General features: G+C 65.1%; 867 protein-coding genes, 15 tRNA genes, 2 other RNA genes, 12 pseudogenes and 1 riboswitch (2 of these 897 only partly in view). Of the genes and pseudogenes, 448 read left to right on the top strand and 448 right to left on the bottom strand.

What is annotated here, in order from left to right:
- Together hrpB and QQW98_RS13585 are read left to right on the top strand one after the other, a co-directional pair.
- Positions 1–1,370: the 3' portion of an ATP-dependent helicase HrpB gene (gene hrpB / locus QQW98_RS13590; RefSeq protein ID WP_290135457.1), read on the top strand. The gene continues 1,048 nt to the left of window position 1, outside the view; only the last 1,370 of its 2,418 coding nucleotides appear in the window; its start codon lies off the left edge, out of view; the stop codon is at positions 1,368–1,370.
- Positions 1,371–1,423: 53 nt separating this feature from the next.
- Positions 1,424–1,702 (top strand): ETC complex I subunit, encoded by a 279-nt coding sequence (locus QQW98_RS13585; RefSeq protein ID WP_290135456.1) that lies wholly within the window; start codon positions 1,424–1,426, stop codon positions 1,700–1,702.
- Between the two features lie 48 nt (positions 1,703–1,750).
- Here the strand turns inward: QQW98_RS13585 and QQW98_RS13580 are convergent, their stop codons facing one another.
- The gene (locus QQW98_RS13580; RefSeq protein ID WP_290135455.1) at positions 1,751–2,617 is read right to left on the bottom strand and encodes a hypothetical protein; all 867 of its coding nucleotides are present in this window, start codon (positions 2,615–2,617) and stop codon (positions 1,751–1,753) included.
- A 125-nt stretch (positions 2,618–2,742) separates the two neighbouring features.
- Here QQW98_RS13580 and ffs point away from each other — a divergent pair.
- The 5 genes from ffs to QQW98_RS13555 all read left to right on the top strand — a co-directional run bounded on the left by ffs (position 2,743) and on the right by QQW98_RS13555 (position 8,034).
- Positions 2,743–2,837, top strand: an RNA gene (gene ffs / locus QQW98_RS13575) — signal recognition particle sRNA small type.
- A 77-nt stretch (positions 2,838–2,914) separates the two neighbouring features.
- A complete protein-coding gene (locus tag QQW98_RS13570) occupies positions 2,915–4,711 on the top strand; it encodes a DNA polymerase III subunit gamma/tau (RefSeq protein ID WP_290135454.1) in 1,797 nt (598 codons plus the stop codon).
- A complete protein-coding gene (locus QQW98_RS13565) occupies positions 4,708–5,049 on the top strand; it encodes a YbaB/EbfC family nucleoid-associated protein (protein WP_290135453.1) in 342 nt (113 codons plus the stop codon). Before QQW98_RS13570 ends, QQW98_RS13565 begins: the two co-directional genes overlap by 4 nt.
- Positions 5,050–5,157: 108 nt before the next feature.
- The gene (lon, locus tag QQW98_RS13560) at positions 5,158–7,551 is read left to right on the top strand and encodes an endopeptidase La (RefSeq protein WP_290135452.1); all 2,394 of its coding nucleotides are present in this window, start codon (positions 5,158–5,160) and stop codon (positions 7,549–7,551) included.
- Positions 7,552–7,758: 207 nt separating this feature from the next.
- Entirely contained in the window at positions 7,759–8,034 is a 276-nt protein-coding gene (locus QQW98_RS13555) for an HU family DNA-binding protein (protein ID WP_290135451.1), read from the top strand.
- Positions 8,035–8,129: 95 nt separating this feature from the next.
- Here the strand turns inward: QQW98_RS13555 and QQW98_RS13550 are convergent, their stop codons facing one another.
- The 3 genes from QQW98_RS13550 to QQW98_RS13540 all read right to left on the bottom strand — a co-directional run bounded on the left by QQW98_RS13550 (position 8,130) and on the right by QQW98_RS13540 (position 10,339).
- Positions 8,130–9,212 carry a hypothetical protein gene (locus QQW98_RS13550; protein ID WP_290135450.1) on the bottom strand — a complete coding sequence of 361 codons (1,083 nt, stop codon included), beginning with the start codon at positions 9,210–9,212 and terminating at the stop codon, positions 8,130–8,132.
- 34 nt (positions 9,213–9,246) lie between these two features.
- On the bottom strand, positions 9,247–10,041 hold the full coding sequence (gene rlmB / locus QQW98_RS13545) for a 23S rRNA (guanosine(2251)-2'-O)-methyltransferase RlmB (protein WP_290135449.1): 795 nt from the start codon (positions 10,039–10,041) through the stop codon (positions 9,247–9,249).
- Positions 10,042–10,253: 212 nt separating this feature from the next.
- Positions 10,254–10,339: transfer RNA gene (locus QQW98_RS13540), tRNA-Tyr, on the bottom strand.
- Between the two features lie 165 nt (positions 10,340–10,504).
- Between QQW98_RS13540 and QQW98_RS13535 the strand changes: the two genes are divergently transcribed.
- The 3 genes from QQW98_RS13535 to pssA are packed head-to-tail and all read left to right on the top strand — an operon-like array spanning position 10,505 to position 13,248.
- Complete coding sequence (locus tag QQW98_RS13535; protein ID WP_290135448.1) at positions 10,505–11,635, top strand: beta-ketoacyl-ACP synthase III; 1,131 nt, start codon at positions 10,505–10,507, stop codon at positions 11,633–11,635.
- Between the two features lie 51 nt (positions 11,636–11,686).
- Positions 11,687–12,439, top strand: coding sequence for a phosphatidylserine decarboxylase (locus QQW98_RS13530; protein WP_290135447.1), 753 nt, complete (start codon positions 11,687–11,689; stop codon positions 12,437–12,439).
- Positions 12,436–13,248 (top strand): CDP-diacylglycerol--serine O-phosphatidyltransferase, encoded by an 813-nt coding sequence (gene pssA, locus QQW98_RS13525; RefSeq protein ID WP_404800821.1) that lies wholly within the window; start codon positions 12,436–12,438, stop codon positions 13,246–13,248. The genes QQW98_RS13530 and pssA overlap by 4 nt, the downstream gene beginning before the upstream one ends.
- Here the strand turns inward: pssA and QQW98_RS13520 are convergent.
- A complete protein-coding gene (locus tag QQW98_RS13520) occupies positions 13,217–13,489 on the bottom strand; it encodes a hypothetical protein (RefSeq protein ID WP_290135446.1) in 273 nt (90 codons plus the stop codon). The two genes, pssA and QQW98_RS13520, sit on opposite strands and share 32 nt — an antisense overlap.
- A 376-nt stretch (positions 13,490–13,865) precedes the next feature.
- Here QQW98_RS13520 and rpsB point away from each other — a divergent pair, with 376 nt between their 5' ends.
- Both rpsB and tsf read left to right on the top strand, forming a co-directional pair.
- Positions 13,866–14,609 (top strand): 30S ribosomal protein S2, encoded by a 744-nt coding sequence (gene rpsB, locus QQW98_RS13515; RefSeq protein ID WP_290135445.1) that lies wholly within the window; start codon positions 13,866–13,868, stop codon positions 14,607–14,609.
- Between the two features lie 88 nt (positions 14,610–14,697).
- Positions 14,698–15,624: a translation elongation factor Ts gene (gene tsf / locus QQW98_RS13510; protein WP_290135444.1), complete on the top strand. Its 927-nt coding sequence runs from the start codon at positions 14,698–14,700 to the stop codon at positions 15,622–15,624.
- 93 nt (positions 15,625–15,717) lie between these two features.
- On the opposite strand, the gene QQW98_RS13505 is transcribed toward tsf, so the two are convergent.
- Positions 15,718–16,518: a DUF6683 family protein gene (locus tag QQW98_RS13505; RefSeq protein WP_290135443.1), complete on the bottom strand. Its 801-nt coding sequence runs from the start codon at positions 16,516–16,518 to the stop codon at positions 15,718–15,720.
- 129 nt (positions 16,519–16,647) lie between these two features.
- Complete coding sequence (locus QQW98_RS13500) at positions 16,648–17,454, bottom strand: metallophosphoesterase (RefSeq protein ID WP_290135442.1); 807 nt, start codon at positions 17,452–17,454, stop codon at positions 16,648–16,650.
- Between the two features lie 128 nt (positions 17,455–17,582).
- On the opposite strand from QQW98_RS13500, the gene pyrH reads away from it, so the two are divergent.
- The 10 genes from pyrH (at position 17,583) to rpmE (ending at position 27,088) form a co-directional block, all read left to right on the top strand.
- A complete protein-coding gene (gene pyrH / locus QQW98_RS13495) occupies positions 17,583–18,317 on the top strand; it encodes a UMP kinase (protein ID WP_290135441.1) in 735 nt (244 codons plus the stop codon).
- A gap of 21 nt (positions 18,318–18,338) precedes the next feature.
- Positions 18,339–18,896 (top strand): ribosome recycling factor, encoded by a 558-nt coding sequence (frr, locus tag QQW98_RS13490; protein ID WP_290135440.1) that lies wholly within the window; start codon positions 18,339–18,341, stop codon positions 18,894–18,896.
- 25 nt (positions 18,897–18,921) lie between these two features.
- Positions 18,922–19,605, top strand: a complete 684-nt coding sequence (gene uppS / locus QQW98_RS13485; protein ID WP_290135439.1) for a polyprenyl diphosphate synthase — start codon at positions 18,922–18,924, stop codon at positions 19,603–19,605.
- Positions 19,595–20,371 carry a phosphatidate cytidylyltransferase gene (locus tag QQW98_RS13480; RefSeq protein ID WP_290135438.1) on the top strand — a complete coding sequence of 259 codons (777 nt, stop codon included), beginning with the start codon at positions 19,595–19,597 and terminating at the stop codon, positions 20,369–20,371. The genes uppS and QQW98_RS13480 overlap by 11 nt, the downstream gene beginning before the upstream one ends.
- Entirely contained in the window at positions 20,368–21,519 is a 1,152-nt protein-coding gene (locus QQW98_RS13475; RefSeq protein WP_290135437.1) for a 1-deoxy-D-xylulose-5-phosphate reductoisomerase, read from the top strand. The genes QQW98_RS13480 and QQW98_RS13475 overlap by 4 nt, the downstream gene beginning before the upstream one ends.
- Entirely contained in the window at positions 21,520–22,659 is a 1,140-nt protein-coding gene (gene rseP, locus QQW98_RS13470; protein WP_319023293.1) for an RIP metalloprotease RseP, read from the top strand.
- A 195-nt stretch (positions 22,660–22,854) separates the two neighbouring features.
- Positions 22,855–25,545: an outer membrane protein assembly factor BamA gene (bamA, locus tag QQW98_RS13465; RefSeq protein ID WP_290135436.1), complete on the top strand. Its 2,691-nt coding sequence runs from the start codon at positions 22,855–22,857 to the stop codon at positions 25,543–25,545.
- On the top strand, positions 25,545–26,246 hold the full coding sequence (locus tag QQW98_RS13460; protein ID WP_290135435.1) for an OmpH family outer membrane protein: 702 nt from the start codon (positions 25,545–25,547) through the stop codon (positions 26,244–26,246). Before bamA ends, QQW98_RS13460 begins: the two co-directional genes overlap by 1 nt.
- A gap of 25 nt (positions 26,247–26,271) precedes the next feature.
- Positions 26,272–26,757, top strand: coding sequence for a 3-hydroxyacyl-ACP dehydratase FabZ (gene fabZ / locus QQW98_RS13455; protein WP_404800820.1), 486 nt, complete (start codon positions 26,272–26,274; stop codon positions 26,755–26,757).
- Positions 26,758–26,863: 106 nt separating this feature from the next.
- A complete protein-coding gene (gene rpmE, locus QQW98_RS13450; protein WP_290135434.1) occupies positions 26,864–27,088 on the top strand; it encodes a 50S ribosomal protein L31 in 225 nt (74 codons plus the stop codon).
- Positions 27,089–27,145: 57 nt separating this feature from the next.
- Here the strand turns inward: rpmE and QQW98_RS13445 are convergent, their stop codons facing one another.
- The 3 genes from QQW98_RS13445 to QQW98_RS13435 all read right to left on the bottom strand — a co-directional run bounded on the left by QQW98_RS13445 (position 27,146) and on the right by QQW98_RS13435 (position 29,115).
- Positions 27,146–27,562, bottom strand: a complete 417-nt coding sequence (locus tag QQW98_RS13445; protein ID WP_290135433.1) for a GFA family protein — start codon at positions 27,560–27,562, stop codon at positions 27,146–27,148.
- 615 nt (positions 27,563–28,177) lie between these two features.
- Complete coding sequence (locus QQW98_RS13440; protein WP_290135432.1) at positions 28,178–28,486, bottom strand: hypothetical protein; 309 nt, start codon at positions 28,484–28,486, stop codon at positions 28,178–28,180.
- Positions 28,483–29,115 carry a prolyl hydroxylase family protein gene (locus QQW98_RS13435; protein WP_290135431.1) on the bottom strand — a complete coding sequence of 211 codons (633 nt, stop codon included), beginning with the start codon at positions 29,113–29,115 and terminating at the stop codon, positions 28,483–28,485. Before QQW98_RS13435 ends, QQW98_RS13440 begins: the two co-directional genes overlap by 4 nt.
- 205 nt (positions 29,116–29,320) lie before the next feature.
- Between QQW98_RS13435 and QQW98_RS13430 the strand changes: the two genes are divergently transcribed.
- The 11 genes from QQW98_RS13430 (at position 29,321) to QQW98_RS13380 (ending at position 37,941) form a co-directional block, all read left to right on the top strand.
- A tRNA-His gene (locus tag QQW98_RS13430) sits at positions 29,321–29,397 on the top strand.
- A 63-nt stretch (positions 29,398–29,460) separates the two neighbouring features.
- On the top strand, positions 29,461–30,525 hold the full coding sequence (locus QQW98_RS13425) for a Glu/Leu/Phe/Val family dehydrogenase (protein WP_290135430.1): 1,065 nt from the start codon (positions 29,461–29,463) through the stop codon (positions 30,523–30,525).
- Positions 30,526–30,617: 92 nt separating this feature from the next.
- A complete protein-coding gene (gene ccmC / locus QQW98_RS13420) occupies positions 30,618–31,334 on the top strand; it encodes a heme ABC transporter permease CcmC (protein WP_290135429.1) in 717 nt (238 codons plus the stop codon).
- A 4-nt stretch (positions 31,335–31,338) separates the two neighbouring features.
- Positions 31,339–31,479 (top strand): hypothetical protein, encoded by a 141-nt coding sequence (locus QQW98_RS13415; protein WP_290135428.1) that lies wholly within the window; start codon positions 31,339–31,341, stop codon positions 31,477–31,479.
- 5 nt (positions 31,480–31,484) lie between these two features.
- Positions 31,485–31,934 (top strand): cytochrome c maturation protein CcmE, encoded by a 450-nt coding sequence (gene ccmE, locus QQW98_RS13410; RefSeq protein ID WP_290136949.1) that lies wholly within the window; start codon positions 31,485–31,487, stop codon positions 31,932–31,934.
- On the top strand, positions 31,931–33,874 hold the full coding sequence (locus QQW98_RS13405; protein ID WP_290135427.1) for a heme lyase CcmF/NrfE family subunit: 1,944 nt from the start codon (positions 31,931–31,933) through the stop codon (positions 33,872–33,874). Before ccmE ends, QQW98_RS13405 begins: the two co-directional genes overlap by 4 nt.
- A 2-nt stretch (positions 33,875–33,876) precedes the next feature.
- On the top strand, positions 33,877–34,401 hold the full coding sequence (locus QQW98_RS13400) for a DsbE family thiol:disulfide interchange protein (protein ID WP_290135426.1): 525 nt from the start codon (positions 33,877–33,879) through the stop codon (positions 34,399–34,401).
- Positions 34,398–34,808 carry a cytochrome c-type biogenesis protein gene (locus QQW98_RS13395; RefSeq protein WP_290135425.1) on the top strand — a complete coding sequence of 137 codons (411 nt, stop codon included), beginning with the start codon at positions 34,398–34,400 and terminating at the stop codon, positions 34,806–34,808. Before QQW98_RS13400 ends, QQW98_RS13395 begins: the two co-directional genes overlap by 4 nt.
- Positions 34,805–35,446: a tetratricopeptide repeat protein gene (locus tag QQW98_RS13390; RefSeq protein ID WP_290135424.1), complete on the top strand. Its 642-nt coding sequence runs from the start codon at positions 34,805–34,807 to the stop codon at positions 35,444–35,446. Before QQW98_RS13395 ends, QQW98_RS13390 begins: the two co-directional genes overlap by 4 nt.
- 95 nt (positions 35,447–35,541) lie before the next feature.
- Positions 35,542–37,473 carry a potassium transporter Kup gene (locus tag QQW98_RS13385; RefSeq protein ID WP_290135423.1) on the top strand — a complete coding sequence of 644 codons (1,932 nt, stop codon included), beginning with the start codon at positions 35,542–35,544 and terminating at the stop codon, positions 37,471–37,473.
- Between the two features lie 162 nt (positions 37,474–37,635).
- A complete protein-coding gene (locus QQW98_RS13380) occupies positions 37,636–37,941 on the top strand; it encodes a hypothetical protein (RefSeq protein ID WP_290135422.1) in 306 nt (101 codons plus the stop codon).
- On the opposite strand, the gene QQW98_RS13375 is transcribed toward QQW98_RS13380, so the two are convergent.
- The 5 genes from QQW98_RS13375 to QQW98_RS13355 form a co-directional block, all read right to left on the bottom strand.
- A complete protein-coding gene (locus QQW98_RS13375; RefSeq protein WP_404800819.1) occupies positions 37,931–38,584 on the bottom strand; it encodes an inner membrane-spanning protein YciB in 654 nt (217 codons plus the stop codon). The two genes, QQW98_RS13380 and QQW98_RS13375, sit on opposite strands and share 11 nt — an antisense overlap.
- Complete coding sequence (gene ftsY, locus QQW98_RS13370) at positions 38,581–39,516, bottom strand: signal recognition particle-docking protein FtsY (protein ID WP_290135420.1); 936 nt, start codon at positions 39,514–39,516, stop codon at positions 38,581–38,583. The genes QQW98_RS13375 and ftsY overlap by 4 nt, the downstream gene beginning before the upstream one ends.
- Positions 39,513–40,688 (bottom strand): MiaB/RimO family radical SAM methylthiotransferase, encoded by a 1,176-nt coding sequence (locus tag QQW98_RS13365; protein WP_290135419.1) that lies wholly within the window; start codon positions 40,686–40,688, stop codon positions 39,513–39,515. Before QQW98_RS13365 ends, ftsY begins: the two co-directional genes overlap by 4 nt.
- Entirely contained in the window at positions 40,685–41,494 is an 810-nt protein-coding gene (gene dapF / locus QQW98_RS13360; RefSeq protein WP_290135418.1) for a diaminopimelate epimerase, read from the bottom strand. Before dapF ends, QQW98_RS13365 begins: the two co-directional genes overlap by 4 nt.
- A gap of 75 nt (positions 41,495–41,569) precedes the next feature.
- Positions 41,570–43,225 (bottom strand): putative bifunctional diguanylate cyclase/phosphodiesterase, encoded by a 1,656-nt coding sequence (locus tag QQW98_RS13355; RefSeq protein WP_290135417.1) that lies wholly within the window; start codon positions 43,223–43,225, stop codon positions 41,570–41,572.
- 128 nt (positions 43,226–43,353) lie between these two features.
- On the opposite strand from QQW98_RS13355, the gene QQW98_RS13350 reads away from it, so the two are divergent.
- Positions 43,354–43,767 (top strand): EVE domain-containing protein, encoded by a 414-nt coding sequence (locus QQW98_RS13350; RefSeq protein WP_290135416.1) that lies wholly within the window; start codon positions 43,354–43,356, stop codon positions 43,765–43,767.
- A 161-nt stretch (positions 43,768–43,928) separates the two neighbouring features.
- Here QQW98_RS13350 and QQW98_RS13345 read toward each other — a convergent pair whose 3' ends face one another.
- On the bottom strand, positions 43,929–45,581 hold the full coding sequence (locus tag QQW98_RS13345) for a thiamine pyrophosphate-binding protein (protein WP_290135415.1): 1,653 nt from the start codon (positions 45,579–45,581) through the stop codon (positions 43,929–43,931).
- 137 nt (positions 45,582–45,718) lie between these two features.
- Between QQW98_RS13345 and QQW98_RS13340 the strand changes: the two genes are divergently transcribed.
- On the top strand, positions 45,719–45,922 hold the full coding sequence (locus QQW98_RS13340; RefSeq protein ID WP_290135414.1) for a hypothetical protein: 204 nt from the start codon (positions 45,719–45,721) through the stop codon (positions 45,920–45,922).
- Here the strand turns inward: QQW98_RS13340 and QQW98_RS13335 are convergent.
- Entirely contained in the window at positions 45,910–47,241 is a 1,332-nt protein-coding gene (locus QQW98_RS13335; RefSeq protein ID WP_290135413.1) for an MFS transporter, read from the bottom strand. The two genes, QQW98_RS13340 and QQW98_RS13335, sit on opposite strands and share 13 nt — an antisense overlap.
- 113 nt (positions 47,242–47,354) lie before the next feature.
- Between QQW98_RS13335 and pgsA the strand changes: the two genes are divergently transcribed.
- Both pgsA and QQW98_RS13325 read left to right on the top strand, forming a co-directional pair.
- Positions 47,355–47,948: a CDP-diacylglycerol--glycerol-3-phosphate 3-phosphatidyltransferase gene (gene pgsA / locus QQW98_RS13330; protein WP_290135412.1), complete on the top strand. Its 594-nt coding sequence runs from the start codon at positions 47,355–47,357 to the stop codon at positions 47,946–47,948.
- Between the two features lie 4 nt (positions 47,949–47,952).
- On the top strand, positions 47,953–48,591 hold the full coding sequence (locus QQW98_RS13325; RefSeq protein ID WP_290135411.1) for a DUF6151 family protein: 639 nt from the start codon (positions 47,953–47,955) through the stop codon (positions 48,589–48,591).
- Here the strand turns inward: QQW98_RS13325 and QQW98_RS13320 are convergent.
- From QQW98_RS13320 to rnd, 3 genes are all read right to left on the bottom strand, one after another.
- Complete coding sequence (locus QQW98_RS13320) at positions 48,579–48,941, bottom strand: PilZ domain-containing protein (protein ID WP_290135410.1); 363 nt, start codon at positions 48,939–48,941, stop codon at positions 48,579–48,581. The genes QQW98_RS13325 and QQW98_RS13320 overlap by 13 nt on opposite strands.
- Before the next feature lie 78 nt (positions 48,942–49,019).
- Positions 49,020–49,916: a hydrogen peroxide-inducible genes activator gene (locus QQW98_RS13315; protein WP_290135409.1), complete on the bottom strand. Its 897-nt coding sequence runs from the start codon at positions 49,914–49,916 to the stop codon at positions 49,020–49,022.
- A 4-nt stretch (positions 49,917–49,920) separates the two neighbouring features.
- Positions 49,921–51,111: a ribonuclease D gene (rnd, locus tag QQW98_RS13310; protein WP_290135408.1), complete on the bottom strand. Its 1,191-nt coding sequence runs from the start codon at positions 51,109–51,111 to the stop codon at positions 49,921–49,923.
- Between the two features lie 199 nt (positions 51,112–51,310).
- Here rnd and aspS point away from each other — a divergent pair, with 199 nt between their 5' ends.
- Positions 51,311–53,128, top strand: a complete 1,818-nt coding sequence (gene aspS, locus QQW98_RS13305; protein ID WP_290135407.1) for an aspartate--tRNA ligase — start codon at positions 51,311–51,313, stop codon at positions 53,126–53,128.
- 15 nt (positions 53,129–53,143) lie between these two features.
- Here the strand turns inward: aspS and QQW98_RS13300 are convergent, their stop codons facing one another.
- Entirely contained in the window at positions 53,144–53,455 is a 312-nt protein-coding gene (locus tag QQW98_RS13300) for a hypothetical protein (RefSeq protein ID WP_290135406.1), read from the bottom strand.
- A gap of 156 nt (positions 53,456–53,611) precedes the next feature.
- Positions 53,612–53,806, bottom strand: a complete 195-nt coding sequence (locus QQW98_RS13295; RefSeq protein ID WP_290135405.1) for a hypothetical protein — start codon at positions 53,804–53,806, stop codon at positions 53,612–53,614.
- Between the two features lie 174 nt (positions 53,807–53,980).
- Between QQW98_RS13295 and QQW98_RS13290 the strand changes: the two genes are divergently transcribed.
- The 9 genes from QQW98_RS13290 to QQW98_RS13250 all read left to right on the top strand — a co-directional run bounded on the left by QQW98_RS13290 (position 53,981) and on the right by QQW98_RS13250 (position 61,885).
- Complete coding sequence (locus tag QQW98_RS13290; protein ID WP_067680685.1) at positions 53,981–54,217, top strand: acyl carrier protein; 237 nt, start codon at positions 53,981–53,983, stop codon at positions 54,215–54,217.
- 148 nt (positions 54,218–54,365) lie between these two features.
- Positions 54,366–55,628: a beta-ketoacyl-ACP synthase II gene (fabF, locus tag QQW98_RS13285; RefSeq protein ID WP_290135404.1), complete on the top strand. Its 1,263-nt coding sequence runs from the start codon at positions 54,366–54,368 to the stop codon at positions 55,626–55,628.
- Positions 55,629–55,634: 6 nt separating this feature from the next.
- A complete protein-coding gene (gene mltG / locus QQW98_RS13280) occupies positions 55,635–56,606 on the top strand; it encodes an endolytic transglycosylase MltG (protein ID WP_290135403.1) in 972 nt (323 codons plus the stop codon).
- The gene (locus tag QQW98_RS13275) at positions 56,603–57,136 is read left to right on the top strand and encodes a 2'-5' RNA ligase family protein (RefSeq protein ID WP_290135402.1); all 534 of its coding nucleotides are present in this window, start codon (positions 56,603–56,605) and stop codon (positions 57,134–57,136) included. Before mltG ends, QQW98_RS13275 begins: the two co-directional genes overlap by 4 nt.
- A gap of 87 nt (positions 57,137–57,223) precedes the next feature.
- A tRNA-Met gene (locus tag QQW98_RS13270) sits at positions 57,224–57,300 on the top strand.
- A gap of 127 nt (positions 57,301–57,427) precedes the next feature.
- Positions 57,428–57,913 carry a DUF421 domain-containing protein gene (locus QQW98_RS13265; RefSeq protein ID WP_290135401.1) on the top strand — a complete coding sequence of 162 codons (486 nt, stop codon included), beginning with the start codon at positions 57,428–57,430 and terminating at the stop codon, positions 57,911–57,913.
- 42 nt (positions 57,914–57,955) lie between these two features.
- On the top strand, positions 57,956–58,696 hold the full coding sequence (gene otsB, locus QQW98_RS13260; protein WP_290135400.1) for a trehalose-phosphatase: 741 nt from the start codon (positions 57,956–57,958) through the stop codon (positions 58,694–58,696).
- Positions 58,693–60,498, top strand: coding sequence for a glycoside hydrolase family 15 protein (locus QQW98_RS13255; RefSeq protein ID WP_290135399.1), 1,806 nt, complete (start codon positions 58,693–58,695; stop codon positions 60,496–60,498). Before otsB ends, QQW98_RS13255 begins: the two co-directional genes overlap by 4 nt.
- 7 nt (positions 60,499–60,505) lie before the next feature.
- The gene (locus QQW98_RS13250; protein WP_290135398.1) at positions 60,506–61,885 is read left to right on the top strand and encodes an alpha,alpha-trehalose-phosphate synthase (UDP-forming); all 1,380 of its coding nucleotides are present in this window, start codon (positions 60,506–60,508) and stop codon (positions 61,883–61,885) included.
- Between the two features lie 6 nt (positions 61,886–61,891).
- On the opposite strand, the gene QQW98_RS13245 is transcribed toward QQW98_RS13250, so the two are convergent.
- Entirely contained in the window at positions 61,892–62,359 is a 468-nt protein-coding gene (locus QQW98_RS13245) for a response regulator (RefSeq protein ID WP_290135397.1), read from the bottom strand.
- Between the two features lie 124 nt (positions 62,360–62,483).
- Between QQW98_RS13245 and QQW98_RS13240 the strand changes: the two genes are divergently transcribed.
- Both QQW98_RS13240 and trxB read left to right on the top strand, forming a co-directional pair.
- A complete protein-coding gene (locus QQW98_RS13240; RefSeq protein WP_290135396.1) occupies positions 62,484–63,260 on the top strand; it encodes a tyrosine-protein phosphatase in 777 nt (258 codons plus the stop codon).
- A gap of 78 nt (positions 63,261–63,338) precedes the next feature.
- Positions 63,339–64,307, top strand: a complete 969-nt coding sequence (trxB, locus tag QQW98_RS13235; protein WP_290135395.1) for a thioredoxin-disulfide reductase — start codon at positions 63,339–63,341, stop codon at positions 64,305–64,307.
- A 2-nt stretch (positions 64,308–64,309) separates the two neighbouring features.
- Here trxB and QQW98_RS13230 read toward each other — a convergent pair.
- From QQW98_RS13230 to QQW98_RS13220, 3 genes and pseudogenes are all read right to left on the bottom strand, one after another.
- Positions 64,310–64,735, bottom strand: a pseudogene (locus tag QQW98_RS13230) (MAPEG family protein).
- A gap of 14 nt (positions 64,736–64,749) precedes the next feature.
- On the bottom strand, positions 64,750–65,202 hold the full coding sequence (locus tag QQW98_RS13225; protein WP_290135394.1) for an MAPEG family protein: 453 nt from the start codon (positions 65,200–65,202) through the stop codon (positions 64,750–64,752).
- Positions 65,203–65,260: 58 nt separating this feature from the next.
- Complete coding sequence (locus QQW98_RS13220; protein WP_290135393.1) at positions 65,261–66,208, bottom strand: threonine ammonia-lyase; 948 nt, start codon at positions 66,206–66,208, stop codon at positions 65,261–65,263.
- Between the two features lie 67 nt (positions 66,209–66,275).
- Between QQW98_RS13220 and QQW98_RS13215 the strand changes: the two genes are divergently transcribed.
- Positions 66,276–67,505, top strand: coding sequence for a saccharopine dehydrogenase family protein (locus QQW98_RS13215; protein ID WP_290135392.1), 1,230 nt, complete (start codon positions 66,276–66,278; stop codon positions 67,503–67,505).
- Positions 67,505–68,677, top strand: coding sequence for a carboxynorspermidine decarboxylase (locus tag QQW98_RS13210; RefSeq protein ID WP_290135391.1), 1,173 nt, complete (start codon positions 67,505–67,507; stop codon positions 68,675–68,677). Before QQW98_RS13215 ends, QQW98_RS13210 begins: the two co-directional genes overlap by 1 nt.
- A 3-nt stretch (positions 68,678–68,680) precedes the next feature.
- On the opposite strand, the gene QQW98_RS13205 is transcribed toward QQW98_RS13210, so the two are convergent.
- The gene (locus tag QQW98_RS13205) at positions 68,681–69,925 is read right to left on the bottom strand and encodes a DUF3137 domain-containing protein (protein WP_290135390.1); all 1,245 of its coding nucleotides are present in this window, start codon (positions 69,923–69,925) and stop codon (positions 68,681–68,683) included.
- Between the two features lie 99 nt (positions 69,926–70,024).
- Here QQW98_RS13205 and QQW98_RS13200 point away from each other — a divergent pair, with 99 nt between their 5' ends.
- Positions 70,025–70,594, top strand: coding sequence for a LemA family protein (locus tag QQW98_RS13200; protein ID WP_290135389.1), 570 nt, complete (start codon positions 70,025–70,027; stop codon positions 70,592–70,594).
- A gap of 219 nt (positions 70,595–70,813) precedes the next feature.
- Positions 70,814–72,001 (top strand): type III PLP-dependent enzyme domain-containing protein, encoded by a 1,188-nt coding sequence (locus QQW98_RS13195; protein ID WP_290135388.1) that lies wholly within the window; start codon positions 70,814–70,816, stop codon positions 71,999–72,001.
- Here the strand turns inward: QQW98_RS13195 and QQW98_RS13190 are convergent, their stop codons facing one another.
- From QQW98_RS13190 to murI, 5 genes are all read right to left on the bottom strand, one after another.
- Entirely contained in the window at positions 72,002–72,775 is a 774-nt protein-coding gene (locus QQW98_RS13190) for a hypothetical protein (RefSeq protein ID WP_290135387.1), read from the bottom strand. It lies immediately after the preceding gene.
- A complete protein-coding gene (locus tag QQW98_RS13185; protein ID WP_290135386.1) occupies positions 72,768–73,448 on the bottom strand; it encodes a nitroreductase in 681 nt (226 codons plus the stop codon). Before QQW98_RS13185 ends, QQW98_RS13190 begins: the two co-directional genes overlap by 8 nt.
- A 14-nt stretch (positions 73,449–73,462) precedes the next feature.
- The gene (locus tag QQW98_RS13180; RefSeq protein ID WP_290135385.1) at positions 73,463–74,626 is read right to left on the bottom strand and encodes a cell wall hydrolase; all 1,164 of its coding nucleotides are present in this window, start codon (positions 74,624–74,626) and stop codon (positions 73,463–73,465) included.
- Positions 74,627–74,679: 53 nt separating this feature from the next.
- Positions 74,680–75,900, bottom strand: coding sequence for a 5-aminolevulinate synthase (gene hemA / locus QQW98_RS13175; RefSeq protein ID WP_290136948.1), 1,221 nt, complete (start codon positions 75,898–75,900; stop codon positions 74,680–74,682).
- 68 nt (positions 75,901–75,968) lie between these two features.
- Positions 75,969–76,763, bottom strand: a complete 795-nt coding sequence (gene murI / locus QQW98_RS13170) for a glutamate racemase (RefSeq protein WP_290135384.1) — start codon at positions 76,761–76,763, stop codon at positions 75,969–75,971.
- A gap of 101 nt (positions 76,764–76,864) precedes the next feature.
- Between murI and plsY the strand changes: the two genes are divergently transcribed.
- The 5 genes from plsY to QQW98_RS13145 all read left to right on the top strand — a co-directional run bounded on the left by plsY (position 76,865) and on the right by QQW98_RS13145 (position 81,889).
- On the top strand, positions 76,865–77,452 hold the full coding sequence (gene plsY / locus QQW98_RS13165) for a glycerol-3-phosphate 1-O-acyltransferase PlsY (RefSeq protein WP_290135383.1): 588 nt from the start codon (positions 76,865–76,867) through the stop codon (positions 77,450–77,452).
- Positions 77,449–78,558 (top strand): DNA-processing protein DprA, encoded by a 1,110-nt coding sequence (gene dprA, locus QQW98_RS13160; RefSeq protein WP_290135382.1) that lies wholly within the window; start codon positions 77,449–77,451, stop codon positions 78,556–78,558. The genes plsY and dprA overlap by 4 nt, the downstream gene beginning before the upstream one ends.
- Positions 78,555–79,034, top strand: a complete 480-nt coding sequence (locus QQW98_RS13155) for a hypothetical protein (RefSeq protein WP_290135381.1) — start codon at positions 78,555–78,557, stop codon at positions 79,032–79,034. Before dprA ends, QQW98_RS13155 begins: the two co-directional genes overlap by 4 nt.
- A gap of 99 nt (positions 79,035–79,133) precedes the next feature.
- Positions 79,134–81,707, top strand: coding sequence for a type I DNA topoisomerase (gene topA, locus QQW98_RS13150; protein ID WP_290135380.1), 2,574 nt, complete (start codon positions 79,134–79,136; stop codon positions 81,705–81,707).
- Positions 81,707–81,889, top strand: coding sequence for a hypothetical protein (locus QQW98_RS13145; RefSeq protein ID WP_290135379.1), 183 nt, complete (start codon positions 81,707–81,709; stop codon positions 81,887–81,889). Before topA ends, QQW98_RS13145 begins: the two co-directional genes overlap by 1 nt.
- Before the next feature lie 100 nt (positions 81,890–81,989).
- Here the strand turns inward: QQW98_RS13145 and QQW98_RS13140 are convergent, their stop codons facing one another.
- From QQW98_RS13140 to lepB (QQW98_RS13125), 4 genes are all read right to left on the bottom strand, one after another.
- Positions 81,990–82,160, bottom strand: coding sequence for a hypothetical protein (locus QQW98_RS13140; protein WP_290135378.1), 171 nt, complete (start codon positions 82,158–82,160; stop codon positions 81,990–81,992).
- Positions 82,161–82,253: 93 nt separating this feature from the next.
- Entirely contained in the window at positions 82,254–83,153 is a 900-nt protein-coding gene (gene era, locus QQW98_RS13135; RefSeq protein WP_290135377.1) for a GTPase Era, read from the bottom strand.
- A 4-nt stretch (positions 83,154–83,157) separates the two neighbouring features.
- Positions 83,158–83,832, bottom strand: coding sequence for a ribonuclease III (gene rnc, locus QQW98_RS13130; RefSeq protein WP_290135376.1), 675 nt, complete (start codon positions 83,830–83,832; stop codon positions 83,158–83,160).
- The gene (gene lepB / locus QQW98_RS13125; protein WP_290135375.1) at positions 83,829–84,662 is read right to left on the bottom strand and encodes a signal peptidase I; all 834 of its coding nucleotides are present in this window, start codon (positions 84,660–84,662) and stop codon (positions 83,829–83,831) included. The genes rnc and lepB (QQW98_RS13125) overlap by 4 nt, the downstream gene beginning before the upstream one ends.
- A 161-nt stretch (positions 84,663–84,823) precedes the next feature.
- Here lepB (QQW98_RS13125) and pgi point away from each other — a divergent pair, with 161 nt between their 5' ends.
- The 13 genes and pseudogenes from pgi to QQW98_RS13060 all read left to right on the top strand — a co-directional run bounded on the left by pgi (position 84,824) and on the right by QQW98_RS13060 (position 99,459).
- Positions 84,824–86,326, top strand: a complete 1,503-nt coding sequence (pgi, locus tag QQW98_RS13120; protein WP_290136947.1) for a glucose-6-phosphate isomerase — start codon at positions 84,824–84,826, stop codon at positions 86,324–86,326.
- Between the two features lie 286 nt (positions 86,327–86,612).
- Complete coding sequence (locus tag QQW98_RS13115; RefSeq protein WP_290135374.1) at positions 86,613–88,004, top strand: DEAD/DEAH box helicase; 1,392 nt, start codon at positions 86,613–86,615, stop codon at positions 88,002–88,004.
- Between the two features lie 63 nt (positions 88,005–88,067).
- Positions 88,068–89,417, top strand: a complete 1,350-nt coding sequence (gene gorA / locus QQW98_RS13110; protein WP_290135373.1) for a glutathione-disulfide reductase — start codon at positions 88,068–88,070, stop codon at positions 89,415–89,417.
- Positions 89,418–89,504: 87 nt separating this feature from the next.
- Positions 89,505–90,293, top strand: a complete 789-nt coding sequence (locus QQW98_RS13105; RefSeq protein ID WP_290135372.1) for an enoyl-CoA hydratase-related protein — start codon at positions 89,505–89,507, stop codon at positions 90,291–90,293.
- Positions 90,294–90,380: 87 nt separating this feature from the next.
- Positions 90,381–91,913 (top strand): acyl-CoA carboxylase subunit beta, encoded by a 1,533-nt coding sequence (locus tag QQW98_RS13100; RefSeq protein WP_290135371.1) that lies wholly within the window; start codon positions 90,381–90,383, stop codon positions 91,911–91,913.
- A complete protein-coding gene (locus QQW98_RS13095) occupies positions 91,894–92,181 on the top strand; it encodes a hypothetical protein (RefSeq protein WP_290135370.1) in 288 nt (95 codons plus the stop codon). The genes QQW98_RS13100 and QQW98_RS13095 overlap by 20 nt, the downstream gene beginning before the upstream one ends.
- Positions 92,178–92,639 (top strand): methylmalonyl-CoA epimerase, encoded by a 462-nt coding sequence (gene mce, locus QQW98_RS13090; RefSeq protein WP_290135369.1) that lies wholly within the window; start codon positions 92,178–92,180, stop codon positions 92,637–92,639. The genes QQW98_RS13095 and mce overlap by 4 nt, the downstream gene beginning before the upstream one ends.
- A gap of 116 nt (positions 92,640–92,755) precedes the next feature.
- Complete coding sequence (scpA, locus tag QQW98_RS13085; RefSeq protein ID WP_290135368.1) at positions 92,756–94,993, top strand: methylmalonyl-CoA mutase; 2,238 nt, start codon at positions 92,756–92,758, stop codon at positions 94,991–94,993.
- 18 nt (positions 94,994–95,011) lie between these two features.
- Positions 95,012–95,488 (top strand): hypothetical protein, encoded by a 477-nt coding sequence (locus QQW98_RS13080; protein WP_290135367.1) that lies wholly within the window; start codon positions 95,012–95,014, stop codon positions 95,486–95,488.
- On the top strand, positions 95,485–96,489 hold the full coding sequence (bioB, locus tag QQW98_RS13075) for a biotin synthase BioB (RefSeq protein WP_290135366.1): 1,005 nt from the start codon (positions 95,485–95,487) through the stop codon (positions 96,487–96,489). Before QQW98_RS13080 ends, bioB begins: the two co-directional genes overlap by 4 nt.
- Positions 96,483–97,037, top strand: coding sequence for a hypothetical protein (locus QQW98_RS13070; protein WP_290135365.1), 555 nt, complete (start codon positions 96,483–96,485; stop codon positions 97,035–97,037). The genes bioB and QQW98_RS13070 overlap by 7 nt, the downstream gene beginning before the upstream one ends.
- The gene (locus QQW98_RS13065; RefSeq protein ID WP_290135364.1) at positions 97,037–99,058 is read left to right on the top strand and encodes an acetyl-CoA carboxylase biotin carboxylase subunit; all 2,022 of its coding nucleotides are present in this window, start codon (positions 97,037–97,039) and stop codon (positions 99,056–99,058) included. Before QQW98_RS13070 ends, QQW98_RS13065 begins: the two co-directional genes overlap by 1 nt.
- 1 nt (position 99,059) lies before the next feature.
- Positions 99,060–99,459: pseudogene (locus QQW98_RS13060) on the top strand (tRNA-binding protein).
- On the opposite strand, the gene aroB reads toward QQW98_RS13060, so the two are convergent.
- Entirely contained in the window at positions 99,456–100,568 is a 1,113-nt protein-coding gene (aroB, locus tag QQW98_RS13055) for a 3-dehydroquinate synthase (RefSeq protein ID WP_290135363.1), read from the bottom strand. The pseudogene QQW98_RS13060 and the gene aroB overlap by 4 nt on opposite strands.
- Positions 100,561–101,169 (bottom strand): shikimate kinase, encoded by a 609-nt coding sequence (locus QQW98_RS13050; RefSeq protein ID WP_404800817.1) that lies wholly within the window; start codon positions 101,167–101,169, stop codon positions 100,561–100,563. Before QQW98_RS13050 ends, aroB begins: the two co-directional genes overlap by 8 nt.
- A gap of 92 nt (positions 101,170–101,261) precedes the next feature.
- Between QQW98_RS13050 and QQW98_RS13045 the strand changes: the two genes are divergently transcribed.
- From QQW98_RS13045 to QQW98_RS13025, 5 genes are all read left to right on the top strand, one after another.
- On the top strand, positions 101,262–101,408 hold the full coding sequence (locus QQW98_RS13045) for a hypothetical protein (RefSeq protein ID WP_290136958.1): 147 nt from the start codon (positions 101,262–101,264) through the stop codon (positions 101,406–101,408).
- Positions 101,409–101,740: 332 nt separating this feature from the next.
- Entirely contained in the window at positions 101,741–103,276 is a 1,536-nt protein-coding gene (locus QQW98_RS13040) for a hypothetical protein (protein ID WP_290135362.1), read from the top strand.
- Positions 103,277–103,280: 4 nt separating this feature from the next.
- On the top strand, positions 103,281–104,168 hold the full coding sequence (locus tag QQW98_RS13035; protein ID WP_290135361.1) for a tyrosine recombinase: 888 nt from the start codon (positions 103,281–103,283) through the stop codon (positions 104,166–104,168).
- Positions 104,169–104,180: 12 nt separating this feature from the next.
- A complete protein-coding gene (locus QQW98_RS13030) occupies positions 104,181–105,128 on the top strand; it encodes an acetyl-CoA carboxylase carboxyltransferase subunit alpha (RefSeq protein WP_290135360.1) in 948 nt (315 codons plus the stop codon).
- A gap of 92 nt (positions 105,129–105,220) precedes the next feature.
- Positions 105,221–106,711, top strand: a complete 1,491-nt coding sequence (locus QQW98_RS13025; RefSeq protein ID WP_290135359.1) for a M48 family metalloprotease — start codon at positions 105,221–105,223, stop codon at positions 106,709–106,711.
- Positions 106,712–106,806: 95 nt separating this feature from the next.
- Here QQW98_RS13025 and QQW98_RS13020 read toward each other — a convergent pair whose 3' ends face one another.
- Positions 106,807–106,977, bottom strand: coding sequence for a Flp family type IVb pilin (locus QQW98_RS13020; RefSeq protein WP_290135358.1), 171 nt, complete (start codon positions 106,975–106,977; stop codon positions 106,807–106,809).
- 102 nt (positions 106,978–107,079) lie between these two features.
- Positions 107,080–107,262, bottom strand: coding sequence for a Flp family type IVb pilin (locus QQW98_RS13015; RefSeq protein WP_290135357.1), 183 nt, complete (start codon positions 107,260–107,262; stop codon positions 107,080–107,082).
- Between the two features lie 78 nt (positions 107,263–107,340).
- Here QQW98_RS13015 and QQW98_RS13010 point away from each other — a divergent pair, with 78 nt between their 5' ends.
- The 5 genes from QQW98_RS13010 to folE all read left to right on the top strand — a co-directional run bounded on the left by QQW98_RS13010 (position 107,341) and on the right by folE (position 110,834).
- Positions 107,341–107,763: a (deoxy)nucleoside triphosphate pyrophosphohydrolase gene (locus QQW98_RS13010; protein ID WP_290135356.1), complete on the top strand. Its 423-nt coding sequence runs from the start codon at positions 107,341–107,343 to the stop codon at positions 107,761–107,763.
- Between the two features lie 46 nt (positions 107,764–107,809).
- Positions 107,810–107,886 (top strand) — tRNA-Arg (locus QQW98_RS13005).
- Between the two features lie 263 nt (positions 107,887–108,149).
- Entirely contained in the window at positions 108,150–108,638 is a 489-nt protein-coding gene (locus QQW98_RS13000) for a hemerythrin domain-containing protein (RefSeq protein ID WP_290135355.1), read from the top strand.
- A 19-nt stretch (positions 108,639–108,657) separates the two neighbouring features.
- The gene (locus QQW98_RS12995; protein ID WP_290135354.1) at positions 108,658–110,226 is read left to right on the top strand and encodes a phospholipase D-like domain-containing protein; all 1,569 of its coding nucleotides are present in this window, start codon (positions 108,658–108,660) and stop codon (positions 110,224–110,226) included.
- Entirely contained in the window at positions 110,223–110,834 is a 612-nt protein-coding gene (folE, locus tag QQW98_RS12990) for a GTP cyclohydrolase I FolE (protein ID WP_290135353.1), read from the top strand. Before QQW98_RS12995 ends, folE begins: the two co-directional genes overlap by 4 nt.
- Here the strand turns inward: folE and QQW98_RS12985 are convergent, their stop codons facing one another.
- Positions 110,835–111,416: a TetR/AcrR family transcriptional regulator gene (locus tag QQW98_RS12985; RefSeq protein WP_290135352.1), complete on the bottom strand. Its 582-nt coding sequence runs from the start codon at positions 111,414–111,416 to the stop codon at positions 110,835–110,837. It abuts the gene before it with no gap.
- Between the two features lie 145 nt (positions 111,417–111,561).
- Between QQW98_RS12985 and QQW98_RS12980 the strand changes: the two genes are divergently transcribed.
- Positions 111,562–113,910 carry a TonB-dependent receptor gene (locus tag QQW98_RS12980; protein WP_290135351.1) on the top strand — a complete coding sequence of 783 codons (2,349 nt, stop codon included), beginning with the start codon at positions 111,562–111,564 and terminating at the stop codon, positions 113,908–113,910.
- Between the two features lie 61 nt (positions 113,911–113,971).
- On the opposite strand, the gene QQW98_RS12975 is transcribed toward QQW98_RS12980, so the two are convergent.
- Complete coding sequence (locus tag QQW98_RS12975; protein ID WP_290135350.1) at positions 113,972–114,451, bottom strand: peroxiredoxin; 480 nt, start codon at positions 114,449–114,451, stop codon at positions 113,972–113,974.
- Between the two features lie 197 nt (positions 114,452–114,648).
- Here QQW98_RS12975 and ahcY point away from each other — a divergent pair, with 197 nt between their 5' ends.
- The 8 genes from ahcY (at position 114,649) to trxA (ending at position 127,411) form a co-directional block, all read left to right on the top strand.
- A complete protein-coding gene (gene ahcY / locus QQW98_RS12970) occupies positions 114,649–116,055 on the top strand; it encodes an adenosylhomocysteinase (protein WP_290135349.1) in 1,407 nt (468 codons plus the stop codon).
- 80 nt (positions 116,056–116,135) lie between these two features.
- A complete protein-coding gene (locus QQW98_RS12965) occupies positions 116,136–118,460 on the top strand; it encodes a sensor histidine kinase (protein ID WP_290135348.1) in 2,325 nt (774 codons plus the stop codon).
- Positions 118,457–118,894 carry a tRNA (adenosine(37)-N6)-threonylcarbamoyltransferase complex ATPase subunit type 1 TsaE gene (gene tsaE / locus QQW98_RS12960; RefSeq protein ID WP_290135347.1) on the top strand — a complete coding sequence of 146 codons (438 nt, stop codon included), beginning with the start codon at positions 118,457–118,459 and terminating at the stop codon, positions 118,892–118,894. Before QQW98_RS12965 ends, tsaE begins: the two co-directional genes overlap by 4 nt.
- Positions 118,891–119,865: an aminoglycoside phosphotransferase family protein gene (locus tag QQW98_RS12955; RefSeq protein WP_290135346.1), complete on the top strand. Its 975-nt coding sequence runs from the start codon at positions 118,891–118,893 to the stop codon at positions 119,863–119,865. Before tsaE ends, QQW98_RS12955 begins: the two co-directional genes overlap by 4 nt.
- Complete coding sequence (locus tag QQW98_RS12950; protein WP_290135345.1) at positions 119,862–120,578, top strand: nucleotidyltransferase family protein; 717 nt, start codon at positions 119,862–119,864, stop codon at positions 120,576–120,578. Before QQW98_RS12955 ends, QQW98_RS12950 begins: the two co-directional genes overlap by 4 nt.
- A complete protein-coding gene (gene addB / locus QQW98_RS12945) occupies positions 120,579–123,569 on the top strand; it encodes a double-strand break repair protein AddB (RefSeq protein ID WP_290135344.1) in 2,991 nt (996 codons plus the stop codon).
- Positions 123,566–127,033 carry a double-strand break repair helicase AddA gene (addA, locus tag QQW98_RS12940; protein ID WP_290135343.1) on the top strand — a complete coding sequence of 1,156 codons (3,468 nt, stop codon included), beginning with the start codon at positions 123,566–123,568 and terminating at the stop codon, positions 127,031–127,033. The genes addB and addA overlap by 4 nt, the downstream gene beginning before the upstream one ends.
- Positions 127,034–127,090: 57 nt before the next feature.
- Positions 127,091–127,411, top strand: coding sequence for a thioredoxin (gene trxA, locus QQW98_RS12935; protein ID WP_290135342.1), 321 nt, complete (start codon positions 127,091–127,093; stop codon positions 127,409–127,411).
- A 186-nt stretch (positions 127,412–127,597) separates the two neighbouring features.
- On the opposite strand, the gene QQW98_RS12930 is transcribed toward trxA, so the two are convergent.
- Together QQW98_RS12930 and argJ are read right to left on the bottom strand one after the other, a co-directional pair.
- Positions 127,598–128,365, bottom strand: coding sequence for an inositol monophosphatase family protein (locus QQW98_RS12930; protein ID WP_404800894.1), 768 nt, complete (start codon positions 128,363–128,365; stop codon positions 127,598–127,600).
- Between the two features lie 29 nt (positions 128,366–128,394).
- Entirely contained in the window at positions 128,395–129,618 is a 1,224-nt protein-coding gene (gene argJ / locus QQW98_RS12925; protein ID WP_404800815.1) for a bifunctional glutamate N-acetyltransferase/amino-acid acetyltransferase ArgJ, read from the bottom strand.
- Positions 129,619–129,666: 48 nt separating this feature from the next.
- Here argJ and QQW98_RS12920 point away from each other — a divergent pair, with 48 nt between their 5' ends.
- From QQW98_RS12920 to QQW98_RS12905, 4 genes are all read left to right on the top strand, one after another.
- Entirely contained in the window at positions 129,667–130,338 is a 672-nt protein-coding gene (locus tag QQW98_RS12920) for a TonB family protein (RefSeq protein ID WP_290135339.1), read from the top strand.
- A gap of 52 nt (positions 130,339–130,390) precedes the next feature.
- On the top strand, positions 130,391–130,654 hold the full coding sequence (locus QQW98_RS12915) for a hypothetical protein (RefSeq protein ID WP_290135338.1): 264 nt from the start codon (positions 130,391–130,393) through the stop codon (positions 130,652–130,654).
- A gap of 96 nt (positions 130,655–130,750) precedes the next feature.
- Positions 130,751–133,498 (top strand): preprotein translocase subunit SecA, encoded by a 2,748-nt coding sequence (secA, locus tag QQW98_RS12910; RefSeq protein WP_290135337.1) that lies wholly within the window; start codon positions 130,751–130,753, stop codon positions 133,496–133,498.
- A 39-nt stretch (positions 133,499–133,537) separates the two neighbouring features.
- Positions 133,538–134,275 carry a sulfite exporter TauE/SafE family protein gene (locus QQW98_RS12905; RefSeq protein ID WP_290135336.1) on the top strand — a complete coding sequence of 246 codons (738 nt, stop codon included), beginning with the start codon at positions 133,538–133,540 and terminating at the stop codon, positions 134,273–134,275.
- 7 nt (positions 134,276–134,282) lie between these two features.
- On the opposite strand, the gene QQW98_RS12900 is transcribed toward QQW98_RS12905, so the two are convergent.
- Positions 134,283–134,357: transfer RNA gene (locus QQW98_RS12900), tRNA-Asn, on the bottom strand.
- Positions 134,358–134,441: 84 nt separating this feature from the next.
- Positions 134,442–135,230 (bottom strand): NAD kinase, encoded by a 789-nt coding sequence (locus QQW98_RS12895; RefSeq protein WP_290135335.1) that lies wholly within the window; start codon positions 135,228–135,230, stop codon positions 134,442–134,444.
- Between the two features lie 55 nt (positions 135,231–135,285).
- Between QQW98_RS12895 and QQW98_RS12890 the strand changes: the two genes are divergently transcribed.
- Positions 135,286–136,632, top strand: a complete 1,347-nt coding sequence (locus QQW98_RS12890) for an EAL domain-containing protein (protein WP_290135334.1) — start codon at positions 135,286–135,288, stop codon at positions 136,630–136,632.
- Here QQW98_RS12890 and mfd read toward each other — a convergent pair.
- Together mfd and QQW98_RS12880 are read right to left on the bottom strand one after the other, a co-directional pair.
- On the bottom strand, positions 136,629–140,132 hold the full coding sequence (gene mfd, locus QQW98_RS12885) for a transcription-repair coupling factor (RefSeq protein WP_290135333.1): 3,504 nt from the start codon (positions 140,130–140,132) through the stop codon (positions 136,629–136,631). The genes QQW98_RS12890 and mfd overlap by 4 nt on opposite strands.
- A 36-nt stretch (positions 140,133–140,168) precedes the next feature.
- The gene (locus QQW98_RS12880; RefSeq protein WP_290135332.1) at positions 140,169–140,447 is read right to left on the bottom strand and encodes an FAD assembly factor SdhE; all 279 of its coding nucleotides are present in this window, start codon (positions 140,445–140,447) and stop codon (positions 140,169–140,171) included.
- 56 nt (positions 140,448–140,503) lie between these two features.
- Between QQW98_RS12880 and recG the strand changes: the two genes are divergently transcribed.
- Positions 140,504–142,570, top strand: a complete 2,067-nt coding sequence (gene recG / locus QQW98_RS12875) for an ATP-dependent DNA helicase RecG (protein ID WP_290136945.1) — start codon at positions 140,504–140,506, stop codon at positions 142,568–142,570.
- On the opposite strand, the gene QQW98_RS12870 is transcribed toward recG, so the two are convergent.
- Positions 142,567–143,691, bottom strand: a complete 1,125-nt coding sequence (locus QQW98_RS12870) for a GGDEF domain-containing protein (protein ID WP_290135331.1) — start codon at positions 143,689–143,691, stop codon at positions 142,567–142,569. The genes recG and QQW98_RS12870 overlap by 4 nt on opposite strands.
- Positions 143,692–143,952: 261 nt before the next feature.
- Here QQW98_RS12870 and QQW98_RS12865 point away from each other — a divergent pair, with 261 nt between their 5' ends.
- The 4 genes from QQW98_RS12865 (at position 143,953) to dnaE (ending at position 149,926) form a co-directional block, all read left to right on the top strand.
- On the top strand, positions 143,953–145,194 hold the full coding sequence (locus tag QQW98_RS12865; protein WP_290135330.1) for a lipoprotein-releasing ABC transporter permease subunit: 1,242 nt from the start codon (positions 143,953–143,955) through the stop codon (positions 145,192–145,194).
- Positions 145,187–145,861 carry an ABC transporter ATP-binding protein gene (locus QQW98_RS12860; protein ID WP_290135329.1) on the top strand — a complete coding sequence of 225 codons (675 nt, stop codon included), beginning with the start codon at positions 145,187–145,189 and terminating at the stop codon, positions 145,859–145,861. The genes QQW98_RS12865 and QQW98_RS12860 overlap by 8 nt, the downstream gene beginning before the upstream one ends.
- A 50-nt stretch (positions 145,862–145,911) precedes the next feature.
- On the top strand, positions 145,912–146,193 hold the full coding sequence (locus QQW98_RS12855; protein WP_290135328.1) for a hypothetical protein: 282 nt from the start codon (positions 145,912–145,914) through the stop codon (positions 146,191–146,193).
- Between the two features lie 259 nt (positions 146,194–146,452).
- Positions 146,453–149,926, top strand: a complete 3,474-nt coding sequence (gene dnaE / locus QQW98_RS12850) for a DNA polymerase III subunit alpha (protein ID WP_290135327.1) — start codon at positions 146,453–146,455, stop codon at positions 149,924–149,926.
- On the opposite strand, the gene QQW98_RS12845 is transcribed toward dnaE, so the two are convergent.
- Complete coding sequence (locus QQW98_RS12845) at positions 149,849–150,286, bottom strand: hypothetical protein (RefSeq protein WP_290135326.1); 438 nt, start codon at positions 150,284–150,286, stop codon at positions 149,849–149,851. The two genes, dnaE and QQW98_RS12845, sit on opposite strands and share 78 nt — an antisense overlap.
- A gap of 31 nt (positions 150,287–150,317) precedes the next feature.
- Between QQW98_RS12845 and QQW98_RS12840 the strand changes: the two genes are divergently transcribed.
- Both QQW98_RS12840 and QQW98_RS12835 read left to right on the top strand, forming a co-directional pair.
- Entirely contained in the window at positions 150,318–151,916 is a 1,599-nt protein-coding gene (locus QQW98_RS12840) for a long-chain fatty acid--CoA ligase (RefSeq protein WP_290135325.1), read from the top strand.
- 2 nt (positions 151,917–151,918) lie between these two features.
- Positions 151,919–152,350 carry a DUF1330 domain-containing protein gene (locus QQW98_RS12835; protein WP_290135324.1) on the top strand — a complete coding sequence of 144 codons (432 nt, stop codon included), beginning with the start codon at positions 151,919–151,921 and terminating at the stop codon, positions 152,348–152,350.
- An 18-nt stretch (positions 152,351–152,368) separates the two neighbouring features.
- On the opposite strand, the gene QQW98_RS12830 is transcribed toward QQW98_RS12835, so the two are convergent.
- The 4 genes from QQW98_RS12830 to QQW98_RS12815 all read right to left on the bottom strand — a co-directional run bounded on the left by QQW98_RS12830 (position 152,369) and on the right by QQW98_RS12815 (position 156,593).
- Positions 152,369–152,881, bottom strand: coding sequence for a YbjN domain-containing protein (locus QQW98_RS12830; protein WP_290135323.1), 513 nt, complete (start codon positions 152,879–152,881; stop codon positions 152,369–152,371).
- Positions 152,882–152,992: 111 nt separating this feature from the next.
- Entirely contained in the window at positions 152,993–154,078 is a 1,086-nt protein-coding gene (locus tag QQW98_RS12825; protein ID WP_290135322.1) for a PA0069 family radical SAM protein, read from the bottom strand.
- A gap of 42 nt (positions 154,079–154,120) precedes the next feature.
- Positions 154,121–155,833, bottom strand: coding sequence for a transglycosylase SLT domain-containing protein (locus QQW98_RS12820; RefSeq protein ID WP_290135321.1), 1,713 nt, complete (start codon positions 155,831–155,833; stop codon positions 154,121–154,123).
- Entirely contained in the window at positions 155,826–156,593 is a 768-nt protein-coding gene (locus tag QQW98_RS12815) for a uracil-DNA glycosylase family protein (protein ID WP_290135320.1), read from the bottom strand. The genes QQW98_RS12820 and QQW98_RS12815 overlap by 8 nt, the downstream gene beginning before the upstream one ends.
- Positions 156,594–156,666: 73 nt before the next feature.
- Between QQW98_RS12815 and QQW98_RS12810 the strand changes: the two genes are divergently transcribed.
- The 5 genes from QQW98_RS12810 to QQW98_RS12790 are packed head-to-tail and all read left to right on the top strand — an operon-like array spanning position 156,667 to position 161,443.
- Entirely contained in the window at positions 156,667–158,316 is a 1,650-nt protein-coding gene (locus QQW98_RS12810; RefSeq protein ID WP_290135319.1) for an electron transfer flavoprotein-ubiquinone oxidoreductase, read from the top strand.
- 24 nt (positions 158,317–158,340) lie between these two features.
- Entirely contained in the window at positions 158,341–159,147 is an 807-nt protein-coding gene (locus QQW98_RS12805) for a 4-(cytidine 5'-diphospho)-2-C-methyl-D-erythritol kinase (RefSeq protein WP_290135318.1), read from the top strand.
- Positions 159,144–159,872: an N-formylglutamate amidohydrolase gene (locus QQW98_RS12800; RefSeq protein WP_290135317.1), complete on the top strand. Its 729-nt coding sequence runs from the start codon at positions 159,144–159,146 to the stop codon at positions 159,870–159,872. The genes QQW98_RS12805 and QQW98_RS12800 overlap by 4 nt, the downstream gene beginning before the upstream one ends.
- Positions 159,869–160,231, top strand: coding sequence for a hypothetical protein (locus QQW98_RS12795; protein ID WP_290135316.1), 363 nt, complete (start codon positions 159,869–159,871; stop codon positions 160,229–160,231). Before QQW98_RS12800 ends, QQW98_RS12795 begins: the two co-directional genes overlap by 4 nt.
- Positions 160,232–160,240: 9 nt before the next feature.
- On the top strand, positions 160,241–161,443 hold the full coding sequence (locus QQW98_RS12790; protein ID WP_290135315.1) for a class I SAM-dependent RNA methyltransferase: 1,203 nt from the start codon (positions 160,241–160,243) through the stop codon (positions 161,441–161,443).
- On the opposite strand, the gene QQW98_RS12785 is transcribed toward QQW98_RS12790, so the two are convergent.
- From QQW98_RS12785 to QQW98_RS12770, 4 genes are read right to left on the bottom strand one after another with little or no spacing between them, the layout of a single operon-like run.
- Positions 161,399–162,178, bottom strand: coding sequence for a hydrolase 1, exosortase A system-associated (locus QQW98_RS12785; protein ID WP_290135314.1), 780 nt, complete (start codon positions 162,176–162,178; stop codon positions 161,399–161,401). The two genes, QQW98_RS12790 and QQW98_RS12785, sit on opposite strands and share 45 nt — an antisense overlap.
- Positions 162,175–162,834 carry a hypothetical protein gene (locus QQW98_RS12780; protein WP_290135313.1) on the bottom strand — a complete coding sequence of 220 codons (660 nt, stop codon included), beginning with the start codon at positions 162,832–162,834 and terminating at the stop codon, positions 162,175–162,177. Before QQW98_RS12780 ends, QQW98_RS12785 begins: the two co-directional genes overlap by 4 nt.
- Before the next feature lie 9 nt (positions 162,835–162,843).
- Complete coding sequence (locus QQW98_RS12775) at positions 162,844–163,164, bottom strand: phosphopantetheine-binding protein (RefSeq protein WP_290135312.1); 321 nt, start codon at positions 163,162–163,164, stop codon at positions 162,844–162,846.
- Between the two features lie 33 nt (positions 163,165–163,197).
- A complete protein-coding gene (locus tag QQW98_RS12770) occupies positions 163,198–164,013 on the bottom strand; it encodes a GNAT family N-acetyltransferase (RefSeq protein WP_290135311.1) in 816 nt (271 codons plus the stop codon).
- Between the two features lie 191 nt (positions 164,014–164,204).
- On the opposite strand from QQW98_RS12770, the gene QQW98_RS12765 reads away from it, so the two are divergent.
- From QQW98_RS12765 to QQW98_RS12685, 17 genes are all read left to right on the top strand, one after another.
- Positions 164,205–165,731 (top strand): acyl-CoA ligase (AMP-forming), exosortase A system-associated, encoded by a 1,527-nt coding sequence (locus QQW98_RS12765; RefSeq protein ID WP_290135310.1) that lies wholly within the window; start codon positions 164,205–164,207, stop codon positions 165,729–165,731.
- Positions 165,728–166,969: a pyridoxal-dependent decarboxylase, exosortase A system-associated gene (locus tag QQW98_RS12760; RefSeq protein WP_290135309.1), complete on the top strand. Its 1,242-nt coding sequence runs from the start codon at positions 165,728–165,730 to the stop codon at positions 166,967–166,969. The genes QQW98_RS12765 and QQW98_RS12760 overlap by 4 nt, the downstream gene beginning before the upstream one ends.
- Positions 166,970–167,119: 150 nt before the next feature.
- Complete coding sequence (locus QQW98_RS12755) at positions 167,120–167,767, top strand: XrtA/PEP-CTERM system exopolysaccharide export protein (RefSeq protein WP_290135308.1); 648 nt, start codon at positions 167,120–167,122, stop codon at positions 167,765–167,767.
- Positions 167,768–167,782: 15 nt separating this feature from the next.
- Complete coding sequence (locus QQW98_RS12750; RefSeq protein ID WP_290135307.1) at positions 167,783–169,306, top strand: XrtA system polysaccharide chain length determinant; 1,524 nt, start codon at positions 167,783–167,785, stop codon at positions 169,304–169,306.
- Between the two features lie 14 nt (positions 169,307–169,320).
- Positions 169,321–170,364: an AAA family ATPase gene (locus QQW98_RS12745; protein ID WP_290135306.1), complete on the top strand. Its 1,044-nt coding sequence runs from the start codon at positions 169,321–169,323 to the stop codon at positions 170,362–170,364.
- Between the two features lie 4 nt (positions 170,365–170,368).
- Positions 170,369–172,030, top strand: coding sequence for a porin family protein (locus tag QQW98_RS12740; RefSeq protein WP_290135305.1), 1,662 nt, complete (start codon positions 170,369–170,371; stop codon positions 172,028–172,030).
- A gap of 18 nt (positions 172,031–172,048) precedes the next feature.
- The gene (locus QQW98_RS12735; protein ID WP_290135304.1) at positions 172,049–173,254 is read left to right on the top strand and encodes an XrtA/PEP-CTERM system-associated ATPase; all 1,206 of its coding nucleotides are present in this window, start codon (positions 172,049–172,051) and stop codon (positions 173,252–173,254) included.
- 13 nt (positions 173,255–173,267) lie between these two features.
- Positions 173,268–174,140: an XrtA system polysaccharide deacetylase gene (locus QQW98_RS12730; protein ID WP_290135303.1), complete on the top strand. Its 873-nt coding sequence runs from the start codon at positions 173,268–173,270 to the stop codon at positions 174,138–174,140.
- Positions 174,137–175,195 carry a FemAB family XrtA/PEP-CTERM system-associated protein gene (locus QQW98_RS12725; protein ID WP_290135302.1) on the top strand — a complete coding sequence of 353 codons (1,059 nt, stop codon included), beginning with the start codon at positions 174,137–174,139 and terminating at the stop codon, positions 175,193–175,195. The genes QQW98_RS12730 and QQW98_RS12725 overlap by 4 nt, the downstream gene beginning before the upstream one ends.
- Before the next feature lie 9 nt (positions 175,196–175,204).
- Positions 175,205–176,440 carry a TIGR03087 family PEP-CTERM/XrtA system glycosyltransferase gene (locus QQW98_RS12720; protein WP_290135301.1) on the top strand — a complete coding sequence of 412 codons (1,236 nt, stop codon included), beginning with the start codon at positions 175,205–175,207 and terminating at the stop codon, positions 176,438–176,440.
- Positions 176,430–177,989 carry an exosortase A gene (xrtA, locus tag QQW98_RS12715; RefSeq protein ID WP_290135300.1) on the top strand — a complete coding sequence of 520 codons (1,560 nt, stop codon included), beginning with the start codon at positions 176,430–176,432 and terminating at the stop codon, positions 177,987–177,989. The genes QQW98_RS12720 and xrtA overlap by 11 nt, the downstream gene beginning before the upstream one ends.
- 10 nt (positions 177,990–177,999) lie before the next feature.
- Entirely contained in the window at positions 178,000–179,904 is a 1,905-nt protein-coding gene (locus tag QQW98_RS12710; protein ID WP_290135299.1) for an XrtA/PEP-CTERM system amidotransferase, read from the top strand.
- 106 nt (positions 179,905–180,010) lie between these two features.
- Positions 180,011–181,000, top strand: a complete 990-nt coding sequence (locus QQW98_RS12705; protein ID WP_290135298.1) for an HlyD family efflux transporter periplasmic adaptor subunit — start codon at positions 180,011–180,013, stop codon at positions 180,998–181,000.
- Between the two features lie 4 nt (positions 181,001–181,004).
- Positions 181,005–182,699 carry an ATP-binding cassette domain-containing protein gene (locus tag QQW98_RS12700; RefSeq protein WP_290135297.1) on the top strand — a complete coding sequence of 565 codons (1,695 nt, stop codon included), beginning with the start codon at positions 181,005–181,007 and terminating at the stop codon, positions 182,697–182,699.
- Entirely contained in the window at positions 182,696–183,796 is a 1,101-nt protein-coding gene (locus QQW98_RS12695; protein ID WP_290135296.1) for an ABC transporter permease, read from the top strand. Before QQW98_RS12700 ends, QQW98_RS12695 begins: the two co-directional genes overlap by 4 nt.
- Positions 183,793–184,905 carry an ABC transporter permease gene (locus QQW98_RS12690; protein WP_290135295.1) on the top strand — a complete coding sequence of 371 codons (1,113 nt, stop codon included), beginning with the start codon at positions 183,793–183,795 and terminating at the stop codon, positions 184,903–184,905. The genes QQW98_RS12695 and QQW98_RS12690 overlap by 4 nt, the downstream gene beginning before the upstream one ends.
- 124 nt (positions 184,906–185,029) lie before the next feature.
- Positions 185,030–185,992 carry a crotonase/enoyl-CoA hydratase family protein gene (locus QQW98_RS12685; RefSeq protein ID WP_290135294.1) on the top strand — a complete coding sequence of 321 codons (963 nt, stop codon included), beginning with the start codon at positions 185,030–185,032 and terminating at the stop codon, positions 185,990–185,992.
- A gap of 8 nt (positions 185,993–186,000) precedes the next feature.
- On the opposite strand, the gene zapE is transcribed toward QQW98_RS12685, so the two are convergent.
- The 3 genes from zapE to QQW98_RS12670 are packed head-to-tail and all read right to left on the bottom strand — an operon-like array spanning position 186,001 to position 188,359.
- The gene (zapE, locus tag QQW98_RS12680) at positions 186,001–187,119 is read right to left on the bottom strand and encodes a cell division protein ZapE (protein WP_290135293.1); all 1,119 of its coding nucleotides are present in this window, start codon (positions 187,117–187,119) and stop codon (positions 186,001–186,003) included.
- Positions 187,116–187,574: a PaaI family thioesterase gene (locus QQW98_RS12675; protein WP_290135292.1), complete on the bottom strand. Its 459-nt coding sequence runs from the start codon at positions 187,572–187,574 to the stop codon at positions 187,116–187,118. The genes zapE and QQW98_RS12675 overlap by 4 nt, the downstream gene beginning before the upstream one ends.
- A gap of 2 nt (positions 187,575–187,576) precedes the next feature.
- Complete coding sequence (locus QQW98_RS12670; protein WP_290135291.1) at positions 187,577–188,359, bottom strand: succinate dehydrogenase iron-sulfur subunit; 783 nt, start codon at positions 188,357–188,359, stop codon at positions 187,577–187,579.
- A 207-nt stretch (positions 188,360–188,566) separates the two neighbouring features.
- On the opposite strand from QQW98_RS12670, the gene QQW98_RS12665 reads away from it, so the two are divergent.
- The 3 genes from QQW98_RS12665 (at position 188,567) to QQW98_RS12655 (ending at position 191,823) form a co-directional block, all read left to right on the top strand.
- Positions 188,567–189,298: an SDR family NAD(P)-dependent oxidoreductase gene (locus QQW98_RS12665; RefSeq protein WP_290135290.1), complete on the top strand. Its 732-nt coding sequence runs from the start codon at positions 188,567–188,569 to the stop codon at positions 189,296–189,298.
- Between the two features lie 61 nt (positions 189,299–189,359).
- Positions 189,360–190,616, top strand: a complete 1,257-nt coding sequence (locus QQW98_RS12660) for an SAM-dependent methyltransferase (RefSeq protein ID WP_290135289.1) — start codon at positions 189,360–189,362, stop codon at positions 190,614–190,616.
- A gap of 55 nt (positions 190,617–190,671) precedes the next feature.
- Entirely contained in the window at positions 190,672–191,823 is a 1,152-nt protein-coding gene (locus QQW98_RS12655; RefSeq protein WP_290135288.1) for a serine hydrolase domain-containing protein, read from the top strand.
- Here QQW98_RS12655 and QQW98_RS12650 read toward each other — a convergent pair whose 3' ends face one another.
- From QQW98_RS12650 to purF, 3 genes are all read right to left on the bottom strand, one after another.
- Positions 191,824–192,165: a PilZ domain-containing protein gene (locus tag QQW98_RS12650; RefSeq protein ID WP_290136944.1), complete on the bottom strand. Its 342-nt coding sequence runs from the start codon at positions 192,163–192,165 to the stop codon at positions 191,824–191,826. It lies immediately after the preceding gene.
- Positions 192,166–192,275: 110 nt separating this feature from the next.
- The gene (locus QQW98_RS12645) at positions 192,276–192,989 is read right to left on the bottom strand and encodes an SDR family NAD(P)-dependent oxidoreductase (RefSeq protein WP_290135287.1); all 714 of its coding nucleotides are present in this window, start codon (positions 192,987–192,989) and stop codon (positions 192,276–192,278) included.
- Positions 192,986–194,458, bottom strand: coding sequence for an amidophosphoribosyltransferase (gene purF, locus QQW98_RS12640; RefSeq protein WP_290135286.1), 1,473 nt, complete (start codon positions 194,456–194,458; stop codon positions 192,986–192,988). Before purF ends, QQW98_RS12645 begins: the two co-directional genes overlap by 4 nt.
- 194 nt (positions 194,459–194,652) lie before the next feature.
- Here purF and QQW98_RS12635 point away from each other — a divergent pair, with 194 nt between their 5' ends.
- Positions 194,653–197,592: a VIT domain-containing protein gene (locus tag QQW98_RS12635; RefSeq protein WP_290135285.1), complete on the top strand. Its 2,940-nt coding sequence runs from the start codon at positions 194,653–194,655 to the stop codon at positions 197,590–197,592.
- 18 nt (positions 197,593–197,610) lie between these two features.
- On the opposite strand, the gene QQW98_RS12630 is transcribed toward QQW98_RS12635, so the two are convergent.
- The 3 genes from QQW98_RS12630 to QQW98_RS12620 are packed head-to-tail and all read right to left on the bottom strand — an operon-like array spanning position 197,611 to position 199,486.
- The gene (locus QQW98_RS12630; protein WP_290135284.1) at positions 197,611–198,825 is read right to left on the bottom strand and encodes a L,D-transpeptidase family protein; all 1,215 of its coding nucleotides are present in this window, start codon (positions 198,823–198,825) and stop codon (positions 197,611–197,613) included.
- An 8-nt stretch (positions 198,826–198,833) separates the two neighbouring features.
- Positions 198,834–199,295 (bottom strand): hypothetical protein, encoded by a 462-nt coding sequence (locus QQW98_RS12625; RefSeq protein WP_290135283.1) that lies wholly within the window; start codon positions 199,293–199,295, stop codon positions 198,834–198,836.
- A 41-nt stretch (positions 199,296–199,336) separates the two neighbouring features.
- Positions 199,337–199,486 (bottom strand): hypothetical protein, encoded by a 150-nt coding sequence (locus tag QQW98_RS12620; RefSeq protein ID WP_290135282.1) that lies wholly within the window; start codon positions 199,484–199,486, stop codon positions 199,337–199,339.
- 107 nt (positions 199,487–199,593) lie between these two features.
- On the opposite strand from QQW98_RS12620, the gene QQW98_RS12615 reads away from it, so the two are divergent.
- Complete coding sequence (locus QQW98_RS12615; RefSeq protein WP_290135281.1) at positions 199,594–199,866, top strand: hypothetical protein; 273 nt, start codon at positions 199,594–199,596, stop codon at positions 199,864–199,866.
- Between the two features lie 63 nt (positions 199,867–199,929).
- Here the strand turns inward: QQW98_RS12615 and QQW98_RS12610 are convergent, their stop codons facing one another.
- Positions 199,930–201,291: an ABC1 kinase family protein gene (locus tag QQW98_RS12610; protein WP_290135280.1), complete on the bottom strand. Its 1,362-nt coding sequence runs from the start codon at positions 201,289–201,291 to the stop codon at positions 199,930–199,932.
- A gap of 46 nt (positions 201,292–201,337) precedes the next feature.
- Here QQW98_RS12610 and QQW98_RS12605 point away from each other — a divergent pair, with 46 nt between their 5' ends.
- Positions 201,338–201,784: a DUF3429 family protein gene (locus QQW98_RS12605; RefSeq protein WP_290135279.1), complete on the top strand. Its 447-nt coding sequence runs from the start codon at positions 201,338–201,340 to the stop codon at positions 201,782–201,784.
- A gap of 44 nt (positions 201,785–201,828) precedes the next feature.
- Here QQW98_RS12605 and QQW98_RS12600 read toward each other — a convergent pair.
- Positions 201,829–201,905: transfer RNA gene (locus tag QQW98_RS12600), tRNA-Pro, on the bottom strand.
- 102 nt (positions 201,906–202,007) lie between these two features.
- Between QQW98_RS12600 and QQW98_RS12595 the strand changes: the two genes are divergently transcribed.
- From QQW98_RS12595 to QQW98_RS12580, 4 genes are all read left to right on the top strand, one after another.
- Complete coding sequence (locus QQW98_RS12595; RefSeq protein WP_290135278.1) at positions 202,008–202,976, top strand: thymidylate synthase; 969 nt, start codon at positions 202,008–202,010, stop codon at positions 202,974–202,976.
- Between the two features lie 96 nt (positions 202,977–203,072).
- Positions 203,073–204,374 carry a 3-methyl-2-oxobutanoate dehydrogenase (2-methylpropanoyl-transferring) subunit alpha gene (locus QQW98_RS12590; RefSeq protein WP_290135277.1) on the top strand — a complete coding sequence of 434 codons (1,302 nt, stop codon included), beginning with the start codon at positions 203,073–203,075 and terminating at the stop codon, positions 204,372–204,374.
- Entirely contained in the window at positions 204,371–205,423 is a 1,053-nt protein-coding gene (locus QQW98_RS12585; RefSeq protein ID WP_290135276.1) for an alpha-ketoacid dehydrogenase subunit beta, read from the top strand. The genes QQW98_RS12590 and QQW98_RS12585 overlap by 4 nt, the downstream gene beginning before the upstream one ends.
- Positions 205,424–205,427: 4 nt before the next feature.
- A complete protein-coding gene (locus tag QQW98_RS12580) occupies positions 205,428–206,735 on the top strand; it encodes a dihydrolipoamide acetyltransferase family protein (protein WP_290135275.1) in 1,308 nt (435 codons plus the stop codon).
- A gap of 3 nt (positions 206,736–206,738) precedes the next feature.
- Here the strand turns inward: QQW98_RS12580 and QQW98_RS12575 are convergent, their stop codons facing one another.
- Positions 206,739–207,143 carry a hypothetical protein gene (locus QQW98_RS12575; RefSeq protein ID WP_290135274.1) on the bottom strand — a complete coding sequence of 135 codons (405 nt, stop codon included), beginning with the start codon at positions 207,141–207,143 and terminating at the stop codon, positions 206,739–206,741.
- A 199-nt stretch (positions 207,144–207,342) separates the two neighbouring features.
- Between QQW98_RS12575 and QQW98_RS12570 the strand changes: the two genes are divergently transcribed.
- A tRNA-Asp gene (locus tag QQW98_RS12570) sits at positions 207,343–207,419 on the top strand.
- A gap of 22 nt (positions 207,420–207,441) precedes the next feature.
- On the opposite strand, the gene QQW98_RS12565 is transcribed toward QQW98_RS12570, so the two are convergent.
- From QQW98_RS12565 to QQW98_RS12550, 5 genes are all read right to left on the bottom strand, one after another.
- Positions 207,442–207,684 (bottom strand): DUF2842 domain-containing protein, encoded by a 243-nt coding sequence (locus QQW98_RS12565; RefSeq protein ID WP_290135273.1) that lies wholly within the window; start codon positions 207,682–207,684, stop codon positions 207,442–207,444.
- A complete protein-coding gene (locus QQW98_RS12560; protein WP_290135272.1) occupies positions 207,681–208,238 on the bottom strand; it encodes a 5-formyltetrahydrofolate cyclo-ligase in 558 nt (185 codons plus the stop codon). The genes QQW98_RS12565 and QQW98_RS12560 overlap by 4 nt, the downstream gene beginning before the upstream one ends.
- Positions 208,239–208,394: 156 nt before the next feature.
- Positions 208,395–208,569: non-coding RNA, 6S RNA (ssrS, locus tag QQW98_RS14000), on the bottom strand.
- 10 nt (positions 208,570–208,579) lie between these two features.
- Positions 208,580–208,900 (bottom strand): cell division protein ZapA, encoded by a 321-nt coding sequence (locus QQW98_RS12555; RefSeq protein WP_290135271.1) that lies wholly within the window; start codon positions 208,898–208,900, stop codon positions 208,580–208,582.
- Positions 208,897–209,091, bottom strand: coding sequence for a hypothetical protein (locus tag QQW98_RS12550; protein WP_290135270.1), 195 nt, complete (start codon positions 209,089–209,091; stop codon positions 208,897–208,899). The genes QQW98_RS12555 and QQW98_RS12550 overlap by 4 nt, the downstream gene beginning before the upstream one ends.
- A gap of 228 nt (positions 209,092–209,319) precedes the next feature.
- On the opposite strand from QQW98_RS12550, the gene tkt reads away from it, so the two are divergent.
- Genes tkt through QQW98_RS12530 form a run of 4 tightly spaced genes read left to right on the top strand, consistent with a single transcriptional unit; the run spans position 209,320 to position 214,032 of the window.
- A complete protein-coding gene (gene tkt / locus QQW98_RS12545; protein WP_290135269.1) occupies positions 209,320–211,332 on the top strand; it encodes a transketolase in 2,013 nt (670 codons plus the stop codon).
- A gap of 15 nt (positions 211,333–211,347) precedes the next feature.
- Positions 211,348–212,355, top strand: a complete 1,008-nt coding sequence (gap, locus tag QQW98_RS12540) for a type I glyceraldehyde-3-phosphate dehydrogenase (RefSeq protein WP_290135268.1) — start codon at positions 211,348–211,350, stop codon at positions 212,353–212,355.
- 4 nt (positions 212,356–212,359) lie between these two features.
- A complete protein-coding gene (locus tag QQW98_RS12535; RefSeq protein WP_290135267.1) occupies positions 212,360–213,568 on the top strand; it encodes a phosphoglycerate kinase in 1,209 nt (402 codons plus the stop codon).
- Positions 213,565–214,032: a PaaI family thioesterase gene (locus QQW98_RS12530; protein ID WP_290135266.1), complete on the top strand. Its 468-nt coding sequence runs from the start codon at positions 213,565–213,567 to the stop codon at positions 214,030–214,032. Before QQW98_RS12535 ends, QQW98_RS12530 begins: the two co-directional genes overlap by 4 nt.
- On the opposite strand, the gene QQW98_RS12525 is transcribed toward QQW98_RS12530, so the two are convergent.
- A complete protein-coding gene (locus tag QQW98_RS12525; protein ID WP_290135265.1) occupies positions 214,029–214,787 on the bottom strand; it encodes a flavodoxin family protein in 759 nt (252 codons plus the stop codon). The two genes, QQW98_RS12530 and QQW98_RS12525, sit on opposite strands and share 4 nt — an antisense overlap.
- Before the next feature lie 142 nt (positions 214,788–214,929).
- Here QQW98_RS12525 and QQW98_RS12520 point away from each other — a divergent pair, with 142 nt between their 5' ends.
- Entirely contained in the window at positions 214,930–215,820 is an 891-nt protein-coding gene (locus tag QQW98_RS12520) for a fructose bisphosphate aldolase (protein ID WP_290135264.1), read from the top strand.
- Between the two features lie 5 nt (positions 215,821–215,825).
- Here QQW98_RS12520 and QQW98_RS12515 read toward each other — a convergent pair whose 3' ends face one another.
- The gene (locus QQW98_RS12515) at positions 215,826–216,227 is read right to left on the bottom strand and encodes a hypothetical protein (RefSeq protein WP_290135263.1); all 402 of its coding nucleotides are present in this window, start codon (positions 216,225–216,227) and stop codon (positions 215,826–215,828) included.
- A 39-nt stretch (positions 216,228–216,266) separates the two neighbouring features.
- On the opposite strand from QQW98_RS12515, the gene thiE reads away from it, so the two are divergent.
- The 3 genes from thiE (at position 216,267) to QQW98_RS12500 (ending at position 218,987) form a co-directional block, all read left to right on the top strand.
- Positions 216,267–216,953 carry a thiamine phosphate synthase gene (gene thiE / locus QQW98_RS12510; RefSeq protein WP_404800813.1) on the top strand — a complete coding sequence of 229 codons (687 nt, stop codon included), beginning with the start codon at positions 216,267–216,269 and terminating at the stop codon, positions 216,951–216,953.
- A 91-nt stretch (positions 216,954–217,044) separates the two neighbouring features.
- Positions 217,045–218,277 carry a L,D-transpeptidase family protein gene (locus tag QQW98_RS12505; protein ID WP_290135262.1) on the top strand — a complete coding sequence of 411 codons (1,233 nt, stop codon included), beginning with the start codon at positions 217,045–217,047 and terminating at the stop codon, positions 218,275–218,277.
- 5 nt (positions 218,278–218,282) lie between these two features.
- Positions 218,283–218,987 (top strand): M23 family metallopeptidase, encoded by a 705-nt coding sequence (locus QQW98_RS12500; RefSeq protein WP_290135261.1) that lies wholly within the window; start codon positions 218,283–218,285, stop codon positions 218,985–218,987.
- On the opposite strand, the gene QQW98_RS12495 is transcribed toward QQW98_RS12500, so the two are convergent.
- On the bottom strand, positions 218,984–219,379 hold the full coding sequence (locus QQW98_RS12495) for a hypothetical protein (protein WP_290137063.1): 396 nt from the start codon (positions 219,377–219,379) through the stop codon (positions 218,984–218,986). The two genes, QQW98_RS12500 and QQW98_RS12495, sit on opposite strands and share 4 nt — an antisense overlap.
- Before the next feature lie 102 nt (positions 219,380–219,481).
- On the opposite strand from QQW98_RS12495, the gene efp reads away from it, so the two are divergent.
- From efp to QQW98_RS12455, 8 genes are all read left to right on the top strand, one after another.
- Complete coding sequence (gene efp, locus QQW98_RS12490) at positions 219,482–220,045, top strand: elongation factor P (RefSeq protein ID WP_290135259.1); 564 nt, start codon at positions 219,482–219,484, stop codon at positions 220,043–220,045.
- A 23-nt stretch (positions 220,046–220,068) separates the two neighbouring features.
- Positions 220,069–220,422 (top strand): hypothetical protein, encoded by a 354-nt coding sequence (locus tag QQW98_RS12485; RefSeq protein WP_290135258.1) that lies wholly within the window; start codon positions 220,069–220,071, stop codon positions 220,420–220,422.
- A gap of 14 nt (positions 220,423–220,436) precedes the next feature.
- Positions 220,437–221,255, top strand: coding sequence for an inositol monophosphatase family protein (locus QQW98_RS12480; RefSeq protein WP_290135257.1), 819 nt, complete (start codon positions 220,437–220,439; stop codon positions 221,253–221,255).
- Positions 221,256–221,328: 73 nt separating this feature from the next.
- A tRNA-Leu gene (locus QQW98_RS12475) sits at positions 221,329–221,413 on the top strand.
- A gap of 81 nt (positions 221,414–221,494) precedes the next feature.
- A complete protein-coding gene (locus QQW98_RS12470) occupies positions 221,495–222,877 on the top strand; it encodes a phosphotransferase family protein (RefSeq protein WP_290135256.1) in 1,383 nt (460 codons plus the stop codon).
- 26 nt (positions 222,878–222,903) lie between these two features.
- On the top strand, positions 222,904–224,148 hold the full coding sequence (locus QQW98_RS12465; protein ID WP_404800893.1) for an acyl-CoA dehydrogenase family protein: 1,245 nt from the start codon (positions 222,904–222,906) through the stop codon (positions 224,146–224,148).
- Positions 224,149–224,267: 119 nt separating this feature from the next.
- The gene (locus QQW98_RS12460; protein ID WP_290135254.1) at positions 224,268–226,067 is read left to right on the top strand and encodes an SLC13 family permease; all 1,800 of its coding nucleotides are present in this window, start codon (positions 224,268–224,270) and stop codon (positions 226,065–226,067) included.
- Between the two features lie 29 nt (positions 226,068–226,096).
- The gene (locus QQW98_RS12455) at positions 226,097–227,419 is read left to right on the top strand and encodes an amidohydrolase (protein WP_290135253.1); all 1,323 of its coding nucleotides are present in this window, start codon (positions 226,097–226,099) and stop codon (positions 227,417–227,419) included.
- 6 nt (positions 227,420–227,425) lie between these two features.
- Here QQW98_RS12455 and QQW98_RS12450 read toward each other — a convergent pair whose 3' ends face one another.
- The 3 genes from QQW98_RS12450 to QQW98_RS12440 form a co-directional block, all read right to left on the bottom strand.
- Entirely contained in the window at positions 227,426–227,950 is a 525-nt protein-coding gene (locus tag QQW98_RS12450; protein ID WP_290135252.1) for a hypothetical protein, read from the bottom strand.
- A 121-nt stretch (positions 227,951–228,071) separates the two neighbouring features.
- Complete coding sequence (locus tag QQW98_RS12445) at positions 228,072–228,248, bottom strand: hypothetical protein (protein WP_290135251.1); 177 nt, start codon at positions 228,246–228,248, stop codon at positions 228,072–228,074.
- A gap of 25 nt (positions 228,249–228,273) precedes the next feature.
- Positions 228,274–229,872, bottom strand: a complete 1,599-nt coding sequence (locus tag QQW98_RS12440) for an isocitrate lyase (RefSeq protein ID WP_290135250.1) — start codon at positions 229,870–229,872, stop codon at positions 228,274–228,276.
- Between the two features lie 158 nt (positions 229,873–230,030).
- On the opposite strand from QQW98_RS12440, the gene QQW98_RS12435 reads away from it, so the two are divergent.
- The 6 genes from QQW98_RS12435 (at position 230,031) to QQW98_RS12410 (ending at position 238,524) form a co-directional block, all read left to right on the top strand.
- Positions 230,031–231,416 carry a helix-turn-helix domain-containing protein gene (locus QQW98_RS12435; protein WP_290135249.1) on the top strand — a complete coding sequence of 462 codons (1,386 nt, stop codon included), beginning with the start codon at positions 230,031–230,033 and terminating at the stop codon, positions 231,414–231,416.
- Between the two features lie 54 nt (positions 231,417–231,470).
- Complete coding sequence (locus QQW98_RS12430) at positions 231,471–231,758, top strand: hypothetical protein (RefSeq protein WP_290135248.1); 288 nt, start codon at positions 231,471–231,473, stop codon at positions 231,756–231,758.
- A 131-nt stretch (positions 231,759–231,889) separates the two neighbouring features.
- On the top strand, positions 231,890–233,275 hold the full coding sequence (locus QQW98_RS12425; protein ID WP_290135247.1) for a TIGR03013 family XrtA/PEP-CTERM system glycosyltransferase: 1,386 nt from the start codon (positions 231,890–231,892) through the stop codon (positions 233,273–233,275).
- Entirely contained in the window at positions 233,272–235,368 is a 2,097-nt protein-coding gene (gene prsK, locus QQW98_RS12420; protein ID WP_290135246.1) for an XrtA/PEP-CTERM system histidine kinase PrsK, read from the top strand. Before QQW98_RS12425 ends, prsK begins: the two co-directional genes overlap by 4 nt.
- On the top strand, positions 235,368–236,732 hold the full coding sequence (prsR, locus tag QQW98_RS12415) for a PEP-CTERM-box response regulator transcription factor (RefSeq protein ID WP_290135245.1): 1,365 nt from the start codon (positions 235,368–235,370) through the stop codon (positions 236,730–236,732). Before prsK ends, prsR begins: the two co-directional genes overlap by 1 nt.
- 37 nt (positions 236,733–236,769) lie before the next feature.
- Entirely contained in the window at positions 236,770–238,524 is a 1,755-nt protein-coding gene (locus tag QQW98_RS12410) for a tetratricopeptide repeat protein (protein WP_290137062.1), read from the top strand.
- On the opposite strand, the gene QQW98_RS12405 is transcribed toward QQW98_RS12410, so the two are convergent.
- Complete coding sequence (locus QQW98_RS12405; protein ID WP_290135243.1) at positions 238,521–239,591, bottom strand: DUF475 domain-containing protein; 1,071 nt, start codon at positions 239,589–239,591, stop codon at positions 238,521–238,523. The two genes, QQW98_RS12410 and QQW98_RS12405, sit on opposite strands and share 4 nt — an antisense overlap.
- Before the next feature lie 9 nt (positions 239,592–239,600).
- Positions 239,601–240,473, bottom strand: a complete 873-nt coding sequence (gene panB / locus QQW98_RS12400) for a 3-methyl-2-oxobutanoate hydroxymethyltransferase (RefSeq protein ID WP_290135242.1) — start codon at positions 240,471–240,473, stop codon at positions 239,601–239,603.
- A gap of 106 nt (positions 240,474–240,579) precedes the next feature.
- On the opposite strand from panB, the gene QQW98_RS12395 reads away from it, so the two are divergent.
- Entirely contained in the window at positions 240,580–242,019 is a 1,440-nt protein-coding gene (locus QQW98_RS12395) for a sodium-dependent transporter (protein WP_290135241.1), read from the top strand.
- A 96-nt stretch (positions 242,020–242,115) separates the two neighbouring features.
- Positions 242,116–243,699 carry an amino acid permease gene (locus QQW98_RS12390; RefSeq protein WP_290135240.1) on the top strand — a complete coding sequence of 528 codons (1,584 nt, stop codon included), beginning with the start codon at positions 242,116–242,118 and terminating at the stop codon, positions 243,697–243,699.
- 89 nt (positions 243,700–243,788) lie between these two features.
- Here QQW98_RS12390 and QQW98_RS12385 read toward each other — a convergent pair whose 3' ends face one another.
- A complete protein-coding gene (locus tag QQW98_RS12385) occupies positions 243,789–244,271 on the bottom strand; it encodes a pyridoxamine 5'-phosphate oxidase family protein (protein WP_290135239.1) in 483 nt (160 codons plus the stop codon).
- Positions 244,272–244,375: 104 nt separating this feature from the next.
- Between QQW98_RS12385 and QQW98_RS12380 the strand changes: the two genes are divergently transcribed.
- Genes QQW98_RS12380 through QQW98_RS12370 form a run of 3 tightly spaced genes read left to right on the top strand, consistent with a single transcriptional unit; the run spans position 244,376 to position 247,082 of the window.
- Entirely contained in the window at positions 244,376–245,215 is an 840-nt protein-coding gene (locus QQW98_RS12380) for a hypothetical protein (protein WP_290135238.1), read from the top strand.
- A gap of 14 nt (positions 245,216–245,229) precedes the next feature.
- Positions 245,230–246,831 (top strand): DUF6504 family protein, encoded by a 1,602-nt coding sequence (locus QQW98_RS12375; RefSeq protein WP_290135237.1) that lies wholly within the window; start codon positions 245,230–245,232, stop codon positions 246,829–246,831.
- A 35-nt stretch (positions 246,832–246,866) separates the two neighbouring features.
- On the top strand, positions 246,867–247,082 hold the full coding sequence (locus QQW98_RS12370; protein WP_290135236.1) for a hypothetical protein: 216 nt from the start codon (positions 246,867–246,869) through the stop codon (positions 247,080–247,082).
- Here QQW98_RS12370 and QQW98_RS12365 read toward each other — a convergent pair.
- Positions 247,070–247,624, bottom strand: a complete 555-nt coding sequence (locus tag QQW98_RS12365) for a hypothetical protein (protein ID WP_290135235.1) — start codon at positions 247,622–247,624, stop codon at positions 247,070–247,072. The two genes, QQW98_RS12370 and QQW98_RS12365, sit on opposite strands and share 13 nt — an antisense overlap.
- Positions 247,625–247,707: 83 nt before the next feature.
- On the opposite strand from QQW98_RS12365, the gene QQW98_RS12360 reads away from it, so the two are divergent.
- Entirely contained in the window at positions 247,708–248,757 is a 1,050-nt protein-coding gene (locus QQW98_RS12360; RefSeq protein WP_290135234.1) for a winged helix-turn-helix domain-containing protein, read from the top strand.
- On the opposite strand, the gene QQW98_RS13930 is transcribed toward QQW98_RS12360, so the two are convergent.
- The gene (locus QQW98_RS13930) at positions 248,743–249,036 is read right to left on the bottom strand and encodes an alpha/beta fold hydrolase (RefSeq protein WP_319023292.1); all 294 of its coding nucleotides are present in this window, start codon (positions 249,034–249,036) and stop codon (positions 248,743–248,745) included. The two genes, QQW98_RS12360 and QQW98_RS13930, sit on opposite strands and share 15 nt — an antisense overlap.
- A 43-nt stretch (positions 249,037–249,079) precedes the next feature.
- A complete protein-coding gene (locus QQW98_RS13925) occupies positions 249,080–249,274 on the bottom strand; it encodes an alpha/beta fold hydrolase (protein ID WP_319023291.1) in 195 nt (64 codons plus the stop codon).
- Positions 249,275–249,404: 130 nt separating this feature from the next.
- Between QQW98_RS13925 and QQW98_RS12350 the strand changes: the two are divergent.
- From QQW98_RS12350 to QQW98_RS12330, 5 genes and pseudogenes are all read left to right on the top strand, one after another.
- A pseudogene (locus QQW98_RS12350) lies at positions 249,405–250,648 on the top strand (putative DNA modification/repair radical SAM protein).
- 10 nt (positions 250,649–250,658) lie between these two features.
- Positions 250,659–252,140 carry a UdgX family uracil-DNA binding protein gene (locus QQW98_RS12345; RefSeq protein ID WP_290135233.1) on the top strand — a complete coding sequence of 494 codons (1,482 nt, stop codon included), beginning with the start codon at positions 250,659–250,661 and terminating at the stop codon, positions 252,138–252,140.
- Between the two features lies 1 nt (position 252,141).
- Complete coding sequence (locus tag QQW98_RS12340; RefSeq protein WP_290135232.1) at positions 252,142–255,849, top strand: error-prone DNA polymerase; 3,708 nt, start codon at positions 252,142–252,144, stop codon at positions 255,847–255,849.
- A 2-nt stretch (positions 255,850–255,851) separates the two neighbouring features.
- The gene (locus tag QQW98_RS12335) at positions 255,852–256,571 is read left to right on the top strand and encodes an extensin-like domain-containing protein (RefSeq protein WP_290135231.1); all 720 of its coding nucleotides are present in this window, start codon (positions 255,852–255,854) and stop codon (positions 256,569–256,571) included.
- Between the two features lie 27 nt (positions 256,572–256,598).
- The gene (locus tag QQW98_RS12330; protein WP_290135230.1) at positions 256,599–256,787 is read left to right on the top strand and encodes a hypothetical protein; all 189 of its coding nucleotides are present in this window, start codon (positions 256,599–256,601) and stop codon (positions 256,785–256,787) included.
- On the opposite strand, the gene QQW98_RS12325 is transcribed toward QQW98_RS12330, so the two are convergent.
- From QQW98_RS12325 to recJ, 12 genes are all read right to left on the bottom strand, one after another.
- Complete coding sequence (locus QQW98_RS12325) at positions 256,773–256,931, bottom strand: hypothetical protein (protein WP_290135229.1); 159 nt, start codon at positions 256,929–256,931, stop codon at positions 256,773–256,775. The two genes, QQW98_RS12330 and QQW98_RS12325, sit on opposite strands and share 15 nt — an antisense overlap.
- 168 nt (positions 256,932–257,099) lie before the next feature.
- The gene (locus QQW98_RS12320; protein ID WP_290135228.1) at positions 257,100–257,270 is read right to left on the bottom strand and encodes a hypothetical protein; all 171 of its coding nucleotides are present in this window, start codon (positions 257,268–257,270) and stop codon (positions 257,100–257,102) included.
- A 62-nt stretch (positions 257,271–257,332) separates the two neighbouring features.
- A complete protein-coding gene (phoB, locus tag QQW98_RS12315) occupies positions 257,333–258,028 on the bottom strand; it encodes a phosphate regulon transcriptional regulator PhoB (protein WP_290135227.1) in 696 nt (231 codons plus the stop codon).
- Positions 258,029–258,038: 10 nt separating this feature from the next.
- Complete coding sequence (gene phoU / locus QQW98_RS12310; RefSeq protein WP_290135226.1) at positions 258,039–258,707, bottom strand: phosphate signaling complex protein PhoU; 669 nt, start codon at positions 258,705–258,707, stop codon at positions 258,039–258,041.
- Positions 258,707–259,516: a phosphate ABC transporter ATP-binding protein PstB gene (pstB, locus tag QQW98_RS12305; protein WP_290135225.1), complete on the bottom strand. Its 810-nt coding sequence runs from the start codon at positions 259,514–259,516 to the stop codon at positions 258,707–258,709. Before pstB ends, phoU begins: the two co-directional genes overlap by 1 nt.
- Positions 259,516–260,766 (bottom strand): phosphate ABC transporter permease PstA, encoded by a 1,251-nt coding sequence (gene pstA, locus QQW98_RS12300; protein ID WP_290135224.1) that lies wholly within the window; start codon positions 260,764–260,766, stop codon positions 259,516–259,518. The genes pstB and pstA overlap by 1 nt, the downstream gene beginning before the upstream one ends.
- On the bottom strand, positions 260,759–262,144 hold the full coding sequence (pstC, locus tag QQW98_RS12295; RefSeq protein ID WP_290135223.1) for a phosphate ABC transporter permease subunit PstC: 1,386 nt from the start codon (positions 262,142–262,144) through the stop codon (positions 260,759–260,761). The genes pstA and pstC overlap by 8 nt, the downstream gene beginning before the upstream one ends.
- Before the next feature lie 14 nt (positions 262,145–262,158).
- Positions 262,159–263,196, bottom strand: a complete 1,038-nt coding sequence (locus QQW98_RS12290) for a substrate-binding domain-containing protein (RefSeq protein ID WP_290135222.1) — start codon at positions 263,194–263,196, stop codon at positions 262,159–262,161.
- A gap of 93 nt (positions 263,197–263,289) precedes the next feature.
- Entirely contained in the window at positions 263,290–264,654 is a 1,365-nt protein-coding gene (locus QQW98_RS12285) for a porin (protein WP_290135221.1), read from the bottom strand.
- Positions 264,655–264,781: 127 nt separating this feature from the next.
- Entirely contained in the window at positions 264,782–265,954 is a 1,173-nt protein-coding gene (locus QQW98_RS12280; protein ID WP_290135220.1) for a sensor histidine kinase, read from the bottom strand.
- A gap of 71 nt (positions 265,955–266,025) precedes the next feature.
- Positions 266,026–266,100: transfer RNA gene (locus QQW98_RS12275), tRNA-Glu, on the bottom strand.
- A gap of 81 nt (positions 266,101–266,181) precedes the next feature.
- The gene (gene recJ, locus QQW98_RS12270) at positions 266,182–267,972 is read right to left on the bottom strand and encodes a single-stranded-DNA-specific exonuclease RecJ (RefSeq protein ID WP_290135219.1); all 1,791 of its coding nucleotides are present in this window, start codon (positions 267,970–267,972) and stop codon (positions 266,182–266,184) included.
- An 80-nt stretch (positions 267,973–268,052) separates the two neighbouring features.
- On the opposite strand from recJ, the gene QQW98_RS12265 reads away from it, so the two are divergent.
- The 3 genes from QQW98_RS12265 (at position 268,053) to QQW98_RS12255 (ending at position 269,962) form a co-directional block, all read left to right on the top strand.
- The gene (locus QQW98_RS12265; RefSeq protein WP_290135218.1) at positions 268,053–268,541 is read left to right on the top strand and encodes a flavodoxin family protein; all 489 of its coding nucleotides are present in this window, start codon (positions 268,053–268,055) and stop codon (positions 268,539–268,541) included.
- Between the two features lie 192 nt (positions 268,542–268,733).
- Complete coding sequence (locus QQW98_RS12260) at positions 268,734–269,423, top strand: hypothetical protein (protein ID WP_290135217.1); 690 nt, start codon at positions 268,734–268,736, stop codon at positions 269,421–269,423.
- Positions 269,424–269,437: 14 nt separating this feature from the next.
- Entirely contained in the window at positions 269,438–269,962 is a 525-nt protein-coding gene (locus tag QQW98_RS12255; protein ID WP_319023307.1) for an AHH domain-containing protein, read from the top strand.
- On the opposite strand, the gene QQW98_RS12250 is transcribed toward QQW98_RS12255, so the two are convergent.
- The 5 genes and pseudogenes from QQW98_RS12250 to miaA all read right to left on the bottom strand — a co-directional run bounded on the left by QQW98_RS12250 (position 269,959) and on the right by miaA (position 274,078).
- Positions 269,959–270,939, bottom strand: coding sequence for an NAD(P)H-dependent flavin oxidoreductase (locus tag QQW98_RS12250; RefSeq protein ID WP_290135216.1), 981 nt, complete (start codon positions 270,937–270,939; stop codon positions 269,959–269,961). The two genes, QQW98_RS12255 and QQW98_RS12250, sit on opposite strands and share 4 nt — an antisense overlap.
- A gap of 69 nt (positions 270,940–271,008) precedes the next feature.
- The gene (locus QQW98_RS12245) at positions 271,009–271,647 is read right to left on the bottom strand and encodes a rhomboid family intramembrane serine protease (protein WP_290135215.1); all 639 of its coding nucleotides are present in this window, start codon (positions 271,645–271,647) and stop codon (positions 271,009–271,011) included.
- Positions 271,648–271,680: 33 nt separating this feature from the next.
- Positions 271,681–272,103 (bottom strand): annotated as a pseudogene (locus QQW98_RS12240) (amidohydrolase family protein); the annotation flags it as partial.
- Positions 272,102–273,094 carry a ketol-acid reductoisomerase gene (gene ilvC / locus QQW98_RS12235; protein WP_290136941.1) on the bottom strand — a complete coding sequence of 331 codons (993 nt, stop codon included), beginning with the start codon at positions 273,092–273,094 and terminating at the stop codon, positions 272,102–272,104. The gene ilvC (QQW98_RS12235) and the pseudogene QQW98_RS12240, both read right to left, overlap by 2 nt.
- Positions 273,095–273,124: 30 nt before the next feature.
- Positions 273,125–274,078 carry a tRNA (adenosine(37)-N6)-dimethylallyltransferase MiaA gene (gene miaA / locus QQW98_RS12230; protein ID WP_290135214.1) on the bottom strand — a complete coding sequence of 318 codons (954 nt, stop codon included), beginning with the start codon at positions 274,076–274,078 and terminating at the stop codon, positions 273,125–273,127.
- Here miaA and serB point away from each other — a divergent pair.
- On the top strand, positions 274,071–274,955 hold the full coding sequence (gene serB / locus QQW98_RS12225) for a phosphoserine phosphatase SerB (RefSeq protein ID WP_290135213.1): 885 nt from the start codon (positions 274,071–274,073) through the stop codon (positions 274,953–274,955). The two genes, miaA and serB, sit on opposite strands and share 8 nt — an antisense overlap.
- 18 nt (positions 274,956–274,973) lie before the next feature.
- Here the strand turns inward: serB and QQW98_RS12220 are convergent, their stop codons facing one another.
- From QQW98_RS12220 to purL, 3 genes are all read right to left on the bottom strand, one after another.
- Entirely contained in the window at positions 274,974–275,312 is a 339-nt protein-coding gene (locus tag QQW98_RS12220) for a nitroreductase family protein (RefSeq protein ID WP_290136940.1), read from the bottom strand.
- A gap of 172 nt (positions 275,313–275,484) precedes the next feature.
- Complete coding sequence (locus tag QQW98_RS12215; RefSeq protein ID WP_290135212.1) at positions 275,485–275,814, bottom strand: DUF6122 family protein; 330 nt, start codon at positions 275,812–275,814, stop codon at positions 275,485–275,487.
- Between the two features lie 15 nt (positions 275,815–275,829).
- Positions 275,830–278,088 (bottom strand): phosphoribosylformylglycinamidine synthase subunit PurL, encoded by a 2,259-nt coding sequence (gene purL, locus QQW98_RS12210; protein WP_290135211.1) that lies wholly within the window; start codon positions 278,086–278,088, stop codon positions 275,830–275,832.
- 113 nt (positions 278,089–278,201) lie between these two features.
- Here purL and QQW98_RS12205 point away from each other — a divergent pair, with 113 nt between their 5' ends.
- Positions 278,202–278,354 (top strand): NINE protein, encoded by a 153-nt coding sequence (locus tag QQW98_RS12205; protein WP_290135210.1) that lies wholly within the window; start codon positions 278,202–278,204, stop codon positions 278,352–278,354.
- A gap of 151 nt (positions 278,355–278,505) precedes the next feature.
- Here the strand turns inward: QQW98_RS12205 and QQW98_RS12200 are convergent, their stop codons facing one another.
- Positions 278,506–279,306 (bottom strand): hypothetical protein, encoded by an 801-nt coding sequence (locus QQW98_RS12200; RefSeq protein WP_290135209.1) that lies wholly within the window; start codon positions 279,304–279,306, stop codon positions 278,506–278,508.
- On the opposite strand from QQW98_RS12200, the gene QQW98_RS12195 reads away from it, so the two are divergent.
- The 7 genes from QQW98_RS12195 (at position 279,305) to QQW98_RS12165 (ending at position 284,335) form a co-directional block, all read left to right on the top strand.
- A complete protein-coding gene (locus tag QQW98_RS12195) occupies positions 279,305–279,556 on the top strand; it encodes an exodeoxyribonuclease VII small subunit (RefSeq protein WP_290135208.1) in 252 nt (83 codons plus the stop codon). The two genes, QQW98_RS12200 and QQW98_RS12195, sit on opposite strands and share 2 nt — an antisense overlap.
- A 4-nt stretch (positions 279,557–279,560) precedes the next feature.
- Positions 279,561–280,475, top strand: a complete 915-nt coding sequence (locus tag QQW98_RS12190; RefSeq protein WP_290135207.1) for a polyprenyl synthetase family protein — start codon at positions 279,561–279,563, stop codon at positions 280,473–280,475.
- Entirely contained in the window at positions 280,475–281,002 is a 528-nt protein-coding gene (gene coaD / locus QQW98_RS12185) for a pantetheine-phosphate adenylyltransferase (protein WP_290135206.1), read from the top strand. Before QQW98_RS12190 ends, coaD begins: the two co-directional genes overlap by 1 nt.
- A 74-nt stretch (positions 281,003–281,076) precedes the next feature.
- The gene (locus QQW98_RS12180) at positions 281,077–281,766 is read left to right on the top strand and encodes a peptidylprolyl isomerase (protein WP_290135205.1); all 690 of its coding nucleotides are present in this window, start codon (positions 281,077–281,079) and stop codon (positions 281,764–281,766) included.
- A gap of 75 nt (positions 281,767–281,841) precedes the next feature.
- Entirely contained in the window at positions 281,842–282,870 is a 1,029-nt protein-coding gene (gene queA / locus QQW98_RS12175) for a tRNA preQ1(34) S-adenosylmethionine ribosyltransferase-isomerase QueA (RefSeq protein ID WP_290135204.1), read from the top strand.
- A gap of 17 nt (positions 282,871–282,887) precedes the next feature.
- Complete coding sequence (gene tgt / locus QQW98_RS12170; protein WP_290135203.1) at positions 282,888–284,015, top strand: tRNA guanosine(34) transglycosylase Tgt; 1,128 nt, start codon at positions 282,888–282,890, stop codon at positions 284,013–284,015.
- Positions 284,016–284,032: 17 nt separating this feature from the next.
- The gene (locus QQW98_RS12165; RefSeq protein ID WP_290135202.1) at positions 284,033–284,335 is read left to right on the top strand and encodes a chorismate mutase; all 303 of its coding nucleotides are present in this window, start codon (positions 284,033–284,035) and stop codon (positions 284,333–284,335) included.
- Here the strand turns inward: QQW98_RS12165 and QQW98_RS12160 are convergent.
- The 3 genes from QQW98_RS12160 to QQW98_RS12150 all read right to left on the bottom strand — a co-directional run bounded on the left by QQW98_RS12160 (position 284,299) and on the right by QQW98_RS12150 (position 286,373).
- Positions 284,299–284,505 (bottom strand): hypothetical protein, encoded by a 207-nt coding sequence (locus QQW98_RS12160; RefSeq protein WP_290135201.1) that lies wholly within the window; start codon positions 284,503–284,505, stop codon positions 284,299–284,301. The genes QQW98_RS12165 and QQW98_RS12160 overlap by 37 nt on opposite strands.
- Positions 284,506–284,614: 109 nt before the next feature.
- Complete coding sequence (rpsD, locus tag QQW98_RS12155; RefSeq protein ID WP_290135200.1) at positions 284,615–285,229, bottom strand: 30S ribosomal protein S4; 615 nt, start codon at positions 285,227–285,229, stop codon at positions 284,615–284,617.
- A 193-nt stretch (positions 285,230–285,422) separates the two neighbouring features.
- The gene (locus QQW98_RS12150; protein ID WP_290135199.1) at positions 285,423–286,373 is read right to left on the bottom strand and encodes a TauD/TfdA family dioxygenase; all 951 of its coding nucleotides are present in this window, start codon (positions 286,371–286,373) and stop codon (positions 285,423–285,425) included.
- Between the two features lie 48 nt (positions 286,374–286,421).
- On the opposite strand from QQW98_RS12150, the gene QQW98_RS12145 reads away from it, so the two are divergent.
- Positions 286,422–287,444 carry a hypothetical protein gene (locus QQW98_RS12145; RefSeq protein ID WP_290135198.1) on the top strand — a complete coding sequence of 341 codons (1,023 nt, stop codon included), beginning with the start codon at positions 286,422–286,424 and terminating at the stop codon, positions 287,442–287,444.
- On the opposite strand, the gene QQW98_RS12140 is transcribed toward QQW98_RS12145, so the two are convergent.
- The 9 genes from QQW98_RS12140 to QQW98_RS12100 all read right to left on the bottom strand — a co-directional run bounded on the left by QQW98_RS12140 (position 287,441) and on the right by QQW98_RS12100 (position 296,478).
- Complete coding sequence (locus tag QQW98_RS12140; protein ID WP_290135197.1) at positions 287,441–288,193, bottom strand: RNA methyltransferase; 753 nt, start codon at positions 288,191–288,193, stop codon at positions 287,441–287,443. The genes QQW98_RS12145 and QQW98_RS12140 overlap by 4 nt on opposite strands.
- Positions 288,177–288,653 (bottom strand): transcriptional regulator NrdR, encoded by a 477-nt coding sequence (nrdR, locus tag QQW98_RS12135; RefSeq protein WP_290135196.1) that lies wholly within the window; start codon positions 288,651–288,653, stop codon positions 288,177–288,179. The genes QQW98_RS12140 and nrdR overlap by 17 nt, the downstream gene beginning before the upstream one ends.
- A 3-nt stretch (positions 288,654–288,656) precedes the next feature.
- The gene (glyA, locus tag QQW98_RS12130; protein WP_290135195.1) at positions 288,657–289,940 is read right to left on the bottom strand and encodes a serine hydroxymethyltransferase; all 1,284 of its coding nucleotides are present in this window, start codon (positions 289,938–289,940) and stop codon (positions 288,657–288,659) included.
- On the bottom strand, positions 289,937–290,404 hold the full coding sequence (locus tag QQW98_RS12125) for an RpiB/LacA/LacB family sugar-phosphate isomerase (RefSeq protein WP_290135194.1): 468 nt from the start codon (positions 290,402–290,404) through the stop codon (positions 289,937–289,939). The genes glyA and QQW98_RS12125 overlap by 4 nt, the downstream gene beginning before the upstream one ends.
- Positions 290,405–290,625: 221 nt before the next feature.
- Complete coding sequence (gene rpoD, locus QQW98_RS12120; RefSeq protein WP_290135193.1) at positions 290,626–292,635, bottom strand: RNA polymerase sigma factor RpoD; 2,010 nt, start codon at positions 292,633–292,635, stop codon at positions 290,626–290,628.
- Positions 292,636–292,644: 9 nt separating this feature from the next.
- On the bottom strand, positions 292,645–294,579 hold the full coding sequence (dnaG, locus tag QQW98_RS12115) for a DNA primase (RefSeq protein WP_290135192.1): 1,935 nt from the start codon (positions 294,577–294,579) through the stop codon (positions 292,645–292,647).
- Between the two features lie 41 nt (positions 294,580–294,620).
- On the bottom strand, positions 294,621–295,271 hold the full coding sequence (locus QQW98_RS12110; protein WP_290135191.1) for a hypothetical protein: 651 nt from the start codon (positions 295,269–295,271) through the stop codon (positions 294,621–294,623).
- Complete coding sequence (locus QQW98_RS12105) at positions 295,271–296,029, bottom strand: hypothetical protein (RefSeq protein WP_290135190.1); 759 nt, start codon at positions 296,027–296,029, stop codon at positions 295,271–295,273. The genes QQW98_RS12110 and QQW98_RS12105 overlap by 1 nt, the downstream gene beginning before the upstream one ends.
- Positions 296,026–296,478: a GatB/YqeY domain-containing protein gene (locus QQW98_RS12100; RefSeq protein ID WP_290135189.1), complete on the bottom strand. Its 453-nt coding sequence runs from the start codon at positions 296,476–296,478 to the stop codon at positions 296,026–296,028. The genes QQW98_RS12105 and QQW98_RS12100 overlap by 4 nt, the downstream gene beginning before the upstream one ends.
- Positions 296,479–296,686: 208 nt before the next feature.
- Here QQW98_RS12100 and carA point away from each other — a divergent pair, with 208 nt between their 5' ends.
- From carA to greA, 4 genes are all read left to right on the top strand, one after another.
- Positions 296,687–297,895: a glutamine-hydrolyzing carbamoyl-phosphate synthase small subunit gene (carA, locus tag QQW98_RS12095; protein WP_290135188.1), complete on the top strand. Its 1,209-nt coding sequence runs from the start codon at positions 296,687–296,689 to the stop codon at positions 297,893–297,895.
- A gap of 423 nt (positions 297,896–298,318) precedes the next feature.
- Complete coding sequence (locus tag QQW98_RS12090) at positions 298,319–298,780, top strand: hypothetical protein (RefSeq protein WP_290135187.1); 462 nt, start codon at positions 298,319–298,321, stop codon at positions 298,778–298,780.
- Between the two features lie 2 nt (positions 298,781–298,782).
- A complete protein-coding gene (carB, locus tag QQW98_RS12085) occupies positions 298,783–302,142 on the top strand; it encodes a carbamoyl-phosphate synthase large subunit (RefSeq protein ID WP_290135186.1) in 3,360 nt (1,119 codons plus the stop codon).
- A 71-nt stretch (positions 302,143–302,213) separates the two neighbouring features.
- The gene (gene greA / locus QQW98_RS12080) at positions 302,214–302,711 is read left to right on the top strand and encodes a transcription elongation factor GreA (protein WP_290136939.1); all 498 of its coding nucleotides are present in this window, start codon (positions 302,214–302,216) and stop codon (positions 302,709–302,711) included.
- Between the two features lie 77 nt (positions 302,712–302,788).
- Here greA and QQW98_RS12075 read toward each other — a convergent pair whose 3' ends face one another.
- The 5 genes from QQW98_RS12075 to QQW98_RS12055 form a co-directional block, all read right to left on the bottom strand.
- The gene (locus QQW98_RS12075) at positions 302,789–303,013 is read right to left on the bottom strand and encodes a DUF4170 domain-containing protein (RefSeq protein WP_290135185.1); all 225 of its coding nucleotides are present in this window, start codon (positions 303,011–303,013) and stop codon (positions 302,789–302,791) included.
- 115 nt (positions 303,014–303,128) lie between these two features.
- Entirely contained in the window at positions 303,129–303,677 is a 549-nt protein-coding gene (locus QQW98_RS12070) for a hypothetical protein (RefSeq protein ID WP_290135184.1), read from the bottom strand.
- 52 nt (positions 303,678–303,729) lie between these two features.
- Complete coding sequence (locus tag QQW98_RS12065) at positions 303,730–304,071, bottom strand: hypothetical protein (protein WP_290135183.1); 342 nt, start codon at positions 304,069–304,071, stop codon at positions 303,730–303,732.
- A complete protein-coding gene (locus QQW98_RS12060; protein ID WP_290135182.1) occupies positions 304,068–304,439 on the bottom strand; it encodes a phage holin family protein in 372 nt (123 codons plus the stop codon). The genes QQW98_RS12065 and QQW98_RS12060 overlap by 4 nt, the downstream gene beginning before the upstream one ends.
- Before the next feature lie 85 nt (positions 304,440–304,524).
- Positions 304,525–305,076, bottom strand: coding sequence for a hypothetical protein (locus QQW98_RS12055; RefSeq protein WP_290135181.1), 552 nt, complete (start codon positions 305,074–305,076; stop codon positions 304,525–304,527).
- Positions 305,077–305,229: 153 nt separating this feature from the next.
- On the opposite strand from QQW98_RS12055, the gene eno reads away from it, so the two are divergent.
- Entirely contained in the window at positions 305,230–306,513 is a 1,284-nt protein-coding gene (eno, locus tag QQW98_RS12050; protein ID WP_290135180.1) for a phosphopyruvate hydratase, read from the top strand.
- 12 nt (positions 306,514–306,525) lie between these two features.
- Here eno and QQW98_RS12045 read toward each other — a convergent pair.
- From QQW98_RS12045 to cysD, 8 genes and pseudogenes are all read right to left on the bottom strand, one after another.
- Positions 306,526–306,744 (bottom strand): annotated as a pseudogene (locus tag QQW98_RS12045) (EamA family transporter); the annotation flags it as partial.
- A 15-nt stretch (positions 306,745–306,759) separates the two neighbouring features.
- Complete coding sequence (locus QQW98_RS12040) at positions 306,760–306,909, bottom strand: hypothetical protein (RefSeq protein WP_290135179.1); 150 nt, start codon at positions 306,907–306,909, stop codon at positions 306,760–306,762.
- A gap of 195 nt (positions 306,910–307,104) precedes the next feature.
- Entirely contained in the window at positions 307,105–307,254 is a 150-nt protein-coding gene (locus tag QQW98_RS12035; RefSeq protein WP_290135178.1) for a hypothetical protein, read from the bottom strand.
- Positions 307,255–307,262: 8 nt separating this feature from the next.
- Positions 307,263–307,682 (bottom strand): 6,7-dimethyl-8-ribityllumazine synthase, encoded by a 420-nt coding sequence (gene ribH, locus QQW98_RS12030; RefSeq protein WP_290135177.1) that lies wholly within the window; start codon positions 307,680–307,682, stop codon positions 307,263–307,265.
- The gene (gene ribB, locus QQW98_RS12025; RefSeq protein WP_290135176.1) at positions 307,682–308,950 is read right to left on the bottom strand and encodes a 3,4-dihydroxy-2-butanone-4-phosphate synthase; all 1,269 of its coding nucleotides are present in this window, start codon (positions 308,948–308,950) and stop codon (positions 307,682–307,684) included. The genes ribH and ribB overlap by 1 nt, the downstream gene beginning before the upstream one ends.
- A 54-nt stretch (positions 308,951–309,004) precedes the next feature.
- Complete coding sequence (locus QQW98_RS12020; RefSeq protein ID WP_290135175.1) at positions 309,005–309,733, bottom strand: 3'(2'),5'-bisphosphate nucleotidase CysQ; 729 nt, start codon at positions 309,731–309,733, stop codon at positions 309,005–309,007.
- Positions 309,734–309,744: 11 nt separating this feature from the next.
- Entirely contained in the window at positions 309,745–311,655 is a 1,911-nt protein-coding gene (gene cysN, locus QQW98_RS12015; RefSeq protein WP_290135174.1) for a sulfate adenylyltransferase subunit CysN, read from the bottom strand.
- A complete protein-coding gene (cysD, locus tag QQW98_RS12010) occupies positions 311,655–312,575 on the bottom strand; it encodes a sulfate adenylyltransferase subunit CysD (protein WP_290135173.1) in 921 nt (306 codons plus the stop codon). Before cysD ends, cysN begins: the two co-directional genes overlap by 1 nt.
- Between cysD and QQW98_RS12005 the strand changes: the two genes are divergently transcribed.
- The 4 genes from QQW98_RS12005 to QQW98_RS11990 all read left to right on the top strand — a co-directional run bounded on the left by QQW98_RS12005 (position 312,549) and on the right by QQW98_RS11990 (position 317,459).
- Entirely contained in the window at positions 312,549–313,640 is a 1,092-nt protein-coding gene (locus tag QQW98_RS12005) for a helix-turn-helix transcriptional regulator (RefSeq protein ID WP_290137061.1), read from the top strand. The genes cysD and QQW98_RS12005 overlap by 27 nt on opposite strands.
- 267 nt (positions 313,641–313,907) lie before the next feature.
- On the top strand, positions 313,908–315,107 hold the full coding sequence (locus tag QQW98_RS12000) for a tyrosine-type recombinase/integrase (RefSeq protein WP_290135171.1): 1,200 nt from the start codon (positions 313,908–313,910) through the stop codon (positions 315,105–315,107).
- Between the two features lie 357 nt (positions 315,108–315,464).
- Positions 315,465–315,965, top strand: a complete 501-nt coding sequence (locus tag QQW98_RS11995; RefSeq protein WP_290135170.1) for a hypothetical protein — start codon at positions 315,465–315,467, stop codon at positions 315,963–315,965.
- A 474-nt stretch (positions 315,966–316,439) separates the two neighbouring features.
- Positions 316,440–317,459: an SDR family oxidoreductase gene (locus QQW98_RS11990; protein ID WP_290135169.1), complete on the top strand. Its 1,020-nt coding sequence runs from the start codon at positions 316,440–316,442 to the stop codon at positions 317,457–317,459.
- Positions 317,460–317,644: 185 nt separating this feature from the next.
- Here QQW98_RS11990 and QQW98_RS11985 read toward each other — a convergent pair whose 3' ends face one another.
- Positions 317,645–318,277 (bottom strand): tyrosine-type recombinase/integrase, encoded by a 633-nt coding sequence (locus QQW98_RS11985; RefSeq protein ID WP_290135168.1) that lies wholly within the window; start codon positions 318,275–318,277, stop codon positions 317,645–317,647.
- A gap of 257 nt (positions 318,278–318,534) precedes the next feature.
- Here QQW98_RS11985 and QQW98_RS11980 point away from each other — a divergent pair, with 257 nt between their 5' ends.
- The gene (locus QQW98_RS11980; RefSeq protein ID WP_290135167.1) at positions 318,535–320,778 is read left to right on the top strand and encodes a TonB-dependent receptor; all 2,244 of its coding nucleotides are present in this window, start codon (positions 318,535–318,537) and stop codon (positions 320,776–320,778) included.
- A gap of 1,745 nt (positions 320,779–322,523) precedes the next feature.
- On the opposite strand, the gene QQW98_RS11975 is transcribed toward QQW98_RS11980, so the two are convergent.
- Positions 322,524–322,925 (bottom strand): hypothetical protein, encoded by a 402-nt coding sequence (locus tag QQW98_RS11975; RefSeq protein ID WP_290135166.1) that lies wholly within the window; start codon positions 322,923–322,925, stop codon positions 322,524–322,526.
- Between the two features lie 231 nt (positions 322,926–323,156).
- Here QQW98_RS11975 and QQW98_RS13920 point away from each other — a divergent pair, with 231 nt between their 5' ends.
- From QQW98_RS13920 to QQW98_RS11950, 5 genes are all read left to right on the top strand, one after another.
- Positions 323,157–323,630, top strand: coding sequence for a helix-turn-helix transcriptional regulator (locus QQW98_RS13920; protein WP_319023290.1), 474 nt, complete (start codon positions 323,157–323,159; stop codon positions 323,628–323,630).
- 107 nt (positions 323,631–323,737) lie between these two features.
- Positions 323,738–324,619, top strand: a complete 882-nt coding sequence (locus tag QQW98_RS11965; protein ID WP_290135165.1) for a hypothetical protein — start codon at positions 323,738–323,740, stop codon at positions 324,617–324,619.
- Between the two features lie 158 nt (positions 324,620–324,777).
- Positions 324,778–325,356, top strand: a complete 579-nt coding sequence (locus tag QQW98_RS11960; RefSeq protein ID WP_290135164.1) for a tyrosine-type recombinase/integrase — start codon at positions 324,778–324,780, stop codon at positions 325,354–325,356.
- On the top strand, positions 325,353–325,982 hold the full coding sequence (locus QQW98_RS11955) for a hypothetical protein (RefSeq protein WP_290135163.1): 630 nt from the start codon (positions 325,353–325,355) through the stop codon (positions 325,980–325,982). Before QQW98_RS11960 ends, QQW98_RS11955 begins: the two co-directional genes overlap by 4 nt.
- 77 nt (positions 325,983–326,059) lie before the next feature.
- The gene (locus QQW98_RS11950; RefSeq protein ID WP_290135162.1) at positions 326,060–326,416 is read left to right on the top strand and encodes a DUF3768 domain-containing protein; all 357 of its coding nucleotides are present in this window, start codon (positions 326,060–326,062) and stop codon (positions 326,414–326,416) included.
- Positions 326,417–326,775: 359 nt separating this feature from the next.
- On the opposite strand, the gene QQW98_RS11945 is transcribed toward QQW98_RS11950, so the two are convergent.
- Both QQW98_RS11945 and QQW98_RS13995 read right to left on the bottom strand, forming a co-directional pair.
- Positions 326,776–328,362, bottom strand: a complete 1,587-nt coding sequence (locus QQW98_RS11945; protein WP_290135161.1) for an ABC1 kinase family protein — start codon at positions 328,360–328,362, stop codon at positions 326,776–326,778.
- A 4-nt stretch (positions 328,363–328,366) separates the two neighbouring features.
- On the bottom strand, positions 328,367–328,777 hold the full coding sequence (locus tag QQW98_RS13995; protein ID WP_404800892.1) for a MarR family winged helix-turn-helix transcriptional regulator: 411 nt from the start codon (positions 328,775–328,777) through the stop codon (positions 328,367–328,369).
- Between the two features lie 206 nt (positions 328,778–328,983).
- On the opposite strand from QQW98_RS13995, the gene QQW98_RS11935 reads away from it, so the two are divergent.
- The 3 genes from QQW98_RS11935 to QQW98_RS11925 are packed head-to-tail and all read left to right on the top strand — an operon-like array spanning position 328,984 to position 333,150.
- Positions 328,984–330,111 (top strand): HlyD family secretion protein, encoded by a 1,128-nt coding sequence (locus QQW98_RS11935; protein WP_290135159.1) that lies wholly within the window; start codon positions 328,984–328,986, stop codon positions 330,109–330,111.
- Positions 330,108–331,679, top strand: a complete 1,572-nt coding sequence (locus QQW98_RS11930) for an MDR family MFS transporter (RefSeq protein ID WP_404800812.1) — start codon at positions 330,108–330,110, stop codon at positions 331,677–331,679. The genes QQW98_RS11935 and QQW98_RS11930 overlap by 4 nt, the downstream gene beginning before the upstream one ends.
- 10 nt (positions 331,680–331,689) lie before the next feature.
- Complete coding sequence (locus tag QQW98_RS11925; protein WP_290135158.1) at positions 331,690–333,150, top strand: efflux transporter outer membrane subunit; 1,461 nt, start codon at positions 331,690–331,692, stop codon at positions 333,148–333,150.
- A 90-nt stretch (positions 333,151–333,240) separates the two neighbouring features.
- On the opposite strand, the pseudogene QQW98_RS11920 reads toward QQW98_RS11925, so the two are convergent.
- The 4 genes and pseudogenes from QQW98_RS11920 to QQW98_RS11905 all read right to left on the bottom strand — a co-directional run bounded on the left by QQW98_RS11920 (position 333,241) and on the right by QQW98_RS11905 (position 335,815).
- Positions 333,241–334,608, bottom strand: a pseudogene (locus tag QQW98_RS11920) (IS3 family transposase).
- A 189-nt stretch (positions 334,609–334,797) separates the two neighbouring features.
- Positions 334,798–335,127 carry a hypothetical protein gene (locus QQW98_RS11915; RefSeq protein WP_290135157.1) on the bottom strand — a complete coding sequence of 110 codons (330 nt, stop codon included), beginning with the start codon at positions 335,125–335,127 and terminating at the stop codon, positions 334,798–334,800.
- Positions 335,128–335,255: 128 nt separating this feature from the next.
- Positions 335,256–335,331, bottom strand: a tRNA-Lys gene (locus tag QQW98_RS11910).
- A 106-nt stretch (positions 335,332–335,437) separates the two neighbouring features.
- Positions 335,438–335,815 (bottom strand): hypothetical protein, encoded by a 378-nt coding sequence (locus QQW98_RS11905; RefSeq protein WP_290135156.1) that lies wholly within the window; start codon positions 335,813–335,815, stop codon positions 335,438–335,440.
- Between the two features lie 166 nt (positions 335,816–335,981).
- Here QQW98_RS11905 and QQW98_RS11900 point away from each other — a divergent pair, with 166 nt between their 5' ends.
- A complete protein-coding gene (locus tag QQW98_RS11900; RefSeq protein WP_290135155.1) occupies positions 335,982–336,665 on the top strand; it encodes a helix-turn-helix transcriptional regulator in 684 nt (227 codons plus the stop codon).
- Here QQW98_RS11900 and rodA read toward each other — a convergent pair.
- The 5 genes from rodA to QQW98_RS11875 form a co-directional block, all read right to left on the bottom strand.
- Positions 336,662–337,777, bottom strand: coding sequence for a rod shape-determining protein RodA (gene rodA / locus QQW98_RS11895; protein ID WP_290135154.1), 1,116 nt, complete (start codon positions 337,775–337,777; stop codon positions 336,662–336,664). The two genes, QQW98_RS11900 and rodA, sit on opposite strands and share 4 nt — an antisense overlap.
- Positions 337,774–339,804 carry a penicillin-binding protein 2 gene (gene mrdA / locus QQW98_RS11890; protein WP_290135153.1) on the bottom strand — a complete coding sequence of 677 codons (2,031 nt, stop codon included), beginning with the start codon at positions 339,802–339,804 and terminating at the stop codon, positions 337,774–337,776. Before mrdA ends, rodA begins: the two co-directional genes overlap by 4 nt.
- Positions 339,804–340,361, bottom strand: a complete 558-nt coding sequence (locus QQW98_RS11885; RefSeq protein WP_290135152.1) for a rod shape-determining protein MreD — start codon at positions 340,359–340,361, stop codon at positions 339,804–339,806. The genes mrdA and QQW98_RS11885 overlap by 1 nt, the downstream gene beginning before the upstream one ends.
- Complete coding sequence (gene mreC / locus QQW98_RS11880) at positions 340,358–341,269, bottom strand: rod shape-determining protein MreC (RefSeq protein WP_290135151.1); 912 nt, start codon at positions 341,267–341,269, stop codon at positions 340,358–340,360. The genes QQW98_RS11885 and mreC overlap by 4 nt, the downstream gene beginning before the upstream one ends.
- Before the next feature lie 65 nt (positions 341,270–341,334).
- Entirely contained in the window at positions 341,335–342,384 is a 1,050-nt protein-coding gene (locus tag QQW98_RS11875; RefSeq protein WP_290135150.1) for a rod shape-determining protein, read from the bottom strand.
- A 193-nt stretch (positions 342,385–342,577) separates the two neighbouring features.
- On the opposite strand from QQW98_RS11875, the gene mutL reads away from it, so the two are divergent.
- Together mutL and QQW98_RS11865 are read left to right on the top strand one after the other, a co-directional pair.
- Positions 342,578–344,389, top strand: coding sequence for a DNA mismatch repair endonuclease MutL (gene mutL / locus QQW98_RS11870; RefSeq protein WP_290136936.1), 1,812 nt, complete (start codon positions 342,578–342,580; stop codon positions 344,387–344,389).
- Positions 344,389–344,886 (top strand): hypothetical protein, encoded by a 498-nt coding sequence (locus QQW98_RS11865; RefSeq protein ID WP_290135149.1) that lies wholly within the window; start codon positions 344,389–344,391, stop codon positions 344,884–344,886. The genes mutL and QQW98_RS11865 overlap by 1 nt, the downstream gene beginning before the upstream one ends.
- Positions 344,887–344,889: 3 nt before the next feature.
- On the opposite strand, the gene QQW98_RS11860 is transcribed toward QQW98_RS11865, so the two are convergent.
- The 4 genes from QQW98_RS11860 to ychF form a co-directional block, all read right to left on the bottom strand.
- Positions 344,890–345,351, bottom strand: coding sequence for a MaoC family dehydratase (locus QQW98_RS11860; protein WP_290135148.1), 462 nt, complete (start codon positions 345,349–345,351; stop codon positions 344,890–344,892).
- The gene (locus QQW98_RS11855; protein WP_290135147.1) at positions 345,348–346,052 is read right to left on the bottom strand and encodes a glutaredoxin; all 705 of its coding nucleotides are present in this window, start codon (positions 346,050–346,052) and stop codon (positions 345,348–345,350) included. Before QQW98_RS11855 ends, QQW98_RS11860 begins: the two co-directional genes overlap by 4 nt.
- A 71-nt stretch (positions 346,053–346,123) precedes the next feature.
- Entirely contained in the window at positions 346,124–346,945 is an 822-nt protein-coding gene (locus tag QQW98_RS11850) for a DUF1206 domain-containing protein (protein ID WP_290135146.1), read from the bottom strand.
- A gap of 59 nt (positions 346,946–347,004) precedes the next feature.
- Complete coding sequence (gene ychF / locus QQW98_RS11845; protein WP_290135145.1) at positions 347,005–348,105, bottom strand: redox-regulated ATPase YchF; 1,101 nt, start codon at positions 348,103–348,105, stop codon at positions 347,005–347,007.
- Between the two features lie 103 nt (positions 348,106–348,208).
- Between ychF and QQW98_RS11840 the strand changes: the two genes are divergently transcribed.
- On the top strand, positions 348,209–349,726 hold the full coding sequence (locus QQW98_RS11840; protein WP_290135144.1) for a tetratricopeptide repeat protein: 1,518 nt from the start codon (positions 348,209–348,211) through the stop codon (positions 349,724–349,726).
- Positions 349,727–349,777: 51 nt separating this feature from the next.
- On the opposite strand, the gene QQW98_RS11835 is transcribed toward QQW98_RS11840, so the two are convergent.
- The 9 genes from QQW98_RS11835 to QQW98_RS11795 form a co-directional block, all read right to left on the bottom strand.
- Positions 349,778–350,467, bottom strand: a complete 690-nt coding sequence (locus QQW98_RS11835) for a cistern family PEP-CTERM protein (protein ID WP_290135143.1) — start codon at positions 350,465–350,467, stop codon at positions 349,778–349,780.
- A 135-nt stretch (positions 350,468–350,602) separates the two neighbouring features.
- Positions 350,603–351,172, bottom strand: a complete 570-nt coding sequence (gene pth, locus QQW98_RS11830; protein ID WP_290135142.1) for an aminoacyl-tRNA hydrolase — start codon at positions 351,170–351,172, stop codon at positions 350,603–350,605.
- Between the two features lie 92 nt (positions 351,173–351,264).
- The gene (locus QQW98_RS11825) at positions 351,265–351,960 is read right to left on the bottom strand and encodes a 50S ribosomal protein L25/general stress protein Ctc (protein WP_290135141.1); all 696 of its coding nucleotides are present in this window, start codon (positions 351,958–351,960) and stop codon (positions 351,265–351,267) included.
- Between the two features lie 129 nt (positions 351,961–352,089).
- A complete protein-coding gene (locus QQW98_RS11820; RefSeq protein WP_290135140.1) occupies positions 352,090–352,983 on the bottom strand; it encodes a TraB/GumN family protein in 894 nt (297 codons plus the stop codon).
- Entirely contained in the window at positions 352,983–353,897 is a 915-nt protein-coding gene (locus QQW98_RS11815) for a TraB/GumN family protein (RefSeq protein WP_290135139.1), read from the bottom strand. The genes QQW98_RS11820 and QQW98_RS11815 overlap by 1 nt, the downstream gene beginning before the upstream one ends.
- A gap of 79 nt (positions 353,898–353,976) precedes the next feature.
- On the bottom strand, positions 353,977–354,171 hold the full coding sequence (locus tag QQW98_RS11810; RefSeq protein WP_290135138.1) for a helix-turn-helix transcriptional regulator: 195 nt from the start codon (positions 354,169–354,171) through the stop codon (positions 353,977–353,979).
- Positions 354,164–354,628 (bottom strand): hypothetical protein, encoded by a 465-nt coding sequence (locus QQW98_RS11805; RefSeq protein ID WP_290135137.1) that lies wholly within the window; start codon positions 354,626–354,628, stop codon positions 354,164–354,166. The genes QQW98_RS11810 and QQW98_RS11805 overlap by 8 nt, the downstream gene beginning before the upstream one ends.
- 10 nt (positions 354,629–354,638) lie before the next feature.
- The gene (locus QQW98_RS11800; protein WP_290137060.1) at positions 354,639–355,184 is read right to left on the bottom strand and encodes a hypothetical protein; all 546 of its coding nucleotides are present in this window, start codon (positions 355,182–355,184) and stop codon (positions 354,639–354,641) included.
- Positions 355,185–355,392: 208 nt separating this feature from the next.
- Entirely contained in the window at positions 355,393–356,442 is a 1,050-nt protein-coding gene (locus QQW98_RS11795) for a TraB/GumN family protein (RefSeq protein ID WP_290135135.1), read from the bottom strand.
- Between the two features lie 142 nt (positions 356,443–356,584).
- Between QQW98_RS11795 and QQW98_RS11790 the strand changes: the two genes are divergently transcribed.
- The 3 genes from QQW98_RS11790 (at position 356,585) to ppdK (ending at position 362,953) form a co-directional block, all read left to right on the top strand.
- The gene (locus QQW98_RS11790) at positions 356,585–357,496 is read left to right on the top strand and encodes a glycine--tRNA ligase subunit alpha (protein ID WP_290135134.1); all 912 of its coding nucleotides are present in this window, start codon (positions 356,585–356,587) and stop codon (positions 357,494–357,496) included.
- A 117-nt stretch (positions 357,497–357,613) separates the two neighbouring features.
- Positions 357,614–360,148, top strand: a complete 2,535-nt coding sequence (gene glyS / locus QQW98_RS11785; RefSeq protein WP_290135133.1) for a glycine--tRNA ligase subunit beta — start codon at positions 357,614–357,616, stop codon at positions 360,146–360,148.
- Between the two features lie 120 nt (positions 360,149–360,268).
- Positions 360,269–362,953, top strand: a complete 2,685-nt coding sequence (ppdK, locus tag QQW98_RS11780; RefSeq protein WP_290135132.1) for a pyruvate, phosphate dikinase — start codon at positions 360,269–360,271, stop codon at positions 362,951–362,953.
- Between the two features lie 10 nt (positions 362,954–362,963).
- Here the strand turns inward: ppdK and QQW98_RS11775 are convergent, their stop codons facing one another.
- The gene (locus tag QQW98_RS11775) at positions 362,964–363,734 is read right to left on the bottom strand and encodes a class I SAM-dependent methyltransferase (RefSeq protein ID WP_290137059.1); all 771 of its coding nucleotides are present in this window, start codon (positions 363,732–363,734) and stop codon (positions 362,964–362,966) included.
- A 75-nt stretch (positions 363,735–363,809) separates the two neighbouring features.
- Here QQW98_RS11775 and QQW98_RS11770 point away from each other — a divergent pair, with 75 nt between their 5' ends.
- The 4 genes from QQW98_RS11770 to QQW98_RS11755 all read left to right on the top strand — a co-directional run bounded on the left by QQW98_RS11770 (position 363,810) and on the right by QQW98_RS11755 (position 367,615).
- Positions 363,810–364,583 (top strand): ComF family protein, encoded by a 774-nt coding sequence (locus QQW98_RS11770; RefSeq protein ID WP_290135130.1) that lies wholly within the window; start codon positions 363,810–363,812, stop codon positions 364,581–364,583.
- Positions 364,584–364,900: 317 nt separating this feature from the next.
- Positions 364,901–365,275: a phosphoribosyl-AMP cyclohydrolase gene (gene hisI, locus QQW98_RS11765; RefSeq protein WP_290135129.1), complete on the top strand. Its 375-nt coding sequence runs from the start codon at positions 364,901–364,903 to the stop codon at positions 365,273–365,275.
- A gap of 31 nt (positions 365,276–365,306) precedes the next feature.
- Positions 365,307–365,756 (top strand): MerR family transcriptional regulator, encoded by a 450-nt coding sequence (locus QQW98_RS11760; RefSeq protein WP_290135128.1) that lies wholly within the window; start codon positions 365,307–365,309, stop codon positions 365,754–365,756.
- A gap of 53 nt (positions 365,757–365,809) precedes the next feature.
- The gene (locus tag QQW98_RS11755) at positions 365,810–367,615 is read left to right on the top strand and encodes an acyl-CoA dehydrogenase C-terminal domain-containing protein (RefSeq protein ID WP_290135127.1); all 1,806 of its coding nucleotides are present in this window, start codon (positions 365,810–365,812) and stop codon (positions 367,613–367,615) included.
- A gap of 69 nt (positions 367,616–367,684) precedes the next feature.
- On the opposite strand, the gene cysK is transcribed toward QQW98_RS11755, so the two are convergent.
- From cysK to tyrS, 4 genes are all read right to left on the bottom strand, one after another.
- Entirely contained in the window at positions 367,685–368,602 is a 918-nt protein-coding gene (cysK, locus tag QQW98_RS11750) for a cysteine synthase A (RefSeq protein ID WP_290135126.1), read from the bottom strand.
- On the bottom strand, positions 368,599–369,891 hold the full coding sequence (locus tag QQW98_RS11745; RefSeq protein WP_290135125.1) for an MFS transporter: 1,293 nt from the start codon (positions 369,889–369,891) through the stop codon (positions 368,599–368,601). Before QQW98_RS11745 ends, cysK begins: the two co-directional genes overlap by 4 nt.
- Before the next feature lie 70 nt (positions 369,892–369,961).
- Complete coding sequence (locus QQW98_RS11740; RefSeq protein ID WP_290135124.1) at positions 369,962–370,300, bottom strand: PilZ domain-containing protein; 339 nt, start codon at positions 370,298–370,300, stop codon at positions 369,962–369,964.
- A 92-nt stretch (positions 370,301–370,392) separates the two neighbouring features.
- Positions 370,393–371,625 (bottom strand): tyrosine--tRNA ligase, encoded by a 1,233-nt coding sequence (gene tyrS, locus QQW98_RS11735; RefSeq protein ID WP_290135123.1) that lies wholly within the window; start codon positions 371,623–371,625, stop codon positions 370,393–370,395.
- An 88-nt stretch (positions 371,626–371,713) separates the two neighbouring features.
- Between tyrS and QQW98_RS11730 the strand changes: the two genes are divergently transcribed.
- The 3 genes from QQW98_RS11730 to QQW98_RS11720 are packed head-to-tail and all read left to right on the top strand — an operon-like array spanning position 371,714 to position 374,695.
- Positions 371,714–372,235, top strand: a complete 522-nt coding sequence (locus tag QQW98_RS11730; protein WP_290135122.1) for a DOMON domain-containing protein — start codon at positions 371,714–371,716, stop codon at positions 372,233–372,235.
- The gene (locus QQW98_RS11725; protein WP_290135121.1) at positions 372,232–373,440 is read left to right on the top strand and encodes an exo-beta-N-acetylmuramidase NamZ family protein; all 1,209 of its coding nucleotides are present in this window, start codon (positions 372,232–372,234) and stop codon (positions 373,438–373,440) included. The genes QQW98_RS11730 and QQW98_RS11725 overlap by 4 nt, the downstream gene beginning before the upstream one ends.
- Before the next feature lie 10 nt (positions 373,441–373,450).
- On the top strand, positions 373,451–374,695 hold the full coding sequence (locus QQW98_RS11720; protein ID WP_290135120.1) for a M24 family metallopeptidase: 1,245 nt from the start codon (positions 373,451–373,453) through the stop codon (positions 374,693–374,695).
- On the opposite strand, the gene QQW98_RS11715 is transcribed toward QQW98_RS11720, so the two are convergent.
- Positions 374,625–375,485, bottom strand: a complete 861-nt coding sequence (locus QQW98_RS11715; protein ID WP_290136935.1) for a DUF817 domain-containing protein — start codon at positions 375,483–375,485, stop codon at positions 374,625–374,627. The two genes, QQW98_RS11720 and QQW98_RS11715, sit on opposite strands and share 71 nt — an antisense overlap.
- Positions 375,486–375,537: 52 nt before the next feature.
- Complete coding sequence (locus QQW98_RS11710; RefSeq protein WP_290135119.1) at positions 375,538–376,719, bottom strand: vWA domain-containing protein; 1,182 nt, start codon at positions 376,717–376,719, stop codon at positions 375,538–375,540.
- Positions 376,720–376,814: 95 nt separating this feature from the next.
- Here QQW98_RS11710 and QQW98_RS11705 point away from each other — a divergent pair, with 95 nt between their 5' ends.
- Positions 376,815–378,287, top strand: coding sequence for a methyl-accepting chemotaxis protein (locus QQW98_RS11705; RefSeq protein ID WP_290135118.1), 1,473 nt, complete (start codon positions 376,815–376,817; stop codon positions 378,285–378,287).
- 13 nt (positions 378,288–378,300) lie between these two features.
- Here QQW98_RS11705 and QQW98_RS11700 read toward each other — a convergent pair whose 3' ends face one another.
- The 3 genes from QQW98_RS11700 to QQW98_RS11690 form a co-directional block, all read right to left on the bottom strand.
- Positions 378,301–379,152 carry an AAA family ATPase gene (locus QQW98_RS11700; RefSeq protein WP_290135117.1) on the bottom strand — a complete coding sequence of 284 codons (852 nt, stop codon included), beginning with the start codon at positions 379,150–379,152 and terminating at the stop codon, positions 378,301–378,303.
- Positions 379,153–379,228: 76 nt separating this feature from the next.
- Complete coding sequence (gene parE / locus QQW98_RS11695; RefSeq protein WP_290135116.1) at positions 379,229–381,235, bottom strand: DNA topoisomerase IV subunit B; 2,007 nt, start codon at positions 381,233–381,235, stop codon at positions 379,229–379,231.
- A gap of 58 nt (positions 381,236–381,293) precedes the next feature.
- Complete coding sequence (locus tag QQW98_RS11690; protein WP_290135115.1) at positions 381,294–382,466, bottom strand: penicillin-binding protein activator; 1,173 nt, start codon at positions 382,464–382,466, stop codon at positions 381,294–381,296.
- Between the two features lie 39 nt (positions 382,467–382,505).
- Here QQW98_RS11690 and rsmI point away from each other — a divergent pair, with 39 nt between their 5' ends.
- The 3 genes from rsmI to gshB are packed head-to-tail and all read left to right on the top strand — an operon-like array spanning position 382,506 to position 384,716.
- Positions 382,506–383,366, top strand: a complete 861-nt coding sequence (rsmI, locus tag QQW98_RS11685; protein WP_290135114.1) for a 16S rRNA (cytidine(1402)-2'-O)-methyltransferase — start codon at positions 382,506–382,508, stop codon at positions 383,364–383,366.
- Entirely contained in the window at positions 383,363–383,713 is a 351-nt protein-coding gene (locus QQW98_RS11680) for a YraN family protein (RefSeq protein ID WP_290135113.1), read from the top strand. Before rsmI ends, QQW98_RS11680 begins: the two co-directional genes overlap by 4 nt.
- A 34-nt stretch (positions 383,714–383,747) precedes the next feature.
- A complete protein-coding gene (gene gshB / locus QQW98_RS11675; RefSeq protein WP_290135112.1) occupies positions 383,748–384,716 on the top strand; it encodes a glutathione synthase in 969 nt (322 codons plus the stop codon).
- A 3-nt stretch (positions 384,717–384,719) separates the two neighbouring features.
- On the opposite strand, the gene QQW98_RS11670 is transcribed toward gshB, so the two are convergent.
- Positions 384,720–385,616: a tyrosine recombinase XerC gene (locus QQW98_RS11670; protein ID WP_290135111.1), complete on the bottom strand. Its 897-nt coding sequence runs from the start codon at positions 385,614–385,616 to the stop codon at positions 384,720–384,722.
- A complete protein-coding gene (hemW, locus tag QQW98_RS11665; RefSeq protein ID WP_290135110.1) occupies positions 385,613–386,764 on the bottom strand; it encodes a radical SAM family heme chaperone HemW in 1,152 nt (383 codons plus the stop codon). Before hemW ends, QQW98_RS11670 begins: the two co-directional genes overlap by 4 nt.
- Before the next feature lie 91 nt (positions 386,765–386,855).
- Here hemW and QQW98_RS11660 point away from each other — a divergent pair, with 91 nt between their 5' ends.
- The 3 genes from QQW98_RS11660 (at position 386,856) to QQW98_RS11650 (ending at position 388,716) form a co-directional block, all read left to right on the top strand.
- Entirely contained in the window at positions 386,856–387,350 is a 495-nt protein-coding gene (locus QQW98_RS11660; protein ID WP_290135109.1) for a CAP domain-containing protein, read from the top strand.
- 114 nt (positions 387,351–387,464) lie between these two features.
- The gene (locus QQW98_RS11655; RefSeq protein ID WP_290135108.1) at positions 387,465–387,929 is read left to right on the top strand and encodes a CAP domain-containing protein; all 465 of its coding nucleotides are present in this window, start codon (positions 387,465–387,467) and stop codon (positions 387,927–387,929) included.
- Between the two features lie 142 nt (positions 387,930–388,071).
- Entirely contained in the window at positions 388,072–388,716 is a 645-nt protein-coding gene (locus tag QQW98_RS11650; protein ID WP_290135107.1) for a CAP domain-containing protein, read from the top strand.
- Here QQW98_RS11650 and rdgB read toward each other — a convergent pair whose 3' ends face one another.
- Both rdgB and rph read right to left on the bottom strand, forming a co-directional pair.
- The gene (gene rdgB, locus QQW98_RS11645; RefSeq protein ID WP_290135106.1) at positions 388,717–389,346 is read right to left on the bottom strand and encodes an RdgB/HAM1 family non-canonical purine NTP pyrophosphatase; all 630 of its coding nucleotides are present in this window, start codon (positions 389,344–389,346) and stop codon (positions 388,717–388,719) included.
- Complete coding sequence (gene rph / locus QQW98_RS11640; RefSeq protein ID WP_290135105.1) at positions 389,343–390,056, bottom strand: ribonuclease PH; 714 nt, start codon at positions 390,054–390,056, stop codon at positions 389,343–389,345. Before rph ends, rdgB begins: the two co-directional genes overlap by 4 nt.
- A 133-nt stretch (positions 390,057–390,189) precedes the next feature.
- On the opposite strand from rph, the gene hrcA reads away from it, so the two are divergent.
- Together hrcA and grpE are read left to right on the top strand one after the other, a co-directional pair.
- Positions 390,190–391,248 carry a heat-inducible transcriptional repressor HrcA gene (hrcA, locus tag QQW98_RS11635; RefSeq protein ID WP_290135104.1) on the top strand — a complete coding sequence of 353 codons (1,059 nt, stop codon included), beginning with the start codon at positions 390,190–390,192 and terminating at the stop codon, positions 391,246–391,248.
- Positions 391,249–391,266: 18 nt separating this feature from the next.
- A complete protein-coding gene (grpE, locus tag QQW98_RS11630) occupies positions 391,267–391,854 on the top strand; it encodes a nucleotide exchange factor GrpE (protein ID WP_290135103.1) in 588 nt (195 codons plus the stop codon).
- Here grpE and QQW98_RS11625 read toward each other — a convergent pair.
- The 4 genes from QQW98_RS11625 to QQW98_RS11610 form a co-directional block, all read right to left on the bottom strand.
- Positions 391,851–392,279 carry a hypothetical protein gene (locus QQW98_RS11625; protein ID WP_290135102.1) on the bottom strand — a complete coding sequence of 143 codons (429 nt, stop codon included), beginning with the start codon at positions 392,277–392,279 and terminating at the stop codon, positions 391,851–391,853. The genes grpE and QQW98_RS11625 overlap by 4 nt on opposite strands.
- Positions 392,280–392,320: 41 nt before the next feature.
- Positions 392,321–393,256 (bottom strand): PrnB family protein, encoded by a 936-nt coding sequence (locus QQW98_RS11620; RefSeq protein ID WP_290135101.1) that lies wholly within the window; start codon positions 393,254–393,256, stop codon positions 392,321–392,323.
- A gap of 340 nt (positions 393,257–393,596) precedes the next feature.
- Positions 393,597–394,100: a vgr related protein gene (locus QQW98_RS11615; protein ID WP_290135100.1), complete on the bottom strand. Its 504-nt coding sequence runs from the start codon at positions 394,098–394,100 to the stop codon at positions 393,597–393,599.
- Positions 394,100–394,585: a copper chaperone PCu(A)C gene (locus QQW98_RS11610; RefSeq protein WP_290135099.1), complete on the bottom strand. Its 486-nt coding sequence runs from the start codon at positions 394,583–394,585 to the stop codon at positions 394,100–394,102. Before QQW98_RS11610 ends, QQW98_RS11615 begins: the two co-directional genes overlap by 1 nt.
- 171 nt (positions 394,586–394,756) lie before the next feature.
- Between QQW98_RS11610 and dnaK the strand changes: the two genes are divergently transcribed.
- The 3 genes from dnaK to QQW98_RS11595 all read left to right on the top strand — a co-directional run bounded on the left by dnaK (position 394,757) and on the right by QQW98_RS11595 (position 398,373).
- Positions 394,757–396,688: a molecular chaperone DnaK gene (gene dnaK / locus QQW98_RS11605; protein WP_290135098.1), complete on the top strand. Its 1,932-nt coding sequence runs from the start codon at positions 394,757–394,759 to the stop codon at positions 396,686–396,688.
- Positions 396,689–396,775: 87 nt separating this feature from the next.
- Positions 396,776–397,909 (top strand): molecular chaperone DnaJ, encoded by a 1,134-nt coding sequence (gene dnaJ / locus QQW98_RS11600; protein ID WP_290135097.1) that lies wholly within the window; start codon positions 396,776–396,778, stop codon positions 397,907–397,909.
- Entirely contained in the window at positions 397,906–398,373 is a 468-nt protein-coding gene (locus tag QQW98_RS11595; protein ID WP_290135096.1) for a low molecular weight protein-tyrosine-phosphatase, read from the top strand. The genes dnaJ and QQW98_RS11595 overlap by 4 nt, the downstream gene beginning before the upstream one ends.
- A 7-nt stretch (positions 398,374–398,380) precedes the next feature.
- Here the strand turns inward: QQW98_RS11595 and QQW98_RS11590 are convergent, their stop codons facing one another.
- Positions 398,381–400,687 (bottom strand): patatin-like protein, encoded by a 2,307-nt coding sequence (locus QQW98_RS11590; protein WP_290136934.1) that lies wholly within the window; start codon positions 400,685–400,687, stop codon positions 398,381–398,383.
- 84 nt (positions 400,688–400,771) lie between these two features.
- Here QQW98_RS11590 and QQW98_RS11585 point away from each other — a divergent pair, with 84 nt between their 5' ends.
- Positions 400,772–401,647, top strand: coding sequence for an IS1595 family transposase (locus QQW98_RS11585; RefSeq protein WP_290135095.1), 876 nt, complete (start codon positions 400,772–400,774; stop codon positions 401,645–401,647).
- 44 nt (positions 401,648–401,691) lie between these two features.
- Here the strand turns inward: QQW98_RS11585 and QQW98_RS11580 are convergent, their stop codons facing one another.
- The gene (locus QQW98_RS11580; protein ID WP_290135094.1) at positions 401,692–402,558 is read right to left on the bottom strand and encodes a hypothetical protein; all 867 of its coding nucleotides are present in this window, start codon (positions 402,556–402,558) and stop codon (positions 401,692–401,694) included.
- 108 nt (positions 402,559–402,666) lie between these two features.
- On the opposite strand from QQW98_RS11580, the gene radA reads away from it, so the two are divergent.
- From radA to rnr, 8 genes are all read left to right on the top strand, one after another.
- Complete coding sequence (gene radA / locus QQW98_RS11575; protein ID WP_290135093.1) at positions 402,667–404,034, top strand: DNA repair protein RadA; 1,368 nt, start codon at positions 402,667–402,669, stop codon at positions 404,032–404,034.
- A gap of 34 nt (positions 404,035–404,068) precedes the next feature.
- On the top strand, positions 404,069–404,617 hold the full coding sequence (locus tag QQW98_RS11570; protein ID WP_290135092.1) for a CvpA family protein: 549 nt from the start codon (positions 404,069–404,071) through the stop codon (positions 404,615–404,617).
- Positions 404,618–404,700: 83 nt separating this feature from the next.
- A complete protein-coding gene (locus QQW98_RS11565) occupies positions 404,701–405,045 on the top strand; it encodes an iron-sulfur cluster assembly scaffold protein (protein ID WP_319023289.1) in 345 nt (114 codons plus the stop codon).
- A gap of 33 nt (positions 405,046–405,078) precedes the next feature.
- Positions 405,079–406,713: an MFS transporter gene (locus QQW98_RS11560; protein WP_290135091.1), complete on the top strand. Its 1,635-nt coding sequence runs from the start codon at positions 405,079–405,081 to the stop codon at positions 406,711–406,713.
- Positions 406,710–407,747, top strand: a complete 1,038-nt coding sequence (gene alr / locus QQW98_RS11555) for an alanine racemase (protein WP_290135090.1) — start codon at positions 406,710–406,712, stop codon at positions 407,745–407,747. The genes QQW98_RS11560 and alr overlap by 4 nt, the downstream gene beginning before the upstream one ends.
- An 87-nt stretch (positions 407,748–407,834) precedes the next feature.
- Entirely contained in the window at positions 407,835–408,389 is a 555-nt protein-coding gene (phaR, locus tag QQW98_RS11550) for a polyhydroxyalkanoate synthesis repressor PhaR (RefSeq protein WP_290135089.1), read from the top strand.
- Positions 408,390–408,479: 90 nt separating this feature from the next.
- Positions 408,480–410,024 (top strand): aminoacyl--tRNA ligase-related protein, encoded by a 1,545-nt coding sequence (locus tag QQW98_RS11545; RefSeq protein ID WP_290135088.1) that lies wholly within the window; start codon positions 408,480–408,482, stop codon positions 410,022–410,024.
- A gap of 47 nt (positions 410,025–410,071) precedes the next feature.
- Positions 410,072–412,351: a ribonuclease R gene (gene rnr / locus QQW98_RS11540; RefSeq protein ID WP_290135087.1), complete on the top strand. Its 2,280-nt coding sequence runs from the start codon at positions 410,072–410,074 to the stop codon at positions 412,349–412,351.
- A 7-nt stretch (positions 412,352–412,358) separates the two neighbouring features.
- Here rnr and QQW98_RS11535 read toward each other — a convergent pair whose 3' ends face one another.
- On the bottom strand, positions 412,359–412,802 hold the full coding sequence (locus QQW98_RS11535; RefSeq protein WP_290135086.1) for a universal stress protein: 444 nt from the start codon (positions 412,800–412,802) through the stop codon (positions 412,359–412,361).
- 131 nt (positions 412,803–412,933) lie between these two features.
- Between QQW98_RS11535 and QQW98_RS11530 the strand changes: the two genes are divergently transcribed.
- The 7 genes from QQW98_RS11530 to QQW98_RS11500 all read left to right on the top strand — a co-directional run bounded on the left by QQW98_RS11530 (position 412,934) and on the right by QQW98_RS11500 (position 418,471).
- Positions 412,934–414,235 carry a pyruvate dehydrogenase complex dihydrolipoamide acetyltransferase gene (locus QQW98_RS11530; RefSeq protein WP_290135085.1) on the top strand — a complete coding sequence of 434 codons (1,302 nt, stop codon included), beginning with the start codon at positions 412,934–412,936 and terminating at the stop codon, positions 414,233–414,235.
- 3 nt (positions 414,236–414,238) lie between these two features.
- Positions 414,239–414,664 (top strand): hypothetical protein, encoded by a 426-nt coding sequence (locus QQW98_RS11525; RefSeq protein ID WP_290135084.1) that lies wholly within the window; start codon positions 414,239–414,241, stop codon positions 414,662–414,664.
- Between the two features lie 5 nt (positions 414,665–414,669).
- On the top strand, positions 414,670–415,056 hold the full coding sequence (locus QQW98_RS11520) for an acyl-CoA thioesterase (protein ID WP_290135083.1): 387 nt from the start codon (positions 414,670–414,672) through the stop codon (positions 415,054–415,056).
- Positions 415,057–415,150: 94 nt separating this feature from the next.
- Positions 415,151–416,560, top strand: a complete 1,410-nt coding sequence (gene lpdA / locus QQW98_RS11515; RefSeq protein ID WP_290135082.1) for a dihydrolipoyl dehydrogenase — start codon at positions 415,151–415,153, stop codon at positions 416,558–416,560.
- Entirely contained in the window at positions 416,560–417,513 is a 954-nt protein-coding gene (locus tag QQW98_RS11510; protein ID WP_290135081.1) for an aminotransferase class IV, read from the top strand. Before lpdA (QQW98_RS11515) ends, QQW98_RS11510 begins: the two co-directional genes overlap by 1 nt.
- Positions 417,510–418,238, top strand: coding sequence for a sulfotransferase-like domain-containing protein (locus tag QQW98_RS11505; RefSeq protein ID WP_290135080.1), 729 nt, complete (start codon positions 417,510–417,512; stop codon positions 418,236–418,238). Before QQW98_RS11510 ends, QQW98_RS11505 begins: the two co-directional genes overlap by 4 nt.
- Positions 418,239–418,309: 71 nt before the next feature.
- Complete coding sequence (locus QQW98_RS11500) at positions 418,310–418,471, top strand: hypothetical protein (protein ID WP_290135079.1); 162 nt, start codon at positions 418,310–418,312, stop codon at positions 418,469–418,471.
- Here QQW98_RS11500 and QQW98_RS11495 read toward each other — a convergent pair.
- On the bottom strand, positions 418,468–419,682 hold the full coding sequence (locus tag QQW98_RS11495) for a DUF819 family protein (RefSeq protein WP_290135078.1): 1,215 nt from the start codon (positions 419,680–419,682) through the stop codon (positions 418,468–418,470). The two genes, QQW98_RS11500 and QQW98_RS11495, sit on opposite strands and share 4 nt — an antisense overlap.
- A 163-nt stretch (positions 419,683–419,845) precedes the next feature.
- A tRNA-Ser gene (locus QQW98_RS11490) sits at positions 419,846–419,935 on the bottom strand.
- A 137-nt stretch (positions 419,936–420,072) separates the two neighbouring features.
- Here QQW98_RS11490 and QQW98_RS11485 point away from each other — a divergent pair.
- The 14 genes from QQW98_RS11485 (at position 420,073) to QQW98_RS11420 (ending at position 435,224) form a co-directional block, all read left to right on the top strand.
- On the top strand, positions 420,073–421,389 hold the full coding sequence (locus tag QQW98_RS11485) for a NupC/NupG family nucleoside CNT transporter (RefSeq protein ID WP_290135077.1): 1,317 nt from the start codon (positions 420,073–420,075) through the stop codon (positions 421,387–421,389).
- Between the two features lie 13 nt (positions 421,390–421,402).
- Positions 421,403–422,320 carry an isopenicillin N synthase family dioxygenase gene (locus QQW98_RS11480; RefSeq protein WP_290135076.1) on the top strand — a complete coding sequence of 306 codons (918 nt, stop codon included), beginning with the start codon at positions 421,403–421,405 and terminating at the stop codon, positions 422,318–422,320.
- A 206-nt stretch (positions 422,321–422,526) separates the two neighbouring features.
- Complete coding sequence (locus QQW98_RS11475; protein ID WP_290135075.1) at positions 422,527–425,001, top strand: TonB-dependent receptor; 2,475 nt, start codon at positions 422,527–422,529, stop codon at positions 424,999–425,001.
- Positions 425,002–425,017: 16 nt separating this feature from the next.
- A complete protein-coding gene (locus tag QQW98_RS11470) occupies positions 425,018–426,187 on the top strand; it encodes an alkaline phosphatase D family protein (RefSeq protein WP_290135074.1) in 1,170 nt (389 codons plus the stop codon).
- A gap of 114 nt (positions 426,188–426,301) precedes the next feature.
- Complete coding sequence (locus QQW98_RS11465) at positions 426,302–427,333, top strand: lytic murein transglycosylase (protein WP_290135073.1); 1,032 nt, start codon at positions 426,302–426,304, stop codon at positions 427,331–427,333.
- Entirely contained in the window at positions 427,317–428,264 is a 948-nt protein-coding gene (locus QQW98_RS11460; RefSeq protein ID WP_290135072.1) for an SPOR domain-containing protein, read from the top strand. The genes QQW98_RS11465 and QQW98_RS11460 overlap by 17 nt, the downstream gene beginning before the upstream one ends.
- A gap of 116 nt (positions 428,265–428,380) precedes the next feature.
- Positions 428,381–429,493, top strand: a complete 1,113-nt coding sequence (locus QQW98_RS11455; protein WP_290135071.1) for a D-alanyl-D-alanine carboxypeptidase family protein — start codon at positions 428,381–428,383, stop codon at positions 429,491–429,493.
- Positions 429,490–430,128, top strand: coding sequence for a dTMP kinase (tmk, locus tag QQW98_RS11450; RefSeq protein WP_290135070.1), 639 nt, complete (start codon positions 429,490–429,492; stop codon positions 430,126–430,128). Before QQW98_RS11455 ends, tmk begins: the two co-directional genes overlap by 4 nt.
- Positions 430,125–431,069 (top strand): DNA polymerase III subunit delta', encoded by a 945-nt coding sequence (locus tag QQW98_RS11445; RefSeq protein WP_290135069.1) that lies wholly within the window; start codon positions 430,125–430,127, stop codon positions 431,067–431,069. The genes tmk and QQW98_RS11445 overlap by 4 nt, the downstream gene beginning before the upstream one ends.
- Positions 431,070–431,110: 41 nt before the next feature.
- Entirely contained in the window at positions 431,111–432,670 is a 1,560-nt protein-coding gene (gene metG / locus QQW98_RS11440; RefSeq protein WP_290135068.1) for a methionine--tRNA ligase, read from the top strand.
- On the top strand, positions 432,670–433,446 hold the full coding sequence (locus tag QQW98_RS11435; protein WP_290136932.1) for a TatD family hydrolase: 777 nt from the start codon (positions 432,670–432,672) through the stop codon (positions 433,444–433,446). Before metG ends, QQW98_RS11435 begins: the two co-directional genes overlap by 1 nt.
- Positions 433,443–434,210, top strand: coding sequence for an MBL fold metallo-hydrolase (locus QQW98_RS11430; protein WP_290135067.1), 768 nt, complete (start codon positions 433,443–433,445; stop codon positions 434,208–434,210). Before QQW98_RS11435 ends, QQW98_RS11430 begins: the two co-directional genes overlap by 4 nt.
- A complete protein-coding gene (locus QQW98_RS11425) occupies positions 434,207–434,374 on the top strand; it encodes a hypothetical protein (protein WP_290135066.1) in 168 nt (55 codons plus the stop codon). Before QQW98_RS11430 ends, QQW98_RS11425 begins: the two co-directional genes overlap by 4 nt.
- Before the next feature lie 175 nt (positions 434,375–434,549).
- The gene (locus QQW98_RS11420; protein ID WP_290135065.1) at positions 434,550–435,224 is read left to right on the top strand and encodes a response regulator transcription factor; all 675 of its coding nucleotides are present in this window, start codon (positions 434,550–434,552) and stop codon (positions 435,222–435,224) included.
- 62 nt (positions 435,225–435,286) lie between these two features.
- On the opposite strand, the gene QQW98_RS11415 is transcribed toward QQW98_RS11420, so the two are convergent.
- Together QQW98_RS11415 and QQW98_RS11410 are read right to left on the bottom strand one after the other, a co-directional pair.
- The gene (locus tag QQW98_RS11415) at positions 435,287–437,998 is read right to left on the bottom strand and encodes a TonB-dependent receptor domain-containing protein (RefSeq protein WP_290135064.1); all 2,712 of its coding nucleotides are present in this window, start codon (positions 437,996–437,998) and stop codon (positions 435,287–435,289) included.
- Between the two features lie 96 nt (positions 437,999–438,094).
- A complete protein-coding gene (locus QQW98_RS11410) occupies positions 438,095–439,657 on the bottom strand; it encodes a hypothetical protein (RefSeq protein ID WP_290135063.1) in 1,563 nt (520 codons plus the stop codon).
- Between the two features lie 255 nt (positions 439,658–439,912).
- On the opposite strand from QQW98_RS11410, the gene QQW98_RS11405 reads away from it, so the two are divergent.
- Positions 439,913–440,218 carry a hypothetical protein gene (locus tag QQW98_RS11405; protein WP_290135062.1) on the top strand — a complete coding sequence of 102 codons (306 nt, stop codon included), beginning with the start codon at positions 439,913–439,915 and terminating at the stop codon, positions 440,216–440,218.
- A gap of 12 nt (positions 440,219–440,230) precedes the next feature.
- Here the strand turns inward: QQW98_RS11405 and QQW98_RS11400 are convergent, their stop codons facing one another.
- A complete protein-coding gene (locus QQW98_RS11400) occupies positions 440,231–441,748 on the bottom strand; it encodes a tryptophan halogenase family protein (RefSeq protein WP_290135061.1) in 1,518 nt (505 codons plus the stop codon).
- Positions 441,749–441,956: 208 nt separating this feature from the next.
- On the opposite strand from QQW98_RS11400, the gene QQW98_RS11395 reads away from it, so the two are divergent.
- The 12 genes from QQW98_RS11395 (at position 441,957) to leuB (ending at position 458,850) form a co-directional block, all read left to right on the top strand.
- Positions 441,957–445,205 (top strand): TonB-dependent receptor, encoded by a 3,249-nt coding sequence (locus tag QQW98_RS11395; protein ID WP_290135060.1) that lies wholly within the window; start codon positions 441,957–441,959, stop codon positions 445,203–445,205.
- Positions 445,206–445,381: 176 nt separating this feature from the next.
- Positions 445,382–446,446: a LacI family DNA-binding transcriptional regulator gene (locus QQW98_RS11390; RefSeq protein WP_290135059.1), complete on the top strand. Its 1,065-nt coding sequence runs from the start codon at positions 445,382–445,384 to the stop codon at positions 446,444–446,446.
- Positions 446,439–447,650, top strand: a complete 1,212-nt coding sequence (locus QQW98_RS11385; protein WP_290135058.1) for an MFS transporter — start codon at positions 446,439–446,441, stop codon at positions 447,648–447,650. Before QQW98_RS11390 ends, QQW98_RS11385 begins: the two co-directional genes overlap by 8 nt.
- A 110-nt stretch (positions 447,651–447,760) precedes the next feature.
- Positions 447,761–449,176: a sugar MFS transporter gene (locus tag QQW98_RS11380; RefSeq protein WP_290135057.1), complete on the top strand. Its 1,416-nt coding sequence runs from the start codon at positions 447,761–447,763 to the stop codon at positions 449,174–449,176.
- 407 nt (positions 449,177–449,583) lie between these two features.
- The gene (gene ilvD, locus QQW98_RS11375; RefSeq protein WP_290135056.1) at positions 449,584–451,260 is read left to right on the top strand and encodes a dihydroxy-acid dehydratase; all 1,677 of its coding nucleotides are present in this window, start codon (positions 449,584–449,586) and stop codon (positions 451,258–451,260) included.
- A gap of 10 nt (positions 451,261–451,270) precedes the next feature.
- On the top strand, positions 451,271–452,278 hold the full coding sequence (gene ilvC / locus QQW98_RS11370; RefSeq protein WP_290135055.1) for a ketol-acid reductoisomerase: 1,008 nt from the start codon (positions 451,271–451,273) through the stop codon (positions 452,276–452,278).
- Between the two features lie 23 nt (positions 452,279–452,301).
- On the top strand, positions 452,302–454,002 hold the full coding sequence (gene ilvG / locus QQW98_RS11365) for an acetolactate synthase 2 catalytic subunit (RefSeq protein WP_290135054.1): 1,701 nt from the start codon (positions 452,302–452,304) through the stop codon (positions 454,000–454,002).
- The gene (locus tag QQW98_RS11360; RefSeq protein WP_290135053.1) at positions 453,992–454,270 is read left to right on the top strand and encodes an ACT domain-containing protein; all 279 of its coding nucleotides are present in this window, start codon (positions 453,992–453,994) and stop codon (positions 454,268–454,270) included. Before ilvG ends, QQW98_RS11360 begins: the two co-directional genes overlap by 11 nt.
- A complete protein-coding gene (locus tag QQW98_RS11355; RefSeq protein WP_290135052.1) occupies positions 454,254–455,813 on the top strand; it encodes a 2-isopropylmalate synthase in 1,560 nt (519 codons plus the stop codon). Before QQW98_RS11360 ends, QQW98_RS11355 begins: the two co-directional genes overlap by 17 nt.
- Before the next feature lie 7 nt (positions 455,814–455,820).
- Positions 455,821–457,242, top strand: coding sequence for a 3-isopropylmalate dehydratase large subunit (leuC, locus tag QQW98_RS11350; protein WP_290135051.1), 1,422 nt, complete (start codon positions 455,821–455,823; stop codon positions 457,240–457,242).
- Entirely contained in the window at positions 457,232–457,810 is a 579-nt protein-coding gene (leuD, locus tag QQW98_RS11345; protein WP_290135050.1) for a 3-isopropylmalate dehydratase small subunit, read from the top strand. The genes leuC and leuD overlap by 11 nt, the downstream gene beginning before the upstream one ends.
- On the top strand, positions 457,807–458,850 hold the full coding sequence (gene leuB / locus QQW98_RS11340) for a 3-isopropylmalate dehydrogenase (RefSeq protein WP_290135049.1): 1,044 nt from the start codon (positions 457,807–457,809) through the stop codon (positions 458,848–458,850). Before leuD ends, leuB begins: the two co-directional genes overlap by 4 nt.
- Here the strand turns inward: leuB and QQW98_RS11335 are convergent.
- Positions 458,847–458,987 (bottom strand): hypothetical protein, encoded by a 141-nt coding sequence (locus QQW98_RS11335; protein WP_290135048.1) that lies wholly within the window; start codon positions 458,985–458,987, stop codon positions 458,847–458,849. The two genes, leuB and QQW98_RS11335, sit on opposite strands and share 4 nt — an antisense overlap.
- Before the next feature lie 51 nt (positions 458,988–459,038).
- Between QQW98_RS11335 and QQW98_RS11330 the strand changes: the two genes are divergently transcribed.
- From QQW98_RS11330 to mazG, 3 genes are all read left to right on the top strand, one after another.
- Complete coding sequence (locus QQW98_RS11330; RefSeq protein WP_404800807.1) at positions 459,039–459,332, top strand: hypothetical protein; 294 nt, start codon at positions 459,039–459,041, stop codon at positions 459,330–459,332.
- Positions 459,333–459,426: 94 nt separating this feature from the next.
- Positions 459,427–460,398 carry a tetratricopeptide repeat protein gene (locus QQW98_RS11325; RefSeq protein ID WP_290135046.1) on the top strand — a complete coding sequence of 324 codons (972 nt, stop codon included), beginning with the start codon at positions 459,427–459,429 and terminating at the stop codon, positions 460,396–460,398.
- Positions 460,395–461,147, top strand: a complete 753-nt coding sequence (mazG, locus tag QQW98_RS11320; RefSeq protein ID WP_290135045.1) for a nucleoside triphosphate pyrophosphohydrolase — start codon at positions 460,395–460,397, stop codon at positions 461,145–461,147. The genes QQW98_RS11325 and mazG overlap by 4 nt, the downstream gene beginning before the upstream one ends.
- Here mazG and hflX read toward each other — a convergent pair.
- The 7 genes from hflX to dusB form a co-directional block, all read right to left on the bottom strand.
- A complete protein-coding gene (gene hflX, locus QQW98_RS11315) occupies positions 461,144–462,403 on the bottom strand; it encodes a GTPase HflX (protein ID WP_290135044.1) in 1,260 nt (419 codons plus the stop codon). The genes mazG and hflX overlap by 4 nt on opposite strands.
- Before the next feature lie 53 nt (positions 462,404–462,456).
- Entirely contained in the window at positions 462,457–463,002 is a 546-nt protein-coding gene (hfq, locus tag QQW98_RS11310) for an RNA chaperone Hfq (protein ID WP_290135043.1), read from the bottom strand.
- Positions 463,003–463,123: 121 nt separating this feature from the next.
- Complete coding sequence (gene ntrX / locus QQW98_RS11305; RefSeq protein ID WP_290135042.1) at positions 463,124–464,503, bottom strand: nitrogen assimilation response regulator NtrX; 1,380 nt, start codon at positions 464,501–464,503, stop codon at positions 463,124–463,126.
- Between the two features lie 23 nt (positions 464,504–464,526).
- Positions 464,527–466,749 carry a sensor histidine kinase gene (locus QQW98_RS11300; RefSeq protein ID WP_290135041.1) on the bottom strand — a complete coding sequence of 741 codons (2,223 nt, stop codon included), beginning with the start codon at positions 466,747–466,749 and terminating at the stop codon, positions 464,527–464,529.
- A gap of 83 nt (positions 466,750–466,832) precedes the next feature.
- Positions 466,833–468,230 (bottom strand): sigma 54-interacting transcriptional regulator, encoded by a 1,398-nt coding sequence (locus QQW98_RS11295; RefSeq protein WP_290135040.1) that lies wholly within the window; start codon positions 468,228–468,230, stop codon positions 466,833–466,835.
- Positions 468,230–469,276 carry a two-component system sensor histidine kinase NtrB gene (locus tag QQW98_RS11290; protein WP_290135039.1) on the bottom strand — a complete coding sequence of 349 codons (1,047 nt, stop codon included), beginning with the start codon at positions 469,274–469,276 and terminating at the stop codon, positions 468,230–468,232. Before QQW98_RS11290 ends, QQW98_RS11295 begins: the two co-directional genes overlap by 1 nt.
- Positions 469,273–470,289 carry a tRNA dihydrouridine synthase DusB gene (dusB, locus tag QQW98_RS11285; RefSeq protein ID WP_290135038.1) on the bottom strand — a complete coding sequence of 339 codons (1,017 nt, stop codon included), beginning with the start codon at positions 470,287–470,289 and terminating at the stop codon, positions 469,273–469,275. The genes QQW98_RS11290 and dusB overlap by 4 nt, the downstream gene beginning before the upstream one ends.
- Before the next feature lie 91 nt (positions 470,290–470,380).
- Here dusB and QQW98_RS11280 point away from each other — a divergent pair, with 91 nt between their 5' ends.
- Genes QQW98_RS11280 through QQW98_RS11270 form a run of 3 tightly spaced genes read left to right on the top strand, consistent with a single transcriptional unit; the run spans position 470,381 to position 472,608 of the window.
- A complete protein-coding gene (locus QQW98_RS11280; RefSeq protein WP_290135037.1) occupies positions 470,381–471,586 on the top strand; it encodes a bifunctional 2-C-methyl-D-erythritol 4-phosphate cytidylyltransferase/2-C-methyl-D-erythritol 2,4-cyclodiphosphate synthase in 1,206 nt (401 codons plus the stop codon).
- A 19-nt stretch (positions 471,587–471,605) separates the two neighbouring features.
- Positions 471,606–472,100: a hypothetical protein gene (locus QQW98_RS11275; protein WP_290135036.1), complete on the top strand. Its 495-nt coding sequence runs from the start codon at positions 471,606–471,608 to the stop codon at positions 472,098–472,100.
- Positions 472,101–472,104: 4 nt separating this feature from the next.
- Complete coding sequence (locus QQW98_RS11270) at positions 472,105–472,608, top strand: CinA family protein (RefSeq protein WP_290135035.1); 504 nt, start codon at positions 472,105–472,107, stop codon at positions 472,606–472,608.
- On the opposite strand, the gene QQW98_RS11265 is transcribed toward QQW98_RS11270, so the two are convergent.
- A complete protein-coding gene (locus QQW98_RS11265; protein WP_290135034.1) occupies positions 472,569–473,030 on the bottom strand; it encodes a type II toxin-antitoxin system RatA family toxin in 462 nt (153 codons plus the stop codon). The genes QQW98_RS11270 and QQW98_RS11265 overlap by 40 nt on opposite strands.
- A complete protein-coding gene (gene lipA / locus QQW98_RS11260) occupies positions 473,030–473,980 on the bottom strand; it encodes a lipoyl synthase (protein ID WP_290135033.1) in 951 nt (316 codons plus the stop codon). Before lipA ends, QQW98_RS11265 begins: the two co-directional genes overlap by 1 nt.
- Before the next feature lie 59 nt (positions 473,981–474,039).
- On the opposite strand from lipA, the gene QQW98_RS11255 reads away from it, so the two are divergent.
- Together QQW98_RS11255 and QQW98_RS11250 are read left to right on the top strand one after the other, a co-directional pair.
- Entirely contained in the window at positions 474,040–474,690 is a 651-nt protein-coding gene (locus QQW98_RS11255) for a carbonic anhydrase (RefSeq protein ID WP_290135032.1), read from the top strand.
- Positions 474,690–475,409, top strand: a complete 720-nt coding sequence (locus QQW98_RS11250; protein WP_290135031.1) for an NYN domain-containing protein — start codon at positions 474,690–474,692, stop codon at positions 475,407–475,409. The genes QQW98_RS11255 and QQW98_RS11250 overlap by 1 nt, the downstream gene beginning before the upstream one ends.
- Positions 475,410–475,483: 74 nt before the next feature.
- Here the strand turns inward: QQW98_RS11250 and QQW98_RS11245 are convergent, their stop codons facing one another.
- Positions 475,484–476,779, bottom strand: coding sequence for a hypothetical protein (locus tag QQW98_RS11245; RefSeq protein ID WP_290135030.1), 1,296 nt, complete (start codon positions 476,777–476,779; stop codon positions 475,484–475,486).
- 304 nt (positions 476,780–477,083) lie between these two features.
- Between QQW98_RS11245 and gyrA the strand changes: the two genes are divergently transcribed.
- Positions 477,084–479,921: a DNA gyrase subunit A gene (gene gyrA / locus QQW98_RS11240; protein ID WP_290135029.1), complete on the top strand. Its 2,838-nt coding sequence runs from the start codon at positions 477,084–477,086 to the stop codon at positions 479,919–479,921.
- A 167-nt stretch (positions 479,922–480,088) separates the two neighbouring features.
- Here gyrA and QQW98_RS11235 read toward each other — a convergent pair whose 3' ends face one another.
- Together QQW98_RS11235 and QQW98_RS11230 are read right to left on the bottom strand one after the other, a co-directional pair.
- A complete protein-coding gene (locus QQW98_RS11235) occupies positions 480,089–480,766 on the bottom strand; it encodes a lysoplasmalogenase family protein (RefSeq protein WP_290135028.1) in 678 nt (225 codons plus the stop codon).
- Positions 480,767–480,814: 48 nt separating this feature from the next.
- Positions 480,815–481,630: an NAD(P)H-hydrate dehydratase gene (locus QQW98_RS11230; RefSeq protein ID WP_290135027.1), complete on the bottom strand. Its 816-nt coding sequence runs from the start codon at positions 481,628–481,630 to the stop codon at positions 480,815–480,817.
- 59 nt (positions 481,631–481,689) lie between these two features.
- Here QQW98_RS11230 and trmFO point away from each other — a divergent pair, with 59 nt between their 5' ends.
- Positions 481,690–483,057 carry a methylenetetrahydrofolate--tRNA-(uracil(54)-C(5))-methyltransferase (FADH(2)-oxidizing) TrmFO gene (trmFO, locus tag QQW98_RS11225; protein WP_290135026.1) on the top strand — a complete coding sequence of 456 codons (1,368 nt, stop codon included), beginning with the start codon at positions 481,690–481,692 and terminating at the stop codon, positions 483,055–483,057.
- A 3-nt stretch (positions 483,058–483,060) separates the two neighbouring features.
- On the opposite strand, the gene QQW98_RS11220 is transcribed toward trmFO, so the two are convergent.
- Both QQW98_RS11220 and QQW98_RS11215 read right to left on the bottom strand, forming a co-directional pair.
- Entirely contained in the window at positions 483,061–483,519 is a 459-nt protein-coding gene (locus QQW98_RS11220) for an EF-hand domain-containing protein (protein WP_290135025.1), read from the bottom strand.
- Positions 483,520–483,551: 32 nt separating this feature from the next.
- Entirely contained in the window at positions 483,552–484,196 is a 645-nt protein-coding gene (locus QQW98_RS11215) for a hypothetical protein (protein ID WP_290135024.1), read from the bottom strand.
- 132 nt (positions 484,197–484,328) lie between these two features.
- Between QQW98_RS11215 and QQW98_RS11210 the strand changes: the two genes are divergently transcribed.
- From QQW98_RS11210 to QQW98_RS11200, 3 genes are read left to right on the top strand one after another with little or no spacing between them, the layout of a single operon-like run.
- On the top strand, positions 484,329–486,263 hold the full coding sequence (locus tag QQW98_RS11210; protein WP_290135023.1) for a TadE/TadG family type IV pilus assembly protein: 1,935 nt from the start codon (positions 484,329–484,331) through the stop codon (positions 486,261–486,263).
- On the top strand, positions 486,263–486,850 hold the full coding sequence (locus QQW98_RS11205; protein ID WP_290135022.1) for a TadE/TadG family type IV pilus assembly protein: 588 nt from the start codon (positions 486,263–486,265) through the stop codon (positions 486,848–486,850). Before QQW98_RS11210 ends, QQW98_RS11205 begins: the two co-directional genes overlap by 1 nt.
- On the top strand, positions 486,847–487,527 hold the full coding sequence (locus QQW98_RS11200; protein WP_290135021.1) for a TadE/TadG family type IV pilus assembly protein: 681 nt from the start codon (positions 486,847–486,849) through the stop codon (positions 487,525–487,527). The genes QQW98_RS11205 and QQW98_RS11200 overlap by 4 nt, the downstream gene beginning before the upstream one ends.
- A gap of 14 nt (positions 487,528–487,541) precedes the next feature.
- Here the strand turns inward: QQW98_RS11200 and QQW98_RS11195 are convergent, their stop codons facing one another.
- From QQW98_RS11195 to QQW98_RS11185, 3 genes are all read right to left on the bottom strand, one after another.
- Positions 487,542–488,930, bottom strand: a complete 1,389-nt coding sequence (locus QQW98_RS11195; protein ID WP_290135020.1) for a pyruvate dehydrogenase complex E1 component subunit beta — start codon at positions 488,928–488,930, stop codon at positions 487,542–487,544.
- Between the two features lie 3 nt (positions 488,931–488,933).
- On the bottom strand, positions 488,934–490,028 hold the full coding sequence (gene pdhA / locus QQW98_RS11190) for a pyruvate dehydrogenase (acetyl-transferring) E1 component subunit alpha (protein WP_290135019.1): 1,095 nt from the start codon (positions 490,026–490,028) through the stop codon (positions 488,934–488,936).
- 136 nt (positions 490,029–490,164) lie between these two features.
- Positions 490,165–490,479, bottom strand: a complete 315-nt coding sequence (locus tag QQW98_RS11185; protein ID WP_290135018.1) for an FtsB family cell division protein — start codon at positions 490,477–490,479, stop codon at positions 490,165–490,167.
- Positions 490,480–490,644: 165 nt separating this feature from the next.
- Here QQW98_RS11185 and hppD point away from each other — a divergent pair, with 165 nt between their 5' ends.
- The 3 genes from hppD (at position 490,645) to QQW98_RS11170 (ending at position 493,965) form a co-directional block, all read left to right on the top strand.
- Complete coding sequence (hppD, locus tag QQW98_RS11180) at positions 490,645–491,766, top strand: 4-hydroxyphenylpyruvate dioxygenase (RefSeq protein WP_290135017.1); 1,122 nt, start codon at positions 490,645–490,647, stop codon at positions 491,764–491,766.
- Positions 491,767–491,873: 107 nt separating this feature from the next.
- Entirely contained in the window at positions 491,874–492,752 is an 879-nt protein-coding gene (locus tag QQW98_RS11175) for a mechanosensitive ion channel family protein (protein WP_290135016.1), read from the top strand.
- Positions 492,745–493,965, top strand: a complete 1,221-nt coding sequence (locus QQW98_RS11170; RefSeq protein WP_290135015.1) for an MFS transporter — start codon at positions 492,745–492,747, stop codon at positions 493,963–493,965. Before QQW98_RS11175 ends, QQW98_RS11170 begins: the two co-directional genes overlap by 8 nt.
- A gap of 125 nt (positions 493,966–494,090) precedes the next feature.
- Here QQW98_RS11170 and QQW98_RS11165 read toward each other — a convergent pair.
- The 4 genes from QQW98_RS11165 to grxC form a co-directional block, all read right to left on the bottom strand.
- Positions 494,091–494,167: transfer RNA gene (locus QQW98_RS11165), tRNA-Arg, on the bottom strand.
- 60 nt (positions 494,168–494,227) lie between these two features.
- On the bottom strand, positions 494,228–494,695 hold the full coding sequence (locus QQW98_RS11160; protein WP_290135014.1) for a DUF1178 family protein: 468 nt from the start codon (positions 494,693–494,695) through the stop codon (positions 494,228–494,230).
- Positions 494,692–495,522: a carbon-nitrogen hydrolase family protein gene (locus tag QQW98_RS11155; protein ID WP_290135013.1), complete on the bottom strand. Its 831-nt coding sequence runs from the start codon at positions 495,520–495,522 to the stop codon at positions 494,692–494,694. Before QQW98_RS11155 ends, QQW98_RS11160 begins: the two co-directional genes overlap by 4 nt.
- A gap of 9 nt (positions 495,523–495,531) precedes the next feature.
- Positions 495,532–495,798: a glutaredoxin 3 gene (gene grxC, locus QQW98_RS11150; protein WP_290135012.1), complete on the bottom strand. Its 267-nt coding sequence runs from the start codon at positions 495,796–495,798 to the stop codon at positions 495,532–495,534.
- 183 nt (positions 495,799–495,981) lie between these two features.
- On the opposite strand from grxC, the gene QQW98_RS11145 reads away from it, so the two are divergent.
- Positions 495,982–496,467, top strand: a complete 486-nt coding sequence (locus tag QQW98_RS11145) for an Hsp20 family protein (protein ID WP_290135011.1) — start codon at positions 495,982–495,984, stop codon at positions 496,465–496,467.
- 361 nt (positions 496,468–496,828) lie between these two features.
- On the opposite strand, the gene QQW98_RS11140 is transcribed toward QQW98_RS11145, so the two are convergent.
- The 3 genes from QQW98_RS11140 to tpiA form a co-directional block, all read right to left on the bottom strand.
- Positions 496,829–498,463: a CTP synthase gene (locus QQW98_RS11140; protein ID WP_290135010.1), complete on the bottom strand. Its 1,635-nt coding sequence runs from the start codon at positions 498,461–498,463 to the stop codon at positions 496,829–496,831.
- 103 nt (positions 498,464–498,566) lie between these two features.
- Positions 498,567–498,944, bottom strand: coding sequence for a preprotein translocase subunit SecG (gene secG / locus QQW98_RS11135; protein ID WP_290135009.1), 378 nt, complete (start codon positions 498,942–498,944; stop codon positions 498,567–498,569).
- Between the two features lie 122 nt (positions 498,945–499,066).
- Complete coding sequence (tpiA, locus tag QQW98_RS11130; RefSeq protein ID WP_290135008.1) at positions 499,067–499,828, bottom strand: triose-phosphate isomerase; 762 nt, start codon at positions 499,826–499,828, stop codon at positions 499,067–499,069.
- A gap of 225 nt (positions 499,829–500,053) precedes the next feature.
- Between tpiA and QQW98_RS11125 the strand changes: the two genes are divergently transcribed.
- The 8 genes from QQW98_RS11125 (at position 500,054) to lexA (ending at position 508,516) form a co-directional block, all read left to right on the top strand.
- The gene (locus QQW98_RS11125) at positions 500,054–501,997 is read left to right on the top strand and encodes a peptidylprolyl isomerase (RefSeq protein WP_290135007.1); all 1,944 of its coding nucleotides are present in this window, start codon (positions 500,054–500,056) and stop codon (positions 501,995–501,997) included.
- Positions 501,998–502,119: 122 nt separating this feature from the next.
- Entirely contained in the window at positions 502,120–503,508 is a 1,389-nt protein-coding gene (locus QQW98_RS11120; protein WP_404800891.1) for an anthranilate synthase component I family protein, read from the top strand.
- Positions 503,505–504,302: a phosphodiester glycosidase family protein gene (locus QQW98_RS11115; protein ID WP_290135005.1), complete on the top strand. Its 798-nt coding sequence runs from the start codon at positions 503,505–503,507 to the stop codon at positions 504,300–504,302. The genes QQW98_RS11120 and QQW98_RS11115 overlap by 4 nt, the downstream gene beginning before the upstream one ends.
- A complete protein-coding gene (pip, locus tag QQW98_RS11110) occupies positions 504,299–505,258 on the top strand; it encodes a prolyl aminopeptidase (protein WP_290135004.1) in 960 nt (319 codons plus the stop codon). The genes QQW98_RS11115 and pip overlap by 4 nt, the downstream gene beginning before the upstream one ends.
- A gap of 49 nt (positions 505,259–505,307) precedes the next feature.
- Positions 505,308–505,907 carry an anthranilate synthase component II gene (locus tag QQW98_RS11105; RefSeq protein WP_290136931.1) on the top strand — a complete coding sequence of 200 codons (600 nt, stop codon included), beginning with the start codon at positions 505,308–505,310 and terminating at the stop codon, positions 505,905–505,907.
- Positions 505,904–506,896, top strand: coding sequence for an anthranilate phosphoribosyltransferase (trpD, locus tag QQW98_RS11100; RefSeq protein WP_290135003.1), 993 nt, complete (start codon positions 505,904–505,906; stop codon positions 506,894–506,896). The genes QQW98_RS11105 and trpD overlap by 4 nt, the downstream gene beginning before the upstream one ends.
- Positions 506,893–507,678, top strand: coding sequence for an indole-3-glycerol phosphate synthase TrpC (trpC, locus tag QQW98_RS11095; RefSeq protein ID WP_290135002.1), 786 nt, complete (start codon positions 506,893–506,895; stop codon positions 507,676–507,678). The genes trpD and trpC overlap by 4 nt, the downstream gene beginning before the upstream one ends.
- 148 nt (positions 507,679–507,826) lie before the next feature.
- Positions 507,827–508,516, top strand: a complete 690-nt coding sequence (gene lexA, locus QQW98_RS11090; RefSeq protein WP_290135001.1) for a transcriptional repressor LexA — start codon at positions 507,827–507,829, stop codon at positions 508,514–508,516.
- A 70-nt stretch (positions 508,517–508,586) separates the two neighbouring features.
- Here lexA and QQW98_RS11085 read toward each other — a convergent pair whose 3' ends face one another.
- Positions 508,587–510,779 carry a ComEC/Rec2 family competence protein gene (locus QQW98_RS11085; RefSeq protein WP_290135000.1) on the bottom strand — a complete coding sequence of 731 codons (2,193 nt, stop codon included), beginning with the start codon at positions 510,777–510,779 and terminating at the stop codon, positions 508,587–508,589.
- Between the two features lie 28 nt (positions 510,780–510,807).
- Here QQW98_RS11085 and gltX point away from each other — a divergent pair, with 28 nt between their 5' ends.
- Positions 510,808–512,229: a glutamate--tRNA ligase gene (gene gltX / locus QQW98_RS11080; protein ID WP_290134999.1), complete on the top strand. Its 1,422-nt coding sequence runs from the start codon at positions 510,808–510,810 to the stop codon at positions 512,227–512,229.
- A gap of 25 nt (positions 512,230–512,254) precedes the next feature.
- Positions 512,255–513,538, top strand: a complete 1,284-nt coding sequence (locus QQW98_RS11075; RefSeq protein ID WP_290134998.1) for a citrate synthase — start codon at positions 512,255–512,257, stop codon at positions 513,536–513,538.
- A 6-nt stretch (positions 513,539–513,544) separates the two neighbouring features.
- Here QQW98_RS11075 and QQW98_RS11070 read toward each other — a convergent pair whose 3' ends face one another.
- The 4 genes from QQW98_RS11070 to QQW98_RS11055 all read right to left on the bottom strand — a co-directional run bounded on the left by QQW98_RS11070 (position 513,545) and on the right by QQW98_RS11055 (position 517,436).
- Positions 513,545–514,927 (bottom strand): sensor histidine kinase, encoded by a 1,383-nt coding sequence (locus QQW98_RS11070; protein ID WP_290134997.1) that lies wholly within the window; start codon positions 514,925–514,927, stop codon positions 513,545–513,547.
- Positions 514,927–515,874, bottom strand: coding sequence for a hypothetical protein (locus QQW98_RS11065; protein WP_290134996.1), 948 nt, complete (start codon positions 515,872–515,874; stop codon positions 514,927–514,929). Before QQW98_RS11065 ends, QQW98_RS11070 begins: the two co-directional genes overlap by 1 nt.
- Before the next feature lie 35 nt (positions 515,875–515,909).
- Entirely contained in the window at positions 515,910–517,052 is a 1,143-nt protein-coding gene (locus tag QQW98_RS11060; protein WP_290134995.1) for a hypothetical protein, read from the bottom strand.
- An 81-nt stretch (positions 517,053–517,133) separates the two neighbouring features.
- Positions 517,134–517,436 carry an Hpt domain-containing protein gene (locus tag QQW98_RS11055; RefSeq protein WP_290134994.1) on the bottom strand — a complete coding sequence of 101 codons (303 nt, stop codon included), beginning with the start codon at positions 517,434–517,436 and terminating at the stop codon, positions 517,134–517,136.
- Positions 517,437–517,507: 71 nt separating this feature from the next.
- Here QQW98_RS11055 and QQW98_RS11050 point away from each other — a divergent pair, with 71 nt between their 5' ends.
- Positions 517,508–520,060, top strand: coding sequence for a coiled-coil domain-containing protein (locus tag QQW98_RS11050; protein ID WP_290134993.1), 2,553 nt, complete (start codon positions 517,508–517,510; stop codon positions 520,058–520,060).
- Between the two features lie 6 nt (positions 520,061–520,066).
- Here QQW98_RS11050 and QQW98_RS11045 read toward each other — a convergent pair whose 3' ends face one another.
- From QQW98_RS11045 to QQW98_RS10920, 26 genes are all read right to left on the bottom strand, one after another.
- Entirely contained in the window at positions 520,067–520,360 is a 294-nt protein-coding gene (locus tag QQW98_RS11045; protein ID WP_290136930.1) for a DUF1467 family protein, read from the bottom strand.
- Positions 520,361–520,379: 19 nt separating this feature from the next.
- Positions 520,380–522,026, bottom strand: coding sequence for a ribonuclease J (locus tag QQW98_RS11040; protein WP_290134992.1), 1,647 nt, complete (start codon positions 522,024–522,026; stop codon positions 520,380–520,382).
- A complete protein-coding gene (locus QQW98_RS11035; protein ID WP_290134991.1) occupies positions 522,023–522,799 on the bottom strand; it encodes a type III pantothenate kinase in 777 nt (258 codons plus the stop codon). Before QQW98_RS11035 ends, QQW98_RS11040 begins: the two co-directional genes overlap by 4 nt.
- A gap of 2 nt (positions 522,800–522,801) precedes the next feature.
- Positions 522,802–523,527 (bottom strand): biotin--[acetyl-CoA-carboxylase] ligase, encoded by a 726-nt coding sequence (locus tag QQW98_RS11030; RefSeq protein WP_290134990.1) that lies wholly within the window; start codon positions 523,525–523,527, stop codon positions 522,802–522,804.
- Between the two features lies 1 nt (position 523,528).
- Positions 523,529–524,995: an NADH-quinone oxidoreductase subunit NuoN gene (nuoN, locus tag QQW98_RS11025; protein WP_290134989.1), complete on the bottom strand. Its 1,467-nt coding sequence runs from the start codon at positions 524,993–524,995 to the stop codon at positions 523,529–523,531.
- Positions 524,995–526,554 carry an NADH-quinone oxidoreductase subunit M gene (locus QQW98_RS11020; RefSeq protein WP_290134988.1) on the bottom strand — a complete coding sequence of 520 codons (1,560 nt, stop codon included), beginning with the start codon at positions 526,552–526,554 and terminating at the stop codon, positions 524,995–524,997. Before QQW98_RS11020 ends, nuoN begins: the two co-directional genes overlap by 1 nt.
- Positions 526,554–528,614, bottom strand: a complete 2,061-nt coding sequence (gene nuoL / locus QQW98_RS11015; RefSeq protein ID WP_290134987.1) for an NADH-quinone oxidoreductase subunit L — start codon at positions 528,612–528,614, stop codon at positions 526,554–526,556. The genes QQW98_RS11020 and nuoL overlap by 1 nt, the downstream gene beginning before the upstream one ends.
- Before the next feature lie 6 nt (positions 528,615–528,620).
- Complete coding sequence (gene nuoK, locus QQW98_RS11010) at positions 528,621–528,926, bottom strand: NADH-quinone oxidoreductase subunit NuoK (RefSeq protein WP_290134986.1); 306 nt, start codon at positions 528,924–528,926, stop codon at positions 528,621–528,623.
- A gap of 46 nt (positions 528,927–528,972) precedes the next feature.
- Entirely contained in the window at positions 528,973–529,596 is a 624-nt protein-coding gene (locus QQW98_RS11005) for an NADH-quinone oxidoreductase subunit J (RefSeq protein ID WP_290134985.1), read from the bottom strand.
- Between the two features lie 27 nt (positions 529,597–529,623).
- Positions 529,624–530,109, bottom strand: coding sequence for an NADH-quinone oxidoreductase subunit NuoI (gene nuoI, locus QQW98_RS11000; RefSeq protein WP_290134984.1), 486 nt, complete (start codon positions 530,107–530,109; stop codon positions 529,624–529,626).
- Positions 530,106–531,158, bottom strand: a complete 1,053-nt coding sequence (gene nuoH / locus QQW98_RS10995) for an NADH-quinone oxidoreductase subunit NuoH (protein ID WP_290134983.1) — start codon at positions 531,156–531,158, stop codon at positions 530,106–530,108. Before nuoH ends, nuoI begins: the two co-directional genes overlap by 4 nt.
- On the bottom strand, positions 531,155–531,424 hold the full coding sequence (locus tag QQW98_RS10990) for a hypothetical protein (protein WP_290134982.1): 270 nt from the start codon (positions 531,422–531,424) through the stop codon (positions 531,155–531,157). The genes nuoH and QQW98_RS10990 overlap by 4 nt, the downstream gene beginning before the upstream one ends.
- Complete coding sequence (gene nuoG, locus QQW98_RS10985; RefSeq protein WP_290134981.1) at positions 531,421–533,448, bottom strand: NADH-quinone oxidoreductase subunit NuoG; 2,028 nt, start codon at positions 533,446–533,448, stop codon at positions 531,421–531,423. Before nuoG ends, QQW98_RS10990 begins: the two co-directional genes overlap by 4 nt.
- 288 nt (positions 533,449–533,736) lie before the next feature.
- Positions 533,737–534,417 (bottom strand): hypothetical protein, encoded by a 681-nt coding sequence (locus QQW98_RS10980; protein ID WP_290134980.1) that lies wholly within the window; start codon positions 534,415–534,417, stop codon positions 533,737–533,739.
- 62 nt (positions 534,418–534,479) lie between these two features.
- Positions 534,480–535,772, bottom strand: a complete 1,293-nt coding sequence (gene nuoF, locus QQW98_RS10975) for an NADH-quinone oxidoreductase subunit NuoF (protein WP_290134979.1) — start codon at positions 535,770–535,772, stop codon at positions 534,480–534,482.
- Positions 535,773–535,878: 106 nt separating this feature from the next.
- Positions 535,879–536,016 carry a hypothetical protein gene (locus tag QQW98_RS10970; protein WP_290134978.1) on the bottom strand — a complete coding sequence of 46 codons (138 nt, stop codon included), beginning with the start codon at positions 536,014–536,016 and terminating at the stop codon, positions 535,879–535,881.
- Complete coding sequence (locus tag QQW98_RS10965; RefSeq protein WP_290134977.1) at positions 536,016–536,189, bottom strand: hypothetical protein; 174 nt, start codon at positions 536,187–536,189, stop codon at positions 536,016–536,018. The genes QQW98_RS10970 and QQW98_RS10965 overlap by 1 nt, the downstream gene beginning before the upstream one ends.
- Entirely contained in the window at positions 536,186–536,854 is a 669-nt protein-coding gene (gene nuoE, locus QQW98_RS10960) for an NADH-quinone oxidoreductase subunit NuoE (RefSeq protein ID WP_290134976.1), read from the bottom strand. Before nuoE ends, QQW98_RS10965 begins: the two co-directional genes overlap by 4 nt.
- Positions 536,854–537,294: a hypothetical protein gene (locus QQW98_RS10955; RefSeq protein WP_290134975.1), complete on the bottom strand. Its 441-nt coding sequence runs from the start codon at positions 537,292–537,294 to the stop codon at positions 536,854–536,856. The genes nuoE and QQW98_RS10955 overlap by 1 nt, the downstream gene beginning before the upstream one ends.
- Positions 537,291–538,508, bottom strand: coding sequence for an NADH-quinone oxidoreductase subunit D (locus tag QQW98_RS10950; protein WP_290134974.1), 1,218 nt, complete (start codon positions 538,506–538,508; stop codon positions 537,291–537,293). Before QQW98_RS10950 ends, QQW98_RS10955 begins: the two co-directional genes overlap by 4 nt.
- A complete protein-coding gene (locus tag QQW98_RS10945) occupies positions 538,505–539,116 on the bottom strand; it encodes a hypothetical protein (RefSeq protein WP_290134973.1) in 612 nt (203 codons plus the stop codon). The genes QQW98_RS10950 and QQW98_RS10945 overlap by 4 nt, the downstream gene beginning before the upstream one ends.
- Positions 539,116–539,985, bottom strand: a complete 870-nt coding sequence (locus tag QQW98_RS10940; RefSeq protein ID WP_290134972.1) for an NADH-quinone oxidoreductase subunit C — start codon at positions 539,983–539,985, stop codon at positions 539,116–539,118. Before QQW98_RS10940 ends, QQW98_RS10945 begins: the two co-directional genes overlap by 1 nt.
- A complete protein-coding gene (locus QQW98_RS10935) occupies positions 539,982–540,521 on the bottom strand; it encodes a hypothetical protein (RefSeq protein WP_290134971.1) in 540 nt (179 codons plus the stop codon). The genes QQW98_RS10940 and QQW98_RS10935 overlap by 4 nt, the downstream gene beginning before the upstream one ends.
- Positions 540,518–541,066, bottom strand: a complete 549-nt coding sequence (locus tag QQW98_RS10930) for a NuoB/complex I 20 kDa subunit family protein (protein ID WP_290134970.1) — start codon at positions 541,064–541,066, stop codon at positions 540,518–540,520. Before QQW98_RS10930 ends, QQW98_RS10935 begins: the two co-directional genes overlap by 4 nt.
- Positions 541,067–541,070: 4 nt before the next feature.
- Positions 541,071–541,445 carry an NADH-quinone oxidoreductase subunit A gene (ndhC, locus tag QQW98_RS10925; protein WP_290134969.1) on the bottom strand — a complete coding sequence of 125 codons (375 nt, stop codon included), beginning with the start codon at positions 541,443–541,445 and terminating at the stop codon, positions 541,071–541,073.
- A gap of 158 nt (positions 541,446–541,603) precedes the next feature.
- Entirely contained in the window at positions 541,604–543,034 is a 1,431-nt protein-coding gene (locus QQW98_RS10920; RefSeq protein ID WP_290134968.1) for a coniferyl aldehyde dehydrogenase, read from the bottom strand.
- Between the two features lie 113 nt (positions 543,035–543,147).
- Here QQW98_RS10920 and QQW98_RS10915 point away from each other — a divergent pair, with 113 nt between their 5' ends.
- Positions 543,148–544,338 (top strand): thiolase family protein, encoded by a 1,191-nt coding sequence (locus tag QQW98_RS10915; RefSeq protein ID WP_290134967.1) that lies wholly within the window; start codon positions 543,148–543,150, stop codon positions 544,336–544,338.
- A gap of 89 nt (positions 544,339–544,427) precedes the next feature.
- Here the strand turns inward: QQW98_RS10915 and QQW98_RS10910 are convergent, their stop codons facing one another.
- Complete coding sequence (locus QQW98_RS10910) at positions 544,428–544,892, bottom strand: SH3 domain-containing protein (protein ID WP_290134966.1); 465 nt, start codon at positions 544,890–544,892, stop codon at positions 544,428–544,430.
- Between the two features lie 142 nt (positions 544,893–545,034).
- On the opposite strand from QQW98_RS10910, the gene QQW98_RS10905 reads away from it, so the two are divergent.
- Both QQW98_RS10905 and QQW98_RS10900 read left to right on the top strand, forming a co-directional pair.
- A complete protein-coding gene (locus tag QQW98_RS10905) occupies positions 545,035–546,051 on the top strand; it encodes a 2-hydroxyacid dehydrogenase (RefSeq protein ID WP_290134965.1) in 1,017 nt (338 codons plus the stop codon).
- Between the two features lie 137 nt (positions 546,052–546,188).
- On the top strand, positions 546,189–547,427 hold the full coding sequence (locus tag QQW98_RS10900; RefSeq protein WP_290134964.1) for an ammonium transporter: 1,239 nt from the start codon (positions 546,189–546,191) through the stop codon (positions 547,425–547,427).
- Between the two features lie 23 nt (positions 547,428–547,450).
- On the opposite strand, the gene QQW98_RS10895 is transcribed toward QQW98_RS10900, so the two are convergent.
- From QQW98_RS10895 to QQW98_RS10875, 5 genes are all read right to left on the bottom strand, one after another.
- On the bottom strand, positions 547,451–548,857 hold the full coding sequence (locus tag QQW98_RS10895) for an NAD(P)H-dependent flavin oxidoreductase (protein ID WP_290134963.1): 1,407 nt from the start codon (positions 548,855–548,857) through the stop codon (positions 547,451–547,453).
- Between the two features lie 31 nt (positions 548,858–548,888).
- Positions 548,889–549,644 (bottom strand): class I SAM-dependent methyltransferase, encoded by a 756-nt coding sequence (locus QQW98_RS10890; RefSeq protein ID WP_290134962.1) that lies wholly within the window; start codon positions 549,642–549,644, stop codon positions 548,889–548,891.
- A gap of 59 nt (positions 549,645–549,703) precedes the next feature.
- The gene (gene prfB, locus QQW98_RS10885; protein ID WP_290134961.1) at positions 549,704–550,831 is read right to left on the bottom strand and encodes a peptide chain release factor 2; all 1,128 of its coding nucleotides are present in this window, start codon (positions 550,829–550,831) and stop codon (positions 549,704–549,706) included.
- A gap of 93 nt (positions 550,832–550,924) precedes the next feature.
- Positions 550,925–553,450, bottom strand: a complete 2,526-nt coding sequence (locus QQW98_RS10880) for a penicillin-binding protein 1A (protein WP_290134960.1) — start codon at positions 553,448–553,450, stop codon at positions 550,925–550,927.
- A 66-nt stretch (positions 553,451–553,516) separates the two neighbouring features.
- Positions 553,517–554,389 carry an N-acetylmuramoyl-L-alanine amidase family protein gene (locus QQW98_RS10875; RefSeq protein ID WP_290134959.1) on the bottom strand — a complete coding sequence of 291 codons (873 nt, stop codon included), beginning with the start codon at positions 554,387–554,389 and terminating at the stop codon, positions 553,517–553,519.
- Between the two features lie 520 nt (positions 554,390–554,909).
- On the opposite strand from QQW98_RS10875, the gene QQW98_RS10870 reads away from it, so the two are divergent.
- On the top strand, positions 554,910–557,744 hold the full coding sequence (locus QQW98_RS10870; protein ID WP_290137058.1) for an Rne/Rng family ribonuclease: 2,835 nt from the start codon (positions 554,910–554,912) through the stop codon (positions 557,742–557,744).
- Positions 557,745–557,811: 67 nt separating this feature from the next.
- On the opposite strand, the gene QQW98_RS10865 is transcribed toward QQW98_RS10870, so the two are convergent.
- Both QQW98_RS10865 and QQW98_RS10860 read right to left on the bottom strand, forming a co-directional pair.
- Entirely contained in the window at positions 557,812–559,212 is a 1,401-nt protein-coding gene (locus tag QQW98_RS10865) for a cryptochrome/photolyase family protein (RefSeq protein ID WP_290136929.1), read from the bottom strand.
- A gap of 30 nt (positions 559,213–559,242) precedes the next feature.
- Positions 559,243–560,208 carry a metal-dependent hydrolase gene (locus tag QQW98_RS10860; RefSeq protein WP_290134957.1) on the bottom strand — a complete coding sequence of 322 codons (966 nt, stop codon included), beginning with the start codon at positions 560,206–560,208 and terminating at the stop codon, positions 559,243–559,245.
- Between QQW98_RS10860 and QQW98_RS10855 the strand changes: the two genes are divergently transcribed.
- The gene (locus QQW98_RS10855; RefSeq protein WP_290134956.1) at positions 560,191–561,024 is read left to right on the top strand and encodes a phosphatase PAP2 family protein; all 834 of its coding nucleotides are present in this window, start codon (positions 560,191–560,193) and stop codon (positions 561,022–561,024) included. The genes QQW98_RS10860 and QQW98_RS10855 overlap by 18 nt on opposite strands.
- A gap of 12 nt (positions 561,025–561,036) precedes the next feature.
- Here QQW98_RS10855 and QQW98_RS10850 read toward each other — a convergent pair whose 3' ends face one another.
- Positions 561,037–562,071, bottom strand: coding sequence for a 2-oxoacid:ferredoxin oxidoreductase subunit beta (locus QQW98_RS10850; protein WP_290134955.1), 1,035 nt, complete (start codon positions 562,069–562,071; stop codon positions 561,037–561,039).
- The gene (locus tag QQW98_RS10845) at positions 562,068–564,008 is read right to left on the bottom strand and encodes a 2-oxoacid:acceptor oxidoreductase subunit alpha (protein ID WP_290134954.1); all 1,941 of its coding nucleotides are present in this window, start codon (positions 564,006–564,008) and stop codon (positions 562,068–562,070) included. The genes QQW98_RS10850 and QQW98_RS10845 overlap by 4 nt, the downstream gene beginning before the upstream one ends.
- A gap of 154 nt (positions 564,009–564,162) precedes the next feature.
- Between QQW98_RS10845 and QQW98_RS10840 the strand changes: the two genes are divergently transcribed.
- Both QQW98_RS10840 and QQW98_RS10835 read left to right on the top strand, forming a co-directional pair.
- Entirely contained in the window at positions 564,163–565,113 is a 951-nt protein-coding gene (locus QQW98_RS10840) for an alpha/beta hydrolase (RefSeq protein ID WP_290134953.1), read from the top strand.
- Complete coding sequence (locus QQW98_RS10835) at positions 565,110–565,604, top strand: RNA pyrophosphohydrolase (protein WP_290134952.1); 495 nt, start codon at positions 565,110–565,112, stop codon at positions 565,602–565,604. Before QQW98_RS10840 ends, QQW98_RS10835 begins: the two co-directional genes overlap by 4 nt.
- Positions 565,605–565,701: 97 nt before the next feature.
- On the opposite strand, the gene QQW98_RS10830 is transcribed toward QQW98_RS10835, so the two are convergent.
- The 5 genes from QQW98_RS10830 to QQW98_RS10810 all read right to left on the bottom strand — a co-directional run bounded on the left by QQW98_RS10830 (position 565,702) and on the right by QQW98_RS10810 (position 571,353).
- Positions 565,702–566,205: a hypothetical protein gene (locus QQW98_RS10830; RefSeq protein WP_290134951.1), complete on the bottom strand. Its 504-nt coding sequence runs from the start codon at positions 566,203–566,205 to the stop codon at positions 565,702–565,704.
- A gap of 82 nt (positions 566,206–566,287) precedes the next feature.
- Positions 566,288–567,469, bottom strand: coding sequence for an RsmB/NOP family class I SAM-dependent RNA methyltransferase (locus QQW98_RS10825; protein WP_290134950.1), 1,182 nt, complete (start codon positions 567,467–567,469; stop codon positions 566,288–566,290).
- Positions 567,466–568,926 carry an IMP dehydrogenase gene (guaB, locus tag QQW98_RS10820; RefSeq protein ID WP_290134949.1) on the bottom strand — a complete coding sequence of 487 codons (1,461 nt, stop codon included), beginning with the start codon at positions 568,924–568,926 and terminating at the stop codon, positions 567,466–567,468. Before guaB ends, QQW98_RS10825 begins: the two co-directional genes overlap by 4 nt.
- A gap of 157 nt (positions 568,927–569,083) precedes the next feature.
- Entirely contained in the window at positions 569,084–570,568 is a 1,485-nt protein-coding gene (locus tag QQW98_RS10815; RefSeq protein ID WP_290134948.1) for a M28 family peptidase, read from the bottom strand.
- A 26-nt stretch (positions 570,569–570,594) separates the two neighbouring features.
- Positions 570,595–571,353, bottom strand: coding sequence for a 3-hydroxybutyrate dehydrogenase (locus QQW98_RS10810; protein WP_290136928.1), 759 nt, complete (start codon positions 571,351–571,353; stop codon positions 570,595–570,597).
- A 77-nt stretch (positions 571,354–571,430) separates the two neighbouring features.
- Between QQW98_RS10810 and ypfJ the strand changes: the two genes are divergently transcribed.
- On the top strand, positions 571,431–572,270 hold the full coding sequence (gene ypfJ, locus QQW98_RS10805; protein ID WP_290134947.1) for a KPN_02809 family neutral zinc metallopeptidase: 840 nt from the start codon (positions 571,431–571,433) through the stop codon (positions 572,268–572,270).
- A gap of 16 nt (positions 572,271–572,286) precedes the next feature.
- Here ypfJ and QQW98_RS10800 read toward each other — a convergent pair whose 3' ends face one another.
- Genes QQW98_RS10800 through sdhC form a run of 5 tightly spaced genes read right to left on the bottom strand, consistent with a single transcriptional unit; the run spans position 572,287 to position 576,338 of the window.
- Positions 572,287–573,387, bottom strand: coding sequence for a glycosyltransferase (locus tag QQW98_RS10800; protein ID WP_290134946.1), 1,101 nt, complete (start codon positions 573,385–573,387; stop codon positions 572,287–572,289).
- Positions 573,388–573,430: 43 nt separating this feature from the next.
- Complete coding sequence (locus QQW98_RS10795) at positions 573,431–573,730, bottom strand: hypothetical protein (protein WP_290134945.1); 300 nt, start codon at positions 573,728–573,730, stop codon at positions 573,431–573,433.
- Between the two features lie 2 nt (positions 573,731–573,732).
- Positions 573,733–575,559: a succinate dehydrogenase flavoprotein subunit gene (gene sdhA / locus QQW98_RS10790; protein WP_290134944.1), complete on the bottom strand. Its 1,827-nt coding sequence runs from the start codon at positions 575,557–575,559 to the stop codon at positions 573,733–573,735.
- A gap of 1 nt (position 575,560) precedes the next feature.
- Complete coding sequence (gene sdhD / locus QQW98_RS10785) at positions 575,561–575,944, bottom strand: succinate dehydrogenase, hydrophobic membrane anchor protein (protein ID WP_290134943.1); 384 nt, start codon at positions 575,942–575,944, stop codon at positions 575,561–575,563.
- Positions 575,945–575,957: 13 nt separating this feature from the next.
- A complete protein-coding gene (gene sdhC, locus QQW98_RS10780; protein WP_290134942.1) occupies positions 575,958–576,338 on the bottom strand; it encodes a succinate dehydrogenase, cytochrome b556 subunit in 381 nt (126 codons plus the stop codon).
- 141 nt (positions 576,339–576,479) lie between these two features.
- On the opposite strand from sdhC, the gene QQW98_RS10775 reads away from it, so the two are divergent.
- Genes QQW98_RS10775 through QQW98_RS10765 form a run of 3 tightly spaced genes read left to right on the top strand, consistent with a single transcriptional unit; the run spans position 576,480 to position 578,262 of the window.
- Positions 576,480–576,659 (top strand): hypothetical protein, encoded by a 180-nt coding sequence (locus tag QQW98_RS10775; protein WP_319023287.1) that lies wholly within the window; start codon positions 576,480–576,482, stop codon positions 576,657–576,659.
- Positions 576,656–577,564 carry a 50S ribosomal protein L11 methyltransferase gene (locus QQW98_RS10770; RefSeq protein ID WP_290134941.1) on the top strand — a complete coding sequence of 303 codons (909 nt, stop codon included), beginning with the start codon at positions 576,656–576,658 and terminating at the stop codon, positions 577,562–577,564. The genes QQW98_RS10775 and QQW98_RS10770 overlap by 4 nt, the downstream gene beginning before the upstream one ends.
- A complete protein-coding gene (locus tag QQW98_RS10765) occupies positions 577,561–578,262 on the top strand; it encodes a DUF2459 domain-containing protein (protein WP_290134940.1) in 702 nt (233 codons plus the stop codon). Before QQW98_RS10770 ends, QQW98_RS10765 begins: the two co-directional genes overlap by 4 nt.
- A 208-nt stretch (positions 578,263–578,470) precedes the next feature.
- Here QQW98_RS10765 and QQW98_RS10760 read toward each other — a convergent pair whose 3' ends face one another.
- Entirely contained in the window at positions 578,471–579,985 is a 1,515-nt protein-coding gene (locus tag QQW98_RS10760) for an FAD-binding protein (protein WP_290134939.1), read from the bottom strand.
- 187 nt (positions 579,986–580,172) lie between these two features.
- Between QQW98_RS10760 and QQW98_RS10755 the strand changes: the two genes are divergently transcribed.
- Positions 580,173–580,844 carry an SDR family oxidoreductase gene (locus QQW98_RS10755; protein ID WP_290134938.1) on the top strand — a complete coding sequence of 224 codons (672 nt, stop codon included), beginning with the start codon at positions 580,173–580,175 and terminating at the stop codon, positions 580,842–580,844.
- Here QQW98_RS10755 and QQW98_RS10750 read toward each other — a convergent pair.
- From QQW98_RS10750 to QQW98_RS10730, 5 genes are all read right to left on the bottom strand, one after another.
- Positions 580,841–581,941: a serine hydrolase gene (locus QQW98_RS10750; RefSeq protein WP_290134937.1), complete on the bottom strand. Its 1,101-nt coding sequence runs from the start codon at positions 581,939–581,941 to the stop codon at positions 580,841–580,843. The two genes, QQW98_RS10755 and QQW98_RS10750, sit on opposite strands and share 4 nt — an antisense overlap.
- A 54-nt stretch (positions 581,942–581,995) precedes the next feature.
- On the bottom strand, positions 581,996–584,071 hold the full coding sequence (gene ligA / locus QQW98_RS10745; protein WP_290134936.1) for an NAD-dependent DNA ligase LigA: 2,076 nt from the start codon (positions 584,069–584,071) through the stop codon (positions 581,996–581,998).
- 58 nt (positions 584,072–584,129) lie between these two features.
- Positions 584,130–584,864, bottom strand: coding sequence for a thermonuclease family protein (locus QQW98_RS10740; RefSeq protein ID WP_290134935.1), 735 nt, complete (start codon positions 584,862–584,864; stop codon positions 584,130–584,132).
- 76 nt (positions 584,865–584,940) lie between these two features.
- Positions 584,941–586,605, bottom strand: coding sequence for a DNA repair protein RecN (gene recN, locus QQW98_RS10735; RefSeq protein WP_290134934.1), 1,665 nt, complete (start codon positions 586,603–586,605; stop codon positions 584,941–584,943).
- A 73-nt stretch (positions 586,606–586,678) separates the two neighbouring features.
- On the bottom strand, positions 586,679–587,476 hold the full coding sequence (locus QQW98_RS10730; protein WP_290134933.1) for an outer membrane protein assembly factor BamD: 798 nt from the start codon (positions 587,474–587,476) through the stop codon (positions 586,679–586,681).
- 231 nt (positions 587,477–587,707) lie between these two features.
- Between QQW98_RS10730 and QQW98_RS10725 the strand changes: the two genes are divergently transcribed.
- The gene (locus QQW98_RS10725; RefSeq protein ID WP_290134932.1) at positions 587,708–587,875 is read left to right on the top strand and encodes a Flp family type IVb pilin; all 168 of its coding nucleotides are present in this window, start codon (positions 587,708–587,710) and stop codon (positions 587,873–587,875) included.
- A 21-nt stretch (positions 587,876–587,896) separates the two neighbouring features.
- Here the strand turns inward: QQW98_RS10725 and proB are convergent, their stop codons facing one another.
- Entirely contained in the window at positions 587,897–589,090 is a 1,194-nt protein-coding gene (proB, locus tag QQW98_RS10720) for a glutamate 5-kinase (RefSeq protein ID WP_290134931.1), read from the bottom strand.
- Positions 589,091–589,322: 232 nt separating this feature from the next.
- Between proB and QQW98_RS10715 the strand changes: the two genes are divergently transcribed.
- Positions 589,323–590,090: a pyrroline-5-carboxylate reductase family protein gene (locus tag QQW98_RS10715; RefSeq protein ID WP_290134930.1), complete on the top strand. Its 768-nt coding sequence runs from the start codon at positions 589,323–589,325 to the stop codon at positions 590,088–590,090.
- A 77-nt stretch (positions 590,091–590,167) separates the two neighbouring features.
- Positions 590,168–591,433 (top strand): glutamate-5-semialdehyde dehydrogenase, encoded by a 1,266-nt coding sequence (locus QQW98_RS10710; RefSeq protein ID WP_290134929.1) that lies wholly within the window; start codon positions 590,168–590,170, stop codon positions 591,431–591,433.
- Positions 591,434–591,515: 82 nt separating this feature from the next.
- Here QQW98_RS10710 and QQW98_RS10705 read toward each other — a convergent pair whose 3' ends face one another.
- The gene (locus tag QQW98_RS10705) at positions 591,516–591,725 is read right to left on the bottom strand and encodes a patatin-like phospholipase family protein (RefSeq protein ID WP_290134928.1); all 210 of its coding nucleotides are present in this window, start codon (positions 591,723–591,725) and stop codon (positions 591,516–591,518) included.
- Positions 591,726–591,804: 79 nt separating this feature from the next.
- On the opposite strand from QQW98_RS10705, the gene QQW98_RS10700 reads away from it, so the two are divergent.
- The gene (locus tag QQW98_RS10700; protein WP_290134927.1) at positions 591,805–592,695 is read left to right on the top strand and encodes a hypothetical protein; all 891 of its coding nucleotides are present in this window, start codon (positions 591,805–591,807) and stop codon (positions 592,693–592,695) included.
- Between the two features lie 162 nt (positions 592,696–592,857).
- On the opposite strand, the gene QQW98_RS10695 is transcribed toward QQW98_RS10700, so the two are convergent.
- From QQW98_RS10695 to QQW98_RS10680, 4 genes and pseudogenes are all read right to left on the bottom strand, one after another.
- On the bottom strand, positions 592,858–593,751 hold the full coding sequence (locus QQW98_RS10695; protein WP_290134926.1) for an HNH endonuclease: 894 nt from the start codon (positions 593,749–593,751) through the stop codon (positions 592,858–592,860).
- Between the two features lie 27 nt (positions 593,752–593,778).
- Positions 593,779–594,441, bottom strand: coding sequence for a DUF4276 family protein (locus QQW98_RS10690; RefSeq protein ID WP_290134925.1), 663 nt, complete (start codon positions 594,439–594,441; stop codon positions 593,779–593,781).
- Positions 594,438–595,766: an AAA family ATPase gene (locus QQW98_RS10685; protein ID WP_290134924.1), complete on the bottom strand. Its 1,329-nt coding sequence runs from the start codon at positions 595,764–595,766 to the stop codon at positions 594,438–594,440. The genes QQW98_RS10690 and QQW98_RS10685 overlap by 4 nt, the downstream gene beginning before the upstream one ends.
- A gap of 38 nt (positions 595,767–595,804) precedes the next feature.
- Positions 595,805–596,014, bottom strand: a pseudogene (locus QQW98_RS10680) (elongation factor 4); the annotation flags it as partial.
- A gap of 60 nt (positions 596,015–596,074) precedes the next feature.
- Here QQW98_RS10680 and QQW98_RS10675 point away from each other — a divergent pair.
- Together QQW98_RS10675 and QQW98_RS10670 are read left to right on the top strand one after the other, a co-directional pair.
- Positions 596,075–596,335 (top strand): type II toxin-antitoxin system CcdA family antitoxin, encoded by a 261-nt coding sequence (locus QQW98_RS10675; RefSeq protein WP_290134923.1) that lies wholly within the window; start codon positions 596,075–596,077, stop codon positions 596,333–596,335.
- Positions 596,335–596,634 (top strand): CcdB family protein, encoded by a 300-nt coding sequence (locus tag QQW98_RS10670; RefSeq protein WP_290134922.1) that lies wholly within the window; start codon positions 596,335–596,337, stop codon positions 596,632–596,634. The genes QQW98_RS10675 and QQW98_RS10670 overlap by 1 nt, the downstream gene beginning before the upstream one ends.
- A gap of 3 nt (positions 596,635–596,637) precedes the next feature.
- On the opposite strand, the gene lepA is transcribed toward QQW98_RS10670, so the two are convergent.
- The 4 genes from lepA to QQW98_RS10650 all read right to left on the bottom strand — a co-directional run bounded on the left by lepA (position 596,638) and on the right by QQW98_RS10650 (position 605,726).
- Positions 596,638–598,455 (bottom strand): translation elongation factor 4, encoded by a 1,818-nt coding sequence (lepA, locus tag QQW98_RS10665; RefSeq protein WP_290134921.1) that lies wholly within the window; start codon positions 598,453–598,455, stop codon positions 596,638–596,640.
- 98 nt (positions 598,456–598,553) lie between these two features.
- Positions 598,554–600,719 carry a putative bifunctional diguanylate cyclase/phosphodiesterase gene (locus tag QQW98_RS10660; RefSeq protein ID WP_290136927.1) on the bottom strand — a complete coding sequence of 722 codons (2,166 nt, stop codon included), beginning with the start codon at positions 600,717–600,719 and terminating at the stop codon, positions 598,554–598,556.
- 9 nt (positions 600,720–600,728) lie between these two features.
- Complete coding sequence (locus QQW98_RS10655) at positions 600,729–602,933, bottom strand: EAL domain-containing protein (protein ID WP_290134920.1); 2,205 nt, start codon at positions 602,931–602,933, stop codon at positions 600,729–600,731.
- Between the two features lie 84 nt (positions 602,934–603,017).
- The gene (locus tag QQW98_RS10650) at positions 603,018–605,726 is read right to left on the bottom strand and encodes an EAL domain-containing protein (RefSeq protein ID WP_290134919.1); all 2,709 of its coding nucleotides are present in this window, start codon (positions 605,724–605,726) and stop codon (positions 603,018–603,020) included.
- 184 nt (positions 605,727–605,910) lie between these two features.
- Here QQW98_RS10650 and QQW98_RS10645 point away from each other — a divergent pair, with 184 nt between their 5' ends.
- The 3 genes from QQW98_RS10645 to QQW98_RS10635 all read left to right on the top strand — a co-directional run bounded on the left by QQW98_RS10645 (position 605,911) and on the right by QQW98_RS10635 (position 609,861).
- Positions 605,911–607,230: an FAD-dependent oxidoreductase gene (locus QQW98_RS10645; protein ID WP_290134918.1), complete on the top strand. Its 1,320-nt coding sequence runs from the start codon at positions 605,911–605,913 to the stop codon at positions 607,228–607,230.
- Positions 607,231–607,272: 42 nt separating this feature from the next.
- A complete protein-coding gene (locus QQW98_RS10640) occupies positions 607,273–608,958 on the top strand; it encodes a PHA/PHB synthase family protein (protein ID WP_290134917.1) in 1,686 nt (561 codons plus the stop codon).
- Between the two features lie 90 nt (positions 608,959–609,048).
- A complete protein-coding gene (locus QQW98_RS10635) occupies positions 609,049–609,861 on the top strand; it encodes an alpha/beta fold hydrolase (RefSeq protein WP_290136926.1) in 813 nt (270 codons plus the stop codon).
- Between the two features lie 10 nt (positions 609,862–609,871).
- Here QQW98_RS10635 and QQW98_RS10630 read toward each other — a convergent pair whose 3' ends face one another.
- From QQW98_RS10630 to QQW98_RS10610, 5 genes are all read right to left on the bottom strand, one after another.
- Positions 609,872–610,945 (bottom strand): DUF2855 family protein, encoded by a 1,074-nt coding sequence (locus QQW98_RS10630; RefSeq protein WP_290134916.1) that lies wholly within the window; start codon positions 610,943–610,945, stop codon positions 609,872–609,874.
- A gap of 73 nt (positions 610,946–611,018) precedes the next feature.
- Positions 611,019–612,161, bottom strand: coding sequence for a DNA polymerase III subunit beta (dnaN, locus tag QQW98_RS10625; protein ID WP_290134915.1), 1,143 nt, complete (start codon positions 612,159–612,161; stop codon positions 611,019–611,021).
- Positions 612,162–612,374: 213 nt separating this feature from the next.
- The gene (gene fabG / locus QQW98_RS10620) at positions 612,375–613,127 is read right to left on the bottom strand and encodes a 3-oxoacyl-[acyl-carrier-protein] reductase (RefSeq protein ID WP_290136925.1); all 753 of its coding nucleotides are present in this window, start codon (positions 613,125–613,127) and stop codon (positions 612,375–612,377) included.
- Positions 613,127–614,065, bottom strand: coding sequence for an ACP S-malonyltransferase (gene fabD, locus QQW98_RS10615; protein ID WP_290134914.1), 939 nt, complete (start codon positions 614,063–614,065; stop codon positions 613,127–613,129). Before fabD ends, fabG begins: the two co-directional genes overlap by 1 nt.
- Positions 614,066–614,092: 27 nt before the next feature.
- Positions 614,093–614,923 carry an LD-carboxypeptidase gene (locus tag QQW98_RS10610; protein ID WP_290134913.1) on the bottom strand — a complete coding sequence of 277 codons (831 nt, stop codon included), beginning with the start codon at positions 614,921–614,923 and terminating at the stop codon, positions 614,093–614,095.
- Positions 614,924–614,978: 55 nt separating this feature from the next.
- Between QQW98_RS10610 and QQW98_RS10605 the strand changes: the two genes are divergently transcribed.
- Positions 614,979–616,400, top strand: a complete 1,422-nt coding sequence (locus tag QQW98_RS10605) for a glutamate ligase domain-containing protein (protein ID WP_290134912.1) — start codon at positions 614,979–614,981, stop codon at positions 616,398–616,400.
- 3 nt (positions 616,401–616,403) lie between these two features.
- On the opposite strand, the gene QQW98_RS10600 is transcribed toward QQW98_RS10605, so the two are convergent.
- Positions 616,404–617,363 (bottom strand): DUF808 domain-containing protein, encoded by a 960-nt coding sequence (locus QQW98_RS10600; RefSeq protein WP_290134911.1) that lies wholly within the window; start codon positions 617,361–617,363, stop codon positions 616,404–616,406.
- A gap of 213 nt (positions 617,364–617,576) precedes the next feature.
- Between QQW98_RS10600 and rpsF the strand changes: the two genes are divergently transcribed.
- From rpsF to QQW98_RS10580, 4 genes are all read left to right on the top strand, one after another.
- The gene (rpsF, locus tag QQW98_RS10595; protein ID WP_290134910.1) at positions 617,577–617,942 is read left to right on the top strand and encodes a 30S ribosomal protein S6; all 366 of its coding nucleotides are present in this window, start codon (positions 617,577–617,579) and stop codon (positions 617,940–617,942) included.
- Positions 617,942–618,166 carry a 30S ribosomal protein S18 gene (gene rpsR / locus QQW98_RS10590; protein ID WP_169492015.1) on the top strand — a complete coding sequence of 75 codons (225 nt, stop codon included), beginning with the start codon at positions 617,942–617,944 and terminating at the stop codon, positions 618,164–618,166. Before rpsF ends, rpsR begins: the two co-directional genes overlap by 1 nt.
- Before the next feature lie 12 nt (positions 618,167–618,178).
- Positions 618,179–618,859 (top strand): 50S ribosomal protein L9, encoded by a 681-nt coding sequence (gene rplI, locus QQW98_RS10585; protein WP_290134909.1) that lies wholly within the window; start codon positions 618,179–618,181, stop codon positions 618,857–618,859.
- A 95-nt stretch (positions 618,860–618,954) separates the two neighbouring features.
- Positions 618,955–620,394: an AMP nucleosidase gene (locus tag QQW98_RS10580; RefSeq protein ID WP_290134908.1), complete on the top strand. Its 1,440-nt coding sequence runs from the start codon at positions 618,955–618,957 to the stop codon at positions 620,392–620,394.
- On the opposite strand, the gene QQW98_RS10575 is transcribed toward QQW98_RS10580, so the two are convergent.
- Positions 620,387–621,406 carry a glycosyltransferase family 4 protein gene (locus QQW98_RS10575; RefSeq protein ID WP_290134907.1) on the bottom strand — a complete coding sequence of 340 codons (1,020 nt, stop codon included), beginning with the start codon at positions 621,404–621,406 and terminating at the stop codon, positions 620,387–620,389. The two genes, QQW98_RS10580 and QQW98_RS10575, sit on opposite strands and share 8 nt — an antisense overlap.
- Complete coding sequence (locus tag QQW98_RS10570; protein ID WP_290134906.1) at positions 621,406–622,287, bottom strand: UDP-2,3-diacylglucosamine diphosphatase; 882 nt, start codon at positions 622,285–622,287, stop codon at positions 621,406–621,408. The genes QQW98_RS10575 and QQW98_RS10570 overlap by 1 nt, the downstream gene beginning before the upstream one ends.
- Positions 622,288–622,403: 116 nt before the next feature.
- On the opposite strand from QQW98_RS10570, the gene QQW98_RS10565 reads away from it, so the two are divergent.
- Positions 622,404–622,856 carry a YbaY family lipoprotein gene (locus tag QQW98_RS10565; RefSeq protein ID WP_290134905.1) on the top strand — a complete coding sequence of 151 codons (453 nt, stop codon included), beginning with the start codon at positions 622,404–622,406 and terminating at the stop codon, positions 622,854–622,856.
- Between the two features lie 3 nt (positions 622,857–622,859).
- Here the strand turns inward: QQW98_RS10565 and rimK are convergent, their stop codons facing one another.
- The 10 genes from rimK to trmD form a co-directional block, all read right to left on the bottom strand.
- Complete coding sequence (gene rimK / locus QQW98_RS10560) at positions 622,860–623,765, bottom strand: 30S ribosomal protein S6--L-glutamate ligase (protein ID WP_290134904.1); 906 nt, start codon at positions 623,763–623,765, stop codon at positions 622,860–622,862.
- 10 nt (positions 623,766–623,775) lie between these two features.
- Positions 623,776–624,234, bottom strand: coding sequence for an ATP-dependent zinc protease family protein (locus QQW98_RS10555; RefSeq protein ID WP_290134903.1), 459 nt, complete (start codon positions 624,232–624,234; stop codon positions 623,776–623,778).
- Positions 624,228–626,114, bottom strand: a complete 1,887-nt coding sequence (locus QQW98_RS10550; protein WP_290134902.1) for a M2 family metallopeptidase — start codon at positions 626,112–626,114, stop codon at positions 624,228–624,230. The genes QQW98_RS10555 and QQW98_RS10550 overlap by 7 nt, the downstream gene beginning before the upstream one ends.
- A 65-nt stretch (positions 626,115–626,179) precedes the next feature.
- Positions 626,180–626,983, bottom strand: a complete 804-nt coding sequence (locus QQW98_RS10545) for an alpha/beta fold hydrolase (RefSeq protein ID WP_290134901.1) — start codon at positions 626,981–626,983, stop codon at positions 626,180–626,182.
- A complete protein-coding gene (locus QQW98_RS10540; RefSeq protein WP_290134900.1) occupies positions 626,950–627,387 on the bottom strand; it encodes a GFA family protein in 438 nt (145 codons plus the stop codon). The genes QQW98_RS10545 and QQW98_RS10540 overlap by 34 nt, the downstream gene beginning before the upstream one ends.
- 11 nt (positions 627,388–627,398) lie before the next feature.
- Entirely contained in the window at positions 627,399–627,974 is a 576-nt protein-coding gene (locus tag QQW98_RS10535) for an aspartate-semialdehyde dehydrogenase (protein ID WP_290134899.1), read from the bottom strand.
- 75 nt (positions 627,975–628,049) lie between these two features.
- Positions 628,050–629,075, bottom strand: a complete 1,026-nt coding sequence (locus tag QQW98_RS10530; protein WP_290134898.1) for an aspartate-semialdehyde dehydrogenase — start codon at positions 629,073–629,075, stop codon at positions 628,050–628,052.
- 88 nt (positions 629,076–629,163) lie between these two features.
- The gene (locus QQW98_RS10525; RefSeq protein ID WP_290134897.1) at positions 629,164–631,404 is read right to left on the bottom strand and encodes a S9 family peptidase; all 2,241 of its coding nucleotides are present in this window, start codon (positions 631,402–631,404) and stop codon (positions 629,164–629,166) included.
- Between the two features lie 83 nt (positions 631,405–631,487).
- Positions 631,488–631,856, bottom strand: coding sequence for a 50S ribosomal protein L19 (rplS, locus tag QQW98_RS10520; RefSeq protein ID WP_290134896.1), 369 nt, complete (start codon positions 631,854–631,856; stop codon positions 631,488–631,490).
- A 14-nt stretch (positions 631,857–631,870) separates the two neighbouring features.
- Positions 631,871–632,713 (bottom strand): tRNA (guanosine(37)-N1)-methyltransferase TrmD, encoded by an 843-nt coding sequence (gene trmD / locus QQW98_RS10515; protein ID WP_290134895.1) that lies wholly within the window; start codon positions 632,711–632,713, stop codon positions 631,871–631,873.
- Between the two features lie 55 nt (positions 632,714–632,768).
- On the opposite strand from trmD, the gene QQW98_RS10510 reads away from it, so the two are divergent.
- Entirely contained in the window at positions 632,769–633,677 is a 909-nt protein-coding gene (locus tag QQW98_RS10510; RefSeq protein ID WP_290136924.1) for an NAD(P)/FAD-dependent oxidoreductase, read from the top strand.
- On the opposite strand, the gene rimM is transcribed toward QQW98_RS10510, so the two are convergent.
- From rimM to QQW98_RS10485, 5 genes are all read right to left on the bottom strand, one after another.
- Complete coding sequence (gene rimM / locus QQW98_RS10505) at positions 633,674–634,300, bottom strand: ribosome maturation factor RimM (RefSeq protein WP_319023286.1); 627 nt, start codon at positions 634,298–634,300, stop codon at positions 633,674–633,676. The genes QQW98_RS10510 and rimM overlap by 4 nt on opposite strands.
- On the bottom strand, positions 634,300–634,794 hold the full coding sequence (gene rpsP / locus QQW98_RS10500; protein WP_290134894.1) for a 30S ribosomal protein S16: 495 nt from the start codon (positions 634,792–634,794) through the stop codon (positions 634,300–634,302). The genes rimM and rpsP overlap by 1 nt, the downstream gene beginning before the upstream one ends.
- Positions 634,795–634,827: 33 nt before the next feature.
- A complete protein-coding gene (gene ffh / locus QQW98_RS10495; RefSeq protein ID WP_290134893.1) occupies positions 634,828–636,309 on the bottom strand; it encodes a signal recognition particle protein in 1,482 nt (493 codons plus the stop codon).
- Between the two features lie 245 nt (positions 636,310–636,554).
- Positions 636,555–636,630 (bottom strand) — tRNA-Ala (locus QQW98_RS10490).
- A gap of 87 nt (positions 636,631–636,717) precedes the next feature.
- On the bottom strand, positions 636,718–637,044 hold the full coding sequence (locus tag QQW98_RS10485) for a TIGR02300 family protein (protein WP_290134892.1): 327 nt from the start codon (positions 637,042–637,044) through the stop codon (positions 636,718–636,720).
- Between the two features lie 157 nt (positions 637,045–637,201).
- Here QQW98_RS10485 and aroA point away from each other — a divergent pair, with 157 nt between their 5' ends.
- The 6 genes from aroA to QQW98_RS10455 all read left to right on the top strand — a co-directional run bounded on the left by aroA (position 637,202) and on the right by QQW98_RS10455 (position 642,833).
- A complete protein-coding gene (aroA, locus tag QQW98_RS10480) occupies positions 637,202–638,527 on the top strand; it encodes a 3-phosphoshikimate 1-carboxyvinyltransferase (RefSeq protein WP_290134891.1) in 1,326 nt (441 codons plus the stop codon).
- Positions 638,524–638,793 (top strand): CBU_0592 family membrane protein, encoded by a 270-nt coding sequence (locus QQW98_RS10475; RefSeq protein ID WP_290134890.1) that lies wholly within the window; start codon positions 638,524–638,526, stop codon positions 638,791–638,793. The genes aroA and QQW98_RS10475 overlap by 4 nt, the downstream gene beginning before the upstream one ends.
- Positions 638,790–639,413, top strand: coding sequence for a (d)CMP kinase (locus tag QQW98_RS10470; protein WP_290134889.1), 624 nt, complete (start codon positions 638,790–638,792; stop codon positions 639,411–639,413). The genes QQW98_RS10475 and QQW98_RS10470 overlap by 4 nt, the downstream gene beginning before the upstream one ends.
- A gap of 405 nt (positions 639,414–639,818) precedes the next feature.
- Positions 639,819–641,531, top strand: a complete 1,713-nt coding sequence (gene rpsA, locus QQW98_RS10465; protein ID WP_290134888.1) for a 30S ribosomal protein S1 — start codon at positions 639,819–639,821, stop codon at positions 641,529–641,531.
- A 203-nt stretch (positions 641,532–641,734) separates the two neighbouring features.
- A complete protein-coding gene (gene gloB, locus QQW98_RS10460; RefSeq protein WP_290134887.1) occupies positions 641,735–642,493 on the top strand; it encodes a hydroxyacylglutathione hydrolase in 759 nt (252 codons plus the stop codon).
- Between the two features lie 13 nt (positions 642,494–642,506).
- Positions 642,507–642,833: a DOPA 4,5-dioxygenase family protein gene (locus QQW98_RS10455; RefSeq protein ID WP_290134886.1), complete on the top strand. Its 327-nt coding sequence runs from the start codon at positions 642,507–642,509 to the stop codon at positions 642,831–642,833.
- Positions 642,834–642,912: 79 nt separating this feature from the next.
- Here the strand turns inward: QQW98_RS10455 and QQW98_RS10450 are convergent, their stop codons facing one another.
- From QQW98_RS10450 to QQW98_RS10430, 5 genes are all read right to left on the bottom strand, one after another.
- A complete protein-coding gene (locus QQW98_RS10450; RefSeq protein ID WP_290134885.1) occupies positions 642,913–643,506 on the bottom strand; it encodes a F0F1 ATP synthase subunit B family protein in 594 nt (197 codons plus the stop codon).
- Positions 643,499–643,993: a F0F1 ATP synthase subunit B family protein gene (locus tag QQW98_RS10445; RefSeq protein WP_290134884.1), complete on the bottom strand. Its 495-nt coding sequence runs from the start codon at positions 643,991–643,993 to the stop codon at positions 643,499–643,501. The genes QQW98_RS10450 and QQW98_RS10445 overlap by 8 nt, the downstream gene beginning before the upstream one ends.
- An 82-nt stretch (positions 643,994–644,075) precedes the next feature.
- Positions 644,076–644,300 (bottom strand): F0F1 ATP synthase subunit C, encoded by a 225-nt coding sequence (locus tag QQW98_RS10440; protein WP_290134883.1) that lies wholly within the window; start codon positions 644,298–644,300, stop codon positions 644,076–644,078.
- 36 nt (positions 644,301–644,336) lie between these two features.
- On the bottom strand, positions 644,337–645,128 hold the full coding sequence (locus QQW98_RS10435) for a F0F1 ATP synthase subunit A (protein ID WP_290134882.1): 792 nt from the start codon (positions 645,126–645,128) through the stop codon (positions 644,337–644,339).
- Between the two features lie 48 nt (positions 645,129–645,176).
- Positions 645,177–645,503 carry an AtpZ/AtpI family protein gene (locus QQW98_RS10430; protein WP_290134881.1) on the bottom strand — a complete coding sequence of 109 codons (327 nt, stop codon included), beginning with the start codon at positions 645,501–645,503 and terminating at the stop codon, positions 645,177–645,179.
- Positions 645,504–645,681: 178 nt separating this feature from the next.
- Between QQW98_RS10430 and radC the strand changes: the two genes are divergently transcribed.
- Positions 645,682–646,401 carry a RadC family protein gene (gene radC / locus QQW98_RS10425; protein WP_290134880.1) on the top strand — a complete coding sequence of 240 codons (720 nt, stop codon included), beginning with the start codon at positions 645,682–645,684 and terminating at the stop codon, positions 646,399–646,401.
- Positions 646,402–646,420: 19 nt separating this feature from the next.
- Here radC and QQW98_RS10420 read toward each other — a convergent pair whose 3' ends face one another.
- The gene (locus QQW98_RS10420; RefSeq protein ID WP_290134879.1) at positions 646,421–649,204 is read right to left on the bottom strand and encodes a DUF3857 domain-containing protein; all 2,784 of its coding nucleotides are present in this window, start codon (positions 649,202–649,204) and stop codon (positions 646,421–646,423) included.
- Positions 649,205–649,364: 160 nt separating this feature from the next.
- On the opposite strand from QQW98_RS10420, the gene purB reads away from it, so the two are divergent.
- The 8 genes from purB (at position 649,365) to QQW98_RS10380 (ending at position 656,848) form a co-directional block, all read left to right on the top strand.
- Positions 649,365–650,675 carry an adenylosuccinate lyase gene (purB, locus tag QQW98_RS10415; protein WP_290134878.1) on the top strand — a complete coding sequence of 437 codons (1,311 nt, stop codon included), beginning with the start codon at positions 649,365–649,367 and terminating at the stop codon, positions 650,673–650,675.
- A gap of 70 nt (positions 650,676–650,745) precedes the next feature.
- Positions 650,746–651,126: a DUF1049 domain-containing protein gene (locus QQW98_RS10410; protein WP_290134877.1), complete on the top strand. Its 381-nt coding sequence runs from the start codon at positions 650,746–650,748 to the stop codon at positions 651,124–651,126.
- Between the two features lie 8 nt (positions 651,127–651,134).
- Positions 651,135–651,809 (top strand): orotidine-5'-phosphate decarboxylase, encoded by a 675-nt coding sequence (gene pyrF, locus QQW98_RS10405; protein ID WP_290134876.1) that lies wholly within the window; start codon positions 651,135–651,137, stop codon positions 651,807–651,809.
- Between the two features lie 4 nt (positions 651,810–651,813).
- Complete coding sequence (locus QQW98_RS10400; RefSeq protein ID WP_290134875.1) at positions 651,814–652,452, top strand: phosphoribosylanthranilate isomerase; 639 nt, start codon at positions 651,814–651,816, stop codon at positions 652,450–652,452.
- Positions 652,453–652,516: 64 nt separating this feature from the next.
- On the top strand, positions 652,517–653,722 hold the full coding sequence (trpB, locus tag QQW98_RS10395) for a tryptophan synthase subunit beta (protein WP_404800803.1): 1,206 nt from the start codon (positions 652,517–652,519) through the stop codon (positions 653,720–653,722).
- Between the two features lie 175 nt (positions 653,723–653,897).
- Complete coding sequence (gene trpA / locus QQW98_RS10390; protein ID WP_290134873.1) at positions 653,898–654,683, top strand: tryptophan synthase subunit alpha; 786 nt, start codon at positions 653,898–653,900, stop codon at positions 654,681–654,683.
- Between the two features lie 3 nt (positions 654,684–654,686).
- Complete coding sequence (gene accD, locus QQW98_RS10385; RefSeq protein ID WP_290134872.1) at positions 654,687–655,538, top strand: acetyl-CoA carboxylase, carboxyltransferase subunit beta; 852 nt, start codon at positions 654,687–654,689, stop codon at positions 655,536–655,538.
- 5 nt (positions 655,539–655,543) lie between these two features.
- On the top strand, positions 655,544–656,848 hold the full coding sequence (locus tag QQW98_RS10380; RefSeq protein ID WP_290134871.1) for a bifunctional folylpolyglutamate synthase/dihydrofolate synthase: 1,305 nt from the start codon (positions 655,544–655,546) through the stop codon (positions 656,846–656,848).
- Here QQW98_RS10380 and QQW98_RS10375 read toward each other — a convergent pair.
- Positions 656,845–658,659 (bottom strand): MFS transporter, encoded by a 1,815-nt coding sequence (locus tag QQW98_RS10375; RefSeq protein ID WP_290134870.1) that lies wholly within the window; start codon positions 658,657–658,659, stop codon positions 656,845–656,847. The genes QQW98_RS10380 and QQW98_RS10375 overlap by 4 nt on opposite strands.
- Before the next feature lie 68 nt (positions 658,660–658,727).
- Here QQW98_RS10375 and QQW98_RS10370 point away from each other — a divergent pair, with 68 nt between their 5' ends.
- On the top strand, positions 658,728–659,954 hold the full coding sequence (locus tag QQW98_RS10370) for an aromatic ring-hydroxylating oxygenase subunit alpha (protein ID WP_290134869.1): 1,227 nt from the start codon (positions 658,728–658,730) through the stop codon (positions 659,952–659,954).
- On the opposite strand, the gene QQW98_RS10365 is transcribed toward QQW98_RS10370, so the two are convergent.
- Entirely contained in the window at positions 659,955–660,392 is a 438-nt protein-coding gene (locus QQW98_RS10365) for a ferritin-like domain-containing protein (protein WP_290134868.1), read from the bottom strand. It abuts the gene before it with no gap.
- 146 nt (positions 660,393–660,538) lie between these two features.
- Here QQW98_RS10365 and QQW98_RS10360 point away from each other — a divergent pair, with 146 nt between their 5' ends.
- Both QQW98_RS10360 and rsmD read left to right on the top strand, forming a co-directional pair.
- Positions 660,539–661,294 carry a pseudouridine synthase gene (locus QQW98_RS10360; protein WP_290134867.1) on the top strand — a complete coding sequence of 252 codons (756 nt, stop codon included), beginning with the start codon at positions 660,539–660,541 and terminating at the stop codon, positions 661,292–661,294.
- Complete coding sequence (rsmD, locus tag QQW98_RS10355; protein WP_290134866.1) at positions 661,291–661,839, top strand: 16S rRNA (guanine(966)-N(2))-methyltransferase RsmD; 549 nt, start codon at positions 661,291–661,293, stop codon at positions 661,837–661,839. Before QQW98_RS10360 ends, rsmD begins: the two co-directional genes overlap by 4 nt.
- Before the next feature lie 82 nt (positions 661,840–661,921).
- On the opposite strand, the gene QQW98_RS10350 is transcribed toward rsmD, so the two are convergent.
- Entirely contained in the window at positions 661,922–662,254 is a 333-nt protein-coding gene (locus QQW98_RS10350) for a hypothetical protein (protein WP_290134865.1), read from the bottom strand.
- A 122-nt stretch (positions 662,255–662,376) separates the two neighbouring features.
- Between QQW98_RS10350 and QQW98_RS10345 the strand changes: the two genes are divergently transcribed.
- Positions 662,377–664,677 carry an ATP-dependent helicase gene (locus tag QQW98_RS10345; RefSeq protein ID WP_290134864.1) on the top strand — a complete coding sequence of 767 codons (2,301 nt, stop codon included), beginning with the start codon at positions 662,377–662,379 and terminating at the stop codon, positions 664,675–664,677.
- On the opposite strand, the gene QQW98_RS10340 is transcribed toward QQW98_RS10345, so the two are convergent.
- From QQW98_RS10340 to QQW98_RS10330, 3 genes are all read right to left on the bottom strand, one after another.
- Entirely contained in the window at positions 664,674–665,504 is an 831-nt protein-coding gene (locus QQW98_RS10340) for a sterol desaturase family protein (RefSeq protein ID WP_290134863.1), read from the bottom strand. The genes QQW98_RS10345 and QQW98_RS10340 overlap by 4 nt on opposite strands.
- A gap of 61 nt (positions 665,505–665,565) precedes the next feature.
- Positions 665,566–666,954, bottom strand: a complete 1,389-nt coding sequence (locus tag QQW98_RS10335; protein ID WP_290134862.1) for a DEAD/DEAH box helicase — start codon at positions 666,952–666,954, stop codon at positions 665,566–665,568.
- Positions 666,955–667,111: 157 nt separating this feature from the next.
- Positions 667,112–667,645 carry a hypothetical protein gene (locus QQW98_RS10330; protein WP_290134861.1) on the bottom strand — a complete coding sequence of 178 codons (534 nt, stop codon included), beginning with the start codon at positions 667,643–667,645 and terminating at the stop codon, positions 667,112–667,114.
- A gap of 177 nt (positions 667,646–667,822) precedes the next feature.
- On the opposite strand from QQW98_RS10330, the gene QQW98_RS10325 reads away from it, so the two are divergent.
- Complete coding sequence (locus QQW98_RS10325; RefSeq protein WP_290134860.1) at positions 667,823–669,274, top strand: FAD-binding oxidoreductase; 1,452 nt, start codon at positions 667,823–667,825, stop codon at positions 669,272–669,274.
- A 77-nt stretch (positions 669,275–669,351) separates the two neighbouring features.
- Positions 669,352–670,155: a SapC family protein gene (locus tag QQW98_RS10320; protein ID WP_290134859.1), complete on the top strand. Its 804-nt coding sequence runs from the start codon at positions 669,352–669,354 to the stop codon at positions 670,153–670,155.
- A 215-nt stretch (positions 670,156–670,370) separates the two neighbouring features.
- On the opposite strand, the gene QQW98_RS10315 is transcribed toward QQW98_RS10320, so the two are convergent.
- Complete coding sequence (locus QQW98_RS10315; RefSeq protein WP_290134858.1) at positions 670,371–671,384, bottom strand: N-formylglutamate amidohydrolase; 1,014 nt, start codon at positions 671,382–671,384, stop codon at positions 670,371–670,373.
- A 69-nt stretch (positions 671,385–671,453) separates the two neighbouring features.
- Here QQW98_RS10315 and cpdR point away from each other — a divergent pair, with 69 nt between their 5' ends.
- The 8 genes and pseudogenes from cpdR to QQW98_RS10270 all read left to right on the top strand — a co-directional run bounded on the left by cpdR (position 671,454) and on the right by QQW98_RS10270 (position 678,597).
- On the top strand, positions 671,454–671,828 hold the full coding sequence (gene cpdR / locus QQW98_RS10310; protein WP_290134857.1) for a cell cycle two-component system response regulator CpdR: 375 nt from the start codon (positions 671,454–671,456) through the stop codon (positions 671,826–671,828).
- Positions 671,829–671,925: 97 nt separating this feature from the next.
- Positions 671,926–672,000 (top strand) — tRNA-Val (locus tag QQW98_RS10305).
- A gap of 336 nt (positions 672,001–672,336) precedes the next feature.
- A pseudogene (locus QQW98_RS13990) lies at positions 672,337–672,660 on the top strand (type III polyketide synthase); the annotation flags it as partial.
- 623 nt (positions 672,661–673,283) lie between these two features.
- Entirely contained in the window at positions 673,284–673,607 is a 324-nt protein-coding gene (locus QQW98_RS10290) for a hypothetical protein (RefSeq protein WP_290134854.1), read from the top strand.
- A gap of 93 nt (positions 673,608–673,700) precedes the next feature.
- Entirely contained in the window at positions 673,701–674,915 is a 1,215-nt protein-coding gene (locus QQW98_RS10285; protein ID WP_290134853.1) for an NADP-dependent isocitrate dehydrogenase, read from the top strand.
- Positions 674,916–674,940: 25 nt separating this feature from the next.
- Positions 674,941–676,569 carry a bifunctional GNAT family N-acetyltransferase/carbon-nitrogen hydrolase family protein gene (locus tag QQW98_RS10280; RefSeq protein ID WP_290134852.1) on the top strand — a complete coding sequence of 543 codons (1,629 nt, stop codon included), beginning with the start codon at positions 674,941–674,943 and terminating at the stop codon, positions 676,567–676,569.
- A gap of 46 nt (positions 676,570–676,615) precedes the next feature.
- The gene (locus QQW98_RS10275) at positions 676,616–678,379 is read left to right on the top strand and encodes a cation:proton antiporter domain-containing protein (RefSeq protein ID WP_290134851.1); all 1,764 of its coding nucleotides are present in this window, start codon (positions 676,616–676,618) and stop codon (positions 678,377–678,379) included.
- 50 nt (positions 678,380–678,429) lie between these two features.
- Positions 678,430–678,597, top strand: coding sequence for a hypothetical protein (locus QQW98_RS10270; protein WP_290134850.1), 168 nt, complete (start codon positions 678,430–678,432; stop codon positions 678,595–678,597).
- Positions 678,598–678,613: 16 nt separating this feature from the next.
- Here QQW98_RS10270 and alaS read toward each other — a convergent pair whose 3' ends face one another.
- The 9 genes from alaS to smpB form a co-directional block, all read right to left on the bottom strand.
- The gene (alaS, locus tag QQW98_RS10265) at positions 678,614–681,274 is read right to left on the bottom strand and encodes an alanine--tRNA ligase (protein ID WP_290134849.1); all 2,661 of its coding nucleotides are present in this window, start codon (positions 681,272–681,274) and stop codon (positions 678,614–678,616) included.
- Between the two features lie 86 nt (positions 681,275–681,360).
- Positions 681,361–682,185 (bottom strand): class I SAM-dependent methyltransferase, encoded by an 825-nt coding sequence (locus QQW98_RS10260; RefSeq protein WP_290134848.1) that lies wholly within the window; start codon positions 682,183–682,185, stop codon positions 681,361–681,363.
- Between the two features lie 27 nt (positions 682,186–682,212).
- Positions 682,213–682,839 carry a glutathione S-transferase family protein gene (locus tag QQW98_RS10255; protein WP_290134847.1) on the bottom strand — a complete coding sequence of 209 codons (627 nt, stop codon included), beginning with the start codon at positions 682,837–682,839 and terminating at the stop codon, positions 682,213–682,215.
- Between the two features lie 207 nt (positions 682,840–683,046).
- A complete protein-coding gene (gene recA / locus QQW98_RS10250) occupies positions 683,047–684,108 on the bottom strand; it encodes a recombinase RecA (protein ID WP_290134846.1) in 1,062 nt (353 codons plus the stop codon).
- Positions 684,109–684,222: 114 nt separating this feature from the next.
- Positions 684,223–685,878 carry a DUF4139 domain-containing protein gene (locus QQW98_RS10245; protein ID WP_290134845.1) on the bottom strand — a complete coding sequence of 552 codons (1,656 nt, stop codon included), beginning with the start codon at positions 685,876–685,878 and terminating at the stop codon, positions 684,223–684,225.
- Between the two features lie 11 nt (positions 685,879–685,889).
- Positions 685,890–687,371, bottom strand: coding sequence for a DUF4139 domain-containing protein (locus QQW98_RS10240; RefSeq protein WP_290134844.1), 1,482 nt, complete (start codon positions 687,369–687,371; stop codon positions 685,890–685,892).
- Positions 687,372–687,435: 64 nt separating this feature from the next.
- Complete coding sequence (locus QQW98_RS10235) at positions 687,436–689,883, bottom strand: hybrid sensor histidine kinase/response regulator (RefSeq protein ID WP_290134843.1); 2,448 nt, start codon at positions 689,881–689,883, stop codon at positions 687,436–687,438.
- Positions 689,880–690,473, bottom strand: a complete 594-nt coding sequence (locus QQW98_RS10230) for a DUF2062 domain-containing protein (RefSeq protein WP_290134842.1) — start codon at positions 690,471–690,473, stop codon at positions 689,880–689,882. The genes QQW98_RS10235 and QQW98_RS10230 overlap by 4 nt, the downstream gene beginning before the upstream one ends.
- A 130-nt stretch (positions 690,474–690,603) precedes the next feature.
- A complete protein-coding gene (smpB, locus tag QQW98_RS10225; protein WP_290134841.1) occupies positions 690,604–691,086 on the bottom strand; it encodes an SsrA-binding protein SmpB in 483 nt (160 codons plus the stop codon).
- Positions 691,087–691,191: 105 nt separating this feature from the next.
- On the opposite strand from smpB, the gene QQW98_RS10220 reads away from it, so the two are divergent.
- Positions 691,192–693,144, top strand: a complete 1,953-nt coding sequence (locus QQW98_RS10220; protein WP_290134840.1) for an alpha/beta hydrolase family protein — start codon at positions 691,192–691,194, stop codon at positions 693,142–693,144.
- 51 nt (positions 693,145–693,195) lie between these two features.
- Here QQW98_RS10220 and dapA read toward each other — a convergent pair whose 3' ends face one another.
- Positions 693,196–694,077, bottom strand: a complete 882-nt coding sequence (dapA, locus tag QQW98_RS10215; RefSeq protein WP_290134839.1) for a 4-hydroxy-tetrahydrodipicolinate synthase — start codon at positions 694,075–694,077, stop codon at positions 693,196–693,198.
- A 92-nt stretch (positions 694,078–694,169) separates the two neighbouring features.
- Here dapA and QQW98_RS10210 point away from each other — a divergent pair, with 92 nt between their 5' ends.
- Positions 694,170–696,104, top strand: a complete 1,935-nt coding sequence (locus QQW98_RS10210) for a lytic transglycosylase domain-containing protein (protein WP_319023285.1) — start codon at positions 694,170–694,172, stop codon at positions 696,102–696,104.
- A gap of 18 nt (positions 696,105–696,122) precedes the next feature.
- Positions 696,123–696,617 carry a transcription elongation factor GreB gene (gene greB, locus QQW98_RS10205; RefSeq protein ID WP_290134837.1) on the top strand — a complete coding sequence of 165 codons (495 nt, stop codon included), beginning with the start codon at positions 696,123–696,125 and terminating at the stop codon, positions 696,615–696,617.
- Between the two features lie 51 nt (positions 696,618–696,668).
- On the opposite strand, the gene QQW98_RS10200 is transcribed toward greB, so the two are convergent.
- Both QQW98_RS10200 and QQW98_RS10195 read right to left on the bottom strand, forming a co-directional pair.
- A complete protein-coding gene (locus tag QQW98_RS10200) occupies positions 696,669–698,411 on the bottom strand; it encodes a flotillin family protein (RefSeq protein ID WP_290134836.1) in 1,743 nt (580 codons plus the stop codon).
- Between the two features lie 69 nt (positions 698,412–698,480).
- Positions 698,481–699,113, bottom strand: a complete 633-nt coding sequence (locus QQW98_RS10195; RefSeq protein WP_290134835.1) for a YqiJ family protein — start codon at positions 699,111–699,113, stop codon at positions 698,481–698,483.
- 170 nt (positions 699,114–699,283) lie between these two features.
- On the opposite strand from QQW98_RS10195, the gene QQW98_RS10190 reads away from it, so the two are divergent.
- A complete protein-coding gene (locus tag QQW98_RS10190; protein ID WP_290134834.1) occupies positions 699,284–699,778 on the top strand; it encodes an invasion associated locus B family protein in 495 nt (164 codons plus the stop codon).
- Between the two features lie 61 nt (positions 699,779–699,839).
- On the opposite strand, the gene QQW98_RS10185 is transcribed toward QQW98_RS10190, so the two are convergent.
- Complete coding sequence (locus QQW98_RS10185; protein WP_290134833.1) at positions 699,840–700,514, bottom strand: outer membrane protein; 675 nt, start codon at positions 700,512–700,514, stop codon at positions 699,840–699,842.
- A gap of 264 nt (positions 700,515–700,778) precedes the next feature.
- Here QQW98_RS10185 and rlmN point away from each other — a divergent pair, with 264 nt between their 5' ends.
- The 7 genes from rlmN to QQW98_RS10150 all read left to right on the top strand — a co-directional run bounded on the left by rlmN (position 700,779) and on the right by QQW98_RS10150 (position 705,980).
- Positions 700,779–702,035: a 23S rRNA (adenine(2503)-C(2))-methyltransferase RlmN gene (gene rlmN, locus QQW98_RS10180; protein ID WP_290134832.1), complete on the top strand. Its 1,257-nt coding sequence runs from the start codon at positions 700,779–700,781 to the stop codon at positions 702,033–702,035.
- Complete coding sequence (locus QQW98_RS10175) at positions 702,032–702,634, top strand: class I SAM-dependent methyltransferase (protein WP_290134831.1); 603 nt, start codon at positions 702,032–702,034, stop codon at positions 702,632–702,634. The genes rlmN and QQW98_RS10175 overlap by 4 nt, the downstream gene beginning before the upstream one ends.
- Entirely contained in the window at positions 702,631–703,284 is a 654-nt protein-coding gene (locus tag QQW98_RS10170; protein ID WP_290134830.1) for an MOSC domain-containing protein, read from the top strand. Before QQW98_RS10175 ends, QQW98_RS10170 begins: the two co-directional genes overlap by 4 nt.
- A 168-nt stretch (positions 703,285–703,452) precedes the next feature.
- A complete protein-coding gene (locus QQW98_RS10165) occupies positions 703,453–704,214 on the top strand; it encodes an SDR family oxidoreductase (RefSeq protein WP_290134829.1) in 762 nt (253 codons plus the stop codon).
- Positions 704,211–704,885: a cytochrome b/b6 domain-containing protein gene (locus tag QQW98_RS10160; RefSeq protein WP_290134828.1), complete on the top strand. Its 675-nt coding sequence runs from the start codon at positions 704,211–704,213 to the stop codon at positions 704,883–704,885. The genes QQW98_RS10165 and QQW98_RS10160 overlap by 4 nt, the downstream gene beginning before the upstream one ends.
- Entirely contained in the window at positions 704,882–705,622 is a 741-nt protein-coding gene (locus QQW98_RS10155) for a molybdopterin-dependent oxidoreductase (protein ID WP_290134827.1), read from the top strand. Before QQW98_RS10160 ends, QQW98_RS10155 begins: the two co-directional genes overlap by 4 nt.
- A 67-nt stretch (positions 705,623–705,689) precedes the next feature.
- The gene (locus QQW98_RS10150) at positions 705,690–705,980 is read left to right on the top strand and encodes a hypothetical protein (RefSeq protein WP_290134826.1); all 291 of its coding nucleotides are present in this window, start codon (positions 705,690–705,692) and stop codon (positions 705,978–705,980) included.
- A 3-nt stretch (positions 705,981–705,983) separates the two neighbouring features.
- On the opposite strand, the gene glpD is transcribed toward QQW98_RS10150, so the two are convergent.
- From glpD to QQW98_RS10135, 3 genes are read right to left on the bottom strand one after another with little or no spacing between them, the layout of a single operon-like run.
- Positions 705,984–707,483 (bottom strand): glycerol-3-phosphate dehydrogenase, encoded by a 1,500-nt coding sequence (gene glpD, locus QQW98_RS10145; RefSeq protein WP_290134825.1) that lies wholly within the window; start codon positions 707,481–707,483, stop codon positions 705,984–705,986.
- The gene (locus QQW98_RS10140) at positions 707,480–707,614 is read right to left on the bottom strand and encodes a hypothetical protein (RefSeq protein WP_290134824.1); all 135 of its coding nucleotides are present in this window, start codon (positions 707,612–707,614) and stop codon (positions 707,480–707,482) included. The genes glpD and QQW98_RS10140 overlap by 4 nt, the downstream gene beginning before the upstream one ends.
- Positions 707,615–707,662: 48 nt before the next feature.
- Positions 707,663–708,106 (bottom strand): DUF1801 domain-containing protein, encoded by a 444-nt coding sequence (locus tag QQW98_RS10135; RefSeq protein WP_290134823.1) that lies wholly within the window; start codon positions 708,104–708,106, stop codon positions 707,663–707,665.
- 74 nt (positions 708,107–708,180) lie between these two features.
- Between QQW98_RS10135 and QQW98_RS10130 the strand changes: the two genes are divergently transcribed.
- The 3 genes from QQW98_RS10130 to QQW98_RS10120 all read left to right on the top strand — a co-directional run bounded on the left by QQW98_RS10130 (position 708,181) and on the right by QQW98_RS10120 (position 711,455).
- Positions 708,181–708,714 (top strand): hypothetical protein, encoded by a 534-nt coding sequence (locus QQW98_RS10130; RefSeq protein WP_290134822.1) that lies wholly within the window; start codon positions 708,181–708,183, stop codon positions 708,712–708,714.
- Between the two features lie 79 nt (positions 708,715–708,793).
- Entirely contained in the window at positions 708,794–710,026 is a 1,233-nt protein-coding gene (locus tag QQW98_RS10125) for an argininosuccinate synthase (protein ID WP_290134821.1), read from the top strand.
- Between the two features lie 910 nt (positions 710,027–710,936).
- Positions 710,937–711,455, top strand: a complete 519-nt coding sequence (locus QQW98_RS10120) for a septal ring lytic transglycosylase RlpA family protein (protein ID WP_290134820.1) — start codon at positions 710,937–710,939, stop codon at positions 711,453–711,455.
- On the opposite strand, the gene QQW98_RS10115 is transcribed toward QQW98_RS10120, so the two are convergent.
- Positions 711,417–712,469 carry a hypothetical protein gene (locus QQW98_RS10115; protein ID WP_290134819.1) on the bottom strand — a complete coding sequence of 351 codons (1,053 nt, stop codon included), beginning with the start codon at positions 712,467–712,469 and terminating at the stop codon, positions 711,417–711,419. The genes QQW98_RS10120 and QQW98_RS10115 overlap by 39 nt on opposite strands.
- Positions 712,470–713,306: 837 nt before the next feature.
- Between QQW98_RS10115 and QQW98_RS10105 the strand changes: the two genes are divergently transcribed.
- Positions 713,307–715,025 (top strand): hypothetical protein, encoded by a 1,719-nt coding sequence (locus tag QQW98_RS10105; RefSeq protein WP_290134817.1) that lies wholly within the window; start codon positions 713,307–713,309, stop codon positions 715,023–715,025.
- 329 nt (positions 715,026–715,354) lie between these two features.
- Here QQW98_RS10105 and uvrA read toward each other — a convergent pair whose 3' ends face one another.
- Positions 715,355–718,348 (bottom strand): excinuclease ABC subunit UvrA, encoded by a 2,994-nt coding sequence (gene uvrA, locus QQW98_RS10100; RefSeq protein WP_290134816.1) that lies wholly within the window; start codon positions 718,346–718,348, stop codon positions 715,355–715,357.
- 198 nt (positions 718,349–718,546) lie between these two features.
- Between uvrA and QQW98_RS10095 the strand changes: the two genes are divergently transcribed.
- The gene (locus QQW98_RS10095) at positions 718,547–719,074 is read left to right on the top strand and encodes a hypothetical protein (RefSeq protein ID WP_290134815.1); all 528 of its coding nucleotides are present in this window, start codon (positions 718,547–718,549) and stop codon (positions 719,072–719,074) included.
- A gap of 36 nt (positions 719,075–719,110) precedes the next feature.
- On the opposite strand, the gene QQW98_RS10090 is transcribed toward QQW98_RS10095, so the two are convergent.
- From QQW98_RS10090 to QQW98_RS10080, 3 genes are all read right to left on the bottom strand, one after another.
- Complete coding sequence (locus QQW98_RS10090; RefSeq protein ID WP_290134814.1) at positions 719,111–721,438, bottom strand: transferrin-binding protein-like solute binding protein; 2,328 nt, start codon at positions 721,436–721,438, stop codon at positions 719,111–719,113.
- 445 nt (positions 721,439–721,883) lie between these two features.
- Positions 721,884–722,096 (bottom strand): hypothetical protein, encoded by a 213-nt coding sequence (locus QQW98_RS10085; RefSeq protein ID WP_290134813.1) that lies wholly within the window; start codon positions 722,094–722,096, stop codon positions 721,884–721,886.
- Positions 722,097–722,380: 284 nt separating this feature from the next.
- Complete coding sequence (locus QQW98_RS10080; RefSeq protein ID WP_290134812.1) at positions 722,381–723,622, bottom strand: surface lipoprotein assembly modifier; 1,242 nt, start codon at positions 723,620–723,622, stop codon at positions 722,381–722,383.
- Between the two features lie 314 nt (positions 723,623–723,936).
- On the opposite strand from QQW98_RS10080, the gene QQW98_RS10075 reads away from it, so the two are divergent.
- Together QQW98_RS10075 and QQW98_RS10070 are read left to right on the top strand one after the other, a co-directional pair.
- The gene (locus QQW98_RS10075; protein WP_290134811.1) at positions 723,937–724,749 is read left to right on the top strand and encodes a lysozyme; all 813 of its coding nucleotides are present in this window, start codon (positions 723,937–723,939) and stop codon (positions 724,747–724,749) included.
- Positions 724,727–725,422: a hypothetical protein gene (locus QQW98_RS10070; protein WP_290134810.1), complete on the top strand. Its 696-nt coding sequence runs from the start codon at positions 724,727–724,729 to the stop codon at positions 725,420–725,422. The genes QQW98_RS10075 and QQW98_RS10070 overlap by 23 nt, the downstream gene beginning before the upstream one ends.
- Here the strand turns inward: QQW98_RS10070 and QQW98_RS10065 are convergent.
- Positions 725,379–725,675: a GCN5-related N-acetyltransferase gene (locus tag QQW98_RS10065; RefSeq protein ID WP_290134809.1), complete on the bottom strand. Its 297-nt coding sequence runs from the start codon at positions 725,673–725,675 to the stop codon at positions 725,379–725,381. The two genes, QQW98_RS10070 and QQW98_RS10065, sit on opposite strands and share 44 nt — an antisense overlap.
- Before the next feature lie 110 nt (positions 725,676–725,785).
- Between QQW98_RS10065 and QQW98_RS10060 the strand changes: the two genes are divergently transcribed.
- Both QQW98_RS10060 and QQW98_RS10055 read left to right on the top strand, forming a co-directional pair.
- Positions 725,786–727,999 carry a M3 family metallopeptidase gene (locus tag QQW98_RS10060; RefSeq protein ID WP_290134808.1) on the top strand — a complete coding sequence of 738 codons (2,214 nt, stop codon included), beginning with the start codon at positions 725,786–725,788 and terminating at the stop codon, positions 727,997–727,999.
- Positions 728,000–728,063: 64 nt separating this feature from the next.
- Entirely contained in the window at positions 728,064–728,894 is an 831-nt protein-coding gene (locus tag QQW98_RS10055) for a hypothetical protein (RefSeq protein WP_290134807.1), read from the top strand.
- On the opposite strand, the gene QQW98_RS10050 is transcribed toward QQW98_RS10055, so the two are convergent.
- From QQW98_RS10050 to QQW98_RS10035, 4 genes are all read right to left on the bottom strand, one after another.
- A complete protein-coding gene (locus QQW98_RS10050) occupies positions 728,872–729,627 on the bottom strand; it encodes an ABC transporter ATP-binding protein (protein WP_290136922.1) in 756 nt (251 codons plus the stop codon). The two genes, QQW98_RS10055 and QQW98_RS10050, sit on opposite strands and share 23 nt — an antisense overlap.
- 71 nt (positions 729,628–729,698) lie before the next feature.
- Positions 729,699–730,652 (bottom strand): FecCD family ABC transporter permease, encoded by a 954-nt coding sequence (locus QQW98_RS10045; protein ID WP_290134806.1) that lies wholly within the window; start codon positions 730,650–730,652, stop codon positions 729,699–729,701.
- Positions 730,649–731,443: an ABC transporter substrate-binding protein gene (locus QQW98_RS10040; protein ID WP_290134805.1), complete on the bottom strand. Its 795-nt coding sequence runs from the start codon at positions 731,441–731,443 to the stop codon at positions 730,649–730,651. Before QQW98_RS10040 ends, QQW98_RS10045 begins: the two co-directional genes overlap by 4 nt.
- Positions 731,440–733,356 carry a TonB-dependent receptor plug domain-containing protein gene (locus QQW98_RS10035; protein ID WP_290134804.1) on the bottom strand — a complete coding sequence of 639 codons (1,917 nt, stop codon included), beginning with the start codon at positions 733,354–733,356 and terminating at the stop codon, positions 731,440–731,442. Before QQW98_RS10035 ends, QQW98_RS10040 begins: the two co-directional genes overlap by 4 nt.
- 101 nt (positions 733,357–733,457) lie before the next feature.
- Positions 733,458–733,624: riboswitch (cobalamin riboswitch) on the bottom strand.
- A 228-nt stretch (positions 733,625–733,852) separates the two neighbouring features.
- On the opposite strand from QQW98_RS10035, the gene QQW98_RS10030 reads away from it, so the two are divergent.
- The 12 genes from QQW98_RS10030 (at position 733,853) to QQW98_RS09975 (ending at position 748,337) form a co-directional block, all read left to right on the top strand.
- A complete protein-coding gene (locus tag QQW98_RS10030) occupies positions 733,853–735,001 on the top strand; it encodes a cell wall hydrolase (protein ID WP_290134803.1) in 1,149 nt (382 codons plus the stop codon).
- 159 nt (positions 735,002–735,160) lie between these two features.
- Positions 735,161–735,484 carry a hypothetical protein gene (locus QQW98_RS10025; protein WP_290134802.1) on the top strand — a complete coding sequence of 108 codons (324 nt, stop codon included), beginning with the start codon at positions 735,161–735,163 and terminating at the stop codon, positions 735,482–735,484.
- 180 nt (positions 735,485–735,664) lie between these two features.
- Positions 735,665–737,554, top strand: coding sequence for a putative bifunctional diguanylate cyclase/phosphodiesterase (locus tag QQW98_RS10020; protein ID WP_290134801.1), 1,890 nt, complete (start codon positions 735,665–735,667; stop codon positions 737,552–737,554).
- Positions 737,555–737,793: 239 nt separating this feature from the next.
- Positions 737,794–738,768 carry a malate dehydrogenase gene (mdh, locus tag QQW98_RS10015; protein WP_290134800.1) on the top strand — a complete coding sequence of 325 codons (975 nt, stop codon included), beginning with the start codon at positions 737,794–737,796 and terminating at the stop codon, positions 738,766–738,768.
- 99 nt (positions 738,769–738,867) lie between these two features.
- A complete protein-coding gene (sucD, locus tag QQW98_RS10010; RefSeq protein WP_290134799.1) occupies positions 738,868–739,758 on the top strand; it encodes a succinate--CoA ligase subunit alpha in 891 nt (296 codons plus the stop codon).
- A gap of 55 nt (positions 739,759–739,813) precedes the next feature.
- Positions 739,814–740,098, top strand: a complete 285-nt coding sequence (locus QQW98_RS10005) for a GIY-YIG nuclease family protein (RefSeq protein WP_290134798.1) — start codon at positions 739,814–739,816, stop codon at positions 740,096–740,098.
- A gap of 54 nt (positions 740,099–740,152) precedes the next feature.
- The gene (locus QQW98_RS10000; RefSeq protein ID WP_290134797.1) at positions 740,153–743,029 is read left to right on the top strand and encodes a 2-oxoglutarate dehydrogenase E1 component; all 2,877 of its coding nucleotides are present in this window, start codon (positions 740,153–740,155) and stop codon (positions 743,027–743,029) included.
- Between the two features lies 1 nt (position 743,030).
- Positions 743,031–744,296 (top strand): 2-oxoglutarate dehydrogenase complex dihydrolipoyllysine-residue succinyltransferase, encoded by a 1,266-nt coding sequence (gene odhB, locus QQW98_RS09995; protein WP_290134796.1) that lies wholly within the window; start codon positions 743,031–743,033, stop codon positions 744,294–744,296.
- Positions 744,297–744,408: 112 nt separating this feature from the next.
- The gene (gene lpdA / locus QQW98_RS09990; RefSeq protein ID WP_290134795.1) at positions 744,409–745,833 is read left to right on the top strand and encodes a dihydrolipoyl dehydrogenase; all 1,425 of its coding nucleotides are present in this window, start codon (positions 744,409–744,411) and stop codon (positions 745,831–745,833) included.
- Positions 745,834–745,849: 16 nt separating this feature from the next.
- On the top strand, positions 745,850–746,263 hold the full coding sequence (locus tag QQW98_RS09985) for a VOC family protein (RefSeq protein WP_290134794.1): 414 nt from the start codon (positions 745,850–745,852) through the stop codon (positions 746,261–746,263).
- Between the two features lie 61 nt (positions 746,264–746,324).
- On the top strand, positions 746,325–747,656 hold the full coding sequence (locus QQW98_RS09980; protein ID WP_290134793.1) for an amidase family protein: 1,332 nt from the start codon (positions 746,325–746,327) through the stop codon (positions 747,654–747,656).
- Positions 747,657–747,662: 6 nt separating this feature from the next.
- Entirely contained in the window at positions 747,663–748,337 is a 675-nt protein-coding gene (locus QQW98_RS09975; protein ID WP_290134792.1) for a trimeric intracellular cation channel family protein, read from the top strand.
- On the opposite strand, the gene QQW98_RS09970 is transcribed toward QQW98_RS09975, so the two are convergent.
- From QQW98_RS09970 to QQW98_RS09790, 37 genes are all read right to left on the bottom strand, one after another.
- Positions 748,301–749,209 (bottom strand): hypothetical protein, encoded by a 909-nt coding sequence (locus QQW98_RS09970; RefSeq protein WP_290134791.1) that lies wholly within the window; start codon positions 749,207–749,209, stop codon positions 748,301–748,303. The two genes, QQW98_RS09975 and QQW98_RS09970, sit on opposite strands and share 37 nt — an antisense overlap.
- Before the next feature lie 136 nt (positions 749,210–749,345).
- Positions 749,346–749,885 (bottom strand): hypothetical protein, encoded by a 540-nt coding sequence (locus tag QQW98_RS09965; RefSeq protein ID WP_290134790.1) that lies wholly within the window; start codon positions 749,883–749,885, stop codon positions 749,346–749,348.
- Between the two features lie 161 nt (positions 749,886–750,046).
- Positions 750,047–752,140 carry a prolyl oligopeptidase family serine peptidase gene (locus QQW98_RS09960; protein WP_404800890.1) on the bottom strand — a complete coding sequence of 698 codons (2,094 nt, stop codon included), beginning with the start codon at positions 752,138–752,140 and terminating at the stop codon, positions 750,047–750,049.
- A 225-nt stretch (positions 752,141–752,365) separates the two neighbouring features.
- Entirely contained in the window at positions 752,366–752,785 is a 420-nt protein-coding gene (rplQ, locus tag QQW98_RS09955) for a 50S ribosomal protein L17 (protein WP_290134789.1), read from the bottom strand.
- A gap of 88 nt (positions 752,786–752,873) precedes the next feature.
- The gene (locus QQW98_RS09950) at positions 752,874–753,929 is read right to left on the bottom strand and encodes a DNA-directed RNA polymerase subunit alpha (RefSeq protein WP_290134788.1); all 1,056 of its coding nucleotides are present in this window, start codon (positions 753,927–753,929) and stop codon (positions 752,874–752,876) included.
- Between the two features lie 104 nt (positions 753,930–754,033).
- Positions 754,034–754,423 carry a 30S ribosomal protein S11 gene (rpsK, locus tag QQW98_RS09945; RefSeq protein WP_290134787.1) on the bottom strand — a complete coding sequence of 130 codons (390 nt, stop codon included), beginning with the start codon at positions 754,421–754,423 and terminating at the stop codon, positions 754,034–754,036.
- A 128-nt stretch (positions 754,424–754,551) separates the two neighbouring features.
- Positions 754,552–754,920, bottom strand: a complete 369-nt coding sequence (gene rpsM / locus QQW98_RS09940; protein WP_290134786.1) for a 30S ribosomal protein S13 — start codon at positions 754,918–754,920, stop codon at positions 754,552–754,554.
- A gap of 285 nt (positions 754,921–755,205) precedes the next feature.
- Positions 755,206–755,763, bottom strand: a complete 558-nt coding sequence (locus tag QQW98_RS09935; RefSeq protein WP_290134785.1) for an SRPBCC family protein — start codon at positions 755,761–755,763, stop codon at positions 755,206–755,208.
- Positions 755,764–755,814: 51 nt separating this feature from the next.
- The gene (locus tag QQW98_RS09930; protein WP_290134784.1) at positions 755,815–756,465 is read right to left on the bottom strand and encodes an adenylate kinase; all 651 of its coding nucleotides are present in this window, start codon (positions 756,463–756,465) and stop codon (positions 755,815–755,817) included.
- Positions 756,466–756,579: 114 nt separating this feature from the next.
- Positions 756,580–757,959 carry a preprotein translocase subunit SecY gene (secY, locus tag QQW98_RS09925; protein WP_290134783.1) on the bottom strand — a complete coding sequence of 460 codons (1,380 nt, stop codon included), beginning with the start codon at positions 757,957–757,959 and terminating at the stop codon, positions 756,580–756,582.
- A 109-nt stretch (positions 757,960–758,068) separates the two neighbouring features.
- Positions 758,069–758,614, bottom strand: a complete 546-nt coding sequence (gene rplO, locus QQW98_RS09920) for a 50S ribosomal protein L15 (RefSeq protein WP_290136920.1) — start codon at positions 758,612–758,614, stop codon at positions 758,069–758,071.
- An 83-nt stretch (positions 758,615–758,697) separates the two neighbouring features.
- Complete coding sequence (gene rpmD / locus QQW98_RS09915; protein ID WP_290134782.1) at positions 758,698–758,886, bottom strand: 50S ribosomal protein L30; 189 nt, start codon at positions 758,884–758,886, stop codon at positions 758,698–758,700.
- Positions 758,887–758,891: 5 nt separating this feature from the next.
- Positions 758,892–759,752 (bottom strand): 30S ribosomal protein S5, encoded by an 861-nt coding sequence (gene rpsE, locus QQW98_RS09910; RefSeq protein WP_290136919.1) that lies wholly within the window; start codon positions 759,750–759,752, stop codon positions 758,892–758,894.
- On the bottom strand, positions 759,752–760,096 hold the full coding sequence (gene rplR, locus QQW98_RS09905) for a 50S ribosomal protein L18 (protein WP_290134781.1): 345 nt from the start codon (positions 760,094–760,096) through the stop codon (positions 759,752–759,754). Before rplR ends, rpsE begins: the two co-directional genes overlap by 1 nt.
- 1 nt (position 760,097) lies before the next feature.
- Positions 760,098–760,631: a 50S ribosomal protein L6 gene (rplF, locus tag QQW98_RS09900; protein ID WP_290134780.1), complete on the bottom strand. Its 534-nt coding sequence runs from the start codon at positions 760,629–760,631 to the stop codon at positions 760,098–760,100.
- Complete coding sequence (gene rpsH / locus QQW98_RS09895; RefSeq protein WP_290134779.1) at positions 760,631–761,026, bottom strand: 30S ribosomal protein S8; 396 nt, start codon at positions 761,024–761,026, stop codon at positions 760,631–760,633. The genes rplF and rpsH overlap by 1 nt, the downstream gene beginning before the upstream one ends.
- A gap of 11 nt (positions 761,027–761,037) precedes the next feature.
- The gene (rpsN, locus tag QQW98_RS09890; RefSeq protein ID WP_290134778.1) at positions 761,038–761,343 is read right to left on the bottom strand and encodes a 30S ribosomal protein S14; all 306 of its coding nucleotides are present in this window, start codon (positions 761,341–761,343) and stop codon (positions 761,038–761,040) included.
- Between the two features lie 29 nt (positions 761,344–761,372).
- The gene (gene rplE / locus QQW98_RS09885; protein ID WP_290134777.1) at positions 761,373–761,951 is read right to left on the bottom strand and encodes a 50S ribosomal protein L5; all 579 of its coding nucleotides are present in this window, start codon (positions 761,949–761,951) and stop codon (positions 761,373–761,375) included.
- Positions 761,944–762,264 (bottom strand): 50S ribosomal protein L24, encoded by a 321-nt coding sequence (gene rplX / locus QQW98_RS09880; RefSeq protein WP_290134776.1) that lies wholly within the window; start codon positions 762,262–762,264, stop codon positions 761,944–761,946. The genes rplE and rplX overlap by 8 nt, the downstream gene beginning before the upstream one ends.
- A complete protein-coding gene (rplN, locus tag QQW98_RS09875; protein ID WP_067680194.1) occupies positions 762,264–762,632 on the bottom strand; it encodes a 50S ribosomal protein L14 in 369 nt (122 codons plus the stop codon). Before rplN ends, rplX begins: the two co-directional genes overlap by 1 nt.
- Positions 762,633–762,706: 74 nt before the next feature.
- A complete protein-coding gene (gene rpsQ / locus QQW98_RS09870; protein ID WP_290134775.1) occupies positions 762,707–763,006 on the bottom strand; it encodes a 30S ribosomal protein S17 in 300 nt (99 codons plus the stop codon).
- Positions 763,007–763,016: 10 nt separating this feature from the next.
- Positions 763,017–763,220, bottom strand: coding sequence for a 50S ribosomal protein L29 (gene rpmC, locus QQW98_RS09865; RefSeq protein ID WP_290134774.1), 204 nt, complete (start codon positions 763,218–763,220; stop codon positions 763,017–763,019).
- 2 nt (positions 763,221–763,222) lie between these two features.
- A complete protein-coding gene (gene rplP, locus QQW98_RS09860; RefSeq protein WP_290134773.1) occupies positions 763,223–763,654 on the bottom strand; it encodes a 50S ribosomal protein L16 in 432 nt (143 codons plus the stop codon).
- A gap of 11 nt (positions 763,655–763,665) precedes the next feature.
- A complete protein-coding gene (rpsC, locus tag QQW98_RS09855) occupies positions 763,666–764,361 on the bottom strand; it encodes a 30S ribosomal protein S3 (protein ID WP_290134772.1) in 696 nt (231 codons plus the stop codon).
- Between the two features lies 1 nt (position 764,362).
- Positions 764,363–764,740 carry a 50S ribosomal protein L22 gene (gene rplV, locus QQW98_RS09850; RefSeq protein WP_290134771.1) on the bottom strand — a complete coding sequence of 126 codons (378 nt, stop codon included), beginning with the start codon at positions 764,738–764,740 and terminating at the stop codon, positions 764,363–764,365.
- Positions 764,740–765,015, bottom strand: a complete 276-nt coding sequence (gene rpsS, locus QQW98_RS09845; protein WP_290134770.1) for a 30S ribosomal protein S19 — start codon at positions 765,013–765,015, stop codon at positions 764,740–764,742. Before rpsS ends, rplV begins: the two co-directional genes overlap by 1 nt.
- A 6-nt stretch (positions 765,016–765,021) precedes the next feature.
- Positions 765,022–765,858, bottom strand: coding sequence for a 50S ribosomal protein L2 (gene rplB, locus QQW98_RS09840; protein WP_290134769.1), 837 nt, complete (start codon positions 765,856–765,858; stop codon positions 765,022–765,024).
- A gap of 22 nt (positions 765,859–765,880) precedes the next feature.
- A complete protein-coding gene (locus QQW98_RS09835) occupies positions 765,881–766,192 on the bottom strand; it encodes a 50S ribosomal protein L23 (protein ID WP_290134768.1) in 312 nt (103 codons plus the stop codon).
- The gene (rplD, locus tag QQW98_RS09830) at positions 766,185–766,820 is read right to left on the bottom strand and encodes a 50S ribosomal protein L4 (protein WP_290134767.1); all 636 of its coding nucleotides are present in this window, start codon (positions 766,818–766,820) and stop codon (positions 766,185–766,187) included. Before rplD ends, QQW98_RS09835 begins: the two co-directional genes overlap by 8 nt.
- Positions 766,821–766,822: 2 nt before the next feature.
- Positions 766,823–767,701, bottom strand: coding sequence for a 50S ribosomal protein L3 (gene rplC / locus QQW98_RS09825; RefSeq protein ID WP_290134766.1), 879 nt, complete (start codon positions 767,699–767,701; stop codon positions 766,823–766,825).
- Positions 767,702–767,939: 238 nt separating this feature from the next.
- Positions 767,940–768,251, bottom strand: a complete 312-nt coding sequence (gene rpsJ, locus QQW98_RS09820) for a 30S ribosomal protein S10 (RefSeq protein WP_040715017.1) — start codon at positions 768,249–768,251, stop codon at positions 767,940–767,942.
- 154 nt (positions 768,252–768,405) lie between these two features.
- Positions 768,406–769,581, bottom strand: coding sequence for an elongation factor Tu (gene tuf, locus QQW98_RS09815; RefSeq protein WP_290134765.1), 1,176 nt, complete (start codon positions 769,579–769,581; stop codon positions 768,406–768,408).
- Positions 769,582–769,671: 90 nt separating this feature from the next.
- Positions 769,672–771,804, bottom strand: a complete 2,133-nt coding sequence (fusA, locus tag QQW98_RS09810; RefSeq protein ID WP_290134764.1) for an elongation factor G — start codon at positions 771,802–771,804, stop codon at positions 769,672–769,674.
- A 177-nt stretch (positions 771,805–771,981) separates the two neighbouring features.
- Positions 771,982–772,452 carry a 30S ribosomal protein S7 gene (gene rpsG / locus QQW98_RS09805; protein WP_290134763.1) on the bottom strand — a complete coding sequence of 157 codons (471 nt, stop codon included), beginning with the start codon at positions 772,450–772,452 and terminating at the stop codon, positions 771,982–771,984.
- Positions 772,453–772,576: 124 nt separating this feature from the next.
- Positions 772,577–772,948, bottom strand: a complete 372-nt coding sequence (gene rpsL / locus QQW98_RS09800; RefSeq protein ID WP_115366484.1) for a 30S ribosomal protein S12 — start codon at positions 772,946–772,948, stop codon at positions 772,577–772,579.
- Between the two features lie 490 nt (positions 772,949–773,438).
- Positions 773,439–774,098 carry a DUF2290 domain-containing protein gene (locus QQW98_RS09795; protein ID WP_290134762.1) on the bottom strand — a complete coding sequence of 220 codons (660 nt, stop codon included), beginning with the start codon at positions 774,096–774,098 and terminating at the stop codon, positions 773,439–773,441.
- Between the two features lie 2 nt (positions 774,099–774,100).
- The gene (locus QQW98_RS09790; RefSeq protein ID WP_290134761.1) at positions 774,101–776,242 is read right to left on the bottom strand and encodes a DEAD/DEAH box helicase; all 2,142 of its coding nucleotides are present in this window, start codon (positions 776,240–776,242) and stop codon (positions 774,101–774,103) included.
- A 440-nt stretch (positions 776,243–776,682) separates the two neighbouring features.
- Between QQW98_RS09790 and QQW98_RS09785 the strand changes: the two genes are divergently transcribed.
- Together QQW98_RS09785 and QQW98_RS09780 are read left to right on the top strand one after the other, a co-directional pair.
- A complete protein-coding gene (locus tag QQW98_RS09785; protein ID WP_290134760.1) occupies positions 776,683–777,405 on the top strand; it encodes a hypothetical protein in 723 nt (240 codons plus the stop codon).
- A gap of 47 nt (positions 777,406–777,452) precedes the next feature.
- Positions 777,453–778,046, top strand: coding sequence for a GNAT family N-acetyltransferase (locus QQW98_RS09780; RefSeq protein WP_290134759.1), 594 nt, complete (start codon positions 777,453–777,455; stop codon positions 778,044–778,046).
- A gap of 1 nt (position 778,047) precedes the next feature.
- On the opposite strand, the gene QQW98_RS09775 is transcribed toward QQW98_RS09780, so the two are convergent.
- The 6 genes from QQW98_RS09775 to QQW98_RS09750 all read right to left on the bottom strand — a co-directional run bounded on the left by QQW98_RS09775 (position 778,048) and on the right by QQW98_RS09750 (position 784,773).
- Positions 778,048–778,578: a GNAT family N-acetyltransferase gene (locus QQW98_RS09775; protein WP_290134758.1), complete on the bottom strand. Its 531-nt coding sequence runs from the start codon at positions 778,576–778,578 to the stop codon at positions 778,048–778,050.
- Positions 778,575–779,837 (bottom strand): PPC domain-containing protein, encoded by a 1,263-nt coding sequence (locus tag QQW98_RS09770; RefSeq protein ID WP_290134757.1) that lies wholly within the window; start codon positions 779,835–779,837, stop codon positions 778,575–778,577. Before QQW98_RS09770 ends, QQW98_RS09775 begins: the two co-directional genes overlap by 4 nt.
- Positions 779,838–779,915: 78 nt before the next feature.
- Positions 779,916–780,728, bottom strand: a complete 813-nt coding sequence (locus QQW98_RS09765) for a LysR family transcriptional regulator (protein ID WP_290134756.1) — start codon at positions 780,726–780,728, stop codon at positions 779,916–779,918.
- 444 nt (positions 780,729–781,172) lie between these two features.
- Entirely contained in the window at positions 781,173–781,718 is a 546-nt protein-coding gene (locus QQW98_RS09760) for a CPBP family glutamic-type intramembrane protease (RefSeq protein WP_290134755.1), read from the bottom strand.
- Between the two features lie 92 nt (positions 781,719–781,810).
- Entirely contained in the window at positions 781,811–783,295 is a 1,485-nt protein-coding gene (locus QQW98_RS09755; protein WP_290134754.1) for a GTPase domain-containing protein, read from the bottom strand.
- Positions 783,292–784,773 (bottom strand): DUF2868 domain-containing protein, encoded by a 1,482-nt coding sequence (locus tag QQW98_RS09750; RefSeq protein ID WP_290134753.1) that lies wholly within the window; start codon positions 784,771–784,773, stop codon positions 783,292–783,294. Before QQW98_RS09750 ends, QQW98_RS09755 begins: the two co-directional genes overlap by 4 nt.
- 136 nt (positions 784,774–784,909) lie before the next feature.
- Here QQW98_RS09750 and QQW98_RS09745 point away from each other — a divergent pair, with 136 nt between their 5' ends.
- Complete coding sequence (locus QQW98_RS09745) at positions 784,910–787,129, top strand: RNA degradosome polyphosphate kinase (protein WP_290134752.1); 2,220 nt, start codon at positions 784,910–784,912, stop codon at positions 787,127–787,129.
- Positions 787,126–788,628, top strand: coding sequence for a Ppx/GppA family phosphatase (locus QQW98_RS09740; RefSeq protein ID WP_290134751.1), 1,503 nt, complete (start codon positions 787,126–787,128; stop codon positions 788,626–788,628). Before QQW98_RS09745 ends, QQW98_RS09740 begins: the two co-directional genes overlap by 4 nt.
- A gap of 4 nt (positions 788,629–788,632) precedes the next feature.
- Here the strand turns inward: QQW98_RS09740 and apaG are convergent, their stop codons facing one another.
- Complete coding sequence (gene apaG / locus QQW98_RS09735) at positions 788,633–789,031, bottom strand: Co2+/Mg2+ efflux protein ApaG (RefSeq protein ID WP_290136918.1); 399 nt, start codon at positions 789,029–789,031, stop codon at positions 788,633–788,635.
- 183 nt (positions 789,032–789,214) lie between these two features.
- Between apaG and QQW98_RS09730 the strand changes: the two genes are divergently transcribed.
- Genes QQW98_RS09730 through QQW98_RS09720 form a run of 3 tightly spaced genes read left to right on the top strand, consistent with a single transcriptional unit; the run spans position 789,215 to position 791,357 of the window.
- Positions 789,215–790,462: a TadE/TadG family type IV pilus assembly protein gene (locus QQW98_RS09730; RefSeq protein WP_290134750.1), complete on the top strand. Its 1,248-nt coding sequence runs from the start codon at positions 789,215–789,217 to the stop codon at positions 790,460–790,462.
- Between the two features lie 5 nt (positions 790,463–790,467).
- On the top strand, positions 790,468–790,962 hold the full coding sequence (locus QQW98_RS09725) for a TadE family protein (protein WP_290134749.1): 495 nt from the start codon (positions 790,468–790,470) through the stop codon (positions 790,960–790,962).
- A 2-nt stretch (positions 790,963–790,964) separates the two neighbouring features.
- Positions 790,965–791,357 (top strand): TadE/TadG family type IV pilus assembly protein, encoded by a 393-nt coding sequence (locus QQW98_RS09720; protein WP_290134748.1) that lies wholly within the window; start codon positions 790,965–790,967, stop codon positions 791,355–791,357.
- Positions 791,358–791,528: 171 nt separating this feature from the next.
- On the opposite strand, the gene QQW98_RS09715 is transcribed toward QQW98_RS09720, so the two are convergent.
- The gene (locus QQW98_RS09715) at positions 791,529–792,734 is read right to left on the bottom strand and encodes a trans-sulfuration enzyme family protein (protein WP_290134747.1); all 1,206 of its coding nucleotides are present in this window, start codon (positions 792,732–792,734) and stop codon (positions 791,529–791,531) included.
- Between the two features lie 202 nt (positions 792,735–792,936).
- Between QQW98_RS09715 and QQW98_RS09710 the strand changes: the two genes are divergently transcribed.
- The gene (locus QQW98_RS09710) at positions 792,937–794,208 is read left to right on the top strand and encodes a dolichyl-phosphate-mannose--protein mannosyltransferase (protein WP_290134746.1); all 1,272 of its coding nucleotides are present in this window, start codon (positions 792,937–792,939) and stop codon (positions 794,206–794,208) included.
- Here the strand turns inward: QQW98_RS09710 and recO are convergent.
- The 13 genes from recO to coxB all read right to left on the bottom strand — a co-directional run bounded on the left by recO (position 794,205) and on the right by coxB (position 804,730).
- On the bottom strand, positions 794,205–794,804 hold the full coding sequence (recO, locus tag QQW98_RS09705; RefSeq protein ID WP_290134745.1) for a DNA repair protein RecO: 600 nt from the start codon (positions 794,802–794,804) through the stop codon (positions 794,205–794,207). The two genes, QQW98_RS09710 and recO, sit on opposite strands and share 4 nt — an antisense overlap.
- Positions 794,805–794,835: 31 nt before the next feature.
- Entirely contained in the window at positions 794,836–795,081 is a 246-nt protein-coding gene (locus QQW98_RS09700) for an accessory factor UbiK family protein (RefSeq protein WP_290134744.1), read from the bottom strand.
- 38 nt (positions 795,082–795,119) lie between these two features.
- Positions 795,120–795,671 carry a TspO/MBR family protein gene (locus QQW98_RS09695; RefSeq protein ID WP_290134743.1) on the bottom strand — a complete coding sequence of 184 codons (552 nt, stop codon included), beginning with the start codon at positions 795,669–795,671 and terminating at the stop codon, positions 795,120–795,122.
- Positions 795,672–795,782: 111 nt separating this feature from the next.
- The gene (locus QQW98_RS09690; protein WP_290134742.1) at positions 795,783–796,694 is read right to left on the bottom strand and encodes a class I SAM-dependent methyltransferase; all 912 of its coding nucleotides are present in this window, start codon (positions 796,692–796,694) and stop codon (positions 795,783–795,785) included.
- A complete protein-coding gene (gene thrC / locus QQW98_RS09685) occupies positions 796,687–798,084 on the bottom strand; it encodes a threonine synthase (protein WP_290134741.1) in 1,398 nt (465 codons plus the stop codon). Before thrC ends, QQW98_RS09690 begins: the two co-directional genes overlap by 8 nt.
- A 59-nt stretch (positions 798,085–798,143) precedes the next feature.
- Positions 798,144–798,707, bottom strand: coding sequence for an SURF1 family protein (locus QQW98_RS09680; RefSeq protein ID WP_290134740.1), 564 nt, complete (start codon positions 798,705–798,707; stop codon positions 798,144–798,146).
- On the bottom strand, positions 798,707–799,141 hold the full coding sequence (locus tag QQW98_RS09675) for a DUF983 domain-containing protein (RefSeq protein ID WP_290134739.1): 435 nt from the start codon (positions 799,139–799,141) through the stop codon (positions 798,707–798,709). The genes QQW98_RS09680 and QQW98_RS09675 overlap by 1 nt, the downstream gene beginning before the upstream one ends.
- 13 nt (positions 799,142–799,154) lie before the next feature.
- Positions 799,155–800,051, bottom strand: a complete 897-nt coding sequence (locus QQW98_RS09670; RefSeq protein ID WP_290134738.1) for a cytochrome c oxidase subunit 3 — start codon at positions 800,049–800,051, stop codon at positions 799,155–799,157.
- A gap of 68 nt (positions 800,052–800,119) precedes the next feature.
- The gene (locus QQW98_RS09665) at positions 800,120–800,707 is read right to left on the bottom strand and encodes a cytochrome c oxidase assembly protein (protein WP_290134737.1); all 588 of its coding nucleotides are present in this window, start codon (positions 800,705–800,707) and stop codon (positions 800,120–800,122) included.
- A gap of 3 nt (positions 800,708–800,710) precedes the next feature.
- Positions 800,711–800,833, bottom strand: coding sequence for a hypothetical protein (locus QQW98_RS09660; protein WP_290134736.1), 123 nt, complete (start codon positions 800,831–800,833; stop codon positions 800,711–800,713).
- On the bottom strand, positions 800,830–801,774 hold the full coding sequence (locus QQW98_RS09655) for a heme o synthase (protein WP_290134735.1): 945 nt from the start codon (positions 801,772–801,774) through the stop codon (positions 800,830–800,832). Before QQW98_RS09655 ends, QQW98_RS09660 begins: the two co-directional genes overlap by 4 nt.
- 105 nt (positions 801,775–801,879) lie before the next feature.
- A complete protein-coding gene (gene ctaD / locus QQW98_RS09650) occupies positions 801,880–803,592 on the bottom strand; it encodes a cytochrome c oxidase subunit I (RefSeq protein ID WP_290134734.1) in 1,713 nt (570 codons plus the stop codon).
- Between the two features lie 40 nt (positions 803,593–803,632).
- A complete protein-coding gene (gene coxB, locus QQW98_RS09645; RefSeq protein WP_290134733.1) occupies positions 803,633–804,730 on the bottom strand; it encodes a cytochrome c oxidase subunit II in 1,098 nt (365 codons plus the stop codon).
- Positions 804,731–804,939: 209 nt separating this feature from the next.
- On the opposite strand from coxB, the gene pyrE reads away from it, so the two are divergent.
- Genes pyrE through QQW98_RS09590 form a run of 11 tightly spaced genes read left to right on the top strand, consistent with a single transcriptional unit; the run spans position 804,940 to position 812,705 of the window.
- Positions 804,940–805,518 (top strand): orotate phosphoribosyltransferase, encoded by a 579-nt coding sequence (gene pyrE, locus QQW98_RS09640; RefSeq protein ID WP_290134732.1) that lies wholly within the window; start codon positions 804,940–804,942, stop codon positions 805,516–805,518.
- Complete coding sequence (locus QQW98_RS09635; RefSeq protein ID WP_290134731.1) at positions 805,515–806,579, top strand: serine hydrolase domain-containing protein; 1,065 nt, start codon at positions 805,515–805,517, stop codon at positions 806,577–806,579. The genes pyrE and QQW98_RS09635 overlap by 4 nt, the downstream gene beginning before the upstream one ends.
- A 34-nt stretch (positions 806,580–806,613) precedes the next feature.
- Positions 806,614–807,369 (top strand): pyridoxine 5'-phosphate synthase, encoded by a 756-nt coding sequence (locus QQW98_RS09630; protein ID WP_290134730.1) that lies wholly within the window; start codon positions 806,614–806,616, stop codon positions 807,367–807,369.
- 25 nt (positions 807,370–807,394) lie between these two features.
- Entirely contained in the window at positions 807,395–807,664 is a 270-nt protein-coding gene (locus QQW98_RS09625) for a hypothetical protein (RefSeq protein WP_290137057.1), read from the top strand.
- The gene (gene acpS / locus QQW98_RS09620; RefSeq protein WP_290134728.1) at positions 807,661–808,065 is read left to right on the top strand and encodes a holo-ACP synthase; all 405 of its coding nucleotides are present in this window, start codon (positions 807,661–807,663) and stop codon (positions 808,063–808,065) included. The genes QQW98_RS09625 and acpS overlap by 4 nt, the downstream gene beginning before the upstream one ends.
- A complete protein-coding gene (gene lepB, locus QQW98_RS09615) occupies positions 808,062–808,985 on the top strand; it encodes a signal peptidase I (RefSeq protein ID WP_290134727.1) in 924 nt (307 codons plus the stop codon). The genes acpS and lepB (QQW98_RS09615) overlap by 4 nt, the downstream gene beginning before the upstream one ends.
- A gap of 16 nt (positions 808,986–809,001) precedes the next feature.
- Positions 809,002–810,090, top strand: a complete 1,089-nt coding sequence (locus QQW98_RS09610; protein ID WP_290134726.1) for an AI-2E family transporter — start codon at positions 809,002–809,004, stop codon at positions 810,088–810,090.
- Positions 810,091–810,094: 4 nt separating this feature from the next.
- Entirely contained in the window at positions 810,095–811,330 is a 1,236-nt protein-coding gene (locus QQW98_RS09605; RefSeq protein WP_290134725.1) for a DUF3089 domain-containing protein, read from the top strand.
- On the top strand, positions 811,312–811,797 hold the full coding sequence (ruvX, locus tag QQW98_RS09600; protein WP_290134724.1) for a Holliday junction resolvase RuvX: 486 nt from the start codon (positions 811,312–811,314) through the stop codon (positions 811,795–811,797). Before QQW98_RS09605 ends, ruvX begins: the two co-directional genes overlap by 19 nt.
- 12 nt (positions 811,798–811,809) lie before the next feature.
- Positions 811,810–812,289, top strand: coding sequence for a PaaI family thioesterase (locus QQW98_RS09595; RefSeq protein WP_319023284.1), 480 nt, complete (start codon positions 811,810–811,812; stop codon positions 812,287–812,289).
- Positions 812,286–812,705, top strand: a complete 420-nt coding sequence (locus QQW98_RS09590) for a PaaI family thioesterase (RefSeq protein ID WP_290134723.1) — start codon at positions 812,286–812,288, stop codon at positions 812,703–812,705. Before QQW98_RS09595 ends, QQW98_RS09590 begins: the two co-directional genes overlap by 4 nt.
- On the opposite strand, the gene QQW98_RS09585 is transcribed toward QQW98_RS09590, so the two are convergent.
- Genes QQW98_RS09585 through argH form a run of 4 tightly spaced genes read right to left on the bottom strand, consistent with a single transcriptional unit; the run spans position 812,686 to position 816,357 of the window.
- Complete coding sequence (locus QQW98_RS09585; RefSeq protein ID WP_290134722.1) at positions 812,686–813,483, bottom strand: precorrin-2 dehydrogenase/sirohydrochlorin ferrochelatase family protein; 798 nt, start codon at positions 813,481–813,483, stop codon at positions 812,686–812,688. The two genes, QQW98_RS09590 and QQW98_RS09585, sit on opposite strands and share 20 nt — an antisense overlap.
- A complete protein-coding gene (gene lysA, locus QQW98_RS09580; protein WP_290134721.1) occupies positions 813,471–814,736 on the bottom strand; it encodes a diaminopimelate decarboxylase in 1,266 nt (421 codons plus the stop codon). The genes QQW98_RS09585 and lysA overlap by 13 nt, the downstream gene beginning before the upstream one ends.
- Positions 814,736–814,975, bottom strand: a complete 240-nt coding sequence (locus tag QQW98_RS09575; RefSeq protein WP_290134720.1) for a hypothetical protein — start codon at positions 814,973–814,975, stop codon at positions 814,736–814,738. The genes lysA and QQW98_RS09575 overlap by 1 nt, the downstream gene beginning before the upstream one ends.
- Entirely contained in the window at positions 814,972–816,357 is a 1,386-nt protein-coding gene (gene argH, locus QQW98_RS09570; RefSeq protein WP_290136916.1) for an argininosuccinate lyase, read from the bottom strand. Before argH ends, QQW98_RS09575 begins: the two co-directional genes overlap by 4 nt.
- 31 nt (positions 816,358–816,388) lie before the next feature.
- On the opposite strand from argH, the gene QQW98_RS09565 reads away from it, so the two are divergent.
- Positions 816,389–816,991: a TlpA family protein disulfide reductase gene (locus tag QQW98_RS09565; RefSeq protein ID WP_290134719.1), complete on the top strand. Its 603-nt coding sequence runs from the start codon at positions 816,389–816,391 to the stop codon at positions 816,989–816,991.
- A gap of 78 nt (positions 816,992–817,069) precedes the next feature.
- On the opposite strand, the gene QQW98_RS09560 is transcribed toward QQW98_RS09565, so the two are convergent.
- A tRNA-Val gene (locus QQW98_RS09560) sits at positions 817,070–817,145 on the bottom strand.
- Between the two features lie 97 nt (positions 817,146–817,242).
- On the opposite strand from QQW98_RS09560, the gene QQW98_RS09555 reads away from it, so the two are divergent.
- Positions 817,243–817,995 (top strand): energy transducer TonB, encoded by a 753-nt coding sequence (locus QQW98_RS09555; RefSeq protein ID WP_290134718.1) that lies wholly within the window; start codon positions 817,243–817,245, stop codon positions 817,993–817,995.
- A 9-nt stretch (positions 817,996–818,004) separates the two neighbouring features.
- Positions 818,005–818,985 carry an asparaginase gene (locus tag QQW98_RS09550; protein ID WP_290134717.1) on the top strand — a complete coding sequence of 327 codons (981 nt, stop codon included), beginning with the start codon at positions 818,005–818,007 and terminating at the stop codon, positions 818,983–818,985.
- Between the two features lie 9 nt (positions 818,986–818,994).
- Here the strand turns inward: QQW98_RS09550 and QQW98_RS09545 are convergent, their stop codons facing one another.
- From QQW98_RS09545 to QQW98_RS09535, 3 genes are read right to left on the bottom strand one after another with little or no spacing between them, the layout of a single operon-like run.
- Positions 818,995–819,984 (bottom strand): winged helix DNA-binding protein, encoded by a 990-nt coding sequence (locus QQW98_RS09545; RefSeq protein ID WP_290134716.1) that lies wholly within the window; start codon positions 819,982–819,984, stop codon positions 818,995–818,997.
- 50 nt (positions 819,985–820,034) lie between these two features.
- The gene (locus QQW98_RS09540) at positions 820,035–820,769 is read right to left on the bottom strand and encodes a class I SAM-dependent methyltransferase (protein WP_290134715.1); all 735 of its coding nucleotides are present in this window, start codon (positions 820,767–820,769) and stop codon (positions 820,035–820,037) included.
- Between the two features lie 17 nt (positions 820,770–820,786).
- Positions 820,787–822,076, bottom strand: a complete 1,290-nt coding sequence (locus tag QQW98_RS09535; RefSeq protein WP_290134714.1) for an adenylosuccinate synthase — start codon at positions 822,074–822,076, stop codon at positions 820,787–820,789.
- Between the two features lie 123 nt (positions 822,077–822,199).
- Here QQW98_RS09535 and QQW98_RS09530 point away from each other — a divergent pair, with 123 nt between their 5' ends.
- From QQW98_RS09530 to QQW98_RS09520, 3 genes and pseudogenes are all read left to right on the top strand, one after another.
- Positions 822,200–822,352 carry a hypothetical protein gene (locus tag QQW98_RS09530; protein ID WP_290134713.1) on the top strand — a complete coding sequence of 51 codons (153 nt, stop codon included), beginning with the start codon at positions 822,200–822,202 and terminating at the stop codon, positions 822,350–822,352.
- A 12-nt stretch (positions 822,353–822,364) separates the two neighbouring features.
- Positions 822,365–822,841, top strand: a pseudogene (locus tag QQW98_RS09525) (aldo/keto reductase); the annotation flags it as partial.
- A gap of 306 nt (positions 822,842–823,147) precedes the next feature.
- A complete protein-coding gene (locus tag QQW98_RS09520) occupies positions 823,148–823,417 on the top strand; it encodes a DUF1501 domain-containing protein (protein WP_290136915.1) in 270 nt (89 codons plus the stop codon).
- Here QQW98_RS09520 and QQW98_RS09515 read toward each other — a convergent pair.
- The 3 genes from QQW98_RS09515 to QQW98_RS09505 form a co-directional block, all read right to left on the bottom strand.
- Positions 823,414–824,523: an ATP phosphoribosyltransferase regulatory subunit gene (locus tag QQW98_RS09515; RefSeq protein WP_290134712.1), complete on the bottom strand. Its 1,110-nt coding sequence runs from the start codon at positions 824,521–824,523 to the stop codon at positions 823,414–823,416. The genes QQW98_RS09520 and QQW98_RS09515 overlap by 4 nt on opposite strands.
- Before the next feature lie 26 nt (positions 824,524–824,549).
- Positions 824,550–826,133, bottom strand: a complete 1,584-nt coding sequence (serA, locus tag QQW98_RS09510) for a phosphoglycerate dehydrogenase (RefSeq protein WP_290134711.1) — start codon at positions 826,131–826,133, stop codon at positions 824,550–824,552.
- Between the two features lie 101 nt (positions 826,134–826,234).
- A complete protein-coding gene (locus tag QQW98_RS09505) occupies positions 826,235–827,365 on the bottom strand; it encodes a phosphoserine transaminase (RefSeq protein WP_290134710.1) in 1,131 nt (376 codons plus the stop codon).
- Positions 827,366–827,514: 149 nt separating this feature from the next.
- On the opposite strand from QQW98_RS09505, the gene QQW98_RS09500 reads away from it, so the two are divergent.
- Positions 827,515–828,189 (top strand): extensin family protein, encoded by a 675-nt coding sequence (locus QQW98_RS09500; RefSeq protein WP_290134709.1) that lies wholly within the window; start codon positions 827,515–827,517, stop codon positions 828,187–828,189.
- Here the strand turns inward: QQW98_RS09500 and QQW98_RS09495 are convergent.
- The 8 genes from QQW98_RS09495 to QQW98_RS09460 form a co-directional block, all read right to left on the bottom strand.
- A complete protein-coding gene (locus QQW98_RS09495) occupies positions 828,186–828,875 on the bottom strand; it encodes a response regulator transcription factor (protein ID WP_290134708.1) in 690 nt (229 codons plus the stop codon). The two genes, QQW98_RS09500 and QQW98_RS09495, sit on opposite strands and share 4 nt — an antisense overlap.
- A gap of 161 nt (positions 828,876–829,036) precedes the next feature.
- A complete protein-coding gene (locus QQW98_RS09490; RefSeq protein WP_290134707.1) occupies positions 829,037–829,777 on the bottom strand; it encodes a proteasome-type protease in 741 nt (246 codons plus the stop codon).
- 9 nt (positions 829,778–829,786) lie between these two features.
- The gene (locus QQW98_RS09485) at positions 829,787–830,602 is read right to left on the bottom strand and encodes a transglutaminase family protein (protein WP_290134706.1); all 816 of its coding nucleotides are present in this window, start codon (positions 830,600–830,602) and stop codon (positions 829,787–829,789) included.
- Between the two features lie 26 nt (positions 830,603–830,628).
- Positions 830,629–831,573, bottom strand: coding sequence for an alpha-E domain-containing protein (locus QQW98_RS09480; RefSeq protein WP_290134705.1), 945 nt, complete (start codon positions 831,571–831,573; stop codon positions 830,629–830,631).
- A 16-nt stretch (positions 831,574–831,589) separates the two neighbouring features.
- Positions 831,590–833,014, bottom strand: a complete 1,425-nt coding sequence (locus QQW98_RS09475) for a circularly permuted type 2 ATP-grasp protein (RefSeq protein ID WP_290134704.1) — start codon at positions 833,012–833,014, stop codon at positions 831,590–831,592.
- Complete coding sequence (locus QQW98_RS09470; protein ID WP_290134703.1) at positions 833,014–833,859, bottom strand: esterase/lipase family protein; 846 nt, start codon at positions 833,857–833,859, stop codon at positions 833,014–833,016. The genes QQW98_RS09475 and QQW98_RS09470 overlap by 1 nt, the downstream gene beginning before the upstream one ends.
- A 67-nt stretch (positions 833,860–833,926) precedes the next feature.
- Positions 833,927–834,520 carry a DUF3617 domain-containing protein gene (locus tag QQW98_RS09465; protein ID WP_290134702.1) on the bottom strand — a complete coding sequence of 198 codons (594 nt, stop codon included), beginning with the start codon at positions 834,518–834,520 and terminating at the stop codon, positions 833,927–833,929.
- Between the two features lie 11 nt (positions 834,521–834,531).
- Positions 834,532–835,095, bottom strand: coding sequence for a DUF3617 domain-containing protein (locus QQW98_RS09460; RefSeq protein ID WP_290134701.1), 564 nt, complete (start codon positions 835,093–835,095; stop codon positions 834,532–834,534).
- 147 nt (positions 835,096–835,242) lie between these two features.
- Between QQW98_RS09460 and uvrB the strand changes: the two genes are divergently transcribed.
- Positions 835,243–837,426, top strand: a complete 2,184-nt coding sequence (gene uvrB / locus QQW98_RS09455) for an excinuclease ABC subunit UvrB (RefSeq protein ID WP_290134700.1) — start codon at positions 835,243–835,245, stop codon at positions 837,424–837,426.
- Positions 837,427–837,494: 68 nt separating this feature from the next.
- Positions 837,495–838,040, top strand: coding sequence for a hypothetical protein (locus QQW98_RS09450; RefSeq protein ID WP_290134699.1), 546 nt, complete (start codon positions 837,495–837,497; stop codon positions 838,038–838,040).
- Here QQW98_RS09450 and QQW98_RS09445 read toward each other — a convergent pair.
- Positions 837,985–840,045 (bottom strand): protein-disulfide reductase DsbD family protein, encoded by a 2,061-nt coding sequence (locus QQW98_RS09445; RefSeq protein WP_290134698.1) that lies wholly within the window; start codon positions 840,043–840,045, stop codon positions 837,985–837,987. The two genes, QQW98_RS09450 and QQW98_RS09445, sit on opposite strands and share 56 nt — an antisense overlap.
- A 75-nt stretch (positions 840,046–840,120) precedes the next feature.
- On the opposite strand from QQW98_RS09445, the gene QQW98_RS09440 reads away from it, so the two are divergent.
- Both QQW98_RS09440 and QQW98_RS09435 read left to right on the top strand, forming a co-directional pair.
- On the top strand, positions 840,121–841,779 hold the full coding sequence (locus tag QQW98_RS09440) for an alkaline phosphatase family protein (protein ID WP_290134697.1): 1,659 nt from the start codon (positions 840,121–840,123) through the stop codon (positions 841,777–841,779).
- On the top strand, positions 841,776–843,005 hold the full coding sequence (locus QQW98_RS09435; protein WP_290134696.1) for an FAD-dependent monooxygenase: 1,230 nt from the start codon (positions 841,776–841,778) through the stop codon (positions 843,003–843,005). The genes QQW98_RS09440 and QQW98_RS09435 overlap by 4 nt, the downstream gene beginning before the upstream one ends.
- Here QQW98_RS09435 and QQW98_RS09430 read toward each other — a convergent pair.
- From QQW98_RS09430 to hemC, 3 genes are read right to left on the bottom strand one after another with little or no spacing between them, the layout of a single operon-like run.
- Positions 843,002–843,937, bottom strand: a complete 936-nt coding sequence (locus QQW98_RS09430; RefSeq protein WP_290134695.1) for a hypothetical protein — start codon at positions 843,935–843,937, stop codon at positions 843,002–843,004. The genes QQW98_RS09435 and QQW98_RS09430 overlap by 4 nt on opposite strands.
- 49 nt (positions 843,938–843,986) lie before the next feature.
- Positions 843,987–844,667: a uroporphyrinogen-III synthase gene (locus QQW98_RS09425; RefSeq protein WP_290134694.1), complete on the bottom strand. Its 681-nt coding sequence runs from the start codon at positions 844,665–844,667 to the stop codon at positions 843,987–843,989.
- Positions 844,664–845,590 (bottom strand): hydroxymethylbilane synthase, encoded by a 927-nt coding sequence (gene hemC / locus QQW98_RS09420; protein ID WP_290134693.1) that lies wholly within the window; start codon positions 845,588–845,590, stop codon positions 844,664–844,666. The genes QQW98_RS09425 and hemC overlap by 4 nt, the downstream gene beginning before the upstream one ends.
- 41 nt (positions 845,591–845,631) lie before the next feature.
- Here hemC and tsaD point away from each other — a divergent pair, with 41 nt between their 5' ends.
- From tsaD to QQW98_RS09385, 7 genes are all read left to right on the top strand, one after another.
- On the top strand, positions 845,632–846,669 hold the full coding sequence (tsaD, locus tag QQW98_RS09415) for a tRNA (adenosine(37)-N6)-threonylcarbamoyltransferase complex transferase subunit TsaD (protein ID WP_290134692.1): 1,038 nt from the start codon (positions 845,632–845,634) through the stop codon (positions 846,667–846,669).
- A complete protein-coding gene (locus QQW98_RS09410) occupies positions 846,666–847,655 on the top strand; it encodes an NAD(P)H-dependent glycerol-3-phosphate dehydrogenase (RefSeq protein ID WP_290134691.1) in 990 nt (329 codons plus the stop codon). Before tsaD ends, QQW98_RS09410 begins: the two co-directional genes overlap by 4 nt.
- A complete protein-coding gene (locus QQW98_RS09405) occupies positions 847,652–849,199 on the top strand; it encodes a lipopolysaccharide biosynthesis protein (protein ID WP_290134690.1) in 1,548 nt (515 codons plus the stop codon). The genes QQW98_RS09410 and QQW98_RS09405 overlap by 4 nt, the downstream gene beginning before the upstream one ends.
- Positions 849,196–849,939, top strand: coding sequence for an OmpA family protein (locus QQW98_RS09400; RefSeq protein ID WP_290134689.1), 744 nt, complete (start codon positions 849,196–849,198; stop codon positions 849,937–849,939). Before QQW98_RS09405 ends, QQW98_RS09400 begins: the two co-directional genes overlap by 4 nt.
- A gap of 183 nt (positions 849,940–850,122) precedes the next feature.
- On the top strand, positions 850,123–850,725 hold the full coding sequence (locus tag QQW98_RS09395; protein WP_290134688.1) for a hypothetical protein: 603 nt from the start codon (positions 850,123–850,125) through the stop codon (positions 850,723–850,725).
- Between the two features lie 98 nt (positions 850,726–850,823).
- Positions 850,824–851,213: a response regulator gene (locus QQW98_RS09390; RefSeq protein WP_290134687.1), complete on the top strand. Its 390-nt coding sequence runs from the start codon at positions 850,824–850,826 to the stop codon at positions 851,211–851,213.
- Between the two features lie 70 nt (positions 851,214–851,283).
- Complete coding sequence (locus tag QQW98_RS09385) at positions 851,284–852,468, top strand: acyl-CoA dehydrogenase (protein ID WP_290134686.1); 1,185 nt, start codon at positions 851,284–851,286, stop codon at positions 852,466–852,468.
- Between the two features lies 1 nt (position 852,469).
- Here the strand turns inward: QQW98_RS09385 and QQW98_RS09380 are convergent, their stop codons facing one another.
- The 9 genes from QQW98_RS09380 to QQW98_RS09340 form a co-directional block, all read right to left on the bottom strand.
- Positions 852,470–853,597, bottom strand: a complete 1,128-nt coding sequence (locus QQW98_RS09380; protein WP_290134685.1) for a CaiB/BaiF CoA transferase family protein — start codon at positions 853,595–853,597, stop codon at positions 852,470–852,472.
- A gap of 10 nt (positions 853,598–853,607) precedes the next feature.
- A complete protein-coding gene (gene mmsB / locus QQW98_RS09375) occupies positions 853,608–854,498 on the bottom strand; it encodes a 3-hydroxyisobutyrate dehydrogenase (protein ID WP_404800799.1) in 891 nt (296 codons plus the stop codon).
- 105 nt (positions 854,499–854,603) lie between these two features.
- The gene (locus tag QQW98_RS09370; protein ID WP_290134683.1) at positions 854,604–855,386 is read right to left on the bottom strand and encodes an enoyl-CoA hydratase-related protein; all 783 of its coding nucleotides are present in this window, start codon (positions 855,384–855,386) and stop codon (positions 854,604–854,606) included.
- Positions 855,383–856,438 carry an enoyl-CoA hydratase/isomerase family protein gene (locus tag QQW98_RS09365; protein ID WP_290134682.1) on the bottom strand — a complete coding sequence of 352 codons (1,056 nt, stop codon included), beginning with the start codon at positions 856,436–856,438 and terminating at the stop codon, positions 855,383–855,385. Before QQW98_RS09365 ends, QQW98_RS09370 begins: the two co-directional genes overlap by 4 nt.
- A 5-nt stretch (positions 856,439–856,443) precedes the next feature.
- Positions 856,444–857,592 (bottom strand): acyl-CoA dehydrogenase family protein, encoded by a 1,149-nt coding sequence (locus tag QQW98_RS09360; protein ID WP_290134681.1) that lies wholly within the window; start codon positions 857,590–857,592, stop codon positions 856,444–856,446.
- Between the two features lie 58 nt (positions 857,593–857,650).
- Positions 857,651–857,956 (bottom strand): I78 family peptidase inhibitor, encoded by a 306-nt coding sequence (locus QQW98_RS09355; protein WP_290134680.1) that lies wholly within the window; start codon positions 857,954–857,956, stop codon positions 857,651–857,653.
- A gap of 4 nt (positions 857,957–857,960) precedes the next feature.
- Complete coding sequence (locus QQW98_RS09350; RefSeq protein WP_290134679.1) at positions 857,961–858,134, bottom strand: RidA family protein; 174 nt, start codon at positions 858,132–858,134, stop codon at positions 857,961–857,963.
- A gap of 225 nt (positions 858,135–858,359) precedes the next feature.
- Positions 858,360–858,857, bottom strand: a complete 498-nt coding sequence (locus tag QQW98_RS09345) for a hypothetical protein (RefSeq protein WP_290134678.1) — start codon at positions 858,855–858,857, stop codon at positions 858,360–858,362.
- 5 nt (positions 858,858–858,862) lie between these two features.
- A complete protein-coding gene (locus QQW98_RS09340) occupies positions 858,863–860,359 on the bottom strand; it encodes a CoA-acylating methylmalonate-semialdehyde dehydrogenase (RefSeq protein WP_290134677.1) in 1,497 nt (498 codons plus the stop codon).
- 208 nt (positions 860,360–860,567) lie between these two features.
- Here QQW98_RS09340 and QQW98_RS13915 point away from each other — a divergent pair, with 208 nt between their 5' ends.
- From QQW98_RS13915 to QQW98_RS09285, 12 genes and pseudogenes are all read left to right on the top strand, one after another.
- Complete coding sequence (locus QQW98_RS13915; protein WP_319023283.1) at positions 860,568–861,353, top strand: TonB-dependent receptor; 786 nt, start codon at positions 860,568–860,570, stop codon at positions 861,351–861,353.
- 24 nt (positions 861,354–861,377) lie between these two features.
- Complete coding sequence (locus QQW98_RS09335; RefSeq protein ID WP_319023282.1) at positions 861,378–863,519, top strand: TonB-dependent receptor domain-containing protein; 2,142 nt, start codon at positions 861,378–861,380, stop codon at positions 863,517–863,519.
- A gap of 280 nt (positions 863,520–863,799) precedes the next feature.
- Positions 863,800–864,444 (top strand): lytic transglycosylase domain-containing protein, encoded by a 645-nt coding sequence (locus QQW98_RS09330; protein WP_290134676.1) that lies wholly within the window; start codon positions 863,800–863,802, stop codon positions 864,442–864,444.
- Positions 864,445–864,448: 4 nt separating this feature from the next.
- Positions 864,449–864,745 carry a TrbC/VirB2 family protein gene (locus QQW98_RS09325; RefSeq protein WP_290134675.1) on the top strand — a complete coding sequence of 99 codons (297 nt, stop codon included), beginning with the start codon at positions 864,449–864,451 and terminating at the stop codon, positions 864,743–864,745.
- A gap of 6 nt (positions 864,746–864,751) precedes the next feature.
- Positions 864,752–865,036 carry a type IV secretion system protein VirB3 gene (locus QQW98_RS09320; protein WP_290134674.1) on the top strand — a complete coding sequence of 95 codons (285 nt, stop codon included), beginning with the start codon at positions 864,752–864,754 and terminating at the stop codon, positions 865,034–865,036.
- A gap of 24 nt (positions 865,037–865,060) precedes the next feature.
- Positions 865,061–867,478, top strand: coding sequence for a VirB4 family type IV secretion/conjugal transfer ATPase (locus QQW98_RS09315; protein ID WP_290134673.1), 2,418 nt, complete (start codon positions 865,061–865,063; stop codon positions 867,476–867,478).
- Positions 867,475–868,746, top strand: a complete 1,272-nt coding sequence (locus QQW98_RS09310; protein WP_290134672.1) for a type IV secretion system protein — start codon at positions 867,475–867,477, stop codon at positions 868,744–868,746. The genes QQW98_RS09315 and QQW98_RS09310 overlap by 4 nt, the downstream gene beginning before the upstream one ends.
- Positions 868,746–869,540: a TrbG/VirB9 family P-type conjugative transfer protein gene (locus QQW98_RS09305; protein WP_290136914.1), complete on the top strand. Its 795-nt coding sequence runs from the start codon at positions 868,746–868,748 to the stop codon at positions 869,538–869,540. Before QQW98_RS09310 ends, QQW98_RS09305 begins: the two co-directional genes overlap by 1 nt.
- Positions 869,537–870,661, top strand: coding sequence for a TrbI/VirB10 family protein (locus tag QQW98_RS09300; RefSeq protein WP_319023280.1), 1,125 nt, complete (start codon positions 869,537–869,539; stop codon positions 870,659–870,661). The genes QQW98_RS09305 and QQW98_RS09300 overlap by 4 nt, the downstream gene beginning before the upstream one ends.
- A 10-nt stretch (positions 870,662–870,671) precedes the next feature.
- Positions 870,672–871,703, top strand: a complete 1,032-nt coding sequence (virB11, locus tag QQW98_RS09295; RefSeq protein ID WP_404800798.1) for a P-type DNA transfer ATPase VirB11 — start codon at positions 870,672–870,674, stop codon at positions 871,701–871,703.
- Positions 871,704–871,781: 78 nt separating this feature from the next.
- Complete coding sequence (gene mtnP, locus QQW98_RS09290) at positions 871,782–872,648, top strand: S-methyl-5'-thioadenosine phosphorylase (protein ID WP_290136911.1); 867 nt, start codon at positions 871,782–871,784, stop codon at positions 872,646–872,648.
- 74 nt (positions 872,649–872,722) lie between these two features.
- A pseudogene (locus QQW98_RS09285) lies at positions 872,723–872,998 on the top strand (GIY-YIG nuclease family protein); the annotation flags it as partial.
- Here QQW98_RS09285 and QQW98_RS09280 read toward each other — a convergent pair.
- From QQW98_RS09280 to QQW98_RS09270, 3 genes are read right to left on the bottom strand one after another with little or no spacing between them, the layout of a single operon-like run.
- The gene (locus QQW98_RS09280) at positions 872,990–873,160 is read right to left on the bottom strand and encodes a glycosyltransferase family protein (RefSeq protein WP_290137056.1); all 171 of its coding nucleotides are present in this window, start codon (positions 873,158–873,160) and stop codon (positions 872,990–872,992) included. The pseudogene QQW98_RS09285 and the gene QQW98_RS09280 overlap by 9 nt on opposite strands.
- A gap of 26 nt (positions 873,161–873,186) precedes the next feature.
- Complete coding sequence (locus QQW98_RS09275; protein ID WP_290134670.1) at positions 873,187–873,711, bottom strand: glycosyltransferase; 525 nt, start codon at positions 873,709–873,711, stop codon at positions 873,187–873,189.
- Between the two features lie 7 nt (positions 873,712–873,718).
- Entirely contained in the window at positions 873,719–874,339 is a 621-nt protein-coding gene (locus tag QQW98_RS09270) for a TIGR04282 family arsenosugar biosynthesis glycosyltransferase (protein ID WP_290134669.1), read from the bottom strand.
- 10 nt (positions 874,340–874,349) lie between these two features.
- Here QQW98_RS09270 and QQW98_RS09265 point away from each other — a divergent pair, with 10 nt between their 5' ends.
- From QQW98_RS09265 to QQW98_RS09255, 3 genes and pseudogenes are all read left to right on the top strand, one after another.
- Positions 874,350–874,649 carry a hypothetical protein gene (locus QQW98_RS09265; protein ID WP_290134668.1) on the top strand — a complete coding sequence of 100 codons (300 nt, stop codon included), beginning with the start codon at positions 874,350–874,352 and terminating at the stop codon, positions 874,647–874,649.
- Between the two features lie 12 nt (positions 874,650–874,661).
- Positions 874,662–875,144, top strand: a pseudogene (locus QQW98_RS09260) (sterol desaturase family protein); the annotation flags it as partial.
- Positions 875,145–875,157: 13 nt separating this feature from the next.
- A complete protein-coding gene (locus QQW98_RS09255) occupies positions 875,158–876,786 on the top strand; it encodes an FAD-dependent oxidoreductase (protein WP_290134667.1) in 1,629 nt (542 codons plus the stop codon).
- On the opposite strand, the gene QQW98_RS09250 is transcribed toward QQW98_RS09255, so the two are convergent.
- The gene (locus QQW98_RS09250) at positions 876,787–878,013 is read right to left on the bottom strand and encodes an NAD(P)/FAD-dependent oxidoreductase (RefSeq protein ID WP_290134666.1); all 1,227 of its coding nucleotides are present in this window, start codon (positions 878,011–878,013) and stop codon (positions 876,787–876,789) included.
- Between the two features lie 217 nt (positions 878,014–878,230).
- Here QQW98_RS09250 and katG point away from each other — a divergent pair, with 217 nt between their 5' ends.
- Positions 878,231–880,390, top strand: a complete 2,160-nt coding sequence (gene katG / locus QQW98_RS09245) for a catalase/peroxidase HPI (RefSeq protein ID WP_290136910.1) — start codon at positions 878,231–878,233, stop codon at positions 880,388–880,390.
- Positions 880,391–880,517: 127 nt separating this feature from the next.
- A complete protein-coding gene (locus QQW98_RS09240; RefSeq protein ID WP_290134665.1) occupies positions 880,518–881,024 on the top strand; it encodes a flavin reductase family protein in 507 nt (168 codons plus the stop codon).
- A gap of 6 nt (positions 881,025–881,030) precedes the next feature.
- On the opposite strand, the gene QQW98_RS09235 is transcribed toward QQW98_RS09240, so the two are convergent.
- Positions 881,031–882,194, bottom strand: a complete 1,164-nt coding sequence (locus tag QQW98_RS09235; RefSeq protein ID WP_290134664.1) for an acyl-CoA dehydrogenase family protein — start codon at positions 882,192–882,194, stop codon at positions 881,031–881,033.
- 111 nt (positions 882,195–882,305) lie between these two features.
- Between QQW98_RS09235 and QQW98_RS09230 the strand changes: the two genes are divergently transcribed.
- The 6 genes and pseudogenes from QQW98_RS09230 to QQW98_RS09205 all read left to right on the top strand — a co-directional run bounded on the left by QQW98_RS09230 (position 882,306) and on the right by QQW98_RS09205 (position 887,559).
- Positions 882,306–883,805 carry an acetyl-CoA acetyltransferase gene (locus QQW98_RS09230; protein WP_290134663.1) on the top strand — a complete coding sequence of 500 codons (1,500 nt, stop codon included), beginning with the start codon at positions 882,306–882,308 and terminating at the stop codon, positions 883,803–883,805.
- 172 nt (positions 883,806–883,977) lie between these two features.
- Positions 883,978–884,517, top strand: coding sequence for a molybdenum cofactor biosynthesis protein B (gene moaB / locus QQW98_RS09225; protein ID WP_319023279.1), 540 nt, complete (start codon positions 883,978–883,980; stop codon positions 884,515–884,517).
- Positions 884,514–884,990, top strand: coding sequence for a cyclic pyranopterin monophosphate synthase MoaC (gene moaC / locus QQW98_RS09220; protein WP_290134662.1), 477 nt, complete (start codon positions 884,514–884,516; stop codon positions 884,988–884,990). Before moaB ends, moaC begins: the two co-directional genes overlap by 4 nt.
- Complete coding sequence (locus tag QQW98_RS09215; RefSeq protein ID WP_290134661.1) at positions 884,987–886,177, top strand: molybdopterin molybdotransferase MoeA; 1,191 nt, start codon at positions 884,987–884,989, stop codon at positions 886,175–886,177. Before moaC ends, QQW98_RS09215 begins: the two co-directional genes overlap by 4 nt.
- 99 nt (positions 886,178–886,276) lie before the next feature.
- A pseudogene (locus QQW98_RS09210) lies at positions 886,277–886,691 on the top strand (integrase core domain-containing protein); the annotation flags it as partial.
- Between the two features lie 106 nt (positions 886,692–886,797).
- Positions 886,798–887,559 (top strand): Crp/Fnr family transcriptional regulator, encoded by a 762-nt coding sequence (locus QQW98_RS09205; RefSeq protein WP_290134660.1) that lies wholly within the window; start codon positions 886,798–886,800, stop codon positions 887,557–887,559.
- Here the strand turns inward: QQW98_RS09205 and QQW98_RS09200 are convergent.
- Positions 887,496–888,575, bottom strand: a complete 1,080-nt coding sequence (locus tag QQW98_RS09200; protein WP_290134659.1) for a glycosyltransferase family 4 protein — start codon at positions 888,573–888,575, stop codon at positions 887,496–887,498. The two genes, QQW98_RS09205 and QQW98_RS09200, sit on opposite strands and share 64 nt — an antisense overlap.
- An 80-nt stretch (positions 888,576–888,655) precedes the next feature.
- Between QQW98_RS09200 and QQW98_RS09195 the strand changes: the two genes are divergently transcribed.
- Positions 888,656–890,698, top strand: coding sequence for an HAD-IIB family hydrolase (locus QQW98_RS09195; protein WP_290134658.1), 2,043 nt, complete (start codon positions 888,656–888,658; stop codon positions 890,696–890,698).
- Positions 890,695–891,582, top strand: a complete 888-nt coding sequence (locus QQW98_RS09190; protein WP_290134657.1) for a glycosyltransferase family 2 protein — start codon at positions 890,695–890,697, stop codon at positions 891,580–891,582. Before QQW98_RS09195 ends, QQW98_RS09190 begins: the two co-directional genes overlap by 4 nt.
- Here QQW98_RS09190 and QQW98_RS09185 read toward each other — a convergent pair.
- From QQW98_RS09185 to gntA, 5 genes are all read right to left on the bottom strand, one after another.
- Positions 891,575–892,678, bottom strand: a complete 1,104-nt coding sequence (locus tag QQW98_RS09185; protein ID WP_290134656.1) for a glycosyltransferase — start codon at positions 892,676–892,678, stop codon at positions 891,575–891,577. The genes QQW98_RS09190 and QQW98_RS09185 overlap by 8 nt on opposite strands.
- Positions 892,675–892,959 (bottom strand): hypothetical protein, encoded by a 285-nt coding sequence (locus QQW98_RS09180; RefSeq protein WP_290134655.1) that lies wholly within the window; start codon positions 892,957–892,959, stop codon positions 892,675–892,677. The genes QQW98_RS09185 and QQW98_RS09180 overlap by 4 nt, the downstream gene beginning before the upstream one ends.
- 221 nt (positions 892,960–893,180) lie before the next feature.
- A complete protein-coding gene (locus tag QQW98_RS09175; RefSeq protein ID WP_290134654.1) occupies positions 893,181–893,462 on the bottom strand; it encodes a hypothetical protein in 282 nt (93 codons plus the stop codon).
- 4 nt (positions 893,463–893,466) lie between these two features.
- Positions 893,467–894,045 carry an urea carboxylase-associated family protein gene (locus QQW98_RS09170; protein WP_290134653.1) on the bottom strand — a complete coding sequence of 193 codons (579 nt, stop codon included), beginning with the start codon at positions 894,043–894,045 and terminating at the stop codon, positions 893,467–893,469.
- Entirely contained in the window at positions 894,042–894,752 is a 711-nt protein-coding gene (gntA, locus tag QQW98_RS09165; RefSeq protein ID WP_404800889.1) for a guanitoxin biosynthesis heme-dependent pre-guanitoxin N-hydroxylase GntA, read from the bottom strand. The genes QQW98_RS09170 and gntA overlap by 4 nt, the downstream gene beginning before the upstream one ends.
- 109 nt (positions 894,753–894,861) lie before the next feature.
- On the opposite strand from gntA, the gene QQW98_RS09160 reads away from it, so the two are divergent.
- Entirely contained in the window at positions 894,862–895,605 is a 744-nt protein-coding gene (locus QQW98_RS09160; RefSeq protein ID WP_290134651.1) for a hypothetical protein, read from the top strand.
- A 461-nt stretch (positions 895,606–896,066) separates the two neighbouring features.
- On the opposite strand, the gene QQW98_RS09155 is transcribed toward QQW98_RS09160, so the two are convergent.
- The 8 genes from QQW98_RS09155 to QQW98_RS09120 form a co-directional block, all read right to left on the bottom strand.
- Positions 896,067–896,255: a hypothetical protein gene (locus QQW98_RS09155; RefSeq protein WP_290137055.1), complete on the bottom strand. Its 189-nt coding sequence runs from the start codon at positions 896,253–896,255 to the stop codon at positions 896,067–896,069.
- A 77-nt stretch (positions 896,256–896,332) separates the two neighbouring features.
- A complete protein-coding gene (locus tag QQW98_RS09150; protein WP_228167087.1) occupies positions 896,333–896,698 on the bottom strand; it encodes a hypothetical protein in 366 nt (121 codons plus the stop codon).
- Positions 896,699–896,769: 71 nt separating this feature from the next.
- On the bottom strand, positions 896,770–899,154 hold the full coding sequence (locus QQW98_RS09145; protein WP_133494783.1) for a heavy metal translocating P-type ATPase: 2,385 nt from the start codon (positions 899,152–899,154) through the stop codon (positions 896,770–896,772).
- A 20-nt stretch (positions 899,155–899,174) separates the two neighbouring features.
- On the bottom strand, positions 899,175–899,651 hold the full coding sequence (locus QQW98_RS09140; RefSeq protein ID WP_308423515.1) for a DUF411 domain-containing protein: 477 nt from the start codon (positions 899,649–899,651) through the stop codon (positions 899,175–899,177).
- 190 nt (positions 899,652–899,841) lie between these two features.
- Positions 899,842–900,195 (bottom strand): copper-binding protein, encoded by a 354-nt coding sequence (locus QQW98_RS09135; RefSeq protein ID WP_228167085.1) that lies wholly within the window; start codon positions 900,193–900,195, stop codon positions 899,842–899,844.
- On the bottom strand, positions 900,174–903,341 hold the full coding sequence (locus QQW98_RS09130; protein WP_290134649.1) for an efflux RND transporter permease subunit: 3,168 nt from the start codon (positions 903,339–903,341) through the stop codon (positions 900,174–900,176). Before QQW98_RS09130 ends, QQW98_RS09135 begins: the two co-directional genes overlap by 22 nt.
- The gene (locus QQW98_RS09125) at positions 903,338–904,849 is read right to left on the bottom strand and encodes an efflux RND transporter periplasmic adaptor subunit (protein WP_290134648.1); all 1,512 of its coding nucleotides are present in this window, start codon (positions 904,847–904,849) and stop codon (positions 903,338–903,340) included. Before QQW98_RS09125 ends, QQW98_RS09130 begins: the two co-directional genes overlap by 4 nt.
- Positions 904,846–905,377: the final stretch of a TolC family protein gene (locus tag QQW98_RS09120; protein WP_290134647.1), read on the bottom strand. Its footprint extends 704 nt past the window's final position; the window shows 532 of its 1,236 coding nt (coding positions 705–1,236); its start codon lies beyond the right edge, outside the window; the stop codon is at positions 904,846–904,848. The genes QQW98_RS09125 and QQW98_RS09120 overlap by 4 nt, the downstream gene beginning before the upstream one ends.

The raw sequence follows: 905,377 nt of genomic DNA, 5'->3' as shown, positions 1-905,377 counted from the left end.
CGGAGATCGCGGCGGTGGACCTCGCCCCGCTGGTCTTGTCGCTCGCCCGCTGGGGCACGGGCGATCCTGCCGCCTTGCCGTGGCTCGACGAGCCGCCCCCTGCCTCCATCGCCTCGGCGCGCGAGCGGTTGGGCAGGCTGGGCGCACTGGAGGATGGCAGGCTGACCGCTTTTGGCGAGAAGGTCGCCGCGCTGCCGATGGACCCGGCGCAGGCGGCGATGGTGCTCTACGGCGCAAAGGCCGGCGATGCGACGGTGGCGGCCAAGCTTGCTTTGCTGTTGCAGGAGCGCGGGCTCGGCGGGCGGAGCGAGGACCTGCTCGCGCGCCTGCAACGCTGGGACGGCGATCGCTCAGCCCGGGCAGAGGCGTCGCGAAAGCTGGCCGCGCGCTGGGCAAAATCGGCGGAGGCCCTGGTCGACACGGTCGACCCCACCCAGGGCGATCCCGGCATCTACCTTGCCCGCGCGCGGCCCGACTTCGTCGCGCGGCGGCGCGATAAGTCGGGCGAGAGCTGGCAATCCATCGGCGGGCGCGGCTTCGCGCTCGATCCCGCATCGCCGCTTGCCTGCGCAGACTGGCTCGCCATCGGCGATGCGCAGGGCAGCGCCAAGGGTGCGCGCATCACCGCCGCGATTGCCATGGAAGAAAGCGACGTCGCCCGCGCCCTCTCGCATCTCGCCACGCAGCGCCGAACCGTCCGCTGGAATGCGAAAGAGGGCAGGGTCGAAGCGCGGCTGGAGCAGCGGATCGGAGCAGTCTCGATTGCCAGCGGTCCCGATCCGGAGCCCGACGCCCAGCAGGTGGAAGCGGCGCTTCTCGAGGCTGCACGCGGGCGCCTGGCCGATCTCCTGCCCGCCAGCCTGCTGGCCCGCGCGCGCTATGCCGCGATCGATGCGCTGTCACCCGAAGCACTCGTGGAGAACGCCGGCCAATGGCTCGCTCCGCTGCTCTCGGGCAAGCGCACCCTCGACATCCCGGCCGCGCAGCTTGCCGAAGCGGCGCTGTCGCTGGTGGGTTGGGACACGCGCCAGCGCCTCGACACGGTGGCTCCGCGCCAGTGGACCAGCCCCGCCGGCACGCAGCACGCGGTGGACTACGCGGCGGAGGGCGGCCCGACGGTGGAGGTGCGGGTGCAGGCGCTGTTCGGCCTCGACCGCCACCCCATGGTCGGCAGCACGCCCCTGCTGCTCCAGCTGACCAGCCCGGCGGGCCGCCCGATCCAGGCGACCCGCGACTTGCCCCGCTTCTGGCGCGGCAGCTGGGCCGATGTACGCAAGGACATGAAAGGGCGCTATCCCAAGCACCGCTGGCCCGACGAGCCCTGGGCAGAGGCGCCCAGCCTGAAAACGAAGAATGCCTTCAATCGCTAGCGCCAGCGCGCGGGCGACTTGATTTTTGCCGCGCCGCGCACGAAAGGGATCGCATGAGCGCGATCATTTACCAGCGGCCCCAGAGTGCGATGCAATCGGGCAAGGCGAAGACCGACCAGTGGATCCTCGAATTCGAGCAGTCCGAAGCGCGCGGCTCCGACCCGCTGATGGGCTGGACGTCGAGCGGCGACACGCAGACGCAGGTGGTTCTGAAATTCCCTAGCCTCGATGCGGCGAAGGCCTATGCCGACAAGCACGAGATTGCCGTGCGCGTCCACCAGCCGCCGAAGAAGACGCTGAAGCTGCAGGCCTACGCCGACAATTTCCGCTAGGCTGGCGGACACGCGGCCTGAAGGCTCTGCGCGCCCGCCAATCCAGGATCAGTCGATCAGGTGAATCGATCCGCTGTCGAACAGCGTCCGGCAGTCGCTCGCATCGTGCATGCTGTCTTCCGCCAGTAGGGTTTCGGCCATGCCGGTGCCCGTGAAGCGGGGATCGTCGCACTCGCCGTCGTTGGCCCATTCGCTCGAATTGTCGCCGAAATCGATGGACGACGCGGTGCGGCCGCCCGCGGAAATCCGGATCGAACCGGCTTCGTAAAGGGTGCGGCAGTCGGTCGCGTCGCGGCGCGCATCCTCTTCCAGCAGGATGTCGGCCATGCCGGCGCCGGTGAAGCGGGGATCGTCGCATTCACCGTCATTCGCCCATTCGCTGGAGTCGTCGCCGAAGTCGAGGCCGCCGGTGGACGTGGTGCCCGCCGCTCCGCGCAGCCGGATCGAACCGGCCGCATAGAGCGTGCGGCAATCGGTCGCATCATGGCGTGCATCTTCCTCCAACAGTACCCCGGCCATCCCGGTCCCGGTGAAGCGGGGATCGTCGCACTCGCCGTCGTTCGCCCATTCGCTGGAGTCATCGCCGAAATCGACTGTCGTGTCGTCCGCCCGGCGAAGGGTCACAGCCACCGTGTTGCGCGCCGTGTTTGCCGACGGGACGGAATTTTCCATGCCGATGTAAGTGATCTTGCCCGCTGCATGCAGGGCGCGGCAGTCTGCGGCATCGCTGCGGACATCCTCGGACAGCAGGATCTCGGCCATGCCGTCGCCTTCGAAGCGCGGATCGTCGCATTCCCCGTCGTTGGCCCAGTCGCTCGAATCGTCGCCGAAGTCGATTGCCTGCTGGGCTGCTGCGGGCGCTGCGAATGCCGTGGCGGAGAAGGCCAGGGCCGCAAGAATAGTGAATTTCCTCATGAATATAGTCCCCCTTCATCGGCGAGATAGCACAGCGCCGTCTCCCGACAATCGAATTACGCTGATCGGCTTGCCGGTTTCTGAATGACGACTTGATCCAGCAAGCATCCGTCGCCATATGGCGCGCGGGAGTCGGGTGGACGTTTGCGTTCGCTCACCGGGTCAGGTCCGGAAGGAAGCAGCCCAGGTGAATTGCGACGGGTCGCCCGGCTCCTTTTTTGCAGGTGCTCTGCCTTTCAAGTATTTTCCACCATCGTCGGCATGACTTTCCGGGCGCAGCCGCCTACCTTGTCGCGCATGGGCGATTCACCGGACAATCCAGACGACCTGCCATGGGCGACCGAGGCCGATGAGGCGGCGGAAGCGGCCCCGAGCGCGGCCGAGCTGGAGGCTGCGGGCCAGTCCGCCATGTTCGGCGACGCGTCGGCCGAGGCCGCGCCGCAGCCGGTCGCCGAGAAGCCGAATGCCGCGCCGGCCCCCGATGCCGCGCAACCCTATCGCGTGCTGGCGCGCAAGTATCGCCCGCAAACCTTTGCGGAGCTGATCGGGCAGGACGCGATGGTCCGCACGCTCGGCAACGCCATCGCGCGGGACCGGCTGGCCCACGCCTTCCTGATGACCGGGGTGAGGGGGGTCGGCAAAACCTCCACCGCCCGGCTGATCGCCAAGGCGCTCAATTGCATCGGGCCGGACGGCAACGGCGGTCCGACAATCGATCCGTGCGGCGTGTGCGAGCCGTGCGTTGCCATCGCCGAAGGCCGACACATCGACGTGATCGAGATGGACGCCGCCAGCCACACCGGCGTGGACGACGTGCGCGAGATTATCGAAGCGGTCCGCTATGCCGCGGTCAGCGCGCGCTACAAGATCTACATCGTCGACGAAGTTCACATGCTGTCGCGCAATGCTTTCAATGCCTTGCTTAAGACACTTGAGGAACCGCCTGCGCATGTGAAGTTCATCTTCGCCACGACCGAGGTCGACAAGCTGCCGGTCACGGTGCTCAGCCGCACCCAGCGTTTCGACTTGCGCCGCATCCCGACGCCCCTGTTGAAAGACCACTTCGCGAAAATCTGCGCCCTCGAGGGCGTGGAGGCGGAAGACGAGGCTCTGTCGATGATCGCGCGGGGTGCCGAAGGGTCGGTGCGCGACGGGCTCTCCATCCTCGACCAGGCGATTTCCCACGCCGACATGGAAGATGGCGGCGCGGTCAGCGCAGGCCGCGTGCGCGACATGCTCGGCCTTGCCGACAAGACCGCGCAGCGCCGCCTGTTCGCCGCCGTTCTGGAAGGCGATCCGGCCGCCCTCCTCGACGGGCTGGATGAGCAATACGCACTCGGCGTCGAACCGCTGGCGCTGATGCGCTCGCTGATGGACCTGCTCAACCGTATCGCCGTGACGCAGGTCGGCAAGGGAGAGGCCGACGCGCCAACCGAGGACGAGCGGCAGGTTCTGGCAAACTGGGCGGAGCGCCTGTCGCCCGCGCAGCTTCACCGCCTTTGGCAGCTGATGCTGAAAGGGCATGACGAGGTGCGCGCCGCGCCGGACCCGCTGGTGGCTGCGCAGATGGCCTTGCTGCGCATCCTCCATGCCGCCGACTTGCCAGACCCCGGCAAGCTTGCGAAGCAGATCGAGGACATGGCCGCGAGCGGCGTTACTCTCCAAACTGGGGCGTCTGCAGAAGGGGGTGGGGCAGGGGCGCCCGCCGCGCTCCTTTGGCCCGACGTGATCGCCAGGGTCGAGGCAAGCGGCAACCACCTTGCCGCCAGCCAGATGCGCCTGCAATTGCGGATCGTGACGCTGGAGCCGGGCAAGCTCGTCTACAGCCGCGAGGATCGCTTCACCGATCCGGTGCTGCCCGAAGTCCGCGACGCGCTCTACCGCGCCTATGGCAACCGCTGGACGGTGGAGGAGGTCGCGGAAGGCGGCGAACCGACGCTGGTCGAGCGGGAAGAGACGGCGAAAGAAGAAGCCGCCGCCGCGCTGCTTGAAAATCCCATGGTGAAAGCCGCATTCGCCGCATTTCCCGATGCGGAAATTATCAAAGATGATACCGCGCCCGACCGGCGCCGCAACTGGAGCAAATCCGCATGAAGTCGATGGAAGAAATGATGAAGGCGGCGCAGGAAGCCGCCGAAACCATCCAGAAGCAGATGAACGAAACCCAGGCCAAGCTGGATGCCATCGAGGTCGAAGGCACATCGGGCGGCGGCCTCGTCAAGATCCGCTGTACCGCGAAGGGCCGCATCATGGGCGTACATATCGACGACACTCTGATGAAGCCGGAAGAAAAGCAGATGCTGGAAGACCTCGTCACCGCCGCCTTCAACGACGCGCGCGACAAGGCGGACCGCGTGGCGGGCGAGGAAATGCAGAAGGCGCAGGCCGGCATGGGCCTGCCGCCGGGCCTCAACCTGCCGGGCATGGGATAGTAACCGCTGCCTTCGCGCCGCTTGCAGCCGCGCCACTTAGCCCCATATCCACCGGTAATTAACGCACCCGCGCCTTTGGTGGGCGCGCGCGTGCTATGACCGGATGACATGATGAAACTTTACCCCCTGCTCCCCTTGCGCGACATCGTCGTATTCCCCGGCATGGTCGTGCCGCTGTTCGTCGGCCGCGACAAATCGGTCGCCGCGCTGGAATCGGCGATGGAGGGGGACAAGGAAATCTTCCTCCTCGCCCAGCTCGATCCCTCGTGCGACGATCCCGATAGCGAGGACCTGTACGATGTCGGCGTGATCGCCTCGGTCCTGCAGATGCTCAAGCTGCCGGACGGCACGGTGCGGGTCATGGTGGAAGGCCAGTCGCGCGCGCAGGCAAAGGCGCTGCAGATGGACGGCGACCTCGTCGTCGCGCAGGTGGAGGAGCTGGACGAGGCGAGCGTGAGCAACGCCGAAGTCTCCGCCATGATGCGCAGCGTCGTCGAACAGTTCGGCGAGTACGCCAAGCTCAACAAGAAGCTGCCCGAAGAGCTGGAGACGGAACTCGGCGAGATCGAAGAGCCCGGCCCGCTGGCCGATGCCATCGCCGCCAGCCTCAATGCCAAGGTGTCCGACAAACAGACGCTGCTGACCGAAGCCGACCCGATGAAACGGCTGGAGATGGTCTACAGCTTCATGGAAGGCGAGCTGTCGGTGCTTCAGGTGGAGCGCAAGATCCGCGGCCGGGTTAAGCGCCAGATGGAAAAGACCCAGCGCGAATATTACCTCAACGAACAGATGAAGGCGATCCAGTCCGAGCTGGGTGGCGGCGACGGGGAGGATGGCGACGAGCTCTCCGAACTCGCGAAGAAGGTCGAGGAAACGGAGCTTTCCAAGGAAGCGCGAGCGAAAGCCGAGGCAGAGCTGAAGAAGCTGCGCGGCATGCAGCCGATGAGCGCCGAGGCCACCGTTGTGCGCAACTACCTCGACGTGCTGCTGGGCTTGCCGTGGGGCAAGACCAGCGAGATCAAGACCGACATCGCCGAAGCGCAGGACGTGCTCGACGCCGATCACTATGCGCTTGAGAAGGTGAAGGACCGGATCGTCGAGTACCTTGCCGTGCAGGCGCGCACCAACAAGCTGAAGGGGCCGATCCTGTGCCTCGTCGGACCGCCGGGCGTGGGCAAGACCAGCCTCGGCAAGAGCATCGCCAAGGCGACCGGGCGCGAGTTCATCCGCCAGTCGCTGGGCGGCGTGCGCGACGAGGCGGAAATCCGCGGCCACCGGCGCACCTATATCGGCAGCCTGCCGGGCAAGATCGTGACCAACCTGAAGAAGGCAGGCACCAGCAACCCGCTGTTCCTGCTCGACGAGATCGACAAGCTCGGCCAGGATTTCCGCGGCGATCCGGCTTCCGCCTTGCTCGAAGTGCTCGACCCCGAACAGAATTCGAAATTCCAGGACCACTACCTGGAGTTGGATATCGATCTTTCCGACATCATGTTCGTGACCACCGCGAACAGCCTCAACCTGCCGCAGCCGCTGCTCGACCGGATGGAGATCATCCGGCTGGAAGGCTATACCGAGGACGAGAAGGTCGAGATCGCCAAGCGCCACCTGATCGCCAAGCAGGTCGACGATCACGGGTTGAAGGACGGCGAATTCGAACTGACCGAACCCGCGCTGCGCGACCTTATCCGTTACTACACCCGCGAAGCTGGCGTCCGCACGCTGGAGCGCGAGATCGCGCGGCTGGCGCGCAAGGTCCTGCGCGCGATCCTGGAAGGCAAGATCGAGCGCGAGACGATCACCCCGGAAAATCTCGGCGATTATGCAGGGGTGCGCAAGTTCCGCCACGACATGGGCGAAGAAGAGGCGCAGGTCGGTGCGGTTACGGGCCTTGCCTGGACCGAAGTCGGCGGGCAGCTGCTCACGATCGAAAGCGTCACCGTGCCGGGCAAGGGCGAAATCAAGGCGACCGGCAAGCTGGGCGACGTGATGGGCGAAAGCATCCAGACCGCCTTCAGCTTCGTGAAAGCGCGGGCGCCAGCCTATGGCATCAAGCCGAGCCTGTTTCACCGCAAGAACATCCACATCCACCTGCCCGAAGGCGCGGTTCCGAAGGACGGGCCGAGCGCGGGCATCGGGATGGTGACCTCCATCGTTTCCACGCTGACGGGCATCGCCATCCGTCCGGATGTCGCGATGACGGGCGAGGTGACGCTGCGCGGCCGCGTGCTGCCCATCGGTGGCCTGAAGGAAAAGCTGCTGGCGGCGCTGCGCGGCGGCATCACGACCGTGCTGATCCCGGAGGAGAACGAGAAGGATCTCGCGGAAATCCCGGCGAACATCACCGAGGGGCTGAAGATCATCCCGGTCTCGCATGTCGACCAGGTGCTCGACGTCGCGCTGACCGAGGAGACCGTGGCGATCGAGTGGACCGAGGCGGACGATCTCGCCAGCCAGCCCGATCCGGGCGCGGTGACGAGGGGCGGCGCCACCGCGCATTGACGCGCTGCACCGCAGCACAAACGGTGCCCTTTTTAACAAAGGGCACGTTGGCGCGTCGCCTATCCGTAAAAATGCGCCGAAATGCAGTTAATGCGCCCCGATAGCCCTTGCCAGCGGGGCCAAAAGCGCCTTGTATCCCGCTCCGGACGCGGCGATTCACACGCCGCGACATTCAATTAGAAAATCTATCCAGGGGATACTTCCAACATGAACAAGAATGACCTGATTGGCGCCGTCGCGGATTCGAGCGGCCTTTCGCGCAACGACGCGACCAAGGCGGTGGAAGGCGTGTTCGACGCCATCCAGAACTCGCTCGCCAAGGGTGACGAAGTTCGCCTGGTCGGTTTCGGCAGCTTCTCCGTCGCCAAGCGCAAGGCCAGCACCGGCCGCAACCCGCGCACCGGCGAGCCGATGACGATCAAGGCGTCGAAGCAGCCGAAGTTCAAGGCCGGCAAGGGCCTGAAGGACGCAGTCAACAACTGATTCGCACCGCGCAGCGCCTCATGGCGCCGGCATGAAAAAGGGCCGCTCCGGGGTGACCGGGGCGGCCCTTTTCTTTGGCTTGAAGGCCGTGTGGCTTACAGCCCGATGAGCGCCATCGGGGCGACCTTGGAAGTCGCGTCCAGCGTCCACACCATGCGGCGGCGGCCGTCGTCCATGCGCTCGAACCCTTCGTCCGTGTTGTTGGCCAGTACCTCGCCATCGGTAATCAGAGTGAAGGTGCCGCCGATATTGCCAATGCCTTCGATCAGTTCCTCGCTGTCGCCGCCGTCGCTGTCCATGGCGATCGCGAAGGCGAGCAGGTTGATGCCACCCATGCCCATGGAATTGCCGGGGTAGGGCGAGGCCTGGTTGACCGCGAGGCCCGGTGCATCGATCCGCACCGCACCGTCGCGGCGATAGGCATAAAGGAACGGCTGGGCAGCGGTCATGCCTTCCACCATCGGGAAGGCGAAGTCGTGGGTCATGCGGCTGGACACGCGGTATTCGATGTCGAACTTGCCGTTGCCGGTGTAGTCGACCTTTTCCCAGCCGTACTGGCGCCGCAGGCGTTCGGCGATCTTGTTGCCCGCGTCCGGATCGGTGGGGTCGATGCCGCCAAACAGCGCCGCCATCTGCTTGGCCTCGCGCTCGCGGCGCTCCTTCGCGCGTTCGGCGCTGTCCTTGCGGTCCGCTAGTTCCTCGGCGGTGCATTCGCGTTCGATGCGGCTGTCTTCCCAACTGTAGTCGACCGATTCGACCGCTTGGGTCGTAACCCGCGGCGCCATGATCGTGGCGTTCGTCCCGGGCGATGCCGCGCTGCCTTCCATCGGCTCGGCGGCCTCTTCGACATCGGCTTCGGCAAGGGCCTCCGCTGCTGCGTCGGCCTCTACAGCGGCGGCCTCTTCCATCGCATCCTCGGTTTCCCACGAATAATCGTAACATGGCTCGTCGAGGTCGACGTCTGCGGCGCTGCCGCGAGAAAACGGGCCGGACCCGGCGAGCTCGGTCAGGCCGAGCAAGGTAACTTCGCCGTCGTAGGAATAGGTGAAGCTGCCGTCGGCCATCAGCTCCATTTCGCTTTCGAACTGGCCGGGCACCATGAAGCAACCGGAAAGCAGCGCGGCGCCCGCGCAGGCGAGCGAGACGCCGGCGATGCGGCGCAGGTTGGAAAAATGCATCGAAAGACCCCCGTATTCGGCGGCCCGCTGCCCGTCAGCCGCCGCGTGTCGCCACGGCGTATAATGCAATCGCGGCGGCATTGGAAACGTTCAGGCTCTCCATCGCCGCACTGATCGGCAGCCGGACGAGGGCATCGCAGTGCTGACCGACATTGGAGCGCATGCCCGGGCCTTCCGCGCCGAGGACCAGCGCGACCTTGCCGGCATCGGGCAGGGCTTCGGCCAGCGTCGCGTCCGCCTCGCCGGCAAGGCCGATGCGCCAGAACCCGGCCTCCGCCATTTCGTCCAGCGCGCGCGAGAGGTTGACCACGCGGACCCACGGCACGGTTTCCAGCGCGCCGGAGGCTGCCTTGGCGAGCGCGCCGGATTCGGGCGGGGCGTGGCGGTCCTGCGTGACGATGGCGGCAGCGTCGAACGCGGCGGCGGACCGCAGGATCGCACCGACATTATGCGGATCGGTCACCTGGTCGAGCACGAGGATCGGGCGCTCCGGCCCGTCGTGCAGCACTTCGTCGAGATGGAGGTCGTCAAGCGGCTCGCAATCCAGCACCAGCCCCTGGTGCGGTGCATCCTTGGCCACCAGCCGCGCGAGGTCGATCACATCGGCGTATTCGACGGTGAAGTCCTCGGGCAGTTCGCCGTCGAGCCGGGCGATCGCATCGCGCGTCGCCCACAGCTTGCGGTGCTGGCGGGCGGGGTTCTTGAGAGCCGCTTCCACGGCGTGGTGGCCCCACAGGCGCGTCGCCCCGCTGGAAGCCCGGCCGCTGCCACGCCCGCCCTGGTTGCGCCCTGCGCGGCCGCGCAGGGCCCTCTTGCCGCTCTTTGCCATGATGCGAAGTCCTTTCGCGGGCGCCTTTGCCAGCGATAGGCGGGAAGGGGAAGGGCCGGTGGTGGACAGGGCTGGATTGGACGCCGCTTCGCAGCGCCGCCTCCGCTTCGCTCCGAAACCGGCCCAGCGTGTTCGTGCTGCGCAGGAACCGTACGCTGGTTCGCGCGGACCTTGTGCCCTGGGACGGTTGTGCCAGATCTGATGGAGGCCGGTGGTGGACAGGGCTGGATTCGAACCAGCGTACGCTTGCGCGGGCAGATTTACAGTCTGCTGCCTTTAACCACTCGGCCACCTGTCCACACCATGGCCCGGTGGCGGAAAATCCGCCCTGGATACGGGAGCAGCGCCAAGCAAATCGCCGCCGCGTCCCTGCCGAGAGGCGCCCCTTTGGCGAAGGGGTGGGGCCGTGTCAATGGCCCGCTTCGCAGTTGCCGGATCGCCGCCATGGGCCTAGATCGCTGCCATGGAATACACGCATTGCCCCGTGATCAGCGCCACCGGCCTGTTCACCCCCGCCGAAAGCATAAGCAACGAAGAGCTGGTGGAAAGCTTCAACCGCTACGTCGAGGAATTCAACGCCGCCAACGCCGCCGCGATCGAGGCGGGCGAGGTGGAGGAATTGCAGCCCAGCTCCGTCGGTTTCATCGAGAAGGCGAGCGGCATCAAGTCGCGCCACGTCATGGCGAAGGCCGCGGTCCTCGACACGGCGACCATGGCGCCCCGGTGGGACGAGCGCGGTGACGACGAGCTGTCGATCATGGCCGAAATCGGCGTGAAGGCCGCGCGCGAGGCGCTGGAGCGCGCCGGACGGAAGCCGGAGGATGTCGATGCCGTCCTGTGCGCGGCATCCAACATGCAGCGCCCCTATCCCGCGATGGCGATCGAGATCCAGCAGGCGCTGGGCATCGACGGCTTCGGCTTCGACATGAACGTCGCGTGCTCTTCCGCCACTTTCGGCATCCAGACGGCGGCCGACTATATCCGCGCCGGCAACGCTCGCAGCGTGCTGGTGGTGAGCCCGGAAATCACGAGCGGGCACCTCAACTGGCGCGACCGGGACAGCCATTTCATCTTCGGCGACGTGGCGACTGCCGTGCTGGTGGAAGACCGCGCGATGGCCCCGGCCGAACACTGGGAAATCCTCGGTACGCGGCTGAAGACGGTCTTCAGCAACAACATCCGCAACAATTTCGGCTTCCTCAATCGCGCCACGCCCGAAACGGAAGGCACGGCGGACAAGCTGTTCGTGCAGGAAGGCCGCAAGGTCTTCAAGGAAGTGGTCCCCATGGTCGCGCAGATGATCGTGGACGAGGCGGAGCGGCTGGATATCGACGCGCAGGGCCTCAGGCGGCTGTGGCTGCACCAGGCGAATGCGGGCATGAACCGCCTGATCGCGCAGCGCGTCCTGGGCCACGAGGCGAGCGAGGACGAGAGCCCGACGGTGCTCGATACCTACGGAAACACTTCCAGCGCAGGCTCGATCATCGCATTTCACAAACATAGCGAGGATCTCGCCGCGGGTGACAAGGGTCTGATCTGCAGCTTCGGTGCGGGCTATTCGGCCGGCACCGTCTTCGTCGAGAAGGTCGGGTGAAGGGCGCGCGCATGGGTTGTGACAGCGCCCGCCGCGGCCTAGGCAGCTTCGATGGCAGGTGAAATTCTCGACAATCGCGGCCGCGGGGACGTGGAATGGCGTTTCCCGCCGATCCATCCCGAAGGCCGCAAATACGGTGTCATCGCGCTCGCCGTCTCGCTGTTCTTCCTCCTGATCCTGGGCTGGGAGATCGTCGGCTGGCCGCTGCTGGCTTTCTCGGCGGGCGTGTTCGCCTTCTTCCGCGATCCCGAACGCGTCGTGCCGCAGGAAAGCGATGCGATCGTCTCTCCGGCCGACGGGCAGGTCACGCTGATCGGCAAGGTCGTGCCGCCGCGCGAACTGCTGGTGGATGACGGAACCGGCGCGGTGGGCCTGCCGCATGGCGAGGTGACGCGGGTTTCCATTTTCATGAGCGTGTTCGATGTCCACATCAACCGCACGCCCATCGGCGGCACGATCCGCCGGCTGGTCTATGTGCCGGGGAAGTTCATGAACGCCGACCTCGACAAGGCGAGCGAGGAGAACGAGCGCCAGCATATTCTGGTCGAGCGTAACGACGGGACGATGGTCGGCTTCACCCAGATTGCCGGGCTCGTGGCGCGGCGGATCATTCCGTTCGTGAAACCGGGCGACACGGTGGCGGTGGGCCAGCGCGTCGGCCTGATTCGTTTCGGCAGCAGGGTCGATGTCTACCTGCCTGCGGGCACGGAGCCTGCGGTGATGCTGGGACAGAAGATGGTGGCCGGGGAAACGGTTCTGGCCCGCATCGGTTCTACCCCCATGATCGAAGGTATTTCCCAGTGAGCGAAGCCGGCGGACCGTTCGGGCCGCGCGGCGGTGTCGGCGAGAAAGTGAGCGTGAAGGGGCAGGGGCGCGGCCTCTCCCTGCGCTCCGTCATGCCCAACGCGATAACGGCGGCGGCGCTGTGTTCTGGCCTCACCGGCATACGCTTCGCGATCGAGGGCAACTGGCAGATGTCGCTGTTCGCGATCATCCTTGCAGGCGTGCTCGACGGGATCGACGGCCGGGTGGCGCGGCTCCTGAACGCGCAGTCGCGGTTCGGAGCCGAGCTCGACAGCCTCGCCGATTCGCTCAGCTTCGGCATGGCGCCGGCATTGATCCTGTTCCTGTGGGCGCTCGACGACCTGCCGCGGGTCGGCTGGTTCGCCGCGCTCGCCTTCGCGATTTGTTGCGCCTTGCGCCTGGCGCGCTTCAACGCGCAGATCGACATGGACGACCAGCCGCATAAGAGCCTAGGCTTCCTGACCGGCGTGCCCGCACCGGTGGGGGCGGGGCTTGCCTTCCTGCCCGCTTATATCTGGCTGGCCACGGGGGAAGAGCTGTTCCGAGAGCCCATCCTTGTCGCGGGATGGGTGGCCGTCATCGCGTTCCTGATGATTTCCAACATGGCGACGCCCAGCTGGGCTTCGCTGCGCCCGCGTCGCAATTTCCGGCTGGAAGCGATCGCGCTGGTCGGGATCCTGTTTGCCGCGCTGCTCACCGAGCCGTGGTGGACGCTGGCGGTTATCTGCATCGGTTACCTGGCACTGATGCCGTGGGCCTTGTGGCGTTACCGCAAGCTCAAGCGTGGACGCAGCGCCGACCGTAGCTAGTCCGGCGGCGCGGCGCGCTGACCGGGGCCCTGCGATGCATCGGCTGCCGCAGTTCGGGCCGAAATTCGGATTGGCCGCAGGTTTTGAGCCGGTAGGCGAGCGCTTCCTTCGCATCGAGATCGGCAAGCTTGCCGCGCAATTCGCCGGCAATCGCCATGGCGTTGCGCAGCGACGTGCCGATCACGCCGAGCGATACGGCGGCGATTGCGAGAAGAACTAGCGAGATCGTGAATGTCATCATGGCTCGAACTTTCGAATTCGGTTCGCGAGGCCTGTTGGCGACCTGTGGAACACTTGTGGAAAACCCCTGATCGGTGCTATCGGTTCCCGGCACGGAACTGACGACCCATTCTGTTCTCTATATGTTCCTCATCGGGGCGGCGCGGTCAAGCGCTTTTTCAGGAAATGTTCCGCTTCGGTAGTGCGCATGGGCGTTCGCTGCACGAAAGGGCTGGATTTTCGCGGAGTGAATCGCTAACTGCGCGCTCGCCCGGTCGGTCACGGTCGTGTCCGGCGAGAGGCAAATCCACATGGGAAGCGCCCATACCGGTGCCGCACGCGGGATCTCCGCAGCGCGGTTCCAGCTTCCCAGAGGCACAACCGGAAGGAATTCTATTATGGCGGCACCTACCGTCACCATGCAGCAATTGATCGAGGCCGGCGCACACTTCGGCCACCAGACGCACCGCTGGAACCCGCGGATGAAGCCGTATATCTTCGGCGCCCGCAACGGTGTTCACATCATCGACCTGTCGCAGACCGTGCCGCTGTTCGCACGCGCGCTCGACTTCATCAGCTCCACCGCCAACGCCGGTGGCAAGGTCCTGTTCGTCGGCACCAAGCGCCAGGCGCAGGAACCGATCGCCGAAGCTGCCCGCATGAGCGGCCAGCACTTCGTCAACCACCGCTGGCTGGGCGGCATGCTCACCAACTGGAAGACGATTTCGCAGTCGATCCGCCGCATGAAGACGCTCGAAGAGCAGCTCGGCGGGGACACCAGCGGCCTGACCAAGAAGGAAGTCCTGCAGCTGACGCGCGAGCTCGACAAGCTGCAGATGTCGCTTGGCGGCATTCGCGACATGGGCGGTACGCCCGATGTGATGGTCGTGATCGACGCCAACAAGGAAGACCTGGCGATCAAGGAAGCCAACGTCCTCGGCATTCCCGTGGTCGCCGTGCTCGATTCTAACGTCGATCCGTCGGGCATCGCGTTCCCGGTCCCGGGTAACGACGATGCGGCGCGCGCCATCCGCCTTTACTGCGAAGCCTGCGCCGAAGCGGCGCGCAAGGGCGGCAGCAACGACGCGGGCGGCATGGCAGGCGAGATGGAAAATCCGCCGGCCGAGGAAGCCGTCGCTTAATCGAACTGACGCAAAACGCGTCTACCGGCGCGCCGGGCCCGGATGCGGCCCGGCGCCCCACGATTTTATTCCAGGAAGGATTTGAACCATGGCCGATTTTACCGTCGCCGATGTGAAGACCCTGCGCGAGAAGACCGGCGCGGGCATGATGGACGCCAAGAAGGCGCTGACCGAAGCGAACGGCGACATCGAAGCCGCCGTCGACGCGCTGCGTGCAAAGGGCCTCGCCACCGCGCAGAAGAAGTCCAGCCGCACCGCTGCCGAAGGCCTCGTCGGCGTTGCAGTCGAAGGCACGAAGGGCGTTGCCGTCGAAGTGAACTCCGAAACGGACTTCGTCGCCAAGAACGACAAGTTCCAGGACTTCGTCCGCAAGACGACCGAAGCCGCCCTGTCCGTGAGCGGTGACGACGTCGAAGCGCTGAAGGCCGCGTCCTATCCCGACGGCGGCACCGTGGGCGACAAGCTGACCGACAACGTGGCGACCATCGGCGAGAACCAGCAGGTCCGCCGCATGAAGACGGTCGAAGTGTCGAAGGGCGTTGTCGTGCCCTACATGCACAACGCGGCCGCCGAAAACCTCGGCAAGATCGGCGTTCTCGTGGCGCTTGAAAGCGAAGCAGGTGAAGACGTTCTCATCCCGCTCGGCAAGCAGCTGGCCATGCACATCGCCGCCGCTTTCCCGCAGGCGCTGAACGCTGACGGCCTCGACCCCGCGATGATCGAGCGCGAGCGCGCCATCGCTGCCGAAAAGGCTGCCGAAAGCGGCAAGCCGGAAAACGTGCAGGAAAAGATGGTCGACGGCGCGATCAAGAAGTTCGCCAAGGAGAACGCTCTTCTCAGCCAGCTGTTCGTAATCGACAACAAGACCCCGATCTCGGATGTCGTCGCCAAGGCCGGCAAGGATGCAGGCCACGAAATCGTGCTGAAGGACTATGTCCGCTACCAGCTCGGCGAAGGCATCGAAAAGGAACAGAGCGACTTCGCAGCCGAAGTCGCAGCTGCCGTCGGCGGCTGATCCTTTCGATTACAGCGCAAACGGAGCGGCCGGGGTGACGATGTCATCCCGGCCGTTGTCGTATCCGGCGAGCAGATCGCAGGCGCGTAAGAATCAATCGATCGGGCGGAAGCCCTCGTCGGTAACTCGCAGATTGAGCGGGTCCATTCCCGTTACCGAAATGGCTGCGCTTCGGGCACTGGACTTGATATTGGCAAGGCGAGCAGGATCGCCTGCGGAAGCCTCCAGCTCATTCATGAACAGAACCGCGTGAATAACGAATTCATCGCTTATTGCCTGGCGGTCGCTGTCCGACATTTCGGGGAATGACTCGACGAGTGCCGCGGCGACTTGATCGCGAACGCCCTGGGCCTGGGCCGGCGTAGTATCGGTGGAAACTCCATGGGCGGCATCCCAGACGATCAGCCACCAGAACGCATAGGTGTCGGCGAGATTGTTCGTCGAGAGACCATAGTAAGACAGTTCGCCATCGATCATCGCATAGAAATCATCGTCGAATTGCGCGGCGAATTCGTCACGCTGTGGTGCGGGCACCAGGTTTCGCGCGACGCGACTGGCAGTTCTGCGGCGCTGCGATTCCGTCGGGACGAAGTTGAACTCCGTTCGGGCTTGCGCATCGACAGTCCTGTGGCCCGGTTCGGAAACCTGGTCCTCCAGAGCGATGGTTGCCGCCTCGATCCCTGCGTTGCCGATCCCGGCCGAAATGAAGCCGCCGCCAATATCCTGGGCGGCTGCGGGGCTGACGAATATCGCGGGCGCGACCAGTGTGACGGCAAAAACCAGGTATCGAGGCAGACACATGGGATGTCTCGAAAATGTTTGTGTTGCCACAGATTGCACCAGGCGGTCGGTTGAAGCAAGGGCCTTGGCAAACTGCCAGGGAACACTTGGCACTGCGCGTCGCTGTCTTCAAAGCCGCGCGAGTTCAATTATCCCGAGAGAGGACAACGACCCGCATGCGGAGCGCGAATACTGATCGGGTAATTCCGGCTGGAAGCTAGAGGACAGAGAGTCCGGCGAACCTCAGGCGCCTTTCGCGCGCAGTTCAAGGATCCAGATTTCCGGCCGCGCGAAGAGGCGTATCCATATCAGGCTGGTACCGAGTCCGGCGCCGGTGACGACCGTGTTGCCGCGCTCGTCCACCATGCCGCACCCGTAGCGATCGCCGTAGTCGGACATGTGGGCCGGCGCGCCGCCCCACGGATAGGCGATCTGCCCGCAATGGGTATGCCCGGCCAGCATCAGGCCGAAGTCCGGTGGAAGGGCGGGAAATGGATCGGGGCTGTGCGACAGGATGATGCGCGGACCTGACAGCCCTCGCATGGCCGACAGCGTAGCGGGCACATCGTCGCGACCGGTATAGGCATCGTCCAGCCCGCCGACGGCGAGCGGGCCCACCTGCTTCGCCTCGTTGGACAGCAAAGTTATCCCCGCCTTGCGCAATTCCGCAGCAAGCCCCGGCAGGTTGTACCAGTGATCGTGATTGCCCGGAGCAGCGACGACACCCAACCGGGCTTCCAAACCTGCAAGCGGGGCGATGATCTCGTCGGGCCGGTAGATATGGGTCGCGGTGCGCTTGTGGCTCACGAAGTCGCCCGCGATCATCACGACATCGGGACGTAGCGCGTTGATCTGCGTGACGATCCGTTCCAGTCGCTCGGGGGGCATGTCGGGTCCCGCAACGTGGATGTCGGAAATCAGTGCGATCCTGACCGGGGGCGAACCGGCCGGAAGATCGGCAGTGGCGATTACCGTGCGCCTGACGACCGGGTCGCCCATCGTGTGCCGCCAGGCCAGCGCCGTGATCCCCGCAAGCAATATCGCGGCCATGAGCCAGAGCTTCTTCGAGCGGAGCAGTCTGCCAACCATGATCGTTCTACCGCCCCTAAGCCTTTGCCTTGCCACGATGTCCCCGCTAAGGCGCTGCGGCAAGCCATAACAACCCGGAAAGCGCCCACATGCCCCCTTCGCCGCAGATGCCCGAGATGAAGCGCGTCCTGCTCAAGCTGTCGGGCGAGGTTCTGATGGGCGACCAGCAGTACGGCATCGACCCCGCCTTCGTCGCCGAACTGGCGGAAGAAGTGAAGGCGGCAAAGGATGCCGGGCTGGAAATCTGTCTCGTCATCGGTGGCGGCAATATCTTTCGCGGCATGGCGGGCGCGGCCAAGGGCATGGACCGCGCGCAGGCCGATTACATGGGCATGCTGGCCACGGTGATGAACGCGCTGGCCATGCAGAACGCGCTGGAGCAACTGGGCGTCGACACGCGCGTCCAGTCCGCGATCGAAATGGACCAGGTGTGCGAACCGGTGATCCGTCGCCGCGCCGAACGGCATCTCGAAAAAGGCCGCGTGGTGATCTTCGCCGCCGGCGTCGGCAGCCCGTTCTTCACCACCGATAGCGGCGCGGCCCTGCGCGCGGCGGAAATGAAATGCGACGCGCTGCTGAAAGGCACCAGCGTGGACGGTGTCTATGACAGCGACCCCAAGCACAATCCGGCGGCAAAGCGTTTCGATACCGTGAGTTACGACCGCGTGCTGGCAGCCAATCTCAAGGTCATGGACGCCTCTGCCGTGGCGCTGTGCCGCGACAACGACATTCCCATCGTGGTCTTCTCCATCCGCGAGAAAGGCAACCTTGCCCGCGTGCTGGCGGGCGAGGGCGTCCAGACCATCGTCCAGACCCAAGACTGATCCCCGAAGGAAACTTGACCCATGGCAAAATTCGACAAGTCCGACATCGAACGCCGCATGACCGGCGCGGTGGAATCGCTCAAAGGCGACCTTTCCGGCCTGCGCACCGGGCGCGCCAACACCAGCCTGCTCGATCCGGTCACGGTCGAGGTCTACGGCAGCATGATGCCGCTGAACCAGGTCGCCACTGTCTCCGCGCCGGAGCCGCGCATGCTGAGCGTGCAGGTGTGGGACAAGGCGAACGTCACGGCGGTCGAGAAGGGCATCGCCCACGCCAATCTGGGCCTCAACCCGATGCAGGACGGCCAGACCCTGCGCCTTCCCATGCCCGACCTGACCGAAGATCGGCGCAAGGAACTCGCCAAGCTGGCCGGCAAATATGCGGAGAACGCGAAGATCGCGATCCGCAACGTGCGGCGCGACGGGATGGAAGCGTTGAAGGAAGACGAAAAGAAGAAGGAAATCTCCGAAGACGACCGCAAGCGCCTGGAGGACGAGGTCCAGAAGCTGACCGACAAGTACGTCGCCGAAGCGGACGAGGCGGCAGCGGCGAAGGAAAAGGAAATCCTGACCCAGTGAGGGCAGCGCGGCCAGGACCTTTACAATGAACGGGGAGAGCCAGCGCGCGAAACACGTTGCCATCATCATGGATGGCAACGGGCGCTGGGCGAAGCGCAAGCACTTGCCGCGCGCGATGGGGCACCGGCAGGGCGTCGAGGCCGTGCGCAAGCTGGTGCGCGCCTGCGACGGTCTGGGGCTGGATTGCCTCACGCTCTATGCCTTCAGCAGCGAGAACTGGAAGCGCCCGGAAGACGAGGTCGACGACCTGATGGACCTGATGCGCAAGTTCATCAAATCGGACTTGCCGGAATTCATTGCCAACAACGTGCGGCTGCACATTATCGGCGACTGGCGCGGCCTTGCGCCCGATATCGTCGCCATGCTGGAAGACGCGCTGGGGCGGACCGCGGGCGGCACGACCACGCTGGCCGTGGCGCTCAATTACGGATCGCAGGGCGAGATCGTGCGCGCGGCGCGGCAGGCGGCAGCCGGCGGCGAGATTACCGAGGAAAGTCTTGCGCGGTATCTCGACACGGCGGACCTCCCGCCGCTCGACCTGCTGATCCGCACCAGCGGCGAGGTGCGACTGTCGAACTTCCTGCTCTGGCAGGCGGCCTATGCCGAGATGCTGTTCGTCGACACGCTGTGGCCCGACTTTACGCCGGACCACCTGCAGCAGGCGCTCGACGACTTTTCCGGGCGGGAGCGGCGCTTCGGTGGCCGGTGAGATCGACCGGCAGTCGGATCGCAAGCGCGACCGGATGAAGGCTTTTGCCAAGCGGTACATGACCGTGCCGCTCGCTATCCGCACGTCCGACCTGCAGCGCCGTGCCGCTTCTGCGGCGGTGATGATGGCGGCTGCGCTGGGGGCGCTGTGGGCGGGCGGGCTGGTGCTCGACCTTTTCATCATCGTCGTGGCCGCAGCGACCTATTTCGAATTCGCGCGGCTGATCCTGCGCATCGAGATGGGCGCGCTCGCCCGCGTGTTCGGCTGGCTGGCCGGTGCGGCCTATATCGTCGCTGCCGCCTATGTGCTCGTGAGCGCCGCATCGCGTGAAGCGATCGTGCTGATCGTCGGCTGCGTCGTTTTCGTGGATACGTTTGCCTATGGTTTCGGGCGCACATTCGGCGGACCCAAGATCGCCCCGAAGATCAGCCCGTCCAAGACTTGGGCAGGCCTCGGCGGTGGGGTCGTGGGGGCGACCACCGCGCTGGTGCTGTTCCTGCTGTTTTCCGAATACGGCTCGACCGTCACGTATCGCCCGCCGCTGGAATGGGTGATGCTGGTCATCCCGGGCGCGATGATCGCGGTGCTGGCGCAGGCGGGCGATTTTTTCGAAAGCTGGCTGAAACGCAAGGCGAAGATGAAAGACAGCTCCAACCTCATTCCCGGCCATGGCGGCGTGTTCGACCGGACCGACGGTATCTTGCCGGTGGCGATATTCTTCGGCGCGATGTTCTCCACGCTGGCGCCGCACTGGATCGACCTGTGACCCGCTCCATCTCCATCCTCGGCGCGACCGGTTCGGTCGGCGCTTCCACGCTCGACCTGGTCCGGCGCAACCGCGACCAGTGGCGCGTCGTCGCGCTCACGGCCAACAGCAGCGCCGCTGAACTCGGCGAGCTGGCGCGCGAATTCGATGCCGGGATTGCCGTAGTCGGTGACGAGGCGTGCCTCGGCGACTTGCGCGATGCGGTCGGCAATAACTGCGAGGCCGCAGGCGGGCGGCAGGCCCTGCGGGAAGCCGCCGCGCGCCCCGCCGACATCACGGTGGCCGCCATCGTCGGTTGCGCGGGCCTGGGGCCGGTAATGGCAGCCATCGAACGTGGGGGCACGGTTGCGCTCGCCAATAAGGAAGCGCTCGTTTCCGCAGGCGAGGTGATGACCGATGCTGTCGCGAAGCACGGCGCCACGCTGCTTCCGGTGGACAGCGAGCACAACGCGATCTTCCAGTGCCTTGCCGGCAACCGGATAGAGGATGTCGCGAAGATCACGCTGACCGCCAGCGGCGGCCCCTTTCGCGAATGGTCGCAGGCGCAGCTCGACGCGGCCACGCCCGCGCAAGCCGTCAAGCACCCCAACTGGGACATGGGCGCCAAGATCAGCGTCGATTCCGCCACGATGATGAACAAGGGGCTGGAATTCATCGAGGCGCACCACCTGTTTCCCGTCGGTCTCGACCGGCTGGGCATCGTGGTCCATCCGCAAAGCGTCATCCATTCGATGGTGGAATACCGCGACGGGTCCACGCTCGCGCAACTGGGCCCGAGCGACATGCGCGTGCCGATCGCCAGCTGCCTTGCCTATCCGCAGCGGATGGACACGCCGATGCCGCCGTTGGACCTCGCCGATATCGGCCAGCTCACGTTCTTTGCGCCGGACGAGGAGCGTTTCCCCGCCACCCGCCTGGCGCGCGAGGCGGTGCAGGCGGGCGGGGCGGCCCCTGCCGTGCTCAATGCCGCGAACGAGGTCGCCGTGGCCGCCTTCCTCGCAGGTAAGCTCGCATTCACCCGGATCGCGGTAGTGGTGGCACAGACCCTGGCACAGTGCGCGCCCCCGGCACCTTCCTCGCTCGATGACGTTCTGGCGGTAGATGCCGAGGCCCGTTCCTGCGCCGAACGCATGCTGGAGACCGCGTAAGTGTTCGAATCCGTTCCCTGGTGGATGATGGTGCTCGGCTTCCTGGCGGTGCTCGGCCCGCTGGTGACGCTGCACGAATTCGGCCACTACCTCGTCGGCCGCGCCTTCGAGGTGCAGGCGGACGCATTCTCGATCGGCTTCGGCAAGGAGCTGGCGGGCTTCACCGACAAGCGCGGCTGTCGCTGGAAAATCAGCGCGCTGCCGCTGGGCGGCTACGTCCAGTTCCGCGGCGACATGAACCCGGCGAGCCAGGGCGACGATGCCGCGCTGGCGGAAATGGACGAGGAGACCGCGAAAGGCGCGTTCCAGAACGCCAAACTGTGGCAGCGTGCGCTGATCGTGGCGGCAGGGCCGGCGATGAATTTTCTTATCGCCATCGTCATTTTCGTCGGTTTCTTCATGTTCTACGGCAAGCCGGTCGCTACCAATCTGGAAGAGCAGATGACGGTGGCCAGCTTCGCCGAGGAATCCGCTGCGCGCGAAGCGGGCTTCCGCATCGGCGACCGCATCCTTGCCATCGACGGCAAGCCGGTGGACGACTTCCGCGACATCCAGTCGACCGTGCAATTCTACCCCAGCCGCTCGTTCGAATTTACCGTGGAGCGCGGCGGGCGCGAACTGGTGCTGCCGGTCACCTCCCGGCCGGAAACCATCACCGACCGGTTCGGTAACGAGATGACCATCGGCCTCGTCGGCATTTCGCCGGCGGCGGTTGAGTACGAGTTCGAGGGCCAGTCCCTGCCTGCGGCCACCCGGATGGCCTTTGTCGAAACCGGCCGCACGCTCAACATGATGGTCAGGGGAATCGGGCAGATCGTCTCCGGCCAGCGTTCCGTGAAAGAGCTTGGCGGGCCGATCAAGATCGCCAAGTTTTCGGGCGAACAGATGAGCCTCGGCCCGCTCGCCTACGTGACCTTTGCGGCGTTGATCTCAATTAACTTGGCATTCATTAACCTGCTGCCAATTCCCGGCCTCGACGGCGGGCACCTGGCTTTCTACGCGGCCGAAGCGGTCCGCCGGAAACCCCTGGGCCAGCGCAGTCAGCAATGGGCGTTCCGCACCGGCATGGCACTCGTGCTCGCGCTGATGCTGTTCGTGACGGTAAACGACATCATCTCGCTCCCCATCTTCGGGAGCTAGCTGGGGAAAGGATCGTATCGCGGACGGTTTGGCAGGAGCCGATGCTTGAAAGGGGAACGGGCATCGGGCAAGGGCGAAGCGCACACGCCCACCGGCTTTCAGGCAGGCCTGCCACAGACCGAAGGGCATCCGCGATCAGGCGCGATCGAATGCGATACGAATAACGGGATTGGCCCTTCAATGAACGGACGGGATATGAGCCACACGGTTACCACTTCAGGCGCGCGGCGCCGCGTTGCCGCTTTCTGCGCGGTGGCGATGGCCGGCACGATGCTGGGCGGTGTTCCCGCTTTCGCGCAGGAAGTGGTCGGGGAAGCGGCACCTGCCGCCACGACTTCCATACTCCCGCAGGAACAGGTGATCCGCACGGTCACCGTGGTCGGCAACCAGCGGCTGGAGGCGGACACGATCCTCTCCTACATTCAGCTGCGCCCCGGCCAGGTCTACACCGCTGCGGTTGCCGACCAGGCGCTTAAGGACCTGTCGGCGACCGAACTGTTCGCCGATTACCGGATCACCAACAACAACGGCAACGTCGTAATCGAGGTGGTCGAAAACCCGATCATCAACCGGATCGTGCTGGAGGGGAACAGCAAGATCAAGGACGACAAGATCCTTCCCGAAATCCGCCTCGCCCCGCGCCAGATCTACACCCGTTCGAAGGTCCGCGCCGACGTCGCCCGCATCATCGAGCTCTACAAGCGGCAGGGTCGCTATGCCGCTGTGGTCGAACCCAAGGCCGTGCAGCTCGAACAGAACCGCGTCGACATCGTCTTCGAGATTACCGAAGGCCCGAAGTCGAAGGTTCGCCAGATCAACATCATCGGCAACGAGGCGTTCTCCGACAGCGAAATCCGCAGCGAGATGGCGACCAAGCAGTCGCGATGGTTCCGTTTCCTCAGCTCGAACACCACCTACGATCCCGACCGCCTGGCATTCGACCAGCAGAACCTGCGCCGCTTCTACCTGACCGAAGGCTATGCCGACTTCCGCGTCGTTTCCGCCGTGGCCGAGCTGACGCCGGACAAGGAAGACTTCATTATCACCTACGTGGTGGAAGAGGGCGAGCGGTACCGCTTCGGCGACGTTTCGGTCGATAGCCAGCTGCGCGATTTCAGCGACGAGGCGCTGACCCGCGGCCTGTCGATGAAGACCGGCGACTGGTACGATGCGAAGGCCGTGGAAGACACGGTGGAAGGCCTGACCGAGGCTGCCGGCACCTTCGGCTACGCCTTTGCCGAAGTGAACCCGCGCTTCTCCAAGAACGCCGAAAACCTGACGATGGATGTCGAATTCGTCATCCAGGAAGCGCCGCGCGTTTACGTGGAGCGGGTCGACATCAACGGCAATACGCTGACGCAGGACAAGGTGATCCGCCGCGAATTCCGCATCGCGGAAGGCGACGCCTTTAACAGCCTCGCGCTGGCCCGCTCGACCGCGCGCATCAATTCGCTGGGCTATTTCCAGGAAAACTTCGAGATCGAACAGCAGCCGGGCAGCGCGCCCGACCGCATCGTGCTGGCCGCCAACGTGCAGGAACAGCCGACCGGCCAGCTGCAGTTCGCCGCTGGTTTCTCCAGCCTCGAAAGCTTCATCCTGCAGGGTTCGATCAGGCAGGTGAACTTCCGCGGGCGCGGCCAGACGGTCGGCGCCAGCATCAACTATTCGCGCTACTCGCGCTCCGCCTCGCTCAGCTTCTTCGAGCCATACCTGTTCAACAAGAGCATTTCGGCGGGCATCGATCTCTACCGGCGCGACCTCAACAACTACAACACCTTCAGTAGCGATCGGACCACCACTTTCGAGCAGACGACAACCGGTGGCCAGATCCGCCTCGGCATACCGATCACGGAATATATTTCCGGTATCGCACGCTATACGCTGAATTTCGAAGACGTGTTTATCGACGAGGATCGCTATTTCGCGGACTTCGACGGCGATGGCATCGAGACCTGCCAGCCCCTGCTTGGTTCTCGCTACCTGTGCGACCTGATCGGGGAGAGGACCAGCTCGATCCTGGGCCTTTCGCTCAATTACAACCAGCTTAACAATGGCATTCGTCCGACAAGTGGCCAGGCAGGCAGCGTATCGCTCGATTTCGCGGGACTGGGCGGCAACGTGAAGTACATTCGCGGCCGGGCCAACGCGCGCAAATACTGGAACGTCGGCAGCGGCTTCATCTTCTCGCTCTCGGCCGAAGGCGGCTACATCAAGGGGCTGGAGGAGCGTGACGATCCCTTCGTCGATCCGGTCCGCCTGACCGACCGTTTCCAGCTTGGCGAACCGCAGCTGCGCGGTTTCGACATTCGCGGCGTCGGCCCGCGCGTCATCCGCCAGCCCATCGTGGCCGGCGAAGATGGCGAACCTGTCATCATCACCGACCAGGAAAACGTACGCGGCGACCCGCTGGGCGGCAATGCCTATTATCTCGGCCGCGCCGAGCTCGAAATCCCGCTCAGCAGTGGTGCCCGTGAACTGGGCCTCCGCCCGACGGTCTATGTCGACATCGGCTCACTGTTCGACGTGACGCAGCCGGAACTCCTCAGCAGCCCGCTGGGCAACGAGATCTTCATCGCCAGCCGCGACGACAACGGCAACCCGATCTACCGCCAGGTCAACGATCCCGACGATGAGACGGACGATGTCCTGCTGGCCATTCCGGAAGGCGATCCGATCCCGGACGGCTTCTCCGCCGAAGGACGTTCCTTCCCCGCATTCCGCGAGGTGTTCCTCGGGAACAGCGCACAACCCCGTATTTCCATTGGCGTCGGCGTCAACTGGAACTCCCCGTTCGGTCCGCTCCGGATCGACTTCGCTCACGCTTTGCTGAGCCAGGAAGGCGACGACGTTAAGGCCTTCTCATTCAACGTAGGAACGCAATTCTGATGACCAAGATTTTCCGCACCGCAATCGCCGCGACCATGCTCGCCGGCGCTGCCACCGCCGCCACCATGCCCGTGCAGGCTGCCGCCCAGGTCGCAGGCTTCGCCACAGCCAATCCCGAACTGGCGATCGCGCAGTCGACGGCGCGCGCAACCGCCTACCAGCAGATCGGCCAGCAGTACCAAGCGCAGATCACGCAGATCGGCCAGCTGTCCGAACAGCTCGCCACGCTGGAGCAGCAGATCGATACCAACCGCGACGGCCAGGTGACACAGGCAGAAGCGCAGGCGAACTCCGCTGCCCTGCAGCAGGCGCAGACCCTGTCGCAGCAGCTCGACACGCTGAGCCGCCCGATCCAGTTGGCGCAGATGTACGCGCTCGAGCAGATCGCCCGCGACTACGGCAACGCGCGCACGGCGGCCATGCAGTCGCGCGGCGTGCAGGTCCTGCTCGATCCGACCGCGGTGCAGAGCGCACCCGAAGGCTTCGACATTACCGATGCCATCGTGGCGCAAATCAACACGCGCCTGCCTGCCGTGACGACCGCACCGCCGGCGGACTGGCGCCCGAGCCAGACAGTCCTCCAGCTGCACCAGACCGTGGGCCAGATCATCGGCATCGCCGTGCGTCGCCAGATGATGATCGACGCGCAGCAGCAGCAGGGCCAGCAGCCGGCAGCAACGCCGGCGCCGACGGGCCGCTAAGGTAAGGCGAAGCGGGGGCAAGGCCATGAGCGACGAGAAGACCAGCGAAGCCGGCAATGCAGCCGGCGGCGCCATGGACATTCAGGCAATCCTGAAGGCCCTGCCGCACCGTTACCCCCTGCTGCTCGTCGACCGGGTCGTATCGCTCGAACTGGGCGAGAAAATCCACGCGGTGAAAGCCGTCAGTATGAACGAGCAGTTCTTCCAGGGCCATTTCCCGGCCCAGCCGATCATGCCCGGCGTGCTGCAGGTTGAAGCGATGGCGCAGGCCGCCGCAATTTTGGGCATCGAGACGCTGGAACTCGCCGGGACGGGCAAGCTCGTCTATTTCATGGGCATCGATAACGCGAAATTCCGCGCGCCCGTGACGCCGGGCTGTCTGCTCGACATGCATGTGGCGTTCGTCCAGAAACGCAGCCGCGTCTACAAGTTCCGCGGCGTCGCCAGCGTAGAGGGCAAGACCACCTGCGAGGTCGATTTTACCGCGATGATTGCCGATCCCCCGAAATAGGGCGCACACTTCGCTTGTCATTCGCGCGCGATGCCGCTAGGCGCGCGCCTTTCCCGATCAACAGCACGCCCGGTCGGTACCGGGCACAGCTACCAAGGACCATGCCATGAAGGCCGATACGCATCCCGATTACCACATGATCACGGTCAAGATGACCGACGGTACCGAATTCCAGACGCGCTCCACCTGGGGTAGCGAAGGCGACACGCTGTCGCTGGAAATCGACCCGACCAGCCACCCGGCATGGACCGGCGGAAAGCAGCAGATCCAGGAAGGCGGCCGCGTCGCAGCCTTCAACAAGCGTTTCGGCGGGCTCAGCCTCAAGAAGTAAGCCTCGCTTGCATCGAACACGTGAAGGGCGGTCCTGCGGGGCCGCCCTTTTGCGTTTCTAAAGCTCCGGCTCGAACTTCAGTGTGCCGGCCACTTGAATCCTGCGACCCGTATCGCGCGGGTGGTTCTGCCCGTCGTGGACCGGCAGCGCGGGATAGTCGTAGCGCGAGACGCCGTCCAGACAGACGCTGTTGATGCCGAACTTGTCCGGCTCCGATCGCAGCTGGTGGAACACGTGGATGCCGCAGGTGCTGCAGAAGCGGTGCTTCGCGACGCCGGTGTTGAAAGTGTAGAGCGTCAGCGCATCCTCGCCTTGGTCGATTGTCAGCGCATCGAGCGGGACATCGACCATGACGTTGCCCTTCATCTCGCAATAGGAGCAATTGCACAGGTGTGGACGGGCACCGGCGGGCATTCGGGCGGAAAAGCGCACCGCGCCGCAATGGCAGCCTCCCTTGCGGACGATGTCCGTCATGCACTCCCTCCTGCTGCAGCCAATGCCCAATGGTTGATGTCGGGCGTCACTAGGATCGGGTCGAACCGCTCGGCCTCGGGCCAATCGAATTCGTCCTCTGTCGCAGCGACGGACTCTCAGATCGCGTCAGCAAAATTCGCTAACTGGGCCGGCTTCGATATTCTTGTGCTAGAATATCAATCTCGGCAACTGGTCTTTCGGTCCAGCACCTCAAAGTGTCACTCCATCGGACTTTAGCGAAGCCAAGTGTCCGATATCTTGCGGAGCCATGGCAGCTCTGCACTTCCGTGAAAAGCATCAAGCGATATTTAAGTTTTCTTCTAGCTTTTGCACGCTTTTCCGCCAGCTGGCGACGAAAGGTACCTTTGAATCGAATTTGCACTGCGCCCCCGAAGTGTTCCCTTGATTTCCTAGATTTCATGAAAAATACGAAATTTTGCACCAAGGTCAATGCGATCTCATATGAACCTTACGCAATTGTAAGAATCGGACATAAATTTGCTAGTAGGTCGCCGGCAACCATTGAGTTTCGTGAATCGAATTATGCTTAAAAACGAATGGTTTATCTCAGATTGACGGTACACACGTGCCCGTTCCCCGCGAGAGCAATTCTTTTCATATTTTTTCGCACGAATCCAGTTTCCAATGGTTAATCCCGGGCGTCACGAGCATTGGGTCGAGCCGCTCCGCTTCGGGCCAGTCGAACTCGCCTGCGGTCGCGGCAAAGGCTGCATCGCGCGTGGCCATGTCCGGCCACAGGGCGATGGCGACGAGCGTGCCGTCGGCATCCTCGCCAAGCAGCGATCCTTGCCCGCCCAGTTCGCGCAGTCGCAATGTCGCGCGCTCCCACGTGTCGCGGAAGGCCGGTCGTTTCTCGGCAGCCACCCGCCAGCGATAGATCGCCACCAGGCCCGGTTCGTTCATCCCCACGGTTTCTCCCTGTACCACTTGGTGATCACGTATTTCACGCCCTTACGCACCTTCATGCCGTGGTGGAGCGTGTTGACGTTGCCGCTGCCGTCGGCCTTGCGATTGTTCCAGCACAGAAGCTTGCCGGTTTCCGGCTGGAAGGTCTTGCCAATCACCTTGAAACGGGTGCCGCCGCCAGCTTCCACCTCGTTTAGATAGATCATGAAGGTCCACGTCCGTTGCCCGGCCACGGTGCAATACTGCTCCCAGTCCTTGCCGTGCGGGTCGAACCAGTCGGTGTGCTGCTTGAATTCCTGGCCCACGGCATAGCGCTGGCCCTGCACGGGTTCGCCGTGGGCGGGATCGATGCCGTTGAATTCGCGCAGCCGCCTCTCGAGCTCGATCACTGCCGGCTGGGCAGGGTCGAGATCGCAGGTTTCGCTGGTGCGGAAATAGTCGTCGCCATTGTGATCGGCGAGGGTGGAGGGCCTGCGGTTCGCGTCGATCAGCTCGATCAGCTCACCGCACAGCCCGGCCGGCAGGAAATCGTCCGCCACCAGCAATTCGAGCTTGGGGGAGGGGACCTGCTTCACGCCGCCCGTGGCGCGCAGGATGTCGGGGGAGGATTCGCCGGGGCCAAGCATTCCCCTCGTTCTACGCCGCAGCGCTCATGTCGCAAGCGCGAAACTTTCTTGCGCAAACAGCGCCCGGATGCAGTTTTCGCTTCCCAATTCCGGCCATCCATGCAACAGGCCGCGCCCGCCCCAGATGACCGCTTGACCGGCGGCGCGAGGGGCGTAACAGCGCGCACGTCCGGCACGGGCGGCACGTTTGCGTGACGATAGTGTGGCGATCGTAGCTCAGTTGGTTAGAGCGCCGGTTTGTGGTACCGGAGGTCGGGGGTTCGAGACCCCTCGATCGCCCCATCTTCCCCGTTTCCCGGACTTGATATTCCAGCGCGAAATTTCGCGCCAGGCGGGTGAGCGACGATGACCGCATTCTGGGCCGAACCGGATTACGACGACCACGAAATCGTGCATTTCGTGCGCGATCGCGACAGCGGCCTGACCGCCATCATTGCCCTGCATTCCACCCATCTCGGCCCGGCGGCGGGCGGCACGCGCTTCTGGCATTATGCGGAGCCGAAGGCCGCGATGCGCGATGCGCTGCGCCTCAGCCGCGGGATGAGCTACAAGAACGCCATGGCCGGCCTGCCGATCGGCGGCGGCAAGGCGGTGATCCTGGCAGACGAGGACGGGACCAAGACGGAAGCAATGCTGGCCGCATTCGGCAAGGCGGTCGACGGGCTGGGCGGTCGCTACGTCACGGCAGAGGACGTGGGGATCTCGCCCGCCGACATGGAACTGGTGGCGCAGTACACGCAGCACGTCTCGGGCCTCCCGGTGGAAGAAGGCGATGCGGGCGGCGATCCAGGGCCGTTCACGGCAATGGGCATTTTCCACGGCATCAAGGCCGCGGTCGCTCACAAGCTGGAGCGAGAGGACCTCGACGGCGTCCATGTCGCCCTGCAGGGCACCGGCAGCGTTGGCGGCGGCGTGGCGCGCCTGCTGGCCAAGGAAGGCGCCAGGCTGACGGTCGCCGATATCGATACCGGCCGCGCCAAGTCTCTCGCCAAGGAAGTTGGCGGAGAGGCCGTGGCGGCGGACGCGATCATGTCCACCCACTGCGATGTCTTCAGCCCCAATGCGCTGGGCGCGATACTCGATGAAGAGGGCATCGCCCGGCTCGATTGCAGCATCGTGGCAGGCGGCGCGAACAACCAGCTCGCCCGGCCGGAACACGGCAAGCTGCTGGCCGACCGCGGCATCCTCTACGCGCCCGATTACGTCATCAATGCCGGCGGCATCATCAGCGTCTGCCTCGAATATCTCTGCCGCACCCAAGGCCAGCCGTGCGACATCAACGAGGTGCGCAAGCGCATCGCGCAGATCCCCGACCGGCTGCAATCGATCTGGACCAGGTGCGACGAAACCGGCGAGCGTCCGGACGTGGTGGCCGACGAGATGGCGCAGGAGCTGATCGGCCGGAAGTAAGTGGGGCCATCGCGCCCGAAGCGCACGAATTTCCGCCACAAATGCGGTGAAAGCTGCTAGGGGGCGGCGACTCTCCCGATCATCTGCTATCAATGCATTATTTCGCCAATCCCACCCGCTTCCTGAGCATTGCGCGCTGGCTCACGCCGGTCTTGCTGTTTGGCGGCCTGCTGCTATCGGCGGCGGGGCTCGCATGGGGGCTTAGCGTCCCGCCCGACCGGCTGATGGGGGAAACCGTGGCGATCCTGTTCGTCCATGTGCCGGCGGCATGGCTGGGCATGGGCGGATGGACGGCGATTGCGGTTTCAAGCCTGGTCGTGCTCGTCTGGCGGCACCCGCTGGCCGCAATCGCGGCGCGCGCCGCGGCTGTGCCCGGTGCGGTCTTCACCGCGATTTGCCTTGCCACCGGGTCCATCTGGGGCCGGCCCACCTGGGGCACGTGGTGGGTGTGGGACGGACGGCTGACCAGCATGCTGGTGCTTCTGTTCCTCTATTTCGCTTACATCGCGCTCAGCTCCGCCACTATGCGCGAAGGCGCGTCGGAGCGGCTGCCTGCCATTTTCGGCCTGCTGGGTGCGGTCAATATCCCGATCATCAACCGCTCCGTGGTGTGGTGGAATTCGCTGCACCAGCCGCCCAGCCTGACCATGGGCAATTCCGCGATCGACGCGGTGTACCTGTGGCCGCTGGTCCTGTGCGTGACCGGTTTCTCGCTGCTGTTCGGCGGCGTCGTGCTTGCACGAATGCGGGCGATCCTCGCCGAAACGCAGGCCGAGGCGCGCCTGCGCCGTCTGGCGCGGGAGGGGTAGCGCGATGCGCGAAGCACTCGACCAGGGCGATTTCGTCCTCGCCGCCTATGTGCTCACCATCGTGGCGGCAATGGCGCTTGCCGTTTGGAGCTGGGCGTGGATGCGTCGGGCGGAACGGCGCAAGGCGGACCTGAAGCGCAAGTGAGCACCATCAAGCCAAAACACCAGCGGTTGGTGCTGGTCGCCATCGCGCTCGCGGCGCTGGTCGGCGCCGGCCTGCTCGCAGCGTGGGGCCTGCGCAACCAGGCCAATTTCTTTTACGTGCCCGCGCAATATATCGCGGAAAAACCTGCTTCGGACCGCCTGATACGGCTCGGCGGCATGGTTGAGGCCGGATCGCTCGAAACCCTGCCCGACGGGGTGACCGTCACTTTCACCGTTGGCGACGGCAAGGCGCGGGTGCCGGTGCGCTATACCGGCATCCTTCCCGACCTGTTCGTGGAAGGCTCCGGCGTGGTGGCGGAGGGGCGGCGGCAGGCGGACGGCCTGTTCCTTGCCGAAAACCTCCTCGCCAAGCATGACGAGAACTACATGCCGCGCGAGCTGGAAGGCATGGACGCCGAAGCCAAGGCCGACACGCTGGCGGATACCGTCGAGTGATCGCCGAACTGGGACTTGCGGCGCTGTGGATGGCGGCCGCACTCGCGGCGCTGCAGCTGGTCGCTGGCGCGTTCGGCGTTCGCGCGGACAGCATCCTTGTAGACATGGCGCGCCCGGCGGCGATCGTTCAGGCGCTGCTGGTGATGGGCAGCTTCACCGCGCTGCTATACGTTTTTGCGGTCACCGATCTGTCGGTGGCACTGGTCGCCTCGAATTCGCACAGCGCCAAGCCCTTCATCTACAAGGTCACCGGCGCGTGGGGGAGCCACGAGGGCTCGATGCTGCTGTGGGTGACCGTGCTGGCAATGTCGGGCGCGCTCGTAGCCCGCTTCGAACGCCGGCTGGATGCACGAAGCCTCGCGGGAACACTGGCGGCACAGGGCGCGCTGGCGCTTGGCTTCTATGCTTTCCTGCTGTTCAGTTCCAACCCGTTCGAGCGGCTGGCGACGCCGGTGCCGGAGGGCCTCGGCCTCAACCCGCTGTTGCAGGACATCGGCCTCGCCTTCCATCCGCCCACGCTCTACCTCGGCTATGTCGGCCTTTCGGTCGCGTTCAGTTTCGCCGTGGGTGCGCTCCTGACGGGCCGCGTGGACCGCGCCTTTGCCGATGCGATGCGCCCGTGGGTGCTGGGCGCCTGGGTCTTCCTCACGCTCGGCATTTCGGCGGGTAGTTACTGGGCATACTACGAGCTCGGCTGGGGCGGCTGGTGGTTCTGGGACCCGGTCGAGAACGCCTCGCTGATGCCCTGGCTCGCTGCCACGGCGCTGCTCCACTCGGTGAGCGTCCTGTCATCGCGCGGAGGTCTCAGGACCTGGACGATCATGCTGGCGGTGACGGCCTTTGCCATGTCGATGCTAGGCACGTTCCTCGTGCGCTCCGGCATCCTCACAAGCGTCCATGCTTTCGCCGTCGATCCGGAGCGCGGAGCCTTCATCCTCGTGCTGATGGTGCTTTACACCGGCGCCGCGCTCGGCCTGTTCGCCTGGCGCGCGTCCGCCATCGCGGAGGGGCAGCGCTTCGCCGTGGTCAGCCGCGAGGGTGCGCTGGTGGTGAACAACGTGCTGCTCAGCGCAATCCTCGCCATCGTGCTGTTCGGCACGCTGTACCCCGTCGCGACCGAGGCGTTCGGTGTGCGGGTTTCCGTCGGCCCGCCTTATTTCAACCCGGTCTCCGCCATGTTCTTCCTGCCCCTGGTGCTGGTGCTGCTCGTCGGCCCGCTGCTGCGCTGGAAGCGCGACCGGCTGGACCGGATCGCGAAGCCCGCGATTGCCGCGGCCGTGGTGCTGGGCGCGGCTTTGGTCGGCGTCGCGATGCTGGGCGGGGCGGGCCTCCTCCCGGCACTCGGAATAGCTTTGGCCGTCGCTCTCGGGGTGGCGAGCTGGATGCCACTCAAAGGCCGGCGCTTGCGCTATGTTGAGCTGTCCGTCTGGGGCATGGTGCTGGCCCATTTCGGCCTCGCGGTAAGCCTGTTCGGCGCGGCGGCTGATAGCGGCTTCAGCAAGGAAACGCTGGCTGCCAGCGCCATCGGCGACATCATGGCAATCGGCCCGTACGAAGTCGAACTGACTTCGATCACGCCCGTCGCCGGCCCCAACTGGACCGCGACCGAAGCGACGATGCTGGCGCGGCGGGGCGGGGCGAGTTACGAGCTGCATCCGCAATCGCGCAGCTTCTGGCAGCCCCAGCAGCAGACGAGCGAATCCGCGCTGCTGGGATCGTGGAACGGCCAGCTTTACGCGGTTATCGGAGAACAGGCGGACGGCGGGCGGTGGCAGGTGCGTCTGTGGTGGAAGCCCTTCGTCACGCTGATCTGGCTCGGCAGCATCCTGATCGCGCTCGGCGGCGTTCTCGCGCTGGTCGGGCGGATGGGGAAGCGGCGGAAACGCGACCGCGCGCGGGCGCGAACGGCGCGGCAGCAGGCGGAGCTGGCAGCGCTATGAAGATGAAGTTCGCCCTGATCCCCGTCGCCATAGTCGCACTGCTAGGCGGGTTCTTCGCCTACAAGCTGACCCAGCCGCGCAACGATTTCGTGCAGAGCGCGATGGTGGGGCAGCCGGTGCCCGCTTTCGTGCTGCCGCCGATCAGCGAGAGCCGGCCGGGCGTGCAGACAGCGGACCTGCGCGACGGCAAGCCCAAACTGGTCAATTTCTTTGCCAGCTGGTGCCTGCCGTGCCGGGTGGAGGCGCCTTTTCTCGACCGGCTGGAACGGGAAGGGGCGACCATCGTCGCGATTGCGATTTCCGACGAGGGCGAGGATGTCGACAGGTTCCTGGCCGAATTCGGCAACCCGTTCGCGCGCATCGGCGACGATGAGAATTCGCAGATCCAGCTGGAATTCGGATCGAGCAAGGTGCCCGAAACCTTCGTCGTCGATGGCGAAGGCGTGATCCGGTACCACCACATCGGCGATATCGCCGAGCGCGACATCCCGGTGCTCTTGCGCGAGCTCGAAAAGGCCGGGCAATGATGCGGTTGGTCGCCTTACTCTTGCTACTGTTCGCGATCCCCGTGCCGCTGGCCGCGCAGCAGGCCACGGCGCCGGCGCAATATGCCTATACCCAGCTGGCCGACCCGTCACAGGAGGACGAGGCACGCGCGCTGATGGAGACGCTGCGCTGCGTGACCTGCCAAAGCCAGTCGATCGCCGATTCCGATGCGCCGATGGCGGGCACGATGCGCCATGTCGTGCGCAGCCGGATCGCGGCGGGCCAATCGCCTGACGAGATCCGCGGCTTCCTGATGTCGCGCTATGGCGACTATGTCAGCTACGAACCGCAGGTATCGCGCACGACCTGGCCGTTGTTCGCGATCCCGGCGCTGCTGGTGCTGCTGGCGCTCTTCGTGCTGGCGCGCAGGCTGCGGAGGCGCGCGTGACCTGGCTGCTCGTCCTCCTTCTTGCCGCAGCGGCGTTCGCGGCTGCCGCTTTTGTCCTGAAGATGCCGCGCGGCGCATGGATGCTGTTTGCCGCCGCCCTGCTGTTCGGCCTTACCGGCTATGCCCTGCAGGCGAGCCCCGACCTGCCTTCTGCGCCGAGCGACCAGTCGGGGGGGGAAGCCGACGACGGCAGCCAGATGATCGAGGCGCGGCTGCGCTTCGGACGGTCCGACCGATTGCTTTCTCGCGAGCTCATCACTGCGGACAGCCTGACCCGGCGCGGGCAGTTCGCCAATGCCGCCGCGGCGCTCAGGTCCGCTGTCGAACGCAGGCCGCAGGATGCGGAACTGTGGCTGGCACTGGCCATGAACCTCGTCGCCCACGCCGAGGGCCGGTTGACGCCGCCGGCGGAATACGCGTTCGAGCGGGCGGAGGCTGCCGCACCGGGACAGGTGGCCGCAGGCTTCTTCCGCGGCGCGGCCATGCTGGGTCAGGGACAGCTGGACGAAGGCCGCAGCGAATGGGCGCGGGCGCTCGGTCAGGCTGATGGCAACGCCTGGGGCCGCGCCGAATTGCAGGCGCGGCTGGCGCAGCTCGATGCCGCGCTTGCCCAGCGCGGCGGGCAGGGCGGGCAATGACGCCGGAAACCGCGCAATCCGGTACCTATTGCGGCACCATTGCCGCGCTGCTAGTGCGCGCGCTTTCCGCCATGGAGCGAGGGGCGTAAATCCCGATGAGCGAAGCAGCAGCGCCGCTGCCTGAAACAGGCGGAGCGCACGGCCACCACCGAGACAAGAAGAAGGCCGCGCTGGCAGTCGGCGCGATCGGCGTCGTCTTCGGCGACATCGGCACGAGCCCGCTGTACGCCTTTCGCGAGACCTTTACCGGGGCTCACAGCGGCGGCTTGCTGATTGACCGGCTGCACGTGTTCGGCGTGGTCAGCCTGATCTTCTGGTCGATGCTGCTGGTCGTGGCGATCCAGTACGTCACCATCCTGATGCGCGCAGACAACAAGGGGCAGGGCGGCAGCCTTGCGCTCGTCGCGTTGCTATCGCGCCATATCGGGCGCGGTAGTTACGGCTGGCTGGTCGTGGTGCTCGGCGTGTTCGCGACATCGCTGTTTTACGGCGACAGCATGATCACGCCCGCAATCTCGGTCCTATCGGCTGTCGAGGGGCTTACGGTGGTGGACCACCGACTCGACCCGCTGGTCATCCCTATCGCACTGTTCCTGCTGGTGTTCCTGTTCCTTTTGCAGAAGCGCGGCACGGCGAAGGTCGGCGCGTTATTTGCGCCGGTGATGATCGTCTATTTCTGCGTTATCGCGGTGCTCGGCACGATCCAGATCGTCCAGAACCCCGAAATCCTGTTTGCGCTCAATCCCTGGTACGCGGTCCAGTTTTTCATCACCGACAAGTGGATCGCGTTCTTCGCGCTGGGCGCTGTTGTCCTCGCCGTGACCGGTTCGGAGGCGCTCTATTCCGACATGGGCCATTTCGGGCGCGGCCCGATGCGCCTGTCGTGGTTTGGCTTCGTCATGCCATGCCTCTTGCTCAATTATTTCGGGCAAGGCGCGATGATCGAAGGACTGCCCGCTGCCGAAGCGGCCGAGGTCGTGCGCAACCCGTTCTTCCTGCTGGCGCCGGAGAATCTGCGCCTGCCGCTCGTCATTCTGGCGACCTGCGCCACCTTCATTGCCAGCCAGGCGGTGATCTCGGGCGCGTTCTCGATCACGCACCAGGCGATCCAGCTGGGCTTCATGCCGCGCATGAGCATTCGCCACACGTCGGAGGAAGAGGCGGGCCAGATCTACATTCCCGTGATCAACTGGGCTTTGCTGATCGCCGTGATCGTGCTGGTCCTGACTTTCCAGAACTCCTCGGCCCTAGCGAGCGCATACGGTATCGCGGTCACCGGCGCGGTGACCATCGACACGCTGCTGATGGCGGTGCTGCTGGTCGGCGTGTGGAAATGGAAATGGTGGCTCGCCGCGCCGGTCGTGATACTCTTCCTCATCGTCGACGGGGCCTATTTCGTCGCCAACCTCTTCAAGGTGCCGGACGGCGGCTGGTTCCCGCTGCTGGTGGGCGCGATCGTGTTCACCATGCTCACCACCTGGGCGCGCGGCCGCACCTTGATGCGCAAAAAAATGAGCGAGGTCGGCCTACCGCTCGACGTGTTCGCGAAGAGCGCGCGGGGAAGCGCCAAGCGCGTTCCCGGCACGGCGATCTTCATGAGCAGCAGCACCAGCGGCGTGCCATCCGCGCTTCTGCATAACATCAAGCATAACAAGGTACTGCACGACCGGGTGGTGGTGCTGACCGTCGACATCGCCGACGAACCTTACGTCGATGAAGCCTATCGCTGCGAAATCCACGAGCTGGAAGACGGGTTCTTCCGGGTCAGCCTGCACTACGGCTTCATGGAGGAAACCGATGTTCCGCGCGCCCTGACGCGCAAGGAAATGTGCGGCGGGCCGTTCGACATGATGAAGACCAGCTTCTTCCTCAGCCGCCAGACGCTGCTGAGTGCGGAGAACCCCGGCATGGCCGTCTGGCGCGAGAAACTGTTCGCCTGGATGATGCGCAATTCCGCAACGCCGATGGAATTCTTCCGCCTGCCGACCAACCGCGTGGTCGAGCTCGGCAGCCAGATGAAAATCTAGGCGCAGCAGGGTTTTTAACGGATCTGCGGCTATTGAGGCCGCATGATCGCTGCCGCGCCGAGAGAGCCTGTTTCGTCGCCTTCTGCGCGTGGTTTCTGCCCCCCGCTCGGCCACAGCTTCTTCGTCATCCTGACGCTCGGCGTAGCCTGACTGGGCCTGCTGATGGGCCTGAAGACCCTGCTGATGATGATCTACCTGACGGGCTTCATTCCGACAGCGGTCACGGCGACGATCCATGTCCTCTTCCTGCGTCGTACGCCGCTTTGGCTGGCCAGTCTAATCGTTGTCCTGGTGGGCACGGCAGCGGCTTACCTGTGGTGGCTCCCTGCGCTGGGGCAGGCCCTGCGCGCGCATTATGTCACCGCAGCGCTCCTGCTGTCCGCTGCCGGTGCTGTTTCGCTCATTCCCGCAGCTGGGCGTGCCCGCGAGTTGGCGATGGCGCGGCGTTATCGCACGATCAGCCTGTAGGCGGCTCGTCTTTCACGACGTCGACTTCCTGTCCCACGTCCAGCCCATGCCGCAACAGCATCGGGATCTGGGTGAAGGTGAACAGGAACGTCAGAGGCAGGAACACCCACAGTTTCGCCGCCAGCCAGTCCTCGAAACTGAAGAAGTGGCGCAGCCCCTCGTTGAGCAGCGCCAGCGCGATGAAGAAAATGCCCCAGTTGCGCGACAGCTTCAGCCATCCTTCGTCGGACAGGCCCTCGAATGCGGTTTCCAGCGCCCATTTCAGCAGCGCCTTGCCGCGCGCATAGGCCACCAGCAACGCGACGGCGAAGAAGGCATAGATCGCGGTTGGCTTGATCTGGATCCAGAAGGGGTCGCCCAGGAAGATCGTCAGCATGCCGAAGCCCACGATCAGCACGGTCGAGAGCATCAGCATCGGGCTGATCTTGCCGAGCCGGAATTTCGACACGGCGAGGGCGATCAATGCCGCGACGATGAAAGCACCGGTCCCGCGAATGACGGCAAAGATTTCTCCAGAGGCGCTTTCACCTTCAGGCGCGAAATAGCGGTAGGTGAGGAAGAATACGAGCAGCGGCCCGTAATCGACCGCGACGTTGATCCAGCTGGACCCGGCGGATTGCTTCTTCGTCTCGTCGGCCATCATGCCACCCCCGCAATGACGCGCGCGACCAGGTCCGGATCGAACGGGCGCAGGTCGTCCATCCCTTCGCCGACGCCGATGGCGTGGATGGGCAGGCCGAACTGCTCGGCCGCCGCAACCAGCACGCCGCCGCGTGCCGTGCCGTCCAGTTTGGTCATGATCAGGCCGGTGACACCCGCGACCTCGCGAAAAATCTCGATCTGGCCGAGCGCGTTCTGGCCGTTGGTGGCATCGAGCACCAGCACCACGTCGTGCGGCGCTTCCGGGTTCAGCCGGCCGAGAACCTTTCGGATCTTGGCGAGCTCGTCCATCAGCTCGCGCTTGTTCTGCAGCCGCCCGGCAGTATCGACGATCAGCGCATCGGTCCCGACATCGGTCGCTGCCTTGACCGCGTCGAACACGATGCTGGCCGGATCGCCGCCTTCCGGCCCGCGGATCAGCGGCGCACCGATGCGGTCGGCCCATACGGCGAGTTGCTCGATCGCGGCGGCGCGGAATGTGTCGCCCGCAGCCAGCATAACCTCGTAATCGTCTTCGTAGAAAAGGTGGCCGAGCTTGGCGATAGTGGTCGTCTTGCCGGATCCGTTGACGCCGATCACCAGGATCACCTGCGGGCGGGGGAACGCCGTGACTTCCAGCGGTTTTGCGACAGGGCGCAGGATAGCGGCGATTTCCTCCGCCACGGCTTCCTTCAGCTCGCGCTCGGTGATGGTCGAGCCGAAGCGCTTTTCGGCCAGCTTGGCGCGGATGCGGCCGGCGGCGGACGGGCCGAGGTCGGACACGATCAGCGCGTCCTCCACCTCGTCAAGCGTGGCGTCGTCCAGCTTCGTGTTCCCGACCGTCCCGGCGAGGTTGCCGGACAGGCGCTCGGAGGTCTTCTTTAACCCCCCGAAAACGCGGTCGGTCCAGCCGGAATTGTCGGCGGCGTCGGTCATGCAAGCAGTCCTTCGTCGAGGCGGGTGGGGGTGATGGTCACGACGGTGCCCGGTACGGCACCTTCCGGCGCGCGGACGCGGGCGAAGTTCGCTGCATGTCCGGTCCCGTCCTTTTCGACAAGCACGGCCAGGGGTTGGCCTACGAGCGAGACGAGCCATGCCTGCCGAACCTTCGCTGCCGTCTCGCGCAATTCGGCAGCGCGGGCCTTGATGGTCGCACCGTCCACTTGGGGCATCCGGGCGGCAGGCGTCCCGGGGCGGGCGGAATAGGGAAAGACATGCGCGTGGACGATGTCCAGTTCCTCGATAATCGCGCGGTTTGCCGCGTGGTGCGCGTCCGCCTCGGTCGGGAAGCCTGCAATCAGGTCTGCGCCGATGGCCAGCTCCGGCCGTCGCGCCTTGAGCCGCTCCACCAGCGACAGGGCGTCGCTCCGGCCATGCCGCCGCTTCATTCGCTTGAGGATCAAGTCGTGCCCGTGCTGCAGCGACAGGTGCAATTGCGGCATAACCCGCGCTTCGCCCGCGATCAGGTCGAACAGCAGCGGGTCGATTTCGATCCCGTCGACCGAGGAGAGGCGCAGGCGGGGCAGGGCGGGATACTCGCGCAGGATCGCCTCTACCAGAACCCCCAGCCCGGGCGCGCCGGGCAAATCCTCGCCCCAGCTGGTCAGGTCTACCCCGGTTAGCACGATCTCCTTCGCGCCGCGCGCAAAGTGCGCGCCGACTTCGCGCAGCACCTGCGACACAGACAGCGAGCGGCTGGTGCCGCGGCCCTGCGGGATGACGCAAAAGGTGCAGGCATGGTCGCAGCCGTTCTGCACGGCGACGAAGGCACGGGTCTTCGTGGGTGCTTGCGGCGTTTGCGCCGGCGGCAGGTTCCAGCTGCGCGGATCGAGCTTGGCGGTGTTTGCGACTAGCCCGTCCACTTCGTCCATCGCGGCGAAGCGTTCGCGCTCGATATCGGCCGCGCAGCCGGTGACAAGCAGCCGCGCATCGGGCTGGGCACGGCGGGCCTTGCGGATCGCCTGGCGCGTCTGGCGCACCGCTTCGCTGGTGACCGCGCAGCTGTTGACGATGACGACTTCGCCCGGCTCGGCCGCGAACATCGCGCGGATACGCTCGCTTTCGGCGAGGTTGAGGCGGCAACCGAGAGTGACGACATGCGCGCTCATGAATAGTCGACCGCTTTGAAAGTGCCGCGAAAGCTCTCCGCCGCCGGGCCGGACATCATGATCCGGTCCTCCCCCGTCCATTCGATGTCGAGCGGGCCGCCGGGCAGGCGCACCGTGACGCTGCGCTCCGTAAGGCCGCGCTTCGCCGCTGCGACCGCCGTCGCACAGGCGCCCGTGCCGCATGCGCGCGTGAGCCCCGCGCCGCGTTCCCACACGACAAGGCGGATCGACTTCCGATCCATGACCTGCGCCACGTTGACGTTCACCCGTTCGGGAAAAAGCGGGTCGTTCTCGATAATAGGGCCGAGCCTGCCGAGCTCCACCGCGCCGAGGTCGTCCACGAAGAAGATGACGTGCGGGTTGCCGACGTTGACGGCGACCGGCGCCTCGAGTTCGCCCCAGGCGACGGGCATGGAGGCAGTGTCCATCGCATAAGCGAGCGGGATCTGCGTCCATTCGAACCGCGGGCTGCCCATGTCGATCCGTGCGCCGCGATCGGCTGGTACGGCGTCGATGATGCCGCCTTGGGTAAGGATGCGCGCAGGCTTGCCTTCGCGAAGGGACACGGCGCGCGCCGCGTTCCCGCAGGCTTCCACTTCACCGCCGTCGCTGTTGAAAATGCGCATGCGGACATCGGCCTCGTCCGTATCCTCCAGCACGATCAGCTGGTCGCAACCGATGCCGGTGCGCCGGTCGGCCAGCGAACTGACCAGCTTTTCGGTCAGCTGCGGCAGCGCCTGTTCGCGCGCGTCGAGCACGATGAAATCGTTGCCGAGGCCGTGCATCTTGGTGAAGGAAACCCGCATGTCTGCCGGGCATTAGGGGGCGGGCGCGCCCCAGTAAAGCTATGGGGAGTAAAGCGAAGGCCGGACGGCAGGCTGTCAGCCGGTGCGGCGGGCAGGCTCCGTCTCGGCAGCCCGGGCCGCCTCGTCGGCGGTCAGCGCCTCGAGCTCGGCGGCAGGGACCACGAGATCCCGGCTCGCCAGCCAGTCTCGCGTCGCGGCCGCATCGGCAGGGCGGCCGTAATGATAGCCCTGCGCCTTCATCCCGCCCATGCCGCGCAGCAGGCCGAGGATCGCCTCGTTCACAACGCCTTCCGCGGTGATCGGCAGGTTCAGCCCCTGGCCGAGCTGGACGATGGATTCGACGATGGTGGCGGCGTTCTCGTCGCCGTCGACGCCGCTCACGAAGCTTCGGTCGATCTTGATCCGGTCGAACGGCAGGCTGCGCAGTTGTGACAGGCTGGAATAGCCGGTGCCGAAATCGTCGAGACTGATCTTCACGCCCTGGTTCTTCAGGCTGGCGATGACCGTGCGGACGACTGCCAGATTTTCGTGGAGGCAGCTTTCGGTGATCTCCACCTCCAGCCGTCGCGGCGGGAAATGCGCGGCGTGGAGTCGCTGGAGCAGCTTTTGCGCAAACCATGGATCGCGCAGCTGGACCGGCGAGACGTTGATCGACAGTGTCAGGTGCTCGCTCCATCCGGCGGCATCGGCCAGCGCCTGCTCCACCAGACGGTCGGACATTTCCGAAATGATGCCCATTTCCTCGGCGATGGGGATGAAGATGTCGGGGCCGACGAGGCCCATGTCGGGCGATTCCCACCGGGCGAGCATCTCGAAACCGATGAGGTCGCCGGTGGCGAGATCGATCTGCCGTTCGTAATACGGCTTGAAGTGGCCCTCGCGCACGCCGTTGCGGATGCCCACTTCCAGCTCGTTGCGGAAGCGCAGTTCGTTTTCCATCGCCGGTTCGAACCAGGCGAATTGGGCCCGACCGGCCTTCTTGGCCTGGTACATGGCGATATCGGCGCGGTGGACGAGGGCCTGCGACAGGCATTCGTCGAGCGATGCCCCTTCGAGGCCGTCGCTCGCGGCGATCCCGATCGAGGTGCTGATGTCAATTTCCAGCCCGTCGATCACCACCGGCGCGGACATGGCCCTGAGCAGCGCCGCGGCGTGCCGGTCCACCGCATCGCGGCTGCGCGCGTCGAAACGCATGAAACAGGCGAATTCGTCCCCGCCAAGTCGGGCGACGAGCGTATCGGCCGGCATGACACCGCGGATACGGCGAGCGAGTTCGACCAGCACCTGGTCGCCGACCTTTTGACCGTTCAAGTCGTTGATGGCCTTGAAATGGTCGAGGTCGAGCATCATCGCCGCAACCAATCGTCGCTCGCCCGCAGCCGCCTGTAGCAGTGCCGCACCGGCGGCGGAAAGGCTGCGGCGGTTGAGGCAATCGGTCAGCGGATCGGTCTCTGCAAGGCGGCGGGCGAGGGCTTCGGCCTCGCGGCGCTGCTCGATCTCCGCGGTCAGTTCGCGGTAGCGGCGCCAGACGAGGATGATCAGCGCCACGTTCAGGATCACGGCGTTCAGCAGCAGCGGGTCGGGGGCGGGGGCCTGGCCGAGGACGTTCTTCACGGTCTGCGCCAGCACCTGTCCGGCAGTGCCGACGAACAGGATGATGGCCGCAATGGCGATGCCAAAGGTGATGAAATCGCGCTTCGCACCCTGTTCCGGCTTGGCGGAACGGGCCATGGCGTCATCCGTAGTCGGTTGAGAGACGCTCAATCGTACCCCCTTGCACGTGTCCGCAGGATATCGCGCAAGGAGTTGAAATTCTGGTTAACACGAGCTTTCCGCCCGCCCGGGCACGAGGAGATATGATGGCGAAACGCTACTGGCTGCTGAAATCCGAACCGTTCAAGTACAGCTGGGACGATCTTGTCGCGGAAAAGGAAGGCACGTGGGACGGCGTTCGCAACCACCGCGCGAAGAACAACCTGGCGGCGATGGAAGTGGGGGACCAGGCGTTCTTTTACCACTCGCGCGAAGGGCTGGAGATTGTCGGCATTTGCGAGGTGAGCGTGGCCGGCATCACCGACCCCACGGACGATACCGGCAAGTGGGCCGCCGTGAAGGTGAAGCCGAAAACCAAGCTGCCGAGCCCGGTCACGCTGAAGCAGATCAAGGCCGAACCCGCGCTGGAGGATTGCGAACTGGTGAGCCAGTCCCGCCTGTCGGTGGCGGAGATCAAGCCGGAGGAATGGTCCGTGATCATGTCGCTGGCCGGCGTGTAATTTGCGACGAACCGAGTACAGGCGCGGAAACCAACGGTCAGGGTGCGCGTTGATCGATTGAAACCGTTAGACTGGTCCGGCGATACCACTTCTGCCGACCGTTCGGTTTCAACGGAAAGAGCCGCTCCTTTCGGGAGGCGGCTCTTTCTTTTTTGTGCGCGCTACTTGCCGCGCAGCCCGCTGATCGTGGCGCCGGAGGCTGCGATATATTCGATATCCGTGACGGCATGGATGAGGCGCAGGCCGCTGCGTCCACGCGCTTCGTCCAGCGCAGCCAGCATTTCCTCGGTGGTTTCCACGCGGACCGACCATGCGCCGAAGGACGCGCCGAAAGCCGCGAAATCGGGATTGGCAAGGGTGGTCGCCGAGATGCGGCCGGGATGCTCGCGCTCCTGGTGCATGCGGATCGTGCCGTAGGCCGAATTGTCGACCACGATGACGGTGAGGTCGAGGCCGTATTGCGCTGCGGTTGCCAACTCCTGCCCGTTCATCAGGAAGTCCCCATCACCCGCCACCGCGACGACTTGCCGGTCCGGGAAACGGCGGGCGGCGGCAACCGCTGCGGGCACGCCGTACCCCATCGCGCCGCAGGTCGGGGCCAGCTGCGAAGGGTGCGCACGATAGCGCCAGAAGCGATGCCACCAGCCGGCGAAATTGCCCGCGCCGTTGCAGACGATCGTATCTTCCGGCCAATGCTCCACCATCGCACCCACTGCCATGCCGAGATCGAGCTTTGCTTCGCCCGGCTGCGGTGTCGCCCATTCCGACCATTCGCGATTGGCCTGCGCGCCGGCATCGAAGGACAAGATGTCGTCATCCCACAGCGCCGCGGTTTCGGCGAACTCGGCCGTATCGCAGCACAGGGCCAGATCGGCGCGATAGACGCTGTCGAGCTCTTCCGGATCGGGATGGACGTGGATCAGGATCTGGCCGGGATGGTTGGGCGTCACGACGGTGTAACCGTCCGTCGTCGCCTCGCCCAGGCGGGCGCCGACGACGAGGACGAGGTCGGCGTTCTTCACGCGTTCCACCAGCTTGGGATTGGGGCCGTAGCCGAGTGCGCCTGCATAGACCGGGCTGCTGGCCGGGATCGCGTCCTGCCGGCGGAAAGCGGTGGCGACCGGCAGGCCGATCCGCTCGGCGAACTGGGTGAAATACTCGCGGGTCCGCGCGTTCCACCCTGCGCCGCCGACGATTGCAACGGGGGAGGCCGCATCGCCGATCATCGCCATCAACGCACCCATCGCGTCGGGACAGGCGGCCTGCGCGGGGCGGGTGACCATCGGCCGCGGCGCGCCAGCGACCTCTTCCACCAGCATGTCTTCCGGAAGGGCGAGGACAACCGGGCCGGGGCGACCGTTCATGGCCGTGGCATAGGCCCGGGCGATATATTCGGGCACGCGGGCGGGATCGTCGATCCGCGCGGCCCATTTGCAGATGGGGCCGAAAAAGGCGGGAAAGTCGATTTCCTGGAAGCCTTCGCGGTCGCGCATGGGGCGGCCGACATCGCCGACGAACAGGATCATCGGCTGCGAATCCTGCATCGCGACATGGACGCCAATGCTGGCGTTGGTCGCGCCCGGGCCGCGGGTGGCAAAGCAGATGCCGGGGCGGCCCGTCATCGCTCCGTCCGCGCAGGCCATGAACGCTGCCCCGCCTTCCTGCCGGCAGGTGATGACGTCGATCCCTTCGCGGTCATGCAGCGCGTCGAGCACGGCGAGGAAGCTTTCGCCCGGCACGGTGAAAATGCGGTCGCAGCCCTGTTCGATCAGGCTGTCGACGAGGAGGGCGGCCGCGGTCTGGTTTTCGCTCATGCCAGCGCCCTAGCGCCGCCCCTTCGCAACGGCAATCCGCCATCTTCAGCGTGAACGATCAGCCTTAATGTCCCGTCCTGCGACGGTGGATTTCCTGCCGTGGCCATTATCGTAAAGAAGGCGTTAACACCTTCGTTATGAGACGCTCACTCACACTCACCACCGAAGCAGCCCGCCACCCGTTCCGCGCCAGCCTGCCGCCGCATGTCTTTGCGCGCAGCGGTGAGGAGGCCGAGCCCGTGCCGAGCCGCATGCCTTGGCGAATCGAGGCGGAAGACATCCGCCATTTCATGATGGCCTATTGCGCCTGCCTGTTCGGCGTGTCCGCCTACATCGCCTGACGGACAGGCCGGGCAGCGCGCTCAGCCACCAGCAGCCGATAGCCTAGCCAGATCGAAACGAGGCACATCGCGCTCGACAGCAGGACCTGCTCGGCCAGCGGAACTCCGATCGTGCTCAGGGCAAACGCCAGCACCGATCCGAAGACCATCGCACCGGAATTGACGATGTTGTTCGCCGCGACCGTTCGGCTGGTGACATTCGCGGGCACGCGCGTGGTGAGGAACGCGTAGAGCGGCACCACGAACATCCCGCCGAAGATCGCGATCAGCAGCAGGCTCCCCAACACCACCCACGCCAGCGGGTAGGAGAGGAAGGTGGAGACATCCATCAATTCCTGGCTGCGCAGCCCGGCATTCCACGCCCGGCACACGAAGTAGAATACGGCCACCATCGCGCCCATCGCGGCGACCGACGCCGGTGCGTAGCGGGCGGAAACCTCGCCTTTCAGGAGCATATTCACCGCGACCGAGCCGATCGCCACGCCGATGGAGAAGAAGACGAGGAACAGGCTCGCCACCTTCGGATCGGCCATCAGGACGTTCTTCGCCAGCGGGGGAAACTGGATGAACAGCACGCTGCCGATGGTCCAGAAGAAGCTGATGGCGAGGATGGCGAACCACACCTCGCGGTTGTGGACGGTGTCGCGCACCAGCCGCCATGAGGAGGTAAAGGGATTGAAGTCGATCGTTTCCTGCGTGCCCATGGGCGGGGCGGTGGGAACCTGGCGCGACACGGCATAACCGATCAGCGCGAAGGCGATGATGGCATAGGCGGCAATCTCGATCGCTTCGGACAGCAGGCCGGCAAGGATGACGCCGCCCATGATGGCGATGTAGGTCCCGGCCTCGACCAGCCCGGTGCCGGCCAGCACTTCCCCCGGCTTCAGGTGCTGGGGCAGGATCGCGTACTTGATCGGCCCGAAGAATGCCGATTGCACCCCGGTGCCGAACAGGGTCGCGAGCAGTAGCGGGATCGCCACCGTGTCCACCGCGATGCCGCGCCAGGCCAGGAACAGGCCGACCGCGCCCACCGACATCAGCAGGATCTCGGCAAACTTGATCCACCGGATCAGTCGCGCCTTGTCCCGCAGGTCGGCGAGCTGGCCGGCAAGGGCGGACAACAGGAAGAAGGGCAGGATGAACAGCCCCGAGGCGAGGCTGGAGAACATCGTCTCCGTCTCCGCCGAATTATAGACGGTGTAGACGACGAAGAGGACCATCGTCGTCTTGTAGACATTGTCGTTGAAGGCGTTGAACAGCTGGGTGACGAACAGCGGCAGGAAACGCCGTGCGCGTAAGAGTTCGGTTGTGGTCGACATGCGCGCCCTTGGTAGCCCCTGAAGTGTGCGCGACCGTAGCGGCAAGATGACGCGGGACAAGTGATTACTCGCGGCTTTTGCCCGGCGGCCTGGCGCGCTAGGGGTCGCAGTCGATGCTGTCCCTGCCGAACATCCTCACCATGAGCCGCATCTTCGCGGTGCCGTTCCTCGTCGCGCTGCTGTGGTGGCCGGGGTGGGAACTGGGCTACCTGCTTGCCTTCGGTCTCTACAGCCTGATGGGGATCACCGATTACTTCGACGGGATGCTGGCGCGCTCGAGCGGCACGGTCAGCAAGCTGGGTGCCTTCCTCGATCCCATCGCCGACAAGATCATGGTGGCCGCCGTCATCCTGGTGCTGACGGCGCAAGGCTGGCTGCGCGGCCCGCTGGTGGGCGACTTCCACGTGATCGCCGGGTTGGTGATCCTGATCCGCGAGATCGCGGTGAGCGGTCTCCGCGAATTCCTCGGCGGCATACAGGTTTCGGTCCCTGTCAGTCGCCTCGCCAAGTGGAAGACGACCTTCCAGATGCTATCGCTTGGCTCGCTGATCCTTGCAGGCGGCCTGCCGCGCTGGATGATGACGCTGGGCGAATTCACGTTCAACGTGCCGCACATGGTCGGACTGTGGAGCCTGTGGGCCGCAGCCATCCTGACGGTCATCACCGGTTGGGATTACCTGAGGGTCGGCCTGAAGCACATGGACTGACCCTGTGGCCGGCGACCTCATCCTCGAATGCGATTGTGGTGCGATCGGCGGCAAGCTGTCCGCCGAAGCGGCGGCGGAGGGAAGCTGGCTCGTCTGCCATTGCCGCGATTGCCAGGCTTTCGTGCATCACTTGGACAAGGGCGATCGCGTGCTGGACGATTATGCGGGAACGCCGCTGGTGCAGACCCGCGCCTTTGGCCTGCAAATTGATAAGGGCGAGGAAAGCCTCGCCAGCGTCCGCGTGACGGATGGCAAGCTGCTCCGCTGGTATTGCCGCGAGTGCCGCACCCCGATCGCCAACACGATGATGGACGGCAAGTGGCCGTTCCTTTCGCTGATCGCTTATCCGCTGAAAGGCGAGACCCCCGCCGCCGCCGGTGATCCGGTGCATGTGTTCACGGAGAGCGGTTGCGGGGACACGTCGGGGCTGAAAACGGGTGGCGCGCTGAAAATGATCGCGCGGGTATTCGGGCGGATCCTGTGCGACAAATGGCAGCGCAAGGGACGAACGGGGGCTTTTTTCGATGCGGAGGGCCGGCCGATCGCGCGGCCCCACCTGCTCACCAGAGAAGAACGGAAACTGGCCGACTCGCGCGCAGGCGGGTTCTGCGAAAGCCGTACGGTTTCCGGTCAGCCCATGTAGCCGGAACCGGTCTTACGGGTTTCCACCAGCGGGATGCCGAAGCGGTCGCGCGGATCGTTGCGGTCGAACACTTCGTCCTCGTCATATCCGAAGGTCTCGACCACCTTGGAGTGCAGCGGCATTTCGAACTTGATCCCGGCATTCTTGCCGATCCGCCAGACGATATGGCCGGGCATCTCGACGCCTTCCTTCAGCGTCACGATCAGCGGTGCGCCTTCCTCGGCTTCGGTGTCCGACAATTCGATCATGCAACCGCCGCTCGACAAGTTGTAGAGCGCGGCGCTGCCGCTTTGCGTCTCGGTCTCGAAATGGACCGTGTGATCGGTTGTGAAGCGATTGTACGAACGCATGTGCCCTTAACCCCTGTGCTGCCCCACGTTCCGGAATAGCAGGATCGGGGCTGACAAAAGGTTAATACGCAGGTTTGCTTACCCCGCGCGTAACTCTTCGGCCAGCAAGCGGAAATCGTCCTCGCGCGGTGAATTCTTGCGCCAGACCAGGGCAATATGGCGCACTGCGCCGTCGCCTTCCAGCGGGCGGGCGACCACGCTGGTTTCGTGCAGGATCCCCGCGTCGATGGCCATTTCGGGCAGCATCGTGACGCCGAGCCCGTTGTCGACCATTTGCACCAGCGTGTGCAGGCTGGTGCCGATCATGGTGGCGCTGTCGCGCAATTCGGGACGGTTGCAGGCGGCAAGGGCATGGTCCTTCAGGCAGTGCCCGTCTTCCAGCAACAGCAGCGTGCCTTCCTCGATGATCGCGGGATCGACCTCATCGGGCAGATTGCCCGGCTGGCCTTCGGGAAAGGCGGCGAACAGGCGATCGGCCTCGATCTCCTCATAAGCCGCCTCGCCGATGGGGTAGGGCAGGGCCAGCAGCACGCAATCCGCGCGCCCGTGCTGGAGCGATTCCATTGCCGCAGCACTCGGTTCCTCGCGCAGGAACAGCTTGAGGCCGGGCCGTTCCTGCTTGAGGCGCGGCAGCAGGCGAGGAAGCACGAAGGGCGCGATGGTGGGGATCACGCTGAGACGCATTTCGCCCGACAGCGGCGCGCCGGCGGCCTGGACCAGGTCGGACAATTCCTCCGCCTCACGCAGCACGCGGTGCGCTTTTGCGACTACCGCAGTGCCAAGACCGGTGAAGCGCACCACCCGCCGGCTGCGCTCCACCAGCGTCACGCCGAGGAGCGATTCCAGTTCGCGAATACCTGCCGAGAGGGTCGACTGCGACACGAACACCGCTTCGGCCGCGCGGCCGAAGTGGCCGTGTTCATGCAGCGCTACGAGATACTGCAGCTGCTTCAGCGTGGGCAAATAGGTGGACATCGGATCAGGCGGTCGCGGCCTCTTCCGCTTGGCCGTTGATGCGGGTCATCTTGAGGCGACCCTTTTCCACCGCGAAGGCCATGCGTCCTTCGACCAGTTCCAGCGCATCCTTGCCGAACACTTCATAGCGCCAGCCTTCAAGGATCGGCAGGTCCCGTTCGCCGGAAGCCAGCGCCTCCATCTCGTCGGAACGGGTGAGGAGGCGGCTGGCGACGTCGATTTCCCGGCTGCGGATCTTCAGCAGCAGCTTGAGCAGGTCGCCGACCAGCTTGCCTTCCTTGCCCAGCGGGCGGCCCGAGGAGCGCTTCTCCGGCATTTCGTCGTCCGGCAGCGGCTCGGCATTCGACAGGACCTTCATCATCCGCCGGCCGATGTCGTTCTCGCGCCAGGCGTTGGAAAGGCCGCGAACCTTCGCAAGGTCGGCCTGCTTCTTGGGCGGATGGCTGGCTATATCGGCCAGCGTCTCGTCGCGCATGATCCGGCCGCGGGGGATGTCCTTGGCCTGCGCCTCCCGCTCCCGCCAGGCGGCGAGCGCCTTCAGCCGCCCGAGGACGGTCGCGTTGCGGCTGGGCGCGCGAATGCGGCGCCAGACCTCGCCGGGATCGTTCCGGTAGTTTTCCGCATCGGCCAGCTTGTCCATTTCCGCATTCAGCCAGCGGCCGCGATCGGTCTTGATCAGCTTTTTCAGCATCTTCGGGAAAATTTTCGCGAGGTGCGTCACGTCGCCGATGGCATATTCGATCTGCCGGTCGGTCAGTGGGCGGCGGCTCCAGTCGGTGAAGCGGGCGCCCTTGTCGATAATGAGGCCGAGCCAGCTTTCGACCAGGTTGGCATAGCCGATCTGCTCGTTCTGGCTGATGGCCATCATCGCGATCTGCGTGTCGAAGATGGGATGGGGCGTCCGCTGAGTGAAATTATAGACGATCTCCACGTCCTGCCCGCCGGCATGGAAGACCTTCAGCACATCCTCGTTATCGGTGAGCAAGTCCCACAGGGGTTTGAGGTCGATGCCGTCTGCAAGCGGGTCGATAGCGGCAGCCTCTTCCCCGTTGCCGATCTGGACCAGGCAGAGGAGGGGGTAATAGGTATTCTCGCGCATGAATTCCGTGTCGACGGCGACGAAGTCGGACTTGGCTAGGCGCTGGCAAAGATCGGCGAGGGTTTCGGTATCGGTAATCAGGTCGTGGATTTTCATCGGTCTTTTCTCTGGTCGGGCGGTATGCCGCCCATCGGCCCTTGCTCCCCGTGTCGGGGGGATCGCAAGCCAGTCTGGCGCGCCCGAGCTTGACAAAAGCCGGGGCTTGCCCTGTTAGCGCGCGCGTTCCGCTGGTAGGGAGCGCCCATCACGCGGCCGCGCCCTTAGCGCCTTAATCCCCGAATTGGAAAGTTCACAGATGCACGCCTATCGTACCCACAACTGCGCACAGCTTACCAAGAGCGATGTCGGCGAAACCGTCCGCCTGTCGGGCTGGGTACACAACAAGCGCGACCATGGCGGCGTGTTGTTCGTCGACTTGCGCGACCATTACGGCATCACCCAGATCGTGGCGGACAGCGATAGCGAGGCGCTGCCCGTTCTGGAACGGCTCAAGCTGGAATCGGTCGTCACGATCGACGGCGAGGTAAAGGCGCGCGATGCCGCGGCGGTGAACGCCAACCTGCCGACGGGCGAGATCGAAGTCTTCGCCCGCAGCATCGAAGTGCAGAGCCGGGCGGAGGAACTGCCGTTGATCGTGAACCAGGCGGAAGATTATCCCGAAGAGACGCGCCTCAAGTACCGCTTCGTCGACCTGCGGCGCGAGCGTGTCCACAACAACATCATGCTGCGCAACCGGGTCATCACCAGCCTGCGCCAGCGGATGATCGCGCAAGGCTTCAGCGAATTCCAGACGCCGATCCTGGGCGCGTCCAGCCCCGAAGGCGCGCGCGATTACCTCGTGCCCAGCCGTTTGCATCCCGGCACTTTCTATGCGCTGCCGCAGGCCCCGCAGATATTCAAGCAGCTGCTGATGGTCGCCGGTTTCGACCGCTATTTCCAGATCGCGCCGTGTTTCCGCGACGAGGACCTGCGCGCCGACCGTTCGCCTGAATTCTACCAGCTCGACTTCGAAATGAGCTTCGTGACGCAGGAAGACGTCTTCCAGGCGATCGAACCGGTGCTTGCCGGCGTGTTCGAGGAATTCGCGGGCGGCAAGAGCGTGACCCCGGCGGGCGAATTCCCGCGTATTCCCTATGCGGAAGCGATGCTGAAATACGGCACCGACAAGCCCGACCTGCGCAACCCGCTGATCATCAGCGACGTCACCGACCACTTCACCACGTCAGGCTTCGGCCTGTTCGAAAAGATCGTCGGCAGCGGTGGCCGCGTTCGCGTCATCCCCGCGCCGGCCACGCATGAAAAGAGCCGCAAGTTCTTCGACGACATGAACGATTGGGCGCGCAAGGAAGGCTTTGCCGGCCTCGGCTACGTCACCCGCAAGGGCGGCGAATTCGGCGGGCCTATCGCCAAGAACCACGGCACCGAAGGCATGGAAAAGCTCTACGCAGAGCTCGGCCTTGGCGAGAACGACGGCCTGTTCTTTGCCGCAGGCAAGGAAGAGGATGCCGCCAAGCTTGCCGGTGCCGCGCGCACCCGTGTGGGCGAGGAGTTGGGCCTGATCGAGGAAGGCTGCTTCAAGTTCTGCTGGATCGTCGATTTCCCGATGTTCGAATACGACGAGGACCTGAAGCGCGTGGATTTCAGCCACAACCCGTTCTCCATGCCCCAGGGCGAGATGGAAGCGCTGGAGAACAAGGACCCGCTCGACATCCTCGCCTGGCAGTACGACATCGTCTGCAACGGCTACGAACTGTCGAGCGGCGCGATCCGGAACCACAAGCCGGAAATCATGTACAAGGCCTTCGAAATCGCCGGCTACGACAAGGCAACCGTGGATGCCGAGTTTTCCGGCATGATCGAGGCGTTCAAGCTGGGCGCCCCGCCGCACGGCGGCTCCGCCCCCGGCATCGACCGCATCGTCATGCTCCTGGCCGACGAGCCCAATATCCGCGAGGTCATTGCCTTCCCGCTCAACCAGCGGGCGCAGGACCTGATGATGGGCGCGCCGAGCCCGGTCAGCGCCGGCCAGCTGCGCGACGTCCACATCCGCACGATGGACGTGCCGAAGGGCGATGCAGGGCAAGGCCAGCGCGTGGACCGCGCGGGCGACTGATCCCGGCTTCCAGGCTTATCCGCCGCTGACGGCCAGCCCGTCGTTCGCCGCGTCGTAGCGGATGGCGATGCCGAGCGCGCGCAAGCTGTCCAACGGCACGAAATCGGGTCCTTCCGCGACCAGCCGCGACGTGGTTTCGCTGCCTTCTGGAAACAGCGCGCCCAATTCGGTCGGGCGGGCCATCAGCGTGCCGTCGGGCTGGACCAGCAAGGCGATCGAGCCCGCGCTGCGGCCGCCGATCGAAACGGGCCGGTTGATGCGGACGGGGTCGGTATTCGACTGGTCGTTCGACATGCGGCCCGGAGCGAGGCGGAAGCGCACGTCCATCACCCCGTCGAGTTTCGGCGCGGTTCGCGTCGGTGCCGCGCCGTCGGGCCTTTCGGCAGTCGCCAGTTCATCGACCGGTTCGAGGACGAATTCGCCCTCCGAATCAAGCGCTTGGTCCGCTTCCGGCGTGGCGAGGCGCGGTGCGATTGCGGCAGTCTATTCCGGCAGGTCGACGCGTACCGGGTAGTCGCTGCGCCAGACTCCGTCGGTGAAACCGAGGATCTGGCCGCGCACCGATCCATCGGGCCCGAGCACGGCGATCAGCGGCATGGCGACGAGGACGACGCCGAGGATGGCGGCCATCCACGCCACCTCCCATCCGCCGATCCTGTCCTTCAATTTCTGCAGCACCGATGCCTCCCCCCGAAAGCGGTGCCGAGTATGCCTTTTTTCGCGTTCGCTGGCAAAACCGTAATATCCTCCCCACATAACGCTCCGTCCGTGCTGCGGCAGCACTTGCGCTTGCCCGCGCCGTTCATTAGGGCGAAAGCCAATTCGAAAACCCAGGTTCAAGAGGGATATTACATGAGCGATACCGCAGACCGCGTGCAGAAGATTGTCGTCGAGCATCTCGGCGTTGAAGCCGACAAGGTGACGCAGGACGCCAGCTTCATCGACGATCTGGGTGCCGACAGCCTCGACATCGTCGAACTGGTCATGGCGTTCGAAGAAGAATTCGGCGTCGAAATCCCCGACGATGCGGCGGAAAAGATCGCCACCGTCGGCGATGCCACGAAGTACATCGAAGAACACAAGGGCTGAGCAGGGCCGAGCGCTCGCTAGCCGAGGATACGCCTGCCGGATGCCGGCATGGCGGCTGTGACAGGCCCGACCCGACCCACGGGCCGGGCCTGTTGTCGTTTCGGGGCCGCCCACACGCGCCGTGCGGGCCGCCCAAGCGGAGAATAGAATGCGTCGTGTAGTCGTAACCGGTCTCGGCCTCGTCACCCCGCTGGGTGGCGACGTGGAAACCAGCTGGTCCAACCTGATCGCGGGCGAAAGCGGCGCCGGGCCGATCACCCGCTTCGATGCTTCCAACCAGAAGGCGACGATCGCCTGCGAGGTTAAGCCGAAGGATCATGCCTGGGGCTTCGATCCCGACAAGCGCGTGGACCCGAAGATCCAGCGCCAGATCGATCCCTTCATCGTCTACGGCCTCGACGCTGCCGGCCAGGCGCTGGAAGATGCCGGCCTGACCGAGATGGACCAGGCCACGCGGGAGCGGGCCGGCGTGTCCATCGGCGCAGGCATCGGCGGCTTGCCGGGGATCGAAAAGGAATCGGTCAACCTGCACGAACGCGGCCCGGGCCGGGTCAGCCCGCACTTCGTCCACGGGCGGATCATCAACCTCGTCAGCGGACAGGTGTCGATCCGCTACGGCCTGATGGGCCCGAACCACGCCGTGGTGACCGCCTGTTCGACCGGCGCGCATTCGATCGGCGACGCCGCGCGCATGATCAAGGACGACGATGCCGACATCATGCTGGCAGGCGGCGCCGAATCGACCGTCAACCCGCTCGGCATTGCGGGCTTCGCGCAGGCGCGCGCGCTCAACACCAGCATGAACGACCGCCCGACCGAGGCGAGCCGCCCCTACGACAAGGACCGCGACGGTTTCGTCATGGGCGAGGGCGCCGGTGTCGTGGTGCTGGAGGAATACGAGCACGCCAAGGCGCGCGGCGCGAAAATCTACGCCGAAGTGGTCGGCTATGGCCTGTCGGGCGACGCCTACCACGTCACCGCCCCGCATCCTGAAGGTCGCGGCGCGGAACTGGCCATGCGCATGGCGCTGAAGAAGGCCGGGCTGGAGCCGTGCGATATCGACTACGTCAACGCCCACGGCACCTCGACCATGGCGGACACGATCGAACTCGCCGCGGTAAAGCGCGTGCTGGGCGACGATCTGTGCGGCGCATCAATGAGCAGCACGAAATCCGCCATCGGCCACCTGCTCGGCGGCGCCGGCGCGGTGGAGGCGATCTTCTGCATCCTCGCCATGCGCGACCAGGTGGTCCCGCCGACCCTCAACCTGCACAACCCGGACGAAGGCACCGAAGGCGTGGACCTCGTCCCGTTGAAGGCGCGGGAGCGGGAGGTCAACGCCGTGCTCAACAACAGCTTCGGTTTCGGCGGGACCAACGCCTCGCTGATCATGAAGCGCCTCGAGGACTAGGGATAGATGCTGCGTCGTCTCAAGCCGCTGCTGCTGGCAGCAGCGCTGGTCGCCGTGCTGGCCGTGGGCTGGCTCGCCATGGGCTGGTGGGGCGGCACCGACCTGGACGAGGAGACGTCCTTCATCGTCAAGTCGGGCAGTTCGCTGACCTCGGTCGCGCAGGAACTGGAGGACGACCAATTCATTTCCTCCGCCGATGCCTTCCTGCTGCGGGCGAAAATCTTCGGCGGCGGGGATTCAATCCAGGCGGGCGAATTCGCCTTCCCGGCCGGGGTCAGTCCGTCGGGCATCCTCGACATCCTGCAGCACGCTCAGCCCATCCAGCGCTTCGTCACCATTCCCGAAGGCATGCCGTCGATCATGGTGCAGGAACGGTTGATGGCGACGCCGCTTTTGACCGGTAGCGTCGATGTGCCGGCGGAAGGCAGTGTCCTGCCCGGCACTTATGCGTTCGAGCGCGGACAACCGCGGGCGGAGGTCCTCCAGCGCATGCAGGCCGAAATGGCGCGCACGCTGGACGAATTGTGGGCGAAGCGCAGCGGCGACATCGCCGTGTCGAACCCGCGCGAGGCGGTCATCCTCGCCTCCATCGTGGAAAAGGAAACCGGCGTTCCGGAAGAACGGCGGATGGTGGCCGGACTGTATTCCAATCGTGTCAGGACCGGCATGATGCTGCAGGCGGATCCCACGATCATCTATCCGATCACCAAGGGCAAACCGCTGGGCCGCCGGATCCGCCAGTCGGAAATCAGCGCGATCAACGATTACAACACCTATTCGATGGTCGGGCTGCCCAAGGGGCCGATCACCAATCCGGGGCGGGAGAGCATCGCCGCGGTGCTGAATCCGGCCGAGACCGAGGCGATCTACATGGTCGCCGACGGTAGCGGCGGGCACGCCTTCGCCACAACGCTGGCGGAGCATAACGCCAATGTCGAAAAGTGGTTCGCCTTGCGCCGCGCGCGCGGGGAAATGTGATCGCCAATCGCGACGCAGGCGAGCGCAACGCTCCGCTCATCCTGACGGCATTGCTGCCTAAAGACATGGCGGCCTGGGCCACTGCCTTGCGGACCGAGCATTTCCCGCCGGAGCGCAACTATCTCGATGCGCATGTCACGCTCTTCCACGCCATCCCGCCCCAATGCGAGGAAGAGCTGGGCGACGTGCTGAAGCGTATCGTGGCCGAAAACCCGCCGCCGCCTGCGCGGCTGGAGGGGCTCATGTCGCTCGGCGGCGGGACAGCGCTGAAACTGGCGAGCGAGGACATGCTCGGCCACCGCACGAGGATTGCCGAGCATTTCACCGGCATGCTGACGGCGCAGGACCAGCACAAGCCGCGCCTGCACGTTACGATACAGAACAAGGTATCGAGCGCCAAGGCGAAGGAATTGCAGGCGCAACTGGTGGTCGAACCGCGCGATTTCGCCTTTCGCGGTTTCGGCCTTTACCGCTATCTCGGCGGCCCGTGGGGGCATGTCCGCGACTGGTCTTTCCGCAGGTCTTCCTGAGCCCGCACACGGCGCTTGACCCCGCGCCGCCGCCGCCCTAAACGCGCCGCCTGTTCCCGCCCCAGCGGCGCCGGAACGGCCTTTCGGGGCGGAGTAGCTCAGGTGGTTAGAGCAGCGGAATCATAATCCGCGTGTCGGGGGTTCGAGTCCCTCCTCCGCTACCAATTTCCTCATATAGCGCAGTTTCGAAACTTTCGCCGTGCTGGGGCGTCTTCCGGGTAGTTAACCACGGGGGAACTGCTTATCTTTTTCGAGAACGACCTTATCGACCACCTTGCACGCGGCATCATATTGGGCGGCGCAGCGCTGGTGTGGGTGGTCACCCTCGTGCGGCTGGTCGGGCTGCGCTCGTTCTCCAAGATGACCAGTTTCGACTTCGTCATGACGGTGGCGATGGGCTCTCTGGTTGCAGGGGCTGCGCAGGACACGAAGGCGCTCGAATTTTTGCAAACGATGGCGGCGATGGCGGGTCTGTTCATGGTGCAACTGATCATCGCGGTCGTTCGGAAGAAGAGCGACTGGTTCGAAGATGCCATTTCGAACGACCCATGCATTCTGATGCGCGATGGAAAGATCAACGAGGAAGCCCTGAGCACAACTCGTGTATCCCGATCCGACTTGCTGGCGAAGCTGCGCGAAGCCAATGTGCTAAGCTTCGAAGAAGTGCGCGCCGTGGTGCTCGAAACCACTGGCGATATCTCGGTCCTCCACGGCGAGAAGCTCGACGATGCGCTGATCGAGAACATGCATACGTTTTCGGATGGCAAAGACGGCTAAGCAACGTTGCAGGGCCGTGCGCCCGCTGTAGGGTCGCCCGCGATGACCGTGATGCTCCCCGATCCTCCCGCCCTATCGGACCTGCGCGCACGGGGGCCCGTTGCGCTGTTCCTCGATTTCGACGGAACGCTGGTGGAAATCGCCCCGACGCCCGATTCCATCGAAGTGCCCGGCGGCCTTGCTGCCGCGCTGGAGGATCTTGCCGCGCGGCAGGGCGGGGCGCTCGCCGTGGTGAGCGGCCGGGCGATCGACAATTTGCGCGAACACCTGGGCCCGTTCCGCTTCGCCGTGGCCGGCAGCCATGGCGCCGAGGTCCGCGGTGCTTCGGGTGAGCGGATCGGCGGGCAGCCGCAAGCGCTTTCGGCCGATGTGCGGGAGGCGATAGAGGAGTTCGCGGCCGGTCACGATGGCGTCGAGGTCGAATACAAGTCTTTCGGACTCGCCCTGCATTACCGTGCCGCACCGGATGCGGGCGAGGGGGTTCTCGCCTTCGCAAAGGACCTCGCCGCCACGAAGCACTTGCAGCTCAAGACCGGGAAGTCCGTTTGCGAGCTCATGCGCCCTGGCGGCGGCAAGGACCGCGCGGTGTCCGTCCTCATGGACAGCGCGCCCTTCGCCGGCGCCCACCCCGTTTTCATCGGCGACGACGTGACGGACGAAGACGGGTTTGCCGAGGTGCTTCGCCGCGGCGGTACGGCCATACGCGTGGGCGAGCCCAAGCCGACCGAGGCCGAATTCGGCCTTGCAGGGCCGGACGCCGTGCGCGATTGGCTGGGGCTATGAACGCTCTTTCCAGCCAATCCACCCTCGACCTCTGGCCTGTCGGCAATTGCCAGGTTTCCGGCCTGATCGACCGGCAGGGCGCACTCGTCTGGGGCTGTGTCCCCCGCGTAGATGGCGACCCGGTCTTCTGCTCGCTGATGGACGACGGCGATCCCGACGAGGGGTTGTGGCAGTTCGAGCTGGCCGGCCAGGTTTCGAGCAGGCAGGAATACATCCGCAACACGCCCAACCTCGTCACGCGGCTGGAAGCGAAAGACGGCAGCGCGGTCGAAATCCTCGATTTCTGCCCGCGGTTCGAAAGCTCAGGCCGGATGTACCGCCCGGTCGCTTTCGTGCGCATCGTGCGGCCGGTGGCGGGCAATCCGCGTATCCGCGTGAAGCTGGCGCCGATGCGCGGTTATGGCGCAGAGCTGGCGAAGACGACCAACGGCACCAACCACATCCGCTACCTCGTAGGCGACCAGGCGATGCGCCTCTCGACCGATGCGGCGGTCGGATACGTGCTCGAAAAGCGCTTCTTCCGGATCGAGGAGGATACGCATTTCTTCCTCGGCCCCGACGAGCCCTTCGTCGGCAATTTGCGCGAACAGGTTCGCGGCATGGAACAGAAGACGCGCAGTTACTGGCAGAACTGGTCGCGCGGGCTAGCAACGCCGTTCGAATGGCAGGACGAGGTGATCCGCTGCGCGATCACGCTGAAACTGTGCCAGCACGAGGAGACGGGCGCGATCGTCGCGGCGCTGACGACCTCGATCCCCGAGGCGCCCAATTCGGAGCGGAACTGGGATTACCGCTTCTGCTGGATCCGCGATTCTTATTACACCGTGCAGGCGCTCAACCGCCTCGGCGCGCTCGATGTGCTGGAAAAATATCTCGCCTATCTGCGCAACATCGTGGACCAGGCGGCGGGCGGGCAGATCCAGCCGCTCTATTCCGTGATGGGTGTCGCCGAGCTTGAGGAAGGCTTCGCGGAAAACCTTTCCGGGTATCGCGGCATGGGCCCGGTGCGCGTGGGCAATGCCGCCTACACGCAGATCCAGCACGATTGCTATGGCCAGATCGTGATGCCGACCGTGCAAGCGTTCTTCGACAAGCGGCTGCTGCGCATGGCGGACGAAGCCGATTTCGAAAGCCTGGAGCAGGTCGGCGAGATGGCGTGGAAGATGCACGACCAGCCCGACGCCGGCCTGTGGGAATTCCGCACCCGGCAGGAAGTCCACACCTACAGCGCGGTGATGAGCTGGGCGGCCTGCGACAGACTGGCCAACGTCGCCGAATATCTCGGGAAGGCGGACCGGCACGAACATTGGGCCGGGCGTGCCGACGCGATCCGCAACACGATCGAGGAAAAGGCGTGGCAGGATGACGGGGAGGGCGGCCACTACCGCGCCAGCTTCGAAAGCGATTACCTGGATGCCAGCCTGCTTCAGATGGTGGAATTGCGCTTCCTTTCGCCCGACAATCCGCGGTTCCAGTCCACCTTCGCCGCGATCGAGAAGGCCTTGCGCCGGGGCGAACACATGCTGCGTTACGCGGCGGAAGACGATTTCGGGGCGCCGGAAACGGCGTTCAATGTCTGCACCTTCTGGCTGATCGAGGCGCTGCACCTGGCGGGCCGCGACGAAGAGGCGCGGCAGCTTTTCGGTACCATGCTCGCCCACCGCGCGCCATCGGGCCTGTTGTCCGAGGACATGGATTTCGAGACCGGGGAGCTGTGGGGGAACTTCCCCCAGACCTACTCGCTGGTAGGGGTAATCAACTGCGCCGCATTGCTTTCAAGGAGCTGGAACGAAGTCCGATGACCAAGACATGAGCCGCCTCGTCGTTATCTCCAACCGCGTCGCGGTGCCCAAGGCACGCGGTGCATCGGGTGCGCAAGGCGGGCTTGCCGGGGCTTTGAACGCCGCGTTGAAGACCAATGACGGTATCTGGTTCGGCTGGTCGGGAGAGGAAGCGGAAGATCCTTCTGCAGAGCCGGACGTGCAGACCCATGACGGCGTGACTACCGCCACGATCGACCTCGCCCCCCAGGATATCGAGGAATATTATAACGGCTACGCCAATTCGACGCTGTGGCCGCTTTTCCATTACCGCATCGACCTTGCCGAATATTCCCGCGAGACGGGCAAGGGCTACGAACGGGTCAACGAGCTGTTCGCCGAGCGCGCGGCAGGCCTGATCGAGCCGGACGATACGGTCTGGGTGCACGATTACCATTTCATACCGCTGGGCGAGAGGTTGCGCGCCCGCGGGTTCGAGAACCGGATCGGGTTCTTCCTCCATATCCCCTGGCCGCCGACGCGCCTTTTCACGAGCCTGCCGTATCACGAGCGGCTGGTGCGCACGGTGCTGCATTACGACCTTATCGGCTTCCAGTGTAACGAGTGGCTGGAAAGCTTCCTGCATTACTGCCGCAAGGAACTGGGCGCAGAAGTCGACGACACGATCGGCAAGGTCACGTTCGAAGGGCGGACCACCTACGCACGCTCGTACCCCATCGGGATCGACTACGATCATTTCCAGTCGGTTGGCGACAGCGGGGAAGCGCGGCAGGCGCAGCAGCGCATGATGTCGAGCACGAGGCACAGGACCGCGATCATCGGGGTCGACCGGCTCGACTATTCCAAGGGCTTGCCGGAGCGGATCGACGGGCTGGCCCGGTTCTTCGAACGCTTTCCGGAAGGAAACCGGGAAGTCATCTACGTCCAGATCGCGCCGCCCAGCCGGGAGGACGTGGAAAGCTACCAGCAGATTCGCGAAACGCTGGAAGCCAAGACGGGGCGCATCAACGGCGAGTATTCGGAGATCGACGTCGTTCCCATCCGCTACGTCAACAAGGGCCATTCGATGGCGGAGCTCTACGGCTGCTACCGCGCATCGAAGATCGGCCTCGTCACCCCGCTGCGGGACGGGATGAACCTGGTGGCAAAGGAATATGTCGCGGCGCAGGACCCGGACGATCCGGGCGTGCTGATCCTGTCACGGTTTGCCGGCGCGGCGCAGCAATTATCCGACGCGCTGCTGATCAATCCCTACAGCAACGACGAGATCGCTCACGCCATCCGCCAAGCGCTCGACATGCCGCTGGAAGAGCGCAAGGCGCGCTGGGAGAAGCTCAACGCCTGCGTGCGCGACGAGAACATCGGCGCGTGGACCGACAATTTCGTCAGGGACCTCGGCGCGGTCTGACCCGCTTTAAAGAAAGCTGCGGCGCATTTCCGACTGGCGCCGCCGCTTGAGCTCCTCTTGCTCGGCCTCCACCACCTCTTCCAGCGAGCGATGTCGCGGCCGGTCCGCGCGCGCCTCCAGCAATCGCTCGACCCGCCACTTCAGGTAGCTCGGGTCGAAGGGCTTGCGAATGAAATCCTGTGCGCCGTTGAGCCGTGCATAGGCCTCATCCGTTTCGCCGGACAGCTTGGTGAACATGATCACCGGCAGGTCGTAGAATTCGGTGGAATTACGCAGCTCGCGCAGCAACTGGGCCCCGGTCAGGCCGGGCATATCGTGGTCCAGCAGCAGGACATCCGGCCGTCGCCAGGCGAGCAGTTCCTTGGTCTTTTCCGCATCGGTGACCCAGCCGCACGCGTGGCCCGCGTTGATCAGCACGTCGCTCGCCATCTCGGCGACCAGTTCGTCGTCGTCGGCGATCACGATGTAGGCCATGGCATCCTCGTATCCCGTTGCGGTCAGGGTGCCCGATCTAGCCGGCCGCTGTCGCCAAGGCATCAAGGACCGCCTAGGTGATAACCGCATTGCCACCTGCGAGGCGCCATGGCACCGCTTCAGGATGACCGACCCGCGTTTCCTGCCGCTTCCCTCCATCCACAACCTGCGCGATTACGGAGGCTATGCGGCTGCCGGGGGCACGGTGCGCCGTGGTACGTTGTGGCGCTCCGGCCATCATGCTGACGCGTCGGACGGGGATCTGGAGGTGGTGGCCGAACTTCACCTCGCCACTGTAATCGACCTGCGCGGCAAGGGGGAGCGGGATCGCCATAGCTGCCGCCGCGATCCGGCTTTCGATGGCGAAGTGCTGGCCTTCGATGGCGAGACCGCCGGCCTCGCGCCGCATCTGGAGGCAGCCGAGGGCGATATCGACGCGCAAGGCGCCCGCGCTGCAATGATCACGCTCTATGGTGCCTTGCCCGACCGGGAAGGGCTCAACACGATGCTGCGCCGCTATTTCGCAGCGTTGGCGGAAGGGAAGGGCGCCAGCCTTGTCCACTGCGCCGCGGGCAAGGACCGCACCGGCATCGCGGTGGACCTGCTGCACCACGCGCTGGGCGTCCACCCGGACGACGCAATGGCCGATTACCTGCTTACCAACGAGGCGCCGCGAGGCGAGCAGCGCATTGCCGACGGCATGGCGTTGCTCGGAAAGAAATACGGCGCGAAGGACGAAGAGACGGCCCGCGTGCTGATGGGCGTGGAGCCTGCCTTCCTGCAAGCCGCCCGCGATGCCGTTAGCCAGCGCTTCGGTTCGGCAGACGCTTATCTGGAGCGCCAGCTCGGCGTGGATGCGGCCATGCGCGAAGCCTTGCGGTTGCACCTTGTGGAAGGGTGACCACATGGGTTTGCGCGCACGCGCGTTCGGCGCGATAGTGCGCGGCTGAATTTCTCGAGAGAATCCGAAAGCACATCCATGGCGACGACCCACAAGACCCGCATGCTCATCATCGGCTCCGGCCCCGCCGGCCTCTCGGCCGCGATTTACGGCGCGCGCGCCGGGATGGAGCCGATCGTGGTCCAGGGCCTGCAACCGGGCGGCCAGCTCACGATCACCACCGACGTCGAGAACTACCCCGGTTTCGCCGACGTGATCCAGGGCCCGTGGCTGATGGAACAGATGCAGAAGCAGGCCGAACACGTCGGCACGCGGATGATGTGGGACACGATCACCGAAGTCGATCTGGAAAACGGCTCCCCCTTCGGCGCGAAGGGCGACGGCGGCGATACCTATGTTGGTGACGTTCTGGTGATCTCGACCGGTGCGCAGGCGAAATGGCTCAACGTGCCGGGCGAGGCGGAACTGGGCGGCAAGGGCGTGTCGGCCTGCGCCACGTGCGACGGGTTCTTCTATCGCGGCAAGAAAGTCGCGGTGATCGGCGGCGGCAACACCGCTGTGGAAGAGGCGCTCTACCTGACCAACCATTCCGACGACGTCACCCTGATCCACCGCCGCGACGAATTGCGCAGCGAAAAGATCCTGCAGGACCGCCTGTTCGCCTCCGACAAGATTTCGACGATGTGGAACAAGGTGGTCGAGCGGTTCGAAGGCGAGGGCAAGCTGGAACGGCTGGTCCTGCGCGACACCGAAACGGGCGCGATCTCGGAGCTGGAAGTCGACGGGGCCTTCGTCGCGATAGGCCATGCGCCCGCGACCGAGCTGTTCAAGGGCAAGCTGCCGATGGATGAGAGCGGTTACCTGCTGGTCGAGCCCGGCACGCCGAAGACGGCCATTCCCGGCGTCTTCGCTTGCGGCGACGTGATGGACCACACCTACCGGCAGGCGGTCACGGCTGCAGGCACGGGCTGCATGGCCGCGCTCGATGCGGAACGCTTCCTCGCCACGCTGGAATTCGCGCAGAAGGAAGCCGTCGCGGCGGAGTAAGCCTAATGGAAGACCGCTATCCCTGCATGCAGGATGAGCGCCATCAGCGCGACGGTCGACAGCAGAAACAGCCCGAAGCGCACCGGAACGTTGTTCGCCGTCGCCTGCACGATGCTGTGCGCCACGCGTAGCGCGACATAGGCCCACGCCAGCCACAGGTTGAAACCATCGCCCTGGCCGATGATCGCGATCACGATTGCGACGGCGTAGAAGAGCGTCGGTGCCTCGTGCAGGTGGTTGTAATTGTGCGCCTTCCACTACACCTGCGGCGGCAACACCTTGTCCAGCGTAGTGCCTGTGTCGCCGCCGGCCAAGTCCTTGGGATCGACCTTGGCCTTTCTCATGGCCGGGAAGCGGGTGGCGTACATCCACACCCACATCACCATCGTCCACGCCATCAGGCCGACGACCGGCTGCAGGATCGCCATGCCGACGGTTTTTATCAAGCGAAGCTCGTCGGGTCGGCGAACAGGGTCAGCATCAGCGCGCGGATCGCCAGCGCGACCATCACGATGGTGCTCGCAAGGAAAATCAGGAAGCGCACGCTGACCTTGTTGACGGTCGCCTGCCAGATCGAATGGACGATGCGCAGCGCGACGTAGATCCACGCGAGCGCCACATCCATTGCGTCTGCGCCCATCAGCGCGATGATGAGGACGGCCGCGTAGAAGATCGTCGGCTGTTCGTGCAAGTGCGTGTGGTTGTGCGCCTTCCAGTTGACCCTGTCCGGCACCACGCCCTCCAGGTCCTGCCCGCGTCCGCCCGGCTTGGCCTGGCCAAGCCCGCCCCCGCTCGCCTTCTTGATGGCCGGCAGGCGCGTGCCCGCCATCCAGAACAGCATGACCAGCGTCCACGCCACGAGCACCGCTGCCGGCGCCAGGATCTGAGCTTGCATCGCGAATTTCCCCCAAATTACGTTTCGAAGCGAAACCTGCGCGTCCCGTGTGGCGGTGTCAATCGCCGGCCAGCATTGCGGCAAAGCTCGCCGCATCCGTATTGCCGCCGGTGAGCATGACGACCGTATCTTCGTCAACGGGAACCTTGCCTGCCAAGGTTGCCGCAAGGGCCGCCGCGCCGCCCGGTTCGAGAACGAGATTGAGGTTGGAAAACGCGAACCGCTGGGCGGTGCGGACCTCTACATCGCTGACGGCGACCCCGGGCTCGATCCGCCCTTGCAACATCTGCAGGTTCAGCGGCAGCGTCCGGTCCGGTCGCAAGGCATCGCAGATCGTGGCGGGCGGATTGGGGCCGACGGACACGATCTCGCCAGCAGCGACCGACTGGCCGACCACGTCCCATCCTTCGGGCTCGACGATGTGGATCGCGCTGTCGGGGCAGGCGAGGGCGAGGCCGGCCGACAGTCCGCCGCCGCCGCAACACGCGACAATGCGCGAAGGGGCACGGCCGAGCTGGCCGGCGATTTCGATGCCCGCGCTGCCTTGACCCTCCATTACCCACGGATCGGCGAAAGCGTGGACCAGCACTGCGCCGCGGCGTTCGACCTCGCACGCGGCGACTTCTTCCCGGTCTTCCCGGTCGCGGTCGTACAGCACGATTTCCGCGCCCAGCGCGCGCGTGGCGTCGAACTTCACCCGGGGCGCGTCGCGCGGCATGACGATGGCGGCATCGATGCCCAGCCGCCGCGCCGCCCACGCCACGCCCTGCGCATGGTTGCCGCTCGACAGGGCGACGACGCCGCGGGCGCGTTCTTCCGGTGTCAGGCTGGAAAGACGCCACCACGCGCCGCGTATCTTGAACGCGCCGATGGGCTGTAGCGATTCCGCCTTCGCGTGGCATCGCACTCCGCCGACCTCGACCGGCAGGAGCGGGGTCGGGGGGAGGATTTCTGCAATGCTGGCTGCGGCGGCGCGGACGCCCTCTGCGGTAGGGATGCGGATCATTTGGACAGCTTAACGCATTCGTTTATGCGCGGCGCAAGAATCGATTTCGCCCCCTGAAGGAGCACACATGTCCAAAGTCCTCGTCATCGGCGCCGGCGGCGTCAGCTCGGTCGCCGTCCACAAGATGGCCATGAACAACGGTATCTTCACCGATATCCACCTGGCCAGCCGCACCCGCTCGAAATGCGACGCCATCGCCAGCAGCGTGAAGGAGCGCACCGGCGTCGACATCTCGACCTACGAGATCGACGCCGAGGAAGTGCCCGCGATGGTCAATCTGATCCGCAAGATCGAACCCTCGCTGGTCGTCAACCTTGCGCTGCCTTACCAGGACCTGCCGATCATGGATGCATGCCTGGAAACCGGCACGCATTACCTCGACACTGCGAATTACGAGCCGAAGGACGAGGCGAAATTCGAATATCACTGGCAGTGGGCCTATCACGACCGGTTCAAGGAAGCGGGCATCATGGCGCTGCTGGGATCGGGCTTCGACCCCGGCGTGACCAGCGTCTTCACCATGTGGCTGAAGAAGCACAAGCTGAAGACGATCCGCCAGCTCGACATCCTGGACTGCAACGGCGGCGATCATGGCCAGGCCTTTGCCACCAATTTCAACCCGGAAATCAACATCCGCGAAGTGACCGCGCCTGCGCGCCACTGGGAAGGCGGCGAGTTCATCGAAACGCCCGCCATGGCGAAGAAAGTGGAATTCGACTTCGAGGCGGTCGGCCCGAAGAACATGTACATGATGTATCACGAGGAGCTGGAAAGCCTCGCCAAATTCGTGCCCGAGCTGGAGCGTGCGCGGTTCTGGATGACCTTCGGCGACGAGTACATCAAGCACCTCACCGTGCTGCAGAATGTCGGCATGACCGGGATCGAGCCGATCCGCTACCAGGGCAAGGACATCATCCCGCTGCAATTCCTCGCCGCCGTGCTGCCCAAGCCGGAAACGCTGGGCGAGACGACCACCGGCAACACGAACATCGGCGTCATCGCGACGGGCGAAGCGCTGGATCCCGGCTCGGGGGCCGGGACAGGCGTCGAGAAGACGTTCTACATCAACAACATCTGCAGCCACGAGGCGGCGTACGAGGAAACCGGCAACCAGGGCGTCAGCTATACCACCGGTGTGCCCGCCATGATCGGCAGCGCGCTGATGCTACAAGGCAAGTGGGCAGGGGAAGGCGTGTTCAACATGGAGCAGTTCGATCCCGACCCCTTCATGGAAATGCTGAACGAGCACGGCCTGCCGTGGAACGTGAAGGAAATGGACAGCCCGGTCGATTTCTGATGGAAACGAAAGCCGGAGATCCGGGCGCTTTCGCGCATTTCGACCTCGGGCGGGTGGATAGCCCGGCCTTCGTCGTCGATGCGGCGAAATTGCGGGCCAACTGCCAGGTCCTGGCACAAATTCGCGACGAGGCGGACATTAAGATGCTCGCCGCGCTCAAGGCGTTCTCCATGTTCGCTGCCGCGCCGATCATCGGCGAATATCTCGACGGCGTATGCACCAGCGGTCTGTGGGAGGCGCTGCTGGCGTCGGAGTATTACGACGGCGAGATCAGCACCTATTGCGCGGCCTACAAGCCGGAGGATTTGCCCGAGGTCTGCCGACTGTCGGACCATGTGATCTTCAATTCGCCGCAGCAGATCGCCCGGGCGAGCCTGATCCTGGAGCAGGCGCGATCCCAAGGCGGATCGTTCGACGTGGGCCTGCGCCTCAACCCCATGGTGCCGACCGGCGAAGTGCCGCGCTACGACCCCTCCAGCCCCGGCAGCCGCCTGGGTTTCCCGATCGACCAGCTGACGTCGGAGATGATGGAAGGCGTGGACGGCATCCATTTCCACAATTTGTGCGAGCAGGACCTCGAACCGCTGATCAAGACGTGGGACCGCGTGTTCGACGCGATCGAACCGTGGTTCGGCCAGCTCAAGTGGATCAACATGGGCGGCGGCCACCACATCACCCGCGCCGATTACCAGCGGAAGGAACTGGTGGAGTTTCTGAAGGACGCGAAGGAAGACAGCGGGGCGGAAATTTACCTCGAACCGGGCGAGGCGGTGGCGCTCGATGCGGGCATTCTGGTCGGAACGGTGCTGGATACCGGCGTGAACGAGGTGCCCTTCGCGATTACCGACGTTTCTGCGACTTGCCACATGCCCGACGTGATCGAGGCGCCCTATCGCCCGGCCATGCTGCACGAGGGTGACGGCGATGCGCCCGTGCGCCTGGGTGGCCCGTCATGCCTCGCGGGTGATGTGATCGGCGATTATACCCTCCCGGTCGAGGCGCAGCCGGGCGCGCGCTTCGCGTTCCTGGACCAGGCGCATTATTCGATGGTCAAGACCACCACGTTCAACGGGGTGCCGCTGCCGAGTATCTGGCTGTGGGACAGCGAGACCGACGCGCTCGAGCAAGTCCGCAAGTTCGGTTACGAGGATTTTCGGGGCCGCCTGAGCTAGGCGTTACATTCCCTTTCGCCCGAACCCACCAGGCCGGCGGAACTGCGCGGCGGGCGGGAGCGGCGGCTGGCCGCCCGCTTGCGGGGAGAGCGATACGGGAGCCGACGATGCGGGAGCGGGTGAGGCCGGGGTCGGAGTGGTCGTAGGCGGGGTGCCGCCCATCACGTTTCCGGCCAGGGCGCCCATCGCGCCCATGGTTGCGACCGCCGCCACCGTTTGCGTCGGATCGGAGAATGCGGTTTTCTTCGGCTCTGCGGTCTTGTTGCCGAAGCTGGGCATCATCGCTGCCATGACGTGCGCCTCGCCCGTGCGATAATCCTCGTTCAGCGTGTTCGCGAGGTCGGTCAGCGTGCCGAACTGTTTGATCGTGCGCTCGATCCGGCTGCGGTCTTCGCCAGCCTCGATGGAGCCGCTTTCGAAAAGGTTCGGCGCCTTCAGCACGATGATCAGCTCCCCGCCCTGGAACAGGGTGCGGATGTCCTGCCCGCCAAAGGAGCTTTCGACCGCGATCAGCCGTTCGACATATTCCGGGTGGACGAGATAGCGCGCCTCGGTCGGATCGTTGGAATAGATGTCGAACGCGTCCTCGAAGCGCGGGTCGACCATCGCGCAATATTGCAGGTGTTCGCCGGCAATCTTGATCTTGTCCTTGGCGCCGCCGAACAGGCGCTTGTGTGTCCCGTCGCGGACCAGCATCGTCGTGCCCTGGAACCGGCGGCGGAAAGTGATCGACATGATCACGCCCTGGAACGTCGTCACCCAGTGCTGGTGCTTGCCCGATCCGCGCCGCTCTTCCAGTTTCGCTTCATGCAGGCAGAAGTCGATCCCGCCGACATTGCCCCACCACTTGTCCTCGAAGCTGCTGCGGTCGAATTTCGGCAGCATCTTGTAGTGCTTGGCCATGGTGAAGGCAGACCCCGGCGCGCAATCGGGATCGTAATGCAGCCCGACCGCTTCGGCGATGGCGGAATTGATGCCGTGCTTGACCTGCTTCTTCGCCTTGCTTTTCGGCGCCTGCGACCAGCCATAGCCTGCCGCCGCGCCGAAAAAGCCGATCATGACCATGAAATCGAACGGCAGGGGCGAGAGGATCCACAGGAATGCGAAGGTCGGAATGCCGAACAGGCAGACCGTGAACAGCCGGTTGTCCGACAGTTCCTTGGCATCCTCGCGCACATGCGCCTGGTCCTTCAGCCAGTCGCCGAGCGGACCGGCCATCAGCGCGTTGGGGCAGGGTTTCTCGATCATCGTCCCACTCTCGTCATGGAGAGGTTCGTTAACCCTTATCCCCTATGATTTTCCTAACAACGAACCGAACGTAATCCGCAAATTTAGGGGGTATTACTCGTGGAACCGATTCTTTCGACGCTGTGGTGGTCGGCGCTGACCGTATTTCTCGTGTCGCTCTTCATCACCGTCATCGTCGTTTACAACCGGCTGGTTTCGCTGCGCCAGGCAGCCAACCAGGGCACGGCCGACATCGATGCACAGCTGCGCCAGCGGCACGACCTGATCCCTAATCTGGTGGAATCGGTGAAAGGCTATGCCGGCCACGAGAAAGAGACGCTGGAACGCGTCATCATGGCCCGCAACACGGCCGCGGCCAACACCAACAGCCGCAACGAGCAGGAGCTGAAGATCGCGCTCGACCGGCTGCTTGCGCTGGGCGAGGCCTATCCGGAGCTGAAAGCCAACACCAACTTCCTTCAGCTGCAGAACGAATTGTCGATGGTGGAAGACAAGCTGGCCGCCGCGCGCCGTGCGCTGAACGCCGCCGTCGCCCGCTACAACGCCTCGATCGAGGCGTTCCCGGCGGTGCTGTTCGCCAGCCTGCTCGGCTTCAAGCATTACGACTTCAACCGTCTCGACGACAGCGAACGGGGCATCGTGGACCAGCGTCCGCAGGTCCAGTTCTAACCGGACGACGCCACTTTCGGGCGCCTTCGCGGCGGGGCAGGGGTGCGAACCATCGCACGCCAGCCCCGCCGCAACCGTTTCCGCCCTTGTCCGGCGACATCAAGAATCCACTTGCGGTTCATGTCGCCCCGCTTATATGCGCCCTCCGTTGCCCCATGGGACCATGCTCACCGCAAGGCAGCACCAAGAAACTTCACCGTTCCCTGGGGGTCCCTTGAATTGCACAGCTATCCTGACGCTCGCACTGTAGTCCGCGATCTTTCGCCGGACGAACCGCTGATCCTCAATCGCCCGCACGCTGCCCGGCGCGCTGCCCGTTTCTTCGTCGAGAAGTTTCCGGGCAAGTCGCTCTATGCCGTGAAGGCCAATCCCTCGCCCGACCTGCTAAAGGTGCTGTGGGACGGCGGGATCACGCATTACGACGTCGCTTCCATCGCGGAAGTCCGCATGGTGCGCCAGACGCTGCCCGACGCAGTGCTGTGCTTCATGCATCCGATCAAGACCGAGCGCGCCATCGAAGAGGCGTATTTCGAGCATGGCTGCAAGACCTTCAGCCTCGACAGTGTCGAGGAGCTGGAGAAGATCCGCCGTGCCACTAAGGACGCGGGCGACCTGCGCCTGTGCGTCCGCCTGCGCGTGTCGTCCGAATATGCGGAGCTGTCGCTGGCATCGAAATTTGGCGTGGAGCAGGCCGACGCCGCAGCACTTCTGCAGGCGACCCGCCAGGTCGCCGACTGGCTGGGCGTATGTTTCCACGTCGGCAGCCAGGCGATGACGCCCTTCGCTTATGTCCAGGCGCTCGACCGCGCGCGCGCCGCCATCGCGGAAGCCAGCGTCGTTATCGACATGATCGATGTCGGCGGCGGTTTCCCGAGCGTCTATCCCGGCATGGAGCCCCCGCCGCTGGAGGATTACTTCCGGCTGATCCACCAGCACTTCTACGCGCTGCCGATCGCCTACAACGCGGAACTGTGGTGCGAGCCCGGCCGCGCGCTGTGCGCCGAATACAACTCGCTGGTGGTGCGCGTGGAGAAGCGCCGCGGCGAAGAGCTGTACATCAACGACGGCGCCTATGGCGCGTTGTTCGATGCCGCGCACGTCGACTGGCGTTTCCCGGTTCGCGCGCTGGAGGACGACCTGTTCGGAGCCGATGCGGACTTCGCCTTCTACGGCCCGACCTGCGACGATGCGGACTACATGCAGGGTCCGTTCCCGCTGCCGGAAGACATCCAGGCAGGGGACTATATCGAGATCGGCATGCTGGGCGCATACGGCGCGGCGATGCGGACCGACTTCAACGGCTTCGGCCGGGCGCAGCCGGTCGAGGTGACCGACGAGCCGATGGCCAGCCTCTACCGCGGCGACCGCGAGCGGCCCGAAGCGGACAACGTGGTCAGCCTGAGGTAGCTAGAACGGCGCCGCCTTGCGCAGTTTCAGCGGGGTTTCCGCGCGGCGCAGGGCGGCCAGCACCTGTTTCTCGAACCCGTCCGGTTCCATCGTCACGATCTTGCTGTGCGCGCAGGCGACATGGCGGCAGTCGCTCCAGCGCTGCGCGATGTTTCTTGCCCACGCGCGGAAATCGTCCACCGCACCCTCGCGCTTTTCGAGCGAGAGCGGGATGGTCGGGTGGAAGTCCAGCCGCCCGCTCATCGGCAGCAGGCTGGCGGGAAAGGGAAGGTCGGTGCAGCTGAGCGTGTCGTCGACATGCAGTGTCTGCGATGCTGGGTGGTAGGCCAGAACCGACCCGGCATGGATGTGCTCGCTGGAGCAGACGAGGCGAATGCCGTCCGGCACACTGAATTCGAGGCAATCGGCAAACAGTGCCTGGCACTCTTCGCTGTTCGTCGTTTCCGCTTCCCACGGCAGGTCGGGGTATTTCTCCTTGTGCCGGTCCAGCCCGTAGAGTTTCGCGTCGGGGAATTGCCTGTGCGCAGCCTCGCAATGCAGCGTGTGGAAGGGGTGCACATTGACGATCGCTTCGATCTTCCTGCCCCCGTCCGTCAGCTTGCGCACTTGCTCCAGCACGCGGGGCGGCAGCGTATAGCTGTCGAGCATGACGAAACCGCCGCCGGGCCGCTCGATCAAGGAAGCCTGCGTGCCCAGATCGACCACGCCAGCCAGCTTCAGCTCGCCGCGGATGCTCCAGAACCCGTTGCCCAGGTCCACCAGTTTCTCAGTCATCGCCAAACCCCGTAAAAGTTGCCGCTTCGCCCACGCTTTTGCGTTCGCTGACGACTGCGTTGGCAGGGAAATCCTCGTCCGGCCAGCCCATCGCGACGGCCTTCATGATTACCTGGTCGTCCGGAATGCCGGCATGTTCGCGCACGACCGGGCTTTGCATGATACCTTGTGAGTTGATGACGCAGCCCAGCCCGCGGCTCCACGCGGCGTTGACGAGCGCGGTGGTGACGGCGCCGCAATCGAAAGCGGTGTCGTCGCTGCCGGACAATTCGCGGTCGTAGGTCACGATCACGCAGACCGGCGCGTCGAACTGGCGGAAGCCGCGCAGCACCCAGTCCTGCCGCGCGTTCTTGTCGTCACGCGCGATGCCCATTGCGCCGAACAATTGCTTGGCTACGCCGACCTGCCGTTCGCGGTGGACGCCCGCGAAAGGCTCGCCGCGGCGGAACTCGCGGCTGTCGGGCACGCCGGCGAGGATGTTCTCGGTGTTGCCCTTGCGAATGCGGTCAAGCGGCTCGCCGGTGATGACATGGAAATGCCACGGCTGCGTGTTCATCGAGGTCGGGGAGCGCAGGGCGAGCGTCAGTATCTCCTCGATCAGCGCGCGCGGCACCGGCTTGTCGAGATAGCCGCGAATGGACCGGCGGCCGAGGACGACGTCGTCGTAGTTCAATTGGCGTCTCCAGATTAGTTGCGCGCGCGCGGCAGGCAGCGGGCGCGGTCCACCCCGGCATAGGTCGTGCAGTCGAAATAGACCACCGCCGGATTGCCCGCTCGCGGCGCCAGGTAGCTGAAGCTGAGGCTACGGCGTGCCTCGCGCCCAAGCGGTAGGGCGGAAGGGATCGCGCTGCCATCGGTCCAGCCATAGACTTGGCAATAGCTGTCGCCGGGGCACAGCGCTTCGGCACGGGCCGTAAGCGATGCAGGGTCTTCGCTGCCGCTCAGAGCAAGGAAATGCGCCCCCGGACCCGCGGCGATCGTGCCTTCCACGCGCTTGTCGGAGCGGATCGTGACGATTGGCTGGCGCGGTGCTTCCGATGCTGGCAGCTCGGCGACAGAAATCTCAGTCTCGCTCGCCCGCGTCAGACTGGCGATCGTCGGCTCCCCGCCCGTGTAGCGGGCCGAGAGTGCGCGCGGTCCGCCCCAGTAGCCGCGCCAGCGGAAGAACAGGTGCGTGTCGACCTGCGCCACCTTGTCGAGCTTGTCGCTCCACCACGGATAGACCCAGTCGGTGTGGTAATGCGTGGCATTGCCGACGCGGCCGAACACGCTGCCGCCCAGCATCTCGGCGGCGCGCTTGCGCGATATGGCCCAGTAGCCGTCCGAATAGCGGCGGCTGAGCGATCCGTCGCACGTAAAGGTAAACTGGCAGCCGGTGCGGCGCTGCGATCCTTCGAAAACCACTCCGCAAACCGTGTTCGGGAAGGCCGGGTGGCGCACGCGGTTAAGCACGACCTGCATGACCGCGCGCTGGCCGGCATCGTCGCTGCCGGCTTCCGCCATGGCCGCAAGGGCAAGGCACTCGGTCGCCCGGGCGCGCGAGGCGGCATCGCCGGCGAAGGCGAAGGGCGGCGCGGGGCCAAGCGGACCATCAATAAAGGGCACGGCATCGTTACGCTGGCGCGCGGTTTTCGGCGCGAGTTCGCTGTCGTCGTCCGCCAGCGCGGTATCGGTTGCGGGCAGGCTGGCGAGGGGCGGGGGCGTGCCGCTTGTCGCCGCCTGTTCGGCTGCGCGCTCCTCCGGCTGCGCGCCGAACAGCGCTAGGCCCGCGAAAGCAGCCAGCAGGATCGCCGATACGCCGTAAAGCGGTGCGTTGTCGCGGAATGTGGTGCTGGCAGTTTGCTCGGACATCGCCGGTCAGCCTATCGCGGCACGCCTGCGGATTCCATCGCCTGCGAAAGCGATCAGGCCGCCTGGCGCAGTTCCAGTTCAAGCCGGTCCCACACTTCGACCAGGGCATCGGTCAGCTCGCGCATCATTGCATCGGTGTGCATCGGGCCGGGGGTGAAACGCAGGCGCTCCGTCCCGCGCGGCACGGTCGGGAAATTGATCGGCTGCACGTAAGCGCCGTACTCGGCGAGCAGGATATCGCTGATCCGCTTCGCCTTCACCGGATCGCCGACAAGAAGCGGGATGATATGCGTTTTGCTCGGCATGACGGGCAGGCCGGCCTCTCTCATCATCGCCTTCAGCGTGGCGGCATTGGCCTGCTGCGCGTCGCGCTCCTCGCTCGATTCCTTCAGGTGCTTCACCGCCGCCAGCACGCCTGCGACCAGTACGGGGCTGAGCGAGGTTGTGAAGATGAAACCGGGGGCATAGCTGCGGATGCAGTCGATCACCTTGGCGCTGGTGGCGACATAGCCGCCCATCACGCCGAACGCCTTGCCTAGCGTGCCTTCGATGATGTCGATCCGCCGTGCGGCATCGTCACGCTCCGAAATGCCGCCGCCGCGCTGGCCGTACATGCCGACCGCGTGGACTTCGTCGATATAGGTGAGGGCGTTGTATTTCTCTGCCAGGTCGCAGATTTCGTGGAGCGGCGCGACGTCGCCGTCCATCGAATAGACGCTCTCGAACGCGATGAGCTTGGGGCAGTCCTCGTCCTCTGCGGCGAGGAGTTTTTCGAGGTGCGCCATGTCGTTGTGGCGGAAGACGCGCTTCTCGCAGCCGGAATTGCGGATCCCCGCGATCATGCTGGCGTGGTTGAGCTCGTCGGAGAAAATGACGCAGCCGGGCAGCAGGCGGGCGAGGGTGGACAGCGTCGCGTCGTTCGACACGTATCCGCTGGTAAACAGCAGCGCGGCTTCCTTGCCGTGAAGGTCGGCCAGTTCAGCCTCAAGCTCCACGTGCAGGTGCGTGTTGCCGCCGATGTTGCGGGTGCCGCCGCTGCCGGCGCCGACATCGTGCAGCGCCTCTTCCATCGCCGCGATCACCTTGGGGTGCTGTCCCATGGCGAGGTAATCGTTGGAGCACCACACCGTGATCGGCTTGGGCCCGTTGTGGCCGTGGAAGCAGCGCGCGTTGGGATAGGCGCCCTTGTTGCGCATGATATCGATGAAGACGCGGTAGCGGCCTTCCTCGTGCAGGCGGTCGATCGCCTGGTCGAAAATCTGGTCGTAGTTCATCACGGCGGAGCCGCATCTAATCGCGGGAGACGCGATTTTCCACCGCGATCTTTGCGAGCGATTCGCAGTTAGAAGCGTTCGATCCGTTCGAGACCATAGGGTGCAAGTGCCGCGGGCAGCGCGGCAAGCCCCTCGGGCTCACCCGTCACCACCGCGAAATCCGGCTGCGAGCGGGCGAATTCCTGCCCTTGCGTCAAATGCGCGACCCTGCGCGCGATACCTTCCCCGCCGTTTACGAAAGCCACTTCGCTGCCGAAAGCCGTGCGCAGTTCGTCCTCCACCAGCGGGAAATGTGTGCAGGCGAGCACCACGGTGTCGATGTCCCCGCCACCCGGCTGGCTCCGCAGTCCGGACACAGCTTCGGCATAGACTGCATCGGAGGGGCGCCCCCCGCGCAGCTTCGTCTCCGCCGCGGCAACGAGGGCAGGAGCTGCGTGGCGGATCAGCCGGTGGCCGTTGCCGTATTCGGCCTCCAAATTGTCGACATAGGCCTGCCGTATCGTGGCCGCCGTGCCGAGCAGGCCTATGCTGCCGGATTTCGTCAACGCCGCCGCTGGCTTGATGGCGGGCACCGTGCCCACGATCGGCAGGTCGAGCGCCGTACGCACCGCGGCCAGCGCAATCGTGCTCGCCGTGTTGCAGGCGATCACGACGAGGCGCGGGCGGTACCGCTCCACCATCCGGCCGAGCAGCGCGGGCACGCGCGCAGCGATCTCCTCCTCGGTCTTCTCGCCATAGGGCAAGGCGGCGTAATCGGCGGCGTAAACCACCGGCGCGTGGGCCATCAGCGCCCGGATCTCGCGCAGGACCGACAGGCCGCCGAGGCCGCTGTCGAGGATCAGGATGGGGGAAGATGGGTCCAAGGTGGTCTTTTCCGCCGGGTGCGCGCTTGTCGAAGCCCCGTCTTTTCCATTACCGCCGCAAAAGCAAGTGCAGCCCCGCGCACCGGCGGGGGACGGAGGTCATGGTGGAAGTATTTCTCGCATTCCTGATCGGTTACGCCTCGGGCTCGATCCCCTTCGGCCTGCTGCTGACGAAGATGTCCGGCGGGGAGGACCTGCGCAAGGTCGGCAGCGGAAACATCGGTGCCACCAACGTGCTGCGCACCGGCAATAAGGGGCTGGCCGCGGCGACCCTGCTGCTCGACCTGCTTAAAGGCCTGCTACCGGTGGTGTTGGCCGGGCAGCTGTGGGGGCAGGAAGCGATGGCCTTTGCCGCCGCCGGGGCCGTGGTCGGCCATTGCTACCCCGTCTGGCTGGGCTTCAAGGGCGGCAAGGGCGTGGCGACCAACGCCGGCGTCGCCTTCGGTCTGGCCTCGCAGATCGGCCTGGTCTACGCTCTGGTCTGGCTCAGCATCCTCGCGATCTTCCGCATCTCCAGCCTTGCCGGGATGAGCGCGGTTGTGGCCGCCGCCGCTGCTGCGCCGCTGTTCGGCTTTCCGCAGTTCTTCCCCGTGCTGGCCGCCATCGCGGTGCTGATCATCTACCTCCACCGCGAGAATATCGGCCGCCTGACACGGGGCGAGGAACCCAGGGTCGGCGGCAAGAAGTGACGCTCTCCCAGGACGAGGCGTTCGCCCGGATCCGGCTGCTGCGATCGCCCAACATCGGCCCGGTCAGCTATGCGCAGCTGCTGCGCCGTTTCGGCACGGCGGCAGAGGCGATCGCGGCACTGCCCGATCTCGCCAAGCGCGGCGGGCGCGCCTATCGCGCGGCGCCGGAAGCGAAGATCGAGGCAGAGGTCGCAGCGACGCGCCGGGCCGGGGCGAAGTACCTCTTCCACGACCAGCCGGACTATCCGCGACTGCTGGCCGAAACACCGGGCGCGCCGCCCATCGTCACCTGGCGCGGCGACCTGTCGCTGGCCGCGCGGCCCTGCGTCGCGATGGTCGGTGCGCGCAACGCCAGCGCCGCCGCGGTCAAGTTGTCGCGCGATTTCGCGCGGGCGCTGGCCGATGCGGGCTTCACCGTGGTTTCCGGCCTTGCTCGGGGGATCGACGGGGCTGCGCACGAAGGAGCGCTGCCGGCGACCATCGGAGTGATCGCCAGCGGCATCGACATCGCCTATCCGCCACAGCACGCCGAGCTGCAGGAGCGGATCGCCAGCGAGGGGCTGCTGATCGCAGAGCAACCCCCGGGCACGGAGCCGCGCGGCAGCCACTTTCCCAGCCGCAACCGCATTATCGCAGGGCTCGCCGCAGGTACGCTGGTGGTGGAAGCTGCGCCCAAGTCAGGCAGCCTGATCACCGCTCGGCTGGCGGGTGAGGCAGGGCGGGAGGTCATGGCGATCCCCGGCAGCCCGCTGGAAGCGCGCAGCACGGGCTGCAACCACCTCATTCGCGAAGGCGCGGTGCTAGTGCAGGCGCCCGAGGACGTGATCGAACTCCTCAGCAGTTTCGACGGAACCCCGCGCAGCACCTTCCGCGAGCCCGTGGAGCAGCACTTCGACTTCGCTGGAATGGACGGCGAGGATTTCGAGGATGCGGAGCCAGCGGATATCGCCAGCCTCCTCACCACCGCGCCGGTGGCGGTGGACGAACTCATCCGCCAGTCCGGGACAAGCGCGGCGGCGGTGCAAATGGCGCTGCTGGAGCTGGAGATTGCCGGGCTGTTGGAGCGCCACGCGGCGGGGCGGGTGAGTGTTAAGGGATTGAAATGAAGAGCGAAGAAGAATTCATTCCGTCCGGCAAGAGTCTGGCGCTAGCAACACTTATCGCACCGGCTGTGGCCGCAATACTCTTAGCGCTCGGTCAGCCTCTGTACTCAGGCTTAGATTATCTCGAACGTGTATGGCGGACTGCGATTGACTTTGCGGCGTTCGCCTATGTTCTCACTCTAACTCTTGGCGTTCCCGCACTTCTTCTCTTGTATCGAAGGGTAAGGTTCAATGCCGTCAATTGCGCCTTAACTGGTGCAGCGATTGCGGCGCTCCCGTGGATCATTCTTAGCATGTTTGGTCCAGCGGCAGATACAGCTCGCGTCGGCGGCCGCGCAACGGTTTTAAATGGTGTGAGAACAGCTTACGGACATTGGCTCGAACTGCAGTTTATCGGAATTATTGCGATAGTGGGAGGCGTTGCTGGTTTCCTTTTCTGGGGAATAACTATTGCCATAGATCGACGCACAAAAGCGTAGCCCGAGGTTGCACGCTAATCCCGCTTGACGACCCGCGAAGCGCGACCCCACCTTCGCGCGTATACGCATACACACACGTAAGGGACTGCCCCCACACCCATGCAACTTGTCATCGTCGAATCGCCCGCCAAGGCGAAGACCATCGAGAAATACCTCGGCAAGGACTTCAAGGTCCTCGCCTCCTACGGCCACGTCCGCGACCTGCCGCCCAAGGACGGCAGCGTGCGACCGGACGAGGATTTCGCGATGGACTGGGAAGTCTATGCCGACCAGCGCAACCGCGCGCAGGTGAAGGCGATTGCCGATGCGGCGAAGAAAGCCGACCGCCTCGTCCTCGCCACCGACCCCGACCGCGAAGGGGAAGCGATCAGCTGGCATGTCCAGGAGCTGTTGAAGAAGCGCAAGGCGCTGCCCGCCGATGTCGACCGGGTGACGTTCAACGCCATCACCAAGACGGCCGTGCTCGATGCCATGAAGCACCCGCGCGGGATCGATCACGACCTCGTCGACGCCTATCTCGGTCGGCGCGCGCTCGATTACCTGTTCGGCTTCACGCTCAGCCCCGTATTGTGGCGCAAGCTGCCCGGCGCGAAGAGCGCGGGCCGCGTGCAATCGGTCGCCCTGCGCCTGATCGTTGATCGCGAGCGCGAGATCGAAGCCTTCCGGGCGGAGGAATACTGGAACGTCGTCGCGAAGCTGGAGCAGGGCGGGTCGGAATTCGACGCGCGGCTGGTCCAGTTCGAAGGCAAGAAGCTCGGCAAGATGGACCTGGGCGAGGAAGGCATCGCGACTCGCGCGAAAGCTGCGGTGGAAGCCGGCGCGTTCAAGGTCGTGGGCGTCGAAACCAAGCCGCTGACGCGCAACCCGGCGCCGCCGTTCACCACCTCGACACTGCAGCAGGAAGCCGCCCGCAAGCTGGGCTTTTCGGCCAGCCACACGATGCGCTGCGCCCAATCGCTGTACGAGGCGGGCGCGATCACCTACATGCGGACCGACGGCGTGCAGATGGACGCCGGCGCGGTCAGCGATCTGCGCAAGGCCATCAGCGATCGCTACGACGGATCGTTCCTCCCCGAAAAACCGCGCTTTTACAAGACGAAGGCCAAAAACACTCAGGAAGCCCACGAAGCGATCCGGCCGACCAATTTCAGCCGCGACAAGGCGGGTTCGGGCGACGAAGGGCGGCTTTACGACCTCATCTTCAAGCGCGCGATGGCGAGCCAGATGGCCGCCGCGCGGCTCGAGCGGACTACCGTGACGCTCGAGGAAGGCACCGGCATGCACGCGCTGCGTGCCACCGGGCAGGTGGTGAAGTTCCCCGGCTTCCTCGCCGTCTACCAGGAAGGCTTCGACGACCGCGACGATGACGAGGAAGGCCTGTTGCCCGCTATCCGCGAAGGCGATGCGCCCGCGAAGAAGGGCGTCGAGGCGACGCAGCACTTCACCCAGCCCCCGCCGCGCTTTGCCGAAGCGAGCCTTGTCAAACGGCTGGAGGAGCTAGGCATCGGTCGCCCGTCCACCTACGCCAGCACGATCCAGACGTTGCGCGATCGCGACTATGTCCGGATGGAGAAAAACCGGTTCTTCGCCGAGGATTCGGGCCGTCTCCTGACATCGTTTCTCGAACGGTTCTTCCCGCGTTATGTCGCGTACGATTTCACCGCCGGCATGGAAGACGAGCTGGACGAAGTCTCGGGCGGCCGGGCCGATTACAAGGCCTTGCTCGACGCGTTCTGGAAGGACTTCAAGCCCGTCACCGACCACGTGATGGAACAGCAGCCATCCGAAGTGACGGCGGAGCTGGACGAATTCCTGTCCGACTACCTCTTCCCGCCCACCGCCGACGGGTCCGATCCGCGGGCCTGTCCGCGCTGCATCGCCGAGGGGCGCGAGGGCGGGCGGCTGTCGCTGCGCGGCGGTCGCTTCGGGGCCTTCATCGCCTGCGACAATTACCCGGAGTGCAATTTCCGCCGCAAGTTCGGCCAGCCGGGCGCCGATGGCGAGGCCGAGGATGCGGTCATGGGGCAGGATCCCGAATCCGGCCTGCCGGTGGAGCGCAAGACCGGGCGCTTCGGGCCCTACGTGCAGCTGGGCGAGGGCAAGGAGGCCAAGCGCGCCTCGATTCCCAAGGACATCGACGATTTCGACTTGGAATGGGCCCTGAAATTGCTGAGCCTGCCGCGTATCGTCGGTGCCCATCCGGAAACCGGCAAGGAAATCGAAGCAGCCATAGGGCGTTACGGCCCGTACCTGCGCCACGATGGCAAATACGGGAAGCTGTCGAACACGCGCGAAGTGTTCGAAGTCGGGATGAACCGTGCGGTCGACATCCTCGCCCAGGCGGCCAATCGCAAGGGTGGCGGCCGCCAGAAGGCGGAGCCGATCAAGACGTTCGGCAAGCACCCGACCAGCGAAGGCGAAATGAAAGTGATGCCGGGCCGTTATGGCCCCTATGTCACCGACGGCTCGACCAATGCGACCATCCCGAAGGACATGAAGCCAGAGGACGTGACCGAGGCGCAGGCGATCGAACTGATCGATGCGCGCGCCGCCAAGGGGCCCGCCAAAAAGAAGGCTCGCAAGAAGGCCGCGCCGAAGAAGAAGGCGACCGCGAAAAAGGCGCCGGCGAAGAAGGCAACTGCCAAGAAGACGCCAGCGAAGAAGGCCGACTGATGGCGAAGGAGCGCTTCGAGCGGCACAAGCAGCCGTGGAATGCCGACGAGGCGGCCCAGCTCAGGCTGCTGGCGGGCAAGGGGCAGGGCCTCAAGCAGATCGCCAAGGCGCTTGGCCGGAGCGAGGAATCGACGAAGGATTTCGCCAAGAAGAACAAGATCGGCATCGCCAAGAAACGTTAGGTCGCGTCGTCCCTCGCGACAGCGCACGTGAGGGTATGCTCCCCTCGCCGCTACGATGCCGGGTCGCGCAGCGTGCGCACCCGGCATCGCGGCTTGCCGATCAGTACGGCAGGGGGATGTAGCTCGGCGTCGGTTGCGGCACGCCATTCGGCCAGAAAGTGCTGCCGTCCCATTCGCCGTTCGGAAAACGCTCTGCCAGTTCGGAGATGATGTCGCCTGCGCCGTTGACGGCAGCAAGTTCGAGTGCGTCGAGATCACGGATATTCTGCATAAAAGCCTCCTTTTGTCGGAGACCCATGGATAGTGCCGGGCGCTTGTCCACGCGATCCGACAGGCGGGCTACTGCCTTTGTGCCAGCCGGACCTTACTGCACCCAGTCCAGCCCGAGATCCTCGTAGAATTCACGCTTTTCTTCCCAGCCTTCTTCGGCCTTCACGTGAAGGAACAGGTGGACCTTGCGCCCCAGGATTTCGGACAGTTCCTTGCGCGCAGCCTCGCCGATGGCCTTGATCTGGCTGCCGCCCTTGCCGAGTACGATGGCCTTCTGACCGTCGCGCTCGACAACGATCTGCTGGCGGATATCCACGCTTCCATCGGCGCGCTCGGTATAGGCCTCGTGCCGGACTGCCGCGTCGTAGGGCAGCTCGTCGCGCAGTTGCAGGTAGAGCTGCTCGCGGGTGACTTCCGCGGCCAGCAGCCGTTCGCTGGCGTCGGACACCTGGTCTTCTGGATAAAGCCACGGCCCATCCGGCATCAGCGCGGCGAGGTGGTCCTTCAGTTCCGGCACGCCGTCACCGGTCAGGGCCGAGACGAAGAAAATCTCCGCGAAATCGCCTTTCTCGTCCAGCTCCTGCGCCAGCGCCAGCATCGGCTCCTTCACCGCCTTGTCGACCTTGTTGATCGCCAGCAGCTTGCGCTCCGGCCGGTCTTTCAGCTTCTCCAGCAGCGGTTCGAGCTCGTGCCGGCGCTGCTTGATCGGATCGACCATCAGCAGGATCGCATCGGCACTGTTCGTACCTTCCCACGCCGCGTTGACCATCGCCCGGTCGAGCCGGCGGCGAGGGGCGAAAATGCCGGGCGTGTCGGCGAGGACGATCTGCGTGTCGCCATGCAGCGCAATGCCGAGTATCCGCGCACGCGTCGTCTGCGCCTTGGGGCTGGTAATTGCGACCTTCTGGCCGACCAGCTGGTTCACCAGCGTGGACTTGCCCGCATTGGGGGCGCCGATCACGGCGACGACGCCGCATTTGTTCTGATCTGTCATCAACTCAGCCATATCGTTTCATGAAGGCCCGCGCGGCGGCGGTTTCGGCGTCCTGCTTGCTGCTGGCGGTGGCCTCCGCCTCGCCCACCTTGTTCACCGATACGCGCACGGTGAACTGAGCGCTGTGATCCGGCCCGCTGCGGTCGAGGACGGTGTATTCGGGCGGGCGGCGGCGGTTGGCGGCGGCCCATTCCTGCAGGGCGGACTTGGGGTGTTTCGCGCGGCCCGCATCGCTTTCCACCGCGTCGCCCCATTCGCGGCGAACGAAATCGCGCGCGACGTCGAACCCGTGTTCGAGCAGCGCGGCGCCCAGCATCGCTTCCATCACGTCGCCCAGGATGTTGTCGCTACCCGCCCCGCCATCCTCGCGCGCCTGCTTGCCCAGCCGGACGTGGTCGGCCACCCCGATCCGGCGGGCGACGGTCGCGCACATGCGGCGCGAGACGAGCGCATTGAGACGCTGGGCCAGTTCCCCCTCGGCTGCGCTTTCGAGGTCGTAGAGCCACCGGGCGATCGAGAGGCCCAGCACCCGGTCGCCGACGAACTCCAGTCGCTCGTAATTGCGCTGCGCATCGGCGCTGCCGTGAGTCAGGGCGGCGGCCCACAGGTCGTTGTCCTGTGGGTGAAGCCCGAGATCTTCGAGCCATCGGATGGTTTCGGGAGGGAGCGTCCCGGTCATACCCCGTCGCCGATGCGGCCCCAACGCGCGGCACTGAACCAGGTCCACGGCAGGAACCAATTGGCCGAACCGTCGGTGGAAAAGGCGATCGCGCTGGCCCGGCCGACGAGATACTGCTGGTCGACGATACCGATGCCTCCCTGTGCGACCGCCGGGAAGCGGCTGTCCTGCGAATTGTCGCGATTGTCACCCATGGCGAAGAAATGGCCTTCCGGCACCACGAAGACGCGGGTCGAATCCTGCGGGGTCTGCGCCAGGTCGAGTACGTTGTAGCTGCGCCCGCCCGGCAGCGTCTCGCGATACTGCTTGTAGCGGCAGCCTTGCCCACCGCCGGTCAAAGGCACCGTTTCGGCGAGCGGGTGGCAGGTCGTGTTGTCGGACAGGGGAATAACGAAATCCTCGATCCGGCGCTTCTCGACCGCCTCGCCATTGATGAACAGGCGCCCAGCTTCCATCTGGATCTGGTCGCCCGGCACGCCGATCACGCGCTTGATGTAATCGGACTTGTCGACCGGGTGTTTGAACACCGCCACGTCGCCGCGTTCGGGATCGCTGGCAAGGATGCGGCCGGGGATGACGGGCGCGTTCCACGGCATCGAATAACGCGTGTAGCCATAGGGCCATTTGGACACGAACAGGTAATCGCCCTTCCACAGCGTCGGCAGCATGGATTCGCTGGGAATGGTGAAGGGTGCGAACAGGAAGCTGCGGAAGATCAGCACCGCCAGTACCAGCTTGACCACGAACAGCCAGAACGGCCCTTCTTTCCTGGCCTTCTTCTCGTCCGTCGCGGGTGCCTTTTCGGCGGTCTCTGCAGTCGTTTCGCTCATCGTCGCCCTGTTGTTTGCCGCGCCGCGTACAGTCAAGGCAAATGCGCATAGGAATTCGCGCGCGCCCAAGCCTCTGCCGCCCTTGCAATAGGCGCAGGGGAGGGTAGGCGCACGGAATACGAAATGGCCATCCGACGAGGAACGACACGGTGAGCGATGCAATGCAGGCGGCATGGACCGCCCTCGAAAACCTCCCCACGCGCACGCTGAAGGAACTGTTTGCGAGCAGCAACCGGCTCGATTTGCTGTCGCACCGGCTCGAATGGGATGGCGGGGGGATCACTTTCGACTGGTCCAAGACCCATCTCGACGAGGCATTGCTCGAAGGGTTCGAGAAGCTGGCCGAAGCCGCGGATTTCGAGGCCCACCGCCAGGCGCTGCTGACCGGAGAGGTCGTCAACGTCACGGAAGGCCGCGCCGCGACACATACCGCGCAGCGCGGTGTCGGTGCGGAGGCCGACGTGGAGGAGGCCCAGGCGCTCCACCACCGGATGCGGGCGCTGGTCGAGGCCATCAACGGCGGCGCAATGGGCGAGGTAAAGCACTGCATCCACATCGGCATCGGCGGCAGCGCATTGGGCCCGGCGATGGCCTTGCGCGCGCTCGCCTGGGACGTCGCGATGGTCGATTGCCACGTGGTCTCCAACATCGACGGCGTCGCGCTGGAAGCGGCAATGGAAGCGTGCGACCCGGCGACAACGATCGTCGCGGTGGCCAGCAAGACCTTCACCACGACCGAGACGATGACCAACGCCGCCAGCGCCATCAAGTGGCTGCGCGATGGCGGAGTATCCGATCCGCATGGCCGCGTGGTGGCGCTGACCGCCAGCCCGGAAAAGGCGGTCGAATTCGGCGTCGACGAGACGCGCGTCCTGCCATTCCCCGAAAGCGTGGGCGGGCGCTATTCGCTGTGGTCGAGCATCGGTTTCCCGGTGGCGCTAGCCGTGGGATACGAGGAATTCGCCGCCATGCTCGCCGGCGCGCGCGCGATGGACGAGCATTTCCGCGATGCCGACGGCCGGGCCAACCTGCCGCTGCGCGCGGCCTTTGCAGACCAGTACTACACCCGCCTACGCGGCTGCCAGACGCGAGCGTGCTTCGCCTATGACGAGCGGCTGGCGCTGCTGCCCGACTATCTCCAGCAACTCGAAATGGAGAGCAACGGCAAGGCTGTGACTGCGGGTGGTGAGCCCGTGAATGGGGCGACCGCGCCGATCACCTGGGGCGGGGTGGGCACCGATGCGCAGCACGCGGTGTTTCAGCTTCTCCACCAGGGCACGAACCTTGTCCCGGTGGACTTCATCGCCAGCATCGAAGCGGGCGACGAACTGGACGAGGCGCACCACCGCACGCTGCTGATGAACTGCTTTGCCCAGGGCGCCGCGCTGATGGCCGGCCAGCAAAGCGACGACCCGGCGCGCAGCTATCCCGGCGACCGGCCCAGCGCGACGATGCTGTGCGACGATCTCGACGCAGCCACCGTCGGCGCACTGATCGCCTTCCACGAACACCGCACCTTCGCCAATGCCGTGCTGATGGGGATCAACCCCTTCGACCAGTTCGGCGTCGAACTGGGCAAGGCCATCGCCAAGTCTCTCGACAACGGCGATGCGGAATTCGACCCCAGCACCGCAGCGCTGATGCAGGCGGCGGGGCTGGGGTGAAGTCGGGAGCCTGATCCAGAACACTCGTGGCGACATTGACATTGTGCGCCGCAGCATCCACATGGCCCACATCGAGGCGCCTGGCAGCGTGAACTGGCGGTAGCAAACTCTACCGCCCCGGCCGCAGCCTCGGTCACTTTTCACAGACTTCCCTTTTCACGCGGGCGGTTCCTTCGGGTCCCCGCGAAAAAATCACTTTCGTGGGTGCTTATTACCCCCGCGCCGTGCGACGATTCCGTCGGGAATCCGTCCGCGCGCCGCATCTATTGCAGGCTTACCACGCACCATGACCAAGACATTCGACCAGCTCGGGCTTTCGCAGCCCGTGCTCCAGGCCCTCGACATGCAGGGCTACACCAAACCCACCCCGATCCAGGAACAGGCGATCCCGCTCGTCCTCAAAGGTCGCGACCTGATGGGGATCGCCCAGACCGGGACCGGCAAGACCGCCGCTTTCATGCTGCCGAGCATCGACCGCCTGCGCGAGGCGGACAACCAGACGCCGTTCAAGTCCTGCCGCCTGCTGATCCTGGCCCCCACGCGCGAGCTTGCCGGCCAGATCGCCAAGAGCGCCAAGGATTACGGCGCGATGGCCGGCCTGAAAGTCGATTCGATCGTCGGCGGCACCTCGGTAAACAAGGACCGCAACAAGCTGCACCGCGGCACCGACATCCTCGTCGCGACGCCGGGCCGCCTGCTCGACCTGATCGACCAGAAAGCCTTCAAGCTCGACAAGGTCGAAACGCTGATCCTCGACGAGGCGGACCAGATGCTCGATCTCGGCTTCATCCATGCGCTCAAGAAGATCGCGCAGCTGGTGCCGAAGGACCGGCAGACGCTGATGTTCAGCGCCACCATGCCGAAATCGATCAAGGACCTTGCCAGCCAGTACCTGCGCAACCCCGCGCAGGTCTCCGTCGCGCCGCAGGCCACCACGGCAGAACGCGTCGACCAGTTCGCCATGCTGGTGAACCAGGACGAAAAGCAGGCGCTGCTCGGCATGATCCTGTCGGGCCGCTACCCGGTCGAAGGGGATATCGACCTCGTGCTGATCTTCACCCGCACCAAGCACGGCGCGGACCGTGTGGTGAAGAAGCTGGCGCAGGACGGCATCAAGGCGAACGCCATCCACGGCAACAAGAGCCAGCCGCAGCGCCTGCGCGCGCTGGACGAGTTCCGGCGCGGCAAGGTGCCCGTGCTGGTGGCTACCGACGTTGCCGCACGCGGGATCGACATTCCGGGTGTCAGTCACGTCATCAATTTCGAGCTGCCGAACGTGTCGGAGCAATACGTCCACCGCATCGGCCGCACCGCGCGCGCCGGGCGTGACGGTGTTGCGATCAGCTTCTGCGCCGAGGACGAGCGTTACTACCTCAAGGACATCCAGAAGCTCACCGGGGTCACGCTGACCCGCCTGCCGCTGCCGGACAATTTCCGCGCCGTGGTGGAACAGGGCGAGCCCGTGAAGCCCAAGGGGCCGAGCGGCAAGCAGAAGCGGCCCAAGGTCACGCCGCGCGGTGCCTCTGCCCGTGGTCCGAAGCAGGGCGGCGGCGCCAAGGTCGGCGGCGGCGGGAATCGCCACCGCAGGGCGGCTCGCGCGGGGGCAACCGGCGCGGGCAGGGCAGCGGCGGCCGCGGCCCGGTATCAAACCCGGCACGGGGCAGTCGGGGCTAATTAGCCGCAACCGGTTGGAAACTCCTGTCGAAGCGGCCATATCGGCGCGCGTTCAACAGGAGTTTCCATGGCCGATTATGACTACGACCTCTTCACCATCGGCGGCGGATCGGGCGGCGTGCGCGCCAGCCGGGTGGCCGCAGCGCACGGCGCCAAGGTGGCCCTGGCAGAGGAATACCGGGTCGGCGGCACCTGCGTGATCCGCGGCTGTGTGCCGAAGAAGATGCTCGTCTACGGCGCGCATTTTGCGGAGGATCTCGAGGACTGCCAGCGCTTCGGCTGGGAAATCGGCGAGCGCAAGTTCGACTGGAAGACGCTGCGCGACAATGTCCTGGAAGAAGTGAAACGCATTGAGGGTGCCTACACCGACGCGCTGCAAAACCACGATGTCGAGATCTTCCACGAACGCGCCCAACTGACCGGCGAGCACGAAATCACCCTCGCCAGCGGCAAGGTCGTGACGGCGAAGACGATCCTGATCGCCACCGGTGCGCGCCCGCGCATGCCCGAATGCCAGGGCGCGGAATACGCGATCAGCAGCAACGAAGCCTTCCACCTCGACGAACTTCCGAAGAAAGTGATTATCGCCGGCGGCGGCTATATCGCCAACGAATTTGCGGGCATCTACAACGAGTTCGGCTGCGACGTGCATATCGTCAACCGCGGCGACCGCTTGCTGCGCAGCTATGACGAAGCGGTGCGCGACCGGTTGCTGCAGATCAGCACGATGAAAGGCATCAATTTCCGCTTCAACACCACCTTCGAATACATCAAGCCCTGCGACGAGGGCGGCTATTTCGTGAAGCTGTCCGACTGCGACGAGGAAAAGGCAGACCTTGTCCTGTTCGCCGTGGGACGCATTCCGAACACCGAGGGGCTGGGCCTCGATAAGGCGGGCGTCGAACTGGGCGCAGGCGGCGAGGTCAAGGTCGACCGCTTCAGCAAGACCAACGTCGATCACATCTATGCAGTCGGCGACGTGACCGATCGCGTCCAGCTGACCCCGGTCGCCATCCGCGAAGGCCAGGCCTTCGCCGATACAGTTTTTGGCAAGGGCGACCCGGTGGCGGTGGACCACGGTTGCATCCCCAGCGCCGTCTTCAGCCACCCGCCCATCGCCGCGGTCGGCATGACGGAGGGCGAGGCGAAGAACAAGCTGGGCAGCGTGAAGGTCTACCTGTCCGATTTCCGCCCGATGAAGAACGTGCTGGCGGGCCGTAACGAACGCAGCCTGATGAAAATGATCTGCGACGGCGACAGCGGCAAGATTGTGGGCATCCACATGATCGCGCCCGATGCGCCGGAGATGATGCAGGCCGCCGCCATCGCGGTGAAAGCCGGTCTGACCAAGGCCGATTTCGACGCGACCACCGCGATCCACCCGACGATGGCGGAAGAGCTGGTGCTGATGAAATAGCCGCGCGTTTAATCGCACGATTAAATCCGTTGACCGGGCGCCCGCCATGGCGTTAGGCCCCGGGCAGCCAATCACGGGAGAGCCCGCTTGTCCTACCAGACCATCCGCTTCGAAACCGCAGACAACGTCGCCGCAATCACGCTCGCCCAACCGGACAAGCTCAACGCCTGTTCGCTCGAAATGGCGGGCGAGCTGCGCGATGCGCTGGACAAGGCGGTGGCAGGCGGCGCGCGCGCGGTGCTGATGACGGGCGAGGGGCGGGCCTTCTGCTCCGGCGCCGATCTCACCAGTCTCGGCAATCGCGCGACGAGCCGGGGCGAGGGCAGCTACCAGGCGCTGACCGGCCACTACAACCCGCTGATGGAACAGCTCGCTTCGCTGCCGGTCCCGGTGGTTAGCGCGGTCAATGGCCCGGCGGCCGGCGTCGGCTGCTCGATCGCGCTGGCGGCGGATTTCGTGCTGGCGGGGGAAAGCGGCTATTTCCTGCAGGCTTTCGTGAATATCGGCCTGGTGCCGGACGGCGGAGCCAGCTGGATGCTGCCGCGCCTGGTCGGCAAGGCGCGCGCAACGCAGATGATGATGCTGGGCGAGAAGATCGGCGCCGCGCAGGCGGAAGAATGGGGCCTCATCTACAAGGCGACATCCGACGATGCGCTGCTGGAAGAGGCGCGCGCACTGGCGCAGCGGCTGGCGAACGGGCCCACCGTGGCGCTGGGCGCGATGAAGGCGAATATCGCGGGCGCGCTCGACACCACCTACACGCAGGCCCTCCACCGCGAGGCGCTGGGCCAGCGCACGGCCGGGAACAGCGACGACGCGGTCGAAGGCGGGATGGCTTTCCTGCAAAAGCGCAAGGCCGAATTCAAAGGGCGGTAAACAGCCCCAAAGCGGTGTCGCTGCGCTTGCCAAGCGGCCCCTGCCACGCCTAACCGACTGTCCGAACTTGCGTTAGGAGAGAGCCGCTTGTCCGCCAACATTGCCGAAATGGAACGCCGCCGCAAAGCATCCAAGCTGGGCGGCGGGCAAAAGCGCATCGACGCGCAGCACGCCAAGGGCAAGCTGACCGCCCGTGAACGGCTGGATGTCCTGCTCGACGAGGACAGCTTCGAGGAGCTCGACCGCTACGTCGAACACGATTGCGTCGATTTCGGCATGGCGGACCAGAAGATCCCGGGTGACGGGGTGGTGACCGGCAGCGGCACGATCAACGGCCGGCTGGTATACGTATATTCGCAGGACTTCACCGTCTTCGGCGGGAGCCTGTCGAAACGCCATGCGGAAAAGATCTGCAAGATCATGGACATGGCGATGAAGGTCGGCGCGCCCGTGATCGGCCTAAACGACAGCGGCGGCGCGCGCATCCAGGAAGGCGTGGCATCGCTGGGCGGCTATGCCGAGGTGTTCCAGCGCAACGTGCTCGCCAGCGGCGTGGTGCCGCAGATCAGCCTGATCATGGGCCCGTGCGCAGGCGGCGCGGTTTATTCCCCCGCGATGACCGACTTCATCTTCATGGTGAAGGATTCGAGCTACATGTTCGTGACCGGCCCCGATGTGGTGAAGACGGTCACCAACGAAGTCGTCACGCAGGAGGAACTGGGCGGCGCGGTCACCCACACCACCAAGACCAGCGTGGCCGACCTGGCGTTCGAAAACGATATCGAGACGCTGCTCGCGACCCGCAATTTCTTCGACTATCTGCCGCTCAGCAACCGCGAGGATGTGCCCGAACGCCCGACCAGCGACCCGTGGGACCGCGAGGAGGCTTCGCTCGACACGCTGATCCCCGACAACGCCAACCAGCCCTATGACATGCACGAGGTCATCGCGAAGACGCTGGACGAAGGCGATTTCTTCGAAATCCAGCCGGCCCACGCCGGTAACATCATCTGCGGCTTCGGCCGGGTGGAGGGGCGCACGGTGGGCGTGGTGGCGAACCAGCCGATGGTGCTCGCCGGCGTGCTCGACATCAACTCGTCAAAAAAGGCCGCGCGCTTCGTGCGTTTCTGCGATGCGTTCGAGATACCGATCGTTACCTTCGTCGATGTGCCCGGCTTCCTGCCCGGCACCGCGCAGGAACTGGGCGGCATCATCAAGCACGGCGCGAAGCTGCTGTTCGCCTATGCCGAGGCGACCGTGCCCAAGATCACCGTGATCACCCGCAAGGCCTATGGCGGCGCCTACGACGTGATGGCGTCCAAGCACCTGCGCGGCGACCTCAACTACGCATGGCCGACCGCCGAGATCGCGGTGATGGGCGCCAAGGGCGCGGTGGAGATCATATTCCGCCAGGACCGCGACGATCCGGAGAAGATCGCCGAGAAGACGAAGGAATACGAGGACCGGTTTGCGAACCCCTTCGTGGCAGCGAGCCGCGGCTATATCGACGAGGTGATCTACCCGCATTCCACGAGGCGGCGCATTGCGCTTGGCCTAAGGAAGCTGCGCGGCAAGCAGCTCGAGAACCCGTGGAAGAAGCATGACAACATTCCGCTCTGACTTCGTTGATATTTCTAAGCTGACATACTCCTTCGTGTCTTCCACCGCACCGGATGCAATCGGCGTTGAAGTCATTTTGGATGGAAATGTGTTGCTAGACGTTTCGATGAATAAACACGCCAAGATCACAGTTTTCTTCGATAAAGACGTGCATCAAGCTGAGTTTGAATTGAATGATTTGCGCGCTGTTCTGGCAAAGTGTGAGACCGAGTTGAACGACTGGCGGAGGCGGTTGATCGAACCTGGCGAAATGTGGAGCAAGAAATGAAACTCGGCCGTCTCAACCATATCGGCGTTGCCACGCCCTCGATCGCAGAGTCGATCCGCTATTACCGCGAGGTCATGGGCGCGGAGAAAATTCGCGAGCCGTTCGAGCTGGAGGAGCAGGGCGTGCGCGTGTGCTTCATCGACACGCCGGGTGATCCGACCGAAAGCGGGCCGAGCTTCGGTACGCAGATCGAGCTGATCGAGCCGCTGTCCGACGCCTCGCCGATCACCGGCTTCCTCGCCAAGAACCCTGCCGGCGGACAGCACCACGTCTGTTACGAGGTCGAAGATATCGAGGATGCCCGCGCGCATTTCGAAGCGATGGGCAAACGCATCCTCGGCCCCACGCGCATCGGTGCGCACGGCACGCCGATCTTCTTCCTCCACCCGAAGGATATGATGGGCCAGCTGACCGAGATCATGGAGCGCCCGAAGGAAACGACACACTGGTCGAATTAATCGGCCAACACCGTCATCCTGAACTTGTTTCAGGATCCATCGCGCAACCGGGTGCGGGCGGTCTATCGGAAAGATGGATGCTGAAACAAGTTCAGCATGACGAGAATTGTAATACTATGACCGACACCACGAACTCTGGCCCCACTTACGAAGACTGGAAAACCCTCGCCGACAAGGAGGTGAAGGGCCGCGACCTTACCTGGCACACGCCGGAGGGGATCGCCGTGAAGCCGCTCTACACCAGTGAAGACACCGAAGGTCTCGACCCCGGCGTGCCCGGCATCGCGCCATTCACGCGCGGGCCCTACGCCTCGATGTACACCGGCCGTCCGTGGACGATCCGCCAGTATGCCGGCTTCTCGACTGCCGAGGAATCGAACGCCTTCTATCGCCGCAACCTCGCCGCAGGGCAGAAGGGCCTGAGCGTGGCCTTCGACCTTGCCACCCACCGCGGCTATGACAGCGACCACCCGCGCGTTGTCGGCGATGTCGGCAAGGCGGGGGTTGCGATCGATACCGTGCGCGATATGGAAATCCTGTTCGACCAGATCCCGCTCGACACCATGAGCGTGAGCATGACGATGAACGGTGCGGTGATCCCCGTGCTGGCCTTCTACATCGTCGCGGCAGAGCGGCAGGGCGTTTCGCAGGACAAACTCGCGGGGACCATCCAGAACGACATCCTCAAGGAGTTCATGGTCCGCAACACCTATATCTACCCGCCCGAACCGAGCATGCGGATCGTCTCCGACATCATCGCATATACCTCGGCCAACATGCCGAAATTCAACAGCATTTCGATCTCGGGCTATCACATGCACGAGGCCGGGGCGACCGCCGTGCAGGAGCTCGCCTTCACCATTGCCGATGGCAAGGAATACGCCAAGCGCGCGATGGAAGCGGGCCTCGATATCGATGCCTTCGCGCCGCGCCTGTCCTTCTTCTGGGGTATCGGCATGAACTTCTTCATGGAGATCGCCAAGATGCGCGCCGCGCGCCATTTGTGGCACGATGTCATGACCGATCTGGGCGCGCAGAACCCCAAGTCGAAGATGCTGCGCACGCACTGCCAGACGAGCGGTGTGAGCTTGCAGGAGCAGGACCCTTACAACAACGTCATCCGCACCACGGTGGAGGCGATGGCAGCGGTGCTGGGCGGCACGCAGTCGCTCCACACCAATGCTCTGGACGAAGCGATCGCGCTGCCGACCGACTTTTCCGCTCGTATCGCGCGCAATACGCAGCTGGTGATCCAGGAGGAGACAGGCATCACCAATGTCGCCGATCCGCTGGGCGGCAGCTATTACATCGAAAGCCTCACTGCCGCGCTGGTGGAGGAGGCCAAGGCCATGCTCGACGAGGTCGAGGCGGCGGGCGGCATGACCGAATATGTCGCCAGCGGCGCACCCAAGGCGCAGATCGAAAAAGCGGCCGCAGCCAAGCAGGCCAGCGTCGACCGCGGCGAGACCGTGATCGTCGGCGTCAACAAGTACCGCCGCGACAAGGAAGACGAGATCGACACGCTCGATATCGACAACCACGCCGTGCGCCAGAGCCAGATCGAGCGTTTGAAGACGGTGCGCGAAGGCCGCGACGAGGCGGCTTGCCAGGCGGCGCTGGAGGCGTTGCGCGCGGGTGCTTCGACAGGCTCAGCACGAGCGGACTTAGGGCCCGGAGACGCCACCACATCCGCTCAGCCTGAGCTTGTCGAAGGCCCCGGGGCAAACCTCCTCGAACTCGCCGTGGAAGCCGCGCGCCACGATGCGACTCTCGGCGAGATCAGCCAGGCGATGGAAGATGCCTACGGACGCTACGACACGCTGCCCACCCCGGTGCGCGGCGTGTTCGCGGAAGCCTATGGCGACGATGATCGCTACGCACAGGTCGTCGAAGGGGTGAAGGCGGTCGAGCGGCGGCTGGGCCACAAGCCGAAGCTGATGGTCGCCAAGATGGGCCAGGACGGCCACGACCGCGGCGCTAACGTCATCGCCAGCGCCTTTGCCGACATGGGCTTCGACGTGCTGTCCGGTCCGCTGTTCCAGACGCCGCAGGAAACCCGCGATATGGCCTTGGCGGAAGGCGTGGACGCCATCGGCGCGAGCAGCCTTGCGGCGGGCCACAAGACGTTGATCCCCGAACTGATCGGCTTATTGAAGGACGCGGGCCGCGGTGACATCAAGGTCCTCGCCGGCGGCGTGATCCCGCAGAAGGACTACGATTTCCTGCGCGATGCCGGGGTGCAGGGCATCTACGGCCCCGGCAGCAACGTGGTCGAATGCGCGGCGGATGTGCTGCGCCTGCTCGGCCACAACATGCCGCCTGCGGGCGAGGATCTGGACGAAGCGGCTGAATAGGAGAGGTCAGTGAAAAGAATGAGTTTTTTGGCTGTTGCGATATTGGTGATGGCTCCGTCGGACGTTGCCGCCGAAGACCCTAACTTCGAATACTGGAGTGAGTTTCGCGACGCACTTCCTATGACGAAAGCGTACACTGAATATCTGGGTGGCCCCTATTTTACGACTTGGTACATTCAGGTCGAGCAACGCAGCGGAACTAAGCGTTCCGTATACGTCGAGACCAATGAAAAGATTCAGTGGACCGGGCTGATTCATTTCGACTGCGATATCAGCCTAGGAGGCGAGCAAGTCTCAATCACACAATCGAGTGAAGCTGGACTGCCTACAGTTTATGACTCGTCCCTTTTGCTTTCCGAAACCCTAATTCAACAATGGAAAAATGGCGCGGAAATAGCCGAAAACGAGGGATTTTCTTTGACGCTGCCTTACGAAGTTTATGTGATAAGCCGTTACGAGTTTTGTAGGCCAGAGCCTGTTGAGTATTCTGAATGACCCACCCCCGCACCGACTGGACCCGCGAGGAAATCGCGGACCTGTTCGACCTACCCTTCACCGAACTGCTGTTCCGCGCGGCATCGGTCCACCGCGAGTTCCATCCGCCCGAGCAGATCCAGCTCTGCACGCTGCTGTCGATCAAGACCGGCGGGTGCCCGGAGGATTGCGGCTATTGCTCGCAGAGCGTGAAGGCCGACAGCGGGGTCGAGGCGACCAAGCTGATGGAGGTGCAATCGGTCCTGCAGCGAGCCGCGCAGGCCAAGGATGCGGGCAGCCAGCGGTTCTGCATGGGCGCGGCATGGCGCAATCCCAAGGACCGCGACATGCCCGCGATCGTGGAGATTGTGAAAGGCGTGCGCGCCATGGGGTTGGAGACCTGCATGACGCTGGGCATGCTGACGCCGAAGCAGGCCGACATGCTCGCCGAGGCCGGGCTCGACTACTACAATCACAATATCGACAGCAGCCCCGAATATTACGAGCGCGTCATCACCACACGAACGATGGAAGACCGGCTCGACACGTTGTCGAACGTGCGCGCGGCGGGGATCAACGTGTGTTCGGGCGGCATCGTCGGCATGGGCGAAACGCGCGAGGACCGCGTCGGCTTCGTCCACACGCTGGCCACGCTGGAGCGCCATCCCGAAAGCGTGCCGGTCAACGCGTTGGTGCCGGTCAAAGGCACGGTATTGGGCGATATGCTGGCGGACACCCCGCTCGCCAAGATCGACGATATCGAATTCGTCCGCACCGTAGCGGTGGCGCGGATCACGATGCCGCTCTCGATGGTGCGCCTCTCCGCCGGGCGCGAAAGCATGAGCGAGGCGACCCAGGCGCTGTGCTTCCTCGCCGGCGCGAACTCGATCTTCACCGGCGACAAGCTGCTCACCGCCCCCAACGCCGGCGACGACAGCGACGTCGCGCTGTTCGCCAAGCTGGGGCTGACGGCGCTCAAGGGCGAGGAGCCGCTGCGGGCTAGGGAGATGGTCCAGTGCTAAAAGAAATTTGTGCGTTATTTGCTGTCGCCACTGTTACAGCTTGTGAACCAATGGATGGCGATGACGGTGCACCGACGCCATCTGATGTACCCTCCGTTCAGACGAGCGATAATGAAGCTAATGATGCTGCCGAGAAGGAAGCGAAAGCATCAGAAGCAATCAATGGATGGCGCGTCGAAGGTGAATTTCGAGATTCTGAGTTTCGGCCCGGTCAGAGGGTATACTTCGTCTATGACCAGCATATCGATGGGCCATACTCGACCTCATGGTGGGCGGTGCCGATGAAGCGCAACGGCGATTGGATCGACCTCTATTATGAAACTAACGAGAAGACGGTCGACACTGGGATAATCAGTTTTGAGTGCTCAAAGTCTGGTGCTGTCGGCATAGTTAGTTTTGGAAACGAATGGGCAAATTCTGACAATAAGACTGTAAATCAGATTAAGCCGAATGAATTTCAAGATTGGCGTGATGACAATCTGCCCCTTGAAAGATGGACAGCCGTTCCTCTCGAATTCTACCAAATTGCGAAGAAGAAATTCTGTTAATGTTCTCCAAAATCCTCATAGCCAACCGGGGCGAGATTGCTTGCCGGGTCATCAAGACCGCGCGCCGGATGGGTATCGCGACCGTCGCGGTCTATTCGGACGCCGATGCGCGCGCGCCGTTCGTGCGGATGGCGGACGAGGCGGTGCACATCGGTCCAGCGCCCGCGGCCGAGAGCTACCTGATTGCGGACAAAATCATCGCCGCGTGCAAGGCGACGGGGGCCGAAGCGGTGCATCCGGGCTACGGCTTCCTTTCCGAACGCACCAGCTTCGCCGAGGCGCTGGCCAAGGAGAACATCGCCTTCATCGGCCCGCCGGTGACCGCGATCGCCGCGATGGGCGACAAGATCGAGTCCAAGAGGCTGGCCAGGGAAGCAGGGGTCAACGTCGTCCCCGGCTTCGTCGGCGAGATCGAGGATACCGAGCACGCGGTGCGCATCTCGAACGAGATCGGCTACCCGGTGATGATGAAGGCCAGCGCGGGCGGGGGCGGCAAGGGCATGCGCCTCGCCTACACGGAAACTGACGTGCGCGAGGGCTTCGAGAGCGTGAAGCGCGAAGGCCTCAACAGCTTCGGCGACGACCGCGTCTTCATCGAGAAGTTCATCCTCAATCCGCGCCACATCGAGATCCAGATCCTCGGCGACCAGCACGGCAACATCGTCTACCTCAACGAGCGCGAGTGCAGCATCCAGCGCCGCCACCAGAAGGTGGTGGAGGAAGCGCCGTCGCCCTTCGTCACGCCCGCGATGCGCAAGGCGATGGGCGAACAGTGCGTCGCACTCGCCCGCGCAGTCGGGTACTACAGCGCGGGCACCGTCGAGCTGATCGTCAGCGGCGCGGACCCGACGGGGGAAAGCTTCTACTTCCTCGAAATGAACACCCGCCTGCAGGTCGAACACCCGGTGACCGAGGCGATCACCGGCATCGACCTCGTGGAACAGATGATCCGCGTCGCGGCGGGTGAGGCACTTCCGTTCACGCAGGACGACATCGGCATCGACGGCTGGGCGATCGAGAACCGCGTCTATGCCGAAGACCCCTATCGCGGCTTCCTGCCCTCCATCGGCCGGCTGGTGCATTACGAGCCGCCCGAAGAGCCGTGGGCGGACGACGGTTCTGCCAACGGCCGCCGAGGCGTGGACGGCATCCGCGTGGACGACGGTGTCTACGAAGGCGGCGAAGTGTCAATGTTCTACGACCCGATGATCGCCAAGCTGATCACCTGGGGCGAGACACGCGACGAGGCGGCCGATTTGCAGGTCGCTGCGCTCGACGCCTTTCGCATCGAGGGCCTGGGCCACAATGTCGATTTCCTCTCCGCGCTGATGCAGCATCCGCGCTTCCGCTCGGGGGAACTCACCACCGGCTTCATCGCCGAAGAATACCCGGACGGGTTCGAAGGCGCGCCGCCGTCGGACGAACTCAAGCGCGGCCTTGCCGCCATCGGCGGCGTGATCGCGACAGCCGATGCGGACCGGGCGCGGCGGATCGACCAACAGCTGAATGGCAAGACCGCCCCCAATGGCGACTGGGCGGTGCGCGTAGGCGACACGGACTATACCGTGCGGCTGGGCGAGGATGCAATTCTCGTGGACGATACCGAGGTGGAGCTGAGTTTCGATTACACGCCGGGGGACAGGACGGTGGCTGTCGAACTGGGCGACGAGGAACTGACGATCCAGCTTGCGCCGACGCGCATGGGCTATGACATCACCACGCGCGGGGCGACCCATTCGCTGCGCATCCTGCCGCAGCGGATCGCGCACCTGGCCGATCACATGATCGAGAAAGTGCCGCCGGACCTTTCGAAGATGCTGATCTGTCCCATGCCGGGCTTGCTCGTGTCGCTTCACGTGGCGGAAGGCGAAGAGGTCCAGCCCGGACAGCCGCTGGCCACTGTCGAGGCGATGAAGATGGAAAACATCTTGCGCGCAGAAAAGGAGGGCAGGATCGCAAAGATCAATGCTGCCGAAGGCGACAGTCTGGCGGTCGACGAGGTGATCCTGGAGCTGGACTGACATGCATTTATCGCACGATCCCAGCGCGCCTATTGGACCGCAGATCGAATTCGACGAATTCCTGAAGGTCGATATTCGCGTGGGTACAATCGTGACGGCAGAGAAATTTCCCGAAGCGCGCAAGCCAGCATATCGGCTGACCATCGATTTCCCGTGCGGTCGGGATACGCAAAAGCTCGGCGCAGATCGTGGCCAATTACGCGCCTGCCGATCTCATCGGGCGGAAGGTTATGGCGGTGGTAAACTTCTCTCCGCGACAAATCGGACCGATGATGTCCGAAGTGCTGGTCGTCGGTTTTCCCGATGCCGTGGGCGAGGTCGTGCTGGCCGGACCGGGCGGCCCGGTCGAAAACGGCGCGCGGCTGTTTGAAGCACGTCGGGCCGACGAGCCACACGACTAATGTGACTGCAACTGTTCATCCATGAACGCGGCGACGTCGGCGAGGTCGACCGACCTGTCGAGATAGGCATCGCCGATCCCGTTCAGCAGTAGAAAAGGCACATTGCCGCCGCTGGCCTTCTTGTCATGGCGCATGTGTTCGGCAAGGCGCGTGCCATCGGCATCAAGGCCCAGAGCGGCGATCTCGCTCGGCAAGCCGGCGCTGTCCAGGGCCCGCGTGATACGTGCCGCATCGTCCCCTGAAAGCGTGCCGCGCCGCGCAGAATAGCGCGCGGCCAACACCATGCCGAGCGCGACCCCTTCGCCGTGGAGCAGCCTGTCCGAAAACCCGGTCTCCGCCTCCAGCGCATGGCCGAACGTATGTCCGAGGTTGAGCAGGGCGCGGCGGCCGCTGGTCTCGCGCTCGTCCTGCGCCACGATGGCCGCCTTGGCCGCAACGCTGGTGCGCACGGCGTGGAGCTGGGCCGCGACGTCGCCCTCGACGACGTGCCGGCCATTGTCCTCGCACCAGGCGAAGAAATCCGCATCGCCGAGGATGCCGTACTTGATAACTTCGGCATATCCGGCGCGCACTTCGCGCTCCGGCAGGGTAGCAAGGCAGTCGAGATCCGCGAGGACGAGAGAAGGCTGGTGGAACGCGCCGACCAGGTTCTTGCCCGCCGCCGTGTTGATCGCGGTCTTGCCGCCGACGCTGGAATCGACCTGTGCGAGCAGGGTGGTGGGCACCTGGATGAAGCCGCATCCCCGCTTCAGAATGGCGCACGCAAAGCCGGTGAGGTCGCCAACCACGCCGCCGCCGAAGGCGATGACATTGTCGCTGCGCTCCACGCCGAGTTCGAGCATCCAGTCGGTAAGGCGCTGCAGCACCTCCCAGCTTTTCGCCGCCTCGCCGGGTGCGACTTCGAACCATTCGACCCGGTGCCCGCCGTCGTCCAGAGACCTCGCCAGCCGCCCGCCATGATGCGCCCGCGCGTTCGCGTCTGCCACGACCGGCACGACCTCCCGCTTCAGCAAGCCTTCCGCTTCGGCAGCTGTGCGCTCCAGCAAGGCGGAGCCGATCCGCACGTCGTAGCTGCGCCCGGCAAGATCGACGCGGACCGTGTCAGACATTGGCCCGGGTCCAGTCGTCGAGCGCGGAAACTATACGGTCGACCGTCTGCTGGTGCGGTCCGTTGGCACTTTCGACGCGTAGCTGCGCCTCGCCGTAGAAGGGCGCGCGTTCGTCATGGAGACGGGTGAGGATTTCCTGCGGATCGCTGTCACGCAGCAAGGGCCGCGTGTCCTTGCGCCCCGTCCGTTCCACCAGCACGTCGATCGGACTGTCGAGCCACACCGCGATGGCCCGGTCGAGGATCAGCGCGCGGGTCTCCTCGTTGCAGAAAGCCCCGCCACCTGTCGCGATGACGCCGCTGCTTTCTTCCAGAAGACGGGCGATCACGCGGCGTTCGCCATCACGAAAATAGGCCTCGCCAAATTCGGCGAATATATCGCCCACGCTCATTTGCGCGGCCTGCTCGATCTCGTGGTCGGCATCGGTGAATTCGACCGTCATGGTCTGCGCCAGCTTGCGGCCCACGGTGGACTTGCCGGTGCCCATCATGCCGACGAGGACCACGGGCCGGTCCAGCCGGCGGCGCAGTTCGGCGGGATCGACGGCGCGGGTTGCCCGGCTCATGTCCCGGTCGGTGTCTGGCCGGTCGGATTCTGGCATCGTGTTGGTCATTGCCGCCCCGCCTATAGATGCGCTAGGCGCACGGCAAGGACACGCGGGCTTGGTGCGCGCGAAGGAGAGTTTGGCAGGCCGTGGCGATGGATCGGGACACGATGTGGCGGATCGGCGTCGGGGCAATATTCCTGCTGGCGATCCTGATCGTTTACGCCTGGATCGATGGCGGTCGTGAGCCGGTGCGCGAGATCGTGCAGCCCGTGCCCGTGCCGGAGGAGTTTTGATGCGCAAATCCGTGTGGATATCGGGACTGGTGACCGGCGCGATGCTGGCGGCGACCTCGTCGCTCGTGATGGCGCGTCCGACGTCCATCCTGCCCCCCGGTTTCGACGATCCTGCGCCCACACCTTCGCCGCGGCCCGCGCCGGCTCCTGCGCCCGCTCCGGCTCCGGCCCCGGCGCCGCGTCCGACAGGGGGAGGGGGCGCCGTCGTGCAGCCCCTGCCGCCGAGTGGTGGCGGAGGGTCGAGGAGCGCCGCCCCGGCTCCCTCCACCCCTTCAGCAAGCGGGACAGTGCGCTTCCCGGGACGCTTGCCTTCGATCCGCGAGATCGAGAACATGAGCGATACCGAACTGGAAGAATTATTCGGCATTACCCAGAATTTCGACATTCCGGCCTCAGCGCAAAGGGATTTCGCCCGCGTGGGCGTGATCGACAGTCGCGAGGGTGGTTTTCCGGCAGCATCGCTCTCCGGCCAGCCGGGATCCATCGTGCGCGCTGCGCTGAAAAATATCGAAGGGCCGATGGTTTCGCGCTGGGGCCACATCCTGCTGCGCCGTGCATTGGCCAGTCGGCTCGAAACGCCGGACGGCATGCGGGCCAGCGAGTTTGCAGCACTGCGCGTCCGTGTCCTCAACCGCCTCGGCGAGCCGCATCTCGCGCGCGCGCTGCTGCAGGATGTCGATACGCGCAATTACAGTATCAACATGGCGACGCAGGCGCTCGGTGCGGCGCTCGGCACGGGCGACATTACCGCAATATGTCCCGTCGCGCGGCGAGGGGCCGACATTCGCGAGGACGCGCAGTGGCGGATGGCGGTGTTGATCTGCACCGGCTTTTCCGGCGACAACGCCTATGCCAATCGCCAGCTGAATTCCGTGCTCAACAACAAGCAGGCGCCGGAGATCGACGTGCTGCTTGCCCAGCGCTACGCCGGCCTGGCGGGCGAGGGGCGGCGTGCCATCACTATCGAGTGGGACGGGGTCGACGAGCTGACCACATGGCGCTGGGGCCTCGCCAGCGCGCTGGGGATCGATTTCCCTGACGAGCTCGCGCAGAACGCCGCGCCGCTGATCCGTTTGCAGGCGGCGCAATCGCCGGCAGTCGGCCTGGCGCGGCGTGCCTCGCTGGCAAACTTCGCCGCCCAGCGCGGGGTGCTGTCCTCTTCGGCGGCGGTAGATTTGCTTTCACAAGTCTACGCGGACAACAGTGTGGAAGGCGCCTCGCAGGCACGGGCCGAGACACTGCGCCGCGCCTATGTCGCCGATACGCAGGAAGCGCGCGTCGCCGCGATCCGCGAACTCTGGGGCGAAGGGGATGACCGCTATGGCGGGCAAGTGCTCACCGCTTACGCCGCCGCCCGCATCACGCCATCGGATGCCCATGCCGATGCCGCGGCGGGCCTCATCGCATCAATGCTGTCCGCAGGCCTCGACCGCAACGCCATGCGCTGGGGCAGCATTGTCAACGAAGGCACCGAAGGCTGGGCCCTGCTCGCCTTGGCACAGCCTAACCAGGAAAGCGCGGTGGACGAAGGCGCCGTGGACGATTTCATTGGCGATGCTGGGAAGGCCAAAGGGCAGATGTTCGCTGCAGGGCTGGCCGGCCTCGGCAGGCTGGACGTCTCTGCGGCGGAATCGCTTGCCGGCAATCTCGGCCTGACGCGGGAAACGCGGTGGAGCCGACTGATCGGCCAGGCGGGTGAGTATCGCAACGGGCCTCTCGTGGCGATGCTGGCGGGGCTCGGCATGCAGAGCGAGACCTGGGACCGGATGACGCCTCGCCACCTGTTCCATATCGTGCGCGCCCTCGACCAGGCAGGCCTGTCAGCCGAAGCCCGGATGATCGCCGCAGAGGCGGTCGCGCGGAGCTAGGCCGATGGCGGCCGGTGAGGCGGTCGAGAGTTTCCTCGCCATGCTGGCTGCGGAGCGGGGCGCGGCGGCGAACACGCTCGCCGCCTATCGCCGCGATCTCGAAGGGGTGGCCGAACTGATCGGCGATCCGGTCGCCGCATCGCGCGATGCGCTAGCGAAACTCTCCGCCGCGTGGAGCGATCTTGCGCCGAGCACGGTGGCGCGCAAATCCTCGGCCTTGCGCCAGTTCTACGGCTTCTGCGTGGACGAGGGACTACGCGATGACGACCCGTCTTCCGCCCTGCCGCGTCCTGCCACGCGCCGCCCGCTCCCCAAATTGCTGGGCCACGATCAGATCGAGCTGCTTTTCCGGAAAGCGGAGGAGGAGGCGGACAGCGACGAGCCCGCGGCCATCCGGCTGCTCGTGCTGATCGAATTGCTTTACGGTTCCGGCCTGCGCGCCACCGAACTCGTCTCTCTACCGCTGGCGGCGGTGCCGCGCGATGCGCCATTCCTGACTGTGACCGGCAAGGGCGGGCAGGCGCGTATGGTGCCGGTCAGCCGCCGCGCGCGCGCCGTGCTATCGCGCTGGCTGGCGGTGCGGCCGCAGGATACGAAACACCTATTCCCCTCGCGCGGGGGCAAGCATCTTTCCCGCGTGCGTTTGTTCCAGCTGCTCAAGGCACTGGCGGCACGCGCCGGGCTGGACCCTGCAAAAATCAGCCCGCATGTCCTGCGCCACGCCTTTGCCACGCATCTGTTGGAAGGCGGGGCAGACCTGCGCGTGCTGCAGACGATGCTCGGCCATGCCGATATCGCGACCACGCAAATCTACACCCACGTGGACTCCGCGCGGCTTGTCGCCCTGGTGAACGAGCGGCATCCGCTTGCAGCGCGCAGGCGAAGCGACTAGCGGCTTTGTCCGATGGTTAGCTATCTCGAATTCGAAAAGCCGGTCGCAGCGCTGGAGTCTCGTATTGCCGACTTGCGCGCCGCCGCTGCGGGCGATGAAGTGGACATCGGCAACGAGCTTGCCCGGTTGGAGGCCAAGAGCGCCGATCTCCTCGCCAGCACCTATTCAGCGTTGACGCCGTGGCAGAAAACGCAGGTTGCCCGGCACCCCGCGCGCCCGCATTTCCGCGATTACATCGATCATATCTTTACCGACTTCACGCCTTTGGGCGGCGACCGCCTGTATGGCGACGACGAGGCGATCCAGGGCGGCTTTGCAAGGCTCGGCGACCGGCGCGTGATGGTGATCGGGCACGAGAAGGGCAACGACACCGAAAGCCGGCTGAAGCACAATTTCGGCATGGGCAAGCCGGAGGGCTATCGCAAGGCGATCCGATTGATGGAACTCGCCGGACGCTTCGGCCTGCCTGTTGTCACGCTGGTGGATACGTCGGGCGCATTCCCGGGCGTGGAGGCGGAAGAACGCGGGCAGGCGGAAGCCATCGCCCGCGCGACCGAGGCTTGCCTTGCCCTGCCGACGCCGATGGTGGCGGTAATTGTGGGTGAGGGCGGATCCGGCGGCGCTGTCGCGCTGGCGAGTGCGGAGCGGGTGCTGATGCTGGAGCACGCGGTCTATTCGGTGATCTCGCCCGAAGGCTGCGCCTCGATCCTCTGGCGCACTGCGGAAAAAGCACCCGATGCAGCCGAAGCGATGAAGATGACCGCGCAGGATCTGAAGTCGCTCGGCGTGATTGATCGCATCGTGCGCGAGCCCGTTGGCGGGGCGCACCGCGATCATGAGGGTGCCGCCGAGTATCTTTCCCGCGCCATCGGCGAGGAACTGGATGAGCTGGCTCGCAAAGACCCTTCGGAAATCAGGCGCTTGCGCGAAGAGCGTTTCCTGCAAATCGACGCGAGCTAGGAAGCGCCCGCGCGGGAACAAGGAACCCTTATGGCGGTTCGGACAGGGTAACAGCGGACACCAGCTCCGCGCCCAACCCGTGGAGGATTGCCATGACCGCACTTACCCAGAAATTCCGCTTCGCCCGCCTTGCAGCCGGGACCGCGACCGCGCTCGCGCTATCGGCCTGCGCCTCGATCCCCGGGGCGAACGTGCCTGCCGGGTCGCCTATCACGCCCGAAGAGGCCAAGATCGGACAGGAAGCCCACCCGCAATTCATCCAGCAGTTCGGCGGCCAGGAAACCGGCCCGGCGGCGGCTTATGTCGAGATGATCGGCAAGGACATTTCGGTTCGGTCGGGCCTTGCCGGGGCGCGCGATAGTTTCACCGTCACCACGCTCGACAGCTCGGTCAACAACGCTTTCGCCGTCCCGGGCGGCTACGTTTACATCACCCGCCAGCTTGTCGGCCTGATGAACAACGAAGCAGAGCTTGCAGGCGTGCTGGGCCATGAAGTCGGCCACGTGGCCGCCCGCCATTCCGCCCGCCGCCAGCAGACGGCGCAGCGCAACCAGCTGCTCGGCATCCTCGGCCAGGTAGCGTCCGCCGTGCTGCTCGGCGACAGCGCTCTCGGCCGCCTGGGCCAACAAGTCGCCGGTCAGGCACCGCAGCTTGCCACCCTGTCCTATTCGCGCAGTCAGGAAATCGAGGCCGACCAACTCGGCATCACTTACCTTAGCCAAGCCGGATACGATCCGCGCGCAATGGCAACCGTGCTTGCAAGCCTCGCAGCGCAGAACTCGCTTGATTCGCAATTGCAGGGTCGCGGCAACGCAACCTTGCCGGAGTGGGCTTCGACCCACCCCGACCCCGCAGAGCGTGTCAACGATGCGCTGTCCTTCGCGGCCGGCAAACCGGGCACGACCACCAATCGCGACCGTTTTCTGAGCCGCATCGACGGGCTTGCCTATGGCGACAAGCCGGAACAGGGCATGATCGAAGGCGACACCTTCATCCATCCCGACTTCCGCCTCAGCTTCTCGGCCCCGAACGGGTTCTACATGGTGAACTCGCCGCGCGCGGTTTCGATCAATGGCGACCGTGGGCAGGGCCAGTTCACCACCGACAGCTACAACGGCAACCTGGAAACCTACGTGCGCGCCCAGTTCGCAAAGCTTGGCAATCAGCAGCAGCAGGTCACCCCGCAAGTCATAGAGCGCACGACCGTCAACGGCCTTCCGGCTTCGTATGGCGTCGCGCGCGTAAACAACGGCCAGCAGCAGATCGACGTGACCGTCTTCGCCTATGACTTCGGTGGTGGCCGCGCCTACCACTTCCTAACGATTACGCAGGCCGGTCAGACCGGCATCTTCAATCCGATGTTCCAGTCCGTGCGGCGTATTTCGGATGCGGAAGCGGCACGGGTCGTGCCCCGCATTATCGATGTGGTCGTGGCCGGCAGCGGCGATTCGGTTGCTACACTGTCGCGCCGGATGGCTTACGATAGCGCGCAGGAAGCGCGCTTCCGGGTCCTCAACGGCTTGTCGTCCACCGACCAGGTACGCGCCGGGCAAAGCTACAAGATCGTGGTTCGCGGGCGCTGATTGCTTCGCGCCCATTCGCAGGGCGCGGATTGAAGACAAAGAAAAAGGCGGCCGGATCGCTCCGGCCGCCTTTCTTTTCGGTTGGTCCGAACGTCTTAGTTTTTTTCGGCCATTTTCGTGCTGACCTTGTTGAAGGTCGTGTTCAGCTGCTCGCCGAGGCCCTGCATAGCTGCGATAGCTGCAACAGCGATCAGAGCGGCGATCAGGCCGTATTCGATTGCGGTCGCGCCTTCTTCGTCACGGACGAGCTTGTTGATGAACTGCATTGTTGGTCTCCTGGTTCAGTCTTCAGTCTTCGGTACCCTGCCCGGATTTGCCGACGGCGCCTTCGGGACTTGCTTCAAATATCGGCCGGAAGTTTAGAAACTCTAAACGGTCCCGTGTGCGACTGCCGTCTTGTTGCTTACGGTGGCCCACATGCCGTTGTTTTCATCGGCGACGCCTTTGACCGCGCCGATGATCGCAACCACGATCAACGCGACGATCAGGCCGTACTCCACAGCAGTGGCGCCCTTCTCGTCGTTCCCCAATGACTTGATGATGTTGAACATCGGTCACCCCAATGACGTGTTGCGATGGAGCCCTTCTGCCGCGAGGATGCTAACAAAAGGTTGATGGCGGGCTGCGACATGAAAAAGAATCCGACATACCTGCTGGTGGTCGCGGGCGCGATCCCAGACGGGGCGGGTCGATGGCTGATGCATCGCAGGCCGCTCGCAAAGGCGCATGGCGGGTTGTGGGAATTTCCCGGCGGAAAGGTCGAAGTCTCTGAAAAACCGACGGAAGCTTTGATCCGCGAGCTTCACGAAGAGCTCGATATCGAGATCGATCCGGCGACGATCGAGCCGGTCTCCTTCGCCCAGCGTGACGCTGTCGATGATGAGCCGGGCATTGTCTTACTCCTTTACAGGGTAGGGGAATTTGCGGGGACCCCGCGTGCCGTGGAGGGGGAGGGCGTCGGCTGGTTCACGGCCGCGGAAATCGACAGTCTCGCGCGCCCCCCGCTCGACATCGAGCTTGCGGCAAAGCTGCGGCGGCTTTTCCCGGAATAGCTATTGCCAAGCGCAAATCCCCTGCCTATGTGCCCGCTTCCAGTGCGCGCCCGTAGCTCAGCTGGATAGAGTACCTGACTACGAATCAGGTGGCCGGAGGTTCGAATCCTTCCGGGCGCGCCATCAAACACCCCGTCTCCGCGAAAGCGGGGGCGGGGTGTTTGGTTTCGGGTCAGTGGGAGGTTCGGACCCGTTCGGATTCGGAGCCGCGCAGCGGCGGAGAAGGCGGAGCGCCGCAGGCGCGCAGACAATCCTTCCGGGCGCGCCATCAAACACCCCGTCTCCGCGAAAGCGGGGGCGGGGTGTTTGGTTTCGGGTCAACGGGAGGTTGGAACCCTCCGCGCGCCCGCACATTCTCCAACCAAGCACACAATCGGAGAATTGCCATGGCCGCTGAACAGATTTTCGCTCGCCTCAAGGAAGACCACGATCGCCACCGCGAATTGCTGGAGAAGATCGGCGAGACCAGCGGCGACAGCCCGGAGCGCGAGCAGCTGTTCACCGAATTCACAAAGGAGGTGAAGAGCCACGCCGCGGCCGAGGAGCAGGCGCTTTACGCCACCATGCTCCGCAAACCCGAAACAACGGACGAGACCCGCCATTCGGTGGCCGAGCACCACGAAATCAACGAAACGCTCAACGATCTGGCCGCAACCGACATGTCGTCGAGCGCATGGCTGCAGAAGTTCAAGACCCTGAAGCACGACTACCTCCACCACATCGACGAGGAGGAGGACGAGCACTTCAAGGATTTCGAGAAGTATCTCGACACGGATGACGAAGAGCAGATGGCCAAGGTGTTCGATCGCCGTAAGGAAGTCGAAAAGGCCGATGCCGAAGTGACGCCCGAAAAGAAGAGCGAAGCCAAGGAATAGGCCGGGATCGGCGGGGGGCATGGCGAAAGAGAACGAGTCGGACGAGCAGCGATCCGAACAAGAGCCGAAACCGAAACAGGTTTCGCGCTTGTCGGAAGGCGTGGACGAAACGGTGTGGCGCTTCGCGAAAGCGGAGAGGGCTTCGCTCATCATTGACGCGCAGTGCTATTTTTCCGTGATGCAGCAGGCCATGATGAATGCGCGGCATCGCATCCTGCTGATAGGGTGGGATTTCGATACGCGCATTCACCTGACCGAGGGGCGCCGCTGGTTCGAGAAGGGGCGGAAGAAGGAACAGCCGTCCCGCCTCGGCAGCTTCATTCCCTGGCTCGTGCGGCACCGCAAGACCCTGGAAATCCGGTTGCTCAAGTGGAGCGTCGGCATCTTCAAGTTCCCCCTGCGGGGCTCGATGTGGTTCGATCTGCTGCGCTGGTCGCCGCACAAGCGTATCGATTTCACTTTCGATAGCGCCCTTCCCACCGGGTGTTCGCATCATCAGAAGATTGCCGTGCTCGACGATCGCTTGGCGGTTTGTGGCGGCATCGACATGACAGACGGCCGCTGGGACACGCGTGAGCACAAGGAAGACGACGAGCGTCGCAAATCCCCGCGCGGCGGAACCTACACGCCCTGGCATGATGCCACGATGATGGTCGAGGGCGAGGTGGCCGATGCGCTGGAGGATATCGGCCGCGACCGCTGGATCCGTGCCGGCGGCAAGCCGCTGAAGCCGCACGCGAAGCGGACGGACAGCCTGTGGCCGGACGAGCTCGACGTGCAATTCGAGAATGTCGAGATCGGCATTGCCCGCACCCGCGCGGCTTACCGCGACTGGGGCGCTGTGACCGAAATCGAGCAATTGTTCCTTGCGCACATTCGCCGGGCCAAACGCTTCATCTATGCCGAAAGCCAGTATTTCGCCTCTCGCAAGATCGCAGAAGCAATGATCGCGCGTCTGGAGGAGGACGATCCGCCGGAAATCGTGATCGTCCATCCCGAAAACGCCGATGGCTGGCTGGAACAGCAGGTTATGGACCATGTCCGGGCCGAACTCGTACGCTATGTGCGCGAAGCGGATCACGAGAACCGCTTCTCGATCTGGTGCCCCTACGTCGGCGAAACGCCGATTTACGTTCATGCGAAGATCATGATCGTCGACGACGAGGTGCTGCGGGTCGGCAGCGCCAATTTCAACAATCGGTCAATGCGGCTCGATTCCGAATGCGACCTGTTCATAGATGCGGCGCGCAAAGGGAACGAGCACGCAGGCGCCGTCATTCGCGGCCTGCGCTGGTCGCTGCTGGCCGAACACTGCGGTGTCGAAGAGGAAGAGATGCGCAACCTGCTCGCCCGCCACGGCTCGATGGCGGCCATGATCGAACACGTCGAAACCGACAGCCCGCGTCGCTTGCAGCGGTACCATCCGCCGGAACTCAACATCGTCCAGAGGGAGTTGGCCCGTTCCCAGGCGCTCGATCCGGAGGATCCGGACGACCTGCTCGAACCGTTTGCCAAGGGCGGCATCTTCCGCAAGGGAGGGCGCCTCAGCCGCATGCGCAAGAGATTATCGAGGAGGAATGGCGAATGAGCAGCCTTGTTGGTCCCGACGAAGACGATCCGCGGGGCAAGCCCCCCGTACCGGACGAAGTGCAGGACGCCGTCCGCACGTTGCTTCGATGGGCGGGGGACGACCCCGACCGGGAAGGGCTACTCGACACGCCGCAACGCGTCGCGCGGGCATGGAAGGAATATTGCCTCGGTTATACCGAAGACCCTGCCGTCCACCTGTCCCGGGTGTTCGAAGAGGTTGGCGGCTACGACGAGATCGTCTTGTTGAAAGACATCCCGTTCCAGAGCCATTGCGAGCACCACATGGCGCCGATCATCGGCAAGGCCGCGATCGCCTACCTGCCGAGCAACCGCGTGGTCGGCATATCTAAGCTTGCGCGCGTCCTGCACGGGTTTGCCAGGCGCTTGCAGATCCAGGAACGGCTGACCGCCGAAGTGGCGGAATGCATCTGGGAGCACCTTGAACCGCGCGGCGTCGCGGTGGTGATCGATGCCACCCACGCCTGCATGACGGCACGCGGCGTCCGTACGCCGGGGGTGGGAATGGTGACAAGCCGAATGATGGGCACATTCCGCGAAGATGCCCGTAGCCGCGAGGAAGTTCTCAAGCTGATGGGCTACGGCTGATCAGCGCCTGGCAAGGCCGTGTTCCAATAGAGAACGGGCAATGGCGGACACGCGGTCCGGATCGTCGCCGTCTTCGTCCCACACCGCGTAGCGCAGGCCGAGGAATACGTTCATGCCCATGACGGCCCATGCGTGCGCTTCTTCCAGGTCGTCGCGGAAAACGCCGCTTTCGCTGCCGGCCTTGAGGCGACCGAGAATGCGAGCGGCCGTGCTTTTGTAATGCAGCCTGTAGGATTCCGGATCGACGAATTCCGCCTCGTCGATGATGCGGTAGATAGCCTTGTTTGCTTTTACGAAGCGTAGGAAGGCGGCGAGGGCGGATTGCTCGATGCCGAAGGATTGCGCTTCGGGATCGACGCCTTTCGACACCTCGACGCGCACCTGTTCGCTCATGTCACGCACCAGGTCGCGGAAGATGCTCTCCTTCGATTCGAAGTAGGTATAGAAACTGCCGAGGGCGACGTTGGCGCGGCGGGTGATGCCGCTGATCGATGTTTCCGCAAAGCCGCGCTCGCCGAACTCCGCCTGTGCGGCGTTGAGCAGTTTTCGCCGCGTCCGCTTGCCCCGCTCGGTGCGCGGCATGCGCGCTTCTCTGGCGGCTTCCTTCGCTGAATTCTCCGTCCCCATGTCCGGCAATGTGCAAGGACTTGCGGATATCGTCAATCGGTAACTTGAAAGGTGGTTCAAGTTTCAATATGGCTGCGCATCAGGAGAGGGAGATTTTCAGATGAAGACGTTTTCTGCCAGCCGTGTTGCCATTCTCATGGCCGGCGCATCGTTTGCTGCCGTGCCGTCCGCCGCGTTTGCGCAAGACACGCAGCCCATGCCCGATGACGAGATCGAACTGCCGGCAGAAGGCGGCGAGATCGTCGTCACCGCTCGGCGCAGGGAAGAGCGGTTGGTCGACGTGCCGGTCTCGGTCACAGCGCTCAGCGGGGACGATCTGGTCACGAGCGGCACGCTGGAGCTCACCGAAATCGGCGAGGTCGTTCCCAACCTCACGCTGGAAGTCAGCCGCGGCACCAACACGACGCTGACCGCCTTCATCCGCGGCGTCGGCCAGCAGGATCCGGTCGCGGGTTTCGAGGCGGGCGTCGGTCTTTATGTCGACGACGTCTATCTCAACCGCCCGCAGGCTGCCGTGCTCGATATCTACGATGTCGAGCGGATCGAGGTGCTGCGTGGCCCGCAAGGCACGCTTTACGGTCGCAACACCATCGGCGGGGCGATCAAGTACGTAACCGCGCCGCTACCCGACGAGGTTGCCTTCAATGTCCGCGCGACTTACGGCTCGTACAACCAGGCCGACCTCGTCGTCTCCGCATCCACACCACTGAGCGAGAACCTTCGCATCGGGGCGAGCGGCGCGCGGCTCAGCCGAGGTGGATACGGCGACAACCTCGTCCAGGACGGGGTGGAGAACTACAACAAGGATGTCTGGGCCGCGCGCGGAACGATTGAGCTCGACACGCCAGCCGTCTTCGCGCGCCTGTCAGGCGATTATGTGCGCGACACGAGCGAGCCACGGCAGGGCGCGCGCCTGATCCCCGGCCTCTTCAGCGGTGCACCGGTGCTCGACGATCCGTACGACACGCGCGCGGGACTCAATGTCGTCGACCAAGAGGTCGAGGCATATGGCGGCGCTCTCAACCTGTCCTTCTATCTCTCCGACAACCTCACGCTGCGCTCGATCACCGGCTACCGCGAGGACAAGTCCACCACGCCGATCGATTTCGACAGTCTTCCGGCAGCCGACCTCGATGTGCCGGCGATCTACAAGAACGACCAGTTCAGTCAGGAAGTGCAACTGCTGTGGGAAGGCGATCGCCTGAACGGCGTGCTCGGCGCCTATTACCTTGACGCCAACGCGTTTACCGCATTTGATACCGCTCTGTTTCTGCTTGGCTCTATTGCGAGCCTACCCGGATTGAATGCTCAGGTTCTGGGCGACGTGAATACCAAAACATGGTCGGTGTTCGGTGATTTCACTTACGATATCACGGACCAGATCAGCCTGTCGGTCGGGGGGCGCTATACGAGCGACGAGCGTAACAGTACTGTGCTGCGCACGACCTTCCTCGGCGGTTATTCCCCGTTGTTTCCGCCATCCGATGCCTTCCCCATTGCGGTAACGTCGGACTTCGAAGGCACCGAAACTTTCGAAAAGTTCACTCCGCGCGCCAGCATCAGCTTCAAGCCGACGCCGGACCAGAACATCTACCTGAGCTATTCGCGGGGCTTCAAGGGCGGCGGGTTCGATCCCCGCGGCCAGACAACCGCGGCGCCCGACCTCAACGGCGATGGCACGATCGACTATGCCGACCAGTTCGAATTCCTCCGCTTCGCGCCGGAAACGGTCGACAGCTACGAACTGGGCTACAAAGGCAGCCTGCTGAACGGTGACCTCTACCTTAGCGCGGCGATCTTCAAAGGCGACTATACCGACGTCCAAATCCCGGGATCGGTCGGCTTCGACAGCAACAACGACGGGCAGAACGACACGTTCATCGGCATCACCTCCAACGCCGGCGATGCGGACATCAACGGGGCCGAGATCGAGGCGATCGCGACGATTAGCCGTGATTTCGCGGGCCCGGGCAGCCGCTTCGGCGTGACGATGGCCGCCGGTATCCTGGATGCGAAGTATAACCAGTTCATCGACGCCTTCGGCAACGACGTGGCGGACCAGCGAGTGTTCCAGAATACGCCGGACCTCACGTTCAACACCGGTATCAATGTCGCCATGCCGGCGGGCGCGGGCATGGTCGACCTGATCGGGTCCTATTCCTTCCGGACAAAAACCAGCCAGTTCGAGGTGCCGAACCAGTTCCTGGACCAGGACGGCTTCGCGCTGGTCGATGCGAGCGTCGTCTATACGCCGGATTCGGGCCGCTTCAGCATCGGCCTGCACGGCAAGAATCTGACCGACACGCGCTATATCGTGGCGGGCTACAACTTCGTTAGCGGCGGTGTGGGCGGCGCGCCTTTCGTCCCGACCCTGGGGCTGGAAGGCACGCTGACCGGTTTCTACGGCGATCCGCGCCGGGTCTTCGTGACGGTCAGCTTCGGCCTCTGATACGAAAAGGGGCGCAGCCTTCCGGCGCGCCCCTTTTTATTTTCCAGGGTGGATCAAGCGATCACATCTGTTCAAGCATGTGTTCCGCACTGGAAACCGAGAAATCGCCCGGCGCCTCGACGTTGATCAGCTTCACGACGCCGTCCTCGACCAGCATCGAATAGCGCTGGCTGCGCTGGCCCATGCCGAAACCGCTGGCATCCATGTCGAGGCCGACTGCCTTGGCAAAATCGGCATTCCCGTCGGCCAGCATGGTGATGGCGTCGGACCCGTCGGACTTCTTCCATGCGCCCATCACGAAGGGATCGTTGACGGAGGTACAGGCAATCTCGTCCACGCCCTTGGCCTTCAGGTCGTCGGCATGCTCGACAAAGCCCGGCAGGTGCTTGGCCGAACAGGTCGGGGTGAAAGCGCCAGGCACTGCGAACAAGGCCACCGTGCGGCCGGCGAAATAGTCCTTCGCGTCCACCTGCTGCGGCCCTTCGTCGGTCGCCTTTACCAGTTTCACGTCCGGCAGCGTGTCGCCCACGGAAATAGCCATGTCTCGAATTCCTTTTCTGTCCCGTCCGCGGCGCACATAGGGACTGCCACCCCGTTCCTGCAAGGGACGGGCGGCAGCTGCGTCCACGGCTCGTGACAGGATTTGCGCCACAGGGTTTCAACGTCTAGGGGCAGCGACAGAAAAGCGGGGCGAACCTACCGCCCCCATCTTCGACGAATTTCCCCAGGAGACGCCACGTGGCTTTCAACGACTACATCATCAAGGACATCGCGCTTGCCGATTACGGACGCGCGGAAATCGCCATCGCCGAGACCGAGATGCCCGGCCTGATGGCGCTGCGCGAGGAATTCGGCGAGGCGAAGCCGCTGAAGGGTGCTCGCATCGTCGGTTCGTTGCACATGACGATCCAGACCGCCGTGCTGATCGAAACGCTGGTGGCGCTGGGCGCAGAAGTGCGCTGGGCGACCTGCAACATCTTTTCGACGCAGGACCACGCCGCCGCCGCCATCGCCGCGCAGGACATTCCGGTCTTCGCGATCAAGGGCGAGAGCCTGGCCGATTACTGGGACTATGTCGGCCGCATCTTTGACTGGTCGACCGAAGACGATGCCGACCTTACCTGCAACCTGATCCTCGACGATGGCGGCGATGCCACCATGTTCGCCCTCTGGGGCGCGCGGCTTGAAGCGGGCGAGGAGATGCCTGCACCGGAAAACGCCGAAGAAATCGAAATGCAGCGCGCGCTGAAGGAATTCCTCAAGCGCAAGCCCGGCTACCTCACCGCAAGCGTCAAGGCGATCAAGGGCGTGTCGGAGGAAACCACCACCGGCGTCCACCGCCTCTACCACCTCGAAAAGCAGGGCAAGCTGCCGTTCCCGGCGATCAACGTGAACGACAGCGTGACCAAGTCGAAGTTCGACAACCTCTACGGCTGCCGCGAATCGCTGGTCGATGCCATCCGCCGCGCAACCGACGTGATGCTGTCCGGCAAGGTCGCCTGCGTCGCCGGCTTCGGCGATGTCGGCAAGGGTTCGGCACAGTCGCTGCGTAACGGCGGCGCACGCGTGCTGGTGACCGAGATCGACCCGATCTGCGCGCTGCAGGCGGCGATGGAAGGCTTCGAGGTCGTGACCATGGAAGAGGCTGTGAAGCGCGCCGACATCTTCGTCACCACCACGGGCAACGAAAACGTCATCACCGCCGAGCACATGAAGGCGATGAAGCCGATGAGCATCGTCAGCAACATCGGCCACTTCGACAGCGAGATCCAGATTTCGGCGCTCGACAATTACGAGTGGACCGAACTCAAGCCCGGCACCGACCTGGTGAAGTTTCCGGACGGCAAGGAGATCATCGTTCTCGCCAAGGGCCGCCTGGTGAACCTCGCCTGCGCCACCGGCCACCCCAGCTTCGTGATGAGCGCCAGCTTCACCAACCAGGTGCTCGCCCAGATCGAACTGTGGGAGCGTCCGGAGCAGTACGAGAACAAGGTCTACGTCCTGCCCAAGATCCTCGACGAGAAGGTGGCTGCGCTGCATCTCGACAAGCTGGGCGTCAAGCTGACCCAGCTGAGCCAGCGCCAGGCCGATTACATCGGCGTGCCGGTCGAAGGGCCGTTCAAGCCGGAGCATTACCGCTACTAAGCGGCAAAGCATCGAATAAACCCTGATTGTTCGCCTGTGCCGCGTTGCAAACACTTGCAGCGCGGCATAGCTGCATTGGCATGGAATTGTCCGACACCGCGCTGACCCTGATCGGCTTGCTGCTTGCCGTTTGGACGCTCGGCGCGGCGTGGCTAATGATCGCCGCCGGCACCAAGGCGCAGAAGGCCGAGGCTTCGCGCAAGCATGCTGCGCGGCTGTCGCGAATGGTCGACGATGCGCCCGCCGTGCCGATGTTGGTGCGCGCGGACGGACGGATCGAGGCGCCGGACCGGCTCGCCAAATGGCTCGGGCTGGAATCGATGCCGTCGTTCCTCTCCGAACTGGCTGGCGAGGATCGCGGGCTGCCCAAGGCCACGCTGGAGCGGCTGTCCGAAAACGTGAAGGCCGCGCAGAAATCGGCCGCACCTTTTCGCATGGTGGCAAGCCCGGTCGGCTCGCAGCGCAGCCTCGCCTTGCACGGCCACCTTGCCGATGCGCAGATCTCGCCGGGCGGCGCGGCGCTGGTTTGGTTCTTCGATTTTTCCGAAAGCGAAGAGGAATTGAGCCGCCTGCGCGACGAGACGGCGCGTGCGCGGGAAGACTTTGCCGCGCTGGTCGGCCTCATCGAGGCGGCGCCCCTGCCGATGTGGTTCCGTGCGCGGGACGGACGCCTGCGCCTGGTCAACAGCGCCTATGTCGAGGCGGTCGACGGTAAGAGCGCCGAGAACGTCATCGAGCGCCAGGTCGAGCTGGTCGAACCGGTCGACGGGCGCAGCGCGGCGGATGTCGCGCTTTCCGCCACGGACGGTGCCATCAGCCGCGAAGTATCGGCGACCATCGCCGGCCAGCGCCGCTCGCTGCGCGTCAGCGACCTGCCGCTGGGCGGGGAAGGGATTGCCGGATACGCCGTCGATATCGAGGAGGTGGAGGAGCAGGTCCGCGCCTTCCGCGCTTTCCGCGAGGCGCAGCGCGCCATGCTCGACCAGCTGTCCGTCGGCGTTGCCCAGTTCGACGGCAAGCGCAGCCTGATCTTCGCCAACCAGCCGTTCCGCCGCATCTTCGGCCTGCCGCAAGGCGCGGTGAAGGACGGGCTCGAATTCGACCGCTGGCTCGATCATGCGCGCGATAGCGGCCGGCTGCCGGAAGCCCGCGACTTTCCCGCCTGGCGTGACGAGCACCGCGCGTGGTTCACCAGCGGGTCGGGCAGCGACGAGGCGTGGTCGCTTGCCGACGGCACCCACCTGCGTATCCTGTCCCAGCCCATGCCCGATGGCGGCCTGACGCTGGTGGCCGAGGACCGGACCGAGCAGCTCGCCCTGTCGGCTACGCGCGACACGTTGCTGCGTACCCGCACGGCCATTTTCGACAGCCTGTTCGAATCGCTCGCAGTTTTCGCCCCCGACGGGAAGCTCCAGCTGTGGAACCGCAGCTTCGCCAGCTTCTGGGGACTCGAGGACGATGTGCTGGACAGCCATCCGCGTTCGGAAGAATTGCTCGATGTCATCGGCAACAGCCTGGCCATGCCTGCCCATGCCAAGCGCGTGGGCGAAGCCATTCGCGCCGCCACGCTCGACCGGCGTGAGCGGGGCGGGCGGGTGGAGCTGAAGGACGGGCGGATCCTCGAATTCGCCGGCGTGCCCCTGCCGGACGGCAACGGCCTGCTCACCGCGCTCGACGTCACCGACAGCCAGCGCGCGGCGGAAGCCCTGCAGGCCCGCGCAAGCTCGCTGGAAGAGGCGGATGCGCTGAAGACGCGGTTCCTTGCCAACATGAGCTACGAATTCCGCACGCCGCTCACGTCCATCGGCGGTTTCGCCGAGTTGCTGGAAGCGGGTGTGGCGGGGGACCTTTCGGCCCAGGGCAAGGAATATGTCGCCGCCATCCTCGCTTCTGTCGAGCGCCTGTCCGAACAGATCGAAACCGTGCTCGACCTGTCGCAGAGCGAGGCGGGTTTGCTGCCGCTCGAACGCAAGAAGCTGGAACTGTTCACCTTCGTGACCGCCATCGTGCGGGAGCGGGAGGAGGCCATCGGGAAGGGCGGCCTGTCGCTCGACCTGCGCGGTGCGAAGAGCCTCGGCACGATCGAGGGCGATGCCAAGCGCCTCGGCCGCGCAATCGGCCACCTGCTCGACAATGCGATCGAGGCGACGCCCGAAGGCGGCAAGATCCTCGTCGATGTCGGTCGGGTAAAGGGCGCGGCACGGATCGTCATTTCCGACAACGGCAAGGGCATGAGCGCGGCCGCCCTGGCCCGTGCGCTGGAAGGTCAGGCGGCGGCCCCGGTCGCGAAACGTGACGGGCTCGGCCTGCCGTTGGCGAAGCAACTGGTCGAAGCGCACGGCGGCACGCTGGACGTCATGTCGCAGGAAGGCCTCGGCACGACGGCGACGGTCCTGCTGCCGTGACGCGCGATTTGCCGGACCTCGCCGCCATGAAGGGCTTCGGCGCCGAGATTGCGGTGAGGCTGCAACCCGGCGACGTGGTGGCGCTATCCGGCGGGCTGGGTGCGGGCAAGACGACGCTCGCCCGCAGCATCATCGCCGCCCTGGGGCATGACGGCGAGGTACCTTCGCCGACCTTCACGATCATCGAAACCTACGACGCGCTCGATCCGCCTTTGGTCCACGCCGACTTCTACCGACTCGAAACGCCGGCGGAGGCCGAAGAGATCGGTTTGGATGATTACCGAGATGGCGCCGTGCTGATAGCCGAATGGCCGGACAAGGCGGGCGGTTTCGATCACGAGGCAGGCTGCCTGGCCATCGACATCGAAATCGTGGGCGAGGGGCGGAAGGCGATTGCCCGCGGCGGGGCGGACTGGCTAGAGCGCATGCCATGAGCTTGCCGGACGGGGTCGCCCCTTTCATCGAACGGGCCGGGTGGTCGGACGCTGCGGTCGAACCGCTGCCGGGCGATGCCTCGTTCCGCCGCTATTTCCGACTGCGCCGTGCCGGTGGCGAAACCGCGATGCTGATGCACGCGCCGCCGCCGCACGAGGATCCGAAGCCTTTCCTCCACGTCAGCGATTATCTCGCCCGCCATGGCCTGCGCGCTCCGGAAACGCTGGCTGCCGATCCCGACGACGGACTGGTCCTGCTGGAAGATTTCGGCGACGAACGCCTCGCCGATCGCCTTGCGGGAGACGACAGCGAGGAAGGGGCGCTTTACGCGGGCGCAATCGATGCGCTGGTCGCGCTGCACCGCCAACCGCCGGGCGATTTCGCGCCCTATGATCTCGCCACCTACATGCGCGAGGTCGAACTCTTCACCGAATGGTACTGCCCGCTGGCAGGCCTGGAGGTCGACGGCGCCGCCTATACCGATGCATGGATCCGCGTCTTGTCGGACTTGCCCGACCGGCAATCGCCCGGGGTCACAGTGCTGCGCGATTACCATGCCGAGAACATCATGCTGACATCTGCTGGCGAGCAGGGCCTGATCGACTTCCAAGACGCGCTCGTCGGGCATCCGGCCTACGATCTTGTATCCCTGCTGCAGGATGCGCGGCGGGACGTGGATCCCGGTCTCGAATCCGTCATGCTGGACCGGTACCGCGCAGCGATGCAGCCGGACGATCGCTTCCTTGCCGATTACGCCCTCCTCGGCGCGCAGCGGAACGCCAAGATCGTCGGCATTTTCGCGCGCCTGGCAGAGCGTGACGGGAAGCCGAAATACCTCTCGCTCATCCCGCGCGTCTGGGACCTGCTGGAGCGTGATCTGAAGCACCCCATCCTGGCGCCGGTGGCAGACTGGTTCGCAGCCAACATCCCCGCCGGGGTCCGGCAGGCTGGCGGGAGCATCGCGGCGTGAGCACGCTCGCCAGCGACACCGCGATGGTGATGGCGGCGGGCATGGGCAAGCGGATGCGCCCGCTTACCGCTACGCAACCCAAGCCGCTGGTGCGCGTGGCCGGCAAGGCGCTGATCGATCACACGCTGGACCGGCTTGCCGAAGCCGGCGTGGGCAAGGCGGTGGTCAACGTCCATTACCTGGCCGACGCGCTGGAGGCGCATCTGCGGGAACGTGCGTCGCCCAAGATCACGATTTCGGACGAACGCGACGCCCTGCTGGAAACCGGCGGGGGGATGATCCGGGCGCAGGCGCAACTGCCCGATCCGTTCTTCTGCCTGAATTCCGATAACATCTGGCTCGATGGGCCGCGCAGCGCGTTTCACGACCTGTCCGAACGGTGGGACGCGGACGAGATGGACGCGCTGCTCCTCGTGGTCCCGCATTCGAGTGCGGCGAATTTCAGCGGCAAGGGTGACTTCCACCTCGATGCTCGGGGTCGCATCACGCGTCGCCGCCCGGGCCGGATCGCGCCGTTTATCTACACCGGCATCCAGATCGTCAGCCACCGCCTGCTGCGCGATGCGCCCGACGGCAAATTCAGCACCAATGTGCTGTGGAGCCGCGCGCTGGAGGAAGGGCGACTGTATGGCCTGCCGTTTACCGGCAAGTGGTTCGAAGTCGGCACGCCGCAGGCCATCGGTCCGACCGAAGACGCGCTGAAGCGGCTGTAGGTGGCGAAGGGCGCACCATCCGTCTATTCGATCGCCGCACATCGCGGGTTTGCCGACGCGCTCGCGGCCGGTCTGTTGCCGCGCTACCGCGATGACGAACTGGGCCTTGCCCGCCTCACGCTGATCCTGCCCTCGAGCCGCGCAATCCGCGCGGTGACGGAGGCGTTCGTGCGGATATCGGGCGGCGGGCTGTTGCTGCCGCGGATGGTCGCGGCGGGCGATCTCGACCTTGACGAAGCGCTCGGCCCGCTGCTCGATCCCCTCGGTGACGGCGCTGGCATTCCCCCGGCCGTGGACCCGACATTCCGCTGGCTGAAGCTGGCGGAACTGATCCGCGAGGAGGAAGGTGCCGCTGCCCCGCAAGGCGCGGCGCTGCTCCGCCTGGCACGCCAGTATGCGCAAGTGATCGACCGGCTGCTAGTCGAGGATATCGGCCCCGAAGAACTGCTGCAGGATCGCGTGATCGAGATCGTGGGCGACCTTGCCGACCACTGGAAGGCGAGTACGCGGCGCTTCGCCCGCATCCATGTGAAATGGCTGGACGTGCTACTGGCGCGCGGCGAGGTCGATGCCGCCGGACGGCGCAACCGCCTGTTCGAACATGCAGCCGAACGCTGGAAGGCGCAGCCGCCCGTGCATGCGGTGGTGGCAGCAGGCGTAACCAGTGCCGCGCCGGCGCTCGCCCGGCTGCTGCGCACGATTGCCGACCTGCCGGACGGGGCGGTCGTGCTCCCCGACCTGGACCTGTCGATGGAGCGCGATGTCTGGAGCGAGCTTGGCCGGGCAGGGGTGGGCGATGGTCCGACCGACCCGCCGTTCGCGCCCGGCGATGCGGTGACGCACCCGCAATACCACCTCAAGCTGCTGCTCAACCGCATGGGGATCGCGCGCGAGGAGGTCCACCCCTGGCATCGTGCTGGCATGGGCAAGGGGCCGCCGGCGCGAAGCCATGCGATTTCCGCGCTGTTCCTGCCCCCGCAGGCGAGCAAGGGCTGGGCGATCCTGCCTGCCGACAAGCGCCGCCTGTCCGGCGTATCGATCATGCAGGCCGCGACGCCGGAAGAGGAGGCTCAGGCGGTCGCGCTGCTCGTCCGGCGGGCACTGGCGGAGCCGGAGAAGCGGGTTGCGGTGGTCACGCCCGACCGCGGCCTTGCACGGCGGATCGTCGCGCACCTCGGTCGGTGGAACATTGCTGCGGACGATTCCGCCGGTCGTCCCCTGTCGCAGACGGCAGCGGGGCGCGTGGTCCTGCAACTGGCCGAGGTGATCGCGCAGGATGCAGCGCCCGTGGCCCTGATGGCCTTGCTCGGCCACCCGCTCGTTAGCGCCGGGGACGCCCGCAATCGCTGGCTGCGCAACGTGCGACTGCTTGAGGCGGAGATGCGCGGCCCGCGCACGGTGGCGGGTCTGGCAGGCTATGCCGACGCTGCGGCGAAGATCGGCAGCGCGCGGCCCGAATTCGCCGAGTGGTGGCAATTTGTGTCCGACCTGATCGCGCCGGCTCTCGAAGCGCCCGACGACTTGCCGCTCGCCGACCGGCTCGACCAAATCGCGCAGCTGGCCGAGGCGCTGTGCGGGGAGGGCGTTTGGGCGCGGGAGGATGGACGCGCGCTGTCGGCCTTTATCGAGGACCTGCGGTTGCAGGCGCGCGACGTCGGCACGGTGCTGGCGCCCGACGATCTCGTCGCCGTGCTGCGCGATGCGATGGAGGACGTGTCCGTCCGCCCGCCCTATGGCGGCCATCCGCGCGTGAGCATCTATGGCTTGCTCGAATCGCGTATGAACCGGGCCGACCTGGTGATCTGTGCCGGGCTGAACGAAGGGACCTGGCCCGCTGCGCCTTCGCCCGACCCGGTGTTGCCGCCGCCGGTGCTGCGCGCTCTCGGCGTGCCCGGCGCCGATTTCCGCATCGGCCTGTCTGCGCATGACCTTGCCGCCGCGATGGGCGCGCCCGAGGTGGTGCTGAGCCGCGCGGCACGCGACCTGTCGGGCCCGGCGATCCCGTCGCGCTTCCTCTTGCGCGCACAGGCGCTGCTGGGCGACGGGTTGCTGCCGGACTACACCGATACGCACACCGTCGCGCTGGCCCGCGCGTTGGACGATGCGGAGCCTGCGCCGCCCTATCCCCAGCCAAGGCCGATGCCCGACGCGGAGCAGCGCAAGGTCCGCATCAGCGCGACCGCGCTCGACCGGTTGCGGTCGGACCCGTACCAATTCTACGCCCAGCAAATACTCCGCCTGCGCAAGCTCGATGCGCTCGACGCGGAGCCGACCGCGCAATGGCAGGGTACGCTCGCCCACGCGATTCTCGAACGCTGGCACAATGAAGAGGGCACGCTGGACGAGCTCGCCGCGCAGGAGCTGGAGGCGATGGGCGCGCATCCGCTCGTGCGCACGCTGTGGCGGCCGCGCCTGCTGGCAGCGCTGGAATGGGTCAGGCAGACACTCGAAGCCGATGACGAGCGCGAGGTGGTCGCCGTGGAAGCCAGGGGCGACTGGACCCGGCGCGGCATCACGATCCATGGCCGCGTCGACCGGATCGACCGCATGGCGGACGGATCGCTCGCCATCGTCGATTACAAGACCGGCAAGCCGCCCAGCGGCAGCGAGGTGGCCAACGGCTACGCGCTGCAACTCGGCACGCTCGGCCTGATCGCGCGGGAAAGCGAATTCCGGACCGAGGGTAGTTCCGTGAGAGGCATCGCCGAGACCTTCGAATACTGGTCTCTGGGAAGGAACGAGAAGAGCGAAACCGGCTTCGGCTATATCGAGACGCCGATCCTCACCGGACGCAAGCGGAGCGGCGTTTTGCCGGAAGAGTTCCTGCCGACGACGCTCGCCTATCTGGACCAGGCGATCGACGCCTGGATCCTCGGCTCGGAACCGTTCACGGCCAAGCTTAACCCCGACCAGCCCGGCTACACCGATTATGACCAGCTGATGCGCCTGTCCGAATGGATGGGCCGTTCGGCCGGTGAGGCTGGCGCATGAGCGCGGTCTACCCCCTCCACGGCGCGCAGCAGCTCGCCGTCTTGCCGGAAGAGACGGTGTGGCTTTCCGCCAGCGCCGGGACCGGCAAGACGCAGGTCCTGTCCGCCCGCGTGCTGCGCCTGCTGCTGCGCGACCGGGTCGAGCCATCGCAGATCCTGTGCCTGACTTTCACCAAGGCGGGCGCTGCCGAGATGGCGACGCGCGTGAACGAGGTGCTGGCGCGCTGGGTGCGCTTGCCCGACGACAAGCTGGCGGCGGAGCTTGCCCATATCGGCGCGCCGGTCGACCCCGACACGCGGGAACGCGCGCGGACCCTGTTCGCCAGCGTGCTCGACACCCCCGGCGGCGGGCTCCGCATCGATACGATCCACGCCTTTGCCCAGTGGCTGCTGGCGGCGTTTCCCGAAGAGGCGGGCTTGCTCGTCGGCTCTAAGGCGATGGAGGACCGCGACCGCGAACTGCTCGCCCGCGATGTGCTGTCGCAGCTTGCCGACAGCGGCGATGCGGAAGCGCTGGCGACGCTGGAGGCGCTCAGCCTGCGGATGGGGCCCGATGGCGTGCGCAGCTGGATGCAGCGCTGCGCCGATCACCGCGCGGCGTGGGAGGCGCCGCAGTGGGCGGAGCCGCAGCCGCTGCGTGGGCCGGTGCTCGGGCTGCTCGGCCTGCCGGCGGATGCCACCGCCGCCGATCTGGAAGCGCTGTGCCGCGCGCCGGAATTCGACGAGGATGCGCTGCAGGCTTGCGCGGCTGCGAATGCCTCGTGGGGGACGAAAACCGGCCTCGCATCGGCCGATGCCATCGCTGCCTTTCAGGCGACGGACAATCGCGTCGATGCTCTCGAAGACCTTCTCAAGGCGCTGTTCACGCAGGCGGGCGATCCGCGCTCGCTGAAATCGCTCGAAAAGCACGAGCCTGCCTATGCCGAGCATGCCGAGCGCCTGCTGGCATCCATCGAGCGCGTTGCCGATCGCAGGCGGGCGCTCGACCTTGCCGAATGGCTCGCCCCGGCGCTCGAGCTGGGTCGGCGCTACAACGCGCTGTGGGAAGAGGCGAAATCGCGCGAGGGCTTCGTCGATTTCGACGACCAGATCAGGCTTGCCGCGCGGCTGCTCGTCCGCAGCGACGTCTCGGCGTGGATCCGCTACAAGCTCGACCGGCAGTTCGATCACATCCTGGTGGACGAGGCGCAGGACACCAACGCCGCCCAGTGGACTATCATCGACGCGCTGACGGAGGAATTCTTCGCCGGCGAGGGGCAGCATGCCGACAAGGTGCGCACGCTGTTCGTGGTCGGCGACTACAAGCAGGCGATCTTCGGCTTCCAGGGCACGAGCCCCGAAAACTTCCGCGCCGCGCGCGAGCGGGTGGCGGCGCGCATGGCGGGCGTTGCGGAAAACCGCGCTGCCTTGCGGGAACGCGGGCAGGCGCGCGAATTGCAGGAGCTCGGCCTCGACCGGTCCTTCCGCACGGCGCAGCCCATGCTCGACTTCGTGGATTCCGCCATCGCCGCCATCGGCCCCGAAGAATTTGGCCTGCCGGAAGGCCGCATCAGCCATGACGGGCAGGACCGCCCCGGCATCGTCGCCTTGTGGCCGCCCACCGGCCTGCCCGATGGCGAGGAGGATGAAGGCGAGGGGGACGAGGATGCCTGGCTCTCCCGTCCCGACCGCGACCTTGCAGACCGGATCGCGCGGCAGGTGCGGGCGTGGATGGACCAAGGCTTCCCGCTGGTGAAGGGCATCGCCCGCCGCGCCGGACCCGGCGACGTCATGGTGCTGGTCCGCAAGCGCAAGGAGCTGGCCTCGCTCATCGTGGCCCGGCTTTATGCGGCAGGCGTGCCTGTTGCGGGGGTGGACCGGCTGCGCTTGGGCGCGCCCTTGGCGGTGCAGGACCTGATGGCCGCAATCCACTTTGCCGTGCAGCCCGACGATGACCTCAGCCTTGCAAACCTGCTGGTCTCGCCCTTGGTTGGTTGGACGCAGGAAGAGCTGCTGGAGCACGCATACCGCCCGGCGAAAACCGGCCTGTGGAGCCATTTGCGCGACAGGGACGCGCCGCTGGTTCAGCGCACCGCCCTGCAGCTCGGCCAGCTGCTCGAACGCGCGGATTACGAACCGCCGGAAACACTGCTGCACTGGATGCTGTCCGGCCCGTGGCAAGGCCGCCGCAAGCTGGTCGCCCGCCTGGGGCGCGAAGCGAACGACCCGATCGACGAGCTGGTCAACGCGGCCTACGCCTATTCCGCCAGCCATGTCGTGAGCCTTCAGGGCTTCGTGCGCTGGTTCGATGCAGGCGATGGCGAGATCAAGCGCGAACAGGGCGAAAGCTCCGGCGAAGTGCGGGTGATGACCGTGCACGGCTCCAAGGGGCTGCAGGCACCGATCGTCATCCTGGCCGACGCGGCGGACAATCCGCGCAACTCGCGCAGCGGAGCGATCGCGTTACAGGCGGGGCTGCCAGACGGGGTGGCGGACGATGTGATGCACCGGCCCGAAATTCCCGTCCCGGCGGTTCGCAGCGACGAGCGACCCACCGCGCTCGCCACGGCGCTGGAGCGGCAGCAGGCGGCCGACATGCAGGAACACTGGCGCCTGCTCTATGTCGCGATGACGCGGGCCGAAGAGGCGCTGTTCATCGCCGGATCGTTGGGCGCGCGCGAGGACGAACCCGCGGCGGACAGCTGGTATGCGCGGCTCGAACCGCTGTTTCCTTCCGAGGTGCAGGTATCGGCGATCTGGGGCGATGTCCGGCAGGTCGGGGAGCTCGGCGCGCTTCCGCCTGCCGCAGGGGGCGCCACCGTGGCCGGGCGCCCATTGCTTCCGTCGTGGGCGACCATGCCCATCGGCCCTGAACCGCGCCCGCCGCGCCCGCTCGCCCCTTCGAATGCCGGCGCCGACGAAGCGCCCGACCCGCCGCTGCCGCCCGATGCGCTGCGCGACGCGGCACGGCGCGGGGTCCTGATCCACCGCTTGCTGGAACGTTTGCCCGACGTTGCGCCGGAAAATCGGCGCGAAGCCGGGGCGAAATGGCTGACGCGGCACGCGGCCGAACTGGATGCATCTACGCGCGCGGAAATGCTGGACCAGGGGTTGGCCGTGCTCGATTCTCCGGATTTCCCCGCCCTGTTCTCTCCGCAAGCGCTGGCCGAAATCCCGCTCACCGCGGTGGTCGACGGGCAGGTCATCGCGGGCACTGCCGACCGTCTGCTGGTGACCGCCGATACGGTGACGGTGGTCGACTACAAGACCACGCGCCGCCCGCCTGTGGACATCGGCGGCGTCCCGGCAGCGACGATCCGCCAGATGGGCGCCTATGCCGCCGCGTTGGGGGTGATCTATCCCGGCCGGCGGATCGAGGCGGCAGTGCTATACACCCACGCGCCCCGCCTGATCGCCATACCGGAAGCGATGCTTGCCGCCGCCAAACCAGCCTTGCCGGTGGATGAGGAAAGCTTTCGCGGCTGAACGGTTGCACCCGTGACGCCTTTGCCCAAGTAAGGGGCAACACAAGAGGAGATTCCCATGGCCACCGTTGCCGTAACCGATGAAAATTTCGAAACCGAGGTGCTGGGCGCCGACAAGCCCGTGCTGGTGGATTTCTGGGCCGAATGGTGCGGCCCATGCAAGATGATCGGCCCGGCGCTGGAAGAAATCAGCGACGAATTGTCCGACCAGGTGACTATCGCCAAGATGGACATCATGGAAAATCCGGAAGTGCCCGGCAAGTTCGGCGTCCAGTCGATCCCGCTGATGCTGCTGTTCAAGAACGGCGAGGTCGTCGCCAAGAAGCTTGGCGCAGCTCCGAAGAGCCAGCTCAAGGGATGGCTCGAAGGCGAGCTTTGACCCGATGATTGCTTGACGAAGTTGACACCGCGTCAACTTCGCTAGAGCAGGAAAAAGATCCTGAATTCAGGGCTTTATGGTTAGATGAATGAAGCGCCGACAGGATGGGGCGGCCCCCCGCCTGTCGGGGCTCTATCCCGGCATCGTTCGACCTTTCACGCCCGGACCGATGTAGGAAAGACCTGTCTACGGAAGCTTCGCGTAAAGCTCCGCCAACCCGTCCCACAAGGCAGGGCTGGCGGCGCCGATCATGCCGGTCCGGTCCGGCTCGTCCACCTTGTAGGGTGAGCCATCGGGCCGCGCAATCCTGCCGCCCGCTTCGTTGACCCACAACGCGCCAGCCGCGTGGTCCCACGCGAGCGTCCGCTCGAAGAACGAAACGTCGTTTTCGCCCAGCGCGAGGCGGGGGTATTGCTCGGCGGCGCAGCGCGGCGTTTCGACCACGCGGTAGTGCGGCGCGACATGCGCTTCCACCGCTTCGCGCCGCGCCTGGTCGAGGAAGATGACCGAGATGGCGGCCACCGGCGGCGTTTCGCCGGTCGACTGCGCCGAAATCCATTCTTCCCCGATGAAGGCCCCTTCGCCGCGGCGTGCGTGGCAGAAGCGCCCCGACAGCGGGTCGTAGATCCACCCGGCAACAGCTTCGCCCGCATCGGCCAGCGCGATCATGATGCCGAACGGTGCCTTGCCGTGCGCGAAATTATGCGTGCCGTCGATCGGGTCGACGATCCAGCACGGGCCGGACAATTTCTCCATCAACGAGGGGTCGGCATGCACCGCTTCCTCGCCCACGACCGGCACGCCCGGCTGCAACTTGCCGAGCGCTTCGGTCAGGAATTCCTCGGTCTCGCGGTCGGCCACGGTGACGAGATCGTCGGCGGCTTTCTCGACGATGTCCTCGTCCGACAGGTTGCGAAAGCGCGGCAGGATCGCCCGCTCCGCCGCGAATCGCATCAGCGACAGGATTTCTTCCTCGAGCGCGTTCACGTGCGATAATCCGCGTTGATCTCGATGTATCCATGCGTGAGGTCGCAGGTCCACACGGTCGCGCGCCCGTCACCCAGGCCAATGTCGACGTCGATGCGGATATCCTGCTCCTTCAGGTGGACCGCCACCGGCGCCTCGTCGTAATCTGCCAGCGGCAGGCCGTCGCGCGCGGCCCAGGTGCCGCCGAAGCCGATCGACAGCTTGTCCCGATCTGCAGGCTCTCCCGCCTTGCCGACTGCCATGACGACGCGGCCCCAGTTGGCATCCTCGCCCGCGATGGCGGTCTTCACCAGCGGCGAATTGGCGATGGCGAGGCCGATGCGGCGCGCGCTTTCATCCGACACCGCGCCGCCGACCGCGATCTCGATGAACTTCGTCGCCCCTTCGCCGTCGCGCACCACCAGTTGGGCGAGCTGACGGCAGACGTCGTGCAGCGCCGCGGCAAAGGCGTCCGCCCCGGCATCGTCGAAGCCGGCGAGGGGCGCGTTACCCGCCCTGCCGGTCGCGAAGGCCAGCACCGTGTCGCTTGTGGAGGTGTCGCTGTCCACCGTGATCGAGGAGAAGGTCGGCCCGTTCGCGGCGCCGAGCATGTCCTGCAGGAAGACGGGCTCCACCGCCGCATCGGTGAAGATGTAGCCGAGCATGGTCGCCATGTCGGGGGCGATCATGCCGCTACCCTTGATCACGCCGACAAGGTGGACCTTCGTCTCGCCGATCATCGCCGAGGCGTGCGCGCCCTTGGTATAGGTGTCGGTGGTACCGATGGCCCGCGCGACATCCTCCCAGCCGCAAGGTTCGGCGCGAAGCACGGCCGCCACGCCTTCGCGCGCCTTGTCCTTGGGCAGCGGTACGCCGATCACGCCGGTGGAAGATACGAACACTTCGGAAGCTTCGCAGCCGATGCCGCCGGCGACCTGCGCCGCGATCTGCTCCACCGCCTCGCGCCCGCGATAACCGGTGAAGGCATTGGCATTGCCGGCGTTGACCACCAGCGCCCGCGCGCGGCCCGATTTCACCTGCTCGCGGCCCATCTCGACTTCGGTCGAACAACACACGTTCTGCGTGAACAGCCCTGCGACCGCAGTCCCTTCCGCCAGTTCGACGAAGGTGAGGTCGGCCCGGTCCCAATCCTTGTAGCCGGCACGGACCGTGCGCAGCGTGACGCCGTCGATTGCGTGCAGGTCGGGGAAGGGCACGGCGAGAGGGGATATGCTGGACAAGCGGACGGCCTCGGCTAGGATTTGCCGCACAACGGGAAGGGTCATGCGATGAAATACGGGATTGCGATCTATCTGAGCGCCGCGCTCGGCTCAATGGGGCTTGGCGGCGCTGCTGCGGCACAGGAAGGTCAAGTGTTGACCACTCCATCCCAGAAGGACACATCTCGCATTCCGCCTTCGCCCCGCCCCACGTTCGGGGACACCAGCGGGGCATACCTGGTGACGACCGGAATCGTGGACGCCGACTACCCGGTGGAAGCCTGGCGAAGAGGCGAAGAAGGGTCGGTTGCTTTTGCGCTCTCGTATGATTCCAGCGGCAGGGTCACTGGATGCGAGATACGTCAGTCCAGTGGCAGCGCCAGCCTAGATGCGGCGACATGCCCGCTGCTCTACAAGCGGGCTGTCATCCGTTTCGATGGCGGTTGGGATGGACAGGCAGGAACCCTCGAAAAGACTCATGTGTGGCGAAGGCGCGAACCTGACATCGAGGTTTTTGACCTGGTCGTGGCGGTTACTATCGGGCGGGATGGTACGGCAACGGACTGCGAGATCATCGCGGCATCGGGGCAGTTGCCGCGCGGCATGAGCGACAACTTCGCCCGAGGCGACTGCCTTCCGAGCGGGCAGTCAGCCCCATATCGCGATGCGAATGGGGAACCGGAAGAACGGCGTCTGAAACTGAGCTTCTCGGTGGAGGAACTGCCGCTGGATGCACCGTGACGGGCATTCGCTTGCTGGACTTTTCCCGCTTGATAGCTATGTGCGCAGGCACATGTTGCGTCAGCTTCTCACCATGCTCGCGGTCCTGTCGGGCCTCGCTGCGGCACCTGCCGCGGCGGAGGTGCGCGCGGCGGAAGTGCAGGCGCAGGTTGCGGATGCTGCGGACATCGTCGTCACGGCGGAACGCGCAGCCGTCGTCGCGCAGCGGCTGGTGCACGCGCCAGCGCTGGATGCGGCAGACGAAAACGCAGCTCCGAAGCGGGCGTTCTCAGCCCCCTCGGCAGTGCGCATCAAGGTCGATCGCGCCCGCGAATAGCGCGGTTGCGCGCCCCTCCACCAAATCCGATTTCCGGCCGGCGCTGCGGTTCAGCCCGCGCGGCCAACCCACATATTCATATCCAAGGAACCGCCCATGCTCGGCGCAATCACCAAGTCCATTTTCGGGTCGGCGAACGACCGCTACGTCAAATCGCTCGACAAGATCGTCCGCCAGATCGAGGCGCTGGAGCCGCAGATCCAGGACCTGACCGACGCGGAGCTGGCCGGCCAGACCGACAAGTTCCGCGAGCAGCTGGCGAACGGCGCCACGCTCGACGATATCCTGCCCGAAGCCTTCGCCACCGTGCGCGAGGCTTCGGTCCGCGTGCTTGGCATGCGGCACTTCAACGTGCAGATGGTCGGCGGCATCGTGCTCCACCGCGGCGAAATCGCCGAAATGCGCACGGGTGAGGGCAAGACGCTGGTCGCCACACTCGCCACCTATCTGAATGCGATCGAGGGCAAGGGCGTCCACGTCGTTACCGTCAACGATTACCTCGCCCGCCGCGACGCGGAATGGATGGGCCGGCTGCACAAGTTCCTCGGCCTGACGGTCGGCGTGATCGTGCCTAACCTGCCCGAACACCAGCGGCGCGAGGCGTATCACTCCGACATCACCTACGGCACGAACAACGAGTTCGGCTTCGATTACCTGCGCGACAACATGAAGCATTCGCGCGATCAGATGGTGCAGCGCCCCTTCAACTACGCCATCGTCGACGAGGTGGACTCCATCCTGATCGACGAGGCGCGTACCCCGCTGATCATCTCCGGCCCGACTGAGGACAAGTCCGAGCTTTACGTCGCTCTCGATGCCATCGTAAAGGACATCCCCGAAGACTGGTACGAGAAGGACGAGAAGACCAAGAACATCCAGCTGACCGAAGACGGAGTCGAGGAAGTCGAGAAGATCCTCGTCGAGAAGGGGCTGCTGGAAAGCGACAACCTCTACGACGTGGAGAACACGCAGGTCGTCCACCACCTCGACCAGGCGCTACGCGCGAACGTGATGTTCAAGCGCGACACGGACTACATCGTGAAAGACGACAAGGTCGTCATCATCGACGAGTTTACCGGCCGCATGATGGACGGCCGACGCTGGTCCAATGGCCTCCACCAGGCGGTCGAGGCCAAGGAAGGCGTCAAGATCGAGCCCGAAAACCAGACCATGGCCTCGATCACCTTCCAGAACTATTTCCGCATGTATCCCAAGCTGTCGGGCATGACCGGTACGGCCGCGACCGAGGCCGGCGAGTTCTACGAAATCTACAAGATGAACGTGGTCGAGATCCCGACCAACCTGCCGGTGCAGCGCGTGGACGAGGAAGACGAGTTCTACAAGAACACGACCGACAAGTTCCAGGCCATCGCCAAGTCGATCGCCGAAAAGAGCGCGAAGGGGCAGCCGATCCTGGTCGGAACCGTGTCGATCGAGAAATCGGAACTGCTGTCCGAATTCCTGAAGAAGGAGGGCGTGAAGCACAACGTCCTCAACGCCCGCTTCCACGAGATGGAAGCCCATATCGTGGCGCAGGCTGGCCAGCCGGGAGCGGTGACCATCGCCACCAACATGGCCGGCCGCGGCACCGACATTCAGCTGGGCGGCAATGCAGAATTCCGCATCGAGGACGAGCTTTCCTCCATGGAGGAAGGTCCGGAGCGCGACGCCGCGATCGAGAAGATCAAGGCGGAAGTCGCTGCCGACCGTGAAAAGGTACTGGCCGCAGGCGGGCTCTACGTGCTCGGCACCGAGCGCCACGAAAGCCGCCGCATCGACAACCAGTTGCGCGGCCGCTCGGGCCGGCAGGGCGACCCCGGCCTGTCGAAATTCTATCTCTGCCTCGAAGACGACCTCCTGCGCATCTTCGGCCCGGACACGCTGTTCGCCAAGATGATGAACTCCAACCTCGAAGACGGCGAGGCGATCGGTTCCAAGTGGCTCTCCAAGGCCATCGAGACCGCGCAGAAGAAGGTCGAGGCGCGCAATTACGAGGTCCGCAAGCAGGTCGTCGAATACGACAACGTGATGAACGACCAGCGCAAGGTCATCTACGAACAGCGCGCCGACATCATGGACAGCGAGACGGTGGACGACGTGGTCGAGAACATGCGCCACGATGCCATCAACGCCCTCGTCAGCCAGCATTGCCCGCCGGGATCCTATCCCGAACAATGGGATATCGAAGGGCTGAAGGCGCATATCACCGACGTGACCGGCCTGACGCCGCCGATCGACGAATGGCTGCAGGAAGATGCCGTCGAAGCCGAAATTTTCGAAGAGCGGCTGATGGACAGCACCGACAAGATCATGGCCGCCAAGACCGCCGAGATCGACGAGAAGACCTTCCGCAACCTCGAAAAGCGGGTGCTGCTCGAGCGGCTCGACTTCCACTGGAAGGAGCATCTGGCAACGCTCGACGCGCTGCGGCAGGTGGTGTTCCTGCGCGCCTATGCGCAGCGCAAACCGCTCGACGAATACAAGAAGGAAGCCTTCGGCCTGTTCGAAACCATGCTCGACACGCTGCGCGAGGACGTGACGCGGATCCTGCTGACCGCGGAATTGCGCCGGGCCGCGCCGCCGCCGCCGGTCGACCTGCCGGACCTGCCGGACTTCCTGACCGGGCATATCGATCCGCTGAGCGGGCTCGACGATTCGAACGATGGCGACGGATCGGAAGCACGCACCGCCATGTTCGGATCGCTCGCCGGCAGCCCCCGCGCCGATGCGGGGCCGGGCACGCCGAACGAGGATCCCTATGCGGACCAGAACCTCAGCCGCAATGCACTGTGCCCCTGCGGCAGCGGGAACAAGTACAAGCATTGCCACGGTGCGCGCGGCTGATCCGCTCGCCAGGATAGCGACGAAGCGCTAGGCGGGGCCATGCCCGTCCTCGCCGCCGCGTTCTTTGTCACCGCGATCCTGTATGCCTCCGTGGGGTTCGGGGGCGGATCTACCTATAGCGCGCTGCTCGCTCTGGCGGGCGCGGATTACCTGCTGCTGCCGGTGGTGGCGCTGCTGTGCAACCTCGTGGTCGTCGCGGGCAGCACGGTGCGCTTCGCCCGTGCCGGGGTCACGCCTTGGCGCGGTGCGCTGGGGCTGGTTTCCCTCGGCGCGCCGGCAGCGCTCCTCGGCGGGCTGACCCCGATCGGCGAACAGGCTTTCTTCACCGTGCTCGGGGCAAGCCTGGTCCTTGCCGGTCTCGCACTGTTCTTGCCGACTGCCGGACGCGATGACGAGCCCGCCCGCGCGGCCCGCTTCGCCTGGCTGGCCGCAGCGCCGCTCGGCTACCTCGCCGGGCTTGTGGGGATCGGCGGCGGCATCTTCCTCGCCCCGTTGCTCCACCTGGTGCGCTGGCGGGAGGCGCGCGCCATCGCGGCAACCGCGAGCCTGTTCATCCTCGTGAATTCGCTCTTCGGCCTGGCCGGGCAGCTGCTGAAGTCGGGCAGCGGATTGCTGGGCGCTGCCGCAGAGTTCGGCCTGCTGCTCATCATCGCGGTGGTGATCGGCGGCCAGATCGGCAGCTTGCTCGCCGTCAGGTTCATGCCGAAGCGCGTGATCCGCATGGCAACGGCCGCTCTGACGATCCTCGTCGGCGGGCGGCTCTTGCTGGCGATCTAGGTAGAAGTGGCTCCCCGAGTTGGATTCGAACCAACGACCAAGTGATTAACAGTCACCTACTCTACCGCTGAGCTATCGGGGAGCAGCCCTTGCGAGCGAGACGCGCCTATATGCGGACGGATTTCGCTTGGCAAGGCCCAGTTTGGCCATTTTCGACCGGGCGGCCTCAGGCGATGAATTGTTCGGCGACGATCCGCTCGTCAAGGCTGTGGCCGGGGTCGAACAGCAGCGTCAGTTCCATGTCCTGCGCGATGGAAATGGCAAGTTCGGCGATGTCGCGCAGCTCGGTCTGGTCGGCCACGGCAGCAACCGGGCGCTTGTCCGCTTCCAGCACGCGGAAGCGCACGTCGAACCGGTCCGGCAGGATCGCCCCGCGCCACCTACGCGGGCGAAAGGCGCTGATCGGGGTGAGGGCGAGCATGTTGGAACCCAGCGGCAGGATCGGGCCATTGGCAGACAGATTGTAGGCGGTCGAACCCGCCGGCGTCGCCAGCAACACCCCGTCGCAGCTGAGTTCGGGAAGGCGGATCTTGCCGTTGACCGAAATCTCGATTTTCGCGGTCTGGCGCGTTTCGCGAAGCAGGCTTACTTCGTTGATGGCGCAATGGCGTTGCTGGCTGCCGTCGTGCAGCGTCGCGTCCATGACCAGCGGCGACACGGCGAAGCTGCGCGCCCGGGCGATCCGGTCGAGCAACCTAGCCGCGCCGCGATAGCGGTTCATCAGGAAGCCCACCGTGCCGAGATTCATCCCGTAGGCAGGGATGACACGCCCGTTGTCGAGCATGCGATGGAGGGTCTGCAGCATGTAACCGTCACCGCCCAGGACCACCACCGCGTCCGCCTCTTCCAGCGGGACCCAGTCGAACTGGTCGCGCAGTTCGGTGTAGGCTTCCTGCGCCCTCGGCGTGTCGGATGCGCCGAGGGCGAGGGCGTCGAAGGAATTGCGCTTCGTCATTGGCGCGGCACCCTAGCGTCGGCGCGCGAAATGGGAAGGAATTCTCAACCGCCTGATGGTAGGCACCTGCGCGATGGTGACGAACGCTGCCAATGAGCCCGGACCGGACGAGCTTCCCGGTGGACGCGACCGGCTGACCGGGCTGGAAGGCCTCGCCGGTGCGCGCGCGCGCCTGGAACGCTGGCGAGACGAGGCGGGGGAGGGGCCTGCGCCGGTGCAGGCGATGCTGATGGGCCTGCGCCGTTTCGATGCGGTGAACCTCGCCTATGGCGCGGACGCGGGCGATGCCGCGCTGGTCGAGGTCGCCGGACGCCTGCTCCATTTCGCGGCGGCGGAAATCGAAGGGGAATGGCTCGTCGCACGCCTCGGCGGGGGCACCTTCCTGTTTGCGGCGAACGAGGCGAGCAGCAGGGAACGCTGGCAATCGCTGGCGGAAATGCTTGCTGCGGCGATCGCCCGGCCGCTGGGCAATATCTCGGCGGGCAGCGCTATGCGCCTGTGGCCGCGGATCGCGCTGATGCGGGCGAAAGGGCGGTACGAGCCGCAGAAGCTGATCGGGGCGATGGCGCACACGCTCGAAGGCCTCGGTCAGCACGAAGGGCGTCGCATCGGTTGGGTCGACGGCGACGACGTGCCGCAAGGGCGCGGCGTGGCGCAGCTGGAAGGCGACCTGCTCGCCGCGCTGGAGCGCAAGGAAATTTCCGTCCTGTTCCAGCCGCAGTTCGACTGCAGGACCGGCCGCATCGTCGGCGCGGAGGCGCTCGCGAGGTGGGAACATCCCGAACTCGGACGTCTGGGTGCGGAGGCCTTGTTCGGCATTGCCACCCGGGCGGACCAGACTGCCCAGCTATCGAACCATATTGCGCGCGAGGCCCTGTCGCTGGCTGCGGACTGGCCAGAGGGCCTGCGCCTGTCGCTCAACATCACGCCGGCCGACCTGGCGACCGTGGGCTACGTCGCCGAGATGATCGGACTGATCGATGCGTCCGGCGTGCCTGCCGATTGCATTACGCTGGAAATTACCGAGCAGGCGCTGCTCGGCGATCTCGAGCGGGCGGCAGACCTGTTGCGCCGCTTTTCGGATCGCGGCCTCGCCATCGCACTCGACGATTTCGGGGCGGGGTTCTGCAACTTCCGCTACCTGAAGATCCTGCCGCTCGACTACCTGAAGCTCGACCGCACGATGGTGGAAGGCGTGTCGGACAACAGCCGTGATCTCGCCGTCCTGCGCGGCATCGTCACGATGGCCCACTCGCTCGGCCTGAAAGTCATCGTCGAGGGCATCGAACGGGAAGACCAGTGCGCCGTGATCGCGGCGGAGGGCTGCGAGTTCTACCAGGGGTTCCTCGGCGCGAAGCCGATGGAGGCAAAGGAGTTTCTTCAGCTTGCCAGCGCTGGCTAGACGCTCGCCTTGTCGCGCTTCTTCGCCTTTTTCACGATCCCGCTCAGGCCCTTGGTCAGCTGGAACAGGCCGTTGAGGCGCGATGAGGGATCGCCCCAGGCGCGGTTGACCTGGAGCTTCATGTCGGGGCGCAGCTTGGCGCTGTCGGCGCGGCCTTCGTTGAGGCGTTCGACATAGGCGATGAGGCCTGCGGGGTCGGGAAATTCGTTCTTGTGGAAGGTCACCAGCGTGCCCCGCGCGCCGACATCGATCTTGGCGATGTTGGCGGCGATGGCCTGGTGCTTGATTTCCAGCAGGCGGACGAGGTTCGCGGTGGCCGCGGGCAAGTCCCCGAAGCGGTCGATCATCTCGGCCGCCATGCTTTCGATTTCCGCCTTGTCCTGCGCATCGTTGAGGCGGCGGTACAGCGCCATGCGCACGGCGAGGTCGGGCACGTAATCTTCCGGGATCATGATCGGAGCATCGACGGTGATCTGCGGGCTGAGCCCGCTTGAATCGCGTTCCAGCCCGCTGTCGCCCGCCTTCAGGGCCAGGATCGCGTCTTCCAGCATCGACTGGTACAGCTCGAAGCCGACTTCCTTGATATGGCCGGACTGCTCGTCGCCGATCAGGTTGCCGGCGCCGCGAATGTCGAGGTCGTGGCTGGCAAGCTGGAAGCCCGCGCCGAGGCTGTCGAGATCGCCGAGGACCTTGAGCCGCTTTTCCGCTATTTCGGACAATTGCATGTCGGGCGCGTAGGTGAGGTAGGCGTAAGCGCGGATTTTCGACCGGCCCACGCGTCCACGCAACTGGTAAAGCTGGGCGAGGCCGAAGCGGTCAGCGCGGTGGATGATGATCGTATTGGCGCTGGGAATGTCGAGCCCGCTTTCGACGATGGTGGTCGACAGCAGCACGTCGTATTTCTTTTCGTAGAAGGCGCTCATCCGCTCTTCCACTTCGGTCGGGCTCATCTGGCCGTGGGCGGTCACGAATTTCACTTCCGGCACCGCGTCGCGCAGCCATTCCTCCAGCTCCGCCATGTCGGCGATGCGGGGGACGACGATGAAGCTTTGCCCGCCGCGATGATGCTCGCGCAGCAGCGCTTCGCGCATCACGATCTCGTCCCATTCCATCACGTAGGTACGCACAGCAAGGCGATCGACCGGCGGTGTCTGGATGGTGGAAAGCTCGCGCAGGCCCGTCATCGCCATCTGCAGCGTGCGCGGGATCGGCGTGGCGGTCAGGGTGAGGACGTGAACGTCGGCGCGCAGCTGTTTCAGCTTTTCCTTGTGGGTAACGCCGAAGCGCTGTTCCTCGTCCACGATGACGAGGCCGAGGCGCTTGAACTTGGTGCTCTTCGACAGGATGGCGTGGGTGCCGACGACGATGTCGATATCGCCGCTTTCCACCCCTTCGCGCGTGTCCTTCATTTCCTTCGACGGAACGAGGCGCGAAAGGCGGCCGATCTTGAGCGGGAAGCCGGCGAAGCGTTCGCAGAAATTCTGGTAATGCTGGCGGGCGAGCAGGGTGGTGGGCGCAATCATCACCACCTGCTGGCCGCTCATCGCCGCGGTGAAGGCGGCGCGCAGCGCGACCTCGGTCTTGCCGAAACCGACATCGCCGCAAACGAGGCGGTCCATCGGCCGCCCCCGTGCAAGGTCGCGCATCGTGTCGTCGATGGCGGCATCCTGGTCGTCCGTCTCCTCCCACGGGAAGCGGTCGACGAACTGGGTGTAGGCGTTGGGTTCGACCTCGATCACCGGCGCCTGGCGCAGGGCGCGCGCGGCCGCGGTGTTCATCAGGTCGCCGGCGATGGCGCGGATGCGCTCTTTCAGCTTGGCCTTGCGTTTTTGCCATGCCTCGCCGCCCAGCCGGTCGAGCGCCACGCCCTCGTTCTCGCTGCCGTAGCGGCTGAGGACGTCGATATTCTCGACCGGGATGTAGAGCTTGTCGCCGCCCGAATACTCCAGCATCACGCAGTCGTGCTGGCTCTTGCCGACGGCGATGGGTTCGAGGCCGAGGTAGCGCCCGATGCCGTGGTCCATGTGCACGACGAGGTCGCCCCGGTTGAGCGACTGCAATTCCGCCAGGAAGGCATCGGCGCTCTTGCGCTTCTTGCGGCGACGAACGAGCCGGTCGCCGAGCAGATCCTGTTCGGTGACGAGTTCAAGCTCGTCGTTCGCAAAGCCGCTCTCGAGCGGCAGGACCATCGCGGCGAGCGTGCCCTTGGCCGACGATCCGAGCGCTTCCTGCCAGCTGTCGACCAGCGCAACCTTCTGCCCCGCTTCCTCGATGATGGAGGCCATGCGCGCGCGGCTGCCGGTGGAGTAGGCGGCAAGCATCGGCTTGCGGCCCGATTTCGCGACCGCCGCGAAATGCTTTGCCGCAGCTTCGTAGGCATTGGCGTTCTGTGTCCGCTCCGGCGTGAAATCGCGGCTTGCGCGGAAGGCGAAGTCGAGCACCGTGTCGCTTTCCGGCTCGTCGAAGATGGAGGTGCGGTGGATCGGGCGCGCGGCGGCCGCTTCGGCAAATTCGCTTTCGCTCAGGTACAGCGCATCGGCGGCGAGCGGACGGTAGTTGCCCTTCGCCTGCCCGGCGGTGTCGGTGCGCGCCTTGCGATAGTCGGCGACGTCGGTCAGCCGTTCCTCGACCGCGGCAACCGCGCCGCCGTCCATGATGCACACATCGCCGTCCGACAGGTGGTCGAACAAAGTCGCCATCCGCTCCTCGAACATCGGCAGCCAGTGTTCCATGCCTGCCAGCCGGCGCCCGTCGCTGACCGCTTCGTACAGCGGGTCCTGCGTGGCGGCCGCGCCGAATTTCTCGCGATAGCGGCTACGGAAGCGCTTTATGCTTTCCTCGTCCAGCAGTGCTTCGCTGGCGGGTAGCAACAGGTGGGAATCGAGCGCGCCGACAGTGCGCTGCGTGTTCGGATCGAACAGGCGCAGGCTTTCCAGTTGGTCGCCGAAGAAATCGAGCCGCAAGCCGTTTTCGAGCCCGCTCGGGAAGATGTCGAAAATCGATCCCCGCACGGCAAATTCGCCGTGGTCGATGACCGTGTCGGTGCGGCCGTAACCCTGCCGCTGGAGCAGCTTGCTCAGGCTATCGTGTCCGATCTCCATCCCCGGCTTAAGCTCGCGCACGCTTTCGCGGATGCGGAAAGGGGTGAGCACGCGTTGCAGCACCGCGTTGACGGTGGTGACGAGCAATTGGTTGGACGCCTTACCGGTCTGCAGGCGGTAGAGGGCGGACAGGCGGCGCGCGCTGACGGACAGGGCAGGGCTCGCGCGGTCGTAGGGCAGGCAGTCCCAGGCCGGAAACTCGATCACCTCCAGTTCGGGCGCGAAGAAACGCGCCGCATCGGCGACCGATGCCATCGCCGTTTCATCGGGCGCGATGAAGACGCCGCGGCCCTTTGCGGCGCGCGCGAGATCACCCATCACCAGCGGCTGCGCGCCGCGGGCGAGATGGGCCAGCGTCAGCGGCTGCGCGGCGGAAAGGATGCGGGAGAGATCGGGCATTACAGGCTCAAGGCAGGGCGGCGGCGGGCGTTCCCGTCAGCGCGGGATTTCGACATAGTCGAGCTTCTGCATCGCCTCCATCTGCGCGCCGGCGAAGCGTTCCGGCACGGGCTGGGTTTGCAGCGCCCACGCCATCACGTCGACATCGTCATGGTCCAGAAGCGCCTCGAACCAGACGAGGTCTTCTTCCGACCAGCTGCTTGCGTAGCGATCGAGGAAGCCGCCGATCATATAGTCGGCCTCGCGCGTGCCGCGGTGCCAGGCGCGAAACCGGGCGCGGGCGAGACGGGTGGGGTCGAGCTGGGCGGGAGGCATGGCGGCGCGGGTAGGGCACTCGCCAAGCGCGCGCAAGAAGCTATAGGATGGCTCCCATGCGGCCCGAAGTCCTCAACCCTCTGTTCGCCGAAGTGGAGACGCTGGACGGCGTCGGGCCGAAACTGCGCAAGCCGCTGGAAAAGCTCGGCCTCGGCCGCATTCGCGACGTCTCCTATCACTTGCCGGACCGCTTCGTGGAACGCCGCGCCGTGGCCGATCTCGACGAAGCGGGCGTGGGCGAGCAGATCGTGGTGGCGCTGACCCCGACGGAGCATCGCGCGAGCCGCTCGCCGCGCGGGCCGTACCGCATCCTCGCGCAGGACGCGAAGGGCAACATCTGCGCGCTGACATATTTCGGACGCGCCGCCTACACCGGCAAGAAGCTGCTGCCGGTGGGCGAGACGCGGTGGATCGCGGGGCGCCTCGACCAGTACGACCAGATGCTCCAGATCGTGCATCCCGAACAGGTCGAGACCGAAAGCAGCGCAGCCATGGGCCGCTTGCTGGAACCGGTGTACCCGCTGTCCGAAGGCCTGACCCAGCCGAAAGTCATCTCGCTGGTCGCGCAGGCGCTGGCGAAACTGCCGCAACTGCCCGAATGGATCGAGCGCGGACAGCTGGACAGGGCGCAGTGGCCCGGCTGGCAGGATGCGCTGCACCTGGCGCACAAGGGCCCGCACGAGGCCGCGCGCGACCGGCTCGCCTATGACGAGCTACTCGCCAACAGCCTCGCGCTGATGCTGGTGCGTGAAAGCAGGCGCAAGCGGCAGGGTCTGGCGTTGCAGGGCGACGGGCGGCTGCGCGACAGGCTGGAACTGCCGTTCCCGCTGACAGGTGCGCAGCGGCGCTCGATCGACGAGATCGCCGGCGACATGGCGCAAGGCGCGCCGATGCTGCGCCTGCTGCAAGGCGATGTCGGGGCAGGCAAGACGGTGGTGGCCTTGGAAGCGATGCTGGTCGCCGTGGAGGCGAGTGCGCAGGCGGCGATGCTGGCACCGACCGAAATCCTCGCCCGCCAGCATTTCGAGACGCTGCGAAAAATGGCGGAGCCGACCGGCGTCACGGTGGCGCTGTTGACCGGCCGCGACAAGGGCAGGGCGCGCGAAGGCACGCTGATGGGCCTGCTCGACGGGTCGATCGACATCGTCGTGGGCACCCATGCCATCTTCCAGGACAGCGTGGCTTACAGGAACCTGGGCCTTGTCGTGATCGACGAACAGCACCGCTTCGGCGTCGGGCAGCGCTTGATGCTGAGCCAGAAGGGCAAGCGCCAGCCGCATACCCTGGCGATGACCGCCACGCCGATCCCGCGCACGCTGACGCTGGCGCAGTACGGCGAGATGGAAGTCAGCAAGCTCGACGAGCTGCCGCCGGGCCGGCAGGCGATCGATACGCGCGTGGTGGCGATGGAACGCTTGCCCGAAGTGGTGGACGGCGTCGCGCGCCACGTTGCGGGGGGGCAGCAGGCCTACTGGGTCTGCCCGATGGTGCGCGGCAGCGACAACGAGAGCGACGATCTTGCCGCCGCCGAAGCCCGCTTCGCCAGCCTGAAGGCGCGTTTCGGAGACGACATCGTCCTCGTCCACGGCCAGCTGCCGCCGGAAGAGAAGGATGCGAACATGCAGCGCTTCGCCGATGGGGCGGCAAAGGTGCTGGTCGCGACCACGGTGATCGAAGTCGGTGTGGACGTACCGAATTCCACGCTGATGGTCATCGAACAGGCCGAACGGTTCGGGCTGGCCCAACTGCACCAGCTGCGCGGGCGGGTGGGACGCGGGGCGGAGAAATCGACCTGCCTGCTGATGCGATCGAACGAATTGTCCGAAACGGCGCGCCGCCGGCTCGCGCTGATGCGCGAGACGCAGGACGGCTTCCGTATTGCGGAAGAAGACCTTGCCTTGCGCGGCGGGGGCGAATTGCTCGGTACGCGCCAGTCCGGCGACACGCCTTTCAACATCGCCAGCCTGGAGCAGATCCAGCGCCTGCTGCCCATCGCGCACGAGGATGCGCGCATGCTGGTCGACCGCGACGGCGGGCTCGACGGAGAGCGCGGGCAGGCGGCGCGGCTGCTGCTTTACCTGCTGGAACGCGATTACGGCGTGCAGTTGCTGCGCGGGGGCTAGGCTGCCAGCAAGACCCGGTCGCGCCCGCCATTCTTCGCGTCATAAAGCGCCTGGTCCGCCCGGGCGAGAAGGCTTTCGGCGGTGTCGTGAGGGCCGAGGGCGGCGATCCCGGTGCTCAGGGTGACGCTGATCGCCGAGCCGGTCTCCAGCTCCAGGTCGGAGGACTGCACGGCCAGTCTCAGCCGTTCGCACACATCGAAGGCGCTTTGCGCGGGCGCGGCAGGGAGGATCACGGCGAACTCCTCTCCGCCAAGTCTGCCGACAAGGTCTTCCGCGCGGACGATATCGACCGCAGTCAGGGCGACCCGGCGCAACACGGCATCGCCCGCGGGATGCCCGAAGGTGTCGTTGATCCGTTTGAAATGGTCGATGTCGAGCATGGCCACGGCGAGCGGGGCACGGCGCCGTTTGGCCCCGGCGACGGCGCGATCCAGCGCAGCGAGGAACTCGCGCCGGTTGGCGAGACCCGTAAGCTCGTCGGTCGCCGCAATTCTGCGAAGCTCGTTGCGGATTTCGGATTCGCGCCGCACGGACCGCTTGAGCGAAACGAGGACGGATATTCCGAGTGCGAGAAGGAGGAAGCCGACCAGCGTCAGGCTATATTGATAGTTTTCGGTTTCCGCCGCGGCGGCGTTGGCGCTGGCGAGCCTCGTTTCCAGCAGTTCGCGTTCCGACTGTTCGAACTGCAAGATGCTCGCCGAGACGCTTTCGATCTGGCGGCGACCATCGGCGATGGCGGTGCGGTCGACCGCGCCGTCGTGATCGCCATCGGCCTGGTTGGCGATGGTGTCCGACAGATCCTGCAACAGCAGGTTCGACTTGTCGCGTATTTCCCCGACCATTTCATGCCGGGGCGCATCGCTACGGGTGGCAATCTCCAACTGTTCCAGACGTCCGGCGATTTGTGGCCGGGCCTCTTCGAACGGCTGGAGGAACATCCGGTCGCCCGTCAGCAAATATCCGCGCTGACCGCGCACGGCCTGCAACAGCTGGATTTCCAGCTCGCTCGTTGCCGAAAGGACTTGCTGCGTCGTGCGCAGCTGGCGCGTGGCGGCATCGCGCTCGCCTGCTGCCTGGTGGGCCAGCAGGCTGGCTACCACCAGCATCGTCGCAAGTGCCATGACCACCGCGACGAAGCTGTAGCCTCGCCACGCGGATGTCCGGCTTGCGCTGCCGATTTTAGCCAATGTCGCCAGTATCGTTACCCCGGCCGCATTGTGCGGCGTCTTCGCCTACCCCGCCGTCGGTATCCATTGGTAGACGGCACGCGGACTTACTAGCGGAAAGGGCAGCGCCAATTCAGTTGCCCTTCAGGGGCGGGATGGGTAACTGCGCGCTGCATTCATGCTGAATTCCGAACCTTCCTTCACGGCGCGCACGCTTTGATCCTCTCCCCCTTCGAATGGACCATCGCCAAACGATATATGCTGCCCGGCCGCAGCGAGGGCTTCATTGCGCTCGTCGCGGGCATCAGCCTGGTCGCGGTGATGCTGGGCGTGGCCGCGCTCGTCATCGTAATGAGCGTGATGAACGGCTTCCGCGCCGAATTGCTGGACAAGTTCAGCGGCCTGAACGGCCACGCGGTTATCCAGGCCTACGGCAACCAGCTGGAAAACTGGGAAGATATCCTCAAGGAAGTGCGCGATACGCCGGGCGTCACCCGTGCTTCGCCGCTGATCGAGCAGCCGCTGCTCGCCAGTTACGAAGGCCGCGCCGCCGCAATCATGGCCCGCGGCAACCTGCAGGCGGATATCGACCGGCTTGAGCCGAACCTGCTGCAAGGCGACCTCGGCGCACTGCAGCCGGGGTCCAACAAGGTCGCCATCGGGTCGCGGCTGGCGCAGAACCTGGGCCTCCAGCTGGGCCAGACGCTCACAATCATCAACCCGCAGGGCCGCTCCACGCCCTTCGGCACCGTTCCGCGCCAGATCGGCTACGAAGTCGCGGCGATTTTCGAGGTCGGGGTGTACGATTTCGACCAGACCTTTGTCGTCATGCCGATGAAGGACGCGCAGACCCTGCTGCTGATCGGCGACACCGTCGGCATGATCGAGGTGATGACCGACGATCCGGATTCGGTCACGCAGACGCTGGCCCCGGTGACGGAAAGCCTGGCCGGACGCGCCGTCGTGACCGACTGGAAAAGCATCAACAGCTCGCTGTTCGAGGCGCTGGAGATCGAACGGGTGGCGATGTTCGTGATCCTGTCGATTATCGTGCTGGTGGCGGTGTTCAACATCCTGTCCAGCCTGATCATGCTTGTGCGCGCCAAGACCCGCGATATCGCCATCATGCGCACGATGGGCGCGACGCGGCGCAGCCTGCTGAAAATCTTCGTTACCGCCGGCTTCCTGATCGGCGCGCTCGGCACCATCGCCGGGGTCGTCCTCGGCCTCGTCCTGCTGTTCTTTCGGCAGGGGATCATCGAAGGCGTGCAGTGGATGATGGGGGTCGAATTGTGGAACCCGGAAGTGCGTTTCCTGACCGAGCTGCCCGCGCGCGTCGATCCGGCAGAGATCGTTGCGATCTGCGTCATGGCACTGGTCTTCAGTTTCATCGCCACGCTCTATCCGGCGCGCCGTGCCGCCAGCACGGATCCGGTGCAGGTGCTGCGTTATGAGTAGCCCGGTCGTCGAACTTCGCGGCCTGACCCGCAGTTTCGAGCAGGGCGGAGTGCGCATCGACGTGCTGCGCGGCATCGACCTCGTCATCCAGCCGGGCGAGATCGTCGCCCTGCTCGGGCCGTCGGGTTCGGGCAAGTCGACCATGCTGCAGGCCGTCGGCCTGCTGGAAGGCGGCTTTGGCGGCTCCATCCGCATCGCGGGCGAAGCGGCGGAAAAGATGGACGGCGACGAACGCACGAGACTGCGCCGCGACCACCTCGGCTTCGTCTACCAGTTCCACCACCTGCTGCCGGATTTCAACGCGAGCGAGAACGTGGTCCTCCCGCAACTGGTGGCCGAAGTGCCGAAAGACGCGGCGGAAGCGCGCGCCGGCGAGCTTCTTACCTCCCTCGGCCTCGGCCACCGGCTCGATCACCGGCCGAGCCAGCTTTCCGGCGGCGAACAGCAGCGCGTGGCGGTCGCCCGCGCGCTTGCCAACAAGCCGCGGCTCGTGCTGGCTGACGAGCCGACGGGTAATTTGGACGAACATACCTCCGACAAGGTGCTCGAACAGTTCCTCGCGCTGGTTCGGGGTGAAGGCAGCGCCGCGCTCGTCGCCACCCATAACGAGCGGCTGGCGGCGAAGATGGACCGGGTGGTCCGCCTGCACGACGGCGTGCTCCGATAGGAAACGCCTCACGCTGCGGTGCGTTACCTCCCAAACACCGGAGGAATTTCATGAGCGACCATCCCAGCACATTCGACGGCGACAGCACCGAGCACGAGGGCTTCGCGTGGGACGACCGCGCCTCGCTCCACCGCAAGGACGATGGCGGCGGCGTGCGCGACAGCGCCAAGGGCCTACGTAGCGGCACGTTTGCGGATCTGGTCCGCCACATGATGCTGCTGCCCGCCGAAGAACGCCGGGCCTATTACATCGAGAAGGCGGGCGACCGCGAATACCACGCCGAAGAGGTCGCCGCGCTGGCGGGCCGGCCCGATTTCCCGCGCGAAGACTGACCGGGGCGAGGGGGGGCAATCGACGGTGGTGCCCACGCCGCTGGCCGGGTTCTTCTTCGTGTCGGCCTATCTCTATCTTGCGATAGTAGGGCGGAACATCCCCGTGTGGGTGTAGACATTCCTCGCGGTCCTCGTGATCTACGGCGCTTTCTCGACAATGCGCGACACCCGCCGGAAGATCGGACAAGCGGAGGAGAAGTGAGGGGATAGGCGCACGCTGCGCCTTGGCGAATCCCGCCGGCGTTCGCATATTGGCGCCATGGCTTTCGCTCCCTTCGTCCCTTTACGCGTCCTTTCCAGCTATTCGATGCTGGAGGGGGCAATCGAGCCCAAGGCCATTGCCAAGCTGGCGAAGGAGCGCAGTTTCCCCGCAATCGCTATCTGCGACCGCAACGGGCTTTACGGCTCGGTCGCCTTCGCTGCCGCCTGCTTCGACGAGGGGATCCAGCCCATCGTCGGTACGCTGCTGGGCGTGGCGCGGGAACAGGGCGGGGCCGGCGTCGATTACCTGCCGCTCTATGCGCAGGACGAGGCGGGGTGGGACAACTTGTGCCATCTCGTCAGCCGCGCGCATCTGGACCGGCCGCTGGAGCTGGAACCGCACGTCCGGCTGGACGATCTGGAAGGCCAGACCGATGGTCTGATCGCGCTCACCGGCGCGAGCGAGGGCGGGCTGACGCGGCTGTTGGCAGACGGGCAGGCCGATCATGCAGAGGCGCTGCTCTCGCGCCTCGAAAGCCTGTTTCCGCAGCGTCTCTATATCGAGCTCGCGCGGCGCGGGAATGCGGTGGAGATTGCCGCCGAGGAAGCGCTGATCGATCTCGCCTATGCCCGCGACCTGCCGCTCGTCGCCACCAATCCCGCCAACTTCGCCGATCCGCATTTCTACGCGGCACACGACGCGATGCTGTGCATCGCCAATTCGACCCATATCGAGGCGGAAGACCGGCCGCGCAGCGCGAAGGACAGCTTCGTGAAGTCCGAGCGGATGATGGAAGAGGCTTTCGCCGACATTCCAGAAGCGCTCGCCAACACGCTGGTCGTGGCGCAGCGGTGCGCCGTCGCCCCGCCCAAGCGCCCGCCCATCTTGCCGAGCCTTGCCGGCGACCTCGAAGGCGAGGCGAAGATGCTGGCGGAGGATGCGCGCAAGGGCCTCGAAGCGCGGCTCGAACCCTATGGCGAAATGTCCGTCGAAGAGCGCAAGGCCTATTTCGACCGGCTCGATTTCGAAGTCGAGATTATCGTCGGGATGGGCTTTCCCGGCTACTTCCTGATTGTTGCGGACTTCATCAAGTGGGCCAAGGACAATGGCATTCCCGTGGGCCCGGGGCGCGGGTCGGGCGCAGGCAGCCTGGTCGCCTGGGCGCTGACCATCACGGACCTCGACCCGCTGAAACTGGGCCTGCTGTTCGAACGCTTCCTCAACCCGGAACGCGTGTCGATGCCCGACTTCGACATCGACTTCTGCGAAACGCGCCGCGGCGAGGTGATCCGCTACGTGCAGGCGAAATACGGCGCCGATCACGTTGCGCAGATCATCACTTTCGGCAAGATGAAGGCCCGCGCCGTGCTGCGCGATTGCGGGCGTATCCTGCAGATGAGCTACGGTCATGTCGACCGGCTCTGCAAGATGGTGCCGAACCACCCGACCGACCCGTGGACGTTGCCGCGTGCACTGAACGGCGCGGCGGAATTCAAGCGCGAATACAGCAACGACAACGAGGTGAAGCGCCTCGTCGACCTGGCGTTGCAGCTGGAAGGGCTACCTCGCAACAGCTCGACCCACGCGGCGGGCGTGGTGATCGGCGACCGCCCGCTGGCCAGGCTCGTGCCTCTTTACCGCGATCCGCGCTCTGACATGCCAGTGACCCAGTTCGACATGAAATATGTCGAATCGAGCGGACTGGTGAAATTCGACTTCCTCGGGCTGAAGACACTGTCGGTGCTCCAGAAGGCAGTCGACCTCCTCGCCCGGCGCGGGGTCGAAATCGACCTCGGCGCGCTGGCGTGGGACGATCCGGGCGTCTTCGACCTGCTCAAGCGCGGCGACACGGTCGGCGTTTTCCAGCTGGAATCGGAAGGCATGCGCCGCACGCTGACCGCGGTGAAGCCGACCAAGTTCGAGGATATCATCGCCCTCGTCTCGCTCTACCGCCCCGGCCCGATGGACAACATCCCGCTGTTCGGCAAGCGCAAGGCGGGCGAGGTGCCGATCGAGTACCCGCATCCCAAGCTGGAAGGCATCCTGGCGGAAACATACGGCATTTTCGTCTATCAGGAACAGGTGATGCAGGCCGCGCAGATCCTCGCCGGCTACTCGCTCGGCGATGCCGACCTGCTGCGCCGTGCGATGGGCAAGAAGGTTCAGGCGGAAATGGATGCGCAGCGCACCCGCTTCTGCGACGGGTGCCTGGAAGTGTCCGGCATCGACAGGAAACAGGCGAACGAGCTGTTCGACTTGATCGACAAGTTCGCCGGCTACGGCTTCAACAAGTCGCACGCGGCCGCCTACGCGCTGCTCGCCTACCAGACCGCGTGGCTGAAGGCGCATTACCCGGAAGAATTCTACGCCGCGTCCATGTGCTTCGACATGCACCAGTGGGAAAAGCTGGCGGTCTTCGTCGACGACATGCGCCGCAACGGCATCGACCTGTTGCCGCCCGATATCAACGAGAGCGAGGCTGAGTACGTGGTCCAGCCGACCGATGACGGGTATGCAGTGCGCTATGGCCTCGGCGGCCTGCGCAATGTCGGCGAAAAGGCGATGGCGGCCATAGTTTCGGAACGGGAGGGGAGCGGCAAGTTCACCTCCCTGGAGGAAATGTTCGGCCGCCTGCCGCAGGGCTGCATGAACCGCCGCCAGCTGGAAGCGCTCGCCTCTGCCGGGGCGTTCGACACGCTGGAGCCCAATCGCGCGCTCGTCCACGACAATGCGGAGCTGTTGATGGCGGTCGTCGATGCTGCGGAGCGGGAGCGGTCAAGTGGGCAGGCGGCCCTGTTCGGCGGGGAGGACGATGCCGGTTCCAACCTGCGCCTCAAGGAAACCGCCGAATGGTCGCGGCCCGACATGATGGCGAAAGAGCGCGAGACTTTCGGTTTCTATTTCTCCGCCCATCCGGTGCAGGCCTATCGAGAGGTGGCCAGCGCCAATGGTGCGCGCACCTATGCCGGGCTGATGGGCGGCGGGACCGAAAGCGCCGGGCGCAGCCGCGCGGTGATGGCCGCGCTGGTCGAGGGCGTGAACATCGGCAAGACGCGCAAGGGCAAGGACTTCATCCGCGCCGATTTCTCCGACACGACCGGCCAGTTCAGCGCAGCCTGTTTCGACGAGGAGCTGGTGGAACCGTTTCGCAAGTGGGCGGCCAGCGGCGAATGCGTTTTGCTGACTGTCGAGCTCGACCAGCCGAGCCCCGACGAACCTCCCCGTGTCACCGTGCGCGGCGCGCGGCCGCTTGGCGAAGTGACCAGCGCAGCACGGATGCTGTTGCGGCTCGACGTGGCCGACGAGGCGGGGCTTGCTCAGCTTGCCACCAGCGTTTCGCAGGATGCGCAGGCGACGGGAGAGATCGTGGTGCGCCTCGCCACCAGTGAAGGCTCTTTCGTGACGATGCGGCTCGGCCGCAATTTCCGCGTCGATGGCGAACTGGCCGAACGGCTAGGCGAGATCCCCGGTCTCGCCAACGTCAGTATCGCTGCCCGCAGCGGGAGCGACCGGCTGCGCCTCGTCGCGTGACGGCCTGCTAAAAAGGTTGGTGTAGCGAGCGACGACGAAAATCAGCGTCGGCAGGACCATGGTGTTTACGAGGTCGTGAACGTGGTCGAACAAGACCATCGGATTGCCTCGCGCGATACGGGTGAGCATGTCGACCAGCTCTCCGACAAGGGTTAGCAGCAGCACGGCCAGTAGCGGCGGCCAGTCCCACGCTCTGCGCCGGAGCAACAGGCACAGGGCGAGGAAGGCGATTACGCCTATATGCACATGCAACGCGTCCTTGGTGAGACCGGTAAGTTCGACCACATCGATCTTCGCTGCCTGAAACCATTCCATGGCGAACCCATGGGTCCGATTGCCAAGCGTGGCAAGGCGCTGCATGGTGCCCGCGACCGGATTTGAGGAGAGACGAATGCTGGGTGCGATGCAGGGCTGGACGATGCGGGTGACGCGGGTGATCGATCATGCGGCCCGGGAGGCCGGATCACGCGAGATCGTGACCCGCTGGGCCGATGGCAGCGAGACTCGCACCGACTGGGCCGGGATCAGGCGGGATGCCAAGAAGATGGCGCAGGCGCTGCAGTCGCTCGGCGTGAAGGAAGGCGACCGGGTGGCCAGCCTGGCGATGAACCATTCGCGCCATCTCGTCAGCTGGTATGGCGTCGCCGGCATGGGCGGCGTGCTCCACACCGTGAACCCGCGACTGTTCGAGGACCAGCTGGAGTTTATCGCCAACCACGCCGAAGACCGCGTTCTGCTGTACGATGCTATGTTCCAGCCGATCGTCGACAAGATGCGTGATCGCTGGACAACGATCGAGCACTACATCTGCTACGATTCCGGCGAACACAATCCGGCGTTCGAAGACTGGATCGCACCCTATGGCGAGGACTTCGACTGGGTCGAGGGCGACGAGCGTGATCCTTGCATGCTGTGCTACACCAGCGGCACCACTGGCAATCCGAAGGGTGTCCTTTACGAGCATCGTTCCACCGTTCTGCACGCGCTGGTCGGCCTGCAACCCGCCGCGTTCAATTTCAGCGCGAGCTCGGTCATGCTGCCGGTCGTGCCGATGTTCCATGCGGCGAGCTGGGGGCTGCCCTATGCCGGCGCGATGGCCGGCATCAAGTTCGTGTTTTCCGCCGTGAACGAACCGGCGGTTCTGGACGAACTAATGAAGCGCGAAGGCGTGACCGACAGCGCGGGTGTGCCGACGGTATGGCTTGCGCATTTCCAGTATTGCGATGCCACCGGCACCGACCTTCCCAAGCTGAAGTCTGCCACCATCGGTGGCTCCGCCGCACCGAAGTTCATGATCGAGCGGCTGATGAAGAACGGCACCCGCGTCCAGCACGCCTGGGGCATGACCGAAACCAGCCCCATCGGCACCGTCGGCGGGCCCACTGCCGATTGGGACCAGCTTTCGTTCGAGGAAAAGGTCGGCAAGACCGCGATGCAGGGCCGGCCGGTCTTCGGCGTGGAATTACGCACTGTCGATCTCGACGACATGAGCACCGAACTGCCGCGCGACGGCAAGACGAGCGGCGCGCTGCAAATCCGCGGGCCGTGGGTCATCAAGCGCTACTTCAAGGCGGAAGAGGACGCGGTCGATGCCGATGGCTGGTTCGACACCGGCGACGTCGGCATCCTCCACCCGGACGGAACCTTGCAACTGACCGACCGCACGAAGGACGTGATCAAGTCCGGCGGTGAGTGGATCAGCTCGGTCGAATTGGAAAACGCCGCGGTCGGCCATCCGGCAGTCGCCGAAGCGGCGGCCATCGGCATGCCGCATCCCAAATGGGACGAGCGACCCGTGCTGTTCGTCGTGAAGAAGGACGGGGCGGACTGCACGGGCGAGGAGGTGACCGCCTTCCTTGTCGACAAGGTCGCGAAGTGGTGGCTGCCCGACGCGGTGGAGTTCGTGGACGACATCCCGCACACCGCCACCGGCAAGATCAGCAAGAAGGACCTGCGCGCCCGCTTTGCCGACTACACGCTGGAAAGCTGACCATGGCGCAGCACATCGATCCGACGCGGGAGGCGTTCGAGCTCTTCAAGTCGCTGCCACGCGACGAGCCGATCCAGATGCTCAACCTGATCCGCTACCGCGAGAAGGCAGCTTATCCGGGCGATCATCCCCATGCGGCGAAGGGGTGGAGCGGGGAGGAAGCCTATCGCGAATATGGCAAGGCCAGCGGCCCGATATTCGAACGGGTCGGCGGCACGATCGTATGGCGCGGAAAGCCGCAGGTGACCCTGACCGGGCCGCAGGAAGAGGCTTGGGATGCGGGCTTCATCGCCGAATATCCCGACGCCGCGGCGTTCTTCAAAATGGTTACTGACGAGGATTATCGCCAGGCTGTGGTGAACCGCACGGCAGCCGTTGCGGACAGCAGGCTTATCCGCTTTGCAAAAGCGGGCGGCGGCAAGGGCTTCGCCTGACCGCCGCCCGCATTTAACCTATTCGGTCGAGCCGCCTTCGAGCACGATGGTTTCGAACGGTTCGCGCATGTTTTCAAACACGCGGAGGCCGACGCGGTAATTCTCCATCGAGATGCCGCCGTCGCTGATCAGGTAGCGCGTGTAATAGACCGATCCATCGTCACGCACTACGGCCTTGGCGGTGTTGTAGAGGCTGTTGAACTCGTTCGCGCGGCGCATAAGCTCGGTGCGCGAAACGCCTTCCGGCGCGCCATAGCTGGCAAGCAGGCGCATGCCTTCGCAGTTCGAGTTGCCGTTGCTGCAGACGCGGAACTCCGCGTAGGTGATGAGGCCGTTGCTGAAGACGATCCGCTTACCGCCGGTATCGCCGTCCATGTCGGTGTAGGTCGCGCCCATTTCGTCCATCACGGGCTTCATCGCCGATTCCGCGTCGAGGAACTTCACGATGGTGCTCTCGCGGAATTCCTGCGCCCCGGCGGGAGCTGCCATCATCATGGCGCCTGCACAAAGAGCGGTGGCTAGGTATTTCATTCTGTACCCCCCTGTTGGTTCGAAAGCGGCCTGCCAAGCCGCGTCCGCTTGTCGTTCTGACAAATCACTTACGACAATGCCACCCCTAAACAGAAGACTGATCGTCGACCGTCAGATGAGGGACAACTGACCTTCGGGGCCGGGCTTGCGGAAGCTGGTCGTGTCGAGCGCGAACTTCGGCTTGTCTAGGCCCGCGCGCTTCAGGGCGAGCGCGAAGCGGCGGCGGAAGAGGTCGGCCCACACGCCTTGCGGCCTGAAGCGCGTGAAGAAACCGGGATCGTTGTCGCGCCCGCCCCGCATGTCGCGCACGATGTTCATCACCTTGTCCTTGCGGTCCGGGAAATGGACATCGAGCCATTCGCGGAACAGGGGCGCGACCTCGTGCGGTAGCCTCAGCGGTATCCAGCCGGCAGAGCGCGCACCCGCCTCAGCCGCACGGGCGACGATATCTTCCATGAACTCGTCGGTCACCGCGGGGATTATCGGCGAAACACTGCAGTGCACCGGGATACCTTCTTCCGACAGGCGACCTATCGCGGCGAGCCGCTTCGCCGGGGCAGCGGCGCGAGGCTCCAACAAGCCTGACAGCCGCGGATCGAACGTGGTGACGGACAGCGACACCGCCACCAGATCGCGTCGCGCCAGCTCGGCGAGGAGGTCGAGATCGTCCAGCACGCGGTCCGACTTGGTCGTTATCGTCACCGGATGCAGGGTTTCCAGACACAGCCTGAGGATATCGCGCGTGATGCGATAGCGCCGCTCGATGGGCTGGTACGGATCCGTGTTCGTGCCCATTGCGATGGGGGCGGGCCGGTAGCCGCGTTTCGACAGCGTCGAACGCAGCAGTTCGGCCGAATTTGCCTTGGCGAACAGCCTAGTCTCGAAATCGAGACCGGGCGAGAGGTCGTGATAGGCGTGCGTCGGCCGGGCAAAGCAATAGACGCAGCCATGCTCGCAGCCGCGATAGGCATTGATCGACCGGTCGAAGGGGACATCGGGCGACTGGTTGAAAGTGACGATCGTCTTGGGGCGTTCCTCGATCACCGTGGTCCGCAGCTTGCCTGGCGGGCCGTCGAGTGCTTCCATCGCATCGCGCCAGTCGTCGTCAACCAGGCGCTCGGCCAAACCGAAGCGTTGCGGGACCGCGGAAGATTGCGCCCCCCGCCCGCGAATCCTGTCATCCGGTCCCGCTGCCATGTGCGGAACATAGAAGGAACAAAAGAGTCTGTCAGCCCATTTTTATCGCTGCACGCGCGGGAACATCGGCCACTTGTTTTCCGACAGGGCCCGGCGCGAGGGGGAGGGGGCATTCGCCTGCCGCTCGTACATCCAGTAATTGCGCGTGACGATGGCGACATAGCCGCGCGTTTCCCAATAGGGGATGGATTCCATGTAGAGCAGCGCGTCGCCCTGGTCGCGGACCTCGCCTTCCCAGCGGGTGACCGGCGTCAGCCCGGCGTTATAGGCGGCCATGATCTTCGGCAGCTTGCCCTGCGTGCCCCGGCTTTCACTCAGCACCTCGAGCGCGCGTTGGCCGAAGGCGAGATTGACGCTGGCATCGCGCAGGTCCGGGTTGTTCATGCCGAGCGAGGGCCCGTATTCACGCGCGGCAATCGGCATGATCTGCATCAGCCCGGTCGCGCCCGCACCGCTGACGACGCCGCGCTGGAAATTCGATTCCTGCAAGGCATGGGCATAGGCGAGGGCGGGATCGACTCTCCAGCCGCCGACCGGCTGCCATCGGGCCACCGGGAACTGCGCGGCAGGCTCCGGATCCGCGCCCCGCGGGGCGCGGTGGGCTAGCCACAGCTGCGTGCCCGGCAGGCCGAGGCCGCGAGCGAGGCGCGAGATGGCATTGAAATTGTCGCCGTCGACCACGCCGGAAAGGTGCCGCAATACTTCTCCGGCGATGTCCTCTTCGCCGATTTCGGACAGGGCGATGGCCATCTGCACTTCCGGCAGCCCGCCGATTTCGCGCCAGTCTTCGCCGTTGAAGTCGGTCCGCCCGAAACGATCGGGCTGCGCTTGTCCCAGCTGTTCCAGCGCCAACATGCCGTAGAGCGTGTTGTCGAGAACCGCCGCGCCGCGAAGCAGTTCGGCGGCACGTCCGGGGCGGCGGCAGCGGATCGTCGCGCGGCTCGCCCAGTAATAGGCAGCGGCCTGAAGTTCGGGATTGCTGGCGCGCCGCGCCGATTCCTCGAAATTGGAGCCCGCGGTCAGGCAGTCGCCCAGGCGCCATGCGGCCAGTCCGCCGACCCACGCACCTTCCGCGACCCACGGTCCCGTCCCGTCGTACACCGACTGCGCCATGGCCAGCGCCTGCGCATCCATGTTCTCGATGTAATAGCTCCACGCAACACGCTGGCGCCATTCTGCGCGCGCATCGGTGGAAAGCGTCGCATCGATCCCGTCGAGGAGCAGCCGTGCCCCGTCCGGATCGTCGTTCTTGATGCGGTCGAGGATGGCGTTGCTCATCTCCGAAGAGATCGTGCCGTCACCGGTCCCGCGCGGCAGGATACGCTTCGGCGCATATCCGCGCGGCTCCAGCCGCCGCTCGCGCGGCAGGATGAAGCCCTCCTGCGAACCGCGGGAGACTGCCAGAGCGTTGAGCCTTTCCGCATAAGGCAGCCGCCGGCCCTGCGGCATCCAGTTCGCAATCTGGTCCAGGCCGACGCGCGGGGATTCCGGATGCAGGTAAAGCTCTGCGCGGACAACCGGATCCAGCACCCCGACGCCTTGCGCCAGCAGGCTCTCCACCCGCGCCCAATCATTTGCCCGCAAGGCCGCGAACGCCTCCCGTGCGCGGCTGCGTTCGTCGGCCGCCAGCACCACTGGCACGGCGGCGGCGGGTTGCCGGGTGCTGAAATACTGGGCCGAATTGTCCTGCGCCGAAGCGGCAGCGGGGAGGGCGAGGCTTGCAAGGAAGGGAAGCAGCGGGAATTTCCTAGGCATCGGTACTCCGTTCGAGCCAGCGGTGCCACAACGCCCGGCGCGCCGGGGCCATGGCCAGCAATGTTGCGGGCTCTCGCCCTGCCAGCGCGTTTACCGCGATGTCGCCGGCGCGGATAGAGTCGAGCGCGGCAGCCTGTTCCGGATCTGCGCCGAGCAGCGGCAGGATGCTCCGCCCGAGGACGAGCAGGCGCTGGGGCTTGGCAAGGGCAACATGGTGCAGCGCCAGTGTGCCTAGCCCGGCATCCGCGAGCCGCGCCCAGTCCGCACCGGGCGTGTGGCGGGGCAGGACGCTTCCCAGCCGCACCTCGTCCGCCGCGAAGCCCATGGCGCGGATCATGTTGGCCAGCATCCCGCCTTGCAGGCCGGACAGCAGCACGTCGCGATCCTCCGCCTCAGGTTGCGGGACGAGGATCATCAGCGGCGCATTTTCCGGTCCGCGCGGGGCAGGGCGGGAAATTTCCGATCCCATCGCAAGGCTGGGCTCGGCCAGCCACCAGCTGTCGAAAGCCGGCAGGCTTTGTGGCCAGGCTTCCCGGTTCCCGCCGATCGCAATCGTGGGAGGGGGCGCATCGGCCACCGGTTTCGGCGCCGTTACGGCATGGGGAAGTTGCGCGGCCGGCTCCGGCTGCGCCAGCCAGTCGACCGGCTCCTCCACGAAGTCGCAATCCACCCCGGCCTCGCGCCACCACGCCTGCGCCGCCTCAATGGCACGCAGCGCGGATTCGCGGGTTTCCGCAGGGCTGGCAGGGGTCGTTGGCACGGGCCAAGGTCTTGACCTGCCGCGTCGCAGCAATCAAGTGCTGTGGGACCGCAAAGCGAACAGAAAGTGGACCATGACCGAACGTGAATCGATGCCCTGCGATGTGGTGATTGTCGGCGGCGGGGTCGCCGGACTGGCCGCGAGCATCCGTCTCAAGCAGCTGAACGAGGAACTCGAGGTCGTGGTCCTCGAAAAAGGCTCCGAAATCGGGGCGCATATCCTGTCGGGTGCGGTCGTCGATCCCAAGGCGCTGGACGAGCTCTTCCCGGAATGGCGCGACATGGATTGCCCGATGGCGGAGACGCCCGTCACGGACAACTGGCACTGGATCCTTGGCGCAAACAAGAAGATGGCGCTGCCGCACCTGATCATGCCGCCGTTCCTGTCCAACGAGGGCTGCTACACCGGCAGCCTTGGCAACCTGACCCGCTGGCTTGGCGAACAGGCAGAGGCGCTGGGCGTGATGGTCTTCCCCGGCTTCCCGGCGTCGGAAGTCATGTTCGACGAGAATGGCGCGGTGTCAGGCGTGATCACGCAGGACATGGGCGTCGCTGCCGATGGCTCCCACAAACCGGATTACCAGCCGGGCATGGAAATCCACGCGAAATACACGCTGTTCGCAGAGGGTGCGCGCGGCAACCTTACCAAGAAGATGAAGGAACGCTTCGACCTGGAGGCGAATTGCCAGCCGCAGGTCTACGGCCTCGGCATCAAGGAACTGTGGGACATCGATCCCGAGAAGCACGTTCCCGGCCGCGTGATCCACACGCAGGGCTGGCCCCTGTCTGAAAGCGATACCTGGGGCGGGGGCTTCCTCTATCACCAGGCGGGCGGCCAGGTCGCGCTCGGCTTCGTGACGGCGCTCGATTACAAGAACCCGTACGTCCGTCCGTACCAGGAATTCCAGCGCTGGAAGGAACATCCGGCAATCCGCGAATATCTCGAAGGCGGCACCCGCGTGGCTTATGGCGCGCGCGCCATCAACGAAGGCGGCTGGCAGAGCGTGCCGAAGCTGGCGTTCCCGGGCGGCGCGCTCGTCGGCTGCGCGGCGGGCTTCGTCAACGTGCCGCGCATCAAGGGCAGCCACACCGCGATGAAGAGCGGGATGCTGGCCGCCGAAAGCATTGCTGCGGCCATCTCCGCAGGTTCGGAGAAGACCGAGCTGATGGATTACGATGCGGCCGTGCGCGATAGCTGGATCGCAACCGAGCTCAAGAAAGTGCAGAACGCGCAGCCGCTGGTCGCCAAGTATGGCGGCGACGTGGGCACGGTGCTGGCCGGTGCGGACATGTGGATGCGCACGCTCAAGATCGGCCTGCCCCTCAGCATGAAGCATCACCGCGATTACGAGGAATTGCAGCGCGCGGACCTGCACACGCCGATCAACTATCCCAAGCCCGACGGGAAGCTGACCTTCGACCGGCTGACCAATGTCGCCTTCAGCTTCACCAATCATGCCGAGGACCAGCCAAACCACCTGAAGGTGAAGGACCTGCAACTGCAGCACGACAGCGAGCTTGCAGTCTATGCCGGCCCGTCGCAGCGCTATTGCCCTGCGGGTGTCTACGAATGGCTGGAGGATGAGGACACGGGCGCGATGAAGTTCCAGATCAACAGCCAGAACTGCGTCCACTGCAAGACCTGCGACATCAAGGACCCGAACCAGAACATCGAATGGACCACGCCCGAAGGCGGCGGCGGGCCCAACTATCCGAACATGTGAACTCTCCCCGACGGGGAGGACGCAATGCGCGAAACCGCTTACGCCAAGATCAATCTCGCGCTGTATGTGCGGCGGAGGCGGGAGGATGGGTATCACGAGCTCGAGACTCTGTTCGCCTTCGTCGACGCGGGTGACGAGCTGACGGTGCAACGTGCCGCGGCTGACCGTGTCACCACGCTCGGCCCCCTCGCCGGCGGTATCGACGATCCTTTCGACAATCTCGTCGCCAAGGCGCTATCCGTCCTGCCGCATGACGGCGGGCTCGACGTAACGCTTGAGAAGAACCTGCCCGTTGCAGCCGGCCTGGGCGGCGGGTCGGCCGACGCGGGGGCGGTCTTCCGCATTATCCGCGAGATGAATGGCCTGCCGGACGACTGGCGGGAGCGCGCCACGCGGCTAGGTGCCGATGTGCCGGCATGCGTCGACAGCATTACGTGCGCCGGGCGCGGCATAGGGGAAGAGCTTTCGCCGGTCGAGAACGACCTCGCCGGCACGCCGGTACTCCTGCTCAACGATGGCACCAGGATGCCCACCGGCCCAGTCTTCGCCGCATGGGACGGGCTTGATCGCGGACCCATGCCCGCAGGAACAGCCGCCGACATCGCCCGCGCCGGCCGCAACGACCTGGAGGCACCGGCCCTGTCGATCGCGCCGCAAATCGGGAAAGTGCTGGAACTGCTCCGCGATGGGCCTACCTCTCTCGTCAGGATGTCGGGATCGGGCGCGACCTGTTATGCGCTCTACGAAGACGAAGCCGCCTGCGCCGAACACGCGGCGAAGATTGCCGGCGACCGGCCCGACTGGTGGCAGATGAGAGGATGTTTGCGATGATCGACGGCCAGCCTTACCGCCAGGTGGGTGATGTGGCGCCCGCCCGGATCGTGCTGGTGGCGGACCACGCCTCCAACTTCGTGCCCGACGAGGTCGAACTGGGCATCGACCCCAGCCTGCTCGACAACCACATCGCCGCGGACATCGGGGTGGAAGGTGTCGCCGACCGGCTGGCCCGGCGTCACGGCATTCCGGCGCACATCGCCTGCGTCAGCCGGCTCGTATGCGACCTCCACCGCGAGCCGGACAATCCGGCCGCCGTGCCGACGACCAGCGACGGGCACCTGATCCCCGGCAATATCGGCGCGGATTTCGACCGCCGCATTCGCACCTATCATGCGCCCTATCACGATGCGCTGGCCAAGTGGCTGGACGCGACCAATCCGGCGCTGATCATTTCGCTGCACAGCTTCACGCCGAAGCTGGAAAGCGCAGGCGAGCAGCGCGAAGTGGAAATCGGGCTGCTCTACAATCAGGACGATCGCGCCGCGCGTCATGCCATCCGCCTGTTCAGCGAGCAGAACCTGAACGTGGGCGATAACGAACCTTATTCCGGCAAGGAACTGAACGCGACGATGAACCGCCATGCCGAGGCGCATGGCAGGCCCTATTGCACGATCGAAATCCGTAACGACCTGATCTCGACAGAAGCGGGGCAGGCCCGCTTCGCCGCGATGATCGCCGATATCGCCGGGCGCGTCTTGCTGGCGCTGGAGACGGAATGACGCGCCGCGCCTTCGTGCTGGCGGTACCGGCGCTCGCCGCGTGCAGCGCCGGCGACCCGCCGCCCGATCCCGCTTCGCTGGTCGATTGCGCGGTCGGCGGGGCGGAAGACTTTGCGCACGATTGCTCCGTCGAACGCGCGCGCGTGGACGGGGAGGACATACTCGTAGTCAGGCATCCCGGCGGCGGACTGCGCCGCTTCGTGGCGAAAGCGGACCGCACGGGGCTCGCCGCGGCGGATGGCGCATTCGAGGCGGCGAACTCGGTATCCGGCGACATGCTCGAAGTGCGGGTGCAGGACGACCGCTATCGCTTCCCCGCCGCGCTGGATCAAATCGGCGCGGCTCTTGCAGAGCGCTGACCCCAAACCATGTCCGAAGCTGAAAAAATCATCCGCATTGCGGCGCGCGGCGACGGCGTCACCACCGGCGGCAACCATGTGGCCGGCGGGGTCACCGGCGACACACTGCTGCCCGACGGGTCGCTGGAGCGTGGCCCGCACCACGTCGATCCGCCGTGCCGCCACTTTGAACGCTGCGGCGGTTGCCAGTTGCAGCATATGGACGAGGACATCCTCGCCGAATTCGTACGCTCCCGCGTTGCCAACGCCGCCGAAGGCCAGGGCTTGCCGACCGGCATCGTGACGTCAGCCCACCTTTCGCCGCCGAAGTCACGCCGCCGGGCGACCTTGCATGCGATCAACGGGGGCGGGCGGCCGGTCATCGGCTTTCGCGAAGCCCGCTCGCACCAGGTGGTGGACCTGAAGGAATGCCATGTGCTGGCGCCGGAACTGTTCGCGCTGGTCGAGCCGCTGCGGCAGCTGCTGTCGCACTGGCCGGGCAAATATGCCTGCGACATCGACCTTGCTTGCGCCGAGCAAGGCGTTGCCTGCGATATCCGCAAGCTGACATTCGAGGGACTCGATCAAACCCAGGCGTTGCTCGACTTTGCCCAAGGCGAAGGGCTTGCGCGCCTCACCATCGACCAGGGTTACGGCACCGAGGCCATCTGGGAGCCGGAGCCGGTCTCGGTCGACCTCGGCGGTATCTCGGTGGGTTTTCCTGCGGGAGCCTTCCTGCAAGCCACGGCGGACGGCGAGGCGGCGTTGGTGGGCGCTGCGAGGGAGTGGCTGGCCGATTGCGCGCGAATTGCCGACCTGTTTTCGGGGCTCGGCACCTTTGCCTTCGCCTTGAGAGACGATGCGAAGATCGACGCTTACGAAGCCTCGCGCGATAGCAGTCTCGCCTGCCTTCTGGCGTCACGACGTCGGCAGGCGGGTGTCGAGGCGTACCACCGCGACCTGTTCCGCAATCCGCTGCGCGCGGGCGAGCTGGCGCCTTTCGACGGCGTCGTGCTCGACCCGCCTCGCGCCGGAGCGAAGGAGCAGGTGGGGCAACTTGCCGCCTCGGCAGTGCCGCGCGTCGTCTACGTCAGCTGCAATCCGCAAAGCTGGGCCAAGGACGCGAAAGTGCTGGTCGAAGGGGGGTATGAATTGCGGGAAATTCGCCCTGTCGGGCAGTTCCGCTGGTCAACCCATGTCGAGCTTGTCAGTTTCTTCGAGCGTAGAGATTAGCTGCATTTCCAGCCACTTGAGTGCGTCGCCTGAGAAACCGTGGTCGGCATTTTCGTGGATTTGCAGCAGGGGATCGGACCTATCCCAGCTTTCCATGAACGCACGCCCGGTGCGATCGCGCCTGGCAATCAAGATGCGGGTCGGCCCGGAAAGTCCTGCGATACCGGCGGCCAGCGAGTTGGCGGGTTGGGACGCGGCGGCCTGACTGAGCCCGCGCAGGAGCTTCGCCAGCGAAAATTCGCCGCGCAGCAAGCGCAGCCACTGGCGCGGATCCTTCAGTCGCGAGGCGTAGCGTTCGCGGACCTCGGCCGGCGCCATGTCGGTGGATATGGACTCCTCGAAAACCCAAGGATTGGCAAGGACTTGCGCATCGAAGGTGACATTCCGGTGGAGCACGATTGCGCTCGCCCCGTCGCAATTGCCGAATGCCACCACGCGCTGCATCGCGGGGACTTCGCGGCGGAATGTGGCCAATGCGGCCGCAATATCCTCGCCGCTATTGCGGTATGAGCGGTTGGCCCCTTCGCTGTCGCCGATACCGCGCCGGTCGAAACGGAACACGGGGTAACCCGCGGCAGCTATGCGGGCTGCGAGCCTTGCTTGGCCGCCGAAAGCACCCGCCCGGGTCTCATTGCCGCCGCTGATGATGAGCAAGCCGATCTTGCCGGTCGCCTCGTCGAGTGAGCCGGCGCAGCCTTCGCCAAGCACTTCGAATGCGACGTGCCGCCGGGTCACTGGCCGACTTCCGCCACTATCAGCGCCGCCATCGCACTGACCTGGTTTGCATCGTGCTCCGGCTCGGCCCGCAGCCAAAGGCCCGCGCCCGGCAATTCCGCCTGCGCGATGGGGCGCCTGCGCGATGGTGGCACGGTATCTGCGTCCGCCAGTGCCGCGATCATCTGCGGCCCGAATGCGTATCCGGCCAGCTCCAGTCCTTCGGTCCGCGCGCGCTCGAGCAGCGCGGCGCTCGTCTCCTCGCGGCCCGCCTCCCGAGCGGCAAGTGTCCGCCCACGGAGCATTGACTTGAGCTGTTTTGCAGGGGGCAGGGGGGCGTAATCCCAACCCGGCAGGTCCGGTGCAAGGGCCGCACCCGCACGGATGGCAAAGACATGCGTGGCTTGAAAGTGCTGTGCCGCGGCGGCCATGTCATCCGCCCAGCCGGCAAGCGTTTGCTGCGACAAACCGGCGACGCTTTCGTTCTGGCCGGGAAGGTCAGGCAGGAACGTGTCGAGGCCCGCCGCATCGAGCGCCCTCATCAGCTCGGCCGTGAAATGCCGCAGCTTGTTGCTTTCATCGAACAGGGCGGGGCTGACGAGGATCCGGTAATCGCGCCCTGAATCGAAGCACAGGGCAAATTCGTCACCCGTCCGGCAAGGCCAGGTGCTCAGCACGGTAGGGTCTTAGCCCGCGGTCCGCTTGCCGTGGGCAAAATCGAGCAACCCGCCATAGGTTTCCAGCATTTCCCCGTCGACATCGTCGTCGTCGATGGTGATGTCGAGCCGGTCTTCCATCTCGGTGAGGAGGCCGGCAACGGCCATGGAATCGAGTTCGGGAAGATGTCCGAAAAGGCCCGTGTCCTCTTCGAACTCCGCGACCTGCTCGTCGGAAAGGCCGAGGACATCGGCGCAGATCGTCCTGAGGAGGACATCCGTCTGCCCTCGCGTCGGCACGCCAGGCGTGGTTTCCTCTGCCACAGCGCCGGTCTGTTCCTGCTGGTCCATTGTGGCTGTCGCCCCCGATTGCTTGCGCGCGCTCTAGCCACGTGCTCGCCGGGAGGCAAGATAGGCGCGCGGATTGCGGAACAGCCTGCGGGCGAGGCGCGGCCAGGCGCGCGGTTGGCGCGGATCGAAGGCGAGCAGGCGATATCGCGTGCGCACCTGCTCCATCCAGTCGCGCTTGTAGGAATCGTCGCCAGTGCCGAAATCGACGAGCGTGACGCCATCATCGTCGATCACGTGACGGAACAGCGCCGCGCTCAGCACCGTCCCGGCCGACAGCGGTTGGACCGCATCGGTGTGGGCGAGCTTGTGGATGTAGGCAGTGCCGTTTTCCACCGTCCAGAATTGCGCCGCGACCGGCTCGCCTTCGTGATAGGCGAGACCGAGGCGCAGCCGCCCAGCTTCGCCTTCCTGCGAAGCAAATTCCCGTAACATGGCGGGCATACCCTCTTCGGGCTTCCAGCTGGCGGCATAGACCCACTCGTAAGCTTGCCATGCATCCTCTTGAAATTCGGTAAAAACTTCGCAAGTGACCTTCTTGGACTTGCGCTTGATCGTGGTGCGCAGGCGCCCCGGCCGATCGGCAAGGTAGGCCGTATAATCGCGGCCACGAAGGTCCAGCACGTGGTTCACATCGCACGCCTCGAGCGCGGCAACCCAGCCTGCGGAGCGGAATGCTGCGAGAAGCGCGCTCGCCGTGCCGTCCTCATCTGCCAGCGGACCGAGCGATAGGTGTGCGGCAGACCGGCGCAGGCCTCGCGCCAGATCGGCAAAGCCTTTCCGCTCCCCGAACGGATGCCAGGTGAAGCTGTACCAATTCGCAGACGCTCGGATTCCGCCCTCATCCTCCACAATAACGAATGCAGAACAATCATTTGCGGCTACTGTTTGTGAAGCGCTATCATGCCTCGCAAGCAGTCCGAACCACTCGGGACGTGCAAATGGTCCCTTCGCCGTTTGGGCGAAGGCTTGCAGTTTGGTAACCACGTCGTGATAGCTGCCGCCGTCCACCGCGTTCCTTGCCCCCTGTCGACCCGAGGCCCATGCCCCAGCCGCCCGATCCCGATCCGCGCCCGCTCGATCATCTTGCCGAAAGAGGCAGGGCGGACGCGCCTGCGCTCGTGCTCAAGGATCGCACGCTTACCCATGGTGACTTAAGAACCCGTGTTGCGCAATTGGCGGGCTGGCTCGCCGAACGAATTCCCGAAAAGGGCGCACGCGTGACGAGCTGGGCCGCCAAGGGCGAGCTTACGTGCCTGCTGCCGCTGGCCGCGCCGCGGGCAGGCCTTGTGCACGTGCCGATCAACCCGCTGCTCAAGCGGGCGCAGGCGGCGCATATCCTGGCCGACTGCGGCACGGCGCTGCTGATCGCCAACGAAGCGCGACTGGCGTCACTCGAAAGCGGCGACATCCCCGCCAATTGCGATACGCTTTCGGAATCAAGCCTGTGGGATGACGTTGCGCAGTCGGACGCAGCGCTGCCCCCCTCCGATGCCGATCCGGACTCCCTGGCGGCAATCCTTTACACCAGCGGCAGCACCGGCCGGCCCAAGGGCGTCATGCTGAGCCATGCGAACCTTTGGCTGGGTGCCGTCAGCGTGTCCCATTACCTCAAGCTGTCCAGCGACGACGTCACTCTGGCAGTCCTGCCGCTGAGCTTCGATTACGGCCAGAACCAGCTGCTTTCCACGTGGTATGCGGGCGGCTGCGTGACGCCGCTCGATTATCTCTTCCCTCGCGACGTGGTGAAAGCCTGCGCCCGACATGGCGTCACGACGCTCGCTGCGGTGCCGCCGCTGTGGGTCCAGCTGTCGGAGCTCGACTGGCCGGGCGACGCCACGGCTTCGATGCGGCGGCTCACGAACAGCGGCGGCGCATTGACGCCCGATCTCGTCCGGGCGTTGCGGGCCGATTTCGCCGATGCCGACATCTACGCGATGTACGGCCTGACCGAGGCATTCCGGTCGACCTATCTCGATCCCGGACTGATCGACGCCAATCCGACGTCGATGGGCAAAGCCATCCCCTTTGCCGAAATACTCGTCGTCGCCGATGACGGCACGGTGGCAGGGGCTGGCGATGAAGGCGAGCTGGTCCATTGCGGACCCCTGGTGGCGCAAGGCTATTGGCAGGATGCCGAACGCACGGCGGAACGGTTCAAGCCGGCACCGGTAGCATCGCGCTATGGCGGCACGGCGGTATGGTCCGGCGACCGCGTGAAGCGGGATGCGAACGGTTTGCTTTATTTCGTCGGCCGCCGCGACGCCGTGATCAAGAGCTCCGGCAACCGCATCAGCCCGCAGGAGATCGAGGAAGCGGCGCTTGCCTCCGGCCTCGTGGCCGAAGCCTGTGCGCTCGGCGTTCCGGACGCCAAGCTGGGCCATGCGATCCATCTCGTCGTCCGTGCCGCCGACGGGACGGCGATGGAGGACCCGGCCCTGGCGAAGCAGCTTGTGCGGCAACTGCCGAATTTCATGCAGCCGCAGGTCATCCACTGGCGCCAGGCGATGCCGCTCAACCCGAACGGAAAAATCGACCGCACCGCCCTGATGCAGGAGATCGCCGCATGAAGCCGACAGGGCCCATCCCGGCGGGGTTCACCGCGACAGGCGGCCAGCTCGTCATCGGCGCGAAGACCGCGGACGAGTGGATCGCCGAGGCGGGCGGAACGCCGCTGTTCGTCTATAGCGAGGCGCGGATGCAGGCGCAGATGGCGGCCTTGCGCGATGCCATGCCGCGCCGCCTGTCGATCCATTACGCGATCAAGGCCAACCCGTTTCGCGGGGTCATCGACGCGATGGCGCCGCTGGTGGACGGGTTCGACATCGCGAGCGGGGGCGAGCTGGCGATGCTGATGGAGGCCGGGATCGACCCCGCCACCGTCAGCTTCGCCGGGCCCGGCAAGAGGGACGAGGAATTGCGCGCCGCAATCGCTGCGGGCGTGACACTGAATTGCGAGAGCGAGGGCGAAGTCGAACGCGCGCTCGCCATCGGCCAGGCGACCGGACACACGCCGCGCCTGGCGATCCGGGTCAATCCCGATTTCGAGCTCAAAGGCTCCGGCATGAAAATGGGCGGCGGGGCGAAGCCTTTTGGTGTCGATGCCGAGCGCGTGCCCGCGCTTGCGCGCCGGATTGCCGAGAGCGGGGCGGAATGGCGCGGACTGCACATCTACACCGGCAGCCAGGCCCTCGATCACGAGGCGCTGATCGAAACGCTCGGCAATATCCTCGACCTCGCCTTTCGCCTCTGCCGCGAGGCCGGGGTAGGGCTGCCGCATCTCAACATGGGGGGCGGGTTCGGTATCCCCTATTTCCACGGCGACGAACCGCTCGACATCGCGCCCATCGGTGCGTTCCTTGGGGAGCGCTTCGCCGACCTGCCGGAAGAGTTCGCCGCAACCCAATACGCGATCGAACTCGGTCGTTACCTCGTCGGGGAAGCGGGTGTGTACCTGACGCGCATCGTCGAGCGGAAGGAAAGCCACGGGCACACGTTCCTTGTCACCGACGGCGGCCTGCATCACCAGCTCGCCGCATCGGGCAATTTCGGCACGGTCATCCGCCGCAATTACCCGGTCGCAATCGCCAATCGGTTCGATGCACCGGTAGAGGAAGTCGCGAGCATCGTGGGGTGCCTGTGCACCCCGCTCGACCGTCTCGCCGATGCAGTCGAAGTTCCGCAAGCCGGGGTGGGCGACGTGGTGGCGGTGTTCTGCGCCGGGGCCTATGGCGCCACGGCCAGCCCGGCGCAGTTCCTCGGGCAGGGGCCGGCGCGCGAGATCATGGCCCCGGCAACCGGCTCCTAACGCCCGTTAACCTTTGAAGGGCTGCAGTCCCGCCTTGGGACGCGGCCGATTAACGCCGTTTGGCTAACGGTATGTTCACCCTTTTCCGCCATCGCGCATCGTGGATCCGCAGGCTCTGTCGCCTGCAGCTTTGTGAAGGATGGAGGACGTATGTCCGCGAAACGTATCAATTCCCTGCTCGCCGGTACCGCCATGGCCGTGCTCGGCCTGACCGGTTGCGCGGGCGCGGCTTCCGGCCCCGAACTGCCGTCCGTCCAGCACGTGCCGCTGCAGGAAGGGCCGAGCGAGGAATATATCATCGGCCCGCTCGACGAGCTGACCATCCATGTCTGGCGCAATCCGGAACTCAGCGCCGAAAGTGTGCAGGTCCGCCCAGACGGGCGCATCACGACGCCGCTGGTCACCGACATGCCGGCGGTCGGCAAAACGCCCGCCATGCTGCAGGAGGACATCCGCCTGCAACTCAGCCAGTATATTTCCGAGCCGATCGTGTCGGTCATCGTGACGAATTTCGCCGGCACGTTCAGCCAGCAGGTCCGCATCGTCGGTGCGACCGCGCAGCCGGCCTCGATCCCCTACCGTGCGAACATGACCGTGCTCGACGCGATGATCGCCGTCGGCGGCCTCAGCGAATACGCCAGCGGCAACCGCGCGAAGCTGATCCGTTTCGACCGCGAGAGCGGCCAGCAGCGCGAATACCGCCTGCGCCTCGCCGACCTGCTCAAGGACGGCGACAGCTCCGCCAACGTGATGCTGCGTCCGGGCGACGTTGTCATCATCCCGGAAAGCAATTTCTAAGGCGGCACCGACCCCATGAACCAGATCCTCGAAGAACTGCGCATCGCGCTCTATTCGGTCTGGAACCGGCGTTGGCTGGCGCTCGGCGTGGCGTGGGGCGTGTGCCTGCTGGGATGGGCGGCCATCGCCTTCATTCCCAACAGCTACGAAAGCCGCAGCCGTATCCTCGTGCAGCTGGACGATGCGTTGGCGCAGCAGATCGGGATCGGCGCGGGCAATCGCGAGAAGGATATCCAGCGCGTTCGCCAGACGCTGACGAGCGCCATCAACCTCGAGAAAGTCGTGCGCTCCACGCGCATCGGTGAAGACGTGACCTCGCCCCGGCAGATGGAAATCGCGGTAGAGGACCTGGCCGAGAACATCCAGGTCAGCAGCGAGCAGGAAAGCTTGTTCACGATTACCGCCAGCAGCGGCCGGAGCGACCTGTCCGATGGCGAGAACGCTGTGCTGGCGCAGGATATCGTCCAGAAGATGATCGACATCTTCCGCGAGGAGAACCTCGCCGGCGGACGCGGTGAAATGCGCGAATCCATCACGTTTCTCGACCAGCAGCTGGCCGAGCGGCAGGCCGAACTGGAAGAGGCCGAGCAGCGCCGCCTGGCGTTCGAGGCCGAGAACCCCGAACTGATCGGCGGCGCGGCCGCCATCGGTGCACAGCTAGCGAACACGCGCAGCGAATTGCGCGCCGTTGAAAGCGACCTTGCCGCTGCACAGAGTGCCCTGGCCGCTATCGAGGGCCAGCTCGGCAACACGCCGCGCACCATCGCCGGTGCCACACCACAGGGCGCCGCGAGCGCTGCACTAGCACAGGCACGCTCGCAGCTCGCTGGGCTGAAAGGCCGCGGCCTGACCGACAGCCACCCCGACGTGATCGCGATGAACCGCCAGATCGAGGCGCTGCGCCCGCAAGCCGCGGCCGAAGGCGGCGGCGGCACCTCGTCGATGAACCCGGCGTACAGCTCCCTGCTTTCGATCAAGGCGGAACGGCAGGCGAATGTCACTGCGCTGCAATCGCGCAAGGCCGCGCTCAGCACGGAAATCGCGCAGACGATGGCGAGCCAGGCGCAGGAGCCGGGCGTGGCCGCCGAAGCAACCCGCATCAGCCGCGATTACGAGGTGCTGCGCGAACAATACGACAAGCTGCTGCAGGACCGCGAAGAACTGAAGCTGCGCGGCTCGGTGGAAACCGAGCGCAGCGCGATCAAGTTCGAAGTCATCGATCCGCCCACTAGCCCGCGCGTGCCGGCCGCGCCGAACCGCCCGCTGCTGCTGGCAGCCGTGCTGGTTCTCGGCCTTGGTGCGGGGGCGGGTGTCGCCTTCCTCGCCGGCCAGATCGGCTCCGGCTTCCAGACGGCGGCAGGGCTCGAAAAGGCACTGGAGCTGCCGGTGATCGGTACCGTTTCGACCAGCCCGACACCGGCGAGCAAGATCCTCTCCCACAAGCGCCTGAAACAGTTCGCGATAGCGGGCGGCGGCCTTGCGGCGGTGTTCGTGATCCTGATCGGGGTCGAATTCGTGCAGCGCGGCATGGTGGCCTGAGGGGGAACGGGACAATGACCGAACACAGCAAGATTCCCGTGCCCGATAGCGGCGAAGGCGAGGGCGAAGCGAAGAAGAACTCGCTGCTCGAGCGGGTGACCGACACGTTCGGCGTCGGCGGCCTCAATGCCCGCCCGGTGCCGCGCGACCTCGCGCCGCCGCCTGCCAAGCGGGTGCGCAAGAAAGCCGAGAAAACCAAGGTCGTGGTCGAGAAGATCCTGCCGGTTCCGGCCCCGACACCCGCGTCGGCAGCCCCGGTCGCTCAACCCGAGCCGGTGGCCGCCGCGGAACCCGTCCCGGCTCCCGAACCCGAACTGCCGCGTGTCGACTTCACCTCGCCGCGCCAGACGATCGATCGCGACCGCCTGGAAGAGCAGGGCCTGATCATTCCCGAAAGCGGATCGAGCCGGCTGCTCGAGGAATTCCGCATCCTGAAGCGGCAGGTGATGCAATCCGCCAAGGCCGGCGGCAATGGTTTCGGCCAGCGTGTGCTCGTCTGTTCGCCGCTTCCGGGCGAGGGCAAGACCTTCACCGCGTGCAACCTGGCGCTGGCGATGGCGGTCGAGAAAGACAGCGAAGTCGTGCTCGTCGATGCCGATTTCGCCAAGCCTTCCGTCCTGTCCACGCTCGGCCTGTCGGGCGGCAAGGGCCTGATGGATGCGCTGGCGGACGACCGGATCGATGTCGCCGACTGCGTCATTCGCACAGACATGCCGGGGCTGAGCGTCCTGCCTGCCGGTACGCAAACCGAACACGACAGCGAATATCTCGCCAGCGAGCGGACCAATGAGGTTCTCGCGCGGCTGACGCAGGGCGCACCCAACCGCCTCGTCATTTTCGACAGCCCGCCTGCGCTTGCCGCTTCTCCCGCGGCAGAGCTGGCCGGGCATGTGCTGCAGGCGCTGCTGATCGCCCGTGCCGACCGCACCTCGCGCAGCTCGCTGGAGGATGCGGTGTCGCTGCTGGCCGACTGCCACGACATCAAGCTCGTTCTCAATGCCACCAGTTTCAGCCCGAGCGGTCGCCGCTTCGGGACCTACTACGGTTACGGAGGGTAACCCCATGCGTTTCACCACCACCGCTCTCCTGGCGATTGCCGCAGCCCTGGTCCCGTCCGCGCAGGCCATGGCGCAGGAGCGCGAGGAAAGTCGCGAATATCGCGGGGAAAGCGAAGCTTCGACCCAGCGGATCGAGGTCGATCCCTATATCGAAGTGAACCAGATCCTCTTCGCCGAACTCGATCCGGGCAACGACGTGGTGACTTACACCAGCGTCGCCGCGGGCATCGACACCTATATCGACGGGCGCAACACCGATGCGTCGGTCTCGCTGCGCTACGAACGGCGCATCGGCTATGACGACAACGGCGTGGACGGCGACACGATCAGCGGCATCGCCCGTGCATCGACCGCCATCGTCCCGCGCAACGTTTTCGTTGAGGCCGGCGCGCTGGCGACTCGCACGTCCATCGAAGGCAACGGTGCCCTGTCCGACAGCTTCGGCGTGCTGGACGATCGCTCGACGCAGATATATTCCGCCTATGCCGGGCCAAGCCTGCAAGGCCGCGTCGGCGATTTCCAGACCGAGGCGTCCTATCGCTTCGGCTACACCAAGGTCGAACAGCAGGACGTGGTCACCGCCAACCCTGCCATCGAGCCGATCGACGTGTTCGACGAAAGCACGGTGCATGCAGCGCAGGCGCGCATTGCCAGCCGTCCGGGTGAGGCCCTGCCGGTCGGCGTAGGCGTGGGCTCCAGCTTCGTGCAGGAAGATATTTCCAACCTCGACCAGCGCGTGCGCGACTTCCGCGTGCGCGGCGATGTGACGGTGCCGGTCAGCTCGACTGTCGCCGTGGTCGGCGGCATCGGCTACGAGGACGTCGAGATTTCCAGCCGCGACGCCGTACGCGATCCGGAAACCGATGCACCGCTGCTCGGCCCCGACGGGCGCTTCGTCACCGACGACGGCGCGCCGCGCACCATTGCGTACGAGGCCGATGGCCTGATCTGGGATGTCGGCGTGATGTGGCGCCCTTCGCGCCGCACCGCTGCGCAGGCCTATGTCGGGCGCCGTTACGGCTCCACCAGCTACTGGGGCAGCCTGTCCTACCAGCCCAATACGCGGACCAGCCTCAATGTCGGCGTCTACGACCAGGTGCAGGGCTTCGGCAACCAGCTGACCAGCACGCTGGCCGACCTGCCGACCAATTTCCGCGCCAATCGCGATCCGCTGACGGGCGACATCTTCGGCTGCGTCGGCGGCACGGAAGGGGCGACCTGCCTCAGCCCGGCGCTGGCTTCGGTCCGCTCCGGCACGTTCCGTTCGCGCGGGGTGGGGGCGACCTATGCCCGCAACCTCAGCCGTTCGTCGTGGGGCCTCGGCCTCGGTTACGACAACCGCGAATATATCGGGGCTGAAGGCACCGTGCTGGCGGTTGCCGATGGCGTCGTGGACGAAAACTACTGGGCATCAGCCTTCTACAACACGCAGATCGATCGCCGCTCCAGCTTCAACCTGAACGGCTATGCCAACCTGTTCCAGAGTGGCTTTGCCGACGATAGCGAGCTGGTGAACATCGGAAGCACCGCGTCCTATTACCGTACGCTGGCAGCGGGCCTCTCGGCCTCGGCAGCGGTGGGGATCGACGGCGTGCTGCGCGACGACGAATTGCTCGAAGACCTGTGGACCGCGCGCGCCGCGCTCGGCCTGCGCTACACTTTCTGATACCGGGGACGACAGACAATGTTCGATGAATTCTATGGTCTGACCGGCCGGCCTTTCCAGCTGACGCCGGATGCAGCGTTCTATTTCCAGAGCGGCACGCATCGCAAGGCGTTGAGCTACCTCGGCTACGGGCTGGCACAGGGCGAGGGCTTCATCGTCATCACCGGGGCGATCGGTTCGGGCAAGTCGACGCTGGTCGCGCACCTGACCAGCACCATCGACCCGAGCCAGCTGACTATCGCGCAGATCGTGACGAGCAAGCTGGACGAGGAAGAGGTCGTCCATGTCGTCGCCCAGGCATTCGGCATCGAGGTGGAAGGCCACGACAAGGCGACCGCGCTTGGCATGATCGAGAGCCTGCTGCACGAGGAAGCGCGCGCCGGTCGCCGCTGCCTGCTCATCATCGACGAATCGCAGAACCTGTCGATCGAGGCGCTGGAAGAGCTGCGGATGTTCTCCAATTTCCAACTCGGCAATCACCCGCTCCTGCAGACGCTGCTGCTGGGCCAGCCGGAATTCCGCCATACGCTGCAACAGCATCCCGCTCTGGAACAGCTGCGCCAGCGCGTGATTGCCACCCATCACCTTGAGGCGATGGAGCCGAGCGAGGTGAAGCCTTATATCGAGCATCGCCTGAAATGCGTGGGTTGGGACGGCGAGTGGCCGCGCTTCGACGAGGCGGTCTTCGCCAAGCTGTACGAAGCCACTGACGGTGTGCCGCGCAAGATCAACCAGGTCGCAACCCGGCTCCTGCTGCTCGGCGCGGTGGAGCAGAAGACGTATCTCGACACCGACATGCTGCAGGACGTGCTTGACGAAATCGCCGCCGACAACGGCGTTGCGCCCGCACCGCGTCCCGTGGCTCAGCCGATTGCTGCCGAACCGCCAAGCGCCGACGACTTCGCGGAGGAGCCCGAAGAGACGGCCGATTTCTCAGCGCCGGAACCCGAAGCTGCCGAGATTGCCGAACCGGAGCCCGTTCCCACGGTCGACCTCGAAGCGGTCCATGCGCTGCTTGCCGAGCGCGATGCGCAGATCGCCGAATTGCAGCAGGCCATCGTCGAATTGTCCGAAGCCCGCGATACAGAGGGCAATGACGACACCGATTTTGCCGAGCGCCTGTCGCGGATCGAGGACCAGCTTTCCGACCAGGAGCGGATCATCCGCCATACGCTGACGATGTTGATCGACTGGATCGAAAACGACCGCTCGATCGCGGCCTGAGGGAGCAGGCGGCATGGATTCCGCACGCATCGTCAATGGCCTGTCGGTCGATGTCGAGGACTGGTTCCAGGTCGGCGCGTTCGAGAACGTGATCGAGCGCGGCGACTGGGACAACCTCGACGACCGTGTGGACCGCAATGTCCGGCTGATCCTCGACATGTTCGATGCCGCCGAGGTGAAGGCGACCTTCTTCACGCTGGGCTGGGTGGCCGAGCGGCACAAGCCGCTGATCGGTGAAATCGTGGCGCGCGGCCACGAATTGGCCAGCCATGGCTGGGACCACGGCCGCGTCTTCAAGCTGGGCCGCGAGGCGTTTCGAGCTGACATCGACCGCGCGCGCAAGGTGCTGGAGGATGCCGGCGGGGTCCGCATCACCGGCTATCGCGCGCCGAGTTTCTCGATCGATCACCGCACGCCGTGGGCCTATGCGGAACTGGCCGAGCAGGGCTATGCCTATTCCAGCAGCGTCGCGCCGGTCACGCATGATCATTATGGCTGGGCGGACGCCCCGCGCTTCGCCTTCAAGCCGCTGCCGTGGAGCGACCTTGTCGAAATTCCGGTGACGACCGCCATGTTCGGCGGGAAGCGCTTGGCAGCGGGCGGCGGCGGGTTCTTCCGCGTGCTGCCCTACGCCTTCTCGCGCTGGGCAATCCGGCAGGTGAATCGCACCGACGCGCGTCCCGCCGTGTTCTATTTCCACCCGTGGGAAATCGACCCGGGCCAGCCGCGCGTGGCCGGGGCGCCGCTCAAGTCGCGCCTGCGCCACTATTCGAAGCTCGACCAGATGGCGGACAAGCTGCGCCAGCTGGTGGACGAGTTCGCGTGGGGCCGGATGGACATGATCGCCCACCGCGAAGCGCAATCGGCGGAGAGCTTGGCCGCGTGAATGCACCTTTCGCCCACATCCGCATCCAGGTGCGCGCCGCCCGACTTGCCGAGCCGGACGAATGCGCGCGGCTGGAGGCGTTCGTGGCGGAGCAGGGCGGCAGCGTGTTCCACCGTCCGCAGTGGCTCGCTGCCGTGGAGCAGGGCACAGGGCAGGTCGCCCATGGCATCCTCGCGGAGCGGGCTGGCGAACTCACCGGCTTCCTCCCCCTGACCGAAGTGCATTCGCCGGTCTTCGGCCGCGCGCTCGTGTCGAGCGGGTTTGCTGTCGAAGGAGGTATTCTCGCTCTCGACGAAGCAAGCCACGCCGGACTTGCACGGGCGGCAGAGGAACTGGCCATCCGCCTGTCGTGCGAGGAAGTCGAGCTGCGCGGCGGCGAAGCGCCTGCCGGGTGGCGCGTCCAGGACCAGGCGCATTGCGGCTTTGTGCGCGATCTTGCTGCCGACGACGATGCCGAACTCCTCGGAATTCCGCGCAAGGCCCGCGCCGAGGTGCGCAAGGGGCTGAAGAACGACCTGAAAGTTTCGGTCGGCGTCTCCGAGCGAGACCGGTCGGATCATTACCGCGTGTATGCGGAAAGCGTCCGCAATCTGGGAACGCCGGTGTTTCCGCGCAGCCTGTTCGATGCGGTACTCGATACGCTCGACGCCGACATCCTGACCTTGCGGCATGATGGCGCGCCGGTGGCGAGCGTCCTGTCGCTCTACCACGATGGTGCCGTCCTCCCTTATTGGGGCGGCGGAACGGCGGGGGCGCGGCCTTTGCGCGCCAACGACCGCATGTATTTCGAATTGATGCGGCACGCCCGCCGCCGCGGAATGACGCGTTTCGATTTCGGGCGCAGCAAGACCGGCAGCGGGCCGTGGCATTACAAGAAGAACTGGGGGTTCGAGCCGCAGCCGCTCGCTTATGCGAAGTGGACCGCGCCGGGCTGCAAGCCGCGCGACGTCGACCCCACCAGCGACGGCAATTCGGCAAAGATCGCCGCGTGGCAGCGCCTGCCGCTGTCCGTCGCAAACCGCATCGGCCCCTTCATCGCCCGCAGCCTCGGGTGAGGCGGGCCAATGAGCGAAATCCTCTTCCTCGCGCACCGCGTGCCGTTCCCGCCCGATCGCGGGGACAAGATACGTTCGCACCACATCCTGAAGGCGCTGGCTGCCATCGCGCCGGTGCATGTCGGCACGCTTGGTGAAAGCGATGACGACATGGCGCAGGAGGGCGAACTGGCGGCGATCGCCGATAGCTTCCACCTCGCGCGCCGGACCACGCCGCTTGCCGTCGCAGGCCTGAAAGCGCTGGCGAGCCGCGAGCCGGTCAGCCTCACTGCATTTCGCAGCGGAAGCCTGCACGACTGGGTCGAAAAGACCCTGCGAGACCGACCGATCGGCGCAATCTACGTCTTTTCCGGGCAGATGGGGCAGTACGTCCCGGCCGACTGGACCGGGCGGCTCGTCGTCGACCTGGTCGATGTCGATTCGGCCAAATTTGCCGCCTACGCCGACTATGGCAACGGCCCCCGCGCATGGATCGACGCCCGCGAAGCCCGCCTGCTTCACGGCGAGGAAGTCCGCCTGTGCGAGGCGGCCGATCATGCGCTGCTGGTGAGCGAAGCGGAAGCAGAGCTGATGCGCAGCCGATTGCCCGGTGGCAGCGCGGCCGACGTGCAGGCGCTCGGCAATGGTATCGATGCAGAGTTCTTTTCCCAGGGCAGCGCGACGCCCCAGCGGGACATTGCGGCCACGAAAGGCCCGCATTTCGTCTTCAGCGGACAGATGGATTACGCGCCGAATGTGGCCGCAGTGGAGCGGATGGCGCGGCGCATCATGCCCGCTATTCGCAGGGTTCATGCAGATGCCGCATTCCATATCGTCGGCCGCGCGCCCTCGCCGGAAGTGCAGCGACTGGACGGGTTGAACGGAACCCGCGTGTGGGGCGCCGTGCCCGACATGCGCCCTTTCCTTGCGGCAGCCGATATCGTCGTGGCCCCGCTTACTATCGCACGCGGAGTGCAAAACAAGGTGCTTGAGGCGATGGCGATGGCCCGGCCCGTCCTCGTCACGCCGGAGGCCGCGGCCGGGATCGAAGCGCAAGCGGGCGTCCATCTCGAGATTGCAGACAGTGACGAGGATTTCGCAGCATCCGCATTGGCGCTGCTGGTAGACGGCGAGCGCCGCAACGCGCTTGGCGCTGCGGGCCGGGACTATGTGCTCGACCATCGCAGCTGGCCCGCCATGCTCGAGAAGCTGCCCGCGTTGATGGGCTTCCCGGTCCATCGGGAGCCGGCGCGCGATGTCGGCTGAGCTGAGCCAGGCCCCGCTGCGCAACCGCGCATGGAACTTGGCGGGCCGGGTACCTGCCGCGTGGCAGCGGCCGCTCGTGGCGTTGGCCGGATGCTGGCTGGTGGTGTTTGCCCTGTTCTTCCCGGACTGGGCGCGCATGGCCGATCAGTGGTGGAACAGTTCGACCTACAACCACATCGTCTTCATTCCCCCGATCCTCGCCTGGCTGGTCGCCACGCGCAGGGACGAGTTGGCCAAGCTCGTCTCGCAGGGATGGTGGCCAGGCCTCTTCGTCGTCTTCGGCGCGGCTTTCCTGTGGCTGTGCGGCGCGCTCGCAGGCATCGACCTGTTCCGGCAAGCCGGGGTGGTGGCAATGCTGCAGGGCAGCGTGCTCGCCATCCTCGGGCCCCGCGTTGCCTGGGGCCTGCTGTTCCCGCTCGCCTACATGGTCTTCCTCGTGCCGTTCGGCGACGAGCTGGTCCCGCCGTTGCAGATGGTGACCGCAGCGATCACCATCCAGCTGACCGAATGGAGCGGCATTCCCGCCGTTATCGATGGCGTGTTCATCGACACGCCAGTGGGACTGTTCGAAGTGGCGGAGGCGTGTTCGGGGGTGAAATTCCTCGTCGCCATGGCCGCGCTCGGCACGCTGGTGGCGCATGTCGGGTTCCGCAGCTGGCCGCGCCGGATCACCTTCATGGCCTTCGCCCTCATCCTCCCGATCCTGGCCAACGGCATCAGGGCATGGGGCACGATCTACATCGCGCAGTCGCAGGGCGTCGAGTTTGCCGCCGGCTTCGACCATATTTTCTATGGCTGGATCTTCTTTGCGCTCGTCCTTGCGCTGGTTCTCGCGCTCGCGTGGCGCTTCTTCGACCGGGCTGCGGACGAGCCCGCGATCGACGCGGCAGCGATCGAGGCCAAGCCTGTGCTCACGCGCATCTCGTCCCCGTCCATGCGGCCATCGCTGGCGGCGGTCCTGACGGCGGCTATGCTCGCGCTCGCCGCGGCATGGTCGCTAGCGAGCGGGAATGCGCGCGCTACCGTGCCTTCGTTGATCGACTTGCCGGAAGTTGCGGGCTGGTCGCGGACCGATTATGCGCCGCGCTTCGCGTGGGAGCCGCAAGCCCCCGGCGCGGACCACCGCCTGCTAGGCAGCTACACCGACGCAGACGGCCGCCGGGTCGATGTGTTTGTCGCGCTTTATTCCTCGCAGGGGCCGGAGCGGGAGGCTGCAACTTTCGGCACCGGCGCGCTGGTGCCGGGCTCCGACTGGCGCTGGTTGGGCGATGCTTCCGGCGGCGCAGACCATTCGGCGCAATGGCTACTGATCGCGGGGGACCACAAGCGCTATGCCGAGACCAGTTACCTGCAAGGAGATAGCGTCACCGGCAGCGGGGCGCGGCTGCGGCTGCACACGCTGCTCGACAAGCTCGCCATGCAGCGAGAACGCACCGCGACGCTAATCCTTTCGGCGGAGGGCGACGACGCGAAAGCCACCGTGGTCGACTTCGCCGCAAGCATTTCCCCGCGCGGGGAATGGCTCGACGGCATCACCACGCCGCGCTAGGCGACGCGCCATGTGCGGGATTGCGGGCATCATCCATCCGGAAAACCCCCGTCCGATCGATCCGGCGCGGGTGGAGCGCATGTGCGATGCCATCGCACATCGCGGCCCCGATGGCGCGGGCGTGTGGACCGATCATGGCATCGCGCTCGGCCATCGCCGCCTCTCGATCATCGACCTGGAAGGCTCGCCGCAGCCGATGTTGTCCGCCGACGGGCGCGCGGTCATTGTCTTTAATGGCGAAATCTACAATTTCCGTGCCTTGCGCCGCGAGCTGGAAAAGGACGGCACCCGTTTCCTCACCGATGGCGACACCGAAGTCATCCTCGCCGCCTGGCAGAAGTGGGGCGAGGTCTGCCTCTCCCGCCTCGACGGCATGTTTGCCTTCGCGCTTTACGATCTTGAGAAGAAGCAGCTGCTGCTGGCGCGCGACCGTTTCGGGGTGAAGCCGCTTTTCATGGCACGGCTCAGCGACGGCGGGATCGCATTCGCTTCCGAACTGAAAGCCATCCTCGCCCACCCGTTGATGCGGCGCAGCGTCGATATGCTGGCGGTCGAGGATTACATAACCTGGGGCTATGTGCCTGATCACCGGTCTTTCCTCTCCGGCGTGGAGAAGCTGCCGGCGGGTCATTACCGCCTGTTCGACATGGGCAAGCCCGCGCCGCAACCGCGCCAGTGGTGGGACATCACTTTCGCCGAACGGCGCAAGGGCAAATCCGCCGATCTCGAGGCGGAATTGCTGCACTTGATGCGCGAAGCGGTGCAATCGCGCATGGTGTCCGACGTTCCGCTGGGCGCATTCCTTTCGGGCGGAGTCGACAGCTCCAGCGTCGTCGCGCTGATGGCGGAAGGGAGCGTGCAGCCGGTCACCACCTGCTCCATCGGCTTCGATGTCGAGGCGGTGGACGAAAGCTCTTACGCAGAGCGTATCGCTGCGCTGTTCGGCACCGACCACAAGTCACGCCGCGTCGATCCCAACGATTTCGGCGCGCTGGATGCGATTGCGGCAATGTTCGACGAGCCGTTCGCAGACGCCTCCGCGCTGCCGACCTGGCGGGTGTGCCAGCTGGCGCGCGAGCATGTGACTGTCGCCCTATCCGGCGACGGCGCGGACGAGGCGCTGGCAGGCTATCGGCGCCAAGTCTTCCAGCATCACGAGGATCGCCTGCGCAACCGCATCCCGGCGGGCATTCGCTCGGCAATCCTCGGTCCGCTCGCTAGCATTTATCCCAAGGCCGATTGGGCGCCGCGGCCCTTGCGCGCCAAGGCGACCTTGTCCGCCCTGTCGGTGAGCGGGGCCGAAGCCTATGCCGCTGCCGTCTCGATTACCGGGCCGGACCAGCGCGCCGCGCTGTATTCCGAAGCCTTCCTCAAGGCCCGGGGCGACTATCGCGCGGAGCAGCCGTTCGTCGAGACGATGGAGACCGCACCGGCGCGCAGCGGGCTGGACCGCGCGCAATATGCGGACCTCAAGTTCTGGCTGCCGGGCGATATCCTGACCAAGGTCGATCGCACCAGCATGGCGACCAGCCTGGAAGCGCGCGAACCGCTGCTCGACCACCGGCTCGTGGAGTTTGCCGCCGCCTTGCCGGAAGGGCAGCGGGTCAATGGCCGCGAGGGCAAGGCAATCGTGAAGCGCACGATGGAACGCTATCTGCCGCGCGACATCCTCTACCGCCCCAAGCAGGGCTTCGTGATGCCGATCGCCGAATGGTTTCGCGGACCGCTGGCATCGTCGGCCCGGCAGGTGGCCCGCAGCAAGACGCTGGCAGCGCTCGATTGGTTCGATCCCAAGGCGCTTTCCGATCTTGCGGACCGCCACATTTCCGGTCGGTCCGACCACGGGCGGATACTCTGGCAGTTGGTGATGCTCGAACGCAGCCTCTCCGCCTTGGGGATAAGTGACCGTAAATAGGGTTGCTTCGCGCCCCTGAGTGCGCGCACAATCGCCTCCGGAGAGGTTGCACATCCTGCGACGACAAGGGGGGAGGCTTGCGGTGGCAGGCAAGGCGAGGGGCGCATTGCGCAAAATCCTGATCGTGGCCGCGCTCGGCGCCGCGATCTTCTTCGCCGGTCGCGCCTTCGGATGGTGGGGTGCTGCCGAGGCCGAGAGCGAGCTCAAGATTTACGGCAATGTTGAAATCAACGAAGTCGAACTCGCCTTTCGCACGGGCGGCAGGATCGAGCGGCTGCTGGTGGACGAAGGCGACGTGGTTTCCGAAGGCGACTTGCTGGCACAGCTCGACCGGGGTCCGCTGGAAGCCCAGCTCGCCGGGGTGGATGCGCGGCTCGCGGCGGCGGACGCTGCGGTGCAGCGGGACCGCTCCGGCGCCCGCCCGCAGGAAATCGCCGGCAGCCGCGCACGTCTGGCAGATGCGCGCGCACAGCTGGAGGAAGCCCGGCGGCAGTACGACCGGCGCGCGGCGCTGATCGACCGCGGGTTCATCTCGAAGGCGGAGGTCGATACCGCCCGCGCCGCGGTGCAGGCGGCCGAGGCCCGGTTCGCGGACGCCGAAGCGGCCGTGTCGCTGGTGCAGGCGGGCGAGCGACCCGAAGACCGCGCGATGAGCCGCGCGGACCGGCAGGCCATCGAAGCCGAGCGCGCATTGGCGCAATCCGACCTGTCCGACACCCGCCTGCTCGCTCCCTCGCGCGGCCAGGTCATCACCCGCATGCGCGAGGCCGGCAGTATCGTGCAGGCGGGGCAGCCGGTCGTGTCGCTCGCCCTGACCGAACCCGTCCGGGTCCGCGCCTATATCGCGCAAGGCGACCTCGCCAAGATCACACCGGGAATGACCGCGCGCGTCCAAGTCGATGGCATCGAACAGCCGTTTTCCGCGACCATCGGCTCGATTGCCACGACGGCGGAATTCACGCCCAAGTCGGTCGAGACAGAGGCCATGCGCGCCGACCTGGTCTACCGCGTCCGCCTGACGGTGAAGGACCCGCAAGGCCGCCTGCGCCAGGGACAGCCGGTGACCGTGACCTTTCCCGACGCGCGCGGGGAGTAAAGCGATGCCGGCGGCCTTCAGGCTGCAAGGTGTTTCGAAAAGCTTCGCGGCGGCGCGCAAGAAGGGCGCTCCCGTCCAGGCCTTGTCGGACCTGTCGCTGGCGTTCGAGGCCGGGCGGCGGCTCGCCCTGATCGGTCCCGATGCAGCGGGGAAATCCACCGTGCTGCGCCTGCTTGCGGGGCTGGTGGAGCCGGATGCGGGAGCGGTCGAAGTCTTCGGCGAACCCGTGGCGGCGCTCGACAGGGGGCAGATCGGGTATTTGCCGCAAGGCGGGGCGCTTTACGATGACTTGCCGGTCGAACGTAACCTTGCGCTCTATGCCGAGCTGCGCGGCGTCGATATGGATGCAGAAAACGAGCGCATCGAGACGATCTACCGCCGCACCGGACTTTCGGATTTTCGCAAACGCCTCGTCGGGCGGCTGTCCGGCGGAATGCGGCAGAAACTGGCGCTCGTCTGCGCCCTCGTGGCTCGCCCGCCGCTCCTGCTGCTTGACGAACCGACCGTCGGGGTCGATCCCGTTTCGCGGGGCGAGATCCTGACGCTGACGCGCGAGCTTGCCGCGCCGGGCAGCACCATCGTGTGGACCACCACGGTGCTGGACGAGGCGGGTGAATGCGATGCTGTCGCGGTGCTGCACGAAGGACGCCTGCGTTTCGAAGGGACCCCGGAGGAGCTCGCGCAATTCGGGGCAGGCAGGGTGGAGACGCGACCGCTTCCCGCGCAGGGAAAGCGCGCACTCCTGGGAACGATCGAGCGCGACTCCGATGTTCTTGAGGCCCGGATCGAGCGCGAACAGGTGAGGGTGCTGCACCGCGAGCCCGTGCCCGACAGCGCACCGGCCACGATTGGCGATGGCTTCGCCCGGCTGCTCGACGATGGCACGGTTTTCGGCCCCAGCAAGCTTGCCGCACGCTTTCCGCAGCGGACGCAGGACGAAACGGTGGTCAGCGCGCTGGGTCTCACCAAGACCTACGGCGAATTCACGGCAGTCCATGATGTCGGCTTCACCGTCCGGCGCGGGGAGATTTTCGGCCTGCTCGGACCAAACGGCGCGGGCAAGTCGACGACCTTCGGCATGCTCTGCGGGCTCGTGCCGGCAACGGGCGGGACTGCGACCGTGGCCGGAAAATCGCTCCGCACCTCGGCCAGCGCCGCGCGCAAGGCACTCGGCTTCATGCCGCAGCGGTTCTCGCTCTACGGCGACTTGAGCGTCGCCGCGAACTTGCGCTTCGTGGCCGGTGCTTACGGCATGGGCCGCGCAGCGCGCGAGGATGCCATCGCGTGGATCGTCGATGCGCTGGAGCTGGAGGAGCTCATGCCGCGCGCGGCGGGAACGCTGCCGTTCGGCCAGAGGCAGCGGCTTGCCTTTGGGGCCGCGCTCCTCGACGCCCCGCCGGTGCTGTTCCTCGACGAGCCGTCCTCCGGCGTCGATCCGGTGGTGCGGCGCGAATTGTGGTACCACATCAACGCCATCGCCGCGCGCGGCACTGCGGTCGTCGTCACGACGCATTTCATGGAAGAGGCGGAGAATTGCGACCGCCTGTTGTTCATCAGCGCGGGTGAAGTCATCGCGCAGGGCACGCCGGAAATCATGAAGCGCGATGTCGGGCGCATCGCGGGCCGGCCGGTCACGTTGGAGGAAGCGTTCATCGATCTCGTCCAGCGCCAGAGGCAGTCCGGGGAACTTGCCGCGTGAGCCCCGGCGCGGCCATCCAGGCAAAGGAATGGGCGCAGATCTGGCGCGACCCGTCGACCTTCGGGCTCGTCGTGGTCCTGCCGTTGCTGCTGATGATGCTGTTCGGCAGCGCCATCTCGCTGGATACCGAACACACCGCAACGGGGGTTGTCGATCTCGACCGGACGGCCGCGTCGCGATCGTTCGTCCAATCGCTCGAGGCCAGCCGCTATTTCGCCGTGACGGAAGGGCAGTCGGTAGAACCGCAGGCCGACGAACTCGTCGCCGGGCGGCTGCGCGGCATCCTCGTCATTCCCAAAGGCTTCGGGCGGCAAGCCGGGGCCGGCCCGGTCCAGCTTGTAACCGACGGCTCGCAGCCCAACACCGCACGTTTCCTCGACGGACACATGCGCGGCGCGCTGGACAGCTGGAACAGGCAGCGGTTGCGGGACCGGGGCGGCGAGGCCGTGCAGGCGATCGGGCTGATCGATCACTTCCGCTACAACCCCGGCCTCGAGAGCCGCTTCATGCTGGTGCCGGGCGCGATTGCCATCGTCATGGCGATGATCGGGACGCTGCTGACGGCGCTGGTGATGGCCCGGGAATACGAGCGCAAGACGATGGAGGGTCTGCTGGCGACGCCGCTGTCGACCGGTGCGCTCGTTTACAACAAGGTGCTGCCATATTTCTTGCTCGGCCTTGCAAGTACCGGATTGTGCGTGGCGATGGCGGTGTATGGCTATGGCCTGCCGTTCGAAGGCTCGGTCTTCGCGCTGTTCCTCATCGCGGCAAGCTTCCTTGCCGCCGTGCTGGGGCAGGGCTTGTTGATCTCGGCTGCGACCAAGAGCCAGTTCGTCTCGACCCAGTTCGCCCTACTGTCGGGGTTCCTGCCATCGCTGCTGCTGTCCGGCTTCCTGTTCGAAATCGATTCGATGCCGGCAGCGGTGCAGTGGCTCACCTATATCGTGCCTGCGCGCTACCTCATACCATCGCTGCAATCGGTATTCCTTGCGGGCGACATTTGGCCGCTGTTCCTGCCGAACATCTCGATCATGGCCGGCTTTGGCGCGTTCTTCCTGTGGCGTGCCATGAAGGCAATCCGGCGGACCATCGCATGAGGCAGTGGCTGGTCCAGTGGCTCGCGATGGCGGTAAAGGAACTGCGCGTGGTGCTACTCGACAAGCGCGCGCGGACGACGCTTGTCAGTTCGCCGCTGATCCAGCTGTTCCTGTTCGGTATGGCCACCACGCTGGAAGTGACGAACATCGATATCGGGGTGGTCAATCGCGACAACGGCCGCGCGGCGGAGCAGGTGCTCGCCGGGCTCCAGGGCGCGAGCGTGGTGGACAAGATCCGCTATTATCCCGAGGTTGCAGCGCTCAATCGCGGTATCGAGCGGCGCGAAATCCTCGCCGGGATCGCCTTGCCGCCCGATCTCTCGGCCGATGTGGCTGCGGGGCGTACGGCGCAGGTCATGGCCTTGTACGATGGCCGGCGCATCAATGCCGCGCGCGTGACCGCGGGCTATTTCGACCGCATTGTCAGGCGGGCAGGCGCAGAGGTCCAACCGATCCAACCCCGCGCCGGCCCGCGTCTCGAAAGCGTCAGCTGGTTCAACCGCAATCTCGATTATCGCTGGTTCACCCTGCCGGGAATGATCGCGGTGATCACGACCGTTCTCGTGCTATCGGTATCGATCCAGTCCTTCGCGCGAGAGCGGGAATTCGGCACCATCGGCCAGCTGATCGTCCTGCCGCTGACGCCGCTTCAATTGCTGCTCGGCAAGATGGTGCCGGCTTTCCTTGTGGGGCTGGTCAACGCGGTGACTTACGCCATCCTGATCCCGCTCTTCTTCGACGTTCCCTTCACCGGCAGCTTCGCATTGCTTGGCCTCGGCATTGTGATCTTCGCATTTTCGATCGCCAGCATCGGGATGATCGTCTCGGTGCTGGCCGATAACCAGCAACAGGCGTTCCTTGGCGGTTTCCTTGTGATCGTGCCGCTGATCCTCCTCTCGGGATACGTCAGCCCGGTCGACAACATGCCCGACTGGCTGGCCGTCGTCGCCCGGATAGACCCGCTCCAGCACATGGTCTTCATCTGCCAGGGCATATTCCTGAAGGATCTGGGATGGGGCACAGTATCTCCGCATCTTTTCGCGATGGCTGCGGTCGGTTTTTCCAGTATCTCGATTGCGTACATCTTGTTGCGACTTCGTCGCGGCTGAGCGCGATTGCGATTCGGTTCGCCCCGTTAACCGCGAATATTGCTTGCCAAGCATCCGGACCGGTGCGTAATTTTCGTTCATTCGCCCGGCACCCATGGGCGGAGAGGTCGCAACGGGGGGCATTATGGACAGGGTCGAAAAGCACGTCGACAGGGCGGAAACAGGCAATGACCAGCATATGGAAGAGGCCACCATCGGCCTTTCCCAGATGCGCGAAAGACTGGTCGAACAGTCGAAACGGCGGCTCCGGATCGACCCGAAGCTGTTCGAACTGCGCGAACTCGATACCATGTACGAGGACGAGAGCGAGACGCTGTGGACCTATATGCGTCCCAGCGGCCGGCCCAGCTTCACCCCGCCGATGCTCAACGATTTCAACGACTGGCAAAGGCTGATCCGCGCGAATTTCGGGCCGAACAAGGTGCCGCTGCGTTTTCTGGTGCTGGGCAGCCGGGCGCCGGGGGTTTTCTGCTTCGGCGGCGACCTGGAACTGTTCCAGAGCCTGATCCGCGCCGACAACCGCGAGGGGCTGGTCGATTACGGCTATGCCTGCGTGGAAATCCTCCATCGCAATCACCTGTCGTTGGACCTGCCGATGCTGACGATCGGCCTGGTAGAAGGCGCTGCGCTTGGCGGCGGGTTCGAAGCCCTGCTGAGCTTCGATTACATAATCGCGGAGCGTGATGCGACGTTTGGCTTGCCCGAAGTGCTGTTCGGACTTTTTCCGGGCATGGGCGCACATGCCATCCTCAGCCGCAAGCTCGGCAGCGCGATGGCGGAACGGATCATCGTATCGAACGAGACCTACACGGCGCAGCAGATGTACGACCTCGGCATCGTCCACCGCATCGCAGAACCGGGCGAGGGGCGGGCCGCCGTGCAGGACTTCATCGCCAAGTCCGCGCGTCGACACGCCGGTCTGGTCAATGCGCGCCGTGCGATGCGGCTGTCGCAGCCGCTGCCGCTGGAAGAGCTGAAGCGGATCACGGAGCTGTGGGCCGACGCGGCGCTGCAGCTTCGCGAACAGGACCTGAAGGTGATGAGCCGGCTCGCCAACGCGCAGGCCAAGCTCGCCAACGCCGCCTGATCCGCGTCCTACTGCGCGCCGTGGCCAGCGGCCATGTAGTCTTCGCTCTGCATTTCCTTTAGCCGGCTGACGGTGCGGTCGAATTCGAACGCGCCGTCGCCAGCCGTGTACAGGTCTTCCGGCTCGGTCTGTGCCGTGGCGAACAGCTTCACCCGGTTTTCGTACAGTGCGTCGACAAGCTTGGTGAAGCGAATCGCCTCGTTCCGGTTGCCCGGGCCCATCTCGGGAATCCCGACCACGATGACCGTGTGGAATGCGTGGGCGAGGGCGAGATAATCCGCCGCGCCGCGGTTTTCGCCGCACAGCCGCTTGAAACTGAAGACGCCGACGCCCTTGAAGGCCTTCGGCACGAACAGCGTTCTGCCGCCGCCGAGGTCGATCTCGCCCGACGGTACGTTCTCGGCATCTTCGGGGGCGTAGTCGGTCAGGCGGAAGAATGCCTCGCGCACTTGGGCAGTCGCTTCCTCGCCGAGGGGTGTGTGCCAGCTGTCGAGTCCGCCCAGCCGCTCCAGCCGGTAGTCGACCGGTCCGTTGAGCGGGACGACGTCGAGCTCGGCCTGGACCAGATCGATGAACGGCAGGAACAGCGAACGGTTGAGCCCGTCCTTGTAGAGGTCGCGCGGCGGCCTGTTGCTGGTGGTGACGACGACGACGTTCTCGTCGCGGATCAGGGCGGTGAACAGCCGGCTCATGATCGCTGCGTCGGCGGTGTTGTTCACCACCATCTCGTCGAAGGCGAGCAGGCGGACATCCTGTGCCAGCTTCGCCGCCACCGGGGCGATGGGATCGCCGCTTTCCCGCTTGCGCTCTTCGCGGATCAGCTGGTCGACTTCCAGCATGAAGGCGTGGAAGTGCACGCGGCGCTTGCGTTCGATGTCGAGCGTTTCGACAAACAGGTCCATCAGCATGGACTTGCCGCGCCCGACGCCACCCCACATGTAGACACCGCGTGGCCGGGCCGGCGCATCGCCGCCGAACAGCTTGCCTATGAAGCCGCGCTTGCGCGAGGTCGCCTCGAGTTCGCCTTGCAACTCATCCAGCCTCTCGGCCGCGCCGCGCTGGTCGGGATCGGCGCGCAACTCGCCTGCGCCGACCAGCGCATCGTATCGCACCAGTATCCCCGTCATTTGCGCGAATTCATCTTGCGGATGATACCGCTGAAGCTGGCGACGACATCATCGTCCTGCACCACTTGCCCGCGACAGAAGGCGAGGCGGCCGGTTTCACGAACGATCTCCGTCACCGCGTCGAGCGGCCGCTCCGGGTCGCCGGCGCCCACGAACTGCGTGGAAAGCTCCAGCGTGACCGAAGGCCCCGCCTCGCCTTTGCCAAGGACGTGCATGGCGGCGAACAAGGCGATGTCGATCAGGCCGAGCGTGGTCGCACCGTGGACCACGTCCTGCAGATTGGTGTGGCGTCGCTCCGGGTACATGCGCAGGCGACAGAAATTTCCTTCGCGCCGAACACGCATTTCGCCGAGCACCGCCGCGTTATAGCGGGTTTTGTCTTGCAGATTCCAGCCGCGCCAGCCGTCCTCGCCCGGGATCGGCTCGTAATCGAACGGCAGGTGATCGAATGCCAAGGTCAGATTTGCCGTTCGGCCATCATCTTCTTGGTTTCGGCGATCGCCTTGGCCGGGCTGAGGCCCTTCGGGCACACGTTCGCGCAGTTCATGATCGTGTGGCAGCGGTACAGGCGGAACGGGTCTTCCAGATCGTCAAGCCGTTCGCCCGTCATTTCGTCGCGGCTATCGGCGAGCCAGCGGTAGGCCTGCAGCAGGATTGCCGGGCCGAGGAACTTGTCGGAATTCCACCAGTAGCTGGGGCACGCGGTGGAGCAGCACGCGCACAGGATGCATTCGTACAGGCCGTCCAGCTGCTCGCGCTGTTCGGGCGACTGCAGCCGTTCCTTGCCGGAAGGCGTGGGGCTGACCGTCTGCAGCCAGGGGCGGATGCTGGCGTACTGGGCGTAAAAATGCGTAAAATCGGGCACCAGGTCCTTGATCACATCCATGTGCGGCAGCGGGGTGATGCGCAGCTCGCCCTTCACATCCTCGATCGCGCTGGTGCAGGCGAGGCCGTTCTTGCCGTTCATGTTCATGGCGCAGGACCCGCAGATCCCCTCGCGGCACGAACGGCGGAAAGTCAGGGTCGGATCAATCTCGTTCTTGATCTTGAACAGCGCGTCGAGGACCATCGGCCCGCATTCGTCGAGGTTGATCTCGAAGGTGTCGTAGCGCGGATTTTCGCCGCTATCGGGATCGTAACGATAGATCTTGAATTTCTTCACCCGGCCACCGCCGGACGCGGCATGGGTCTTGCCGTCCTTGCGGATCTTGCTGTTCTTCGGAAGGGTGAAGGTTGCCATGGTCGACCGGTCCTGTTTCGCTACGCGCCCTATCTAGCGATTGCGAAGTATGAAGCAAGGCTGGAGGCGAGCCTGTCGGCAGGCCATTCCAACGCGATGGAACACATGGAACACGTTCCAGGAGGAAAAAGTCCCGGACCGGGTTTTTGGCCGAATTGTGCGGACGAGAGAGAGAACCGGGTAGCCATGCGAGGGGTCTAGGAGATCATGGCAGATGTAGGAAAGGGGTTCCGCAGCGCAGCGGTCTTCGTCGCGACCGGAGGCATCGGGCGCGCCCTTGTCGACGTGCTGCTCGATGCCGGTACAGAGCGCGTTCATGCGGGCGGCAGGGCTCATCCTGAAACGAGCGACGCGCGTATACGCCCATTCACTTTCGATCTGCTCGACGAGGCTTCGATCGAAAGGGCCGTGCGCGAATTTGCCAAACCGCCCGAGCTGGTTATTGCGGCAACCGGCGTGCTGACGCTTTCCGGCGGCCGGGGACCGGAAAAGTCGCTGCGCGCTGTGGAGCCCGACGTTATGGCGACAGCATTCGCCCTCAACACCATCGGACCCGCATTGATCGCCAAGCATGTCTTGCCCACTTTCCCGCGGCAGGGGCGCCACGTCTTTGCCGCTCTTTCCGCCCGGGTCGGCTCCATCGGCGACAACCGGATCGGCGGTTGGCACAGCTATCGCGCAAGCAAGGCCGCGCTCAATATGCTGATCCGCAATTTCGCCATCGAGCTGGGTCGGACGCGGCCCGAAGCGGTGGTCGTCGGCCTGCACCCGGGCACCGTCGACACCTCCCTGTCGCAGCCATACCAGGGCAACGTGCCGGACGAGCAGCTGTTCTCGCCAGAGCGGAGCGCAGGGCACCTGCTCGATGTTCTTGGCAAGCTTGGCCCAGGCGATAGCGGCAGCGTATTCGACTGGAAAGGCGAGCGGATCGTGGATTGAGGGCGCCAATGCCGCGCCGCCGCTTGTCCGTTCCCCGCCGCGCCGCCATAAGCCGCCGCGTATGAACGCCGAAACCCCAGAAGGAAGCGCCCGGTTGCTCGGCGCGGTCCGGCCCGTTGCCAGCAAACCGGGCCTTGTCGCCCGCGCGTGGTCGGGCGGGCTTGCCCGGCTCGTCGACCGGATCGACGCGGGGATCGAGGCGGGCTCCATGCACGCGACCTTGCCCGACGGCGCTACGCGGGTGCTGGGCGGGCGCGGTCCGGGAATCGACTGTGAACTGACACTGCACGACTGGCGCGGGCTGCTGCGCCTTGCCACGGCAGGCTCCCAAGGGTGGTACCAGGCGTGGGAAGCGGGCGAGTGGAGCAGCCCGGACGAGGTTTCCGTGTTCGCCCATTTCGGTGCCAACGCGCGGACGCTGGGCGATGCCGGGCGGGCCAAGGGACCCTGGAGGGCGGCGGCGCGCGCGCTCCACTGGTTGAACCGCAATACGCGCGGCGGATCGGCGAAAAACATCCATGCGCATTACGATCTCGGCAACGCGTTCTACGCCGCGTGGCTCGACCGGACGATGAGCTATTCTTCCGCCCTGTTCGACACGGTGGAGATGCGCGGATCCGGACGTCTGGCGCTGGGGCAGGAACGCAAGATGGCGCGCTTGGCGGAGCGGGTCGGCGGCGCCAGATCGGTCCTGGAGATCGGCTGCGGGTGGGGCGCGATGGCCCAGACGCTGAGCGAGCGCGGCTGCTCGGTCACGGCGATCAGCCTGTCGGACGAACAGCTCGCCTATGCGCGGGCGCACCGCGACGGGTCGATCGACTTTCGCAAGCAGGATTACCGCGATGTCGCCGGCCAGTTCGACGGCATCGTCAGTGTCGAGATGGTGGAGGCCGTAGGGCGCGAGTTCTGGCCCGAATGGTTCGCGTGCATCGCCCGCAACCTAAAACCGGGCGGACGCGCCGCGATCCAGTATATCGCCATGCAGGATGACCTGTTCGATGCCTATGCCGCCAGCGCCGATTTCATCCAGGCCTATATATTTCCCGGCGGCATGCTGGTGCGCGAAAGCGAGTTCCGGCAGCTTGCCGCGGAACACGGCCTGGCATGGCAGGATCGCGAGGAATTCTCGCTCGACTACGCCGAAACGCTGGCCATCTGGCGCGCCAATTTCGAAGCTGCGTGGAAGGAAGGGCGAATCCCGGAAGGGTTCGACGAGCGTTTCGCCCGCCTGTGGCGCTTCTACCTGATGTATTGCGAAGGCGGGTTTCGCGGCGGCAGCATTTTTGTGGCACAGGTGACGCTGGTCAAGGAGGAGTAGAGCGATGAGGGCATGGGCGGCTTTGCTGGCAACGGCAGCTTTGGCGGGGTGCACCATGCCCTGTGGCGGTATCGGTGCCGCGTGCCTTCCTCCGCAAGATGCGGCGCCGGTCCGGCTGACCCAGCCGTCGCAGGAAATCCCGATAGCCGAACAGCAGGTGCTGTTCTGGGACGAGGCCACGAGGCGCGACCGTTTCTCCCATATGGAAGACTATTTCGCCGGGTTGGAGGTATCTCCCGCGCCGCAGCCCCACCGCTTCCTTCCGGGCGACGGGCTGCCGCGCGAAGTCTCGGATGCTATTGCGGCATATATGCGTGAGAGCGGCGCGGTCGGCATCATGGTCGTGAAGGACAACAACGTCCGCTACGCCAGCCGGTCCGACGACTTCGATCGGCAAACCCGCTGGACCAGCTTCTCCGTCGCCAAGAGCTTCACCTCGACCTTGCTCGGCGCGGCCATTGCCGACGGGGCGATCGACAGCCTCGACGACCCGGTCACGAAATACGTGCCGGCGCTTGCCGGCAGCGTCTACGATCCCGTCACCGTGCGCCAGGTCGCCACGATGACGTCCGGCGTGAAGTGGAACGAAAACTACACCGATCCCGACAGCGATGTCGCCCGCATGCTCGCCACGCCGCCGCGTCCGGGGGAAGACCAGAGCGTCACCTACATGCGCACGCTGGAGCGCGAGGCCCCTCCGGGCAGCAAGTTCGTCTACAAGACGGGCGAGACCAACCTGCTCGGTATCATCGTCGAGAACGCCACCGGGCGGAAGTTGGCGGATTATGCCTATGACAAGATCGCGGCGCCCGCAGGCTTCGCCGATCCGATGTTCTGGATGGTCGACCTGTCCGGGCGCAACATCGGCGGATGTTGCCTTTCGCTGACGCTCGAGGATTATGCACGGTTCGGCCAGTTCGCGCTGGAAGGCGGGGAGGGCGTGGTGCCCGATGGCTGGTTCGCCGAAGCCGGGGCGGCGTCGGTGAAACTTGACGGCGATCGCTTCGGCTATGGCTACCAGTGGTGGACTTACGAAGGACGCAGCTTCGGCGCGCAGGGGATTTTTGGCCAGTCGGTCACCATCGTGCCGGAAGCCGACCTAGTCGTCGCCATCGTCGGCAACTGGCCGACCGCCACCAGCGGCGACCTTGCGCGCAAGCGCAGCGAACTCGTCGCCCGCATCGCGGCAAGCGTCATCGACGAGTGATCAGCGGGCAGCGCCGTCGCCGCGATAGCGGGCGAGGATGTTGTCGTGGACGATCGGGTTGAGGAGCGTCTGGAACGCGCAGCCGACGAGGTTGCCTTCCCACCAGATCACTTCGGCCGCCAGCGATTCGAGGCCCGGCAGTGTCATCCAGCACATCGATCCCGGTTCCATCCGGTTGATCGATGTGGCGGAAAAACCGGACAGCGACAAATCGTGCACCACGGTCTGGAAACGGCGGCCGCCGCTGACCCGCATCTGCGCAGGGATGGCGAGCTTCGTGCGCGGCGCGCTGCGGTCTTCCTGCGCGGCGATTTCGTAACGTTCGGGGGAGCTGATCGTCATCATGGCGGCCGTCCTCAAGCTTCGGCTGCCACAACAACAAAGGATCGGGCGATCCGGCAACCGTGCTTAATATCGTGCTACCGCCGTTACACGGGGGTTTCCCAAGAGGGTTAAGGCGTATCAACCCTTTGCCGCAGCCCGGTCTCGAAATCGCTTTCCAGCAAATCCGCGACGTGGGCGGCCACGGTTTCCGGCGGTTTTACTGTCTGCGGATCCTCGCCGGGATATGCGCGCGCGCGCATTTCCGTGCGCGTTGCGCCGGGGTCGATCGTTGCCACCCGCACCTTCGAAATCTTCTCAACTTCGTCACCATAGGCGCTGAGAAGATTGTCGAATGCGGACTTGCTGGCCCCGTATGCGCTCCAATAGGCGCGCGGGGTTTCCCCGACACTGCTGGTCAGCCCGACGACACGGGCGTTGCCGCTGCGCTTCAGCATCGGATCGAACGCGGCGAGCAGGCTTTGCGTGGCGAGCACATTGACCGTCATCGCCTTGCTGAATTCCTTGCCGTCGATTTGGGTAACCGGTGACAGGTTCGGCAGGTAAGCTGCGCAAATCACGAGGATATCGAGCGTGTCCCAACGCCCGGCGATGGCCTGAGCCAGGCGGGCGACGCCATCGCTTTCGGACAGGTCGAGCGGCGCGATGGTCGCGCTGCCGCCGGCGTCGTGAATGGCCTGTTCGACCTCTTCCAGCCCTGCGGCGTTGCGTGCAGTCAGGATCACGTGCGCGCCGCGCGCGCCCAGTTCGCGGGCGATGGCGGCGCCGATCCCCTTGCTCGCGCCGGTGACGAGCGCGGTTTGCCCGGCCAGAGAGTCGCTCATGCCACCTTGCCCATCGGCAGGCCGAGTTGGTCGTCCGCGTGACGCTTTCGCTGGAGGTCTGTCAGGCTGGTGGGGTAATCGCCGGTAAAGCACGCATCGCAATATTGCGGGCAGCCGCTGTCGCGCCCCTTCCGTCCAACCGCGCGGTAAAGCCCGTCGATGGACACGAAGGCGAGACTGTCCGCCTGGATGAATTCGCACATCGCGTCGATATCCATCCGTGCGGCGAGTAGCTTGGAGCGTTCGGGCGTGTCGACGCCGTAGAAACAGCTGTGGTTGGTCGGCGGGCTGGCGACACGGAAATGCACTTCCTTCGCGCCTGCATCGCGCATCATCTGCACGATCTTGAGGCTGGTGGTGCCGCGCACGATACTGTCGTCAATCAGCACCACGCGCTTGCCTTCCACCAGCACGCGGTTGGCGTTGTGCTTGCGCTTCACCCCCGCGTTGCGGGCGCTGTCCGAAGGCTGGATGAACGTCCGCCCGACATAGTGGGAGCGGATGATGCCGAGTTCGAACGGAACGCCGCTTTCCTGCGCGTAGCCGATGGCAGCCGGGACGCCGCTGTCGGGTACGGGCACGACGATATCCGCCTCCACCGGCTTTTCCCGCGCGAGTTCGGCACCGATGGCCTTGCGTGCTTCGTAGACAGACTGGCCGGCGAAATAGCTGTCGGGGCGGCTGAAATAGACGTGTTCGAAAATGCAGGGGCGCGGCGCGGGGTTGCCGAAGGGACGATGGCTGCGGATGGTGCCGTCGAAGTCGATTTCGAGCAGTTCGCCGGGCTCCACCTCGCGTTCGAATTCCGCGCCGACGACGTCGAGCGCCACGGTCTCGCTGGCGAAGATCACCGCGTCGCCCATCCGTCCCATGACCAGCGGCCTGATGCCGAGCGGATCGCGGCAGGCAGCCATGCCGCGCGGGGTCATCACGACCAGCGCATAGGCGCCTTCGACCAGACGGAGCGCATCGATCAGGCGGTCGAGCATGGTGGGATAGCGGCTCGTCGCGACGAGGTGGATGATCACCTCGGTGTCGCTGGTCGACTGGAAGATCGCGCCCTTTTGCACCAATTCCTGGCGCAAGGTCATGGCGTTCGAGATATTGCCGTTGTGGCTGACCGCGAAACCGCCGCTGGCAAGCTCCGCATACAGCGGCTGCACGTTGCGCAGGCCGGACCCGCCGGTGGTGGAATAGCGTACGTGCCCGGCGGCCATGTGGCCCGGCAGTTCGGCAATCGCTTCCTCGGTGGAAAAATTGGCCGCCACGTGGCCGAGACCGCGGCGCGCGGTGAATTCGCTGCCGTTGTACGAACAGATGCCGACCGCTTCCTGCCCGCGATGCTGCAGTGCGTGAAGGCCGAGCGCGGTGATGGCCGCCGCATCGTCCGCTCCGATCACGCCGAATACGCCGCACTCTTCGTGCAGGCTGTCGCCGTTCTCGTCATGAAAGGGATGGTTGTTCGTCATCGGGCCGCCCGCGAAGCCTGTATCCAGCGCGGTTGCCAATGGGCGTTCCGGTGAGAGATTACAACCCTGCGCCAGCGCTTCGCCCGACTAGTTTTGCAGGGCCGGGCTTGCACCTTATGATATTTTGTATCATCTTCACATCCGGTTCATTTTCGCGCGCCGATTCAGTGCGGAACCGAACAGGGGAGAGTTCCATGCGTCGTTTCGTATCGCTCGTGTCGTTGGTGGCCATCGCCGGCAGCCTGCCGATCATGGACAGTGCACAGGACCAGCGCGCCTCGCCCGCGCTCAGTGCCCGCGTCGACGGGGTGGTGGGTGAGGACAGCAAACAGCTGCAGATCGCCTCGCTCGATATCGAAGTGACGCGCCGCGGCGGCCTCGCGATGACCGAGATGTCGGTGCGGTTCGAAAACCCAGGCAACGAGACGCTGGAGGGCGAATTCGGACTGACCCTGCCCGAGGGCAGCGTTGTCACCGGCTATGCGCTCGACGTTGGCGGGGAAATGATCGACGGCGTTCTCCAGTCGCGTGACCGCGCCCGCGAGGCGTTCGAGCGCAGGGTCGTCCGCCGGATCGATCCGGGCCTTGCCGAAGTCGATTACTCCGACCGGTTCGAAAGCCGGGTGTATCCGATCTTCCCACGGCAGGGACGCACCATCCGGATCCGTTTCTCCAGCCCGCTCGATGCGAACGGCGGATACATCCTGCCGCTAGATAGCGGACAGGTTGGTGCCATTACGATGCGCGTGCGCGGCGTGGACAGCGCGCCGGGCCGCGATTTCGCTTGGACGCAGGATGGCGGCGCGTGGGTCTATCGCGCCGGAGCGGGCGAGGTCGAGGGCGCCATCCGCTTCACCGCAGAGCCAGCCGACGGCCTGACCCTGAGCCAGCACCCGGGCGAGGGTCAGTTTTTCGAACTTACCGGCGACTTGCCGCCCGCACCGGAAGCCGGGCGCGACAACCTGGTGATCATGTGGGACCGCTCGGTTTCGCGGCTCGACGACGAGCTGGAGCGCGAAGCCGAATTGGCAGAGCGCCTCGCCCGCCGACTCGATGCGCGCAAGGTCACGATCCAATTGTTCGACAGCCGGGGCGAAGAGGCGATCGAAGTCGATGCGCGCAACGTGGCCGAGACGCTGAAAGCCGTCCGCTATGCCGGCGGGACGAGCTACGAATATCTTGCCACCCCGATCAGAGCCACGAGGGGGACCTGCGTGGTCTTCTCCGATGGGCGAGCAACCATCGGCCAGCGACGTGGGCTTGGCGGGACGCCGTGCCGCGTGAGCTTCGTGACTTCCGGCGGGGAGGCCGACAAGCCGTGGCTCGAAGCAGAGGCGCGGCGCATGGGCGGGGCCTTCGTGGACCTTGGCGCCGTGAACGATGACAAGGCGATCGACCTGTTGATGTCGCCGAGCGCCATCCCCTTGGTCACCGACGGAGAGAAAGTGGCGATCGAAACGCGCAGCCTGCCGGCCGGGGAAGGGCGCTATCGCCTGGTCGGGCCGATGCCGACCGACGGCCGCCTGCAGGTCAACGGGCGCCTGATCCCCGTGAACCGCATGGCAGTGCCGAACTTTGCCGCGCCCGGTGCGCTTTGGGCCGCCCAGCGGCTTGCGACGGTGCGCGATTCCATGACTATCGAGAAACTGGCCGGGGAAGCGCGGCGCTGGTCCGTCGCGACCCCGGGGGTGAGCTTCATCGTACTCGAAACGCCGGAAGATTATGTTGAGAGCGGGTTCACGCCGCCCGACTCCTATCCCAAGGCGCTCCGCCAGCAATTCGACGCGATCAAGCGCCAGCGCGCGGAATTCGATGCGCGGCGGGACCGGGCATTCTACGAAAACATCGTCGCCATGTGGGAACAGCGCAAGGAGTGGTGGGAGACCGGCAAGGCCCCTGCCGACATGGGCAATCCGGGCGTTCCGCCGCCGCCGGTGCCTGTCGCCGTCGTTCAAGACATGGCCCTGGAAGAGTCGGCAGTTTCGCCACCCGCGCCGCCGCCCCCGCCTCCTCCGCCACCGGCGCGCATGGCACCGCCGCCGCCGGTCGCTCCGCCTCCGCCGCAGGACGCCTCGAACATCGTCGTGACAGGCGGCGCGCGCACCCAGTCCGCAGTCGAGCGGGTCACCACAGTCGACGTCGCCGAGGCCGAGGCGGAATTCGGTTCCCCGCAGGCGATGGCCAACGGTGTCGAATATGCAGAGGACGGCGCTATCGAGACCGCGGAATGGGCCGCCGACCGGCCCTATATCGCGGCGTGGCAGGCTGCGGGAGACAATTGGGTCGATGCGGTGGCTGACACCGCGAAGGAGAGCGGCGATCTGCCTCTGTTCTACCTCGACCTCGCCGAATGGCACTGGTCGAACGGGCGCAAGCAGGAAGCCCTGCGTGCAGCGGAAGCCGCGCTCGAATTACCGGCGCGCGACAACCAGACGCTGTTCATCGTCGCCCAGCGCCTGCTGCGGTATGGCGACCCGGACCGCGCGATCTGGCTGCTGGAACAGCTGGTCGATCGCGAGGCCGAACGGCCCCATCCGCTGCTTGCGCTGGCTGACGCCTACGCCAAGCGCGGCCGGGCGATGAACAACCGCGCCAATTTGCAGAAGTCGCTCCAACTGTTCGTCGATGCAGGCATGAAGCGCTGGCCGGACGAGTACGGCCGGGTGAACGAATATGCCTTGGCAGAGGCGAACGCGATTATCGTCGCGCTCGGCGGCCGGGACCTCGGCGTGGCGCTGGACGACAAGTTCATCGCCGCCCTGCCGCTCGACATGCGGGTGGTGGTTCAGTGGAACACGCCGCGCACCGACCTCGACCTGTGGGTCCGCCAGCCGGACGGGCAGGAGATCGGATACAGCAACCGCACTTCGAAAGAGGGCGCGCGCTACCTGCACGACGTAACCCAGGGTTACGGCCCGGAAGAGTTCATGATCCGCAAGGCGCCCAACGGAACGTACCGGATCGAGCTGGACACCTACGCTGCCGACCGGCGCAATCCCAACGGCCCGTCAACCGCGACGGTGCGGATCATCCGCAACTTCGCCACCCCGCAGCAGAGCGAAGAGCTGATCGACGTGGAAATGCTCCCCAGCGACGACGGTCGCCGACTCGTCGGGACAGTCGAGATCGACTGATACGGAGAGATCGACGGGTTAAAAGTCGAGGAAATCGGCCGTGACGCGCGACATCAGCCGTGCGTCGCGGCCGTAGAAATCGTCACGGAATTCGATGCGGCCGTCGACCGGCGCGGCGGTCAGGTAGGTAATAAACACCGGCACGGGCTTGGGCAGAGGGACCGCGAGCGATGCCTCATCGCTGCCTTCGCCGGGTTTTTCCCCGTCATGCAGCCAGCGGGCAAGGCGCGGTGCATCCTGCAGCCGTACGCAACCCGCGCTGAATGCACGCATGTCCTCGGTGAACAACTCGCGCGACGGCGTATCGTGCAGATATATTCCGAGCGGGTTGGGAAACATGAATTTGATGTCCCCCATGCCATTGCCGGGTCCTGGCAACTGGCGGACACGCAAATCGAAGTCGCCATCGGCCACGGCCTGCCAGTCGACCTTCTTCGGATCCAATGGCTCTGCTTCTTCCGTCCAGTCCGAAAGGGGCTGGAAGCCGGTGCGTTCGATATAGGGCATGCCCTGGGCCAGCACTTTGGGTGCGATATTCCGCCGCACTAGGTCGGGCGGGACGTTCCAGTAGGGACGCACTTCGGAATAGCGGATCAGCCCGGCCATCATGGGGGTGGGATCGGTTTCCTTCCCGACGACGACGCGCATGGTGCCGACCGGCTTGCCATCCTCGTACATCGTCAGGATCTGTGCGGCGCTGTCGACGACGATATATCGTTCGCCCGGATCGGCGGGAATCGCCTCGAGCCGTTCGATGTTCAAATCGATCTTGCGCTTGTAATAGCTGTGTCCGCGATTGAGCGCGCGGATCATGTCTGCATCCACCACGGCAGCCGGCGGCAATCCGTGGGCCTTGCGGAAATCGCGGACGCGCGCGGCCAGTTCGGCATCGAAGCTGGTCCCCGCGGACAAGCCGAGGCGCTGGCGCAGCTGCGCCACCCGGACGGACCGGTCGCCAACCCGAAGGGCCTCGCCTTCGCTCAAGGTCGATTGGGGAAGGTCGCCCCAATCCGCATCAAATGCCTCCGCGGCGCGGCGCAGGTCGCGCAGGATCGCGTTGTCGCTACTCGCCGAAACGCGCGGCCCGGGTTTCAGCTCGCTGTCGACGTAATACATTTCCGTTTCGCCGGGCCGCGCTGCGGCATTGGAGGCATTACCTACGGAATCGGCAGAGGCCGGCGCACTCAGGAGCGCGCCGGCCAATGCTACGGTTATGAAAGTCTTGCGTTGCAAGTTTTACCTCAGCCGCGTTCGCCCACGCGAGGCGCGGGTGCCGGCATCGGTGCCGGTGCAGGAGCGGGAGCCGGCTGCGTACGGACAGGCGGCGGGGGCGGCGGGGCAATGTTGTTCACACCGAGGGCAGTCCACTGCGACGCGGCGCCGCAGCTGCTCGTCATCGGCATGGCCTGACCAGCCACGAATCGATTATTGTAGTCCCAGCATTCTTCGGCACCGCCGGCCATCAGGCACAGATCGCCACCGCGCACGGCCCAGGTCGCCGGCATGGACATGCCGTCCATCGAGCGAATCGTTGCGGTACCGTTCTGCATGAACATCACGTTGTTGGTGGTGCCGTCGGCAAAGCGGACCTGGACGGTCTGGCCGTAGATTTCAGCACCCATCGGTGCGGTCTGAGCGGCCGCTGCCGAAGAAAACGCGATACCCAGCGCACACGCGCCGGCTGCAAAAAGAGCTTTTTTCATTGTTATTCTCCTGTTGGGTTTCAATTCACCACGCAGCTGGATCAGGAAACCGCCTTCATCGCCCCAACAGTTTCTGCTCCCTCATGTTCCCAAACGGTAGAAGAAACTTCTGGATTCTCTTGTGTTGTGACAGCAAAACCACGGCTGAACGACCCATCGCAAATTTCTTGCGATTTTTCTGGAACTTTCACGCGTTTCTAGCTTTAGGAGGACTAGCACGCAGCTACCGCTTGCCCTGATCGTTCGTCTGAAGCGCGAATGCGGGTTGGATAAAGAGATACGATAAGGAAGGGATGGAATGACAAAGACAAACATTACAAGGGCTTCCGTAGCGGCAGCTTTCCTCGCCACCTCGACGCTGTTGCCAATCCAGGCAAACGCGCAGAGCCAGATTGAATCGCGCGTCAACTGTCAGGGTGCTGACGGCTGCGTCCTGCCGATCGGCGTGGAAGAAGAAGCTGCCGGCGTGAACTGGCTGCTTCCCGCACTGCTCGGCCTCGCTGCCATCGTGGGTGCGATCATCCTGCTGTCGGACGATGATGACGACGATGAAGTTCCCGTCTCCGTCTGATCGAACGGAATAACAAGTTTCGAAAGGCCCGGCAGCGATGTCGGGCCTTTTCCTTTTCGGTTTCTAGTCCTGCGCCGGTGTGAGGGTAACGGGCGGACTGTCCGTCAGGACCTTCCCGACCCGTCCGCGCACATCGACAACCGCCTTCAGCCTTGCGCCCAGCAACGCCGTTCCGCTGACCTTTCGCTGGACGAATACGGCCTCCGGGGGCGGCAGGTGCCAGCTCGCCTTGTCCCTCGCTATAGCCATGCCTTCGTCACGCAGGACGGCCACGAACGCACGATCGCCAAAATCGAACGGCTCTTTACGGGTCAACTCGGCCATGATGACATCAGTCATCCGCTCGACCCGGTCGGGATGTCTTTCGAGCACGACGCGGTTCACAAATCCGCTGTCGACGGCAGCTGCGACCGCCTTCTCCCGCTCTCCGGCAAATCCGTGAGTGAGCATCGCGCGATATGCTCCGGACAGGCGCGGCTCGACAGGTCGCGTCGCGCCGAAATCGAGCAGGACGATGTCCTGCGTATCGGCGCGGAACCGGAAGTTCGCGAAATTGGGATCGGTCTGCATGACGCGAAATTCGAAGAGCTCGCGCGCGACCAGCGACAGCAGGCGGCCGAAGACTTCGTCGATAACGTCCTGCGACTGCGTCTCGAGGTTCTCGATCGGCTCGCCGGCCTCGTAGCTCATGACGAGAACCTGCCTTGTGGTCATGTCTGGATAGAGGCGAGGGACCACGAACCCCCGCTCGCCGGCCAGCCTTTCCGCATAAAGGCGCATCTGTTCGCCTTCGCGCAGGTAATTCGCTTCTTCGTGCAACTGCTCCTTGGCGGCCGCGAGGAGCGGAGCGATATCGAGCTCCTTGGGCAGCAGCCCCGAGAGTCGCAGCAGGGACGCGACATTGTCGATATCGGCATCGATACTGTCTCGCACTCCGGGATATTGCACCTTGATCGCCAGCTCGTCGCCGTCGCGGGTGAGGGCGCGGTGAACCTGGCCGATGCTGGCGGCTGCGATCGGGTGGGGCTCGAAGCGAAGAAACTGCCTGCGCCAGTCCTTCCCCCATTCTTCTGCCAGAACCTTGTCGAGCTGCCTTGGCGGCATGAAATTCGCCTGGTCCCGCAGGGTGGCGAGGATGGCGGAAAGCTCCGGCGGCAGCAGGTCCCCGGCGTCGAGCGAAATCATCTGGCCCAGCTTCATCGCCGCGCCGCGCAGTTGCGATAGCTGGTTGGTCAATCGTTGCGCGTTGCCCGGCGTCAATGCCAGCTCCTGCAGGCTCGGCCGCTCCCCGGCGGCGAACTTTCGCGCGCCCTCAGCCAGCATTCCGCCGGCAACACCGCCGGCCAACTTGCCGAAGCCGGACAGGCGGGACAAACGCGAACTGGGAACCGCGCGATAGCGGTCCGGCTTTCGATCTTCGGACATGATGCCCGATATGGGGCCGTGACGGGGCGGAACAAGCGGAGTCGGCATGGAAGGCAGCACCGGACTCGACGGGGCAGCAAAGGCGCTCGGTTACGCAGGCCTTTTGCCGCAAGCGTTTGCCGCCGCCGTCGTGCTTTCAGGCAGCGAGTGGCGCTGGGTCGCAGCGGCCTGCGCGTTTGCCTACGCCGCGCTGATCTTCAGTTTCCTTGGCGGGGCGTGGTGGGGCGCTGCCGTGCAGGCGGCAGAGCGGCGTACATGGGTCTTCACCGTCAGCGTGGCCCCCAGCCTGATTGGACTTGTCCTCTATTTCCCCTGGACGATCGGTTGGGAATGGCCTGGTCCTGCGCTGTTGCTGCTGGGTCCACTTATCGCGCTTTCTCCCGTCATCGACCGGGCGCTGAGTTACGGCGGCGGGGACTGGCTAAGGCTCAGGCGCAACCTGTCGCTGGGCCTTGGCGCGCTGACGCTACTTGTGGGTATCGCGTTGCTTTGAAGCAGGGTGCGGTGTGTCCTAGCCGCGCGCCGCAGGTAGCAAATTGGTCGGGGAGAGAGGATTCGAACCTCCGGCCCCTGCCTCCCGAAGACAGTGCTCTACCAGGCTGAGCTACTCCCCGACCGGACGCGTTGCGAAGGCGGACCCCCGCGAGGCAGAGGCGGCCCTATAGGGGGGAGCGTGCGGGGTGGCAAGCGCACTTTTCGCCGCTATGGGTCATGGCATGGTCACACTGGCATCCGCGCCCGATTCACCCCTCGGTACTGCGGCCGACGCACATTACGAATTGCCTTACCTCCAGCTGATGCGGCACGTGTGGGAGAAGGGTGACGAGCGGCGCGACCGGACAGGTGTGGGCACACGGTCGGTCTTCGGCGCGACGCTTCGCTTCTCGCTCGCCGACGGGCGGATGCCGCTGATCACGACCAAGCGGGTTTACTGGAAAACCGCGACGCGCGAGCTGCTGTGGTTCCTGACGGGCAACACCAATATCCGGCCGCTGGTGCTGCAGGGCGTGGGCATCTGGAACGAGTGGCCGCATGCAAATTATGTCAGGGCCACGGGCGACGACATCGCGCTCGACACCTTCGTGGCCCGGATCGCGCAGGACGAGGATTTCGCCGCGCGCTGGGGCGATCTCGGCCCGGTGTACGGCAAGCAATGGGTCGACTGGCCGACATACGAGCCGGCAGGAGAGTGCACGTTCCGCGCCGGTCCGGGCATCAACCAGGTGGCACAGGTCGTGGAAAGCCTGCGGCACAATCCGGGCAGCCGCCGGCACATCATCGAAGGATGGAATGTTGCCGAACTCGACCGGATGGCGCTGCCGCCGTGCCACAAGACCTACCAGTTCCACGTCGCCGGCGACCGACTGAATTGCGCGCTATACCAGCGCAGCTGCGATGTCGCGCTGGGGCTGCCGTTCAACCTGTGGTCAGCGGCGTTGCTGACCGCGATGATGGCGCAGCAGACGGGCCTGAAGCCCGGCGAGCTGGTTTGGATGGGCGGCGACACGCATCTTTACCTGAACCACGCGGAGCTTGTGGAAACCCAGCTCGCGCGGGAACCGCAGGGCGAGCCGCGCCTTGAGATCACGCGCACGCCGCGGTCGATCTTCGATTACGCGATCGAGGATTTCGCGGTCACGGGCTACACCCCGCATCCGCCGATCAAGGCACCGGTGGCGGTGTAACTGGACTCGAGGCGCGAAATAAAATAACGCGCGCGGATAAGATTGATACCGAGCGCCGCCGCGGTTTTCGCCGGGCGCCCGACAGGGGAGAGAGCCATGGGCGACCAGCCCGAAAACGGCCAGAAGGTCGGCGACAACAGGCCGTCGCTCAAGCTTCATGTGCCGGAGCCGAAATTCCGTCCCGGCGACACGGTGGATTATTCGCACCTTGCCGTGACCAAGCCGGGCGAACAGCCCCGGCCGGACGAGGCCTGCGCCCCGGTCGAGACCAATCCGCTGACCGTCGATCTGGTCCGCGTTTTAGGCGACGACGACAAGGCGCATGGTCCTTGGGATCCGCGCCTCAGCCCCGACCAGCTGCGCGCGATCCTGTCCGACATGGCGCTGGTGCGCGCGTTCGACGAGCGTATGTATCGCGGCCAGCGGCAGGGCAAGACCAGCTTCTACATGAAATGCACGGGCGAAGAGGCGACCAGCGTCGCCGCCGCCCATGCGCTGGCGAGCGACGACATGGTCTTCCCGAGCTATCGCCAGCAGGGCATCCTGATCGCGCGCGGCTATCCGCTGACGGAGATGATCAACCAGATTTACTCCAACCGCGCCGACAAGCTGAAGGGTCGCCAGCTGCCGATCATGTATTCGAGCCGGGAGCACAGCTTCTTCTCGATCAGCGGCAATCTTGCGACCCAGCTGCCGCAAGCGACCGGCTTCGCGATGGCAAGCGCGATCAAGGGCGACAGCCAGATCGCGGCGACATGGGTGGGCGAGGGTTCGACCGCAGAAGGCGACTTCCATTCCGCGCTGACCTTCGCTGCCGTCTACAACGCGCCGGTCATTTTCAACGTAATCAACAACCAGTGGGCGATCTCCAGCTTCAGCGGGTTCGCCGGGGCGGAGCGCACCACCTTTGCCGCCCGCGCGGTGGGTTACGGCATTGCCGGCCTGCGCGTGGACGGGAACGACGTGCTGGCGGTCTACGCCGCGCAGCGCTGGGCGGCCGAACGCGCGCGGACCAATAACGGCCCGACACTGATCGAATATTTCACCTACCGCGCGGAAGGCCACTCCACCTCCGACGATCCCAGCGCCTATCGTAGCGCCCAGGAACGGGAGGAATGGCCGCTCGGCGATCCGATAAACCGGTTGAAGAAGCACCTGATCGCACTCGGCGAATGGGACGAGGCGCGGCACGAGGCGCTCGATGCCGAATGCGTCGACCGGGTGAAGAAAGCGACCAAGGAAGCCGAGAAGAACGGCATTCTCGGCCACGGCCTGCACCATCCCTTCCGCACCATGTTCGAGGATGTGTACGAAGAATTGCCGTGGCACCTCAAGGAACAGGCCGAGCAGGCGGTGCACGAGCGGGAAGTGAAGTTCCCCGGAGGGCTGCCGAAATGAGCGCGGACTTGAAAACCGAAACGGCCGAAGCGGGCGAGCGCCGCTTCAACATGATCGAGGCGATCAACGACGCGCTCGACATCATGCTGGAGCGCGATTCCGACACGATCATCATGGGTGAGGACGTCGGCTATTTCGGCGGGGTGTTCCGGGCGACAGCGGGCTTGCAGGAAAAATACGGCAAGACGCGTGTTTTCGACACACCGATATCCGAATGCGGGATCATCGGCGTCGCCGTGGGCATGGGCGCCTATGGCCTGCGCCCGATCCCCGAAATCCAGTTCGCCGACTATATCTACCCCGGCCTCGACCAGCTGATCAGCGAAGCGGCACGCCTGCGCTATCGCTCCGCCGGCGAATATATCGCGCCGATGACCGTGCGCAGCCCCTTCGGCGGCGGGATTTTCGGCGGTCAGACCCACAGCCAGAGCCCCGAAGCAATCTTCAGCCACGTGGCCGGCCTGAAAACGGTGATCCCGTCCACGCCCTATGACGCCAAGGGACTGCTGATCTCGGCCATCGAGGACAACGATCCGGTCATCTTCTTCGAGCCCAAGCGCATCTACAACGGCACGTTCGATGGCTATTACGACAAGCCCGTGCAGCCGTGGAAAAAGCACAAGGATTCCGTGGTGCCGGAGGGGTATTACAAGATCCCGCTCGGCAAGGCGCGGATCGTTACCGAAGGCGAAGCGATGACCGTGCTGGCCTACGGCACAATGGTCCATGTGGCGGAAGCCGTGTGCCGTGAAAAGGGCGTCGATGCCGAAGTGATCGACCTGCGCAGCATCGTGCCGGTCGATATCGAGACCATCGAGGCCTCCGTGCGCAAGACGGGGCGCTGCATGATCGTGCATGAGGCGACCCGAACCACCGGCTTCGGTGCCGAACTATCGGCGCTGGTGCAGGAACGCTGCTTCTATCACCTGGAGGCGCCGATCGAGCGCGTCACCGGTTTCGACACACCCTATCCGCATAGCCTGGAATGGGCATATTTCCCCGGTCCTGTCCGCATCGGCGAGGCGATCGACCGGCTGCTGAAAGAGTAATCCTATGGCACGCTATACCTTCAACCTGCCCGACATCGGCGAAGGCATCGCCGAAGCGGAAATCGTCGCCTGGCATGTCAAGGTCGGCGACATGGTCGAGGAAGACGACCAGCTGGCCGACATGATGACCGACAAGGCGACCGTGGAAATGGAAGCGCCGGTGTCGGGCAAGGTGCTGGAAGTCGCCGGTGAGGTCGGCGACACGATCTCCATCGGATCCATGCTGGTCGTGCTGGAAATCGAAGGCGACCCCGATGAGGTCGACGATAGCTCGCAGGAAGCCGCGGCGCCGGCCCCCAAGGCCGAGGCGGTGGAAGAACGTATCGAGGTCGAAACTTCGGATGCCAGCGATGCCGACGATGCGATGGCTGCCGATCCGGCTGCTCCTGCAAAGGCGGAACCGACACCCGCTCCCGCGCCCGCGCCGGCTCCCAAGCAGGATGCCAAGGTCCTGGCTTCACCTGCCGTGCGCAAGCGGGCGGAAGACCTCGGCATAGACCTGGCGCAGGTCAGGCCTGCGGAAGGCGGCCGCATCCGTCACGGCGATCTCGACCAGTTCATCGCCTACGACAGCGGCGGGATCGAGGCCCCGGGCACGCGGCGCGCGTCGGAAGAGGTAAAGGTCATCGGCCTGCGCAAGCGGATCGCCCAGAACATGGCCGCGGCCAAGCGGAACATCCCGCATTTCTCCTACGTGGAGGAAGTGGACGTGACCGAGCTGGAGCATCTGCGCGCGCAATTGAACGACCAGCGCGGCGACCGGCCCAAGCTGACCATGCTGCCGCTGCTGATCACCGCGATCACCAAGACCTTGCCCGACTATCCGATGATCAACGCGACCTATGACGACGAAGCAGGCGTGGTCACTCGCCACGGCTCCGTCCAGCTCGGCATGGCTGCGCAGACCGACAGCGGCCTGATGGTGCCGGTCATCCGCAATGCGGAAAGCAAGAACCTATGGCAGCTCGCGCGCGAGATCATGCGCCTTGCGAAAGGCGCGCGTGACGGGAAGCTGAAAAGCGAGGAACTGTCCGGCTCGACGCTCACCGTCACCTCGCTCGGCCCGCTTGGCGGTGTGGCGACCACGCCGGTCATCAACCGGCCCGAAGTCGCGATCATCGGCCCCAACCGTATCATCGAACGCCCGATGTATGTGAAGGGCACGGACGGCGTGGAGCGGATCGAGAAGCGCAAGCTGATGAACATCTCGATCAGTTGCGATCACCGCGTGGTGGACGGTTATGACGCGGCGAGCTTCGTGCAGGACCTCAAGCGCCTGATCGAAGCCCCGGCCCGCATCCTCGCCGGGTGAGGCTTATCGCACGGTGGCGCGGTAGCTGACCTGGCCGCGCCCGCGTGCGGCGTCGCCGGCGTTTATTGTCCAGCGCAGGTGCGTGATTCGGCCCGCGACATTGTCCGGGCCGCGAAATGTCGCACCGCCGTCCGTCGAGACGGATACCTGTCCGCTCGCGCGATCGAAGCGCAGGCCGGCGGGCAAGGCGCTCGTCACCGAAAAGCTTTCCAGGCTGGCGGATTCGGCACGCCAGCGCACGATCGTGACGATGGTCTCGCCGGGGCGGAAACTGTCTGCGGCAGCCAGGCTGCGCGCGCCGCCGTCGACCTTCTCGACGAAGACGGCGCTGTCGAGCGATATGGAGCTGGCACTGACCGGTCCCGTAAACATCGTCAGCATGGCCATGACGGCGAGCAATTTGCGCATCTAATCCCCCTGCGGCGCACGTTTTCCGCGTGCACGAACCCCGGCACGAGCCATGACGGGAAGGGGCGAAAATATGGTTAACGGCAGGGTGAAATCCGCGGTTCGCAAATGGTTCGAATTTTCCGCAAGAAGGTCAGTTGACAGCCCCGCGCCGCTGGCCTAGTGGCGCGTCTCCCAAGAGGCGCTACAGCGCAAATGCGCGGGTGTAGCTCAGTTGGTTAGAGTATCGGCCTGTCACGCCGAGGGTCGCGGGTTCGAGTCCCGTCACTCGCGCCACTTGGGACATTACCTTTAGAAATCAGGTGTCGGTATCGCTGCCTTCGGGCGGCCGCATGCTGCCCGTTTCCATCCACTGGAGGAAGCGGCCGAGCGGCAGCAGCCAGGCGAGGCCCAGCGCGATGTAGACGATCGTCTGGAAGGCGGGATGCCAGCCGCCGACAATGCCCGGCACATAGCGCGCGATGACGATTGCATAGACGGCGAGGCCGACCAGCAGCATCAGCATGCCGAAGGGAATGCGCCAGGTCGGCTCCGTCCTCATGCGAAAGGCCCGAAGAGGCGGGTGGGGGTGATGACGGCGTCCAGCCTGCGGTCGTGCTCTTCCATGGGCAACTCGTCGCGCAGCTGCACGTCCCACGCAAGTCCGATCGCTTTCGTGTCGGGATTGTCGGCCAGCCACCGGTCGTAATGACCGCCGCCCTGGCCCAGCCGGGCGCCGTTCGCCGTAAAGCCGACCAGCGGAACGAACAGCACGTCGGGGCGCATGGTCGGAGCATTCGCTTCCGGTTGCTCGATGCCGAAGGGGCCGATCTCCAGCCCGCTTTCCGCGAACGGATCCTCGAAGCGCGCGAACTCCATTGGCGAGGTCTCGCTGTCGAAACGCGGCAGCGCGACCGCGTAACCGGCCTCGGAAAAGAATCGTGCGTAGGCGGAGGCAGGCGCCTCGGTCGTGTTTTCGCGGTAAAGCCCGATGGCGGCGCCATCCGGCACCAGGTCCATCACGGCTGCAGGCGGGCGCTTGAACAAGAGTGCCCGTATCCGCGCGTCCTGCGCCTCCACATGCTCACGTCGGAGCGCAAGCAAATCGCGCCGCATCCTGGCTTTTTGAAATCCTGACAGGGCTGGTATCCTCGAAATTGCGCCACCGCGCTCAAGCAGCGAAGCGGTAGCGAGAAAAGGCGCGCTCAAGCAGCGAAGCGGTAGCGAAAAACCGCGCTCAAGCAGCGAAGCGTTAGCGCGAAAGGAACGGTTGGCGGAACCACCATGGGTCGGTGCCGTGAAATCCTCTGACGCCTCAACGTCAGGTGGGCGCCGTGTGCCTCGAAGCCGGACCCTATTGCAGATCCCGCGCCTCGGACAGGGACGGCTCCCTTGGATTGCTTATAGCCTCAGGGATATTCGGTCGGCTCGTGCCGGGCAGTCCCGCCGCGACCTATTTAGGTATGCTCGGGCTGCCGCTCAAGCGTGTTCGCGATATTCTCGAGCCGGTTGGCGATACGATCCAGCTCAGCGTCGATTTCGGGGTCACTGGCAGGCCGGGGTTCGGGTTCCGGCCGGCCTTTCAGTTCGTGGACCTCGTCGGCCAGCAGCAGCGCGGCGAACAGCAGCGTGCGCACCTCGCTTTGGTTGCCGGTGCCGCCCATTTCATCGAGCTTGGCGGAGATCATGCGGCCGAGGCCGGTGATGTGCGCTTCCTCCCCATCGGCGCAGGCAACCGTGTAGTCGCGCCCGCCGACATGCAGCGTGACGTTGCTCATCGCTCCATCCTCGCAATCAGGGAATCGAGCTCCGCCAGCGAGCCGCGCACGGTTTCTTCCAGCGCGCTGTTCTTCGCAGGCACCTGGGCCCGCGTGGCCGCCTGCTCTATCCGTGCGAGCGCCGCGTCGATCCGGGCGAGGGCCGCCGCGGCAGCGCTGCCCGGCGTTTCAAGGGGAAGACCGTCCGTCATGGCGCGGCAGATTATGGCGAATGTCCAATCTTGGCAAAAAGTTGCCGGACGGGCCTGTGAATAATGTTGCAGGGGCGGATGCGGGCAAAGTCGTGTTGACGGGCAGGGGACTGCCCTTGACGCGATGCGGGGCATTGGCAAAGCCGCTGGCGAGCCGATCGCACGCGCGAATCGCCAGCCAACATCGCAGCCAGGCCGCCCGATCCGCGGCGGCAGGAGAATATCCGAATGAGCCTCGACCACGCCCGCCTTACCCAGATGGCCAACGCGATCCGGGCGCTCAGCATGGATGCGGTGCAGGCGGCGAATTCGGGGCACCCCGGGATGCCGATGGGCATGGCGGATGTCGCCACGATCCTGTGGTCCGAATTCCTGAAGTTCGATCCGGCAAACCCCGATTGGGACGACCGCGACCGCTTCGTCCTGTCGGCAGGACACGGCTCCATGCTGATCTACAGCCTGCTCCACCTGTCGGGCTATGCCGAACCGACGATGGAGGACATCCGCAACTTCCGCCAGCTCGGCAGCCCGTGCGCCGGCCATCCGGAGAATTTCCTGCTTCCGGGCGTAGAATGCACCACCGGCCCGCTGGGGCAGGGGCTGGCGATGGCCGTGGGCATGGCGATGGCGGAACGGCATCTCAACGCCGTGCATGGCGACGACTTGGTCGACCACCGCACATGGGTGATCGCCGGTGACGGCTGCTTGATGGAAGGCATCAACCACGAGGCGATCGGCCTTGCCGGGCACCTCAAGCTCGGCCGGATGAACGTGCTGTGGGACGACAACAACATCACCATCGACGGGGACACGGAGCTGTCGACCAGCGAGGACATCAAGGCCCGCTATCTCGCCACCGGATGGCACGTGGTCGAATGCAACGGCCACGACCATGACGACATCCGCCGCGCCCTTTCCGAAGCGCGCGACCACCCGCTGCCGACGCTGGTGGCCTGCAAGACTGTGATCGGGAAGGGCGCGCCCAACAAGCAGGGCACCAGCGCCACGCATGGCGCGCCGCTCGGCGATGACGAGGTTGCCGCCACGCGCGCAACGCTGGGCTGGGATGCGGCGCCCTTCGAAGTGCCCGAACAGGTCCTGTCCGACTGGCGCGCCACCGGGGAACGGGGCAAGCAGGCCCATGCCGACTGGCAGGCCCGGCTGGGCAGCGATGCGGACCGCAAGGCCGGCTATTTCTCTGCGACGATGCATGCCGGCGACACCGCCGGCCCCGCGCTGGAAGCCTACATGGCCGACCTTGCTGCCAATCCGCAGAAGGTGGCGACGCGCAAGGCATCGGAAATGGCGCTCAACGTCCTGACCGCATCGATCCCGTCGATGATCGGCGGCAGCGCCGACCTCACCGGATCGAACAACACCAAGACCCCGTCGACCGATCCGATGACCGCGAACAACTACGCCGGCCGCTATGTCTATTACGGAATCCGCGAATTCGGCATGGCGGCTGCGATGAACGGCATGGCGCTGCACGGCGGCATCATCCCGTACGGCGGCACGTTCCTGATCTTCAGCGACTATTGCCGCAACGCCATCCGCCTGTCGGCGCTGCAGCAGGCGGAAGCGATCTACGTCATGACCCACGACAGCATCGGGCTGGGCGAGGACGGGCCGACGCACCAGCCGATCGAGCAGGTGATGAGCCTGCGCCTGATTCCCAATCTCAACGTGTTCCGCCCGGCCGACGTGATCGAGACCGCGGAATGCTGGGCGCTCGCCTTGCAGGCCAAGGGTACGCCGTCGGTGCTGTGCCTTTCGCGCCAGGGCCTGCCGCAGCTTCGCGGAGAGGGTGACGAGGCGTGGAGTGCGACCAGCAACCGCAGCGCGAAGGGCGCCTATCGCCTGCGCACCGCACGGGCGGACCGGAAGGTCATCCTCATCGCCACCGGCAGCGAACTGGCGCTGGCTTGCGAGGTTGCCGAAACGCTCGAAGGGCAGGGCGTGGGCGCGGACGTCGTTTCGATGCCGTGCATGGAATTGTTCGAGGCGCAGGACGAGGCGTACAAGCGCGACCTGCTGCCCGATGTCGACCCGTCCACCATCCTGCGCGTCTCGATCGAGGCCGGCAGTACGCTGGGCTGGGAACGATACACGATGGCGCACGGTCTCAATATCGGGATCGACCGCTTCGGCGCGTCGGCGCCTGAAGGCGACCTGTTTGCGAAATTCGGCTTCACTGCGGACGCTATCGTGCCGCAAATCATGAACAAATTGAACGGTTAAGCGAGGAGTATTGTCATGGCGACGAAGGTAGCAATCAACGGTTTCGGCCGCATCGGCCGGCTTGTCGCACGGGCCCTGCTGGAGCGTGACGATCACGACCTGGAACTGGTCGCGATCAACGACCTCGCCGATGCGAAGTCGAACGCGCTGCTGTTCCAGTATGATTCGACCCACGGTCGCTTCCCCGGCACGGTGGAAGTCGATGGCGACACGATCGCCGTGAACGGCAAGGCCATCAAGGTCACCAGCGAGCGCGACCCCGGCAACCTGCCGCACAAGGCGATGGGCATCGACCTCGTGATGGAATGCACGGGCTTCTTCCAGAGCGACGAGGCGGCCCGCCCGCATCTCGATGCGGGTGCCAAGCGCGTTGTCATCTCCGCCCCGGCGAAGAACGTGTCCAAGACGATCGTCTACGGCGTGAATCACGACACGCTGACGGCGGACGATGTGATCATTTCCAACGCCAGCTGCACCACCAACTGCCTCGCCCCGGTGGCCAAGGCGCTGAACGACGCGGTCGGCATCGAACGCGGCTTCATGACCACGATCCACAGCTACACCAACGACCAGCGCATGCTCGACCAGATGCATTCCGACATGCGCCGCGCGCGCGGTGGGGCGCAGAACATGATCCCGACGACTACGGGCGCCGCCCGCGCGGTCGGCCTCGTCCTGCCCGAGCTCAACGGCAAGCTCGACGGGTCGTCCGTCCGCGTGCCGACGCCCAACGTCAGCCTCGTCGACTTGGTCTTCCAGCCGGGCCGCGACACTTCGGCAGAAGAACTGAACGCCGCGCTTAAGGCAGCTGCCGAAGGCAAGATGAAGGGCGTGCTCGACTTCAGCGACCAGCCGCTCGTTTCCAGCGACTTCAACCACCATCCCGCCAGCTCGACCGTCGACAGCTTGGAAACCAGCGTGATGGAAGGAAAGCTCGCCCGCATCGTCAGTTGGTACGATAACGAATGGGGTTTCTCCAACCGCATGATCGACACGTCCGGCGTCGTCGCCGGGCTGATCTGAGCCGATGACGTTCCGCACCCTCGACGATCTCGGCTCCGACCTCGGCGATGTGACCGGCAAGGTCGCGCTCGTCCGCGTGGATCTCAATGTGCCAATGCGCGAAGGATCGGTGGCCGACGACACGCGGATTCGCGCGGTGATGCCGACCATTCTTGAACTGGCCGACGCGGGTGCGAAGGTCCTGCTGCTCGCTCATTACGGGCGGCCGAAGGGGCAGAAGAACTCCACCATGACGCTCAGCTGGGTTCAGGGCGGGGTCGAGGACGTGCTCGGGCGTGAAATCATGTTCATTCCCGAGCTTACGGGGCCGGTCGCCGCGCAGGCCATCGGCATCCTCGGCAATGGCGACATCGGCCTGATGGAGAACACGCGTTTCTGGCCGGGGGAGGAGGCGAACGATGCCGATTTCGCCGCCGCCATCGCCGAGAACGCCGATTTCTACGTAAACGACGCATTTTCCGCCGCTCACCGGGCGCATGCGAGCACGGAGGGGCTGGCGAAGGTCCTGCCCGCCTATGCCGGCCGCGCGATGGAAGCGGAATTGAAGGCGCTCGACGCGGCGCTCGGTAATCCGGAAGCGCCGGTCGCGGCCGTCGTGGGCGGGGCGAAAGTGTCCACTAAGCTCGACGTGCTCGAAAACCTCGTCGGGCAGGTCCAGCACCTGATCATCGGCGGCGGGATGGCCAACACCTTCCTCGCCGCGCGCGGTGTCGATGTCGGCAAATCCTTGTGCGAGAACGACCTGACCGAGACAGCCAACGCGATCATGGACAAGGCCGACCATGCCGGCTGCACGATCCACTTGCCATACGACGTGGTCGTCGCGCCTGAATTTGCCGCCAACCCGGCAGGCTTGCGCACCTGCAACGTGCACGAAGTGGGCGCGAACGAGATGATCCTCGACATCGGGCCGCAGGCGACGGAGGCGCTGGCCGACGTCCTGAAGACCTGCCGCACGCTGGTGTGGAACGGCCCGCTCGGCGCGTTCGAGATCGAGCCCTTCGACACCGCGACGGTGGCTCTTGCCCGGACGGCGGCGGCGTTGAAGCAGGATGGCTCGCTGACTTCGGTCGCAGGCGGCGGCGACACGGTGGCCGCGCTCAACCATGCCGGCGTGGCGGACGATTTCAGCTATGTTTCGACCGCAGGCGGCGCTTTCCTCGAATGGATGGAAGGCAAGGAATTGCCCGGCGTAGCGGCGCTGACGGCGTGAGCGAAATCGTCGAGGCCGGGCACGGCCCGATCCCCGTTACCGAAGGCGAATGGGCCGGTTGGTCCTTCTGGCAATCCGATGCGTTCGAGCAGACTGCCGGGCCGTTCTACGAGCGGCGCGAGGATAACGGCGACTGGGTCTGTGCCTTCCGCACCGAAGACCGCCACATGAACGGCGGCGGGTTCCTGCACGGCGGGTGCCTCATGACCTTTGCCGATGCCGCCCTGTTCACCATCGCACGGGGCGAGATGCACGACAGTTTCGGCGTGACGATGAACCTCTCGGGCGATTTCCTGAACCCGGCCAAGCCCGGCCAGTTGGTGGAAGCGCGCGGCGAGGTTACGCGCGGTGGCGGGAAGACCGTGTTCGTGCGCGGGATCGCGACCGCAGACGGCACGCCGATCCTCAGCTTCACCGGCATCATCCGCAAGACCGGCAAACGGCCTTCGAGCCTCCCGGCCTAGCGGTATTCCGGATTGGGCGCGTCGAAGCGGCGCCCTTCCTTCCACAGGTCCACCGAATTTCCGTGGCAGGGTATGCCGCCTGCATCCTTCAGCATCCGTGCCATCTGCATCAGGTTCCAGGTCATGAAGGTGGTGTTGCGCTTCGTGAAGTCGTTGTCGAACCCGACATAGCCGTCGGCGTCCTCTTTCGGATCACCGTAGCTGGGGCCGGGACCGGCCTCGCCGATCCAGCCCGCGTCGGCTTGCGGCGGGATGGTGTAGCCGACGTGCTGCAACGAATAGAGCACTCCCATGCCGACATGCTTGATGCCGTCTTCGTTGCCGGTGACGATGCATCCGCCGACTTTTCCGTAGAACGCGTATTGCCCCTTGTCGTTGGTCTGGCCGGAATGGGCATACAGCCGCTCGATCAGGGGCTGGCAGACGCTCGATTTCTCGCCCAGCCAGATCGGCGTGCCAACCACGAGGATATCGGCCGCGCGCACCTTCTCCCAAATGACCGGCCATTCATCGGTGTCGGCCCCGTGCTCGGTCATGTCCGGGTAGACGCCGGGCGCGATTTCGTGATCGACCAGGCCGACTTGCTCGAGCGCGACATTGTTGCGCACCAGGATGGTCTCGACCACGCCCAGCAGCTTGTCGGTGTGCGAACCCTGCGGCGACGGCTTCAGCGTGCAGTTGATCGAGATCGCCTTCAGATCGCTGAAGTCGGTGGTGTTTTCATCGCACAACCTTGCCTGGGTATCGTCGAGCATCGGTCTCTCCTTCACCGCACATGCGCTTGGGCGGCGGAAAGGTTGTCCGCCGGTGTTGCGGACCATGGGCGGTCTGGCTAAAGCGCCGCGCATACGAATGCACGCACCGGAGGGGCGCGGGCCGCAAATGGGATCACGACGCATGACTTTCGATGAAATGAAGCAGCAGATGGCGACGAAGAAGGGCTTCCTCGCCGCACTCGACCAGTCGGGCGGATCGACGCCGAAGGCGCTGCAGGGCTACGGCGTGGCCGACGATGCGTGGACCGGCGACGAGGAAATGTTCGCCGAAATCCACAAGATGCGCTGCCGGATCGTGACCTCGCCGGCCTTCGGCAGCGGCGGCGTCATCGGGGCGATCCTGTTCGAAAAGACGATGGAAGGCTGCTTGGAGGACGGCTCGCCGATCCCGGAGCTGCTGTCGCGGCGCGGTGTGGTGCCGTTCCTGAAAGTCGACATGGGCATGCACGATACAGAAAATGGCGTGCAGCTGATGAAGGACATGCCGCGCCTGAACGAGATGTGCGCGCGGGCGAAGGAACTTGGTGTGTTCGGCACGAAGATGCGCTCGGTCATCCACGAGGCGAACCAGGAAGGCGTCGCCGCCAACGTTCGCCAGCAGATGGATTTTGGCCTGCAGATCCTCGACAACGGCCTCGTCCCTATTCTCGAGCCCGAAGTCAGCCTGAAAAGCGAAACGCGTCCGCAGGCCGAGGCGCAGCTTCTGGCCGCCATGCTCGACCAGCTCAATCGGGTGCCGGAAGGCGAGCACGTCATGCTGAAGCTCACCATCCCGAGCGAGGCCAATCTCTATCGCCCGCTGGTGGAGCACCCCAAGGTGCTGCGCGTCGTGGCCCTTTCCGGTGGTTACGGCCGCGACGAAGCGTGCCGCGAACTCGCGAAAAACGAAGGCATGATCGCCAGCTTCAGCCGCGCCCTGCTCGAAGAACTGCGCGTGCAGATGGACGATGCGCAGTTCGATCAGGCATTGGAGACCGCGATCGACGAGATTTCTTACGCCAGCGCGACCTGAGGGCGTCAGATTCCTTCGAAGGTGAAGCGATAGGCGGCGGGCAGGGGCTCGTCCTCGCCCGCCATCCGGCCCGGCTCGCCGCTCGCAAGCATGATACTGGCGCCGCGCACATCGCGCGCTTCGCCAAGCTCCAGCAGGACGCTTTCCCGCCATCCGGCACCGTCGATCCGCGCGTTGACGATCAGCCGGCCCGCCCAGACGCAGCGCGCGTTGATGGGGCAGCGGCTGTCTTCGACCAGCGAAAGCGGGGTGACGACGACCTCGCCAGCCTTTACCGCCTCCCCGAACGCCACCGGCGTGGCAGGCGCCGCGACCGGCGCTTCGGCAAGCGGGACGGTGCCCGCATTCGTAGCGCAACCGCCTGCCAGCGCAAGCGGTGCAAGGGCGAAGAGGACAGCGTGTTTCATGCCTGCGAATCTGCGCTCTGCCGCGTTGCTGCGTGCTGAATGTCGACGAATACTTCCAGCAAGGCTACCAGCGGCCCGATGACCGATTGCCAGCTCTACCTGATCTCGCCGCCCGATGTCGGCGGCGACTTCCCCGACCGTCTTGTCCGCGCGCTCGACGCGGGCCCGGTCGCAGCCTTCCAGTTCCGCGTGAAGGACGTGGACGAGCACGAGGCCGCACGGCTTGCGGAGCCGCTGCAGCGCATTTGTGCGGAGCGGGACGTGGCCTTCGTCGTCAACGACAGTATTGCCCTCGCAAAGCGCCTGAAATCGGACGGCGTCCATCTCGGTCAGGATGACGGCGATGTGAAGGACGCGCGGGAGCGGCTCGGCAAGGATGTGCAGATCGGGGTGACCTGCCACGCCTCGCGCCACCTTGCGATGGATGCAGGCGAGGCGGGAGCCGATTACGTTGCGTTCGGGGCCTTCTTCCCTAGCGAGACCAAGGATAGCGGGCACCGTGCCGAGCTCGACCTGCTGGAATGGTGGGCGAAGATTTTCGAGCTGCCGTGCGTGGCGATCGGGGGGATCACGCCTGCAAATTGCCCGCCGCTGATCCGTGCAGGCGCGGATTTCCTCGCCGTCAGCCATGCGGTCTGGGGCGGGGACGAAGCGGCCTCCGTTGTGGAGTTCAACCGCGTGATCGCGGACACCGAAGTTGCGATGGCGGAGGAGGAAAGCGAATAATTCGAACGCCTTCGGACCCCTAAAGGCCGCCGCGCGTTGGATTTCCCATTACGTCGCGGCGAATCGGCCCGACATTCGAGGGAGAATACCAATGCGTTTCCTGATCGCAGCAGCGCCCATTGCCCTGCTTGCCGCATGCGGCCTCAATGGCACCGACGGCGAGGCCGACACGGCCGATACGACCACGGCAGATTCCGAAGCGACCACGTCCGACAACGAAGCCGACACGATGGCTTCGAACGATCCGGCCAAGGGCGAAACCTATGACGCGGACATTCCGGACAGCGAGGAACGTCCGATCATGCAGGCGCAGGTCGTGCTCGACCGACGCGGGTTTGGGCCTGGGGTCATCGACGGCAAGATGGGCATGAGCACGGAAAACGCGCTGAACGGTTTTCAGGAGGCCAACGACCTCGAAGTGACCGGCAAGCTGGACGAAGCGACCAAGACTGCGCTGGCCGAGTGGTCGAATATCCCGGCAACCCGCGTCGTCACCATTCCCGAAAGCTGGGGCGAACAGAATTACGAGGATATGCCCGACGATGTGGCGGAAAAGGCGGAAATGAAGCGCCTCGGCTACAACTCCATCGACGAGCGACTGGCGGAGCGGTTTCACACGACAGTGGCCGTCCTCAAGGAACTGAATCCCGGCGGAAAGCCAGCGACCAGCGCCGAGGCGACGACCGGCACCGAAGCCAGCGCGTCGGCCAGCCCGAGCGCATCGGCCAGCCCCACCACATCGCCCAGCCCATCGTCGTCCGCCAGCGGGGCAAGCGAGAACCAGTCCTACTTTACCGCCGGCCAGCAAATCCGCGTGCCGAACATCGGAGCCGACCGCATCGCGCCAGGCTCGATCAAGGATGCAGGCTGGAAGCAGACGCTCGTCTCGCTCGGCGTGGGCAGCGACCAGCCGGAAGTCGACCGCGTGGTCGTCAGCAAGGCCGGCAAGACGCTGAAAGCTTACAACGGCGAGAAGCTGGTCGCGATGTTTACCGTCAGCTCCGGCTCGAGCGAATTCCCGCTGCCGCTGGGCGAGTGGGACATCGTCGGTGAGGCCTACAACCCCCCGTACAAGTACGATCCCGAAGTGCTTGGCAACGAAGACAGCGACAAGGGCACCTACACCCTGCCGCCGGGGCCCAACAGCCCGGTCGGGGTCGTGTGGATCGACCTCAGCAAGGAGCATTATGGCATTCACGGAACGCCCGATCCCGAAACCATCGGCCGCGCTCAAAGCAGCGGCTGTGTACGGTTGACCAACTGGGATGCAGCGCGGCTCGCCGGCATGGTATCGCAGTCGACACGAGTAATTTTCGAGGCCTGATTCGGATGAAAGCTGCCGAGCGACTGCTTACCATCGTCATCACCGCCACGCTGACTTCGGCCGCGTGGATCGTGTTCGGTGGCAGCATCCTCGGCGGCGATTTCCTGGCCGCGAATTCGAGCACCGATGCCGAGGTGCCGAGTGCGCGGGAAACTGGGACCGGCGATGCCCAGGAGCCGGCCGTGGCCGGGGCGGAAACGCGGACCCAGTCGCTCAACCTGGAAGATGCGGTCCAGATCGAGCAGGGTGCAATCGACCAGTTGATGATTCCCGTTCTTGGGGTGAGCGCAACCCAGCTGACCGATACGTTCGCGGATGCGCGCGACGGGGGCGATCGCATTCACGAAGCCATAGACATCATGGCGGAAGAAGGCACGTCCGTGCTCTCCGCCGCGCCCGGCCGGATCGAGCGGCTATTCGGGTCCGATGCCGGAGGGAACACGATTTACGTTCGCTCGGAAGACGGGCAGACGATCTATTATTACGCCCATCTCGACGAATATGCGCCGGGCCTGCGCGAAGGCCAGCGCATCCGCCGCGGCCAGCGGCTTGGCACGGTGGGTTCGAGCGGGAATGCCGACCCATCTGCGCCGCATCTCCACTTCGCCATCATGCGGACGACGGAGACGGCCAAGTGGTGGGAGCCCGCCAATGCGATCAATCCCTATCCGCTGTTGGCGCAGGGAGCGCGCGGCAGCGAGGCGCGCTAACGCCGGAGGCAGCGCAGCCGGCCGGGCGTGCCGTTTGCGTCGATTTCCTTAAGGAAGCCGCTACCCATCACGGCAAACCGGCTGCCCTGCATCGGGCCGCTGGTCATCCGTACGCGATTGCCGCGCATCAGGTAGGTGCCGCTGGCGCCCCCGGCCGTGTAGGTCGACGAACCTGTGACCGCGAAATCGCGATCTGGCTGCCGCACGCCCGCACGGCCCGCAGCATTGCCCGGAAGTTCGCAGTGATAGGTGCCCGTCGGCAGGGTGCCGATCGCACCGCCTGAGCTTTGCGCGAGCGCAGGTGCCGCCGTCAGGGCGGCGAACGCAAGTATGGGTGTCCAGAGTTTCTGCATTTCACATGCCTTGTACCGCATCCAGCCTGTGCTGGCCATGAACAAGCGCATCGGCCATCCGCGCGCCGTGCTTGCCGCCAATGCGCGAAAGGGCTAGGGCGCGCGCCATATCCGCAAATCTTAGCACGAACGGGCTATCCCATGAAAATCAGCGGCGTGGACATTCGTCCCGGCAACATCCTTGAATACGAAGGCGGCATCTGGAAAGTCGCGAAGATCCAGCACACCCAGCCCGGCAAGGGCGGGGCCTACATGCAGGTCGAGATGAAGAACCTGCAGGACGGCCGCAAGACCAATGTGCGCTTCCGCAGCGCCGACACGGTCGAAAAGGTGCGGCTCGACACGCGCGAATACCAGTACCTCTATGCCGAGGCCGACATGCTCGTGTTCATGGACAAGGAAAGCTACGAGCAGATCAACCTGCCGTCCGACCTCCTAGGCGATGCGGCGGAATTCCTGGAAGACGGCATGGACGTCCAGTTGGAGCTGTGGGAGGAAAAGCCGATCTCCGTCCAGCTTCCCGACCAGGTGGAAGCCACCATCGTCGAGGCCGATGCCGTGGTGAAGGGGCAGACCGCTTCCTCCAGCTACAAGCCGGCCATGCTCGAGAATGGCGTACGCGTGATGGTGCCGCCGCATATCGAGAGTGGTACGCGCATCGTCGTTGACGTGTATGAAAGAACCTACGTCGGAAAGGCCGGCTGACACGGCATAGCAAGGGGGCCGCAATGGGACAGGTGACGCATCCGAAGCTCGTGAATATCGATTTCGAGCGCAGTTACATCACCAGCGTCATCTATGATGATGAGTCCCTGACGCTGGAAATGGATTTCCTCTTGCAGGAAGCCCATTCGAAATACGCCGCGCCCCAGCAGGAAGGCGAGGGGCGTTTCAAGCCCGGCTTCATCCGCTTCAGCGCGCTGGAGGACTTGCGGCTCGCCAAGGCCAAGCCCGCAGCGGGCAAGGAAGTCGATTACAGCGACATCTACGAAGCGACGATCGACGGAAACTACGTCCACATCCACGGCGGGTGGGGCGAAATCGAATTGACCGCGCAATCGATCCAGGTTGCGTTCGACTGAACGGGAATTTCTGAATGGCTGCCCTATCCGGCCTTATCCGCGTAATGGAACGTGCCGCGCGGCGCGCAGGTGGCCGCCTGCGCCGCGACTTCGGCGAAATCGAGCACCTGCAGGTGAGCCGCAAGGGGCCCGCCGATTTCGTGTCCAAGGCCGACCGAATGGCCGAGCGCGCGCTTTACGACGATCTGCTGCAGGCCCGGCCGGGCTGGGGCTTCGTGCTGGAAGAAGCCGGCACCATCGAAGGCGAAGCCGACAAGCCGCGCTGGATCATCGATCCGCTCGACGGAACGAGCAACTTCCTCCACGGCATCCCGCATTTCGCCATTTCCATCGCGGTGCAGGAACCGCGGCTTGACGGGAAGGGCTGGGGCGATGTCATCGCGGCAGTGGTCTACCAGCCGATTACCGACGAGACTTTCTGGGCCGAGAAAACCCGCGGTGCATGGCTGCACGACGGGCGCCTACGCGTGTCCAGCCGCAACCGTCTGTCGGAAGCGCTGATCGCCACCGGCATGCCGTTCCAGGGACACGGCGATTTTGCGGAATGGGCGCGCATCTATGGCGCGATCGGGCCGGAAGTGGCAGGTATCCGCCGCTATGGCGCAGCTTCGCTCGACCTCGCCTGGCTGGCCGCCGGGCGTTTCGACGGGTTCTGGGAAAGCGGCCTCAACGACTGGGACACGGCGGCGGGTTGCCTCTTGGTGCGCGAAGCGGGCGGTTTCGTGACCGACTACCGCGGCCGCAGCGAGCCGGTCCATGCAAAGCAGGTGCTGGCGGGCAACGACCGCCTGCATTCGAAGATGCACAAGTTGCTGGCGAACAGCCTGAAGTAAGATGCTTGCGGGGCGGCGGCGGCACCGCTAGTCACCCGCGCGCACTGTGTCGGCCTCGCTCGGCCCCTGATGGGCCTCTGTGGCGGAATTGGTAGACGCGTTCGACTCAAAATCGAATTTCTTCGGAAGTGCCGGTTCGAGTCCGGCCAGAGGTACCACACAGTCGCGCCCCGTCTGTCCGCACAGGTTTTAATTGACCGGTTAAACGCGCTCGGCCACTTTCCCGTACGGGAGAGAGCATGGACGACGCCGAGTTCCGGGCACAGCTGACCGATTTCTGCCGCGCCAATTTCGGCGAGGGCGAGCTCGCGCGCTGCGAGCGGCTATCCGGCGGGGCCAACATGGCAAGCTGGGCTTTCGACTGGGGCGGCCGGGAATATATCCTGCGGCAGCTGCCGGAAGGTGCTGGCCATGTCGAAGGCGAAGGGGCGCTGTCGCTCGGGGCGCAGGCCGAGCTCATCGAAATTGCGCGGCGATCTGGCGTGAAGGCGCCAGCGGTGGTCGCGCGGCTCTCGGTTACGGATGGACTGGGTCAGGGCTTCGTGATGGACCGCGTCGCCGGCGAGACTATGCCCCACGCCATCCTCGGCCAGTCACGTTTAAAGGCTGCGGTCGAGGAGTTGCCTGGCGACTGCGCGCGCGAACTTGCGGCCATCCATGCGATGGACCTGGCGGGTTTACCCGGCGAAATCGTCGCCCGCACGCCGTCCGAACGGATCGAGCTTCTGGTCGCCGATTACGATGCGCACGGCGGCGCAATCCCCGTCTACGATGCGGCGGCAGGGTGGCTGCGCGAGCATTGTCCGGAACCGGCTGAAACCGTCCTGCTGCATGGAGATTTCCGGATGGGCAACCTCGTCGTCGACGAACGCGGGATTGCGACCGTGCTCGACTGGGAGCTCGCGCATATCGGCGATCCGCTCGAGGACCTGGCTTATCTCTGCACGCCAAGCTGGCGGTTCGGACACTGGGAAAAAGAGGCCGGCGGCTTCGCCTCGCGCGAGGAACTGCTGGAAGCCTACTGGCGCGAGAGTGGCCGAACAGTTTCGCGCGCGCGGTTCGACTGGTGGCTGCTCTACAACACCCTGTGGTGGGGCGTCTGCTGCCTGCGCATGGGGCAAAGCTGGCGCGACGGGAGCATGCGCATGCTTGAGCGACCGATCATCGGGCGACGCGTCTCGGAAGTGGAAATCGACCTCCTGTTATTGCTCGAACCGCATCGGGGCGCGAGCCGTCCCCTTTCGTGGGCCGAACCGGGAGCTGCGGAGTACGACGGCGAAAGCCACTACGGCGAACTGCTCGCCGCCTTGCGAGAGCGCGAAAAGGCTCGCTTGGGCGATGCCACTGGCCATTCACGGTTCGACGCGCTGATGGCGATCAACGCCCTCGGCATGGCGCAGCGGCAGGCAGAGCTCGGTCCGGCCTTCAGCACCGCGCACGATGCGCGGCTTGCGGCGATGGTCCGGAGCAAGGACCGGCTCCCTGCGCAACTGCGCGCCGACTGGACGCTGCTGCGTGACGATGCCGTGTGGGACCACTTGCGGCTTACCGCCATGGAGCGCCTGACTATCGACCAGCCGAAATATGCCGGCCTCGCGGTGGCGAAGGAGAGATGGACGTGAACCCGTTCGAAATCCCGCAATCGATCATGGATTACCTCGCCGAACTCGACGCCTTCATCGAGGCGGAAATCAGGCCGCTGGAGCAGCAGGACGACAACATTCGCTTTTTCGACCACCGCCGCGAGCACGCGCGGACGGCTTGGGACAACCAGGGCCTGCCCCGCAAGGAATGGGAAGACCTGCTCCGCGAAATGCGCCGCCGCGCCGATGCAGCCGGTCATTACCGCTTCGCCCTGCCGGAAGAATACGGCGGCAGGAACGGCAGCCACTTGGCCATGGCCTGCATCCGCGAACATCTCGCCGCGCGCGGGCTCGGCCTGCACAACGACCTGCAAAACGAAAGCAGCATCGTCGGCAATCTGGTCCAGCCGCTGATGGTGCGCGACTTCGGGACCGAAGAACAGAAAGCCGAATTCATTCCCGCCATGCTGCGCGGGGAGATGCTCTGGACCTTCGGCCTGACCGAGGAAGACCACGGCAGCGATGCCACGTGGATGGACACGCGCGCGGTGCGAACCGCGCGTGACGGCCGGCCGGGCTGGCTCATCAACGGCAACAAGATGTGGACCACCGGCAGTCATGCGGCGACGCATTGCATGGTCTTCGCACGGCATTCGGGTGAGGAGGGAGATGCCAAGGGCATCGGCTGCTTCATCGTGCCATACGATGCGCCGGGGGTCGAAATCGGCGAATATTTGTGGACCTTCAACATGCCCACGGACCACCCGAGGCTCTCCCTCACCGACGTCTGGCTCCCCGACGATGCCGTGCTGGGCGACGTCGATCGGGGCCTCGCCGCCGCGCAACATTTCGTGCACGAGAACCGCATCCGGCAGGCAGCAAGCTCGCTCGGCGCGGCGCAATATTGTATCGACGAGAGCGTGAAATATGCGAAAGAGCGCAAGCCCTTCGGCAAGCCTCTCGCGTCCAACCAGGCAATCCAGTTCCCGCTGGTCGAATTGCAGACCGAGGCCGCGATGCTGCGCCAGCTGATCCATGCCACCGCCGCCGCCATGGACACGATGCCGAAAACGGAGGTAGCGCGGCGATTGTCCGACAAGGTGAGCATGTGCAACTACCGCGCCAACCGACTCGTATGCGACGCGGCCGACCGCGCCATGCAGGTGCACGGCGGCCTTGGCTATTCGCGCCACAAGCCGTTCGAGCATATCTACCGCCACCATCGCCGCTATCGCATCACGGAAGGCAGCGAGGAGATCCAGATGCGCAAGATCGGCGGGGTGATGTTCGGCTATATCGGGGTGGAATGACCGGAATTCGCCGCTTTTCCGCGTGATTGCCTCTTGTGCGAAGGTGCTCCGCTGGTGCATTCGTGGGGCATGGACCTGCTGATTGACAGCGGCGCACGGCGCCAGAGCGCGCTTTACCTGTGATCGAAGCCCCATCCTACCACGCGATGGCCGCGATGGCCGTAACGATCGCCATGTTCGTCGCCTTCGTGCGCGGCAAGATGTCGATCGAGATCGTCTCGCTGCTGACCATCGCGGTCATCGCCGTCGGCCTCTATTTCTTCCCGCTGGAGGGCACGAGCCCGACCGACGGGCTGGCGCTCGCGTTCGGCGGCTTCGGGCACTACGCGCTCATCACGATCTGCGCCCTGATGGTGATGGGGCGGGGACTGGTGGTGACCGGTGCGCTGGAGCCAGCGGCGCGGTTCCTGGAAAGAGTGTTCAAGGCGAACCTGCAGGTCGGCCTGCTGGTTTCGCTGGTGGCGACCTTCGTGCTGTCGATGTTCGTCAACAACACGCCGGTCCTGGTCCTCCTGATCCCCATATTCGTGGCGCTGGCGCAGCGCGGGGCGATGCCGGCTTCCAAGACGCTCATTCCGCTCAACGCGGCATCGCTGCTCGGCGGGCTGGCGACGACCATCGGGACCTCGACCAATATCCTCGTGGTTTCGATTGCCGTGGATCTCGGTATGCGGGAGATGGGGGTGTTCCATTTCACGCCCATCGTGCTCGGCGCGTCGCTGATTGCACTGCCTTACATCTGGCTGGTGATGCCCCGACAGCTGCCGGACAACCGCGTGATCGACGAAACCGAAAAACGGCGCTTCCATGCCCGCCTCAGGATCGGGGCGGACAGCGCTTTCGCAGGCCAATCGGTGGCGGACATCCTGCCGCGCTTGCCACAGGACATCCGTTTCCACGACGATGTAACCGGCCCGCTACAACCCCAACAGCGGCTGCATATCTCCGGATCTCACGAAGCGCTGGAGGATGCGATGCGCGTCCTTCAGGGGGAGCTTGCGCCGGCCTGGGTGCTCGACCGCATCCGCCGCGATGCCGCTTCCAACGGCAAGGACATCCTCGCCGTGGAAATGACCGTTACCGCCGATTCGCGGCTCATCAGCCGCACATTGCCGACGTCCGGCGTCGCCGACCTTTACGGCGTCGCGGTCCTTGGCATCCACCGGCCCGAACGATTGATCGGCGCGCGGCAGGAATTCAGCGAAGTCGGCGACCAGCGCATCGCGGAAGGCGACGTACTGCTGGTGATGGGCCTGCCGGAAGACCTGCAGAATTTCGCCTCGACCGACAGCCTGCTGATGCTCGAAGGCGCGCGGGAAATGCCGCGCAAGTCGAAAGCGTTGCTGTCCGCCGTGATCATGGGTGTGGCGGTGTTTACGGCATCGGTCGGCATCTTCCCGATCGCCATTTCCGCGCTGGCAGGCGCGATCCTGATGTTCCTTACCGGCTGCGTGAAGTTCGACCGCGTGGGCCGTGCCTTGTCCGGCCAGGTCATCGTGCTCGTCGCCGCCAGTATCGCCATCGGCCGGATCATCCTCGACAGTGGTGCGGCCGGGTGGCTGGGCGAAGTCCTCTCGGCCGGGCTGCAGTACCTGCCACCTGCCGGAATCATCGCGGCGATCATGCTGTTCGTGACGATGCTCACCAACTTTGCATCCAACGCGACGGCGGCGACGGTTGGCACGCCGATCGCCTTCGCCATTGCCGCCCAGCTCAACCTGCCGGCAGAGCCGCTGGTGCTGGCCGTGCTGTTCGGTTGCAACCTGTGCTATGCCACGCCCATCGCCTACCAGACGAACATGTTGATCATGGGCGAGGGGTCGTATGTTTTCGCGGACTACATCCGCACCGGGGTGCCGCTGGTTCTGATCATGGTTACCTCGCTGTCGGTCTTGCTGGCGCTGAGTTACGGGATGTAGGCGCGGTTTTCTCGGAGAGGGGAATTGTCATGAAATCGCTTTTCGCACTGGGCGCGGCAGCGCTGGTCCTCGCACACGGTCCCGCCTCTGCAAACGACTTGCGCACGGACCTGGCCGAAGACATGCCGGCGCTGATGGAGCTTTATCGCGACCTTCATGCCAATCCCGAACTCAGTTTTCAGGAGGTGCGCACCGCGGCCAAACTGGCCGCCATGATGCGCGACATGGGCTTCGAGGTTACAGAGGGCGTCGGACGCACCGGGGTGGTTTCCGTGATGCGCAACGGCGACGGACCGGTGGTCATGATCCGCGCCGACATGGACGGGCTGCCGGTGACCGAACAGACCGGCTTGCCATTCGCCTCCACCCGGCGGGGTACGCCGGGTTCGGGCGTCGAAAGCGGGATCATGCATGCCTGCGGCCACGACACGCACATGACCGCCTTCATCGGTGCGGCGCAGCTACTCACCGAACGGAAAGACGATTGGTCCGGCACGCTGGTGATGATCCTGCAGCCGGCCGAGGAAACCGGCGAGGGTGCCAAGGCCATGCTCGAAGACGGGCTGTTCGAGCGCTTCCCCAAGCCCGACTATGCGCTGGCGATGCACGATGCGGCGCAGTTTCCCGCCGGTATGATCGGCTATGCCCCGGGTTTTGCGCTGGCCAGCGTCGACAGCGTCGACATCACGGTGCGCGGGATCGGCGGGCACGGAGCCTATCCGCAGACGACCAAGGATCCGGTCGTCCTTGCAAGCTCGATCGTGATGAAGCTGCAGACGCTGGTCAGCCGCGAATCCTCGCCGCTCGATCCCGCCGTGATAACGGTCGGCAGCTTCCATGCCGGGACCAAGCACAACATAATCTCGGACGAGGCGAAGCTGCAGTTGACTGTGCGCAGCTATTCCGACGAATCCCGCCAGCTGCTGCTCGACGGCATCGCCCGTATCGCCCGCGGAGAGGCCATTGCCGCCGGCATTCCGGACGAGCTGATGCCGGTGGTCGAAATGGCGGACGAGTTCACGCCGTCCACGTATAACGACGTCGATTTTACCGAGGCCACGATGGCCGCGTTCCGTACGCGCTTCGGCGAGGATCGTGTGATGCAGGTCCCCTCCGTCATGGGCGGAGAGGATTTCGGCCGCTTTCGCCGTTCCGACCCCGACTCCATCCAATCGCTGATCTTCTGGGTCGGCGGCGTGCCGATGGCGGAATTCCTTGCTGCGAAAGAGAACGGGACGGCCCTTCCATCGCTGCACAGTCCCTTCTGGGCGCCCGATGCGGAAAAGGTGATTGCAACCGGCGCGGAAGCGCTTGCGGCAGGCGCGTTGCGGCTGATGCCCAAGGGCAGCTAGGAGCGCTTAGCCCGGCGCATCTCCGCCGCTGCCGTAGTCGGCGCCGCCGGAACGCTGGCGGGATTCCTCGGCCATTTGCGCGGCATTTCTCTGGCGGTCGGCTTCTTCCTGTTCAGGATCGCGGCCGATCTGCTGGAGGAGGCGGATTTTCTGCCTATCGGAAAGCGCGTTCCATTCCGCGCGTGTGAGACCCAGCTTGGCCAGGGTCGCATCGTCGATATCGACGCCCCCGCCACCGCGTGCCGACACGCCCCCGCTGCCGTAGGGATTGCTGGTCGATGCTCCGGCCGCGCTGCCCCAGCCATCGTCGCTGGTGGGCATGGACTGGAAGATAGGGGCGCGCTTCACCACCCGAATTTCGCCGGACTTCTGGGCCTCCGCGCGCTCTTTGGCCAAGGTCTCCACCGCAGTGGCGCGCCCTTCCTCGCCATCCGCGATCAGCGCGATGACGAGCGTGATAGCAACCGTAGCCGCAGCGAAGTGCTGGTAGATCCGGAACTTGCCCTTGTTGGGTTGCTTCTTGCGCACCATGATGCGGGAGCGAATAGCGCGGAAGGGTTAACGATCCCGGCGCGGCGGATGGTTACGAAAATGTGGCGGCCGCCGAGCGCTTTGCCCGACGACCGCCGTCTCCTCCCCAGGAGATGGTTGGTTAATTGTAGGTGCCGAGCCGGTGATGCAGGTCGGTAATCTTGCGGAGGGTGGCCTGGTCCTCGATCGCCTTGGCGTGGCTTTCCAGCGCAGCGCGCAGCAGCTTGAAGTCGGCGGTGGAGAACAGCGCCCGTGCGCGGGCCGGTTCGCTCGTCGGCTTGGTTTCTGTGTCGGTCATCGTGTCTCTCCTCGATGGGCTGCGCTTACGCAGCCTCGAATTGGTTCATCGTGTTGTCCTTGCCGCCGGCCTTGAGGGCCGCTTCGCCGGCGAAAGCTTCCTTGTGATCGTCCCCGATGTCGGAGCCGGCCATGTTCTGGTGCTTCACGCAGGCGATGCCCTGGCGGATTTCCTCGCGCTGGACGTTCTTGACGTAGCCCAGCATCGCCTGGTCGCCGAAGTACTCCCTGGCCAGATTGTCGGTGCTCAGCGCAGCCGTGTGGTACGTCGGCAGCGTGATCAGGTGGTGGAAGATACCAGCCCGCTTCGCCGCGTCGCGCTGGAAAGTGCGGATCTTCTCGTCGGCTTCGGCTGCCAGGTCCGTACCGTCGTAATCCACGCTCATCAGGCGGTCGCGATCGTAGCCGCTCACGTCCTTGCCGGCTTCTGCCCACGCATCGTAAACCTGCTGGCGAAAGTTCAGCGTCCAGTTGAAGCTGGGCGAGTTGTTGTAGACCAGCTTGGCATTGGGCACGACCTCGCGAATGCGATCGACCATGCCTGCGATCTGTTCGATGTGCGGCTTTTCGGTCTCGATCCAGAGCAGGTCGGCGCCATGCTGCAGCGAGGTGATGCCGTCGAGCACGCACCGGTCCTCACCCGTTCCGGCGCGGAACTGATAAAGGTTGCTCGGCAGGCGCTTGGGCCGCAGCAGCTTGCCTTCGCGGCTCAGGAAGACGTCGCCATTGCGGATGTCGGCAGGGTCGACTTCCTCGCAGTCGAGGAAGCTGTTGTACTGGTCGCCGAGGTCGCCTTCTTCCTTGGTGTAGGCGATCTGCTTGGTCAGGCCGGCGCCCAGGCTATCGGTTCGGGCGACGATGATACCGTCGTCGACGCCGAGCTCCAGGAAGGCATAGCGGATGGCGCGGATCTTCTGCAGGAAGTCCTCGTGCGGCACGGTAACCTTGCCGTCCTGGTGGCCGCACTGCTTCTCGTCCGAAACCTGGTTCTCGATCTGCAGCGCGCAGGCGCCCGCTTCGATCATCTTCTTGGCGAGCAGGTAGGTCGCTTCCGCATTGCCGAAACCGGCATCGATGTCGGCAATGATCGGGACGACGTGCGTTTCGTGGTTCTCGATAGCGGCCTCGAGGCGCTTGGCTTCCATCTCGTTACCGCGTTCACGCGCCGTGTCGAGGTCGCGGAACAGTCCGCCCAGTTCGCGGGCGTCGGCCTGCTTGAGGAAGGTGTAGAGTTCCTCGATCAGTGCGGGGACGCTGGTCTTCTCGTGCATCGACTGGTCGGGCAGGGGGCCGAATTCGCTGCGCAGGGCCGCGACCATCCAGCCCGACAGGTACAGGTAGCGCTGCTTGGTCGTGCCGAAATGCTTCTTGATGCTGATCATCTTCTGCTGGCCGATGAACCCGTGCCAGCAGCCCAGCGACTGGGTGTAGTTCGCCGGATCGGCGTCATAGGCTTCCATGTCGCGGCGCATGATCTTCGCGGTGTATTTCGCGATGTCGAGGCCGGTGGCGAAACGGTTCTGCAGGCGCATCCGCGCTGCCGATTCAGCATCTATGGCACTCCACGGGCTGCCGTTCGCGCCAATGGTCTGGCCGAGTTCGTCGATTTTCGCCTGGTACGTCATAGTCGTTCTCCAAAGGGGAGGCGGCGGGCGACCGCTGCCGTTGGAGCCAATATTGCGGTCATGAGCCCGCAATGACAGGGAAAGTGACAAACTATCTTGTCGGCATGGGGTCAATCGTGGCAATATCTTTGTAACACTGTAAGGATATTGACAAACGAATGAGCGAGACCTCCATCCTTGCCGGCGCGGCCCTGCGCCGCTTGCGCAAGCGCGAAGGGCTGACCCAGGCTGCCATGGCCGAGCGGCTTGCCATTTCGGCCAGCTACCTCAACCTGATCGAACGCAACCGGCGGCCGCTGACCGCGCGAACGGTCCTCAGCCTCGTCGACGAATTCGATTTCGACCCCCGCACCTTGACGCAGGACGAAGCGGTCGGCGGTATCGACGGCATGCGCCGCCGCCTCGCCGACGCGCGTTTCGCCGATCTTGCCATCGACCGGGAGGACATCGTCGAATGGCTCGCCGCCGCGCCGCAATCGGCAGTGGCATTCGCCCGGCTGTTCGACGCGGCCGGCCAGGCATCCGGCGATGGGGCGCCGACCAGCGAACAGCTCGCGCGGCGCGAAATCGAACACTGGCGCAACCACTTCGCCGATCTCGACCAGGCGGCAGAGGAACTGGCCGATGAGGTCCGCCTGTCGAGCCAGGATCTGGGACAGGGCCTTGCCGAGCGATTGCGGCAGCGCCACCAGATGTCGGTACGCATCCTGCCGGGCGATGTCATGCCCGACCGCTTGCGCCGGCTCGACCTCCACGCCCGCCAGCTGCAACTGTCCGAAATGCTGCTGCCCGCAAGCCGGAATTTCCAGCTGGCCCTGCAAATCGGGCTGCTGGAACAGCGCGAGACCATCCGCTCGCTCGCGGCAGGCGGCGACTTTACCGACGAGGCCGCGCGCCGACTGTTCGAGCGTCACCTGCAAGCTTATTTCGCCGCTGCGGTGCTGATGCCTTACGACCGCTTCGTGCGGGCGTGCGAGGCGACGGGCTACGACCTGCCCATCCTTGAGCGCCGCTTCAACGTCGGCTTCGAACAGCTCGCCCACCGGTTGACGACCCTGCAGCGCGTCGGACGGCGCGGCCTGCCGTTCTTCATGGCCCGCATCGACCGGGCGGGCCAGTTCTCCAAACGTTATGCCGGGGCGAGCGGGACCCTGTTGCTCGATGCGCCGGCCAGTTGCCCGCTGTGGACGGTACACCGGGCTTTCGAGCAGGGCCACGCCCTCGTTACCGGCCTCGTCACGCTGGAAGGAAGCGGCGCGGGGCAGGGCACGTGGTTCACCATGGCGCGCACTGTCGCAGTGTCGGGCGCCCGGCCCGACGCCGGACAATTCGCGATCGTGCTGGGTATCGAAGCCTCGCTCGCCAAGAACCTCGCTGCGGCCCGCGGTCTGGCGCTGGATGAAGGCGCCGCCGTGCCGATCGGCCTTGGCTGCGTGCAATGCCACCGCACCGATTGCCGGCAGCGATCCCTGCCGCCGCGCGGCGTCGCGTTGCAATTCTCGGAACGGGAGCGCGGCCTCACGCCGTTCCATTTCGGCGTCTAGGCGGGAACTGCATCATCCCGATGGGAGTTTTCCTTCTCATCAGGGAGTTACACAATGACTGAAGAACGTATCACCGAAACCCGCGACGATGCGGGCAACACCCACACCACGCACACGGTGGTCCATGACGATGCGCCGCGCCGTTCGGGCGGCGGGATGATTTTCCTCATCATCCTCATCGCCATACTCGCAGTGGGCGCCTTCCTAATCTTCAACCAGACCAGCAATTCGGAAATGGCTGCCAACGAGGCCGTTACGGATGCAGCCAACAGTGTCGGCGAGGCCGCCAATTCTGCGGGTGAAGCTATCGACAATGCTGCCGACCAGATGGACGGCGAGTAAACGCGGCATTTACCTCCGCATCCGGTGATTTGCGCGCGTCTGGCAAAATCGTGTAAAATTTACCGACATTAAACGCCTTCGCCCTAAGCCGGGCCCTGCCGCAATCCCGCGGCGTGGGGCCGGCCGGAGCGATGATCCGACTATTCAAGCACTACATTCCGCATGCGGTGCTGCTGCTGTGGCTGCTCGACCTTGCGCTGCTGCTCGCGGCGGGAGAGGTCGCGTGGCGGCTGCGCACCCTACAGATCGACGTCGATAGCGGGCCCATCGGATCGCGCTTCGGCGTGATGTCGCTCTTCGTCGGATGCGTGAACCTCGCGATGATCGCGGTGGGCGTCTACGGCGCCGACGCGCTGCGGTCGATGCGCTATGCTGGCGCGCGTCTGCTGGTGGCCGTGAGCCTCGGCGTCCTGGCGCTGTCGTTTCTAGATTTCGTGATGCCCGGCACCGCGCCGTGGCGCAGCGTGCTGCTTTACGCCATGTTCCTCGCGATCGTGGCGCTGGTCATCAACCGGCTCGTCATGGGCGCATTGCTCGGCAACCACGCGTTCCGGCGGAGGGTCCTGGTGCTCGGTGCGGGAAAGCGGGCACAGCGACTGCGCGAGCTTGGCCGCAAACCGGAATCGGGCTTCGCCATCGTGGGCTTCCTCAAGATGACGGACGGAGAAAAGATCGTCGACGAGGCGATCCCGCGCGAAGCGATCCACGACCTGAGCCAGTTCGTCCAGAATCTGGGCGTCAGCGAGGTAGTGCTCGCACTGGAAGAACGCCGCAATGCATTGCCGTTGAAAGACCTCCTTCGCGTAAAGACCGCGGGCGTCCATGTGAACGACTTCTCGACCTTCGTGGAGCGGGAGACGGGCCGCGTCGATCTCGACACGGTCAATCCGAGCTGGCTGATCTTCTCCGACGGCTTCAGTTCGGGCCGCGCCCTGTCGAGCGCCGCCAAGCGCGTGTTCGACATCGCGGCGTCCAGCCTGCTGCTCCTCCTGACTTTCCCGCTAATCGCCGTGTTTGCCCTGCTGGTCAAAATCGACAGCAGGGGCCCCGCCTTCTATCGCCAGCCGCGCGTCGGCCTGTTCGGGCAGCATTTCGACATTATCAAGCTGCGCTCCATGCGCACCGATGCGGAAAAGGACGGCGTGCAATTCGCGCAGGCCGCCGACCCGCGCGTGACCCGGATCGGCAAGTTCATCCGCAAGGTCCGCATCGACGAACTGCCGCAGACGTGGAGCGTGCTCAAGGGCGAGATGAGCTTCGTCGGACCGCGCCCGGAACGTCCGAACTTCGTTGCCGAACTGGAAGAGCAGCTGCCCTATTATGCGGAGCGGCACATGGTGAAGCCCGGGATCACCGGGTGGGCGCAGATCAACTACCCCTATGGCGCCAATCTGGAGGACAGCCGGCACAAGCTGGAATACGACCTCTATTACGCCAAGAACTACACCCCTTTCCTGGACCTCCTCATCCTGTTGCAGACCCTGCGTGTCGTCCTGTGGAGCGAGGGCGCGCGATGAGCCTTTCCGCGCTCTTCTGGCCTTTCGTGGGTTTTTACGGACACCTCGTGGCGGCGGTTGCCTGCGCGCTGGTCGCCTTTTGGTACGGACGCGGGACAGCGGCACCGGGCAAGGCGCGCAAGGCAGTGTCCTTCGCCCTTGGTATCACCGCCTTGTGGTGCGTCCTCGTGGCGGCGACCGGCCCGTTCTCGGCCATCGCCGCATTGAGCGAGACAGCACGCAACCTTGCATGGCTGTGGGTAGTACAAGCCCTGTTCGCGAGCGACGGGCGGGACGAGACCGCCCAGCTGGTCCGTCCGGTCCTGGTGGTGCTGTGCGTGGTCGAGACCCTCCAGCCGGTCCTGCTGGTCGTCGCCAGCAACTGGAGCGCCTATCCTGAGGTGCTGGCGTTGACGCAGCAGGTCTCTTCGCTGTTCCGCCTGCTGGTGGCGGTGGGCGGACTGGTGCTGTTGCACAATCTCTATGCCGGTGCCGCGCCGAGCACGCGCAGCGCCCTTCGCTGGCCGGCCGTGTCGCTTGCCGCGCTTTGGGCATACGACCTCAATTTCTACACCATCGTCCACCTCGTGGCGGAGCCGCCGGTTGAGCTGGCGGCGCTGCGCGGCCTGTTCGTGTCGATCGTGATCATCCCGCTGGCAATCGGCGCGACCAAGGCAGGCAGCGACCGGCCTTTCAAGCCATCGCGCAAAGTTGCCTTCCAGACGCTGTCGCTGATGGTGATCGGGGCCTATCTCGTCTCGATGGTCGTGATCGCGCGCGGCATCGCCACTTTCGACGGCAACCTCGCGCGGCTGACGCAGGTCGGCTTTACAGTCATCGCTGCGCTCGTCGCGCTGCTCTGGCTGCCGTCCTCACGGATGCGCAAGTGGCTCAAGGTCACGGCGACCAAGCACCTGTTCCAGCACCGCTACGATTACCGCGAAGAATGGCTGCGCTTCACCCGCACCATCGGCCGCGACGACGAGATGGCAAGCCTGGAAGAGCGCGTGGTGCAGGCCATCGCCGACATCACCGACAGTCCGCGCGGCCTGCTGGTCATGCCGGGCGAGGACGCGGCACTGTCGCTGGCGGCAAGCTGGCGCTGGCCGGGCGTGGCCGTGCCGGCCGAGGCGTTCGACACCGCCGCCGCGCGCTTTTACGAGGACAGCGGGTTCATCGTCGAGCTTGACGAAGTGCGCGATGGCCGCAGCCGCCACGGCGAGGATGCGCATGTCCCGGCCTGGCTCGACGAACTGGCTCCCGCCTGGGCGATCGTGCCCCTGATCCACTACGGCCGGTTGATCGGCCTCGTCGTGCTGGCCCGGCCCGACGGGGAACGCAATCTCGACTGGGAAGACCTCGACCTGCTGCGCGTGGTCGGCCAGCAGTCCGCCAGCTATCTCGCCGAACAGAGCGGGCAAAAGGCGCTGCTGGAAGCGAGTCGGTTCGACGAGTTCAATCGCCGCATCGCTTTCGTGATGCACGATATCAAGAACCTCGCCAGCCAGCTCGGCCTGCTCGCGCGGAATGCGGAAAAGCACGCCGACAATCCGGATTTCCGCGCCGACATGCTGGTTACCTTGCGCAACAGCGCGGACAAGCTGAACGGCCTCCTTGCAAGGCTCGGGCGCTATGGCCAGGGCGGCGAGGCACCGCTCGCGCCGGTTTCGCTGGGCCGGGTTGCGGGCGATATCGCGCGCCGGTTCCAGTCGCAGCACCCGGTCACCTTCATCGCCGGCGGCGAGGTTCAGGTGCTGGCCCAGGCAGAAGCGCTCGACCAGGCGCTAACGCACCTGGTGCAGAACGCCATCGATGCCTCGGAAGCGGAAGCGCCGGTCTATATCAAGGTCTCGCAGTCGGGCTTGCAGGGCGAGCTTGAAATCGTGGACCAGGGCAGCGGGATGACTGCGGACTTTATCCGCCGCGACCTGTTCCAGCCCTTCCGTTCGTCAAAGAACGACGGCTTCGGCATCGGTGCTTTCGAGGCGCGCGAACTGGTCCGCGCGATGGGTGGGCAGCTGACCGTCGAATCCCAACCCGATCTCGGCGCGCGCTTCTTCGTGCGCCTGCCGCTTGCCGCAACCGGCTCGCTATCCAAGAAGGAGGTGGCCTGATGGCCGAGGACAAACCGCGCCTGCTGATCGTCGAGGACGACGAGGGGCTGCAAGCCCAGCTGAAATGGGCTTACGAGGATTTCGATGTCACGATCGCCGGCGACCGGGCGAGCGCCCTTGCGGCGCTGCGGGCGGAAGAGCCTGCGGTCGTCACGCTCGACCTGGGCCTGCCTCCCGATCCCGACGGCACGACGGAGGGTTTCGCGATCCTTGACGCGATCCTGTCGCTCAAGCCCGACACGAAAGTTATCGTCGCCAGCGGCCACGGCGCGCGGGAAAGCGCGCTCCATGCCATCCAGCGCGGGGCGTATGACTTCTACCAAAAGCCGATCGATATCGAAGCGCTCGGCCTGATCGTGCGGCGCGCTTTCAACCTCCACCAGCTTGAGAGCGAGAACGCGCGGCTCGCCAGCAAGTCCGACGAGGGCGAAACGGTGCTTGGCGGGCTCATCACCGCTGCGCCGGAAATGGTGAAGGTTGCCCGCACCATCGAGCGCGTGGCCAACACTTCGATATCGGTCATGCTTCTGGGCGCGAGCGGGACGGGCAAGGAATTGCTGGCGCGCGGTGTGCACGATTCGAGCGACCGCAAGGGCGGGGCATTCGTCGCCATCAATTGCGCGGCAATCCCGGAAAACCTGCTCGAGGCCGAGCTCTTCGGGCACGAGAAGGGCGCGTTCACCGGCGCGGTCAAGACGACCGAGGGCAAGATCGAACTGGCCGATGGCGGCACGCTCTTCCTCGACGAGGTGGGCGACATTCCGCTGCCCCTTCAGGTGAAACTGCTGCGCTTCCTGCAGGAACGCACGATCGAGCGGATCGGCGGGCGCAAGTCGATCTCCGTCGATACGCGCATCGTGTGCGCGACGCACCAGAACCTCGAAGAAATGATCGCCGACGGGCGTTTCCGCGAAGACCTGTTCTACCGCCTCGCCGAGATCGTTGTGAAGATTCCGACGCTGGCCGAACGCCCGGGCGATGCGACGCTGCTCGCCAAGGCTTTCCTCAAGCGGTTTGCGGCCGAGATGAACCCGCAGGTGAAAGGTCTCGCCAGCGATGCGCTCGCCGCCATCGACGCGTGGCCGTGGCCGGGGAATGTCCGCGAGCTGGAAAACCGCTTGAAGCGTGCGGTCATCATGGCGGACGGCAAGCTCATCCATGCCGAGGACCTCGATCTTGAGGCCGGGGACGAGGAAGATGCGCTGCCGCTGAATATCAAGGCCGCGCGCGAGGAGGCCGACCGAAAGGTCATCCGCCATGCGCTCGCCCGCAGTGAAGGCAATATCTCGAATACGGCGCGCCTGCTCGGCATCAGCCGCCCGACGCTCTATGACCTGCTGAAGCAGTACGACCTGCAAAGCTGAGGCGGTGCGGTCGCGGGCGCTCCTTTTCGCGGCACTCTTGTGCGTCGCCCCTGCCGGCCTCGCCGCGCAGGGCGGCGAGGCCTTGCGGCAGGCCGAGGCTGCGCTGGTGCGCGGAGATGCGGTGTCGGCGAAGATTGCGCTCGAACATGCCGCGTCGGCGGGCGCGTCCGCCGCCGATCTCGCCGCCCTTCGCGGCGAAGCGGCGCTGATGACGGGCGACATGGAAGAGGCGCGAAAGTTCCTGTCTCCCGCCAGGCTTTCCGGCACTTACCGCGTCAGGGGCCTGCGTGTCCTTGCCCGGCTCGAGCAGGCGGAAGGTAACATTCCAGCGGCCGCGAATGCGCTCGAACTGGCGCTCAGGGCGGGCGGCAACAAGGCCGACATCTGGACCGACGTTGCGCGGCTGCGTTACGCTGCGGGCAACCATGCGGGCGCGTTCGACGCCATCGACTATGCCGCCGGGTTGGACGATGCTGGCACAGGCACGCTGCTCTACAAGGCGCAATTGGTCCGCGATGGGCAAGGCCTGCGATCCTCCCTCCCATGGTTCGAACGCGCGGTCGAGCTTGCGCCCGATGACGCGACCGCGCTGGGCGAATACGCGGCGACGCTGGCAGACATGGGACGCGCGACGGATGCCGTGACGGTCACCCGGCAAATCCTTGCGCGCGACCGGCGCAATCCACAGGCGTTCTTCATCCAGGCGGTAGTCGCGGCGCGCGCGCAGAAGCATGGGCTTGCCCGGCGGCTGCTGTCGCGAGCGGGTGACGCGCTGGAGAACCGGCCGGCGACGTTGCTGGTCGGCGGGCTGCTCGAGAACCGGGGCGGCGCGTCACGCCTTGCGACGGAGCGCCTGTTCGACCTGTTCGAAATCGCGCCGGACGTAGCAGCGGCGGAACTGGCCGATGCGTTGCTGGTGGACGGTGAGGGGGTAGAACTGGCCGCGCGCTTCGAAGGCGACGTTGCGGTTCGCCAGGCAAGCCCGGCCCTGGCATGGCGCCTCGTGAGAAGCGCGGAGCAACAAGGCGACGTGGCAGGCGCTGCCACCGCCTTCGACACGGCGGCGCAGTGGAACTGGGGCGGGGCGGTCCGGCGGGGGAGCGGCGCGGCGATCGGCAGGCTTGCCGCCGCCAGTGCAGCAAGCCCGGGCCAGATCGACACATCCACGAACTACATCCGCGCGCTGGTGGCGGGAAGGCAACCCGCGCGCGCGCTGGAGGTCGCCCGCGAACTCGGTCGCCGCCATCCGGGCAATTTCGATGCGCGGCTTGCGTTGGGTGACGCGGCCTTGGCGAGCGGAAACGCGGCTGAGGCCGTGGAGGCCTACGCCGCTGCCGCCGCAATCCGGCGCGGGCCGCAACTGGTCCGCAAGCTTGCGCTGGCGCATCTCGACAACGGCAACGCCATGGCTGCCAAGGCGGTGCTGGCCGACTACATCCGCGAATACCCGCTCGATCGCGATGTCCCGACCTTTCTCGGCACGCTTCTGGTGCGGGAAGGCGATGCAGGCGGCGCCGCGGCCTTGCTCAAGGCCACCTGGCCCGAAGCGAGGCGCGACCCGCTGGGCCTCTGCCGCCTCGCCTGGGCGCAGCTTTACGCAGGGGACGGGGAGGCTGCCTTGCGCAACGCGCAAACCGCCTACCGGATGCAGCGCAGCAGCTTGCCTGCCGCGATGGTGCTGGCGGCTGCGCTTGAGGAAGCTGGCGGGAACGCCGACACGGTTCGCGCCCTGCGCGCCAAGGCCGGCGACCTATCGGTCGACGAGGCCCTGCGCCCGCTGTTCGCGCTTTAGGCTTCTGCCGTGCCTGTGTCGGCGCGCGCATCCTTGCGGTTGTGCCGGATCGACCACCACAGCGACAGGCCGATGAGCACTGCTCCGATCAGGCCGGTGATCGTCTCCTCGATATGGATGACGGGGCTGACGAGCATGATCGCGCCAAGCACGATAATCGCCCAGAAGGCGCCGTGTTCGAGGAAGCGATACTGCGCCAGCGTGCCTTGCTTCACGAGGTGGATGGTCATTGAGCGCACGAACATAGCGCCGACCGACAGGCCGAGCGCGATGACGATCATGTTGTTCGACAGGGCGAACGCGCCGATCACGCCGTCGAAGCTGAAGCTTGCATCCAGCACTTCGAGATAGAGGAACCCGCCCGCGCCCGAGCGCACGATTTCGCCGGCCGCTTTCTTGCGCGCTTCCGACTGTTCGATAATCGCGCCCAAGGCATGGACGCCGATAAACGTCGCGAGGCCGAGCATCGATGCGGTGAGGAAGGTGAGCGCCTCCGCATCCGGCAGGAAAGTCGAGATCGCATAGACCAGGATCAGGACGAGGCCGATCTCGGCTGCCGGAATGCTGGAGATCTTGGCGATCCGTCGCTCGATGGACCGGATCCAGTGCACGTCCTTTTCGCCATCGAAGAAGAAGGTGAGGCCGACCATGGCAAGGAAGGCACCGCCGAACCCCGCGATGCCGATGTGCGCGCCCTGGACAATCCGCTCGTATTCCACCGGATCGTTCAGCGACAGCTGCACTGCCTCCAGCGGGCCCAGGTTTGCGGCAATGGCGACGATGGCGATCGGGAAGACAATCCGCATGCCGAACACGGCGATCAGGATGCCCCACGTCAGGAAGCGGCGCTGCCAGACCGGGTCCATGTCGCGCAGCACGGTGGCGTTGACCACGGCGTTGTCGAAGCTGAGCGAAACCTCCAGGATCGACAGGACGATGACGATCCACAGGATCGACAACATGCCGCCCAGCGTGCCGGTGCTCGACCAGCCGTACCAAGCGGCCAGAACGAAGCAGATCGCCGTGAAGGCGAGCGAGAAGGTGTAGAACTTCAAAAGCGTCTTCATGAATGTCGCTCAGGCCTTGGGCTGGTAGGTCTGCTCTTCGCCGGGGAAGCTGCGGGCGCGGACTTCCTCGGCATATTGGGCGGCGGTCTGCTCGATGGTTTCGGCGATATTGCCGTATTTCTTCACGAAGCGCGGCACCCGTTCGAACATGCCGAGCATGTCTTCGGTGACCAGAACCTGCCCGTCGCACTGCGCGCTCGCGCCGATGCCGATGGTGGGGCAGGCGACGGATTGCGTCACCTCGATTGCGATCGGCTCGACCACGCCTTCGACCACGATGGCGAATGCGCCCGCTTCGTCGAGCGCCTTGGCATCTGTGACGATCTTTTCCGCTTCCGCATCGCTGCGCCCGCGCGCCATGTAGCCGCCCAGCATGTTGACCGCCTGCGGGGTCAGGCCGACGTGGCCCATTACCGGGATGCCGCGCCGGGTGAGGAAGGCGACCGTTTCCGCCATCGCCTCGCCGCCTTCCAGCTTCACCGCCGCCGCGCCGCTCTCCTTCAGCAGACGGGCGGCGCTTTCGAAGGCTTGCTGCGGGCTTGCCTCGTAAGCGCCGAACGGCATGTCGACCACCACAACGGAATGATACGACCCGCGCACTACGGCCGCGGCATGGTTGGCCATCATGTCGAGCGTGACCGGCACGGTGGAAGGCAGGCCGTAGATGACCTGCCCCAAGCTATCGCCCACCAGCAGGAGGTCGCAATGCGCGTCCAGCAACTGCGCCTGTCGCGCGGTATAGGCGGTCAGCATCACGATCGGTTCTGCCGTCGTCCCGTCCACCTTGCGCTGCCGGATGCGCGGCACGGTGAGGCGCTTCATCGGCGCCGGAGTAGGGTTGGCGCGCGATGTCGAAGTGTCGATCTGGAAGGTCGTGGACATGGCCGTCTTCTAGCGAGGTGGCGGGATAGCGCAAACCGCGCCCTTCCAATGCGGCGGAAAAATTGCAAAGAGGCGCGCAACAAATTTTCGGGACGAGGGATTTTGAATGGTTGCGATTTCAAACGGGCAGGGCGGCGAACAGGGCTGGTCCTCGCGCTCCGCCTTCATCCTCGCGGCAATCGGCGCCGCGGTGGGCCTGGGCAACCTGTGGCGCTTCCCGACGCTGGCGGGGGAGAGCGGGGGCGGTGCCTTCGTCATCTTCTACATCGGCTGCGTCTTCCTGCTCGGCTTGCCGCTGTTGCTTGCGGAAATCTTCATCGGGCGCGCTGGCCAGACCGATGCGGTCGGCTCGATCCGCCGCGTCGCGGAACAGTCGCGCGTCTCGAAGCGCTGGTCGCTGTTCGGCGGGCTGGGCGCGCTGGCCGCTTTCCTGATCGTCTCGTTCTATTCGGTCGTGGCGGGTTGGGTGCTCTATTACGCCGGCGTGTTCGCCGCCGACTTCGGTAGCGCGGTCCTTGCCGGCGATCCGTTCCGCGGTGCGCTGGCGGGCGAATCGCAGGAACAGATTGCCGGCCGCATGGGCAACCTTTTCGCCGATCCCATGCTACTGCTGTCGATGCATTTTTTGTTCATGGGCGCCACTCTGTTCATCGTCGCGCGCGGCGTATCGGGCGGCATCGAGAAAGCAGCGACCTGGCTGATGCCGGCTTTCTTCGTCCTGCTGATCGCCATCACGATTTATGGGGCGTTCGTCGGCAACCTAGGCGAGGCGGCCGCGTTCCTCTTCACGCCCGACTGGAGCAAGCTGACGCCGGAAGTGATGAACTCCGCGCTCGGCCAGGCCTTGTTCTCGCTTTCCCTCGGTGTGGCCGGGATCATTACCTACGGCTCCTACATTCGCGAGGGCACCAAGCTCGGCTCGACTGCCGCAGCGATTGCCTTTGCAGATACGGGCGTCGCGCTGATCGCCGGCCTGATGATCTTCCCGATCGTGTTCGCCGTGGGCCTCGACCCGGCTGCCGGGCCGACGCTGGTGTTCCAGACCCTGCCCTTCGCGTTCGAATCCATGCCGGCGGGCTCCCTCATCGGATTGCTCTTCTTCGTGCTGATCCTCGTGGCCGCCATCACCAGCTCGATCTCGCTGCTGGAAGTGCCGACAGCTTGGGGCGTGGGCGAACTGGGCTGGTCGCGCACGACATCGGCCCTGGTGTTCGGCGCGGGCGCGTTTGCCATCGGCGTGCTCTGCCTGCTCGGCTACAACGTCCTTTCCGACGTCCGCCCGCTCGGCTTCTGGTCGATCTTTGCGGAAACCGACATCCTCGACACGGTGGACGGTTTCACGGGCAAGATCATGCTGCCGCTGGGCGCATTGTTCACCTCGCTGTTCATCGGGTGGCGGGCCGACCGGCGCCTGCTGGAGACGACGACCGGCCTTTCCCGCGGGATGTTCACGCTGTGGCGCTTCCTGCTCGCCTGGCTGTGCCCCATCGCGGTGACGATCATCCTCGTGACCGGCCTGTTCCCCAGCCTGCTCGGCGCGGAGTGATTTCGCTTTTCGAATCTTTGCGTCGGGCGTAATCCGCGCGTTGCGGCAATCGGCCCGCGGGCAGTCCGCGGGCGGGCCGTGGAGGCCTGACGGTCCATGATTTTCGACAGGGTAAAGCCGCTCGACGCCATTCTGGCGACGGCGGAGAAGAAATCGCTCCACAGGTCGCTGGGGGCGTTCCAGCTGATGCTGTTCGGCATCGGTTGCATCATCGGCACGGGCATTTTCGTGCTGACTGCCGCAGGCGCGCAGAAGGCCGGTCCCGGCCTGATGCTGGCCTTCGTCATCGCGGGGGCGGTCTGCATCGTCGCCGCGCTCTGCTATGCGGAGATCGCCTCGATGATCCCCGTGGCGGGGTCCGCCTACACCTATAGCTACGCTACGATGGGCGAATTCCTCGCCTGGACCGTGGGCTGGGCGCTGGTGCTGGAATACGCCATCGCCGCATCCGCCGTGTCCGTGGGCTGGTCGGGCTATTTCACCGGCACCATTTTGAACGACACGTTCGGGATAGCCCTGCCACCATGGTTGACCGCCGGGCCATTGGCGCTGGGCGGCGCCCCGGGTGGGCTGATCAACCTGCCGGCGCTGATCATCGCCCTGCTGGTCACCTGGCTGCTGATGATCGGGACGAGCGAGAGCGCGAAGGTCAACGCCGTGCTGGTGCTGGTTAAGGTGACGGCGCTGACGCTGTTTATCGGCCTCACGCTCACCAGCGGCGAGTTCGACACCGCGCGCTTCAACCCGTTCCTGCCTGCCGGCGTGTTCGGCGGATGGGGCACCGGGGTGGGCGCGGTGGGCGCGGCGGCGACGATCTTCTTCGCCTATGTCGGCTTCGATGCCGTCAGCACCGCGGCAGAGGAGACCAAGAACCCGCAGCGCAACGTGCCGATCGGCCTGATCGGGTCACTGCTGTTCTGCACCGTGTTCTATATCCTCGTGGCGGCAGGGGCTATCGGCACCATCGGCGGACAGCCCATCATGGGGCCGGGCGGCGTGCCGTTCCCGGCAGGTTCGGAAGAGCTCGCCCGGCAATGCGCCATGCCGCAGTATGCCGACGCGCTGGTCTGTTCGAACGAGGCGCTGGCCCATGTCCTGCGCGAAATCGGCTTCGGGGCGATCGGCAACATGCTGGGCTATGCGGCGATCCTGGCGCTGCCTTCGGTCATCCTGGTGCTGCTGTTCGCGCAGACCCGCATCTTCTTCGTGATGAGCCGCGACGGGCTGCTTCCCGATGGCCTGTCGAAGGTCCACCCGAAGTGGAAGACACCCTATGTCGTCACCGCGATCACGGGCATCCTGGTGGCCATCGGTGCGGCGTTCTTTCCGGTCGGCCAGCTGGCGGACATCGCCAATGCGGGCACGCTGTATGCGTTCCTGATGGTGGCGGTGGCGGTGATGGTGCTGCGCCGTACGGACGGCGGGCGGCCGCGCAGCTTCCGCGTTCCGGGTGTCTGGATCGTGGCCCCGCTGACCGTGGCGGGCTGCCTGTTCCTGTTCCTGAACCTGCCGGCGGCGGCGATGCTGATGCTGCCGATCTGGTCGGTGATCGGCTTCGTGATCTACTTCGCCTACAGCCGCAGCCGCAGCCATCTGGGCAAAGGCGTGGTCGAAGTGGTCGATGCCATCGGCGGCAGCGAACACGATTTCCCGATCGACACGCCCTCCAAGCCGGATTGAGGGCAAGAGGAAGGGGCCGTCTCCATGCCGGAGGCGGCCCCTTTTCATTCCATACGCTGTTCAAGGCACCGGAATGATTTCGTAACGGGTCAGATTGCCGTTTCGACGTGGTTTTCCGCGGCTTCCTCGCGCACATCCTTGCCCAGCAGCATCTTGGCATTGTTGATGAGGCCGAGGTCGCTGTTCCAGATCTCCGCCTCGGCGAGGTCCATGCGCAGCATGATGAGGTTGGGATCGTCCTTGCCGCCCGGGAACCAGGCTTCCACGATCTTGCTCCACTGCTTGTCCAGGCGCTCGCGGCTCGTTTCTTCGGTCAGCGTGCCTTCGACCCGGGCGAATATCTGGTTGTCCTTGCCGGCATAGGTCACGATGGCCGGGCCCATCTGGGCGAGGTGGTTGTCCTTGGTGGTGAAGAACCAGATCTCGCTGTCGGCATCCTTGTCGAGCTGCGCGGTCATGACCACGGCGCCATCGGGCTGGGCCTTGCGTTCGAGGAAGCAGAAGGGCGAATCGGCAAACGCCTTCCAGAATTTGGTCTTCAGTTCGTCTGCATCGCCTTGCTCGTAATTCATGGTTTTCTCCTTTGCCCGTCCAATGGGCGGGGAAGGGGTTTTGTTCCGGCGATTGCCAAGCCGCGAATGTTGGAACATAAATAGAACATAGAAATTGATTCGCCATGACCGATGCCGCTTCCATCCCGGCTCCGGCGCCCCGTGCGGGGATTGCCGGCGTGCCTGCCGTTCCCTGTCGCAGCCTGCCCGGTTCGCGCAGCCCGGACTGGCAGCCGGGGCGCGGCGACATGGCGCTGCACAGCGAGATTTTCGCGTCCTCGCGCGATGGCACGGGCGGGGCTGCCGCGCTGGCGCTCGCGCTCGACCAGCTGCGCAGCGCCCGGGCCGAACCGGGGCCGCTGGCCGAGGCGGAGGATCGGCGCGCGGTGCTGTGGGTGCAGGAACGCCGCGCCATCCGGCTGACCGGGCGCCCCTATCGCCCCGGCCTGCCGGAAGGGCTGCGCCACCGGCTGATCCATGTCGAGGCGGAAAATGCGCAGGACGTGCTGTTCACGCTGGAAGAGGCGGTGCGCTGCCGCGACCTTGCCGCGGTGATCGGGGAGCTGGCGGGCAATCCGCGCGCGCTCGACTTCACCGCCTCGCGCCGGCTGAGCCTGGCGAGCGAAAGGCACGGCGTGCCGCTGTTCCTCGTCCGCCTCGATGCCGAACGCGACCTGTCTTCCGCCCGCATGCGGTGGGAGGTGGCCAGCCACGCCTCGCCGCGTCCGCGCTGGAACGGCGATGCGCCCGGCGCGCCGAGCTGGCAGGCCGAACTGTTCCGCGCCCGCCGCCATCGCCCGGCCAGTTTCGTGCTACGGGAAGAGGAGGGAGGCCGGCTTGGTGCGCGTCCTTCGACAGGCCCGGGACGAACGGATTTCGGTAGTTCGGCGATGAACGGGGCCATGATGAGTGGGGAGCGTATCGGCAGCTTCCTCGCCAGGTTTTCCCGCACCCGCACGGCCTGAAGGGCGGCGCTCGCATGTCCCCGCCGCCCGGAAACCGCTCTCCGCGCCGGATCCTGTCGATCTGGCTGGCGCAGCTGTCGCTCGATCGCTGGCGGCAGGCGGCAGGCTGCGCGCGCGGGCAGGGGGAAGACGCCGGGCCGCTGGTGCTCATTACAGAAACTGCGCACGGGCCGCGCATCGATGCGGTCAACGATGCCGGCCGTGCTGCCGGTATCCGCCCGCGCTCCATGCTCGCCGATGCGCGGACGCTGTGCCCGCAGGTGGCGGTCCATCCCTCTGATCCGGCAGGCGATCTCGACTTCCTCGAACGGCTTGCCGCGTGGGCGCAGCGCTGGGGCCCGTGGACGGCGATGGACGCGCCCGATGCGCTGCTGGTGGATATCACCGGCGCGGCGCACCTGTTCGCGGGCGAGGAGCGGCTGCTGGCCGATGCGGCGGCGCTGTTCGCGAAGCGCGGGCTGGCGGCGCGCCTCGCCATCGCGCCCACGGCAGGCGCGGCCTGGGCGCTTTCCCACTACGGTCCGGACCGCGTGATCCTGTCCCCCGATGACGATGCGGTGGCGCGGCTTTCCGGCCTGCCCGTGGCGGCCCTGCGGCTCGACGAGGATGTGCTGGTCATCCTGCGCCGGCTCGGTCTGAAGCGGATCGGCGACCTGACCGACCGCTTTGCCGAGCGCGAGGGCCGCGATGCGCTCCACCGCCGGTTCCGCAACCGCCGCGCGCCTGCCGCGAACCCGCTGGTGCGGCTCGACCAGCTGCTCGGCAAGGTGCCAGAGCCGCTGCTGCCGGTGATCCCGCCGCAGATGCCGCTGGTGCAGCGCCGCCTGGTCGAACCGATCCGCCACCGCGACCTGCTCGACCAGGTGGTGCGCGACCTTGCCGCCGACATGGCACGCGAGCTGGAGGCGAAGGGAGAGGGCGCGCGCAGGCTGGAGGTCGGCGTGTGGCGCGTGGATGGCGAGGTGATCGTCCGCCGCCTGGAAATGGCCGCCGCCACCCGCGATGCCGCGCATATCTGCCGCCTGTTCGCCGCCAAGCTCGACGATATCGACGCCGGCTTCGGGATCGAGAGCGTGCGGATGCGCGCCTCGTGGTCCGAACCGCTCGACCTCGGCCAGCGGGACCTGGAGGCAGCGGCGGAAGACCATGGCACCAGCCTTGCCGCCTGCGTCGACCGGCTGACCGTGCGGCTCGGCCCGCATGCGGTGCGCCGCCCGGTCCCCTTCGCCAGCCACATCCCGGAGCGCGCCCAGCGCTGGCAGCCACCGCTTGAGGCCGAACCGCCCAGTCCTCATGGTTTTCAGGAGCAATTGGCTTTCCACGCCCGCCCGCTCAAGCTGCTCGACCGGGCGGAACCTATCGCCGTGCTCTATGCCACACCCGACGGCTTCCCGCAGAAGTTCCGCTGGCGGGGGGAAGTGCACGAAGTCGCGCGGGTCGAGGGGCCGGAGCGGATTGCGCCCGAATGGTGGCGCGAGAAATCGACCGTGCGCCTGCGCGACTATTACCGGATCGAGGACGGGGCGGGCCGGCGCTACTGGATCTATCGCCACGGCCTGATCGGCGACGGGCGAGGCGGCATGCCGGACTGGTATTTGCAGGGCCTATGCGCCTAGGGTGCGCCTAAGGGTGTGCACCCAAAGGAGAGCGCATGAGCAAGACCTGCCCCAAGTGCGACGGCCGGATGGAAACCGGCTTCGTCCTCGATTCCAACTACGGCAGCGGCTCCGCGATGGTCAGCCACTGGATGGCCGGGAAGCCGGTCAAGAGCATCTGGACCGGCCTCAAGACGAAAGGCCGCAAGAAGATCGAAATCCGCACCGAGCGGTGCACCCGGTGCGGATATCTCGAAAACTACGCCGCCTGATCGTCCACCTGCGCGGCCGCCTTGCGGAACAGGTAAGCCGATACCATCCACGCGCCGAACCAGATGCCGGTGAACACCCAGGTAAAGTGGCCGTAGGACTGGACGATGATGCCCACGACCAGCTGGAATACCGCGGTCGCCGTCATCGCCGCTGCCATGCCGCGTGCCTTGAACCGGGCCCCGATCGCCCCGAACAGCGCCACCAGCGGGACGAGGTTGAACCACAGGTTGATCGCGTTGCCCTCGTTCCCGACGATGCCGACCGCGCCGTTGGCCCACAGCAGCAGCAGCGCCGCACCCAGCGCAACCGCCGCGCCGCCGCGATAGGCCCAGCTGCCGCTTGCCCGCATGGCCATCTCGAACGCCAGGCCCACGCCGCCCAGCATGATGATCGCGGCTACGAAATCCTCGCCAGTCCATCCGGTGAAGCCGAAGAACAGCGTGGCGACGGCGGGAATGGTGATCAGCGTCGCGGCGATTCCCCAGCCGAGCAAGCGCCACGGGTTCAGCAGGGCGGGGCGGGTAATCTCTTGATTGGTCATGTCTTGCCTCATTCGTATGTGGAGGCCTATCCCTGCCGGGGCCGGCGGTGAAAGCCATGAGGGGAGCCTGAGGAATTGCTGAAATGCGCGACATGCCGCTGACTTTCGGCGATTTCACGCTCGATCCGGCCAACCGCACCCTGCTGCGCGGGGGACAGCCGGTGGAGATAAGCGCACGCTATCTCGATGCCCTGGTGCTGCTGGCGCGCGAGCCGGGCGAACTGGTCACCAAGGACCGTTTCATGGACGAGGTCTGGCGCGGCGTGCCGGTGACGGACGATGCGTTGACGCAGGCCATCCGTGCGCTTCGCAAGGCGCTGGGCGACGATGCCGCATCGCCGCGCTTCATCGAGACGGTGCCGAAGCACGGTTACCGCTTCGTCGCCCCCGTGCATGCCGCGGCGAAGCCGCAAGTCGCCCATCACCAGCCCGCTTCGACGCGAGCCGGACTACTCCGCACCATGACCTCTGGCGCCCTGGGCGCCGCCTTGGCCGGAGTGATAGTCGGGCTGTTCTACGGCGCGCAGGCCGGTTCGGTCGATAGCGGACGCGGATCTGCGCTTTCGATCGTGCTGGTGGTCGTGGTCGCGAGTGTAGCGGCAGCGGCAATCTCGGGCATGGGCATCGCCACCGGAGTAGCGGCGTCGCGCTTCGTACAGCCGCCTGCGGGCTGGTGGGCCATCGCCGGCGGGGCCGTGGGCGGTATCGTGACAGGGGCACTCGCCAGCCTCGTATTGTCGGACGGTTTCGCCTTGCTCACGGGAAGCGCGCCGACGGCCATGACCGGCGTGCTCGAAGGTGCGCTGATCGGGACGGCGACCGGTCTGGGGGTCGCCGCTACCGGGGGCCTTTCGATGGGCTATCGCGTTACGGCATGCGCAGTCATCGGCGGATCGGCCGGGCTGCTCGTCCATCTGGCTGGCGGCGCGTTGATGGGCGACAGCCTCGCCGGCTTGCTGCGGTCCTTTCCGCAAGCCCGGCTGCAGATCGGCTCGGCCTTGCCGCCGTCGGTGAATGCCGCCCTCGAAGGAGCCGTATTCGTCGCCTGCGTCGCCGCCGCCATCCTGCGGTCGGAGGCGAAGGAAAAGGCGCGTCCCTTTGCGGAACGCGCCTCTCTGTCAGGCTCGATCTAGCCTGCGTCTTTCTCGGCGCTTGAGGAAGGCGAGGATATCGTCGCCCACGCGTTCCGTCTGGGTGGCGAAGACGGCGTGCGGTTCGCCCTCGTATTCGATCAGTTCGGCGCTATCGACCTGCTCTGCCACCGCGCGGCCCGTCGCGTCGATCGGCACGGTCACGTCTTCGGTCCCGTGGATCACCAGTGTCGGCACGGTGAAGCTGGGGAGGTCGGGGCGAAAGTCGGTAGTGGCGAATGCAGCGGCCGATTGCAGCGTGCCGTACTGGCTGGCGTGCATGGTGGTCTGCCATGCCCAGTGACGTTCCTCGTCGCTTACGCCGTCACCGTAGAAATCCTTGAAGAAGCCGGTGAAGAACTTGCGGAAATCGGCCTTCGCCGTTGTCGGCCAGCTTCATCATGATCGGGTCCCAACTGTCGGTCAACAGGGACCAGCCGTGGATGAGAATGACTGGGCGTCCCTCGCCGAGCTCCTTCCACCGCAGCCGTGTTCCGTTCCGAGTGGTGATACTGGACATGGATGATCTTTTTCGTTCTGTCTGCCTCCCGAACGGCGCGACGGCGCGGGATATTCCAAGACTTCAATCATTTACCAGGCAGGTTGGAATCCCCCTAGCCAAGTCCGTCCTGTGAACATATATAGAACACATGGGCGCGCTGACGACGATAGAAAAGCTGGAGATTCTTGCCGATGCGGCGAAATACGATGCCTCCTGCGCGTCGTCCGGCACGGCGAAAAAGAACTCGCTGGGCGGAAAAGGCATCGGCTCGACCGAAGGGATGGGCATCTGCCACGCCTATGCGCCCGACGGTCGCTGTATCAGCCTGCTGAAGGTGCTGCTGACCAATCACTGCATCTTCGATTGCCACTATTGCATCAACCGCAAGAGCAGCAACGTGCGCCGCGCGCGCTTCACGCCGCAGGAAGTGGCGGATCTCACGCTCAGCTTCTATCGCCGCAACTACATCGAAGGGCTGTTCCTTTCCTCCGGTATCATCAAGAGCTCCGACCATACGATGGAGCAGCTGGTGGAGGTCGCGCGGATCCTGCGCGAGGAGCACGATTTTCGCGGCTACATCCACCTGAAGACGATTCCGGAAGCCGATCCGCAGCTGGCGCACCAGGCCGGACTGTATGCCGACCGGGTCTCGATCAATGTCGAACTGCCGACCGATGCGGGGCTGACCCGCCTCGCGCCCGACAAGAATGCGCGCCAGATCGAAGGCGCGATGGGCGGGATGAAGATGGCGATCCGCCAGTCGAAGGACGAACGCAAGCGGTTCCGCCACGCGCCCCGTTTCGCGCCCGCCGGTCAGTCCACCCAAATGATCGTGGGCGCCGACGGGGCGAGCGATGCGGACATTGTCGGCAAGGCCAGCCGCCTGTACGACGGATACCGCCTGCGCCGTGTCTATTACTCCGCCTTCAGCCCCATCCCCGATGCCAGCGCGGTGCTGCCGCTAAAGCGCCCGCCGCTGATCCGCGAACACCGGCTCTACCAGTCGGACTGGTTGATGCGGTTCTACGGTTACGAAGCTCGCGAGGTGATGCAGGCGACCGAGGCGGACGGCAATTTGCCGCTCGATATCGATCCCAAGCTCGCCTGGGCTTTGAAGTTCCGCGAACGCTTCCCGGTTGATGTCAACCGCGCCCCGCGCGAGGCGTTGCTGCGTGTTCCGGGGCTGGGCTGCGGGCGGTGAACCAGATCATCGCCGCGCGCCGCCACCGGACCCTCAGGCTGGAGGATGTCGGCAAGCTGACCGTCTCGATCACCAAGGTGCGGCCTTTCATCTGCGCGCTCGACTGGCGGCCCACGATGCTGACCGACCGCGGCGACTTGCGCGCGCTGCTCGCCCCGAAGCAGGAGCAGCTGGAGCTGTTCGCGGCATGATGGGTTTGCGATGACTGGGCTTCAGCACGTAAAGTTCGGCACCTATTACGTGGTGAACCTGCCGGAGCATGACGATTTCGCCTTCTGGCGGGAACGGGCGCGCGCGCTGGTGCAATGCGACGTGCCGCCGGACCGGATCGCCTGGGTCGGCCCGGGCGGCAGCGGGGACCTGTTCTCGCATGGGGAGCGGCGGATGCCGGTGCCGGACGATCCGGCGCGCATCGTGCGGGCGAGCAAGCGCTTCGTGAAGCTGGCGCGCAACGCCATCCTCCATTCCGACACCGATCGCTTCGCGCTGCTCTATCGCCTGCTGTGGCGCCAGCAATCGAACCCGCGCGTGCTGGAAGACCGCACCGACAACGACGTGCGGCGGCTCGAAGAACTCGACCGCACCGTGCGACGCGACAGTCACAAGATGCACGCCTTCGTGCGCTTCCGGCTCGTGGAGGATGGCGCCGGAGGGGCTGAGGGCGACGGGGAGGGCAACGGGGAAGGTGGGGGGCACTACGTCGCCTGGTTCGAGCCCGACCACCATATCGTGCGCGCCAACGCGAGCTTCTTCAAGCGCCGCTTCGCCAACATGAACTGGTCGATCCTGACGCCGAAGGGCTGCCTGCACTGGGATGGCGAGACCATGCGCGAAAGCGGGCCCGCGCGTCGCGAGGATGCACCCGGCGGCGATCCGGTCGAGGCGCTGTGGCGCAAGTATTACGCATCCATCTTCAACCCCGCGCGTTTGAAAGTGGGGGCGATGCTGAAGGAAATGCCGCGCCGCTACTGGAAGAACATGCCCGAGGCCGAGCTCATCCCAGAACTCATTGCGGGCGCGCAGAAAAGGGAAAGCGCAATGGTGGCCGCCGGCGAACTGGAATTCGAGGAGCGCCCCGATACGCTTGCCGCCATCGACAAAGCGATCCACGGCTGCCGCAAGTGCCCGATCGGCGAGCTGGAGAACGAGGCCGTGATGGGCGAGGGGCCGGACGATGGCAGTGATTTTTCTGGTCTCATGATTGTCGGCGAGCAGCCCGGCGACCAGGAGGACATGGCCGGCAAACCCTTCGTCGGCCCCGCCGGGCAATTGCTTGACGCGCAGCTCGAACGCGCCGGGATCGATCGGGGTGCGGCCTATGTCACGAACACGGTGAAGCATTTCAAATACGTGATGCGCGGCAAGCGGCGGCTGCACCAGAACCCGAACGCGAAGGAAATCGACACCTGCCGCTGGTGGGTGGAGGCCGAACGCGCGATCGTGAAGCCGAAGCTGGTGCTGGCGCTGGGCGCGAGCGCGGCGCGTGGAATGCTGGGCAAGACGGTCAGCATCTCGAAGGCACGCGGCGCGCCGATCCCATTGGAAGACGGAAGCGAGCTGTGGATCACCGCCCACCCGTCCTACCTGTTGCGGCTCGACGGGCCTGCGCGCGACGAGCAGGAGCGCCTGTTCCAGGCCGACCTTGCCGCCGTGCGGCAGCGGCTGGAGGAGCTGGCCGGGTGACATGCCGGAAAGCGATCTCCAGATACCCAAGCGGACGATCGAGCTCGATCCGGACGGCATAGACGCGCCGCCCCGCGCGCCCTTCGTCGAACTCGGCCTCGTTTCCTGTTTCAGTTTCCTGCGCGGCGCGTCCGATGCGGTGGACCTGGTGCTGGCGGCGCGGGCGGCCGGCTACGATGCGATCGGCATCGCGGACGTAAATTCCATGGCCGGCGTGGTCCGCATCCATACCGAGGCGAGCACGCTGAAGCTGCGGCCGGTGATCGGCTGCCGGATCGAGACGGTCGAAGGCCTCGCCTTCCTGGCCTATCCGGAAGGCCGGGCCGCCTACGGCCGCCTGTGCCGCCTGATCAGCGCGGGCCGGATGCAAACGCTGGACGGCGAATGGCAGGCGAAGGGGGAATGCGACATCGACCTCGCGCTGCTCGCCGCGCACAGCGAAGGGGTGCAGTTGATCGCAATCCCGCCGTGTAATCTGGACGCAAAGTTCTCGATAGAGGTCGAAAGCAATGTCGTCCCTTTTCGTCAGCCCGGTCTTCGAGCCGGGGTCCCGCTGTCTTCGGAAGAAAGCGGGACCCCGGATCAGGTCCGGGGTGACGTAGAGAGAGTGGAGATGGAAGGAAGCTTCGCCGAAATCCTCCCCCACCTCGCCGCGCAACTTCCCACCCTGCGCCATCTTGCCGCCAGCTATCTCTACACCGGAGACGATATCGCGCGGATCGACCGGCTCGATGCGCTGGCAAAGGCACACGGCCTCGCGCTGCTCGCCACCAACGACGTGCATTACCATGCACCGCAGCGCCGCCCGCTGCAGGACGTGATGACGGCGATCCGGCACAAGACCACTGTCGCGCGGGCCGGGCACCTGCTCCACGGCAATTCCGAACGCTACCTCAAGCCGCCGGAAGTGATGGCAAAACTGTTCGAGCGCTGGCCCCATGCCATCGTGGCGGCGCGCGCGGTTGCCGATGCGTGCAACTTCGCCCTGGACGAGCTCGCCTACGAATACCCGCAGGAGATCTATCCCGACGGGATGGGCCCGCAGGAACACCTGGAGATCGAGACGTGGTGGGGCGCGCAGGGGCGGTATCCTGCAGGTGTGCCGGAGCACATCGCCGACACGCTGGAGCGCGAGCTGGCGCTGATCGGCAAGATGGACCTCGCGCGCTATTTCCTCACGATCAAGGACATCGTCGATTTCGCGCGGAATGACGTCGATCCGCCGATCCTGTGCCAGGGGCGCGGTAGCGCGGCCAATTCGGCGGTGTGCTATTGCCTCGGCATCACCAGCGTCGATCCGGTCCACCACCAGCTGTTGTTCGACCGCTTCATCTCGGAAGACCGCAAGGAGCCGCCCGATATCGACGTCGATTTCGAGCACGAGCGGCGCGAGGAGGTGATCCAGTACCTCTATCGCAAGTACGGCCGCCACCGTGCCGGCCTGACCGCAACTGTCATCCACTATCGCCCCCGCATGGCGATCCGCGAGGTCGGCAAGGCGATGGGCCTGACCGAAGACGTCACGGCGGCGCTGGCGAAGACCGTGTGGGGCGGGTGGGGCAAGGAAATCGGCGAGGGGCATGTTGCGGAAACCGGCATGGATATCGCCGATCCGCACTTGCGGCGCGTGCTCAAGTTGACGCAGCAAATGATTGGAATGCCTCGCCATTTGTCGCAGCACGTCGGCGGCTTCATCCTTACCGAGGGCGCGCTGACCGAAACCGTGCCGATCGGCAACGGCGCGATGCCGGATCGCAGTTTCATCGAATGGGACAAGGACGATATCGAAGCGCTGGGCATACTGAAGGTCGACGTGCTCGCGCTCGGCATGTTGACCTGTATCAAGAAATGCCTCGATCTTCTTGAAAACCATTACGAAAGACCGCTGGAGCTCGCCACCGTCCCGCGCGAGGATCCGGAGACCTATGCCATGCTGCGCAAGGGGGATTCGCTCGGCGTGTTCCAGGTCGAAAGCCGGGCGCAGATGAACATGCTGCCGCGCTTGCGCCCGCGCGAATTCTACGACCTCGTGATCCAGGTGGCCATCGTCCGCCCCGGGCCGATCCAGGGCGACATGGTGCATCCCTACCTGAAGCGGCGGCGGGGGGAGGAGCCGGTCGTCATTCCCGCACCGGGCCGCGATCACGGCCCGCCGGACGAGCTTTCCAGCATCCTCGAGCGCACATTGGGCGTGCCCATCTTCCAGGAGCAGGCGATGAAGATCGCTCTCGATGCAGCGAAGTTTTCCAGCAAGGAGGCGAACCGGCTGCGCAAGGCGATGGCGACCTTCCGCAGCCGCGGCATGGTGGACGAATTGCAGGACATGATGGTGGAGCGGATGGTGGACCGCGGTTACGACCGCGACTTCGCCCAGCGCTGCTTCAACCAGATCCGCGGCTTCGGCGAATATGGCTTTCCCGAAAGCCACGCGGCCAGCTTCGCGCATCTCGTCTACGTATCGAGCTGGCTCAAGTGCCACTTCCCGGCCGCCTTCGGCTGCGCGCTACTCAACTCGCAGCCCATGGGCTTCTACGCGCCTGCGCAGATCGTGCGCGATGCGAGCGAGCACGGGGTCGCGGTGCTGCCGGCGGACGTGAACGGCAGCGAATGGGATTGCACGCTGGAAGACACGCGGACGTCGAACACCCACCCCAACCCCTCCCTCAAGGGAGGGGCAGTGAAGCTTGGCGAACCGCAGGTGAGCCTTAGCGGAGCGGGGTGGGTTTCCGAACGTCTGAATGACGAGGTGAAGGGCCGCCTCGACCGGCACCTCGCGCTGCGTCTCGGGCTGCGGCAGGTGGACGGACTGCCCGAGCATGTCGCCGCGCGGCTGCTGGCGGAACGGGCGGAGAACGGCCCCTATCGCGACGTGCGCGACCTGCGCGATCGGGCCGGGATCTCGCCCGCGCATATCGAGCGCCTGGCCAGTGCGGACTGCTTCACCTCGATGCAGCTGTCCCGACGCCAGGCGCTGTGGGATGCCCGCAGCCTGGTCGGTGCGCCGGACCTGCCGTTGTTCGCCGCCGCCGCCGCGCGGGACGAGGGGGCGGAAGGGCGCGCGACCGCACTGCCTTCGATGCCCTTGTCGGAGGAAGTGGTGGCCGATTACCAGACCACGCGCCTCAGCCTGAAAGCCCATCCGATGGCCTTTCTGCGACCCGGCCTGGCCGAACGCGGCTTCGTACGGGCATGCGACCTGCGCGCACGCAAGTTCCGCTCCATGGTCCATGTCGCGGGCGTGGTCCTGATCCGCCAGCGGCCGGGCAGCGCGAAAGGCGTGTGCTTCATCACGCTGGAGGACGAGACGGGGGTCATCAACCTCGTCGTGTGGCCGGACCTGAAGGAAAAGCAGCGCACGGTGGTAATGGGCGCGCGGTTGATGGAAGTGCGCGGGCGGGTGGAGTATGACGACGAGGTGATCCACGTCATCGCCCACCACATGACCGACGCCAGCCACGACCTGTATCGCCTGTCCGATGACTTGCTCAGCGCGCCGCTGGCCCGTGCGGACCATGTCAATTCGCCGCTGCCGTCGGGCAAGGCCAATCCCCGCAACGATTTGCGCGAAGGGGCGGAGGATCCGTACAAGCCGGTCGAGCCGTGGCAGGAACCGCCGCCCGGCAACCGGGAATGCGGCTTCCACGGCCCGCAATCGGGCGGCCACCCCCGCGACGTGCGGATCATTCCCAAGTCCCGCGACTTTCACTGACAATGCAAATTTCCCGCCGCATCGGTCGCTTCACGCTGGACCGCAGGATCCTCGTCATGCTCGCGCTGGCCGGGGTGGTGCTGGCGGGCCGCGCTTGGCTGGGCGACCATCCCCAGCACGATCCGTGGGCACCGCTCGACCTGGGCGATCCGCCGGGCTGGGCGACGCAGGCCAAGCTGGTCGCACTGCGTAGCGATCCCGCGCAATGCCGCGCCGTGCTGGAGCGCAGCGGCATCGAATTTCGCGCGCTCGATCCGGCCGGGGAGGGGGAGTGCCGCAGGGATGACCGCACCGTGCTCGCAAACGCGCCGCTCGCGCCGGGGCCGCCAGCCAGCACCTGCCCCGTCGCCGCGGGTTTCGCGCTGTGGCAGCGCCGCTCGCTGGAGCCTGCCGCGCGCGACATCCTCGGCTCCCCCATCGCCCGGATCGAGCATTTCGGTACCTATAGCTGCCGCCGGATGTATGGCGCTTCGGAAGGCCGGTGGAGCGAGCACGCCACGGGCAATGCCATCGACATTGCGGCGTTCGTGCTGGAGGACGGTCGCCGCGTCAGCGTGCTGGGGGATTGGCAAGGCGACGGTGAGGCAGCGCATTTCTTGCGCAAAGTGCGTGACGATGCATGCGAAATCTTCGCAACCGTGCTATCGCCCGATTACAATGAAGCCCACGCCGATCATTTCCATCTCGACCAGTCCGGCCGCTATACCGGCGTGTGCCGCTGACGTGGCTTCCGGCACGGCATCGCGCGCATGAAGGAAGTGCTGGAATTCGTGCTGTCGCTGATGCTGGCGCTGGTTACCGCGGCCATCACCGTGGGCGGCGTCATCCTGCTCGGTTGCGCGCTGGCGGCCGGGGGATGCTATTGGGGCTGGAAGCGATGGCGACGCCGCGCCGGACAGCGGCTCGCGCCCAAGCTGCCCGGCTCACCCGACGAATAGCCGGCCCACCGCATCGGGCACTGTCCCATCGACGGGATTCCACGCCATGCGCCCGAAATCCTGTTCCAGAACGCGGCCGGATTTGCCTACGACGCCCCACACCCGGTCATGGTGATCGTCCGGCACCGCGACGAAGATCGACAACCGATCGTCCGCGTCGGGAATGGTCGGCAGGCCGATCGCGGCCTTGGCGGGATAGCGCGTGGTGGCAATGACCTTGCGATTGCCGAGATCGAAGTCGTGCGGGTAGTGGATGTAATTGACGAGGAAACTGGCGTTCGTCGCCGTCAGGCCGGACCGGAAATCGATGGATTAGATACCGTCGTCAGGTGGCGTCAGTTTCGCATTGCCCACGCCGTACATTTGATCGAGCTTGGCGAGGATCGCCTGCAATTCCGCTTTGCGCCAACCAGACACACGGATCGCGAGCGATGGCAGCGGCAATTCGGGCTTACGCTCCATCCGTTGCCGTATGGCGGACATGAAGACCGCTGCGACCAATCCAGCTCAGCTCAATGCCAGCAGCGCATAAATGACCGGCTGCATCAGCCGCCCACCGGCTCCAATGCATAACCAGCTGCGCGGACGGTGCGGATGGGGTCGTCGCTGTCGTCGATCTCGATCGCCTTGCGCAGGCGGCGGATGTGGACATCGACCGTGCGTTCCTCGATCTCGCTACCGGTCCCCCAAACGCCGTCGAGCAGTTGCGAGCGGCTGAAGACGCGGCGCGGGCTTTCCATGAAGAACTTGAGCAGGCGGAACTCGGTCGGGCCTAGGTGCAGCGCTTTGCCGCGCCGCTCCACGCTGTGGGCCACGGGATCGAGCACAATGTCGCCCACCGACAGCGATTCCCCTGCCAGCGCAGGGCGTACCCGGCGCAGCACGGCAGAGACGCGGGCCAGCAATTCCCGCGGTGAGAAAGGCTTGGTGACGTAATCGTCGGCGCCGGTGTCGAGCCCGCGGACACGGTCGTCCTCCGCCTCCCGCGCGGTCAGCATGATGATCGGCACGTGGGCGGTGGCCTGCTCGCGCCGAAGGCGGCGGCAGACCTCGATCCCGCTAGTGCCTTCGATCATCCAGTCGAGGATGACAAGATCGGGCGGCGTTTCGGCGGCGAGCAGCAGCGCATCGTCGCCGTCGGCCGTGCATACGACCTCGTAGCCTTCCGCCTGGAAACGGAATTCCAGCAATTCCGACAGGCCCGGATCGTCTTCTACAAGCAGCAGTCGGGGGCGGGCCATGGCGTGGTCCTCAGTCTTCGTGCTCGGGCGGGTACTCGCCGGTCGCGGAGTAATAGACCATCTCGGCGATGTTGGTCGCGTGGTCGCCGATGCGTTCCAGGTTGCGGGCGATGAACAGCATCTGCGCCGCGGTGCCGATCGTGGCCGGGTTTTCGACCATGTGACTGACGAGGTTGCGGAAGATGCTGTCGTAAAACGCATCGACCTTGTCGTCGCGCTCGATCACTTCGGCGGCCATGGCGGGATCGCGCGCGGCGTACGCGGTCAGCACGTCATGCACCATTTCCGCCGCGATCTCGCCCATCGCGGGCAGCAGCGTCAGCGGCTCGAAGTGCGACTTGCCCTCGATCCGGCCGACGCGCTTGGCGATGTTCTTGGCGTAGTCGCCGATCCGCTCGGTCACGCCGGCGATCTTGATGGCGGCGATGATCTCGCGAAGGTCGTCCGCCATCGGCGCCCGCAGGGCGATGACGCGCACGGTCAGCCGGTCGACGGCGTTTTCCAGTTCGTCGATTTTCTTGTCGCGCTCGATCACGCCCTTGGCGAGATCCTCGTCACCCTTGACCAGCGCATCGAGTGCTTCCTGAATGGAGAGTTCGGCAAGGCCGCCCATCTCCGATATCAGACCGCGGAGCTTGGTGATGTCTTCGTCGAACGCCTTTACTGTATGGTCGTTCATTAACCGTAACGTCCTGTAATATAATCCTTCGTACGCTCTTCGCGCGGATTGGTGAAGATGTCGTCCGTCGGCCCGTATTCCACCATCTTGCCGAGGTGGAAGAAGGCCGTGCGCTGCGAGACGCGGGCCGCCTGCTGCATGGAGTGGGTGACGATCACGATGGCGAAGCGGTTGCGCAGTTCCGCGATCAGTTCCTCGATCTTGGCCGTTGCGATGGGGTCCAGCGCGGAGCACGGCTCGTCCATCAGGATGACTTCGGGGTCGACCGCAATGGCGCGGGCGATGCACAGGCGCTGCTGCTGGCCGCCCGACAGCGCGGTGCCACTATCCTCGAGCCGGTCCTTCACCTCTTCCCACAGCCCGGCACGGCGGAGCGATTTTTCGACGATGCGGTCGAGGTCGCCCTGGCTTTCCGCAAGCCCGTGGATCTTGGGGCCATAGGCGATGTTGTCGTAGATCGACTTCGGGAACGGGTTGGGCTTCTGGAACACCATCCCCACGCGGGCGCGCAGTTCCACCACGTCCATCCCGCCGGTGTAGATATCCTCGCCATCGAGGCAGATCGTGCCTTCTACGCGCGCGGAATCGATCGTGTCGTTCATGCGGTTGAGGGCGCGCAGGAAGGTCGATTTCCCGCAGCCCGACGGGCCGATGAAGGCGGTGACAAACTTGTCCGGAATGGTGATCGACACGTCGTCGATCGCCTTTTTCTGCCCGTAATACACGGAGACATTGTCCGCCGTCATCTTGGCATCGAGGGCTTCCATGCCCTCGTGCGCGGCGGCGTTGTCGATCACTTGGCTGTCCATCACCATCTCTTCTCGAAGCGGTTGCGAAGGTAGATCGCGGCCGCGTTCATGACCAGTAGCACAATCAGCAGGACGATGATCGCGGCAGAGGTACGCTCCACGAAGCCGCGGTCGATTTCGTCCGACCAGAGAAATATCTGCACCGGCAGCACCGTGGCCGGCGCGGTCACGTCGCTCGGCGGGGTGGCGACGAAGGCGCGCATCCCGATCAGCAGCAGCGGGGCGGTCTCGCCCAGGGCGCGGGCCATGCCGATGATCGTGCCGGTCAGGATGCCGGGAAGGGCGAGCGGCAGTACGTGGTGGAACACGGTCTGCATCTTGGAGGCACCCACGGCGAGCGCACCGTCGCGGATGCTCGGCGGCACCGCCTTGATCGCGTTGCGGCCCGAAATGACGATGACCGGCATCGTCATCAGCGCCAGCGTCATCCCGCCGATCAGCGGGGCGGAGCGGAAATTGGGAAAGATCGTCAGGAACACGCCGAGGCCGAGCAGGCCGAAGATGATCGACGGGACCGCGGCAAGGTTGTTGATCGAAACCTCGATCAGGTCGGTCCAGCGGTTCTTGGGCGCGTATTCCTCGAGATAGAGGGCTGAAAGCACGCCAATCGGGAACGCCAGCAGCAGAGTGACCAGCATCGTCAGCAACGTGCCCTTGAGTGCGCCCCAGATGCCGACCAGCTGCGGGTCCGTTGCGTCGGAGCGGGTCAGGAAGTCCGGGTCGAAATTCTTGGCCAGGCGGTCCTCGCTGTCGAGCTGGCGGGCCAGCGCGACCATTTCCGGCGTACCGCTGCCGTCGAGACCGGCGGCCAGGTCGTCCGACACCGGCAACCAGATGGAGCTTTCGGTCCGCAGGATGGAGGGGTCCGCCACGATGCGGCGGGCCGCGACGCGCCACGCCTCGCCATTCAGTTCGGTTGCGGCAGCACCGAGCTGCTCTTCGGCGGAGAATTCGACGATCTCGCGCAGGCCCGCGGTTTCCAGCTGGGGCACGGCCTGCGGGCTGGCGAGCGTGTTGTCGTCCATCGCAAGGCCCAGCGTCGGGAAATCGAAGTCCACGCGCGCCTCGGCCCGCTGGAAACCGCCGATGCCGTTCCACGTCATCGTGCCGAGCAGGAACAGCAGCATCGCGACAGAGAAGATGATGGCGCCGAGGCCCAGCAGCTTGAAGCGCCGTTCCTTGCCGTAACGGGTCTTCAGCCGCGCACGATAGGCGTCGGTCCGGGTCGGGGGGAGGGCGGCCTTACTCATAGGCTTCGCGGAACCTCTTGACGACGCGCAGGGCGATGAAATTGAGGCCGAGGGTGACGAGGAACAGGACGAAGCCCAGTGCAAACGCGGCGAGCGTGGCGGGGTGGTCGAAACTGTTCTCGCCCGTCAGCAGGGCAACGATCTGGTACGTGACCGTGGTCATCGCTTCGAGCGGGTTGGCCGTCAGGTTGGCGGCAGCGCCGGCGGCCATGACGACGATCATCGTCTCGCCGATCGCGCGACTGACGGCCAGCATCACGCCTGCGACGATACCCGGCAGGGCGGCGGGGACGAGGACCTTCTTGATCGTCTCGCTTTCCGTCGCGCCCATCGCCAGGCTGCCGTCGCGCATTGCGCTGGGCACCGCGGCCATGCTGTCGTCGGCCATGGAGGAAACGAAGGGGATGATCATCACGCCCATCACCAGGCCTGCAGCAAGCGCGCTTTCGCTCGAGGCGTTCTGGATGCCGACCCCGTTTGCAAGGTCGCGCACGAACGGCGCCACGGTCAGCGCGGCGAAATAGCCGTAGACCACCGTGGGAACCCCGGCGAGGATCTCCAGCGCGGGTTTCAGCCACTTGCGCGTGGCCGGGCGGGCATATTGCGTGAGGTAGATCGCGCTCATCATTCCGAGCGGGATGGCGACGATCATGGCAATAATCGCACCGATGAAGATGGTGCCCCAGAACAGCGGGATCGCGCCGTATTCGGTGGGGTCGGGGGTGGTCGATGCGCTGCCGAGGTTGGGGCTCCACTGCGTGCCGAACAGGAAATCGATCGGGCCGACCATGCCGAAGAAGCGCAGCGTTTCGAAGATGAGCGACACGAAGATGCCGAGCGTCGTCAGGATCGCGACGAGCGAGGCGACCAGCAGCAGCGCCATGACGCTGCGCTCCACCCGCGTGCGGGCGGCGAAATCGGGGCGCAGGCGCAGGAAGGCGAAGACGCCGGCAAGAAAGGCGATGACGATGGTCGCGGTGATACCGATCAGGCGGTATTGCGCGATCGCATCGCGGAAGGGCTGCACCAGACCCTGCGCTTCGTCATTGAAGACGGCATTGGCGGAGCCTTCCGCAACGGCGCGGGCTTCCGACAGGATCGTGTCCCGCTGGATGCCGAATTCGGGCAGCGAAGAAGCGGCGGGGTGGGCGAGCACGGACCGGTTGACCAGTTCCGGCGCCAGCGCACCCCACAGCGCAACGAAGAGGATCGCCGGAACGGCGATCCACAAGGCAAGATACCACCCATGATAGTTCGGCCGGGCACGCAATCGGCGCCCGGGGTCCGCGCTCTGGAAACTCCAGGCGCGGGCGCGGCCGGCAAGCCAGCCCGCGACCCCGAGACCCAGAGCGAGGAGAAAGAGGATGGTAATCGACATTGACGCGGCTGTTGTTACTTCAACTCGGTCCCGTCAAGGGTAGGCAGGGCGGTTAGCCGCGACGTCATGTCGGCGCCCTTGTCGTCCGGATTGGCGATCAGGCCGATCGAAGTGAGCGGGCCGTCCTTGCCCCACATCTGGCCCCACTGAGCGAGGAAGCCTTCGAGGCCCGGGATCGCGCCGATGTGCTGCTTCTTCACGTAGATGAACAGCGGGCGGGCACCCGGATAGCTGAAGTCGGCGATGTTCACGTACGTCGGCTCGACGCCGTTCATCGCGATGCCCTTGAGCGAACCGAGGTTCTCTTCGAGGTAGGAGTAACCGAACACGCCGATCGCATTCGGTGTCTGGGCCAGTTTCTTGACGATCAGGTTGTCCTGCTCGCCCTGCTTCGAATAGGCGCCGTCGGTGCGCAGCGAGGTGCAGATTTCCTCGTAACGCTCTTCATCGCTTTCCTTCATGGCTGCCATGTCGGCATTGGACTTGCAGCCCGGCATCAGGATCAGTTCCTTCAGCGCATCGCTGGTGCCGGAGGTTTCCGGCGGACCGTAGACGAGGATGTCGATGTCGGGTAGCGAGGGGTCGATGTCGGACCACTTGGTCGCGGTCTGCTTCTTGCCATAGGGGTTGGCGGCCAGCGCCATGTACACCTGCTCCGGCGTCAGAGCGATGTCGATGCCGTCCTTGGCAGCGGCAAAGGCGATTCCGTCCAGGCCGACTTCGATCTCGGTGATCTCGGTCACGCCGTTCTTCTGGCAGGTTTCGAATTCGCTCGCCTTCATCCGGCGCGAAGCGTTGGCGATGTCGGGGTGCTGGGTGCCCACGCCGGCGCAGAACAGCTCGATGCCGCCGCCCGTGCCGTTCGATTCGATGATCGGGGCCTTCAACTCGGGATTGGCGCGGGCATATTCCTCGGCCACTTTCTTGGCGAAGGGCAGGACAGTCGAGGAACCGACGGCGCGGACATTGTCGCGCGAATCGCTGCTGGAACCGCAAGCGGCGAGGGACACTGCGGCGACAGCCAGCAGGGAAGTACGAAGTACGAATTTCATGTTACGCTCCAATCGGGAAGTTTGGCTTCGTTAGGGTTGTATTGTGACGCTTGTGCGAAAGTCGCGTGACCGCCGCAAACCCGCGTCATCGCATCAGAAATCGACCTGCGCGCGGGCACCGAAGACATCGATGGCATAGTCGCGGTCACCATTGGCGGCGGGCACGGCGGCATCGCCATATTCGAGGCGGCCGTAATTCAGCATCAGGCGGGTGTAGGCGGTCGGCGACCAGACGAGCGAGGCGTAATAGCCATCCTGCGTGCCGCCCACGATCCCGTCGTCCGACAGGTCGAGCCGGTCGTAGCGGACATTGAACTGGACCGCGCCGAAACCGCCTTCACCGACGGGGCTGGACGGCTTGATCCGGTCGAACGTGCCGCCCTTGTAGCCGCGCGAATCGCCCGGGGTCAGGAACACGCCGGCTTCGACATAGCCGCCGAAGAAAGTCGGGTCGGATGCGGCGGCGACGAGCTCCGGCTGCTGGCAGAAAGCTTCGCCCGCAAAATGGAACGGGCCGCTGATCAGGGCCGCTTCCGCGCCATAACCGAACTCGCCGGTCGCCGCGAGCGAGCCGGTGTTGACCGGGCGCACGGCGGTGAAGTTCACCAGCGGACGCTGGCGATAACGGACCGTCTCGCCGTTATCGAGATCGGTCTGGTGGACCGACGCGCCGAGGTGCAGCTGGCCGAACGACGTCTTCGGCATGAAGACGATGCGGGCGTCGTAAGACCGGCTGCCGTCGGGCAGGGTCTCGCTGTTGTCGGCAAAGGCACCGGCCTGGACCAACACGTCACCGCCGGACCACTGCCCGCCGACCCCGACCTTGCGGCGGAAGCCGAAGGCGTCGGTGAAGGCGGCGCGCTCGATGAAGGAGGTGTGGAGGCCGCTCGTCAGCTCTTCCAACGACTGGAAATTGTTGAACTGGCCGGCGCGAACTTCGAACCCGCCATCCTCGTAGGACAGGAAGGCATCCGTCAGGTCGACTTCGTTTCCGGCGAAGTCGGCTTCCAACTTGTAGCCGAAGCCGCCCGGCATATCGCCCTGGACGCCCAGGCGGACACGGCGCAGCGTGCTGCCGAAACCGTCGTCGATCCCTTCGGGGGCGGAGATGGTCCCGGCGTCCACCATCACGCGGCCGCGGGGCTTGAAGGTCCAGCCACTGTCGGAGGAGACTTGCGGCGCACCCTTGAAAGCAGTGATCGTGGTCGGCGCGGCTTCGACTTCCGCGATGGCGGTGCGGATTTCCTGCTGGCCTTCCGCCTGCGCGGCGATGCTGCTTTCGGCGGCCTGGGTGCGGCCTTCCAGCTCGTCCTCACGGGCGCGTAGGGCGGCGAGTTCGGCGCGCATCTCGGCGATGATCTCGGCATCGGTGGGCGCAGTGGCATCCTGTGCCTGGGCGACGGTCGGCGACAGGACGGTACCGGCAAGCAGCGCCCCGGCAAGAAGCGAACGACGCATTATCAAACCTCGAATTGACGTGTTAGTGACGAATGTGACGCCCTTGGCGACGCGATGTTGCTCTTTTGTGACAAGCGGCATCGATGGGGAAATGAAGGGGTGGAAAACTGCGCTTTCCGCGCAGCCGTCAGAGAAGGGGCAGCCGCACGGAAACGGTGGTGCCTTCACCCTGTTTGCTGTCGATATCGAGCCGGCCGCGATGGCGCTCGACGATATGCTTGACGATCGCGAGGCCGAGGCCGGTACCGCCCGCAGCGCGGCTGCGCCCCGGATCGGTGCGGTAGAACCGGCGGGTGAGGTGCGGCAAATGGTCACTGGCAATCCCTTCGCCCCGGTCGACCACGCGCAGGCTGGCGCGGCTGCCATCCCCGGTCAGTACGACCGAGACAGGTTGGTCCTCTCCGCCGTATTTCAGCGCATTGTCGACGAGGTTGCGCACCAGCTGTTCCAGCTGCTGCCGATCGCCGCGAATGATCATGGGCGCATCCGGCAGCGAAACCTTGACCCGGTGGCGCTGTTCGATCTTGCCGCTTTCGCTAGCCGCCTTGCGGACCGTCTCGACCAGGTCGATCGACTGTTCGGGCAGTTCGTGCTTTTCCGCCTCCACGCGGGACAGCGACATGAGATCGCTGACCAGTGCCTGCAGCCGCCGCGCCTCGCGCAGGGTGGTGCCGAGGAACTTGTCCTGCATCGCGGGATCGATCTCGCCGTCGGTATCCAGCAGCGTCTCGACATAGCCGATGATGTTGGCAAGCGGGGTGCGCAGCTCGTGGCTGGCATTGGCGACGAAATCGGTATGCGCGCGGCTGACGTCGGCCTCGATCGTGCGGTTGAGCAGCTCGATCAGCCAGAACCGCCCGTCTACCGACTGGCGCGTCATCTGCCACACGCTCTTGCGGCCGGTCAGGCCGGTGATCATGTCGGTCCCGCCCTCGCTCGAATCGAGAAGGGCGACCGCGGCGGGATGGCGCAGGCCGATGCGCGGATCCTGCCCGACGACATGCTGGCCGAGAATCTCGCGCGCAGCGGCGTTGGCGATCACGATGCGCCGCTCGTCCACCAGCAGCAGCGGGGTTGCCATGTTGTCGAGCAGGCGGCGGACATTGTCCTGCGTCAGGCTGAGGTCGCTGCGCTTCGACTGGGTTTCTACCGCCTGCACCGGTACCAGCCAGAACGTGCAGGCCCACAAGCCGAACACCACGAGTGCCAGCCACGCCTGTTCCGAAGCGACACCGACTGCCACCGCGCCGATGGCGGCGAGGATCAGCGGGACGATCGGCAATTCGCGGCGAGGGCGCATGAAGGCCCCTTAGCGGCGAGGTTCGCCGCCGCACAAGCCAGTGTTGCCGACAATGTTGGGGAGTGCATCGGTGGTGACCCCTACGGGAATCGAACCCGTGTTTCAGCCGTGAAAGGGCCGCGTCCTAACCGCTAGACGAAGGGGCCATCCGATGCGGTGACGCGCCTCTAAGGGGCACGGCGGGGCGGGTCAACCCGGTTGATGGGCTTTTTTCGCCCCGCGGGCGATCAGTCGGCCCAGGCGGCGTCTTCCAGGTGCAATTCCGCTGCCGGGCGGGCGCCCCAATCGTCGATCTTTGCGCGGCCCGCCAGCCACAGGCGGCGGCCTCCGGGCGCGGACAGGATCGCCTGTCCCATGTCCGATTCGGCGGCGCGGAAGGCGATCGCCTTGATGCGGGTTCCGTCGTCGCCGGCCGCGATCAAGCGCAGGTGATCAGTGCCCACGATGTCGGCCTTGACCAGGCGGACGGGCCCGATGGCCACCTTGGGTCCCGGCCAGCCCATGCCATAGGGTCCGGCCGCTTCCATGGTCTCGATCAGTTCGGGGGTGAGGCCGCCGGGTGCCAACGAGAGATCGAGCGCGAGCTTGCGCCCCGCCATCGCCGCCTCGACCTGACGCGACAGCGTGGCATCGAGCCAGTCGCGGAAAGCCTCGAGCCGGTCCTCCGCAATCGTGAGCCCGGCCGCCATCGCATGACCGCCACCCGCGACGAGCAGGTCGTTCTCGCGCGCGGCGATGATGGCGGCGCCCAGATCCACGCCCGCGATGGACCTGCCCGAGCCCTTGCCCTGTCCGGCATCGTCGGCGTCGAGCGCGATGACGATCGTCGGCTTGCCGGTCTTTTCCTTAAGCCGCCCGGCAACGATGCCGATCACCCCGGGATGCCAGCCCTTGCCGGCGACCACCGGAACGGCGCGGTTGTGCTGTGCGGCCAGCTGGTCCTCGGCGGCTTCCTGCACCGCCGCCTCGATCGCGCGGCGGTCCTCGTTCAGCTCCGACAGCTGGCGGGCGATCTGCGCCGCCTCTTCCGGGTCGCGCGTAGTCAGCAGGCGCACGCCCAGCGTCGCTTCGCCCACGCGGCCACCGGCGTTGATGCGCGGGCCGAGCGCGAAGCCGAGGTCGCTGCATTGCGGCGCGCGCTTCAGGCGGCTCGCATCGATCAGCGCCGCCATGCCGATATTGTCGCGGCGCGCCATGACCTTCAGGCCCTGCGCCACGAATGCCCGGTTGAGCCCGCGCAGCGCCGCTACATCGGCCACCGTGCCCAGCGCCACGAGGTCGAGCAGGCCGCGCAGGTCAGGCTCCTTGCGATCGGAAAAGAAACCGCGTTCGCGCAAGGTGCGGACCGTGGCAATGGCGAGCAGGAAGGCGACGCCCACGGCGGCGAGGTGTCCGTGCGAGGCGCCGATATCGCTCTCGTCGAGCCGGTTCGGGTTCACGAGCGCCACCGTGCGCGGCAATTCGGGCGAGCATTTGTGGTGGTCCACCACGATGACGTCGAGCCCGGCATCGTGCGCCTGCCCCAGTGCGTCATGCGCCATCGCCCCGCAATCGACCGTGACGACCAGGCTCGATCCGCTTTCGCCCAGCTTTACCAGCGCCTCCCCGCTGGGGCCGTAGCCTTCCAGCAGGCGGTCGGGGATGTAGTGGTCGGCCTCGGTCCCGAGCATGCGGAGGAGGTGGATCAGCAGCGCCGCGCTGGTGGCGCCGTCGACGTCGTAATCGCCGTAGACGGTGACCTGCTCGCCCGTCAGCACCGCCTGGGCAAGCCGCTCCGCCGCCGTGTCCATGTCGCGGAATTCCGACGGGTCGGGCAGGAAGGCGCGCAGGGTCGGCTGCCGTTCCTTCTCGATATCACCCGGCTCCACCCCGCGGGCGAGGAGGAGCTGCGTGACGATATCCTCTTCCGCGCCGCCTGCCATGCCAAAGGCGTTGTTGCCGCCGCGCCAGATCCAGCTCTGGCCGGACAGCGAACGGGAAACGCCAAGTACGTGCGAGGAGGTCAGCGGGTCGGGCATGGCGCGCAGTCTAGCCGCGGTACGCGCGTTGCGGAAGCGTGCGGGATTGACAATCGACAGCCATGGGCGACTGTCCCTGCATGTCGGATACTCCGCACCTTCTCGTTGCCTGGCACAGCCGCACCGGCGCCGCCCGCGCTCTTGCCCAGGCCGCGTCGGACGGGGCGGGTGACGGTGCCCGCCTGCTGTCGGCGGACACGGTCGAACCGGGCGATCTGCTGGATGCCGGCGGCTATTTGTTCGTGTGCCCCGAAAACCTTGCCACCATGAGCGGCCTGATGAAGGAAATGTTCGATCGTTGCTATTACCCGGTGCTCGGCCGGATCGAGGGCCGCGCTTATGCCACGATCATCGCTGCCGGATCGGACGGGGCGGGCGCGCAGGCGCAGATCGACCGAATCGCGAGGGGCTGGCGGCTGCGCCGCGTTGCCGAACCCGTCATCGTGAATTTCGCCGCCCAGACCCCGGAGGAAATACTCGCTGCCAAGACAGTGCCCGAAACGGCGCTGGCGCAGGCGCGTGACCTTGGCGAGGCGCTGGCCGAGGGACTGGCCATGGGCGCGTTTTGAATAGAATGCTCCGTAATGGAGGCTTTAATCCTGTAAACTCTGGACCGATTTGGCAGTTCTGGCCATCAAGATAGCGACTACGACGGGAACGACGCTATCTCTTCTGCGACACACAATTTGGCTGCGAGCGATGTCGGCCTGGCGTTTCTTTTCGCGCCGGGGAATCGGCCCTGTCTCGCGCAAGTGAAGCGGATGGCCGCGGGCGGTGCGTTCCAGGTTTCGCACGAGGGTGGCGGCGACAATGCCGTTGCCGGGCAGGGGCAGCCGGTCTGGGCAGAGCTCTTGACAGACGGGCTGACCTACGACCTCGTCGGGCTCGCACCTGGATCCGGCGTCGGCACGATGGACGGCGCCCAGCGGTTCGGCCTGCGCGAGGAACAGGGCCTGCTCGATTGCGAGGCGATCGAACTGCGCCCGGGGCCGCATATCGTCGACGGGATCGGCTTGCCGCCGGTTTATCGTTCGCTGATGGCAGTCGGACTGGCGTTGGCCGAGCTGGACGGTGTCGTCGCCGTGGGCTGGGGCGGGGCAAATACGCTCATGGCGCCGGCCTGGTTCACCCGTGTCCTGGGCGAATGGCTGGCGGGCGGCGTGTTCCCGGCGCTTGGCCTCACCGCCATGGTGGGCGAGGTCGACGGCGGGTTGCAAACGCGCGGGCTGGCGATGCTGGCGGGCCACGAATTGCGGGTCGAGCCCTCTGTGGCAGAGGACGCGAAAGCACGGGCCCAGGTCGCGGTCCGCCTAGTGGACGAGCTGGTCCGGCAAGGGGTGTTCGTGCCGGAAGACGGGCGCCGGAAAATCGGCGAGCACGCCCTCGACCTGTGCCTGTCGCGCAATGGCCGCTTCATTCGCGCATTCCCGGCCAGCACCGAAACGGAATGACGGGGAGCGCGTGAATCGGCGCGGGGGCGGCCCGTGATACACATGGCCGTTCGGTCCTGCCTTTCCGCAAGGTCAACGTCGCCGGGACACCCGCCTATCGCCCGTACCTGCAACGCCACCATATCCTGCCCGTCCAGCTGCGCTGGACGCGCGCCTTCCGCGGCCTGTTCGAGGCGGTGGAGCCTTGTGGCCCGCGCTTTGAGGATTTCCGCGCCAACGGTATGCTGCTGCCATGCCGGGAAAGCGCGGTGCCGCGCCTGCAATTGCCGCACCATCGCGGCCCGCATCGCCTCTATTCGGAAATGGTAGCGGAGCGGCTCGGCCGGATCGAGGCCGCGTGGCAGGCAGTACGTTTGCAGGACGAAGAGACTGCGCTCGACACGGCACGCATGCGGATCCGGCTGCTGCAGCGGGCCTCGCGCAAGCGTCTGCTGGCGGGCGGCGGGGCGGTGCAGCTGAACCGCCGCGATCCGCTGCGGCTGATGGGCGATTTCACGACGCTCGACGCGATGGTCGAGGAGCTGTGGGCCGCGATCTAGGTGGAAAAGCGCGCGGCCGCCTCTGCCAGGGCAGCGCGCGCTTCATGGTATTCGCGCTCCAGCTGGTCGACCCGGTCCGCGACGCTCTGCACGGCCTTCACTGCGCCGACGCCCTGGCCCGATCCCCAGATGTCCTTCCACGCCTTGGCCTTGCTGTTCCCGCCGGAACCGAAGTTCATCTTGCTGGGATCGCTTTCGGGCAGGTCGTCGGGATTGAGCCCCGCTTGCTCGATCGAGCCGCGCAAGTAGTTGCCGTGCACGCCGGTGAAGAGGTTCGAATAGACGATATCGTCCGCGCCGCTGCCGACGATCATGTCCTTGTAAGGCTGGTCCGCATTGGCTTCGTCGGTCGCAATGAAGGCGGAACCGATATAGCCGAAGTCGGCCCCCAGCGCCTGCGCGGCGAGGATCGAGCGGCCATTTGCGATGGAGCCCGACAGCGCCACCGGCCCGTCGAACCATTCGCGGATTTCCTGCATCAGGGCGAAGGGCGACTGGGTGCCGGCATGGCCGCCCGCGCCGGCTGCCACGGGGATCAGGCCGTCGGCGCCCTTTTCGATCGCCTTCCTGGCAAAGCGGTTGTTGATCACGTCGTGCATGGTGATGCCGCCCCAACCGCGCACGGCCTCGAAAATCTCTTCGCGCGCGCCAAGCGAGGTGATGACCATCGGCACCTGCCACTTGGCACACACCTGCATGTCTTCCTCGAGCCGACCATTGGTGCGGTGGACTATCTGGTTGACCGCGAAAGGCGCGGCGGGCCGGTCCGGGTTGTCGCGATTGTGCGCGGCCAGTTCCTCGGTGATTCGGGCCAGCCATTCGTCGAGCACGCCGGAGGGGCGGGCATTGAGCGCCGGGAAGCTGCCGACGATGCCTGCCTTGCACTGCGCAATGACCAGCTCCGGCCCCGAAATGATGAACAGCGGGGAGCCGATGACCGGCAGGCGGAGATTGTCGAACAGGGCGGGCAGGGTCATCGGCGGATCCTTTGTTAAGCGATCGGTTAAGCCGCCCTATGCAAAGCCGCAGCGCTGCTGTCGAGAAATTTAGCGGCGGACGGGGGGATTTCGGCGCTGCAGGAATAGCGGGCCCAAGAGCAGTCCGACGAGGAAGCCGCCGAGATGCGCTTCCCACGCTATCGGCATGACAAGACCGGCCAGGCTTAGGATGCCGATCAGGAACAGGTTGCGCAGCAGCAACTCGCCGGTCAGCGGGCGGATGCCGTTCGCGTCCACCTGCGGCATGGGTTGCCCGGGGCGCATGAAGGGCAGCCGCGCCATCAGCCCGACGAAGCCGAATACCGCGCCCGACGCGCCGACGGCGGGGATGATGGATGCCGGGTTCAACGCGACATAGAGGAAGGCACCGCCAAGGCCGCAGGCGAGGAAAAAGAGCATGAAGCGAGCCCACGCCATCGCCCCTCGTCCCATCCGCACGAATATCGGTCCGCCCAGGAAGAAGAGGACCAGCGCGTTGAAGGCGAGGTGAATGAGGCCGGCATGGGCGAACATATGCGTCACCAGCGTCCACCAGCGGCCCTGTTCCAGCGCGAGCGGCGACACGCCGAGATCGATGGGATCCGCCACGCCGAAATAGGCGGCGATCATCAGCAGGGCCAGGAGGCCGGCGGGCCGGAAAGCCGTTTGCGGCACACCGGGCAAGGGTTCGCGGTCGATTGTATCCATGTCTGTTCGAGATGGCGCTGCCGATGTGCGCGTTCAAGCGGCGGCGGGCAGGATGCGCTCGATGCCGTAGATTCGCGCCGCCGTGCCCGCGAAGAGCGCGCGCTTCTCGCTATCGCTTGCGCCCGCGGCAAGGCGCTTGAAGGCGTTCCACAGCACCGGATAACTCGCGCCCCAGCGATCGACCGGGTAATTCGATTCGAACATCGCACGATCCGGCCCGAAGGCTTCGATGCAATGGTCGATGTAAGGCTTCCACAAGGCGGCCAGCTCCTCAGAGCCGAGGCCTGCGACAGGTCCGCGGTCGGGCAGCTGGCAGAACGCCATCGCGAGACCGCCCAGCTTGACGGTCACGTTCTCGCACGCGGCGAGTTCGCTTATGCGTTGTTTCCAGCGCGGGTAGTGATGCGGGTCGATGATCGGCAGGTCGGGGTCGAGGATCGATTCGGTCATCGGGTCATTCCTCTTTCAGCCACGGCATGAGGCCGCGAACGCGCGCGCCGGCGGCTTCGATCGGGTGGTCGGCCTGCCGGGCCCGGTCGGCCTGGAGCGCCGGATTGCCCGCCCTGGCATCGGCAATGAAGTCTTCGGTAAAGCGTCCGTCGCGCACTTCGGCCAGCACGCGTGCCATCTCCGCTTTCGTATCGGGCGTGACGAGGCGCTTGCCCACCGCATTGCCGCCGAATTCCGCCGTGTTCGAAATCGCGAGGTTCATCGCCGCGATGCCGCCTTTCTGCAGTAGGTCGGTGATCAGCTTCGTTTCGTGCAGGCACACGATATAGGCGAGCTCGGGCGGGTAGCCGGCTTCGACCAGCGTTTCGAACGCGGCGACGATCAACGCCGGCATCCCGCCGCAAAGCACGGCCTGTTCGCCGAACAGGTCGGTTTCCGTTTCGTCCTTGAAAGTGGTCTCCAGGATCGCCGCGCGCCCGGCGCCGATCCCGCCGGCATAGGCGAGCGCGAGGCCCTTGGCCGATCCGCTGGCATCCTGCGCCACGGCGAGGAGGGCAGGCAAGCCGCGTCTGGCAACATATTCCGCGCGCAACCCTTTGCCGGGACCGAGTGGCGCGGCCATGATAACATCGATGTCCGCGCGCGGCTCGATCAGGCCGTAATGGACCGCAAAGCCGTGCGCGAAGCCCAGTGCCGCGCCCGGCTTCATCGCATCGCGAATATGGTCGGCGTAGATTGCCGGTTGCGCCTCGTCCGGGGCAAGCAGCATGACGATATCGGATGTTGCCGCCTCGGCTACCGGCAGGACGGTAAAGCCCGCCTGCCGTGCCGCATCGCCGCTCGGCGAATTGTCTCGGGCGCCGATCACGACCTCGCAATGGCCGCTATCGCGCAGGTTCAGCGCGTGGGCGTGTCCCTGGTTGCCGTATCCGACGATGGCGACGCGCTTGCCGGCCAGGACCGAGTAATCGACATCGTATTCGCGGTAGATCGTGATCGGCATGCTCTCTCCTCCGGGGCCGCGCTATCAGAGCGCCATGGCGGCGACAAACGCTTCCGGATCGGGCGCTGCTTCGGCGCGCGGCCAGTCAGCGGGGGGCTGGCGACGGAACCAGGTGTACTGGCGCTTGGCATAATTGCGCGTCGCCTGCGCGGCGCGGGCGATGCATTCCTCGCGCGAAATCTCGCCGCGCAGCAGGGCCGCGATTTCGGGAACGCCGATGGCGCGCATGACGGGCAGGTCGGGCGAGAGGCTGCGCGCGAGCAGCGCCTCGACTTCGCTGATTGCGCCTTGGTCCAGCATGAATGCAAAACGCGCATTGCACCGTTCGTACAATATGTCGCGGGGAGGCAGCAGCACGAAGGGGCAGAGTGCTACTTCCGCGCCGATCCCGCCTTCCTTGCTTGCCTGCCACTCCGCGAGCGTGCGCCCGGTGGAGCGGATGACTTCGAGGGCGCGGGCAATGCGCTGGCTATCGCCAGGCGCGAGCCTAGCGGCGCCCTTCGGATCCTCGCGCTGGAGGGCGGCGTAGGCATCGGGGGTGGGCATGTCCCGAACCGCGTTGCGCACGGCGGGATCGATCGGGGGAATGGGCGCAATGCCTTCGAGCAGCGTCTTCAGGTAAAGCCCCGTCCCGCCACACAGGATCGGCACCCTGCCGCTCGCATGCGCCTCGCCGACGACGTGTCTGGCCGCTTGCGCCCAGTCGGCGGCGGTGCACGCCTGTGCGCCATCCCATGCGCCGAACAGGCGATGTTCAATGCCGCCCATCTCGGCATCGTCCGGCCGCGCACTCAGCACCTGCAAGTCGGCATAGACCTGCGCGCTGTCGGCGTTGACGATGACCGCGCTGCCACCCCGCGCCTTTATCGCCTGCGCCGCGGCAACCGCGAACGCGCTCTTGCCGCTCGCCGTCGGCCCTGCAATGAGCGCGAGCGGCGGCTTGTCCCGCCGGTTTTCCGGAGTGCCTGCAATGCCCATCGCCCGCCTGATAGCAGACATGGACGGCCTGTCAGCACGCCTCGACGCGGCGCTGGCCGAATTGGAAGCCAGCGGCATCAAGGTGGCCCGGGCGGGCTTGCTGGACGCGAACGGCGAGGTCGTGCAGATCGCCGCGACCGGCGGCGATGCGGCGCAGATGCGCAGCGTGATCGATAAAAGCTTCGGCAGCGCCGATGTCCTCGTCGCGGACGAACCGATTGCCGCGCCGCAGCTGTTCGTATCCGACATGGACTCCACGATGATCGGGCAGGAATGCATCGACGAGCTCGCCGATTTCGCCGGGGTGAAGGACCGGGTTGCGGCGATCACCGAACGGGCGATGGCGGGCGAACTCGACTTCGCCGGCGCCCTGCGCGAACGGGTCGCGCTGCTGGAAGGGCTCGACGAAAGCGCCATCGCGCAATGCCTGGAAGAGCGTATCCGACCGATGGGCGGGGCACGGACGCTGCTCGCCGGGCTGAAGGCACGGGGCTGTCGCTGCGTGCTGGTAACGGGCGGCTTCCACCATTTCGCCGATCCGGTCGCCGAGATGCTCGGCTTCGACCGCGTGGTCGCCAACCGGCTCGGCGTTGCAGGCGGCAAGCTGACCGGCGAGGTCGTCGGCCCGATCTGCGACAGCGCGACCAAGCGGGACACGCTGGAAGAAGAGGCCGCAGCCATCGGCGACGCTGCAATCACGCTCGCCATGGGTGACGGGGCGAACGACATCCCCATGCTGGAAGCCGCGACCTACGGGATCGCGTACCATGCCAAGGCCAAGGCGCGCGCTGCCGCGGATGGCTGGATCGAGCGCGGAGACCTCACCAACGCGCTGGCCTTGCTCGGCCTGTCGCAGCACGATGGTGCCAATGCGTGATTTCGGGAACGCTACGGCTCACCCGAAATTAGAATCCGCAGGCAAGGCCGGCGCTTTCGTTGACGTAATAGTCTGGGTTTCCCCGTCTTCTTCGATCCCGCCGGTGCGCTGCGCGAAACAGACGATCAACCAAGGCGCGGTTTCAAGGAACGGCTTGGCCGCATCGGTGCCGATGGGATCGAGCGCGCCGAGCCATTCTTCGCTAGCCTTCGGCTTGTACCCGTCCGCGCCGTAGAACTTGCGCTCCTCGGCTTCGGCTGCCTCGCGGATCGCGCGCTTCGTTTCGGGGGATGAGACGGCGACGAAATGCCACGGCTGGTGGTTGGCGCCGTTGGGCGCGGTGCCGGCGGCGCGAATGCCGTATTCGATGATGTCGCGCGGGACCGGCGCGTCATTGAAGTCGCGACAGGATCACCGGGTCTTCAGTCGTTCGAACATGACGCGGGCGCCCTGTACCCGCTCCCCATCGGCAAGCTGCGGCATCGGGGGATAGGGCAGGTGCTTGTCGCTCATCGTCTCGTCACCTCGCTCAAAACCGCTGCATCAGGCAATCCCCGCCATCGACGGCAAGATGCCACAGGCAGCCCGCCGCAATCGCGCGGACCCACCATCGCGGCACGGCCAGCAGCGCGCAATAGGCGAGCGCCGCCCAGATGGTGTGGAGCGGATGGAAGCCGATACTGCACCGGCCCGGATCGAACACCGGGTCCGCCAGCAGGTGATCGATGTCGATGGCGATGGTCGCCGCCATGATCGCGCCGGCGGCCAGCCATCGGTCGCGAAAGAATACTAGGGCCAGTGCAAAAGGCACGCCGAAATGACCGCCGTAATGCAGCAGGAACCGGACTGCAGCGGGCACCGAGGGATCGACGCCTCAGCCCATCCAGTCGCGGAAGAAGCTTTCGTGCGCCTCGCGCAGATCCGCCAGCGTCACACCGAGGACCCGGTCTCCGCCCACGGTGCCGAGCTTGCGGAAACCGATCTGCGCCGTCTCCACGTTCTCGGTCTCGCGATTGACAGCGGCCATCAGTGCATCGGGATCGGGCACGGAAACGATGTAACGCCCCTGGTCCTCGCCGAACCACCACTGCGCGGCGGTGTATTCGGGGTTGGCTTCGACCTCGGCGCCGAGGCCGCCGGCAAGCGCCATTTCCGCAAGACCGACCGCAAGGCCGCCGTCCGACAGGTCGTGGATCGCATTGACCAGGCCGTCGGCAATCAGCTGGTGGATGATCTTCCCCGCCGCACGCTCGACGATGAGGTCGGTCGGCGGGGTCCGCCCGTCCTCGCTGCCGTGCACCACGCTCAGCCACAGCGACTTGCCGAGGTGGCTGCGGGTGGGGTCGGGCGTCGCCCAGAATTCCGGGCCGACAAGGAACAGCGTGTCGCCTTCGTTCTTGAAACCCATGGTCATCATGTCGGCGTAATCGTCGATGATGCCGACCCCGCCGATGGCCGGGGTGGGGAGGATGGCGCTGCCGCCGCCCGTTGCCTTGCTTTCGTTATAGAGGCTGACGTTGCCGCTCACGATCGGGAAGTCGAGCGTGCGGCAGGCTTCGCCCATGCCTTCGAGGGCGTGGACGAACTGGCTCATGATCTCGGGCCGCTGCGGGTTCGCGAAATTGAGGCAGTTGGTGACCGCCAGCGGGCGCGCGCCGACGGCGCAGAGGTTGCGATAGGCCTCGGCAATGGCCTGCTTGCCGCCTTCGTAGGGGTCGGCGTAGACATAGCGCGGCGTGCAGTCGGTGGTGATCGCCAGCGCCTTCTTCGTGCCGTGCACGCGCACCACGCCCGCATCGCCGCCGGTCTGCAGCGTGTCCGCGCCGACCTGGCTGTCGTACTGCTCGGCGATCCAGCGGCGGCTGGCGAGATTGGGGCTCGCCATCAGCTTCAGCAGGTCCGCGCCCACGTCATCGCATTGCGGCACGCCGTCCAGCGGCTTGACCCCGGCCCAGTCCTTGTACTCGTCCTTGGAGAGATAGGGCCGGTCGTATTCCGGTGCGTCTGCGGCCAGCGGGCCGAGCGGGATGTCGCACACGACTTCGCCGCCGGATTCGAGCACCATGTGTTGCGTATCGGTGACTTCGCCGATGACTGCGAAATCGAGCTCCCACTTCTCGAAGATTGCTGCGGCCATCGCTTCCTTGCCGGGCTTGAGCACCATGAGCATGCGCTCCTGGCTTTCGCTCAGCATCATCTCATACGGCGTCATGCCCTCTTCGCGGCACGGCACCTTGTCCATGTCGAGGCGGATGCCCGCCTTGCCGTTGGTCGCCATTTCCACGGACGACGAGGTGAGGCCCGCCGCGCCCATGTCCTGGATCGCGACGATGGCATCGGTCGCCATCAGTTCGAGGCAGGCTTCGATCAGCAGCTTTTCGGTGAAGGGGTCGCCGACCTGCACGGTCGGGCGCTTGGCCTCCGCATCTTCTTCGAAGTCCGCGCTGGCCATAGTCGCGCCATGGATGCCGTCGCGCCCGGTCTTCGAGCCGACATAGACGATGGGGTTACCCACGCCGGTCGCGGCGGAATAGAAGATCTTGTCCGCATCGGCGACACCCACCGTCATCGCGTTGACGAGGATATTCCCGTCATAGGCGGGGTGGAAATTGGTCTCTCCGCGCACGGTTGGCACGCCCACGCAATTGCCGTAACCGCCGATGCCCGCGACCACACCCTGGACGAGGTGTTTCATCTTCGGGTGGTCGGGCCGCCCGAAGCGCAAGGCGTTCGCATTCGCCACCGGCCGCGCGCCCATCGTGAAGACGTCGCGCAATATCCCGCCGACGCCGGTCGCGGCGCCCTGGTAGGGTTCGATGTAGCTCGGGTGGTTGTGGCTCTCCATCTTGAAGATGGCCGCCAATTTCGTCCCATCAGGCCCGTCACCGATATCGATCACGCCCGCATTCTCGCCCGGCCCGCAAATCACCCACGGTGCCTCCGTCGGCAGCTTCTTCAGGTGCAGTCGCGAGGATTTGTAGGAGCAATGCTCCGACCACATGACCGAGAAAATGCCGAGTTCCACGAGGTTCGGCTCGCGGCCCAGCGCGTTCAGGACGCGCTCGTATTCTTCCGGGCTGAGGCCATGGGCTTCGACGACTTCGGGGGTGATCGTATCGGATGCGTTCGACATGGCCGGCGCTTTAGCGAGAGCGCCTGCGCTTCGCCAGTGGCGGCTTCAATTTGTCCGTAAGGATTTGCCGGTCAAGGGCATGCGTAATTTGCAAGACCGGGGGGGGCGATCCGATGGCAGAATATCACGGCGATCTGATGTATCGCACCGGCAAGGTCTACAAGGGTGTGGATGACACCAACTACATCGTCGCGATCGTCATCGCCGCGTTTCTCGGCGCGACCGGGGCGCACCGGTTCTACATGAACGATCACAAGATCGCCTAATCTCTACTTCATCCCGTTCGCCTGCGCAGGCTTTGCCTCGATGATGAAGCTCGATCCGACGATCATCTTCTGGGAAGTGGTGATCGCCAGTGTCTTCGTGCTGTTCGAAATCGTGTTCTTCGTGTGGAAGTGGCTCCACACGTAGCCGGGTCTAACTGCGTGTTGGCATAGCGCTTGGCGGTTCGAGGTCCTTCATCCGCCAGTATTCGCGCGTGGAGCCAAGCCATGCGGCCAGCAGGACGAGGATGGTGAAGACGATCAGCGCCTGGAAGCAGACTTCCATCGGCCCATTTTCCGGCGTCGGCCCGTACCAGTTCAACAGCTGCACGATCACCAGCACTACCAGCAAGGTGTAGAGCGCGTGGTCGGTCTTCCCGTCGCGCTGGCGGGTCTTGACCGCGTAATAGAAGAACGCGCCCAGCGTCATCAGCAGCTCCAGCGGCACGATCGCCCACGGCACGTTCCACAGGCCCAGCCCCAGCTTCGGCGCCTCTCCCACCAGGGTCAGATCGGGCCGGTGGACCAACAGGTCGAGGAACCAGTGCGACAGCACCACGCCGGCGCCGAGGATCGCGAAGCGCATGTCACGCAGGAACAGGGCCGTCAGCAGGGCGAACAACCCGGCCCATCCCAGCGTGCCCGCAAGACTGTGGGTGAAAGGCATGAGATAGAGGTCGAGCGGGTTCATCGCGGTGATGCCCGGCACGATGCGGAATTGCTCGACCCCCAGCAGCACCAGGATGAAAAAGGCGAAATCGACGAGCTGCGCAGCGATGAACATACCGCCCAGCACCCGCGCCTGCCCGGTTTTCTCGACATGGGCCGCCGCAACCAGCGCGGGGGCGAAGTGGCCGATGAACACGTCTGTTACCTCTTGGCTGTGCACCACGCGGCCCATCGCCGCAGGCACCGCTTGACCGCGCGCGCCGCCAAGGTCAATGCTCGGCCCCATGGCAGAGGGTACTCCCGACATTTCGGAAATGAGCTTCGAGGACGCGCTGCGCGCGCTCGAAAACGTGGTGCGCCAGCTTGAAGGCGGCGAAGTGCCGCTGGAACAATCGATCGACCTGTACGAGCGCGGCGAGAAGCTGCGCGAACATTGCCAGAAGCGTCTGGATGCGGCGCAGGCACGGATCGAGAAGATCGTTGCCGGGCCGGACGGTAAGGCTTCGGCCACCATTCCGTTCGACAAGCAGGGCTGATCCGGTGGGCCTGAAACTCGCCGAGGGGCTGCTGGCGCAGGAACTCGCGCGCGTTCAGGGCGAGGTGGACGCGCAGTTCGATGCGCTGCTTCCGGTGCCGGGCGACCGGCGTGCCCGGCTGGTCGAGGCGATGCGCTATGCCGTGATCGGCGGCGGCAAGCGGCTGCGGCCCCTGCTGACGGTCGCTACGGCGGACCTGTTCGGCGTGGACCGCGAAACCTCCGTACGCGCAGGCTGTGCGGTGGAGGCGGTCCATTCCTATTCACTGATCCATGACGATCTTCCGTGCATGGACGACGATGCGATGCGCCACGGGCGCGAGACCATCCATCTCGCCTTCGACGAGGCGACGGCCGTGCTGGCCGGCGATTCGCTCCATGCCCTTGCCTTCGAAATCCTGATCGACCCGGCGTTGAGCGGCGATCCCTTCACGCGGTGCGAGCTCGTCGAATGCCTTGCGAGGGCGAGCGGCCACGCGGGGATGGCAGGTGGCCAGATGATGGACATGATCGCCGAAGAGGAGGGGGGCGAGAGCTTCGACCTCCAGGCGATCACGCGGCTGCAGCAGCTGAAGACCGGTGCGCTCCTCGGTGCGGCGGTCGAAATGGGCGCGATCCTCGGCAAGCTGGCGCGCGAGGGCCGCGCGCACCTCCACGCCTATTCGCGCGACATCGGCCTCGCATTCCAGATCGCCGACGACCTGCTCGACGTGGAAGGGGACGAGGCGAAGGCGGGCAAGGCGCTGCGCAAGGATGCGGACGCGGGGAAGGCCACTTTCGTGTCGCTGATGAGTGCCGACGGCGCCCGCGCGCAGGCCCGCGCCCTGGTGGACCAGGCGATCGGTCACCTCGCATCCTATGGCGAGGAAGCCGAATTGCTGCGCGAAATCGCGCGCTTCATCGTGGAAAGGGACCGGTAATGGCCGACAGCAACCAGAAAGAACGCGTCGGTATCTATCCCGGTACCTTCGATCCGATCACGCTAGGCCATGCGGACATCATCCGGCGCGGCAGCAAGCTGGTCGACCGGCTGGTCATCGGCGTCACGACCAACCCCAGCAAGAACCCGATGTTCGATACCGACGAGCGGCTGGCCATGGTCAAGCGCGAGGTGGCGGCGATGGGGCTTTCCAACGTTGAAGTCGTCGGCTTCAACGCGCTGCTGGTCAAATTCGCCAACAAGACCGGCGCCAGCGTAATCCTCCGCGGCCTGCGCGCGGTCGCGGATTTCGAATACGAATACCAGATGGCCGGTATGAACCAGCAGCTCGACGACGATATCGAGACCGTGTTCCTGATGGCCGATGTCTCGCTGCAGCCGATCGCGTCCAAGCTGGTCAAGGAAATCGCCATGTTCGGCGGCGATATCGGGCCCTTCGTATCGCCTGCGGTCAAGCATCAGGTCGATGCGCGGGTGGCGGAAACCGGCCAGCGCGGCGATTACTGAGGCGTTCATTGCGCGGACAGCGCGCTGTCGGTAAGTGCCGCACCATATCCATTCCTCGCAGATAGACGGAAACGATGATCAAGACGCTTTTCACTTCGCTGGCAGCCCTGGCCGCCCTGGCAACGCCCGTCGCCGCGAGCGCGCAGGACGCCGCGCCTGCAACGCAGCGCGCCATGCCGATCCGCGCGAATTACGATCTGACGCAGGATCTGGACAATATCCTCTATCTCGACCTTTCGACCGGCGAGCGGGTGGCCATCCGCCTCGTGCCCGAATGGGCGCCGAACCATGTCGAGCGGATCAAGACGCTTACCCGGCAGGGTTTCTACGACGGGGTGATCTTCCACCGCGTGATCGACAATTTCATGGCCCAGACCGGCGACCCGACCGGCACCGGAACCGGCTCTTCCTCGCTTCCCGACCTGCAGGCCGAATTCAATCGCCTGCCGCACGTGCGCGGCACCGTGTCGATGGCGCGCGCCAGCGCGGAAGACAGCGCCAACAGCCAGTTCTTCATCGTGTTTTACCCGCGCTTCTCGCTCGACCAGAACTACACGAATTTCGGGCGGGTGATTTCGAACATGGACGCGGTCGATGCGATCGAGCGCGGTCAGCCGCCGGCGAACCCGACCCGCATCCTGCAGGCTTCCATCGCATCGGACAACAAGCCGCAGGCGATGCCGCAGCCGGTCGTACTGCCGCAGCAGGCACCGGAACTGACCGGGCCGGAAGCGGACATGGCCGAGGTGCCTCTCTCCGAGTGACGCGACGCGGCGCAAGCGCTAAGGCGCGCGCCATGAACGTCCATCGATACGCCATGGTTTACCGGGATCGACGCCATGCGCGTTGACCTGTTCGATTTCGAGCTGCCGCCGGAGCGGATAGCGCTGCGCCCGGTGCACCCGCGCGATGCGGCGCGCATGCTTTATGTGCCGGGCGAGGGCGCGTTCGAGGATCGCGGCGTGCGCGACTTGCCCACGTTGCTGCGTGCCGGCGACGTGCTCGTCTTCAACGATACCCGCGTCATCCCCGCCCAGCTGGAAGGGCGGCGCGGCGAAGCGCGCATCGGCGCCACGTTGCACAAGCGGATCGACCTCAGGCGCTGGCAGGCCTTCGTCCGCAACGCCAAGCGCCTGCGCCCGGGCGACGTGGTCGAATTCGGCAGCGATGTCGCCGCGACCGCGGAGGCCCGGCACGACGATGGCAGCTTCACGTTCGCCTTCCATGGGGAGGAGCCGGTCGAGATCCTGCTCGAACGCGCGGGCACTATGCCCCTGCCGCCCTATATCGCAGGCAAGCGCGGCACCGATGAAGCCGATCGCGAGGATTACCAGACGATCTTCGCCGCAGAGGATGGCGCCGTTGCCGCGCCAACCGCCGCGCTCCATTTCACCGACCGGCTGCTGGCCGAAATCGACGCGGCGGGCATCCGCCGCGAAACCGTCACCCTCCATGTCGGTGCGGGCACGTTCCTGCCGGTGAAGGCCGACGATACGGACGCGCACCGGATGCACAGCGAATGGGGCCGGATCGAACCCGACGTGGCGGACCGGCTGAACGCGGCGCGCGCTGCCGGTGGGCGGCTGATCGCGGTCGGCACGACTTCGCTGCGCCTTATCGAAAGCGCGGCGGGAGAGGATGGGACGATCCGGCCGTTCGCCGCGGACACGGATATCTTCATCACGCCCGGCTACCGCTTCCGCGCGGTAGACGGGCTGATGACCAATTTTCACCTGCCGAAATCCACGCTGATGATGCTGGTAAGCGCGCTGGTGGGGCGGGAGCGGATGATGGCGGCCTATGCCCATGCCATCGCGCAGGAATATCGCTTCTACAGCTATGGTGACTCCTCGCTGCTGCTGCCCTAGAGGCGCGGTGCAAACCGATGACGAGCCGCTTTTCCTTCACCATCGACGCGACCGACGGGGTCGCGCGCACGGGCCGCATATCCATGCTGCGCGGCGATATCCGCACGCCTGCCTTCATGCCGGTCGGCACGGCCGCCACGGTCAAGGCGATGAAGCCGGAAACGGTGCGGCAGACGGGTGCCGACATCATCCTGGGCAACACCTATCACCTGATGCTGCGCCCGGGCGCGGAGCGGGTCGCTCGTCTCGGCGGCTTGCACGATTTCATGAACTGGCACCGCCCGATCCTGACCGACAGCGGCGGTTACCAGGTGATGAGCCTGTCGGACCTGCGCAAGCTGACCGAAGAAGGGGTCGAATTCCGCAGCCACATCGACGGCAGCAAGCACATGTTGACGCCGGAACGCAGCATGGAAATACAGCGCCTGCTCGGCAGCGATATCGTGATGGCCTTCGACGAATGCCCGCGCGCCGACCAACCGCGCGACGTGATCGCCCGTTCGATGGAACTGTCGATGCGCTGGGCAAAGCGCAGCCGCGACGGGTTCGACAGCGGCGAAGAGCACGCGGAGCGCGCCGCGCTGTTCGGCATCCAACAGGGCGCGCTGGACGAGGACTTGCGCCGCCAGTCCGCCCAGGCGCTGACCGAGATCGGCTTCGACGGCTACGCCATCGGCGGCCTTGCCGTGGGCGAGGGGCAGGAAGCCATGTTCGCCACGCTGGACTTCGCGCCCGGGCAGCTGCCGGCCGACCGCCCGCGCTACCTGATGGGCGTCGGCAAGCCCGACGACCTCGTCGGCGCGGTCGAGCGCGGGGTCGACATGTTCGATTGTGTGCTGCCGAGCCGCTCGGGCCGCAACGGCCAGGCGTTTACGTGGAACGGCGCGATCAACCTGCGCAACGCGCGACACGCAGAGGACAGCGACCCGCTAGACCCGCGCTGCACCTGTCCGACCTGCGGCATATACAGCCGCGCATATCTCCACCATCTCGTGAAGTCGGGGGAAATCCTCGCCGCGATGCTGGTGACGGAGCACAATATCTCCTTCTACCAGCAGCTGATGCAAGCGATGCGCGATGCGATTGCGGATGGGCGCTTTGCCGCCTTCGCCACCGATTTCCGCCGCGATTATTGCCGAGAATAGCAGGGACCCGCCGACCGATGCCGAAAATGCCCGAAGACTGCACCAGCATGGCCGAAGTGCGCGAAGGCGTCGATGCCACGGACCGCGAGCTTGTCGCGCTGCTCGACCGGCGCTTCGGCTACATGCGCGCCGCCGCCCGCATCAAGCCGAGCCGCGAAGTGGTGCGCGACGAAGATCGCAAGGCCGCGGTCATTACTGCGGCACGGGCCGATGCCGAGGCGCGAGGTCTGCCGGCGGAAGAGATTGCCGCAATCTGGGAAACGCTGGTGGAAGCGTCGATCGCTTACGAACTGGTCGAGTGGGACCAGCTGCGCGACTGATCGGGCGGACCTTCGCAGAATTCCAGGATCGTACCGCGATACGGCGTGAAGTTGCCGGCCGCATCCATGAACCCGGCGCCGATCCTTTCGGCATATCGCTGCGCGTCTTCCAGCACCGGATACCACTTGCCACGGCGTTTCGCGGTGATGAAGCGGTAGAAGGTGGTCATAGCATTCGATCAACGCTCGCCACCTGCGCAACGTTCCATCTAAATTACTGACAGGCAACAAAAAAGGCGGCCCCACGAGGCCGCCTTTCGTGTTCGGTATGATACCCGATCAGCGCGAATAGAATTCGACGACCAGGTTCGGTTCCATCGTGACCGGGTAGGGCACTTCGTCGAGCTTCGGCACGCGGGTGAACGTCACCTTGTCGGTGCCGTCGGCCACGACGTAGTCCGGGATTTCGCGCTCCGGCAGGCTCTGCGCCTCGATGACCAGCACCATGTCCTTGGCCTTGTCGCCCAGGCTGATGACGTCGTTCACGAAGCAGCGTCGGCTGGCGATGTTGCACTTCACGCCGTTCACGCGGATGTGGCCGTGGCTGACCAGCTGGCGGGCGGCGAAGATCGTCGGCGCGAACTTGGCGCGATAGACGATCATGTCGAGCCGCTGTTCCAGCAGGCCGATCAGGTTCTGGCCGGTGTCGCCCTTCATCGAGGACGCTTCCTTGTAGGTGCGGCGGAACTGCTTTTCGGTCACGTCGCCGTAGTAGCCCTTCAGCTTCTGCTTGGCGCGCAGCTGCAGGCCGAAGTCCGACATCTTGGACTTGCGACGCTGACCGTGCTGGCCGGGGCCGTAGGACCGCTTGTTGACCGGGGAATTCGGGCGACCCCAGATGTTTTCACCCATCCGGCGGTCGAGTTTGTACTTGGCGCTCTTGCGCTTCGACATAGGTCTTTCCTTCGATTTGCTGGATTGCCCCTGCGGCAACCGTTCAACCCGGCACTGCACCGACGGACCGTTCCGTCCGCCGCGGCCACCGCTTCACCGGGGTGCGGGACCAATCGGAGGGATGCCGCAAGGGCACACCGCCGAAGTGAAGCGCGCGCATAGCAGGACCGCGCGCACAGTCAAGAATTACCGCTCAGGTATCGTGCGGCGTATCGGGCGGGACGAAGTCGTCCTGCCGCCACACCGGGTTCTCCGGCTCCAGCGGCCGCCGTTCGATGCCTTCGAGATAGCCGAAGAACGTCGCAATCCGGCGTTCTTCCGCATTCGCGATTGCCTTGCGCCCATGCATGAAGCGGCTGTTGTCGAGCAGCAGTATGTCGCCCTGCTGCCACGCGTGCGAATAGGTGAGGCGGCGCGCGGTGCTGCGGATTTCGTCCAGCCAGTCGTCGGGGAAGGGCTTGCCGTCGAGCGAGGGGAAGTTCGGCAGGCGCAGATAATCGCGCGCGAACATCACGAAATTGGCAAAGGCGGGCTCGTCCTGGAACAGCGTGGGTTCGAACACCGGGCGGATGAAACCGCGCAGGATCTGGCCCTGTGGCTTGCGAAAGAAATAGGGGCACGACGGCGGCGGGTTTTCCATCTGCTCCCGACCCGGCGTTTCGGTGCCGAGCCAGAACTTGAGCAGGGCAGGGGACGCGGGCTGTATGTAGTAAAGCTTGCTGCCTTCCAGCGCCTGGCGGATTTGCGCGGGCATCTGCCGCACGATCTCGATCCCGTCGCAGATATTGGTCTGGCCGCCGACGCCGGGCGGATTGATGCAGCCGAACATGGCGAGATCGGGTCGCCACGGCTCCCGCGAAAGTTCCGGGTGGAGCGGGAAGGGATCGCTGCCGAGATTGACCGATTGCACGGCATTGCCCTCTGTCAACAATTGCCGGTTCGGGCTCTCGTTGAAAGACGAATGGCTGCACAGCATCCGGCTGAGCGCGGAAAAGCCTTCCAGCGAAGGCTTGAACCCGCGCAGCAGCACCGCACCGCTGGTTTCGATGGCGCTGCGGACCGCGCCCGTATCGACATCGGTCACGGGCTGGCCGTGTCCTTCGAACAGGGCGTAGGGCGTCGTCTGGGCTTCGGCAGTCGTCATGGCCGCGCTCTATAGTGCAGCGCGATGCCGCGTGCTAGGGCGGGCGCCATGGCGATTACACTCGAAACGCTGGCCAGCGATCCGGCGATCTATCTGTACGAATTCGATGGCGGCGACGGGGTGATCCAGCAGATGGACCGCAACCTGTTCCACAAGTCGATCTTTCTCGATGCGCGCATCCGCCACGGCGACCTGCCGCGCGGCCGGGTGCCATTGAAGGGCCTGCTGGAGAAATACGCCGGACCGCCGCTTTCGGAACGCCCCATCGGGTGGATCTTCCATGTCGCGCAATGCGGCTCCACCCTGCTGGCGCGCGCGCTCGACCATGTCGGGCGCAGCCTCGTGCTGCGGGAGCCTGCGGCCCTGCGCCGCCTCGGCGTGATGAAGGGCGCGGACGGTGCGGGCGATGCCGCGTTCGACCGCGCGCTCGACGTGACGCTGTCGATGCTGGGCAAGCGCTGGGACGCGGGCACGCCGGTGGTGGCGAAGGCCAACGTGCCGGTGAACTTCATCCTCGATGATGTCATGCGCCGCGCGCCCGACGCGCCGGCCATCGCGCTGCATTATCCGCTTTCGACCTATGTCGCGGCGATCCTGCGTACGCCCGGCCATGTCGAATGGACCGAACGCGTGTTCGGCGAGCTGCGCCTTGGCGCGCGCTATGCTGCGCCAAGCGCTGCCCACAAGGCGGCGGCGCTGTGGTTTGGGCAGATGAAGGTGTTCGAAAGCGCAATCGATGCGTATGGCAACGTGCATTCGCTCGATGCCGCGTGGTTCCTCGACCATCCGGCCGAGACCATCGAGGCCGCGGCCCGCCTGTTCGGCGTTTCCCTGCGCGAAGGAGAGGCGGCAGAGATCGCGGACGGCGAACTCTTCGCCAGCTATTCGAAAAACCCCGCGCTCGATTACGACCCCGAAGTGCGGGTCGCCCGCGATGCCGAGGCGAAAGAGCGCCTGCGCGGCGAAATCGCCGAAGCGCGCGCGTGGGTGGAAAAGGCGAAGGAGGAAAGCGGGCTGGCCGACCAGCTGGGTCGCCCGCTCGTCGGGCCGGGCACCGACCTGGTGGACTAGCGTGACGCTTCTTCGTCGCGCGGCGGCTTGCCGAGCGATGACAACACCCCGCGCATCGTGCGCACCTCCAGGTGGTTCCAGCCCGGCTTCGTGAGCATCCCGCGCAGGGTCAGGCGGGTGGCTTCCGCCCGGCTTTCGGGCAGGAAATAGCCGCGCGGCGCCAGCAGGTCCTCGAAATGGGCGATCATCCCTTCAAGCTCGGCCTGCGGGGCCGGCGGCAGGGCTTCCTCGTCCGTGGGCTGGACCAGGCCGGTCTGTTCGCGTGCGACCTTCGACCATTCGTACGCGCACAGGATTACCGCCTGCGCGAGGTTGAGCGATCCGAATTCGGGATTGATCGGCACCGTCAGGATCGTCCGGGCGAGCGCGACATCGGCCGTCTCCAGCCCAGAGCGTTCCGGCCCGAACAGGATGGCGCAGCGCCCCTCGGCACCGGCCATGTCGCGCGCTGCCTCCTCCGGCGTGTGGACCGGCTTGGTCACGCCGCGCTTGCGCACCGTCGTCGCCCAGACGTGGCTGCAATCCGCCACCGCCTCTGCCGTGGTGGCATAGACCTTCGCGTCGGCCAGGACCCGGTCCGCACCGGCGGCGGCAGGCCCGGCAAAGGGGTTGGGCCAGCCATCGCGCGGCTCCACCATCCTGAGCTCGGTCAGCCCGAAATTGAGCATGGCGCGCGCGGCCTTGCCGATATTCTCGCCCAGCTGCGGGCGGACAAGGACGATGACCGGCTGGCTATTCACTCGCGGCATCGCGCCCGCCGGCTTCCTGGATCGCGCTGGCGAACTCCTCGAAATCGCGCGCCTCGCTGAAGTCGCGATAGACGGAGGCGAAGCGGATATAGGCCACGCTGTCGAGCTGGCGCAGGCCTCCCATCACCATTTCGCCGATGCGGTGGCTGGGGATCTCGCTCTCGCCCGCCGTTTCCACCTGGCGCTGGATACCGGACACGAGCTGGTCGATCTGTTCGCGGCTGACATCGCGCTTGCGGCAGGCGAGGCTGACCGAATGTTCCAGCTTGGACCGGTCGAAAGCTTCGCGCCGGTCACCGCTTTTCACGATTGTCACCTCGCGCAATTGGACACGTTCGAAGGTGGTGAAGCGCGCGCCGCAACTGCCGCACTGGCGCCGGCGACGGATCGCGCCGCCGTCTTCCGCCGGGCGCGAATCCTTTACCTGGGTGTCGTCATGGGCGCAGAACGGGCAGCGCATGGCTCAGCGGCCGGGATAGACCGGGAAGGCTGCGCACATTTCGGCGACCTTGCCGCGCACGCGCTCTTCCACCTGGCCGTCGCCATCCTCGCCATTGCGGGACATGCCATCCACGACTTCGCAGATCAGCTTGCCGACTTCGCGGAATTCGTCCGTGCCGAAGCCGCGCGTGGTCCCTGCCGGGGTGCCGAGGCGGATGCCGCTGGTCACGAAGGGGCTGCGCGTGTCGAACGGGATGCCGTTCTTGTTGCAAGTGAGCCAGGCGCGGTCGAGGCCCTTTTCCGCCGCCTTGCCCGTCACGTCCTTGGGCGTGAGGTCGACGAGCATGGAGTGGTTGTCCGTGCCGCCGGAAACGACGCGCAGGCCGTGCTCCTCGATACTGGCGGCGAGCGCGCGGGCGTTCTCGACCACGTTTTTGGCGTAGTCCTTGAATTCGGGGCGCAGCGCCTCGCGGAAAGCCACGGCCTTGGCCGCCACGACATGCATCAGCGGGCCGCCCTGCATGCCGGGGAAGACCGCCATGTTGATCTTCTTGGTCAGGTCCTCGTCGTTCCACAGGATGACGCCGGAACGCGGGCCGCGCAGGCTCTTGTGCGTGGTCGTCGTCACCACGTGGGCGTGCGGGAAGGGGGATGGGTGCGCGCCGCCCGCGACGAGGCCGGAAATGTGGCTCATGTCGCACAGCAGCCAGGCACCGATCTCGTCGGCGATCTCACGGAAGCGCGGGAAGTCCCAAGTGCGCGAATAGGCGGTGCCGCCGCAGATGATCAGCTTCGGCTTGTGCTCGCGCGCGGTTTTGGCGACCGCGTCCATGTCGATCAGCTCGTCGTCCTTGCGCACGCCGTAGCTGACCGGGTTGAACCACTTGCCGCTCATGTTGACGGGGCTGCCGTGGGTCAGGTGGCCGCCGGAATTGAGGTCGAGCCCCATGAAGGTGTCGCCCGGCTCCAGCAGGGCCAGGAACACCGCCTGGTTCATCTGGCTGCCGCTGTTGGGCTGGACGTTGGCGAATTCGCAGCCGAACAGCTTCTTGGCCCGCTCGATCGCCAGCGTTTCGACCACGTCGGCATAGTCGCAGCCGCCGTAGTAGCGCTTGCCGGGATAGCCCTCGGCATATTTGTTGGTGAACACGCTGCCGGTCGCTTCGAGCACGGCCGTGGAGGCGATGTTCTCGCTGGCGATCAGTTCGATCTTGTCCTGCTGTCGCGCGAGTTCGTTGCGAACCGCGGCGTAAACCTCCGGGTCGGCCTGTTCGAGCGTGTCGTTCCAGAAACGGTTGTCGGTCATGCGGTCCCTGCAAGGTTCGGATTGGAGAGTTTGTCGACGCGGCGCTGGTGGCGGCCGGTGCCATTAGGAAGAGAATCGGCGAATTCGGTTTCGAGAAAGGCGGTGAGGCAGGCTTTCGCCATGTCCACACCCGTCAGGCGAGCGCCCATGGCGATGCAGTTCGCATCGTTATGCTCGCGGGCGAGGGCGGCGCTGAGCGGCTCCGACACCAGCGCGCAGCGCACCGCGGGGTTGCGATTGACGCTCATCGAAATGCCGATGCCGCTGCCGCACAGGGCGACACCGCGCTCCGCCGCGCCATCGGCCACGACGCCGGCCAGCCTGTAACCGAAGTCCGGATAATCGACACTGTCCGCACTGTCGGGCCCGAGGTCGGCGACTTCGTGGCCCTGTTCGATCAGCCAGTCGCGCAGGACGCTCTTGAGGTCGATGGCGGCATGGTCGGAGGCGATGGCGATTTTCATGGCGCCGCCATAGGGAAGGGGGACGATTCGCGCGACCCCGCGCGGCAAACAATCCAGCGATATCGGGTCGCAATGGCGCCAAGAACAGGAAAGCCCCGGCACCGCTAGGGTGTCGGGGCTCCTGAAGCGTGCCTCCCGAAGAGGCTTCTTCATAACCAGTCGATTTTTACATCGTCTGATACACTACCAATGACCGGGCGCGGAAAGCGTTCCCGAAAAATTTACTGGTCGAGGAAACTGCGCATTTTGCGGCTGCGGCTGGGGTGCTTCAGCTTGCGCAGCGCCTTGGCCTCGATCTGGCGGATACGTTCGCGGGTCACGCTGAACTGCTGGCCGACCTCTTCCAGCGTGTGGTCGGTATTCATGCCGATGCCGAAGCGCATGCGCAAAACGCGCTCCTCGCGCGGGGTGAGGCTGGCAAGCACGCGGGTGACGGTTTCCTTGAGGTTCGCCTGGATCGCGGCATCCACCGGGATGATGGCGTTCTTGTCCTCGATGAAATCGCCGAGGTGGCTGTCCTCCTCGTCGCCGATGGGCGTTTCGAGGCTGATCGGCTCCTTGGCGATTTTCATCACCTTGCGAACCTTCTCGAGCGGCATCGACAGCTTCTCGGCCATCTCTTCCGGCGTCGGTTCGCGGCCTTGGTCGTGGAGGAACTGGCGGCTCGTGCGGACCAGCTTGTTGATCGTCTCGATCATGTGGACCGGGATGCGGATCGTGCGCGCCTGGTCGGCGATCGAGCGGGTAATCGCCTGCCGGATCCACCACGTGGCATAGGTGCTGAACTTGTAGCCGCGGCGGTATTCGAACTTGTCGACCGCCTTCATCAGGCCGATGTTCCCTTCCTGGATCAGGTCGAGGAATTGCAGCCCGCGGTTGGTGTATTTCTTGGCGATCGAGATCACCAGGCGCAGGTTCGCCTCCACCATCTCGCGCTTGGCGATGCGGGCCTCGCGCTCGCCTTTCTGTACCATGTTCACGATACGGCGGAATTCCGGCAGCGCCATGCCGGTCTGGCTGGCGATATCGGCGATTTCGGTGCGGATGCGATCGACGGCATCGGCCTCGCGCTCCGCAAAGGCCGCCCATTTCTTGTCCTTCTTCGCCTTCTCGGCAATCCAGCTGTCGTCGAGCTCGTTGCCGACATAGGCGTCGAGAAAGTCCATCCGCTTGATTTTGTGCCGTTCGGCGAGGCGCAGCATCTGGCCGCCCAGCGCGGTCAGGCGGCGGTTGAAGGCATAGAGGTTGTCGACCAGGAATTCGATCTTGGTCGCGTGGAACTGCATGCTTTCCACCTCGGCGGTCAGTTCCTCGCCCAGGCTTTCGTACTTGCGTTCCTTCGCCGCCGGCAGCTGTTCGCCGCGGCCGAGCGTCTCGACGCGTTCCTTCTGCAGCTTCTCGAACTTCTTGAACAGCGAGGTAATGCGCGCGAACCGTTCGATGGCATCGGGCTTCAACGCCGCTTCCATCTGGGCGAGGGACATGGTGTTGTCCTCTTCCTCGTCGTCGTCCTTCTTCTTGGACGAACCTTCGCCGTCCTCGTCGGCGCCGTCGTCCTCGTCGTCGCTGTCGTCGTCATCGTCGTCACGGATGGTCGGACCGGCGGTCTCTTCCGAGATTTCGCCGTCGTCCTTATCGTCTTCGGCGTCGTCGTTGAGCTTGTCGGCTGGCGGTTCCTTGGACAGCATCGCGTCGAGATCGAGGATCTCGCGCAGCTGCATTTCCTCGGCATTCAGGGCTTCGGACCAGTGGATGATGGCGTGGAAGGTGATCGGGCTCTGGCACAGGCCGATGATCATCGTGTCGCGCCCGGCCTCGATCCGCTTGGCGATGGCGATTTCGCCCTCGCGGCTGAGCAGCTCGACCGCGCCCATTTCGCGCAGGTACATGCGGACCGGATCGTCCGTCCGCTCCACCGTTTCCTTCTTCTTGGCCTCGGGGACGTTCTTCTTTTCCCCGTCCTGGATTTCCTCGACCTCGGACGCGGCTTCCTTGGCGGCTTCCGCTTCCTCGTCGCTTTCGACCACGTTCACGCCCATGTCGTTGAGCGCGCTCATTACGTCCTCGATCTGCTCCGAAGACATCTGGTCCTGCGGCAAGGCTTCGTTGAGCTCGTCATAGGTGACGTGCCCCTTCTTCTTCGCCTTGGTGATCAGCTTCTTGATCGACGCTTCGTTGAGGTCGATCAGCGGTGCGTCTTCGGTCTGCTTGGTTCTCGCGTCGGAGGCCATATGTCCCGTTCAATCCATTCGTTCGTCGCTGGCACTGTCGGCTTTGTCCAGGTTGCCGGAGCCAGTTTCTGTGTCACTCCCGCCGGCATCCGCGCTGTTCGCGGCACGCTTGCGGGCCAAATCTTTCAGCCGCTGATCGAATTCGGCGAGCAGGCGGCGGATGCGCTGCTGCTCGGCAAAATCCGCATCCTCCAGGGACGATTCGAACCGCGCCGTGGATGCCGCCAGGGCTTCCTCCAACGCGGGCCGATCGACCAGAAGGGCGACGGCTTCGGCTAGGTCCTCGGCGGCGGCTTGCGGATCTTGTCCTTCCATCAGGAAGGTGAAACGGGCGTTCGTATCCGGCAGCGTTTCGAGGCGCTCGCTTAGCGTTATGGTGTCATCGCCATTTATTTCAAGCGATTCCGCCGAGTCGAGAAAAGTTTCGATCGCCTGTGCCATGTTGGCATCGCCCGGGCGGTACCGGGCGAGGGCATCCACGTGCCGCGAAATCTGCGCCGGATGCCGCAACAAGCCTGCCACGACCGCCCGGCCGAGCGTGTCCCGGCTGCCGTTGATTGCGCGCTGCAGGCGGCCGGCAACGGCACGATCCATGGGGCGCGGGGCGGCGTTGCGGTTCCATCCGCTGCCGCCGCGCGCACCGGGTCCGCGCGGAATGAACGGCCGCTCCGGCCGCGGCGGATATGCGAAATTGCCGAACCGCTCCAGCCATTCGCGCCGGTAGAGCGCCTTGATATCCGGGTGCTCGATCGTCTCGGCATGGTCCATCAGCCGCGCCTTCAGGCTGGCCTTGTCCTCCGGGCTGTCGAGCGGGCCGGCGGCAAGCTCGGTCTCCCAGATCAGCTCGAGCAGCGAACGGGGCTGGGCAATCAGCCGCTCCATCGCACCGGCACCGCCCTGTTTCACCACGTCGTCCGGGTCCTTGCCGGCGGGCAGGGTAACGAAGCACAGACTGTGGCCGGGGCGAAGCAGGGGCAGGGCGCGCACCGCCGCTTTCATTGCCGCCCGCTGGCCTGCGGCATCGCCGTCGAAACACAGGATGGGCCGATCGACCAACTGCCACAGCCGCTCGATCTGCCGTTCGGTCAGCGCCGTGCCGAGCGGGGCTACCGCTTCGGGAAGACCGGCGGCGGCCAGTGCGACCACGTCCATGTAGCCTTCCACCACCAGCACCCGCCCGCTCTTGCGTGAAGCCGGCCCGGCGCGGTGGAGATTGTAAAGCGTCGAGCCCTTGTCGAAGAGCGAAGTCTCCGGCGAATTCAGGTATTTCGGGGCGTTTGTGTCGCCCGTGTCGAGGATGCGGCCACCGAAGGCGATCACCCGCCCGCGCGCATCCTGGATCGGCAGCATCAATCGCGCGCGAAAGCGGTCGTAAGGCTCCTTGTCCTCGACCGAGATCTGCATCCCGGCATCGACCAGCATCGCCCGGTCGAAATCCGCCAGCGCTTCCCTGATGCCCTGTCGGCTGTCGGGCGCGTAGCCGAAGCCGAATTCCTCGCTCGTCTTCGCATCTATCCCGCGCGCGTCGAGATATTGCCGCGCGGCGGCACCTTTCTCACCCAACAGATTGGCGCGAAACCAGTTTTGCGCGGCGGAGGTGACGTCATGAAGGCTGGCGCGTTCCTCCGCCCGCTGTGCGGCGCGCGGATCCGGCGCGGGCACTTCCATCCCGGCGACGGCGGCGAGCTCCTTCACCGCGTCCATGAACGGCAAGCCCTGCTGGTCGGTCAGCCAGCGGATCGCGTCGCCATGGGCCTGGCAGCCGAAGCAATGGTAGAAGCCCTTGGCGTCGTTGACGTAGAAGCTGGGCGTCTTCTCGTCATGAAACGGGCAGCACGCCTTGAATTCGCGCCCGGCACGCGTAAGCTTCGTCGTCCGCCCGATCAGCGTCGACAGCGTGATCCGCGCACGCAGTTCGTCCAACCATTGGGGAGAAAGCGCCATCGCGGCTTAATGGCGCGGCGGGGGCGTGAAGCGCAAGCCCGTCAGCGGGCTTCCGAACCACATTCGTCGCCGGGCTCGCGGCTGTCGAGCGGATGGGTGCCTTGCCAGAACAGCGTCACGGTCTCCCCGCGGGTCCAGACATCGCCAAGGCGCCGCTCCAGCACCAGCTCGTCGCGGATACAGGCGAGCGAGAAGGCGCCGTCGTTGCCCAAGGCCGCGCGCGCCTCGCCATAGGAGAAGCCGCCGATGCCGTTGAAGCCGGTGCGGCGCACGTACTGGCCGACGGCCTCCGTGCTACCGGCCCCGAACGGGGTGAGGGTGGCGATGTAAGTCACCTCCACCCCGGCAGGCGGGGCGAGGGGGTCGCACGGGCGCACGTCGATGGGGCAGGCGACATAGACTTCGCGCATCACCCCGCGATCCGCCTCCACCATGTATTCGGGCGGTGTCGTATCCGGCACACGCTTGCGCGGACCGAGCGCGACGCGGTCGAAATCGCGGGCGAGCACGTCGTACGTGTCGTCCGGTTCGTTCCCGACCACCGGCGCGCGGGTGTAACGCCCGTCGGTGAGGTCGGGGTAATCGCCCGCCGCGTCCACGAAATCGCGGCCCCGATCCGGATCGTAATCGCCGGTGGTGGCACAGGCGGTCGCCATCAGGCTGCACACGAGGATCGGGACGAGGCGTTTCATTATCCGGCAGGCTCCGCAGTGTCGTTGCACGCATTGCTAGCGCCGTTCGCGCCGCCCGGATAGGGGCCGGAGCCTACTGCATCGGTATAATTCGCCGTCAGTTGGTAGGCATCGGCCGGGCCGGACGGCGGCACGGTGCTCTGCCACCAGAAAGTGATCGGCTCGCGCGCTTCCCACTGGTCGCCGCCATCGCCGGCGGACACGGTCCAGACCAGCGCGCCGCCGTCGCAGGTGACGACCACGTCGGCCTTCTCGCCCACGGCTGCGATCGCTTCCGCCTTGGAGAAGCCGGCATTGCCGGTGAAGCCGGTCGCCGGGCGCGTCATGCGGAACGCGGTCGCCCGCTCGACATCGCTGGACGTGTTGCCCGCGCCGACCCCGGTGCTGCCGTCATTGTCCTCGCCCGGATAGACGATGTGGACATAGGTGTAGACGGTGCCGTCGGGCGCGGTCTTGGGGTCGCATTCCGGCATGCCGTTGGGGCAGGCGACATAGGATGTCATGTCGCCGAAATTGCCCGCCTCGTTGGAAATGGCCGCCTTCACTTCCGGCCCCTGCGGCCCTACGATCTTGGCGCCCAGCTGCAATTCGCCGAAGTCGCCCGCCTTCAGCGCCATGGCGGCCATCGCCGCTTCGCCATCGGTTTCGGGCGTTTCGAGGTCGGCGGCATCGCTGCCTTCGACGCCTTCCGGCTCGCTGGAGCAGGCGGACAGGGTCAGCCCGGCGGCGATCGCTGCTACGAGTGCGATATTCTTCACGACAAACTCTCCTTCACCCACCCGCTGGCCTTGCTCATGTCGAGCTCGGCGCCGTGCCGCTGTTTCAGTTCGGCCATCACGCGGCCCATGTCCTTCATCCCTTCGGCGCCCGTATCCGCCTTGATCCGGGCAATGGCCGCCTTGGTATCTTCTTCGCTCATCTGCGCGGGCAGGAATTCCTCGATCACCGCCAGCTCGGCCTGTTCCTGCTCGGCCAGTTCCGTGCGGCCGCCGGCCGTGTACATCTCGATGCTTTCGCGGCGTTGTTTCGCCATTTTCTGAAGAACTTCGGTTACCAGCGCATCGTCTTCCGGCTTCTTGTCGGCGGTGCGCAGCTCGATATCGCGGTCCTTCAGCTTCGCCTGGATCAGGCGCAGCGCGGCGGTGCGTTCCTTGTTGCGGTCCAGCATGGCGGACTTCGTGGCGGCCTGGATATCGTCCCTGATCATCGTAACTGTCGCTTTCCTGTGTGCCGCACGCTGTTCCGCGCGGCGAATCCTGTGGATGGTTTCCCCCGTCCTAGGCCAAGCAGGGGACATCGGGCAAAACTTTGCGCGACAACTTTGTCCAACTGTGCCGTTGACGAAGCCATGCTGCGGGTATAGCCGCCGACGCTTAGCGACATCGCCGGAAAACCCCTTACTCGGAGCGCCCCCTATGGCCCGTACCGCATCTTCACGCGCGCAACCTGCAGGGGCGACGGGAGTCCTCGTCATGGCCGACGGCACCATCCTGTGGGGCCACGGCATCGGCGCGGTCGGCAGCGCGGTGGGCGAAGTGTGCTTCAACACCGCGATGACCGGCTACCAGGAGGTGATGACCGATCCCTCCTACGCCGCGCAGATCGTCACCTTCACCTTTCCCCACATCGGCAATGTCGGGGTGAATGACGAGGATGTCGAAAGCGCGGTCGGCAGCGGCGTCGACAGCGCGGTCGGCTGCATCGTGCGCGAGGCGATCACGCCTGCCAGCAATTTCCGCAGCGGCGGGGAGTTCGGCGAATGGCTGGCGAAGCACGGCAAGATCGGCCTGTCGGGCATCGACACCCGCGCGCTGACCCGCCGCATCCGCACGGGCGGCGCGCCCAACGCGGTGATCGCCCACGACCCGCACGGGAATTTCGATCTCGACGCCCTGCTGGGCATGGCGCAGGACTGGCCGGGGCTGGAAGGCATGGACCTCGCCCGCATCGTCAGCCGCGAAAAGCAGGAACAATGGGGCGGCGGCAGCTGGACGCTCGGCAAGGGCTACGGCCGCGCCGCGTGGGCGGACGAGTGCGGCAAGACCAAGCCGCACGTCGTCGCCATCGATTACGGCAGCAAGGACAACATCTTCCGCAACCTGGTGAAAGCCGGCGCGAGAGTGACCGTGGTGCCCGCGCGCACGAGCCTGGAGGACGTGCTGGCGCACGAACCGGACGGCGTGTTCCTTTCCAACGGCCCCGGCGATCCGGCGGCGACGGGCGAATATGCGGTGCCGGTGATCAAGGGCCTGCTGGAACGCGACGTGCCGATCTTCGGCATCTGCCTCGGCCACCAGATGCTGGCGCTGGCAGCGGGCGCGAAGACGGTAAAGATGCACCAGGGCCACCGCGGCGCCAATCACCCCGTCCAGCGCGTTGGCGAAAGCTGGGGCGAAACGCAGGGACTGGTCGAAATCACCAGCATGAACCACGGCTTCGCAGTGGACGGCGACACGCTGCCCGACGGCGTGGAGCAGACCCACGTCTCGCTATTCGACGGCAGCAACTGCGGCATCGCGATCAGTGGCAAGAAGGCGTTCGGGGTGCAGTATCACCCGGAAGCGAGCCCGGGCCCGCAGGACAGCTTCTACCTGTTCGAGAAGTTTGTGGGGATGTTGGGGTGAGAGTGGCACCTGTGATCGGGATGCTAGCTTTTTCCGGATGCATGCAGGATCCCGCGACGGAGGACCAACTGCGAGTGGCACTCACCGATTGTGGCATTCATAAATTTGAGATCCGATCCGACTGGGAGGACCAACCTGCTTGGTATTTCTCACCGGCCACCGACGAAGTGAACGACGGTGACCTCGATTGTGTCCGAGATCAGCTGGGGAAGCACAACGCAAAAGCAAATTTTGTAGATCGCGAGGTTGCGGACGGGTATTCGGAGGTTCACGGTTCGTGATTTGTTTGAGAAACCACGAACTCGATTGCCGCGCGGGGAATGGTAGTGGATGGGCGTTCGCCAATGATGGTGCCGCACCGCTATTCAGGCATCAAAACCGGATAAAAGTCTCGATGCTGAAGCGAAACTTGGGGACTCGTGGATGACCTATGAGGCGCCTCGTTTCCCAAAACTCGCAGGAAAGGGCTTTGCACTATTTGTGATCGCCGCTCTGGCGGTTGTGGCCGTCGCGTCCATTTACCGTCGAGTGGCACCGCGAATTGCGGCAGAACCTGCCTATAGCGCAATCATCGATTGTCAGGATCGCCACAACGTCAAGATAGAATGGGAAACTCCTCCAGGCGGATATTTCGACACGGATTACGGGCACTTTTACGCAAGAAGCGAACCCGAAGTGGAAACAGCGAAATGCATCCTCAGAAATGCGTCCAATTTTGTCGAAAAGGACCACCGCGATGTCCGTTGCAATGACCCGACAGCGCCGTTCGTAATTGCTCGAATGATCAGCGGTACGCACATCCTGCCACCGCAGCACGACATCTCATTCCACCGAGTCCGGTGTCCTTCTGAACAATTAAAACTTTTGCCTCCAGTGAACGGATAAAAATGCCCAAACGCACCGACATTTCCTCCATCCTCGTCATCGGCGCGGGGCCTATCGTTATCGGGCAGGCGTGCGAGTTCGATTACTCCGGTACGCAGGCAATCAAGGCGTTGAAAGAGGAGGGGTACCGGGTAATCCTGGTCAACTCCAACCCGGCCACGATCATGACCGATCCGGAGTTTGCGGACGCGACCTATGTCGAGCCGATCACGCCGGAAATCGTCGCCAAGATCATCGAGAAGGAGCGGCCCGACGCGGTGCTGCCCACGATGGGCGGGCAGACGGCGCTCAATTGCGCGCTGGCGCTGTTCAACGACGGCACGCTGGAACGGCTGGGCGTGCAGATGATCGGCGCCGATGCCGAAGCCATCGACAAGGCCGAAGACCGCCAGAAATTCCGTGCGGCGATGGACAAGATCGGGCTGGAAAGCGCGCGCAGCGGCATTGCACACACTGTCGAAGAAGCCTTCGAAGTGCTTGAAAGAACGGGCCTTCCCGCCATCATCCGGCCCAGCTTCACGCTTGGCGGGACCGGCGGCGGCGTGGCTTACAACCGGGCCGAGTTCGAAAGCATCGTGCGCGGCGGGCTCGACGCCAGCCCCACCACCGAAGTCCTGATCGAGGAATCGCTCCTCGGCTGGAAGGAATACGAGATGGAGGTCGTGCGGGATCGCAACGACAACTGCATCATCGTGTGCTCGATCGAGAATGTCGATCCGATGGGCGTCCACACTGGCGATTCCATCACCGTCGCGCCGGCGCTGACGCTGACCGACAAGGAATACCAGATCATGCGGACCGCCAGCATCAACGTGCTGCGGGAAATCGGCGTGGAAACAGGCGGTTCGAACGTACAGTTCGCAGTCAATCCCAAGGATGGCCGCCTGATCGTGATCGAGATGAACCCGCGCGTCTCGCGCAGTTCCGCGCTCGCGTCCAAGGCCACGGGCTTTCCCATCGCCCGCGTCGCGGCGAAGCTGGCCGTAGGCTACACGCTGGACGAGATCACCAACGAGATCACAGGCGCCACGCCCGCCAGTTTCGAGCCGACCATCGACTATGTCGTGACCAAGATCCCGCGCTTCGCCTTCGAGAAGTTCAAGGGATCGAAGAACGAGTTGTCCACCGCGATGAAGTCGGTCGGCGAAGTCATGGCCATCGGTCGCAATTTCCAGGAATCGATGCAGAAGGCGCTTCGCGGCCTCGAAACCGGGCTCGACGGGTTCAACCGCGTGCTAAAGCTGGAAGGGACGAGCCGCGAGGTCATCACCGCCGCGCTTTCGAAAGCGACGCCCGACCGCCTGCTCAATGTCGCGCAGGCTTTCCGCGAAGGGCTGACGCTGGACGAGATCCACGCTGTCACCCATTACGACCCGTGGTTCCTGCGCCAGATCGAGGCGATCATCTACGAAGAGCGGATGATTGCGCATAACGGCCTGCCGAACACGGCGGAGGAACTGCGCCGCCTGAAATCCATGGGCTTTTCCGACCGCCGTCTCGCCACTCTGGCCGTGCGTTCCGTCGGCGTGGCGGGGGGGCTCGCGGAAACGCAGGCGAAGCGCAGCGGGCTGCTGCACGATGCCTTGCGCGCCATGGCCGGCGCCACCAGCGCAGAGGAAGTGCGCAAGCTGCGCTACAAGCTGGGCGTGCTGCCCGTGTTCAAGCGCATCGACAGCTGCGCCGCCGAATTCGAGGCGATCACGCCCTATATGTACTCGACCTACGAAGCGCCGTCCTTCGGGGAGGCAGAGGACGAGGCGAACCCGAGCGATCGCAAGAAGGTGGTGATCCTCGGCGGCGGCCCGAACCGGATCGGGCAGGGCATCGAGTTCGATTACTGCTGCGTCCACGCCTGTTTCGCGCTGGAGGAAGACGGGTTCGAGACCATCATGGTCAACTGCAACCCGGAAACCGTCTCCACCGATTACGACACCTCCGACCGCCTCTATTTCGAGCCGCTGACAGATGAGGACGTGCTGGAAATCCTGCGCGTCGAGATGTCGGAGGGCGAGCTTGCGGGCGTAATCGTGCAGTTCGGCGGGCAGACGCCACTGAAGCTGGCGCAGGCGCTGGAGGATGCGGGGATCCCGATCCTGGGCACCAGCCCCGATGCCATCGACCTTGCCGAAGACCGCGAACGCTTCGCCAAGCTGGTCAACAAGCTGAAGCTGAAGCAGCCCGCGAACGGTATCGCCCGCAGCCGCGACGAAGCCGCCGCGGCGGCCGCACGGATCGGCTATCCCGTGCTGCTGCGCCCGTCCTATGTCCTCGGCGGTCGCGCGATGGAGGTGGTCGACAGCGAACCGCAGCTCGACGACTATATCGAAAATGCGGTCAATGTGTCGGGCGACAGCCCGGTGCTGGTGGACCAGTACCTGCGCGATGCCATCGAATGCGATGTCGACGTGCTGTGCGATGGCAGCGAGGTCCGCATCGCGGGCGTGATGCAGCATATCGAGGAAGCCGGCGTGCACTCGGGCGATAGCGCCTGCACCATCCCGCCTTACAGCCTGCCCGCCGAAATCGTCGAGGAAATGGAACGGCAGGCAGAGGCGCTTGCCATCGAGCTCGGCGTGGTCGGGCTGATGAACGTGCAATTCGCGGTGAAGGCCAGCGTCCGCGAGGACGGCACTAAAGAACACGAAGTCTACCTGATCGAGGTCAACCCGCGCGCGAGCCGCACGGTGCCGTTCGTCGCCAAGGCCATCGGCCAGCCCATCGCCAAGTGGGCCGCGCGCATCATGGCGGGCAAGAAATTGTCGGATTTCCCCGCCGTGCGCCGCGATCTCGACTACATGGCGGTGAAGGAAGCCGTCTTCCCCTTCGCCCGTTTCCCCGGCAGTGACCCGGTGCTCTCGCCCGAAATGCGCTCCACCGGCGAGGTGATGGGGATCGACCGCGATTTTCCCACCGCCTTCCGCAAATCGCAGATCGGGGCCGGCATGATACTGCCGACAAGCGGCACCGTGTTCGTATCGGTCAAGGACAGCGACAAGCAGGTGATACTAGATCCCGTCAAGTCATTGATATCGCTTGGTTTCGATGTGTTAGCGACAGGCGGCACGCAAAGCTTCCTCGCGCAGGCGGGTCTGTCCGTAACACGGGTCAACAAGGTGGCCGAAGGGCGCCCCCATATCGTCGACCGGATTATCGACGGCGAAGTGGCGCTGATCATCAACACCACCGAAGGCTGGCAGTCGCTGAAGGACTCGCAGTCGATCCGCGCCAGCGCGCTCGACAGCAAGGTCCCGTACTACACGACCGCCGCCGCCAGCGCCGCCGCGGTGCAGGCCATCGCCGCAGCGCGCGACGGCCAGCTTGAAGTTCGGCCGCTTCAGGACTATTACAGCACCGACGGATAGAGATTTTCCCCGACAAACCGGACCGCAGGGCCGCACCCTTCATGGGAGCGGGCAGGGCGGTTTTGACACGGATGTGCGGGGGCGAGAGAGAAAGACGGACCATGGAAAAAGTGCCGATGCTCGCCGAAGGGTACGAGCAGATCACCGCCGAACTGAAGGCGCTGCGCGCCGAACGTCCGAAGATCGTCGACGCGATCGAGGAAGCGCGCGCCCATGGCGACCTCTCAGAAAACGCGGAATACCATGCCGCGAAGGAACGCCAGGGCCAGGTCGAAGCCATGATCGGCGACTTGGAAGACCGTGTCAGCCGGGCGCAGATCATCGACCCGACTTCGCTGTCGGGCGACAAGATCGTGTTCGGCGCCACCGTCACCCTGCTGGACGAAGACGACAAGCCGGTTAAGTACCAGATCGTCGGCCAGACCGAGGCCGACGCGAAGAAGGGGCGCATCAGCTACAGCTCGCCGCTGGGCCGCGCGCTCATCAGCCGGCAGGTCGGCGACGAGATCGAAGTGACCGTGCCGAGCGGCGACAAGTTCTACCTCGTCGAGAAGATCGAGTTCATCTGAGGCACCAGCCTCTGGGGAAACTAAAAGGGCTGCCGGAAGCGATCCGGCAGCCCTTTTTCGTGTCCACCGGTTAACGGTCAGACCTCTACGTCCGGTTCGAACAGCTTGTGCAGGTGAACGATGACGTACTTCATCTCCGCATCGTCGACCGTGCGCTGGGCCTGGCCGCGCCATGCCTCGACCGCGTCGTCGTAGCTGCGGAACACGCCCACCACGTGAATGCTTTCCGGATCCTTGAAGTCGTGGCCGCGCGGGTCGTTCACGCGCCCGCCCATTACCTGGTAAAGTTCCTGATCGGCCATCGGGCCACCTTCCTGTCCGTTGTTCGGTTTTAATGCGCGCCATACGAAATTCCCCGCCGCAGGCAAGGCCCGGACGGGGAAATTCGATTGCAATCAGCCCGCGCAGGCTGCACGTTCAGCGCTGGAAATAGCGACCTGCACGTTCGATCGACCGGCGCGAACCCTTGATTGCCCGGCGGCCCATCAGGCGCGAACGATCACTGGCGTCGGCAGCACGGAACTTGGCAGCACGGCCGAGGTGGCGCGCTTCGTAACCAGCGCGATCACCCAGATCATCGAGCGACTGCAATCCGCTGCGACCGGCTTCGCTGATCGAGGCGAGAGCTGCTTCGCCATATTCCATGACCGCATCGGCCGCGAGCGCGGCCAGAGCGGCCCCGCGGCGTCCCGCCCGGCGGGTCGGCGAATTGCGGAACAGCGCCGAGATCGCGATGCCCGCAACAACCGCGCCTGCCACCACCGTCAGCGGGTTCTTCTTGGTGTACTCGACCGCCGCATCGCGGGCTTCTGCCAGCTGGTCGGTGAAGCTGGTTTCCTGCCGACGCTCGAAGTCGGCTTCTCCGGCTTCGATACGTGCACGGATCGCCGCGCGCTTTTCCTCTTCGGTCATGGCGGCTTCGTTGGCGGCGGCGTCGTTGTCGGAAACTACGGTCAGGTTGCTCATGGTGTCCTCTGGGCAAGTGTTTGTGATATCTACCAAACCAATGCGCCCACGGTCAGTATTGTTCCGCTTCGTCCCACCCGTCGTCGCGCGCGCCGCGCTCCTCGTCCGATCCGCCTTCGTCATCTCCGAAAAGCCAGTCGATGAGCGGGTTGCGGAAGAGGTAGAGAAGCAGCGCGCCAAGGGCTGCACCGATCACGCCCTTGTTGTCGCCCGCCATTTCCAGCGCTTCGTTGGCCATGTCGACCGCGCTCTTGCCGATGCGTGCGCCGATGCGTTCACCCACGCCGCGATTAGCGAGATCGCCGCGGACCTGGGCGACATCGGCGGAAAAGAGCGCTTTGGCGGAATCGCGCATTGCGCGGTCTTCGACGAATTGTCGTTCCAGCGGGGTCATGGCTTGTCCTGCGATATGGCACGGGAGACGCGGCCGGCATGGCCGCCGGCGATGAAACCGCAGATGGCGCACAGCACCAGCCATACCGCCACGACGACTGCCGTTGCGCCGATCGGCCCGATCCTAGGGATCAGGAGCAGGACGCCCCCCACGGTCAGCCCGATAAGGCCAAAGAAAAGGCAGAGCACTGCCAGCAGGCCGAACACGGCCGCGCGGCCCGAATGCTTGCCGGCATAGCGTGCGCGGGTCTTCTGGTACTGCAACTCCGCGTCAAGGTAGGTCTTGCCGTCGGAAATCAACGCGCTGACATCGTCGAACAGCGAGCCGTCGTGGCTGCCGTCGCCTGCTTCGTCGTCGTAAGCGGACACAGGGGAAGCCCCCGCCGTTTCCGGCAGGGGCTCTCCATTTATCTGGTCGGTCTGTGGTTGGTCCACGCTCTTGTTACCCAACCGCTTAACGGCGGAAAAGGCGCGAGATCATGTAACCGCCGAAAGCGGCGAGACCGACTGCAAGGCCGGGGCTCTTGCGGACGAATTCGCGGGCATCCTCGGCTAGCTCGTCCAGTTCCTTCTGCTCCAGCTTGGCGGAGGTTTCCTGCAGGCTGCGCGAGGCAGAGCGGGCATAATCGCCGTATTTCGCACCGAGCTTCTCGTCTACCACGCTGGCATTTTCGGAAACCAGTCGGCCAAGGCCGGACAAAGCGTCGCTGGCGGCAGTCTTGCCGTCCTGCGCGAGGCCGCGAGCCTTGGTCTTCGCTTCGGCGCTCAGGTCGCTGCTCTTCGACTTGCCCTGTTCACGATAACCCGCTGCGCGGACCTTCGCTTCATCACGCAGGGCGGCAGCGCCTGCCTTGGCTTCGTCGATCGCCTTGGAAAACCGGGCCTTGGCTTCTGCCTTGTTGGGCGAGGTTTCCGCCATCGTGTCGACGCTGGTCGCTTCGACGGTTTCCACCTTCGGGGCCTTGGTGGTGCGTGTTTTCGGGGTGGTCGCGGAGGTATCGGCCATTGTCTAATCCTTTCGTCCCGGAACGGGTTCTTGTTTTCGTGTGCGCTGTGGGACGCGGCCCGCGCAGACGGTTGTCATCATAGCAACGGTGCTTGCGACGAATTGTTCCGGCCCCTAGACGGCGCAAAACCCCATAACGGAGATGCCCTTGCCATGACCGCAATCCTCGACATCCACGCCCGCGAAATCCTCGACAGCCGGGGCAATCCCACGCTGGAGGTCGACGTATTGCTCGAAGACGGCTCGTTCGGCCGCGCGGCAGTCCCCTCGGGCGCCTCGACCGGCGCGCATGAGGCGGTGGAACTGCGTGATGGCGACGACGACCGCTATCTCGGCAAGGGCGTGCTCAAGGCGGTGAAGGCCGTCAACGAGGTCATCTCCGAGAGGATCATGGGTCTTGATGCCGAAGACCAGCGCGAAATCGACCTCGCCATGATCGAGCTCGACGGGTCCGACAACAAGGGCAACCTGGGCGCGAATGCGATCCTCGGCACCAGCCTCGCGGTGGCCAAGGCGGCAGCGGACGCCCGCGGCCAGCCGCTGTATTCCTATATCGGCGGCGTGGCCGCGCACCTTCTGCCCGTTCCGATGATGAACATCATCAACGGCGGCGAACATGCCGACAACGCGATCGATATCCAGGAATTCATGATCATGCCGACCGGCGCCGGCAGCCTGGCCGAAGCGGTTCGCTGGGGCGCGGAAGTCTTCCATACGTTGAAGAAGGAACTGACGCAGGCCGGCCTGTCCACCGCTGTGGGTGACGAAGGCGGTTTCGCGCCGCAGATCGGCGGTACGCGCGAAGCGCTGGACCTGATCATGAAGGCGATCGAACAGGCCGGCTTCACGCCGTGGAAGGACATCGTCCTCGCGCTCGATTGCGCGGCGACCGAATTCTTCCGCGACGGCAAGTACCACCTGAAAGGCGAGGGCGCCTCGCACGATCCGGTCGCATTCGCAGACTACCTTGCCCAGCTCACCGACGCCTATCCCATCCGGTCGATCGAGGACGGCATGAGCGAGGACGACTTCGAAGGCTGGAAGGCGCTGACCGAGAAAATCGGCAAGAACGTCCAGCTGGTGGGCGACGACCTGTTCGTGACCAATCCGGCGCGGCTTCGTGAAGGCATCGACAAGGGGCTGGCCAATTCCCTGTTGGTGAAAGTCAACCAGATCGGCACTTTGACCGAGACCCTGGACGCGGTCAGCATCGCCCAGCGCGCCGGCTATACCGCGGTGATGAGCCACCGTTCGGGCGAAACCGAGGACGCGACGATCGCCGACCTCGCGGTTGCGACCAACTGCGGCCAGATCAAGACCGGCAGTCTCGCCCGCTCCGACCGGCTCGCCAAGTACAACCAGCTAATCCGCATCGAGGAAGAGCTGGGCGATTGCGCGGTCTACGCCGGCTACGAGGCCTTCGCGAAATTCGATTGAGCGCGGCGCCCGCTATCGGCTCAACAGCAGCGTCACCACGCCTGCGAACATGACCACGCCGCCCACGATCTTGTAGCGGTCCGGACGCTCGCCAAGGAACAGGACGGCAATGGCCAGCGCGAACAGGATCGAACTTTCGCGCAAGGGGGCGAGGCGGGGCACGTCGCCCGTGGCATAGGCGACCATGGCGAGGCCGTAGCCGACCACGCCTGCCGCGCCTGCTGTCGCGCAGCTTTTCCAGCGTTTTTACGCATAGGTCACGAAGGCGCGGCCCCGCCACGCTCCGAACACTGCCCCGATACCGAAGCCGAGCACGAAGAATGCCCAGGCGATGTAGCTCATGGTCGTAGGCGCAGCGCGGACGCCGCCCGCGTCGAGCACCGTGTAGATGGCCACGGCGATACCGGGTGAGCAGCGACCAGGACAGCGCCGGCGCTGTCAGGTTCTTGCGGTTCATGCTGAGGAAGATGCCGGTAGTGACCGCGCAAATCGACGCGAATACCGGCGCGGTGCCACGCATGACTGGATAGCTCGCGCTCATGTCGGCGACTTCGAACGCTTTCACCAGCGCAAGGAAATAAACGCAGTGGACTACGAAAGAACCGAGCAACCAACCCCATGCGCCGTACGGTTGATCAGCGCACGACTCGCAAGCTTGTCGGGCCCCGATTTCAGGACCGCATTGACCGAGGCGTGGATCGCCCCCGACACGATCATCAGCAGGGCGGCGATCTCCGGCATATGGGGGTTCAGCCGAAACGCGACCTGAGATCGAACAGTGTTAGCGCCGCCTTTGCGGCCTCTCCGCCCTTGTCCTTCTGCGCCTTATCCGCCCGGACGACAGCCTGCTCCTCGTTCTCGACCGTGAGGATGCCGTTGCCGATGGCGATGCCGTCCATCGTCAGCGCCATGATCGCCCGCGCGCTTTCGCCCGCCACGATCTCGAAGTGATAGGTCTCCCCGCGAATGACGACGCCGATGGCGACGTATCCGTCGTACTGGCCGCTCTCCGCCGCCAGCACGATGGCGCCGGGAATTTCGAGCGCGCCGGGGACGGTGAGGACCTCGACCTCATGCCCGGCAGCCTCCAGCGCGGATCGCGCGCCGTCGACCAGCATGTCGTTGAGGTGGCCGTAGAACCGCGCTTCGACGATAAGGAACTTCGCCATCAGTCTTCTCCTGCGATCGGCCGCTCGCCGACGATGTTGAGGCCGTAGCCTTCGATGCCCACGACGTTACGGTGCGAATTGCTGAGCAGCGTCATGTCCGTGACACCGAGGTCGGCGAGGATCTGCGCGCCGATGCCGTACTGCCGCAGCTCCGCATCGGGATGGGGCCGGCCGCCGCGCATCGTATCGACTTCGCGCGGCTTGATGAGAAGGACGATGATGCCCGCGCCTTCCCGGCCGATTTCCTCCATCGCCCGCTGCAGGATGCGCTTGCGCGGCCCCGGCCGGCCCATCATGTCGTCGAGGATCGAGAGCGTGTGGACGCGGGCGAGGGTGGGCTTGCCCGCTTCGACCCGGCCTTTCTGCAGGACGAAACTTTCGCTGCCGTCGACCGTGTTGCGATAGGTAAAGAGCGTCCAGTTGCCACCATAATCGGATTCGAACGGGCTTTCGGCAACGCGCTCGACCAGGTGGTCGTTGCGGTGGCGGTATTCGATCAGGTCGCGGATCGTGCCCATCTTCAGGCCGTGCTTCCGGGCGAATGCGACCAGGTCGTCCATCCGCGCCATCGTGCCGTCGTCCTTCATGATCTCGCAGATCACGCCGGAGGGATTGAGCCCGGCGAGGCGCGAGATGTCGACCGCCGCTTCCGTGTGACCGGCGCGGACCAGCACGCCGCCGTCGCGCGCCACCAGCGGGAAGACATGGCCGGGCGTGACGATCTCGGTCGGACCCTTGGTGCTGTCAATGGCGACCGAGATGGTGCGCGCGCGGTCGGCCGCGCTGATGCCGGTGGTGACGCCTTCGCGCGCTTCAATGCTGACGGTAAAGGCCGTTTCGTGCCGCGAACCGTTGGACCGGCTCATCAGTTCGAGGCCGAGGCGTTCGGTCCGGTCCCTGGTCAGGCTGAGGCAGATGAGGCCGCGGCCGTGGGTGGCCATGAAATTGATCGCGTCCGGCGTAGCCATTTGCGCGGGGATGACGAGATCGCCCTCGTTCTCGCGGTCCTCGTCATCCACCAGCACGAACATGCGGCCATTGCGGGCCTCGGCGATGATCTCTTCGATCGGCACGAGGACAGGCGTGTCGTCATTCGCTTCGATGAAAGCCTGGAGCTTGTTCAGCGTGTCCTGCGTCGGGTTCCAGTCCGCACTGGTAGCATCGCGCAGGGTATTGGCGTGAAGACCCGCCGCCCGGGCGAGGCCGGAGCGGGACATATCGCCGTTCTCGATAAGGGAACGGACTCGAGCGATGGTTGCGTTTTCCATGCCCTGCGTCTCACATTAAAATGTGAGATCGTCAAGCACAGCCCACATTGCTACCTACAGCGCGGCGATCTCCGCAAGGACCTTTTCCGCATGTTCCTGTCGGCAAATCAAAAGGTCGGGCATGTAGGGATCCGCCTGGTTGTAGACGAGCGGGCTGCCATTGATGCGCGAGCAATGCAGGCCAAACGCCTGAGCAACCGCGACCGGGGCGCAGCTGTCCCATTCGAACTGGCCGCCCGAATGGAGGTAGATGTCCGCCTCCCCGCGCACGATAGCCATCGCCTTCGCGCCCGCGCTTCCCATCGGGGCCAGCTCGGCTCCGAGCTTCTCCGCGACGGCGACGGCTTCCGCAGCAGGGCGTGTCCGGCTGACGACCATGCGCAGTTTGTCAGGGGAGGGGGGGACTTCGCCTGCCCGGTCACTGCGGAGCACGAGTCCGGCCCCGGGCAGCGCAACCGCGCCGACCTGCGCCTCTCCGTCGATGGCCAGGCCGACATGCACCGCCCAGTCGCTGCGCGCCTCGCCATACTCGCGCGTGCCGTCGACCGGATCGACGATCCAGACCCGGCTGTGTGAAAGGCGCGCGGAATTGTCCTTCTCCTCCTCAGACAGCAGGCCGTCGTCGGGCCGGGCCGCCCGCATTGCATGGCAAAGGAACTGGTTGGCAGTCTCGTCGCCCGCGTTGCCGAGTGCCTTTCCTTCGAACATCCCGCTTTCGCGGACCTCGATCAAAATCCGGCCTGCGACTTCAGCAAGATGGGCGGCGAGTTCGGCGTCGGTCATCGTGGCCCTGTTCACTTGAGCGGCATCAGCTGCGCGATGATGTGATCGGCAGCCGCCTCGGCGGACATCTCGACCGTGTTCACGACAATGTCGGCATTCTCCGGCGCTTCGTAGGGGCTGTCGATACCGGTGAAGTTCTTGAGCTCGCCGGAGCGCGCCTTCGCGTACAGCCCTTTCACGTCGCGCATCTCGGCAACTTCGAGCGGAGTGTCGACATGGATTTCGATGAATTCGCCTTCCGGCAACATGTCGCGCACCATCTGCCGCTCCGCACGGAACGGCGAAATGAACGCGGTCAGCACGATCAGCCCGGCGTCGGCCATCAGCTTCGCGACCTCGCCAATGCGGCGGATATTCTCGATCCGGTCCGCTTCGGTGAAGCCCAGGTCCTTGTTCAGCCCGTGGCGGATATTGTCGCCATCCAATAGGAAAGTGTGCCGGTTCATCATGTTGAGCCGCTTTTCCACCTTGTTGGCGATGGTCGACTTGCCTGAGCCCGAAAGTCCTGTGAACCAAAGCACCCGCGGCTTCTGGTTCTTGAGGTCGGCGTGGACTTCCCTCCCGATATCGGTCGCCTGCCAGTGCACATTCTGGCTGCGCCGCAGGCTGAAGTTGAGCATTCCGGCCGCGACGGTGGAATTGCTCATCTTGTCGATCAGGATGAATCCGCCGAGCGTCCGGCTGTCGGTGTAGGGTTCGAATACGATCGGGCTGTCGGTCAGAACTTCGGCGACGCCGATCGAATTGAGCTCGAGGGTCTTCGCCGCGAGGTGGTCCATCGTGTTGACGTTGACCTCGTATTTCGGCTGCTGGACCGTCGCGCTGACGGTCTGCGTGCCAAGCTTTAGCCAATAGGACCGGCCCACGTGCAGCGCCTCGTCGCTGAGCCAGGTCAGGGTCGCTTCGAAACCGTCCGCCACCTGGGGTGGATTGCCGGCAGCGGCGATCACGTTGCCGCGCGAACAATCGATCTCGTCTTCGAAGGTAAGCGTCACGGACTGACCCGCTATCGCCTCGTCGAGATCGCCTTCGTAGGCAACGATGGACTTCACGGTGGTGGTCTTTCCGGACGGAAGAACGCGCACGGCATCGCCCGGCTTCACGCTGCCGGTCGCGATCAGCCCGGCAAAGCCCCGGAAGTCGAGGTTGGGGCGATTGACCCACTGCACCGGCATCCGGAACGGCTTCTGCGCATCGACAGCAGAGCGTACCTCCACCGTCTCGAGATGCTCGACCAGGCTTGGCCCACCGTACCATGGCGTGTTGGCACTGGGTGCGGACGTGATGTTATCGCCCTTGAACCCGGAGATCGGGATGGCGGTGAAGTCTTCGATCCCGATGGATGAGGCGAATTCGCGATAGTCAGAGACGATCTTGTCGAAGGTTTCCTGACCGTATTCGACCAAATCCATCTTGTTCACCGCCAGCACGATGTTGCGGATGCCGAGCAGGTGGCAAAGGTAGGAATGCCGCCGCGTCTGGACCAGCACGCCCTTGCGCGCATCCACCAGGATGACGGCAAGATCGGCGGTGGATGCGCCGGTGACCATGTTGCGTGTGTATTGCTCATGCCCCGGGCAATCGGCGACGATGAATTTGCGTTTCTCCGTGTTGAAGAACCGGTAGGCGACGTCGATCGTGATGCCTTGTTCGCGCTCGGCCGCCAGCCCGTCGACAAGCAGGGCAAAGTCAAGCTCCTGCCCCTGCGTCCCGACCTTCCTTGAATCACTCGACAGCGCGTCGAGCTGGTCTTCGAAGATCATCTTGCTGTCATAGAGCAGGCGGCCGATCAGGGTCGACTTGCCATCATCCACGCTGCCGCAGGTGATGAAACGCAGCATGGTCTTGTGCTGGTGCGTTTCCAGGTAGGCATCGATATCTTCGGCAATCAGCGCGTCGGTCTCGTAGCTCGTGCCGGTCATCAGAAATACCCCTGCTGCTTCTTGACTTCCATGCCGGCGCCGCCCGCATCCTTGTCTATGACGCGGCCCTGCCGCTCGCTGGTGGTGGTGAGCAGCGTCTCCTGAATCACTTCGGATAGTGTCGATGCCTCGCTTTCCACCGCTCCGGTCAGCGGGAAACAGCCGAGCGTACGGAAGCGGATCGAGCGTTCGGTAATCTCCGGCGTCTTGCCCATCACCTCGGTCAGGCGCTCGATATCGTCGGCCATGAACAGGCCGCCCTCATATTCGAAGGTCGGTCGCTTCGCCGCGAAATACAGCGGCACGATCTCGATATTCTCGATCTGGATGTACTGCCACACGTCGAGTTCGGTCCAGTTGCTGATCGGGAAGACGCGAATGCTCTCGCCCTTGCGCTTCTTGGCGTTGTAGAGGTTCCACAGTTCCGGGCGCTGGTTCTTCGGATCCCACCCGTGGCTGGCCGTGCGAAATGAGAAAACGCGTTCCTTCGCACGGCTCTTTTCCTCGTCGCGCCGGGCACCGCCGAACGCCGCGTCGAAGCCATACTTGTCCAGCGCCTGCTTCAGCCCCTCCGTCTTCCACATGTCGGTATGGAGCGGGCCATGGTCGAACGGGTTGATCCCGCGCTCCACCGCTTCGGCGTTGCGATAGACCAGGAGGTCCATGCCGATCTCGCGCGCCATTTTGTCGCGCAGCTCGTACATCGCCTTGAACTTCCACGTCGTGTCGACATGGAGGAGCGGGAAGGGCGGCGGCGCGGGATAGAAGGCCTTGCGCGCCAGATGCAGCATCACCGCGCTGTCCTTGCCCACGGAATACAACATGACGGGCTTGTCCGCCTCCGCCGCGACTTCGCGGATGATATGGATCGCCTCGGCCTCTAGCCGCTGGATATGGGTGAGCGCTTTGCTGTCGGTCATGGGGCGGCCAAGTGGCATAAAGCGTCGCGCTCTGGACCTCCCAAATGGGAGGGTGTAAGAGGGCGAATGCATATCCCTACACTTGGCGAGGCCGAACTCCTTGTCCCATTGCATGAGGGGGTTTTCGAACAGCCCCTGTGGAGCACATTCCTGCGCCGCTTGCAGCGCGAAACGCGGGCGGAGACGGCCACCTTCGCACTGCTTCCGGAAGGTAGCGAAGCACTTGTCCTGGGCGGAAAGGAGCTTAAGCCGACTTACCGGCCTACCGAAGGCTTGCGTGACGGCAGGGCATATGCGGGGCCGGAAGTCGGCCTTGCAGAGGACGTCCGGATTGTCGGATGGAAGCAGGACGACGCCTTGTCTTGCGAGCTTGTGGTACGGGGAAGCGCGCTAGCTTCCAGCGCTCCTGCCCTTCTCGGCGCATTGGTACCGCACCTCAAATCGGCCGTCCGGGTTTTCGCAGCACTCGAACAGGAACGCGGCCGGACCTCGGTGAAGGAAGAGGCGCTGCGGCGCATGAACTTCGGCTGGATCCTGCTCGACGCGAAATGCCGGATCGTCGAGCATGACGAGCAGGCAGGGGAGAACCTGGCACGATCCGGCTTGTTGCGGCGCGGTCCGTACGACCGGTTGATGCCGGCTTCTGCCGAAGCGGACCGGAAACTGACCAGGCACGTGGCAGCCTGCGCTGCCGACCCCGACGCCCGGCCGCGCACCATCAATCTTTCTCGTGACCCTTGGGTAGATATTCTCGTTTCGCCATACCGCGTCGAAGCGCTCACCGCCGGGAAAGATGCTGTGGCTGCCGTCTATCTTCGCGGCGACCGGACATCCTCGGCGGATCGACACGACCAGCTGGTCGAGGTGTTCCAGCTCACACGCAGCGAAGCCCGACTGGCGTGGTCGATGGCGCAAGGCCTTTCGATCGCCGAGGCTGCAGCCGAGCACGGGCTGACGGTCGAAACCGCGCGCAATTATTCCAAGAAGATTTACGCAAAGACGGGCGCACGCGGGCAAGCCGATCTTGTCCGCCACGTTCTGACGAGTGTCCTGGCGATGGCTTGAAGAGGGGGTGGTGGACGCACTAGGGTTCGAACCTAGGACCCGCTGATTAAGAGTCGGGTAAAAACTGAATTCGTCCTTTTACCCCGGATTACGTAGCATCTCCCTAACTCCCTGAGATAGAGTGCTAAGTCCCTTCCTGTCGGTACGTTGGTTTCCTGTGTCATACCTCCAATCTCGTTTTGGGGTGGTTGCTATGTGGTTGCTATTTTGATTGTCGGCTAACCCAATTCTTGGCATCAGCTGCTTTCGCACAGGAGGGAGCGCTCTATGCCGCGGATCACGAAGTCATTGGTCGAATCATTGCCGATTCCGGTTGGGCAACCTCAGTACGTATGGGACGAAAAGGTGTCGGGCTTCGGCATCAAGGTCCTGCCGAGCGGCAAGCGCAAATACGTGTTAAAGTACCGTACGCATGGAGGCCGAGCGGGCAGGCAACGCCTTCTCGGCCTTGGCATACATGGGCCAGTGACCGCGGAGCAGGCGAGGTCGCTGGCTATGAAAAAGCTGGCCGCTGTTGCCAATGGCGAAGATCCGCAGGCAGCTCGCCAAGCCTTAGGATCAGCGCCGACCCTTTCTGATGTGTGGCGTCGATACGAGCGTGATCACCTCGGGCTGAAAAAACCGTCCACCAGGCGCAACTACCAAACCATTTGGAACGACCGGCTGATGCCAGCCTTCGGCAGTCACAAGCTCGAGGACATCCGCCGCGGCGATATCGATACTTTTCACAAGAGGCTGGCCAGCACGCCCTATCAGGCCAACCGCATCCTAGCATTGATGTCCAAACTTATGAATCTGGCGGAAGAGTGGGAGTTGCGGGAAGGCACCAATCCATGCCGCCACATAAGCAAATTCCGGGAGCAACCGCGCCAACGGTTCCTCAGTGTTGATGAGATAGCTGCTGTGCGGGATGCAGCCTCCCGTCTCCTTGAGCGGAGCGAAATCACGGCACATGCTGTTAGCATCCTGGATTTGCTTTTGCTTACTGGAGCCCGGTCAGGCGAGCTAGCGAGCGCCAAGTGGGAGTGGGTGGACTGGGATGCGCAGATCATAGCGCTCCCAGAGAGCAAGACAGGCGCCAAAACAATCTATCTATCGAAAGCGGCTATCGTGGTGCTTCGTGACCAGCATGAAAGGTCCAAAGGCCAGATATACATTTATCCAGGCCGTTCGGCGGGAAAGCATATCCAGAATCTGCGCAAGCCGTGGGCACGCATTTGTACGGAAGCTGGGCTTGAAGGTGTTCGTGTACACGACCTGAGGCACACGGCCGCAAGCCTGGCCCTGGGCTCTGGTACGAGCCTTGCTATCGTCGGGCGGCTGCTCGGCCATACCCAGGTGCAGACTACCTTGAGGTATGCTCATCTCGATAAGGATCCGGCATTGCGAGCTGCCGATTTGATTGGTGAGCAGGTGCGGCGCCATAGTGGGGAAGGGGCAAGTTCGGAAACAAGGGAAAGCGGGTAATCGCGACCGATGATCGATGAGCTCTCGTCGCGTCGGGAAGGCGGAGTTGCGCGTTTGCGCTGCAAGAGGAGCGATGGAAGATCCTCTTGCCAGTTATGACATACGGAGCGTTGTAAGGTGCCCCGCAAAAGGGGTAGCTGATGAAAGTTTTGAGTGGGCCAGCGCTAGCCGAGTGCATTGCAAAAGTTTGCCGTGGCCCCGGGCCACATCAGCTTGCGGTAGCCTTTTGGGGGCCGTTGATGCCTTCCACATTGTTTCCTGGCGGCTTCAACGGCGTGGAAGTGATCCTGGATGTTGCCATGGGCGGCACATCAAAGGACTCGCTGGTTGACTTGGGTGACCGAGGACATTGGCCTCATGGACCGTCTGCTGAGTTGCGTGGTCAAGCATGGCAGCGCGCATCGTCGAGCCGAAGTCGTAACCATGTCCAAAAAGGGTAAAAGGATTGTGGTCGGCAGCTCTGCGGCAGCCGCTCTCCTTGACAATCTTGAGCGTCTCGAAGAGGTGACGGTGGCGCTCATTACCGTGTCGATGGTAGCCAAACTGCCGGCGATGATCGCTGATTATCATGTCTGGAGTATTGGCCTTCGGGGGAGCGATGAGACCGTCATTGCCCTTGCGGATCGCCTGGCAGAGAGCGACGATCGTCGTATCTTGCTGGCTGGGGCGTTGCGCGAGCGCGCACCACAGCTTGCCGCCGATGTTGCCGCCAGGCTCCCGGAAAGACATCCGGCGCGCGCGTGGGCTGAAGGGCAGGATATCACCATCGAGCGTTCAATGCTGATTGACCTTGGCGACGCTGCTAGCGTCAAGGAAGCCTATTTCTGGATGAAGAAGCCCAGCGAACAAGCGGCGTGAGCCAAACGCAATTCCAGACTTCGGATAGAACTTCAGGATCGGGCGTCGCATTGGCACCGGGCATTGAGTCATGGCCATAGATGGCAACGCGGCCACAGGGCCTGTGATCAAGGCGACGCTGCCGTAAATGAATTTTCTGGCCCTGCCTCTGTAAGGGAAAGGCCGCACGTCATCAGCAGCAGCCCTTGCAACGACCTAAGCGAACGGCAGCTTTTGGGATGGGAGGGTGGTCGAGATTTAGGGCGCTTTGCTGCCCTTCTGCTTCTGGGCCGGAAGCGGTTAGTCCGCTCGCGGGTGCCGCGACAGCGAAAGCCGACGATCCGCAAACGACCTCAATCCCGGTCATTGAAGGTTCGCCGCCGTCTCCCTGAAAGCGGACATCATAGCCTTGCGGGCGGAAGCGTCATTCCAGAGGAACTTTGGTGGGCGGAATTCGTAAGTGTTTGTCACCCTTGAAAATCCGGAGGTCTTGCCATGCAAAATCAGCTGAAATTAAAGCCGCTCGATGAGCAAGTCATCGTCATTACCGGTGCGACGTCCGGCCATGGCCTATGCACTGCACAGATGGCCGCAAGCCGAGGTGCCACGGTCATGCTCGCTGCCCGTGATGAGAGCGCACTCAAGCAGGTGTGCGCTGATATTCGCAGCGAAGGCGGAACGGTGGATTATGTCGTCACCGATGTTTCGGCTGAAGAGGATATGCAGCGGCTGGCCGATAAGACGATCGAGCAATTCGGTGGCTTTGACAGCTGGGTGAACAACGCCGGCATAGGCGTCTACGCCCAGGTTCTGGACCTCGAAATGGAGGATCACCGCAAGATCTTCGATACCAACTACTGGGGCGTCGTATATGGTTCGGTGATCGCGGCGCGCCATTTCAAGGACAGACCGGGCGGGGGCGCGCTCATCAATGTCGGCTCGATAAATTCGGATATGCCGGGGCCGATTCTCGCATCCTACAACGCGTCGAAGCACGCCGTGAAAGGTTTTACCGATTCATTTCGGATCGAGCTGCAAATGAATGGCGAACCCGTTTCGGTTACGCTGATCCAGCCCAGCGCCATTGGCACACCTTTTCCGCAGCATGCCCGCAACACCACAGGCTTCAAGGCGCGCCTACCGGAGCCGGTGTACGCCCCAAAAGTGGTGGCACGCGCGATACTCGACGCCGCCCAACATACACGCCGGGACGTAGTCGTCGGCGGTGCCGGCAAGTTCCAGATCTTCGGTTCGGCAGCCTTTCCTCGCCTGTTTGACAGGATCGCCGCGACAATGGCTGACAAGCTGATCGACAGAGAGAAACCGATACCCGAGCAACAAGGCAATCTCTACGAACCACAAGGCAATGATGGGGATGTCGAAGGCCAACAGCATGGCAGGCATTTCACCGTTACCACCGCCGCTGGCCGGCACCCCTGGGCAACCGCCGGAACGTTGGCTGCTGTGATTGCCGCGGGCGTATGGGCAGTAAGGAGTACGAAAGCGAGAGCATAGTGCTCCGCCGTATCGAAGTAGGCGAAGGCGGGTATTAGGAGCGCTGTACCAATTGTACGCCCGATCAAGCCACGCCTTGAGCTAACTGCGGACTGTCGGCTTGCCACCCCAAGTCGGTCAATCATTGCACTCTGGTATTTAGCTAAAAGCGGCCGACCGAAATCTTCAGCCGGCCGCTTGGGAAATCAGATCTCCGTCCGCTCTGCCAGCAATAAGGCGTCCTCCACATCTACGCCGAGATATCGAACCGTGTTTTCGATCTTGGTGTGACCGAGCAGGATTTGAATTGCCCGGATGTTGCCAGTGGCCCGGTAGATCATCGCAGCTTTGGTCCGCCGCAGTGAGTGCGTGCCGTACTCGGCCTTGCGCAGGCCAATGGCCGTCACCCATTCATCGACCAGGCGGGCATATTGGCGCGTGCTCATGTGGCTATGATGATCAATGCGGCTCGGAAACAGATATTCATGCGTCGAACCTCCTCGGCGCTCGAGCCAAGCGATCAACGTCGCACGGACATCCGCGGTAAGCTCGAACTGGACAGGGCGATTGGTCTTTTGCTGGATCACGATCGCTCGGTGCCGAACTTCGGCGCCGGCCACCACATCACCGATCTTGATCTTCACCAGGTCGCAGCCGCGCAGCTTGCTGTCGATTGCGAGGTCGAAGAGCGCCTTGTCCCGCAGCCGCCCTTCGCGATCTAGGTGAAAGCGGATTGCCCAAATCTGCTTCTGCGTCAGCGGTCGCTTGGTGCCGACGTTCTTGCCGGCGTTCCATGCCGGGCGAGCCTGAATGGCGGTGTCAAATCGAGAGTATCCCATGGTTCATCTCCTCGGCCGTGATTGGCCGATGAGAGAACGCCGAGTATGGATGCTTCTGGGCCGATTTGCGAAAGTCGGCTTTTGGTAAACAGGCCTGCACAAACCGACACTGAGTTTTGTGAAATTCTGCTCGCAGCTGTGGAAATTCGCGCTTCCTTCGTTTCTTAAGCAGCGAAACGTCTCCACGGCGGCTCCGCTGTCTGTCGCCTCCCCCCCCCCTTGCTGCGCGGACGCTTGTCGAAACTGTAAAGGCCCCTATGAAATCTAGCTGTTTTACGGCGCTGTCGCTGGTCGCATATGCCGTGCCCGGCGTGGTAATGGCTCAGGATGGTCCTGCCGATCACGACGATAGTGGCGAGGCCATCGTGGTCACCGCCACGCGGCAACCGCTATCGGTTGAACGCGTTGCAGGGTCGGTGATCGTACTCGACGAACGGGCGCTGGAGAGCGCGCAAGGCTTTGTCGGCGCAGAAGATCTCGCCGTGCTTTTGCCAGGTGTCGAAGCCGCGGTGGCGAATGGTACGCAAGTAGCTTTCCAGATCCGCGGCATTGGTGCTGTCGATCACCAGGCGCTGACGCCCACAGCGGCAGCAGTCTATGCCGACGGCGTGTTCCTCGCGACCAATGTCCAGACCGGCGCATTGCTCTACGATCTCGAACGGGTCGAGGTCCTCAAGGGCCCCCAGGGCACACTTTACGGTCGCAACGCGTCGGCAGGCGCGCTCAACCTCATCAGCCGCCGTCCTGATGCCGAGCACGCCAGCTATATCCGCCTCGGCTATGGAAGTTTCGACCGCTTCGACGTGGACGCCGCGATCGGCGGGCGCGTTGGCGAAGGCATCCATGCCCGCCTCGCGACCACATTTGTCAGCCGCTCCCCCGTATTCGAAAATGTAGCGGGACCGGCCGAAGCAGGCGGCGCGGCCGAGGAGTTCGGCGTCCGTCTCTCGACCCTCCTGGACCGGGGGGCGGCCAGCCTTCTCCTGCGGGGACATTTCGAACAGGACAGCGGCATCAATCCGATGCCGCGCAACAGCGCGCTATCGCTTGATCGGCATCAGATTGAATCGGCTGGCGACGGCATTCAGGACAGCGACAATTTCTTCTATGGTGCCTCTGCCGAATACGAAATGCATCTGGGCGACTGGGACCTATTTTCGCTCACCGCCTTCGAGGGTTATCGGCAGAACTACGGCTTCGATTTCGATGGAACCGCAGCGCCCTTCGGCATGCCTTCACTCAACGCCAACCTATCCTACGCGCGCGACTTCGCCCAATTCTCGAATGAGGTGCGCGTCAGCCGCCGGTTCGAAAGCGGCTCGGCCCTGCTGGGGCTGACCGCCGCGATCGAGGACTTCGGCCAGCGTTACACCATCTGGTGCGGCGATCTCGACCGGCAGACGCTCGTGGGTTCATGCGATTATGTCGGAGCCCCGGGCCGGGTCGGTCCGGTTCCGGCCAGCAGCGCGCCGGTTTCCACGCTGGTGACCGATATCGAGCAGGAGCGCGTGTCGCTTGCAGCCTTCACCTACAACGAGGTCGAGCTGATAGACCGGCTCAGTCTGACCGCAGGCCTGCGTTTGACGCATGAAGTCATCGAGGGCGAGGGGCAGGGCCTTCATGTCTTCCGCGACAGTGTGATCGACTTCAACAATCGCGACGGTCTGGGGCCGGCACGCGGAGCCAACAGGATCGACACCACCCGCGTCACGGGCAACGCCTCCTTGAGCTATGCGCTCGAGGCGGCGAACCTCTATCTGGCGCTGTCAAACGGATACAAGTCGGGTGGCTTCAACGGCGAAGTGGCAAACAACGCCCTTCATTATGCCGACGAAGGTCTCTTCGCCGCCGAGACGGTGACCACGCTGGAAGCGGGCGTGAAAGGGAAGGCTTGGGGCAGCGTAACTTATGCCTTGGCGGCGTTCGCGAACGATTACGACGATCCTCAAGCCCGGATCTTCGTCGAATTCGCGATTCCGGACGGTTCGAGCATCGTCTCAAATTCGCTTTCCAACCTCGATGCTGCCGTTTCGTACGGGATCGAGGCGCAGCTCGGCTGGAGGCCGGTGCAAGGCATGGAACTGGACCTGGCGGGCGTGTGGAACCACACCAGCATTCGTCAGGACAGCGCTATTGGCGGAAACGCTGAACTCCACGACGGAAATCCCCTGCCCTTCGCGCCAAAATTCTCCGCCAACGCCCGCGTGCGCTACGAAACGCGGCTGGGTGCTGACAGCCGCATCGCGCTTGGCGCGAATGCCAACTTCCGAAGCCGCTTCTATCTCGACCCCGCTGGTCTGCAGGAGCGCAGCCAGGCCGATGTGCTCACACTGGCAGCCAATGCGAGCCTCTATCTTGACAAATCGGGGCTGGAAATCGCCCTTTGGGGGCGGAATTTGACCAATCGCGACTACGCCGTCTCGGGCTATGGGTTCATCGGGTACAATACCTTCAGGTCCGAACCACGAGCTATCGGGGCCGCAACTTCCTATCGGTTCTAACCTCAAACCCATTCAGCTTGCTAAAATACTGAAGGACCGCACGTGGCGTCGCAGCCTGTTCGTTCTTAGACATCGGATACCGAGGGACTCAGGTTTCATCTAGCCCAAGCCATTACTCAACCCTCCGCGGCACACCTTTTTCGCCAAGCTCGCAGACCAAGTCATTTGATCGGCGGAATCGCAATGTGCCTGACGGCTCTTTGTATCGAAGCGAGCCGAGGCACTTCAATGCTGGCAAAGCGTAATCCCCCGTCAGATCAAGCATAGCGTCCGGATACCGAAATGACTGAGTTGAGGCGCGTAGATGCAATGTAGCCTCGCCTGAACCAACGACAGCTTTCGGGCGATAACCGCGACCACGCGAATGACCGGGATGGGGCGCTTTGCTGCCATGCTGCGATCCTGACATGGACGAGTAATAGTCTGCTTCGCGGTAGCTTTCGAGAATGATCCGCCAAGTCGCCGCACAAAATTGTTGGCGGTGTTTCCGGGTCTTCTGGGCGGGCGCCTCATGCACTGAAGAAGGCCATGCTTCGTTAGCCAAAGGGCAATGCAAAAGAGGTCTGCGGCCTAAAGCATGAATTGCTCTCGCGCCTGCTCATTGCTAGTATATGAAACCTAGCTCGCATCATGGCGCAGCCTACATACTGCCCATGAGACTCGCGTAAGGGTCATCCTTGTGCGGCCTGGCTTCCGTAATTGAAGGAGCCTGTGCATTGGCTGACACCGACTACCCATGTGTAATCTATCAGCGTCTCCGACCGGGCTCCGCTGAGGCAAGTGCTTATGCTCAGGACACAATTTGGCCCCTTGCTGAGGCGCTGGTGTCACAGGAGCAATACACGCTGGCGGGACTATACGGGGACTCTGAGTTTGCGCCGGCCTTCTGTGGATCGAGCGAAATACGTCCTGGGTTTCAGGCGGCAGTGGAGCGCGCGCTTGATTTAAAGCGGCAGCATGGGAATTGCACCCTCATCATCGGTAACGCTAGAGCCATCGGCGACGGCGATCCCTTCCTCCCACCCTACACAGGGCCGCTTGGCCGTGACGGCGTGCACGTGCGCCTGGTAAACTTTTACCTGCGCCTCCACGCGCGCTCTACCTCTCTCGCCTCAGCATGGAGGCTTTTCGAGGAGCACATGCGGTGTGAGCGAGAAGAGGCAAGGGGTGCTGGCCCGGTGGAGTTGCCGGCCACATGCAAACATGTGGAACTGCATGTCCGCCACGATCAGGCACACTGTCTTGCACGGCTTTATCTTGCTAACCCTGGACCGGGAGTAACGACTTTGGAGTGGCGCCAATTGTTTGAGCGGGCGCAGGTTCCTGGCCCATCGATGGAAGCCACGCCGTGGCAAGAGCTCACGGTCCCGGCCGGACATGGAGCATACCTGGACACTGCCTTTCAAGCTGAGCAGCCTTGGATACGACAGATCAGGGTGCGTCATCAGCAAAACGGACGGAAGCTGACAGGTGTGGCGCATGTTATGCCGCACCACCTGCAGAGTTCTCGGCTCGACCTGGTATGGGAGGAGAGGGCCTGAGCGATTGCGCAAGGCAATCTGGGCGCTAGCACCCCACGGCGCCGGTGCCCTTAAACCTCAGAGCCAACCAGGACCAATGGGGCGCTCGAAGGAACTGCCTGGTACATGCCCTTTACCGCGGCGCGCTGGAGGGTGGGGAGGGGGAGGGACGAACATGGCATACCATACTTTTCGCCACCTTGCCCTGCGTTGCGCCAAAGTGCGCTAACCCTTGAGTAGGGGAGAGTCAGGGCGCCGGTATGGGTCAGCCCACCGGTAAACCTTGTTTTTCTTCTTCAGTTTGGCCTCAATCAACTGGCCAGGCCCAGCCTCGTGCAGGAAGCCCAAGTAGAGGTCCGGGTGGATATCGTTAGCCTTGGCTAGCTCCATTTCCATTGAAAAGCGGCTGCGTCTCTTCCGGGCGTCGTCGCTTTCATCAGCTTGTGCAAATAAGCGACAAACCCATTGGGCGCCCTCATCGTCGCCGCCCTTCACATCCCACCGCGTCCCGTCACGCTTCTTCACATACTCCCTGAGTGGGTCCATTTCGCCGGCTTCCAACAGCGCGCAGTAGTATCCATACGCCTCACGCTTGAGGACGTTTTGGGCTCGCTTTCTATTTATCATAGACGTGTCCACCCGGGACTCACGCTTGGTAGTGGCGGCAGTTGCCAGGCTGACCAAATATCTTCTCCACGCCTTGAATTTGGAACGGGCACCCGGGCGATAAATCCTATCCAAAACAGGTCTCCATAAAAAAATTAAAACGCATTTTTTTCACACTGTGACCCGAGATTGTCACGTGACGTGCAAGAGTCCCAATAGGCCGTGTGACATTTTGGCGTCCCGTTAGCAAGTATGTTTGAGGGCATTTTTGCGTTCGGAATTTTTTGCTCCGTTTTGAACAGTTTAGGCCGGATTTTTACTCTCCAGATATCGACGGCAAGTTGTCAAATTTGGCCTGCAGCCTGTGCTGATCCGCGTCTCTGTAAATCCTGGCCGCCTAACGTAGGGATTGTCCTGCGCGGCAATGAAAACCGAAAGGTGATTTTCATGACCATGGATGGAAAGAGCGCAACGGAGCGCTGCTGGACAGAGATTGAAGTAGCGGATCGACTGAACTTGTCGGTGCGTACTTTGCAGGGTTGGAGGCTGCGCGGGGAGGGCCCGCACTTCCTGAAATTTGGGAGAAGTGTCCGCTACTCAAGCGCTGCAATTGAGTCTTGGGTTTGTGAGCAGGAGCGCGCGAGCACGAGTGCAATTTCAGCCACCCGCGCATGTAGTAGGCATAACACCCCTCATGTGCATTCTGAATTGGGAGACCAGAAATGAGGATCCCGTACGACAAACCCAAAACTCGGGCGCACAGTAAGGCGCGGATCAAGATGAGCAGTCGAAGCTATCAGCGGCGCCTAGACCGGCAGATTGACTCTATGAATATGAGCGAGTTTGATCGAAGGCGTTACCGCGCCTTGTCCGGGTATGAAGCTTGGGCAGGGAAGATGCGGAACTCGCACATCCCCGCCAGATGTAAGTTGGCCAAATATGTAGCCAAGGAAATCCGCAAGCTTGCGGCAGACAGTGATCCGGAGTTCTTTCACATAACCCTCTTGGCGGACGAAGGGATAATGCCGATAGAAGCACCTGACCTTCCTCTGCAGAGGTTGCGCCTAAAAGCCTTCCGAGCGATGCAAGCGGTCCAGCTGTACGGCTTTTACGTTGTTGAAGTGCAGGCGGTGACCAACTGGTCACCGCAAGGCAATGGTGTAACTCTGCATGCTCATGTGCACATGATTGGCTGGAATCCCGCAGGCACTAAGCCTCTGACGACTGCAGCCATGAAGAAAGCGTTGAGTGGAAACGGGACCCGCGTGAATGCTGCATGGACCTCAACCCTTGGCGCAAAGCCTGTCGTAATCAAGAGGCTTGGTGCCCGGTTTGGTTGTCCGTCGTACGCAGCGGCTTATGCGCTAAAACTGCCTCACGATGCCAAGTTGCGATGGCCAAGGAAAGGGTCGGATAAATTCCGATTCAGGTCCACGGTAAAGGGCTATCGTCCGGGGATCGCCCTGCGCATACATGAGCTCTACGCTGAGACGCTCTTTGGCTCAAACGTTGGCGGTGTTGGTGAAGGTGCCGGTATCATCAGCGACTGCAAGGAAAGAGCGAAGAAGTGGGCGGCACGCAAGCAGGCATCCCTATTGGCTGACCGTGATCCAGTCGAGCCATTCGACGAGCGCGCATTTTGGGCCCGGACACGCAGACGAAGGTCGCCAGATTGGAAACCGGCGGTCGTTCGGGGGCCTCCTGTGCGTAAATGACTGATGCGCCTTAGGCATTGATTGCGACTGGGGCGGAGATGAATTTCTCCGCCCCGGCGCCATTAAAAAGATCCATAACATATTGAATTTGCGATATTATTTTTAGCGTGGTATTATGTAGGAGCGCAAACATTTGCGCGGCTACAGCAGGCAGTGTGGTGACCGGACCGGCAAAGATACTGGAGGCAACCGATCTACAGCTACTGCTATCGCATGTTGCAACCCGTCGACAGGCTCAACGCGACACCGTCATCCTTCTGCTCAGCTTTAAGGCAGGCTTACGAGCATGCGAAATTGCAGGGCTTGATTGGTATATGGTGACAGGTGCCAGCGGCGGCATTGCAGACTCTATTGCTGTCGCTGGCACCATTGCCAAGAATGGCCGCGCCAGGAGGATACCCCTACATCCTGACTTGAAGGCAGCGCTCAGGAAAAGCTGGCTGATGGCAGGAAGACCAAGGCACGCCCCTGTACTGCTGTCGCAGAAGGGTGGGCACCTGACCGCTGGAAGCGTCGTCAACTGGTTTACCGCGCTGTACGCCCAGGTAGGGCTTACGGGGTGTTCCTCACACTCAGGACGCCGCACATTCATCACAAACTCCGCGCGCCTGGTTGCGCAGGTAGGTGGGTGTTTACGGGACGTGCAGGAGCTAGCTGGCCATAGCGCGCTCACCACAACTGAACGATATATTGAAGGCGACCGGGAGGCCCAGCGCAAACTGGTGCAGCTGCTATGATTACGCTGAGGCGCTTTAAAGCCCTTGAAACCGCCCTCAGGCAGGCAGGGTATGGCCCAAGTATCGACTGGTCAAAGACGATAGCAGAGCCAGCTGATGCCGAAGCGTTTGCTTCAGAGGCCGTTTACGTCATCTGCAACTCGGGCTTCCGCAACAGTATTGCTACTCCAATCTTCCATAAATGTATGGCGGCGTTGAGGGCAGGGGGCACTGCATCGAGCGTTTATGGCCACGAAGGCAAGTGCGCGGGGATCGACTATATTTGGCAAAACCGAACCGCGTTGTTTGCAGCATACAGGCAGGATGCCGACAAGCTGGCTTACCTGCGGACCCTGCCTTGGATAGGTCCTGTTACATCATACCATCTGTACAAGAACTTAGGCGGCGACCACGCTAAACCAGATGTCCACATGGAGCGCTTGGCGCGCCGCGACAAAACCACCACGGCAAAGTTATGCCGACGGTTGGCAAGACAGTCTGGCTACAGGATCGCGACTATAGACACCGTGCTGTGGAGAGCCTGCGCTGAGGGTCTTTTGGACTCCTCGAAATATGAGACGCACGGCTGGGAGGCTGCCTTTCAACCAGAAAAATTTAGGCGCACCCGCAAGTTGGCGGATGAATGAGCTCCTGCGCTCAGCGCAGAGTGACCAGGCAGGATAGGCCTGATCGACAAACCATTTAAGCAAGGAGGAGTATGGTGGTGACCAACGAACAGGATAGCTATGTCCAAGTGCCGCGTGCAGAAATGATTGCGCAGCTAAATGATAGGCTCCGGCGGGACGGACGAGGCGGCGCCATCATGATTACAAAAGGGGTGCGGTCACTGAGCGGCTTTTGCCCTTCAGAACTGCTGGCTAAGCTTGCTGAATACAACGGTTTTGATGAGGATAATGACCCTCACGGAGAACGGGACTTTGGCGACTTGGAGCTGTTTGGCGCCGATCTATTATGGAAGATCGACTACTACACTGCGGACATGAAGCATGGCTCGGATGACCCTGCTGATCCTGAGACGACGGTGCGCTTGTTAACTGTCATGATGGCGGAGGAGTATTAGGAACACCACGCAACGAGCGCAAAGTTTCGGATTGCTCATTGAATCCGTCGCCTAACGATAGGTTCCTTTAACCAACCCAAAAGTTGAGCAACTCTGAATTTCCGTGATTAATTTGCGACGATGGGCGACAAATTTTCGACGGCTTTGCGCCCTAATAGCAGTCATAAAGTCAGGCGAGGACAAACCTGAAAGCTGCTGTTCCAAAGTTTCGTCTGATTGAGGAACATAAGCCTTCAATCGCAATAGGTCGAAAAATTTTCTTCGCGACGCGTCTTGGTCGCTGAAGTGAGGCGCATGAAATCCTCGTTAAGTTCGGCTTTGCCGTATCGTGACCGTGCACGAATTAAGTTGCTCCTTCATTATGACTTTAGGATGAGCACCACCCCAGCAATCACAAGCGCGCCGCCAGCCAGAAGCCAGGATTGATCGACAAGCAACGCGCTAGCTATGATCAATGCGGCAGCTAGAGGGCCTTTCAAGGACTGACGCTCATTGCGAAGTCCAGCGAGCTGCTCGATACTGAGCGGATCGAGCTGAACCGGCACATATCCTGACTTTGCGATCGAGTTCGCAGTGGCAAGTATGTCGGGCAAGGACGCCGACAACCCCAGCAGCTGACCGCGAAGTCTCTTCAAACCCGACCGAGCGCTGCCGAGCGAGAACCGCTCGGCGAGAAGCTCCGTCATGATCGGCCGGGTCTCTTCGGCGATGTTGTAGTCCGGTGCCAGCGATCGGACGAAGCCCTCTGCAGTCAACAAGGTACGCAGAAGAATGGCTAGATCGGGTGGCAGAACCAGTCGATAATCCCGCAACAGATCGAAAACGCGGGAAAAAATCTGCGAGAACTCGATGCCAGATAGCACGGTCCCCCTGAACTCTCCGATCAACTGATCCAGATCCACCGCGAGCGCATTGCGATCCACCTTCGGCTCCCCCGCCCATGCGAGTAGGACATCCGCGACATCGCTGGTTTCCTCACCAGCAATCGCAAGCACGAGGCGGACGATCTCGTCGCGCCTGGCCTTGGTGAGCGTCCCGACCGATCCGAAGTCGATGAAGCCGACATCGTGCTCGCCGATCAGGAAAACATTGCCGGGATGGGGGTCGCCGTGAAATTCGCCGTTCAGGATGATCATCCGCAGGACAGCGTTGGCATAGCTTTTAGCGAAAGCCGCCACCCGCGGGTCGCCCGATGGGCTGCCCAGCGAAGACGCGGGCCTGCCGTACAGGCGTTCCTGAACGTTCACCCGCAGCCCGGTCAGTTCCCAATGGATGGCCGGGGTCCTGACGCCGATGGTATCGAGATATGCGCCGATCCGCTCGCAGGCTCGGGATTCCGCAGCGAGGTCCATCTCCCAGGCAAGATTGCGGCCGAAGGTCCGCAGAAACTCGACTGGCCGGTAACGCGCGATGTCCGGCGACCGTGCTTCCACGATCCCGGCAAGGCGTATAAGGAGGCGCACATCAGCCTCCATCCGAGCGGCAGTGCCTGGCCGCCGAACCTTCACGATGACCTCGCTTCCGTCCCGCAGTCTGGCGGAATAGGTTTGCGCTATGGAGGCAGAGGCCAAAGGCTTTTCGTCGAACTGCGCAAAGTCGCTCCGCCAGTCCTCACCCCAGCTTGAAGCAAGTACGGGCTCGATATCTGCGAAGGGCACTGACGACACCTGATCGTGCAGGGTTGAGAATGCCGTGATCCAGTGTTCGGTAAACAGATCGCTTTGGGTGGCGAGGAGTTGCCCCAGCTTTATGCCGACTGGCCCGATGTCACGGAGGAACGCCACAACTGCAGCCGGACGAAATTCGCGAGGATCGATGACATTGCTCGAAGAGGGAATAAATCCGAGGGCTCCGGCGAGATTCTTCGCGCCGTGCCTCATTAGGATTTGGCCGATCTCCGCGGCGCGAGCGATGCTGCTGATAGGCTTTTCCGGGGGCGATGCCATGATTTTACTCAGCCTCGGCCCGGAGTTGGTCCAGATTTTCCGATACCCTTGCAAGAATCTGCTGCAACGTTTGCTTCTCGTCGGCGGCAATGTCGCGCCAAAGCAGACCATGAAGCCTATCCGCGGAGCCTCTCAGTTCGGGCAGCAGATCGTCAAGCTGCTCCGTGAGGATGAGCTGCCACGCTCGCCGATCCGTCTCAGCTCGAAGCCTTTTCATCAGCCCGCGTGCGCAAAGACCTGCAACCGCCTGGCCGATGGTCGCCGATTCCAGTTCCAGTTTCTTGGCGATTTCAGCCTGCGTAAGGGCAGGATCGCGAAGAAGTTGTCCGATGATCCTCCACTGTGTCTGATTGAGACCGATCCTGGCGACCCTCGCATCGTACACTCTGCGCGCGCCGCGACTGATCTCGTCCATAAGATAGAGAATGCGGTCATCATCGGTGATGACCTTCTGCCGACGCTGAGACCGTGACATGGTATCTGGTTTTTCATCCATAGCGCTGTGTAGTCGGATAGCCTCGGATGCCCAAATGCAAACTGCCAAATGCCTTTACTATCTGACTCACGGCTCATAGGGCGCGAGACGCGTTCACCTTTTACTGAGGCTGCCGAAAGAGTCAGATGACCGATAACTCCAACCAACCGGAGCAGGAGGGCACAACCCCAACGAAACCGCAATCGCGGCGTGGCTTGCGCATCGTGCTAATCATCGCTGGTCTTGCCGTGCTGCTTGGCGGGATCTGGTGGTACTACCGGCACGTAACCTACGGACAGTACATGCAGTCGACCGATAACGCCTATGTCGCTGCCGACAGCGTCGTTATCTCTTCCAAGGTAGCGGGATACGTCGAAGAGGTCTTCGTGGGGGAGAACGAGCAGGTTGCTCGCGGCGGAGCCCTCGTACAACTGGATCTGCGGGATTATCAGGCGCAAGCGCAACAGGCGCGCGCACAGATCGCTGCGACCCTGGCCGGTGCCGACACAATCCGTTCTCAGGTAGCCGAACAGGATGCAGCCATTCGCCAGGTGCGGGGCCAACTCGCCGCCGCGCGCGCAGCACTGGACCTCGCGAACGACCAGGTGGCGCGATATCGGCCCCTTGCCGCGACAGGAGCCGAACCGCGGGAAAAGCTAGACCAGTATGAGGCGCAGGCGCGGCAAGCGCGGGCCGAACTCGTCGCCGCGCAGGCGGCGGTGGCTGCCGCGACCGCGCGCCGGGGGACCCTGTTCGAGCAGATCAACCAGACCCAGGCGCAGGCGGACGCTGCTCGCGCTCAGCTGGAAACAGCCGACCTTACGGTTGAATCGACCTTGCTGCGCGCCAGCAAGGCCGGCCGCGTCGGCGATCTCTCGGTGAGGGTGGGCCAGTTCGTGCAACCGGGTCAACGTTTGATGACGGTGGTTCCGGTGAGGGCGATCTACGTGACGGCAAACTTCAAGGAAACGCAGGTCGGCCTGATCCGGGCCGGCCAAAGCGTCAGGCTCGAAGTTGACGCCCTGCCCGACCTTGAGATCGCGGGACGAGTGGATAGCATATCGCCGGGAACGGGCGCGGAATTTTCCATCCTCCCCCCCGAAAATGCCACCGGCAACTTTACCAAGATCGTTCAACGGATACCCGTCCGCATCGCTATCAATGCTCCCCCTGAAGTGCGGCGTCTGCTCGTTCCCGGCATGTCGGTAGTGGCTACGGTCGACACCCGGAATGCTGCCGGCGAATTGGAAGAGATCTCGAGTCGGACTCAATGACCGAGATACTGGCAGCGCAGGACACTTCGATCGGGCCGGCCGGGGGCCGAAAGAACGCAGACGCTACCGCCTGGGTCGCTGTGGCCGCGGGCGCGCTTGGCGCCATGCTCGCGACGCTGGACATATCAATCGTCAATTCCGCACTCCCCGTCATTCAGGGCGAGATCGGTGCCACAGGCGCCGAAGGCACCTGGATTGCTACGTCATTTCTCGTTGCTGAAATCGTCGTCATTCCGCTGAGCGCTTGGCTCGAACGGCTGTTCGGTCTGCGAACCCTCCTCATCATCGCGGTCAGCGCGTTCACCGCCTTTTCGGTGCTATGCGGGATTGCAACCGACCTTACGACCATGATCATCGGCCGCACGGGTCAGGGATTCACGGGCGGAGTCCTCATTCCGACCGCAATGACTATTGTGGCTAAGCGATTGCCGCCGCACCAACAGCCAATCGGAATGGCCCTGTTCGGCATGACTGTGGTTCTTGGCCCCGTGATGGGGCCATTGATCGGCGGCTGGCTGACCGAGAACCTGAGCTGGCACTATGCCTTTTTCGTCAATGTGCCAGTCTGCGCAATCCTGCTGCTTTTGCTGTTTATCGGGCTGCCTCACGAGAAGCCCAAGTGGGAATATCTCACGGACGCCGATTGGGCTGGCATTCTCGGGCTGATCCTCGGACTGGGCGGTCTGACTGTTGTACTCGAGGAAGGGCACCGTGAGGAATGGTTCGAGTCCTCACTCATTCGCTGGCTAACGGTGGTGACCATTATCGGCTTTGCCTGTTTGATTTACGGACAGGTGAAGGCACGCAAGCCAGTCTTGAAGTTGCAACTCCTGTTCAATCGACAGTTCGCCAGCGTCGCGATCATGGCGCTCGCCCTGGGCATGGTGATGTATGGTTCGACCTATGTCATTCCGCAGTTTCTGGCGATCATCTCTGACTATAATGCTTTTCAGACGGGACTGGTCATCTTCTGGATGGGTGTCCCGGCCTTTCTCCTGATGCCGGTTCTGCCCCTGATGATCCGCAAGGTGGACATCCGCATTGCCGTCGGCACCGGAATGCTGCTGATGGCGATCAGCTGCTTTGTCAGCACGAGTCTGACCGCCGAATCCGGCGGCGCTGTCTTCACTGAAAGTCAGCTTATCCGCGGGGCCGGAATGATACTTGCGATGATGTTCCTGAATCAGGCAACGGTTGCGTCGGTGGCCAAGGAAGACGCGGGCGATGCCTCGGGCATTTTCAACGCGGCCCGCAATCTTGGCGGATCATTCGCCCTCTCGGCCCTCGCTTCGTTCCAGGACCAGCGAATTTGGCACCATACGAGGCGCATGGAAGAAACGCTGAATGCGAACAGCGTTTCGCTGCAGACCTATCTCGACGGACTGGCGCGAAGCTTGGGCGATATGAAACGAGCGATGGCGGCACTCGGCGGCACTCTCCAGCGCGAAGCGTTCATCATGACCTACAATGATGTCTTTCTGGTGATGGGACTTCTCACACTCGCGACGGTCCCGCTTGTTCTGTTCCTCAAGCCGCTTCCGGAAAATGTCTCCCTTTCGATGCACTGAGCCCGAGATTATGCGCCACTTGCTACCTCCGCTTGTCATTATCGCCTTGCTAGCTGGATGCACGGCAGGGCCTGATTATGCAGGCCCCCCGGAAGTTCTGTCAGCAGACACGGGCACTCGCTTTGTGCGCGCTGGCAGTGATGTGAGCGCATCTGATCCGGTTGTCGCTCAATGGTGGCTGCTGCTCGGCGATCCCGAGTTGACGCGGCTGGTGGAGGCTGCGCTGTCCGGCAATCCCACGCTCGCCGCAGCGCAGGCGCGCATTGCCCAGGCACGGGCATCCATCAGGCAAGACCGTGCGGGTCGAATGCCATCGCTTGGGGCACAGGCCACCACCGTGCAGGGCCGGCTTCCCGGACTCGACCTTCAAGGCGGGGCACCCCCCCCGTCAGAGCAAACCAATTCCGACGCAGAAACCGATGATTCGCTCAGCCTCTACAATGTGGGTCTTAATGCCAACTGGGAGCTGGAGTTTGCCGGTGGCTCGCGCAGGCGCATTGAAGCCAGCAATGCCCAAGCTGCTGCAACGGTGGCCAACGCAGAGGACGCAAAGGTCCAGTTGACTGCCCAAGTGGCCAGCACCTACGTCAATTTGGGGGAGGCCCAATTCCGCGCAGAGCAATTTGAGGCGCAGATTTCGTTGCAGGAAGAGATCCTGGCGCTGACATACCAACGCTATCAGCGAGGGGCATTGCCGCTTTTCCCGGTAGGCACCGCGAATGCCGAACTGGAGATGCTCAGGTCACAACTTGCCGAAGCTGAAGCGGATATCGCAGTCCTGTCTGATGCACTCGCTATACTGACGGGACAAGTGCCGGGATCAGTTGATGCAGCGCTCACGACTGCACATTCCATTCCCATGCCGCCAGAGCAGGTCGCGATCGGCGATCCGGCAAGCCTGGTGGCGCGTCGGCCTGACATAAGGGCGGCCGAACGGTCTCTTGCCGCGTCGACGGCGCGGATCGGGGTGGCCGAGGCGGCGCGGTTCCCGAAATTGTCCTTCACAGGGATCCTGGGCCTCGGCGGATCCTCGTTGGACGACGTTGTCGATGTCGGCGAATTCTCCGCACTCGCGATCCCGCGCCTCCAATGGAATTTTCTGGATTTCGGCAGGGTAGACGCTGCGATCGACCAAGCCGGGGCAGCGCGCAACGAAGCAGTCGCCAATTACCAGCAGACGGTGCTTCTGGCACTGCAAGACGCCGAACGTGCCTTGGCTCGCTTCGGCCAGCAGCGTGTTGCGCTCGCTGCCAGTATGCAAATCAAGAAGCAGGCTGACGTCGCGGCAGACCTGAACCGCCAACGTTTTGCCGCAGGAGCGATCTCGAAGGCTGACCTCAACCGGGCCCTGCGAGAACAGCAGCAGGCCTCAGGAGACCTCGTCCGGGCAAGAGGCGCCCTTACGCTGTCGTGGATTGCGCTGCAGAAGTCGCTGGGCCTTGGGTGGCAAGAGCCTGTTCGAGATCAATAGTCCCGCCGCGCTGATCTGTCTGTCGTCAGAACATTTGGCACAACTCGCGGTGTAGGCTTGCGGAGTGTGGGCCTCGTCTGGGGTTGATATTTAGGCGGCGAGCTTGCGGTGTTGCAAGCGCCGATGTTCGAGTGTCTGTCGTTTGATCCTTTCTCTTCGCTTGATGATGGCAGGCGCCCTGCCGAAGTAGGCATCGGCGGGCGTCACGTTGTCGAGGCTCTCGTGATAGCGCTGGTGGTTGTAGTGCTCGACGAAGGCCTCGATCTGCTGTTCGAGATCTCCGGGCAGGAAGTAGTTCTCCAGCAACACGCGGTTCTTGAGCGTCTGGTGCCAGCGTTCGATCTTGCCCTGGGTCTGCGGATGGAAGGGTGCGCCGCGCACATGGCTCATCTTGTTCGCCTCGATGTATTCGGCCAGCTCTCCGGCGATGTAACTCGGGCCGTTGTCGCTGAGAAGGCGCGGCCTGTGCAGCACGTTGGCATGGTCGCAGCCTGAGGCTTCCAGCGCCATGTCGAGCGTCTCGGTGACGTCCTCGGCCTTCATCGTCGTGCACAACTTCCAAGCGATGATGTAGCGCGAGTAATCGTCAAGCACGGTCGAGAGATAGACCCAGCCCCATCCGATGATCTTGAAGTAGGTGAAGTCGGTCTGCCACACCTCGTTCGGACGTGTTGTCTGGGTGTGGAACTGATCAGCTGCCTTGATCACGGTGTAGGCCGGCCCTTCGACAAGCTCAGGAGGTGATCAGATCATGGGCCTTGAGCAGCCGGTAGACCGTGGCCTCGGAGACGAAGTAGCGCTTCTCATCGGTGAAGCGTACTGCCAGTTCGCGGGGGGATAGCTCGCTATGCTCCAGCGCCATCTCGACGATCTGGTCCTGGATATCGTCGCCGATGCGGTTCCACACCCGGCTCGGCGCTGATGGCCTGTCTGCCAGTGCCTCCGGCCCGCCTTCAAGGTAACGATCATACCAGCGGTAGAAGGTTCGCCGTGCCACGCCCAGCTGATCCAACGTGCGCTTGGCGGGCAGATGCGACTGCTCGACGATCTTGATGATCTCCAGCTTCTCGGATGCGGGATATCTCCTTCTTCGTCTCCCCCATCCGCGATCATGCTTTTTTTGAGCAGCCGGTTCTCCAAAGTGAGGTCAGCCACACACTCCTTCAGATCGCGTGCCTCGCGGCGCAGGTCCTTCACCTCGTCGGTCGTCGCGGCACGAGCCGTATCGCCAGCCAGACGGCGCTTGCCCGCTTCCATGAACTCCTTGGACCAAGTGTAATACAAGCTCTGGGCGATGCCTTCCCTGCGGCAAAGCTCGGCGATGGAGTCATCGCCTCGTAGACCATCGAGCACAATCCGGATCTTGTCTTCGGCAGAAAAATGTCGACGGGTCTTGCGGCGGATGTCCTTGACCACCTGCTCGGCAGGCTTTTTGGATCTTGAGGATTTGGGCTTCATCTTCGTTCCTTCGTCACTACGACGAAGCCCAAATCCTCCTTAAATCACAACCTCAATCCTGTGCCATAGGTGCTGACGGGGGACACGTGGGAACGCAAACCACGCTCTGGCAGGCGCGTAAAGTGGCCAAAGTGTGCAAAGGCCACATTTTGCAAAACGCCAAAATTACCCGCTCAATCTGGAGATGCCTCAGTCGTACCAGATGCCGGCCGCAGTGTCCCAACGCTTGCTCAGTTTAGCGGCACGTCGAGGCCCATGCTTGGCTTTATAAGCATCGAAGACCTGCTTCATAAGATCGATGCCGCCGACAGCCCCCAGCGTTTGGCCAATGGCGAGGAGGGCTCGCCGCGGCACAGACGTCCGATCAGTTGGCGGATAGACGCCAAACTCCAACAAGTTCTCGACGTCGGCCTCCCTGGGTCCCGTCACAATGCTGAGCTTTTCAGGCGCAGTCGATTGGCATTGGTCGATCAGCTGATTGATCATTTCGAGTAGCGTGGGAAGGTTTTGGATCTGCACTGGCCGTCTCCTGCAAACACAATTCCACCCATATCGGTAATGCGCTGCATTACTCTGCACGGTGGTTGCTATGTGGTTGCTACGGCATTTCAGGTCGAAAGCAAACTAGAGCTAAGTGCTTGAAAAGGTGGTGGACGCACTAGGGCTCGAACCTAGGACCCGCTGATTAAGAGTCAGCTGCTCTACCAACTGAGCTATGCGTCCACACGGGCGGTACTCCGCAGGCCCGGAATGCCTTCGGCGATTCGCGGGAGGCGCTGCATTTAGTCAGCCTCGCCGAAATGACAAGGGGGTTATTGGCGGACGGCTCTCAGCCGTCCATGCGAATGCGCGAAGCGAGCGGATCGTGCATTTCCTCTTCGACGCGGATGAAGCCCCCGTCCTGCAGTTCTTTCAACGCCTTGAGCACATCGCCCTGACGAATATCGGCAAGGAGGTGAATGTCACGCACCCGCAGGGGCACGTGCTCGGTGCCGTGCTCGGTCAGCAGGACGGCCAGGCGCGAGGCATCATCGCTCAACCGGTCGAGGCGACGCTTCTGCTTGCCGCGGCGCACCGCATCACGCGCTCGCAGGGCGATATTTCGAATGGTGGTCTTCATACTTCTTGTAGCGGCAAGTGCTCGCGCACCTTCTGCGATTGCTGCAAGGCATTCTACTCGCGAAAGAATTCCGGTCATGGTTTGCAAGCGCCCGGACTGCACAGCGGTCCATGCCTCGCACTGGGGCCTTGAACTTCACCCGCAGGGCCGATTGGTTTATGATTGTTGGAGCTATTCAACAAGTCCCGCAATCGGGGGACAAACGGAGCCGCATCTGACAGGCAATGCTGAAATTCATGGCCGGATCGAGGCCATGGAGGACATCGCCGAGGTCCTGGCGACGGTTCGCGCTTGGTCGTCAGAACGCGGCATCATCCGGCAGAGCTACCATTTCACGCCCGTTTTCGATGGTCCGACCTCCGATAACACCATGATCTACGCGGAAGGTTTTCCCGCCGCATGGCTGGCCCTTTATCGGGACACAGGATTGCGGATGATCGACCCTATCCCGACTTACACCTTCAAGATGGCTCGGCTCACCTATTGGCGCGAGGCGCTGGCTGCATGCGCCGAACTCGAAGGGACCAGTCGTTACGCCGAGGCGATGCAGGCGCACGGGCTGGTGCATGGCTTCGGCCTGCCGCTTTACGGTCCGCACTCCCGCAATGCCTATGCCTCATGTGATTTCGGTCGCCCGATGGATCGGGAAGGCGACAGGATGCTGTTGCTCGATGTACGGCTGATCCACCAGATCGCGCACCAGCGGCTGTGCGTCCTGCTTGATCGCGAACAAAAGGCACCAACGCTCTCCGAAAGAGAGACCGAGGTGCTACAATGGATCGTCCGCGGCAAATCGACCGTGGACATCTGCGCAATCCTGTCGATCTCGCCCGAGACCGTGCGTACCTACACACAGCGTATCTACTCGAAGTTCGATACGGCCGACCGGGTGGGTGCGACAGTGAAGGCACTTAAACTGCGGCTGGTCGAACCCTAGCGCATCCGCCTTGGGCCGCTGCGGTTCCAGCGGTGGATCATCATCAGCACGCCGATGCAGATCATGTTCGTCAGCATGGACGATCCGCCGTGGCTCATGAAGGGCAGCGGGATCCCGACCACCGGGGCGAGGCCCATCACCATCATCAGGTTGATCGCAATGTAGAAGAAGATCGTCACGACCATGCCGCCCGCCAGCAATTGCGAGAACCGGTCCTGCGCGTCGCGCGCCACGGTCAGGCCCCAGTTGAGGATGATGGCAAAGGCAACGATCACGAACACGCCGCCGAGCAGTCCCCATTCCTCCGCCATCGTCGCGAACACGAAGTCGGTGTGCGGTTCCGGCAGATAGTCGAGGTGGCTTTGGGAGCCGTTGCCGAAACCCTTCCCGGTCAGCCCGCCCGAACCGATGGCGATCTTCGACTGGGTTATCTGGTACCCTTCGCCCAGGGGATCGCTTTCGGGCGAAAGGAAGGTGGTCACGCGGCTCTGCTGGTAGGGCTTCAGCCCGAAGAAGAAGGCGAGCGGTGCAATGACCGCCGCTGCGGCACCGCTGTAGACAAACCAGCGCATCGGCAAGCCGGCGAAGAACATCACGCAGGCACCGCCGAACGCGATTGCGAGAGAGGTGCCGAGATCGGGCTGCATCAGCACCAGCGCCATCGGCGCGCCGATCAGGCCGGCGGCGGGAAGCAATGCACGCCATTCCTGCGTCATCGAGGCGGGCAGCGTCTCGTAATATCGCGCCAGCACCAGCACGATGATCGGCTTCATCAGTTCGGACGGCTGCAGGCGCAGGAAGCCAAGTTCCAGCCAGCGCTGGCTCCCGCCACCCATCGCGCCAAGCAATTCGACGCCCAGCAGCAGGATCAGCGTCAGCCCGTAGAGCGGGTAAGCGGACATCTTGACCAGGTCGCGCGGGAAGCGGGTCATCACCAGCGCCATCGCCATGAACACGGCGAAGCGCAGGAAATGACGCGATGCGTAGGGGTCGAGGCTGCCGCCGGCAGCCGAATACAGCACCGCGCCGCCAAGCGCGACGATGGCGAACAGCGGCAGGAGCAGGCGCCAAGGCTGGCGCGCTATGGGATCGGGAATGATCGACGCGCTCATCGCGAATCGGGGCTCCCGTCGCGGGATGGGCGGGCGGTGCTCTGCGCGTCCTCTTCAACGGCCGTGACCACGCGGGCGCGCGCTTCCGCATCGACACGGGCCGCGAAGGCGGCAATGTCCTGCGGTGCGCGGGGCACGTCGACCCCGGCGGCCTCGGCATAGGTGCGGTACTTTCTCAGCTGCCGTTCGCCGGGCTTGCCGCCCCATTCGTTCTCGAATGCGTACAATTGTTCGAGCGCCTTTTGCGGGTCGAACAGATACGTCATCACATCCCTGGCGATAGGATAGGCCGCGCTGGAACCGCCACCGTGCTCGATGACCACGGCGCCTGCATAGCGGGGCTTCTCGACCGGGGCGAAGAATACGAACAACCCGTGGTCGCGATATTTCCATGGACCGGACTTGCCGTCCGACACGCTGAGCGAGACGACCTGCGCCGTTCCGGTCTTTCCCGCCATCTGGATATTATCGAGCGGCAGGCGAGCACGACCGGCGGTCCCGGGCCCGTTCACGACGTCACTCATGGCCTCGCGCACGACCCGGATATGCTCGGCGTCCCAGGCGAAACTGCGCGGTTTGGGCTTTTCCCGGCCGACTACGAGACGGGGCACCAGCATCTTTCCGGTTGCCAGGCGCGAACTCATCACCGCCAGCTGCAGCGGATTGACGAGGTAATAACCCTGCCCGATCGAGGAATTGACCGTGTCGTATGAACGCCAGGGATCGCCGTACTTCTTTTCCTTCCACGCCGGGTTGGGCACCGTGCCGTAGAACTGGCTGGCCACCGGCAGGTCGAATTCCTGGCCGAGGCCGGTCGTCTCCGCCATCTGCGCGATGGGATCGAAGCCGATCTGCTGGGCGAAGTGGTAGAAATAACTGTCGCAGCTCTGGTAGATGGCTTTCGCCATGTCGACCACGCCGTGGTTGCTCCAGCAATTGAAGAAGCGATTGCCGATGCGCCGGCCGCCACCGCACACGATGGTCTCGGTCGGCTTGATCCCGGCCTGCAGGAAAGCCATGCAATGCATCGGCTTCACTGTGGAACCGGGCGGGTAGAGGCCCTTCAGCACCTTGTTGCGCAGCGGGACGTGGTCGTCTTCCGACAGCATCTTCCATTCGACGCTGCCGATCCCCTGCGAGAAACTGTTGGGATCGAAGCTGGGCATGGAAGCCATGCAGACGATGTCGCCGCTTTCGCAGTCCATCACCACGACGCTGCCGGATTCAAGGCCCAGGCGGCGGGCGGCATAATCCTGCAAGGGGCCGTCGATGGCGAGCTTTACCGCGTCGCCCTGGACGTCCTCCCTCGTTTCGAGATCGCGCACGATGCGCCCGCTTGCCGTCACTTCGGTGCGGCGCGCGCCCGGTACGCCGCGCAAGGGTGCCTCGAACTGCTTTTCGAGCCCATCCTTGCCGATGCGGTAGCCTGGGGTGACGAGGAGGGGATCCTTGCCCGCCTCGTCGAATTCTTCCTTGTTGGCCACGCCGACATAGCCGAGCAGGTGGCCCACCGCGGGGCCCGTCGGGTAATATCGCGAAAAGCCGCGCTGGGGGATCACACCGGGCAGCTCCGGCAAGCGGACGCTGACAGCGGCGAACTTGTCGAAATCGATGCTGCTCTTCACCTCGACCGGCGAGAACCCGGCGCCTTCCTCGATCGAGGCAAGGAGGTCGCGCTGCTCCACCTCGTCGAGATCGAGCAGCTTGCCCAGTTCCGCCACAGTCGCCGGCGCGTCCTTCACGCGTTCGGGGATGATATCGACGCGAAAGTCGGCGCGGTTCGAGGCGAGGGGGGCACCGTTGCGATCGAGGATCCAGCCCCGCCGCGGGGGGATCAGCGACAGGTTGACGCGGTTGCTTTCCGCAAGCACCGCATACCGTTCATTCTCCGCCACGGCGATATAGGCCATGCGGCCCGCCAGCAGCGTGCCGATCCCGGCCTGGATCGAACCGATCAGGAAAGTGCGCCGCTCCAGCGTATTGCCGAGCGTCTGGCTGGTCACCCTGCGGACGGGATTGCGGAACATCAGGCCGTCCTCTTCACACGGCGCAGGCGGAAATTGTCGAGCGAGCCGACCACGAATGCGACGATCGGATAGAGGAGGACGCTAAAAACGAATTGCGGCAGCAGAAGCTCAAGCCGGACCCCGCCGTGATTGAAGCCCGCCACCAGCGCCGAGACGACGAGGTAGACCGCGATGAAGAAGATGGACAGCAGCCAGTCCTGCACGAAATTGCGCCAGGGATAACGGTTGTCGATCACTTCGAGAGCCAGCATTGTCAGGGACCACAGCATGATAGCGCTGCCGAGTGGCTGGCCGCTGAACAGGTCGTCGAAAAGGCCGAACGGAATGCCCGCCCACAGCGGCAGCAGTCCCGGCCGGACGAGGCGCCACGACAGGAAGAACAGGTAGCCGAGGGGCGGCAGCAATGGTGCCGACGCGATGACCGGCAGCAGCGGCGACAGCGATCCGAGCAAGATTGTGACGATGGGGATGCTGTAGGCGCGGAGGGGGGACTGGGTCCGCTCGATCCTGTGACCGTAGGCGGAATGACGGACCCGGCCGTTGATCTCCTCCATCATTCGCCCCCGTCGGCTGGCACGGGGCCCTCGCGGCGGGCGACAGCTTCGCTGATCGCCTCGCGCGCGGCGGGCTGCCATTCGGGCTCCACCAGCACGAAGTCGGTCGCGGCAGGGTTGGCGAGCAGGCGGCCGATCGCCCCGTCGCGCGTCAGTTCGCTGACCACGGCGACCGCCACGTTCGGGCGGTAGAGCCCGCCAGTGCCGCTGGTCACGAACACGTCGCCTTCCTTCAGCGGATTGACGCCGAGATTGATGAGCCGCAGTTGCACCGTGCCATCGGCGCGGCCTTCGGCAAAGGCGATCACCTCGTCGGTGGAGCGGCGCACGGGCACCGTACTTTCGGGGTCGGTCAGGAGGAGTACGCGCGCGCTCGAGCCGCCCACGCCAAGCACTCGCCCGACGAGGCCGCGCGGGGTGCGCACGGGCATGCCGACCTTCACCCCGTCGCGCGATCCGGCAGACAGGAACGCGATCCTGCGCACGCTAGAGGACGTCGATCCGATCAACCGCGCGGTTGCGACCGGGTCGGCATCGCCGTCCACGATGCGCAGCATGGCCTTCAGGCGCTTGTTCTCCTGCTCCAGCGCCCGCGCTTCGGCGAGGCGGACGCGGGCGATCCGCACCTCCTCTTCCAGCTCGGCATTCTTGCTGCCGGCACGGTAGTATGCCGCGATGTTCTGGAAGATGCTGCGGCCGCCCGAGCGCGTGACCGAGCTGACCTGGCCTGCCGGTTCGACCACGTCGGTCGCCCCGCCGCGAAGCCCTTCGAACGCGGTCGGCTTGAGCAGCGACACGCCCAGCAGGATGGCACCGATAAGCGCGCCGATGCCCGCGACCACGTAGACCGTGAACGCGGACAGTCTCTCCTTGCGGGAGAAACCGGTCGGCTTGGTGCGGCGGCGGGCCATGGTCGGCGGCGGTTCCTAAATTCCCGGCAGCGGGAAAGCGGGATCCCCCTGCCGAAGCGACGTGGTCAGGCGGTCATCAATACGCCGCGGTAGATCGGGTCTTCCATCGCGCGGCCGGTGCCCAGCGCGACGCAGGACAGCGGGTCTTCTGCGACCGAGACGGGCAGGCCGGTCTCTTCGCGCAGATGCTCGTCCAGGTTCTGGATCAGCGCACCGCCACCGGTCAGCACGATGCCCTGGTCGACGATGTCGGCAGCCAGTTCCGGCGCGGTGTTTTCCAGCGCGATGCGTACGCCTTCCACGATGGCGCCGATCGGTTCGGACAGGGCCTCGGCGATATTCGCCTGGTTGATCGTGATTTCCTTTGGTACGCCGTTGACGAGGTCGCGGCCCTTGATCTGCAAGGTTTCGCCGATACCGTCCTCGGGGACGATGGCGGTGCCGTAATCCTTCTTGATCCGCTCTGCCGTGGCGTCGCCGATCAGCAGGTTGTGGTGGCGGCGGACGTAGGAAACGATCGCCTCGTCCATCTTGTCGCCCCCGGTCCGGACCGAAGTGGTGTAGGCGAGGCCGCGCAGGGAGAGCACCGCGACTTCGGTGGTGCCGCCGCCGATGTCGACGACCATGGAACCGACGGGCTCGGTCACCGGCATGTCGGCGCCGATGGCCGCGGCCATGGGCTCCAGGATCAGGAACACCTGGCTAGCGCCGGCATTGCTGGCCGCGTCTCGGATGGCGCGCTTTTCCACGCTGGTGGAGCCGCTGGGCACGCAGATCACGATTTCCGGCTGGCGCAGCATCGACGTCTTGCGACCGGTCACCTTGCGGATGAAGTGTTTGATCATGTGCTCGGCCACATCGAGATCGGCGATCACGCCGTCGCGCAGCGGGCGAATGGCTTCGATGGAATCGGGCGTCTTGCCCATCATCATCTTCGCATCGTCGCCAACAGCCTTGACGCGCTTGATGCCCTGGACGGTTTCGATGGCAACCACGGACGGTTCGTTGAGCACGATGCCCTGGTCCTGCACGTAGACCAGCGTGTTTGCGGTGCCGAGGTCGATCGCCATGTTCTGCGAACCGAACCGGAAGAGATTGGATAAGAAACCGGCCATTTTTTCAGGTACACTCGTGGATAAAAGGAAGCCGCCGCCGCCTCCCCTTGCAGCGTCGGTAGGGCCTCGGTTGGGGGAATGAGGGTGCCCTTAGCGATTCTCCGCCGAAAACCCAAAAAATTTGTGCGGATACCGCCGCTTTTTCACCACCGTTCGTCTTAACCCGGCGCCGCCGGTGCCCTATGCTGACGGGATGCCGCAAATCCGCCGCCTGCCCGAACAGCTCGTCAACCGCATTGCCGCGGGCGAAGTCGTGGAACGCCCCGCCGCGGCGCTGAAGGAACTGGTCGAGAACGCCATCGACGCAGGCGCGACCCGCATCGCCGTGCGGCTGGTCGAAGGGGGGCTGGAGCGGATCGAGGTGACCGACGACGGTTGCGGCATGACATCGGATGACATGGCCCTGGCGCTGGAACGCCACGCGACATCCAAGCTGCCGGACGAGGCGATCGAGCAGGTCGCCACCCTGGGCTTTCGCGGGGAGGCACTGCCTTCCATCGCCAGCGTGGCGCGCCTTTCCATCGAAAGCCGGGTTCGGGATGCGGAGCAGGGCTGGCGCAGGGTGGTGGACCATGGCGACGTGACGTCAGACGAACCTGCCGCCCTGCCGCCGGGCACGCGCATCCGGGTGGAAAACCTGTTCGCCAAGGTGCCGGCGCGGCGCAAGTTCCTGCGCACCGCACGCAGCGAGTACGCCGCCTGCCTCGATGTCGTCCGCCGCCTCGCGATGGCGCGGCCCGACATCGGCTTCACTCTGGAGCACGGCGAGCGCCGGATCATCGCCGTGCAGGCCGGTGAAAGCGTTGCCGACCGCGTTGCGCAGATCGTGGCACGCGAGCTCAAGAACAACAGCGTCGCCATCGCGCTCGAACGCCCGTCGCCCGCAGGCATCATGCGGTTGACGGGCATCGCCGGCCTGCCGACGTATAATCGCGGCATCGCGGACCAGCAGTTCCTCTTCGTCAACGGCCGTCCGGTTAAGGACCGCCTGCTCGTCGGCGCAGTTCGGGGCGCTTACTCCGACATGCTGGCGCGGGACCGCCACGCGGTGCTCGCTCTGTTCCTCGACCTGCCGCCCGAGGACGTCGACGTAAACGTCCACCCGGCCAAGACGGAGGTGCGTTTTCGCGACGCGGCGGCGGTACGCGGTTTCATCGTGTCGGGCCTGCGCGACGCGCTCGGTTCCGGCGATCGCCGCAGCGCACAGACACCCGATGCAGGCGCCATGGCGCGCTGGCAGGCGGAACCGGTCCAGCCTGCGCCCGCGCTCGCCTCGATTTTCTCCGGGCGCGACTGGAATGCGCCTGATCCGGCCCGGGTGAGCGAACCCGCGCAGCATTGGCGGCAGGAGGCAGGCGGCGTCACGGCGTTGCCGCAGGGCCGCGCCGAAGAGGCCGAGCCGCTGCCCCGGGAAGCTGCCGAATACCCGCTCGGAATGGCGCGTGGCCAAGTGGCAGAGACCTATATCGTGGCCGAGGCTGCCGACGGCCTCGTCATCGTCGACCAGCACGCCGCGCACGAACGCCTCGTCCTCGAACGGCTGAAAGCGGCCGGGGCGGAGGAGAAAATGCGCCTCTCGCAACCACTCCTGATGCCCGAAGTCGTCGAACTGGACGAGGTCGATTGCGACCGGCTGGAAGATGCTGCGGGAAAGCTGGGCGAACTTGGCCTCGAACTCGAACGCTTCGGCCCTTCCGCCATTCTGGTGCGCGCGGTGCCGTCGGCCCTGAAGGCGGGCGATCCGCACAAGTCGCTGCAGGACATCGCGGATGATCTTGCCAAACATGGCGAGGCGCTGCTTTTGGAGGAAAAGCTCGATCTGGTGCTTGCCACGATGGCCTGTCACGGGTCGGTCCGCGCCGGGCGGCGCTTGAATGTGGCTGAAATGAATGCACTATTGCGCGAAATGGAATCGACCCCGCGGTCCGGACAGTGCAATCACGGCCGGCCCACGTGGGTGAAGCTGTCGATGGACGACGTCGAAAAGCTGTTCGGGAGGCATTGATGCGGTTGGTAATTCTTGCGGCCGGGCTTGTTGCCCTTACCGGGTGCGGCGGAGGAGACGACGCGCAGACCAAGGCGGCCGACGACGCGCGCGATATCGCGATGGTCGAAAAGGCGCAGAACATGCGTCCGCCGGCAGAGCGGCTCGTGCCCGAAATCATCACGGAGAGCGACCTCGAAGAAAAGGATATCCTGGGCGGCCTGTGCGCCGTGCAGCATCCTTCCGGCATTCACTACCTCGCCATCGCCCGGCCCGATGATGCCTGGATCAAGCTGGACGGGGAGCTCGTGCGACTCGGCCCCGACAAGGGTAGCCCGGAGCAGCCCTACGGTACGTGGACCAAGTACGACGGTAAGGAATATTCGTTGCGCATGCAGCTGACTGCCAACGAAGGGGAAATGGAGCCGGGGGCGGGGTCGGGCGAAATCCTGGTGCGCGACAGCTTCGACCGCGAGGTCTTCCGCCTCAGCACCCAGATCGAGTGCAAGGAGCGCTGATCGTCAGTCGATCGGCGCGTCCGGATCGCGGACCTTGATCAGGCCGTTTGAAACCAGCGTCATCACCGCTTCGCCGTGCTGGTTCCAGGTGGTGCTTTTCGCCCGCATGATGCCCATTTCGGGCCGCGACTTGCTGCGGCGCTTCTCGATCAGCTCGCTCGTCACCGAAAGCGTGTCGCCCGGATAGACGGGCTTGAGCCAGCGCAGCTCGTCGATGCCAGGCGAGCCGAGGCTGGCGCGCTGTTTCTTTGAGAAGTTGTCGACCATCATCCGCATCGTCATCGCGGCGGTATGCCACCCACTGGCGGACAGGCGGCCGAAATGGGTAGCCGCGGCCGCCTCGTCATCGAGGTGGAACGGCTGCGGATCGTATTTCGAGGCGAACTCGATCACTTCTTCGCGCGTGACCTCGTACGCGCCGAATTCCTCGGTCTCTCCGACGACGAGGTCTTCGTAGTGGATCACGCGAGGTTCCGCGCCAGCATCCAGATCGCCATGCCCATCATCGCCAGGTTCTCCGTCAGCGAAACGAAGCCGAGCGGCACATTGCCGCTGCCGCCCACGCATGCGCATTTAATGCTGCGCTTGTCGATATAGACTGCCTTGTAAACGCTGAAGGCGCCGATGGTGCCGATAACTGCGGCAATCGGGATCGACAGCCACGGCAGGATACGGCCGGCCATCAAAACAGCGGCAGTCGCCTCCAGGAACGGGTAGGCATAGGCATACGGAACGAACCGCGCGCCGAGCAGGTCGTAGCCGACGAACATGGTCGAAAACTGTTCGACGTCCTGCAACTTCAGCATTGCGAGCATGGCCATCGAGAAGGCGACGAACCACTCCGCCGTGCGAATGCCGATGCCGCCCAGCAGACCGACCGAGAGCGACACGGCCAGGGCCAGCGCCACGGCGAACACGGCGATGACCGGGCGATAACTCGTTTCGCCGGACTTGGTTACCGGATTGTCGAAATAGGCGCGCAGGGCGGTGTAGCCGCCGATCCGCTCATCGCCGATGAACACTTGCGGCGTGGTCTCGACCGAATGCTGTCGCTTGAAGGCATCAGTCTGGTTGCGGCTTTGCAGCCAGTGATCCTCGACCGTGTAGCCCTTGCTTTCGAGCAGCCACTTGGCCTTGATGCCATAGGGACAGACGTGTTTCTCCATTACCATGCGATAGAGGCGGGCGACCTTGCCGGTTCCCGGTCCCGTCGTGGGCTGTGTTGCTTGCGTTGCCATCAGGCACGGAAGCTGGGGACTCCGGCGCTGCTGTCAAGCTCCGGAATGATGCGATAGCGGGCCAGCACCAGGCTGAAGAGCCCGAACAGCAGCAGTCCGATAGCGGTAAGCGTGAAGATGAGGCCTTCGCCGGCCAGGCTGGCCACCGCATCGCCCAACGTCTTCACCTGCTCTGCGCCTGCGGACATGAAGCCGGCCTTCACCAGCGACCAGCCGATCACGGCATAGACCACGCCGCGGGCAAGGAAGCCTGCCGCGCCCAACCAGCGCGTGGCATCGGGCGCCTGCGGGCTGATGCGATGCATGAAGTCCCCGGTAATGCCCTTCTTCGCCTGGAACACCGCCACGACGAAAAAGATCAGGCCGAGGATGCCGAGAACCGTTCCGCCGAAGTCCGCCGACAATACGCCAGACGCGGCTTCCTGCGCTCCGCCGCCGGAGCCGCCCGAACCGCCTTCGGTCGTGCCGGGATCGCTGCTGGCGAATTTGTAGGCGGAGTAGGCGAGTGCGAGGTGGCCAACCGCGCTACCGGCATGGCCGATCCGCTTGGCCCAGCCCTTGCCGTCATTGCCGTTATTCTCGATATCGAACAGCGGCGAGCACAGGCGGAACAGGGCATAGGCGACGAGGCCCACGACCATCAGCCACAGGATTGCGGTGCCGGCCGGGAAGTCTTCGATGGCACGGAATATCCCGTTCGTGCCTTCGGCGATCTTGCTCGCGCTAGTGAGTGCGATGATGCCAAGCACGGAATAAAGGATCGCGCGGCTGAAATAGCCCACGCGAACCAGCCAGTTAAACTTTTCGGACTTGTCGACCATTCACTTATCTCCCTGTTTGGATGCCCAACGGGCCGGGGCGCGAATGGTGCCGGGGAAAGTCAGACGTTGAACTTGAAGAGCAGGACATCGCCGTCCTGCACGAGATACTCCTTGCCTTCCTGCCGCAGCTTGCCCGCCTCGCGCGCGCCGGCCTCGCCCTTCAGCGCGACATAGTCGTCATAGGCGATGGTCTCGGCCCGGATGAAGCCGCGTTCGAAGTCGGTGTGGATCTCGCCCGCAGCCTGCGGTGCCTTGGCACCATCGGGGAAAGTCCACGCGCGCGCTTCGTTAGGGCCGGCGGTGAAGAAGGTTTGCAGGCCCAGCAGCCTGTAACCGGCGCGGATAACGCGGCTGAGTCCCGATTCCTTCAGACCCAGTTCGGCAAGGTACTCGCCGCGGTCTTCCAGCTCCATCTCGACCAGCTCGGATTCGATGGCGGCCGACACAACCACGGCCTGCGCACCCTCGGCAGCAGCCTTTTCGAAGACCTTTGCGGAGAGCGCGTTGCCTTCTGCCGCATCTACTTCCGCGACATTGCATACATAGAGAACCGGCTTTGCGGTGAGCAGCTGTGCTTGCCGGAAGACCCGCGCTTCCTCGTCGTCCTGCGGCTCGGTCAGGCGGGCAGGCTTGCCATCGCGCAGCAGTTGCAGCGCCTGGCCCAGCACGGCGGCGGTGATCTTCGCTTCCTTGTCGCCCGCGGTGGCGCGCTTTTCCGCATTGGGAACACGCTTTTCCAGGCTTTCGAGATCCGCCAGCATCAGCTCGGTCTCGACCACTTCCGCATCGGCGATGGGATCGACCTTGTTGCTGACGTGCTGGATGTCGTCGTCCTCGAAACAGCGCAGGACGTGGACGATCGCGTCTACCTCGCGGATGTTGCCAAGGAACTGGTTGCCAAGGCCTTCGCCCTTGCTTGCGCCTTTCACGAGACCGGCGATGTCGACGAAGCCGAGCTGCGTCGGAATGACCTTCTTGGAACCCGCAATCTCGGCAATCGCATCGAGCCGCTCGTCAGGCACTGCGACCTGGCCGACATTGGGCTCGATCGTGCAGAACGGATAGTTCGCGGCCTGCGCGGCCTGCGTTTCGGTGAGGGCATTGAATAGGGTCGACTTGCCGACATTGGGCAGGCCGACGATCCCGCAGCGGAATCCCATGGCGTTTTCCTGTCTTCGAAAGCTGTTGGCGCGCCGCTTAGCCGCGCGCCGCAGCAAATGCCAGCTTCACCGTTTCTTAGACGGTTTGCGGTATTCGCGGGCCATGAACCGACGCACTCAATTTCTCGCTCCGCTCGCTGTTGCCGCTATGCTGGCAGGCTGCACGCTCAGCCCCGCCGATCGTGCCCAGCGCGCCGAGGACGCGATGGCGCAAGGCGACTTCGCTGCGGCCAAGCTCGACCTCGTCACCGCGCTGAAGGAAAAGCCGGGCGATGCGGAGCTGCTGATGCTGCTCGCACGCACGCAGCTCGAGCTTGGCGACGGGGAGGGGGCGTTGCAGACACTCGGGCAGCTCGACACCCGCGATCCTCAGGTGCGGATCATGATCGGCGAGGCGGAACTGGTCCGCGGCATGCCCGAGCGCGCATGGCAAGCGGTCGAAGGATTGGCCACGGCCGATGCCAAGCGGATACAGGCCTTGGCGGAACTGGCCCTGGGTGACGTTGCCGAAGCGGAGGCTCGCTTCGTCGAAGGGACGACCGTCAGCGGACCAAAAGCCCGCCTGCTCGCCGAATACGCCCGCTTCGAACTCGCCCGCGGCAATCGCCGGCAGGCGCGCGACCTCGTGGAGCGCGCCAAGCTCGAGGATGAAGATGCGTTCGACGTCCTGTTGGCGGACGGACAGATCCACGCGGCTCAGGGGCGGCCCGCCGACGCGCTGACGGCGTTCAAGGCGGCTCTCGCCAGGAATTCCGGCAACCGGGCCGCCAATATCGGCCGTGTCGCGATGCTGGCGGAAACGGGAAAGCTCGATGAAGCTGCTGCGGCACTGGAAAGTTTCGCCGGTGAGGACGAGCGGCTCGACACGGCTTATCTCGCAGCGCTTATCGCGGCCAAGCGCGAGAAGTGGAACGAGGTGCGGGATATATTGCAATCGCGTGAAGGACAGCTGGCAGATATGCCGCAGGCCGACCTGCTTTACGCGAAGGCGCTGAAGCAGCTCGACCTCGGCGAGCTCGCCCGCGCCCGGCTCGTCCCTTTGCTGCGGCGCTATCCGGGACAGCGCGACGTGCGCTTGTTGCTGGCACAGGTGCAATATGACGCGGGCGACAGGGCAGGGGCCTTGAAAACCCTCGAGCCCGTGGCGGGTCGCGGCGATGCGAGCGGACCGGAGCTTGCCCTGCTGGCCCGCGCGGCGCGGGCCACGGGCGATCGGCGAGCTGCGACTTTCGCGGGGCGCGCGGCGTTACCGAGCGGACAGCGCTTTGCGATGCGGCTTTCCGCTGCCGACCGCGCCTTACAGGATAGCGACTGGACCGAGGCGGTGGCTGCCTATCGCGATGTGCTCGCCATGACGGATGGCAAGAACGCCATGGTTCTCAACAACCTCGCCTATGCGCTGGGCCGGACGGGCAAGGCCGGGGAAGGGCTGGATTACGCCGCTCGCGCGGTCAGGCTCGCCCCCGACGACGCTGCCGTCCTCGACACGGCCGCCATGCTGATGCTGGAAACAGGACGCGACCGTGCGAGGGCGCTGGAATTGCTGCGCAAGGCAGCGCGGCTCGCTCCCGGGAATGCGGAAATCAAGCGCCACCTTGCCGAGGCCGAGCGCGCAAACTGAAACGGCGCCGAAAGCCCGGCGCCGTTTCCCCTATCGATTTTTGGTTGATGCCTAGGCGACTGCCGGCTTGCGGCGGCGGCGCATGAGGCCGAGGCCGAGCAGGCCGGCGCCGAACAAGCCGAGCATGCCGGGTTCCGGAACGGTGGTCCCGCTGGTCGTGGAAGTCGAGGTCGATGTCGGCGTACCCGCGCCATTGGCCGAGGACACGTGGCCCGCGCCGGTGATCGACTGGTAGCGCACGAAGAAATCGCTCAGCGAGATCGTGTCGACGATGTCGGCGAAGTTCAGCGTCAGGCTGCCGGTGCCGGTGTTGCCTTCGCTCACACCGCCTCGGTTACCTGCGCAGGAATTGGTGCGCGCCGCCTTGAAGCAGACGTCGACGTTGCCGATGCCGTTCGGATATTTCGAATCCGTCAGCGTGTAGTTGAACGCGCCCGTGCTCGATGCGCGGGCGATGTCCGGATCGGTGTTGAAGGCGAAGCTGGAAATGCGCGAGGTCAGACCGCTGGCGGTGGTGTTGGTCACCGCATAGTCGAACGTGAAGCTGTGGTCGGTCACGCCGGTCAGCGTGAACGTCGCCTCCGCACCGAGACCGTCGATCGTCCTGTCGTCGGAAAAACCGCCATAAGACAACGTGAAGCTCTCGCCGACATTACTCTCGTCCAGGGTGATAGGCGTTGCCAGTGCAGGCGTCGCGACGATCAGCGACAGGGCTGCGGCAGTGGAAAGAAGACGGATCATCGTAAGTACCCCCCGATGCGAAATGCATGGTTTACGCGATACGAAGCACCGTTCGTGCCAAACGAGGGATTGTGCGGGTCTCGATGGTTAATGGCATTGGAAAGCGGCTAGGATTGTCAGGATTCCCGACAATGCTCAGTCCTGCATCCTGAGCGCGATCTCGCTCATGAAACGCGGATCGTCGCCCCGGGCGAGCCATTCCGCTTCCGCCCCGATCGCTCCGAGCATCTGGACGAGCGCGTCCTGTTCGGCCTTGGCATAATTGCCGAGAACATGGCCGGTCACCCGGTCCTTGTGGCCCGGATGGCCGATGCCGATGCGCACGCGCCGGAAATTGCGCCCGATATGTTGGTCGATACTGCGCAGGCCATTATGACCCGCCGTCCCGCCGCCCTGTTTCACCTTCACCTTGAACGGGGCTAGGTCGAGTTCGTCATGGAAGACGGTAAGGGCATCGGGGCCGAGCTTGTAGAAACGCAGCGCCTCACCAACCGCGCGGCCGCTTTCGTTCATGTAGGTGGCCGGTTTCAGCAGCAGGATCTTCTCGCCGCCGATGCGGCCTTCCTGCGCCCAGCCGGAAAACTTCTTCTGCAGCGCGCCGAAGCCGTGCATTTCCGCCAGCACATCGCACACCATGAAGCCGACGTTGTGCCGGTGCATGGCGTATTTCTCGCCGGGATTGCCGAGGCCGGTCCAGATTTGCATGCCTGCCCCCTAGCCAGACTGCCCCGAAAAGCAAAACGCCGAGCTTCTTTCGAAGAAGCCCGGCGCCTTGGCTTAGGGGATGCGAGAAGCGCTTACTCGCTCTTCGCTTCCTGCTCGTCGGCAGCGTCGTCGTCCGGACCCTGCTCGGTGGCAGCGGTTTCGCCCGCTTCCATGCCTTCGCCGGTCTGGTCATCGCCTTCTTCACCCTCGCTGCGCTTGAGCGCGGACGGGGCGACGAGGGTCGCAATCGTGAAGTCGCGATCGGTGATGGCGCTGGTGGCACCGTCCGGCAGGGTGACTTCGCTGATGTGGATCGAATCGCCGACTTCCTTGCCGGTGACGTCGATTTCGATTTCCGAGGGGATCTTGTCCGCTTCGCAATCGAGTTCCAGGTCGTGACGGACCACGTTGAGCACGCCGCCCTTCTTGAGGCCGGGGCTGGCTTCTTCGTTGATGAAGACGACCGGCACGTTGACGACGATTTTCGCGCCCTTGCCCAGGCGCAGGAAGTCCACGTGGATCGGACGGTCGGTGACCGGGTGCAGAGCGACGTCCTTGGGGATCGTGCGCACCGGCTTGCCGCCGACCTCGATGTTGACGATCGAGTTCATGAAGTGGCCGGTCATCAGCTGACGGACCAGTTCCTTCTCCTCGAGATGGATGGTGGTTGCATCTTCCTTGCCGCCATAGATCACGGCGGGGACACGGCCTTCGCGACGCAGTGCACGGGAGGCTCCCTTGCCAGCCCGATCGCGCGTCTCGGCCGGCAGGGTCAGAGCGTCGCTCATGTCACGTACCTTTCGAAAAGCTTTGTTGGTATGCTTCCCTCACCACGCCTCCAGGGATGACCATGGCGGGAAGCGGCGCGCTATAGCGGTATGCGACGCAAAAGCAAGGCTTGTGACGGGCCCGCCCGCCTACTGGATGCGCACCACCTCGTAACCCGCTTCCGCCAGCAAGCGATCGAGCGCCTTGTCGCCCAGCATGTGGCCGGCGCCCACGGCGATGAAAGGCTTGGGTCCGGCTTCCAGCAAGGTCGCGATGCGCGGCATCCAGTCGAGATTGCGGTCGTTGAGCAAGGCGGCGAGCAGCACCGGCTGTGCCATGTAGCCGGAGGTGATCTCGCCTTCCAGCTTGGCCAGGTCGCCCGTGCGCCAATGCTCGACGCGCCCATCCTCGTCGCTTTCCGCCTCCGCTTCAGCCGCCACACCTTCCAGCAAGGCGAGCTGCGCGCTTTCCGGCAGGCGGTCGAATATGCCGAGCTGGCGTTCGGCACCTTCGAGCGCGACCACGGGATAATCCTTGCGATTGCGTGCCTCGCCATAAAGCTTGCGGTCGATCCCGTTCGCCGGGTCCGCGCGGGACAGCGCGCTCGACAGGCTGAGCGCGATCGCCCAGCTTTCGACATTGCGGAATTCCCGCTCGTCCAGCCCGGCTTCTGCAAAGGCACTGCGCAGGGCGGGGCGGTCTTCCTTATCGAGGCGCTGGCTGGGCAGTGGTAAGCCGCGCGTGATGGCGAGGCGTTGCAGGGCTTCGTCACGATCGAAGCTGCTGTCGTACTCGGTGATTTCGAGCACCAGCAGGTCGGACGCATCGAAGGCCGCATCGAAGCGGTCGGTCCGCCAGCTGGTCCCGTCGGGAAGGGCGTGAATCGTCCCGAACAGCCAGCCTTCCAGCGCGCCGTCCTTGCGGATCTCCCACAAGGCCGGACCGTCGCTGCCGGACAGCCGCTCGTCGTCGCGCGCCGCCCCGCCGCACCCGACCAGCAACAAGGCTGCCAACAAGGCGGAAAGGGCGGCGCGAAACGACATCAGTGAAGCCGTTCGGCAGTCAATCCGAGGCTGCCCAGTTGCGCCTGCACGCTAGAGCCGCCGACAAGGTGGCCCGCGCCCACGGCGATGAAGACCGTGCCGGGCCGGTCGAGCCTTTCCTCGATCCACTCCGCCCAATTGGCGTTGCGGTCAGCCAGGACAGCCTTGGCGATGGTCTCGTTGACGAGGCCGGGCACCAGCAGCGTGTTCACGCCGTCGTCATCCCCTTTGATCCACTCCCCGACCAGCGCATCCAGCCCGGTCACGGATTCAGCGAAATTGTCGATGTTGTAATCGAGATATTCGAGCTGCGATTCCATCGGCAGGCTATCGAACATGTCGATCTGAAACGCTGCCGTCTCCAGCGCAGAGCGAGTGGCCGCCGCCGGAGCGCGTGCTTCAATCTGGGTTTCGACACCGGCCATGGGATCGAAACCGGCCGCCATCAGAGGCGCAATCTGCAGGTTGATCGCGACGAACCACGGCTCGAACGGGTCGAACGTTTCCACCGGCACGCCGAGCGCGTTAAGCGTGGCTTCGTATTCGGCGCGATCTTCGTCGTTCATCAGGCTGCGCAGCGTCGTCCCTTCAGGCAGCATCGCCTTTTGCATCGCCACAGGACCTGCGGCCTCGACTTCGCTGGCGAACACCTCTGTCACCACCTCGTCCGATGCGGCCAGCGCCTCGGCGATATATGGCCGGAACCACTCTGTCTCGGGGCGCAGCAAGTGAACGGTGCCGAGCAGGTAGATCGTGGTGTCCTCGTCCGACACGGACCACAGGGCCGGCCCGGTCGGCGTCTCGGCCGCGACGTTGGCTTCGACTCTGGCGTTCTCCTGCGCCATGGCTCCCGGCGCAATGCAGAGGGAAATGACGGCGACGCCTGTGGCAAGCTTGCGATACAGATTTTTCACGAAGCGTTCCTTCTAGTCGAGTTGGGTGGAGGGAAAAGTGATTTGCACCGTCCCGCAAAATTCCGCGCCGCTGATGCGATCAAGCCTGGTCATTGAAAATCTCCTCGATCGGCATTTCAAACAGCCGGGCGATCCGGAAAGCGAGGGGAAGGGACGGGTCGTGCTTGCCCGTCTCGATGGCGTTCACCGCCTGGCGCGAGACATCGAGATGTCCGGCCAATTCCGCCTGGCTCCAGTTTCGCATCGCGCGCAGGACCTTGAGTTGATTATGCATCGTCATTGCCTGCGAAGCGATCGCGCGCCCACGCGAAGCCGGCCCCGAGGTAGAAAACCGCGCCCAGGGCCAGGCACAGCGCCAGCGGATTGGCGATCAGCCCGGTCACCATCGAGGGCTCGCCACTCGCTTCGGCTCCTGAGGCAAGGCGACCTACGGAGTTCGCAAAATGCCCGATGCCGACGAGTGCAAAGACAAAAGTCGCAATGCCCAGCACCGCCATCACCCAGCGATGGCCCACGGCATTCAGCTGGCGCAAATAGTCGTCAGCGGCATAAGGAAGCGCCGATCCGATTATTGCGCCTGCACTGAGCGCAAGCATGATCGAGGCGAGGCTGGGGCTGGCATCGAAAGCGAAGAGCACGGTCGCAATTGCGTGGTCGACTGCGCCCAGCAAAAGGAAAGCATAGGCCGCGCTTCGCTGGGACAGGCTGGGTGCGGAAGGATCGTAGGGCATGGTGTCGTTCTCACTTGAAGCCCGGCAGTCGCCGGAGGTGAAAGCCGAGGAAGAAGGCGAAGATGATGATGGCGCCGGCGATGCGGCCGGTCAGCGCAGGCGCGGTGCTGAAATCGTCATGTACGACATTGGCAGCATCCGCGATCAGGTTCAGGCCGTGCCCGAAAATCCACGGGCCGAGGGTCAGTGCAACCGCGCAGTTCAAGGCCGCCTCCAGACCGCGCAGCCATAGTTTTTCTGCGAACTCGTCGCGCAGCGTGGGGTAGAGCATGATGCCGATTGCAATCAGCAGCGGCCCCAGCGCAAGCTGGGTTGCCCATGCTGGAACTTGGTCCAGCGCTCCCAGCAAGACGACCAGTGACGACGCGGCACCGACTTCGGCGGCCCGCATGTAGAGGCCATGGGCCCGGATGAACTGAATAGGTGGCATGATTGCGACCTCGCTCAAAGTGCCGGCGCCAAGGCAGACAAAGCTGCGAGCAGTCCGAAAGCCGCGCCAGCCATGAATGCGGTGCCGATGAGGATCGAAAGAGCGGGCCCGTTCCGGCGGATCCATTCGCTGCCAACGTCGTCGGTTGTCCGGCTCGAAAGGGAGATAGCAAATCTATCCTGGCTCACGCTGTCACTCCACTATGTCAGGTTGTCCTTACTATATGTCGCGATATTGTGCCTATGTCAACACAACCTGACATAATGTCACCTCGACATGACCAATCTCTCCGCAATCTGCGGGATTGCGCCATTTGTCGTGCCGGTAAGCGACGCTAGTTTATGCGCTTCGCCTCAAGGCCGCGCTCGTGCAGCATGGCAAGAACCGAATCGGCGCCGCCGAAATGGGCCGATCCAACCGCGACGAGCAGCGTGCCGGGGCGCTCCAGTCGGTCGGCCAGCCAGAACGACCATGCGCGGTTGCGGTCTTCCAGCAGCACGCGGCGGAAGGTGCGGCCCAGCTCCCCTTGTCCGAACTCCATGTCGTCGACATCGCCCAAGCCCTTGGCCCACATGTGTTCGGAATAGAACGGATTGTCGGCAGCGATCCCGCTGACGTCGGGCTTTCGATTGACCGAAGAATTACCAAAATGCGCGCCGTTGCTGAACAAGGTCTCGACTTGGTCGCCATCCCAATCTCGCAAATCTTCGTCCAGCGAGGCAATCCAAAGACCCTCGTCGATGGCCATCAGATTGCTCAGAACCTCGATACTGTCCTCGATCGAACCGATCGGCTTGCCCATGCGATTGAAATCGCGGGTCAGGATTGTCTCGACCCCCAGACTGTCCTCGAAGTCCTTCATTTCGGCATTGATACCTTCGAGGAGGAAAATGAGTGAAAGCGGCGGCATCTCGTCGAGCAGCTGGGTACCCAGACCGGTTTTCTCTCCGAGCAATGCCCATTTTTCGCGGGCTTGCGGGGATAGGCGCGCCGCGATGCTGGCCGCCTTTCCGGCAGCCGGCCGCTCCATGATGGCAGTCATCTGGGCGTATTGCTTGATGCCGTTCATATCCGCGTCGCTGGTTTCCAGCACCAGCTCGTCCACCGACTTCATGACGCGGTCGAGCAGCGGGGTGCGCCATTCGAAGCCGGGGGGCAGGGCGTGGTACGTGCCCAGCAGGTAGATCGTGGTGTCGTGATCCGAAAGCACCCATAGGGCGGGATCGGGCTCGTAATCCTGCGCGAGGTCGGGATGCGGCCCGGCCTCAACGAGCTCGACCGCGACGACTTCTGCGGTTTCGACATTGGCGACATCCTGCGCCGTTGCGCCGAGCGGCATGAGCAGGGTCCCAAGCAATCCCGTTACCGCGATCCGTAAATTCATCGACGCTTGCCCCTGTCTGTTCGCCACGCAGCCTAAGTGCTCGCCCTGCGCACGTCCAGAGGCTGCGCATCGCATGGCAACCGCCGGATTGTGCGCTGCGGCATTGACGCTGTTTCGCCCGTAAGCCATTGCCCCACGCGAAATGAGCACAACCGTCGAACGCAATCCGCAAAAGTCCTTCCAGGACATGATCCTCGCGCTGCACGATTTTTGGGCGGCGCACGGCTGCCTGATACTCCAGCCTTACGACATGCGCATGGGCGCGGGCACATTCCACACTGCGACCACCTTGCGCGCGCTTGGGCCCGAGCCGTGGAACGCCGCTTTCGTGCAGCCCTGCCGCCGCCCGACCGACGGCCGCTATGGCGAGAATCCGAACCGGCTCCAGCATTATTACCAGTACCAGGTGATCCTGAAGCCGAGCCCGCCCGAGATCCAGGACCTGTATCTCGAAAGCCTGCGCGTGATCGGCATCGATCCGCTGAAGCACGATATCCGCTTCGTGGAGGACGACTGGGAAAGCCCGACCTTGGGCGCATGGGGGCTGGGCTGGGAAGTCTGGTGCGACGGGATGGAAGTCACCCAGTTCACCTATTTCCAGCAGATGGGAGGCTTCGACTGCAAGCCGGTTGCGGGCGAGCTCACCTACGGGCTCGAACGCCTCGCCATGTACATCCAGGGCGTCGACAACGTCTACGACCTCGACTTCAACGGACAGGGCGTTTCGTATGGCGACGTCTTCCTCGAGAACGAGAGGCAGATGTCGAAATGGAACTTCGAGGTCGCGGAGACAGACGCGCTGTTCGACCTGTTCAACAAGGCGGAGGCCGAGTGCAAGAACGCGCTCGCGAACGAAGTGCCGATTGCCGCTTACGAGCAGGCGGTGGAGGCGAGCCACATCTTCAACCTGCTGCAGGCGCGCGGCGTGATCAGCGTGCAGGAGCGCGCCAGCTACATGGGCCGCGTCCGCGACCTCGCGCGCGGCAGTTGCGAGGCGCATATGGCAAAGGAAGCACCCGTGTGGGCCGAAAAATATCCGGAGTGGTCGGCATGAGGTTCCTCGCGCCACATCCGCTCAGCCTGGGCTTGTCGAAGGCCATGCGCGACCCCAGCCTCCTGCCTATGCTTCGACAAGCTCAGCATGAGCGGGCCTCGGTGGAGGAGAGGGCCCATGCCTGATTTCCTCCTCGAACTGCGCAGCGAAGAAATCCCCGCCCGGATGCAGGCCGATGCGCGCGCCGAGCTCGAAAAGCTGTTCCGCCGCGAGATGGATGCAGCCGCCCTTCGACAGGCTCAGGGTGAGCGGCTGGATGTCACCGTCTGGTCCACCCCGCGCCGCCTCGCGCTGATCGCGCGCGGCCTGCCCGAAGCGACCGAGGCGGTGAGCGAGGAACTGAAGGGCCCGCCGGTTGGCGCACCCGAACAAGCGCTCGAAGGCTTCTGCCGCAAGGCGGGTGTCGACAAAGCCGATCTCGAAATCCGCGACGTGAAGGGTCGCGAGACCTATTTCGCGGTGAAAAACATCCCGGGCCGCGCGACGAAGGACCTGCTCGCGTCCGCCATCCCCGCGATCGTCCGCGATTTCAGCTGGCCCAAGTCGATGCGCTGGGGGGCGGCTTCGATCAGCACGGAATCCTTGCGCTGGGTACGTCCGCTTTCGGGCATCGTCGCGCTGCTGGGTACCGAGATCGTCGAGTGCGAAGTGCACGGCGTTACCTCGGGCGCGGTTACGCTCGGCCACCGCTTCCATCATTCGGGCGACATCACCATCGGCGGGGCGGACGACTATGCGATGAAGCTGCGCGCCGGTCACGTTATCGTTGACCACGAAGAACGCGCCGCAATCATCCGTGAAGGAGCGCGGAATGAGGCTGACAGCCTTGGCCTCGAGGTGATCGAGGACGAGGGGCTGGTCATCGAGAACGCAGGTCTTACCGAATGGCCGGTCGTTCTATCGGGCGGTTTCGACGAAGCCTTTCTCGAGATTCCGCCTGAGGTGATCCAGCTCTCCGCCCGAGTGCATCAGAAGTATTTCATTGCCCAACGCAATGATGACGAACTGTCGCCGACATTCATATGCACGGCCAATATCGATGCGAAAGATGGCGGGGCGGCCGTCATTGCGGGAAATGAAAAGGTGCTCGGCGCCCGCCTGTCCGACGCGCGCTTCTTCTGGGACGTCGACCGCAAGAAGACGCTCGCGGAGCATGCCGAAGGCCTCAGGCGCATTACCTTCCATGAAAAGCTGGGCACCGTCGCCGACAAGGTCGAGCGGTTGGCTAAGCTGGCCCGCTGGCTTATAGAGGAAGGCATCGTCAAACCATCATCCGAAACCACGTCCGCTCATCCTGAGCCTGTCGAAGGATCGGACGCTGTGCCAGCCACTCGTACTTCGACCCTTCGACAAGCTCAGGGCTCAGCACGAGCGGTGGGAGAGCTCGCGGATATGGCCGAGCAAGCCGCGCGCCTCGCCAAGGCCGACCTCGTCACCGAAATGGTCGGCGAGTTTCCCGAACTGCAGGGCCTGATGGGCGGCTACTACGCCCGCGCCGAAGGCCTGCCCGATGCCGTCGCCGACGCGATCCGCGATCATTACAAGCCGGTCGGGCAGGGCGACGACGTGCCGACTGCTCCGGTCACGGTGGCGGTGAGTTTGGCGGATAAGCTGGATACGCTTTTCGCCCTCTGGGGAGCCGGCGAAAAGCCCACTGGCTCAAAAGATCCTTTTGCGCTTCGCCGACAGGCGATCAGCATCCTAACGTTGATCGCCAAAAACGAGCTTCGCATAAACATCAAGGAATTGATCGAGAGGGCCTACAAAATTTATGCGTCGGGTCCGAAAGCGGACACACTTGGATTGGAAGTCGGGGACGAAATCAGATCATCGGCCCCAATATTTTTTCGCGAGATGGAAGGCATTGAGGGCGGTAGGCAGACGGAGCTTTTCCTTTATCGCGAAGCTAATTTTGAGGGCAGCGACTGGAAAGATTTCGAGTTGGGTTTCTATGATCCCACCGATGATCCGAAGCCCATCGGAAAGCCTGTCGAGGACGGTTTGGTGGGCGTCTATTCCACGTTCCAGCCTTTCAGTAATCTTCAACTACAACTTCTTGAATTTTTCGCCGACCGCCTCAAGGTCCAGCAGCGCGAGGCAGGCGTCCGTCACGACCTCATCGATGCGGTCTTCGCGCTCGGCGGCGAGGACGATCTCGTCCGCCTCCTTGCCCGCGTGAAGGCGCTCCAGTCGTTCATGGACACCGAAGACGGCGCCAATCTCCTCGCCGGCTACAAGCGCGCGGCCAACATCCTCAAGAAGGGAGACTGGCAGGGCGGCGCCGATCTGGAACCGCACACGGGCGAGGAAGACCCGCTGGCGCTGGTCGACGATCCGGACATGCGCGCTGTCGTCGATGCGCAGTTGCACGCGCCCGCCCGTGCGCTTTCCTACACGCCCGAAAAGGCCGAACAGGGCCTGATTGACGCGCTGGACGAGGTGGAGCCGAAAGCCGCCGCCGCGGTGGAGGAGGAGCGGTTTGCCGATGCGATGGCCGCGCTCGCCAGTCTTCGTGCGCCGATCGACGTTTTCTTCGAGGAGGTCACCGTCAATGCCGACGATGCGGAAAAGCGCCAGGCCCGGCTGGGCCTGCTCGCGCGGTTCCGCGACGCGGTGCACGAGGTGGCCGATTTCAGCCGGATCGAGGGCTGAGGTGAAAGGTGACACGCAGGCGTCCAAAGCGGCGCGAAAACTGCATTGATACAAAGGGATGGATGCACGGCGGAGTTTTGCGAAAGACCCCATCCGGTGTTCCATGAACGGGAATAAGCAATGACCAAGACAGTCTACACCTTCGGCGGAAACGCGCCCCTTTCGGACGAGCGCCAGAAGGACAAGACCGTCACCGGCGGCAAGGGCGCGAACCTGGCGGAAATGGCCAGCATCGGGCTGCCGGTGCCTCCAGGCTTCACCATCACCACCGAAGAATCGGTCCGCTACCTCAACGAAGGCGCCCTTCGACAGGCTCAGGACGATCGGGCGTTCGGCGACCGGCTGCGCAGCGACGTGGCCGAGGCGCTGGCCCATGTGGAGCGCACCGTCGGCAAGCGGTTCGGCGATGCGGCGGACCCGCTGCTGGTCTCCGTCCGCTCCGGCGCGCGGGTGTCGATGCCGGGCATGATGGACACCGTCCTCAACCTCGGCCTCAACGACGAGACGGTGGAGGGGCTTGCCGCCACCAGCGGGGACGAGCGGTTCGCCTGGGACAGCTATCGCCGCTTCATCCAGATGTATTCCGATGTTGTCATGGGCCTGGACCACGGCCTGTTCGAAGAGGCGCTGGAAATCGCCAAGGAAGACCAGGGCTTCTACTCCGACACCGAAATGACCGCCGGGGACTGGAAGGCGCTGGTTGGCGAGTTCAAGACCATCGTCGCCCGTGAGCACGACACGCCGTTTCCGCAAGACCCGCAAGAACAGCTGTGGGGTGCAATCGCCGCCGTTTTCGAAAGCTGGGATGCGGAACGCGCCAAGGTCTACCGCCGGCTGAACGGCATCCCCGCCGACTGGGGCACGGCGGTGAACGTACAGGCAATGGTGTTCGGCAACATGGGCGACACCAGCGCCACCGGCGTTGCCTTCACCCGCGACCCGGCGACGGGCGAGCGCGCCTATTACGGCGAATTCCTGATCAACGCGCAGGGCGAGGACGTGGTCGCCGGCATCCGCACGCCGCAGTACCTGACGAAGGCCGCGCGCGAGGCGGCAGGGGCCAAACCGCTCAGCATGGAAGAGGCGATGCCCGATGCCTATGCCGAGCTTGCGCGCGTGTTCGACCTGCTGGAGCGCCACTACAAGGACATGCAGGACATCGAATTCACCGTGCAGGACGGCACGCTGTGGATGCTGCAGACCCGCACCGGCAAGCGCACCGCGAAGGCAGCGCTGAAAATGGCGGTCGACATGGTCGGCGAAGGGCTGATCGACGAACGGACGGCGGTGAAGCGGATCGATCCCATGGCCCTCGACCAGCTGCTGCACCCCACGCTTGATCCCGATGCCCGGCGCGACGTGCTGACGACCGGCCTTCCTGCCTCTCCCGGTGCGGCGAGCGGGGTGATCGTGCTCGACGCCGATACGGCGGAACAGCGCGCGGGGAAGGGCGACAAGGTCATCCTGGTGCGCGTCGAAACAAGCCCCGAAGACATTCACGGCATGCATGCGGCGCAGGGCATCCTGACGGCGCGCGGCGGGATGACGAGCCATGCGGCCGTGGTGGCGCGCGGCATGGGCCGCCCGTGCGTGTCGGGTGCGAGCGGCGTGTCGATCGACATGGCGGCGCGGACGCTCAGGATCGGCGGACGCGAGCTCAAGGAAGGCGACCACATCACGCTGGACGGGGCGAACGGGCAGGTGATGGCCGGCGAAGTGGCGACCATCGAGCCCGAGCTGATGGGCGATTTCGGCACGATCATGGACTGGGCCGACAGCCATCGTCGGATGCGCGTGCGCGCCAACGCGGAAACCCCCGCGGACTGTCGCAGGGCGCGCCAGTTCGGCGCGGAAGGCATCGGCCTTTGCCGGACGGAGCACATGTTCTTCGACGCCGCACGCATCAGCGCGGTCCGGCAGATGATCCTCGCCGACAGCGAGGCCGGGCGGCGACAGGCGCTCGCCAAGCTCCTTCCCGAACAGCGCAGCGACTTTGCCGGCATCTTCGAGGAAATGGCAGGCCTGCCGGTCACCATCCGCCTGCTCGACCCCCCGCTGCACGAATTCCTCCCCTCCGCCGATGCGGAATTCGAGGAGCTTGCCGAAGCGACCGGACTGGAAGTTGACCATCTGAAGCGGCGCGCCGCCGAACTGCACGAATTCAACCCCATGCTCGGCCATCGCGGCTGCCGGCTCGGCGTGACCTATCCCGAAATCTACGAGATGCAGGCGCGGGCGATCTTCGAGGCGGCATGCGACGTTGCCGCCGCCAGCGAGGCACCGCTGCCCGAAGTGATGATCCCGCTGGTCGCCACACGCCGCGAACTGGCGCTTATGCGTGCGCTGGTCGACCGTGTTGCGAGGGAGGTGTTCGCGGAAAAGGGACGCGAGGTCGCCTATCTCGTCGGAACGATGATCGAATTGCCGCGCGCCGCGCTGAGGGCCGGGGAAATCGCCGAAGAGGGCGAATTCTTCAGCTTCGGCACCAACGACCTCACCCAGACCACGCTGGGCGTCAGCCGCGACGACGCGTCGAGCTTCCTCGGCGCCTATGTCGACAAGGGTATCTACCCGCGCGACCCTTTCGTCAGCCTCGATGTGGAGGGTGTGGGAGAACTGGTTGCACTGGCCGCGGAGCGGGGTCGGGCGACCCGAGGTGACATCAAGCTCGGCATCTGCGGGGAGCACGGCGGCGATCCGGCAAGCATTGCGTTCTGCGAAGGCCAGCGGCTCGATTACGTATCGGCCAGCCCCTATCGCGTGCCAATTGCGCGGCTTGCCGCGGCGCAGGCGGCGCTCGGCTAGGCCCTTTGGGTCAGGATTTGCGCCACCCGCTAAGGGTCAGGATCTCGAAGCGTTCGGCCAGCTTGCCGTCAGGATCGGCCAGCGCCACAAACTCGGCCTGTGCCCGGGCGAGGGCAGGGCGGCCGAGCATCGGCGCCCGGTCGGCGAGCGCGGCGGAGAGGCCCTGCGCGCGCAAGTCCGCCACCAGGCCGAGCAGGGTGGAAAAGCGCACGTCCAGCGCATGGCTGTCGACCACCGGATCGGCAAAGCCCGCCCGCTGCAGCAGCTCCGCCCCGGCGCGCGTGTCGACCATCGGGTGCATCCGCGCCGCGGGCCGCTCGGGCTCCGCCGCCAGCATGATGCGCCGTAACTTGGCAAGGCTGCCGGCGGCGGGGAAGCAGGCGATCATGAGGCCACCGGGCGCCAGCGTCGCGCGCAGATGAACCAGCGCGCCCGGCAGGTCGTTGACGGTGTCGAGCGTGCACAGCGATACGGCGAGGTCGAAACCGCCTTCGGGATAGGGTTGCTCCTCCTGCAAGGGGACTTCGGCCAACACAGGATCCGTAGCGGTGACGGCGAACCCTTGCCCCGCCAGCGCCCGGCCGAGGTCGCCGGTCCAGTCGCCGACCACCAGCGCCCGACCGGGCTCGATGCGAAGGAAGGCAAGCCGTTCGAGCACATCCTCGACCATCTCGCCGATCAGGTAACGCGGGGCATCGGTGCGGGCCTGCAGCGCGGCCATGCGGCGCCGAATCGCGGCGCGGCGGACAGGATCGAAGATGCGGGGCGGGGTAGTGGCCATGACACCGGCGGATGCCCCGCTGCGCTGCGGAAGACAAGGCTTGCCACACGAGAGCGAAGCAGGCCAGATGGGCCGATGCAGGTGCTGAGGCCCATCGGCGACGCGCTGAAACCGGTGGTCGACCTTGTCTATCCGCCGCGCTGCCCGCTGTGCGGTGCTGCGATCGGGGAGCAGGGCGGACTGTGCCAGCCTTGCTGGGGCGAGCTTGCGATACCCGGCGATCCGAATTGCACATCCTGCCAGCGACCGTTGGGGCACGGCGCGCAGGATGGGATGACCTGCGCCGTCTGTCTGACCTATCCGCCCCGGCATGACGGCATCGCGGCCGCCACGCTCTACAATGATGCCTCGCGCAAGCTGGTGCTCGCCTTCAAGCACGGCAAGCGGATCGCCCTGTCGCGGCTTATGGCCCGGCTGATGCTGCGCCGGCTTGGGGCATTGTCGGAAGACACGCTGCTGGCGCCTGTCCCGCTCCACCGCGTCCGCCTGTGGCAACGCGGCTTCAACCAGTCCGCCCTGCTGGCACGCGAGATCGAGCGCATGAGCGGCGCCTCGCTCGCTCTCGACGCATTGCGACGGACACGGCCAACGCCCTCGCTGGGCGGGCTATCCAGGAAGCAGCGGGCAAAAGCACTGCAGGGAGCGATCATCGTGGCGCCGAATTGGGCGGCGCGACTCAAGGACCGCGATGTCGTGCTCGTCGACGATGTGCTGACGAGCGGCGCGACGACAGAGGCTTGCGTTCGCGCGCTCAAGAAAGCGGGCGCGCGTCGGGTGACGATTGCCTGCTTCGCCCGCGTCCTCGACGAGGCCTTGCCCCATGCCGAGCCCGTACCGCCGCCGATGTGACTGGCAGAAAAAGAAGCGCCCGGGACAAGGCCCGGGCGCAACGTGACGAATCTTTATTGACCCGCTGTATCAGCGTGGCGACCACCCCCTATGATCGCCGGGCCAGATCCCTCATTGTGGCGCGGCATAGAATGCCGCTGCCTTCTCCCCCTGAACCCTGTTCGGGCCCTCAGTGGACGCCCCTCTCGAAACGATGAGGCGGTTCTTCCACGCGTCGGCGAAAAGCCAAAGCGGCAAAGAGATCGGGCTTCGATTTTGCGACGACGCTGTTGTTATCGTGCAACAAGACGCTACGGCAGCGAAACAGGAGAATACGCATGACGACGGACAGCGACGACAGGGAGCAGGGCAGCAAATTCATGCCCAAGTTCGGGGCCGACGGACTGGTAACCGCAATTGTTCAGGCGGCTGGTTCCGGTGAAATCCTGATGGTCGCGCACATGAATGCAGACGCGATTGCTGCCACTCGTGAAAGCGGCATGGCCACCTTCTGGTCGCGTTCCAGACAGGAATTGTGGTGCAAGGGAGAGACGTCGGGCAACACCATGAAGGTGCGGGAGATGCGGGTGGACTGCGACCAGGATGCGTTGCTGCTGATCGTCGAGCCCGCCGGCCCCGCCTGCCATACCGGTTCGACCAGCTGTTTCTATCGCCGGCTGGAAGACGGCGCTCTCCGAAAGGTGAGGTCTTGACGCTTACGTAAAGGATAGCTAGAAAGGCTGCATGGCAAGCAGCGTTGCAAAACTCCATCCGCATGGCCGCGCCCATCTCGAACGCCCTGACGCGAGCGGGCGCGAGAATTATGCGATCTCCGACCTGACGAGCGAATTCGACGTCACCGCGCGTGCGCTCCGCTTTTACGAGGACGAAGGCCTTATCGCCCCGCAGCGGGTGGGCCTGACGCGCATCTATTCGAAGCGCGACCGCGCGCGGCTGGCATGGATCATGCGGGCCAAGAACGTGGGCTTCAGCCTCGGCGAAATCCGCGAACTGATCGACCTGTACGATCTCGGCGACGGCCGCGTCGAACAGCGCCGCGTCACCGTGGAACGCTGCACCGACAAAATCGAGAAGCTTAAGCGCCAGCGCGAGGACATCGATTCCTCGATCGCCGAACTGACCGAATTCGTTTCCACCATCGAAGCGCTCGACCTCCCGCAGAAACGCGACTGAGGCTAGGGCTTTTCGAACCCCCCGACTACTGACTTCTTTCCAGGAGCCGATTGATGCCGACTTATACCGCCCCGACCCGCGACACGCGTTTCCTGATGCACGACGTGCTTGGCCTCGAAAACTACATCAACCTGCCGGGTTTTGAAGGCGCGACCCCCGACCTCGTCGACGCGATCCTCGACGAAGCGGGCAAGTTCACGTCCAACGTGCTCGCGCCGCTCAACCGGGTCGGTGACGAGGAAGGCTGCACCCGGCACGAGGACGGCTCCGTCACCACGCCGACCGGCTTCAAGGATGCCTTCGACCAGTTCCGCGAGGCAGGCTGGGGCACGCTCACCGCTCCGGAAGAATTCGGCGGGCAGGCCTTGCCGCACGTGATCGGCTTCGCGATCGAGGAATTCATCTCCAGCGCCAACCAGGCGTTCGGCATGTACCCCGGTCTCACCACCGGCGCGATCAATGCAATCCTTGCCAAAGGCAGCCAGGAACAGAAGGAAAAATACCTTCCCAAGATGGTCGCGGGCGAGTGGCTCGGCACCATGAACCTGACCGAACCACATTGCGGTACCGACCTCGGCATGATCCGCACCAAGGCGGAACCGCAGGCCGATGGCAGCTATGCCATCACCGGCACTAAGATCTTCATCTCCGCAGGCGAGCACGACCTTACCGAAAACATCATCCATCTGGTGCTGGCGAAAACGCCGGACGCGCCGGACAGTTCGAAGGGCATTTCGCTTTTCATCGTGCCCAAGTTCCTCATCAACGACGACGGTTCGCTGGGCGATCGCAACGGCGTCGTTTGCGGGTCCATCGAGCACAAGATGGGCATCCACGGCAATTCGACCTGCGTCCTCAATTACGACAACGCCAAGGGCTGGATGGTCGGCGAGGAGAACAAGGGCCTCGCCGCCATGTTCATCATGATGAACGCCGCCCGCCTTGGCGTCGGCGTGCAGGGCCTGTCGCAGGCAGAAGTCAGCTACCAGAACGCGGTCACCTACGCGACCGACCGCCGCCAGGGCCGCGCGCTGACCGGTCCGGCCGATCCGCAGGAAAAGGCCGATCCGATCATCGTCCATCCCGACGTGCGCCGGATGCTGATGGACGCCAAGGCCTTCAACGAGGGTATGCGGGCGCTGATCCTGTGGGGCGCGCTGCAACAGGACCTCAGCCACAAGGCGCAGTCCGAAGAAGAGCGGCAGGCTGCCGACGACCTCATCAGCCTGATGACCCCGGTCATCAAGGGCTACGGCACCGACAAGGGCTATGAAGTCACCACCAACATGCAGCAGGTCTACGGCGGCCACGGCTACATCGCAGAATGGGGCATGGAACAGTTCGTCCGCGATGCACGCATCGCGCAGATCTACGAAGGCACGAACGGCATCCAGGCGATGGACCTGTGCGGTCGCAAGCTGGGCCAGAACGGCGGCCGGGCGATCCAGGCGTGGTTCAAGTTCGTGGGCGAGGAGATCGCCAAGGGCAAGGAAGACGAAAAGCTCGCTCCGCTGGCAGAGGCGCTGGAAAAGGCGCTGGGCCAGCAGCAGGCGGCAACCATGTGGTTTATGCAGAACGCGATGCAGAACCCCAACCACCTGGGCGCCGGTGCGCACCACTACATGCACATCATGGGCATCGTGGCGCTCGGCACCATGTGGCTGAAGATGGCCGGCGTGGCGCAGGTCAAGATTGCCGAAGGCGGCGATGATGCGGCGTTCTACCAGAACAAGCTGGTAACCGCCCGCTACTTCACCGAACGCTACCTGCCCGATGCAGGCGCCCTGCGCCGCAAGATCGAGGCCGGCAGCGAAGCGATGATGGAACTGGCCGAAGACGCCTTTGCCACCGCCGCCTGATAACGGCGACAAACAGTGAAAAGGCCGGCCCCGGTGACGGGAGCCGGCCTTTTTCGTTTCGCCCAGTAGTTATTCGGGCAGGAAGTCCGGCACCGAAAGGTAGCGCTCGCCCGTGTCGTAATTGAACCCGAGCACACGGCTACTGGCGGGTAAGTCCGGCAGTTTCTGTGCGATCGCGGCCAGTGTCGCGCCGCTCGAAATGCCGATGAGCATGCCTTCCTCACGCGCGGCGCGGCGAGCCATCTCTTTCGCGTCTTCGGGATCGACCTGGATAGCACCGTCGATGGACTGGGTGTGCAGGTTCTCCGGAATGAATCCCGCGCCGATGCCCTGGATCGGGTGCGGGCCCGGCTGGCCGCCGCTGATGACGGGCGAGCCCTGCGGTTCGACGGCGTAGGCCTTCATGTCCGGCCAGACCTTCTTCATCTCTTCCGCGCAACCCGTGATGTGGCCGCCGGTACCCACGCCGGTGATCATCACGTCGATCGGCGCATCGCGGAAATCCTCGATGATCTCCTGCGCGGTGGTGCGGGTGTGCACCTTGTAATTGCTTTCGTTGTCGAACTGGCTCGGCATCCACGCACCGTCCGTCTGCTCGACCAGCTCGCTCGCACGCTCGATGGCGCCCTTCATGCCCTTTTCCTTCGGCGTCAGGTCGAAGCTTGCGCCATAGGCGAGCATCAGTCGGCGACGTTCGATGCTCATGCTTTCGGGCATGACGAGCACGAGTTTATAGCCCTTGACCGCGGCGACCATCGCGAGGCCGATGCCGGTGTTGCCGCTGGTGGGCTCTATGATCGTGCCGCCCGGCTTCAGATGGCCTGAATTTTCCGCATCCTCGACCATGGCGAGGGCGATGCGGTCCTTGATCGATCCGCCGGGATTGGCGCGTTCGCTCTTCACCCAGACCTCGTGGTCCGGAAACATCCGGCTAAGGCGGATGTGCGGGGTGCCGCCGATGGTGGCGAGAATGGTGTCGGCTTTCATGGCAGTTGCTCCTGCTTTGTTTCCGTTTCGGTCTGCTCTTGCAACGCATCGGGCGGGTCGAAGGTCCGCGTCGTTCGCAGCACCGGGAACACCCAGGCCCACAAGGCCACGGTGAGAATTGCGCCGGCGCCGCCGGTAACGACTGCGGCGATGGGGCCGATGATGAAGGCGAGCGTACCGGAGAAGAAATCGCCGAACTCGTTGGATGCGCTGATTGTCAGCAGCGAAACCGCGGAGACCCGGCCGCGCTTTTCGTCGGGCGTGTGCAGCTGGATCAGCGACTGGCGGATATAGACGCTGAACATGTCCGCCGCGCCGACGACGAACAGCAGCGCAAGGCTGAGCGGCATGGAGCGCGAGAAGCCGAAGCCGATGGTGGCCAGCCCGAATACCGCCACTGCTATCAGCATCTTGGGCCCCACGTTCGTCTTCAGCGGGCGGAACGAAAAGAACAGCGCGGTTATCGCTGCACCGGCAGCGGGTGCGGCGGCCAGCTGGCTGAGGCCCGTCGCGCCGACTTGCAGGATGTCACGGGCGAATACCGGAAACAGCGCGGTCGCCCCGGCCAGGAAGACCGCGAACAGGTCGAGCGTAATGGCGCCCAGCACCATCTTGTTCCGGACCACGTATTTGAGACCATCGACGACTTGCCCGATCGGCCTCTGCGCGCCGGCAATCGGCGTGCGCGGTACGTGGCCGATGAAGCCGAGCGATAGCAGCGCGATCGCGAACAGCGCGAAGGCCGCCACATAGGGCATCGCCGGGTCGACGACGTAGAGATACCCGCCGATGGCAGGACCCACGATCATCCCGCTCTGCCAAGCGATGGAGGACAGGGCGATCGCGGTCGGGAGGATTTCCTTCGGCACCAGGTTGGGGGCGAGGGCGGACAGGGCAGGGCCGTTGAAGGCGCGCGCGATGCCGAGGAACACCGCGATACCGAACAGCCACGGAATACTGATGAGGTCGAACCACGACAGCGCGGCCAGGCTGCCCGCACACACCATCTGCAGGGCAATGGTCATTTGAGCCACGCCGCGCCGGTTGAGGCGATCGGCGGCGAGGCCCGAGAACGGCGTCAGCACGAACAGCGGCAGGAATTGCAGAAGGCCGATCAGGGCCAGCTGTCCCGATGCCGCGCCCACGTCCATGCCGCCGTCGCGGGCGAGGTTATAGGTTTGCCATCCGATGATCAGCAGCATGGCGTATTGCGCCAGCGTCATCGAAAGCCGCGCTACCCAGTAGGCGCGGAAATTACCTATGCGGAATGGGGAAGGCCTGGCGCTCACCTGCGCGCCATGGCACCGCGCCGGGCGCTTGTGAAGTCGCCGCCGCTATCGGGCGGCGAAGGAACGCTTGTCAGCGCCGGCGGCGCAGGCGCGGGTTGGGCTGGACCGTCTTGATCATCATGTTGAAATCGTCGAGCCGCAGGATGCGTTCGAACTGGAAGCCGGAGCGTTCGCCCGCAATCCAGATGCAGTGAGCCTCGATCCGGCCGATATCCGGCAGGCGGATCACCACGCGGTCGCCTCTGTCGATATCGGCGGCACCATCGATCATGAAACCGTGGGCCGAGATGTTGGTGATATGCAGCTGCATATCGCCCTTGGCGCGATGCTCCCCGATGACCGGAAAGTCCACCGGATGACGCGTGGAACGGCGCTGGTCCGTTACCGAAAGTTGTGCTCCTGCCGACACTGTCTGCTCCCCGTACAAATGGCTGGGGATGGACTATGCAGCAGATTGCCTGCCAAACGGTAAATTGCGGGGAAACCGTCCGGTAAGAGGACTTACGCGCCGCGCAGGATGCCGTGCTTCTTCTTGCCGAGGCTGAGGCGAGCCGTTTTACCGCTGCTCAGCGTCACCTGGTGTCGCGGATCGGAAACCTTCTCGTCGTCGAGCTTCACCGCGCCTTCCGCGACCTTGCGCTTCGCCTCGCCGTTGGAGACGGTGAAGCCGAGCGCTGTGCACGCAGCGACGATCGGCATGCCTTCGGGCGGCACGGTCGCTTCGGGCAGGTCGTCACCCATTCCGCCGCCGGCAAATGTTTGCGCCGCGGTTTGCGCAGCGCCCACGGCAGAGTCGCGGCCGCGCACCAGTGCCGTCACCTCGTTGGCGAGCGTCTCCTTGGCGACGTTGATCTCGCTGCCTTCCAGCGCCTCCAGTTGGGCGATCTCGTCCAGCGGGAGGTCGGTGAACAGGCGCAGGAAGCGGCCTACGTCGCGGTCGTCCACGTTGCGCCAGTATTGCCAGAAATCGTAAGCCGGGAGCTGCTTCTCATTGAGCCACACGGCGCCCGATGCGGTCTTGCCCATCTTGGCCCCGTCGGCAGTTGTAAGCAGCGGCGTCGTCAGGCCGAACAGCTCGCGGCTTTCCATCCGGCGGCCGAGATCCATCCCGTTGACGATATTGCCCCACTGGTCGCTGCCACCCATCTGCAAGCGACATTCGTAGCGGCGTGCCAGTTCGACGAAGTCGTACGCCTGCAGGATCATGTAATTGAACTCGAGGAAAGTCAGCGGCTGTTCCCGGTCGAGCCGCAGCTTCACCGAATCGAACGTCAGCATCCGGTTGACCGTGAAATACGGCCCGACATCGCGGAGCAGTTCGATATAGCCGAGTTCGCTGAGCCACTCGTCGTTGTTGACCATCACGGCATCGGTCGGCCCGTCCCCGAAAGTCAGAAGCCGTTCGAATACGGTGCGGATGCCGGCAATGTTCGCGTCGATATCCGCCGCGGTCAGCATCTTGCGGCTTTCGTCCTTGCCGCTGGGATCGCCGATCTTGGTCGTCCCGCCGCCCATCACCACGATCGGCTTGTGCCCGGTTTGCTGGAGCCGGCGCAGCATCATGATCTGCACCAGGCTGCCGATATGGAGCGACGGCGCGGTGGCGTCGAAGCCGATATAGCCCGGCACCACCTGTTTTGCCGCGAGCGCATCGAGGGCGTCCGCGTCGGTTGTCTGGTGGATATATCCGCGCCCTTCTAGGACGCGCATCAGGTCGGAGGTGTAGCTGCTCATGGCGCGGCCTCTAGCAACGAACGCGGCTGTTCCCAAGCGCCCAGTCTTGCCTTGCGGGCGGGCGCGCTTGCAGCGATAGGATGGGGGGATGCACCAGCTTGTCCTCCACCCAGACTGCACCGCCGGACCGATCCGTTCGATCTCGGCCCAAATCCATCCCACCGAGAGAGGTTGCGAGGCCGTGTTCCGTGTCGAAGGCGACATGGACGCTATCGTCATACCGCAAAAAACAGCGCCGGAGAGGATGGACAACCTCTGGAAGACGACCTGTTTCGAAATTTTCTGGCAGCCGGAAGGCGACAGCTATTACCGCGAGTTCAACCTGTCCCCCTCGCTGCGGTGGGCGTGCTACGATTTCGACGATTTCCGCCTGAATTCCCACGATGCCCCCGTGGAACAGATCGAGCAGACCTGCACCCACGATGCACATTCGCTCGAACTGACCGCCAGCGTCGATAGCGCCCTGCCGCTGCCCGCCAGCGTGGCGCTGAACGCGATCATCGAAACGAAGGAAGGCGACCTGCAATTCTGGGCGCTGGCTTTCGCGGACGGCAAGCCCGAGTTCCACAGCGAAGTCTGCCGCGCATTGAACCTGGCAGGCCGCCTGTGAGCGCGCTGTTCGGTATCGACGTCCTGCTGGCCAATCCGGCGCTGCTTGAGCAATTGCGGGGCAAGCGAGTTGCTCTCGTCGCTCACCCGGCCTCGGTTACTGCGGACCTGACGCACAGCCTCGATGCATTGATCGCCGCCGGAGTGAACGTCACCAGCGCCTTCGGCCCCCAGCACGGGCTGAAGGGCGACAAGCAGGACAACATGGTCGAAACGGCGGACGAGACCGATCCGCAATACGGCATCCCGATCTTCTCGCTTTACGGCGATGTGCGCCGCCCGACCGGGCAGATGATGTCGAGCGCCGATGTTTTCCTGTTCGACCTACAGGACCTCGGCTGCCGCATCTACACCTTCGTCACCACGCTCCTCTACTTGCTGGAAGAGGCGGCTATGCACGGCAAAACCGTGTGGGTGCTCGACCGTCCGAACCCCGCAGGTCGTCCGGTGGAAGGCACCTTGCTGGTGCCCGGCCACGAAAGCTTCGTCGGTGCGGCACCGATGCCGATGCGACACGGGCTGACGATGGGCGAGATGGGCCAATGGTTCATCCATCACTTCGACCTCGACGTCGATTACCGCGTCGTGGGGATGCAGGGCTACGAGCCTGATGGGACAGGCCACGGCTGGCCCGTCGGCCGCATCTGGATCAACCCCAGCCCCAACGCCGCCAGCCTCAACATGGCGCGCGCTTATGCGGGGACGGTGATGATCGAAGGCGCGACGCTGAGCGAGGGGAGGGGCACGACCCGTCCGCTGGAAGTGCTGTTCGGCGCGCCAGACCTCGATGCGAAGGCGGTGCTCGCCGAGATGGAGCGGATTGCGCCCGAATGGCTCGCCGGCTGCGCGCTGCGCGATTGCTGGTTCGAGCCGACCTTCCACAAGCACGCCGGCGAATTGTGCAATGCGCTGATGATCCATGCCGAAGGGGCATTCTACGATCACGAGGCGTTCCGGCCGTGGCGGCTGCAGGCGCTGGCTTTCAAGGCCATCCGCACCCTCCATCCCGACTATCCGATCTGGCGCGGGCGCGAATTCAAATACGAATACACGCAGGACACGCTGGCGATCGATGTGATCAACGGCGGGCCGTCCCTGCGCGAGTGGGTGGACGATCCCGCCAGCACGCCCGCCGACCTCGACGCGATGGCGGCGAAGGACGAGGCCGCGTGGCGCGACCAGGTCACCGACTTGCTGCTGTATTGAGGAGACGACTATGAATCGCCGCGATTTCGCCAAGCTGGCCGGTCTGGGTGCCGTCGCCGCCGCCACGCCGGTGGGCCTTTCCGCGCGGCAGAGCGATGCGCTGCCCAAGCTGGCCGCCAACGCGCAGCCGATTACGCCCGAAGAACGCGCTATGCGCATCCAGCGCGCCGCTGTGCTGATGCGGGCGAACGATATCGACGCGGTGCTGATCGAGGCGGGCTCGAGCCTGACCTATTTCACCGGCGTGCGCTGGTGGCGCAGCGAGCGGCTGACGGGCGCCGTGCTGACGCGAGAGGGCGAATGCGTGGTCACAACGCCATTTTTCGAAGAGCCTTCGGTGCGCGAATCGCTCGCTATCGAGGCCGAGGTCGCGACGTGGGAAGAGCATGAAGACCCGCTCGCCAAGGTGGCCGCGTGGCTGGCGACGCGCGGGCTCGACAAGGGCAAGGTCGGAATCGAGGAAACGGTTCGCTATTTCGCGGTGGGCGGTCTTGCCGCCGCGATGCCGGACGCCCGGATCGTCAGCGCCAATCCGGTCGTGCGCGGATGCCGCATGTTCAAGTCGCCTGCCGAGCTCGCCTTGATGCAGGTCGCCAACGACATCACGCAGGCCGCCTATCGCGACGTTATCCCCCGCATCGAGGCGGGCATGACGCCGTCCGATATCGGCGGGATGATCAATGCCGCAACGCGCCAGATGGGCGGCTCGCCGGAATTCGCCCTCGTCCTTCTCGGAGAAGCGAGCGCCTATCCCCACGGCACCGGCATGCCGCAGAAAGTGCGCCCGGGCGAGGTCGTGCTGATGGATTGCGGCTGCAACGTCCACGGCTACCAGTCCGACATTTCCCGCACGATGGTGTTCGGCGAAGCCACGCCCAAACAGCGCCTCGTGTGGTCGCAGATGCGCAAGGGTCAGGACGTCGCCTTCGAAGCGGCGCAGCTGGGGCGGAGCGCCGGCGAGGTCGACGATGCGGTGCGCGCCTATTACGAAAGGTTGGGCTACGGCCCCGACTACAAGCTTCCCGGTACATCGCACCGCACCGGCCACGGCATCGGGCTGGACGGGCACGAACCGATCAATCTTGTCCGCGGCGAGGAAACGGCGTTGGCGCCCGGAATGTGCTTCTCGAACGAGCCCGGCATCTATCTGCCCGGCGAATTCGGCATCCGGCTGGAAGACTGCTTCACCATGACCGAGAGCGGGCCGCGCTGGTCCACGACCCCGCCGAATTCGATCGACGATCCGGCGGGCTGAGCGGGCGGACAGGCTGGACCAGGGCCACCAGCACGAAACTGATCAACATCAGCAGGAACCAGCTGCCGAGCTTCGAAAGGCCGACCAACTCCCAACCCGCTTCCTGTCCTGGATAATTCCACGCATTGGCGAAGGTCGCGATGTTTTCGGCAAACCAGATGAACACCGCGACGAGGAACTGGCCCACGATCAGCGGCATCCAGCGATAGGTCCGCCACACGCGGAAGTGGATGCGCGTGCGCCCGAAGACCAGCAGCGTCGCCGCGAAAAGTATGTATCTGATGTCCACCGTCCAGTGGTGGGCGAAGAAATTGATATAGACCGCCGCGGCCAGAAGCCAGGTGATCCAAGGCGGCGGATAGCGGGTGAAGCGGAAATCGAAGATCCGCCATATCCGCGCGATATAGCTGCCGACGGCCGCGTACATGAAACCGGAAAACAGCGGCACCGCGCCGATGCGGAGCAGGCTTTCCTCCGGATAGATCCACGATCCCGCGGCGGTCTTGAACAGCTCCATCACAGTGCCGACCACGTGGAAGATCAGGATCACCGCCGCTTCTCGCAGGGTTTCGAGCCGCAGCAGCAGCATGCCCGCCTGGATCGCTATCGCCGCAAGGGTCAGGAAGTCGTACCGATGCAGCGGCGCATCGTCCGGGTAGAAGAAATGCGTCGCCAGCAGCAGGGCCAGCAGCAAACCGCCAAACAGGCAGGCCCAGCCTTGCTTGATACCGAACAGCAGGAATTCATAGACCCACGCGCGCCAGCCCGGCCGCGGTTCGAACGCCTCCAGCTGTGCGCGGACGCGGTGGAAACGGCTGTGGCTGACGGTGGGGCCGCCCGGCCTATCCGTGCTTACGGCTCAGCTCCCGCATCGCATCCTCCAGCCCGTCCAGCGTCAGCGGATACATCCGGTCGTTGACCAGTTCCTTCAGCATCCTGGTGCTTTGCGAATAGCTCCACTGCTTTTCGGGCACCGGGTTGAGCCAGACTGTTGCGGGATAGGTGTTGGTTACCCGCTGCATCCACGCAGCGCCCGGCTCCTCGTTGAAATGTTCCACGCTGCCGCCTGCGTGGGTTATCTCGTACGGGCTCATCGCCGCATCGCCGACGAAGATGATCTTGTAGTCGTGGCCGAACTTGTGGAGCACGTCCCATGTCGGCGTGCGCTCCTGCCAGCGCCGCCGGTTGTCCTTCCACACACCCTCATAAAGGCAGTTGTGAAAGTAGAAGAACTCCATGTTCTTGAACTCGGCCGTGGCGGCGCTGAAGAGCTCCTCCACCAGCTTGATGAAGGGGTCCATCGACCCGCCGACGTCGAGAAACAGGAGCAGCTTTACGGCATTGTGGCGCTCCGGCCGCATTTGGATGTCGAGCCAACCCTGCTTCGCCGTCCCGTCGATGGTCGCGTCGATGTCGAGCTCGTCCGGGGAGCCTTCCCGCGCGAAACGGCGCAGGCGGCGCAGCGCCACCTTGATGTTCCGTGTGCCCAGCTCCTTCGTGTTGTCGAGGTTCTGGAACTCGCGCTTCTCCCACACCTTGATGGCGCGCTTGTGCTTGCTTTCGCCGCCGATGCGCACGCCTTCGGGGTTGTAGCCGGAGTTGCCGAACGGACTGGTGCCGCCGGTGCCGATCCACTTGTTGCCGCCCTGATGGCGCTTCTGCTGTTCCTCGAGCCGCTTCTTCAGCGTCTCCATGATCTCGTCCCAGTCGCCCAGCGCCTTGATCTTGGCCATCTCTTCTTCGGAAAGATACTTCTCGGCGATCGTCTTCAGCCATTCTTCGGGCACATCGACCTGCTCCTGCCCGTAGTCTGTCAGGATCCCCTTGAAGACCTTGTTGAAGACCTGGTCGAAGCGGTCCAGCAGCCCCTCGTCCTTCACGAATGTCGCGCGGCTTAGGTAGTAGAACGCCTCGGGAGACTGCTCGATCACGTCGCGCTCCAGCGCTTCCAGCAGCACCAGGTGTTCCTTCGGCGTTACCGCGATGCCGGCACTGCGCAATTCGTCCATGAAGTTGTAGAACATCGGCTGCAAAACTCTCCGTGACGGGATGCGAAAATTTACCGGACGGTAACCACGTGCGCATACACGCTGCAAGCACACACAGGGGTGCGCACGGAATGGAATATAGCAAGATAACGCCTGCGGGCCAGCACGAGCTGGACGAGCAGCTAAGGTCCGCAGTGGATGGCGCTGTTCGCCCGGCGTTCGACGAGGCCATGCTTGCCCGCGTGCCGGCCAGCTGCGGCGAGGTCGCGGTCGGCTGTTCCGACGTCGCCGGCGTAATCGGCAAGGTCATCCAGAGCTCCGAAAGACTGCGCAACGAACACGCCGAGCTGCTGGGTACGGTGGCCGAGCTCGAGGCGGACCAGCAGAAGGTCACCCAAGCGAGCGACGAAGCCCGCCTGCTGTCTGAACGCGCGATTTCCCGGCTGGGGGAAGGGACCAGCCTGATCCGGTCGTCGCTCGACCAGGTTGGACATTTGCTCGAGCTCGTTGAAACCCTGTCGCAGCACGTCACCGGATTCGCGGCGGCGATGGACCAGGTGAAGAACAGCTCGCAGAACATCAACGAGATCGCCGAGACCACCAATATCCTCGCGCTCAATGCCACTATCGAGGCAATGCGCGCGGGCGAGGCCGGCCGCGCCTTTGCCGTGGTCGCCAACGAAGTGAAGAAACTCGCCGGTGACACGCGCACCGCGACGAACGAAATTTCGCACACGATCGAGGCGCTGGAATCCGAAGCCAAGTCCGTGATCGCGAAGATCGAAGACGGTGCCAAGGCCAGCGAGAATGCGAAATCCTCCATCGCCAGCATCGACCAGACGATCAGTGGCGTCGCCGAACTGGTCGAGGAAGTCGACAAGCAGAACGACCAAATCGCCCGCGCCACCGGCACGATCAGCGACCATGTCGGCAAGGTGCAGCACGTGCTGGAAACCTTCGACGCCGCCGCGATCGAGAACGAAAGCAAGCTCGTCAATTCGCAAAGCCGGATGGAAGAGCTGGAGCTGACGGCGAGCGAAATGTTCGACACCATCGTCAAGGCCGGCCTGTCGCCCGAAGACAGCGAAATGGTGGCCAAGGCGCAGGATGTTACGAAGCAGCTTGCCGACCGGGTCGAGCAGGCCATCGCGTCCGGCGAGATCAGCGAGGCGGACGTGTTCGACAACGATTACCTGCCCGTGCCGGGCAGCAATCCGCAGCGCTACCGCACGCGCTTTTCCGACTGGACCGACAAGAACTGGCGCCCCGTGCTCGACCGCGTGACCGAAGAGGATGCGCGCATCCCGATGTGCTCGCTGACGGACATGAAGGGCTTCCTGCCGACCCATGTTAGCGACAAGTCGCGCGCGCCCACCGGCGACATCGCTCACGACACGAAGCACTCCCGCAACGGCCTCATTCTGCTCGGCCCGATCGACCGCAAGGCAAAGGAAAGCCGCGCGCCGTACATGATGGCCGTCTATCGCCAGGACGGCGACGGCAAGGATTACATGGTGGTGCGCAACGTGTTCGTGCCGCTGTTCGTGAACGGCCGCCGCTGGGGTGACTTCGAAATACCCTACATCATCGACGACAAGCGCTGATCGCCGAGGCGCGTCAACTCTGGCGGCGCGACATGAAGGCGAGACGTTCGAACAGCATCACGTCCTGCTCGTTCTTCAGCAGCGCGCCGTGCAGCGGCGGGATCGCTTTCGATGGATCGCGGTCCTGCAGCACTTCCAGCGGCATGTCCTCGTTCATCAGCAGCTTCAGCCAGTCGAGCAATTCGCTGGTCGAGGGCTTCTTCTTCAGGCCCGGGACGTCGCGCACCTCGTAGAAGATATCCATCGCCTTCTTGACCAGCGTCTTCTGGATATCGGGGAAGTGGACGCCGATGATTTCCTGCATCGTCTCCCGGTCGGGAAATTTGATATAGTGGAAGAAGCAGCGGCGCAGGAATGCGTCAGGCAATTCCTTCTCATTGTTCGAGGTGATGACTACGATCGGCCGTTCCTTCGCCTCGATCCGCTGCTGCGTTTCGTAGACGTCGAAGCTCATCCGGTCGAGTTCCTGCAGCAGGTCGTTCGGAAACTCGATGTCGGCCTTGTCGATCTCGTCGATCAGCAGCACGGGCAGCTTCTCGCTGGTAAAGGCTTCCCACAGCTTGCCGCGCTTGATGTAATTCGAAATGTCGTGGACGCGCTCGTCGCCCAGTTGTCCGTCGCGCAGGCGGGCGACCGCATCGTATTCGTACAAGCCCTGCTGCGCCTTGGTGGTGGACTTCACGTTCCATTCAATCAACGGGGCATCCAGCGCCTTGGAAATCTCGTGCGCCAGCACCGTCTTGCCGGTGCCGGGTTCGCCCTTGACCAACAGCGGGCGGCGCAGCAGCACCGCCGCATTGACCGCGACCTTGAGATCATCGGTCGCAATATAGTTGCTGGTGCCGTCGAAACGCTGGTCGGTCATGGAATCCTCGAACGAGTTAATCGTGCGGTTAAGCCGTTAGGGGGAGGGGGCCGCTATCGCAAGTGCGAAGCGGCCATCACGCGTCGATGGCATCGCGGTCCAGTTCGCCGGCGCGGTTCTGGATGAAGTTGAAGCGGTGTTCCGGACTGCGGCCCATCAGCTGGTCGACGAGGTCCTTCACCTTGGCCCGCTGTTCGAAATCGGGCGGCAGGGTCACCCGCACCAGGCTGCGGGTATCGGGGTTCATGGTGGTTTCGCGCAGCTGCTGCGGGTTCATCTCGCCGAGCCCCTTGAAGCGGCCGACTTCCACCTTCTTGCCCTTGAACACGGTTTCTTCCAGCTCGCGCCGGTGCGCATCGTCGCGGGCATAGCGGCTCTCCTTGCCTGCAGTCAGGCGATAGAGCGGGGGCTGGGCGAGATAGAGGTGCCCCTTGCGCACCACGTCCGGCATTTCCTGGAAAAAGAACGTCATCAGCAGCGTCGCGATGTGCGCGCCGTCGACATCGGCATCGGTCATGATGATGATGCGGTCATAGCGCATGTTGTCGGGATCGCAATCCTTGCGCGTGCCGCAGCCCATCGCCAGCACCAGGTCCGCGATTTCGCTGTTGGCGCGGATTTTCTCAGCCGTCGCGCTCGCCACATTCAGGATTTTGCCGCGGATCGGCAGGATTGCCTGAGACTTGCGGTCGCGCGCCTGCTTCGCACTGCCGCCTGCGCTGTCGCCTTCGACGATGAAAAGCTCGGTTTCCCGATCGCCTTCGCCGCTGCAATCGGTCAGCTTGCCGGGCAGGCGAAGCTTTTTGGCATTGGTTGCCGTCTTGCGCTTGATCTCACGCTCCGCCTTGCGGGCGAGGCGTTCGTCCATCCGCTCCATCACCTGGCCCAGCAGCGCCTTGCCGCGGTCCATATTGTCGGTGAGGAAGTGGTCGAAATGGTCGCGCACCGCGTTTTCGACAAGTCGGGCGGCTTCGGGCGAAGTCAGCCGGTCCTTTGTCTGCGACTGGAATTGCGGATCGCGGATGAAGACGCTCAGCATCATCTCGGCGCCGTTCATCACGTCGTCGGCGGTGAGGTCCTTGGCCTTGCGGGTATTGGTGAGCTCGCCAAAGGCGCGAAGTCCCTTGACCAGCGCGGCGCGCAGTCCCTGTTCGTGCGTCCCGCCATCGGGCGTCGGCACAGTGTTGCAGTACCAGCTGGTCGATCCTTCGGAGTACAGCGGCCAGGCGATCGCCCATTCCACGCTGCCTTGCATCTGGCCGTCGTCGCTGGCGGGAAAGTCCTGCTTGCCGGCAAAGGGATCATTCGTCGCGCACTCGCACCCGGCCAATTGCTCTGCAAGGTGGTCCGCCAAGCCGCCCGGAAACTGGAACGAGGCTTCGGTCGGAACGTCGTCTTTTGCCAGGGAGGGCGCGCATTTCCAGCGGATCTCCACCCCGGCGAACAGGTAGGCCTTGGACCGCGCCATCTTGAAGAGGCGCTTGGGATTGAACTTGCGGTCGCCGAAGATTTCGGGGTCGGGCGTAAAAGTGACCGTCGTCCCGCGCCGGTTTGGCGCCGCGCCTTCCTTGCGGATCTTGCCCTGCGGCTGGCCCTGCGCGAATTCCTGGACGAAAAGCTCCTTGTTGCGGGCGACCTCGACCCGCGTCTTTACCGAGAGCGCGTTCACCACGCTGACGCCGACGCCGTGCAGGCCGCCGCTGGTGGCGTAGGCCTTGCCGGAGAACTTGCCGCCCGAATGCAGCGTGGTGAGGATCACTTCCAGCGTGGACTTGCCGGGAAACTTGGGATGCTCGTCCACCGGGATGCCGCGGCCGTTGTCCGAAATGCTGAGCGTGCCGGCGGTGCCTTCCGGCCCCTCTTCCAGCACGACCTCGATCCGGTTGGCATGGCCGGCGACCGCCTCGTCCATCGAGTTGTCGATGACTTCGGCGGCAAGGTGGTGGAGCGCGCGGTCGTCCGTCCCGCCGATATACATGCCGGGGCGGCGGCGAACCGGCTCAAGCCCCTCCAGCACCTCGATGGCTGAGGAATCGTAATCGCCGCCCGTTGCGGGCGCATTTTCAAACAGGTCGTCGGACATAGGAGGTCGCTATGCGCCCGCCCGCCGCAGCGCTCAAGTTGGGCGGGCCGAGTTATCGTCAGTCGGCGAAAGTGGTCGGCGCCTCGCTTGCCACCGTGACTTCGCCGCCGCGCACCTGGCGCACTTCCATCGCACGCTCGATCACGCCGTTGCGGTCGAAACGGAACGCACCGTCAAGGCCGAGGAAGCCGTCGCTGTCGGTGAGGGCGGAGCGCGGGAAATCGCGGCCGACGCGCCAGTCCTGCGCCACGTTGAGCGTGAGCAGCACGGCATCGTAGCCGAGCGTTGCGATGCGCGGCGGTGCGCTGCCGAAACGCTGCTGGTAGCTGTCGTAGAAGCGCCGGAAGCGGCGGTCCGACACCGTGGAGAACCACGCCCCGTCGAGCGCGCTGGCGTTGGCGATGTTGGCATCGCCGCCCCATAACTCGGTGCCGAGGATGCGGACGCTGGCATTGCCGCGCACGTTACCGGCTGCCGTGATCGACAGGCGCGGCGTATCGGCGATCAGGACGGCGTCGTACCCGCCGCGATTGCGCAGGCGCTGCGCCGCATCGGCGATGGAGCTGGTGCCACGCTCGTAACGCTCCAGCGCGACCAACTGGCCGCCGTTAGCCTCGAGCACGTCGCGCAGGGCGAGTTCGGCGCGTCGGCCGTATTCGCCGTCCGGGATCAGGGCAGCGAAGCGCGAATTGCCGGAGCTGCGCGCGTAATCGACCGTGCGCTGCACCGACTGGCCCGGCAGGACGCCCATGACGAACACGTCGCGCGCGGCTTGGGTTATGTCGTTGGAAAAGGTGATCAGCGGCACGTCAGCCGGGCGCGCCTGGGCGAGGACCGCGCCGACGTTTTCCGACAGGAGCGGTCCGAGGATCAGCTTGTTGCCATCGGCAATCGCGCGGGCGGCGGCGCTGCCTGCACCCGTCCCGGTATCGTAGGTGGTGATGCGCAGATTGCTGGCATTGGTATCGAGCAGCGCGGTGGTGGTGGCGTTGGCGATCGCCTGACCGGTGTCGGCATTGGCACCGGTCATGGGCACGAGCAGGGCGATGCGGTGCCGCGTCTCGTCGCCCGAAGGCAGGGCCCCGGCGGTCGGCCCGGTGGGTGCCGTCGTGGCTCCGGAGCCGCCATCGGACGCCGTGCCCGCGTCGACTTTCGGGATGACCGCACATCCACCCAGCGCAAGCCCAAGCCCCGCCGTTACGAAAAACCGCCTGTCGACCCCAAAACGCATAACTTGCCGCTCCCGCGTAAAATCGTCACAAGGCGCGCCGTGACCGATGCGCCCGAAATCGAGACCGAGACCGGTCCCCTCACACCCGGGCTGTATATACTGGCCACCCCGATTGGCAATCTCGGCGATATCAACCGGCGCGGCGTCGCGGTGCTGGAAGCGTGCGACGGGGTTGCGTGCGAGGATACGCGCGTCACAGGCAAGCTCCTGAAACACCTCGGCATTTCGAAGCCGTTGTGGCGTTACGACGACCATGCCGGCGAAAAGGACCGGGCGCGACTGGTCGCGTCGCTGGCCGACCGCGTCGTGGTTTTGGCAAGCGATGCGGGCACGCCGCTGGTTTCCGATCCGGGCTATCGACTGGTGCGGGATGCACAGGCGGCGGGCCATTATGTCACCACCCTGCCCGGACCGAGCGCACCGGTCGCGGCCCTGACCCTGTCGGGCCTGCCCAACGACCGCTTCCTGTTCGCCGGATTCCTGCCCGCCAAGGACAAGGCCCGCGCCGACACGCTGGCGGAGCTGGCGGGCATTCCGGCAACGCTTGTGTTCTTCGATACCGCCCCGCGACTGTTGAAGTCCCTGGCGGAAATCGAGCGGCAATTCCCGTCGCGCGAAGTGGCTGTCGCGCGGGAACTCACCAAGAAATTCGAGGAATGCCGGCGCGGCAGCGCGGCAGACCTCCATACCCACTACGCCGACCATCCGCCAAAGGGCGAAATCGTTCTCCTGATCGGACCGCCGGTTGCCGAAGCGGCGTCGGCCGAGGATGCGGACGCGCTGTTGCTCGAAGCCCTTCAGACGCAAAAGGCTTCGCGGGCGGCGGCGCAGGTGGCCAAGGCGACCGGCCTCGACCGCAAGACGCTGTATGCGCGCGCGATGGAGCTCCGCGCCAAATGAAGCGGCAGATTGCCGAGCGGCGCGGGCGGGACGGGGAGGATCGCGCCGCGCTCTGGCTACAGATTAAAGGCTGGTCGATCCTCGCGCGGCGGCGCAAGACGCCGCTCGGCGAAATCGACCTTATCGCACGGCGGGGCAAGCTGATCGCTTTTATCGAGGTCAAGTGGCGCAAGTCCTCTGCCGCACTCGACGAAGCCATCGACGAGCAGCGCCTGGCCCGCGTCGCTGCCGCGGTGGAGGCCGTCGCCCACGAATATGCTACTGACGGCGAAGACATACGGCTCGACGTGATCCTGCTTGCGCCCGGCCGCTTTCCCCGCCACATCGCCAACGCCTGGCAACCCTGACCCACCGGCGGTCTCGGGACGAACGGAGATGATCATGGCCTTACGCGTCGCAGTGCAGATGGACCCGCTGGACGGCATCAACATAGCCGGTGACAGCAGCTTTGCGCTGATGCTGGCCGCACAGGCACGGGGGCACGAGGTGTGGCACTACGACGTCGGCTCGCTCGCTTACGAGACCGATGGCACTCCGTCCGGCCGGATCACCGCGCACGCCGCCCCGGTTACGGTCCAGCAGGTGGAAGGCGACCATTTCACCATGGGCGAGCGACGCCGGATCGACCTTGCCTGCGACATCGACGTGGTGCTGATGCGGCAGGACCCGCCGTTCCACCTAGGGTACATCAGCGCCGCATTCCTGCTCGACCGCCTGAAAGGGACCACCCTGGTCGCCAACGATCCGCGCGAAGTCGTGAACGCGCCGGAAAAGATGTTCGTGCTCGATTATGCGCGCTTCATGCCGCCGACGCTGATCGCGCGGCAGCTGTCGGACCTCGCCGAATTCCGCAAGTTGCATGGCGCGGTGGTGGTGAAGCCCCTCCATGGCAATGGCGGGAAAGCGATCTTTCGCATCGACGAGGATGGCACGAACCTGTCGGCGCTGAGCGAGGTCTTCAACCAGACCTGGCCCGAGCCGCACATGGTGCAGCCTTTCCTTCCCGAAGTGGCGGAAGGCGACAAGCGGATCGTCCTCGTCGACGGCGAAGTCACCGGTGCGATCAACCGCTTCCCGGGCGAAGGCGAGTTCCGCTCCAACCTCGCGCAGGGTGGCCACGCCGAAGCCGCCGAACTGACCGATCGCGAGCAGGAGATTTGCGCGGCGATGGGGCCGGAATTGAAGAAGCGCGGGCTGGTCTTCGTCGGCATCGACGTGATCGGCGGCAAATGGCTGACCGAAATCAACGTGACGTCCCCCACCGGCATCGTGGCGATCGACAAGTTCAACGGCACAGACACGCCCGGACTGATCTGGGACGCGCTGGAGCGCCGCCACGCGGCGATGTGACGGTCAGTCCCGCTCGCGCGGATGGGCGGAACGGTAGCTGTCGAGGATCTTCGCGGCATCGACCTTGGTGTAGATCTGCGTCGAACCCAGGCTTGCATGGCCGAGCAGTTCCTGCAGGCTGCGAAGGTCCGCCCCGGCACCGAGCAGGTGTGTGGCGAAGCTGTGGCGCAAGGCATGGGGGGTCGCCGTTGCCGGCAGGCCGAGAATCTGCCGCGCCCTGGCGGTCGCCTTCTGCACTGCGCCCTGGCCGAGAGCGCCGCCACGTGCCCCGCGAAACAGCGCCTTCTCCGGCAGCAGGGTAAACGGCACCGTCCGCGCGTACTCCGCCACCGCATCGCGCACGGCGGGCAGGAGCGGAACGACGCGCTGCTTGCCGCCCTTTCCTGTTACGGTCAGTTGTTCGCCGAGTGGCAGGTCCGCCCCCGTCAGCGACAAGGCCTCCGCCACGCGCATGCCCGCGCCATAAAGCAGCATCAGCACTGCCGCGTCGCGCACGCCGATCCATTCCTCGCGCGCCTGTTCCCGGACCGTTTCCGCAAGGCCCACGGCATCGTCGGGCGTGACGGGGCGGGGAAGCCCCTTCTTCACACGCGGACCGCGCAGGCGCGGCGCATCGGCATCGTCCCTGCCGACCTGCTGGCGGGCAAAGGATATGAAGCCCTTGAGCGCCGAGAGCTCTCGCGCGGCAGAAGTGTTCGCGATGCCTTCAGCTCGCCGCGCGGCAAGCTGGCCGCGCAGGTCTCTGGCGGTCAGATCGGCCACCGCGTTCCAATCGGACAGTCCCAATCGCTCGACCAGCCGCTGGGCACCGGCGGCATAGGCTCGCACGGTGTGAGGGGACCGGCGGCGATTTTCCGCCAGATAATGCTGCCACTGTGCCACCAGCCCGCCCGAGGTCATGGCATTACCAGCTCCGCCGGAACCAGCTCGGCAAGCAGCGCATCGAGCAGGGGCATCGCTTCGGGGCTCACGCCGATGCTTCCGCCGCGCTCCCAGACCATGCCGAGATCGCGGTAGAACGCCACCCGCTCCAGATCGATCAGCGCGGGGCGCGCAAGGCCGAAACGTGCGGCAAGGGCAGACAGGTCTACACCTTCGCGCAGGCGCAGGCCCATCAGCAGCGCCTCGCTCGCCTGCTCTCGCAAACCGAGGGCGCGCTCTTCCGCAAGGCCGTGGCCATTGCGCTCTACTGCGGCGACGAAATTCTCCGGCTTACGGTGCCGCTGGGTTGCGAACCCGTTCCGCCGCCCATGCGCGCCGGGGCCGACGCCGACGTAATCGTCATAGCGCCAATAGGCGAGATTGTGCCGGCTTTCCTCTCCCGGGCGGGCGTGATTGCTGATCTCGTAAGCGGGCAGGCCGGCAGCGCCTGTCACTTCGGCGGTCAGTGCGTAGAGATCACCCGCCGCATCATCGTCCAGCGGCACCAGTTCGCCTTTGCGAACCAGCGTTGCGAAGCGGGTGCCGGGCTCGATCGTAAGCTGGTACAGCGAAAGGTGCCCCGTGCCGAAAGAGAGGGCGCGGCGCAGTTCCGCCTCCCATTCCTGCGCCGCTTGGCCGGGCCGTGCGTAGATGAGGTCGAAGCTTACGCGGTCGAAATGCTTCTGCGCGACGTCCAGCGCAGCAAGCGCCTCTTCCACACCGTGAAGCCGCCCGAGAAATTGCAACGTCCGGTCATCGAGCGCCTGTAGCCCAAGCGAAACGCGGTTGATGCCGGCAGCGGCGAGGGTGGAAAAATTGGCCGCTTCTACCGAGGACGGGTTGGCTTCCAGAGTGATCTCGATCGCTGGATCGAAGCCCCACAGTTTCTCGGCCTCTGCCAGCAAGTGCCCGACCAGCGCAGGGGGCATCAGGGATGGCGTGCCGCCGCCGAAAAAGATCGACGTCAGCGGCTCGGTCGCCGCAAGTCGTGCCTCGTATAGCATGTCTGCTAGCAGCGCCGCGCCGAAACCGTCCGCGTCGATCCGTTCGCGTACATGGCTGTTGAAGTCGCAATAGGGGCATTTCGCCAGGCAGAAGGGCCAGTGGATGTAGAGTGCACGCGCCATTGCGGCTTCCAGTCTTTGTTAAGTCCCCGCGCGTCAAGTTCCTCGGCATGGGAACGGGACGGGTCATTGCGTCATTCGGCGCATTCATTCTGTGTATCGCACTTGTCGTGGGCGCGCTTGCAGTCCCTCGGGCAGAGGCCAACGGCGCGCGCAATGTCGCTGCGACGATCCTCGACAACACAACCGCGAACGCGCCCGTTTCGGGCTCGCCCGTCTGTCGTGGAGCGGCAAGCTGGCGCGCGAAGCGCAGGTCTGGGCCGACGAACTGGCGCGCAGCAACACGATGCGCCATTCGACCCGCGCCCAGCGCGGCGGGGCAGGGGAGATCCTCTGGGCAGGCTCCGCCGGGTATTACAGCCCCGCGCAGATGATCGACGGCTTCCTGCAGGAACGGCGCATGTTCCACGCGGGCAATTTCCCCGATGTCTCCACCACCGGGCAATGGTCCGACGTGGGCCACTATACGCAGATCATCTGGCCGCAGACGCGCGAGCTCGGCTGCGCCATCGCACGCGAGCAAGGCAACGATTTCCTCGTCTGCCGTTACATGCCGGCAGGCAATGTTTACGGTCAGCCGGTCGGCTGATATCCTGCGGTATTACCGGCTTTTGCCGGCGGGGAAATGCCGATGAACGCCTTTCGAACCCTTGTCGCCAGCCTGGCCATAACTGCGACCGCCGGGTGCACCGACGCGGCACCGATGCGCACACAAGGCGCGATCGCCACACCGGGCTTCCAGGACCGGGTCCTCTCGATCCACAATGCCGCGCGCGCCGAAGTGGGCCTGCCCGACCTGCTGTGGAACGCGACGCTGGCAGCGCAGGCAGCCGACTACGCAGCCGAGCTCGCCTCGTCCGGCCGCTTCGAACACGCGGCGTTCGATGACCGCTTCGGCAATGGTGAAAATCTTTGGCGCGGTACGCGTGGACGCTTCCCGGTGTCCTTCATGCTCGGCACGTTCGTCGAGGAGAAGCGCTATTTCCGCAAAGGCCAGTTCCCCGATGTCAGCACGACGGGCAACTGGATGGACGTGGGCCACTACACGCAGATCATCTGGCCCGCGACGACCGAGGTCGGCTGCGCGATGGCGAGCAATGCCAGCGACGATTACCTTGTCTGCCGTTATGCCCCCACAGGCAACGTCAACGGCATCGTCGTCGGCTGACACCTTGCGGCAGCGGCTTGCCGCGCTTTTCGCTCGGCACGCCTGCCACCAGTTTCCGAAGCACGACGAGCGGGCTTGACACCGCGTCGTTTACCGTGATCGTTGCCCCGCCATTCATCGTGGGGGCGGCACGAGAGTGGACATGAGGATCGGTCGCCATTCATCGAAAATTGCACTCGCACTTGTCGTCGCTTCAAGCCTGAGCGGGTGCGGCGGAGGAGGATCGTCCGGCGGCACTCCCACGCCGACGGCATCCGGCAATCCGGGCCTGACGCCCGTCCTGTCGGGCCCCGGCGATCCCAGTCCGTCGCCCAGCCCTTCGCCCACCGGCACCACCGGCGCGGGTGACGAATCCTTCGGCGCGGCGATGCTCCGGCTTCACAACGCGGCCCGAGGCGAAGTCGGCACGCCCGCTCTGGTTCAGGACGACAAGCTCGTCGAGCAGGCCCAGGCCTACGCCGAGAAACTGGCCGCCACGGGACAGTTCCAGCACAGCCCTTCCGGCGAGCGCGAAGGGCAGGGGGAAAACCTGTGGGCCGGCACCGCGAGCCGGTTCAGCTATGGCGACATGGCCGGCGCGTGGATCGACGAGAAGCAGTACTACATCCACGACCGCTTCCCCTATGTGAGCAAGACCGGCAACTGGGGGGACGTGGGCCATTACACGCAGCTCATCTGGCGCGACACGACCCGGCTGGGCTGCGGATTGGCGACCGGGGGCGGGCGCGACGTAGTCGTGTGCCGCTATGCCCCGCCCGGCAATATGGTGGGGCAGTTCGCCTACTGATCAGCCGCCGAACTGTTCGCCGACCAGCTTGGCAAATGCGTCGGCACGGTGGCTGATGGCATGTTTTTCTTCCGGTGCAATCTCCGCGAAAGTCTGCTCGCGGCCGTGCGGTACGAAGACGGGGTCGTAGCCAAAGCCCATTTCCCCGCGCGGCGGCCAAGTGAGCGATCCCGGCGCGGTGCCTTCATAAACGGCCTGCTCCCCGTCCGGCCACGCCAGCGCGAGCGCGCAGTGGAAGGTGGCGCTGCGATCGACACCAGGGCCTTTTTCGCTGAGCAAGCCTTCGACCTTGCCCATCGCCATGTACCAGTCGCGCCCGGCCTGGCCTTCGAACCATTGCCGTTCGGCCCAGTCGGCGGTGTAGACCCCGGGCCGCCCGTCCAGCACATCGACGGCAAGCCCGCTGTCGTCGGCGAGCGCCGGCATCCCGCTCGCCTCGGCAGCGGCGCGGGCCTTGATCAGGGCGTTCTGGACGAAGGTGGTGCCGGTTTCCGCCGGCTCCGGCAGGCCGAGCGATCCGGCCGAGATGCAGGATACGCCGTGCGGTGCGAGAAGGGCCGAAATCTCTTTCAGCTTGCCCGCATTATGCGTGGCAATCACCAGCTTGCCGGAGCCGAGGCGCCGGGTCATCGGGTCGCTTCGTCCTGTGCCGCGAAGATGCGGTCGCATCCGATGCGGGCAAGTCGCAGGAGACGCAGCAGGCCTTCCTCGTCATAGGTCGCCCCTTCCGCTGTCGCCTGCACTTCGGCGATCTGGCCGCCTTCGATGAGGACGAAATTGGCATCGGCGTCGGCGCTGGAATCCTCGTCGTAATCGAGGTCGAGCACCGGATTGCCCTTGTAGATGCCGCAGGAAATCGCGGCGATCTTGCCGGTCAGCGGGTCCTGCGTGATCGAACCCTGTTCCATCAGCGTGTTGACCGCCAGGCGCAGGGCGACCCACGCGCCGCTGATGGAAGCCGTTCGGGTGCCGCCGTCGGCTTGGATGACATCGCAGTCGAGGGTAATCTGCCGCTCGCCCAGGTTCTTGAGGTCGGTGACGGCGCGCAAGGAGCGGCCGATCAGGCGCTGGATTTCCTGCGTCCGCCCGCTCTGCTTGCCCTTGGCCGCTTCGCGCATTCCGCGCGTGTGGGTGGCGCGGGGGAGCATCGAATATTCGCCGGTGACCCAGCCTTCGCCCTTCCCGCGCAGCCACGGCGGGATCCGTTCTTCGATGCTGGCGGTGCACAGCACCCTGGTTTCGCCGAAGGAGACCAGGCAGGACCCTTCGGCATGCTTGGTGAAACCGGTTTCGATGGTGATGGCGCGCATTTCGTCGGGGGCACGGCCTGAAGGTCGCATGGTATTCTCCGTTAAGCGCAGATCGGCCTGCGCGTGGGCGTTGCCATTGCCCATAGTCGACGGGCGGCGAAAGGGAAGGGCGCGCGCCCGCGAAGGTTGGAGTTCTGCGCGCCAATGCCTACAAGCTAAGGCGATGGCCGACCTGCCCGTATCCACAATGCCCGTATCCGAGATGACAGAGCGTGCGCGCGGGATCTTCCGCCTCGTCGCCGAAGCCTATCTGGCGAGCGGGCAGCCGGTGGGCTCCAAAACGCTCGCAGATGATGGCCGGGTCGAGCTGTCCCCCGCCTCGATCCGCTCCGTGCTGGCAGACCTCGAACGCATGGGCCTCCTCGCTGCGCCGCATACCAGCGCCGGCCGCGTTCCCACCGAGAGCGGCCTGCGCCTGTTCGTCGACGGGATGATGCAGGTGGCAGAGCCCACCGCGAGCGAGCGGGCCGCCATCGAAAGCCGCCTGTCCGAGGCCGGCCCGATCGAGGCCGCGCTCGAAAGCACCAGCGCGCTCCTGTCCGACCTTACGGCGGGCGCCGGCCTCGTCATGGTGCCGCGCCGGGAACCGCGGGTTGCGCAGATGAGCATCGTTCCCCTGTCGCGCGAACAGGCGCTGGCGGTGCTGGTGGGCGAGGACGGCCACATCGAGAACCGCGTGCTCGCCATCGCGCCCGGCACCCCGGCCAGCGCGATGGAGCAGGCGGCCAACTACATCAGCGCCCGGCTGAAGGGGCGGACGCTGGCGGAAGCGACGCGGGCGATCGAAAGCGAAATCCTGTCCGGCCGCAGCGCGCTCGACGATGCCAGCCGCAGCCTGGTGGAGCGCGGCATCGCGACGTGGAGCAAGGATGCGGACGAGCGCCCCGTGCTGATCGTGCGCGGCCAGTCCAAGCTGCTGGACGAGGCGGCCATCGCCGATCTCGACCGCGTGCGCCAGCTGCTCGACGACCTCGAAAGCAAGCAGTCGGTCGTCGAATTGCTGGAGAACGCGCGCGAGGCGGAAGCCACCCGCATTTTCATCGGCAGCGAAAACCGCCTCTTCGCGCTCAGCGGCTCGTCCGTGATCGCTTCGCCCTATCGCGACCGCGAGGGCAAGGTGGTCGGCGTACTGGGGGTGATCGGCCCGACGCGGTTGAATTACGCAAGAGTGGTCCCCATGGTGGATTTCACGGCCCGCTCACTGGGCAAATTGATCGGATAATCTGGAAAAACGAACGACATGGACGATACCAAGCGCGAGCACGAAGACCCCGCGGTGGCGGAAGAACTGGCCGGCGTGCCGGAAGAGATGCTCGACACTGCGAGCGACGGGAGCGACAACGATGCAGGCGACAGCGCAAGCGAACTCGCCGCGCTGCGAGAGGAACTGGAGGCCGCGAAGCAGGACGTGCTCTATGCCCGCGCCGACACGCAGAACGTGCGCCGCCGGCTGGAAAAGGACATCCAGGACGCGCGCGCTTACGGCGCGACCGGCTTCGCCCGCGACATTCTGTCGGTAGCAGACAATCTCGACCGGGCGATCCAGTCTATCCCGGAGGATTTGCGCGAAGACAGCAAGTTCAAGGGCCTCGTCACCGGTATCCAGGCAACCCAGCGCGAGCTGGAAAAGGTGTTCGGCCAGAACGGAATCACCCGGATCGCCGCAATGGGCCTGCCGCTGGACCCGAACCAGCACCAGGCGATGATGGAAGTCCCGACCGACGATGCCGAGGAAGGCACCATCGTGCAGGAAATGCAGGCCGGCTACATGATCAAGGACCGGCTTCTCCGCCCGGCCATGGTCGGCGTGGCGAAGAAGCCGGGCTAATCCGGGCCAATCTTCGCGGCAAGTGCTTGCAACTCGGTTCGGGCTGCCTTCAGTCGGTCCAGACTGATAATGCTAGCCTGTGCTGCGAAGCGGGTGGACTTTTGCGGATTTGGAAACAGGGCTGCTGGCGCGCCGTTTACAGTAATACGCGTAAGCTGTCCGTGAGCGATGTCGCATCGCAGATCCCGTAAATGCTCCAGGTCCTGCAAGCACTGGTCGACCTCGGCTTTGATCAACTTCGCATATTGCGGAGAAGGCTTTGCGCTCGCTAGCGATCTCAAATTCTGGGCGAACTGCGCTTTCGGCTCGATACCGAGGGCACGGAGCCTCTTGATAACGGCTGCTTCCACCGCGCTGAACGCATCGATGAAATGACTGCGCGCAACAGCAAAGGCGATCTCGGGATTATCCGTCATGTCCGACATTGGTCATCCATGCCGGATAATCCCTGAAAATCAGCTAATCATCACAGCACTTGCGCCGCGTTCTCGTCGCGGTGCTTTTTCAGATATTTCATGAAAGGCGTGCCGCCGGTTCCGACGTCAGGATCATTGCCCGCAATGCTGCCGGCCTGCTTGTTGATGTAACTCGCCGCGTATTCGAGATGACGGGTACGGAAGCGGGCGGATTGCTCGAGGCAGGCGTTGAAGGCGTCTTTCAACCCCTGGTTGTCCGACGCGGTCACTAAGGCGCGCAGTGTGGAACGCTCCGCCAGGTCCTCGATAAAGCGGCGGTGGGGAACGGGGCGATACCGGTGCAGTTCGTCGAGGAAGCTTTTCAGCGGGTCGTCGCTATGGCCCACGCCGAACAGCGCATCCATCGCCGGAACGATGCTGGACTGCGATCCGGTCTGGCCCCTGAATGCCTGCGGCTTGCCTTCGTAACGGTCCATACCGTCATAGATCAGGCCGCCACCGTCCAGCGCCGGGTTGTTCGCCCAGCCATGGATATAGGGGCGCACGCGGTGGAAATAGACATAGGGATCGCAGCGTTCGAGCATCCGGGCGAAGTGGCCGTAGATGCGTTCCCACGCTTCGAACATTTCGCGCAGGAGACGTTCCGCTTCCGCCTCGTTGCCATTCTCACAAACGTCGACCAGCCTTGCCGCATTGTCCAGCAACACGCCGGCCTCGGCTTCGATGGCAACGTGGACCAGCACAAACCAGTTTTCGTCCTCGCCCCCGGCGAAGTTCTGGAACATGGCGATGTTATCGAGATCGATGGGCCCAGATTTGTCGATTCGGTACCAGTTATCCAGCACATAGGCGGAATAGGGCAGCAGCGGGGCCTGTCCCAGCCGGTCGGCAAGCGCGCACATCGGACGGGCGAGGTTTGCGGGCAAGTGCGGCGGCGGGGTGGCCTCTCCCCAGACATAGGCCTGCACCAGGAAGGAGTAATGCACCTCGCGGTACGCACTTCCTCTTCCGGGGCGCTTTCGGCCCAATCGGCAATGTCGGGGTCGGGCAATGCGTCAAGCCAGTGGCGGACCCTGCCGCTGGTGATCAGGGCCGATAGTCGCCCTGCCGCATCCAGGATGGGGGCAAACCGTTCCGGCAGCGCGATCTGGTCGATTTCGTAATGCGAAAGATAGCCGCGCTCGCGGCTCATACCGTAGTCTTCAAGCTCCATGATTGTGCCTGTGGTCCGGTCGCGGGTTGGGCCGACCGGTGGCACATCCGGTATCGAATGAAACTATCCTGCACAAGCTTGCGGGCGTGCCGCGCACGCCGGAACAGTGGAAATCAGGTGCCCGGAAACCGCACAAGGAGGTCGTACGGCGCAGGGTCGACCGCGCCGGCAAGGCGGGCGCCGTTCCTAAGCAAGAAGGCGTGGCGGACGATTTCCGCCTGTTGTTCGATGCCGTATCGCTCCAGCGACCAGCCGGGTTTCAGCGCATAGTCGTAGCGGCAGAACGGATGGCGGCGCAGGGGCAGGTACCATTCGCCCTTCTGCTGGGTCTGCCACACATGCGTCATCTCGTGGACGAACAGGCCCTGCCGCGTCAGCGATGCGGAAGAAAAGTCGTCGCAGTAATCCTCCCCACCGGGGTGGAAATGCAGGTGCCCGCGCGGGGCCATGACCACCCGGCGCGGCTGGAGCGGAAACCACTTCCTGCGCCGGATGGTGACCTTGTCATAGGCGATGGCGTTGCCGAAGACGCCCTGCGCCAGCGCGATCTCGCCTTCGGTCAGGCGGCGTTCCCCGCCGACCGGGCAGACCGTGCTGTCCTGCGCATCGATTTCCATCAGTTGCGGTCGTCTCCGGCATCGCGCACTTCGGCTTCGAACGCGTGCTTGTTGCCGCGCGCGAAGACGATGCGGGCGGTAACCGTATCGCCAGTCTTCACCGTATCGGGCAGTTCGAAGACCATGCCGTGCTTGCCGCCCGGTTCGAACGAGACATTGTCGCCCGGCTGCATCGCCATCGGTCCCATCTCGTTCATTTCCATCTCGCCGGCCCATTCGACCATTTCGTGCAGCGCGGCATTGGCGGCGCCTTCCACCTCCAGGCCGCGCAGCGCAATGCCGCGCTCGCCATTGTAGGAAAGGTCGAAATACAGCGCCGCCGGATTGCCCGCCACAGCTGGCAGGATCAGCCGCGCATTGGACACTTCGAAGCCCTCCACCGTATCGGCGGGGGCCTGTTCCACCGGTGCTTCTTCGCTGCCGCAAGCGGTCAGCGCCAGCGAGCCCGCACCCAGTGCGAGGGCGGCAAAAATCGTTTTACGCATCGTATTCCCCATCCGGTCAATTCCAATCCGGGACTAGCCAGACGCGTCTCTTGTGCCAAGGAAAACCGCACCTATATCCGCCTCACAATCGAGCTGTCCAAGCGCCTCTTGCCGTTGACGGGAGGGGCAACGCGGCGGCGTCCAACCAAATGAAACCAGGAATGGGGAAACATGGCTAAAGTTATCGGTATCGACCTCGGCACCACGAACTCCTGCGTTGCCGTCATGGACGGCGGCAAGCCCAAGGTCGTCGAAAATTCCGAAGGCGCGCGTACCACGCCTTCCATCGTCGCCTTCACCAAGGATGGCGAACGACTGATCGGTCAGCCGGCCAAGCGCCAGGCAGTGACCAACCCGGACAACACGCTGTTCGCGATCAAGCGCCTGATCGGGCGCCGGTTCGACGATCCGATGACCAAGAAGGACATGGATCTCGTCCCCTACGACATCGTGAAGGGCAAGAACGGCGACGCATGGGTCGAAGCCGGCGGCGAGGAATATTCGCCCAGCCAGGTTTCCGCCTTCATCCTGCAGAAGATGAAGGAAACCGCCGAAAGCTATCTCGGCGAAACCGTGACGCAGGCCGTCATCACCGTCCCCGCATACTTCAACGACGCGCAGCGCCAGGCAACCAAGGACGCCGGCCAGATCGCCGGCCTCGAAGTGCTGCGCATCATCAACGAGCCGACCGCAGCGGCGCTCGCCTATGGCATGGACAAGGACGAGAACAAGACGATCGCGGTCTACGACCTCGGCGGCGGTACGTTCGACATCTCCATCCTCGAAGTCGGCGACGGCGTGTTCGAGGTGAAGTCCACCAACGGCGACACCTTCCTCGGCGGTGAAGACTTCGACGCGGCGATCGTCGAATGGCTGGCCGACCAGTTCAAGAAGAAGGAAAACATGGACCTGAGGAGCGACAAGCTCGCTCTGCAGCGCCTTAAGGAAGCCGCCGAAAAGGCGAAGATCGAGCTGTCCAGCAGCCAGACGACGGAAGTGAACCTGCCGTTCATCACCGCGCGCATGGAGGGTGGCAGCTCCACCCCGCTGCACCTGGTCGAGACGATCAGCCGCTCCGACCTCGAAAAGCTGGTCGGCGACCTGATCCAGCGCACGCTGGAGCCGTGCAAGAAGGCGCTGGCCGATGCCGGCGTCTCCAAGGACGAGATCGACGAAGTCATCATGGTCGGCGGGATGACCCGCATGCCCAAGGTGCGCGACGTGGTGGAACAGTTCTTCGGCTCGAAGCCGCACACCGGCGTGAACCCGGATGAAGTGGTCGCCATGGGCGCCGCCATCCAGGCCGGCGTGCTGCAGGGCGACGTCAAGGACGTGCTCCTGCTCGACGTGACCCCGCTTTCGCTGGGTATCGAGACGCTGGGCGGCATCATGACCAAGATGATCGACCGCAACACGACGATTCCGACCAAGAAGAGCCAGGTCTATTCCACCGCGGAAGACAACCAGAACGCGGTGACGATCAAGGTCTTCCAGGGCGAGCGCGAGATGGCGCACGACAACAAGCTGCTCGGCCAGTTCGACCTCGTCGGCATCCCGCCGGCGCCGCGCGGCGTGCCGCAGGTGGAAGTCACGTTCGACATCGACGCCAACGGCATCGTCAACGTGTCGGCCAAGGACAAGGGCACCGGCAAGGAACAGCAGATCCGCATCCAGGCGTCGGGCGGCCTGTCCGACAGCGACATCGAACAGATGGTGCAGGACGCGGAAAAGTTCGCGGAAGAAGACAAGAAGCGCCGCGAAAGCGCCGAAGCCCGCAACAATGCCGACAGCCTGGTCCATGCGACCGAGAAGCAGCTGGAAGAGCATGGCGACAAGATCGATGCCTCGCTGAAGAGCGACATCGAGGCCGCCATCGCCGAAACCAAGACCGCGATCGAATCCGATGATACGGACCAGATCAAGGAAAAGAGCCAGAAGCTGACCGACCTCGCCATGAAGATGGGCCAGTCGATCTACGAGCAGGAGCAGGCCTCCGCCGCGCAGCCTGAGGGCGATGCCGGTGCCGGGGCAGGCGACAGCTCGGCCGACGAAGACGTCGTCGACGCCGAATTCTCCGAAGTCGACGAAGACAACAAGGGCTAATCGCCCGATGGAAACCGGCCCGCCACCGGTGCCGCGACCCCCAGGGTCCGGTACCGGTGGCGGAATGGTTTGGGGGTTCTGACACACGTGTTCACGACCGAAACCGATTTCTACGAACTGCTCGGCGTGTCCCGCACGGCCGACGGCGCGACGATCAAGTCCGCCTATCGCAAGATCGCGATGCAGTGCCATCCCGACCGCAACCCCGGCTGCGCCGATTCCGAAGCGCGCTTCAAGGCCGTGGGCGCGGCGTACGAGGTCCTGAAGGACCCGCAGAAGCGGGCCGCCTATGACCGGATGGGCCACGCCGCCTTCGCGCAAGGCATGGCGGGCGGCCACGGCGGGGCGGGCCACGCAGACTTCGGCGACCTTGGCGACCTGTTCGAAACCATCTTCGGGTCCGCCTTCGGGGGCGGAGCCGGCGGTGGGCGGCAACGCCAGCGCCGCGGCGCGGACATGCGCTACGACATGGAAATCACGCTGGAAGAAGCGTTCCACGGCAAGGACGCCCAGGTCGAGGTGGAAGTCGCCGCGACATGCGACACATGCTCCGGCTCCGGCGCGCAGCCCGGTACCTCGGCGCGCCAGTGCAACCTGTGCCACGGACACGGCAAGGTCCGCGCGCAGCAGGGCTTCTTCATGGTCGAACGCCCGTGCCCCAGCTGCCACGGCCGCGGCGAGATCATCGAAACGCCGTGCCACGAATGCCGCGGGGAAGGGCGGGTCGATACCGTCCAGACGCTGGAAGTCGACATCCCGCCGGGTGTCGATCACGGAACGCGCATCCGGCTGGCAGACAAGGGCGAGGCGGGGCCGATGGGCTCACCGCCGGGCGACCTCTACATCTTCCTCCACGTCCGCCCGCATCCGATCTTCCAGCGCGACGGGACCTCGTTGCTGACGCAGGTGCCAATCAGCTTCACCCGTGCGGCGCTGGGCGGCACGCTGGAAATCCCCGGCATGGACGGGGAAACCCACACGATCGACATCCCCGCCGGCATCCAGTCCGGCAAGCAGTTGCGCAAGCGCGGTGCCGGCATGCCGGTGCTGCAAGGCCGCGGGCGGGGCGACATGGTGGTGGAAGTCACCGTGGAAACGCCGACGAAGCTTAGCGCGAAGCAGAAGGAACTGCTGCGCGAATTCCAGGAGACCGAGACGGGTGATGAGTGCCCCGGCAGTCGCGGTTTCTTCGACAAGCTGAAGGACGCATTCGGCGCGTGAGCGACCGGCCGGCGATCCTGCTGGTTTGTCTCGGCAATATCTGCCGCTCCCCCCTCGCCGAAGGCGCCTTTCGCGCCGAAGCCACCCGTGCGGGGGTGGACGCCGAGATCGGTTCCGCCGGCACGGCCGCCTGGCACGTCGGCAAATCGCCCGATCCCCGCTCCATCGCGGCGGCGCGCGCAGGCGGTGTCGATATTTCCAAGCAGCGGGCGCGGCAGGTGACGCCAGGGGATTTCAACCGCTTCACCCATATCTTTGCGATGGACGACAAGAACCTCGCCGATCTCGAAGCGACGGCCCCGCCGGGCGCCACGGCGGAAGTGCGCCTCCTCCTCGATCTCGTCGAATTCCGCGCCGGGGCGAGCGTGATCGATCCCTATTACGGGGACGAGGAGATGTTCGCCTACACATGGAACACGGTGTCCGAAGCGGCGCGGCAGTTCTTTGCCGAAACCGCGGGATAAGGCGCGGTCAGCCCAGCTTCACCTGCACTTCGTGCATCAGGCCGGGCACGAGGCGCAGTTCCGCGGTCAGGCGCGGCTCCTCCTCCGCCAGGATCGCCATGAACATCCGCCGCTTGAAATCGTGGAAAGCCGCGTCGGGCAGGCGGTGGTCCATGGTCGACGCAACAAGGTCGATCATCCGGTCCGCCCCGTGCAGGCGGCCCCACAGATAGTCGTTTTCGCGATAGGCGCGGCTGAAGAAGGCGCCGAAATTGAAGAACTCGGTGCCGCGCAAGGTCTCCGCCGTGCCACCTTCGCGGATCGACTTCGCATCCTCCGGTGAAATCCGGTCGACCTTGACCGGCTCGAACTCGGTCAGCGCCTCGTTCTTGATCAGCGGCAGGGTCGCAACGTCATAGAACGGGAAGCCGAGATAGGTGAGCAGCATGCGCCGGCGCAGGTTCTTGGGCATTTCCTCCAGCGTCGTGGCCAGCATTTCCTCGACCTGCTCGTCGCACTGCTTCAGCCGGCGGCGCTCGGCCAGCGCGCCCAGCGCGGCGAGCGGCGCCTCCAGCGCCCCCGCTGCCAGCGGCGCAAAGTACGGATCGCCCGCGGGCCGTTTCTCCGCCTCGAAATAAAGCGAAAGCATCCGGTAAACCGCATCGCGCGCCGTATCGAGCGCCTCGTCCGAAATCTCGGGATCGGCCTCCCAGTCGCGCGCCAGCCTGCGCGCCAGCAACCGCAGCCGGCGGACGCGGAAACCGAGATCGTGCGAGCGGAAAAACTCGATCGCTTCCACGCTCGCCCCGCCGCCATCGGTTGCGAGCCGGTCGACCTGCGCCCCTGCCAGCGCGCTCCGCAAGCGGGCGGAGAGGGCCGCGACATCGGGCCGCTCCTCCTCCGGCGCGGCGGCGGCAATGCTTTCGGCCAGCCGGTCGACGATCCCGGCAAACTTGCTTTCCGCATAAGAGACGAAGGCATATCCTGCGCCTTCCGCCGCAACCTGCTGCGCCTTTTCCCGCCACGCCTTCAATCGCTTGGTCGTCGGCCTGTCGAGGAACAGCGTGCGCCCGAACAGGCGGTCGACAGCGCCTTCCACTTCGGGGCGCAGGGACGCGATGATGCGCCGCATCCGCTCCGCCTCCCGCGATTGCTCCTGCAAGGCTTCCAGGTTGTCGCGGATCGGCTGCTGGCGCGGGATCGCCGACAGGGAGCCGAGGATGGTACGGAAGAAACCGGTCGTTCGGTTGTCGTCCGTGATCGCCACCGTCTTGGGATGCGGGTCGATATAGACGAAACGCCGGTCGACCTCGCGCTGGGCGGGCCGCATGTCGAGCACGCCCATCGCTTCCGCAAAAGGCTTGTTGACCAGCACCGACCCGTCGATCAGCGTGACCTTTTCAACATCGCGGTCGGCGAAATGGCCGGGCATGATGTGGCGCAGGAAAGCGTCCCGGCCCGACCATTCCCAGTCGCGCTTTGCGGCCAGCCGGTCGAGTTCGGCAATCTCCAGCGGCGGGAAGGCCCCGGGGAAGCTGGCAGTTGAACGCGCGGCCATCACAAGTTCGAGCGGGTGGGCCAGCGCCGCGCCCGGCCCGCTGGGCGTGCGCTTGTGGAAGCCGATGGGCATCCGGTGCTCGCGCTCCTCCACCACTGGCGGGCTGTGCAGGCGCAGAAGCTGACGCGCGCCGTGGAAATCGGTCGCGGTCACGAACAGGTCGAGCGGGTGGCCGGGCGGTAACAGCGGGTCGCCCGCCGGTGCCCCGCGCATGGCGACCAGCGCCCCGGCGAGCAGGTCCGAAAAGCCGAGGCCGGAGAAGGGCGGGGCGAACCAGCGGCTGCGGATCAGGGTGGAAAGCTTGCGCCGCACCTCTGCCCGTGTTTCCGGCGCGACACTGTCCGACACGGCGTTGCCCGGCCGGGTGAACAGCCAGGTGACCAGCGGCTGGGCCCAGAACTTGGTGGCGCGCGACCACGGGCGCGCTTCCTCGTCGATCAGCTGTTCGACATCGGCATGGTCCAGCCACAGGTCGGTCAGCGGCTCCAGCGACTGGCCCGAATGGATCGCCTGCGCCAGGAACACCGCGTTGATGCCGCCCGCGCTCGCGCCTGCCAGGATGTCGGGCAAAACGCGCAGCCGCAGTCCTTTGTCCTGCACGGTTTCCAGCAATTCGCGGTAGATCGCCTCGCTCGGCGTCAGTTCGCCGGCGCCGCCGTGGAACTGCCGGCTGGCCCGCGCAAGTTTCCAAAGCTCCTTCGTGACCCCGTGCATATAGACCGCAAGGCTCACTCCGCCGTAGCAGACCAGCGCGATCCTGAGTTCCTTTTGCCGCATCGAGCCCACAGTGGCGGGGATAGCAGCAATTGGCAAGGGGATTATCCCCTTGCGACAAGTAGGGTTTCCTGCTATACAATATGTATGAAAACGAAGGCCCCCACGCTCCGCCAATTCCAAGACCGCTTCCCTACGGAAGATAGCTGCCTAGAGCATCTAAAGCTGGTCCGGTTCGGCGAACGTCACGAGTGCGAAAAGTGCGGCAAGGATGCCCAGTTTTACCGCGTGAAGGCCCGCCGCTCCTACGCCTGCGAGCATTGCGGCCACCAAGTCTATCCGACCGCCGGAACGCCCTTCCACCGCACCCGCACGAGCCTGCGCGACTGGTTCCATGTGATGTTCATGTTCACCACGGCCCGTAACGGGGTCGCCGCCAAGGAAGTCGAGCGCCAGATCGGCGTGACCTACAAGACGGCGTGGCGCATGTGCCACGAAATCCGCAAGTATATGGCTGCGGTGGACGGTGACGAGCCTGTAGGCGGGCCGTTCAAGACCGTGGAAGTAGACGAGACATTCATCGGCGGACATCGCCCCGGTGGCTATGGCGGCAAGGGCAAGACAGTTGTCGTCGGCATTAAGGAGCGCGGCGGGGACATCGTGACGCGGGTTGTCCCGAACCGTCGCCGTACCTCGCTAATGGGCGCGGTAACGGTCAACGTGAAGCCGCATAGCGAAGTGCATACAGACGAGTTCGTTGCCTATGACGATCTCTCCGGTTTCAACGGCTATTGGCACAAGCGGGTGAACCATGCCGCTGGCGAGTATGTCAGCAAGTTGGGCGTTTCCACGAACAGCGTGGAAGGGTTCTGGGCGCAGCTAAAGCGGTCCATCAATGGCACCCACATTCATGTGAGTGCTAAGCATCTGGCGAAGTATCTTGGCGAGTTTGAGTTTCGTCACAATCGCCGGAACCGTCCCGAGACGATGCTTTCGGAGTTGATGGTGTCTTTCCCCCGCTAGGCGGGTCGCCCTTCATCATCGCCCTTAAGAGGCGGTCGAACGCTTCATTTGATCCCATAATCTTTCTCATATTGCCGAAGTTTAGAAACTGCATTCCGTAAAGCGCCGCTATCTTTGGACGACTGAATTTTGTCGGCTAAACTTTTCCGATGAGCCTCCGCCTTCTCCATCAGCGCGATATGCATAGCATAACTCTTACGGTATCGATTGAGGTTCTCATCGATTTCCTCAGTTGGTTCATTAGGAGCTTTGGCAAGCGGATTCTCGTCGTAACGAGGGGCTGGGAAAGGCGTTTGGCAAGGTATTCCCATTCCAGTTAATGTTTGCGCGAGAGCGTGTGCTGCATTGAACCACTTATCTAGCCTATCAGGCAGGTGATAATTGTTGGCTGTCCGGTCAGCGTTCTGAATTGAATCGAGCCACCGGGTTTGCAAATATGTCATTTTGCTACTCAATTCGTATTCATCGTTGATAACGCCTAAAACATTTTCCTGATCTCGGACTAGTGCATCCGCCTCTTTGATGTGCTTGACGACCTCCTCAACCTGCCTCCGAGCCCGACCTATAGTCTCAAGTTCTTCCTTTAAGGCTGCTTTCGTCTCATCGCGCACCACGTGCGCATATTGATTTGTGTCCTGTTTCCGAAGTTCGCTGATCTGAGCACGCACACGATTCCGCTCGCCCAAAGCGAAGAAGAAAAGTCCTACAGCAATAACGATTAGCAAGACCCATGCTGGCGGGGAAATTAGAAGGCTCAACACCTTCCCGCTCCCACATTCCTCGGCGCGGCGACCCACGATAAGACATGCGGTGTCCACATTCCCCAGCCACCCGAGAACGCCGCCAATGATCCACGCACTCCATACCGCGCAGCCCACCAAGTAAGGCCAGAAAGTTCGCAACTTAACCATCCCCCCCTCATATCACGCAACTCCCCCGAGTCGAGCGATACTTGTTCCAACGGGATAATCCCCATTGGCAATTGCGTTCTCGGTCCGTTCCGCTTAGGTCCACAGCCGATGGCCAAGACCAAGAAACGTTTCGTCTGCCAGGCATGCGGCAGTGTCCACCACCGCTGGCAGGGCCAGTGCGCCGATTGCGCAGAGTGGAACACGCTGGCCGAGGATGCGCCGGCGACCGTTTTCTCTCAGAAGCACGACCTGTCGAGCGGGGGGCGGATGGTGGAGTTCGTCAAGCTCGACCAGAAAGGCGAAGACCTTGTCCGCCGGCCGAGCGGGCTGGAAGAATTCGATCGCGCCCTTGGTGGCGGGATCGTGCCGGGCAGCGCCATCCTGATGGGCGGCGATCCCGGTATCGGCAAATCCACCCTGCTGTTGCAGACCGCAGGCAATATCGCCCGCGCAGGCGGTGATGTGGTGTACGTCAGCGGGGAAGAGGCGGCCGGGCAGGTGCGGATGCGCGCGCAGCGCCTCGGCGTGGCACAAGCGCCGATCAAGTTCGCCTCCAGCACCTCGGTTCGCGACATCCTGACCACGCTGGGATCGATGGAGCCGCCTGCGCTGCTGGTGATCGATTCCATCCAGACGATGCATTCGGACACAATCGAGGGTGCGCCGGGCACCGTCAGCCAGGTGCGCGGCTGCGCGTTCGAACTGATCCGCTATGCCAAGCAGAGCGGGACCGCACTCGTCCTCGTCGGCCACGTCACCAAGGACGGCAACATCGCGGGCCCGCGCGTGCTGGAACACATGGTCGACGTGGTGATGAGCTTCGAAGGGGAGCGAAGCCACCAGTACCGGATCCTGCGCAGCCTCAAGAACCGTTTCGGCGCGGTGGACGAGATCGGCGTGTTCGCGATGGCCGGCGCCGGGCTGGAGGAGGTGAAGAATCCTTCCATGCTGTTCCTCTCCGGGCGCGACGAACCGGTGGCGGGCAGCTCGGTCTTCCCCGCGCTTGAGGGGACGCGGCCGGTGCTGGTCGAAATCCAGGCGCTGATCGTAAAACTGCAATCGGGCGCCACGCCGCGCCGCGCGGTCGTCGGCTGGGACAACGGGCGGATGGCGATGCTGCTGGCGGTGCTGGAATCGCGCTGCGGGCTGAATTTCTCGAGCGCGGAGGTCTATCTCAACGTGGCGGGCGGGTACCGGCTGACCGACCCGGCGGCGGACCTTGCCGTGGCCGCGGCGCTGATCTCCGCGCTGGCGGACAAGCCGCTGCCAGCCAAGAGCGTGTTTTTCGGCGAAGTCTCGCTTGCCGGCGAAATCCGTCCGGTCGCGCACGCCGGTCTGCGGCTGAAAGAGGCGATGAAGCTGGGGTTCGAGCGCGGGTATGGCCCCGGCAACGCTGGCGAGAAACCCAAAGGCCCCAGCTACGATCCGTTGACAGTCCTGCCCAAGCTCGTTGACCGGATCATGGGCAGCGCATAGGGGTCGGCCACGAAACAGAGGGATCGGTGTTTCGATGACGGCGTTCGACATTATCGTGATCCTGATCGTCGGCGTGGCCGCGATCGGTGGCTTCATGCGCGGCTTCGTGCAGGAAATCCTGTCGCTGCTGTCGTGGGTACTGGCGATCTTCGCGATCCGCTTCCTCCACACCGACCTCTCCGAAGCTCTGTTGGGCGTGTTCGATTCACCCAATGCCGCGTCGGTGCTCGCCTTCGTGCTGCTGCTGCTGATCCCCTACGCCGCGATGAAGCTGATCGCCGGGCGGATGGGAGAGGCATCGCGCAACAGCGTGCTCGGCCCGATCGATCGCGTGCTGGGCTTCGGCTTCGGCGCGGTGAAGGGCCTCATCATCGTGGTGATGGCCTTCTCCATCCTCGTGCTCGGTTACGACACGATCTGGGGCGCGCAGGGCCGGCCGACATGGATCGTCAACGCGCGGACCTATCCGCTGGTCGACAGCTCCAGCAAGGCGATGGTGGAAATCATCGCCGCCCGCCGCGCACGGCTGGCGGACGAGGAACGCGCCGAGCAGGAAAGGCGCGCGGCGGAGGAGGGCAACTGAGCCGCTCTGCCAAGCTCTACACGCCCGAAATCCTGTCGCTTGCGGTCACGCTCGCCGACTATCCGCTGACCGATACGCTGCCGTTGCGGGGGAGCGCGCGGTCGCGCGCGTGCGGCAGTTCGCTGGAGCTTGGGCTGGCGCTGGAGGGAGACGCCATCTCCGACCTCGGCCTCCTCACGCAAGCCTGCGCCATCGGCCAGGCCGCCGCCGCAATCTTTGCCGCCGCGGCGCGGGGCAATACACGCGAGGACATCCGCCTTGCCGACCGCCACCTTGCTGCCTGGCTCGCCGGTGGTCCCAGCGCGCCCGACTGGCCGGGCATAGAGGCCCTGGCAGGGGCGCGCGCGCATCCCGGCCGGCACGGGGCGATCATGCTCCCGTGGAAGGCCGCGCTGGACGCGCTTCCCACGCCCGCGCCCGCGCGTTAAGCGATTTGCCGGAGAGGGAGAGGGAGTTCACCGATGGCGGACAGCGCCGTGATGCAACGCGAACCGACCGACAAGGAAATCCGGCTGGTCATCGCCGCCAGCTCCGCCGGTACCGTGTTCGAATGGTACGACTTCTTCATCTACGGCACGCTGGCCTACATCCTCAAAGACGCGTTCTACGACGTCGATAACGACACGCTCGGCCTGCTGCTGGTTTGGTCGACCTTCGCCGTCGGCTTCGCCTTCCGCCCTATCGGCGCGATCCTGTTCGGCTTCCTCGGCGACCGGCTGGGCCGGAAATATACCTTCCTCGTCACCGTGACGCTGATGGGCGTGGCGACCGCGGGCGTCGGCCTGATCCCGACGGTACAGACCATCGGCATCGCGGCGCCGATCATCGTGATCTGCCTGCGCGTGCTGCAAGGCCTCGCGCTCGGCGGCGAATACGGCGGCGCGGCGATTTACGTGGCCGAGCACGCCCCGCCGGAAAAGCGCGGATTCTACACCAGCTTCATCCAGGCGAGCGTGGTCGGCGGCTTCGTGCTGTCCATCGCCGTGGTTCTCGCCTGCCGCTGGCTGATCCCCGCGGAAGACTTCGCCGCATGGGGCTGGCGCGTGCCGTTCCTGCTGTCGATCATCCTGCTCGGTATCTCGCTGTGGATGCGCCTCAAATTGTCCGAAAGCCCGGTGTTCCAGGCGATGAAGAAAGCGGGCGAGACGGCCGCCAACCCGTTCGTCGAAAGCTTCACCTACCCGGGCAACAAGCGCCGCATCTTCGTGGCGCTGTTCGGCATTACCGGCGTGCTGACCACGATCTGGTACACGGCCTTCTTCTCCAGCCTCGGCTTCCTGCGCGGGCCCATGCGGCTGGACGAACAGTTGGTCGAGTACACCCTGTTCGCCGCCGGCCTCGTCTCGATGGCGTTCTACATCGTGGTCGGCAAATGGTCGGACCGGGTGGGCCGCAAGAAGCCGATCATCATCGGCGCGCTCGCCTCGCTCGTCCTGCTGTTCCCGATCTTCTGGGGCATGGGCGCGCTCGCCAATCCGGGGCTGGCATCCTCGGCCGAAGCGAACCCGGTGGTGGTCGAAGGGCCGGAATGCTCCACCGATCCCTTCGCCGACCTGTTCGACCGCGAGCAGAGCCGCTGCGGCAAGATCCTCGAAACGCTGACCGCCAGCGGCGTCGCCTACGATGTCGTGGAGGCTGACGACTTGCGCCTCTCCTCGGGCGATGCGGAGATATCCATCGACGAAGGCTGGTTCGCCGATGGCGCCGCACGGCGCGACGGGCTGCAGCGCGCACTAGGCGTGTCGGGCTTCGATTTCGCGCCGCAGAAACCGCCCTTCGCAAACGTGCTGGGCATATTTGCCCTGCTGCTGATGCTCGGAATGCTGTCGGCCCTGACATACGGCTCGGTCGCGGCGCTGCTGACGGAGATGTTCCCCGCCAAGATCCGCTACAGCTCGATGTCGATCCCCTACCATATCGGCGCGGGCTACCTCGGCGGTTTCCTGCCGCTGATCGCGGGGTTCATCGTAGCGCGCAGCGGCGATGTCTATGCCGGCCTGTGGTACACGATCGCGGTCGTCGGCTTCGGCGTCCTCGTCGCCTGGTGGGGCCTGCCGGACGGCCCGCCGACCGATTTCGCAGACGAGACAAAGTGACCCGGACACCGCGGACCTTACGGCTGGCAATCGATCGGGAAGCGCTGGCGGCCAACTGGCGCACGCTCGATGCCATGTCCGGCGCGGCGAAGGCGGGTGCAGCGGTCAAGGCCGATGCCTACGGGCTCGGCGCCGATCTGGCCGTGCCGGTGCTGCGCGATGCGGGATGCGAGGCGTTCTTCGTCGCCCATTCGAGCGAGGTCGAGGCTGTCGCAGCCCATGTGCCGGCCAGCCAGATCGCCGTGCTGCATGGCCCCACGTCTGACGATGATGCCGCAGCCATCCGCGCGATGGGCGCACTGCCCGTCATCAACAGCCTCGCCCAGGCGGCGCGGTGGACCTCCTCAGGAGGAGGGCGGTGCCACCTGATGGTCGACACCGGCATCAACCGCCTCGGCATTTCGCCCGCGGAAGTCGGCGATCCGGCCATCGCCGGGCTGGATGTCGCAGTGGTCATGTCGCACCTCGCCAGTGCGGACGAGGATAGCGCGCTCAACGAATTGCAACTCACTCGTGCACGCGAGGCATTCGCGCACTTTCCCGACGCCGCAAAGAGCCTCGCCAACAGCGCAGGGATCGCGCTCGGCAGCGAATACCATTTCGACATGACGCGCCCCGGCCTCGCGCTTTACGGCGGCAAGCCGCGCGATGAACTCGCCGGCCGCATCCAACAAGTCGTGCATCCGCAGGCTGCCATCCTGCAAGTGCGGCAGATCGGGGAAGGGGACAGCGTCGGCTACAACGCGACCTTCATTGCGCGCGAGGAGATGCGCGTCGGCACGGTCTCGCTCGGCTATGCCGACGGCTTCCTGCGCAGCTGGTCGGACAAGGCCGTTTTCCATCACGGCGGGCGCGAGCTGCCCGCGCTGGGCCGCGTGTCGATGGACATGGTCGTCGTCGACCTTTCCGCCGCGCCCGACCTTGGCGAAGGGGACTGGCTGGAGCTACCCTACGACCTGCCCGCTGCGGCCGAAACATCCGGACTGTCCCAGTACGAGCTTCTCACCACGCTGGGGCAGCGCTTCGCACGATAGAGCCATATTGCGGTGCACTTGCTGCGCATGCTAAGCGAAATGCTGCGCAGCAAAATGACGCAACAGGCGCACAAGAGGAAGCATCGCATGGCCAAGGGTACGGGTACCGCCGACGATCCGATCATCATCAAGAAATACGCCAACCGGCGCCTCTACAACACCGGCACGTCTAGCTACATCACGCTGGACGACCTTGCCCAGATGACGCGCGAGAATGTGGAATTCCAGGTTGTCGATGCGAAGAGCGGGGACGATATTACCCATTCGATCCTGACCCAGATCATCATGGAGGAAGAGGCCGGGGGAGAGCAGTTGTTGCCCGTCAGCTTCCTGCGCCAGCTGATCAGCATGTACGGCAATTCGATGCAGGCGCTGATGCCGCCCTATCTCGATGCGTCGATGAAGTTCTTCCGCGAGAACCAGTCCAAGCTGGGCGACACGCTGAAAAGCGGCATGGCGGCAACCCCGCTCGGCAAGCTGCACGAAGCGAACATGGCGATGTTCCGCGCCGCCACCGAAACGCTGATGCCCGGCTCCACCAAGCCGGCGGAACCGGCGCCGACGTCCAAGGACGAGGAACTGGCCGCCCTGCGCAAGCAGATGGCGGCGATGCAGGAACAGCTCGACAAGCTGGCGAAATAGCGCGCCCGCTTCTCGACAGCGGCAGGCCCGCCGCCTAGAGGCCCAGCGCCGCATCAACGGCGCCGAACAGCCCCGCACAGGAATAACCCCATGGCCGCCATCCGCCACGCTCTCAACACACGCCGCGAAAGCGATTTCGCCGCCTGGTATCAGGAAGTCATCTCCGCCGCCGAAATGGCCGAGGAATCGGGCGTGCGCGGCTGCATGGTCATCCGCCCGTGGGGCTATGGCATCTGGGAGCGGATGCAGCGCCTGCTGGACGACCGGATCAAGGCCGCCGGCATCGCCAACGCCTATTTCCCGCTCTTCATCCCGCTCGCCAATTTCACGCGCGAGGCGGAGCATGTCGAAGGGTTTGCCAAGGAAATGGCTGTCGTCACCCACCACCGCCTGATCGCCGATGGCGCGGGCGGGCTGGTGCCCGATCCCGATGCGAAGCTGGAAGAGCCGCTGATCGTGCGTCCGACGTCCGAAACGATCATCGGCGACGCGATGAGCCGCTGGGTGCAAAGCTGGCGCGACCTGCCGCTGAAGCTGAACCAGTGGGCCAATGTCGTGCGCTGGGAAATGCGCACCCGCATGTTCCTGCGCACCAGCGAATTCCTCTGGCAGGAAGGCCACACCGCCCACGCCACGGCGGAAGAAGCGCGCGAGGAAACCATGCGCGCGCTCGAGATGTATCGCGCCTTCGCCGAAGACGACGTCGCCATGCCGGTGATCGCGGGCGAGAAGCCGGAGCACGAGCGTTTCCCCGGCGCGGTCGAGACTTGGTCGATCGAGGCGATGATGCAGGACGGCAAGGCATTGCAGGCCGGCACCAGCCACTATCTCGGCACCAATTTTGCGCAAGCCGCCGACATCCGCTTCCAGGACAGCGAGGGCGGGCAGGCGCTCGCCCACACCGTCAGCTGGGGCATGTCCACCCGCATGGTTGGCGGGCTGATCATGACGCATGGCGACGACGACGGGCTGCGCGTGCCGCCCGCGCTCGCCCCGCAGCAGGTCGTGATCCTGCCGATGCTGCGGGACAAGCCGGAAGACGAGGCGCTGGTCGCCTATTGCGAGGAACTGCGCGCGAAGATCGCGGAGCAGTCGGCGCTGGGCGAGCCCGTCCGCGTCCTGCTCGACACCCGCCCCGGCAAGGCAGCGGCGAAGCGGTGGGACTATGTCCGCAAGGGCGCGCCCGTCATCATCGAGGTCGGCGGCCGCGACATGGACAACGGCGTCGTCAGCCAGCTGCGCCGCGATGCGCTGTGGAACGAAGCGAGCGGCAAGCCCGCTTTCGCCACGCCCTCGCGAGAGGAAGCCGCAGCCGGCATCGGCGCCTTGCTTGAGGACATCCAGTCCGCGCTCTTCGCCGCCGCTGCCGCACGGCGCGATGCCAGCATCCGCCGCGACATCGCCACCATGCAGGATCTCGAAGCGTTCTATTCCTCGGGCGAGAAATACCCGGGCTGGGTGGAAGTCCAGTGGGCCAGGCCGACCGGAGCCGCGCTGGAAAAAGTGGTCGAGCAGCTGAAGGCGCTCAAGCTCACCGTGCGCAACGTGCCGATGGACGCAGCGCCGGCGACTCGCGCATGCATCTTCACCGGGGAGCCTGCAGTCGAGCGGATTTTCATCGCCAAGGCCTATTGAGCGCGGGCGGTGGACATGCGCCGCCTGCGACCCCACATGGGCGGCACATGAAAAAACAGAAGAAATACGGCCTGCCGACACGCGAGCAGGTCATCGAATTCATCCAGTCCAGCGACCGCCCGGCCGGCAAGCGCGAAATCGCCAAGGCCTTCGGCATCAAGGGACAGGAAAAGATCGCGCTGAAACGCCTGCTGAAGGACATGGCCGAGGAAGGCCTGATCGACGGCAAGGCGAGCGCATTCCACAAGATGGGCGGCGTGCCCAGGGTCACCGTGCTGAAGGTCGTCGATATCGAGGATGGCGAGGCCATCGCGATCCCGGAAAGCTGGTCTCCCGACGATGCGACACCGCCGCCACGGCTGCGTCTGGTCGAAAAGAAGAAGCAGGCCGCGTTGAAGCGCGGCGACCGGGTGCTGGCGCGCACCGAAGAGGCCGGCAACGGCTGGCGCGCGCATCCCATGAAAAAGCTGCCCGACAAGACCGACGGCCTGCTCGGCGTGGTCGAGCTGGACGGCAGCGGCAAGCCGTGGCTCGCGCCCACCGACAAGAAGATCCGCCAGTCCAGCCCGATCAAGGACCTTGGCAATGCAGAGGAAGGCCAGCTTGTGCTGGCCGAACCCGCGGGTCGCGGCCCGCGCTCCGGCGTGAAGGTGGTGGAAGTCTATGGCGACCCGCTGGCACCCAAGAGCTTCAGCCTGATCGCCATCAGCAAGCACGGCATCCCGCACATCTTCCCCGACGAGGCGATTGCCGAAGCCGAGCTCGCCGCGAAACTGCCGGTTACGGCCGACAAGCGGGAAGACCTGCGCGATTTGCCCATTGTCGCCATCGACCCCGCCGACGCGCGCGACCATGACGACGCGATCTGGGCGGAGCCGGACGGGGAGGGCGGCTACAAGGCGCTGGTCGCCATCGCCGACGTATCCTATTATGTGCGGCCCGGTGGGCAACTCGACCGCGAGGCGAGGAAGCGCGGCAATTCGGTCTATTTCCCCGACCGTGTCGTGCCGATGCTGCCCGAAGTGCTCAGCGCCGACGTCTGCTCCTTGCGCGAAGGCGAGGACCGCGCGGCCATGGCCTGCCACATCCGCATCGCGAAGGATGGCACGGTGCGCGACTGGCGCTTCACCCGCGCGCTGGTGCGGATTTCCGAAGTCATCCCGTACGAGGACGCGCAGGCCCGCATCGACGAAGGCAGTGCGGGCGAGAACCTGCAGCACCTTTGGGGGGCGTGGAAACTGCTCGCCGCCGCACGCGCGAAACGCGATCCGCTGGAACTGGAATTGCCCGAACGCCGCGTGATCCTGGACGATCAGGGCAAGATCGCCGAGATCGCCGTGCGCGAACGGCTCGACGCGCACCGCGTGGTGGAAGACTTCATGATCGCCGCCAACGTCGCGGCGGCCAAGGCGCTCGAAAGCAAGAAGTCGCCGGTCGTCTACCGCGTCCATGAAACGCCGAGCCGGGAGAAGCTGGTCGCCCTGCGCGACCTGCTGAAGACCTATGACCGTAACCTCGCGCTCGGCCAGGTGGTCACGCCGGGGCTGTTCAACCGCATGCTGAAGGATGTCACCGACGAGGCGGAAAAGGCGCTGGTGATGGAGGCCGTGCTGCGCACGCAGACGCAGGCCTATTACGGGCCGACCAATGCGGGGCACTTCGGCCTTGCGCTCGGCTCCTACGCCCATTTCACCTCGCCGATTCGGCGCTATGCCGACTTGCTGGTCCACCGCGCGCTGGTCGATGCCTTCGGGCTGGAACAGGCGAAGCCCAAGGCGAAGCTGCCCGCGACAAGCGGCCTGTCAGAGCGCGACCGCGAGGACCTGGGCCGGATTTCCGACGCCATCAGCAAGGCGGAGCGCCGCGCGATGGAGGCGGAGCGCGACACGATCGACCGCTACGTCGCGGCGTGGCTGGCAGGGCGCGTGGACGAGGTCTTCGAAACCCGCATCACGGGGGTGCAGAGCTTCGGCTTCTTTGCCACGATCCTCGGCCTGGGCGGCGACGGGCTGGTCCCGGTCGGCGTGCTGGGCGACGATTATTATCGTTATGACGAGACGGGACAGAAGCTGGTCGGCGAACGCACCGGCAACAGCTTTGCCGTGGGCGACAAGCTGAAGCTGCGGCTGGCAGAGGCGAACCCGCTCACCGGCGCGCTCAAGTTCGAATTGCCCGATGGAGCATCGAAGATCGAACGGCGAGGCGACCGGCCCGCGCCGAAGAAAAAGGGCCGCGCCAAGCACCCCGACGGTAAGCAGAAACACATGACGGGGAAGCGCGGCCGCCCGGGAAACATCAAGCACCAGGGCCGCAAGCGGAAGAAGTAGCGCGCCCTCAGGTTTCCGCAGTCGCGCTGACACCTTCGGGCACGATGATCAGCGGGCAGGGCAGGGCGGAGGCGTTGGCCGCGAAGTGCGTCACCAGCGGCCCCGGATTGCCCGCGCCTGCCGCGCCCAGCACCAAAGCGGTGACCTCGTCATGTTCGGCGAGGTATTCGGCAATCACCTCTTCGGGCGGGCCCATCTTCACGCTGATCTTGGGCATCCGCCCGCTTTCGGAAAACAGGTTGCCGGCCCCGCTCATGGCTTTCACCTCGGCCCGGTCGCGCGCCTCTTCCTCGATGGTCGCCTGGATACCGCCGAACGCGACGAAGTCCTGCTTTGGCGCCACGGCCAGGATCTGCACCTGTCCATCGGTCGCAAGCGCGCGGCGGCCCGCGAAACGCAGCGCGGTCTGCGCCTCTGCCGTATCGTCCAGAACCACCAGATAGGTTCGCATGGCAATCCTCCCGATCCCTCTTGCATAGCTATGCGTTCGGCGGTCCGCCTATGCAAGACCTTGCCCGCAAAGGCGCAATCGGCCAAAGCATCGCCGATACCGGTTTGACCCGAAAGGACGTTACGGCACCCATGGCAATCGCGATCAAGATGCCCGCGCTTTCCCCAACGATGGAAGAAGGCACCCTGGCCAAGTGGCTGGTGAAGAAGGGCGACAGCGTTGCCGCGGGCGACATCCTCGCCGAGATCGAGACCGACAAGGCGACGATGGAATTCGAAGCCGTCGATGAAGGCACGATCGCTTCCATCGAGATCGACGAAGGCACGGAAGGCGTGAAGGTCGGCGCGGTCATCGCGATGCTGGCCGAAGACGGCGAGGACCTGGACGCAGCGGCATCGTCCGGCGGCGGGGAAGCCGAAGCCACACCCGCTCAGGCTGAGCCTGTCGAAGCCCCTGCACCCACGCCCGCGGCAAGCGCCCAGAGCAGTCCTTCGACAAGCTCAGGACGAGCGGATGCTGCAAAAGGCGACCGCATCGTCGCTTCGCCGCTGGCCCGGCGGATCGCGGAGCAGGAAGGCATCGACCTGTCGAGCGTGACCGGCTCCGGCCCCAACGGCCGCATCGTGAAAGCGGACCTCGAAGGCGCGGCCAAGGGCGCGGCTCCCGCGCCCACACAGAGCATGGACAAACCCGCCACCCCGGCAAATACTCCTACGAGCACGGGGGCGGAAAGCGAATTCGGTGCACCGTACGAGGCGACCAAGCTCAACAACGTGCGCAAGGTCATCGCCCGTCGCCTCACCGAAGCGAAGCAGACCGTGCCGCATATCTACCTGACGGTGGACGTGCGCCTCGACGCGCTGCTCGACCTGCGCAAGCAGCTCAATGCCAGTCTTGAGGCGGACGGCGTGAAGCTGTCGGTCAACGACCTCATCATCAAGGCGCTGGCCCGCGCGCTCGCCCGCGTGCCGAAATGCAACGTCAGCTTCCAGGGCGATGAGCTGCACGAATATTCGCGCCAGGATATCTCCGTCGCCGTCGCCGCGCCCAGCGGCCTCATCACGCCGATCATCACCGATGCGGGGCGCAAGGGTCTCGCGCAGATCAGCACGGAAATGAAGGAGCTGGCCGGAAAGGCGCGCGACGGGAAGCTGCAGCCGCACGAATACCAGGGCGGTACGGCCAGCCTCTCCAATCTCGGCATGTTCGGCACCAAGCAGTTCGACGCGGTCATCAACCCGCCGCAGGGCATGATCCTGGCGGTGGGCGCGGGCGAGCAGCGGCCCTATGTCATCGACGGCGAGCTCGGCATCGCCACGGTGATGAGCGCGACCGGCAGCTTCGACCACCGCGCCATCGACGGTGCGGACGGGGCGCAGCTGATGGAAGCGTTCAAGACCTTGTGCGAAAACCCGCTCGGAATGCTGGCCTAGGCCGTGCGGCAGACCGCGATCCTGCTGCTTGCCGCAACGCTGGCGGTGCCCGCGACCGCGCAGGAGTGGGAGGCGCCGCCGGTGGTGCCCGACCCCGTCGCCGTGACCATCGGGCTCGACGGGCCGGACATGGATGCCTGCGGCGGCGTGGGCCGCACAATGAGCGAGGATTTCGGCACCGATGCGACGCTCGCCGTCGTCGCCGCGCCGGCAGAGCATGCGGCCACGCTGGACGAATTGCCCGAACGCTCGCTCGTCTGGCTGTGTGAAGGCCGCGGCGAATGGCAAGGCATCGTTTATCCCAGCGGCGACTTCCAGGAACTGGGCGACTGCCGCGTGTCGTCACCGATCGCGGAGGAGCGCGCTTATGACGGGCCGTGTAAGGCCGGCTGGGTGAAAGCGGTCAACATCGTGCTGACGGCGGGCTAGGCTGTATGAGCGAACGCCAGCCCCTGATCCGCGTAACCGCCATGCCAGCGGACACCAATCCCTATGGCGGGGTGTTCGGCGGCTGGCTGATGAGCCAGATGGCTCTCGGCGCAGGGTCGCTGGCGAGCCAGGTGGGGCAGGGCAAGGCGGTCGTCGTCTCCGCCACCGATTTCGCCTTCCCCGGCGCGATGGCGGTGGGCGACGAGCTGAGCGTCTATTGCGACATCGCGGCCACCGGGAACACTTCGCTGACCGTGAGGGCAGAGGCCATCGCGCGCGAACGCAACGGCGAGGCGGAGACGATGGTGGCCAGTGGCACGTTCAAGTTCGTGCTGCTGGACGAGAACGACAGGCCGCGTCCGGTGGCTTTGGCAGTGGATTCAATGAGCTAGTCCCGTTCAGGCTGAGCTTGTCGAAGCCCAGTCGCGGCGGTTGTGGCTGCCTTTCGACAGGCTCAGGGCGAACGGGTATTTTGGAGTGTAGTTAGTGGCTGACCAATACGACGTCATCGTTCTCGGAAGCGGCCCCGGCGGCTATGTCGCGGCGATCCGCTGCGCGCAGTTGGGGCTGAAGACCGCCATCGTTGAGCGGGAGAACCTGGGCGGCATCTGCCTCAACTGGGGCTGCATCCCGACCAAGGCGCTGCTCCGCTCTGCCGAGGTCATGCATTACATGCAGAACGCCGGCGACTACGGCCTCAAGGCGCAAGGGATCGAAGCCGACCTGGAAGCCGTGGTGAAACGTAGCCGCGGCGTGGCGAAGCAGCTGAACCAGGGCGTCACCCACCTGATGAAGAAGAACAAGATCGCCGTTCACATGGGGGAGGGCACGATGACCGGCGCCACCTCGATGACGGTGAAGGGCGAAAAGGGTGAGGAGAAGCTGACCGCCAAACACGTCATTCTCGCCACCGGTGCACGCGCGCGCGACCTGCCCTTCGCCCCGGCGGACGGCAAGCGCATCTGGACCTATCGCACCGCGATGACCCCGCCCGAAATGCCGACGAAGCTGCTGGTCATCGGCAGCGGCGCGATCGGGATCGAATTCGCCAGCTTCTACAACGACATGGGCGCCGAAGTGACCGTGGTCGAAATGCTCGACCGGATCGTGCCGGTGGAAGACGAGGAGGTGTCCGCCTTCCTCGAAAAATCGCTCACCAAGCAGGGCATGACGATCCGCACCGGCACCGGGCTCGAGGACCTGAAGACCTCCGAAAAGGGCGTGACCGCCAAGATCAAGGGGAAGGATGGGAAGGTCGCGACCGAAGAATTCAGCCACGCCATCGTCGCCATCGGCATCCAGCCCAACACCGAGAACATCGGCATCGACAAGCTGGTCGAAATGGACCGCGGCTTCATCCAGATCGACGACTATGGCCGTACGAAAACAAAGGGCCTCTGGGCCATCGGCGACTGCGTGCCCGGCCCGTGGCTGGCGCACAAGGCCAGCCACGAAGGCGTCTGCGCGGCGGAAAGCATCGCCCAGGAACTCGGCAACGAGGATCTGCATCCGCATGCGCTGGACAAGCGCAACATCCCCGGCTGCACCTATTGCCACCCGCAAGTCGCCAGCGTCGGCCTGACCGAAGCGAAGGCGAAGGAAGCGGGGCACGAGGTGAAGATCGGCAACTTCCCCTTCATCGGCAACGGCAAGGCGATCGCGCTGGGCGAGGCGAACGGCTTCATCAAGACCGTGTTCGACGCGAAAACCGGCGAACTGCTGGGCGCGCACATGATCGGCGCGGAAGTGACCGAACTGATCCAGGGCTATGTCGTCGGCAAGACGCTGGAGACGACCGAGGCAGAGCTGATGAACACCGTCTTCGCCCACCCGACCTTGAGCGAGATGATGCACGAAAGCGTGCTCGCGGCCTACGGCAAGGCGATCCACATCTAGTGGAGGGGCGGGGCACCCACAGCTACCTGCCTGATCCGCGCAACGCGGCGATCCTGATCGATGTGAACGGGGAGCATCTTGCGCGCGAGGAAGCGAAGGTCAGCGTCTTCGACAGCGGGTTCATGCTGGGCGACGGCGTGTGGGAGGGTATCCGCCTCCACCGCGGCCGGCTGGCTTTCCTCGACCGGCACCTCGACCGCCTTTACCGCGGGGCGAAAGCCATCGCGATGGACATCGGGATCGACCGGGCGGAGCTGGAGCGGCGGCTTTACGCCGTGCTCGATGCCAACGGGATGGACGATGGCGGCGCGCACCTGCGGCTGATGGTGACCCGCGGCATCCGCTCCACGCCGTACCAGGACCCGCGCGTGGTGGCGACGCCGGCGACCATCGTCATCATCCCCGAATGGAAGGAGCCTGCACCGGAAACCGCGACCCGCATGCTCGATCTCGCCACGGTGCACGTGCGGCGCGGCTATCCCGATGTGCAGGACCCGATGCTGAATTCGCACAGCAAGCTGAACTGCATCACCGCCTGCATCCAGGCGACGCAGGCCGGCGCGGACGAGGGGCTGATGCTCGACCCCCACGGCTTCGTCGCCACCTGCAATTCCACCCACTTCTTCATCGTGCGCGATGGCGAGGTGTGGACCAGCAGCGGCGATTATTGCCTCGACGGGATCACCCGCGGCGTGGTGCTGGAAATCGCGCGGGCAGCGGGCATCCCGACCTTCGAACGCAATTTCTCCCTCACCCACGTCTACGGCGCGGACGAGGCCTTCACCACGGGCACCTTCGCCGGGGTGGCTCCGGTCGGCACGGTCGATGGCCGCGTGCTCGGCAAGGAGCGCGGGCCGATGGTGGAGCGCTTGCAGCAGCTTTATCTCGAGCGGATCGGCGCCGACGTTTCGGCACGGGAGCGCCCCCTTCGGCAAAGCTCGGCACAGGCATGACGATCCGCATTGCCATGTGGTCGGGCCCGCGCAATATCTCGACCGCGATGATGCGCAGCTTCGGCGCGCGAAGCGACTGCGCGGTATCGGACGAGCCGTTCTATGGCGCCTATCTGAAGCACAGCGGCGCGCAGCACCCGATGGCTGCGGAAACCATCGCCGACATGGATTGCGACTGGCAATCCGTGCTTCGCGCGCAGTCCGGGAAGGCGCCGGGCGGCGCACCCGTCTGGTACCAGAAGCACATGCCGCACCACATGGTCGGCCCGGTGTCCATCGATGACATGCCCGGCCACCGCAATGCTTTCCTGATCCGCGCGCCGGAGCGGGTCGTGGCGAGCTATCGCAAGAAGAACGAGCTGCGCAGCGTCGAGGAGCTCGGCTTTGCGCAGGTGCGCGACTATTTCGAGCGGGAGGCGGACCGGCTGGGAAGCGCGCCGCCGGTGGTCGATAGCGATGCCATCCTTGCCGCGCCTGCCGCCGTGCTTTCGAAACTGTGCGAGGCGCTGGGCATTGCATGGGACCCGGAAATGCTGGGCTGGGCCCAGGGGCCACATGCGGAAGACGGCGTGTGGGGCGCGCACTGGTACGATGCCGTGAATGCCTCGACCGGTTTCGGGCCGCCGCCGGGCGATATGCCCGATCTGGACGGCGAGTATGCGCGGGCGGCCGAGGCCTGCCGCGCGGATTACGAAGCGCTCGCGCGGCACGCTATCTCGGCTTGATTGCGCGCCTTGGCGGCAGGGCACGCGAAACCCTTCCGCGCCCTGTTCGTTGGTGGGGCAAGGAGTATCCCATGACCGACAAGACGAACGAAGACAGCAAGACGATCAAGGAACACCGCGCGCTGATGAACCAGGGCTCGACCACGCCGAGCCGCTATCCGAAGGAAAAGACGGAGCAGTACCGCGAACTCACGACCCTGCCGGAAGATCGTGAGGAAAAGTCTGACGACTAACCGATCGCGCGCATCATCTCCGCGCAGATGATCGCGCCATAGGTCCCAACGGCATAGCCGAGGACGGCCAGCAGCACGCCGACCGGGGCCAGCGCCGGATGGAATGCTGCGGCGACGACCGGGGCGGAAGCCGCGCCGCCCACATTGGCCTTGCTGCCCACCGCGACGAAGAAGAACGGCGCGCGGATGATCTTGGCGACCGCGAGTAGCACGAACACATGCACCAGCATCCAGATCAGCCCGACCGCCATGAAACCCGGCGCATCGCCCAGCTGCAGGATGTTCATCTTCGTGCCGATGATCACGACCAGCATGAAGATGAATACCGTGCCGAACTTCGATGCGCCCACGCCTTCGAGGTCGCGCGCCCGCGTGAAACTGGCACCCAGGCCCAGCGTGGTGGCGACGACCACGACCCAGAAGAAGCTGCTGGCGAGCACGCTTTCGGGGCCGAGCAGATCGGCGAAAAACGCTTCCAGCCCCGTACCCACGAGGTGTGACAGGCCGACCACGGCAAAGGTCGCGCCCAGCAGCAGGACCAGATCGTTGGCACTGGCCACCCGCTCGACCGAGGCGGTGTAGTCGGCCATCTTGTCGCGCAGCCGGTCGATGGCGCTGCTGTCGGCGCCGAGCCAGCGGTCCACCCGCTCGCTGGCGCCGGCGCCGTAAAGCAGGAACACCATCCAGATGTTCGCGACGATGATGTCGACCGCGATCAGCGCGGCATAGCGGCTCTCGTCGTAGCCATAGACTTCCAGCATGGCGGTCTGGTTCGCGCCGCCGCCGATCCAGCTGCCCGCCAGCGTGGCAAGCCCGCGCCATGCCGCGGTATCGCCGGTACCGATGATCGAGGGGTCGAACTGCGCGACCGTCCACAGCGCGATGGGCCCGCCGATGATGATGCCGAGCGTCGCCGTGCCGAACATGATGAGCGCCTTCGGCCCCAGGCTGATGATGCCCTTCATGTCGATGCTGAGCGTCATCAGGAACAGCGCGGCGGGCAGGAAATAGTCCTTGGCAGCGGGCCACAGCTGGCTTTCGCTCACATCGATCAGCCCGAAGGTCACCATCAGCGAAGGCACGAGATAGCAGACGAGGATGATCGGCACGAAAGTATAGAACTTCGCCCAGCCCGCGCGGCCCCGCGTCGCGAATACGAAGGCGAGCACGGCTGCGAGCAGCCCGAAGATGATCCGGTCGTCTGAAATCACGTTTCGAAGCCCCTCCCAAGGCATCGTTCAATGGTCTGGCGGACAGGGTGGGATTGGCCGCCGCTCCGCTCTGGCCGTCTCCGCTACGCTCCGACTCCGAACCCGGTGGGTTCTCGCCTTCACGCCATGTCCGCCCATCGACACGACCCATCTGTCGCGTCGCTGGCGGACAGGGTGGGATTCGAACCCACGAAGGGCTTGCACCCTTGCCGGTTTTCAAGACCGGTGCATTCAACCGCTCTGCCACCTGTCCGCGAGCAAAGCCCCGCTAGCGAGGCGGGGCGCGCTTGTCACCCGCTTGCTGCACGGCGGCGTTTGACTCAGGCCTGAAGGGCAGGAAAGAGGGCGTCGCACTGGGTCAAGGGCCGCAAGGCCGATAGGGAGGCGTGCGTGCCCGTCTGGCTGATCAATATTCTCGGTATCGTGGCGATCCTGGCGATCGCGTTCCTGCTGTCGGTCGGCAAGCGGCGGATCCGCCTGCGGATCGTGGGCGCGGCCTTTGCGCTGCAGGCATTGCTCGCCTTTCTGGTCTTGCGCACCGAATGGGGGCGCGCGGCAATCAACGGGATGGCGCGGGGCGTCTCCGCGTTGCTCGGCTATGCCGATGCGGGCACGGCGTTCCTGTTCGGGCCGCCCGATACCAACCCCTTCGTGAACACCTTCGCGCTGGCGGCATTACCCGTCATCATCTTCTTCGCCTCGATCATTTCGATCCTGTACCACCTCGGCATCATGCAGCGGATCGTGCGCTGGGTGGGCGGGGCGATCGGCTGGATCACCGGAATCAGCCGGGTGGAGGCGCTCGCCAGCGCGGCCAACATTTTCGTCGGCCAGTCCGAAAGCCCGCTGGTGGTCCGGCCCTATCTCGCCGCCCTTACGCCCAGCCGCCTGTTCACCCTGATGAGCGTCGGCATGGCGGGTGTCGCAGGCACGATCCTTGCCGCCTACGCCGGCCTGCTTGGTTCGGAATTCCTGCCTTACCTTCTGGCCGCCGCCTTCATGTCTGCGCCCGGCGGCATCCTGATGGCGAAGATCATCATGCCGGACGACGGCGAGCCCAGCGCCGCAGCGGAAGGCGAGCTTGCCTTGCCGAACAAGCGGGTCAGCGGGGAAGGGCCGGCGGCCATTACCGAGCGCCATGCTTCGCACGACCACGAACTGGCGGAAGCCACGGCCGACGACGAGCGCGCATCCAACATCATCGAGGCTGCGGCACAAGGCGCGCAGACCGGCCTCAAGCTGGCGGTGGCGGTCGGCGCGATGGTGCTGGCTTTCGTCGCCCTGGTCGCGCTGGCCAACGGGCTGCTCGGCGGGATCGGCGGCTGGTTCGGCTATCCCGACCTTTCCTTCCAGGTGATCCTCGGCACTATCTTCGCGCCCGTCATGTGGCTGCTCGGCATTCCCTGGGGGGAGGCCCAGGTCGCAGGCGGGCTGTTCGGCACCAAGATCGTCCTCAACGAATTCGTCGCCTTCATCGAGCTCAAGGACCTGGCCGAAGGCGCGCTGAGCGAACGCAGCCGTGCAATCGCCATCTTCGCCCTGTGCGGCTTTGCCAATTTCAGCTCGATCGCGATCCAGATGGCGGTGACCGGCGGGCTTGCGCCCAACCAGCGCCCGGTTATCGCGCGGCTTGGCCTGCGCGCGCTGGCGGCCGGTTCGCTCGCCAATTTGATGAGCGCGGCGCTTGCAGGTCTGATGCTGGCGTAATATCGGGCCGGGCATGACCCAGATTGCCTCCGTTTCGCTCGCCAACCCGCTCGAAGACCTTGCCGACGAGCTCGGCCGCAGCTTTTCCGAATACGGCTTTGCCATCGTCCGCGACCACGGAATCGACCAGGACCTGATCGCCCGCGCCGAAGCGAAGAGCCGCGAATTCTTCGCGCTGCCGGGCGCAACCAAGCGCGCCTACAAGATCGAAGGCGGCGGCGGGGCGCGCGGTTACACGCCGTTCGGCACGGAAAAGGCCAAGGACGCCTCGATCCACGACCTGAAGGAATTCTGGCACGTGGGCCGCGACTTGCCCGAAGGCGACCCGCTTGCCGAATTCATGCCGCCCAACGTCTGGCCGGGCGAGGTGGACGGCTTCGAGGACACGTTCCGCGAGCTTTACGCCCAGTTCGAGGAAGCCGGCGCCAAGATCCTCTCGGCCATCGCCATCCATCTCGGCCTGGAAAGGGACTGGTTCGCGCCCACGGTGGACAAGGGCAATTCGGTCATGCGCCTGCTCCACTATCCGCCCGTCGAAGGCAGCGAGGGGGCGATCCGTGCTGCCGCGCATGAGGACATCAATACGATCACCCTGCTGCTCGGCGCGGAAGAGGCCGGCCTCGAACTCAAGAGCAGGGAAGGGGAGTGGATCCCCGTCTCCCCGCCGCCGGGCGCTCTGGCCGTAAACATCGGTGACATGCTGCAGCGCCTGACCAATTACCGCCTGCGTTCGACCACGCACCGCGTGGTCAACCCCGTGGGCGAAGCTGCCCGTCGCTCGCGCTATTCGATGCCCTTCTTCCTGCACTTCCGGCCAGATTTCCGGATCGAACCGCTGGCAAGCTGCGTGGTCGAAGGCGACGAAGCACCGGAACCGATTAGCAGCCACGATTACCTGATGGAACGCCTGCGCGAGATCAACCTGGCCTGACGTTTCGGCCAGCCTGGCCCAGCACCCGCAATTTGTGTTGCAATGCAGCAACGGTGCGGAAAAGAAACCCGTCGCAGCTGTCAAAAACAGCGGTCAGGCGCTCCCTGAACCTAGCCTGTCACATAGGCGACACATAAAGACCCCCTAGCAGCCCTCGACGCGATTTTGATTCGCGCGACGATAGCATTTCAAGGGAACGTATCGCCATGAAGCTCAAGTATCTCCTCGCAACGGGCGTCGCCGGGATCGGCATGTCCTTCTCCAGTGCCGCCTATGCGCAATCGACCGGTTCGGTGGATTTCGAAGAAGAAGACAACACAATCGTCGTCACCGGCGCTCTGGAAACCGATGTCGGCGGGGTTGAGATTCCCGATACGCCGAAGGCCAAGCAGGTTCTCGACGAAGAGATCATCCGCCGCCAGCGTCCGGGCCAGACGGTCAACGATATCATCAATCTCGTTCCGGGTGTCAGCTTCCAGAACAACGACCCGTGGGGTTCGTCGGGTGGTGGCTTCACCATCCGCGGCTTCGGTGCCGATCGAGTTTCCCAGACCGTCGACGGCATTCCGCTGAACGATTCGGGCAACTACGCCCTCTACACCAACCAGCAGGTCGATCCCGAAGTGCTGGAACAGGTCAACGTCAACCTCGGTGTGACGGATGTCGATAGCCCCACCGCATCGGCTGCCGGCGGCACGGTCAACCTGCGCACCCGCGTGCCGGGCGACGAACTCGATGCAGTTGTCACTGTTACCTTCGGCGACGTGCTGGCAGAGGGTTCGGGCAGCCGCCCCTACCGTCGCGCGTTCGGCATGATCGATACCGGGGATTTCACGGGCGCAGGCACGAAGGCGTTCGTCTCCGGTTCGATCACCAAATACGACAACCCGTTCAACAACTATGGTGAAGTCGAGAAACAGCAGTACAACGCGCGAATTTACCAGGAGCTGGGTGGCGGCGACTTCGTTTCGATCGCCGGTCACTATAACCAGAACCGCAACAACTTCTTCGGCAGCTTCCCGATCCTCGCCCTGCGCGATCTGGTCGAGAATTTCGAAGGCGAAGACCGTTTCTACAACATCAACTATCCGTGCCAGATTCCCGAAACCCAGCTCGGCGGTTCGTTCGGTGCGGGGACGCCCAATGTCGCGGATACATGGTCGGACAGCAGCAGCAGCGGCAATTGCGGCGTCGAATTCGATCGTCGTTATAACCCGTCGAACACCGGCAATATCCGCGGCTCGTCGCTGATTACGCTTTCGGATCGCCTGACCCTGACTATCGATCCGAGCTATCAGTACGTCAAGGCTAACGGCGGCGGTGTAGAAGACCTTCGCGAAGGCTTCGCCAATCGTGGCGGTGTGGACTACACCGGCTTCGTCAGTGGCGGATACTATTACGGTCGCGACCTCAACAACGACGGTGACCTGCTCGACCGTGTTGCCGGTCTTGATCCCAGCCAGACCCAGACCGATCGTTACGGCGTTGTGTCGAACCTAATTTTCGATCTCGACGATTACAATCGCTTCCGCGTCGCTTACACGTGGGATCGTGCGCGTCATCGCCAGACCGGTCAGACCACGTTCCTCTTCCCGAATGGCGAGCCCTACGATGTGTTTGCGGTCAACGATCCGCTGCTCACCTCCGACGGCTTCGAACTGAACAAGCGCGATCGCCTGTCCTACGCGATCCTTCATCAGGTTTCGGGCGAGTATCGCGGCGAATTCGGCGATCTGACCACGCAAATCGGTCTGCGCGTTCCGTTCTTCACGCGCGAACTGAACCAGAATTGCTATACGACGACGGCTTCGGGCTTCGTCGACTGCCTGGGCGATCAGGACACCACCGCGTACGAGGCCGCCAATCCGAATGCCGTCGCACCGGTTTCGCGCACGTACAATTACGACGATGTACTGCCCAACGTCGGCTTGACCTACGCCTTCGGAGATGCGTCCGTCTTCGCCAATTACGCCAAGGGTCTTTCGGTACCTGGCACCGATCCGCTGTATGACTCGCTGTTCTTCGGCGACGCGGAGTCGGCACAGCCGGTTCCTGAAACGACTGACAGTTTCGATGCAGGCCTGCGGTTCGGTTCGGGTTCGCTCACCGGTCAGCTGGCCGGTTGGTACACCCGGTACAACAACCGCCTCGCGACCGCTTACGACCCGGTGCTCGACGAATTCCTGTTCCGTAACCTCGGCCGGGTCGATAAATACGGCCTTGATGCGTCGTTGGCTTGGAGCCCGACCCGCAACACGCTGCTCTACGTTTTCGGTTCGCTCAACGAATCCGAAATCAAGGAAGACGTGCAGGATGATGCCGGCGATTTCCTCGCTACCGCCGGAAACCGCGAAAGCGGCACGCCGAACTACACTCTCGGTGCTCGCGGCCAGATTTCGCTGGGTCCGGTGGAGCTTGGCGCACAGGTGAAATACACCGGCGAACGCTTCGTCAACGACCTGAACGAAGAAACGATTCCAGGGTACACCCTGGTAGATCTCGACGCTCGTATCCTGTTGGCAGAGTATCTCCCCGGCCGCGAAGCCGCGATCCAGATCAACGTAACGAACGTGTTCGATGAAGTCTTCGTTGGCTACTTCGGTGGCTCGCTTGACGGTGTCCCCTTTGCGCAGATCGGCGCGCCTCGGGCGGGCAGTATCTCGTTGGTCTTCGGCTTTTGACCGGCATCTCGGCAACATGATGCAATCGATCGCCAAGAACTCCTTGCGCACGATCACAATGGCGGCGGCCCTCTCGGGGGCCGCCGCTTGCGTATCTGCGCCACAGGAAATTGCCTCCAACGGCTCCGCACCCGAGGCGCTGCGCGGCTATTACGCTCAGCTGGAACGCGCCACGGACCTGCCGCGGATGACCACGCCCGCGCTGGATAGCTCCCGCGCCATCACCCGCTTCGCCTTCGGCAGCTGCAACCACCAGCAACGCAGCCAGGACGCCTGGCCCGTCATCGGCAGCTTCGACCCCCAGCTGTTCCTCGCCATCGGCGACAACGTCTATGCCGATGTCGGATATCGCGGGGCGGCGGACCTTTCGACTTTCGTCGATGCCTACCGCCTGCAGGCGGGCCATGCGGAATTCGCAAACTTCGTCGGCGCAGTGCCCACGTTCGCCACGTGGGACGACCACGATTTCGGCCCCAACGATTCCGGCGGCAGCTTCTTTGCCAAGGAATGGTCGGAGACGATCTTCGAGAATTTCTGGGCCAGCAACGACCGGGTCCGGTCGCGTCCCGGCGTTTACGACAGCTTCACGGCCGGCCCCGCCGGGCAGCGCGTCCAGTTCATCATCCTCGACACACGCTTCTTCCGCACCGACCTGACCGAATACCCCTATCAGGAGGAGCGTCGCCCGCTCGGCGGCTATGCCTTCGCCAGCAACCCCGGCGACTCCATGCTGGGGGCGGAGCAGTGGCGCTGGCTTGAGCAGGAGCTGGCGAAACCTGCCGACCTGCGCATCGTCGTCTCCTCGATCCAGGTGCTGACCGAGGCGCATCATTTCGAAAGCTGGGCCACGATGCAGCTTGAACGGCAGCGTCTGCTGCAAATGCTGGGCAACCGCGCGGCATCGGGCATGATCCTGCTGTCGGGCGACCGTCATTCGGGCGCTTTCTATCGCCACCGGCCAGAGGGGATGGACGAGGAATTCCGCGAGTTTACCTCGTCCTCGCTCAACCTCGCTTTCGTCAGCGACGATGCCGACGCGCGGGAGCCCGATCCGCGCCGTTCATCCCCGATGATCACCGAGGAGAACTTCGGCCTGCTCGACATCGACTGGTCCGCCCGCCGCGTAGCGATGCGGCTGATGGACGACGAGGGGCAGGAAATCGTGGGCGAGACCTACAGCTTCTGAGGCCGGCGGATCGTTACCGACAGGGGCGGCAGGGCAGGGGCCTTGCCGCCCTTTTTCGTGCGTCTCGTCGATCATTCATTTGCAGGACGGGTACGATGTGACATCACGGCACCCATGATATCTATCACCCGCCAACTCCTCGCCTTTCTCTCCCTCGCTCTTGCCCCCGCTCTGGCTTTGCCGATCGCCGCTTCGGCGCAGGACATGAGCTTCGATGCCTATATGCAGATCGTCGCCGGCAAGGCGCGCGCGCAAGGGGTGAGCGAAAATACGATTTCCAGCTATCTTTACAGCCTGACGCCCAATTCCCGGGTGATCGAGCTCGACCGCGCGCAGCCCGGATCGCCGAGCCGGAGCGGCTATCCCGCCATGGCGCCCTATATCAGTACTCACGTCAACCCGACCCGCATCGGCCGCGGGCGCGATATGTATGGCGCGACATACCAGACACTGATGCAGGTCGAGCGCGAGTACGGCGTGCCGGGCGAGATCATCATGGCGATCTGGGGGCACGAGACAAATTACGGCGGCTATCGCGGCAATTTCGACCTCGCCCGTTCGCTCGCCACGCTGGCATGGGAAGGGCGCCGCCGCGACCTGTTCGAAGGCGAGCTGATCGCGCTGCTCAAGATCGCCGACCGCGGCATGCCGCGCTCCAAGCTTGTCGGAAGCTGGGCGGGCGCCTTCGGCAACCCGCAGTTCCTGCCGAGCGTCTATTTGCGCCTGGCGGTGGACGGGGACGGCGACGGCATCGCCAACATCTTCGACAACCGCACCGACACAATCCATTCCATCGCCAACTATTTCCGCGATTCCGGCTGGCGCCCGGGCATTCCGTGGGGCGTGCGCGCCTATGTGCCGAGCAATGTCTCCCCGGAAGCCTACGCAACCGACCTGACCTCTCCCGTGTGCGAGCGAGTGCACGAGCGGCACAGCCAGTGGAAGACGGTCGGCGAATGGAAACGGCTCGGCATCCAGCCCCAGCGCCCGCTGGCCGACGACGTGCTCGCCAGCCTGTTCGCGCCAGACGGACCCAACGCGCCGCAGTACCTCTTAACCGGAAATTACAGGGTTATCCTCGAATATAACTGCTCGAACTACTATGCGATGAGTGTGGGACTACTTGCAGATGAGATTTCCCGTTGAGCGTTTCGCGCGCCTGTCGATCCTGGCGTTAAGCACGTCGCTGGCCGCCTGTGCCAGCGGCGCGGGCACTCCGGAAACCTCGTATAGCGCCCCGCTGCCGCGCACGGGGCCGGCAGCCGATTACCCATTGGTCGTCGGCGAACCCTACCGGATCGACGGCGTGCTTTACGAACCCGTCGACGTCCTCAATTACGACGAAGTCGGCTATGCCGCTGCGGACGATATGGGCGGGGAGGGCATGACAATCGCCCACCAGACGCTGCCCTATCCCAGCTATGTCGAGGTCACATCGCTCGAAACCGGCAAGACGATCCTCGCGCGCGTGGAACGGCGCGGACCGATGGTGAACGGGCGCATCGCCGCCCTGTCGCCCGGTGCGCTGACGGCCTTGGGCGCGAGCGACGGCACGCCCGTGCGCATTCGCCGGGTCAACGCGCTGGAGGAAGACCGCGCCCTGCTGCGCCAGGGGCTGGCCGCCTCCTCCCGCATGGACACGCCGATGTCGCTGGTCGAGGTGCTGAAGCGCAAGCTCGATGCACCGGCCAGCGTCCCTTTGCGCCCCACGCCGCCGCAACAGGTCGCCGTGGCGCCGAGTACCGCCGCGCCCGTTCCTGCACCCACGGTAGCAGACAATACCGCCCCCGTACTGGCGCCGCTCGCCGTGCCGCAGCCGTCGGAACCTGCCGAAGCCGCACCGCCGCCTGCATCCCCGGCGAGCGAGAGCGCCGCTCTGTTCGTGCAGGCTGCATCCTTTTCCACCGACGACCGTGCCGCCCGGGCGGCAAGCGTCCTGGGCGGAACGGTCGAGCGCTCCGGACGCTATTTCCGTGTGCGAACCGGCCCTTTCGCAAACCGTGGAGAGGCCGAAGCCTCGCTCGCCAAGGTGCGGGCAGCGGGTTATAGCGACGCGCGTATCGTCACAACCGACTGACTCGGCCATCCGATGGGCGAGCGGTCCCGAAGGAAAGCCGCGCCATCTTCCGGCCAAAACAATCCGCCAGCCTGATCGCCTGCCTCCTCCTGTGCGCGTGGCCCGCCACCGCGCAGGTGGGCGACCCGGCATCGCCGGGCGAGCTTCCGGTCAGCGCCTCCGCAGAGGAAGTGCCGATCGTCCTCCTGCTCGACGTGTCGACCAACCAGACGCTGGCGGCCCGCAACGCTGACCGGCGCTTCATCCCGGCCTCTATCACCAAGGTGATGACCGCTTATGTCGCGTTCGAGAAGCTCGCGGCGAAGCAGATGGACCTGCGCCAAAGAGTGGTGGTGAACGCCGACATTGCCGAGGAATGGGGCGGGGTAGGCTCCACCATGTTCCTCGAAGTCGGCGACGTGGCCACGGTGGAGGAACTGCTGCGCGGGATTACAGCAGTCTCCGCCAACGACGGCGCCATCGTGCTGGCCACGCACGGGGCTGGCTCGGTCGACAAATGGGTCGCGGAGATGAACGCCGCCGCGCGCAAGCTGGGTATGCGCAACAGCCATTTCGGCACGCCCAACGGCTGGATGGATGGCGGCGCGACATTCACCACGGCGCGCGATCTCGCCATCCTCGCCAGGGCGATCACGACACAGCATCCGGCGCTCTACAACCACTTCTTCGGCCGAGAAGGCTTCTCTTTCAACGGCATTGCGCAAGCCAATCACGATCCCCTCGTCGGCAAGGTCGAAGGTGCGGATGGGATCAAGACCGGCTACACCAACGAGGCTGGGTACGGCTTCCTCGGTTCCGCCATGCGGGACGGGCGCCGGCTCGTGGTGGTTACGGCGGCAGCGCCCACAGGCCGCGGGCGTAACAAGGCCGCGATCGAGCTGGTGGAATGGGGCTTCGATGCGTTTTCCACGAAGCGCCTGTTCGCCAAGGACACCTTGGTGGGCGCTGCAGAGGTCCAGAACGGGGCGAGTGCCACAGTCGACCTGTTGGCCGACCAGCAGATCCACGCCTCCCTGCCGCGGGGCACAGCCGCCGGCGACGTGTCGCTATCGATCAAGTATCTTGGCCCGATTCCGGCTCCGATCGCCAAGGGCGAGGAAATCGCCGAGCTGGAAGTCAGCATTGCCGGGCACGGCAGCCACCGCATCCCGCTCGTCGCAGCGGAAGACGTGGCGGAGGCCGGCTTCTGGACACGGCTGTGGAACGGCGTGCGGGGCATCGTCACGTGATCCGCGGCGTATTCATCGCATTCGAAGGCGGGGAAGGGGCGGGCAAGTCTACGCAGGCGCGCCTCCTCGCCGAATCCCTCGCCGCGCGGGGCATAGCGGCGGAACTGACCCGCGAACCGGGCGGGACGCCGGGTGCGGAGGCGATCCGCGACCTGCTACTCGATCCCGCCGGGGCAGGCTGGGAACCGCGCGCGGAGACGCTGCTGTTTGCCGCCGCCCGCTCCGACCATGTCGAACGCCGCATTCGTCCCGCGCTCGAGGCCGGGCGCTGGGTCATCTGCGACCGCTTCATCGATTCCACCCGCGCCTACCAGGGCGGCGGAGGCGGGCTGTCCGACGGCGACATCATGGCCCTGCACGAAGTCGGCAGCGGCGGCCTGTTGCCCGATCTCACCGTTTTGCTCTCGCTCCCGGCAGGCGACGCGGCCCCGCGGCTCGCCGCACGCGACGTCGACGGCAGCGACCGTATCGGCGGGCGCGAAATGGAATATCACGCGCGGGTGGCTGCCCGCTTCGCGCAGATCGCCGCGGACGAGCCGGAGCGCTTTGCCGTCATCGACGGCAGCGGCAGCGCGGACACCGTGCATGGCCGGATCCTGCAAATAGTCGAGCCTTTGCTGGAAGCCCGCGCATGAGCGCCGCGCGCCATCCGGAAGCCTGGTCACAATGGCAGGCCGCGCTGGGCGGGGCGCGGCTGCACCATGCATGGCTGCTCGCCGGGCCGCAGGGTCTCGGCAAGGGAAGCTTCGCCGATGAAGCCGCCCGGGCGCTGGTGGGCGCAGAAAGCGACGGCGCGCATCCCGACATCCTCCCCCTCACCCACCTGCCCAAGGACGACAAGGAGCAGAAGAAGAAGGACGACGGCAAGCCGTTCGAGCTCAAGCGCAACATCACGATCGACCAGGTCCGCGCAGTCCAGCGCCGCATCACGACCCGGCCTACGCTGGGCGAACGCCGCGCAATCATCGTGGAGCCGGCGGACGACATGGAGCGCGGCGCTGCCAACGCCTTGCTCAAGAGCCTGGAGGAACCGCCCGCCGGGACCTATTTCCTGCTCGTTTCCCATCGGCCCGGCCGCCTGCTGCCGACGATCCGCTCGCGCTGCCGCACCCTGCGCTTCGCCCCGCTCGAAGACGATGCCGTGGCGCGGCTCGTTGCCGAAATGGCGCCCGACGCCGACCGCTCCGTGCGTGACGCAGCGGTGGCAGCCGCGGCCGGCTCTCCCGGAGCGGCGGAGCGCTTCATCGCGCTCGACCTCGCCCCGCTCCACGCCATCATGGTCCGCCTGCTGTCCGATCCGGACCCGCAGCTGATCCTGCGCGGACAACTTGCGGCCGCCATGGGACAGCGACCGACGCGCGAGCGACAGCTGGCGGCCATCGACCTTGCGCGCAGCGTGCTGGCCGGCGCCATGCGCGAAACCGGGCCCGCAGATCTCGGAAAGCTGGCCAATGCCTATGCCGCGGTCGTCCGCCTCGGGGAGCAAGTGCCGACCTACAATTTCGATCCCGGCCTGCTGGTGATGGAAATCGGCAGCTTGCTCGCATCGGCGGCGGCGGATAGGGAAGCGGCCTGACCCCGCACCCGCCCGTCCCCAGCAGGAAGCTTGCCCGGCCGATGGCCCAGCCATTCTACATCACCACCGCGATTTCCTATCCCAATGGGCGGCCGCATATCGGCCATGCCTACGAGGCCATTGCCGCCGATGTCATCGCCCGCTTCCAGCGGCAGATGGGGCGCGAGGTTCGCTTCCAGACCGGCACCGACGAGCACGGGCTGAAGATGGCGCGCAAGGCGGAGGAGCAGGGTATCACTCCGCGCGAGCTGGCGGACGAAATGTCCGGCTATTTCCGCGAGATGTGCGACGGACTTAACGTGCGTTACGACCGCTTCATCCGCACGGTGGACGAAGATCACCACCGCGCCAGCCAGGCGATCTGGCAGGCGATGGAAGCCAAGGGCGATCTCTATCTCGACCGCTACGAAGGCTGGTACTCCGTTCGCGACGAAGCCTATTACGACGAGAAGGAGCTGACCGCAGGGGAGGGGGGCGAAAAACTCTCCCCGCAAGGCACGCCGGTCGAATGGACGGTCGAGGAAAGCTGGTTCTTCCGCTTGTCCAAATACCAGGACAAGTTGCTCGAATTGCTGCAGAAACCCGGCTTTCTCGAACCGGAAAGCCGGCGCAACGAGATGGTCGCATTCGTTTCCGGCGGGTTGAAGGACCTGTCGGTCAGCCGCACCAGCTTCGACTGGGGCGTGGGCGTGCCGGGCAGCGACGAGCACGTGATGTATGTGTGGGTCGATGCGCTGACGAACTACGTCACCGGCCTCGGCTATCCCGACAAGACCGATCTGTGGGAGACTTTCTGGCCGGCCGATCTGCACCTGATCGGCAAGGACATCGTCCGCTTCCACACGATCTACTGGCCGGCTTTCCTGATGAGCGCGGACATCCCGCTGCCCAAAAAGGTTTTCGGCCACGGTTTCCTGCTCAATCGCGGGCAAAAGGAATCGAAGTCGCTCGGCAACGTGACCGACCCGATGGCGCTGGCCGAGCAGTTCGGCGTCGACACGCTGCGCTATTTCCTGCTGCGCGAAGTGCATTTCGGGCAGGACGGCAGCTATTCGCCCGAAGCCATCGTCACGCGCGCCAACGCGGAACTGGCCAACAGTTTCGGCAACCTGGTGCAGCGCACGCTTTCGATGATCGTCAAGAACATGGACGGCGTGCTGGAACGGTTCGAACGTGCCCCCGAGGACGGGAAACTGCTTGGCGACGTCAATCGAGCCTGCGCGAAGACCTTGCCGGAAGAGTTTGAAAAGCTGAACTTCTCGGTCGGAATCGAGGCGTGGATGCAGGCGGTTTATGCTTGCAACCAGTATGTCGACGAGCAAGCCCCGTGGACGCTCAAAAAGACCGATCCGGAGCGGATGAAGGCCGTGCTGCAGACGCTCTTCATCGCCATCCGCGACCTCGCGATCGCCATCCAACCGGTCGTGCCGGAAAAGGCCGCGGCGATCCTCGACCAGCTCGGCATCGGCGCGGAAGCGCGATCCTTTGCCGACCTGGCGAATGCGGCATGGTTCGATCGCCTGGTCGAAAGCGGCTTTCCCGTGGCGAAACCCACGCCCGCATTCCCGCGGCTTGAACTGCCGGCGCAGGAGGATGCGTGATGCTGGTCGATAGCCATTGCCACCTCGAATACGAAGGGTTGGTCGAGAACCAGCAGGATGTGCTGGACCGCGCGCGCGCAGCAGGGGTGGGCGCCTTTCTCAACATCTCCACGCGCCTGAGCGAATGGGACCGCGTCGTCGGCACGGCCCGGCGCGAGAAGGACGTATGGGCCAGCATCGGCATCCACCCGCACGAGGCCGACGCGCATGAAGACCTCGGCGCGGAGAAATTGCGCGCAGCGACCGACGATGCGCGCGTGATCGCCATCGGCGAGACTGGGCTAGATTATTATTACGACAAATCGGACAGACGCGTGCAGCAGGACCTGTTCCGCATGCACATCGGCGTGGCCCGCGATGTGCAGCTGCCCGTCATCATCCATACGCGCGATGCGGAGGAAGACACGGCGCGGATCCTTCGCGAGGAGATGGAGAAGGGCGCTTTTCCCGCGCTGATCCACTGCTTCACGGCATCGTCGGACTTTGCCGATATCGTCCTCGAGCTTGGCCTTTATATCTCGATCTCCGGCATCGTGACGTTCAAGAACGCCAGGGAACTGCAGGAAGTCGCCGCGCGCGTGCCGGCCGACCGGCTGCTCGTGGAAACCGACAGCCCGTTCCTTGCGCCGGTGCCGCACCGGGGAAAGACCTGCGAGCCTGCCTTCGTCCGCAACACCGCGGAATTCGTCGCCGATCTGCGCGGCGTCGCGCCCGACGAATTGGCAGCGACGACCACAGCAAACTTCTATCGCCTGTTTGCCAAGGCGACTGCGTGAAGGTCACGATCCTCGGTTGCGGGACTTCGACCGGGGTACCGCGCCTCGGCAACGACTGGGGCAGCTGCGATCCGGCCAATCCGAAGAATCGCCGTAGCCGGGTATCCATTACACTGGAGAGCAAGGCGGGCTCGCGGATCCTCGTCGATACATCGACCGACCTGCGCCAGCAGATGCTCGACAATGGTATCGACCGGCTCGACGCGGTATTCTGGACCCACGACCACGCGGACCATTGCCACGGTATCGACGACCTGCGGCCGCTCCGCTTCGGACGCGGCGGGCCGCTTGCCGGCTATGCATCTTCGCTGACCGCAGAGAGACTTACGCGGCGTTTCGACTACGTGTTCGAAGGCCAGCACGGCTACCCGACCATCGTCAACCTCCAGACGCTGGACCGGCTGCGCATGGCTGCCGGTTTCGGCGTGGAATGGTGCCAGATGGCGCACGGGCCAACAGAGAGCACCGGTTTCCGCTTCGATTGTGACGGGAAATCGGTGGTTTACGCCGTGGATTTCAGCACGATTTCGAAGCAAATGGTCGAAACCTTCAAAGGCGCCGACCTGCTGGTTTGCGATTGCCTGCGCCGGGAAAAGCATCCGACGCACGCCAACCTTGCCATGGCGCTCGATCTGGCCAAGCGGACGGCTGCGCGGCAGACGGTGTTGACGCATCTCGACAGTTCGATGGATTACGATGCCGTCTCGCGGGAAACGCCCGCAAACGTGCACGTCGGATATGACGGGATGGAGATCGCGCTGTGAACGATATCGATACACTGCAAATCGTATTGCTGCTCGGGTGGCTGATCCTAGCCGGCAGCGCGCTGGCATCCTATCGCCTGAGCTGGAAGAAGTCGGCGGTCCTTGCACTGACGTGGGCCGCGATCTTCACCGGCGTAACGCTGCTGATCAATCTCCTGATCTGAAATACCACGGGGCCGCTTCTCGCCCCACCTGCGCGCCAATTCTTACTTTACATAATATATATTATCATCGTTATATTGAAGGAGGGAGCCATGTCGCAAAACATCTCCCCTCCAGTCATAGGCGCGTCACATAAGCGCGGCACTCCGCTCATGAGAGAATTCACGAGCGGATCGCATGCACACGATCAATATCCTCACGACGCGCGCGGAACTGGCGCAGGCGGAAAGCTACACCGATGACGAGCGCGTCATTCGCTTCGGCAGGATCGATCCGGCTAATCCGATCCATCCGATCGACGGAACGTGCTGGATCTTCATCGAATGGCTATTGCCGCAATTCTCCGGCCTGGAATTCTGCCAGGCGCTGCGTGCGGACCCGCGCTGGGCCGACAGCCACATCTCGATAATCCTCGATGAAGCCACCGCGGAGGACCGCAAGCGCTGCATGCGCGCCGGGGCCGATGGTTATGTGACGGAGCCCGTGACCCGCCAGAGCCTGCTCGACCGCGTGCTGACCGTAACAAGCTCCGCCGCGCCGGCAGCCCTCCAATCGCATATCATCGCCGGCCACTTCGCGCTTTACCCTGCGGCGATGCAGGCGCGCTGGAAGAAGCAGCTCGTCAGGCTCAGCCCCAGTGAATTCCGCCTGCTGCATTTCTTCATCGAAAACCCCAACCGCCTCCATTCGCGGCAGGACCTCATCGCGGGCCTCGGCCGCACGGGCGAGCCGGTGGACGAGCGCACGGTCGATGCGTGGATCAGCCGCCTGCGCCGCTCCTTGAAGGATGTCGGTGCGGCCGGCCTGCTGAGAACCGTCCGCTCGCGCGGCTACCTGCTCGAAATCGAGTAGGGGCCTCCCCTCTCCCGCCGCGCCTGAAACGCCGGCGGGATCGGGAAAGGCTCCCTTCCCCTTTAGAAATTAGCGGAGATCGACAGCGAGAAGCTGGTCCCGCGGTCGTAGCTGTTGATCTCGATGCGGTTCGTGTCGGTTGCCTGGTATTCGAACTTGCCGCGCCCGAAAATGTTGCGCGCCTCCGCTTTCAGCTCCGTCTCGACGCCGAACAAGGTCAGCCCCTGGCGACCGACGATGTCGACGCGCAGGCCCGGGTCTTCGAGGATGTCTGGCAGCCCGCTGGTCCCGCGGCTGGTCACCCGCTTGCTGGCATAGGCAAGAAGCAGGGTCAGCTGCTGCAACTTGTCCCAGTCCTCGAAACCGAACTGAACGTTCACGAGATGGTCGGACTGGCCCGTCAGCGGCACGCCGTCGAAGAAGAAATTGCTCGCCGGCTGCGCGCCGCGGGGGAAGATTTGCGTCACGTCGCCATCGGCAACGGCGATCGCGGAATCGGTGTAGGTGTAGTTCGCCACCAGCACCGCGTCCTTGGTCTCGAAGAAACTGCCGCCCAGCGTATCGAGGCTGCGCTTAAGCTGCAGTTCCAGCTCGGCGCCGTAGAGTTCGGCCTGCGGGGCGTTGGCGAAGCTGGTGATCTGCTCGTTGTCGGAAAAGCTGGAATAGGCCTCGATCGGATTGTCGATGTCCTTGTAGAAGCCTGCCAGCGACACGCGATTGTCGCGGTCGAAGTAATATTCGGCGCGTGCCTCGGCGTTGACCAGCTGGCTGTCGACCAGCAGCGGGTTGCCGTTGAACTGGCGGTTCGTGTCGGGATCGTAATAGGTCTGGAAGATCAGCTCGCGGAACTGCGGCCGGGCGATCGTCTTCGATCCGCTCAGACGGAACTGCAGCTGGTCGGTCGCTTCCCACGTGATGGTCGCGCCCGGCAGGAAATAGTCGTTTTCCAGCAGCGTCGAACTGGCTGAATTGGTCGGCGTGGCGAACACTTCCACCGGGTCGACCGTCTGGATCGCATCCTCGTAACGCACGCCGACATCGATGGTCACGCCGAATACCGGGAAGATCTGCGCCTTGGCATATGCGGCCTTGATTTCGAGCCCTGCTGCAAAGGCCGGGTCGGCCTGCGTGGTTTCGATGAGGCCGAAGTCGAAATATTCGACAACCGCATCGCCCAGCAGCAGGTCGGGTCGCAGTGCGCCGACGCCGTCGGGGAAGTCGGTGTTTGCATCGATCAGGAATTCGCGCCGCGTCGAGAAACGGTCCGTGTCCGTGTAGGCGCCGCCCACCGTCACCGCGAGCCAGTCCGTGACCGGGTAGCTGACGTCGAGGCCGCCGTAATACAGGTCTTCCTCTAGGTCCGAAAACACGACCGAGGCATTGCCGCGCTGGCGGTCCAGCACGTTTATGAAGCGGTCGCCGTTGGGATCGTTGGCGATGTTTGTGCGGACGTATTCGAAGGAGTATTCGTACGGCGCCTCGCGCTGGGTCCGGGCATATCCGGCGCGCAGGTCAACCGACAGGTCGTCGAACTCCAGCTCGCCCACGAATTGCGTGTCGAGCAGCTCCCGCTCGAACCAGCCGTTTTCCTGGCGGATCTTGGAGAAGCCCGACTGGAAATCCTCGCCCTGGGACAGCGACGACTGCTTCAGCGTGTCGCGGATATAGAGGTTGGTCCAGCGGAACCGGTGCTCGCCCAGCTCCAGCCCGAAACCGAGCAGGCCGTTCACGAGGACGCGGTTGTCGGTGATGAAGTCGACGAATTCGCTGTCGAGGTCGAGGTCCGCGTTGATCGCGCTCTGCTTCAGGGCAACGCGGTTCTGCAGGCCGTTCTTGATCGAGGCTGTGGCGACCACGCCGAGGCGCGCATCGCTGCCGATGTCGAATGCCGTACCGCCGGTAATCCCGCCGGAGAAATTGGGGCGCTGCTCGCCGATGCGCTGCAGCAGCACGAGGTTCGGATTGCCCAACTGCTTCAGGATCGCAGTCTGGTCCACGTCCGTGTCGGAAATGCGCGCCCCGCTGTCGAGGAAAGCCTGCAAGGCGGGCGGCGTGTCGCGCGTACCGTCGTCGAAGCCGGTCCAGTCGGTATCGGAGCCATAGTAGGCGAGCCCGTTGGAAAAGGTCGTCTCCGTATCGCCGCTGATGCCGGCGGACAGGGTCAGGAAGCTTTCATCGGGAATGGCGCGGGTCGTGAGGTTGATCACGCCTCCGCCGAATTCGCCCGGGAAGTTGGCCGAATAGGTCTTCTGCACCAGGCTGGAAGCGACGATATTGGTCGGGAAGATATCGAGCGGGACCACGCGGCTGAGCGGCTGCGGGCTCGGCAGCGGCAGGCCATTGAGCAAGGCGAGGGAATAGCGATCGCCGAGGCCGCGCACGAACACATTGCCGTTGCCCTGCACCGACAGGCCGGTCACGCGGCCCAGCGCGCCGGCGATGTCCCCTTCCCCGGTACGGGCGATGTCTTCGGAAGACAGCACGTTGACCACCTGGGTCGAGCTGCGCTCAACATTCTGGATTGCGTCGCCGGTGACCACGATTATGCCGCCGCCGGGGATCGAGATATCCTCGTCCTGCAGCGTTTCGTCCTGCGTTGCGGCCGGATCCTGCGCAGGATCCTGCCCGACCTCGGGCGTTTCCGCGGTATCGGTGGGCGGCAAGGCCGGCGCGGCGCCTGCATCCTGGGCGGCGGCAAGTGCCGGCACGGTCATGGCGGTCCCGACCAGCAACAGGGCGGACAGGCGGCGCGCGAAAACGCTGGGACGTGTCATTTCAATCATGCTCCCGGATGGGGCGCGCTGGCCCCGTAACAATCGAGGGGAGGGAAGCGACGATCGGCGCTCCCCTCCCCTTCACATCTCGTCGGCTCAGTAAACCGGAAGGGTGCTGCAGTTGCCGGTGTTGGTGCCGAAATCGGCGGCGGCCGAGTTACAGGTCCAGCCGGCGTACCAGGCGTTGCCGCTGCTGTTCACCGCCCCGATGTAGCCGAGGTTCGTGAAGAACGAGCCGAAGACCGTCGGATCGAAGGCGGCGACGCCGTTTTCATTGGCGCCGTTGATGAAGGTCATCAGCGTGCTGGTGAAGCTGGCGTTGGTGTTCGAGCCATTGTTGAACAGCGTGGTCGCATCGGCCTCGCTCACGCCGTTGCTGCCCGAACGGAACGGGTCGGCACAGGTCAGCACGACCGATTCGAACCGGACCGGGCCGACATCGTCGAGCGCAGCGTTGGCGGCGCGGATGGTTTCGCTGTCGTCGATCCGCACGCAGGTGGAATTCGGCGCGAAGACCACGGTGTTGGTCAGCGCATAGTCCGTCCCGCCGCGGAAGCGCAGGGCCTGGCCGGCGGCGGCGTTGCGGTGGATGAAGGTCGCGTTGCTGATCCGCGTGTTCTGGCGCGGCGTGCTGTCGATCAGGGCGTTGGTCGAATCCGCTTCGATGATGGCGTCGCCCGCCCCTTCGCGCTGGATGGCGAGCACGTTCTGCAGGTTCGCCTTCACACCGGTGTCGGTATCGAGCGAATCGTCTTCCGCGCCGACCACGATCAGGTTCTTCACGTTCACCGAACCGCCGAAGAATTCGACGCCGTCGTCGGAGCTGTTGAAGCTCATGATGTTGTCCAGCTGGGTGCCGGTGCCGGTGCCGCCGGTGGTGAGCGACTGCAGTTCGTTGTCGCCCGACAGGACGAAGCCGGAATAGCGGATCTGGACGTAGCTCATGCGGCCCGAGCTGTCGTTCCGCGTCGCGCCGCCAAACAGGGCCGGCTGGGCGGCACCTTCGACCTGCCGTTCGCAGCCAGTCGTGCCCGGGGTTGCGCCCGGTGCGATGCAGTCCGTCACCGGAGCGCGGCCGGCGAGGACGATCCCGCCCCACTGGCCCGACGAAGTGTCGCTGTTGAAGCCGACAACGTTGTCGCGGCTGGTGAAGATGATCGGGCGCGCGGCGGTGCCGACGGCCTGGATTTCGTTGCCGCGGTTGACCATCAGGAAGGACGATCCGCTGGCGTAGATGATGGCGCCCGGCTCGATCGTCAGGGTCACGTTGGTATCGTCCGCACCGTCGCTGCCGTCGGGGGATGGGCCGCCGTCGGAGCCGACATCGACGCGGCCGTCCATCTCGTAGATCACGCCGGCGAAATACGGCAGCGTGGTCGATGCGGTGAAGCGCGCCGGCAGGGTGCAGCGGCGATACGAACCGGTCGGGCCCGAAATCGTACCGTTGTCGACCAGAGCGGGGCCATTGATCGTCGGGCAGCTGCCCGCTGCGGTGACGGTCGGAGTGCCGGTCGGGGTCGGTGTGGGTGCGGGCGTTGCCGGCGGGTTGTTGATGGTGATGTTGCCGCCGGTGCCGGGCGACGCGAGGTCGTCGGGACCGCAAGCGGACAATGCGAGCACGGAACAGCCGAGGATCAGCGAATTGGTAAACTTGGTCACGGGTAGAACCCCCCTTGGGAAAAGCCGAGAATCGGACGCAGCGTCTCCTGCGTTGGCCGCTCCACTAGGCCCCTCGCGTGACAGTTTCTTTGCAAAACCCCTTATTTTACCGTGACTTGAATGCGACGCCGCTATGACAACTGTGACGCTTGAGGTGCTAAATTACAGTTTTATGACACTGTTACGTTTTTGTTGCAGTTCGCGTTCAGGGCGCACAATTCTGTCATCCTGACGAGATGTCTTGGGAGAGACGCGATGAAGGAACTGGTACTCGCAATGGCCCTGATTGCCCCGCTACCCGCTGCCGCGCAGGAGGCTGCCCAGGTCGAGGTGACCGCCGAGGCGGCCAATCCCGCCCAGGCGATTGCCATGGCGATGGAGCTTGCCGAGGCTGGCGACATCGATGCCGCCCGGGCGATCCTGCAAGAGGTTGTTGCCGACGAAACGCGCTGGCGCGTCGAACTGGCGAACGGCGAATGGGTGGATTCGCGCCACCTCGCCCACCGCGCCCTGCTCGCGCTCGACCGGCGGGATGACGGCACGCGGATGGCGGCGCGCTAGCGCACCGGCCCGCTAGGTCGCGGGGCAGTATTTCTCCACGAACTGCTCGTGCGGCGGCATGGCGTTGACGAGGTAGCGGATCGATTGCTCGATGCCGTCGATCTCCGTCTTCAGCACATCGCGGCCAAGTGAATAGGCCATGGCGTTCGTCCCGCCGGGTTCGATCCCCTGCCCCATCATCACTGCCACCCAGCTGGTCGCGGTGAACAGCTCGTCCTCCTCGCGGAAAATCTGCCCGTTCGCCCTGAACAGGGCGATCTTTTCTTCCAGCGTGTGGGGGATGTCCATCGTCCGGCAATAGTTCCAGAAGTCGCTGTCGGTCCGGCTGGTCGCCTTGTAATGCAGGATCAGGAAGTCGCGGATCCGCGCGTATTCCTTCGCTGTCAGGCGGTTGAAGGCATCCTCTTGCGCCTGGTCCACTCCGTCCAGCGACAGCAGGGCCATCAGCTTGTTGATGCCGGTGTTGATGAGGTGGATGGAGGTCGATTCCAGCGGCTCCATGAAGCCTGCCGACAGGCCCAGCGCCACCACGTTGCGGTTCCAGAACTTCTTGCGGCGCCCGGTGACGAAGCGCAGGTGGTTGGGATCGGCGGCGGGTTCGCCTTCGATATTGGCGAGGAGGATGTCGAGCGCCTCGTCCGCTTCCATGTATTTCGAACAATAGACATGGCCGTTGCCGTTGCGGTGCTGCAGCGGGACCTGCCATTGCCAGCCCGCCGAATGCGCGGTCGCCTTGGTATAGGGCAGCGGCGGTCCGGGACGGTTGGACGGCAGCGCCACGGCGCGGTCGCACGGCAGCCAATGGGTCCATTCTTCGTAGCCCGTTTCCAGCGCCTGCTCGATCAACAGCCCGCGAAAGCCGGAGCAATCGACGAACAGGTCGCCTTCGATCGAGGTGCCGTCTTCCAGCTTCACCGTACTGACGAAGCCGCTTTCCCCTTCCAGAGCGACATCGGCAACCTTGCCTTCCTTGCGCACGACGCCCCGCTTTTCCGCAAAGTCGCGCAGGAACCTGGCATAGCGTCCGGCATCGAGGTGATAAGCGTAATTGATGCTCGGCAAGTCGCCGCGCTGGGGCAGCATTTCGGACTTGGCGAAGCGGTTGAAATAGGCCGCCATCGTCTCCGGGCTGAAGACCTGGATCGGTCGCTTGTCGCCGTGCTCGCGCATCATCTGCCAAATCTGGTGGAAGGCGACGCCGTCCACTTCGTAGCCGTATTGCCCGAAAGGGTGGAGGTAGCTCTGCCCGACCTGGCCCCAGTTGGAAAACTGGATGCCCAGTTTGAACGTGCCGCCGACCGCGGCCATGACTTCGGCCTCGTCCACGCCCAGCAGCGTGTTGAAATCGACGAAGGGCGGGATCGTCGCTTCGCCCACGCCGACGGTGCCGATGGCTTCGGATTCGACCAAGGTGATGTCGAGCGGGCGATCGGGGCGTGCGCTCTCCCCTTCCTTGGTTTTTGACAAGGCTGCGGCCGCCATCCACCCGGCGGTGCCGCCGCCGACGATCACGATTTTCGAAATGGGCATACACGCTCCGCAGATGTCGGTTTCACACGCCGTAGCAGGCGCTCGTTACGGATGGAAATGCGGCAATTGTGACCTTTCTGCAATAGGTCGCCCGGTAAAAATGTGAATGTTCACATCGGCCCATTGTGAATGTTCACAATCGGCGTTACGCCAAGCGCGGATCATTGGACAGAATTGCCGATTCCGGCATCTCACGAGGGAGAGATTCGTGAAAACCACCACCGTTATTCCGCGGCAGCGCAACCTGAGTCGCACTGCCTTCTGCACCGTGTCCGGCCTCGCGCTGGGCTTCGCCATGGCCGGGCCCGCCTACGCGCAGGACGCGTCGCCGGCAGAGCAGGAAGATGCCACGATCGACGACGAGAACGTCATCGTCGTCGAAGGCATCCGCGCAGCGCTCGAAAACGCACAGTCGATCAAGCGCGACGCCGACACGTTCGTGGACGTGGTGACGGCGGACGATATCGGCGCCCTGCCCGACCGTTCGGTGGCCGAAGCACTGCAGCGCGTGCCCGGTGTCAACATCAGCCGCTTCGAACAGCGCGACGACCCCGACCGCTTCTCGGTCGAAGGTTCGGGCGTGATTATCCGCGGCCTGCCCTTCGTTCGCTCCGAACTCAACGGCCGTGACATCTTCTCCGCCAACGGCGGCCGCACGCTCGGTTTCAACGACGTTTCGCCCGAGCTTCTCGGCCGCGTCGAAGTCTACAAGAACACCACCGCCGACATGATCGACGGCGGGATTTCGGGCACCGTGAACCTCGTCACGCGAAAGCCGCTCGACAATCCGGGTTTCAATTTCGCCGGCACGTTCGAAATCAACAAGGGCGACCTTGCAGACGAGTGGGCCCCGGGCTTCTCGCTTCTCGGTTCGAACACCTTCGACACCGGAATTGGCACCTTTGCCGTGCAGCTTGGCTATGCGCAGCAGCGCCTTGTTACCCGCACCGATGCCTCGCAGATCACCGACCCCTGCTACCGCGCGGCGGATCTGCAGTCCGGCTGTATCCGTGCCCGTCCGGTCAGCTCCGGCGGTTTTTCCGGCGATGCCGCGACGCCCGACACCTTCCCGCCCGAAGGCACTGTCATCGTTCCCAAGGGCGCCGGCGTGCGCACCACCGAACTGACCCGCGACCGTCAGGCATATTCGGCCGTGGCACAGTATGAATCGTTGGACGGCGGCGTCGTCGTCACCGCGGAATACCTGCGCGCCGCAACCCAGTCCTCGCTCTCCGAATTCGCGGTCCTGGCGCTGGTGAACAACGATGCGTTCTTCCCGGTACCGACCGCGGCGAACGACATCGTGTTCAACGGCAACGTCTTCCAGTCGGGCACACTGACGCAGATCTCCGACCAGGGCATCCCCGGCATCTCGACCGAAAACCTGCGCTTCGAGCGCGAGGACGAGGCGATGACGGAGGACTTCTCCCTCGATTTCGACATCGCGATCACCGATCGCCTGCGCGCGAATTTCGAAGGCCAGTACATCAACTCCAACCGCAGCGAAGCCGGCATCATCCTCGCGATGCAGACCTACGCCGACCTGTTCATCGATAACAGCGGTGATACGCCGGCTGTCCAGTTCCTGCAGGTGGGGACGAACGACTCCCCGGTGGCGTATTTCACCGATCCTGCCAACACCTACTTCTGGTTCCACCTAGACAATCAGGTGGCGAATGAAGGCGACCTTTACTCGCTGCGCGGCGATTTCGAATACGATATTTCCGACACCGGCTTCCTGCGCTCGGCCCGCTTCGGTGCCCGTTGGGCGGAACGCAGCCGCGTGACGCGCACGGCGAATTTCTCGAACTGGTCGAACCTGGGTGCAACCTGGACAGCCCGCCAGGGCGACTGGGGCGCTCCGTATTCGGGGACTTTTGCTCCGGGCGGCGGCGCTTACGCCTACGACTTCCCTGAAAGCGCCGATGTCCGCAATGTCTTCGGCGACAACTTCCAGCGCGGCAATGTGCCCGTGCCCGTCGGTGACGGTGCAGCCATCTTCTATGGGGGGGACGATCTGGTCGGCGAATATCTCTCCGGCGAGCTGGCGCAGGACCTGAATGCCATCAAGGCCTTCACCCTGACCCCGGAAGGTCGCCCGCTCATCGACGGCCGGATCTACATCGACCCGGTGACCGGCGAAGAGATCCCGTGTTCGCCGTTCTGCCCGTCCGAAATCACCCCGATCGAGGAAACGACCAGCGCGGCTTACCTGCGGCTCGATTTCGGTCGCGATTTCTCCAGCGGCGCGACGCTTTCGGGTAACATCGGCGTGCGTTACGCCCGCACCAATGTCCGTTCCGAAGGCCGGATCGGCTACATCGAGCCGAGCTATATCGACGCTCCTGCCTACCAGGATCCGAACGATCCGACCTCGTTCAACCGCGGCGGCGATGGTGACGGTGTGGCCGAACTGTCCGACCTGCAGAACCGGTGCGCTAACCCGATCGACCAAACCCCGCTCGGTTATTGCGCCCTTTCGACAGAGCGGCAAATTGAATTCGTCGAAGGCCTGACCGGCGATATCTTCGACGACTTCGCAGACGAAACCTACGATCACTGGCTCCCCAGCTTCAATGTGAAGCTGGACCTGGGCAACGGCCTGCTGTTCCGCGGTGCGGTGTCGAAGGCGATCTTCCGCCCCGATCTCGCGGCGTTCCGCACCGGCGGCGCGCTGTTCGACAACACGCTCAACATCGTGAACCAGGATATCGGCGACACCGGCCTGCTGTTCGGCCTCAACACGGGTAACCGTAAACTGCGCCCGACCGAGGCATGGAACTACGACCTGTCGGCGGAATGGTACTTCGATGCCGTCGGCTCGGTCACCGCTACGCTGTTCATGAAGGACGTGACCAATCTGGAAAATCCGGGCGCTACGCGTATCGTGCTCGATAACCCCGATGGCCTCGACCTGCCGGTGCTGGTCAACGGCCCGATCAACGTGAACGACGGGACGCTCAAGGGTTTCGAGCTGGCTTACCAGCAGACCTACGACTTCCTGCCGGGTCCGCTCGGCGGCTTGGGTTCGCAGCTGACCTACACCTATGTCGATGGCGGCGAGTTCACGAACAACACGCTGGGCGCCGAACAGAGCCCGTTCTCGCTCGGCCTGCCGCTTGCCGGTATCTCGAAGCACACGGTCAACGCCGTCGTCTTCTACGAGCGCGGCCCGATTGCAGCTCGTCTCGCCTATAACTGGCGGTCGGAATTCCTGCAGACTCCGCGTGACGTGATCTTCCCGTTCTCGCCGATCTACGGGGAAAGCACCGGTCAGCTGGACGGTTCGCTGTTCATCGACGTTCTGGAAAACCTGAAGGTTGGCATCCAGGGCGTGAACCTGCTCGACGAAGTCACCCGCACCAGCCAGGTGTTCGACTTCGACGGCACGCGGGTCACCCGCTCGGCGTTCCGCAACGATCGCCGTTACAGCATCGCGCTGCGCTTCGACTTCTAGGGAAGCAGGCGAACGCGCAGTCGGGGGCGGGTTACTGTATAGGCAGCGGCCCGCCCCTGTCGTTTGCACGGCGGATGAACACGTAAAACGTCTGGAAACAGGCCGCCGCCGCTTGGGAATTCTGCCGCTATGCGGCTAAGGACGATGTCGTCGCACAGGACAGGGATCGAAGGGCAATGGCTCGCCGCCGCCAATCCGTAACCATCAAGCATGTGGCCGCCGACGCAGGCGTTTCGCTGCAGACAGTCAGCCGCGTCATCAACAAGGAGCCGAACGTGCGCGCCTCCATGCGTGAGCGCGTGCAGGCATCGATCGACAAGCTCGGCTACGTCCCCTCCATCGCCGCCCAGCGCATGAGCGGGTCGCGATCCTACCTCATCCTCTCGATCAACGACCGCGCGCGCACCATCGCCGACTGGGAAGCGCGCGAGGGGCGCGACTGGATCGACCAGATGCTGCTGGGCGGCATGCGCAAGGCGGCAGAACACGGCTATCGCATTCTTATCGAGCTGGTCGATACCGACAGCCAGCACGTGGAGCGCGAACTCGGCAACGCGATCGCTGCCTTGCAGCCCGATGGCGTTATCCTGACCCCGCCACATTCCGACAACACGCTGATGATCGACCTTTTGGAAGAGCGGCACATCCCCTTCGCGCGGATCGGATCGAAAGGCACCACCCCCGGCATTGCGCTGGCGATGGACGACCGGCTGGCCGCGCGCGAAGCGACGCAGCACCTTCTGGACTTCGGTCACGAACGGATCGGTTTCATCGCCGGCTCGCCCTATTACGAGCTGAGCCACTGGCGCACCAACGGGTGGAAAGACGCCATGCGCGAAGCCGGCCACGCTGTTGCCGGACTGTTCGCGGAAGGCGACTTCGGTTACGATAGCGGCGCGAAAGCGGCGCGCGCCCTCCTTTCCGGCGAAACCCCGCCCACGGCGATCATCGCGAGCAGCGACCACATGGCGATGGCCACGCTCGACGTCGCGCGCGAACTTGGCCTGTCGGTGCCTGGCGACCTGTCGGTGATAAGCTTCGACGACACGCCCGTGCTGCGCGGTTCCGTGCCCGCGATGACCGCCATCGACCAGCCCATCGCGGAGCTCGCATCGCTTGCAGTGGAGAAGCTGATCCAGGCGAAGCGCGGGGAGCTGGAGGACGAGGAACGCTCGGTCATCCCGGCTCGCCTTGTCGTGCGCGATTCCACCGCCCCTCCCCGCGCGGGATCGCATGGCTAGCGCCGCCATCCCGGCCACCGGACAGCCGCAGCAATCGACGCGCTTCCTGTGGCTTTATGCCGCTGCGGTTGCCGGCGGCGCGGTCGCCTACGTTCCCTTCCTTACCATTCTCCTGCCCATCCATGTCAGCAGCCTCGCCGGCGACGGGATCGTGCAGTGGCTGTCGTGGATCGCTCTGGCGGGGGCGGGGGCGGCCAGCGTCGCCAACATCGGGTTCGGCTGTGTGAGCGATCTTACCGCCAATCGCCGTGGCTGGGCGCTAGCGGGGTTCGCGCTTAGTTCCGCGCTGTTGCTCCTGATGCCATCCATCGAGAGCTTTCCCGCCCTTCTCGGCGCCATCGTGGCGTGGCAGTTGGCTCTCAACATGATGCTCGCCCCTATCGCCGCGTGGGCGGGCGATTGCGTGCCGGACGACCAGAAAGGACGGCTCGGCGGGATGCTTGCGTTTGCGCCTGCGACGGGCGCGCTGTCCGGCGTGCTCGTCACCTCGACGTGGCTCGTTCCGGTCGAAATGCGTTTCCCGGTCGTGGTCGCGCTGGTCGGCGCGCTCGTCCTGCCGGGGCTGCTCCTCGCCCGACCGGTCCCGACGCCCGGCCTTATGACGCCCGTCAGTCGCGAAGAAATCGCGGAGCGAGACGCGTTGCGCAGCCGACCTGCCGTGTTCCGCATGTGGCTCGCACGGCTTCTGGTGCAGGTTGCCGAAGCCTCGCTCTTCGCGTTCTTCCTGCTGTGGTTCCGCTCGATCTCGCCCTCCAGCACGGAGAACACGGCCGCCACGATCTTCGGGCTGGTCCTTGCAAGCGCGGTGCCGTTCGCGCTCGTGGTGGGGCGCTGGTCGGACCGCGCGAACCGGCCGATCCTACCGCTCGGCACGGCGTGCCTTGTCTCGTCCATCGGCCTCGTCATCATGGCGATGGCGGGCGACCGCAACTTCGCCATCGCCGGGTATGTCGCCTTCGGTCTCGCGGCGAGCGTGGTCCTCGCCCTCCACACCAGCCAGACCCTGCGCGTCCTGCCCCGTCCGCAGACCCGCGGGCGCGACCTCGGGATCTTCAACCTGACTAACACCATGCCCTCGATGATCATGCCGTGGCTGACGCTGCTGCTGGTGCCCGTTTTCGGCTTTTCCGGCCTGTTCATCGCGCTTGCAGTGCTGGTCGTTGCGGCGGGTGCATTGCTGCTTAGCATCGCGCGAACGGCATGAGCCGCCGCGCATACGAATTTGCGTTGGACAGGGCCGCCACCCTGCGCCACGCTGCCAACAGGGGAATGTCCTGACCGCGCACGCAGGAGGACCAGAGGGAGAGTACCATTATGGCCTTGGCACCAGACGTTGCCACAAGCACCGATCCGGCCACGCTTACCGATGAAGGCACGCACGTAAACGCGCCCGGTTTGCAATATTTCGTCTTTGCGCTGTTCTTCATCTTCGGCGGCATCACCTCGCTCAACGACGTGATCCTGCCCAAGCTGAAGGAGCTGTTCACGCTTAACTACACCGAAGCAATGCTGGTGCAGTTCTGCTTCTTCACCGCCTATCTCATGATCGGGATCCCCGGTGCCGAGCTGGTCAAGCGGATCGGTTACATGCGCGGTGCAGTGGCCGGATTGCTGATCATGATGGCAGGCTGCCTGCTCTTCATCCCGGCAAGCCAGACCGCCACATACGGCCTATTCCTCGGTGCGTTGTTCATCCTAGCAAGCGGCGTGGTGATCGTGCAGGTGGTGACCAACCCGCTCATCTCGCTGCTCGGCCCGGCCAAGACCGTGCACAGCCGCCTGACCTTTGCGCAGGCATTCAACAGCCTCGGCACCACGATTTTCCCGCGCGTCGGCTCGGCACTGATTCTCGGCAGCCTGGCCGGGGTCTCCGCGGCGGAACTCTCCGGCGCGGAACTTGCCGCCTATCGCACGGCAGAAAGCGCGGCCATCGTCTCCACCTACATCGGCCTCGCCGTCGCCCTGGCGGTGATCGCGCTGGTCGTGTGGATCAACCGCAACAAGCTGCCCCACGATGCCTCCGCGATGGAAGGCGGCGCGCTGACCAGCGTCACCCGCTACCTGAGCGGTATCGTCCCCATCGTGATCGGCGGCTGGCTGGTTATCCGCGGCAACGAGATTCCGGGCGTGATCCTGCTGATCGCGGGCCCTATCGTCTGGCTGTGGGGCAACAGCTTGCTCAGCCGCACCCGCTTCTCTTTCGGCGCGGCGTGCATCTTCCTTTACGTGGGGGCGGAAGTCGCCATCGGCTCGCTCATCGTGAACTACCTGATGCAGGACAGCGTGATGGGCCTGAGCGAGCTCGACGCCGGCAACATGATCTGGATGTACTGGGGCGGAGCGCTGGTCGGCCGGATCATCGGTTCGCTGGTGCTGCGCTACGTCAGCCCCGGCCTCGTGCTCATGGGCGTGGCCCTGGGCGCGATTACGCTGGTGCTGATTTCCACCAACACGACCGGAGCGACTGCCGGCTACAGCCTGCTGGCGGTCGGCCTGATGAACTCTATCATGTTCCCGACGATCTTCTCGCTCGCAAGCGAGAAGCTGGGCCTGAAGGCAGCCGACGGGTCAGGCATCATCAACATCGCCATTTTCGGCGGGGCCGTCATCCCGCTGCTGACCGGCATGCTGGCCGATGCAAGCGGCAGCCTCCGCACGGCCATGATCCTGCCGATCGTATGCTACGGCATCATCGCGGCTTTCGGCATGTTCGCCCGCCGCCCAGCCTGACGCTCTTCGCAGTCACAGCAAAGGCCGGCTCCCTCGCGGGGGCCGGCCTTTCGCTTGTGCAGCAAACTGGTTTCAGATGAAATCATTCCCGATTTTCCCACCTTCGCGCAATATTTTTACTTGCAAGAAGGATTTCGGGATATAAAGAGGCTTGCGAACGCGGCGCTCTGTCGTGGAACGAGGAACGAGACGATGCTGGCACGCGCTGCCACTGCTGCAATTGCGAAGGATCGGGCACCCGTGGCCGACCTCGTGCAGCTAGTGCTCGCAGTACTCGTACTCCTTATCACGCGGGGAGGAGCGCCCATCGGCTGACACAGGCTGACACGGACCTCCGAAACCCCGCTTCCAAACCGGCAGCGGGGTTTTTTGTTGGCCCCTCACCCTCCCCGATCTCGCGAGACACCATGACCGACCCGAAAGCGAAAATTTCCGACGCCATCACCAAGGGCCCGGCCAAGGCCCCGGCGCGCGCGATGTTGCGTGCGGCGGGCTATGACGATGCGGCGATGGCGCAGCCGATGGTCGCAGTCGTCAACACCTGGTCCACCGTCACGCCCTGCAACATGCACCTGCAGGCATTGGCAGAGCCGGTCCGCGAAGGCCTGCGCGCCGGCGGGGCGACGCCGGTCGATTTCAACACCATAGTTGTCTCCGACGGCATTACCATGGGCGGCGAAGGCATGCGCGCCAGCCTGATCAGCCGCGAAGTCATCGCCGATTCCATCGAAGTCGCGGTGCGCGGCCACTCGCTGGACGCGGCGGTCATCCTCGTCGGTTGCGACAAGACCATCCCCGCCGCTGCTATGGCGCTGGCGCGGCTCGATATCCCCGGCCTCATCTTCTACGGCGGCACCATCCTGCCCGGCAATTGCAAGGGCAAGGACCTGTCGATCCAAGACGTTTTCGAAGCCGTCGGCGCGCATGCCAAGGGCGATATCGACGACGCCGAGCTGGACGAGATCGAACGCCACGCCTGCCCCGGCCCGGGCGCCTGCGGCGGCCAGTTCACCGCCAATACTATGGCGATGGCGCTGACGATGATGGGCATTTCGCCCATGGGCGCAGCCGATCCGCCCGCAGTCGACGATGCCAAGCCCGACGAGGCGCGCCGCTGCGGCGAGCTGGCTGCACGACTGGCGCACGAAGGCACCTCCGCCCGCACGTTACTGACGCCGGCATCGCTGCGCAATGCGGCAACCGCCGTCGTCGCCAGCGGCGGCTCGACCAACGCCGTCCTCCATTTGCCCGCCATCGCCGCGGAAGCCGGCTTCGCCTTCCCGATCGAGACGTTCGACGAATTGTCGCGCGAAGTCCCGGTCATCACCGACCTGAAGCCCGGCGGGCGGTTCCTCGCCCGCGACCTGTTCGCCGCCGGCGGCATCCGCCTGTTCGGCAAGCGCCTGGCCGATGCGGGCCTGATCGCCGACACCCCGACCTGCACGGGCCGTTCGATGCATGAAGAACTGGCCGAAGCCGAAGAGGCGCCCGGACAGGAAGTCGTCCACTCGCCCGCCAACCCGTTCAAGCGGACCGGCGGCCTGTCGATCCTCTATGGCGACATGGCCCCCGAGGGCGCGGTACTGAAAACCGCCGGTTACGGCACCAAGAGCTTCACCGGCCCGGCCCGCGTTTTCGACGGCGAGGAAGCCTGTTTCGAAGCCGTCACCAACCGCCGGATCAAGGCCGGCGACGTCGTTGTCATCCGCTACGAAGGGCCCAAGGGCGGACCCGGCATGCGCGAGATGCTGGCCGTCACCGCCGCCATCGCCGGACAGGGCCTTGCCGGGCAGGTCGCGCTGATCACCGACGGGCGTTTTTCGGGCGCGAGCCACGGCTTCGTCATCGGCCATGTCTCTCCCGAAGCGCAGGTCGGCGGCCCGATCGCCCTGATCGCGGAAGGCGACACCATCACCATCGACGCCGAGACACGCCGGATCGACGCCGACATCGACTGGGATGCCCGCCGCGCAGCCCACACGCCCCGCCCGCCCAAGCGCATGGGCGGCGCTTTCGACAAGTATGCCCGCCTGGTCGGGTCCGCCGCCTATGGCGCGATCACGACCGAAGCTCCTGCGAATTGAGGAAAGACCCATGAAAGTTTTCAAGGATACCGATGCCAAGCCCGCCGCCGTCAAGGGCAAGCCGGTCGCCATCATCGGCTACGGCAGCCAGGGCCGTGCCCATGCGCTGAACCTGCACGACAGCGGCTGCGAGGTCATCATCGGGCTGCGCGACGGATCGCCCACGGCGGCCAAGGCGCGCGCCGACGGCCTGACCGTGATGTCGGTCGCCGAAGCGACGAAGGCCGCCGGCCTCATCGCGCTGCTGACGCCGGACATGAGCCACGAGAAGATCTTCGCCAGCGAAATCGCGCCCAACCTGTCGGCCGGTGACGCGCTCCTGGTCGCGCACGGGTTCACTGTCCTGTACGAACGGATCAAGCCGGGCAGCGACATCGACGTCATCCTCGTCGCGCCGAAGGGCCCCGGCGACCTCGTCCGCCGCGAATACGAACGCGGTGCGGGCGTACCCGCCCTGTTCGCCGTCCACCAGGATGCAAGCGGCGAAGCGCGGGACAAGGCGCTGGCCTACGCCAGCCTGATCGGCGGCACGACTGCGGGCGCCATCGAGACCAGCTTCAAGGAAGAAACCGAAACCGACCTGTTCGGCGAACAGGCCGTCCTGTGCGGCGGCGCGACCGAGCTTGTTTTGGCCGGCTTCGAAACGCTGACCGATGCTGGCTACGCGCCGGAGATCGCCTATTACGAATGCCTCCACGAACTGAAGCTGATCGTGGACCTGTTGTATGAAGGCGGGCTCGCCAAGATGCACGAATTCATCAGCGAAACGGCCATCTACGGCGACCTCGTTTCCGGCCCGCGCGTCGTCAATGACGAGACCCGCGCGCGGATGAAGGACGTCCTCACCGACATCCAGAACGGCACGTTCGCAAAGAACTGGATCGCCGAGAACGAGGCCGGGAAGCCCGAATACGACCGGATGCTGTCCGAAGACCTCGCCCATCTGATCGAGACCACCGGCAAGGAATTGCGCGGCATGATGCCGTGGCTCCAGCAGAAGAAGGACAAGGCCGCGTAACCGCGCGGCTGCAGTATAGACCCATGAACGCCCAAGCATCCCCCACCACCACCAGCTTCACTCCGCGCAGCGGGGCGGAGCTGGTGGTGGACACGCTGGAGGAGCTGGGGGTCACCTGCATCTTCGGTTATCCCGGCGGCGCGATCATGCCGGTTTACGACGCCATCGCGCGCGGCAATGTCCGCCACGTCCTGTGCCGCCACGAGCAGGGCGCTGCCTTTGCCGCCGATGCCTATGGCCGGATCACGGGCCGCGCCGGCGTCTGCCTCGCCACCAGCGGTCCGGGCGCGACCAACCTCATCACCGGCATCGCCAACGCGTACATGGACAGCGTCCCGATGGTCGCGATCACCGGACAGGTCGCGCAGCCGTTCATGGGCACCGACGCTTTCCAGGAAATCGACATGTTCGGCATGACACTGCCGATCGTGAAGCACTCCATGATCGTCCGCCATCCGGACGAAATCCCCGGCACGCTGGAGGAAGCCTTCGCGATTGCCGAGGGTGGCCGCCCCGGCCCGGTCCTGATCGACCTGCCCAAGGACGTCCAGCAGGCGCAGGCCGGGACGGCGATCTACCGCGCGGAGGCCGACGCGCTGCGCCCCACCCCTTCAGCGGAAGCGATATCCGAAGCCGAGAAGCTGATCGCAAGCGCGAAAAAGCCCCTGTTCTACCTCGGCGGCGGCGTCGCCCGCGCGAACGCTACGCCGCTGACGCGCGAGATCATCGAGGGTTCGGGCATCCCCGCTGTCGCCACCTTGCAGGGCCTCGGCATCCTGCCGCCTGAGCACGAACAGTTTCTCGGAATGCTGGGGATGCACGGCAGCATCGCCGCCAACAAGGCGGTGCAGGAAAGCGACCTGCTGATCGTCATCGGCGCACGGTTCGACGATCGCGCCACCGGCAAGCTCGATACGTTCGCGCCCCACGCCGGCGTCGTCCATATCGACACCGATGCGGCAGAATTCGACAAGCTGCGCCGCGCCAACGCCGCCATCTGCGGCGACCTCAAGCGCGCGCTGCGCCAGATCGATTTTACCGCCGGCGACATCGGCGACTGGCAAGCTGCGTGCGCCCAGAGCAAGGCTACCACCGCGCCCCGATATGACGCACCGGGCAACGGCATCTACGCACCTGCCATGCTGAAGGCGTTGTCGGAGCAGGTCGGCGACGACTTCGTTGCCGCATGCGACGTCGGCCAGCACCAGATGTGGGTCGCCCAGCATTGCCGCTTTTCCTCGCCCAAGCACCACCTCACCAGCGGTGGCCTGGGTTCGATGGGATACGGCCTTCCCGCCGCAATCGGCGCCAAGCTCGCCGAGCCGGAGAAGGAAGTCTACTGCGTCAGCGGCGACGGCGGCTTCCAGATGAACCTGCAGGAACTGGCGACGCTGCGGCGCTACCAGATCCCGGTCAAGATCGTCCTGCTGGACAACGCGATGCTGGGTCTGGTCCGCCAGTGGCAGGAGCTGTTCTTCGAAGGCAATTATTCAGAAGTCGACCTGTCCGACAACCCGGACTTCGTCGAAGTCGCCCACGCCTTCGGCATCGAAGCCTTTGCGGTAGAACGCCGCGAGGAAGTCGACGGCGCGATCGAGCGGCTTCGCGCCGCGAAAGGGCCGATCCTGGCCCATGTCCGGATCGACCCGGAAGAAAACGTCTGGCCGCTCGTCCCGCCAGGCAAATCCAACTCCGAAATGATGGAGACGAAACATGACGCTTGAGCACATCCGCATCACCTTCCAGTCGGGCGAAGGCACGCTACGCCGGGTGCTCGGCCTCATCGAAGCACGCGGGTTCAACATCCGCTCGATGCAGATGGGCAGCGACATGGAATTCTCGACCATGACGGTCGCCATCGACCCGCGCGACGGCACGCGCCGCACCGCCACGCTGCTGCGCCAGATCCAGCGCCTGCACCTGGTCACCGAAGCGACCGAACTGACCAACGCCCCGCCGATCATGGAGGTGCCGCGTGCCGCAGTCGCCTGACCAAGCCGGAGAAAGCGACGTACGCCGCATCCGCATTTTCGACACGACCCTGCGCGACGGGGAGCAGGCGCCCGGCTTCTCCCTGACGCCGGAACGCAAGCTGATGGTCGCCAGGGCTATTGCCGCCCTTGAAGTGGACGTCATGGAGGTCGGCTTTGCCGCCGCCAGCCCCGGCGATGCCGAGGCCATCCGCCGCATCGCGGGCGAGATCGAGGGGCCGACCATGTGCTCCCTCGCCCGCTCGACCGAAGGCGATATCGACGCGGCCGAGCGCGCCCTCGCCCCGGCACAGCGCAAGCGGATCCACGTGTTTCTCGGCACCAGCCCGCTGCACCGCGAATTCAAGCTGAAGCTTTCGACCGACGAAGTGCTGAAGCAGATCGAGCGCAGCGTGAAATCCTGCGCCGGCCGCTTCGACGAAATCGAATTTTCCGCCGAGGACGCAATCCGCACCGAACGCGCCTTCCTGAAGGAAGCGCTGCAATGCGCCGCCGATGCGGGGGCGGACGTGCTGAACGTGCCCGACACGGTCGGCTACACCTCGCCCGAAGAGATTTATGAGCTCTATCGCGACCTCACCGCAAGTGTCTCCGTGCGCGCTGGGGTCATCTTCTCGACCCACAACCACGACGATCTCGGCATGGCGGTCGCCAACAGCCTCGCCGCGGTGCGCGGCGGGGCGGGCCAGATCGAATGCGCGCTCAACGGTATCGGCGAACGGGCGGGCAATTGCGCGATGGAGGAGGTGGTGATGGCGCTGCGCACCCGCACAGACCACTACCGCGCCGACACCGGTGTGCAGACGCGCGGCATCTACGCCGCAAGTGCGCTGCTGGCCGAATGCACCGGCAACGCCCCGCCGCGCAACAAGGCGATCGTGGGCCGGAACGCCTTTGCGCACGAGGCCGGCATCCACCAGCACGGCGTGCTGGCCAATCGCCAGACTTACGAAATCATGCACCCGGACGATATCGGCGTGCCCGCGCAAACGCTGGTGCTGGGCAAGCATAGCGGCAAGCACGCCCTGCGCGCCCGGCTGGCCGACCTCGGTTTCGAACTGGGCGACAACCGCATTGCCGAACTGTTTCCCGCCTTCAAGGACGTCGCCGATACCCGCCGCGAAGTGACGGACAACGATCTGATCGCGCTGATGGCCGGCGGCGAGGATGCGCTGACCTGGCATCTCGTTCGCGCGGAATTGCGCACTGGCACGAAGGCAAAGGACCAGCCCACTGCCAAGCTGGTGCTCGACCACAAGGAACGCGGCCGCCTGACCACCATCGGCCACGGCACCGGCCCGTTCGAAGCGCTGACCGACGCATTCTGCATCGCGGCCGAAGTGGACGGTTCGCTCGATGCCATCGATGCGCACCAGCTGGCGCGGGAGATGGACATAGAGGTCGGCCTGACGGTGGACGGCAAGAAGGTGTCCGGTCGCAGCCAGAACACCGATGTGATCGTCGCCGCCGCCGAAGCGCTGCTCGCCGCTTTCAACAACCACGACCGGATGGTGCAGGCCGCCGCCGCACACCAGGCTGCGTGAGGCGAGGATGACCGAAGCGAAAACGCTGCTCGACCGCTTGTGGGAGCGCCACGTCGTGGTGCCCGAGAGCGAGGATTGCCCAGCGATCCTCTACATCGACCTGCATCTGGTCCATGAAGTCACAAGCCCGCAGGCCTTTGCCGTGCTCGAAGAGCGCGGGCTGGGAATGCGGCGCCCGGACCTGACGCTCGCCACCATCGACCATTCGGTACCGACCCTGCCCGCGCGGGCGGACGGCACCCTGCCCTATGCCACGCAAGCCGCAGAAAAGCAGGTCGCCCAACTGCAGGCGAATTGCGCGAAGCACGGAATCGACCTGCTCGACCTCGGCGACGAGCGACGCGGGATCGTGCATGTCGTCGGGCCGGAACTGGGGTTGACGCAGCCCGGCAAGACCATCGTCTGCGGGGATAGCCACACCAGCACCCACGGCGCATTCGGCGCGCTCGCATTCGGCATCGGCACGACCGAGGTCGGCCATGTTCTCGCAACCCAGTGCCTGCTGCAGCGCAAGCCAAAATCGATGCGCGTCGTCTTCGAAGGCACGCTCGGCGAAGGCGTGGGCGCCAAGGACATGGCACTCGCCATGATCGCGCAAGTCGGTGCGGACGGCGGCGCCGGTCACGCGATCGAATTTTGCGGCGAGGCCGTGCGCGGCCTGTCGATGGAAGGGCGCATGACGCTGTGCAACATGGCGATCGAGGCCGGTGCACGCGTCGGCATGGTCGCCCCGGACGATACCACCTTCGCCTGGCTCGAAGGCCGCGAGCGCGCTCCCCAGGGCGAGGCTTGGCAAGCGGCCGTCGACGACTGGCGGACCCTGCAGTCCGACGAGGATGCCGTCTTCGACAAGGACGTGACGGTTGATGTCGCCGCGATCCAGCCCATGATCACTTACGGTGTCTCGCCCGATGCGGCGGCCGCCGTTAGCGCCGCCATGCCAAGCCCCGCCAACGCCAACGAACAGGACGCGGCGGACTACATGCGCTTTGCCGCAGGGCAAGACTTTGCCGCTGCGAAGGTCGACCGCGTTTTCATCGGCAGCTGCACCAATTCGCGCCTGTCGGACCTGCGCGAAGCGGCCGAGGTCATGCGTGGTCGCACCGTGGCGAGCGGCGTCACCGCGCTGGTCGTCCCGGGATCGGAAGCCGTGCGCCGCGATGCCGAGGCCGAGGGGCTGCACGAAATTTTCCTCGCCGCCGGGGCTGAATGGCGCGAACCAGGCTGTTCCATGTGCATCGCCATGAACGGCGACCGGGGCGAGCCGGGCGAGCTGGTGGTCAGCACGTCCAACCGCAATTTCGTCGGCCGACAGGGCAAGGACGTGCGCACCGTTCTGGCCGGCCCCGCGACCGCTGCGGCCTCCGCAATCGCCGGGCATATCGCCGATCCGCGGGCCTATCTGAAGGAGGCGCGCAATGCAGCCTGAGCCCTTCACGACGCTGACCGCCAAGACGCTCGTCGTGCGGCAGGAGAATGTCGATACCGACCAGATCATCCCCGCGCGGTTCCTCACCACGACTTCGCGAGACGGGCTGGGAAAGGCGGCGTTCTACGACTGGCGCTACACAGCCGACGGTTCGGCCAAGAACACCTCGCCCTTCCCGGTCGGCGGCGCGGGCGAGCGGCAAGTCCTGGTCGCGGGCCGCAATTTCGGCTGCGGATCGAGCCGCGAACACGCGCCGTGGGCGCTGCTCGACTACGGTTTTCGCGCCGTCATCAGTTCCGACCTAGCCGACATTTTCACCAGCAATGCGTTGAAAAACGGGCTGCTGCCGGTCCAGGTGCCGTCCGACGTACACGAATGGCTGCTTGCCAACCCGGGCGCCGAGGTCGCGCTCGATCTCGAGGCAAGATGGCTGCGCTTGCCCGAGGGGCGGAAAGTGGCCTTCCATACCGAAGCCTTCGCGCGGCATTGCCTGCTGAACGGCGTCGATCCGCTCGGCCACTTGCTGGCGCACGATGCCGAGATCGCGGCATACGAGGCGGCGGCGTGAGCGCGAAGATCGTCCTGTTGCCCGGCGACGGGATTGGGCCAGAAGTCACTGCGGCAGTGGAAGCGGTGCTCGCGGCAACGGCCACCAGGCACGACCTGCAGATCGAAACCGAAGCGCACGACTTCGGCGGCATCGCCATCGACAAGAACGGCACCCCCCTGCCCGATGCCACGCTGGAAGCATGCATGGCTGCCGATGCCATTTTCCTCGGCGCTGTTGGCGGGCCGAGCTGGGAAGGCGGCGATGTGCGTCCCGAACAGGGCCTGCTGGGCTTACGCAAGGCGCTCGGCGTATTCGCAAACCTGCGACCCATCTCGCTGTTCGAGGGCATGGAGCATCTCTCACCCCTGCGCCCGGAGCGTGCCGCCGGCACCGACATGCTCATCGTGCGCGAGCTCACCGGCGGGCTCTATTTCGGGGACAAGACGGAGGGCACTGAAACCGCATCCGACCAGTGCGCCTACAGCCGCGAGGAGGTGGAGCGCGTCGCCCGCATCGCCTTCGACGCGGCCCGCCAGCGGCGCGGGCGGGTAACGTCGGTCGACAAGGCCAATGTCCTCGCCAGCAGCCGCTTGTGGCGCGCCGTGGTGGTGGATGTGGCGAAGGACTATCCCGACATCGCGCTCGACCACGTGCTTGTCGACGCCATGGCGATGAAGCTGATCGAACGCCCTGCTCAGTTCGATGTCGTGCTCACTGAAAACCTGTTCGGCGATATATTGTCCGACGAGGCGTCGGTAATTTCGGGCTCGATCGGCCTCGCCCCTTCCGCTTCGATCGGGTCGGGCCATGGCGGCCTTTACGAGCCGATCCACGGCTCCGCCCCCGACATTGCGGGCCAGGGCAAAGCGAACCCGGTCGGCGCAATCCTGTCACTCGCAATGCTGCTGCGCCATGCGCTGGCCGAGGAAGATGCCGCGCGGACTGTCGAGGAAGCCGTGCGCGGGGCCTTGGGTGCGGGCGTGGGCACAGCCGACCTCGGCGGCACTGCGACCACCCAGACCGTTACCGACGCCGTTTGCGAGCGGATCGCCGTCTAGTCGGCGCCCTCGGCGCAAGCGTCGGACGTGACCGGCACACCTTGCGCCTTGCGCCGGACATCCCAGACGATCGCCTTCAGCACGGAAATCGCCATCAGGCTGACCACGAAGCTGAACGGCAACGCGCCGATGATCATCGTCGTCGAGATCGCGTCGATTCCGCGCCGCCGTTCCAGGGAAACTTGCGCGTGAGGTACGAGTTCGACGTCAGCAACGACCTGACCGGCTTCGTCCAGCCACAGGTTTTCTATTCGGCATCGAAGTTCACCGACATCATCACGATCAACCGGATCGAACTCGATTCCTACACGATCGTGGATCTGTCGGCGGGCGTCCAGACGGCGGATTACCGCATCGAGGTGTTCGGTTCGAACCTGTTCGACGAGCGTGCCGAAGTCGCCGGCAACTACATCAACGACCGCGAGCGGATCACCACGAACCGCCCGCTTACCGTCGGTGTGCGCATCGGTTACGATTACTGATCGCGCCTGAACTGCGAACTGCAGCGGCGGGCGGGCGAAGGCCTTGCCCGCCGCTTCGCTTTTCCGCTCCGGCAAATTCTGGCAGGGCCACGCCATGAACACCACGCTTGCGACAGACGACCGTGCAGCATTGTTGAAGGGCGCGCAGTCCGCCCTCCGGTCCGGCGATTTTGCCGGCGGCGCCCGGCTTGCCGACACGATCCTGGCTGGCGATGCGGAAGACGGCGAAGCCTTGTACATAGCTGCAGTTGCGCGGCGATATCTCGCGGATCTTCCGGCTGCTTCGGCGCTGCTTGCGCGGCTACACGCTGCCATGCCGGAATATGGCCGCGCGTGGCAGGAAGAAGGTCATCTCGCCCGCACGCAGGGTGACGATGCGCGTGCGCTGGCCGCGTTCGAGCGGGCGACACGGTTCAACCCGGCACTGGTGGCAAGCTGGAAAGCGCAAGCCGAGCTTGCCGCTGCAGCGGATCGTTCTGCTCTAGCGGAGGCGTCGGCGGCACAGGCGCGGCGGATCGAGGCGCTCCCCGCTGAATTGGTGGCTGTCACCAACCACCTGCATGAAGGCCGGCTACTGCGAGCCGAAGAGATCTGCCGGCATCACCAGCGCCGGCATCCCCGCAACGTCGAAGGCATGCGCCTGCTTGCCGCCATCGCGGCCAAGTTCGGGGTGCTCGACGATGCGGAATTCCTGCTTGAAACCGCCATCCAACTCGATCCGCAAAACGTCCAGCTTAGGCTCGACGCGATCCAGGTGCTGCGCCAACGCCAGAAATACGCCGAAGCGCGCGAGCAGGCCGAATGGCTCCATCGCCGCAATCCCGCCGACCCGTTGTTCCAGAGCCACCTGGCCATCGAAAGCATGCAGACCGGCGATTTCGACCGGGCATTCGAACAGGCGTGCATCGATTTTCACAAGACCGACCGCGCGGTGCGAACTGCCAGCAGCGAGCAGGTGCGCCAGCCCATCAATCGCAAGGGGCAGGATGCGTGGAAACCCTATGAAGCGTGGCTGGTAGAGCTGAAGGCCGCCCTCGGTCCCCATGCGCCGGAAGGCTCCGAATGACGAAACAGATCGACCGCCTGCTCGCAATCATGGCCCGCCTCCGCGATCCGGAGCGGGGATGCGAATGGGACCTCGCGCAGGATTTCTCCACCATCGCGCCCTATACGATCGAGGAAGCCTACGAGGTCGCCGACGCCATCGAGCGCGCGGATTACGGCGAACTGCGCGGCGAGCTGGGCGACCTGCTGCTGCAAGTCGTGTTCCACGCGCGCATGGCGGAAGAAGCTGGGTTGTTCGCGTTCGAGGATGTGGCCCGGGCGATCGGCGACAAGATGGAAGCGCGCCATCCGCACATCTTCGGCGACGCCGGCGGGACCATGACCGAAGGCCGGTGGGAGGAGATGAAAGCCGCCGAACGCGCCGACAAGGGCGAGCGGAGCGCGATGGACGGTGTCGCCCGCGCGCTTCCCGCCTTGTTGCGTGCCGAAAAACTCCAGAAGCGCGCGGCACGCGACGGATTCGACTGGCCCGACCGCGAAGGCCCTGCCGCCAAGGTGGCGGAGGAAATCGCGGAACTGCGCGAGGCCCCGGCGGAAAAGCAGGAGGAGGAAGCGGGCGACCTGTTGTTCGCCGCGGTCAATCTGGTGCGCGCCTACGGCATTTCACCCGAACAGGCGCTGCGCAAGGCGAATGACAAGTTCGAGCGGCGCTATCGCGGTATGGAGGCAAAGGCCGAGACGTTTCCGGCGCTATCGCTGGAGGAGCAGGAAGCGCTCTGGCAGGCCGTGAAAGCGGGCGAAGCGCCCTAAAGTGCAGCGAAGCGGCCGGCTTCCTTGGGAGTCAGGCGCACTTCGACCCGCCGGTCGAGCCCGCCTTCGCCCGCGGCCTCGTCGGCCAGCACCTCGCCGTGCTGATGCAGCCAGGCGATCTTCTGCCCCTCGCCCGCATCGAGCACGAATTCGTACGTTTTCGCATTTGCGGTGAGCAATTCGCTGACCCGCTCCAGCAGGGCCTCGACATTCTCCCCGGTGGCGGCGGAAATGGCGACCACATCGTCGGCAGCGGCGGCCTGCGACTGCAAGTCCTCCAGCGCCTCGCCTTCGACGAGGTCGACCTTGTTCCACACCTCGATCAGGGGGATTTCGCTAGTCCCGTCTTCGCCGTCGATCACGTCGAGGTCGGTCAGCACTTCGAGCACGCGTCGCTTCTGCACCGCATTGTCCGGGTTGGCCATGTCGCGCACGTGGCAGATGACGTCGGCCGCGGTCACTTCTTCGAGCGTGGCACGGAACGCCGCGACCAGCTGTGTCGGGAGGTCCGAGATGAAGCCCACCGTGTCTGAAAGGATCGCCTTTTCGACGCCCGGCAACCGGATTGCGCGCATTGTCGGGTCGAGCGTTGCGAACAGCAGGTCCTCCGCCATCACGTCCGCGCCGGTCAGGCGATTGAACAGCGTGGACTTGCCGGCGTTGGTATAGCCGACCAGCGCCACCACCGGCCAAGGGGCGCGCCCGCGCCGCTCGCGGTGGAGCGTGCGGGTCTTGCGAACCTGCTCCAGTTCCTTGCGCAGCCGACCCATGCGGGTGCGGATCATCCGGCGGTCGGCCTCGATCTGGGTTTCGCCCGGACCGCCGAGGAAGCCGTAACCGCCGCGCTGGCGCTCGAGGTGAGTCCAGCTGCGTACGAGGCGGCTTTGCTGGTAATCGAGATGAGCCAGTTCGACCTGCAGGCGGCCTTCCGCCGTCGCCGCACGCTCGCCGAAAATTTCGAGGATCAGCCCGGTCCGGTCGATCACCTTGCGCTTCAGCCGGTCTTCGAGATTGCGCTGCTGGATGGGGCTGAGCGCGCCGTCCACCACGACCAGTTCCGCCTCCCCCTGCTCGCTGGCGATGGCGATATTCTCGACCTGGCCCGAGCCGAACAGCGTGTTCGGCCGCACCTCGCGGACCGGCAGTATGAAGGCGTCGGCAATGACCAGCCCGATAGCGAGCGCAAGGCCCTTCGCTTCTTCCAGCCGCGCGTCGGGGTCATCGTCGCGGCGTTCGCTGCGGATGTCCGGGCACACGACAAGGGCCCGCGCCCCGCGGGTGACTTCCTCGGCACTGTCTTCCAGGAAACTCAGGCGTCGTCCTCTTCGTCGTTCAGGTCGAGCGTTTCGGCAGGCTGCACCGTGCTGACGGCGTGCTTGTAGGCAAGCTGGACGTAGCCGTCACGCTCCAGCAGCATGCAGAACAGGTCGAATTCGGCAATCTCTCCCTGCAGCATCACGCCGTTGACCAGGAACATCGTCACCTGCACCTGCGTGTCACGGCATTTGGCGAGGAAAATGTCCTGCAATTGCCTGGACTTGCGCCCGCCATCGTTGCCGGTGAAATGGTCGACGTCCAGCTCCTGCCCCGGCATGATGGTGGAAATGGCGTGCTTGTAAACGAGCTGGCTTTGCCCGTCGCGGCGCAGCAGGATCGAGAAATTGTCGAACCAGGTTACGATGCCCTGCAACTTCACGCCTTTCACCAGGAACATGGTCACCGGTATCTTGTTGCGGCGCAGGTAGTTGAGGAAGACGTCCTGAAGGTTCTGCGGGCGCTGCGACGCTCCGCCTTGATCGGTCGCTGCTGGTTCCGGCTTGGATCGGGGACGTGCAGAGAGGGTTCCGTCGGCCATTTAGCATGACTCCTGTTCTTGGTGCGGGGGCACATGCAGGCTTGGCGCATGGGCGCTATCCTGCCTGAAATGCTTCACGAAGGCGGGCGGTTCCGAACCAATCGGCCCGGGCGCCGGCGACCTATTCCTTGCCGTCAGGACGATCCGCCATGCCGAGCAGCTTGAGCTTGCGGTGGAGCGCGGAGCGTTCCATCCCGATGAATCCCGCCGTGCGCGAGATATTGCCCGAAAAGCGGCGGATCTGGATGCGCAGATATTGCCGTTCGAAGCTTTCCCGAGCCTCGCGCAGCGGCACACCCATCAGCGGCGCAATCCCGTCGTCCCCGTCGGACGATGCGCCGGAGATTTCGGCCGGCAGCATGTCGGGCTGGATGATGCCCAGCTTGTCGCGCGGGGTGAGGATGATCGTGCGTTCGACCACGTTGCGCAGCTGGCGCACGTTGCCGGGCCAGTCGTAGGCCTGCAGCGCCGCCATCGCTTCGGGGCCGACTTCCGGCTGCGGAAGGCCCTGTTCGGCGGCGTAGCGGGCAAAGAAATGGGTGACAAGGGCGGGAATATCCTCGCGCCGTTCGGCCAGGCTGGGGATTTCCACCGGCACCACGGCGAGGCGGTAGAACAGGTCTTCGCGGAAGCGCTTGGCGGCGATTTCCTCTTCCAGGTTGCGCGCGGTGGAGGATACGACGCGCACGTCCACACCGATCTGCCGCGATCCGCCGACGCGCACGAAGCTCTGTTCGGTCAGCACGCGCAGGATGCGGGCCTGCGTGTTTTCCGGCATGTCCGCGACCTCGTCGAAATAGAGTGTGCCCCCGTCGGCGTTTTCCAGCAAACCTGGCCGCACCAGCTTGCCGTCCTGCTCTTCCCCGAACAATTCGTGTTCGAACAGTTCGGGCGTGATGCGGGCGGAACTGACGGTGACAAAGGCCTGGTCGGCGCGCGGGCTCCATGAATGCAGGAGGCGCGCGGCCACTTCCTTGCCGGCGCCCGCGGGCCCGGTGATAAGGACGCGGCTCCCGGTGCTGGCGACCCGCTTCAGCGTGGCGCGCACCGCGTTGATGGCACTGGAATTGCCGGTGTATTCCTCCGACGAGGCGAAGCCTTCGCGCAGCCGGGCATTCTCGCGACGCAGCCGCTCGGTCTCCGTCGCCCGGTCGACGAGGTGGAGCAGGCGTTCTGCCTCGAACGGCTTTTCGATGAAGTCCATCGCCCCGCGGGAAATGGCCGACACCGCCGTGTCGATGTTGCCGTGGCCGGAAAAGATGATGACCGGCAGGTCCGGCTCGCGCGCCTTGATCGCATCGAGCACTTCCAGCCCGTCCATCTGGCTGCCGTGCAGCCACACGTCGAGCAAGACCAGGCTGGGCCGCCGCTCGTCCATCATTGCGAGCGCGCTGGTGCTGTCGCCCGCGGTGCGGCATTCGTAGCCCTCGTCGCTAAGGACACCGGCCACGAGTTCGCGGATATCCTGTTCGTCATCGACCACTAGGATGTCGAGCGCCATTCAGACTTCACCTTTCCTTGAATTCATTCCGCCGCCTCCGCGGTGCGCAGCTGCGATGCGGGATCGCGCGCGAAGCTCAGCGTTACGCGCGTGCCCCCGTCCGCAACTTCCGCCAGCTGCATCTCGCCGCCGTGTTCCTCGACGATCTTCTTGACGATTGCGAGGCCGAGGCCGGTGCCCTTCTCCCGGGTCGTGACATAGGGTTCGACCACCGCCGCGCCTTCCTTGGGCAGGCCGGGGCCGTTGTCGCTCACCGACACGCTGACGTGGTCCTCGGTCGAAGACAGCTCCACGGCAATGCGGCCGCGATAGTCCGGTTCGGCAGTGCGACTGCGCGCCTCGACCGCCTCGACCGCGTTCTTGAGAACGTTGGTAAGCGCCTGGCCCACCTGGTGCCGGTCGCAGGCGAGCAGCAGCGCGTCGCTAGCGGTGGCGAGGCCGAAATCGACTTCGGGATGTGCGACTTCCTGCAGGAACAGCGCCTGGCGGACGAGGTCGACCGCATCCTCGCTGCGGAAGACGGGCTTGGGCAGCCGGGCGAAGCTGGAGAATTCGTCGACCATCTTGCGCAAGGTCGCGACCTGGCGGACGATCGTGCCGGTCAGTTCGTCGAACAGCTCCACATCGGTTTCGATCTGCTTCCCGTAACGGCGGCGCAGACGCTCCGTGGCGAGCTGGATCGGGGTGAGCGGGTTCTTGATCTCGTGCGCGATCCGCCGCGCTACGTCCGACCATGCCGCCTGCCGCTGGTCGAGCAGCTGGCGGGTAATGTCCTCGAAAGTGATCACATGGCCTTCGCGGTCGCTGGCGAGCGTCACGGCGAGGGTCTTAAGCTCTCCGTCCTTAGAATATTGCACGAGGCCATTGTGCAAATTCGCTTCGCGCAGGGCCTCGATCTGCGGCGCCAGGTCGGCGAGGCTAGCACCCACCGGCGTCGGCCCCTGCTTGTCGAGCAACAGCTTTTGCGCAGACCCGTTCATCAGCTGCACAGTGCCCGCATTGTCGACCGACAGCACACCCGCGCTGACCGATTCCAGCACCGCCTCGATGAAAGCGCGGCGCTCGTCGAGCTGGGTGTTGGCGCCGACCAGCTGGGCCGTCTGGCGCTCGATCTGTTCGGTCATGCGGTTGAAAGCGCGGTTGAGCAGGCCGATTTCGTCTGCCCCGCGCCGCCCTTCGACGCGCAGGGCGTAATTGCCTGCTCCGACGCTGCGCGCTGCGGATACGAGGTCGGTCAGCGGCGTCACCTGCCGGTTGGCAAAACGCAGCGCGAACCAGATGGCGATCCCTACCAGCGCAAGGCTGACGAAGAACAGCGCGATGTTGAAGCGCAGCTGCAAGGTCCGCGCCTGTCCCGCCAGTTCGTCGTAGGCTTCGACGACGTTCTGAGCGTTGTTGTACTGGCTAAGCGCGAGAATGTCCGACGTGCGGCCGGCATAGAGGAACAGGCCCAGCTCCAGGTCGATCGCAGTGACCGCCTCGATACCCGTATCGGTGGTGTCGGTGACTACGGTTTCGCCGCCCAGCAGCCGCTCGAAAGTGGGGCCGGAAATGCGCTGCCTCTCGTCCTCGTCCGGATCGACGATGGCGACAATGCGCGACATCCCGTCTTCGCCCAGCTGGATGATCGCGCTTTCGCTCAATCCGCGGTTGAGGACCTGAAAGGAATAGCCCTCCTGGAATTCGGGCGAGGCGATGGAATATTGTGCGAGGTAGGAACGCAGGTCGTCCGCCATCGTGACGGTCTGGTTGGAGATATCGCGCTGGTTCTGGTCGTAATAGCCGCGCGCCAGCTGGTTGGCGTTCTCCACCAACCCGCGCGAGCGGTCGGAGAACCAGAATTCGACGCCGGACTGGAACAGGAAACTGGCGAAAACCACGACCAGCAAGGTTGGCACGGCGGCAACCATCGAGAAGAAAAACACCAGCCGCGTATGCAATCGCCCGCCGCTGCCCTTCTGCCGCCGGATCGCCGCCCGCCGACCGAGCAACACGAGCAGCGCGAGTGCCGGGATCAGCGTGCCGACGAGCAAGGTCGCGGCCTGTGCCGAGGGGAGCAACTCGGCTTCCGGCGCGCGGGACACGGCGACATAGCTGGCCCAGGCCATGACGATCAGCCCGGCGAGCGCCGCGATTTCGAGGAGGAGGAACAGGTTCGCCTTGCGCGATGCCACGACCGCGCGGCGCCACCAGCGCGGCGTGCGCTTGACCGGCCGGGAGCCGCTCGGGTGCGAGGTGGCGTCCATCGTTGCGGCGTTACAACAACACTGTTGCATTTTTGCAAGGGTTAATGGGGGGCTATCCCTCGGATTCGGCGCAATCTCCGGCCTCAGGCAAAGCGGTCGGCATCGATGCCGAGGTCGACGATCCGCTTGCGCAGCGTGTTACGGTTGATGCCGAGCAGCTTGGCTGCCTGCAGCTGGTTGCCGTTGGTGCTGCGCAAGGCATGCTCGAACAGCGGCACTTCGAAAGCCGCCAGCGCGCGGTGATAGAGCGCGCCTTCGGGCGGTCCCTCCCGCTCCAGCCACGCGCCGATCGCCGCAGCAAAGCTTGCCTCGCCTGTGCCGGCAGTGCCGCCGGCTTTCGGCGCACCGACGATGGGGCGCAGCGTGGCGACCTCGATCTCCTCCTCGCGGGCCAACAAGGCCGCGCGCAGCATCGTGTTGCGCAGTTCGCGCACGTTGCCGGGCCAATCGTGCGCGCTGAGCAGCTTCGCCCCGTCGGGCGAAAGCCTCCGGACAGGCAGGCCTTCGTCCGGTGCCTGCGCAAGGAAGTGGCGTGCGAGTTCGGGGATGTCTTCGCGCCGCTCCCGCAAGGGCGGCAGCACAATGGGCAGCACGTTGAGGCGGTAGAACAGATCCTCGCGGAACGTGCCCGCGCCGATCATGGGGGCAAGGTCGCGGTTGGTCGCAGCGATGATGCGGACGTCGACGGAAATCTCCTGCGCCCCGCCCACGCGCCTGATGCGGCCCGATTGCAGCGCACGTAGCAGGCGGGTCTGCGCCTTCATCGGCATGTCGCCGATCTCGTCGAGGAACAGCGTCCCGCCGCTCGCCTGTTCGAACTTGCCGAGCTGGCGCGCCACGGCGCCGGTGAAAGCGCCTTTCTCGTGCCCGAATAGCTCGCTTTCGATCAATTCCGCCGGGATCGCTGCCATGTTGAGCGCAACGAAGGGCCCCGTGCGGCGATGGCCAAGCTCGTGAATCGCCTCGGCGACCAGCTCCTTGCCGGTCCCGCTCTCGCCGGTGACCAGCACGGTGAGGTCGTTGTCGAGCAGCCGGGTGATCAGCCGGTAGACGTCCTGCATCGCCGCACTGCGCCCGATCAGCGGCAGCTCCTGCACCGGTCCCGTGGCCGCTTCGGTTCGCCCGCTTGCCGTGGCCGCCAGCCGCGCGGCGCGGGTAAGCTCGTCAATGTCGAAGGGTTTGGGGAAATATTCGAAAGCGTTGGTCTCGCTGGCGCGCACGGCGGTGTCGAGCGTGTTCTGCGCGCTCATCACGATCACCGGCAGGTCGGGATGGCGTTCGCGCACCGCGCCCAGCGTGCCGATCCCGTCGCCATCCCCCAGCATGATGTCGGTCACCATCACGTCGAAGCTGCCGTCCGCCAGTGCCCGGTCGCGCGCCGCCACGCTGTCGCAGGCGGTCACAGTGAAGCCCTCCCCCACCAGCGCGCTTTCGACGACGGTGGCGATGCCATTGTCGTCTTCCACCAGCAGTGCCCGCATCAGCCGTCCTTTCCGGCGAGCGGCAGGTTGATGACGAAATCCGTCCGCCCTGCCGCCTCGTTTCTCTCGTGATAGATGCGCCCGCCCATGTCGCGCACGAGTTTCTTGACAAGGGCTAGGCCCAGCCCCTCCCCGTCCGCCTTGCTGGAAACGAAGGGGTCGAACACGTGATCGGCGATGGCCGGGTCGATGCCGGAGCCGTTGTCGCACACCCGCACCTCCACGGGCAGGCGCAGCGGCCGCCCCAGCCGCAAGGCGCGCACGGTCATGCCGCTGACGAAGCGGGTACGGATGGTGACGGTGGGCTCCGGCGTCTCGCGCAGGGCGTCGCGGGCGTTGGCGAGAAGATTGAGTACCACCTGCACCAGACTGTCCGCGTGGATCATCACCGGCGGGATGGAGGGATCGTATTCCTCCACCAGTGCGATACCCGGTGCGGTCGCCGTAAAGGTCTCGCGCGCCCGGTAGATCGGTTCGTGCACGTTGCAGGGCGCAAGCTCCAGCGCCCGCTCGCTGCCAAGCGACTGCATGCGGTCGACCAGGCCGGCGATGCGATCCACTTCGGACGCGATAAGCGTGGTCAGTTTCGCTTCGCTTTCACCGAGCTTCTTGCCGAGCAGCTGCGCGGCGCCGCGAATGGCGGCGAGCGGGTTCTTGATCTCGTGCGCGAGGATGGCCGGGGCGCGGCCGGAATCCTCGAAACTGCCATCATCCTTCCGTGCATCGGACAGGGTGACGACCCGCCAGCCGGAATGCGAGGCGACCGGAGAGACGGTGAGATTGATTAGTTGCCGCCGCTCCGACAGCTGCACGCCGACGCGCCGCGCGGTCAGCTGGGTGTCGGAGGCGACGAGGCGCTGGCGGATGGCCTCGTCGGACAGCTGCAGCACCTCGTCCAGCGGGCGGCCCGCCAGCCGTTCGCGGCTCTTGCCCAGCATAACCTCCGCCGCAGGGTTCGCCTCCGCAATCGCGCCCGAAGGATCGACCAGCAACAGCGCGAAGATCAGCCCCGAAAGCTGCTCGGCCGGCGCGGGCCCCACGGTCATGCCGCGCGGCGGTGGAGGAAGGGGGTGTAGAAGCGCTCGATCTCGTCCAGCACGACGGCCGGATCGTCGATAAAGTTGGCCTTGTTGCGGAAGTCCGCGGAGCCGTGCATGCCCTTGGTGTACCAGCCGAGGTGCTTGCGGGCGATCTTCACGCCCACATTGGCCCCGTAATGGTCCAGCATCTCGCGATAATGTTCGATCAGCGTTTCGTATTGCTCGTCGAAACTGGGGGTTTCGAGGATCTGCCCGGTCTTCCACCAGTGCATCACCTGGCCCAGGAGCCACGGCTTGCCATAGGCGCCGCGGCCGATCATCAGCCCGTCGGCGCCCGATTGCTCCAGCGCGGTCGCCGCGTCATTGATGGTGCAGATGTCGCCGTTGACGATTACTGGGATCGATACCGCTTCCTTCACCTTCCGGATGAATGACCAGTCGGCGCTGCCCTTGTACATCTGGTTGCGGGTGCGACCGTGGACCGTGATCATCTTGACGCCCAGGTCTTCTGCAATCCGGGCGAGTTCGGGCGCGTTCAGGCTGGCGTGGTCCCAGCCCATACGCATCTTGACCGTGACCGGAACATCCACCGCCTTGACCGTCGCTTCCATCAGCCTGGTGGCCAGCGGGACTTCGCGCATCAGGGCGCTACCGGCGAGCTGGCCCACGACCTTGCGGACCGGGCAGCCGAAATTGATGTCGATGATGGCCGCGCCGTTGCCTTCCTGCAGCTTGGCGGCTTCTGCCATGCTGGCGGGATCGCAGCCGACCAGCTGCATCGACACCGGATCCTCGATCGGCGCCCATTCCGCCTTTTGCACCGACTGGCGCGTTTCGCGGATGGCGGCTTCGCTCGCGATCATCTCGGTGACGTTGAGCCCGCTGCCATAGCGGCGCACGAGCGCACGGAACGGCCGGTCGGTAACGCCTGTCATAGGCGCGAGCACCACGGGCGTGTCGATCGTGACCGGGCCGACCTGAATGGGCTTCAGCGGCGGAGGGGCGGGAATTTCGCTCATCGTGTTAACTGCTTAAAAATCAGGCAGCGCCATAGTGCATTGCAGCAAATGCAGCAAGGCGGTAGGTGCTGCGCTGATGACGGGGGGATCCATGCCATTGCCGCCCTTTGCGGCCATCATTGTCGCTGCCGGCTCGGGCTCGCGCGCAGGACAGGCGCTGCCGAAGCAGTTTGCGGACTATCGCGGCAAGCCGCTGGTCGTCCATTCCGCCGAAGCGCTGGTCGATGCCGGGGCCAACCCGATCGTGATCGCCATTCCCAGGGGCGCGGAATTGCAGGCGATGACGGCGCTCGGCGATTTCCCGCAAATCCGCTTCGTGACCGGCGGCGCGACGCGCCAGCAGTCGGTCTACAACGCGCTGGAGGAGCTCGCCGAGTTCGAGCCTTCGCTGGTGCTGATCCACGATGCCGCCCGCCCAGATCTGCCGCGCGACGTGATCGAGCGGCTGCTCAATGGCCTGCGCCAACATCACGGCGCTATTCCCGTGCTGGAGGTCGTCGATACGCTGCTTCAGGCCGATGGCGACCTGATGGGCGAGACCGCGCCGCGCGGCACGATGCGGCGGGTGCAGACGCCGCAAGCGTTTCACTTCGGCTCCATCCTCGGCGCCCACCGCGGCTGGCCGGGCGAACCCGTGGCGACCGACGATGCGCAGGTGCTGCGCGAATCCGGGGGCGACGTGGTACTCGTCGCCGGCGACGAGCGGCTGAAGAAAGTCACGTTCGCGGAAGATTTTGCCGAAGCGCGGGTGACACAGCCCTCACCGGCCCCCGCACCTGCACCTGCTTCGGCACCTGTCCGGCGCGCGGCGGAGCAGCCACCAGTCCGCTTTGGCACCGGCTACGACGTCCACCGGCTGGAACGGGGTGAGAGCCTCGTCCTGTGCGGCGTGGAGCTGGATCACACCCACGGACTGGCCGGCCACAGCGACGCCGACGTCGGAATCCATGCCATCGTCGACGCACTGCTCGGCGCCATTGCGGCGGGCGATATCGGCGACCATTTCCCGCCCAGCGACCCGAAATGGGCCGGCGCATCGTCTGACCGATTCCTCGCCCACGCCTGCGACCTCGTCGGCAATGCGGGGTACAGGATTGCGAATATAGACGTCACCCTTGTCTGCGAGGCACCGAAGATCGGGCCGCACCGCCAGGCGATGCGGGAACGCCTCGCGGCGATTTGCGACCTCGATCTCGATGCCGTCAGCGTCAAGGCAACCACGTCCGAAGGATTGGGCTTCACCGGCCGCGGCGAAGGGATCGCCGCACAGGCCAGCGCCGCCGTGGTCCTCGGCTGATCAACAAGGGTTCAAGCACATGAAGACACTTGCAATCGCACTAGCCGCCTTTGCCGGCCTCGCCGCAACTCCCGTGCAGGCGCAGGACAAGGAGCTGACGGGCGAACAGGTCAGCGCAATGATCCGCTTCGCCATGCCGACGCTGCTGGACACGACCTACACCAAGTGCGGAAACCGCTTCGCCGCCGACGGTTACATGCGCAGCAACCGCACGGCGCTGACGGCCAAGTTCACCGCCGGGTCGCAGGCGTACTGGCCGGCCGCCAAGAGCGGGCTGGAAAGCTTCGCCGGAGACGATGCGGGCCTGTTCGGCGCGATGCCGGACGACGCGCTCCAGCCCTTCGTGCTCGCCATGATCGGCCAGATGGTCGCGAAAGAGATCAAGCCCGAAAATTGCGGTACGATCGAGAACATCATGCGCGAACTCGATCCGATGCCGGCGGACAATGTCGCGCGGCTGATCGGCACGATCTACCAGGCTGCCAGCAACGGCAAGGCACCGCGCCGCGGCTGATCCGATGGCTGACGACACGCTGCTGCCCGAAGACATCGTCGCGCTGGCCCGGCGCGTCGTGGAGGAGAATGCGGCTGCCGGCCGCACGGTCGCGCTGGCCGAAAGCTGCACCGGCGGCCTCGTCGCGGCGGCACTGACGGAAATCGCTGGCTCCTCCGCCGTGCTCGACCGCTCCTTCGTGACCTATTCGAACGAGGCCAAGATCGCCGAGCTCGATGTCAGCTCCGACATTATCGAGGCATTCGGCGCGGTGAGCATCGCTTGCGTCTGGGCGATGGCCAAGGGCGCCCTCGCGGCGAGCGAGGCAGACGTCGCCGTGGCGATCAGCGGGATTGCGGGACCGGGCGGCGGGACGGAAGAAAAGCCGGTCGGCACCGTCGTCTTCGCCAAGGCGGAGCGGGATGCCGAAGGCGACCCGATGGCCGAGCGCAAGCAGTTCGGCGATACCAGCCGCAGCGAGGTGCGCCGTCAGGCGACGCTTTGTGCGCTGGAGCTGCTGCTGCCGTAAAGCTGGTCCGCGCGCGTTTCGAAGGCGCCCACCAGCTTGCGGAAGGCCCGGTCGAAATACTGGCCCGCCAGCCGTTCGAACACGGGGTTGCGGAAGGCGAAGTCCACGCAGAAGTCGATTTCGCACTCGCCCGGCCCGATGTCGCGGAAATCCCAGCGATTATCGAGATCGCGCAAAGGCCCATCGATATAGTGGACGCGCAGCCATTTCGGCCGGTCCTTTTCCACCCGGCTGGTGAACTTCTCGCGGATCGCCTTGAAGCCCACGACCATGTCGGCGACCATATCGGTCTCGCTGTCGGAGCGCACGCGGGTGGCGATCACCCACGGCAGGAATTCGGGATAGCGTTTCACGTCCGCCACGAGGTCGAACATCTGCTGCGCGCTGTAAGGCAGCCTGCGGGTCTCGCGAATGCCGGGCATCAGCGGTTTACGCGAGCCAGCTTGTCCTCGCGCGCCTGCTTCATTTTCGCAAAGTCGTCGCCCGCGTGGTAGCTCGAGCGAGTGAGCGGGCTGGAGGCGACCTGCAGGAAACCCTTGGCCCGCGCGATCGCACCGTAGGCATCGAACTGCTTGGGCGTGACGAAATCCTCCACCTTCGCGTGGCGCGGCGTGGGCTGGAGGTACTGGCCCATGGTGATGAAATCGATATCCGCGCTGCGCATGTCGTCCATCACCTGGTGCACTTCCAGCCGCTGCTCGCCCAGGCCCAGCATGATGCCGGACTTGGTGAAGATCATCGGATCGTGGCTCTTCACCTCTTCCAGCAGCCGGAGCGAGGCGTAGTAGCGCGCGCCGGGGCGGATGGTGGGATAAAGCCGCGGCACGGTCTCCAGGTTGTGGTTGTAGACATCCGGCCCCGCCTCGCAGATCGCTTCCACCGCCGCGCGCATCTTGCCGCGGAAGTCGGGCGTCAGGATTTCGATAGTGGTGTCCGGCGTCTCGCGCCGCAGCGCCTTGATCACCTTCACGAACTGGCCCGCGCCGCCATCGGGCAGGTCGTCGCGGTCCACGCTGGTGATGACGATGTGGTTCAGCCCCATCTGCGCCGCCGCGATCGCGGTATTCTCCGGCTCCATCGGGTCGACGATGCGCGGCATGCCGGTCTTGACGTTGCAGAAGGCGCAGGCGCGGGTGCAGACGTCGCCCAGGATCATCACTGTGGCGTGCTTCTTGGTCCAGCATTCGCCGATGTTGGGGCACGCCGCCTCTTCGCACACGGTATTCAGGCTGAGATCACGCATCAGCTTGCGCGTCTCGTGATAGCCCTTGCTGACCGGAGCCTTCACGCGGATCCAGTCGGGCTTGCGCTGCCGCACGGGACGCTCTTCGGGGCGCTTTTCGGGCTGGGGGGCGGAGGCCAGGTCGTTCATGGGGGCCCATGTAGTTTGCCCACTTGCAAGTGGCAATGGCGCGGGGCAAGGCAGCGGCCATGACCACGACAAACGCGATGGACGAGCTTGTCGCCGGGTACCGGCGCTTCCACGAAACGGGCTATGCCGCAGAGCATGAGCGGTGGGCCTCCCTGAAAGAAGGCCAGTCGCCGCGCACGATGGTGATCTCGTGCTCGGACAGCCGGGTCGATCCGGCGCAGATTTTCGACGTATCGCCGGGCGAGCTGTTCGTGGTCCGCAACGTGGCCGCCCTCGCCCCGCCGTACGAAACCAGCCCCGGCCAGCACGGTGTGTCCGCCGCGCTCGAATTCGCCGTGCAGTTCCTGAAAGTGGAGCAGGTCGTGGTGATGGGACACGGCATGTGCGGCGGCTGCCAGGCGGCGCTGACCCGCGACCTGCACGGCAACGCGCTGGGCGAAGGCGGGTTCGTCGCCAACTGGGTCCACATGCTCGACGATGCGCGCGATCCGATCGCCGAGCAAATGGGCACCACCGGGCGCGACGCCGAACGGGCGATGGAGCTTGCCGCAGTCAAGGTCAGCATCGCGAACCTGCGCACCTTCCCTTATGTGAAGGAGAAGGAGGCCGCAGGCGAACTGGCCGTGCGCGGCGCCTATTTCGCCATCACCGACGGCATCCTCTACCTGCTCGACGAAGACAGCGGCGAATTCCGGCCGGCGGCCGACTGATGGCTGAACAGACCCTCAAGAACATCGCTCTGCTGATCGACGCGGACAACACCACGCCGCAGGGCATCGACCCGGTCCTCACGGTCATGGCGGAGCTGGGGCAGGTCAACATCCGCCGCGCCTATGGCAATTTCGCCAAGGACAATCTTTCCCGCTGGGACAAGATCACCAACAAGTTCGGCATCCGCCCGCAGCAACAATTCGACGTGTCGAAGGGAAAAAACGCCACCGACATGGCGATGACCATCGACGCCATCGACCTGCTTTACCAGGGCAAGGTCGACGGCTTCGGCCTAATGACCAGCGACAGCGATTTCACCCCGCTCGTCACCCGGCTGCGGCAGGATGGCATCGTCGTCTATGGCTTTGGCGAGAAAAAGACGCCGGACGCGTTCAAGTCGGTCTGCACGCGCTTCATCGATATCAACCAGCTGATCGCCAACAATGCGGATGACAAGCCGAACGGCAAGGCCCCGCGCAACAAGCCGACCGACGACGACGACCTGATGGAGCTGATCGGGGCCGCGTACAAGGAGGCGAAGAAGGACCAGAACGGCTTCGCCAAGCTGCAGGCGGTGGGCCAGATCGCCGGCAATCGCTCCAGCTTCGACGTGCGCAACTACGGCTACAAGAGTCTGTCCGAACTCTTCGGCAGCCTCGACAATTTCGTGGTCGACCGGGACGACAGCAATCAGGTCCTGATAAAGCGGCTGCGTTAGGCGACCCACGCAAAAGAAAACGGCGCGGCGTCCCTGTGGATGCCGCGCCGCTTCTGTTCTGGTGGATGTTGTCGTTAGGAAGCGTTGGCCGCGTAGGCCGCCCAGACGTCGGCGACAGCCTTGCGAGCGCCTTCGACCTTGGCGAACACTTCGGACGCTTCGGCATACTTGCCTTGGTCCACCAGCGCGATGCCGAGACGGATCATGGCAACTTCGGTGTTCACGCCCGGCTTGGTGAGGGCGGCACGGTACATTTCTTCCGCTTCCGCCGCCATGCCGTAGCCGAGGTAGCCGTCACCGGTACCGATCGCGAGGGCGGCGTTGCCGCCCGCACGCACGTCCGCTGCCGCTTCGGCCAGCGTACCGCGGTCTTCATCGACACGCGCGGCCGCTTCGCTGCGCCAGGTCGCGAAGGCCTGGTCACTACGCTCGATAATGCCCTTCTCGTAGCCGCGATCGATGATCGCCACGACTTCGCCCGGGCGGCGCATGGGATTGGCTGCTTCGATATGCTCGGCAAGGTCGAAGCTCTGCTTGTAGGTGTTGGTGCGATACATCAGGCGCAGGATATCGAGCATGCCGTCGGTATCGAGGTCCGCGAATTCGCGCACGATGACGATCGCATCGCCGTAGTTCGTGTCGTTCGGGTAATCGCGAGCGAGCGCGCTGGAATAGGCGAGAGCCTTCGCGGCATTCTCTTCCTCGTAAGCGACGGTCATGCCGCGCTTGTAGAGCAGGTCCGCCGGCAGCGTGCCGGCTGCACGGGCAGCGGCGATCTGCGCGTCGAGCGCGCTGAACCCGCCGGCGCTGTCACCGGCCGAGAAATAGGTCTCGGCGATCATCACCGGGATGCTCTCTTCAGTCGAGCCGAGGTCGATCGACTGCTGGAAGTACTTGCGCGCGTTGCCATAGTCCTTGGCGTCCATTGCGTTCTGGCCCAGCACGCCTGCGATTTCCGCTGCGGTCGACTGTTCCAGCTGGCCGCTTTCGAGCATCGAGGTCAGGCCTTCGTTCTCGAGCGCGGCGTTGCCGCTGTCCTTGCCGATATTATAGGCGAACTGGCCATAATACAGGCGGTCCTGCGCGTTCTTGACCTTGCCCTTGGCGGTCTGCAGCGCGGAGGTGGCGGTACGCAGAATCTGCGCCTTGCCTGCTTCGTCGGCATTCGCATAGCCGGGGTTTTCCTGCGCGGCCTTGTAAGCTTCCTGCACGGCCACGATTTCCTTTTGGAAATCATTCGACATCTGTTCCTGCACCATGGCAGCGGATGCCGGCGCGGACACGGCGAGGCCGGCGCCGCCCATGGCAAGGGCGAGGCCCAGTGCACCATGCGAAACCATGCGCGAACGGCGTTTGAACAAGCGGGTCATTATGATTTTCTCCTCAAAATCCTCGGACGCAAATGACGGCGCATCCGTGCCGGGCATCTTTGCCTTTGCAGGCGCTGTAGTGGCCTGAATCGTTCGTTCGATCAACGTTTACAGGTCTAGCAAAGTTCCGCTGAACGGGGTTTGAATGGTGCACTGCAACAAATCCTTCATGCGCGCCGCAAATCGGGCTTGCAGGTGTGGAAAACACGCCGATATGGGCCATTCGCCCCGCCCCTTGGCTGGCATGGCGCCCCCCCCTCCCCTACAACCCTTGCCACAGCAAAAATCAAGGATGTGAGCGCGCGTGAGCGACACCACGGAAACTCCCCAACTGCCCGCTAGCCCCGAAGGCGATTTCGGCCGGATCGACATCGTCGAGGAAATGAAGACGAGCTACCTCGATTACGCGATGAGCGTGATCGTCAGCCGCGCGCTGCCCGATGTGCGCGACGGGCTGAAGCCGGTCCACCGGCGCATCCTCTTCGCCAGCCAGGAAAGCGGGTTCGTCGCCGGGCGCCCCTATCGCAAGAGCGCCAAGATCGTCGGCGACGTGATGGGTAACTACCACCCGCACGGCGACAGCGCGATCTACGACGCGCTGGCCCGCATGACGCAGGACTGGTCGCTCCGGGTGCCGCTGGTCGATGGCCAGGGCAACTTCGGCAGCATGGACCCCGATCCGCCGGCATCGATGCGCTACACCGAAGCGCGGCTGGCCAAGGTCGCCAACTCGCTGCTCGACGACCTTGACAAGGACACGGTCGATTTCGCGGAGAACTACGACGGTTCGCGCGAGGAACCGACCGTACTTCCGGCCCGCTTCCCCAACCTGCTGGTCAACGGCGCGGGCGGCATCGCGGTCGGGATGGCGACCAACATCCCGCCGCACAACCTGGGCGAAGTGATCGACGGCTGCCTCGCCTTCATCGAAGACCCGGGCATGACGGCGGAAGACCTGTTCCGGATCATCCCCGGTCCCGACTTCCCCACCGCGCCGCTGATCCTCGGCCAGTCGGGCGCGAAGGCCGCGTATACCACCGGGCGCGGCAGCATCCTGATGCGCTGCCGCCACGAGATCGAGACCAAGCGCGGCGACCGCCAGAGCATCGTGCTGACATCCATCCCCTTCCAGGTGGGCAAGTCCAACCTGGTCGAGAAGATCGCCGAGGCAGCCAAGGAAAAGCGGATCGAGGGCATCTCCGACATCCGCGACGAATCGAGCCGCGAAGGCGTACGCGTGGTCGTGGACCTGAAGCGCGATGCGACGCCCGAAGTCGTGCTCAACCAGATCTGGCGCCACACGCCCGCACAATCCAGCTTCCCCGCCAACATGCTCGCCATTCGCGGCGGGCGACCGGAAGTGCTGGACCTGCGCGACATCATCCAGGCCTTCATCGCCTTCCGCGAGCAGGTCATCACACGGCGCACGAAGTTCGAACTGAACAAGGCGCGCGACCGGGCGCATATCCTGCTCGGCCTCGTGGTCGCCGTGTCCAACCTCGACGAGGTGGTCGCGATCATTCGCGGTGCTTCCAACCCGGCGGATGCCCGCGCCAAGCTGCTGGCGCGCGAATGGCCGATCGGCGAGATTGCGCAATACCTCCAGCTGGTCGAAGCCATCGAGGCGAGCGATTTCGATTCCACCGGCGTATACAAGCTGTCGGAACGGCAGGTGAAGGCCATCCTCGACCTGCGCCTGCACCGCCTGACCGCGCTCGGCCGCGACGAGATCGGCGACGAGCTGAAGGAACTCGCGCACCAGATCGAATACTATCTCGGCATCCTCGCCGACCGGCAGAAGCTCTACGGCGTGATGAAGGACGAACTGCGCGAGATCCGCGACCAGTACGCCACGCCGCGCATTTCCGAAATCGCGCCTGCATGGGACGGGCTGGACGACGAGGACCTGATCGAGCGCGAGGAGATGGTCGTGACCGTCACTCACGGCGGCTATATCAAGCGCACCGCGCTTTCCACGTTCCGCGCCCAGGCCCGCGGCGGCAAGGGCCGCGCCGGCATGGCAACGAAGGACGAGGATGCGGTTGTCGAACTCTTCGTCACCAGCACGCACAATCCGGTGTTGTTCTTCACCAACACCGGCCGCGTCTACCGCATGAAGGTCTACAAGCTGCCCGAAGGCGGCCCGCAGACCAAGGGCCGGCCGATGGTGAACCTGTTGCCGCTGGGCGAGGACGAGCGCGTGACCAACGTGCTCGCCCTGCCGGAAGACGAGAGCGAGTGGGAAAAGCTCAACATCGTCTTCGCCACCGAACAGGGCATGGTGCGCCGCAACTCCATGGATGCCTTCACCAACGTGCCGACGGCGGGCAAGTATGCGATGGGCTTCGTCGAAGGATCGGGCGACAGGCTGATCGGCGTCGAGCTGCTGAGCGAAGACCAGGAAATCTTCCTCGCCAGCGATGCCGGCAAGGCGATCCGCTTCGCCGCCACCGACGCGCGCGAAACCAAGAGCCGCACCGGCATCGGCGTGCGCGGCATGGCGTTGAAAGGCGATGCCAAGGTCGTCTCCATGGCGGTGCTGGATTCGGGCGAACCCGATACCGAGATCCGCGACCGCTACCTGCGCGCCGCGGCGTGGAAGAACAACGGCGCAGAAAGCGATCTCGATGCCGAACGCGTGGCCGACATGGCCGAGGCGGAGGAGTTCATCCTGACGCTGACCGCCAACGGCTATGGCAAGATCAGCTCGGCTTACGAATACCGCACCATCGGGCGCGGCGGGCAAGGCCTCACCAACATCGGCACGCCGGGCGACGAAAGCCGCAACGGGCCGGTGGTGGCGAGCTTCCCGGTGAAGCACGGGTCACAGCTGATGCTGGTGACCGACCAGGCCAAGCTGATCCGCCTGCCGATCGATTTCCGGCACCTGATCCCCGGCGGATTCGAGGATCACAAGGGCTTTAGCGTCTATGGGCGCGGCTCCTCCGGTGTCCGGGTCTTCGACGTCTCCAAGGGCGAACAGATCGTGGGCGCAGCGCTGATCGACGAAACCGCCGAGCCTGAAAACGAGGCGGAGGAAGCGGTCGCGGCGGAAATCGAGGAGCAGAAGGAAAAGGTCACGCAGCCTTACACGACGCCCCATTCCGACGACGATATTGCGGGCGAGCCCGACAGCGACTGACGCGTTTTCCTACAAGGCGAGGGCGCGGTAAACTCCGTGCCGCTCTTTCGCATTGTTGGATTGTGCCGGCATATTGGATTCCGGAAGGTGACAGGCCGAATGGTTCTGCGCGCGTAAAACCAGCGGTTACGCATTGTTATCAGACTATATTTTTCCTGTCGCCCGATTCAATGGTGTTTCGCGAAAGGCCCCCGTCGCTGTTCCAGGTCGCCCCGCCGCAGCGCCTGGATCACACCGGTGCAGATGAGGAACTGGCCGAGGTAGTAGGTCGGCCATATAAGCAGGTTGGGCAGCCACGGATCGATCCGCTCGCCCATGCGGGCGAAGATCAGCAGGTCGGAAATCACGAACAGCACCGCGCCGATGCCGACACGGTATCGGGTAAACGAGCTCGCCCACGCAGCGGCAGCCATGCCGCCCAGCGCCAGGCCGTAGAAGCCGACGTCGAGACTGCCGCTGAGCAGCCACGAGACGACGGGTGTCACCAGCAGCAGTGCGACAACGAGCACTTTCTGGCTGCTGGCAAGCGCCGGCCGCCGGTGCCTCAGGTACAGGCCGATGGCGACAGCGTGGCCGAGGAAGAAGGCAGCCCCGCCCCAGAACCAGTCGATTTCCACCCCCATGTCGCCGAGAGAGCCCAGCGCCATCACTCCCGCCAGCATCTTCGCATCGGTCGAATGGTGGCGAACCAGCGCATAAACCGCCAACAGCGCCAGCGGCACGCCCTTGAGCAGGGTCAGGTAAAGGCCGCCCACGTTCTCGTCGGCGTAGATCCAGTAAAGGATCGCCGCGACGAGGCTGAAGAGCAGGTACGGACGGGCTTGAATGAGGGCGCGTTTGGGCATGAAAGCCGGTTGCACCGCGCGACCGCGAACCGCAAGCCCGTTGCCCGCTCAGTCCTCAGCCACGCGCGCGGCAAGCGCCGCAGGGATGAGCCCGATCATCCGCTCGGCCGTCAGCCCGGCCCCGCCGCGCCGACCCACGTCGCCATGCAGCCATGCCGCAGTGCAGGCGGCCTCGAACGGGTCGGCGCCCTGACCGAGAAACGCGGCAATCATGCCCGCCAGCACATCGCCCGATCCGGCAGTCGCCAGCCACGGGGAGGCATGGGTGTTTCGCGCCGCTCGCCCATCCGGCGCCGCGATGTGCGTGACGGGCCCTTTGAGCAGCACGGTGCCCCCGCAACGCTGCGCTGCCATGGCCGCATCGCCGCCTTCGCCGAACAACCGCGCAAATTCGCCCGCGTGCGGGGTCAGCACGGCGAGGTCATGGCAATGGTCGAACAACATGTCCGGCTGGTGCTCGAAGGCGGTCAGCGCGTCGGCGTCGAGCACGATGGGGCACGCGCGGCGCAGCAGGGCGAGGACAAGCTCGCGCGTATGCTCTCCGCCACCGTGGCCGGGCCCGATGACGACCGCATCGACCCGGCGCCCCTCGCCCGCCAGCAATGTTGCCTCTTCCGCCAGCATTACCGCGGTGAGGTGAGCCGCGTGCTCGTGCAGCGCCTCGCGCCGACCGTAGACCGTCACCAGCCCCGCCCCGGTAGTCAGCGCCGCCATGGCCGACAGCCGCGCGGCGCCGGTCGCAAACACCGGGCCGCTCAGTACCGCCACATGGCCGCGGTCGTGCTTGTGGCCATCTGCGCCCGGCGCGCGCAGCACCGGCGCGCCGATCACGCCTTCCCCGTCGATGTCGATCCGCTGCAGCATTCCCGCCCTATCGCGCTTTCGGGTGCCATCGGGCAACCGTTTTGCTAAGGGCCCGCGCCATGAACCACGACATCCACATCATCGGCGGCGGCCTGGCCGGCAGCGAAGCGGCATGGCAGCTGGCGCAGCGCGGCTTCAAGGTGCGCCTGTCCGAAATGCGCGGGGGCGGCGACACCACCGCCGCGCACCAGGGCGACGGGCTGGCCGAGCTCGTATGCTCCAACAGCTTCCGCAGCGACGACGATGCGAAGAACGCGGTGGGCCTGCTCCACCACGAGATGCGGCGGTGCGATTCCATCGTCATGGCGGCCGGCGAGATCGCCCGCGTCCCCGCGGGCAGCGCCATGGCGGTGGACCGCGACGTCTTCTCCGCCGAAGTCGAGAAGCGCCTGTCGCAGCACCCCAATGTCACCGTGGTGCGCGAACGGGTGGACGCATTGCCCGACAGCGGCCCTACCATCGTCGCCACCGGGCCGCTCACCGCGCAGGCGCTGGCGGAAAGCATCGTCGGCGCGACCGGCAGCGACCGCCTTGCCTTTTTCGATGCCATCGCCCCCATCGTCCACCGCGACAGCATCGACATGTCGAAGTGCTGGATCCAGAGCCGCTGGAACAATCGTACCGACGCCAGCAACGAAGACGGCGACTACATCAACTGCCCGATGACGAAGGAGCAGTACGAGGCTTTCGTGCGAGGCCTGGTCGATGGCGAGAAGACCGAATTCCGCGAATGGGAAAAGGACACGCCCTATTTCGAAGGCTGCATGCCGATCGAGGTGATGGCCGCGAGAGGCGTCGAAACGCTGCGCTACGGGCCGATGAAGGGCGTTGGCCTAGACAATCCGTACGACACGACCAAGGAGCATCCGCAGGGTCGCTGGCCCTATGCTGTGGTGCAGCTGCGGCAGGACAACAAGCTTGGCACCCTGTGGAACATGGTCGGTTTCCAGACCAAGCTGAAATACGGCGCGCAGGTGGAGCTGTTCCGCACGATCCCCGGCCTGGAGAACGCCGAGTTCGCGCGGCTGGGCGGGCTGCACCGCAACACCTTCCTCAATTCGCCCGAACTGCTCGACCGCCAGCTGCGCCTGAAAAGCGCGCCGCACATTCGCTTCGCCGGACAGGTGACGGGCTGCGAAGGCTATGTGGAATCGAGCGCGGTCGGACTGCTCGCCGGGATGATGGCGGCGGCCGAACTGGCAGGCGAGGACTGGCAGGGCCCGCCCCGCACCAGCGCGATGGGGGCGCTGCTTTCGCACATAACCGGCGACGCGGAGGCCGACACCTACCAGCCGATGAACGTCAATTTCGGCCTGTTCCCGCCCCTGCTCGACGTGAAGAAGAAACAGCGCAAGGAAGCCTACACGGATCGCGCCAAGGCCGATTTCGGCGCGTGGCTGGCGGAAACGTCAACAGTGCCTGCCTGATTCCTAGCAGCGACAGGCCGGCCGCGCCCGACGCTTGGGCGCAGTGGTTGCGAACTCGCCCTGGGTCAGCTCGCCATCGCGGTTGGCGTCTGCCCCGTCGAACTTGTCCGCCGTGGTGACCGCCCACTCCTCGAAGGTCAGCAAATTGTTGCCGTCCTTGTCGAGCTTGCGGAATGCGTTGGTGCGGGTGGACAGCATCTCGTTGCGGGTGATCCGCAAGTCGCGATTGCGATCGTAGCGGAAGAAGCGGCGCTGCTCGCGCGAGAGTTCTGTAGCTTCGGGCGGTGTCGGACCTTTCATATCCGTGACGTCGGCGCTGGGCAGGACATCGGGTTCGGGCGTCTCGACAGGCTCGGGCGGCGGCGGCGCTTCCTGCTCGACCTGCGCCCTGCCCTGCCACCAGACGAGGCCGACCCCGACCATCAGCAGGCTCAAGATCCCGCCCAAAAGCAACCTGTTCATCGCGCGCTCCCCTTTATCGCCGCGATGATAGACTAGCGGCCGAGCAAGCCAACCCTGATCGCGCGCAGGTACGCTCCTGGGCCGCTGGCCGGATCGACGCCGCCGCGCGCGAGTGCGCGATCGGCAAGGCCCGCCAGCACCTGCAGCGGGCGCAACCCGCGCGGCAGGTTGCGGGGCGGTCGGACCTCTTCCGCCGTGGCGACGACAACCGCGCGCTCCTCTTCGCTCGCCACGTTCGCCGCGAGATCGGCGTAAGCGACCAGTGCGCCGGCCCGCGCCGCCTCTCCGGCAGCCTTCTCCAGCCCCGCTGCCTGCGCTGTCACAGCCCACAACAGGCCACGCCCACTCGCAAAACTGCGCGCCGCAGCCGGGCCCAGCGCATCGCCCAGCAGCGCCTCGTAACCATCGACGAGCGCCACCAGCCGCTCCGTGCCCTCCCAGCCGGACAGGCGCGCAAGCAGGGGCTCCCCCTTCGGCCATTGCTCTGGCGATTGCGCGAACCTGTCGCGCCACCAGGCCAGCTTCAACTGCGCGATCATCGGCTCGCTCGCCCCGCGCAGTACCGCGCCGAGCCGGTTTTCGAGCAATAGGGCCGTCTCGAACTCCCCGCGCAAATCCGCCTTCGCATAGGCGAGTGCCAGCGTCTGGTGGGGCAGGAGATCGGCGGGAAAATTCACCCGGCGCCCCTCGCGCGTCACGACAAAACGGTCAAGCCCCGGGGACCACGGCCAATCGTGAACAAATTAACCCTGCGCGGTAACCGTCTCCTCACTCCCCGCCGGTAAGGCAGGCTTGCCATGGAGCCGTTTATGCAAGCCAAACGCCCTTTTTCCCTGCTGCCGCGCCTTGCGCGCGATGTACGAGGCAATGTGCTACCGATCGTGGCTGCAGCGATCCTCCCGTTGATCGGCATGGTCGGCAGCGGCATCGACATGGGCCGCGCCTATGTGACCAAGAGCCGCCTGCAACAGGCCTGCGACGCGGGCGTGCTGGCTGCGCGCAAGAAGCTCGGCTCCAACCTGCCGCCGACGCAGGCGGTGATCGGTGAAGTACGGGTGGTCGGCAACAAGTTCTTCAACCTGAACTTCGAGAACGGACGCTACGGCACGAAGCAGCGCATGTTCAACATGACGCTGGAAAACGATTACGCGATCAGCGGATCGGCTTCCGTCAAGCTGCCGACGGCGGTCATGGGCGTTTTCGGTTACAACAACATCGACATCGCAGTCGATTGCGCATCGCGGATGAACTTCACGAATCTCGACATCATGATGGTGCTCGATGTGACAGGATCGATGCGCCATACCAATTCCGGGGACACGCTCAGCCGCATCGATTCCATGCGCGAGGTGATCAAGAATTTCCATTCCAACCTGGAATTGGCGAAGGCGCCTGACACGCGCGTGCGCTATGGCTTCGTCCCATACGCGACGAACGTGAACGTCGGCCATCTTCTAAAAGACGACTGGGTTGCCGATGACTGGGATTACCAGTCCCGATACAAAATCGGCGTAGTCCAGTCGGTCAAGTATAGCACCTTCAATACAAATTGGACCTACGTATCGGGATCGCGCAGCGATTGGGTCCAGATCGACAGCTATCCGGCCACCTGGTATGCCGGCACATCGACCGAACCAGGGGTAGTCGACGGGACTGGTTCGAGCACATCGGGAAGTTACAAATGCGAAGGCTCCGAGCCTGCATACGCGGTGGATGTGACCGACACCAAAGAGGGTGAGAATGTTACGACCGTGTCCGATCCCGATGGGACCCGCACGGAAGAATATATGCGCCGCCATCACAATGGGTCGCGCTACAAGACTGAGCGCAGCGGCGACACCTGCGTCGTGTCTCGGCAAACCGACGACAACTTCGTGCAAACCTACACCAAAGTGACCAAACCCGAGTACAAGGACAACGACCAGTTCCGCTACGAAGCCGTGTCGCGGGATGTCTCAAGCTGGCTGGATACGATGCCGGGTTGCATCGAAGAACGCGCGACAGTGCAGATCGCGGACTTCGACAATGTCGACCTGTCTCAGGCTCGAGACCTCGACATCAACAGTCTGCCTGTGAAAAACAAACCTGAAACGCAGTGGAAGCCCCATTTCGCGAGCACAATTTACTCCCGGAAGATCAAAAACAATGGCTCGGGAAGCTGGTCTGTCGCGCCTGTCGATTCTACGGACGATTTTGCAAAGACCGGAACGTGGTGGATGTCGGCATGTCCCGCACGTGCGCAGCGGCTGGCCGAAATGGACGGTTCGGCGTTGAACACGTATCTGGCTTCGCTGTCGCCCTTTGGTGCCACATACCATGATATCGGAATGATCTGGGGCGGCCGTCTGCTATCGCAGAATGGATTGTTTGCGGACGATAACAAGGATGTGTCCGGCAATAAGCCTACATCCCGTCACCTCATCTTCCTCACCGATGGACAGACGGAACCGTATGACCTTGCTTACGGAGCGTACGGAGTTGAGCCGCTGGATGAGAGGCGCTGGGACGAAAGCAGCCCCCTGTCGCTGGCCGAAACCGTAGAGGCGCGCTTCAAGTTCGCCTGCCAGGAGATCAAGAAGAACAACACCACCGTGTGGATCATCGCCTTCGGCACCTACGCCAATGACGCGATGATCGAGTGCGCGGGTTCGGGCTATTACTTCGAAGCCGACGACTCCGCAGAGCTCAACGAGGCGTTCAAGGCCATTTCCCGCGCGATGGGCGACCTCAGGGTCAGCAGCTGATGCGGCGCTTTCTGACAGCGATCGCCCGCGATGAAACGGGTGCGACCATCGTCGAATTCGCGCTGGTGCTGCCCGTGCTTGCGCTGGTGCTGATCGGCATCTTCGACGTCGGCTTCAACATGTATGCCGGCGCGGTGCTGCGCGGGGTGATGAACGAAGCCGGACGCAACAGCACGATCGAGGCGGCGACCACCGGCTCAATCGACAAGCAGGTCCGCGATGCGGTGCAGGACATCGTACCGGGCGCAACCGTGACGTTCACCCGCCGCGCCTATTCCAGCTTCACCGACATCAAGCGGGCGGAGGACTACACCGACGTCAACGGCGACGGCACATGCAACAACGGGGAACCGTTCGAGGACGCAAACACCAACGGCATCTACGATACGGACCGCGGCATCGATGGCCAGGGCGGTGCGCGCGATGCCGTGCTCTACACCGCCACGATGAGCTACAAGCGGATGTTCCCGCTGGCGGGGTTTGCCGGGGTCAGCAACACCTACGAGCTCAGCTCCGCCACAGTGCTGCGCAACCAGCCTTATGACAACACGCTGTCCGGTGCGCCGCCGGTCGGGAATTGCCCGTGACCTTGTCACTGCGGCAGATGCTGCGCGCCCTGCGCGACGATACGAGCGGCATCGCCCTCACCGAAATGGCGCTCGTCACGCCGTTCCTGCTGGGCTTTTCGCTGTTCGCGATCGAATCCACCTTCCTCACGATCATGCACATGCGGATCAACCAGGTGGCCATCCACATCGCCGACAACGCGTCGCGCATCGGCGACGTGTCGACACTGGAAGACCGCAAGATCTACGAGGCCGACATCAATGACCTGCTGCTGGGTGCGCATTTGCAGGCCGGTGCGGATGTCGACCTGTACGAACACGGCCGCGTCATCCTCTCAAGCCTCGAGACGAAGCCCGACACCGGCAAGCAATGGCTTCACTGGCAGCGGTGCAAGGGCAAGAAGGTCCATGCCTCAAGCTATGGCAAGGAAGGCGACACCGGGGGTTCGTTCCAGGGCATGGGCCCCAAGGGCAACAAGGTCGTCGCCCAGCCGGACGATGCCGTGATGTTCGTCGAGGTAGTCTACGAATACCAGCCGCTGTTTTCCGACATGTTCGTGCAGAACGCGGAGATTTCGGCCTATTCCGCCTTCACCGTGCGGGCAGACCGCGACCTGACGCAAATCTACCAGCAGGATCCGTCCAGCCCGGACGCGCTCCAGGTCTGCAGCAAGTACGACGCTTTCGCGGCGACCTGAGCCTGCCGGCCGGCCTATTCGGCGTAGCAAACCTTCTTGGCAGCCTTCACGATCCGGTCGCTGTCGATCAGCGCCATAGCTTCGAGATTGGCAGCGTAAGGCAGCGGCACGTCCTCGTTCGTGACCCGCAGCACGGGCGCATCGAGGTGGTCGAAGCCCTGCTCCATGCACACGGCCTGCACTTCCGACGCAATCGAGCAGGTCGGCCAGCCTTCTTCGGCGACGACCAGCCGGTTGGTCTTGGCCAAGCTTTCGAGGATCGTCTGCGTGTCGAGCGGGCGCAGCGTGCGCAGGTCGATCACTTCGGCATCGATACCCTCTTCAGCCAGCTTCTCCGCCGCTTCCAGCGCAAGGCCCACGCCGATGGAATAGCTGACGATGGTGACATCGCCGCCCTCGCGCACGATGCGAGCCTTGCCGATCGGCAGGACATGATCGTCGAGCTCCGGCATTTCGAACGTGCGGCCATAGACCAGTTCGTTTTCGAGGAAGACGACCGGATCCTCGCACCGGATCGCGGCCTTGAGCAGGCCCTTGGCATCCGATGAATCGTAAGGCGCGATCACGATCAGTCCGGGCACGCTGGCGTACCACGGGCCGTAGTTCTGGCTGTGCTGCGCGCCCACCCGGCTCGCCGCACCGTTGGGGCCGCGGAATACGACCGGGCAGCGCATCTGGCCACCGGACATGTAATTGGTCTTGGCGGCCGAGTTGATGATGTGGTCGATCGCCTGCATGGCGAAGTTGAAGGTCATGAACTCCACGATCGGGCGCAGGCCGCCCATCGCCGCGCCGGTGCCGATGCCGGCAAAGCCGTATTCGGTGATCGGCGTATCGATCACCCGCTTCGGCCCGAATTCGTCGAGCAGACCCTGCGTGACCTTGTAGGCGCCCTGGTATTGGGCGACTTCCTCGCCCATCACGAACACACGCTCGTCCCGGCGCATTTCCTCGGCCATCGCATCGCGCAGCGCCTCGCGCACGGTGACGCGGGCCATGTTGGTGCCGGCGGGGATGTCGGGATCGGACGGGCGCTCCTTCGCGGCAGGCCTGGTCAACTCTGCCTCGCTCTCGTCGCGGCCGACGTCCTTGCCTTCGCCCGGCACGTCGACGACTTCGTCGGAAGCTGCGGGTGCCGGAGAGGGTGGGGAAGCCTCCTCACCCTCGCCCGCCAGCTGGGCGATCACTGTGCCGACGGCCACGCCTTCGGTCCCCTCTTCCACCAGCAGTTTCTCGATCACCCCGTCATCGATGGCTTCGAATTCCATCGTCGCCTTGTCGGTTTCGATCTCCGCGATGATGTCGCCCGGAGCGATCGTGTCGCCTTCCTTGACCAGCCACTTGGCGAGCGTGCCTTCTTCCATCGTCGGCGACAGTGCGGGCATTTTAAGTTCGACAGCCATGGCTCAATACTCCTCCACCAGCACATCGGTGTAGAGTTCGGCCGCTTCCGGTTCCGGCGAGCTTTCGGCGAAATCGGCCGCCTCGGACACGCGGGCCCGGATCGCCTTGTCGATTTCCTTCAGCTCGTCTTCGGACTTGCCTTTCTCCAGCAGCACTTTCTTCAGCCCTTCGATCGGATCGTGGTGGGCGCGCTGGTCCTGCACTTCCTCGCGCGTGCGGTACTTCGCCGGGTCGGACATGGAGTGGCCGCGATAGCGATAGGTGTTGAGCTCCATCAGCACCGGCCCGTTGCCTTCGCGCACGTACTTGAAAGCCACCTCGGCAGCGGCGCGCACTTCGAGCACGTCCATCCCGTTCACGTCCATGCCGGGAATTCGGAAGGCGGCGCCGCGGCGGTAGAATTCGGTTTCCGCGCTGGAGCGGCTGACCGCCGTGCCCATCGCGTACTGGTTGTTCTCGATCACGAACACGATCGGCAGGTTCCACAGCGCGGCCATATTGAACGTCTCGTACACTTGCCCCTGGTTCGCTGCACCGTCGCCGAAATAGGCGAGGCACAGGCCGCCATCCTCGTTGTACTTGTGCGCGAACGCGAGCCCCCCGCCGAGCGAAACCTGCGCCCCGACGATGCCGTGGCCGCCGTAGAACTTATGCTCGGTCGAGAACATGTGCATCGACCCGCCCTTGCCCTTCGAAATGCCGGCCTGTCGCCCGGTCAGCTCCGCCATGATGACATTGGGATCAATGCCGTAGGCCAGCATGTGGCCGTGATCGCGGTAGCCGGTGATGACGCTGTCCCTGTCGCTGTCGAGCGCGGACTGCAGGCCGATGGCGACCGCTTCCTGGCCGATGTAGAGATGGCAGAAGCCGCCGATCAGGCCGAGGCCGTAAAGCTGGCCGGCGCGTTCCTCGAACCGGCGGATCAGCAGCATCTGTTCGTAGAACTTGAGGAGCTCGTCCTCGCTAGCGTCGTAGCGCTTGGCCTTCTCGAATGCGTCCTGCAGGTCGCTCAGCGAGAAATTGTCGTCACGGGATTGTGCGGCGGGAGCGCCCTTGCCCTTCGCCTGCTTGCTCGATTTCGCCGGAGCCTTTGCCAAGCCGCGATCCTTTCCACCAAATTGTTGCGATGCCGTAACGTCGCACGGCATGAATACGGATGCGCGCTATGGCCGATCATCGCCGCAAGGGCAACGCCGGTCTGGCCGCACATTCGAATGCATATGCTGCAGTGGGTTACTGGTCGAGTTCGACCACGATCTCGTCGGGATGGACCACGTTGAGATTGCGGCGCAACAATTCGCTGGTGAGATCGGGATCCGCTTTGCGGGGGTCGAGCAGGGCAACACGGTTGGCCAGTTCGTCACGCGTGGCGGTCAGCTCCTCGATTTCCGCCTGCCGCTTTTCCAGCAGCGCACCGTTCTCGTTCCAGGCGAGCAGGCCCGAGGGACCCGCCAGCGCAAGCCCGCCCAGCACAAGCAGATAGGCCAGCGCAAGGCCGCTGCCGATCCGCTTGTCCCGACGGGGTTTCGATGCGCGTTTGATGTTCACTGCAACGCCCTTGAATCATAGCTGATTCGCCGGATCAAGCGTTATTGCGATATTGTGAGTCATAAAAACGTCGCAACGCGCCTTTGTGCAGCGCACCATTGCATTTTTCCGCCGAATTGGTTACATCTGCAACCAACTCATCGATCCACGACACGGAGATTTCCCATGGCCGACCTTTTCGAAAATCCCGCCGGACTCGACGGATTCGAATTCGTGGAATTCTGCGCGCCGGAAAAGGGCGTGCTTGAACCCGTCTTCAAGGCCATGGGCTTTACCCACGTCGCCAGCCACCGTTCCAAGGACGTCGATTTGTGGCGCCAGGGCGGCATCAACCTGATTGCGAATTACGAGCCCAAGAGCGCAGCGTGGTACTTTGCCCGCGAACACGGGCCGAGCGCTTGCGGCATGGCCTTCCGCGTCCGCAATGCGAAGAAGGCCTACGACCACCTGATCGAACAGGGTGCGGAGCCGGTGACGGTCGAGACCGGCCCGATGGAATTGCGCTTGCCCGCCATCCGCGGGATCGGCGGCGCGATCCTGTACCTCGTCGACCGATATCCGGACGAGAACGGCCAGGGCCTGTCCATCTACGACATCGATTTCGAATATCTCCCCGGCGTCGAGAAGCATCCCGAGGGCGCGGGCTTCAAGGTGATCGATCACCTGACGCACAACGTCTATGGCGGCCGGATGAAATACTGGGCGGACTATTACGAGACGCTCTTCAATTTCCGCGAAATCCGCTTCTTCGACATCAAGGGGGAATACACAGGCCTCACTTCAAAGGCCTTGACGGCACCGGACGGCAAGATCCGCATCCCGCTCAACGAGGAAGGTGAAGGCAGCAAGGGCCAGATCGAGGAATTCCTGCGCGAATTCAACGGCGAAGGCATTCAGCACATCGCCCTCATCTGCGACGACCTCGTCACCGCTTGGGACCGGCTGAAAGACTTCGGCGTGCCGTTCATGACCGCGCCTCCGGAAACCTATTACGAGATGCTGGACGAGCGCCTGCCGGGCCACGGCGAGCCGGTCGGCGACCTCAAGGCGCGCGGCATCCTGCTGGACGGGACTACCGAAGGCGGCCAGCCGCGCCTGTTGCTGCAGATCTTTGCGGAAGCGCAGGTCGGCCCGGTGTTTTTCGAATTCATCCAGCGCAAGGGTGACGACGGCTTCGGCGAAGGCAATTTCAAGGCGCTGTTCGAAAGCATGGAGCGCGACCAGATCAAGCGCGGCGTCCTGTCCGTCGAAGAGGCAAAGACGGTGCAGGCCGAACCGGCGGAATGACGGTTTTCCGCGCTGCGGGATAAAAACGGCCCCTGGTGCGTAACACCGTGCGCGGGGCCGTTTGCATCTGCAAGCCGCCTCCCCAACGATAACAGTGTGGGGGCACAATGAATTACATCGGCACAATCACGGACCAGGTGCAGGACATGTTCCGCGGCTTCCTGGAGGCATTGCCATCGCTGGCCATCGCGATCGTCATCCTGGTCATTACCTGGATCGCGGCGAAGTTCGCGGTGCGCATCGCCGACCTGCTGACCGGCAAGACGAAGCTGCGCCCCAGCCTGAAGAACCTGGTCGATACGATGGTCAAGCTGGCCATCTGGCTTGTGGGGCTGATGATTGCGCTGATGATCGTCCTGCCCGGGCTCACACCTGCCAGCCTGATCGCCGGCCTCGGCATCGGCGCGGTCGCGATCGGCTTTGCTTTCCAGGATATCTTCGAAAACTTCCTCGCCGGCGTGCTGATCATGCTGCGCGAGAAGATGCGCATCGGCGACATCATCGAATGCGAAGGGATCAAGGGGAAGGTCGAGCACATTACCTTGCGCGAGACCCACGTGCGGAAACTTTCCGGCGAACTGACCATCGTCCCCAACTCGATGATCTTCAAGAACGCCGTCGAAATCCTGACCGACGAAACGATGCGTCGCCACGAGGTGGTGGCCGGCGTGTCCTATGACACAGATCTCGACCATGCGGCCGATGTCATCCGCAAGGCGGTCGAAAGCGTTGAGAATGTCGACAAGGGCAAGGGCATCGATGTGTTCGCGACGACGTTCAATTCCAGCTCGGTCGACTTCCTGGTACGCTGGCACTCGGGTTCGAAACCGCGCGACATGTGGGAATCGACCGACAAGGTCGTGCGCGCGATCAAGCGGGCGCTGGACGATGCGGGCATCGAAATCCCGTTCCCCTACATCACCCACACGTTCAAGGAGAAGGTGCCCATGGGCACCGAGCCCGGCGAACCCAGTACCGGTGACTGAGCGCAAACCGGTGGCCGATGCCGCCGGCCCCTCTTCCCCCCGCTACCTGAGCAACGCGCAGGAATTCGCGCTGGCGGTCGCCGCTGCGGTCGTCACGGCCAATGCCTATTACATCCACCCGATCATCGGCGATGTGGCGGATGGTTTCGGCGTCAGCCACGCGGCCATCGGCATCGTCCCTGCGCTCAACCAGCTAGCGCTGGCGATCGGGATATTGCTGTTGCTCCCGCTCGGCGATCGCTACTCCAATCGCAAGCTGACCATCGCCTTCACCGTCGGCCAGTGCGCAGGCCTCGCGGTCATGACCTTTGCGCCGGGCCTGCCGCTGTTCACCGCAGGCTCGACAGTGCTCGGCTTCTTCACCATCGCGCCCTACCTGCTGCCCGCCTACGCCTCGCGCCGCGTCGCGCCGGAGCGGCTGGGCCACGTCACGGCGATCCTGACCGCCGGCGTGATTTTCGGTATTCTCGTTGCCCGGGTCGGGGCCGGCGTGGTGGCCGAATATTTCGGTTGGCGGACGGTCTATTACATCGCGAGCGCGCTGATGGTGGCGGTCACCCTCGCCCTGTCCCGGATCATGGAAAAGGCGGAGCGGTCAATCCGGTCCGGCAACGCCAGCTACGCCGAGCTGATCCGTTCGGTCTTCCCCCTGCTGCACAGCCACCGCGAAATCGTGGTGTCGGGCAGCATACAGGCGCTCGGTTTCGGCCAGTTCATTGCCTTGTGGCTGGCGCTCGCGCTCTACCTGACCGAACCGGAGATGGGTTACGGAACGGATGTGGTCGGCTATCTCGCGGGCGTTGCTGCGGTCAGCGTCTTTTCCACCCCGCGCCTGGGGCGAATCGCCGACCGTATCGGGGCTCGCCGCGCGCGTTTCTATTTCGCCTGTATCCAGACCGCCGGGATCGCCCTGCTCTGGCCGCTGGGCGGCAATCTCTGGCTGCTTCTCATCCCCATCGTCCTTACCAATCTCGTCGGCCCGGCCATCGACGTGGCCAGCCGCATGACGTTCCTCGCGCTGGAGCCGGACCTGCGCACGCGCCTGACGACGATCTACATCGTGATGATGTTCATCGGCGGGGCGGTCGGCAGCATAGCCGGCACGGCGATCTACGATGCGGCCGGCTGGGCTGGAACGAGCGCCTATATACTGGCGTCGTGCGTGCTGTTGGCCTTGTTGTCACTCTACGCTTGGCGGCGGTGGGGAGATTGAAGCGCACGCCCGACAGGATTGGACAATCGCTCTGCGATTGCCCGTCTTCGCTTCGCTACGACTCCGAACCAGGTTCGCTCCTGAAGCGCCGGACCATTGAAGCATCCCGTGCCGGAATGCTTCAATGGTGCGCCCGACAGGATTCGAACCTGTGGCCCCCAGATTAGGAATCTGGTGCTCTATCCGGCTGAGCTACGGGCGCATCGGTGGATTTCGCTAATTGAAAGGGCGGGGCCGCGCAACACGCGGCACAAGGCTGTCGTCAATTGACCTCGTCGGGCGGGACGAAGGGCGCAAGCAACGGGGTGACGGTGATCCCTTCCTCCACCAGTTCGCGGCGCTCCTTTTCGGTCGCCTTGCCGTGGATCGTGGCTGCTTCCCGCTCGCCGTAATGGATCGCGCGGGATTCCTCGGCGAACCTGTCGCCGACATATTCGCTCGTTTCCAGCGCCTTGGCCTGGACCTTCGCCACCGCATCAAGCGCCTGGGCCACCTCGGCAGGCATAGCGCCGCCGGACACCGCGTCGCCATCCTGCGAACGGGGCGCGGCGGCTTGCTGGTTGCCCTTCCTGCCCACAGCAGGTGCCATCGGAGCCTTGGCGATCTCGACAGATCCGCATTGCGGACAAGCGATCAGCCCCTCGGCCACCTGATCGGAAAATTCGCCGGACGATCCGAACCACCCTTCGAAACGGTGGCCGTGGGCGCAGGAAAGGTCGTAGACGATCATGTCGTGGGGAAATCGGGGATCGGTCGGCGGTTGGCAAGGCTCGGCAGTTTGGCCCGCACCTCCGCGATGCGCGCCTTATCGATTCCGGCAAATGCAACGCCCGCCTGCTCGCCGCCCATGTCGAGCAGCGTTTCGCCCCACGGATCGATCACCAGCGAATGGCCATATGTGGCCCGGCCATCCTCGTGCCGGCCGACCTGCGCGGCGGCGATCACGAAAGCGCTGGCCTCCACTGCTCGCGCGCGTTGCAGAAGGTGCCAGTGCGCCTTGCCGGTCGGCACGGTAAACGCCGCCGGAATGGCAATAGCTTCACACCTTCCCCGGCCGAGTGCTTCGAACAGCGCTGGAAAGCGGATATCGTAACACACCGCAAGGCCGAGACGGCCGATGGGCGTATCGGCGGTCACCACCGCGTCGCCCGGCGCATAGGCGTTGCTCTCGCGCCAGTCGTCATCGCCGCCAAGCTCGACATCGAACATGTGCAGCTTGTCGTAGCGCGCGGCGATTTCGCCGCTGTCGTCGATCAGGAATGATCGGTTAGCATAACGCCCGTCCTGGCGCCGCACGGCAAGCGAACCGAGCGCGATCCACAGGCCCAGCCGGGCGGCCTCTTCGCGCATGGCGGCAAGGGTCCGGTCCTCGCTTTCCGCAACGATATGCGATGCCGCACGCTTGCGGTCGCGGTCGAGCAGGCCCGACATTTCCGGTGTGAAGAGCATGGCCGCGCCGCCCTCGCTCGCGGTGCGTGCGGCATCCACGAGCGCAGCCGCATTGGCCGCCGGGTCGATCCCGGTGGTCATCTGGGCGATCGCGATGCGGGTGCTCATGGGCGGGTGCTAGAGGCCGAGGATTTCGTCGAGCTTGCCCTCGCGCTCCAGCGCTGCCAGCTCGTCCGACCCGCCAAGCGCGCGGTCGCCGACAAAAATCTGCGGCACGGTCCGCGCATCGGGCTTGCGGGCGCGCATCTCGTCCGCCTTTTCGCCGCCCATCGTGATGTCGTGCTCAACGTATTCGACGCCCTTTTCGTCGAGAAGCCGCTTCGCACGCACGCAATACGGGCAGCCGAACTTGGTATAAATGACGACGTCGTTACTATCTGGCACTGTTGTTTCCTTGTCTCGCGAAGTTGGTCTTGCGGGCGCGACAACACCTCTTGAAGCGCATTTGCGGTGACCCTAAATTGGGCGTGGAAAGGCGGTGCCGCAAGGGCCGCGTTCCACAAAGGCACAGATGCCGAGATACCGGGTCCGTGTCGTCAAATTGCTCAACCAGGAGGATTTGTTCCGATGAACCGTTTCGATTTCACCCCCTATCGCCGTTCCACCGTCGGTTTCGACCGGCTGTTCGAGCTTCTCGAAAGCTCGGCGCGCCAGAACTCGGGCGATAATTATCCCCCCTTCAATATCGAGAAGCAGGGCGAGGATGCCTATCGCATCACCCTCGCCGTTGCCGGCATGCAGCCGGACGATCTCGACATCACCGCGCAGCAGAACCTGCTGACCGTGACGGGCCGCAAGCGCGACGACGCCCCCGAGGGCGAATTGCTGCATGTCGGCATCGCCAATCGCGGGTTCGAGCGCCGCTTCGAACTGGCCGATTACGTGCGGGTGGCCGATGCCGATCTCGCCAACGGCCTGCTCACCATCGACCTGGTGCGCGAAGTGCCCGAAGCGATGAAGCCCAAGACCATCAAGCTGCCGGGCCAGAGCGAGCTGAAGGTTGTGGAGAACAAGGCTAGCGACGAAGGCGAGGAAGCCGCAGACGCGGCCTGACCTCCCTGCAAACAACCAAGATTGGGGCGGCGCAGCGATGCGTCGCCCTTTTCGCGTTTCGGTGCGCACAAAAGATCAGGGGGCGGATCCGAAGATCCACCCCCTCCGGCGCGAACGCCGGCTCGTCGAGAAATTGGCCGTCCGGGTCGCAGAAGACGACCGGTCACTCGACAAGCTTTCCGGAGACGGTGTTCTGCACCCGACAATCGTCAAAGCAGGCCCACGCTTTAACAATTGCTAACCCCCGTTTTCACCACAAGCGTTAGCGAGCGTTCCCATTTTGGCAAGGGAGCGTTTGTATGAATGCGACATCGGGCGCATTTTTGTCGTAAAATATCAAAAAAGATCGCCGGGAAGCGGGTCACACGAGCCGCGACTGCTCCACAGCGGCGCCGATGAATCCGGCGAACAACGGGTGCGGGTCGAACGGCTTGCTCTTCAATTCCGGATGGTACTGCACACCGATGAACCACGGATGGTCGGGGCGCTCGACGATTTCCGGGAGCAGGCCGTCCGGCGACATGCCTGAGAATACCAGGCCACCGCGTTCGAGTTGCTCGATATAGGCGGCGTTCACCTCGTAACGGTGGCGGTGCCGCTCGCTGATCGTGGTTTCACCGCCGTAGATCCGTGACACGTGGCTGTTGGCGGAAAGCTTCGCATCGTAAGCACCCAAGCGCATCGTGCCACCCAGATCGGTGTCGGCGTCACGCTGCTGGAGGCCTTCCTCGCTCATCCATTCGGTGATGATGCCCACCACCGGTTCCGGAGTATGGCCGAATTCGGTGGAAGAAGCGGCAGCCACGCCGGCCGTGTTACGGGCCCCTTCGATACAGGCCATCTGCATGCCGAGGCAGATGCCGAGGAACGGCACCTTGCGCTCCCGCGCGAAGCGGACGCTGGCAATCTTGCCCTCGGACCCACGCTCGCCGAAACCGCCCGGCACCAGGATCGCGTGCAGCGGCTCCAGTTTCGCGGCGAGATCGGCGTCTTCGTCTTCGAACATCTCCGCATCGATCCACTTGATGTGGACCTTGACGCGGTGCTTCATCCCGCCGTGGATCAGCGCCTCGTTGAGCGACTTGTAGGCATCCGGCAGGCCGACATACTTGCCGACCACACCGATCGTGACCTCGCCTTCGGGATTGGCAAAGCGGTCGACCACATCGTTCCAGACGGTGAGGTCAGGTTGAGGCGCGTCGATGCCGAAATGCTTGAGGACCTCGTCGTCGAGCCCTTCGCGGTGATATTGCAGGGGCACCGCGTAGATGCTCGGCGCATCGAGCGCCTGAATGACGGCGGAGGGGCGCACGTTGCAGAACTGCGCGATCTTGCGCCGCTCGTTCTCCGGCAGTTCGTGCTCGCAGCGGCACAGCAGCACGTCGGGCTGCACGCCCAGGCTGGTGAGCTCGCGTACAGAGTGCTGGGTAGGCTTGGTTTTCAGCTCGCCTGCGGCCGAGATGTACGGCACCAGCGTTACGTGGATCAGCGCGGTCTTGTCCGGACCCAGCTCGTTGCGCAGTTGGCGGATCGCCTCGATGAACGGCAAGCTCTCGATATCGCCGACCGTGCCGCCGATTTCGCACAGGATGAAATCGTGGTCGTCATCGTCGTGCAGGGCGAAATTCTTGATCTCGTCCGTCACGTGCGGGATCACCTGGACCGTCGCGCCGAGATAGTCGCCGCGGCGTTCCTTGGCGATGATCTGCTGGTACACGCGCCCGGAAGTGATGTTGTCCGCCTGCCGCGCGGATACGCCGGTGAAACGCTCGTAATGGCCAAGGTCGAGGTCGGTCTCCGCCCCGTCGTCCGTTACGTAGACTTCGCCGTGCTGGTAGGGGCTCATCGTCCCCGGATCGACATTGAGATACGGGTCGAACTTGCGAATGCGGACCTTGAAGCCGCGCGCCTGCAGCAGCGCACCGAGGCTTGCCGCCATGAGACCTTTGCCGAGCGAGGAGACCACGCCGCCGGTGATGAAAATATACCGCGCCATGGGAGCCGAGCCTTACGCATGGGGTGGGATTCGGCGCAAGCGCTCAAAGCGCTTGTCCGCACAAAATTTGCCGGGCGGGCGATTGCCCTGCCCGCAAGACGGATCAATTCAGCAGGTCGCCCAGCGGATCGTCGTTCGGCGCAGGCGTCGAATCGACCGGCTCTTCGCCGTCGAGGCCCGGATCTCCCGGTACCGGATCCGCCTGCCGGTCGACCGAACGATCGAGCGACGTGTCGATCTCCGGTGCATTGCCGCCAGTGGTTTCCACCGCGATTGCCGCCAGCACGATCGTCAGGCCCACGAAGGTTATCGCCAGCCACTTGGTTGCGCGGGTCAGGAAGTCCGCTGCACCGCGGGCCGACATCAGGCCCGACGGATTGCCGCCCATGCCGAGGCCGCCACCTTCCGAACGCTGCATCAGGATCACCACGACAAGCGATGCGGCCACGATAGCCTGGAGGACAGTCAGGAAGGTGAACATTGTGCGGTTTCCGGTGGTCGAATGTCTGTCTGGGCGCCTGCTGCCTGCAGGCAGGCCCGCTCGGCTGCGCCCTTAGCTGGGCACGCCCGCGCTTTCAAGCAAGGCCTGCCGGCGAAGTAGCCTCAGCCGTCGCCGTCGGGCGATGCGGCCGCGATGATGATGCCGAGGAAGCTCTCCGCCGTCAGGCTCGCACCGCCGACGAGCGCGCCGTCGACATCGTCCACGCCAAGAATTTCGGTGATGTTGTCGGCATTGACCGATCCGCCGTAGATGATCCGCACGCCTTCGCCGCCCATGCCGAGGAGTTCGCCCATGCGGCCGCGCAGGGCGGAGTGCATGGCGCCGATTTCCTCGACCGAAGCGCTCCGGCCGGTGCCGATGGCCCAGACCGGTTCATAGGCGACCGTCAGGCGTTCCGGGATCGTATCCACCTCGACCAGCGATTCTTCCAGCTGGCGGAAGACCGCAGCCTCCGCCTTGCCGGCGTCGCGTTCCTCGGCGGTTTCGCCCACGCACAGGATGACGTTGAGCCCGACGTCGAAGGCGGCGGCCATCTTGCGCTTCACCAGCGCATTGTCCTCGCCGTGGTTCTGGCGCCGTTCGCTATGGCCCAGTATGACGAAGCTGGCGCCGGCGTCCTTGACCATGGAAGCCGACACGTCACCCGTGTGGGCGCCGCTTTCTTCCGGGTGGCAATCCTGGCCGCCCACGGCGATCAGGTTCGCTTCCTTGCGCACGGCATGAATCAGCGTGAACGGCGGTGCGATCGCGACTTCGGTGCGCATCAGGCGTTCTGCCGCGCGGTCGATCGCGCGCGCTTCGGCCAGCATGGCGCGGGTGCCATGCATCTTCCAGTTGCCGACGATATAAGGGCGTTCCGACATCGTTTTCCTTGGGTATATTTGAGCGGCCCCGAAGGCGGGGCTGAGTTTGCGCCCTGCTATGGCGACCATTCAGCGTTTGTCAAAGCCGCTTTATCCACATTCCGGCAAACTGGCGCGGACCTGTTGCGGGACTGCCGCAAGGCAGATAATAGCGCGCCAGATTTCCGGCGCTCCGACTGGCGATGATGCCCGCGGAATGCGCCGCAGACGGGATTTCTCACGGTCATGATGCAAGGTTTCCGCAAATTCTTCAGTTCCAAGATCGGGCTTGCGATCACGCTGGGCTTCCTGGGGCTCATCGCCCTCGCCTTCGCCAGTGCCGACGTGTCCGGATCGGCGACGTTCGGCGGGGTGGCCGGCGGCAACCGTGTGGCCGTGGTCGGCGACCGCAAGATCGGCACTGGCGAGATGGATGCGATCGTGCGCAACCGGGTCAACGCTCTGCGGCGCCAGAACCCCGAGCTGACGATGGAAGAATTCATCAGCAGCGGCGAGTTCGAGGCGCTGCTGGAATCGCAGTTCGACCGCTTCGCGATCTCGCAGTTCGCGGAAAAATACGGCTTCGAAGCCGGCCGCCGGCTGGTGGACAGCGAAATCGGCAATATCGACGCGTTCAAGGGTGCCGACGGCAATTTCAGTGCCGAGGCCTATTCCGCGATCCTCCAGCAGCAGGGGCTGAGCGATGCGCAGGTCCGCTCCGACATCGCCGACACGCTGCTGCTGCGCCAGGTCCTCAATCCGGTGGCCTTCGGCGCGCAGATGCCCAAGGGGATTTCGGATCGCTACGCCGCGATCTTCAGCGAGACGCGCACCGCACAAGTGCTGAGCGTGCCCGCCACCAGCTATGCGCCAGCCGCCGGGCCGAGCGCCGAGACGCTGAGCAAGTATTACGCCGACAACCGCAGCGAATGGGTCCGCCCCGAACGCCGCGTGGTGCGCTATGCCACTTTCGGCGATGCCACCCTGGGCGAGCTTCCCGCCCCGACCAACCAGCAGATCGCCGCGCGCTACCGCCGCGATGCCGCCCAGTATGCCGCTTCGGAGCAGCGGACCGTGACGCAGCTCGTGGTTCCGACCCGCGCTGCGGCCGACGCCATCGTGCGCGAAGTCAATAGCGGCACCTCGCTGGCACAGTCGGCTTCCGGCAAAGGCCTCGCCACCGCCGAAGTCGGTCCGGTCGATGAAGAGGCCTATGCCGAGCAGACATCCGAAGCCGTCGCCGAAGCGGTTTTTGCGGCCGGTTCCGGGCAGGTTGCCGCCGTGGCCCGCGGTCCGCTGGGCTACTATGTCGTGCGGGTCGACAACATCCGCGACATCCCCGCCCGCAGCATCGCGGAAGCGCGCGGCGAGATCAGCGAGCAGCTGGCCGCCGAACAGCGGCGCGAGGCGCTGATCCAGATGGCCTCCTCGATCGAGGACGAGATCGACAACGGCAGCAACATCCGCGAGATCGCCGAAACGCTGGGGATCGAAATATCCACCACTCGCCCGATCACGATCGAGGGCCGCGTTTACGGCACTGACGAGACCGCGCCCGAAGTCATCGCCCCCGCAATCCGCACCGCATTCGACATGGACACCAACGAACCGCAAATCGGCGAGATCGAGGCGGGAACGACCTTCCTGCTGTTCGACGTCGCCGATGTCACCGAATCGAGCGCGCCGCCGCTTGCCGAAGTGCGTGACGAGGTTATCGCCCGCTGGAAGCTGGACCAGGGCCAGGCAAAGGCACGCGAAGTCGCCAATGCCATCCTCAAGCGGATCGACGGCGGCGCGTCCCTGGCCGATGCGGTGCGCGCGTTGGACGCCAGCCTGCCCGCACCGCGCCGTATCTCCATGACACGCGAGCAGCTGACCCAGATGGCCCGCGAACAGAAGGTCGGGCCGGAACTCGCGCTCATGTTCTCCATGGCGCGCGGCACCGCCAAGAAGCTCGAGGAGCGCGGCGGTGAAGGCTGGCTGGTCATCAACCTCACCGACGTGACGCCGGGCGAAGACCTGTCGCCGGAACGCGAGGCGGCCTTCCGCCAGCAGCTCGCCACCGTGCTGGGCGACGAGCTGGCTGCGCAGTTCCGCACGGCCGCACGCGAAGATGTCGGCGTCGAGCGCAACGAGGATGCGATTAGCGCCCTGCGCGCGCAGCTCCTCGGCCAGAACGCCGGCAATTGACCTCCGCCGCGCTGAACGGCGCGCCCGAGGCGCTGGCGGAGCTCGCTGCGTCGCGCCCGGCGCTGGTGTGGCGCGAAATCGTCGCCGATACAGAAACGCCGGTCGGGCTAGCGGCGAAGCTGATGGTCGAAAAGCGCGGCGATTTCCTGCTGGAATCGGTCGAAGGCGGGGCGATCCGGGGGCGCTACAGCCTCATCGGCCTCGACCCGGACCTCGTCTTCCGCGCCTCCGGTGCGGCAGCCGAAATCAACCGCGACTGGCAATCGGATCGGGATAGCTTCGTACCGCTGGCCGCTGACGGCCTGGCGGAATTGCGCACGCTTGCCGCCGAATGCCGCATCGATGTGCCCGATGGCCTGCCGCCCGCCCTCGCCTGCCTTGTCGGCTATTTCGGCTACGAGACTATAGCCCTGGTTGAAAGCCTGCCGCGCGCTGCCGGAAAGGGCATCGGTCTGCCCGACATGCTGTTCGTGCGCCCGACCGTGCTGCTGGTGTTCGACGGGCTGGAGGACAAGCTGTTCGTCATTGCCCCCGTTTGGGCGGGCGGCGATGCTCCCGGACAGGCGCTGGAGCGGGCTGCGGAGCGCATCGACGAAACCATCCGCGCGCTCGGTACCGTCCCGGCAAAAGCCGAGGCACTGCAGGCGCGTCCCGAAATCGCGGTGGAGCCGCAGCTAGCCGTCGAAGATTACCGCGCGATGGTGGCGCGGGCGAAGGATTACATCGTCGCGGGAGACATCTTCCAGGTCGTGCTGGCCCAGCGGTTCACCACGCCCTTCGCGCTGCCGCCCTTGCAGCTTTATCGCGCGTTACGGCGCATCAACCCGTCGCCCTTCCTCTATTTCCTCGATCTGCCGGGCTTTGCCGTCGTGGGATCGAGTCCGGAAATCCTCGTCCGCGTGCGCGACGGCGAGGTCACGATCCGTCCGATCGCCGGCACACAGCCTCGCGGCGCGAACCAGGCCGAAGACCGCGCCAACGAGGCGAGCCTGCTGGCCGATCCCAAGGAGCGGGCCGAGCACCTGATGCTGCTGGACCTGGGGCGCAACGATGTCGGGCGCGTGGCGGCGAAGGGCACGGTCGAGGTCACCGACAGCTTCACGGTCGAACGCTACAGCCACGTCATGCACATCGTCAGCAACGTTGTCGGCCAGCTTGACGGGGCGCGCGACGCGCTCGACGCCGTGTTCGCCGGCTTCCCTGCCGGAACGGTAAGCGGTGCGCCCAAGATCCGGGCATGCGAAATCATCGCCGAACTCGAGCCCGAAGCCCGCGGTGCCTATGCCGGCGGGGTCGGCTACTTCGCGCCCGACGGTTCGGTCGACAGCTGCATCGTGCTGCGCACTGCGGTGGTGAAGGACGGCACGATGCATGTGCAGGCCGGTGCTGGCATCGTCGCCGACAGTGACCCCGAGTACGAACAGCGCGAATGCGAAGCCAAGGCCGGCGCCCTGTTCGCCGCGGCGCGTGAGGCCGTGCGCCTGGCGCAGGAACCGGGCTTCGGCCAGTGAGGCGCGTCGCCCTTCTCGCCGCCTTCGCGCTGGCCGCATGCGGAACAGCTGCGGAGGAGCCCGAACCGGGCGCGAAGGCTTCCGCCCAACCGGCCTCCGCTTGCCGCAGCGTCACGTTCGAGGACGCGCGCTTCACCCACTGCGTCGCCGACCCGAAGCAGCACGCAATCACCATGGCGCTCGGCGGTTCGCGCGGGCAGGCTTATCGCGGTTTCGTGGATTATGCGCTCGACCGCCCGTCCGACAGCGCGCCTGTCGCCTTTGCCATGAACGCCGGCATGTTCGACAATGCAGGCAAGCCGATCGGCTACTATGTCGAAGGCGGCAAGCGATTGCAGGAACTGAACCGCGCCAAGGGCCTCGGCAACTTCCACCTGCTTCCCAACGGCGTCTTCTATGGCACTGACGGAAAGTGGGAAATCCGCACGGCCGAAGACTTCTACGAAAGCGTGAAGGACCGGCCGGCCTTCGGCACCCAGAGCGGCCCGATGCTGGTGATCGGCGGCGAACTGCATCCGAAGATCGACGAAGACGGCCCCAGCCGCTTCGTCCGCAACGGCGTCGGCGTCGACGGCGAAGGCCGCGCCCATTTCGTAATTTCCGAGCAGCCCGTCAGCTTCGGCAAGCTTGCGCGCCTGTTCCGCGACGATCTCGCCACGCCGAACGCGCTCTATCTCGACGGTTCGGTCAGCGCGCTGTGGGACCCGGCGCGCGAACGGATGGATACGGGTGCCCTGCTCGGCCCTCTTGTCGTCGTCGAAAAGCGGCAAACCCCACGAAAGGACACGCCATGACCGACCGTCGCACGCTATACCCCGAAATCGAGCCTTACGAGACCGGCATGCTCGATGTCGGAGAGGGCCACTCGCTCTATTACGAGCGCGTCGGCACGCCGGGCGCGAAGCCGGCGGTGTTCCTCCACGGCGGCCCGGGCGGCGGGATGAGCCCCGATCACCGCCGCCAGTGGGATCCGGACCGATACGACGTGCTGCTGTTCGACCAGCGCGGCTGCGGCAAGTCGCTGCCCTTCGCGGAAATCGAACACAACGACACGTGGCGCATCGTCGGCGATATCGAGAAGCTGCGCGAAATGTGCGGCCATGACACTTGGCAGGTCTTCGGCGGCAGCTGGGGCGCAACGCTCGCCTTGGCCTATGCGCAGGAGCACCCCGGCCGCACGACCGAAATCGTCCTGCGCGGCGTATTCCTCGCCCGGCAGAAGGAGAAAGACTGGCTCTATACTTACGGCGCGAGCGAAATCATGGCCGAGCAGTGGGACGACTTCAACGGCCTGATCCCCGAAAACGAGCGCGACGACATGGTGCGCGCCTATCACGCCCGGCTGACCAGCGAGGACGAGGAAACCCGCCTCTCCGCCGCGCGCGAATGGTCGCTGTGGGAGGGGAGCGTCGCCACCTTGCTGCCGGACGAAAAGCTGCTCGACAGCTTCGCCGACCCGGCCAAGGCGATCCCCTTCGCCCGGATCTGCGCGCGCTTCTTCCTGGAGAATTTCTTCCTGGAAGAGGCGCAGCTGCTGGCCAATGTCGATCGCATCAAGCACATTCCCGGCATCATCGTGCAGGGACGCCACGACATCTGCACCCCGCCGACGAGCGCGTGGGAGCTCAAGAAAGCGTGGCCCGAAGCCGATTTGTGGATAGTCCACGATGCGGGCCACAGCGCCGGCGAACCGGGCATCATCGACGGGCTGGTCCGCGCGACGGATGCATTTGCGGATCGGCGCGGTTAGCCGGCGCGCTTGATTGCCGGCCACAAACCCGCAAAAGCTCGCTGAAGCCATGATCCTCGTCATCGACAATTACGACAGCTTTACCTTCAACCTGGTCCACTACCTGATGGAACTGGGTGCAGAGGTGCGGGTGGAGCGTAACGACGCGATGGGCGCTGCAAAGGCGCTGGCTACCGGGGCGAAGGGCATCCTTATTTCGCCCGGGCCGTGCACCCCGAACGAAGCCGGGATCAGTCTCGACCTCGTCGCGGCTTGCGCCGATGCGCAGCGGCCCTTGCTCGGCGTGTGCCTGGGCCACCAGGCGATCGGGCAACATTTCGGCGGCAAGGTCGTGCGCGGGGGGCTGATGCACGGCAAGACCAGCCCGGTGGAGCACGACGACAGCGGCGTCTTCGCCGGCCTGCCCTCGCCCTTCACCGCCACGCGCTATCACTCGCTGGTGGTCGAAGAGATTCCCGATGCGCTGGTCGTGAACGCCACATCCGAGACACCGGGCCTCGACGGCACCAGCGTGATGGGCTTCCGCCATGTCTCGCTACCCATCCACGGCGTGCAGTTCCACCCGGAAAGCATCGCGACCGAGCATGGCCATGCCCTACTCGCCAATTTTCTTGCTCTCTGCGGCCTGTCCGCCACGGTGCCCGCATGAAGACGCTGCCGCTCGCCGTTCCGTACATGACCGAAGCCGAGGCCGAGGAGGTCTTCGGCTGGATCCTCGATGGCGAGGCGACGGATGAGGAAATCGCCCGCTTCCTGCTCGCCATGACCGAACGCAGCGAGACGGCCGAGGAAATCGCCGGTGCGGCCCGCGCCCTGCGCGCCAGGCTCGTACCCGTCGCGGGGCCCGACAACGCCATCGACGTCTGCGGCACCGGCGGCGACGGGCATCACACGCTCAACGTCTCGACCGCCGTGGGGCTGGTCGTGGCCGCCTGCGGCGTCCCCGTCGCGCGCCATGGCAATCGCGCAATTTCGTCCAAAGCCGGCGTTGCCGACACGCTGGAAGTGCTCGGGCTCGACATGGCGGCCGCGGGCCGCACGGCGGAGACGACGCTGGCGGAAATCGGCATCTGCTTCCTCTTTGCGCCCAACCACCACCCGGCGATGGGCCGCATCCAGCCCATCCGCAAGAAGCTCGGCCGGCGCACGATCTTCAATTTGATGGGCCCGCTATCGAATCCGGTCGGCGTGAAGCGCCAGCTGATCGGGATCGCCCGGCCCGCCTACGTGTCGATCTATGGCGATGCGGCGGCGCGGCTGGGCACGGTGCGGACGTTCATCGTTTCCGGCGACGAAAGCCTCGACGAGCTGAGCCTTGCGGGCGGCAACGAACTGGCGGACGTTACCGGAAACGAATTCGCGATGCGCCGCGTCGATGCCTCGATGGCAAACCTTCCCTCCGCACCGCTGGAAGCCATTCGCGGCGGCGACCCCGCACACAATGCGCAGGCCTTGCGCGATTTGCTCGACGGCTGGCCGAGCGCCTATCGCGACGCCGTGTGCCTCAATGCCGCTGCCGCCCTGATCGTTGCCGATGCGGCGGCGGACTGGCAGAGCGGCGCGGAAATGGCCGCCGAAGCGATCGACAGCGGACGCGCGCGCAAGCTGCTGCAAGACTGGATCGCCCTCGCCCGATGAACAAGCTGGAAGAAATCTGCGCGACCAAGCGCGAGGAAGTGGCTGCGCGCAAGGCGGTTGCCACTCTCGAAGATCTCGACCGTGCCGCCTTGCAGGCCACCCCGCCGCGCGGCTTTCGCATGGCGCTGGAGGCGAAAGCGGCAACCGGTTTCGGCCTGATCGCGGAAATAAAGAAGGCTTCGCCCTCCAAGGGATTGATTCGCGCCGATTTCCGCCCGCACGAGCACGCGATCGATTACGAGCGTGGCGGGGCGGCGTGCCTTTCCGTGCTCACCGACCCACCCTATTTCCAGGGGCATGAAGACTATCTGGTCGATGCGCGCAAGAGCTGCGCCCTGCCCGTGCTGCGCAAGGATTTCATGATCGACCCGTGGCAAGTCGCCGAAAGCCGTGCGCTGGGCGCGGATGCGATTCTCATTATCGTAGCCGCGCTGGACGACGTCGCGATGACGGAGATCGAGGCCGCCGCGCTGGAGCGCGGGATGGACGTGCTGGTCGAAGTCCACGACGAAGCCGAGATGGACCGGGCCCTGAAGCTCCGGTCCCGCCTGCTCGGCGTCAACAACCGCGATCTCAGGACTTTTACCACCGACCTCGCCACCACCGAACGGCTTGCGGCGATGGCACCTGCCGGCAGCGTCCTCGTCGGCGAAAGCGGCATCGAAAGCCATGCCGACTGCGAGCGGCTCGCCGCTTCAGGCGTGCGCTGCTTCCTCGTGGGCGAAAGCCTGATGCGGCAGGACGATCTCGAGGCTGCGACGCGCAGCTTGCTTGGGATCTGACCAGCAGCTTCGCAGCCCTGGCGAAGAAAAGGAACCGTTCTGGTTCTGTCGCTTGACTGAACCGCAAAGGTTGCTTAATTGTTCCTTATTCGTTCACCAAAATGCCCACGCGGTGGATGTCTTAGCGGGCGCTTTAGGGAGCGTGTCGATGCTGACCGCCAAGCAACACGAACTGCTGCTTTTCATCCGTGACCGACTCGATGAAACCGGCATTTCCCCGAGTTTCGAGGAAATGAAGGATGCGCTGGACCTGAAGTCGAAATCGGGGGTGCACCGCCTGATTTCCGCGCTCGAGGAACGCGGCTTCATCCGCCGCCTGCCCAACCGCGCCCGCGCGCTCGAAGTGCTGCGCAGTCCCGAGGACATGCAGACCGCAACGCGCAAACCGGCTGCGGCCAACGATGCCGTGTCGCGTGCGGTCACGCCGCCGGCTGCGGCACCTTCCGCCGCCAATGACGTGATCGAGGTTCCCCTCCACGGCCGCATTGCTGCCGGTGCGCCGATCGAAGCGCTGGAAGGCGACCAGTCGCTGCCCGTTCCAGCGGCCCTGCTTGGAGCAGGCGAGCACTATGCGCTGGAAGTGTCCGGCGACTCGATGATCGAAGCAGGCATTTTCGATGGCGACTATGCGCTGGTGAAGCGCACCGACACGGCACGCGATGGGGAAATCGTCGTTGCGCTCGTCAATAACGAGGAAGCCACGCTGAAATATTTGCGGCGCGAAAGCGGCATGGTCCGGCTCGATCCCGCGAACGCTTCCTACGAGGCGCAGGTCTACCGGCCGAACGAAGTTCAGGTGCAGGGCAAGCTCGCCGGACTGCTTCGTCGCTACCACTGACGCCGGCTGCCGCTACGGTTAGTGCAAGCGCCGCCCCGTTCGGGCGGCGTTTGTGTATCGGGAGGCCGGATCAACGCCGCGCGTAGCGGTCTTCGCGCGGTTTCCACCAGCCGTGGTCGCCCTGCCGCTGCGCGACCGTCGCGAAATTTTCGCTCGCAAGGTCGATGGAAATCCCGCCCGTGTCGCCAAGGAGGTTGCGGTCCGCCTTCAGCCAGCGCGGCCGGCAGCTTCGCGGCAGCCACCGGTCGGCGACCACGATGTCGGCCTGCTCGCAGGCGGCCGCCAGCGCCCGCTCTTCCACCCGGTCCCGGCTTCGCGCCATCAGGATGCTCCAGTCGCGGCCGCCGCGCGCGATCGCTATCACGCAGAAATCGCGGCTGCATTCCGCATCGGGGTGGTTGGCAATGGCAATAGGCTCCGCGCGCGTCGCCGCCAGTTCGCGCAGGTTGTCGCTGGTATAGCTCGAGCGGCTTTCGCGCAGCACCAGCAAGGTCCCGTCCGGCTGAGTGACGCCGACGTGCCGCCCGTCGCCGGTGATCATGACATCGGGGACCGGCGTGGCGAGCAGCAAGGCGCTTGCCGCCGCCACAGGGGCGAAACCCCACAGCCGCGCCCGCCCTTGCCATAACGCCAGCCAGAGCAATCCCACCACGAACAGCCCGAATGTCCCCAGCCCCATGGCCGGGCTCAGCTTCACCGAACCGGGCTGGGACGATGTGAAATGCGCCAGCGCCAGCAGACCTTCCAGCGACTTGCCGGCCATCCACCAGGCCGGCGCGCCCAGCCCGACGATGTCGAAAACCAGCGCAATCGCGATCAGCGGCATCGATACGAAAGTGACAAGCGGGATCGCGAGCACATTGGCGAAGGCACCGTACAGCCCTGCGCGGTGGAAATGGAACAGCACGATGGGCATCAATGCGAGCTCGATCACCATGCCGGTTACCAGCAGCATGACACTGCGCCTCCCGAAGCGGGACAGCCAACTTTCCTCCCGCGGAACGAGGAAGCGCTTAACCCATGCCGCATTATGCAGCGCGACGATGGCGATCACCGCCGAAAAGCTCATCTGGAAGCTCGGTCCGACGAGCGATTCCGGCCACAGGAACAGCACGAACGCGGCCGCCACCGCGACCATGCGCAGGCTCAGCGGTTCACGCCCCAGCGCCAGCGCGATGAGGACCAGCACGGCACCCACGCAGCTGCGCACGGTGGGCACCTGCGCCCCGGTCAACAGGGTGTAGGCGATGCCCGCCAGCGCCGCGATGGCCGCCGCGATGACCGGCAGCCGGACACGCAGGACAAGCCATGGCCACAGCGCCAGGAGCTTGATTGCAACAAGATAGGCTGCGGCAATCACCGCGCTCACATGGAGGCCGCTGATGGACAGGAGGTGCGTCAGCCCCGCATCGCGCATCGCCTCCTCGTCCGCTTCGCCGATGGCCCCGCGGTCGCCGCTGGCGAATGTTGCCGCGATTGCGCCCGGCGCTCCCCCCAGCCGGTCGCGCGCGTGGGCGCTCAGCCCCCTTTGCCAGCGCGCGAGGACCGGCGGATTCCCCGCCGGCTCCACGACCTCCACCGGGCCGACTGCCGATCCGGTCGCAGCATAGCCTTCGAACCACGCGGTTCGCGCGAAATTATAGGCGCCCGGAAGCATCGGCGGCGCCGGCGGCATCAGCCGCGCGTCGAAGCGGACGAGAGCGCCCTCGGCCAGACCCGGTCGGTCCTCCTCCAGCGGTACGTTGACGCGCAGCTTCACCGCGCGCCCGGTGTCGGCATCGCGCGCCGCGACCACCAGCCGCACCCGCTCGTCCGCCGGTTGCTCGATACGCTCAAGGACGCGCGCCTGCACAGGGCCATAGCGCGGTGCCTCGTACGGTTCCTGGCCCACCAGCCCCGAGCGCAGCCAGACCAGGGCCACGCCGACTGCGAAGGCAAGAGCGAGCCCCGCAATCCCCTGTCGCAGCAATGCGCGCTCGTCCCGGTCCCGCCAGATCGCAAGGGCCGCGACGGCGGCGATGACTGCCGCGGCAATGCTGCCCATCCACCACTCGCCGCTCGGCAGCGCAAACCAGCTGGCGATGCCCACCGCCAAGGCCACCGTTAGCCACGGGGCTCGGTCGAAACCGGCTTGGTCGAGGAACGCTTCGCCGCGGTCGAGGATACTGGACAAGGCAGCCCGCATTCGCCAAGGCGAGCGCTGCATTGCAGCATTGCCGGTTCCCTCCCCGATGGGCACGTGGCGTGAGGCATTACCGGCCATCGGCACAGTGGAAAGGAAAGCGGGCGTAATGGCAAGCGGAAGCGGCGCGAATGGCGGACAGGTTGTAACCAGGTTTGCGCCCTCGCCCACCGGTTACCTGCACTTGGGCGGCGCGCGTACCGCCCTGTTCAACTGGCTGTTCGCCCGGCACCACGGCGGCAAGGCGCTGCTCCGGATCGAGGATACGGACCAGAAGCGCTCGACCCAGGATGCGATCGACAAGATTATCGAAGGGCTCGACTGGCTGGGCCTCGATTTCGACGGCGATCCCGTATTCCAGTCGCAGCGCGCCGACCGCCACCGCGAAGTCGCGCTGCAGCTGCTCGAAAGCGGCAATGCCTACAAGTGCTTCGCCACGTCCGAGGAACTGGAAGCGATGCGCGCCGAACAGCGCGCCAAGAAGCTGCCGATGCGCTACGACGGGCGCTGGCGCGACCGCGATTCTGCCGAGGCGCCGGAAGGCACGCCCTTCACCATCCGCCTGAAAACCCCGACCGAGGGCGAAACGGTGATCGAGGACGCCGTGCAGGGCCGTGTCACGGTGAAGAACGCCGAGATCGACGATTACATCATCCTGCGCGCCGACGGGACGCCGACCTACATGCTCGCCGTGGTGGTCGATGATCACGACATGGGCTGCACCCACATCATCCGCGGCGACGACCACCTTAACAACGCCTTCCGCCAACTGCCGGTGATCAGGGCGATGGGCTGGGACGAGCCGGTCTATGCCCACGTCCCGCTGATCCACGGTGCCGACGGGGCCAAGCTGTCGAAACGCCACGGCGCGGTGGGCGTGGAGGCCTATCGCGACGAGCTCGGCGTGTTGCCCGAGGCGCTGTTCAATTACCTCCTGCGCCTTGGCTGGGGACACGGCGACCAGGAGGAATTCACCAGGGAACAGGCGATCGCGCTGTTCGACATCGACGGTGTCGGCAAGAGCGCCTCGCGCTTCGACCTCAAGAAGCTGGAGCACTTGAACGGCCACCACATCCGCGAGGCGGACGATGCGCGGCTTGCGCGGCTGGTCGCCGATGAAATCGGCGGCGAGGTCGATCTGGACCTGCTGGAACGCGCCATGCCGTTCCTGAAGATGCGCGCGAAAACCACGCACGAACTGGCCGAAGGCGCCGCCTTTCTCTTCGCCGAGCGACCGCTCGAAATGACGGACAAGGCTGCCAAGCTGCTGGACGACGATGGTCGGTCCCGGCTGTCACTGGTTTCGAACGCTCTGGCGGCGGAAAATGACTGGACAAGCGAGGCACTGGAAGCCACGCTGAAATCGCTTGCAGAGGCGCATGAACTGGGTCTTGGCAAACTGGCGCAGCCGATGCGGGCGGCGCTGACGGGCACCACCATATCGCCCGGAATTTTCGACGTTCTGGTCTTGCTGGGCCGGGAAGAAAGCCTCGCGCGGATCGACGCGCAGGCCGTTCCCGCCGCGGACTGAACGGGCAAATTTGAGGAGAACCACAATGGCCGACAACGCGAAACTCCACCTCGCCGGAAACGAATATGATTACCCCGTACTGCAGGGCAGCTGCGGCCCGGACGTGGTCGATATCCGCAAGCTCTACGGCCAGACCGGCGCGTTCACCTTCGACCCCGGCTTCACCTCCACCGCCAGCTGCGAGAGCGGCCTCACCTATATCGATGGCGAGGAAGGCGTTCTCCTCCACCGCGGCTATCCGATCGGCCAGCTGGCGGAACACTCCAGCTTCATGGAAGTCTCCCATCTCCTGCTGAACGGCGAGTTGCCGAGCCAGGAAGAGCTGGACGAGTTCACCTACACGATCACGCGCCACACGATGCTGCACGACCAGCTGCGCCAGTTCTACCAGGGCTTCCGCCGCGACGCGCACCCGATGGCGATCATGTGCGGCGTGGTCGGCGCGCTGTCCGCGTTCTACCATGACAGCACGGACATCTCCGACCCCGAGCACCGGAAGATTTCGAGCCATCGCCTGATTGCCAAGATGCCCACCATCGCGGCGTGGGCTTACAAGTACTCGATCGGCCAGCCCTTCCTGCAGCCTGACAATTCGCTCAGCTACACCGGCAATTTCCTGCGCATGACCTTCGGCGTGCCGGCCGAGGAATACGAGGTGATCCCGGCGGTCGAAAAGGCAATGGACCGCATCTTCATCCTGCATGCGGACCACGAACAGAACGCCTCGACCAGCACGGTGCGCCTGGCCGGCTCTTCGGGCGCGAACCCGTTCGCCTGTATCGCGGCGGGCATCGCCTGCCTGTGGGGCCCGGCGCATGGCGGCGCTAACGAAGCGGCGCTCAACATGCTCCGCGAGATCGGCACGCCGGACAAGATCCCGCACTATATCGAGCGGGCGAAGGACAAGAACGATCCGTTCCGCCTGATGGGCTTTGGCCACCGCGTCTACAAGAACTACGACCCGCGCGCGACGGTGATGCAGAAGACCGTGCGCGAGGTGTTCGATGCGCTGAAGGTGACCGATCCGGTCTTCGAGACCGCGCTGCAACTGGAAGAAATGGCGCTGAACGACGACTATTTCCGCGAAAAGAAGCTGTTCCCCAACGTCGATTTCTATTCGGGCGTCATCCTGTCCGCCATCGGCTTCCCGACGACCATGTTCACCGCCCTGTTCGCGCTGGCCCGCACGGTAGGCTGGGTAGCGCAGTGGAACGAGATGATCTCCGACCCCGGCCAGAAGATCGGTCGCCCGCGCCAGCTCTACACCGGTCCGGTGCAGCGCGACTACGTGCCGGTCGACAAGCGCTGATCCGCGTCAGGCGCGCGCGGGCACCGACAGGGTGAAGCGCGCGCCTTTCCCGGCTTCGCTTTCGACGGCAATATCGCCGTCCATCGCACGGGCCAGCCTGCGTGAGATATAAAGGCCGAGGCCTGATCCGCCGTCGCCGCTGCGGCCCAGGCGTTCGAACTTGCTAAACACTTTCGCCTGGTCCTCCGGTGAAATTCCCGGCCCCTCGTCGGCCACGGTGATGCGGGCCATGCGCGCGTCGCCCTGCAACGACAGGCGGATGGTCGCGCCTTCGGGCGAATAGCGGATCGCATTGCCGACCAGGTTGAGCAGGATCTGCAGGACCCGCCGGAATTCTGCGGTTGCCGGCGCCGTCTCGCCTTCCGGCGGCCCTTCGATCACGATGCCCCGCTCGCGGGCGCGTACGCCGAGGATGCCGACCGCGCGGCGCGCGACATCGGCGAGGTCGATCTGGTCGGGCGCGGTGGTGAATTTCTCGTTCTCCACCACTTCGAGATCGGCGAGATCGTCGAGCAGTGCCATCAGGTGCTGACCCGCTGCCGCGATATCGGCGGCGTAGTCGCTGTATTCGTCGGCGAGCGGACCGGCGAGCTTCGTGCGGATAGTCTCCGCATTCGCGATGATGCGGGCGATCGGTTGGCGCAGCACGGGGGCGATTTCCCGCCCGACGGTCGCTTCGAGCCGGTCGGCGGACGTCGCGGTCTGTGCGCCAGCGGCCGGGTCGATACGCGGCGGAGCCTGCAAGCTGCCAAGCAACAGTTCGAATCCTTCGCTGCCGGGGCGCCCCTTCCCCACGGGGATCAGCGTCGCCTGCCAGCTACGCGGGTCGCCATCGATAGCGATTTCTGCGCCGTCGAGCAGGCGCCAGTGGAGCGGCTGGTCATGAGCGCTGCCCGCGACACGGGCGAACTGCGTCCACGCGCGTCCGGCGCCGGCCTGCATCGCCCGCGCCAGCGATGCCAGCGCCGGCCCGTTTGCCGAAGCGGCCAGCACGTTCTGGTCCTTGTCGAGCCGCGCGGTCAGTTCGGCAGCCTGCCGCTCGATGATTTCGCGCCGTGCGCCTGCCTCCGCACCGTCGTTCTCGGCGCGCGGTACGGTCTGCCAATTGGCAAGCCCGATCGCACAGCCGCCGCTCGCGCGTTCCGGAGTGACTTCGGCCCATGCGGTAATCGTGTCGTCCTCGTCCTGCGCGGTGATTGCCCGGGCGAGCTTGAGGTCGTAGCTGCGCGCCTTGCGCACCAGTTCGAGCAGGGCCGGAACCGCCAGCTTTCCCGGCAATTCGCCGCCGCACGCAAGCTGCAGCGAGGCGAGCGGCTCGTCCGCGCTGACCAGCGTGTCCGAACCGTCGGTGAAACCGCGGGCGATGAATTCGGGGCCGATGCCGGCCATCAGTCTGCGCCGCCGATCATTTGCGCAGCCATCGCAGCACTAACCGCCTCGAAATCCTCGGCCAGTGCCGGATCGATCTCGAGATAGGCGAACTGCGCCTCGACATCACGCTGTTTCAGGCCTGCCGCTTTCAGGGCGAGGCCCAGGCGCGAAGCGCGGCGGTCGTTGCAGGACACGACGATCACGTCGCGGGTCTGGCGGGATGCCATGGCTATCGCGGTCGTGAACAACGCCGCGCCCGACTGGTCGACCGTCAATGCGGCGCGGGCATTCTGGCCGAGCCCGGTCACCAGCCGCGAGGCAAGGCCGAGGCGCGAACGCGCTTCGGAGTAATCCGCACGCAGCTTGTCCGAAGCCTTTGCGCCCGATCCAGCCGCCGCATCTCCCGCGCACAACTTGAGGATATCGAGCGCCTTGCCGAAATGGTCTGCCGGCAACTGGGCCAGCGGCAATTCCATGCGCCGCGCCTGTTCCAGGAAACGGGCCTGCGCGGCGATGAGGCCCATGGCCATTTCGGCGACCGTCTCGTCCTTGGCGGCGACCAGTCCCTGCACCAACGGCGGGACGATGGGGTCGACGATCCCGCGCTCGCCCAGCCGTTCCGAGAGCCGAGCTTCCAGTGCGAGCGCGTGGAGATGGCCGAGCAAGCCCTCGTCGGCGCACAGATACTCGGTCAGCATCTCGGCATTGCCGGCGGCGTAGTCTTCCGCATCCGCGACACCGTCGGCCCGCGCGTAGGCGGTGAGAAGCTGGACGGCGATATGCCAGACGAAGCCGTGGACACGGGCCATGATCTCGTCGGAGAACAGGGCGTTGTCGTCATGCAGCAGCATATGGCGCAGGATCGGCGTGACGCTGGCGCGCATCGCGTCACCGCGCGCGAGCCGGCTGGCCAGCTCCTGCGCGTCGGCGGTGCCGCGCGCGTTCTCCTCGCCCGAAGATGTCATGTGCCCGGCCATATGCGGTTCTGGTTAATTCCGCGTTAGGAACGCGTACGCAGGCGCGCGGTCCAGATGGCACCGATGGCCAGCGCGATCAGCCCCGTCGCACCGAGGAATGCGATATCGAGCGCTCCGGTCACTCCGATCACCACCGCAAGGAACACGCCGTCGCGCAGCCAGCTGCCGCTCGATCCTGCGCCGCGCACGGCCTCGATAGCCCAAGCGACGACCATCGCGATCACGAACCCTGCAATCGTCCACGTCCAGCTGCGCGCCAGTATCACCGCCAGTGCAGCGGCGAGCGCCCCCAGCGATGCGAGCGGTACGATCAGCATCGCGCCTCGCTTCCACCCGGAAACCTTGCCCGAATGGGCCAGGATCGTACCGGCAAACCAAGACAGCCCCGCAAGCGGCACGCTATAGAGCGCATAGCCGAGCGCCAGCAGCACGATCGCTCCCCCCAGGAAAACCGCTCCGGCGCCTGCGGCAATCCGGCCCACCCTGCCCGCCGCTTGCCCATTCACCAGCCATTGGCGCACGAGGCGATGCGCGAGCCAATCGCCGGGCGAGACGGGCGCCGCGCCCAGACGGTCGGTCGTGATCTCGCGCCCCACTTCCAAGCCGTCCTGTTGCGAATGGAGCGCAGCCCAGTCCGCCTTGTCGAGCGCTTCATCGCGCAGATGCTGCCGCCGCACACCAAGGCCGGCCGCGATGCGCAGGAGGGCACTGGCGGGCTCGGCATCGCTGTCGAGATCGGCGAGCCGCTCGACCATCGCGCCCGGAAGCCATGCAGCCCCGGCCCAGAGTGTTTCGCGATCGAGCCGCTCGAAGCCGCTCTCGCCCGCCGTTTCCGGCATCACGAAAATGCGGCGCGGTGTATCGAGCATCTCGCGCGCGGCCTCGCCCCGCACCAGCAATGCCGGGTCGAGGATCAGCAGCTCGTCGTCCGTCTTCAATTGGCCGAGCAAGCGGTGCGCGTGGGGGACGATCTGGAACTTCGCCCCGCCCGCTTCCGCCTGGTGCTGTATGTCGAGCGCAGGTTCGGTCAGCGCAGGCGCGACGAGCAGGATGCGCTCACAACCCAGCGCCAGCGCCATTTCGCACTGCCATTCCGCCAATGCGCGGCCAAGGACATGGACCGTCCCCGCCTCCTCCACAGGCAATGTCAGCAATGCGATGCGCACGTGCGAAACCTCCCGAAATTGCGCTGCGGGACTTAAGCGAGGTGCGGTTTCAAGCCAAGCGCAGTGTGGCGCCGGAAGCGGTCAGGCCTGCGGAAAATCCGTCAGATAGGCTTTCAGGCGGCGAACGACGCCCGGTTCTCCCGGTGCCGCGTCGAGCGCTTCTTCGGCCAGCAGCATTAGGTCATCGGCCTGGAAGCTGGCGGCAAGGCCTTTCAGTCGCATTGCGGAAACGGCCCAGTTGCCGTCGCAGCGGGCGCGGGAAAGCAAGTCCACCTGCCGCTCCACGCTTTCGAAAAACGCGGTGCGCAGCTCGGCAAACAGCGCCGGATCGTCGCCCGCCGCCGCTGCCAGTGTCGCATCGAGATCGCCTGATTCAAACGCCATGACGCAGGGCTCTAGGGCAGCGGTGGTTAAGACGTGGTTTATCCTGCCCCCGATGGTGCTATGCTCGGGCCATGAGCAACGGTTCCCACCTCGTTCCGGTCGACACGGAACACCAGCCCGACGGCACGCTCGAGCTTGCCGATACCGACCGCCTGGCCGACGAAACGGAGGCGGAATACGAGGATTGGGACGAGGAAGAAAGCGAAAGGCCGGCGATGCGCCGCAGCTGGATCGCGCCGACCCTGGCCTTGCTCGCCATTGCCGGTTGGACCGGCTTTTTCGGCTGGGTCAACCGCGCCGCTTTCCTGGACGGCGCTGCCCCTGCCGAATGGGCGGACATGATCGTCAGCTGGTCCGTGCCCGTCGTACTCACCCTCGCCGTATGGTTCCTCGCCCTGCGAAACTCGCGGGTCGAGGCGCGGCGCTATGGCGCGGCCGCGGCTGCGCTTTCCCACGAATCGGCCCAGCTCGAAACGCGGCTCACCGCCACCAACCGCGAGCTCAGCCTGGCGCGCGAATTCATCGCCGCGCAAAGCCGCGACCTCGAACATCTCGGCCGCGTGGCCGCCCAGCGCCTGTCCGAGAACGCGGCGCGGATCGAGGAATTGATCGGCGAGAACCAGCGCAATGTCGACCGCATCGCGGAAGTCAGCACGACCGCGCTCGACAACATGGAGCGGCTGCGCGGCGACTTACCCGTCGTCGCCAATTCCGCCCGCGATGTCGCCAACCAGATCGGTGCCGCCGGCAAAGGCGCGCAGGAGCAGCTGGAAACGCTGGTCGCCGGTTTCCGCCGTCTCAACGATTTCGGCACCGCCAGCGAGCGCCAGGTCGACGGCCTGCGCGACCAAGTGGGCGCGGTGCTGGCCGAACTCGAATTGCGCGCCGGCCAGATCGAGGCCCTGTCCGAAGAGCGTTTCGTCGCCCTGCGCGAACGGAGCAAAGCCTTCCGCGGGGAACTCGACAGCAACGAAGTGGAAGCGCTGGCCGCGATCCATCGCCGTGCCGATGTGCTGAAAGCCGGGCTCGACGAAACGCGCGAACAACTCGCCGCCGACGAAGCCGAGGCCATCGCCGCGCTGGAGCGGCGGGTTGCGGCCTTGCAGGAAAACGCCGCCGCCACCGCACAAAACGTGCGCGACAGCGAGCAAACAGCGGCCGCCCATCTCGGCGCCACCATCGCCGCGTTGCAAGACCGGTTGCGTACCGCCATCGCTGAGGTCGACCGGATCGATCAGCAGGCCCTGGAAGCCGCAAACTTGCGCCTTGCAGAGCTGCGCGACGAGGCCGAGCGGGTCGATGCCGCCATCGTCGAGCGCAACAGGGCCTTCGAAGAAGACCTTGCGACACGACGCCAGCGCATGGCCACCTCGGCAGGCGAAGCGAGCGATACGCTCGCGGAGAAGTTGGCCGCGCTCGACGGTGCGCTGGAAACGCGGCAGGCGGCGCATCTCGGCCGGATCGAATCGCTCACCGCCCAGGGCGAATTGTTGACCGACCGGATCGAGGAACTGGACAGGCGCCTCACCGCGCTGCGCAGCGAGGACGATGCGGTAGCGGCCAAACTCTCTTCTTCCAGCGATGCGCTGGTCGCGCGGCTCACCAGCAGTCGCGAGATGCTCGAAAGCACCGGCGTCTCGGTGGAGCAGCTCACCGATGCCAGCGTGCGCCTGCTCGAGCTGATCCAGGCGGGGTCGGAGCATTCGCAGGTGATCCTGCCCAAGGCGATTTCCGTGGCGGAAGGGCGCCTTCAGGCCCTGCGCGGCGAAAGCGAAGCCCTGAAAGACGAGATGGCCGAGGTCGAACGGACCGGGTCCAGCATCAGCGACTATGTCATCAACGCGCGCGGGGAGACGGAGAAGACCGGCGAGCAGCTATCGCTCCTGCGCGAGCGCCTGGGCGAAAGCGTGGCAGAAGGCGAAGCGGCGCGCGACCGGATTACCAAGGCTCTCGAAGAACTCGACGAGGCGGTCAGGAACAGCATCGTCCACCTGCGTGAAGGCGGCGAAGATGCCGTCGCCTCATACGCTGGCAAGATCGGCGAACGCAGCGCGAAGGCTATCGAACGCGCGATGCAGGACAGCAGCAGCGCGGCCATCGCCTCGCTCGATGCGGCAGCCGCCGCGGCGGCCGAAGGCGGGCGCGAGGCGGCAGCCCAGCTGCGCGATCAACTTGCAATGGTGAACGAGCTGACCGGCAACCTCGAACGCCGCGTGGCGGACGCGCGCGGCCGGGCGGAAGAGCAGGTCGACCACGATTTTTCGCGCCGCGTTGCGCTTATCACCGAGAGCCTCAATTCGAACGCCATTGACCTGTCGAAAGCGCTTTCGAACGAAGTCAGCGACACGGCCTGGGCCGCCTATCTCAAGGGCGACCGCGGTATCTTCACCCGGCGCGCGGTGCGCCTGCTGGACAGCCAGGAAACCCGCGCGATCGCCGACATCTACGAGGAAGACAGCGATTTCCGCGAGCATGTGAACCGCTACATCCACGACTTCGAAGCGATGTTGCGCATCCTTCTGTCGACGCGGGACGGCAATGCGCTGTCGGTCACGATGCTTTCGTCCGACATGGGCAAGCTCTACGTCGCGCTGGCCCAGGCTATCGACCGCCTGCGCGATTGATGCGGTCTAGTGCTTGCCTTCCGGCAGGAGGTATTGCGTCATGTCGAGGTCGCTGGCGGTGATCCAGCCCGCCTCGTAATTCGCGATATAGAGCGCGCACAGGATCGCCGCGATGATGGTCGCGCGAAGGATCAGCCTGCCGGGCCGGAAATTGACCGGCGCGCTGTCCGCCTGGCCGGGGATACGGTCTTCGGGATCGACTCCCCGGTCGGAGGCCGCGCGAATCCCGAAGGGCAGCAGGACGAAAGCGGTCAGCGCCCAGAAGAGGACGTAGATCGCGAGGACCGAAGTCCACTGCATGGAAATCCAGCCCATCGCCCTACCCCTCCGGCAGCATCACGCGCGTCTGGGGCTTCTTGCCGGTCCAGCGCTGGGCGCAGCGGCGGGCGGCGAGGCGTGCCGTCTCGCTGATCTGGTCACGGTCGCGGCGGGCCGCGCCCTTCAGCTTGGCGAGCGCCTTGGTCACATCGGCCTTCGCCTCGTCGATGAAGGCGTCGTAATCCTCGTCAAGCGGGAGGCCGATGCCCTCGATCTGCGGGCCGTGGTTGAACAAGGCAACCAGCAGCACGCCATCGGCTGCCATCCGGCGTCGCATGGTGATCGCTTCGCCGTTGGCGGGCACGATCATGTCGCCATCCAGCACGAGGCGCCCGGTTTCGATCTGCCCGATCCGGCCCGGCCGGCCCGGTGCGAGGCGAACGATGTCGCCGTTGGATTGCACAACGTTGTGCTCGATGCCCGATGCCAAGCCCAGCCGCGCCTGTTCCTCCATGTGCCGCCGCTCGCCATGGACGGGCACCAGGATGTCGGGCCGAAGCCAGGAATAGAGCGCTTCCAGCTCGGGCCGGCCGGGATGGCCGGACACGTGGATCATGCTCTGCCGGTCGGTGATCATCACGATCCCGCGCTCGGCAAGCCGGTTCTGCACCTTGCCGATGGAAATCTCGTTCCCCGGGATCTGGCGGCTGGAAAACAGCACCACGTCGCCGCGCGTAAGCTCGAGCGGGTGGTTCTCCTCAGCGATCCGCGACAAGGCGGCGCGCGGTTCGCCCTGCCCGCCGGTCGCGATGATCATGACCTCGCCGCGCGGCAGGGACATCGCGGTGTCGAAATCGACGATGTCGGGCAGGTCTTCGAGATAGCCGTTGTTCTGCGCCGCATCGATCATCCGGTCGAGCGAGCGCCCGGCGACGACGAGCTTGCGCCCCGTTTCCTCCGCCACCGCGCCGAGCGTCTGCAACCGCGCCACGTTGGAAGCGAAGGTCGTGACGAGCACGCGCTTGCCGGAATGCTTGCGCACCTCGTCCAGCAGGCCGCGATAGACCGCGCCTTCGCTGCCAGAAGGGTTCGGGTTGAAGACGTTGGTGGAATCGCACACCAGCGCCAGCACACCCTCGTCGCCGATGTCCTGCAGTTCTTCTTCGGTCGCCGGCTCGCCGATCACCGGCTCCTCGTCCAGCTTCCAGTCCCCCGTGTGGAAGATGCGGCCGTAAGGCGTATCGACTAGCAGCGCGTTGCCTTCCGCGATCGAGTGGGCAAGCGGGATGTAGGTGATGCTGAACGGGCCCAGGTCGAAATTGCCATGATCGTCGGGGATGATGTTGAGTTCGATATCGCCCGCGATGCCGGCTTCCTGCAGCTTGCGCTCGATCAGGTCCGCGGTGAAAGGCGTGGCATAGAGAGGCACGCCGAGCTCTTCCGCAAAGTACGGCAGCGCCCCGATGTGGTCCTCGTGCGCGTGGGTGAGGACGATGCCGAGCAGGTCGTCGCGTCGGTCCTCGATGAAGTCTATTTCGGCGAACACGAGGTCGACGCCGGGATATTCGCCCCCGCTGAAAGTCATCCCGCAGTCGACCATCAGCCACTTGCCGTCGCAGCCGTACAGGTTGACGTTCATACCGATCTCGCCCGACCCGCCCAGCGCGAGGAAGAGAAGTTCGTTTTCCGGCGTGTAATCTGTTTTCATGAACTCGCTTGCCGGGCCACGATGCGCAGCCCTTCGATGGTAAGGTCGGCGTCGACGTAGTCGAAAATATCGGTCGCCTCGTCGAACAGGATGGCGAGACCGCCCGTGGCGACCACTTTCGCAGGCCGGCCGATTTCCGCCTTCATCCGCGCAACGATGCCTTCCATCATTGCGACGTAGCCCCAGAATACCCCGATAAGCATCTGTTCTTCCGTGTTCTTTCCGATCACGGTATCGCTTTTGGGGGCACGGATGGCGATGCGCGGCAGCTTGGCCGTCTTGCCCACCAATGCATCGAGCGAGAGGTTGATCCCGGGGGCAATGCTGCCGCCCTTGTAGGCGCCGTCGAAATCGATCGCCTCGAATTTCGTCGCGGTGCCGAAGTCGATCACGATCAGGTCGCCCCCGTATTTCTGGTGCGCGGCAAGGATGTTGAGCGCGCGGTCCGCGCCGAGCGAGCTGGGCTGGTCGACATCGATCTGGAACCGCCAGGCCGCATCGCCTTGCCCAGCGAAGATGGGGGTGATGCCGAAGTATTTTTCCGACAGCACGGTCAAGTTGTGATCGGCGCGCGGGACGACCGAGGCGAAGACGATCTGCGCGATCGCGTCGCGGCCCACGCCCTCGATCTCGAGCAGCTGGAGCAGCCACACGGCGTATTCGTCCCCCGTGCGGCGCGGATCGGTCGCAATCCGCCAGCGGCCGCGCAGCGTTTCGCCGTCGAACAGGGCGAAGACGACGTTTGTGTTTCCGACATCGGCGGCGAGCAGCATGGTCAGCGTCCTTCCCAGTGGACATCGCCGGCGTGGACGATGCGGGTGGTTCCATCCACCAGCCTTAGCTGCAACGCCCCGTCCTGCGCCAGCCCTGCAAATGCGCCGGATACGGTCGTGCCATCGGGTTCGTGAACGGTCAGACTGCTGCCGGCGGCGTGGGCCAGCGCTGTCCAGCGGCGCAGGACCGGATCGAGCCCGAACTGGCGCCAGCGATCAAGCTCGACGATCCAGTTACTCGCAAGTTCGCGGGCGAACAGGTCCCGGTCGGGAGCGGGGCCGAGGTCGGACAGTGCGGCGGTCCGCCGGTTGGGCAGGTCGGGAGCCTGCGCGAGGTTCACGCCGATGCCCACGATCACCGCATCGCCGACGCCTTCCAGCAGGATGCCGGCGAGCTTAGCGCCGCCGAGCAGCAGGTCGTTGGGCCATTTCAGCGCCAGCAGGGCGGCACCTGCGACCACCGGCGAAACCGTTTCATAGAGGGCGAGCCCCGCCAGCAGGGCCAGCGTGGGCGCGGCAGGATCGTTCGGTCCGCGCCGTACGATCGTCGAACCCATGAAATTGCCGCTGCCATCGGACCAGGCGCGGCCCTGCCTGCCCTTCCCCGCCGTCTGGCGATCGGCCACCAGCCACGCGCCTTCGGCGACATGCTCGCCGGAAGCGAGGCGCGCGGCAAGGTCGGCATTGGTAGAGCCGGTTTCCGCCAGTATTTCGATACGTGGGTTCAAATCAGCCGATGGTTGCGAACAGCACGGCTGCCGCCTTGTCCGCCATCTGGCCCAGCCACGGCGTGAGCAGGTAGCCGAGCGGCGAGATGAACAGCGCGCTCAGCCCAAGCAGGACCCATTGCGAGGTCTCCGCCTCGCCCGTTGCGGTCCCCGCGGGATCGTCGAAATACATGACCTTCACGATCTTGATGTAATAGAACGCGCCGATCACGCTGGCGGCGATACCGATGGCGGCGAGCGCGAGCATGTCGGCCTCCACCGCGGCCTGGAACACCACGAACTTGCCCCAGAACCCGAACAGCGGCGGGATGCCGGCCAAGCTGAACATCAGCGCGGCAAGGCACAGGGCGAGGATCGGCCGCGTGCGGCTGAGACCGGCGATGTCGGACACACGTTCCAGCGGCGCACCCTCTGCATCGCGCAGCATCAGCACGGCCACGAAGCTGCCGATCGACATCGCGACATAGATGACGAGATAGACCAGAACGCCGCTCACCCCGGCGACAGTCGCCGCGGCGAGGCCGATCAGGATGAAGCCGACGTTGTTGATCGAGGAATAGGCGAGCAGTCGCTTCAGGTTCGACTGGCCGATGGCACCGAGCGCGCCCCAGACGATCGAGGCGAGCGCCGCAATGATCACGACCTGTTGCCACGCGGTCGCAACGCTGCCGAAGGCGGAGATCGACACGCGGGTCAGCAACGCGATGGCAGCAACCTTGGGAGCGGTCGCGAAGAAGGTCGTCACCGGCGTGGGCGCGCCTTCGTATACGTCGGGCGTCCACATGTGGAACGGCACCGCGCTGATCTTGAAGGCGAGGCCCGCCAGCACGAAGATCAGGCCGAACAGCGCCCCGGTGGACAGGTCCGTCCCCATCGCCGCGCTGATGCCGGCGAAATTCGTCGTGCCGGTGAAGCCGTACGTCAGGCTCATGCCGAACAGCAGGATGCCGCTGGCGAGCGAGCCGAGGACAAAATACTTCAGGCCGGCTTCGGCGGAACGGTCATCCTCGCGCAGGAACGCCGCCATCACGTAAGCCGCGAGGCTGTTGAGTTCGAGGCCGATGTAGAGAGAAACGAGGTCGGTCGCCGACACCATCACGCTCATGCCCAGCGTGGCGAAGAGGATCAGCACAGCATATTCGCCGCGCATGGCGCCGATGCGGCCGAAGAACTTCGGCGCGATCATCAGCGCGGCAATGCCCGACAGGTAGATCAGCAGCTTGGCAAAGCTGGCGAAGGCATCGGCGCGCAGCTGGCCGAAGAAGGCGATCGTGTCGGGACCCGACGCCCCGCCGATCGCGAGCGGCAGGACCATGGCGAAACCGGCGCCGAGCACGGCGGCAGTCAGGATCGAGATGAGGCGCGCGGCCCTGTCGCCCATCCAGGCGCACATCAACAGCAGGACGAGGCCCGAGACGCTGAATACCAGCTCGGGCAGCATCAGCAGGAGGGAGGTCTTGAGTTCCATCAGTGGTCCCCCTCAGAACCGTGCTCTGCGGCCGCTTCGGCCTTTGCCTGCAATGCCGCGACCGCTTCCGGGTCCGGCGCGGTCAGTTTCGCGTCGCCTTGCGGCGCGGCGCGCGCGACGCGGGCTTCCAGCGCGGCGATGTCGCTGCGCATCGGTGCAAGGAAGCTTTCGGGATAAACGCCCATCCACAGCACGGCGGCCGCGATGGGCGCCATGATGATCCATTCGCGCGCATTCATGTCGTGCATGGCGGCCGCATCCTCGTTCACCTGTCCGCCGAATGCGACGCGGCGATAGAGATAGAGCATGTAGCCGGCGCCCAGGATGATGCCGGTCGTCAGCACGAAAGTCGCCGTGCTGCTGACCTCGTACACACCCGCAAGGCTGAGGAATTCGGCGACGAAGCCGCTGGTACCCGGCAGGCCGATGCTGGCCATGGTGAACAGCAGGAAGAACAGCGCGTAATACGGCATGTTGATCGCGAGCCCGCCGTACCGGTCGATCTCGCGCGTGTGCAGCCGATCGTAGATCACGCCGACGCACAGGAACAGCGCGCCCGAGACGAGACCATGGCTGAGCATCATGATCATCGCGCCTTCGAGTCCCTGGACGTTGAAGGCGAACAGGCCCGCCGTCACGATCGCCATGTGGGCGACCGAGGAATAGGCGATCAGCTTCTTCATGTCGCTCTGCACCAGCGCGACGAGACTGGCGTAGACCACCGCGACCATCGACAGGCCCAGGATCAGCGGCGTGAACTGCGCGGAAGCTTCCGGGAACATCGGCAGGCTGAAGCGGATGAAGCCGTAGCCGCCCATCTTCAACAGCACGCCTGCCAGGATGACCGAGCCCGCCGTTGGTGCCTGGACGTGCGCGTCGGGCAGCCAGGTGTGGATCGGCCACATCGGCATTTTCACCGCGAAGCTGGCGAAGAAGGCGAGCCACAGCCACGTTTGCGCTTCCGGCGCGAAATCGAACTGCATAAGCGTGGGAATGTCGGTGGTGCCCGCCGTATTCACCATCCACAGCATCGCCACCAGCATCAGCACCGAGCCGAGCAGCGTGTAGAGGAAGAACTTGTAGCTGGCGTAGATCCGGTCGGCCCCGCCCCACACCCCGATGATCAGGTACATCGGGATCAGGCCGGCTTCGAAGAAGATGTAGAACAGGAAGATGTCCTGCGCGGCGAACACGCCGATCATCAGCACTTCCATGAAAAGGAAGGCGGCCATGTATTCGCCGACGCGCTTGTCGATGGCTTCCCAGCTGGCGAGGATGCAGAGCGGCATCAGGAACACGCTGAGCACGATCAGCAGTAGCGCGATCCCGTCGATACCGAGCGCGTAGGAGAAGCCTGCGAACAGCGGCGCGCTTTCCACGAACTGCCACTGCGCACCGCCGATATCGTAATTGGCCCACAGCGCGATGCCGAGCGCAAGGTCGATGAGCGTGGCGACCAGCGCCGTCATCCGCGCGGCTTTCGCGTCGAGGAACAGGCATGCGATCGCAGCCGCGAGCGGCACGAGGAGCATTACGGAAAGGATCGGAAAGCTCCCCATCAGAAAAGCACCCACGTCACGGCGGCGACAAGGCCGAGGAGCATCACCAGCGCATAGGCGTTGAGCGAGCCCGACTGGACGCGCGAGGCGACCCCGCTACCCTTCGACACGGCCCATGCCGCGCCATCGGGGCCGAAGCGGTCGATGATGCCCTTGTCGCCGATGATCCACAGCTTGCGGCCGAGCCAGAACGCCGGCTTCACGAACAGCAGGGCGTATAGCTCGTCGAAATACCACTTGTTGTGCACGAACTTGTAGATCGGGCCTAGCTGGCGCGTCGCTTCTTCGGGCACGTCGGTGTTGCGGATGTAGGCATACCAGGCCCCCAGCAAGCCGAGCAGCATGACGACGAAGGCGGTGTATTTAACCCACTTCGGCACCTCGTGCATCGCATGCATCAGCTCTGCGTTGTAGGCGATCGCGCCGTTCCAGAAGCCTGCCTCGTCGAGGAAGTTGCCGGCAAACACCTGTCCCGCGAACACAGCGCCCAGTGCCAGCACGGCAAGCGGCACCAGCATGACCCACGGGCTTTCGTGCGGGTGATAGCCGCCAGTGCCGTCCTTCTGGTCGGCAGCGGGCACGTGATGGTCGTGAAGCTGGCCGGCGTCTTCCTGGACGGGCGGATTGTGCTCGTCGGGCTCGTCGTGCCCGTGATGGACTGCGTGCTGGATGTGCTCGCTTTGCGCCCAGCGCGGCTCGCCCCAGAAGGTCAGGAACATCAGGCGCCAGCTGTAGAAGCTGGTCAGCAGGGCGGCAAAGGCGCCGACCCAGAACGCGCCGGTGCCGAAATTGCCGCCACGGGCGTAGGCGACCTCGAGGATCGCGTCCTTGGACCAGAACCCTGCGAAACCGACGTGCAGATCGTAAATGCCGACCCCGGTGATCGCCAGCGTACCGGCCATCATCGCCCAGAAGGTAAGCGGGATTTCCTTACGCAGGCCGCCGTAATAACGCATGTCCTGTTCGTGGTGCATCGCGTGGATCACGCTGCCCGCGCCGAGGAACAGCAGCGCCTTGAAAAAAGCGTGGGTGAACAGGTGGAACATCGCCGCGCCGTAAGCGCCGACGCCGGCGGCAAAGAACATGTAGCCGAGCTGCGAACAGGTGGAATAGGCGATGACCCGCTTGATGTCCCACTGCGTGGTCCCGACCGTGGCGGCGAACAGGCAGGTGGCCGCGCCGATGGTGGTCACGAAGCCGAGCGCGATGGGCGAGGTTTCGAACAACGGCGACAGGCGGCAGACCATGAAGACGCCGGCGGTGACCATGGTAGCAGCGTGGATCAACGCGGAAACGGGCGTCGGCCCCTCCATCGCGTCGGGCAGCCAGGTGTGCAGACCGAGCTGCGCCGACTTGCCCATCGCCCCGATGAACAGGAGGATGCACAGCACCGTCAGCGTGTCGACGCGGTAGCCGAGGAAACCGATCGTGCTGCCCGCCATGCCTGCGGCGTTCGCATTGATCTCGGCAATGGAAGTGGTCTGGAACACCAGGAACACGCCGAAGATACCCAGCATGAAACCGAGGTCGCCGACGCGGTTGACCACGAAAGCCTTGATCGCCGCGGCATTGGCGCTCGGCTTGCGGAACCAAAAGCCAATGAGGAGATACGATGCCAGGCCCACCCCTTCCCAGCCGAAGAACATCTGGACCAAATTATCGGCGGTCACCAGCATCAACATGGCGAAGGTGAAGAGGCTGAGATAGGCAAAGAAACGCGGCTGGTCCGGGTCCTCCTCCATGTAGCCCCAGCTGTAGACGTGGACCAATGCGGAGACCGTGGTGATCACCACCAACATCACGGCAGTCAGCGTATCGACACGCAGCGCCCAGTCGAAGGTCAGGTCGCCCGATTGCACCCACTGGAGCACGGGGACGACAGTCGCCTCCGCGCTCCCGCCAAGGAAGCCGAGGAAGATCGGCCAGCTCAGGCCGCACGCGACCAGCAGCGCGCCGGTCGTGATCGACTTGGCGACGGTGTTGCCGAGCATCCGGTTGCCCAACCCGGCGACGATGGCCGCGAGCAAGGGCAGGAAGACGATGATCAGGATCGATTGCACGGCGCGTTAGCCCTTCATCTGGCTGACATCGTCGACCGCGATCGTGCCGCGGCGGCGGAAATAGATGACCAGGATGGCAAGACCGATGGCGGCCTCGGCCGCAGCAACGGTCAGCACGAACATGGCGAATACCTGGCCCGTCAGGTCGCCGAGAAAGGCGCTGAAGGCGACGAGGTTGATGTTCACGCTCAGCAGGATGAGCTCGATCGCCATCAGGATGACGATCACGTTCTTCCGGTTGAGGAAGATGCCGAGCACGCCGAGCACGAACAGGATCGAGCTGACGACGAGATAATGTTCGATGCCAATCATGAGCGCGTAGCTCCTTTGGTCCGCTCATCCTGAGCTTGTCGAAGGGTCACAGTTCGACCCCCTCGCCCACTTGCGGCTGCTTCATCACGGTCGCCTCGTTCGGATTGCGCGCGTTCTGCTTCGCGATGTTCTGGTGGCCGCGGCGCTCGGTCGCAGGCTTGCGATGGGTCAGCACGATCGCGCCGATCATCGCCACCAGCAGGACGATGCCGGCCAGTTCGAACAGGAAGAGATAGCGGGTGTAGAGCAGTACGCCGACGTTCTCGATATTGCTCTGGCCTGCCAGCGGAGCCGCAGCACCGCTCGGCGCGCCGAGTTCAAGCGCGCCGGCGCGATAGGCACCGATGCCCAGCACCAGTTCCGCCAGCAGCACGGCGGCAATCGCGATGCCCAGCGGGAAGTTGCGGATGAAGCCAGCGCGAAGCTCCGCGAAATCGATGTCGAGCATCATCACCACGAACAGGAACAGCACCGCGACCGCGCCCACGTAGACGATGACCAGCAGCATCGCGATGAATTCCGCGCCGGCGATGACCATCAATCCCGCGGCGTTGAAGAAGGCGAGGATCAGCCACATGACCGAATGCACCGGGTTGCGCGCCATGATGACGAGCGTCGCCGACGCGATCACCATGAAGGCGAACAGGTAAAAGGCTAAGGTCTGGATCATGATGCCCCGTGTGGTCTCGCGCGCCGCCTAGCGATAGGGCGCGTCGGCTTCAAGGTTCGCGGCGATCGCCCGCTCCCACTTGTCCCCGTTTGCCAGCAGTTTCGCCTTGTCGTAGAGGAGTTCTTCGCGCGTTTCGGTCGCGTATTCGAAATTGGGCCCTTCGACCACGGCATCGACCGGGCAGGCTTCCTGGCAGAAACCGCAGTAGATGCACTTGGTCATGTCGATGTCGTAACGCGTGGTGCGGCGGCTGCCGTCCTCGCGCGGTTCGGCGTCGATGGTGATGGCCTGCGCCGGGCATACGGCTTCGCACAGCTTGCACGCGATGCAGCGTTCCTCGCCATTGGGATAGCGGCGCAGGGCATGCTCGCCGCGGAAACGCGGGCTCAGCTTGTTCTTTTCGAACGGGTAGTTGATCGTCACCTTGGGCTTGAAGAAATACTTCAGCGTGAGGGCGTGCGCCTTCACGAACTCCCAGAGGGTGAACGACTTGACGAGCTGGGCGACGGTCATGCCGCACCTCCATATCGGGTAAACATCAGCCAGCCGGAAATCACGGCGACGAAGATCAGGCTCATCGGCAGGAAGACTTTCCAGCCCAGCCGCATCAGCTGGTCGTAGCGGTAGCGCGGCACGGTCGCCATCACCCAGCTGAACATGAAGAAGAAGAAGAACGTCTTCAGCAGGAACCAGATGAAGCCGGGGACCTCGTACAGCGGAGCCCAGTCGATCGGGGGCAGCCAGCCGCCGAAGAACAGGATCGTGTTGAGCGAGCACATCAGGAGGATGTTGGCATACTCGCCGAGCCAGAACAGCGCGAAGCTCATGGAGGAATATTCGGTCTGGTACCCGGCGACGAGCTCGCTTTCCGCCTCGGTCAGGTCGAACGGAACGCGGGCGGTTTCGGCCAGGCTGGAAATGAAGAACATCACCCAGATCGGGAACAGCAGCAAATTGAACCAGTAGCCGTTGACGATGCCGAGGCCATGGCCGCGCTGGCTTTCGATGATCTCGTTCATGTTGAACGTGCCGGCGTAAAGGACGACGCAGATCAGGATGAAGCCGATCGAGACCTCATAAGAAATCATCTGCGCGGCTGCCCGCATCGAGCTGAAGAACGGGTATTTCGAATTGGAGGCCCAGCCCGCGATGACCACGCCGTACACGCCCAGCGAACTGACCGCGAAGATATAGAGCAGCCCGACGTTGATATCGGCCAGCACCGCGCCCGAATTAAACGGGATCACCGCCCAGGCGAGCAGGGCCACGCTAAAGGTGATGATCGGCGCGAGCAGAAACATGCCCTTGTTCGCAGCCGCCGGGATGATGGTTTCCTGCAGGAACACCTTCAACCCGTCCGCAAAACTCTGCAGCAGGCCGAAGGGCCCGACCACATTGGGCCCGCGGCGCAGGTTGATAGATGCCCAGACCTTGCGGTCGACATAGATGATCATCGCCACGCTCAGCAACAGCGGCAAGGCAATCAGCAGGATGCCAGCAATGGTCGCGACGGCCCATGCCCAGTTCGGGTCCATGCCCCAGGAGATGAAGGTCTCGGTCATTCGAACGTGCTCCCGCCGCTGCGCGCTTCGAGGGCGAAGATGATGCCCGCGCCGACCAGCGGCCAGACTGCGGAGTTGAGCGCCTGCACCAGCGTGACGATCAGGGACTGCGGCGCCAGCCCGCTTTCCCCGCCGAACTGCGTGCTCATGGCCGCCGTGTCGCGCATGGTGAGAACGCCGAGGACGAAGGTGGCGACGAACAGGATGAGCGCGATCCGCACCAGAATCATTCCGGCCTTGCCCGCGACGGCGCGATAGAAGCTCATTCCGCCGCCTCCGCCAGGTCGGCGCCGCGCAGCTCGGCGCTGCACTGCTGCATCACCGCGCTGGCGCGCGCGATCGGGTTGGTGAGATAGTGGTCGGCGATCGGATAGGCGATCTGGCCCGAAGCTTTCGCCTTGCCGTCCGCCTTGGGGAGAGCGCCGTAATCGGCCAGCCCTTCCTGCCCCAACGCCGGCACCGCCTTGATCATCGCGGACTGCAATTGCCCGAACGTGTCGAAGCCGACATCGACGCCCAGTGCATCGGCCAGCGCGCGCAGGATCGTCCAGTCCTCGCGCGCATCGCCCGGCGCGAACACCGCTTTTTCCGCATATTGCACGCGGCCTTCGGTGTTGACGTAAGTGCCGTCCTTTTCGGCGTAGGAGGCCGCCGGCAGGATGATGTCCGCCGCATGCGCACCCTTGTCGCCGTGATGGCCGATATAGACCTTCAGACTGTCCGCGAACGGTGCGAAGTCGACCTCGTCTGCGCCCAGCGCCAGCAGCACTTTCGGCGCCGCCTTTGCAATATCGGCAATACCGCCTTTCTGCGCATAGCCGAGCATCAGCCCGCCCATGCGGCTGGCGGCCATGTGCAGCACGTTGAAACCATTCCAGCCGTCCTTCACGACGCCGAAAGTCTCGGCCAACGCCAGCGCGGGGGCGAGCGCGCCCTTGGCAAGCCCTGCCCCGCCGACGATGATCGCAGGCCTTTCGGCCGCCTTCATCGCATCGGCAACATGGCCCGGCAGGTCGTGCAGCATGCCCGCATCGTCGCCGAGGAATTCCGCCGGGTAGGTCGTTTCCCACTCCGGCCCGACCACGAACACCTTCGCCCCGCGCTTTGCCGCCTTGCGCAGGCGAACGTTGACCAGCGGGGCCTCGTCACGGACCTGGCTGCCGACAATCAGGATCGCATCGGCGTTCTCGATCTCCGCAAAAGTGGTGTTGAAAGCGACGGCGGAGAGGCTGGACACGTCGTAGTCCATGCCGGTCTGTCGGCCTTCCAGCATGTCGCTGCCGAGCGCGCCCAGTAGCGCCTTAGCGGCGAACATCGTCTCGCAATCGATGAGGTCGCCGGCGATGGCGGCGATGCTAGATTTGTCCTTGCCTTTCAACGGCTTGGCGATGGCCTTGAACGCATCGTCCCAGCTCGCCTCGGCCAGCTTGCCCTGCCCTTTGCCGCTTTTTTGGCGGATCCACACCTTGTCGAGGCGGCGACGGGCCAGCCCGTCAACCATGTAGCGCCCCTTGTCGGACAGCCACTCCTCGTTCACGTCGTCGTTGACGCGTGGAAGGGCGCGCAGGATCTCGCGCCCACGGCTGTCGAGGCGGATGTTCGCCCCCACCGCGTCCGACACATCGATGCTGAGCGTCTTCTTCAGCTCCCACGGACGCGCTTCGTAGGCATAGGGCCGGCTCGTCAGCGCGCCGACCGGGCACAGGTCGATCACGTTGGCGGAGAGTTCGTGCCGCGCGGCCTGTTCGAGGTAGGTGGTGATCTGCATGTCCTCGCCGCGATACAGCGCGCCGATTTCATCGACCCCGGCGATCTCTTCGGAGAAGCGCACGCAGCGGGTGCAGTGGATGCAGCGGGTCATGATCGTCTTGATCAGCGGACCCATGTTCTTGGACGTGACCGCGCGCTTGTTCTCGTCATAGCGCGACGCACCGCGGCCATAGGTCATGGCCTGGTCCTGCAGGTCGCATTCGCCGCCCTGGTCACAGATCGGGCAATCGAGCGGGTGGTTGATGAGGAGGAACTCCATCACCCCCTCGCGCGCCTTCTTGACCATTTCGCTGTCGGTGCGGATTTCCTGGCCTTCGGTGGCCGGCAGCGCGCAGCTGGCCTGCGGCTTGGGCGGCCCGGGCTTCACCTCGACAAGGCACATGCGGCAGTTGCCGGCGATGCTGAGCCTTTCGTGATAGCAGAAGCGCGGAATTTCCTTGCCGGCGATCTCGCACGCCTGGAGGACGGTCGCGCCGTCCGGAACTTCCGTTTCCTGTCCGTCTACTGTGACCTTGGGCATCGCTGCATCCGCGTCGCGGCCCGCGCTGCGGACCTTGGGTGAATTCGGCGGTCCGTGATGCGGGAAAGCGCGCCAGGCCGGGCGGGTGCCGGGCCGGGCGCGCTATCCGTTTCGGTGCCGGGCAATCGCTCCGCCTTGGATGCAGGCTTGCGGGCCTGCCAGCGGGTCATGCATCGGCGCGAGACGGGCCGCGCTGGACTCGGTGCCCCAATGGTCCACCGAGCGCGCGAAGGCAAGGCGTTTTGCCCTGAAACTCGCCCGTTTTTGCCATACAGGCGAGTTGGCCGCTCAATCGCCGTTGAGAATAGACCAGTCGTAGAGCGCGTGTGCCAATGCCACCCGCTGGAACGCTGTCGGCACGCCTTCCGGCACTTCCGAAACACCGCATTCCCAGGTCACACGATAGAGCAGCGCCATAGCTTCCATTTCTGCATCGCTGCCTGGGCGGGTGGCGAAAACCTTTTTCGTCAGGCCGGGCGAATAGACTGCCATGCAGCGACCGATATGGTCGATGGTCGCGACACCATCGGCCGGGGTGTAGAACGGCTCCGCAACCGACATGTCCATTTCGAGCGCGCGATCTTCGAAGGTCATTGTCTTCAAGCGCTCTTCCGCGAGCGAAGACGAAACCATCATCGGCAGTCCACCCATGGTGTCGCGCAGGCATGCGCGGCTATCACCCCTTAGGGAGGTCGTAAGCGCCGTATAGTCTGTGTCGTCGGAAAGTGCCCCGCCGATGATGTCGTCGGACACGCCGCGACCGTTCAGGCAGCGCGCGATCTTCTGCGACTCCTGGTACGCATCACTTGCCTTTTCCGGCTGTGCGAAAAGCTGCCGCTCTTCGAACTGCTGCTTGAAATCGGAGTTCGGTCGCAGGTCAGCGGCGCTGGGCTGCGCCTGCTGGGCCGCCGCCATCGACGGCATGGCAAAGGCAGCGACGGCTGCGGCGGACAGAAGGAATTTGGTCATCGGAACGGTCCCCTGGAAAATCGTGACCGCAGGGTGTTGACAAGTCCGCCTGAACGCAAGCTTTATTCGGCAGCCTCGGCATAGTTGCCGGCTTCCGCGATGCGTCGCTCCAGCTCCGGCCGGAAGTGGCGGATCAGGCCCTGGATCGGCCATGCCGCCGCATCGCCCAGCGCGCAGATCGTGTGGCCTTCGACCTGCTTGGTCACTTCGTGCAGCATGTCGATTTCCTCGATTGCCGCATCACCGGTGCGCAGGCGTTCCATCACGCGCCACATCCACCCGGTGCCTTCACGGCACGGGGTGCACTGGCCGCAGCTTTCATGCTTGTAGAAATAGCTGATGCGGGAAATCGCGCGCACGATATCGGTGGACTTGTCCATCACGATCACCGCCGCGGTGCCGAGCCCGCTGCCGACTTCCTTCAGCCCGTCGAAATCCATCGGGCAGTCCATGATCTGCTCTGCCGGGACGAGCGGGACGGATGAACCGCCCGGGATCACGGCAAGGAGGTTGTCCCACCCGCCGGTAATGCCGCCGCAATGCGTTTCGATCAGTTCGCGGAAGGGAATGCTCATGGCTTCCTCGACCACGCAAGGATTTTCGACGTGCCCGCTGATCTGGAACAGCTTGGTGCCCTTGTTGTTTTCGCGCCCGAAACTGCTGAACCACGCGGCGCCGCGCCGCAGGATCGTGGGGACGACCGCAATCGATTCCACGTTGTTGACCGTGGTCGGGCAGCCATAGAGGCCCGCGCCGGCCGGGAACGGCGGCTTCAGGCGCGGCTGGCCCTTCTTGCCTTCGAGGCTTTCGATCATCGCGGTTTCTTCGCCGCAGATGTAGGCGCCGGCACCGCGGTGGAGGAAGACGTCGAAATCGTAGCCGGACTTGGCGGCGTTCTTGCCGAGCAGACCCGCGTCATAGGCCTCGTCGATGGCGGCCTGCAGCGTTTCCGCCTCGCGGATATATTCGCCGCGGATGTAGATATAGGCGGCACGTGCGCGCATCGCGAAACCCGCGACCAGCGCGCCTTCGATCAGCTTGTGCGGATCGTGACGGATGATCTCGCGGTCCTTGCACGAACCGGGTTCGGATTCATCTGCGTTGATGACCAGGAAGCTCGGCCGGCCGTCTTTCGATTCCTTGGGCATGAAGGACCATTTCATGCCGGTGGGGAAGCCCGCCCCGCCTCGGCCGCGCAGGCCCGATGCCTTCATCTCGTCGATGATCGAATCCTGCCCGCGCGCGATCAGGGCCTTGGTATCGTCCCAGTCCCCACGCGCCTGCGCCGCCTTCAGCCCCCAGTCCTGGAAGCCGTAGAGATTGGTGAAAATGCGGTCTTTGTCTTGCAGGCTCACGAAGTGAACTCCCCTGCCCGCTCATGCTGAGCTTGTCGAAGCATGCAGGCGCTGCGCTCGCACCTTTCGACAGGCTCAGGGTGAGCGAGAATGTAATGTATGCGGATCACGACCCGCCCCCGAATACGATGAGCGCGGCGACGATCAGTATCCCGACCAGCGCCACGGTCTTGATCATGCCTTTCAGCACCTTCCAGGCGATGAAGACGAGCACGAGTGCGACGATGATGGTGGTGATTTCCATCAGCCCAACGGCTCCTTGCCCTTTTGCGCGTTCTTGCCGACCGCGCCGGCGAGCATCGACACGGCGAGGAACGCGAAGGCCGCGCCCAGCAGCGTCTTGCCGGTGACGAACATCGCCACCGCCAGCCCTCCGAAGCCGAGCGCGGAAATCAGCCAGGTGGCGACAGGCCTCACCACTCGCCCCGGTAATCATGGTTGGCGTCCACCATTTCCTTGAGCGTGGTCGGCCCGCCGCTCGGTTCGCTGGTGTGGCGGCCGGGCTCCTGCGTACCTTCCTTCGGCTGCTCGCCCGCGGCCAGCGCATCGAGCACGGCGTCGAGCCGCTCCGGCGTCAGGTCCTCGTAATTGCCGTCGTTGATCTGGACCATCGGCGCGGTCGCGCAATTGCCCATGCATTCGACCTCGGTGAGGGTCCACAAACCGTCTTCCGAAACCTCGCCCTTCTTCATTCCGCGCGCCTTGCACGCCGCCATGATCGCGTCGCTCCCGCGCAGCATGCACGGCGTGGTGCCGCACACCTGGACATGGAATTTGCCCACGGGCTTGAGGTTGTACATGAAATAGAAGGTGGCCACTTCCAGCACGCGGATGACCGGCATGTCGAGGTAGCCCGCGACATATTCGATCACCGGCAGCGGCAGCCAGCCCTGCGTATCGGTTTCCTTGCCGACCTGCCGCTGAGCAAGATCCAGCAACGGCATCACCGCGGATTTCTGGCGCCCTTCGGGATAACGCGCGATGGCGCGATCCGCCTTCGCCTTGTGCTCCTCGTCGAAAGCCCAGTCGGCATACTGCGCGCGCAGTTCCGGCGTATCGGGATGCGGGGTACGGTCAGCCATCAGTTCGCCTCAACGTCAGAGTCATCCGCCGTCACTCCCAGCGGCGTGGCGTATTGTAACTCGATCTGGAAAATTTTCTCTTCGCGCACAGCAAATCCAAGCGGCATACGCATCTGTTGTGCGCCGTCGTCACATACCATGATTGCCCAAAGATATTTCGCGGTATCATTGCTTTCCAGAGGCTGGCTTCCCAGAAGCGCTCCTAGATAGCACGGGCTAAGCAGCTCGCTTATTTCCTCTGAAGTCGTTTCCCCACTCAGTCCCATCCAGGACATGGAAAAATCGGTCGTCACGTATTCTGAATAGTCCTGACCGGAGGTAGCGGCATCGAGAAATTCTATGACTACATGCGCCGCCTCGGATTCAACCGGTGCGGGGCTATCGATTCCTTTTTGCTGAACTGAGACCGCGAGGATCAACGAACCTAGTAGCGCTATCACCGGTCGCACTCCCCGAACACCACGTCGATTGCGCCGAGGATGGCGGTTGCATCGGGCAGCATGTGGCCCTTGCACATGAAGTCCATCGCCTGGAGGTGGCTGAAGGCGGTCGGGCGGATCTTGCAGCGATAGGGTTTGTTGGTCCCGTCGCTGACGAGGTAGACGCCGAATTCGCCCTTGGGGCTTTCGGTCGCCACGTAGACTTCGCCCGCGGGCACGTGGAAGCCTTCGGTGTACAGCTTGAAGTGGTGGATCAGCGCTTCCATCGACTGCTTCATCTCGGCGCGCTTGGGCGGCACCACTTTGCGGTCGTCGCTGGCGACAGGGCCATCCGGCATCTGCGCGATGCACTGCTTGATGATCTTCGCGCTTTCGTAGACTTCCTTCACGCGGACCACGAAGCGGTCGTAGCAATCGGAATTCGTGCCCACCGGAATGTCGAATTCCATGCGGTCGTAGACGTCATAGGGCTGCGACTTGCGCAGGTCCCATGGCACGCCGGCGGCGCGGATCATCGGGCCGGAGAAGCCCCAGGCGATCGCATCGTCCTTGCTCACCACGGCGATATCGACGTTGCGCTGCTTGAAGATGCGGTTGTCGAGCACCAGGCTCATCGCGTCGCCGAACAATTCGGGCAGGCGGTTGTCGAGCCAGTCGCCGATGTCGGTCAGCAGCTTGAGCGGCACGTCCTGGTGAACGCCGCCGGGGCGGAAATACGCGCTGTGCATGCGCGCGCCGCTCGCCCGCTCGAAGAAGTTCATGCAGTCTTCGCGCAGCTCAAACACCCACAGGTTCGGCGTCATCGCACCCACGTCCATCACGTGGCTGCCGATGTTGAGCATGTGGTTGCAGATGCGCGTCAGCTCCGCGAACAGCACGCGCAGGTACTGCCCGCGCTCCGGCACCTCGACGTTGAGCAGCTTCTCGATGGCGAGGACGTAGCTGTATTCCTGCGCCAGCGGGCTGCAGTAATCCAGCCGGTCGAAATAGGGCAGCGCCTGCAGGTAGGTTTTCTGCTCGATCAGCTTCTCGGTGCCGCGGTGGAGCAGGCCGACGTGGGGATCGACCCGCTCGATCACTTCGCCGTCCAGCTCCATCACCATGCGCAGCACGCCGTGCGCGGCGGGATGCTGCGGGCCGAAGTTGATCGTGTAGTTCGTGATCTCCTCGCCTTCGGTCGTCGGCGAGTGGTCGAGTTGAATTGCGCTACTCATGTTCCGCATGTCCATTTGCCGGGGCCATAGGTGCGCAGCGGACCGTCCGTCCCCTCGCGCACCGTCATCGTGGCGCTCCACTGGAAAGTACCGTCGTCGCCTTCCACCGGGTCGCCGGCTTCGCGGACGACTTCCGCGATATAGGTGCCGTCGCCCATGGTCGGGCCGCTTTCGATGTAGGACGGGCCGCCCGCCATCGCGCCCACGACGGAGCGGCGCTGGCCGCCCAGTTGCAGCACGCCGCGACCGGCGCTGTCCATCGTGTCGGGCGCGCCCGCGATCAGCATGACCTGGTCATCGATCGAGAACGCGCAGCCACCTTGCGTCGGGCCGATATCGACCGGCTGGGAGGCGTAATCGATCACCTGCAGCTTGGGCGCGGCGTCATTATCCGCGCGGCCTACGGGCGCGGCACGGGCGCCGGCAGCCGCCGCGCGGGGAAGCCAAGCCTCGCTGCCGGTAAAGCGCTTGCCCGGCCCCGCCGCAGGGCCGCCGACGCGGCTGGCGAACTCTTCGGTCGAGCTTGCCGCATTGGTCCGCGAGGATTCGTCGCACGCCGCAAGGACTAGCAGGGCGATTGCCGGAAGAAAGATATGCCTTGCGGCCATCAGTCCGCGTCCTTCGGCTCGGTCGCGGCCTTGGTGTCTGCCGTCTTGCCGTCGCGCTTCGCCCGGCCGGGTTCGTCCTCGGTCGGCTTCGGCGCGTCGGTTTCGACGCTGCTGTCCTCTTCCGCCGGGGCAGCGGCGCTGACGCGTTCGGCGGCCTTTGCGTCCGTCTTCGCGCCGGCGCCGGTCTGCTCGGGGCTTTCGGTGGTCTTCGGATCGCTGACCGGCGGTTCACCCGGCGCGCCGCCGTCTGCCGGCATCGCCTTTTCATCGCCCGGCAGCACGTAATCGGCACCTTCCCACGGGCTGAGGAAATCGAAGGTGCGCATTTCCTGCGCCAGCTCGACCGGCTGGTAGACGACCCGCTTCTCCTCTTCCGAATAGCGGAGCTCGGTATAGCCGGTCATCGGGAAGTCCTTGCGGAACGGATGGCCTTCGAAGCCATAGTCCGTCAGGATGCGGCGCAGGTCCTGGTTGCCTTCGAAGATCACGCCGTAAAGGTCGAAGACCTCGCGCTCCAGCCAGCCGGCGTTGGGCCACAGATGCGTGACCGTGGGCACGGTGCTTGCCTCGTCGGTGGAGACCTTGACCATGATCCGGCTGTTCTTCGTGAGGCTGAGGAGCATGTAGACGACCTCGAACCGCTCGTCGCGATCGGGGTAGTCGGCCCCGGCGATTTCCATCAGCTGCTGGTAGCCATGCTGATCGCGCAGCATCTCCAGCGCGGCGGCGATGCTCTCGCGCCTGACGGTCAGCACCAGCTCGCCGTGTGCTTCCAGCGTATCGAGCAGGTGATCGCCCAGCGCCTCGCCCAGCGTGGCGGTAAGCCCGTCGATCCGGGTGAAACGGGGTGCGGAATGAAGAACGGTCATTGCGGCGTCAACTTGAAGGAGGAAAGGTAGCGGTCGGCCAGCTTGCGCAGTTCGGCAGCCTCGGCATCGGCCTCGGTCGCGGTGTCGGACAGGGCGATGAGGATCATGATTTCCCCGTTGCCGAGGTCGAGCATCACGGAGCGCTGGAACGGTTCGGGCGCTGCCGCCGCCCCGTAGAAACCGGCGTAAGGGCCGTATTCGACCGCGAGGAAATCGATCGTGTTCTCATCCGAGGCAGCCTCTGCAGCCAGCTCGTCGAACGTGTAGGCCGCGCGCTCCTCCGCCGAGGCATCGTCGAGCGCCATGACAGCCAGCGGAACCAGGGCTGCGCCGTAAAGGAGCGTGTCGGTTTCGCACATCGCGAGGATGCTCTCCTCGCTCTCCATCCGCTGAAACGTGTCCGTATCGCACGGCAGGTCGAAACTCCCGACGCCGCCGGGCGACCAGTGATTGTGCCACGCATCCTGCGCCGCCGCGGGCGATATGAGGCCGCCGCCCGCCAGCGCCAGCAGGATGGCGGCGAAAGCGGGCTTCATCGCTCGACCGTCCCGATGCGGCGGATCTTCCGCTGCAGCTGCATCACGCCGTACAACAGCGCTTCGGCAGTCGGCGGGCATCCGGGGACGTAGATGTCGACCGGCACGATGCGGTCGCAGCCGCGCACCACGGAATAGCTGTAGTGGTAATAGCCGCCGCCGTTCGCGCAGCTACCCATGCTGATCACGTATTTCGGCTCCGACATCTGGTCGTAGACCTTGCGCAGCGCCGGGGCCATCTTGTTGCACAGGGTGCCGGCAACGATCATCACGTCGCTCTGGCGCGGGGATGCGCGCGGGGCGACGCCGAAGCGCTCCATGTCGTAACGCGGCATGTTGACGTGGATCATCTCCACCGCGCAGCAGGCGAGACCGAAGGTCATCCACCACAGGCTGCCGGTGCGCGCCCAATGGAACAGTTCCTCCGTGCTGGTGACGAGGAAACCCTTGTCGTTCACCTCGGTCTGAAGGGCGTTGAAATAGTCCGCGTCGGGCTGGCGGACGTCGCCGGGCTTTGCGGCGGGAATGGTGCTCTGGTCGTTCATCGTGTCAGTCCCACTCCAGCGCGCCGAGTTTCCAGGCATAGGCGAGGCCGATGGCGAGTTCGCCGAGGAAGATCATCATAGTGGTCCACCCGGCCCAGCCGGTCATGTCGAGGCTGACCGCCCAGGGAAACAGGAACGCCGCTTCGAGGTCGAAGATGATAAAGAGGATGGCCACGAGGTAGAAGCGCACGTCGAACCGGCTGCGCGAATCCTCGAACGCCGGGAAGCCGCACTCGTATTCGCTGACCTTTTCGGCTGTCGGCTGGTGCGTGCCGGTGAGGCGCGAGACGCCCATCGGCAGGAACACGAACAGCGACGACAGCGCCACGGCGATGCCGAGAAAGATCAGGATGGGCAGGTATTCGAGCAGGTCGATCACGGCGCTCTCTCGTTGAAGCGGCGGTTGCCCGCCACGGCCTTGCGGCGGGCAAAGCGCCCGCACACGGATTACCCCGGCGCACTAGTCCCGTGGGCAGCCAATCGCAAGGGCCGCGAGGGGCCTTTTTCGGTGCATTTCGCGTGAAGCCCGCCCTGCCCCTATTTCAGCATCGACTTGATCGTCTTGGCCGCCTTGTCGCCATAGGGGGGCTTGAGACCGGCCATGCCGGCAATGTCGATCTTCGGCTGGGTGTAGACGGCGCGGGCATGGCTGAAGGTCCGGAAGCCTTCCGGCCCGTGATAGGACCCGATGCCGGACGGGCCGACCCCGCCGAACGGCAAGTCGTCTGCAGAGACGTGGAAGATGACGTCATTGACCGTCACCCCGCCCGATATCGTGCGGCCGAGAACCTGCTCCTGTTCCTCCCCGTTATCGCCGAAATAATAGAGGCCGAGCGGGCGGTCGTGGTCGTTGATGTAGTCGATCGCCTCGTCCACCGCCTTGTAGGTCTTGACGGGAAGCACGGGGCCGAAAATCTCGTCCTGCATCACCTCCATGTCGTCGGTCGGGTTGCGGATGATGGTGAGCGGCATCTTGCGGGCGTTGGTGTTTGAGAAATCCTCGTCGCCCGGATTGATCTCGATCACGTCGGCGCCCTTGTCGCGGGCATCCTTCACCAGTGTCTGCAGCCGGTCGAAATGCTTGTCGGTGACGACGCTGGTGTAGTCGTCGTTTTCCAGGAGCTTGGGATACATCGCGTGCACCCCGTCGCTGACTGCGCCGATAGCCTCGACTTCCTTGTCCTCCGGCACGTACATGTAATCGGGCGCTAGGCAGATCTGCCCCGCGTTCATCATCTTGCCCATCGCGATCCGTTCGCCCGCGCGCTTGAAGTCCGCTTCGCGGCCCAGCACCACCGGGCTCTTGCCGCCCAGCTCCAGCGTCACAGGGACGAGGTTTTCCGCCGCTGCCTGCATGACCTTGCGGCCGGTCGCGGTGGAGCCGGTGAACAGCAGGTGGTCGAACGGCAGGCTGCTGAATGCCTGCGCCACTTCCGGCGGCCCGGTAACGACCACGCATTCTTCCGGCGTGAAGGCCTCTTCCACCAGCTCCTTCATCAACTGGCTGGTCTTCTCGGTAAACTCGCTCGGCTTGATCATCGCGCGGTTGCCGGCGGCGAAGGCCTGCAGCAGCGGGCTGAAGGCCAGGCCGACGGGGAAGTTCCACGGCGCGATGATGCCGATGACGCCCAGCGGTTCGTACCGGACCTCCGCCTTGGCGCCCAGCAGGTTCAGCGGGAACTGCACCTTGCGCTTGTCGGGCTTCGCCCAGCTGTCGAGGTTCTTGAGGCAATATTTCGCCAGGCTGATCGTCGGGGCGATGTCGGTCAGCATCGACTGCTCCCAGCTGCGGTTACCGAAATCCGCGCTCATCGCCTTGGAAAACGCGTCACCGTGATCCTTCATCAGGCCGATCATGCGCTTGATCCGGTCGCGCCGGACATTCAGCGATTCCGGCCGCTTCGCCATGAAGTCGTTCCGCTGGCGGTCCAGCATCGTCATCAGTTCGTCGCGGTCGGGGTGTGCCATTACGGTCTCTCCTGGAAATTCGTTTTCTTGGGTTTGCGGTTTGATATCGCCGCGCCGCAGCATTAGGTCGGGGGCAATTTCTCACCTTCCCAGACGAAAGGCAATCAGACGCCATGCCCCAGTTCAACGAACAAGACCCGATTGTTATCCTGAGCTATGCCCGCACCCCCATGGGCGGGATGCAGGGCGCTCTGGCGGACGTGAGCGCGACCGAACTGGGCGCGACCGCGGTGAAGGCGGCGGTGGAGCGCGCGGGCGTGAGCGGCGAGGATATCGACCGTATCTACATGGGCTGCGTGCTGCCCGCCGGCCTCGGCCAGGCCCCGGCGCGCCAGGCGGCGCTGAAGGCAGGCCTGCCGAACTCGGTCGAGGCGACCACCGTCAACAAGGTCTGCGGCAGCGGCATGCAGACCGTGATCATGGGCAGCGAGGCGCTTGCCGCGGGCACGGTCGACACGGTGATCGCAGGCGGGATGGAGAGCATGACCAACGCGCCCTACCTCCTCAAGAAGCACCGCAGCGGCGCGCGGATCGGGCACGACACGGCCTACGACCACATGTTCCTGGACGGGCTGGAAGATGCCTACGAGGAAGGCCGCGCCATGGGCACTTTCGCGCAGGAAACCGCCAACGAATACCAGATGACGCGCGAGGACATGGACGAATATTCCATCGAAAGCCTGCGCCGCGCCAATGCCGCCATCGAAAGCGGCGCCTTTGCGGGCGAAGTGGTGCCGGTGACGGTCAAGACGCGGCAGGGCGACGTGACGGTCGAGCATGACGAGCAGCCCGGCAAGGGTCGCCCGGACAAGATCCCGACGCTGCGCCCCGCCTTCGCCAAGGACGGCACGATTACCGCCGCGACCTCCAGCTCCATTTCCGACGGCGCGGCCGCCATCGTGCTGACCCGGCAGAGTAAGGCCGGCGATCGCAAGCCGGTGGCGAAGATCGTGGCGACCGCCGCCCATGCGCACGAGCCGGCCAAGTTCACCACCGCGCCCATCGGCGCGATCGAGAAGGTGCTCGAAAAAGCCGGCTGGTCGAAGGACGAGGTCGACCTGTGGGAAGTGAACGAGGCTTTCGCCTGCGTCGCCATGTTCGCCATGCGCGACATCGGCATCCCGCACGACAGGATCAACGTCAACGGCGGCGGGACCGCGCTCGGTCACCCGATCGGCGCAAGCGGCACGCGGATCATCGTGACGCTGCTCAATGCGCTGAAGGAACAGGGCAAGAGCAAGGGTATCGCCACGCTGTGCATCGGCGGCGGCGAGGCCACGGCCGTCGCAGTGGAAATGCTCTGACTTGCCGTGAGCCCCCGCGAAGGCGGGGGTCTCGGTCGGCGAAGCGCTAGTTCGACTGGGGTCCCCGCCTACGCAGGGACTCGCATCTCTCAGGGTTCGCCGTCGCCCCAGATGCGGTCGGCTTCGATCCACGCGGCGCGTCCTTCGACGTCGAATTCGCACCAGCCCGCTTCGCACTCGCCCAGCTTGCCGACAACGCCCGGCTCCGCGTTCCAGCTGAGCGAGGCGCCGGCATCGGGCTCCGCACGCATCGGCGCCACGCCTTCGCCGGTGACGATGGCAGTGCGCGTGCGGGTCAGCATCCGGCCCAGGAACCAGCCGCGCGTGCCGTCCATGTCCTCGACATAGCGCCAGCCTTCGCGCTTGCGCAGCACCTTCACCGGCAGGCCCTTGCGCGTGTAGACCCAGTCGATCGGATAGGTCGTGCTCGGACCCTTGCGCATGTTGATTTCGTCCACGTTGATGGCGGCCCAATAGGGCACGTCGTCATCCTGCGCAGCTGCCGGGACGGCAAGAGCGAAAGCGGCGAGGAAACAGGCGAAAGCGGTGCGCATGGCGGTGCATTATCGCTTTCCCTTCAGCGACTTCAAGGGGCAGTGGCATCGGCTGCACAGGCACGTCGTCGCTCTATGCGCTGCCCGCTCCCCTTGACCCCATCCTCTTGACCCGGGCCAAGCGCCCCGCCAATCGGAAACCATGCCGCATTCCGATCCCGCACCGCCCACCCGCCGCGTCGAGGGCAAGCCCCGCGTCCACGTCACCCGCGCCCTGCCCGGCGTCCAACCGCGCATGGCCGAACTCTACGACGCTAGGTTCAACGACGAGGACCGCGCCCTTACCCGCGACGAACTGGCCGAGGCGATGCGCAGCTGCGACGCGCTCGTCCCCACGGTCACCGATCGCATCGACGCCGAACTGATCGAGCAGGCCGGCGATCGGCTGGGACTGATCGCGAATTTCGGTGCGGGCACCGACCACATCGACCTAGATGCGGCGCGAAGGCGCAAGATCATCGTGACCAACACGCCCGGCGTCTTCACCGAGGATACTGCCGACATCACGCTCGCCCTGATCCTTGCCGCGCCGCGCCGCCTGTCGGAAGGGGCGACGATGATGCGCGCCGGCAAGTGGAACGGGTGGACCCCTTCCGCGCTGCTAGGCCGCAGCCTGCGCGGCAAGACGCTCGGCATCGTCGGTATGGGCCGCATCGGCCAGGCGGTCGCCCACCGCGCCCGCGCGTTCGGCCTCGATATCCTCTACCATAACCGCCACCGCCTGCCCGAAGCGGTCGAGAACATGCTGGTCGTGCGTTACGCTGCCGACGTGTCGGAACTTCTGGCGCAGAGCGACATCGTCACGCTCCACTGCCCCGCCACGCCGCAGACCCGAAGGTTGATCGACGCCGATGCCATCGCGGGCATGAAAGACGGCGCCTACCTGGTGAACACCGCGCGCGGCGAGCTCGTCGACGAGGACGCGTTGCTGGCGGCCCTGCAATCCGGCAAGCTGGGCGGCGCCGGGCTCGATGTCTATCGCGGGGAGCCGGACGTCGATCCCGCGCTGGTCGCGCTGCCCAACGTCACGCCCCTGCCCCATCTTGGCAGCGCCACATGGGAAGGCCGCGTCGCTGCGGGCGAAAAGGTCATCGCCAATATCCGCTTCTGGGCCGACGGCCACCGCCCGCCAGACCAGGTGCTCACCGGCCTCGTCTGAAGCCACTCCGGCAAGGTGAACGGCACTTTCACCCTTTCGCAATCGGTTCGTGCCATAGCGGCCGCCTGATTGTTCGAGGGGATTCGATGCGTCCTGCCGTGATTCTCGCCGCCATTTCGGCTGCATGGATGGCTGCCATGGCATCGCCTGCACACGCGGCGGCGGTCGTCGTGGAACAGGCGCTGCCGGGCGACACTGCGTGGTTGCTGACCGCGACGGCGCTGGTCTTCCTCGCCCTGCCCGGCCTCGCGTTCTATTACGGCGGCCCGGCGCGCTACAAGCACTCGATCTCCGTCCCACTGCAAGTCGGCGTGATCGCCGCGGTGGTCTCTTTGCTGTGGATCATGGTCGGCTATACGCTCGCCTTTGCGGAGACGACCGGCGGCTGGATCGGCGGCGGCTCGCGCTGGATGCTGCTGCAGATCGAGGCCGTGCGGTTCGGCACCACCGTGCCCGAAAGCGCCTTCGCCCTGTTCCACACGATGCTCGCCGTACTCGCCACTGCGCTGATGGTCGGCGCATGGGCGGAGCGCGGGCGGTTCGGGTGGGTCGTCATCTTTGCCGGGCTTTGGAGCCTCGTCGTCTATGCGCCGGTCGCCCACTGGCTATGGGGCGGCGGCTGGCTGGCCCTGCGCATCGGCACGGTCGATTTTGCCGGCGGCCTGGTGATCCACACCACCGCCGGCGTTTCGGCGCTGGTCGCCGCACTGCTGATGGGCCGCCGCAACGGCTTTCCAGACACGGCGGACGAGCCGCAAACCGATTACCTGCGCCTGCTCGGCATCCCGCTGCTGTGGCTCGGCCTTTTCGGTGTGACGGGCGGCGGCCTGCTGCTCGGTGCCTCGGACGAGACCGCCGCCGCGCTCATCAACCTGCAAGCCTCTGCCGCCACAGCCGTCCTCGTGTGGCACGCGGTCGACCGCCTGCGTGCAGGGCATGTCAGCGCCAACGGCTTTGCCAGCGGAGCGCTCGTCGGCCTCGTCGCCATCGCGCCTGCCGCGGGCTTCGTCTCTACCGGTGCCGCCATCGTCATCGGCGCGGTTGCCGCCCTCGCCTGCCGCTATGCCGCGCACTTCATCCGCAATTCGCTGCGTATCGACGACACGCTGAGCGTGTTTGCGATCAACGGCGTCGGCGGCATCACCGGCACCCTTCTTGCCGGCCTGTTCATGGCTGTAGAATGGGGCGGAACCGGCCTGCCGCCCGGGCAGAGCGTCGCGGGGCAACTGGCCGCACAGGCCATCGGCCTCGCCGCGGTGACCGTGTGGAGCGTCTTTGCAACCGGCATACTCGCCACCGCCGTGTCGCTCTTCTTCCCCATGCGGGTGAGCGAGAGCGACGAAGCGGACGGGCTCGACGCCGCGCACCAGACCTGACGGAGGGGGCCTGACGGAGGGGGTTAGTCCCCCGTCAGGATACGGTCGACAAGCTGCTTCACCGTGGGGGTGAAGTTGTTCGAATAGAACGGGTCCTGCTTGAATCGGTAGGCTGCGTGGCCAGCGAACGCCAGGTTGTCGTCCGGGTCGCCGCCATGGGCGATATCCTGCAACGTCTTCTGGATGCAGAAACTGCGCGGATCGGCCAGGCGGCCGGTGGTGTGGTTGTCGTGGTCCTTCCAGCTCGAAAACTGGCAGTGCGACAGGCAGCCCATGCATTCCTGCTGGTCGGTGCGGATACGCTCGGCGCTTTCCGGGGTCACGAAGACGACCGTATCGTCGGGCGTCTTCATCGCTTCGGTGAAACCTTCGGCCATCCAGCTTTGCGCCTTGCGCTGGTCGCCGGGGTGGACGAAGAAATACTTCGCCTTGCCGTGGTCCATCAGCGGGATGGTCCCGTCTTCCTCGTCACGCTTGAAGATCGGGATCTGCCGCTCGCTGCGATGCATGAGGTCGTAGAGGAAAGGCGTCTTCACCGCGCTGGAATAGAAGCCGGTGGGGCTGAACTTGTGCAGCAGCACGTCGCCCGGCTCGACCGTTCGCAGCATATCTTTCCACACCTGCGGGATCGGGCTTTCCTCGGTCAGCAGCGGCCGGGTTCCGAACTGGAAGGCGATCTTGCCCAGCTCCGGATTGTCGATCCACTCCTCCCATTCGCGCAGGAACCACACGCCGCCGGCCATGACGATGGCGGTGTCCTCGGAAACGCCTTCGGCGCGCATGGTTTCGCGCAGGGCTTTCACGCGGGGATAGGGGGCTTCTGGCTTGGTCGGGTCTTCCGCGTTCGACAGGCCGTTATGCCCGCCCGCAAGCCACGGGTCCTCGTACACAACCGCCGCCAGCAGGTCCGGCACCTTGGAATAGCTGCGCTTCCACAGGGCGCGAAAAGCGCGGGCGGAAGACACGATGGGCAGGTAATGCACGTTGAAGCGCTGGGCGATCTCGGCCAGCTTGTAAGGCATGCCGGCACCGCAGGTGACACCGGTGATCTTGTCGGCGCAATTGCCCAGCACGCCTTCGAGGACCTGCTGCGCGCCGCCCTGTTCCCACAGCACGTTGATGTTGATCGCGCCCTTGCCGTCCGCAATTTCGTAAGCGCGGTTCACCTGCTCGGTCGCCCCGTCGATGGCATAGCGGACCAGCTGTTCGAACCGTTCCTTGCGGGTCGCCTGGGGGTAGATTTGCGGGATCGGATTGCCGTCCTCGTCATAGCTGTCGGCATTGACGGCGCTGACCGTGCCGATGCCGCCCGCCGCCGCCCAGGCACCGCTCGACATGTGGTTGGTGGCGGACACGCCTTTGCCGCCCTCGATCAGCGGCCAGACCTCGTGTCCGCCGTAAGTAATCGGCTGCAGCCCCTTGAAACTCATTGTATTTCCTCTCGTGCGGGGGATGCGGCGCCTATTGCACCTGCTCGCCCGTGTCCCTCACCGGTACTTCGCAAGGCTCAATGGCCCCGGGCTCCGGCCTGTTCCCCGTTTTCTCGAATTGCGCGTAATAGCCGGCCAGTTCCGGCTTGCGGACGAATTCGACGAGGCGGAAGCCCACCGCATCGAATTCGCAGAATAGCTGTTTCGGGTAAATGCCGTGCTGGTCGCTCGGCCGGTCGGTCTCCACCACGATGACCTGCCCGCCTTCGCGCACGGCGGGATAGAGCCGCCACAAAAGCGCATAAGGTTCCGAAACCTCGTGGTATACGTGGACCAGGAACACCCGGTCGAAACTATCCGCCGGAAGGCGCGGATCGTCCGCCGCGCCCAGCTTGATGGAGACATTGTCCAGCCGCTCGCGCTCTACCCGCCGGGCCAGCCGGCCGAGCGCGCCGGCATCGATATCCTGCGCCAGGACGCGGCCGTTTTCACCGACCCGCTCTGCGAGACGCACGGTGTAATAGCCTTCGCCCGCACCGATATCGGCCACGGTCATGCCGGGTTCGATCCGGGCCAGGTCCATCACGATCTGCGCCTCGCGCCGGTTGTCGCGCGCGACTTCGGTCGAAAACTGGTTGGCGCCAAGGTCGGACACCGGGCGGATCGGCAGCGGGAATTCGAGCGCGCTTTCCGGACGCTCGCCCTCGCCCGCAGGCTTGCAAGCGGCCAAAAGCGCCAGCGCGGCGCAGCATGCCGTAACGGCGCAAACGCGTGAAGAAATGCCCATCGCCTGGTTCGTTAGACGGTTTCGCCGGTCAGGCAAAGCGCCCGCCGGCTGCCCCTGCGCTAGTCCACATCCTCGATATCGACGGTCTCGCCCGTCACCCGCTGGGCGAGTGCGGCGGAGATGAATTCGTCGATCGCGCCGTCGAGCACGGCATCGGGATTGGTACTGGTGGTGCCGGTGCGAAGGTCCTTCACCATCTGGTACGGCTGGAGGACGTAGGAGCGGATCTGGTGGCCCCAGCCGATTTCCGTCTTCGCTTCGTATTCGCTCCCCGCCGCGGCCTCGCGTTCGGCCATCTCGCGCTCGTACAGCCGCGCCTTCAGCATGTTCATCGCGGTGGCGCGGTTCTTGTGCTGGCTGCGGTCGTTCTGGCTGGCGACGACGATGCCGGTCGGTTGGTGGGTGATGCGCACCGCGGAATCGGTCGTGTTGACGTGCTGCCCGCCCGCGCCCGAGGCGCGGTAAGTGTCAATCTTGAGGTCGCTTTCGTTGATCTCGATCTCGAAATCGTCGTCGATCACGGGATAGACCCAGACGCTGGAAAAGCTGGTGTGACGCCGGGCGGAGCTGTCGTAGGGGCTGATCCGCACAAGCCGGTGGACGCCGCTTTCGGTCTTGCCGTAGCCATAGGCGTTCTCGCCCTTCACCAGCAGGGTGGCGGACTTGATACCTGCCGTTTCGCCTGCCTGGTATTCCACCGTCTCGACCTTGAAGCCGCGCCGTTCGGCCCAGCGGGCGTACATGCGCAGCAGCATTTCCGCCCAGTCCTGGCTTTCGGTGCCGCCGGCCCCGGCGTGAATTTCGATATAAGTGTCGTTGGCGTCGGCTTCGCCCGACAGGAGCGCCTGCACCTTGTCCGCATCGGCGCGGGTCGCGAGCGCGGCAAGGCTCGCCAATCCGTCGGCGACCACCTCGTCATCGCCTTCGTCCTCGCCCATCTCGACGAATTCGATGGCGTCGGACATCTCGCTTTCGATCTCGCGCACGGTTTTGACCGCGCTTTCGAGGCGCTTCTGTTCCTGCGTGATCGCCTGCGCCTGTTTGGGATCATCCCACAGCGTCGGGTCCTGCACACGTGCGTCGAGCTCGTCGAGGCGACGCAGCGCATGCTCCCAGTCCAGCGACTGGCGTACCAGCGCCAGCGCGGCTTCGATCCGTTCGATATGGGCCTGCCCTTCGGCACGCATGGGATGTCTCCGATCAAGAAAGGCTGCGCGCTAGGCGATACCGGCGGCAGCGTCAAAGGGTGCGGCGCGAGATGCCGACGTCGGGAGCGGTGGCTAGTAGATGCCGCCCTGCGATTCGACGAAGTCCATCAGCTCCTCTTCCTGCCTGCGTTCCTGCCGGATGCGCTGGCGCGGCGTGGTGTTGGCGGACCGCAATTCGGCAATCAGCGTCTGGCGCAGCGCGTCGAGCTCGTCCGAGCGGGCCTGGCGACGCGGTTCGGTGTCGGGCTTGAACGCTTCCCAGATGACCGCAGCCTGCGCATCCTCGCTCGGCGTGCCTTCGAATACGCGGCGGCCGGTGCGGCGGTCGATCTTGACCATCCGGATGCCCTTGGGCGCCACGAACGGCCGCCCGCTCCAGCGGTCACGGCTTTCCTGCACGAACTGCTTGAAGATGGGCGCGGCCAAGCTGCCGCCCTGGGCATAGCCGCCCATGTTGCGCGGCTGGTCGAAGCCGAGATAGACGCCCGCGACCACATCGGGCGAGCCGCCGACGAACCATACGTTGGTGGGGCCGGTGGTCGTGCCCGTCTTGCCGAACAGCGGGATGCCGAGATCGCGCAGGGTGGTGGCGGTGCCGCGCTGGACCACGCCGGTCAGCATGTGCTGCGTCTGGAAGGCCGTGCGCGCGTCCATCACCTGCCGCCCGCCCAATTCCAGTCGCGGCATCGGCTTGCCATCCCATTGCGCCATGTTGCAGTTGTCGCAGCGGCGCTTGTCCGCGCGCCAGATGACCTTGCCGGACCGGTCCTGCACGTAGTCGATCGTGGTCGGCGCGAACTGCCGCCCGTGGTTGGCTAGCGCGGCATAGGCGTTGACCATTTTCACAACGGTCGTGTCCCCTGCGCCGAGCGCGAAGGAGAGATAGGGCTCGTAACTGCCGATGCCGACCCGCTCGAAGGTCTTGTTGACGTTCTCCATCCCCGCATCGTTGGCGATGTGGATGGTCATCAGGTTGCGCGACTGTTCCAGCCCCCAGCGCATCGGCTTTTCGCCCGCGCCGCTCGCGCCCCCGAAATTGCGGAAGCATTTCTGGCCGAGCTCCGCGCCCTGGTAGACGCAGAAAGTGCCGTCCATCACCGCGCTGGCAGGCGTCATGCCCTGGTCGAGGCCGGTCGAATAAACGAACGGTTTGATGGTGGAGCCCGGCTGGCGCTGCGCCTGCGTGGCCCGGTTGAAGCTGCCCAGCCGGCTGTCGAAACCGCCCTGCATGGCAAGGACACGGCCCGACGATGGCTGAATCGCCGCGAAGCCGCCCGACACTTCAGGTACCGTTTCGGTCCGCCAGCCGCTGCCGCTGGGCGAGGCGGCGATGACATCGCCGGCTTTCAGCGCATTGGGCAGGTTGGAAAGCGGCGCGGTGTCGCCATTGGAGAAACCGATCGTGGCGTTGCTGCCGTTACGCTCGGTCACCACGCCGACGCGCCAGTCCTTGTAATTGATGCCGAGGTTGGAGCTCGCCAGTTGCCCGGTCAAGTTGCCCGCGGCGACATCGACCGTCGCGATCGGCCCGCGCCAGCCCTTGCCGCTGTGATAGCGCATCATGCCCGCGCGCAGGGAATCCCGCGCCGCCGTCTGCAATTCGGTGTCGAGCGAGGTGCGCACCCACAGTCCGCCGCCATAGACGCTGTTCGGGCCTGACTCGCTGGTTTCGCCGAATTGCTCGATCAGCTGGCGGCGTACCTCTTCCATGAAATAACCCGCGTCCGCAGTGGCGTATTGCGATTTCGCGCTACGCACCAGGCCGAGCGGCTTGCGCTTGGCTTCCGCCGCAGCTTCCGGCGTGGCGTATTCGTTGTCGACCATCGCATCGAGCACGAAATTGCGCCGGGCGATTGCCTGCTTCTCGTTCGCCGCGCGGCCATAGCGTTCGGGCGCTTTGGGCAGGATCGCGAGGAACGCCATTTCATGGAGGTCGAGCTCCGCCACGTCCTTGTCGAAATAGGCCCGTGCGGCGGCCTGTACGCCGAAGCTGCGGCGGCCAAGCGGGATTTCGTTGAGATAAAGCGTCAGGATTTCCGGCTTCGTCAGGACGCTTTCGATCCGCCGGGCGAGGATCATTTCCTTCAGCTTGCGGGTGACCGAATATTCGTCGCCCAGCAGGATGTTCTTCGCGACCTGCTGGGTGATGGTCGATCCGCCCACCGCGCGCGTGCCGCTGCCCATTTTCGTCGCATAATCGAGCGCGGCGTTGATCGTACCGGTCAGGTCGACGCCGCCATGGGTCCAGAAGGTCTCGTCCTCGACGGCGAGGAAGCTGTTAATCAGCGGGCGCGGGAAATCGACGAATTCCAGCTGCACGCGCCGTTCGCGGGCATAGGTGCCGACGATTTCGCCATCGACCCCGCGCACCATGGTGGGCAGCGACGTCTCGTATTCGGCAAGGCTTTCCGCATCCGGCAGGTCGTGCGCGAGCCAGATCCAGAACGCACCGAGCAATAGCAACCCCGCCCCCACGAGGATGCCGAGCCTGCGGACCCATTTGTTGCCGCGCCAAAGCTCGCGCATGCGGGCCCACAGGGAGCCCGCGTCACGGCGAATGCGATAGGTGAAACTCTCGGTCGTCTGCGTATCGGCCATCGTGCGCGGGGCCTTAGCACGCGGTTTATGAACCGCGCCACAGCGAAATCGCTCGCGCCCTTGGGTTCAGCTGCCTTCGACCTGTTCGGTGGCGAGGTAGATGCGCAGCGCCCGGGCGATGGCATCGCTGGTGGCGCGGCGGTTGGCCGCGCTTGCCAGTCGCTCGGCATCGGCGGCATTGGTGATGTACCCGCTTTCGAACAGGATGGACGGCATCTCGAGCGACTTGAGGACGGCGAGGTCCGCCGCGCGCAGCGGCGCGGGATGGAAGCGGATGCGCCCCTCCCCTTCGCGCAGGACAAGGCGGGCAAGGCGCAGGCTGTCGCCCTTCACCCGCCGCTGCGACAAGTCGACGAGGATGGAATCGACCGCGTCGCCGCGGGTGCCCAGCTGCACGCCGTTGAGGGTGGCGGCCGCATTCTCCCGCTCGGCGAAGCGTGCGGCGACCGCATCGCTCGCCTCGTCGTCCAGCGTATAGATCGTTGCCCCGGTGGCATCGACATTGGCGGCGGAATCCGCGTGGATCGACACGAACACGTCGGCGCCCAGTTTCTGCGCCACCGCCACGCGTTCCTGCAGGACAACGAAGCTGTCGTCCGACCGGGTCAGCGCCACGCGTACGCCGCCATCCTCCAGCAAGCGGTCGCGCAGGGCGAGCGCGAGGCCGAGGACGATGTCCTTTTCGACATAGCCCGACGCGCTGGCACCGCCGTCCGGGCCGCCGTGTCCCGCATCGATCACCACCAGCGGGCGCGAATTGTCTTCCGGGCCAAGGATTTCGGGCAGGTCGCGCAGCTCGCCCGCACCCGGCAGCTGCAGCTTCACGACGTAGCCCCGTCCCAGCGAGGGTACGGGGATCGACAGGCCCAAAGCATACAACGCCGCCAGCAGGGCCACCGGGGCAAGGAACAAGAGGCCGATCTGGAGCCGGTCGGACATGGGTGCATGCCTATTCGTCCGGACGCCGCGCCGACAAGCGAAAAGGGCGGCAAGTGTGTGGGAAAACTGCCGTTCCGCGCAATATGGTTGCTTGGAATCCGGCGCGGTGCTAGCGCTGCGGCAACCCGGGCGTTCCGCCCCGAGACATCCGTTGTCCTTCGCGCCGAGCGCCGCCCACCGGGCAGGCGCGGCTGCCAAAGCAACCGGTTTCCGGGGCCCCGATCCGGGGACCGACCGGACGTGCGGCATTCGTTCGCATTATCCCGGCAGACACAGGTTGATGCCTCGATGCCAATTCCGCTTCCGCTTTCCATGCAGGTGCCCCGCTCGCGGGCCGCGGCATGGGTTGGCGCGGCGGAGCATGCCCATGGCGGGCCGCTTGGCGCGGGTGCAGACACGTTTTTCATGACAACGCAATTCCAGCCGGCGGCGCTTCGCCACCGGCGGACACCTACCCACCAGATAATGCGCGAACGGGCGGCCTGGGTCGCACCGCGCCTGCGCGCACGGAGAATATACAATGGCAACGCGCATGCTAATCGATGCGCGCCACCCGGAAGAAACCCGGGTGGCGGTTCAGCAAGGTAACCGGATTGAGGAATTCGATTTCGAATCTGCCGAACACAAGCAGATCAAGGGCAATATCTACCTTGCCAAGGTAACCAGGGTCGAACCCAGCCTGCAGGCGGCATTCGTCGATTTCGGCGGCAACCGGCACGGTTTCCTCGCCTTCAGCGAAATCCACCCCGATTACTACCAGATCCCCAAGGACGATCGCGATCGCCTGCTGGCCGAAGAGGCCGAGGCCGCAGCCGAGGAAGCAGCCCTGCGCGATAGCGACGACGACATCGTCGACGAGCCGGAAGACGACGAGAGCGGCGAAGCCCTCGCCGACGATCTTGCCGGGGAAGAGCTCGAAGAAATCGACACGTCGGAAAAGGACGACGTCGCCACGATCGAGGAAGGCCATGTCGATGGTGCTTCCGACGACGACGACGATGGCGACGATGAAGACGACAGCGAAGACAGCGACGAGAGCGACGACAAGTCGCGCGGTCGCGGCCGCCGCGGTCGCGGGCGCCGTCAGGGCAAGGGCTCCGGCAAGCAGGGCGGCAAGGCCAAGAAGGCCGACGAAGTTCGCGCCAAGCGCCTGAACCTGCGCCGCCGCTACAAGATCCAGGACGTCATCCAGCGCCGGCAGGTGCTGCTGGTCCAGGTCGTGAAGGAAGAGCGCGGCAACAAGGGCGCGGCGCTCACCACCTACCTCAGCCTCGCCGGGCGCTACACCGTGCTGATGCCGAACAGCAGCCACGGCGGCGGCATCAGCCGCAAGATCAGCTCCGCCAGCGACCGCAAGCGGTTGAAGCAGATCGTCGGCGATCTCAGCCTGCCGAAGTCGATGGGCCTGATCGTGCGCACCGCCGGCCTCAGCCGCACCAAGACCGAGATCAAGCGCGACTTCGACTATCTGGCCCGCCTGTGGGACGAGATCCGCGAACGCACCATGGCATCCAGCGCGCCGGCGCAGATCCATTCGGACAGCGACCTCATCAAGCGCGCGATCCGCGACATCTACAATCGCGAGATCGAGGAAGTGCTGGTCGAAGGTGACGAGGGCTACAAGTCCGCCAAGGCCTTCATGAAGCTGCTGATGCCGAGCCATGCCCGGCGCGTGAAGCAGTATGCGGATCCCGTGCCGTTGTTCCAGCGCTATGGCGCGGAAGACCAGCTGAAAGCGATGTACGATCCCGTAGTGCAGCTGAAGTCGGGCGGCTATCTCGTCATCAACCCGACCGAGGCGCTGGTGTCGATCGACATCAACTCCGGCCGCTCCACCAAGGAACACGGGATCGAGGCAACCGCGACGGCGACCAACCTCGAAGCGGCCAAGGAAATCGCCCGCCAGCTGCGCCTGCGCGACATGGCCGGGCTGGTCGTGATCGACTTCATCGACATGGAGTACAACTCCAACGTCCGTAAGGTCGAACGCTGCATGAAGGACGCGCTGAAGAACGACCGCGCCCGGATCCAGGTGGGCCGCATCTCCAGCTTCGGCCTGATGGAAATGAGCCGCCAGCGCCTGCGCACCGGCGTTCTGGAGGCGACGACCCGCGAATGTCCGCATTGCGACGGCACCGGCCTCGTCCGCACCGCATCCAGCGCCGGCCTTTCCGCGTTGCGCCTGATCGAGGACGAAGCGGCCAAGGGCAAGGGCACCACGATCAAGCTGGCTGCCAGCACCGAAGCGGCGGTCTACCTGCTCAACGAGAAGCGCGCCGACCTGGTCGAGATCGAACAGCGTTATGGCGTCAGCGTGGAAGTCGTGCCGGAAGGCGAGGACGAAGGCGCGAAGATGAGCGTGTCCAGCCACGGTCCCAAGCCCGCCAACCGCCCCACGTTCGAAGCCATCATCGACGATGACGACGAGGACGAAGTCGCCGAAGACAGTTACGAGGACGACAGCGACGAGCGCCAGGGCAACCGCAAGCGCCGTCGCCGTGGCGGTCGCGGCCGCAACAAGAAGCGCGGCTCCGACGGCGACGATCGCAACGATGCCGACGAAGACAGCGATAACGCCCGTTCCGACGAAGGCGATAAAGATGGCGACAGCGACGACGATAACGGCGAAGGCAAGCCCAGGAAGCGGCGTCGCCGTGGCGGCCGTGGCCGGCGCGGTCGCGGTGGTCGCGGCGCGGGCGAGAACCGCGGCGACGACACCGAGGTGACGGCACAGGACGCCGCCAATCTCGATGCCGTGTCGGAGCAGATGGTCGCGGACATCCCGGTCGCTTCCGGCCCGGACGACATGCCGGTCGATCCGGAAGAGGCTGCCGAAAAGGACGAGAAGCCGAAGAAGCGCCGCAGCCGCGCGAAGAAGGCCGACACACACGGCGATGCCCCCGCAACGGACGAAAACGCGGAAGACGTGCCGAAGCCCAAGCGCAAGTCGCGGGCCAGGAAGGCCGATACGGACGAAGCTGCCAAGGCTGCCGATGCCGCTCCGAAGCCCAAGCGCGCCTCGCGTGCAAAGAAGGCCGAAGATGCCGAGGCTCCGGAAGCCGAAGCCGAGAAGCCGAAGCGCAAGCCGCGGGCGAAAAAGGCCGCCGCCACCGACGACACGCCGGAAGCGGACGCCAAGCCAAAGCGGTCGCGTGCGAAGAAGGCCGATGCGGTGGCCGGTGACAAGCCTGCCCTCGCCAAGGTCCTCTCGGGCGAGGATACGGTTCCTTCGGGCGATGCGGCCGGCAAGGCCGACGAAGCCAAGGCCGACGAAGCCAAGTTAAGCGATGCCAAGCCGGACAATGACGACGCGCCCCGCCGCGGCGGCTGGTGGCAGCGCACCTTCGGCAACTGAGCCGGGGGCAGATACATGAAAGGGCGGTCCTCGCGGGCCGCCCTTTTCGTTTCGGCTTACTGCCGCGTCACCCCTTGCTGTCGCGATAGGCCTGCAGGGCCCGCTCGCGCGCTTCCTTGTGACCAATCAGCCTGACGGGATAATCGCCCGGCCGGTGCTCGTCGTCGGGATCGTGGATCTGCGCGTCGTCCAGGTCGGCGAGTTCGGGCACATATTTGCGGATATAGCCCGCCGCATCGAACTTCTCGCTCTGGCTCAGCGGCGCCATGATGCGCGGGAACATGTTACTGTCCACGCCGGTGCCGCTGACCCACTGCCAGTTGGTGCCGTTGCTGGCATAGTCGCCATCGACCAGCGTATCCCAGAACCAGCGTTCGCCGTGGCGCCAGTCGATCAGCAGGTGCTTGATGAGGAAACTGGCCGCGATCATGCGGACGCGGTTGTGCATCCAGCCGGTCTGCCACAGCTGCCGCATGCCCGCATCGACGATGGGATAGCCGGTCCGCCCCCGCCGCCACGCTTCCAGGTCCTCTTCGATCAGATGCCCGCGATTGAGGTTCCGCCACAGCACCTGCTCGTCGTAATCGCGGTAACTTTCCTCGGGATATTTCGGGAACTGGTAGATCACGTTCTGGGCATAATCGCGCCAGATCAGTTCCTTTTCATAGGTCTGCCATCCGTCGGAGCGCTTGTCTTTCAGCCGGTGCCAGATGGTTACGGGCGAAATCTCGCCCCAGTGCAGGTGCGGCGACATCTTCGATGTCTCGTCCTTCGACGGCAGGTTGCGGCCATCGTCGTACTTGCCGACCTCGTCCGCCCACCACTCCAGTCGCTCGTGCGCTGCATCCTCGCCCACGGTCCAGAAATCGCGCAGGCCCCCGGCCCAGTCGGGCTTCGTCGGCAGCAGGTCCCAATCGGCAAGCTCGTCGCTTTCGGGCAGGCTCGATGGCTGCGAGATCGTTTCCGGCGCGGGCAATTCGTCGCGCGGGGGCAGCAGGTCCTTCACCGCGCGCATGAAGGGAGTGTAGATCTTGTAGGGATCGCCGCTGCCGGTCGTCGCAGTGCCGGGGGGCAGCAGGTAATTCCCGTCGTGCAGGACCAGCTCGCACTCGCTGTCTTTCAGCGCGTCGTGCAGGTCTTCCTCGGCTTCGCGGTGCCACGGCTCGTAATGGCGGTTGGCGTGAATCGCCGCAGCGCCCGTTTCCTGCGCGATGCCCTGCAGCACGGAGATGCTGTCGCCCCGGCGCAGCACGATCTTCGCATTGCGGCGGCCATAGGTTTTCGCAAGGTCCTCCAGCGAGTGGTGCAGCCACCAGCGATGCGCCCCGCCCAAGGCTCGATCCCCGGCACGCTCGTCGTCGAGGATGTAGACGGGGATGACCGGCCCCGCCCCTGCCGCGGCATGCAGCGCAGGCTGGTCCTTCAGGCGCAAGTCGCGCCGCAGCCAGACGATTTGGACTTGCGAGATATACCCCTCCCCCGTTGAGAGGGAAGCGATCTAACGCTGGGACGGTTCCGGAGGGATCGGATCACACTTCACATCCGGCAAGGCGACCGTGAAGCGATCCCGCGCGCGCGGATCGTAGAAGCGCGCATCGCGCAGGAGGACGGAGCCATCGGCCGCCCGCTCGGCAAACGGCGCACGGGACCAGAAGAGGAAGGCATCGAGTTCGTCATCCAAGCTGCGCATGGCCTTAACGTCCGGCATCTTGCATTGCTGTGATGTGATATAGCTATACGGATAGACGGCCCGAAAGCCTTCGCCACTTGACGACATCCATCGCCCGTCAGCAGCTTGTACGATGCTTTCGCGTTGAAGGGGCCACAAAGGTAGTGGAGAAGCAATAAAATTTCGGGCGTCTGGCACGTGGATGAATGCGATCCGCTCTTGTTCAAGGCTGACCGCACCATTCATCCCGATATACGCCAGCGCCACCGCAATCGCCACGCGCGCGGGCCGCTTCCACTCCCCGCCCCGCTTCTCCCGCCGCAGCGAGAACACGCAAGCAAAACCCATCAACGCCCACAGCCACACGTCGATGATGAACAGCGTGTCGCCGTAGAACCACTGGCTGGAGAACGGCTCCAGCAGCCGGATGCCGTAGACGTTGAGCCAGTCGAGCGCCGGGTGGGTCAGGCAGCCGAGGAAGGCGAGCGCGTAAAGCCAGCCGAAGCGGACGGGCAATCGCCCCTCCGGCCTTTTGCCTCGGCTCGCCTGCCAGCGGTCGAACCCGTAGAGCAATCCCGCCAGCACCAGCGGCAGCAGCGCCAGCGCGGGCGGGCCGTGGGTGATGCCGCGCCGGAAGCCCAGGTGCTCCACCCCCTCCAGCCAGAAGAAGCACGCCGCGTCCACATCGGGCAGGTTCGCGCCGATGATCAGCGCGGGCATCGCAAGGCCGGTCTTGCGCTTCAGCCCCGCCTGTCCCAGCAATGCGCCGACCAGCGAATGGGTGAGATTGTCCATGCGGCGAGCCTAGCCAGCGCGCGCCATTCGGCAAAGCGCGAAACTTCGCCCGCCATCGTGCATTGCGGCATCATGCACCTTCCCCGCGTCCTCACGTTCCTGCGCCGCGAGCAGCGGCTGCTCGCCCTGTTTCTCGGCGGAGCGGCGCTCGGCTTCGCATTCTGGAAGCTGGCGAGCGAGATGGCGGAAGGCGATACGGAGGCGTTCGACCGCGCGATCCTGACCGGGCTGCGCGTGCCGGGCGACCTCGCCACGCCCATCGGGCCGGAATGGCTGCACACCGCCATGGTCGATATCACCGCGCTGGGCGGCGTGACCGTGCTGACGCTGGTGTCGGTGCTGGCGGTGGCGTTCCTGCTGCTGCTCGGCCGTTACCGGCAGGCGCTGCTGACCGCCGTAGCGACCGGTGGCGGATCAATCGTCGGCAAGCTGCTGAAAAGTCTCTTCGCGCGGGAGCGGCCGGAGATCGTGCCGCACCTGGTGGAGGTGACCTCGCTCAGCTTTCCCAGCGGCCATTCGATGAACAGCGCCATCGTCTATCTCACCATCGCGGTGCTGCTGGCGCGAGGCCTGGCGGAGAGCCGACTACGCGCCTTCGTGATCGGCATTGCGGTGCTGCTGGTGCTGACGATCGGCTTCAGCCGCGTTTACCTCGGCGTCCATTTCCCCAGCGATGTGCTGGCAGGATGGAGCGTAGGCGCGGCATGGGCACTGCTGATGGGCCTGATCGCCAGCGCGCTGCAACGCGATCACCAGATAGAGCAGCCCGAAGGCGACAACGTCATCCGCGAACAGGGAGCGCCGCTGAAGCGTTGACGGCCGGTCGGGTCAGACGGGGTCCTGCGCGGTCCCGTCCACCGTCCAGGTCTGCCCGCTGGCGAGCAGCTTCGCGAGGTTGGCGGTCTTGCCCTCGCTCGCCTTCTTGCGCTCCTCGATCACCGCCGCCTCGAACGTCGGGCGCGGATCGTCGTACAGCACGCCCAGCGCCATCGGGAACGGGCCGAAGGGCATTTCCACCAGCATGTGCGCCACGCTGCGATTGGTGACGTCGTGGCGGATCACGCCGGCGGCCTCCCAGTCGCCATCGGTCACGTCGACGACTTTCAGCTGCAGCGCATCGCGGTCCAGCGTCAGCCCCTTGGTGCCGTTTGCGAACAGCATCGGTTCGCCGTTTTCCAGCCACAGCTGCCGATCCTCCGCGCCCTTCGGGGCGGCGAAATCGTCGAACACGTCCTTGTTATAGACGATGCAGTTCTGGAAAATCTCGATGAACGCCGCGCCCTGGTGGGCATGGGCCGCTTTCAGCACGTCGGGCAGGTTCTTCGACACGTCGAAACCGCGCCCCACGAAACGCGCACCTGCGCCCAGCGCGAAAGCGGCGGGGCGTGCGGGATGGTCGTAACTGCCGATGGGCGTGGAGGGCGACTTGGTCCCTTCCCGGCTGGTGGGCGATGCCTGGCCCTTGGTGAGGCCGTAAATCTCGTTGTTGAACAGCATGATCTGCATGTTCACGTTGCGCCGCAGCACGTGCATGAGGTGGTTGCCGCCGATGGAAAGCCCGTCGCCGTCGCCCGTCACCAGCCAGATGTCGAGGTCGGGGTTGGCGAGCTTCACCCCCGTCGCCACCGCCGGCGCGCGGCCGTGGATCGTGTGGAAGCCATAGGATTCCATGTAATAGGGAAAGCGGCTGGAGCAGCCGATGCCGCTGATGAAGCAGGTGTTCGCCGGATCCGCGCCCAGCTGCGGCAAGGTGCGCTGCACCGCCTTCAGGATCGCATAGTCCCCGCACCCGGGGCACCAGCGCACCTCCTGGTCGGTTTCCCAGTCCTTGAGCGTGGTTTCGATCTTTGCGGGTGCGTTCATGCGTCCGTCTCCGTGCTCGGAAGCTGCTGGTCGTTGGCCGGGACCTGCCCGCCCTCGTTGCCGGCCACGCCGTCGAAATACTTCGCGATCGCTTCTTCCAGTTCGGCGATCTGGAAGGGCTGGCCGCTGGTCTTGGTGAGCGGCTGCGCGTCGACGAGGAACTGGTCGCGCAGCACGGTCTTGAACTGGCCGGTGTTCATTTCCGGCACCAGCACATGGTCGTATCCGTGCAGCAGCTCGCCAAGGTTGGCGGGCAGCGGCCAGATGTGACGAACGTGGATCTGGCTGACGTCGAAGCCCTTGCGCCGCGAACGCACCACCGCCTGGTGGATCGGGCCGTAAGTGCTGCCCCAGCCGACCACCGCCAGCTTGCCGCCCGCTTCACCCAGATCGACTTCCTGGTCCGGCACGGCAATGCCCAGCACCTTGTCGCGGCGCGCGTCGGTCATGGCTTGGTGGTTGTCGGGCGCATAGTCGATGTGGCCGGTGTCGACCGCCTTTTCGATCCCGCCGATGCGGTGCATCAGGCCGGGCGTGCCGGGCTTGATCCACGGCCGCGCGCCCTTCGCATCGCGCGTGTAGGGCAGCAATTCCTCACCGTTCTTTTCTTCGAGAAATTTCGCGGGGAACGGTGTGTAGCTGGCCGGGTCCGGCACTTTCCACGGCTCCGCCGCATTGGCGATATAGCCGTCGGTCAGCAGCATCACCGGGGTCATGTATTCCACCGCGATGCGGCACGCCTCGATGGCGCATTCGAACGCATCGCCGGGGCTGCGCGCGGCGATCACCGGCATTGGCGCATCGCCGTTGCGGCCATAGACGGCCTGGTAGAGATCGCTCTGCTCGGTCTTGGTCGGCAGGCCGGTGGACGGGCCGCCGCGCTGGCTGTTGACGATGACCAGCGGCAGCTCGGTCATGATGGCGAGGCCCATCGCCTCCGTCTTCAGCGCGATACCGGGGCCGGACGAGCTGGTTACGCCCAGCTGGCCAGCATAGCTCGCGCCGATGGCCGCGCAGATCGCGGCGATCTCGTCTTCCGCCTGGAAGGTCGTGACGCCGTATTCCTTCAACCGCGCAAGGTGGTGCAGGATCGCGCTGGCGGGCGTGATGGGATAGCCGCCGAAGAACATCGGCAATTCCGCCAGCTGCGCCCCCGCGACGAGGCCGAGGCTTACGCTCTCCGCACCCGTGATCGTGCGGTACAGGCCCGCCTCGCTCGGCACCGGGTCCAGATGGACCTGACGGAACACATGGCCTTGGGGCCCCGCCAGCTCGGCCGTTTCGCCATAGGCATGGCCTGCATCCAGCGCCGCGATATTCGCGTCCGCAATATCGGGCTTGGACTTGAACTTGGCCCTCAGCCAGTCGTGGATCGGGTCGCGCGGACGGTCGAACATCCACAGCGCCAGCCCCAGCGTCCACATGTTCTTGGACCGCAGCGCATCCTTGTTGCCGAGGCCGAAGGGCTTCACCGCCTCGATCGTCTTTTCGCTGATGTCGAAGGCCAGCACGTCGTATTTCGCCAGGCTGCCGTCTTCCAGCGGGTTGGTGTCGTATTTCGCCTTGTCGAGGTTGCGCTTCGTGAAGGCGCCCGTATCGGCGATGATCAGGCCGCCGGGCTTCAGCGCCGCGATGTTCACTTTCAGCGCCGCCGGGTTCATCGCCACCAGCACGTCCGGCGCATCGCCCGCCGTGTTGATCTCGCGACTGCCGAAGTTGATCTGGAATGCTGACACGCCGAACAGCGTGCCCTGCGGCGCGCGGATCTCGGCGGGGAAATCGGGGAAGGTGGCAAGGTCGTTGCCCGCCAGCGCGGTGGAGAGCGTGAACTGCCCGCCCGTCAGCTGCATCCCGTCGCCGCTGTCCCCGGCGAAACGGACCACGACCGCTTCGGGGGAAGTGTTCTCGGCGGGAGCATCCGCCACCTGGCTGGCCATAATTCGTCCTGCATTTGCTTGTCGGCTTGTCGTTGGCTCGCGACCTAGGTGCGCCCGCGGGCCGCGGCAATCAAGTTTTTCCGTTTGCGCGGGAATTGCGGCTTCGCGGCGCGCGGCCTAAGACGCCGGGCGACAATTGCAGTGGAGAGAGACCTTGGCCGATACCGAACATCCCGTGCGCGAAGATGTGCGCGCTTTCCTTGCCATGCTGGAAGCCATGGGCGGCAAGGGCGTGGAGGAAGTCGGCGCGGTCGAGGGGCGCCAGCAGATGCGCGTGATGGCGCAGATGGCGGAGGCGCCCGCGCCCGACCTTGCGGTAAAGAAGGACCTCACCTGCCCCGGCCCCGCGGGCGACATCCCCCTGCGGTTCTACGACGCGAAGGCCACGCGCGGGGCCGGCCCGGCGGTGGTTTTCTTCCACGGCGGCGGGTTCGTGATCGGCGATCTCGACGTCTACGATTCGCTGTGCGCGCATATCGCGGCAACGCTGGATCTGCCGCTGGTCTCGGTCGCCTATCGCCTGGCGCCCGAACACCCCTTCCCCGCCGCGCCGGACGATTGCGAGGCCGCGGCGCGCTGGGTGGCGACGTCGCCCGAAGCGCTGGGCCGCGAGGTCACGGGCCTGGTCCTGACGGGCGACAGTGCGGGCGGCAACCTCACCATCGTCACCACCAACCAGCTGTGCGCCGATCCCGCGGACGTCCCCGTGATCGTGCAAGCCCCCATCTATCCGGTGGCGGACGATGTTTCCCAGCATGAAAGCACATCGCTGTTCGGCGAAGGGTTCCTGCTGACGAAAGCCGCGATGGCCTGGTTTACGGAACAGTATGCCGGCGACGGGGCGGACCCGCGCGTCACGCCGATGCTGGGCACCTGCACCGACACGCCGCCGACCGTGGTCTGCACGGCGGGGCTCGACCCCTTGCGCGATTCCGGGCGCAACTATGCCGCGCACCTGATCCAGCAGGGGACGCAAGTCGCCTATCTCGAATTTCCCGGGATCATCCACGGCTTCACCACGCTCCGAAAAGCGCTGCCGAGCGGGCAGGCAGATGTTGATGCTTTCCTTGCCGCTGTGAAGCTGATGCTGGGGCGCGCCGCATGAGCGACGCCGATCTGGGCCGCGACCGGGCGCTGTATCGCCCCTGCGTCGGCGTGATGCTGGTCAACGCGCACGGCAAGGCCTTCGTCGGCCAGCGCATCGACAACCGCGAAGGGGACCGCTGGCAGATGCCGCAGGGCGGTGTCGATGATGGCGAGGATCTTGACGCGGCGATGCTGCGCGAACTGGGCGAGGAAACGGGCCTGTCCGCTGACAAGGTCGAGATCGTCGGCCGCCTGCCGGGTGAGCTTTTCTACGACCTGCCGGATGAACTGAAAGGCAAGCTCTGGAAGGGGCAGTTCATCGGCCAGCGGCAGGTCTGGTACCTCGCCCGCTTCACCGGCGAGGACGCGGACATCGACCTCGAAGCGCACGAGCACCCCGAATTCTGCGAGTGGAAATGGGTCGATCCCGACGATCTGCCGAAGCTGATCGTGCCATTCAAGGAAGAGATCTATCGCGCCGTCGTGGCGGAATTCCGCGACCGCATTTGAGCGAGGATCCCCGGCGTAGGCCGGGGTCTCAGGATGTTCGCGCCAAGTTGACCGAGGTCCCCGCCTGCGCGGGGAATCGGCCTCAATTCTGCCGGCCTCAATTCTGCTGGACGGTCATGTCCGGCATCACGTCCTCGGCCGCCAGCACCGGCTCGGCAGAGCCGGCCTCGATCAGGGCGGCGAGCTCGCGCGTTTCCGCGCAATCCGCACCGCACAGCGATTCCAGCTGGGCGAGCGTCCGGCGCGCACGCTCGGTCGCGCCCTTTTCCGCCAGCGCCGCGCCCTCGCCCGCCATGGCGGCGAAATTGCGCGGCTCGCGTTCCAGCACCATGCGGTAATAATGGATCGCCTTGCCCTGCAGCCCTTCGGCCCGGGCCACGTCGGCCAGGTGCACGTAAGCGTCGCTGTAGGCGGGATCGATCACCAGCGCCGCTTCGAACGCATCGATCGCGCTCTGCGTTTCGCCGGCCGCAAGCGATGCTTCCCCTTGCGTCACGAGCGCGGCCGCGCGCGGATCGGCAGGTTCCTGCGCCGCCATCCCCACGCTCGACTGGATCGCCACGAGAGCGGCAAGTGCGAGGGCGGCGGGGGTGTAGCGCATTACAAACTCCTTGAGCGAACCGTTAGCAGGGCTTTCTTCGGCCATCGGGTCGGCTGGTAGCGCGTCTGCCATGAGGGCGAGCTTAACGGGTTTGCGCCAGCCGCGCGACGAAAAATCCGTCCGTCCCGTCATGGTGCGGGGTCAGGCGCATGCCCTCCCCGCGCTCGCGCCCTGCGGGTAGCGCCAGCGGCTCCGCCCGCCAGCCGGGATTGGCGCTGAGGAAACGCTCGACCTGCCCCGCCCCTTCCTCGTCCAGCAGCGAGCAGGTGACGAAGGTGATCGTGCCGTGCGGGGCGACAAGTTCCCTCGCGATTTCGAGGAGTTGCGACTGGACCTGCACAAGCTGGTCGAGGCGCTTTTCCGTGAGGCGCCAGCGCGCTTCGGGATTGCGCCGCCACGTTCCGGTGCCAGAACACGGCGCGTCGATCAGCACGCGGTCCGTCTTGCCGGCGTAATCGGACAGCGCGGCAAGTTCCTTGCCCGGATCGAGCAGGACGGTGCTGGCGATGGTCACGCCCGCCCGCGCGGCACGGGGGCCGAAGCGGGAAAGCCGCGCACGGTCCGTGTCGCTGGCGACGAGCACGCCGCGGTTTTCCATCTGCGCGGCAATCGCCAGCGTCTTGCCCCCCGCGCCTGCGCACAGGTCGATCACCGTGTCCCCCGGCTCTGCGCCAAAAGCGAGGCACACGATCTGGCTGCCCCCGTCCTGCACCTCGATCGCCCCCTCGCGATAAGCGGGCCACTGTTCGACCTGCGTCCCGGCGTCGAAGCGCAGCCCGTGCGGCGCGGCGAGCGGCTCGCCCGGCTCCGGCAGGTCGAGGCCCGCGCGTTCGGCCTTCAGCGTGTTGACGCGCAGGTCGAGCGGCGCGCGGTCCAGCAGCGCGGCGGCTTCCGTATGATCTATGTCCGATGCCAGCAGGCGCGCGACGAGCCAGTCGGGCGCGATGCCGCCGTCCGCCACCGGCTCGCCTTCGCTGACCGGCGCCGGACCGTGCCCCTCGCCGTCGAACAGGGGTGCGATTGCGGGATCGATTTCGGCCAGCCGCAGCATCGCCGCGCGCCCGCTGCCCGGCACCGGGCCGCACGCACGGATGGCGCCGTAAACCAGTTCGCGCACCGCGCGCCGGTCCTTCGACCCGGCATACCGCCGCGCCTTGAAGTAATTGGCAATCAAACGGTCGGCGGGCGCGCCGCCGGCCTTCGCCGCGGCGATCACTTCATCGACAATCTCGATCGCCGCCTGGACACGGGCCGACGGGGTCATCGCGTCGGGTAGTTCGGGGCTTCGCGGGTGATGCTCACATCGTGGACGTGGCTTTCGGTCAGGCCGGCGTTGGTGATGCGCACGAATTTCGCGTTCTTCAGCGCGTCGATCGTGCTGCTGCCGGTATAGCCCATGGCCGCCTTGATCCCGCCGACGAGCTGGTGGACCACCGCGGCCGCCGGGCCCTTGAACGGCACCTGCCCCTCAATCCCTTCCGGCACGAGCTTCTGCTGGCTGACGTCGGCCTGGAAATAGCGGTCGGCGCTGCCGCGCGCCATCGCGCCGACGCTGCCCATCCCGCGATAGGCCTTGTAGCTTCGGCCCTGGTAGATGAAGGTTTCGCCCGGCGCTTCCTCGGTACCGGCCAGCATCGATCCGATCATGATGGTGGAGGCCCCGGCGGCCAGCGCCTTGGCCGCATCGCCGCTGGTTCGCAGGCCGCCGTCGCCGATCACCGGCACGCCGTCCTTCGCGGCGGCTTCCGCGCAGTCCATGATCGCGGTTAGCTGAGGCACGCCGACGCCTGCCACGACGCGGGTGGTACAGATCGAACCCGGCCCGATGCCGACCTTCACCGCATCCGCGCCCGCGCCCACCAGCGCGCGCGTCGCTTCGGCCGTGGCGACGTTGCCGGCGATGACCTGCACGCTGTTCGACAGCTTCTTTACCCGTTCGACCGAGCAGGCAACGTCCCTGTTGTGGCCGTGGGCTGTGTCGATCACCACCACGTCCACGCCCGCATCGATCAGCGCCTCGGTCCGCTCGAAACCCTTGTCGCCCACGGTGGTTGCCGCGGCCACGCGCAGGCGGCCCTGGTCGTCCTTCGTCGCTTCGGGATAGGCGACCGCCTTCTCGATATCCTTGACCGTGATCAGGCCGACGCAGCGACCGTCGTCGTCGACCACCAGCAGCTTCTCGATCCGGCGCTGGTGGAGCAGCCGGCGCGCCTCTTCCTGCCCGGTGCCGAGCGGCACGGTGGCGAGGTTGTCAGTCGTCATCAGTTCCTTGACCGGCTGCATCGGATTTTCCGCAAAGCGCACGTCGCGGTTGGTCAGGATGCCCGCCAGCTTGCCGTTGCGATCGGTCACGGGAATGCCGCTGATGCGGTTCTTCTGCATGATCGCCTGCGCTTCGCCCAGCGTGGCGTCGGGGTGGATCGTGATCGGGTTCACCACCATGCCGCTTTCGAAGCGCTTCACGGCGGTCACGGCCGCGACCTGTTCTTCCACTTCGAAATTGCGGTGGAGCACGCCGATGCCGCCCAGCTGCGCCATGGCGATCGCCATGTCGGCTTCCGTCACCGTGTCCATCGCGCTGGAGACGACCGGGATGTTGAGCGCGATGTCGCGCGTCAGCTGCGTGGCCGTGTTGGCCATCGATGGCAGGATGTCGCTTTCCGCCGGCACGAGCAGCACGTCGTCGAAAGTAAGGCCGAGGGAGATATCGAGATTTGCCACGTGGAGAATCGCCTGCCGGGGGGAATGTGGCGGCCCATGTAACCGCGTGTCCGCAGTTTAGCTAGGGGCCGCCCACCGCCTGTGCCCCATGGCGGCAAAGGGCCGGGACACCCGCGCTGGATGCCCCGGCCCTCCATTCGGTAAATCGCGCGGGCGGTTATTCGCCGCGGTCGAATTCCCAGCCTTCCGGCTTCTCGTAGCGGTCCGGATTGGCAAGCATCGCCATCAGCACGACGTACAGCGGTACGTCTTCGGCCATCCCGCTGATTTCCAGCTCGTCATGCACCTGGTCGCTCGGCTTGTGATAGCGCGTGCCCATGAAGGCATCGAGGATGTCGTCGTCGGCAAAGGCGCCGGAGACGAGCACGGCGGGCACGCCCTTGTTCATCAGCGCCCAGCCGTCCTGCCGGCGCACGTACTTGGCCGATTCCTCGCCCACGTCGATCGTGCGGTTGAGCGCCGCTGCGGCCAGCTTGATCGGCGCGTCCATGGGCGTCTCGCCCCAGCCGATGACGGTCAGCGGCGTACCGGCGGGCGCGATCGAGATCATGTCGATATTGAGCGCGGCCTGGAAGTCTTCCAGCGGGATCGGCGGGTTGTCGGCGAAATAGCGCGCGCCGAGCAGGCCCATTTCCTCTGCCGTGGTGCCCATGATGTAGATGTCGCGTTCGAGCCGCGGCCCCATGGCAAGGCGGCGCGAGGTCTCAAGGATGGCCGCAATGCCGCTGGCGTTGTCCGCCGCGCCGTTGCAGATGCGGTCTTCCTCCGTTTCCGGCGCGCAGTCCGAACCCAGGTGGTCCCAGTGGCCCATCATGATGATCGCGCCGCTGCCGGGCTTCGTGCCGGGCAGCATGCCGACCACGTTGGCGCTTTCCGCCGTCAGGCTCTCCGCATCGCTGGAAAAGGTCGATGTGCCGATGACTTCGCCCGACCGTTCGCCGAGAGCGGCGCTGTCGGTGCCGAGGGCGGCGAGGATGGCGGCGCTGGTGGTCGGCCCGACGAGGGCGACGAGGGGCTGCTCGTCTTCCTCTTCCATGTCGCCGCCGGCGAGGTTCCACTGCGGACGGGAGGCGAAGGAACGGAACTGGTTCCAGATCGGCTCCTGCTCGACGAGGACGAGCGCGCCCAGCGCGCCGCCTTCCATCGCCGGGCCGAGCAGGGACTGTGCCCCCATCGGATTGGTGATTACGGCAACCTTGCCCTGCGTCGCCGCGATGTCTTCCGCACTGCCGAGCGCGACCAGCTCCGCGCCCGATGCCATCAGCGGGCTGTCGGATAGCGAGAGGGCGAAGGCATCGTCCCCCGCAATCTCGGTGTCGCCGATCTTCATGGCCAGCGCGCCGGGCACCTGCCCTTCCAGCATGACCTGCTGGCGCCATTCGCCCTTGTAACCGGGCTGGTAGCCATAGCTTTCCAGCTTCTCGATCATGTAGGCCTGCGTCTTCTGCCCGCCTTCGGTGCCCGGCAGGCGGCCACCGTATTCGTCGCTTGCCAGCACCTTGATATGGTCGAGCAGGATGGTCTCCGTCGCTGCGCGGTCGGGCGCGATGGGATAGTCTTGCGCGGAAAGCGCGGTGGTGCCCAGCAGCACGGAAAGCGAAAGCGCGCCCGTTAGCGCGCGGCGGAAAGTCTTCGTAATCATGTGCTCAAGGCCCCTTCGTGTCCCGTTCATTCGGCGGTCCAGCCGCCATCGATGCTCCAGTTCGCCCCGTTCACGTTGCGCGCGGCATCGCGGCACAGGAAGACGGCGAGTTCGCCGATGTCTTCCGGCTGGACGAACGACTTGGTCGGCTGCTTTGCCAGCAGCACATCGTTGATGACCTCGTCGCGCGACAGGTTACGCGCGGCCATCGTATCGGGGATCTGGTTTTCGACCAACGGCGTCCACACATAGCCCGGCGATATCGCGTTCACGGTGATCCCGTCCTGCGCCAGCTCCAGCGCGAGCGTCTTGGTCAGGCCCGCGATCCCGTGCTTTGCCGCGACATAGGCGCTCTTGAATGGCGAGGCGACGAGCGAATGGGCGCTCGCCGTGTTGATGATCCGGCCCCACCCGGCCGCTTTCATGTGCGGGATGGCGAGGCGCGCGGTGTGGAACGCGGCCGACAGGTTGAGCGCGATGATGGCATCCCACTTCGCCGGCGGGAATTCGGCCACGGGCGATACGTGCTGCATCCCGGCATTGTTGACGAGGATGTCGATCCCGCCCGCCTTCGCCATCATCGCCTCGATCGCGGACACGTCGGTGAGATCGGCATCGGACCACGCCGCATCGCCAAGCTCGGCCTGCAGCGCGGCGACCTCCTCCGCATCGCCGAAGCCGTTGAGGACGATCTCGGCCCCTTCGGCGTGGAGCGCCCGCGCCACCGCGAGGCCGATGCCGGAGGTTGACCCCGTCACCAATGCGCGCTTTCCTTTTAGAAACAAACCGGCCTCCTGCGGGTTGGGATTGAAACACAATGCGTAGACGCACACAGACGCGTCTCGATTTCAGGGGGAATACCATGCGGCTCAATCCGTTCAACACCGGCAATATCGATGTCCGCGGCGGCGGTGGCGGCGGTGGACTGGGCGGTGGCGGCAAGCTGGGTTGCGGGGCGATCGTGATCGCGCTGGTCGGCGCAGTCGTGTTCGGCATCGACCCGATGACGACCCTGTCCACGGTCGGCGGGACATCCAGCGCCCCGGAAACCAGTAGCAGCGCCACCGAGGAAGAGCTGTGCAGCGCCAACCAGTATGCGCAGGAAAGCTGCGCGGCGCTCGGCAGCCTTAACGAAACCTGGTCGCGCGTGTTCGCGCAGCAGGGTTATGACTTTCAGCAGCCCTTCCTGAACTTCTATTCGGGCCGGGTCCGCTCCGGATGCGGCGCGGCATCGTCTGCCGCCGGTCCGTTCTACTGCCCGGCCGACGGCGGCATCTATATCGACACAGGCTTTTACGACGTACTCGACCGCCAACTGGGCGCGCCGGGCGATTTCGCGCGCTATTACGTCATGGCGCACGAATACGGGCACCACATCCAGAACATCACCGGCATCGCCAATTCGATCCGCAGCGCACAGGGCCAGAACCCGCGCGCTGCCAACCAGCTGCAAGTGCGGATGGAATTGCAAGCGGATTGCTATGCCGGTGTCTGGGCGGCCAAGAACCGCAACCTGATCGAACCGGGCGACCTCGAAGAAGGCCTTCGCGCTGCCGCAGCCATCGGCGACGATCGCCTGACAGGCGGGCGCGTCAGCAGCGAGAATTTCACCCACGGCACCAGCCGCCAGCGCAGCGAGGCGCTGCGCCTGGGCCTTCAGGGCGACGATCGCGCCTGCGACGAGATCACCAACATCCGTTAGGGGGGCAGCGCCGCCGTTACCGCCGCCGCCAGGTCAGCCAGCTGGTGGCGACGAAGTTCCAAACCGTGCCCACGGCGATCCCGGCGAGGCCGCCCAGCACCCAGCCCCCGCCGCTGAGGTCGTAGATGAAGCTGCCGACCCCGACATTGGCAAAAGCGCCGATGCTGCACAGCACGATGAAGCTTGCCAGGCCCGTCCACCATGCCGCGCCGGTCAGGCGGCGGTCGCGATAGGTCAGCCGGTTGTTGAGCGTGAAGTTGTAGATCATCGCCACGCCCACCGCTCCCGCCTGCGCCGCAGTGAAATCCGCGCCCAGCAACCCGAGCAGCGCGAGCACCGCCATGTGGACGATCACGCCGGTCGATCCGACCGCGCTGAACAGCACCAGCTTCGCCGGGATCCACCGGCCGACGGTCTTTTCCACCAGCAGCTCGACGTAATCCATCGCCACCGCGCTATCGAGCTTGCTCTCGCCCGCGCTACGTTCGGCAAATGTGTACGGCACTTCGGCGAGGTCCAGCGGCCGTCCGGCGCTGGCGACGATATCGAGCAACAGTTTGTAGCCGACCAGTGACAGGCGCGGCACCAGGCCGAGCAGCACGTCGCGGCGGATGGCGAAGAAGCCGCTCAGCGGGTCGGACAGCCGCGTCTTCATCACCACCGCGGCCAGCCTCGTGGCATAGCGGCTGATAGCGGCGCGGCGCGGGTCCCATGCGCCGGTCGATCCGCCCGCGCCGTAACGCGTGCCGACCGCCAGTTCCGCGCCATCCGTGGCAATCGCGCGGTAGAGCGCTGGCAGGATGGTCTCGTCGTGCTGCAAGTCGCCGTCGATCACCGCGACCACCGGCGCGACCGTGGCGCACATCCCCTCCACCACGGCGGACGAAAGCCCGCGCCGTCCGTGCCGCCGGATCAGCCGCGTGGACGGATCGCCCAGCGCAAGCGCCTCGACCACGCCCTGCGTCCCGTCGGTCGATCCGTCGTCGACGAAGATGACCTCGTGCGGGATTTCCGCCAGCGCCGCCGCCAGCCGCGTGCGCAACTGCGCGACGTTTGCCGCCTCGTTGAGGACGGGCACCACCACCGCCAGCGCCAGTTGCTGCCCCGTCCTGTCCATACCTGCTGCTCTAGCGAATGCGGCGCGGCCGCGAAAGCGCTGCTTAACCGCGGACCAGCGTGATATAATGATCGGTAAAGACCATGATATCCGGAAGAGCCGTCAGCGCCGTACCACCCGGAGCGCAATGCAGCAGCGTGTCCGCCTCACCGTCCACTTCGATGGTCTGGGACGAACACCAATCGATCTTCAGGCGAACGGAATGCGAGCCGGCAGGAAGATCGACACGGAATGTCTCCCCGCGCCGGACCTTGCCGACATCCTCACCGTCAACCTCGACACAATAGGCCCTCAAAAGATCGCGCCACCCCTTCTTCTGGCGGGCGATCGTCAGAATTCCCAAATCTAGTACACCCGCTTCTTCGGTTCGATGTAAGCGATGTCGTCGGTCAGCGTGTATTCGTGGACCGGGCGGTAATCGATCTTCACCTCGCCGCCGCTGCCTCCCCAGCCTTCGAGCCACGCAGCGGTGTGCTTCATCCAATTGGCATCGTCACGCTCGGGGAAGTCTTCGTGCGCGTGGGCCCCGCGGCTTTCCTTGCGGTTTTCCGCGCTCGCCATCGTGACCACGGCCTGCGCCATCAGATTGTCGAGCTCGAGCGTTTCGATGAGGTCGCTGTTCCAGATCAGCGAGCGGTCGAAGACCTTGATGTCGGCCATGCGCTTGTTGATTTCGGCCAGCTGCTCCACGCCTTCGGACATCAGCTTGCTGTCGCGGAACACGGCGGCATGGCGCTGCATCGTCTTCTGCATGTCGCTGCGCAGCTCCGCAGTCGGCGTGCCGCCATCGGCGTTGCGGAAATGGTCGAGCCGCTCCAGCGCGAAGTCGGTGCCGGCCTGCGGCAATTCGTCCTGCTTCGCGCCGGGCTTGATCGTGTCCCGCAGGCGGTGACCGATGGCCCGGCCGAACACCACCAGGTCGATCAGCGAATTGGAGCCGAGGCGGTTCGCGCCGTGGACGGACACGCAGCCCGCCTCGCCCGCGGCGAACAGGCCCGGGACCACCGCGTCCGGATTGCCGGACTGGTCGATGGTCACGACCTCGCCGTGGAAGTTGGTCGGGATGCCGCCCATGTTGTAATGCACCGTCGGCGTGACCGGGAGCGGCTGGCGCGTCAGGTCGACGCCGGCGAAGATCTTGCCGCTTTCGGTGATGCCCGGCAGTCGCTCGCCCAGCACCTTGGGATCGATGTGGTCGAGGTGCAGGTAGATGTGGTCGCCATCCGGCCCCACGCCGCGCCCTTCGCGCATTTCCAGCGCCATCGAGCGCGACACGACGTCGCGCGATGCAAGGTCCTTGGCCGAGGGAGCGTAGCGTTCCATGAACCGCTCGCCTTCGGAGTTGGTGAGATAGCCGCCTTCTCCGCGTGCGCCCTCGGTAATGAGCACGCCCGCGCCGTAGATGCCGGTCGGGTGGAACTGCACGAACTCCATGTCCTGCAGCGGCAAGCCGGCGCGCAGCACCATGCCGCCACCGTCGCCAGTGCAGGTATGCGCGCTGGTCGCGGTGTAATAGCAGCGGCCATAGCCGCCCGTCGCCAGGACCACGGCCTGGCTGCGGAAGCGGTGGATGGTGCCATCGTCGAGGCACATGGCGATCACGCCGCGGCACACGGGCACGCCGTCCGCCCCGTCTTCCATGATCAGGTCGAGCGCGAAATATTCGATGAAGAAATCCGCGTCGTACTTCAGGCTCTGCTGGTAGAGCGCGTGGAGCATGGCGTGGCCGGTACGGTCGGCCGCGGCGCAGGTGCGCTGCACCGGCGGGCCTTCGCCCATGTTCTGCATGTGGCCGCCGAAGGGGCGCTGGTAGATCGTGCCGTCCTCGTTTCGGCTGAAAGGCACGCCGGCATGCTCCAGCTCGTACACGGCGGCGGGCGCTTCACGCGCGAGGTATTCGATCGCGTCCTGGTCGCCCAGCCAGTCCGACCCCTTAACAGTGTCGTACATGTGCCACTGCCAGTGGTCAGGCGTGTTGTTGCCGAGCGAAGCGGCGATGCCGCCCTGTGCCGCAACGGTGTGGCTGCGGGTCGGGAAGACCTTGGAGATATTGGCTGTGCGCAAGCCCGCTTCGGCGCTGCCCATGGTGGCGCGCAGCCCGCTGCCCCCGGCGCCGACGACCACCACGTCATACGTATGGTCGATGATCTTGTAGGCGGAAGTGTCGGCCATGTCAGGCGGCTCCGAAAGCGATGCGTGCGATACAGATGAGGGCGAAAGCGACCGAGGCGAAGGTCGCGAGGTTGAGCGCGGCGATCACGCCGAACTTGGTGCCGGCGTCGTGGACGTAATCCTCCACCAGTACCTGCAGGCCCAGGCGCGCGTGCCAGAAGATGCTGATGACCAGCAGCGCCATCAGCGTGCTGTTGAGCGGGCCGGACAGCCAGTCCGTCATCGAGGCGTAGTCGTAGGACGACATCAGCGCCAGGCTGACGCCGAACCACAGCATCAGGAACAGGTTGCCGATCGCGGTAAAGCGCTGGACGAGCCAGTGGTGCGGGCCTTCGTGGGCCGGGCCGAGGCCGCGGACGCGGCCGATGGGGGTGCCGTTTGCCATGCTGCGGTCTCCCTTACTTCAGCAGGACCAGCGCCCAGAAGGCGGCGGTGAGGATGATGCCGATGACCGGCGAGGCGATCGACCAAAAGCGGTTCGTGGTAAGCTCGTACCCCGCGCCGATATCCAGCACGAAGTGCCGCAGGCCGCTCATCATGTGGGTGAAGAACGCCCAGCTCAGGCCGACCATCACGATATAGCCGATGGGCGAGGTCATCAGCGTCACGAAGCTTTCGTAGGACGCCTGCCCACCGGCCAGCGAACCGAGCCACCACAGCATCACGCCGAGCCCGACGAAGGCCATCCCGTCGCCGGTGATGCGGTGGAGGATGGAGACGGCCATGTGCGGCCCCCATTTCCAGATCTGCAAGTGCGGTGAAAGCGGACGGTTCGCCATGGATGCTCCGGTACTTGAATTGCCGCGCGGGCGGGCACCTGCGCGCGTGGTTCGGCGCTGCTCTAGCGAAGATACTGGGTTGTGCAAGCGATGGACGCAAGTGCTTGGCGGCAATCCACGCCTCGCCTATCGCTTCGGGTCATGGACACGCCCACCATCCTTCTCACCGGATCGAGCCGCGGCATCGGCGCCGCCATTGCCAGCGATCTGCGCAGCCGCGGCGCCCGTGTGATCGGCCACGCGACCGGCGCGGTGGACGGGTCCACAATCGCTGCCGACTTCGCCGACCCTGCCGCGCCCGCCGAAGAGGCCGCGCAATGACCAGCTGGCGCATCTTCGGGCAGGCGGACAAGCCGGTCGTCCAGGCGGCGCTGCTGGCGCATGACGAGATCGAGGACTGGCCGGCGGACTTCGTCATCGCGGGCCGCGAAATCGCGCCCGATAGGCCCGACGACTGGGTGATCGAAGCCTGGTTGCCGCACAAGCCGCGCAAGGGCGATGTCGCCATGCTCGCGGACCTGTTTGGCGGCGATGCGCCCGCTTTCGAAAGCGAGAAATTGCCGGACGAGGACTGGGTGACGCTGAGCCAGCAGGGCGTCGATCCGATCCGAGCCGGACCGTTCCGCGTCCGCACGCCAGAGCATGACCCGCTGGGCGAGGACGGCACGATCGAATTCGTCATCCCGGCCAGCCAGGCCTTCGGCACCGGCCAGCACGAGACGACCGCGGGCTGCCTTGCCATGCTGGCCGAGATGCGCCGCACCGGCGTGGTTGTGCGCAACCATGCGGACATCGGCACCGGCACCGGCCTGCTCGCCTTTGCCGCCATGCGCCTGTGGCCCGCGGCGAGGGCCACCGCGTCCGACATCGACCCGGTGTGCGAAGCCGTGGTGGCGGACAACATGGCCGCGAACGGCGTTGCAGCCGGCACCCGGCGCGGCCAGCTGACCATGACGACGGCTGCGGGGATGGAAGGCCCGGTACTGGCGACGCGCGGTCCCTACGACCTCCTCATCGCCAACATCCTCGCCGGGCCGCTGGTCGAGCTGTCGGCCGATTTCGCCGACCACGTCAGCCCGCGCGGGCACCTGCTGCTGGCGGGTCTGCTGGGCGAACAGGAACCGCGGGTGCGCGAAGCCTATCGGTTGGCAGGCTTCCACCTCGTGAAGCGGCTGGTGAACGGCGACTGGTCGATCCTGTGGCTGCGCAAGGGCACGCGTCGGTGAAGCCGTTCGGGCGCCGGGTCAACGCGCTCGCCGCGCTCCTCCTCGCGCCCTTTGCGGCGCTTGCGCTCTATCTCCTCGCAGCGTGGATCGGCAGCAGCATTCCGCGCAATTCCGGCTGGACCGAAGCGGCGGCAAGCGAGCCGGGCGTCGACATCATGGTCGAGACAAACGGCATCCACACCGGGATCGTCATGCCCATCGTCACCGCGCACAAGGACTGGCGCACCACGTTCCCGAGCGCCGCCCGTCCCCGCCCCGATGGCCGCATGCCGACCCACGTCGCGGTCGGCTGGGGCGAGAAGGAGGTGTTCCTCAACACGCCGACGTGGGGCGACATGAAGGCGAAGACCGCGCTGCGCATCGTCTTCGGCGGCGGCGAAGGGCTGATGCGCGTGGGCCACTACATCCGCCCCGCACCATCGGACAGCCACCGGAACCTGCGCCTGCGCCCGGCGGAATATGGGCGGCTGGTTGCCCGTATCGCGGCGACCCTGCCGCCGCTGGGCGCGGGCGAGGCGCGGGTCAGCCATCACAGCTTCGAGGAAGGCGCGGCGAATTACGACGCGCTCGGTCGCTACACGCTTGCCAACACCTGCAACCAGTGGGTGGGCGATACGCTGGCCCATGCGGGCGTGCGGATGGGCCGCTGGACGCCGCTTGCGGGCGGCGTGATGAAGTGGATTCCGGCGGCCGACTAGCCGAGACTGGCGAGGCGTCGTTCGAGCAACTTGCGCTCGGCCGGCGATGGCTGGAGCGCAAGCGCCGTCCGATAGGAGACCGCAGCCTACGACCAGCATCATGTATTGCATGGGGGCATCTCCCGCTATCGCCCCGCCACCATGGCAAGGGTTGCAGGGGGAAGACACGCGCCGGGCGGCGTTTTCGACACGCGGCGCGAAGAATTCTTCAGGCAGCGCGTTTCCGGTCCGCTTTTCCTCCGAACAGCGCCAGCATGGCATCCGCCGCGCTGTTGCCGGCGGTGGGCCGGCCGACCTGCAGCAGGCGGCGGACCGGTTCGCTGAACTTGAGGCGCCGGCTTGGGAAATGCTGGCGGTGCAACTGGAACAGGTCGTCCAGATTCGCTTCGCCCAAAGCCGGACGGAAATGTTCGCCCAGCGCGCTCTTGCCGAAATGCGGCCGGGCGGCGGGTTCGTATGCCATGACCTCGCGCTGGATCCGCTCCAGCCAGGCATAGTCGCGCGGGTCGCTGAACAGGTCGATCGCGGCGACGGGGCCGTCGTGCGTAGCGGCAAAGACCAGGTCGGACCGCCCGCGCAATTCGCGCACGCCGATCAGGCTTTTGAGATAGAAGCCGAGATCGCTGTACTTCCCCGCTTCCAGCATGATGAATTTCACCACGGCTTCCGCGCGTTCGAGCGGCACGAAGAAGGCAAGGTTGTGGGCCGTGTTGGTGGTGGAGAACATGCCCCGCAGAAATTCCGGCCCCCGCTCGCTCATCGCGCCGGGTTGGGGATCGTAAAGATAGTCCAGGTCATCGGGTCGCGTCGTCACGGTCTGCTTTTTCCGCAGGTCCAGGCCATCGGCGAACTTGTGCAGCCAGCGCCGGCAGACGGGATAGAGCCGGTCGATCGCCCAATAATGGTTGAGCGCCCAGTTCACGAAACCGGCCAGGGAAAACCAGCTGGGTTTATGGTCGCTTCCCTGCGATTTTGCACCCAGTTCGTGGAGCGTGTGCAGCATAATGAGAGGATCTTCGGGATCGCTGTAAGGCATGGCCGCCCAGCTGGCCGCAACACTGCCGGACTTCAGCCCCTCTTTTTCCGACATGCGCGTGATGTGGGCGGTGGAAAGATAGCTGCGCAGCGGCACAGTCCGGATTTCGACTTCGACGATGGGTGCAATTGTCCCAAACGACACAGCTGCCAGATTGAAATCGCGGCTTCCCCTTACCAGCGTCACCCGCTCGCCCTCGTCATCGAGGAAGGTCAGCGATTGCAGGGCATCGGCCATCACCGGTGTTTCGCCATAGCCATGCGTACCGGTCACCAGCGCGCCGATGACGGTCTGCCCCATGTAATTGCCGCTGTTCATCAAGCGCTGCCTCTCGGTCAGCAGGAACTGCTTCAGTTCCAGGATCGTGACAGATGCACCGACGGTTGCGATGCCGCCACCGTCGAAGTTTCCCCGCCACTTCAACGTGTCGAGCCCGCTTTCCTCCATCATCACCGCAGAATTACCGGGGCAGAGCTGGACCGCGTTGTAGGAGTGCGACTTGCCGACGCAGGCGTATTTCCCACCGCGGACCAGTCGCGCAAGCTCTGCCTCGTCGGCGGCGAGACAGGCATCCACCTCGCAGCGGAACACCCGCATGTGAGTCCACAGCTCGCGCGGCCCCGAAATGCCGCGCTTCTTTGCGGCCTTGCGCCGCCTTATCGCCTCACGGATCGCGCCCAGTGCCATGTCTTCCCCCAACCCTCTGCGCCCGTCCTCGGAAATACGCAGCTGCTGACGGGGTCGATTGGAAAATTCCGACAATTCCGGGAAAAATTGCGTTGGAAACAGCGCAGAATTAACCATCGCGCTTTCTCCGGAACGCAACGCTGTCGCCGCCCATTGCCTGCGTGCATCCCCTTATCGGAGAACCTCCATGACCAAGACATTGCTTATCACCGGCGCCTCGTCCGGCATTGGCGCCGCCACGGCCAGGGCCGCCGCCAAGGCCGGGTGGAACGTCGCCCTCCTCGCCCGTTCCAAGGACAAGCTCGACGCGCTGGTCGGCGACATCGGCGAAGGCGCGCTCGCCATCGAATGCGACGTGACGGACCGCGAGCAGGTCCGCAGCGCGGTCGCGGACACGGTGGCGAAATTCGGCGGGCTGGACGGCGTGTTCGCCAATGCCGGGAGCGGGGTCGAACACCCCGGGGTGGAAAAGGGCGTGCCGGAGGAATGGCATGACATGATCCACCTCAATATCCTCGCCGTCCTCTACACCGCGCACGCCGCCCTGCCCGAACTGCGCAAGACGAAAGGGCACTTCATCGTCACCGGATCGAAAGCCGGGCGGGACCACATGAAGGGTTCGATCTATGGCGCCACCAAGTGGTTCATCCACGGTTTCGCCGGCAATCTGGCGGAGGAAATGCGCGAATGGCAGGGGCGCTGCACGGTCATTTCGCCCGGCATGGTCAACACCGAATTCTTCGACGAGGCAAAGCCCGAAAAGCTGCAGCCGGAAGACGTTGCCGATGCGGTGGTCTTCGCGCTCCGGCAGCCGGACACGAGCTGCGTGCGCGAAATCCACCTGATGCCGAACGACTAGGGTTCGGCGGCGCCGCCATAGGCCGCGTCGTGGTATTGTCCCACGGCGCGGCTGAGCGCCTGCATCATCTCCATCCGCGCGACATAGGATGCTCGGGTCCGCCGGATCATGGCCACCACGGCATACTGCCGCCCGTCCGGCGCGGTGAGTATGGCGACGTCGTTATACCCGGTGTGCTCCCCGTCGAAGACCTGCCCCGTCCCGGTCTTATGGGCGACGCTCCACCCGGCGGGCGCGCCGGCCTTCAGTCGGTTGGGACCGCTTTTCGTGCGCTCCAGCGTGGCGAGCAGCAGGCGGGTCGACGGTTCGGACAGCAAGTCGCCGCGGGCAAACCGGGCGAGCGCATCAGCAAGGCCGAGCGGGGTCGCGCCGTCGATCGGCTCGGCCAGGTAGGCCTCGAAGGCCTGCCGCCGCTGGTCGTCCGGCAAGGCGTCGCGCGCCTTGAAGAACCAGTCGCGATACGAATAGGACTGCCGCCACGTCAGCCCCGCAATGGCGCTCTGCTTGGTGCGCTCGTCGGTGCCGAAGCGGATGCCCGCCAGCTCCGCCCTGTCGATAAAAGCCTGCACCGCCTCCGGCCCGCCGACGCGGCGCAGGATGCGGTCGTTTGCCGTGTTGTCGCTCTGCGTCAGCGCCCGTTCGATGAGGTCGGCATAGTCGGTCGCAAAGGCACCGCGGGCGTTCACGATATTGCGGATCGGCTGGTGGAAGACGGTGAGGTCGTCGCGGCGCAGGGTCACCATTTCGGCCAGCTCCAGCCGCCCCTCGTCGACCTCGTGCAGCGCGGCGATCGCGACCCACAGCTTGCTCACGCTCTGCTGCGGATAGATGCCTCTCCCATCGTGGGCGAAGGTCTTGCCGGTCGCGACCTCCTGCACCGCAAGCCCCGCATCGCCGGGAAATCCGCCCCCCAGCCGGGTGAGTTCCGCCTGCAAGGCGAGTTCCGCGGGCGAGGGCTCGGCAGGCGGCGCCGGCTCCTCCCGCCCCTCGCGCTTCTCCGTTACCGGAAAGCCGGAGTGGTCGGGCAGTGACACCACGATGACCGCGATGGCCAGCACGGCGAACAGCAGGACGATGAAACGGGCGGGGATTTTCACACTAGGCGAACGCGCGGGCGACGGCGCGTTTCCGAAATCTTTTCAGGCAATTGCCTAGCCCGCAGCCGCGACGATGGCGGCCCAGCCGGCCTCGTCGATGGTCTCGATGCCGAGCTCGGCGGCTTTCTTGAGCTTGCTGCCCGCGCCCGGCCCGGCAACCAGCAGGTCGGTCTTCGCGCTGACCGATCCGCTGGCCTTGGCGCCCAGCCGCTCGGCCTGCGCCTTCGCCTCGTCGCGGCTCATCGTCTCCAGCTTGCCGGTGAAGACCACGGTCTTGCCCGCCACCGGGCTGTCACGCGTCTCGACCTCGTAGCGCGGCGGGCTGACTTCGGACAGCAGGTCTTCCCACACGGCGACATTGTGATCCTCGTGGAAGAAATCGCCGAGCGCTTCCACCACGGCCGAACCGATTCCGTCTATGGCGGTGAGCGAGGCGGCGGCTTCCCCGTCGCCTGCGCGGGCTTGCTGCGCTGCGTCGCGCAAGGCCGGAAGCGCGTGGAAATGCTTCATCAGGTCGCGCGCCGTCACCGCGCCGATATGCCGGATGCCGAGGCCGAAGAGCAGCCGCGCCGCGTCGGGCTCGCGTCGCGCCTCGATGCTGGCCAACAGCTTGTCCACAGACTTGTCCTGCCATCCTTCGAGCGCGAGGATATCCTGCCGCCGGTCCTTCAGGCGAAAGATGTCGGCGGGGCTTTCCAGCCAGCCTAGCGCAAAGAACTGGTCGATGGTCTTCTCGCCCAGACCGTCGATATCGAGCGCGCCGCGGCTGACGAAATGCTTCAGTCTTTCCGTGCGTTGCGCGGGACAGATGAGACCGCCTGTGCAGCGCACGTCGACCTCGCCCTCCTCGCTCACCGCCTCGCTGCCGCATTCGGGGCAGTGGTCGGGGAACACGAAAGGCTCGCGCTTCGCGTCCGGCGTCAGGTTCCGCACGACCTGCGGGATCACGTCGCCCGCGCGCTGGATTACCACGCGGTCTCCGGGGCGAACGCCAAGCCGCTGAATTTCATCGCGATTATGAAGCGTGACATTGGTCACCGTCACGCCGCCCACCAGCACCGGGGCCAGCCTGCCGACGGGCGTCAGCTTGCCGGTGCGGCCGACCTGGATGTCGATGCTTTCCAGCGTCGTTTCCGCCTGCTCCGCCGGGAACTTGCGCGCGATCGCCCAGCGCGGGGCCTTGGCGACGAAGCCCAGCCGCTGCTGGTAATCCAGCCGGTCGACCTTGTAGACGACACCGTCGATTTCATACGGCAAGTCAGCACGTTGCGCGCCGATCTTCTCGTAATGGGCGAGCATCTGCTCCAGCGTTTCGCAGGTGGTGAACAGGGGCGAGACCGGCACGCCCATCGTCGCAATCGCCTCCACCACAGCGGTCTGCGTATCACCCGGCAGTTCGCCCTCGACCGCGCCCCAGCCATGCGCCCAAAACCGCAAGGGCCGCTTCGCCGTGACGCCCGCATCCTTCTGCCGCAGCGATCCTGCGGCGGCATTGCGGGGATTGGCGAACAGCTTCTCCCCCGCCTCCTCGTGCGCCGCATTGAGCGCGAGGAAATCGGCCTTGGCCATGTAGACCTCCCCGCGGATTTCGAACACGCGCGGCACCGAGCCGGCAAGTTCCTGCGGGATATCAGCAATATGCGCCACATTGGGCGTCACATCCTCGCCCACCTGCCCGTCGCCCCGCGTCGCGGCGCGCACCAGCCGCCCCTCCTCGTAACGCAGCGAGCAGGAAAGGCCGTCGATCTTGTCCTCCGCCGTGAAGGCGAGCGGCGCATCCTCGGCCAGCGAGAGGAAGCGCCGCACCCGCGCGACGAACTCCGCCACCTCCTCGTCGGCAAAGGCATTGTCGAGGCTCATCATGCGAACCTCGTGTGTCACTTTGCCCAGCGGCGAGGCGGCGACACCATGCCCCACCTTGCGGCTCGGTGAATCCGCGCGGATCAGATGCGGATAGGCCGCCTCCAGCTCCGCATTGCGCCGCACCAGCGCATCGTATTCCTGATCGGTAATCTCCGGCGCGTCCTCGGCATGATACAGCCGGTCATGCCTCGCAATCTGCTTGGCAAGGCGCATCAACTCGTTGGCGGCATCGGCCTCATTCGTCGTCGGGGCATGGTTGTCTGACATCGGCGGCGAATCCTCTCGGTCGTCCTATGCCCCAGCATGGCGGGCGCGCAAAGCGGCGTCAGTTCTTCGTCCGTCGATAGCCCGCGCGAATGGCCTCGGCTTCGGTGCAGAACAGCTCTTCCGGGTGCGTGACGTCGTAATATTCCTGTCCCGGCAGGTGATAGATCCACTCGCCGCGGCGGCTGCGGTTACCCTTGATCGCACAGCCGAAGCGGTTCGTGTACCGGCGGGTCAGGTCGCGGGCGGCAGGGGTTCCCCCGGCACGAGGTTGCGGCGCCTCGGCGACGGGTGCCGGGGCCGGCGCGGGAACGAGGTCGGGATTGGCTTCGCACCAGGCCTTCGGCATTTCGAAGTCGGAGCCCCAGATGCCGATGCGGTGCTCCTGCCGCAAAGCCTGCGCGGCAAGATATTCCGCCGGGGCATCGTCCGCCGCAACCGCCAGGCCCTGCTCCACCATGACGAGCGCGAGGTCGAGATCGCCAAGGCGGCATTGCGACAGGAAACGTCCATGCTGGTCCACATCAAGCGTTTCGCAATTCACCATGCGGCCCTTGACGAACTCGCCGAGGAAGGCGGCAGCTTCCAGTCCGCAAGCCCAGACCTCGCCGTCCCGCATGCAGGTCTGCTTGGCCTCCGGCGCATCAATGCCGAGCAGGCGCACGCCCGTGCCCGCGAATTCGAGCGAGTCCCCGTCGATCACAGTCGGCATGCCGACGATCTGCTGCGCGGATGCACCGGATGGCAGCCAGAACGCGAGGCTGGCAAAGGCGATAAGAACGGCACGCTTCGACATGGCTGGAGAGTGCAGCAACAGTATTAAAAACCGGTTTTCGCCGCTTCGGCACCACTGCGGATGGTCTTCGGAGCCGCTAGACGCCCTCCAGCAACCGGTCCGCTTGCGCTCGTGCTTCGGGCGTCACTTCCGCGCCGCTCAGCATGCGGGCGATTTCCTCCTGCCGACCGGCTTCGTCGAGGCGGTCCACGCTGGTCTTGGTGACCGTGCCGTGCGAGGATTTCGCGATGAGGTAGTGGGTGCCCCCGCGCGCGGCGACTTGCGGCGAGTGAGTTACGGCCAGCAGCTGTCCGTCGGATGCCAGCCTCGCCAGCCGCTCGCCGATGGCGCTCGCCACCGCGCCACCGACGCCGCGGTCGATCTCGTCAAAGATCACCGTCCCCGCCCCGCCTTTCTCCGCCAGCGCGACCTTCAGCGCGAGGATGAAGCGCGACAGTTCGCCGCCGCTGGCGATCTTGCCGAGCGGGGCGAAATCCGCGCCGGGATTGGTCGCGATCAGGAATTCGACGCCGTCCATGCCGCCCGGGCCCCAGCGCTCTTCGGGCAGCATCGCCACGGCGGTGCGGAAACGCGCGGCATCCAGCTTCAGCGGCACGAGCTCGCCTGCCACGGCCTTGTCGAGCGTCTTGGCCGCCTTCACCCGCGCATCGTGCAGCGCCTGCGCCGCGCCGCGATAGGTTTCGTGCGCGCTGCGTTCCGCCGCTTCCAGTTCGGCCACGTCCGCCTCGCCGCCCTCGATCGCATCGAGCGCGGCGCGCATGGCGACCATCTTCGCGGGCAGGTCGTCCACCTGGCAGGAATGCTTGCGGGCGAGCGCGCGCAGTTCGAACAGGCGCGTCTCGATCCGGTCGAGTTCGGCCGGGTCGTGGGTCAGCGCCTCGGCCGCGCGTTCCAGCGCTTCTTCCGCTTCCCCTGCCTCGATCACCGCGCGGTCGAGCGCCGCCAGCGCTTCGGCCAGCAGCGGGTGTTCGGGCGCGATCCGGTCGAGCCGCCGCGCCGCGCTGCGCAGGGCGGGGAGCGCGCTGTCCGATCCCTGGAACACGTGGCGCAATTCCTCGAGATCGCCCGACAGTTTCTCGCCCTTCTGCATGTCGCTGCGCATGCCGGCGAGCTCGTCTTCCTCGCCAAGTTGCGGTTCGAGCGCGGTCAGTTCCGCCAAATGCGCGACCAGCAGGTCTTCGTCGGCCTTGGCCTGCTCGATCTCCGCGCGGGCGGCGACAAGTTTCGAACGGGCTGCCTGCCAGCCGTCCCACGCCCCGGCCACTTTCGCGACGTCTGCCCCGGCGAACCGGTCGAGCAGGGCGCGGTGGCCGCGCGGGTTCACCAGGCCGCGGTCGTCGTGCTGGCCGTGGAGTTCGACGAGCGCGCCGGACAATTCGCGCAGCAGCGCGACGCCGACGGGCTGGTCGTTGACCCAGGCCTTGGAGCCGCCGTCCGCCTTCACCCGGCGGCGCACGATCAGCGGTTCACCCGGTTCGAGCTCCACCTCCGCATCGGACAGGGCTTCGCGGATCGCGGCGGGCAGTTCGGCAAATTCGAACGTTGCGGTGACGCTCGCCTGCTCCTCGCCCGCACGAACCAGCGCGGTTTCCGCGCGGTTGCCGAGGACGAGGCCAAGGGCGTCGAGCAAGATCGATTTGCCCGCGCCCGTCTCCCCCGTGAGCACGCCGAGGCCGCGCGCGAACTCGAGCTCGAGCGCGTCGATCAGCACGATGTTGCGGATGGCGAGCGTGGTCAGCATCGCCTGCGGGCCTAGCCGGATTCGCCGCCGCGTGTCACGCGCATGTTGCCGCGATGTTCCCGGATAATGCGCGTCAGCGGGTGGCGAGCTGGCCCGGGGCCTTGTCGCCGATCAGTTCGTAGGCCTTCTGGTACCACTCGCTGCCCGGATAGTTCGCGCCGAGCACGGCGGCATAATTGCGCGCCTGTTCGGGAATCGCGAGCGCCAGGCTGGTCTCGACCAGGCGATAGAGCGCTTCGGGCGCGTGGCTGGTGGTCTGGTAGTCTTCCACCACCCGCTGGAAGCGGATGTTGGCAGCGACCCACTTGCCGCTGTCCTGGTAGAAGCGGCCGATCTCCATTTCCTTGCCGGCGAGATGATCGTTGACGAGGTCGATCTTCAGCTGCGCGTCGGCGGCGTATTCCGTGGTCGGGAAACGGCGGCTGACTTCGCGCAGGGAATTGAGCGCCTGCAGCGTGACCGACTGGTCGCGGTCGACATCGCTGATCTGCTCGTAGTAGCTCATGCCGATCAGGTAATAGGCATAAGGCGCGTCCTTGTTGCCAGGGTGGATCGTCAGGAAGCGCTGCGCGGCCTGGACGGCCTTGTCGTAGTCCTGGTCGGCGTAATAGCTGAAGGCGCTCATCAACTGGGCGCGGCGGGCCCAGGGCGAATAGGGGTGCTGGCGCTCCACCTCGTCGAACAGCTGCGCGGCCACTTCGTACTGGCCACGGTCGAGCCGGTGCTTGGCTGCGCGGTAGAGCGATTCCACGTCGCGCGCGACGAAGGCGGTGTCCGACGCGCCGCCGCCGGTGGCGCAGGCGCCGGTCAGCAGGGTGGCGGGGAGCAGCGCGGCCAGCGCGAGCGAACGGGCGGTGAAGCGTGAACTCATAGCCGCGCCGTATAGCCAGCCGCCCCCTGAACGCCAAGTGAAGTTGTGCCTGCGTTCCACCGCCGTGCCGCGAGGCCCGCAAACCCGCCGCGGAACATGGTTGACCAGGCGTAAACCGCGCTTCTCAACCACGCCCACCAACCCCGTGGAAACCCTTATCGCCGCACAGGGAGCCTCGACGGAAGGCGCCCTGTACCCGGGCCGCCACGAATTTGCCGGAAGGCTGCGACCATGCAAACGATCACGCATATTCTGCGAGACGAAAGCGGTGCGACCGCCATCGAATACGGGCTGATCGTGGCCCTGCTCGCCATCGCCATGGTGGCGGCGCTCAATTCGGTCGGCACGTCGCTCAACACCACGATGACGAAGGCGTCGACCGGGATGGGCTCGGTCTGATCGCGTGCCGGAGCGCGCGACTTAGCCGCGCTGTTCCTCCACTGCCTCGGGCGCGTCCCACAGCAGGTGGCGATCGTCGAGCGGCACCAGGTTGTTGCCCCGGATGATCTCGCCCTTGGTGTTGTAGCCGAGCAGCTGCGGCGCCGCCACATCCGGATTGTGCGTCAAGACGCGCAGTTCCTCGCTGGTAAAGTCGCTCAGGCCACGCGCCCGCTCCACCCCGTCCGTATCGTAGACGTGGAGCACGTCGCCGCGGGTGAAATCGCCGTCCACGCTGATCAGGTCGGCGCGGCGGATCGGGCGGTCGTCGGGGCCGAGTTGGCCCGCAACCTCTTTCGAAACCACCACGCTGCCGGCCATCTGCAGGCGGTTGGCGATCCAACCGTCCCAGCCGGAAACCGGGTTGGGATGCGGCAGGACCTTCGTCGCGCGCCTTTCGCCTGATAGCACGGTGGAGAGCGGCCGGTCCGCCTCGCCTTGCGCGATCCAGGTAATGCAGCCGGCTTCCTGCGCCATGTTCGCCGCCAGTAGCTTGGTTTCCATCCCGCCGGTGCCCAGCGTGCTCTTGCCCTGCGTGGCCGCCATATATTGCGACACGTCGCTGACTTCCGGGATGAAAACCGCACCGGGATCGTCCGGATTGCGGTCGAACAGCCCGTCGACCCCGGTCAGGATGATGAGGTCCTTCGCGCCGACCATCTGCGCGACCTTGGCGCTCAACCGGTCGTTGTCGCCCACGCGGATCTGTTCCGTCGTGATCGTGTCGTTTTCGTTCACGATCGGCACGATGCCGGCTTCCAGCAGGCGGTTGACCGTGTTGCGGGTGTTGAGGAACCGGCGGTGGTTCTCGAAATCGCCGAGCGTAAGCAGGACCTGCGCGATTTCCACGCCATACTCGTGCGCCACCTGCTTGTAGGCGTTGAGCAGCAGCGGCATCCCGCAGGCGGCGGCGGCCTGCTTGTCGGAAACCCCGGCGGTTTCGGGCGATTCACCGACCATGCGCAGACCCAGCGCAACGCTGCCTGAAGAGGTCAGAATCACGCGCTTGCCCTGCGTGCGCAGGCGGTGGACATCCTCTAACAGGCGTTGGAGGAACCCGAAGCGCGGCGTCAGCAAGTCCTGGTTCGCAAGCAGCGCGGAGCCGATCTTGACGACGACGGTTTGGGGTTTGGAGTTATTCTGAGCGGTTGATGCGGTGTTCTGGTATTGGGTCACAATGGAAATCTGGACATCCTCAATCTTTCATCGGGTTGAAATTTTATATGCGGCCTTATAGATAGGAATTGTGCACTGCACAACACACTATGCCTGGAAAATTCCAATGCATACCGGGTCAAGCGGCATGCCTGTCATCGGTTCCGCGATCCGCTCGGCAGCGGTATTAATCTAACTTGCAACCCTAACTACCAATATATGGGAGCGTAATATTACCAATTCGAAAGTTCTATTGATCGGCTGCGGAAAAATGGGCGGCGCCCTGCTAACCTATTGGAAGAAGGGCGACGAACAATTCACAATCGTCGATCCCGGCCTGCAGGAAGCGCCCGAGGGCGTCCGCCTACTGGGCGACCGCGCCGCGTTGGGCGATGAAACTTTCGATGCCGTCATCGTGGCGATCAAGCCGCAGATGATCGGCGACATCCTCCCGGACTACCGCCCGCATCTCGGCGAAGGGGGCTATGTGCTCTCGATGGCCGCCGGAACCTCCGCCGCGCGCCTGTCCGGCCTGATGGACGGCGCGCCCGTGATCCGTGTCATGCCCAACCTGCCCGCCGCCGTGGGCCAGGGCGTCAGCGGGCTCTATGCCGCCGATGCCGTCACCGCGCGGCAGGCCGCCCACGCGCAGGCCATGATGGACCGCACCGGCACCTGCGTGGCCGTGGATAGCGAAGACAAGCTCGACCGCGTAACCGCTGTCGCCGGCTCCGGCCCCGGCTATATCTTCGAAATCGCCCGCGCCTATGTCGAGGCCGCAGTGGGCATGGGCTTTTCCGAAACCGAGGCGCGCGACATGGTGCTCGGCACGATGGCGGGGACCACCGCCATGGCGATGCAGCAACCGGACCAGCCGCTGGAAGACCTGCGCAATTCGGTGACCAGCAAGGGCGGCACGACCGCGGCGGGGCTGGAAGCGCTCAATGGCGACGAGGGCCTGTCCCGCCGCCTTCGCGACACGCTCAAGGCTGCGTATGATCGCGCGGTCGAACTGCGCTGAGCGCGCGGGAAACCGCCCTTTTTGCGGAACCCCGCTCCGCTCGCGCCCGTAGAACGACAAAGATAAAAGAGGACGACATGAACGACCAGACACTCGACCCCCAGATCCATATCCACGAGCTTGGCAGCCGCGCCCGCGAGGCAGCGCGCCAGCTTATCACCGCCAGCACGGAGGCGAAGAACAAGGCGCTGACCGGCGCCGCCACGGCGCTGCGCAACGCGACCCCTGCCCTGCTCGCTGCCAATGCCGAAGACGTGAAGAGCGTCGAGGGCAAGAAGCCGGAAAGCTTCATCGACCGGTTGCGCCTGACCGAAGACCGGATCGAGGCGATGGCGAAGGCGCTGGAGGAAATCGCCGACCTGCCCGACCCCGTCGGCCGCCGGCTCGCCACGTTCGACCGCCCGAACGGGTTGAAGATCGAACGCGTTGCCGTGCCGATCGGCGTGATCGGCATGATCTACGAAAGCCGACCGAACGTGGGCGCGGATGCCAGCGCGCTATGCCTCAAATCCGGCAATGCGATTATCCTTCGCGGCGGCAGCGAAAGCCGCAACTCGACCCGCGTCATCGTGCAAGCGATGCAGGAGGGCTTGCGTAGCGCAGGGCTTACCGCCGATGCGGTGCAGACCGTGCAGACCGCCGACCGCGCCGCGGTTGCCGCCCTCCTGAAAGCCGACCAATTCGTCGACCTGGTCATCCCGCGCGGCGGGCGCGGCCTGGTGGAACTTGTCCGCGACCAGGCCAGCGTGCCGACCCTGCTGCACCTCGACGGCAACTGCCATTCCTATGTCCACGAAGCCGCCGATATCGACAAGGCGATGGATGTGATCCGCAACGCCAAGCTGCGCCGTACGGGCATCTGCGGCGCGACCGAAAGCATCGTCGTCGACCGTGCGATTGCAGGCAAGGTCATCCCGAAAATCGCGGACGTCATGGTCGGCGATTGCGAATTACGCGGCGATGCCGATGCCGTCGCCATCGACGACCGGCTGAAGCCGGCGAGCGAAGAGGACTGGAACACCGAGTATCTGGGTCCCATCGCCAGCGTGAAGATCGTGGACGGCCTCGATGAAGCCATCGGCTGGGTGGAAGACCATTCCAGCCACCACACCGACGCGATCCTGACCGAAGACCAGGCCGCTGCCGACAGCTTCATGATGGCGATCGACAGCGCCGTGGTGATGCACAACGCCTCCACCCAGTTCTCCGACGGCGGGGAATTCGGCATGGGCGCGGAAATCGGCATTGCCACCGGCAAGATGCACGCCCGCGGTCCCGTGGGGCTGGAGCAGCTGACGAGCTTCAAGTACCTCGTCCACGGCACCGGCCAGACGCGGCCGTAGGCGCTAGCTACAGGCACGAGATCGCGCCCGCCAGGCCGAACAACCGTTTGCGATAGACGTCCTTCTCGCTCTTCAGCGACAGTCACGTGTCGAGCAATTCGGGCACCATGTCCAGCGCCAGCCCGATCGATTGCAGCGCGCCGGTGGAGGTGCCGCCGATGATGCCGAAGTCCAATCCGCGCACCGTCACCAGCTCGTGGATCGCGCCGACCTGGAACGCCCCCTTCGCCCCGCCGCCCGAAAGCGCGATGCCGAGCGAGCCCTCTGCCCGCGCCAATGCCTGCAGATCCATGAAAGCCCCCTTTTGGCCGCCACCCCACCACAGCACGCGCTATTTTCCTACTCGAGCGAAATCTGCTTCAGGCTGGCGGATGAGCACGCCAGACAACCGCCCCGCCCTCCCTGATAACACCCTGCCCGAATTCGACCCGGTCCCGCGCAAGCGCATGCGCCGCGGCGGCTGGAGCGCAGAACGGCAGCGCGAATTCATCGCCCTCCTCGCCGAAACCGGCACGGTGCGCGATGCCTGCCGCCGCATGGGCGCGGGCGAACACCATATCTACAAGCTGCGCGCCCACCCCGAAGGCGCCAGCTTCGCCCGCGCGTGGGAGGCCGCGCTGGACCTCGGAGTGCGGCGGGTGGAGGACACGCTGATGGACCGCGCGATCAACGGAGTGGAGGTGCCGGTCTACCACCGCGGCGAGATCGTGGGCACGCGCCGCGTCTTCAACGACCGGCTGCTGATGTTCGTCCTCGCCCAGCGCATGCCGGAGAAATACGGCAAGGGAGCCGGCCATTCCGGCACGCTCGGCCCTGCCGCGCGCCGGCGCCTGAAGGCCGAATGGCGCGCGGAGTGGGAGGCGGAGCAGGCGGCGAAGCACGTCTCCCCGGCAGAGGTGCGCGCCAGCATCGACCGCAAGGTGGAGGCGCTGCACCGACAGGTCCACGCGCGCCAGCTCGCCCGATGGATCGCCCTCGCCCCCGAAACCCGCGCGGCCCTGCGCCACTACCACACCCTCCTCGCCGCAGACCCCGGCGCGACGGGCGACTCGGCCCTGCCCGACTGGGCGGTGGACGAAGAGGCGGTGGAAGCGGAACTGGCGAAAGAGGCGCAGCGCGGCGGCGGCGACGCGGGTGCTGACAGGGACGACGGCGAGGGAGCGGGCCAGCACCCGCCGGAAGGCTGGAACAGGGCGGCCGAGGGGAAGCCGGACGAGAGCGGGCCTAGGACGCGGAGCTTGAGGGATGATGGGTGGGAGTGAAGCCCCGCGCCTAGCGCAGGCGTTTGCACAGCAAACGGCAAGCTAGAAGCGAGAGGCTGTAACTCCGGCCAGCGGGTCCGCGCAGCGGAATCCGACTGACGTCACGTGGCGCATGGAGCGATTGCGCCAGCAATCGCGGAACGACGCGTGACGGCGTTGGCGCTACGCCGCAAACAGGTGATGGTCGCGGTGCCAGCCGAGGAACTGGGGATGCGGGCGGTCGCTGGCGCGTTCGGGCGCGATCAGTTTGCCGGTCGGGTTGATGATGGCCTGCACCCCGTCCCGGTCATTCACCTTGCGATGGATCACGATCGTGTGATCATCCTCCACCCCGATCAGGCCGCGATCAAACATCCAGTGTGCCGTGCCTGACAGGGCAAGCCCGTTGCGGATGGAATCCGGCCCGCCATGCTCGACCGGGCGGATATGCGCCGCTTCCGCCTCAAGCCGCCCGCCTCCATTGACCAGCCGCCAACCGGTTACAGCGCAGCGTCCGTCATAGGCATGAAGCACGGCTCGCCGGAAAGCCTTGTCGCGAAAGGGGCGGTTGACCAGCGATTGCACGATAGGTCGCTCAATTTCGAACGGGGTCTGCGTATCCTGCACCCGATTGAGCGGTTCGGCATCCCCCACGCGCGGGAGCGTATCATCCTCCGGCAAGCCCAGCCTGACGATCCGCGCAAAGTCCGACGGTGAAAGCGGGCGGACAGCAGCCTGCGCGCGGCCGGAAACCTTGCCTTCTTCGTTGAGAACGCCGCGCTCCACCTGCTCGCCATTCACAATGTGCGGAACGGTCGGCTCGAACGGCAGATAGCTGCCTGCCTCGATTATCGCACGATAGCGGTCAGGCTCCGTCGGGTCGGGTATGATTTCCTCGACCTTCGCGACGGCGAAGAAGCCCTTGGAGTTCGGAATCTTCACCGGCTCGCGATAATCAATCCAGTCGCCGACCATTTGCTGAGCGCGGCTGAGATAGCCTTTCGGAAACTGGTAATGCACCTCAGGAATGTCGTCGTAGATTGACCCATCCTTGTGCATGAAAACGCCGAAGGTCATCGCTTTGCCTGCAATCCCATCAACCGGCTAAGGATTAAGAAAGTTTCCGCCCACCAATGCTTGCTTTACGCGGTCTCGGAAAGTCCGAATGGTTGGAGCCCGATATAATTCAGTCAGCCTCTGCGCGTTTGCTATGGCGGGAAAGAGCAATTCGGCATTCCTCGTACGAGCTCGCACGTTCATAGCGTCAAGCGCATCAGCCAATGTCTTTTTTGGGTCAGGTAAGCCCTCCGCAGCTTGAGGGGTCGAAGGAAGCCCAAAGCCTGTGATACTCCCATTCATGCCGACGGCCGAAAGCACTGCCTCTCCATCAGCCAATACCCAAGCCTCCGTCTCGTGACGTGGTGTAAGACAGACGCATCGAAAATCCTCGATATCGCATCGTGCTGTCATCGCCTCACAAAACGCTGATGAGCGACAATCAAGGGTCTGCTCAAGTCCACGCCCCCCGATGTCAGAATGAACGAAGATCACTTCAAACGCATCGAAAAATTCGCATGCTTCCGCCGCTACGCTATCGACCGAGCGCGATTTTCTTCCGAGACGCACTGATGGCTGATCGGGCACCTCGATGATGTCCTCTCCTTGGCCGTTCGCGATCACATCGCGAATAATGCGCGGGATCAAGACATCGAGATAAGCAGCATCGGTATGGCCCTCGTAGAAGACGCCCCATCCGAGATACTTCATCCGGAATCACCGGGACGTTGCAGTAAGCGATCAACTTCAGCTCGACTTAAATGCTTTTCTGGCTCGAATAGGTCGCTTTCGGCTGTGACGCCGGTTCTCATCCTTGTCCTGGATGTCGACTCTGTGTGGCCCGGCTTTAATGCGGTAACCAGGTCAGCGGCAACGATCTCTTCGTCGTGAAGCTCCTCCATCACCTTAGGTGAATGAGTGTTCAAGAGAACCTGAAAGGTCTGTCCCGAACCTTTGCGAACAAGTGTAGCTTCGCGAATAATTTCCACGAGCGTAGGTATCCGGCCATCGTGGACCCCGTTCTCTGGCTCTTCGTAACAGAGAGTGCCTCTTCGATCAGGATCGTTCAAGACCGTCAACAAAGCGAGAAGGCGCAGCGTTCCATCTGAGATTACTCTGCTGCTAAAAGTCAGGTCTGTGGTGAATCGAACATTGAACGCATAATCCCGCCGATCGTCAGCTTGAACTTCAACCCCGCAAACACTCGGGATTAAAGACGCTAAATCGGCAGCGATATCAGACAACGCTCCGTCGGGCCGGTCATCTCGACGAGTCTGTTCTCGAATGCGGTTCAGAACAGCTGCTAGATTTGCAGCATCTGGCCGCAACGTTGTTTTTTCGAAGCGATCACTGGGCTTGCGCGCGGCTTGAGGATTAATTTCGAGGAATCTTATCGCGCTTAGCGCCTGCCGAACGGCGTACAAATGGGGAAACTCTGCACTGGAAATCGTAGAAAGGACTGTACGCGAAGCCTCTCGAAGTGAAAACTGCATTGGGTTGCCGCTCTTACTGGGTCCATCTTGCCGTACGAGTAAGGCATCCCCGCTGTCATTCTTCCGAATGAAAGGGACGGAATACCTTCCATAATTAGGGTTCAGTGGGCTCAAATAATTGGCTCTATCCTCGCTTCGTTTGAGCGAACGACAAAATTCATCTGTAACGTAGATTCCGATTGGCGCCCCAGAACGATCATACCCTATCTGCAACTCCACTTCATACCGAAGTCTCTGTGACGGAACCGCGAATTTTCGCCCGAAATCGTCGCTCCCGCTAGATTTCAAATAAAGTTCGGCGGCAATTCGGATTGTATTACTTTGACCATCAGCGGTGCGCCTAAAAAACTCTTCCGGCTCGCCTCTAAGATCTTGAAAAGCGGTGTGAACATCGGTTTCCGCTAGCGCTGCCAAGAGTTGCAGAGCGTCGAACAAATTAGACTTACCGCTAGCATTCGGACCAACGACCGCCGTAAACGGCTTCAAATTGAGCTCAAAGTTAGAGAACGTTTTGAAGCCGTCAATTTCGATTTTTGTGAGCATATCCGGTGTCTATACGAGATATTTCCGAGACTCCAAACCTACTCCTCTCCCATCCGCAGCGCGGCGATAAACGCCTCCTGCGGGATGCTCACATTGCCATACTCGCGCATCCCCGCCTTCCCCTTCTTCTGCTTTTCCAGCAGCTTCTTCTTGCGGCTCATGTCGCCGCCGTAGCATTTGGCCGTAACGTCCTTGCGGAGCGCGGCGATGGTTTCGCGGGCGATGATCTTACCGCCGATCGCCGCTTCGGCCTAGCAGGCGCATAGGCAGCTTGATATGCATATTCAATATATATATAGAGTCGACGTATGATAAACCAGTTCATCGACAAGCGCTTCGACGGTCGTACGCCGCGCAAGCGGACAAGTATGACCATCCGCCCTGATTATCTTCAAAGGGCGAAGGAGCTTGGTATTAATGCCTCAGCGGCCGCCGAGGATGGGGTAGGTAGAGCTATTCGAAAGGCTGAAGCTGCCCAATGGGTCGCAGAGAATAAAGAAGCCATCGAGCTTGCCAATGACTGGGTCGAGGCAAATGGGCTTCCCCTGGCCGACAAGCGCCTGTTCTGATGGCTCGTCTCGACGTTTTCCGCCTCAAGAACGGCGGGCCGTTGGTTGTCGATTGTCAGGCGGAGCTCCTTGAAGACCTCAAGACGAGGGTTGTCATCCCCTTGCTCCCGCAATCGGAAGCTCCCAAGCCCGCGCGCAACCTGAATCCTGTATTCGAGATCGAAGATGACCAGTTTGTACTGATGACGCAGTTCTTGGCAGCAATCGAAACGAGCGAACTCGGGAAAAAAGTAGGTTCTCTTGAGAGAGACGAGCGAGCCGTTCTCAACGCTCTCGATTTCCTGCTGACCGGCGTTTGAACCTCACTCTTCCCCCATCCGCAGCGCCGCAATAAATGCCTCCTGCGGGATGCTCACATTGCCATACTCCCGCATCCGCGCCTTGCCCTTCTTCTGCTTTTCCAGCAGCTTTTTCTTGCGGCTGATGTCGCCGCCGTAGCATTTGGCCGTAACGTCCTTGCGGAGCGCGGCGATGGTTTCGCGGGCGATGATCTTGCCGCCGATGGCGGCCTGAATGGGGATCTTGAAAAGATGCCGCGGAATCAAGTCCTTAAGCCGCTCGCACATGCCGCGACCGCGCTCTTCGGCCACATTGCGGTGGACGATCAGTGACAGGGCATCCACCGGCTCGTTGTTGACCAGGATGTTCATCTTCACAAGGTCGCCTTCGCGCAGGCCGATCTGTTCGTAATCGAAGCTGGCATAGCCCCGGCTGATCGATTTCAGCCTGTCGTAGAAGTCGAACACCACCTCGTTCAGCGGCAGCTCGTAAGTCACCTGCGCGCGCCCGCCGACATAGGTCAGGTTGGTCTGGATGCCGCGGCGGTCCTGGCACAGTTTCAGGATCGGGCCGAGATACTCGTCCGGCGTGTAGATCGTGGCCTTGATCCACGGCTCCTCGATCCATTCGATGCGGTTGACGTCCGGGTAATCGGCCGGGTTGTGCAGCTCGATCGTTTTCTCGTCCTCGTTCTTCGTCTTGCCGAGCTTGATGCGGTAGACGACCGACGGCGCGGTGGTGATGAGGTCGAGATCGTATTCGCGGCTGAGGCGTTCCTGGATGATCTCGAGGTGCAACAGGCCGAGGAACCCGCAGCGAAAGCCGAAGCCCAGCGCCGCACTCGATTCCATCTCGAAGCTGAAGCTGGCATCGTTGAGGCGCAGCTTGCCGATGCTTTCGCGCAGCTTCTCGAAATCGGCGGCATCGACCGGGAACAGGCCGCAGAACACCACCGGCTGAACTTCCTTGTAGCCGGGCAGCGGCGTGTCGGCCCCGCCCTTCACGGTGGTGATCGTGTCGCCGACGCGGGCCTGCTCCACCTCCTTGATCTGCGCGGTGATGAAGCCGATCTCGCCCGCCGCGATTTCCGGCAGGTCGGTGCGCTTGGGGGTGAAGCAGCCGACCCGGTCGACGAGATGCTGCGTGCCGCCCTGCATGAAGCGGACGTTGAGGCCCTTTTTCAGCACGCCGTCGATCACGCGGACGAGGATGACCACGCCGAGGTAGGGATCGTACCAGCTGTCGACCAGGCTGGCCTTCAGCGGCCCGTCGCGGTCACCGGTGGGTGCGGGGATGCGGGCGACGATGGCTTCCAGCGTTTCCTCGATCCCGATGCCGGACTTGGCGCTGGTGAGCACCGCGTCGCTGGCGTCGAGGCCGATGACCTCCTCGATCTCCGCGCGGACTTGCTCCGGCTCAGCGGCGGGCAGGTCGATCTTGTTGATGACCGGCACGATCTCGTGGTCGTGCTCGATCGACTGATACACGTTGGCGAGAGTCTGCGCCTCTACCCCTTGCGCCGCATCGACCACCAGCAGCGCGCCTTCGCACGCGGCCAGGCTGCGCGAAACTTCATAGGCGAAGTCGACGTGACCCGGCGTGTCCATCAGGTTGAGCTCGTAGGTCTCGCCGTCCTTGGCCGTGTAATTGAGGCGCACCGTCTGCGCCTTGATGGTGATGCCGCGCTCCTTTTCGATGTCCATGTTGTCGAGCACCTGCTCGGACATCTCGCGGTCGGTCAGCCCGCCGCATGCCTGGATCAGCCGGTCCGCCAAGGTGGACTTGCCGTGGTCGATGTGCGCGATAATCGAAAAATTGCGGACTTTGGAAAGGTCGGTCATGGCCTGCCGGGATAGGAAGAGGGCGCGCGCGATGGCACGTTTCCCCCGCCCTTAGCGGGCGGCAGGCGGGCTGTCAGCACATTGTATGCGTGCGGTGGTCAGGCGGCCCCGCGCTGGCGGGCGACCACTTCCATCAACTCGCGCGGTCCGGTCGGCCCGCCGGCCCCGGCGGCGGGATTGAGCGGATAACTGCCGTTCGGCAACGCGGCGAGAGGCATGCCCGCATTGGCGAGGGCATAAGGCGATATCCGGTGACGGGTACACAGCCCGTCGGCACCGTCGCTGACCAGAGCTGTCTCGAATTCCATGCCGAAGCCCGTCTCTCCGGCGCGGCGGACAGTACCGACCGCAAGCTGCCCTTCGCCAAGGTCGAGCACAATTTGCATGCCTTCGTTCGTACCGGCAATTCCCTCCACCCAGGCGCCCGATTTCGACAGGTTGCGCAGCATGGCGCCATAGAGATGGTCACCATGGATAATCCCGACGCGGCGGAACATGCTCTGGCGGTCGGCGCGGTACTTGGCGGGACCCACCGGCTGGTAGGTCAGTTCGCCGTGGTTGAGCCGCTCCATGACCGCTTCATGCGTTTCGGGCCGAGCAAAAAGATAACCCTGGATCAAGGTAGCTCCGTGAGAGACCACTAGCTCCAGCTCATCCATCGTCTCCACACCCTCGGCGACCGTTTCCATCTTGAGCGCACTGGCAAGGCTGACGATGGCAGTGACAATCGCCGCGTTGTTATTGTCGTTTTCGGTCGCGCCGCGTACGAAGCTCTGGTCGATCTTGATCTTGTTGAAGGGCGCGTTGCGCAGGTAACCGAAGCTGGAATAACCGGTGCCGAAATCGTCCAGCGCCAGCCGCACCCCCATCTTGGTAAGCGCACCGATGCGGTCGATCACAGTCTCATGGTCGCCCATGAAAACGCTTTCGGTGATCTCGATTTCCAGTCGCTGGGCGGGCAGGCCGCTGTCGGACAGGGCCTGCGCAACCTGCTCGACGAATTCCGCGTTTACGAATTGCGGGACGGAGACATTGATTGCCAGCTTGAGATCGCCCGGCCACTCGGCGGCCTGACGGCACGCCTCGCGCAGGGCGAAGGCGCCGATTTCGAGGATCAACCCGGTTTCCTCGGCCACCGGGATGAACGTTCCCGGCCCGACCTCTCCGCGCACGGGATGATCCCAACGCATCAGCGCCTCGAAGCCGGCCACGTGGTAATCGCTGCTGCGGACCAGCGGCTGGTAGACCATGCGCAGCTGCTGCTTCGAGACCGCATCGCGCAGGTCTTCCTCAATCTCGCGGCGCCAGCGGGCTTCTTCGCGAAGTTCCTGCGAATAGAAGCGGTACTGGCCGCGCCCCTTGCCCTTGGCGGCATAAAGCGCGAGATCGGCCCCGCCGACGAGCTCTTCAGCTTCTACACCGTCATAAGGCGCGATGGCGATGCCGACTGAAGTGCCGATGATCGCGCGGCTGCCTTCGATCGAATAGGGTTGGGAAACCATCTGGATTAGGCGGCTGGCCAGCGCGCCCAATTCCCCGCGGTCGTCCATGTCGGGCAGGATTATCTGAAACTCGTCGCCCCCGATCCGCCCGATCTCTCCCTTGTCGCCGACGATCTTCTGCAACCGCTGCGCGACTTGCTTGAGCAGCTTGTCGCCGTATGGATGACCGAGCGTATCGTTTACCTGCTTGAAGCGGTCGAGGTCCAGCAACATCAGGGCGCAACTGCGCTTTGCGGCTTTTACCGCGGTAATCGTGGCCTGCAGGCGCTGCGCCATGCGCGCGCGGTTGGAAAGGCCGGTGAGCGCGTCGTAACGCGCCATGTGGTCGCGGTCGGCGGAGCTGTGGCGGATCGCCGTGACGTCGCGCGCGGTCCCGCGATAGCCTGCAAAATTGCCGGCGCTGTCGATCTGCGGCAGGGCGGAAATGCTCCACCAGGTTTCCGCCGGCGCTTGCGTAAGCCTGACCGTCAGATTGCGAATTGCGGTGTGGGCCCCGAGAACGAAGCTGAGCGGCCGAGCACCCGGTTCAAGGGCGACTTTTGGTTCGTCGGCAAATATCTTGAGAAGCTGCTGTCCGGTCAGATCACTCGCTTCGATCCCGTGTTCTGCAGTCGCAGAAGGCGAAATGTAGGTAAGCAAACCTTCTGCATTGCTGGCCCAGAAACAGCCGAGGCCCAGAGCTTCGAGTTCTTCGAGTAAGCTGGACCTGTCGGTTGCGCTGGCGCGGCTGTCTCGTTTCGAAAAGAAGCGCGATTTACCCATCGTAATCAATCAACCCTCCCCACCGTCGGCAATCTTGGCAGCGATGGAAAGCTGGGCGAACTTGGGCATCGACTTGGGCTTGGCGCCGTATTCCCCGCCGACCAGCGGGTAATTGCCCGGAGGCAGCATCTGCAGCGGCATGCCGGCCGCCGCGAGCGCATAGGGCGACACGCGGTGGCGGGTACACAGGCCCCCCGCCCCGTCGGGCACGAGCGGAATTTCAAATTCCAGCCCCTGTTTGTCGCCGCGAGAATGGATCACGGTGGCGACAGCCAGCTGGCCTTCGCCGAAGTCGAGGACGAAGCGTTCGCCAACCGGCACGTCGGCCAGGCCTTCGATGAGGGCGCCGGTGCGGGACAGGTCGCGCATCATGACTTCGTAGAAATGGTCCTCGTGGATGACGTTGCAGCGGCGGAACACGCGGCGGCGCTCCGCGCGCTGGCGTTCGGGGCCGTTGGGCTCGATGGCCCAAGCCTCGTTCACCATCTTATCGTGCAGTTCCTCACGGTCCATCGGCGGCGCGTAAATGAAGCCCTGGATGTGGGTGACTCCACATTCACGCACCAATGCGAGTTCGTCCTTTGCCTCGACACCTTCGGCCACGCTATCCATGCCGAGCGCGCCTGCGAGTGCCACGATGGCGCGGATCAGGTCGCCGTTGCGGTTGGCGGGCGCACAGGCGTCGCGCAGGAATTCCGGGTCGATCTTCAGCGTGTCGAAATGCGTGCCCTTGAGATAGCCGAGCGAAGACATGCCGGCACCGAAATCGTCGAGCGCGAGGCGCACGCCGATACCGCGCAGCTTCGCCACCGCTTCATCGATCAGCTGCGTATCGCGCAGGAATACGTTCTCGTTGAGATCGAGCTCCAGGCGGTTCGGTTCGAGACCCGAGTTGGCGAGCGCGTTGGTGACGACGGTCGGGAAACCTTCGTTGAGCAGTTGGACCGAGGAAACGTTGACCGTCAGGCGCACGCTCTTCGGCCAGGTCGCAGCCTCGCGGCAGGCTTCCTGCAACACCCATTCGCCGATGCCCACGATGAGGTTGCTGTCTTCCGCAATCGGAATGAACAGCTCCGGCAACACGGGCCCGCGTTCGGGGCTGTACCAGCGCAGCAGTGCCTCAAGTCCCACGATCTTGTTGTTCGCGGTGGAGGCGATGGGCTGGTAATTTAGGTCGAATTCACCGCGCTGCAGGGCGAGTTCGAGATCGGCCTCGATGCCCTTGCGGTCGCGCTCGCTGTTCTTGAGGTCGGCGGAGTAGAACCGGTACAGCCCGCGCCCGCCATGCTTTGCGGCATAGAGCGCCAGGTCGGCGCTATGGACCAGCGCGTCGCGCTCGATCCCGTCATATGGGGCAATCGCGATGCCGAGCGATCCGCCGATACTGGTGCGCGCCCCGTCGAGGACAAAGGGCTGCGACAGGATCGAGATGATCTTCTGCCCGATTTCGCCGAGCCGGCCGCGGTCGTCCATGTCGGGCATCAGGATCTGGAATTCGTCGCCGCCGAGGCGTCCGATCTCCGCATTCTCGCCAACCACGCGTTTCAGGCGCTCTGCGACCTGCTTCAGCAGCTCGTCGCCGGCGGCGTGGCCCAGCGTGTCGTTGACCTGCTTGAACCGGTCAAGGTCGATCATCATCAGCGCACAGGAGCGTTTGGCAGCGACGAAGGTCGCCAGCATCGTATCGATGCGCTGTTCCATCCTGGCGCGGTTGGCGAGCCCGGTCAGGCTGTCGAAACTGGCGAGCTGGTTTTCCTCGGCCGCCTTGCGCTGCTCTTCGGTCTTGTTCGACCCGTAACCGCGGTAGCCCAGAAAGGTCTCGCCATCGAACATCGGCTTGCCGACGACGCACCACCAGGTAGCATCGGCATCCTCGCCGATCTTCAGGATGCGGTCGCGGATCGGCTTGTGGGTGGACATGATGAGGCGCAGGCTGCGCCCGGGCATGGCCGCCTCGTCCTCTTCGCTTTCGAACAGCTCGACCGCATGGCTGCCGATTAGCGAACGGCCCTCAGGGCAGACGAGCTTGTCGAAAGCTTCGCTGACATAGGTGAAATTGCCCTGAGGGTCGGTCTGCCAGACCCAGATGCTCTGCGTGTTTTCGACAAACTCCAGCAGATCGGCACTGGATGCGCTGTCGAACAAGGCTCCGGCGCGCACGGAATCGCGGGCGGCATAGCTGCCCCCCCGCAATCCCTTAAGCAGTCCGCCCATCGCCACGGCTTCAGTCCTCGTTCGCTTCAACAAATGGCAACCCGTGGGTAACCAGTCGTGGTTTCTTTTTTACTAACGACCCCATCAGCCCGCATCCCTGAGCAAGGATTTGCGCGCGGCCGGCGTGGCATCCGCGATAACCTTGATATTGCCGTTGAAATCGCGTTCCAGCGGTCGGTCGAATTGCACGCCCATTCGCCCTTCATAGCACCAGCGGCTGGTCACCTTGAGCGAGACGGTTTCCGAAATCTGCAGGTCGAAGACCGTGTTGTCGGGCACGTTCCATAGTCCCTCGATCATCGCCCCGGTGACGGAGATGTTGCGGATCGTGCCGCGATATTTGGTCGCCCCGTGGGAAAGCTCCACCTTGCGCAACATCTTCTGGCGCGCGGCACGGGCCGAACGCGGACCGCTCGCGGTGGCCTTGAGCCCAGCCTGCAGCCGCTTCATCACCACGTCGCGCGATAGCGGCTTGTCGTAGATATAGCCCTGGATGTGGCTGCAGCCGAGCATGCGGATGAGATCGAGTTCGTCGAGCGTTTCCACGCCCTCGGCCGTCGTATCCATGTCCAGCGCCTGCGCCAGGCTAGTGATCGAGGTGATAATCGCGCCGTTGCGGCTGCCGGTCTCCGTCGCGCCGCGCACGAAGCTCTGGTCGATCTTGATCTTGTCGAACGGCGCCTTCTTCAGATAGCCGAGCGAGGAATAGCCCGTCCCGAAATCGTCGAGCGCCAACCGGACGCCGACCCGCTTCAGGGCGGCGAACATCTGGTCGGTATTGGAATCGTCGGTCAGGAATACGCTTTCGGTAATTTCCAGCTCCAGTCGCGACGGGTCGATGCCCGCCTGCGCCACGGCATTGGTAACCACGGTGGGGAAATTGGGGTTGGCGAACTGCAGCGGCGAGACGTTGACGGCGCAGCGCACGTTTTCCGGCCAGGTCGACAATTCGTGGCATGCGGTGCGCAGTGCCCATTCACCGATCTGTTCGATCAGGCCGCAATCCTCCGCGATCTCGACGAATTTCTGCGGTTGCATCCAGCCTTTGACATGGTGGTTCCAGCGCAGCAGTGCCTCGAAACCGACGATTTCCTCGTCGGCAGCGGACACGACCGGCTGGTAAAACAATTCGAGCTGGCCATGGGTCACCGCATCACGCAGGTCCTGTTCCAGTTCGCGCCGCGCTTCCGCCTCGGAATGGAGGTCGTTGGCGTAGAAATGGAAGCGTCCGCGCCCGCCGTCCTTCGCAGCGTAGAGCGCAAGGTCGGCGTTGCGGATGATCGCCTCGCTCGTCACCCCGTCGTCAGGCGCGATCGCAACACCGACCGACGCGCCGATGACAACGCGGTGGTCCTCGATCCCATATGGCTGGGAAAGCGAAGAGATGATCCGGTGGGCAAGCTCGCCCAGCTCCTCGCGCTTGTGCGTCCCCGGCAGGATGACCTGGAACTCGTCGCCGCCGAGGCGCCCGACCTGTCCGTGCTCCCCGACCACGCCTTCGAGCCGCACCGACACCTGCTTGAGCAATTCGTCGCCGACCGGGTGGCCGAGCGTATCGTTGACCTGCTTGAACCGGTCGAGGTCGAGCAGGAACACCGCGCAAGTGCGGTTGAGTTCCTGCGGCGCGCCGAGGATCTTCTCCAGCGTCTGCGACATCAGGAAACGGTTCGCGAGCCCCGTAAGACTGTCGTAGCGCGCGAGGCGGGTCGCCTTCTCCTGGCTGCGGCGCTTTTCGGTGAGGTCGGTGCCGGCGCCGCGAAAGCCCACGAAATTGTCGAACGTGTCATAAAGCGGACGCCCGGTGACCGACCACCAGCGCTCCTCGTCGCGAATGGCGGATCGCACCGCCAGTTCGCTGAACGGCGAGCGGGCGGAAATGTGAAAGGTAAGCGTGCGCTCGCTCTCGTCGTCCCGGTCGGCGAGGTCGAACAGGTCGTTGAGCGGGCGGCCGACCATCGTTTCCTGCGTGTAGCCGAGTGCCTCCGCGACGGGGCGGGACACATAGGTCAGCTGGCCGCGCCTGTCGGTTTCCCAGAACCAGCCCTGCCCTGTTTCCTCGTAATCCCGCAGGATGTGTTCGGCGCGCTTGCGATCACGTTCCTCGCGCTGCAGCTTCTTGTCGAGCTGCGACTGGAGCTCGCTTTCGCGGCGGATGATGACGAACGCGGTCATGCAAAGGACGAACATGCCGCCCAGCCCGATCAGTCCGCCATAGAACAGGGCCGGCATCGCCCATACTCCGATCTGGGCGGAAAACATCGCGTTGAGCCTGCGATACAGGAACGCCGATCCCACCGTGCTGGCGCCGACAAGCGCGCTGAGCCCCGACGTCCATGCAAGCCCGCCTTGCGAAAGCCACAGCAGGATCGCCGCCGAAAAGGCAATCATCGGTGCGACCACGAGTCCGCCGATCATCACGAACTGGCGTTGCAGCGCTGCAGTGCCCTTGATGACAGGCGGGTCGAGCCGCGGCGTCAGGTAAGGCAGGCCGATCGCGGCCAGCAGCAGCGGGATAGCAAGCAACGGCGGGATGGACAGCGACGTTGCCGCCGCCAGCACCGATGCGGCGACCAGCGTCGGCGTCATCCATTTCCAGGAGCCGACAAGGACGCGCGAACGCTGCGGCAGGACGACGCGTCCCCCCGCACGCCGGTTCGGCTGCGCCGGCTTCGCTTCCTGCCTCGCCTGCTCCGCTTCGGGCATCTGCAGGCGATGGACACTGCCACGGCGCGCGTCGTCCCGATCCGGCGTTGCCGGCTCGGCCGCAGGTTGCGACGTGCTTTTTTGTGGCAATGCCCCACTCATCAGGCACGCGGTGCCAGAATGGCTTTGAAAAAGCGTAAACGGTGCCTTCACGATGTCCGTTCGCCGTGCCTTTCCTGAAGGGCAAAACCACCACTTCCGCACCGACGCTTGAATTTGCCGGTACGCGCGGGCACGGTGCCGGAACAGGCATTCAGCCCCTGGGGAGACGGGCATGCGGCACATCGCGATCATCGGTTCGGGCCCGGCAGGTTACTACACGGCGGAAGCCGCGCAGAAGCTGTGGGGCGATGATGTCAGGATCGACATTTTCGACCGCCTGCCCGTGCCTTACGGCCTGATCCGCTTCGGCGTCGCGCCCGACCACCAGTCCATCAAGGGCGTTTCCCGCCGCTACGAGAAGACCGCGCTGACCGACAATGTCCGCTTCGTCGGCAATGTCGCCATCGGCGAGGATGTGACGATTGCCGAATTGCAGCAGTTCTACGACGCGATTGTGCTTGCGACCGGCGCGCCGCGGGATCGTGAACTTGCGGTTCCTGGCAACGACCTCGGCAATGTCTATGGTTCGGCCGAATTCGTCGGCTGGTATAACGGCCATCCGCAATTCGCCGACTTGGCGCCAGACCTTTCCGGACGTACCGCCGTGGTCATCGGCATGGGCAACGTGGCGCTGGATGTGGTGCGTATCCTGTCGAAGACGCGCGACGAATTCGCCGGCAGCGACATCGTCAACCATGCTCTCGACGCGCTGACCGCATCGCCCATCGAGCGGATCGTGATCCTGGGCCGCCGCGGGCCGCACCAGATATCCATGACGCCGAAGGAGCTGGGCGAGCTGATGGAGCTGGAACAGGCCAGCCCGCAGGTCGAAACCGCCGACCTGCCGGACGAGGCGGAAGATGCAATCCTCGAACCGGGGCTGCGGAAGTCGGTCGCCCACCTGCGCAGCTTTGCGGCGATCCGCCGCGCGATCCACGGCGAAAAACGCATCGCCATCGAATTCGATTTCTTCGCCAGCCCCGTGGCATTGCTCGGCGACGGGCGGGTGGAAGCGGTCGAGGTCGAGCGGACCGAGGTGGTCAAGGGCCGCGCCCAGGGCACCGGCGAAACCTATCGCATCCCGGCAAGCCTCGTCGTCACCTGCATCGGCTATCGCACGGCGCCGATCGAAGGCGTTCCGTTCGATGAGCGGATGGGCCGTTTCGCCAACGACGAAGGCCGCATCCTGGACGGGCTCTATTGCGTGGGCTGGGCACGGCGCGGGCCGACCGGCACCATCGGCACCAACCGCCCGGACGGCTTCGGCCTTGTCGAATTGATCGCTGCCGACATGGAAAGCGGCAAGCTGGGCCGGCAGGGAAAGCGCGGGCGCGAGGGGTTCGACAAGCTGGCTGCAGACCGCGGGCTCGACATCGTCACATTCCAGGATTGGAAGAAAATCGAGGAGGCGGAACATAGCGCCGCCCGCGAGGGTTCTCCGAGGGAGAAATTCATCGCCATCGAACAGATGATCGCCGCCAAGGGTTCGTAACGAAAGCCCGGCAGCCAAGAACGACAAGAGAGAGGATCCTACATGAGCGAGCTCGAAAACGAAGCAGCACAATCCACCACCGCCCTCGGCCCGCTGATCGGGTTGACGCGGGAAGACATATTCGGCGCCGTTGCCGTGCTGCTTCGAGAGACCGCTTCCGACCCTGCCCGCCTGATGCGCCATTCGACCGCGATGGGCAGCGAAATGATGAAGATCATGATCGGCAAGTCGGAGCTGCAGCCCGATCCGCGCGACAAGCGCTTCAAGGACCCGGCATGGCAGTACAACCCGTTCATGCGGGCCGGCGCGCAATATTACCTCGCCGTGCAGAAGGGCATGAGCGAGTGGCTGGAGGAGCTTGAACTCGACGAGCTGGAGCGCGACCGGGCCAAATTCATCTCCACGATCATCATCGATTCCATCGCGCCCACCAACACGCTTATCGGCAATCCCACGGCGCAGAAGCGCCTGATCGATTCCGGCGGCATGTCGATCATCAAGGGGCTCAAGAACGCCTACACCGACCTCACCCAGAATAAGGGCATGGTCAGCCAGGTCGACAAGCGCCCGTTCAAGCTGGGTGAGAACATCGCCACGTCCAAGGGCAACGTCGTGCTGCGGACCGAGATGATGGAGCTGGTGCAATACGCGCCCACCACCGACGAGGTCCACGCGGTCCCGCAGCTGACCATCCCGCCGCAGATCAACAAGATGTACATCAATGACCTGTCGCCCGATAAGTCGGTCATCAAATACCAGGTCGACAACGGCATCCAGACCTTCGTGATTTCCTGGCGCAATCCATCGAAGGAACAGGGCAACTGGGACATGGCGGATTATGTCGCGTCCTGCCGCCTCGCCATGGAAACCGTCGCCGAAATTACCGAAAGCGACAAGGTCAACGTCTCGGCCGGCTGTTCCGGCGGGCAGACCGCGGCCATGCTGGCGAGCAAGATGACCGCCGACAAGGACGACCTGCTCGGCAGCCTTACGTTGATGGTGTGCGTGCTGCATCCCAAGCAGAACGATATCGAGGCAGGCTCGCTGATCAGCGAAAACGGCCTCGCCCTCGCCCGCCGCCGCGCCAACAAGGCCGGGGTGATCAAGGGCGACGACCTGGCCCGCGGTTTCGCCTGGCTGCGCCCGAACGACCTCATCTGGAACTACGTCATCAACAATTACCTGCTGGGCGACGATCCGCCCGCATTCGACGTGCTCTTCTGGAATGCGGATGCGACCAACCTGTCCTCCAGCCTGATGGGCGATTTCCTGACGATCTTCGAAACGCTCGCCTTCACGAAAAAGGGCGAGGTGGAGATGGTCGACCACAAGATCGACTTGTCGAAAGTCACCAGCGACCTCTTCATCCTGGGCGGCGTGACCGACCACATCACCCCGTGGCGGGCGACCTACCGCTCGACCCAGCTATTCGGCTCGAAAGACGTGACTTACGTGCTCAGCCAGTCGGGCCACATGCAGGCGATCCTGAACCCTCCGGGCAATCCGAAGGCAAAGTATTTCGTCCAGAAAAAGAAGGGCAAACTGCCCGCCACGGCCGAGGAATGGCTGAAAGGCACCGAAGAAGTGGCCGGCAGCTGGTGGCCGTTCTGGATGGAGTGGGTCCAGGCGCGCTCAGGCGACAAGATTCCTGCGCCCAAGCAGGTCGGCAGCGCAAACCATCCCCCGATGGAAGCGGCCCCGGGGCTTTACGTCGTCGAGGAACGCTGACACTGATGTCAGTAACAGATTGCTATCGAAAGGTGCCCCTTGGCCCGAACAAATAAGGCGTCAGGCACCGACCTGACTTGCGGAATGAGCATGGAAAACGTTGGCGGGCGCACCTTGCGCGTCGCGCGCTGGCGGCTTGACGAGCCTTCCGATTTCCCGCCCATCCTGTTCTTCAACGGCATCGGCGCAAATATCGAGGCGGTGTCCCCCCTGGCCGAGCAGATGACCGACCGCGGCTTCATCATGTTCGACATGCCGGGCACGGGCGAGAGCCCCGATCCGGTCGTTCCGTACAACCCCTTCGTGATGAGCTGGATCGCCGCGCAATTGCTCGATCGCTTCGGGCTGGAGACGGTCGACGTCATGGGGATTAGCTGGGGCGGCGCGATGGCGCAGCACTTCGCGCTCCAGCACCCGCTGCGCACGCGCAAGCTTGTGCTGATCGCCACCACGCCGGGCATGGCGATGGTGCCGGGCAACCCGGCGGCCTTCACCAAGATGGCCGATCCTCGCCGCTATACCGACGCGAAGTTCATGAACGAACATTTCGCCACGCTCTACGGCGGGCAGATCGACAATCCGGAAGACAAGAAGAAGCACATCGGCCGGCTGAAGCCGCCCAGCCCGCGCGGCTATCTCTACCAGCTGATCGCGATGCTGGGGTGGACGAGCCTGCCGGCCCTGCCGTTCATGGCCAAGGAAACGCTGATCATGATGGGTTCGGACGACCAGATCGTCCCGCTCGTCAACGGCAAGATCCTCAAGGCGATGATTCGCAACGCAACGCTGAAAGTGGTCGAGGGCGGCGGGCACCTGTTCCTGCTGACTCACGCGGACGAGAGTATCGCCGAAATTCGCGGCTTCCTCTCGCCGACGGAAACGGACACGGCGAAAGCGGCCTGACTGCGCTGCCTCAGGGTTTGACGACGATCCCCTTCGCGGGATCGATGTCGCCGCCGACCATCGCGACATAGGTGTCGCGCGCAGCCCCGATCCCGTTGCGCGTCTCGATTGCGACTGTGTCCGCCACCGCCCCCAGGAACGTACGCCAGCTGGCGGCGATATCCTGCCCGAACGCCTCTGCGCCCATCGCCTTGATCGCGGCCACCGCATAGGTCGGTGCGAAGAACAGGATCGGGTCCGGGCCCGGCATGTCCTTCGCATCGCCGGTACGCTCCCCGACGTGCGTCGCACCGACCAGGCAGCTGTATCTCAGATTATCGCCCAGAGTCTCATGAATGGCCCGCAGCAGCTTGGAATTGCCTGCGAAATCGACCGAGACACTCGGCACCTGCGCCAGATCGCCCACGGCACCGTAAGCCATGACCTCGTCGTAAAGCCCGCTTGCGCGCACGAACGCGACATTGCCGGCAGACGTCAGCCCGACGCGCTTCACCTGCGGCGATTTCTCTTTCGCAACGCTGGCCAGCGCCATCGCGGTCTTGGAAGACGCGCTGGTCAGCACCATCGCCTCCGCCCCGAACCAGTCGTCGCCGCGGAACATCGTTTCGATCAGGTAGCCGGTCTTGAACAGCGGCCCGAAGATCATCCGCTCGTTCTCGCGCGCGGGATCGTGTTCGGGGTCGGCGGCAAGGCGCGAATACTGGTTGTAGATGGCCGCCATCGGCTGGCGGTGCGCGATCGTGTCGACAAACCCGCCAGGCGTCACCCTGCCCGGCAACACGACAAGCTGTTCGGCCATCGGAAGGTAGCCGTAGACCCTCTCCCCCTCCGCGATGTCGGGATGGTTGCTTTCGATGACTTTCGCGTGGCCCCACATCGGCACCACACCCTTGCCGTCGGCGGCGGGAAAGAAATTCCAGTACCCCATCATCTCGCCCGCCACGGCGTAGGTGATGTTGTTGGCGGTGACGGAGAAGCTCTCGACCTCCAGCCGCACCGCGCCATCGGGCAGTGGCAGGTCCTCGATCCCGACGACCTCGGCCGAAGAAATATCGGTACGGGATACGTGGACGGCCTTGCTCATCGGTCTCTCCTGCAAGGTCCGGAGAGACCTAGCGCGCGGCCCGTTGGATTGCCAGCCGCCCCTCGGACGCTCGCTAGACGCGCATCGGCATCAGAACGTAGAGCGCCGGGCTCTTGTCGTCCTTGCGGATCAACGTCGGCGCGCTGGGATCGGCCAGGTGCATTTCCACCGTGTCGCTGTCGATCTGGCTGAGGATGTCCTTGAGATAGGTCGCGTTGAAGCCGATCTCGAACCCGTCGGAGCCGTAGTCGGCGCTGACTTCCTCGGTCGCGGTGCCGTTGTCGGGGCTGGTGACCGACAGCACGACCTTGTCGCCTTCCAGGCCCATCTTCACCGCGCGGGTCTTCTCCGTGGCGATGGTCGCCACGCGGTCGACGCCGGCGAACAGCGACTTGGGATCGACCTTCAGCAGCTTGTCGTTGCCGGTCGGGATCACACGGCTGTAATCGGGGAAGGTCCCGTCGATCAGCTTGCTGGTCAGCACCACGCCACCGCCGGACTCGCTCTTGCCGCCGCCCAGGGTGAAGCGCACCTTGCTGGCGGACAGGTCGATCTTCACGTCCCCGTCGAGCGCTTCTTCGAGCAGCTTGCGTAGCTCGGCCACGGCTTTGCGCGGCACGATAACGTCGGGCATGCCCTCCGCCCCGTCAGGGCGCGGCAGGGTGAAGCGGGCGAGGCGGTGGCCGTCGGTCGCCGCGGCCTTCAGCACCGGCTTGTCGTCGTCCGTCACGTGGAAGAAGATGCCGTTGAGGTAATAGCGCGTCTCTTCGGTGGAGATCGCAAAACGCGTGCGGTCGATGATTTCGGCCAGCTGCGCTGCGGGCAGGCTGAAACTGGTCGGCAGGTCGCCTTCCACGATCACCGGGAAATCGTCGCGCGGCAGGGTCGGCAGGCTGAAGCGGCTGCGCCCGGCCTTGATCGCCATGCGGTTTTCCGCCGTTTCCAGGCTGACCTGGCTGCCTTCCGGCAGCTTGCGGGCGATGTCGAACAGCAGATGGGCGGAAACGGTGATCGCGCCCGGATCCTCGACCGAGACGGCCTGCAGGCTTTCGATCACCTGCAAGTCGAGGTCGGTCGCCATGACTTTCAGCGCGCCGCCTTCGGCCGCTTCGATCAGCACGTTCGACAGGATCGGGATGGTGTTGCGCCGCTCCACCACCGATTGCACGTGGGAGAGACAGCGAAGCAGCGTGGCGCGTTCGATTGTGGCCTTCATCGGTCCTTACTCGTTCCCTGTTGCGCGCCCCTTGCGCCGATTTGCCGACCGATGGCCGGAATCGCCCGTGAGCGCCGGAAATATCGGCAATATCCTTAGCGTGAAGCGCCCCTGCGGCAAGGCAGCGGAGGCCCAGCGGCCCTTATGCTGGGGAAAAGACGGGGATAGGGCGCGATTCCGTGCCCCCCTTTTTGCCCCTTGGGGCCCTCTATCCTATCCCAGCATCGCCATGCCGCCGTTCACGTGCAGCGTCTGGCCGGTCATGTAGCCGGCCTCGCGGCTGGCGAGATAGGCCACGGCAGCGCCGATATCATCGCCCTCGCCCATCCGCCCCATCGGGATCTTCGCGTTGAGCGCGTCCTTCTGGGCATCGGGCAGCACGTCGGTCATCGCGGTACGGATGAAGCCGGGAGCGACGCAGTTGACGGTGATGCCGCGGCTGGCGAGCTCCTGCCCCAGGCTCTTCGACATGCCGACAATGCCGGCCTTGGCGGCAGCGTAATTCATCTGGCCGGGATTGCCGGTGGAACCGACCACGCTGGTGATCGAGATCATGCGGCCGAATTTCGCCTTCATCATCGGGCGCGCAGCGGCGCGCATCAGGCGGAATGCGGCCTCGAGGTTGACCTGCATCACCTGGTCCCATTCCTCATCCTTCATCCGCATGGCGAGATTGTCGCGCGTGATGCCGGCGTTGTTCACCAGGATGTCGATCTTGCCGAGCGTGTCGATGGTGGCGGGCACCAGTTCCTCGACGCTTTCGGGGCTGGAGAGGTCGCAGGTGATCTCGACATGGTCGCCGCCGACCTCGTCCATAAGCTGTTCGCGGAAGACCCGCAGCTTCTGGCCGTTCGAGCCCGACAGCGCCAGCCGCGCGCCCTGCTGCGCCAGCGACTTCGCGATGGCCGAGCCGATCCCGCCGCTGGCCCCGGTCACAAGTGCGGTCATACCTTCGAGTGAAAACATCATCCGATCTCCTTCGCCAGCGCCTCGATGTCGTCCATCGTCACCACGCTGGTGGTTTTCGCCTCGCCGGCCGTACGGCCGACCATCGGGCCGAGCACCTTGCCGCCAAGTTCGACGAAATCGCCCACGCCCGCATCGTGCATCGCGAGCACGCTTTCGCGCCAGCGCACGCGGCCGGTGACCTGTTCCACCAGCAGGTGGCGGATGCGGGGCGGGTCGCTTTCGATGCCGGCCGTGACATTCGCATAAAGCGGGAGGCTGAGCGCGCGCGGCGGGGTGCGCTCCAGCGCGCCGGCCATTGCGTCTGCGGCGGGCTGCATCAGGCTGGAATGGAACGGCGCGCTGACCGGCAGCTTGATACCGCGCTTTACGCCGTGGTCCTTCGCCAGGGCGATGGCGCGGTCGATCGCGCTCGCGTGGCCGGACAGCACGACCTGGCCCGGATCGTTGTCGTTGGCGACTTCGCAGACGTCGCCCTCGGCAGCGGCCTTCGCCAGTGCCTCCGCCTTGTCGAGATCCGCGCCGAGCAACGCGCACATCGCGCCTTCGCCCACGGGCACCGCATCCTGCATCGCAGTGCCGCGCAGGCGCAGCAGCTTCGCCGCCTCTTCCAGCGCGAAGCCGCCGGTGGCGCAGATCGCGCTATATTCGCCCAGTGAATGGCCCGCGACGCAATTGCCCTTGTCGGCCAGCTTCACGCCGAAGTCCTTCTCCAGTACGCGGACCACGGCGAGCGAGTGGGCCATGATGGCGGGCTGCGCATTGGCGGTCAGCGTCAGTTCGTCTTCCGGGCCTTCGAACATCAGGCGGGCGAGATTCTCGCTCAGCGCCTCGTCCACTTCGCCGAACACCTCGCGCGCGGTGGCGCTGCCCTCGGCAAGTTCGCGGCCCATGCCGACTTTCTGGCTGCCCTGCCCCGGGAATAGGAACGCTCTCATGGTCTCTCCTGATCTGGTGCCGCGCGCCTAGGAAGCGGCGGCGGGGCTGGCAAGGCCGAAGGGCACGATCCTGTTGGCGGCGGTGTGCCCGATTTCCGCCCGGCCGAGGTAGGGAATGCCGGCGCGCTTACACCAGAATTCGGCGATCTCTTCCGGCTCCTGCCCGAAATAGCGGTCGTTTTCCGGCACCGCAGTCACGCTGCCGAGCCGCAGGCCCGCAAGTCGCGGCAGGGTGTTCGACAGGTTGAAGAACAGGCGATCGATCGAGTAGAGATGCTCGCTCACCTCCTCCACCATCAGCACGTGATCGTCCAGGTCCGGCATCATCGGCGTGCCGGTGAGCATGGCGAGCGTGATGAGGTTGAAGGCGGCCGCCGGGGTCTTGCCGTCGAGCGAGGGTTCGAGCCCCGCAGGATCCCCGCCGAACCAGTCGAGCACCCGGCGCACCGCGTCGATGCCGCGCGTGCTGGTGACGCTGACGGGCATGGAGCCGTGAACCGGCTGGCCGATGCCCGCGCGGTAGAGCCCTGCAAGCAGGTATCCCATGTCGGAAAAGCCGACGAAGGTCTTTGCCCGCGCGCTTTCATCCATCATCGCGACGGCGTTCTGCGCGATGCGGTTGGAACCGTAGCCCCCTTTCGCGAACCACACGGCGTCGATGGCGGGATCGTTGGCGCAGTCGAGCAAGCCTTCCAGCCGCTGCAGGTCGGTGCCGGCGAAATGGCCGTGCTCTAAGAAGCACTGCTCGTGAAAGCGGACCGAGTGGCGGGGATATTCCTCGGCCACCAGCCGCTCCAGCGCGGCGGCATGGTCGCGGGTGATCGGCGTGGCGGGTGCGCAGATGGCGATGCGGGTCATGGCGCATGGTCTAGACCGCTTGCAGTGCAGCCGACAACCGCATAGCGACCGCGCCATGACCGATACGCCTTCCCACCTGTTGAAACGCCCCTTCTTCTTCTGCGGCATCGGCGGATCGGGGATGCTGCCGCTGGCGCAGATCCTGAAGGGTCGCGGCGCGGAAGTGGCCGGCAGCGACCGCAGTTTCGACCAGGGTCGCACGCCCGAGAAATTCGCCGCGCTGGAAGCGCAGGGTTTCGCCCTTTTCCCGCAGGACGGCAGCGGCGTGACGAGCGAGGAACAGGTGTTGGTGGCGAGCGCGGCGGTGGAGGTCACCGTGCCCGAAGTCGTTCGCGCCAAGGAGCTCGGCTGTCCGCGCATGACCCGCGCGCAGTTGAACGCGGCGCTGTTCAACGACGCAGGCACGGGCATCGGGATCGCCGGCACCAGCGGCAAGTCTACCGTGACGGGAATGCTTGGCTGGATCATGCATCACGCCGGGCGCGAGCCGACGATCATGAACGGCGCGGTGATGAAGAACTTCCGCAGCGACGACCGTCCTTTCGCCAGCGCCGTCGTCGGCAGCGGCGATGCCTATGTCAGCGAAGTGGACGAAAGCGACGGGTCCATCGCCCTCTACCGGCCCGACGTCGCCGTGCTGCTGAACGTCAGCCTCGACCACAAGAGCATGGAGGAATTGCGCGACCTGTTCGGCGATTTTCTCGCCAAGGCCCCGCGCGGGGTGGTAAATGCCGACGATGAAGAGGCCTTTCGCCTCGTGGCACGGGCCAATGCGCCGCTTACCTTCGGGATCGACAACAGCTGCGCCGCGCTCGGCATCGCGGAGGGCAGCCATTCAATGGAGGCGACCGCGCAGGGCGCCACGGTGGTCGACCGCCGCGACGGCAGCGAGCACGCGCTGCGCCTCGCCATGCCCGGGCGGCACAATCTCTCGAACGCGCTGGCCGCCATTGCCGCGGCCAATGCCGCCGATATCCCGGTGGCCGATGCGGTCGCTGCGCTGGCGGAGTTCCAGGGCCTTGCCCGGCGCTTCGACATCGTCGGTACGTCGCCTTCTGGCATCACCGTGATCGACGATTTCGGCCACAACCCCGAAAAATGCGCCGCCACGCTGCGCACGCTGAAAGCGAGCGAAGGCCGCGTCATCGCATTCTTTCAACCGCATGGCTACGGCCCATTGCGCCAGATGGGCCACGAACTCGCCGAAACATTCGCCCGCGAACTGGGGCCGGAGGACATCGCGATCCTGTGCGACCCGGTCTATTACGGCGGCACCGTGGACCGCAGCGAAGGCAGCGAGCGGATCGTGAACCTGATCGAACAGGCAGGCGGACACGCCAAATACATCTCCACGCGAAAGGAAGTGGCGGACTTCATCGCCGGCGAGGCGCACGCAGGCGATCACGTGGTCGTGATGGGCGCGCGCGACGACACGCTGAGCACCTTCGCCGTAGAGCTGCTGGCGCGCCTGGCTTAAGGATCAGTGCGCCTCGGCCTCGCCCGGGCCGTGGCCCATCTTGAAGACCTTGTGCAGCACGAAAACGATCACCGCGCCGACGACCAGCGCTACAACCGCCGACGCGGCGGCATAGGTCGCCCAGCCGAGCACCCCGCCCAACGCGCCGGTGGTGGACGTCACTGCATATTCCAGGCCGTGCGCGGCGTCGTAGAGGCCGTGCAGGCCAAGCTCGTGGGTACCGTGGACCAGGATGCCTCCGCCGACCCACAGCATCGCGATGGTCCCGATGAAGCTGAGCGCAGTGAGCAACTTCGGCACGAAGGCCACCAGCCCGCGCCCGAAACGCTGCGCGAACTGCGACCGTTTCTCGGCAAGATGCAGGCCGATATCGTCCAGCTTCACGATCAGCGCGACAGTCCCGTACACCGCGATCGTGACGATGATAGCAACCAGCGCAAGAGCAAGCGCGCGCGTCCACCACTGGTCGAGGTCGATCTCGTTGAGCGTGATCGCCATGATCTCCGCCGAAAGGATAAGGTCGGTGCGAATGGCCCCGGCGACGCGCTGCTTCTCGAATTCAACCGGATCCTTGATCGGATCCTCCAGGGTTTCGCCGTGCTTTTCCCCGCCCAGCTTTTCCAGCACTTTTTCCGCGCCCTCATAGGACAGGTAAAGCCCGCCCATCATCAGGAAGAAGATGATCGCCTGCGGCAGGAATTCGCTCAGCAGGATGGCGCCGGGCAGCAGGATCAGCAGCTTGTTCTTGAAGCTGCCCTTCGTGATGTTCCAGATGATCGGCAATTCGCGCGCCGGGGACAGGCCGGTGACGTAGCTGGGCGTCACTGCGGCATCGTCGATCACCACGCCTGCGGTCTTCGCGCCCGCGCGGCTGGCGGCGACGGTGATGTCGTCCACCGATGCCGCTGTGGCCTTGGCAATGACTGCGACGTCGTCCAGAAGTGCGACCAGACCACCCGGCATGTGCTTATCCCCTTATGCTGTGCGGCTCCAATGCGCGGGACGCGGGATCGTTGCAAGGGGGCCGGGCTGAGACTTTCCCCGCTTGCCTTTTCCGCCGCAACCGCTATGTGCGCCGCTTCCCGCCGGAAGGCGCGGAAAGCCAAGAAAGCCGGAGGGGCCCCGCAATCCCGCGGATCAGCCAGCGATCGGCATTAGAAGTGAAAGGAACGCGCTGTGCCGTATTACGAGCACGTGTTTCTCGCACGCCAGGACCTGAGCCAGTCTCAGGTGGATACCCTGGCCGCGAGCGCGACCGAAACCGTCGAGAAGCTCGACGGCAAGGTCACCAAGACCGAGACCTGGGGTCTCAAGAGCCTGGCCTACAAGATCGACCGCAACCGCAAGGCGCACTTCGTGCTGCTGAACATCGACGGTCCGACCGGCGTGGTCGAGGAACTGGAACGCCAGAACCGTCTCAACGAAGACATCATCCGCTACATGACCATCCGCGTCGACGAGCCGGAAGAAGGCCCCAGCGTGATGATGCGCAAGAACGAACGCGACAGCAAGAAGCGCCGCGACCGCGAGGAGCGTAACTGATGGCCCGCCCGTTTTTCCGCCGCCGCAAATCCTGCCCGTTCTCGGGCAAGAACGCGCCGAAGATCGACTACAAGGACGTGCGCCTGCTGCAGGGCTTCATGTCCGAGCGTGGCAAGATCGTTCCGTCGCGTATCACCGCCGTTTCGGCAAAGAAGCAGCGTGAGCTGGGCCAGGCTATCAAGCGTGCCCGCCACATCGGCCTGCTTCCCTACATCGTGAAGTAAGGGGGAAGAACCATGGAAATCATCCTCCTGCAGCGCATCGAAAAGCTCGGCACGATCGGTGACGTCGTCACCGTGAAAGACGGCTACGCGCGCAACTTCCTGCTTCCGAACAAGAAGGCGCTGCGCGCCAACGATGCCAACCGGAAGGTCTTCGAGGCCAACCGCGAGCGTCTGGAAAAGGAAAACGCCGAACGCCGCACCGAAGCCGAAAAGGCCGGTGAAAAGGTCGATGGCGAGGAAATCGTCCTGATCCGCGCTTCGTCGAACTCCGGCCAGCTCTACGGTTCGGTCAACGTCCGCGACATCGTGACGGGCCTGGCCGAAAAGGGTCACGATATCGACAAGAAGCAGGTCATCATGGGCAACCCCATCAAGACCATCGGCATGCACGACGTGCGCATCGACCTCCACCCGGAAGTCAGCGTCACGATCAAGGCCAACGTCGCCCGCAGCGACGACGAGGCCGAACTGCAGAGCCAGGGCGTCGACATCCTTGCCCAGGCTTTCGAAGAAGAGCAGGCCGAGATCGAGGAAATGGCTCAGGCCAACGCCATCGATCCGACGCTGGAGCCGGGCGAAATCCCGTCCGACATGCTCGAAGACGGCGTCAGTACGCCGGACGACATGACCGTGACGGAAGCCAAGATCGAGGCAACCGACCCGGACAACGCCGACAACGCCGACCAGGCCTGAGGCTTCGCCCATCGCCCTTGCGGCAAACGAGACCCCCGCCCTCACCGGCGGGGGTTTTGCTTTGCACCGTCAGCCGAACGCGCTATCCGCCCGCGATGGACGACCCCAAGAACATTATCGAAGACCTGGTCCGCCTCTATGACGAGGCGGTCGAACGCCTGCGCCACGATATCATTACCTATGCGGAAAAGGGCACCGTGCCCTCCCCCACCAGGCGCACCGACGGCAGCTATGCCTATCCCGAACTGCGGCTACATTATTCCGGCACCAAGCGCGGCGAGGCACGATCGCGCAGTTTTGGGCGGCTCAACATGCCCGGCACTTATGCCACCACAATCACCAAGCCGCGCCTGTTCGCCGACTATCTCACCAGCCAGCTGAAGATCATCGGCGAACGATACGACGTGCGCTGCGAAGTGGTGCGCAGCCGGCAGGAAATCCCCTTCCCCTACGTGCTCGATGGCGATGCCGGGGCGCGGATGAAGGGCATCCGCCCGACCGAGCTGGCCGAGATATTCCCCGCCACCGATCTTGCAGAAATCGGCGACGAACTGGCCGACGGAATCGTGCTCGACGATCCGGACCGGTCAATCCCGCTGTCGCTGTTCGACGGGCTGCGCACCGACTTCAGCCTGGCGCGCCTCGCCCATTACACCGGCACCGCGCCGGAGCATTTCCAGCGCTTCATCCTGTTCACGAATTACCACCGCTATGTTGACGAATTCGTCGACTGGGCCGGTGCGCAACTGGGCAAGGGGGACTTCACCGCCCTGTCCGGCGCGGGCGGGATGTACCTCGAACAGGGCGACGGGCACGAACGCGATTCGCTGTCCGACACGGCGTGGCGCCGCCACCAGATGCCTGCTTATCACCTGATGGCCCCGAACCGCGCCGGGATCACGCTGGTCAACATCGGCGTGGGCCCCTCCAATGCCAAGACGATCTGCGACCATCTCGCCGTGCTCCGGCCGGAGGCATGGCTGATGATCGGCCACTGCGGCGGCCTGCGCCCGACGCAGAAGATCGGCGACTACGTGCTGGCCCACGCCTATTTGCGCGACGACCATGTGCTCGACGGCGTCCTGCCGCCCGAAATCCCGATCCCCGCGATTGCCGAGGTCCAGCAAGCGCTGGCCGAGGCATCGGGCGACATTTCGGGCCGCACCGGGGCGGACCTTAAGGAGCGCCTGCGCACCGGCACCGTCGTCACCACCGACGATCGCAACTGGGAACTGCGGTATTCCGACAGCGCGTTGCGCCTATCGCAGAGCCGCGCGGTCGGGATCGACATGGAAAGCGCGACCATCGCCGCCCAGGGCTATCGCTTCCGCGTCCCCTACGGCACGCTGCTGTGCGTGTCGGACAAGCCGCTCCACGGCGAGATCAAGCTGCCGGGACAGGCGAACGAGTTCTACGAGGAAGCGATCGGCGCCCACCTGCAGATCGGCATCCGCACCTGCGAACTGCTGAAGCGCGAAAGCGAGAGCCTGCACAGCCGCAAGCTGCGCGCTTTCAACGAGCCGCCGTTCAGGTAAGCGCTGGCGCCGCGACCGGGTGCAGCGCGCTTTCGAACTGGTCGGTCGCGCGCTGCCAGGTAAAGCCGCCGCCATACAGGGCACAGGCATCGCGCGAGCGGGTGAGCGCCACCGCGATCGCCACCGCCAGATCCTCGTCCAGCGCGCCGACTTGCGGGGTCACGATGTCGATGGGGCCCGGCACCGGAAAAGCAGCCACCGGGACCCCGCAGGCCAGCGCCTCGATCATCACGAGGCCGAATGTGTCGGTGCGGCTCGGAAAGACGAAGGCATCAGCGGCGCGGTAGCAAGCCGCCAGTGCCTCACCTTTCCTGGTGCCGAGGAAATGGACGCCGGGATAAGCCGCCTCGAGCGCGGCCCGCTGCGGCCCGTCGCCGACGATGAACTTCGTGCCGGGATGCGGGCAGTCGAGGAAGGCGCGAAGGTTCTTCTCCACCGCGACGCGGCCGACATAAAGCAGGCGCGGCCCAGGCAAGTAGAGGATGTCTGTATCGCACGGCCCTTCCGTGCGAAAAAGTTGAGGATCGACTCCTCGGCCCCACGGCATGGTCGGCCCGATGCCGTGATCGGCCAGCTCGGCGGCCAGCGTATCGGTGGCGGCCAGCGTCGCCGCAGCCGGCTGGTGAAAGCGCGCGATGAAGCGCCACAACGCTGCCTTGGGCAGGCCGGTTCGCTTGGCGACGTAATCGGGGAACTGCGTGTGATAGGCGGTGGTAAAACTCGCCCCTCGCCGCATCGCCCACTTGCGCGCCGCCCAGCCGAGAGGCCCCTCGGTGGCGATATGCAACGCGTGCGGTGCGGCAGCCTCGATGTGCTGCGCCACGGTCCTCTGGCCTGCCAGCGCGAGGCGGATTTCGGGATAAGTCGGACAAGGGATCGACCGAAACCGGTCCGGCCCGATCACAGTGACCTCGTGCCCACGCTTCACCAGCTCCGCGCGGGTCATCTCCAGCGTGCGGACCACGCCGTTGACCTGCGGCTGCCACGCATCTGTCACGATGCAGATGTGCATCAGGCGGCATCCTGCCGGTCGGCAAGCATTTGTTCGCGCTGCGCGACCTCGGTCGGCCAGTGGAGCACTTCCATGGCGCCATCGTGATGCTCGACCAGTGCAGTGCAGCTCTCCACCCAGTCGCCATCGTTATAATAGGAGATACCTTCGAAATCGCGGGTTTCGGCGGTGTGGATATGGCCGCAGACAACCCCGTCGACCTTGCGCTTGCGGGCCGCGGTGGCGACCGTCTCCTCGAAGTGGGAGATGAAGGCGACCGCATTCTTGACCTTGTGCTTCGCATGGGCCGAGAGCGACCAATAGGGCAGGCCGAGCCTCCGCCGGACCGCATTGATCACCACGTTGAGCCTGAGCAGGAAAGTGTAGGCGGCATCGCCGGCAAAGGCGAGCCAGCGCTTGCCCATCACCACCGCATCGAACTCGTCGCCGTGCAGGACGAGGAGTTCGCGCCCGTCAGCCGTGGTGTGCGTGGCCGCACGGGCGATCTTGACCCCTCCAAAATCCATCCCGCTGAACTGGCGGAACATTTCGTCGTGATTGCCGGGGACGTAGATCACCTTCGTGCCGCGCTTCGCCCGCTTCATGATCCGGCGCAGGATCGCATTGTGCCGTTCCGGCCAGTAGAAGCGCTTCTTCATCCGCCAGCCGTCGATCATGTCGCCCACAAGGTAGAGATATTCGCTGTCACAATGGTCCAGGAAGTCGATCAGCAACCGGTCGTTGCATCCGCGTGTACCAAGATGCACGTCGGAGATGTAGATCGTGCGGAAATGCCGTCTCGGTGCGCCAGAAGGGCCGAGAGATTTCCTGCGCTGGCCGGGCCACTGCGTTGCCCCGCCCTCGATGGCGGCGATTTTCGTGGGAATATTCGATTCGGTCATGGAAGGCTCCTCCCCTTGCCGGAGCCAAGCCATGAAGGCCGAATGTGACGGGGCGAATATTATATGAAGGAGCCATTACGGCTGCCGTTCATCTGGCGCACGCTAGGCTGCGATCCATGAAGAAAGCCGCCCTCCTTGCCGCCCTTGCCCTCGCCCAATCGCTTGGAGCCTGCGCCATCGTGCCCAATCCGGGCCCGCCGCCCGGCTACGATGTCGCGGCGAAGACCTCTCCGGTGACCGGCCAGATCACCTATTACCAGCGCATCAGCCTGCTGCCCGGCAGCACTGCGACGGTGCGCCTGCTCGATACCGCGCGCGCCGATGCGCCGGCGACGGTGATTGACGAGAAACGCTATGACCTGACCGGCGAGAACGTGCCCTTCGCCTTCACGCTCGACCTGCCCGACAGTGCGCTTACCGCCAGGGCGAGCCTCGCCGTGCGCGCGGAGATCCGCTCGCGCGCCGGCACGCTGCTGTGGACCAGCGACACGGTGGTGCCGGTGGAAACGCGGCAGGGCCGCCAGGATGTCGGCACCATCGTGCTGGCGATGGTCCGACGCGAGGAGTAACGCCTACCCCTTCCCCTTCGTCTTCGTCTTGCCGGTCTTTGCGCTCTTTTCGATATAGTCAATGATCATGCCGGCCACGTCCTTGCCGGACGCTTTCTCTATTCCTTCTAGGCCGGGCGAGCTGTTCACTTCCATGATGACCGGACCGTGGTTCGATCGCAGCATGTCGACGCCGCAAACGTTGAGGCCCATGTGCTTGGCCGCGCGTACGGCGGTGGAGCGTTCTTCCGGCGTGATCTTGATCAGCTGCGCGCTGCCGCCGCGGTGCAGGTTGCTGCGGAAATCGTCCGCCGCACCGGTACGCTTCATCGCCGCAACGACCTTGCCGCCGACGACGAGCGCGCGGATGTCCGTGCCGCCGGCTTCCTTGATGAATTCCTGCACCAGGATGTTCACGTTGGCGCCGCGGAAAGCCTCGATAACCGACTTCGCGCTACTCATGGTTTCGGCAAGGACCACGCCGATGCCCTGCGTGCCTTCCAGCAGCTTGATCACCACCGGCGGCCCGTTGACCGCCTTGATAATCTCCTCCGCCTGCTTGGGATCGTTGGCGTAGGCCGTCAGCGGCAGGCCGAGACCGTATTTGGCGAGGATCTGCATGGAGCGCAGCTTGTCGCGGCTGCGCCCGATGGCGACGCTTTCGTTGAGCGGCCACACGCCGCCCATCTCGAACTGGCGCAGGATGGCGAGGCCGTAATTCGTGATCGACGCGCCGATGCGCGGGATCACCGCCTCGTACCCCTTCACCGTCTCGCCGTTGTAGCTCAGCGTCGGGCGGTGACTGGCGATATTCACGGTGCAGCGCGTGGTGTTGAGGATGTCGAGCGTGTGCCCGCGCGCCTCGGCCGCCTCGACCAGCCGCTTGTGCGAATAAAGGTTGGCATTGCGAGCCAGCATGGCGATTTTCATGGCCGTATACTCATGGTTTGTGACCTTTCACGGGCTCCCTGCCCGGAGTCTGGAGCCACGAATGGCCCGAATCGACGAGGAAGCGGCGGCGCAGCGAAGACCGCCCGACCAGCATCGGGAATTTCATGTCGGCACGGTTGGCGAGGCTGATTTCCACACGGAACGTCTCGCTACCGATCGTCAGCGGCGTCTTGATGACAAAGCGCTTCTGCGTCTCGCCATTGGAACTGGTGATGCCGCGGATGTCGACATGCACCGCCTCGCAAATCTGCCGCACCTTCTGCTGCGGGAAGTCGACTGCGAAGCGCACGAACTTCTCGCCGTCACGCTCGAACTGTTCGAGCACTTCGGCGTGGAGCGAGGAAGTGCGCGCGCCGCTGTCGATCTTGGCGGGCAGGTGGCGCAGGCCCAGTTCGGGCAGCGCCACAATTTCCCGCCAGCCGACGATGGCCTTCGGCGACTTTACCACCCTTGTTCGGCGCCCTCGTTCTGCTCTTCCAGCCACGCCATCAGCGGGGCGAAATATTCGACCATCGCCTCGCCCGACATCTCGCGCGTACCGGTGAAGGCCTCCAGCGCATCGGGCCACGGCTTGCTGGCGCCCATTTCGAGCATGGCATTGAGGTTCCGGCCGACTTCCTCGTTGCCATAGAAGCTGCAGCGATGGAGCGGACCTTCCCAGCCGGCCTGCTCGCACGCCGCCTTGAAGAACTGGAACTGCAGGATGTGGGCGAGGAAATAGCGCGCGTAGGGCGTGTTGCCCGGGATGTGGTATTTCGCGCCCGCATCGAAGGCATCGACCGGCCGCTCCACAGGCGGCGTGACGCCCTGGTATTCGCGCTTCAGCCCGTGCCACGCGGTGTTGTACTGGTCCGGCGTGATCGAGCCGTCGAACACGCCCCAGCGCCACTTGTCGACCAGCAGGCCGAACGGCAGGAACGCGACCTTGTCCATCGCCTGGCGCAGCAGCAGGCCGACATCCTTGTCGGCGCTGGGCACGTCGGCCGGGTCGAGCATGTCGATCTGGACGAGGTATTCGGGCGTGATCGACAGGGCGATCATGTCGCCGATGGCTTCATGGAAGCCGTCGTTTGCGCCGTTGAGGTGCAGGTAGTCCTGGTCCTTGTAGGCGCGCTGGTAATAATTGTGGCCCAGCTCGTGATGGATGACGATGAAGTCCTCCGAGTTTCGCTTGATGCACATCTTGATGCGGATATCGTCCTTGTTGTCGATATCCCAAGCGCTGGCGTGGCAGACGACCTCGCGGTCCTCCGGTTTCACGAACTGGCTGCGCTCGTAGAATGTATCGGGAAGCGGCGCGAAACCGAGCGAGCTGAAGAACTGCTCGCCGATGCGGACCATCTCCACCTCGTCATAGCCCTTCGCGGCGATCAGGTCGGTGATGTCGTAGCCGATGTCGCCGGCGCCTTCCGGCGCGACGAGCGGGTAGACATTGCCCCAGCTCTGCGCCCACATGTTGCCAAGCAGGTCGGCGCGGATCGGGCCGGTCGCCGGCTGGATCGCGTCCCCGTATTCGGCATTCAGCTTCCCGCGCACATAGGTGTGCAGCGCAATGTATAGCGGGCGGACTTCCTGCCACAGCCGCTCCATCTCGGCGGAGAATTCTTCCGGCGGCATGTCGTAGCCCGAACGCCACATCGCGCCGACGTCAGAAAAGCCGAGCTCTTCCGCGCCCTGGTTCGCGATGGCGACCATGCGGGTGTAATCGTCCTTCATCGGGCCGCCGACATTAGTGTGCCAGCTGGCCCACATCTCGGCATATTCGGCGGGCGTGCGTTCGAGGTTGCCCATCTCCGCCTCGATGTCGGAGCCGTTGATTTCAGCACCGTTCAGCGTGCCCTTGCCCTTGCCGTACTGGCTGTTGAGGCTGGTCGCGATGGTGTTGAGTTCGGCCGCTGCACCCTCCGTCGTCGGGGCCGGCAGGACGATGCCGTTGCGCAGGATGTCGAGCTTGCGCGCGGTTTCCGCGTCAAGCCCCGCGACAGTCGCATATTTCGCAGCCTCGAGCGCGTATTCGACCGACTTTTCCGTGCCGATGGCGCCGACACGGGCCGCCATCGCGTCCGTATCCTCGGTGATGTAGGTGGCGTTGACCCAGTAGACCTGGCTCGCCTCGACCGAAAAGTCGAACAGGCCTTCCTCGACCATGGCGACCCACTGGCGCGCGCCTTCGGGCGTCATCGGATAGGCCGTTTCGGCAGCAGGCGTGGCGGCGGCGGCGGGCGCGGGAATTGACGCGCTCTGGGCGGTCGCTTCGGGCACCATGGTGGAGCAGGCGCCAAGGCCAAGCGAAAGCGCGGCAAGCGCCACGGTGGTATGCAGTTTCATGGGAAAGATTCTCTCCGGTCGGGTACGTTTATTACCCAACCGTTTGGCCTCTCACGGCGATTATATCAAGCGATTGGCGTGGTTGCGGCGTCGCCCAGCCAATCGGCGATAGCCCGGCCGAAGTCCGGTTTCGCGACGCTCGACATGTGGGTTCCGGGGATCGCCACATGTACCGCATCCGGCAAGACATCGGCCAGTTCCTGCGCGGAACCGTTGTCCTGGTCCTCCGTGCCGCACACCACGGCGCATGGCATGGTGACCTTGGCAAGATCGGCCGGGTCGGTATCGCGCATCGTCTGCAACAGCATCCGGTTGGCGATCCGGTCCACCTTTTGCGTCTTCATGAAACTGCGCGCGAAATAGGCCGGGTCGCCGTGCCGGATCTCGTCGAAGCGGTCGATCGCGTCGATGAAGAAGGCGGCGCGGTTGTCCCAGCCGCTCAGGCCCGACAGGCCCATCCCGGCGATCACGAGGCGGCGGGGTTGTAGCCCTTCTACCACCGCCCGAACTACCGTTCGCGCGCCGAGGGAAAAGCCCCCCAAGTCGAAGCCGTCGAGGCGGAGATGGTCGACCAGGCAGTGAAGGTCGGCGACCAGCACATCGTCCGGATAGGCGGCCCGATCATGCGGCGCCTCGCTCTGCCCATGGGCGCGCAGGTCCGGCATCAGGACTTCGTAGCCGCGTTCGACGATCCGCTTCGCGGTGCCGAACTTCAGCCAATTGGTATTCGCATCGGAAAACAGCCCGTGCAGCAGGACGACCGGCGCGCCCTCGCCCATCCGGTGCAGCGCCAGCCGTGTGCCGCCATGGCCACTGAAATGGTCGAGCTCTCCGCTCACTCCGGCACCGTGCCGGTCGCGGCGATCCATCTTTCGTTGAGCGCTGTGTGTTCGGCCAGCTTCTTTCGCGGCAGGTCGCTCGTATCCAGCCATGCCTCATGGATTTTCTCTGCGGCGAAGTGCCAATGTGGCTCCAAACCGTATGGGTCGTCGAGACTGCCGATAGTGATGTCCATGTTCTCGCCATCGTCGAACATGAACCCCAGCGGCGTACCACATTCCCGGCAGAACGGTCGCTTTGCGAAAGGAGAACTTGCGTAGAGGTCTGGCGGAGAGTGCCATTCAACAGACCGTTTGGGCAAACCGGCGAAAGCGATCGACACCCCGCCGGTTGCCCGCTGGCACATACGGCAATGGCACAGATAGACGTAAGCGGGATCGATTTGCGCAGTGTAGCGCACCCGCCCGCATTGGCAACCGCCCGTCTTCTCCATCAAACCCGCCATCAGCGGAAGAAGCAGTTGGTGCCTGCGTAAAGCCCGACCACGCCGCTGGTGTCGTCGGTGAAGCCGCCGATGCCGTCCGACGTGCTGAATTCCCCGTCGAGCGTGCTGTCGGCCATCGCTTCGTAACCGGGCATGGCTTCGGCTTCCGCAGCCGGATCGCCGGGCGAAACGCCGCCTGCGGTCGCCACGCTGCCCGGCGCATCCTCGCTACCCGGGCGGGCGAGCCAGCCGACGAACTTGCCATCTTGGAAGTTCAGCGTCAGGCCGTTGGCGTACTGGACCATCTCGACCGGGCCGGCGCCGCATTCCTCGTTCTTGCCCTTCAGACCTTCTTCACCGAAGGCTGCCGCCGCAGCGGTTTCCACTTCGGCACGGCCGGCGTTGAACAGGAAGGCATTGCTGCCGACGGCGATGCCGTCGCCGCGCAATTCGACCGGATCGTCGCTCGCGGTCGCGCCCGTCGGGGTCGCGGTCGCGTCTGCGGAGGCTTCGGCATCGGGCGTATCGCTCTCACCGCCCCCGCACGCGGCGAGCAAGGCGAGCGGAAGGCAGGTAACGAAAAGGCGCGTCTTCATGGTCGAACTCCAGATAGGCCAGGCGGGTGCGCCCGGCATACACCAATCATACGCCCGGCGCGATGCCGGGTTTCCTCAACCCTTCTTCAGGTGCGTGCGGCCGAGCAATTCGGCGATCTGGACCGCGTTGAGCGCGGCTCCCTTGCGCAGGTTGTCGCTGACGCACCACAGGGTGATGCCGTTGTCGACCGTCGGATCCTCGCGCACGCGGCTGATGTAGGTCGCGCCGTCGCCCGCGCTTTCGACCGGGGTGACGTAGCCTTCGTCCTCGCGCTTATCGACCAGCATGATGCCCGGCGATTCGCGCAGGATGTCCTGCGCTTGCTTGGCGCTGATCTCGTTTTCGAACTCGATGTTCACGGCTTCGGAATGGCCGACGAACACGGGCACGCGCACGCAGGTGGCGTTCAGCTTGATCTTGGGGTCGAGTATCTTCTTGGTCTCGACCACCATCTTCCACTCTTCCTTGGTGGAACCATCGTCCATGAACACGTCGATATGTGGGATCACGTTGAAGGCGATCTGCTTGGTAAAAGTGCGCGGTTCCACCGGATCGCCGACGAAGATCGCGCGGCTCTGTTCGAACAGTTCGTCCATCCCGGCCTTCCCCGCACCGGAGACGGACTGGTAGGTCGAGACCACCACTCGCTTGATCGTTGCGGCATCATGCAGCGGCTTCAGCGCCACCACAAGCTGCGCGGTCGAGCAGTTAGGGTTGGCGATGATATTCTTCTTCTTGTAGCCGTCGATCGCCTCCGGATTCACTTCGGGCACGATCAGCGGGACGTCCGGGTCCATCCGGTAAAGCGAGGAATTGTCGATCACCACGCAGCCCGCAGCGGCGGCCTTGGGCGCGTATTCCTTCGTCGCCCCGCTGCCTGCGGCAAACAGGGCGATGTCCCATCCGGTAAAATCGAAATGCTCGATATTCCTGCATTTCAGCATCCGGCCGGTGTCACCGAACTCTACCTCGGTGCCCTGGCTGCGGGACGATGCGACCGCGGCAATCTCTTCACAGGGAAACTCGCGTTCCGCCAGCACCTGCATCATCTCGCGCCCGACGTTGCCCGTCGCGCCGACGATTGCCACCTTGTAACCCATGTATCGCTCCAATCAGATCTCGCTGCGCAGATAGGCCATTGCCGCCGCGCCGCAAGCGCAGTTCGTCTTGGGCGCGGCCTAGGCGGGCTTATTCCGGCGGGGTCACGCCGTGGCGTTCGAGGAAGGCGAAGATCGTGTTCCACATGTGCGGGCTGATGTTCTCGCCCCCCACGCGGTGCGTGTATCCGGGGTAGAGCATCATCTCGAACGGCACGCGCCCTTCCTGCATCGTGGCGATCAGCTCGCTCGAATTCTCGAACACAACGTTATCGTCCGCCATGCCGTGGATCAGCAGCAGCGGGTCGGTGATATTGACGGATTCGGCGATCACGGCGGAGCGTTCGTAAGCTTCCGCATCGTCCTGCGGCGTGCCCATGAACCGTTCGGTGTAGTGGGTGTCGTACAGCTCCCACTTCGTCACCGGTGCACCGGAGATGCCGGCAGCATAAAGGCCCGGGTCCTCTTCCAGCTGGGCCAGCGTCATGTAGCCGCCATAGGACCAGCCGTAGATCGCGATCTTGGCCGGATCGACGAAATCGAGCGACTTGAGATACTCGGCGCCGGCGCGCTGGTCGTCCACCTCGACGCCCGCCATCGCGCGGTAGATCTGCTTTTCGAAATCGACGCCGCGATTGGCGCTGCCGCGGTTGTCGAGCTCGAAATAGATGTAGCCCTTGTCGACGATCGCCTGTTCCAGCGCGCCGCCCCAGCCATTGTCCACCACTTGCGGGCCGGGGCCGCCATAGTGGCTGAAGAACACGGGATAGCGCTTGCCCGCCTCCATCTCCGGCGCGATCATCCGCCAGTACAGGTCGGTGCCGTCATCGGCCTTGATCGTGCCGAAAGTCGGCATGCGGTGGCTGGCGAGATAGGGCGCGTAGGGATGATCCGCGCCAAGCGCGTTCTCATTGATCCACTGCAGGCGGTTACCGTTAGCATCGGCGAGATAGGTCTGCCCGGGCTGCGCGGGGGAGGAGCGGCTGATCAGCAGCGTCTTGCCGCTGGGATCCATGCCGGCGCCGTAGGTGTAGCCGGGCTCGCTCAGCCGCGCGACGTTCGCCGGATCGGCAAGGTCGAAGGCGTAGATATGCGTTTCCAGCACGCCGTCCTTCTTGCCGGTGAAGACCACGCGGCCCGCATCCTGGTCCACGCCCACCAGTCCGGTGACGACCCAGTCGCCATCGGTCAGCTGCGTCCAGTTGTCATCATCGAAACGGTAGAGGTGGCCGAAACCGTCGCGCTCGCTCCACCAGATGAGCGAACCGTCCTTCAGGAATTTGTAGTCGTAGGTGAGGTTGGTCCAGTGCCCTTGAGCCGCCTTTTCCGTGAACAGGATGCTGGAGGCACCGGTCGCCGGGTCCACGCTCAGCATGTCGAGCACGGTCTGCTCGCGGTTCTGGCGCTGCACGTAGAGGCGGCTGCCGTCGGGCGCCCAGTCCACGCGGGCGAGGTAGATGTCGCTCTCTTCGCCGAGGTCCACTTTCACCCGGTCGCCGCCGTCCGGGTTTTGCACGTAGAGTTCCACGATGGCGTTGTCGCTGCCCGCCACGGGGTAGCGCTGCTCGAAAACCTTCGTGCCGGTGGCGCCGATCGCCGCGCGGGTAACGATGCCGACCGGGCTTTCATCGGTCCGCTGCACGGCGATGCGCTGTTCGTCCGGGCTCCACCAATAGCCTGTCAGTCGCCCCATTTCCTCCTGCGCGACGAATTCCGCCTCGCCCCAGGTGACGGTCTCCTCCTCCAGCGGGGTGACCGGCTGCGGCTCTTCGCCCACTTCGCCGACATAGAGCTGCCGGCCGCGCACGAAGGAGACATAGGTGCCCTGGTCCGACAGCTTGGGGTTGAGCTCGCTCGCTTCGGTATCGGTGAGGCGCGTCACGCTGCCGTCCAGGCCGGCGAGGTAAAGGTCGCCGTCCAGCGGCACGAGGACCGCATCGCCCGCATCGGTCCACTGGTAGGTGATGATGCCTTTCAGCCCGCCCACCCGCATGCGCTCGCGCTGCATCTTCTCCGCCTCGGACAATTCGCGGCCGGAACCGACCTTTTCGCTGTCCACCAGCATCGACCATTCGCCGGTCTCGCGGTCGTAGCCCCAAAGGTCATACCGCTGCAGGTCGTCGTCGCGGTTGCGCAGCACGGTGAGGTAGCGCCCGTCGGGCGACAGCTTGACCCCGCGCGGGCTCGATCCGTTGAGGCTCGGGCTGGCGAAGACGCGTTCGATGCTGAGGTCGCCGGTCTCGGCGGCTGCGCTCATCTCACCGCCCTCCTGCGCGAAGGCCGGCGTGGCGGCGGTGGTGGCGAGGAGGATTGCGGCGAGCATAGTGCGCATGGGGGATCATTCTCTTCCAACATGAAAAAAGGCGCCCCGGTGTAGACCGGAGCGCCCCTTTTTCAAACGGTATGTTTGGAAGCTTACGCCTTGGGCGCGTTGACGCGGCGTTCCGCGATACGCGCGCTCTTGCCGGTGCGGCCGCGCAGGTAGTAAAGCTTCGCGCGGCGCACGACACCGCGGCGCACCACGGTGATGCTGTCCACGTTGGGCGAATACAGCGGGAAGACACGCTCCACGCCTTCGCCGAAGCTCATCTTGCGGACGGTGAAGTTCGATCCCATCGCGCGGTTGCTGCGCGCGATGCAGACGCCTTCGAAATTCTGGATACGCTCGCGCTCGCCTTCCTTGACGCGCACGCCGACGCGCACGGTGTCGCCCGCGCGAAATTCGGGAATGTCCTTGCCGAGGTTCTTGATCGCTTCGGCTTCGAGTTCCTGGATCAGGTTCATGGCCTGAAAGTCCTTCAGTCTTTTTCCTGCGCGCCAGAGGCAGGTCGGTCCCGAGCGTCACTGTAACGCTCCCAAAGGTCCGGCCTGCGTGACCGTGTATCGGCTTCGGCCATGGACTTGCGCCATGCCGCAACCTTCGCATGATCCCCCGATCGCAGCACTTCAGGGATCGTGCGCCCTTCCCATTCCTGAGGTCGGGTATACTGCGGGTATTCGAGCAAACCGTCCTCGAACGATTCCTCGGTCCCGCTAGAAGCCGCGCCCATTACGCCGGGAAGCAGCCGAATGCAAGCATCGAGTATGGCCAGCGCGGCGGGTTCCCCGCCCGACAGGACGATGTCGCCCAAGCTGACCTGCTCGACCTGGGGCCGCGCTTCGAAAAGCCGTTCGTCGAAGCCTTCGAACCGGCCGCACAGCATGATGACGCCGGGCCCCTGCACGATCTCACGAATGCGCGCTTGCGTGATGGGTTTCCCACGCGGCGTCATGGCGAAGATCGGCCGCACGGCCTCCCCTCCCTTAAGGGAGGGGATCGAGGGGTGGGTGTGGGGCTGTGATGGGGTCCCGCCACCGTCACCGACAGAACCCCCATCCCCAACCCCTTCCCCCAAGGGAAGGGGCTTTGCTGTAACCGAATCGAGCGCACGTCCAAGCACGTCCGCCTTCAGCACCATGCCCGCCCCGCCGCCCGCCGGCGTGTCGTCCACCGTGCGGTGCTTGTCGGTGGCGAAGTCGCGGATCTGCACGGTCTCGAGCGACCAACGCTGCTCCTCCAGCGCCCGCCCCGCCAGCGACAGCCGCAGCGGCCCGGGAAACATCTCGGGATAGAGCGTGAGGACGGTTGCGGCGAAAGTCATGGGTGGGCACTACAGGGGCGGGCACCACAATGCCATCCCGTGCATTGTTGCGGGCATGGACGATTGCATCATCATCGGCGGCGGGCCGGCGGGGCTGACGGCCGCGATCTATCTTGCCCGCTACCACCTCGACATCCGGCTGTTCGATTGCGGCACCAGCCGCGCGGCGCTGATCCCGTGTACGCACAACCATGCCGGCTATCCCGATGGTATCGCAGGGCTGGAACTTATCGGTCGGATGCTGGAGCAGGCGGAAAAATACGGCGCGGTGCACGAGGAAAAGCGTGTCGCGCACCTCGCCAGGACGGGCGACCATTTCACCATCGGCACGGACGAAGGCACTTTCACCGCGCGCAGCGTGCTGCTGGCGACCGGCGTGTTCAACCGCCACCCGCCCGGCATGGACGACGTTCTGCATGACGATGCGCTGGCGAAAGGGCTACTGCGCTATTGCCCCGTGTGCGACGGATACGAGGTGACCGACAAGCGCGTGGGCGTGATCGGCACGGGCGACCATGGCACCGCGGAAACGATATTCCTGCGCGGCTTCACCCGCGACCTGACCCTGGTATCGCCCGACAGCGACCATGACCTCGATGCCGAATGCCTCGCAACGCTCGACGAAGCGGGCGTGGCGCGGGTGGACGGCCCCTGCGGCAAGTACGAGCTGCGCGGAGAACGCATCGCGGTCGAAACGGCCGATGGCTGGCTGGAGTTCGACAGCATCTATCCCGCAATGGGCAGCGATGTCCGATCCGAACTTGCGGCATCTGCGGGCGCGGAAACGACCGGGGACGGCTGCATCGTGGTGGACGACCACCAGCGCACCAGCGTTCCCGGCCTCTACGCGGCGGGCGACGTGGTGCTGGGCCTCGACCAGATCAGCCACGCGATGGGCGCCGCCGGCGTCGCGGCGACGACGATCCGCAACGATCTTGCGGAAAAGCAGCCGATCAGGCGCTAGGCCTCAACGAAATCTGCGTTCACCACCAGCCGCTTGCCATTCCATTCGGGCACGGCTTCAGGCGTCAGGGGCACCATCACGGTGCGCATGCCCTTTGCAGGCGGGGGATTGCGTTCGATCTCGACGATGTCGGTGGCGCCGAAATTCTCGACCGCGATCACCGTCCCGATGAGCTCGCCTTCGGTCGTGACCGCGGGCAGGCCGAGAAGGTCGGCGTGGTAGAATTCGCCCTCTTCCAGCGGCGGTAGCGCGTCGCGCGGGACTTCCAGCGCGGTGCCCCGCAGGGCTTCGGCCGCCGTGCGATCCGGCACTTCGGCAAAGCGGGCGATCGCGCCGCCCTTGTTGTCGCTGCGCAGCTTCTGCAGCGTCAGCGTGCCGCCGGGGACATGGGCGTTAAAGGACCGGTGCGCCTCCAGCGCCTCCAGCCCTTCCCCGAACAGCTTCAGCCGGACCTGGCCCGCCACACCGTGCGCGCCGGTGATGGCGGCCAGTGTGACGCGCGTGGTCGATTGGCGAGCAAGCCCCTCCCCGGTGGGGAGGGGTTGGGGTGGGGGTTCTGCGCCCGCAGATGCGGTACGCCCCTCCCCCGCCCCCTCCCCGCGCGGGGAGGGGAGTTTGCCCATTACTCGGCCTTTTCTTCGGCTTCGTCGGCGGTTTCCGCAGCTTCGGCAGCGGCGCCTTCTTCGGCAGCAGCTTCTTCGGCCGGAGCTTCTTCCTCGGCGGGCTTTTCAGCCTCGGCTTTGGCTTCTTCCTCGGCAGCCTTCTTAGCTTCCTCGGCTTCGGCAGCCTTGGCAGCCTTTTCCTCGGCGCGTTCCTTGGCGGCTTCGCCCGGTTCGCCCTTCTTCGGGTTGTTCCTGGCCTTGCGCTCCATGATGCCGGCCGCGTCGAGGAAGCGGGCCACGCGGTCGGACGGCTGCGCGCCGACGCCGAGCCAGTAACGGGCGCGGTCTTCGTTCAGGTTGACGCGGTTTTCGTCATCCTTGGCGAGCAGCGGGTTGTAGGTGCCGATCTGCTCCAGGTATTTGCCGTCACGCGGCTTGCGGCTGTCGGCGGCGACGATGCGATAATAGGGACGCTTCTTGGCGCCGCCGCGCGAAAGACGAAGTGCAATTGCCATGGGTAGTTACCTTTCCGATGTAATATCTTGAAATTATTTCTTGTTGATGAGGTTCTGGAGGTCGGGCGGGAGGCTGCCTGCGCCGCCGCCCAGCCCGCCGGGAAGTCCGGGCATGCCCCCACCGCCACCGCCCATTCCGCCGGGTCCACCCCCACCGAACAGCGCGCCGAGGCCCTTCAGCCCGCCCATTTTCTTGATCTGCTTCATTGCGCGGCCCATTTCCTGGTGCATCTTCAGGATCTTGTTCACCTCCTGCACGGAGGTGCCGCTGCCTGCCGCGACGCGCTTCTTGCGCTTAGCGTTCATCAGGCCGGGATTGGTGCGCTCCTTGGCGGTCATCGAACCGATGATTGCGTCCATGTGGACCAGCACCTTGTCGTCCATGCCGCTGGCCGCCATCGCCGCCTTGGCCTTCTTCATTCCCGGCATCATGCCCGCCAGCATGCCGAGGCCGCCCATGTTCTGCATCTGCTTCAACTGGGCGCGAAGGTCGTTCATGTCGAACTGTCCCTTCATCATCCGCTCGGCCATGCGGTCGGCGTCTTCCTTGTCGATGACCTCGGCGGCCTTTTCGACCAGGCTGACGACATCGCCCATGCCCAGGATGCGGTCGGCCACGCGGCCGGGGTGGAAGGCCTCCAGCGCATCAAGCTTCTCGCCCGTGCCGGCAAACTTGATCGGCTTGCCGGTCACCGCGCGCATGGACAGCGCCGCACCGCCGCGGGCATCGCCGTCCATCCGGGTCAGGATAACGCCGGTCAGCGGCACCTCGTCAGAGAAGTTCTGGGCGACGTTGACCGCGTCCTGGCCGGTCAGGCTGTCGACCACCAGCAGCACTTCGGTGGGCGCGGATACGCCCGCAACCGCCTTCATTTCCGCCATCAGCGCATCGTCGACGTGCAGGCGGCCCGCGGTATCGAGCAGCACCACGTCGACATTCTGCAGCCGCGCGGAATCGAGCGCGCGGCGGGCGATGTCGACCGGCTGCTGGCCGGCGACGATCGGCAGGGTCGCGACATCGGCCTGTTCGCCGAGGATGGCGAGCTGCTGCTGCGCGGCCGGGCGCGCGACGTCGAGCGAGGCCATCATCGGCTTCTTGCCCATCTTTTCGCGCAGGTACTTGGCGAGCTTCGCGGTGCTGGTGGTCTTGCCCGAGCCCTGTAGGCCGACCATCATGATCACGACCGGCGGCTTCGCCTCGAGGTTGAGCGGCTCCGCCTCGCCCGCGCGGCCTTCCTTGCTGGCGGCGTCCCCGCCGAGCATGTTGATCAGTTCGTCGTTGACGATCTTGACGACCATCTGGCCGGGCGTGACCGACTTCAGGACATCCTGGCCGACGGCCTTTTCGGTAACCTTGTCGATGAAGTCGCGCGCGACCGGAAGCGCCACATCGGCTTCCAGCAGGGCGATGCGCACCTCGCGCATGGCATCGCGCACATCCTGTTCGCGCAGCGCACCGCGGCCGCGCAGGCGGTCGAAAACCCCGCCAAGGCGATCGGACAGCGTGTCGAACATGGCCACTCCTTACCGACGGTTTCCCGTCAAACGCGAAAAGCGCCGGCGAACGAAACCTCGTTGGCCAGCGCGCGAACCGACAGCGGTCCGTCTTCGATAAAAATCCATTTCGTCGGATTTTGGGCTTGGGTGGAAGCGAAAATGTCGGAGGGCGAGAACCGGAGCGCAGCGGACTTAAGTCCGTGAGCACCGGAAACGGAGCCATCCGGCATTTGCAGCCCACCCAGGGCCAAAAGACGATGAAATGGTGGAGCCTAGCGGGATCGAACCGCTGACCTCAACACTGCCAGTGTTGCGCTCTCCCAGCTGAGCTAAGGCCCCGATCATTTCTGATGTGCAGCGCACCATAGCAGGTCCGCCGCGCATCGGGAACGGGCCTTTATTCAGCCCGCCCCCCGGATGCAACCCTTAATCGTCGTCGCTGTCGTCGTCGCCCTTGCCCTTCGACACGCCTAGATCGTCGTCGCCGGTGTCCAGATCGACGTCGGCATCGGGCGAATCGTCGCTGTCGTCGATGTCGTCCAGATCGTCATCGGCCAGGTCGCTGTCGGCGTCCTTCTTGTCGTCCTTCTTCTCTTCCTCGAACGGAATCGGCTGCTTGGACTTCAGCACCGGCTCGGGCGTCCACTCGTTGCCGCATTCGATGCAGGTGACGGGATCTTCCTTGCCGAGATCGTAAAAGCGCTCGCCGCATTTCGGGCAGGTGCGCTTGGTGCCCCATTCGGGTTTGACCATGATGTTCCTCGATTGATGGCCGCCGCTCGGGCGGGCTTGTAACGCGTGTAAATCAGGTGTTGCCGGCGGCCAAGATTTCAAGGCCCACAGCGTTGGCGGCGCGCCTTGCCACAGGCCATGGGCGCTGTCAAAAGCCGCCGACAACTATCGAGCCTGCATGACCACTCCCCACCGCTTCTCCCGCCAGAACCCGCTGACCGGCCGTATTCGCGTGCCGGGCGACAAGTCGATCAGCCACCGGTCGCTGATGCTCGGCGCGCTCGCCGTGGGCGAAACGACGGTCACCGGCCTGCTGGAAGGCGAGGACGTGCTTGCCACCGCGGCCGCCATGCGGGCGATGGGCGCCGGGGTCGAGCGGGACGAGGGCGGCACCTGGCGCATCCACGGCGTGGGCGTGGGCGGCCTGCTTCAGCCCGAACGGGCGCTGGACATGGGCAACAGCGGCACCAGCACGCGGCTCCTGATGGGCCTGCTCGCCAGCCATCCGGTCACGGCGGCCTTCACCGGCGATGCCAGCCTGTCGGGCCGCCCGATGGGCCGGGTGATCGAGCCCCTGAGCCGGATGGGCGCTTCGTTCGAGCCTTCGCCGGGCGGCACGCTGCCGCTGATGATGCGCGGTGCGCACCCCGCGGTGCCGATTTCCTATCGCCTCCCCGTCGCCAGCGCGCAGGTGAAAAGCGCGGTCCTGCTCGCCGGCCTCAACACGGCCGGCATCACCACGGTGATCGAACCGGTGCCCACGCGCGACCATTCTGAGCGGATGCTGGCCGGTTTCGGCGCGAAGCTGGAGATCGGGGAGGACGATGGTGCCAATGGCAAGGAGCGCGTCATCCGCCTGCACGGCGAGGCGGAACTGAAGCCGCAGACGATCGAGGTGCCCGGCGACCCCTCCTCCGCCGCCTTCTTCATCGTTGCCGCGCTGGTCACCGAAGGCAGCGACCTGGTGATCGAGAACGTCGGCCTCAATCCAACGCGCGCCGGGCTGGTCGAGGTATTGCGGCAAATGGGCGGGAGCATCGAGGAAATGGACCCGCGCGAAGTCGGCGGTGAGCCGGTCGCCGACCTCAGGGTGCGCCATTCCGCCCTTTCCGGCATCGAAGTCGACCCGGCGATCGCCCCCAGCATGATCGACGAATTCCCGGTGTTCTTCGTGGCCGCCGCCCTCGCCAACGGCCGCACGACGACCAGCGGCCTCGACGAATTGCGGGTGAAAGAAAGCGACCGCCTGTCCGCCATGGCGACCGCCCTCACCGCTATCGGCGCCCGCGTCGAAGAGCGCGGGGACGGCCTTGTCATCGACGGCACCGGCGGGGAGCCGTTGGCCGGAGGCGGCCCGGTCACGACCCACCTCGACCACCGCATCGCCATGAGCATGGCCATCGCCGGCCTTGCCAGCCGCAATGGCGTGGAAGTGGACGACACCGCGCCCATCGCGACGAGCTTCCCGAATTTCATGGCGCTGCTGGAAGGGGCGATGCGATGAGCGGTTTGGACATCTACAGCCTCATCGGCTTCCTCGGCACCGCCTGCATCATCGCGGCCTATGCCTATCTGACCCTGAAGGACGCGCCCAACCCCTTCGTGCTCCACGGCACCAATTTAGCCGGGGCCGGGTTGCTGACGATTTCGCTGCTGGTCCATACCAACTGGCCGAGCCTCGTGCTCGAAGGCTTCTGGGCGGCGATCGCTCTCTTCGGCCTCTGGAAGGCCGTGCGGACCGGGCGCAAGGGACAGGAGCGCGAGGCATGATCATCGCCGTCGACGGGCCGACCGCTTCGGGCAAGGGGACGATTTCCAAGGCCCTCGCCGCGCATTTCGGCTTGCCCCATCTCGATACCGGCCTGCTTTATCGCGCGGTCGGGCGGCAGGTGTTCCTCGACGGCGGCGACCCGGACGATGCGGGCGATGCGCTGGCGGCGACAAGTTTTCCGGGCAGCCTGCTGGCCGATCCGCACCTGCGCAGCGAGGAGGCGGGCGGGCTTGCCAGCCGCGTCTCAGTCCACCCTTCGGTGCGCCAGGCCCTGTTCGAACGGCAGCGCAGCTTTGCCGAGCAGCCCGGCGGCGCGGTGCTCGACGGGAGGGACATCGGCACGATCATCGCGCCCGATGCAGACGTGAAGCTGTTCATCACTGCCAGCGTCGAGGCGCGGGCGAACCGGCGCTGGCTGGAAATGCAGGACCGCGAGCTCGACATCCCCTTGCGCGAGATCGAGGCCGACATCGCCGCGCGCGACGATCGCGACATTAACCGCGCCGATGCTCCGCTGCGCGCGGCGCCCGGTGCGCTGGTCATCGATACATCGGCGCTGGACAGGGAAGCGGCCATCGCGGCTGCCATCGCGGCGGTGGAAAAGGCACAGCACCGCTGACGGCGGAAAACCGCTTTCCTACATCGGTCCTACGCTGGCAGGACCCAGTTCATGCTTGCCACGCGCCCGCCCCAGCCCCGCTTTTCCGCCGGTTTGCGCCCTTCTGGCGCCCGCCCGCTGATTTTCCCCTGGACCGTGTTCCATGTGTTCCATCGGGTTGGATCGGCGTCCCCGCACTCCCCCTGCGATCCCACCGCAAACCGCTTGCCTTTCGCGGGGGTATCGCGTAGGCGCGCGGCCGTTCTCGACATCCCCGGATCGACAGGACCTTCGCTTGCGCATTCGGCCTTGCGGAGATCACGGCCCTCTTGCCCCGTACACCTTTGCAATGGTGCGAAGGAGACGGACCAAGACCCCGGAAAAACCGGTGGCCGGTAGCAAACAGACCTGAGGAAACTCACCACGATGGCAACCACAGCCAACCCGACGCGCGACGATTTCGAAGCGCTTCTCAACGAACAACTCGGCAATGCCGACGACGGCGGTTTCGAAGGCCGCGTCGTCAAGGGCACCGTCACCGGCATCGAAGCCGGCATGGCGATCATCGATGTCGGCCTGAAGAGCGAAGGCCGCGTCAACATCAAGGAATTCGAGCGCGGCGAAGACGATGTCGCACCCAAAGTGGGTGACGAAGTCGAAGTCTATGTCGACCGCGTGGAAAACGCCGACGGCGAAGCCATGCTCAGCCGCGACCGCGCCCGCCGCGAAGCCGCGTGGGACAAGCTCGAGAACGAATTCGGCGAAGGCAAGCGCGTCGAAGGCCGCATCTTCGGCCGCGTCAAGGGTGGCTTCACCGTCGACCTCGACGGCGCCGTGGCCTTCCTGCCCGGTAGCCAGGTCGACATCCGCCCCGTGCGCGATGTCGCCCCGCTGATGGATATGCCGCAGCCGTTCCAGATCCTGAAGATGGACCGTCGCCGCGGCAACATCGTGGTCTCCCGCCGCGCGGTGCTGGAGGAAACCCGTGCCGAACAGCGCAGCGAACTGATCAACGATCTCGCCGAAGGCCAGGTTATCGACGGCGTGGTCAAGAACATCACCGATTACGGTGCCTTCGTGGACCTCGGCGGTATCGACGGCCTGCTTCATGTCACCGACATGAGCTACAAGCGCGTCAACCACCCCAGCGAAGTGATCGAGATCGGCCAGACCGTGACCGTGCAGATCGTGCGCATCAACGCCGATACGCAGCGCATCAGCCTGGGCATGAAGCAGCTCGAAAGCGATCCGTGGGATGGCGTGGCGCAGAAGTACCCGGTCGGTGCGAAGATGACCGGTACGGTCACGAACATCACCGAATACGGCGCCTTCGTGGAACTGGAACCGGGCATCGAAGGCCTGGTCCACGTTTCGGAAATGAGCTGGACCAAGAAGAACGTCCACCCGGGCAAGATCGTGTCGACCTCGCAGGAAGTCGAAGTGGTCGTGCTGGAAGTCGACAGCGAGAAGCGCCGCATCAGCCTCGGCCTCAAGCAGGCCCAGGGCAATCCGTGGGACGATTTCGCAGAGAAGTTCCCGGTCGGCTCCACCGTCACGGGCGAAGTCAAGAACGCGACCGAATTCGGCCTGTTCATCGGCCTGCCGGGCGACGTGGACGGCATGGTCCACATGTCCGACATCGCCTGGGGCATTTCGGGTGAAGACGCTCTGGCCCTGCACCGCAAGGGCGAGGAAGTCGAAGCCGTCGTTCTCGACGTCGATGTCGAGAAGGAACGCATCAGCCTCGGCATGAAGCAGCTCGAAAAGGGTGCACCGACGGCCGAAGGCGCAGCCAGCGCATCGGGCATGAAGCGTGGCGACGTGGTCACCGTGACGGTGCTGGAAGTCCGCGACGGCGGCCTGGAAGTCCAGGTCGGCGAAGACGGCGCGACCGGCTTCATCAAGCGTTCGGACCTCGGCCGCGACCGCGACGAACAGCGTCCTGATCGCTTCCAGACCGGTTCGAAGGTCGATGCGATGGTCACCGGCTTCGATCGTTCGAAGAAGCCGAACTTCTCGATCAAGGCGCGCCAGATCGCCGAAGAGAAGGAAGCGGTTGCCCAGTTCGGTTCGTCCGACAGCGGCGCATCGCTCGGCGACATCCTGGGCGAAGCGCTCAAGAAAGACGAAAAGAAGTAAGCGCTTTCAAGTGACGCTCGCCCGTCCGGGCGAGCGTCCCCGGCGCAACTTGCTCCGCCGGGCTTCGTCGGGCTGCGCGGCACCTGCGGTCGGCCTCTGTCGGTCGCTTTCAGCGGCCGATGATTGCAGGGATCAGGCAAGGCCCGTCTGCGTGAACCGCAGGCGGGCCTTTCCTACGTCGGGGCCTCGTGTAAAGTGGCGCGATGCCTCTCACCGTCCACCAGTTCCCCTGCCTGTCCGACAATTACGGCTTCCTGCTTCACGATCCCGACAGCGGCGAGACCGCCGCGATCGATACGCCGGACGGTGCGGAGTACCTGCGCCAGGCGGACGCGAAGGGCTGGCGCATCACGCAAATCTGGAACACGCACTGGCACCCCGACCACGCTGGCGGGAACAAGGCCATTGTCGAGGCCACGGGAGCGAAAGTCCTCGCCCCGAAGGAGGTGGAGAAGCTCTCCCCCATCGACCGCGTGGTCGCGCATGGCGACACGGTCGCGCTCGGTGCGCACGAAGCGGGGGTTATCGATGTCAGCGGGCACACGAACGGGCACGTCGCATTCCATCTCCCCGATGTCGCCATCGCGTTTGTCGGCGACAGCGTGTTCGCGCTGGGCTGCGGGCGGATGTTCGAAGGCGAGCCGGAGCAGTTCTGGGCAAGCCTCGATCGCATCCGCAGCCTGCCGCCCCAAACCACGCTGTACTGCGCGCATGAATACACCGCGGCCAATGTGAAGTTCGCGCTCCATGCGGATCCCGACAATGCGGAGCTGCGGGCCTATGCCGACGAAATCACGACCAAGCGCGAGCGCGACGAGCCGACCGTCCCCACCCGGCTGGACCGCGAACTCGCCACCAACCCCTTCCTGCGCGCCGACGATCCGGGACTGATGGCGAAATGGGGCGGCGCTGCGCCCCACGAAACCTTTGCCGCGCTGAGAGCGGCGAAGGACGCTTTCTGACGGAGCTGTCGCAATGAGGCTGCGCGGATTCCATGCCCATATCTATTTCGATGCCACGGAGGTGGACGCAGCCCGCGCCTTTGCCGCCCGCGCGCAGGAACGCTTCGGCATGCCGGTCGGTCACTTCCACCTCGTCCCGATAGGGCCGCATCCGCGCGGATCCTGCCAGCTGTCGCTCCGCCCGGCGCAATTCGGGGAATTCGCCACTTGGGCGGCCGAAGAGCGCGGCGACCTGACCATCTTCGCCCACGGGCTGAGCGGCGACGACAAGGCCGACCATACACATCACGTGGTCTGGTTCGGCCCGTCGGAGGAACTAGACCTGTCGCTCTTCGACTAAGGCAGCCCGTCCCCGTCGATCGGGCACAAAAAAGGCGACCCGCAGGCCGCCCTCTTCGATAATCGGTTGAGATGTCCGCTCAGATGCTGGCGATGGTCTTGTCCACCAGCGACGCATCACTCGCGGCATCGTGCTTCTCGCCGATGATCGCGCGGCTCGCTGCCGCTGCGGCATTGGCTGCGCGCGCCTTGAGATCGTCCACCGCCGCGCGTTCAGCAGCGGCGATCTTGTCCTCGGCCATGGCCTTACGGCGCGTGATGGTCGCTTCCGTATCCGCTTCGGCCTTGGCGACGATGGCGTCGGCTTCGGTCTGCGCGTTGGCGAGCATCGCCTCGGCGTCCTTTTCGGCGCCGGCGACCTTGGCGGCGTATTCTTCGCGCAGTGCCTCTGCCTCGGCCCGGAGCGACTTGGCTTCGTCGAGCTGCTGGCGGATGGCGGCGATCTGGTTGTCGAGCCCGCCCGTCACCGCCTTGTGCGCCTTGGCGACGAACAGGGCGATCAGGATGAAAATGACCATCGAGACGGCCACCCACTGGTAGGGTTCCAGACCGAAGGCGCTGGGTTCCTCGTGCTTGCCCGCGCCGTGATCGATGGTGCCGGTGATTTCCGCGGCATCCGTGGCGAGAACTTCCGGCGGCTGGCCGGCGAAGGGATCGCTGCGAGTGTCAGACATGGGCCATGGCCTTCTTCACGGCAGCCTTTGCCGTCGGCTTGGTTGCGGTCACACCGGCCAGCTGGCGGACGATGTCCTGCGTGGCTTCGACCGCGACGGTTTCGATTTCGGCCAACGCTTCGCTGCGCGAAGCTTCGATCCGGGTTTCGGCATCGGCAATCTTCTTGTCGATGCGCGACTGGGCTGCGGCCAGTTTCTTTTCGGTGTTCCGGGCAGCCTCGGCCTTCGCTTCAGCCACCACGGCCTGCGCGTTCGCACGGTTCTCGTTCTCGCGAACGCGCCACGCTTCTTCCTGCGCATCGGCCGCGTCGCGGGCGGCCTGCGCTGCGGCAAGATCGTCGGCGATCTGCTTGTCGCGCGATTCCACCGTGCCCATCACCTTCGGCACCATTCCGCGACCGACGATGAAGTAGACGAGGCCGAAGAAGACCAGCAGCCAGAAGAGCTGGCTGGACCACGTTTCGGCGAGCTGCGCGATTTGAGGCATGGCGGATTCCGAGCGTCGGGTGGGAAGCGGTCAGGCGAGGCGGCAGTCGGGAGGGATCCTCGCCGACTGCCGTTTTCTTTCCTCAGACGAAGAGGATGATCATCGCGATGACGAATGCCAGCAGGCCGAGAAGTTCGGCTGCGGCGAAGCCGATGAACAGGCGGCCCTGCTGGCCGTCTGCGGCACCCGGGTTGCGCAGGGCGCTTTCGAGGAACGAGCCGAAGACGTTACCCACGCCCAGGGCAGCCATGCCGGCGCCGATGGCAGCGAGACCGGCACCGATCATTTTTGCAGCTTCGAGATCCATGAGAAATTCCTTTGTAAACAGATAGAATTGAAAGGCTTAGTGAAGGTTTTCAGCGTCGTTGATGTACAGCGAGCTAAGCAGTGCGAAAACATAGGCCTGGATGCCCGCGACCAGGATTTCCAGCGCGCAGATGGCGATCATCAGCAGCATGCTGGGGATGGAAACGAGCGCGCTAAAGGCCGGGCCGGCGTTGATGCCGCTGATCACGAAGCTGGAGAGGATTTCCAGCAGGACATGACCGGCCATCATGGCGACGAACAGTCGCAGCGCCAGGCTGATCGGGCGGAACAGGAAGCTGATCAGCTCGATCGGGAAGATGATCGGGATCATCGGCCACGGTGTGCCATGCGGCACGAACAGGCTGAAGAAGTGAAAACCGTGCTTCGCGAAACCCACGATCAGGACGATCGCGAAGGTCAACAGCGACAGCACTCCGGTCACCGTCAGGTGGCTGGTGAACGTGAACGGGTGGACGCCCGCCAGGCCCAGCGGCATCAGGCCGAGGAGGTTGGCGAACAGGATGAACATGAAGAGGCTGAAGATGTAGGGCACATATTTGCGCCCGGCCTTGCCGACGTTGGCTTCCAGCATGTTGTCGATGAAGCCGGTGAAGCTTTCAACGGCCATCTGCCAGCGGCCCGGCACCAGTTCCCGCCGCATACCGCCCAGCATGAATACCCACAGCACGACGGCGCTGATCAGCATCCACATCGCGCTGTTGGTGAAGGCGATATTGAAACCGCTACTGCCCAGTTCCCAGTTTTCCGAGCCGAAGATCGGCTGGATCTGGAACTGGTACATCGGATCGACTTTGGCTTCTTGCGCCACCGCGAAATACCTCAAACCTGCATGCAACGGGCGCCCATCGCGAACCCCTTACTGGGGATCGTCCGGGCGCCGGCTGGAAATCCGGATGATGTTCCTGAAGGCGACACCGATCCCGAGGAACAGCATCACCAACAGACCCCACGGCGACGTATCGAAGACCCGGTCGATGACCCATCCGATCGCCGCCCCGCCAAGAAGCCCGCCGAGCAGTTCGGCCAGGACGCGGTTGCCGAGCTTGTAATTCGCATCGGTACCTTGCGTCTTCGGCCGGTTGCGTTCCGCTTCGCGCTCCTGAGCCGCCTTGAGCCGCTCTTCCAGCGCGTCGATTCTCGCATCTTCACCGACGGGTTCCCGGGCGGGTTTATCGTCGCTCATGCCATGCTCCTGCGGAGTGTGTGAGGCACGGGCAACGAAGGTGCCCGCCAAGGGCGCCGCCCCCTTAGGGGGGTGCCGGATTCGAGTCAACCGCAGTGGCCCGCTTGCATCCGGTATATTCCGCCCCCGCCCCGCTTCCCGCCTTGCACAGGCGCGCGATGGCGGGCAATCAGGCGGCGTGGAAGAGGGGCGCACCGACACGCCGGCCAAGAAAGGCCAGGCTGGCAAGGCCGATCATGCCGGGCACCGCGCACGGCTGCGCACGCGATTGCTGGAAGGCGGCGCGGACGCGCTGGCCGATTACGAGGTGCTCGAATATCTTCTCGCCGCCTCGCGCCCGCGGATCGATACCAAGCCCATCGCAAAGAGCCTGATGCAGCGCTTCGGTTCGCTGGCCGGGGTGCTCAATGCCGACCCGAAGGCCCTCGCCGGACACCCGCAGATGGGCGAGACCAGCGCCGCCGCGCTGAAGGTCGTGGCCCTGGCCGCACGCAGGCTGGCGAAGGCGGGCGTACAGGACAAGCCCGTGCTGGGCAGCTGGCAGGCGTTGATCGACTACCTCACGATCGACATGGCCCACCTGACGGTGGAACGGGTCCGCGTGCTGTACCTGAACACACAGAACCGCCTGATCCTGGACGACCACGTCGGTGACGGTTCGATCGACGAGGCCGCGATCCATCCGCGCGAAGTGGTAAAGCGTGCGCTGGAAATCGGCGCGACGGCGCTGATCCTCGTCCACAACCATCCGAGCGGCAACCCGCAGCCGAGCCGCGCCGACATCGACATCACCAACCGGATCGCCGAAGCCGGGCGCCTGCTCGGAATCGTCGTACACGATCACGTCATCGTAGGGCGCGAAGGGCACGTTTCGCTGCGGAGCAAGGGGCTCATCTGAGCCCTGCCTGTAAGGCTTGTCAGGACGGCGGCGTAATACCGTATCCGGCGTAGATCGTGTCGACTGCCGGCCAGATGCGCCGGGCCGCGCGGATATCGTCCATTCCTGCGGCGTCGCCCTCAGCCAGGCGCACGACGCCGCGCAGGTAAAGCGAGGCTTCCTGCGAAGGGTCGAGTTCCAGCGCCGCATCGAGGTCGGCAAGCGCCGCATCGTGATCGCCTAGCTTGAAATGCATCATGGCCCGGCTGTCGAATACGTTGGCGGACTCGCTGGCTTTCTCGACAGCGGCATTGCATCGCGCGACCCCGTCTTCGGTGCCAACGTCGTAGATCCCGCGGAACCAGCAATCCTGGTTGAGCAGCGCGGCGTCCGTCTCGCCCGATGCCAGCGCACTCTCGATCTCGAAAAGCCCGTCTTCCGCGCGGCCGGCAATGCCCAGGATGTCGGAGCGGAAGGTGGCGATGCGCCATGCGTCGTCGTCATCGACAACGATAGTGTCGAGCGTTTCCAGCGCCTCGTCGATGGCGCCCGTTCGGGCGAGGGCAATGGCCAGATTATAGCCGTTCCACACGTCAGGCTCGAGGTCGTAGACCTCGCGATAGCCCTCCGTCGCCTTGGCAAGGTTTCCCATCTGGTCGTGCAAGGATGCGCGCGTCCGCAATTCGTCGATCGCACCGCGCTCTTCTACCAGCCGGTCGTAATCAATTAGCGCCGCTTCGTAATCCAGCAGAAGTTTCTTGAATGCGGCCCTGCGTTCAAGCGGGGCGAAATCGTCGGGAGCGGCATTCGCGAGGGCGGCATCGAATTGCGCCATCAGCGGCGCGGCGGCGCGCGCCAGTTCGCGCGGATCACGTTCCCAGCGCCACAGCGGATCGGCCGGAGCAAGCACTTCCAGCTTCTTCGCCGAGAGAGCCATCACAGCGCGTTTTTCCGCGCCGATGCGGTCTGGGGCAATTTCGCCCAGATGCCCGATCGTTTCTACGGCGACACTTACAGTGCTTCCCTCGATCGCACCGTCCCAGCTGATGACCTGGTTGGCCGCTTCGCCGCGCATCGCCGCATCGCCGCGAAGCGTGAAGCCTTTGCCGGCGCCCGGCAGCTCCAATTCCAAGATCGACCGCTCGCGGGTCGGGCCTCGTGTCGCTGCGGGTATGTTCCGCCATGAAGATCGCGCGCGGTCGGGTGAGAAGCTGAGTCCCGAGGAAGGGGTCAGATTGTAAACAAGCTCGCCATCGCGCCACGAAAACGGGTTGTCCATCAGCCCTTTCGCCACGAACAGCCCGGTCCCGCTTTCGTCGTCATAACTGACGTCTACGTCGGTCACGATATCGCCCGAACCGGACATGGACCGCAGCATCTCCTGCTTGCCCTGCGCGTCCAGCTGCGCGGCGAATTGCTTGAACGAGGCCCCGCCCGCCCCGAACGCCTGTATGCGCATGGTGGACAGGCCTGGCAGGTCGATCCCTGCCGACAAGTCGAGAACGGTCGTCATGATCTGGTCGGGCCAGGGCTGCTCACGCTGGGTCATCGGGACCAGGTCGGTCCCTTCTGCGGTCAATGGCAGCGCATAGTAAAACGGCGGAACTTCGCCGATATTGGTCGCGCGGGTACCGTTGCTGGTGCCGTCGATCCAGTAGTCGACCCCGTCGATCGTGGCGCGCACGATCATATGGTCGAAATGTCCGGGCAAGGCGGTCACCTCGCTCAAGGCATCCCCGCCCTGCGTCGTCACGAGCACGGCCTGCGATTCGATGCCCAGCTCTCGCAGCATGCTGAGCAGCAGGACCGACTTGGCCTTGCAGTCGCCGTATTTCTTGTCCCATGTCAGTTCGGCGTTCTGTGGCAGGTAATTTCCGCCATCGAGACCATTCATCAAATAGCTGATGTCTTCCTGCACCAGCCGCGTGGCCGCGACCGCCCGGGTCAGCAGGTCGGTGCTGGCGGCCCTGATTGCAGCAACCTTGCCGGCAAGCTCGCCGCCGGGCTCTATGGTTGCGGCGGTTTCGAAGTGCGGCGCCATCTCGCGAGACAATTCCTGCCAATTGGCGAAACTGGTAATTTCCAGAATCGGCGGGCGCTTGAAGCGGCTCGGCGCGTCGTAAGGCACGGGCTTGCGCCGCGCGATGGGAAGTTCGAGCGAAAGACGCGTGCGCCCCCCGACCGTCTCCGTTTCGATGCCCTCCACGTCCGGGCCTGCCGACCACAGGATGTCGTCGTCTGCTGCCCAGCTCGCGATAACCCGGCTGCGGCCGATCTGCTGCGGTTCGCTGGGCAGGAAATGGCGCGCCTGGATTTCGTTACCCAGCGCCTGGTCGTTGAGCGAAGTCGAATAGGCCACGCGAAGCCGGTCGCCGACCTTGAGGCCGGGAACCGCGACCGTTGCCGTCAGGACGCCGTCGAGGAAGCGCATCTCCAGCCCGCGTTCGCGGCGCAGCGTATCGAAGCGCACGCCCTGTTCGATCAGATCGATGACCTCCCCGCCGCGCAGGATCTGCAGGGCATGAATAGTCAGGTCGCCCTTGTCGGGCAGCCACGTGGTCTGCAGCGTACCGGCAGAAGTCAACGCCTCGGTGCTGTCGAGCCGCACGATCCGCTCTTCGTAGCGATGGACAGTGCCCTCATCGATCCAGATCTGCGTATCGATCAGCCGGTCCGACGGCCCCGTATCGCTGTCTACCTCGCTAGCCGGGATGACCTCCACCCAATCGGGAGCCGGTGCGTATATCGGCTCGTCCCCGGCAAGTGCAGGCGAAACCCAGGCAGCGGCAATCAAGCCAAACGCGGCAAATTTGGTGCGACTCACGAATTAATCCCCTGTTGAATACGGCAAATTTCCGCATCCCTCGCCGTAGCCTGCACACCTTGCCGTGTTCTTACAAGGAAATGCGGGGAAGCGGGCTTGAATTGCCGGGGCCGAAGCCATACGCGCCCCTCGTCCCCAAGCCATCCGACCGGAGCATCCCATGGTCCCCCGTTACGCCCGCCCTGCCATGACCGCCTTGTGGGAGCCGGAAGCGAAATATCGCATCTGGTTCGAGATCGAGGCGCATGCGACCGAGAAGCTGGGCGAGCTGGGCGTCGTGCCGGACAGCGCGGCCAAGGCGCTGTGGGACTGGTGGGCGACCGAGCCGGAGATCGACGTGAATGCGATCGACGAGATCGAGGCGGTCACCAAGCACGACGTCATCGCCTTCCTAACCTGGGTCGCCGACCAGGTCGGCGAGGAAGCGCGCTTCATGCATCAGGGCATGACCAGCAGCGACGTGCTGGATACCACGCTTGCCGTGCAGCTGGCGCGGGCGAGCGACATCCTGCTGGAAGACATGGACCTGCTGCTCGCCGCGCTGAAGCGTCGGGCGGAAGAGCACAAGTACACCGCCACCATCGGGCGCAGCCACGGCATCCACGCCGAACCGACCACTTTCGGCCTGAAGCTGGCGCAGGCCTACGCCGAATTCGAACGCTGCCGCGCCCGCCTCGTCGCCGCGCGCGCAGAGATCGCAACGTGCGCGATAAGCGGCGCTGTCGGCACGTTCGCCAACATTCCGCCCGAAGTCGAAGAGCACGTTGCTGAACGCCTTGGCCTGGCGGTCGAGCCGGTCAGCACGCAGGTCATCCCGCGCGATCGCCACGCGATGTATTTCGCCACACTGGCCGTGATCGCGAGCTCAATCGAGCGGCTCGCGGTGGAAATCCGCCATCTGCAGCGCACCGAGGTGCTTGAGGCAGAGGAATATTTCTCGCCCGGCCAGAAGGGTTCGAGCGCTATGCCGCACAAGCGCAACCCGATCCTGACCGAGAACCTGACCGGGCAGGCCCGGATGATCCGCGCCTACGCCCTGCCCGCCATGGAGAACGTGGCGCTCTGGCACGAGCGTGACATTTCCCACTCCTCGGTCGAACGGTTCATCGGCCCCGATGCCACCATCACGCTCGATTTCGCATTGGCGCGGCTGACCGGCGTGGTCGACAAGCTGCTGGTCTATCCCGACCGCATGCAGGCCAATCTCGACCGGATGGGCGGCCTCGTCCATTCCCAGCGCGTCCTGCTCGCCCTGACGCAGGCCGGCATCAGCCGCGAGGATGCCTATGCGCTGGTCCAGCGCAACGCGATGAAAGTGTGGGAATCGGACGGCAAGCGGTCGCTGCTCGAACTGTTGCAGGCCGACGAGGAAGTGACGGCGAAGATCGCGCCCGAAGACCTCGCCGAAAGCTTCAACCTCGATTACCACTTCAGACAGGTCGACACGATCTTCGACCGCGTCTTCGGCTGACGGCGCGCCGCCCCTTCCCAAGCGGCGGCCCTGCCCCTAGCATCGCGCCCGTTCTTCGAGGGAGATTGGAATGCAGATTGTCAGAACGCTGGTGTGGGTTTTCCTGCTGGTCGCGCTGGTCGCCTTCTCGGTGGCCAACTGGGGCGAAACGAGCGAAGTCCACATCTGGGAAAACCTGATCTGGCAGACTCGCCTGCCCGCGGTGGTGATCGTGTCCTTCCTGCTCGGCCTGGTGCCGACCTGGCTGGTCTATCGCACGCAGGCATGGCGGCTGGAGCGCAAGATCCGGTCCCTGCAGAGCACGACGCACACCACGCACACGGCGGGAACCGCGTCAACCACCGCTGCGACACCGACGCCCGCACCGGTACCCAGCCCCACGCCGACCCATTCCGACCGCCCGCGACCGCTGGAAGATCCCGGCCCGCTGACGGCCGACGACAAGTCCTGACCGCGCCCGTGACCAACCCCGTCTTCCTCGCCGTCGATGTGCCGCAGCTCGATGCCGCGCGCGCGCTCGCAAGCCGCGTCAAGGCGCATGTCGGCGGGCTGAAGCTGGGCCTGGAATTCTTTTGTGCCCACGGCTCGCACGGGGTCCACGACCTGGCGCAAGTGGGCCTGCCGATCTTTCTCGACCTCAAGCTGCACGACATTCCCAACACCGTCGGCGCGGCGATGCGGGCGATCAGTGTGCTGGAACCGGCCATCGTCACCGTCCACGCCGGCGGCGGGCGGGCGATGATGGAAGATGCCAAGGCCGCCGCGGGCGAGCGGTGCAAGGTCGTCGCCGTGACGATGCTCACCAGCCTCGACGAGCGGGACCTTGCTCGGACCGGCGTGACCGGCTCCCCCCACGACCACGTGATGCGCCTTGCCGAACTCGCACAGGCGAGCGGGCTCGACGGGATCGTGTGTTCCGGGCAGGAAGTGAAATCGGTCAAACAGCAATGGCACGGCGGCTATTTCGTCGTGCCCGGCCTGCGCCCGGCAGGCGCCGCCACCGGCGACCAGAAGCGCACCGTAACCCCGCGTCAGGCGCGTGACGACGGCGCCAGCGTGCTGGTCATCGGCCGCCCCATCAGCCGCGCCGACGATCCCGCGCAAGCCGCCCGCGATATCGAGGCGACACTCTGAACCAATGACCCAGCTTGTAAAGATCTGCGGGCTTTCCACACCCGAGACCGTCGATGCGGCGGTCGATGCGGGGGCGACCCACATCGGCCTCGTGCATTTTGAGCCCAGCCCGCGCCACTTGAGCCTCGAGGATGCAGCAGCCTTGCGCCGGCGCGTGCCGAAGGATGTGAAAGTCGTGCTGCTCACCGTGAACATGCAGCCGGCGGAGCTGGGAATGGCGCACGATACGGTGAAGCCCGACATCGTCCAGTTCCACGGGGCGGAGACGGCCGAATGGCTCAACCTCCTCGCCCAGCATACCAAGCTGGAGTTCTGGAAGGCGGTGGGCATCCAGAATGCGAAATCGCTCGAAAAGGTGCAGCGCTATGCCAAGGCGGCGGCGCGGCTGCTGTACGATGCGCCGGCCAAGGCGCTGCCCGGCGGCAATGGCGTGGGCTTCGACTGGAGCGTACTGGACGGTTTCAACCACCAGACCGATTGGGGGCTTGCCGGCGGCCTGACCCCCGACACGGTGGCCGATGCCATCCGCCGCACGGGCGCACCGCTGGTAGATGCCTCCAGCGGGCTTGAATCGGCGCTCGGCGTCAAGGATATCGGCCGCATCCGCGCTTTTTGCGAAGCCGCCCTCTCAGCGAACAAATGACCCCATGAACTCAGCCAATCCTTCCAGCACCATGCCCCCTTCGAAAGCGAACAGCTTTCGGCAAATGCCGGATTCGCGTGGCCATTTCGGCGATTACGGCGGCCGCTACGTCGCCGAAACGCTGATGCCGCTGGTACTCGATCTGGAGCGCGAATACCGCGCGGCGCATGCGGACCCCGCTTTCCAGGAACAGTTCGACGGCCTGCTCGAACATTACGTCGGCCGCCCTTCCCCGCTTTATTACGCGGAGCGGCTGACCGAGGAACTGCGCAAGGACGCAGGTGCGGGAATGGGCGCGCAAGTCTGGTTCAAGCGCGACGAACTCAACCACACCGGCGCGCACAAGATCAACAACTGCATCGGGCAGATCCTGCTGGCGATGCGCATGGGCAAGACGCGCATCATCGCGGAAACCGGCGCGGGCCAGCACGGGGTCGCCACGGCCACCGTCTGCGCACGCTTCGGCCTGCCCTGCGTCGTCTACATGGGCGCGGAAGACGTCCGGCGGCAATCGCCCAACGTGTTCCGGATGAAGCTGCTCGGCGCGGAAATCGTGCCCGTCACGGCCGGGCGCGGCACGCTGAAGGACGCGATGAACGAGGCGCTGCGCGACTGGGTCGCCAATGTTTCGGACACGTTCTACATCATCGGCACCGCCGCGGGGCCGCATCCCTATCCGGAGCTGGTGCGCGATTTCCAGAGCGTGATCGGCAAGGAAGCTAAAGCGCAGATAGAGCTGCGCACAGGACGCCTTCCAGATCTGCTCGTTGCCTGCATCGGCGGGGGGTCGAATGCGCTGGGACTGTTCCACCCGTTCCTGGACGATAGCGATGTAGGAATGCTGGGCGTGGAGGCCGCCGGGCACGGGCTCGATGGCGATGAGCACGCCGCCAGCCTGTTGGGCGGCCATCCGGGAGTCCTACACGGCAACCGCACCTACCTGCTGCAGGACGAGGACGGCCAGATCACCGAGGGCCACTCGATCAGCGCCGGCCTCGACTATCCCGGCATCGGGCCGGAACACGCCTGGCTTAAGGACACGGGCCGCGTGGAATACACCGCGATCACGGACAAGGAGGCGCTGGACGCCTTCCAGCTCCTCTGCCGGACGGAAGGCATCATCCCCGCGCTGGAACCCAGCCACGCGATCGCCGCAGTCGCCAAGCGCGCGAAGGAGATGCCGCAGGACAGCATCATCCTCGCCAACCTGTGCGGCCGCGGCGACAAGGACATCTTCACCGTCGCCGAAAAGCTGGGAGTGGAGATTTGAAGTTCTTTGCGTTCCTGGGGCTAGTGATGATTGCCGCCGGCGCGGCCATGCTGTGGTCCGTGATCGGCACAACCAATGAGACGAGGTTATATCTCGGAATCTTCGCAGGTGGAGGACAAATCGGACTGGGCATTGCGTCGATAATCTTACGCGACAAGATTGGAAGATCGCCGGAATGACCCGCTTCTCTACCGCCTTCGCCAAGCCGCACCCAGCCCTCGTCTGCTTCATCACAGCGGGCGATGGCGACACGGCGGCCAATCTCGACGCGCTGGTCGCCGGCGGCGCGGACGTGATCGAGCTGGGCATGCCGTTCACCGATCCGATGGCCGATGGCCCCGCGATCCAGGCGGCGAATATCCGCGCGCTCAATGGCGGCACCACCACCGCGGACGTGCTGCGCCATGCGGCCGAATTTCGCGCGCGCCACCCGCACGTTCCGCTGGTGCTGATGGGATATGCCAACCCGATGATCCGGCACGGTCCGGAATGGTTTGCGGATGAATGCGCCAAGGCCGGCGTCGACGGGGTCATCTGCGTCGACATCCCGCCCGAAGAGGACGAGGCGCTCGGCCCGGCCCTGCGCGCGAAGAACATTGCGCCCATCCGCCTGTCCACACCCACCACCGATGCGGCGCGCCTACCGCGGGTGTTGGAGGGGTCGGACGGCTTCCTCTATTACGTCTCCGTCGCCGGGATTACCGGCAAGCAGCAGGCCGCACAGGCCAGCATCGCCGATGCCGTCGCGCGACTGAAGGCGGCTACCGACCTGCCGGTGGCAGTCGGCTTCGGGGTCCGCACTCCGGAACAGGCTGCGGCCATCGCACAGGTCGCGGACGGCGTGGTCGTCGGCTCCGCCCTGGTCGAGATCGTGGGAGAGCATGGTAACGATGCGCCCGAAAAGCTGCGCGAGCTCACGCAGGCGCTTGCCAACGCCGTCCATTCCGCGCGAAAGGGCTGACCCATGAGCTGGCTAGATCGCGTTCGCAATTCGCTGCCCTTCGTTCCCAAGAAGGACACGCCCGACAACCTGTGGGTGAAGTGCCCCAACTGCGCGGAGATGATCTTCTCCAAGGAGTACGAGGAGAATCTCAACGTCTGCCCGCGCTGCGACCACCACGGCCGAATCGGCGCGGACCGGCGGTTGTCGCTGCTGCTGGACGATGGGTATGAGCTGCTCTCCCCGCCGCAGGTGCGCGAGGATCCCCTGCGCTTCAAGGATACGAAGAAATACACCGACCGGCTGAAGGCCGCGCGCGCCGCCAATCCGCATAACGATGCGTTCACGGCCGGCAGCGGGACGATCGACGGCCACCCGGCCGTGGTCGGCGTGCAGGATTTCAAGTTCATGGGCGGCAGCATGGGCATGGCCGTTGGCACGGCGTTCTGCCAGGCCGCGCAGCGCGCGCTGACCCGCAAATGCGCCTTCATCGTGGTGACCGCCGCGGGCGGTGCGCGGATGCAGGAAGGCATTCTCAGCCTGATGCAGATGCCCAAGGCCACTGTGATGACGCGCCGCCTGCGCGAAGCGGGCCTGCCCTATATCGTCGTGCTGACCGATCCGACCACCGGCGGCGTCACGGCCAGCTACGCCATGCTCGGCGATATCCATATCGCGGAGCCCGGTGCCCTGATCGGCTTTGCCGGCCAGCGCGTGATCCAGGATACGATCCGCGAGAAGCTGCCCGAAGGGTTCCAGCGCGCCGAATACCTCCGCAAGCACGGCATGGTGGACATGGTGGTGGAGCGGAAGGACCTGAAAGCGCGCCTCGCGACGCTGCTCGATTTCCTGCAACCCGACCGGGAAGCGGCCTGACGGCGATGGTCGCGGATTTCGCGACCTCCGAAGACCCGGCCGTCCAGCGCCAGCTCGACCGGCTGGCGCGGATGAAGCTGCAGCACGGGCGTTTCGACACCTCGGTGATCCGCGCCTTGCTGGAGAGGCTGGGCAATCCGCAGGACCGCCTGCCGCCCGTGTTCCATGTCGCGGGCACCAACGGCAAAGGTTCGACCTGCGCCTTCCTGCGCGCGATGCTGGAAGCGGACGGCAAGACCGTGCACGTCTCCACCAGCCCGCATCTCGTGCGCTTCAACGAGCGCATCCGGGTGGCCGGGGAGGTGATTTCGGACGAAGCGCTCGCCGCCCTGCTGGAGGAGGTGATCGACGCGTCGGACGGTCTCGGCACCAGTTTCTTCGAAGTCTCGACCGCCGCCAGCCTGCTCGCTTTCGCGCGGACCCCGGCCGACGCGGCGATCGTCGAAGTCGGTCTTGGGGGCAGGCTGGATGCGACCAACGTGTTTAAGCGCCCCGCCGCCTGCGGCATCGCCGCGCTGGGCATCGACCACGAAGAGTATCTGCTGCGCGCCGAGGACGGCCTGCCCACATCCCCGCTCGCGCGTATCGCGTTCGAAAAAGCGGGCATCGTGCGGCCGGGCAGCTCGCTCGTCACCCTGTCCTACCCGCCGGAAGCCGAGCTGGAGATCGAGCGGGCGGCAATGGCAGCGGGCGCGCCGCTGGCGATGCGCGGCACGCATTGGCACGCCAGCGTCACCGACGTGCTCACTTACGCTGACCGCCACGGCGAGCTGGTCCTGCCGCTGCCCGCCATGCGCGGCGAGCATCAGGCGGAAAACGCCGCGCTCGCCGTCGCCATGCTGCGCCACCAGGATTACGTGACCGTTGCGCCCGAAGCCCTGGCGAAAGGCATCCGCCGCGCCCGCTGGCCCGCGCGCTTGCAGAAACTGGGCGACGGTCCGCTGACGCGGCTTGCGGGGAGAAGCCACACGGTCTGGCTCGACGGCGGGCACAACCCTTCCGCCGGCCAAGTGCTGGCAACACATTTCAGCGGGAGCGAGCCGCTGCATCTCGTGCTCGGCATGCTGGCGCGCAAGGACCCCGCTGCCATCGTCGGCCCGTTGCGCGAAAACCTCGCCACGGTGCAGGTCGTCCCGGTGCCCGGCGACGTCAGCCACAGGGCGGAAGACGTCTGCCCCCGCGCGATGAACCGCGAAACGGTGGAACAGGCACTAGAAGCGCTGCCCGACGACGGCTTGCCGGTGCTGATCGCAGGATCGCTGTACCTCGCGGGCGAGGTCCTGCGCTTGAACGATGAAATGCCGGACTAGGATCCTGCCGAGACCTGGTGGTCAGGCGTCACGATGCCGCTTTTCGACCCGGCGCGCTTTTCCCTTATCCACTCAGCAATGCATAGCACCACGGCGATGCCGCCGATCAAGGTGGTGAGAATGAAAACGTAGTAATATCCTTGGTCCTCGATCATCTCGCCCAGCGCGCCGCGCCCCAGCGTGCCGATCAGCAGCGTGAGGGAGGACAGCAGCGCATACTGCACGGCGGCGTACTTCTTCGACACGATGGAGGAAAGCCACGCGACATAGGCTGCGCCCGCAATTCCGATGGCGAGGTTTTCCCACATGATGGTGAAGGTCAGTCGCGGCAATCCTTCCGACCCGAAAGGCGCCATGTGGGCGATCAGCCACGAGAAACCGATGGCGTCGCTTGCCGCCTGCATGTTGGCGCCGCCGACCGCCATATCTGCATAAAGCAGGTTTGTCAGCGCGGCCAAGATCGCGCCGATCGTAAGCGTCGCCATCCGGCCGATGACCGTCAGCAGGTATCCGCCGAATGCCAGCCCCGCGATGACTGCCCCGACGCCGAAGAATTTCGACGCGAAGGCAACCTCGTCATTGGTGTATTTCAGCTCGCCGAGGTAAAACGGATAGGCAAAGGTGCCCCAGATCGCGTCGCAGATGCGGTACGTCAGGACCAGCGAAAGGATAAGCATCAGCGACCAGCCCATCCGTCCGACGAATTCGACCAGCGGCAGCAGCAGCGCGCGATAGAGGTGGTCGAGCGCGCCGTACCGCGCCGGAACGCTTACCTCGCCACTTGCCGCCGGGATGACCCCGTCGCCGGTCCGCTTCGCCTTTGCCAGCAATGCGGCGATGATAGCGGGAAGCACGATGGTGGCCAGGATGATGACTGGGCCCATCTTCGCGGTGAATTCAGTGGGATCGGGACGCCCTTCCTCGTTCAGGGCGAACATGCCGAATAGCCAGTTGGGGTCGAGCGCCATGTCACCGCCCAGCGGGATCGTCGCCAGCATGGGCACGTAGCCGCCGAGGGCACGGACCATGAAGATGCCGAGGATCAGCAGCGCCCAGCCCCACAGGGCCAGTACCGCCCACAGCGCCTTGCGCCGGGCGTCCGGGGCGACTTCGCCTGGGGCGTATAGCTCGGCCAGTTCGTGATCGGTCGCGCCGATGGCACTGGTATCGCGGCCGCTGTCGGGCGCGAACGTGCCGAAAAAGCCGATCGTCAGCAGGATGGCGCCCATGATCAAATAGGTTTCCGGCCAGCCGATACGCGCAGCGATGATCAGGCCGAGCGCGCCGCCAACGAGTGAGGCCAGGCGGTAGCCCATCTGGTAGATGGTGGAGAGGATGTCGAGCGTGGCTTCCTCGTCCGCAACGTCGATGCGCCAGGCGTTAATGGCGATGTCCTGCGTCGCGCTGGCGATGGCACCGATTCCGGCGAGGAGCGAGAACCAGCCGAGCTGCGTTTTCGGCTCCAGTACGCTCATCGTGACGAGGATGGCACCGAGCAGGATCTGGGCCGGCACGATCCATTGCTTGCGCTTGCCGAAGCGGCGGAACGGGCCGAGGTTTACCTTGTCGATCAACGGCGACCAGATGAACTGGAAGGCATAGGCCAGCCCGATCAGCGAAAAAACGCCCATCGTCTCCAGCGGCACCTCCGCCTCGGTCAGCCAGGCGTAAAGCGTGCCCAGAAACAGGGCGAAGGGCAGGCCGCTAGCAAAGCCGAACAGCACCATGAAGCCGCTCTTGCGGTTGTTGAGGGAGCGGAAAACCTCTCCCCAACCCGGCTTCGTTTTCTCTGCTGCTGCGGCCTCGGCCATTCCCGTCCCCAAATTGTGTTGCGCACCGGTTCGTGCGAAAGTGTGACCCGCAGTTAAAGGATGTGCGCATGAACGCAATCACAACCGCCGCGCGGCGAACACCTTCCGCCGGACAGCTGGCCCTCGCCCGCGCGGTGGCAGCAGGTGCGACCAGGGCGGATCGCGGGATGTCGACGCTGCCGGCCAGCGATTACACCGATCATGCCCATTTCGAGCGGGAGATGGCCGCGCTCTACGGCTGGATGCCCCAGCTGGTCGCCCCCTCCGCGCTGCTGCCGCAAGCGGGCATGGCGGCGCCGCACGACCTTTCCGGCAAACCGCTGCTGGTCACGCGCGACAAGAAAGGGACGGCGCGCGTCTTCCTCAACGTGTGCCGCCATCGCGGGACGCGGCTGATCGAGGGCGATGAGCCGAAAAGTGCAGCGCGGCTGGTTTGCCCTTACCACGCATGGACTTACGGGCTCGACGGCAAGCTGCTCGCCCTGCCCCGGCCCGAGACGTTTCCCGGCCTCGACAAGTCCGCCCACGGCCTCGTCGAATTGCCGAGCATCGAGAGCGGCGGCGCGATCTGGTTTTCCCCAATCGGCAACGCCGACTTCGCGCACGCGCGCACGCTGGGCGAGGATTTTGCCGCGTTCGGCATGGCGGACCTGCACCTGTTCCGCCGTAAGACCCACTCGGTGGCGGCGAACTGGAAGCTGATCATGGATGCCTTCCTTGAATCCTATCACGTCACGCGGCTGCACAGCGGCACCATCGGCCCGTTCTTCCGCGACGGGGTAACGGCAGGCGACGAGATCGGCCCGCACCTGCGCAGCGCAGTGGGCCGGATCGACGAGATGGAGGGCGTGGACCTCTCCGACATGGAAGCGCTGCGGCGGATCGTGACATTCGCCTACCAGTTGCTGCCCGGCGCAATCGTAATTCCCAGCCCGGACTACATCAACATCATGACCCTGTGGCCGCAGGCGGTGGGCCACACGCTGGTGGAGGATTTCATGCTGATCCCCGAACCGCCCGCGACCGACAAGGCCCGCGATCACTGGGAGCGTAGCTGGGCGCTGCTCGACGGCAGCGTCTTCGCGTCCGAGGATTTCCGCGCCGCGGAACTCGGCCAGCAGGGCCTTTCCAGCGGCGCGGTCGAGCATATCACCTTGGGCGCGCTTGAAAGCGGGATCGCGCGCTTCTCCGAATTGATCGCGGAGCAATTGCGCGAGGTTAACTCATCCAACGAAAAGACCCCGCTCGATCGAGCGGGGTCTTCGCCGAGGGCCTTACCCTCGAATTGCAAGTGATCAGGAAAACTGCGAGCCGAGACGGTCGCTCATGCGTTCGCCTTCGCAGATCTGGGCGTAGCATTGCTGAACGACCTGGCGGCTTTCCGGCTGGAGGTCATCGCCGTCCAGCGCGCTCTGGAATTTGCCCTTGATGTAATCTTCGCCTTCTTCGACGCGTTCGACGGCGCTTTCGTTCTTGTCGCCGAACATGGTCGTTATATCGACCCATGCGCGGTGGGCGCTGCCACTAAACGATCCATCCTGGCGGGGCGTGCCGCCAAGTCGACTGATTTCGTTGTTCAAGCTGCTAACGACCTTACGCCGTTCGGCGCCCGCAGAGCGAAGTGTGTTCTGCAGATTGGCATCGGTAGCGCGCTCGGCCGCCTTTTCGTAGCCGAGCGTGCTGTCGATCGCGGTGTCAGCGAGGGTTTCGAGCGTTGCGAGTCCTTGGGTCATGATAATGTCCTGTATTGGTGTAATGTCGTGATCGACTTACCCAACCAACTGTCCATCAACGGTTTTTATCCGGATTGCGCGACCAGTTGCCGCTATTGTCCGACCAAGCGTTGGCCGCGCCGCCAATGCCCGCTAAGGCGCTGCGGATGAGTAATCGAGACGAAGCCGACGCGCCGCAGCGCATCGCCAAGTTGCTGGCGCGCGCCGGCGTGGCCAGCCGCCGCGAAGTGGAACGGATGATCGAGGATGGCCGGATCGCCATCGACGGCAAGCCGGTCGAAAAACCGGCGACCCTGCTCACTTCGCTCAAGGGCGTCAGCGTGGACGGCAAGCCGGTCGAAAAGCCCGCGCCCGCCCGCCTCTATCGCTTCCACAAGCCCGCCGGCTTGCTGACGGCGGAGCGCGATCCGAAAGGCCGGCCCACGATTTACGACGCGCTGCGCAACGCCCTGCCCAAGGATGCGCCGCGGGTGATGCCGGTCGGCCGGCTGGACTACAACACCGAAGGCCTGCTGCTGCTGACCAACGACGGCGAACTGAAGCGCGCGCTGGAACTGCCGCGCAACGAGATCCCGCGCACTTACCGGGCGCGCGCCTTCGGCGAGGTTTCGCAGGAAACGCTGGAGGACCTGATGACCGGGATCACGGTGGATGGCATGCGCTATGGCCCCATCGACGCGAACCTGGAACGCAGCAGCGGCCGCAACCAGTGGATCGAAATGACCCTGACCGAAGGCAAGAACCGCGAGGTGCGCAATGTCCTCGAACATCTCGGCCTGCAGGTGAACCGGCTGGTCCGCACCGCCTACGGCCCGTTCGAACTCAGCGATTTGCCCCGCGGGCAGGTCGATATCGTACCCCGCGGCCCACTCGAAGCGATGCGGCGGAAGCTGAAAGCGTGAGGATCGTCGCCGGCGACTGGCGCGGTCGCAAGCTCGTCGCGCCCAAAGGGGAGACTACGCGCCCCACTGCGGACCGGACGCGCGAAACGCTGTTCAACATGCTCGCCAGCCGCCTCGGCAGCTTCGAGGGCCTGAGCGTGGCGGACCTGTTCGCCGGCTCCGGCGCGCTCGGTATCGAGGCGCTGTCGCGCGGCGCGGCGCATTGCCTGTTCGTGGAGCAGGAACGCAGCGCGGTCGACGCGATCAGGGCGAACCTAACCTCGCTCAAGGTCGACCGCACGCGCTTCGCCGTCCAGGCGGGGTCGGTGCTGTCGCTTGGACCCGCGAAGGCTCCGCACGACCTGATTCTGCTGGACCCGCCCTATCACACCGGCGCGGGCGCGGTGGCGATCGACCGGCTTGCCCGGCTCGGCTGGATCGGCCCGGCGACCTGGATCGCGCTGGAAACCGCAGCGGACGAGGAGGCGAGCTTCAAGGCGGTCGACATCGCGGCCGAACGCAAGGTCGGCAAGGCTATGCTCCGGCTGCTGCGCCTGCCGGACTGAGCGCAAAAGAAAGGGCACCCTGCTTGGCGGAGCGCCCTTTCCAACGCCACAGGCGTGACGAACTGGTCCGGCTGCGTGCCGCTCAGTCTTTCGGACGGGCAGCGCGCTTTTCTTCCGGGGTCATCTGGCTGGCAGGCTTGCCTGGCCAGTAATCGAGCGGACGATTGCCGTAATTCATCCCGGCCTCGCGCGGCTGGATGCAGCCGTCGGTCACGGTCGCACTGCAAACCGGATAATCCTTTTGCGGGGCAGGCGTCGTGTCGAGCACGGCCTGGCGCGTTGCCGGTCCGCCGCTGTTGGCAGCCTCCGTCGCGGAATCGGCGGTATCCGATGCGTTCGCGTCCTGCGCCGAGGCGGCGGCGGGAAGTCCGATGAAAACGGCGGCGGCCGCGGCGGCGGTGAAAATCTTGCGCACCGGCAACTCCTTCAATTCTCTGGCCATCCAAACGCCGGACGATGGAAATCCGTTCCGCGTGCCAGCGCGTTCGCGCGGACTGACGCCTTGCGCAGCGGCCCCGTGTTCCCTAGCTGTTCACCATGCCCGAAACCGACCCCAACCTGCCTGCACAGGCCGCTCCGCAGTGGCTTGCGCATCTCAACCCGCCGCAGCGCGAGGCGGTGATGACGCTGGACGGGCCGGTGCTGATGCTGGCCGGTGCCGGCACGGGCAAGACTGCCGCCCTCACCCACCGGCTTGCCCACATCGTGCGCGAACGAATGGCTTGGCCGAGCGAGATCCTGTGCGTCACCTTCACCAACAAGGCGGCGCGCGAAATGCGCGACCGTGTCAGCAAGCTGACCGGCGGGGCGCTGGAAGGCATGCCGTGGCTCGGCACCTTCCATTCGATCGGCGCCAAGATGCTGCGCCGCCATGCCGAGCTGGTCGGGCTGGAGCCCAACTACACGATCATCGACACGGACGACCAGCTGCGCCTGCTCAAGGCGCTGATCGCGGAAGCCGGTCTCGACGAGAAGCGCTTCCCCGCCCGCCAACTCGCCGGATTGATCGACGGGTGGAAAAACCGCGGGCTGAACCCCGCCGATCTCACCGCGGTCGACAACGAGGCGTATGGCAACGGCAAGGGCCAGGCGATGTACGCGCGCTACCAGGAGCGGCTGAAACAGCTCAACGCCTGCGACTTCGGCGATTTGCTGCTGCACATGCTCAACATCCTGCGCCAGCATCGCGACGTGCTCGAAAGCTACCAGAAGCGGTTCAAATACGTCCTGGTGGACGAATACCAGGACACCAACGCCGTGCAGTACCTGTGGCTGCGGCTGATCGCGCAGGAGCGCAAGAACATCTGCGTCGTGGGGGATGACGACCAGTCGATCTATTCCTGGCGCGGGGCGGAGGTTGCCAACATCCTGCGGTTCGAGAAGGATTTCCCGGGCGCCAAGGTCGTGCGGCTGGAGCAGAACTATCGCTCCACCCCGCAAATCCTTGCCGCCGCCGGCGGACTGATCGACGCCAACAGCCAGCGGCTCGGCAAGACCTTGTGGACCGAGCTGCCCGAAGGCGAGAAGGTCCGTGTTATCGGTGTGTGGGACGCGCCGGAGGAAGCGCGCCGCGTGGGCGAGGAAATCGAACGCCTGGAGCGGGAAGGCGCGTCGCTGGACGAGGTCGCCATCCTCGTGCGCGCATCCTACCAGACCCGCGAGTTCGAAGACCGCTTCATCCAGATCGGCCTCAATTACCGCATCATCGGCGGTTTCCGCTTCTACGAACGCGCGGAAATCCGCGACGCGCTCGCTTACCTGCGGGTGATTGCCCAGCCGCAGGACGACCTGGCGTTCGAGCGCATCTACAACCAGCCCAAGCGTGGCCTTGGTGCCAAGACGCTCGAGAAGATGCACCAGCATGCGCGGCGCACGCAGCAGCCGCTCGCCGCCGCATCGCTGGAACTGGCCGACAGCGACGAACTGCCCGCCCGCGCCCGCAACACGATCGCCGCCCTGCTCCACGATTTCCTGCGCTGGCGGGACATGGCGGAGCAAATCTCCCCCGCCGAACTGCTGCGTACCGTACTGGCGGAGAGCGGTTACGACGCGATGCTGGAAGCGGACCGGACGGCGGAGGCTGCGGGCCGCGCGGAGAACCTGTCCGAACTCGCCCGCGCGATGGAGGAGTATGACACGCTCGGCGATTTCCTCGAACATGTCGCGCTGGTCATGGACAACGATGCCAATGCGGAAGACGAGAAGGTCACGATCATGACCATCCACGCCGCCAAGGGGCTGGAATTCGACCACGTCTTCCTGCCGGGGTGGGAGGACGGTGTGTTTCCCTCCCAGCGCGCGCTCGACGAAGGCGGGCTCGCCAGTCTCGAGGAAGAGCGGCGCCTCGCCTATGTCGCCATCACGCGTGCACGGCGGCGCTGCACGATCCTGCATGCGGCAAACCGGCGCATCTACGGCCAGTGGACCAGCTCCATCCCCAGCCGCTTCGTCGAGGAGTTGCCGGACGAGCATATCGAGCAGGAAACCACCATGACCGGCGGCGCCTCGCTATGGCGCGCGAACTGGACGGAGACGGAGGACCCGTTCGCCCACGTTTCGCAGAACCGCCCCGGCCGCAGCAGCGCGCGCGGGCCCGGCTGGCAGCGCGCGCTCGCCAGCGGATACGACACGACGCCGGTGCGGGTGAAGGAGCCGGGCCGCAGCGCCGCCAGCTTCGCCGCCAAGCCGCGCACCGACATCGCACTGGGCGCGCGGGTGTTCCACGACAAGTTCGGTTACGGCACGGTCATGGGCCAGGAAGGCAACAAGCTGGAAATCAATTTCGAGGATGCCGGCACCAAGCGGGTCATCGACAGCTTCGTGAAACCAGCGGACTAGGCTTCGGCAGTTTCCTGCGCGGCCCGCGCGGCGGGCTTGCGCGCCATCGCCGCCCAGCCCGCAAATGGCCGCGCAAGTTCGCCCGCCAGGCCTTTCGAGCCACCTTCAACGCCAGTCCGGCAATCGATGAAGGGTGCGGGGTCGACATAAGTGCCGAACAGGCGGTCCCAAACCGTCAGGATGCCACCGTAATTGCTGCCGCATAGTTCCAGGTCATCGATGTGGTGGAGTCGGTGGGCAGCCGGACTGATCAGCCACTTGCCGAGCGGGCCCAGCGTCCACGGCACGTCCGCATGGATGAAGTACCCCCACCAGGTGCGTGCCAGCCCGCAGACGACGATCGCCCAAACCGGCAGGCCCAGCAGGATCAGCGGCGCGACATCCACGAACAGCGAGAGCACCTTGGCGAGCGGGTGTTTGCGCAGCAGCGCCAGCCACGTCATCGCCGTGTCCGAATGGTGGACGGCGTGCATCGGCCAGAGCCATCTCGTATGCTCTGCCCGGTGGCGCCAGTAGATGACGAATTCGCCCGCCAGCAGCGTGACCGGCAGGACCAGCGCGGCGCCCTGCGCATCCCAGAAAGCGGCCATCGCAGGGAAAATCGCCGCCGCATCGTTCCAGCGTTCGGTCGGCAGGACCAGCAGCGGGGCGAGGATCAGCGAATTGATCGCGACGAGGCCGATGTTGGTCAGCGTCTCGCCCCTCGTGCGGGCGAGCGCAGCCCAGATCCGCTCGCGCTTCAGGATCGTGGCGAGCACCGCGAACAGCAGCGCGGCCGGCGCGAAGGCCAGCATCTTGGCTGCGGCATCGGATGCGAAGGCTTCCATCCCCGCGCATATCGCGCGCGGGGCTTCAACATTCGGTTAACTTTGCGCCAGACGCGCGCGTTCAGATTGCCGAGGTGTCGAGGAAGTCCGGACGCGGTCCGTTCCACTCGCCGGCGGGCACGGGCTCTTCATCCTGCTGGCGGCGCGGCTTGCGCTGCGTCTTTGCAGGCTTCTCGCGCTTTTCCTCGCTCTTGCGCGTATCCTTGCGCGGCTTGCGCCCGGGCGACGGATCGCGTGCCTGCTCGGGCGCCTCACTGTCCTCTGCCTCGGCCTTCTTCGGCTTGCTGCGCTTTTCCGGCTTGTCGGCGGCGGGCTGCTTCAGTTCGACGCGGACGTCGTTCTTGCCGAACACCGGGATCGGATTGCCGGTGAGCTTTTCGACATTGTCGATCGCCTCTGCATCGTCGGGTGTGACGAAGGTGAAGGCGCGACCCTTGGCCCCCGCACGCCCCGTCCGGCCGATGCGGTGGACGTAATCGTCCGGGTGCCACGGCGTGTCGTAATTGAACACGTGGCTCACGCCCTTGATGTCGAGCCCGCGCGCAGCGACGTCGCTGGCGACGAGGATGTTCATGTCGCCGGACTTGAACCGCTCCAGCTCGCGCTGGCGGGTCGCCTGGTCGATGTCGCCGTGGATTTCACCGCTGGCGAATCCGGCGCGCTGCAGGTGCTTGTTGAGCTCTCGCACGGTCGTCTTGCGGTTGGAGAAGACGATCGCGGTCTCGACATGGTCGTTGCGCAGCAGCCATTCCAGCGTCTCGCGCTTCTGGCGCGGCTGGACGTTCACCTTGAAGGCGGTGATGTCCTTGTTGGTGGTCGCCGCGCGGCTCACTTCGATCCGCTTGGGATTGGTCATGAACTTGCTTGCCAGCTTCTCGATCGGAGGCGGCATGGTGGCAGAGAACAGCAGCGTCTGGCGCGGTTCGGGCAGCTTGTCGCAAATGAACTCGATGTCGGGGATGAAGCCCATATCGAGCATGCGGTCGGCTTCGTCGATCACCAGCAGTTCACAACCGTTGAGCAGGATCTTGCCGCGCTCGAACAGGTCCATCAGGCGGCCCGGCGTGGCGATCAGCACGTCGACGCCTTCGTCCAGCGCCTTCACCTGGTCGCCCATCTGCACGCCGCCGATCAGCAGCGCCATCTTGAGGTCGTGATTGACGCCGTACTTTTCGAAATTTTCCGCCACCTGCGCCGCCAGTTCGCGGGTCGGTTCCAGGATGAGGCTCCGCGGCATGCGGGCGCGGCGGCGACCGCTGGCGAGCACGTCGATCAGCGGCAGCACGAAACTGGCCGTTTTGCCGGTGCCGGTCTGCGCGATGCCGATCAGGTCCTTCATCATCTGGACGGCCGGAATCGCTTCCGCCTGGATCGGGGTAGGCGTGTCGTAGCCCGCGGCTTCGACCGCAGCGAGCAATTCGTCGGACAGGCCGAGATCGGCAAATTTCATAGGCTTAGGCTAAATCCCTAAAGGTCAATCGAAGCGATTGGTTGGGCGTTTGCGGGCAATCCGGCCCGGCGGGCCAATCGAAACGCTGCGAACGCGCCGCGCCTCTCGGCGAAAACGGCGGAAAAGTCAAGGAAACGGGAGCGGCGCGGCTGCCGCGTTATTCTGCGACGGGCTCCAGCCGTTCGAGCGACGCGATGCTGCATGTTACCCCGCTGCGCGACCGCAGGCGTTCGCGGGCCACGCACATCTGCCCGTCCTCGCTGCGTTCGACGTAAAAGCCGGAATAATACGCCCGCGCGCTGCAGCTGCGTTCGAGCCGGGCGGACACGATGCCTCCGCTGCGGCGGAAGAACAGCAGCCGGTTCTCTCCCGAAGGCCGGACGGCGCCGACATCTTCCATCGGCATGCAATCGCCCATCGCGACCCGGCGATACCGTACGCGGCTACGATTGTCGGGGGGCGGCGCGCTGCTGGTCCGGCGCGGGGCGATGCGCAGTACGACGCGGCGTTCGACCCGGACCTGCCGCCCGACCTCGGGCTGCCAGACGAGCGGGCCTGCGGCGGCGGGCTGCAGGGTCGATCCCGCCAGCGGATCGCCCTTACCCAGCCCGGGCGCATCCTGCGCCCCGCCCGCAGACACTGCCGGAAGCATCAGCGCCAGCGGCGCAAGCATGATGGGCAGTAACTGCATGGGGTAAGCGGGTCTCCGGCGGAAAGCGGCGTCGGGGTATTCGAGCCCGTCCCGTGATAGAGAGTACGGTTGAACGATGGCTTAATCCTGCCACCGCGCGCCTGTTGAGCGGCAAAACTGGCGCAAAACTGGCTCCGAACTGGTAAGGCGCTTGCCGCATCGCTATCTGGTTTTCCGATGACCGACCAGACCCCTTTCCTCGACCGCGCGCACGCCATCCTGGGCGACAAGGGCCTGTCGCGCGATGCCGAGGCCATGGCACCGTGGCTGACCGATTGGCGCGGGCGGTACGAAGGGCGGGCCATGGCCCTCGCCTCGCCCGCCACCACGGCAGAGGTCGCCGCGCTGGTGAAGCTATGCGCCGAAACCGCCACGCCGATCGTGCCGCAGGGCGGCAACAGCGGCATGGTCGGGGGCGCCACCCCCGACGGGAGCGGGACGGCGCTCCTCCTTTCCCTGCGACGGCTCGACACGCTGGAGATCGATGGCGCGGCCTCGCTCGCGCGCTGCGGTGCGGGCGTGGTGCTGCAAACACTGCACGAGGCGGCTGAGGCAAAGGCCCTGCGCTTTCCCCTGTCGCTCGGCGGCAAGGGTTCGGCGACCGTCGGCGGGCTCGTCTCCACCAATGCGGGCGGAACGCAGGTCTTGCGCCACGGAGTAATGCGGGAACTGGTCGCCGGGCTCGAAGTGGTCACGCCAGGCGGCGAAATCCTCGACCTCACCGCCCCGCTCAAGAAAGACAACCGGGGCTTCGACCTCAAGCAGGTGTTCATCGGTTCCGAGGGCACGCTCGGCATCGTGACTGCCGCGGTCCTGAAGCTGGTCCCCGCGATTGCGGAACGGCGGGTGGTCTGGGCCGGGCTGCCCGATATCCACACCGCGCGCCGGTTGCTGCTGCATTGCCAGGGCCGCATAGGCGCAGCGCTCGAAGGGTTCGAAGTCGTGCCGGCCGACTGCCTCGACACGGTGGTCGATTACTTGCCCGATGCGCACCACCCGCTGGAAGGGCGGCACGCGTGGAACGCGCTGCTGGAATTCGATGCCGATGCGGATGGCGCGGCGGCCCTTGGCGATGCGGTCGAGGCTTGCCTCGCGTCCGCGCTGGAAGCCGGGCTCGTCGAGGATGCGGTGATTGCCGCCAGCGAAACCCAGGCGGAAGCGCTGTGGGCCCTGCGCGAGAACATCGCGCCGGCTGAAAAGGCCCACCGCCCCGCCGTGCAGCACGACATCGCAGTCCCGCCCGAAGCCATGCCCGATACGCTCACGATGCTGGAAACAGTCATTCTGCAGCAATTCCCGGGCCACGAAGTGCGCGGTTTCGGCCACCTGGGCGACGGCAACATCCATCTGCACGTGCTTGCGCCCGAAGGCTCCGAACCCGCACGGTGGGAGCGTGAGCAGGGCAAGGCGATCAGTCGCTTTGTGTACGAACGGATCGCGGCGGTCGGCGGTACGATCAGCGCGGAGCATGGCATCGGACAGGACAAGCGCGACGTGCTGGCCGCAACCCGCGCCCCGGCCGAAATCTCGGTGATGCAGGCGATCAAGGTCGCGCTCGATCCGGCCGGGCTCCTCAATCCCGGCAAGCTGGTGCCCGCTCGCCTTGCGAAAGACGAGCGAACCCCTTAAAGCGCGCCGCGATGCGAAGCGGGCCGCCCGGCCTCATTCCGCCGACACAGACGAATCCAGACTTTCGGAGAAAATCCATGGCCAGCGCGCCGCAAAGCCAATTGCCCCTGTTCTATCAGGACCTGATGCCCCTCAACACCCGCGACCACGCGGGCTGGCACGCCAAGCAGACCGAGCATGCGACCTGGCTGGTGAACCAGCACGCCGTTCCGGTCACCGCCGACGAACTGGCACAGGTGCAGCGCCACTACCCGGTCATTTTCTCGTCGGGCGACCAGCCGGTGCCGTTGGCGCTGATGGGCCTCAACGAAGGCGTCAACACCTTCGTCAACGACGATGGCAAGTTCATCGAAGACGACCTCTACATCCCGGCCTACATCCGCCGCTATCCCTTTATGCTGGCGCGCCTCAAGGAAGGCAGTGAAGAGATGTCGCTGTGCTTTGATCCGACCAGCGGCCTCGTCGGCGAATTCGACGAAGGCAAGGCGCTGTTCGACGGTGACAAGCCGTCCGAAGAAACCCGGCAGGTCATGCAGTTCTGCGAACGGTTCGAACAGGCCGGTCAGCGCACGCAGGCGATGATGCAGGAATTGAAGGACGCCGACATCCTGATGGACGGCGAAGTTTCGATCAACCAGGACAACCGGCCCGACGCGCAGCCGTATGTCTATCGCGGCTTCAAGATGGTCGACCAGGAAAAGCTGCAGAACCTGCCGACGGAAACGGTGGAGAAGTGGCACAAGAGCGGCCTTCTCGTGCTGATCCACGCGCACCTGATGTCGCTCGACATGATGCGGATCATCTTCGCGCGCCAGACCCGCCAGGGCAAGACGCCGAACGCGCCGCAGCCTGCCAACGGCGAACTGCAGGTCGACATCTAAAACTTTGGATTTCGCGCGCGCAGCCTGTCGCAAATGCGGCTCGCTTCAGCGCCAGTCCTTACTTGAAACCGACCGCCCCGGCACCCATCTTGAAGGTGTCCGGGGCGGTCCCCCCTCATAGCCGGTCCGGATTGGCGCATCGCGTGCGATGCGCCACCTCCCTGAACCTTGGCCACCTCGTACGATCTTGTGCGGGGTGGTCTTTTTATCGAGGCTTATTCGGCAGCTTCGGGGAGCGATGTTGCGGAGCCTAGCGCGGCGGTTTCCGCAGCCAGCCGCCGGATGACGAGCGCCAGCTTGGACGCCGTATCCTCCAGCCGGTCACCCGGTTCCGCAAGACGCATGTCGAGATAGGCGCGGCGGCAAATCTCGAACTGCATCGCATGGCGTCCGCGCGCGGGCCGGCCGTGCCGGTCGAGCACGTAGCCGCCCGCATATGGGCGGTTGTGCGCGGCGCGCAGGCCCAGGCGATCGGCTTCGGCGAAGGCCGCCGCGACCAGTCCGCCGTCGCAGCTCGCCCCGAAGCGATCGCCGATTACAAGTTCCGCTCCCGGCGCCTCGCCTTGTCGCCCGAGCGGCGGCATCGAGTGGAAATCGACCAGCAGCGCCGCGCCCCAGCGGCTGTGGAGGGAGCGCAGCGCACCGTCGAGCGCGTCGTGATAGGGCGCGTGGACGGAGCCGATCCGCTGGTCGAGCGCGGCCACGGGCAGCGGCGTGCGCCAGATTTCGCCCATCCCGGACAGCCGGCGCGGGACCAGTCCCAAGCCGCTGCGCGCCCGCCGGGCGATCCTTCCCCTGCCGCGCCCCTGACCCTGAGCGCCGCCTTCCAGCATGGTCCAGTCGACTTCTTCGGGTGCGCGGTTGAGGTCGATCATCGCGCGCGGGGCGTGTGCCTGCAGCAGGGCCGCGCAGGTCGCCTCGGCCACCTTGCGGGCGAGTATGTCGACATAGCGATCTTCCAGCCGCAGGGCCGCCAGCGCGGGATCGCGCATCTTTCCGATGAGTTCGGGCGGATAGGCGCGGCCCGCATGCGGCACCGCGATCAGCACCGGGACTGCCGCAGGCTCCGGCTCGCTCAGGTGCCAGGCCGCGGCCCCGGCCAGCCCCGGCACGCTGCCCCCTCGGGAATCGCGCCGCGCCCCGCCGGCCTTTCTGCTGCCTCCATCCATGGCGCCATGCTGGACCGTGAGGCGGTGTGTGTCAAAGCAGATCACGTTGCAGATCTTCATCGAAATCTTAACGGCTTGGGCGTAGGGATTCGCCTCCCGCAAACGCATGACGAAGGATAGAGCGCAGCGATGATCCGCATACTCCTGGCCGAAGACGAAGAAGCGATGCGGGGCTACCTGCAGCGTGCGCTGGAGAATGCGGGGTACGATGTCGTCGCGGTCGACCGGGGCACGGCGGCCGTGCCGCACCTCGAGACCGAAACCTTCGACCTGCTGCTGTCCGACATCGTGATGCCGGAAATGGACGGGATCGAGCTGGCGCAGAAATGCGCCGAGATCAGCCCGGATACGAAGGTGATGTTCATCACCGGGTTCGCCGCCGTCAGCATGAAGGCGAGCCAGGAACAGCCGCAGGCCAAGGTCCTGTCGAAGCCCTTCCACCTGCGCGACCTGGTGCTGGAAGTGGAGCGGATGTTCGAGCCTGACAAGTCGGCGCGCCTCTAGGCGCTTTTCGGGCCAACTTCCCACTTGCGCAGCCATGGCGCGCCCGCTAGATGGCGCGCCTGCCGACGCTTCGGCGCAGGCGAAATCCGAACGGTGCGGGCGTATAGCTCAGTGGTAGAGCACTGTATTGACATTGCAGGGGTCGGAAGTTCAACTCTTCCTACGCCCACCATTCGGGTCCAATCGAACAGGCGTCGCGTTTGCGGCGCCTTTTTGTTTGTAGCGCACGGGTTTAGACCCCACGTCGGGCCTGCATGACCAACCACGCGCTTTCCGGCGAACCGCGCATCTCCGCCGTCGCCACCGCCGTCCCCGCGCAAGATGTGGTGGACACCTATCGTCGCTGGGCGCGCCGCCAGATTCCCGGTGAGCGCGAAGGGGCGATCTTCGAACGCATGGCCGAACGCAGCGGCATCGCGCATCGCTGGTCGATCTTCGACGAGGCGGATGCCAGGCTGGAGCCGGGCAGTTTCCACGCCCGCGAAAAACCCCCGGCACAGCCGAGCGGATGGAGCTTTGCGCGCGGTCCGCGCCCGAGCTCGCCCTGTCCGCGATCCGCAAGCTGCCCGACGTGTCGGGCATCACCCACCTGGTGGTGGCCAGCTGCACCGGCTTCGTCGCACCAGGTATCGACCAGATCATCGCCCGCGAGCTCGATCTCGGCCGCGATGTCGAGCGCACGCTGATCGGTTTCATGGGCTGCTATGCCGGGGCCATCGCCCTGCGCACCGCGCGCCACCTCGCCCGTTCCGACGACGGGGCACGGGTGCTGGTGGTGACGGTGGAAATCGCCAGCGTCCACTTGCAGCCCGTCGCGGAGATCGAACCGCTCCTCGCCATGATGCAATTCGCCAACGGGGCGGCCGCGGCGATCGTCGAGAACCAGGGCGAAGGGCTTGCGCTGGGCGAGAACATCGCGCTCGCGCTCGACGATAGTGCCGGGCTCATCACCTGGGCGCGGGGCCGGCGGGCTGCGCTGCCGCGATCGTGCTGGCCAGGGGCGGCGCGGAACCCGTGTCGCTCGACCGGAATGCCGAGGTGGGGGACGCGCTGTGCGGCGGGTTCCTCAGCTGGCGGACGAGCGCGCGGCTCGCACAGCTTGGCATCAATATCCCCGCGCTTGGCGGCCATCCTGCGCGCACCCTCGCCCTCTTCGCGGGGCGGGACAGCGCCCGTGCCCCCCTGCCCCGGCGTGGCTTACGGCCTGTCGCGCCATGCGCTCGACACCGCCATGCGCGAAGCTGCCCTATCCGCAGGGGCGAAGCTGGAAATCGATACCGTACGCGAGGTGGAAGGACGCACCGTCACCACGAAAAACCGGCAGTGGCAGCCGGACACACTGTTCCTCGCCAGCGGCAAGCACGATGTGCGAGGCGCCCCCGGCCGCGCAGCAAGCACAATCCCGCGCTCGGACTGCGAATCCGCATCCCCCCCTCGCCTACCCTGGCCGAGACGGTGGGCGATGCCATCGAACTGCACCTGTTCGAACACGGCTATGCGAGTATCGTCCTGCAGGAAGACGACAGCGCCAACATCTGCCTCGCGCTGCGCAAGGAACGGCTGGCGCAGGCGGATGCCGATCCACACGAGTTGCTCACCCAGGTCGCGGCGCGCAGCTGGCAGAGCGGTTTCGCCCGCCGCGCGGCACGACCGGTCAGGGCGGCCAGGGCGGCGTGGACGCTTGCCGAGCGTCCCGCCCTCGCCCGGCTCGCCCTGCCGCTGGCGCGCATCGTGCCGTCGCTCCTGCGGCCCGCAATGCGGATGACCCGCATCGACTGACCGACCCCGGCATCGGCGCTCGCCTTGCGTGCGCGGCCCGCTCTGCTATGGCGCGCGGCAACCGAAGACTTCGCAAAACAAAGCAGGACCGACATGGCAAAAATCCAGGTTAAGAACCCGATCGTCGAACTCGATGGCGACGAAATGACCCGCATCATCTGGCAGTGGATCCGCGAACGCCTGATCCTCCCCTATCTCGATGTCGACCTGAAATATTACGACCTGTCGATCCAGAAGCGCGACGAGACGGACGACCAGATCACCGTCGATGCCGCCAACGCCATCAAGGAACACGGCGTCGGCGTGAAATGCGCCACCATCACGCCGGACGAACAGCGGGTCGAGGAATTCGACCTCAAGAAAATGTGGGTCTCGCCCAACGGCACGATCCGCAACATCCTGGGCGGTGTGGTCTTCCGCGAGCCGATCGTGATCGACAACGTGCCGCGCCTCGTGCCCGGCTGGACCGATCCCATTGTCGTCGGCCGCCACGCCTTCGGCGACCAGTACCGCGCCAAGGACACGCTGATCCCGGGCGCCGGCAAGCTGCGCCTCGTGTTCGAAGGCGAAGATGGCGAGAAGATCGACCTCGACGTCTATGAATTCCATTCCAGCGGCGTCGCCATGGCGATGTACAACCTCGACGATTCGATCCGCGACTTCGCGCGCGCTTCGATGAACTACGGGCTCGACCGCGGCTGGCCGGTGTATCTCAGCACCAAGAACACCATCCTCAAGAAGTACGATGGCCGCTTCAAGGACCTGTTCCAGGAGGTGTTCGACAACGAATTCAAGGACAAGTTCGCCGAAGCCGGCATCACTTACGAACACCGCCTGATCGATGACATGGTCGCATCCGCCCTCAAGTGGAACGGCAAGTTCGTGTGGGCCTGCAAGAACTACGATGGCGACGTACAGTCCGACACCGTGGCGCAGGGCTTCGGCAGCCTCGGCCTGATGACCTCCGTGCTGATGACGCCCGACGGCAAGACCGTGGAAGCGGAAGCCGCGCACGGCACCGTTACCCGCCACTATCGCCAGCACCAGGAAGGCAAGGCTACGAGCACCAACCCCATCGCCAGCATCTTCGCCTGGACGCGCGGCCTGATGTATCGCGGCAAGTTCGACGGCACGCCCGAGGTCGTGAAATTCGCCGAGACGCTGGAACAGGTCTGCATCAAGACCGTGGAAGACGGCGACATGACGAAGGACCTCGCCCTGCTGATCGGCCCCGGCCAGAACTGGCTGACCACCGAGCAGTTCTTCGAAAAGATCGTCGATAACCTCGAAAAGGAAATGGCGGCCTGATCGCGTACCCGGCGGCAGTTTCCGCATGACCCAGGCAAGACTGGAAGTCCGGCAGGCTAAGCTGGGCGATGTTCGCGCGATCGCGGACCTCGTCCGGCGCGCTTACGAGGAACTGCCCGCCTACACGCACGGGGAGATCCGCGGACAGATCAACAATTACGCCGAAGGGTGCTTCGTCGCTAAGCTGGACGGCAAGCTGGTGGGCTATTGCGCCACGATGCGGATCGGCGGCGACGTGGCTCTGAAGCCGCATACCTGGGACGAGATCACCGGCAACGGCTTCGGCAGCCGGCACAACCCGACGGGAGAGTGGCTCTACGGCTACGAGATGTGCGTCGATCCCAAGACGCGCGGCACCCGCATCGGGCGGCGCCTGTACGAAGAACGACGCGCACTGGCAGAGAGGCTGGAGCTGAACGGGATCGTTTTCGGTGGCCGCATGCCCGGCCTCGCCAAGGCGATGCGGCGTAAGACCAACCGGGCCGAAACGCCGGAGGAATATCTCCAGCTGGTGGTCGACAACAAGATCCACGATCCCGTGCTGCGCTTCCAGCTGGCCAACGGGTTCGAGCCGGTCGGGGTGCTTTCGAACTACCTGCCGGAGGACAAGCAGTCGAAGGCGTTCGCCGTCCACATGGTCTGGCGCAATCCCTATGTCGATGCCGACCAGCCCAAGACCCACCGCCTGCCGCGCGATGTGGAGGCCGTGCGGATCGCCACCTGCCAGCTGCAGGCGCGCGCCGTTGCGGATTACGATGAATTCATGCGCAACGTCGAATATTTTGTCGACGTTGCAGCGGATTATGAGGCGGACTTCATAGTCTTTCCCGAACTCTTCACGCTGATGCTGCTAAGCTTCGAGGAAAGCGAGCTTTCCCCGCTCGAGGCGATCGAGAAGCTGTCCGGCTACACGCCGCGCATTCGCAAGGCGCTGAGCGAGATGGCGCTCAAGTACAACATCAACATCATCGGCGGCAGTCACCCCACGCGGATGGAGGACGGCGACATCCACAACGTCGCCATGGTCTGCCTGCGCGACGGATCGATCCACGAGCAGGAGAAGATCCACCCCACGCCGAACGAGGCCTATTGGTGGAATATCAAGGGCGGCGACAGCATCGATGCGATCCCCACCGACTGCGGACCCATCGGCGTGCTCATCTGCTACGACAGCGAATTTCCCGAGCTCGCCCGCCGCCTGGCCGACGAGGGCGCGCGGATCATCTTCGTCCCCTTCTGCACCGACAGCCGGCAGGGCTATCTTCGCGTCCGCTATTGCGGGCAGGCGCGGGCGATCGAGAACCAGTGCTATGTTGTCCTCAGCGGAAATGTCGGCAACCTGCCCAACGTCGCGAACATGGATATCCAATACGCGCAAAGCTGCATCCTGACGCCCTGCGACTTCCCTTTCGCACGCGACGGGATCGCCGCCGAATCGAGCGAGAACGTGGAAACGCTGACCATCAGCGACGTGAACCTCGCCGACCTCAGCTGGGCGCGTGCGGAAGGCACGGTGCGCAACCTCAACGACCGCCGGTTCGACCTCTACCAGATCGAATGGGACAAGCGTGTTGGCAAGAGCGATTTGGACAAGTCGATGCCCGAGCTTGACGGCCCCGCCCCGCGCGGTCCGCACACGCCCGGCGGCGGCTGAGCATTAGCAGGTGATTTCACCCGCCGCCCCGGTATAGGGTGGCCCCATGGCGGGCGAACTCGAAATCTCTCCGGTACTTTCGGACACGCTGGTGATTCTCGGCGCGGCGGGGATCGTCATCCCCGTGTTCGCCAGGTTCCGCGTCACGCCTATCATCGGCTTCATCCTGATCGGCCTGCTGGTCGGGCCCTATGGCCTTGGCAAATACGTGTTCGAGTATCCGTGGCTCACATGGATAACGATAACCGATCCGGAGAGGCTGGAGCCCTTTGCGGAGTTCGGGATTATCCTCCTGCTCTTCGCAATCGGGCTCGAACTGTCGTTCAACCGCTTGTGGCAATTGCGACGAATGGTCTTCGGCCTCGGCGCGATGGAGCTGATTTTCAGTGCCCTGTTCCTGATGCTGATCCTCTCGACGATGGGCCAGTACTGGACCGGGGCACTGGCTCTTGGCCTTGCGCTGGCGCTGTCCAGCACCGCGCTGTGCCTGCCCATCGCGGGCACATCGACGCCGGTCGGCCGCGCCGCGTTGTCGATGCTGTTGTTCGAGGATATCGCGATCGTCCCGATCATCTTCCTCCTCGGCGCGATGGCGCCCTTTGCGGAAACGGAGGGGCTGGAAGGCTTTACCGAAACGTTATTGCTGGGTGGCGGCGTGGTCCTCGGAATGCTGGTGATCGGGCGTTTCGCCCTGCCGGTGTTGTTCGCGCAGGCCGCGCGCACCAAGAGCCCGGAACTGTTCCTCGCCGCCAGCCTGCTGGTGGTGATCGGCGCGAGCCTGGCGACGGCTGCGGTCGGCCTCTCCCCCATCGTCGGCGCACTGCTCGCCGGCCTGCTGATCGCGGAGACCGAATATCACACCGAGGTCGAAGGCATCATCGAGCCGTTCAAGGGCCTTGCGCTCGGCATTTTCCTCATCACCGTGGGCATGGGGATCGACATCACTACGATTGCCGACAACGCGGTGCCGATCGCGATTGCGGTCGTCGGCGTGCTGTCCCTCAAGGCCTTCGTCACCGGCATTTTGCTGCGGATGATGGGCGCACGGCGCAGCACTGCGACCGAAACCGGCATCCTGATGTCGAGCCCGTCGGAAACCACGCTGATCGTGCTGTCGGCTGCCACCAGCGCCATGCTGATCCAGCCGGGCACCGCGCAATTCTGGCAGATCGTCACCGCTATCGGCCTCACCATCACCCCGCTGCTCGCCATGTTCGGGCGCAAGATCGCGGTACGGGTGGAGCGGCGCCCGATGCTGGAAGAGGTGGTGGACGATCCGGACGAGCCGACCACGATCATCGTCGGCAGCGGGCGCGTGGGCCAGTTGATCGCGGACATGCTCAAGGTCCACGGCAAGCCCTATGTCGCGATCGATTTCGATGCCGACCAGGTCACGCAAGCGCGCCAGAGCGGCTACCGCGCGGTGTTCGGCAACGCCTCGCGCGCCGATGTGCTGGACCGGCTGGGTGCGGATCGCGCGCCCGCCGTCATCCTGACGATGGACGAGCCAGTGCTGGCGCAGCGGCTGACTCGCAAGCTGCGCGCAACCTATCCCGATTTGCCGATCATCGCCCGCGCCCGGGATGCCGAACACGCCGGCCAGCTTTACCGCAGCGGAGCGAGCCACGCTGTACCCGAAACGCTGGAAAGCTCGCTCCAGCTGTCCGAGGCGGTACTGGTGGATCTGGGCGTTGCAATGGGCCCCGTGATCGCCTCCATCCACGAAAAGCGCGACGAATACCGCGCGGTCATCCAGGCCGGCGGCAAGCTCGAGCGCAAGCCGAAGCTGCGCACCAGCACCGCGGAATAGCGGACCTTTTTCGTTTCCGGCCCGTTGGTTGGGGCAGAAGGAGACGAAACATGAGCAAGCAGGAAGATCCGACGAAGCCGGTCTCGAATTCGGAAAAATTCGCACCCAAGAACGTGCAGGACGAATACCGCCAGGGCGGCCCCGATAACAGCACCGGCGTCGACGCCTCGCGCGGGGCGGAACACCACCTCCAGCGCAAGAGCATGAACCGCACCTAAGCGGTTTCGATAGCGATCAGGCGGGCTGCGCTTCCAGCGCGGCCCGTACTGCGTTCAAGGCCTCTTCTGCTCTGGCTCCGTCCGGGCCGCCGCCCTGGGCCATGTCGGCGCGGCCTCCGCCGCCTTTCCCGCCGAGCGCCTCTACCCCGGCGCGAACCAGCTTCACGGCGTCGAAACGGCCGGTGAGGTCGTCGGTCACCGCCACGGCAAAGGCCACGCGTCCCTCGTTCACCGCTGCGATGGCCGCAATCCCCGAACCGATGCGCTTCTTCGCCTCGTCCAGCAGGCCACGCAGGTCCTTGGGGTCCAGGCCTTCCAGCACCTGACCGGTAAAGGTCACGCCGCCGATCTCCTCGTCTGCGGGACCGGCGTTCGCGCCGCCGCCGCCCAGGGCCAGCTGCTTGCGTGCCTCGGCCAGTTCGCGTTCCAGCTGGCGGCGCTCGTCGACCAGCGCTCTCACACGGGCCTCGACTTCGTCGGGGCTCGTCTTGAGAGTGCCCGCCACGTCCTTCAGCGTTTCCTCGCGCGCGACCAGCCAGCGCCGCGCGGCATCGCCCGTCAGCGCCTCGATCCTGCGCACGCCCGAGCTGACCGCGCTTTCCGACACGATGCGGAACAGGGCGATGTCGCCCGTCGCGCGGACGTGAGTGCCACCGCATAGTTCGACGGAGTAATTGCGCCCGTCCCCGCCGGGCCTGCCCATAGAGAGGACGCGCACTTCATCGCCATACTTCTCGCCGAACAGCGCAAGTGCGCCGGCACTCACCGCATCATCGGGGCTCATCAGTCGCGTCGACACGGTTTCATTGGCGCGGATCTGCTCGTTCACGTCCGCCTCGATGGCAGCGATGTCCTCGGCCGACAGCGGCTTCGGGTGCGAAAAATCGAATCGCAGACGTTCGGCCGCGACCAGCGAACCTTTCTGCGTCACGTGCTCGCCGAGCCTGTGCCGCAGCGCCGCATGCACCAGGTGCGTCGCGGAATGGTTAGCGCGGATTGCGTCGCGCCGCTCGACATCCACGTCCATGTGAACCGTGTCGCCGACCTTGACCGTGCCCGCCTCTACCGTGGCATGATGCGCGTGGAGCCGGCCGAGCGGCTTGCCCGTGTCGGTCACCGCAATGCGAAGGCCATCGGCCTGCGAGATCGTGCCGGCGTCCCCCGTCTGGCCCCCGCTCTCGCCGTAGAACGGCGTCTGGTTGGTCAGCAGGACGATGTCCTCGCCCGCGCCGGCCTGTTCCACTTCGCTGCCGTCCCTGACGATCGCGACCACCCGGCCCTCTCCGCTGGTCGCGGTGTAGCCGGTGAATTCGGTCCCGCCTTCGCGCTCGGCGATGTCGAACCACAATTCGTCGTCCCCGGCCTGCCCGCTGCCTTTCCACGCAGCGCGCGCGGCGGCCTTCTGCTGCTCCATCGCGGCATCGAAACCCTCGCGGTCGACGCCGATGCCGCGTGCCCGCAACGCATCTTCGGTAAGGTCGTAGGGAAAGCCGTAGGTGTCGTAGAGCTTGAAAGCGGTTTCGCCCGGCAATTCGTCGCCTTCATCCATCGCGCCGGTGGCTTCTGCAAGCAGGCCGAGCCCCTTGTCCAGCGTGCGGCGGAACTGCGTTTCCTCGCGCTCCAGCGTTTCCTCGATCAGCGCCTGGCCGCGCTGCAGTTCAGGGAACGCCTGGCCCATTTCGCTGACCAGCGTGGGCACGAGCCGGTGCATCAGCGGCTGGTCTGCGCCGAGCAGGTGCGCATGGCGCATCGCGCGGCGCATGATGCGGCGCAGCACGTAGCCGCGGCCTTCGTTGGAGGGCAGCACGCCGTCGGCGATCAGGAAGCCGGTCGAACGCAAGTGGTCCGCAATGACGCGATGGCTCGCCGTACGTTCGCCTTCCGCCTTCACCCCGGTCAGCTCCTCGCTCGCGGAGATAAGGTGGCGGAACAGATCGATGTCGTAATTGTCGTGCACGCCCTGCATCACTGCTGCGATGCGCTCCAGGCCCATGCCGGTGTCGATGCTCGGCTTGGGCAGCGGAGTGCGCGTGCCGTCCGCTGCCTGGTCGAACTGCATGAAGACAAGGTTCCAGATCTCGATGAAGCGGTCGCCATCCTCGTCCGGGCTGCCGGGAGGGCCGCCGGGGATATGATCGCCGTGATCGTAGAAAATCTCGCTGGAAGGACCGCACGGGCCGGTGTCGCCCATGGACCAGAAATTGTCGGCGGTGGCGATGCGGATGATGCGGTCTTCCGGCAATCCGGAAATCTTGCGCCACAGGTCGAACGCCTCGTCGTCGTCGTGATAGATCGTGGCGGTCAGGCGGTTGGCATCGAGGCCCCACTCTTTCGTCAGCAGCGTCCAGGCGGCAAGGATCGCCTCTTCCTTGAAATAGTCGCCGAAACTGAAATTGCCGAGCATCTCGAAGAATGTGTGATGCCGCGCAGTGTAGCCGACATTGTCGAGATCGTTGTGCTTGCCCCCGGCGCGTACGCATTTCTGGCTGCTGGTCGCGGTCGGCGCGGGCGGGGTTTCGAGGCCGGTGAAGATGTTCTTGAACGGCACCATGCCGGCGTTGACGAACATCAGCGTCGGATCGTTATACGGCACCAGCGGCGCAGACGGCACCTTGCGATGGCCGCGGCCGGCGAAATAGTCGAGGAAGCTCGCACGAATGTCGTTGGTCGATTGCATGGCTGGCGAATTAGGTCATCGCTGCCGCAGCGACAAGGCGAATGATGCACGCGGCGAAGCGATTTCGCGGCGCTGTGGCGCCCGGGTCAGAGCGGTTTGCGGGCCGTGACGATCCACGCGGCCGCGCCCATCGCGACCAGTCCGTCGACCTCGTGGTAGCGCAGCATCTGTTCCAGCCGTGCGACGGCATCGCTGTGCTCTGAGCCCGACAGTTCGGCAATGGCGCCGGCCGCCGGGCCGATGCGCAGGAAATAGGCCCGCGCTTCCTCCACCGCGTTTTCGCCGGAGCCCGCGACCATGGCGTAGTCTAACGGCTCGAACTGCGGTTCGCTCCACCCTGCGTCCAAAAGCATGCGCTCCACCTCCTCGCGGTTGCCGAAGGAGAAGGGGCCAGGCTCGCGGATCGAGGCCGGGCCGGGCTCGTTGCCGACGAGCTGGTCGAGCTCGGTCGCCCAATGGTTCTCGCTGCGCGCGCGGAAGCAGGTGAAGACCAGCGCAGCCCCGGGCGCCGCGTGGTTCGATAGGTGATTGAACGCCCCGGTCGGGTTCGCGAAAAACATCACTCCGTGGCGCGAGACGAGGAGGTCGGGCGCCATCGTCGGGTCTTCCCAAAGCGTCGCGTCCATGGCACGGAAGGAGAGGTTGGCGTAATGCTCCCCGCGGGCCTGGGCCACCTCTATCAGGTCTTCGGACAAGTCGATGCCTTGGATGCGGGCGTGGCCATGGCTGCGGGCGAGCGCGACCGAAACCTCGCCAGCACCGCAACCCACGTCGAGCACGTTCATGAAGTTGAGCGCGCGTGTGTAGTGCAAGAGGCGCTCGGTCAGCGTGCCGAAACTGCGGTCGGTGCGCTGCCAATGCTCCGCCCAGATGCGCCCCACCCGGCCGCGCCAGTCCGCCCCTGCGGTCATCGCTTGTCCCCCCGTGCCATGCCGTGACTACCAGCCGAAATAGGCCCCGCCGCGTTCCCGCGCGCGCTGCCAGGCCGGGCGGGCGTGGACACGTTCGACATAGGCGGCAAGGTTGGGATGCTTCTCTGCGTATCCCTGCATCACGGCGATTTCGGCAGGGAAGCTCATCATGATGTCGGCGGCAGTCCAGTCGTCACCGACGAAATGGTCGCGGTCGCCGAGGCGCTCGGCCATGTAGGCGATGTGCGCCCCCAGCTGCTGTTCGATGCGCGGCATGGCGGGCGCTGCGCCCTCGCCCAGCCGCCCGGCCATGATCTTGAGCATGACGGGCACGAAGAAAGAGCTTTCGCCGAACTGCAGCCATTCCAGGCACGATACGTGATCGTCCGAAGCGGGATCGGGAAGCCAGCTCTCGCCGCCGTGGCGTTCGCACAGGTACTGGATGATGGCGCCGCTTTCGGTGACGGTGCGGCCGTCATCCTCGATCACCGGCGATTTGCCGAGCGGCGTTGCCGCAGCGAGTTCGGGCGGGGCCAGATTGGTCGTCGCGTCGCGCTGATAGTGCGCGATGTCGTATTCCGCGCCCAGTTCCTCGAGCAGCCACAGAATGCGCTGCGAGCGACTGTTGTTGAGGTGGTGGACCAGTATCGGCAAAATATTCCCTCCCGTTGCGCATCCGTTATGGCAGTATTTGATAATTATTAAAGTGCCGAAGTCGGCTCGGCGCCGGCGGAGGGAATGACATTGGGCCGCATGCGCCAAACGAAAAGCCGGCGCGGCGATAGATCGCGCGCGCCGGCTTCCCGTTTATCCGGAGCCATCGGTAAAAGAGAGGGTCGGCTCCGCTTGAAGAGAGCGAGCTCAGTCCTCCGCGTCAGGACCGGTCATCATCTCTTCGGCAACTTCGTCGGTCTTACCGCGGATCGCGGCTTCCAACTTGTCGCGAACTTCGGGGTTCTCGTCGAGATAGGTCTTCGAATTCTCGCGCCCCTGGCCGATGCGGATGCTGTCGTAGCTGAACCAGCTGCCCGACTTCTCGACGATGCCGGCCTTCACGCCGAGGTCGAGAATTTCGCCCGTCTTCGAAATGCCCTTGCCGTACATGATGTCGAATTCGACTTGCTTGAACGGCGGGGCGACCTTGTTCTTGACCACTTTCACGCGGGTCGAGTTGCCGATGATCTCGTCCCGGTCCTTGATCTGGCCGGTGCGGCGGATGTCGAGGCGGACGGACGCGTAGAACTTCAGCGCGTTGCCGCCGGTCGTGGTTTCCGGGTTGCCGTACATCACACCGATCTTCATGCGCAGCTGATTGATGAAGATCACCATGCACTTGCTGCGGTTGATCGAGCCGGTCAGCTTGCGCAGCGATTGCGACATCAGGCGGGCCTGCAGGCCGACGTGGCTGTCGCCCATCTCGCCTTCGATTTCCGCGCGCGGGACCAGCGCGGCAACCGAGTCCACCACCAGCACGTCGATCGCGTTCGACCGCACCAGCGTGTCGGTGATTTCCAGCGCCTGCTCGCCCGTGTCGGGCTGCGAGACGATCAGTTCGTCGATGTCGACGCCCAGCTTCTTGGCATAGACGGGATCGAGCGCATGTTCCGCATCCACGAAAGCCGCCGTGCCGCCGGCCTTCTGCGCTTCGGCGATGACGTGCAGCGCCAGCGTGGTCTTGCCCGAGCTTTCCGGCCCGTAGACCTCGATCACGCGGCCTTTCGGGAGGCCGCCGATGCCGAGCGCGATGTCGAGGCCGAGCGAACCGGTCGAAATCGATTCGACGTTCATCGCTTCCTTGGAGCCCAGCTTCATCGCCGAGCCCTTGCCGAATGCGCGGTCTATCTGTGCGAGTGCGGCATCGAGTGCCTTCTGACGGTCCACGTTGGTTTCCTTACCTTCCACAAGCTTGAGATTGGCAGCCATGACATCGCCTCCGTCAGTTGCCTACCCCCTGTGGCAGGCCTTCAACATATGAGCGATGTATCTGCTTTGTTCCAAAAGAACAAGAGTGGAACGAAAATATTTGCGGGAGGTATCCTACCGGCCCGAACGGTCGCGCACGCGCCAGTCGTAGCGGCGGGTGGCATTGGCGGGCACCGTCACCTCCGCGACGCGGTAGCCGTCCTTCACGAAGTCCGTCCCGTCCGGCCAGCGAACCTGCAGGTCCGGCGTGTCGGCGAGGCGAATGCGGACGCGCACGGGATGGGGATTGGCGTTGGCAATTTTCCCACGCATCCGTGTCCACCTGCCCGGCCGGTCGGAGGGACCATCGTCGCCGCGATAGCCGCAAGTGCCCTGCACCTGCGCGCTTTCACCCAGTTCCAGTTCGATATCCTGCCCGCGCGCAAAATCGCGCAGGTCCAGCTGTGCGACCAGCTGCGGGCCGAAGTCCGATGGTTCGAACAGGCTCAGCTCGCCCATCGGCAGCGCCTGGCCGAGGCCGTTCTCGAGGTCGTTCTTGCCTTTCAGCAGCATGCCGAGCGGATCGTAATCGCCCTCGTCCGTATCGTCGTCGAAATCGTCGTTCGGCCCGCAGTCGGCGAGATAGAGCAGCGATGCGGCGACCGCATCCTGTTGCAGGAAGGCAACCTGCTTGATCCCGCTGGCCGCCACATTGACCGGCACCGGAACGCGGAACAGCTTGAGGTCGCCCAGCTCCTCTTCCTGCGCGACGACCGACAATCCCACGGTCGCATCTTCGAACGAACGCTTCATTGACGAACCGGTCACGATAATCGAATCAGCTTCGAAAGCGGGGGCCGCGACCGGTGGCGGCGGCGGAGGAGGCGGCGGTGGAACGGCAGCCGGCCCGTAATAGGGCACCGGCGAACCGCGCGCCGTGCTGCCGATGGGATAGCATTCCAGCCGCAGCGGGCGGCTCTGCGGCGGCTCCGACATCCGGCGGAAATCGCTCGTCACGCTGAGCCCGCCGGCGACGACCAGCATCTCCGCATCGGGGAAGCTCTGCCCGTTGGTGTTGAGCACCGTCAGCCACGAGACCAGCCGCATCGTCTCGTCCGTGGCGCTGAGCGTGCCGACGTAATGCGCCTGCCAGTCGAAGCCGCTGGACAGGTAGCTGAGCTGCACCGTGTAAGTGCCGCCGGTTTCGCTGAAAGTGTCGACCGAATAGACCGGCTGTGCGGACAGGCCGTCGGGCACGCGGTTGAACGTCAGCCGCTCCGGCACGCCGGAACAACGCACGGCGGTGAAGCCTTCCTCCGTTTCCAGCACCAGCCCGCCGTCCGCGCGGGTACGCACGGTGGCAGGCTCGCTCACCGATTCCCCAGTGGCGGGATTGGTGCGGGTGATAGTGACCTGGTTGCCGAGCGTGCCGTCGACCAGCGATGCGGGGCTGAGCAGGTCGGCGTTGCGGTTCTTCTCGATCGTGCCGCCCGGCAGGCCGGTGACGATGGCGCTCACCGCCACCATCCCTTCCGCCACGCCTTCGAAGCGGATCGTTGAGCGCCCGGCAGGAAGGGTGACGGTGCGCGTCTCGCTGATCATGCCGAAGCCGCGCGGGAAGCGGGCGTTCATCTGCCCGCCCTCGCCCCGATAGGGGTCGCGATAGATCGTCACGGCAACATCCCGCGGCGCGGATGCCTCGACGGACACTCGCTCTTCCGCCGCTTCTTGCGCGGCGGCCGGAAGCGCGGCGAGCAGCGTTACTGCAATAAGGAGCGCGGCGGGGCGCATCGTTCCGCCCCTCAGTAACGGGTCTGGAAAGTCGCGCGCACCACCCGCTCGCCATTCGCGGGCACGGTCACCTGCCACACGCGGCGCTCGGCATTGGCCTGCTCGCCCGGCACGTCCTCGCTGACCAGCCGCCAGTCGCGCCAGAAGTTTCCGCCGCCCAGCCCGTCCTGCACCAGCTGCACCGTCACGGGCTCGCTGCGCGCGTTGGTGAGGGTGTAGCGCATGATCGTCTGCCAGTATTCGATCGGCCTCTCGACATCGACGCGCTCGAATTCCTCGCCGTCGCGGAAGACCTTGTACTGGGCAGCGCGGCGCCATTCCCCGCTGTCGATCTTCTCGCGGTCTTCCACCTCGGCCTGGACATAGACGTCGAAGGCGGTGCCGGTGTCGAGCTGCAGCAGGCTGCCCATCGGCGTGTGGCCGATGCCGTTCTCGCCGATGAATTGCGGGTTGCCCTGGCTGTCGCGCTGGTAGAAGCGGATCGTGCCTGCAGGCAGCGCATCGCCAAGCCCCCCATCGCGCGAGGTGTTGAACTGGATGCGGCTGTCGACCGGCTGCGGCTGGCGGTCGGTATCCAGCCAGCCGACCATCCGCGCGTACTGCTTGTTGGCAGATATCGCCGTCGCGTCGAGGAAGCCGACCTGCTTGGTCTGCGCGTTGGCGATCGTGGTCCGCTCGGCCAGCGGGTAGAGGTAGAAATCGCCCAGCCGCTCCCGCTCGGCGGTCTGCGTGCCGGGGCGCACCATGCCGGGATTGCCGCTTCGCCGCGAGCCGCGGTTGTTCGGGTTGCCGGCCACCAGCAGCGTGTCGGCAGAATGAAAGGTGGTGCCAGTCGTGTTGGTCAGCGTGACCCAGCCCTGCATGTCGATCGTGCCGCGCTGGTCGTCGAACAGGGCGACATAGTCCGCGCTCCAGCCGAGGCCGGGGGTGAGATAGCGGATGGCCGCGGGGCGGCGGCCGGCGCGGGCGCTTTCCACCGTGACCGACAGGGTCGGGCGGGCGCGCAAATTGGGCGGCACCTCGTCGAACACGACGCGGGTGGGCAGGCCATCGTCACGCAGCACCTCGATCCGGTCGCCGATGCGCACCACCACGCCGCCTGCGGTTGACAGGACCTCCGCCCGCTCGCGCGTTTCGGCGCCGGTCGCCGGATTGGTGCGCACCAGCGTCACCGTCTGGCCGATAGCTTTCTCCATCAGCTTGGTCGGGGTCAGGAGGTCGAAGTCGAAGTTCTGCTCAACGATGCCGGCGCCGTCGGCCACGAAGCTCAAGGTTTCGGGGCGGATGCGGGCGGACACGTCGGGAAAGGCGATGGTGCTGCGGCCCGATGCGATGTCGAGGCTGCGCACGTCCTGCACCACGGCGAGGTCGCCGTTGTAGATGGTGACGGACACGTCGCCCTGCGCGGTCGAGTCGGGATCCTGCGCCGCCGCGCCTGCCGACACAAGCGCCAGCGCGCCCACACCCGATTTCACCAGCTTGCGGAATTTCATTGCGGCCCTCCCTCCCAAATATCAGGACGGGCCTAACCAACCGCTATTGCGGAAATATGTCCAGTTATTTGCGCTTGAGGACAGCCGCCACCTTGTCGGCGATGGCGGACACGCTGAAGGGTTTGGCGATGAAGTGCATGTCGGCCATGTCGATGTCGGCGCGCAGCTGTTCCTCGGCATAGCCCGACATGAACAGCACCGGCATATCCGGCCACTGCTTGCGGATTTCGCGGGCCATTGCGGGGCCGTCCATGCCCGGCATGACGACATCGGTCACCACGAGGTCGAAGGCGGGGTTCTCCGCCATCGCTTCCAGTCCCATGTCGCCGTCGCTCGCCAGCACGACTTCGTAGCCCTGGCGTTCAAGGGCGCGGCTGGCGACGGCGCGGACCATGTCCTCGTCCTCCACCAGCAGGATGCGGCCGCCGCCGGTGAATTCGCTCGCCTCGGCTTCTTCCTCGACCGGGGCGAGGTTGTCCGACTTCGGCGCTTCGGCGGCGCCGTGGTGGACGGGGAAATAGAGCGTGAACCGCGCGCCTGCGGGCGAGCCTTCCTTGGCCCGCACGTTGCTGGCGAAGATGAAGCCGCCCGATTGCTTGACGATGCCGTAGACGGTGGAGAGGCCGAGGCCGGTGCCCCCCATTGACGACTTCTGGCCCTGCTCCTTCGTCGTGAAGAACGGTTCGAAAATCTTGCCGAGCACATCCTTCGGAATGCCGCCGCCCGTGTCCTCCACGATCAGCGAAGTGTAGTCGGCGGTCGGGATGATCTCGCTCTTCATCCGGCGGATTTCACTCGCCGGCACCTTGCGGGTGGCGAGCGTCAGCCGGCCCGACCCGCCGTTTTCCAGCATCGCATCGCGGCCGTTGACGGCGAGGTTGACGATGACCTGCTCGAGCTGCTGCGGATCGGCGCGAATGGCGCCCAGGTCGCGGTCGTGGTGGACGCGGAACGTGATCTTGTCGCCCATCAGCCGCTTCAGCAGCTGGCTGACCTCGCTCACCACGTCGGGCAGCTGGAGCACTTCGGGCCGCAGGGTCTGCTGGCGGCTGAAGGCGAGCAGCTGGCGCGTCAGGCTGGCGGCGCGGTTGGAATTGGCGCGGATCTGCTGGATGTCGTCATAGTCGCTGTCGCCCGGCGTGTGGCGCAGCAGCATGAGGTCGCAATAGCCGATGATGGCGGTCAGCACGTTGTTGAAATCGTGCGCGACCCCACCTGCCAGCTGCCCGACGGCCTGCATCTTGGTCGCCTGCATCACCTGGCGGCGAAGGCGCGTTTCCTCCGTGGAGTCGGCCAAGCTAAGCAGCACCGCCGCCTCCCCCATGCCGCGCACCCCGGCAAGGCCGATGCTGACCGGCTCGTCGGGCTCGTCCTTCAGGCGGATCGCCATGTCGCCGTTGCTGGCGCTTCCCTGCGCGAAGCGGCGCACCGCATCGGCGAGCGCGGGCTTGTCTTCCCGCACCACGAGATCGGAAGGGTACGGCGGCAGCGACGCATCGCCCAGTCGGATCGCGCGGCGAAAAGCGGGGTTGGCGAAAAGGAACCGTCCGTCGCGGTTCGCCATGGCGAGGCCGAGCGGCAGCGCCTCGAGCAGGTTCTGCAATTGCGGCGCGCCGCCGGCGACGTCCGCATTGGCCGACGCGCCGAGGCCGACGCCGGCATCCACCAGCAGCATCAGCGATTGCGCAGCGGCGCTGTCGCTGCCCGGTTCCGCCAGCGGCACCTGCAGCAGGACCTGCGGCGCACCGCGCTTCGCCTCGCGCGCGAAATAGATGCGCTCGCGGGCGTCGGTGCGCAGGTGGGCGGCGTAATCCTCGCCCGCCATGGTGGCCGCCTCGTCGCCCACGGCACGGCGGGCAAAGCCGCGCGCGGCAGCCTTGATGCGCCCTTCCGGCCCGACCAGTGCCGCTTCGATCCCCGCGGCCGAGAGCATCGCGCCAAGAGGGCCGGCGATCCGGCCCGCAAGATCGGCCGCCATGTCCGACTTCGTCAGCGGGGAGAACCACCAGACCAGGTGATCGTCCGCCCGGCCTGCGCGTTTCAGTTCGACGGCGAACACTTCCCCGCTGCGTTCGATCCGCCCGGCCGCATGACCGTCACGCCAGGCGAGGCGCTGGAGCCGCGCGATCTCGCCCGCAGCGCCTGCCGGCAGAGCCAGCGCGGCGGGGCCGGTGGAGGCGGTGAACCAGTCGCGATAAGCCTCGTTGGCGCAGGCGAGCCGGTTGGCGCGGTCGGTAATCGCGACAGCGCAGTCGGGCCGGTCGAGCGCAGCCACCGTGACCGACCAGTCGGGCGCGGCAAAGCTTTCCGCCGCCACCGGTGCGCGCCGCGACAAGGCCGCCATGGCGCCCAGCCCCAGCACCGTCGCCCCGCCCAGATAGGCGATCGCGACCACCGGCGAGCGCGTCGCCAGCCACAGCAGCGCCGCCGTCAGCACGACCGCCGCTGCAAGGGCGATATGGAGGACGCGCGGCTTCTGCGTTGTCAGGTCGATCAGGGCGGCGCTGTTCATCCCTTTTGCGCCTCGAGCCGTTCTTCCATGCGCCGTTCCATCGTCTGCAGGCGCTTCGTGCGACGGCGGCCGACCTTCCAGCGCCAGAACCACTTGGACACGAAATAACCCACGGCCGACGTCACGATGGCGAGGATGACGAAACCGAACACCGTCTCGCCCACCGCGGCGAAGACGCCTTGGTAGCTGCGCCAGCCTTCGGTCTGCATCTGCTCCTGGATCACGCCGGAGCCGACCGACCGATCAAGGCCAAGCATAAAGTCGCCGACGCGGTTCGCGATCCATGCCCAGAACGGGAAAGTGAGTGGATTTGTAACGAAAGTGACCAACGCCGAAATTGGCATGTTGGCGCGCGCCGGCAGGGCGAGGAACGCGGCAAGGAAAATCTGGCCGATGGGAATGATGAAGCCGCAGAACAGGCCCAGCGCCACACCGCGCGGAACGCTGCGGCGGGTGAAGCGCCAGAGTTCCGGGCTCAGGAACCGGTGCGCGATGGGTTTGAGATACTTGTTCCGCGCCATCTCCTCGCGCGTCGGCATGCGGGCGCCGATCCACCGTGCGACTGTATCCTTGGAGCGTTTGCGGTTCATCGTGCTCAATCGCTTATGGGGTGCGGGCGGGTCCGTGCAAGGGCGATGACGGACAATTCTTGCGGCAGTGCGACACTATGCGCGGGATGCGTGTCGGAACGCTGAATGACGGCGGAACCGGTCGCGCGGGTCAACCGCGTTCGCGCATGATCCGCGACTTGTCCCGCTGCCAGTCGCGATCCTTGATGTAATCGCGCTTGTCCTTCGTCTGGCGGCCCTTGGCCAGCGCCAGTTCCACCTTCGCGCGGCCGCGCGCGTTGAAGTAGATCGACAAGGGTACCAGCGTGAAACCCTTGCGCTCCACGGCGCCGACCATCCGCTCGATCTCGCGCGCATGGAGCAGCAGCTTACGCGGGCGGGTGGGCGTGTGGTTGTGGCGGTTGCCGTGGCTGAATTCCGGGATGTTGGCGTTCACCAGCCATGCTTCCCCGCCGCGCACCTCGGCATAGCTTTCGGCAATGTTGCCTTCGCCAGCGCGCAGCGCCTTTACTTCGGTGCCCTGCAATTGCAGCCCGGCCTCGAACGTATCCTCGATCGCGTAATCGAATTTCGCGCGCCGGTTTTCGGCGACGATCTTCTGCTTGTCGAAAGTCTTGGGGGTCGGACGCGCCATAGCCCGCGCGACTTAGTGGCTCCGGCGGGCATCGGCAACCGCAACGACTTGCGGGCGTCACAAATCTGCGCAATTCTCGTCGCGGACGAAGGGGAGCATACCAGAATGAACCGTTTACTTACCGCCGCGCTTGGCGCGATGGCCGTTGCCGTGTCCACGTCCGCGCTGGCGCAGGCGTTGCCGGACGCACCGCCGATTTCCGCCTATGGCGAATTGCCCGCATTGCAAGACGCCGCGCTTTCGCCTTCGGGCCGGATCGCGATGCTGGCGACGGTGAACGGGGACCGCGTCGTGCTGATGCTGGATCCCAAACTCAAGCCGCTGAACATGATCAAGGTCGGCGACATCAAGGTGCGCGGCATCGACTGGGCGGGCGACGACATGGTGCTCGTCACGCGCACGGATACGCAGGAACTGGGTGACCGCTACATCGCCAGCCAGGCCGAATTCGCCAACATCATGATCGTACCTGTCGATCCCGGCAAACCGGTACGCACCGTGTTTGCGGACGAACGCGAGATCATGAATGCGGTGCAGGGGAACTATGGCGTGCGCCAGATCGGCGGCAAGTGGTACGGCTTCTACGGCGGTTCGCCGATGGAGCGCAACCAGGCCGGGACCTACTACTATAACGGGGCACCGCTGACGCTGTACCGCGTCGACCTTGAAAGCGGCGCGACCAGACGCGTCGACGCAGGTCGGACGCGCAGCGAAGGCCGCCGTTACCTGATCGATGGCCGCGGCGACGTCTCCGTGACGATGGATTACGAGTACGCCACGGACCGCTGGTCGCTGAAGAACGCCAGCGGCACCGAACTTGCGAGCGGCACAACGCCGGACGGAAGCGCCGGCCTGACGGCCTTCACGCAGGACGGCACCGGCGTGATCTATTCCACCTATATCGACGACGATGTCGAGACGATGAAATACTATGCCGTTCCGCTGACCGGCGGCACGCCGCAGGAAATGTTCGCGGGCGAGGATATCGAAGCCTTTTACCGCAATCCGTGGGACGGCCGTATCGTCGGCTATCGCACGGAGAACAACGACCGCAAGCCCGTGTTCTTCGACGAGGCCTGGGAGACCGAGGTCCGCAACATCTACCAGGGCTTCGACGCGCAGAACGGTTCGATCGCGCAATGGACGCCCGACCTGTCCAAGGTGCTGGTGACCACAGGCGGCAATGCCGATAGCGGGACGTGGTACCTGCTCGACACCGTCGCCAAGGGCGCGCAGGTCATCGGCCGCGAGCGCCCGCAGATCGGCCCGCGTTTCGTCGGTGCGGTCTCGACGTATGAGTACACCGCAGCCGACGGGCTGGAACTGGAAGGCATCCTGACCCTGCCGCCGGGGATCGAGGCGAAGAACCTGCCTGTCGTCATGCTGCCGCACGGCGGCCCCGCGTCGCACGATTACGAGCAGTTCGACTGGTGGGCGCAGGCGCTGGCATCGCGCGGCTATGCCGTGTTCCAGCCCAACTTCCGCGGCTCGACCAATCGCGACAAGGCCTTCGTGGATGCCGGCAACGGCGAATGGGGCCGCAAGATGCAAACCGACATTACCGACGGCATGATGGCTCTGGCCGCCGACGGTATCGTCGATCCGGAACGTGCCTGCATCGTTGGCGCCAGCTACGGCGGCTATGCGGCGCTCGCCGGCGTGACGGTGGAACAGGGCGTCTATCGCTGCGCCGTGGCCGTTGCCGGGGTCAGCGACCTTGCCTCCATGGTCGACCAGGAACGCCGCGAGACCGGCAGCAAGGAACTGGTCGAATACTGGATCGAGAAGATGGGCCCGAAGGACGAACTCGATTCGATTTCGCCCCGCAAGCTGGCCGCGCAGGCCGATGCGCCGATCATGCTGATCCACGGGCGCGACGATACGGTGGTGCCGTACCGTCAGAGCACGATCATGGCCGACGCGCTGCGCAGCGCGGGCAAGCCGTACGAACTGGTCGAGCTGGACGGCGAGGACCACTGGCTGTCGCTGTCCGCCACGCGTCTCAAGATGCTGGAAGAAACGGTCCGCTTCGTCGAGAAGCACAACCCGGCGGATTGATCGCCGATGCGGGCCGGGTTGCCGAACAGCGGCGACCCGGCTTGATTCCTGTTAGAGGAGTCCGGCGTGCTCCAGCGCCTCGTCCACGGCCTTGCGCGCGGCGTCGCTTGCCGGGCACAGCGGCAGGCGGACTTCGTCGGTGAAGCCCTCCATCACTCGGGTCAGCGCGTATTTCACCGGCGCGGGGCTCGCGTCGGAGAACATGGCGTAGTGCAGCGGGAAAAGCCGGTCGTTGAGCTCACGCGCCTTGACGAGGTCGTTGGCGGCGATCGCCTCGTGGAATTCGGCGCACAGGGCCGGCGCGACGTTGGCGGTTACGGAAATGCACCCCGCCCCGCCCGCTGCGCTGTGCGGCAGCCATAGCTCGTCGTTGCCCGACAGCTGGCAGAAATCGTGGTCCAGCCCCATCCGGTGATCGGCCACGCGCGACAGGTCGCCGCTCGCATCCTTGATCGCCACGATCCGGTCGGGATACTTGGAGACGAGCTCCACCACCGTCTCGTCTTCCAGGTCGGTCACCGTGCGCGCGGGCACGTTGTAGAGCACGATGGGCAGGTCGGAATTCTCCGCCAGGTGGCTGAAATGCGCGATCAGCCCGGTCTGGCTCGGCCGGTTGTAATAAGGCGCGACGCACAGGCCCGCGGCCGCGCCCGCCTTCTTCGCAAACTGCATGTGGAGCAGCGCGTTGCGGGTGTCGTTGCTGCCGCAGCCGGCGATCACTGGCACGCGCCCCGCGGCCTGTTCGATGCAGACCTCGATCACCCGGTGGTGCTCGGCATTGGACAGGGTCGAGGCCTCCCCCGTCGTGCCGCAGGGGACCAGCCCCTTGCTACCGCTTTCGATCTGCCAGTCGACAAGGCGGCGGAAGGCGGCTTCGTCGAACGCTCCGCCGCGAAAAGGAGTCGTCAGGGCGGGTATCGAGCCGGAGAACATTTACGCTGATCCTGCATTGAGAGTATCGAAGGGCGATCGCCACCGGCGACCGTTCAGCGCGTGATAAGGAGCCGCCCCCCATAATGTCCAGCATGAGCCGTAAACCCCTGCTGAATCTCGCCCTCCTCTCCATCGCCGCCGCCGGCGTTCCCGTCGCGGCACAAGCGCAGGAGGCCCGCTGGGACGAACAGCGGCGCGAGCTGCTGACGTCCCGCCCCACCGCGTGGGCGGGCGTTGTGAGCAACTGGGAAGCGTTGCAGGAAAGCGGCAACTACTCCTTTGCGCAGTATTCCGGCTTCCTGCTGAACAATCCCGGCTTCCCGCGCGAGGACCGGCTGCGCGAATTCGCCGAGGCGCGGCTGGCGGTCGAGCCGGTCGATGCCCCGCAGCTCATCCGCTTCTTCGACCGTTTTCCGCCGCTCACCAATGCTGGCGCGGCATCCTATGCCATCGCGCTGATGGTGAACGGTGACCCGCGCGCCGACGAATGGGCCCGCAAGGCCTGGCGCGGCGGCACGATGAGCGACAGTGCGGAACTGATGCTGCTCGGCCGTTATGCTGGCACCTTCACGCCCGAAGACCACGACGCGCGCATGAACGCGCTGATGTGGGCGAGCGAGTTCGAAGCCGCGCGGCGCCAGCTGACCCGCGTCTCCCCTTCCGCTCAGGCCGTGTTCGCCTCGCGCCTCGCACACCGCACCGACGGCACGCCGAGCGCGCGCGACCTCAGCGATCCGGGCTATGTTTATGACCGCGTGCGGGGCCTGCGCGCCGATGGCCGCGTCGCGGAAGCCGTGCGCATCCTGGCCGACCGCCCGGCCCTCGCCGAACCGGTGCTGGACCGCGAGCTGTGGGTGACCCAGCTGCTGCGTGTCGCCCGCGCTGCCGATACGCGCGACAGCGTGCGCATCGCCAGCAAGATCGACGATGCCTTCCCGCCCGGCACCGACATCAGCCAGGGCAGCTATCGCCTGCGCGACGATTACACCTCGCTGATGTGGCTCGGCGGCACGAACGCGCTGTGGAAGCTGTATGACGGGGCCGCCGCAGCCCCGCTGTTCTATCGTTACGGCGCGGCCGCGCAGACCCCGCAGACCCGGTCGAAGGGATTCTACTGGGCCGGCGAAGCGGCCGCGCAGGCGGGCCAGCAGGCCGAGGCCGTCCGCTATTACGAAATGGCGGCGAAATATCGCGGGCAGTTCTACGGGCTGCTGGCGCTGGAAGCGCTGGGTCGCGATCACAAGGACCTGTGGTCCCAGCCGGTCGGCCGCGTCACCCCCACGCCCGAACAGCGCGCCGAATTCTTCAGCAAGCCGCTGACCGCCGCCGTGCAGGAGGCCGCGCGCGGGCGCGACTGGCGCACCGCACGCTATTTCTTCACCCACATCGCCGACCAGGCGCAGAGCCCGGAAGAACTGGCGCTGGTGGCGGAATACGCAAAGCAGCTGGGCCGCCGCGACTTTGCCGTGGTGATCGGGGAAGCCGCCGCGCAGAAGGGCTTCGATGCCGTGCAGCTGGAAGGCTATCCGGTGGTCGAAACCCACCCGACCGGCAACTGGACGATGATCCACGCGATCAGCCGGCAGGAAAGCGAATTCGACACCACCCGCACCAGCCACGCCGGCGCCAGCGGCCTGATGCAGCTGATGCCCGCCACAGCGCGCGAGCAGGCGGGCAAGATGGGCATGTCCTACATGTCCGCCAGCATCAAGGGCGACCCGGCCTACAACATCATGCTGGGCGACGGGTACTTCAAGCGGATGCTGGAATACTACGGCGGGGCCTACCCGCTCGCCATCGCGGCCTATAACGCCGGGCCGGGCAACGTGAACAAGTGGCTGCGCGCCAACGGCGACCCGCGCCGCGGCACCATCACCTACCAGCGCTGGATCGAGGAAATCCCGATCTACGAGACGAAGAATTACGTCCAGCGCGTGATCGAGAACGCCGTGGTCTACGAAGCTCTCAACCCCGACCGCGCCGGCTACGGCGGCCCAAAGCCCGCGAGCTGGTACTTCCGGAACTGACCGGGGGCAAACGCGGCGATGAAGCCTGACGGCAATCCCGTTACCGCTGCCGGCTATGCCGCGATGAAGGCGCGCTACGACCACCTGCTGGGCACTGAGCGGCCGGAGATCGTGGAGATCGTCAGCTGGGCGGCGGGCAATGGCGACCGCAGCGAGAACGGCGATTACCTCTACGGCCGCAAGCGCATGCGCGAGATCGACCGGGAAGCGGCGCACCTTGCCCGCCGAATGAAAGCCGCGCGGGTGATCGACCCGTCCGAAACGCCGGATCAGAGCCGCGTGTTCTTCGGCGCGGTCGTCACCATCGCGGACGAGGATGATGCGCGGAAGACCGTGACGCTGGTCGGGGATGACGAGCAGGACGCGGCGCAGGGGCGGATCGGCTGGTCCAGCCCGATGGCGCGTGCCTTGCGCGGCGCATCGGTCGGCGACCTGCGCACCGTGCGGCTGCCGGCGGGCGAAAAGGAATGGGAAATCCTGGCGATCGCCTATCCGGGACAGGAACACGCATAAAAAAGGGCCCCCGGCGTATCGCCAAGGGCCCGTGAGGTGTTTGGTCCGACGTTACTCGGCAGCGTCGGTATCCTCCGCCGTGTCTTCCCCGTCAACCTCGTCGTTGCTGAAGTCGAAAGTCGGCAGGATGGAGCCTTGCGGTGCCTTGAAGGGCTCGGTCAGGCCGACGGACCCTTCGGTCACGACCCCGTCCGATGCCCCGGCTGCCAGTGCGCCGAGCGACGCCCCGTTGAGGCCCAGTTCCTTGAGCAACCCGTCGAGCACCGGCGCCTGCGCGCGATAGGCGAGCGCGGCCGAGACCGCATCGTTGGCGAGGTTGCCCGTGCCGGCGGCGCCGGCACCGCCGCCGTTGCCGCCCACGCCGCCGCGCTGGGTCAGCCCGTCGACCTGCACGATCTTGATGCTGTCGATCGCTTCCATCGGCTTGGCGCTTTCGCGGATGACTTCCGGCAGCACCTTCAGCAGCGCCATCTTCATCTGCAGCGAAATCTGGTCGCTGGAGAGGATGTTCGCCGCTTCGTTTACCGCCTGCTGGCCGGCCGCCTCCACTTCGAACCGCACACGATCGGCTTCGGCGCGCAGCTTGACCGCCTCGGCCTGGCCCTCCGCTTCGCGGCGGATGGCTTCGGCGCGGTTGCCGGCGGCATCGCGTTCGGCCTCTGCATCGACCTTCACCTTGATCGCCTCGCGCTCGGCCTGCTTGGCGGCTTCGATCAGTTCGATCTTCTTCTGGCGTTCGGCGATCTCGCTTTCGCGGCTGGTCGCGACCTGTTCCTCGGCAGCGACGGCCTTGGCACGGGCCTCGTCGGCTTCCGCCTTGGCCTGACTTTCCTCGCGGCTCTTGTTCTGGACCGCGATCTGCTGTTCCTGCCGGGCGATTTCGAGCGCACGCTGCTGGTCGATGCGGGCTTCTTCCACGAGGCGGTCGGCTTCGATCTGCTGCGCGTCGACCTGCTTCTTCGCCTCGATCCGGGCGGCATCGGCCTCGCGATTACGCTCGGCCTGTTCGCGGGCGATCTCGGCCGCCTGCGAGGCGCGGCGAATCTCGACCTCACGCTCCTGTTCAAGCCGCGCGTATTCGGTATCGCGGTTGATCTGGAAGGTGCGCTCTGCCGCCTCGAGGTTCTTCGTTTCCATCTGGACGCGCGTGTCCTGCTCGATGTCGTTTCGCAGTTTCTTGCGCGCCTCGATCTGCTCGGTCAGCTTGGTCAGACCTTCGGCGTCGAAGGCGTTGTTGGCGTTGAAATGCTCGATGCTGGTCTGGTCGAGACCGGTCAGCGAGACCGATTCCAGTTCCAGGCCGTTCATGGCAAGGTCGTTGGACGAAACCTGCTGCACCTTCTGCACGAAGTCGGCACGCTGTTCGTGCAGCTCGTTCATGCTCATGCCCGCAGCCACGCTGCGCAGCGCGTCGACGAACTTGCCTTCGACGAGGTCCTTCAGCGCCTCGGGCTGCATGGTGCGCATGCCCAGCGTCTGTGCGGCCATGGCGATGGCTTCGGCATCGGGCTTCACGCGGACGTAGAATTCCGCCTTCACGTCGATCCGCAGCCGGTCGAGCGTGATCAGCGCTTCCCCGTCACGGCGGACCACGCTGAGCACCAGCGTGTTCATGTTCACCGGCATCGTCTCGTGCAACACCGGCAGAACGATTGCGCCGCCGTTCATGACGACTTTCTCGCCGCCTACACCGGTCCGCACGAAGGCGATTTCCTTGCTGGCGCGACGATACATTTTGAGGATCGTGGCGAATATACCGATCACCGCGACGATGATCGCTACCCCCAATATCATTCCGCTTTCGAACAAACTTTCCATATCTTCTCCTGTCTTGTCGTTATTGCCGGCCTTCGCCGGGAGTGGTTATTCGGTGGGCGACAGCGCCCGGTTGGCGAGCGGAATGCCGAAGAACCGCTGTCCTTCGCGCCGCACCAGCAGCACCTCGTCCCCTTCCAGCATCTCGCTGGCATCCTCGTGTGGCTCCACCATGACATGGTGCGCCTGACCGTGGTGGTCGTAGACCCTGGTGCGCGCCGGGCTGTCCTTCGCCGCGCGGCCGGTGGTCACTGTGCCGCGCCGCCCGACGAGGGCATCGAGGCCCACGGCGGTCGTCTCGTCCTGCGGCATCAGCCTGCCGAGTGGGCGGACCAGCAGAGCGGTGGCGGGGATGCTGCCGCCGGCGGCGAAGACTGCCGCCAGCCAAGGATAGAGCGGCGATCCGGTCAAATCCGTCGCCAGCGCCTGGATGCCGAGCCCGACGCCAGAGAACAGCAGCAGGAACACGATCAGCCACACGAAGAGCGGCACCTTGCCGAGCCCGAGCAGCGAGGTGAGCGCCCCGCCGAAGCCCACAGCAGTCGGGTCGGCGACGTCGGCATCGAAGTCGATATCGGCATCGATATCGCCGCCAAGCCCGATGACCTGCAACAGGACGAGCAAAAACATCAGCCCCATCGCAATTGCGAAGGGCAGGTTATAGTCTGCAAGCAGGCTCATTTCTCTCCACGCTCCGCGAACGATGTCCGCGTGCGTCCTCTCTATTTACCGGGCTTTGTCGGAAGCCCCCTCCGGTCCAATTCTTGTACCCGAAATAGGGCGATTTGCCAGTAAAACCGGACCTGCGGCATCCGATTTTGACCTGCCACGCAAGGCAGTTACAAGGGCGCATGGCCCCTCGCCCCACGCTTGCCCTCGCGGCCGCATTGCTTGCCCTTGCCGCCCCGGCTGCGGCGAAGGACAGCCTCGGCATTTTCGGTGATTGGGGCGCGTTCCGCGATCCCGCCACGCCGCGCTGCTATGCGATCGCGAAGGCCCGGCCGAGCAGCGCCGCCCGCCAGCACACGCCCTTTGCCAGCGTCGGCACTTGGCCCCAGCGCCGGGTCCGCGCACAAGTCAATTTCCAGCTGTCCCGCACCGTGCGGGAGGGTAGCGCGATCACGCTGGCAATCAGCGGGCGCCGTTTCTCGCTCGTCGGCGGCGGAAACCAGGCCTGGGCGGCCAACCGCGCGGGCGATGCGGCCATCGTTGCCGCCATGCGTAGTGCCGGGCAAATGACCGTCGGCGCGACCGACGCGCGCGGCAGGCGCTTTTCCACGACCTACAGCCTCGATGGCGCGGCGACGGCGATGGATGCCGCCAGCGTCGCCTGCGCGCGCCTCTGACGCGCACGAAAAAGGCCGGAGGATCGCTCCCCCGGCCCCGTTCTGACTTTGATCGGTTCGCTTAGAAGCGGAAACCGACGCCTGCCATCACCTGATGACGGTCGAGGTCGACGTCGAAGTTGTTGCTGTCGGCGACATCGGCGTCACCGAAATCGACTTCGGCGTTCGAGTAGTTGGAATAACGGTACTCGAGCTTGACGAAGCTGTTGGTGCCGATGGCGTACTCACCGCCAGCGCCGATCCGATAGCCCTCGGCATCGATGTTACGTTCGAACTCGTTACCGGTGGTGCGGGAAACGGCATCGAAGCGAGCGTTGGTGTAGCCGCCCTTCACGTACAGCAGGGTCTGCGGCGAAACCAGCGCGCCGATGCGGGCACCGACGTAGATGTCGCGGCCGGCATTCACGCCGCCGAGGTCGGGGATCGCTTCGCGGTCGCCGTCTTCCACGCCGTATTCGGCGGTCGAACCCATGTATTCGGCTTCGACACCGATGAGAGCGCCACCGGCTGCGAAATCGTAACCGACGCCGACGCCGTAGCCGACGCCATCGATGGACTGATCATCATTGTCGTTCGCGTCGTTATCTTCGGTGCTACCGGCGCGGACCTGGTCGTAACCGACGAGGACTTCGGCGCGCGGACCGGTGAAGCTGTTGTTCACGTCCTGGGCCAGGGCGGGCGTGGCAATCGCCATCGCCGAACCGGCGACCAGCAGTGCAGAGAGGGTCTTTTTCATTATGTACTCCATTCATCAGCAGCTTTCGTGCTGCATGTGACTGTACAATTCTTTCGTGGCGGCGCAGTTTCCTGAACGCTGCACAACAAGAAAATTGTTGCACGAATGTCACGGCCCATTTGGCGTGGCCCAATGAAATCAGTGACTTGAACGATTATTCAGGATCGGGTTCCCAAATTTTCGACGAACGGCAGGGCCTCTCCGGCAAGCAAAATGCATTCGTCCGTGAAAAATCCTGTCGCGCCGCCTATATGGGCCGCTCCCATGGCCGATACGAACCTCATGACCATTCCCGGCGCCGTCGATCCGGTGCCCGTTTCGCGCGAAATCACGCCGCGCACCGACGGGCGCATCGACCTGATGGGACTGCCGCGCACGCGGATCGCCGAAATCTTCGCCGAGGCGGGGCTCGACCCGAGGCAGGCGAAGCTGCGTTCGAAGCAGGTCTACCACTGGCTCTATCACCGCGGCGTGACCGATTTCGACGTCATGACGGACATCGGCAAGACCATGCGCCCCTGGCTGGCAGAACGCTTCGTCGTCGGCCGGCCCAACGTGGTCGAGGCGCAGCATTCCACCGATGGCACGCGCAAGTGGCTGCTGCGGACCGACGACGGCCACGATTTCGAGATGGTCTTCATCCCCGATGCCGATCGCGGCACCCTGTGCGTGTCGAGCCAGGTGGGCTGCACGCTCAACTGCCGGTTCTGCCACACCGGCACGATGAAGCTGGTGCGCAACCTGACCCCGGGCGAGATCGTGGGCCAGGTCATGCTGGCACGCGACGCGCTGGGCGAATGGCCGAAAGGTCGGATGGACGTGTCCGAGGATGCGGACGAGGCGGAATACACCGCCGACGGCCGGCTGCTGACGAATATCGTGATGATGGGCATGGGCGAACCGCTCTACAATTTCGACAATGTCCGCGATGCGCTGCGCATCGTGATGGACGGCGAAGGCCTCGCTCTGTCGAAGCGCCGCATCACCCTGTCGACCAGCGGCGTGGTCCCGATGATCGAGAAATGCGGCGACGAGATCGGCGTGAACCTCGCCGTGTCGCTCCACGCGGTGACCAAGGACATCCGCGACGAGATCGTGCCGCTGAACAGGAAATACGGCATTCCGGAACTGCTGGCCGCCTGCGCCGCCTATCCCAAGGCGTCGAACGCGCGGCGCATCACGTTCGAATACGTGATGCTGAAGGACAAGAACGACAGCGACGAGGATGCGCGCGAACTTGTGCGGCTGATCCGCGAATACGACCTGCCGGCGAAAGTGAACCTGATCCCGTTCAACCCGTGGCCGGGCAGCGCCTACGAATGCTCGACGCCCGAGCGGATCAAATCGTTCAGCAACATCGTGTTCGAAGCTGGCATCAGCGCCCCGGTGCGCACCCCCCGCGGGCGCGATATCGACGCCGCCTGCGGCCAGCTGAAGACGGCGGCGGAAAAGAAGAGCCGCGCGGAGCGGGATCGCGAAGCGGCTGCGGCTGCGGACGCCCACGCACACGCGGCCGAATGAGCGATCCGGCCACTCTCGCATTTTACGAGCGGGAGGCGCCAAGATACACCGCCAGCACGGCCGAGATGCACGTTCGGCATCTCGACCCGTTCCTCGACCGGCTGCCCGATGGTGCGCGCATCCTCGAACTCGGCTGCGGCGTCGGGCGCGACGCGGCGCGCATGGCCGTCCGCGGTTTCGCTATCGACGCGACGGACGGCGCGGCGGCGATGGTACGCAAGGCGCGCGAACGCTTCGGCCTAAAAGCGCGGCAGATGCGCTTCGACGAGCTCGATGCCGAGGCGGCTTACGATGCGGTCTGGGCCCATGCCAGCCTGCTGCACCTGACGCGCGCGGACCTGCCCGATGCGCTCCGCCGGATATTCCATGCGCTGACGGCGGGCGGCTGGCATTTCGCCAATTTCAAGCTCGGTGATGCGGATCAACCGGACGAAGGGCGCGATCTGCTCGGCCGGTGGACCAGCCTCCCCTCGCCTGAATGGCTTGTCGGGCAGTATGGGCACGCGGGCTTCCGCGCGGTCGAGACCGAACGCTATCCCGGCAAGGGCTGCGACGGTACGCAGCGCGACTGGCTGGCGCTGGCGGTGCGCAAGCCGTGAAGGTCGCTATCGATGCCATCTGCGCGGGCGGGATTGCCCCCATGCCGCGCGGCAAGCCCAGCGGCATCGCCAAGCAACCCCTGGAAGGCAGCATCGCAATTGGCTCGCGCGGTATTGCCGCAGACGAGCAGGCGGATCGCCGCCATCACGGCTATCCGGCAATGGCGCTGCACCAGTTCCCGCGAGCCCATTACGACTGGCTACGCGTGCGCTTCGGCTCCCTCCCCCGGCTCGCCGGTCCCGGCAGCATGGGCGAAAACCTTTCCGTCGGCATGATCGACGAGGCGCAGGTGCACATCGGCGACCGCTTCCGCCTCGGCAGCGCGCTGATCGAGCTGACCCAGCCGCGCCAGCCCTGCGCCACGATCGAACGCCACCTCGGCACGAAAGGCATCGTTGCCGCGATGGTGGAAGCGGGAATCAGCGGCTGGTTCTACCGCGTGCTGGAGGGCGGATCCGCATCGGCAGGCGATAATCTTGAACGGATCGAGACCGGCAGCGCCCAATGGCCCGTGCGCCGCGCCTTCCTCGCCGTATACGGCAAGAACAAGGTATCGCGGTCGGAACTGGAGGAATTGCGCAGCCTGCCGCGCGTGTCGGACCGCCTGGTGCGCGACATCGACAAGCGGCTGGGCCTGGGGGCGAGCTGACGGGAACCCGATCCAACCCCTTTCCTACAATCCGCCATTGTGGTGAAAGGGGCCCATGACCCGGCGCAATCCCAGCTTCGACCTGACTTTTCGCGCCCGAAACGCCTTTGCGCATTTTCGCCCTGGACCGTGTTCCATGTGTTCCATCTGGTTGGAAACGCCTTGCGCATGACGCGCCCGGCGGTCCTCGTCACGGGCGGTGCCAGGCGGATCGGTGCGGCCATCGCACGGGCCTTTGGCGCGGCGGGATGGCATGTCATCATCCACTACCGCACGTCCGAACGTGCCGCGCGGGAACTGGCCGACAGCCTGCCCGAAGCAAGCACGGTGCAGGCGGACTTGCTGGCAGAAGGCGCGGCCGCCGCATTGTCGCAGCAACTGGCCGCGCAGCACGCGGACTGGCGGTGCCTCGTCAACTCGGCCTCGGTGTTCGAGTATGACGACGCGGCCTCGCTCGATCCCGCGCTGGCCGCACGGGCCATGCGGATCAACGCCATTGCACCCGCCCGACTTGCGCAGGCCTTCCTCGCGCACAGCCGCGCCGATGCGCGAACCGTGATCCAGGTGACCGACCAGAAGCTCGCCAACCCGAACCCCGACTTCTTCAGCTACTCGATGAGCAAGCACGCGCTCGCCGCCACGATCCCGATGCTGGCCAAAGCGGCGGAAAGCAACGCCGACCGCATCTACGGCCTTGCACCCGGAGCCATCCTCGCCAGCCACGACCAGGACGAGGCCGAGACCGAACGCTCCCACCGGCTCAACCTCCTAGCCCGCCGGACCGAGGCAAGCGAGGTGGCCGACGCGGCGCTGTTCCTCGCCTCCGGTACGCTGGCCAGCGGCCAGACGCTATTCGTGGATTCCGGCCAGCACTTGCTCGACCAGCCGCGCGATGTCATCTTCCTCGCCCGAGAGTGGGCCGGGACATGAAACGGCATTCTGCAGTGACCCGTATCTGGCACTGGATCAACCTTGCCTGCGTGGTGATCCTGTTCATGAGCGGGCTGAACATCGCGAACGCGCACAACCGGCTCTATTGGGGCAGTTCGGGCTTCGAGGAAGGCACCGAATGGCTGGCCTACTCCGACTTCCCGGATTGGGCCCTGATACCCGGTAGCTACAACCTTGCCGCCGCGCGCGACTGGCACTTGCTGATGGCCTGGCCCTTCGCTTTCGGCCTGCTCGCCTTCCTCGTGTTGTCGCTGGTCAATCGCCATGCGCAGCGTGACCTCACCACCCGGCCGCGCGAATGGCGCTGGTCCAACATCCGCGAGGACATCGTCCAGCACCTCAAGCTCAACTTCGAGCACGGGGATGCGAAGTACAACTTCCTGCAGAAAGTGACCTACGGCGTGGTGGTGTTCGTCATCCTGCCGCTGCTGATCGTAACCGGCCTGATGATGAGCCCGGCGATGTCCGCTAGCCTGGAAGTGTTCCTCCACCTTCTGGGCGGGCGGCAGAGCGCGCGGTCGATCCACTTCATCTGCGCCTTTGCGCTGCTCGGTTTCTTGGTCCTCCACGTGGCGTTGGTGATCCTGGCCGGCCCCATCGGGCAGATCCGCGACATGATAACGGGCGGCAGACTCGAGGCAGAGCGATGAAGCGCCGCTCCGCCATCGCCGTGCTCGCCGCCGGTTTCCTCGCCGGGTGCAAGAAAGTGCAGGAAAGCGCGCCGATGAAGCGCCTGTTCGCCGCCAACGACGGTTTCCACGAAGGGTTGCACAACGTGCTCGGCCGCCGCACGGCGCTGGCTCGCGAGTATCCTGCGAGCATGATCGACCACAACTTCCGTGGCAACGGCTCGCGCACGGTCGATACGCCCGAGTACCGTGCACAGCTTGCCGCCGGCTTTCCCGACTGGACGCTTGAGGTCGGCGGACTGGTCGACACGCCGCTGTCGCTCACGCTAGACAACATCCGCCGCCTGCCCCAGCGCACCCAGATCACGCGGCACGATTGCGTCGAAGGCTGGAGCGCGATCGGCGAATGGCAGGGGCCGCAGCTGTCGGTGCTGCTGGAAGCGGCCGGCCTGAATCCGGCAGCGCGCTTCATCGTGTTCCGCTGCGCCGATACGCTGAGCGGGCGGCGATACTACGAGAGCATAGACCTGGTGGATGCGATGCATCCGCAGACCATCGTCGCGCATCGGCTGAACGGCGAGGACCTGCCGGAGAAGAACGGCGCGCCGCTGCGCATGCGGATAGAGCGGCAGCTGGGCTACAAGCACGCGAAATACCTCACCGGGATCGAAGCGGTCGCCTCGCTCGACGATATCGAGGGTGGCAAGGGCGGATACTGGGAGGACCGCTCCGGCTACCAGTGGTACGCGGGCATTTGACGTGCCTGCGCGGGGCAGGGCCGAGCGCGCCGTTGCGCCATCTGCCGGGGCGCAGCACACCGCTTACATGAGCGACACGTCCGACCCTGCCAAGGTGCAACACTGCGACGATCTCGGTGCGCTGCAGGGGTGGTCGGCACAGGATTACGGGGCGAACCTGGTGGTGCGCTTGCAGAACACGAAGCAGGTCACCGGCGGCAAGCCCGAAGTGGTCGAAACGCGCCTGTTGCTCAGCAAGGAGCAGGCCGTGTTGCTGGGCAACATGCTGTTCGAGATGTCGGGCCGCCTGCCCCCGCCGCAGCGCAAGGTGCCGCTGACCGACCAGATCGTGCCCCGGATTGCGGGCAAGAAGCGCTAGCGATTAGCGCTCGGTCAGGCCGCGCCGTGCGAACCAGTCGGCCAGCCTCGCCTGCGCAGGCGGATCGAGATGGAGGCCGAGCTTGCTCCGCCGCCACAGCACGTCCTCGGCGCTGCGGGCGAATTCGTGCTCGACGAGGTAGGCAACCTCGTCTTCGAACAGATCGCTACCGAAGTGCTCGCCCATCTCCTCCGGCCGCGCTGCATCGCCGATCACGGCATCGATGCGGGTGCCGTACGCGCGGGCCAGGCGCATGAGATGCTCGGGCGCAAAGGCGGGATAGCGGTCGAGGACGTGAGCGATGAAACCGTCGAAGTCCCCCTTCACCATGTCCCCGCCCGGCAGCGGCTCCATCGCCGTCCACTCTTCGCCCGGTATAGCCATCACGCCCGACAATCGCTCCAGCGCATGCTCCGCCAACTTGCGGTAGGTCGTGATCTTGCCGCCGAAAATCGACAGGATTGGCGCGCCGCCTTCGCTATCGAGTTCGAACACGTAATCGCGCGTGACCGTGGAATTGCTGGCGGACTTGTCTTCGTAAAGCGGCCGAACGCCGGAATAGCTCGACACCGCCTGCTCGGGGCTGACAGGCGCGGCGAGATACTCGTTCACCGCAGCGCAAATGTAATCGGCCTCCTCGCGCGAAATCTCGACCACTTGCGGATCGCCGTCGAAGCCGAGATCGGTCGTGCCGACCAACGTGAATTCACGTTCGTAGGGGATGGCAAACACGATCCGGTCGTCGCGGTTCTGGAAGATGTAGCAGTGATCGCCTTCGAACAGGCGTGGGAAGATGAGGTGACTGCCTTTCACCATCCGCAAGTTCGCATGGCGCTCTTCCGGAACGGCGCGGGCGAGCACCTTGTCGACCCACGGGCCGGCAGCATTCACCACTACTTTCGCCGACACCGCCGTCTCGGCATCGGCTGAACGCAACGTCGCGGTCCAGCCGCTTTTACCCCGCTCCAGCGCGGTGCATTCGGTCCGCGTTCGCACATCCGCACCCTTCGCCGCCGCGTCCACGGCGTTGAGCGCGACGAGGCGCGAATCCTCGACCCAGCAATCGGAATACTCGAAGCCCCTCGTCAACCTGTCCTGAAGAATCTGTCCGTGCGGCGGCTGCGTCAGGTCGATGCTGCGCGTCGGCGGCAGGCGTTTGCGGCCGCCGAGATGATCGTAGAGGAACAGGCCGAGGCGCAGCATCCACTTCGGCCTGAGGCCCCTGTCATGCGGCAGTACGAAGCGCAGCGGCCAGATGATGTGCGGCGCAAGACCCCACAGGCGCTCGCGTTCGATCAGGCTTTCGCGCACCAAGCGGAATTCGTAGTGTTCGAGATAGCGCAGCCCGCCGTGAACGAGCTTGGTGCTGGCCGACGACGTATGGCCGGCAAGGTCGTCTTTCTCCACCAGCAACACGCGCATGTCGCGCCCTGCCGCATCGCGGGCGATCCCGGCCCCGTTGATGCCGCCGCCTATGACCAGTAGGTCAAATTGCTCGTTCACGTCGCAGCCTCCAGATGAAAGATCGGGCCGGCCTCGCGATAGGGCAGCCGAAGCTGCAGGCCAAGGACGGCGAGCGCGCCGTGGAAGTGGCGGACATTCCGTCCGCTAGGCGCGGCCGTCGTCAGCGTCATCGCGCACATCGCGCAAATCGCTTTCCGTATAGGACGCTCTGCTGCAATTCAGCCTTCCGACGGATAGAGGCGGCTCATCGTATTCCAGTCTTCGGCGATGATCTCCTCCAGCACGTCAAGGTCGATATCGGCCAGCTTGTTGACATACACGCAGCTCGCGCCAGTCGTGTGCTTGCCCAGCCGCGTCAGTTGTGCATCGCGCAACTTGCCCGTCGCCTCGTCGCAATATCCGCCCATGAAATAGAACGAATGTTTCGCTTTTCGCGGACTGAACCCGGTGCGCAGCCAGTGCACCTCGCGCCCGCTATCGTAAGTGGTGCGATAGTCGCCGTAGCCGATGATCGACGGCCCCCACATCACCGGCTCCTGTCCCGTGACCTTGCGGAAAAGCGCGTCCAGCGTCTTCGCCTCCTCGCGCTTCCGCTCGTGATCGATCGCCTCGATGAAAGTTGCAGGCGAGACATCGGTGGGCTGTGTTTTCGCATCGGACATGCGCGATGCGTAGCACGATGTCGCAGCCGACCGAAACGCTTGCCAGCACGCCTGTGCTTTGCGACTGTCGCTGAATGATGTCGCGCCTTCTCGCCCTGCTCGCTGCCACACTCGGATTGATCCTCTCCGCAATACCCGCCGCTGCCGAAGTGACGGTGACCTTCCACAGCTTCAACGGCAGCCTCTTCGGTCGATACCCCCACACTTTCGTGAGCTTCGAAGGAACGCTGGATTCGACCGGCACCCATGTCAGCGAGAATTTCGGTTTCACCGCGAAGAGCGTGACACCGGCCGTCCTCACCAGTTGGGTCCGCCACGAGGTCCATAGCGAGGGGGCAGAATACATTGCCGCCAGCAACATCCACTTTTCTGTGTCGGTCGACGATGCGACCTACCTGGCGATGAAGGCGGAAGTCTTCACGTGGGAGGACATGCCGGGCAAGTTCTACCAGCTCGACAGCAACAACTGCGTGCATTTCGTCGCGGCCATCGCGCGTATTGCCGGGCTGGAGGCGGACGTGCCGCGCGAATATGTGCGGCGCCCCAAGAGCTGGCTCAATTACATCGCCGCAAAGAACCCCGAACTGGGCGCCGCCGCGGTCGACTGAGCCGGCGGTTTCACCCGAAACATTTGCGCCCGTCCCGCCGCGCTGATACCCGCGCGCCGACTTCATGGAGCGCAATGCAATGTCCGATACCGCCAGCCCCGCCATCAAGCGCGTCGTCCTCGCCTATTCCGGTGGGCTTGACACCTCCGTCATCGCCAAGTGGCTGGAAGTGGAACGCGGGCTGGAAGTGGTCACATTCACCGCCGATCTCGGCCAGGGCGAGGAAGTAGAGCCCGCCCGGCAGAAGGCGCGCGCCATGGGCATCCCCGACAAGCACATATTCATTGAGGATTTGCGCGAGGAGTTCGCGCGCGATTTCGTGTTCCCGATGATGCGGGCCAACGCCCGGTACGAAGGCGATTATCTGCTCGGGACCAGCATCGCCCGCCCGCTGATATCCAAGCGCCTTGTCGAAATTGCGCGGGAGACCGAGGCCGATGCGATCGCTCACGGCGCCACGGGCAAAGGCAACGACCAGGTCCGTTTCGAACTGTCCGCTTATGCGCTCGACCCGGACATCAAGGTCATCGCCCCGTGGCGCGAATGGGACCTTACCAGCCGCACCGCTCTCATCGCCTGGGCGGAAAAGCACCAGATCGCGGTGCCGAAGGACAAGCGCGGCGAGAGCCCCTTCTCGACCGATGCGAACCTGCTGCACACCTCGTCGGAGGGCAAGGTGCTGGAGGATCCGTGGGAGGAAACGCCGGACTACGTCTATTCGCGCACGGCGAACCCGGAAGACGCGCCGGATGAGCCGGAATACATCACCATCGATTTCGAGAAAGGCGACGGGGTTGCCCTGAACGGCGAGGCGATGAGCCCCGCCACCTTGCTCGAGGCGCTCAACGAGCTTGGCCGCAAGCACGGCATCGGCCGGCTCGACCTCGTCGAGAACCGCTTCGTTGGCATGAAATCGCGCGGCATGTATGAAACACCGGGGGGCGAGATCTATGCTCGGGCGCATCGCGGTATCGAGCAGATTACGCTCGACCGGGGGGCCGCACACCTCAAGGACGAGCTGATGCCGCGTTACGCGGAGCTTATCTACAACGGCCTGTGGTTCAGCCCCGAACGGGAGATGCTGCAAGCCGCAATCGACCTGTCGCAGCAGCGTGTGAATGGCACGGTCCGACTGAAGCTGTACAAGGGCAACGCCGACGTGGTCGGACGCAAGAGCGCGGATACGCTCTACTCCGAAGCGCACGTGACGTTCGAGGATGACGCCGGTGCCTACGACCAGCGGGATGCAGCCGGCTTCATCAATCTCAATGCGCTTCGCCTGAAGCTGCTCGCCAAGCGGGATTCCCGATAATTTCCCAATACCGTTGACTACGGCAAGATCGTTTCGCCCCGCCCTTCGCAGGCGCACAATGGTTATCCACAGTTGTCCACTGCTGAATCGGTGGAAAGTGGATAAGTCAGCCTTGCAATGCTTGAGAGAATCGCCTTTCCGGCGCAGTTTCAAGTTGTCGAAAGGGCGAGAACCTCTTCTAAACGGACGATCTAACGATCTGAAGTGACGAGAGATTTGTTGAAGACTTTCGACACGATGCGGGAGCTCGCAGCGGACCTTCGGGAATGCAGCGGAACCGCATCGGAAGGCCGGACTTTCCGGCTTGCGCGATCCACGGAACGAAGCTGCTTCGGCAGCGGAGGACCCGGACCGGATGGTGAGGAGGATTGGCGGCTTCGGCCGCAGGAAGCCTCGCCGGAAGACGCGGACCCACGGGGAATGCTTCGGCAGGAACCACGGGAAAGCCGGCGCAAGACGGGCCAGGAGGACGGTCTCGGAACCGACGGGCGGACCGGGGAAGGCAGCGCGAACTCGCTTCGCAACGCCGGAACCACCGCCTGACGGAACCGGATGCCGGCGCGAGCGCCAGCGATAATGCCGCATATCCCCCCCGGGATTGCAGCAGGACGCCGGTAGCCAAGTCATCGGTCTTCGGACCAATGCCACGCGACGGCGAGAGTGGGGTCGGCAGCAATGCCGGCCCCATTTTCTTTGTGCCCCTGCCCGCCATTCCCATCTTCCGGAAGCGGCAATTGGGACCGATTCTTCGCCCGAAAGCGGCCAAAGTTGCCGCGAAATCGCCATATTCGCTCGTCCTGCCGCAGTCCCCTCACCGTTCGTCGACTCCGCGCATTCCGCATTCGCGCGGCTCCTGTATGAGCGCCGAAACCTGACGGAGGGGCACAACATGTTGCGCACCACACTACGCATGACCGCACTATCTGCCGCAGCCTTCGCGCTGGTGGCTCCGCTCACCCAGGCCGAGGTCGCGCTGGCGGAGGAGCCTGCCGCGCTGGTCGACACCGCTGCCACTGCCGGCTTCGACGCCGCCTTCGGCTCCGTCCCCGCCCCCGCCGCGGAGCCGGTCGCCATTCCCGAGCATGCCGTCGACCTCGAGACCATCGAGCCGCCGATCGAGGCAGTCCCCGCCGCAACCGCCATCGCCGGCGGCCGCGCCAGCTACTACGGTCGGCGCTTCCACGGCCGCCGCACGGCCAGCGGGGAGGCATTCAACATGAACGCCATGACCGCCGCGCACCGCACCCTGCCCTTCGGCACCCGCGTGCGCGTGACCAACACGCGGACCGGCGCCAGCGTGATCGTGCGCATCAACGACCGCGGCCCCTTCCACGGCAACCGCGTGATCGACGTCAGCCGCGCCGCCGCGGGCGAGCTCGGCCTGATCCGCTCAGGCACCGGCACCGTCAGCCTCGAGGTCCTCGACTAGCGTTTCCGAGGGCGGCGTCTCCTCCACCTCCACCAGCGTCCCGTCCTCCTCGCGGGTGTACAGCGCGAAGTCCGCGCCCACGCGCCACCAGTCCGTGAACCCGTCCTCGTACGCCTGGAGCTGGCAGGCCTCCACCTCGGCATAGCCGCCCTCCCCCGCCAGCTCGGCGAGCTCCTCCATGGTCGGCGCCCCCTCCGGCCGCGCCTCGTCCATCTCACCATACAGGCGCGAGAGGGCGGAGAAGTGCGGGCAATCCCGGCACTCGGGGAAGTCCGGCCGCTCGCAGCACGGCGAGTGCCCGTCTCCCATGTTCGTCACCGGCGTCGGCCCCGCCCCCGTCATGCGGTAATGCGGCCGCCCGTTGTCCACGCCCGCGCGCGCCGCGGGGCAGGTGCACGGCGGCGCCACATCGTCCGCCGTCACCTGTTGGACCGGTGTAGGAGCCGCGCCCGCGCCAACCCTTTCCGATGGAACAGGTGGAACACCCTTCTGCGGAGAACCCGGCCGCAACAGCTGCGCCACCCGCGCCGGCGGCAGCGCATCCTCCGCCTCCCCGCCGCGCGCAAGCGCCGCGATCGCATCGTCGAGCAGGTCGAGCGCGCCTGCGACCTCGGGCCGCTCCTCCAGCCGGTCGAGCCGCGCCAGGTGGGCGAGCAGCAGGCGGCTGTCGAACCGCCGCCGCCGCGCGACCTCCTCGCCGTGATAGAACACCGCTTCCTCCACCCCGTTGATGGCGCGGTCCGCCAGCGTGGCCTCCGCATGGGCCCGCGCGGCGAGCAGCGCCGCATCCCACAGCCGCGCGAGCACGGGGGAAGCCCGGCGCGCCCGATAGGCCGTCTGCGCAGAGATCCGCGCGACCCGGCACGCCACGCGGACATTGCCGAACAGCTGCAACGACTGGAGGAATTCCCCCTTCGCCCGCGGGGTAAAGACGGTGTGGCGCGATCTGTCCGTGTGAGTCCCCGCGCGAATCCCCGCGCGAGTCCCCGCGCAGGCGGGGACCTCAGTAGGCAAGCGAGAGGCCTCCTGAGTCCCGGCGAAAGCCGGGACCTCCCCCGGCAAGCGAGAGTCCCCCTCCACCCCGGAGAAGCCCCCACAAGGCCCGCCCGCCCCGCCCTCCATTGGATCGGCGACCGGCCCAGAGATCGGCAGGCCGACCGGATCACTGGCCTCGCCAGCGGTGAGCCCGGCAAAGTCGGGATGATCGATGATGTGCGGCGTTACGTCGGTACGGGAAAAGTCCATGGTTCGCTCCTGAGGGAGTGGGAGGGAACCGGACTATCTAGGCGGATGGGGGCGTGTAGGAAAATGGGCGGGTGCATCTCAACCCTTGCTGGGCCGCGGAAAGACGCTGGCGCTGGAGGTGGTCGATTATGGGGCGGTGCATCACTTGATCTGGTTCACTGCCATCGACGAGGCCAAGGAAACTTGGTGCGCCCCCAACCCGAGTTTGCGGATCCAGGACAACTGGACGACGGGGCGGATCAGCGCTGCTCGACAGCAACGCACCGTCGATAATCGGAAAATCGCTCGCCGTCGGAGCGCTCGGTGCGGAGTCCGTTGACCTCCCACGGCTTGCACAATCTGCACCTGCCGCGACGGTTGCGCGTTCGGCCTCGCTTATGATGCATGGGTCTCAGCCTTGCTCTCAACCGGCTGCTGGCTAAGAGGGCGACATGGGGAGCAGTGGCGAACTAAGCAAGTGGTGCAGTTCATTTGTTGTCCCCGGAACGCCCGATCCATCTCAAGGAATTTTCTCCGCCGTTTGCTTCCAAAAACCGATAAAGTCCTTATTCTTGCGCTGTGACAAAAGATATAAACCAGCATATCAGGGAGTATCTCGACAGATACTTGGCGCGAAAACCCAAGTATGCCGTTCTCATTTCCGGCGCATGGGGATCCGGCAAGACATTCTTGGTTCGAGACCATCTTAAGGGAAAAGCGTCGGTTCTCAGTATAAGTGCGAATGGTGTTGCGACGACGAGGGCGCTTATCGAGCGGCTATATCTCGCGGCCTATCCAGTTTTGGCCGATAAGACCTTAAGGGCGCTGGGAAGTCTGACAAAAACTGTTGCAGGCGCCTTCAGGGTCCAGTCCGACCTAAAAATCGACGATCTCTTCGATTTAGACAAGATCAACACCATCATTGTCGACGATATCGAGCGTTCAAAAATTCCGATTGAAGAATTGTTCGGATTCCTAAATGAGTTCGTCGAACACGATGATAAGCATCTTATCCTTATTGGTCATGAGGACGAAGTTCTAGAAAAAGAGAGATATGCACAAATAAAGGAAAAAGTAGTAGGCTTTACTATTGAGGTTGAACCAGATTACAGATCGGTCCTTTCAAAGTTAACGCAGGCGGGATCAGATTACGATCTCTTCGTAATGGAAAATAAGCTAAGATTTCTTGAGATCTTCCGTGAAGGCGAATTGAGAAATCTTCGCATCATCGAGAACGCGTTGGAAGATGCAGAAAGTGTATTTCAAGAATGTCAATCTTCAGGGATTTCCGACCCTCACTTGTCAGGAGTTTATTTTCCCTTTTTCCTTTTAGCCTACCATTTTCGTAAGGGTGATATTACGAAGGAGGATATTGAGCGTCGACAGCCTGATTCTTTCACTAGAGCCTTTCTTAAAAGCAAAGAGGATTTTGAGCCTGAAGGTGTTGAGAAATTTGATCAATACTATACCAATGTCGATCTCTTAACCTCCGATATCGACAATGATTTCCTTGTCGCCAAGCTGTGCGAGGGGCGCGAGGCTTCAGAATTTTTGAGACGAACGCTGGGTGATATCAAAGGTCGCAGTGATCCAGAGTCAAACCCTGAATGGCGTAACCTCTGGTATTACCTTCATCAAGATGACGACGTGATTAAGTCGTCTTTCGACCGGATGATGAAGAAGTTCGACAAACGGAAGTATACGGACGCAGGCGAAATACTGCATGTGTTCGGGCTTCTCTATGAGATGAGAAACCTTGGCCTCTTAGCGATGGAAAAGGCCGATATCGAAAAATCATGCGCAGAATATCTCGACGACCTCTTAGCGTCTTCCACCCTTCCCCTGTTAGAAAATGACTACCTCGGTGGATTTCGGCATGGGGCGGCACATGGCCTCGGCTTTACCAACGCCAACGAACCGGGCTTCAAGCGGCTTTATTCTTACTTCAGAAAGCGATCCGATGAGTGGAGGGACGTAAGCATTAAAGCTGAACTAGAAGACATTTTTCTCGCCGCCAATTTCGATGTGGATATGTTCCGAGCGATCATCTTGCAAGGTGAGCGGGGCGACAATGTGTACTCTCGACCGTTCATGCATATTCTCGACCCGAAAACATTTGTGACGGCAATTTTAGCTGAAAACGCCGAAACACAATTTGAAATCCTGTACGCGCTTAGGGGGCGATACGATCAATCACCGTATCCTGAGATTCGGAAATTCGCGGCAGCGTGGCTCCGAAAGGTCATTGACGGACTCCGAAAAGCTCCGAAATCCGAGATCACGAGAAAGCGCCTGAATAAGGTCCTAAATATGACGATCATCGAGCCATCGAAAGTAATGCAGTAGCTCCTCTTGACTTAAACTGAACGTTCATTCGGTTATAATGACTTGAGATCAGTGCTCAATTAGCCAGCAGCCTCCCGCGCTCGCTCCAGCATAGGCTTCAAATAAGCCCCCGTATAACTCCCGCTCACCCCCGCCACCTCCCCCGGCGTGCCCCGCGCCACGATCTCACCGCCGCGCACGCCGCGGTGGCGCGGTGGCGCGGCGCGCCGTCTTCGACTCCGGGGCCGAGGTCGAGGATGTGGTCGGCCACCTTGATCACCCCCGCCTTCGCGGGGGCAGGCTGGCAGTGTTCGATCACCACCACCCCGATCCCCGTTCCGGGGCCATCGTCATTCGGCCGCTTCCGCCCGGCGGTTCAGTAGCGGGCGAAGGTACTGGCCGGTGAAGCTGCGCGGCTCCTCGACCACCTCTTCCGGTGTCCCCGCCGCGACCACCTCCCCGCCCCTGACCCCGCCTTCCGGGCCAAGGTCGAGAATGTAATCCGCCGTCTTGATGACATCCAGATTGTGCTCGATGACGATGACAGAATTGCCCTGGTCGACCAGCCGCTGCAGCACTTCGAGGAGCTTGCGGACATCCTCGAAATGCAGGCCCGTGGTCGGCTCGTCGAGGATGTAGAGCGTCTGCCCGGTGCTGCGCTTCGACAGCTCCTTCGCCAGCTTCACCCGCTGCGCCTCCCCGCCCGACAGCGTGGTCGCCTGCTGACCTACCTTGACGTAGCCGAGGCCGACCTCGTTCAGCATGTGCATCTTGTCGCGGATGGGGGGCACGGCCTTGAAGAAGGTTTCCGCATCCTCGATCGTCATGTCGAGCACGTCGGCGATGGAGTGGCCCTTGAACTTCACCTCCAGCGTTTCGCGGTTGTAGCGTTTGCCGTGGCATTCCTCGCACGTGACGTAGACGTCGGGCAGGAAGTGCATCTCGATCTTAATCAGCCCGTCGCCCTGGCACGCCTCGCACCGGCCGCCCTTCACATTGAAGCTGAAGCGGCCGGGCTTGTACCCGCGCGCCTGGCTTTCCGGCAGGCCGGCGAACCAGTCGCGGATCTGGGTGAAGGCGCCGGTGTAGGTCGCCGGGTTGCTGCGCGGCGTGCGGCCGATGGGCGACTGGTCGATCTCGATCACCTTGTCGCAATATTCGAGGCCGGTGACCTTGTCGTGCGCGCCCGCGATGACCCGCGCGTTGTTGAGCGTGCGCGCGGCCGAGGCGTAGAGCGTGTCGATGGTGAAGCTCGACTTGCCGCTGCCCGACACGCCGGTGACGCAGGTGAACGTGCCGAGCGGGATGGAGGCGGTCACGTCCTTGAGGTTGTTCGCCCGTGCGCCGTGCACGGTGAGGCTGTGGCCGTTACCCTTGCGGCGGGTGGCCGGGATGGCGATCTCCCGCCGGCCGGTGAGGTAGTCCGCGGTCAGGCTCTTCTTGCTTCGCAGCACCTGCTTCAGCGTGCCCTGCGCCACCACCTCGCCCCCGCGCACACCCGCGCCGGGGCCGAGGTCGACCACGTGGTCGGCGGTGCGGATCGCGTCTTCGTCATGCTCCACCACGATCACCGTGTTGCCGAGGTCGCGCAGGCGTTTGAGCGTCTCCAGCAGCCGGTCGTTGTCGCGCTGGTGGAGGCCGATGCTCGGTTCGTCGAGCACGTAGAGCACGCCCGAGAGCCCGCTGCCGATCTGGCTGGCGAGGCGGATGCGCTGGCTCTCCCCGCCGGACAGCGTACCGCTGGTCCGGTCGAGGTTGAGGTAATCGAGCCCGACATTGTCGAGAAAGCCCAGCCGCTCGTTGATTTCCTTCAGGATCGCGCGGGCGATCTGCTGCTGCTGGTCGGTCAGGTGCGCCTCCAGCCCGAGGAACCACGCCTTCGCATCGGCGACGCTCATCTTCGTGGGCGTGGCGATGTCGGTGACGCCGGAAGGCCCCGGGATCTTCACCGACAGCGCCTTTTCGTTGAGGCGCTTGCCGCCGCAAGTCTCGCACGGCTGCGCGGTCTGGTACTTCGACAGCTCCTCGCGCATCCACGCGCTTTCGGTCTGCAGCATGCGGCGGTTGAGATTGCCGATCACGCCTTCGAACGGCTTGTTGACCGTGTACTGCTTGCGCCCGTCCTTGAAGGTGAGCGGCACGCGCTTGCCCTTCGTGCCGTGCAGGATGACGTCGCGATGTTCCGGGTCAAGGTCCTGCCACGGCGTGGTGAGGTCGAAGCCGTATTCCTTCGCCAGGCTGCCGAGCACCTGCATGTAATAGGGCGACGGCGGATTGCTCTTCGCCCACGGCACGACCGCGCCTTTCTTCAGCGTCAGCATCTCGTTCGGCACGACCAGCTGGGGGTCGAAAAGCTGCTTCTCGCCGATCCCGTCGCACGTGGGGCAGGCCCCCTGCGGCGCGTTGAACGAGAACAGGCGCGGCTCGACCTCCTCGATGGTAAAGCCGCTTACCGGGCAGGCGAATTTCTCGGAAAAGACGATGCGGTTCGCGGGCAGCCCGGTGCCTTTCATCCCGGAGGTTTTGCCAAGGCCTTCGACAGGCTCAGGCTGAGCGGATGTGGCGCCAGGTTCCGCTCGTCCTGAGCCGGTCGAAGGACCGGCACCCAGCGCGGCCACCGTCGTATCCGCCAGATCGACATAGGCCAGCCCTTCGGCCAGCTTCAGCGCGGTTTCGAAACTGTCGGCGAGGCGCGTTTCCAGCCCTTCCTTTACCGCCAGCCGGTCCACCACCACCTCGATGTCGTGCTTGAACTTCTTGTCGAGCGCGGGCGCTTCCTCGATGGCGTAGAATTCGCCGTCGATCCTCACGCGCGTGAAGCCGGCCTTCTGCCATTCGGCCAGCTCGCGACGGTATTCGCCCTTGCGCCCGCGCACGACCGGCGCGAGCAGGTAGAGCCGCGTGCCTTCGGGCAATGCCATAACCCGGTCGACCATGTTGGAGACGGTCTGCGCCTCGATCGGCTCGCCCGTGGCAGGCGAATAGGGCACGCCCACCCGCGCCCACAGCAGGCGCATGTAGTCGTAAATCTCGGTGACGGTCGCCACGGTCGAGCGCGGATTGCGGCTGGTCGTCTTCTGCTCGATCGAGATGGCCGGCGAAAGCCCGTCGATATGCTCCACATCGGGCTTCTGCATCATCTCCAGGAACTGGCGCGCGTAGGCGGACAGGCTCTCGACATAGCGCCGCTGCCCTTCGGCATAGATCGTGTCGAAGGCGAGCGAGCTCTTGCCCGAGCCCGACAGGCCGGTGATCACGATCAGCGCATCGCGCGGCAGGTCGATATCGACGCCCTTGAGATTATGCTCGCGGGCGCCCCGCACGGAGATCTTGGTAAGTGCCATATGCGGCTATGTTCCGGTTATGTTCGAGTGTGTCAAGCGCGGCCCTGCCCGATGAGCGGACCAGCGCGAAAGGCGTTCCGGACATGTGGGATTTCGGAAGGGAAAAACAACTTGGTGGCGGCGCTTCCTCACTTCACGAGCGCTAAGGTTGCGCCGCCATACAACGGAACCGACGATGCTGGCCTCGGTTCTGGCACTATGGCACGCCCCATATCCAGCACCTTCATCATCGCTGTCTTCGCTCTTGTCGCCGCATGCTCCGGCGACCAAGCTGCGGCCACGGACGGGAATGGCGACAGCATCGCCGCCGATGACACCCGGGATACCAAGGGCGATCCGGGTAACGACGGCCCGTCTGCCAAGACCGCAACTGTGTCGGACAGCCCGGCGGCGGTCGATGCCGGAAAGACCGGCACACTCACCACCGTCCCCGCCCGCTTCCGCGGTACCTTCGCGCCCGACCGGCAGGCCTGCGCCGAAGACTACGATTACGAGCCCACGTTCCAGAATGTGGATGTGACGGCCGACCGCGTGCAGTATTTCGAGAACGGCGGCCCGGTGCGACGCGTGGAGGTGGACGGCAATTCCATCGCCATCGATTATCTCGACACCTATGGCGACCAGCGCACGCCGCAGGTCATTTACCTGGCGCTGGAGGGCGATAGAGCGGTGCGCTACCGCACTTCCCGCACCGATCCGGTCCGCCGCTTCGTCCGCTGCGACTGACCCCAAGGCCACCCGCAAACGGACGCACGGCGCAGGTCAGTTGCGCTCGCCGACGAACACGCCGTTGATGTCGATCCCGGGCAGGTCGGTCGCGTTGTCGCGGCGTAGGTCGAATGCACCGCCCAATTCGTCGGCGGCCGGACCATAGAACCAGCCGTCGATCGAATAGGAATATTCGGTGTCGTTGCGCGCTCCGCTGAACTGCGCATTGAACAAGTTGCCTTCGAAATCGAAGGTACCCAGTTGCATATTGGCAAGCGTCCCGTCGCGATCGGCCGCGACCAGCCCCATGGAGGCGAGGAACGACGAATCGCCGAAGCGCACCGTCATATCGAGCGTGCCGTAAATGCGGGCATCGTTGGAATAGTTCTGTACGTAACCGCCCCCGGCCACCACGCCGCTGTAACTTGCGGAACCGGACCGCGGCATGTTGCCATCGGGTGTGCGGTCACCCCAGACCGACCAGTAGCGATTGGTCAACGCGTTGCCGCCGAAGTCCGTTGTGCGCTGCGTGACTTCGGCAAAAGTGACGTAGGTGAGATCGATGACGGGATTGTCGCTGCGGAAATTCAGCACCCGCAGTTCGTCTCCGTTCTTGCGGTAGACGATATAGCTGTCGCTGCTTTCCGCATCGACACGGCGGGTTTCCGAGAACTGGACATCCATGGAATCGTACCCGAAATTCCCCGCATTGGGGTCTTTCGCGATGGAGTAGGTGTCCGTCGCGGGGTCGTAGGTTACCAGCGTCGAGCCCCGCGAAAGCGAATATTCGCCACCGCCGCGATCTTCCCGCGTGGCAGTCGGCGAGAGATCGAAAGTGGTCCTGGTGGTTAGATCGGCCAGCGGCGTTCCGGCGGCGATGACGCCATCGTCACGGTCACCGTAGATGACGCCGGCGATCCGCGAGCCGTCGGCGGCCGACGCGCTGTAGGTCGCGCCGATTTCCTCTGCTGCCGGACCGAAGAGGCCGCCGGACCAGTCTCCTGTCATGTCGGGCGCGCCGTTCTCACCGGTCACGTTCCAGGCACCGGCAAAATCGCTCGTCCCCGATCCGATGGCGCCGGACCCGTTCCAGGTGCCGATGGTCGCAAACGTATCGTAATTGCGAATGGCGCCGCTGCCGTTGAGCATACCGCTTGCGAAATCGACCGCGATGGAACCCTGCCCGGTCAGCGCGAACGGAGTCTGCCCACTCAGGAAGGCCGTGCCGCCGAGGTCGACACGGTAGCCCGCTTCGCCCGTAGGCAGGTTGGCGGCGCTGGTGTCGAAGCCGAAGATGAATTCGTCGAAGCGGTAATTGTCGCCGTCCTTGTACACCCACCGCCCGGGCGAGATGTAATCCATGTAGCCATACTGCAGCCAGCCCTGGGAACTGTCGGACTGGAAGCTTCCGGCATATGCCTGGATAAGGGTTTGCGGACCGCTGTCATCGGGCATGAACTTGGCGACCGTGCGCTGCGGGCGGAAGAAGTGGTAGAGGCCGCCCTGCTGGGTCGTGTAGCCGACGCGGAAGTCCGCCTCGCCGCTGCCGGTGATGGTGGCAGGGCCGCTCTTTCCGTTGGCGTCGAACTCGACATAGCGCGCCTCGCCGTTGAAAAACTGACCGCTGGTCAGGTTTGCGAAGCTGGTGTTGCCACCGCCCGCGCCGGTGGAACGGCCCATGATCGTGCCGACCGTGATGGCACCGTCGCTTGCCCGCTGCGCCTGGTAGGTCGCGCCCACTTCCTGCGCACTCGGCCCGAAGAACTGGCCGCTGAAGGTGCCGGCAAAGTTTTCGGAGGATATGAGGGCGAGCGTTCCGAAAAATTCGTTCACGCCGCTGGTGATCCGGCCGCTGCCTTGCAAGGTGGCCGGGCCGTTTGCGCTGTCCGGAATCAACGCATCGAAGAACAGGCCGCCGTTGCCGAAGTCGACGATCATTTCGCCCTCCCCGGTGTAGCCATACAGGTTGTCCTGCAGGCCGAGCGCGCCGGTGACGGTGATGTCGTAGAACGCCCCGCCGGTGGGGATCGCCGTGTTGGCGGTGGGGAAGCCGAAGACGAAAGCGTCGAAACTTCCTTCCACGCTGTTCGTGCCGTCGACGATCCGCTGCCAGAAGGCGCTGCCGACGTATTTATAGGTGAAATTGCCGCTCTGCCCGTCGCGCGTGATGCTGAGGAAGTCGGTCGTGGTGCCATCCCCCTTGCGGTACGTCGCGATCGAGGAATTGCTCTGGCTCGCATCGAAATCGGCGGAGGTGAAGGTCAGCGTCTTGCCGTTGGCGGTGATCGTCCATGATCCGCTTGCCGCGTCGAAGGCGAGGCTGGCTGCACCCTGGCGCAGGGCAAAGGTCGGCGTTGCGCCGGACTTGGGATAAGTCCCCACCCCGCTGCGCGCGGTGCCCTGGAAACTTACGGACTGGTTGAGGCCGTCGAGCGAGGTCGGCGGCGGCGTGGGCGAAGGTGTAGGGGTCGGGCTTGGCGATGGCGTGGGCGAAGGACTCGGGCTCGGAGACGGGCTCGGACTGGGGCTCGGCGAAGGACTGGGGCTCGGCGAAGGACTGGGGCTCGGCGACGGGCTAGGCGGGCGCGGCGTGCTGCCCACCCCTCCGCCACCACCGCCGCAAGCGGACAGGACCATGGTTACGGCGCAGATCGAGGCCTGCGCGGCCAGACGAAACTTGGACATGATGAAAGCGTATCCCCCAGTCGACACCGCAACGTCCCATCGACACGGGCGACGACTTGCAAATACTACGCTTTAAAGGACTCGGGAATAGACAAAATGCACGTGCGGCGGCGGAGCACTACCCCGCCACCGCGCCGTGACTTCAGTCCTTCTTGCCGACCCAGATCCCCTTCAGGTCGAGCTGGTGGCCGGGGCGCGAGGAATCCTCGATGTCGATCGAGAAGCCGCCGCCCACCTCGGCTGCGCCCGGACCGAACACGAAGCCGAAGATCGTGCCGACGGGATTGCCCGCCGCGAGAAGCTGCGCTTCCTGCAATTCGTTGCCCGACAGGGTGCCGATCGTGCCCGCCGGCAATATTATTGATGAACTCGGCGACGATGACGTTCGGCGTCGTCGAATCCAGCAACGGGGCGTTGCGGAATTCGCTCGTCACATCGCCCCGTCTGACGGTGTAGCGGCCGTCCGAAGGATCGTAAGCGATCTGGATGTCCTGCAACTGGACGTCCGAATTCGCGTTGCCGGGGGAGGCTGAGCGAGCCCGTGATATTCACCGCGTCCGCAGGATAGCTCGGAGCCGCGGCGGGCGCGACCACCGGCACATCGCTGGTCGCGCCCCATTGGTTCTGCGCAACCAGCTCTCAGAACGCGGCGGTGATCCCGATCTCCGCTGCAACACGTCGATAATCGTAAATCTCGACTGTCGACAGGTTCCTTTCGTATGAAACCCGCAACAGGGGCGCGAGACCTTCGAAAGTCAGGGCGCGGAAGGTGCCGGACAGGCTGATGTCGAAGCGGTCGTCCTTGCGCCGTTCGGGGTAGAGGAACAGCCGCCGGTCCGCCTCCAGCCGCTCGTACCCGCCACGCACGACCGCCGTAGTGCGGCCGATTTCGCGGAAGGCATAGAGGTCGAGCCCTCCGCTGGCGGTGGAGTAGCCCGGATCGTTCGCCATGCGCCGGTCGCCCGACAGGCGCACGCCGCCCCCGCTGCGCTGCGAGAACGCGCGGTCGAGGCCGAGCGACAGCTGCGCCCGGCGCGCGTCGCGCAGGTCGTTGAGGCGGTCGTCCTCCTGCGTGGCGCTGCCTTGCAGCCGCAGCTGGGTGCGCGGATCGACGGCGTGAGTCACTGTGGACGTTACGCCGAGCGTACGCGAATAGAGCTCGCCGCCGAACCAGCGCAGCCCGCCCAGCGCGGCCAGGTCGACCCGCCACGCCTTGCCCAGCACCATCTCCGGCCCCGCCTGCAGCGCCAGGGAATAATCGTTGAACTGGCTCTTTTCATAAGCCCTGCCACTGCCGCTCAGCCGCAGCAGAAGGTCCGTGTCGTTCCGCAGGCCGATCCGGCCATAGGTCTGGGCGCGCGCCGACAGGCCGATGCCGCTGGTTTCCTGCGCATCCTCGCTCAGGTCGAAATCGCCGATGATAGTGCCGAGCGTATCGGACTGGGTCGCGCGGTTGATGTTGCTGTCGGGCGCCAGCGCCAGCTCGATGCTCGCGCCAAAGGGTTTCCGCCCGCTCAGTGCCTGCTGGTAGAAGCGCACCTGCCGGGCGACTTGCGGCGGCAGGTCGGCGGTCTGCACGGCGCGGAGTTCGCGCGCGGCCTCGTCCCGGTTGCCCAGCATCGCCTGCATCCGCGCCAGTTCCAGCCGCACGCGCGCCTGGTCGGGCTCGTCGTCCAGGATCCGGCGGAACAGGACCGCGGCATCGGCATAGCGGCCCTGCCGGTCGGCCAGCATGATTGCGTGGCGGAACCGGGCCTCGCTGCGGATCGACTGGTCAGGGTCGTTCGCCAGCGCCTCGTAAGCCGAGGCGGCGGTGGCGAAGTCGCCCTGCGCCTTGGCTTGCTCCGCAAATTCGAACAGCTGGGCCGCCGTGACCTGCACACTTTCCGGCGCTTGGGGGCCGGTTTCCTGTGCGGTGGCGCAAACTGGCACCGCGGCGCACACGAGCAATGTCCCGGCCCAAAGCCGGCGGAACGACGTAGATTTCACGGAAGCTCGACCCAGGCAGAATGACCGGGAAGCAATTATCACGCCCGTCGGGACCTTCCAAGCCACGAAACGAGTGCCTGGCACGCTGAACCGTGGACACGATGGCCTGCCCATCCGTTGGTTGGGTGAGACAGGGGAATTGAAAGCCGCGTGCCTGCCACGCCCTCTCCTGTCGCCCGCAACGATCCAAGGACAACACGAATTATATGAACCCGCAAAACGCCCGCCAACTCGCCGCCGACCATGCCGCTTTCAGCGCGCATGGCAAGGCGACGGCAAGGCGCAGGCGGAGCAAGCGGGAGACCCTGAAGATCGCACTACGCAGGGTGCGGGACGAACCGTCCGCCCTGCTTTCCGGTTTCAAGCCCACCAAACCGGCTGCCAACGGGGGCCAGAGGCTCAGCAAGAGTTCGCTTCTGCTTGCGGTCGGCGCCCTATCGGTTGCAGCCGGCTCGTTGCCCGCAGACCTGACGCACAACGCGCAGGCTCCGGTCAGCGACGCGATGTTCCAGGACGCGGAGAATGTGCGCAAGCACACCAATGACTTGCGCGCGAGCAATGCGCTAAAAGAGGCGCTGCTCGAAGAAGAAGGCGTTCGCTACACCGTCTATCGCGACGTGGCAGGCTATCCGACCGTGGGCGTGGGCCATCTCGTCACCGCTGCGGACGGCCTGAGGGTCGGCGACACGATCACCAAGGAACAGGCGCTGGCCTTCCTCGACAAGGACATTCGCGTGGCAGAGGTCGGTGCGCGCAGGCTGGCGGGCGATACCAAGTTCCACCAGCATGAATTCGACGCGCTGGTGGACCTGGTGTATAACGTCGGCATCGGCAACGTCTCGTCGGCGAAGAGCCCGCAACTCAACGCGGCGATCAATGCCGCCGATTACCCGGCGATTGCCGAAGAACTGGACTACACGAATGCCGGCGGGAACACGTACAAGGGCCTCGAGCACCGCAGTGACAGGCGCGCAAACATCTTCGTGGATGCCGATTATGCCGACCCGCGCGAAGCGTAGCGGGGCGGCTCTTCTGTGCGCGCTGGCGCTGGCCGGATGCGGACTGGCGGAACAGCGGGCCGAGCCGCGCCAACCCGACGCCAGGGCTGCGCCTGCACCGAAGCCAGACAAGCGCCAGGCGGGCACCAAGACCTTGCTCGCCAAGGCAGGCGATGAGGATTGCCTGCTGCTGATCTGGGAAAAGCAACACAACCCCGACCGCGACTTCGACCGCCGCTTCGATGCCGCGACCGGCGGCGCGATTTCGTGTGCCACCGGCACTACGGCGAGCGAGTTCGAAAGGGCTATCGCGAAAATTCGAAAGGCGGCCCTGTCGCGCGACCGCAAGGCAATGATGGAGCAGGTCCGCCTGCCGCTGCTTTATATCGATGCCGAGGGCAATCGCCGGGAGCTTGCCGATGCCAGCGCGCTCGACGTATCGTTCAACACAGTGTTCGACAGCGAAGTGCTGGATGCTCTGGCCGAGATCGACTTGCAGGAAATGTCCGTAACCGCCGGACAAGGCGGCGATTTCCACTTGGGCTCGGTGTGGCTGGCGGTGGAACGGGAGGCCGGGCCTCCGCGCATCGTCACGATCAACCACCAGGCGCTGGCCGAAGCGATGCAGCTTGCTGCAGCCGAAGCGGCCGCTAGTCCCGCAGCTTCCCCCGCCATGCGAGCGACTGGCGGTTAAGCGCGGCCAGGTCGGCCTCGCCCGACAACGCTTCTTCACCCAACTCCACCTCCGCCTTCAGCTGCGCGTCGGTGGCGTTGCGATAGGCCGGCGCAGCGATCGTTTTGCGCCACGGCCCGCCAGCCGCGTGGTCCAACAGGATGCGCTGGAAGCAATGGTCGAACCGCACGGGCCAGCCGCGCGCATAGGCCGCGGCTGGCATGTCCTCGCGGGTCAGCGCAAACGAGCGCGCCTCCAGATCGGTGCGGTTCATTCCAGCCTAACGCGGCAGGTGCCATGACGGTTGCAAATGCAACGAATTTGCGGTTCAACCGCCGCCGATGCCAAACACCTACAACCGGATAGTCTCCCGAAAGGAACTCCATGAAATCCCACCTGCTTGCCGGCATCGCCGCGACCTCCCTTCTTGCCGGATGCGCCGCCATGACCGAGCCGCTTGAAACCACCGGCGACCCGGTGATGGCCACCGACATTCCCGAAGGCACCGGCATTTTCGCGCAGCCCAGCAACCTGCCGTTCCACGCGCCCGATTTCAGCACGATCCGCGACAGCGACTACAAGCCCGCGATCGAACAGGGCCTGGCCATTCACAAGGCGGAGATTGAGGCGATCAAGGCAAACCCCGCCGCGCCCAGCTTTGCCAACACCATCGTTGCGCTGGAAGAAAGCGGCCAGATGCTGAACCGCGTGCTCGCCGTGTTCTATGCTGTCGTGGGGGCCAACACCAACGATACGCTCGATGCCATCGATGCGGAGATCAGCCCGAAGCTGGCCGCGCATTACGGCGACATCAGCCTCGACCCCGTGCTCTTCGCGCGGGTGAAGGCGGTCTATGACAACCGCGCCGCGATGAGCATGACGCCCGAAGACGCGGTCCTGCTGGAAGAAACCTACGAACAAATGGTCCACGCCGGCGCGCTGCTGGACGAAGGGCAGAAGGCGGAGATCAAGCAGATCAACACGCGCCTGTCCGAACTCAGCACCGACTTCAGCCAGAAGCTGACGCAGGCGACCAAGGACCAGGCGCTGGTGGTGGCCGACGCCTCCGCCCTCGCCGGCCTGTCCGCAAGCGAGATCGAGAGCGCCCGCGCCGCCGCGCGCGATCGCGGCGTGTCGGGCTATGTCATCCCGCTGCAGAACACCACGCAGCAGCCGTCCATGCCTGCGCTGGACGTGCGCGCCACGCGCCAGCAGCTGTTCACCAACTCCTATCGCCGGACCGACCGCGGCGGCAGCACCGACACGCGCGCCAATCTGGCGGAGCAGGCGGCGCTGCGGGCGCGCAAGGCGCAAATCTTCGGCCTGCCCAACTGGGCGAGCTACCAGATGTACGACAACATGGCGAAGGAGCCACAGACCGCGCTCGACTTCATGGGCCAGCTGACCCCGGCGCTGGCCGCCACGCAGCGGCGCGAGGCGGGCGTGCTGAACCAGGCCATCCGCGCCGACGGCGGCGATTTCACCGTCCGCCCGTGGGACTGGGACTATTACGCCGAGATGGTCCGCAAGGAGCGCTACGACCTCGATGAAGAGGCGGTGAAGCCCTATTTCGAAGTCGACCGCGTGCTGGAAGACGGCGTCTTCTTCATGGCCGAAAAGCTCTACGGCATCACCTTCACGAAGCGTAGCGATATCCCCGTCTACCACCCCACGGTGAGCGTCTACACCGTGTACGATGCAGACGGCAGCGAGCTCGGCCTGTTTTACTTCGACCCGTTCCAGCGCGACAACAAGCGCGGCGGTGCGTGGATGAGCAATTTCGTCGAGCAGTCGAAGATGGCAGGCACCAAGCCCGTCATCTACAACGTGCTCAACATCGCTCCGCCGGCCGATGGCGAGCCCGCGCTGGCATCGTTCGACAACGTCATCACCATGTTCCACGAATTCGGCCACGCGGTGCACGGCCTGTTCGCCAACCAGCGCTATGCCAGCCTGTCCGGCACGGCGGTGGCGCGCGATTTCGTGGAATATCCCAGTCAGGTGCACGAAATGTGGGCGACCTGGCCCGAAGTGCTGCAGAACTACGCCAAGCACTACCAAACGGGCGAGACGATCCCGCAGGACCTCATCGACAAGATCGAGGCGGCGAGCAAGTTCAACCAGGGATACAGCTACGGAGAAACCGTGACCGCCGCCCTGCTCGACATGAAATGGCATTCGCTCTCGGCAGCCGAGGCCGCCGCGATCGACACGCCGGCCGAAGTCGATGCCTACGAGGCGCAGGCGCTGGCGGAGCTCGGGCTCGAGACCGACCTCGTCCCGCCGCGCTATCGCTCAAGCTATTTCCGGCACATCTTCGCCGGCGGTTATTCGGCTGGCTACTACGCCTATCTGTGGACCGGCATGCTGGACCACGACAGCCGCCAGTGGTTCCGCGAAAACGGCGGCCTGACGCGCGCGAACGGCGACCACTACCGCGCCACGGTGCTGAGCCAGGGCGGGACGAAGGAACTGTTCCAGATGTACCGCGACTTCCGCGGCCGCGATCCGAAGATCGACGCGCTGCTGTCCGCCAAGGGCCTCGACGGGTCCAGCGCGGATGCGGAAGCCGACGGGTCCGACGAAACGGGCGGTTAAGCTTCCCGAAAAGCGGCGGGGCGCATGGCGGCGCGAGGTTCAATACTACGGACTTCGCCACGTCATGACGCCCCGCCTGCTTGCTGTTCTCTCGCCCTTCGTCCTGCTGGCCGCCTGCGGCAACGGACAGCCCGCCGACAATAGCGCCAAGCTGACCGCCGAAGATATCGCGGGCGAATGGGATGTGGTGCGGTTCGGCGACTGGCAGCCCGACTTCCGCATCGGCGAAAGTGCGTCCCGCACGGCGTTCGTCACCTTCGGAGCGGAAGGGACCGGCTACCGCCTCGGCTGCAACTGGTCGGGCAGCGACACGACCTTGGGTCCGGACGGCACGCTTCGGGGGCCGGACGACCGGTCGATCGAATCCAGCGCGATGTACTGCGAGGACCTCGACGAGCTGGAGACCGAGTTTTTCCTCTTCATGAAGAACGGCGCGACGGTTTCGCGCGGCGAAGATGGGCAATTGGTGCTAGCGAAGGCCGGGAAGGAGTTGGTCCTGGAACGCCCCGAGCAGCGCCGCCTCGCCTTCGCGCCGACAATCGAGCAGCTGGCCGGGCGCTGGCAGCCGGTCCAGACGGCCATCGTCAACCAGCAGGGCCTGCGCGGCTTCGCGATCGACGAAGGCGCCATCCTGACCATCGGCGCGGATGCGCTGAGCTTCTCCTCCTGTCCCGGTTACACCGTCGCCGTCAGCTTCGACGATGCGGCCATAGCCACCAGCAAACCGTCGCCCGAGCCGACCTGTCCCGAATTTTCCGAGCGCGGCGAGTGGGTGGACGGGGAAGCGCGAATGCTGGACGCCATGCGCGCCTCGCCCCGTTTCGAAAAGCTCGCCGGCGGGCAAATGCTGATGACCGCGGGCGAGAACAACTTCACCCTTCGTCGGGTGGACTGACCACCAGCGCCCGCGCGCCCGCATCGCCGATCCAGCGCGCAGGCACTTGCCAGACCTGCCGGATCGTTTCGGCGGACAGGGCGTCGCCGGGAGGTCCATCGGCGACGAGGCGGCCTGCGTCCAGCACCAACACGCGGTCGGCGTGGTTCATCGCCAGCGCGAGGTCGTGGAGGACGATCACCACGCCTGCGCCGGTGGCGGCCTCTGCCTTCAGGTGGCGGAGCAACGTCAGCTGGTGGGCAAGGTCGAGCGCGGCGAGCGGTTCGTCGGCGAGGATCCAGCCGGGCTCCCCCGCCAGCACCCGGGCGAGCAGCGCTCGCACTTTTTCCCCGCCTGACAGCCGCGTGACGGGCCGCTCCGCGAAACCTTCGAGGTCGAGCGCGGCCATGGCGCGCGTGATGGCTTTTTCGCCCCGGTCGCTCTGGGGATCGCGGTGCGGCAGGCGCCCCAGCGCGATGAGGCTTTTCACCGCGACGTCCCAGGCGACTTCGCCGTCTTGCTGCAGGTAGCCGATGCGCTTCGCCCGTTCGCGCGGGTGGAGGGCGGTGAGGCTCTCGCCGTCCAGCGAGACCGTCCCGCTGTCAGGCGCCAGCAATCCGGCCAATGCGGACAGCAGCGTCGACTTGCCCGCGCCGTTAGGCCCGCAGATCGCGGTAATCCGGCCCGGCTTTACCGTTGCGGAAACGGCGCGGAGCCTTCCGGCAAGAGATACGCGTTCCGCCGCGAGTCCCAGCGAAGGCTGGGACCTCGTTCGGTCCCGACTGAGGTCCCAGCCTTCGCTGGGACTCACGCTTGGGTTCCCGGTCACGCCAACCCCCTCCTCATCCGCAGCAGCAGGCCGAGGAAGAAAGGCGCGCCGATCAGGCTGAGCGCGATGCCGAGGCGCAGTTCGGTCACGAGCGGCAGCACCCGGCAGATGCTGTCCGCCACAAGTACCAGCAACGCGCCCGCGAGCGCGCTCGGCAGGATCAGTTGCGAGGGGCGGCGATCGGTCAGCGGCCGCACCAGGTGCGGCACGATCAGCCCGACGAAGCCGATGATCCCCGCCACCGCCACGCCCGCCCCCACGGTCAGCCCGACGCCGAGTACCAGCAGCGCGAGCAAGCGGCCCGGCTGCGTGCCGAGGCTGCGCGCAGCGGCATCCCCCAGCGTGAGCGCATCGAGGCTCCGCCCGGTGAGCGCGAGGAACGCGATGCCCAGCGCGACCAGCGGCGCGGAGAGCCACACGTCGCCCCAGCCCCGGTCGGTCAGCGCGCCCATCAGCCAGGTCACGATCTCGCTCATGGCAAACGCGTTGGGGGCGAGGCTGATGGCAAGGCTGGTGAGCGCCCCCGCGAGGCTCGCGATCATCAGCCCGGCAAGCGTGAACAGCGCGATGCCGCCGGTGCGCCCCGCGATCAGGGCGAGCAGCGCCATGGCTCCGCCCGCGCCCGCCAGCGCGAACAGCGGCAGCAGCCAGCCGCTTGCCGCATAACCGAACCAGAAGCTCGCCACCGCGCCAAGGGCAGCGCCCGGCGCGATGCCGAACAGGCCGGGATCGGCAAGCGGGTTGCGCAAATATCCCTGCATCGCCGCGCCCGCTGCGCCCAGCCCTGCTCCGACTACGATGGCAAGGAGGCCGCGCGGCAGGCGCAGCTCCATCAGGATGACCGCAGCGTTGGGCGTTGTCGCCGGGTCGATCCAGACCCGCCCGGCAAGCAGCGACAGCGGCAAAGCAATGGCCAGCAGGGCCAGCAGCACGAGGTTGGCTCGGCTCACGGCAGTTCTGCCCGGATCGCGGCCAGCCGTGCTGCCAGCCGCGGCACCGTGGGCCCGCCGCAATAGAGCAGCGCGGGGTCGAGCGAGGCGTAATGAACATCGGGCAGCGCTTTCAGCGCGGGGTGGTTCAGCGCCCGCTCCCCGCCCGCGGCAATGATCACGTCGGGCGGATCGGCCAGCACGCGCTCTATCGGCAAATAGGCGCCCTGCCCCAGACCGCGCATCGCCGCATGATTGGCGAAACCGGCGCGCTCTAGCTGCTCGGCGACGAGCGATTGCCCGCCCGCCACGATCCCGCCCTGTTGCCACAGAAGCGCGGTGGGGCGATTACCGGTGGCGCCCTCATGCTCCACCATCCGCGCGGCCAGTCTCTCGCCCTGCTCCATGGCCCCTGCCAGCCTCGCCAGGTCGCGGACTTGCGCGGCGCTTTCCTCTGCCGTCGAGGCGATCCCGACCCGCTCGACCCGGATGCCGAGCCGCTCCAGCGCACCCGCCGTGGAAGGCGCGATGAAGGTCGAGGCGACGACGATGTCCGGCTCCAGCGCGAGGATTTCCTCCACCGTGCCCGATGTCGCGCCGAACCGCCGCGCGTCGTCCACGTTTATCGACGAGGCGCGCGGATCGAGGCTGTAGTGCGAGACGGCGACCAGCGTCTGCGGCGCGATTTCGGCAAGGATCGCGTCGGCGCAGGGGTTGAGGCTGACGATACGCAGCGCCTCGCCGCTGCCCGCGCCCTCGCCCCGCCCGCATGCCGCGAGCGCCAGCAGGCCGAGGGCGGCGAGCCGCCTCAAAGCTCTCCCCGGATACCCATGAACACGCCACGCGGGGCGGAATTGTAGCCGGCGGCGGTCTGGTAGTCGGTATCGAACACGTTCTCGACCCGGCCGAACAGGTCGACGCCTTCATACAGCGGCATCGCGGCGCGTAAGGTAACGATGTCATAGCCCGCCAGCGGCACCGCATTGGCCGCATCGTCGAAGCTTTCGCTCACGATGCGCCAGTCGGCGCCGAGCTCCAGCCCGAACGGCAGGCGGTAATCCGCCACCAGCGTCGCGGCATGCTGCGGCCGGCGGGCAAGGACATTGCCCGCATTCGCCGCGCCGGGCGTGCGGTTCTCGGTATCGATATAGGCGTAGACGCCTTGCAGGCGCAGCCCCTCGACCGGCTCATAGGATGCCTCCAGCTCGATCCCCTGCGCGCGCGCCACGCCGATGTTGTCGTAGGTGCCGAACGGCCGGTCGGTGCAGATCGGGTCGCTGGAACCGAAGCAGCTCGCGAATTCGATCTGGTTCTCGGTGTCGCGGCGGAAGACGGTGAGGCCGAGGTCGATTGTCTCGAGGTCGGAGAAGACGATCCCCGCATCGTAGCTGCGGCTGCGCTCCGGCTGCAGTGCGCGATTGCCGTAGTCGCTGAACAGCTGGAACAGGGTGGGCGCCTTGAACCCTTCGCCGAAAGAGGCCCGCAACCGCACCCCTCTCCTGATTGCGTAGGTGAGGTCCCCGCCGAAACTGACTTCGCTCCCGAAGACACTGTGATCGTCCACGCGCGCGCCGGCGGCCAGTTCGAAACCGGAGGCGCGGTATTCCGCTTGCATATAGGCGGCGCGCGTATCGTCGCGCTGCTCGTCGTCGAACAGGGTGGAGAAGCGCCGCCATTCCAGTTCGCCGCCGAAATGAAGTGTCATCCCATCGGTCGCTCCCCAGCGCCCGCGCAGTTCGGCGCGCTCGCTGGTGCCGTCGGTGGTGTAGGTCGGATCGGTGCCGAAAGCGGGATCGAAATTGGCGCGCTCGGTATCGGCCACCTGGTAGCTCGGTACGATCCGAAGGCGCTCGTCGTCATAGACCAGCCCGGCGCGGGCGAAGACCTGCCGCGTTTCCTGCGTCTCGTCCGTGTCCGCCAGCGTGAAGTCGGGCGCCGGGAAACCGTCGATCTCCAGTTCGCCGCGGCTGTAGCGGACCGAGCCTATGGCGCTGAGGTTGCGGGTGAGATCGAACGAGGCGTTTGCTCCGGCAGTCACCTGATCGAACCCGTCTGCCTCGGTGCCCGCTGCGGCTGAGGAAAACCCTTCGCTGCGAGCAAGGCCCGAATAGAGCGCGGCGCGGTATGGCCCGGTATCGAAGCCTGCCGATCCGGTGACGTAAAGGCTCTCACGGCTGCCGACTTCGGCGCTCATGCGCGTGAATTCGCCCTCCACGCTCCGTGCGGCAAGGACGCCGGCAATCGCATCGCTGCCCCAGATGGTAGAATTGGAACCGCGCAGCAGCTCGATCCGATCGAGATTGCCCGCCAGCAAATTGCCGAAGTCGAAACCCCCGCCCGGGCTCGCGGTATCGGCCGCGCGGATGCCGTCGACCAGCACCAGCAGCTGCTCCGCCTCCGCGCCGCGCACACGCACGCCGGTAAAGCTGCCCGATCCGCCGTTGCGGCTGAAAGTGACAGCAGGGGCGCGCTCCAGCACGCTGACGATGTCGGCGCCCTGCACCTGCTCTATGGTCTCGCGATCGAGGACGGTGACGCCGCGGCCCGTCTCGTCGGGCAAGTTCCCCGGAACAACGATCAGGTTTTCGTAAGCGCAGCCGGCAAGCAACTGGACGCCATCGGGACCGGGGGGATAGCAGAAGTCGACTTCTTGGTCGCGCTCCTGCGCGTGAGCCACACCGGGGACAAGCGCCGCAGCGCCAAGCAGAAACAGATATTTACGCAAGGTTCTTTCCTTTCAATCACGACACACTGCCGCTCATGAAAGATCGCCGCAGCGCCAATAAGCGCGCGGCTTTCTTCGCTGTCGGTACACCCCGCCCGCAGCCGAACGACGCGTTGCAGGCAGGTCTCCTGGCTCGACCGGATCATCGATCGCCGCCGCCTTCCCGCTTTTCGCAGTGGCATCGTGGCGGCGATCCATCCGGTCACAGTTGCGGGGGCAGCGGAGGTTTCTCGCCTCACTTCCCTTAACCTGTAACGCTGCCCGCGCCCCTACGCCCGTCGCCGCGGCGGGGCAAGACCCGGCAGCGGCGCCTGTCCCCCTCCTGCCCGCGCCCACCCGCGCGTTAACGATTTGCTGGGCGGCGTGCCGTTAAGGGACGGCCGATGCGGGGCGGCTGCGAAACCCGGCTGCGCACGCTACGCGCCGAGGCGCGCCCTACGCCGCAACCGGAGCCCGCTTGATTCATTCCGTCCCCACCCCTGCCATGACGCCCGCGATGTCCGCACGGCTGGCGGCCTCGCGCCGGCAGCGCAAGGAAGCGCGGGCGGCGGAAAAGGCGGACAAGCCAATGCGCGGACGGCGGATAGCGCTGCTTGCCGCGGCGCTCGCCCTGCCCGCCATGGCGGCCGAGCGGGAGTGGAACGCGGCCAGGGACGTACCGGTGGAAATCGCCCCGATGCCGTTCGAAACGGCGGGCGAGAATTTTCCCGGTTCGGCGTTCTATTACCTCGAGGACGAAGACTACGTCGCGCCGTCCGATGCGGATTTCACGCAGGTCGCCTCCACCGCCAATGCCGAAGGCGTGCTGGTGGAAACCGAGACGAGCGAGATCCCCGGCGTGGGCGCCGTGGCCGCACCGCTCGTCGCGCTCGGCGGCGGCGATACCTCGGCCCGCGCGCTCAAGTGCATGACGATGGCGATCTATTACGAAGCCGCGAGCGAGGCCGATGCGGGCCAGCGCGCGGTGGCGCAGGTCGTGCTCAACCGCGTGGCGCACCGGTCCTATCCCAACAGCGTGTGCGGCGTGGTCTTCCAGGGCAGCGAACGGCGCACCGGGTGCCAGTTCAGCTTCACCTGCGACGGCAGCCTGCGGCGTACCCCGTCGCGCGTGTTCTGGGCCCGTGCGCAGGCGGTCGCCCGCTCCGCGCTGGCCGGCGCCGTCTATCGCCCGGTCGGCCTTGCGACCCATTACCACACGACCGCGATCTATCCTTACTGGGCGCCCAGCCTCCACCATTTGGGCACTATCGGCGCGCACCGCTTCTATGCCTTCAAGGGCGGCGCGGGCCAGCCAGGCGCCTTCCGCTTCGCCTATGCGGGGTACGAGCCTTCCGCATCGCCCCGCGCCCGCGCCTCCATCGACGACAGCCTGACAACCGATCCGCTGGCCATCGCCAAGGCTTACGAGAGCGCGGAAGCGGCGAAACCTGCGGCAGGGCCGGGCGCGCCCGCTTCGCCCGCAACCGGTGGGGGCGCCGCAGGCCGCGCCGTCGCCAATACGCCGCCGCCGCAATACTCGCGCGCGGTGGAGGAACGCGGCGGCGATGCGCTGTTCCGCGCCGACAAGCTGCCCGGCTCGGGCGAGGTGAAGCCGGAATACGCCAATTCCGGCCAGTGGCTCGACCGTCCGAAATCGGGCGACTGACTGCCGCGCTATTCCCCGCGCGGAGCGAAAACCGCGCAGTGACACTTTCATAACCATAGCGTCACACGAAGCCTTAGCAGGGCCGCGCCTAGGGCATCTTCATACCCGGGCGCAGCCACTGTGGCGAAGCGCCCGATTGACCAGGATCGCACCCGTCCCATGACCATCCGTTTCGCCGCCGCCACCACTGCCGCCTCCACCCACCCGGTGGTCCGCCGCGTGTGTACGGTGCGCCTTTCTCGCCCCGCTAACGACAACCCTTCGGCGGACCGCAACGACAAGCTCCTCTACGAGGCGCTGCGCCATTTCGCGCAACACGGAATCGCCGCAGCGCGCCATGCCAAGGGGCGCGCGGAGGAGGCATTCTTCGCCGGCGACCGCGAGGCGTACGAGTGGTGGCTCAGCGTCTGCCGCCAGCTCGACCGCCGAATGGCCCGCGATTGCGCCGCCGGCATCGATTCCGCAGAGGCCGCCGACGCCTGATTACCGGGCATTTGGTAGGCGGGGTCAGGATCCCGCGGAAACCTCGTGAACGGGTGTTAACCAAAAAATGACGTCATCGCCTTATGCCCGTGACAGGAACAAAGAGCGAAGGCTGGACCCATCAGCGGTTTACGTAATCTTGTTAGAGGTTTGTCGAGCAAGGACGCGATCGATGAACGCGTGCGGCAGACGCTCGTCAAGACTCTTTACCGCCAGTGGTCGAGCATGGCCATCGGCGCCGTCTGCGGGATCATAACCAACGGCGCGGCCGCCTATGTCAGCCGCAACGCCTTCCTCGTCGCCGGCGCCATCCTCCTCAGCATCGTCGCCATCGGCCGCCTGGTCGCCCCGCTTTACCTCCGCCGCCCCTGCCATCGCCGCAATGCGCGCGTGCTGGAAATCGTCTACGAAACGGGGGCTTTCACCTATTCCGCCCTTGTCGGGCTCATGTGCGCCTTCGCCATATGGGCGATGATCGATCCTGCCGTCCAAATGCTCCTGCTCGGCAATGCCATCGGTTACGGCGTCGGTATTTCGGCGCGCAACGCCGGGCGGCCCGTCATTGCGCTGGGGCAGTTGTTCCTGTGCCTGATCCCGCCGATCCTCGCCTGTTTCCTGTCCGGCAATCTGGCGCTCGCCATGCTCGGCTTCGGCATGCTGATGCTGCTGCCGGCGATGGTCGAGATTACGCTAAACGTGTTCCAGTTGCTGCGCCGCTCGATCTCTACGGCGGAGACCAGCCAGAAGCTGGCCGACAAGATGCAGCAGCTGGCGCGCACCGACGTGGTCACCGGCCTCGCCAACCGCGCCGGACTCAACCACCAGATGGTGGAGCGGCTGATGGTCGTCGGCAGCGACCGGAAGCTGGCGCTGTTCTGGATGGACCTCGACCGGTTCAAGGAAGTGAACGACACGCTGGGCCACCCGGTCGGCGACCGCGTGCTGACAGAGATCGCCCGCCGCCTGCAGGCGCTGGAGCTGGACGACACCACCATCGCCCGGTTCGGCGGGGATGAATTCATCGTCGTAACCGAAGTCGGCAGCCGAAAGGAAAGCGAAGACGTGGCGCAGGCCATCCTCGCCGCGATCAACCGCCCGATCCGCATCGACGCGGACCGGCTGGAACTGGGCGCATCGATGGGCATCGCCCTGATGCCCGACGACGGCAGCGATTTCGACACGCTGATGCAGAGCGCGGACCTTGCGCTTTACGACGCCAAGATCAACGGCCGCAACCGCGCCACCTTCTTCGACGGGTCGATGACCCGCGACCTCGTCCGCCGTAAGGAAATCGAGGCCGAACTGCGCCACGCCATCCAGCGCGACGAACTGTCGATCTTCTTCCAGCCGATCGTGGACCTCGAAACCGGCCGCATCCGCACGTTCGAGGCGCTGGTGCGCTGGTTCCACCCGCAACGCGGCGAGATGCGCCCGGACGAATTCATCCCCGTGGCCGAAGACACCGGCCTCATCATCACGCTGGGCAACTGGATCACCCAGCAGGCGGCCAAGGCCTGCGCCCAGTGGCCCGAGGACGTGACGATCGCCGTCAACCTCTCGCCAATCCAGATCCGCGCGCCCGGCGCCGCGCTCGGCATCCTCGCCGCCCTGCGCGAGGCCCGGCTCGACCCGACCCGCCTGGAGCTGGAAGTGACCGAAAGCCTGTTCCTGGAAGACAGCGAGAACACCGCCCGCTTCATCGAGGAACTGAGCGGCCACGGCGTACGCTTCGCCCTCGACGATTTCGGCACGGGCTATTCCTCGCTCGCCTATATCGACAAGTTCCCGTTCAAGAAGATCAAGGTCGACCGCAGCTTCGTGTCCGGCAAGGACGTGGGCCGCAAGAGCGAGGCGATCATCCGCGCGGTTGCCGAAATGGGCAACCAGCTGGAAATGGACATCGTGGCCGAGGGGCTCGAAACGGTCGAGCAGGTCCAGGCCGTCAAGAATGCGGGCTGCACGCTGGGCCAGGGTTACTACTTCAGCCGCGCCGTGCCCGATTACCTTGCCGCAATCCTGCTCAGCAACGAGCATGGCAAGGCCGCTGCCGCTAAAACCACCGGCAGCTAGGCTGCCAACCCTCCGCTTGAGGAACCAGATCGACGCCCGCGCGTCGGGTGGGTAAGCGCGCGCGTCCAGCCGCTTATTGCTATTGCGAACTGTTTGCAAAGATAGTCCGCGCAGTCGGTTGCAAACTCGCGCGCACGGGCCTAGGTGCCCTACCGAGCCTCAATCGGGCGCGTCTTGCTTCGCGGAGCGCGGGGCGCGACCCGGACGACGAAAGCGCCCGCGAAGGGAATTGACCGCATATGGCCCAGAACGCTGGACGCAAGAAGATCGCTCTCATCGGTTCCGGCATGATCGGTGGCACCCTCGCCCACCTCGCCGCGAAGAAGGAAATGGGCGACATCGTCCTGTTCGACATCGCCGAAGGCATGCCGCAGGGCAAGGCGCTCGACCTGTCGCAGTGCGGCCCGATCGAAGGCTTCGACGCGAAGATCACCGGCACGAACGACTACGCCGACATTGCCGGCGCCGACGTGGTGATCGTGACCGCCGGCGTGCCGCGCAAGCCGGGCATGAGCCGCGACGACCTGCTCGGCATCAACCTCAAAGTGATGAAGGCCGTCGGCGAAGGCATCAAGAACAACTGCCCCGACGCATTCGTGATCTGCATCACCAACCCGCTCGACGCGATGGTCTGGGCGCTGCGCGAATTCAGCGGCCTTCCGCACAACAAGGTGGTCGGCATGGCCGGCGTGCTCGACAGCGCGCGCTTCGCGACCTTCCTCGCATGGGAATTCGACGTGTCGGTGAAGGACGTGAACGCCTTCGTCCTCGGCGGCCACGGCGACACCATGGTCCCGGTCACCAGCTACACCACGATCAACGGCATCCCGGTCAATGACTTCGCCAAGATCAGGGGCGTGAGCGAAAGCCGCATCGACGAGATCGTTGACCGCACCCGCAAGGGCGGCGGCGAGATCGTCGGCCTGCTCGGCAACGGCTCGGCCTATTACGCGCCCGCTACCAGCGCCATCGCGATGGCCGAAGCCTACCTGGGCGACAGCAAGCGCATCCTGCCGTGTGCAAGCTATGTCGAAGGCAAGTACGGCCTCGACGGGCTGTACGTGGGCGTCCCCACCATGATCGGCGCAGGCGGCACCGAAGAAGTTATCGAGATCGAACTGTCGGACGAGGAAAAGAGCAACCTCAAGGTCTCGACCGACGCGGTCGAGGAACTGCTGGAAGCGTGCAAGGGGCTGGATGAAAGCCTGAAGTAATGTGAGAGGCCCCGCAAAGGCGGGGGCCTCACTCGGCACGCTCCGACTTATTTGCCTGAGACCCCCGCCTTCGCGGGGGATCACATCGAGAGGATCACAATGAGCATTCTTGTCGACAAGAACACCAAGGTCATCACGCAAGGGATGACCGGCAACACCGGTACCTTCCACACGCAGCAGGCGCTCGATTACGGTACCCAGATGGTTGCGGGCGTCACCCCGGGCAAAGGCGGCACCGAGCACATCGGCCTGCCGCAGTTCGACACGGTTCGCGAGGCGAAGGCCGCAACGGGCGCGACCGCATCGTGCATCTACGTGCCGCCGCCCTTCGCCGCCGACGCGATCTGCGAGGCGATCGATGCCGAGATCGAGCTGATCATCTGCATCACCGAAGGCATCCCGGTGCTCGACATGGTCCGCGCCAAGGCCGCGCTGGAAGGGTCGAAGTCGCGCCTGATCGGGCCGAACTGCCCCGGCGTGCTGACGCCGGAAGAATGCAAGATCGGGATCATGCCGGGCAAGATCTTCAAGAAGGGCAGCGTCGGTGTGGTCAGCCGCTCCGGCACGCTGACCTATGAAGCCGTCCACCAGACCACCATGGTCGGCCTCGGCCAGACGACCGCGGTCGGCATCGGCGGCGACCCTGTCAACGGCACCAACTTCATCGACGTGCTCGACCTGTTCCTGGACGACCCGGAAACCAAGTCGATCATCATGATCGGCGAAATCGGCGGCAGCGCGGAAGAGGAAGCGGCGGAATTCCTGAAGCAGGAAGCCGCCAAGGGCCGCAGCAAGCCGACCGTAGGCTTCATCGCCGGCCGCACCGCCCCTCCGGGCCGCCGCATGGGCCATGCCGGCGCCATCGTGAGCGGCGGCAAGGGCGGCGCGGAGGACAAGATCGCGGCGATGGAAGATGCGGGCATCCGCGTCTCCCCCAGCCCCAGCGAACTCGGCACCACGCTCGACGCAATGCTGAAGGAAATGGCCTGAGGTAAAGCTGTCAGTCCCCGCGCAGGCGGGGACCGCAGGCCGCAAGCGCCCAGGGATGAAACCAGGCTATGTCTATATCCTCGCCAACAAACCGATGGGCGTCCTTTACATCGGCGCTACCGACGACCTCGCCCGCCGGGTGTCGGAGCATCGGCAGGGAAGCCAGAAAAGTTTCGCGCAGCATTACAATTGCCAGCGCCTCGTCTGGTTCGAGGAATTCGAGAACATCCACGACGCCCGCGCGTTCGAACGCAAGATGAAAAAATGGAACCGGGCGTGGAAAGTGAACCGTATCGTGATGAGCAATCCGCAGTGGCGCGATCTCGCTCAATCGCTTTGACGCCGCGCCTGCCGACTGAGGCCCCCGCTTTCGCGGGGGTTCACGGAGACCGAAATGGGTAACGAGACACACGATTTCCTCCCCGCGATGGGCGACCAGGAGGGGCCGCAGCCCGGCCCTTCGTGGGAGAATGCGCGTTGGCCGCTGACCGATATCGATGCGGAGGACGACCTTACCCAGGCGCTCGACCCCACGGCGATGAAGCTGGCGCTGAAGGAAGCGCACGCCAAGGCCGGCAAGCCGGTGGACGACAAGGCGCTGGAAAAGGCCGCCGACGATTCCAATCGCGCGATGATGCTGGTGCGCTCGTTCCGCGTGCGCGGGCATCTTGCGGCCAATCTCGACCCGCTCGGCCTCTCGCACCGCGAAGTGCCGGAAGACCTGACGCTGGAATGCCACGGCTTCGAAGGCGAGGAGGACCTGGAGGTCTATATCGGCGGCGTTTTCGGTTTCGGCTGGGTGACCATCGGCGACCTCCACGCCGCGCTGCGCCAGACCTATTGCGGTAATGTCGGCCTCGAATACATGCACATCGCGGACGTCAAGGAACGCCGCTTCCTGCAGAAACTGTTCGAAACGCCGGAAGAGACGATCCAGTTCACGCCGGAAGGCAAGAAGGCGATCCTGCAGGCGGTGATTCGGGGCGAGGAATTCGAGAAATTCCTCGGCAAGAAATACGTCGGCACCAAGCGCTTCGGCCTCGACGGCGGCGAATCCATGATCCCCGCGCTGGAAGCGGTGATCAAATATGGCGGCGCCGACGGCGTGCGCGAGATCATCTACGGCATGGCCCACCGCGGCCGGCTGAACGTGCTCGCGAACGTGATGGCCAAGCCTTACAAGGTCATCTTCCACGAATTCCAGGGCGACAGCGCCAACCCCGACGAGGTCGGCGGATCGGGCGACGTGAAATATCACCTCGGCACCAGCACGGACCGCGAATTCGACGGGATCAAGGTGCACATGAGCCTGGTCCCCAACCCCAGCCACCTCGAGGCAGTCGATCCGGTCGTTCTGGGCAAGACGCGTGCGCAGCAGGCGATGCATGATGACCTGGAAAAGCACGAAAAGGTGTTGCCGGTCCTGATCCACGGCGACGCGGCCTTTGCCGGGCAGGGCGTGGTGTGGGAATGTTTCGGCCTGTCGGGCGTGCGCGGCTATTCCACCGGCGGCTGCATCCACTTCATCATCAACAATCAGATCGGCTTCACCACCAGCCCGAAGTTCGCCCGGTCCAGCCCCTATCCCAGCGATGTGGCCAAGGGCGTCCAGGCACCCATCCTGCACGTCAACGGCGACGATCCCGAAGCCGTGACCTTCGCCTGCAAGCTGGCGATCGAATACCGCCAGACCTTCAAGCGCGACATCGTGATCGACATGTGGTGCTATCGCCGTTTCGGCCACAACGAAGGGGACGAGCCGAGCTTCACCCAGCCGCTGATGTACGACGCCATCCGCAAGCACCCGCGGATCAGCGAACTGTATGCCGACCGCCTGATCGACGAGGGCGTGATCGCGAAGGGCGACGCGCCGGCCTTGCGTCAGGAATTCGACGACCAGCTTTCCAGCGAGTTCGAAGCGGCCAAGGATTACGAGCCGAGCGACGTCGAATGGTTTGCCGGCCGGTGGAGCGGGCTGCACAAGCCTGCCGACCCGGAAACCGCGCGCCGCAACGTGGAAACCGCGCTGGGCGAGAAGCTGTTCGACAGCCTCGGCAAGACGCTGACCACCGTCCCGGACGACGTGAACATCCACAAGACGCTGGGCCGCGTGCTGAAAGCCAAGGCGGAGATGTTCTCTTCCGGCGAAGGCTTCGACTGGGCGACCGCCGAAGCACTCGCTTTCGGCAGCCTGGTGACCGAAGGCTTCGGCGTTCGCCTGTCCGGGCAGGACAGCGGCCGCGGCACGTTCAGCCAGCGCCATGCCATCTGGGTGGACCAGGATACGGAGGAGAAATACATTCCCCTCGCCACCCTGCCCCACGGCAAATTCGAAGTTTATGACAGCATCCTGTCCGAATACGGCGTGCTCGGCTTCGAATACGGCTTCGCCCTTGCCGATCCCAAGACGCTGGTGATGTGGGAAGCCCAGTTCGGCGATTTCGCCAACGGCGCGCAGATCATGATCGACCAGTTCATCGCCAGCGGCGAGGTGAAATGGCTGCGGGCCAACGGCCTCGTCATGCTGTTGCCGCACGGTTACGAGGGGCAGGGTCCGGAACACAGTTCCGCCCGGCTCGAACGTTTCCTGCAGCTGTGCGCGAACGACAACATCCAGGTGCTCAACATCACCGAGCCGGCGAATTACTTCCACGTGCTGCGCCGTCAGATGCTGCGCCCCTTCCGCAAGCCGATGGTTATCATGACGCCCAAGTCGCTGCTGCGCCATCCGATGGCGAAGAGCCCCAAGGCGAAGTTCCTCGGCGACAGCCACTTCATGCGCATCCTGTCCGACCCGACGGAAATCGCGGACGAGAAGGTGAAGCGCCTTGTGCTGTGTTCGGGCAAGGTCGCCTACGACCTCATCCAGAAGCGCGACGAGGAAGGGCTGGACGATGTCTCCATCGTGCGGATCGAACAGCTCTATCCCTTCCCCGGCGAACCGCTCGCCGTGCGGCTGAAGCGGATGACCAACCTGGAACAGGTGATCTGGTGCCAGGAAGAACCGCGCAACAACGGCGCTTGGTTCTTCGTCAACGAGCGGATCGAGCGGGCGCTCGGCGATGCGGGCAAGGATGGCATGCGCCCCTCCTACGCCGGGCGCGAGGAAGCCGCGTCGCCGGCCACCGGATACGCCAAGCGCCACCAGATGCAGCAGGAAGCACTGGTGACGATCGCCTTGGGCCTTGCCGATGGCGGCGAGGCTGCACGCAAATTGCAAAAGACCCAAGGGGCCGGGAAAGCGACCCAACGGGCCGAGAAGAAGGTTTAACATGGCAAGCGAAGTCAAAGTCCCCACGCTGGGGGAATCGGTTACCGAAGCGACCGTTGGCGAATGGCTGAAGCAGCCCGGCGACGCGGTGGCTCAGGACGAGCCCATCGCCAGCCTCGAAACCGACAAGGTCGCGGTGGAAGTCCCCTCGCCCATCGCCGGCGTGCTGCAGGAAACGCTGGTCGACGTGGGCGATACGGTGGAAGTCGGCGCGGTCATCGCCAGGATCGCAGAGGGCGGCGCACCCGCCGCCAAGGGCGAGGACGCGGGCCGCGCGGCAGAACAACGCGAGGAAGGCCAGGACAAACGCGCCGACGAAACCGCGCCCCAGCTCGCATCGGACGGCAGCTCCAGCTCGCAAACCCTGTCCCCCGCCGTGCGCCGCGCGGTGCTGGAACACGGGCTTGACCCTTCCACCATCAAGGGCACCGGCAAGGACGGCCGCCTGACCAAGGAAGACGTGATCAACGCGGCCAAGGCCAAGGGTGACAGCCCCGCACCGACCGCCAGCGCTCCCACGCCTTCGCCTGCAGCCTCCTCCTCTCCCGCTCCGTCCGCCTCGGGCGAGCGCAAGGAAGAGCGCGTGAAGATGACGCGCATGCGCCAGACCATCGCCCGGCGCCTCAAGGGCGCGCAGGAAGAGGCCGCCCTGCTCACCACGTTCAACGACGTGGACATGAGCGCGGTCATGGAAGCGCGCGGCAAGTACAAGGACCTGTTCGCCAAGAAGCACGACATCAAGCTCGGCTTCATGGGCTTCTTCGCCAAGGCCTCGTGCCTTGCGCTGAAAGACGTGCCGGCTGCCAATGCCTATATCGAGGGCGATGAGATCGTGTACCACGACTACGTCGACATTTCGGTGGCGGTCAGCGCGCCCAACGGCCTCGTCGTGCCGGTCATCCGCGATGCCGACAAGAAGGGCTTCGCGCAGATCGAGAAAGACATCGCCGATTTCGGCAGCCGCGCCCGCGACGGTACGCTGACGATGGAAGACATGAAGGGCGGCACCTTCACCATCTCCAACGGCGGCGTGTTCGGATCGCTGATGTCGACCCCGATCATCAACCCGCCGCAAAGCGCCGTGCTGGGCCTCCACCGTATCGAGGACCGTCCGGTCGTGGTCGACGGCGAAATCGTCATCCGCCCGATGATGTATATCGCCCTGTCCTACGACCACCGCCTGATCGACGGGCGCGAAGCGGTCACCGCACTCAAGATCATCAAGGAAGCGATCGAAGATCCCACCCGGATGCTGATCGACCTATAAAGAATGCATCGTGCCTACCCTTCGACAGGCTCAGGGTGAGCGGGGTAGGCGCAATCGAAACAAGGGCCGCTCAGCCTGAGCTTGTAGAAGGCTACGCGCCACGGAGTTAGAAATGGCTGAATACGACTACGATGTCCTCGTCATCGGCGCTGGCCCGGGTGGCTATGTCGCTGCGATCCGCGCGGCCCAGTTGGGTCTGAAGACGGCCTGCGCCGAAGGGCGCGAGACGCTGGGCGGCACGTGCCTCAACGTCGGCTGCATCCCGTCCAAGGCGATGTTGCACGCGTCGGAATATTTCGACGCGGCCGCAAACGGCACGATGGCAGAAATGGGCATCGACGTGACGCCCAAGCTCAACCTCGATGCGATGCACGCCCAGCGCCGCGATGCGGTGAAGGGCCTGACCGGCGGCATCGAGTTCCTGTTCAAGAAGAACAAGGTCGACTGGAAGAAGGGCTACGCAACCTTCCAGGATGCGCACACGGTCAAGATCGGTGACGAAACGGTCACCGCGAAGGACATCGTGATCGCCACCGGTTCCTCCGTAACGCCGCTTCCCGGCGTCGAGGTCGATAACGACAAGGGCATCGTCGTCGACAGCACCGGCGCGCTGGAGCTGAAGGCGGTTCCGCAAAAGATGGTCGTGATTGGCGGCGGCGTGATCGGGCTGGAACTCGGCTCCGTCTGGCGGCGGCTGGGCGCAGACGTCACCTGCGTCGAATTCCTCGACGAAATCCTGCCCGGCATGGACGGCGACATCCGCAAGGAATCCCGCAAAATCTTCAAGAAGCAGGGCATCGAATTCAAGCTGTCGACCAAGGTCACCGGCGTCACTGTCAAGGGCAAGAAGGCCCATCTAACGCTGGAGCCGGCCGCCGGCGGCGAGGCAGAAACGATGGAGGCCGACTGCGTGCTGGTGTCCATCGGCCGCAAGCCGAACACCGACGGCCTTGGCCTCGACGCGATCGGGCTGGAAACCAACAAGCGCGGCCAGATCGAAACCGACCACGATTTCCGCACCAAGGTTGCCGATGACAATGGCGGCGTGTGGGCCATCGGCGACGTGATCCCCGGCCCGATGCTGGCTCACAAGGCCGAGGACGAGGGCATCGCGGTGGCCGAGAACATCGCCGGGCAGACCGGCATCGTGAACCACGACGTAATCCCCAGCGTGGTCTACACCCTCCCCGAAATCGCCGGCGTCGGCCTCACCACCGAACAGGCAATCGAGAAGATGGGCGGCGACAACGCGGCGGTGAAGGTCGGCAAGTTCCCGATGATGGCCAACAGCCGCGCGAAGACCAATCACGAGCCCGACGGCTTCGTGAAAGTCATCGCCGAGGCCGAAACCGATCGCGTGCTGGGCGTGTGGGCCATCGCCAGCGTCGCCGGCACGATGATCGCGGAAGCGGGCATCGCGATGGAATTCGGCGCCACGAGCGAAGACATCGCCTACACCTGCCACGCCCACCCGACCCACGCCGAAGCGATGAAGGAAGCGGCGATGGCGGTACAGGGCAAGCCGATCCATATCTGAGGCGGCGGCGCGCGCCATGCCCCCGTTCCACCTTGCCTTCCCTGTCGACGACCTCGCTGCGGCGCGGGCGTTCTATGGCGGGGTGCTGGGGTGCGCGGAGGGGCGGTCTTCGGACGAGTGGGTCGACTTCGACTTTTTCGGCCACCAGATCGTCGCCCAACTTGCCCCGGCGCGCAGCGGCGATGCGGCCAGCAACCACGTGGACGGCCACGGCGTTCCGGTGCCGCATTTCGGGCTGGTGCTCGAAATGGCGGAATGGCGCGCGATGGCGGACCGGCTGAAGGCCGCAGGCATCCGGTTCCTGATGGAACCGACGGTGCGCTTCGCCGGCCAGTCGGGCGAGCAGGCGACGATGTTCTTTCGCGATCCCGCCGGCAATGCGCTGGAGATCAAGGCGATGGCCCACCCTGACAAGCTGTTCGCGCGCTAGGCGCAAATCGTCTTGGCCCAGCGCCCGCGGCGTGGCAGTCGGGCCCGCCAAGGAGAATGCCATGATCCCGTCCCTGACCGAAGAACCCGGCGCGCTTGAACTGGCCGGGCGCATCCGTGCAGGCGAGCAATCCCCGCTCGAAGCGGTGGACGCCGCCATCGCGCGGATCGAGCGACTGGACGGCCCGATCAACGCGGTCGTCGTGCGCGATTTCGACCGGGCGCGCGATGCGGCAAAGGCGCTCGACGGCGCGGCGCCGGGCGAGGACCAGCCGCTGTTCGGCGTGCCGATGACGATCAAGGAAAGCTTCGGCATCGCGGGCCTGCCCTCCACCTGGGGCGAGGAGCGCTTCGCGGGCAACGTTGCAGACACGGACGCGCGCGTCGTCCGCCAGCTGAAGGCCGCGGGCGCGATCTTCCTCGGGAAGACGAACATCCCGCCGCAGCTCGCCGACATCCAGAGCGCGAACCCGGTGTATGGCCGCACGAACAACCCGCACGATCTGTCGCGCGTCCCTGGCGGGTCTTCCGGCGGTGCGGCGGCCGCGGTGGCGAGCGGGATGGTGCCGCTGGAATACGGCACCGACATCGGCGGTTCGGTGCGCGTGCCTGCGCATTTCTGCGGCGTGTGGGGGCAGAAGACGAGTTGGGGCCTGATCGACCTCGAAGGCCACGAATATCCGATGCTGAAGTCGGGCGGCCACGACACCGCCCTGTCCATCGCCGGGCCGCTGGCGCGCAATGCCGCCGACCTTGACCTTGCCATCTGTCTCACGGCCACGCGCCCGCTGGAACGCAGAGCCGGGCCGCTATCGGGCCGCAGGTTCCTGCTGGTGCTCGACCATCCCGACTGCCCGCTGGACGATGCGGTGCGCGGCCCCATAGAGGCGGCAGCGCAGGCGATCGAGGCGGCCGGCGCTGAGGTCGACCGCAGCAGCGACCTGCTTCCGGACCTGTCTGCCGAACGGGCGGACTACATGCGCATGCTCGGCATCGCGATGTCGCGCGGGATGCAGCCGGGGGCCGACGGCAAGCGCGCGCTGGCGACGGACTGGTTCAACCTGCTCGACGCGCAGTGGCGCAGCGAAAGGGCCTGGGAGCGCCTGTTCGAGAGCTACGACTTCGTGCTCGCCCCGCCGATGGCCTTCCTCGCCTTCGAGCACGACGAGCGCGACATGCGGGAGCGCACGGTGCGCATCAACGGGGCGGACGTGCCGATGGGCGCAGGCTTCGGCTATTCGGCGCTGGCGACCTTCCCCAACCTGCCCTCCACCTGCATGCCGGTGGGGTCGACCGATGGGCTGCCTTGCGGGATGCAGGTAATCGGCCCGCGCTGGGCGGACCGCGACTGCATCTCCATCGCGGCCAAGATTGCGGACATATTGCCGGGCTGATCGACCATGGACACCGAAACCATCCTCACCCCCCTGCTCGACTGGCTCGACCTGCTCGGCGTGGCCGTGTTCGCGTTGTCCGGCGCGCTGATTGCGGCCAAGGAACGGCAGACCTTCGTCACCATGGCGTTTTTCGCGCTGGTCACCGGGGTCGGGGGCGGCACGATCCGCGACATCATGATCGACATTCCGGCGTTCTGGGTGAACGACCCGTGGATCGCACCGATTTGCCTCGGCGTCGCGCTGATTGCGTGGTTCACGCCGCACCGCTGGTGGGAGGGGCGCTTGCTGGAATTCGCCGACGGCGCCGGCCTCACCGCCTATGCGGTCATCGGCACGGCCAAGGCGCTGGCCTACGGCGTGACCCCGGTCCCGGCGATCCTGATGGGAATCATCACCGGCACGGCGGGCGGCATCATCCGCGACGTGATCGCGGGTCGCCCGTCGATCCTGATGCGACCGGAGCTTTATGTGACCGCAGCCGCGCTGTCCGCCTCGCTGACGGTGGCGTTCGAATTCGTGGAGCCCATGCCCCGCTGGGTCGGGTGGATCATTGCCGCATCCGCCGGCTACATCCTGCGCAGCCTGGCGATTACCAAGGGACTGGAACTGCCGGCCTATTCGCGCGAGAAACCGCGCGGCGATCAGCCGGGGAAGTCGTCCACGTCGGATATGTCGTAGCGCCCGTCGTCGGCCGACGGGGTGGTTTGCGGCTCGTCCCAGGCGGGCGCGGTGCGTTCGATCCGGGGGAGCCCAGGGGTGCGCAACTGCGCCTGCGCACCGCCTTCGTATCCGACCTGCGTTCGCCCCTGAGACCGTCCCTGCCCGGAGCGGATGCGGGCATAGGTCCCTTCGTCATATTGCGCGCCCTCGCTGCCGAGCTGCCATTCGGTCTGCCCGCCGTAGGACGCACCGCGATAGTCGCGGTCGTCGTCCCCGTCCTCGTAGCTGTCGTAGCCACCACGCCGGTCATCGTCCGAGTCGCGGTCTTCGTCACCATCGCGGTCGATCTCGATGTCGCGGATGCGTCCGGTGTTGTCGATTTCGCATTCGAACTCGCCGCCGTTGGCAAGCCGGCCTTCGACTTCCCAGCCCCGGCCTGAGCGCTGGGCTTCCTCGACCGAAGCAACGCGGGCGGTGCGCTCCACGGCATCGACGCACATCTCGATGGCGCGGTCGAGGCCGCGAGTCTTGTACCGGCTGCGCTCGTCATAGCGCCCGCCTGATCGGTAATCTTCGTCGCGATAATCACGGTCGCGCCAGTCGCGGTCGCGATACCGTTCGTCCCGGTCGCGGTCCGAACGGTCTTCCGCCGCATCGATGACCGCGCCGATGGTGCCGAGGATCAAGATGCCGGTCAGCACATCCCCCGCGTTCGGCCCGCGGCGATAGCGATAGCGGTAGCGCCGGTGGTCCTGCACGGTCTCGTAGTCTTCATTCGCGACCGGGCCCGCCGCTTCGGCCATTGCAACCTTTGCCTTCGGGATATCGAGTTCGGCCGCCATGGCCGGCGCGGTGAATAGCGATGCGCCCGCAAGGTATGCTGCCGTCACGGAAACACGTATGCGATTACCCATCGAATCCTCCCGGCGCGATGCCGCGCGCTGTCCGGCAAACGAAATGGGCGGCCCAGACTGAAACCAACCTGAACCGCCCATCGGTCATGTCATTTCGCGTCTTGTGCGCAGATCAGCGCAGGCCGCGGATGTTGTCGAAGTCGAGATCGACCACCCGGCCGTTGCGGACCTTGCAGGTGAAGCTGCCACGGTCGTAGTCGCGGCCGCGATCCCCGCGACGGTCATAGCGCGAGCGTCGGTCATAGCGATCGTAGCGGCTATCCTCGACCACCATTCGGCCCTTCACGTTGAAGCCGCCGCGCTTGCGGTCGACATCGCGCAGCTCCGTCACACGGGCGCTGCGGTATCCGGCACGGCGTGCCTCGTTCTCGGCGGTACGCACGCACTGTTCGACAACGCGCTCGGCGCGATAACGGCGATCGTAGCGGCTGTTATACCGAGGGTCGTACCTGGAGTCGTACCGACGGTCATACCGGCGATCGTAGCGGTCGCCGTCGTCATCGAGAATGGCGGCGATGGCGGCGAGGCCACCGATCACCAGCGCGCCGGCGACGATATCGTCACCGTCGATGCGGTCCTGGGCCTGGGCGGGGGTTGCAACCGACACGGCCATCGCACCGGCAGCGATGGTTCCCATGAGGGCTTTCGGCATTATCTTCGTCATGGCGAACCTTTCAGATCCTCTTGGGGGAACGGGGCCGCTCCCTCACTGTGGTTTGCGTTCTACCAAGGGGCGACTGAGATCAGCCTGAATTCGGGCGACAGGCACCGTTCAGGAAAGCGGGACTTATCCTGAACGGTGCCTGTCCCAATCTAGTCCGCGCTTTCGAGGCCCGAGAAGTGGCCGAGAAACGCGAGGATATCCGCCGCTTCCTCGATCGCCTTGTCGGTCGGCTTGCCGCTGCCGTGGCCCGCGCGGGTCTCGATGCGGATCAGCTGCGGCCGCTCGCCCCGCTCCGCCGCCTGGAGCGCGGCGATGTACTTGAAGCTGTGGCCGGGCACGACGCGGTCGTCCGTATCGGCGGTGGTCACCAGCACGGCGGGGTAATCCACGCCGCTGCGGACATTGTGATAAGGCGAGTAGGCGCGCAGGATGGCAAAATCCTCCGCATCATTGGGATAGCCGTAATCGTCGACCCAGTAACGACCGGCGGTGAAACGGTCGAAGCGCAGCATGTCCATCACGCCGACCGCCGCATTGCCGGCTGCGAACAAGTCGGGCCGTTGGTTGGTCACCGCGCCGACCAGCAGGCCGCCGTTGGATCCGCCCTGGATGGACAGCCCGTCGTCCGGGGTGATGCCTTCCGCGATCAGGTATTCGCCCGCAGCGATGAAGTCGTCGAAGACGTTCTGCTTGTTGTCGAGCCGGCCGCCGTCATGCCAGGCCTTGCCGTATTCGCCGCCGCCGCGGATGTTCGCGACCGCGTAGGCCCCGCCGGCTTCCAGCCACGCGATGCGCGATGCGGAAAAGCCGGGGGTGAGCGAGATGTTGAAGCCGCCATAGCCGTAAAGCAGCGTCGGCACCGCCTTGCCGCTGGCTGCCACGTCCTTGCCGCGCACCAGGAACATCGGCACCCGCGTACCATCCTTCGAGGTGAAGAAGCGCTGCTCGACCACGAAATCGTCCGGATCGAAGGCGACTTCTGGCTGGGCCCACACGTCGCTCTCGCCGGTTTCGACATTGTAGCGATAGACGGTCGAGGGGCGGTTGTAGCTGGAGAAGCTGTAGAACGTTTCTGCATCTTCGAAGTCGCCGCCGAAGCCGCCGGCGCTGCCGATCCCCGGCAGCGCGACTTCGCGCACCTTGTCGCCTTCGGTCGTATAGACCTCGATCTTGCTTTTCGCATCGACCAGGTAGCTGGCAATGAGGTGGCCGCCGGTCAGCGAGACGCCCTGCAACGTTTCCTCGCGTTCGGGGATGACCGTCGTCCAGTCCGCGTCGGGCGCGGCGATGTCGATGCTGACGACCTTCTTCAGCGGCGCACCGTCGTTGGTGGTGAAGAAGAAGCGGCTGCCGAGGTTGCCGAAATAGGAATAGTCGTTTTCGAAGCCGGGCACCACGACCATCGGATCCGCATCGGGACGCTGGAGGTCGACCAGCGCGACCTCGTATCGGTCGTCCGTGCCGCTGGAACTGGTCACCACCAGCCACCGTCCGTCGTCGCTGACCTCGGCGATATTGTTGAGTTCCGGCATGTCGGGCCGGGCGAAGACGAGGACGTCCTCGCTCTGCTCTGTGCCGAGGCGGTGGAAATAGACCTGGTGGTTGGTGTTGAGCGCCTGGAAGGTTTCGCCCTCGCCGGTTGCCGGGAAGCGGCTGTAATAAAAGCCGCTGCCGTCCTTGGCCCAGTCGAGCGCGGAAAACTTGACCCACTCCACCGTATCGTCGGCTACCGCGCCGGTGGCTACGTCCATCACCTTGACCGTGCGCCAGTCGCTGCCGCCGTCCTGGATGGAATAGGCAAGCTTGCTGCCGTCTTCGGTGACGGTGTAGCCGGCCAACGCTGTCGCATCGTCGTCCGACCATTCGTTCGGGTCGATCAGGACGCGCGGCTCCCCGTCCAGCCCGTCGCGCACATAGAGGACGGACTGGTTCTGCAAGCCGTCGTTGCGGGTGTAGAAATAGCGCCCGCCCTTCTCACCCGGCAGGCCGAAGCGTTCGTAATCGGTCAGCTCGGTGATCCGGTCCTTGAACCGTTCCCGCAGGGGCAGCGTTTCAAGGAACGCGTCGGTCACCTCGTTCTGCGCTTCGACCCACGCGGCAACTTCGGCATCGACGCGCACATCGTTTTCGAGCCAGCGGTAGGGGTCGGCCACCCGTTGCCCGAACAGCGTGTCGACCGTGTCGCCGGCGCGGGTTTCGGGATAGGCGATTGCGGGCATCGTGGTCTCCGGTTCGGCCGTCATCTCACCTTCGGCGGTGGCAACTTCGGGGTAAGTCCCGGTGGTCGCGCAAGCCGAAGTGGCAAGCGCGAGGGCGGATACGGCGCAGGCTGCGGCGTGGTTCAATTTCATGCGGTCTCTCCCGGACATTCGCTGTTTCGGGTCCCCGTGTAACCACTGTGCGCGCAAAGAAAAGGGGCCGCCGGATTTCACCGGCGGCCCCTTTCGTATCTCGCGATGCGAAGCGCCTCAGGCGTCTTCGTATTCATCGTCCGTCATCACCGGGCCGCTGTCCTGGCCCTTGGCGTCTTCATCGCGGTCGACGAACTCGATGACGGCCATCTGCGCGGCGTCGCTGCCGCGGTAGCCGGCCTTGATGACGCGGGTGTAGCCGCCGTCACGATCCTTGTAGCGCTCAGCCAGAACTTCGAAGAGCTTCTTTTCCTGCGCCGGGTCGAGCAGGCGCGATGCGGCCAGGCGGCGGTTGGACAGGCCGCCCTTCTTGGCGAGCGTGACCAGCTTTTCGACGTAGGGACGCAGTTCCTTCGCCTTCGGCATGGTGGTGAGGATCTGTTCGTGCTTGATCAGCGCGGCCGACATGTTGCGGAACAGGGCCTTGCGGTGGCCTGTCTTGCGCTGCAGCTTACGCTGGCGAATTCCGTGACGCATAATTCATTCCTTCGTTCGTAGGGGGCCCGTACGAGGTAGCCCGATACGGGCCGGATTAAGGGGTCCGGCCCATTCCCCGTGAGCGGGTTTAGCCCAGCAGCTCCTGTTCGAGCTTCTTGGCCATTTCCTCGATGTTTTCCGGCGGCCAGCCGGGGATGTCCATGCCGAGACGCAGGCCCATGCTGGAAAGCACTTCCTTGATCTCGTTCAGGGACTTGCGGCCGAAGTTCGGCGTCCGCAGCATCTCGGCTTCGGTCTTCTGGACCAGGTCGCCGATGTAGATGATGTTGTCGTTCTTCAGGCAGTTGGCGCTGCGGACCGACAGTTCCAGCTCGTCCACCTTCTTGAGGAGGTAGCGGTTGAGCTGGTTGGCATCGTCCTGCTGCGGTTCCGCGGCCACGCCGATCATGGCGCTCTGCGGCTGCGGGATACCGTCTTCGAAGTGGACGAACAGCGTCAGCTGGTCCTGCAGGATGCGCGCGGCATAGGCGATCGCATCTTCCGGGGTGACGGTGCCGTCGGTCTCGATCGTCAGGTTCAGCTTGTCATAGTCGAGTTCCTGCCCGACGCGGGCATTGTCGACCTTGTAGCTGACCTGGCGGATCGGCGAATACAGGCTGTCGACCGGGATCAGGCCGATCGGCGCGTCGGCCGGACGGTTCTGCACGGCGGGAACATAACCCTTACCCGTGTCCGCGGTCAGTTCCATGTTCAGCGTCGCGCCTTCGTCGAGGTGGCAGAGCACGAGATCCTTGTTGAGGACTTCGATGTCGCCCGACACGGCGATGTCGCCGGCCTTGACGGTGGCGGGGCCGGTGGCGGACAGCTGCAGGCGCTTGGGGCCTTCACCTTCCATCTTCAGCGCGATCTGCTTCACGTTGAGGACGATGTCGGTGACATCTTCGCGCACGCCGGCCAGACTGCTGAATTCGTGCAGCACGTTTTCGATCTTGATCGAGGTGATCGCGGCGCCCTGCAGGCTGGAGAGCAGCACGCGGCGCAGCGCATTGCCGAGCGTGAGGCCGAAGCCACGCTCGAGCGGCTCGGCAACGAAGGTGGCCTTGCGCCTCTTGTCGCTGCCTTCCTTCACTTCGAGCGTGTTCGGCTTTTTCAGTTCCTGCCAGTTCTTCGTATTGACGGACATGGATTTCCCCTAGGGTGTGAAATTAGCAGGAAAGGCCGCAAGCGTTTTTGACGCCGCGGCCGATCCGAAGAGACTTGCGGCGGGCTGCCCCGCCGGAACTTCGATCAGACGCGGCGACGCTTGGACGGCCGGACCCCGTTGTGCGGGATCGGCGTGACGTCGCGGATCGAAGTGATCGTGAAGCCGACAGCGGCAAGACCACGCAGTGCGCTCTCGCGGCCCGAACCCGGGCCCTTCACTTCGACTTCCAGGGTGCGGACACCATGTTCGGCGGCCTTCTTGCCCGCATCGTCCGCAGCGACCTGCGCGGCGTACGGGGTGGACTTGCGGCTGCCCTTGAAGCCCATCATGCCGGCGCTGGACCAGCTGATCGCGTTGCCCTGTGCGTCGGTGATGGTGATCATGGTGTTGTTGAAGCTGGCGTTGATGTGCGCAACGCCGCTGGAGATGTTTTTCCGCTCGCGGCGCCGGATGCGGCTGGGTTCGCGTGCCATGTTGAATTCCTCGTAGGTTGGAGGCGCTTAGACCGCCTCTGCTTTCCTAGTATCGGAAGGATCGCTTCCCATTCCCCTGCCTCCGGCGGAGAAATAGGGAAAACAGTCCCCCGGACTGTTTTCTGATCCTATTTCTTCTTGCCGGCGATCGGCTTGGCCTTGCCCTTGCGGGTGCGCGCATTGGTGTGCGTGCGCTGGCCGCGGACCGGCAGGCCGTTACGATGGCGAAGGCCGCGGTAGGACCGCAGGTCCATCAGGCGCTTGATGTTCATCGCGGTCTGGCGGCGAAGGTCGCCTTCGACGGTGTAGTCGCTGTCGATCGTTTCACGGATCTGGACGACTTCGGCGTCGGTCAGGTCCTGGACACGCACGGTGTGATCGATGCCGAGCTTGTCGGCGATCTTCACGGCCTGGGTGCGGCCGATACCGTGGATGTAGGTGAGCGCGATAATCACGCGCTTGTTGGTGGGGATATTGACCCCGGCAATACGAGCCACTTACTTCTCCATGCTCCACAGGGTTTTGGCCGGTCGGCCACCCCTATCTCATCGCTTTGACTTCGACTGCGGCGGGAGGCTTGCGCTGGAAACGCAAAAGGCCCGGATGGGACATCGTCATCGCCGATGCCTACCGGATAACCCGCCAACTGTCGAATAGTGCGCGCGCTTAAGATGATTCGCACGCCCCGTCAACCAGCACGTGCGGCAGGACGCGGAATATCGCGTCGATGCGACAGCTATATACTAACCGCGCGTCCGATTGCAACCGGGAGCGGGTCCGGATCAGTGTATCGGCTGTACCGGAACCTGGGGCGTCGCATTATCCACAAGCCGTGCTAAGCGCATCAGCTGCTCGCTCTGCACGGCATCCACCGCCGTTGCGATGGCCTCCATCGGGAAGCGCCCGTATCCGATGACCACATAGGTCCACTCGATCTTCGTGCCGCCGTCTACCGGCGTCAGCGCGATCGAGAGCGTGCCCGTGATCGCTTCGGATTGCAGCGGGCCGATCGCGCCCGACATCCGCAGCAGCTTGCCGGGCGCGGCGTGGATGACCCGCATGTGCTCGGCAAAACCGTCGTCCGGCAAGCTCTCGCAGAAGCAGCCAGCCTCGTAGGCATCGAGGTAGAAATTCTCCGCATCGAGCGAATAGCTGTGGTCGGGGTTCCACCATTCGGACGGCTCCACGAGATCGTCCCAAACTTCGTCCGGCGCGGCTTTCACGATGGTGCTGTCGGACGTGACGAAACCGAGCTCGGACGATTGCACGACTTCGGCCTGCGCGGGCGCGGCCAGAACCGTGAGCGCAAGCGCACTTCCCAGTATCGATAGTAATTTCATGCCGAACCCTTCCCTGCAATGTGCCGGAGTATGGCGCGCGGGGAAAGCGCCTCAAGCGGGGGCAATGACGCTTTCGATCGCGGTCGTGACGTCGTCGATCTCGCCCATGCCGTCCACCCGGGTAACGATCCCGCGCTCTTCATAGATCGGCAGGATCGGCGCCGTCTTCCTGCGGTATTCGTCCATGCGGGTGCGCACGGTTTCCTCGTTATCGTCGGGCCGGCGCTTGAATTCGGTCCCGCCGCATTGGTCGCAGACGCCCTCTTTCTCGGGCGGGTTCGCGGTGTTGTGGTAGAGCGCGCCGCAATTGGCGCAGGAGAAGCGGCCGGTGATGCGCTTCACCAGCGCGTCCACATCCACCTCCAGCTCGATAACGTGGTCGAGCGCGCGGTTGTGCTTGCCCAGGATGCCGTCGAGCTGTTCGGCCTGCGCCGCAGTGCGGGGATAGCCGTCGAAGATGGCGCCGACATCGTCGCCCATAGCTTCCAGCTCGGCGTCGATCAGGGCGGAGACGATCTCGTCGGAGACCAGCTCGCCGCGGTCCATCACTTCCTTCGCCTTTATGCCGACCGGGGTCTGCGCCTTGACCGCCGCGCGCAGCATGTCACCGGTCGAAAGCTGGCGCATGCCGTGATGTTCGGTCAGTCGGTGAGCCTGGGTGCCCTTGCCCGCGCCGGGAGGTCCGAGGAGGATGATGTTCACGTAAGTAGGCTCCCGGTGTGGAATCGGAAGGTTCGAAGGAAGCGGGCACCCTAGCGCAGCATCATGCCAGCGCAAGGCAGCGCGGGCCGCCCCTGCCGGGGAAATACCCGCCGCTTATTGCCTGCGCGGACGCCGGCCCTTGCCCTTGAGATTCGCCTTCTTGATCAAGTCGCCATACTGGTGCGCCAGCAGGTGCGACTGGATCTGCGTGATGGTGTCAACCGTAACGTTGACCACGATCAGCAGGCTGGTCCCGCCCAGAAACAGCGGCAGGCCGGTCTGCGCGATACCCCATTCGGGAACGACGCAGACGATGGTGAGGTAGATCGCCCCGACCACCGTCACGCGGGTGAGCACGTAATCGAGATAGTCCGCGGTGCGCTTGCCCGGACGGATGCCAGGGATGAAGCCGCCGTTCTTCTTCAGGTTTTCCGCCGTCTCTTCCGGGTTGAAGACGATGGCGGTGTAGAAGAAGCAGAAGAAGATGATGAGCGCGGCATAGAGCAGCATGTAGAGCGGCTGGCCGTGCTGGAGATACTGCAGCACTTGCTGCAGGATCGTGCCGCCGCCACTCGTCGTGTCGATCGAGTTGCCGGCGAACTGCGTCACCGTGAGCGGCAAGAGAAGCAGCGAGCTGGCGAAGATCGGCGGGATGACGCCCGCGGTATTGAGCTTCAGCGGCAGGTGGCTGCGGTCCGCCTGCATCTGGCCGTTCTGGGTCGCACGCTTGGGATACTGGATCAGCAGGCGGCGCTGGGCTCGCTCCATGAAACAGATGCCGAGGATGAGCAGCACCAGCATCACGAGCAGGCCGATGATGAGGCCCGCGCCGATCGAGCCGGAGCTGTAGCCGGAGAACAGGTTGGTCGTGAAAGTCGGAAACTGGGCGACGATGCCGGCCATGATGATCAGCGACACGCCGTTGCCGATGCCGCGGCTCGTGATCTGCTCGCCCAGCCAGAGCAGGAACATGGTTCCGCCGACAAGGCTGATGACCGCGCCGACGCGGAACATGTAGCCGGGGTCGACCACCGCCTGCAGGCCCTGCGAGGCGCCGAACGCCTCAAGCCCCGATGCGATGAACCAGCCCTGGATTACGCACAGGAACACCGTGCCGTAGCGGGTGTACTGGTTCAGCTTCTTGCGCCCGGCCTCGCCCTCTTTCTTGAGGGCCATAAGCGTTGGATGCAGGGCGGATGCCATCTGCACGACGATGGAGGCGGTGATGTAGGGCATAACGCCGAGCGCGATGATGCTCATCCGCTCCAGGCTGCCGCCCGAAAAGGCGTTGAACAGGTCGAGCACGCCGCCGCGGGTCTGGTCGTAAAGCGAGTTCAGCACCGTCGGGTTGACACCCGGCAGCGGCACGAAGCTCATGAAACGGAACACGATCAGTGCGCCGATGGTGAACCAGATACGCTGCTTGAGCTCGGTCGCCTTGGAAAAATTGGCGAAACTCAGGTTTGCTGCGAGATTGTCGGCGCGTGATGCCATTGTCGTTCCATGCCCAGCTTTGGAGCCGCCGGTCCCTCCCCGGCAAGAGCGAAGCGCTCATATAGGATGCGGGCGGGGAAGCAAAACCCCGCCCGATCCGTTTTACCGCTTAGTCGGCCTTCTTGGCGGACTTCTTGTCGGTTTTCTTGGCCTTGCCAGCCTTTGCGCCTGCGTCCGCATCGGCCTTGGCCGGCTTGGCGGACACGATCTCGACCGAACCGCCGGCCTTCTCGACCGCTTCCATGGCACCCTTCGAAGCGCCGTGGACGACGAACTTGGCCTTGGCCTTCAGTTCGCCCTTGCCGAGCAGGCGGACACCGTCCTTGCCGCCGCGTGCTAGGCCGGCGGCCTTCAGCGCTGCGTGGTCGATGTCCTTCTTGGCATCCAGCTTCTTCGCGTCGATGAACTTCTGGACCATGCCCAGGTTCACTTCGGCGAAGTCCTTGCCGAACGGATTGTTGAAGCCGCGCTTCGGCAGGCGCATGTGCAGCGGCATCTGGCCGCCTTCGAAGCCCTTAACGGCGACGCCCGAACGGCTCTTCTGGCCCTTCTGGCCGCGTGCGGCGGTCTTGCCCTTGCCCGAACCGATGCCGCGGCCGACGCGCACGCGTTCCTTGCGGGCGCCCGGATTGTCGCGGAGGTCGTTGAGTTTGATAGTCATGTGTGCACTCGCTTTCGCTTTAATTCGCGCTGAAAGGATGGATGCGAAGCCCCGCCGAAGCGGGGCCGCGCGTCCGGTCAGTCGTTGATTACTTCCACCATGTGGGGAAGCTTGCGGATCGCCCCGCGCACTTCCGGCGTGTCCTGAACTTCGACGACCTTGTGCATCTTGTTCAGGCCCAGGCCGATCAGCATCTTGCGCTGGACTTCCGGACGACGGATCGGCGAACCGATCTGACGGATCTTGATGGTTTTCTTGTCAGCCATCTGGATTACTCCGCAATCGCTTCAGCGTCGGCCTTGGCCTCCGCTTCGCTGGCGCCACCGCGACCGAGCAAGTCGGCGACCTTCTTGCCGCGACGCTGTGCGACCGACTTCGGCGAAGTCTGGTTGCCCAGGCCATCGAACGTGGCGCGGATCATGTTATAGGGGTTCGAGGTGCCCACCGACTTGGTCACCACGTCGGCAACGCCGAGCGCTTCGAACACGGCACGCATCGGACCGCCTGCGATGATGCCGGTACCCGGAGGCGCCGTGCGGACCACGACCTTGCCGGCGCCGAAACGGCCCTTGGCATCGTGGTGCAGCGTGCGGCCTTCCTTCAGCGGAACGCGAACCATCTTCTTCTTCGCGGCTGCGGTGGCCTTGTTGATGGCTTCCGGCACTTCGCGGGCCTTGCCGTGGCCGAAACCGACGCGGCCCTGGCCGTCACCGACGACCACGAGTGCGGCGAAACCAAAGCGCTTGCCGCCCTTCACCGTCTTGGAGACGCGGTTGATGTGGACGAGCTTTTCGATCAGCTCTTCGCCATCGTCCTCGTCCCGGCCACGTCCACGGCCACCGCGGTTGTCGCGGCCGCGGCCGCCACGGTTGTCGCGACCACCACGATCGCCACCGCGACCGCCGCCACGGCCACCGCGTGCTTCGCTGGGCTGGGCCGGATCGCCGTCGGCAGCGGACTGGTTGTCCGCAGCTTCGGTGCTGGTCGTCGTCGGCGTCGGGGTGGAGCCGTCGATGTTCGCATCGGCGCTCGCCTGTTCGGTAGCGTCCGTCTTCGGAGTCTCCGCTTCGGCAGCAGCGGTCTCTTCGATCTTGGGCTCTTCTGCGGGAGTGTTCTTGTCGTCAGCCATTATCAGAACTCCAGCCCGCCTTCGCGGGCGGCGTCGGCCAGTGCTTTCACACGGCCGTGGAACAGGAAGCCGCCGCGATCGAACACGACGGAGGTGACGCCGGCCTTCTTGGCGGCGGCGGCGATGTCCTTGCCGACCTGCGCGGCGGCATCGACATTCGCACCCGACGACTTGGCGCCGAGCGTGGATGCGGCGGCAACGGTCTTGCCTTCCGCATCGTCGATGACCTGCGCGTAGATGTGCCGGCCGGTGCGGTGCACCGACAGGCGCGGACGCTGGCTGCCACGGGCGCGCAGGGCGCTGCGCACACGGCGGCGGCGGCGTTCAAAAAGAGAAAGCTTTGCCATCTTACTTCTTCTTCCCTTCCTTGCGGAAGATGTATTCGCCGCGGTACTTGATGCCCTTGCCCTTGTACGGCTCGGGCTTGCGCCAGCGGCGGATTTCTGCGGCGACCTGGCCGACCTTCTGCTTGTCGATCCCGCTGATCTCAACGGTGGTCTGATCCGGAGTCTTGATCTCGATTCCTTCGGGGATGTCGATGTCGACGTCGTGGCTGTAGCCGAGCTGCAGGTTCAGGGTCTTGCCCTTCACCGCGGCACGATAGCCGACGCCCGAGATCTCGAGGACCTTGGTGAACCCTTCGGTCACGCCTTCGACGAGGTTGTTCACCAGCGTGCGCTGCATGCCCCAGTGGTTGCGTGCGGCGCGCGTGTCGTTGGCCGGCTTCACCGAGATTTCGCCGTCGTCCAGCTTGTACTCGACGAGGTCCGACAAGCCCATGGTGAGAGTGCCCTTGGGCCCCTTCACGCTCAGCGTGTCGCCTTCGATATTGGCGGTCACCCCGCTGGGGATGGCCACCGGACGTTTACCGATGCGGCTCATCAGAACACCTCCGCCAGCACTTCGCCGCCGACGTTGTCGTTGCGCGCTTCGTTGTCCGAAAGCACGCCGCGCGGCGTCGAGACGATGGTGATGCCGAGGCCGTTGCGGATCGTCGGCAGTTCCTTGGAACCCGAGTAGACGCGGCGGCCAGGCTTGGAGACGCGGGCGATGTGCTTGATCGCCGGTTCGCCTTCGAAATACTTCAGTTCGATCCGCAGCTGCGGGTGCTTGCCCGAAGCGTCGTCGCTGTAGCCACGGATGTATCCTTCGCGCTGGAGCACTTCGAGGACGTTCGCACGCAGCTTGGAAGCGGGCGAAAGGACGCTGTCCTTCTTCGCCTGCTGGCCGTTGCGGATGCGGGTGAGCATGTCACCCAGAGGATCGGTCATAGCCATGTGTCAGCTCCTCACCAGCTCGACTTGGTCAAGCCAGGGATCATGCCCTTGTTGCCAAGATTGCGCAGTTCGATGCGGTTGAGCCCGAACTTGCGGTAATAGCCGCGCGGGCGGCCGGTGGTGGTGCAGCGGTTGCGCACGCGGGTGGGATTCCCGTTACGCGGCACTTCCGCCATCTTGAGGCGCGCCATCAGCCGCTCGGTCTCGTCGGCCGACGTGTCGTCCGCGATCGCCTTCAGCTTGGCATATTTCGCCGCATACTTCTTGACGAGCTTCTTGCGCCGCTCGTTCTTGTTGATGGAACTCAGTTTCGCCATTGGACTTAAGCTCTCTTCCTTTTCGGCCCTCAGGCCGCTTCTTTCTCTGCCGACTCTTCAGCCGGGAACGGGAAACCGAACAGGCGCAGCAGTTCGCGCGCTTCGTCGTCGGTCTTCGCCGTGGTGGTGACGATGATGTCCATGCCCCGGACCACGTCGATCTTGTCGTACGAGATTTCGGGGAAGACGATCTGCTCCTTCAGGCCCATCGCATAGTTGCCGCGACCGTCGAACGACTTCGGGTTGACCCCGCGGAAGTCGCGGATGCGGGGCATCGCGATGGTGACCAGGCGGTCGAGGAATTCGTACATGCGTTCGCGGCGCAGGGTGACCTTGCAACCGATCGGCATGCCTTCGCGCAGCTTGAACTGTGCGATCGACTTCTTGGCCTTGGTGATGACCGGCTTCTGGCCGGCGATCAGTTCCATTTCCTCGGCAGCGGTCTGGACCTTCTTCTTGTCCTGGCTCGCCTCGCCGACGCCCATGTTGAGCGTGATCTTTTCGATCTTCGGCACTTCGAGGGCGTTCTTGTAACCGAACTTCTCGGTCATCGCCTTGACGATCTGATCGTCGTAGCGCTGCTTCATGCGGGGGGTATAATCAGCCATCGATGGTCTCCCCGGACTTGACTGCGACGCGAACCTTCTTGCCGTCGCGCTCTTCGATGCGCACGCGGGTGGCCTTGCCGTCCTTCGGATCGGCAATCGCAACCTTGGAGATGTGCATCGGCGCCGGCGTGCGGTCGATGCCGCCCTGCGGGTTCGCCTGGGTGGGCTTGCGGTGACGGGTCATCACGTTCACGCCTTCCACCAGGACCTTCGCGTCCTTCGGGAAAACCTGCATGACGGTGCCGGTCTGGCCCTTGTCCTTGCCGGACAGGACCACGACGGTGTCACCCTTCTTGATCTTTGCGGTCGCCATTACAGCACCTCCGGAGCCAGGCTGATGATCTTCATGAAGCCGCGGCCGCGCAGTTCGCGCACCACCGGGCCGAAGATACGGGTGCCGATCGGCTCTTCGCTCTTGTTGACGAGGACCGCGGCATTGCTGTCGAAGCGAATGACGCTGCCGTCGGGGCGACGGACGTCCTTCTTCGTGCGCACGATCACCGCGCGGTGAACGTCGCCCTTCTTGACCTTGGCACGCGGCTGCGCCTCCTTCACGGAGACGACGATCACGTCCCCGACGCTTGCGGTGCGGCGCTTCGACCCGCCCAGTACCTTGATGCACTGGACGCGCTTTGCGCCGCTGTTGTCCGCGACGTCGAGATTGGATTGCATCTGGATCATTGATCCGGTTCCTTCTCATGGCTTGCCGGAACCAGTCCGGCAGTTCCTTGCGGGGTTGCCGATCGCCGGGGCGATCAGCCGATTTCGTTGTTGGCCGCCTCGACTTCGAGATCGGCTTCGACTGCCTGCGTTCCGCCGGCGGTCACGCGATCCTTCACGATCCAGCTCTTGGTCTTGGAGATCGGCTTGGTCTCCTCGATCCGGACCACATCGCCCAGGCCGTATTCGTTGGCTTCGTCGTGGGCGTGGTACTTCTTGGAACGACGGATGATCTTGCCGTAGAGCGGGTGCTTGACCTTGCGCTCCACCAGCACGGTCACGGTCTTGTCCGTCTTGTCGGAGGTGACCGTTCCGATGAGAATACGTTTCGGCATCGGTTGCTCCTTAAGCCTTGGCAGCTGCGGACCGTTCGGTCTGCAGCGTCTTGATGCGGGCGATCTGGCGGCGCACTTCCTGAATGCGTGCGGGACGCTCCAGCTGGTTGGTGGCAGCCTGGAAGCGCAGGTTGTACTGCTCGCGCTTCAGCTCGGTCAGCTCTTCCACGAGCTGGTCGTCGGACTTGGTCCGCAGGTCTTCAATCTTGCTCATGATCAGCCCTCCAGGTGGCTCGTGTCGCCGAGGCGGGCCACGACCTTGGTCTTGATCGGCAGCTTCATCGCAGCGCGGCTGAAGGCTTCGGCGGCCAGCGGGCCGGCAACGCCGTCGAGTTCGAACAGGATGCGGCCCGGCTTCACGCGCGCGGCCCAGTATTCGACCGAACCCTTGCCCTTACCCTGACGGACTTCGGCAGGCTTCTTCGAAACCGGCACGTCCGGAAAGACGCGGATCCAGAGACGGCCCTGGCGCTTGATGTGACGGGTGATCGCACGACGCGCAGCTTCGATCTGGCGTGCGGTGATACGTTCCGGCTCCATCGCCTTCAGGCCATAGGACCCGAAGTTCAGGTCCGTACCGCCCTTGGCGTTGCCATGGATCTTGCCCTTGAAGGCCTTGCGGAACTTGTGTTTTTTCGGTTGCAGCATGGTTCTTTACCTCAACGAGCCGGCCTGACGCCGGACGTCTGTGCTTCCATCATCAGGCGATCCTGCGCCACCGGGTCGTGGCCGAGGATCTCGCCCTTGAAGACCCACACCTTGATGCCGATGATGCCATAGGCGGTCAGAGCCTCGGCTTCGGCATAGTCGATGTTTGCGCGCAGCGTGTGCAGCGGCACACGGCCTTCGCGATACTGTTCGACACGGGCGATTTCCGCACCGCCGAGACGGCCGCCGCACACGATCTTGATGCCTTCGGCACCAAGGCGCATGGCCGACTGCATGGCGCGCTTCATCGCACGGCGGAAGGCGACACGGCGGATGAGCTGGTCGGCGATACCCTGGGCGACGAGCTTGGCGTCGATTTCCGGCTTGCGGATCTCGACGATGTTCAGCTTCACTTCGCTGCTGGTCATGCCGGCGAGCTTGGAGCGCAGCTTTTCGATGTCTGCGCCCTTCTTGCCGATGATCACACCCGGACGCGCCGCGTAGATCGAGATGCGGCACAGCTTGGCCGGACGCTCGATCACCACCTTCGAAATCGCGGCCTGCGGCAGCGTGTCGACGATGTACTTGCGGATTTCGATGTCTTCCTTCAGCTGCTGCGCATAGTCAGCACCTTCGGCATACCACCGGCTGTCCCAGGTACGGTTGATCTGCAGGCGCAGACCGATCGGATTGCTCTTCTGGCCCATCTTACGCCTCTTCCACTTCGCGCACGACGATCCGCAGCCGGCTGAACGGCTTCAGGATGCGGGTGCTCTTGCCGCGGCCACGCGTATGGAAACGCTTCATGGTGACCGATTTGCCGACGCTGGCTTCGGCGACGATGAGGGCGTCGACGTCCAGGTCGTGGTTGTTTTCCGCGTTGGCGATCGCGCTGGCCAGCACCTTGCTGGCGTCACGCGCCATCGCACGCTTCGAAAAGGCGAGGATGTTCATCGCATCTTCGACCTTCTTGCCGCGGATGAGCTCGGCAACGAGGTTCAGCTTCTGGGCGGAACCACGGATGGTGGTGCCGACCGACAGCGCCTCGTTATCGGCGACCCGGCGGGGAGCTTTCTGCTTGCTCATCAGCGCTTGCCCTTCTTGTCGGCGGCGTGACCCGGGAAGGTGCGCGTGGGCGCGAATTCACCGAGCTTGTGGCCGACCATGTCCTCGTTGACGGACACCGGAATGAACTTGTGGCCATTGTAGACGTTGAACGTCAGGCCGACGAATTGCGGCAGGATCGTGCTGCGACGCGACCAGGTCTTGATCGGCTTTGCATTGCTCTGGTCCTGCGCGTCTTCCGCCTTCTTGAGAAGGCTGAGTTCGACGAACGGACCCTTCCAAACGGAACGTGCCATGTGCCCTTACCTCTTCTTCTTGGCGTGGCGCGAACGGATGATCATCTTGTCCGTCTGCTTATTATTGCGGGTGCGTGCGCCCTTGGTCGGCTTGCCCCACGGGGTAACCGGGTGACGGCCGCCGCTGGTGCGGCCTTCACCACCACCGTGCGGGTGATCGACCGGGTTCTTGGCGACGCCGCGCGTCAGCGGACGCTTGCCCTTGTGGCGGGTGCGGCCAGCCTTGCCGAAGTTCTGGTTCTGGTTGTCGGGGTTCGAGACCGCACCAACCGTACCCATGCATTCGCCGCGGATGTAGCGCTGCTCGCCCGAGTTCAGGCGAACGATGACCATGCCGCGGTCACGACCGACGAGCTGGACGTAAGCGCCTGCCGAACGGGCGATCTGGCCGCCCTTGCCCGGCTTCATCTCCACGTTGTGGCAGATGGTGCCGACCGGCATCTGGCTGAGCAGCATCGCGTTGCCCGGCTTGACGTCGGTCTTCTCGCCCGCGATCACCTTGTCGCCTGCAGCAACGCGCTGCGGAGCGATGATGTAGGCAAGCTCGCCGTCGTCATACTTGACCAGTGCGATGAAGGCGGTGCGGTTGGGATCGTATTCGATCCGCTCAACGGTGCCTTCCACGTCCCACTTGCGACGCTTGAAGTCGACGAAGCGGTACTTCTGCTTGTGACCGCCGCCGATCCCGCGCGAAGTGACGTGACCCTTGTTGTTACGGCCGCCCGTCTTGCGCTTGCCTTCCGTGAGCGACTTTTCCGGCTTCCCTTTCCAGAGGCCGGTCTTGTCGACCAGGATGAGGCCGCGGCGCGCGGGGCTCGTGGGGTTATAGTTCTTGAGTGCCATTGTTCGTGTCCTGTCCCTGGCCTCAGATACCGCCGGTGATGTCGATTGCGTCCTGGCCTTCGGCCAGAGTCACGATCGCCTTTTTCACGTCGGTGCGCTTGTAGGGCTTGCCTTTCCAGCGCTTGGTTTTGCCCTTCACGTTGATCGTGTTCACGTTCGCGACCTTGGTGTCGTAGATAGCTTCCACGGCTTCCTTGATCTGCGGCTTGGTAGCGCCGCTTGCGACCTTGAACACGACCGCGTTGAATTCCGACGCCATCGTCGATTTCTCGGTGATGTGCGGCGCAACGATCACGTCGTAGTGACGGGCGTCGATTTCCTGCTTCTTAGCCATTGAAACGCGCCTCCAGCTTTTCGACCGCGTCGGTGGTAAGGACCAGCGTGTCGTGCTTCAGGATGTCGTAGACGTTGGCGCCCATCGCGGGCAGCACGTTGACGCCCGGAAGGTTGCCGGCGGCCTTCTTGAAGCCGTCGTTCACGCTTTCGCCGTCGATCACCAGGACCTTGCCGGCGAACCCGGCCTTGTCGAAGTGACCCTTCAGCGCCTTGGTCTTGCCATCCTTCACCTCGAGGCTGTCGACGATCACGAGGCCGTCCTTGGCCTTGCTCGACAGGGCCATCTTGAGGCCGAGCGCGCGGATCTTCTTGTTGAGCGACTGCTCGAAGTCGCGCTTGCGCGCGCCGTGGGCCCTGCCGCCGCCGATGAAGATCGGGGCCTTGCGGTCGCCGTGACGGGCGACACCGCCGCCCTTCTGCTTGCCGTACTTCTTGCCGGTGCGGGCGACGTCCGAACGCTCACGCGTCGGGCGTGCCGTGGCACGGCGGTTTTCGAGCTGCCAGGTGACGACGCGGTGCAGGATGTCCGCACGCGGCTCGACACCGAAGACGTCGTCGTTGAGTTCGACTTCGCCGCCCTTGCCCGAGACGGCCTTGCCGTCGAGTTTCTGGACCTTGACCTTCACGATCAGGACTCCTTGCTGTCAGCGTCGGGCACGTCGGTTTCCGGCGCGGCCTCGGCATTCTGTTCGGTTACTGCGCTCTCCGCGCCGGCTTCCTGCTCCTCGAGGAGCTTGGCCTGCTGTTCGGGAGAGACTTCCAGCTTCACTTCGTGCTCTGCAGCGCTTTCGACCAAGCCGGCAGCTGCTTCTTCCGAAGCGAATTCTTCCTGGTTGCGATACATCACGCCCGGGAACGGCAGGTCGTCGTGCTTCACCTTCACGGCATCGCGGATGAGCATCCAGCTGTTCTTGGTGCCGGGAACGCTGCCCTTCACGAAGATCAGGCCGCGCTCCGCATCGGTGCGAACCACTTCGAGATTCTGCTGCGTGCGCTGGCGATCGCCCATGTGACCGGCCATCTTCTTGTTCTTGAAGACGCGGCCCGGATCCTGGCGGTTACCCGTCGAACCGTGCGAACGGTGGCTGATCGACACACCGTGGGTGGCGCGCAGGCCCCCGAAGCCCCAACGCTTCATGGCGCCGGCAAATCCCTTGCCCTGCGTGTGGCCGGTGATGTCGACCTTCTGGCCGGCGACGAAGTGGTCCGCGCTGATCCGCGCGCCGACGGGAAGGAGGCCTTCCTCGTTCTCGACACGGAATTCGGCGACCTTCTTCTTCAGGCCGACTTCAGCCTTGGCGAACTGTTCGCGCTGCGGCTTGTTGACATTCTTCTGCTTCGCTTCACCGGCGCCCAGCTGGACAGCGAAATAGCCATCCCGGTCGGCGGTGCGGTGGGAAACGACCTGACAATTCTCCAGCGACATGACGGTCACGGGCACGTGACGGCCATCCTCCTGGAACAGGCGGGTCATTCCAACCTTTTTCGCGATCACGCCACTGCGCATGATCCAATCTCCTCACAGAGGCACCCCGGACCACCCGAGGTGCTTGCCAGCCCTGATTGTCATGCGTCGCCCCGTCCGGGCTGAGATGCTCCCGATAAGGGAGCAAGACGGGGGACGCAGCCCGGACATGTCCGGCGGTATCCCTATGTCTTGCCGGTTCGGTGACCGGCGGGGCGATAGGAGCCCCGAATTTTCCTGGTCGTTTAAGGTCCCACCAGAAGGACCGGAGCAAACCCGGTCAAGCGAGCTTGATTTCCACGTTCACGCCAGCGGCCAAGTCCAACTTCATCAGCGCGTCGACCGTCTGGGCGTTGGGCTGCACGATATCCAGCAGCCGCTTGTAGGTGCGCACCTCGAACTGCTCGCGCGACTTCTTGTCGATGTGCGGGCCGCGGTTCACGGTGAACTTCTCGATGCGCGTCGGCAGCGGAATGGGACCCCGGATCAGCGCGCCGGTGCGACGTGCGGTTTCTGCGATTTCGCCAGTTGCCTGGTCGAGAACGCGGTGATCGAACGCCTTGAGGCGAATGCGAATATTCTGGGCTTCCATGTCCACTTACCGATGCGAAAGAGCCAGGAAATTGCCTTGCGGCGTTTTCCATAAATAAAGAGAGCCGCCCCGCCTCGCCGGTTTCCCGGAAAAGGGGCGGCCCCCCAAAAACCTGACCGGCGGGAACGAATCCCCGCCGGTGCGCAGGCCTATATTACTTCGTGATGGTGCTGACAACCCCCGAACCGACGGTCCGGCCACCTTCACGGATTGCGAAGCGCAGGCCTTCGTCCATGGCGATCGGAGCGATCAGCTTGACCGAGATCGTCACGTTGTCGCCCGGCATCACCATTTCCGTGCCTTCGGGAAGGATCACTTCGCCGGTCACGTCGGTGGTGCGGAAGTAGAACTGCGGACGGTAGTTCGCGAAGAACGGCGTGTGACGGCCGCCTTCGTCCTTCGACAGCACGTAGACTTCTGCGCTGAACTCGGTGTGCGGGTTAACCGAACCGGGCTTAGCGAGGACCTGGCCACGCTCGACTTCTTCACGGCCAACGCCGCGGATAAGGGCACCGATGTTGTCACCAGCCTCACCGCGGTCAAGCAGCTTGCGGAACATTTCGACGCCGGTCACGGTCGTCTTGGTGGTGTCCTTGATGCCGACGATTTCAACTTCGTCGCCAACGTTCACAACGCCGGTTTCGACGCGGCCGGTGACAACCGTACCACGACCCGAGATCGAGAACACGTCTTCGATCGGCATCAGGAAGTCCTTGTCGACCGGACGTTCCGGCTGCGGGATGTAGTTATCGACAGCGTCCATCAGTTCCTTGATCGACTTTTCGCCGATTTCCTCATCGCGGCCTTCCAGGGCAGCAAGAGCGGAACCCTTGATGATCGGAATGTCGTCGCCCGGGAAGTCGTAGTCGCTCAGCAGTTCGCGAACTTCGAGTTCAACGAGCTCGAGGATTTCTTCGTCGTCGACCTGGTCGACCTTGTTCAGGTAAACGACCAGTGCCGGCACGCCGACCTGACGGGCAAGCAGGATGTGTTCGCGGGTCTGCGGCATCGGGCCGTCGGCTGCATTCACGACCAGGATAGCGCCGTCCATCTGGGCGGCACCGGTGATCATGTTTTTCACGTAGTCGGCGTGGCCCGGGCAGTCGACGTGTGCGTAGTGACGTGCGTCGGTCTCATATTCGACGTGTGCGGTCGAGATGGTGATGCCGCGCTCGCGCTCTTCGGGAGCCTTGTCGATGTTTGCGAAATCGACAGCAGCGCCCTGCACCTTGGTGATCGCCGCGGTCAGCGTGGTCTTGCCGTGGTCGACGTGACCGATGGTGCCGATGTTGCAGTGCGGCTTGTTCCGCTCGAATTTTTCCTTCGCCATGTCTCAATAACCTCTGTTTGAAATGAATTTCATACGGGATGAAGGCGGCACCCGCTGAATCAGGCGCCGCCCCTAGCTTTGTTGCTCGCCTTAGGCAAGCTTCTCCTTGACCTCTGCAGCCACGTTCGCGGGCACTTCGTCATAGTGCGAGAACTGCATCGAGTACTGGGCACGGCCCTGGGTGAACGAACGCAGCTCGTTCACGTAGCCGAACATGTTCGCCAGCGGCACGTTGGCTTCGACCGCCTGGGCGTTACCGCGGCTGTCGGTGCCCTGGATCTGGCCACGACGGCTGTTGAGGTCGCCGATGACATCGCCGAGGTAATCCTCGGGGGTCACGACCTCGACCTTCATGATCGGTTCCAGCAGCTTGATGCCGGCACGCTCGGCAACTTCGCGCATCGCACTGCGACCGGCGATTTCGAACGCGATCGCGCTCGAGTCGACGTCATGGTACGCGCCGTCATACAGGTTGACTGTGAAGTCGATGATCGGGAAGCCGACGAGATGGCCGCTTTCGGCCTGCTCGCGGAAGCCCTTTTCGATCGCGGGGATATATTCCTTTGGAATGTTACCGCCCTTGATCTCGTCTTCGAACACGAAGCCCTGGCCGCGCTCACCGGGGGTGACCTTGACCTTGACGCGGCCGAACTGGCCGGAGCCGCCCGACTGCTTCTTGTGGGTGTAATCCACGTCCACCGGCTTCGCGAGGTATTCACGATAGGCCACCTGCGGCGCGCCGACGTTGGCTTCGACCTTGAACTCCCGCTTCATGCGATCGACGAGGATGTCGAGGTGAAGCTCGCCCATGCCCTTGATGATCGTCTGGCCCGATTCGTGGTCGGTCGTGACGCGGAAGCTCGGATCCTCGGCAGCCAGGCGGTTGAGGGCGACGCCCATCTTTTCCTGGTCGGCCTTGGTCTTCGGCTCCACCGACAGTTCGATCACCGGCTCGGGGAATTCCATCCGCTCGAGAATGATCGGCTTGGCCGGATCGCACAGCGTGTCGCCGGTGGTGGTTTCCTTCATCCCGGCCAGCGCGACGATGTCGCCTGCGAACGCCTCTTCGATGTCCTCGCGGTTGTTCGAGTGCATCAGCAGCATGCGGCCGATCTTTTCCTTCTTGTCCTTCACCGAATTCAGGACGCTGCCCTTGGCGAGCTTGCCCGAATAGATGCGGGTGAAGGTGAGCGAGCCGACGAACGGGTCGTTCATGATCTTGAAGGCCAGCGCGGCGAACGGCTCGTCGTCGCTCGACGGACGGGTCTGTTCCTCGTCGCTGTCGGGCAGCACGCCCTTGATGGCCGGCACGTCGAGCGGGCTCGGCATGTAATCGACCACCGCGTCGAGCAGGGGCTGGACGCCCTTGTTCTTGAACGCGGAGCCACACAGCACGGGCACGAAATCACGCGCCATGGTGCCCTTGCGGATCAGCTTCTTGAGCGTCGCGGCGTCGGGCTCGTTACCTTCGAGATAGGCTTCCATGACCTCGTCGTCCTGTTCGACGGCGGTCTCGACCAGCTTCTCGCGGTATTCGGCTGCCTTGTCGGCAAGGTCTTCGGGGATGTCGACGAACTCGTACTTCGCGCCGAGGTCTTCGTTCTGCCACACGATGCCGCGCATGTTGACGAGGTCGACGACGCCCTTGAGGTCGCTTTCCGCGCCGATCGGGAGATACAGCACCAGCGGCGTTGCGCCGAGGCGGTCGATGATCGACTGCACGCAGTAGTAGAAGTCGGCACCGGTGCGGTCGAGCTTGTTGATGAAGCACATCCGCGGCACGCCGTACTTGTCGGCCTGGCGCCAGACGGTTTCGGATTGGGGTTCCACACCGGCAACCCCATCAAAAACCGCCACCGCGCCGTCGAGCACGCGCAGCGAGCGTTCGACTTCGATGGTGAAGTCCACGTGGCCCGGGGTGTCGATGATGTTGATGCGGTGCTTCGGCTGGTTCTCGCGCAGCGCTTCGGGAGCGGAACGCGGGTCCATGGTCGCGTCTTCCGCGGTCCAGAACGTGGTCGTCGCGGCCGACGTGATGGTGATGCCGCGCTCCTGCTCCTGCTCCATCCAGTCCATCGTCGCGGCACCGTCGTGCACTTCGCCGATCTTGTAGGACTTGCCGGTGTAGTAGAGAATACGCTCGGTCGTGGTGGTCTTGCCGGCATCGATGTGGGCCATGATGCCGATATTGCGATAGCGCTCCAGCGGATAGTCGCGGGCCATGTCAAATTCCTCGGTATGCGGGGTTGGCGAAACGGTCGCGCCCCATATAGTTAGCTGTGTGACTTTATGAAGTCCGCCCCGCCCCCGTCCCGTTCGCCCTGAGCCTGTCGAAGGGCCTTGCGCGAGCGTGCTTCGACAAGCTCAGCACGAACGGAGGTGGGGAGACTTCGCCGGTCGTTACCAGCGGTAGTGGCTGAACGCGCGGTTCGCATCCGCCATGCGGTGCGTGTCTTCGCGCTTCTTGACCGCGTTGCCGCGGTTGTTGGCCGCATCCATCAGCTCGCCCGAGAGACGGGCGGCCATGGTGGTTTCGGCCCGGCCGCGCGCGGCGGAGATCAGCCAGCGGATGGCCAGCGCCTGCGCACGTTCCGGGCGCACTTCGACCGGCACCTGGTACGTCGCACCGCCGACGCGGCGGCTGCGCACCTCGACCTGCGGCTTGATGTTGTTCAGCGCCTCGTGGAAGGTCTGCACCGGATCGGTCTTGGCCTTGGCCTCGACCGTGTCCAGCGCGCCATAGACGATGCGCTCTGCAGTGGATTTCTTGCCGTCGAGCATGAGGTTGTTCATGAACTTCGACAGCACCTGATCACCGAACTTGGGATCGGGCAGGATGACCCGCTTTTCGGGACGACGACGACGACTCATTGGTCTTTTCCTTTATCTCTACCGTGAGTCCCAGCGAAGGCTGGGACCTCAGTCGGCCGGCTCCGACGTCCGAGGTAGGACCGGGCGGCCTGAGACCCCCGCCTGCGCGGGGGATCATGACGGATTACTTCGGACGCTTGGCGCCGTACTTCGAACGGCTCTGCTTGCGGTCCTTCACACCCTGCGTGTCGAGCACGCCGCGCAGCACGTGGTAACGCACGCCGGGAAGGTCGCGCACACGGCCGCCGCGGATCAGCACCACGGAGTGTTCCTGGAGGTTGTGACCCTCGCCCGGAATGTAGGAGATGACTTCGCGCTGGTTGGTCAGGCGGACCTTGGCAACCTTGCGCAGCGCCGAGTTCGGCTTCTTCGGGGTCGTCGTATAGACGCGGGTGCAAACGCCGCGCTTCTGCGGGTTCGCTTCCATCGCAGGGACCTTGGACTTGGCCTTCTGCGGAACGCGGCCCTTGCGGACCAGCTGGTTGATCGTCGGCATGTGAGTTCTTTCTCTTCACCAGTTTGCCGAGCGCGCGCACTTGCGCGCTCGGGGCGCCCCTTCCGGGCGGAAAACCGGTGCCCACTTTTCCTGAGGGGGCGCGGCTCTTCCCTGCGAGGGCTGGCGACTACTAGCGGATGGGATGGTACGTTCGGGTTCGGACGACTTTTCGCAACACCCGCTCGTCCTGAGCCTGTCGAAGGACAGCCACCGACGCGCGAACACGCGAAACCGCACGAGCCTGAAACACTCCACCCCTGGGCCGCATGGCCACCGGGTTACTTTGACGGCTGCCCCGAACGGTTCGCGCTTTCGCGCACCCGCTCCAATAGAAAAGAGCCCCACCGCACCAGCTGGAAAGCTTGGGCGAGAGGCCCCGGGACATGACCGGCAATGTTCAGCTCTATCTGACCGATGTTGGACAGGTCCAACACCGGATGGCCGCGCACTTAGGGGGATTCGGGTGGAGGGTCAAGGGTGGGGTTATCTGCTAAGTGGACGACACCCAAATATGCATATGCCTTTTTTCCAAGTCGGATATCGAGCAACCAAATTCTAGATGGCCCTCTCCCATATCTGCGGAAAATTTTCGGTATGGGGTATTGTAGAAAGACCGCAGGATGAAGTTCAGAAATATGAATGGTGATACTGGTCCTGAAACCGGAATACGACAATTCTTGTATTGACCTAATGTTAGGTGCGAAACTGGATGCTCATAATCGACAAAAGAATCTGGATCGTAATCAAATCTTACGGGCACCGTTACGACATTCTTAGCTATCATATCTGCATAAAGGTCATCGGTCTCATAAATCTCAGGGTCGTTCTGATATTCCTGCAAGTCAGGTGAGGGAAAGAAAGCGAGACGGTGACCTTGAATATCCCCTCCGGAAAATCGATACTGGAACTGGATAAGCGCGCCATCAATCATCTTAATGTTGAATGCCCTTCGCTCTGACAGTGCCTTGTAAACGTCGACATATGGCACGTTCTTGAGAACGATCGAAAGATCAACATCCTTGCCGAAGGCAACCGAGCATTCCGCTCCGTCTATAATCTCAGAAGGGTAATTCTGATCCACACACAATCCGGTGGCAATAAGACTGCCAGTCAGATCATGAATTTCCTTGATCGCGTCCCTGGGATCCAAGACTATTCACCATTGAGGATGCTACGCAGCTTAGCGACATCCTCTGTAGGCAGGTCCTCAATGAAAATCTTTCCTTCAGCCAGGTCCTGAATGAGACGATTAACCGATTTTGCTGCGCCCTTGGCTGCCTTTTGTTCTGCCATGGACCGATCGCGATTCACTACCTTTAGATGCTTGCGTGTTTCTTCAGTCGGATATGTAAATTCCAGCTGAAAATTATTCGCCTTCACCCTCTCGAACTCATCCTTCAGTTTGCTCATTGATGGTCCATACCCCAAGACTTTTACCCAAGCTTTGCTTCTAGTAATTGCCGTGAATAACTGATTTCGGACTCTACCGACATTGAAGCGCTCCCCATAGCAATCTTGACCGTTGATGACGTAGACCATGCCAGCTTCATTACCTTTGGCCCGAAAGATGCCAGTAAACGCAACGGAGTTGTCCGCTTTAAAGAAAACATCCCGCGCTGTATCGACCCCCGCCACATGAGATTGTATACCATCTAAAAACAGAAGCTGACGAGGCTTAGCCGCTTGGGCAACAGTCGTAAAAGGATCGGGATTGATAACAATAATATCGTCACCCTTGAGTTCATCGTACTCCAAGTTACGTTTGATTTGGCCAACAAGCCATGCAGCTTGTTCATCCTCGTTCTTGAACTCAACAAATTCAATCAGATCATCTACAACCGCAGGAGCCTCCAGAAACGCGGGACTCGACTCATTGGTTCGCGCGAGAGTTACGGAGCGCCCCTCTTCCAGCCGCCCTTTTTTGATCTCGTAACCGACGTCCTGCCACAACTCAGGCCTGTCAAACATTTGCACCAAGCCAGTTCCAGTATTTGGATCCTGATCGCGATATACACCGAACCCCAAAGCGTGTGCCGTTGCCAACACGGGTCCAGAATTACGATAACATTTCTCAAGAATAATATCCTGGCTTGCCGAGTGCGGCCCCGCATTGTCGAAAGTAACTAAGGGGTTTCCTTCCGCATCGCTACCAAATATTTCTTCCGGAGGCGGTAGGCTACTCTCAGTTAAAGACTGTAGTTCGTCGTATGCGTATACCAATCTCTTTTCAATACCCAACGATTCGTAACAAAGTCTCAGGAAGCTCGGATCAAAATCTTGAGCTTCATCAATGAGGATCGCATCAAACAACGGGGCAGACACTTTGACTTCTGCCAAAGCTAAATTCGTAACTCCGGCAAACGCCGTCTGCGATGTAAAACGGTTCTTTGCTCTGCCGTAATCCCAAAACTCAATGCCATTATGCACAACAAATTGATAGTAGACCCCGGTCCGATCACCACCACCTGGACCGCCCCACGCGTTGATAACTTGAAGATTTTCCCAATCCGGTTGATCCTTAGTTTGCTCGAACACAAAGGTTTCGATCAATCGGACAAATTGAGCCTTCAAAGAGCGCGTATTGAATGTAACGGCTATACGCCATTCTGGATTCTGAACATGGAGATATGCAGCCTTTAGCGCGAGGATTATTGTCTTTCCTGAGCCCGCCAATCCTCTGATACGCTGGACACCGTCTACCGTTTCAATAACCGCCCTACTTTGTAATGAATCCAAATTTGCAATCGAATCTTCCAGCTTCTTTAAAATTGCCCCGCGAGAGTCGTCTCGCGTCACTTGGCGCTTCCTACCTTTTCGTATCGTAGAGATTGATTGAATTACAGAATGAGCAAGTTCAAAAAGATCAGGTCTGGACCAAGACAGACTGGCAATGATCTGCTGCAGACCAATCTCAGTCGAAGCGATCGGATAGCTTGTATCGAATTCATTTTGCCCTGAAAGAGGGGCAAATGTAATAACTTGTGGTGTTGCCAAAAGGGTTCGGCCTTCCATCAGGCCTTTATGAGATCGTAGCCTCGTCTCCAATTTATTGGCGAAATCGTCCTGAATTTCTTTAAACTCGCCAATATCAACTCCCTCAACTAAATGAAAAATCACTACACCTTTTTCTGGGCTAATCCAAAGAGCGTCGATAGAGCTGACATCGTCCGCACCTGCGAGAACCGGATAGCCGACATAAAGTAGGCCACTCGCGTTTCCTGCTTCGGTAATCACCTCCGCGAGTCGTTGGCTCGTTACGGGCTTTTCGGTGGATCCCCAGATTACCTGTGTCATCGAAAGCTTGTCGCCCCGTTCTCATAATTTTTAGTGCGATGAGTCACACGCCTCAGCGCGTCTAGTCGGCGATAGCGCACCGATGCCATGAATGAAAGTTTGCTCCCGTCTATGCCTCCATCGTCGCGTCGAGCAAGCGAATATGGCAAGTCTCAGCGAGTGACGAGATGCCAACTTTCTGCTCCTCATCATTTTGGTTTAGTCCCTCAAACGCCGGGCGCGACGCGTCCGCGTCGCTTGGCTTCCTCGCATAAGCTCGGGCGGGCGGTCGCCCTTGCCTCGCCTAACGGCTCGGAGCTTGCGCTAGGCAGAAACCATTTTCCTACTCACCCGAAATCTGCATCCTGTGCGCGGTCATGCCGAAAGACCGCAAGCCTCGCTCGCCCGCAAAGCCTCCCGCCACCTGCACGCGCAAGAACGCGCGGCAGGCGCATTCCGCCGTGGCCTGGGTGGGGGAGGAGCCGGGGGAGGACGATCCGCTGCTCGCCTTTGCGCCCTTCCTCCACAAGGCGCCGCGCAGCAACTCCATCACGCCCGATCGCCAGCGCCGCTTCGTCGCCGCGCTCGCCGCCACCGGCATCGTCGGCAAGGCGGCGCGCTCCATCGGCAAGTCGACCGAGGCGCTCTATCGCCTGAAGCACCTGCCCGGCGCAGAAGGGTTCTCCGCCGCGTGGGATGCGGCGGTCCTGCGCGGGCTCCAGCGGATCGACGATTGCGCGATCGAGCGGGCGCTCACCGGCACGCGCACGCCCATCGTCTCCGGCGGGGAGATCCTCGGCTGGTGGGACAAGCCGGACAACACGCTGCTGCGCTTCCTCCTCCAGCACCGCCTGCCGCAGCACTACGCCAAGCAGGAGATCGGCCCCGGCCACCCGGTGTACGAGGAGCTTGCGGCCGAAGCGCGCCGGCAGGTTTCCGACGCGCAGCGGGCGGGTCACCAGCGGGCCTTCGCCTTCGCCCTGGCGATCCACACCCATCGCCGCCGCCGGTTCTGGCGGGAGGCGCAGCGCCTCGGCCCCGACCAGCCGGGCCCGCGCGACCCGTGGGACCGCGACGGGGAAGACGGTTTTCCCGAACTGCCCGGCTTCGCCACGCCCGAGGAACGCGAGCTTGCGCAGGCGATGCTGGAGGATCTGGAGCGCGACCGGCCCCGCAAACGCTGACGAAACGCGGGATGCGCCCTCGCCCGCCGCGTGGTAAGGCTGCGCCCATGGCCATCCCCGCCGACCTCGAAATCCGGACCGCGCTGAAAGACGGCACGCGAGTGCGCATCCGGCAGGTACGGGAAAGCGATGCCGCGGCCATGCGGGCGGGCATCGCGAAAATGTCGCCCCGCTCGCGCTACCTGCGCTTCTTTTCGGGTGCGACGACCGTGCCGGAATGGGTGATCGAGCGGCTGGTGTCGGGCGACGGGGCGCAGCACCTCGCCTGGGGCGCCATCGCGGTGGACGCTGCGGGGGAGCCGGCCATCGGCGTCGTCCACGCCTTCCGCGACGCGGACGATCCGGGCAGCGCGGAATTCAGCGTCGGCGTGCTCGACGAATACCACGGGCTCGGCCTCGGCAAGCTGTTGGTGGCGACGATCCTGCTGGCCGCGCGGGAGGAAGGGCTGGACCATTTCACTGCCGAAACGCTGGCGGAAAACGGCAGCGCGGTGTCCTTCGTCCGCTCGCTGGGGGGCGAGCTGATGGCAAGCGGCGGGGCGACGCGCAGCTGGAAGTTCGACGTCGACCGCGCCATCGCGGTGCTGCGCGGCGAATGCGACCCGCCCGGCATGGCGCAGGTGTTCGAAAAGCTGGGCTAGATCAGCCGCGCCATTCGCGCGCCAGCAGCCCCCAGATGAAGCTGTCGCGCACGCCGATATGCGTCTCCCACTGTTCGCGCAGGCGCCCTTCGCAGGCGAAGCCCAGGCTTTCGAGCAGGCGGTTGGACGGCGTGTTGTCGGGATCAGTGTCCGCCCACACGCGGCGCAGGCCCATGGCCTGGAACATGCGATCGAGCAGTGCGGTCATGCATTCGCGCGCCACGCCGTCGTGCTGCCGGGTCTTCACCACGAGGTAGCCGGTTTCCATCACCGCCGGATCGTCGTCCGGAATGGCGACGAGACGGGCGACGGGGGCGCCGGTCGCGCGGTCTTCCGCGATCCAGCAATGCCCGTCCCAGTCGGGATCGCGCAGCCAGCCGTCGAGCTCCTCTGCGCTTTTGAACGGCCCGCGGCTCCACCAGCGCATTTGCTCCTCGTCCGCGAAGGTGGGAAAAAAATGCGGTGTGTCGCCTGGCTGAATGTTGCGCAGGGTGAAGCGCGCGGTTTCGAGAGTGGGGACGATGCGCTTCACTCGGCCATCGCCTCTGCCGCAGCTTCAACGGCCTCGGCTTCTGCTTCGACCTCGTCGGCAGCGTCCTCCATCGCGTCGGCCATTGCCTCGGCCTCGTCCTGCAGCGCCGCCACGAGCGACCCGTCCGCATCGTGGCGCACCAGCATCGTGAACGGCCCGCCGTCGCCGACCGCGCTCAGCGCCCGCAGGCGGAGCGATCGCAGCCACGCCGCATCCACGCACTCCAGCGGCAGCACCAGCCGGGCATCCAGCCCCTCCCCGCCGTCGTCGTCGTCCAGCGCGGAGGCGAAGCCCAGCGGCGTTGCGAAACCGGCCTGCAGGGTCGAATCCATGTCGCCTGACATCATGTCCACGACCAGCGAGCCGCCGGCCCCGCCCAGCATCGACACAGCCTCTTCCGACAGGCTGTATTCGGCATATGCGGTGCCGTAGCCCCCCTCCCCGTCCGTGGTCACGAAGCTGAAATCGCCGGGCGTTTCGGTGCCGAGCGCGAGCGTGCCGCCGTTTTCGATATAGGCGATTTCCTCGATCGACAGGGCATAGGCACCCGCCGCCCCGTCGAACGTATCGGCGCGCAGCGTGTACACGCCGTCCGCCGGCAGCTTAACGCGGATCAGCGAGTTGAGCCCGTCGCCCGCATCGTCGTTCGCGGCGATTTCCTCGCCGTCCGTCCCCTCGCCTGCAAACAGGGCGAGCCGCGGGTCGATATCGTCGGCGGTCATGCGGATGGAAACGAGCTGGCCCGCGCGCCCGGTGAAGCGATAGACCGCGCCCTGGTCACGCTGCAGCATGCCCTTCTGCGCCCCGCCGATGGCAATCGGCTCCACGCGCGGGGGGACGTAGGCGGTCGTGCGCAAGAGGATGTCGAACGGCCCGCCCATCGGCCCGTCCTCCCCGTCCTGGTACTCGCTCACGTCCAGCCGGAAGCGCCGCCGCCGCTCGGTCTTCAATTCGATCCGGCTGTCGAGGTCGAAGCCGCCGTCGTCGTCTTCCGCCACCAGTTCGCCGCTGTCGGCGTCGTAGAGCGATGCGAGCGAATCCCCGCCTTCGCGCGGGATCACCTGGATGACCACCTGCTGGTTCGCCGGCACGGTGAAGGTGAAGCTCTTCGCCTCGCCGCCGGCAGCGAACGTGTCGCTATAGGCGCGCAGGTCGTTGTCCGCGCGGTCGAGGTTGCGCGCGTCCTGCGCCGCGGCGGGAACGCCGGCGAGCATGGTGGCGGCAGCCAGCAGGGCCAGCGGCAGGCGATTGGCGATCATGTGAAAATTCCCCTCTGCGATCTGCGCCCATACTAACGGAAGCGCCGCCACGCGAAAGGGCGTTAAGCGTTTGCGCCCCTAAGCGGCGGCCTCGCCCGAAAGGGCCGCGACCAGCGCGCGCATCTTGGCCTGCCGCCATTGCGGGCGCGGCGCGACGAGCCAGTAGGACCGGCGACCCTCGCTCGGCCCCTCGAGCGCGACCAGCCGCCCGTCGGCCAGCGCATCCTCGACCAGCAGGAAAGGCAGGATCGCACGGCCCAGCCCGGCCAATGCGCTGGTAAGCGCCTGCCCCGCATTGCCGACCTGCAGAACGGGCTTGGCGTCTTCGGGCAGCGCGGCGCCGGGCCATTCGATCCAGTCTTCGAGCGCGTCGGGGCCGGCATCGGATGCCGCCACGATCACCTTGCGCGCAGGGGCCAGCTGTATGCCTTCGAAATCGCCCGGCCCTTCGACCAGCCGGATCGCGCAGTCGAGGTTGGCTTCGGTGAAGTCCGCATCCTCGTCTGCATGGAAGGTGAAGCGCGCGCCGGGATTGCCTTTGCGGAAAGCGGCCAGGCGCGGGGCGAGCCACATGCCATAGAATTCGCGCGGCGCGGCGATGGTATAGCGGTCACTCGCCTGCCCCGCCTGCATCGCCTGCACGCTTTCTTCGAACTTGATGAAGCCTTCGCGCAGGGAATCGAGCCCCGCCAGCCCTTCGTCCGTCAGCTCCAGCCCCTTGGACGTGCGGCGGAACAGCACGACGCCCAGCACATCCTCGAGCGCGCGGATCTGCTGGCCTACGGCCGCCGGCGTCACCGCCAACTCGTCCGCTGCGCGGGTAAAGCTGACATGGCGCGCCGCCGCGTCGAACACGCGCAAGGCGTTGAGGGGAAGGAGCGTCCGCTTCATGGCCGCGCGGATTTAGGCGGGCGGGGTGCGGGTGGCAAGAACTCTGAAAAGCCCCTCCATTTCCCACGCAAAGCCGAATATTCTTCCGCGACTATCTCTCAAAGAAACTGCGGCCAAATCCCGAAAAGCGTAACAAATTCAGATTCTTGAGCTTGACGAATCATCCGAATTCCGGCAAAAACTAGCTCAACGATCAAATAGCTGAGGAGACTTTTCACTGTGAAAACGCTCAGACGGAAAGTGAAAAGTTTGGCCCACGCTAAGGCTGATTTGCAGCTCTCGGCGACGTTGGGCCGTATCGAAAGAATTAAACTGTAAAGCCGGCCCAACGTCGCCGAGAGCTGCAATAAAAGCGTCGCTCAGCTCCGAGTTTATCGTCCTTAGAATTCTTGGCAAGTGATGCGAACGCGTTATCGACAAGCAAGAACAGCAGTATCTTGTCCTTCACCACGGCAACGGCGCGCCGAACAGCGCCTTGAACACCGCGACGACGAGCCAGTGGAGCGCGACAGCCGGCCATATCGAACCACTGCGCCAATATAGCCGCGCGCACGCTACGCCGAGGGCGATCACGGCAAGAAGGAACGTCGGTTCGAGCATCAGTTGCGCAAAGGGACCGTCGTGCACCAGCGTCTGGAATGGGTGCCAGGCGGCGAAAAGCAGCGTCGAGAAGGCAATCGCGCCCAAGGGAAGCGACCGCTCCGGCGCCGGTGCGGGCAGCAAGGCTGCGCGAAACAGCAGCTCCTCCCCCAATGCCGGGGCGATCAGCGCGATCGCGAGCAACTTGAAGGTGTCGGCGGAGAAATCCGGTTGCCACGCGATCCAGCCACCGAAATTGCCGCAAAGTGCGACAACCGGTGCGAGCCATGCGAGTTCGAAGAGGAACAGGCGCACCCAGCCGGTAGCGGGCGGGCGCAAGGAACGGCGGAGCTTCCGAAAGAAGCGCCGAAGCGTGGGTAATTTTTGGTTCTCAGCCAACTCCGCCGTCACCCCGGACTTGATCCGGGGTCCCGCTTTCCTGTGAGCATCGGTAAGGCAACAGCGGGACCCCGGCTCGGGGGCCGGGGTGACGGATCGGGCAATTACCCCTCCCCACCCAGCACTCCCCTCGCCTCCGGGTACAGCCTGCCCAGCAGCGTCTCGCCCATCTGGACGAGCAGCGTGCGAAGGCGCTCCGTGACCGCGGCTTCCCCGGCATCGCGGGCATCCTTGCGGATGCGGTCGAGGGCGGGGCCATTTTCTCCGACCACCTTTTCCACCTCGGCCTGCCAGAAATCGGGGTGTTCGCCTTCTTCCCACTGGCCGCGTCCGCGCCCGAAATGCGCGACGGCGAGGTAGCGCAGCAGCGCGGCACCGGTGATGCCGCGGAAGAATTCGCCCGACCAGCGCAGCGAGCTGCCGTCTTCCCCGCGCGCCATGTTGATGCCCTTGGCCAGCCCGCCTGCCCCCAGCGCGCCGAGGATGCCGCCCACGATCATGCCGCCGCCCAGCGTCAGCCCGCCGGCCATCACGTCCGCCGCAAGCCCGGTGACCGCGCCCGTCGTCATCGCGCCGAGGATGGCGGAGAAGCCTTCGGGCGTCTTCTCGCCGCGGTGGTAATCCTTGCCGAGCCGTTCCAGCACCTTGCGCGCGGCCTTGCCGTCCAGCCCGTGCAATTCGATCATCGTCTCGGTCGATTGCGCGGTGCCGATGGCGAGGCGTTCGGACAGCGCGGCCATGGCGGTCTTCACTTCCTTGCTTTCGCCCCGGCCGCCCTTGATCGTGGCGGACAGCTCGCTGCGCCAGTCGCCGTCGCCCACCTTTTCGGAATCGCGCGCCGCGGCGGCGAGCTGCGAGGCGATGGCGGCCATGGAGGCTTCGAAGCGGGCACGGTTGAGCTCGCGCCATCGCGCCGCCAGCCGCTCCATCGCAGGGCGCTTGTCTTCGGGCAGGAGGGGCTGCACGCGGTCGAGCAGGACGCCTTCCTGCACCCAGCAGCGGGCAAAGGCATCGAGCGGCAGCACGCCGCGCACGAAGGGATAGCGGGCGAGGTGGTCGGCCCACCGCTCCGCCTCCCCGCCCGTGTCGGCCTTGGGCGATCCCATCTGGTTGAGCAGGATCAGCACCGGCTTGCCGATCCAGGCGAGCACGTCCATTTCCAGCGCGACATAGGCGGCCGCAGCCGGGTCCTCCGCCGCGTTGACGAGGTAGAGGATGACGTCGGCCTGGTCGCGCGCGTTCTTCACCGCCTGCTGGCTCGACCACAGCGGGCGTTCGCGGAAACGGTCCCACACCTGCGTCAGGAACCAGCCGATCGGGTTGCCCGACTTGCGCAGCCGGTCGACCAGCCGCGCGGTGTCGCCGAAGCCCGGAGTGTCCCACAGCATCAGCGTGTCGCCGCCCGCTTGCACCAGCACGTGGCCGCTGGCGAGGTCGGTGACATGCGCCGCATCGCGCACCTCGCCGATGTCGCGGCCCAGCATGGTGCGCGCCAGCGTGGTCTTGCCCGCGTTGGTGTGGCTGATGAGCGACAGGTTGACGGTGGTGCCGGCGGCTTCGGGCAGGTTTTCGGGCAAGGACTCGGTCATGCGTAAAGCGCCTCTCCGGTGGTCAGCGCCTCCAGCCGCTGCGCTTCCGCGGCGGGATCGGCTGCGGCGATATCCATCACCAGCGCGGTCGTGCCGAAGGACTTGAGCAGCTTCTCCCAGTTCGCGCGGCGTTCGGCCACGCGCTCTTCCAGCCCCGACTGCCCGGCGAAGTGGCGGCGGAACGGCCCTTCGTCCACCACCGCGACCAGCCGCTGGCCGGGCCGCTCCTTGTGCAGCCGCAGCCGCAACGCATCGGCGAACCAGCCGTGGTTCTCCCGCTCCGGCGTGGCGGACAGGCTGAACAGGGCGACGTGGATGTCGGTCTGGTCGGAAAAGGCGACGCCCTCCACCCACGCATCCTCGTTGCCATAGGGCACGGGACTGTCGAAGCGCACCGCCACGCCTTCGCCCAGCGCTGCGCGCAGCAGGTCGGACAGGCTGGCCTGCGTGGCGGCGTCGGGGGTGTAGGCATAGGGGGTGACGCGCAGTTCCGCCCCGCCGCCATCGCGGGCGCGCAGCAGCCGGCGGGTGTAGAAATCCTCCCGCCCCGGAATGGCAATGCGGCGCTTGCCGCGCGCCGCTGCGAGCGCGTTCCACCCGGCCAGCAGCAGGCGCGGGACGGCGACGAAGCCGACGAGTGTCGCGGTGTAGAGCACGATCCACGGGCCCGCGTTCTCGCCGCCGTTCTCCCATGCCAGCGCGCGGATTCCCTCCACGTCGGGGATCGCGATGCCGGTCGCGGCGCTGGCCGGGCCGAGCACCCAGCCGAGAAGCGTGTGCACCGCATCGGGGCCGAGGAAAGTGCTTTCCCAGCCCGCGCGGTATTCCACCGTCAGCGCGCGCAGGTAGATGCTGACGATCACGCCCAGCGCGAACATCGCTGCACCGAGGTGCAGCACGATCGCGCCGCGGCGGATGTTGAGCTTGCCCGCGACCCGCGCCCAGTCCGCCCCGAAGCGCCCCAGCGCCGCCGATGTTTCCGCCGACCACGCCGCGCCGCGCTGCGCCAGCCACTTGCGCGGTTTCGCCAGCCAGCCGGAGGCGGCAGGAACGCGGCTGCCCGCAATGCTGCGCACCGCCATGGCGGCATAGGCGACGAGGTTCCACGCCACGAGGCCGAGCAGCGGCACCGCCAGCAGGTCCAGCCGCTTACCGCTCGCCAGTTCGTTGCTTGCGAGGCCCAGCACGAAGGCGACCAGTGGCACCACCGCCGCCAGCCAGCCGGGGAAGCGCGTGGCAGCCAGCGCCCGCTTCACCGCCGGGTGCCGCGTCTCCAGCCTTGTCGCGGCGAAATGGGCCCGCGCCGCGAGGAAGTCCGCCGGGGCGGACCCTTCGCCCAGCCGCGCCCCGGCCAGGTCGGCTTCGGACCGGTCCTCCCGCGTCAGCAGCGCGTGGTTCTCGTCGCCCGCTTCCACCGCGCGCACGAGGTAGAAGGCGCGCGCGTCGTCCTCTGCCATGCGCAGGCGGTCAGCGGCCATCGCGGCGTTCATCCCCGTTGTCTCTCACGGGCATATGCCTAGCCGCCCTGCCAGCCGCTTGAAAGGCCTGCCTGTTTTTTGACGGGTAACCAAGGGCGATAGACAGGCAGCAATTCCGGCATTAGCCCCTGCGGTCGTGCACGAAACCTACGATCCCCACGCGCCCGGCAGCGATGCCGAGGGCCCCGATGCGGCGGGCGAGGACGGCTTCGTCCCCGGCAATTACGTCAACCGCGAACTCAGCTGGCTCGGCTTCAACAGTCGGGTCCTGGCAGAAGCGGAGAACGACGCCTACCCGCTGCTCGAACGGCTGCGCTTCCTGTCGATCTCTGCCAGCAACCTCGACGAGTTCACCACCGTGCGCATCGCCGGGCTGGAAGGGCAGGCGCGCCGGGGGATCGAGGATATCGCCATCGACGGGCGAGACCCGCGCCAGCAGCTCGCCGCGATCCGGCAGGAAGTGCTGGAGATCGAGGATCGCCAGCAGGCCACGCTGCAGGCGCTCGCCCCGAAACTGGCCGAAAACGGCCTGGAGATTGCGGCGGTCGAGGATCTGGACAAGGACGAGGCGAAATGGCTGGAGGCCTATTTCGTCTCCGACATCCTGCCGCTGATCACCCCGCAGGCGATCGATCCCTCGCACCCCTTCCCCTTCGTCGCCAACACCGGGATGGGCGCGATCTTCCGCCTGAAGCGCGGCAAGGGCCAGTCGTCGCTGATGGAAATGGTGCTGATCCCGTCGGGCGTGCCGCGCTTCGTGCGCGTGCCCGATAGCGAGAATGACCGCGCCACGCTGTATGTCGCCATCGAGCAGCTGATCGTCAGCTTCGCCAGACATCTGTTCCCTGGCTTCAAGATCCAGGGCGACGGGCTGTTCCGCGTCCTGCGCGACAGCGACCTTGAAGTGGAGGAAGAGGCCGAGGACCTCGTCCGCGTGTTCCGCAGCGCCATCCAGCGCCGCCGCCGCGGGCGCGCCGTGTTGCTGGAAGTCGACGACGAATGCGACGAGGCGGCCGAGGCCTTGCTGCGCGAACATTTCGACCTCGACGAGGCGATGATTGTCAAGACCCGCGGCATGCTCGGCCTGTCCGACCTTGCCGCCATTTGCGACGAGCCGCGCCCCGACCTCAAGTTCTCGCCCTTTTCCCCGCGCTATCCCGAACGCGTCGTCGCGCATGACGGCGATTGCTTCAGCGCGATTCGGGAAAAGGATTTCGTGGTCCACCACCCGTATGAAAGTTTCGAAGTGGTGGTCGATTTCCTGCGCCAGGCGGCCAGCGACCCGGCGGTCGTCTCCATCAAGCAGACGCTCTATCGCGCAGGCGACCAATCGCCGGTGATCGAAGCGCTGATGGATGCGGCGGAGGCCGGCAAGGCCGTGACCGCCGTGGTCGAGCTGAAGGCCCGCTTCGACGAGGAGCGCAACATCCGCTGGGCAAGCGAGCTCGAGCGCGCGGGCGTGCAGGTGGTCTACGGGATCGCCGAACTGAAGACCCATGCCAAGGTCAGCCTGGTCGTGCGGCGCGAAGAAGAAGGCTATCGCACCTACTGCCACTTCGGCACCGGTAATTACCACCCGACCAACGCCAAGATCTACACCGATCTCAGTTACTTCACCGCCAACCCCGCTCTGGGGCGCGATGCGGCCAAGCTGTTCAATTTCGTCACCGGCTACGTCGAGCCGGCCAGCCTGGAGAAGCTCGTCATCTCGCCGCTTTCGCTGCGGGAAAAGCTGGGCAAGCTGATCGATGCGGAGGTGGCCAACGCGGCTGCTGGCAAGCCGGCGGCGATTTGGGCGAAGCTGAATTCGCTGACCGATCGCGGGATCATCGACCGGCTTTATGCCGCGGGCAGCGCCGGGGTCGATATCCAGCTGGTGGTGCGCGGCATCTGCTCATTGCGCGCGGGCGTTCCGGGCCTGTCGGAGAATATCCGCGTGAAGTCGGTCATCGGCCGCTTCCTCGAACACGGGCGCATCTGGGCCTTTGCCAACGGCGGGGAATTGCCCGGCAAGCAGGCGGCGGTGTTCCTCACCAGCGCCGACGCGATGGAGCGCAATCTCGACCGGCGGGTGGAACTGATGGTGCCGCTGACGAACAAGACGGTCCACGCGCAGGTGTTGAACCAGGTGATGCTGGCGAACATCCTCGACACCGAACAAAGCTGGCGGATGACGCCCGATGGCGGTTACGAACGCCTGCGGGTGGGGGACGATAATGACGATAGCGCATTCAACTGCCATGAGTATTTCATGCGCAACCCCTCCCTTTCCGGCCGCGGCACCGCGCGCGACCTCGATACCATCCCCCGCCTGACGCTGCGCGGCACCTCGGCGACGGCGGTGTCAGGCGCGTGAGCGGGTTCCGCACGCAATCGGCGCGTGGGCGGCGGCAGGATTCCAACCCGCGGGCGGTCATTGACATCGGTTCCAACACCGTGCGCCTCGTGGTTTACGACGGGCCGCGCCGCGCGCCTTTGCCGGTGTGGAACGAGAAGGTCGCCGCGCGACTGGGGCAGGATCTTTCGGCTACCGGATCTATCCCCGAACACGCCTCCGCCGAAGCGCTCGGCGCGCTTGCCCGTTATGCCATGCTGGTGGACGGGCTCGGCGTGGAGGACGTGCAGACCGTCGCCACCGCCGCCGCGCGCGAGGCGGGTAACGGCCCCGCCTTCATCGAACGGGTCCGCGCCCTCGGCCTCGACCCTGAGGTCCTGCCGGGCGAGGAGGAAGCGCGCGTGTCCGCCATGGGCGCGATCGGCGCCTTTCCGGGCGCGAAAGGCACGGTGGCCGACATCGGCGGCGGCAGCCTTGAGCTGGTGCGGATTGCCGATGGGGAGTGCCACGGCGGGCACAGCCTGCCGCTCGGCACGCTGCGCCTGCCCGCCCTGCGCCGCGATGCAGGGCCGGATTTCCATCGCCGGCTACGCACGATGCTGAAGCCCGCCAGCGCAGAGCTGGAACAGGGGCAGACGCTCTACATGGTCGGCGGCACGTGGCGCGCCTTTGCCGCCTATGCCATGCGCGACGAGAAGACCCCGCTGACCGATCCGCACGGCTATATCCTCGATAGCGCGCGTGCGGAAAAGCTGGCGAAACGGGTGACGGGCAAGTCGCCGGACAAGCTGTCCGACATTTCGGGCATCTCTTCCATGCGCTCCGAAATGCTGCCCGATGCCGCGGCGCTGCTGCGCGCGATGCTGGCCGAACTGAAGCCCGACCGGCTGGTGTTCTCCAGCTGGGGCCTGCGCGAAGGATTGCTCTACGACCGGCTGGAACCGCATCGCAAGGTGAAGGACCCGCTCATTTCGGGCACGGCGAGCTTTTCCGGCGGGAAGGAAGTGGTGACCGACGGGTCGCTGCTCGCCGCGTGGAGCGTCGATACCGCGCGCAGCCCGGGCAAGGGGCACGAACGGCTGCGCTTCGCCGCCGCCATGCTCGCCATCGCGCTACGCCGGGTGGAGCCGAACCTGCGCTATCGCCACGCGGTCGAATGGGCGCTCGACAAGCGCTGGGTCGGCGTGACGCCGCGCGAACGCGCCATGCTCGCCGCCGCACTGCTGGCGAGCTGCGGCAAGACTAGCTGGCCAAAGGAGCTGGATGCGCTGGCGAGCGAGGAGGACCTGCGCGAGGCGACCGCCTGGGGCCTCGGCCTGCGGCTCGGCTATCGGCTGAGCGCCGCGTCGCGCGTTTCGCTGTCGGAAAGCGCGCTGGATGCGAAGGACGGCGCGCTGGTGATGACGCTCGATCCCGCCAAGGCCGCGCTGGCGAGCGACGGGATCGTCGCGGACCTTACCGCGCTGGCGGAATGGATGGCGCTGGAACCGAGGCTGGAGATCGCCCCGGTCACACGCTGACGCGCTACTGCGCTTCAGCCGGCGCGCTCAGCGGGAAGAAGGGAATGCGCACTTCCAGCGGCTCGCCCGCGCGGCGCGCGAAGGTGTAAAAGCCTTCCATGTTGCCATAGGGCGTTGTCAGCGGGCAGCCGGAGACGTAGTCGTGCGTCTGCCCCGGCTCCAGCACCGGGGTTTCCCCGACCACGCCTTCGCCATCGACATGGTTCACCATCCCGCGCGCATCGGTGATGCGCCAGTGGCGGGATAGCAGCTGGACAGTGTCGTCCGACCCGTTCTCGATGCGGATGTGATAGACCCAGAACCAGCGGCCGTTCTCCGGCTCCGACTGTTCGGGCATGAAATTCACCGCCACGCGCACGGTGATGCCCTCGGTAATCGCGGCGTGCTGGAAGAAGGCTTGCATCATGGGTTCAATCTAGGCCCCGCACCCGATGCCGCAAGGGCGCGGGGCGAGTTTTCGCCGACTGATCGCCAACCCGCTTCCGCCGCCCGGCATGGTTAAAATCTCGCAAACCGCGAAAGCTTTACATCCGTTAACAGCTGGGGGGCAATTTCACCTGGAATTAGGCATCGGGGGTCCGATCCAATGACTGGACTACTGCAGAAGTTGAAAAGCGATACAAGCGGCAACGTGCTGGTGATTGCCGGTGCGGGCACGATGGCGATGGTCGGGGCGGCCGGCATAGGCGTCGATACCGTGAAGTGGTACCTGTGGAAGCGCCAGATGCAGCAGGCGGTCGACAGTTCCGCCCTCGCCGGTGCGCTCAACCAGAGCCAGGGCGCCGGATGGAAAACCGCCGCCGAAAGCGAGCTGAAGCGCACCGCCAACACCGCCTATTCGATCGTCAGCATGACGAACCCGCCGACTTCGGGCAGCTGGAAGGACAACACGCTGGCCGTGGAAGTGGTCGCCACCACCACGCAGCGCCTGCCCTTCTCCAGCCTGTTCCTGAACGCCGCGCCCAGCATCCGCGTGCGCTCCGTCGCGGCCAGCATCAACGACGGCGAGAACTGCGTCTATGCGCTGGCGCCGAGCGGCAAGGGCGTGGACGTGGGCGGCGATGCCGATCTCGACTTCGGCTGCGGCGTCATCTCGAACTCCGCCTTCAACGCCTCGGTCGACATCACGGGTTCGAGCAAGCTGCGCGCCAACCCGATTTCGGCCCGCGGCGGCATCAATGTGGGCAATAACGACAACATAGATCCGGGCACCACGCTGATCCCCTATGGCCAGCCGGTGACGGACCCGCTCGCCTCGCGCATGCTGCAGCCGCCGGCATCGCCTGCCAGCTGCTTGTTCAACAACAAGGCCGTGAAGCCGAGCGAGACCGTAACGCTTGTTCCGGGCCGCTATTGCAACGGGCTGACGATCCGCGGGACGGTCCATTTCGATCCCGGCGTCTACATCATCGACGGCGGCGGTCTGAAGCTGAATTCGCAGGCGGAGGTCACCGGTACCGACGTCACTTTCGTCCTGACCGGTCCGGGCAGCAAGATCGCCACGCTGGACATTTCGGCAGGCGCAGAGGTCGACCTTGCCGCGCCCGATTCCAGCGTCGATGCGACCTGGGCCAACATCCTGTTCTACCAGGATCCCGCCGCGTTCACGACGGGGAACACGATCAACGGCGGGGCGGACATGCTGCTCGACGGGATCGTCTATTTCCCGATGGGCGAAATGAAGTTCAACGGCGGATCGAACCACGATTCCAAGTGCCTGATGCTGGTCACCTACCGGATCGAAATGACCGGCAGCGGCAAGGTTCGCAACCAGTGCAGCAGCGATTACGACGATTACGACCGGGCCGCCCGTGTCATCCGGGTGGTGGAGTAAACGCCATGACGAAGCTTACCCTGACCCCCCTGCTGCGCCGCCTGCGCCGGGACGAAGCGGGCGTCGGCCTGCTGGAACTGGCGCTCGTCGCGCCGATCCTGATGCTCCTGTGCCTCGGCATGGTCGATGTCTCGCGCCTAGTCTCCGCGAAGATCGACCTCGAACAGGCGGCGCAGCGCACCACCGACTTCGCCCTGTCGCGCCGCCCGACCAGCAACAACGGCAGCTACCTTATTACCGAAGCGGCCGCAGCCGCGGGCGTTCCGGCTAAGGACGTGACGGTCGAGCTGTTCCTCGAATGCAACGGCGTAAAGCAGACCGATTTCAACACCGTCTGCCCCGCCGGCCAGGCCCAGGCCCGCTTCGCCAGCATCGCCATCACGCGCGCGGTGAAGACGCAGTTCAACTGGAAGGCCTTCGCCAATTTCGGCGCCAGCAGGCAGGAAGGCTCGACTACCAGCGTCAGCGTGGTCGGCGACAGCGTGGTGCGCTTCCAGTGAGCGTGCTGCCCCGCCTCCGCCGCGACGAAAACGGCTCGCTCGGCGTCGAATACGCCTTTGCCATTCCCGTGCTGGTGACGATCATGATCGGCATCCTGCAGTTCGGCATGGTCCTGCACGCGAACGGCGCGATGCGCCACGCGCTGGGAGAAGGGATCCGCCTGGCCAAGGTGGACTGGGACGCGACCGACACCGAAATCACCGACGCGACCAAGGCCGCGCTGGTCGGCATCGATCCCAAGGGCGTGAAATCGGTCACCTATACCAAGGGCACGTCCGGCGCTGCCACATACGGCCGGGTGACGATGAAATACGAAATGACGCCGGTCATCCCCTTCGCCCCGATCCCCGCGATCAAGCTCGAAGAAACCCGGCAATCCTGGCTTCCCACCTGACGCCCCCGCCCGTTTCCCGGGCGGTTTCATGGTTAATTTCAGTCTAACAGGAGAACACGAATGACACAGATGGCCCGCGCCCACAGCTTCCTGAAAAGCTATGCCATGCTGTGCGTGTGCCTGTACCAGCTGATGATGGGCAAGCGCTGACAAACTGCGCGGGGCGGGGCGTCAGAGCCCCGCTTTCGCCAGCGCCCGGTCGAGGTCTTCCTTCAGGTCCTCGATATCTTCCAGCCCGACGTTGATCCGCAGCAGGCCTTCCGTCACGCCCATGTCCTCGCGCGCGTCCTCGCTCATGTTGGCATGGGTGGTGCTGGCGGGATGGCACATCAGGCTGCGCGCATCGCCGATATTGTTCGAGATATCGACCAGTTCCAGCGCATCCAGCAGCGCGAAGGCCTGGGCCCGGTCGGCCACGTCGAAGGCGAAGATCGGCCCGGTCGCGACCATCTGCTTCATCGCCAATTCGTGGCGCGGATGGCTGGGAAGGCCCGGATGGCGCATTCCCGCCACGCGGCCTTCGATGAAACGGCCGAGCTCGACCGCATTTTCGCTCTGCCGCCGGGCGCGCATGTCGAGCGTTTCCAGCCCCTTGTGGACGACCCACGCGTTGAAGGGCGACAGGTTCGGCCCGGTGTTGCGCTGGAACGGCAGCAGTGTTTCGGTGATCCACTCTTCCGTCCCGCACACCGCGCCGGCGAGCACGCGGCCCTGCCCGTCCATCAGCTTCGTCGCGCTGTAGGCGACAACGTCCGCGCCGAATTCCATCGGCCGCTGCAAGGCAGGGCTGGCAAAGGCGTTGTCGACCACCGTGACGATGCCGTGCGCCTCCGCCACCGCGCAGACATGGGCGAGGTCCACCACGTCGAGCGTGGGATTGGCCGGGGTTTCGAAGAAGAACACCTTGGTGTTCGGGCGGATCGCGGCCTCCCACGCATCGTTGTCGGCGCTGTCGATCACGGAGGTCTCGATGCCGAATTTCGGCAGCAGCTGGTCGACCAGCCAGCGGCACGAACCGAACGCCGCTTTCGCCGCGACGACGTGGTCGCCGGTCTCCAGCTGGCAAAGCAGCGCCGCGGTCATCGCCGCCATCCCGCTCGCCTGCGTGCGGCAGGCCTCCGCCCCTTCCATCAGCGCGATGCGTTCTTCCAGCATCGCCACAGTCGGGTTCTGCAGGCGCGAATAGGTCATGCCCGGCTCGTCGCCCGCAAAGCGCGCCGCGACCGTGGCGGCATCGTCGTAGGTATAGCCGGAGGTGAGGAACAGCGCCTCGCTCGTCTCGCCATGTTCGCTGCGCCACGTGCCGCCGCGCACGGCCTGCGTTGCGGGGCGCCAGTTGCGCGTTGTCGCGCGGTCCGTTCCGGTGGTCTTCTTCATCGCCTTCGCGCCCTATGGCAGGCGCGCGCGCTTGGCAATCAGGCGAGCGGCGCGGCCAGCACGCGGTCGGCCCGTACAAACCATTGGCGCTCTGCTTGGCCTGCGCGCCCCCTGGCCCCTTGCACGTCGTCGGCGCGCTGCTAAGCCTGCGCGCCCCCTGACCCCTTGCACCTCGTCGGCGCGCTGCTAAGCCTGCGCGCCGATGTCGCACGCACCGGCCCATCCCCGCGATCCGATCGGCTGGAGCCTGCTGCTCACCGCCGGCTTCGCCGCACTGTGCTTCACCCGGCTCGCCATCCCCGGCATCATCATGTTCGACGAGGTCCATTACGTGCCCGCCGCGCGCACGCTGATGGAGCTGTCGGGACCGGCCAATGTCGAGCACCCGATGGTCGGCAAGCAGCTGATCGCGCTCGGCATCTGGTTGTTCGGCGACGATCCCTTCGGCTGGCGCGTCATGGCCGCGCTGTTCGGCGTGATCGGCTTCTTCGCAGGCCTGCGGGCCATGTGGTTCGCCAGCTGTTCTCGCTTCGCCACCGTCGCCTTCGGCATCTTGCTCGCGACCGGTTTCCCGCTGGTGATCCACGCCCGGATTGCCATGCTCGACAGCTTCATGATCGGTTTCCTGCTGCTGGGCTTGTGGCAGATCGCCGCAGCGGTTCGGGAGGCGGAGACGGCGCGGTGGCGGCTGGCGCTCGCGGGTGTCTTCATGGGCCTTTCCATGGGCACGAAATGGAGCGTGCTGGCGCTGATGCCGGTGCCGGGCCTCGCCTTCCTCGCCGTCCGGGCCATGCATTATCACGGCAACATCCTCACCTGCCGCCGCGGCGCGCCGGTGCCGGGCATCTCGCTGCTGGAGGCCGGACTGTGGCTCGGCGCGGTGCCGCTGCTGACCTATTTCGCCAGCTTCTGGCCCTACCTCGTCTATGACAATTACGCGCTCGGCCTCACCGACCTGGTCTCGCTGCAGTGGGACATGCTCGACCTGCAGGGACAGGTGATCGAGCCGCATCCCTACCAAAGCGTGTGGTACCAGTGGGTCGGGAACTGGCGCGCGATCTGGTACCTCTACGAGAATGTCGACGGGGCGCAGCGCGCGGTGGTGCTGCTGGGCAATCCGTTCAGTTCGCTGGTCGGGCTGATCGGCTTCGGCTGGTGCGCGTGGGCAGGCTGGAAAGGCAATCGCGCCGCGCTCGCGCTAGCGGTGCTTTATGCGGTCAGCATCGGGTTCTGGATCGTCGCCACCAAACCCATCCAGTTCTATTACCACTACCTTGTGCCGCACACGCTCCTGATGGGCTGCATGGCGTTGTGGCTCGACGCGATGCGGCAGCGCGGGTGGAAATGGCTTGCGGCCGCCATCCTCGCGATCAGCGCGCTGATGTTCGCCTATTTCTGGCCCGCCCTGAGCGCCGCCGCGCTGGAGGGGGAGCGCAGCTTCGAGGATTACACCTGGCTCAAGAGCTGGGCCTAAACCAGCTTCGCCAGCCGCTCTGCCAACAGGTCGCGGGCGGCCAGTATGTCGCCGCGCCGGTCGGTAAAGATATGCCGGGCGAGCGGCTTGCGCTGCTCGCGGAAGCGCGCGACCAGCCCTTCCCGCGTTTCGCCCTGCGGCGGCGCGCCCCCGCCGAATCCGAGCGCGCGCAGCACCAGCACTTCATAGGCGACGATGGCGCGCAGCCACTCGCGCGCCGCGCCCGCATTGCAGATCGCGGCCAACAGCGCGCCGAGCGCCTCGTAAAGCTCCGGATAGGCTTCGAGCTCCGGCAGGGATGCGGCGGTGAGAGAGGTCGCCCAGCCGATTGCAGCGGCCGGCAGCGGCTCGGTGAGATACGGGCCGCGGCTCTCGACCAGTTCCAGCCGCGCATAGGGCAGCTGGCCGGCCGACTTCGCGCGGATTTCCGCCGCCACGACATTGCCGGGGATCACGACGGGGCGAAGCTGCCGCCCGCGACCGCCGGCGATGTAGGCGGCGACGAGGCCGGCCTGTTCCGTCAGCATGCGGGCAATCACCGCAGTCTCGCCATGCGGCCGCGCGGCGACGATGATGGCAGGGGCGCTCAGGTGCACGGGAGGAATGCCTCCGCCCCTGCGCCGGGGTTCACTTGTGCTTGGCTTCCAGCGCTTCGATTCGCTTTGCCAGAGCGTCGTTCTCGTCGCGCGCCTTTGCGGCCATTGCCTTTACCGCGTCGAATTCCTCGCGGCTGACGAAATCCATCCCGCCGAAGGCTTCCCGCGCGCGTTCCCGCGCCGCTTCGCGCGCCTCGCGCGTCATGCCGGCAAAGGTGCCCGCGGCACCGTTCACCATCTTCACAAAATCGGCGATCAGGGGGTTCTGGCTCTGCATGAGGGGCTAGATGGCGCGCGCCGCCGCTTTGCGCAAGGTCACAGCTCGAAAGTCTGCACCGCGCCGGTCGGCTCCGCCGCGCCGCCATCGGGATTGGCCTGGAGGAACGCGTAATTGAGAACCGTGGCGAACAGGATCCACGCGACATAGGGCAGCATCAACACGCCGGCGAGCTTGCGCACCCGCCACATCAGCACCGTGGCGATGATCGCGGCGACATCGAGGAAGAAGATGACGTAAAGCGCGGTTTCGATCCGGTGGGCGGCAAAGAAGGTCGGCGACCATGCCAGCGCCAGCGCGAACTGGACGATGAAGGCGGCGATGGCGATGCCCCGCCCCCGCGCGCCCCACGCCGCGCAGACCAGCGCCAGCGCGAAGCCGATCAGGGCAAACAGGATGCTCCACACGATGCCGAAGGTGGCGGGCGGCGGGAAGATGTCGGGCTTGGTGAGCGACTGGAACCACGGCCCCGACGGATCGCTGCCGAGCATACCGGACAGGAAGCCCAGCAACATGACCGCCGGTACGCACACCAGCGACCAGCGCAGCAGGCTGGCGCGCAGCTGGCTTTGCGAGGCAAGTCGATTCATCGCCGTATCTTCCCCAATACGAATCGTTTGGGCGTGTCATGGCGGCGCACGGCGTGCGGGGCAATGGCGCGAATCCGCCAATCGCGCGGTGTGCCGCAGCGGGATGCCGCTTCACCGGCTCCAGCGGGCGAAGATCGCCGTGGGCAGCAGGCGCGCGTCCGTTCGATCGTCCTGATCCCGCCCAATCGGCTCCTCCCGCATGGCGAGGTCACCGTGCTCGATCCTGCCCGGAAGGTCGGCGAAATGTTCGGCCAGCATCGCCCCTATGGCAAGGCTGCTCATCCGCACGGCGTAGACGGTCAGGAACAGGAACCGGCTGTCGCCGTCCAGCAGCTTGCGGCAATCGGCGATCAAGCCGGGGAGCGCATCTTCCAGCCGCCAGGTTTCTCCTTTCGGCCCGCGCCCGAACTTGGGCGGATCGAGGATGATCCCGTCGTAGCGATTGCCGCGCCGCACCTCGCGCGCGGCGAACTTCGCGGCATCGTCCACCAGCCAGCGGATCGGACGGTTTTCCATGCCGGACAGCGCCGCATTCTCGCGCGCCTGGGCGACCGATTTCTTGCTCGCATCGACGTGGGTGACCTTGCCGAACCGGCTGAGCGCCAGGCTGCCGACGCCGGTGTAGCCGAACAGGTTCATCGTTTCGGCGTCGTCGCGCCCTGCCAGGCGCTCTCCCATCCACTCCCACACCGGGGCCATGTCGGGGAAGAAGCCGAGATGGCGGAAGGGCGTGCATTGCGCGGTGAAGCGCACGCCGTCCTGCCATGCGAGCGGCCAGCCGTCTTCCGGTACGTGGGCGCCCAGCTGCCAGCGTCCGCCGCCGTCCTCGTCCGACGCGGGAACGAACTCGCCGTCCGCCTGCCAGTGATCGGAACGCGGCGCCCACAGCGCTTGCCCTTCCGGCCGGATGAAGCGGAAGCGGCCGTAGCGTTCCAGCTTGCGCCCGTGCCCGCTGTCGATGAGGCCGTAGTCCTCCCACGCGCCGCCGGCCATCACGACCGGCTGTTCCACCAGATTAGCCATGCGGCGCGGCGCCTTGCAGCACGTAATCGCGGACCGCGTCGTAATCGCCCGGCAGGGTCTCGTACGCCTCTTCACGCTCGAAGAGATTGCCGATCCGCGCGGGCAAGGCCGGGCGGATGCCGGTCGCTCGTTCCACCGGATCGCGGAACTTCGCCGGGTGCGCGGTGGCGAGCGTGACGACGGGAATGTCGCCATCGATCTCCAGCTCCCGCGCGGCATGCAGGCCGATGGCGGTGTGCGGGTCGATGACCTGCCCCGCATGGTCGAACGCCCAGCGCATCGCCTGGCTCATGTCGGTCGCATCGGCCCGGGCCGAGGACATCAGGCCTGCCACGCCCTCGCGCTGCAGGTTCGTCAGTTGCATCGCGCGGGTCGCATCGAAGCCGCGCATCTGCTCCGCCATCGCCGCCCCGTCGCGGCCCCCGGCGTCGAACAGCATGCGTTCGAAATTGCTGCTGACCTGGATATCCATGCTGGGGCTGGCGGTCGGCGTGACCTCGCCCGCCGAATAGTCGCCGTTGGCAATGGCGCGGTGGAGGATGTCGTTGACGTTGGTGGCGACGACCAGCCGCGCGATCGGCAGGCCCATTTGCGCCGCGACATAGCCGGCGAAGACGTCGCCGAAATTGCCCGTCGGCACGCTGAAGGCGACCTGGCGGTCGGGCGCGCCCAATTGCACCGCGGCAGCGAAGTAATAGACCACCTGCGCCATCAGCCGTGCCCAGTTGATGGAATTGACCGCGCCGAGGTTGACTGCCGCCATGCCCGGATCGGCGAACATGCGCTTCACCATCGCCTGCGCATCGTCGAAGCTGCCCCCGATGGCGATATTGTGGACGTTCGGCGCGCGGATGGTGGTCATCTGGCGACGCTGCACGTCGCTGACCCGTCCATCGGGATGGAGCATGAAGATCTCGATCCGCTCCCGCCCCGCGACCGCATCGATCGCCGCGCTGCCGGTGTCCCCGCTGGTCGCGCCGACGATGGTCAGGTGTTTGTCCTCGCGGGCGAGGAATTCCTCGAACAGCAGCCCCAGCAATTGCAGCGCCACGTCCTTGAAGGCGAGCGTTGGGCCGTGGAACAGCTCCAGCAGCCAGTGCCGCTGGTCGAGCTGGACGAGCGGGGTCACCGCATCGTGGCTGAAGCGGCCATAGGCTGCCTCGCACAATTCGCGCAGCCGCTCCGGCGACAGGCTGTCGCCGACGAAGGGCTGCATCACGCGCGCGGCCAGCTCCGCATAGGGTAGCCCGCGCATGTCGCGGATGTGGTCGCCCGAGAAGCCCGGCCACTCGGCAGGCAGGTACAGCCCGCCGTCGCTGGCGAGGCCGGCGAGGGTGACGCCGGCGAAGTCGAGTGTGGGCGCGGAGCCGCGGGTCGAGATATAGTCCATGCTGCGCTGCGGCGTAGCGCGGGCCACAGGGCGCGGCAAGAAAGAGGGTGTTGGTGCGGCTAAAGCCCGCGCGATTTGCGGCGCACGGCCAGCACGAAGATGACCAGCGCGGTGAGCGCAAAGAAGAACCACTGCCCGGCGTAGGCGAGGTGGTTGTTCGGGATGTCGGCCGGGTCGGGTTTCGCCAACGGGTCCAGCCCCGCCAGAGCGGGATCGGCGACCAGCTTGGGACCGGGACCGATGATGCCCGTGACCTCACCGCCATCCCATGCGATCGCCTGCGGGTCGCGGCTGAAGCCGAGCGCGACTTCCGCCTCACTGCCATCGGCCAGCGTGCATTCGGCGTAGTGCGCCCAGCCCTTGGCGCCGCTTGCCGAGGTGGCGCCGCGGGTCTCGATGGCACGAACGGTTGCGCAGTCGACCGATGCACGGCGGTAAAGCGCCAGCTCCGCTTCCTCCCCGGGGGAAGGAAAGGCGACCGGGTCGGGATTTTCCTGCGCCGCGGCGTAGCTGGCCAGCAGCACCTCCTTCTCGTCCGCCCGGCCAAGCTGCCAGATGCCGAGCACGATCATCGTCGCAATGGCCCCGGCAACGATGATGGAGGGGATGAGGGGGAAACGCATCAGCTGGTCTCGTCGGATTGCGTAGTGTCCGGGCGCGTGTCGTCTGTCCGGGCCTCGCTGGCCCGCTGGCGGTATTCTGCGCTCAGCAGCCAGGCTTTGGCGACCCGCAGACCGCCGATAACCAGCGCCGCGGTCAGCGGCACCCACAGCAGGATGTGGACCCAGAACGGCGGACTCGCCGCAAGCTCCAGCCAGACGGCGAGCGCGGTGACGAGGCCGCCGACGCCGAAGGTGAGGAACGCCGCCGGCCCGTCGCCCACGTTGAAGCGCGAGAAGTTGAGCCCGCATTGCGAGCATTCCGGGGCGAAGGACACCGGCCCGTCGAACAGCGTCGCCGCGCCGCAGTGCGGGCACGAACCGAGAAGGGCAGCCACGCGCTGTGCGGGCTGCCCCTGTCGGTCGGACGTTTCTCGGTCAGGCGTTTCCGCCGTCATGCGGGAAGCGCGATCAATGGACCGGTGCGCCCCAGCCGCCCCAGACGTAGACTGCGACGAAGAGGAACAGCCACACCACGTCGACGAAGTGCCAGTACCACGCCGCCGCTTCGAAACCGAAGTGCTGGCGGGGCGTGAAGTGGCCCTTGTAGGCGCGCACGAGGCAGACGATCAGCATGATCGTGCCGACGATCACGTGGAAGCCGTGGAAGCCGGTCGCCATGTAGAATGCCGAGCTGTAGGTGTTGCCGCCGAAGCCGAAGGGCGCCGCGCCATACTCGTAGGCCTGGACGCAGGAGAACAGGATGCCGAGCAGGATCGTGGCCCACAGGCCCTGCTTCAGGCCTTCGCGGTTGCCTTCGATCAGCGAGTGGTGCGCCCAGGTTACCGTGGTGCCCGAACACAGCAGGATCAGCGTGTTCATCAGCGGCAGTTCGAAGGCGTTGAGGACTTCGATGCCTTCCGGCGGGAACTTCGCGAGTGCCGCGGCGCCTTCCTGCCCGATGAGGTTGGACCACAGGCCCGCCCCTTCGTCATACGCCAGCGGCGCGGGGAACAGCGAGAAATCGAACCACGCCCAGAACCAGCCGACGAAGAACATGACTTCGGACGCGATGAACAGGATCATGCCGTAGCGCAGGTGCAGCTGCACAACCGGCGTATGGTCGCCGGCCTGCGCTTCGGCGATGATCTTCGAAAACCAGCCGAAGAAGCTGGCGATCAGCCCGGCGATGCCGAGGCCCAGCACCAGCGGCCAGAAGCTGTAGGTCGCAGGCGCTTCCGCCGTTGCCGGGGTGCTGTGCATGAAGAACACCATCCCGGTTGTGAAGGTGAGTGCCGACATTGATGTGACCAGCGGCCAGATGTCGGGCGGCAGGATGTGATATTCGTGGGCTGGTTTACCGGCCATGGCGTGATCCTGGATTAAACAGTGAATCGAATGCGTCGCCTGCCCTTAAAGCGCAGGCCGCGTGGGGTCTAGGGGGTAGCGTCGGGTTGCTCCGGCGCCTTGTGGAATGTGTAGCTGAGCGTGACCTGCTCGACCCCGTCCATGTTGGGATCGTCGAGGGCGGCGGGGTCGACGTAATACAGCACCGGCATGCGCACTTCCGCGCCCGGCTCCAGCGTCTGCTCGGTAAAGCAGAAGCACTGGATCTTGTTGAAATAGGCGCCCGCCTGCTCCGGCTCCACGTTGAAGGTGGCGGTGCCCGTCACCGGCCGGTCGCTGTTGTTGCGCGCGACATAGATGGCGAGCTGGCGCTGGCCGATCTGTGCGCTTTGGGTGCGCTGCTCGGGTTTGAAATACCACGGCACGCCGGGCGCGATATTGGCATCGAAGCGGATCGAGATGGGCTTCGTGGCGCCGGACAGGGCGAATTGTTCCGCCAGCGCCGCGTCGCTTTCGCTCGCCACCTGGGTGGTGCCGGCGAAGCCGGTCACCTGGCAGAACAGGCGGTAAAGCGGGACGGCCGCATAGCCGAGGCCGAGCATGCCGATCGCCACGGCAAGGAAGATGAGGCCGGTCTTGAGGTTCTTCGAACTATCGGGGGCGACGGCGGCAGTCATGGTTCAATCCATCCGAACGATCGTGATGACGTAGAACAGGACGGCCAGCGCCGCGAGGCCGAGGCCGAAGACCTTGGACCGGGCGATCTGGCGGGCGCGGTATTCGCGTTGTTCTTCGGGCGTCATGCGAAAACTCCGTAATGGGCGAGCAGCCGGTCGGCGACCAGCGCGCCGAACAGGGCGAAGAGATAGATCACGCTATAGCCGAACAGACGCTTTTCGGGGAGCATCCGGTCCTCTTCCCCACGACGGCGGGTGAAGACGGGAACGGCCAGCGCGAGGAAGCCGAGGCTGAGGACGAGCGCCGCGATGCCGTAGATCGCGCCGGTCCCGCCGATCAGCCACGGCGCGACGGCAATCGGGATCAGCAGCACGCTGTAGGCGAGGATCTGGCGGCGGGTCGCCACCTCGCCCTTCACCACCGGCAGCATGGGGATGCCGGCCTTGGCGTAATCGCTTTCCACGAACAGGGCGAGCGCCCAGAAATGCGGCGGCGTCCAGAAGAAGATGATGGCGAACAGCAGCACGGGCATCAGCGTGACCTCGCCCGTCACCGCGACCCAGCCGATCATCGGCGGGAAGGCCCCTGCCCCGCCGCCGATGACGATGTTCTGCGGCGTGCGCGGCTTCAGCCACATGGTGTAGACGACGGCGTAGTAGACGATCGAGATCGCCAGGATGATCGCGGCGAGCCAGTGGACCGCAAGGCCCATGATCATCACCGACAGGCCCGACAGGAAGAAGCCGAAATCGCGCGCGTCGGTGCGCTGCATCCGCCCGGCAGGCAGCGGGCGACCGGAGGTCCGCTTCATCTTGGCGTCGAGGTCCGCTTCCCACCACTGGTTGAGGCTGGCCGCCCCGCCCGCGCCCAGCGCGATGCACAGCACGGTCACGAAGCCCAGCACCGGGTGGATGCTCCCCGGCGCGGCAAGCAGGCCGCACAGGCCGGTGAAGATCACCAGCGTCATCACCCGCGGCTTTGTCAGCGCGTAGAAATCGCGCCAGTCCGCCGGCATCCGGGCGCCGGTCGAAGCGGTGGTGGGTGGGACTGCGGTGGAGATGCTCATGTCCTGTCTTGCGAAACGGGGGCGCGCCGTTGCCGGCACGCCCCCCCATCTTCGGTTTCCGGCGGCGCGCTCTTGAATGGCGCGCCTGCCTGCCAGCCTATCGGCTCAGCCGACGGCCTTGGCGTGGTGGTGGTGACCGTGGTGGTCCTCGATAACCGGCAGTTCGTTGAACTGGTGGAACGGCGGCGGGCTCGACAGCGCCCATTCGAGCGTCGTTGCCCCTTCGCCCCAGTAGTTGGCTTCCGCCTTCTTGCCCGCCGTGAAGGCGTAGACGAGGTTGGCGAAGAACACGACCATCGATGCGGCCATGATCATGTAGCCGACCGAGCTGATCTCGTTCCAGTACTGGAAGGCATCGGGATAGTCGGGATAGCGACGCGCCATGCCGTTAATGCCCAGGAAGTGCTGCGGGAAGAAGATCACGTTCACTCCGACGAAGAACATCCAGAAGTGGACGTGGCTCAGGAATTCGCTGTGCCAGCGGCCGCTCATCTTCGGGAACCAGTAGTAGAAACCGGCGAACAGGCTGAACACGGCGCCCATTGACAGCACGTAGTGGAAGTGCGCCACCACGTAGTAGCTGTCGTGCAAATTGTCGTCGACGCCGCCGTTGGCCAGTACCACGCCGGTCACGCCGCCCACGGTGAACAGGAAGATGAAGCCCAGCGCCCAGACCATCGGCGACTTGAACTCCAGGCTGCCGCCCCACATCGTGGCGATCCAGCTGAAGATCTTCACGCCCGTAGGCACGGCGATCACCATCGTCGCGGCGGTGAAATACATCTTCGTGTTCACATCGAGGCCGACAGTGTACATGTGGTGCGCCCACACGATGAAGCCGATCACGCCGATCAGGACCATGGCGTAGGCCATACCGAGGTAGCCGAACACCGGCTTGCGGCTGAAGGTCGCCACGATCTGGCTGATCATGCCGAAGCCCGGCAGGATCATGATGTAGACTTCCGGGTGGCCGAAGAACCAGAACAGGTGCTGGTAGAGCACCGGATCGCCGCCACCGGCCGCATCGAAGAAGGTCGTGCCGAAGTTACGGTCCGTCAGCAGCATGGTGATCGCCGCGGCCAGCACCGGCAGCGCCAGCAGCAGCAGGAACGAGGTGACCAGCACCGACCACACGAACAGCGGCATGCGGTGCAGGGTCATCCCCGGCGCGCGCATGTTGAAGATCGTGGTGATGAAGTTGATCGCGCCCATGATCGAGGCGGCACCGGCAAGGTGCAGCGAGAAGATGGCGAAATCGACCGCGGGGCCCTGGCTGCCCGAAGTGGACAGCGGTGCATAGACCGTCCAGCCCGTGCCCGCGCCCGTCCCCGTGCCGCCCGGCATGAAGGTGGACGCCAGAAGGCTGAAGAAGGCCATCACCGTCAGCCAGAACGAAATGTTGTTCATGCGCGGGAAGGCCATGTCCGGCGCGCCGATCATCAGCGGCACGAACCAGTTGCCGAAGCCGCCGATCATGGCCGGCATGACCATGAAGAAGACCATGATCAGGCCGTGCGCGGTGATCAGCACGTTCCAGTGGTGCAGTGCGGCGTTGATATCGACCGCGCCGACGCCTGCGAAGGGGATCGTGGAATTCAGGATCTGGATGCCCGGCTCGGCCAGCTCGGCACGCATGACGCCCGAAATGGCGCCACCGATGATGCCCGCGATGATCGCGAAGATCAGGTACAGCGTGCCGATGTCCTTGTGGTTGGTGGACATGAACCAGCGGGCGAAGAACGCCGGCTTGTGGTCGGCATCATGTGCGTGCGCATGATCGTCGTGATGCGCCTGGAAGCTGTCTGCTGTGGTTGCCATGATCTGTCTCTCGACCTGTCGTTCTATCTAAATACGTTCGTTATTCGGCGGCGGTTGCCGCTGAGGCTTCGGCTTCGACAGCCTCTTCGGCCGCTTCCGTGTCGCCCGCTTCGGCGGCATCTTCGGCCGACTGCGCGCCTTCTTCCGCCACCGTTTCCTCGTCGCCGAAAGTGCCGCCCTTGCTGGCGACCCATGCGCGGAACTGGTCCATCGGCACGGCCTCGACGGCAATCGGCATGTAGGCGTGGCGGGCGCCGCACAGCTCCATGCACTGGCCGTAGTAGATGCCGGGCTCGTCGATGGTCAGCATCTTTTCGTTCAGGCGGCCGGGCACGGCGTCCATCTTGAACCACAGGCTCGGCACGGCGAACGAGTGGATCACGTCGGCGCCGATGATCTGCATTCGGATCGGCACACCGACCGGCACGACCAGGCGGTTGTCGACCGCCAGCTGGTGCGGCTCGCCGCGGGCTTCCGCCTCGTCGGCATCCAGCATGTTCGAAATGACTTCGAAGCCGCCGTTGTCGACATAAGTGTAGCCCCAGTACCACTGGTAGCCGGTCGCCTTGATGGTGATCGCGTCTTCCGGCGGGGTTTCATACTGGTTCGCCAGCAGGCTGATCGAGGGGATCGCGATGCCGACCAGGATCAGCGCCGGGACCAGCGTCCAGATCACTTCCACCAGCGTGTTGTGGCTGGTCTTGGACGGTTCGCGGCCCGCACGGCGGCGATATTTCACGACCACGAACAGCAGCAGGCCGAGCACGAACAGGCAGATCGCCACGATGATCGGCAGCAGGATGTAATCGTGCATGAAGATGGCCTGTTCGCCGATCGCGTTGTGCTGCGGCTGGAAGCTCATCGAACCGACCAGGTCTTCCTCGGCGGAAACCGGCTGGCCTTTAATCGCAGGCTCGCCATTGATCGTGCTGCGCGCATCGATCAGCGGCGCCGCAGCGTCGGTCGCGGCGGCGTCCGATTCGGCAGCGGCATCTCCGGCCTGCTCGGTTGCGCCGGCAGGTTCTTCGACCTGCGTCTGCACCGGCTCGTCCTGCGCGGCGACCGCGCCCGGAACGGCGGCGAGCGCCAGCGCGAAAGCGGCTGCGCGAACGGTTGTGGCAAGTTTGGCAAAGGCCATAGCGTGATCTTTCCGAGTATCGTTGCCGGCAGGCGCAACCCCTCGCGAAAAGGGCGATGCGCTGCGAAATCGGGCCCGCCTATACGCAGGCTTGCCCGGTGTCTCAAGCGTCTCTAGGAGTTTTTTACCACACCGTGCGCGCCCGGACCGATCCGGCGATGACGACGGTGCGATAAAGTGCAATCCCTCTTGCGAGAAACCGAGCGAACATGACCGACGACGACGTCCTGCATGCCTTCCGCGCCAGCGAGGCGCTGCTGGAGGGGCATTTCGTCCTCTCCTCCGGCAGGCACAGCGGCCATTACCTGCAATGTGCCCGCGTGCTGATGAACGCGGAACGCGCCGGAGAGCTGGCCCGCGCTCTCGCCCAGAAGATCCCGCGCGACATCCGCAGCCAGATCGATACCGTCGTCAGCCCGGCGATGGGCGGGCTGATCATCGGGCACGAGATGGGCCGCGCGCTGGGCAAGGACGCGATCTTTTTGGAACGCCCGACCGGCACGTTCGAACTGCGGCGCGGCTTCCGGCTGGAAGAAGGCGCAAAGGTGCTGATGGTGGAGGACGTCGTCACCACCGGCCTTTCCAGCCGCGAGGCGATCGAGGCGGTGAAGCGCGAAGGCGGCGATGTCCTCGCCGAAGTCGCGCTGGTGGACCGCAGCGGCGGCGCGGTGGACCTCGGCGTGCCGTTCTTCCCGCTGATCGACATCAATTTCCCGACCTATGCCGAAGACGAGGTGCCGCAAGCGCTTGCCGCCGTGCCCGTGACCAAGCCGGGCAGCCGGAAGTGACGGCGCGCGCCTCCCGGGGTGCCGCGCTCGCGCTGGCATTCGCCCTGGGCGGCTGCGCCAGCCTGCTCGGCCCGCAGGATTTCGAAGATACGCCCGCATCGCGCGCCTATGCCGATCTTGCGGACAGCGGCTTTACCGGCGACGTCGCCGTCAGCCTGCCGGGCGAGCCCTTCACCATCTATTACGGCGGTCCGGAGCCCGAAGCGGCCGGCGAACACGCGATCGAGGGATGGCCGTGGGCATCGGTGACCGAGCAGGTCGTCGCCGTCCTCGTCATGCGCGAGGTGGAGAACGGGACGCTGGCGCTGGACAGCAACGTCGGCGCCATCGTGCCGCGCCTGCGCGGCCGGGGGCTGACGGTCGAGGACCTGTTGCGCCACCGGAGCGACTTGCCCAATCCCGACGACACTCCGCCCGACGACCAGGGGGTACCGGCCTTCTACACCGATGGCGGCGACGCGCTGCGCTTTTGCACCGGCCAGGGGGCTGCGCGCGAGGAAGGCACATGGTCCTACAACAACTGCGACTACATCGTGCTGGGCGAAGTGCTGGAGCAGGTTACGGATACGAGCTTGGACCTACTCCTCGCGCAGGGGGTCGGCCTGTCCGCGGACTGGATCAACACCGATTTTATCGAGGCGGGCAGCGACCGCGCATTCGCCAAGGCGCGGCCCGGCGATGCGCGCATCCTTGCCGGATACGGCGCGTCCGGCGCGCTGGTTGGCCCGCTCGACGACATGCTGTTGTTCGACCGCGCGCTGATGGAAGGCGACCTTCTGGGAGACGAGGCGCTGGCCACTCTGTGGAATGCAGATCCGGACGCAGGCCACATGGCGCTCGGCCAGTGGGTGTTCGAGGCCCCGCTCGAAGGATGCGAAGGACCGCAGCGGATCGTGGAGCGCAACGGCGCCATCGGCCGCTACCGGGTCCGCAATATCATCCTGCCCGACCTCGGCATCGCGGTGGCGCTGGCGACGGACCAGGCGGAGTTCGACTTTGGCGAGATCTGGTCGGGCAGCGGCGCGATGCACCGCCTGCTCTCCACAGTCGCTTGCGGGTAGAATTGCCCGGCCGCCTGCCCTAGATGCGGCAGCGATGAGCAATCCCCACCATCCGCACACCCTGAGATTGGGCGTCAACATCGACCACGTCGCCACCATCCGCAATGCGCGCGGCGGCGACCATCCCGATCCGGTGCGCGCGGCGGAGATCGTCGCGGCGGTCGGCGGGGACGGGATTACCGCTCACTTGCGCGAAGATCGCCGCCACATTCGCGACGACGACCTGAAACGCATCCAGGACGCGACCGAGCTGCCGCTCAATCTCGAAATGGCGGCGACCGAGGAAATGCTCGCCATCGCCCTTGCGCACAAGCCGCACGCCGCCTGCATCGTCCCCGAAAAGCGCGAGGAGCGCACGACCGAAGGCGGCCTTGATGCCGCAGGCCTGCACAACAGCCTCGCCCCCATCGTCGACCGGCTGCGCGAGGCGGACATTCGCGTTTCGCTGTTCATCGAAGCGAGCGAGCGGCAGCTCGATGCCGCGCTGCGCCTCGGCGCGCCGGTGGTCGAATTCCATACCGGCGAATACGCCCATGCCCATCTGGACGGCGACAGCGAGCGCCTGTCCGCCGAGCTGAAGCGCATCGCCGACATGGCCGCGCTGGCCGCCAAGAACGGGATCGAGCCGCACGCGGGGCATGGCCTGACTTACGAGAATGTGCAGCCCATCGCCGCCATCCCGCAGCTGGCCGAGCTCAACATCGGCCACTACCTCGTCGGCGAGGCCGTTTTCGTCGGCCTCGAAAACGCCGTGCGCCGGATGCGCGAGCTGATGGACGACGCCCGGTGACTTCGGCGCGAAGCCCGTGGTAATCGTGCGGCAACTGACGCGGCGGGAGAAGCTGGTGCTGCTCGCCGGCGCGATCCCGTGGCTGGCGAGCCTCCTGCTCCTCGCCATCGCCCTGTCCGAACGCGCCGCCTACGCCATCGCCATCGGCTGGCCGGTCCTGCAGCTGTTCGGCTATGCCGGCGCCCTGCGCTTCGCAAAAGGCGAGGTCGATCACCCGCTCGTCCACACACAGGTCGTGCTGCACTGGCTGGTGCTGGTCCTGCTGGCCGCGATGCTGGCAAGGGGAATGCCATGATCATCGGCCTCGGTAGCGACCTGTGCAATATCGAGCGGATCCAGAACTCGCTCGACCGTTTCGGCGAGCGGTTCGAAAACCGCGTCTTCACCGACGTGGAGCGGGCCAAGGCGCGGCGGCGGCCGTTCACCATCGCGGGCACCTATGCCAAGCGGTTCGCGGCCAAGGAAGCTTTCAGCAAGGCGGTCGGCACGGGCTTCCGCCGCGGGGTCTTCATGAAGGACATCGGCGTCGTCAACGCCCCGTCAGGCGCGCCCACGCTGGCGCTGGAGGGCGGGGCGAAAGAACGGCTCGACGCGATGATTCCGGACGGCTACGAGGCGGCCATTCATCTCACCCTCACCGATGACCACCCATGGGCGCAGGCATTCGTGATTATCGAGGCCATTCCGAAGGCATGACGGACATTCAGGACGCGGCACCGGCGGACACGCGCGATGCCCCCGCCGAGGCAAAACCTGCCGCAAAGGACGACGGGGAAAAGGTCAACTGGTGGGCGGAGCTGCGCGGCCTGACGCTGATGCTGCTCGCCGTGCTGGCCTTCCACACATTCATCGCCAAGCCGTTCTACATCCCCTCCGGCTCGATGATGCCGGGCCTGGTCAAGGGCGACCGGCTGATCGTAAGCAAGTTCCCCTATGGCTGGAACTGGTCCTCGGTCAGCTTCCACGCGCTCGGCCGGGGAGACTGGCGCCTGCTGCCCAAGACGCCCGAATACGGCGACATCGTGATCCTGCAGCCGCCGCGGGACGTGAACGACAGCGGGATCGACTGGATCAAGCGCGTCGTCGCCCTGCCAGGAGACCGGATCGCGGTGGTCAACGGCCAGATCGTGCTCAACGGCAAGCCCGTCCCGCGCGAGACGGAAGTGCCAGACCAGCTGCCGGTCGACGCCAACAACACCTGCGACGGCTTCCTCTATCCCGGCGGCAAGGTTCGCCTGCCTTCGGGTAAGGTTGTCTGCGAATTGCCGACTTACCGCGAAACCTTGCCCAACGGCGCCAGCTACCGCGTACTCGATACGCAGGACGACAACCTGCTCGACAATTTCGCCGAGATCGAGATTCCCGCAGGCCACGTGTTCCTGATGGGCGACAACCGCGATAACAGTTCGGACAGCCGCGCGCCCGCCGCGATGGGCGGACTGCACGGGCCGATCCCGCTGACCGACATCGGCGGCCGCGCAGAATTCATCACCTTTTCGCTGGACGGCAGCTTCGCCTGGAACCCGCTGACGTGGTGGGGGGCCTTGCGCGAAGGCCGCGCTTGGACCAGCCTGCGACCGGTGACCCGGCCTATCGCGGCGCAGGGCGAGGACTAAGCAGGGGAGCAGGGGCATGAGCAAGCAGAACGAGGACGAAGAAGCCATCGGCGCCAGCCCCACGCGGATTGCGGATCCGGGCCTCAGGATGGAGGCCAAGAAGGCTTTCGTCTGGGCCATCGTGATCGGCAGCATCGCGCTGTTCGTGCTGCTGTCGCAATCGCTGCTGGTGATCTTCGGCGCGCTGGTGTTCGCCGCGATGCTGGATGGCGGGGCGCGCCTGCTGGGCCGCGTGCTGCCCATCGGCCGCTCGCTGCGCGTAGTGCTGACGATGCTGCTGGTTGCCGCTTTCTTCGCCTGGCTGTTCTATTTCGCCGGCACGACCATCGCGTCCGAAGCGGCCACCTTGCCGCAGATCCTCACCGAACAGATCGGCCGGCTGGCGGAATGGGCGGAGGCGCGCGGCATCGCCATCGACCCGAACAACGTCCAGCAAATGGCCAGCCAGCTTTCCAGCGGGATCGGCACGGTCACCCGCGCGGTCGGCGGCGTCATCGGCGGGCTCACCACGCTGCTGCTGATTGTCATCATCGGCATCTACGTGGCGGTGGAGCCGCGCATCTACGAACGCGGCGTCGAGTGGATCGCGTGGACCGAAGACCGCGATTACCTGCGCGGCACGCTGGACGAAATGGCATTCAACCTGCGCCGCCTGATGTTCGGCCGGCTGGTCGGCATGGTGGTGGAAGGCATCTTCACCTGGGCGATGCTGGCGTTCTACGGCGTGCCGATGGCCGCGCTGCTCGGCCTGCTGACCGGTATCCTCGCCTTCATCCCGAATATCGGCGCGGTCATTTCCGGCCTGCTGATGGTACTGGTGGGCTTTTCCGCCGGGGTGGACACCGGCATCTACACGATCTTCGTCTATTTCTTCGTCCAGACCATCGACGGGTATCTGCTGATCCCGCTGATTGCGAAAAAGACGGTGGACCTCGCGCCTGCGCTGGTGCTCGCCTCCCAGCTGATCCTTGGCGTGTTGTTCGGCCTGATCGGCCTGGCGCTGGCCGATCCGATCATGGCGATGCTGAAGGTCGCACTGGAACGGCGGGCGAAACGGTACGAGGAAAATGCGCCTGAGGCGGCCCGACCGGCGGCGGAGGGCTGACCGGGTGGCGCGCAAGTTCCTCTATTTCGTCACCTTCTGCATCGTCGTGGTGATCGCGGCGATGGTGGCGCTCAACATCTGGTCGAAGGAAGCGACCGAGTTCACCTTCGTCCCCCGCGGCGAATTCGTGGAGCAGGATGCGCTGGCAGCCAACGCCTACGAAGACCCGGACATGTGGTACGCGCGGCCCGGGCTCGGCAACAATCCGGCGCGCTACCGGCCCGACGTCGCTTCGGCAGGCGATGAAGCGCCCACGCCGGATCGCCCGGCGGCGGAGCGTTCGCTGTTGCCCACGCCAAGCGAGCCCTCGCCCTCACCCTCACCGGCCGCCACGCCCGACATCGCCGCGCCGGACGGCACCGGCTTCGCGCTCTTCTTCGTCCATCCGACCAGCTATATCCCCGATGCCATCGCCGGCGGTGCGCAATGGAATGCCGCGCTGGGCAACACGGAGGCGGAAGACCGCGCGCGTCTGTTCATCCGCGGCCTCGCCAGCCCCTTCGGCGAAGCGCGCGAAATCTGGATTCCCAAATACCGGCAAGCCCATGTCGGCGCCTTCCTGACCGACCAGCCGCAAGCGCAGATGGCGATCGACGCCGCCTACCGCGACGTGGAGATGGCCTTCGACCTGTTTGCCGAGACCGTCGATGCGGACACGCCCATCGTCCTCGCCGGGCATAGCCAGGGTGCGCTCCACATCCTGACCCTGCTGCGCGAAAAGGTGCGCGGGACCGATCTCGAAGGCCGTATCGCCGCCGTGTACCCGGTCGGCTGGCCGATCTCGGTCGACCGCGACCTGCCGCAAGTGGGCTTCCCCGCCTGCGCCACGCCGGACCAGCCCGCCTGTCTCAGCGCCTGGGTCAGCTTCGCGGAGCCGGCCGATCCGCGCATGGTCCTGCAGCGCTATTCGATGACGCAGGGGTACGATGGCCAGGTGCGCGGCGACAGCCCGATCCTGTGCGTCAACCCGATCACCGGCACCGTCGGCGGCTCCGCCCCGGCCAGCGCCAACACGGGCACGCTGGTGCCGGACGGCAGCTTCTCCTCCGCCACCCTGCAGCCGCAGGCGGTGGGCGCGCGCTGCGACGAGCGCGGTCTGCTGCTGATCACCGACCCGCCCGACATGGGCAACGCCGTGCTGCCGGGCAACAATTACCACGTCTACGACATCCCGCTGTTCTGGCAGGACCTGCGCAGTGACGTGGAGCGCCGGGTGTCCGCATGGCTGGCGGCCCGCTGATCACCGACGATACGCGCGCGTTCGCCGATGCGCTGCCCGATGGCGGCGTGCTGCTGGCGCTCGACCTCGGTACCAAGACCATCGGCACGGCCACGTGCGATGCCGGCTGGGCCTTCGCCACGGCGGGCAAGACGCTGCCGCGCGGCAAGTTCGGCCGCGACCGGGAAGTGCTGGGAGAACTGGCGAAAGCGCGCGGTATTGCGGGGGTCGTGATCGGCCTGCCGCTCAACATGGACGGGACAGAAGGCCCGCGCGCACAGGCCAGCCGGGCCTATGCCCGAAACCTTGCCGCAGCGTTCGAATTGCCGGTGCTGCTGTGGGACGAACGCTGGAGCACCCTGAGTGCGGAACGGGACCTGATCGCGCAGGACACCAGCCGCGCGAAACGGCGCGCGATGATCGACAGCCACGCCGCGGCAGTGATCCTCCAAGGCGCGATTGACCGCATGGCCGGCGCCGCGTTCTAAGGCCTTGCATTAGTGACAGGAACCGATAACGGCACCGCCATGAGCGGCAGGCCAGCCAACAATTCGGGTTTCGACATCGCGCGTGCGGCGCCGATGATGCTGTCGTCCGGCCACATGGGCTGGCTCGGCATCCAGTACCGCGACCACGGGGAAAACTGGGTGGAACTGCAGCTGCCCTGGCGCGAAGACCTCGTCGGCCAGCCGGACAGCGGCATCCTCGCCTCCGGCCCCATCGTTTCGCTGATGGATATCTCCACCGCCAGCGCGATCTGGCACCGCAACCGCCGCTTCATCTCGATGGTCACGGTGGATCTGCGCGTCGATTACATGCGCCCCGCGCGCAAGGGTGCCACCGTGGTCGGCCACGGCGAATGCTACACGCAAACGAAGTCCATCGCCTTCGTGCGCGGCTTTGCGCATGACGGCGATCCGGACGATCCGGTCGCGCACGTCGCGGGCGAATTCATGTTCGTGGATAAGCCCGGATCGTGACCGAAGAGGAGATCATCGCCCGCGTCGCCGATGCGCTGCCCCCCTATGCGCAGGGGCTGGGCCTGTCGGTCGACCGGGTCGAGGGCCGCATGCCGGTGATCGCCATGCCGTTCGGCCAGCGGGTCGAGGGGCGGCCCGGTTACCTCCACGGCGGATCGTCGAGCGGGCTGCTCGAAATCGCCGGTTTCACCGCGCTGCAGACCCATCTCGCGCTGCAGGACCGCGCCGCGAAGCTAAAGCCGGTCAACGTGACGGTGCAATTCCTGCGCGGCGCGCGCTCGGAAACGACCTATGCGGTCGGCCGCGTCACCCGCGCCGGGGGACGCACGGCGAATGTCGATATCGAGGCATGGCAGTCCGACCGCGCGAAACCGGTCGCCACGGCAGTGATGAACTTCATCCTGTCGGACGCGTAGCGCGCACCACCACCACCAGGCCTTCGTCAGGAACGCCCGAAGCCAGCGGCAGGCGCGGCGCATCGGCGCGGGCGCGGCCGAGTATGCGGGCGGGCACCCCGTCCTCGACCACTATCGCATCGGCGGCGCCGAGCCATTTTAGCTGGCGCAGCGTCAGGTCGTCGGGATCGTCCGACACCGGCACAATCTCGCGCCGCCCGGTCGCCATCGGCATCGCCTCTCCCGCCAGCCAATCGGACAGCTGATCGTGCGCGCCTTCCTCCAGCGGGTCGAGCGGGCCGCCTGCCGACAGGGCCGCATCGAGTGCGCGCCTGCGCTCGCCCCCGTCCGGCCAGCGGGCGCGCAGGCTGGCCCGCGCGGCATAAAGGCCGTTGGCGAGCGTACCGAGACTATCGGGCAGTAACCCTTCCAGCCGCAGGCGCAGCTGCTTGGCGAGACCCGCCGATGCGCCGCCGGTACCGATGGCGACCAGCACCGGCTCGCGGTCGAGGATGCTGGGGGTGGTGAAATCGCACAGTTCGGGGCGGTCGACCACGTTTACCAGGATGCCTGCGCAGCGCAGGCGGATCGCGTCCGCCTCGCACCGGGCGACATCGTCATGCGCCACGAATGCCAGCCGTGCGCCTTCGTCCACGCCGGCCTGCAGGTCGTCCACGATCCGCCCGCCGGCCCGTTCGACCAGCCGCCGTTTCGGTTCTGCGGCAGGCCCTTCCCCAAGGACGATGACGGGCGTGCCGTCCACGCGGTGGAACAGCGGCAGGCTGCCTATGCCAGCCATTCGGGCACGCGCTCCGCATCCATGATCGCGCCCGCGGCGATCCGGTCCGCGACCACCGCGAATTTGTCGCCATCGACCAGCACTTCGGCCACGAAGCCGCGCGAGTTATAGCTCGACGCCATCGTCGCCCCGTAAGCGCCGGCGGTGCGGAAGACCGCGAGCTCGCCAGCCTCCAGCGCGTCGCATTCGCGGCCCATGGCAAACGTGTCGCCGGTTTCGCAGATCGGGCCGACGATGTTCGCCGTTTCCTGCGCGCCGCGCGGCTCGACCGCGACGAAATGGTGGTATGCGCCGTAGAGCGCCGGGCGCGCGAGGTCGTTCATCGCTGCATCCACGACCAGGAACGGGTCGCGCACGCCCTGTTTCTTGCGGATCACCCGCGTCAGCATCACGCCCGCATTGCCGGCAATCACGCGGCCCGGTTCGAACACCAGCCGCACGCCCCAGCCCGCGGTCGCCCGCGCCACCATCGCGCCATACTCCGCCGGGCTGGGGAAGCGCTCGCCGTCCTTGTAGGGCACACCGAGCCCGCCGCCGAGGTCGACATGGCGCATGTCGTGGCCCGCCGCGCGCAGCGATTCCAGTAGCTTGCCGACCTTTGCGAAAGCCGTTTCGAGCGGTTCGAGTTCGCCCAGCTGGCTTCCGATGTGGAGCGCGATGCCGCGCAGGCGCAGCCCGCCCAGCGCGGACAGGCGGGCGAAGATGCCTTCCGCCTCGCCGATCGGCACTCCGAATTTGTTGTCCGCCTTGCCGGTGGAAATCTTGTCGTGGGTGCCCGCATCGACATCGGGATTGATCCGCAAGGCGCAGCGGGCCTCGATCCCGCGCGCGCGGGCGATCCCTGCCAGTTCAACCCCTTCTTCCTCGCTTTCGAGATTGAACTGGAAGATGCCGGCATCCAGCCCCTGCTCCAGTTCCGCGCGGGTCTTGCCGACGCCGCTGAAGACGATCTTTTCCGGCGGCATCTCGGCGGCGAGCGCACGGGCCAGCTCCCCGCCGGAGACGACGTCGGCCCCCAGTCCCTCGCGCGCCAGCACTTTCAGCACGGCGAGGTTGGGGTTGGCCTTGACCGCGAAGGCGACCAGCGGCTCGCCCTCGCCCAGCCCCGCCACCGCCTCGCGGAACACGCGGGCGTGGCGTTCCAGCGTGGCGCGGGAATAGACATAGACCGGCGTGCCCACTGCGTCCGCGATGGCCGGCAGCGGCACGTCCTCTGCATGGAGGACGCCGTCGCGAAGGGCGAAATGGTCCATTATTCGGGCGGGAGGTCGAAGGGGTCGTCCTCGCGCTCCTCAGATCGTTCGCGCAGTTCGATGTCGCGGGCGGGCACGGCGGTTACCGCCGGTTCGAGCAGCTCCTCGCTATCGGGCGTATAGTCCGCGCCATAGGGCCGCGGCGGCAGCGCCTCGCCCGCCACCGGTTCAAGCGGGGCTTTCGAACCGCAGGCGGATATCGCCAGTGCAGCGAGCAATATCAGGGGCCTGCCGCTCATTCCTCGTCCTCCATTGAAAGCGCCTCGCGCGCTTCGGCGATCCGGGCGCGAACCTGGTCCGGCGCGGTTCCGCCGAAGCTCTTGCGGGCCGCGACCGATGCGTCGACCGATAGCGCATCGAAGACGCTGGCGTCGATACGCGGGTCGACCTGCTGCATGTCCTTGAGCGGCAGCTGGTCGAGCGCGCAGCCGCGTTCCTCCGCCATTCGCACCAGCGCGCCGGTGATGTGATGCGCTTCGCGGAACGGCACGTCGGCTTTCGTCACCAGCCAGTCGGCAAGGTCGGTCGCGGTGGCATAGCCCAGTTCCGCAGCCTGCCGCATGCGCGCCGTGCGGAACGTCGCGCCCGCCACCATGCCTTCCATCGCGGCGAGGCACAGGGTCAGCAGGTCTGCGGCTTCGAAGACCGGCGGCTTGTCGTCCTGCATGTCTTTCGAATAGGCGAGCGGCAGGCCCTTCATCGTCACCATCAGCGCGGTGGCGCAACCGATGATCCGCCCGGCATGGCCGCGCACCAGCTCCGCCGCGTCGGGGTTCTTCTTCTGCGGCATGATCGAGCTGCCGGTGCTCAGCGTGTCGGGCATCTGCACGAAGCCGAAAGGCTGGCTGGCCCAGGTGATGAACTCTTCCGCCAGGCGCGACAGGTGGATGGCGCAAGTGCTGGCGGCATGCAGGTAATCCAGCGCGAAATCGCGATCGCTGACGGCATCGAGGCTGTTGCGCGTCGGACCCTTGGCAAAGCCGAGCAAGTCTGCGGTGAATTCGCGGTCGAGGTCGTACCCCGTGCCCGCCAGTGCTGCGCTGCCGAGCGGGCATTCGCCGAGCCTTACGGCTGCCGACACGAAACGGCTCCTATCCCGCTCGAACATTTCGTAATACGCCATCAGGTGATGACCTAGCGTGACCGGCTGCGCCGTCTGCAAATGGGTGAAGCCGGGCATGATGGAATCCGCATGCTCTTCCGCCCTTTTCACCAAGGCCTCTTGCAAACGGTGCAGATCATCGTGGGCTTGCCACATGGCTTGATCGACCCACATCTTGAAATCCGTCGCCACTTGGTCGTTGCGGCTGCGCCCGGTGTGGAGGCGCCCGGCGACCGGCCCGATCAGTTCGGCCAGCCGGCTTTCGGTGGTCATGTGGATGTCTTCGAGGTCCCAGTCCTCGGGCACGCCGTTCGTTTCATACTCGGCGGCGACCCGGTCGAGCCCCTCGGCGATCGCCTGCGCGTCGCTTGCCGTCAGCACGCCCTGCCTGCCCAGCATGGCGACATGCGCCTTGCTCGCCTCGATATCCTCGCGCCACAGCCGCTTGTCGAACGGGATCGAGGCGTTGATTTCGCGCATGATCGCGCTAGGTCCACCGGCGAACCTGCCGCCCCACATGCTGTTGCTGGCGGCAGAGCCGGAGCCCGGAATGTCGCTATCCTCCTCTGCCATGTCCGCCCTTTTGCTGGCCGCGCTGCTCGCCGTGCCGATGACGGCTTGCGATAGGCAAAGCGACAGGGGCGCGCAACCGAAGGAAAACTCCGCCCCGGCCAAGCAGGGCGTTGCCGGGCTGGATCGCAGCGCCGCGGGAAGCCCCCTGCCCGACACCGTCCTGACCGATCCTGCCGGGCGCACGCTCGACCCCGGCTCGCTGGAAGGCGCGCCGGTGCTGGTGAACCTGTGGGCGACGTGGTGCGCGCCGTGCAAAGCGGAGATGCCGACTCTGGACGCGCTGGCCGGCGAGTATGCGGGCGAGCTGAAGGTGCTGGCCGTGAGCCAGGACCTGACCGGTGCCGAGGCAGTGGTCCCCTATTTCGAAGAGGCCGGTTTCGCGAAGCTGGAACCGTGGCTGGACCCGGACGCCGATTTCGCCGGCGCTTACGGCGTCAACGTGGGCCTGCCGCTGACCGTGCTGTACGATGCCGCCGGGCGCGAGCTGTGGCGCTACTCCGGCGACCGCGACTGGACCGACGCGGAATCCCGCGCGCTGGTGGAAGAGGCGCTTGGCGGCGGAAAAGGGGGAGGTGGTTAAGCGGGCTCGGCGCACCTTCGCTCCGCTCGGGAGTTTCAGCGCAATTTCCTCCCCCGGATGAAATTGTCTTGCTGAAACTGGTGGGCGGTGACGGGTTCGAACCGCCGACCCTCTCGGTGTAAACGAGATGCTCTACCAGCTGAGCTAACCGCCCCTGTTCGGTGCCGCGCCGTTACCGCGCGGATGGCGGCAGGGTCAAGCCGCGAGTTGGCCCGGTTGACCGTTCAATCGGGCGAAGCCATGACGATGGCATGAGAAAATCCCTCCCCGCGGTCGCTTTGCCCCTCGCTTTCTTCGTTATTGTCCTGCCGGCCGGTGCGCTTGGCCAGGAACGCGCCGGCGAACCCAAAGTGGAAAGAAAGACCGCGCCCGTTCCGCCGCCGTCGGAAGTTCCTGGCGGTGTCTCACCACATCATCAGGGGCGCTGGGCGAGGAGCATCCAGGAGAACTATCCGGCCGCGGCCCTGCGGAACCTCGAGGAAGGGAATGTCCGGTTGCGGGTAACCGTCAACACCGATGGCCGGGTCGACAGCTGTACCTTGACGACAAGCAACGGTAGCGCCGCACTCGACACGGCCGCCTGCGACGGCATGGTCCGGTTTGCGCAGTTCAATCCTGCGCTGGACCTGAATGGGGAACCGGTTGCGAGCAATTGCAGCACCGCGATCAGATACCAGATTCCCCAAGGTAACAACGTGCTCCGGTTGACCGGGCCGGTCCCCTTGAACTTCGAACTCTGGGCGGAGGACCTTCTTGCGGCGATCGGCATCCGGCCGGACATGCCGCCGGCCCCGGTGGCAATCGTAACCAACGAGCTGCAGATCAACCGCGCCGGCCGGATTGCGAGTTGTCGCGCCGAGATCGAGGAACCGACCGAGACCAGCGAAGCCGAACTTTGCGCCGCGCTGCGAAAGCATGCCGTGTTCGAGCCCGCGTTGAAGGGGGCCCCGGAATTGCGCGATGCCACGTTCCCGCTTCTCGTGCTGGTGAAATTCGATCTCTAGGCACGAGGGATGACCCCGCCCCGCATCCTCGTCCTGGCAACGGGCGGCACGATTGCCGGGCAGGCCGGATCGGCGACGAGGGCCGATTACCGGCCCGGGCAGATCGAGATCGGCAGTTTCCTCGACATGGCGGGCCCGCTGGGGCTGGAGGCGCGGCTGGAGGGGCGGCAGGTCGCGGCGATCGGTTCGGAGGATATCACCCCCGACATCTGGCGCGCCCTGCACACGGCCTGTGCTGAGGCGATGGACGATCCCGCGGTGGGCGGCATCGTCATCACCCACGGCACGGATACCGCCGAGGAAACCGCGCTGCTGCTCGACCTCACCTTGCCGGCGACCAAGCCCGTGGTGCTGGTCGGCGCGATGCGCCCTGCCGACGCGGTCGGGAGCGACGGGCTACGCAACTTCGCCAACGCGGTGCGCGTGGCGGGCGACGCCGATGCGGCCGGTCGGGGCGTGCTGCTGGTGATGAGCGACCGGGTGATCGCCGCGCGCGACGCCCGCAAGGCGCGCACCGGCGGGACCGATGCGTTTCGCGGCTACCCGCGCGATGCGGTCGCTGCGGTGACCCCAAGCTCGCTCGAATGGTTCGGCGCGCCATGGCGCAGCGGCGAGGCCGCGCGCTTCGACTTTCCGGAAACCTGGCCGACGGTGCCCATTCTCTACGCCCGCGCCTGCATGGAGGCCGACGCGGTCGACCACGTGCTGTCGCGCAATCCGGCGGGCATGGTTATGGCCGGCTTCGGCGCCGGGACCATGCCGCAGGGCGTCAGGCGCGCGCTGGCGAAAGCGGCAGCGCGCGGAGTGATCGTGGTCCGGTCGAGCAGGGTGGGCGAAGGGCTCGTCGACCGCGAACCGGCTGACGACACCGACGGCTTCGTCGCCGCCCGCGCGCTCGGCCCGGCGAAGTCGCGCATCCTGTTGCAGGTCCTGCTGGCGAACGGCCTGTCCGAACCTGCCGACGTGCAGGCGGCCTTCGACCACCGCTAGGCAGCGCCGTCAGGCGAAGGTCAACGCGTCCGCCCCGACTTTCTCGAAATAGCGCGCCATGCCATCGGCAGCCTTGTCGCTCAGCGCGATGAAGGCGCGGCGGCGGTCGGTCTCGTCTTCCACCCGCTCCATCAGCCCCGCTTCGGTCATCTGCCCGATCCAGCGCAGCGCGGTAGTGGGCGGCACGCCGCTGGCGATGCACAGGCTGGTGACGGACACCCGGGTATGCTCGGCGCGGGCTGCAGTCAGGTCGAGCAGCATGTCCCATGCCGGATCGGCGAAGAGATCGCGGTCGAAGAATTCGCTGCGCAGCTGCCGCTGGCGAATGATCCGCCGCACGAGGCGCGGGTCCGGCAGCGGCGGGCGCGGCGGCTTGACCAGCGCCTTGGAGGCATCCTGCGGCCCGCGATAGGTGGGACTTGGCGAACCGAGACGGAAGGCGCTGCCGGCCGCGTCCTTTTCCGACAACGCCTCCAGCCGCTCAGCGATCTGGCCGACCTGTTCGGTCAGTCGCAGCAGCGTCAACCGGTCGTCTCCCGAAAGTTCCCTTGCTCGCATCCGGGGCATGGTGCCGAGCACCCGGCCGAGGGCAATTACGCGTTCTCCCCTGGTGGGATTTACGAGGATCTGCGGCTGCGACTGGTCGAGGCAGGCGAACACGTCCTCCAGCGCCTCCAGCGAGGTGGACACCACCAGCTGGGAGCCCGCATTCGCCGCGCGCATGTCGAGCCGGGACAGGGCCGCGCAGGCGCGCCCGTCCATCACCGGGCAATCGAGCAGCACCACGTCGCCGATGGGCCGCGCGTTGCCCTCTACCAGTATTTCTACCGAACCCGCTTCCTGCAGCCGGAAGCCCGCCGCCAGCGCATCATCGCGAATCGTATCGTGGACATGCGCCCGGTCGGCGAAGACGGAAACCGACAGGTCGAACGGCGCATCGATCGCAGCGGCATGTCCGCCCGCGTCATTACCCGAAAGTTGGAAACCGGCCTGCGCCATCGCGATTCTCCCCAATTAGGAGAACACACGTAGAACAAAGCGGGACTATGTCAAGAAATCCGCTCGCCCCGCAGCGTGCCGGCCGGCCCCGGCAGCAAGTCGAAGCGGAAGTCCGGCCATGCCTTTCGCCAACGATTGGCGACCATCCGCTCCCCGGGCCGTGCGCCATCGTCGAGCAGGATCAAGCCCCCCACCGGGATGCGCTCGAACAAGCGTTCGGCCGAACCGCGGATGAAGGGGTTGAAAGTCCACACCGGCCCGTCGATCACCAGCATGTCGATACGGTCGGGCACAGCGCCCATGTCGTACCAGTGGGAGGCCCAGCGACCGCTGGCCGGGGCAAGCGGCGCATGGTGGATATGCGGGTCAAGCCCGTTTGCCGCCAGCCATTCGCCGGTCGCCGCGCAGAATTCGCCGTGCTGGTCGTAACTGTCGACACGGCCGCCGTCGGTATAACGTTCCAGCGCCTTGCCGATGATCAGGCTGGTCGCGCCGCAGCCGAGTTCCACCACCTGTGCGGGTTTAGCCTGCTCGATATGATCGACGATGCGCTTCAAGAAGATCGTGTCGGCTTTCCAGCTGCCGAGGTGTGGCAAGGCGTCCTGAGCCAGCCCCAGCCGGTCCAGCAGCGCCGCCTTGTCGGTCTTGCGCCCGCCCCACAGGCTCTTGACCAGCCAGGGCCACTGGATCGTCGCCCAGCCCGCCACCAGCGCCCGCTCCGCCGGCGTCGGCCGCGCTTCCCCGTCGCTGCGCGGCATGAAGGTGGTCTTCTCGCGCGAGGTCATGGACGGCGCCTGCCGGCTCAGTCCTCGAACGGATCGCGCACGAGGATGGTATCGTCGCGCTGCGGGCTGGTGGAAACCAGCGCCACCGGCGTTTCGATCAGTTCCTGGATACGCTGGATGTACTTGATCGCGTTTGCCGGAAGGTCCGCCCAGCTGCGCGCGCCGGCGGTGGTTTCTTGCCAGCCGTCCATCTCTTCGTAGATCGGCTCGACCTCCGCCTGGTCGGCGCTGTGCGAGGGGTAATAGTCCATGATCTTGCCGCGCAGGCGATAGCCGGTGCAGATCCTGACCGTCTCGAACCCGTCGAGCACGTCCACCTTGGTGAGCGCGATGCCGGTCACGCCGCTGATCGCGCAGCTCTGGCGCACCAGCACGGCATCGAACCAGCCACAGCGGCGCTGGCGGCCGGTGACGGTGCCGAATTCGTGGCCCCGTTCGCCGAGGCGCTGACCGTCCGCATTGTCGAGCTCGGTCGGGAACGGGCCGCTGCCGACGCGGGTGGTGTAGGCCTTGACGATGCCGAGCACGAAGCCGGTGCTGTTCGGCCCCAGCCCGCTGCCGCTCGCCGCCGTGCCGCTGACGGTATTGGAGCTGGTGACGAAGGGGTAGGTGCCGTGATCGACGTCCAGCAGCACGCCCTGCGCGCCTTCGAACAGGATCCGCGCGCCCGCCTTGCGCACCTTTTTCAGCCGCTTCCACACCGGCTGTGCGAATTGCAGTACGAAGTCGGCGACTTCCCGCAATTCCTCGACCAGTTTGGCCCGATCGACCGGGGCCTCGTCGAACCCGGCGCGCAGCGCGTCGTGGTGGGCGCACAGGCGGTCGAGCTGCGGTTCCAGACTGTCGAGGTGGGCGAGGTCGCATACCCGGATCGCACGCCTTCCGACCTTGTCTTCGTAAGCGGGGCCGATGCCGCGCCCGGTGGTGCCGATCTTGCCCTTGCCCGCGGCCGCTTCGCGCAGGCCGTCGAGGTCGCGATGGAGCGGCAGGATCAGCGGGCAATTGTCGGCAATGGCGAAATTGTCGGGCGTGATGGTGACGCCCTGCGCTTCCAACTTGGCGACCTCTTCCTTCAGGTGCCACGGATCGAGCACGACCCCGTTGCCGACGATGCTGAGCGTGCCGGTCACGATGCCGCTGGGCAGAAGGGACAGCTTGTAGGTCTGGTCGCCCACCACCAGCGTATGGCCGGCGTTGTGGCCGCCCTGGAAACGGACCACCGCATCGGCCCGGCTGGCGAGCCAGTCGACGATCTTCCCCTTGCCTTCATCGCCCCACTGGGCACCGATCACGGTAACGTTGGCCATCTATCTTTTCCGGTAATGCGCGCAAACGCGCGGGGCCTAGGCCGCTGGGCGGAGCGAGGCAAGCGGCGAGCGGCGGATATCGACGTCGCCGCCCGCGATGGCAGGGAAATACAAGGAGAAACCATGACCGACCAACCGACCCTCACCCTCAACGACGACCGCCAGATTCCCCAGCTCGGCTTCGGGACCTGGCAGATCGATCAGGACGATGCCGCCGATGCGGTCAAGACCGCGCTGGAAGCCGGCTACTGGCTGGTCGACACCGCCGCCATCTAAAAGAGCGAGGAAGGCGTTGGCGAAGGGATCGGGGACTGGAGCGACATCTTCCTGACCGCGAAGATATGTAACGAAAGCCAGGGGTTCGACCGGACCAAGAAGGCCTTTGCCAACAGCCTGAAGCGGCTGGGACCCGAACATGTCGATCTGCTGTTGATCCACTGGCCCTGCCCGCAGAAGAACGAATTCGTCGACACGTGGAAAGTCATGATCGAACTGCGCGACGAAGGCACGGCGAAGTCCATCGACGCGTCGAATTTCCGCGAGGACGACCTGAAGCGGCTGGTGGACGAGACGGGAGTCGTGCCCGCCGTCAACCAGATCGAACTGCACCCGACCTTCCAGCAGCGCGGCATGCGCCCGGTCCATAACGACATGGGCATCGTGACGCAGAGCTGGTCGCCCCTGGGACAGGGCGCGACGATGGATAACGATGCGATCCAGTCCATCGCCGAAGACGCCGGACAGGATCCAATGCGGTGTTCCTGAGCGGAGAAGACGCGTTCGCGTACCGCGTTTCGGGCAACGGTGCGATCTCGGTGGAGAACCTCACGCGGCGGCTCTATGGCTCGAGCGCGGGAAGCGATGCGCTGCGCCAGCTCATCATTGCCGACAGCAGCAACATATTGCAGGCCGACTATGGCCGCGTCACCCGGCGGTCGATCGAGTTGGAAGGTTTTGTAGACAATGCCTTGTCCGGCGCAGGTCTTGCGGTGGAATTCCACAGTGGCAACAACCGTCTGGCCGGTGAGCTGGAAATCGTCGCCCGCCTGATCGCGGTGCGCGCGCAGCTGGCTGTGCGGCGGCAGCGACCACGGCTGGGGATCGCACCACTTCATCGTCGGCGGTGCGGTCAAAGGCGGGCGATATTACGGGCAGGCACCCGCAGTCTCGGTCGACACGGACGACCAGGTCGGACGCGGGCGGCTGCTGCCGGCTGTGGCGGTGGACCAGATGTCGGCGACGCTGGCAAACTGGTTCGGGGTCGATCCGGTCGAGTTGCCGACCGTCGCGCCCAAAATCGCGCGCTTCGGCAGCGCGGACCTGGGCTTCATGGCCGCCTAGAGCGGTTTCGCCTCGTCGCCTTCCAGCACGTGGGTGCAGCCGAGCGCGGCGGCATCGTCAGACCCGGTGAGCGCGGCCCGGGTGCGCCAGCCTTCGGCGCGCAGGCGGGCGGCCGCTTCGCCGTCGTGGCCCGGCGGCAGGAACACGACCGGCGCGGCCTCGCCCGTTTCCGCGAGCGCATCGATCAGCCGGTCGGGATAGAAGCTGAAGCCGGTGGCCGGCTCGTCAAGCCCGCGGATCCGGTAGGTGCCGCCGCGCGCCAGCGTGCCGGGCATGCCGTCGGCATAGATGCTGAAGCCGAACCAGCTCTGGTATTCGAAGCCGTGGCGTTCGGACGGGTCGAGCGTCAACCGCGCCTCCCCGTCGATCCGCGCGGCGATTTCCTTCAGACCTGCGATGCGCGTGGCAAGCGCCCCGCCCGCATCGATCCCGGCCAACGTCTCGATCGCGTCGGCGAAAGGCCCGCCCGCATGGATCAGCGGCAGGTAAGCCTCGCCGCCCACATCGCGCAGGCCGCCGGCATCTTTCGTGTCGAGCTCGCGCCGCACGGCCTCGATCCTGTCAGCCGGCAGCGGCAGGCCGTCCTGCGCCAACGTATCGACAAGGTCGGGGAGCGTGAAGTCGACCGTCAGCCCCTCGGCGCCCGCCGCCTGCAGCGTCTCGACCGCCAGCGCCACGATCTCGCTCGCCGCCGCGACCGTGTCGCTGCCGACGAGTTCCGCGCCGAGCTGCAGCTTCTGCCGCCGCGGGTCGAGCTGGCGCCCGTCGAGCGTGGCGACCTCGCCCGAATAGCACAGCCGCAGCGGGCGCGGCGCATCGGCCATGCGGGTCGCGGCAATCCGCCCGACCTGCACGGTGATGTCGCTGCGCAGCGCCATGGTCCGCAGCGATGCCGGGTCGGTGAAGCGGATCATCCGCTCCGTCCCCACGCCTTCCATCCGCGTCGCCAGCGACTGTTCGAATTCGGCCAGCGGCGGGATCACCCGGTCATAGCCGTGGCTGTCCATCACCCGCAGCGCATCGCGCATCACGCGGGTGGTGGCAGTGGCCGCTGCCGGCAAACGGTCGGCGAACCCTTCGGGCAGGAGGTCGTTGGTTTCGGTCATCGCGGCAGCGGGTTAGACGACCCGCCTCAGAATGCCAGTGCCTTCACCACGCGGACGCCCTGCAGGGCGCAGGCCTTGTCGATGACGTCCTGCGGGATGGCGCTGTCGACGCTCAGCAGCAGCACCGCTTCCCCGCCGGTTTCCCGCCGGCCGAGGTTGAAGGTGCCGATATTGATGCCCGCTTCGCCCAGCAGCGTCCCGATGCGGCCGATGAAGCCCGGCGCGTCGTCGTTGACGATATAGAGCATGTGGCCGCTCAATTCCGCCTCGATGCCGATCCCGAAGATCTCGACCAGCCGAGGCGCTTCGTTGCCGAACAGCGTACCGGCTACGCTGCGATCGCCCTGCTCAGTCGCCACGGTGACGCGCAGCAGCGTGTTGTAGGCCCCTTCGCGCTGGTGGCGGACCGAGCGTACGTCCAGCCCTCGTTCCTTGGCCAGGAAAGGCGCGTTGACCATGTTCACCGTGTCCGAATACTGCTTCATCAGCCCGGCCAGAACCGCGCCTTCGATAGGCTTGCCGGACAGTTCGGCCGCCGCGCCTTCACGCTCGATGCTGATCTTCGTGAGGTTGCCGTGCGCCAGCTGCCCGACGAGGCTGCCGAGGTTTTCGGCGAGCTTCATATAGGGCTTCAGCTTGGGCGCTTCCTCCGCGCTCAGGCTCGGCATGTTGAGCGCGTTGGTGACCCCGCCGTTGACCAGGAAATCGGCCATCTGTTCGGCCACCTGCAATGCCACGTTGACCTGCGCTTCGGTGGTCGAGGCGCCGAGGTGCGGCGTGCAGATGAAATTGGGCAGGCCGAACAGCGGGCTTTCCTTCGCCGGTTCGCTTTCGAACACGTCGAGCGCCGCGCCCGCCACGTGGCCGCTTGCCAGCTTTTCCGCCAACGCTGCTTCGTCGATCAGCCCGCCGCGCGCGCAATTGACGATGCGAACGCCCGGCTTGGTCTTCGCAAGGTTTTCCGCCGAGAGGATGTTGCGCGTCTCGTCCGTCAGCGGCGTGTGCAGCGTGATGAAGTCCGCCCGCGCCAGAAGCGTGTCGAGATCGACCTTCTCCACCCCGATCTCGATCGCGCGCTCGGGCGTCAGGAACGGGTCGAAGGCGATCACCTTCATCTTCAGGCCCTGCGCGCGCGCGGCGACGATCGACCCGATATTGCCCGCGCCGATCAGGCCCAGCGTTTTGGCAGTGACTTCCACGCCCATGAAGTCGTTCTTCGGCCATTCGCCGGCCTGGGTGCGGGCGTTGGCCTGCGGGATCTGGCGGGCGAGCGCCATGATCATCGCAATGGCGTGTTCCGCCGTGGTGATCGAATTGCCGAACGGCGTGTTCATCACCACCACGCCCTTCGAACTGGCGTAGGGAATGTCGACATTGTCCACCCCGATGCCGGCGCGGCCGATCACCTTGAGGTTGGCGGCCGCGTCGAGGATTTCCGGCGTCACCTTGGTGGAAGACCGGATCGCCAGCCCGTCGTACTCGGCGATGCGGGCCTTCAATTCTTCGGGCGTTTCGCCGGTGATGACATCGACGTCGCAGCCGCGCTCTTCGAAAATGCGCGCCGCGTTGGGGTCCATCTTGTCGCTGATGAGAACTTTGGGTTTGGTCATTAAGCTGGTCCTGATGTGAGCCCCTGCGAAAGCAGCGGCCTCGTGCAATTGGGGGGACGGGATTGGGGGGCACCGGGCACCGGCCTGCGCCGGGGCTCGTACTATGCTGCAGTCGCCGCGTAGGCCCAGTCGAGCCACGGGCCGAGCGCCTCGATATCGGCTGTGTCGACCGTGGCGCCGCACCAGATGCGCAGGCCCGGCGGGGCATCGCGATAGCCGGCGATGTCGAAGGCGGCTTCATGCTGTTCGAGCAGCTTGGCCATGGCCTTGATCCTGTCGCCGTCCGCGCCCTCTACCGTCAGGCAGACGCTGGTGTTGGATCGGGACGCAGGATCGGCGGCTAGATGGCCGAGCCATTCGCGGTCCTGCACGATGGCATCGAGCGCCGCCGCATTGGCATCGGCGCGGGCCTTCATGACCGCAAGGCCGCCCAGCGACTTGCCCCATTCCAGCGCAAAGATCGCGTCTTCCACGGCCAGCATGGAAGGCGTGTTGATCGTCTCGCCCTTGAAAATCCCTTCGATCAGCGCGCCGCCTTTCGTCAGGCGGAACACCTTGGGAAGCGGCCAGCTGGGCGTATAGCTTTCCAGCCGCTCGACCGCGCGCGGGCCCAGGATCAGGATGCCGTGCGCCCCTTCCCCGCCAAGAACCTTCTGCCAGCTGAAGGTCAGCACATCGACCTTGTCCCACGCGATGTCCTGCGCGAACACGGCACTGGTGGCGTCGGCGATGGAAAGGCCTTCGCGGTCGGCGGCGATCCATTCGCCGTCTGGCACGCGCACACCGCTGGTGGTGCCGTTCCAGGTGAAGACGACGTCGTTCGACCAGTCGACCTGCGAAAGGTCGGGCAGCTGGCCGTAAGGCGCTTCGATCACCGTCGGATCGATCTTCAGCTGCTTGACCGCATCGGTCACCCAGCCGGAGCCGAAGCTTTCCCATGCGAGCGTGGTGACGGGCCGCGCGCCCAGCATCGTCCACATCGCCATTTCGACAGCGCCGGTATCCGAACCCGGAACGATGCCGATGCGATGGCTGGCGGGGACCTCCAGCACTTCGCGGATCAGGTCGATGCAATATTGCAGCCGCGCCTTGCCGAGGCCCGAACGGTGCGACCGTCCGAGTACGTCGGTTTGCAGCTTGTCGGCAGACCAGCCCGGTGGCTTGGCGCAGGGTCCGGAAGAGAAATAGGGGCGCGCAGGCTTTTGCGCCGGCGGCGTGTCCGTGTCGTTCATTTCAAAACTCTCCTTACAGAGAGCACGCGCGGCGTTGGGACCGCGTGGCCCGTTCGCGGGCCTAATGCTGCACTGCAAAAAGTCAAGCGGCGAGACGGCGCAATGTTCCGTTAGGCCTATCTTAACCATATGCCCTGCACCATCGGGCCATGGCCCGACTGACCCTCATGATGCTCCTGTCGTTTCTGGGTGCCGGCTGCTCCGTCCTGCCCGAATCGCGCGCGCCCGAACGCACGAGCACGGCGCGGGACACAAGGTCGCTGCCGCCGCCCATCGCGCGCAATCCGGAAAGCCGCATGTGCCTGGCCGACCTGTCCCAGCGCAAGGCGCGCTTCACCCCGCTGACGGATGCCTATTACGAACGCGGCTGTTCGGCGGTGAACAGCGTCAACCTGACCGCGCTGGCGGCGGACGACGGGGAGCTGTTTGTCACCAATCTCGGCCCCGTCCATTGCCCGCTGGCGAGCGATTTTGCCGCGTGGGCGCAATATGGCGTCGACCGGGCGGCGCGGCAGATGCTCGGCAGTAGGCTGGTGCGGATCGAGACGTTCGGCAGCTACAGCTGTCGTAACGTCGCGGGCTCGTCGCGCCGCAGCGCCCATGCCAGCGCGCAGGCGATCGACGTGGCCGCCTTCGTCCTTGCCGACGGACGCAGGATTACGGTCAAGGACGGCTGGGCCCGCGGCGGGGCGGAATTGCGCTTCCTTCAGCGCGTGCAGGACAGCGCCTGCCGCCGCTTCGGGACCGTGCTGGGCCCCAAATACAACGCCGCGCACCGCGACCACTTCCACTTGGAACAGGGCGGCGGCGGTTTCTGCCGCTAGTGCGCCGGGCTTGGTCCGGGGGGTGTCCGGCGGCCTCTGCGGAACAGGGGAGCGCCAGCCGCGCCGTCGTTGTCCAGTCTCGCCTCGAACCGTGTGCGCACCGCATCGGAAGGGTGCCGCGCGGATAGCTTCAGCATCATGTTGGCGCGGTGGATTTCCACCGTGCGCGGGCTGATTTCCAGTTCGCGGGCGATTTCCTTGTTGCTGAAACCTTCGGCGAGGAACTTGAGCACTTCGCTTTCGCGCTTGCTCAGCCGGCCGAGCGCATCGCGCGCCTCGACGATGCGGCGCTGGCGTTCGGTCGCGCGCTCCGCCTCCACTTCGACGCTGCCGAGCGCTTCTTCGAGCTGTCCGGTCGTCAGTGGCAGGAGGAAAAAATCAAGCGCGCCTGCTTTCATCGCCGCGCGGACCGCATCGATGTCGCGCTCCATCGAGGTCGCGACGAGCGGGAGCCACACGCCGACTTCTGCCATCTGCGCGAGGATCGAGGCGGCTCCGCGAATACCGTTCGATCGTTCCTGGTCGTCCCTGGCCAGCACCAAGCCGCTCGAGGGCGGTCTGGAGAGCAACTCGGCCAGTGTCTCATAAACCTCGGCATGATGGCCGAGCGAGAATAGCTGGTGGGCCAGGCCCGCACGCTGGCGTGCATCCCGGTCGACGATATGGAGTGTCTGGCGATCTGTCATTCCGCTGCATTGCCCCCGCATTAAGGATAGATGCATAGGTAATTGGCGCGGATGTGGAGGGATATTGCGTACAAAAGCGTAGGGATTACATCTTAGTACAGGTGTACGATGCCTCCAATATGGAACTGAATTACCAGGCCGCGTGAAGGCAATCTTCAGCTTCAGCCGGATCCGTCGAAGCTGAAGTCCGGCAGGGTGTGAAAAGCGTCGCGCAGTTTCTCGCCCCAGACATCCGAAATCGCGGTGAAATAGGGGTTATGGGAATCGATGCGCTGTTCGTGGCTCTTCCCGAACGCGTCACGTTCGATCACCAGCAGGTCCAGCGGCATGCCGACCGACAGATTGGCCTTGAGCGTGGAATCGAAACTGACCATGAGCAGTTTGACCGCATCTTCCATGGTCATCGCGCGATCGTAGCCGCGGATCAGGATCGGGCGGCCGTACTTGGTCTCCCCGATCTGGAAGAACGGTGTGTCCCTGCTCGCCTCGATGAAATTGCCTTCGGGGTAGACCATGAACAGACGCGGCTCCATGCCCTTGATCTGTCCGGCAAGGATCATCGAGGCAGTGAAGCGCGACTTGGTGTTGTTCTCGCTTTGCGTCTTGCGCACCGTCTCGCGCAGCAGCTGGCCAATTTCGGTCGCGACCTGGAACATGGTCGGCGCTTCCAGCAGCGATACGTGGCGGTCCTCGGGCGCCTTGGTGCGTTCCTCCAGCTTGCTGATGACGGCCTGGGTGGTGGCAAGGTTGCCGGCGGTCATCACCGAAATGATCCGTTCCCCCGGCACTTCCCAGGTGAACATTTTGCGAAACACCGAAACATTGTCGACGCCGGAATTCGTGCGCGTGTCGCTCATGAGGACGAGGCCCTTGTCGAACACCATGCCGCAGCAATAGGTCATTGATTTTCCTTACTGTTCTACGATCTGCTGCTCTACGGCAAGATCGACGTAGAGCGCCTGTTCTCCTGCGCCATAGCTCATGCCGGTGACCGGCGCAGCCTCGGAATAGTCGCGCCCGGTGGCGACGCGGACATAGCGTGCATCCGGGCTGATGCCGTTGGAAATGTCGAAGCCGACCCAGCCGATGCCGTCGACATGCGCCTCCGCCCAGGCATGGGTCGCTTCCTGCTCGATCCGGTCGTCCATCATCATGTAGCCGGAAACGTAGCGCGCCGGGATGCCGAGCGCGCGGGCCGCGCCGCAGAAGATATGGGTGTGGTCCTGGCACACGCCCCTGCCATCGCGCACGGCCTCCTCCGCGGTGGTGTTAACGCTGGTGGTATGGGCGCGATATTCCACCCGGTCGCGGATCATCGCGGACAGGCTGTGCAGCCGCTCTATCGGATCGCCGTCCTGCGCACGCACATCGGCGATCAGCACGTTCATCTTGGCGCCGGGCCTGCTGCGTTCCGTCTGCGACAGGAAGGACCACAGCGGCAGACTGCCCGAATGCCAGCCGATCACCCCGGCCTGGTCTTCGGTGTCGACCTTGCCGTGGCACGTCACCATAACCTCGCTCGCCCCCTCTTCCACCGACACCAGCACGACCGTGTTGACGTGCTGGTCTTCATAGCAAAGCTCCTCGCGCGCGCCGGAATATTCCATCGTCCAGTCGAGGATCTTCTGGCCCTGCGTTTCCTTGGGGGTCAGCCGCAAGCGCTGCAGGCCGTGGGCGACCGGGCGGGCGAATTCGTACCTGGTGGTGTGGCGGATCGATAGGCGCATGGGTGTGTTCGTTTCTGCCTGATAAGTCAGACGGTGAAGCGGAAATCCTCCGCAATGGCGCCTGCGAGCTCGTTGTTGCGGGCGATGAAATCGACGAGCGATTCGTGCAGCCCGCGATCGAACACGCTGTCGACAGTGGTCTCTGAAAGTTTCTGGTCAGCCGAGCGAATGAGCTCGTTGGAACGGTATTCCTCTCCATGGATGCGGGCGAGTTCGCGCAGCGAATCCCGCAATTCGGCGTGGCAAAAGGCAAGACCGCGGGGGAAGCGGTCGTCGAGGATGATGAATTCCACGATGCCGCGCGCGTCGATCCGTCCCGCGTGGATCCAGCGGTAGGAGCGGTCCCCGCCGACGGATCGCAGGATGTGGTCCCACTGTCCCGTGTCGAGGCTGGAGCCGACATAAGACAGCGACGGCAGCAGGAGGAAATATTTCACGTCGATAAGGCGCGCGGTGGCATCGCCGCGTTCGATGAACGTGCCGGCGCGGGCGAAGTGATAGCCTTCGTCCCGCAGCATGGAGCCTTCCATCGCGCCGTGGACCTGGGTGCCCGCGCGGCGGATGGTCGCAAGAACGTCGCCCAGCTGGCCGGGCGTGACTGCGCGCTTCAGCGCCTTTTCCAGCTCCATCCAGCTTTCGTTGACTGCTTCCCACAGCTCCCGGCTGATCGCGTTGCGCGCCAGCCGCGCGTTCTGGCGCATGTTCTGCATCATGGAGAGCACGTTGCGCGGGTTGTTCTTCTCGCGCAGCACGAAGTTCCACACCTGCACGCCGGTGTAGCTATCGTGCGCGGTTTCGTAGACTTCTCTCAGCGAAAGCGTCTCCACGATGGAACGCCACTCCGCCTCCGCCGCCGTATCGTCACGGGTCAGCGCCATCCGCATCGCCGCATCGAGCAGGCGCGCGGTATTCTCCGCCCTCTCGAGATAGCGGAACATCCAGAACAGGCCGTTGGCAGTCCGCCCCAGCATCAGCTTGCCCCCCCGCTCATTCCTTCAGCACCCACGTGTCTTTCGTCCCGCCGCCCTGGCTGGAATTCACGACCAGGCTGCCTTCCTTCAGCGCGACGCGGGTAAGCCCGCCGGGCGTGATGTCGACCCCCTCGGGCGACACCAGCACGAAGGGGCGCAAGTCGACGTGGCGCGGGGCGAGGCCCTTCTTGGTGAGGATCGGGCAGGTCGACAGCGACAGCGTCGGCTGGGCGATGTAATTATGCGGCTTCGCCTTCAGCTTGGCGCGGAATTCCTCGATTTCCTTCTTGGAAGCGGTCGGGCCGATCAGCATGCCGTAACCGCCCGATCCGTGAACTTCCTTGACCACGATCTGGTGCAGATTGTCGAGGACGTAGGCGAGGCTGTCTTCCTCTGCGCAGCGCCAGGTCTGCACATTCGGCAGCAGCGGTTTCTCGCCCGTGTAGAACTCCACGATCTCCGGCATGAAGCTGTAGATCGCCTTGTCGTCCGCCACGCCGGTGCCGGGTGCGTTGGCGATGGTGATGCCGCCGGCGCGGTACACGTCCATGATGCCGGGCACGCCCAGCATGCTGTCCGGATTGAACGTCAGCGGGTCGAGGAAATCGTCGTCCACGCGGCGATACAATACGTCGATCGGCGCGTATCCGGTGGTGCAGCGCATGGCGACGCGGCCGTCGATCACGCGCAGGTCGCTGCCTTCCACCAGCTCCGCGCCCATCTGGTCGGCCAAGAAGGCATGCTCGAAATAAGCCGAGTTGTAGATGCCCGGCGTCAGCACCGCGACATTCGGTTTCTCGCCCGCGCAATCGGGCGCGCAGGCGGCCAAGCTGCGGGCAAGCCGGCGCGGATAGCTGGAGACTTCCTCCACCCGGGCGCGCTGGAACAGCTCCGGGAACATGGCCATCATCGTCTCGCGGTTTTCCAGCATGTAGGAAACGCCGCTCGGTGTGCGGGCATTGTCTTCCAGCACGAACCAGTCGTTCGGCCCGGTGCGGACGAGGTCGATGCCGACGATGTGGGTGTAGACGCCGCCCGGCGGAGTAAAGCCCGCCATCTGCGGCAGCCACGCCTCGTTATTCTCGAACAGGCGGCGCGGGATGCGACCCGACCGGATGATTTCCTGCCGGTGGTAGAGATCGTGCATGAAGCTGTTGAGGGCGCTGACCCGCTGCTCGATGCCCCTGCTGAGGCGCCGCCACTCGTCCGCACCGATCACGCGCGGGATCATGTCGAAGGGTATCAGCCGCTCCTCGGCATCGTCCTCGCCATAAACGTTGAAGGTGATGCCGGTCTTGCGAAACTGCCGCTCGGCTTCCTTGCCCTTGGTCCGCAGCCATTTCTTGTCCGCTTCGGAATACCACTCGGCATAGCGGCGATAGGGTTCGCGCACGTCGCCATCATCGCGGTGCATTTCATCGAAAGTGCCGCCGTCTTCCATCAGTGGGTCATGGCCTCGCTGTCTTCGCGTGCTTCATCGGGGAAATAGCGTTCGGCGTCGAGCTCTCGCGCAACGGCCATGATCGCCTGCGGGTGGTAGTTGAAGCCCATGTGCGTGCAGCGCAGAGCCACGGCGCGGTCCCGCTCGCCGGCCTGCCCACAGGCTGCGCGGGAATGGACGATGCCGTCACGCGGGCTCCACAGCGCCACGGTGCGGACCGGCGGCTTTTCGGCGACTTCGGCCTCGATCGGCAGGTCGTCGACCCGGTGTCCGGCAATGGCCTGGTAGATGCGCCAGACGTTGTTGGCGCGCGGGCTGTAGGAAAAGGGCGATCCCATGGTGACGACCTTGGCCACCTTGTCGGGATGATGCTTGGCAAGCTCGCGCGCGAACAGGCCGCCCAGGCTCCAGCCGACGAGGATCAGCTTCTCCCCCTTGCGAAGGTAGACATCCTCGAGCCGCTGGTTGAGCTTGTCGAAATTCTCCTGCGTGGGGCCCCAGTTGAAGCCGAGCCCCCAGCGCTTGACCCGGTGGCCGCCGCGTTCGAGCTGGCGGGCGAGATAGCGCATGCGCACCGGGTGGGTGGCGAAACCGGGCAGCAGCATAACGCGCTTGGGCACGATGGCCGGTTCGATATCGATGGTGCGGAACGGGCGGCGGAAGGGCTCGATCATCCATCCCGCTTCGCCCAGGAAACGGATCAGTGCCGGGCCGCCGGCGCGCTCGTCCTCGCAGGGTTCGGACGCCAGCCGCAGGCGCTCACGCGCCATATGCGAAAGCGCCGCAACCGAAGTCGCGCCGCCATCGGCATCGGGCATTGCGCCCGGCCCCTCGTGGTTGTTCAACCCCGCCACCCTGACCGAACGCGGCAGGGCGGCGAGGTTTCCGAGAAAAGTTGCGACGGCGCGCCGATCAGCCGGCCTCCTTGGCCGCGCCACCGGACGCTGTGCCGCAATCGCCGGTCCGTTCCATCGAAATGCGCATCACCGCGCCCTTAGGGCCATCGGCGTCCTGCCCGGCAGGCTGGCTCATGGTCATGGTCATGGTCGAGGAGGTTTCCGTGGCGGTGCCTTCCATGGCGACCGTGGCGTCGCCCTGCGGCCCCTTGCAGGTCATTTCAGCATCGAACTTGTTCGCGTCGGAAACCATCTTCGTGGTCTCGCAATCGCCGCGCTGCATTTCCTTGGCGAGGGCCATGATGCCTTCATCGCCTTCCTCGGCAGTGATGCATCGCGGCGGCGCCATGTTGGACATCATCGCGAAGCCTTCCTTGGCCTGCTTGATTTCCTCTTCGCTCAGCGAGGCATCCTCGATGGAGACCAGCTCCATCGCCATCTTGTATTCGCCCGGCTGCAGCTTGGTCAGCCCCTCGGTCGCACCGGCCATTTCCTCTTCGGAGATGGTGCCGTCACCGTCGGCATCGGCCGATCCTTCGCTTGCGTTGCAGCCGGCCAGCATCATGGCCGGCGCGGCGGCCGCCAGAACGAACTTACCCAGTCTTTTCATTATCTTTCCCTTCAACCCGCGTCGGCGGTGCATTCGCCGATCCGCTGGGAATCCATGCGGATGGTCATGTTGGCGGTCATTTCGGATCCGCCGGCGCCCGGCAGCACCTGGTCCATAGCCACGGTCATGGACGAGCTTTGTTCGCGCACCGTGCCTTCCACGCTGACAGGGCCTTCGGACGTCCTGCCTTCACCCAGATCGATGGTGCACATCATGGATGCGTCCATGTTCCCGCCGTTGAGCGCGAATTCCTCGACCGAGCAATCGCCTTCGGCTAGCTGCTTCGCCAGTTCGCGGCCGGCGGCTTCGGCATCCTGCGCGGCGAGGCAGAAGGTGTTGCCCTCGGCCAGCCCTTCACTGAGGATGGCGCGGATCTGCTCCAGCTGGCCCACATCGGCGCTGGGTACGTTGAGGTCGGCCAAAGTGGCGGTGGTGCGATATTCGCCCGGCTGCGCCATCACGGCCTCTGCCGAAGCCGTTTCGCCGGCACCTTCCGCCGCTTCGTCGTTTCCGCCACAGGCTGCCAGGGCAAGGCCGAGCGGCAAGCCGATTGCGATCGATGCATACTTGTTCATGTGAAACTCCCCTGATTATTCTTGCGCATAAATGCGGCTTGGCGGGCCTTATGGCAGACAATGCCCGCAAAGCTAAGGCCGAATTCCGCGCGCCCTTCCCCCTGTCCCATGTTGCGCCATCCGGCGGCGTTCCCCATATGGTCCGCCATGGCAGAACTGATCATCAGGCGCGGTCTGGAAGAGCCCGACACCACCGGCGATTTCGTACCGCACAAGCCCGCGCGGCCGGAAAAATCGATGGGCGGCAAGCGCTTCGAGCTGGTGAGCGATTACGAGCCTGCCGGCGACCAGCCTACCGCCATCGCCGAACTGGTGGCAGGCGCGAAGGATGGCGAGCAGACGCAGACCCTGCTGGGCGTCACCGGCAGCGGCAAGACCTTCACCATGGCCAAGGTGATCGAGGAACTGCAGCGGCCCGCGCTGATCCTTGCCCCCAACAAGATCCTCGCAGCGCAGCTCTATGGCGAGATGAAGAGCTTCTTCCCGCACAATGCGGTCGAATATTTCGTCAGCTATTACGACTACTACCAGCCGGAAGCCTACGTGCCGCGGTCGGACACCTACATCGAGAAGGAAAGCTCGGTGAACGAGGCGATCGACCGGATGCGCCATTCGGCCACGCGCGCCCTGCTCGAACGCGACGACGTCATCATCGTCGCCTCGGTCTCCTGCCTTTACGGTATCGGTTCGGTCGAGACCTATTCGGCCATGATCTTCGACATCAAGAAGGACGAGAGCGTCGACCAGCGCGAGTTGATCCGCAAGCTCGTGGCGCTGCAGTACAAGCGCAACGACGCGGGCTTTTCGCGCGGCAATTTCCGCGTGCGAGGCGACAGCCTCGAAATCTTCCCCAGCCATTACGAGGACATGGCCTGGCGCGTCAGCTTTTTCGGCGACGAGATCGAGAGCATCCACGAATTCGATCCGCTGACCGGCAAGAAGGGCGCGGAGCTGAAGACCGTGCGCATCTACGCCAACAGCCACTACGTCACCCCCGGCCCGACGATGAAACAGGCGACGCAGGCCATTAAGTTCGAGCTGGAAGAGCGGCTGAAGGAACTGCACGGGGAAGGCCTGCTGCTGGAAGCGCAGCGGCTGGAGCAGCGCACGAATTTCGACCTGGAAATGATCGCGGCAACAGGCTCGTGCGCAGGCATCGAGAATTACAGCCGTTTCCTCACCGGCCGTTTGCCCGGCGAACCGCCGCCGACATTGTTCGAATATCTGCCGGAAAACGCGCTGCTGTTCGTCGATGAAAGCCACCAGACCGTGCCGCAGATCGGCGCGATGGCGAAGGGCGACCACCGCCGCAAGCTGACGCTGGCCGAATACGGCTTCCGCCTGCCGAGCTGCATCGACAACCGCCCCTTGCGCTTCAACGAGTGGGACGCGATGCGCCCGCAGACCTTTGCCGTCTCCGCCACGCCCGGCGGGTGGGAGCTGGAGCAGACCGGCGGCGTGTTCGCCGAACAGGTCATCCGCCCGACCGGCCTGATCGACCCCCCGGTGGAAATCCGCCCGGTCGAGGACCAGGTCCAGGACTGCATCGAAGAGTGCAAGAAGACCGCTGCGAAGGGTTATCGCACGCTCGTCACCACGCTGACCAAGCGGATGGCGGAGGATCTTACGGAATTCATGCACGAGGCGGGCGTGAAGGTCCGCTACATGCACTCTGACGTCGAGACGCTGGAGCGTATCGAGCTGATCCGCGACCTCAGGATGGGCGTATACGACGTGCTGGTCGGGATCAATCTGCTGCGCGAAGGGCTCGACATCCCGGAATGTGGGCTGGTGTGCATCCTCGATGCAGACAAGGAAGGGTTCCTGCGCTCCGAAACAAGCCTTATCCAGACCATCGGCCGCGCGGCGCGTAACGTCGACGGCAAGGTCATTCTCTATGCCGACCGGATCACCGGCAGCATGGAGCGCGCGATGGCGGAAACCGAGCGCCGGCGCGAAAAGCAGCGCGAATACAATGCGCAGCACGGCATCACGCCGACAACCATCATTCGCGGCATCCAGGATATCGTCGCCCACAGCCCGGCAGGCGAAGGCCTGATCGAGAAGGACGAAGCGCCCAGCTTCGTCGGCCACAACCTGCGCGCCTATATCGAGGATCTGGAAAAGAAGATGCGCGCTGCCGCAGCCGATCTGGAATTCGAGGAAGCCGGCCGCCTGCGCGACGAAATCCGCAAGCTGGAAGCGGACGAGTTAGGTTTGCCCGACGGCGAGAAGAAGGCGCCCGTCGTCGGACGCAGCAACGAAGGCAAGCCGGGCACGCGCAAGACACGCTACGGCGGCACGCAGAAGAAGCGCTTCGGCCCGCGCTGAACATTTATCCGCCGCTGCGGCGGCCTGCCTGCTTGGCCATCGCATTCCGCGTGCCTAGATGGCGCGCGATGCGTCTGCCTTTCCTCGCTTTCCCGCTCCTCCTCGCCGCGTGCCAGCAGCCGGAGCAGAACAATGCGCAGCAGCGTATCGACCTCGAAAAAGCTTACGCCGGGCCATCCGAGCCGATCGAGTCTCCCGACACGAGCGAAGCGATCTGGTCGCCCGGACCTGACGGCCAGCTGTTGTTCGGCAACATCGGTGACCGCCCGTTCCTTTCGATCGCCTGCGAGCCGGGCAAGGACGGCGCGAACGCCGTGCGCATCGTGCGCCACCTTGCCGCCGATGCGGAAGCGCAGGCTTTCTTCGCCTTCATCGGCAACGGCACGATGGCGCGCATCCCGGTCGATGCCACCTGGCGCGGCAATCGCTGGCGCTGGGAAGGGACTGTCGCGGCAGATTCGCCCGATCTCGACCCGCTGACCGGAAGCCGCGATCTTTACGCGACGCTGCCCGGCGGCGGGCGGTTGGACCTGCCCGCTAGCCCGCTTCCCGGCCGGCTTATTGCGGAGTGCCGCGCGCCGGGTTCTTCGGGCTCGCCTCTGCCAGATCGATGAGGGTGTCGGGGCCGAGCACCTGCGGCAGGACCTGTTCCTCGCCGTCCCGGTCGATCCAGACATAGAGCGGGATCCCCGCCGCGCCCTTGCTTTCGAGATAGCGGGTGATGGCAGGATTGCTGCGCGTCCAGTCGCCGCGGATCGCGATCACGCCCGCACCGGCAAAGGCATCGCGCGTGGCCTCGCGTTCGATAGCGACCTTCTCGTTGACCTTGCACGTCAGGCACCAGTCGGCGGTAAACCACAGGAAGACCGGCCGGCCCGTCGCCTTCGCCTGCGCGAGAGTAGCCTCGCTGAAATCCGCCGGGTCGAGCACGCCGGCGTCGGCCTCCACCTCGTCGATCCAGCGCGGCGCGACGACGGCCAGCGTGAGGACCACGGCGAGCCCGCCCGCGATCATCCCGCCGCCCACGGGCTTGCCGCCGCGCTGGCGGCGTCCGGCCCCCATCAGCATGGCGATCACCACCAGCGCGATGGCAAGGCCGATGGCGGCAAAGGGCCAGCCGCCGATGCGCACGGCCAGCCACAGCAGCGCAAGCGCCGTCACGCCCATCGGCAGCGCCATCCAGCGGCGGAAATGCGCCATCCAGCTGCCCGGCCTCGGCAAACGGCTGCGCAGTGCCGGCACGAAGCCGAGCAACAGGAAAGGCAGCGCAAAACCGAGGCCCAGAGCGGCGAACAGGCCAAGCGCATATTGCGTCGGCAGGATTAGCGCCGCGCCCAGCGCTGCCGCCATGAAGGGACCGGTGCACGGCGTCGCGATGAAGGCGGCGAGGAGCCCGGTGGCAAAGGACCCGCTCGCCTGGCGCCCCCCGGCCAGTGTCGGCAGCTCGAACACGCCTGCAAGGTTCGCGGTGATGGCTGTGACCAGCACCAGCAGGGCGAGCACGATGCCCGGCTTCTGGAGCTGGAACGCCCAGCCCACCTGCTCCCCGCCCGCCCGCAAGGCGAGAAGTAGCGCGCCGAGGCCAAGCACGGCGACCATCACGCCGGCCGTATAGGCCAGCGCATCGCGCCGCGCGGCGCTCTCGCTCTCACCCGCGCGGGCGAGGTGGAGCGCCTTCAGGCTGAGGATCGGAAACACGCAGGGCAGGATGTTGAGCACGATCCCGCCGACGAAGGCCGCCAGGAACAGCCATCCGATCGACGGGCCGTTGCGGGCCCCCAGCGGCGTGGTCGAACCCAGCCCCACCGGCCCCCGCTCCGCAGTAAAGGCGATCCCGCGGCCGCTGTTGCCGAAACGCAGGACGCCCGACAGGCTGCGCGGATTGGCATCGCCCTTGGCCGCCAGCACGGCCACGAGCCGGTCCTCGCCGCGATAGAATGCCTGCTGCTCGCCATATTGGACGAGGCCGTCCTCCGCGATGAACACATGCGGGCGGCCCAGCGCCTGCGTTTGCGGCAGGGGGATCGCGATACGCAGGGTCTCGCCTTCGCGTTCGACCCGCGCCTTGGCATCGATGCGCGGCGGGATTTTTGCTTCCCAGCGGGCGAAGCGCGGATCGCGCCGGCCCTGCGCGCCCACCACCACGTTGCCGACCAGATCCGCAGTTTCGCGCACGCAGAGCGAATCCGAACAGGCGAGATATTCCGCCCGCACCCCGAGCAACGTGGGGCCCTCCGCCGCGCCGGCCGGCACGCTCAGCGGCACCAGCACGGCATAAGGCGACTTGTAGACGTGGTTCATGAAGCCGAAGGCGAACAGTGTCTCCGGCACGGGGTAGCGCGGCTCCCCCACCCGCCAGCCGGGCGGCAGGTCCCAGCGCAATTCCATGCCCTTGCCCGCATCGCCGGGGTTGAACCAGTATCCGTGCCAGCCTTCGCGGGGCGCAAAGGCAATGGCGACCTCGACCGTTTCGCCCGGCAGCACCGGGCCTTCGACGGCCAGCGTCGCTGGATTGCGCAATTGCGCCTGTGCCTGCACCTGCACCTGCGCGGAGGCTGGCTGCGCCAGCCCGCAGGCCAGCAGCAGCGCCAGCGCCATCAGCCGAACAACCGTCATCATTCGCGGATACATCAGGGCGCGCTTGCCCTCGGCAACCGCCTCTGTAAAGCACTGCCGCATATGTTGGAGACCGTCATGAAGCCGCTAGCCGCCCTGATCCCAGCTTTCGCCCTGCTTGCCGGTGGCTGCGCCGCCGCTCAGGAGCCTGCGGCCAGCACGCCCCCGGCAGTGGTACCGTCGTCCGGCGACTCGCCCACGCTGGTGGTGGCGATCTCCGTCGACCAGCTTTCCTCGGACCTGTTCGAACAATATCGCGCCCATTATACGGGCGGGCTTGCCCGGCTACTGGACGGTGCAGTATTCCCCAACGGATACCAGGCGCAGGCGGCGACCGAGACGTGTCCCGGCCATTCGACCATCCTGACCGGCTTCTACCCCGCCAACACCGGCATCATCGCCAATGGCTGGGCGGATTTCACCGTGGCGCGGGACAACAAGGAAATCTACTGCGCGGAAGACCCGGCCGGGGTCCCGCAGCAAAGCGAGGAACGCTTTGTCGCCAGTTCCATCAACCTCCTCGTCCCTACGCTGGGCGGGCGGTTGAAGGCGGTTTCGCCGGGCAGCCGCAATGTCGCGATTTCCGGCAAGGATCGCGCCGCGCTGATGATGGCTGGGCCGACGGCGGACGCTATCTTCTGGTGGACCGGCAAGGGCTTCGGCAATTTCGGCGCCAGCGGGCCGAGCGCGTCGGTCGACCGGGTCAATGCGCAAGTGGCAGCGACGCTGGCGAGCGGTGCCCCTGCCCTGCCCGTCCCTTCCTATTGCGACAGCCGCAGCATCCCCTTTGCCGTGGGCGAGCGCACCGTGGGAACGGGCAGCTTCGTGCTCACCGCCGATGACGGGCGCGGCTTCCTCGCCTCCCCGCGCAGCGACAGCGCGGTGCTCGACATTGCCGAAGGGCTGGTGGCGGAACACGCGCTTGGCGGGCGCGGCGTGGTCGATGTCCTCTCGATCAGCCTGTCGGCCGCCGATTACGTGGGCCACGGCTACGGCACCAACGGCGTCGAATCCTGCATCACGGTCGCCAGTATCGACCGCGAACTGGGCGATTTCTTCGCCGCACTCGATGCCCGCGGTACGGACTATGTCGTGGTGCTGACCGCCGACCACGGCGGGCTCGACATTCCCGAACGCGCCATCGCGCAAGGCGCGCCCGATGCGCGCCGGGTCGATCCAATCCTCGCGCCCGAAGCCGTGGGCGCGCGGATTTCCGAAGCGATGGGCTTCGACGTACCGGCGCTTGCGGGCGATTCGCCCTTCGGTGACGTGTACGTCCACCCGCTTGTCCCGGCCGAGCGCCACGCCGAAGTGCTCTCCATGGCTCAGGGCCTGTACGAAGCGCATCCGGACGTCGCTCAGACCTACACCAGCGCCCAGATCATGGAAGTCGACATCCCCGCAGGCGATCCGCGCGGCTGGTCGCTGGTGGAGCGGCTGCGCGCGTCGCATTACCCCGGCCGCTCGGGCGATCTCCTCGTCCTGCTGCAGCCCGAAGTCACGCCGATCCCCGATCCCGGCAGTTATATCGCCACGCATGGCAGCCCGTGGGATTACGACCGCCGCGTGCCGATCCTGTTCTGGCGGCCCGGCATCGCGAATTTCGAACAATCGCTGCCGATCGTGACGCCGGACATCCTGCCGACGCTGATGGGCGTGCTCGGCATGCCGGCAGCCGAAGGGCTGGACGGCGTGTGCCGCGACATCGTGGCCGGGGCGGAAAGCAGCTGCGAATGAGCGATCGCTCCCCCTCGGACCGGCGCGATCTGCTAATCCTCGGTGGCGGGCTCGTCGGCATGACGCTGGCGCTGACCGCCGCCCGCCGCGGCCTGACCAGCCATGTCGTCGATCGCGCCGATCCGGCGGAACTGACGGCGGAGGGGTACGACGGGCGCGCCACCGCGATCAGCACTGCAAGCTGGAACCTGTTCAAGAACATCGGCCTCTCTCCGGCGCTGGAACCGCATGCCTGCCCCATCGCCAGTATCGCGGTGACCGACCAGCAGCGCCCCGGCCGGATCGACTTCCAGCCCGAGCCGCACGAAGGATCCCTCGGGCGCATGTTCGCCAACCGCACTTTGCGCACTGCCCTGTTCGAAGCCGCCGCGAAAGAGCCCAAGATCGCGTGGCACGCCAAGGCCGAGATAAGCGCGCGCCTGCGTGACGCTCACGGCGTGTCGGCGACACTGGCGGACGGTACGGTGCTTTCTGCCAGCCTGATGGTCGCCGCCGAGGGGCGCCGCTCCCCCACCCGCGACGAAGCGGGCATCGGCATGGCCCAATGGCAATACAGCCACGCTGCCATCGTCACCGGCCTCGCCCACGCGAAACCGCACGACAACGTCGCGTGGGAAATCTTTTACCCCGACGGGCCCTTTGCCCTCCTCCCCCTGCTCGACGGGCCGGACGGGCAGCATCGCAGCGCGCTGGTGTGGACCGTCGCGGCGGACGAGGCGGCGGCCTATGTCGCCCTCAACGATCGCGCGTTCCTGCACGAGGTGGAAAAGCGCATGGGCGGCATGTTCGGCTCGCTCTCGCTCGAAGGGTCGCGCGCTGCGTGGCCGCTCGGCTTCCATCACACGGCCAGGATCACGGATAATCGGCTGGTGCTGGTCGGCGACGCGGCCCACGGCATCCACCCGATCGCGGGCCAGGGCCTGAACCTCGGCCTGCGCGACGTGGGCGCATTGGTCGAGGTGCTGGACGAAGGACGACGGCTGGGGCTCGAACCCGGCGACGCGCAACTGCTCAAGCGCTACGAGACCTGGCGCGGGCTGGACGCGTTCTCGGTCGCGCTGGCGACCGACGGGCTCACTCGCCTGTTCGGCATCCCCGGCAAGGCTGCAAGCGCGGTCCGGCGGCTCGGCATGGCCGGCGTCCAGCGCAGCGGCATGCTGAAGCGTTTCTTCATGGACGAGGCGCGCGGCGTGTCGGGCGACTTGCCCGAACTGCTCAAAGGCTAGTTGCGCCTGACCGCAGGTGACGAAGTAGTGCCCGGCTGAGTGACATTCTCTCCTTGGGAATCACGTAGAAGTTCGGGTTCCAGGATCGCCGCACTCTCGAGCTGCTCCAAGGCATCCTGCAAGCGGACATAACGTTCCGCATCGTCGAGCCAGTCTTCCGCAATGCCCGCGGTCGGCAGCCGCCGGATCTCCTCGATCGCGATCGACACCCGCCCGTTCTGCAACGCCTCTTTCGCGCGCTCGACCCGGCGTTCGGGCTGCGGCGAAGGTGTATCGGTGCGGCGGATGATGAACAGCGAACCCAGGTTGCGCGATAGGTTGGCGAAGAACCCCTCGCCTTCCGGATTGCCGACGAGGTCGTCCTCCATCCCGTTGAGGCGCGCGGCGAGCTCGTCCAGCCGGACAGGTTCGCGGCTGAGGTCGAGGATGGTGCGCACCGCGCGCGGCTTCGCCTCGCCGAAGCGCAGGCGCAACTGGTCGGCAAGGAAGCCCAGGTCGCCGCCGCGTTCCAGCGTGCGGCGGGTGGAAAAGGCGATCAGCAGGCTTTCCGCGCGCGCCGCGTTGCCGGCGGCCGCCTCGGCCTGCAAATCGAGCCGGGCGAGGCGCTGTTCGAGCGCGGCGATGCGCTGGTCGAGCCCGCCGGTCTGGCGCACGACCTGGTCCACCTGGCGCGCGGTGGCAGGCTCGCTGGCGGTGGCGGACGGCGTGGGGCTGGGATCGATCGTCGCATCGGGCAGCGCCGCGTCCAGCTCGTCGGGCGTGGGCACCTCGACATATTCGGTAGGCCGGTCGAACAGGCCGGTTTGCCACGCGGCGATGCCGGCCGCCGCCCCGCCGACGAGAAAGCCGACCAGCGCCACGGTGGCGATCAGTCGGGTTTTCGATTTCGGAGCCCGCTCGTTCCGCATGCGCGCAGGGTAATCTTCGATCATGAATTAAGGCTTGCCGATCCAATTGGCTGCCGTGGCAGCATTCCGTCCCTCAGGCCGTTTTACAGATTTGCGACACCAGCGCCAGCAAATGGGCGTCGTTGGGCCGTTCGGCGCTGTGGATTGCCGCCCAGCCGGGCCCTGCGGCAGCAGCGATCCGCGGGCCGAGTGCCGCCACGGTGGCAGCCGCGCGGTCGATACCCAACCGGTCGCATTCCTGCGCAAGATGGCGCGCGGTGGCGGCTGAATGGAGCAGTGCGATGCTGCCCGGCAACCCTTGTGCCACGATCATGTCCAGCGGCAGGGGCCGGACTTCGTAGACCGCGATCTCGTCCACCTCGACCTTGGCGGTGGGGCTGAGGTTCACCCTCTCGCTTCCGGACAGGCGCAGCAGGCGGATATCCTTGCCGGTCAGGCCGTCGAGCACTGTCTGCAAGCCGCCCTCGCCCGTCCTTGCGACCGAAAACCCTTCCGCCCGTGCGGCTTCGGCCGTCGCTTCGCCGACACAGTGAACCGGAAGCGCGCGCAGGCCTTGCAAGGCCCTGCCGCCGTGCCGGAAGACATTGGCACTGCCGACCAGCAGGCCGTCGTATTCACGCGCGGGCGGCGCATCCCAGGGCACGGCCGCGACCTCGCCGAGCGGTGCTCCGGCAATCTCGATGCCAGCCTCTTGCCCGGCAGCAATCGTGCGGGACAATCCCGGCTCCGGCCTGAAGGCGACGACCCGGGTCACGCCGCCTCGAAAACGGAGCGGATGGCGGGCACCGCGCGGTCCAGCAGGTCGCGGGCGAGGCGGTGCGCCGGACCGTAATCGCCGCGCGCCATCGTTGCCGTGCCGTCCACGCGGTGGGCGCCGTCGGGGCTGAAGATCGCGGCGGTCAGCACGACCGCGTCGCCCGTGACTTCGGTCAGCGCGGCGATCGGGCTGTGGCACGTGCCGCCCAAGGCTGCGAGCAGAGCGCGCTCCGTCGAAACGCCTGCCCGCGTATCGGCATCGTCGAGCGGCGCCAGCAGTTCCGTCGCCCGCGGGTTCGTGGCAAGGCACTCGATCCCGATAGCCCCCTGCGACGGGGCCGGGAGCCACTCGTCCGGATCGAGGGCATGGCCGACGCCTGTCTCGCCCAACCGCTTCAGCCCCGCAGCCGCGAGAAAAGTCGCGTCCACCTCCCCCGCCGCGAGCTTTGCCAGCCGGCTGGCGACGTTGCCGCGGATTGACACGACCTTGCAGTCCGGCCGGGCGTGGAGGATCTGCGCGGCCCGGCGCGGTGCAGAGGTGCCCACGACCGCGCCCGAAGGAATGGCGGCGATGCTGCGCGCACCCACCAGCCGGTCGCGCACATCGGCGCGCGGCAACATGGCGGCAATCGCGATTTCCTGCGGACGGATCGTCTCGACATCCTTCAGCGAATGGACCGCCGCATCGATGCGCCCATCGGCGAGCCAGAGGTCGAGCTCGCGCGTCCACAGGGCCTTGCCGCCGATCTCCGCCAGGGGGCGATCCTGGATCTTGTCGCCGCTGGAAATGACGGGGACCAGCTCCACCGCCTCCCCGCTCCAGCCGTGCGCCGCGCACAGGCGACGGGCCGTTTCCTCCGCCTGCGCCATCGCCAGCGGCGAACGGCGCGTGCCGAGCCTGATCTGCACTCCATCGGACATGCGTTTGCCCTAGTCGGCATATCGGCTAAGGGAAAGCGGCGATGGGGGTTGTCCTTGGCATTGAATCGAGCTGCGACGAAACCGCAGCAGCGCTCGTCACCCATGACCGGCGGATCCTGGCGGAGCGTATTGCTTCGCAGGTGGACGAACACGCGCCCTATGGCGGCGTGGTGCCGGAGATCGCCGCGCGTGCCCATTCCGAACGGCTCGCGCCGTTGGTGCAGGAGGTGCTCGATGAAGCGGGCCTCACTCTCGCCGATTGCGATGCGATTGCTGCCACCGCCGGCCCCGGGCTGATCGGCGGGGTCATGGTCGGCCTTGTCACGGCAAAGGCGCTGGCGATGGCGGGCGACAAGCCGCTGCTGGCGGTCAACCATCTGGAAGGCCACGCGCTGAGCCCCCGCCTGGCCGACGCGGCACTGCAATTCCCCTACGCCTTGCTGCTTGTATCCGGCGGGCACTGCCAGATCCTGCGCGTCGAGGGCGTCGGCCGGTACAGCCGCCTTGCGACGACCATCGACGATGCTCTGGGCGAGGCATTCGACAAGACCGCCAAGATCCTCGGTCTCGGCTATCCGGGCGGTCCGGCGGTCGAGAAGCTGGCGCGGGAAGGCGATCCGCGCGCCGTTCCCCTTCCCCGCCCGCTGGTCGGCAGCGGGGAACCCCATTTCAGCTTCGCCGGGCTCAAGAGCGCGGTTATGCGCGTGCATGAAAGCGGCGAGCATGCCAACGCCGATATCGCCGCAAGCTTCCAGCAGGCCGCGATCGACTGCGTAGTCGACCGGCTCGGCGTCGCATTCGAGACGATGCCGCCGGTCTCCGCGCTGGTGGTGGCAGGCGGCGTCGCCGCGAATGCCGCGATGCGCGGGGCGCTGGAAGATTTCGCCGCCACCCTCGGCCTTCCCTTCACCGCGCCGCCGATGGCGCTATGCACCGATAACGCCGCGATGATCGCCTGGGCGGGGCAGGAACGGCTTGCCGCGGGATTTGCCGCCGACCCGCTCGACGTGTCCGCTCGCCCGCGCTGGCCGCTCGACCCCGATGCCGCCCCGGCGCGCGGTGCGGGAGTGAAGGCATGACCTCGGTCGCCGTAATCGGCGGCGGTGCGTGGGGCACCGCGCTGGCGCAGATGCTCGCGAGCGACAGGCGCGATGTGCTGCTCTGGGCGCGCGAGGCGGAAGTGGTGGAAGAGATCAATTCCGCCCATCGCAATTCCGCCTTCCTGCCCGGGGCCGAGCTTGCGCCTTCAATCCGGGCGACCGGCGACCTGACCCTGCTCGAAGGGATCGACACGGTCCTCGCCGTCACGCCCGCCCAGCATCTCGGCAGCGTGATCGGCGCGATGGGAGCGAACCCGCGCGATCTCGTGCTGTGTTCGAAAGGTATCGAAGCCGGCACCGGCAAGCTGATGAACGACGTCGCGCGCGAAGCCGCACCCGGCAGCGCCATCGCGGTGCTCAGCGGGCCGACCTTCGCGCACGAGGTTGCTGCCGGCCTGCCGACCGCCGTGACCCTCGCCTGTGCCGGTGGGCGAGAGCAGTGGGAGCGGCTGTCCCCCGTGATCGCGCGGGCCGCGTTCCGCCCCTATTATTCCGACGACGTGACCGGGGCGGAAATCGGCGGTGCGGTCAAGAACGTGCTCGCCATTGCCTGCGGCGTGGTCGACGGGCTCGGCCTCGGCCAGAATGCCCGCGCCGCGCTAATCGCGCGCGGATATGCCGAAATGACCCGTTTCGGCGTGGCGCTGGGCGCGCAGCCGGAAACGCTCGCCGGGCTCTGCGGCCTCGGCGATCTTGTCCTGACCTGTTCTTCCACCTCCAGCCGCAATTTCTCGCTCGGCAAGGCGCTGGGCGAAGGCCAGTCGGCCGCGGTCCTGATGGCCAACCGCACCACCGTGGCAGAGGGCGCGCATACCGCACCGGTCCTGGCCGGCCTCGCGGAACAACGCGGTATCGCCATGCCCATCGTGGCGGCGGTCGATCGCCTGCTGCAAGGCGCAGCCGCACGCGACATCGTGACCGAGCTGCTCGCCCGCCCGCTCACCACCGAAGGGCAAGGCGCTTGAGCGATCCCGACGGCAAGGGCGCACCGCCGGCCAATCCCGCGACGAAGCCCGGTCCCGATGCGGCGGGCGGCGATATCGCCGCGCTGGCGAAGGGCGGGCAGACCAATTTCTTCGGTTTCCTGCTGCGCCTCGCCGCGCGTATCCCGTTCCTCTTCATCGCCGGGCGCATGTACGGGGACGAGGCGATGGGCCGCTTCGCAGCCGCGCTCGTCATCATCGAACTGACCAGCCAGCTCGCCTGCCTCGGCCAGAAACGCGGCCTCGCCCAGCAGCTGAGCCAGGACGAGGATCGCCATCCGTCCCATGTCATCGCCGATGGCATGGTGATGAGCGCCATCGTCGCCGCGTGCTTCATGGTCCTGCTGTCGCTGTTTCCCGACCCGATGTTTCCGCGCGGCCGGAACGACGATCTTGCGCTGCTGCTGCCGCTGTCGATCCTGCCCTTCTGCCTGACCGAGATCGCCCTCGCCGGATGCGCCTATCGCTACGACATCGGCACCACGGTAAAGGCGCGCGCGGTGGTGGAACCGTGGACGATCTCCATTGCCGCAGGCGTGCTGTTCTACCTCACCCCAGATGCCGGGCTGGAGCTTGCCTACGTCCTGTCGATCTTCGCCGCCTGTTTCGCGGCCTTCATCCCGCTCTACCGCGCCTATGGCTTGCCGCGCGGGTGGATGCCGCATCCGCGCCGCATCGGCCGGCTGGCGTGGAACAGCCTGCCGCTGGCCGGGGCCGACGCGGTCGAATGGGGCTCGCGCAAGCTCGACATCGCGATCCTTGCCCAGTTCGCCAGCCTGTCCACCATCGGCATCTACTACGCCGTCCAGCAGGTCACCTCGCTCCCCAGCAAGCTGAAGACCAGTTTCGAGCCCATCCTCGGCCCCGTCATCACCCGCAAGCTGAAGGAAAAAGACTACAAGGCCATCGGCAAGCAGGTGTGCCAGGTCGGCTTCTGGATCCTCGCGATGCAGGCCGGGATCGCGCTGGCGCTCGGCATTCCGGGCGAGGCTGTGATGGGCCTGATCGGGCCGGAATTCGTCAGCGGTACCGGCGCGCTCGCGATCCTGCTGGCCGCCGAAGTGGTCGCCGCGCTCGCCGTGGTGTCGGAAGCGGCGCTGATCTACATGGCGCGGATGAAGAACCTTTACGTGTCGCTGTTCACCATCGGCCTGCAGGCCGCGCTGACGATCGGCGCGATGCTGGCGATCGAACATTACGGCATGCGCGAATCGCTCAAAGCGCCCGCCGCCGCTGCCGCGCTGTTCATCACCCTCGGCACGGCGAGCCTTGTGAAGAGCTTCATGCTCGGCCGCCTGCTCGGCTTTTCGGTCAACAACTTCCGCTGGGCGCTGGTCTATGCCGCCGCGCCGGCAGTGGTGGTCGGCTATCTCGCCACGCTGCTGCCCGAATGGCTCGAGCTGCTGGTCGGCATCCCGGCGATCCTCGGCACCTATGGCGCGGTGATCTGGTTCCGCGGCTTCGGGCCGGAGGACCGCGTGCTGTTCAGCCGCAAGGTGCGCAAGGATGCGGAGACCGTGCCATGATGACCCGCAATGTAGGGAAAATCGCCGGCGGGGCGGTGCTGGTCATCGCGCTCGGCTGGCTGGGCGCGGCGCGCAGCGGGCCCGACATCGTCGCCCCGCTCGAGGCTGCGGCGGCAAGGGAAATCGCGGCCAATGGCGGGGTCGGCGTGACGGCCGATTTCACGCTTGGCGACAGGTGGCTGACCCGCCACCCTATCCTGGAAGGCGGGGAGCGGCTGCCCGATGCGGTGCGCGCCGATATTGCCCGGGCGGTCGACGCCATTCCGGGCGTGGGCGGCATCAGCTGGGGCAATGGCGGCACGCCCGACGCGGTGGAGGCCGCTGCGGCGCAAAGCCCGCTCCACTGCCAGGAAGATGTCGAGGCTTTGCTGCGTGCCCGTTCCATCCGCTTCGAGGAATCCTCTGCCGCCATCGAGAGAGGCAGCGTCGCGCTGGTGGACGAGGTGGCAGAAGCGCTGCGCCCGTGCCTCGGCGCGATCATCGCCATCACCGGCCACACCGACCGTTCGGGGCCGGAGCCCGGCAACATCGCCCTGTCCGGCCAGCGCGCCGCAGCCGTGCGCGACGCGCTGATGCGGCGCGGCATCCCGGCGGACGGGCTGCGCATCCGCGGCGTCGGCAGCCGCGAGCCGGTCGAAGGCCTCGATCCCGCCGACCCGGCCAACCGCCGGATCGAATTCGACGTGGTGGCCACCGTGCCGCTGCGCCCGACGCCGATCGACACGCCGGGGCCGCGCTGAACCATGACGGATAAGGGGCTGTAATCGTGCCGATTGTCATCGAACTGGTCGTGCTGCTACTCTTGGCCTACGCCATCGGCCTCGCCATCGGCTGGGGCTTGTGGGGGCGCACGGGCGGACCGGGCGCGCTCGACGACTGAATAACAAGGGCGGAGGAAGCTTCCGCTGCAAGGGGATCAGGTAATGGATACGATGCTCGCGGAAAACTGGTGGCTGGTCGTTGCCGCGCTGCTGATCGGCTTGCTGGTTGCATGGTGGATATTCTCCTCCACGCGTCGGACCACGATAACTCGGGACGAAGCGCCCGATGTCGGCGAACCGGGCAAGGCGAAGCGCAACCACGCGCTGATCGATTCACCGCGCGAAACCACGCTGGACAGCGGCGCGGCGGCAGAGGCGATCGCACCCAGCGTTGCCGGCATGGGCGGTGTCGCCATGGCCGCGACCCAGCTTGCCACGAAATCGGAGCCGGAGACCGAGCCCGAGCGTGTCGCCGCTGAGCCCGCGCCGGAAGCTCCACCGGCCTCTGCAAGCGAGCCGGTTGCCGCTGGTGCGGACGACCTGACGCAGATCAAGGGCCTCGGTCCGCGGATTTCCGCCCGTTTGCAGGAGGCCGGCGTTACCAGCTTCACGCAGATCGCCGGCTGGAGCGAGGCCGACATCGACGATTTCGACGAGCGGATGAATTTCAAAGGCCGCGTTCGCCGCGACCGCTGGGTCGACCAGGCGCGCATGCTCGCGAGCGGCGACCACGCCGCTTACGAGGCGGAGTTCGGCAAGCTCTGAACCGGCGCCTCCCGAAATCCGCGGGAACCAGCGCTTTCATCGCGCATTGTGCTTCCTAATGGGTCGAACAGCCGCGCAAGGGCGCGAGGGAGAACACTATGCACGGTCCCGCCGACACCAAAGACCGTCCCGTGGTGATGATTGCAGAGGATGAATTCCTCGTCGCGCTCGACATGAGCGAAACGGTCGAGATTGCCGGCTTCGGCATCGAAGGACCGCATGCCACCGTGCAGGCGGCGGAAGAAGCGCTGGCCCAGGTGACGCCCGATTGCGCCGTGCTCGACATCAACCTGTACGATCACGACGTCTTCCCGCTGGCCGACAAGCTGCAGGCCGCCCACGTGCCGATCATCTTCCATTCCGCGCATGGGCAAAAGCATGACCTGCAGGAACGTTATCCCGATGCGCAGCTGTGCGAAAAGCCCTGCCCGCCATCGCAGCTGCTCGACATCATCCGTGCCACGGTGAAGGAACACGAGACCGCCTGACGGCTGCACGCCGCTTGGCTTGACCGCGCCATGGCGCTAGGGCCGCCTGCATAGCAGGAGACACCCGAGCATGGCCGAAATGGCACCTTTCGACTGGTCCGATCCCTTCCGCCTGGAAGACCAGCTTACCGAAGAAGAACGCATGATCCGCGACGCCGCGCACGGTTTTGCGCAAGGCGAGCTGCAACCGCGCGTGATCGAGGCTTTCGCCAACGAGATCGACGCGCCGGAGCTGTTCCCGCTGATGGGCCAGGCGGGGATGCTGGGCGTCACCATCCCCGAAGACCTCGGCGGATCGGGCGCGAGCTATGTCGCCTACGGCCTCGTCGCGCGCGAGATCGAACGGGTCGACAGCGGATATCGTTCGATGGCGAGCGTGCAGAGCTCGCTGGTCGCCTATCCCATCCACGCGTTCGGTACGCCCGAACAGCACGCCAAGTACCTCCCCGGCCTGTGTTCGGGTGAGCTGATCGGCTGTTTCGGCCTGACCGAGCCTGATGCCGGCTCCGACCCTGCGGGCATGAAGACCGTCGCGAAAAAGGACGGCGACGGATACGTGCTGAACGGCAGCAAGACCTGGATTTCCAACGCGCCTTTCGCCGATGTCTTTGTGGTCTGGGCCAAGAGCGAGGAGCACGGCGGCGGCATCAAGGGCTTCGTGCTCGAAAAGGGTATGAAGGGCCTGTCGGCCCCCAAGATCGAAGGCAAGATTTCGCTGCGCGCCAGCACCACCGGCATGATCGTGATGGACGATGTGAAGGTCGGGGCCGATGCGCTGCTACCCGAAGTGCAGGGGCTGAAGGGACCGTTCAGCTGCCTCAACCGCGCGCGCTACGGCATCAGCTGGGGCGCGCTGGGCGCGGCGGAGTTCTGCATGCACGCCGCACGGCAATACGGCCTCGACCGGCACCAGTTCGGCGTGCCGCTCGCCAGCAAGCAGCTCTACCAGAAGAAGCTGGCCGACATGATGACCGACATTTCGCTGGGTCTGCAGGCCAGCCTGCAGGTCGGCCGACTGATGGACGAAGGCAAATTCGCGCCAGAGATGATCAGCATCGTGAAGCGCAACAATGTTGGCAAGGCGCTGGAAATCGCCCGCCACGCCCGCGACATGCACGGCGGTAACGGCATTTCGGAAGAATACCAGGTCATCCGCCACATGGTGAATCTGGAAACGGTCAACACCTACGAAGGCACCGCCGACGTTCACGCGCTGATCCTGGGCCGCGCGATCACCGGGATCGCCGCGTTCTAGGTCAGTTGTCCTGCCCCTTCACGGGGGACGGGGTTTCCAGCCGCAATCCGGCACCGGAAAAGCGGATGGGCGTGCGGATACCCTCCACGCTGACGCCGTCTGCGCGCTCCAGCGTCACGCGCATCCCGCGCGCGGCGATCTGCGGGTCTTCCAGCGCGTCCGCAACGGTGTTGATCGGGCCGCCGGGGATGTTCGCCCCCTCCAGAGCGGCGAGCAGCCCGTCGCGGGTGTAGCCCTTCGTCTTCGCGGCAATCGCATCCGACAGGGCGGCGCGGTGCTCCACACGACCGCCGTTGGTGGCCCAATCCTCGCGCCGGGGAAGGTCGAGCAGGTCGACCAGCCGCGCGAATTGCCGGTCGTTGCCGACCGCGATGATCAGCCACCCGTCGCTGCACGGGAAGGCCTCGTATGGCACCACATTGGGATGGCGGTTGCCCATGCGCGTCGGGCTGGTGCCGCTGGCGAGGTAATTCATTGCCTGGTTGGCGAGAGTGCCGGTCATCACGTCGAACAGCGCCATGTCGACCTGCTGGCCCTTCCCCGTCCGCTCCCGCTGCAACAGCGCCGCCTGGATCCCGATGGCGGAATACAGCCCGGTCATGATATCGGCATAGGCAACGCCGATCTTCTGCGGCGCGCCCTCGGGTTCGCCGGTCAGGTCCATGATCCCGCTCATCGCCTGGACGATGAAGTCGTATCCCGGGCGCGGGGCATAGGGTCCGTCCTGCCCGAAACCGGTGATCGAACACCACACGAGGCGTGGGTGATCGGCCGCGAGGCTGGCGTAGTCGAGCCCGTATTTCGCAAGGCCGCCGAGCTTGAAATTCTCGATCACCACGTCCGCATCGGCGATGAGCGCAAGTGTTTTCGCCCGGCCTTCCTCGGTGGCGAAGTCGGCGGTGACGCTGCGCTTGCCGCGGTTGGTGGCGTGGTAATAGGCCGCATCGCGCGTGCCGTCCGCATTCTCAATCCACGGCGGGCCCCAGCCGCGCGTTTCGTCGCCTGCGGGGCCTTCGACCTTGATGACTTCCGCGCCAAGGTCGGCGAGGATCTGCCCCGCCCACGGCCCGGCCAGCACGCGGGCGAGTTCGACGACCCTGATCCCGGCGAGCGGGTGCTCCTTCGTCACCGCAGCCGCCTCACAGCGTTTCGATGATGCCGCTGAAGTCCTTGCCGCCGCTTTCCACCGCGAAGACTTCGTAGAGCCGCTTCGCATGCTCGCCGAGTTCGACCTTGGCGCCGGCGGTTTCGGCGGCTTCCATCGCCAGCTTCAGGTCCTTCAGCATCAGCGCGGTGGCAAAACCGCCTTCGTAGCCCTTGTCCGCCGGGCTTTCGACGCCGACGCCCGGCATCGGGGTATAGGCGTTCAAGGACCAGCAATAGCCGGACGATTGCGAGCTGATTTCGTAGAATTTCTGAGGATCGAGGCCCAGCTTCTGCGCCATCGTCATCGCCTCGGCGGTGCCGATCATCGAAATGGCGAGCAGCATGTTGTTGCAGATCTTGGCAGTCTGCCCCGCGCCCGCATCGCCCGCGTGGATCACCGCCTTGCCCATCGCCTGCAGGATCGGCTCGGCGCGCGCGAATGCCTCTCCCGTCCCGCCGACCATGAAAGTCAGCGTGCCGCCGTTGGCCGCCGCGATCCCGCCGCTGACCGGCGCATCAACCATGGCATAGCCTGCCGCCTCCGCCGCAGCGGAGACGGCCTTCGCCGTGGCAACGTCGATGGTGGAGCAATCGAGCAGCACCGCGCCTTCGGGCGCATGGCCGATCACGTCATCGGTATAGACCGATTTCACGATCCCGCCGTTGGGCAGCATCGAGACGACGGCGTCGACGCCTTCTACCGCTTCCTTTGCAGTGGAGAAAGTCTCGCACCCATTGCTGCGCGCCGTCTCCAGCGCCGCTTCGCTCAGGTCGAAGGCGCGGACCGCATGGCCGGCCTTCGCCAGGTTCGCGGCCATCCCGCCGCCCATGTTGCCGAGGCCGATGAAGGCGATTTTCATGTCACTTCCTCTCAAATTCGTCATGGCGAGCGGCGAAGCCGCGCGGCAATCCAAGGCCCGCTCCCGGTGGCACGATCAGGCCATGGATTGCTTCGTCGCTGCGCTCCTTGCAATGACGAGGTGGGCGCTTCACCGGCCCTTCCACTGCCCCTCGCGCTTTTCGACGAAGGCGGCCATGCCTTCGGCCTTGTCCTCGGTCGCGGTGAGGATTTGGAACAGGCGGCGTTCGTGCAGCACGCCCTGCGTCAGCGTGGTTTCATACGCCGCGTTGACCATTTCCTTGTTCACCATCGCGGCCATCGGCGGCATCGCGGCGATGGCGGCGGCGGTCTTCTTCGCTTCCGTCATCAGCTCGTCATGCGGCACCACGCGGGCGACGAGGCCGCTGCGCTCCGCTTCCGCGGCGTCCATCATCCGCCCGGTCAGACACATTTCCATCGCCTTCGCCTTACCGACCGCGCGGGTCAGGCGCTGGCTGCCGCCCATACCGGGCGCGACGCCCAGCTTGATTTCCGGCTGGCCGAACTTCGCCTTGTCCGATGCGATGATGAAGTCCGCCATCATGGCAAGCTCGCACCCGCCGCCCAGCGCGAAGCCGTTCACGGCCGCGATCCACGGCTTGCGCGTCGCTTCCACGATGTGGCTGGTCCACTTGGCGAAGAAGTCCTGGAGGTAGAAATCGGCCGCCGCCTTGTCGGACATTTCCTTGATGTCCGCCCCTGCGGCAAAGGCCTTGTCGCCCGCGCCTGTGATGATGGCGCAGCGCTGGCTGTCATCCACCTGGTAGGCTTCGAACGCGCCGATCAGGTCGTCCAGCACCTTGCTCGACAGCGCATTCAGCGCTTCCGGACGGTTGAGCGTGACGATCGTCACCGCGCCTTCGGTTTCGGTGGTGATGGTTTCGTAGCTCATAGCGGGGTCCATTCTTCATCATCCGGGAGCGGCGCGAAGATGCTGTCGATCAGCTCCTCGCTCACCTCGTCCGGCGTCGGCGGGTTCCATTTCGGGCTGTGGTCCTTGTCCACGATTACCGCGCGCACGCCCTCGGCGAAATCGGGGCGCAACAGCACGCGGCTGCCGATGCGGTATTCCATCCGCATATTGTCGGCGAAATCGGTCATCTTCTCGCCTTCGGCCAATTGGCGCAGCGCGACCTTCAGCGTCTGCGGGCTCTTGGTGCCGAGCGTGTCGCGCTCTTTCTGCGCCCACTCGTCGCCTTCTTCGGCGGCAGCTTCCAGGCTGGCAACGATGTCCTCCAGCCGGTCCGAGGCGAAGTGCTTGCGGATCCTGTCGGCATTCTCCTCGATCCGCGCCTTGGGCGGGGTGCCGACCATTTCCGACATTACGCCGGCAATGCGGCCCGGTTTCTCGATGATGCGTGCCTTCGCCTCGGCCAGCATCTCGCCCGGCACGTAATGGGTGGCAATGCCGGCCCACAGGCATTCCGCCCCGTCCAGCCGCGCACCGGTGAGCGCGAGGAACTGGCCGAGCCGTCCGCCGAGCCGCGGCAAGTGCCAGCCGCCGCCCACGTCGGGGAACAGGCCAATGCCCGTTTCCGGCATGGCGAAGCGCGTGTTTTCCGTCGCGACGCGGTACTTGCACGGCATCGCGATGCCCACGCCGCCGCCCATGGTGATGCCGTCCATGAAAGCCACGATGGGCTTTTCATAAGTCATCATCTGGTGGTTGAGCTGGTACTCGTCGTGGAAGAAGGCGCGGCCCGATGCGCCGCCGTCGTTCAGCGCAGAGTGGCGCAGCAGGTTGATGTCGCCGCCCGCGCAAAAGCCGCGGCCCTCCGAATGGTCGAGGATAACCGCTTCGATGGCGTCATCCGTTGCCCATTCGGCAAGCGCCTTGCTCATCGCATGGCACATGTCGAGCGTCAGCGCATGGAGCGCCTTAGGGCGGTTGAGCGAAATATGGCCTACACGGCCATGAGAGTGGATGTGTACGTCTTCGGTCATTGTGGTCACCCCTGCCTCAGCAGGTCCCGGCCCACGATCATCCGCATGACCTGGTTGGTACCTTCCAGGATCGAATGCACGCGCAGGTCGCGCCAGAAGCGCTCGATGGGGTAATCCTTGAGGTAACCGTAGCCGCCGAACAGCTGCAGCGCGTCGTTCACCACCTTGCTGCCGTTATCGGTGGCAAGTCGCTTCGCCATGGCGGAAAAGCGCGACTTGTCGGGCGCGTTGTCGGTCACCTTGGCGGCGGCGAGATAGAGCAGCGCGCGCGCGCTTTCGAGGTCGGTCGCCATGTCGGCGAGCATGAATTGCGTGTTCTGGAAATCGGCGATGGGCGTGCCGAACTGCTGGCGGTCCTTGGTATAGGCGACCGCTTCGTCCAGGCAGCGCTGCGCCCCGCCCAGCGAGCAGGCACCGATATTCAGCCGCCCGCCGTCAAGCCCCATCATGGCGAAGCGGAAACCCTCGCCTTCATCCCCCACGCGATTGGCCACCGGGACCCGCGCATCCTCGAAGATGACCTGCGCGGTGGGGCTGGCGTTCCAGCCGAGCTTCTTCTCCGGCGCGCCGAAGCTGACTCCGGGCGTGTCGTTGTCGATCACCAGGCAGGTGATGCCCTTGGTCTTGTGCTCGCCGGTGCGCACCATGGTGACGTATACATCGTTCACGCCGCCGCCGGAGATGAACTGTTTGGTGCCGTTGAGCACGTAATGGTCGCCGTCGAGAACGGCGTTCGTCTTCAGCCCCGCCGCGTCCGATCCGCTGCCCGGTTCGGTCAGGCAATAGCTGGCGATCTTTTCCATGGAGATCAAGTCCGGCAGGTAGCGGTCCTTCACGTCCTGCCCGCCGAAGCTGTCGATCATCCAGCTGGCCATGTTGTGAATGGAGATGAAGGCGCTGGTGGTGGGGCAGCCATAGGCCATCGCCTCCATGACCAGCGCCGCCTCCAGCCGGCCGAGGCCGATGCCACCGCTTTCCTCCGACACGTAGATCGCGCCGAAACCCAGCTCGGCCGTCCGCTTGATTACGTCCTTCGGGAAATGGTGCTGCTCGTCCCAGTCGCCGGCATGCGGCGTGATGTTGTCGGCAGTGAAGCGCTGCGCCATCTTCTGGATGGCGAGCTGATCGTCGGTAAGCTGGAACTGGCCTGTCATGCGCGCGGCTCTAGCGGCGTTGCGCGGCCATTTCCAGCGATGGTTTCCGCTGCAACGATCAGCCGCACCTTACCTCTTGGATAATGTAATTTTCGTCGTACATCACGTTCAGCCGGTCCGACCGAAAATCCATCGTGAAAATAGCGCCGGGAGGTCCCCAGCGCAGCGCCCGCGCGCCGGTGCGCTGGAGCAGTTCGCCTCCCAGTTCGGCAGTGGCGCGCTGGCCGATAGCATACTGCCCCGCCTGCGCATCGCATTCGCCCGCAGGTGCGGGGCGGCCCGGCAGATCCGGATCGGCTGGCGGCATGGTCGCGGCACATGCGGCGAGCAGCGGCAGGGTAGCGAGGGTAAGGAAAGGTTTCATCGGCTCATTCTCCCGTGTCGTGGGCCGGGACGATTGCCTCGGCCTCCACTTCGACTTTCCATTCGCGGCGGCACAGCCATGCGACGCCGGCCATCGTCGCAACCGGTGGCGCATCGCCGAAGAACCGCGCGTGAACGGCGCCGACGGCCTGCTGGTCGTCGAAATCGGTCAGCAGCATCCGCGTCCGCACGATGTCGCGCGCCGCCCCGCCCAGACTCGACGGCGCGCACCGCCAGCGTGAAACAGCGTTCCGCCTGCGCCGCAGCATCGCCCGGCGTGGTCGATCCGTCATCCTCCACCGGACCCGTTCCGGCAACGAGGATGCGGTCGCCGACCCTGATCGCGCGGCAGAACCCGAACTCGGCCTCGTAAGGCGAGCAGGAGTGCGTGCGTCGGCGCGTGGTCACGGGCAGCGCTTCAACGGCATCGGCTCGTACCCGGCGCGATTCTCCACCGGATAGGGAGTCAGCCGCTCTCCATCCTGCGTGAGGACATAGCGGGTCGCCGTCTCCCACGTCTCACCTTCGCCTTCAATCGCCAGCGTCACGATCATCGTGTCGACCCCGTCGACCTCGACGCTTTCGACCGTGCCGAGGGATTCGTAGAATTCGATCCGGTCCGGGCCGATATCGATGCGCAAGTCGCTCGATGCCATGCAACTGCCCTCGACATAGTCCCACACGCCGCGGAAGCGTTCGGGGATCTGCGCGACTGGCTCTGGAGCAAACTCTCCGCCCAGCGGAGGGTCGAACGGGATCGGCGGCGCGCCATCGCCGATCCCGCCGTCAGGCTCGACCGGGATGGCTTGCTCGTCCGGAGTGGCCGGAGCCTGCGAGCAACCGCCTGCCAACAGCAGGGCCGCTGAGAAAGGAGCGAGGCAGAGCGTGACAGGTGACCGCATGCCCGTCACCCCATCGTCGGGATGACGAAGGCGTTCGACCCGTCGCCGCCACCGTCGGGCCAGCGCTGGGTGACCTTCTTGGCCTTGGTCCAGAACTTGAGGCCTTCCATGCCGTACTGGTCGATGTCGCCGAACCCCGAACGCTTCCAGCCGCCGAAGCTGTGGTAGCTGACCGGCACGGGGATCGGCACGTTGATGCCGACCATACCGACATTGACGCGGCTGGCGAATTCGCGCGCCACATGGCCGTTGCGGGTAAAGATGGCGACGCCGTTGCCGTACTGGTGCTCGCTCGGCAGGCGCACGGCCTCCTCGAAATCTTTCGCACGCACGATCTGGAGGACGGGGCCGAAGATCTCTTCCTTGTAGCTTTCCATGTCGGGGGTCACCCGGTCGAGCAGGGTCGGGCCGACGAAGAACCCGTCCTCGTGGCCCTGCAACGTGAAGCCGCGGCCATCGATGACGACTTCGGCGCCTTCCTTTTCCGCCGTGTCGATCCAGCCCTCGACCCGCGCCTTGTGTTCGGGCGTCACGACCGGGCCGTAATGCGCATCGGGATCGTTCGAGACGCCGACGCGCAGCGCGTTGATCGCGGGGATCAGCTTTTCGCGCAGCTTGTCGGCCGTGTCCTCGCCCACCGGCACGACCACCGGCAGCGCCATACAGCGTTCGCCGGCCGAGCCGTAGGCTGCCCCGGCGAGGTCGTTCACCACTTGGTCGAGATCGGCGTCGGGCATCACGATGCCGTGGTTCTTCGCGCCGCCGAAGGCCTGCACGCGCTTCGCATTCGCGGTGCCGCGCGAATAGATATATTGCGCGATGTCGGAGGAGCCGACGAAACTGATCGCCGGAATATCGGGATGGTCGAGGATGGCATCGACCATTTCCTTGTCGCCATGGACGACCTGCAGTAGCCCTTCGGGCGCGCCGGCTTCGAGGAAAAGCTCGGCAAGGCGCACCGGCACGCTCGGGTCGCGTTCGGACGGCTTGAGGATGAAGGCGTTGCCGGCCGCGATCGCCATGCCGAACATCCACATCGGGATCATGGCCGGGAAATTGAACGGCGTGATGCCCGCGCCGATGCCGAGCGGCTGGCGCATCGAATAGACATCGATGCCCGGACCGGCGCCCTGCGTGTACTCACCCTTCAGCGCCTGGGGGATGCCGCAGGCGAATTCGATGACTTCCAGCCCGCGCTGCACATCCCCATGTGCATCGTCGACGACCTTGCCGTGCTCGCTGGAAAGAAGCTCGGCCAGGGCCTGCTTGTTGTCCTCGACCAGCCGCTTGAAGTCGAACATCACGCGGGCGCGGCGCTGCGGATTGGTCGCGGCCCATTCGGGCTGCACTTTCTTCGCCGCGTCGACCGCCGTCTGCAGCAAGTCTGCCCCGCCCAGCGGTACCTCTGCCTGCACCTCGCCCGTCGACGGGTTCCAGATATTGTGAGTCCGCCCGCCGGTGCCGCCGGGATTTCCGGCGATGAAATGGTCGACCTTGCGCATGCGAACTCTCCTGGACTGGTATCTTGCGTTACCAACGCGGTTGGCGCGCTCCGGCTCCGAAATCAAGCGCACCGGCCACGCGCGCAACCTTCTTGCGGGGCGCGCCTGTTAACTGCCCGTTTAATTGCATTGCCAAGCCGCTAGTTTATTGATTTATTCCGCAATGCAGATCACCGCAAAGGTGGCGGCATTGAGGAGAGAGGATACCATGAGGGCCAAGCTAACCCTGCTGGCCGGCGTGTGTGCCGGCGCAATCGCATTCCCCGCCTACGCTCAGGACGCGGTGGAAGAGGACGAACCCGAATTCCCCAGTAACGAGATCGTCGTGATCGCCCAGCGCCAGGCCCAGCGCCTGCAGGACGTTCCACTGTCGGTCAGCGCCGTCAGCGCCGAAGCGCTCGAGGCCCAACAGATCGAGAACACGTCCGACCTGCAGCTGGCCCTGCCCAACATCACCTTCACCAAGACGAACTTCACCTCGTCCAGCTTCACCATCCGCGGGATCGGCGATTTGTGCGTGGGCGTGACCTGCGACCAGGCAACCGGCATCCATCTCAACGAAGCGCCGCTGTTCGGCACCCGCCTGTTCGAAGGCGAGTTCTACGATCTGGAACAGGTGGAGGTCCTGCGCGGCCCGCAAGGCACGCTGTTCGGCCGCAATGCGACCTCGGGCGTGGTCAACTTCCGTACCGCACGGCCCAGTCCGTCCGACGTCGCCGCGTCGGTGGAGGCTCAATACGGCAACTACAATGCCTTCAAGGTCAAGGCGATGTACAACCTGCCGCTGGCCGATATCGCGGCCGTCCGCGTGGCCGGCTATTACGTCAACCGCGAAGGCTTTACCGAAAACCTGTTTGACGGGTCGGATATCGACGGGCGCGATCTCGGCGGCATTCGCGGATCGCTGCGGATCGAACCGTCGGCCGATACGACCATCGATTTCATGGTCCAGTATTTCGAGGAGAACGACGACCGCCTGCGCAACCAGAAGTAGCTGTGCCAGTTCGACCCAACCGGCGTGCTCGGCTGCCTCAACGGCAACCTCGGCGCCTCGGCCCCGAACAGCAATGCCACCCTGCCCAGCCTGCTCGCCTCCAGCCAGACCTTCGGGGTCCAGGGCCTGCCGCAGGCCTTCGCGCTCGGCAGCGTCTACGGCCCCAGCGCCTTCATCAATTCGTCGGTCACGGACGATCCGCGCGTGGTGTCCACCGCCTATCGCCCGCGCTACATGGCCGACGAGACAATCGTGCAACTGCAGCTCAACCAGGGTCTGGGCGATGACTTCAACCTGAAGCTGTCGGGCCAGTACCAGGAAAGCGGCGTCGACAGTTCGCAGGACTACAACCTCGCGCTGCAGAACCGGGCGGCCTACGCCGTGCCGCTCAACACGCTCGCCTTTGCCGGCGGAGGTGGGCTCGACGGGCTGATCCCGGGCCTTTCCACCTACCTCGGCCCGGTCGCCAACGTGCTGATCCCCAACGGGCCGAACGGCGTGGTCTGCACGTCCGCGCCCGTCGAAACCAACACGGGGGCCTATGGCGGCGACGCGATCTGCGCCGATACGCCGCTGTCGTTCGACCGCTCGAACCAGACCAACAACGCGTGGGTGTTCGAAGGGCTGGTCAGTTCCGACCTTCCCGGGCCGTTCAACTTCCTCGTGGGCGGTATCTATGCCGACTACACGACGACGGAGAACAGCTATTACGTCAACAGCTTCGGCCTCGACTATTTCGCCGGCGTCGTCGGTGCGTTCTCGGCTGCATCGAACGGCCTGCCGCCAAGCTTCCTAGCGTCGCCGTACTTCCGCAACAACACGACCGATTATCGCCTGAAAAGCTTCGGCGTGTTCGGCGAGGCATATTTCGATGTCAGCGACCAGCTCAGCCTGACGGTGGGCCTGCGCTACAACGACGATGACAAGGAAGTGCGCGCCCGTTCCACCCTGTTCAACTTCCTCGTACCCTACGGGACGCAGGATGCCTTCGATTCGCCGTTTGCGGCGGGTTTCGATGCGGACGAGGGTACGGACGGCATCCAGCAGGAAGCCTTCCGCCAGGCGAGCTTCAAGGAAATCACAGGCCGCGGCGTCATCAACTACAAGCTGAGCCCGGACAATTTGATCTACGCTTCCTATTCGCGCGGCTACAAGTCGGGCGGTATCAACCCGCCGTTGCAGGCCGGGCTGGGCGTGGAGGAGACCTTCGCACCGGAATTCGTCGACGCGTTCGAACTCGGTTCCAAGAACACGTTCGGCTGGGGCACGCTCAACCTGACGGGCTTCTACTACAAGTACGACAGCCTGCAGCTGTCGCGCATCGTCAACCGGACCTCGGTCAATGACAACGTCAGCGCCGACATCTGGGGCGCGGAGGCCGAGGCGATCGTCCGGCCGACCCCGCAGCTGACTATGAACTTCTCGGCCAGCTACCTCAACACGGAGGTTACCGACGACAAGTTCCTGTCCAATCCGCGCGACTTCGGTGCCGGCCGCAGCGATGCGGTCATCATCAAGGACATCACCAACGGTTCGAACTGCGCTGTCGCGCCGGGGACGGACGGTAACGCCGCCGGTGCCCAGGCCTTCGTGACGACGGTCAACAACCTGATCAACGGCGGGCTGCTGCCGGGCGTCAGTCCGGGTGCCGGGCTGCAGGGTCCGACCGCCTTCCCGTCCGACGGCGGGATCGCGTCGACCGGGGCGTTCTCGATCTGCTCGGCGTTGCAGGGCGTGGCCGCTGCCAACGGGGCGGCGTTCGATCCCAACGGAATCGACGTGTTCCTGTCGGGCATCCCGTCGAACATCAACGGCAACCAGTTGCCCGGTGCCCCGGAATACAAGTTCGCCGCCGGCATCCAGTACGATATCCATATCAACGACGATGTCACGCTTACGCCGCGCGCCGACTATACCTATACCGGCAGCAGCTTCGGCAGCATCTTCAACACGGAAATCAACTCGATCGACGGCTATTCGCAGGTCAACGCCCAGATCCAGCTGGCCAGCGACAACGGCTGGTTCGTGCGGATCTTCGGCCAGAACCTGACGGACGAAGATGCGGTGTCCGGCCTTTACGTGACGGACCAGTCTTCCGGCCTGTTCACGAATGTCTTCACTCTCGATCCGCGGCGCTACGGCATCGCGGCAGGGATCAACTTCTGAGGCTGGATCGCACCGATCGAACCGAAGGGGCCGGGCAGCGATGTCCGGCCCTTTTCTTTTGCCGCACCGAAACCGCCCACCGGTTAACCGTGATCTTGGGCAGTTTATTGCGCATTCATCCCGGATTTCTTATGGAGGCGGGGCATGGGGGCTGGGTTCGCGCTGCGGGCCCGCCCCCATTTGCGTCCCGGCGCGTGCCGCGCGGCAGACGGACCCACGGTGAAAAGTGTCATAGGGGCGTCACGTCTGGTATGCAGTGCGCTTGGGATTGGAGGGTCCGATGATTCGAACACGTCGCCTGATGGCGATTGCCGGCAGTGCCATGCTCGTTCTGGGCAGCCCTGCGCACGCCGACGTGATCGAGATCGGGGCGGGAGGCGCACGCTGGGTCGCGGGCGGAGCGGGCGACGTGTCCGGCATCATGACCATCGCCCCGGCAAGCGCCGCGCCCGGAGCCATCCCGACCGCGGAAGTGCCCGCCGACATCCGGGTGCCGACCGTCGCCATCGCCGACCTGTCGATCGCGCCCGGCGTGGTGCCGGCCGTCTATGCCGCGCATGTCGCCGACCTCGCCGATCGCTACGACCTCAGCCCCGCGCTGATCGAGGCGCTGGTGTGGCAGGAGAGCCGCTGGAACCAAGTGGCGATTTCTCCGGTCGGTGCCCGGGGCCTGGGCCAGCTGATGCCCGGCACCGCGCGCGAACTCGGCGTGAACCCTGACGATCCCTTCGCCAACCTGGAGGGCGCGGCACGGTACCTGCGCATCCAGCTCAACACCTTCGGCGATCTCGAACTGGCGCTGGCCGCCTACAACGCCGGGCCCGCCCGCGTCCGCCGCGCCGGCGGTATCCCGCGCATTCGCGAAACCCAGAATTACGTAGCTGCCATCATGGGCCGCCTTTCCAACTACAGCCGGAGTGAATGATTTTATGCGTGCGATAGCACCTGTCCTGGCCATGCTGGCCGCAATCCTGCCAACCATGGCGCAGGCCCAGGCCGCCGATCCGCAAGGCTCCGGCCCGATCGTCTCGGCCCTCAGCTGGCTGCAGGGTACCCTGCTCGGCAGCGTTGCCACCGCCGTCGCCGTGATGGCCGTGGCCGCCGTCGGCTTCATGATGCTGACCGGCCGGATGAACTGGCGCTTCGGCGCCACCGTGATCATCGGCTGCTTCATCCTGTTCGGCAGCGTCAGCATCGTCGCCGGTATCCAGGGCGCGGCTGGCTAAGCCCCGATGACCCAGCTCGTCCGCCATCCCGTGCACAGGGCATTGACCCGGCCGCAGATGTTTGCGGGCGTGACCTACAACTATTTCATCATCAACGCGCTGGTGACGACGGAACTGTTCCTCATCACCGGCAGCTTCTGGGCGCTGCTGGCCGCAGTCGTGATGCACGTGATCGGCTATTTCGCATGCCTTCGCGAACCGCGCGTCTTCGACCTGTGGATCACCAAGGTCAGCCGCTGCCCGCGGGTGAAGAACTATCGCCACTGGGGGTGCAATTCCTATGCGGCCTGAGTGTGCAAACAAGGCGGTGGCGCCATGACCAAGTGGAAAGGCGCCGCAGCCTGGAACAGCAGGGAATCGCGCGTCGGCGACCGGCTGCCCTACGCCCGCCAGATCGACGAGAGCACGATCATGCTGCGCGACGGGTCGCTGATGATGGCGCTGCAGGTCCCCGGCCTGCTGTTCGAGACGGAGGATAGCGAGGCGCTGAACGCCCACGCCGCCACGCGCGAGGTGCTGCTGCGCAGCCAGCTCGATGCGCGCTTCGTGCTCTATCACCACGTCATCCGCCGCCGTGTTGAGGTGGAGCTCGACGCGAAGTTCGACGATCCGCTTGCCGCGCACATCGACGCGCGCTGGAAGGACCGGCTGGCGAACGGTTCGCTGTTCGTGAACGACCAGTTCCTGACCCTCGTCCGCCGCCCCGCGCGCGGCAAGGCAGGCCTGGCAGAAAAACTGTCCAAGCGCTTCAAAAAACGCGGCAAGGACATCGTCGCCGATCCCAAGGACCTGCGCGGCCTGCGCGCGGCTGCCGGCGGCCTCGCAACCGCCCTGTCGAGCTACGGCGCACGCATGCTCGCCGATTACGAAGGCGATGCGGGCAAGACCTATTCCGAAATCCTCGAGCTCTTGAGCGCGCTCTACAACGGCGAGATGCGCCCGGTACGCCGGCCCGACGAGGAAGCCGATATCGGCCACATGCTGCCCTATCGCCGCGCCAGCTTCGGCCTCGACGCAATGGAGCTGCGCGGTGCGAACGGCGTCGACTTCGCCAGCATCCTCAGCCTGAAAGACTATCCCGACGCGACCAGCCCCGGGCTGATCGACGGACTGCTGCGCCTGCCACACGAGATGGTGGTGACCGAAAGCTTCGCCCCGCAGGAGCGGACCACCGCGCGCGAGCGGATGGATCTGGCGTTGCGTCGCCTCAAGTCCGCTGACGAGGAAGCGCGCGCCGAACGCGCCGACATGCTCGCCGCGCGCGATGCCCTCGGCAATGGCGCGGTCGGCTTCGGGGACCACCACCTCACCGTGCTGGTGCGCGAACGCGACCTCCCCGGCCTCGACGATGCGGCCGCCTCCGCCGCCGCCGCGCTCGCCGACAGCGGCGCCATCGCGGTGCGCGAGGATACCAATCTGGAGCCTGCCTTCTGGGGCCAGTTCCCGGGCAACGAGGGCTACCTCGTCCGCCGCGCGATGATCTCCACCGCCAACATGGCCAGCTTCGGCTCGCTCCACGGCTTTGCTCTCGGCCAGGCGGACGGCAATCACTGGGGCGAAGCAGTCACGCTGTTGCAAACCACCAGCTCCACGCCGTTCTTCTTCAATTTTCACAATGGCGACCTCGGCAATTTCACGGTCATCGGCCCGTCGGGTTCGGGCAAGACGGTGGTGATGAACTTCCTCGCCGCGCAGGCGCAGAAATTCAGCCCGCGCACGATCCTGTTCGACAAGGACCGCGGGGCGGAGCTGTTCATCCGCGGTATCGGCGGCACGTATGACCGCATCGCCAGCGGCCTGCCGACCGGCTTCAACCCGCTCCAGCTGCCCGACACGCCCGGCAACCGCGCCTTCCTGCGCGACTGGTTCACCGTGCTGCTGAAGGCCGAAGGGCCGGAGGAAGAGGGCGTGATCGCGGGCGCGGTCGATGCGGCTTACATGAACGATGCCTCGCTGCGGCGGCTGCGGCATTTCAGGGAATTGCTGTCGGGTGCGCGCCGTCCGCAGCCGGGCGACCTGGCCGATCGCCTGTCCGCCTGGATCGAGGGCGGCGAGAACGCCTGGCTGTTCGACAACGCCACCGACCAGCTCGATCTCAGCCACAAGACGCTGGGTTTCGACATGACCGCGCTGCTGGAAAACCCCAAGCTGCGCACGCCGACGATGATGTACCTGTTCCACCGGATCGAGGAACGGCTGGACGGCGAACCGACGATGATCCTGATCGACGAGGGGTGGAAGGCGCTCGACGACGAGGTGTTCGCCGCGCGCATCCGCGACTGGCTGAAGACGCTGCGGAAACGCAACGCGCTGGTCGGGTTCGCGACCCAGTCCGCCCGCGATGCGCTGGACAGCAAGATCGCCGCCGCGCTGGTCGAACAGACCGCGACGATGGTGTTCATGCCCAACGCCCGCGCCAAGGCGGAGGATTACTGCGACGGCTTCGGCCTGACGGAGCACGAGCTGGCGGTGATCCGCAGCCTGCCCGCGCACAGCCGCGCCTTCCTGATCCGCCAGCCCGATGCCAGCGTGGTGGTGCGGCTCGACCTCGGCAGCGCGCCCGAAGTGCTCACCATCCTGTCGGGCCGCGAAAGCTCCGTGCGCAGGCTCGACACGCTGCGCGAAACGCTGGGCGATGCGCCTGCCAAGTGGTTCCCCGCCCTCACCGGCCACCCGTGGCCCGGGACGGGCGAAACGGACGCAGATTACGACATCCGGGACGCCGCAGAATGACCGTGGTAGCCGCTGCCCCTGCTACGGCGCAGGTCACAGCCCAGGCCGCGACGACGGCTGCCGGCCAGTGCCAGCAGGCGGCCGCGCAGGTCGGCGGTTCGATTTCCGGCAGCCTCGCCGGGATCGACTGCGTCACGCAGGAAATGACGCAGAGCGCGTTCTTCAACATTTTCGCCAGCGGCGGGGCGATGGCGCCGATCCTGACGCTGGTGCTGACGCTGTTCATCGCCATTTTCGGCTTCCTGCTTCTGACAGGGCGCAGTCGCCTCGGCATTGCCGAACTGACGCCGCGCATGATGACGCTCGGCTTCATCGTCACGCTGGTGACCAGTTGGGTCGCCTTCCAGACGCTGGTGTGGGACGTGGCCGGCGGGGGTCCGGACTGGATCGCAACCCAGCTGATGGGATCGGACCAGAGCGCCACACTCGTCTTCGCACAGAAGATTGACATCGTCTTCGCTTCTGTCGCAGAGGTTGCGGGCGGGGACGGAGCGGAAGTGCCCAGCAGCGTCTTCAGCCCATCCGGCCTGATGTGGTTCGGGGCCACGCTGTTCCTCCTCGGCACCGTCGGCGTCCTGGTGACGGCGCGGATCGCGCTCGCCGTGCTGGTCGCACTCGGCCCCATCTTCCTCGTCATGGCGCTGTTTCGCGGCACCCACGGCATGTTCGTCGGCTGGCTGCGCGGCGTGATGATGCTGGCCCTCACCCCGCTGTTCGCGGTCATCGGCGGCAGCCTGATGCTGGAACTGTCGATCCCGGTCATCAACGCCCTGCGCGCAACGCCCGGAGAGATCGACCCGCGCGCGGCGATGGCTTTCTTCATGGTCGGCGCAGTCCATTGCGCGCTGATGGTGATGGGCGTGAAAGTCGCGGGCACGATGGTGGCGGGCTGGAACATCTTCGGCCTTGCCGCCCCGCGCGATATCGACCGCGGCATCAACACCGCCGCAACGGCAGCGGCCAACGCACCTATCACCGTCAATCCCGCCGCCGTGACCGGCCCGGCGAATTCGACCGCAGCCGCGGCGATGGGGCCGGGCGGCAGCCGCCGGATCGACGTATCCGCAGGCGCCCTTGCCCCCGTCGCCAACGACAGCGCGGGCGCGGCCGGAGGCGGCGGCAACCGCACCACAAGGATTTACGCGACCGGCCCCGGCGAAAGCCCGCAGGCCGGTTCAGCCGCAGTTAGCCGCGCACGCGGTATCGGCAGCCGCTTCAAGTCCGCGCCGGTCGGCAGGCCCGCCGCCCGCGCTTCGGAGAAACGATGATGTTCCGCGCCCTCCCCGTCCTGTTCGCCATGCTGGCGCTCGCCGCCGCAGCGCCCGCCAGCGCCGACGATCCGCGCCTGCAGCAACGCCTCTACGATCCGACCGAAGTCGTCATCATTCGGGGCCAGGTGAATGTGCAGGCGACGATCCAGTTCGGCGAAGGCGAGACGATCGAGAACGTCGCCATCGGCGATTCCACCGCCTGGCAGGTCACGCCCAACAAGCGCGCCGACCTGTTGTTCGTGAAGCCGCTGAAGCCGCGCGGTGTCACCAACATGACCGTGGTCACCAACCGCCACACCTATTTCTTCGACCTCGTCGCGGGCGAGGCGCGGCCGATCTACGTCATGCGCTTCGTCTATCCCATCGAGCTGATGCCGGACGAGGAAGAGCTGGCCGAAGCTGCACCCGCTCCGGCCCGCGCCAACCCGGTGGAACTGGCCGCCGCCAGCGATCCCTACGCCGTGGCGGACCCCAATGCGGTCAACTTCGCCTGGCAGCGCAGCGGCAATTCCGCGCTGATGCCGGAGCGCATTTATGACGATGGCGATGCGGTGTTCCTGTCGTGGGATCGCGACCGCGCCGTGCCCGCCATTCTGGTCGAGAATCGCAAGGGCGTGGAAGGTCCGGTCAATTACGCGGTGCGCGGGGAGACGCTGGTCGTCGACGGCGTGCCCGCCAAGCTGATCCTGCGCAACGGGCAGCAGGAAGCTGAGCTGGTCTACGCCGGACCGGGGCCCGAAGTGACCCGCGAACGCGCGGCGCAGTTCGCCGCGACCGAGGAGATGGAATGATGCGCCTTGGTAGTGCCAAGCTGAAAGCCACGCCGGAAGCGGCCAACGACCCGCGCGAAACGGGCGAAGCGGAGGTCATCGACCTCGCCACCCGCCAGTCGCTGCCGCAGGTCGCGAAGAAAGGCGGCGCTTCGGACGGGCTGCAGCTGTTTGCGGGCGTCGCCATCGTCGCGTCGCTGGGGGCTGCAGCCTTTTTGGGCATGAACAGCGGCCGCGATGCGCAGGAGGAAGTCGCCCCGGTCGAAGCCGCGCCCGCAGTCGAAACCGTGCCGGTTGCGACCACTCCGGTCACGACCACGCCGGTGCCGGTGACTCCGGTCGGCACCTCGCCCGCCCCCATCACCTCGCCGCAGCCGGTCTTCGCGCGTACTGTGCCTCAGCCCAACACGGTGACGGCAGTAAATCCTTATTCCTCCCCTACCGTGGTGTTCGACGGCGGCGGCCAGCCGGTTGCCGTCAGCTCGCCCGGTGCGCAGCCCGCAGCGGCGGGGGCGCGCCCTACGACCGGTTCGGTCACCGGGAGCGCGGGCGATTTCGCCAGCGCGGTCGGCGGTGTGGGCGGCGGCCCCGCTTCCGCAGTTGCAACATTCGACCCCAAGACCACCGTCACCCAGGGCACGCTGATACCCGCGGTGCTGGAAACCGCCATCGACACCGACGTGCCCGGCTTCGTGCGCGCCGTGGTATCGCAGGACGTGCGCAGCTACGACGGCACCCGCGTGCTCGTGCCGCGTTCCAGCCGCCTGATCGGCCAGTACCAGAGCGGGCTGCAGGCAGGGCAGAAGCGCGCCTATGTCATCTGGACGCGGCTGATCCGGCCCGACGGGGTGAGCGTGGACATCGCCAGCCCTGCCACCGGCTTCGACGGCTCGGGCGGCCTGCCCGGCAAGGTCGATAACCACTTCTTCCAGCGTTTCGGTTCGGCCATGCTGCTGTCGGTCATCGGCGGACTGAGCACGCTGGCGACGGGCGGAAGCTCGGTCATCCTCGGCGGCGGGTCGAGCGCGGCCAGCACCGCCTTGCAGCAGGACGGCAATATCCCGCCGACCGTGCGCGTGAAAATGGGCGAACCGATCCGCGTATTCACCGCCCGCGACCTCGATTTCAGTTCGGTCCAGTAAGGCGCCCGCCGTGTCTGCCGAGATCCACTCGCTGGCGCCCGACGCCGACAGCGGCATCGCGGCGACGCCGGAAATCCAGAGCGGATCGGTCTACCTCGACGCCTATCTCGCCCCGTTCAAGCCGTGGTTGGAGAAGGACACGGTCACCGAAATCCTCGTCAACGGCCCCGGGGTCGTTTGGGTGGAGGATGCGGCGCTCGGCGGAATGCGGCGGATCGATGCGCCGCATATCGACGACAAGCTGGTCCAGCGCCTGGCCGAACAGGTCGCGCGGGTCAGCCATCAGGGCATCAACCGCGAACACCCGCTGCTGGGCGCCGTGCTGCCGTCCGAACGCGGCCAGTCTGGCGCGCGCGTGCAATTCTGCGGCCCACCCGCGACGCGCGATCACTGGGCGATGGCGATCCGCCGCCACCGCCGGCTGGACCTGCCGCTCGATGCCTATGACGCGGGCCCGCTCCATCCGCCCGAAGAGCCGGACATGCCCGACCCGCAGGCAGAACCGGTCGGCTTCCTTCGCGAGGCGATCCGCCAGCGCAAGACGATCCTGATTTCCGGCGGCACTTCCACCGGCAAGACCACTTTCCTCAACGCGATGCTGGGGGAAATCCCCGCCGGCGAACGCGTGATCGTGGTCGAGGATACGCCCGAACTGAAGCTGCCGGGCGAAAACGGCGTCGGCCTGGTTGCGGTAAAAGGCGAACTGGGCGAGGCGAAGGTCACCGCCAACGAACTGCTCCAGTCCGCCCTGCGCCTGCGACCCGACCGTATCGTGCTGGGCGAATTGCGCGGCGCGGAAAGCGTAAGCTTCCTGCGCGCCATCAACACCGGCCACCCCGGCAGCTTTTCCACCATCCACGCCAATTCGCTGCGCGGCGCCCTGGAACAATTGAGCCTGATGGTCATGCAGACCGGGATCGGCCTCACCCGCGAAGATACGATCGCCTATGCCGCGAACGTCATCGACGTGGTGGTGCAGCTCGGCCGGCAGGACGGTAAGCGCGGCATCACCGCCATCGCCAAGGCCAGCGAAATCGCGTGACAATGCCTTGCGCTTGAGGGTTCCTTAAGCACCGCGCGCCAGTTACCGTCCCGGCGCAACCAACAGGCAGGAATGGCAATGGCGGACGGCTGGACAATCGGCATCATCGGCGGCAGCGGGCTCTACGATATAGGGGCGCTGGAAGACCGCCAGTGGATCCGCATCAACTCGCCTTGGGGCGAAGCGTCGGACGAGGTCCTGTGCGGCCGCATCGGCGACGTGCAATTGCGCTTCCTCCCCCGCCATGGCCGTGGTCACCGCATAGCCCCGTCGGACCTCAACGCGCGCGCCAATATCGACGTGCTGAAGCGCGCCGGCTGCACCGATGTGCTGGCAATCAGCGCGGTCGGTTCCTTGCGCGAAGAGCTGGAGCCGGGCCGCTTTGTGGTGGTCGACCAGTTCATCGACCGGACGAAGTCCCGCCCCTCCAGCTTCTTCGGCACCGGCATGGTCGCCCATGTCAGCATGGCCGAACCGGTCTGCCAGCGCCTGTCCGCCATGGCCGGCGCGGCGGTGGAGAACGCGGGCGGCGCAGTGGCGCAGGGCGGCACCTACCTTGCCATGGAAGGCCCGCAGTTCTCGACCCGGGCGGAAAGCCACCTCTACCGCCAGTGGGGCGCCGACGTGATCGGCATGACCGCAATGCCCGAAGCGAAGCTCTGCCGCGAGGCCGAGCTGCCATACGCCCTCGTCGGCATGGTCACCGATTACGATTGCTGGCGCGAGGATGCGGCTTTCGTGGAGGTCAGCGGCGTCATCGAGCAGATGCAGGCCAACGGCAGTGTTGCGCGCAAGGCAGTGGAACAATTCATCGCCGCGCTGCCGGAAACGCGCGAGCCCTCCCCGCTCGACACGGTGCTGGACCACGCACTGATAACCGCGCCCGAGGCGCGCGACCCGGCGATAACGGCGAAACTGGACGCGGTGGCGGGGCGGGTTTTGTGACTAACTCGTCAATTACTCGTCTCCCCGGGCTTGACCCGGGGTCCCACTTTTCCTCTCACGCGATCTAGCCCGTAGTGAAAGGCGGCTGGGTCTACATCATGGCCGATCGATATCGTGGCACCATGTATGTCGGAGTGACCGCAGATCTTGCCACTCGCATAGAACAGCACCGTTGCGGTTCGGGATCAGCCTTCTGCGCGAAATACGGATTAGATCGTCTGGTGTGGGCTGAGCGCTTCAATGACATTGGTGAAAGCATTGCCAATGAAAAGCGCATCAAGCGGTGGCGGCGTGAGTGGAAGTTTGAACTGATCGAGCGTGGCAACCCCGATTGGGCAGACCTATCGGATGTCCGGATAATGCTGCGCCAGCCGGGCGCGGGCACCGAACGCCCACATCATGCCGACCTTGAAATATATCCAGTTGGCCTTCAGCTCGCCCCACTCGGCCACCCTGCGGTCCGATGTGTAGATCTTGCGCGGATTGAGCCGCACCCGGCCGAAACGGGCCATGCGGATGCACAAATCCGCTTCCTCCATCACCGGCGTCCCCGGATCGCAGCCTCCTGCCGCGAGATAGTCGGCGCGGCGGAAATGCATCGCGGGATCGCCGAACAGCAGCCGCACGCCCTTTGCGTAGAGATGCGGCCGCAGCAGCAGCGGCGCGTACCAGGTCTTGACCCTGTTATGGAAGCTGGTGAATCTTCGCACGCCTCCCGGCCCGCGCAGGATGGTGGTGAACCCGCCCAGCGCCACCGTCGGATCGGCCAGTATCCGTTCCACTCCGCTACGATGTCGCGCGGCGGCTGGGTATCGGCGTGGAGGACGCAGACGAGCCCGCTTCGCGCAGCCTCCACCTCGGCGTTGATCTGCCGCGCGCGTCCGCGCTCCGCCGTCATCACGCGCCACCCCGCAGCCCGGGCGATCGCCACGGTCTCGTCCCCGCTCCCACCGTCGACAAGCAGCACCTCGGCAGGCTGCGGATCGAGCGCGGCGACATGGGCCACCAGCGCAGGCAGCGCCTTCGCCTCGTCGAGTGTGGGTATCAGAAGAGTGACGGCCATCGCGGCGTCAGGGGCGAAAGTCGGGCCAGTGCTTCAGGTCGTCTTCCGTGTCGATATCGCCGAGTTCCTTGAGCATGGCGTACCCTATGCCCGCTTCGTCCAGCTTCGACAATGTCGCGGCAAGCAGGCCGGGCTTGCTCCACGGCATGGCTTCGAACAGGAACGGCATTGGCCGCGCGAGGCCAATCAGCCAGTATCCGCCGTCGGTCGCCGGGCCTATGACCGCGTCGTTCTCCGCCAGGGCCTTCGCCGCCTTGCGGAGCTTCTTCGCGGTAAGGCCGGGGCAGTCGCTGCCGATCACCAGCGCCGGCGCTTCGACCCGGGCCAGCCGCTCGCCGAGATCGCCCCCGCCTTGCGGCACCAGGTCGATCTCGCCCGATACAAGCTGCGCGAAATCCGCCGCCTCCGCCCCGTCGTACCGCAGTTCGACCGGCAAACCGCTCGACCGTGCCTCGATCAGCGTGTGATCGAGCAAGGCGCGATAGACACGGCTGGCGGCAGCATCGCCAATCGTTTCCGCCAGCCGCGTCTTGACCGCGCCGGCCTTCGGATACTTTGCGAAAATGACCACCCGCGGTTGCATCGCGCGGGCCTTTAGCGGGTTGGAAGCCGCCGCGCTATCGGGCATGGCAATTGTCATGATAGTGTCGGTAACGCATCTTTTCGGCGCGCTCGCCGCAGGTGCCGTGGGCGCGCTGCTGGTTGCCGGAAGAAAGCGCCCGCTGCGCCGCCGGACCCGTCCCGACCTTGCCCGCAACATCCAGAACGCCGCCATGGGTGCCAGCTGCGCGCTGGTGATCGCCCTGGTGGAAGAACCGCTGACCCAGCGCATCGCCCGTGCCAATGCAGCCGGCGGGCGCGGGATTGGCCAGCGCGTGCCGAAACCGGTCTCACTCGCGGCGGGCGTGCTGGCGATGGATTACGGCTTCTACCTCTGACACGTCGCCACCCACAAGCTGCCGTACCTGTGGCGCTGGCACCGCGTGCACCATATCGACGAGGACATGGACGCAAGCACGGCGGTGCGGTTCCACGCGCTCGACATGCTTTTCTCGCTGCCATGGCGGCTGGTGCAGGTCCGGCTGGCCGGCGTCGATCCCGCAGGCCTGTTCGCGTGGCGGCAGGTCTTCAACGCCAGCATCCTGTTCCACCATTCGAACCTGCGCCTGCCGGCGGGCTGGGACGAGCGCCTGAGCCTCGCCCTCACCACGCCGAAGATGCACGGCATCCACCATTCGAGCGTGAAGGCCGAACGTGACAGTAACTGGACGAGCGGTTTTTCCTTCTGGGACCGCCTGCACGGCACCTTCAGGGACACGCCTGCGCAAGACGCCATCGATATCGGGGTTGCCGATCCGCGTACCGGGGCCGATATTGCGATTACCCGGTCGCTGACGGCCCCGTTCCGGCCGATCCCGCCCGAAAGACGATAGGAGGCTGACGCCCGTGGAAACCATCGGTTTCGATCTGACCCAGATGAAGCGTGTGCCCCTGTCGGAAGAGCACCTAGCGGCGATTCGCGAGGTCGGCACCGAATGCAGCTATGTCGCCGGCGATATCGTGGCCGCCACGGGCGAGGCGCTGACCCGCTTCGTCCTAGTGCTCGAAGGCGAGATCGAGGTGAAGGACCCCTATTCCGAAGCCCGGCTGCTCGAAAGCGGCCTCGGCCCCGGGCAATTCATGGGCGACATCAATTTCCTCAACGGCGGGGCGACGATCCTGCCGATGCGCGCCGCGGTTGATACGCGCACGGTGGAGGTGCCGCGCAAGGAGATGCTCGACCTGATGGCGCGCATCCCCGAACTGTCGGACCATATCATCGGCGTGTTCACCGCCCGCCGTCGCCGCACCTTCGAAGCCAGCGACAGCGCGATCAAGGTGGTGGGCGCAGAGCGCGATCCGGCCGTCCAGCGCGTCGCCAGCTTCCTCAGCCGCAACCGCATTCCCCACCTCAATTTCGCGCTCGACGACGATGCGGACGAAACCGCGCGGCTGTGTAATCTCTCGGACCACGAACCGGCGGTTTTCGTCGGCAAGGACGAGGTTATGGCCGACCCTACCCCGCGCAAGGTCGCGCAGATGTTCGGCCTCGATCTCGACGTGACCGACACGGGCGATATCGACCTGCTCATCGTGGGCGGCGGCCCGGCGGGCGTGGCGGCAGCGGTCTATGCAGGGTCGGAAGGCCTGTCGGCGCTGGTCGTGGAGGACAGCGCGATCGGCGGGCAGGCCGGGGCCAGCAGCCGGATCGAGAACTACATGGGTTTCCCGACCGGGATTTCCGGCGCCGACCTGACGCTGCGCGGGCAGATTCAGGCGATGAAGTTCGGCACGCGCTTTGCGATGCCCCGCCGGGTCGAGAAGCTGGAGCGGCTGTCGGACCGGCGCTATTGCGCAACGCTGGACGATGGCGACACGATCTGCGCGGGCGCGGTGCTCGTTGCCACCGGGGTGCAATACCGCCGCCTGCCGCTCGACCGGCTGGAAGAATTCGAAAGCGCCGGCGTGTTCTACGCGGCGACCGAGATGGAGGCGCGCTGGTGCCGGGGCGGCACGGCCGTGGTCATCGGGGGCGGCAATTCCGCGGGGCAGGCGGCGATGTATCTCAGCCGCAGCGCCGATCACGTCCACGTCCTCATCCGCGGCAACAGCCTCGCCGCTTCGATGAGCGACTACCTCTCCAGCCGGCTCGAAAGCGACCCGCGCATCACGATCGATTACGGCACCAGTTGCACCGCGCTGCACGGTAACACGCGGCTGGAAGCGATCACGATCGAAGGGCCGGACGGAGAGCGGACGATCGACACGAAGGGCCTGTTCATCATGATCGGGGCGGCGCCCAACACGGGCTGGCTGGAAGGTCACGCCGACACCGACGAGCGCGGCTTCGTGAAGACAGGCGATGCGGCGGGTGCGGCGAACGATTACGCCACCTCGGCCCCGGGGATTTTCGCAGTTGGCGATTGCCGGGCGGGTTCGGTCAAGCGCGTCGCGTCTGCCGTGGGCGAAGGATCGGTGGTGGTCTCCTCCATCTGGCAGCATATCCGCGCCGCGAAAGAGCCTGCCACGCTCTGATCAGAGCAATTCCTTCAGTGGCACGGTGGCATCAGCCAGCTTGTCGGGCGCGACGGTCGCCCCCGCTTCCACCAGCTTGCGGCCTTGCACGTAATCCTTCACCGCGTTGACGCAATCGAGCGCGACGACCTTGCCGCCGCGCAGGTATACGACCGAAAAGCTGCGGCTGGCCGGATCGCCGCGGGTTACGGCTTCGTCGTGGCCATGGTTGAGGCCGACGGTCTGCAGTTTCAGATCGTACTGGTTGGACCAGAACCACGGCGTCGCGGCGTAGGGTTCTTCCTCCCCCATGATCGCCTTCGCCGCAGTCGTGGCCATGTCGCTGGCGTTCTGGACCGATTCCAGCCGGATGACCTGCCCGTCCGCAAAGCCGTTGGCATGGGCGGCGCAGTCGCCGATGGCGTAGACATCTTCCAGCGTGGTGCGGCAGTATTCGTCGACATCCACGCCGTTGGCGCCGCTTGCGCCGGCAATCAGCAGCGGCCCCACGGCGGGCACGATGCCGATGCCCACGATGACCATGTCCGCCGCGATAGTCTCTCCGCCGGCCAGCACGACGCCGCTCACCCGGCCATCCTTGCCGGCGATTTCCTGCACGACCGTGTCCAGCCGCAGGTCCACGCCGTTGGCGCGGTGTTCGGCTTCGAAGAAGCGCGACAGGTCTTCCCCGGCGACGCGCGCCAGCACGCGGGACTGGTTCTCCAGCACGGTGACGCTGCAACCGAGCTTGGTCAGCACGGCCGCCGCTTCCAGGCCGATATAGCCGCCGCCAATCACCACGACGCGTTTGAGGCCGCTGTCCAGTTCAGCCTTCAGCGCATCGACATCGCGGCGGTCGCGCACGGCGTGGATGCCGGAAAGTTCGCTGCCCGGGCAATCGAGTCTGCGGGCATCGCCGCCAGCCGACCAGATAAGCCGGCCGTATTCCATCACGCTCTCGTCACTCAGCGTAAGGCGGCGTGCCTGCGGGTCGATGGTGGCAACCGCGCGGCCTCGCAGCACCGCGATATCCCGCTCCTCCCAGAATTCTGGCTTGCGGATCAGGATACGCTCGAACGGCTTTTCCCCGGCGAGATATTCCTTCGACAGGGGCGGGCGCTCGTACGGCAGCTCGCTTTCGCGCGTGACGATGGCGACGGTTCCTTCGAACCCGCGCTGGCGCAGGGCGATGGCGGCGGCGGCCCCGCCGTGCCCGCTGCCCACGATGATGATGTCGGCTCGTTCCATAAACGGCACTTTTGGGCGCACTGGCGGGCACAATCAAGCACGCGGCGCATTCGATTAGTAAGTTTCAATCAATCGATTGGACAGATTACCGGAGGGGGTCCTACCAGCCTCCTAGCAATTCGGAATCGGACCCGATTCCCTAACGAGAGGAGAATTCACCTTGGACGTCAAGACAGGCTCGATCTCGGGCGGCTGCCCCTTCAGCGGCGACAACGACATGCGCAAGCTGTTCGGCCGCACCAACCGCGACTGGTGGCCGGACAGCCTCGACATGTCCCCCCTCACGCAGGAAGGCCGCAGCGCCGACCCGATGGGCGAGGATTTCGATTACGTTGAGGCTTTCAATGCCATCGACTACAAGGCGCTGAAAGAAGATTTGACCGCGCTGATGACCGACAGTCAGGACTGGTGGCCGGCAGACTATGGCCACTACGGCCCCTTCTTCATCCGCATGGCATGGCACGCAGCCGGCACCTATCGCACCGGCGACGGTCGCGGCGGCGCCTCCAGCGGGCAGCAGCGGTTCGCCCCGCTCAACAGCTGGCCGGATAACGGCAACCTCGACAAGGCGCGCCGTCTGCTGTGGCCGATCAAGCAGAAATACGGCAAGCACATCAGCTGGGCCGACCTGTTCGTGCTGACCGGCAACGTCGCCATCGAAAGCATGGGCGGCCCGGTGTTCGGCTTCGGCGGCGGGCGCAAGGACGTGTTCGAGCCGGAGACGGTGTACTGGGGCACGGAAGAGCAGTGGGTCGACGAAGGCGTCGAAACTCGCATCATCCCGGAGGAGGGCAAGGCGCTGGAAAACCCCCTGGCGGCGATCCAGATGGGCCTCATCTACGTCAATCCGGAAGGTCCGGGCGGCAATCCGCACGATCCCGAAGGCATGGCGCGCGACATGCGCGAGACCTTCTCCCGCATGGCCATGAACGACGAGGAAACGGTCGCCCTGACCGCCGGCGGCCACGCATTCGGCAAGGCCCACGGCGCAAAGCCTGCCGACACGTTCGGCAAGGCGCCCGAAGGCGAAAACCTGCACACCATGGGCTTCGGCTGGCTGACCGACCCTGAGGAAATCGGCAAGGGCCACATCACGACCTCCGGCATTGAAGGCGCGTGGACACCGAACCCGACCGAATGGGGCAACGACTATTTCCGCCTGCTGTTCAAGTACGAGTACGAACTCGTGCAGTCGCCGGCCGGTGCCAACCAGTGGACCCCGATCGATCCGGAAGAGGCCGACATGGCCCCCGACGCACGCGACCCGTCCAAGAAGGTGCCGACCATCATGATCACGGCGGACATGGCGCTGAAGCGCGATCCCGAATATCGCAAGATTTCGGAGCGTTTCCTCAACGACCAGTCGGCACTGGATGATGCCTTCGCCCGCGCATGGTTCAAGCTGACCCACCGCGACATGGGCCCGAAGGTCCGTTACCAGGGCCCCGAAGTGCCGGAAGAAGACCTGATCTGGCAGGATCCGATCCCCGCCGGCAAGGAAGCCTCGGACAGCGCCGTGGCGGACTTCAAGTCCAAGGTCATGGACAGCGGCCTGTCGGTGCGTGAACTCGTCAAGGCGGCATGGGCTTCCGCCTCCACCTATCGCCGCAGCGACCACCGCGGCGGTGCCAACGGTGCGCACATCCGCTTCGATGCGATCAAGAACTGGGCTGTCAACGATGCCGATGAACTCGGCAACGTACTCGCCAAGCTCGACGAACTGCGCGGCGACCTGTCGATGGCCGATGCCATCGTGTTGGCTGGCGCCGCAGCGGTCGAGAAGGCAGCCAAGGACGGCGGCTTCGACATCTCCGTGCCGGTGTCCACCGGCCGCGGCGATGCGACCGAAGACCAGTTCGACGCCGAAAGCTGGGAGCCGCTGGAACCCTTCGCCGATGGCTTCCGCAACTACCTGAAGACCAAGGCTTCGGTGAAGACGGAAGACATGCTGATCGACCGTGCCGACCTGCTCGGCCTGTCGATCCCCGAAATGACCGCGCTGCTCGGCGGCATGCGGGCACTAGGCGCGGTCAGCAAGCACGCGGAACATGGCGACACGATCGGCGTGCTGACGGACCGCCCCGGCACGCTGTCGAACGACTTCTTCGTCAACCTGCTCGAAATGGGTGTGGTCTGGGAAGTGGTCGACGAAAGCGGTGACGAGGAGTTCATCGGCCGCGACCGCAAATCGGGCGAAGAGAAATGGCGCGCCACGCGCACCGACCTCGTCTTCGGTTCGAATTCGCAGCTGCGCGCGATCTCCGAAGTCTACGCCGAGAACGGCAACGAAGAGAAGTTCGCCCGCGACTTCGTGGCCGCATGGACCAAGGTCATGGAAGCCGACCGATTCGATCTCCAGTACGCCAAGTACAAGTAAGTCCCACTCGCGGACGCGATAGGGGGCCGGGCGAGCGATCGTCCGGCCCCTTTTCTTTGCGCTTTCCATCACGGATGGCCCGTTTGATGACTTGCGTCGCAAGGGCGCGGCGGGCAGGAGACATGCCATGACCTCGCCGCGCGAATTCATTGCCGGGACCGACCCGAGGGTGCTGCGCGACGCGATGGGCTGCTTCGCCACCGGCGTGACGGTGGTGACGGCGCTGGCCGAAGACGGCGAGCCAGTGGGCCTCACGGCAAACAGCTTCACCTCGGTCAGTCTCGACCCGCCGCTGCTGCTGGTCTGCCCCGCAAAGAACGCCGGGACCACCAGGGTCCTGGAAAACACGGAGCATTTCGCGGTCAACGTGCTGGGCACGGACCAGAAGGACCTGTCCCAGCTGTTCGCCACCAAGGGCGCCGACCGGTTCGACGGTTTCGCCTTCGAGACATGGGATTACGGCGTACCGATCATCCCCGGCAGCCTCGCCAATTTCGAATGCCGCCGGCACGCGCTGCACGACGGCGGTGATCACATGATCCTGGTGGGCGAGGTGGAGCGGGTGCGCTTCGAACCGAACCGCGACCCGCTGCTCTATTTCGGCGGCAAGTACCGCCGCCTGCATTTCACCTGAGCGCCCTCACATGCTGCGGGCGATGAGCATCTTCATGATCTCGTTGGATCCGCCGAAGATACGCGTGATGCGGCTGTCGCGGAACAGCCGCGCGATGGGGTATTCGTTGATGTAGCCCCAGCCGCCGTGCAGCTGCAGGCACTTGTCGACCGTCTCGCCCTGCAATTCCGTGGCGACCAGCTTCGCCGCCGCCGCCGCATCCAGCGTCAGTTCGCCCTTCAGGTGGCGCGCGATGCAATCGTTGACGAAGACCTTGGCGGCCATGCCGCGCGCCTTCAGGTCGGCAAGAACGAACTGCGTGTTCTGGAAGTCCCAGATCGTCTGGCCGAACGCCTTGCGCCCCTTCACGTATTCGATGGTCGTATCGAGCGCCTTTTCGATCGCGATCATCGCGCCGGCGGCGATGATCAGGCGTTCCTGGCCAAGCTCGCCCATCAGCTGGGCGAAACCCTTCCCTTCCTCGCCGCCGAGGATGTTGTCGCCGGGCACGAAGACGTCGTCGTAGAACAGCTCCGACGTATCGGAACTGTCGAGGCCGATCTTGTCGAGCTTCTTGCCGCGCGCGAAGCCTTCCGCTTCCTCCGTCTCAACGCAGACGAGGCTTATGCCCTTGGCGCGTTCGTTCGGATCGGTCTTCGCCACGGTGATGACGAAATTGGCCACCTGCCCGTTGGAGATGAAGGTCTTGGATCCGTTGACACGGTAGCCGTTGCCATCCTTCAGCGCGGTGGTGGTGATCGACTGCAGGTCGCTGCCGACGCCCGGCTCGCTCATCGCGATAGCGGTCACCAGTTCGCCGTTCACCATCTTGGGCAGCCAGCGCTTCTTCTGCTCTTCGGTGCCGTAGCGCACGACGTAGGGCACGCAAATGCAGTTATGGAGCGAGGCGTTGAAGCCGCTCGCCCCGTGCTTCGCTGTCTGGTTGACGACGACGAGGTCGTGCCGGAAATCGCCGCCATGGCCGCCGTATTCTTCCGGCACCGATACGCCGAGCAGGCCCGCCTGCCCCGCCTCGTGCCAGAACTCGCGGTCGACCTGGCCGTTCTCTTCCCATTCCTTCAGGCGCTTTTCGGGCAAGTGCTGCTTGAAGAACTTGTCGACCGCATCGTCGAACATGCGGATTTCCTCGTCCTGCATGAAGTCGGGATCGGGAATGTTAAGAGCGGGCATGGGGAGGCTCCGTTGGCTTGGCGGTTGGCGAAATTTAATCGATCGTTTAAACGCTAGTGCGGGGCGGGTAAAGTCCCCCCTTGCCACGCTTTTGCAACGAGGACGCCGCCAGTGACCATCGATCCCGAACGCATCCCCGTCATCGTTGGCGTGGGCCAGGTGAACGACCGGCCGGAGCGTGCCGGGGACGGGCTCGACAGCGGCGGGCTGATGGTCGAGGCGCTGCGCCGGGCAGATGCCGATGCCGGCGGTGGCTGGCTGGCGGCGGCTGACCACCTCGCCGTGATCGGGCAGATTTCCGGGCCGCAGTTGAACCCGCTCGACCGCACGGTTGCAGGGGCGCTCGGCATGTCAGCGGCGAACACCGAACAAACCCCGCCCCACGGCGAAACGCCGGTCCGCCTGCTCAATGAAGCGGCGAACCGGATCGGCGCGGGCGAGGCGAGGATTTGCGCGGTCACGGGCGGGGAGGCGCTGCGGACGGCAGGGCAGCTGGCGAAAGCGCGCGCGGCAAAGGACGCGCCGAAGAAGGATGCCCTGCGCGATGCGCCGCACCGCAAGCACACGGGATATGCCCAGAGCCACGGGCTGGTGGTGCCGGTCGACGTCTACCCGCTTTACGAGAATGCCTGCCGCGCGGCGTGGGGCCAGTCGCTCGCCGACGCGCAGCACGAAAGCGGCACGATCTGGTCGCACATGAGCGAGGTCGCGGCCGCCAATCCGGCCGCGTGGATGCGCACGCCCTTCGGTCCGCAGGAAATCGTGGCGCCGGATGCGGACAACCGGCCGATCGCCTTTCCCTACACCAAGCTGCAGGTCGCGAATGCCGCGGTGAACATGGGCGCCGGCTTTATCGTTGCCAGCCTCGCCGAAGCGCGGCGGCGCGGGCTGGACGAGGCGCGGCTGGTCCATGTCGGCCACGGCGCGGGCGCGCACGAGCCGACCGACATCCTCGCCCGCGCGAATTATCACGCCTCGCCCGGAATGGCGGCGGTGCTGGAAGAAACGCTGGCGCGGGGCGATCTCGCCACCGACGCGATCGACCATGTCGAGCTCTACAGCTGCTTCCCCTGCGTGCCCAAGATGGCACGGCGGATCATCGGCTGGCCGGCGGAGCGCCCTGCGACGGTATTCGGCGGCCTCACGTTCGGCGGCGGGCCGATCGGCAATTACATGAGCCACGCCATCGCCGCGATGGTCTACACGCTGCGCGGCACGGGCGAGACCGGCCTGCTGTTCGGCAACGGCGGCTATGCCACGCACAACCATGCGATCGTGCTGTCGGGACGCGCCACCGGCGCCGCCTTCCCGCAGGGTTTCGACGTACAGGCAAAGGCCGACGCGGCGCGCGGCGCGGTGCCGCCGCTGGACGAGACTTACACGGGTGCGGCGACGCTGGAGACGTTCACTGTCCATTATGCCCGCGACGGGTCGGCGCGGCTCGGCACCGTCGTTGCCCTGACGCCGGACGGTGCTCGAACCCTCGCCATCGTGCCGGCGGACGATGGCGCGACCATCGCAGCACTGACGGACGGCCGAACCGAGCCGGTCGGGCGACCGGGTCGCATTTCGCGGGAGGGCGGTGCGCTTTCGCAATGGCATTTCGCCTGACGCTTGCCTAGGGTCGCCCCATGCATCTCGGCGCTTGCTATTTCCCCGAACACTGGCCGCGCGAACGCAGGGCGCTGGACGCGGCGATGATGGCGGAAACCGGCATCGACCGGTTGGGCAATGCGGTCTTCACATTCGACTATGGGGTTGGGTCCGTAAACTTGGAGAAACGATGATGCCCGGCATCGACGAAAGCCGCGAATTCCAGCCTCTGTCCATCGCGGTGCTGACCGTATCAGACACACGGACCATGGAAACCGACACGTCGGGCCGATATCTTGCAGACAGCTTGCAGGAAGCGGGACACTCCCTCGCCGCCCGCATGATCCTGCCCGACGATGCGCCCGCGATCCGTGCGCAGGTCGCCGAATGGGCGGAGAACGAGGGCGTCGACATCGTCCTGACGACCGGCGGAACCGGCTTTGCCCCGCGCGACGTGACGCCGGAAGCGATCCGGCCCATCCTGACCAAGGAAATGGACGGCTTTTCCGCCCTGTTCCACGCCGTCAGCCGCGAGACCGTGGGCGTTTCCACCATGCAATCGCGTGCGCTGGGCGGGCAGGTCGGCAGCAGCTTCGTCTTCTGCCTGCCGGGCAGCACCGGGGCCTGCCGCGACGGGTGGGAGAAGATCCTGAAATACGAACTCGACAGCCGCTATCGCCCCTGCTCCATCGTCGGCATGATCCCGCGTTTCGCAAAGGACCACGGATGAGCGGCCTCTCCCACCTCGACGAAGATGGCCGCGCGCGAATGGTCGATATTTCGGGCAAGCCCGTCACGCCGCGCACCGCGACCGCCAGCGGCGAACTGCGCTGTTCGGCCGATACGCTGGCCGCCGTGGCGCAAGGCCGCACGCCCAAGGGCGGCGTGATCGCGACGGCGGAACTTGCCGGGGTGATGGGCGCCAAGCGGACGAGCGACCTCGTCCCGCTCTGCCATCCGCTGCCGCTGGCGAAGGTGCTGGTAGAGATCGAGGCTGATTCAGCATTACCGGGCTATCGCGTGACTTCCGAAGCACGCACGGAAGGGCAGACCGGGGTGGAGATGGAGGCGCTGACCGCCGTCTCCGTCGCCTGTCTGACCTTGTTCGACATGCTGAAAGCCATCGACAAGCAAATGACCATCGGCGCAATCCGCGTGACCTCGAAAACGGGCGGCAAGAGCGGCAGCTGGTCCGGCGAATGATCTCTTTCGACGAAGCGACCGAGCGCCTGCAAGCACTGGCCCGGCCGCTCGGGCCGGAGCCGGTTGCGCTGGCGAATGCGCACGGCAGGGTCCTCGCCGAACCTGTCTTGGCGATGGTCGACGCCCCGCCTGCCGATGTGTCGTCGATGGACGGCTACGCGGTGCGCGAAGCCGACCTTGCCGCTTTGCCGGTGACGCTGCCGGTCGCGTTCGAGAATGCCGCGGGTGTGGCCGATGCGGGATCTTTGCCGGAGAGTGCCTGCGCACGCATCTTCACCGGCGCGCCCTTGCCCGCCGGCGCAGACCGCGTGGTCATGCAGGAAGAAGTCGAGCGGTCCGGCGACGCGGCAACCTTTGCCGCGCCCCACAGCTCCGCCCGCTTCGTCCGCAAGCGCGGCAGCGACTTTTCGCGCGGCGACGCATTGTTGCCCGCCGGCACCGTCCTTGGCCCGCGGCAGCTTGTGGCAGCGGCTGCTGCCGACCATGCACAGGTAACCTGCTGGCGCCGGCCAAGGGTGGCGCTGCTTTCCACCGGCGACGAACTGGCCGAGCCTGGCAAGGCGCGCGCCACACCGGGCGCGATACCGGAGAGCCTGTCAGCGGGCCTTGGGGCCTTCGTGAACGAATGGGGCGGCCTCCCCTCGCCCGCCGAACGGTTGGGAGACGACCTGCCTACGCTGGAAAGCGCAGCGGCGCGGGCCGTCGCCGATCACGATCTCGTCGTGGTCACCGGCGGCGCCTCCGTGGGGGAACGCGATTTCGCGAAAGCGATGTTCGACCCGCTCGGGCTCGATCTCGCTTTCGGGAAAGTCGCCATCAAGCCCGGCAAGCCGGTGTGGCTGGGCCGGGTCGGCGTCACAAGCATCCTCGGCCTGCCCGGCAATCCCACCAGCGCGATGGTCACTGCGCGGCTGTTCCTCGCGCCCCTTCTCGCTGGCATGAACGGCCGCCCGTTCGCAGCCGCCCGGAATTGGGGATCGCATGTGCTCGCGGCGCCCCTTCCCCCTTGCGGCAGCCGCGAGACCTTCGTCCGGGCCAAGCTCGATGCGGAGGGCAACGCGAGGCCGCTCGGCAACCAGGATTCCGGCCTCCAGCATGCGCTCGCCTCGGCCGACCTCCTGATCCGGCGCGCTGCAGCTGCACCCGCTCTAGCCGTGGGCGCCAATGTACCCACGCTGACTTTTTAGGCGGCGCTAAGTCACGGCGATCGCGCGATCGCTTGACCAATCGTTCAAACGCCGGACTAATTGGCATCCGTCAGCGTTCTGACGGGTGCTTCCGGATCGCTGGCCAACCAGCGTCGCCGGTTCGGCCATCGCCGTCTGCATATCCTGGTGCGCCGGGAGGGGATCATGATCAACCGCAAGAAGACCCAGAGGCTCTACAAGGAAGAAGGGCTGGCAGTGAGGCGACGACGAAGCCGCAAGCATGCTGTTGGCACAAGGGAACCTGCTCCGGTTCTGGCGCTGCCGAACCAGCGCTTCTTGAGCATGGCCCATGCCCGTGTCGAGATCGCGGCCTGGGTCGAAGACTACAATCGGGAGCGACCGCACTCGTCTCTCGGTTACGCAACACCGGCGGCGTTCGCCGCTGAACTGGATAAGCAATGGCCTGCTTCGCTACGCCCTACGCCCTACGGGCTCCGCTACGCAGCCCATTGCTTCAACCGCGCTTATGCGCAAAACAACCGCCCGGCTCTAATCCCAGCTGGGGGAAAGCTGGGGGTCACGTCAGGACCGAAGCCAAACTTGAGCACACCATTCGTTTTAGTTAGTCGACACTTTTAGCGACGAACCTGGGAATCCCTTTGCACACCGAACTTTTTCTAAAGGGCCGCCTGCGGCATGAACTGGCAGCCCAGGAAAAGACCTGGCTGGAGGAGGCAATCGGTCGCACAATTCGACTGGAACCGCGCGAAACCCTGGTGAAGCGCGGGACGCGGGTGGAGCATTCCTATTACATTATCGAAGGTACGGTTCTGCGTCATCTCGACGACCGCAGCGGTGAGCGGCAGCTGGTCGGCCTGAACATTCCCGGCGACTTCGTCGACCTGCATGGTTTCCCGATGAAGCGGCTGGACCACAGCACCGCCGCGCTCGGTCCGGTCGACCTTGCCGAAGTGCCGCATTCTGCCATTGCGGAACTCGTCAACCGTTCGGGCCATCTCGCCCGTGCCTTGTGGTTCTCCACATTGCTCGACGCGGCCATGCACCGCGAATGGATCTTCCGGCTGGGCAGACTCAAGGCGGAAGCGCGCATTGCGCACCTCATTTGCGAAATTATCGAGCGGCACAAATTCGTCGGCCTGTACGATGGCCGGAATCTGCCGGTTTCACTGCTACAGCGCGACTACGCCGAAGCGTGCGGCATCACGCCCGTCCACGCCAATCGCAGCTTCCGCATCCTGAAAGAGCGCGGCGTACTGGAACTACGCGGCGAAGGGCGGATCGAAATCCACGACGAGGCCGAGTTGAAAAGGCTCGGCGAATTTCGCGGCGATTACCTCTACGGAGAAGGTGATCTGGCACTGGACTCGTTCGAGGATCGGGACAAGCACGCCTCGCGGTAAAGCGCCAGCGTCTCGCTCGCCATCCTCCCGGCGGAAAAGCGTTCCTCGAACTGGCGGCGAATAGCTGAACGGTCGAGCTGCACGACCTCGTCCATCCTGTGGACCGCTTCAGTGACGCTGTCGACGACAATACCCGTGACACCATCCTCGACCACTTCGGGCACGCTGCCCCGGCGCCAGGCAATTACGGGCGTTCCGCAGGCCATCGCTTCGATCATGACCAGACCGAAGGGCTCGGGCCAGTCGATAGGAAAGACGAGCGCCGCTGCGTTACCAAGCAAGTCCTGTTTACCTGTATCGTCGACACTGCCGATGTGCCTGATCCGGTCGTCCAGCGCGGGCCGGACAACTTCGTCGAAATAGGCGGGATTGCCCGGGTCGACTGGTCCGGCAAGCTGCAGGTGCCGGCCTGTCGCCCGCGCCAGCTCAATTGCGCGATCCGGCCTTTTCTGGTCTGTCATCCGACCGAGGAATGCGAGATACCCTCCGGACCCGTCACCCTGCCTGTACCGATCCGCGGGCATTCCGTGATGGACAATGCCTGCGAGGTTAGTCGCAGGCACCGCCCCGGCTTGCGCGTGCGAGATCGCGATAATCCGCTCCTGGGGAAATGCCCGGAAATGCTCCAGGTGATCCGGCTCGTCGGCGCGCCAGTGGATCGTGCGGAAGGCCGGGGCGCCGAGCTTCTGCGCCACGGCGCTTGCATGGGCCGAGCCGTGCAAGTGGATGACATCGTGTCCCCCGCCATGGGCCAACAGGTCACCCAGCAATTGCGCCTCCAGCACTGCGGGCAGACCGGGCGGTACGGGGCCGCCCTGCTTTTCGTGCCAGGAAAGCGAAAGGAAGTCGCCCACCTGCCGAACCCGGGGCAACGAGCAATCCGCCGGCCCGAACAAGGTGACCTCGTGACTGGCATCGACTTGCGCACTGGCCAGGTCCGCGACGACACGCTCGGTCCCGCCATACGTGGCGGGCGGGACCGGGTGAATGACCGGCGCGACATGGGCTATACGCATGGGAGCAACATTTATCACCTTGATTGTCAGGAACTTGGAACTCTCCGGGGCATCGGTAACCACAGACCGGGAGCCCGTCGATGTTTGTTTGCCATATCGCCCTGCAAGGCTGCCTGACGTTGTCCGATGTGCCGTACGGTATCAATGCGGATACCGGTGGCCACATCACCTATCTGCTCGAACTGGCGCGCGCGAGCGCGCGCGACCCGGCGATCGATCGGATCGATATCGTGACGCGCGGCTTTACCGACGCAAGGCTGGGCATGCGGTTCGAAGCGCAGTGTGCTGAAGCGAGCGGCAAGATACGGCTGATCCGCCTTGACGATGGCGACCCCACTTATCTTCCGAAAGAGACTTTACACGAACGCCACGGTGAACTCTGCGAAGCGTTCCTCGCATACCTTCGCAATCTCGATCACTTGCCCGATATCGTCCACGCTCATTACGCCGATGCCGGAATCCTCGCCCGCAAAGCCAAGGAAGAATTCGGCATTCCGTACGTTTTCACAGGCCACTCGCTCGGCGCGGTCAAGCGGGAGGTAATCGGCGGTGCCGATGCCAGCCTGCGCACGCGGATCGAGGTGGAGGAGCGGGCACTGGCTCACGCCGACGCGGTAATCGCCAGCTCGCGCGACGAGGCGGAGGCGCAATACGCGCATTACGATTCCATCGATGCAGGGCGCATTCGCGTGATCCCGCCGGGCTGCGACCTGACCCGGTTCGAGAGCGCCAGGCCCAGCGACAAGGTTCGCGCGGATCTCGCTCATTTCCTGCGCGATCCGGCCAAGCCCATGCTGCTCGCCATCGCGCGGCCCGTTCGCAAGAAGAACCTGCTCGGGCTGGTGGAAGCCTATGCCGCCGACCCCGATTTGCAGGCCGCGGCCAATCTGGTGATCGTCGCCGGTTGCCGCTCCACACTGGACGACCTGGAAACCGAATGCCGCGAGGTGATGCAGGAGTTGATCGAGGCGATCGACCGATACGACCTCTACGGCAAGGTCGCCTATCCCAAGAACCACGAACCCGCGGACATTCCGGCCTATTACGCCCTGGCGCGCGAGAGCGGTGGCGTTTTCGTGAACCCGGCCCTCAACGAGCCATTCGGTCTGACGTTGCTGGAGGCGGCGGCGTCGCGGCTGCCGGTGGTTGCAACCGATAGCGGCGGCCCGAACGATATCGTGGAGCGTTGCAATAATGGCGAACTCGTCTGCCCGCGCGATCCACTGGCAATAGCTGCCGCGTGCCGAGCTATTGTGACGGACCGGCGCAAATGGGTACTTTACGCCACCGCCGGCGTGGAAGCGGTGGCTGCCTATGACTGGAATGCGCATCGCGGCCCCTATCATCGTCTTTTGCAGGAACTGATTGGCCCGCTAGCGTCAGCACCGCAATGGGACCGGATCCTGATCTGCGACATCGACAATACACTGCTCGGCGATCGCGAGGCTTTGCGCGAATTTCTCGACTGGCAGGCGGAGCAATCGGACAAGATCGCCCTCGGCATTGCCACCGGGCGCAGCTTTCACAGCGCACAGGCAATCCTGGCAGCGGAAGGCGTGCCCACACCCGATGTCATCATCAGCAGCGTGGGGACGCGAATTCACTGGTACGACCGAAAGAAGCGCTGTTTCTCGGAAGATAGTGACTGGCGACGCCGTGTGGAGAATGCCTGGAACGATGACGCAGTTCGCGAAGTCGCGGACGAACTGGGGCTACGACCGCAAGCCTTGCTGGAACAGCATAGCGGGAAAGCCAGCTTCTTCCTCGACGGAAACGACCCGGAAGCCGTTCTCCGTGCATTTCGCAATGGGGGCTTGCGGGTCGAGATCGTCGCCAGCCACGGCCGTTATCTGGATATCCTGTCCGAGGGCACGGGCAAGGGGCCGGCGGTCGGCCACGTGGCCGACAAGCTCTCCCTGACCCAATCGCGCGTGGTGGTTGCGGGTGACAGCGGGAACGACCTGACGATGCTGCGAGCGTGCCCGTTTCCCATCGTAGTAGGTAATGCCAGCGACGGGTTGGCGCAGGACCCGTCCCTGTCCCACGCATACCGGGCGAAGGGATGCTACGCTGCAGGCGTGCTGGAGGGTGTGCGGCACTACCAGGCGCAAGGCAGCTGGTGAGCACATATCGTTCCGTTTCTGTGCTTACGCTTGTGCGCGGGCGGCAAAAGCATCTCGATCACCTGGTCGCAGGACTCGAAGCACAAGCCTTCCCGCCGGACGAACTGGTTGTCGCCTATATGCAGGACGAAAGGCCGTGTATAGAAATGGATGGCCGCTTCCCTGTTCGCTGCGTGCGGGTGGCAGGTGAACCGATGCCGTTGGCGGCCGCCCGAAACCGGGCCGCAGAACTCGCTGAGGGCGATGTGCTCGCTTTCCTGGACGTCGATTGCATTCCCGATCCGCATTTCGTCCGCCGCGCGGCGGAAGCGCATGTCCACGATGAGAACGGCGTATTTCTGCCGGAGGTTCGCTACCTGCCGGGCAACGATTCCGGCTGGCTCTCTTCGGATGGGTCGCCCGATTACGACCTCCTGACGAGCACAGGCGTGCGCCATCCCAGCAAACGTCCACTGGACGAGACTTCCTTCGATCCCATCGCCGATTTCGGCGAGCTATGGGGTTTGGCATTCATCATGTCCTCAAGGACATGGAAAGCTGCCGGAGGAATGGACGAGGAATATATCGGCTACGGTGCGGAAGAAACCGATCTGGGCCAGCGGCTAAAGCGTGCGGGCGCACGCATGTATTGGCTGGGCGGCACGATCTGCTTCCACCAGCATCATCACGTCCACAAACCACCGCTGCAGCATTTCGACTCCATCATCCGCAATGCGCGGCTCTACCGCAGCCGTTGGGGCGAGTGGTGCATGCAGTACTGGCTGGACGATTTCGAGCGGCGCGGGCTGGTGAAGCGGTCGGAGGAGCGCCTCGAAGTTTTGCGTCAACCCTCGGCCAGCGAGATTGCGGAGACGCGGCAGGGCGCCGACGTGTTGTTCAGTTGACCGCCCAGAGGCGCGTTGCCTGTTCATCGAGCCAGTGCGCCGCCTTGCGCGCGGCATCCTCGTCATGCAGCGATGCCAGTATGTCGGTATCGAGTGCGTCGGTATCGGCCAAGGCTCGTTGCCATTCGGGGATCGAGGCGGGCCAGGTCTCGCGATAGGACGCCGCACCCAGACGTGCCAGCTCCCGCGCCTTGGCCTGCTGCTCGTCGAAATAACGCCATTCGGGAATGCACAGGAACGGCTTTGCCGCCCGCGCGATCTCGTGCACCGTATTGTCCCCGGCAGAGGCAATCACGCGATCCGCAGCGCAGAGGTAATCGGTCAGGTTGTCGATCCAGCCCAGTTCGCGCAGGTTTCCGAAATCGGTTTCATGGCCCTCACGGTGCACGGGTCCGGCGACGAGCCATTGCGTTTGCGGTTCCGCCCGGGCTGCCACGGTGAGCGGGGCATAGGGCGTACCGGACCCGCCGCCGCCCGCGATCACCAGCGTGACCGTTTGATCTTCCGGCAGGCCGAGCTTTGCCCGCGCTTCGGCCTTTTCCCGCAAGGGCGCGCGGGTCGTGCAAAGACCTCCGGTGTAGAAGGTGCGATCCCGAAGACGTTGCGGATAGCTTTCCTGTTCGATCCGCTCGTCGAACGGGGCGAGCATGGCCACGCACGCCTCGTACCCCGCGACGTGCCCGACATCCTCACGATCGCCATGCATCCTGATCGTAACGGCAGGCACACTCATCACCCGCGACAGCAACGCGATTTCTGCCGAAACGTCGATTACGAACAGACCCGGGTCCGCCTCGCGCAGGGTTTGCGTGATCAGTCCCATGTGCTGGCGCATTTCCTCCACACCGAGTGGGACGCAGTGCATCATCTCCGGCGTCGGCTGGTCGTGCAGCGCCGGACTGCGCGCGGGCGCGCCAATCATGTTCGGCAGCTGCACCATGGTCGCATCGCGTGGCCGGTCGTCGAATTGCGTCGGTGCCGCAGTCATGATGATGACGGGCCGTTCTTCCGGAATGTGCTCCAGTATCGCCATGATCCGGTTGGCATGGCCACGGCCCTGATGATGCGCGAAGAACGCCAGCGGACGGTTATTCATTGTTTGTTTTCCTGTGACTTTTGCCGCCTTGCGCTCGCTTCCGGTTCTCTCGTGCGGCCTGCGGTCCAATTGTCCGCTACTCGAACCTTGGGATTTGGCGCGCACCAGATTTCGCCAGTCGCATCGAGCGCCGTCACCCAGATGAGGTTATGCTCGATGCCGTAATCGATAACCGCAAAGGCGAGGCCGGGGCCGCGATCGATGACATGCACCGGAAGTGGGGTAACTAGTTGTGTGAACATGTCAGCGGGTCTTTCCGGTCTGAAGTTGATCGCGTTCATACATCGTCGTGCGGCGTAAGCTTGGCGATGAGAGACCGCCCGTGCCGAACAGCATCGTGACCCTCGCCGCAATGGCACTGCCGAGATAGAGTGCCGGGCTCGACAGCGCGAGGTCATGTCCCGCGCTTCGAGAGAGGAGTAGATCGCACCCGATGCGAAGTGTCCGGCCAGGCCGCCCAGCAGTATCGTACCGGCGGAACCGATCGTTGGCATCGTGTTCCTCACCCCGCTTCTTCAGCGGTCTTGGCGCTCTCTTCTTCACCGCCCTTTCGCGGGCCGAGATAGCGATAGACGCCCCATAGGTTGATCAGCAGCAGGGCGATGTTTTGCCAGCCGATTCCGCTGGCGTCCTCGCTGAGAAAGCCCCAGGCGGTAAGCGCCAGCGAGGAGGTGACGAAGAGCACGAAGGCCCACCCGGTCACCCGTGCATTGACGTTCGTCGCCACGACCAAGGCTGCGATTACGGCAGCGATGGCGCCGTACCATTCGAGAATATCCAGCATCGCCTCAGCCGCTCACGTCGTAATCGATGGGTTTGAACGTCCCGCCGTTCGATGCGTAGGCCGCGCAGGCGGTCAGCCCGATGACCAGGTCCATCTCGGCCCGGAAACGGGTGAAGGTACCGGGGGACGATTGTGGCGGATCGACCGAAATCTTGCCGTCCCCGGCGACCGGTACGTTCATGAATACGTTGAAGGCGGTGGGGATGTCATCGGGCGTCACGCCATATGGTTCCAGCGCTTCGGCCAGGTTTCCGAAGCAGCCGCGGTGGACCGGCTTGTCGGGATAGAAGTGGCGGAAAGTATCCTTCGAACAGGGCGTCAGAAGGAAATCATGCGCAGGTGCCGTATCTTCTAAGATAGTGAGCATGGGGTTCGACCGGTTCGACCACAGCCGCGCGCCGGTGGTCAGCAGGATTCGCTCCTCGTAATCGAACGTCCTGCCATTAGAGAGGATTTCTGCCGGATCGGCCCGAGATACGGCCAGCAGGTCGCTCACCTGGCCTCCTTCGGGATCGGTCACGGTCAGCACCTGCCCTTTAGACAACTCGATGGCCGTGCCGGTGCGCGGTTCGATGCGGGTCATTTGCCGGCCCTCGGATCGGAGAAGGGGCAGCGCCAGTCTTCCCCGACCACGCGGCCGCTATACTGCCGCGCCTCGCTCATGGTGCCGTGGCGTGAAAGCATGGGGTTGATCGACCCGTCCAGCGCCAAGTCCCGCTTCAGGATCGTCTCGCGCATCCTTTCGTAACGCTGCGAGGCCCGCAGCGCTTCGAACTGGTCGTGCAAATTGAAGACCAGCGTGGGATGCGGCGTCCGCCGTGCGGCGCGCGACGCGTGTGGGTGCATGCCCACGACGAAATAGGCTTCGCCTCCGAAGCTGAGGGAGAAATGCGGATCGGAAGGGTCGCTGCTGACGTTGGGATCGTAATCCAGTCCGCGCCATTCGTCCTTCGCTGCGAGCGAGTTCAGCCTGTCCCACATCGCTTTCTCGAACCCCGCTTCATCCAGATCGTCGGGGCCGGAAAAGACCACGGCAAGGCTGCGCAAACCTTCGGGGTCGCTGGCGTATTCCTCACTCCATTTCAGCAAGGCTTCGTGAATTTCCAGATCGTTCCAGCCGCTTGTCAGCGACCGGGCGGTGAGCACCTTGAGCCGACCGGTCGCCAGGGCCGATTTTGCCCCGACGCAAGGGAAACCATCCTCCGCGATATGCGCTCGCAGAACTTCGACGAGCGAACCCTGCCTATCGGCTGCATCAGCGCCATCGTCAATGTCGATCTGTCCCGCCATGACCTGTTGACGTTCGGGCTGGCAAAGTGTTGCGGCCACTTAACATCGATCATGCGGAAAGCCGGGGTCCGGAGGGTTAAGAGGCCTGTGCCCAGAACGGAGACGCCCCTTGGTCACCGCGAAATTCAGTCGTTTCCAGGTCTATGGCCAGCGCTGCAGCGGAACGAATGCCCTGATAAAACTGCTGGAGCGGAATCTGGAAGATCTCGAATTCACCGAAGAATTCGGATTCAAGCACTGGCTCGTTCCGCCGGAAGTCGAAATTCCCGAAGATGTCCTCGTCGTCGTCATTGCCAGGCAGGCCGACCAGTGGCTTCGCAGCTTGCACGCCAGGCCGTGGCATGCCCATCCGGACATGAAGGACCTGGAGTTCGGCGAATTCATCCGGGCCGAATGGCGCAGTGTATGGGACGAGGATTTCTGGGGTGTCGACGCAGACCATCCCAGGTTCGGGCAGCCGATCGAAGAGGAACTTTGCCCCCAAACCGGTTTACCGTTTGCCAACGCCATCGCCATGCGCACAGCCAAACTGCGCAACTGGATCGATGTGGCATCCCGTGCCGCCGGACACGTGCTGGTATCGCATGCCGAACTTGTTTTCCGGCCTGAGCGAGTGATCGAGCGATTGGTTTCTGCAAGCCAGTCAAGGAAATCAAAGAAGTTCATACCTGTGACTACCTACAAGGGGCAAAATTCGGAGCTATTCGTTGCGTCAGAATACCCGCCGCTCGCAGCTACCGATTCTGCATTTATCGGGCGCTATCTCGATAGAGCGATCGAGAAACAGTTCGGCCTGAACCTGCCAACAGGCGCAGCGGCGGCTTTTAGGTATTGCGAAGGGAACGGTGAATGACCGGGTAGGGGCGCATAGCTGCTAGTCGCACGGCACGCGCTGGTCCGGTCCTGCCTTCTTCGGGCAGCGCAAGGCTGGTGGCAAGGTGGCCGCATGAGCAAGGTCCGCTGCGCCATCTGCGCGAGGACCGGTCTGATCGGGGCGTTTGTTCGTTCTCTGCAGACCGCATGGGGGCGTGAAGCGCGCGGAACTGCGGGGGGTGCGCACCAGAAGAAAATATTACTGTATCAGTGGTTTACGTGTGGCGGAGCGGGTGGGATTCGAAAGCATTTCACAGCTAATTGATTTTAAACAATAAAAAGTAACGGTCGAAATTTTCTACCCCCTTCCGTACCCCTATATCAACTAGCGGACTGCGCGCTTTAGATGCTCGCTTTTCATCCTCGCCGTTCCATTCATCCCGCATAGTGCTGCTGATAGCGTATAGAATTCTGGCAGCAAAGCGCCCCCATTTTGGTCGTTCACCCGCTCACACCAATTTCCCGAAAGCGGACATCGAAGCGATTCTCGCCAAGTGGAATCCAATCCATCACTGCCATCATCGCAGCGCCGAGAACAAACGCCTTCCAGAAGCGCGCGTCGCTCCGGAAAATGTGATCGGCGTTGAGGTACATCAGTCCGAATATGAAGAAAGTAGACGTGCCGATCATTACCTGAAGCGGATGTAATTTCCGTAGTGTTCACCTTTCGATCTGCGTTTTGCCATACAATCTTCTTTCATCTATATTCATTGATCGACAGGCGGTTCACGCAAAGAGCAGGCCGTGAGGCCAACCGCGAGCAGCGGGACGACCCCCCACATGATCGGAAGGATCACTCCGATCCCCAACAATATGAGCATCCGCTCGGGATAGTTCCAACCCCACGGTACCCGTAACGCGACAAATTTTAGAGCAAACGGAACAATTTGCCCGGTTCCCAGAAAGACCGTCAGCGAACGTTGCTTCGGGCTGCGTAGCCAATAGCAACCGTTCGCCGCCAGGGATGCGATAACATAGGCGAAAACAATGAGGCCCGCGTCCCCGAGAGAAGCGAAGTTGCAACCGACGACGATCTGCCATGCAGAGAGCTCGTCCATGGAGTAGAACGGCATCTGCAGCATCCTTCAAAGAAACGCGATTAGGTGACAGGAAATCGCCAGCTAGCTTTCGGGACTATCGAGCTTCACCAAACGCTTTCCTCAGGCGAGCTGGTCTGCGACGCCGACAATCGCAGACGACGCAGACGCAGCGCGTTGCCGATCACTGATACCGAGGAGAGGCTCATCGCCGCCGCAGCGATCATCGGGTTCAGCAGTAAGCCGGTAAAGGGAAACAGCACACCTGCAGCAACCGGAATACCGAGCGTGTTGTAGGCGAAGGCGAAGAACAGATTTTGCCGGATATTGCGCATCGTCGCACGTGACAGCACGATCGCCTGGACCACGCCGGTGAGGTCTCCGCGAACCAGCGTCACCCCGGCGCTTTCGATTGCTACATCGGTGCCTGTTCCCATGGCAATCCCGACATCGGCGGCCGCCAGCGCGGGCGCGTCGTTTATGCCGTCTCCTGCCATGGCAACCCGGCGGCCTTCCGCCTTGAGCTCCTCGATCCGCCGGTGCTTGTCCTCCGGCGAGACATTGGCGTGCACTTCATCGATGCCCATTTCGCGCGCCACCGCTTCGGCCGTCGCCCGGCTGTCACCGGTCAGCATCACGACGCGGATTCCGCGCTGGTGAAGCGCCGCAATGGCACTGGCGCTCGTAGGCTTGATCGGATCGGCGACGGCGAGGAGCCCCGCCGGCTGCCCATCAAACGCCACGAACATCACGGTGCGGCCCTGCTCGCGGCCATCCCGGGCGGAGGCTAGCCAGTCCTCATCGGTGATGCCAACGCTTTGCATCAGCTTCTCGTTGCCGATCGCGACCCGCCGCTCGCCGACCGTCGCTTCCACGCCTTCGCCGGTCGTCGACGAGAGCGCGGTGGCGCTGGCAGGCGATATGCCGCGGCCTCGCGCACCTTCGACGATCGCGTGCGCCAGTGGATGCTCGCTGCCCATTTCAACCGCGGCCACGGCGGACAGAAACTCGGCTTCGTCGATCCCGGCCATCGGGGTCACGGCAACCAGGTCGGGTTTGCCCATCGTCAACGTGCCTGTCTTGTCGACCACCAGCGTGTCGATCTTCTCGAGCGTTTCGAGAGCCTCGGCATTGCGGATCAGGATGCCATGCTGCGCACCCTTGCCCGTACCGGTCATGATCGACATTGGAGTGGCAAGCCCCAGGGCGCAGGGGCAGGCGATGATGAGCACGGCGATCGCGTTGACCAAAGCATAGGCGAGCGCAGGTGCCGGCCCCCAGAAAGCCCAGACCGCGAACGTGACCGCAGCGATGCCGATGACAACCGGCACAAACCAGCCCGCGACCTGATCGGCCAGCCTTTGTATCGGCGCTCGGCTGCGCTGAGCCGCCGCCACCATCTGCACGATCTTGGACAGCATCGTGTCCTTGCCGACATTGGTAGCGCGCATGACGAAGCCGCCGGTCTGATTGACCGTTCCGCCAATCACGGGATCTCCGGCCTTCTTGGCAACCGGCAAAGGTTCGCCGCTGATCATCGATTCATCGACTGCGCTCGCCCCTTCCTCGATCTCGCCATCGACCGGCACCTTGTCGCCGGGCCGCACCCGAAGCCGGTCGCCGGTGACCAGCTGGTCGAGCGGCACCTCGCGTTCATCACCGCCGCCGAAGATCTTGACCGCGGTTGGGGGCGCAAGCTCGAGCAGCGCCCGCAAGGCGCTGGACGTCGACCCGCGCGCCTTCAGTTCGAGCACCTGGCCGAGCAGGACCAGCGTGGTTATCACGGCCGCCGCCTCGTAATAAACGCCCACGCGCCCCGAGTGATCGCGGAACGCCTCGGGGAACATGTCGGGAGCGAGAGTGGCGACGAGGCTGAAGAGATAGGCGATGGCGACGCCGAAGCCGATCAGCGTGAACATGTTGAGATTGCGCGTCCGGAGCGATTGCCAGGCGCGCACGAAGAACGGCCAGGCACCCCACAGCACAACCGGACTTGCGAGCAGCAACTGGGCCCATTGCGCCGATTCCGGCGCGATCAGACGGTCAAAACCGATTCCGGGCACCATGTCCCCCATCGCATAAATGAACAGCGGCAGGGTCAGGAGCGCGCTGACCCAGAACCGGCGACGCATGTCGACGAGTTCGGGATCGGGACCTTCATCGAGGCTGATCGTCTCGGGTTCGAGCGCCATGCCACAGATAGGGCACGATCCCGGTCCTGGCTGGCGGATCTCCGGATGCATCGGACAGGTGTAGATCGTCCCTTCGCGCACATCCTCGACGGCATCCAGGTGCCGGCCCGAGAGGTAGAGATCGGGATCGGCTAGAAACTTGTCGTGGCAGCGCCCCGAACAGAAGTAATGGCGCGTGCCCTCGTGCTCGGCCACGTGTGCCGCACCTTCGATCTCGACCTCCATCCCGCAGACCGGATCGACCGCGGTACCAGGCGTCGCGACTGCGCCTATTGCATGTTCATCGTCCGCTTGCGGCATGGCAATCTCCTCTCGAGAATTCATGGATAGGCGGCGTAGACCTTCGCGCCGCCGGGTCCGAAGGCGACGACTTCGAAGGGCTGCGACCGGCCTCCCGCTTCCATGCCGGGGGAACCCAGCGGCATTCCGGCAACGGCGAGGCCGCGCACGCCCTCGGGCCGCTCCTTGATCAGCCGCTCGATCTCGCGGGCCGGAACATGGCCCTCGATGACATAACCCTCGATTTCCATCGTGTGGCAGGATCGAAGAGTGCCGGGGACGCCTGCCTCCGCCTTGACCTCGGCCATCGGCCGGTCTTCACGCACGGCGACCTCGTAACCGAGTTCGGCGCGGACGTGCTTGGCCCATTCCTCGCAGCATCCGCACTGGGGATCGCGGAACATCACGTAAGGCGCGGCCTGCACAGCGCTGGTGCATGCGGCGAGAATGCTCAGCGACAGAGCGGTAAATCCGGCGCGAAGCCGGCGAGAGGGTGTGTCTAGGTTCCTCGGCATCATTTCTACTCCTTATGGGTCCAAACGCATGCGTTTCGCGTCGAGACATGAGCGGCAAGGCGTCAGGCTCGGCGGAACACCGATTGCGGCGCGGGGGGCTCTGCCCGGCCTGCCAATCGATTTTCAAGAATGGCGGCGGCACGGGCCTGGTTTTCAACCATTCGATACCTCAACGGACTGAAAGTCGCTTCGTTCACCGCTCGGTTACCGAGATGATCTCGTTACCGGCATTGCTTGTCCGGAACTCGAAAGTCACCGCATCGCCCACTGCGAGTTCACCGCGCAGCGCTTCCCCGGCCTCGAACGCCATCGTCATGGCAGGCCAGTCGACAGCCGGGACCGCTCCGTGATCGACCGTGATGGTACCGGCATCCGCGTCGATGGCAGTGATCGTGCCTTCGGCGCTCGCGGTACGCCCGGCTTCGCCGGACTGCATCATCGGCATGTCCTCGCTTGCCATGGGCATGGTGCCGGTTTCCTCGCTCGCATCGCATGCGGCAAGCACCAGTGTGGCGGCGAGCATCGTCATGAGGGTTGCACTACGCATTCTTCGTCTCCTTGGGGTTGGGTCGGCCTTTCGATCCGGGGGCGCCGCAACAAGAGGTATGCGGCGGGAAGAAGGAACATTGACAGCAGCGGGGCGGTGATCATCCCGCCGATCATCGGTGCGGCGATCCGGCTCATCACTTCCGAGCCCGCACCCGTTCCGATCAGGATCGGAAACAGGCCGGCAAGAATGACCGCAACCGTCATCGCTTTGGGCCGGACCCGCAGCAACGCGCCTTCGCGAATGGCTTCGCTCACGTCGGTCGCGTCCGGATTGGCGCCGCGCCGCTCGAGTGCGGCCTTGAGGTAGATCAGCATGACCACGCCGAACTCCGCTGACACGCCTGCCAGCGCAATGAACCCGACGGCGGTGGCGACGGATTGGTTGTATCCCATAAGGTAGAGCAGCCAGAACCCGCCAGTCAGCGCGAATGGCAGCGTGCCCATGATCAGCAGCGCCTCGTCGAAGCGGCGGAAGATCAGGTAAAGTAGCAGGAAAATGATCGCCAGCGTCGCCGGCACGAGGATCTGCAACCGCTCGTAGGCGCGGGTCAAATATTCGAACTGCCCAGCATAGGACAGGCTGACGCCGGCGGGCAGATCGACCTCGGCTCCGATCGCTTCCTGCAAATCGCCCACCACCGAGGTGAGATCGCGCCCGCGCACGTCGACATAGACATAGCTGGTCGGCCTGCCCTGCTCGCTCTTGAGCATGGGCGGACCGCTGGTCACGCGGACATCCGCCACTGTGCCAAGCGTGATCTGCTGTCCCGCAGGGGTCAGAACCGGAAGGTTGCGCAGCTCATCGACGCTGTCGCGAATCTCGCGCGGATAGCGCACGTTGACCGGATAGCGTGCCAGCCCCTCGACCGTGAGCCCGACATTGGCACCGCCGATCGCACCCGAGACGATCTGTTGCACGTCGGCGATGTTGAGCCCGTAGCGGGCCGCTTCCAGGCGATTGATATCGACATCGACGTAGCGCCCGCCCGAAAGTCTTTCAGCGAGCGCCGAACTGACACCTGGTACCTGTTTGGCAATCTGTTCGACCTGAAGCGCCACGCGTTCGATCTCGCCCAGATCCTCGCCTGAGACCTTGACCCCGATCGGGCTTTTGATGCCTGTCGCGAGCATGTCGATGCGGTTGCGGATCGGGGGCACCCAGACATTGGCGAGGCCCGGGACCCGGACCACCCGGTCGAGTTCCTCGACCAGCTTGTCGGGCGTCATCCCCTCGCGCCATTCCTCGCGCGGCTTGAAGCTGATCGTCGTCTCAAACATCGTCAGCGGCGCGGGATCGGTGGCGGTGTCAGCGCGGCCGGCCTTGCCGAAAACGGTGTCGACTTCGGGAACGGTCTTGATCAGGCGGTCGGTCCGCTGAAGCAGTGCCGATGCCTCACCCGGCGAAAGCCCGGGAAGCGCGCTCGGCATGTAGAGCAGATCGCCCTCATCGAGCGGAGGCAGGAATTCGCCGCCCAGCCGCGTGAAGGGCACCAACGTCGTCGCGAAGAGCAGTCCGGCAATGACCAGCGTCGCTTTCGGACGCCGCATTACCGAGTCGAGCCCCGGCTGATAGGCACGGATCAGCGCCTTGTTGATCGGATTGCTGTCTTCCCGCGGGATCTTGCCCCGGATCAGCCATCCCATCAGCACTGGAACCAGCGTGACCGACAGGATCGCCGCCGCCGCCATCGCATATGTCTTGGTAAAGGCCAGCGGAGCGAAGAGCCGCCCCTCCTGCGCCTGCAAGGTGAAGACAGGCAGGAAGGACAGGGTAATGATCAGCAGACTGAAAAACAGCGCCGGGCCGACCTCCTTCGATGCGTCCGCGACGATCCGCCAGCGCTCGTTAGCCGACATGACCGTATCGGGATTGTCCTCGGTCCAGCGCTCGATGTGTTTGTGCGCGTTCTCGATCATCACCACCGCCGCATCGACCATCGCGCCGATCGCGATGGCAATGCCCCCGAGCGACATGATGTTGGCGTTCACGCCCTGGAAGCGCATCACGAGAAAGGCTGCCAGAACGCCCAGCGGCAAGGTGACCACGGCGACCAGCGCAGAGCGGGCGTGCCACAGGAACAACAGGCACACGAGCGCGACGACGATGAATTCCTCGATCAGTTTGGTGGTGAGGTTATCGACCGACGCGTCGATCAGTTGCGAACGGTCATAGGTGGTGACGATCTCGACCCCGTCGGGCAGGCTCGCCTTCAACTGTTCCAGCTTCGCCTCCACCGCCTCGATCGCACCGCGCGCGTCGGCCCCTTGCCGCAGAATAACGATGCCGCCCGCGACTTCGCCCTGGCCATTCAGTTCAGCGATACCGCGGCGCAGTTCGGGGCCGATCTGTAGATTGGCCACATCGCCAAGCGTCACCGGGACACCCCCCGCTTCGGCGCGCAGAGGGATCGCGCGGAAATCATCGAGGCTGCCTAGATAGCCTGACGAACGCACCATAAATTCCGCTTCGCCCATCTCGACGATGGATCCGCCCGCCTCCTGATTGCCGGCCTGGACCGCCTTGACCACTTCGGCGTGAGTCACGCCGAGCGAGGCCATGCGGTAAGGATCGAGGACGATCTGATACTGCTTGACCATGCCCCCCACGCTGGCGACCTCGGCGATGCCCGGAATGGTCTTCAGCTCGTAACGCAGGAACCAGTCCTGCAGGCTTCGCAGCCCTGCAAGGTCGTGACCCCCGTTGCGGTCAACCAGGGCATACTCGTAAATCCATCCCACACCGGTTGCGTCGGGACCAAGCGTACTCTCGACGCCGTCAGGCAAGCGGTTCTGGACCTGGTTGAGATATTCGAGCACGCGCGAGCGCGCCCAGTAGAGATCGGTCCCGTCCTCAAAAATTACGTAGACATAGCTATCGCCGAAAAACGAATAACCGCGCACGGTCTTTGCTCCCGGCACCGAGAGCATGGTCGTCGCCAGTGGATAGGTAACCTGGTCCTCCACGATACGCGGGGCCTGCCCGGCATAGTTGGAGCGGATAACCACCTGCACGTCGGACAAATCGGGAAGCGCATCGACAGGGGTGGTCCGCACTGCCCAGAAGCCGGCGAGCGCCAGACCGATCGCCGCCAGAACCACGAACAGGCGGTTGGCGATCGAACTGTCAATGATCCGCGCGATCACTGGCCGGTCTTCCGGATCGAGACGATGCGTGGCCCGGTGCTTGCCTGAACGAAGGTAAAGGTCACCCGGTCGCCGCGTTGGAAACCGCGAACCTGGGCCGGACCTTCAGTGGCAAAACCCATCGTCATTGCTGGCCATTCCAGAGCTTTAACCGGCCCGTGCCGCAAGGTGATGCTGCCAGCAGTGATACGTTCGATCGTGCCGGTGGCTCGATAGGTGCGCGGCTCGTCCGCATTCGCCTGCGCTTCGTTTTCCCCGACAGTCGTTGGCGCATCCTCGGTGGGACGCACATCGATACCGGCAAGGCTGGCCTCGGAATCGAGCAGGAACTGGCCGGAGGTAACCACCTCCTCGCCTGCCGCGAGTCCCGCGAGAACTTCGGTGCGGCCGCCTGCTTCTCGCCCGATCCGGACTTCGACAGGTCGGTATCCTCCGCTTTCCTGAGTGATCATCACCAGCGTGCGTTCGCCGGTGCGGATCACGGCCTCCGACGGGATGAGCAATGCTTCACGCCGTTCAGGAGCGATCGTGACCTGCGCAAACATGCCCGGTTTGAGGCGAAGGCCGGGGTTGGGCATCGCCGCGCGCACGGTAATCGTCCGGCTTGCGTCCTGTGCACTCGGCAGGATGGCAATGATACGCCCTGCAAATCGCTCGCCAGGAAAAGCGGTGAGCGTTGCGCTTACCGGCTGTCCAACGCGGGCACTCCCCGCCAGCGCCTCCGGCACAGCCGCCTCGAGCCAGATCGGACTGTAGCCGCTGATTTCGGCTAGGCTTTGCCCCGCCACGACGGTCATGCCCGGCCTTACACCGAGCGAGGTAATGGCGCCCGATTGCGGCGCGGTGACGGTGATCGTCGATTGCGGTCTGCCGCTTCGAGCAACCGAGGAGATCACGCCTTCCGGCATCCCGAGCAGTCGCAGGCGCTGGCGGGCAGCACTGGTAAGCGCCGCGTCGCCGGTGGCCGCCACGGCAAGAAATTCCTGTTGGGCGCCGCCCCATTCAGGCACCAGCAAATCGACGACCGGCGCGCCTCTTGCGATCAGATCCTGCGGGGCGTGGCCGTATGTTCGCTGAACATAGCCGCCCGCGCGTGGCTGGACGATCGCCACCTCGCTGCCCTTATAGGCAAGCGTGCCGGTCACCGTCGTTTCCGGTTCCAGCACGCCGTATTCGGCCTCGGCAGTGCGGATCCCGAAGTTCTGGACCATTGCGGAATCGATGCTGACCCCTTCGCCAGCCTGCGCCTCGCCACCAGCGCATTTGGGAACCAGCTGCATGTCCATGAACGGCGACTTGCCCGGCTCGTCGAAGCGCTGATCCGGCACCATCGGATCGTACCAGTAGAGCACTTCTTCGCAGCCGGCATCGGCAGCAGCGTCACCGTCATCGCTGCCGCCGCCGAGCATCGACAGACCGTAGCCAGCCCCCAGGCTGATCAGGGCAATACCCGCCGCCGCTGCATATGAACGCTGGCGCGGCGAAAGACGTTCGAACACGGCTTTCATGGCCTGTCCTCCCCATAAGTAAGACGTAGAATTGCAGCGGCTTCGACAGCAATCTGTTCGCGTTCGAGGATCTCGAGCTCGAGCAACGCCAGCGCAGATTTGGCTGCGATCACATCGACGAGGTCGGCGCGCCCAGCAGCGAAGCTGGCGGTTTCGAGCTGCGCACGATCCCGCGCGAGCGGGAGAAGCTGGTCACGCGCACGTTCCCATTGCTGCAGTGCACTGCGCCACGCAGCCAGATCGGCTTCGAACCGGGCCGTGATCGCCCTCAGGCGGTCGGCGCGCACGGCCGAGGCGGCAGCAGCGTCTGCTTCGGCCGCCGCGATGCGCGGATTCTGCCGCCTGTCGGTAAAGATTGGCAGAGTGACCGATCCCATGACCGATACGACACTGCCAAAATCGGGATTACGGTGGCCATAAGTCACACTAACACCGAAATCAGGCCGCTTTTCAGCGCGTGCCAAATCGGCTGCAGCCTCGGCTCGTCGCTGCTCGGCGTCCGCCAGACGCAATTCCGGATTGGCCTCC

The sequence above is a fragment of the Alteriqipengyuania flavescens genome (assembly GCF_030406725.1).
GTDB classification, from domain to species: domain Bacteria; phylum Pseudomonadota; class Alphaproteobacteria; order Sphingomonadales; family Sphingomonadaceae; genus Alteriqipengyuania_B; species Alteriqipengyuania_B flavescens.
This window is presented reverse-complemented; position numbering and strand designations above follow the sequence as displayed.

Excerpts from the sequence above, each read along its gene's own strand:
- QQW98_RS13585 (WP_290135456.1), top strand. The coding sequence starts at position 1,424 with ATGAGCGCGATCATTTACCAGCGGCCCCAGAGTGCGATGCAATCGGGC.
- QQW98_RS13580 (WP_290135455.1), bottom strand. The coding sequence starts at position 2,617 with ATGAGGAAATTCACTATTCTTGCGGCCCTGGCCTTCTCCGCCACGGCA.
- QQW98_RS13570 (WP_290135454.1), top strand. The coding sequence starts at position 2,915 with ATGGGCGATTCACCGGACAATCCAGACGACCTGCCATGGGCGACCGAG.
- QQW98_RS13565 (WP_290135453.1), top strand. The coding sequence starts at position 4,708 with ATGAAGTCGATGGAAGAAATGATGAAGGCGGCGCAGGAAGCCGCCGAA.
- lon (WP_290135452.1), top strand. The coding sequence starts at position 5,158 with ATGATGAAACTTTACCCCCTGCTCCCCTTGCGCGACATCGTCGTATTC.
- QQW98_RS13555 (WP_290135451.1), top strand. The coding sequence starts at position 7,759 with ATGAACAAGAATGACCTGATTGGCGCCGTCGCGGATTCGAGCGGCCTT.
- QQW98_RS13550 (WP_290135450.1), bottom strand. The coding sequence starts at position 9,212 with ATGCATTTTTCCAACCTGCGCCGCATCGCCGGCGTCTCGCTCGCCTGC.
- rlmB (WP_290135449.1), bottom strand. The coding sequence starts at position 10,041 with ATGGCAAAGAGCGGCAAGAGGGCCCTGCGCGGCCGCGCAGGGCGCAAC.
- QQW98_RS13535 (WP_290135448.1), top strand. The coding sequence starts at position 10,505 with ATGGAATACACGCATTGCCCCGTGATCAGCGCCACCGGCCTGTTCACC.
- QQW98_RS13530 (WP_290135447.1), top strand. The coding sequence starts at position 11,687 with ATGGCAGGTGAAATTCTCGACAATCGCGGCCGCGGGGACGTGGAATGG.
- QQW98_RS13520 (WP_290135446.1), bottom strand. The coding sequence starts at position 13,489 with ATGATGACATTCACGATCTCGCTAGTTCTTCTCGCAATCGCCGCCGTA.
- rpsB (WP_290135445.1), top strand. The coding sequence starts at position 13,866 with ATGGCGGCACCTACCGTCACCATGCAGCAATTGATCGAGGCCGGCGCA.
- tsf (WP_290135444.1), top strand. The coding sequence starts at position 14,698 with ATGGCCGATTTTACCGTCGCCGATGTGAAGACCCTGCGCGAGAAGACC.
- QQW98_RS13500 (WP_290135442.1), bottom strand. The coding sequence starts at position 17,454 with ATGGCCGCGATATTGCTTGCGGGGATCACGGCGCTGGCCTGGCGGCAC.
- pyrH (WP_290135441.1), top strand. The coding sequence starts at position 17,583 with ATGCCCCCTTCGCCGCAGATGCCCGAGATGAAGCGCGTCCTGCTCAAG.
- frr (WP_290135440.1), top strand. The coding sequence starts at position 18,339 with ATGGCAAAATTCGACAAGTCCGACATCGAACGCCGCATGACCGGCGCG.
- uppS (WP_290135439.1), top strand. The coding sequence starts at position 18,922 with ATGAACGGGGAGAGCCAGCGCGCGAAACACGTTGCCATCATCATGGAT.
- bamA (WP_290135436.1), top strand. The coding sequence starts at position 22,855 with ATGAGCCACACGGTTACCACTTCAGGCGCGCGGCGCCGCGTTGCCGCT.
- QQW98_RS13460 (WP_290135435.1), top strand. The coding sequence starts at position 25,545 with ATGACCAAGATTTTCCGCACCGCAATCGCCGCGACCATGCTCGCCGGC.
- fabZ (WP_404800820.1), top strand. The coding sequence starts at position 26,272 with ATGAGCGACGAGAAGACCAGCGAAGCCGGCAATGCAGCCGGCGGCGCC.
- rpmE (WP_290135434.1), top strand. The coding sequence starts at position 26,864 with ATGAAGGCCGATACGCATCCCGATTACCACATGATCACGGTCAAGATG.
- QQW98_RS13445 (WP_290135433.1), bottom strand. The coding sequence starts at position 27,562 with ATGACGGACATCGTCCGCAAGGGAGGCTGCCATTGCGGCGCGGTGCGC.
- QQW98_RS13440 (WP_290135432.1), bottom strand. The coding sequence starts at position 28,486 with ATGAACGAACCGGGCCTGGTGGCGATCTATCGCTGGCGGGTGGCTGCC.
- QQW98_RS13435 (WP_290135431.1), bottom strand. The coding sequence starts at position 29,115 with ATGCTTGGCCCCGGCGAATCCTCCCCCGACATCCTGCGCGCCACGGGC.
- QQW98_RS13425 (WP_290135430.1), top strand. The coding sequence starts at position 29,461 with ATGACCGCATTCTGGGCCGAACCGGATTACGACGACCACGAAATCGTG.
- ccmC (WP_290135429.1), top strand. The coding sequence starts at position 30,618 with ATGCATTATTTCGCCAATCCCACCCGCTTCCTGAGCATTGCGCGCTGG.
- QQW98_RS13415 (WP_290135428.1), top strand. The coding sequence starts at position 31,339 with ATGCGCGAAGCACTCGACCAGGGCGATTTCGTCCTCGCCGCCTATGTG.
- QQW98_RS13400 (WP_290135426.1), top strand. The coding sequence starts at position 33,877 with ATGAAGTTCGCCCTGATCCCCGTCGCCATAGTCGCACTGCTAGGCGGG.
- QQW98_RS13395 (WP_290135425.1), top strand. The coding sequence starts at position 34,398 with ATGATGCGGTTGGTCGCCTTACTCTTGCTACTGTTCGCGATCCCCGTG.
- QQW98_RS13385 (WP_290135423.1), top strand. The coding sequence starts at position 35,542 with ATGAGCGAAGCAGCAGCGCCGCTGCCTGAAACAGGCGGAGCGCACGGC.
- QQW98_RS13380 (WP_290135422.1), top strand. The coding sequence starts at position 37,636 with ATGGGCCTGAAGACCCTGCTGATGATGATCTACCTGACGGGCTTCATT.
- QQW98_RS13375 (WP_404800819.1), bottom strand. The coding sequence starts at position 38,584 with ATGATGGCCGACGAGACGAAGAAGCAATCCGCCGGGTCCAGCTGGATC.
- ftsY (WP_290135420.1), bottom strand. The coding sequence starts at position 39,516 with ATGACCGACGCCGCCGACAATTCCGGCTGGACCGACCGCGTTTTCGGG.
- QQW98_RS13365 (WP_290135419.1), bottom strand. The coding sequence starts at position 40,688 with ATGAGCGCGCATGTCGTCACTCTCGGTTGCCGCCTCAACCTCGCCGAA.
- dapF (WP_290135418.1), bottom strand. The coding sequence starts at position 41,494 with ATGCGGGTTTCCTTCACCAAGATGCACGGCCTCGGCAACGATTTCATC.
- QQW98_RS13355 (WP_290135417.1), bottom strand. The coding sequence starts at position 43,225 with ATGGCCCGTTCCGCCAAGCCGGAACAGGGTGCGAAGCGCGATTTCATC.
- QQW98_RS13350 (WP_290135416.1), top strand. The coding sequence starts at position 43,354 with ATGGCGAAACGCTACTGGCTGCTGAAATCCGAACCGTTCAAGTACAGC.
- QQW98_RS13345 (WP_290135415.1), bottom strand. The coding sequence starts at position 45,581 with ATGAGCGAAAACCAGACCGCGGCCGCCCTCCTCGTCGACAGCCTGATC.
- QQW98_RS13340 (WP_290135414.1), top strand. The coding sequence starts at position 45,719 with ATGAGACGCTCACTCACACTCACCACCGAAGCAGCCCGCCACCCGTTC.
- QQW98_RS13335 (WP_290135413.1), bottom strand. The coding sequence starts at position 47,241 with ATGTCGACCACAACCGAACTCTTACGCGCACGGCGTTTCCTGCCGCTG.
- pgsA (WP_290135412.1), top strand. The coding sequence starts at position 47,355 with ATGCTGTCCCTGCCGAACATCCTCACCATGAGCCGCATCTTCGCGGTG.
- QQW98_RS13320 (WP_290135410.1), bottom strand. The coding sequence starts at position 48,941 with ATGCGTTCGTACAATCGCTTCACAACCGATCACACGGTCCATTTCGAG.
- QQW98_RS13315 (WP_290135409.1), bottom strand. The coding sequence starts at position 49,916 with ATGTCCACCTATTTGCCCACGCTGAAGCAGCTGCAGTATCTCGTAGCG.
- rnd (WP_290135408.1), bottom strand. The coding sequence starts at position 51,111 with ATGAAAATCCACGACCTGATTACCGATACCGAAACCCTCGCCGATCTT.
- aspS (WP_290135407.1), top strand. The coding sequence starts at position 51,311 with ATGCACGCCTATCGTACCCACAACTGCGCACAGCTTACCAAGAGCGAT.
- QQW98_RS13300 (WP_290135406.1), bottom strand. The coding sequence starts at position 53,455 with ATGGACGTGCGCTTCCGCCTCGCTCCGGGCCGCATGTCGAACGACCAG.
- QQW98_RS13290 (WP_067680685.1), top strand. The coding sequence starts at position 53,981 with ATGAGCGATACCGCAGACCGCGTGCAGAAGATTGTCGTCGAGCATCTC.
- fabF (WP_290135404.1), top strand. The coding sequence starts at position 54,366 with ATGCGTCGTGTAGTCGTAACCGGTCTCGGCCTCGTCACCCCGCTGGGT.
- mltG (WP_290135403.1), top strand. The coding sequence starts at position 55,635 with ATGCTGCGTCGTCTCAAGCCGCTGCTGCTGGCAGCAGCGCTGGTCGCC.
- otsB (WP_290135400.1), top strand. The coding sequence starts at position 57,956 with ATGACCGTGATGCTCCCCGATCCTCCCGCCCTATCGGACCTGCGCGCA.
- QQW98_RS13255 (WP_290135399.1), top strand. The coding sequence starts at position 58,693 with ATGAACGCTCTTTCCAGCCAATCCACCCTCGACCTCTGGCCTGTCGGC.
- QQW98_RS13250 (WP_290135398.1), top strand. The coding sequence starts at position 60,506 with ATGAGCCGCCTCGTCGTTATCTCCAACCGCGTCGCGGTGCCCAAGGCA.
- QQW98_RS13245 (WP_290135397.1), bottom strand. The coding sequence starts at position 62,359 with ATGGCCTACATCGTGATCGCCGACGACGACGAACTGGTCGCCGAGATG.
- QQW98_RS13240 (WP_290135396.1), top strand. The coding sequence starts at position 62,484 with ATGACCGACCCGCGTTTCCTGCCGCTTCCCTCCATCCACAACCTGCGC.
- trxB (WP_290135395.1), top strand. The coding sequence starts at position 63,339 with ATGGCGACGACCCACAAGACCCGCATGCTCATCATCGGCTCCGGCCCC.
- QQW98_RS13225 (WP_290135394.1), bottom strand. The coding sequence starts at position 65,202 with ATGCAAGCTCAGATCCTGGCGCCGGCAGCGGTGCTCGTGGCGTGGACG.
- QQW98_RS13220 (WP_290135393.1), bottom strand. The coding sequence starts at position 66,208 with ATGATCCGCATCCCTACCGCAGAGGGCGTCCGCGCCGCCGCAGCCAGC.
- QQW98_RS13215 (WP_290135392.1), top strand. The coding sequence starts at position 66,276 with ATGTCCAAAGTCCTCGTCATCGGCGCCGGCGGCGTCAGCTCGGTCGCC.
- QQW98_RS13210 (WP_290135391.1), top strand. The coding sequence starts at position 67,505 with ATGGAAACGAAAGCCGGAGATCCGGGCGCTTTCGCGCATTTCGACCTC.
- QQW98_RS13205 (WP_290135390.1), bottom strand. The coding sequence starts at position 69,925 with ATGATCGAGAAACCCTGCCCCAACGCGCTGATGGCCGGTCCGCTCGGC.
- QQW98_RS13190 (WP_290135387.1), bottom strand. The coding sequence starts at position 72,775 with ATGACTGAGAAACTGGTGGACCTGGGCAACGGGTTCTGGAGCATCCGC.
- QQW98_RS13180 (WP_290135385.1), bottom strand. The coding sequence starts at position 74,626 with ATGTCCGAGCAAACTGCCAGCACCACATTCCGCGACAACGCACCGCTT.
- hemA (WP_290136948.1), bottom strand. The coding sequence starts at position 75,900 with ATGAACTACGACCAGATTTTCGACCAGGCGATCGACCGCCTGCACGAG.
- plsY (WP_290135383.1), top strand. The coding sequence starts at position 76,865 with ATGGTGGAAGTATTTCTCGCATTCCTGATCGGTTACGCCTCGGGCTCG.
- QQW98_RS13155 (WP_290135381.1), top strand. The coding sequence starts at position 78,555 with ATGAAGAGCGAAGAAGAATTCATTCCGTCCGGCAAGAGTCTGGCGCTA.
- topA (WP_290135380.1), top strand. The coding sequence starts at position 79,134 with ATGCAACTTGTCATCGTCGAATCGCCCGCCAAGGCGAAGACCATCGAG.
- QQW98_RS13145 (WP_290135379.1), top strand. The coding sequence starts at position 81,707 with ATGGCGAAGGAGCGCTTCGAGCGGCACAAGCAGCCGTGGAATGCCGAC.
- QQW98_RS13140 (WP_290135378.1), bottom strand. The coding sequence starts at position 82,160 with ATGCAGAATATCCGTGATCTCGACGCACTCGAACTTGCTGCCGTCAAC.
- era (WP_290135377.1), bottom strand. The coding sequence starts at position 83,153 with ATGACAGATCAGAACAAATGCGGCGTCGTCGCCGTGATCGGCGCCCCC.
- rnc (WP_290135376.1), bottom strand. The coding sequence starts at position 83,832 with ATGACCGGGACGCTCCCTCCCGAAACCATCCGATGGCTCGAAGATCTC.
- lepB (WP_290135375.1), bottom strand. The coding sequence starts at position 84,662 with ATGAGCGAAACGACTGCAGAGACCGCCGAAAAGGCACCCGCGACGGAC.
- pgi (WP_290136947.1), top strand. The coding sequence starts at position 84,824 with ATGCAGGCGGCATGGACCGCCCTCGAAAACCTCCCCACGCGCACGCTG.
- QQW98_RS13115 (WP_290135374.1), top strand. The coding sequence starts at position 86,613 with ATGACCAAGACATTCGACCAGCTCGGGCTTTCGCAGCCCGTGCTCCAG.
- gorA (WP_290135373.1), top strand. The coding sequence starts at position 88,068 with ATGGCCGATTATGACTACGACCTCTTCACCATCGGCGGCGGATCGGGC.
- QQW98_RS13095 (WP_290135370.1), top strand. The coding sequence starts at position 91,894 with ATGACAACATTCCGCTCTGACTTCGTTGATATTTCTAAGCTGACATAC.
- mce (WP_290135369.1), top strand. The coding sequence starts at position 92,178 with ATGAAACTCGGCCGTCTCAACCATATCGGCGTTGCCACGCCCTCGATC.
- scpA (WP_290135368.1), top strand. The coding sequence starts at position 92,756 with ATGACCGACACCACGAACTCTGGCCCCACTTACGAAGACTGGAAAACC.
- QQW98_RS13080 (WP_290135367.1), top strand. The coding sequence starts at position 95,012 with ATGAGTTTTTTGGCTGTTGCGATATTGGTGATGGCTCCGTCGGACGTT.
- bioB (WP_290135366.1), top strand. The coding sequence starts at position 95,485 with ATGACCCACCCCCGCACCGACTGGACCCGCGAGGAAATCGCGGACCTG.
- QQW98_RS13065 (WP_290135364.1), top strand. The coding sequence starts at position 97,037 with ATGTTCTCCAAAATCCTCATAGCCAACCGGGGCGAGATTGCTTGCCGG.
- aroB (WP_290135363.1), bottom strand. The coding sequence starts at position 100,568 with ATGTCTGACACGGTCCGCGTCGATCTTGCCGGGCGCAGCTACGACGTG.
- QQW98_RS13050 (WP_404800817.1), bottom strand. The coding sequence starts at position 101,169 with ATGCCAGAATCCGACCGGCCAGACACCGACCGGGACATGAGCCGGGCA.
- QQW98_RS13040 (WP_290135362.1), top strand. The coding sequence starts at position 101,741 with ATGAGCGATACCGAACTGGAAGAATTATTCGGCATTACCCAGAATTTC.
- QQW98_RS13035 (WP_290135361.1), top strand. The coding sequence starts at position 103,281 with ATGGCGGCCGGTGAGGCGGTCGAGAGTTTCCTCGCCATGCTGGCTGCG.
- QQW98_RS13030 (WP_290135360.1), top strand. The coding sequence starts at position 104,181 with ATGGTTAGCTATCTCGAATTCGAAAAGCCGGTCGCAGCGCTGGAGTCT.
- QQW98_RS13025 (WP_290135359.1), top strand. The coding sequence starts at position 105,221 with ATGACCGCACTTACCCAGAAATTCCGCTTCGCCCGCCTTGCAGCCGGG.
- QQW98_RS13020 (WP_290135358.1), bottom strand. The coding sequence starts at position 106,977 with ATGCAGTTCATCAACAAGCTCGTCCGTGACGAAGAAGGCGCGACCGCA.
- QQW98_RS13015 (WP_290135357.1), bottom strand. The coding sequence starts at position 107,262 with ATGTTCAACATCATCAAGTCATTGGGGAACGACGAGAAGGGCGCCACT.
- QQW98_RS13010 (WP_290135356.1), top strand. The coding sequence starts at position 107,341 with ATGAAAAAGAATCCGACATACCTGCTGGTGGTCGCGGGCGCGATCCCA.
- QQW98_RS13000 (WP_290135355.1), top strand. The coding sequence starts at position 108,150 with ATGGCCGCTGAACAGATTTTCGCTCGCCTCAAGGAAGACCACGATCGC.
- QQW98_RS12995 (WP_290135354.1), top strand. The coding sequence starts at position 108,658 with ATGGCGAAAGAGAACGAGTCGGACGAGCAGCGATCCGAACAAGAGCCG.
- folE (WP_290135353.1), top strand. The coding sequence starts at position 110,223 with ATGAGCAGCCTTGTTGGTCCCGACGAAGACGATCCGCGGGGCAAGCCC.
- QQW98_RS12985 (WP_290135352.1), bottom strand. The coding sequence starts at position 111,416 with ATGCCGCGCACCGAGCGGGGCAAGCGGACGCGGCGAAAACTGCTCAAC.
- QQW98_RS12980 (WP_290135351.1), top strand. The coding sequence starts at position 111,562 with ATGAAGACGTTTTCTGCCAGCCGTGTTGCCATTCTCATGGCCGGCGCA.
- QQW98_RS12975 (WP_290135350.1), bottom strand. The coding sequence starts at position 114,451 with ATGGCTATTTCCGTGGGCGACACGCTGCCGGACGTGAAACTGGTAAAG.
- QQW98_RS12965 (WP_290135348.1), top strand. The coding sequence starts at position 116,136 with ATGGAATTGTCCGACACCGCGCTGACCCTGATCGGCTTGCTGCTTGCC.
- QQW98_RS12955 (WP_290135346.1), top strand. The coding sequence starts at position 118,891 with ATGAGCTTGCCGGACGGGGTCGCCCCTTTCATCGAACGGGCCGGGTGG.
- addA (WP_290135343.1), top strand. The coding sequence starts at position 123,566 with ATGAGCGCGGTCTACCCCCTCCACGGCGCGCAGCAGCTCGCCGTCTTG.
- trxA (WP_290135342.1), top strand. The coding sequence starts at position 127,091 with ATGGCCACCGTTGCCGTAACCGATGAAAATTTCGAAACCGAGGTGCTG.
- QQW98_RS12930 (WP_404800894.1), bottom strand. The coding sequence starts at position 128,365 with ATGCGATTCGCGGCGGAGCGGGCGATCCTGCCGCGCTTTCGCAACCTG.
- QQW98_RS12920 (WP_290135339.1), top strand. The coding sequence starts at position 129,667 with ATGAAATACGGGATTGCGATCTATCTGAGCGCCGCGCTCGGCTCAATG.
- QQW98_RS12915 (WP_290135338.1), top strand. The coding sequence starts at position 130,391 with ATGTTGCGTCAGCTTCTCACCATGCTCGCGGTCCTGTCGGGCCTCGCT.
- secA (WP_290135337.1), top strand. The coding sequence starts at position 130,751 with ATGCTCGGCGCAATCACCAAGTCCATTTTCGGGTCGGCGAACGACCGC.
- QQW98_RS12905 (WP_290135336.1), top strand. The coding sequence starts at position 133,538 with ATGCCCGTCCTCGCCGCCGCGTTCTTTGTCACCGCGATCCTGTATGCC.
- QQW98_RS12895 (WP_290135335.1), bottom strand. The coding sequence starts at position 135,230 with ATGACGAAGCGCAATTCCTTCGACGCCCTCGCCCTCGGCGCATCCGAC.
- QQW98_RS12890 (WP_290135334.1), top strand. The coding sequence starts at position 135,286 with ATGGTAGGCACCTGCGCGATGGTGACGAACGCTGCCAATGAGCCCGGA.
- mfd (WP_290135333.1), bottom strand. The coding sequence starts at position 140,132 with ATGCCCGATCTCTCCCGCATCCTTTCCGCCGCGCAGCCGCTGACGCTG.
- QQW98_RS12880 (WP_290135332.1), bottom strand. The coding sequence starts at position 140,447 with ATGCCTCCCGCCCAGCTCGACCCCACCCGTCTCGCCCGCGCCCGGTTT.
- recG (WP_290136945.1), top strand. The coding sequence starts at position 140,504 with ATGCGGCCCGAAGTCCTCAACCCTCTGTTCGCCGAAGTGGAGACGCTG.
- QQW98_RS12870 (WP_290135331.1), bottom strand. The coding sequence starts at position 143,691 with ATGGCACTTGCGACGATGCTGGTGGTAGCCAGCCTGCTGGCCCACCAG.
- QQW98_RS12860 (WP_290135329.1), top strand. The coding sequence starts at position 145,187 with ATGAGTAGCCCGGTCGTCGAACTTCGCGGCCTGACCCGCAGTTTCGAG.
- QQW98_RS12855 (WP_290135328.1), top strand. The coding sequence starts at position 145,912 with ATGAGCGACCATCCCAGCACATTCGACGGCGACAGCACCGAGCACGAG.
- dnaE (WP_290135327.1), top strand. The coding sequence starts at position 146,453 with ATGGCTTTCGCTCCCTTCGTCCCTTTACGCGTCCTTTCCAGCTATTCG.
- QQW98_RS12845 (WP_290135326.1), bottom strand. The coding sequence starts at position 150,286 with ATGCAGCGCCTTGCCACGCTTGGCAATCGGACCCATGGGTTCGCCATG.
- QQW98_RS12840 (WP_290135325.1), top strand. The coding sequence starts at position 150,318 with ATGCTGGGTGCGATGCAGGGCTGGACGATGCGGGTGACGCGGGTGATC.
- QQW98_RS12835 (WP_290135324.1), top strand. The coding sequence starts at position 151,919 with ATGGCGCAGCACATCGATCCGACGCGGGAGGCGTTCGAGCTCTTCAAG.
- QQW98_RS12830 (WP_290135323.1), bottom strand. The coding sequence starts at position 152,881 with ATGAAATACCTAGCCACCGCTCTTTGTGCAGGCGCCATGATGATGGCA.
- QQW98_RS12825 (WP_290135322.1), bottom strand. The coding sequence starts at position 154,078 with ATGGCAGCGGGACCGGATGACAGGATTCGCGGGCGGGGGGCGCAATCT.
- QQW98_RS12820 (WP_290135321.1), bottom strand. The coding sequence starts at position 155,833 with ATGCCTAGGAAATTCCCGCTGCTTCCCTTCCTTGCAAGCCTCGCCCTC.
- QQW98_RS12810 (WP_290135319.1), top strand. The coding sequence starts at position 156,667 with ATGACCGAACGTGAATCGATGCCCTGCGATGTGGTGATTGTCGGCGGC.
- QQW98_RS12805 (WP_290135318.1), top strand. The coding sequence starts at position 158,341 with ATGCGCGAAACCGCTTACGCCAAGATCAATCTCGCGCTGTATGTGCGG.
- QQW98_RS12800 (WP_290135317.1), top strand. The coding sequence starts at position 159,144 with ATGATCGACGGCCAGCCTTACCGCCAGGTGGGTGATGTGGCGCCCGCC.
- QQW98_RS12795 (WP_290135316.1), top strand. The coding sequence starts at position 159,869 with ATGACGCGCCGCGCCTTCGTGCTGGCGGTACCGGCGCTCGCCGCGTGC.
- QQW98_RS12790 (WP_290135315.1), top strand. The coding sequence starts at position 160,241 with ATGTCCGAAGCTGAAAAAATCATCCGCATTGCGGCGCGCGGCGACGGC.
- QQW98_RS12775 (WP_290135312.1), bottom strand. The coding sequence starts at position 163,164 with ATGGACCAGCAGGAACAGACCGGCGCTGTGGCAGAGGAAACCACGCCT.
- QQW98_RS12765 (WP_290135310.1), top strand. The coding sequence starts at position 164,205 with ATGCCCCAGCCGCCCGATCCCGATCCGCGCCCGCTCGATCATCTTGCC.
- QQW98_RS12760 (WP_290135309.1), top strand. The coding sequence starts at position 165,728 with ATGAAGCCGACAGGGCCCATCCCGGCGGGGTTCACCGCGACAGGCGGC.
- QQW98_RS12755 (WP_290135308.1), top strand. The coding sequence starts at position 167,120 with ATGTCCGCGAAACGTATCAATTCCCTGCTCGCCGGTACCGCCATGGCC.
- QQW98_RS12750 (WP_290135307.1), top strand. The coding sequence starts at position 167,783 with ATGAACCAGATCCTCGAAGAACTGCGCATCGCGCTCTATTCGGTCTGG.
- QQW98_RS12745 (WP_290135306.1), top strand. The coding sequence starts at position 169,321 with ATGACCGAACACAGCAAGATTCCCGTGCCCGATAGCGGCGAAGGCGAG.
- QQW98_RS12740 (WP_290135305.1), top strand. The coding sequence starts at position 170,369 with ATGCGTTTCACCACCACCGCTCTCCTGGCGATTGCCGCAGCCCTGGTC.
- QQW98_RS12735 (WP_290135304.1), top strand. The coding sequence starts at position 172,049 with ATGTTCGATGAATTCTATGGTCTGACCGGCCGGCCTTTCCAGCTGACG.
- QQW98_RS12730 (WP_290135303.1), top strand. The coding sequence starts at position 173,268 with ATGGATTCCGCACGCATCGTCAATGGCCTGTCGGTCGATGTCGAGGAC.
- QQW98_RS12720 (WP_290135301.1), top strand. The coding sequence starts at position 175,205 with ATGAGCGAAATCCTCTTCCTCGCGCACCGCGTGCCGTTCCCGCCCGAT.
- xrtA (WP_290135300.1), top strand. The coding sequence starts at position 176,430 with ATGTCGGCTGAGCTGAGCCAGGCCCCGCTGCGCAACCGCGCATGGAAC.
- QQW98_RS12710 (WP_290135299.1), top strand. The coding sequence starts at position 178,000 with ATGTGCGGGATTGCGGGCATCATCCATCCGGAAAACCCCCGTCCGATC.
- QQW98_RS12700 (WP_290135297.1), top strand. The coding sequence starts at position 181,005 with ATGCCGGCGGCCTTCAGGCTGCAAGGTGTTTCGAAAAGCTTCGCGGCG.
- QQW98_RS12690 (WP_290135295.1), top strand. The coding sequence starts at position 183,793 with ATGAGGCAGTGGCTGGTCCAGTGGCTCGCGATGGCGGTAAAGGAACTG.
- QQW98_RS12685 (WP_290135294.1), top strand. The coding sequence starts at position 185,030 with ATGGACAGGGTCGAAAAGCACGTCGACAGGGCGGAAACAGGCAATGAC.
- zapE (WP_290135293.1), bottom strand. The coding sequence starts at position 187,119 with ATGACGGGGATACTGGTGCGATACGATGCGCTGGTCGGCGCAGGCGAG.
- QQW98_RS12670 (WP_290135291.1), bottom strand. The coding sequence starts at position 188,359 with ATGGCAACCTTCACCCTTCCGAAGAACAGCAAGATCCGCAAGGACGGC.
- QQW98_RS12665 (WP_290135290.1), top strand. The coding sequence starts at position 188,567 with ATGGCAGATGTAGGAAAGGGGTTCCGCAGCGCAGCGGTCTTCGTCGCG.
- QQW98_RS12660 (WP_290135289.1), top strand. The coding sequence starts at position 189,360 with ATGAACGCCGAAACCCCAGAAGGAAGCGCCCGGTTGCTCGGCGCGGTC.
- QQW98_RS12655 (WP_290135288.1), top strand. The coding sequence starts at position 190,672 with ATGCCCTGTGGCGGTATCGGTGCCGCGTGCCTTCCTCCGCAAGATGCG.
- QQW98_RS12650 (WP_290136944.1), bottom strand. The coding sequence starts at position 192,165 with ATGACGATCAGCTCCCCCGAACGTTACGAAATCGCCGCGCAGGAAGAC.
- QQW98_RS12645 (WP_290135287.1), bottom strand. The coding sequence starts at position 192,989 with ATGAGCGACTCTCTGGCCGGGCAAACCGCGCTCGTCACCGGCGCGAGC.
- purF (WP_290135286.1), bottom strand. The coding sequence starts at position 194,458 with ATGACGAACAACCATCCCTTTCATGACGAGAACGGCGACAGCCTGCAC.
- QQW98_RS12635 (WP_290135285.1), top strand. The coding sequence starts at position 194,653 with ATGCGTCGTTTCGTATCGCTCGTGTCGTTGGTGGCCATCGCCGGCAGC.
- QQW98_RS12625 (WP_290135283.1), bottom strand. The coding sequence starts at position 199,295 with ATGAAAAAAGCTCTTTTTGCAGCCGGCGCGTGTGCGCTGGGTATCGCG.
- QQW98_RS12615 (WP_290135281.1), top strand. The coding sequence starts at position 199,594 with ATGACAAAGACAAACATTACAAGGGCTTCCGTAGCGGCAGCTTTCCTC.
- QQW98_RS12610 (WP_290135280.1), bottom strand. The coding sequence starts at position 201,291 with ATGTCCGAAGATCGAAAGCCGGACCGCTATCGCGCGGTTCCCAGTTCG.
- QQW98_RS12605 (WP_290135279.1), top strand. The coding sequence starts at position 201,338 with ATGGAAGGCAGCACCGGACTCGACGGGGCAGCAAAGGCGCTCGGTTAC.
- QQW98_RS12595 (WP_290135278.1), top strand. The coding sequence starts at position 202,008 with ATGGTCACACTGGCATCCGCGCCCGATTCACCCCTCGGTACTGCGGCC.
- QQW98_RS12590 (WP_290135277.1), top strand. The coding sequence starts at position 203,073 with ATGGGCGACCAGCCCGAAAACGGCCAGAAGGTCGGCGACAACAGGCCG.
- QQW98_RS12585 (WP_290135276.1), top strand. The coding sequence starts at position 204,371 with ATGAGCGCGGACTTGAAAACCGAAACGGCCGAAGCGGGCGAGCGCCGC.
- QQW98_RS12580 (WP_290135275.1), top strand. The coding sequence starts at position 205,428 with ATGGCACGCTATACCTTCAACCTGCCCGACATCGGCGAAGGCATCGCC.
- QQW98_RS12575 (WP_290135274.1), bottom strand. The coding sequence starts at position 207,143 with ATGCGCAAATTGCTCGCCGTCATGGCCATGCTGACGATGTTTACGGGA.
- QQW98_RS12565 (WP_290135273.1), bottom strand. The coding sequence starts at position 207,684 with ATGAGGACGGAGCCGACCTGGCGCATTCCCTTCGGCATGCTGATGCTG.
- QQW98_RS12560 (WP_290135272.1), bottom strand. The coding sequence starts at position 208,238 with ATGCGGCGCGATTTGCTTGCGCTCCGACGTGAGCATGTGGAGGCGCAG.
- QQW98_RS12555 (WP_290135271.1), bottom strand. The coding sequence starts at position 208,900 with ATGAGCAACGTCACGCTGCATGTCGGCGGGCGCGACTACACGGTTGCC.
- QQW98_RS12550 (WP_290135270.1), bottom strand. The coding sequence starts at position 209,091 with ATGACGGACGGTCTTCCCCTTGAAACGCCGGGCAGCGCTGCCGCGGCG.
- tkt (WP_290135269.1), top strand. The coding sequence starts at position 209,320 with ATGAGCCTCGACCACGCCCGCCTTACCCAGATGGCCAACGCGATCCGG.
- gap (WP_290135268.1), top strand. The coding sequence starts at position 211,348 with ATGGCGACGAAGGTAGCAATCAACGGTTTCGGCCGCATCGGCCGGCTT.
- QQW98_RS12535 (WP_290135267.1), top strand. The coding sequence starts at position 212,360 with ATGACGTTCCGCACCCTCGACGATCTCGGCTCCGACCTCGGCGATGTG.
- QQW98_RS12525 (WP_290135265.1), bottom strand. The coding sequence starts at position 214,787 with ATGCTCGACGATACCCAGGCAAGGTTGTGCGATGAAAACACCACCGAC.
- QQW98_RS12520 (WP_290135264.1), top strand. The coding sequence starts at position 214,930 with ATGACTTTCGATGAAATGAAGCAGCAGATGGCGACGAAGAAGGGCTTC.
- QQW98_RS12515 (WP_290135263.1), bottom strand. The coding sequence starts at position 216,227 with ATGAAACACGCTGTCCTCTTCGCCCTTGCACCGCTTGCGCTGGCAGGC.
- thiE (WP_404800813.1), top strand. The coding sequence starts at position 216,267 with ATGTCGACGAATACTTCCAGCAAGGCTACCAGCGGCCCGATGACCGAT.
- QQW98_RS12505 (WP_290135262.1), top strand. The coding sequence starts at position 217,045 with ATGCGTTTCCTGATCGCAGCAGCGCCCATTGCCCTGCTTGCCGCATGC.
- QQW98_RS12500 (WP_290135261.1), top strand. The coding sequence starts at position 218,283 with ATGAAAGCTGCCGAGCGACTGCTTACCATCGTCATCACCGCCACGCTG.
- QQW98_RS12495 (WP_290137063.1), bottom strand. The coding sequence starts at position 219,379 with ATGGCCAGCACAGGCTGGATGCGGTACAAGGCATGTGAAATGCAGAAA.
- efp (WP_290135259.1), top strand. The coding sequence starts at position 219,482 with ATGAAAATCAGCGGCGTGGACATTCGTCCCGGCAACATCCTTGAATAC.
- QQW98_RS12485 (WP_290135258.1), top strand. The coding sequence starts at position 220,069 with ATGGGACAGGTGACGCATCCGAAGCTCGTGAATATCGATTTCGAGCGC.
- QQW98_RS12480 (WP_290135257.1), top strand. The coding sequence starts at position 220,437 with ATGGCTGCCCTATCCGGCCTTATCCGCGTAATGGAACGTGCCGCGCGG.
- QQW98_RS12470 (WP_290135256.1), top strand. The coding sequence starts at position 221,495 with ATGGACGACGCCGAGTTCCGGGCACAGCTGACCGATTTCTGCCGCGCC.
- QQW98_RS12465 (WP_404800893.1), top strand. The coding sequence starts at position 222,904 with ATGGATTACCTCGCCGAACTCGACGCCTTCATCGAGGCGGAAATCAGG.
- QQW98_RS12455 (WP_290135253.1), top strand. The coding sequence starts at position 226,097 with ATGAAATCGCTTTTCGCACTGGGCGCGGCAGCGCTGGTCCTCGCACAC.
- QQW98_RS12450 (WP_290135252.1), bottom strand. The coding sequence starts at position 227,950 with ATGGTGCGCAAGAAGCAACCCAACAAGGGCAAGTTCCGGATCTACCAG.
- QQW98_RS12445 (WP_290135251.1), bottom strand. The coding sequence starts at position 228,248 with ATGACCGACACAGAAACCAAGCCGACGAGCGAACCGGCCCGCGCACGG.
- QQW98_RS12440 (WP_290135250.1), bottom strand. The coding sequence starts at position 229,872 with ATGACGTACCAGGCGAAAATCGACGAACTCGGCCAGACCATTGGCGCG.
- QQW98_RS12435 (WP_290135249.1), top strand. The coding sequence starts at position 230,031 with ATGAGCGAGACCTCCATCCTTGCCGGCGCGGCCCTGCGCCGCTTGCGC.
- QQW98_RS12430 (WP_290135248.1), top strand. The coding sequence starts at position 231,471 with ATGACTGAAGAACGTATCACCGAAACCCGCGACGATGCGGGCAACACC.
- QQW98_RS12425 (WP_290135247.1), top strand. The coding sequence starts at position 231,890 with ATGATCCGACTATTCAAGCACTACATTCCGCATGCGGTGCTGCTGCTG.
- prsK (WP_290135246.1), top strand. The coding sequence starts at position 233,272 with ATGAGCCTTTCCGCGCTCTTCTGGCCTTTCGTGGGTTTTTACGGACAC.
- prsR (WP_290135245.1), top strand. The coding sequence starts at position 235,368 with ATGGCCGAGGACAAACCGCGCCTGCTGATCGTCGAGGACGACGAGGGG.
- QQW98_RS12405 (WP_290135243.1), bottom strand. The coding sequence starts at position 239,591 with ATGAAGACGCTTTTGAAGTTCTACACCTTCTCGCTCGCCTTCACGGCG.
- panB (WP_290135242.1), bottom strand. The coding sequence starts at position 240,473 with ATGTCCACGACCTTCCAGATCGACACTTCGACATCGCGCGCCAACCCT.
- QQW98_RS12395 (WP_290135241.1), top strand. The coding sequence starts at position 240,580 with ATGGTTGCGATTTCAAACGGGCAGGGCGGCGAACAGGGCTGGTCCTCG.
- QQW98_RS12390 (WP_290135240.1), top strand. The coding sequence starts at position 242,116 with ATGATTTTCGACAGGGTAAAGCCGCTCGACGCCATTCTGGCGACGGCG.
- QQW98_RS12385 (WP_290135239.1), bottom strand. The coding sequence starts at position 244,271 with ATGAATTACGAGCAAGGCGATGCAGACGAACTGAAGACCAAATTCTGG.
- QQW98_RS12380 (WP_290135238.1), top strand. The coding sequence starts at position 244,376 with ATGACCGATGCCGCTTCCATCCCGGCTCCGGCGCCCCGTGCGGGGATT.
- QQW98_RS12375 (WP_290135237.1), top strand. The coding sequence starts at position 245,230 with ATGTCCCCGCCGCCCGGAAACCGCTCTCCGCGCCGGATCCTGTCGATC.
- QQW98_RS12370 (WP_290135236.1), top strand. The coding sequence starts at position 246,867 with ATGAGCAAGACCTGCCCCAAGTGCGACGGCCGGATGGAAACCGGCTTC.
- QQW98_RS12365 (WP_290135235.1), bottom strand. The coding sequence starts at position 247,624 with ATGACCAATCAAGAGATTACCCGCCCCGCCCTGCTGAACCCGTGGCGC.
- QQW98_RS12360 (WP_290135234.1), top strand. The coding sequence starts at position 247,708 with ATGCGCGACATGCCGCTGACTTTCGGCGATTTCACGCTCGATCCGGCC.
- QQW98_RS13930 (WP_319023292.1), bottom strand. The coding sequence starts at position 249,036 with ATGCACGCCAGCCAGTACGGCACGCTGCAATCGGCCGCTGCATTCGCC.
- QQW98_RS13925 (WP_319023291.1), bottom strand. The coding sequence starts at position 249,274 with ATGTCCAGTATCACCACTCGGAACGGAACACGGCTGCGGTGGAAGGAG.
- QQW98_RS12345 (WP_290135233.1), top strand. The coding sequence starts at position 250,659 with ATGACTGGGCTTCAGCACGTAAAGTTCGGCACCTATTACGTGGTGAAC.
- QQW98_RS12340 (WP_290135232.1), top strand. The coding sequence starts at position 252,142 with ATGCCGGAAAGCGATCTCCAGATACCCAAGCGGACGATCGAGCTCGAT.
- QQW98_RS12335 (WP_290135231.1), top strand. The coding sequence starts at position 255,852 with ATGCAAATTTCCCGCCGCATCGGTCGCTTCACGCTGGACCGCAGGATC.
- QQW98_RS12330 (WP_290135230.1), top strand. The coding sequence starts at position 256,599 with ATGAAGGAAGTGCTGGAATTCGTGCTGTCGCTGATGCTGGCGCTGGTT.
- QQW98_RS12320 (WP_290135228.1), bottom strand. The coding sequence starts at position 257,270 with ATGTCCGCCATACGGCAACGGATGGAGCGTAAGCCCGAATTGCCGCTG.
- phoB (WP_290135227.1), bottom strand. The coding sequence starts at position 258,028 with ATGGCCCGCCCCCGACTGCTGCTTGTAGAAGACGATCCGGGCCTGTCG.
- phoU (WP_290135226.1), bottom strand. The coding sequence starts at position 258,707 with ATGAACGACCATACAGTAAAGGCGTTCGACGAAGACATCACCAAGCTC.
- pstB (WP_290135225.1), bottom strand. The coding sequence starts at position 259,516 with ATGGACAGCCAAGTGATCGACAACGCCGCCGCGCACGAGGGCATGGAA.
- pstA (WP_290135224.1), bottom strand. The coding sequence starts at position 260,766 with ATGAGTAAGGCCGCCCTCCCCCCGACCCGGACCGACGCCTATCGTGCG.
- pstC (WP_290135223.1), bottom strand. The coding sequence starts at position 262,144 with ATGTCGATTACCATCCTCTTTCTCCTCGCTCTGGGTCTCGGGGTCGCG.
- QQW98_RS12290 (WP_290135222.1), bottom strand. The coding sequence starts at position 263,196 with ATGAAATTCGTACTTCGTACTTCCCTGCTGGCTGTCGCCGCAGTGTCC.
- QQW98_RS12285 (WP_290135221.1), bottom strand. The coding sequence starts at position 264,654 with ATGCGTCGTTCGCTTCTTGCCGGGGCGCTGCTTGCCGGTACCGTCCTG.
- QQW98_RS12280 (WP_290135220.1), bottom strand. The coding sequence starts at position 265,954 with ATGCGCCCTCGCCGCGAATTGCCGATCGTCCCGCTGATCCTCGCCGCC.
- recJ (WP_290135219.1), bottom strand. The coding sequence starts at position 267,972 with ATGCCCGACCCGCTGACCTCCTCGCACGTACTTGGCGTTTCCCGTTCG.
- QQW98_RS12265 (WP_290135218.1), top strand. The coding sequence starts at position 268,053 with ATGTCGGATACTCCGCACCTTCTCGTTGCCTGGCACAGCCGCACCGGC.
- QQW98_RS12260 (WP_290135217.1), top strand. The coding sequence starts at position 268,734 with ATGGCCGCGGGCGGTGCGTTCCAGGTTTCGCACGAGGGTGGCGGCGAC.
- QQW98_RS12250 (WP_290135216.1), bottom strand. The coding sequence starts at position 270,939 with ATGACCCTGCCCGCCCTGTTCGACAATCTCCGCCTGCCGGTCATCGGC.
- QQW98_RS12245 (WP_290135215.1), bottom strand. The coding sequence starts at position 271,647 with ATGGATACAATCGACCGCGAACCCTTGCCCGGTGTGCCGCAAACGGCT.
- serB (WP_290135213.1), top strand. The coding sequence starts at position 274,071 with ATGCCCATCGCCCGCCTGATAGCAGACATGGACGGCCTGTCAGCACGC.
- miaA (WP_290135214.1), bottom strand. The coding sequence starts at position 274,078 with ATGGGCATTGCAGGCACTCCGGAAAACCGGCGGGACAAGCCGCCGCTC.
- purL (WP_290135211.1), bottom strand. The coding sequence starts at position 278,088 with ATGTCGAACGCATCCGATACGATCACCCCCGAAGTCGTCGAAGCCCAT.
- QQW98_RS12205 (WP_290135210.1), top strand. The coding sequence starts at position 278,202 with ATGGCAGAATATCACGGCGATCTGATGTATCGCACCGGCAAGGTCTAC.
- QQW98_RS12195 (WP_290135208.1), top strand. The coding sequence starts at position 279,305 with ATGGCAGAGGGTACTCCCGACATTTCGGAAATGAGCTTCGAGGACGCG.
- QQW98_RS12200 (WP_290135209.1), bottom strand. The coding sequence starts at position 279,306 with ATGGGGCCGAGCATTGACCTTGGCGGCGCGCGCGGTCAAGCGGTGCCT.
- coaD (WP_290135206.1), top strand. The coding sequence starts at position 280,475 with ATGGCCGACAGCAACCAGAAAGAACGCGTCGGTATCTATCCCGGTACC.
- QQW98_RS12180 (WP_290135205.1), top strand. The coding sequence starts at position 281,077 with ATGATCAAGACGCTTTTCACTTCGCTGGCAGCCCTGGCCGCCCTGGCA.
- queA (WP_290135204.1), top strand. The coding sequence starts at position 281,842 with ATGCGCGTTGACCTGTTCGATTTCGAGCTGCCGCCGGAGCGGATAGCG.
- tgt (WP_290135203.1), top strand. The coding sequence starts at position 282,888 with ATGACGAGCCGCTTTTCCTTCACCATCGACGCGACCGACGGGGTCGCG.
- QQW98_RS12165 (WP_290135202.1), top strand. The coding sequence starts at position 284,033 with ATGCCGAAAATGCCCGAAGACTGCACCAGCATGGCCGAAGTGCGCGAA.
- QQW98_RS12160 (WP_290135201.1), bottom strand. The coding sequence starts at position 284,505 with ATGACCACCTTCTACCGCTTCATCACCGCGAAACGCCGTGGCAAGTGG.
- rpsD (WP_290135200.1), bottom strand. The coding sequence starts at position 285,229 with ATGTCGAAGCGCAAGAGCGCCAAGTACAAACTCGACCGCCGGATGGGT.
- QQW98_RS12150 (WP_290135199.1), bottom strand. The coding sequence starts at position 286,373 with ATGACGACTGCCGAAGCCCAGACGACGCCCTACGCCCTGTTCGAAGGA.
- QQW98_RS12145 (WP_290135198.1), top strand. The coding sequence starts at position 286,422 with ATGGCGATTACACTCGAAACGCTGGCCAGCGATCCGGCGATCTATCTG.
- QQW98_RS12140 (WP_290135197.1), bottom strand. The coding sequence starts at position 288,193 with ATGCCGCGAGTGAATAGCCAGCCGGTCATCGTCCTTGTCCGCCCGCAG.
- nrdR (WP_290135196.1), bottom strand. The coding sequence starts at position 288,653 with ATGCGCTGCCCGTTCTGCGCCCATGACGACACCCAGGTAAAGGATTCG.
- glyA (WP_290135195.1), bottom strand. The coding sequence starts at position 289,940 with ATGACCGACAACCGTTTCTGGAACGACACGCTCGAACAGGCCGACCCG.
- QQW98_RS12125 (WP_290135194.1), bottom strand. The coding sequence starts at position 290,404 with ATGAAAATCGCCATCGCCTCCGACCATGCCGCCATCGACCTCAAGAGC.
- rpoD (WP_290135193.1), bottom strand. The coding sequence starts at position 292,635 with ATGGCCTCCGACGCGAGAACCAAGCAGACCGAAGACGCACCGCTGATC.
- dnaG (WP_290135192.1), bottom strand. The coding sequence starts at position 294,579 with ATGGCGCTTTCTCCCCAATGGTTGGACGAACTGCGTGCGCGGATCACG.
- QQW98_RS12110 (WP_290135191.1), bottom strand. The coding sequence starts at position 295,271 with ATGAAACGCCTCGTCCCGATCCTCGTGTGCAGCCTGATGGCGACCGCC.
- QQW98_RS12100 (WP_290135189.1), bottom strand. The coding sequence starts at position 296,478 with ATGATCAGGGACGATATCCAGGCCGCCACGAAGTCCGCCATGCTGGAC.
- carA (WP_290135188.1), top strand. The coding sequence starts at position 296,687 with ATGGCCCGTACCGCATCTTCACGCGCGCAACCTGCAGGGGCGACGGGA.
- QQW98_RS12090 (WP_290135187.1), top strand. The coding sequence starts at position 298,319 with ATGACCTATGAGGCGCCTCGTTTCCCAAAACTCGCAGGAAAGGGCTTT.
- carB (WP_290135186.1), top strand. The coding sequence starts at position 298,783 with ATGCCCAAACGCACCGACATTTCCTCCATCCTCGTCATCGGCGCGGGG.
- greA (WP_290136939.1), top strand. The coding sequence starts at position 302,214 with ATGTGCGGGGGCGAGAGAGAAAGACGGACCATGGAAAAAGTGCCGATG.
- QQW98_RS12075 (WP_290135185.1), bottom strand. The coding sequence starts at position 303,013 with ATGGCCGATCAGGAACTTTACCAGGTAATGGGCGGGCGCGTGAACGAC.
- QQW98_RS12070 (WP_290135184.1), bottom strand. The coding sequence starts at position 303,677 with ATGAGCAACCTGACCGTAGTTTCCGACAACGACGCCGCCGCCAACGAA.
- QQW98_RS12065 (WP_290135183.1), bottom strand. The coding sequence starts at position 304,071 with ATGACCCCGCTGGAACGACAATTCGTCGAAGACCGCGCAATGCGCGAT.
- QQW98_RS12055 (WP_290135181.1), bottom strand. The coding sequence starts at position 305,076 with ATGGCCGATACCTCCGCGACCACCCCGAAAACACGCACCACCAAGGCC.
- eno (WP_290135180.1), top strand. The coding sequence starts at position 305,230 with ATGACCGCAATCCTCGACATCCACGCCCGCGAAATCCTCGACAGCCGG.
- QQW98_RS12035 (WP_290135178.1), bottom strand. The coding sequence starts at position 307,254 with ATGCCGGAGATCGCCGCCCTGCTGATGATCGTGTCGGGGGCGATCCAC.
- ribH (WP_290135177.1), bottom strand. The coding sequence starts at position 307,682 with ATGGCGAAGTTCCTTATCGTCGAAGCGCGGTTCTACGGCCACCTCAAC.
- ribB (WP_290135176.1), bottom strand. The coding sequence starts at position 308,950 with ATGGAAAACGCAACCATCGCTCGAGTCCGTTCCCTTATCGAGAACGGC.
- QQW98_RS12020 (WP_290135175.1), bottom strand. The coding sequence starts at position 309,733 with ATGACCGACGCCGAACTCGCCGCCCATCTTGCTGAAGTCGCAGGCCGG.
- cysN (WP_290135174.1), bottom strand. The coding sequence starts at position 311,655 with ATGACCGGCACGAGCTACGAGACCGACGCGCTGATTGCCGAAGATATC.
- QQW98_RS12005 (WP_290137061.1), top strand. The coding sequence starts at position 312,549 with ATGGGTGAGCGCTTTGCTGTCGGTCATGGGGCGGCCAAGTGGCATAAA.
- cysD (WP_290135173.1), bottom strand. The coding sequence starts at position 312,575 with ATGACCGACAGCAAAGCGCTCACCCATATCCAGCGGCTAGAGGCCGAG.
- QQW98_RS12000 (WP_290135171.1), top strand. The coding sequence starts at position 313,908 with ATGCCGCGGATCACGAAGTCATTGGTCGAATCATTGCCGATTCCGGTT.
- QQW98_RS11995 (WP_290135170.1), top strand. The coding sequence starts at position 315,465 with ATGGACCGTCTGCTGAGTTGCGTGGTCAAGCATGGCAGCGCGCATCGT.
- QQW98_RS11990 (WP_290135169.1), top strand. The coding sequence starts at position 316,440 with ATGCAAAATCAGCTGAAATTAAAGCCGCTCGATGAGCAAGTCATCGTC.
- QQW98_RS11985 (WP_290135168.1), bottom strand. The coding sequence starts at position 318,277 with ATGGGATACTCTCGATTTGACACCGCCATTCAGGCTCGCCCGGCATGG.
- QQW98_RS11980 (WP_290135167.1), top strand. The coding sequence starts at position 318,535 with ATGAAATCTAGCTGTTTTACGGCGCTGTCGCTGGTCGCATATGCCGTG.
- QQW98_RS11975 (WP_290135166.1), bottom strand. The coding sequence starts at position 322,925 with ATGATAAATAGAAAGCGAGCCCAAAACGTCCTCAAGCGTGAGGCGTAT.
- QQW98_RS13920 (WP_319023290.1), top strand. The coding sequence starts at position 323,157 with ATGTTTGAGGGCATTTTTGCGTTCGGAATTTTTTGCTCCGTTTTGAAC.
- QQW98_RS11965 (WP_290135165.1), top strand. The coding sequence starts at position 323,738 with ATGAGCGAGTTTGATCGAAGGCGTTACCGCGCCTTGTCCGGGTATGAA.
- QQW98_RS11955 (WP_290135163.1), top strand. The coding sequence starts at position 325,353 with ATGATTACGCTGAGGCGCTTTAAAGCCCTTGAAACCGCCCTCAGGCAG.
- QQW98_RS11945 (WP_290135161.1), bottom strand. The coding sequence starts at position 328,362 with ATGGCATCGCCCCCGGAAAAGCCTATCAGCAGCATCGCTCGCGCCGCG.
- QQW98_RS13995 (WP_404800892.1), bottom strand. The coding sequence starts at position 328,777 with ATGGACGAGATCAGTCGCGGCGCGCGCAGAGTGTACGATGCGAGGGTC.
- QQW98_RS11935 (WP_290135159.1), top strand. The coding sequence starts at position 328,984 with ATGACCGATAACTCCAACCAACCGGAGCAGGAGGGCACAACCCCAACG.
- QQW98_RS11930 (WP_404800812.1), top strand. The coding sequence starts at position 330,108 with ATGACCGAGATACTGGCAGCGCAGGACACTTCGATCGGGCCGGCCGGG.
- QQW98_RS11925 (WP_290135158.1), top strand. The coding sequence starts at position 331,690 with ATGCGCCACTTGCTACCTCCGCTTGTCATTATCGCCTTGCTAGCTGGA.
- QQW98_RS11900 (WP_290135155.1), top strand. The coding sequence starts at position 335,982 with ATGGAGGACATCGCCGAGGTCCTGGCGACGGTTCGCGCTTGGTCGTCA.
- rodA (WP_290135154.1), bottom strand. The coding sequence starts at position 337,777 with ATGAGCGCGTCGATCATTCCCGATCCCATAGCGCGCCAGCCTTGGCGC.
- mrdA (WP_290135153.1), bottom strand. The coding sequence starts at position 339,804 with ATGTTCCGCAATCCCGTCCGCAGGGTGACCAGCCAGACGCTCGGCAAT.
- QQW98_RS11885 (WP_290135152.1), bottom strand. The coding sequence starts at position 340,361 with ATGATGGAGGAGATCAACGGCCGGGTCCGTCATTCCGCCTACGGTCAC.
- mreC (WP_290135151.1), bottom strand. The coding sequence starts at position 341,269 with ATGGCCCGCCGCCGCACCAAGCCGACCGGTTTCTCCCGCAAGGAGAGA.
- QQW98_RS11875 (WP_290135150.1), bottom strand. The coding sequence starts at position 342,384 with ATGGCCGGTTTCTTATCCAATCTCTTCCGGTTCGGTTCGCAGAACATG.
- mutL (WP_290136936.1), top strand. The coding sequence starts at position 342,578 with ATGCCGCAAATCCGCCGCCTGCCCGAACAGCTCGTCAACCGCATTGCC.
- QQW98_RS11865 (WP_290135149.1), top strand. The coding sequence starts at position 344,389 with ATGCGGTTGGTAATTCTTGCGGCCGGGCTTGTTGCCCTTACCGGGTGC.
- QQW98_RS11855 (WP_290135147.1), bottom strand. The coding sequence starts at position 346,052 with ATGGAGAAACACGTCTGTCCCTATGGCATCAAGGCCAAGTGGCTGCTC.
- QQW98_RS11850 (WP_290135146.1), bottom strand. The coding sequence starts at position 346,945 with ATGGTCGACAAGTCCGAAAAGTTTAACTGGCTGGTTCGCGTGGGCTAT.
- ychF (WP_290135145.1), bottom strand. The coding sequence starts at position 348,105 with ATGGGATTCCGCTGCGGGATCGTCGGCCTGCCCAATGTCGGCAAGTCG.
- QQW98_RS11840 (WP_290135144.1), top strand. The coding sequence starts at position 348,209 with ATGAACCGACGCACTCAATTTCTCGCTCCGCTCGCTGTTGCCGCTATG.
- QQW98_RS11835 (WP_290135143.1), bottom strand. The coding sequence starts at position 350,467 with ATGATCCGTCTTCTTTCCACTGCCGCAGCCCTGTCGCTGATCGTCGCG.
- pth (WP_290135142.1), bottom strand. The coding sequence starts at position 351,172 with ATGCAAATCTGGACCGGCCTCGGCAATCCCGGCGAGAAATACGCCATG.
- QQW98_RS11825 (WP_290135141.1), bottom strand. The coding sequence starts at position 351,960 with ATGAGCGACGCTCTGACCCTGCCGGCCGAGACGCGCGATCGGGCTGGC.
- QQW98_RS11820 (WP_290135140.1), bottom strand. The coding sequence starts at position 352,983 with ATGTCGTTTCGCGCCGCCCTTTCCGCCTTGTTGGCAGCCTTGTTGCTG.
- QQW98_RS11810 (WP_290135138.1), bottom strand. The coding sequence starts at position 354,171 with ATGCATAATCAACTCAAGGTCCTGCGCGCGATGCGAAACTGGAGCCAG.
- QQW98_RS11805 (WP_290135137.1), bottom strand. The coding sequence starts at position 354,628 with ATGCCCTACGATCCTTCCGCACCCAGCCTGTCCCAGCGAAGCGCGGCC.
- QQW98_RS11800 (WP_290137060.1), bottom strand. The coding sequence starts at position 355,184 with ATGGATCCGCCGGAACGGGCCCGCTCTTTCGATCCTCATCGGCACCGC.
- QQW98_RS11795 (WP_290135135.1), bottom strand. The coding sequence starts at position 356,442 with ATGAATTTACGGATCGCGGTAACGGGATTGCTTGGGACCCTGCTCATG.
- QQW98_RS11790 (WP_290135134.1), top strand. The coding sequence starts at position 356,585 with ATGAGCACAACCGTCGAACGCAATCCGCAAAAGTCCTTCCAGGACATG.
- glyS (WP_290135133.1), top strand. The coding sequence starts at position 357,614 with ATGCCTGATTTCCTCCTCGAACTGCGCAGCGAAGAAATCCCCGCCCGG.
- ppdK (WP_290135132.1), top strand. The coding sequence starts at position 360,269 with ATGACCAAGACAGTCTACACCTTCGGCGGAAACGCGCCCCTTTCGGAC.
- QQW98_RS11775 (WP_290137059.1), bottom strand. The coding sequence starts at position 363,734 with ATGGCCACTACCCCGCCCCGCATCTTCGATCCTGTCCGCCGCGCCGCG.
- QQW98_RS11770 (WP_290135130.1), top strand. The coding sequence starts at position 363,810 with ATGCAGGTGCTGAGGCCCATCGGCGACGCGCTGAAACCGGTGGTCGAC.
- hisI (WP_290135129.1), top strand. The coding sequence starts at position 364,901 with ATGACGACGGACAGCGACGACAGGGAGCAGGGCAGCAAATTCATGCCC.
- QQW98_RS11760 (WP_290135128.1), top strand. The coding sequence starts at position 365,307 with ATGGCAAGCAGCGTTGCAAAACTCCATCCGCATGGCCGCGCCCATCTC.
- QQW98_RS11755 (WP_290135127.1), top strand. The coding sequence starts at position 365,810 with ATGCCGACTTATACCGCCCCGACCCGCGACACGCGTTTCCTGATGCAC.
- cysK (WP_290135126.1), bottom strand. The coding sequence starts at position 368,602 with ATGAAAGCCGACACCATTCTCGCCACCATCGGCGGCACCCCGCACATC.
- tyrS (WP_290135123.1), bottom strand. The coding sequence starts at position 371,625 with ATGAGCAGCTACACCTCCGACCTGATGCGCGTCCTAGAAGGGCGCGGA.
- QQW98_RS11730 (WP_290135122.1), top strand. The coding sequence starts at position 371,714 with ATGCACCAGCTTGTCCTCCACCCAGACTGCACCGCCGGACCGATCCGT.
- QQW98_RS11720 (WP_290135120.1), top strand. The coding sequence starts at position 373,451 with ATGAATCGCCGCGATTTCGCCAAGCTGGCCGGTCTGGGTGCCGTCGCC.
- QQW98_RS11710 (WP_290135119.1), bottom strand. The coding sequence starts at position 376,719 with ATGTTCTACAACTTCATGGACGAATTGCGCAGTGCCGGCATCGCGGTA.
- QQW98_RS11705 (WP_290135118.1), top strand. The coding sequence starts at position 376,815 with ATGGAATATAGCAAGATAACGCCTGCGGGCCAGCACGAGCTGGACGAG.
- QQW98_RS11700 (WP_290135117.1), bottom strand. The coding sequence starts at position 379,152 with ATGACCGACCAGCGTTTCGACGGCACCAGCAACTATATTGCGACCGAT.
- parE (WP_290135116.1), bottom strand. The coding sequence starts at position 381,235 with ATGTCCGACGACCTGTTTGAAAATGCGCCCGCAACGGGCGGCGATTAC.
- QQW98_RS11690 (WP_290135115.1), bottom strand. The coding sequence starts at position 382,466 with ATGCGTTTTGGGGTCGACAGGCGGTTTTTCGTAACGGCGGGGCTTGGG.
- QQW98_RS11680 (WP_290135113.1), top strand. The coding sequence starts at position 383,363 with ATGAAGCGGCAGATTGCCGAGCGGCGCGGGCGGGACGGGGAGGATCGC.
- gshB (WP_290135112.1), top strand. The coding sequence starts at position 383,748 with ATGGCCTTACGCGTCGCAGTGCAGATGGACCCGCTGGACGGCATCAAC.
- QQW98_RS11670 (WP_290135111.1), bottom strand. The coding sequence starts at position 385,616 with ATGACCTCGGGCGGGCTGGTGGCACAGTGGCAGCATTATCTGGCGGAA.
- hemW (WP_290135110.1), bottom strand. The coding sequence starts at position 386,764 with ATGGCGCGTGCACTCTACATCCACTGGCCCTTCTGCCTGGCGAAATGC.
- QQW98_RS11655 (WP_290135108.1), top strand. The coding sequence starts at position 387,465 with ATGCGCACACAAGGCGCGATCGCCACACCGGGCTTCCAGGACCGGGTC.
- QQW98_RS11650 (WP_290135107.1), top strand. The coding sequence starts at position 388,072 with ATGAGGATCGGTCGCCATTCATCGAAAATTGCACTCGCACTTGTCGTC.
- rdgB (WP_290135106.1), bottom strand. The coding sequence starts at position 389,346 with ATGACCCGGCGCCTCGGCTCCGGCAAGCTGGTGATTGCCACGCATAAT.
- rph (WP_290135105.1), bottom strand. The coding sequence starts at position 390,056 with ATGCGACCTTCAGGCCGTGCCCCCGACGAAATGCGCGCCATCACCATC.
- hrcA (WP_290135104.1), top strand. The coding sequence starts at position 390,190 with ATGGCCGACCTGCCCGTATCCACAATGCCCGTATCCGAGATGACAGAG.
- grpE (WP_290135103.1), top strand. The coding sequence starts at position 391,267 with ATGGACGATACCAAGCGCGAGCACGAAGACCCCGCGGTGGCGGAAGAA.
- QQW98_RS11625 (WP_290135102.1), bottom strand. The coding sequence starts at position 392,279 with ATGTCGGACATGACGGATAATCCCGAGATCGCCTTTGCTGTTGCGCGC.
- QQW98_RS11615 (WP_290135100.1), bottom strand. The coding sequence starts at position 394,100 with ATGGAAATCGATGCGCAGGACAGCACGGTCTGCCCGGTCGGCGGGGAA.
- QQW98_RS11610 (WP_290135099.1), bottom strand. The coding sequence starts at position 394,585 with ATGCGTAAAACGATTTTTGCCGCCCTCGCACTGGGTGCGGGCTCGCTG.
- dnaK (WP_290135098.1), top strand. The coding sequence starts at position 394,757 with ATGGCTAAAGTTATCGGTATCGACCTCGGCACCACGAACTCCTGCGTT.
- QQW98_RS11590 (WP_290136934.1), bottom strand. The coding sequence starts at position 400,687 with ATGCGGCAAAAGGAACTCAGGATCGCGCTGGTCTGCTACGGCGGAGTG.
- QQW98_RS11585 (WP_290135095.1), top strand. The coding sequence starts at position 400,772 with ATGAAAACGAAGGCCCCCACGCTCCGCCAATTCCAAGACCGCTTCCCT.
- QQW98_RS11580 (WP_290135094.1), bottom strand. The coding sequence starts at position 402,558 with ATGGTTAAGTTGCGAACTTTCTGGCCTTACTTGGTGGGCTGCGCGGTA.
- radA (WP_290135093.1), top strand. The coding sequence starts at position 402,667 with ATGGCCAAGACCAAGAAACGTTTCGTCTGCCAGGCATGCGGCAGTGTC.
- QQW98_RS11570 (WP_290135092.1), top strand. The coding sequence starts at position 404,069 with ATGACGGCGTTCGACATTATCGTGATCCTGATCGTCGGCGTGGCCGCG.
- QQW98_RS11560 (WP_290135091.1), top strand. The coding sequence starts at position 405,079 with ATGGCGGACAGCGCCGTGATGCAACGCGAACCGACCGACAAGGAAATC.
- phaR (WP_290135089.1), top strand. The coding sequence starts at position 407,835 with ATGGCCAAGGGTACGGGTACCGCCGACGATCCGATCATCATCAAGAAA.
- QQW98_RS11545 (WP_290135088.1), top strand. The coding sequence starts at position 408,480 with ATGGCCGCCATCCGCCACGCTCTCAACACACGCCGCGAAAGCGATTTC.
- rnr (WP_290135087.1), top strand. The coding sequence starts at position 410,072 with ATGAAAAAACAGAAGAAATACGGCCTGCCGACACGCGAGCAGGTCATC.
- QQW98_RS11535 (WP_290135086.1), bottom strand. The coding sequence starts at position 412,802 with ATGCGAACCTATCTGGTGGTTCTGGACGATACGGCAGAGGCGCAGACC.
- QQW98_RS11530 (WP_290135085.1), top strand. The coding sequence starts at position 412,934 with ATGGCAATCGCGATCAAGATGCCCGCGCTTTCCCCAACGATGGAAGAA.
- QQW98_RS11520 (WP_290135083.1), top strand. The coding sequence starts at position 414,670 with ATGAGCGAACGCCAGCCCCTGATCCGCGTAACCGCCATGCCAGCGGAC.
- QQW98_RS11505 (WP_290135080.1), top strand. The coding sequence starts at position 417,510 with ATGACGATCCGCATTGCCATGTGGTCGGGCCCGCGCAATATCTCGACC.
- QQW98_RS11500 (WP_290135079.1), top strand. The coding sequence starts at position 418,310 with ATGACCGACAAGACGAACGAAGACAGCAAGACGATCAAGGAACACCGC.
- QQW98_RS11480 (WP_290135076.1), top strand. The coding sequence starts at position 421,403 with ATGACCCAGATTGCCTCCGTTTCGCTCGCCAACCCGCTCGAAGACCTT.
- QQW98_RS11475 (WP_290135075.1), top strand. The coding sequence starts at position 422,527 with ATGAAGCTCAAGTATCTCCTCGCAACGGGCGTCGCCGGGATCGGCATG.
- QQW98_RS11470 (WP_290135074.1), top strand. The coding sequence starts at position 425,018 with ATGATGCAATCGATCGCCAAGAACTCCTTGCGCACGATCACAATGGCG.
- QQW98_RS11465 (WP_290135073.1), top strand. The coding sequence starts at position 426,302 with ATGATATCTATCACCCGCCAACTCCTCGCCTTTCTCTCCCTCGCTCTT.
- QQW98_RS11460 (WP_290135072.1), top strand. The coding sequence starts at position 427,317 with ATGAGATTTCCCGTTGAGCGTTTCGCGCGCCTGTCGATCCTGGCGTTA.
- QQW98_RS11445 (WP_290135069.1), top strand. The coding sequence starts at position 430,125 with ATGAGCGCCGCGCGCCATCCGGAAGCCTGGTCACAATGGCAGGCCGCG.
- metG (WP_290135068.1), top strand. The coding sequence starts at position 431,111 with ATGGCCCAGCCATTCTACATCACCACCGCGATTTCCTATCCCAATGGG.
- QQW98_RS11435 (WP_290136932.1), top strand. The coding sequence starts at position 432,670 with ATGCTGGTCGATAGCCATTGCCACCTCGAATACGAAGGGTTGGTCGAG.
- QQW98_RS11420 (WP_290135065.1), top strand. The coding sequence starts at position 434,550 with ATGCACACGATCAATATCCTCACGACGCGCGCGGAACTGGCGCAGGCG.
- QQW98_RS11415 (WP_290135064.1), bottom strand. The coding sequence starts at position 437,998 with ATGACACGTCCCAGCGTTTTCGCGCGCCGCCTGTCCGCCCTGTTGCTG.
- QQW98_RS11405 (WP_290135062.1), top strand. The coding sequence starts at position 439,913 with ATGAAGGAACTGGTACTCGCAATGGCCCTGATTGCCCCGCTACCCGCT.
- QQW98_RS11400 (WP_290135061.1), bottom strand. The coding sequence starts at position 441,748 with ATGCCCATTTCGAAAATCGTGATCGTCGGCGGCGGCACCGCCGGGTGG.
- QQW98_RS11390 (WP_290135059.1), top strand. The coding sequence starts at position 445,382 with ATGGCTCGCCGCCGCCAATCCGTAACCATCAAGCATGTGGCCGCCGAC.
- QQW98_RS11385 (WP_290135058.1), top strand. The coding sequence starts at position 446,439 with ATGGCTAGCGCCGCCATCCCGGCCACCGGACAGCCGCAGCAATCGACG.
- QQW98_RS11380 (WP_290135057.1), top strand. The coding sequence starts at position 447,761 with ATGGCCTTGGCACCAGACGTTGCCACAAGCACCGATCCGGCCACGCTT.
- ilvD (WP_290135056.1), top strand. The coding sequence starts at position 449,584 with ATGACCGACCCGAAAGCGAAAATTTCCGACGCCATCACCAAGGGCCCG.
- ilvC (WP_290135055.1), top strand. The coding sequence starts at position 451,271 with ATGAAAGTTTTCAAGGATACCGATGCCAAGCCCGCCGCCGTCAAGGGC.
- ilvG (WP_290135054.1), top strand. The coding sequence starts at position 452,302 with ATGAACGCCCAAGCATCCCCCACCACCACCAGCTTCACTCCGCGCAGC.
- QQW98_RS11360 (WP_290135053.1), top strand. The coding sequence starts at position 453,992 with ATGACGCTTGAGCACATCCGCATCACCTTCCAGTCGGGCGAAGGCACG.
- leuC (WP_290135051.1), top strand. The coding sequence starts at position 455,821 with ATGACCGAAGCGAAAACGCTGCTCGACCGCTTGTGGGAGCGCCACGTC.
- leuD (WP_290135050.1), top strand. The coding sequence starts at position 457,232 with ATGCAGCCTGAGCCCTTCACGACGCTGACCGCCAAGACGCTCGTCGTG.
- QQW98_RS11335 (WP_290135048.1), bottom strand. The coding sequence starts at position 458,987 with ATGATCATCGGCGCGTTGCCGTTCAGCTTCGTGGTCAGCCTGATGGCG.
- QQW98_RS11325 (WP_290135046.1), top strand. The coding sequence starts at position 459,427 with ATGAACACCACGCTTGCGACAGACGACCGTGCAGCATTGTTGAAGGGC.
- mazG (WP_290135045.1), top strand. The coding sequence starts at position 460,395 with ATGACGAAACAGATCGACCGCCTGCTCGCAATCATGGCCCGCCTCCGC.
- hfq (WP_290135043.1), bottom strand. The coding sequence starts at position 463,002 with ATGGCCGACGGAACCCTCTCTGCACGTCCCCGATCCAAGCCGGAACCA.
- ntrX (WP_290135042.1), bottom strand. The coding sequence starts at position 464,503 with ATGGCGCTCGACATCCTAGTGGTCGATGACGAACAGGATATCCGCGAA.
- QQW98_RS11300 (WP_290135041.1), bottom strand. The coding sequence starts at position 466,749 with ATGGACGCCACCTCGCACCCGAGCGGCTCCCGGCCGGTCAAGCGCACG.
- QQW98_RS11295 (WP_290135040.1), bottom strand. The coding sequence starts at position 468,230 with ATGCGGGCACTGCTGGTGGAAGACGACAATGGCATCGCCACCGTCGTC.
- QQW98_RS11290 (WP_290135039.1), bottom strand. The coding sequence starts at position 469,276 with ATGACCGTGGGGCCCGCGCCGGCCGAGCAGCTTTCGGGGCTGATCTTC.
- dusB (WP_290135038.1), bottom strand. The coding sequence starts at position 470,289 with ATGAGCGAAATTCCCGCCCCTCCGCCGCTGAAGCCCATTCAGGTCGGC.
- QQW98_RS11280 (WP_290135037.1), top strand. The coding sequence starts at position 470,381 with ATGCCATTGCCGCCCTTTGCGGCCATCATTGTCGCTGCCGGCTCGGGC.
- QQW98_RS11275 (WP_290135036.1), top strand. The coding sequence starts at position 471,606 with ATGAAGACACTTGCAATCGCACTAGCCGCCTTTGCCGGCCTCGCCGCA.
- QQW98_RS11270 (WP_290135035.1), top strand. The coding sequence starts at position 472,105 with ATGGCTGACGACACGCTGCTGCCCGAAGACATCGTCGCGCTGGCCCGG.
- QQW98_RS11265 (WP_290135034.1), bottom strand. The coding sequence starts at position 473,030 with ATGCCCGGCATTCGCGAGACCCGCAGGCTGCCTTACAGCGCGCAGCAG.
- lipA (WP_290135033.1), bottom strand. The coding sequence starts at position 473,980 with ATGAACGACCTGGCCTCCGCCCCCCAGCCCGAAAAGCGCCCCGAAGAG.
- QQW98_RS11255 (WP_290135032.1), top strand. The coding sequence starts at position 474,040 with ATGACCACGACAAACGCGATGGACGAGCTTGTCGCCGGGTACCGGCGC.
- QQW98_RS11250 (WP_290135031.1), top strand. The coding sequence starts at position 474,690 with ATGGCTGAACAGACCCTCAAGAACATCGCTCTGCTGATCGACGCGGAC.
- QQW98_RS11245 (WP_290135030.1), bottom strand. The coding sequence starts at position 476,779 with ATGACCCGCTTGTTCAAACGCCGTTCGCGCATGGTTTCGCATGGTGCA.
- QQW98_RS11235 (WP_290135028.1), bottom strand. The coding sequence starts at position 480,766 with ATGCCCAAACGCGCCCTCATTCAAGCCCGTCCGTACCTGCTCTTCAGC.
- QQW98_RS11230 (WP_290135027.1), bottom strand. The coding sequence starts at position 481,630 with ATGCTGCAGCGGATCGACATCGACGGGGAAGGCGTGATCGGCGCGCCG.
- trmFO (WP_290135026.1), top strand. The coding sequence starts at position 481,690 with ATGAACCACGACATCCACATCATCGGCGGCGGCCTGGCCGGCAGCGAA.
- QQW98_RS11220 (WP_290135025.1), bottom strand. The coding sequence starts at position 483,519 with ATGAACAGGTTGCTTTTGGGCGGGATCTTGAGCCTGCTGATGGTCGGG.
- QQW98_RS11210 (WP_290135023.1), top strand. The coding sequence starts at position 484,329 with ATGCAAGCCAAACGCCCTTTTTCCCTGCTGCCGCGCCTTGCGCGCGAT.
- QQW98_RS11205 (WP_290135022.1), top strand. The coding sequence starts at position 486,263 with ATGCGGCGCTTTCTGACAGCGATCGCCCGCGATGAAACGGGTGCGACC.
- QQW98_RS11195 (WP_290135020.1), bottom strand. The coding sequence starts at position 488,930 with ATGGCTGTCGAACTTAAAATGCCCGCACTGTCGCCGACGATGGAAGAA.
- hppD (WP_290135017.1), top strand. The coding sequence starts at position 490,645 with ATGGCCGACCTTTTCGAAAATCCCGCCGGACTCGACGGATTCGAATTC.
- QQW98_RS11175 (WP_290135016.1), top strand. The coding sequence starts at position 491,874 with ATGAATTACATCGGCACAATCACGGACCAGGTGCAGGACATGTTCCGC.
- QQW98_RS11160 (WP_290135014.1), bottom strand. The coding sequence starts at position 494,695 with ATGATCGTCTACGACCTTTCCTGCGCCCACGGCCACCGTTTCGAAGGG.
- QQW98_RS11155 (WP_290135013.1), bottom strand. The coding sequence starts at position 495,522 with ATGAGCACCCGCATCGCGATCGCCCAGATGACCACCGGGATCGACCCG.
- QQW98_RS11145 (WP_290135011.1), top strand. The coding sequence starts at position 495,982 with ATGAACCGTTTCGATTTCACCCCCTATCGCCGTTCCACCGTCGGTTTC.
- QQW98_RS11140 (WP_290135010.1), bottom strand. The coding sequence starts at position 498,463 with ATGGCGCGGTATATTTTCATCACCGGCGGCGTGGTCTCCTCGCTCGGC.
- secG (WP_290135009.1), bottom strand. The coding sequence starts at position 498,944 with ATGTTCACCTTCCTGACTGTCCTCCAGGCTATCGTGGCCGCATCGCTT.
- tpiA (WP_290135008.1), bottom strand. The coding sequence starts at position 499,828 with ATGTCGGAACGCCCTTATATCGTCGGCAACTGGAAGATGCATGGCACC.
- QQW98_RS11125 (WP_290135007.1), top strand. The coding sequence starts at position 500,054 with ATGATGCAAGGTTTCCGCAAATTCTTCAGTTCCAAGATCGGGCTTGCG.
- QQW98_RS11120 (WP_404800891.1), top strand. The coding sequence starts at position 502,120 with ATGGTCGAAAAGCGCGGCGATTTCCTGCTGGAATCGGTCGAAGGCGGG.
- pip (WP_290135004.1), top strand. The coding sequence starts at position 504,299 with ATGACCGACCGTCGCACGCTATACCCCGAAATCGAGCCTTACGAGACC.
- QQW98_RS11105 (WP_290136931.1), top strand. The coding sequence starts at position 505,308 with ATGATCCTCGTCATCGACAATTACGACAGCTTTACCTTCAACCTGGTC.
- trpD (WP_290135003.1), top strand. The coding sequence starts at position 505,904 with ATGAAGACGCTGCCGCTCGCCGTTCCGTACATGACCGAAGCCGAGGCC.
- trpC (WP_290135002.1), top strand. The coding sequence starts at position 506,893 with ATGAACAAGCTGGAAGAAATCTGCGCGACCAAGCGCGAGGAAGTGGCT.
- lexA (WP_290135001.1), top strand. The coding sequence starts at position 507,827 with ATGCTGACCGCCAAGCAACACGAACTGCTGCTTTTCATCCGTGACCGA.
- QQW98_RS11085 (WP_290135000.1), bottom strand. The coding sequence starts at position 510,779 with ATGGCCGGTAATGCCTCACGCCACGTGCCCATCGGGGAGGGAACCGGC.
- gltX (WP_290134999.1), top strand. The coding sequence starts at position 510,808 with ATGGCAAGCGGAAGCGGCGCGAATGGCGGACAGGTTGTAACCAGGTTT.
- QQW98_RS11075 (WP_290134998.1), top strand. The coding sequence starts at position 512,255 with ATGGCCGACAACGCGAAACTCCACCTCGCCGGAAACGAATATGATTAC.
- QQW98_RS11070 (WP_290134997.1), bottom strand. The coding sequence starts at position 514,927 with ATGGCCGGCATCGGCCCCGAATTCATCGCCCGCGGTTTCACCGACGGT.
- QQW98_RS11065 (WP_290134996.1), bottom strand. The coding sequence starts at position 515,874 with ATGACATCTTCGGGCGAGGAGAACGCGCGCGGCACCGCCGACGCGCAG.
- QQW98_RS11055 (WP_290134994.1), bottom strand. The coding sequence starts at position 517,436 with ATGGCGTTTGAATCAGGCGATCTCGATGCGACACTGGCAGCGGCGGCG.
- QQW98_RS11050 (WP_290134993.1), top strand. The coding sequence starts at position 517,508 with ATGAGCAACGGTTCCCACCTCGTTCCGGTCGACACGGAACACCAGCCC.
- QQW98_RS11045 (WP_290136930.1), bottom strand. The coding sequence starts at position 520,360 with ATGCAGTGGACTTCGGTCCTCGCGATCTACGTCCTCTTCTGGGCGCTG.
- QQW98_RS11040 (WP_290134992.1), bottom strand. The coding sequence starts at position 522,026 with ATGAAAACAGATTACACGCCGGAAAACGAACTTCTCTTCCTCGCGCTG.
- QQW98_RS11035 (WP_290134991.1), bottom strand. The coding sequence starts at position 522,799 with ATGCTGCTCGCCGCCGATGTCGGAAACACAAACGTCGTCTTCGCCCTG.
- nuoN (WP_290134989.1), bottom strand. The coding sequence starts at position 524,995 with ATGGAACTCAAGACCTCCCTCCTGCTGATGCTGCCCGAGCTGGTATTC.
- QQW98_RS11020 (WP_290134988.1), bottom strand. The coding sequence starts at position 526,554 with ATGGGGAGCTTTCCGATCCTTTCCGTAATGCTCCTCGTGCCGCTCGCG.
- nuoK (WP_290134986.1), bottom strand. The coding sequence starts at position 528,926 with ATGATTGGCATCGAACATTATCTCGTCGTCAGCTCGATCCTGTTCGTG.
- QQW98_RS11005 (WP_290134985.1), bottom strand. The coding sequence starts at position 529,596 with ATGATCCAGACCTTAGCCTTTTACCTGTTCGCCTTCATGGTGATCGCG.
- nuoI (WP_290134984.1), bottom strand. The coding sequence starts at position 530,109 with ATGACCGTCGCCCAGCTCGTCAAGTCGTTCACCCTCTGGGAGTTCGTG.
- nuoH (WP_290134983.1), bottom strand. The coding sequence starts at position 531,158 with ATGACCGAGACCTTCATCTCCTGGGGCATGGACCCGAACTGGGCATGG.
- QQW98_RS10990 (WP_290134982.1), bottom strand. The coding sequence starts at position 531,424 with ATGAGCTTCTATCGCGCCGTCGCGGGCAAGGCCGGAATGATTCTGGTG.
- nuoG (WP_290134981.1), bottom strand. The coding sequence starts at position 533,448 with ATGCCCAAGGTCACAGTAGACGGACAGGAAACGGAAGTTCCGGACGGC.
- QQW98_RS10980 (WP_290134980.1), bottom strand. The coding sequence starts at position 534,417 with ATGACCAAATTCCTTCTGTCCGCCGCAGCCGTCGCTGCCTTTGCCATG.
- QQW98_RS10970 (WP_290134978.1), bottom strand. The coding sequence starts at position 536,016 with ATGGAAATCACCACCATCATCGTCGCACTCGTGCTCGTCTTCATCGCC.
- nuoE (WP_290134976.1), bottom strand. The coding sequence starts at position 536,854 with ATGGCTGACCGTACCCCGCATCCCGATACGCCGGAACTGCGCGCGCAG.
- QQW98_RS10950 (WP_290134974.1), bottom strand. The coding sequence starts at position 538,508 with ATGAGTAGCGCAATTCAACTCGACCACTCGCCGACGACCGAAGGCGAG.
- QQW98_RS10945 (WP_290134973.1), bottom strand. The coding sequence starts at position 539,116 with ATGGCCGCAAGGCATATCTTTCTTCCGGCAATCGCCCTGCTAGTCCTT.
- QQW98_RS10940 (WP_290134972.1), bottom strand. The coding sequence starts at position 539,985 with ATGACCGTTCTTCATTCCGCACCCCGTTTCACCCGGATCGACGGGCTT.
- QQW98_RS10935 (WP_290134971.1), bottom strand. The coding sequence starts at position 540,521 with ATGAAGCCCGCTTTCGCCGCCATCCTGCTGGCGCTGGCGGGCGGCGGC.
- QQW98_RS10930 (WP_290134970.1), bottom strand. The coding sequence starts at position 541,066 with ATGAACGACCAGAGCACCATTCCCGCCGCAAAGCCCGGCGACGTCCGC.
- QQW98_RS10920 (WP_290134968.1), bottom strand. The coding sequence starts at position 543,034 with ATGGCACACCCCGACCGCGACGAACTGATGACGATGCTGGACCGCCAG.
- QQW98_RS10915 (WP_290134967.1), top strand. The coding sequence starts at position 543,148 with ATGCCCCAGTTCAACGAACAAGACCCGATTGTTATCCTGAGCTATGCC.
- QQW98_RS10910 (WP_290134966.1), bottom strand. The coding sequence starts at position 544,892 with ATGCGCACCGCTTTCGCCTGTTTCCTCGCCGCTTTCGCTCTTGCCGTC.
- QQW98_RS10905 (WP_290134965.1), top strand. The coding sequence starts at position 545,035 with ATGCCGCATTCCGATCCCGCACCGCCCACCCGCCGCGTCGAGGGCAAG.
- QQW98_RS10900 (WP_290134964.1), top strand. The coding sequence starts at position 546,189 with ATGGCATCGCCTGCACACGCGGCGGCGGTCGTCGTGGAACAGGCGCTG.
- QQW98_RS10895 (WP_290134963.1), bottom strand. The coding sequence starts at position 548,857 with ATGAGTTTCAAGGGGCTGCAGCCGATTACTTACGGCGGACACGAGGTC.
- QQW98_RS10890 (WP_290134962.1), bottom strand. The coding sequence starts at position 549,644 with ATGGGCATTTCTTCACGCGTTTGCGCCGTTACGGCATGCTGCGCCGCG.
- prfB (WP_290134961.1), bottom strand. The coding sequence starts at position 550,831 with ATGCGTGCCGAAGGGCAGGCCCATATCGAACGGATCGAAGCCGCGCTG.
- QQW98_RS10880 (WP_290134960.1), bottom strand. The coding sequence starts at position 553,450 with ATGGCCGATACGCAGACGACCGAGAGTTTCACCTATCGCATTCGCCGT.
- QQW98_RS10875 (WP_290134959.1), bottom strand. The coding sequence starts at position 554,389 with ATGTCCGACCGGCTCCAGATCGGCCTCTTGTTCCTTGCCCCGGTGGCC.
- QQW98_RS10870 (WP_290137058.1), top strand. The coding sequence starts at position 554,910 with ATGGCAACGCGCATGCTAATCGATGCGCGCCACCCGGAAGAAACCCGG.
- QQW98_RS10855 (WP_290134956.1), top strand. The coding sequence starts at position 560,191 with ATGGGTGAGATTGTCCATGCGGCGAGCCTAGCCAGCGCGCGCCATTCG.
- QQW98_RS10860 (WP_290134957.1), bottom strand. The coding sequence starts at position 560,208 with ATGGACAATCTCACCCATTCGCTGGTCGGCGCATTGCTGGGACAGGCG.
- QQW98_RS10850 (WP_290134955.1), bottom strand. The coding sequence starts at position 562,071 with ATGAACGCACCCGCAAAGATCGAAACCACGCTCAAGGACTGGGAAACC.
- QQW98_RS10845 (WP_290134954.1), bottom strand. The coding sequence starts at position 564,008 with ATGGCCAGCCAGGTGGCGGATGCTCCCGCCGAGAACACTTCCCCCGAA.
- QQW98_RS10835 (WP_290134952.1), top strand. The coding sequence starts at position 565,110 with ATGAGCGACGCCGATCTGGGCCGCGACCGGGCGCTGTATCGCCCCTGC.
- QQW98_RS10830 (WP_290134951.1), bottom strand. The coding sequence starts at position 566,205 with ATGCGCTACACCCCCGCCGCCCTCGCACTTGCCGCTCTCGTGGCGATC.
- QQW98_RS10825 (WP_290134950.1), bottom strand. The coding sequence starts at position 567,469 with ATGACCCCGTCGGCCCGTGTCCAGGCGGCGATCGAGATTGTCGATGAA.
- QQW98_RS10815 (WP_290134948.1), bottom strand. The coding sequence starts at position 570,568 with ATGATTACGAAGACTTTCCGCCGCGCGCTAACGGGCGCGCTTTCGCTT.
- ypfJ (WP_290134947.1), top strand. The coding sequence starts at position 571,431 with ATGCGGCTCAATCCGTTCAACACCGGCAATATCGATGTCCGCGGCGGC.
- QQW98_RS10800 (WP_290134946.1), bottom strand. The coding sequence starts at position 573,387 with ATGGACAGGACGGGGCAGCAACTGGCGCTGGCGGTGGTGGTGCCCGTC.
- sdhA (WP_290134944.1), bottom strand. The coding sequence starts at position 575,559 with ATGGCCGACACTTCCGCCTACAAGATCATCGACCATACGTATGACGTG.
- sdhD (WP_290134943.1), bottom strand. The coding sequence starts at position 575,944 with ATGGCAAACGGCACCCCCATCGGCCGCGTCCGCGGCCTCGGCCCGGCC.
- sdhC (WP_290134942.1), bottom strand. The coding sequence starts at position 576,338 with ATGGCGAACCGTCCGCTTTCACCGCACTTGCAGATCTGGAAATGGGGG.
- QQW98_RS10775 (WP_319023287.1), top strand. The coding sequence starts at position 576,480 with ATGGACACGCCCACCATCCTTCTCACCGGATCGAGCCGCGGCATCGGC.
- QQW98_RS10770 (WP_290134941.1), top strand. The coding sequence starts at position 576,656 with ATGACCAGCTGGCGCATCTTCGGGCAGGCGGACAAGCCGGTCGTCCAG.
- QQW98_RS10760 (WP_290134939.1), bottom strand. The coding sequence starts at position 579,985 with ATGGCACTGGGCGCGATCCGTGAGGCGATAAGGCGGCGCAAGGCCGCA.
- QQW98_RS10755 (WP_290134938.1), top strand. The coding sequence starts at position 580,173 with ATGACCAAGACATTGCTTATCACCGGCGCCTCGTCCGGCATTGGCGCC.
- ligA (WP_290134936.1), bottom strand. The coding sequence starts at position 584,071 with ATGTCAGACAACCATGCCCCGACGACGAATGAGGCCGATGCCGCCAAC.
- QQW98_RS10740 (WP_290134935.1), bottom strand. The coding sequence starts at position 584,864 with ATGTCGAAGCGTGCCGTTCTTATCGCCTTTGCCAGCCTCGCGTTCTGG.
- recN (WP_290134934.1), bottom strand. The coding sequence starts at position 586,605 with ATGCTGACCACGCTCGCCATCCGCAACATCGTGCTGATCGACGCGCTC.
- QQW98_RS10730 (WP_290134933.1), bottom strand. The coding sequence starts at position 587,476 with ATGAGTTCACGCTTCACCGCCCGTTCGCTCGCGCTGGCCGCGCTGCTC.
- QQW98_RS10725 (WP_290134932.1), top strand. The coding sequence starts at position 587,708 with ATGCAAACGATCACGCATATTCTGCGAGACGAAAGCGGTGCGACCGCC.
- QQW98_RS10710 (WP_290134929.1), top strand. The coding sequence starts at position 590,168 with ATGAACGACCAGACACTCGACCCCCAGATCCATATCCACGAGCTTGGC.
- QQW98_RS10705 (WP_290134928.1), bottom strand. The coding sequence starts at position 591,725 with ATGGATCTGCAGGCATTGGCGCGGGCAGAGGGCTCGCTCGGCATCGCG.
- QQW98_RS10700 (WP_290134927.1), top strand. The coding sequence starts at position 591,805 with ATGAGCACGCCAGACAACCGCCCCGCCCTCCCTGATAACACCCTGCCC.
- QQW98_RS10695 (WP_290134926.1), bottom strand. The coding sequence starts at position 593,751 with ATGACCTTCGGCGTTTTCATGCACAAGGATGGGTCAATCTACGACGAC.
- QQW98_RS10690 (WP_290134925.1), bottom strand. The coding sequence starts at position 594,441 with ATGAAGTATCTCGGATGGGGCGTCTTCTACGAGGGCCATACCGATGCT.
- QQW98_RS10685 (WP_290134924.1), bottom strand. The coding sequence starts at position 595,766 with ATGCTCACAAAAATCGAAATTGACGGCTTCAAAACGTTCTCTAACTTT.
- QQW98_RS10675 (WP_290134923.1), top strand. The coding sequence starts at position 596,075 with ATGATAAACCAGTTCATCGACAAGCGCTTCGACGGTCGTACGCCGCGC.
- QQW98_RS10670 (WP_290134922.1), top strand. The coding sequence starts at position 596,335 with ATGGCTCGTCTCGACGTTTTCCGCCTCAAGAACGGCGGGCCGTTGGTT.
- lepA (WP_290134921.1), bottom strand. The coding sequence starts at position 598,455 with ATGACCGACCTTTCCAAAGTCCGCAATTTTTCGATTATCGCGCACATC.
- QQW98_RS10660 (WP_290136927.1), bottom strand. The coding sequence starts at position 600,719 with ATGGGTAAATCGCGCTTCTTTTCGAAACGAGACAGCCGCGCCAGCGCA.
- QQW98_RS10655 (WP_290134920.1), bottom strand. The coding sequence starts at position 602,933 with ATGGGCGGACTGCTTAAGGGATTGCGGGGGGGCAGCTATGCCGCCCGC.
- QQW98_RS10645 (WP_290134918.1), top strand. The coding sequence starts at position 605,911 with ATGCGGCACATCGCGATCATCGGTTCGGGCCCGGCAGGTTACTACACG.
- QQW98_RS10640 (WP_290134917.1), top strand. The coding sequence starts at position 607,273 with ATGAGCGAGCTCGAAAACGAAGCAGCACAATCCACCACCGCCCTCGGC.
- QQW98_RS10635 (WP_290136926.1), top strand. The coding sequence starts at position 609,049 with ATGGAAAACGTTGGCGGGCGCACCTTGCGCGTCGCGCGCTGGCGGCTT.
- QQW98_RS10630 (WP_290134916.1), bottom strand. The coding sequence starts at position 610,945 with ATGAGCAAGGCCGTCCACGTATCCCGTACCGATATTTCTTCGGCCGAG.
- dnaN (WP_290134915.1), bottom strand. The coding sequence starts at position 612,161 with ATGAAGGCCACAATCGAACGCGCCACGCTGCTTCGCTGTCTCTCCCAC.
- fabG (WP_290136925.1), bottom strand. The coding sequence starts at position 613,127 with ATGTTTTCACTCGAAGGTATGACCGCACTTGTGACCGGGGCCAGCGGC.
- fabD (WP_290134914.1), bottom strand. The coding sequence starts at position 614,065 with ATGAGAGCGTTCCTATTCCCGGGGCAGGGCAGCCAGAAAGTCGGCATG.
- QQW98_RS10610 (WP_290134913.1), bottom strand. The coding sequence starts at position 614,923 with ATGACCCGCATCGCCATCTGCGCACCCGCCACGCCGATCACCCGCGAC.
- QQW98_RS10605 (WP_290134912.1), top strand. The coding sequence starts at position 614,979 with ATGACCGATACGCCTTCCCACCTGTTGAAACGCCCCTTCTTCTTCTGC.
- QQW98_RS10600 (WP_290134911.1), bottom strand. The coding sequence starts at position 617,363 with ATGCCGGGTGGTCTGGTCGCACTTCTGGACGACGTCGCAGTCATTGCC.
- rpsR (WP_169492015.1), top strand. The coding sequence starts at position 617,942 with ATGGCCCGCCCGTTTTTCCGCCGCCGCAAATCCTGCCCGTTCTCGGGC.
- rplI (WP_290134909.1), top strand. The coding sequence starts at position 618,179 with ATGGAAATCATCCTCCTGCAGCGCATCGAAAAGCTCGGCACGATCGGT.
- QQW98_RS10580 (WP_290134908.1), top strand. The coding sequence starts at position 618,955 with ATGGACGACCCCAAGAACATTATCGAAGACCTGGTCCGCCTCTATGAC.
- QQW98_RS10575 (WP_290134907.1), bottom strand. The coding sequence starts at position 621,406 with ATGCACATCTGCATCGTGACAGATGCGTGGCAGCCGCAGGTCAACGGC.
- QQW98_RS10570 (WP_290134906.1), bottom strand. The coding sequence starts at position 622,287 with ATGACCGAATCGAATATTCCCACGAAAATCGCCGCCATCGAGGGCGGG.
- QQW98_RS10565 (WP_290134905.1), top strand. The coding sequence starts at position 622,404 with ATGAAGAAAGCCGCCCTCCTTGCCGCCCTTGCCCTCGCCCAATCGCTT.
- rimK (WP_290134904.1), bottom strand. The coding sequence starts at position 623,765 with ATGAAAATCGCCATGCTGGCTCGCAATGCCAACCTTTATTCGCACAAG.
- QQW98_RS10550 (WP_290134902.1), bottom strand. The coding sequence starts at position 626,114 with ATGAAACTGCATACCACCGTGGCGCTTGCCGCGCTTTCGCTTGGCCTT.
- QQW98_RS10545 (WP_290134901.1), bottom strand. The coding sequence starts at position 626,983 with ATGGATCGCCGCGACCGGCACGGTGCCGGAGTGAGCGGAGAGCTCGAC.
- QQW98_RS10540 (WP_290134900.1), bottom strand. The coding sequence starts at position 627,387 with ATGGAGAAGACGGGCGGTTGCCAATGCGGGCGGGTGCGCTACACTGCG.
- QQW98_RS10535 (WP_290134899.1), bottom strand. The coding sequence starts at position 627,974 with ATGAAGACGCGCCTTTTCGTTACCTGCCTTCCGCTCGCCTTGCTCGCC.
- QQW98_RS10530 (WP_290134898.1), bottom strand. The coding sequence starts at position 629,075 with ATGGGTTACAAGGTGGCAATCGTCGGCGCGACGGGCAACGTCGGGCGC.
- QQW98_RS10525 (WP_290134897.1), bottom strand. The coding sequence starts at position 631,404 with ATGCGCACTATGCTCGCCGCAATCCTCCTCGCCACCACCGCCGCCACG.
- rplS (WP_290134896.1), bottom strand. The coding sequence starts at position 631,856 with ATGAACCTGATCCAGGAACTCGAAGCCGAAGCGATCAAGAACCTCGGC.
- trmD (WP_290134895.1), bottom strand. The coding sequence starts at position 632,713 with ATGACTTTCGCCGCAACCGTCCTCACGCTCTATCCCGAGATGTTTCCC.
- QQW98_RS10510 (WP_290136924.1), top strand. The coding sequence starts at position 632,769 with ATGGACGATTGCATCATCATCGGCGGCGGGCCGGCGGGGCTGACGGCC.
- rimM (WP_319023286.1), bottom strand. The coding sequence starts at position 634,300 with ATGGGCAAACTCCCCTCCCCGCGCGGGGAGGGGGCGGGGGAGGGGCGT.
- rpsP (WP_290134894.1), bottom strand. The coding sequence starts at position 634,794 with ATGGCAATTGCACTTCGTCTTTCGCGCGGCGGCGCCAAGAAGCGTCCC.
- ffh (WP_290134893.1), bottom strand. The coding sequence starts at position 636,309 with ATGTTCGACACGCTGTCCGATCGCCTTGGCGGGGTTTTCGACCGCCTG.
- QQW98_RS10485 (WP_290134892.1), bottom strand. The coding sequence starts at position 637,044 with ATGGTCAAACCCGAATGGGGCACCAAGCGCACCTGCCCGAAATGCGGC.
- aroA (WP_290134891.1), top strand. The coding sequence starts at position 637,202 with ATGACCACTCCCCACCGCTTCTCCCGCCAGAACCCGCTGACCGGCCGT.
- QQW98_RS10475 (WP_290134890.1), top strand. The coding sequence starts at position 638,524 with ATGAGCGGTTTGGACATCTACAGCCTCATCGGCTTCCTCGGCACCGCC.
- QQW98_RS10470 (WP_290134889.1), top strand. The coding sequence starts at position 638,790 with ATGATCATCGCCGTCGACGGGCCGACCGCTTCGGGCAAGGGGACGATT.
- rpsA (WP_290134888.1), top strand. The coding sequence starts at position 639,819 with ATGGCAACCACAGCCAACCCGACGCGCGACGATTTCGAAGCGCTTCTC.
- gloB (WP_290134887.1), top strand. The coding sequence starts at position 641,735 with ATGCCTCTCACCGTCCACCAGTTCCCCTGCCTGTCCGACAATTACGGC.
- QQW98_RS10455 (WP_290134886.1), top strand. The coding sequence starts at position 642,507 with ATGAGGCTGCGCGGATTCCATGCCCATATCTATTTCGATGCCACGGAG.
- QQW98_RS10450 (WP_290134885.1), bottom strand. The coding sequence starts at position 643,506 with ATGTCTGACACTCGCAGCGATCCCTTCGCCGGCCAGCCGCCGGAAGTT.
- QQW98_RS10445 (WP_290134884.1), bottom strand. The coding sequence starts at position 643,993 with ATGCCTCAAATCGCGCAGCTCGCCGAAACGTGGTCCAGCCAGCTCTTC.
- QQW98_RS10440 (WP_290134883.1), bottom strand. The coding sequence starts at position 644,300 with ATGGATCTCGAAGCTGCAAAAATGATCGGTGCCGGTCTCGCTGCCATC.
- QQW98_RS10430 (WP_290134881.1), bottom strand. The coding sequence starts at position 645,503 with ATGAGCGACGATAAACCCGCCCGGGAACCCGTCGGTGAAGATGCGAGA.
- purB (WP_290134878.1), top strand. The coding sequence starts at position 649,365 with ATGGTCCCCCGTTACGCCCGCCCTGCCATGACCGCCTTGTGGGAGCCG.
- QQW98_RS10410 (WP_290134877.1), top strand. The coding sequence starts at position 650,746 with ATGCAGATTGTCAGAACGCTGGTGTGGGTTTTCCTGCTGGTCGCGCTG.
- QQW98_RS10400 (WP_290134875.1), top strand. The coding sequence starts at position 651,814 with ATGACCCAGCTTGTAAAGATCTGCGGGCTTTCCACACCCGAGACCGTC.
- trpB (WP_404800803.1), top strand. The coding sequence starts at position 652,517 with ATGCCGGATTCGCGTGGCCATTTCGGCGATTACGGCGGCCGCTACGTC.
- trpA (WP_290134873.1), top strand. The coding sequence starts at position 653,898 with ATGACCCGCTTCTCTACCGCCTTCGCCAAGCCGCACCCAGCCCTCGTC.
- accD (WP_290134872.1), top strand. The coding sequence starts at position 654,687 with ATGAGCTGGCTAGATCGCGTTCGCAATTCGCTGCCCTTCGTTCCCAAG.
- QQW98_RS10380 (WP_290134871.1), top strand. The coding sequence starts at position 655,544 with ATGGTCGCGGATTTCGCGACCTCCGAAGACCCGGCCGTCCAGCGCCAG.
- QQW98_RS10375 (WP_290134870.1), bottom strand. The coding sequence starts at position 658,659 with ATGGCCGAGGCCGCAGCAGCAGAGAAAACGAAGCCGGGTTGGGGAGAG.
- QQW98_RS10370 (WP_290134869.1), top strand. The coding sequence starts at position 658,728 with ATGAACGCAATCACAACCGCCGCGCGGCGAACACCTTCCGCCGGACAG.
- QQW98_RS10365 (WP_290134868.1), bottom strand. The coding sequence starts at position 660,392 with ATGACCCAAGGACTCGCAACGCTCGAAACCCTCGCTGACACCGCGATC.
- QQW98_RS10360 (WP_290134867.1), top strand. The coding sequence starts at position 660,539 with ATGAGTAATCGAGACGAAGCCGACGCGCCGCAGCGCATCGCCAAGTTG.
- QQW98_RS10345 (WP_290134864.1), top strand. The coding sequence starts at position 662,377 with ATGCCCGAAACCGACCCCAACCTGCCTGCACAGGCCGCTCCGCAGTGG.
- QQW98_RS10340 (WP_290134863.1), bottom strand. The coding sequence starts at position 665,504 with ATGGAAGCCTTCGCATCCGATGCCGCAGCCAAGATGCTGGCCTTCGCG.
- QQW98_RS10335 (WP_290134862.1), bottom strand. The coding sequence starts at position 666,954 with ATGAAATTTGCCGATCTCGGCCTGTCCGACGAATTGCTCGCTGCGGTC.
- QQW98_RS10330 (WP_290134861.1), bottom strand. The coding sequence starts at position 667,645 with ATGCAGTTACTGCCCATCATGCTTGCGCCGCTGGCGCTGATGCTTCCG.
- QQW98_RS10325 (WP_290134860.1), top strand. The coding sequence starts at position 667,823 with ATGACCGACCAGACCCCTTTCCTCGACCGCGCGCACGCCATCCTGGGC.
- QQW98_RS10320 (WP_290134859.1), top strand. The coding sequence starts at position 669,352 with ATGGCCAGCGCGCCGCAAAGCCAATTGCCCCTGTTCTATCAGGACCTG.
- QQW98_RS10315 (WP_290134858.1), bottom strand. The coding sequence starts at position 671,384 with ATGAAGATCTGCAACGTGATCTGCTTTGACACACACCGCCTCACGGTC.
- cpdR (WP_290134857.1), top strand. The coding sequence starts at position 671,454 with ATGATCCGCATACTCCTGGCCGAAGACGAAGAAGCGATGCGGGGCTAC.
- QQW98_RS10285 (WP_290134853.1), top strand. The coding sequence starts at position 673,701 with ATGGCAAAAATCCAGGTTAAGAACCCGATCGTCGAACTCGATGGCGAC.
- QQW98_RS10280 (WP_290134852.1), top strand. The coding sequence starts at position 674,941 with ATGACCCAGGCAAGACTGGAAGTCCGGCAGGCTAAGCTGGGCGATGTT.
- QQW98_RS10275 (WP_290134851.1), top strand. The coding sequence starts at position 676,616 with ATGGCGGGCGAACTCGAAATCTCTCCGGTACTTTCGGACACGCTGGTG.
- QQW98_RS10270 (WP_290134850.1), top strand. The coding sequence starts at position 678,430 with ATGAGCAAGCAGGAAGATCCGACGAAGCCGGTCTCGAATTCGGAAAAA.
- alaS (WP_290134849.1), bottom strand. The coding sequence starts at position 681,274 with ATGCAATCGACCAACGACATTCGTGCGAGCTTCCTCGACTATTTCGCC.
- QQW98_RS10260 (WP_290134848.1), bottom strand. The coding sequence starts at position 682,185 with ATGACCGCAGGGGCGGACTGGCGCGGCCGGGTGGGGCGCATCTGGGCG.
- recA (WP_290134846.1), bottom strand. The coding sequence starts at position 684,108 with ATGGCTGCCAATCTCAAGCTTGTGGAAGGTAAGGAAACCAACGTGGAC.
- QQW98_RS10245 (WP_290134845.1), bottom strand. The coding sequence starts at position 685,878 with ATGCGCCCCGCCGCGCTCCTTATTGCAGTAACGCTGCTCGCCGCGCTT.
- QQW98_RS10240 (WP_290134844.1), bottom strand. The coding sequence starts at position 687,371 with ATGAAATTCCGCAAGCTGGTGAAATCGGGTGTGGGCGCGCTGGCGCTT.
- QQW98_RS10235 (WP_290134843.1), bottom strand. The coding sequence starts at position 689,883 with ATGAACAGCGCCGCCCTGATCGACCTGACAACGCAGAAGCCGCGCGTC.
- QQW98_RS10230 (WP_290134842.1), bottom strand. The coding sequence starts at position 690,473 with ATGAACCGCAAACGCTCCAAGGATACAGTCGCACGGTGGATCGGCGCC.
- smpB (WP_290134841.1), bottom strand. The coding sequence starts at position 691,086 with ATGGCGCGTCCGACCCCCAAGACTTTCGACAAGCAGAAGATCGTCGCC.
- QQW98_RS10220 (WP_290134840.1), top strand. The coding sequence starts at position 691,192 with ATGAACCGTTTACTTACCGCCGCGCTTGGCGCGATGGCCGTTGCCGTG.
- dapA (WP_290134839.1), bottom strand. The coding sequence starts at position 694,077 with ATGTTCTCCGGCTCGATACCCGCCCTGACGACTCCTTTTCGCGGCGGA.
- QQW98_RS10210 (WP_319023285.1), top strand. The coding sequence starts at position 694,170 with ATGAGCCGTAAACCCCTGCTGAATCTCGCCCTCCTCTCCATCGCCGCC.
- greB (WP_290134837.1), top strand. The coding sequence starts at position 696,123 with ATGAAGCCTGACGGCAATCCCGTTACCGCTGCCGGCTATGCCGCGATG.
- QQW98_RS10200 (WP_290134836.1), bottom strand. The coding sequence starts at position 698,411 with ATGATATTGGGGGTAGCGATCATCGTCGCGGTGATCGGTATATTCGCC.
- QQW98_RS10195 (WP_290134835.1), bottom strand. The coding sequence starts at position 699,113 with ATGAGCCTGCTTGCAGACTATAACCTGCCCTTCGCAATTGCGATGGGG.
- QQW98_RS10190 (WP_290134834.1), top strand. The coding sequence starts at position 699,284 with ATGGCCCCTCGCCCCACGCTTGCCCTCGCGGCCGCATTGCTTGCCCTT.
- QQW98_RS10185 (WP_290134833.1), bottom strand. The coding sequence starts at position 700,514 with ATGAAAAAGACCCTCTCTGCACTGCTGGTCGCCGGTTCGGCGATGGCG.
- rlmN (WP_290134832.1), top strand. The coding sequence starts at position 700,779 with ATGGCCGATACGAACCTCATGACCATTCCCGGCGCCGTCGATCCGGTG.
- QQW98_RS10175 (WP_290134831.1), top strand. The coding sequence starts at position 702,032 with ATGAGCGATCCGGCCACTCTCGCATTTTACGAGCGGGAGGCGCCAAGA.
- QQW98_RS10165 (WP_290134829.1), top strand. The coding sequence starts at position 703,453 with ATGACGCGCCCGGCGGTCCTCGTCACGGGCGGTGCCAGGCGGATCGGT.
- QQW98_RS10160 (WP_290134828.1), top strand. The coding sequence starts at position 704,211 with ATGAAACGGCATTCTGCAGTGACCCGTATCTGGCACTGGATCAACCTT.
- QQW98_RS10155 (WP_290134827.1), top strand. The coding sequence starts at position 704,882 with ATGAAGCGCCGCTCCGCCATCGCCGTGCTCGCCGCCGGTTTCCTCGCC.
- QQW98_RS10150 (WP_290134826.1), top strand. The coding sequence starts at position 705,690 with ATGAGCGACACGTCCGACCCTGCCAAGGTGCAACACTGCGACGATCTC.
- QQW98_RS10140 (WP_290134824.1), bottom strand. The coding sequence starts at position 707,614 with ATGACGCTGACGACGGCCGCGCCTAGCGGACGGAATGTCCGCCACTTC.
- QQW98_RS10135 (WP_290134823.1), bottom strand. The coding sequence starts at position 708,106 with ATGTCCGATGCGAAAACACAGCCCACCGATGTCTCGCCTGCAACTTTC.
- QQW98_RS10130 (WP_290134822.1), top strand. The coding sequence starts at position 708,181 with ATGATGTCGCGCCTTCTCGCCCTGCTCGCTGCCACACTCGGATTGATC.
- QQW98_RS10125 (WP_290134821.1), top strand. The coding sequence starts at position 708,794 with ATGTCCGATACCGCCAGCCCCGCCATCAAGCGCGTCGTCCTCGCCTAT.
- QQW98_RS10120 (WP_290134820.1), top strand. The coding sequence starts at position 710,937 with ATGACCGCACTATCTGCCGCAGCCTTCGCGCTGGTGGCTCCGCTCACC.
- uvrA (WP_290134816.1), bottom strand. The coding sequence starts at position 718,348 with ATGGCACTTACCAAGATCTCCGTGCGGGGCGCCCGCGAGCATAATCTC.
- QQW98_RS10095 (WP_290134815.1), top strand. The coding sequence starts at position 718,547 with ATGGCACGCCCCATATCCAGCACCTTCATCATCGCTGTCTTCGCTCTT.
- QQW98_RS10075 (WP_290134811.1), top strand. The coding sequence starts at position 723,937 with ATGAACCCGCAAAACGCCCGCCAACTCGCCGCCGACCATGCCGCTTTC.
- QQW98_RS10070 (WP_290134810.1), top strand. The coding sequence starts at position 724,727 with ATGCCGACCCGCGCGAAGCGTAGCGGGGCGGCTCTTCTGTGCGCGCTG.
- QQW98_RS10065 (WP_290134809.1), bottom strand. The coding sequence starts at position 725,675 with ATGAACCGCACCGATCTGGAGGCGCGCTCGTTTGCGCTGACCCGCGAG.
- QQW98_RS10060 (WP_290134808.1), top strand. The coding sequence starts at position 725,786 with ATGAAATCCCACCTGCTTGCCGGCATCGCCGCGACCTCCCTTCTTGCC.
- QQW98_RS10055 (WP_290134807.1), top strand. The coding sequence starts at position 728,064 with ATGACGCCCCGCCTGCTTGCTGTTCTCTCGCCCTTCGTCCTGCTGGCC.
- QQW98_RS10030 (WP_290134803.1), top strand. The coding sequence starts at position 733,853 with ATGTCCGCACGGCTGGCGGCCTCGCGCCGGCAGCGCAAGGAAGCGCGG.
- QQW98_RS10025 (WP_290134802.1), top strand. The coding sequence starts at position 735,161 with ATGACCATCCGTTTCGCCGCCGCCACCACTGCCGCCTCCACCCACCCG.
- mdh (WP_290134800.1), top strand. The coding sequence starts at position 737,794 with ATGGCCCAGAACGCTGGACGCAAGAAGATCGCTCTCATCGGTTCCGGC.
- sucD (WP_290134799.1), top strand. The coding sequence starts at position 738,868 with ATGAGCATTCTTGTCGACAAGAACACCAAGGTCATCACGCAAGGGATG.
- QQW98_RS10005 (WP_290134798.1), top strand. The coding sequence starts at position 739,814 with ATGAAACCAGGCTATGTCTATATCCTCGCCAACAAACCGATGGGCGTC.
- QQW98_RS10000 (WP_290134797.1), top strand. The coding sequence starts at position 740,153 with ATGGGTAACGAGACACACGATTTCCTCCCCGCGATGGGCGACCAGGAG.
- odhB (WP_290134796.1), top strand. The coding sequence starts at position 743,031 with ATGGCAAGCGAAGTCAAAGTCCCCACGCTGGGGGAATCGGTTACCGAA.
- lpdA (WP_290134795.1), top strand. The coding sequence starts at position 744,409 with ATGGCTGAATACGACTACGATGTCCTCGTCATCGGCGCTGGCCCGGGT.
- QQW98_RS09985 (WP_290134794.1), top strand. The coding sequence starts at position 745,850 with ATGCCCCCGTTCCACCTTGCCTTCCCTGTCGACGACCTCGCTGCGGCG.
- QQW98_RS09980 (WP_290134793.1), top strand. The coding sequence starts at position 746,325 with ATGATCCCGTCCCTGACCGAAGAACCCGGCGCGCTTGAACTGGCCGGG.
- QQW98_RS09975 (WP_290134792.1), top strand. The coding sequence starts at position 747,663 with ATGGACACCGAAACCATCCTCACCCCCCTGCTCGACTGGCTCGACCTG.
- QQW98_RS09965 (WP_290134790.1), bottom strand. The coding sequence starts at position 749,885 with ATGCCGAAAGCCCTCATGGGAACCATCGCTGCCGGTGCGATGGCCGTG.
- QQW98_RS09960 (WP_404800890.1), bottom strand. The coding sequence starts at position 752,140 with ATGACGGCCGAACCGGAGACCACGATGCCCGCAATCGCCTATCCCGAA.
- rplQ (WP_290134789.1), bottom strand. The coding sequence starts at position 752,785 with ATGCGTCACGGAATTCGCCAGCGTAAGCTGCAGCGCAAGACAGGCCAC.
- QQW98_RS09950 (WP_290134788.1), bottom strand. The coding sequence starts at position 753,929 with ATGTCCGTCAATACGAAGAACTGGCAGGAACTGAAAAAGCCGAACACG.
- rpsK (WP_290134787.1), bottom strand. The coding sequence starts at position 754,423 with ATGGCACGCGAACCCAGCCGCATCCGGCGCCGCGAGCGGAAAAACATC.
- QQW98_RS09935 (WP_290134785.1), bottom strand. The coding sequence starts at position 755,763 with ATGAAATTACTATCGATACTGGGAAGTGCGCTTGCGCTCACGGTTCTG.
- secY (WP_290134783.1), bottom strand. The coding sequence starts at position 757,959 with ATGGCATCACGCGCCGACAATCTCGCAGCAAACCTGAGTTTCGCCAAT.
- rpmD (WP_290134782.1), bottom strand. The coding sequence starts at position 758,886 with ATGGCTGACAAGAAAACCATCAAGATCCGTCAGATCGGTTCGCCGATC.
- rplR (WP_290134781.1), bottom strand. The coding sequence starts at position 760,096 with ATGGCAAAGCTTTCTCTTTTTGAACGCCGCCGCCGCCGTGTGCGCAGC.
- rplF (WP_290134780.1), bottom strand. The coding sequence starts at position 760,631 with ATGAGCCGCATCGGTAAACGTCCGGTGGCCATCCCCAGCGGGGTGACC.
- rpsH (WP_290134779.1), bottom strand. The coding sequence starts at position 761,026 with ATGGCTATGACCGATCCTCTGGGTGACATGCTCACCCGCATCCGCAAC.
- rpsN (WP_290134778.1), bottom strand. The coding sequence starts at position 761,343 with ATGGCGAAACTGAGTTCCATCAACAAGAACGAGCGGCGCAAGAAGCTC.
- rplE (WP_290134777.1), bottom strand. The coding sequence starts at position 761,951 with ATGGCTGATTATACCCCCCGCATGAAGCAGCGCTACGACGATCAGATC.
- rplX (WP_290134776.1), bottom strand. The coding sequence starts at position 762,264 with ATGGCGACCGCAAAGATCAAGAAGGGTGACACCGTCGTGGTCCTGTCC.
- rplN (WP_067680194.1), bottom strand. The coding sequence starts at position 762,632 with ATGATCCAGATGCAATCCAATCTCGACGTCGCGGACAACAGCGGCGCA.
- rpsQ (WP_290134775.1), bottom strand. The coding sequence starts at position 763,006 with ATGCCGAAACGTATTCTCATCGGAACGGTCACCTCCGACAAGACGGAC.
- rpmC (WP_290134774.1), bottom strand. The coding sequence starts at position 763,220 with ATGAGCAAGATTGAAGACCTGCGGACCAAGTCCGACGACCAGCTCGTG.
- rplP (WP_290134773.1), bottom strand. The coding sequence starts at position 763,654 with ATGCTGCAACCGAAAAAACACAAGTTCCGCAAGGCCTTCAAGGGCAAG.
- rpsC (WP_290134772.1), bottom strand. The coding sequence starts at position 764,361 with ATGGGCCAGAAGAGCAATCCGATCGGTCTGCGCCTGCAGATCAACCGT.
- rplV (WP_290134771.1), bottom strand. The coding sequence starts at position 764,740 with ATGAGCAAGCAGAAAGCTCCCCGCCGGGTCGCCGATAACGAGGCGCTG.
- rpsS (WP_290134770.1), bottom strand. The coding sequence starts at position 765,015 with ATGGCACGTTCCGTTTGGAAGGGTCCGTTCGTCGAACTCAGCCTTCTC.
- rplB (WP_290134769.1), bottom strand. The coding sequence starts at position 765,858 with ATGGCACTCAAGAACTATAACCCCACGAGCCCCGCGCGCCGCGGCCTC.
- QQW98_RS09835 (WP_290134768.1), bottom strand. The coding sequence starts at position 766,192 with ATGGCTAAGAAGCAGGAAATCGACGCCCGTCACTACGACGTGATCGTT.
- rplC (WP_290134766.1), bottom strand. The coding sequence starts at position 767,701 with ATGCGCAGTGGCGTGATCGCGAAAAAGGTTGGAATGACCCGCCTGTTC.
- rpsJ (WP_040715017.1), bottom strand. The coding sequence starts at position 768,251 with ATGGAAGCCCAGAATATTCGCATTCGCCTCAAGGCGTTCGATCACCGC.
- tuf (WP_290134765.1), bottom strand. The coding sequence starts at position 769,581 with ATGGCGAAGGAAAAATTCGAGCGGAACAAGCCGCACTGCAACATCGGC.
- fusA (WP_290134764.1), bottom strand. The coding sequence starts at position 771,804 with ATGGCCCGCGACTATCCGCTGGAGCGCTATCGCAATATCGGCATCATG.
- rpsG (WP_290134763.1), bottom strand. The coding sequence starts at position 772,452 with ATGAGTCGTCGTCGTCGTCCCGAAAAGCGGGTCATCCTGCCCGATCCC.
- rpsL (WP_115366484.1), bottom strand. The coding sequence starts at position 772,948 with ATGCCGACGATCAACCAGCTGGTCCGCAAGGGCCGCGTTCCGCAGAAG.
- QQW98_RS09790 (WP_290134761.1), bottom strand. The coding sequence starts at position 776,242 with ATGACACAGGTAATCTGGGGATCCACCGAAAAGCCCGTAACGAGCCAA.
- QQW98_RS09780 (WP_290134759.1), top strand. The coding sequence starts at position 777,453 with ATGGCCATCCCCGCCGACCTCGAAATCCGGACCGCGCTGAAAGACGGC.
- QQW98_RS09770 (WP_290134757.1), bottom strand. The coding sequence starts at position 779,837 with ATGATCGCCAATCGCCTGCCGCTGGCCCTGCTGGCTGCCGCCACCATG.
- QQW98_RS09765 (WP_290134756.1), bottom strand. The coding sequence starts at position 780,728 with ATGAAGCGGACGCTCCTTCCCCTCAACGCCTTGCGCGTGTTCGACGCG.
- QQW98_RS09755 (WP_290134754.1), bottom strand. The coding sequence starts at position 783,295 with ATGACCGAGTCCTTGCCCGAAAACCTGCCCGAAGCCGCCGGCACCACC.
- QQW98_RS09750 (WP_290134753.1), bottom strand. The coding sequence starts at position 784,773 with ATGGCCGCTGACCGCCTGCGCATGGCAGAGGACGACGCGCGCGCCTTC.
- apaG (WP_290136918.1), bottom strand. The coding sequence starts at position 789,031 with ATGCAAGCCTTCTTCCAGCACGCCGCGATTACCGAGGGCATCACCGTG.
- QQW98_RS09730 (WP_290134750.1), top strand. The coding sequence starts at position 789,215 with ATGACTGGACTACTGCAGAAGTTGAAAAGCGATACAAGCGGCAACGTG.
- QQW98_RS09725 (WP_290134749.1), top strand. The coding sequence starts at position 790,468 with ATGACGAAGCTTACCCTGACCCCCCTGCTGCGCCGCCTGCGCCGGGAC.
- QQW98_RS09715 (WP_290134747.1), bottom strand. The coding sequence starts at position 792,734 with ATGAAGAAGACCACCGGAACGGACCGCGCGACAACGCGCAACTGGCGC.
- QQW98_RS09710 (WP_290134746.1), top strand. The coding sequence starts at position 792,937 with ATGTCGCACGCACCGGCCCATCCCCGCGATCCGATCGGCTGGAGCCTG.
- QQW98_RS09700 (WP_290134744.1), bottom strand. The coding sequence starts at position 795,081 with ATGCAGAGCCAGAACCCCCTGATCGCCGATTTTGTGAAGATGGTGAAC.
- QQW98_RS09695 (WP_290134743.1), bottom strand. The coding sequence starts at position 795,671 with ATGAATCGACTTGCCTCGCAAAGCCAGCTGCGCGCCAGCCTGCTGCGC.
- QQW98_RS09690 (WP_290134742.1), bottom strand. The coding sequence starts at position 796,694 with ATGGCTAATCTGGTGGAACAGCCGGTCGTGATGGCCGGCGGCGCGTGG.
- thrC (WP_290134741.1), bottom strand. The coding sequence starts at position 798,084 with ATGGACTATATCTCGACCCGCGGCTCCGCGCCCACACTCGACTTCGCC.
- QQW98_RS09680 (WP_290134740.1), bottom strand. The coding sequence starts at position 798,707 with ATGCGTTTCCCCCTCATCCCCTCCATCATCGTTGCCGGGGCCATTGCG.
- QQW98_RS09675 (WP_290134739.1), bottom strand. The coding sequence starts at position 799,141 with ATGACGGCGGAAACGCCTGACCGAGAAACGTCCGACCGACAGGGGCAG.
- QQW98_RS09670 (WP_290134738.1), bottom strand. The coding sequence starts at position 800,051 with ATGGCCGGTAAACCAGCCCACGAATATCACATCCTGCCGCCCGACATC.
- QQW98_RS09665 (WP_290134737.1), bottom strand. The coding sequence starts at position 800,707 with ATGACTGCCGCCGTCGCCCCCGATAGTTCGAAGAACCTCAAGACCGGC.
- QQW98_RS09660 (WP_290134736.1), bottom strand. The coding sequence starts at position 800,833 with ATGACGCCCGAAGAACAACGCGAATACCGCGCCCGCCAGATCGCCCGG.
- QQW98_RS09655 (WP_290134735.1), bottom strand. The coding sequence starts at position 801,774 with ATGAGCATCTCCACCGCAGTCCCACCCACCACCGCTTCGACCGGCGCC.
- ctaD (WP_290134734.1), bottom strand. The coding sequence starts at position 803,592 with ATGGCAACCACAGCAGACAGCTTCCAGGCGCATCACGACGATCATGCG.
- coxB (WP_290134733.1), bottom strand. The coding sequence starts at position 804,730 with ATGGCCTTTGCCAAACTTGCCACAACCGTTCGCGCAGCCGCTTTCGCG.
- pyrE (WP_290134732.1), top strand. The coding sequence starts at position 804,940 with ATGACCGACGACGACGTCCTGCATGCCTTCCGCGCCAGCGAGGCGCTG.
- QQW98_RS09630 (WP_290134730.1), top strand. The coding sequence starts at position 806,614 with ATGAGCAATCCCCACCATCCGCACACCCTGAGATTGGGCGTCAACATC.
- acpS (WP_290134728.1), top strand. The coding sequence starts at position 807,661 with ATGATCATCGGCCTCGGTAGCGACCTGTGCAATATCGAGCGGATCCAG.
- lepB (WP_290134727.1), top strand. The coding sequence starts at position 808,062 with ATGACGGACATTCAGGACGCGGCACCGGCGGACACGCGCGATGCCCCC.
- QQW98_RS09610 (WP_290134726.1), top strand. The coding sequence starts at position 809,002 with ATGAGCAAGCAGAACGAGGACGAAGAAGCCATCGGCGCCAGCCCCACG.
- ruvX (WP_290134724.1), top strand. The coding sequence starts at position 811,312 with ATGGCTGGCGGCCCGCTGATCACCGACGATACGCGCGCGTTCGCCGAT.
- QQW98_RS09585 (WP_290134722.1), bottom strand. The coding sequence starts at position 813,483 with ATGGCTGGCATAGGCAGCCTGCCGCTGTTCCACCGCGTGGACGGCACG.
- lysA (WP_290134721.1), bottom strand. The coding sequence starts at position 814,736 with ATGGACCATTTCGCCCTTCGCGACGGCGTCCTCCATGCAGAGGACGTG.
- QQW98_RS09575 (WP_290134720.1), bottom strand. The coding sequence starts at position 814,975 with ATGAGCGGCAGGCCCCTGATATTGCTCGCTGCACTGGCGATATCCGCC.
- argH (WP_290136916.1), bottom strand. The coding sequence starts at position 816,357 with ATGTGGGGCGGCAGGTTCGCCGGTGGACCTAGCGCGATCATGCGCGAA.
- QQW98_RS09565 (WP_290134719.1), top strand. The coding sequence starts at position 816,389 with ATGTCGCTATCCTCCTCTGCCATGTCCGCCCTTTTGCTGGCCGCGCTG.
- QQW98_RS09555 (WP_290134718.1), top strand. The coding sequence starts at position 817,243 with ATGAGAAAATCCCTCCCCGCGGTCGCTTTGCCCCTCGCTTTCTTCGTT.
- QQW98_RS09550 (WP_290134717.1), top strand. The coding sequence starts at position 818,005 with ATGACCCCGCCCCGCATCCTCGTCCTGGCAACGGGCGGCACGATTGCC.
- QQW98_RS09545 (WP_290134716.1), bottom strand. The coding sequence starts at position 819,984 with ATGGCGCAGGCCGGTTTCCAACTTTCGGGTAATGACGCGGGCGGACAT.
- QQW98_RS09540 (WP_290134715.1), bottom strand. The coding sequence starts at position 820,769 with ATGACCTCGCGCGAGAAGACCACCTTCATGCCGCGCAGCGACGGGGAA.
- QQW98_RS09535 (WP_290134714.1), bottom strand. The coding sequence starts at position 822,076 with ATGGCCAACGTTACCGTGATCGGTGCCCAGTGGGGCGATGAAGGCAAG.
- QQW98_RS09530 (WP_290134713.1), top strand. The coding sequence starts at position 822,200 with ATGACCGACCAACCGACCCTCACCCTCAACGACGACCGCCAGATTCCC.
- QQW98_RS09515 (WP_290134712.1), bottom strand. The coding sequence starts at position 824,523 with ATGACCGAAACCAACGACCTCCTGCCCGAAGGGTTCGCCGACCGTTTG.
- serA (WP_290134711.1), bottom strand. The coding sequence starts at position 826,133 with ATGACCAAACCCAAAGTTCTCATCAGCGACAAGATGGACCCCAACGCG.
- QQW98_RS09505 (WP_290134710.1), bottom strand. The coding sequence starts at position 827,365 with ATGAACGACACGGACACGCCGCCGGCGCAAAAGCCTGCGCGCCCCTAT.
- QQW98_RS09500 (WP_290134709.1), top strand. The coding sequence starts at position 827,515 with ATGGCCCGACTGACCCTCATGATGCTCCTGTCGTTTCTGGGTGCCGGC.
- QQW98_RS09495 (WP_290134708.1), bottom strand. The coding sequence starts at position 828,875 with ATGACAGATCGCCAGACACTCCATATCGTCGACCGGGATGCACGCCAG.
- QQW98_RS09490 (WP_290134707.1), bottom strand. The coding sequence starts at position 829,777 with ATGACCTATTGCTGCGGCATGGTGTTCGACAAGGGCCTCGTCCTCATG.
- QQW98_RS09485 (WP_290134706.1), bottom strand. The coding sequence starts at position 830,602 with ATGCGCCTATCGATCCGCCACACCACCAGGTACGAATTCGCCCGCCCG.
- QQW98_RS09480 (WP_290134705.1), bottom strand. The coding sequence starts at position 831,573 with ATGCTGGGGCGGACTGCCAACGGCCTGTTCTGGATGTTCCGCTATCTC.
- QQW98_RS09475 (WP_290134704.1), bottom strand. The coding sequence starts at position 833,014 with ATGGAAGACGGCGGCACTTTCGATGAAATGCACCGCGATGATGGCGAC.
- QQW98_RS09465 (WP_290134702.1), bottom strand. The coding sequence starts at position 834,520 with ATGAAAAGACTGGGTAAGTTCGTTCTGGCGGCCGCCGCGCCGGCCATG.
- QQW98_RS09460 (WP_290134701.1), bottom strand. The coding sequence starts at position 835,095 with ATGAACAAGTATGCATCGATCGCAATCGGCTTGCCGCTCGGCCTTGCC.
- uvrB (WP_290134700.1), top strand. The coding sequence starts at position 835,243 with ATGGCAGAACTGATCATCAGGCGCGGTCTGGAAGAGCCCGACACCACC.
- QQW98_RS09450 (WP_290134699.1), top strand. The coding sequence starts at position 837,495 with ATGCGTCTGCCTTTCCTCGCTTTCCCGCTCCTCCTCGCCGCGTGCCAG.
- QQW98_RS09445 (WP_290134698.1), bottom strand. The coding sequence starts at position 840,045 with ATGATGACGGTTGTTCGGCTGATGGCGCTGGCGCTGCTGCTGGCCTGC.
- QQW98_RS09440 (WP_290134697.1), top strand. The coding sequence starts at position 840,121 with ATGAAGCCGCTAGCCGCCCTGATCCCAGCTTTCGCCCTGCTTGCCGGT.
- QQW98_RS09435 (WP_290134696.1), top strand. The coding sequence starts at position 841,776 with ATGAGCGATCGCTCCCCCTCGGACCGGCGCGATCTGCTAATCCTCGGT.
- QQW98_RS09430 (WP_290134695.1), bottom strand. The coding sequence starts at position 843,937 with ATGATCGAAGATTACCCTGCGCGCATGCGGAACGAGCGGGCTCCGAAA.
- hemC (WP_290134693.1), bottom strand. The coding sequence starts at position 845,590 with ATGTCCGATGGAGTGCAGATCAGGCTCGGCACGCGCCGTTCGCCGCTG.
- tsaD (WP_290134692.1), top strand. The coding sequence starts at position 845,632 with ATGGGGGTTGTCCTTGGCATTGAATCGAGCTGCGACGAAACCGCAGCA.
- QQW98_RS09410 (WP_290134691.1), top strand. The coding sequence starts at position 846,666 with ATGACCTCGGTCGCCGTAATCGGCGGCGGTGCGTGGGGCACCGCGCTG.
- QQW98_RS09400 (WP_290134689.1), top strand. The coding sequence starts at position 849,196 with ATGATGACCCGCAATGTAGGGAAAATCGCCGGCGGGGCGGTGCTGGTC.
- QQW98_RS09395 (WP_290134688.1), top strand. The coding sequence starts at position 850,123 with ATGGATACGATGCTCGCGGAAAACTGGTGGCTGGTCGTTGCCGCGCTG.
- QQW98_RS09390 (WP_290134687.1), top strand. The coding sequence starts at position 850,824 with ATGCACGGTCCCGCCGACACCAAAGACCGTCCCGTGGTGATGATTGCA.
- QQW98_RS09385 (WP_290134686.1), top strand. The coding sequence starts at position 851,284 with ATGGCCGAAATGGCACCTTTCGACTGGTCCGATCCCTTCCGCCTGGAA.
- mmsB (WP_404800799.1), bottom strand. The coding sequence starts at position 854,498 with ATGACGAATTTGAGAGGAAGTGACATGAAAATCGCCTTCATCGGCCTC.
- QQW98_RS09370 (WP_290134683.1), bottom strand. The coding sequence starts at position 855,386 with ATGAGCTACGAAACCATCACCACCGAAACCGAAGGCGCGGTGACGATC.
- QQW98_RS09365 (WP_290134682.1), bottom strand. The coding sequence starts at position 856,438 with ATGACCGAAGACGTACACATCCACTCTCATGGCCGTGTAGGCCATATT.
- QQW98_RS09360 (WP_290134681.1), bottom strand. The coding sequence starts at position 857,592 with ATGACAGGCCAGTTCCAGCTTACCGACGATCAGCTCGCCATCCAGAAG.
- QQW98_RS09355 (WP_290134680.1), bottom strand. The coding sequence starts at position 857,956 with ATGAAACCTTTCCTTACCCTCGCTACCCTGCCGCTGCTCGCCGCATGT.
- QQW98_RS09350 (WP_290134679.1), bottom strand. The coding sequence starts at position 858,134 with ATGCTGCTGACCGATTTCGACGACCAGCAGGCCGTCGGCGCCGTTCAC.
- QQW98_RS09345 (WP_290134678.1), bottom strand. The coding sequence starts at position 858,857 with ATGCGGTCACCTGTCACGCTCTGCCTCGCTCCTTTCTCAGCGGCCCTG.
- QQW98_RS09340 (WP_290134677.1), bottom strand. The coding sequence starts at position 860,359 with ATGCGCAAGGTCGACCATTTCATCGCCGGAAATCCCGGCGGCACCGGC.
- QQW98_RS13915 (WP_319023283.1), top strand. The coding sequence starts at position 860,568 with ATGAGGGCCAAGCTAACCCTGCTGGCCGGCGTGTGTGCCGGCGCAATC.
- QQW98_RS09330 (WP_290134676.1), top strand. The coding sequence starts at position 863,800 with ATGATTCGAACACGTCGCCTGATGGCGATTGCCGGCAGTGCCATGCTC.
- QQW98_RS09325 (WP_290134675.1), top strand. The coding sequence starts at position 864,449 with ATGCGTGCGATAGCACCTGTCCTGGCCATGCTGGCCGCAATCCTGCCA.
- QQW98_RS09320 (WP_290134674.1), top strand. The coding sequence starts at position 864,752 with ATGACCCAGCTCGTCCGCCATCCCGTGCACAGGGCATTGACCCGGCCG.
- QQW98_RS09315 (WP_290134673.1), top strand. The coding sequence starts at position 865,061 with ATGACCAAGTGGAAAGGCGCCGCAGCCTGGAACAGCAGGGAATCGCGC.
- QQW98_RS09310 (WP_290134672.1), top strand. The coding sequence starts at position 867,475 with ATGACCGTGGTAGCCGCTGCCCCTGCTACGGCGCAGGTCACAGCCCAG.
- QQW98_RS09305 (WP_290136914.1), top strand. The coding sequence starts at position 868,746 with ATGTTCCGCGCCCTCCCCGTCCTGTTCGCCATGCTGGCGCTCGCCGCC.
- QQW98_RS09300 (WP_319023280.1), top strand. The coding sequence starts at position 869,537 with ATGATGCGCCTTGGTAGTGCCAAGCTGAAAGCCACGCCGGAAGCGGCC.
- mtnP (WP_290136911.1), top strand. The coding sequence starts at position 871,782 with ATGGCGGACGGCTGGACAATCGGCATCATCGGCGGCAGCGGGCTCTAC.
- QQW98_RS09280 (WP_290137056.1), bottom strand. The coding sequence starts at position 873,160 with ATGGCCCGTTTCGGCCGGGTGCGGCTCAATCCGCGCAAGATCTACACA.
- QQW98_RS09275 (WP_290134670.1), bottom strand. The coding sequence starts at position 873,711 with ATGGCCGTCACTCTTCTGATACCCACACTCGACGAGGCGAAGGCGCTG.
- QQW98_RS09270 (WP_290134669.1), bottom strand. The coding sequence starts at position 874,339 with ATGCCCGATAGCGCGGCGGCTTCCAACCCGCTAAAGGCCCGCGCGATG.
- QQW98_RS09265 (WP_290134668.1), top strand. The coding sequence starts at position 874,350 with ATGATAGTGTCGGTAACGCATCTTTTCGGCGCGCTCGCCGCAGGTGCC.
- QQW98_RS09250 (WP_290134666.1), bottom strand. The coding sequence starts at position 878,013 with ATGGAACGAGCCGACATCATCATCGTGGGCAGCGGGCACGGCGGGGCC.
- katG (WP_290136910.1), top strand. The coding sequence starts at position 878,231 with ATGCGCAAGCTGTTCGGCCGCACCAACCGCGACTGGTGGCCGGACAGC.
- QQW98_RS09240 (WP_290134665.1), top strand. The coding sequence starts at position 880,518 with ATGACCTCGCCGCGCGAATTCATTGCCGGGACCGACCCGAGGGTGCTG.
- QQW98_RS09235 (WP_290134664.1), bottom strand. The coding sequence starts at position 882,194 with ATGCCCGCTCTTAACATTCCCGATCCCGACTTCATGCAGGACGAGGAA.
- moaB (WP_319023279.1), top strand. The coding sequence starts at position 883,978 with ATGATGCCCGGCATCGACGAAAGCCGCGAATTCCAGCCTCTGTCCATC.
- moaC (WP_290134662.1), top strand. The coding sequence starts at position 884,514 with ATGAGCGGCCTCTCCCACCTCGACGAAGATGGCCGCGCGCGAATGGTC.
- QQW98_RS09215 (WP_290134661.1), top strand. The coding sequence starts at position 884,987 with ATGATCTCTTTCGACGAAGCGACCGAGCGCCTGCAAGCACTGGCCCGG.
- QQW98_RS09200 (WP_290134659.1), bottom strand. The coding sequence starts at position 888,575 with ATGCGTATAGCCCATGTCGCGCCGGTCATTCACCCGGTCCCGCCCGCC.
- QQW98_RS09195 (WP_290134658.1), top strand. The coding sequence starts at position 888,656 with ATGTTTGTTTGCCATATCGCCCTGCAAGGCTGCCTGACGTTGTCCGAT.
- QQW98_RS09185 (WP_290134656.1), bottom strand. The coding sequence starts at position 892,678 with ATGAATAACCGTCCGCTGGCGTTCTTCGCGCATCATCAGGGCCGTGGC.
- QQW98_RS09180 (WP_290134655.1), bottom strand. The coding sequence starts at position 892,959 with ATGAACGCGATCAACTTCAGACCGGAAAGACCCGCTGACATGTTCACA.
- QQW98_RS09175 (WP_290134654.1), bottom strand. The coding sequence starts at position 893,462 with ATGCTGGATATTCTCGAATGGTACGGCGCCATCGCTGCCGTAATCGCA.
- QQW98_RS09170 (WP_290134653.1), bottom strand. The coding sequence starts at position 894,045 with ATGACCCGCATCGAACCGCGCACCGGCACGGCCATCGAGTTGTCTAAA.
- gntA (WP_404800889.1), bottom strand. The coding sequence starts at position 894,752 with ATGGCGGGACAGATCGACATTGACGATGGCGCTGATGCAGCCGATAGG.
- QQW98_RS09155 (WP_290137055.1), bottom strand. The coding sequence starts at position 896,255 with ATGATCGGCACGTCTACTTTCTTCATATTCGGACTGATGTACCTCAAC.
- QQW98_RS09150 (WP_228167087.1), bottom strand. The coding sequence starts at position 896,698 with ATGCCGTTCTACTCCATGGACGAGCTCTCTGCATGGCAGATCGTCGTC.
- QQW98_RS09145 (WP_133494783.1), bottom strand. The coding sequence starts at position 899,154 with ATGCCGCAAGCGGACGATGAACATGCAATAGGCGCAGTCGCGACGCCT.
- QQW98_RS09140 (WP_308423515.1), bottom strand. The coding sequence starts at position 899,651 with ATGATGCCGAGGAACCTAGACACACCCTCTCGCCGGCTTCGCGCCGGA.
- QQW98_RS09135 (WP_228167085.1), bottom strand. The coding sequence starts at position 900,195 with ATGCGTAGTGCAACCCTCATGACGATGCTCGCCGCCACACTGGTGCTT.
- QQW98_RS09125 (WP_290134648.1), bottom strand. The coding sequence starts at position 904,849 with ATGAAAGCCGTGTTCGAACGTCTTTCGCCGCGCCAGCGTTCATATGCA.